The following is a 903,923-nucleotide window of genomic DNA, read 5'->3' as shown; positions in this document are numbered from 1 at the left end:
GCTCGATCGTGGCCTCGACGGATCCGTCCACGGTCATCTACTGCTGCGGGCCGCAGGGGCTGATCGGCGCGGTCGAGGAAGCCCGCGACCGGCTCCGCCCCGAAGTGCCCCTCCACATCGAAAGGTTCGCCGCCTCGTCGACGGCCGTCGAACTGCGCCGGCGCCAGGAGGCGGACGACCGGTCCTTCGTCGTCGAACTCCGGCGGTCGCGGGCCACCCTCGACGTGCCGCCAGGCCGGTCCGTCCTGGACGCGATCCGGGATGTGCTCCCCGGCGCCCCGTCCTCGTGCGAGGAGGGTTACTGCGGTAGTTGCGAGGTGGCAGTCCTCGACGGCGTGCCCGACCACCGCGACGAGATCCTCACCGAGGACGAACGGCGCAGCGGCCGGACCATGTTCCCCTGCGTGAGCCGTGCCGTGTCGGACCGGCTGGTGCTGGACCTCTAGCCATGACCATCCACTTGCGAAGGAATGCCGTGAACGTCGATGTCGCCGAGGAGGTGGCGCGGGCCCATCGGGCGCTGGCCCACGCCGGTCAGTCCGACATGGTCTGGGGCCACGTGAGCGCGCGTGACGAGGATGGCCGTGGCGTGTGGATGAAAGCCGCGGGATGGGGCTTCGAAGAAATCACGCGCGAACGCGTGCTACTGGTATCCCCCGCGGGTGAGGTGCTGGCCGGCGAAGGCCGGCGCCACATCGAGTATCCGATCCACACGCAGCTGGTGGCCGCCCGTCCCGATGTCGGTGCGGTCGTGCACAGTCACGCCCCGGCCGCCGCGGTGTTCGCCTCGCTCGACGTTCCGCTGCGCGCTCTGTCGCACGACGCCGTGCCGTTCCTCGATCCCGACGTCCCCCGCTACACCGGCTCGGGTGACCTGATCCGCGACGACACGATGGGGCTCGCCCTGGCACAGGTGGTCGGCGACTCGGCAGGCGCTCTCATCCCCGGCCACGGGCTCGTCGTCGTGGGGCCGAACCTCGCCGTCGCGGTCATGCGCGCCGTCCTCCTGGAACGAGCGTGCCGCAACCACCTCAGCGCACTCTCGGCGGGCGGACCGGTCCGCTGGTCGGACGAGAGCGAGATCGCCGGAAAGCGCGCGCGGGTGTGGTCGCACGATCAGTACCAAGCCGGTTACGACTACCTGCTGCGCCGGGCCCATGACACGGCCGGCCTTCCGTGACACCCCACGTCCCGTTCGCGATCGAAGGAAACCCCATGCCGAGCGACACCGCCGCCGCGGTCACCATCACCTACCTCGGGCACTCGAGCCTGCTCGTCGAAGTGGCCGATCCGGGCGGCACGGCCACGCGCATCCTGCTCGACCCGGGCGATCTCACACCCGCACTCGACGCTCTCGGCCCCGTGGACGCCGTGCTGGTGACCCACGGCCACCCCGACCACCTCGACCCGGCGCAGATCCGGCGGCTCCAGTCCGACGGCGCGGTGCCGGTGTTCGGGCCGGCGGACCTGAAGGAGCAGCTCCAGGACGTCGACATCGTCACCACGGCCGTGGAACCCGGCGCATTCGACCTCGGCGGCACGCGGATCGTGGTGACGCGCACGACCCACGAGACGCTGTACCCCGACATCCCGCTGCCGGAGAACTTCGCCTACGAAATCGGCGGGCGGGTGTTCGCCACCGGTGATTCGCTCACCCTGCCCACCAGCCCCGTCGACGTGCTGCTGGCTCCGCTGGCCGGTCCGTGGATGAAGCTCTCGGAAGGGATCGACTTCGTGCGCGCCGTCTCGCCGAAGACCGTCATCCCGGTCCACGACGCAGGTCTCGCGCCGGCGCACCGGAACCTGCATCGTGCCCTGTTCACCTCGTTCGCCCCCACGGGAACCGTGATCGAGCCGCTGGACTCCGGCGAGTCCGTCACGCTCTGACGACTTCCGGTGCTGTGTTCAACAAAGGAGTTGACATGCGATTGTCCACAGTGGCCGCTGTCGCCGCGGCCCTCCTCATGCCCTGGTCGCTGGCCGGCTGCGGATCGCCGACCTCGAGCGTGACCGGAACGTCTGCCGATTCGCCGGACGCCGCGGAGGCCGCCGCCGCGGTCCAGGCGGCCTCCGGTGAGCCGGTCCTCACCGCATCACTCGGAACCGCGCTCGCGCACCCTGCCGACCTCACCGGCAAGACGATCTACTACATCCCGCTCAGCCTCCAGGTGGCCACGTTCACCAACCAGCTCGCGGGACTCCAGCAGGCCCTCACGAAGGTCGGCGCGACGGTCAAGTCGTGCGACGGGCAACTGAGTCCGACCGGAGTGGCACAGTGCATCGACCAGGCGATCGGCGCCCGCGCGCACGCGGTGGTGACGAGCTCGATCTCCTACGAGATGGCCTCCACCGCTTTCAGCCGGCTCACCGGCGCCGGAATTCCCACGCTCCTCACCGGCACCGAGCCGGTCGCCGCGGCGCCCACCGGCCTCCACTTCCTGAGCCAGGGCTGGTACCAGCGAGTAGAGGCGAGACTCGCCGCCCAAGCGGTCATCGCGGATTCGAACGCGCAAGCCAAGGTCCTCTACCTGCGAACCTCCGACTCCAAGTCGATGGTGGAGATGGGCGCCGCCGGGATCGACGAGCTCAAGACCGGCTGCCCGGACTGCCGGGTCAACGTCATCGACGTCGCCGGCACCCAGGTGAGCCAGCTCCCCTCGATCGTCAGCGGCGCTCTCCTGAAGAACCCGTCGATCGACTACGTGATCCCGCAGACCGACAACTGGGTGCCGGGTGTCCTGACCGGAATCCAGAACGCGGGCGCGACCTCCCGCATGAAGATGGCGTCGACCACCGCCATCCTGGGATCGCTGCAGATCCTCAAGTCCAACCCGGTCCTGATCGCTGATGTCGGAGCCAGCCCGAACTACATCGGCTGGGCGATCGCCGACTCGGCGATCCGCATGCTGTCTTCAGAGCCCGTACCCGCCGGCTATCCGCCTCTCGTCCGGGTCTTCACCAAGGACAACATCGGGACCTTGCAGTTGACACCCCAGGCGGAAACGGGCAACGACTGGTACGGCTCCGCACCCTACGTGGCCGGGTTCGAGAAGCTCTGGGGTGTCTCGTGACCCGGGCCGCGCCTGCCCGCCTGTCGTTGCACCGGATCCGCAAGGTGTTCGGCCCCATGACCGCGCTGGCGGGACTGGATCTGGAGATCGGGCCCGGCCAGACCCACGCACTGGTCGGTCAGAACGGCTCCGGGAAGTCGACCCTGGTCAAGGTCCTCGCCGGCATCCACCGGCCCGAGCCCGGCTCGCGCATCCTGGTCAACGGGCAGGAACTGGACGTTCCCGCGAAACCTCGTCAGCTGCGCTCGGCCGGGCTGTCGTTCGTCCACCAGACGCTCGGCCTGGTGGCGGGCAAGTCCGTCGCCGAGAACATCGCGGTGGGCGACTTCGCGGTCACCAGGCTGGGACGCATCGACTGGCGCCGGGAGGTGGTCCTGGCGCAGGAGCTGCTGCGGATGATCGGGGCTGAGATCGACCCCCGCGGTCAGGTCGGCACGCTCAGTCCCGCCGATCAGTCGAAGGTGGCGATCGCCCGCGCCATGCGGGCGCAGGCGCACGACACCGGCCTCGGGGTGCTGGTCCTGGACGAACCTTCGCGGGCGCTTCCCCCCGATGCGCTTCGGGAATTCCACGCTTGTGTGCAGACCTTGGTGGCCCGCGGCACCAGCGTGCTCCTCGTCTCCCACAACCTCGAGGAAGTGCTGGAGGTCGCCGACCGGATCTCCGTGCTGCGGGACGGCCACCTCGTCGCTTCCGGCCTGGCCGCACCCGAGACCTCGGCACGGGAGATCGCGGAGCTGATGCTCGGCCGCCACATGGCCGTTCTCGCCGGCCAGCGCCGGAATCGGTCGTTCACGGTCGACGACGACACGGTTGTCGTCTCAGGTCTTCGCGACGGCGGCAGCGAGGTCGAGCCGTTGGCGATCGCCCGGGGAGAGGTCGTCGGCGTGACCGGACTCGCGGGAGAGTGGTGGGAACGCCTCCCGTACGAGATGGCGGCCGTCGCCCGCGCCGGATCCGGCAGGCTGACCCTGGACGGCCGGACCTTCGACCTCCGGCGTCTCAGTCCACGGCAGGCGATCGAGGCCGGTATCGCCCTGGTACCGGAGAACCGGACCGAGTCGGGTCTCGCGCTCACCGCCTCGGCCGCGGAGAACATCGCCCTGCCCTGGCTCGCCCGCCGGCGCGGCAAGATACTGTTGCGTGGAAGGCAACTCCAGGCCGCGGCGCTGCCGGACATGGCGGCCCTGGAGGTCCTGCCGCTGGACCCAGGCGCCCTCGTCGGACGGTTGAGCGGCGGGAACCAGCAGAAGGTGCTGCTCGCCAAGTGGCTGCACCACCCGCCGAAGCTGCTGCTCCTCCACGAGCCGACCCAGGCCGTCGACGTCGGCGCCCGCGAGGCCATCCTCCAAGCCGTCCGCCGGATCGCCGATGCCGGCGCCGCCGTGCTCTACGCCAGCGCCCAACCCACGGACCTGGTGGTCGCCACCGACCGGATCCTGTGTTATCGCGACGGGCGGTTCCACCACATCACCGACCACACCCAAGAGGCGATCCTCGCCACCCTCTACCCCGGACAGGTCCTTACGCGAAGGAGCGTGTCATGACCCCCCTCCCGGACCGGGCCCCGGCTTCGCCCACGACCGACGAGCAGAAGCCGGCTGTGGCAGCGTCCTCGCGCAACCCCGCTCTCACCCTGCCCCGGCCGAGTCTGCTCTTGTCGAGGTACGCCGTGGTGGGCGTCTGGGCGATCATGACCGCGGTCTTCACCCTCGCGGCGCCGGACACGTTCGGTCAGATCGCCACGTTCCAGAACATCTTCGGCTCCCAGCAGGCACTCGTCTTCCTGGCGCTGGGCGCCTTGTGCACGTTCGTGGCCGGTGAGTTCGATCTGTCCATCGCGTCGATCATGGGCATGTCCGCGACCAGCGTCCCCGTTCTCGTCGTGCTGCACGGCGTCAGCCTCGGTGTGGCTGTCCTCGCGGCGATCGGAGTCGCGGTGCTCTCGGGTCTGGTCAACGGTCTGCTCGTCGTCCACCTCGGCGTCGACGCGATCATCGCCACTCTCGGCACCGGCACGTTCCTGCTGGGTATGGCTTCGTGGATCTCCGGGCAGACAACCGTCGGCGGACTCGACGTGGGCTACGGCAACTTCGTGCAGCAGACCCTCGGCGGACTCCCGCTCAGCTTCTACTACGGCATCGTGCTGGCGATCGCGTTCGGCTACGTCCTCACCTTCACCCCGCTCGGCCGGTACCTGACCTTCGTGGGAGCGAACGCGGAAGTCGCCCGGCTAGCCGGGGTGAACGTCAACGCCATTCGCATCGGCTCCTACGTCGTCGGATCGCTCGTGGCCGGCGTCGGCGGTGTGCTGCTGGTGCTGTCCACGGGCGGCTACGACTCGACGAGCTCCCCGCAGTACCTGCTGCCGACCTTCGCGGCGGCCTTTCTCGGCACAGCCGTCGTCCGGCCCGGAACCTTCAATCCGATCGGGACGATGGTCGCGATCTACTTCCTGGCCACGGGCATCGTCGGCCTCCAGATCCTGGGGCTGAACGGCTGGATCCAGAACGCCTTCTACGGTGCGGCCCTGGTCGTGGCCGTGTCCATCGCCAGTGTTGTTCGTCATCGCCGGAGCAAATGAAGGAGGGTGGCGCAATGTCGGATCAGTTCACCCATCAGGTGACATCACCCGGGCCCGCTCAGGGGTTGACTTTCTCCGGCCGCCGCCGGATCGGCCGGACGGCGGGCACTGGCGACCTTCCGCTGATCATCGCGGTGCACGGCGGCGGTTTCACGTCCGCGTATTTCGACGTTCCCGGTTACTCGCTGCTGGACCGGGCGGCAGCGCTGGAGGTGCCGATCATCGCCGTCGACCGGCCCGGGTACGGCGGCAGCAACCCGGTGCCGGCCGGGGAGCCGGTCCTCCTCGCGAACGCGGCGGCGCTGGACCACCTGATCACCGAACTGTGGGCCGCGAACGGAGCCGGCAGCGCGGGCGTCTTCGTCGTCGGCCACTCCATCGGCGCTGCGGTCTCGCTGGCGGTAGCGGCGCGCAAGCCGGAGTGGCCGCTTCTCGGCCTCGCACTGTCCGGTTGCCTGCTGCGCGAGCCCGCGAGCTTCGCCGACAGGTGGGCGGCCCTCCCGGGCGCGACACTGCGTTCGCCGGACGAGGACAAGGCCACGCGGATGTTCGGTCCGGCGTGGACCTATCGCAGCGACATGCCGAAGGCGAGCTACTTCGCCAACGTCGCGGTCCTCAAGGCCGAGCTGGTGGAGATCTCGTCGGCCTGGCACGACCTCTTCCGCGCCCTCGCCCCGGAGATCTCCGTGCCGGTCCACCTCCGGCAGGGCGAGTTCGAGAAGCTGTGGATCACCGATCACGAACAGGTCGCGGAGTTCGCGGCCGCCCTGACTGCCTCGCCGTGGGTCGATGCCGAGGTCTTCCGGTCGGCGGGCCACGCCATCGACTACCACCGGGTCGGCGCCGCCTTCCAGCTTCAGCAACTGTCCTTCGCGCTCACCTGCGCGGCGCGCCGAGTCGCGGAATGTGCCGACTGAAAAGGAGTTCCGATGAGAAGTCGTGGGGCCATCCTGCGAGAGGTGCCTGGCACATGGGAGATCGTCGACCTCGAGGTCGACGATCCGCGGCCGGGCGAGATCCGGATCAAGATGATCGCCTCGGGGCTGTGTCACTCGGACGACCACATGTCGACCGGCGATCTCCCGGCCGCGGTGCTGCCGGTGTGCGGAGGTCACGAGGGGGCCGGGATCGTCGAGTCCGTCGGACCGAACACGCCCGGATTCGTCCCCGGCGACAAGGTGATCTTCTCCTTCCTCCCGGCGTGCGGGAAGTGCCGCTGGTGCTCCACCGGCCACCAGAACCTGTGCGACCTGGGAGCCTTCGCGATGATCGGCTCGCGGTGGGACGATCCCGCCAGCTTCCGGCTGAAGTCGGCCGACGGCACGCCCGTAGCGCAGGCACTGGGCATCTCGACGTTCTCGGAGTACACGACCATCTCGGCCCACTCCGCCGTGAAGGTTCCCGAGGACACGCCACTGGACAAGGCGGTCCTGCTGGGATGCGCAGTCGGTACCGGCTGGGGTTCGGCCGTCCACAGCGGCAAGGTCTGCCCCGGCGACACGGTGATCGTCATGGGCATCGGCGGCGTCGGGGCGAATGCGGTCCAAGGCGCCCGGCACGCTGGAGCGGCGGAGATCATCGCGGTCGACCCCAACCCGTTCAAGCGGGACACCGCAACGGAGGTTCTCGGTGCCACGCACGCCGTCGAAACCATGGACGAGGCCACCGATCTGGCCAAGAGCTGCACCAACGGGCAGGGCGCGGACGTCGCCATCATCACGGTCGGCGTCATCACCGGCGACCACATCGGCCAGGCATTTGCTGCCGTCAGCAAGCGCGGCACCGTGGTAGTCACCGCGCTGGGCAACATAGCGAGTGTGGGCATCCCGGTCTCCATCCCCGAGCTCACACTGTACGAGAAGAAGATCGTCGGCTCGCTGTTCGGATCATCCAACCCCAATGCCGACATTCCGACGCTGCTGAGTCTCTACCGCTCGGGCTCGCTCAAGCTCGATGAACTCATCACCACCGAATACGCCCTCGACGACATCACCAAGGGATTCGAGGACATGCACGCTGGAGTCAACATCCGTGGAGTTGTCCGCTTCTAGAGAGTGTCCCGTAAGTCATCGGAGCCGGAGGACGATGGCGGCGATGGTGGATTCGGCCTATAGGCGGCACGTTTGGCACAGCGGGTGGCCAGGCCGCGAAACTGGGTGAGCCTGGCCCAGCAGCACGTCGCCGCACCCAACCTAGCCCCACTCGACGAGGGCTTTGAGCCGGAGCAGCGTTTTCTCGATGGCCTCCGCATCCCGCCGCCCCCAAGCTGATCCCGCCACGCGCTCCCCCCACGGCGAGGTGGTGAAGTCGCAGGTCTCGGTGACCAAGGTGCCGTCCTCGACCTCCTCGAGCTCGTAGCGCCAGCGGTGCTGCCCCGGATGGGCCCATGCGATGCGGCGGTTCTCCTCGTACTCCACAACGGTGTTCGTCACCTGGTAGGGCACGTCGAACAGCACCATCGACACGCTGAACTCCGAGCCCAAGGTCAGGCGGCTGGGACCGGCGATCGTGTCCGCGACCGTGCCGGAGCCGTCGAACTGGCCGTGCCGGCGGGGGTCTGCGATCACATCGAACACCGCCTCTGGCGGAGCGCTGATCGTGATGCTCCGTGTGATCAGCATTTCGGGCACCAGCTTCTCACCCTTGTCCACCATCCGCGCTTCCACTGCGCCGAGTCGCTCCACCTCGATCTTGACCGTGTCACCCGGCCTGAGGTAGTCACGGTGTCCGGACAACTCGAAGATGCATCCGGTACCGACCGCTCCGCTGGAGATGATGTCACCCGCCCGCAACGTGGTGTCCCGTGATGCGTGCGCCAGCATTTCGCCGAAGGACCAGTGGATCTCGCCCCAGTCACCACCTCCGTACAGCTCGCCGTTGACGTAGCCGTTCATCGTGAGCGCGTACCCTTTGCCTGACCGGTAGGGCTCCAGCTCCTCCGGCGTGACCAGGTACGGGCCGAGGCTTGTCGCGGTGTCCTTGCTCTTCGAGGGGCCGAAGACGAAACCCCTCTCGCGAGCGGAGACGTCGCGCGCACTCCAGTCGCAGTAAACGAGGTAGCCGGCTATGTGGCTCTCTGCCGTCGCTGGGTCCAGGTCCGAACAATCGTCAGCGATCACCGCCGCGACCTCGACCTCGTAGTCCCACGCCTTCGTCATCGCAGGAACCGGGATGTCATCGCGCGGTCCCCGGATCGCAGCCGGGTTCGAAAAGTAGAAGACCGGCTCCTCGTACCAGACCGAGCTGATCGTGCCATCGCCGCCCGCGACGACTCCGGCGTTGCGGACATGCCGCTCGAAGGCCGCGAAATCGCGGATCGACGGAGGGGTGGGAATCGGTGCCAGAAGGTCCGCCAAGGCCAGATCCACGACTTCGGCCGGGTTCGACGTCACCAAGGCCGCGGCCGCCTCCAGCCCTTCCCCGGAACGCAGCACGTCCAGCATCGTGATTCCCGCGGCGTGACCGAGGACCTTGGCTCCCCGCACCAGTCCGCACCGTTCCGATCCGTCGAACGACCGGTAACTGACCCACTTCACGACTCCGCCACCGTTCGCGCGAACTTCCGCACTTCATCGGCGAACAGAGCGGGCTGCTCGAACGCCGCGAAGTGTCCACCTGCGGCGATGTCGTCGTTGAAGTAGCGCAGGTCGTGATAGGCGCGTTCGGCCCAGATCCGCGGCGTGCGGGTGAGCTCGCCGGGGAAGACGCTCACGCCCACCGGCAGGTCCAGTTCGGTCAGCCCGATCGGTTGCTGCGCGTGTTCCCAGTACAGCCGGGACGACGAGGCAGCTGTTCCGGTGAGCCAGTACAGGGAAATGTGGTCGAGTATCTCGTCCATGGTGAACGCGTCGGGAGCAGCCCAGTCGAGGAACTTTTCGTAGATCCAGGCAGCCTGCCCAGCCGGGGAGTCGGTCAGGGCATAGCCGATGGTCTGGGGCCGGGTGCGTTGCAGCAGGTGATAGCCGGAGTGGACAGAGACGAACACGTTCCCCTGGGCGATGGCTGCCGCCTCTTCGGGAGTCGGCTCGTCGCTGACTGGCGGCATGGCGAGGAATTCAGGGAAATTGAGGTGGACAGCACGCAGGCCGGCCGGGTGCTGCCTGCCCATCCGGGTGGCCACGACGCCGCCCCAGTCGCCGCCCTGAGCCAGATACGAGTCGTATCCCAGGCGTCGCATCAGCACCGCGTAGGCAGCGGCGATCCGGTCCGGGTTCCAGCCCCCGGTGCTGGGCGCATCCGAGAAGCCGTAGCCGGGCATGGACGGGATGACGACGTGGAAGGCATCTCGCTCGTCTCCGCCGTGGGCCGTCGGATCGGTCAGCGGGCCGATCACCTTCAGGAACTCCAGGAACGAGCTGGGCCATCCGTGCAGCAACAACAGAGGGGTCGCGTTCTCGTGCCCCGAGCGTACGTGCACAAAGTGGATGCCGAGGCCGTCGATCGTGGTGCGGAACTGGCCGATGTCGTTGAGGTGCGCCTCGATCTTGCGCCAATCGTAGGTGGTGGCCCAGTAGTTCAGCAGCTCGCGCAATCGTTCGAGCTGCACGCCTTGGCTTGCGTCCCCGACGGTCTCCGGGCCGGGCAGCCGCACCCGGGCCAGCCGTTGTTCGAGGTCGGCCAGCGCACTGTCCGGGATGTCGATGTGGAACGGGCGGACCCTGTCGTGGCGATCTGAGTCTGATTCCATGTCCTCACGATGGAACCGCGATCCCCGCACCGTCCAATGAAACTTCCGAAAGCGGTGATACGCCTGGCGTATAACGGCTGGTGCGCTAGGCTGGCCGTGTGGCCGACGCCTTCCCCGCCCTCATCGACCTCGACCTGAGGCTGGTGCAAAGTTTCGTTGTCGTGGCCGAGTACCAGCATTTCGGGCGTGCGGCAGAGGCACTGCACACCACGCAGCCGTCACTGAGTCGCCAGATCCGGCGTCTCGAGCAACAGCTCGACGTCCGGTTGCTCGACCGGACGACGCACGGGACTCGCCTGTCCGATGCCGGCGAGGTCTTCCTGCCCCTGGCTGCCGGGCTGCTGCGTTCGGCCGGCCAGGCCATGGCCCAAGCCCGGGCCGCCGCCCGGCCGCGGATGATCACCATCGGTTACACCCGCGGCCTGCTCATCACCCCGGCCGTACGCGCATTGCGCAAGGCTGAACCCGACGCAGAGGTGAAGACCCGGCTTCTGTCCTGGAACGACTCGCGATCAGCGCTTCTGGACCACCGAGTCGACGCGGTCGTGGCCCGGCTGCCGTTCGTCACCGACCAGCTCCGCGTCACGCTCCTCTACGACGAGCCTCGCGTCCTCGTGGTCCCGCTCGACCATCCTCTCGTCGGCCGGGAAGCGGTCACCCTCGACGACATAGCCGAGGAGCCGATTCCCCACGTCCGGCAATCCGATCCACTGCTGAACGCCTACTGGCGCATGGACCCTCGTCCTGACGGACGCCCCGCACCGGACGGCCCGCTCGTCGAAGACCTCGAGGACAAGCACGAACTCATCGCAGCGGGGCAGGCCGTAGCCATCGGCCCGCCTCTCGACTACGCCACCGGCCTGCATCCCGGCCTGACCACCATCCCCCTGCGTGACATCGAACCGAGCAAGGTCGTCCTCGCCACGCGCGCCGGCGACCGCAATCCCCTGCTCTCAGCCTTCCGCGATCACGCCGAGGCTGAGCTGCCAAAGCACCAGAGGCACACCGTGGCGACGTCGGCCGCGGTCAAGCCTTGAGCTGGCGTCATTCCTTCGCTCAGTTCGTGCCCAACGCGCCGGACCGTCGTACCGGGACGCGGCGAGCAAGTGCACGGAGACCGAACCCGGCAGCCCCGACGGTCGTCGGCTGTCGTGCACGGTTCAGCGGGTGGTGGTGAGCGTCTGCTGCTCGTCGGCCACGGTCCCGGCATCTCGGCGGAAGGGCGCGGTCAGCGTGGGCAGGATGTGCCGCCGTTTGCGAACCAGCGCGGCCAGGGCGGCGTAGATTCCGCACAGGAGGTAGCGGGCGGTCTGGCCGGGCAGAGCGAACTGCGCGGCGAACAGGCCGGGCAGGGTCCAGGTTGGCCAGCGGGGGGAACCACAGCGCGAGCAGCGCGCCGATCCTCAGCAAGGTCTGGGTGGCGGTGAGGAGGAACTCCTCGGCCTGCCGGTCGTCCAGGTGCATGGCCGCGCCCCCGCCATTGGCGAGGTACGCCAGCGGCAGGCTACCCACCAGTGGTGCCAGTCACTGCACCAGCAGGAACTGGTCGATCCCCAGCTGCGTCCCAGTCGCGATCAGGGCCTGCGCGAAGGGTTCGGCGCTGGACGCCTTCCACAGGTAGAACGGCGGAAGACTCCACATCGCCATGCCGAACTTCGCCGACGGGACTGCCTCAGCCGCCGCGACCACCAGCGCCGCGGTCGGCCGTTGGCGCCGCAGATCGTGGCCGCCGCGTTCGAGCGCCGGCCCCTTCGCGGCCGAAACTGCTCACCCGCTGTCGCCGCCGGGGTCGAGACGGGTCCAGATGTCGGCGAGCCGTCGGAGGTCGTCGTCGTCCAGCCGGTCGAAGAAGAGCTCGCGCAGGTCGCTGTGGTGCCGGCGCCACGCCTTGCGCAGCAACGCCCGCCCTTCCCTGGTCAAGACCGCCTCGAAACTGCGGCCGTCGGCGGCCGACCGGCGCCGTTCGATGAGCCCGCGCCGTTCCAGGCGGTCCGCGAGGCGGGTGAAGCCGCCGGTGGACATCACGCGACGCTCGGCGAGGTCCGACATCCGCATGCCCTTCGGACCGGCCTCGGCAAGGAGAGCCAGGACGCTGTACTCGGCCATGCTCACGTTCAGCGCGGCGAGCCCCGCCTCCAGCGAACGCCAGAGCCTGTCGTGGGTGAACAGGAACCCCCGCCACGCCGCGTCCTCGATGTCCCGCAGTTCCTCGGTCGCCATGACGGCACTATATCCCGCCCGCCCGGGAATATCTGCCTGCGCAGACAACTTTATGAGGTTGGACGCGCCTGCTTGGCGCCGAGGACGAGAAGGGATGGGCACGATGGCGTTCGAGATTGGCATCATGACCTTCGGCGAGGTGACGGAGGACCCCACGACCGGGCGACTGCCGTCGCCGCGGCAGCGCGTGCGCGAGACGATCGAGCAGGCGAAGGTCGCCGACGAGGTGGGCCTGGACGTGTTCGGCGTCGGTGAACACCACCGTTCCGATTTCGTCGGTTCGGCGCCGGCGATCCTGCTGGCCGCCGCGGCGGAGGCGACCAAGCGCATCCGCCTGACGAGTTCGGTCACCGTACTCGGCTCCGAGGATCCGGTGCGCGTCTGGGAGCAGTTCGCCACGATCGACCTGCTCTCGGGCGGCCGGGCCGAGATCATCGCGGGCCGCGGCTCGTACACGGAGTCCTTCCCGTTGTTCGGGTACGACCTGCGGGACTACGCCGACCTCTTCCGGGAGAAGCTCGACCTGCTGCTCAAGATCCGCGAACACAACCCGCTCACGTGGTCCGGGCGCTTCCGCGCTCCGTTGGTCGACGCCGACATCGCACCGCGCGCCGACGGCGGCACCATCCCGATCTGGGTGGGGGTCGGCGGATCGGTGGCGTCCGCGATCAGCACCGGGCGCCTCGGTCTGCCGATGGCGATGGCCCTCCTGCTGGGGCCGTTGACGTTCCACCAGCAGACGATCGAGTTGTACCGCGGATCCGCGCAGGAGGCGGGGCACGACGCGGACGCCCTGCCGGTCAGCATCAACACGCACGGGTATGTGGGCCGGACCAGCCGGCAGGCGAGGGACGTGATGTATCCGTACTTCGCGAAGGGCATGGCGGAGAACAACCACCAGCGGGGCCGGGGTGTCCGTCTGTCGCGTCCGGTCTTCGACGCACAGGCGTCGCCGGCGGCCGGGCTCCTGGTGGGCAGCTCGCAGGAGATCATCGACAAGCTGCTCGCCTACCACGAGCTGTACGGCATCAACCGGGCCATCATCCAGATGGGTTTCGGCGGGATGCCGCAGAAGGAGCACCTGGAGGCGATCGAACGGCTCGGCACCGAAGTGGCGCCCGTCGTTCGGCGCGAGGTCGCCGCACGCCGGAAGGAGACGGCATGACCAGCTCTGCGACGGTCGTCGAGGCCGAGCGTGAAATATCGGGGACCGGTGCCGCGCTGCGCGTGGTCGTGGTCAACGGCAGCCCCAGCCGGCAGTCCAAGACCATGGGACTGGTGGACGTCGTCCTCGCGACGTTGCGGACGATGCTCCCGGTCGAAGCTTCCCAGGTCGACGTGTACCGCTTGGGCCCGGGCTTCACCGCAGCCGCCGAACGCGACGAGGTCACGCCGGAGGTCGAGGACATGCTCCGGCTGGTCGAGAACGCCGACCTGCTGATCGCCGCGACCCCGGTGTACCGGGGTTCCTACCCCGGGATGTTCAAGCACTTTTTCGACCTCGTCGACCAGTACGCGCTGGCCAACAAGCTCGTGCTGCTCGCCGCGACGGGCGGCGGGGACCACCACGCACTGGTGCTGGAACACGCCCTGCGACCGCTCTTCGCCTTCTTCCAGGCGTTGACCGTGCCGGTGGCGATCTTCGCCTCCGCGGGGGACTTCGACGGCGTGACCCTGCTCAACCCGCGTGTCCACGGGCGCATCGAGATGGCTCTCGCCGACGTGGTGGACCTGCTCAAGGCACGCGCGACCGGCGCGCGCACAGCGGACGCCTGAACAGCGGGGCCGCCTCCCCCGGGGAAGGCGGCCCCGCTGCGGACGGCCCCTCAGCCGGCCATCAGGCGCGCGCGGATGGGCTGGGACCTTGCGACGTCGGCGATGGTGAGGGCCATGGCCAGGCCCGCGTCGCGGACGAACCGGTCACCTTCGGGGCCCCCGGCGGCAACGGCGAAGGCGGCGGTGTGGTTGCCATCTTCAGGCGGGAGGTCGAAGGAGAGCATCGGGTGGATCGCGGGGATGCGCAGCGAGACGTTGCCCATGTCGGTCGAGCCGAACATCTTGTCCGGGTAGTCCGGGAACGTCCGGCCGATGGCTTTCGCGTTCTCCTCGAACACCGACGCGAGGTCGGGATCGTGACGGAACTCCCGGTAGATGGAGGGCAGCGAGGTGTACTCCACAGTGGTGCCGCTGGCGATGGCGCCGGCGTCGAAGCAGCGGCGGACCCGTTCCCACACCTGGTCGACCTCGTCGATGGTGTCGCACCTGATCATGCAGTCGACGACGGCCCGGTCGGCGATGACGTTGACGGCCGCCCCGGCTTCCTTCACGACGTGGTGCACCCTGATGCCGTCGCGCAACTGCTGCCGCAGCAGGCCGATGGCGGTCTGGGCGACGACAGTCGCGTCAGCGGCGTTGCGGGCACTCCAGGGCCGCGACGCGTGCCCGCCCCGCCCCGTGTACGTCACCTGCCAGGACCGCGATGCGCGCAACTGCGGGATGACGACATCCTTGAGCGTCGGGTGGACCATCATGGCCGCGTGGGTGTCGTCGAACACGCCGCGGTTGACCATGATCTCCTTGCCGGTCCCCTTCTCCTCGGCCGGAGTGCCGAAGACCCGGACCGTCAGCCCGAGCTCGTCGGCGACGGGGGCCAGGGCCAGGGCGGCGCCCACGGCCGCCGCGGCGATCGCGTTGTGGCCGCAGCCGTGGCCGATGCCGGGCAGCGCGTCCATTTCCGCGCAGAGACCGATGGCGAGGTCACCGGATCCCGCGGACGCCACGAACGCCGTCGGCAGGCCGGCCACGCCCTTCTCCACCGCGAACCGCCCACCGTCCTCGAGGGCCGCGATGAGCGCCGCCGACGTTTCGTGCTCTTCGAAGGCCAGCTCGGGGTTGGCGTTGATCCGGTGCGACAGTTCCAGGACCGAGTCCAGGTTCTGCTCGAACGTGCGCTCGATGCGTTCCTTGATGCCGGTCATCGCGATGAGTCCTTTCCGCTGAGTACGTGTTCGGCGATCTGGGCGTGCGTGGCGAACCAGACGCCCTCGTGCGAGGCGATGTGCTCGAGCAGCTCGGTGAGGATCGTGATGCGCGAACGGTGGCCGATGCAGTGGGGGTGCAGGGTGAGCTGGAAGATCCCGTTCTCGGCGTAGGCGACGTCGAACTCGTCGCGCCAGATCGACAACACCCCGCGTGGCGGTGTGTAGGGCCGCAGCGAAGTGAACCGGTCCATCATGAAGTACGGCATGTCGTCGCGGATCCACTCCACCGGCAGCTCGACGATGCCGGTGGGTTCGCCGTCGGTCAGGATTTCATAGCAGTCGTCGTCGGCCATCAGCGACGAGTCGTACGTCAGGCCCAGCTCGCGGACGATCCGCAGCGAGTCGGCGGACAGGTCCCACGACGGGGTGCGGATGCCGACCGGGCGCGTGCCGACGAGCCTTTCGAGCGTGTCCGCGGCCCGGAACGCCAGGTCGCGTTCCGCCTCGGGTGGTAGCTGGGTGTTGCGTTCGTGGATCCAGCCGTGCAACGCCACCTCGTGTCCTTCGTCCACGTAGGACTTCGCCTCACCGTCGTGCAGCAGCGCGGACACGGCGGGCATGAAGAACGTCGACGGCGCCTCGAAACGCCGCAGCAGATTCAGGATTCGCGGCACGCCGACCCGAGCGCCGTACTCACCCTGCGACAACTTGCCCGGCAGCACTTCGCCGTCACGCAGTGCGGGCGTTTCGTGGTCGGAATCGAACGACAACGCCACAGCGACTTTCGCTCCACCGGGCCAGGACTCCGGGCGCAGCGGGCGCCCGGCGCGCACCCGCTCGACGTGCCCGCGCCAGGTCGGCTCATCCCACTGCCACGGCTGCTGCTCGGTCATGCTTCCTCCAGAACGTTGTTCTTCTTCGAAGTTCGCCGCACGCGTCCGTCCGCATCGACCACGATGGACGGATCCAGCTCTCGTGACGCCTCCTCCAGCCGCGCGAGGATCGAGGCCGCCACCTCGGGCCGGGGCATGATCGGCTGGCTGTCGGCGTCGAGTTCGATGGGATCCAGGCGAAGCGCAGGCCCGGCCGGGCCACCCAGCCGCACGCGGAACACGGCGCTCTCGTACCAGGGCCCTGTCAGCAAGGCCGCCCGGTAGGGAGCGGCCGGACGCCCGTCCTCCCGCGCGACCATCGACTCCGGGTGCCACCCGTCGCACCAGTCGAAGACGAAGTTCCCGGTGGAATACAGGATCAGCCCGTGTTCGTAGAACTCGACGGGGTGCACGCAGTGCGGGTGGTGCCCGATGACGAGGTCCGCGCCGGCGCTGATCAGGCGCCGCCCCAGCGGTTGCTGATACCGGGCGAGCGGCCCCTGCGTCGCAGGCAGGTAGCAGAACGGAACGCCCCAGTGCAGCGCCACGACGACGAAATCGTTGTGCGCCTTGGCCTCGCGGATCCGCGCCTCGGCCGCTCGCACGTCCGGCTCGTGCGCGCTCGAATGCACGAACGGAGGCGTACCCGGGGTCTCGTCCAGGAAGGTGCTGTCGAACTCGAAGCTCTGGCGCACTCGGATCGGCGCGATGCCGGCCCGGTCGGCCGTCGCGTTGAAACCCAGCGGAAGTGCGGAGCAGAAGCTGAAGAACGCCAAGGTCTTCGCGCCCACCGACACCACCCGGGGGCGAGTCGCCTCGGCGAGCGTTTCACCGAACCCGGCGTGCTGGACTCCCGCGGCGTCCAGCGCCCGAACGGTGTCGCGCATGCCCTCCGCGCCGTAGTCCAGCGCGTGGTTCATGGCCAGGGACACCAGGTCGAAGCCGAATGCCGCGAGTTCGGCCGCGCCCGAGGCCGGCGCGCGCATCGCGACCAGTTTCTCGGCGCGCTCCCCGGATTCGGTGAGCGGAACCTCCAGGTTCCCGATCGTCAGATCACCGCCGCGGAGGAGCCCGAACGCCGAGTCCCCAGGGCGGGCGGCCTCCGCGACAGGGCGCCGGGGCCATCCCGAGACGACCACGTCTCCCACGATCGTCAGGTCCATGTTGCTCCGTTCCGTATTGTGGTACGCCGTGCCGCATCGTAACCCACGCACGGAGGGCCGGTAAAGCGTGCCGACAGGAGAAATGGCGGTGCGCAGCTTGGTACGCTCACGTCCTCATGCGCACACCAGAAAGCGACGGCGACATCCCTGGACAGGACAAGCCGAGCAGCAGCGTCCGGTCGATGAACAGCGTGCTCAACACCCTGCGCGTCTTCGAAGAGGTCGCCCTGCGGCAGCCGATCGGCGTCTCGGACCTGGCCCGCGCGACCGAGATCCCGAAGAGTTCCGTTCAGCGGTGCCTGGTGACGCTCCAGCAGGCCGGATGGCTGAAGGTCGTGGACCCCGAGCGCGCGCGCTGGGGTGTGACGATGAAGGCGCTGACCCTCGGGCTGCGCAGCGCCGGCGAACAAGACCTCCGGGAAGTGGCGGGGCCGGTCATCAAGCGCCTCGCGGCCGACACCGACGAGACGGTTCTCCTCGGGGTGCGCGACGGCGAGGACTACGTCATCGTCGCGCGGGAAGACACCACGCAGGTCGTCCGCGTGGTCCAGGAGGTCGGCGCGCGGGTGCCGTTGCGCGCCACGTCGGCCGGCGTGGCGATCATGGCGCGCCTCGACCAGGCCGAGGTGGACGACCTGCTGCAGCGCGACCTCAGGGAGTTCGCGCAGTCGCCGGTGCCGGACGCCGGCGAGCTCAGGCAGGAGATCGCGCTGACCACCGAGCGCGGGTACGCGCTCAACGGCTCGTCATCGTGGTACCGCCCGCAGGTGGCGTCCATCGGCGCGGCCATCACGGACGCGGCCGGGCAGCCCATCGGCGGACTCACACTCTCCGTGCCTGCGATGCGCTTCGACCGCGCGCGCGAGACAGCCTGGGCGCCGATGGTGATCGCGGCCGCGGACGAGATCAGCCGGCTGCTCTCGTCCGCCTGACCGCGTCGCCACCCGGCGCCGTCGTCGCGAGTCGACACTGCACTTCCTCCTCGTACCACATGGTGAACCGTCGTGCCGAGTAGTAGCATGCACGTGTCCAGGTCAACCGACCGCGAAGGAGGACCCGGATGCCGGCGATTCTTCCCCCGGGCGCATCAGTCGAGTGCTCGCTTCTTCGCACCGTCGGGCATCGTCATGATCGTGACCATGCCAACGGCCACCGAGGCGACGACGTAGATCCAGATCTTGTCCTGCTGCCCGATGCTGGCCAGCCAGGTGGTGAAGTAGGGCGCGGTACCGCCGAACACGGCGACGGTCGTCGCGTAGGGGATCCCGGTGCCGGTCGTGCGCACCGAGGTCGGGAACAGTTCGGCGTAGATGGCGGCCACGTTCGCCGAGTTGCCCACGAGGAAGACCACGCCGATGAGTTCGACCAGCAGCAGCGTCCAGAAGCCGCCGCCCTCGAGCAAGCGGTAGGCGGGCCAGGCGAACAGCGCGAACCCGACCAGGAAGAACATGAACGTGGAACGCCTGCCGAAGCGATCCGACACCAGTCCGCCGAGCGGGAGCAGCAGCATGAACGCGACGACCGCGAGCGAGTTCGCGAGCAGCGCCTGATCCAGGCTGAGGCCGGTCGTCGTGCTGGCGTAGCCGGGCATGTTGGTGATCCACAGGTAGTAGAGGATCGTCCCGGGAACCGTGATCCCGACGACGCGGAGCAGGCCCAGTTTGTGTTCGGCGAACAGGGTCTTCACCGGCCGGTGCGGCTTGCCGGACAGTTCCGCGTTGTCGAAGTGCTCGGTCTCCCGCGTACGGGCCCGCAACCACAGGACGGTCAGCCCGAGTGCGGCGACGACCGCGAAGGCGATCCGCCATCCGAACGCGTGCATCTGCTGGTCGTTCAGAACCGAGGTCACGACGAGCGCGAGCAGCGAGGCGAGCAGAACGCCGGCCGCTGTCGACACCTGCTGGAAGGACCCCGCGAACGCGCGCCTCCGCGGCGGCGCGCTCTCCACTATGTACGACACGGAGCTGGGCCACTCCCCACCGGCGGAGAAGCCCTGCACCAGCCTGGCCACCAGCAGCACCACGGGCGCGAGCACCCCGATGTGCGCGTAGGTCGGGCACACCGCGATGACGAAACCACCGGCCGACATCAAGGTCACGGTCAGCGCCAAGGCCTTCTTGCGACCGTGCCGGTCGGCGTAGGCGCCCAGGACGACGGCGCCGAGCGGGCGCACGAAGAATCCGACGGCGAAGATCGCCAGGGTGGACAGGAACGCGGCGACCGCATCGCCTTCCGGGAAGAACTGATCCGCGAAGACCGGGGCCAGGGAAGCGTAGATTCCCCAGTCCAGGAACTCGATCGCGTTCCCGAGCGCCCCGGCGAAGATCGCCTTCTTGTGTTCGCGAGTGGTCCTGGTCGGGTGCACGTCGCCGCCGGTCCTGTCGACCGCGACGGTGTTCTCTTCTGCTGACACGGCTGTTCCTTCGGATCGAAGTGAAGAAGCGGGAACCGAGAACCTTCGGCGAGGCCGGCCGGTGAGGTGTAGCGGCGGCCACCGTCGCCTGGATTGGATTATCGTATTACGGTAATCTCCTCTGTCAAGATCTGGCGCTACGGCCGGATGCGAGTTGCGAGGGAGTGAGTTCAGCTGTGCCCAGCACAGAGTTCACCAACCCGGAGATGAGCCCGCTGCGGCTGCGCGACGTCACGGTCGCCAACCGGGTGTGGATGTCCCCCATGGCCCAGTACTCCGCGGGACCCGACGGGAAGCCGACCGACTGGCACCTCGTGCACTACGGTGCGCGTGCGGTCGGCGGGGTGGGGTTGATCATGGTCGAGTCCGCCGCGGTCGGACCGCTGCACCGGACCACCTCGGCAGACCTCGGGATCTGGATTGAGGACCAGGCCGCCGCGCACCGCCGCCTGACGTCGTTCCTGTCCGAACGCGGCACGGTCCCCGCGATCCAGCTTCTGGCCGCGGGCCGGAAGGGGTCACACCAGGTGCCCTGGGTGGGCGAGGGACAAAACGGTCCGGTGAGCGTGGCCGAGGGCGGCTGGGAGCTGATCGCGCCGTCGCCGGTCCCGTTCGGCGACCTCTCCGTCCCCCGGGAAGCCGGCCACGCCGACCTCGACGAGGTCGTCGAGGCCTTCGCCAACGCGGCGCGGATGGCTCACCTGGCGGGGTACGAGGTCGTCGAGATCCACGCCGCGCACGGGTACATCCTGCACCAGTTCCTGTCCCCGTTGTCCAACCACCGGACGGACGAGTACGGCGGCAGCCTGCAGAACCGGATGCGCCTGCCGCTGCGGGTGGCCCGCGCCGTCCGGGAAGCGTTCCCGGACGAGAAGCCCGTCTTCGTGCGCATCACCGCCACGGACTGGGCCGAGGGCGGCATCTCGATTGAGGAGGCGGCCACGTTCGCCAAGGAACTGGCGGCCGTGGGGATCGACCTCCTCGACGTCACCTCCGGTGTGCTGGTGCGGGACCGGGAGGCGCGGCCACCGGCCCAGGACGGCGTCAACGTCGAGTTCGCGAACACGCTCAAGAAGGCCTCGGGGCTCGCCGTCGCCCCGGTCGGCCAGATCGGCGACCTGTCACTGGCCGGCGAGGTCGTGGCCGGCGGCCAGGCCGACGCCGTGCTGATCGGGCGCGCTTTGCTGCGCGACCCGTACCTCGCCCTGCGCAACCGGCCCAGCGACAAGACGGCGTGGCCGAACCAGTACCACCGCGCGTTGTGAGGCCGAACCGGCAACCTGCGACAAGAAAGGAATGACGATGCCGAACAGGACAGTCGCGAGCCGCGCGGTCCAGCGTCCGAACGACACGACGATCCGGTACACGATCAGCGGCCCGGCCGGCGGGCCGGCCCTCGCCTTCATCCACGGATGGGGGTGCAACCGTAGCGATTTCGACGCTGTGATCGGCTTCCTCCCCGAGCACTACCGCGTCCTCGCGATCGACCTCGCCGAACACGGCGAGTCCCGGTCCACGCGCGACATCTGGACGATGGAGGAGTTCGCCCGCGACGTCGCGGCCGTGCTGGAAGCCGAGGCGGTGGGCACCTGCGCCGTGGTCGGGCACTCCCTCGGCGGGGCGGTGGCCGTGGAAACCGGCCGGATCCTGCCCGACGTGGTCTCGCACGTGGTCGCGCTCGACGCCCTGCACTACCTTTCCTTGTTCCCCGCGCAGGACGAGCAGCAGGCCCGCGCCGTGCTGCAGCCGTTCCGAGAGGATTTCGCCGCGGCGACGCGGCGCATGATCGAGGGAGGATCACCGGAAGGCACCGATCCGGCACTGAACGACGCCTACTTCACGAAGATGGTGGCCGTGCGGCAGCCCGCGGGCCTGCGCGCGCTGGAGGGCCTGGTGCACTGGGACATGGACGCCGCGCTGCGCGAGGTCACACAGCCCGTCACGCTGTTCGCGGTGCGTTCGATCCTCAGCCAGGAAGCCGTCGACCGCTACGGCGATCGCATCCACATCGTGCCCGTGGACCTGGGGACTCACCACTTCCACGTCGAGTCGCCCGAGGGCACGGCCAAGCTGCTTGTCGACGCATTGTCCGAATAGGACGGTGGACCACGTCGTGGTCGCCGGCCCCTGGCCGCCCCGGCCCAGCGCGCACCGGGCGGGCCGGGGCCGGCTCAGCCGGCGTCGGTGTCCTGATCCTCGCGCTGACGGGCGGCCAGCTCGCGGAGCGCGGTCGCCGCGGCGTTGCGGACGTGGCGCTCACACGCTTCCCGAGCGGCATCGGCGTCACCGCGCACGGCCGCGGCGTCGTGGATCGCTTCCAGCTCGCGGACCGTCTCCGGCGCACGCCCGTCGGCCTGCAGGGACAGCCCGCGCAACATCTGCACGCGGGCGTGGATGCCCCGCAGGGTCGATTCGATCACCGGGTTCACCGCCCCGGCGATGAGAACGTCGTAGAACTCGTCCTTCATCGCCAGCCGCCCGGCCAGGTCGGCCTTGCGGTAGGTGCGGGCGAACCGCCGGACCACCTTGCCCAGCTGCTCGCGCTGCTCGGCGGTGGCCCGCTCGGCGAACAACGCCCCGGCCAGGCCCTCCAGCGCGCCTCGCACCTCGAACAGTGCCTTGGCGTCGAAGGCGGTCAACTCGGTGACGACCGGACCGCGGTTGGGCACGGTGGTCACCAGTCCTTCGGACTCCAACTGCCGCAAGACCTCGCGGATCACCGTCCGGGAGACCTCGTACCGCGCACACAACCGCGCCTCGACCAGCCGCTCCCCCGGTTCGAACTCTGCTGCCAGAATATCCTGGCGGAGCACTTCGAGTACCTGGGCCCGCAGCGGCGCGGCGACGCGCTGCACCCGTTGCCCTGCCACGCGGCCGCCTCCTTCCACTGGCCGACCACAATATCACAGTAATACCGGCATCGCGGACGGCAACCGGGACGCGTGCGGTCAGCGGGTCAGGTCGACGCCGGTCACCTTCGCCAGGTAACGGGCGATCTCGGACTGGTCCGGGTTCTCTTCGCCGAGACCGACCAGCGCGGCCTGGCAGAACCGGACACAGGCTCGCGACACCTCCGGCGACAGCCCCAGCGAGGTCGACAGGTCCAGGGCGGTGGTGATGTCCTTCACGGTCAACGGGAGCGAGAACCCGACCTGGAACCGCCCGTCGAGCACCTCCGGCCCGATCTTGACCTCGGTCGACTGGTTGCGGCCGGTGGAACAGTTGATGACGTCGAGCATGGTCCGGGGGTCCAGACCGAACTTGGTTCCCACGGTGAGCACCTCGAGCGCCCCGACCAGGCCGATGGCCGACAGCAGGTTGTTGAGCGCCTTCAGCGCGTGTGCCGAGCCGGCGGGGCCGACGTGCGTGACCGACGTGCCCATCGCGCGCAGCAGCGGAAGCGCCCGCTCGTAGTCTTCGGCCCGTCCGCCGGCCATGATCGTCAGCTCGGCGGTCGCGGCCTTGCGCGGGCCACCGGAGACCGGCGCGTCGACCATCGCCACTTCGCGCTCCCGGAGCCGCGTGGCCAGCTGCTGAGTCACCCGCGGCACCGACGACCCCATGTCGACGACGAGCGTGCCCGGGCGCAAGCGTCCCGCGAAGCTCCCGGGGTCAGCCGGATCACCGAGAACACGCTCGACGACCGCGCTGCTGGGCAGCATGAGGATCACGACGTCCGCGCCGGATCCGTCGGCGAGACCGGCCAATGCCGTCACACCGTCGTTGCGGGCGGCCGCCTGGACCGCGTCGGGGTTGGCATCGAAGACCGATACCGGCACATATCGGGCGAGATTGCGGACCATGGGCTGCCCCATGGTGCCCAGGCCGACGAAGGTGACGGCGTCCGTCATGACCGCCCTGCTTTCCCGTCGCCCGCGTGGAAGGCCTCCACGGTCGGTTCCAGACCGTCCGCGCCCACGACCTCGCACCAGGCCTCGAAGCCGGCCTGGAAGGCTACGACGCCGGCCTCGGGCAGGCTGATCTCGATCGCCTCGAGGATCTCCCGCGCAGTGACCCCCAGGTCGAGCGCGACCTTGATGTGACTCTGGATATGCCCCTTCGCCGCGCGCATCACCGTGAGGCTGACGATGAAGATCAGTTCCTTCGTCTTGCGGTCCAGCGCCCGCTGGTCGAGGTATGCCGCGCCGACGAGTCCGTTGGCAGCTTGCAGCACGCCGAAGTCGTGTTTGGCCATCACCTTGTGGTAGTCGAGGACGTAGCCCCGCTCGCGGGCCATGTCGTCGATGTAGCGCTGCGGATCTTGAACAGCCGTCACGTCGGCTCCCTTCGTCGATCACAACCGTAATACCGTAATACTCGATTATCAAGTGTGCTTGACCGCAGGGCCGCCAGAAGACAACTGACCGGCTTCACCAAGCACGAGGGCCGCGAGCGGTGTCCGCTCGCGGCCCCCGGCGTCCGAATTACACCGCGGCTCAGGCCGTGAGCAACTGTTCGATCCGCCGTGCGGTCGCCATCACCTCGGTGGCCGCGAGGCCGGTGTCGAGGCCGTCGATCGCGACCACGCCGACGCTGCGTTCCAGCGTGCCGGCCCGGATGCCGGCGGCGAGGCCGACCGCGCCGCGCTCCAGCTGGCCGCGCGTCAGGCTGTAGCCGTCCTGGCGGGCCTGGCGCACCGCGTCCGGCTCGCCGGGTTCTTCTGGCCGGGCGGCCAGGATGGCGAGGCCTGCCGCGCCCTGCGTGAGCGGGTGCCTGCTGCCGACCCGGTAGCCGACGGTCAGCACGGTGCCCTCGGGTTCGGCGACCATCGCCACCACACACTCGGTGCCCTCCGCCGCGGACAGGAACGCCGTCGCGGACGTGCGGTTGGCCAGTTCCTTCAGCAGCGGCAGCGCGTCCTGGTTGAAGTGTGGCTCGAACTTCGCCGCCAGCGTCGCCAGGCCGGACGCCAGCCGCACCCGCCCGTCCCCCGTGCGGGACACCAGCCGATGACCTTCCAGCGTGGCGACGATGCGGTAGCAGATCGCCCGGTGCACGTCGAGTTCGCGCGCCAGGTCGGCGACCGAGATGCCCGACGGTGACTCCGCCACGACCTCCAACGCCCGCAGCCCGCGGTCGAGCGTCTGCAACGTGCTCATGCCGCCCCTCCGCTGTCGATCCCGGCCCGACTCTACCGGCGGACCTTGACGCCTCCCCGTGCCCCACTTACGCTACACCGCGGTTCGCTCACCGCAACAACATGTGCGTTATCAGTAAAACACGAGGTGAACAGCATGAGCACAGGGTCGTGCCCGGTCGATCACGCACCGGCGGCGGCCGGAGGCTGCCCGGTCTCGCCCCGGGCGAGCGCCTTCGACCCGTTCGGCCCCGAGTACCAGGCCGACCCGCCCGCCGCGGTGCGCTGGTCCCGCGACGAGGAGCCGGTGTTCTACAGCCCGCGCCTGGGCTACTGGGTCGTCACCCGGTACGACGACGTCAAGGCCGTCTTCCGCGACAACACCACGTTCTCGCCCTCGATCGCGCTGGAGAAGATCACCCCGGTCTCCGCCGAGGCCACCGCGACGCTGGCGAAGTACGGCTACGCCATGAACCGCACGCTGGTGAACGAGGACGAACCGGAACACATGCCCCGCAGGCGGGTCCTGATGCACCCGTTCACCCCGGAGCAGCTCGTCCACCACGAGCCGATGGTCCGGCGGCTGACGCGCGAGTACGTCGACCGGTTCGTCGACGCGGGCAAGGCCGACCTCGTCGACGAGATGTTGTGGGAGGTCCCGCTCACCGTGGCGCTGCACTTCCTCGGCGTCCCCGAGGAGGACATGGCGACCCTGCGCGAGTACTCCATCGCGCACACCGTCAACACCTGGGGCAGGCCCTCACCCGAGGAGCAGGTCGCCGTCGCCGAGAACGTCGGCAAGTTCTGGCAGTACGCCGGAACCGTGCTGGACAAGCTGCGCCAGGACCCGTCCGGGCACGGCTGGATCCCCTACAGCATCCGCGCGCAGCGGGAGCACCCCGACGTCATCACCGACTCCTACCTGCACTCGATCATGATGGCCGGCATCGTCGCCGCCCACGAGACCACGGCCAACGCCGCCGCCAACGCCATCAAGCTGCTGCTGGAAAACCGCTCGGTGTGGGAGGAGATCTGCGCCGACCCGGGCCTGATCCCGCACGCCGTGGAGGAATGCCTGCGGCACTCGGGTTCGGTCGCGGCGTGGCGCAGGCTGGTCACCCGGGACACCACGGTCGGCGGGGTCCCGATCCCGCGCGGCGCCAAGCTGCTCATCGTCAACTCCTCGGCCAACCGCGACGAACGGCACTTCGACCACCCCGACGAGGTCGACCTCCGCCGCGACAACGCCACCGACCACCTGACCTTCGGCTACGGCAGCCACCAGTGCCTCGGCAAGAACCTGGCCCGGATGGAACTGCAGATCTTCCTCGATGAACTCACCCGCAGGCTGCCGCACCTGGAACTCGTGCCGGACCAGGAGTTCACCTACGTCCCCAACACCTCCTTCCGCGGCCCGGAACACCTGTGGGTGCAGTGGGATCCCGCCGCCAACCCGGAACGGGCCGACCCGTCGATCGCCGAGCTGCGCCGCCCGGTGCGGATCGGGGAACCGTCCAAGCGCGGCGTGGCCCGGACGGTGAGCGTCGTGTCGGCCGAGCGCGCGGCCGAGGACGTCGTCGAGGTGACGCTGGCCGCCACCGACGGCAAACCCCTGCCGAAGTGGTCCCCGGGCGCGCACGTCGACCTGCAGCTCGGCGAGCTGTCCCGGCAGTACTCCCTGTGCGGCGACCCCGCCGAGGCCTGCACCTACCGCATCGCCGTGCTCAAGGACCCGGACAGCCGCGGCGGTTCCCGCTACGTGCACGAAAACCTGCGCCCCGGCACCACGCTGTCGCTGCGGGGACCGCGCAACCACTTCCGCCTCGACCCCACCGCCCGCCACTACGTGTTCGTCGCGGGCGGCATCGGGATCACCCCGATCATCGCCATGGCCGACCACGTCAAGGCCGCCGGCGGCAGTTACGAACTGCACTACTGCGGCCGCGACACCACCGCGATGGCCCTGCTCGACCGGTGCCGCCGCGATCACGGCGACCGCCTGCACGTCCACACCAGCGCGGACGGGACCCGCCTCGACGTCGCCGCGTTGCTCGCGAATCCGGCAGAAGGCACGCAGATCTACGCCTGCGGGCCGGAACGCCTGCTCGACGCGCTGGCCGAGGCGAGCGCGCACTGGCCGGACGACGCGCTGCACGTCGAGCACTTCACCACCACCCAGCAGGTGCTCGATCCCGCCGTGGAACACGCCTTCGACGTCGACCTCGCCGACTCCGGGCTCACGGTGCGCGTCGCCGCGGACCAGACCGTGCTCGCCGCACTGCGCGCCGCCGGCGTCGACGTGCCCAGCGACTGCGAGGAAGGCCTGTGCGGCACGTGCGAAGTACCCGTCCTCGACGGCGAGGTCGACCACCGCGACGTGGTCCTCACCAAGGCCGAACGGGCCGCCGGCACCAGGATGATGACCTGCTGCTCACGGGCCTGCGGTGACCGCATCACCCTCCGGCTCTGACAACTCCCTTGCAGACATTCGAAAGGAACTGACAATGACGTCAACGGTGCAGCAGGCTCAGCCCGCCACCAGCTTCCGGCGCGTGCTCGCGGGCGGGATGGCCGGCTCGGTGCTGGAGTGGTACGACTTCGCGATCTACGGTGTGCTCGCCGCGACCGTGCTGGGCCCGCTGTTCTTCCCCGGCGGCAGCGGGATCGTGCAGCTGCTCCTCGCGCTCGCCACCCAGGGGCTCGGGTTCGTCGCGCGGCCCCTCGGCGGCATCGTGTTCGGCCACCTCGGCGACAAGTTCGGCCGCAAACCCATGCTGGTGACCACGTTCCTGCTGCTCGGCACCTCGACCGCGGCGATAGGGCTGCTGCCGACCTACCACCAGATCGGCATCTGGGCGACGCTGCTGCTGGTCGTGCTGCGCATGACGCAGGGTTTCGCATTGGGCGGCGAGTTCGGGGCCGCGGTGCTCATGGTCAGCGAGTACGGGGAGCCCAAGCGCCGCGGGTTCTGGGCTTCGTGGCCCCAGGCCGGCGCGCCGCTGGGCACGGTGCTGGCGACCGTCGTGGTCACCGTCCTCGGCGGCCTGTTCCCCGGTGACGCCTTCGACGCGTGGGGCTGGCGCGTGGCGTTCCTGGTCGCGGTGCCGCTGCTGGTGATCGGGTTCTGGATCCGGCGCAGCGTCGAGGAATCGCCGGTGTTCCAGGCCGCCCGGGCCGGCGCCGAGCGCAAGGCCGCGCACAGGTCGAGCGTGCTCGAAGCGCTGGCCCGGCCCCGCGCGGTCCTGCACGGTCTCGGGATGCGGCTCGGCGAGAACATCGCGTTCTACATCTACACCGTCTTCGTCATCGCCTACGCCACGACGTCGTTCGGGTACCAGCGCGGCGATGTGGTGCTGGCGGTGACGTTCGCGTCGGTGTGCCAGTTCGCGGGCATGATCGGCGGCGGCGCGTGGTCCGACCGGGTCGGCCGCAAGGTCGCGATGCTCGTGCCCGCCATCGCACTGGTGGTCTGGGCGCCGGTGTTCTTCTGGATGGTCCAGACCGCCAGCGTGCCGATGCTGTGGCTCGGCGTCTGCGCCGGCGCGCTGTTCCACGGCATGCTCGCCGGGCCGGAGGCCGCGTGGATCACCGAGCTGTTCCCGACCCGCTACCGCTACGCCGGCTCGTCGCTGGTGTTCCAGGGCTCGTCGATCATCGCCGGGGCGCCGGCGCCGCTGATCGCGGTGTGGCTGATCAACAGCGTCGGCGCCGGCGCGGTGATCGGCTACCTCGTGCTCACCATGGCGATCACCGTGCTCGCGGTGGCGACCAGCCGCGAAACGAAGGGCGTGGACCTCGACCGCGTCGGCTGAGTGTGCGCGGGTGCGGCCCGGGCCCGGGCCGCACCCGCTGCTACATGGCGTGCTCCCAGCTGCCGCGCGTGTCGACGTCCGCGGCATCCGCCAGCGCCTCCAGCTCCGCGATCTCCTCGTCGGCGAGCTCGATGCGGTGCGCCCGGACCAGCCCATCGAGGTGAGCCGCCTTCGTGACCCCGATGATCGGGGTGGTCCCCTTCGCGAGGGCCCAGGCGGTAGCGATGTCGGCGGCGGAGGCGCCACGGTCCGCACCGATCGCCGTCATCCTGTCCGTCAGCGCCCGCAGTTGGGGCAGGATGCCGTTGTACACAGCCGCCCGGCTGCTGCCCGCGGGCAACGGGTTCGCCGGGCTGTACCTGCCGGTCAGTGCGCCTTGCTCGAGGACCATGTAGGAGAAGAACCGCACGTCGTGCTCGCGGCAGTGGTCGATGATGCCCGCGCGCTCGGAGCCGCGGTAGAGCAGGCTGTAGTGGTTCTGGACCGCCTCCACGCGGAAGCCGGCCTCGCCGAGGATCCGGTCGGCCAGGGCGATCTCGGCCAGGTTGTGGTTCGAGACGCCGACGTGCCTGATCCGGCCGCTTTCCAGCAGCGGGATCAGCAGCGGCGTCCACCGGGCCACGTCTGCGGGGTTGTGGATCCAGTACAGGTCCACGTAGTCGGTGCCCAGGCGGTCGAGGCTCTGCTCCAGCATGTCCGCGACCGGATCGTCGCCGTCGCCGGCGATCTGCGGGGTGAACTTCGTGGACAGCTGGTACTCGCCGCGGTCGTAGCCCTTGAGCGCCCGGGCGAGGACCGTCTCCGAGCGGCCCATGCCGTACACCGCCGCGGTGTCCCACAGCGTGAACCCGTTCGACTGCGCCTTGTCGACGACCTCGCGCAGACCGGACTCGGTCAGCCGGCTGCCGAAGTAGCCCTCGCCTGCCTCGCCGCTGTCTCCCCAGGCCCACGTGCCCAGCGCCACCGCCGGCACCGTCAATTTCTCGCTCGTCATGTCTCCAGCAAACCCCCAGGGCCGCCGCCGCAGCAGGTCGCGTTCATGGGGGGTACCGCCTCAACCCCCCTTCGCGCCGTGACCAGTGGCTACCCTGAAGAACATGGACCCCCAGCCCGGAAACCGCGGCGAGATCCGGGACTTCCTGGTCAGCAGGCGCGCCAGGATCACGCCCGCGCAGGCCGGCCTGCCGACCAGCGCCCGACGCCGGGTCCCCGGGCTGCGGCGCGAAGAGGTCGCCGTCCTCGCCGGGGTGAGCACCGAGTGGTACACGCGGCTGGAGAAGGGCCACATCGGCGGCGTGTCCGAGGACGTCCTCGACGCGGTCGCCCGTGCCCTGCGGCTGGACGACGACGAACGCACCTACCTGTTCGACCTGGCCCGGTCGTCGCGGCAGCAGAGCCGCACGCCGTCGCGGCGCCGGGACGTCGAGATCCCGCCCCGGGTCCAGTGGCTGCTCGACTCCATGACGATGTCCTCGGCGTTCGTGCGGAACGGCCGCACGGACGTCGTCGCCGGCAATCCCCTGGCCCGTGCCCTGCTCGCGCCGATGTTCGACAGCGCCACCGCCGACCGGCGCGGCCGCCCCAACCTTGCCCGCTACATCTTCCTCGACCCCGGCGCGCAGGACTTCTTCGTCGACTGGGACGCCGCCGGAGCCGCCACCGCCGCCCTGCTGCGCGCCGAGGCCGGGCGCGAGCCCCGTGACCGGGCACTGCGCGAACTCGTCGGCGAGCTGTCCACGCTCAGCCCGGAGTTTCGCGGCCACTGGGCCGCGCACGACGTCCTGATGCGCCACGACGGCGTCAAACGGCTCCGGCACCCCGAAGTCGGCCACCTGGCTCTGACCTTCCAGTCCATCGACCTGCCGCTGTCCGGCCGGGCCGTGCACGACCTGATCATCTACACGGCCGAACCCGGCACCGCCTCCGAAGACCGGCTCAAGCTCCTCGCCAGCTGGGCGGCCACCCGATCCCGGACGGCGGAGCCCACCCGCCACTCCTAGGTCAGCAGGGCCGGCTGTGCCAGGAGGACGATCGCCGTGGCGAGGAGCAGGCCGCCGACCACGCGGCTGATCAGTTCGCCGTGGCGGGTGACCTTTTCCAGGGCGACGACGGCGGCGAACACGGCCATCCAGACCAGGTTCATCATCCCGGCGGCCAGCAGCACCGCCATCAGCGCCCAGCAGCAGCCCAGGCAGTACCCGCCGTGGCTCACCCCCACCCGGAGGACACCGAAGCGGCCGCGCATCGCCGTCTCGCTGTGTTCGAGCAGCAGCGCCATCGGCGACCGGCAGTGCCGCAGGCACACCCGCTTCAACGGGGTCAGCTGGTACACGCCGGCGACCAGCAGCACCACTCCCCCGGCCCGCACGGCGGTGGTGCTGGGCCCGGTCATGGCCCCCTCCAGGCCTTGCACGAACGCGAACGCCCCGATCCCGGCCACCGCCCACACGAGGAAGTAGCCGGCGAACAAGCCGTGGCCACGCAATCCCCGGCTGCGCAGCAGGCGGCGCATGCCCAGGCTGAACGGCACGACGCTCGGCAGCATCATCGCCGCCATCATCACGACCCACACGCCGAGGAACAGCGCCGCTTCCCCGGGCCACGGCCGCATCGCGCCGGCCATGTCGTCCATCGCGGGCCTGCCGGTCAGGACCCCCATGCGCATGTCCGCGGTCGCAAGCCTGCTCGTCAGCACCCAGGCCAGCGCGGCGAGCACCAGCAGCACGACCACCAGCGCGGCCTCGGTTCGCGACCACCGCCGCACCGAAACCGCGTGCGAAGCGACCTCCCGGCCCGGCCGCGGGATCATGCCGCGTCCGGTCCGCTCCACTCGAACGGGATCAGTTTGCTGGAGTTGCCGCTGCGCTCCCAGCGGAAACCGAACGCGTCGGCGGACTCCGCGGTCACCCGGCCCCACACCGCCGGCGGTTGCCCCGGGCCCACCTCGGCGCCGGGCAGGTTGTGGACCTCCACCCGGGCGCCCGGCCCGCTGGTGGGCCCCGTCAGGGCCTCGACCCGCGCGGTCGCCTTGCCGGGGATGCTGACGCTCCAGTCGGAGTAGTCCTCGGCGATGGAGGCGTCGATGGCGGCGAACTCCATGCCGCGCATCTCACCCCCGAACATCTCGTTGAACTGGGCGGGCCAGCCGCCCGCCTGGCCGCCGAAGATCATCTGCAGGGCGCCGCGCTGTGCCTCGTCGGCTCGCTCGTCCAGGAACACGGCGCCGTAGGCGTCGCTGTGATCGCCCCACACGTTGCCCACGAAGGACGCCAGCATCACGACGTTCAACCCGTCCAAGCGCGACTCGCCGTACCGCCCCTCGCGCACGTGCCCAAGGAGGACACCGTCGCAGTCACCGTAGGTCGGCGGCTGGGCGAAGGAACACGGGCACGGGATCGTGCACTTGCACGCGTCGAACCACACTCCCCGCAAGCTCCACGGCTGCACGGAAGAACCGGTCATCGCCACCCTCCCTCCGGGAATCAGCCCAGTGTCCCTCCCGCTACCCGGCCGAACAAGCAACGCCGCCAGGCGAAAACCATTCGCGCGGGCCCGCGACGGATCGACTGTTCTTGGCACGCAGCGCGAGCACGTCCGCCGGCATTCCGCCGTGGCGACCTGCCCGAAGGGCCGCTGTCGTATGTCGACACGGGGATAGGCTGAGCCCGACCCCGGTGGAACGATGTCGGACTCCGCCGTACAGACACACGGAGGAATCGCATGCCCTACGCCGTGGACTTCGACACTGTATCGACCATCGGGCTCGAAACGTCGCCCGTCGCGGAGGCGCTGGCCGGTCTGCGGGCGAACGAGGCCCGCTACTTCAAGAACAAGTACGGCCATGTCTTCACCGTCGAGCCCGCGGACGACGCCGGGGACACGATCGGCTGGGTGCACCGGATCCTCGAGGAGGAACGCGGCATCGTCATCGCCTCCCCTCCGCTCGAGGCGACCGCGTTCGACGTCGACGGCATCCGATGGGCCTATGTCTTCTACGAGAACGGGCTGTCGGTCAACGTGCTGTACACCATCGAGGACAACGGCAAACGCGCCGTCGGGTTCAAGCTCTCCGACGGGATGGACATCCCCACCGAACTCTCGTCCTTCAAGTTCGCTCGGCAGAAATCAAAGCTGGCCGGCACCATCCGCGGCTCGTATTTCGTCATCAAGAACGAGTACTGACCCCTTCACGGGTGGCGCGGTGCGACGGCCGCTCTGGTGAAGCGCCAATGAGGGAGAGGTGCGGAAAGGCGTCATCGGGAGTTCCTTTCCTTGAACAGTTCGCGGGCGATGATGGAGCGCTGCACCTCGGAGGCGCCCTCGTAGATGCGCGGTAGAGGTGCTCGATCACGTGGCCGCGCTCCAGCGCGCCGCTGTGCACCTGGACGCACTGGTCGAGAGCCGGATCATCGCACCGTACTTCTTCCTCCATTTCACCTCGAGCGCGTCAGACCTGCGCGACGACAATCGGTCTCGGCTCGGCACTGAACCTTCCCACGCTCGGAGCCCGCACCGCCGAGGGGTCGTGCTGGGAGTGGATCGCCGGCACCCGGAGTGGCGCGGGAAGGTGGCAGCCGATGTTCCACGAAACGCGAACGGTCACCGACGACTCGATGCTTGCGCGCATTGACGATGCTGGTCTGGTGGAGCGGGCCATACAGGAGGATGCCCACCATTGGGCGCTGTATCGACGGCCGATCTCAGCCGAGACGCTGGGGAAGCGCTTGCGTATCGGGGCAGCGCGTTCGCGGTTGCTGGTGTCCGCGCTCAGGGAGGAACAGGCGGAACGGCGAACTCGCGTCGATTCAGTAGCGAGTTGATACCGAGCGGTGCGGAATCCGCGCTTGCCGTCGTCTATCGGTCCTCCTGCGAGATGGTGTCGACGGCCGCGCGGGTTTGCCGCCGGCATAGTCGGCTCCAAGCGAGGCCAGGCGTGTGTGCCAGTGACTTCGCCATGTCTCCCGTTGGTGATCGTCTGCGAGGAGAGCGTCGACGGCAATGCGTCCGGTGAGCGGCCAAATGGGGTTGTGCTGTTCGGCGAGACAAAGGCGCGCCAGGATGGCGCGCCGAACCAGGTCGCGCATCCGGTCGACAGCATAAGCGAGGGCCAGGCCAAATCGGTGTTCGATCGCAGGCCGTACAGCTCTTTGACGTCGTTGAAGACCGCGGCTGCCGGGTCGTCGTCCCTCGCCAGGAGCGCGGCGGCTCTGGTGCACAGGCGGAGGGTCAATCCTTCGCCCTCGTTCTCGGCACCGATGAGAACACCTTCTAATGCCGTGGCCAGGTCGACCAGATGTTCGTAGGGGCTGCCGGTGTTATGGGACTGGTTGTACTTGCCGAGGGCGACGTCAAACGAGGTCGCGACGATGCCATCCCGCTTGATGTCGACGGTGTCGATCATGTTGCTGACCGCGGCGAAGACCGCTGCCTCGTCGCCGGTCAACCGCACGGTGCGGCGGACCAGGGTGTCGAGCAGGCCCTTGCCGGACACGTGGATCCGCGGGTTCATGCACGCGATCAGCGTTGTCATCCCGCTTACTTCGTAGTCCGACTGAACCGTGCCGGCGGTCATCAACCGCGCGAGCAGGAGAAACCTCTCCAGTTTGGCTGACAGCCGGTCCCGGGCGACGTACGGGTTGACGGTGTCGGTGGTTCCACGAATGATCAGCAGTGCGTGCGGAGGGTCGTAGGGATGCGGCAGGTCGCGTTTCCAGGCACGGGGTGCGCCGGGGATCTCTCGGCGAATTCGGTCGGCCAGAAACCCGTAGGAGTGCTCGGGCTGGGGAACGATCGTGATGTCCCCGATCTGGATCTCGTTGCCACTCGCGGTGGTGAGATGGGAGACGTGCCGGGCGCAGACCAGTTCGCGGGTGCTGGTTCCCAAGACGGCGAGCAGTTCGTCGATGACACCCTCGACCGTCGGCCCGCTCGGAGTGAAGTCCCCGGCTTGTGCGCAGCGAATGATGCATGCTTCCAGTAGGCCGAAGATATACGTGTTGGCAAACTCGGCATGCTCACGGCTGAGTGGATCGGCGAAGCGCTCGGAGTAGCGCTTGTTCAGCAGCGCCTCCAACGCGGTGAACTCGGCGAGCGGCATGATGCTGTCGCCAAAGTAATCGCGACCAATGGCCATGTACGCGTGGTAGCGCGGCGCAGGTATCACGTGCTCGGCTGCGAGCGCGGCGAACGCCCACGCAACGAATACGCGACAGGCAGCACGAAGATCAGAGTGGTCGCTCACGCCGGCATTATGCCGACGCTCGGTTGTGATCAGCTCCCCGAGTTCCTGAGTTGCTTCTTCGGACGCCGATCAGGATGGCGGCTTTCGCCTGTAGCTCGGCGTACTCGGCGCCAGGATCGGAGTCCCACGTGATGCCACCCCCTGTGCCGTAGGTCACGTAATGCGCGGAGCGATCTGCGACAGCTGTGCGGATAGCGACACTGAAGCGCGCCCGGACAGGGGAACCGGCCGGAGCGACCACTCCGATTGTTCCGCAGTAGACGCCGCGAGGGCCGGGTTCGAGGTCGCGGATGATTTCCATGGTGCGCAGCTTGGGTGCGCCTGTCACAGAACCGCACGGGAACAGCGCGCGAAAGACCTCCGTGAGGCCAACCTCTGGTCGCAGGCGCGCGGTGACCTCGGAGGTGAGCTGGTGCACGGTCGGGTACTGCTCGGCACTGCACAACGCGGTCGCGGACACACCTCCCGGTACGGCCAGCCTGGCCATGTCGTTGCGGATCAGGTCCACGATCATGATGTTTTCCGCTCGTTCCTTCTCACTGGCTCGCAGCCGAGCGAGTATCCGCCGGTCCTCCGCAGGAGAGCGGCCTCGCGGCGCGGTGCCCTTCATCGGCCGCATCGACAGCCGGCCTGAGCGGATTTCGAAGAACAGCTCAGGGCTCGCGCTGGCGATCGCGAACGGACCGATATCGAGATAGGCGTTGTAGGACGCTGCCTGGCCATTCACGAGGTGGGCGTAGAGCGGAACGGCGTCACCGTCGAACTGGGCGCGGACGCGCGTCGTCAGATTGCATTGGTAGGTCTCGCCTGCGGCGATGTGCCGGCGAACAGTGTCGACGGCGAGAGCGTGCTCGGCAGGGCTCCAGTCGTAGCGCCATTCCCCCAGTTGATAGCCGACAGCCTCCGCGGGTTCTTGGACCTCGACACGTTCGGGCGCGGCGGCCAGTCCGAACCACGCCAGTGGCAAGCCCTCCACCGGGTCATGGGCGGGCATGGCAGGGCCCAGTCCCGCGGCTGCCTCGTAGCTGAGGAACCCGAACGCCCACCATCCGCGATGGGACGCGGCCTCGACCTCGGCCAGCACGGCCGGTACCTCGTCCGGCCGGGTAGCCACGAGCTCGCGGGCGACCTGCGGAAAGCGCAAGGCGGTGCCTGCCCGCAGGTCGTCGAACCTGCCCCAGGAACTCACTCGCGGTGACTGAAGGCCGCGTCGAAGCGCGCGGACGGGGGCTGCCACAGCAGCGAGCGCACGAAGGCGAGGGCTTCGGCGGCGCCCTGGTGGCGGTCCATGCCGGCGTCTTCCCATTCGATCGAGATCGGGCCGGCGTAGCCGATGGCGCGCAGGGTCCGGAAGGCGTCTTCCCAGGGGACGTCGCCGTGGCCGGTGGAGACGAAGTCCCATCCGCGGCGCGGGTCGCCCCAGGGCAGGTGCGAGCCGAGGACTCCGGCTCGGCCGTGCGGTGGGCGGAGGCGGGTGTCCTTGCAGTCGACGTGGTAGATGCGGTCGCGGAAGTCCCAGATGAAGCCGACCGGGTCGATGTTCTGCCACATCATGTGCGAGGGGTCCCAGTTGAACCCGAACGCCGAGCGGTGGTTGACGGCGTCGAGAGTGCGCACGCTGGACCAGTGGTCGTAGGCGATTTCGCTGGGGTGGACTTCGTGGGCGAAGCGGACGCCTTCGCTGTCGAACACGTCGAGGATGGGGTTCCAGCGGCGCGCGAAGTCCTCGTAGCCGGCGTCGATGACGGACTCCGGGACAGGCGGGAACATCGCAACGTAGGGCCAGATCTTCGAACCGGTGAACCCGACGACGGTGTCGACGCCGAGCTTGCGGGCGACCTGCGCGGTCAGCCGCATCTCCTCCGCGGCCCGCCGCCGCACGCCTTCGGCGTCCCCGTCACCCCACACGCGTGGCCGGACAATCGCTTCGTGCCGGAAGTCGATGGGGTCGTCGCAGACGGCCTGTCCGGTGAGGTGGTTGGAGATGGCGAACAGTTTCAGCCCGTGCTGGTCGAGGATGCGGCGCCGGCTGTCCAGGTAGTCCGCGTCCTCGGCCGCGCGCCAGACGTCGAGGTGGTCGCCGGAGCAGGCGAGTTCGAGCCCGTCGTAGCCCCATCCGGCGGCGAGCTTCGCCACCTCGTCCAGGGGCAGGTCGGCCCATTGCCCGGTGAACAGCGTGACCGGCTGGTTCATGATTCCTCCTGCACCGGGGTCCACCGCCCGGTTCGTGCCGATTCGACGACGGCGTCGACGATGTGCGCCGAGCGGTTCCCGTCGGCGAAGGTGGGCAGGCCGTCGCGCTTCTCGCCGTGGATGACCCCGTAGGTGTCGGCGACGAAGTTGTCGAAGCACTGCGCGTAACCCTGCGGATGGCCGGGCGGCAGTGTGGACAACCTGCGGTGCTCGGCCGAGGCGGGGACGGCGCCCCGCGCGAGGACTTCCGCCGAGGCTTGCGAGCCGAGCCAGGCCGTCTCCGGGTTCTCCTGGTCGAAGACCGCGGAGCGGTGCTGTCCGTCGAACTCGAACCACAGCCTGTTCTTCCGGCCTGCGGACACCTGCGAGACGGTGACGGAGCCGAGGACACCCGAGCGCGTGGTGAACAGCACCGTCGCCGCGTCCTCGGTGTCCACGGCGCGCACCGAGCTGCCGACCGGGCGCTCCGGAACGGTCGTGGTCATGGCCGCGAGGACGGTCGCGATGCGTTCGCCGGTCACGAACTCCATCAGGTCGCACCAGTGCGAGCCGATGTCGGCGAAGGCGCGCGACGGCCCGCCGGCCGCGGAGTCGACGCGCCAGCTGGTGGCCTCCGGTGACAGCAGCCAGTCCTGCAGGTAGCTGCCGTGCAGCAGTTGCCAGCGCCCGAACTCGCCCGCCGTGACCCGCGCCCGGATCTCCCGCACCAGCGGGTGGAACCGGTACACGAAGGGCACGGTCGCGACCTTGCCGCGGTCCTCGGCCAGACACGTCAGGCGTTCGGCGACGTCGCTGCCGACGGCGAGCGGCTTCTCGCAGATGACGTGCGCGCCCGCGTCGATGGCCGCTTCGACGTGATCGGCGTGGAGGCTGTTGGGACTGCACACGTGCACCACATCGGGTGCCAGCCCGGCCAGTTCGTCGAGGGAGCGGACGGGTTCGGTGCCCCACCGCGAAGCGGCCTCCTCCGAGCGCCGCGGCGTGGAGGCCATCGCACCGATGATCCGTGCTCCTGCCATGAGGGCGGCCCTGCGGTGGACTTCGCCGATCATGCCGGTGCCCAGGATGACCACGTTCATCCGGTCACCTCCGCGAACGCGACGAACGACGGCTCGGCGACGGCGACCGTCGCGAGTGGACGGACCTGGCCGTCCTCGGCGTCGACGGCGAAGGACCGGACCAGTCCCGCCGGCCGGTCGGCCAGCAGGAGGAAGGTGCCGGTGGGGTCGAACGCGAAGCTGCGCGCCGCGAGACCGGGGTGGACCGAACGCGCCAGCGGGACGTGCCCGAGCCGGAGCAGTCGTCCCTCGCGGTCGGCTCGGAACCACGCCAGCGAGTCCTCGCCGCGGTTGTTGACGTAGACATGTCCGCCGCGGGGGTGGACACGGACCTCCGCCGGTTCGTTGCGGCCCCGGTAGCCGGACGCCACGGTCGGCACGCGATCCAGCGGTCGCAGTTCCCCCGACGCCGGGTCGAAGGCGAACGACGCCAGCTCGGAGGAGAACTCGCAGGTGACGAACGCCCGACCGGTGCCGGGCTCGAAGGCCAGGTGTCGTGGCCCGGTCTCGTCCTCGAAGGTGTAGGTGCGCTTCAGGTTCAGGGTGTCGCCGAGGGCGAAGACCAGGATCCGGTCCGTGCCCTTGTCGCACACGAGCACGTGGCGTCCGGAAGGGTCGATGACGGCGCAGTGGGCGTGCGGGCTCGCCTGCCCGTGCCCGCCCGCCTGGGCCGAGCTGTTGGGGTCCGTGCCGTGCCCGGTCAGAACGTGCAGGTCCCGGATCTCCCCGAGGCGCCCGTCGCCTTCCAGCTCATACAGGATGACAGTGGAGTCGTCGTAGAGGTACTCGACGGTCCACCCGCCGCCGGGGGTGCGCACCACGTGTTCGACGTGGTCGAAGTCGCCGTGGTTGGCCGTGACCAGCACCTGCCCGTCCGTGCTCAGGAAAGTGGGCCGGGGTCCGGGCGCGAGCCGCGAGTTCAGCCAGGTCAGGCTGCCGTCGCGCGGGTCGGCGGCGAACGCGTGCACGCTCGCCGCTGGTTCGACCGGTCCCCGGCCGTCGGTCTTGCGTTCGTCGACCGCGTACAGGGTTCCGTCCAGGTAGGCGAGGTAACCGGCTTCCCTGGGCTCGGGCACCTGGCTCACCGGGGTCAGGGACCGGCCGTCCCGGCTCACGGCGAGCACGGTGATGCCGCCGCCGTCGCCGGACTCGTCGCGATAGGAACCGATGTAGGCCACCAGTTTCATGCCGCCAGCAGCCTTCCCAGCATTTCCTGGTGGCGGCGGACCTGGTCCACCTCGTCGGCGAGGTCTTCGCGGCCGCCGTCCTGGAAGTAGCGCTGCCCCTCGTATTCGGAGTTGATATAGCCGTCGAACCCGCCGGCCTTGAGCGCGCCGATCGCCGCCTCGTAGTCGATGGACAGCTCCTGGAACTGGTCGGGTTGCCCCGGTACGGGCGACATGTTGTTGAACTTGCCGTGGACGTGGGTGACGTGCGGAGCGAGTTCGCGCAGCGTGTCGGCCTTGGTGTCGGAGAGGATGATGGCCTCGGCGACGACGGTGTAGTCGATCTCCTGCGGGTTCTCGACACGCTCCTCGGTGTACTTGCGCAGGCCGTGGAAGGTGTCGGTGAACGCGGGGTCGCACTCGCCCGTGGTGAGGAACCGGCGGAAGTCGCTGCGCAGGTTGCCGGCGGTGCTGAAGGACAGGTCGACGAACCCGAACGGCGCCTCGTGCCGGTGCAGCTGGTCGGCCAGCTCGACCGCGGCATGGCGGGCCGAGGCCTGTGCCCCGCGGCGGCCGAACCACGCCAGCTGCACCTCGGACGGGCGGAACTGGAAGATGCCGAGGTCGGGCACGATGCCGAGGTGGCGGGTGCCGGTGCGCTCGATGACGTCGAGGATCTCGCCGACCTGCTTGCCCTCCAGCGGCATCGGCTGGTGGATCTCCTTGCCGAGGCGGATGTCCAGCTCCTCGGCCAGCGGGAGCGCGGCGGTGAGCACGTCGATCGGCACGACCGACAGGACGCGCACGCAGGCGAACCCGAGCCGCTGGGCGAGCCGGAGGTCGTGGCGGAGCCGGTCGGCGCACTCCTCGATGGTCATGACGTGGTCGCGGAACTGCAGCACGTCCATGCCGACGTCCATCGCGACCGGCCGGGTGCCGTAGATCTGCATCCACTCGAACCACTGGCGCACGAACGCCTCACCGGGGTCGGGGTAGCGCAGGGACATCTCGTCGACGATCTCGATGCCGTCGGCGCCGTCGAGGTTCTGCCCGACCTCGCGGATCTCGGCGTGCAGATCGAGTTCCTTGAAGAACTGGGCCTGCTGGTAGCTGTAGAGCGACACGCCGCGTTTGATGGCCATCAGTTCTCCTCCTCGTTCAGGATCAGGGTGTAGGTCATGATCTGCGGCGCCTTGTCCGAGCCGGCCCCGGAGCCGGGCTTGGGCGGGTTGGCCACCCATTCCTCGTCGGTGGGCTGGTACCCATAGGCGGCCAGGACCGACTGCTGGAACCGGATCTCGTGCTTCCCGGGAGCCAGGCCGCCGGGTGCGGTGACGTGCAGGATGCCTTCGTCGTCGTAGTCCCAGTGCTCCCACACCGCGGTGCGGATCTCGTCGAAGCCGCGCGGGGGTCTGCCGTTGATTTCGAAGGTCTGGGCGCTGACCGGGTATTCGACGCCGTCGACTTCGAGGTAGTAGCCGTTGTGCAGGGACAGGTACACGCCGCGGTAGTTGGCGTTGCGGACGGCCAGGGAGAAACCGACCACCTCGCCGTCGCGGCGGTCGTTGCGCAGGCTGTCCTCGCGGATGAGGAAGTTCTCGAACACGGGTTGCCTCCTCTACAGTGCGCCGGTGGCGTGCTGCTCGGCGATGTACTCGCAGGCCCTGGCGGTGAGGGCCATGATCGTCAGGGTCGGTCCAACGGCACCGTTGGTGACGTAGGAACTGGCGTCGGTGACGAACAGGTTGGGCACGTCCCAGGCCTGGTTGTAGGCGTTGAGGACCGAGGTCTTCGGGTCCGAACCCATGCGCGCGCCACCGCACTCGTGGATGGCGGCGCCCATCGCCAGGCTCTTCCTGAAGCCGAGGCGGAAGATCGCCCGGCTGAGCGGGTCGGCGTCCGGCCACACCTTACGCGAGTCCAGTCCCAGCGCCGATCCGGCGAAGTTGACCCGGAAGCCGCTGGCCTCGGCCATTTCGCGCAGGCCCGCGACCTGCGCCCGCATCAGGGCGCGCTCGTTGTCGGTGATGCCCAGCCGGATCCGCGGGATCGGAATTCCCCAGGCGTCCTTGCGCCGTGGGTGCAGGGTGATCCGGTTGTCCCGGTAGGGCAGCATTTCGCCGAAGCCCATGAGCCCGACTGTGCCGGGATTGCCGTCGGGCACGGGCAGCCTGCCGATGGTGCCCTGCACCGCCCAGCCGTGCGCGAACCGGGGGTTGGTGATCTTCTCGACATTGTCGAACCGCGGGATGTAGACGCCGCCGACGGGCGGGTAGTAGGGATCCGGCGGGGCCGGGTCGATCGTCTCGAAGCCGGGGTGGTGCGGGTCGTGGCCGAACAGCAGGCTCGGGGTCTGGTCCATGAAGTAGCGGCCGAGCAGGCCTGAGGAGTTCGCAAGCCCGTCGGGGTGGCCGTCGGTGGCGGAGTTGAGCAGCAGCCGCACCGACTCGATAGTGGAGGCGCAGAGCACCACGACGTCGGCGTGGGCACGGTGTTCCTTCTTGGTGTGCCGGTCGACGAACACGACGCCGTCGGCCCGCCCGGTCTTCGGATCGAGCGTCACGCGACGCACGATCGCGTCCGTGCGGGTGATCAGTCGGCCGGTCGCCCTGGCGGCCACGATGCCCAGCGGAACCCGGTGCGGGTTGGGCGCCGCGTACCGCCAGGGCACCACGCGCCGGCCCGGCCAGCGGGCCTCAACCGTGCTCTTGAAGTGCTTTTCGGCCTCGGTCAACAAGGACGTGCCACGGTACTTGCCGTCCGGCAGGTTCGGGATGCCCTCGTCGGTCCCGTACAGGCCGATGAACTCCTCGATCCGGTCGTAGTAGGGCGCGAGATCGGCGTAGGAGATCGGCCAGTCCTCGCCACCGAGGCCCATGCCGGCGCCCTTGAACTCGTGGTCGGAGGCCCGCAGCAGCACGCGCCCGTAGGAGTGCAGGCGTCCGCCCAGTTGCTGACCGCGAATCCACAGGAAGTCCCCGCCTTCGGTGGCGTAGGGATGCTGAAGATCGTTGACGAGGAAAGGGTTCTTCTGTTCCTGGTACATCGCGCGCCGCGACTGGATGTACTGCCCCTTGAGCACCGCGCGCAGACGCGCGCCCAGGTCGATGCTCATCGCCGCCGGCGGTTTCGGGGGCTGCGGCACGAAGTCGGCCTCGGTGATGTCGCGTCCGGCTTCGAGCAGCAGGACGTCCATCCCGCGTTCGGTCAGCTCCTTGACCGCGATGCTGCCCGCGGCGCCGGAGCCGACGACGAGCGCGTCGTAGCGCTTGTGCGATGTGGTGCTCATGAAGTTCCGTTCCTTGTCGAATGCGTGGTTCAGCCCGCCGTCGCGGCGGAAACGAACGGCACGGGTTTGTCCTTGCGGCCGTGGCGGAAGAAGCTCGCCCAGACGATCGCGGTGATCACCGCGCTCACGATCGGCACGATCCACATCGGAGTCCACGCCGACGGGCCCGCCGACGGATCGGAGGCCACGACCGAGTCGTACATCTCGCCGGACACGAGCGCCCCGATGAGCTGCCCGAAGCCCGACACGACCGCGATCAACATCGTCTGCGCCTGGTTCGCGAGGTCCGCCGGGGCGATCTCGCCGATGTACATCGCCGCGAGAACCAGGAAGAAGTCGTTGCAGATGCCCTGCAGTGCCACCGCCACGATGGCCAGCCAGTGGTCACCGGCGGCCGCGATGAACACGCCGAACCGCACACCCCACGTCACCATGCCCATCAGCAGGGCCCACTTCATCCCGATGTGCTTGAGCACGAAGGGAATCGTGACGATGAACAGCACCTCGGCCGCCTGCCCGATGGCCAGAACGCCGGCCACGTTCCCGATGCCGAGCGCGCCGAGGAACGGCGACGCGTAGGTGTTGTAGACCCCGAGCGAGATCGAGGTGAGCAGAGCGCAGATGATCAGCACGGTGAAGTTGCGGTGCCGGAACATCGCGAACGCCTTGGACCCGATCACGTCACCGATCGAGAACCGGACCCCCTTCGCGGCCGGTGCCGTGGCAGGCAGGGTGAACGAGTACAGGCCGAACAGGAAGCTCACAATCGCGGTCACGTAGAACATGCCCACCGACGCCGACAGCCCGAGAGCGCCGACACCGAACCCTGCGATGACCCAGCCGAAGGTGCCGAAGACCCGGATGTAGGGAAACCACCGCTGGTTGGCGCCGAGATGCCGAAAACCGATCGCGTTCGCCAGCCCCAGCGTCGGCTGGAAGAACAGGCAGTAGACGAAGATGAGCGCGAGGGCGAGACCACCGTTGCCGGATTCCACCACGGTGGGCAGGAACAGCATGACCACACCGCCGGCGAGATGGGCCAGCCCGAGACTCTTCTGCGCGGCGAGGAACCGATCCCCGATCGCGCCCAGGAACATCGGCGACGCGATGGCCGCGACAGCGGCCAGCGAGTAGGCGGTGCCGATGATCGTCGGCAGCCCGTAGGTCGCCAGGACCAGGCCCAGCGTGGCGAACCAGGAGCCGAAGACGACGAACTCCAGCAGCATCATCAGGGTCAGGCGGGCGAAGACGATCTTGGAGCCGCTGCCTGGAGCGGTCACCGGCAGCGTTGGTGTTCTCATCATTGAGATCCTTTGAACCGTTCGAACAATGAACGTTGTCCGGAGAAGCAGATGACGTCATCGTAAGAACGTTCAGGCGGAAGTCAACGACGAGCGCAGAAAGTGTTCAACCTCTGAATGATTCCGTCATGGAGGGCGTCTTCATCCAGTCCGGGAGGACGCTCAGGCCTTGTCCCAGGTGGTCCATCATGGCGGCGGCTCCGCCGAGCAGGGTGGCGTCGGCGCCCAGCCGGGCGAGGTGGACTGCCATCGTGGGCGCCACCGTGCGCAGGTTGCTGATTTCGACCGAGGAGGTCAGACCGTCGAACACCAGCTCCCCGGCTTCGCCGAGCAGACCACCGACCGCGATCACCGAGGGAGCCACGAGTTTGGCCGCGTTGGCGAACGCGCGTCCGAGGTGACGGCCGGCCTCGAACAGGACGCGCGCGCAGGCGGGATCGCCGCCCCGCGCGGCGGAGATGACCTCGGTCAGCGAGGAGGCACGCGTGCCCGCGGCCGCCTCCAAGGTCGCCAGGATCGGGCGCTCGGCCACGAACGTGGTGAGGCAGCCCCGGTTGCCGCAGAAGCACACGGGGCCACCGGGTTCGAGCACCGCGTGCCCGATCTCGCCGGCCAGACCGTCTCCGCCGCGGTGGATGCGGCCGCCGAGCACCAGGCCTCCGCCGACCTGCTCCGAGCACAGGACGTAGAGGAAGGTGTCGGCTCCCTGCCCTGCGCCCCAGGTCCATTCGGCGAGCGCGGCGAGGTTGGCGTCGTTGTCCGCCACGACCGGAACCCCCAGCTCGGCGCCGAGCTCGTCGGCGATGGGCACGTCCTTCCACCGGGGCAGCTGCAACCGCGCCCACGAGGTGACCACGCCGGTGGGGCGGGCGATCGGCGCCTGCATGCCGACCGCGACGCCCGTCAGATCGCCCGTCTCCAGACCGGCCTCGGCGACGAGCGACCGCACCACCTCGATCACCTGCGCGGGGCTGCCACCCTCGTGGCCGGGGCTGAACGGAATCGTGACGTCATACCGTGCGCGGTGAACGAAGTCGAACAGCGCCGCGTGCAGCGACGTGACGTTGACCTGGACCGAGACCACCGCGCCGCGGCTGGACACCAGGGAGACCACGGACTCCCGGCCGTTGACCGGGCGGATTTCCGCGGCTCCTTCGGCGCGCAGCTGTTTGACGATGTTGTTGATGGTCGCCGGCGACAGACGGGTGCGGCGGGCCAGCGCCGCCTGCGAGGATGGCCCGTCGCTGCGGAGCGCTTCCAGAACGCGGGCGACGCTGCCGCTGCGACCGTTGCCGCCCCATCCGGACGTGTCCTGCCGACGACCCATGCACCGACTTTATTGTTCAGATAGTGAATGGTCAACCGTGCGCTGGGGTGACGTCGCCCCGACGTCGAGCAGTTCCCGCCTCACCGGCAGGACGGCCAGCATGCTCACCAGACAGACGACACCGATCACGATCGCGACCGCGGTCGAGGTGCCGAACCGGGCGTAGGACGACGCGGCCACCAGCGGGACGATGCCGCCGCCCACGATGGAACCGACCTGGAAGCAGATGGACGCGCCGCTGTAGCGCACGCTCGCGGGGAACATCTGGGTCAGCATGGCCGGCTGGGCGCCGTTGATGACCGAGTTCGCGGCTGTCATCAGCAGGAGCCCGGTGAACACCAGTGGCACAGCGGCGGTGTTGACCATCAGGAACATCGGGAACACCGCCACGGCCGCCAGACCGCTGCCGATGACGAACATCCGTTTGCGGCCGAACAGGTCAGCGGCGCGGCCCGCGAAGAGCATCATCGCGATCCACGGCAGGCTCAACACGACCGTGATCCACAACATCGTCCCGGACGACAGGTGCAACTGTTTGGTGCCATAGCTGACCATGTACACGGACAGGAACGTGCCGAGGGTGGGGCCGGCGAAGGAGAGCAGGCTGCCGGCGAGCAGTTGCAGCGGCGAGCGGCGGAAGACCTCCACGAGCGGCAGGCGCGCGATGTCGCGTGCCTCGCGTGCCCGTTCGAACTCCTCGGTCTCGGTGATGGACGCTCGCACGATCAGGCCGACCACGATGAGCACCCCGCTGAACAGGAACGGCAGCCGCCAGGCCCACGACTGCAGAGTGTCGTCGGAGAAGACCTGCGTCAGGAGCAGGAATGCCAGCTGTGAGACCAGGATTCCGGAGGGGATGCCGATCTGCGGGAAGGCGCCGTAGAGCGCCCGCCGGTTCGGTGGCGCGTGCTCGACGGCCATCAGCGCCGCGCCACCCCATTCGCCCCCGACGCCGATGCCCTGGACCAGGCGGAGCACGACGAGCAGGATCGGCGCCCACACGCCGATGGCCGCGTAGGTCGGCAGGAGGCCGATCAGCGTCGTGGCGACACCCATGGTCAGCAGGGACGCGACCAGCATCGCCTTGCGGCCGACGCGGTCGCCGAAGTGGCCGCTGATCAGCGCGCCGACGGGCCGGGCGACGAACCCGACCGCGAACGCGGCCAGCGCGGCGAGAGTGCCGCCGGCTTCGGAGAAGCCGGGGAAGAACTGCTTGCTGAACACGAGCGCCGTGGCCAGCCCGTAGATGTTGAAGTCGTACCACTCGATCACGCTGCCGATGTAGCTGGCGAGCGCGATCCGGCCCGGTCCTGGTTTGGTCGTCATGGGACACTCCTCCTTGAGCGATCCGCTGATGGGTCAGACGTTCAGTGCCGCCGCGACCTGCACGGCGGTGAGGGTGCGGCGCACGTCGTGGACTCGGACGCAGGCGGCGCCCGCGGCGGCCGCGAGCGCGGACACCGCCGCGGTGGCGGCGTCGCGGTCTCGCACGATTCCGAGGAACGACTTGCGCGAGGCGCCGACGAGAACCGGACGGCCGAGCACGCTCAGCGCCGGCAGATCCGCCAGTAGCTTCCAGTTGTGCTGGGATTTCTTCGCGAACCCGAACCCTGGGTCGATGATGATCCGTTCCCGGCGCACTCCCGCGGCGACCAGCGCGTCGACCCGTTCGGACAGTTCACCGACGACCTCGGCGACTACGTCGTCGTACACGGCGTGCTCGTGCATCCGGGAGCTGGGCGCCCGCCAGTGCATGGCGACGTAGGGCACGTCCGCCGCCGCGACACGGGAGGCCATGCGGGGATCGGCGAGTCCCCCGCTGACGTCGTTGACGATCGCCGCGCCGGCCTCCAGCGCGGCGTCGGCCACCTCGGCCCGCGTCGTGTCGATGCTGATCGTGACCCCCGCTGCGGCCAGGCTCCGGATCACCGGCAGCACCCGGCGTTTCTCCTCCGCGCAGGACACGCGCCCCGCGCCGGGCCGGGTGGATTCGCCCCCGACGTCGACGATGTCGGCCCCCGCCGCGGCGAGTTCCACGCCGTGTGCGATCGCCCGCCCGGTCGCCAGATAGCGGCCGCCGTCGGAGAAGGAATCGGGGGTCACGTTGAGAATGCCCATGACCAGGCACCGGTTGCGGGACGGCAGTCCGGCGGCGGCGGCGAGGTTCGCGGGGGCGCTGGTGGCCGTGGTCACTGGCCCGGCGCCGGCGGTGTGCCGTGGGTGTGGAAGGACTCGATGGTCTTCAGCCCCCACGCCTGACCCTTGGCCCGCTCGGCTTCGGTCCAGTCGATGGTGCGCCAGTCCGGGGCCAGCACGAGGCGGGCTCCGGCGTTGCACAGTTCGATGCGGTTGCCGCCGGGTTCGTAGACGTAGAGGAAGAAGGTCTGCTGGATCGCGTGCTTGTGCGGGCCGGTCTCGATGAACACACCCTGTTCGAGCGCGAGGTCGGCGGCGCGCAGGATGTCCGCCCGGCTGTCGGTGGCGAACGCGATGTGGTGCAGGCGGCCGGCGATCCCCAGCCGGTCGCGGGTGTACACCGCGTCGTAGCCCTTGTTCGTGAACGTGGTCCAGCTCCCGGCGACCGACCCGTCATCGAGCACGATCTGTTCGGTGACCCTGGCGCCCAGCAGATCACGCAACACGTCACGGTTGGCCTCGACGTCCACGCCGAGGAAGTTGACGTGGTCCAGCCGCCGGACGCAGACACCACCGCCCGGGTAGGCCTGTGCCTGGTTCTTCAGCGCCGGCCGGGTGTCCTCCTCGGGCTGGAACCACTCGGATTCGTGGTACAGACCGAACTCGTGCCCGTCCGGGTCGTGGAAGAGGTAGGTCGGCCCGTACCCGGGTTCGCCGTCGGTCCAGCCGATGCCCAGGCCCGCCTCCTTGATCGCCTCGACGCGCCGCTGGAGCGCATCCTCGTCGGCGGCGCGCAGGTGCGTGCGACCGATTCCGGCAGTGGCGCGCGGGGTGAGCGTGATCGTGTGGTGCTCGTAGTCGTCCCAGGTCCGCAGGAACACCGAGGAGCCCAGGGACCCGTGCGTCCTCATGCCGAGGTAGCGCGTGAAGAACTCGACGCTCTCGTCGAAGGCGGGGGTGAACAACTGGAGATGGCCGAGGTGGGCGACATCGTGGGCGGCCGGGTTTCGTTTCGGCACAAGGACTCCTTCTCGTGGTGACGGACGACGGTGGCGATGAGGGATCGGACGTGTGCCTGCGCGGCGAGCTCGGCGGCGACCGGGTGTCGACCGGCAACGGCCTGGACGATTGCGGCGTGCTCGCGCGCGGAGTCCCGGAGACGGCCGGGGCGCAGGGTCACGCGGAACCGCAGCCGGGCGACCCGGGCGTCCAGCCGGGCGACGATTCCGGCAGCCGTCGGCTGACGCGCCAGGCCCGCGATCAGGTCGTGGACTTCGTCGCCCAGCCGGAAGCAGTCGACCGGGTCGGCGCGGTCCGCGGCGGCAGCCAGACGGTCGCCGGCGGCGCGCAGGCGCCGGCGTTCATCCTCGGTCGCCCCCACCGCCGCGCGTGCGGCGAGAAGGCCGTCCAGCGCCAGCCGGCACTCCAGGATTTCGACCGCTTCGCCGACCGGGACCACCCGGACCCGGGCGTTGCTGCCGCGCACGCGGTCGATCAGCCCCTCGGCCGCCAATTCGTGCAGAGCCTGCCGGACACCGTTGCGCGTGACGCGCAGAGCCGTGGCGACTTCCTCGGCGACGATCCGTTGTCCCGGCGCGAGGTCTCCGGTCACGATCGCCCGGCGGAGGGAGTTCCGGACGTGGGTGGCGCCCGCAGCTCCGCCTCTCGCAGCGACGTCCATCGTCACCTCCACCGAGATTGTTGACAATCTTGCGGCCAATGTTGCTTCCGTGTAGCGTCTGTATAGCAGTCAGCGCGTCTGGTGTACAGACACCAGGCGGTCTCAGTGGAGAGGTGGCCTTAGATGAGTGCCGAGACGGTGGAACAGGGAATCCAGCGCGCGGGAGGAGCGGTCGAGCTGCTGCGGAACTCCCCCATCCGCCCGCACACGTTCCCGGTGACCGCGGAGTTCACCAACTGGCGCAGCGAGCAGCGGGCGTGGCGGGAGTCGTGCGCCCTGCTGGATCAGTCCCACCACATGACCGACCTCTACGTCAGCGGTCCCGACGCCTCGCGCCTGCTCAGCGACCTGGGGGTCAACAGCTTCGCGAAGTTCACGCCAGGCAAGGCCAAGCAGTACGTCGCGGTCAACCACGACGGCCGGCTGATCGGTGACGCGGTGCTGTTCCACCTGGAGGAGCAGCACTTCGATCTGGTCGGGCACCCGATGGTGCTGGACTGGGTGCAGTTCAACCTCGAAACGGGGAACTACGACGCGAGCACCGAACGGGACGACAACTCCTTCGACCGCGTCGCGGGACCGCCGAAGGTCTACCGGTACGAGCTGCAGGGCCCGACCGCGTCCGCGGTCATGGAGAAGGTGATCGACGGCCCGCTGCCGGACGTGAAGTTCTTCAACATGGCCACCTTCACCATCGCCGGGTGCACCGTGCGCGGCCTGCGGCACGGCATGGCGGGCCAGCCCGGCTACGAACTCTTCGGCCCGTGGGAGGAAGGCGACCGGGTCCGCGAGGCGATCCTGGCAGCCGGACAGGACTTCGGGCTGGTGCGGGTGGGTGCGAAGGCGTACTCGGCGGCGAACCTGGAGTCGGCGTGGATTCCCGCGCCACTGCCCGCCATCTTCTCCGGCGAGAAGATGAAGGCCTACCGGGAATGGCTGCCGACCACCGCGATGGGCTCGCTGGCCGGTTCGATGGACTCCCCGAACATCGAGGACTACTACGTCACCCCCTACGACGTGGGATACGGCCGGCTGGTGGCCTTCGACCACGACTTCGTCGGCCGCGAGGCCCTCGAACAGATCGCCAAGAGCCCGCGCCGGGAAAAGGTCACCCTCGTGTGGAACAGCGACGACGTCACCGACGCGATCGGCTCGCTCTACCGTCCCGGTCTGCCCGCCAAGTACATCGAGGTCCCCAAGGCCCGCTACGGACTGCACCAGAGCGACAAGGTCCTCGCCGGCGGCAAGCTCGCCGGGATCTCCATGGACGCCGGCTACCTGGCCAACGAGCACGTCATGGTGTCGCTGGCCACTGTGGACATCGAACACAGCAAGCCCGGCACCGAGGTGACCGTGCTCTGGGGCGAGGACCCCAACTCCGCCAAACCGCTGGTGGAGCAGCACAAGCAGGTCGAGATCCGCGCCACCGTCGCCCCGGCCCCGTACGTGCAGTTCGCCCGCGAGAGCTACCGCGCGCTGTGACGGAAACGACGACACACCGGCGGGCACCGCGCTCGGCGCGGGAGATCCTGCGCACCATCAGTTACGAGATCATGCCGTTCCGCGGCACCGAGGACGCGGTCCTCGAACACGTTCCCGTGGACGTGCCGCTGACTGTCACCGTGACCGAGGCGAAGGGCATCGAGGCCACCATCGGCCTGGCGGCGAACCTGACCGCGCGCGGCTACCGGGTCGCACCGCACATCGCGGCCCGCATGGTGAAGGACACGGCCCACGCCAAGGACCTCGCCGCACAACTCACCGAAACCGCGATCGACCGCGTCTTCGTCGTCGGCGGCGACGCACCGGTCCCGGCCGGCGAGTTCACCGAGGCGCTCGACCTGCTTCGCGTGTTCGCCGAGACCGCAGCGTTCACACGGACCGGGATCGGCGGCTACCCGGAAGGGCACGCCAACATCACCGATGCGGACCTGGCTGCCGCACTGGCCGCGAAAGCCCCGCTGGCCACGCACGTCATCACCCAGATCTGCTTCGACGCCAGGGCGACCGTGGACTGGGCCCGCCGCGTCCACCGCGACCACTCGGATCTGGACGTCGTGATCGGCGTGCCCGCCCCGGTGAGCAGGCAGAAACTCATGCGGATCGCGGGCGGCATCGGCCTGGGGCAGTCGGCGCGGTTCCTGCGCAAACAGCAGAACACGATCTGGAAGCTGATCCGCCCCGGCGGGTACCGCCCCGACAAGCTCCTGCGCGCCTTCGAACCCCACCTCGCCGCGCCGGACGTCAACATCGCCGGCATCCACCTGTTCACCTTCAACGAGCTGGCAGGCGCCGAAGCCTGGCGGCGATCACTGCTGGCCCGCCTCGACGCCGGCTGAAGGAGACAACCCCATGCACACCACGACCACCACCGGCGAGGGGCGACTGCTGGTGTCCGGAAAGGACGGACCCGGCATCGTCGCCGCCGTCTCGGCCATCCTCACCGGTCACGGAGCCAACATCGTCTCCCTGGACCAGCACTCCACCGGCCCGTCCGGTGGGCGCTTCTTCCAGCGGGCCGTGTTCCACCTCGACCGGCTCGCCGACCGGCGCTGCGCGCTCGAAGTGGACCTGCATCGCAAGCTCGGCGAGCGGTTCGAGCTGCACTGGTCCCTGGTCGACACCGCGGTCCCGAAACGAGTGGCGCTGTTCGCCTCGAAACTCGACCACTGCCTGCTCGACCTGCTGTGGCGGCACCGCCGGGGCGAGCTGCCGATGGAGATCACCCACGTGGTCTCCAACCACACCGACCTGGCCTGGGTCGGCGACCGGTTCGAGGTGCCCTTCACCCACATCCCCGTGCCGAAGGGCGCCAAACAGCAGGCCGAAGCCGCGCAGCTGGACCTGCTCAAGGGCACCGTCGACCTGGTCGTGCTGGCCCGGTACATGCAGATCCTCTCCGGCGACTTCCTCGCCGCGCTGGGCGTGCCGGTGATCAACATCCACCACTCGTTCCTGCCCGCCTTCGTCGGCGCCGCCCCCTACCGCAAGGCCAAGGAACGCGGCGTGAAACTCATCGGCGCGACCGCCCACTTCGTCACCGAGGACCTCGACGAGGGACCGATCATCGAGCAGGACGTCGTCCGCGTCAGCCACACCGACTCCACCGACGACCTCGTCCGCCGCGGCGCCGACGTCGAACGCCTCGTACTCGCTCGCGCCGTCAAGGCCTTCTGCGAAGACCGGATCATGCGCGACGGCAACACCACGGTGGTGTTCTGATGGGCGCCGGCCTGCTCGACGGCAAGCTGGTCGCCGCGAAGATCAAAGACGATCTCCGCCGCCGGGTGGCGGCTCTCACCGCGCAGGGGCGCACGCCCGGGCTGGGGACGGTGCTCGTCGGCGACGATCCTGGCAGCGTTCTCTACGTCGACGGAAAGCACCGCGACTGCCGCGACGTGGGGATCGAGTCGATCCGGGTCGACCTGCCCGCGACCGCGACGCGGGCGGACGTGCTCGGGGCGGTCGAGCAGCTCAACGCCGATCCCCGGTGCACCGCCTACATCGTCCAACTGCCCCTGCCACCCGGACTCGACGAGTTCGAGGTCATCGAGCGCGTCGACCCGGCCAAGGACGCCGACGGGCTGCACCCCGCCAACCTCGGGCGGCTCGTGCTCGGCGCGGACGGGCCGTTGCCGTGCACCCCGGCCGGGATCGTGGAACTCCTCCGGTGGTACGACATCCCGCTCGCCGGGGCTCGGGTGTGCGTGATCGGCCGCGGCATCACCGTCGGCCGGTCACTGGGCCTGCTGCTCACGCGGCGCAGCGAGAACGCGACCGTGGTTCTCTGCCACACCGGAACCCGGGATCTCGCCGCCGAGGTGCGGGCCGCCGACATCGTCGTCGCCGCCGCCGGCGTGCCGGGACTGGTCCGGCCGGACATGGTCAAACCGGGCGCCGTACTCGTCGACGTCGGCGTCACCCGGGGACCGGACGGCAAGGTCGCCGGCGACATCGACCCCGCCGCGGGGGACGTCGCCACCTGGCGTTCCCCCAACCCCGGCGGCGTGGGGCCGATGACCCGCGCGATGCTCCTGGCCAATGTCGTCCACGCCGCCCAGCGGGCGTCCGGCTAGCCCACGCCCGCTGCGGTGAGCCTCGCTCGCCGCAGCGGGCCCGGATGAGATGCTGTCACCATGACCACCAGGCCTGACCACCTGGGAGACCTGCTCCAGCCCGAGAACAGGGCCGCACCGGCGTACCCCATCGCGTCGGTCGACAACACCCTGCGCATCCTCCTGCTCCTGCGCGACCGCGGCACCCTCACCCTCGCAGACGTCGCTACCGAACTCGGCATCGTCCGCTCCAGCGCCCACCGGCTGATGGCCATGCTCACCTACTACGACTTCGTCCGGCAAAGCCCGGTCGACCGGTCCTTCCACATGGGCCCGGCGCTCATCGACGTGGGCCTCACCGCCGCCCGCACCCTCGACATCCGGGCACTGGCCCGCCCGATCCTCACCACACTGGCCGAGTCCACCGGGATGACCGCCCACCTCGTCCTCCCCCGCGGCCGGGAGGTCCTCTTCGCCGACGGCGTCGAAAGCCGGCGCACCATCCGCGCCGCACTCCGCACCGGCACGACGCTGCCCGCCCACGTCACCGGCGCAGGCAAAGCACTGCTCGCCACCCTCACCGACGACCAGCTCCGCCGGCTCTACGCGGACACCCCGCCCGAAGCCCTCACAGACCGCTCCCTCTCCTCACTGACCGCCCTCCTCCGCGAAGTGACCCACATCCGCCGCGCGGGTTACGCGATCAACGACGGGGAAAGCGAAACCGGGGTCCTCGCCATGGGAATCGCCTGCGTCGTCCCCGAAGCCGACATCCGCGCCGGTCTCGGCGTGTCCGGCCCAGCTTCCACGACGGACGACAGCTGGGAGGCCCGCATCGCGCTCGCACTCCAAGACGCCGCGGCGGAGCTGGCCAAACAGGTTCAGACCTATCACCTGTGAATGACGGCTCGTTCGCACCCGCGAGGTCGTCAGAAGCCGGAACGGCGCGATGCCGCAGCTGGCGCACCGTAGGATCGCTTCTCCGCATCAGAACGGCCGTCTCGGCGACGGTCGGGCCGGACACCGTCAGCCTTCCCTTCGCACTGGGCAACCGCATGTGGCGGGTCAGCGCCGCGCACGAGGTTCACACGCCCATCGCCCGCTGCCGGCTCCAGGTATGCGGTCGTGTCCCGCAACCGGCTCCACGACCTTCATCCTCGCTTCAGGAGAACGGGAGCGACAGTAGGAGGCAGCTCGCCCCCGCGACCAGGGCCGACATCGGCAGGGTCAGGATCCACGCGGTCACGATGTTGCCTGCTACTCCCCAGCGAACGCCGGACAGCCGCCGCGTCGCGCCGACACCCATGATGGCCGAGCTGATCGTGTGCGTCGTGGACACCGGTGCGTGCATGCCGATCGCCATGACGTACAAAACGGTGGAGGCGGTGGTATCGGCCGCGACACCCCGGGCCGGGTCGAGTTTGATCACCCGGCGGCCGAGCGTGCGCATGATCCGCCAGCCGCCGGAATACGTGCCGAGGGCGATCGCGGTCGCCGCGGCCAGCTTGACCCACAGCGGCACGTCCTGACCGGTGTGTAGGCCGGCCGTGACCAGCGCGAGCACGATCACGCCCATCGTCTTCTGGGCGTCCTGCAGGCCGTGACCGAACGCCAGCGCCGCCGCCGACACCGACTGCCCGGCGCGGAACCGGCGGTGGACGGGCGTCGGTGCGCTCCGGCGGAACAGCCAGAGAATCCCGACCATGACGGCATAGGCGAGGCAGAACCCGACCAACGGTGAGATGACCATCGGCAGGATCACCTTGGTCACGATGACCGACCAGTGCACGGTCACCGACCCGACGATCGCCGCGCCGATCAAGCCGCCGATCAACGCGTGGGACGACGAGGACGGCAGGCCCAGCCACCAGGTGATGAGGTTCCACACGATGGCACCGAGCAGGCCGGACAGCACGACGATCATGCCCTGCGAGCTCTCCGGCGGCGTGATGATGCCATTGCCGATGGTGCCGGCGACCCCCTCCGAGACCAGCGCGCCGACCAGATTCATCACCGCCGCAAGCAGCAGCGCCGTCCGCGGGGTCAGCGCGCGGGTGGACACCGAGGTGGCGATGGCGTTCGCCGCGTCATGGAACCCGTTGGTGTAGTCGAACGCGAGCGCGAGCAAGACCACCGCCACGACCAGGGCCAGCTCCACGTCAGGACTCCTTGACGGCGATCTGCTCGACGATATTGGCCACGGTTTCGAACGAGTCGACAGCGGCCTCGAGTTGTTCGATGACGTCCCGCAGGCGCATCACGGTCAGGGCGTCGTAGGAACCGGAGAACAGGTTGGCCAGGCTCTTGCGGTAGATCTGGTCCCCGACGTTCTCCAGCCGGTTGATCTCGATCCAGAAGTCCTCGAGATCGTGCATGCTCCGCAGCCTCGGCATCGCGGCCGCGGTCAGGTCAGCCGCATGGCGCAGGACCTCGACCTGGTCCGCCACCCCGGGTGGCAGCTCGGCGATCCGGTACAGGTAGAGGTAGTCGACCGCGGCATCCATGTCGTCCATGACATCGTCGAGCCCCGCGGTGAGCCGGTACATGTCCTCGCGGTCGAAAGGCGTGACGAACGTGGAGTTCATCTTCCGCACGATTTCGTGGGTCACGTCGTCGCAGCGATGTTCGGCTTCCTTCATCGCGCGCGCGGTCGCCGCCCGGTCGCCGGATTCGTCGAGTGCGTCGGTGAGCAGCCGCGCACCCTCGACGAGGTGGGCGGCGGACTTGGCAAACAGATCGTAGAAGCCGGTATCGGCCGGAATAAGCCTGAATGGCACGGTGGTCCCCTGTTCGTGAACTGTGGACGAGGTCGCGCGAGTCCGTCCCGTCGCGGGCGGACGGGTGTGGCAGAGCGCCGTTGCCCTGCCACACCGGTTCTCAGCCGCCGCTGATCACGGAATCGGCGGCGAGGGCGGTGGCCCGTTTCTCCAGAGTTCCCTGAAGGGTGGCCGCCTCGCTCTGGACGTTCTTGCTCGCGTTGGTGTTGAGGTTGTAGGAACTCACCAGAGCCGACAGCGCGCTTTCGGCTTTGCCGTCGGCGAACACAAGTGAGTACACCTGCCGGTACTGCTCCTCGTAGACCTGCTTGAACTCATCCGAAGCCAGGAACCGCTCCTTGAGCTTGTTGCCGCCCATGAGCCCTCCCCCGGCCTGCATGCCCTCGGGGAGCTGCATCCCCTGCGGAGGCTCGTTGCCCGCCCCACCGGCGTTCGGCTGCCCCCGGCCACCGCCGAAGCCCATGCTGATCGAGTCATGCGGACCGGCGGTGGCGTCGCCGGTGAAGGTGAGGTTCATGTCCCAGCCGATGACCGTGAACTTCCGGGTTCCGAGGTCGTACCACAGGTAGTAGTTCCGTCCGGGGCCCGCCATGTCGTCGCCGTTCAACACGATGTTCTGCAGCGCCAGGTAACGCGCGAACGACTCGACGTCGACTCGGTCGGCCAGTCCGGCGGCGAACTCCTCGTCGGAGGACTGCTCCACCCACCGGATCAGCTCGATGACCGGCTGCACGTCCGTACCGCCGATGTTGTTGATCTGTTTGAAGTCGTCGCTGTACTCAGTCTGGTCGCCACCTTGGTAGGTGAACTGACTCGAAGCGAGCGACTTGTACAGCACCCCGTTGCCGAGATCCTCCGCATAACCCTCGTCGAGGTACTCGACGAGCAGCCGGGGAGTCGACGTCCGGTCGTTGACGGTGAACCCGGAATAGGCGAACTGTTGCGCGGGCTCCCCGGAGGCGTCCACAAGCGACATCGCCAGCGACTCGTTGAGCTGGGCGGAACCCTCGCCGCTGCCGGGGCGGACGGCGATCTGCGTATGCCCCTGGTACCGGCGTCCCTCCACGTACTTGTCGAAGCTGATCAGCCAGGGAAGGCTCTCCGGCTCCTCGGCCTTGAGCTCCGTACCGATTCCGCCCATGCCGCCCGCCATTCCGCCCTGCGGAGGGCCGCCCTGCTGCGGGGCGCCCTCGGGCAGCTGCATCCCGGCAGGGGGCTCACCACCTTGCCCGCCACCGAAGCCTCCGCTCTGGCGCCGCTCGCCGTTCCACGTCAGCGACGCCAGAGTGGAGTTGCCCTTGAGCCGGATCCCCACGTTCTCGATCCGGGTGCCGTCGATGACGACCGTCGCGGGGATGTAGTCCTTCTCGCCGGTGTCGAAGTACTCCTGCAACATCTTCTGGTAGTTGGCGTCATTGAACTCGATGCGCACGTCGTGCGCGGTCGTGGTGTCGAAGAGGTCCTTCGTCCCGGCGATGTCCTCCGTGACCTGGACGGGGGCGTCCTCGGCCTTGGACGTGGTGTACGGACGGATCATCCCGGAGCCGAACACACCTGCGAGCACGACCACGAAGACGCAGGTTCCGGCGACGAGCTTCCAGTAGTGGCGGAGCCGGACCGGGATGCGGTGCCGGAAGCGCCTCCGGACAGGATTCCGTGTGGGCGGGCTGGGCACGGCAACGCCTCACAGATCGGTCTGGTCGTAGCCGGTCAGCACGGTGACACCTTGTCCGCTGTTGTACTGACGCAGGTCGGAGATCAGGTCACCGGGCTCTCGGCCCTTCTTGATCCGCACGGTGTACATGAGCTCGGTGAGCGCACCACCCCGGATCGACTCCATACTGACCAGCTCGAACTCCTCGGTGTGCCGGATCAGGACATCGGAGATGACGTGGGTGTTGTCCCCGTCCGCGGGCACCTGCACCTTGACGACCTGGCGCTGGACGTTGAGCTGGAACCAGTTGAACCGGTACATGAGGAAGATGACGACGGAGATCGTCACGGCCGCGACAGCCGCGAGGGTGTAGAAGCGGGTGCCGACAGCCATCCCGACCGCCATCACGAGGAAGATGAACCCGACGTCCCGGGTCTCCTTGATCGCGTTGCGGAACCGGATCACCGACAGGGCGCCGACCAGCGCGAAGGCGCGGGCGATGTTCGATCCGACCACGAGCATGATGACCGAGATCAGCATGCCCAGAATGACCAGGGTCTGGACATAGGACTGGCTGTAGGACACGTTGCGGTGGGTGGACCGGTACACCCACCCGATCATGACGCTGAGTGCGAACGAAAGCGCGAGGGAGATCGCGACGTCCAGGACGCTGAAGGTACCGGTCAGGTCCTCGAAGCTGAGATTCATCGGGGTCGTGCCTCCGCGTGAGCAGTGGTGTGGTCGAAGGTGGGGTCGTCGGCGTACTCGTCGACGGGAACGTGGAAGACGGAGCGGGGCGCGCCGCCGAACGCCTCCACGCTTTGGCAGTACTTGGAGATCCGGACCACCTGCATGTTGTGGTCCGCCGCCAGATCCGTGAGCCAGTAGGGAACCCGCTCGTTGGCCTTGATCTCGACGATGGCCTTGCTGGGCGGCACGATGAACCGGTTCGTCGCGTCGCTGGCGAGGTGGAAGTCCCGCTCGCGGCCGCGGACGCGCTGGTCGATCGTGACCCGCAGGCCGAGGTCGGCGTCCCGGCCCAGGTAGGCCTGGCGCTGGTACCCGGTCATGGCGGTGGGCCGCAGGTTCAGCCGGTGGACCAGGTCCAGAACCTCCTCGACGAACCCGCGGTCGCCCGGCTCGCAGCCTGCGGGCTCCTTGCCCGCGCACAGGCTCAACGCCTCCCGGTACGGCAGCGGGATGCGACGTTTCTGGGTCACCCGGTTGACCCGCTGCTTGATCTCGACGTAGACCGGCGTGTCGCCGGTGACCTCGAACCGGTCACCGTAGTGCCGGAGGCGGAGTTTGCGCCGGAACTTCAGACCCTCGATCTTCTCCCAGTAGAAACGCAGCTGAGGCGTGTCGTAGTAGGTGCTCCAGACGCCGTAACCGGTGGTGTCGCTGTGCGGGTCCCGGTCCAGGCGCTGCTCGAGCGCGGGCAGGATGCGCTGGACGTCGGCCACCGGCACGAGGTACTTGATCTCGTACCGGTTGAAGCTGCGCAGCGAACCCGGTCCTCGCAGGGCGTGCCCGGCGTTGTTGGCCCGCTCCGTCTCACCGCCCGGACCGAGAGGCGCAGGCGCGGGCGCGGGCGGGCCCTGCTCAGCGGCAACGGCCGCAGTTCGTGATCGGAATAGCATGGTCCTCCTCTCTGTCGGAGGACATGTCACACGAACAATGTGGGAAGTTTGTGTGAACTCAACCTGAGCGCCGGGGTGTCCGGACCGGGGCTCACCGGTCGGCGGCCCCGGGTCCGGACACGGGCAGCACCACTCGGAACGTCGTTCCGGAGCGCTGGGAGCTGGCGACCGAGAGCACCCCGTCGTGCGCTTCGACCAGGGCCGCCGAGATCGCGAGCCCCAAGCCGGAGCCGCCCGGCGACCGGGCGGGATCAGCCCGGTAGAACCGGTCGAAGACGAACGGCAGGTGCTCCGGGTCGATCCCCGGCCCGTCGTCGTGCACCTCGACTAGCGCGACAACCGTATCCGGCGGGATGGGGCCCCCGACGCCCGCCGGGTCACCGCTCGGCACCTCCGAAGCCAGCATCCGGCTGACCCGGACCTCCGCGTCGGCGGGAGAGTGGACGAGCGCGTTGGCGACCAGGTTCGCGACGACTTGGTGCAGCCGCTGCTCGTCGCCCAGGACACGGACCCGCTCGCCCGGCGTGTGCAAGCTGACCGTCCGCTCCGGATGCCGGGCGCGGGCACCGCCGACGACGTCCTCGGCGAGGTCGCACAGGTCGATCTCGCTGAGGTCCAGCCCGGGTTCGCGGTCCAGGCGGGCCAGGAGCAGGAGGTCTTCCACCATGGCGCCCATGCGCGTCGCCTCGTCCTCGATCCGCCACAGGACCCGTTCCGCGGCGGGATCTCGTGTCGCCCCTCCGTGGCGGTACAGTTCGGCGAATCCCCGGATGGACGTGAGCGGTGTGCGCAGCTCGTGCGAGGCGTCCGCCACGAAGGTCCGCAACCGCCGTTCCGAGGACTCGAGGTCCCGCAGCGCCTGAGCCAGGCGCGCCAGCATCGTGTTCAGCGCGCGGCCCAGCTGCCCGGTCTCGGTGTGCGGGTCGGTCTCGGTCACCCGCAGCTGGACCTCGCCCTCCGCGATGGCCGTGGCGGTGTGCTCGATCCTCGTCAGCGGCCGCAGCCCCAGCCGGACCACGATCCGGCCCACCGTGGCGACCAGGCCGAGGATCAGCGCACCCACCGCGAGCTCGATGAGCAGAAGCCGGCTGACCGTGTCCTCCTGCGACTCGAGGGAGACCGCGACAACGGCCCGTTCCCCGTCCGGGGTGCGCAAGGCCATGGCACGCCAGTTCGCACCGCCGGCACGGTCCGGCACCGTCACCGGCTCCGTCGACGAGCTGAGCACGAGGTCGGTGGACACGGCAGGCCCCTCGTCACTGTTGCCTGGCTCCGCCCACCGCAACTCGCCGGACTCGCTGTACACCTGCAGTGAGTACTCGGTGGGCAGCTCCGATCCTCCGGTGGGCGGCGCCAGCCATCCCTCGCGGAGCACCGCGGCCATACGCGTGAGCTGCCCGTCCGCGCGCGCGGTCATGGACGCCTCGAGCAGAAGCACACTGCTCACCGAGAACGCCGCCAGGCCGACCGCGCACAGTCCCAGAGCCGCGGCGAGTACCCGCCGCCGGAGGGACCAACGCCGACGACTACGCATGAAGGATCGCACTGTCGCCAGGGAAGCTCAGCGGCGTCCGTTCGGCGCACGCAACGAGTAGCCGACCCCGCGAAGGGTACGGATCAGGGGCGTACCGTGGGCGTCGATCTTGCGGCGCAGGTAGCTGATGTAGGAGTCGACGACCCGGCTCTCCTCGCCGACCGCCCGGTCCCACACCCGGTCCAGGATCTGCTGCTTGGTGAGGACCTGCCCGGCGTTCACCATCATGTACCGGAGCAGCCGGAACTCGGTAGGTGACAGGTCCAGCTCCCGATCGCCGCGCCGCACCAGCTGGGTGTTCTCGTCGAGCACGAGATCCGCGTAGCGCAGCACCCCGTCGGCATCCGGTTCCTCCGGGAGGCTCCGGCGCAGAATCGCCCGCAACCGGAGCACCACCTCGGTCAGGCTGAACGGTTTGGTCACGTAGTCGTCGCCACCCGCCGTCAGCCCGGCGATACGGTCTTCCACCGTGTCCCGCGCGGTGAGAAAGAGGACGGGCAGCTTCTCGCAGGCCGCACGGAGCCTCCGGGCCACCGTGAAGCCGTGCACATCGGGTAGTCCGACATCGAGCACCACGATATCGGGCGGGCGCCCGGTCACCTCGTCGAGCGCACGACCACCGCTCGAAACCGCACACACCTCGAAACCGTTCACCGCGAGAGCGGAACAGAGCAACTCCCGGATGTTCGGCTCGTCGTCCACCACGAGCACTCGCGGCTTCCCATCCCCACTTTCGGACCGTTTGCCCACGGTCGTTTTCTAGTAGTGAAACCTGTATACAAGCTGTGAATAGCCCGTGAACGGCACCTGAACACCACGAGACCAGCACTGGTCGCACTCCCCTCCCCAGCGACGCGGGTTGGTTGCGAGACCCAGCTCGGCGTGCGGCCTCCGGGAACACCGGCGCGGGTGGCCGACACCAACCCCCGCACGGCCGGCCGCCGAACGCCGCCGGAACCACCTCAGCGCAGGTCGAGCACGAGTTTGCCGGCGGCCGTCCGGTCCGCCAGCGCGCCGAGCGCGTCTGCGGCCTCTGCCATCGGGTACACGGTCGGCTCGGCAGCGGTGAGCGTGCCGTGCTCGAGCAGCGGGTACAGCTCGTCCCACTGCCGCCGCAGGGAGACGGGCTCCTGGCGGAGCATCTCGCCCCAGCCCGCACCCAGCACGGAGGTGTTGTTCAGCAGCAGGCGGTTCACCTTGACCGTCGGGATCGAACCGCCTGTGAAGCCGAGCACCACGAGGCGCCCCTCGGGCGCGAGGCTGCGCAGGCTGTCGGTGAACCGGTCGCCGCCCACCGGGTCGAGCACGATGTCGACCCCGCGCCCGCCGGTCCACCGGCGCACCTCGTCCAGCCAGCCGTCCACGAGCACGACGTGGTCGGCACCGGCCGCGGCGGCCACCTCGGCCTTCCGCGCGTCGCTCACGACCGCGACGCTCCGCAGGTCCCATGCCCGGCACAGGTGCAGCGCCGCGACGCCCACTCCCCCGGCGGCACCGTGCACCAGCACCGTCTCCCCCGCCCCGGCCTTCGCGCGGCGCCGCAGCGCGAAGTGCCCGGTCAGGTAGTTCAGCGGGAGTCCGGCGGCCGCCTCCAGCGAGACCGCGTCCGGCAGCGGCAGCACCCGCTCCGGCTCCAGAGCGACCACCTGCTGCCAGGTGCCTTCGAACGACAGCACCGTGACCCGCTGGCCCGCCCGCAGACCGCTGCCCGGCGGGGCGGCGCGGACGACGCCCGCGCCCTCCGCCCCGGGCACGAACGGCAGTGGCCGTCTCACCTGGTAGAGCCCCTGCGTCTGCAGCAGGTCGGGGAACGACACACCGGCCGCGACGAGATCCACCACCACGCCACCGGCTTGCGGCTCCGGCAAATCCACCAGCCGCAAGCCCTCCGGCCCGGTGAGTTCCGTGAGCTGAAGCGCGCGCACGGTCAGCGCGGGGCCATGCGGATGGCGCCGTCGAGCCGGATGGTCTCGCCGTTGAGCATCGGGTTCTCCACGATGTGCCGGGCCAGCGCCGCGAACTCGGTCGGATCGCCCAGCCGCGAGGGGTGCGGCACCTGCGCGCCCAGCGACGCGATCGCCTCCTCCGGCAGGGTCGCGAACAGCGGCGTGTGGAACAACCCCGGCGCGATCGTCACCACCCGGATCTTCAGGCTCGCCAGATCCCGCGCGATCGGCAACGTCATCCCGACAATGCCGCCCTTGGACGCCGAATACGCCGCCTGCCCGATCTGCCCGTCGAACGCCGCCACGGACGCGGTGTTGACGATGACACCGCGCTCCTCACCCACCGGCTCGGCCTTGGCGATCCGCTCCGCGGCCAGCCGGATCACGTTGAACGTGCCCACCAGGTTGACATTGATGACCTTGACGAACCCGTCCAGCGGGAAGGCGCCCTGCTTGCCCACCGTCTTGTGCGCGTTGCCGATGCCCGCGCAGTTCACCACGATCCGCAACGTGCCCAGCGCCTCCGCCGCGTCCAGCGCCGCGGACACCTGAGCCTCGTCGGTCACGTCGGCCGCGGCGAACACCACCCCGTCGCCCAACTCCTTGGCCACCGCCTCACCCTGCGACGAGGGCAGATCCACGATGACGACATTCGCGCCCTTGCCGTGCAGCTCCCTGACCGTCGCCAGCCCGAGCCCCGACGCGCCACCGGTCACCAGCGCGACCGCGTTGCCGACCTCCATGTCACAACACCCCTTTCAGTTCAGCACGCCGGCCAGCCGGCCGGCGATGAGCTCGCGCGCCTCGGTGACGATGCGCTGGATCAGCTCGGCGACGGTGGGCGCGTCGTTGATGATGCCCTGCACCATGCCCGCCGACCAGATACCCAGTTCGAGGTCGCCCTCTTCGAACACCTTGCGGCCGCGGGCGCCGGCGACCAGGTCGCGCACGTCTTCGAACTTCCCGCCCCGGTCCAGGATCCCGACCACCTCGCGGGAGACCGAGTTGCTCGCCACGCGGGCGGTGTTGCGCAGCGGGCGGAAGATCAGCTCGGTGTCCCGCTCGGTGCCGGCGACCAACTGCCGCTTGACGTTCTCATGCACCGGGGCTTCGGCGGTGGCGAGGAAGCGGGTGCCCATGTTGATGCCGTCCGCGCCCAGCGCCAGCGCCGCCACCAGACCCCGCGCGTCACCGAACCCGCCCGAGGCGATCATCGGGATGGTGATCTTCTCCGCGGCGGCCGGGATCAGCACCAGACCGGGGATGTCGTCCTCCCCCGGGTGCCCGGCGCACTCGAAACCGTCGATGGAGATGCCGTCCACGCCCAGCTCCTGGGCCTTCACGGCGTGGCGGACGCTGGTGCACTTGTGCAGCACCTTGACCCCGCCCGCGCGGAAGGCGGGCAGGTGCTCGGCCGGGTTGAATCCCGCGGTCTCCACGACCGGGACCCCGGACTCGACGATCACGTCGCGGTACTCGGCATACGGCGGCGGGGGATCGTGGGCGGGATGGTCAGGTTGACACCGAACGGCTTGTCGGTCATCTCCCGGCAGCGCGCGATCTCCTTCGCCAGATCCTCGGGAGTCGGCTGGGTGAGCGCGGTGAGGAACCCGAGCCCGCCCGCATTCGCGACGGCCGAGGTCAGCTCCGCGCGGCCCACCCACTGCATCCCACCCTGCACGATCGGGTACTCGACCCCGAAGACGTCGCAGAACCGCGTGCGCACCATTGCAGAAGTCCTCCTGATCACGAGTCCAGGAGAACCATAGCGCCCTGAACGAGCGCTACGTAAACCCCGTGAGCCACATCTCGTCTCCAGGAAACGCTTGACAGCACGGACGTCTCTTCCGATCGTCGAGGAGTCCCGGCGCACTCGCGCCGACCATCCACAGGAGACTCATCATGACCAGTGCTGTCATCGTCGACGCGGTCCGCACCGCATCCGGGAAGGGCAAGCCCGGCGGCCAGTTGTCCGGACTCCACCCGGCCGAACTTCTCTCCCAGGTGCTGCGGCAGCTGGTGGAGCACACCGGAATCGACCCCGGCCTGATCGACGACGTCATCGGCGGCTGCGTGAGCCAGGCCGGTGAGCAGGCGATCAACATCACCCGCAGCGCCGTGCTCGGCGCCGGATTCCCCGAGCACGTGCCGGCCACGACCATCGACCGCCAGTGCGGTTCCAGTCAGCAGGCCGCGCACTTCGCCGCCCAAGGTGTGCTGTCCGGCGCCTACGACGTCGTGATCGCCTGTGGTGTCGAACTGATGAGCCGGGTGCCGATGGGCTTCGCCGCACAGGGCAAGAACCCGTTCGGCCCCGCCGTCGGCGCGCGTTACCCCGAGGGCCTGGTGAACCAGGGCGTGTCGGCCGAGCTGATCGCCGCGCGGTGGAAGCTCGACCGGGCCACTTTGGACGAGTACTCGGCGCGCTCCCACGCCCGGGCGGCCGCCACCGCGTCCGCGGGCGGGTTCGACCGCGAGATCGTCCCGGTCGTCTCAGGTAACACGAAGATCAGCACCGACGAGACGGTCCGCCCGCAGACCACCGTGGAGGGTCTTGCCGGACTCGACCCGTCCTTCGCCGACGAACGCCTTTCCCAGCGTTTCCCGGAAATCGACTGGAAGATCACGCCGGGCAACTCTTCGCCGCTCACCGACGGCGCGTCGGCGGTGCTGATCATGAGCGAGGAGAAGGCGAACGCCCTCGGCCTCCAGCCCACGGCGCGGTTCCACACGTTCGCGGTGACGGGAAGCGATCCCCTGCTCATGCTCACCGGCGTCGTCCCGGCCACGCGTAAGGCGCTGGACCGCTCCGGACTCACGATCGAGGACATCGGCGCGTACGAGGTGAACGAAGCGTTCGCACCGGTCCCACTGATGTGGCAGCAGGAGTTCGGCGCGGACCCCGAACGGCTGAATCCGCGCGGTGGCGCGATCGCACTCGGTCACGCACTGGGCGCCTCCGGCACACGACTGCTGACGACGCTGGTCAACCACCTCCAGGCCACCGGCGCCCGGTACGGGCTGCAGACGATGTGCGAGGGCGGCGGCATGGCCAACGCGACCATCGTCGAGCGCCTCTGACAGGCGTCACCAGGGCCGGACGCGCGCGCAGGTAAGCAGTTAATCTTTACAAAGTTAATGTGCTATCGTGCTCGCGACCGGCCGTCCGGACGTGACGCCGCCGGTCCTGCGCTCCCTGTCAACGAAGCCACGGAAGGACGCCGTAGTGCCACGTTCGGTCACCAAGAAACGCAGAGTCCTCACCGCCGTCGCCGGTGCCGCCCTGCTCGCGAGCTCCGCCGCCATCCCGGCGTCGGCGGCGGACGGCGCGGTGGGCGGGGCGGGCCCCATCAAGGAGTACGCCCCGTTCCCCACGCCGGTCAGCTACCCGTGCGAGGTCATCGTCGACAACAACGGCAAGTTGTGGACGGACCAGTTCATCGGCAACCGCTACGGGCGGGTCGACCCCGAGACCGGCCAGGTCAGCGAAACACCCCTGCCGAACCTGGCCGGCCTGCCCGGCGGGCAGAACAAGGGGCCCGACGGCAGCATCTGGTTCGTCGAGGCGACCGGGAACGCCCTCGGGCGGCTCAACCCGGAAACCCTCCACATCGACACCTACCCCTTCCCCTGGGGCAACATCGGCCCGATCAACCTGCCCGCCACGCCCACCATCAACACCGGGCTGGGCGTTCCGTTCGACAACAGCTTCGGCAAGGACGGCAAGCTCTACTTCGCCCTGATCGGACTGAACATCTTCGGCAGCTACGACCCGGCCACTGGCCAGTGGGAGCGTTACGACATTCCCACGCCGCTGTCGGGGCCGATCGCGATGGAGAAGGGCCCGGCCAACACGATCGCCTTCACCGAGGCGATCGGCAACAAGATCGCCCTGTTCGACATCTACACCCACGAGTTCACCGAGTACACGATCCCGACCCCGGGCGCGTTCCCCGGTGGGCTCACCGTTTCGCCGGACGACAAGTACCTCTACTTCGGTGAGACGCTGACGAACAAGATTGGCCGCATCGAGTACGCCACAGGCAAGATCGAGGAGTTCGACCTGCTCGCCCTGCGCAAGGGGCTGCCCAGCAACCTGCTCACCGGCAACCCCCTGCCCAACCCCGGGCAGATGCGCTTCGGCAGCGACGGCAAGCTCTACATCATGCAGGGCACGTTCACCCTGGGCAACCAGGTCGGCCAGTTCGACCCGAAGACCCTGGAGTACAACGAGCTCCGCACGCCGACGCCGTACTCCTCGCCCTGCGACCTGAACAACACGGTGCCTGGCAAGATCTTCTTCGCCGAGTTCACCGGCAACCGGATCGCCTACTTCGACATCCCGGTCACCGAGGACATCAGCAACACCTTCCCGGTGTTCGGCTGATCGTCGCGGACAACGAGACGGGGCCGGTCCTGAGTGGACCGGCCCCGTCTTCGTGCTCAGCGGCCCCGCGCGACGGACAGCATCTCCTCGACGGACACGAACTTGACCCGCGGCCGCCCCGCGGCCCGGCCGGCGTCCCGCTCGGCCGCGTCGATGCGCTGCCAGCCGGCCGCCCCTAGCACACCCGGCACCCGGGCGCGGACCAGGGCGTCCAGGTCCGCGCGGGTCTTGACCGGCTTCGCCAGACGGCCGGCGGTGAAGTCCTCCAGCAAGCCGGCGACGGTTTCCTCCGAGCAGACCTTGTTGCTGCCGATGACACCGGACGGCCCGCGCTTGGCCCAACCGGCGCAGTAGAGCCCGGCCAGCGGCTCACCGTCCTCGATCACCCGGCCCGCCCGGTTCGGGATGACTCCCTTCGCCGGATCGACGGGCACACCGGCCGGCGGCCGCGACGAATAGCCGATCGCCTTCACGACTACGGAGGCGGGCAGGGTTTCTCGCCGCCCGGTCTCCACCAGCAGCGGAGACCCGCTGGAGCGGTCGATGCGCTGCTCGGCGAAGGTGATCCCCTCCACCCGGTCCGTTCCCTCGATCGCGACGGGCACGGACAGGAAACGGAAGTCGATCCGCTTCGCCCCTGGCCGCTGGGGGCGCCGCGCGGCTTCGAGCACGAGGTTCGCCCGGCGGCGCGGGGTGTCGCCGGTGTGCGAAGTGGACTCCAGGTGCTCGAGTTCCTCGCGCGAGCACGTCACCGTCAGGTCCACGTCCTGCAGCCGGGCCAGCTCGCCCAGCTCCCCCGCGCTGCAGGCGACCGAATCCGGACCGCGACGGCCGGCGATGACGACCTCCCGGATCGTGCTGCGCCGTAACGCCTCCAGCGCGTGGTCGGCGATGTCGGTCCGCGCCAGGGTCTCCCGGTCGCGGACCAGGATCCGGGCGATGTCCAGTGCCACGTTGCCGTTGCCGATGACCACCGCGCGCTCACCCGAGAAGTCCATCCGGTCCGCGGCGTGCTCGGGACGGCCGTTGTACCAGCCCACGAAGGCGTTCGCACCGAAGGCGCCGGGCAGGTCCTCGCCGGGGACGCCCAGCCGCCGGTCCTCCTGCGCGCCGGTCGCGACGACGACCGCGTGGTGGTGCTCGAGCAGCTCGTCCACCGTGATGTCGGCGCCGACGTCGACACCGAAGAAGCAGTCGACGTTCGGCCGGGCCAGCACCGGGCCGAACCGGTCGCCGATCAGCCGGGTGTGCGGGTGGTCCGGCGCGACGCCGGACCGCACCAACCCGAAGGGCGCGGGCTGGCGCTCGAACACGCTGACCCGCGTGCCGCGCATGGTCGCCAGCTCGGTGATCGCGTAGCACGCGGCGGGCCCGGTGCCGACCACCGCGACCCGCAGCTCCTCCGGCGCGTCGTCCAGCCGCGGCCGCGGGCGCCGCACCGGGACGCGGTCGTAGCCCGGCAGATCGCTGAAGTACCCGGCGTTGACGTCCAGGTAGCCGGCCAGCTCGGCGGGGAGGTCGTGTCCCGGGTGGATCGCATCCACCGGGCATTCCTCGACGCACGCGCCGCAGTCGATGCACACGTCGGGGTCGATGTAGAGCTGCTCCGCGGTCTCGAACTCCGGATCCCCCGGGCGGGGCCGGATGCATTGGACCGGGCAGACGCTCACGCACGAGGCGTCGCGACAGCAGCCTGGGGAAATGACGAACGTCATCCGATTGTGCCTCCTCGCACTCTCCACGGCCGCATCATCGTAATCTTTAATAAGATGAGATACAATGGCGGGGCAACGTCGGTGCGGACGGGAAGGAAACGGCTCGGATGGACGCGAAGCAGGACCTGGCGGTCGAGTTCGACCACCACTCGCCGGAGTTCAACCGCGACCCGGTGCCGGAGCTCGCGGAACTCCGCCGCCGGTGCCCGCTCGGCTACACCACGAGCCACGACGGCTACTGGGTCGCGACGACCTACGCCAACGCGCGCCGGGTACTCAGCGAGCCGGAGAACTTCACCGTCGAGCGCAGCGCCGACGGGCTCCGCGGCGGCAAACTCATCCCCACCGCGCCGCACGCGCCGCTGATCCTCCCTGGCGCGCTGGACGGCGCGGAACACGACCGGCTGCGCGACCCGTTGCGACGCTACTTCCTCCGCCCCTACGTGGAGAGCCGGATGGCAGGCGAGGTCGCCGGGATCGTCCACGAGCTGGCGAGCAGCCTGCGCGAGCGCGAGGAGTTCGACTTCGCCGCCGAGTTCAGCTTCGAGCTGACCGTGCGGACCATCTTCAAGTTTGTCGGTCTCGACCGGGACGTGCCGGACAAGGCCCGGTTCATCCGCATGCTCGAAGACGCCTTCGCCATCGACCCCGAGGCGGGTTCCGAGCGCGACAAGCTCGCCGAGGTGACCTCCACGCAGTTCCTGGAGGCGGAAGGGCTGGTCACCCGGATTGTCGAGACCCGCCGCGCGGCCGCGGACCCGGGCGACGACCTCATCGGGCGCATGGTCGCCGCGGAGCCCGCCCTGACCGTGCCGGAGATCGTCTCGCTGACCCTCTCGCTCGTGCTCGGCGGGGTGCGCACCACGGCGGCGACACTGGAGAACGTGGTGTGGCACCTGGACGCCGACCGCGACCTGCGCCGCGAGCTGCAAGCCGACCGCGCCCGGATCCCGCGCGCCGTCGACGAGCTGGTGCGGTTCTACCCGGCGACGCCGGTGGTCGCACGGACGGCGGTCCGCGACGTCGACCTGGACGGCGTGCGCATCCGCGAGGGCGACCGGATCGCGGCGGTCATCCCGTCGGCGAACCTCGACGACGAGGTGTTTCCCGCGGCGGACCGCATCGACCCGGACCGGCGGGACGGCCCGCCGCTCACCTTCGGCGCCGGGATCCACTTCTGCATGGGCATCTGGCTCGCCAAGATGGAACTCCGCCTCGCGGTGGAAGGCCTGCTGGACCAGATGCCGGACTACGCGGTCGACCGGCCGGCCTCCCGGCGGTTCGAGCGGCTGGGCGTGAACAACGGCTGGGCGAAATTGATCGTCCGCCCCCGCGGCTGAGAGCGCATGCACTACGCTGGGCGGTCCCTGACGACCAGGCACGCCCGGATGGTGAGCATGCCACCGGATCGATCCGAATCTGTGTAAACTTATAAACACTAAGACGCTGTTGACCAGCCGTGAGGGGAGCCCTTCATGCTCGATCATCTGGACCGGCCGCGCAGGGCCCGCGTGCAGCCCCGCCTCGCCGAGATGATCGCCTCCGAGCTGCGCGAACAGATCCTCAACGGCGTCTACACCGACGGGATGCTGCCCAAACAGGAGGACCTGATCGCGCAGTTCGGCGTCAGCGCGCCGCCCATGCGCGAAGCGCTGCGCATCCTGGAGGTCGACGGTCTGATCACCGTGCGCCGGGGCAAGGTCGGCGGCGCGGTCATCCACCGGCCGGACGGCGGTTCGGTGTCGCACGCGCTGGGCATGACGCTGCAGGGCGAGCAGGTGCCGCTGCGGGACCTCGCGGACTCGGTGCTGCAGCTCGAACCGATGTGCGCCGCCGGGTGCGCGCGCCTGCCCGACCGGGCGAAGCTGCTCGGTCCGCTGATCGAGGCCAACCTCGCCGAGACGGAGGAGGCCATCGGCGACGGACCGGTGTTCACCCACCGGGCACGGCTGTTCCACGACCTGATCGTCGCCCACGTGCCCCAGATGACGATGCGGCTCGTGGTGCGCAGCGTGGTGGCGGTGTGGACGGCGCAGGAGGAGACCTGGGCACACGAGGTCACCGAAGCCGGCCGCTACCCGAACCGCCGGGAGCAGCGCAGCGCCCTGGACGCGCACAAACGCATCGCGGCCCGCATCCTCGACGGCGACGCCGAGGGCGCCGAACGCGCGGCGCGCTCGCACACCAAGGCTTCGCAGAAGCGGGTGCTCGCGGAGTTCGGCGACCGCGTCGTGGACGCGTCCTCGCCCCGCGCGCTGCGCGGGTTGCGCGAGGTCACGGCACGGCATTCGGATCTCAACCTCTACCAGCAGGACTGAGGGGTGGCGGCCGCCAGGCCGCCACCCCTTTCTTCATCGCGGCAGGCCCAGGACCCGCTGAGCCAGGATGTTGAGCTGGATCTGCTCCGAGCCGCCGTAGATGGAAGCCGCCCGGGAGTACAGGTAGCGGCGCAGCCACGGCGAGGTCGCCTCACCGAGCAGGGCCGACGGGCCCAGCAGCCGCACCGCACCGGCGTGCAGCTCCTGGTCCACCTGGGTCATCAGCAGCTTGTCCACCGACATCTCCGGACCAGGCGGGGCGTCCGAGCCGTCCCGCTCGCGCAGCCGGCGGGCGACATGCTGGCCCAGCACCCGGTACAGCACCTCCAGCCGCCCCAGCTCGCGGCGGACCAGCGGATCGCCCGGCCGGGACGTGGCCAGCTCCGCCCGCAGCTCCTGCAGCGCCGCCCCGAACTTGGACAGATACCCCACGTCGGCGGCCCCGCGCTCGTAGGCGACCGTCATCATCGCGATCGCCCAGCCGTCACCCTCGGCGCCCACCCGGTTCTCCGCGGGCACCTCGACCCCGTCGAGGAAGATCTCCGAGAACTCCGACTCGTCGGTGATCGCCCGGATCGGCCGCACCTCGACACCCGGCAGCCGCATCGGGACCACGAACGCGGAAATCCCCTTGTGCCGTCCGTCCGGCGGCCCGGTGCGGGCCAGCAGAAGGCAGTAGTCGGCGTAGTCGCCGTAGGTCGTCCAGACCTTCTGGCCGCTGATCCGGTACACGTCGCCATCCCGCACCGCCCTGGCGGCGATCCCCGCCAGATCGGAGCCCGCCCCCGGCTCGGAGAACCCCTGGCACCAGTAGTCCGCGCCGCTGAGCAGGCCCGGCAGGTACTTCCGCCGCTGCTCCTCGGTGCCCCACTGCAGCAACGCGCGTCCGAGGTAACCGATGCGCGGCGCGTCCGGCGCTCCGGACGCGCCGATCTCCTCGTTGAGCACGACATCGTAGACGTTGCCCAGCTCCTGGCCGCCGTACTCGCGCGGCCAGGACAGCCCGACCCAGCCGCCCTGGTACAGCGTCTGGTGCCAGCGCTTGAGGAACAACGCGTGCGGCTCGTCCGGCCCCGGCGTGATCACGTTGTCCCGCAGCCACTCGCGGAACCGCGCCCGGAACGCGGCGACGTCCTCGGTCATCGCGCCACTCCTTCCACCTCGTCGTGCAGCAGTCCGTACAGGACGTCCGCGGTCCCGAAGACCTGCGCGTCCGCCACCACGCGCCGCAGGTGCAGGTGCGCGGGGAACTCCCAGGTGATCGCCACGCCGCCGAACACCTGGATGGCGGTCTCCACCACCGAGACCGCGGCCTCGTTCGCATAGGCCTTCGCGACCAGGGCGCAGGCGTGGGCGTCGTCCCCGGTGTCGATCGCGTGCGCCGCGTGCGCCAGGGTGCTGCGCATCGCCTCCAGGTCGGCGAACGCCCGGGCCAGCAGGTGCTGGACGGCCTGGAACGAACCGATCGGCCTGCCGAACTGCACACGCTGCTCGGCGTACTCGACCGCCTTGCCGAACAAGCCCCCGGCCGCGCCGAGCAGATCCGCGGTGAGCAGCACGCGCGCGAAGCCGGCGAACCGCCGCGCCTCCGCCTCGCCGAGTGTCGCGCCACACCGGCCGACGATCTCGCCGACCCGGGACACGCCCCGGGTGAGGTCGGCGGAGGGCTCCCCGGCGCCGAGCGCGACCGTCACCAGCTCGCCCTGGTCGAGAGCGAGGCCACGGGACACCGCCGTGGAGTCCCAGGCGAGCCCCGCACCGAGCGAACCCAAGTCGTCGGCCAGCACCACCGTGAGGGGCTCATCGAGCGCGACGCCGGCCAGCCGGAGCGCCTCGCCGGCCAGCAGCGCGCCTACCAGCGGCGCCCCGCACACCACCTTCGCCATCTCCTCGACCACGACGACGGTCTGCGCCGCGGTGGCCGCCGGAGCGTCCCCGTCGGCGTCGCGCAACGCGCTGAAACCGGTCTCGGTGAGGGCTTTCCAGCAGTCGTCGTGCTGCTCGGGACGGCACTGCTCCGCGATCTCCGCGGCCGTTTCCCGCAGCAGGGCGTCTTCGCTCATCGTGTCCACCACTTCGCCGGTTTCGCCGCCGTCCGGTCCAGCCCGTCGGCGCCGATCGGGTTGCCGATCTGCGTGTACATCAGGGCCGTGTCGAGCGCCTGCGCGCGGGTGCGGTCCAGCGACTGCCACATCGCCTTGACCGTGCCCTGCACCGCCGCCGGCGGTTGCGCCGCGATCGCCTCGGCCAGCTGCAGCGCACGGGCATGCAACTCGTCCCGGTCGACGATTTCGGTGACCAGCCCCGCGGACCGCGCCGTCTCCGCGGTCATGCGCTCGTACAGGCCGAGCAGCGCCATCCGCAGGGTCTCGGAGAAGTGCATGCGGTAGGACAACGCGATCGGCTCCAGCGCCGCCACCATGCCGTAGGTGACGTGCGGGTCGAAGAACGTCGCCTCCGGGCTGCAGATCACGATGTCGCACTCGGTGATCCAGTAGAACGCGCCGCCCGCGCACATCCCGTGCACGGCGGCGACCACCGGCTTCCACACCCCGTTGCGCTTCGGGCTCAGCTGGTGCCCGGGATCCTCGGTCTCCGCCCACGGATCGGCCGTGTCCAGCCAGGGACTGTCGGAGGAGCCGGTGCGCTCGGTGACGTCCAGCCCGGTGGAGAACGCGCGGTCACCGGCGGCGCGCAGCACCACGGCGCGGATCCCCGGATCCTCGCGCACCTCCGTCCACAAGCGAGCGAAGTCGGCGCGCATGGCTTCGTTGAACGCGTTCAGCACCTCGGGGCGGTTGAGCGTGACGACCGCGACTCCGGTGTCGGTCCGCTCCAGCAGGATGGTCTGGTAGGGGTGCCCGGTCATGGAACCCTCGTCTTTCAACACGGCTTGATACGGTAGCTTAACTTCTATATCTTTAACAGTATAAGAATCCCCGCTCGTCGTCGAGGACAGGAGCCCAACGTCATGCCCATCGCGCAGGATCTCTTTTCGCTGCAAGGAAAGTCGGTGCTCCTCACCGGGGCGACGGCGGGGCTGGGACGCCGGTTCGCCGAGACCCTGAGCGAGGCGGGCGCGAAGGTCGCGATCGTCGGCCGACGGGCCGCGCTGCTGGCGGAGATCGCCGAGAAGAACCCCGGCTGCGTCCCGGTCCAGGCCGACCTCGCCCAGCCGTCGATCGTGCCGGACGTCGTCGCGCGGGCCACCCATGCGGTCGGCGCCATCGACGTGCTCGTCAACAACGCCGCCTACATCGCAGGCGGCGTGCGCGCCGAGGACGAGACGCCGGACGACATCGACACCACCCTCAACGTCAACCTCGTCTCGCCGATCCGCCTGGCGCAGGCGGTGTTCCCGGCGATGAAGGAACGCGGCCGCGGTTCCATCATCAACGTCACCTCGATCGTCGCCAGGGCCGGCATCGCCCGCTTCCCGCAGGCCACCTACGCCGCCTCCAAGGGCGGGCTCGAGGCCATCACTCGCGAGTGGGCGGCACAGTGGGCGCGCCACGGCATCCGGGTCAATGCGATCGCGCCCGGGTTCTTCGAAAGCGAGATGACCAGCCAGGTCATCCACCACGAGAAGGTCCAGAACTGGATCCTGGACAACACGCTGATCCCCCGGCACGGCACCGCCGCCGACTTCGACGGCGCCCTGCTGTACCTCGCCAGCGATGCCAGCGGCTACGTCACCGGGCAGACCCTCGTCGTCGACGGCGGCTGGACCGCGCACTGAGATCACCGGCTCAGCCGCGGTCCGCGGGGACCGCGGCGAGCTCGGCCCGCAGCACGCGGCGCAACAACTTGCCGGTCTCGCTGTAGGGCAGCGCATCCTTTTCCACCACGATGGACGGTGCGCGCGAGGAACGCAGGCGCTCCTTCACCCAGGCCCGCAACTCGTCGGGCTCCGCCTTGCGCCCCTTGTGGAAGACCACCGCGGCCGCGACCGTCTCACCCCATTCGACATCCGGCACGCCGACCACCGCGACCTCGGCCACGGCAGGGTGCCGGAACAGGACGTCCTCGATCTCGCCCGGCGACATGTTCTCCCCGCCCCGCACGATCACGTCGTCGGCCCGGCCCTCGATGAACAGGTAGCCGTCGGCGTCCAGGCGGCCGTTGTCGTTAGTGCGGAACCAGCCCTGCTCGTCCCGCGCGTCGGCGCCCTCGTACTCCCCCGCCACCTGGTCGCCGCGGACGAAGACCTCGCCGACCTCGCCGGCGGGCAGCACCGCGCCGTCGGCGTCCCGGATCTCGATCTCCACGCCCGGCACCGCGCGGCCCACCGAACCCAGCCGCGCGCGGACCGCCGCATCCGCGCTCGCCGCCGCGGCCCGGTGGTCGTCCGGGCCGAGCAACGCGATCGTGGAGCTCGTCTCGGTCAACCCGTACGCGTTGACGAACCCGACCTCGGGCAACAGCCGCATGGCGCGCTCCACCACGGGGGTCGGCATCCGCCCGCCGCCGTAGGACAGGTGCCGCAGGTGCGGCAGCGTGGTCCCGGTCTCGGCCAGCACATCAAGGATCCGGCCGAGCATCGTCGGCACGATCATCGCGTGGGTGATGCGCTCGGCCTCGGCCAGTTCGACCCACCTGCGCGCGTCGAACTGCGGCAGGTACACCAGCCGCCGCCCGAGGTACACGTTGGACAGCACCGCCGCCATGCCGGCGATGTGGTACTGCGGCACGCTCACCAGCGCCGCCTCGTCCTCGCCCGCGGACAGGAAGTCCACTGTGGACAGGATGTAGGACACCAGGTTGTGATGGCGCAGCAGCACCAGCTTCGGCGTCCCGGTGGTGCCGCTGGTGAACAACGCGATCGCCACGTCCGAGCCACCGTCGCCGGGCTCGGCCGCCGTCGGGGCCAGCAGCTCCGCCTCGGTCGCGAAATCCAGCCCGGCGACGCCCTCGACGCGCGGCCGCGTCTGTTCGTCGGCGACCACGACGGCCGGCGCGGCGCGGCCCAGGACGTCGCGCAGCCGGTCGTCGGCCAGGCGGTAGTTCACCGCGGTGAACGGGACCCGCGCCTGCGCGGCGCCGAACACCATGGCCGGGATGGCGTCGGTGTTGAGCCCGGCGAGCACCAGCCGGCGGGCGTCCCGCCCGGCCAGGTGGGCGGCCACGGCGCGCGCATGGTCCCGCAACTCGGCGTAGGTGGCCTTCCCGACGGCACGCCGGTCGCCGGCCGCGTCGGCCACCATGTCCAGCAGCATCGCGATGTTCATCGGGCCACCGCCTCACGGGTCATCATCGGTGTCACTCCTGAATGGGAATCGAGTTCGCGCAGCACTTCGGCTGTGTGCTCGCCGAGGGCGGGCACCGACTCGCCGGTGCGCCCGGCGCTCCAGAAGCCCCCGACAACGTCGAGGCGCCCGTAGCCGCTGGTGTCCAGCGTGCGACTGAAGCCCAGCGCGCGGTGGTGCGGATCGTCGAAGAAGGCATTCATCCGGTCGAACGCGACGCGGGTCGCCGGCACGCCGGCTTCCGCGAGCCGGGCCAGCAACTCGTCGGTGCCGAGTCCGCGAAAGGTTTCGGCCGGGGACGCCGTGCCGGTGAGGCGGTAGAGCCGCGCCAGCTCCTCGTCGGTGCGTGCGGCGATCGCGACCCAACCGTCGCGGACCTGGAGGATCCGGTGCGCGGGTGACACGCCCGTCTGGTCCGCGTCGACGCGGTCCACCCGCAGCCGCTCGCCGGACACCGGCAGGGCCACCTCGCCGGCCATGGTCATGCCGACCGCCAGCAGGGAGGTCGCCGCCTCCCCCGCCAGCCCGGTCCGCTCCCGCCGGAACAGCTGCAGCAGCGCCCCGACACACGCCGCGAGCCCGGCCTGCACGTCCAGGATCGAGTTGCGCAGCCACATCGGCGGCCGGCCCGCGCCGGCGTTGGCGCGCTCCCAGCCGGTCAGCGCCTGCGCCGTCGGGTCGTAGCCCGGGTAGGCCGCGAGCGGGCCGTGCTGCCCGTTGGCGCTGACGTGGCTGAACACCACCCGCGGGTTGACCGCGCGCAGCCCGTCGGCGTCGATGCCCAGCCGCTTCGCGGCGCGCAGCCGCATGTTGTGCAGGACGATGTCGGCGCGCTCGACCAGGCGGCGCAGCGGTTCCCGCGCCGAGTCGTCCTTGAGGTCCAGCGCGATCGAGCGCTTGCCCCGGTTCGACCCGGCGAACTGCGTCAGCCCGCGGCCGCGGTCACCGGAGAGCGGCTCGACCTTGATCACGTCGGCGCCGAGCTCGGCCAGGCACTGCGCGCCGTACGGGCCGGCGACCACGCCGCCGAAGTCCAGGGCGCGGATGCCCGCCAGCGGCAGCGCGCCGGAAGACTCTCCCCGCGGAGCGGGCCGGGGCTCGCCGAACGCGGCGAGAACCTCCTCGAACGCGCTCTCCGCGAGCGGGCCGCGCACCACGCTGTCCGGGGTGGTGCGGATCGGCGGTCCGACCTGCAGGCAACGCCCGATGACCGGATCGTCGACCTCGACGACGTAGCCGTTGACCCGCGCCTGTTCGTCGGTGAAGCAGTCGCCGAGGTCGCGGATCCGCATGCACGGCACGTCCGCCTCACCGAACTCGCGGATCCAGTGCGCCGAGTCGTGCTGCCGGAAGACCTGCTGCCACTCGTCCCGGTTGGCCGGGGTCACGCCGGTCTCGCACAAGTCGACCTTGTCCAGCACGGCGAGCGTCTCGATCACCGGCGGGGACTCCAGCCAGCCGCCCATGGCCCCGGCCAGCTGGATCCATTCGCCGTCCGCGCACTCGAAGATGCTCAGCGCCGCGTCCGGCCAGATCTTGGGCAGCGTGTGCCCGTTCAGCCCGGCGGGCAGGCGCTCGGACCGCTGCCAGTACAACGCGGCCGGGGCGAGCGCGCCCTGAAAGACGCTGGTGTGCATGGCCCGGACCACCCCGGTCCGCTCGCGCTGCACGAGCCGCGCCAGCACGCCGGCGGCGAGCAGATAGGCCGCGCACCAGCTGGGGAACGGCATCCGCACGAAGATGGGGCCCTCGCGGTTGCCCTGCTGCTCGTCCATGAACCCCTCGGCGGCCTGGACGAGCGAGTCCGGCGCGTCCCAGTTCTCCCGCGGATGCCCCGCCGGATAGGCCGGGACCGAGCCGAGCACCAGGTGCGGGTGGCGGGCGGCCAGGCTCGCCTCGTCGAGGCCGAGCTCCCGCGCCCGTCCGATCGGCAGCGAGTGGACCAGCACGTCGGCGCGAGCCAGCAGCTCGTCCAGCTGCCCCCGCTGCCCGGCGAGGTCCAGCACCACCCCGCGCTTGCTTCGGTTCCAGGTGGCGAACCCGGCCGGCCACAGCTGCCGCGCCGGGTCACCACCGGGGCGCTCCACCTTCACCACGTCCGCACCGGCCTCGGCCAGCAGGCGCGTGGCGAAGGGACCGGGAATCCCCTCGGCGAGGTCGACGACCCGCAGGCCGGCGAGAACCGCCTCGGACATGATCACCTCCCGTCCGTCGTGGCGAACAGCGCGGCGCTGCTCAGCTCGGAGATGGGGCCGCCGGACACCAGGCACAGGCGCGCGCCCGGCACGGGGTTGCTCGACTCGCCCCGCAGCAGCCGGACCGCCTCCACGGCGTTGCCCATGCCGTGCAGGAAGCCTTCTGCGAGGTCGCCGCCCCCGGTGCAGATCGGCAGTTTGCCGTCCGGCGCGATCAGGTTCTCGAACGTGAGGAACTCCCCCGCGTTCTCCGCGGTGCAGAACCCGAGGTCGATCAGGGCCGAGACGGCGGGACCGGTGAAGTTGACGTACAGCTGCACGGCGTCGACGTCGGCGGGCGTGGCGCCCGACCGCTCCCACACCCGGCGGCCCGCCGAGACCTGCGACGAGGACGTGTACGGCTCGTGGTTCTCGTCCAGCTCGCCCCACTTCGGCCCGTCCGCGCCGATGGCCGACGCCAGCAGGTACACCGGCTTGTCGGTGAGGTCGCGAGCGCGCTCGGCGGAGGTCAGGATGATCGCCGCCGCCGCGTCGTTCTCGCGGGAGGAGTCGAACAGCCGCAACGGTTCCACGATCCAGCGCGACGACTCGTACTTCTCGTCGGTGAGGTCCACCCCGTGCCCGACCGCGTCCGGGTTCTTGCCCGCGTGGTGGTAGCAGGCCTGGGCGATCGCGCGCAGCGCCGACGGCGGGATGCCGTCGTGCTCGATGAGCCGCTGCGTGCGCAACCCGAGCGCCTGTGCGGGCGAATCCACACCGTGCGCGGCGTAGTGCGGCCCGAACACGCCCTGGCTGACCGCGCGCAGCAGCCGCCCGCTGGAGGACTCCGCGGTGGCGCGGTAGACGACGACCGTTTCGGCGTGCCCGGACAGGATCGCCGCCTCGGCCATCGCGATCGCCCCGGCGCTGCCCCCGCCGCCACCGCCCCACACGAGGCTGCTCCAGCGCAGCTCGCGGGTGCCCAGCGGCCCGGCGAGCCGGGTGCCCTCCTGCACGTCGGCGCCGTAGGAGCAGAAGCCGTCGATCTCGCTCGCCGGGATCCCGACGTCGGCCGCGGCCGCGTCGATGGCCTTGAGCAGCAGCTTGCGTTCGGCGTCCGGGGACGCGCCGCGCTTGTGGTATGGCGTGATCCCGATTCCCACGACGGCCACGCCGGTGGGTCGCTTGCCCATTCAGGACTCCTTCGTCCAGGTCAGCACCGGCAGTCCGGCGGTGCGCTCCGAGGCGGCCACGAACGTGCCACGCACCCGGTCGCCGATGCGCGCGCCGCCGCCGGTGAGCAGTCCGATGAGCCGGGCACCGCCCGCCTGCGGCAGCTCCACCAGCACGTTGTCGTAGGGCACGAGGTCGGCGTAGGCCGGGACGAACGGGTAGTGCGTGCGGATCCGGCTGAACACGGTGCCCACCGCCTCCACCGCCTCCCAGCCGAGGTCGTAGGAGCCGCAGCCGGGACAGCGCCAGTCCGCGGGCCAGGCCCAGCGCCGGCAGGACGTGCAGCGCTGGATCCGCAGCTCGCCCTCGGCCAGGCCCGCCCAGTACGGCGCGTCGACCCGCCGGCCGAACTCGACCGCCGCGTTGCGTTCCCCGGTCATGTGCCGGTCACCAGCAGGTCTTCGCCGGTGTCGGTGAACAGGCTCGCCAGCGGCACCGACTCGACGGTCTCCAGCAGGCGCGCCTGGGTCTGCGAACGGCCCCACGGCAGGCGGCGGATCGGCTGGCTGTGGCGCGACAGCCAGGACAGGTCCGTCTCGTCGCAGAAGCCCATCGCGCCGAACATCTGGTGCCCGGTGCGGAACACCGTCTCGGCCGTCTCCAGCGCGGACATCCGCAGCGCCACCGCGTCGGTGGCGGCGCCCGGCTGCTCGGACAGCACCGACCACAGCGTGTACTTCGCCAGCTCCTCGAAGCCCTGCAGCTGCGCCGCGGTGTCGGCCAGCTGGAACTGCAGGGCCTGGAACGTGGCCAGCGGGCGGCCGAACTGCTGCCGGTCGAGCAGGTGGCGCCGGGTCATCCGCAGCGCCTCGTCGACCATGCCGAGCAGGACCCAACAGGGCAGTGTCAGCGCGAGCGGGGTGAGCCCGCCGTCACCGGACCACTCCCCCAGCTCCACCGGGCACGCCAGGGCACCCAGCTTCGAGCCCACCCGCGTCCCGGTGGACACCACCGGGGCCCGGCGGCCCCGGCCGTCCAGGGCGAACCAGCTCAGCGCGGGGTCCACGTCGGCCAGGTTGATCCGCGGGGACGGCAGCGGCACCACGGCCACCGCGTCCACTCCGGACTCCGGGTCCCCGGCGAGCCGCTGCGCGACCGGGTACGGCAACGCGAAACGCCCGGCGGCGCGGCAGACGGCCGCCGCCGCTTCACCGTCCACCGCGGACTCCCGGGGCCGCAGCTCCCACACCCCGATCTCGGCGAGCAGGGTCCGCACCGTGCCGGACGGCTCGCCCGCCTCGGCCTGCCGCACCAGCTCGAACCCGCCCGCCTTGCGCAGCGCTGCCTCGACCACCTGCTCCAGTTCGAGCGCCTCGGCGCTCAGTTCGGTCTTCACTTCGCCCCCAGCAGCGTGCGCGAGAGCAGCATCCGCTGCACCTCGATGCTGCCCGAGGCCACGGTCGCGGCCTGGGCATAGCGCCAGTGGTCGTCCACCGCGCGCTCGAACAGCCGGGCCGCGTCGCCCGCGCCCACGGCTCGTTCCTCGATCATGTCCATCAGCACCTCTGCCACTTCCTGATCCACCTGGGTCGCGACGATGCGGTAGGCGGCCGCGTCCGCCGGGTCGACCGTCCCGGTCTCCTGCTTCTCGATCACCCGGTAGGCCAGCAGCCGCGCCTGCCGGGTGTGCACGAGCGCCTTGGCCCACCGCTGCTTCAGCTCGGCGGGCAGCGCGTCCCACCGGTCGGCGAGCATCACCGGCGCGAGGTTGAGCAGCCGGTCGCACCGCGCGTACCGCGCGATCCCGACGCGCTCGAACGCCAGCGCCTCCCGCACGATCGACCAGCCCTGGTCGACCTCGCCGAGCACGTCCTCGCGCGTCACCACGACGTCGTCGAAGTAGACCTCGTTGAGGTGGTGCGGGCCGACCATCGCCTTGATCGGCACGACCCGGATCCCCGGGCGGTCCATCGGCACCAGGAACACCGTGATGCCGTGGTGCTTCTTGTCGCCCCGGCTGGTGCGGGCGAGCAGGAAGCACCAGTCGGCCATCGTCGCGTAGGAGGTCCAGATCTTCTGGCCGCGCACCCGCCAGCCGTCGCCGTCGGCCACGGCCGCGGTGCGCAGTGACGCCAGATCCGAACCGGCCTCCGGCTCGGAGAAGCCCTGGCACCAGATGACCTGGCCGCGGGCGATGCGCTCGAGGTGCTCGGCGCGCTGGGCCTCGGTGCCGAAGCGCATGATCGCCGGGCCCACCCAGTTGACGCCCATGTACTGCGCGCCGCGGGGTTCGAAGTGCGCCCACATCTCCTCGCGCATGATCGCCTGTTCCCACGGGCTGGACGCGGCGCCGCCGTACTCGACCGGCCAGGCCGGCGTCAGCTGGCCCTTGTCCGCGAGCAGCTTGCAGAAGTTCTGCGCCAGCTCCAGATCGCGCGGGTCAGTGGTGAAGGCGCCGAGGTACTCGCGCGGCATCGCCGAGCGCACCAGGTCGCGCAGCTCGCGGCGCAAAGCCGCGCCGCGCTCGGAATCTTGGAAATCCACACGATCCTCCGTATCGGGAATTCACACGACGGCGAAGCCCGCGTCGACCGGCAGGCTCACACCGGTGACGTGCTTCGCGGCGTCGGACGCGAGCCACAGGACGGCCGCGCTGATCTCTTCGGGTTGCAGGCGCCCGGCGTGCATCGCGTCGCCGAAGCGGCTCGGCACGCGTGGCAGGTTGTGCTCGACCCAGGCCTTCATCGCCGGGTTCTCGATCATCGGCGTCGCCACCGCGGTGGGGTGGACGCAGTTGACGCGGATCCCGTGCGGGCCGAGTTCGAGCGCGTAGGCCTTCATCAGGCCCAGCTGGCCGTGCTTGGCCGCGGTGTAGGCGTCGCTGCGGGCGTCGCCCCGGGACATGCCCTTCAGGCCCGAGGTGGAGTTGATGAGGATGACGCTGCCGCCGCGGCCGCCCTCGACGAGCACCGGGGCGGTGGCCTGGATGGTGTTCCAGGCGCCGGTCAGGTTCACCGCGAGGTAGTCGTCCCAGATCTGACCGGGCGAGTGGGTCTCTTCTTCGGGGAAACCCTGCGCGACGCCCGCGTTGGCGATCACGACGTCGATGCGACCGAAGGCGTCCACGCCTTGGCGCACCGCGTCGTCCAGCTGGTCGCGGGACCGCACGTCGGCGACCACGCCGATCCCGCGCCCGCCGGCTTCCTCCACACCCGCGACGGTTTCGGCGAGGTCGTCCGGAGTGGACATCGGGTAGGGCACGGTCGGGATCTGCGCGCAGCAGTCGGTGGCGACGACCGCCGCGCCGGCGCGCGCCAGCGCGAGGGCGTGTGACCGGCCCTGCCCGCGCGCGGCGCCGGTGATGAAGGCGACTTTGCCGGTGAGGTCGGTCATGAGCCCACCCGGGGTGCGTTGTAGATGGACTTGACCGCGTAATACGGGGTGAGGCCCTCGGGGCCGAGCTCCCGGCCCAGCCCGCTGGCCTTGTACCCGCCGAACGGCGCCGCCATGCTGAGGTCGTAGCCGTTGATGCCGATGGTGCCGGTCTCCACGCGCCGGGCCACGTCCATGCCGCGCCCGGGGTCGGCGGTGAACACCGAGCCGCCGAGGCCGTACTCGGAGTCGTTGGCGATCTCGACGGCCTCGTCCTCGCCGCGGTAGGGGATCACGACGACCACCGGGCCGAAGATCTCCTCGCGGGCGATCGTCATCCGGTTGTGCACCCCGCGGAACACCGTCGGCGCGTAGAAGAACCCGCGCGGGAACCCCGACGGCCGAGACCCGCCCAGCACCACCTCGGCGCCTTCGCGACGGCCGGTCTCCACGTATCCGGCGACCCGGTCCAGCTGCCGTGCGCTCACCAGCGGGCCGAAGTCGGTGCCGCGGTCGGCCGGGTCACCCAGCCGCGCGGCACGCATCCCGGCGACCACGGCGTCGACCACCGAGTCGTAGCGGTCCTCGGGCGCCAGCACCCGGGTGCAGGAGTAGCAGACCTGCCCGGAGTTGGGGGCGCACAGCCGCGCCGCCTGGCCGCTGAACGCGTCGAGGTCGGCGTCGTCGAGCAGGATCGCCGCGCTCTTGCCGCCCAGCTCCAGCGTCACCGGCTTGAGTGCCGCCCCGCAGGCCGCGGCGATCTCCCGTCCGGCCGCGGTGGACCCGGTGAAGGCGACCTTCGCGACCAGCGGGTGCTCCACCAGCGCCATCCCGGTGTCGCGGCCGCCGGTGACCACGTTGAGCACGCCCGGCGGGAACCCGGCCTCCAGCACCGCCTCGGCGAGCCAGTGCGCGTCGAGGCTGGTCTCCGGGGCCGGTTTGAGCACCGCGGTGCAGCCCGCGGCCAGTGCCGGGGCGAGCTTCCAGGCGACCAGGATCTGCGGGCCGTTCCACGGCGCGATGATGCCGACCACGCCGACCGGTTCGCGGCGGACGACGGCGTGCGCGGGCTCTCCGGGCCGGTCCTCCTCCTCGGCGATCCCCTCGACGAGGTCGGCGTAGTAGCGGTAGGCCGCGGCGGCGCCGAACGCGTTGCCCCAGCGGGCCATCTTGACCGGCATGCCGTTCTGCCGCGAGATCAGCGCGGCAAGTTCACCGGCCCGCGATTCGATGATCTCCGCGAGCCGCCGCAGCAGCGCGGCCCGGTCGGCCGGGCCGAGCTTGCGCCACTGCGCCGAAGCCAGCGCCGCCGACGCCGACCGCACCGCGGTGTCCACATCGGACGCCGAGGCGACCGGGACCGACCCGAGGACCTCCTCGGTGGCCGGGTTGACCAGCGTGACCCGTTCCGCGCCGGTCGCCGGGACCGGACGGCCGTCGACCAGCAGGTGCTCGATGACGGTGCTCATGTCTCCCTCCCTCCGCGCTTCAGTCCGAGGACGGGAGCGACTTGGCTTCCTTGATCTCGAGGATCACGCCGTCGGCCCGCAGCGTTCCGTCGCCGGGCTTGGTGCACAGCAGTTCCAGCCCGTACTCGGGGTGGATGTAGCGCTTGCCGAGCAGGGTGCCGCGTTCGGTGTCCACCGGGGTGCCCTGCCCTTTGGCGGGCGCCTCGGCGAGCGGGCGCATCGGCTCGCCGCCGCAGGTGATCGTGACCGCCTTGCGGGGCGGGCGCACCACGATGACCTGCGTGCCGCACACCGCGCTCGCCAGCCGGTCGCCAACCCTGACCAACATCATTCGTCTCCTCGCTCGAGTTGCGCGCGAGCCCAGGCGTAGTCGGGCTTTCCGTTGTCGTACCGCCGGATCTTCTGCACGCGCAGGAACGTCTTGGGTGCCTTGTAGCCGGCCAGCTGCGCCTTCACGGCGGCGGTCAAGGCGGCATCGGACACGGTGTCGTCGCTGCCGTCGGCGACCAGCAGCGCGACCACCTCGCTTCCCCAGCGTTCGCTGGGGCGGCCCAGCACGAGGGCGTCGGCGACGCCGGGGTGGGCCAGCAGGACGGACTCGACCTCCTCGGCGTAGACCTTTTCGCCGCCGGTGTTGATGACGGTGGCGTCCCGGCCGAGGAACGTCACCGCGCCGTCCGCGTCGATCTCCGCGCGGTCGCCGGACACCGCCAGGTAGCGGCCGCCGATGGTGCGGAACGTCATGCGGGTGCGCTCCGGATCGCCGAGGTAGCCCCGCGGCAGGAACCCTCCGTTGGCCAGCAGGCCCTGCCCGGGCCGGGTCCGGTCGCGCAGGACGCCGGTCTTCTCGTCGAGCACGAACGTGTTCGGGCCGGCCGTGAAGGTCGCGTCCCCGCCGGTCTGGTTGGCCTGCGGGCCGGTCTCGGACGAGCCGAGCGCGTTGATGATCGTCGCTCGCGGGAAGCGCTCGCGGAACCCGGCCCACGACCGCTGTGAGAGCACCGCGCCGCTGGAGAACACGAACCGCAGGTGCTCCGGCGGCTCCGGCGTGGCGGCCAGCGCGTCGAGCAACGGCCGCGCGAAGACGTCCCCGACGATCGCCAGCGACGAAATCCGCTCCCGCCGCAGCGTGCCCACCATCTCGGCGGCGTCGAAGTGCACCGGGTTGTCCCCCAGCACCACCGTGCCGCCGCTGGACCAGGCATTGAACGCGTACCACAGCGCGGTGCCGTGCATCAGCGGCGGCGCGGGCAGGGCCCGCAGCCACTCCCGGCGGGGCGCGCCCTCGACCGCCTGCGCGATCGAGCCGACGGTGATCCCGCACGGGCCGGGGATCGCGTCGCGCTGGCGCCAGATCACGCCCTTGGGCATGCCGGTGGTACCGCCCGTGTAGAGCACGTGCACGTCGTCGCCCGAGGGAACCCGCTCCACCGGGGGCGCCACCGCGGTGGCGATCACCTGCTCGTAGTCCACCGACCCGGCGACCGGCTGCTCGCCCGAGTCGTCGGCCACGCACACCAGCACCGGCGCCGCGGCCAGACCGGCCAGAGCCTCGCGCAGCACGGGCGCGAACTCCTGCTGGTACACCAGCACCGCCGGGGCGGCGTCACGCAGCAGGTAGGCCAGCTCGGCGGCGCGGTACCGGTAGTTGACGTTGAACGGGGCGCACCGGGCGCGGTAGCAGCCCAGAACGGTCTCCAGGAACTCCGGCCGGTTGCGCACGTAGACGCCGACGAGATCGTTGGGCGACTCCCACGGCTGGTGCTCACCCGCGCGACGGCCTTCGGTGCGCGCGGTGAGCCACCAGCCCAGTGCGAGCGTGCGCTCCCGGGTTTGCGCCCAGCTCTGCCGTCGCCCGTTCTGCACGAGGCAGTCGCGCTCGCCCACCACCCCGGCGATGGCGTCCCACAGCGCGAGGTAGCCGAACGTGCCGGTCTGCGCTTCCACGGTGGCGGTCATGCGGATCCCTCCAGGGCGAAGGTGCGGCGGCCGCCCGATTCGGTGATCCGGCCCCTTCGCCCGATGGGTTCGGTGTCTTCGCGGACCAGCTCGCCCAGCGTGTAGGTGTCCTTCTTGGACACGCGTACCCCGGTCCGGCGGCCGCCGGGCAGGCTGGCCACGACGTACCCGCGCGCGGGATTGGCCTCCCGGTCGTACTCGACGGTGAACGTCTCCACCACGGCTTCGCCGGTGTAGTCGTCGACCACCGTGACCGTCTCGGGCTCCCCGGTGGCCGCCGCGGACACGAAACCTTCGGGCCGGGCCCGGCCGGACAGCACGACGACGGAGTGCCGGGTGACGTACTCGCCGTTGGCGTACACCAGGCCGGTGCCGCCGGTCCGGCGCAGCTCGCGGGTCACCGCGACCAGCGCGTGCGAGGAGTAGTTGTTGTGCGCCCCGCCGAAGGACGTCAGCCCGCCCGTCGCCGACAACGGCCGGTCCGTGACCTTAAGGTGCAGCGCGGCGAGCTTGGGCACCACCGGGAAGCAGCTGTACAGGTCCAGCACGTCCACGTCGCCCGCGGCGAGCCCGGCGCCGTCCAGCGCCTGGTCGAGGGCCTTCGCCAGGCCGGCCGAGGCCCCGAAGGCCGGCCGTTCCAGCACGTCCTCGCAGTCGCGGTCGGAGGCGGCCGACCACAGATGGATGCGCTTGGATTCCGGCACGCCCAGCCGGTCCGCCTCCTCGGCGCTGGCGACGAGGATCGCCGCGGCCTGGTCGACCTTCGCGGTGGCGTTCATCAGCAGCGGGTACGGGAAGCAGATCATCCGGTTCTTCGGGCCCACCGTCGCGATCTCGTCCGGCGTGCGCGGCGTGGGGTGCCACGCCGCGTCGTTGCGTGCCGCGACCGCGCTGAACTCCGAGTACATCCGGGCCGACCACTCCTGCGCCTGCGCGAAGGACTGGCCCAGCTCGTACCGCAGCCGGTTCTCGAACAGCGGGTAGATCCGGATCGGCCCGACCAGCCCCAGGTCCCACATCCGCTCGGTGCCGCCGACGTCCCGGCTGAACTTGCCCGGACCGCCCGGCTCGCGCGACCACGGGATGTCGGCCTCCGCCCGCTGGAACAGCTCCAGCGAGGACTGCGCCTCCCCGCCGCACAGCAGAGCGAGGTCGGCTTCCCCGGCGGCCACCTGCTCGGCGAGGCGCGTGAGCATCTCGACCGGCTGGTGCCCGCCGGCACCGGAGGTGACACACCGCGCCCCGGTGGCGCCGAGCCGGTCGGCGACCGCCTTCGCGTCGTCGGCGTAGGACCACGACATGATCTGCACCGCCGCGACCGCGTCCACCCGGGCGAGGTGGTCCGCGCCGATCCCGGCGTCGTCCGCACTCGCACGGGCGGCCCGCTCGATCAGGTCGAGCGGTTCGGCGGCCTGGGCCAGGTCGCGCTCCCGGTTGTTGCGGAGCTGGCCGACGCCGATGATCACCACGTCCCGGGCGCTCATGAGGCCGTCCACTTCGGCGGGCGCTTCTCGATGAAGGCCCGGACGCCTTCCTTGACGTCGTTGGTCTTGCCGACCTTCCGGGTCGCCTCGTTCGAGATCTGCCAGGCCTCGCTGTCCGGCAGCGAGGTGGCGGTGAGCACGACCTGACGGGAGTACTGCACGGCCAGTGGCGCGTTGACGGTGATCCGCTCGGCGAGCTTGCGCGCCACCGCCACCGCTTCGCCCGGTTCGCACAGCTCGTTGACCAGGCCCAGTTCGTACGCCCTGGTCGCGGAGTAGGCCTCGCCGGTGAGCGCCCATTCCATCGCGATGGTGATCGGGATCTTCCGGCCCAGCCGGAACAGCCCGCCACCGCCGGCGACCAGCGCCCGGCGCACCTCGGGCAGCCCGAAGGTGGCCGCCGTGGAGGCCACGACCAGATCGCACGCCAGGATGATCTCGGTGCCGCCGGCGAGCGCGGGCCCGTCGACAGCGGCGATCAACGGCTTGGTCCGCTCCCGGCGGATCAGGCCGGCGAAGCCGCCCTTGCGGGTCCGCATCTCCCGGTCCTTGCCTGCGCCTACCACCTTCAGGTCGGCGCCCGCCGAGAACACCGGTGGCGTGCCGGTGAGGATCGATACCCAGATGTCGTCGTCCGCCTCGATCCGGTCGAGTGCCTCCTCGATCCCCGCGGCCACCTCGCCGTTGACGGCGTTGCGGGCCTCCGGGCGGTCGATGGTGATCAGCGCGACGTGCGTGCGCGGATCGGCCTCGTACAGGACTCCCATGATGTGCGTACCTTTCGAAGAGATCAGGCGTTTTCCCGGCGGCCCGGCTCGAAGACCAGCTCGACGTTCTCCACGCCCCAGGTCAGCCCGAGGTGCTCCGTGATCTCCACGCCGTCGGCCAGCCGGAACTCCGGGATCCGCCGGTGCAGCTCGGTGAAGGCGATCTTCAGCTCGAGCCGGGCAAGGTGGACGCCGATGCAGCGGTGCGCGCCGAGCCCGAACGTGAGGTGCGGCTTGGGCGGCCGGTCGAACTTGACCTCGTCCGGGTCCTCGAAGTACTTCGGGTCGCGGTTGGCCGCGCCGAGCGGGCAGTGCACCCGCTCCCCCTTCGGCAGCTCCAGGTCGCCCACCTTCGCCGATTCGGCGGCGACATTGCGGGTCGGCACAGCGGGTGAGGACCACCGCAGCAGCTCCTCCACCGCCGGCTCCAGCTTCTCCGGCGAGGAGAACATCTCCGCCCACTTGTCCGGGTTGCGGCCGAGGTAGGCCATGCTCTGGCCGAGCACGCTCTGCACCGTGTCCAGCCCGGCCAGCATCATGACCAGGAACAGGTCGAACAGGTCTTCCAACGGGATCGGCGCGCCGTCGATCTCCGCTTCCAGCAGGTGACTGGTGATGTCGTCGGTCCGGTTGGTCCTGCGTTTCTCGATCAGCTCCATGACGTAGCCGTGCACGCCTGCGCTCGCCTCGGCGCGGGCCTTGTCGGTCTCCTCCTGCGGCGCGCCGGGGATGCCGTGCAGGAAGATGTCGACCCACTTGGTGAGCTTCGCCGCGTCCTCGAGCGGCCAGCCCATCAGCGCCATGAACGTGGTGCCCGGGTATGGGAAGGCGAACTCGGGATCGAAGTCGCAGCGGCCCCTCTCGATGAAGTTGTCGATCAGGTCGTTGGCCACCCGCCGGATCCGCGGCTCCAGCTTGGCGACCGCGTCCGGGGAGAAGAACGGTTCGAGGATCTGGCGGTACTGCCGGTGCAGCGAGCCGTCGATCTCCAGCGGGATCATCCGCTTCTGCCCGAACGCCTGCGAACCGTCGGGCATGTTGGGGAAGCTGATGAAGCCGCGGTTGTTGCGCCGCAGCACGCTGCTCATGTCGTCGTAGCTGGAGAGCACCCAGAAGCCGCCGTCGGCGGAGAAGCTCACCGGGCACTTCTCCCGGCGGTCGGCCAGTTCGGCCAGGTGCTCGGCGATGGTGGTCTGCGCGTAGACGTCGTAGTCGCGGCGGTGCTGCTCGCGCAGCTGCTCGATGGTCTTGTCCATTGTGGTCACTGCCCTTCGCCCATGATGCCCTTGGCCGCCTGTTCGGTCATCGTTTCCCGCCAGTTGTCGCCGAACGGGATCGCGACTTGGGCGAGCGTGCCGCCGTCGGTCACCGGGATGCTCACGCCCGACATGTACATCGACTCGTCGGAGGCCAGGAACAGCGCGGGATAGGCGTTGTCCAGGATCCGCGGCGGGCGCGGCAGCTTGAGCGGGATCGGCGAGTGCTCCGGGATCCACTCCGGCGCCATCTCCTCGTGCGACTTGCCCAGCACCGGCGCCTCCGGCGGCAGGATGAAGTTCGCCGACATGCCGTGCGTCGGGCAGATCGCGTTGATCCGGATCCCGTATTTGCCGATCTCCCACGCCGCGCAGATGCGGACCAGCGCGTTGATGCCGCCCTTGGCCGCACCGTACTGCGGGAAGCCGGGGTAGCCGACCAGCGAGGCCGCCGAGGAGGTGCAGATGATCGAGCTGCCCGCCGGGCCGTCCGGGTTGTTCTTCATCGCGCGCACGGCGTGCTTGACGGCGAAGAACACGCCCTTGAGCACGACGTCGTGGGTCTCGTCCCACTCCTGTTCGGTGATGTCCTCGAACGGGGTGAGCCCGAAGCCCTTCGCCGGGATGCCCGCGTTCGCGAACATCACGTCGAGCTTCCCGTACTGCTCGACGGTAGCGTTGACCGCGGCTTCCACTTCGGACTCGACGGTGACGTCGGCCTTGACCGCGATCGCGTCCCCGCCGGCCTCCGTCACCAGCGCGACCGTCTCCTTCGCCCGGGACTCCTGGATGTCGGTGACGACGACCTTCGCCCCCTCCTGCGCGAAGAGCTGAGCCGAGACCCGGCCGAGGCCGGAGCCCGCACCGGTGATCATCGCCACCTTGTTCGCCAGACGCATCGTTGCTGTCCTTCCTGGAGTTCTCAGTTGCGGGTCCACTGCGCGCCGAGCAGCCCGTAGGGCCGCCGCGCCGGGTCGGGGTCCAGTGCTGTGTAGAAACTCTTGGTGCGGGTCAGGTCGTCCAGGGCGGCGGTGCCGTACTGGGCGCCGATGCCGCTGGCCTTCCAGCCCTGCATCGGCGAGTCCGGCACGCTCGCCATGCCGTACTCGTTGATCCAGACGGTGCCCGACTCGATCCGGGCGCCGATCGCGCGCGCCGCGACGAGGTCGGAGCCCCACACCGAGGCCGCCAGCCCGTAGCGGGTGGAGTTCGCGATCTCCACGGCGTGATCGACCGAATCCGCGGCCAGCACGGTGATCACCGGGCCGAAGGTCTCCTCCTGGGCGATCTCCATGTCGGAGGTGACGTCGCGCAACACCGTCGGCACCACGTAGTAGCCGCCCTCGGGCAGCTCGCCCAGCGTCCGCGCCCGTCCTGCGATCTTCGCGCCCTGGTCCTGCGCCCGGGCGATCATGTCGTGCACTCGCTTGGCGGAGGCGGCCGACACGACCGGGCCGACGTCGGTGTCCGGGTCCGTGGCCGGTCCGACGCGCAGCGCGCCGACCAGCGCGGCCAGGCGGTCGCAGGCCTCGTCGTAGCGGCTGCGCGGCACGATCAGCCTGCTGGTCGCGACGCAGATCTGGCCGGCGTGCAGCACGGAGCCGAACACCGCGCCGGGCAGGGCGAGCTCGAAGTCGGCGTCCTCCAGGATCACCGCGGGCGACTTGCCGCCCAGCTCCAGCTGGAGGCGCTTGAGGGAGGCGGCCGCGGTGGCCATGACCTTGCTGCCGGTCTCGGTGCTGCCGGTGAACGAGATCCCGGCGACGTCCGGGTGCGCGACAAGGTGCTGCGACGGCGTCACCCCGCCGTTGACGATGTTCAGCGCCCCGGCGGGCAGGCCGGCCTCGGCCATCACCTCGGCGAACAACCGCGCCCCGACCGGCGCCAGGGGCGAGGGCTTCACGACCACCGTGTTGCCTGCCAGCAGTGCCGGGATCGCCTTCTGCCCCACCACGTACATCGGCACGTTGAACGGGGTCAGCGCGGCGATCACGCCGAGCGGTTCGCGGTGCACCTCCCACTGGCCGAGGAACACCGACGCGTCGATCGGTGCGGCCGCGGGGCGTTCGAGGTAGGGCGCCAGCTTGGGCCACTCCCGGAACAGCATCGCGGTGCCGGCGACCTGCAGGGCGGCCGACATCCGGACCGCGCACCCGGTGTCCGCGGCGAGCAGCCCGGTGAACTCCTCGGCGCGCCGGTCGACGATGTCGGCGGCGCGGTGCATCAGCGCGACCCGCTCGGCCAGCGGCGTCTCGCGCCAGGTCCGCCCGGCTTCGACGGCCGCGGCGACCGCGGCGTCGACGTCCCCGGTGGAGCTGTCGGCCAGCTCGCCCAGCCGCAACCCGGTGGACGGATCGAAGAACGGTGTGGTCCGGCCGGCCTGCGCCGGGGTCCACGAGTTGCTCACGAAGTTGAGCACATCCACGGGCGTTTCCCTTCGTCCTCGTCGACTCGGTGCCCGATCCTGACACAACTATGCAATCTTATCAAGGATTAGAAGTATTCGACCGAGCTGCTATAGACGTATAAGATTGCAAGGATTAAGGTGCCCGCAGGACTGTCGATCGGCGGAGGATCCAGTGCAGAGCACACACGACGAGGTGGACCTGAAGCTCCTGGTGAGCCGCAAGGAGACGCTTGCCGAAGGCGTCGTCCGCCTCCACCTGACCGACCCCGGCGGCGCGGCGTTGCCGACGTGGACCCCGGGGTCGCACATCGACCTGCAGTTCGGCGAGGACCTCGTCCGGCAGTACTCGCTGTGCGGCGACCCGGACGACACCGGCACGTGGCAGGTCGCCATCCTGCGCGAGCCGGACAGCCGCGGCGGGTCCGCGTTCGCCCATGAGCACCTCACCGAGGGCACGCAGATCGGGGTTCGCGGGCCGCGCAACCACTTCGAGCTCGCGCCGGCCGCGAACTACCTGTTCATCGGCGGCGGCATCGGCATCACACCACTGGTTCCGATGATCCGCGAGGCCGAACGCGCCGGCGCGAACTGGCGCCTGCTCTACGGCGGGCGGACGCGCGGGTCGATGGCGTTCCGCGACGAACTGGCGGCGCTCGGCGACCGGGTGAGCATCCGCCCGCAGGACGAGACCGGACTGCTCGACCTCGCCGCGTTCCTCGGCGAGCCACGGCCGGACACGGCGGTCTACTGCTGCGGGCCGGAGCCACTCCTGCAGGCGGTGGAGCAGGCGTGCGAGCGGTGGCCGTCGGGCACCCTGCACGTCGAGCGCTTCGCGCCGAAGGAGATGGGCGAACCGGTGCGCAAGGACTCCTTCGAAGTCGAGCTGGCCCAGTCCGGACAGGTGCTGACCGTGCCCCCGGAGAGGTCCATCCTGGAAGTCCTCGAGGACGCCGGCCTGGACGTGCCGTCCTCGTGCCAGGAAGGCACCTGCGGCACGTGCGAAACCGTCGTGCTCGGCGGCGAACCTGATCACCGCGACTCCTTGCTCACACCCGAGGAGCAGGAGGCGAACGAGACCATGATGATCTGCGTGTCGCGCGCGAAGTGTGCTCGCCTGGTCCTCGATCTCTGACGACTCTGTCTAACGGACAGTGTCCGTTAAGTTGTAAGCTCGCGCAATGGCCCAGGGCAGGCAACCTCAGGACGAATTGCGCGGCCGGATGCGCGGCAGCACCGACGCACGCGCCCAGCGGACCAGGAAACGCCTGGTCAACGCGTTCCAGGAGCTCGCAGCCGAAGGAGGTGCCGATGTCACGGTCAAGGAGATCGTGACGCGGGCGGGCGTGAACAGAACGTCGTTCTACGCCCATTTCCCGGACCTCGACGCGCTGGCCGTGGCTGCCACCTCCGACCTGTTCGACGTGGTCGCGGTGGCCGACGCGGCGAGCCGCCCGGGCGACCCCGCACAAGCCAGTCTGGATTCGCTCCTCGCGGTGATCGAGTATCTCGCCGAGCGGGCCACCGTCTACGAGCGGCTGCTGGGCTCCGGCGCCACACCGTTCTTCACCGCCGTCGAGGACGCGTTCACCGAGCGGAACCGCCACACCCTGCGGGGCGTTCGCGATCTTCCGCCCGAAGTGGACGTGGACGTGACGGCGCGCTACGTCGCCGCCGGCGTGATGGGCGTGATCGCGCAATGGCTGCGCGACGGCCGCCCGGTGAGCGCCGAGGCGCTGGCCGTCCGCCTCCGCGACGTGCTTCCCCCCTACCTGATCGCCCGATGAGTTCCCCGTCCCCCGAAGTGGAGCAACGATGCACACTGAGCAGTCCGGCGCGCGCAGGCGCGCGAGCACCGCCGCATTCGCCGGCTCGGTGCTGGAGTACTACGACTTCAGCCTGTACGCCTCGGCGGCCGCGACCGTTTTCCCGAGGGTCTTCTTCCCCGGCGCGTCCCCGTTCCTGGCCACCATGCAGTCCGTGGCGACCTTCGCCGTCGCCTTCCTCGTCCGCCCGATCGGTGGTTCGATCCTCGGCAGCATCGGAGACCGCTTCGGCCGCCGGCGCGTCCTCGTCTTCACCCTGCTGCTCATGGGGTTCGCGACCGTCTGCATCGGACTCGCGCCCGGCCACGGCACGATCGGCTGGCTGGCCCCGGTCCTGCTCGTGGTGCTGCGCATCCTCCAGGGCATCGGCGCCAGCGGCGAGTTCGGCGGTGCCACGCTGGTGGCCGTCGAGTTCGCCCCGGACCGGCGGCGCGGGTTGCTGGGTTCTCTTCCCGCGGCCGGGGCGTCGTTCGGCGGCATGCTCGGGACGCTCGCGCTGCTCGCCGCGTCGTCGGCGACCACCGCCGAGCAGTTCTTCGCCTGGGGCTGGCGGATTCCCTTCCTGCTCAGCGCCGTGCTCGTCGCCTACGGGCTGTGGGTCCGGCTGCGGCTGCCGGAGACGCCCAGCTTCCGCGAAGCCGACCAGGAAGGCCGCACCGCGCGCACCCCGATCCGGCACATCCTGCGCCACCAGGCCCGATCGGTGCTCGCGATCATCGCGATCGTGACCGCGCAGACCGGGTTCGGCTACTTCTACCTCGTGTTCGTGGTCTCCTACGCCGGCACGCACGTCGGGTTCTCCCGCACCGAGACGTTCACCGGACTCCTCGTCGCGCAGATTTCATGCGGCCTGCTGATCCCGGTGTTCGGCTGGCTGTCCGATGTGGTCGGCCGCCGTCCGGTCATCACCTTCGGCATGGTGGCTTCGGGCGTGCTGGCGTTCCCGTTCTTCGTCCTGCTGCAGCCGGACTGGCCGTTCGGGCTGTGGCTCGCGATGTTCCTGGGCAACGGCGTCGCGGCCTCGGCGATCGTCGCTCCGGCCGGAACCCTGGTGACCGAGCTGTTCTCCACCCAGTACCGCTACAGCGGGATGGGCCTGGCCCGCGAATTCGGCAACATGCTCGGCGCGGCCTGCATCCCGCTGCTCGCCGTGCAACTGGCCGGTGTGGACGGGGAGACGACCGCGCTCAGCGTCATGCTCGTCGTGCTCGCCCTGGTCGGCCTGACCGGGGTGGCGATCACGCGCGCCGGCCACGACACCACGTCGCAGCCACGAACCCTGAGTCGGGACAGGTCAGCGCTTCCCTCAGCGGAACGCTGAGCAGGCACAGATCGGCGGGCGCCCCGGCGGTGACGTGCCGGGGCGCGCCGCCGGGGTTGGACAGCGGGGCCAGGTAGCCCTCCAGCGCGCGCTGCGCAGACACCCGTTCGGATTGGCCCAGTTCGCGACGGGCGGCAGCTGCGATGGCGCGCCACGGGTCCACGTCCGCGAAGGGCGCGTCACTGCTGGGCGCCACCCGGAGGCCGGCGTCGAGCAGGCTGGCATAGCGGTAGAGGTCGGCGTGCTCGTCGGCGGGGATGTCCCGCCGGTACTCGGGTTCGCGCTCGGTGACGAACCCCGGCTGGGTCACCACCACGGGATTGATCTCGGCGAGCAGCGGGATCGCCTCCGCACCCACGATCGCGGCGTGCTCGATCCGGTCGCCGGGGATCGTGCCCACCTCGCTCAGCACGCCCAGCGTGACGACCAACGACTCGCGGGTGACGGCGTGGATCGCGACCGCCCGGCCCTCGGCGTGCACCCGCGCGACTTCGTCCCGCAGGGCCTCCCAGTCCGGTGGCTCGTGGTCGGGGCGCAGGATCTTCCACGGCCCCACCTCGAACCCCGGCGGTAGCCGGGCACCGGTGGGAACCCCCAGAAGGCGCACCCGCTGCGGCAACGCCGTCAGCAGGCGCACCGTGTCCTCGGACAGCCGCGGCGTCGCGTCGGTGACCCCGGTGATGCCCACCGCGGCCAACCGCCTGCCGACCACCGCGAGATCCGGCGGCGGCTGCGACCCTCGCAGCTCCTCGTCGGCGCGCCAGAGCCGCCCGTCCGGGAACCGTTCGGTCAGCCCCGCCTCGGCCAGCGCAGGGGTGTTGAGCATCCACAACGCCCCGCCACGGTGCTGCACCCGCACCGGTCGGTCCGGCACGAGCCGATCCAGCGCATGCCGGTCGAGAATCCCGGCCACGCTTTCGTGGTAGCCGATCCCCCGGACCGGTCCCTCGGCCGCGCGCAGCACCCGGGCGAGCCCGTTGAGATCACGCACCTCCGGCGGCCCGCAGCGCACCGACGACGCCGCGGCCGCGAGGGACAGCAGGTGGAGGTGGTGATCGTGCAGCCCCGGCAACAGCGCCCCGCCCCGCGCCTCGACGACCTCCTCCCCCGGCTCGGGCCGCAGGTCGCCCAGCTCCGCCACCTGCTCCACGCGGACACGGACATCGGTCAGGCGCCCCTCGACCTCGGCCCGCCGGATCAGCACGATGTCACCGCCCGCTCGTCGCCCGCCCACGCCGCGCGCTGAATCAGCACCGCGCCCCCAGCTCGGCCAGCACCCGTCCGGTGTCCGCACCCAGCTCCGGCGCCCGCCCGGCCGGGGTGCGCGCCACCGGAGCGGCCACCTCTCCCGGCGGTCCCGGCTCCCCCGGCAACTCCAGGGTGGCCGCGATCTGCTCCCGCAACGCCAGGTCCGCCAGCCACGTCCCGCCGGCCATCCGGCAGGCCACCGCGATCAGCGCCGCGTTCACCCCCGTCACCGGATCCGCGATCGCGTCCCCGACCGGCGACGGCACCCCGGTCACCGGATCGAACGCCAGCAACCCCGCCGCCAGTGCCGCGTCGTCTCCGAACCCCGGCACGTTCGCCCACGGCCCCGTCCGCCCGTATGCGGTGATGCTGATCCACACTTTGTCCCGCGCCCGCGCCAGCACCTCGTCGGCGTCGATGCCCAGCTGCCGCAACGCCCGCGGCCGCGACCCCTCGATCACCACATCCGCCGCCTCGACCAACCGCGCCAGCGACGCCCGCCCCTCCGGCGACCCGAAGTTCAGCGCCACCGACTCCTGCCCCGCGTGCAGCAGGTCGTAGAACTCCCGTTCCCCCGAGCGGGCACCGTCCGGACGGGACAGGCTCTCGACCTTGACCACCCGCGCCCCCGCCAGGGTCAGCAGGTGCCCGCACAACGGCCCCGCCCACAACGCCGACAGATCCACCACCAAGGTCGGCGGCAGAAATCCCCGCCGCGTCCCCGGCCCGCCAGTGAGCACGAACGGCCGCACCTCCGGCACCTGCCCACGCGCGATCAACTGCTCGTCAGGCCCCGAAGGCAGCACCGCGAACGGCAACCCCAGCAACCGGGCCCGCTCGGCCAGCTCGCTCGCCGTTCGCCGCGCGACCACCTCCTCCAGCACCGGGTCCGCATCCTCCAGCCACGCCGGGAGCAACTCCTCATCCGATGGCCGGGCCAGGTTCAGCCCCACCCAGGAGTCAGCAGCCCGCAACACCCGGAACGCCCCGCGCGGCGCCCGTGGCGCGTCGCGGCGCAACCCCATGATCGCGGCCCGCTCCGACAACACGCCCACGCCCGGCAGCGCCACCGGGCGTCCCGCCTGCGCGCAGAGGGACTCGAGCGCCAGCAACGCCCCACGCACGGCGCTGGCCGCCTGGCCCGGCGGCAGCACCGGATCGCCGTCCCGGGTCCCGGTCAGTGCCATGACGCCGGAGGCCGCCCAATCGGCTGCCGAGCCCTGGTTCTCCGCCTCGCAGACCACGGACGCTCCCAGCCCGCCCAGCATCCGCGCCGCATGCCATGCCGCCGCCCCGGCGCCGGGCACGCGCAGGCGCATACCCGCCAGGGGAAGAAGTCCTCGCACCGGGACATCGTCACACACACGTCGCAGCGCCACCGGTGTTCCGTGCGGTCCTCCGTCCGGGATTCACCACGCATGGGAAACGCTCGTTCAGACCCGGGGATGCGACCCACGAGCAGCGTGAGCTGGATCGCAGATACTCATATGCCCAATAGTCGGTCATCCTACTACTCTCGGTCGTCATGGACATCGCGAAGGTGGGCGTGGTCGGCGGCGGGCTGATGGGGTCCGGCATCGCCGAGGTGTGTGCCCGGGCAGGGCTGGACGTGGTCGTCGCGGAAGCGGGCGAGGCGGCGCTGGCGGCAGCGCGGGAGCGGATCAGCACGTCGCTGGACCGCGCGACCCGCGCGGGCAAACTCTCCGCGGAGGGCCGCGCGACCGTGGACGGCCGCGTGTCCTACACCGCGGATCTCGACGACTTCGCCGACCGGGACCTGGTGATCGAGGCGGTCGCCGAGGACGAGCACATCAAGATCGACGTGTTCGAGCGGCTGGACAAGATCGTCCAGCGGCCGGACGCGATCCTCGCGTCGAACACGTCGTCGATCCCGATCATGAAACTGGCGGTGGCCACCGAACGGGCCGCCCAGGTGGTGGGCATCCACTTCTTCAACCCGGTTCCGGTGCTGCCGCTGGTCGAGCTCATCCCTTCGCTCCTGACCGCGGACCGGACACGCGAACGCGCGGCGGAGTTCGCATCGGAGACGCTGGGCAAGACGGTGGTGCACGCGCAGGACCGGTCCGGGTTCGTGGTCAACGCACTGCTGGTCCCCTACCTGCTGTCGGCGATCCGCATGCTGGAGTCCGGGTTCGCCGCGGCCGAGGACATCGACAACGGCATGGTCCACGGCTGCGCCCACCCCATGGGGCCGCTGCGCCTGGCCGACCTCATCGGGCTCGACACCACGAAGGCCGTCGCCGAGTCGATGTACGCGGAGTTCAAGGAGCCGCTCTACGCTCCCCCGCCGCTGCTGCTGCGCATGGTCGACGCGGGCCTGCTCGGCCGCAAGTCCGGCCGCGGTTTCTACGACTACCGCAAGGACGCCTGATGTACTGCCTGAGGAGCACGAAGAACTCCGCGCCGCCGTACGCGCCCTGGCCGCGCGGGCAATCGCACCCCACGCCGCCGACGTCGATGAGTACGAGCGCTTCCTCTACGAAGCCCTGAAAGCACTCCACAGCGCGGGTTTCAACGCGGTGCACATCCCCGACGAGCACGAGGGTCAGGGCGCGGATGCGATCGCGGCGTGCCTCGTGATCGAGGAAGTCGCGCCGGTGGACGCGTCGGCGTCGCTGACCCCGGCGGTGAACAAGCTGGGGACGCAGCCGATCATCCTTTCGGCGGGACGAATTGAAGAAGCCGGAGCTGCCGGAGATGGTCCGCGCGCACCAGCGATGCGGGACTGCATTCGTTTCGGATCGTCGCCACTGGCGCACCTCGTCAGGTTCTCGAGGTAGGCGGGACGGCGGGCACGCTGCCGGTGTTTCCTGATCCGCAGGGCGCCCTGCCTCCACGCGTCTGAACCAGTGCAACTTGGCGTTGTGAGTTCGACCCGGTAGCTGTCGGCCGCGGGCGTGCGCCCCATTTTCCGAGCCCCAGCAGGATACCGAGGTGTTCGCACCACCCTGGAAACGACCGAGATGCCCCACTCAACCTCAGCTTGGATCACCTCGTTCCGGATCTTCCGCCGGGCGCCATCCACGGTCCCACGACCGCGACCGTGCATGCGCGGTCTTCCACGGGCTGTACCGTTCGAACAGACCGTGTTCTCACGACGCGCGCGAAAACCTGGTCAGCGCCCCGCGATACGCGCGGAGTTTTCTCTTGACCTCCAGGTAACTGGAGGTTTCATGCTGACGACATGGCACACGACAGAACCGCGGTCGTCACCGGGGCCTCCCGCGGGCTCGGACTCGCCCTGACCGGAGCGCTCGCGCGGCGCGGCTGGCGGGTGATCGCGGACGCGCGCGACGGGGACCGGCTCGAGCGCGCGCTCGCCGGCGTTTCCGGCGTCACCGCGATCGCGGGCGACGTCGCCGACCCCGGGCACCGGGCGACCCTCGCCGAGGCCGCTCCGGACGGGGTGGACCTACTGGTCAACAACGCGAGCGCGCTCGGCCCCAGCCCACAGCCGCCGCTGGCCGACTACCCGCTCGCCGAACTGGAACGCGTCTACGCGATCGACACGATCGCTCCCCTGGCACTGATCCAGCTGCTGCTGCCGGGTCTGCGCCGCCGCCGCGGCCGCATCATCGACATCAGCTCGGACGCCGCCGTCGAACCGTACGCGGGCTGGGGCGGCTACGGCTCGGCCAAAGCCGCCCTGGACCAGCTCACCGCCGTCCTCGCCGCCGAGGAGCCGGACGTCCGGGTCTACGCCTGCGACCCGGGCGACATGAACACCGACCTGCAGCAGCAGGCGTTCCCCGGCGAGGACGTCTCCGACCGGCCATCGCCGGAGACGGTCGTGCCCGCGCTGCTGCGGCTCGCCGAGGGCGACCTGCCGAGCGGGCGCTACGTGGCACGGGACATCCTGCCGTGACCATCCCCTTCACGCTGCCGCCGGACAGCGAGGCGACGGCGCCGCCGGAACGCCGGGGCGTGCCGCGCGACGCGGTGCGGCTGCTGGTCGCCCGGCCGGGCCGGATCGAGCACCACCGGTTCCGCGACCTGCCGGACCTCGTCGAGCCGGGTGACCTCGTCGTGGTCAACACCTCCGCCACGGTGCCGGCCGCCCTGGATGCGGTGCGCGGCAACGGAAAGCCGACGCCCGTGCACCTCTCGACGACCCTGGACGACGGCGGCTGGGTGGTCGAGGTGCGGCTCGCGGACGGCAGCGGCCCGGACCTCTCGGTGCACCCGGGCGAGCGGATGCGCCTGCCCGGCGGGGTCACCCTGACGCTCGCCGAGCCGTTCACCAGCGCACGGCTCTGGCGCGCGGCGGTCACGCCCGAGGTGCCCGTACGGGACTACCTGGCCCGGCACGGCCGCCCGATCGGCTACGGCTACCTCGCCGGGCGGTTCCCGCTGCGGGACTACCAGAACGTGTACGCGACCGAGCCGGGCAGCGCCGAGATGGCCAGCGCCGGGCGCCCGTTCACCGCGCCGCTGCTGGTGCGCCTGATCGCCAGCGGCGTCATCGTCGCCCCGATCGTCCTGCACGCCGGGGTCTCCAGCCCGGAACTGCACGAACCACCGGCCGCCGAACGGTTCACCGTGCCCGAGGCGACCGCGCGACTGGTCGAGCTGACGCGCTCCGCGGGCCGGCGGGTGATCGCGGTCGGCACCACCGTCGTCCGGGCGCTGGAGAGCGCCGCCGAAACCAGCGGCGCAATGCACGCGGCGACCGGGTGGACCGAGCTGGTGCTCGGGCCCGCCCGGCCACCGCGGGTGGTGACCGGGCTGGTCACCGGCCTGCACGCGCCCGAGGCCAGCCACCTCGGACTGCTCGCCGCGGTCGCCGGACGCCCCCTGGTCACAGCGGCCTACGACGCGGCGCTCGAACACCACTACCTGTGGCACGAATTCGGCGACTCCACCCTGTTCCTGCCCTGACCCCAGCCACCTCACGGACGAGGGCCCGGCCGGGCGAACGGGAACGCCAGGCTCTGCCGGATCGAGGCCCCGGTCAGCATCATGACCAGGCGGTCGATCCCGATGCCGAGCCCCCCGGTGGGCGGCATCCCGTACTCGAGCGCCAGCAGGAAATCCTCGTCGAGTTCCATCGCCTCGATGTCGCCGCTGGCAGCCCGCAGCGACTGCGCCTCCAGGCGCCGGCGCTGCTCCAGCGGATCGGTCAGCTCGGTGTAGGCGGTGCCGATCTCCGCGCCGAAGGCGATCAGGTCCCACCGTTCGGCGAGGCGGGGATCGCGGCGGTGGGCGCGCGTCAGCGGCGAGGTCTCGGCCGGGTAGTCGGTGTAGAACGTCGGCTCGACCGTGGCCGGCTCGACCAGGTGCTCGAACGCCTTCCCGACGAGGTCGCCGTGCCCCGCCCCGTCGTCGGCCGGCACCCCGGCCGCCCGGCACCAGCGGCGCAGATCGTCCGCCGAGGTGCCAGGAGTGACGGTCTCGCCGAGCGCACGGGACACCGCCTCGTACACGCCGACGACCGGCCAGTCGCCGGAGAGGTCGACCTCGCCCAGGTCCGGACGGCGCGCCACCGGCGCGCCGTAGGCGGCGACGGCCGCGTCCTGGATCAGCGACCGCGCGAGCCCCCGCATCGTCTCGTAGTCGGCATAGGCCTGGTAGGCCTCCAGCATCGTGAACTCGGGGTTGTGGGTGGCGTCCACCCCCTCGTTGCGGAAGTTGCGGTTGAGCTCGAACACCTTCTCCACACCGGCCACGCACAGCCGTTTCAGGTAGAGCTCCGGCGCGATCCGCAGGTACATGCGCTGGTCGTAGGCGTTGATGTGGGTGACGAACGGCCGCGCGTTCGCCCCGCCGTGCACTGCCTGGAGCATCGGGGTCTCGACCTCGAGAAAACCGCCTGCCTGCAACCCGTCACGCACCGAGCGCACCACCGCGCTGCGCAACCGCAGCATGTCCGCCGCGGCCGGGTTGACGATCAGGTCCAGGTACCGCTGCCGCACCCGCGTCTCCGGGTCGGTGAGACCCTTCCGCTTGTCCGGCAACGGATGCAGGCACTTCGCCGTCACCGTCCAGTCCGACACCATCACCGACAGCTCGCCCCGCCGCGAGGTCATCACCTCGCCCGTCGCGCCGACGTGGTCGCCCAGATCGACCCCGTCCCGCCACAGTGGATCGTCGCCGAGGACCAGCTGGAGGTGGGAATCGCCGTCCTGGATTCGCGCGAAGCAGACCCCGCCGAGGTCCCGGATCGCCGTCACCCGTCCCGCGACGCGCACCTTGCGGCCGGTGTGGGTGTCCGGCGGCAGGCCGCCGAACTCGCCGCGCACCGCGGCGAGGGAGGTGTCGCGGTCGAAGCAGGCCGGGTAGGGGTCGATCCCCGACTCGCGCAGGCGGCCGAGCTTGGCGATCCGGACGCGCACCTGCTCGGGGCGGCGCACCAGGCGCGGCTGCGGGCGGACCGCCTCGATCTCGCGCAGGCGCGCCAGGAACGCCTCGTCGACGGCGTCGGAGGAGATGGCGCGGCGCCCCGCTCCCACACCCGCGGGCAGGAAACCCTCCAGCGCGCCGGCGACCAGGCCGATGCGGCCGAGCCGCCGCGCCGAGCTGTAGCAGAGGAAGCGCGGTTCCCAGTCCGGTCCGTACTTGGCGTTGGACCGGTACAGCGATTCGAGCTGGAAGAACCGGGACGCCAGGCCCAGCAGCGCCCGCCAGGCGCGCAGCACCGGCCCGGCGCCGATCCGCTCACCGGCGGCGAACACGGCGCGGAACATGGCGAAGTTCAGCGAGATGCGCTGCACGCCCAGCTCCCCGGCGGCCCGGACGAGTTGCACGATCAGGTATTCGTTGAGCCCGTTCTCGGCCTCGCGGTCGCGGCGCATCAGGTCCAGCGACAGCCCGCGCCGTCCCCACGGCACGAACGACAGCAGGCCGCGCAGGTTCCCCTGCGCGTCGAACGCCTCCACCATCACGCACCGGCCGTCCGCGGGGTCGCCGAGCCGGGACAGCGCCATCGAGAAGCCGCGTTCGGTCCGCGCGTCCCGCCACCGCTGGGCGTGCGCGAGGAGGTCGTCCATTTCGAACCGCGGAATGTCGGCGTGGCGGCGGATCCGCGCGGTGTACCCGGCGCGCTCGATGCGGCGCGCGGCCTGACGCACCGACCGGCGCTGCGGGCCGGCGAGGCTGAAGTCGCGGACGTCGAGGACCGCCTCGTCGCCGAGTTCCAGCGCCTTCAGGCCCGCGCGCACGTAGGCCCGGGCGCCGCGTTCGCTCGCGCCCAGCACCCCGGTGGCCCAGCCGTAGGTGCGCGACTCGGCGAGCCAGGCGCCGATGGCCTGCGGCCAGGCGTCCGGATCGCCGACCGGGTCGGCGCTGGCGATGCTGGTCCCGCCCAGCACGCGGTAGGTCACCGCCGCCCGGCCGCTCGGGTCGAAGACGACCGACTTGTCCCGTCGGGTGGCGAAGTAGCCGAGCGAGTCGTCCTCGCCGTGCTCGGCCAGCAGGGCGCGCAGGCGCAGCTCGTCGTCGTCGGTGCGGCGCTGCTGCCCGCGCACGCCGCGGAAGAACACCCACAGGGTCGCGACCGCGGACAGCGTGGCGCCGACGTCGAGGAGGGCGTCGATCCAGGCCGGTCCTTCCCGCACGCCGAGCCGCCTGAGCTGGAGGAGCTCGCCGGTCGCGTGGTTGACCGCCCAGGCGAAGGCGTCGCCGAGACCGGTCAGGGTGCCGGGGAAGACGGCGAGCAGGCCCCAGCCGAGCAGGATCGTCGCGCCGAACCCGGCCAGCGCGACTCCCAGCGCGTGCTTCCACGCGCCCGGCGCCAGCCGGGCCGGGAAGGCCGGGCGCAGCGCCAGCAGCAGGGCGATCAGGGCGACCGCGGCGATCTCGGCGCCGGTCAGCGCCCACAGGGTGGCCGGCAGGTGCTCGGGCGCGCGGCGCGGCAGCACCAGCACATGCGGCGCCCACAGCAGAACCATCTGGAACGCCACGTCCATGAGCAGCCCGGCGACCTGGAACAGGATGAGCGTGTTCAGCGCGGCGCGCTTGCGCCGCCGCAGTGCCGCCCCCAGCACGGCGAGGACGAGCGCGATGAAGATGTTCGCGTCGGCCGGGATGTTGATCAGGGAGAACAGCCCGACGGTCCAGCGGTAGAAGTCGTGGTTCCCGCCGGACACCAGCAGCGCCACCGACGCCACCGCGCCGAGCTGGACGACGGTGGCGACCACACCGCCCGCCTTGGACCGCCACCGCGGCACGGGCCGTCGGATCGCGGGGTCAGAGACTGGTGTCGGTGCCATGGAGCGCTCCGGGAGTTCCGGTGTCGGGCAGGGGCCATGCCGGGATGCCGCCCGCGTACTGCTGGACGTCACCCGGGACGGACGCTGCGACGGGGTTGCCCAGCTGGGTGTCGAGCCAGTCCAGCACGGCGGGCAGCTCGGCGCGAACGGCGGCGAGGTTGTGGCCGGCGATCGGCAGCACCCAGGGGGTCAGTTCCGCCGGTGGCGTCGCGGCGGCCTGCAGGCGCCGCAGGGCGGCGCACTCGTCGCCCGCGGCGGCGTCCGCAGTGACGAGCAGCCGCAGCGGGGCCGGGTGGTCGCGCAGCACCGCGGAGACGTCGTTGGCGCGGCGCAGGTCCTCGCGCCCGTGGAACAGGTCGCCGGTCTCGGCGTCGTGCGGGGTGGCGTCGTAGCCGTTCATGCTGACCGCGCTCGCGTACCACTGCGGGTGCCGGGCCGCGAGGTCCAGCGCGCAGTAGCCGCCCGAGGACCACCCGGCCGTGGCCCAGCCCTCGCGGTCGCCGCGGACCCGCAGGTGGTCGACCGCCCACGACCGCAGGTCGGCCGACAGGTAGGTGTCGTCGGCCGGCCCGCCCGCCGCGTCCACGCACTCCGAGTCGTGGGTCAGCCGCGGTTCTCCGTTGGGGTCGGGCACGATCACCACGACCGGCGGCAGCCGGTGGGCGGCGATCGCGTCGTCGAGCTGCCCGGGCAGGCCGTAGAGGGTGGCGACCTGGCGGGGCTCGCCCGGGAAGTGCGGGATCCACTCGACGACGGGGAACCGGAAGCCCGCCCAGTCCGGCGCGGTGTACACCGCGGGCAGGTAGACGTCGACGTCCCGGGTCAGTCCGGTGCGCTTGCCGGTCACGGTGAGGTGCACCAGCGACCCGAGCGCGTTGCCCGCGCGAGCGCTCGCCGTGCCCAGTGCGCGCCCGAGGTCGCGCCCGTCCGGCCCGGCCTCGGCGACCGTGCCCTCGGCCGGGTCCGGCGAGGTGCCCAGCAACGACCCGAGCGTCGGGTAGAAGCTGCCCGCCGCGTTCACGGCCGATCCGCACGCGAGCACCACCGCCACCACCGCCACGACGGTGGTGGCGACCCGGCCGGCGACGCGACGGCGCCAGCGGTCCCAGGCCCACGGCACCGCGGCGGCGCAGCCGAGCGCCACGACCGCCACGACGAGGACGAACGGGAGCGTGTCGATGCGGATCGTGGAGGCGTGCACGCGCTCAATCTAACCGCGTTCCACCCGGGTTCCGACGCCCCTACCAGGCAAGACAGCGTTCAGCGTCCACTCAGGAAGCCGGGCCTAGAGTGACCCGGAAGCGGTCTGGCCGCGGCACGCGCGGACCCCGTTCTCAGAGTCTGCACAGCATCCGCGGCGCACAGTGGGGCCGAGCCGACCCCGCCTCGAAGGAGATCGCCCGTGCCCCTGGGTTCCCCGGTCCTGGACGAACGGCGAGCCCGGACCGCGCCTCGGCTGCCCCGGCGCACCCGGGTGGCGGTCGCACTCGGACGGACGGCAGCTGGCGGATCCCGCCGCCTCGGGCTGGGAGCGGGCGGAGTCGTCGGCGGCCGGATCGCCGCAGCGCTGGACCCGGACGTGCTGCGCCATCTCGGCCGTCACCGCACCGTCGTCCTGGTGACCGGCACGAACGGCAAGACCACCACCGCGTCGATGCTGACCCGGATCCTGGAGCCGCTGGGCGCGGTCGCGGCGAACCGCGACGGCGCGAACATGCCGGACGGGGTGATCACGGCCCTGGTGGACCGTCCGGACGCGCCGCTCGCGGTCCTGGAGGTCGACGAGAACTACGTGGCCGAGGTGGCGCAGCGGCTGCGGCCGGCGTGCCTGGTGCTGCTCAACCTCAGCCGCGACCAGCTCGACCGCGTCGGCGAGGTGCGGACGGTCGAGCGCGGCCTGCGAGAGGCCATCGGGGCGCTGCCGGGCACCGCCGTGGTGGCCAACTGCGACGACCCGCTGGCCACCTCCGCCGCGACGGCCTCGGCCCGGCCGGTCTGGGTGAGCACGGGCGGTTGCTGGACCGCGGACGCGCTCGCGTGCGGACGGTGCGGACGGCCGATCCACCACGACGGTCCCGCCTGGCGCTGCCGGTGCGGGCTCGCGCGGCCGCGCCCGGACTGGGTGCTCGCCGGCGACCAGGCCGTGGACGCCGGGGGCCGGACGGTTCCGCTGGAGCTCCGGCTGCCGGGCCGGGCCAACGCGTCGAACGCGGTCATGGCCGTCGCGGCGGCCGCACTGCTGGGCGTGGATCCCGGCGCGGCCGGTGCCCGCCTGACCACGATCACCGAGGTCGCGGGGCGGTACCGGCGCACCGTCCTCAGCGGGCACCCGGTGCGGCTGCTGCTCGCGAAAAACCCCGCCGGGTGGCGCGAAACCCTGCCGCTGCTGGACGACCGGGCGCCGGTCGTCATCGCCGTCAACGGGCGCGAGGCGGACGGGCGCGACCTGTCGTGGCTGTGGGACGTGCCGTTCGAGCGGTTGCGCGGCCGCCCGGTGGTGGCGGCCGGGGAACGCTCGGCGGACCTGGCGGTGCGCCTGACCTACGCCGGTGTGGCGCACCTCCGGTGTCCCGACCCGGTGCGCGCCGTGGCCGCGCTCGATCCCGGCCCGGTCGAGCTGGTCGCGAACTACACCGCCTTCCGGCAGCTGGCACCGCGGAGCGCCGATGGCTGACCCGGTGCGGATCGGGCTCGTCCTGCCGGACGTGCTGGGCACCTACGGCGATTCGGGCAACGCGGTGGTCCTGCGCCAGCGGCTGCGGTGGCGCGGCGTGCCGGCCGACGTCGTGGAGATCCACTACGGCGACCCGGTGCCGGACAGCCTCGACGTGTACCTGCTCGGCGGCGGGGAGGACGAGGGGCAGGAGCTGGCGGCCGACCATCTGCGCGAGCACGCGGGCCTGCGGCGGGCGGCCGCGCGGGGTGCGGTGGTGTTCGCGGTCTGCGCCGGGCTGCAGGTGCTGGGCACGTCGTTCCGCACCGGCGACGGCCGCCGCCACGACGGGCTCGGCCTGCTCGACGTGGTGACCGACCCGGGGAAGCGGCGCGCGGTCGGGGAGATCGTCGTGCAAACCCCCGTGGGACCGCTGACCGGGTTCGAGAACCACCTCGGGGTCACGACGGTGGGCCCCGGCAGCCGGCCACTGGGCCGGGTGCGCACGGGGACCGGGAACGGGGACGGCACCGACGGCGCGGTCACCGGTCACGTCCTGGCGACCTACCTGCACGGCCCGGCCCTGGCGCGCAATCCCGCGCTGGCCGATCTGCTCATCGGCTGGGTGACCGGTTCGCCGCCGGCGGACCTGCCGCTGCCCGAGGTGGACGAGCTGCGGCGGGAACGGCTGCGCGCCGCCCGTGGCGGGGCGCGGTGGTGACCGGCTTTCCCTACCCTGCTGGCATGGCGCACCTCCTGTCCCGTCTCGGTGTCCGCACCCGGACCACGGTGGTGGCGGTGGCCGTCGTCGCCGCGGCGATCGTGGTGGCGGGAGCCGGAGTCGTGCTGCTGCTGGGCTGGTCCCTGGAGAAGTCCACGACCGAGGACGCCCGCAGCGCGGGACACCAGGTCGTGCACGAGATCGCGCGGGAAGGGACCCGTGACCTGACCGGCGCCGACGTCGCGGGCAGCGGGGATTCGGCCTCGGTGCTGCAGGTCCTCGACGCGCAGGGACAGGTGGTCACGGCGGACCCGGCCCTGGCCGGGCTGCCGCCCCTGACGCCGGTGCGGCCGGCGCCGGGGCACGAGATCGTGGAGACCGTGAGCGTGACGGTGAACGGGACCGGCGAGGACTACCGGCTCGTGTCGACCGGGGTGGCCGGTCCCGGCGGCCCCTACACCGTGGTGTCGGCGCGCTCGCTGGCGCCGGTGACCGAGGCGCTGACGCGCCTGTCGTTGCTCTTCGCGGCGGCGGCGCTGCCGTTGCTGGCGATCTCGGCGTTCACCGTGCACCGCGCGGTGGGCTCGGCGTTGCGTCCGGTGGAGCGGATGCGCCGCACGGTCTCGGAGATCACCACCCGGGACCTGGAACGCCGGGTGGAGCTGCCGCCCGGCCGCGACGAGGTGCACCGGCTCGCGGTGACACTGAACTCGATGCTGGACCGGCTGGCCTCGGCCCAGGGAGCACAGCGCCGGTTCGTCGCCGACGCCAGCCACGAGCTGCGGTCCCCGGTCAACACCATGGCCACCGCGCTCGAGGTCGCCGAGCACCACCCCGCCGCGATGAGCAAGGACGAGCTGGTCACCCTGGTGTCGCGGGAGACCAGCCGGCTGCGCGAACTGGTGGACGACCTGTTGCTGCTGGCGCGCACCGACGACGCGACGGACAACCCGCCCTCCGGCGAGGTCGACCTGGACGACCTCGCCCGCGCCGAGGCCGAACGGGCCCGCGCCACCGCCGGTGTGCGCGTGGAGATCCGCACCGAGCCGGTGAAGGTCACCGGCAACGCCGCCCAGTTGCGCCGCGCGGTGCGCAACCTCGTCGACAACGCGTGCGAGCACGCGGCCGGCCGGATCAGGGTGCGCACCGCCACCGACGGCGACACCGCCGTGGTGGTGGTCAGCGATGACGGGCCCGGCGTGCCCGAGCGGGATCGGGAGCGGATCTTCGAGCGGTTCGTGCGGCGCGACGACGCCCGGCACCACGGCGCCCCCGGCAGCGGCGGATCGGCCGGGCTCGGGCTGGCCATCGTGGCAGGGATCGCCGGCCGGCACGGCGGCTGCGCGGAGTGCGTGGACAGCACCGATCCGGCCTATCCTGGCGCCGAGTTCCGCCTCCGACTGCCGCGAAGGAGGCAACCCTGATGCGCGTGCTGGTCGTCGAGGACGAGCGGGCGTTCGCCGAGACCCTCCGCAAAGGACTGACCGCGGAGGGGTTCTCGGCCGAGGTCGCGCACAGCGGGCCGGACGGGCTGTGGCTGGCGCGGGAGCAGCGCTTCGACGTCATCGTCCTGGACCTCATGCTGCCCGGGATGTCCGGGTACGAGGTCCTCAAGCGCCTGCGGCAGAACGAGATCTGGACGCCGGTGCTGGTGCTGACCGCGAAGGACGGCGAGTACGACGAGGCCGACGCGTTCGACCTCGGCGCCGACGACTACCTCACCAAGCCGTTCTCCTACGTCGTCCTGCTCGCCCGGTTGCGGGCCCTGCTGCGGCGCGGCGCACCGGAACGGCCTGCCGTGCTCACCCTGGGCGACCTGCGGCTGGACCCGGCGGCCCGGACCGTGCACCGCGGGGACCGGGAGGTCGAGCTGACCGCGCGCGAGTTCGGGCTGCTGGAGTTCCTGCTGCGGCGGCGCGGGGAGGCGCTGAGCAAACGGGAAATCCTCACCCATGTGTGGGACGCCCACTACGACGGCGACGAGAACATCGTCGAGGTCTACATCGGCTACCTGCGCCGCAAACTCGGACCGGACCTCATCCACACCCTGCGGGGTGTCGGCTACCGGATGTCGGCGCCATGACCACCGATGTGGTCGTCCCGGCCGACGTGGCCCGCTACTGCCGCGCCACGGGGCCGCTGGAGTCGCCGCTGATCTGGCTCGGCTTCGCGGCGGCGGCACTCGTCCTGGCCGGCCTCGCCGTCCGGTCGCGCCGGGCGCGCCGCCGGGCCGTGATCGCAGCGGTGTGCTGCGCGCTGCTGGCGGGCCTGACCGGGCTCAACACCTACGTCGGGTACATCCGCAGCGGGCACGACCTGGCCGTGCTCCTCGATCGCGGCGGCGCGCCCGGCCGCGCCCTTGGCCGGCTGCTCGACGACGGCGGCGGCAGCTCGGCGGCCGGCGGCCGGGCCATCCCCGCCGGCCAGAGCGCTCCCCTGCTCGACTCGTTCGACCTCGCCGACCCGGCCGACGGCATCCCCAGCGGCCGCACGTACGTGCTGCTGCCGCCGGGATACGCGAACTCGGGGCGGTCGTACCCGGTGGTCTACCTCGTGCACGGGTATCCGTTCGGGTCCGCGCAGGACTGGCTGACCGCGGGCGACGCACCCGGCGCGCTGGACCGGCTGTACCGGGATGCCGCGATCCCGCCGATGATCGTCGTGAGCGTCGACCTGACCGCCGGGCAGCCCGAGCGCGACTGGGAAGGGCTGGACGTCCCGGGCGGTCCGCGGCTGGAGACCTACCTGGCCGGTGTCGTGGTGCCCGCGGTCGACAGCCGCTACCGCACGATCCGGGACCGCGCGGACCGCGCACTGGGTGGCATGTCCGGCGGCGCGTTCGCCGCGCTGAACACCGGCCTGCACCACACCGGCGAGTTCGGGGTGCTGCTGCTGACCCTGCCCTACGACACGCCCGGCGACATCCGGGCCGAATTCCACGGCGACCGCGCGGCGATCGAGCGGAACACGCCACGGGACTACCTGCCCGGCATGGTCTTCCCCGATCCGGTCGCGGTGTTCCTCGCCGCCGGGTCGCACGACGGCGGCGACCTGGACCGGGCCCGGCACCTCGCCGGCCAGCTCACCGCCGACGGGCAGCGGGCCGTCGTGCACGTCGAACCCGGCCTGAGCCACACCTGGCGGACGGCACGGGCGACCCTGCCGTACCTGCTGGTGTTCGCCGGCGACACCTTCCGCGCCGGGTGAGGATCAGCCGCTCACCCGGGACACCAGCCACGGCAGCGCGTCGGCGAAGGCCTGGCGCCACAGGACGAAGTCGTGCCCGCCGCCGGGCACCACCACCAGCCGCGTCGTGATCCCCGCCCGGGCGGCCGCCGGCTCCAAGGCCCGGGCGGCGGTGAGCGGGTCGTCGTCGGCGTCACCGACCTCGAACCACCCGCCGAGCCCGGGGTAGCGCCGGTGGGCCAGCAGCCACGCCGGTTCGTGCGCCTCGAAGTCCACTGTGGAGCCGGCGAAGAGCGCGGGGACCGTGTCGCCGAGGTCGTTGCCGTCCCCGGAGCGGGGCCCGGCCAGGCCGCTGAAGTCGGCGAAGGCGGCGAAGGTCTCCGGATGCCGCAAGGCGAGCGTGAGCGCGCACGAGCCGCCTTCGGACAGCCCGGCGACCGCCCAGTGCGCGCCCGGCGGCTGGGTGAAGAACCGGCTGGTGACGAACGCGGGCACGTCCCGGGCCAGGTAGGTCTCGGCCCGCCCGGCCGGGCCGTCGACGCACTCGCTGTCGGCGTCGAACTCCCCGTTGATGTCGGGCATCACCACGATCGGCGCGCTGCCACCGTGGCCGGCGGCCCAGCTGTCCAGAGTGGTCGTCGCGTCGCCGCCGCCGGTCCAGTCCCCCGGCGCCCCGGGCGTGCCGTGGAGCAGCACCACGACGGGCAGCTTCGGGCGGGGACGGGCGAACCACGCGGGCGGGAGGTACACCTGGGCCGGGCGCGTGTCGAAGTGCGACGCCGGTCCGGGGATCGTGATCGTGACGAGCCTGCCCGAACCGGGCACGCCGGACTGCCCGAGCTGCCGCAGTGACGCGGCGTCCCGCCCGGGCAGCCCGATCACCTGCACCACCGTGAGGTAGTAGCCGTAGGAGGCGTTGACCGCGGCGAGCACGTTCGCGACGGCCAGTCCGAACGCGACGGCGGCCAGGGTGACGCGCGCCCAGCGCCGCCGCAGCCACCAGGCGAGCAGCCCGGCGCCCACGAGCGCGACCAGCAGCAAGACGCGGACCGGCCACCAGCCGGTCAGCGGCGTCTCCGCGAGAACGGTCACGAGGCGCCAATCTAGGCCCCGCACCGCCGCGGCGCACGGGCTCACGATGCCCCCGCGCTCAGCGTCCTCTCAGCGGCCCGCCACCGGACCGGCGTCGGCCTAGTGGATGCCGAGGGCGGCCAGGTTGTCGGCCGCCGGGTGCGCGGCTCCCGTGGGGCCGGCGGCGTAGGCCCGCAACAGCCGTTCCGTGATCGCGCGGATGGCCGCGCCCGCGGCCGCGTCGCCGCAGGACTGCGGGCAGCCCGGGTCGAGGCCGCAGATCCAGTACTGGGTGCCCGCGGAGAACACGGCCGCCCCGGACGAGGTCGTGTAGTACGTTGTGTCCGCGAAGTCCGGTTTCCCGCCGCACGTGACAGGCGAGTGGAACAGGACCTCGATCGGGCGTGGCGTCGGCACCGCGAGGTCCACCCGCTCGTACTCATCGCCCACCAGACCGCGCAGGTGCTGTCCGGTGTGGACGATGCCGGCCAGCAGCCAGTTCTGCTCGGCGGCGGCCACCAGGTCGGCGTGCACCGGGTTGCACTGGTAGAAGTTGCCGAGCAGCACGCTTTCCGGCCTCGGGTACGGCGGCGAGCGCCACTCCGGGGTGGCCTCCAGCGGATCGGTCAGCCGGGCCGGATCCTCGCCGAACGACTTGTAGTCGATCTCGACGCGGTCCGGGCCGGTGGCCGACGGCGCGAACCGGATGTGCCGGTAGATCTCGTTGCCGCCCAGGAACGCCAGGTTCACGCCGCGGTCGCGGGCCGCGGTGACGTTCGCGCGCATCGCGCTCGACCAGTACTCGTCGTGGCCCAGGGTGATCACGGCGCGGGCGTCGTCGAGCAGGTGCGGATCGGCGTGCAGGTCCACGTCGGTCGCGTAGCCCAGCGGCAGCCCCAGGCTCTCGGCGAACCGCACCATCGGCAGCTCGAAGTACAGGAAATCGCCCGCGCCCCGCATGTCCCGCGCCTGGTAGGGCCGGTCGAACGAGACGGCGCGGGACCGTTGCGCCTTCCGGCCGCCCGGGGAGTCGTAGAGGCTGTAGCCGCCCCAGCGGTTGTAGGCCTGCCAGGTCGTGACCGCGTTGACGAGGACGATCCGGCCGGCGTTGGACGGGGTGCGCACGGTGAGCGGCACATACTGCTGGGCCTGGTTGTCGCCGTCCAGGCGCAGCAGGTAGTCCCCCGGCGCCCAGCCCCGCGTCGGCACCTCCAGCGACGGCTGCCACGGCGCCACCACCGTGCTCGTCGGCGCCTGCACCACAGCCGGAGCCTGCACACGGCCCGGCACCGGGGCGGACTGCCACACGCGGAGCGCGTCCGAGCCGGCGTAGGCGCCCATGCGGAACGCGGTCACGGTGAACCGCGCGGCCGTGGTGCTCACGAACAACCGCACGGTGTCCCCGGGCAGCGCACTCGTGCGGTCGGCGTAGCCCTCGATCGCGTGCTCCGGACCGGGATGGGTGATCTCCCAGCCCGGCGTGCCCCGCTCGGCTCCCGGAGCGGGCGGCGCGGGTGTGGGCGCGACTGGCGGCGCAGGCGTGGGTGCGGTGCAGGCCGGCACGAGCAGCGCCAGCACGGCGAGGGCGCAGGCGAGCCGGCCGGGCTTCACGACCGCCGCTCCAGACCGGTCGCCACGGCGGCGACCGCCATCACCGCGGCCAGCGTGACCAGCCCGGCGTCCAGCGACGACGTCACGGCCACCGCGCCCACCAGCAGCGGAGCCCCGGCGTCGCCGAGTTCGCGGCCGACCTCGGCGGCGCCCATGGTCTGGCCGAGGCGTTCCGGGGGCGACGTCGCGGCCAGGTGGGCGAACCCGAGCGGGGTGGCGAGACCGACCCCGGCGCCGACGGCCACCGCCGCGCCGAGGACCCCGCCGATCCCGGGCACCAGCGCCGCGACCGCGAGCCCCGCCGCGGCCGCGGCGAGCCCGAGGGCCATGCCCGTGCCCGCTCGCAGCCGGCCCGCGTCGCGGGCGCGTCCGGCCCAGGGCTGGACCAGCGAGGAGCACACCGCCAGCACCGAGACCGCCGCCCCGGTCGCCAGCGGACCGAGCCCGGCGGCCGCGCCGGTCACGGGGAGGAACCCGACGCCGACGGCCAATGCCCCGGTCGCCGCGGCGAGGGTCGCCGTGGGACGGAGGAAGTTCGCCTGTCCCAGCCGGCGGGCCAGGTCGAGCACCGTCTGGCGGGCGCGGGGCAACGGCGGCACCGCCGGGACGGCCAGCGCCGCCCACAGCGCGGCCAGCATCGCCAGCCCCGCGAGAACGGCGAACAGCAGCGTGAACCCGCCGACCGTGATCAGCACGCCGCCCAGCACCGGTCCGAGCGTGTAGCCGAGGCCCTTCCACGCGCCGTAACCCCCGAACGCCCGGCCCTGCCGCTTCGCCGGGGAGAGCCGGGCGACCAAGGCCCCTGCCGCGGGCGAGAACGCCGCGGCGGCGGCGCCCTGTCCCAGGCGCGTCAGCCCGACCAGCGCCGGGTTGCCCGCCACCACGAACGCGGCGGACGCGACCGCGAACGCCAGCAACCCGCCCAGCAGCACCGGGCGCGGCCCGATGCGGTCGGCCAGCGACCCGAAGACGGGTTTCAGCACGACCTCCGCCCCGTCGTAGACGGCGAGCAGCAGCCCGAGCGTGAGCAGGGAGGCGTGCTGGCCGTGCGTGTACGCGCCCAGCCCGGCGGCGATGCTGTGCGCGCCGAAGGCGGTGACGAACCCGGCCGCGTACAGGGGCCGCAACGCGCGCCGGTGGGTGGTGGTGCCGGTTCCGGTCATGCCGAGCCCTTCTGCGGGGCGGTCGTCAGCAGCGGCCGCAGCGGGGAGTGCTCGGCCAGGCGGAGCAGCCACTCCAGCGGCCGCCGCACCACCAGGTAGCCGGCCAGGCTCACCACGGCGCCCAGGACGAGCCCGGCGAGCACGTCCCCGGGGTAGTGCGCGGCGATGTACACCCGCGAGAAGGCCATCACGACCGCGGCCACCGCGGCGATCACGCCGAGGCTCCGGCGCACCAGGAACAGTCCCGCGGTCACCGCGCCCGCCATCACGGCGTGGTCGCTCGGGAAGGACGGGTCGGTGCTGCGGTGCGCCAGCACGAGAACACCCGGCATCGCCGCGTAGGGCCGGGCCTCGCCGACCAGGTCGGCGACCGGCTGGTTCACGCCGAGCGCGGCGAGCATGCCCAGCGGGGTCCAGATCGCGGCGGCCATCGGCGGCACGGCCGCCTGCCCGCGGGCCGACCACCAGCCGGCCACCATCAGCGCCGCGAACACGACCAGCCCGTAGGCCGCATACCCCGCCACGACCGCGTGCAGCCAGGGCGTGCCACGGGCGAAGTCATTGACCCAGAGGAAGAGCTGGGTGTTCACCGCCACCTCCTCACATCTGGTGCAACGCCTCGAAGACCTGCTCCGTGTAGTCCGCCAGCCGCGCCGTGCACCGCTCCAGCCGCTCGGCGGCTTCCGCGGCACGAGGGGCCCCGAACACATCGCGCGCCTTGAGGTCCCGGTGCCACCGGCGCAGCCGCTCCAGGCTCTGCTCCTCTTCCTCGAGCTCGGCCATCGTGAACTTGCGGTGGGCGATCTCCTTGTCGATCTCGGCCTCGAACTTGCCGCAGTCGGCCAGGAACTCCGCCCACTCCTCCTCGCGGTCGGCCGTGAACAGCGCCTCCAGGCGCGCGCCGTCCTCCTCGGCGCGGCCCGCAGCGTCGAGCACGACCACCTCGCCGCCGCCGCGCCCGGCCAGTTCGCGCACGCGCGACACGCCGTCGGCGAACCCCGGCACATCGGGGACCGCCCACGTGCCCTGGCCCAGCGACAACGCGCCCACCCGCCGCAACTCCCGCCACACGGCCACCCGGTGCCGCGACGGCGAGGCGGGGACCCGCACCACCAGCACCAGCCAGCGAACCGGCTTCACATCTGTCACAGACAGCAATGTAGCACCTGTTACACACGGTTTGACGGCGCCGGAGCCGGATCCTACGGTTTCACCAGGACATCGACGTCCCCGCGAGTCGATCGGCCCGTCCACACCCGTTGCAAGCCAGCACGGAGGGCGCGCATGACAATCGACCAGGCACCGGCCCGCCGGTCCGCGATCACCGGGCTGGCCAGGCAGTTGCGCACGGCTCTGGGCCCGGACGCGGTGATCGACGACCACCAGCGGCTGCGCACCTACGAATGCGACGGGCTCGCCCACTACAAGGTCACCCCCGCCCTCGTGGTCCTGCCCGCCGACGCGACCGGGGTCGTGACGACCGTGCGGGCCTGCGCCGAAGCCGGCGTCCCGTTCGTCGCGCGCGGTTCCGGCACCGGGCTGTCCGGCGGCGCCCTCCCGCACGCCGACGGCGTCCTGATCGTCACCTCCCGGTTGCGCCGCATCGTCGAGATCGATCCGGCGAACCAGCGCGCCGTCGTCGAACCCGGGGTGATCAACCTCGACATCACCAGGGCGGCCGGGGCCGACGGCTACTACTACGCACCCGATCCCTCCAGCCAGCAGATCTGTTCCATCGGCGGCAACCTCGCCGAGAACTCCGGCGGCGCGCACTGCCTGAAGTACGGGTTCACCACCAACCACGTGACCGGCGCGGAGTTCGTCGCCCCGGACGGGGAGGTCGTGCGGCTCGGCGGCAAGGCGCCCGACGCGACGGGGTACGACCTGCTCGGCGCGATCGTCGGCTCGGAAGGAACGCTCGGGGTGGTCACCGAGGTGACCGTGCGGCTGGTCCGGCTCCCCGAGGCCGTGCGGACGCTGCTGGCCGGCTTCCCGGGCACCGACGACGCCGGCGCCGCGACCTCCGCCGTCATCGGCGCCGGCGTGGTGCCCGCCGCGATGGAGATGATGGACGCGCTCGCGATCGAGGCCGCCGAGGCCGCGGTGCGCTGCGGGTACCCGGCCGGGGCGGGCGCGGTCCTGATCGTGGAGCTGGACGGGCCCGCGGCGGAGGTGGACGCGCAGTTCGCCGAGGTCGAGCGCCACTGCCGGGCGCACGGTGCGTTCGAGATCCGCATCGCCGCCGACGACGCGGAGCGCGCGAGCTTCTGGCGGGGCCGCAAGTCGGCGTTCGCGGCCGTCGGGCGGATCAGCCCGGACTACATCGTCCAGGACGGCGTCATCCCGCGGACCGTGCTGGCCGAGGTCCTGCACCGCATCGCGGAGCTGTCGCGGGACACCGGGATCCGGGTCGCCAACGTCTTCCACGCCGGCGACGGGAACCTGCACCCGCTGGTGCTGTTCGACGACTCGGTGCCCGGCGAGGCCGAGCGCGCCGAGGAGGTCTCCGGCGCGATCCTGGACCTGTGCATCGAGCACGGCGGCTCGATCACCGGCGAGCACGGCGTCGGCTCGGACAAGGCGAAGTTCATGCCCCGCATGTTCACCGAGGCCGACCTCGACACGATGCAGCTGCTGCGGTGCGCGTTCGACCCGGACGGGCTGGCCAACCCCGGCAAGGTCTTCCCCACCCCCCGGCTGTGCGGCGAGGTGCCGGGACGGCACAAGGGTGCGCACCCGTTGCAGGACGCGGGAATCGCCGAGGTGTTCTGATGCGCGCGGCCGGGGACCTGGTGCTCGGCGAACTGTCGGCGACCGCCGCCGCGTGGCCCGCCGGGGAGGCCGACCACGTCGACGGGGTGCCCGCCCGCCTGGTCGCCGCACCGTCCACCACGGACGAGGCCGCAGCCGTGATGCGGATCGCCGCGCAGCACGGGCTCGCGGTCGTGCCGCGCGGCACCGGCACGAAGCTGACCTGGGGCCGCCCGCCCGAACGCGCCGACCTCGTCCTCGACACCCGGCGGATGGACCGGATCGTCGAGCACCGCGCGGGCGACCTCGTCGTGCACGTCCAGGCCGGGGCGCGGCTCGACGCGGTGCAGGAACACCTCGCGCCGGCCGGGCAGCGGCTGGGCATCTCGCCGGTGCTGCCACCGGGCGCCGGGCCGGGCACCGCGGGCGGGGTGATCGCGACCGCCGCCACCGGCCCGCTGCGGCTGTCCCACGGCGCGGTCCGCGACCTGCTCATCGGCATCACCCTCGTGCGCGCCGACGGGACGGTCGCCAAGGCCGGCGGGAAGGTCGTCAAGAACGTGGCCGGGTACGACCTCGGCAAGCTGCTCACCGGCTCGTGGGGAACGCTCGGGCTGGTCACCGAGGCCGTGTTCCGGCTGCACCCGCTGCCGCGGGCGGCGCGGTGGGTCGTCGTCGGCGTAGCGTCCGCGGCCGACGCGCACGACAAGGTCCAGCGCGTGGTGCACTCCCAGGTCGTCGCGAGCGCGCTGGAACTCGACCGCCCCGCCGGCGACCCCGCCGCGCTGGCGGTCCTCGTCGAAGGCATCCCCGAGGGCGTCGACGGCCGCGTGCGCACCCTGCTCGACCTGCTCGGTGGTGACGCGACGGCCGCCGGCGAGCCCCCGGCGTGGTGGTGCCACGCACCGTGGGCGGCCGGCGAGGTGGCCCTGCGCCTCACCCACGAGATCGCCGGGCTGCCCCGGCTGCTCGACGCCGTCGACGACACCGCGCGGCGGTGCGGCCTGCGCGCGGCGGTGCGCGGCTCGGCCGGGGTCGGCGTCCTGCACGCCGGGATCCCCGCGGTCCCCGGCGCGGTTCCCGCGTTCGTCGCGCGGTTGCGCGAGCTGTCGCCGTCGTGGAGCGGGGACGTCGTCGTGCTGGACGCGCCACCGCGGGTCAAGACCGCGCTGGACGTGTGGGGACCGGTCCGCGGGCTCACCCTGATGCGGCGCGTCAAGGACCAGTTCGACCCGGCTCGGCTGATGGCCCCCGGACGGTTCGCAGGAGGGATCTGAGATGACCGGGCCCGCGTTCGACGACCACCACCCACCTTCGGCCGATCTCCTGGACGACTGCGTGCACTGCGGGTTCTGCCTGCCCACCTGCCCGACCTACCAGCTGTGGGGCGAGGAGATGGACTCGCCGCGCGGCCGGATCTACCTGATGGGCCTGGGCGTCGAGGGTGAGCCGATGACACCGGAGATGGTGCAGCACTTCGACGCCTGCCTCGGCTGCATGGCGTGCGTGACCGCCTGCCCCTCCGGCGTCCAGTACGACAAGCTGATCGAAGCGACCCGCGCCCAGGTCGAGCGCCGTCACCCGCGCTCGCGCCGCGACCGCCTGCTGCGCCGCGCGATCTTCAGCGTCTTCCCCTACCCGCGGCGGCTGCATGCCCTGCGCGGACCGTTGCGCGCCTACCAGGCCAGCGGCCTCGGCGGCCCGGTCCGCCGCGTGCTGGGCCGCGCGTTGCCCCGCCTGGCCGCGCTGGAATCGCTCGCGCCTCCACTGGGACGGTTCCAGCGCGTCCCGGAACGGATCCGCGCGCGCGGCACGCGCCGCGGCACCGTGGGCATGTTGCTCGGGTGCGTGCAGCGCGAGTTCTTCCCCGGCGTGAACGCGGCCACCGCGCGCGTGCTCGCCGCCGAGGGTTTCGACGTCGTCGCGCCCGCCGTCCAGGGCTGCTGCGGTGCGCTCAGCGTCCACAACGGCCGCGAGGACGAGGCGCAGTCCTTCGCGCGCAAGCTGATCGACGTCTTCGACGGGTCCGGCGCCGACTGGATCGCGGTCAACGCCGCCGGGTGCGGATCGGCCATGAAGGAGTACGGCGACCTCCTCGCCGACGACCCCGCCTACGCGCAGCGAGCGCACGAGTTCAGCTCCCGCGTGCGGGACGTGTCCGAACTGCTCGCCGAGCAGGGGACGGTGGCGCGGCGGCACCCCCTCCCGGTCACCATCGCCTACCACGACGCCTGCCACCTCGCCCACGCCCAGGGCATCCGGTCGCAGCCGCGCCGCCTGCTGCGCGACATCCCCGGCCTGACGCTGCGCGAGATCCCCGAACCCGAGATCTGCTGCGGTTCCGCGGGGATCTACAACATCCTCAACCCGGGAGCCGGGGGCGACCTCGGCGAGCGCAAGGCGCGCAACGTGCTGGCCACCGGTGCGCCGCTGCTGGTCACCGCCAACCCTGGGTGCCTGATGCAGGTGGCTGCCGCGCTCGACGCTTTCGGCGAGCCCGTGCGGCTCGCCCACACGATCGAGGTGCTGGACGCCTCGATCCGGGGACTCCCGGCCGACGGGGTCGGGTGGGCGCGTTCGCGCCGGCACGCTCCACATCCGTGAGGTGATCGATGTACCGCCAGGTTCTCGACCCGGTCGCCGGGTCGCTCGCGTGGTCGTCGCTCGTCGCGGCGATCCCGCTGCTCACCCTGTTCGTGCTGCTCGGAATCCTGCGCATGACCGCGTGGCTGGCCGCGCTGATCTCGCTGGCGGTCGCCCTGGTGGTCGCGATCGTGGTCTACCCGATGCCCGCGGGGCCCGCGTTCCTCGCCGCGTCCGAGGGTGCGGCGTTCGGGTTCTTCCCGATCCTGTGGATCGTGATCAACGCGATCTGGATCTACAACATGACGGTGGCGACCGGGCACTTCGACGTGCTGCGCCGCTCGTTCGCGCGCGTCAGCGACGACCAGCGGCTCCAGGGCGTGATCATCGCGTTCTCCTTCGGTGCTCTGCTGGAGGCGCTGGCCGGGTTCGGCACGCCGGTGGCGATCACCAGCGTCATGCTGATCGCGCTGGGATTCCGGCCGATCAAGGCCGCCGCCGTCGCCCTGGTCGCCAACACCGCGCCGGTGGCCTTCGGGGCGCTGGCCGTGCCGATCACCACGCTGGCGACCGTGACCGGCCTGCCGCTGCACGACCTGTCCTCGATGGTCGGGCGCCAGACCCCGGTGCTCGGCGTGTTCGTGCCGCTCGCGCTGGTGTTCATCATCGACGGCAGGCGTGGCCTGCGGCAGACCTGGCCGGCCGCGCTCGTGTGCGGCGTGGTGTTCGCGCTCGCCCAGTTCGCCACCTCGAACTACGTCGGCGCGCCGCTCACCGACATCGTCGCCGCCCTGCTCTCCGCCGGCGCGATGGTGCTGTTCCTGCGGGTGTGGCACCCCGCCGAGTCCTATGTGGAGGGGGCCGGGGTGCGCACGACCACCGCCGGTGCGGCCGGCGCGGCAGGCACCGAGCGGGCCGGCGGATCCACCACCACCATGGAGCGCCCAGCGCGGCCGCCGACCCGTGGAGCGGGGAACGGCGGTGAGCGGGACAGCGGGGCCGAAGTCTTCCGCGCCTACGCGCCGTACCTGATCATCATCGCGGTGTTCGCGCTCGCGCAGATCCCGGCGATCAAGGACGCCCTGACGAGCGTGACGAAGACGTTCAACTGGCCGGGCCTGCACATCCAGTCCAGCAGCGGGAAGCCCTCGACGCTGTCGCAGTTCAAGTTCGACTGGCTGGACGCCGCGGGCACCCTGCTGATCATCGCGGGGTTGCTCACCATCCCGGTGATCGGCATCCGGCCTGCCCGCGCCCTGCGCGCCTACCTGGCCACCTACCGCCAGCTGGCGACGGCGATCGTCACCGTGATGGCCGTGCTCGCCCTGGCCTACGTCATGAACGCCAGCGGCCAGACCGCCACGCTGGGCACCTGGATGGCCGGTGCCGGCGGGGTCTTCGCGCTGATCTCGCCGATCCTCGGCTGGCTGGGCGTCGCCGTGACCGGCTCGGACACCTCGTCGAACTCGCTGTTCGGGGCGCTGCAGGTGGTCGCGGCCAACAAGGCCGGCCTGTCGGCGACGCTGCTGGCCGCGGCGAACTCCTCCGGTGGCGTGCTCGGCAAGATGATCAGCCCGCAGAACCTCGCGATCGCGGCCGCGGCGGTCGGGATGACCGGCCGCGAGGGCGACCTGTTCCGACGGGTGCTGGTCTGGAGCCTGGTGTTCGTCGCGGTCATGTGCCTGCTGGTGTACCTCCAGTCCACGGCGGTGCTCGGGTGGATGGTGCCCTGAGCGACGACCGCGAGACGACGGACGCGAGTCAGGACGCGCCGCCGGGATCGCCCAGCGCGGCGGTGAGTGCCGTCGCGTAGAGGCTCCACGCCAGGTACGGGGCGAGCAAACCCGCCGCAGCGTGGTCCCGGCGTGCCGCGGCCGCGATCTCCGCCGCGACCGCGGCGTCGAGCGCCGCGACGACCGCCACGGAGAGTTTCTTCTTCCGCAGCGTGAAAAACGCCGGCGGCCACGAGGCGTTCAGCGCGAGCTGGCCGGCGTGCAGGCCCAGCACCGTCGCGCCCGCGCGACGGGTCCACAGCCGCCACCCGGCGACCCCGATCGCGGCGTACAGCGTGGTCCAGACCGGTCCGAACGCCCCCGCCGGTGGCGCCCAGCCGGTCACCGCGATCCCGATCCGGTGGCATCACGCGCGATGATCAGGACGGCCGCACCGAGAGGTCGTGGTTGAACACGTCCAGCGGGTCCCAGGTTCGCTTCACCGCCTGCAGCCGCGCGTAGTTGTCCTTGTAGTAGAGCGTGTACCAGGGCACACCGGAGGTGTTGCGGTCCGGATCGGCGAGGTCGACGTCGGGGTAGTTGATGTACGCACCGTCGCTCACGTCGCCGCTCACCGGGGCCCCGCCGGTGGCCGCGAAGAGATCCTCGTAGAGCTCGCGCACCCATCCGATGTGGACGGAGTCCTCCGCCGGATCGCTCCAGGACACCGAGTACTGCGCCTTGATGATCGAGTCCCGCTGCGGGATCGCGCTCGCCGTGGGGGCCACGGCGTTGATCGCGCCGCCGTAGCTGGCCAGCAGGATCGACGCCGAGGTGCCGGCGTAGTCGGTCCTGGTCAGGTGGGAGTGGATCGCCGCGAGCTGACGGGTGTCGAAACCCCGGCGCAGATACGACGACTTGTTCTTGACCCGCTTGCCCACCCCGGCGCCGAAGTCCGCGAACCCCAGCCGGTTCTTGGCGAGCAGCCACGGCAGCGCACCGGTGCTGGAGACAGGTGTGACCCCGACGCCGTCGGTGATCGCCGCGACGAAGTCGGCCAGCAGCTTCTGCGCGTCGGAGCGGGTGCCGTCGAGCTGGACGGTCAGCGCGGGGTTGCCGGTCTTGACGTGGTTGAGCCACAGGGTCGCGAACAACGACGCGTAGGGTGAGCCGGGCGCACTGTTGGCTTCGTGCCAGCGGTTGAAGTTGCCGACGAGCCGGGTGAAGGCCGTCTCGGTCAGCGCGCTCCACGGCCAGCTGAGCTGGCTGAACAGGATCGTGGCCGGCGGCTTGGGCAGCAGTGCGGCCGGATCGGTGCCGCTCGCGCCGGGCGAGCGCAGCCAGTACCGGGTGACGATGCCGAAGTTCCCGCCGCCACCGCCGGTGTGGGCCCACCACAGCTCGTGCCGCGGGTCGGCGGGATCGGCGGTGGCCAGGACGGTGCGCGGCGTGCCGTCGGAGCCGACGACCACCACTTCGACCGCCGCGAGGTGGTCCACCACGAGGCCGAACAACCGGGACAGGGCGCCGTAACCGCCACCGCTGATGTGCCCACCCACGCCGACCTGCGGGCACACCCCGCCCGGCACGGTCACGCCCCACCCGCGGTAGAGCGTGTCGTACACCTGCCCGAGCGTCGCCCCCGCCTCGACGGCGAAGGCGTTGCGGGTGGCGTCGAAGTACACGCCGTTGTACTCGGCGAGGTCGATCACCGCGTCGACGCCGGGGTTGTTGACGAATCCCTCGAGGCAGTGCCCGCCCGAGCGCACCGCGAGACGCCGGCCCGCGCGCAGAGCCTCCCCGACGGCCTGCTCGATCTGAGTCGCCGAACCGGCCAGCCGGTAGTAGTCGGGGCTGCCGAGGAACCGGTAGTTGTATCCGCCGGTCAGGCTGGCGTACCGCGGGTCGGACGGCCGGATGGTGACCGGGCCGAAACCGGTTGCAGCGTCGGCCGCGGTGGCCGCGCCGCCCACGCCGGCGACGGCCCCCAGACTGATCGCGGCTGATCCCGCCACGAAACCCCGTCGCGTCACTGTGCCCATCGATCGACTCCTTTTCTCCCTGAACATCCTCGAGACAATGCGCCGACCCCCTGGAGAGCGGCTGGAGTTCCACTGGCGTTTCAGGACTGTTTCGACCGATCATGTTCGAAATCAGGTTCGAGCCGGCTAGCTGATCACCAGCAGCCTGTCACCGTGATCTAATTCACAGCCCAGTGGGTGAACGGAATCCTCCGGTCCATTCGGTGGGTTACTCCCGAACGCTAGAATCTCAAGGGTTTTCCAGCAACAACCCGAGGAGGCGATCGCCACTCGACGATCCGGTGTCCACTCGATCACGGGCTCACCCGACGACGGTTCGATCCAGGGGTAGATCGTCGACGGGACCGCGGGAAGAATCCACGACGCGCAGAGAGGTTTCCTTGTACGAAACGATGTGGAGAAAAAGATCGCGGCTGACACTCGGTACGGTTCTCGGAAATGGGGGATCTGAGAAATGATGAGTTACGAGGTACTCGGCCCGCTGGCGGTCAACGACCACGGCGAGGCGTTCACACCCACGGCGCCCAAGCAGCGGCAGCTGCTGGCATTCCTGCTGCTCAACGCGAACACGGTGGTGTCGATCGAATCGTGCATCGCCGAGCTGTGGGAGGACAACCCGCCCTCCAGCGCGGCGTCGACGCTGCAGACCTACGTCCTGCAGCTGCGCCGTTTGCTCGCATCCCTGCCGTCGGTCGGGTCAGCACCGTGCGCCAAGGACGTCCTGCGGACGCGATCGCGCGGCTACCTGTTGCGGGTGGCGCCCGGCCAGCTCGACGTCGACGAGTTCAACTCCTTCGCCGCCCAGGGCCGCGCGGCGCTCGCCCGGCGCGACGACGGCTGCGCCGCCCTGTTCTTCCGCCGGGCGCTGTCGGTCTGGCACGGTGAACCACTCGCCGACGTCGCGCTCGGGCCCCGGCTGCGGGCCTGGGTCGCGGGCCTGGAGGAGCGGCGGCTGGGCGCGCTCGAGCAACGCATCGAGGCGGACCTGCGGCTCGGCACGCACCACGAGGTGCTCGCGGAGCTGACCGCGCTCGTCGCGGCGCATCCCACCCACGAGAACTTCCACGCGCAGCTGGTGCTGGCGCTCTACCGGTGCGGCCGCCAGGCGCAGGCCCTGCAGGTCATCGCGCGGCTGCGGTCCGTGCTCAACACGGAGCTGGGCCTGGAACCATCGGCCCGCATGCAGCAGCTGCACCAGGCCGTGCTGACGTGCGACGCCCGGCTCGACGCGTCGGTGGAATGGCCCGAATCGGTGCTGTCGCTGGATCTGCTCGCCGAACGACGGGGCGAACTGGCCGATCTGGCGCCGGGCTTCGCCCGGTGCCTGGAAGGATCGTCCGCCTGACCACGGTGTGCCGCCCCGGGCCCCCCGGGGCGGCACACCGCTCACAACGGGATGTTGCCGTGGACGCCGCGCGCCGGGCCGCGCTCGTGCAGCGCCCGCGCGACCGCGCCGCGGGTCCGGTCCGGTTCCACGACCTCGTCGACCACACCCAGCTCGACCGCGGCGCGCACCCCGCCGGTCTCCCGCTCGTGCTCAGCCACCAGCCGTTCCTCGAGTGCCGCCCGGTCCTGCGCCGCCGCCAGCTCACGACGTCGCAGCAACCGGACCGCGGCGGTCGCACCCATGACGGCCACCTCCGCGCCCGGCCACGCGATCACGTGGTCCGCACCGAGCCCACGGCAGTTCATGGCGATGTAGGCGCCGCCGTAGGCCTTGCGCAGGATCACGCTCACCCGCGGAACGGTCGCCTCGGCGAACGCGTGCAGCAGCTTCGCCCCGCGCCGCACCACGCCACCCCACTCCTCCTTGACGCCGGGCAGATAGCCGGGCACATCCACGAGCACGACCAGCGGGATGCCGAACGCGTCGCACATGCGCACGAACCGGGCCGCCTTCTCCGCCGACTGCGAATCCAGGCACCCGCCCTTGCGGATCGGGTTGCTGGCCACCACGCCGACGGTCGCGCCGCCCAGCCTGCCCAGCGCGGTGACGATGTTGCGCGCCCAGCCGGCGTGCAGCTCCTCCGGCGGCCCGTCGAGCAGGGCCTCGACCACCGGGTGCACGTCGTAGGCCCGCCTGGCCCGTTCCGGCAGCAGATGGGCGAAGGGGCGGTCGGGTACCCGGGCGGGGTCGATCCGCCCTGGCGCGGCCAGCAGTTCCACGATCGCCGCCGCCCGCGCCAGCGCGTCGGGTTCGGATCGCGCGACGACGTGGGTGACGCCGCTGGTGCGCCCGTGCTGCCCCGGCCCGCCGAGGCTGTCCGCGTCGATCTCCTCGCCGGTGACCTCCCGGATGATCCCGGGCCCGGTGATGAACACGCGCGCCTCCGGCGCCATGATCACCACGTCGGTGAGCGCGGGCCCGTAGGCGGCCCCGCCCGCGGCGGCGCCGAGCACGACGGAGACCTGCGGGATCCGGCCCGAGGCCCGCGTCATCGCCGCGAACACGCGCGACACCGCGTGCAGGCTGCCGATGCCGTCCTGCAGCCGGGCGCCACCGGAGTGCCACAGCCCGACCACGGGCAGCCCGGCCTCCAGCGCGTGCTCGTAGGCGGCGACGATGATGTCGCAGTTGCCCGCCGACATCGCCCCGGCGCTGACCCGCGGGTCGAGCGCGAAGACCGCGCACACCACGCCGCGGAGCTGGGCGATGGCCCACACCCCGCCGTCCCGGTCGCCCCGGGGCACGACGGTGCCCGGGTCGGCGAGGGCCCCGATCCGCGCCAGCGGGGCGCGGGCGTCCTGTTCCGTTCCCGCGACGGCCGTCATCGCCGCGGCCTCACGCGCGCGCCGCCGCGTTGACGCGGTCGAGCAGCTCACGCGGCGTTTCGATCTGGTCGACGTCGTCGTCGCTGAGGCTCACGCCGTACTCGCGGGCGATGCGGGCGGCGGTCTCCAGCAGCGCGAGTGAGTCGTAACCCAGCTCGGTGAAGGGGGTGTCGAGGATCTCGGCGTCGAGGTCGACGCCGTCGTCCTCGCCCGCGGCGGAGCGCAGGATGTCCTTCAGGGCGGCGATGGTCAGTGTGCTCATGGTGCTACTCCTTGGTGTGGTTGGGTTTTCCGGGCCGGGGTGCGCGCACGAGGAGTGCCGCGTTGAAGCCGCCGCGCCCGCGGGCCAGCACGAGCGCCGTGGTCAGCGCCGCGGGACGGGCCCGGCCGACGACGAGGTCGATCTCGTGGGCCGGGTCGGTGGCACCGACGTGCACGGTGGGCGGGATGGACTGGTCGCGCAGGCTCAGCAGGGCCGTGGCGGTGTCCAGGCCGCCGGCTCCCGCGTAGAGCCGTCCGGTGCCGGTTTTCGGTGCGGTGACCGGGATTCCGCCGGCACCGAACAGCGCGGTGATCGCCGCGGCCTCGCGCCGGTCGGCTCCCGGGCGGCCGGCAGCGTCGGCGAAGACGACGTCGACGTCGCCGGGTTCGAGCCCGGCGTCGGCGATGGCCTGCCGCGCCGCCCGCAACAGCCCGTCCGCGGCCGGGTCGCGCGGGTCCGGATCGAAGGTGGCCGCGTACCCGGCGATCTCGCCGAGCACCGGGGCGCCCCGGTCGCGCGCGAACCCGGCGTCCTCCACCACGAGGATGGCACCGCCCTCGGCGGGCACGTGACCGCCGGCCTCCCGCGTGAACGGCAGGTACGCCCGCTCCGGGTCGTGCGCGCCGCTGAGGTCGCCGGTGCTGAGCTGCCCGGCCAGACCGAGCGGGCACAGGGCGCTGTCCACTCCCCCGGTCACGACCGCTGGGGTGCCCTTGCGGATCTGCCGCCGGGCCACGCCGAGTGCGTCGAGGCCGCCCGCCTGGTCGGCGACGATCGTGGCTCCGGGCCCACGCAGGCCGTGGCGGATCGAAATCTGACCGGTGTTGACGGCGTAGAACCACGCGAACGACTGGTAGGCGCTCACGTGCTGGCCGCCGAGCTGCCACAGGTGCTGCAGCTCGCGCTGCCCGAACTCGAACCCGCCCATCGTCGAGGCGGTGGCGATGCCGATGCCGAACTCGGGCGCCTCGTCGGCCGTGAGGCCGCTGCCGGACAGCGCTTCCGCCGCGGCGGCCAGGGACAGCCGGGTGCCGTGGTCGGTCTGCGGGAGCAGCCGGGACGGCACGTGCTCCGCCGGGACGAACCCGGGCACCTCGCCCGCCAGGCGCACCGGGTAGGGCGCCGGGTCGAACCGCGTGATCGGGCCGATCGCCGATTCTCCGGCGGTCGTGGCGCGCCAGTACTCCTCCGCGCCGATGCCGGTCGGCGCGACGACGCCGATGCCGGTGACCACCGCGCTGGTCATGCCGCCGTCCTTTCCGGCGCGGTGAGCACCACGGCGCTCTGGAACCCGCCGAAGCCGCTGCCGACGCTCAGGACGGAGTCGACGGTCTGTTCGCGGGCGACCAGCGGTACGTAGTCCAGATCGCAGTCGGGGTCGGGCTCGTGCAGGTTCGCCGTGGGCGGGACGACGTCGTGCTCGATCGCCAGCGCGCAGGCGGCGAGTTCGAGGGCGCCGATGGCGCCCAGCGAGTGCCCGATCATCGACTTGATCGAGCTGACCGGCACGCGGTACGCGTGTTCGCCGAGGCTGCGCTTGAACGCCGCCGTCTCGTGGCGGTCGTTCTGCTTGGTGCTGGAGCCGTGCGCGTTGACGTAGTGCACGTCGGCCGGAGCGAGCCGGGCCTCGTCGAGCGCGAGCCGGATCGCTTCGGCCATCTCCACACCGTCGGTGCGCAGCCCGGTCATGTGGTAAGCGTTGCAGCGGCTGGCGAAACCGGACACCTCCGCGTAGATCCGCGCGCCGCGGCGACGGGCGTGCTCGGCCTCCTCCACGACCAGGACCGCCGCGCCCTCCCCGAGCACCAGCCCGTTGCGGGTGCGGTCGAACGGCCGGGAGGCGTGCTCGGCGTCGTCGTTGCGCGGCGAGGTCGCCTTGATCGCGTCGAAACAGGCCAGGGTGATCGGGGAGATCGGCGCGTCGGTGCCGCCCGTGATCACGACGTCGGCGCTGCCCTCGCGGATCAGGTCGAGCGCGTGCCCGACCGCGTCCAGGCCCGAGGTGCAGCCGTCGGAGACCACCGACACCGGCCCACGCGCACCGGTCAGCCGGGCCAGCTCGACGGCCATCGAGCTGGGCACGAAGTGGTCGTAGAGCTCGCGCACGGCGTAGTCCGGGTCGACCAGCCAGTCGCGGCCGCCGTCGGAGAGCACCACGTACTCGCGTTCCATCGCGGTGGTGCAGCCCACCGCGGTGCCCAGCGCGACGCCGGTCCGCTCGCCGGGCAGCGCGCCGAACTCCAGCCCGCTGTCCTCGACGGCCTCCCGCGCGGCGACGACGGCGAACTGGGCTGCGCGGTCGAGACGCCGGATCTCCTGCGGCCCGAGCCCCGCGGCGGCCGGGTCGAAATCGACCTCCGCCGCGATCCGCGACCGGTAGGGCGAGGCGTCGAACAACGAGATCGGTGCCGTCGCGGACACACCGTCGGTCAGCTGCTTCCAGTAGGCCGGGACGCCGATGCCGCCGGGTGCGACGGCTCCGATCCCGGTGATGACTGCTCGTCTGGTCATGGCAGGAGTGCCTCACTGGTCGGGGTGGTGGTCGCGAAGATCTCCGCGACCGTGCTGGTGAACTTCGCGGCGTCGCCCCCGGCCCGCGGCGGAAGCAGAGCCAGGACGCGGGAACCGGTCGCGGTGACCGCGGGGTGCCGTCGGGCCAGCGCCGTCAGGCTCTGGCCGGGACCGGTCTCCACGAACAGGTGCCTGCCGGATTCCGCCGCCGCGGTGAGCGCGCCGGCGAAGTACACCGGGCGCGCGGGCTGGGCGGCCCAGAACGCGGGATCGGTCGCCTCGGCCGCGGTCAGGAGCTTCCCGGTATAGCCGGAGTAGACCGGCACCTTCGGCGGGGCGAGCGGAAGCCGCCGCAACGTGGGCAATGCGCGGTCGGCGTAGGGCTCGAGAACGGGGCTGTGGAAGGGATTGCGCGTACGCACCGGGCGGACGGTGATCTCGGCCGCACGCAGCCGACGCGCGGTGTTCGCCAGCGGCGCGGAGGGGCCGGCAAGCATGATCTGCCGGGCCGCGTTGACCGCACCCACGTGCACCTCGGCGTCCAGGTACGGGATGACCTCGGCGACCGACGCGGCGACGGCGAGCATCCCGCCCGGTGGCCCGTCCGCGAGCTGTGCCACCCGCTCGGCCAGTACCTCGGCGGCGTCGTGCAGCCGGAACACCCCGGCGACCACCGCGGCGACGACCTCGCCGACGCTGTGGCCGGCCAGTGCCACTGGCTCGATCCCCTCGCCACGCAGGGCGGTGGCCAGCGCGTAGCCGAGCGCGAAGAGCAGCGGCTGCGAGCGGCGCAGGTCGTCCAGCTCGATCTCCGGGTCCGTGCCGAGCCAATCCGCCCTGATGCACGCGCCTTCACCGCCCCACAGCGCGAAAACCTCGTCCACGGCCGCGCGGAAACCGTCGTGCGTGTGGTAGAGATCCACCGCCATCCCCGGATGTTGCGCGCCCTGGCCCGGTACCAGCAGGACGACCGATCGCGTCATGGCCACCTCCGTTTTTCCTTCCCGGTGACCGGATGCTGCCCGGCGCCGCTGGCGAATCGCTGGAGTCCGGGCCGGAAACGGATCAGCGCGCGTTCCACCCCGATTCCAGCGGGCAGCCCGACCATGGTCGGGCCGGCGGCACCGCGCGATCCGCCACCGCCGGACAGGGCGGCCGACCCGGTCCGCCACGAGCCGCCGGCCGTTTTCGCCACGAACGAGCGCGGCCGGCGGCTGCCGCCACGAGAGACGGGAAAGGGCACGTGCGGACCGAAGAACTCCACATCGCCGCGGTGGCGAGCGCGCTGCCGGATCGCGTGCGCACCGCCGACGCACTCGCGTCCGGGCAGTGCGACCGGCGCGTCGCCGAGCAGACCGGGATCGTGTCGGTGTCGGTGTCCGAAACCGCTTCGGCCGCCGAGCTGGCCGCCGAGGCCGCGGTGCGGGCGATGCGCCGATCCGGCGTGCCACCGGAGGACCTGCGCATCGTGCTGCACGCCGACGTGCACTACCAGGGCCACGACCTGTGGGCCCCGGCTTCGCACGTGCAGGACGCCGTCGGCGGGAGCCGGTGCCCCGCGGTGGAGATCCGGCAGCTGTCCAACGGCGGGATGGCCGGTCTCGAACTGGCGGCGCACGTGCTGCGCGGGCAGGACTCCCCCGCGGCCGCGCTGGTGACCACCGGCGACACCTTCGGGATGCCCGGGTTCGACCGGTGGCGCAGCGATCCGGGCACCGTCTACGGCGACGGCGGCACTGCCGCGGTCCTGACCAACCACGGCGGATTCGCGGTGGTGCGCAGCGTCGCGACGGTGTCCGACCCGACCCTGGAACGGATGCACCGCGGCGACGACCCGTTCGGGCGCATGCCTTTCAGCGTGCGCGCCCCGATGGATCTCGAGGTCCTCAAACGCGACTACCTGGCCTCCGCCGGGGTCGGCGCGGCGGTGCGCAAGGTCGTCGAGGGCCAGCGGGACGCGCTGACCACCGCGCTGAAGGACGCCGAGGCCGACCTGTCCGGCATCGACTGGTTCGTGCTGCCGCACTTCGGCCTGCGCCGCCTGACCGCCGGGTATCTCAAGGCCTGGGACATCGACCTGGACGCCACCACCTGGCCGTGGGGCCGCACGATCGGGCACCTCGGCGCGGGCGACCAGTTCGCCGGGCTGGAACAGCTCGTGCTCTCCGGGCGCGCCCGGCCAGGCCAGCGGCTGCTGTTCGCCGGGGTCGGTGCCGGGTTCAGCTGGTCGTGCGCCGTCGCCGAGCTGACCGCCGTGCCCGCGGAGTGGGAACCGGCGCCCCGCCACCAGCCAGACTCCAGCGGTTTTCGACCGGCCGAACCGAGGCTCGGCAGCCAGGACCACCCAGCCGGCTCTTGACAGGCCGCGCTCAGCGAAGGACAGAACACATGCGAAAGATCGCGCACAGGCGCACCGGCGCGCTCGCGCTGGCGGTCGCCGCGGCCTCGGCCCTGGCCGCGTGCTCGGCGAGTTCCACGGGCAGCACGGGCGACGCCGGCACCCCGCGTCCGGGCGGGACGCTCCGCTTCGGACTGGACTACACGCCCTCGTGCCTCGACCCGCAGCAGGCCGGGGAAGGCCCCAACCTCGAGGTCCTGGAGTCGCTGACCTACCAGGACCCGCGCTCGGGCGACATCGTGCCGTCACTGGCCTCGTCATGGGAGGTCAGTCCGGACGCGAAGAGCTTCACGTTCCACCTGCGCGAGGGCGTGACCTTCAGCGACGGCTCCGCGCTGGACGCGAGCGTGGTCAAGGACAACCTGGACGGGATCACGAAACTGGGCGCCACCGCGAGCAACTCCGGCGCCAACCTCGCCGGCGTCACCGCGGTCACCGCCCCCGACCCGCGCACCGTCACCGTTACGTTCGCGTCGCCCAACGCGCAGTTCCTCCAGGCCACCTCGACCCCGGCGCTGGCCGTGCTGTCGCGTGGCTCGCTCGCGGTGCCCGCGGCCGAGCGCTGCGCGGGCAAGATCGTCGGCACCGGCCCGTTCGTGCTGACCTCCTACACCGCCAAGCAGGAGATCGTGCTGTCCAAGCGCCAGGGCTACGCGTGGGGCCCGCCTTCGTGGCAGCACACCGGCGACGCCTACCTGGACCGCATCGAGATCAAGGTGCTGCCCGAGGCCGCCACCCGCACCGGCAGCCTGTCCTCCGGTCAGCTCGACGTGAGCAGCAACATCGCGCCCCAGGACGAGCCGCAGTTCGACGGCAACGGGTTCACCTTGCTCAGCCACAACAACCCGGGCGTGGTGCTGAGCCTCTACCCCAACGAGCGGCGCCCGGTGCTGCAGGACAAGACCGTGCGGCAGGCGCTGCAGAAGGCGGTCAACCGCCCCGAGGTGATCTCCACGTTCCTCAGCCCGCGGTACCGGGCGGCCACCAGCGTGCTGTCTTCGACCACGCCCGGCTACACCGACCTCGGCACAGCACTGGCCTACGACCCCGACGGGGCTAAGGCACTGCTGGACGCGGCGGGCTGGCGTCCCGGACCCGACGGTGTCCGCGTCCGCGACGGCGTCCGGCTGAGCCTGGACGTGATCTTCGGCAGGCCGCAGAGCCTGGAGCTGATCCAGCAACAGCTGAAGACCGTCGGCATCGAGCTGACCCTGCGGCAGCTGCAGATCTCCGAGCTGCAGTCCCAGTTCGCCGCGGGCAACTTCGACTTCTTCCTGCTCAACTCGACACGCGCCGACCCGGACGTGCTGCGCACGCTGTTCGGCCGCGCGCAGCTGACAGATGCGGACCCGCTCAAGGCGGCGCTGGCCACGCAGGCCGGATCGCTGGACCCGCAGGTGCGGCAGCGGGCCGCGGCCGACGCCCAGCGCAGCCTCGTGGAGGACGCGCACGTCATCCCGGTCAACGAGCAGGCGCTGGTCATCGGGGTGAGCGACAAGGTGCACGGGATCGGGTTCACCGCGACCTCGGGCGTCTCGTTCTACGACGCCTGGCTGTCCTGACATGCCGGGCGTTCTGTCCCGGGCGCTGCGCCGCGCCGGTCAGGCGGTGCTCGTCGTGTGGGCGGCGTTCACCGGCGCGTTCGTCGCGCTGTACCTGCTGCCCAGCGACCCGGTCACGCTGATGCTCGCGCAGAAGGCCGGTGGTGACACGGCCGTGATCGACCCGGCGCAGGCCGCGCAGCTGCGCAGCGCCTACGGCTTCGACCGGCCGCTGTGGGAGCAGTACCTGACGCTGCTGGGCCGGGCGGTCACCGGTGACTTCGGTGCCTCGGTGCAGACCGGGGAACCGGTGCGGGGCCTGGTCCTGGGCGCCCTGCCGCAGACCGCGGGCCTGGCCGCGTTCGCGTTGCTGCTGGCGCTGGGCGCCGGTGTCGCGCTCGCCCTGCTCGCCGGACTGACCCGCAACGGGTTCCTCCGCCAGGTCCTGGAGTCCGTGCCGGCGGCGGGTGTGTCGATCCCGTCGTTCTGGCTCGGCCTGCTGTTGCTGCAGCTGCTGGCGTTCCACTGGTCGCTGTTCCCGGCGACCGGCGGGGACGGGTTCGCGAGCCTGGTGCTGCCCGCGATCACGCTCGCGGTGCCGACCGCGGCGATCATCGCGCAGGTGCTGGGCCGGAGCCTGCGGGAGACGCTGGCGCAGCCCTACGTCCAGCTGGCGCAGGCCAAGGGCGCGAGCCGGGTGTGGATCCTGTTCCGCCACGCGCTGCGCAACGCGAGCCTGCCCGCGGTGACGATCACCGGGATCCTGGTCGGCAACCTCCTCGGCGGGGCCGTGGTGGTGGAGACCGTGTTCGGGCGTCACGCGCTCGGCGCGGTCACCGTGGACGCGGTGTCCAACCAGGACCTGCCCGTCGTGCTGGGCCTGGTCGTGCTCGCGGCGGTGGTCTACGTCGTGGTCAGCCTCGTGGTGGAGGCGATCTACCCGCTGCTGGACCCGCGCGTCCGCCCGGTGGTGAGGTCGCGGTGACCGCCCTGGCCGCAACCCGGTCCCGGTCCCGGCTGCGCGCGCTGGCGCGGCAACCCGGTCTGGTCCTGTCGGTGCTCGTGCTGCTGGTCGTGGTCGCATGGGCGCTGGCGCCGCGGCTGTTCACCACGCAGGACCCGATCCAGGGCGTCGCCGCGCAGCGGCTGCGGCCGCCCAGCGCGGAGCACTGGTTCGGCACCGACTACCTCGGCCGCGACCTCTACGCGCGGGTCGTGCACGGCGCGGCGCTCTCACTCAGCGCGACCGTGGTCGCGGTCGGAGTCGCACTGGTCGCGGGCGCGGTGATCGGCGCCCTCGCCGGCTACGCCGGCGGCTGGCTGGACGGCGCGCTGATGCGGTTGATGGACGTGCTGCTCGCGATCCCCGGCCTGCTGCTGGCCCTCGCGCTGGTGACCGCGCTGGGGTTCGGTGTGCTGCAGGTCGCGGTGGCGGTGGGTGTGGTGAGCGTGGCGAACTTCGCGCGGGTGACCCGGGCCGAGGTGCTCACGGTGCGCCACGCCGACTTCGTCACCGCGGCCCGTGGCGGCGGGGTGCGCGGCCCCGGTGTGCTGGTGACGCACGTGCTGCCGAACTCGGCCGGTCCGGTGCTGTCGCTGGCCGCACTGGACATCGGTTCGATCCTGCTGACCGTGTCGGCGCTGAGCTTCCTCGGCTTCGGCGCCGCGCCGCCGACCCCGGAGTGGGGCGCGCTGGTGGCCGGCGGCCGCGACTACCTGCGCGCGGCGTGGTGGCTCACGACCTTCCCCGGGCTGGTGATCGCTGTGGTGGTGCTGTCCACCAACCGCGTCGCCCGGGCACTGGAACGACGGCGACGGGAGTCCTGGTGACGCTGTTGCGTGTGGACGGTCTGCGCGTCGCCTACGGCGGCGCCGAGGCGGTGCGGGGCGTGGACTTCACCGTCGCCCGCGGCGAGACCGTCGCGCTGGTGGGCGAATCGGGCTCCGGCAAGAGCACCGTCGCGCACGCCGTGCTGCGGTTGCTGCCCCCGGGTGGCCGGATCACCGGCGGGACCATCTCACTCGGGGACGAGGAGCTGACCCGGGCGGCGGAGTCGCGCATGCGGCAGCTGCGCGGCTCCCGGGTGGCCCTCGTCCCACAGGACCCGCTGGCCTATCTCAACCCGGTCAAGCGGATCGGTGAACAGGTCGCCGAGGTGCGCCGGATCCACCGCCTCGCGGCGGGGGAACGGGCCGCGGCGGATGCGGTGAAGCTGCTGACCACCGCCGGCCTGCCGGACGCGGCGAAACTGGCCCGGCGCTACCCGCACGAGCTCTCCGGCGGAATGCGGCAGCGCGTGCTGATCGCGATCGCCCTGGCCGCCGAGCCCGCACTGATCGTGGCCGACGAGCCGACGAGCGCGCTGGACGTGACGGTGCAGCGGGTGATCCTCGACCACCTGGGCGGCCTGAGCCGGGAGCTGGGCATCGCGGTGCTGCTCATCACCCACGACCTCGCCGTAGCCGCGGAGCGGGCGGACCGGGTGCTCGTGATGCGCGCGGGCGAGATCGTGGAGCACGGCCCGGCGGGACTGATCCTCAGTCGTCCCGCGCACGACTACACGCGGGCGCTGGTCGCGAGCGTCCCCGGTGGGCGGGCGCCCGAACCGCCCGCCACGGATCGCTCGCACCCGCTCGTCGAGGTGGAGCAGCTGCGCCGCAGCTTCCCCGGCCAGGAGACCCCCGCGGTGGACGGGGTGACCCTGGCGGTCGCTCCGGGCCAGGCGCTCGGTCTGGTCGGCGAGTCCGGGTCCGGAAAGTCCACGGTGGCGCGCCTGATCGCGTGCCTGGACCGCCCGTCGGCGGGCCGGGTGGTGCTCGACGGGACGGACACGGCGACGGCGAGCGGGGGCCGTCTGCGGGCGCTGCGCCGGACGGTGCAGCTGATCCAGCAAAGCCCCTACACGGCGCTGGATCCACGGTTCAGCGCCGGGCGCAGCGTCGCGGAACCGTTGCGAGCCTTCGGGATCGGCGACCGCCGGTCCCAGCGAGCCCGGGTGGCCGAGCTGTTCGACCTGGTCCGGTTGCCGCGCGACCTGCTCACCCGCAGACCCGGCGAATTGTCCGGTGGGCAGCGGCAGCGGGTGGCGATCGCCAGGGCGCTCGCGCTCGAGCCGCGGCTGCTGGTGTGCGACGAACCGGTGTCCGCGCTGGACGTCACCGTGCAGAGCGCGATCCTCGACCTGCTGGCCGAGCTGCGCGCCGAGTTCGGCCTGGCGTACTTGTTCATCTCCCACGACCTCGCCGTGGTGCGCCAGCTGTGCGACCGGGTCGCCGTGATGCGCCGGGGCCGGATCGTCGAGGCCGGCGCCACCGAAGCCCTGTTCACGAACCCGGGCCACGACTACACGCGCGAGTTGCTGGATGCGATCCCGAAGGCGGCGACTGCTTCGAGAGCGACTCCAGACAGCCTGTACCCGGCGGGCACACGCTGAGGGCGAAACCGTCGTCTCACCGAAGGAGCTGGACCACAGTGAGCTATTCCCCGAATGTGGCGTTCGTGACCGGCGCGACCAGCGGCATCGGCCTCGCCGTCACCCGGACGCTGGCGGAGCGGGGCGTCTCCGTCTTCGGAGTCGCCCGCGACGCGGGCAACGTCGCGACGGTGGTGGAGAAGTTGCGCGGCGAGGGGCTGGAGGTCTCCGGCACCACCGCGGACGTGACCTCGGCCGAGGACATCCACCGCGCGGTCACCGCCGCCACGGAGCAGTACGGCCGGATCGACGTGCTGGTCAACAACGCCGGGCGCAACGGCGGCGGCGAGACCGCAACGATCGCCGACGAGCTGTGGCTCGACGTGATCGACACCAACCTCACCAGCGTGTTCCGCGTGACGAAGGAGGTCCTGACCACCGGGCGGCTGCTGGAGGGGCCGGCCGGCCGCATCGTCAACATCGCCTCGACCGGCGGCAAACAGGGCGTGGTGCTCGGCGCGCCGTACTCCGCGTCCAAGCACGGCGTCGTGGGGTTCACCAAAGCGGTCGGGCTGGAGCTGGCCAAGACCGGCATCACGGTCAACGCGGTGTGCCCCGGTTACGTGGAAACCCCGCTGGCGCAACGGGTCCGGCAGGGTTACGCCGCGCACTGGGAGGTGTCCGAAGACGACGTTCTCGAGAAGTTCCAGGCCAAGATCCCGCTCGGCCGCTACGCCACGGCCGACGAGGTCGCCGGCCTGGTCGGCTACCTCGTCTCCGACGTGGCCGCCTCCATCACCGCGCAGGCGCTCAACGTGTGCGGCGGGCTGGGCAACTACTGAACCACGACACCAAGGGAGCAACGATGCCGACACCAGCACTCCATCACACCCACCACACGGTGGCGATCGCGGCGCCACCACGGGTGGTTTACGACCTGGTCGCGGACACCTCCGGCTGGCCGCACACCTTCTCCCCCACCGTGCACGTCGAGAAACTCGGCGGCGACGACCGCACCGAGCTGCTGCGGATCTGGGCCTTCGCCAACGGCGAGGTGCGTGACTGGACCTCGCGGCGGGAGCTCGACCCGGTCGCGCTGCGCGTCGCCTTCCGCCAGGAGGTCAGCTCACCGCCGGTGCTGGGCATGGGCGGCGAGTGGCTCATCGGCGACGGCGGCGACGGCACGACGCTGGTCGAGTTCCGGCACGACTTCTCCGTCGAGAACGACGACCCCGCCCACGTGGAGTGGGTCACCGCGGCGATCGACCGCAACACCGGGGCCGAGCTGGACGCCCTGCGCGCGGCGGCCGAGCTCGGCGAGCGGCGGGCGGAGCTGGTGTTCTCGTTCGAGGACTCGGTGACCGTGCGCGGATCGCTGGCCGAGGTCTACGACTTCGTGTACCGCGCGGACCTGTGGGAGCAACGCCTGCCCCACGTCGCCCGGCTCGCGTTCACCGAGGACACCGGTGGCGTGCAGACGATCGACATGGACACCCGCTCGGCCGACGGTTCGGTGCACACCACCAAGTCGGTCCGCGTGTGCTTCCCCGGCGAGAGCATCGTCTACAAGCAGACCACGGTCCCGCCGATCATGTCCGCCCACACCGGACGGTGGCGGTTCACCGAGACCGGCGACGGGGTCCAGGCCACCTCGCGGCACACCGTCGTCCTCCGGCCGGAGAAGGTCACCGAGATACTGGGACCGCAGGCCACGCTCGCGTCGGCGCGCCGGAAGGTGCGCGAGGCGCTGGGCACCAACAGCCTGGCCACCCTCAACCTGGCCAAGCAGAACGTGGAGGCGAGCCGTGTCTGATCTGCCCGCGGCCGGGACAGCGCGGTCCGCCGCGCGCCTGCACGCCGAGTGGACCGAGTTCCGCCGCGCCTGGCTGGACTTCCTGAGCGAGCCCTACGGCCTGCTCTCCCCCGTCGGCCTGTACTGGCTCGGCGACCGCCCCGAGAGCTTCGACGACGTGCCCGGCTCATGGTGGGTCGAGGACTCGCGGCGCATCCTGGTACGGGCCGCCGCCGGGGACGGCCTGGTGGTCGACGAGCGGCCGGTCGACGGGGTCGCCGAGGTCTTCGACGTCGCGCGCCCGCGCGACATCCGCGCGGTGCGCCACGGCGACGTGGCGATCAGCCCGGTGCTGTTCCCCGCACAGACGTCCCAGCCCGCGCAGCTGGGAATCCAGCCGCGCGACCCGTACGTGGCGAGCAGGCGGTTCGAGCTGGGGATCCCGACCTACCCGTTCGATCCGAAGTGGATCGTCCCGGCGCGGTACGAGCCCTACGAGGGCCGCCGCCCGGTGGTGCTGCGCTCGGTGGTCGAGAACAAGGTCAAGGACCTGGGCATCTTCGGACGTGTGGTGTTCGAGCTGGCCGACGGGGAACACGCACTGGAGGTCTACGCCGGACCGGAGCACGAGCTGCACATCCCGTTCCGGGACCGCACCAGCGGGGTCACCACGTTCGCCGGGGCACGGCTGGTGTTCGCGCCGCGGCCGGCGAGCGCGAACGGCGGCGCGTTCGAGTTCGAGCTGGACTTCAACCGCACGGTCAACGGGCCGTGCGGGTTCTCGCCGTACACCACGTGCGCGCTTCCCCCGCCGGGCAACACGCTCCCGGTCGCGGTCGAGGCCGGTGAGCAGCTGCCGCTGTGGATGGAGCAGCCGTCGGCCTGGGCTCGCTGAGCCGCTTGCCAAGAAGGGGTGCCTCGTTCGACGAACGAGGCACCCCTTCCTTCTTCGCGGTGCGTGGGGCGCCGGGGCGCCCCACGACCCCCAGCATCACCCGGCCGCGGACCGCGGCTTCCCCGGAGCGGCCGCCGCGGCGGCGAGCGCCACCACCGCGATGATCGCCGCGATGGCCAGTGCCAGCACATACCCCGACTCCGGGCTCCGGGCGCCCGCGGCGACGGCGGCCAGCGCGGCGAGGCCGATCGCGCCACCGAGCTGGCGCGTGGCGTTGATCAGCCCGGACGCGAGACCGGCCTGGTTCATCGGCAGGCCCGCGGTCCCGGCCATCGTCGCCGAGGCCATCACCGCGCCCTGCCCGATGCCGACGACGACCGTCGGTCCGAGCACTCCCCCGGCGAACGTCGACGTGGTGGTCAGCAATGCCAGCCAGCCCAGCCCGATCGCGGTCAGCGCGAGCCCGCCCAGCAGCAGGGTCCGCGGTCCCCATTTCGGCAGCAGTTTCGCCGATCCGCGCGCCGACACCGTGAGAGCCGCGGCGAGCGGCAGGTAGGCCAGTCCGGCCGCGACCGGCCCGTACGCGAGCACCTGCTGAAGGAACAGCGTGAGGAAGTAGAACATCGCGAACAGCGCCGCCCCGCTGGCGAACACGACGAGGTTCGCCGCCACCACGTTGCGGTGCCGGAAGATGCTCAGCGGCAGCAGCGGATCCTTGGCCAGCCGCGCCTGGTCGAGCACGAAGAAGGCGAGGACCACCACACCGCCGCCGAGCGCGACGAGCGTGTGCACCGAGGCCCAGCCGTGGGCCTCGGTGCCGACGATCCCGTAGACCAGTGCCATCACACCGACCGTCGCGGACAGGCCGCCCCACACGTCGAGCGTGCGCCCGCGCCGCCCCGTGTCCACATCGGACACCACGCGGGCGGCGAGCACGAGCAGCACCACGCCGATCGGCACGTTGATGAACAGGATCCACCGCCACGACAGCAGACCCGTCAGCAGACCGCCTGCCAGCGACCCGACCGCGCCACCGGCGCCGACCACACCGCCCCAGATGCCGAAGGCCCGCGCCCGGGTCTCCGGGGTGGTGAACGTCGTGGCCAGCACGGTGAGGGTCGCCGGCGCGACCACGGCCGCGCCGAGGCCCTGGATCGCCCGGGCGACGACGAGCAGGGTCGCGGAGTTCGCGAGCCCGCCCAGGAGGCTGGCCGCGGTGAACACGGCGATGCCGGTGAGGAACGTGCGCCGCCTGCCGAACAGGTCGGCGAGCCTGCCGCCGAGGAGCAGGAACCCGGCGAACGCGATCGTGTAGGCGTTGACCACCCATTGCAGGCCGGGCGCGTCGAAGCCCAGGCTCGTGCGGATGGTGGGCAGCGCGACGTTCACGATCGACACGTCGAGCACGACCATGAACTGCGCCGCGCAGCACACGGCGAGGATCAGGCCGGTCGCCTGGCGGGCCGGTGCGGGCGGGGACGACGTACTGGTCTCCGAGGTCACGGAAGCTCCTTGGATGAGGATTCAACGGAACGGAGCATACCGTTCCGTATGCCTCGCTGTCGATCGAACGGAACGATCCGCTCCTGTAGACTCCGCGGCGTGGCAACCGTGGCTCGCAAACCGTCCGCCGGTGGCCGGCGCGCCGAGGCGGAACGCAACGACGTGACCGTGCTCGCCGCGGCCCGCGACGTGTTCATCGAACACGGCTGGGACGCCCCCGTCTCCGCGGTGGCCGCCCGGGCCGGCGTCGGCATGGGCAGCATCTACCGCCGCTACCCCAGCAAGACCGACCTGCTCCGGGAGATGTGCCTCGGCGCGATGCGGCGCGCCACCGAGGAGGCCCGCGCGGCGCGGGACGAGGAGCCCGACGGCTGGTCGGCGCTGCGCCGGTTCATGCGCTGCATGGTCGAGGCGCGTTCGTGCTCGTTGTTCGTGCTGATCGGCAATTCCGTTGACGGCGGCGAGATCGCCGAGGCGGTGGCGGGTCTGCGCGCCGAGATGGACGCGCTGGTCGACGCCGCGCACCGGCAGGGCGCGCTGCGCGACGGCGTCACCTCCGCCGACATCTACCTGCTGCTGACGCAGCTGCGCTCGGCGCCGAGCATCGACGCGGCCCGGGCCGGCGAGCTGCAGCTGCGGTTCCTCGACGTGATCCTGGACGGGCTCGCCGCCCCCGGCGCCACCACGCTGACCGGCGGCGCGGCGACCTGGCCGGAGCTCGTCTTCCGGGACGCCCCCGAGCTGAGTTGACTCAGAGCTGAGTTGACTCAGAGCTGAGCTGACTCAGAGCTGAGCTGACTCAGAGCTGGGCTGACCCCGAGCGCGATCGCCGCTCGACCCGATCTCCAGCCACCACCGCCACCCTGGGCGTGCCCGGTTCCGCCGTCGCGGAACCCCCGATCACACCAGGGAGACGCGGATGGCAGCCGACCCCCACGTCCTCGACGCCGGCCACGCCCGCGCCGTCGCCGAGCGGCATGCCGGCCACGCCGACGAGCACCGCGCCGTCGGCCCGGAGACGGTGGAAGCCGTGGTGGCGGCCGGGTTCGCCCGCCACCTCGTGCCCGCCCGCTGGGGCGGTGGGGAAGGCGGCTTCGCCGAACTGACCCGCGCCGTCGCCGAAGTGGGCCGGGGCGACACCTCCGCGGCGTGGCTCGCCTCGTTGTTCGCCTACTCGGCGAGGCTCGGCGCGTACCTGCCCGAGGACGGGCAGGCCGAACTGTGGGACAAGGGGCCGGACGTCCTCGTCGCCGCGGCGCTCGTGCCGGGTGGCCGGGCCAGGTCGACGCCGGAGGGCTGGCGCGTCAGCGGGCGCTGGCCCTACACCAGCGGGATCGACACGGCGGACTGGACGCTGGCCTGCACCCGCCCCGAAGACGGGGGCCCGGTGTTCGTCGCGGTGCCGCGCGCGGACTTCACGACCGCGGACAGCTGGCACACCGTCGGCATGCGCGGCACCGCGAGCCACACACTGATCCTCGACGACGTGCTCGTGCCGCCGCAGCGGGTGTTCCGCAGCGCCGACGCCGCCGCGGGCCACAGCGCAGGCAACCCGGGCCCGGTTTTCGAGGTCCCGCTGCGGGCGATCAGCGGGCTCACGTTCACCGCTCCCCTGCTGGGCGCCGCGCGCGGCGCCTTCGACGACTTCCGCCGCACCCTGCGACCCGGTTCCCCAGCCCCGGCGGGCGTGGCCCGCGCCGACGGCGAGACCGACGCCGCGGACCTGCTGCTGCACCGCGTGGCGGTCACCGCCGACCGGGGCGGCGCCGGCCCGGCGGAGGTGGCACGCGGCCTGCGCGACAGCGCGCTCGCCGCGTCCTTGCTCGTGAGTGCCGTGGACCGGCTGGTCACCGCCGCCGGTACCGCGGGGCAGTCCCGGGACCGTCCACTGCAACGGTTCTGGCGGGACGTGCACACCGCCTCCAGCCACGTCGCGCTGCGGTTCGACAAGGCGTCAGCGGCGTGGCTCCAGCTTCTCGAAGAGTCCACCGACAGAAGGAGTGTTGATGAGCACGACTGACTCCCCGGCCGTCGCCGTTCTCGGCGGCGGGACCATCGGCGCGGGCTGGGCCGCCCTGCTGGCCGACGCCGGCTACCGGGTCCGGGTCGCGGTGCGCCGGGCGGAGACCGCGCAGTCGGTCACCGCGGCGATCCGCCTGCACGCGCCCGCGCTGGCCGCCGACGCCGACGCGCTGCTCGCCCGGCTCACCGTGACGACGGACGTCGCCGAGGCGGTCACCAGGGCGGAGGTGGTGCTGGAGAGCATCAGCGAACGGCTCGCGGACAAGCAGGAGCTGTTCGCGGCGGTGGAACAGGCCGCGCCTGCCGAGGCGCTCCTGCTGTCGTCCACCTCGACGCTGCTGCCGGACGCGATCGGCGCGCGGCTCGCGCAGCCCGGCCGGGTCCTCGTCGCGCACCCGTTCAACCCACCGCACGTCATCCCGCTGGTCGAGGTGCTGGGCGGCCCGGACACCGAGCCGAAACTCGTCGAGCGCACCACCGAGTTCCTCACCGCGCTCGGCCGCACGCCGGTGGTGCTGCGGCGGCCGATCGCCGGGTTCATCGCGAACCGGCTGCAGACCGCCCTGCTGCGGGAGGCCATCCACCTGGTCCAGCAGGGCGTGGCCACCGCGGCCGACATCGACGACGCGATCACCGGTTCGCTCGGGCCGCGCTGGGCCGTGGTCGGCCCGTTCCAGGCGCTGCACCTCGGCGGCGGGCCGGGCGGCATCCGGCAGTGGTTCGGCCACATCGGCGCCGGGCTCGCCGCGGGCTGGTCGCAGCTGGGCACGCCGGATCTGGACGACGAGGGCATCGCCGAGCTGATCGCCCAGACCGAGACCGCCTACGGCACGGACGGCTACGAGCAGCGGGTCGCCGCACGGGACCGCCGCCAGCTGGCGGTCCTGGCCGCGCTGCGCGACGAGGAGGAGGAAGCCCGATGAGTGAGTTCACGACCACCACGATGATCAACCCGATCACGGTCACCGGGGACCCGGTGCGGTTCCGGGAGATCATCGACCTGATCGCGGCCTACATGAGCGAGCAGGACGGGTTCGTGCGGCTGCGGTTCTTCCAGTCGCACCGGCACCCCGAGAAGTACTGCATGCTCGCCGAGTGGCGGGACCTGGACGCGCACCAGGCCGCCGCCGACCGGCGCTCCCCCGAGGTGCTCGGCTGGTTCGCCGAGCTGAAGGAGCTGACCGAGGTGGCGCCGGACTTCTTCGCCACCCTGGCCGCCCGTGAGTCGGTGCCGCTCACGCATGGCACGCAGGCGCCGCCCCGTTGAAGGTGACCATCTCACCGAAGGCTTCGAGGATGTCCAGGGGCGCCCCTTGCGGGAGCCCCTGGGCCTCGGCCAGGCCGCGGCGGATGTTGGGCACCAGGCGCTCGCTGTCCAGCCACCCGGCGAACGGGCCCGCCCCGGCGGCGGCCGCGATCTCCAGGGGCGTGCGCCCGGCGGCGCCGGCGACCAGGTCACGGATCCGGTGGAAGTAGGCCAGGTTCGCGTCGATGACCTCCGGTCCGGCGACCGGGCCGTGCCCCGGCACGACGACCGCGGGATCCAGGCGCCGCAACGCCTCCAGTGCCTCGACCGACCCGCTGATCGAGCCCATCAGCGTGAACGGGGTGACCTCGCTCATCACCACGTCCCCGGTGAACAACACGCGCCGCTGCGGGATCCACACCACGGTGTCGGCGACCGTGTGCGCCGGGCCGACGGTGATCAGCTCCAGCCGCAGATCGCCGATCCGCACGGTCAGCGACTCCTCGAAGGTGACGACCGGGGGCCGCACGCCGACCGCGCCCCACTCCACGTCACGCCACAGTTGTTGCAGGTTCAGGCCGTTCTCGATGATCCCGGCGCGGGTCGGCTCGTTCGCCACGATCAACGTCTCCGGCGCGAAGAACACGTTGCCGAAGGTGTGGTCGCTGTGGTGGTGGGTGTTGACGAGCACCGACGGCCTGCCTGCGCCCACGCCCGAAGCCGCGGCCCTGAGTCCCAGCGCGCGCCGTTCGGTCGCCGCGGTGTCGATGACCGCGGACTCCCCGCCGGAGACGACGACCCCGGCGTTGTTGACGCACCAGCCGCCGTCGGGCTGGACGTAGGCGTACACGCCCTCGGCGACCTGTTCGATCTGCCCGAGACGTTCCGAAGTGGCGGTCACGGCACTCTCCGATCCGGTGGATCCCTTCCACACCAGGGCAGGTTCGCAGCGGGTGGTCGAATCGCGGTCGAAGGAAGCTGCAGTCGCCGGATGGTCTCATCGACCACGCCTCCAGCGAGCCTCCAGGCGGCGCGGCCAGGCTCGGCCGGAGATTCACCGAGCCAGGAGGGCCCATGCCGCACATCGATGTCACCGACCGCGCCCGCGTTTACGCCGAGGTGCAGCATTTCTTCGCCCGGCAGATCCGCTTGCTCGACGCCGCCGACGTCGAAGGGTTCGCGGCGACGTTCACCGAGGACGGCCGGATGCACCACGCGTCGCGCGACGACGACGTGCGCGGCCGCGCCGCGATCGTGGAGTCGTTGCGGGCGAACTTCGCCCAGCACCAGGGTGTCGTGCCCCGGCACTGGTTCGACAAGCTGCTCATCGAGCCCTCGGGCGAGGACACCGTGACGGTGTCCTACTACGCGCTGGTGACCCTCACGCACGCGGACGGTTCGGTGACGTTGCTGCCCACGTGCCTGGTCGACGACGTCCTGGTGGTGCGCGACGGGCAGCTGCTCACGCAGTCGCGCTCGATCACGCGGGACGACTTGCTGCTGGTGCCCTCGGCCCGGCGCGCGTCCTGACACCGCCATGACGGGCAAGGCTTCCGGGCCGGTGGACGTCTTCTGCGCCGGCACGGTGTTCTTCGACGTCATCCTGACCGGGCTGCGCGGGTTTCCCGCACTGGGCACGGAGGTGCGCGCGCCGGGGATGGGGTCGAGCCCGGGCGGGATCGCGAACCTCGCGGTGGCCCTGTCCCGGCTCGGCCTGTCGACCTCACTCGCCGCGATGTTCGGCACCGACGCCTACGGCGACTACTGCTGGGACGTGCTGTCCGCGCATGAGGGGGTGGACCTGGAACGGTCCCTGCGGTTCCCCGGCTGGCACTCCCCGGTGACGGTGTCGCTGGTGGTGGACGGGGAACGGACGATGGTGACCCACGCCCACGACGGGCCGGTGCCGCTGGACACCGCGATCGGGCGGCCGCCGCGGGCGCGGGCCTACTTCGTCCACCTGGGCACCGAAGAGCAGAACTGGCTGCGGTTCGCGCGCGAATCGGGCGGGCTGGTGTTCGCCGACATCGGGTGGGAGCTGTCGGCGGCGTGCCGCGAGCAGGCGCTGGACCAGCTGCGACACTGCGACGTGTTCCTGCCGAACCGGGACGAGGCGCTGGCGCTGACCGGGCAGCGAACGGTCGAGGCGGCGCTGCGCGAGCTGCTCCGGCACGTGCCGCTGGTGGCGATCACGTGCGGCGCGGACGGTGTGGTGGCCGCGGACCGGGCGAGCGGCGAGGTGGTGTCGGTCCCGGCGCTACCGGTGGAGGCGATCGACACGACGGGCGCGGGCGACGTGTTCGCGGCGGCGTTCGTGCTGGGCACGTTGTCCGGATGGACACCGGCCGAACGGGTCCGGTTCGCGACGCTGTGCGCTTCGCTGTCGGTGCGCCAGTTCGGGGGCTCGCTGGCGGCGCCGGGCTGGCACGACATCGCCACCTGGTGGCGGGAGGCGGACGAGGAGCTGCGGCAGGATTACGCGTTCGTCGCGGGGCTGCTGCCGAGCCACCGCCTGGTCCCGGTCCGCCGGGCGAGCGCGACGCTGGCGGCGGTCAGCGAGCGGGGGTGACGAGCGCCCTCACTGCAGCGCCGGCAACTCCGGGTGCACCGCCTGGTACCCGGCCACCAGACGCCGCGCCACCGACCGGTCACCCACCAGCGGGTGCGCCGCGAAGGCGTCCTCGGCCAGCGCCCGCGAACCGATCACGCGCACGCCGCGGGCGGGCCGAACGGTTCCGACGACAGCCCCAACCCCCGCTCAGCGCAGCGCCCGCAACTCCACATGCGCCGCCCGGTACCCGGCCACCAGCCGCCGCGCCACCGACCGGTCGCCCACCAGCGGGTGCGCCGCGAAGGCGTCCTCGGCCAGCGCCCGCGAACCGGTCAGTGCCGCGGTGATCGTCGTCCGCTCGGCGGTCTTCACGGCGCGGGCCAGGGCGAGCTGCGCCTCCGGCAGCGGGTCCCCGGCGATCGGGTGCGCGCCGTTGGTGTCCACCAGGCACGGGACCTCGACGATCGCGTCCGCGGGCAGACCGGGCAGGGCGCCGCGGTTGCGCACGTTCAGCACCGGGGTCGCCGCGCCGTCGCCGGCCAGGGACCGCATCACCGCGACGGCCATCGCCTCGTAGCCGCCGCCCGCGGGTTCCCCGCTCGCCGGCGCGGGCGCGGACGAATAGGTCGCTTCCCGTTCGGCCAGCGTGTCGGCCCAGAGCCGTGCCGCCGCGGACGGCTCCGCCCGGGCGGCATGGTAGAACGCTTCCTGGCGTTCGTGGAGGAACGCGCCCCGCGTGGGACCTCTCCGCGCCTTCTCGATCGCCCCGGCGGTGGCGTAGTAGTACTGCAGGTACTCGTTCGGGATCATGCCCAGCTCACGCAGCAGCGGCACGCCGAAGAGCCTGCCCTCCTCGATCCCGCCGAGCCGGTCCCCGGCAAGCAGCCCGGGCAGCCGGTTAGCGCCGGCGACGCGGACCGCGCGCAGCCAGCCCAGGTGGTTCAGTCCGGCGTAGTCGAACCACGCCAGCTCCTCCGGGACGCCGAGCAGCCACGCGACACGCCGGAACAGGCCGGCCGGGGAATCGCAGATCCCGATCACCCGGTCCCCCAGCACCGCCGCCATCGCCTCCGTGATCAGGCCCACCGGATTGGTGAAGTTGACGACCCACGCCGCGGGCGCCAGCTCCGCGATGCGGCGGGCCAGCGCCGTCAGCACCGGAACGCCGCGCAGCCCGTAGGCGAGCCCGCCCGCGCCCGTGGTCTCCTGCCCCAGCACGCCGCAGTCGAGGGCGATGCGTTCGTCGAGCACACGCCCCCGCGTGCCGCCCACGCGCACCGCGCAGAACACGAAGTCGGCACCCGCCAGCGCCGCGTCGAGATCGGTGTGTGGCACGACGTTCTGGTCTCCGAGGACCGCGCCGATGGCCGCGAGCCGCCGGGGATCGCTGTCGTAGAGGGCGATTTCCCGGACCGCGCCCCACCCCGCGACGGCACGGTGGATGAGCGGTGTGCGGAACCCGCCACCACCGATGATCGTCAGCCTCACGGCACCTCGATGACGGCCAGGAGATCGCCCTCCTGGACGACGTCACCGACGCCCACCGCCAGGTGGCTCAGCCGGCCGGCGGTCCCGGTCAGCACCGGGATCTCCATCTTCATCGACTCCAGCAGCAGGACCGCATCACCCGCCGCGAGGTCGGCCCCTTCGCCCCGGGCAACCTCGATCACCTTGGCGACGATCTCCGCGTGAATTCGCTCGGCCACCCCACCAGGGAAGCAGGCAGCGCTGGAATACCGCTGGAGTCCGGTCTCAGCGCTCGCGATCGTGTTGAGCATCCGCGCCGGGCGCCCGGCTCAGTCGAAGCGCGGGGTCGGCGAAGCGGCCCGGAAGTGGCCGCGCAGCGTGTCGGTTTCGTAGTCGTGCCGGTAGAGCCCCCGCCGGCGCAGGAGGGGCACCAGTTCGTCGGCGATCACCTCCAGCCCGTCGACCAGCACATCGGGCTGGAGGTTGAACCCGTCGATCGCTCCGGAGTGGAACCAGTCCTCGATGTGGTCGGCCAGCTGCTCCGGCGTGCCGACGAAACCCGCGTGCCCGGAGCCGGTGTAGCGCGTCTGCCGCAGGTACTCGCGCACCGTCGGGTTGGTGCGGCGGATCTGCGCGACGATCGATTCGCGGAAACCCATGCTGCCCTGGAACGTCTGCGGATCCGCCGGGGCGGCGAGGACCTCTTCGGGGAAGGGCTCGTCGAGTTCGAGCTTCGAGGCGTCGTACCCGATCGACTGCGAGAGCCACTGCACCGAGTACGCCGCGGGCCCGGCGTCGTGGAGTTCGTCGTTGCGCCGGCGGGCCTCCTCCTCGGTGCTGCCCAGTGTCAGGAGCAGACCGGGCAGGATCTTGACGTCGTCAGGCGACCGGCCGTGGGCCCGGGCAAGACGTTTGACCAGGCGGTAGTGCTCGATCGCCTTGTCCTTGGTGAGCTCGGCCGCGAACACCCCCTCGGCGACGCGGCCGGCGAGCTCCCGTCCCTTCGGCGAGCCACCGGCCTGCAGGAGAACCGGGCTGCCCTGCCGGGAGGGGGGTACCCGCAACCGCCCGTCCAGCTGGAACAGTTCGCCGCGGTGGCTGATGTCCTCGCCGGTGACCGCCGAGTCCCACAACGCGCGCACCACGTCGACGAACTCCGCGGCGCGGTCGTAGCGGTCGTCGCGCAGTGGCACGTCGGGCAGGCCGAAGTTCCGCGCCGCGGTCGCCCCCCGCGTGGTCACGATGTTCCACCCCGCGCGACCGCCGGAGAGGTGGTCCCACGACAGCAGCCGCTCGGCGAGCTCGAACGGATCGTTGAAGGTGGTGGACGCGGTCGCCACGAGCCCGACCCGCTCGGTGGCCGCGGCGACGTGACCCCAGTTCACGGTGGGCTCGAGGCGGATCGGGTTCGCGTCGTGGGCCGGATCGCCCAGCAGCGGGCCGTCGGCCAGGAAGATCGCGTCGAGCGTGCCGCGTTCCGCGGTCCGACCGATGGTCTCCCAGTACGCGGGATCGACGAAGGAGTCCTTCTTCAGCAGCGGTGACTGCCAGGCGGCCGGGAGGTAGCCCAGGACGAGCACGTTGATGCCCAGGATCACGTGCCCCGTGCGGCGGTCGGTCATGAACGGCTCCTCGGGGTCGACAGCGACGGATTCGGCTGGGGAACGGGGAACGCGGCACGCCCGGCCGCCCGCCGTGGTGGGGCGGCCAACCCGAGCGCCGCGCGCAACGGGCCGGCACCGACCGGCCGGAACCCCTCGGCCAGCAGCTCTTCCGCGGCCGTCAGCAGCTCGTCGGCCGTCTGCCCGGGCGCAGCGCGCAGGAGCACGCCGGCGGCATCGCGCGGTGGCGTCTCGCCGAGCGGGGTGACGGCGACGGACCCGCCCTCCCCGATGACCAGGTCGACCGGGCCTGGGCTGACCGCTCCGGGTCCGTACCAGGCGATCACCGAGGCACCGGTGGGCGGTTCCGGCGCGTTCAGCGGTCCCGCGATCGGGAACTCGCCACCCAGGTCGACGTGCACGATCTCGTTCGAGCGCACCAGGATCCCGGTTTCCCGGTCCCCGACGATCGAGTCGTAGGGCCAGCTCTGTTCCAGCGCCCGGACCGCGCGAGCCGCGTCGTTGGCCCTGGCCGGGGTGGCCCGCTCGGGAGCCGCGTAGGCGTCCCGCACGCCGACGAGCAGCCCGCTCCGGCCCCGCGACAGGTGCCCGAGGGAGGCGACGCGCCGGGCCAGGTTGTAGGGGTGATCGCGCTGCGGGCTCGCCACGATCAGGAAGCGCCCCCGGGTCGTGCGGCCGGCCAGGGCGGCGCCCACCGCGCTGCTGTCCAGGGTCTGCCCGGCCGGTGCGCTTCCGTCGACCCGGTCGAGCCCGAGAACGGTGAACGCCGCGGGCAGCGCGTCCCACCGGGCGAGCAGGCCCGGACTGCTGGTCAGCTCGACGAGGTGCGGCCCGGCGAGTCCGAGTGCGAGGTAGGGAGCAGGCATCGGGGTCCTTTCGTCAGGCACGCTCATCGGAGGGCGACCGCGGGCCGCCACCCGATCGCCGGCCCGATCTCGGTCGCCAGCGTGTGCACGCGGGCTTGTGCGTTCGCGACGTCGAACTCGTCGCGGTAGGAGAAGTTGGCGACGAAGTCCGTCGCACCCGCGGCGATCGCCGGGTCGGTGGCGACGCGCTCGGCGATGTCGTCGGGCGAGCCGTGGAACGGGACCAGGTCGAGGTACTCCCGCACGCTCAACCCGCGCAGCGCCGGGTTTCCGCTGAGCGCCGCCCGTTCGGCCAGCGCAGCCAGACGCGGCCCGAGCACCGGCTCGACCTCGCGGAGCACGGTCTCCTTGTCCCGTCCGGGGTAGACGAACCGGAACACGGCCACGCGCGGCGCCTCGTCCGGCCGGGCGCCTTGCCACGCCTCGAGGTAGGCGCGCACCTTGGGCGCCTGACCGGTGTCCGCGGGATCGAAGAAGGCGCCCTGCTGCAGCCCGTCGCCGGCCGCTCCCGCCGCCGTTGCGCCGGCCAGGCTCGTGGCCGCCTGCCACAGCTGCCCGCGCACCCGGGTTCCCGGCGGGTACAGGCGAGGCCCGTCCGCGCCACCGGACAACGGACGCCCCTCGAGGGCGGCGTGCAGCTTGGCCACCTTGTCGCCGAACAGCGCGTGCCGCTGTTCCGGCCGCAACCCGAACGCGGCGAAGCCGTCGAGGTTCGCGCCGCCGGTGCCGAGTCCGAGGTGGACCCGCCCGTGCGTCAGGGCGTCGACGACCGCGGCGTCCTCGGCCAGGCGGACGGGATCCTCGAACGGCACGGTGGTGATACCGGTGCCGAGCGTGATGTGCGACGTCCTGGCGGCCGCCGCGACCAGGAACGGCAGCGGCGAGGCGAACGGGCCGTCGGTGTTGTCGAAGTGGTGCTGGCCCACCCACACGCTGTCGATCCCGAGCCGGTCGGCGTAGGCGATCGTGTCGAGCACTTCCTCGTAGACGCGAGCCACGGCATCGATGTCCCGCGAGGAGGTCCGGAAGTTCAGCGCGAAGCCGATTCTCAGCGGTGCAGGCATGGATCAGTCGCCCTGGCCCCCACGGCCCAGCGCCGCCAGGTTGGGCACCGGGTCGGTCTCGTTGACCAGCCAGTCGCCCAGGATGCGGGCCTTGTAGACGCGCGGGTTGTGCGAGGCCAGCGTGCGCGCGTTGCGCCAGTGCCGGTCCAGCAACAGGTTCTCCGACACGCCGGAGGCGCCGAGCGCGTCGAACACCGTCGTCGTCGCCTGCAGTGCGGCGTCGATGATCGCCAGCTGGGCCTGTGCCGTGGCCACCTCGGCCTCGAGCACCCGCTGTTTCCGGGCCTCCTCGTCGCCGGCCGCGTGCGCCGCGGCGACCAGGTCGAGCGTGCGCGACGACGCGCTCAGTGCGGCCCGCGCGGTGAAGGCGTGCACCGAGACCCCTCCGATGACCTGCAACAGCTGCGCGTCGGTGGCGGGCACGGGCGACAGCGCCTGCGGGTAGTTGCGGCCGCGGGCCTTCAGCGCGGCGATACCGTCCCGCACCACCGCGCGCGTGATCCCGGCCAGCACCGACAGCATCGCCGTCTGGTAGAAGTGCCCCTGGTAGACGAACCGCTCCCCCGCCGGGAAGACGTCGCCGTCCTCGGCCGGCACGTCGCGGTAGTTCGCGGTGCCGCTGGCCGTGGTGCGCTGCCCGAAGCCGGTCCAGTCGTCGATCAGCTCGACACCCGGGTCGTCCCGGCGCACCAGCGCCGTCAGCACGGTGTCACCCTCGCCCTTGCCGAGGACGTCGAGCCAGTCGGCGTAGAGGCTTCCGGTGGCGTAGAACTTGGCGCCGTTCACCCGCCACCGGCCGCCGTCCTCGCGCACGGTGGTCTTGAGGGTGGCGAAGGTGCCGTTGTTGGCCTCGGTCCAGCCGCCTCCGACGAAGTCGCCGTCGAGGAACCGCCGGATCCACCGGTCGTTGGTGGCCGAGGGCGCGGCGTTGAGCCGGTCCTCGACGAACGCCAGGTGGTTGCGCCAGATGTGCGCGACGTTGGCATCCGCCTCACCGAGATCGGCGAGCAGGGCGAAGGTCTGCTCGAGCGAGGCGCCGAAGCCGCCGTGTTCGACCGGGATCCGCACCCGGCCCAGGCCCGCCTCCTTGAGCCAGCGCACCTGCTCGTGGGGGAAGACGCGGTTCTTCTCGCGCTCGACGTTGCCCTCCGCCACGCGGTCGAAGACCGGCTGGAAGCGGGCCGAGAGCTCCTCGGCGGATGCCGTCGCGGGGCGCAGGTAGGTCAGGGTGGTGCGTTCGCCGGTGGCGGTCATGATGCCTCTCTGTCTCGGGTGGATGCGATGGGAAGTACGGCGTCGAGCAGTGCACGGGTGTCCGGGTGCCGCTCCGGGGCGAACAGGTCGCCCGCCGGGAACGTCTCGACCAGCGAGCCCCCGCGCATGACGCCGATCCGGTCGCACAGCGAGGCGATGATCGCCAGGTTGTGCCCGATGAACAGGTACGTCAGGTCGAGTTCGGCCTTGAGGTCCAGCAGCAGGTCGAGGATGGCCGCCTGGGTGGAGACGTCCAGCGCGGAGGTCGGCTCGTCGAGGATCAGCAACTCCGGTTCCAGCGCGATCGCCCGCGCGATCCCGACGCGCTGGCGCTGTCCGCCGGAGAACTCCCGCGGGTAGCGGTCGGCGTGGCCGGGATGCAGACCCACGAGCTCCAGTGCCCGGTGCACCTGCGCGGTCGCTTCCTTGCGGGAGGCGGCTTTGCCGAGCCTCCGCAGTGGACGGGCGATCTGTTCACCCGCGGTGATCCGCGGGTTGAGCGCCGTGGCGGCGTCCTGGAACACGTACTGGAACCGCCGCCGCAGATCGCGGGCGCCGGAGTCGCCGATGTCGGCGCCGTCGAAGGTGACCGTCCCCGCCGTGCGCGGGAGGAGGCCGCCGGCGAGCCGGGCGAGCGTCGACTTCCCCGAGCCGGACTCGCCGATGAGACCGAAGATCTCGCCGCGGTGCACGCTGAGCGAGACGTCGTCGACGGCCCGCACCACCGACCGGTGCCGCCCGGTGCCGAAACCGCCCGCGACGAACTCCTTGGACACTGCGCGCAGTTCGAGCACCGGCTTGTCGCCGGACGAGGCCCGGTCGGCGCGCGGATACCGCCGCCCGATCTCCGGGACGGCGTCGATCAGCGTGCGCGTGTAGGGGTGTTGCGGCGCGTTGAGCACCTGCGCCGTGCTGCCCGTCTCCACGATCACGCCTTCGCGCATCACCGCGACACGGGAACTGGTGTGGGACACCACGCCGAAGTCGTGCGTGATGAGCAGCACCGCCGTCTTCGTCTCGCCGGCCAGGTCCAGCACCAGATCCAGGATCTGCTTCTGCACCGCCGCGTCGAGCGCGGTGGTCGGCTCGTCGGCGATCAGCAGCCGGGGACCGGACAACCCGGCCAGCGCGATCATGACCCGCTGGCGCATCCCGCCGGACAGCTCGTGCGGGTAGGCGCGCAACACCCGGTCCGCGTCGCGGATACCCACCCGGTCGAGCCATGTGTGCGCGACATCGCGGGCCTCGGCGCGGGAGACACGCAGGTGCAGCCGCGCGGTGTCGCCGAGCTGGCTGCCGATCGTGAAGGACGGGTCGAGCGAGGTCACCGGATTCTGGAAGATCATCCCGATCCCGGCGCCGCGGAAGGTGTTGAGCTGCCGGTCCTTCAGGCCGACGAGTTCGGTGCCCTCGAACCGGATGCTGCCGCTCGCGATGCGCGCGGTCCGGGGCAGCAGGCCGAGCACGGCCGCGGCGGTGACACTCTTGCCCGAACCGGATTCGCCGACGAGCGCCAGCACCTCCCCCCGGCCCACGTCGAGGTCGGCGCCGCGCACCGCGTGGACCACCGCACCGGGCAGCGCGAAGTCGACGCCGAGGTCGCGAACGGTGAGTACCGCTGTCATCTCATCACCTGCAAGCTCACGGGTTGAGGACGTCACGCAGCCCGTCGCCGAGCCAGTTGAAGGCCAGTGCGACGAGGAGGATGGCGACCGCGGGGAAGGTGGCCACGCCGGGGTGCCCGGTCACCAGGACCTTGGCGCCCTCGGAGATCATCCGGCCCCAGTCCGCGTCGGGCGGCTGGATCCCGAGTCCGAGCGCGCTCAGGCTCGCCGTGAACACGATGTTGACGCCGACGAGGCTGGTTCCGTAGATCACCACGGACGAGATCAGGTTGGGCAGCACCTCGGTGCGCACGATGGCCGCCTCCGAAGCGCCCAGCGAGCGTGCCGCCTCGACGTAGTCCTTCTCCCGCTCGATTCTGGCCTCGGCGAACACGATCCGGGTCACGTAGGGCACCGCGGCGAACACGACCGTCCCGATCAGCACCCACGCCCCCGGCTGGAGGATCGCGGCGAGCGACAGCGCGACCAGGATGACCGGGAACGCGAACATCAGGTCCACCACGCGCATGAGCACCCCGGAGGTGCGGCGGCCGGCGAACGCGGCGAACAGCCCCAGCGCGGTGCCGACGACCACCGCGACTGTCACCGACGAAATCGCAACCACCAGCGCGCCGCGGCCGCCGTGGATCACCCGGCTGAGCACGTCCCGGCCCTGGTCGTCGGTGCCCAGCAGGTGGCCGGGCGCCCCGACCGGGGCGAGGACGTTGCCGGCGTCACCCGCGTTCGGGTCCTCCGGCGCCAGCCAGGGAGCCAGCGCCGAAACGCCGATCACGACGACGAGCACGACGAGACCGAGGAGCGCCTCGCGATTGCGGACGAAGCGGGCGGGGAAGGACCGCCTCAGCCGCGGCGGGACCACCGCGTGGGTGCTCGTGCTCATGCGCCACCGTGCCGGAGTCGTGGGTTCAGGAGGTCGAGCAGCACGTCGGTGACCAGGTTGACCACCACGAACGTGGTGGCGACCAGGAGGATGCCCGACTGGATCACCGGGTAGTCCGAACCACCGATCGCGTTGAGCAGCACGCTGCCGATCCCCGGCCAGGAGAAGATCGTCTCGACGAACACCACCCCGGTGATCACCGAGCCGACCGTCAGCCCGGTGGTGTTCACGATCGGGGACAGGATGTTGCGCCCGATGTGCTTGCCGAGGATCGCCGCCCGGCCGAACCCCTGTGACCGGTAGGTCCGGACGTAGTCGGACTGCTCGCTCTCGATGACGGCCGCGCGGACGAACCGGGCGATGATCAGCATCGACACCAGCGAGGCCGCGAAGGCGGGCGCGATCAGGTGCAGCAGCAGGTCACCGAACCCGCCGTCGCCGCGCAGATCGTGCATTCCCCCTGGTGGCAACCATTTCCAGCGCACCGCGGTGAGCCAGATGACCACGAGCCCGAACCAGTACACCGGCAGGTTGCTGCCGATCTGGACGAACAGCATCACGACCCGGTCCGCCGTCCTGCCGTGCCGGATCCCTGACACGAAGCCGATCGCGACGCCGAGGACCACACTCACCACGGTGGCTGCGGCCCCGAGGATCAGCGTGTTGAGAAACGCCGGGAACACGATTCCCGACACGGGGCTGCGGACGCTGAGCGACAGCCCGCCACCGTTGGTGAAGATCTCCTTCAGCCAGGTCAGGTACTGCTCCCACGCCGGACGGTCCAGGCCGTAGGCCTCGCGGATCTGCTGGATCTGCTCGGCCGACATCTTCTGGCTCAGCACGTCCTTGACCGGGTCGGCGGGACCGGCCTGCGCGATGAAGAACACCAGCAGGCTGATCACGAACAGCAGCGGGACCAGACCGGCCAGCCGCCACAGGATCCGGCGCACCATGATCAGTCCGCCACCCAGACCCGGGACAGGTCGTAGTGGTTCTGCTGCGGCCAGACGAATCCGCCGACCCGCGGCGCGACGGCGTAGTACCGGTTGAACGACAGCAGCGGGAAGATCGTCGCGTCCTTCGCCCAGGACCGGGCCGCCGCCTGCCACAACTCGGCCGACCTGGCCGGGTCGGGGTTGTACGCGGCCGCGTCGATCGCCTGCACCGTCGCCGCGCTGGTGGCGGAGTACGCGTCCCCGCCGTGCTTGACGACGCTGTTGTTGTGGGCGATCTTGACCCAGCTGGGCGCGACGTAGCCCCACTCGCCCAGGTACAGACCGTCCTGCGGCTGGAGGTTGGCGGTGCGGGTGCCGTAGGTGATCCATTCGAACGACTGCACCGAGGCGTCGATGCCCACCGCGGTCAAGGACTGCTGCAGGTATTCCGCCGTCGGCTGACCGGTGGTGTCCGACAGGATCGTGAACTTCACCTGGCCCGGCTGGTACCCCGCGTCGGCCAGCAGCTTCTTCGCCGCCCCCGGGTCGAAGGGGTAGTCGACGGCCGAGGCGTCGTAGGCCTCGTTGCCCTGGTTGACGATCGAGGTGGCCGCTTCGGCGTGGCCCTTGTAGATGTTCGCGGCGAGCTGCTTGCGGTCCACCGCCTGGATGATCGCCTGCCGCACCCGCTGGTCCCGCAGGTACGGGTTGTCGAAGTTGAAGCTGTAGTAGATGATCTGCGGAACACCCTTGTTCTCGGGCACCGAGAATCCGCCGCTCTCCAAAGTGGACACCGAATCGGGTGGCACCCGGCTGATGACGTCGACGGTGCCGGTCTGCAGCGCGGCGACCCGGCTCTGGTCGTCACCGATGGGCTTGAAGATCACCTTGTCCAGGTGCGGGCGCTGCCCCCAGTACTCCGGATTGCGTTCCAGCGTGGTGTGGTCACCGCGGACGCGCTCGGTGAAGACGAACGGCCCGGTGCCGACCGGGTGGTCCGCGAGCCCGTCCTGGCCGTACTTCTTGAGCGCTTCCGGGCTGAAGATGCCTGACGCGGCGTTGCCACTGTTCGGGATCTGGCGGAGGAAGTCGAGGAACGGGTGCTTGAACGTGTACCGCACCGTGTGGTCGTCGACCACTTCGAAGGACGCCAGGTCCCCGTACACCAGTGACATCGTCGCCGCGCTCACCTTGTCGTAGTACTCGAACGACGGATCGGTGAACCGCCGCACGTTGAACCGCACGGCCTCGGCGTCGAACGGTGTGCCGTCACTGAACTTCACGCCCTGGCGCAGCTGGAACGTGTAGGTCGTCGCGTCCGGGCTCACCGTCCACGACGTCGCCAGCCTGGGCACGATCTTCGGCACGCCCGTGGGCGCGGACAGGTCCTCGTCGACGAGCGTTTCGTAGATGTTGCGGTCGATCCGCCAGGTCTCCCAGGAGTACTGGCGGTTGGGGTCGAACTGCGTCACTTCCTGGTACTGGCCGATGATCAGCGTGCCGCCGTCGCGGGGCTGGGAACCCGCGACCGCGCCGGTGTCCGAACCGCAGCCGGCGAGCGTCAGTACGAGGCTCGTGACCACGGCCGTCCACGCGAGCAGTGTGCGCTTGGATGAGGGCATGGTGGGTGGGGTTTCTTTCCTCGGGGAGAAGGCTGGGGAGAGGTCGGTCCACAACGGACCTCGGTTCACTCGTCCGAATGTAATACGTTCGCGGGTTTTTCCTGAGCCTGCTCACGAAGTGGGAAACAGGTTCGGGATCCCGAGGTGTGATCGCAGTGTCTCGCCCTCGTACTCGTGCCGGAACAGACCGCGACGGCGCAGGATCGGGACGACGTGGTCGACGAAGGCGTCCAGCTGCCCGGGAATGCCGGACGGGCCGAGGATGAAGCCGTCGGCGGCGCCCGCGGTGAACCACCGCTCGATCTCGTCCGCGATCCGTTCCGGGGAACCCACGACCCGAGCGCCGAACGCCGTCACCGTGCGGAACAGGAACTCGCGCACCGTGGGGGTTCCCTGCGTGGCCAGTGCGCGGTAGCCGGCCAGTGCGGTCTGGTGGGTCTCGGTCGTGTCGGCGAAGGCGTCCAGCGGTACGGGCCCGTCGAGGTCCGCGCCGGTGAGGTCGATGTCGACCTCCTGGAGCCACCCGATCTGGTACTCCGGGATGAACTGCTCGAAGAGCGTCCGCTCGACCGCCTTCGCCTCCGCCTCGGTGGAGTCGATGACGAACCCCAGCGACGGTGTCACCAGGGGTGCCGCGTCGCGGCGGACGAGCGTGCCTGCCCGTGGATCTGCTCGACGAATCCCCGCCCGCGATCGAGATCGCCCTGGCCGGTGAAGACGACTTCGGCGTTGCGCGCGGCGAAGGCTCGTCCTGCCGGCGAGGATCCCGCTTGGAAGATCACCGGATGCCCCTGTGGCGACGGCGAAGCGCCCAGCGGTCCGCGGACGCTGTGGAACTCGCCCTTGTGCGCGGGGACGCGGATCCGGGCCGGATCGTTGTAGACACCGGCGTCGCGGTCCTCGACGATCGTGTCCGGGCCCCACGAGTTCCACAGCTTCAGCACCACTTCCAGGGTCTCCCCCGCGACGCGGTACCGCTCGTCGTGGGCGAGCACGCCGGCGTCGCCGAAGTTGTCCGCGGCCGCCTGCGCGAAGCTCGTCACCACGTTCCAGCCCGCGCGTCCACCGCTGAGGTGGTCGAGCGAGATCAGCTGCCGCGCGAGGTGGTAGGGCGCCTGCAGGGTGGCCGATCCGGTGACGACCAGCCCCAGGCGTTCGGTCTCCCGGGACAGCGCCGCCGTTGTCGTGAACGGCTCGAAGTCCTCGGTGGACTTGTGCGGCCAGGCGGCGTCGGGGCCGTAGTTGAGGGTGTCGGCGAAGAAGATCGCGTCGAACGTTCCGCGTTCGGCCGTTTTCGCCGCCTCGATCACGGATTCCAGGACGGCGGCGGGACCGTTCACCACCCCGGGGTAGCGCCAGGAACTGCCGAACCGCGGATTGCCCAGGAGCAGCAGGTGGAGCTGACGGGTCATCGAAGAATCTCCTGTCGGGTCAGAACACGGTGCCGGAGAACGGCGCCGACGGTGTGGCGAACAGGGCGTCCGCACGCCGCAGGGCGTCCGGATCGTGGACCGCGACCCGGCCGGCCGCGGCCAGGTGGCGCCACCGGGTACCGCCCAGGTAGGCGGCGGCCAGCGTCGCGACGTCGGCGCTCAGGTGCGGGGCGGCGTTCGTGCGCGCCACGGATTTCGGGCCCACTTCGAAGGTGCCGTTGTTGCTATCCAGGAGGGGGTCGTTGACGCGGAGCGCGACCGGGTCCTCCTCACCCCAGGCGCGCTCGCGCAACGCGGCCTCGACGTCGACCAGACGAAGCCAGGTTTCGTCGCGCTCGGGACCCAGCTCGACCGCCCTGCGGTCGACGACGGCGAGCGGCAGCGGATCGTCCAGCGGCAGCGACTCGAACGCGATCACGTCCACCAGGTCCAGGGACAGCAGGTGGCGCCACAGCCCCGCCCGCGCCGAGTCGGTGAGGGCGACGAAATCGGTGACGGTGACGGTCTTCTCCTGGCTGGCGAACCAGCCGCCGGTGTCCAGGGGCCGGTAGACCGCGTAGCCGTCGTCGACGCCGTCGGTGCTGTGCACCACGACGTAGTGCGTGACCGGGTCCGCCGCGCGAAGGATCTCCCGCAGCCGCCACCAGCCCGCGGGACGGCCGATCGCGCCCGGCCACGCCGCCCGGTCGGCGATGCCGGCGAGGGCCTCCGTCGTCACCGCGCCGTCGAGGAGCCGGACCCGGCCGCCCGCGGGCACTTCCGGACGGAGCCCGGCGCGGCGCAGGTTCACGCGCGCGGATCGCGCGGAACTGGCGACCCCGTACCCGAACCGCTCGTAGATCACCGCTTCCGAAGCCCGCAGCGACGCGACCACCTCGCCTCGCGCAGCGATGTCCTCGAGCTGCCGCGCGATGAGCCTGCTGACGATGCCACGGCGCCGGTGCGTCGGCAGCACGCCGACGTGCGTGACCGCCGCGTGCGGCACGCGCGCGCCACCCGGCACGGCCAGCCAGCTCCCGTAGGAGTCGGTGCTGCCGACGATCTCGGTCCCGTCGAGCGCGCCGAGGTAGCGTCCCGGGTCGGTCACCTCCACGGCGTCCACGTCGTGGATCGGCAGCCCGACCATGGCGCGCAGGAACACGCGGAAGCCGGCGTTGATCTCGTCCGCGGTGGTCAACGTCCGGATGTGCTCTGTCACCGGATTCCTCCGTTCCCGCCGTCCGCGACGAGGCCGGCGAAGTAGTGGGTGGTGCGGCTCGTCAACGGAGGTCGCGGCGGCGGATGGTGTCGAGGATGCCGAGTTCGGCCAGGCGCACCTGCTCCGATTCGGACAGGGTCTGGATCGAACCCACCCTGGCCGCGGCCTCGGGGCGCACGGCGCGCAGCCGGAGGAAGCGGGCCAGCCCGGCCAGCAGCAGCACGAGGAACACGTAGGGCAGGTACCGGTATGCGCCCTCCGGCGCCGGCACGAGGTTCTTGTAGATCACGTACAAGATGCCCACGGCCGCGAGCACCGACACCACGAGGCCGCCCGGCGTGAGCGCCTTGATCCTGCGCAGCCACAGCGGCGTCGCGATCGTCACCAGCAGGTAGGCGAACAGGTACGCGTAGCTGGAGACGATGCCCACGTAGACGTCCCACTGGAAGCGGCCGACCGAGGTGACGGTGCCGATCAGCCCGATCACGAACCCGACCAGCCCGACGAGCGCGATCGCCGGATGCGGTGTGCGGAAGCGCGGGTGCACGCGACCCAGTGGGCCAGGGAGCGCGCCCTCGCGGGCGAGGGTGAACAGGCTGCGGGCGCCGGAGTTGATGACCGCCGAGGAGAACACGATCATCGCGGTGCCCAGCGACAGGTCGACGACGTAGGTCACCCAGCCGACCCCGGCGTTCTGGGCCACCACCGGCAGCGGCGTGCTGTCCGTGCCGAGTGGTTCGGGCCCTTGGAAACCGAGGACTTCCGGATAGGTGGCCAGCAGGTACAGCACCGCCAGTCCGATGACAAGCCGCAGGATCGCGCGGGGCACATTGCGGTGCGCGTCGCGCGCTTCGTGCCCGAGTGAGGCAGCGCTCTCGAACCCGGCGTAGGACCCGACCGCTGTGACGGCGGCGATCAGCGTGGTGCTGTGTCCCAGGTGGGACAGGTCGAACTGCGCACCGTCGATGCGCGCCCCGTAGGCGACGTAGGAGGCCACCAGGATGACCGCGATCGCCACCAGGGACACGATTTCGAACCCCAGCCCCAGCTTCACCGACACGCTCACGCCGCGGAAGGGGATGTAGAGCGCCGCGGCGGTCGCCAGCACCAGGAGCACGATCTTGACCACCAGGTGATCGGTGTGCAGACCGATCTCCTGCAGGAACGAATTGAAGTACAGGACCGCCCCGAGCACACCGCCCGCCGCGAACCCGATGTACCCGAGGATCAGTGCCCACCCGGTCACGAACGCGGCGACCGGGCCGAGACCGTTACCCGCGTACGTGCCGAGTGAACCGGACGAGACCGTCCGCCGTGCCTGTAACGCGATCACCCTGGCGACCAGGTACACGAGCACCCCGCCGATGATCGCCGCCCATAGCGCACCTTTGCCGCTGACGAGGAACAGCGAGCCCGGGACGCTGGCGATCGCGACACTGGGTGCCGCGGCGGCCAGGCCCTGGGCGAAAACCCCCAGTCCGGACACGGCGCCGGTGCGCAGTTCGCCGTCTGGCGGGTCGAGAACCGCGGGCGCGCCGGCCGGGGTGGAACTTTCTGCAGTCATGGCGGGAGACCGAACCTCTCGGTACCGAAAACCGGAAAACGGGGACCCCAGGGGATTCGCCGGGCACGACGAAGCATCCCGGGACAGGAATCGCGGGGGACGAACAGAATCGAGCCGGCCACGGGTGCGTGGCCGCCCGTGCTGGAGGGGATCAGCGACAGAGTGAACCGAAGAGCCGGCACAGGTCGACGTATCGCCTGCCGGCCAAGGCGACTGCCTTCGACATGATCGCGACAGTAGTTGACCGCGCAAGGATCGACCACCAATCCCACCAGGCGGCCACTGGGTGGAACGGGTCAGCTCGCGAACAGCACGGCGGCGATGTCGTCGGCCGGGACAGCGCGGGACTGACGTCGTCGGTCAAGGTGACGTTCTACATCACGCTCTCCCGACGCGCCGTTCACGCACACGACGGCCTTCCGGCAGCGCGGTCGCGGGCGGCCGCGGCGCCCGGCGCGAGCCCGGTCCGCGGCGTGGTGCGGCGCTTGATCCCCATCACGCCGCTCCGGTGGGCGCGGGCCCGAGCCGCGAGCAGTGCCGCGAGGAGACCGGCGCGCAGGGGGTTCCCGTCAGGCCGTCGTGGTCGGCGGGAGCTTCGCTCGCCGCCCGGCGGCAGGGACGATCAGGCCGACTCGCGCACCGTGAGGACCGGCTGCATCGCCGCGGCCATCTCCTCGTGGTTCAGCGGCTCCCCGTCCAGCAGGCGCCGCACCGTCGACGCCTGCGCCCGCGCGATCTGCCCGGCCGGGATGTGCGTCGTCGTCAGCGTCGGGCGCAGCACGGCTCCCATGGGGAAGCTCCCCGAGCCGATCACCGCGATGTCCCCGGGAACCCGCAGACCGGCCCCGCGCAATGCCTCGATCAGCAGCAGCGCGAATTCGTCGTTGTAGGCGTACACGGCCGTCGGCCGGCGACGAGCCGACCCGCGCCAGCGGGCCACCGCCGGCCGCAGGCTGTCCACGTCCATGCGGCAGTCCACCCGTTCCACCGGCACCCCGGCGTCCGCCGCCAGGCCGGCCACCGCGGCGAACCGCGGCTCGGACAGCGGCACGAGCGGCGGTCCGGGCACCAGGCACGCCAGGCGCCGGTGCCCCTGGTCGAGGAGGTAGCGCGTCGCCAGGCGGGCGACCGCGACGGAGTCCATCGGCAGGTACGGCACACGCGCGCTGCGCGGCTTGCCGATCGCCAGCACCACCGCACCGGCCCCCGTGAGCAGGCGCACCGCCGACGGGGTGCACCGGTGCGCGTCCAGCAACACCGCCGCCGGACGCAGCTCGGCGAAGGACCGCACACCGGCCGCGCCGGCGCCGGAGCGGTCACCGTGCAGCAACAGGCGCAGGCCCCGCTCGGCGAGCTCGCGGTCCAGGTGCTGGATGTTCGCGTCGATCGGCGGGCTCAGCGGCAGGCTGGGCAGCGGCATCAGCACCACGTCGCCGTGCCCGGCGCGCAACGTCCGCGCCGCCGCGTTCGGCGCGTAGTCCAGGGTCCGCACCGCGGCGAGCACCTTGTCGCGCGTCGCCTCGCTGACCCGGTGGCCGTCCTTACCGTTGAGCACATAGGACACCGTCGCCCTGGAGACCCCGGCCAGCCGCGCCACGTCGGCGCTGGTCGGGCGAGACCCGGAACCACTGGTCACGCGCGGCCCTCCACATTCTGGGATCACTTGCCCCAGCTGATGACACGTGTAACTCTGCGGCAACCAAGTTACACGTGTAACAAGCCTCGGTGCAACGCAGTGCAAGGAGCAGCGCATGCCGCCGGACCAGCGTCCGAACATCCTGTGGATCGTCGGCGAGGACTGTCCGCCCCGGTTCGGCTGCTACGGCGACCCGCACGCCCGGACTCCCCACCTGGACGCCCTGGCCCGGCGCGGAGTTGTCTTCGAGCACGCCTTCAGTGCCGCCCCGGTGTGCGCGCCCTCCCGGTTCGCGCTGCTCACCGGCGTGGCCCCGGAGAGCAACGCGCCGGCCAACCACCAGCGCGCCCGCGCCAAGATCCCCGGCTGGATGCGGACGTACCCGGAGATTCTGCGCGATCTCGGCTACTACTGCACCAACAACGCCAAAACCGACTACAACGCCACCCTCGACCCGGCCGCGATCTGGCACGAGAGCTCACCGGACGCGCACTGGCGCAACCGTCCGGCCGGTGCCCCGTTTCTCGCCGTGTTCAACTTCGACGGCACACACGAAAGCTCGGTGTTCACACCGGAGACCCCGGAGGTCGCACCCGCGGCGGTCCGCGTGCCCGCCTACCTGCCGGACACGCCGGCCGTGCGCGGCGACCTCGCGCGCCACTACCGGCACATCGCGAACCTGGACGCCTTCGTCGGCGAACTCCTCGCCCAGCTGACCGCGGACGGGCTGGCCGGCGACACGATCGTCATCCACACCTCCGACCACGGCGGCGTCCACCCGCGCTCCAAACGGTTCCTTTACGACGAGGGGCTCCAGGTGCCGCTGATCATCGCGGCGCCGGACCGCTTCGCCGCTCGCTTCCCCGCGCGCGGCACGCGGATCGAAGCCGCGGTGAGCACGATCCGCATCCCGCCCACCCTGGTGGACCTCGCCGGCGGGGGGATCCCCGGCCACATGGCGGGACTCAGCCTCGCGCAGCCGGCCTTCGACCCGGCGGCCGGGCTCGCTTTCGGCATGCGCAACCGCATGGACGAACGCCCGGACGTCATCCGCACGGTGCGCGACGGCCGGTACCGCTACATCCGCAACTACCACCCGCACCGCCCCCACGGCCGGCACCTCGGGTTCGCCTGGCTCGCCGCGGCCTACCAGTCGTGGGAGGAGGAGCACCGGGCCGGCCGGCTGGACCCCGTCCAGGACGCGTTCTGGCGCCCCAAGCCCGGTGTCGAGCTCTACGACACCGTCCGCGACCCCGACCAGGTCGTCAACCTGGCGGGCGATCCGCACCACGCCGCGGTCGAGGAGCGCCTGGCCCGCGCGCTGCGCGCCCACCTGCTCGCGGTGCACGACAACGGTTTCCTGCCCGAAGGCTCCCCCGTGGAGGGTTACGAGCGCAGCCGCGAGCCGGGCCGGTACCCGCTGGAGCGCGTCCTCGACGTCGCCGACGCGGTGACCCGCCAGGATCCCGCGGAACTGCCCCGTTTTCTCCGCGCCCTGGACGACCCCGACGCGACGGTCCGCCGCTGGGGCGCGATCGGGATCCTCGCGCTCGGCGCCGCGGCGACCGAGCAGGCGGCGCGGCTGCGCGCCGTCGTCGGCGACGATCCCGACCCCTTCGTCGTGATTCCCGCGGCCGAGTCCCTCGCCCGTTTCGCCGGCGACGAGAACGCCGTGGCGGTCCTTTCCGGACTCTCGGCCGCCGCGCAGCCCGCCCCGGTCCGCCTGGAGGCGCTCAACGCGCTCACCGCCCTGCCACCCGAGCATGTGCGGCCCTTCCGAGACACCGTGGCCGCGGCGGCCGACGACGACCACGAGTACGTGCGCGGCGCGGGCCGCTACCTGCTGTTCCAAATCGAGGGCACCTACACGCCCCAGTCTCCCGTCTTCCTCTGGGAGCGATTCGCCTTCACCGCTCAGGGAGCGGGATCATGACCTGCTGCACCCCCGGCCGTCCGCCCGGCAAACACGCCGGAACACCGCCGAACGCGACGCGGTCCCGTTCCACCGGCCTGATCGACCTGCAAGCGGCGCGCTTCCTCATGGGCAGTGACGACTCCCGCGCCCATCCCGGCGACGGGGAGGGACCGGTGCGCGAGGTCGAGGTGGCCGCGTTCGCCATCGCACCGCACGCCGTCACCAACGCCGAGTTCGCGGCCTTCGTCGCCGACACCGGCTACCGCACCAGCGCCGAGCAGTACGGCGACTCGCTGGTCTTCGCCGGGCTCCTGCCGCCGGACGCCCCGCCTACACCGGCTGTCGCGGCCGCACCGTGGTGGCGTGTCGTGCCCGGCGCCGACTGGCGGCACCCGGAAGGCCCACGGTCGGCCATCGAGGACCGTGCCACGCACCCGGTCGTCCACGTCTCCCACTCCGACGCCCTCGCCTACTGCCGCTGGGCGGGGGTCCGGCTGCCGACCGAGGCCGAGTGGGAGTTCGCCGCCCGCGGCGGTCTGGTGCAGCAGCCGTTCCCCTGGGGTGCCGAGTTCGACGACCACCGGATGAACGTCTGGCGCGGCGAATTCCCGCACCGGCCCGAAGGGCCGGTGGGGACGGTCCCGGTGGATTCCTTCGAGCCCAACGGGTTCGGACTCCTGAACACCACCGGCAACGTGTGGGAGTGGACCGCGGACACATTCCGCGCCGGGGATCCCCGCCCGGTGCTGCGTGGCGGTTCCTACCTGTGTCATGCGTCCTACTGCCGCCGGTACCGCACCTCGGCGCGCACGGCCAACACCCCGGACACCTCGACCGGCCACGCCGGCTTTCGCGTGGCCGCCTGAGAGAGAAGGAAGAGAGCACACCCGTGCCCGACACCCCCGACAACGTCGTGCTCGTCCACTGGCACGACCTGGGCCGGCACCTGCCCAGCTACGGCGCCGAAGGAGTCGTCAGCCCGCACACCCGGCGGCTGGCCGCCGACAGCATCGTCCTCACCGACGCCCACGCCACCGCGCCCCTGTGCTCCCCCGCCCGGGGGTCGATCCTGACCGGGCGCTACCCCCACCACAACGGGCTGGTCGGCCTGGCGCACCACGGCTGGGAGTACCACGACGACGTCGAAACGCTGCCCGCCGTGCTCGCGGCACAGGGCTGGCACACCGCGCTGTTCGGGATGCAGCACGAGAGCTCCGACCCCGGCCGCCTCGGGTACGCCGAATACGACGTCTCGAACTCGTTCTGCGACCACGTCGTCGCGCTCGCCGAGGACTTCCTCGGCCGGATCGGGGACCGGCCCTTCCTGCTCAACGCCGGCTTCTTCGAAACACACCGGCCCTATCCCGAGGACCGCTACACCCACCCGGACCCGGCGACGGTGCCGGTGCCGGACCACCTGCCCGACACCCCGCAGGTCCGCGCCGACCTCGCCGGCTTCCACGGCGCGATCGCGAAGGCCGACGCCGCACTGGGCCGCTTGCTGGACGCCCTCGACCGGCACGGCCTGTCCGGGAACACGTGGGTCGTCTTCCACACCGACCACGGCGCGGCGTTCCCCCGCGCGAAGTCCACCCTGTACGCGGCGGGCACCGGCATCGCCTTCATGATCCGGCCGCCGCGCGGCCGCGGCATCGCACCGCGGCGCCTCGACGGTCTCTTCAGCGGGGTCGACCTGGTCCCGACGCTGCTGGAACTGCTCGGCGTCGAGGTCCCCGCCGCGGTGCAGGGCGTCTCCCATGCCGGGCAGGTGCTCGGCACCGAGACGGCCGACGCCCGCACAGAGGTCTTCACCGAGAAGACCTACCACGACAGCTACGACCCCATCCGCGCCGTGCGCACCAAACGCTTCAGCTACCTGGAGAACTACGCCGCACGGCCGGAACTGGTGCTGCCGTTGGACATCGCGGGCAGCCCGTCCGGCGCCGCGGTCGCCGGACGCTACGCCGGACCGCGGCCGGCCGTGGAACTCTACGACCTCGTGGCCGATCCGGGCGAAACCGTGAACGTCGCCGGGCGGCCCGAGTACGCCGCGGTCCAAGCAGAGCTGGCCGAGCTGCTGCACCAGTGGCGCCGGGACACCGGCGACCACCTGCCCTCCGACACCGAGGGCAGCGCCGTCGCCGAGAAGAACACCGCGGCGTACCTGGCCCGGCTGGAAGAGGGCGTGGCCTGATGCGCCGCCACCTGCTCACCCGCATCGGCTCCGGTGTGCTGGTGCTGCTGCTCGCCTCGATGGTGGTGTTCGTCGCGCTGCGCCTGGTGCCCGGCGACCCTGCCCGCGTCATCGCCGGCACCGACGCTGCTCCGGACACGATCGCGGCCGTCCGCGCCCAGCTGGGCCTGGACCACTCGCTGGTCTACCAGTACTGGCACTGGCTGGGTAACGTGCTGCGGCTGGACTTCGGCACCTCGTACGTGATCGGCGGACCGATCGGCTCGCTCATCGGTCACGGAGTGGCCAACACGCTCGTGCTGACCGTGACCGCGGTCGTCGTCGCCGTCGCACTCAGCCTGGTGGCTTCGATCGCCTGGGTGGTGCGCCCGCGGCGGTGGCTGGACACCGTGCTCGGCACGCTCGTGACGGTGTCGATCGCGGTGCCGCCGTTCGTCAGCGGTGTCCTGCTCGTGCTGGTGTTCGCCGTGCTGCTGCCCGTCCTGCCCGCGAGCGGCATCCCACCCGAGGGCTACTTCGCCAGCCTGGACATCACCGCCCAGTACCTGGTGCTCCCCGCGACGTGCCTGGCCCTGCCGGTGGCGGCGGCGCTGACCCGGTTCCTGTCGGAGGCGCTGCGGCGGGAATGGCGCCAGCCCTACGTACTCACCGCCCGCGCCCTGGGCACCCCGGCCCGGCGCATCCTTACCCGGGGGGCGCTGCGCAACGCGCTGCCGACGTTCCTGACGGTGCTCGGCCTGCAGACCGGCGCCCTGCTCAGCGGTGCGGTGCTGGTCGAGGCGATCTTCGCCTGGCCGGGGCTCGGTCAACTGCTGACGCAGAGCGTCGGAGCCCGGGACTACCCGGTGGTCCAGGCGCTGGTGCTGCTGTCGGTCGCGGTGTTCGTCGTGATTCAGATCGTCACCGACGTCGCCCACGCGTTCCTCGATCCGCGCGTCCGCCTGGAGGGCCGGCCATGAGCGAACTGTCCCACCAGCTCGAACCGGCCGCACCACCGGCGCCGCCCGGGCCCGCCGCGCGGGATTCCTGGCGCAGCCGGCACCGGTTCGCCGCGTCATTGACCCGCGGGGCGGGTCTGGCCGGCGTGGTGCTGGTCGCGATGGTCTGCCTGGCCGGCCTGTTCGCGCCGCTGCTGACCTCCTGGGACCCGGTCCGGCAGGTCGCGGGCTCGCAGCTGCTGCCGCCGGGCGCGGGTCATCTGTTCGGCACCGACCAGCTCAGCCGCGACATCGCCGCCCGCGTGTTCCACGGCGCCCGGACCAGCCTGCTGGTGGCCGTGATCGCCGTTCCGGCGGGCACCGTCCTGGGGATCCTCATCGGTCTCCTGGCCACCACGCGCCCGCTGGCGGACCTGATCACACAGCGGGTGTTCGACGTCGTCCTCGCGTTCCCCGCCCTGATCCTCGGCGTCCTGCTCGCGCTCGTCGCCGGCCCGGGCACGCCGACGGTGATCACCGTGATCGTGGTGACCGAAGCGCCCATCGTGGGCCGACTGATCCGGTCCCAGGTGCTGCGTGTGCGGGAACTGCCGTTCGTCGAGTCCGCCAGGGTCATCGGCGCGCCCGGCGGGTGGGTGCTGCGGCGGCACGTGCTGCCGAACTCGCTGGAACCGGTCGCGGTCCACGTCGCGCTGGCGTTCTCGGGGGCGATCTTCGCCGAGAGCGCGATGAGCTTCCTCGGCATCGGCGTGCGGCCCCCGGCGCCGTCGCTGGGCGGCGTGATCGCGGATTCCCTGCTCTACATCGAGATCCGGCCGTGGTTCGCGGTCGCGCCGCTCGCCGTCGTGGTCGCCCTCAGCGTCGGCTTCTACCTCATCGCCCAGGCACTCGGGAAGGCAGGCCGTGACTGACACCGACGCCTCGCTGCTGCGCATCGAGAACCTGGCAGTCAGCTTCGGCACCCGCTCCGACCGGGCCCGCGCGGTCGACGGCATCGACCTCGACGTCGCACCGGGCGAGATCGTCGCCCTCGTCGGCGAGTCCGGTTCCGGCAAGTCCCTCACCGCGCGCGCGGTTCTCGGGCTGCTGCCGGACGGAGCCCGCGCGGAGGGGTCGATCGTGCTCGCCGGAACCCAGGTGGTCGGCGCGGACGAACGCACCCTCAACCGGCTCCGCGGCGGGGTGGCCGCGATGGTGTTCCAGGAACCGCAGACGGCGCTGAACCCGGTGCAGACGATCGGCCGCCAGCTGATCGAAGCGCTGCGGCTGCGCCCGGGCTTCGACAAGGCCACCGCTCGGGACCGGGCCGTGGAACTGCTCAGCACCGTCGAGATCCCCGATCCGGAGCGGCGCCTGGACTGGTACCCGCACCAGCTCTCCGGCGGCCAGAAGCAGCGCGTGGTCATCGCGCTCGCCCTGTCCGGGCGCCCCCGGCTGATCATCGCCGACGAACCGACCACCGCCCTCGACGTCACCGTGCAGGCCGGGATCCTGGACCTGCTGCGCCGGCTGCGGGACGAGACCGGCACCGCGATCCTCCTGATCACCCACAACCTGGGGGTGGTCGCCGACCTCGCGGATCGCGTCGTCGTCCTCCGCGACGGCAACGTGGTCGAGGAAGCCGGTGTGGCCGAGTTGTTCCGCACGCCCCAGGCCTCCTACACCAAGGAGCTGCTGGCCGCCGTGCCGCGACTGAGCACGACGGACTCGCGGGAGGCCGCGACGCCTGCCGGGGACCGGGTGGTCGACCTGGAGGGCGTGTCCGTCGTCCACCCGGGCCGGGGCCGGGCGCCGGCCTTCACCGCGCTCGAGGGCGTGTCCCTGCAGCTGCGGGCGGGTGAGGTGCTCGGCCTGGTCGGCGAATCCGGCTCCGGCAAGACGACCATCGGGCGCGTCGCCCTGGCCGTCACGCCGCCCACCAGCGGCACGGTGCGACTGCTCGGACGGGACCCGCGCACGCTCCGCCGCGCCGAGCTGCGGGCGCTGCGCCGCGACCTCGCCCTGGTGCCGCAGGACCCGGCCGCCTCCCTCGATCCGCTGTGGACGATCGACGACTGCGTCGCCGAACCGCTCGTCGTGCACGGAGCCGGCGACCGCGCCCGGATCCGGCGGCGGGTGGCCGAGCTGCTCGACGCGGTGCACCTGCCCGCCGCGGCCGGCCGGCGCCGTCCGGGCGAACTCTCCGGCGGCCAGCGCCAGCGCGCCGCCCTCGCCCGCGCCCTCGCCCTGTCCCCGCGGCTCGTCGTCGCCGACGAACCGACCAGCGCCCTCGACGTCTCGGTCCAGTCCCGCATCCTGGAGCTGTTCACGCAGCTGCGCGCCGAGTTCGGTTTCGCCGCGCTGTTCATCAGCCACGACCTCGCCGTGGTCAGCGAAATCGCCGACCGGGTGGCGGTCCTCGAGTCCGGCCGGATCGTGGAGACCGGGCCCGCGCGCACGGTGTTCGGCTCCCCGGCCCAGGACTACACCCGAACCCTCGTCGCGGCCGTGCCGGTCCCCGACCCGGCGATCCAGCGTCGCCGCCACTCCCCATCCGAGAAGGAGACTCCATGACCCCCTCCCGTCCACGGACCTGGCTGCTGCGCCTGGCCGCCGCGCTCACCGCGGTCACCGTCGCGGCCGGTTGCTCGTCCGCGGTCGACCAGGCGAAGCAAGCCTCCGGCGCGGCCGGCGGCACACTCGTCGTCGGCACCCTGTCGGACCTCACCCCGTCGGCGATCTACAGCCAGAGCACCACGTCGATGACGATCGGCAGGCTGCTCTACGACACGCTGATCCGTTACGACCGGGCCACCGGCACACCGCAGCCCGCCGTCGCGAAGTCCTGGACCGTCTCCCCCGACGGCCGGACCGTGACCCTGGCCCTGCGGGACGACGTGAAATTCCACAACGGACGCCCGCTGACCTCCGAGGACGTCGCCTACTCGCTGAAGACCTACGCCTCGGCCGCCGCGGCGTCGCAGCTGCGCCCCGCGGCGGCCGCCGTCACCGCGGTCGACACCGCCGACCCCCACGTCGCGGTCCTGCACCTGGCGCACCCGCTGGTGAACCTCTTCGACCTGCTCGAGTTCGTCCTGCTGACCGACCGGGAGACCCCGGACCAGCTCAAGGCCGGCGAGCAGTTCATCGGGACCGGCCCGTTCAAGTTCGCCGGCTGGCAGCGCGGCCAGCAGGTGCGGCTGGTCCGCAACGACGACTACTGGAACGGCGCGCCGAAGGTCGACGAGGTGGACCTGAAGGTCATTCCCGACGAGACCGCCCTGCTGAACTCGGTACGCTCGGGCCAGACCAACGTAGTGGTGGACGCCAGCGTGCAGGCGCTCACCCCGTTCCGCGGCGACGACGCCTACACCGTCGAGCCCGAGAACATCTGGGACGTCAACTACTACATCGGCGCCAACGTGACCGACCCGGCGCTGTCCCACCGCGCTGTGCGCCAGGCCATCGCCTACGCCGTGGACCGTGAACGCATCCTGCACGAGGTGTTCGGTGACACCGGGTCGGTCAACAGCGCGCCGTGGTCACCCGACTCACCGGCCTACAACCAGGAACTCGCCACGCGCTACACCCGTGACCTCACCAAGGCCAGGGACCTGCTCACCCAGGCAGGCGGCGCGCCGGCGCAGCCACTGCGCCTTTCGTACAACACGGCACTGGCACCGGCCAAGTCGGTCGCCGCGATCGTGCAGAACAACCTGGCCGATATCGGCATCAAGGTCGAACTCGAACCGCTGGACGGGGCCGCGTTGACCCAGACCCTCAACAGCGGCAGGTCCCAGCTGTGGATCAACCCGCACGGCTTCGGCCAGAACAGCCCGGCCACCCTGGCGACCGGCGCCGCGCCGTTCAAGCCGGAGGGCAACCTGTCGGGCTACCGGTCCGCCGACTACGCCGCGCTCGTCGAGAGGGTCTGGGAGCAGCCGGACCCGGACAGCGCGGCGGCACACGCCGCGTACGACGCCTACACCCAGCTCCTCAGCGACGAGCAGTTCGTCATCAACCTGGTGTCGACGACGGTCACCAACGTCTACACCGGCTCGGTGCGCGGCGTGGACTGGAACACCTACAAGTACCTGATCCTCGACAAGGCGACGGTCAAGTAGAGAGCCCACGGCGCCTCGGCGGCGGGGATCCCACAGAACCCGGCCGCCGTGGCGCCGGTGACGACCGAAAACACGGTGTCGCCATCGCCGAGGCCGTGGGACGGGCGCACGCTCAGCGCCAGCCCGTCCTGGCCCCCGCCTGCGAAGGGGTACGCCTCGGGCACGGTGAGCGCCGCCGAGGTGGCGACCACGGTGCCGTCGGGCAGGACAGTGCTCGCGGTGCCCACGCCGCCTTTCATCTCGGCCGCGATCGCCCCCGTCCCGGCACCGACGTTGCCCTTCCCGACCGCGGTGGTCATCTGTCACCTCCCAGGTGCGGGGCGATCTCGCGGGCCAGTACCTCGAGCCGCCGCAGTGCCTGGTCGAGCGTCGAACTCGGCCTGCACCGCGGCGATGAGGTGGGTGCCGTGGCCGGACAGCACCGGATCGGCTCGCAGCGTTTCGGTGATCCGCGCAGGCGGACCGTACTGGACGTTCATCAGCCGGAGCAGTTCGTGCACGCCGACGCGGGCGTGCGGCGCCCACCCGGCCTGGACGTGCAGCGGCAGGTAGCGGGCGACACCCGGAGCGAGCTCGGCGGCGGCGGTGGCGGCGTCCGGGCCGGGGAAGACACCCCGCACGGTAGCGATCCGGGTCCGGCCCCGCCGCGCGGCGACGTGGGTGTCGGCGAGCTTCACCTGCACCGGGTCCGCCGGGCCGGCGCCGAGCAGCAGCCCCCGCCCGGCGTGAGCGCCGCGCACCAGCGCATCGGGCCGCAGCGTGGACTCCCACAGGCGGCCGGCGACTGGGTGACTGGCCAGCGCTTGCGTGAGCACGCCGAGGTTGCGGTCGTAGTCACCGTGGCGCCGGTCGGCGTTGCGACCGAACACGGCGAACTCCCCCGCCGACGCCGCCCCGCTGCCCAGACCCAGCTCGACCCGGCCACCGGACAGGTCGTCGAGCACGAGCACGTCCTCCGCGAGGCGCAGCGGGTCCTCCAGCGGCAGCACGGTGACGGCGGTGCCGAGCCGGATGCGGCTGGTGCGTTCCGCGGCGGCGGCGCGCAGCACCAGCGGTGCGGGCAGGCGTCCGTGCTCGGGCTGGAAGTGGTGCTGCGCCACCCAGCCGGACTCATAGCCCAGCTCCTCGGCCGCGACGAACAGCTCGACCAGGTCGCGGTAGAGCCGCCCCGGCTCGGCACCCGCACCGTGGACGTGGGTCAGGAACCCCAGCGCAGGGCGCACGGCTGCCACCCCAGGGCCGGCGCGATCTCGGTGGCGATGATCCGCAACCGTTCGATGTCGGCGTCCACCTGGGACACCTCGTGCTGGACGACCGGCAGGAACCAGCTGTCCGGACCGAGGTAGCCGAGCAGGGCCGGGTCGGCGCGCAGGCTGTCCACGACCTCCTCCGTCGCGCCGTGGTGGACGTTGATCCGCGCCAGGTGCTCCTCGGCCGACAGCCCGGCCAGCTCGGCGAAGTTCGCGCGGTGGACGTCCAGGGCCGGGGCGAGGTCGTCGCGGGCGGTCTGCCGGTCCTTGGCGGGGAAGACGGCGTGCACGATGGCGTACCGCGGGTTCACCGCGGCCGTCCGGTAGGCCTCGGCGAGCGGGCGTTGCACGGTGCGCGGGTCGTGCACCGCGGTGCCCAGCAGCAGCCCGTCACCGGCGCGGCCGATCGCGGCGGCCCGACCGGTGTCCGAAGTGGACTGCCACAGCCTGCCGGCGAGCCCTGGAGCCGGCGGCTGCAGCACGTGCGACCCGCCCGGCAGCAGGTCGCCGCGCAGCGCCGGGCGCAAGGTGGCGAGCCGGTCGTCGAACAGCTCGCGGCGCCGCGCGGCATCGTGCCCGAACACAGCGAAGGCTTCCTGGTTCGCGCCTCCGGTGCCGAGGCCGAGCTCCAGCCTGCCGCCGGAGAGCGCGTCGAGCACGGCGGCATCCTCGGCCAGGCGTACCGGGTCCTCCAGCGGCAGCACCGTGACAGCGGTGCCCAGCCGCAGGCGGGACGTGCGCGCCGCCACGGCGCCGAAGAACACCAGCGGTGAGGGCAGACGCCCGTAGTCGCCGCGGACGTCGTGCTGGGCCACCCACCCCCCGGTCGAACCCGAGCTCCTCGGCGGCCGTGAACACCTCCAGCAGATCCCGCAGCACGGTCGCGCGGTCCTTGCCCGGACCGTGGACGTGGGTGAGGAAACCGAGCTTGAACGCGGTCATGGCACCTCCTCGGGCAGCCGCGGGACCGCGGCCAGCAGGGCCCGGGTGTAGGGATGGCGGGGCGCCTGCAGGACGTCGGCGGTGTCGCCACGCTCGGCGACCGCGCCGTCCCGCAGGACGATCACCTCGTCGCACAGCTGCCGCACGACCCCGAGGTCGTGCGAGACCAGCACGAGGGTGAGCCCGAACCGGGTGGCGAGGTCGCGGACCAGCGCGATGACCTGGGCACGCACGGACGCGTCCAGCGCGGAGAACGGTTCGTCGCCGACGAGCACCTCGGGACGGGGCGCGAGCGCGCGGGCGATCGCGATCCGCTGGCGCTGTCCGCCGGAGAACTCGTGCGGGTAGCGCCAGGCGGCGTCCGGTTCCAGGCCGACATCGGTGAGCACCTCGGCCACGCGCTCGTCGTGGTCGCCGGGCACCCGCAGGCACTCCAGCGGTTCGGCGACGATGTCGCGGACGACGCTGCGCGGGTCCAGCGAGCTCATCGGGTCCTGCAGCACGACCTGCACGGCTTCCCGGAACCAGGTCAGCCGCCCGCCCTCGACGGGGCGGCCGCGGTAGTGGACGGCGCCCGAGTCGGGCCGGTCGAGCGCGAGCAGCAGCCGCAGCAGGGTGGACTTGCCTGCCCCGGACTCACCGACGATGCCCAGGTGCCGCCCGGCTTCGACGGACAGGGACACGTCGCGCACGGCGTGCCGCTCGCCGCGTGGGCCGAACAGCGAGCGCCGGGGCAGGCGGAAGGACCGGTGCAGCCCCTCGGCCGACAGCAGGACCGTCACCGCGTCACCTCCACCGACTCCGCCCGCGCCACGTCCAGGAGAGTGCGGGTGTAGGGGTGTGCGGGCGCGTGCAGGATCTCCCGCAGCGAGCCCTCCTCCAGCACCCGCCCGCCGCCGAGGACCAGGACCCGCCGCGCCACCTGGGCCAGCACGGCCAGGTCGTGGGTGATGAACAGCAGCGCGCTGCCCTGCTCCTCGGCGAGCCCGCGGATCAGCCGCAGGATCTCCGCCTGTACGGTCACGTCCAGCGCGGTGGTCGGCTCGTCGGCGATCAGTAGCGCAGGGCGGCAAGCCAACGCCATCGCGATACCGACGCGTTGCCGCTGCCCGCCGGAGAGCTGGTGCGGGAACGCCCGCACGGCGTGCTCGGGATCGGGCAGTCCCACCTCGGCCGCCAGCCGCACCGCCTCCGCACGGGCCTGCCGCCGCGACAGGCCGCGGTGCAGGCGCAGCGGTTCGGCGATCTGCTTGCCCACCCGCATCAGCGGGTTGAGCGCGGTCAGCGGTTCCTGGAACACCATCGCGACCCGTTCGCCGCGGATGCGCGACAACGCGCGGTCGCCGAGCCCGACCAGCTCGGCGCCGTCGAGCCGCACGCTGCCCTCGACGCGGGCATCCTCGGGCAGCAGGCCGAGCACCGCCAGGGCGGTCAGCGACTTGCCCGAGCCGGACTCCCCGATGAGCCCGAGGCTGTCCCCCGCCGCCAGTGACAGGCCGACCCCGTCCAGCACGCGTTTCCCTCCGATGTGGACGGTCAATCCGGACACTTCCAGCAAGGTCATCGGCTGCTCCGCAGGCGTGGGTCGGTCGCGTCGCGCAGCGCGTCGCCGAGCAGGTTGAACCCCAGCACGGTCAGCGCCACCGCCAGTCCCGGCCAGATCACCAGCAACGGACGGGCGCTGATGTAGGCCTGCTGCTCGTGCAGCATGCCGCCCCAGGACGGGGTGGACGGTGAGCTGCCGTAGCCCAGGTAGGTCAGCGCCGCCTCGGCGAGCACGGCCAGCGCCATCACCAGTGACAGCTGCACGATGAGCGTCGGGGCGAGCGCGGGCAGCAGGTGCTTGCGGATGATCCGCCCGGTGCGGGCGCCGGCGGCGCGGGCGGCGAGCACGTAGTCGCTGCCGCGCGCCGCGGCCAGCTCGGCCCGCGCGACGCGGGCGACCGCGACGCCGAACCCGATGCCGATCGCCGCGACGACGGTGGCCAGCGAGCTGCCGTACACCGCGGCGAGCACCATCGCCAGCAGCAGCACGGGGAACGCGACGAGGATGTCGATCAACTGGATCACCGGCGCGCTGATCCAGCGCGGCGCGAGCGCCGCGGGCAGGGCGAGCGCGAGCCCGAGCACGGTCGCCAGCGCGGCCGACGCCACCGCGGCGACCAGCGTTTCGCGGCTGCCCGCGAGCAGCTGGCTGAACTGGTCGTGCCCGATCCGGTCGGTGCCCAGCAGGTGCCCGTCCTGCAACGGCAGCAGCCACGCCCGGCCGGGATCGGTGGCCTGTGGGTCGAACGGGGTCCAGAACAGCGACACCACGGCACCCAGCACGAGCAGGGCGAACACGGCCAGCCCGAACACGCCGGCCGGGCGGCGGACGAGCGCCGTCAGCACGGTGCGCAGCGCGCGGCGGCGGCGCGTCGCGGCGGCGCGGCTCATCGCGCCTCCTGCAGCCGCGGGTCGACGATCCGGTGCACGAGGTCGACGGCGAAGCCGATCAGCATCACCGCGGCGACGACGGCGAACACCTCGCCCTGCACCTTGACCAGGTCGCGGTTGCCGACGTCGGTGACGAGCATGCTGCCCACGCCGGGCAGCGTGAACACCCGCTCGATCACGATCGTGCCGACGACCAGGGTGGCCAGCTGCAACCCGAGCACCGACACCACCGGCACGGCGGCGTTGCGGAACCCGTGCCGCAGCAGCGCCCGGGTGCGGGTCAGGCCCTTGGCGCGCGCGGTGCGCAGGTAGTCCGAGTGCAGCACACCCAGCACGGCGGACCGCACGAACCGCAGCAGCACGGCGCCTTCGGTGAGGCCGAGCGCGATCCACGGCAGCACCAGGCTTTCCAGTGCCGCTCCGGGTTCGGCCCACCCGTCGACGGGGAAGCCCTGAGCCGGCAGCCAGCCCAGGGTCACCGAGAACACCAGCACGAGCACCAGCGCGAGCCACAGCGCCGGCACCGCGATGCCGATCTGGGCCAGCGCGCTGATGCCGCCGCCGGCCCAGCCGCGGTGCCGCACCGCCGCCCAGGTGCCCAGCGGCACCGCGACCGCGACGGCGACGGCGATCGCCCCGGCGATCAGCGGCGCGGTCACCTCCAGCTTGGCGGCGAGTTCGGCGCTGACCGAGGTGCCGTTGAGCTGCGAGCGGCCGAAGTCGCCGCGCAGCACCCCGGTCAGCCAGTCGCCGTACTGGACGGCGAGCGAGCGGTCCAGGCCGAGACCGGCGCGGATCGCGGCCAGCTGCTCCGGGCTCGCCTGGATACCGCCGATGGTGGCGGCGACGTCGCCAGGGAGCAGCCGCAACAACACGAACACGAGCAGGCTGGCGACGAGCAGCGACACCACCAGCAGCCCGGCGCGGCGCAGCACGAACAGCGTCACTTGGCGACCGCGACCGTGCTCAGGTTGAAGCGGTTGCTGGTTTCGTTCTGCGGCACGCCGTACACACCGGTGCGCACCACGGTGCTGGCCTGGCCGAGCAGCAGCCAGTCGGTCGCCGCGTCCTCGGAGATCTGCCTGCCGACCCGCTTGAGCAGCGCGTCCCGCTCGGCGTCGGTGGCCGCCAGCCGCGCCTGGGCGTACCAGTCCTGCACCTGCTTGTCGTCGTAGCCGAAGTAGTAGCCCGGCTTGGTGTAGTTGGCCAGGTCGCGCGGCTCGGCGTGGTCGACGAGGCTGAGCTGGAAGTCGTGCTGCTGGAACACCTTGGTCAGCCAGGTCTGGAACTCCACCGGCTGCACGGTGAGGGTGATGCCGGCCTGCTTGAGGTTGGACACCAGCACGTCGCTGATCGCGGCCGGGTAGATGCTCGGGACGGTCAGCGTCAGGGACAGTCCGTTCGGGAACCCGGCGTCGGCGAGCAGCTTCCGCGCGTTGTCCGGGTTGTAGGCGTCGATCCCGGTGAGGTCCTCGTACCACGGGTCCTGTGGCGGAACCGCGCTGCCGATGGCCAGGCCGGCGCCGTAGGCGCGGATGACGTCCTGCTTGTTGATGGCCTGCCGGATCGCGTGCCGCACGGCGGGGTCGGTGAACGGCGCCTGGGTGCCGTTGAAGGCGAGCGTGAACTTGTCGGTCGTGGTGCCCTTGAGGACGGCGAACCCGCTGTTGCCTGCGAACGCGGACAGCAGCGTCGGGTCGACCGCGGTCTGGATGTCGGTCTGCCCGGTCAGCTGTGCGTTGTTGGCGGCGTTCTGCTCGGTGATGTAGTGGAACACCACCTTGGCGACCTTGGGCTTGGCGCCCCAGTAGTTCTCGTCGCGGGCCAGGGTGATGCTCGATCCGCGGTTCCACTGCGCGACGGTGAACGGGCCGCTGCCGTTCTCGGCGCCGTCGAGCGTGGCGAAGTCGGTGCCCTGCTTGTAGACGATGCCGCCGCGCTGGGTCAGGTTCCACAGCAGGAAGCTGTCCCGCTGCTTGAGCCTGACCTGCACGGTGGCCGGGTCCGGCGCGGTCACGGTGTCGATGGTGGCGAAGTTGGCGCTGTAGACGGCCTTCGAGTCCGGCGCGATCTGCTGCTGCAGCGACCACACGACGTCGGCGGAGGTCAGCGGCGAGCCGTCGTGGAATTTCGCGCCCCGCACCAGGTGGAAGGTGTAGGTGAGGCCGTCGGGCGAGGTCTCCCAGGAAGTGGCGAGCGCGGGCACGATCTTGTCGTTGGCGTTCGTGTCGATGGTGACCAGGCCCTGGTAGACGTTGTCGAGGAGGATCTGGTCGAGCGCGGCGCCCGAGGTGCCGAAGATGTTGAGGCTGGTGGGTTCCAGCACCAGCCGGACGTCGACGGTGGCGGCGGTGTCCAACTGGTCGTCGGGCGGTGTGGCGGCCTGGACGGCGGTCCCGGCCTGGGGTGTGCCGCCGGTGCCGCACGCGGTGAGGAGCAGGGCCACCGCGGTCAGCGCGGCAGGCAGGAGGCGTCTCATCGTTCTCCCTGGAGGTGGCGCCGCACGAAGTCCACGAAGGTGGCGTGGACTTCGTCGCGGTCGAGTTCGTTGAGGATGTTGTGGAGGTCGTCGGGGAAGATCACCGCTTCGGCGTCGGGCAGCAGTTCCGCCGCCCGCCGCGCACCTTCGGCCGGGGCGAGGTCGTCCTTCTCGCCGTGCAGCAGCAGCACCGGGACGTCCAGTGCGGACACCGCCGCCGGCAGGCGCTCAGCCGCGGCGGCGAGGGCGGCCAGGGTCTCGACGCGGATGCCGCCCTGCCAGGTCAGCGGATCTTCGCGGATCTGCTGGGCGTACCCGGGGTGGCGGGTGAGCTCGCCCGGGTCCTTGCGCAGGTCAAGCGGGTCGATGCCGCTGGCCAGGAGTTCGGCCAGCCCGCCACCCGCATCGGGCGCCGGGACGATCGAGGAGCCGGCCAGCACGACGGCGGCCGGGCGGGTGCCCGACGGCAGCAGCCGTTCCGCGGTGAGCAACGTGGCGACGGTGGCGCCGAGCGAGTGCCCGGCTACGACCAGCGGGAGGTCCGGGTGGGCCGCGCGGGCGAGCCCGAGGAGAGTCGCGGCGTCGTCGAGCAGGTCGTCGATCACGGTGATCAGCACGCGTTCGCCGTCGCTGCGGCCGTGACCGGCGTGGTCGTGCGCCCACAGCGCGAACCCGGCGCCGGTCAGTGCCGCCGCGAGCGGCTCGTAGCTGCCGGTGTGCTCACCGAGGCCGTGGAAGAACACCACCAGCGCCCGCGGGTGCTCCGGGGTCCAGTGCCGGTGGTGGATGGTGCCGCGGACGCCGGCGAACTCGGCCATCAGTGCCTCCCGTGGGTCGCGTCGAGCCCGCGCCGGAGGTCGGCGAGCAGGTCGTCGAGGCCCTCCAGGCCGACCGACAGCCGCACCTGCCCTGGCGTCACGCCGCTGGCGAGCTGCTGGTCCGGGTCCAGTTGCGCGTGCGTGGTCGAGGCCGGGTGGATGACCAGGCTCCGCACGTCGCCGATATTGGCCAGGTGGCTGAACAGGGTCAGGCCGTCGACGAACCGGCGGCCCGCGGGCAGCCCGCCGGCCAGGTCGAACGCGAGGACCCCGCCCGCGCCGCCGCCGAGATAGCGCTTTCCCACATCGAACCACGGGCTGGTCGGCAGTCCGGCGTAGTGCACCTCGGCCACCTCGGGTTGCGCCGCCAGCCATTCCGCGACTGCCTTGGCGTTGCGGCTGTGCCGGGACATCCGCAGCGACAGCGTCTCGATCCCCTGCAGCAGCAGGAAACTGGTGAACGGCGCCACGGCGGGGCCGAGATCCCGCACCAGTTTGGTGCGCAGCCGCAGGGTGTAGCCGAGCTCGCCGAACTCGTCGGCGAACACGAGGCCGTGGTAGCTCGGGTCGGGCCGGGTGAACTGCGGCCAGCGCTCCGGGTCGGCCGCGTAGTCGAACCGGCCGCGGTCCACCACGACGCCGCCGATCCCGGTGCCGTGCCCGGACAGGAACTTCGTCGTCGAGTGCACCACGATGTCGGCGCCGTGCTCGAGCGGCCGGGCCAGGTACGGGGTGGGCACGGTGTTGTCCACCACGAGCGGCACCCCGGCGTCGTGCGCGACGGCGGCCACGGCCGAGACGTCCAGCACGTTGCCGCGCGGGTTGCCGATCGATTCGGCGAAGAACGCCTTGGTCTCCGGCCGCACCGCGGCGCGCCACCGGCCGAGGTCGTCCGGGTCGTCGACGAAGGTGACAGCGATCCCGAGGTCGGCGAAGGTGTGGGCGAGCAGGTTGTAGGTCCCGCCGTACAGGCTCGCCGCGGACACGATGTGGTCGCCGGCGCGGGCGAGGTTCAGCAGCGCCAGCGACGCCGCCGCCTGACCGCTGGCCACCGCGACCGCGGCGACGCCGGATTCGAGGTCGGCGAGGCGCGCCTCGGCGACGGCGGTGGTCGGGTTCGACAGGCGCGTGTAGGCGTGGGTTTCCAGGTCCTGCAGGGCGAACGCGCGGGCGGCGTGGTCGGCGCCGTCGAAGACGTAGGAGCTGGTCTGGTAGATCGGCGTGGCGCGGGATCCGGTGGCCGGGTCCGGGTTCGCGCCGGCGTGGATCTGCCGGGTGTCGAACGACCAGGAGCCGGTCACGCCTGCTCCGCCAGCACGTCGGACCACCAGCGCCGGGCGACCTCGGGGTGCGACCGCAGCCAGCCCACGAGCGCGTTCTCGCCGTAGGCGGCCAGCAGCGGGTTGTCGGCGTCCTCGCTGACGCCGCGGGCCTGCTTGGCCAGCTCGGCGGGCAAGGTCAGCGGCTCGACGACCGCGTCCAGGCGTGGCCCGAGGAAGAACGGCACCGAGAACCGTTCCACGCCCGGGGGCGGGCTGACCACGCGGTGCCGCGTCGCGGTCAGGTAGCCCTGGGTCGCGATCTCCAGCATCTCGCCGATGTTGAACACGAAGCTGCCCGGGATCGGGGTGGCGTCGATCCAGCTGCCGTCCGCCGCCTGCACCTGCAGCCCGCCGACCTCGTCCTGCTGCAACAGCGCGAGGTAGCCGTAGTCCTTGTGGGCGCCCACCCCCTGGTCGGCGTCGTCGCGAACGCGGCCGGGGTAGCGGATGATCTTGACGTGGGTGGCGGCTTCGGCGTCGAACCACTCGTCGAAATAGCCCTCGTCCTGGCCGAGCGAGGCCGCCAGCGCCCGCAGCACTTCGCGGCTCACGCGCAGCGCCTCGGCCTGCCACGCCAGCGTCGTCTCGCGCAGCTCCGGCAACGCCGCTGGCCACAGGTTCGGACCGATCAACCGCTTCCAGGCCGGGTCGCCGGGCGCGAGTTCGAGCGCTTCCCGCTCCGGGCCGATGTCGATCTGCTCCCGCCAGTCCGGCGCGCCCGCGGTGTACTCGTGGCCGGTGGCGGTGTACCCGCGGAACTGCGGGGAGTGGATGTTGCCGATCTCCAGCCGCTGCTGCTCGGGCAGTGCGAAGAACTTCCGCGCCACGTCGAAGATCCCGGCGCTCAGCTCGCCGGGGACCCCGTGCCCGACGACGTAGAAGAAACCCACCTCGTGCGCGGCGTGCCGGAGCTGCGCCAGGAACTCCTCCCGATCGGCTGCGGGGTCACGGAAACGCGAGATGTCGATCAACGGCAGTGGGGGTGTCATGACGCCCGAGAGTAGGTCGCCGGCGCGCGCTCGGGTGACGATCTCAGATAGCGGACGCCGGTCTACTGATCCCCTCGGCGTCTACTGATCCCCTCGGCGCCGGCCGGCGATCGGATCGCGCGGCCGATGCCGGTAACGCCTACCGTGACCTCCGAACCGGGGCACGGCAACTCCTGCTCATCGACCTCCCGGTGCCGTCGTTCGACGAAGCCAGGTGATCCACGGCCTTCCTGGGGCTGCCCGCACCGCAGGCCGACCTCGGCCTGCGACCCGCTCAGGCGACCGACGGCACCGCCGCGTCCCGCAGCATGCCGGTCGCCGGGTGACAGTTGATGTATTCGTAGTACTGGTCTTTCGCGTCGAAGACGGAGACCTCGTGGTACAGGCGCAGTTTGTCCAGTTGCTCGACCACGCGGAAGAACGTGGTGAAGATCCGCAGGTGCGTCGGGTGGGACTCGGACCAGCGTTCCAGGAGGTCGAGTGAGCGCCAGTGCCCGATGTTGTACGACTTGTCAATCGGGTTGCCGTCGAGATCGATGTAGCGCACGTACCGGTTGCTGTAGCAGCCGACGTCCTGGCCGTGGTCGCGTACGAAGTCCATGCCGGCCCGCAGCACGGGCTCGATCTCGTCGAGGTAGAGCGAACGCTCGTCGTCGCCGGCGTCGGCCCAGTCCTGGCCGGACCGGATGAGTGCGATGTTGTCGTGGCCGCGCACGATCACCCGGCCAGGCGTCGCGGCGTCGGTCACGGCCACGGTCTGGCCCCGCGCGGGGAGCCAGTCGGTCTGCGATATGGGCAACCGGTCCCGCATCGAGCCCCAGTAGCCGTGCTCTTCGATCTCCCCGCTGACGCCGTCCATGATGGCGCCCACGCCGGGGAAACCGTCGGTGAACGCGTAGAGCGTCTCGAACTGGTCGGCTCGCGGTGAAACGATCTCGCGGAAGAACCCGACGCCGGCGCGTTCGCGGTCGGCGGAGTTCCACCAGCCTGCCACCTCCGGGCGGGAGAGCCAGCGCTGGTAGCGGCCGGCGTCGCGCCAGTAGCCGACCGCGATCAGATTGTCGGCGCCTTCACGGTCCTGGTGGTGCGTCGTGTCGTACTCCCCGGGGCCGTCATCGAGTCCGAAGTGCCCGACGATCTCCCGCAGCGCGGCGAGGGCCTCGGCGCGGTGTTCAGGTCCCTGGTACTGGACACCGAAGTAACCCATGACGACGTGGGTGAGGTCCTCGGCGGCGCGAGCGACGAACATCGGGAACGGGGGCCGGTAGTCGTCGGCGACCCGGCGCGACCGGGTGCGCGGGCACTGCAGGTGCTTGTCGACTGCGGATTCCATGTGTTGTCTCCTGGGCTTGAGAGGGGCAGAGGACCGGTGGTGCCGCACCGTCCGGGCGGGCGGCACCACCGGGTTGTTCAGGCGGTCCGGGGCGAGATCGCGACCGGGTCGCGGTGGGCCTGGTGGTGATTGGCGTTGCGCGGGGTGGCCAGCATGGTCCGGGTCTGTTCGTCGAGCACCGCCTCCGACAGCAGTCCCTTGCCCGACAGAACCGCCTCCAGGGCCGTCAGCCAGTGCTCGTAGTACCTCCACGGCTCGTCCCCGCCGCCGCGTTCCCACTCCCGGATCGCCTCGATGAGCGAGAGCTGGAACTCGCTCCACTCGTAGTGCCCGTTGTGGTAGGCCGCGACGGCGAGGGCGAAGGCCCGCAGCTCCCACGGCTGGTCGAAGCCCTTCTCCCCGGAGCCGGGCAAGTCGCAGACGAGGGCCTCCACGCGGCGGCGGGCGTCACCGAGTTCGGTGGCGTCCGGCCGTGCCCGGGCGCTCATGCGGCCGGGGCGGCGGCGGGACCGACGCCGATCATCGAGTCACGGGTGACGAGCGCTTCGAGCTGTTCCACGCTCAGCCCTTCGGTGCCGGCGGGCCGGGTGGGCAGCACCCAGTAGCGCAGCTCGGAACTGGAGTCCCAGACCCTGATCTCGACGTCGCCGGGGACCGGGAAGCCGAAGTCCTCGGCGAGCACCTTGCGTGGCTCGCGGACGATGCGGGCGCGGTAGGCGGGCGCCTTGTACCAGTTCGGCGGCAGCCCGAGGACCGGCCACGGGTAGCACGAGCACAGGGTGCAGACGATGACGTTGTGCACCTCGCCGGTGTTCTCGACGACCACCATGTCCTCGCCCTGCAGCCCGCCGATGCCGAGTTCGGCACAGGCGGCCGTGGCGTTGTCGAGCAACCGTGACTTGAAGGCGGGATCGGTCCAGGCCTTCGCGACGACCTTGGCGCCGAGCTGGGGGCCGACTTCGTTCTCGTAGATGTCGGCGAGACGGTCGACGGCCTCGGTCGTCATGATGCCCTTCTCGATGAGCAGGGCTTCCAGCGCCTTCACGCGGGCGGTGATCTCCTCCTGGCTGCGCAGGCGGGTGTCGGTCGGTGCCATGTCAGGCTGCTCCTCGGTTTTCGGAGAGGGTGAGGTAGGGCTCCCAGACGTCGAAGTAGACGACGCCATGGGGGTCGGCGGTGTCGCTCCCCCACAGTTCGGTGGCGGTGAACCGCACGGTGTAGACGTGCTCGGGGGCGTCCGGGCCGCTGTTTCCGGCGCTGTCGGGGTAGATGAAGGTGCCGTGCGCACCGGTGATCTCGCCGGTGCGGCCGCGGACGTAGCGGGCCCGGCGGGTGTGCCCGGCCGGGCTGTCGGCGTTCACCGTGACGATGTCGCCAACCTGGAACGCCGCCGCCTTGTCGGACTCCCGGGCGGCGGGCGCACCGCCCATGACCGCGGCGTCGACGAAGGCGAGCAGCTCCGGGTCCGTGCGGCCGGGCAGTGGCGCGTCCGGGTTCTCCAGGTAGAACCGGGTTCGCTCATCGAGCTCGGCGAGGTCGATCACGCCGGCCTTCGCGCCGAAGTGCTCGGCGGTGTGGACCCAGTGCTCGTAGTAGTTGGACAGCAGGTACTCGGCGGGATCCATCTGCTCGATGCCGTGCCGGAACATGTCCACGTTGAACAGTCCCGCCCGGAAGCAGGTGGCGAAGAGGGCGAACGCCGCCTTCTCCCATTCGGCCCGGAACACGGGCTCGTCCTCCTGGGTGACGACGGGCCCGAGACCGTCGGTCCCGCCCAGGTCGAAGACTCCGTTCATGCGTTGCTCCTCGAGGTCGCGGTGACCGGCGGCGCGGGAAAGCCGCCGGTCACCTGTTCATGGGTGTGCGCCACGCGCAGGACGGTGGCGTCGTCGAAGCGCCGGCCGATGATCATCAGCCCTGCGGGCAGCCCGGCGACGAGGCCGGCGGGCACCGAGCACGCGGGGTGCCCGGTGACGTCGAAGGGCGCGCAGTTGCCGACCATCGACAGCGCGGTGTGCAGGTACTCCCCCAGGGAGACGTCAGCCGGCGGGATCTCCTTCGCGGTGTAGGGAAGCGTGGGCATGATCAGCACGTCGTGCCGGCTCAGCGCCGCGTCGTAGGCGTCGCGGAGTTCGCGGGCGAGGTGCCGGGCCATCGCGTAGTACTTGCCACCGCCCACTTCGAACGTGTACCGGCCGGACAGCCCGACCAGCTTGACAGTGCTGGACAGTTGGGCGGCGTGGCTCCCGCGCTGTCGTGCGAAGTGGGTGATGAGCTCGGGGTCGTAGAAGTCCTCGACGTTCATGCCGAACGCGTTCCCGTCGATCATCTGGTAGGCGGCGCCCTCGGTGGCGATCACGTTCCACACGTGCATGGCGTTGGTATGCCACGGGATCGACACCCGCTCGGCGGCCAGGCCCGCCGAACGCAGCCCGTCGACCGCGGCGAGCACGGATTCGTCGATCGCCGGGTCGGACACGGCGGTGCCGAACCCTTCGGACACCACACCGATCCGGAGCCCGGTCGCCGGGATGGCCAGCGCGGCCAGGTAGTCGACGTGTTCGAGGGTGCTGGGCTGGCGGGCGTCCAGCCCGTCCACCCCTGCGAGCACGGTCAGCATCGCCGCGGTGTCCGCGACGGTGCGGGCCATCGGTCCGAGGTGGTCGATCGTGCGCTCGATGGGGAACCCGCCGGTGTAGGGCACCAGGCCGTGGGTCGGCTTGTGGCCGACGATCCCGCAAAACGCCGCGGGAATGCGGATCGACCCGCCCTGGTCGCCGCCGACAGCCAGATCGGCCGCCCCGGCGGCGACGAGGGCACCGCTCCCGCTGGAGGACCCGCCGGCGTTGCGGGAGGTGTCCCACGGGTTGCGCACCGGGCCGGGTTGCGACGTGAAGCTGGCGCCGGAGAAGCACAGGTCTTCACAGACCGCCTTCCCGGTGATCGTGGCGCCCGCGTCGAGCAGCCGGCGCACCACGGTCGCATCCCGCCGCGGCACGAAACCCTCGACCGTGCGTGAGCCGTTCATCACCGGCACACCCGCGACGGACACGTTGTCCTTCACGGCGACAGTGCGGCCGGCCAACGGCCCGCTCTCGGACTCGGTGATCGAGGTGGTCACGTACCAGGCCCCGTAAGGGTTGTCCGGCGGCGGCGCCCACGCGCGGTCCGGGGCGGCCGGGGCACTTGCCTCGTAGAGCCGCTCGACGACGCGCGGGGAGTCCAAAGTGGCGGCAACAGCCGGGGTGAACTCCTCGATCTCCGCGCGTGAGAGCCCGAAACCGTAATGGCGGTCGAGCTCGGAGATCCGCGCGGGATCGGGTGCGGGCAGGGAGGACATGTGAACTCCTCGGATCGGATGACGTGCGGTGTCAGGAGGTGCCGTGGACGCAGTCGGCGCACACCGGCCCCGGCTGCCGGGGCACGGCGCGGTAGAGCAAGCAGCAGCTGCGCCGCCGGAAGCGGCCCGCCGCAACGGATCCGGTCGCGGCCAGGGCGCCGGATCTCAGCAGCGTGGTGGACAGCTCCCGCACGACCGGCTCGCGGTGCGGCAGGGCGGTCGTGAGGACCTGGGCCGCGCCGTGCACGGCCGAAGCGACGTTGCCCCACAGCACTCGGGGTGAGACGTTCAGCTCGGCCACGGCGGTCGTGAGCTTGCGCACCGGGCCCTCCACCACCAGTTCGGCGAGCAGATGACCGGAGGCGCGGCGGGACGGGTACAGCACGGTCTCGGCCATGACGGACAACGGCAGCGGCCTGCCCGGCACGGGTTGCCACCACGTCGTGGCCAGGCTCAAGTCGAGCAACCGGCCGGTGTGTGCTGCTTCCGCGAGCGCGGGCGCGACGAGCCGGGCGACCAGACCGAGATGAGCGAGTGACGCGGCCGCCCTGGGGTCGACCCGGCCCTCGGGCACACCGGCCGCGACGGCCAGCAGGCCCCGGATCTCGCGCACCCAGCCCCGGAGGACGCCCGGGCGCCCGAGCAGGTCGCCCAGCGGCTGCCACGGCCGGTCAGCGACCGCGGCGGCCGGGTGGGTGTCGACGGCGAAGTGCGGCCCGAGCGCCGCGGTCGGCTCGGGGACGGACACGTCACAGCCCCACCGTCACGCGGGCCGCTGGACGATCGCCGTTCCGGAGCACCCGCTCTGCCAGAGGCCCGAACACCAGTCCGATGGCCGCCCACAGCACGACCTGGGTGAGCACCGAGTACAGACGGAACTCCGCGAGCACATCGGCGGGGAACCCCGGGTAGACCATCGCACCGTCCGGGGCGAGCAGTGGGCCAGGCGTCTCGTCGAAGCCGGGCAGCACCGCGAGCACCACGCCCGCCCCCAGGACGAAGGCCGCTGTGGCCGCAAGGCCCGCGTTCCAGGTGCCCAGCCGTGACCGGAGCGCGCGGCCCAGCCACACGGCACCGCCCAGGACCGCGGCGGACGCCAGAACCGCGACGAGGTAGAACGAGGTCCGGGTGCCGATGGTGTCCGACGCCCCGACGGCGGGCGGGTTCGCCGGGTACTTCAGGAACGGCACGAGGTACACCACCAGCAGACCCGCTCCGGCGAGGACCAGGGCGAGCGAACGAGCACGCAACCCACCCATCCGGCCGAACGCGACGGTGAAAACGGCGGCGAACACCGTTCCCAGCGCGATGCCGAACACGATCAGGGCCACGGCCGAGCCGACGCCGGCCTGGACGGTGCGCGTGAACACTTCGGCGCCCGCCTCATGTGCCGCGTGCACCGGGTCGTGGACGTGCATGCCGCTGTCCACAACCGACTGAGCGGCCTCCCGCCCGGTCTCGTAGTCGATCGCGGCCTCGATGCGCGGCTCGGCGAAGATCCGTGCGAACACGAACGCCAGCAGACCGGCGATGCCGCCCGCGGCCATTCCGCGCAGTACTAAGGTCTTGTTCATGTCTGCCCCGCCCTCAGTGACAGGGGAACCCGAGCAGGTGCCGGGCGTCGTGCACGAACTCGTGCACGTGGCTGTCACTGCCGAACACGGACACGGCTCCCTGGTCGATGCCGACGAAGTAGTACAGGGCAACAGCCAGGAACACCGTGCCGGCGAGCCACAGTGCGGACGCGGCCACCGGCGCCACCACCGGCGTGGACGTGGCGGGCTGTGCGGGAAGGGCAGTCATCAGGGCCTCCTCAGCGGGACTTCGAACCCGTCTTCGGGCATGCGGACAAGCATGAAAGTAGGAGAGACGACCTATCATGTCAATAAGTGCTGACATGATGACTTGTTACAGTCGTGTGAACCTGAACCCGGTCTCGTGCGCTTCGACGAGGTGCAGCCGCTGCGTGGCCTGCTCGCCACCGTCAAGAGTCACGACGCCCCGGGGAAGCTCGAAGCGGGTGCGCCGGATTTCCTCGGCGATCCGGCGTGGTTCCGCGGCGCCGACCCGGCTCGCCACCAGCCACCACATCCGGACCGCTTCGAACACCGACTCGCTCAGTGTCGACAGCGGAGGCGCCCATCGGCCGTACGTCGCCCGGTACCGTTCGACCAGCTCCTCGTTGCCTGCGGTCGGGAGTTGCTCGAAGTAGCCGGACACCGCGTACAGCCCGGCCGACGCGGTGGGTCCCACCCGCCGCAGCGTCGATTCGTCCATCGCGGGCGCGAGGGTGAGGCACCGGTCCCGCAGGCCCATCGCGTGCGCCTGCCGCTCAAAGGCCGCCGCATCGGCCCCCACGAAAGTGGACAGCACGATGTCGGCCGGGGAGGCCTGGATCGCTTCGATCACCGGGGAGAAGTCACGGGTGCCCAACGCCGCGAAGCGCTCCCCGACCAGTTCGGCTCCCAGCCGGGGCAGGATCCGGCGAGCGGCGGCGTGCGTGCTGCGGGGCCAGCAGTAGTCGTTTCCCGCCAGAAACCACCGTCGTCCGCCCGCGGCTCGCATCAGCGTGGCCGCCGACGCGACCAGCTGGGCGCCCGGACGTTCGCCGTACTGCAGGCGCAGCGCCCCCGACTCGCCGCCCTCGTTCATCAGCGTCTGGACGAGCAGGACCTCCTCGGAAGCCAGTGCCCGGGACACGGCCACGAAGGTCGCGGAAATGGTCGCCACCAGGATCGTCCGGCAGCCGGCCCGCACCAGGCGGCGGGCCTCGGCGACCCCGACGGCCGGATCGGTCGCGTCATCGCCGACGAGCAGTTCGACCGGGCGCCCGCCCACTCCTCCCTCGGCGTTGATCTCGTCGATCGCCAGCGTCGCGAGGTTGTCCGTGGCCGCCGCGAACAGGCTTCCCGGGCCGGATTTGGTGGTCAGCAGGCCCAGGCGCGGATTGCCCGAGGCGCCATGGCCGGTCGGCAGACCGTTGCGTCGCATGAGCCATTCGAGCCCGGACTCGTCGAGCTCGGCCACCAGGCGCACCCGCGTCCCGCCACGCTCGGGAACGAACCGCAGCCTGACCCGCCCGCGCCATGGCTGGTCATGGGAGATCTCGATGAGCGCGCACCGCCGGACCGCCCGGATGTGACCGATGACCTCTACCGGATCGCCACCCGCGAACGGCGCCGACAGGCTGACCGGCTCACCGGGCACGACCCGGTCGCACTGCGCGTCGAACACCCATCCCGCGCCCGCACTCGCGCCGAACAGGGAGAACACGACCTCGGGCGGGCTGGAGACCCACTGCTCCGCACGGAGCGCGAGTTCGGGCACAGGGCCCTCCCCTGTGTCTAAGCTGAACGAGAATCGGAGTCAGGGTCGGACGCAGCGCTGGCGGCGCGCCCGGCGTCGGCCAGCGCGCTCTGAAACAGCTTCTGCAACATCGCGATGACTTCGCGGGCCGAACCAGCGGGGTCGATCGAGTAGTAGCGATACCGCCCGGCGCGGCGCTCGACCACGAGCCCCGCGGTGCGCAGGATCCGGAGATGGTTGGACACGGCGGTCCGGCCCACGCTGCCGATGCTTTCGGCCAACTCGTTCACGCTGCACTCGTCGCGTTCGGCGAGCACGCTCAGGATCTCCCGCCGCACAGGGTCCGCAAGCGCGTCAAAGGCCGGCCCGGTTGCCACCGATCGTCGCCTCTCAACATGTCAGTAGATGATGACGCGATCCAGCGTAACCTACCGGGCGGGCCCCGCACCCGCGCCTCCGCGAACATGCCGTACATGGTGACCGGGACGCCGCGGCGACACCGAGCACGAGGCGACAGGTTCTTGACCGATGGCGACAACGTCGCCGACACTCCCCCGGAGCGGCAGCCGCCCAGGTTGCCGGAGCCGAGCGAGGTGCGACCATGGCGACAGCGCCGGGCGAGATCGTCAGCCGCCGGCACGACGACTGGTGCGACCTGCTGCGGGACCAGTTCGTCAACCTCGACATCGCTGTCGAGGAGGACTCTCCAGCGTTCGGCGGCACCGTCCACAGCAGTCACCTGGGCCACCTTCAGGTCTCCACGGTCCGCTCGGTCAACCAGGACATCAGCCGTACCCCACGGCTGCTGCGCCACGATCGCCGGCACTACTTCCAGGTCGGGCTCGTCCAGCGGGGCGAGGCCTTCGTCGCCCAGGACGGGCACGAGGCGGTGCTGCGGCCCGGCGACTTCGTGATCTACGAGACCGAGCGTCCGTTCCGCTGGTCCCTGCGGTCCGGGCGCCGGTCGCCGGAATGGGACCTCGCCGTGTTCACCTGGCCTCGCCACACGATCGACCTTCACGCGCGCGACACGGCGTCCCTCACCGGCCGGCCGTTGCGCGGTGACCAGGGCATGACCGGGGTGCTGAGCCGTATGCTCGCCGACCTGCTCCGAACACGGCCGTCCGTGGGCGAGTCCGGGGCGATCCGGCTCGCCGACGAGATCGGCCGACTCGTGACGACCGTCGCGGGCGACGCTTGCGGCGCCGACGCCGAGGACGGCCGGCATGCGGATCTGCTCCGCCGGATCGACACCTACCTGGACGAGCACCTGCCGGATCCGGACCTGTCAACCGACACGGTCGCGCAAGCGCACTTCATGTCGGCCCGGCAGCTCCAGCGCCTGTTCGCCCACCGCGGGCACAGGGTCTCCGACGTCATCCGGCGGCGACGGCTAGAGCGCTGCCGGCGCGACCTCGCCAACCCCCGGGAGAGCGGCGCCACCCTCGCGGAGATCTGCTTCCGTTGGGGCTTCACACATCCCGCCGTGTTCAGCCGCGCATTTCGGGAGGCGTACGGAATGTCTCCCAGCACCTACCGCGCCAAGTCACGGTCCTGACACCGCTGACCTCGGTATCCCGACGGCCCGGGCAGTGGCTGGAGCACCCCCGTCGGGTGCTCCAGCCACTCCCGCTCCGCCGTCGGCCGCGGACGGGGCCGCCTCGCCGCGACGAAGTGGTGGATGGCGTCGGACAGCACACAGGAAGGTTGACGGACAAACGTCATCGTCGGTGATCTCCGGTTCGTTCAGCGGCCCTGACGAGCAGGTTTCCGGTACGCGGCCGGCTCAGGCCGCCGGTGGTGCTTCGTTGGTGATCACCCAGAACTTCTTCACGAACGGGGCCTGCGAGGTCCAGCGGACCGGGAGTCCGGAGGGCAGGCAGATCACGTCGCCGGCGACGAAGTCGTACTCCTCGCCGGTTTCCTCGTTCACCAGGTGCGCGCGCCCTTCGAGCAGCAGCATCGTCTCGTCGCCGAGCGGAGCCGTGTAAGCAACCGTGGACGACCCGTCGGCCTCGCAGCCGGCGATCCCCACGCCCGTGCGCCACAAGCCGCACAGCAACGTCCCGGTCGCCCCGGTCTCCCGGATCGTGAACAGTTCCCCGCACACCTGCGGGCCGTGCGCGGGCTCGACCCACTTGTACGGAGTCCAGTTCTCCGGGTCGGCGCTGATGTGCGACACGTGCAGGTCAGTGCCGGACGTGCCCGGGTGCGGGCTGTCCCACAGTACCCAGAACTTCTTCAGGAACGGGGAGCTGATCTCCCAGGTGATGTCGAGCCCCTTCGGGTGGCTCATGATCGACCCGGCCTCCAGGTGATACCGCTTGCCGGTGGAGGTCACGGTCAGCTCAGCCGAGCCCTCCAGGATGACGACGGTCTCGTCCGCGTCCGGCGCCGAGTACTTCACGTGGCAGGAACCGTCCTGTGCACAGCCGGCGATGCCAGGCCCGGTGCGCCAGAGCCCGGCCTTGAGGTCGCCAGAGGTACCCGCGGGACGGATGACCAGCACCTCCCCCTTGACCTGCGGACCGTGGACCGGCTCGACCCACTCGAAGGGAACCCATCCCTCGGACGGGTTGAGATTCCGGCTCCCGACGTGGATCTGCCGCGCATCCAGCGTTGTCATTGCGTCCTCCTCATTGAGCACGTTCAAGGTGGTTCCCGACGCTAAGACCGTCTCCACCGCGGGAATGTCCTGTCCGCGTCGCCGCCTTTGCGCTGCGTGACAGCTTCGGCCGAGCATCGGCGCTTTCCGGGTGTGTGCTGGTGGCCGCAGCGCTTCTGGCCTACCGTGGTCAGGCATGACGCCCACGGGACAGCCGGAGGCCGTCGTGGAGACGGCGCGGTCGCTGCGCGCATGGACGGACGTCATCCATCACCGGTTCGTGCCTCTGCGCATCACGCAGGACGACGCGTCGGACCTCGCCGGTTCGGTTCGTTCGCGCCAGGTCGGCCACCTCCAGGCGTCGGTGGTCCGCTCGATCCCGCAGACCTTCAGCCGGACGAAGCGCCTCGCGGGCACCGACGACCGCAACCTGCTGGCGGTCGGTGTCGTCGACCGCGGCGTCGGGCACCTCGAACAGGACGGCCGCCGCTGCACCGTCGCCGGGGGCGACCTCGCAGTCTACGACACCTCCCGCCCGTTCACGTGGTCGCTGACCGGGGACTGGACGCTCCGGGTGTACACCTGGCCACTCTCCGCGGTCACCCTCAGCGATGCCGATTCCGAGCGCATCACGGCCCGGGCGATCTCGGGGACCGCGGGAGCCGGGAGCTTCTTGTCACCGCTGCTCGCCGCCCTGGCCAAATCCGACGCGGTGCTGTCGCCCCTGACAGGGGTGCGGCTGGCGGCCGAGGTGGCGGAACTGACCATCACCACGGCGTGGGAAGCCGGCCGGGAAGCCCTGTGCGACAGCGCCGAGCATGATCAACTGCAGAAGATCCAGGTCTTCATCGAAGAGAACCTCGCCGACACGGAGCTGACTCCCCAGCGCATCGCCGGCGAGTTCTTCATGTCAGCGAGGACCCTGCACCGGCTGTTCGCCCGCCACGGTTTCACCGTGGCCTGCTGGATCAAACAGCGGAGGCTGGACGCCTGCCGCCGTGCGCTGGACTCCCCCGCGGCACAGCACCTGAACATCACCGAAATCGCGTCCCACTACGGATTCACGAACGCCTCGTTCTTCAGCCGGGAATTCACGTCACGCTTCGGCGTGAGCCCACGTGCCTACCGCTCCGGCCGTTCTGCCTGACAGCGACATCAGCTTCACGGGATGGCCTCCTGACGCGCCATGTGGCCATCCCGTGACGACCTCACAGTACGTCGACGGACCCGAGATCCAGGAGCTGTGTCGACGGGGGCCGATCCAGATCGACCGCGAACTGAGCTTGTCCCCGTTCGTCGGACACGTGGGGTGTGGTGTCAGCGATCGTGTTGTGGTGACGGTCGCTCGGGGGTGTGGGCTTCGAACTGGACAGGGCTGAGCATTCCCAGGCTGGAGTGCCGCCGTTGCAGATTATACCAGCATTCTATCCATTCGAAGATCGCGGCGGCAAGCTCGTCGGGTGTTTCCCGCGTTTGCGTGTCGAGTACTTCGAGTTGGAGTGTGCCCCAGAAGGATTCCATCATGGAGTTGTCGTAACAATCGCCGACGCTGCCCCTGGAGGGCAGGAGTTCGGTGGCGCGGAGTCGTTGCCCGAATGCCCAGGAGGTGAATTGGGATCCGCGGCCAGAATGGAGGATAGTGTTGCCAGGTTCGGGTTTGCGGCGGAGCATGGCCATGCCGAGTGCGTCGATCACCAGCTCGGTGCGCATGTGGTTGTCGATGGACCATCCGATGATGCGTCGTGAATAGGCGTCCATAACGGCAGCGCAGTACAATTTCCCTTCTTTCGTGGGATGTTCGGCGATGTCAGTCAGCCACAGCCGATTCGGGCCCTTGCTGGTGAACGTGCGGTTGACCAGGTCCTCGGCGGTTTCCTCGGCGGGGTTGCGGACGGTGCAGCCACGGCGGCGACGTCGGTAGAGACCCTGGATGCCGGCCTCGCGCATGAGCCGGGCCACCCGTTTATGGTTGACGCCGACGCCCATCCCGAGGACAAGTTCGGCATGCACTCGCGGCCAACCATAAGTGCCGCGAGATTCGGCGTGAATGGCCTCGATGCGCTTGAGCAGCAACGTGTTGTCCTGCTCTCGAGATGAGGGCGGCCGGTCACGCCAGTCGTAATAGCCCGACCGTGACACCTTCAATACCCGACAGGCCACCGCGACGTCGATACCGTCCACGGCGAGTTCACGGACCAGCGGGTAAATTACTTTGGGAGGATGTTCTCCCGTGCGAAGTAGGCAGCCGCGCGTTTGAGAATCTCATTCTCCATCTCAAGCTGGCGGGTTTTCTTCTGCAGCTCGGCAAGTTCTTTCTTCTCCGCGCTCGTCAACCGGCTCGCTGAGCCGTTCTCGTCGGTCTCGGCCTGGGCCATCCAGTTGCGCAAGCATGACTCGCTGATGCCCAACTCTTTGGCCAGCTCAGAGACCGGTTTGGAGCCCTGACGGGCCAACCCGATGGCACGACGACGAAACTCAGGCGGGTGTGGTGCAGGCACCGCAACATCCTTCCTGGTGACCCAAGGCCACCTCAAGACCGGTGTCCGAGCCACGGGGACAAGCTCAACTGCCGTTGCAGTACCAGCCGTGACTGACCTGTGAGTTGGGGACGCGGATGGCGGGCGACTGGCCTGCGAGTGCAGTGAGTCCGCGGTGCTGGTTGCAGGTGTGCAGCCAGTGTGGCAAGGCAAGGCGCGGCGTCGTCGTTCGGTGTCGGTGTGGCAGGGCTGGGCGTAGGCCGGCTCTTCGAGCAAGGTGCGGTTGAAGCGTTCGTTTGGCTGCGGACGGTGGGGCCGGGTGTGTTTGGGTGTGATCGCGACCGCGGTCACCCGCTGTCGCGATTCCCGCAGACTTCTGATCTCTGGGACGCCAAACGCGTACTGCTGGTCACGGCCATCGGTTACACGATGCCCATGACCGGCTCAGCAGGAAGACCTACGCGAAGCGCCCGCCGCCATCAACGTGCAACGTCTCGCCCGTAATGAACGGGTTGGTCAACAGCGCCACCGCCGCAGCGGCAATGTCCTCCGTGGCGCCGACCCGCCGGGCGGGGTTGCTGGCCCGAACCTGGTCGAAAAACCTCGCCTTCCCTTCGCCAAGCGCTCCATCCCACGCTCCGGAATCAACGATTCCTGGCGATATCGCGTTGACACGCACGGGCGCGAGCTCGACGGCGAGCGCCGAAACCAGAAAACTGACCGCGCCATTCGTGGTGGCCATGACAGTCAAGCCACTGGACGGGCGCCACGCCGCGACGCCGGAGAAGAACAGCAAGGAGCCCTGTTCGTTGATGAGGGGCGACAGGTGTTTGGCCAGCAGTAGCGGACCGACAACCTTCGCGTCGAAAGCGGCGATGATCTCTTCACGGTCAAGGTCGGCCACCGGCACATTCGGCGGCGCTGAAGCGAGGCTGATGACGTGGTCGAATTCGCCGCGCCCTTGAACCTGTCCGGCCAGGGCTCGCAAGGTGTCCTCCTTGCTGAGATCGATGTGCACGGCCGGCTCGGTGATGTCGAGGCGCTTCATCGTGTCGGCGAACTTGTCGGGATTTCGCCCGGCGAGCACGACAGCTGCACCCTCAGATCGCAGAGCAGCGGCAACGGCCGAGCCAATGCCCGACCCGCTACCGATCAACAGGACGCGCTTGTCTTTCAGCGTGTAGGTCATACGAATACACGTGTTCCTATCGGGATGATGGCGCAGTATGCGGGTTCCGAACCCGGTCACTCTTCGATGGACCCGACCAGCTAGTGGATGCCGAACACCGCGAGCGTCGTTTCACCTTCGCGGAGCCGGGGCAGCGCTGCACGTTCTCGATCCCGCCGCTTGTGGGCTTCGAGCAGGACAGAATCCAGCGACTCTGCCGGCAGAACGACGAGACCGTCGGCATCACCGAGGACCAGGTCACCGGGATTGACCGGAACTCCCCCGAGGACGAGCGGGACGTTCAGTCGGCCTCGGTGGTGCTTACCCGTGCGCTTGATGCTCAGCCCGCGGCTGAAGACAGGGAAGCCGAGCCGTTCGAGTTCGGTGATGTCGCGGACTCCGCCGTCGATGACCAGCCCCTGGAATCCACGGGCGAGCGCCGATTCGGCCAGCATCTCGCCCCAGTAGCCGGCGAGGTGCCCGCCGACGTCGGCGACGATGACCGCGCCGGGAGGCGCTTGCGCAGCCACGGCGTCGTGCAGCGCAAGGTTGTCACCCGGATGGCCGGCCACGGTGAGCGCGGGCCCGCAGACCCGTGCCCCGCGCCAGGCTGCCGCGATCCGGCTGTCGACTGCGCAGTCGAGTCCCGACGCCTCGTAGACCGTGGCGGTGTCGAAATCGACGAACCTTGAATACAGGCCGGGTTCAGTCATTCCGCCGGCCGCTGCAGGGTGTGGTAGTGGTACTTTTCCCGGGCGGCGCGCAGCGACATGTTGTCAAGCGCGAACCGAAGGATCATCGCTTCCCGTTCGACGATTTCCTGACCGATTCTCAGTACGTCGTCGATGAGGTCGGCGGCGACGATCACGAGGCCGTCGGCGTCACCGACCACCCAGTCGCCAGGCCGGACCCGCACGCCGCCTATATTGACAACGCCTCCGGTCTCGGCCAGTTCGACGCGGTCCTTCGCGGTACGCATGAACCGGCCACGCGTGAAGAGGGGGTAGCCGATCTCGACGGATTTCGCGCTGTCGCGGCACACTCCGTCGATCACGGTTCCGGGGAGTTGCTTGGCGGCGGCGACACTGGTCATGATGTCGCCCCAGACGGTGCAGTCCGTGCGGCCGCCGTTGTCGATCACCGGAACTTCGCCGGCCGGGACATCGTCGAGCCAGTCGCCGGAGTTCGCGGTGCGAGGACCTACCGGGACGTAGCGCACGGTGAAGGCGCGCCCGACGAGCCGGAAGTCGTGATCGAGCGGCGTGATGCCCAGGGCTGCCCCGGCGGCGCCGAGCTTGTCGAGCGCATCTGACACGTTCGCCGTACCGAGCGCGGCGAGCCGACTGGTTCGACCGGCGGCGATCCCATTCGTCGTCATCAGGCCAGCCGCCCCACGATGCTCGTGAACTGAGTGTCGTGCATGACCTCCACCACCGACGCCCCGGACTCGACTGCCTCGATCATTTGACGCTCCCGTTCGAGGATCAGCTCGCACAGCCGCAGAACCTCGCCGATCACGCCCGCAGAGATGAACGTGACTCCGCACGCGTCCGCGAGGATGTAATCGCCGGCGTTCACCGTCACCCCGGCGAACTCCACCGGCTCGTTGAACGCCTCCTGCACGATGCGGCCACGGGCGCTGATAGGAACCACCGCCCGGCCGTACACCGGGAAGCCAAGGGACCTGCTCGCCCCGATGTCGCGGCATGCTCCGTCGATGACCACGCCGGCGATTCCACGCTTCTTCGCCGCGTGAGTGACGATGTCGCCCCAACACGAGACATCCAGACGCCCCTTGTTCGCCATCACCATGATGTCGTCTGGGGCAGCGGTGGCGATGGCTTCGGTAGCAAGGTGATTGGTGCCGGTCTCGGACTGGGCACGATCGGCGACCGTCACGGTTCGTGCGCGACCCACGATTTTCTCGCAGTCCCACAAGGGTCGAACGCCGTGGACGGCGCCAGGCCGGCCGAGGAAGTCGAGCGCGTCGGACACGGCGCAAGTGTCGTAGCGCGCAAGCTGCTCAAGAACGTCGGCATGTGCGATCGTAGTCAATCCGACTACCCTCTTTCTGTGTCACGACACGGGCCGGGCGACTAGTTCGATTCGACATAGCCCTCCGACCAACCCGTGTAGTTGAATCTTGGAACCGGCCCGGCGCGATGTCCAATACTCATAAGATGCCCAGCCGATACTTTCGGCCTTGGTGTCAGTTCAGAATGAGCTTGCCCAGGTAGATCATCGAGCCGAGCGGTGTGCCGTGCGCGTCGGCGATCGGACTGGGCCCGACATGATCCCGCCTGCTTCGTGCGACCGGAGTCATCCGTCGCCGGCAGATGGCGACCGAGGCGCCGAACAAGGCACTAGGCAGCCGATGCCAGCCACGGTTCGAGACGTGCCCACCGCTCGGTCAGAACCTCCTCACCCAGATCGTGATCTTGAAACGTCCTGCGACCGGCAAAACCGACATATCAGTCCATTCTGAACTGATCGCTTATTGCGCGGTTCCCTTGGTTTCGTCTTCGGCGCCGCCGTTGCCGTAGATACCGGTGATGACCTCAAGGACGTTGCGCACCAGCGCCGGCGGGTCGTCACGAAGCCAGACCGCCGCGATTTCGGTGAGCGAAACGGGTTGCGCAAGCGGCACCCAGACGGCCCCGGATGTGCCCAGCATGCGCGCCGAAGTCGGCGCGAGCGTGACTCCCAGGCCGCAGGCGACGAACCCGACCTGGGACTGGATCGTCGAGCCTTCGAACGCGGTGCGAGCCGTGACTCCAGCCGAATGCAGCGCGCCGACGACCTGGTCGTGATAGTACGGGGACACCGAGCGGTTCGGGAGCACGAACGGTTCGCCTGCGAGCTCCGCGATGTCGACCCGTGCGCGGGTGGCAAGCCGGTGGGCCGACGGGACGACGACAGCGAGAAGTTCGCTTTTGAGCGGTCTGAGCACCAGGTCGTCATCAGTGATGCCTGCGCGGACGAACGCGATGTCGATGATGCGTTCGCGCAGATGCAGCAGTGCCGCGGCGGTGTCGGTTTCAGTCAGATCTATGGTGACGTCCGGGTAGGCGGCTGAAAACGCCGAGATCGTAGCGGGCAGAATCTGCCAGAAGGCATGGGCGATTCCCGCGACGTGCAACGTGCCGCTGTGCCCGAGAGATGCCCGGTGCACCCGTTGCCGCGCCAGGTCGGCCAGGTCCAGGATTCGTCGAGCCTCGGCGACGAAGGCTTCACCTTCCTTGGTGAGCCTGATGGCCCGGCTCTGGCGAAGGAAGAGCGTAACGCCGAGATCCTTCTCGAGCGCCCTGATCTGCACGCTCAGCGGAGGTTGCGCCATGTGGAGCCGGGCGGCCGCCCGGTTGAAGCTGAGTTCCTCGGCGACCGCCAGGAAGTACCGCAGATGGTGAAGTTCCATGCCTCCGGCGGCCGATCTTGTCGTGGCCGCACCGTCGGCCGGGCGTTTGGCGGTCATGACGGGATCCGCACGACATGAGATGCGAGGATCACGTGTGAGCGGGTGTCGACCACGCCGGCCGTCTGCCTGAGCGCGTCGATGATCTCGGTGAGATGGGCCACGTCACGCAGTCGCACCCAGACGAGTGCGTCGTAGTTGCCGGAGACCGTGAACACCGCGAGGACTTCCCCCATCGCCGACGCCGCGTCGTCCATGGACTTCGGGCGGGTCCGGCCGGCGAACCGCAGCTCGATCAGCGCCTCGACCGGGAAACCGAGCTTTCGCTGGTCGACGCGAACGGTGTATCCCCCGATGACGCCATTCGCTTCGAGGCGCTTGAGGCGGCGAGTCACCGCAGTTTGAGACAGGCCGACCTTGGTCGCCAGGACGCTCGCGCTCGCCCGCCCGTCGACCGTCAGGGCGTCGATCAGTCGCCGGTCGATGTCGTCGACGACAACTTGGCTGGACACCTCGCTCGCCCTCCGGATCTTGCGGGGTTGTGTTGTGCAGCTCTGCTCGGTCCACGTTGACCGGGATGTTACAGCAGGTCGACGTTCGCGCCCTGCAGGAAGATCACTGAGTCGGCGTTCGTCTTGTCGACGATGGGCGAGTTCACGATGACCTTGGACGGGATCTCGCCGACGAGCTTGCGGACGTGCATGGCTCCGACGATCACCGGCCAGGCGTAGATCTGGGACGCCGCGTGACGCACCGTCGCGAACAGTTGACCGTTCAACACCGCCTGGCAGCCACGCACTGTTCCGTCCACGCCGGTCAGCAAGGTCTTGTCCTGCCGGTTCGCCGCCTTCAGCGCGTTGAACGCGCCGAAGGCCATGTCCTCGTTCTGGCAGAACGCGCCGTCGATGACCGGATACTTCGTCACGTAGGATTGCCACAGTGCCTGTGACTTGTCGGTGGTGAAGTTGCCGTAGTCCGAGGCGAAAACCTCGATGTCCGGGAACGCCTTTACGGCGTCGGCGAATCCGCGGTGCCGGTCGATGACGTTGCTGCCACCGGCGATGCCCTGCGTCTCGATGATCTTGCCCTTGCCCTTGCCCTTGAGCGCATTGCACAGCTTCGTGGTCATGTCGAACCCCATCTGGTAGTGGTCGGCCTCGATGGTCGTGAGGAGGCCGTCCACCGGTTTGGTCTCCAGCGCCACGTCACTGAGGTAGCTGATCACCGGCGTCCCGGCGTCGATGAACTTCTGCGCCGCCGTCGACAGGTTTCCCTGGATGATGCCGTTGAGGACGACCAGATCCCACTTCTTCGCCGCGGCATCCTGGATCTGACTCAGCTGCTTGCCCGGATCCCCGCCGGGGTCGAGCTGAGTCAGATTCACGTTGAACTGGTTGGCCCAGTACTTCTGCGAAGCGTAGCCCTGGGTGGTCCAGGGGATGACGTTGCCGTAGGACGAGGACAGCACGTTGAGGGTCTTTGAATCGCTGTTGCCGCTGTCCTTGTTGTCGCTTGGTGTGCTTACCTTCGTGCAGGCTGCCAGCAGAGATCCCAGCAGGCCGACCCCGGCGACGCCGGCACCCGCCTGCGCGAACGAACGTCGGGAAACACCGGGTCTGGTGTCGGTCCGGTGGTGCTTGGAGTCGGTCATGATGAACCTCCGGCGTCAGCGTCGGGTGATGGGTGAGTGCTGCGAAGCGGGTCCGTTCGTGGTCAGTGAATGTGGTGGCCGGCATCGACCGGGATCGATGCTCCGGTGATGTAACGGGCCTCATCGCTGGCGAGGAACACGACCACGTTGGACACGTCCTCGGCCTCGACATAGGGCACCGGCAACAAGTTGAGGCCGTAGAACGCCGACATGGCGTCGGAGAGGGTGGGGTTCTCGAGGTCTGGGCGGAACAACCGGTAGGTCGCTTCGTTGAGAAGCAAGTCGGTTCCCACGCCGGTGGGATGTACTGAGTTCACCCGGACCGAAGCGGGCCCGAGTTCCACCGCGAGGGTCTGCATCAGGCCGACGATGCCGTGCTTGGCCGTGGTGTACGCACCGAAGTGCATGGCGGGCCGCATCGCCAACGATGACGAGATGAGCACGATCGATCCCCCGTTCTGCCCTGCGGCGAGAATGGGCAGAGCAGCCATCACTGTGTTGAACACCCCCGTCAGGTTCACGTCCAGGACGGTGTCCCAGTCTTCGTGTCGGGTGTCTGCGATCTTGACGCCCGGGCCGTTGATGCCGGCGTTGGCGACCACGATGTCAAGGCCGCCTAGCTCGTCGGCCGAGGACTCGACGAACGTGCTGAGGGCGGTGCGGTCACGGACATCGAGTTCGGCGCTGATGATCCGCCGGCCCCGCTTCTCGACGAGTGCGATCGTCTCCTCGAGGTCGGCGGTGGACGCGGCTGGAGCTCCTTGCGCGTCCACCGGCCCGCAGACGTCGAACGCGATGATGTCGGCACCTTCAGCCGCCATCGCGACCGCGTGTGATCGTCCCTGGCCGCGGGCGGCGCCCGAGATCAGCGCGACCTTGCCGGCGAGCCGCGTGCCCATCAGAGAACCTCGGCGACGGTGAACGGAACCCAGGAGATGAAGCCGTAGAGGACGTCGCGGATGTCGATGGGCGAGGCGGGTGCCAGCGCGGCGGCCGGGTGGTCTGCCGGGAAGAGCCATTCGATGTCGTCGACCTGCGAGGCGAGGATGTCAGCGACGAACGGCACACGGACGCGCGCGATCTCGGTGCCGCCGGCTGAGGCCGACTCGCGGCTGGTGAAGTAGTTCAGGTGCCCGCCGACGGTGTCGAGCTTGTCCATACCGACGGAGGCATGGACGCGGATGAGCACCCGGTCGTCGGCATGCAGCTCGATGATGAGCCGGCCGGGCTCCGGTTCGGTGTAGGTCACGTAGCCGACGCTGGCGACATTGCCACAGGACTCCTTGGCGTAGGCGCGCATCCCGTCGTGTCCGAGCCAATGATGCGCGAAGTACCGGCCGTGTCCGGTTCCCGCGTCGCCGGGGAACACGCTGTCCCAGCCGTCGACCTCGGGAGCGATGTAACCGCATGACAGCTGGGAGTACTCACCGAACCCGGACGACGTGCCGGGGTGCGGAGCGACCCACAGATTGAGCAAGACATAACCCTCGTCGTGAGGTTCCAGCTCGTCCGGAAGGACGTCCCGCACGGCGTCGGCGTTCGCCGGCCTGTACGCGATGATCATCATCTGGGCGTCCTTGATGAGCTGACGCTCCAGGGACACGACGCCGTTCGTTCCGGTTGCGGTAACCGCGGTCATGGTGAGTCCTTTCGAAAGTCGGCCGGTAGGACGCGGCGTCAGGAGTTGGTCCACGCGGATGCCGGCGTCAGCAGCCGGGCGGCGCTCGTCGCCTCGTACGGCAGGCTGGTGCTCGGTGTGTTCACCAGCTCGAGGTAGAGGCCTATCGGGGTGCGCACGTACTGGATGGTGATTCCGGCATGCGGCATGTTTTCCAGGTGGACGGGTTCTCCGCACGGTGTGCAGCCGTGCGAGCGGAGGTAGTCGCCGGCGGCGGCGATGTCTTCGACCTGGATCGCGATGTGGGTCGCGCCGAGGTGGTGGTTGTGCGGCCACGCCGGGTTTTGATCCGTGCTGTCCCATTCGAGCAGCTCGACGACCTGCGAGGGGCCGAGCCGCACCATCGCCAGCACACCGGAGGCCCGGGCCGGCACGTCGAACTGGTCGCTCATCCAGCTACCGGCCGGGTCACTGAACGGCCCGGCGCGGAACAATTCCTCGCCGCCGAGGACCTCGACGAAGAAGCGGACGGCGGCGTCGAGGTCCGCGACGGTCCACGCGACGTGGTCAACGTTGGTGGCGGTCGGTATTCCCGTGGTGCGGGTTTCAGGCATGAGAAACTCCCCTGCGTGTCCCAGGTGGACACCCAGTCGGTCGTGGGTGAAAGGGTGTGCTGCTTCGGCCGTTCGCTCAGCCGCGGTGGTGCGCGCTGTGCGAGTGGGTGGGAGCGCCGGTATCGAGAAGCTCTACCGTGATGATCTCCAGCGGACCGTCTCCGACGTTCTCGAGGTCGTGGATGAGGTTCTCACCGGGCCCATAGCGCTGGAAGGACACCTGTCCCGGCGCGGGCTCGATGTAGCGGGCCGTTCCGTCTTCGAAGCGCTGGTAGGCGGAGCTGGCGCGAACACAGATCCAGAAATAGTCGATGGTGTGGTTGTGGAACGGAACCCGCGTCCCGGGCTCGATGGTGGAACCCCAGACGCGAACGGACTCGTTCTCGAACAGCACGGTGTTGCCGACCGCGAAGTTGGTGGGTGCTTCGGTCAGCTCGGCGGTGAACTCGCTGGTGTCGAACGTCGGTGTCGCGTTGTCGCTCATTCTCTGTCCTTTGTCTCTTGATCGTCGGGATTCGCTACGCCGGTTGAGCCGGCGGGTCCGTCAGACGGTCGGGATACTGCCGCCGTTGACCGCGTACTCGGCCCCGGTGACGAAGCTCGCGAGCGGGCTCGAGAGGAAGACGTTCACGGCAGCGACCTCGTCGACCGACGCGAGCCGGGCGAGCGGCAGCCGGCGCATTTCCGTGGCGAAGTGGTGGATCGCCTGTTCGGGCGTCATGTCCAGCTGGGACGCCAGGGCATCGGCGAACCCGCCGGGGCGATCCCACATCGGGGTACGGGTCGGGCCGGGACTCACGGTGTTGGAGCGGATGTTCTTCGGACCGAACTCGACGGACAGCGTCTTCATGAACATCAGGATCGATGCCTTGGTGACGTTGTACTCGGCGAAGAACGGATCGGGCATGCGCGCGGCGTCGGAGGCCACGCTGACGAGGGACCCTCCCCCGGCTTCGACCATCGCGGGGACGAGTGCGCGACACATCCGGACGACGCTGAGGAAGTTGACGTCGATCGAGCGCCGCCAGTCGTCGTCCGTCCCGTCGAGGGCGCTTTCGCGGACCGGGGCGATACCGGCGCAGTTGACCAGGATGGTCGGCGTGCCGAAGGCGTCGCGCGCTGACTGGAGCGTTTCGGTGCCGACCGCCGCCTCGGTGAGGTCCTTCTTCAAGAACACGAACTGCTCCCTGGCGAGGCTTTCCGACTCGCCAGGGTTCAGGTCGACGCCCACCACATTGGCGCCCTCGGAGATGAAGGCCCTGGCAGTGGCGAGACCGATTCCCGAGCCGGCGCCAGTGACGACGACGACCTTGTTTCTGAGCTGGTAGTCCATTCCGTGCTTCCTCTGTTTCGTCGTTCGCGGATGGGTGTCGGGAGCGCGCTGGGCGTCGATCAGATCGGGGTGCCGTATGAGGTCGTCTTGCCGGTGTGCCACGGGCCGTGCCCGGTGATGCGCGTTGGCTCGACGTTGATCAGGCAGAAGTCGTCCTCGCCGAGGTCGAGTCCCCACTTGCCGGTGTACTTGAGCGCGAGGTTGTCCATGAATCGCCTGGCCTTCACCGGGTCGAGGTCCACGGTCGCGTTTCCCTCGATGAGCAGGTGGCGATGCAGGCCGTTGTCGGCGATCACGTCGTCCATGATCGAGATGACGACGTGCGGGTCGCGCTGCACGTTCTTCGTCTTGATTCGCCAGGGTGGCGTGCCGATCTGGATCACGCCATCCGGGGTGATGTCCAGCCAGACAAAGGAAACGTGGGGCCGGCCGTTCGCGCGAATGGTCACGACATGGGCGTTGACCGGCGATTCCAGGAGCTTGCGGGCCTCGGGGTGGATCTCGATCGTCATGGCGTCCGCCTCCCTGCGACTAACTTCGCATCTGCTTGAACTATCGGTTTGGGTAAGTCAGGTGGTTCGGGGTCGTCAGAGACGGTGGCGGCGGCCCTGGCGGCGATATTGGCCGTGCAGACGTTGAGGATGACCGCGCACACGAGGATGATGCCGCCGACCAGCGGCTTCATGTAGATGTTGAGGTCGCTCTGATCCAGCCCGTTCTGCAGGATCGTGTACAGCAGGACACCCACGAGGGTCTGCCGGATTCCGCCGATGCCACCGAACAAGCTGTTGCCGCCGAGCACGACGCAGGCGAAGACCGGGAGCAGGTTGTTCAGCCCGGTATCCGCCTGAGCGGACCCGAGGTAGCCGACGTTGACGAGACCGCCGATCGAGTACAGGACACCGGCACCGACGAACACGTAGATGACGATGCGGGTGGCCGGAACCCCGCTGAGGATCGCCGCCTGGCGGTTGGCGCCGGCCATGTAGACGTAGCGACCGATCCGGGTCTTGGCGAGAACGAGGTAACTGACAGCCATGATCGCCGCGGCGAAGACGGCGATGAGGGGTACGGGTCCCCAGGTACCTTGCGCGATGTGGGTGGCCAGCCCGGTGCTGGCGGCGACCGAGTTGCCTTGCGCGAAGTAGTAGGCCAGGCCCTGAGCGACGAGCAGGACCGACAGGGTCGCGACGAAGCTCGGGACGCCGATGCGGGTGACGACGAGGCCGTTGATCAGGCCGAACAGCAGACCGATCGCGATCGCGAGAACGAGGCCGGCGACCTGGCCGCCGCCGACGATGATCTGGCCGACCCAGGGAATGGGGAACGCGGTGCCGGAGACGACGATCGATGCGGACAGTCCGCTCACCGAGGCGACGGCTGCGAAGGAGAGATCGATTTCTCCGAGGATGACGACGAATGTCAGGCCGGTCGCGAGGATCGCCAGCACGGATGCCTGGATAGCTATGTTCTTGAGGTTGGCGGTGGTCGGGAAGGTATCGGGCGCGATCACGGAGAAGATGATGATCACCGCGACGAGCGCGGTCAGCGGGGCGATTGTCGGCAAGCTTCGCAGGACCCGGCTGCGGAAGGAAGGTCGGCTGGTCACGCGGTGATCTCCGTTTCGCCGAGGTGCGCCGCGCTCATGAGCGCCGAGCTGCTGGCTGACATGTCGTGAAGATGGGCACGGATGCGCCCTTGTTGGGCGACGTAGACACGGTCGGCTACAGCCAGGACGCTCTCGGGTTCAGCGGACACGACGAGGATCGCTGTGCCAGAGGTGTCTGCGGTCTGTCGAATGAGACGGGCGACCTCGTCCTTGGCGCCGACGTCCATGCCGCGGGTCGGTTCGACGAGGATCATCAGCCGCGGTGCTCGCACCAGGCAGCGGGCGAACAGCAGCTTCTGCTGGTTGCCGCCGGACAGGGTGCCGGGCAGCGTCTTCGGGCGGCAACTCTTCACCGACAGCTGGGCGATCTGGTCGTTCGTGATCGACGTCTCCCGGCTCTTGGACAGCCGCAGGCCCACGAGGTTGTGCAGTTGGGCGAGGGTCACGTTCGCGGCGGCCGACTGGCCCAGCGCCAGCGCGTCGCGCCGGTCCTGGGGGATGTAGGCCGAACCGAGGTGCCGGACGGAATGCTCGGCGGATCGCACCGCCTGGCCGGCCACGAAGACGGCTCCGGTTCGGTGGTTACGGATTCCGAACGCGATCTCGGCGAGCTCGACGCTGCCGGAGCCCATGTCTCCGAACAGACCGACGACTTCGCCGGGGTGAACTTCGAGGCTCATGTCCTTCACTCGGGGAAGGGCGCCGCAGTTCGTGATCGTCAGATACGGGCGGCCGGCGGGGACGGGCTTGAGCCGACATTCGGCTCCGGTGGTGGTTGATCGTCGTCGACTGTCCCCGACCATGAGCTGGACGAGACTCTCCTTGGTCGTCTCGGCCGTGATGCGATGGCCCGCGACCTTGCCGTTGCGTAGGACGGTCGCCGTATGGCTGTGGGCCATGACGTCGTCGAGGAAGTGCGTGATCAGCACGAAGGAGGTGCCGTCGTCGCACATTCGCGACACGAAGTCGAACAGGCGGTCGGCCTCGGCTACGCCGAGGGCTGAGGTCGGTTCATCGAGGACAACGATCCGCCCGCCCGAGAACAGGGCACGAGCGATCTCGATCATCTGCTGTTCGGCGATCGACAGATCGGCGATCTTGGCGCGAGCGTCGATGGAAAGCCCCAGCCGGTCCAGGTGTTCCTGCGCGATGGTGCGGGCACGTCGCCACCGGACGATGCGTTCGGAGTGCCCGAATCCGCCGGTGACGAGATTCTCGGCGACCGTCAGCGGCGGATACAGGGACATCTCCTGGGAGATGATGCGTACGCCCGCCCGGATCGCGGTCATCGGTGTGAAGTCGAGTTCCTCGCCCGCGACCGAGACCTTGCCGCTGCTGGGCCGGATCGCACCGGCCAGTACCTTGCCCAGGGTGCTTTTACCTGCACCGTTCTCACCGAGAAGGGCGCGCACCTCACCGACGCCGAGGTCGAAGTCGACCCCGTCCAGCGCCGTGATGCCGGCGAACCGGACAGTGATGTCGGAAAGCTGGACGAGCGCGTCCACGTGGTCGGGCGCGGGGGAAGCCTGCGTGGCGGCAGCGGTCACGGGGATACTCCCTTACTCGTCGTTGAGTACTCGTCGTCGAGGCGGCATGCGCTGGTAGGCAGACACTAAGTAGTGACCGGCCTCACGGTCCAATATCCGTATCGGTAGCTGTCGATACTTTCGACGTACCTGATCCATGGCCGGCACCCACAACGCCGGGGCGCAGTCGACGCATACACGCTGCGTGAAGGCGCTGCATGACGCAGATTTCCTGCGTCGATGCCCGACCATGTCAGTTGGTTGTTGCCGTGCTCGAAGGCGCCCCGTTGCATGTGCGGTGCACGTGTCCAGCGGACGAACGGACCAAGATCGATGACCCAAGCCTTGAGCCGAACGAATGTCACTCTCAGCGACCGGTACGAGGTCGACGAGGGCGATGTCATTCTCAACGGGACGCAAGCGCTTGTACGGATGCTGCTCACTCAGCGACGGCTCGACCGTTCCCGTGGCTTGCGTACCGGCATGTACGTCAGCGGCTACCCCGGTTCACCTCTAGGCGGGCTCGACCTCGAAATCGCACGCAGCAAGAAGCACTTCGACGACGACTTCGTGTTCCAGCCCGCGGTCAACGAGGAGTTGGCCGCGACCGCGGTCGCGGGGACACAACTCATCGAACAGACACCAGGGCGGCGTGTCGACGGCGTCACCGGCTTCTGGTACGGCAAGACGCCCGGTCTGGACCGGGCGACCGACGCGATCCGACACGCCAACACCGCCGGAACCAGCCACCTCGGTGGGGCAGTCGCACTGGTCGGTGACGACCCGATGTCGAAATCGTCCACGATCCCCGGCGCATCCGAATCGATCTGCCGAAGCCTGATGATGCCGTTGTTCGCGCCGTCCAACCTGGCCGAGATCGTGGAACTCGGCCTGCACGCGGTCGCGATGTCACGAACCACCGGGCTCTGGACGGCCCTCAAGGTGGTGTCCGACCTGGCCGACTCCTCCGCGGTCACCACGTTCAAGGACACGTTCGACGCCGTCCCGCCCGCCCCCACCGCCTCCCGCGGCAAGTCACCTGTCCTGCTCGCCACGAACTCGGTCAAGGCCGAAGCCGACCTGGTCACCACCCGCTGGGCGAAGGTGGCGGCCTACAGCCGGAACGTGGGACTGAACCGCGCCGTCAACGACGTCCAGAACCCCGAACTGGTCATCGTGTCCGCTGGAGGCGCGTACTCCACGCTGCGTCGCGCCCTCATCGAACTCGACGCCTCCCTCGATGACCTGGCTGCCGCGAACGTCCGCCTGGTTCAACTGCGGATGCCGTGGCCCCTCACCGCGCACGACGCCGAGCAGCTGTTCGCGGATGCCCAGCGCGTGTTCGTGATCGAAGACAAGACCCCGTTCGTCGAGACCCAGCTGAAGGAACTGCTCTATGGCGCCGTAGACGCGCCGGTCATCCTCGGCAAGGCCGATGCCGATGGTGAGTTGCTGCTGGACGCGTTCGGGGCGCTCACCGCCGACGACATCAAGAAGGCCCTGCACAGAGTTCTGCCCGGAGAGCTCATCCCCGCCCCGGCCACACCCGCGGTGACGCCCGATCGGCGGGCGCTGCCGGTACCGCTGACGGTTCTGCCCGCTCGCACCGCGTTCTTCTGCTCCGGCTGCCCGCACAACATCTCGACGAAGGCCGGGTCCGACGAACTTGTCGGTGCCGGTATCGGCTGCCACGCATTGGTGATGGTCGATCCCGCCCAAGCGCGTGGGAACATCCTCGGCGCACCCCAGATGGGCGGTGAGGGCGCCCACTGGTTCGGCATCGCGCCGTTCACCACCGACCGGCACTTCTCGCAGAACATCGGCGACGGAACCTTCCACCATTCGGGATCGCTCGCAGTCCGGGCCGCCGTCGCGGCCGGCGTGACGATGACGTTCAAGGTTCTGTACAACGACGCCGTTGCCATGACCGGCGGCCAGAGCGCGAGCGGCAGGCTCAGCGTCCCGGACCTGGCACGCTGGCTGGAACTCGAAGGCGTGCAGCGTGTCGTCATCACCACCCCCGAACCGCGCGGCTACGCGCGGTCCTCACTCGGCCCGAACACGACAGTGCGGCACCGGGACGACTTCGACGAGGTCGCGGCCGACCTGGCAAAAGTCGACGGCGTCACCGTCATCATCCACGACGACCGCTGCGCCACCGAGGAACGACGAATGCGCAAGCGCGATCTACTGCCCATCGTCACCGAACGCGTATGGATCAACGAGCGCGTCTGCGAAGGCTGCGGCGATTGCGGTGAGAAATCGTCCTGCTTGTCCGTCGCTCCCGTGGAGACGGAGTTCGGTCGCAAGACACAGATCCACCAGGCGTCGTGCAACTCGGACATGTCCTGCCTGCACGGCGACTGCCCCTCGTTCGTGATGGTCGACGTTCCGGACAAGCCGGTGAAACGCAAACCGCCGAAGCTGCCGGTGACCCTGACATCTCCCCAGCCACGTTTCGACACTTCCGACTTCCTCATCCGGATGCCTGGCGTGGGCGGAACCGGCGTGGTGACGACCTCCGCGATCGTGCAAATGGCCGCCATGCTCGACGGCAGATACGCGGCTGGCCTCGACCAGACCGGGCTGGCACAGAAGGGCGGCCCCGTCGTCTCCGACGTCCGGATCGCCCATCAGCCCATCGACGCCGGCGTACGCGCTTCGAGCGGGTCCGTCGCGGTGCTGCTCGGGCTCGACCCGATCGGCGCCGCCTCACCGACGACACTCGAGACCTGCTCACCGGCCCGCACGATCGCGGTGGTCAACACCGGCGCGCTGACCACAGCCTCAATGGCGGTCGACACCGCCACTCCCCCGCTCCGCAGGGAGGACGTACGCGCGACGGTCGACGCCGGCACCCTCGGCGACGCTAACGTCTACGTTGACGCATTGCACCTCTCCGAGGCTCTGTTCGGCGACCACATGCCCGCCAACCTCGTCCTCCTCGGCGCCGCCTACCAGCACGGCTGCCTCCCGGTCAGCGAACAATCGATCATGAAGGCCATCGAGATGAACGGGACCGGCGCATCCAACAACGCTGCCGCGTTCAACTGGGGCCGCGCCCTCGTCATCGACGAACACACAGTGCTGGAAGCAGCCGGTCTCAGGCCCACCGATCCGATCCCAGTGCGCGATGCATCGCGAAAGATGATCGCCGACGCGAACATCAGCGATGCTGTGCGCGAAGTGGTCGCCCGTCTCGCCGACGACCTCGTCGACTATCAGAGCACCTCGTACGCCCAATCGTTCGTCGACTCGGTCGCCGAGTTCAACCGGGCGGAGACGCGAACTCCCGGCGCGGATGCCAGTGACCTCACCGCCGCCTACGCTCGCGGCCTGCACCACCTGATGGCGTACAAGGACGAGTACGAGGTGGCACGACTGCATCTGCTGCCGTCCGAGCGCGAACGGATACGACGTGAGTTCGGGCCGAACGCCAAGGCGAGCATCATGCTGCACCCACCGCTGCTGCGTGCGCTCGGACTCAAACACAAGATCCGGCTCGGCCCGTGGTTCCTACCCGCGCTGTTCGTCCTCGCCCACCTGAAGCGGGTGCGCGGCACCCGCCTCGACCTGTTCGGCTATGCGAAAGTTCGCCGGATAGAGCGCTCCCTGATCCAGGAATACCGCGCAGCCGCGTCGGCCGCGATCACGACGGTGACCGCCGACAACACCGACGACGTACGGACCGTGCTCGATGCCGCCTTCGAGGTACGCGGCTACGAGCACGTGAAACTTCGCAACGTCGACCGGTTCCACGAGACGGTCGCCGCGGCGCTCGCACGCCTCGGTTCGGCAAGCTGAGGCAGCCGCTCACTACCCCGACGCGGCGCGCGGGGCCGGGTTCGAGGAACGTCACCTGGAGGGTGGTGACCCCGGCCTCGCGCAGCGCCGCCCGGCGCTCCGTGACCAGCCCCTTCGGCCCGACCAACGAGATCGCCCGTAGTAGCGCCGCCACCCAATCCGTCTCGGAAAAACGCTGCTACGGCAGTTAGGCGAGTGGGTGGCCGCGGCGTAGCGCAACCAGGACCAGATGTGGTCGGAGCTGTTGACGACACACTGAACCAGGCATGATCGACTTCGCGTCACCGGAGATCCGGAGCCTGCTCACCACACTCGCCCTGTTGGCGCTGGTTCCCCTTTCGCGGCAAGGGATCGGGACACGGCGAGCCAGGCGCGGGCGGGCATGGACAGCGTGAGGGGACACCTCCCCGGCCTGCTCGGCCCACGTCCAGCCGTTCTTCCGCTCCAGCCCGTCACCAGCCCGGACACATACTCCCACGCCCGCCCCCGCGGTTCCGACCGAGCGAACCGGCCCGCGATCCGCTCATCGACCACCACGGACGACGATCCACCACACCACAATCAAGTGCCGTTGCAGTGGAGCAGGTCCCGAGCCCGTTGCGCGCGGTCAGTATCACCGTCGGCACGGAACCGCCCAAGCTTGAACCCGCAACCGTTGCGCTGGTCTTCGCCGACGTAGCGCCAAAGTCCGGGCCAGAGGTTGCGGACGTTGTCCTGCGTGTCCGGGGTCGCGTCGGGCGAGGTGAAGACACCGAAGTGGACATCACGTCATTCAAGCCACCTCCCGGGCCCACAGCCACGGCCTGTCGATCCCATCATGAAGCCGCGGAGGTGCCGGCCATTGTGGACCTCACGGCGGCTGATCGGAGCTGCGGCGGCAGAGAACCCTGCGGTTAGAGGTGGATCGTCAGGCCCTGAATAACGCGGTCCGCTTCCGCGACAGTGGAACCGAGAACCCGACATCGAGGAGCCGACCATGTCACGCGCACCCATCGACATCATTATCCCGGACCTGTCAGGAAAGCTCGCCGTCGTCACCGGGGCGAGCGACGGCATGGGCTTGGGTATGGCCGCACGCCTCGCGTAGGCAGGAGCAGAAGTGATCATGCCCGTGCGCAACCCACGCAAGGGGGAAACAGCGATCACCATGATCCGGGATTCTGTGCCCGCTGCGAAGGTTTCGCTGCGAGAGCTCGACCTGTCGTCGCTCAATTCCGTTGCCGCACTCGGTGACACGTTGCGCGAAGAAGGGCGGCCGATTCATCTCCTGATCAACAACGCGGGTGTCATGACCCCACCGGACCGGCAAACCACGGCCGACGGGTTCGAACTGCAGTTCGGCACGAACCACCTGGGTCACTTCGCGCTCGTCGCGCACCTGATGCCGCTCCTGCGGGCCGGTCGCGCGCGGATGACCTCGCAACTGAGCGTCGCCGCGAACCAAGGCTCGATCAACTGGGCCGACCTGAACTGGGAACGCACCTACGACGGGACGCGCGCCTACAGCCAGTCGAAGATCGCATTGGGTCTGTTCGGCCTGGAACTCGACCGGCGCAGCCGCGCGGGCGGATGGGGGGAACGACGGAGGTTCGGGTGCGACGAGAGGCGGATGGGCTTCGGGCATCGCGGGTGTGGTCACGGCGTCGACGACCGCCTCGTACAGCGGCGTCGGTTCCAGCAGCTCGTCGTCGAGATCGCTGGACGTGGCGAAATGGCCGACGTTTCCAGGCTCGAACAGCCAGTGGGACATGATGGTTTCAGTGCTCCTCTCACGGATGCAGCGGCCGAGGGGGAGACAGCAGCCAACGGCCGCCGACCTGATGCAGCGGCGATGCTCTGCTCGCGGCACGGGCAGCACGGCGTGCCGATCGGGGCTTTACGCTGTCTGCCGTGCCGGGAGAATGGGGCGAGGCAGAGCGTGCTGCGCTGGTCGCGCTGCTGTGCCGCTCGGCCTAGATGATCTGGCGCGACATCACCGAGGAGGTCAGCGTCCGCGGGAGCGCTCCAGCGGTGTGGCACGAGCACAACCCGGCCACCCGTTCGCACTGCCGGAACCGGCTGACCAGCCAGGCAGGACCTCGCCGCGTGGCGAGAGTCGAAGTTGGGTTCCTGACCTTCCTCGACACGGAATATTCCGCCCAGCCACGGGAGATCCGCGAGATCCCAGCGGTGCTCTTCCACCTTGGCAGCCTCGTACCCGGCGAGATCGGCAGATCGGTGATCGGCTCGCGTCAGGCCTCAGGCCGCGGCCTGGGCATCGCACGTGCGATTTGCTCAACGACTGATCGATTGCGGCATCACGGTGATCTCCGGCCTGGCGAGGGGCATCGACACCGCAGCGCACCCCCAGGCGCTCGATGCTCCCGGACACAGTCGCGGTCAGCGGCACCGGCATCCTCAGGTCCTGTCCGCCGGAGGACCGGGACCTGCAGTCCCGCATCGCCCAAACCGGGCTTGTGCTGTCGCAGTTCTGGTCGGATGCCCCACCTCGCAAGCACAGCTTCCCGATGCGCAACGCCGTGATGTCCGGGTACGGGCGCGCAACCAGAGTTGTGGCGGCGGGAGTGCACAGAGGTGCGCGGATCCACGCCCGGCAAGCCGTCGCGCACGGTCGGACGGCGATCCTGACCGATCTCGTCGTGCAGGCGAACCGCTGGCCCGCCGACCTCATCGGCCGACCCGCCGTCCACGTCGCGCACGGCACTGCCGAGGCGACGGCGATTGTTGAGGACATCATCGCCCCCTGCGACGAAGTCAACGAACTGCTGGCCTTCGCCGTGCAGCGATGACGCCCGAGGCACTTCCCGAGCGGCTTGCGCGACTGCAGCCGCACCCGGCCCCCGGCCGCGTACCGCGGTTGGGGACCGGGCCGCCGCCTAACCGAATGCCGCCGACGCCCAGAGCCCGCGGCTTGTCATCTGGAAGGCTGCCGAAGGCGTATCCTCCCGAGTTCCCGCTCGCGCTGTCGCACCGGTTCGAGTGGGCAAGCCAGTGCGAGAGGCCACGCGGGAGCTCAGGATCAGGGAGTCGTGTTTGCACACCTGAGTCAGCACCGAGCACGCGGAGCTGGCAGCGGTGAAGCGGCGGATCCGCCAACTGGAGACCGGGCTGGAGGTCCCAAGCCTCGCGGAGCGGGGACTGTCGGTGAAAACTGGCCTGCCAGCTGCTGGAAGTCACTATGGGTTCTACGATTGGCGGGTGCACCCCGGGTACGGACGGGGCTGCGGCCGTGCCTGGGCATCATGGTCAGCCGCAGAGCGGTTTTCTTGGTGTAAGCCTCAGAACTGTGGACTGGTCCATTGACAGCACCCCAGAACACAAACTCGTCGCGAACGCCCTGGATATTGCCATCAGCAACCGAGAAACCGACTTTGATCACCGCAGCTTGTAGTCCTCCAGCAGCCGGCGCCCGATGATCATTCGCTGGATGTCGGCGGTGCCTTCGCCGATCAGCAGCATCGGCGCCTCGCGGTAGAGCCGTTCGATCTCGTACTCCTTGGAGTACCCGTAACCGCCGTGGATGCGGAAGGCGTCCTCCACCACCTGCGCGCAGTACTCCGAGGCCAGGTACTTCGCCATCCCGGCCTCCAGGTCGTTGCGCTCGCCCGAGTCCTTCTTCCGCGCCGCCCGCACCATCATCTGGTGCGCCGCCTCGACCTTGGTGCCCATTTCGGCCAGGCGGAAGAGCACCGCCTGGTGCTCGGCGATCGGCCGGCCGAAGGTCTCCCGCTGTTGCGCGTAGGCGACGCCGAGTTCGAACGCGCGCCAGGCCACCCCGCACCCGCGGGCCGCGACGTTGACCCGCCCGACCTCGACGCCGTCCATCATCTGGTAGAACCCGCGACCGGGCTCGCCGCCGAGGATCTGCGAGGCGGCGATCCCGTAGTCGTCGAAGACGAGTTCGGTGGTGTCGACACCCTTGTAACCCATCTTCTCGATCCTGCCCGGAACCGTCAGACCCGGCGCCACCTCACCGAAGCCGGCGGGCTTGTCCACCAGGAACGTGGTCAGGTTCCGGTGCGCAGGCCCGGCGGCGGCACCGGTCTTCACCAGCACCGCGACCAGGGTCGACGATCCCCCGTTCGTCAGCCACATCTTCTGGCCGTTGATCAGGTACCCACCGTCGTGCGGGGTGGCGCGGGTGCGGATGGCGGACACGTCGGAGCCGCAGCCGGGCTCGGACATGGAGAACGCGCCGCGGATCTCGCCGGTGGCCATCTTCGGCAGGTAGTGGCGTTTCTGCTCCTCGGTGCCGTGATGCATGAGCAGGTGAGCCACGATGAAGTGGGTGTTGATGATGCCCGACACGCTCATCCAGCCGCGGGCGATCTCCTCGGCCACCAGCGCGTAGGTCAGCAGCGACTCGCCGATCCCGCCGTACTCCTCGGGAATCGTCAACCCGAACAGGCCAAGTTCCCGCATCCCTTCGACGATATCGGCGGGGTAGGCGTCGGCGTGTTCGAGTTCGGTCGCGACCGGGATGATCCGGTTGTCCACGAACGCGCGGACGGTCTTGAGGATGTCGTCCTGGACGTCGGTCAATCCTTCGGTACGGCACAGTTCACGCGCCATCGCTGTCATCTCTCCTCGTCATGATCAGCCCGTTGTCGGCGAGCCTCCCGATCTCCCGGCCGGACATCCCGAGCACCTCGGCCAGGGCCCACTCCGTGTCCGCACCGAACTCCGGCGCCGGCTCGGCCTCGCGGTAGCGCGAGTTCCAGCGCAGCGGGGAGGTGGCGGTGACCATCGGGCCCACCCCGGCCTGCTCGACCTCGGTGAGCACCGGCGACTCCGCACCCCGCCGCCAGGCCGCCACGACCTCCGAGGGCGAACGGAACTCGCCGGCCATCACCCGGGTGCCGCGCGCCGCCTCGAGCACCTCTCCCACGGTGCGGGCGGCGAACCACGGTGCGAGGACCGCCTCGATCAGGCCGCGGTGCCGGTACCGCTCCCCCTCGACGTCGAAATCGGTGCCGTGCACCGACGACAGGGCAGCGAACACCGCTTCCGTCCCGGTCATCCGCATCAGGTCCCGCCACTGGGCGCGGGTGATCGCCACCGCGACCACCCGGCGACCGTCGGCGCACGCGAAATCCACTCCGAACGCGCCGAACAAGTGGTTGCCGAGCCGGGGCCGGTCCTGGCCGGCCTCGGCCACCTCGGCGAACCAGCCCAGATGCGCCACGTGCGCCGCGGCCACGTCGGCCAGGGCCAGCTCGACCAGGCACCCGTCACCGTGCACCGCCCGCCGGCGCCATCCGGCCAGCAGCCCGGACACCGCGAGCAGCCCGGTGGCGATGTCCCAGGCGGGCAGGACGTGGTTGACCGGACGGCGCGAATCGGCCGGACCGGTCAGCGCCGGCACGCCGTAGCGCGGGTTGACCGCGTAGTCCATGGCGGCCCGGCCGTCGGGATAGCCCTGGATGTGGACGTGCACGAGGTCGGCTCGGCGAGCACGCAACCGGTTGTGGGACAGGAAGTCCCGGCCGATGGTGTTGTCGACGAACAATCCGGCGTGCGGGCCGGGCGCGGTGATCAACGCGGCCGCGAGTTCCTGCCCTTCCGGCACGCGGAAGTCGACGGCGACAGACTTCACGCCCTTGTTCATCCCGGCCCAGAACAGGCTCCGGCCGGTCCCGCTCAACGGCCACCGGCCCGCGTCCACCGGCCCGGTGACCGGGTCCAGCCGCAGCACCTGCGCCCCCATCTGCGCGAGCGTCATGCCGGCCAGCGGACCGGCGACGAAACTCGTGGCCTCCACGACCCGCAGCCCACGCAGCGGAGCGGTCATTCGACCAGCTCCAGGACGGCCGCGAGGCCCTGGCCGCCGCCGATGCACATCGTCTCCAGGCCGTAGCGCGCCCCGCGGCGGCGCATCTCGTGAGCCAGCGTGGCCAGGATCCGGGCGCCCGTGGCTCCGACTGGATGGCCCAGCGAGATGCCCGATCCACTGACGTTGACCCGCTCCAGGTCGCGATCGGTGAGGTCCCATTCCCGGAAGCAGGCGATCACCTGGGCGGCGAACGCCTCGTTGATCTCCACCAGTTCGATGTCGGACAGTGCGAGGCCGGCGCGGTCCAGTGCCTTCGCGACCGCCGGCACCGGACCGAGGCCCATGGTGCGCGGCGGCACCCCGGCCACCGCCCAGCTGACCAGGCGCAGGATCGGCGTGAGGCCCAGCTCCGCCGCGGCGTCCCGGGTGGTGACGATGCACGCGGCCGCGCCGTCGTTCTGGCCGCTGGCGTTGCCCGCGGTGACGGTCGCCTCCGGGTCGCTGTTCACCATGACGGGCCGCAGTGTGCTCAGCGCGTCGAGCGAGACGCCGGGCCTCGGGTGCTCGTCGGTGTCGACGACGGTGGCGGGCGCTCCGCGACGGCCGGGCACGGTGACCGGCAGGATCTCCTCGGCGAAGCAGCCGTCGGCGGCGGCCTTCACCGCACGCTCGTGGGAGCGCAACGCCCACTCGTCCTGTTCCCGCCGGGAGATCGAGTACTCGCGCCGCAGGTTCTCGGCCGTCTCGAGCATCCCGCCCGGCACCGGGTGGTCCTTCCCGCCGGCGGTCACCCGGGCCCGCGCGAGCCTGTCGTGCAGCCGGGGCCCGTCGCCCTTGACGCCCCAGCGGATCTCGTCGGTGTAGAACTCGACGTTGCTCATCGACTCGGCGCCCCCGGCGATGACGACCTCGGCGGCGCCGGTGGCGACGCTCATGGTGGCGTCGATGACGGCTTGCAGTCCGGATCCGCAGCGGCGGTCGATCTGCGCGCCGGGCACGGTCACCGGCAGGCCGGCGTCGAGCGCGGCGACCCGGCCGATCGCCGGGCTCTCCCCGCTGGGATAGCACTGCCCGAGACGCACGTCGTCGACCCGGTCCACCGGCAGGCCGGTCCGCTCGATCAGCTGCCGCAGGGTCTGCGCGGCGAGCTCGGTCGCCGACAGCGTCCGGAACGCGCCGCCGTAGCGGCCGACGGGGGTGCGCAGGGGGTGGCAGATGACGACCTCGTGGTTCATGGTCAGACTCCCTCTCGCAGTGCCAGCTCGCGCAGTGCGGCGGCGCGGATCTTGGTTCCGTTCGTGCCGGAGGTGGTGGGCATTTCGTCGATCAGGCGGACCCGGGACGGCACCTTGAACTTGGCCAGGGTCTGGGCGCACCACTGCTTGAGCTCGTCTTCGCCGGGCCGGTCCGGGCCGTAGGGCACCACGAAGGCCACAGCGATGGTGCCGCCGTCGCCACCGGGCACGCCGACGACTTTGGCCATCGCGACCGCGGGGTGCGCCGCCAGCCGGGTTTCGATCTCGGCCGGGTCGACCAGGAATCCCCGCAACCGCAGCACGTCACCGATCCGGCAGAGGTACTGCACGGTTCCGGGGGCGACCAGCCGGCCGAGGTCGCCGCTGCGGAACCAGCCGTCCTCGGTGAACACCTCGCCGGCGACCGCGGGATCACCGAGGTAGGCGTCGACGACGTTCGGACCGCGGAACTGCATCTCGCCCTCGGCGCCGTCCGGCACGGTTTCCCCGGTGACCGGGTCGGCCACCCGCACCTCGATCGCCTCCGTGACCACCTGGCCGCCCCCGGACCACCGCAGCTCCGCCGGATACCGCCGGGGCCAGAACGCGGTCAGCGCGAACAGCTCCGACGATCCGTACACGCCGGCGACGGTGGTGCCGAACTCCCGCTCCGCCCAGGCCGCGAGCTGCCGGGACCGGCCCTCGAAGTCCGCGATCCCGATCCACCGCAACGGCAGGGGCGCGGGGTGGTCCTGCCAGGCCCGCTCGATGCGGCCGAGGAGGTCGTCCGCGCCGATGACGTGGGTGACCCGGTGGCGCACCATGTCGGTGAGGACGCCCTCGGCGTCGAACACCGGCTCCAGGGCCACCGCGGCGCCGGAGAAGACCGCGGCCATCGCCGCGACGAACCCGAAGACCCCGGACAACGGGAGCGCGCCCAGCATGACGTCCCCGGGCCCCAGGCCGATGCGCTCGCCGGCGGCGACGAGGTGCTCGGCCATGCCGGATTCGCCGTGGGCGGCCAGTTTCGGGCGGCCGGTCGAGCCCGAGGTGGTGAACGCCGTGGCCAGGCCCGGAACCGGGCACGGCCGCAGCTCACCACCGCCGGACGCCTCGGGGAACGCCGACGCCCCACCGCCCACGTCGTAGGCCGCCACCTCGTCCGGGGACGCCGGTGCCGCCCCGGGCGCGGTAGTCACCAGGCACACCGGCGGCTCGGCCGCGGCCGCCTCGTGCGCCGCGTGCAGGACCCGGCGGAGGTCGAGGTTCATGAAGTCGTGGGCGATCACCACCGCCCGGGGCCGGGCCATGCGCAGGACGTGCGCGACCTCGTCCACGTTGTACCGGGTGTTGATCCCGATGACGTGCGCTCCCACCGCCAGTGCGGCGAACTGCGCGGCGACGGCGTGCGACCAGTTCGGCAGCCAGACACCGACGCAGTCCCCCGCGCCGATCCCGTGCGCGCGCAGATCCTCGGCCATTCCGGCGGCCAGGTCACGCAACTGCCGCCGGCTGACCGGCCGCGCCGGAGACCGGCCGGCGTCGGCGTCGTACAGCACCACGGCGTCGGGTTCGGCGTCGGCGAGTCCGGCGAACACATCGAGCAGACGCGGGGTCACGGTCGTCCCTCCTTCATCTCGCCCAGCCAACCGTCCAGGACCTTCGCGAAGTCGTCCATCTCCTCCATCGGGTAGTGCCCGTATCCCGGCAGGAGCACGAACCGGCCGTCCGGCGCCTGCCGGGCGGACTCGGCCACCGATCGGGCATCGACCCACAGGTCGTCCTCGCCGGCCACGAACGTGATCGGGCACGGAATGCCCGGCAGCAGCGGGCGCACGTCATGCGTGCCCCACCCGATGAGGTCGCTGGTGGACACCAGCGGGTCTTCCCGGCAGTGCATGCGCGCGATCAGCTCGGCGCGCCCACGGGCCACCCGGCGGCCGACGACCGCGCGGGTACCCAGGTGAGTGCGATCGGCACGCGCGGCGGCGGCGCTGTCCTCCAGTTCCCGTTCCAGCGCGTGCAGCTGGACCCGTCCCGGTCCGGACTCGGCGCACATCGACACCGCCGCGTCCAGCCGGTCGCCGTACCGCGCCGCGAGGTCCTGGGCGATCTTGCCGCCGATCGAGCAGCCGACCACCACCGGCCGCGTCACCTCCAGGACCTCCAGCAGCCGCACGAGCCAGTCCGCGTACTCACGCAGGTCCCGCACCGCGCCCCCGGGCGCAGGCTCGGAATGCCCGTGCCCCGGCAGATCGGGCACGAGCACGCGGTATCCCAGTTCGCTCAGCGACCGCAGCGCGTGCCGCCACTGCACACCGCTTTGCCCTGCGGTGTGAACCAGCACCAACGTGGTTCCGTTCGGATCCCGCGGCGCGGCCTCCTGCACGAACCCGATGCGGTCGTGCAGCACCAGGTGGTGTGCTGTCACGGTGTGGACCGTCATGCGACCACCTCGGTGTGCTCGGTCCGGGCGAGGTCGCGGGCGACGTCCACGATGATCTCCAGGGCCTTGGTCAGCCGGAGGTACTCGTACGGATCACCGCTGGAGATGAACTCCCCGGTCATCAACCGGGCACCGAACCGGCTGTCCTCCGCGGTCAGCAGATCCGCCCAGATCCGGTCGGGCGCACCGAAGGTGAACGTGGCGCCGTGCGGCGAACGGCGGGTCACGTCGATGATCCGGCCCCGGTAGACGCGCAGGTGGACTTCGTGCTCGCCACCGCGCAGTCCGATGGTGCCGTCCCAGGACGCCACCGCGGACACGAACGCCGGGTTCGCCGTCAGTGCCTCGGCAAGCACCTTCCCCCACGCCACCGTGCCCACGTCCCGGTTCACGGGCCGCGGCCCTCCGTCACCCGCCCGCACGAGCGCGGTGGCCGTGCCCGACTGGATCACGGTGCCGGCACCGTCGCGCAGCTCGTTGTACCGGGACACCAGTCCCTGGCCACCCCCACGGCTGTCCGTCAGGCGGACGATCGTCACCGCGAGCGAGAGCTCGTCCCCCACCTTGATCGGCCGGTGGTAGGTCCAGCTCTCCTCGGTCGCCGCCACGATCGACGCGCTCACCAGCCCCAGCCGGGTCCACAGCCCGGCCGCCACCGCCGCACCGAAGGAGCCCTGCAGGACCGGTTTCCCGAACGACGTGCCCCGGGCGTACTCGACGCTGGTGTGCAGGGGGTGATCGTCGCCGCTGAGGGCGGTGAACCGCGCCAGGTCCTCCTCGGTCACCACCCTCGGTCCCGCCGTGAACCGCTGCCCGACCCGGAAGTCCTCGAAGTACATCCCACCTCCGCCGGTCACGCCGCACCGTCCGTCCGCTCGGACGAAACCGCGTACAGGTCGCGCTGGAACCGTTCCCTGATGGTGCTCACCCCGGCGAAGGTCACCACGGCCATCGCGATGATGTACAGCGACACCGCCCACGATCCGCCGGAGGCGGCGACCAGGGCCGTGGTGATCATCGGCGCCAGTCCGCCTGCCAGCACGGACGCCACCTGGAAACCCAGTGACGCTCCGGAGAGCCGGACATCGGCCGGGAACATCTCGGCGTACATCGCGGTCTGGCACCCGAACATCGACGCGTGGATCGTGAACCCGATGACCAGCGCGACCCCCAGCCACAGCAGGCTGCCGGTGTCGATCAGCCAGAACATCGGGAACCCCGCGACCGCCATGGCCACCGCGCCCGTCAGGTAGATCCGCTTGCGCCCGAGCCGGTCGGACAACGCGCCGAACACCGGGATGGTCACCACCTGCGTCAGCCCCGCGAGCATCACCACGAGCAGCATCGGCGTGCGGTCCAGCCCGAGTGTCTTCGTCCCGTAGTCGAGAATCCCGGAGATGAAGATGTAGAAGGTTCCGTTGACCACGAAGAACGCCGCGACCGCCTGCAGGATCTGCCGCCAGTACAGGCGGATCGCCTGCCCGACCGGCGCCTTGCGCACGCCGGCCCGCTGCGCGGCCGCCGAGGAGGCGTGCCGGAGCTCGGTGAACACCGGGCTCTCCTCGATCTTGAGCTGCACGTAGATCCCCACGACCACCAGCAGCAGCCCGGACAGGAACGGGATCCGCCAGCCCCACGCCTCGAACGAATCCGCCGGCACCAGCGCGGTGAGCAGCAGGAAGAACCCGTTGCCGAGGACCGCGCCGAGGATCGTGCCGGTGTTGACCAGCGAGCCGTAGAAGCCGCGCTTCGCCACCGGGGCGTGCTCCACCAGCAGCATCGCCGCACCACCCCACTGCGCACCGACACCCAGCCCCTGCACGATCCGCGCGACCACGAGCAGGACCGGCGCCCACATCCCGGCGGTGTCATAGGTCGGCAGCAGTCCCACCACGAACGTCGCCACACCCATCAACAGCATCGAGCCGACCAGCGGGACCTTCCGTCCGTAGCGGTCCCCCACATGCCCGGCGAGCACCCCGCCGAGCGGCCGCGCGACGAATCCCACCGCCAGCGTCGCGAACGACGCGAGCGTGCCCTGCACGCCGCCCAGCGTGGGGAAGAACAACGGACCGAACACCAACGCCGCCGCCGTCGAATACACCAGGAAGTCGAACCACTCGAGCACGGTCGACGCGATGGAGGCGAAGGCCAGCTTCCGCATCCTGCGCTCGTCCACCGCGAGACCGCCGTGAGCCGCATCGGCTCGGGCGGACGGGGACACGTCACGGTCCGTAGACACCGGGGGGACCTCCTCATCGATCGTCCACCACGGCCGCTCAGAACGAACGACCGTTCAGGCCAGTCAAGCAGGCGGTCCGCCCTGGGTCAAGCCCCGCCCGCGCCTGCCCGCACCACGCACACGGAGTCGACAGTGGACACTGGATCCGCCGCGTCAGGCCACGAAGGCGATACCGCCCGGTCCCAGCCGTGCTGGCGCGACGGGCACGATCACCCGATGCTCGCCGCTGCCCACACCGGGACCGGCCCCAGGCCGTCGAGGCGCCCCCGGTAGCGACCGGACGCGACGACGAGCTCGGTCCTGCCCGTGCCCGCCCGGCCGGAACGCCCGCTCGACGTGGTGCGGACGGCCGAGTGCTCGCGCCGCCCGCGCACGTCTCCGCGCCTCGGACAGGCCCGGACGTGGGTCGAGAAGCACCGGATGCCGGCCTCGGCCACGCCGTAACCACGGACGGGCCGAACCGGGCGGGCACCTCGCCGAGCCCGCCACAACACGCGTTCTTCCGACGAGGGGCGGACCTCAACTGCGAGCGCGGCCGGCCTGGTCAGCTCCGGGCGAACGCGCGCACCGCGTCCGGGTCGAGCTCGACCCCGAAGCCGGTCCCGTCGGGCAGGTGCAGCTCCCCACCCTCGTAGCGCAGCGGGGTGGCGAGGTGCTCGGCACGCATCAGCAGGGGCCCGAACAGCTCGCTCCCCCAGGTCACCGCGGGCAGTGCGCACGCCAGATGCAGCGAGGCCGCGGTGCCGACCGGACCGTCGATGGACGTGCCCATGTGGGCGGGGATCCCGGCGGCCGCCGCGACTTCCGCGATGGACCTGGTGGCCCTGAGGCCGCCGGACTTGCTGATCTTGAGCGAGTACACGTCGGCAGCGGCGAGCCTGGCGAGGCGGAGCGCGTCGCCCGGGGTGCGGAGGCTTTCGTCGGCCATGACGGGGATCGGCAGCGCCCGGTTGATCTCGGCGAGAGCCTCGACGTCGGCGCCGGGCACGGGTTGCTCGACGAGCTCGATGCCGCCGTCCGCGAGGCGGGGCAGGTGGGCCAGCGCCGTGCCGCGATCCCACCGCGCGTTGACGTCCACGCGCAGCCCCGCCGCGCCGGCCAGCTTGTCCGCGATGGCGGTGACGCGCCGGACGTCGTCGGCCGGGTCCTGGGCGCCCATTTTCAGCTTGAAGGTGCGGTGGGTCCCGGCGTCGAGCTTGGCGAGCGCCTCCTCGACGACGACCGGGGCTGGTTCGGTGCCCAGCGCCCAGGTGACCGGGACCGACCGGCGGACGACCCCGCCGAGGAGGGCGTGCGCCGGTACGCCCAGGCACCGGGCCCACGCGTCGTGCAGCGCGATGTCCACGGCCGCCTTGGCGTGCAGGTTGGCCGCCACCACGTCGCCGATGTCGCGCCCGATCCCCGCGATGTCGTCCACGTCGCGGCCGAGCAGGATCGGCGCCAGGTAGCGCTCGATGACGAGCTGCATGGTCTCCACCGACTCGCCACCCCACCACGGGCCCCCGGGCACGACGCCCTCACCCACGCCGGTGACGCCACCCGCGGTCCGCAGGTACACCAGCAGGACGGGCTGGACGTCCATCCCGACGCGGGCGAACCGGTGCGGTCGCCGCAGCGGCACGTCGAGCACGACCGTTTCGACGCGGTCGATGCGAAGATCGCTCATCACGAAGCTCCTCTGGTCTGCGACGGGCAGCGCCCCGGGCCCGCGGGCCCGGGGCGCGGGGGTTCAGGCCGGTTCGAGCACGAAGTCGTACTCGGCACGCACGCACCCGTCGGAGACCGGTTGCGGGTCGAGCACGAGTTCCGGCTTGGTCGCCTGCGCGACGTCGGAGTCGAGCCAGTCCCCGCCGGCGAAATACAGCTGCGTGGTGATCGGCCGGCAGCCGGGCGCCCGCACGATCAGGTGCAGGTGCGCCGGCCGCCACGGGTGCCAGCCCGCCGCCTCGATCAGCTTGCCGGTCGGGCCGTCGGTGGGGATCTGGTAGGGCGCGGGCTGGACGGTGCTGATCTCGAACCGGCCCTGGCCGTCGGCGACCACGACACCGCGCAGGTTGCCCTCGGGGATGTGCGGGGCGAATCCCGAGTAGTAGCCGGCGTGGTCGGCGTGCCAGATGTCGAGTTCGGCGCCGGGGACCGGCCTGCCGGTCGTGTCGCTGACCTGCCCGGCGAACACGAGCCGGGTGCCCGGTTCGTCCTCGCGCATCGGCAACGTGGTCACCGACGGCAGCTTGGGCGCGCCGGGCAGGTAGTACGGGCCCAGGATGCTGCCCTTGGTGCCGTGCTGCTTGCGGGCGGCCACTTCTTCGACCTCGTGCTCGACGAACACGTCGAGCAGCAACGGCCATTCGCCGCTCTCGCCGACCTCGATCAGCCACTGCTTGGCGGCGGTGAACTCGGGGTAGGTGACCTCGTGGGTGCGGATGGCCTCGTGCACCCCGTCCAGCATCGCCTGGACGACGGTCGCCACGCGTTCCCGGCTCACCTCGCCGGCGCCACCCTCCTGGCGCGCGAGGAATGCCTGGGTGGCCGAAGCGCCGGAACCGGCGGCCGTCGGCGATGGGTGTGTCGTGTCCATCGTGGAGTTCCTCTCCGTGCTCACCGCTTGCCCAGCAGCGATACGTCGTCGTTGTTGATCAGGTCGGGCACCGTCCAGCCGTCGAGGTCGTACTCGGCCATGCATTGTTCGGCGAAGCCGCGCATGGCATCGGCCTGACCGGACTGCTCCATGGCGATGAGCTGCTCGAAGCGCACGCCCTCGTGGTTGCCTGCGTAGTTGCGCTCGTAGAGCTCGTGACGGCCGCCGAACTCGGTGCCGATGGAGTCCCAGATCAGCTTCATCAGCTTGACCCGCTCGACCGAGTCGTAGCCGTTGGAGCCGCGCACGTACCGGTCGAGGTAGGGCCGGACCTCGGGCGAGGAGAAATCCGATGCGTGCGAGGGCAGGTAGATCAGGGCGCTGCCGAGGTCCTGCATGATGATCTCGCGGATGCGCGGGTAGCCGACGGTCATGAACCACCGGTAGGCCAGGCCGTAGTTCAGGTTCGGCAGCAGGGTGCCGTTCTTCCACTCGCTGGGGCTCGCGGCCATCGCGTCGGAGAGCGCCCAGAACAGGTTGCGCCAGCTGATGACCTCGCCGATGCGGGTCTGGATGCCGCGGAAGTCCTTGGTGCCGGTCGCTTCCACGCCCTTGAGCAGCAGGCCGGCGATGAAGTCGAGCTTGACCGCGAGGCGGGTGACGCCCTGGAAGGTGAACCGCTCCAGGAACCCGGAGCCGGGGACGAAACTGCTCACCTTGTCGGCGTCGCCGTAGATGAACACGTTCTCCCACGGGATCTTCACCTTGTCCAGGATGAAGATCGTGTCGTTCTCGTCGAGCCGGCTCGACAACGGGTAGTCGAACGGCGAGCCCATCTGGGCAGCCATGCTGGTGTAGGAGTTGCGGCAGATCAGCTTCATGCCGGGCGTGTTCATCGGCACCGTGCACACCAGGGCGAACTCGCGGTCCTTGAACGGCAGGCCGTAGTGGGCGATGAAGTTGAAGTGCGTGAGTGCCGATCCGGTCGCCACGACCTTCGCCCCGGAGACGACGAGGCCGTCGTCGGTCTCCTTCTCGACGTGGACGAACACGTCCTTGACCTCGTCGGGCTTCTTGTTGCGGTCGACGGGCGGGTGGACGATCGCGTGGTTCCAGTACAGCACCTTTTCCTGCGATTCGGCGTACCACCGGCGCGCGTTGCCGGAGAAGGGTTCGTAGAACTCGGAGTTCGCGCCCAGTGTGCCGAGGAAGGAGGCCTTGTAGTCGGGACTGCGGCCCATCCAGCCGTAGGTCATCCGCGCCCACTCGGCGATCGCGTTGCGGTCGGCGAGGAGGTCCTCGCGTGTGCGGGGGCTGCGGAAGAACGGGAACGTGAACCCGTTGCTGCCGGTGTCCGTCGGCACCGTCAGGACGTCCTTCTTGGCCGGGTCGTGCAGCGCGTCGTACAGGCGCGCCGTCATCCGAACGGGATTGCGGAAGGCCGGGTGGGCGGTGATGTCCTTGACCTTCTCGCCGTAGAGGAACACCTCCCGGCCGTCCTGCAGCGACTCGACGTACTCCTCACCGGTGAACGGGCGGGTGGTCCGCGCGTCCGCGGCACTGTCCGGGCCGGGCGTGGACTCCTGTGCGGTCATGCTTTTGCTCCTTTGCAATAGCGGACGACGTACGTCAGATGGAGGCGGCGAACCACGACACGCCCGGGCTGTCCCCGGACTGCAGCCACGGCGCCGCCTGGTAGACGGGACCGAGGTGACGGAAGCCGCCGAGGTAGAACACCAGCGGGTCGCCGCCGTCGACCTCGAAGCCGGCGACCTCACCGAGGTAGAGCACGTGGTCGCCGCCGTCGTAGCAGCACCACGGAGTGCACGAGATCGTGGCGAGCGCACCGCCCAGCTGCGGTGCCAGCTGCGGATCGGGACGGCGCCAGTCCGGCGCACCGGCCATCGGCTTGCCGGCGAAGTGCAGCGCGACCTCGCTTTGCGGTTCGCTCAGCACGTTGACGGTGAAGGGCGCGCCCTCGAGGTATTTGCTGATCTTCGACCGGCGGTCGAGCGACACCAGCACCAGTGCGGGATCCAGCGACACCGCGCTGAATGCGTTGACGGTCGCCCCGTGTGGCTTTCCGTCGCCGTCACAGGTGACCACCGTGACCCCGGTGGCGAAGTGGCCCAGGCACCGCCGCAGTGCTCGCGGATCGACCGGCATGCTCCACACCTCCTGTACACTATGTGTACGCAATGAACGGATAGTGTACGTCTGGCAGATCGTGTGACACTTCCCGCGGACTGTCAAGAGAACTGAGGAAAATGGAGCCGATGGACGACGAGAAGACGAGTCAGAACCACATCCAGGGCCTGGAACGCGGCCTCGCGGTGCTCACCGCGTTCGACGCCGACCGTCCGAACCCGACAGTGGCCGAGCTCGCGACGGCGACCGGGCTGTCCCGCCCGGTCGTGCGCCGAGTCCTGTTGACCTTGCAACGACTGGGTTACGTGGCCGCGTCCGGTCCACACTGGACGTTGACACCGCGGGTGCTGTCCATCGGCCAGCACTACACGGCGACGCACGCCCTCACCGAACTGGCTCAACCGCACCTGATGCGACAGGCCGAGCGGACCGGGGAGTCGGCCACCCTCGCGGTGATGGACGGCAACGAAGTCGTCTACATCGCGCGGGTGCCGGTACGCCGGGTGTTGAGCGTGACCGTGTCCCCCGGCACGCGCGTCCCCGTGCACGCGACGTCCCTGGGCCGGGTGCTGCTGGCGTGGGAACCGGACGAGCGGGTCGACGAGGTGATCGCCGAATGCGGGCTCCCCCGCCTCACCCCATACACCGTCACGGACCCGGCGGAGTTCCGCGAGATCCTGGCACGCGTCCGGGAACAGGGCTGGTCGCTGGTGGCGAACGAACGCGAGGAAGGGCTCATCTCGCTGTCGGCACCCGTGCGCGACCACCACGGCCGGGTCATCGCCGCGGTCGCCTCCTCCACCTCGACCGGGCGCACCACGCCGGACCGGATGCGCGAGGAGGTGGTCCCCGTGCTGCTCGAGACCGCGAAGGCGATCAGCGGCGAGCTGGGACACGAACGCGGGTGACACGGCGGTCCGCGGCCGGCGGGACCGTGCCAGCCCAGGGTCGGCGGCGTGTGCGCACTCGCCATGCTCACGCCTCCTCGGGCCTGAACGAACGTTCTTACTCCAGGGAACCAGTCGCTCCGAGGTCCGTCAAGAACGTGTAACCTCGCCGGATGAACAGTCGTTCTGCTGCTGCCGCGCTGATCAGCGAAACCGGCCGGGGCACCAAGGCGGCGATCCTCAACGCAGCCCTGGCCGCGTTCGGCGAAAAGGGCTTCAACGGCGCCTCGACACGCGATGTGGCCGCCGGCGCCGGAACCAGCCTGTCCAACCTCTACAACTACTTCCCGTCGAAGTCACACCTGCTCGCCGAACTGCTCCAGCGAGCCAACGACGAGCTGCTGAACCGCACCAGCGCCGCGGTCCAGGCCGCCGGGGACGACCCGGCCGACCGGATGCGGGAAGCGGTCAAGGCCTACGTCGGGTTCGTCGTGGACCACCAGACGGCAGCGCTGGTCGCCATCAGCGAGATCCGCTACCTCCACGGCGAGCATCGGGAACGGATCGTCCGCGCCCGCGACAGCACCCAGGCCATCTTCGGGGAGATCATCGCCGAGGGCGTCGCCCAGGGCCGGTTCACCACCCCCTACCCCGACGGCGCCGCACGGAACATCGTGTCGATGTGCTCGGCGATCTCCACCTGGTACCGCGCCGGGGGGCGCCTCTCCCGGAAGGCCCTCGCTGAGCAGCACGCCCGGTACGCGCTCGCCCTGCTCGAAACTCGCGACTGACCGCAGGCACGCCTTGCCAACCGGCTCCGCTCCCGCTTATGGTCTGAACGATCGTTCGTACTGAGGCAGAGAGCGGGGAGGCGGGCATGGGTGACCTGGAGGCCAGGATCCGGCGGCTCGAAGACGTCCAGGAGATCGGCCAGCTGCGTGCGCGGTACTGCCAGTACCTCGACGACGGGCGCTGGGACGAGCTCGCCGGCCTGTTCACCGAGGAGGGCCGGTTCGTCGGCCTGTCCACCGCCAGCGGGCGTAGTGAACTGCGGACATTCTTCGCCGGTCTGCAGCGCGGTCCGCTCACCGCGTGGTGGCACTTCAGCGCCAACGAGACGGTGACGGTCGACGGTGACGCCGCCTCCGGGGAAACCTGGCTCTACCAGCCCTGCGTGGTCGACGGCGAGGCACAGGTCGCCGCGGGCCGCTACACCGATTCGCTGGTGCGCCAGGACGGGAGGTGGCTGTTCACCGAGCGCAAGGTCACCTTCTTCTGGTGGGTCCCCCTGACCGCCGGGTGGGACGCCGGGAGAATCGGCTGGGCCCCGGCCGACGGGGCGCTGGATCCTCGCTACCGGCGATGACTGCCGCCCGGCGCGCTCAGCGTTGCGCTCCTACACTCGGCTGAAGTGGCCTGATCCCGGACGGGAGACGTACCGCTCCCGCGCCAGGCCGAGGAGGTCGGCGACGATGAGCGTTCATCGGGTCCTCACCGGTCTGGATGCGGTCCGGGCCGACCTGGAAGAGTTCTATCGGGACCTGCACCGGCACCCGGAGCTGGGCCTGCGGGAACACCGCACCGCCGCCAAGGTCGCGCAGGCGATGCGGGAGGACGGGTACGACGTCACCGAGGGCATCGGGGGCACCGGGGTGACCGCGGTCCTCGCCAACGGGCCGGGGCCGGTGGTGATGGCGCGAGCGGACATGGACGCCCTGCCTGTGCGGGAACAAACCGGGCTGCCCTACGCGTCCACGGTCACCGACGGCGACCAGCCGGTCATGCACGCCTGCGGGCACGACGTGCACGTGACGGCATTGACCGGGTGCGCGCGGCTGCTCGCGCGGGCCAGGGAATCCTGGCAGGGCACGTTCGTGGCACTCTTCCAGCCGTCGGAGGAGAACGGCGACGGCGCCGACGCGATGATCGACGACGGGCTGACCGGCAGGGTGCCCACCCCGGATGTCGTGCTGGCCCAGCACGTCCTGCCCTACCCCGCGGGGTACGTCGGAATCCGCGCGGGCCCGTTCCTGTCTGCTGCGGACAGTCTCGAAGTAACCGTCCACGGCCGCGGCGCGCACGGGTCGAAGCCCGAGTCGGCCGTGGACCCGGTGGTGATGGCGGCGATGATCGTCGTGCGCCTGCAGACCGTCGTCGCGCGCGAGCTGGCCGCCACCACCCCGGCGGTGCTCACCGTTGGCAGCATCCACGCCGGTTCCGGCCCCAACATCATCCCGGACCGGGCCGTGATCCAGCTCAACGTGCGCACCTACGACGACGCCACGCGCGCACACGTGCTGGAGGCGATCGACCGGATCGTCCGGGCGGAATGCGCCGCGTCCGGGGCCCGGCAGGCACCGGTGATCCGGCGGATCGCGTCGTTCCCGCCCACCGTCAACGACGAGGAACCCACCCGGCGCGTCGCGGCGGCGTTCGCCGACCACTTCGGCGAGACGCACACGATCGACCTGCAGACCGCGAGCGAGGACATGAGCCTGATCCCGCAGGCCTTCGGCGCGCCGTTCACCTACTGGGGTTTCGGTGGAACCGATCCCGCCGAATACGCCGAAGCGGACAAGCGCGGCACCCTCGCCCGCGACATTCCGGTCAACCACAACCCCCGGTTCGCCCCCGTCATCCAGCCCACGCTGGACACCGGTGTCACCGCAATGGCCGTGGCCGCGCTCGCCTGGCTGGCGGCCTGAGACACGACCGCGCCGGAGCGCGACCTCGCGGTTTCCGTGTTGTTCACGTCGCCGTCGCACTCTCTGCGCCGAGGACGAGGAGAGGGCGGATGAGGAGCCGCCCACTTTTTAGCGTCCGGACGCATGGGGCAGCCCCCTCCCGGGGCCGTTTGCCAACGTACCGCCGGGGTAGCCGGTAACGGACCCGGCCGACACCAAGGAGTCTGCGATGACGACAGTGACGATCATCGGCGCGGGCAACATGGCCCGGGGAATCGGCATCCGGGTGCTCGCCGGCGGCGCGGAGCTCCAGATCCTGGCGCCCTCCGCGGAGAAGGCGACCACACTGGCATCGGACATCGCCGGCGACGACGCCCCGGCCAGAGGCGGCGCGGTCGACCAGCATCCGGTCACCGGCGAGATCGTCGTACTCGCCACCCCGTACGAAGCGGCCCTGGAGTGGGCCTCCGGCCACGGGACCGAACTGGACGGACGGGTGGTCGTCGACATCACCAACCCGGTCGATTGGGTGACGTTCGACCGGCTGGTCACCCCGCCGGGATCGTCGGCCGCGGAGGAGATCGCCGCCCGACTCACCCGTCAGGTTTCGGTCGTAAAGGGCTTCAACACGACGTTCGCCGCGACACTGCACACGGGACAAGTGGACGGGCAGCCGCTGGACGTGCTGCTAGCCGGCGACGACGTCGAGGCCAAGCGTATGGTCAGCGGCCTGGTCGAGGCAGCCGGTATGCGGCCTGTTGACGCCGGGCCCCTGCGACGATCACGCGAACTCGAAGCGCTGGGCTTCCTCCACGTGACTTTGCAGGAACCGCTGGGAACCGGCTACCGCAGCGCGGTCAAGTTTCTGGGCTGAGATCTCGGCCAGCACGTTCAGCCGTCTTCGAAGCGCCGGAGCAGCAGCGTGAGCAGAGCGGCCAAGTCGGTGCGCTGCTGCCGGGTCAGGGGAGCGAGCAGGTCGTCCTCGAAGGCGAAGTGCTCGGCGATGTCGTCGTCCAGGTCGGACACCGCGTCCGGAGTCAGGGTGACCAGGACGCTGCGCTGGTCGTCCGCCGAGGCTTCCCTGGTGATCCAGCCGTCGCGCTCCAGCCGGTGCAGGCGGCCGGTCAGCCCGGAGGACGAGATCAGCATCTCCGCGCGCAGCTGGGACGGTGTCATCGCGTACGGCGGGCCGATGCGGCGCAGCGCCCGCAGCACCTCGAAGTCACCCACGTTGGCCACCATCCGTCCACGCCGGCGGCGCAGTCGGCCGTTCTCCGCGCCCTCCACGTGCTGCGCGATCCGCAGGATCCGGGCCAGCACCTCCGACGCCGAGACGTCCAGGCCGGGCATCTGCTCGGCCCACAGCGCCACCGACCGGCCGACGACATCACCATCCATGTCGTGAAGTAATACCTCGTGTGTTTCCGGACACCCGCACGGCCCCACGGGTAGATAGTTCGCTCGCGAGCGAGATAACCTCGCCTTCGTGACTGCCTCCACCTCGGCGCCCGCCCGGCCGGTCGCGCGCCGCTCGCCCAAGGGTTCGGTGCTGCTGCGGTTGTTGCGCACGACGGACCACAAGCAGATCGGCATCATGTACCTGGTCACGTCGTTCGCCTTCTTCATGGCGGGCGGCGCGATGGCGATGCTGATCCGCACCGAGCTGGCGCGCCCGGGACAGCAGTTCCTGTCGCAGGAGCAGTACAACCAGCTGTTCACCATGCACGGCACAGTGATGCTGCTGCTGTACGCGACGCCGATCCTGTTCGGGTTCGCCAACTTCGTGCTGCCGCTGCAGATCGGCGCACCGGACGTCGCGTTCCCTCGCCTCAACGCGCTGTCCTACTGGCTGTTCCTGTTCGGCGGCGTCATCACCGTCTCCGGCTTCCTGACCCCGGGCGGCGCCGCCGACTTCGGCTGGTTCGCCTACACGCCCCTGTCGAGCGCGATCTATTCGCCCGGCGCGGGCGGCGACCTGTGGATCGCCGGGCTGACCGTGTCCGGCCTGGGCACCATCCTCGGCGCGGTCAACATGATCACCACAATCGTGTGCCTGCGGGCGCCGGGCATGACGATGTTCCGGATGCCGATCTTCACGTGGAACGTCCTGGTGACGAGCGTGATGACCCTGATCGCGTTCCCGATCCTGACCGCCGCACTGCTCGGCCTGGCGGCCGACCGGCACATCGGGGCGCACGTGTTCGACCCGGCCAACGGCGGCGTGATCCTCTGGCAGCACATGTTCTGGTTCTTCGGCCACCCCGAGGTCTACATCGTGATGCTGCCGTTCGTCGGGATCGTGTCGGAGATCGTGCCCGTGTTCAGCCGCAAACCGTTGTTCGGCTACAAGGGCATGGTGTTCGCGACCATGGGCATCGCGGCGTTGTCGGTCGCGGTGTGGGCGCACCACATGTACGCCACCGGCGCCGTGCTGCTGCCGTTCTTCTCCTTCATGACCTTCCTGATCGCGGTGCCCACCGGGGTGAAGTTCTTCAACTGGATCGGCACCATGTGGAAGGGACGTCTCACGTTCGAGTCACCGATGCTGTTCTCGGTCGGGTTCATGGTGACGTTCCTGTTCGGTGGTCTGACCGGCATCCTGCTGGCCGCCCCGGCCATCGACTTCCACGTGTCGGACAGCTACTTCGTGGTGGCGCACTTCCACTACGTCCTGTACGGGACCGTGGCTTTCGCGACGTTCGCCGGCATCTACTTCTGGTTCCCGAAGATCACCGGGCGGATGCTGGACGAGAAGCTGGGCAAGCTCCACTTCTGGACCACGTTCCTCGGCTTCCACGCCACGTTCCTGGTGCAGCACTGGCTGGGCGCCGAGGGCATGCCGCGCCGCTACGCCGACTACCTGGCCAGCGACGGCTTCACCACGCTGAACACGATCTCGACCATCGGCGCCTACATCCTGGGTGCGTCGACCCTGCCGTTCATCTACAACGTGTTCAAGAGCTACCGCTACGGCGAGCTCGTCACGGTGGACGACCCGTGGGGCTACGGCAACTCGCTGGAGTGGGCCACCTCGTGCCCGCCGCCGCGGCACAACTTCACCGAGCTGCCCCGGATCCGGTCCGAGCGCCCGGCGTTCGAGCTGCACTACCCGCACATGGTCGAACGGCTGCACACCGAGGGTGAGATCACTTTCACCGGCCGGGCGAAGGCGCCATCACAAGCCCTCACCGACGCGATCATCCCGGGCGACCACGACAAGGACAACGCCTCCGAACACTGACGGGCACGCCCAGAGTCTGAGCCAGTTCCCTGTCCACGAGCAGCAACCGCCGCCTTCCCGAACCATCACCAAGCTAGTCGAGCACTGACTCGGCGATTCCCAGGCCGACGCCGCCCGATAGTGTTGCAGCCGATGCTGAGGCAGGCTTCCCGGTTTTCGTCGCGGACTTCACAGCCGTTGCGGACGCGGCGGAAACCGTGAAGCAGGGCGATCTGCTCAACCACTCAGCGCTGGGCACCAATCCGGGAGCGGTGCTGCCGCATCGAGCGAACTGCAACTCGATATCCCTGGCGCACACAAGGTCGCGTTGCTTGCCGAAGTCACAGGCCCGATCGCCGCAGCCGGCCAGGTCGCACGGGTTCTCGGCGATCCTGACCTGCGCGATCAGGGCCAGGGTGATGCCGCTGAACATCGCGATCGACAACGCGCCCATCGCCGTCATCGTGCGCGCGGCGTTGAGGCCCTTCGGCTTGCGGAAGGCCGCTCGTCGCCTGGTAGGTGCCGGCCAGCTGGGCGCGGTCCAGGCCCGGCGCCAGGCGCAAGGCGTCGCCCAGGCCGCGGCGCGTCAGCACACACCGGGCGAGAGCGTCAGCGCGGTCGCCCAGCTCGGCGCGCTGCTCGCCTCGGCCACCCTGGACCTGTCCCCCCGAGCAGCACAAGCGGCTGACCGCGGCATCCGACGCGGTCAGCTGACCAGCCCGAGCCGGTCGACCAGGTGGAGCGCGAGTTCGAGTCGCAGGCGGTGCTCCCCTGGCGCCTGACCGAGCAGGGCGGCCGCCTGGTCCACCCGGTACCGCACGGTGTTGTGGTGCACGCCGAGCCGCGCGCCCGCCGCCCGGAAATTGCCGCCGGCGTCGAAGAACACCGCGAGCGTGGTGCGCAGGCGGCGGGCGTCCTCGGTGCCGACGGCAAGCGGCCCCAGCGTCTCGGTCACGAACGTGCGGCAGACGCCGGGATCGGTGCTGCACAGCGCCGCCACGTCGATGTCCGCGAAGTGGGTGACAGTGCCCGCCGGACGGCCCGCGAGCTGCGCGACCCGCAGCGCTTCGCGGGCCTGCCGGTGGCTGCGCCGGAACCCCTCCGGCCCCGCCGCCGGCAACCCCTGCCCGGCCAGCACCGGCGCGCCCGCCGACGGCAGCCGTGCGGCGTCGCGCGTCGGCACCCAGCACCACGTGGTGTCCACATCCACCCGCACCACCAGCGGCGCCGCGGCGGTCAATGAGGCGGCCAGCGTCCGTGCGGTCGATTCCAGCGGATGGCGCTTGCCCTCCCGCGGATTCTTCAGGACCAGCGCGACGTGGCTGCCGGTGAGGTCGTACCCCAGCCGCAGCCGGACCTCCGCGACGTCGGTCTCCCCCGCGAGGACGCGGCGCACGAACTCGGCGCGTTCCAGCGAACCGTCCCTGGCCAGCCGCTCGGCCTCGTCACGGTACTCGGCGCTGAGCCGGTCGCTGACCAGTTCCAGCCAGGACAACAGGAACGTCGTGCCCTGGTTGACGACCGGCACCGCCAGCGCCACGTCGGGACAGTGCGCCTCGACCGCCCGCCCCCAACGCGTGCACCAGTAGGTGATGCCGAGCCGGTAGCCGCGCATCACCGCGTCGTGGCTGAGCCCGTGCTGCACCATCGACCGTGTCGAGCGCACCACCTCGGGCGAGGTGGTCACGTCCTTCGGCTGGTCACCGCGGACGAGGGCGTGCAGCAGCGCCTCGCTGTTGGCGAAGGCGGTCGCGCGGGCCAGGTCCAGCGCGTCGCGCTCGGCCAGCTCGGGCATGCCCGCCGCGATGTGGGCGACCGTGCCGTCGGCGATCGCGGTCAGGTCGGGCAGCATCGCCGCCGCCACATGCCTGGTGGCCGCGCGGATCGCGTCGTCGGTCGCCGCGGACATGGCCTCAGCGTATCCGCCAGATGGTCAACCGGGCGCCCCGCGGTTGACCGGTTGACCGAAGACACCGCGCGGCGTCGCGGGCACGCTGACGGTCACCCCGATCCGTGGAGGACATCCATGAAGCGAGCCGAAGGCAAAGTCGCCTTCATCACCGGAGCCGCCCGCGGCCAGGGACGCGCGCACGCGCTGCGCCTGGCCGGGGAAGGCGCGGACATCATCGCCGTCGACCTGTGTGAGAGCGTCGGCACCACGCCCTACGACGGGGCGACCGACGCGGACCTGGCCGAAACCGGCAAGCGCGTCGAGGAACTCGGCGGGCGGGTGCTGGCGCGGCAGGCCGACGTCCGGGATCTTGGCGCCCTGGAACGGGTTGTCGAGGAAGGGCTGTCCCGCTTCGGCGGCATCGACGTCGTCTGCGCCAACGCCGGCATCGCGAGCTTCGGATCCGCCTTGGAGCTCACCGAGCAGATGTGGCACGACGTCCTCGACATCAACCTCACCGGCGTGTGGAAGACGGTCCGGGCAACGGCACCGTCCATGGTGGAACGCGGCCGCGGCGGCTCGATCATCCTGACCAGCTTGATCGCCGGCCTGATCGGCTTCCCCAACCTGGCCCACTACACCGCCGCCAAACACGGCGTCACCGGGCTGATGCGGGTGCTCGCGATCGAGCTGGCGCCGCACCACATCCGCGTCAACTCCGTCCATCCGGCCACTGTGGACACCCCGATGGTGGTGAACGAGGCGTCCTGGAAGCTGTTCCTCGGCGGCATCGACGGCGCGACCCGGGAGCAGGCCGCCGTCGGCATGAAGGCGCTCAACGCGCTGCCGATCCCATGGCTCGATGTGGCGGACATCAGCAACGCCGTCCTCTACCTGGCCTCCGACAAGTCCCGCCACGTCACCGGCACCACCATGGTAGGACGAGGCGCTGTAAGCCACGGGGCGACGGCTGTGAACGCTCGCCGTGCCTACACGTCCTCAGCGACCCCGTCGAGCGGGGTGATTCTGGGCGAACGGAACTCGCTTTCCGCCAGCCTCCGTGCAAGGTGCATGTTGGCCTCGGCGCGCGCTGGGCTTCGCCGGCCCAAGCCGCAGGGTGCGGAAACGGCGACGACCGGCCGGGCGAGTGCCCGCTCAACCAGACGTAGCGCGACCGAAGCTCGCGACGGGTGCTGTTCGTCGATCAGGCCCACGATGAGTGGCACGTCCTTGTCCAGTTCGCGAAGCGGTTCGTAGAAACCTGGATCTAACGGTGGCGGGCTGGCGCCGTCTGCCAGCGCCGCGTGGAACGGTGGGATGGCGATAGCGCGTCCGGCCGCCCGAAGAGTGCTCGACAGCCGGTTGACGAAGGTGACCATCGGGACGAGGCTGCCCGGATCGGCGATGGGCTCGTTGTTCAGGTCGCCGTGGCACCAGATGTGGAAGGTCAAGGCCGCGTCGGCTGGGATCGCCGCCAGCAACCGGGTGGTGGCGCGCACGAGGTAGCGCGTGACGAGTGGCCGGAACCCCCTTGGCGATCGGTCATAGGCGACGCAGACGGCCGGTGACTCGATCTGGAACGCGACTTCATGCCCCCAGCAGCGGTGGATCTGCTGGATCTCCTCGGCGACCGCCGCCGCGAAGAGCGGCAGGTGGGTGAGCGCCGCGCGAAAGGCTGCCAAGGATGCTCGAGCAGGTAACAGGCCCATCGCAGCGGCCGGGACGCCGAAGACGAACATCGCCAGGTCCAATGGAGCGGGAATGCTGACCTGGTGCGGTGGCAGCGTGCGTCCGCACTCCTGGGCGAGCCTGCGCCGAGCAGCCATCGCCTCCTCGACCTCAGCGAGGCGACCGAGCGCGAGGTCGCGAGCATCCAGCCCCTGTCCCGGGACTGTGCGATACGCGATGGACTCGTCGTACCGCGCGAATTCTCCATGCAGGACCTGCTGCAATCCCGGCACCGTATTGAGTCTGCGCAGATAGCTGATGATCCAGTTCGGATCGCGGTCGGCCGGCAGAGCGGTGAGGAGAGCCAGGTCCGCGTGGTCGAGTTGCCAGCGCATCGCCGCATACGGATCGGGTGCGACCTCGGGCGGCAGGCTGCCGACCAGGTGGATCCGGCGGGAGACGGCTTGCGTAGCGGTGGTGGATGGTGACACGGGCGCTCCCCTGTCGTATCTCGGGCTGGGGCCGGTGCGCGGGGAGCTGGCGCACCGGGATGTGCGGGACCGCGATGAGGGAAGCGGTCCGGGTGGTGGTCAGGCCGGGCAGGGGCCGGGGCCGAGCCCGGTGTTGGCGACGTAGTCGGCGCGCATGTAGCCCGTCGGGCCATCCCAGATCTGCAGGTACCACCAGCCCGGGTGCTGACCCGGGGTGGCCCAGCAGAGCAGGCTGACCTGCTGGCCGCAGTTGTAGGTGCCGAGGATCCGGTACCCGGTGCCCGGTCCGCTGCGCAGGTTTACCCGGTCCCCGGCGACGTAGGCCGGTCCGGGCCGGGCTGCGCAGGCGGCGATGCGGGTGGTGTCGCTGCTGGTGTGATCCGGCGCAGCGGCCGTGGCGGTGGCGGCGCCGCCCAGTACTGCCGAGGTGGCCAGAAGCGTCGCCACAGCGGCTTTTCTGCTTCGTGTCAAAGTCACTTTTTCCTCCAATGTAGATAATCAAGGTGTGCAAAGGTGTTCGCTGACTTTTCCTTGCGGTTGCTCCTTTCGTCGTCAGATCACGGCCCGGTCAGACCGGGGTCTTCTCAGTGGCGGTTGAGCCAGTCGAGGATGTTCTGCGCCGTGTCGGGTGCGGTGGTGGACAACGTCAGGTCGTGCCCGGTGTCCGGGATGATCGCGCCGTCGACGGTGGCTTCCGGGCCGTAGAGCGGCTTCTCGTGGTCGGCGAGCTCGTTTCCGCTGCTGCAGGGCGCACCCATCGGCGGGACTGCCCCGCACATGAGCTGGTCGGCGCCACCATTGACGACGTAGACGGGGCCGTTGTAGCCGCGCGACGAGGTCAGGGCCAGTTCCTTGAGGTAGGTGGCCAGGTCGCCGAGGGTGTAGAGGTCGCGTAGCTCGTTGTCGCGGGCGATCACGGCGGGATCGGAGGTTCGAGGGTCGTAGAAGATGGCTTTGCGCCCCCGTTGGGTGGTGATGTAGCCGGCGTCGAGGCCGAGCGGGGCGAACTTGGGGTCGAGCATGGCGGGTTGCGGGTGCAGGAAGACCTGCGCGACGATGGTGACCAGGTTCGGGGTGTGCGTGACACCGGTGGTGACCAGGGCGTCGACGTCACGGGGATGGGTGCCGGCAAGGGCGTAGGCGATGATGCTGCCGTAGGAGTGCCCGACCAGCGCGACCTTGGTGAAGATCGGGCCGAGCGCACCGGTGCGTAGGGCCTGCACCGTCTGGTGCACCGTGGCGATCTGGTTCGGCAGGGTGACCTGTGTGGACGGTGGATGGGTGGATCGTCCGGTGCCGAGCTTGTCCAGGGCCAGGGTCGCGAGTCCGGCCTCGTTGGCGTGGCGGGTGAAGGAGTAGATGTCGGTCTGGTAAGGGAAATCCCAGTAGTGGCGGTCGTAGGTGATGCCCGGGATGAGAACCGCGACACGGTCGGCGCCCTCGGGGACGCACAGAGTTCCGGCGAGCTGGGCGGGTGAGCCATCAGTGAGTGAGACCGGCAGGGTGACCTCGCGGCAGGGGGAGGTCGGTGCCGGTGAGGCGTGGGCGGGCGCGGCGAGTGTGGCGAGCGCCAGGGCGCAGGCCGCAGCAGCTCGGCATAGGCGGGTGAACGTGGGCATGGGGCCTCCCAGGAAGCGGGTGTGGACGGCGCGTGGGGAGGCACACGCACGCGAGAGAGCGCCAAAAGTGGTTGAGCGGAGCGATTTGCTCGATGGTTCAGTTGTGACCAGCGCGACCTCGAGATCACGCGGTGGAACGGCGGTCACCGTGGAGTGGCACGTCCTGCGCGTGCCACGCGCCCGCTGGGGTCACCGGGCCGCGGCGACACCAAGGCCGGCCACCGGCGGAGATCTCCTAGCCTGAGCGGTCGCGCTGGTCACGGGACATGGCGGCATCACCTCCTCTCCACTGGGCAGCGGGCCCGGGGTCAATCGCGCCGACTGGCTGGGCAGAACGCGGCGTGCATGGTGGTGGCGACCAACAGCAGCGAGTTGGGTTCCCGTCGCCGGTTTCCGAGGCTGCTCAAAAGGCTCCTGGTCCGGCTGGGATCGTCGGCGTGGTCGGCGAGCAACCACACCTGCTCCGGGAGGTGGTCGCATCGGCGGAGGGCATAGATCTCGCCGGTGCGCGGGAGATAGTTGAGCTGCCAGGGGCCGGTGAGCGCGGGAGGCTCCAGCTCCGGTAGCGGTTCGTCGTCGTCGCGGCGCCATCCGTCTCCGAAGTACTCGGCGTCGGCGATGGTGCCGCCCCATACCGCTCTGGTGGCCCGGCGCGGGTCGGCGGCCAGGAACTCTTCCTCACTGTTGAAGGTGGTGACCCAGGCCGGTTGTGTGGACGGTCGTCGCCAGCCACGGGCTGCTTCGCCCAGCAATCCCTCGTCGTGGTCGAGGTCGAGGACTAGGCGCCGCACCGCGTCTATCAACCCGGACGTGCGGTGCAGCTCGTCGCTGGTGTGCTCGGCCTCGGCAAGCAGGCGCCGGAACTCTGCCTTCGCATCAGCGAGCTGGTGCCGGACGTTGCGGCGCCCGCGCCACCGGTGTTCGATCCCCTGCCGGGCGAGGTCGGAGACGCGATCTCCACACGTGCTGATCTCGCTGGTCAGCCGGCGGGCGCAAGCGCGCAACGAGTTGGCGCGCCGCCGCAGCAGATCGTCCGCGATGAGCAGATCCTGGGCAGGATCACGTGGATCGTCGATCGCGGCGGCCAGATGGGTGGCCAGCGCGGCTGGGACGTCGATCCGCCGGTCGTCGCTGCGCAGCACCAGCCCGGATTCGGCATGCTGCCAGCTCAATTCCGGTCGATACGCCTTCATCACTCCCCCTCTGTCGTGGTCAAGTTCCTGGCCGGACGGCGCCGACGAACTGCCGAGCCCAGTAGGAACCTGGTTTCCAGATGTCGTCGACGACGCTCACCACCCCGCCGCTTTCCGGCGCGTGCACCACGCGTCCGTCCCCCAGGTAGATGCCGACGTGGTGGATCCCGCCGGGTTCGCTGTTGGCCGACAGCAGAACCAGGTCTCCGCGCTCCACGCGCGACGGATCGCTGATCGCAGGCTGGAAGGCCGCCCAGATCGCCTGTGTCTGGTGCGGTACTGCGACGCCGACTTGGGCGTAGGCGTAGAGCGCCAACCCGGAGCAGTCGAACCCGGTGACGCCGGCATCCGCCCCGATGCCCGGCGACGGGCCTTGGGCGGTGCCGCCGCCCCACGCGTAGGGCACGCCGAGCTGGCTCAGCGCAGCCGAGACCACCGGCTCGGCGCGGTCGTTGCCCCGCATCCAGTCGTCGCAGCTCACCCCCGCGAGCGCGCCGAGCACGTGGCGGGCGTCGTCCTCGAAAGTGGCGTAGCGGTCGGGAAAGGCGCTGCGCTCCACCGCTTGGGCGGCGTTGCCCGGCGGCATGCCCAGCCAGTTCGGCACCGCGAGCAGCACCGAATAGAACTTGCCCGCGGCGTAGACCGGATCGGTAAGCTGCTCGCGACTGCCCCAGCCCTGCGACGGGCGCATCTGGAACAGCCCGACGCTGTCCCGGTCGCCGTAGGAGAGGTTACGCAGCCGGGATTCGGTCATGGCTGCCATCAGCGCCACCACCAGCGCCTGCTCCGGCACCTGCTGCTGCCGTCCGACCGAGACGATCGTCGCGGCGTTGCCCATCTGCTCCTCGTCCCACTGCCCCACCCGGCCGGGGCTCGCACCGGCCGGAGCGCAGGTGACGCCCGCGAGTGAGTGGGCGTCGGCGTCGGGCTCGCTCAGCAGGCTCAGCGCCAGCAGGCACACAGCCGCCAGCGGTAACCCGACGACGACCAGCAGGGCTCGTCGCAGGACGCGTCGTCCTGCTGGGCTGGCGGCGAGCTGAGCGACGAGTGGAGGCACGGCTACACCCCCACCTCGGGCCCGTTTCCGGCGCTCTGCTCGCGATACCGAAGCTCCCGCGCTCGTTCCGCCGCCTGCCGGTGCGCCTCCTGCTCGGCGCTCGCCGAAGCGGTGAGCGATCGGAGGAGCATCTCGAGCTGGCGTTGCTGGCGCAGGAGATCCTTATGGTCGCGGCTCACGCGGCCTCACCGTCCTGCTGCCGCAGCCGGGCCAGTGTCGCGTCCCGCGCGGCGAGGAGCGCCGACCGCTGCCGGTCGTCGTCGTTCCAGGCCCGGTACAGCTCAGCGGCGTCCAGCCCGCCGGGCTCGTGAGAGCCGTCGCAGCGCGGGATCCCCCAGTTCGTGTCCGCCCACCGGACGCGGGCGCGGTCGAGCCGTTCGAGGAACGCCGAGGGCGCCTCCGGCGGTGCGCTCGACTTCCACGCGCCGTCCCACGCGAGGTAGAGCGCGGTCAGCTCTTCAACCAGGACGGGGTGCTGCGGCCAGCAGGGCGGCAGGAGCGCTGTCAGCCGGAACTGGCCCGCCAGCCACCGGACCCACTCGTGGAGCCGGTTCCACGCCTGCAGGCTGCGCTCGGGGTCTACCGGTTTGCCTGGTGTGGGCGGGAAGCCGAAGCGGAACTCGGCGCGCCGTTCGGTCGTCGCCCGGGTGCCGGCCGCGGTCTCGAGCGCTTCGACACGCTCAACCAGTGCCGGGAGCGCCTCGTCAAGGAGTTGTTCCAGGGTGTCCAGGGCCACGTCGAGGCGTTCCTCGATCGACGCAGGCTGCGGCATCTGCCCGGTCACAGCAGGCTCCGGCCGTCGTTGAGCGCGGCGCTGAACTCGGCCTCGCTGCGCGCGGTCAGGGCGTGATCGTCGCGGCGGAAGTAGGGCTGCAGCTCGGTCAGCACCGGCCGGAGGCCGCCCGCGGCGAGTACGAGGGAGTGGAACTTCTTCAGCGCGCGGACCTCGTCTGGCTGCAGGGACGGCCGGGTGCGGATGCTGTAGGAGGTGGAGCGGCCCTGCTCCCCGGTGGTGAGGCTGGGGAGCTCCTCGTCGAACTCTCCGGCGTAGCCGGCGATCGTGCGCAGCTCGGCTTCGTCGGACAGGCCCGGCAGCACCATCCGGATCGTCGCCGACCCCCACATGGCCCGTGCTTCGTGTTCGCCCCAGCGGTGGTCGGCCTGGGCCCGGTCCTGCACGGTCAACGTGGTCGGGATGCCGTCTCCGCCTCCGGCCGACAGGAGGTTCGGCAGCCGGTCGAGGGTGGCTGTGTTGCGGCCCTCGTCGGCGATGAGGCGCAGGCTCGGGTCGAGGCGGTTGTTCACCGAACGTTGCCCGCGTTCCCGCGCCAGGGTCAGGATTTCGTCGATCAGTGCGCCGAGCAGGTCGGCGACACCGGTCGGCTCGTCCTCGTGGGAGAGCACGTACAGGGTGGTGTGGCCGTCGGCGTCGAGCAACGAGCCGGCGTCGAACCCGTGGCCGGGCCGCGGCAGGCAGGTCGCGAGCACGCGGGGGTGCTCGAAGCATTTGACCGCGGCCTCGACGCTCATGTAGTAGCCGGCTCGCTGCCGGTCGGGCAGGCGGGCGGTGTTGTACTGCATCTCGGCCCAGCTGTCCGGCGTCACCGAGCTGCGGGACAGGATCGCGCCCGGCTCGACGCTGGTTTGGTCGTAGGCCCACCGCAGCACCGACCGGATGTCGCCGTGCGACAGGGCGGCCGCGTGCAGCAGGTTGCGCAGCACCGCTTCGCCGCGGTTCCGCCACGTGTCGGCGCCCGACACCGTGCTCATGTCCACGGTGCTCGTCAGTTTTTGCGCGCGGCGGATCGCCACGGCGGGGTCGGCGCAGCCTGCCACCGGGTCCCACTCGACCTGCGGGAGCGCCGGTGTGGTCAGCAGCGGGTCGAACAGCAGCACCCGGCCGCGCTCGGAGCGCGGCTTCCACGTGGCGGCCAGGACATCGGCGCGGCTGGAGGAGACGATCAACGGCCCATCGTGGTCGAGCGCCTCCGGGATCACCACGCACGCGGTCTTACCCGACTCGGCCGGTCCGACGACGAACTTGGACTTGCGGACCGAGGCCCAGCACCGCACCCCGGTGTTGACGTCGCGGCCGAGGTAGCTGCCCATCTGCTCCGGACGGATCCGGTCCCGGGTCCGGGCCAGGGTGGGCCGCAGCCGCGGTGCTTGCTTGATCAATGCGGTTTCACCGAGCTCGCGGGCCACTTCCCGGCGGGTCGCGAACCCGGGCCGCGAACCGCCCCGCACCTCCCGCACGACCGCGACGGTCAGGTAGATCGCGATCGCGAGGATTCCGGTGTAGACGAACCAGAAGATCGCGCCCGGCGGCACTCCGGCCGCGCCGAGGCCCGGCCAGTCGCGCATCGGGTCCGTGGGGTGGGAGTAGACGCCAAGGATCGGGCCGAGGAGGTTTCGGCGGTGTCCCGCCCAGCTGGGCCAGCCGCGGTCGGTGACGAAGGCGGTGAGCTGGCCCGCCGACCACGTCAGCAGCCCGAGTCCGGCCAGGCCACCCAAGACGATGGCGGAGACGACATCCTGGCCGCGGCGGCGGCGCACGACCGGCCTGTCTGTGTGATGGCGCCGCATGTCAGCTCGCCTCCGCGGCCGAAGAGTCCAGAAGGGACTCCCAGTCCTCGTCGGTGATCTCGCCCGCGACCGTCGGGGCGGCCTGCATGCGGGAATCGGTCTGCACCAGCGGGTGCTCCACCGACGACAGCAGGTGCTGGACGACGAAGGCCCGGTTTCCCAGCAGCCACATGCCGGTGCCTTTGCGCAGGTACTTCAGCAGCGCGGTCTGCACGTCGGTCAGGCCGAGCAGATCCCTGGTCAGCGGCAGACTCGCGTCGACCTGGCGGTAGACGATGCGGAAGCCGGTGTCCTCGATCAGGCCGCGAGCCAGCCGCGCGGCTTCCGAACCTTCCGCACCTGGCGCGTAATCGGTGAGCCGGTGCGCCGCCAGCAGGTTCGTGATGCCGAACATCCGCGCCAGCTTCGCCGCCTCCTGGAGACGCCGCAGCAACGGCACGTACCGCATGGCCAGCCAGCTTTCGTCATAGCCGACCAGACGCGGCCGCGCGTTGGGGCGCATCAGCGCCGCCTCCATCGCCGACTGGGCGCACACCATCGACATCACGGTCACGGCCTGGTCGGCACGGACGGCGTGCAGGTTGAGCACGGTGCCGGGAGCGTCGAAGTCGAGGTAGCGCTGGGTGTCGTCCGTGGCGTCGAACATGCCCTTGAGCGGCCCGTCCACCAGGCCGTGCAGGGCCAGGCGCGCGTCGCGGGAATCGTCGAGCAGCTGCTGCGCGGTGATGCCGCGCTCGCGCAACGCGTCCTGCCACTCGTCGGTGGCGGTGAGTTTGGCGACCACGGCCGGCAGCGACGCCGGCGCCAGTTGGTCGCGCGCGGCGCCGGGTAGTTCTCCGGTGCAGGACGCGAGGGCGAGTTCCAGCGCGGTGCGTTCGGTCATGGTCAGCGGCCGGTCGAGCCGCACGTGCACCAGCCCCTCGAGCAGCGCCATGCGGCGGGCGGCGAGGTCGGCGCGCCACGCCTGCTCGCTCTGCCCCGGGTAGCGGCCGTGCGCGGCGAGCGGGTTGAGCCGCACCCCCAGCCCGGGTCCGAGGCGCAGCGGCTCGACGCCGAGACAGTGCGCGAGGGCCGTGTACTCGTCCTTCACATCCACCCAGCTGAACGGGATCCCGACCGCGGCGAACCGCATGATCATGCACTTGAGCAGTGCGGACTTGCCGCTGCCGATCTCGCCGACGAGGAGCCCGTTCGGGCTGGTGATCACCCCGGCCCGGTACAGCTCCCACGGATCCCACAGGAAACTCGCCCGGCTGTAGAGGTCCATCCCGAGGTAGATGCCGGGGACCCCGAGACCGGGATCCATCACCCACGGGTACCAGGACTTCAGCACGCTGCTGGTCGCGGTGTGCGCGGGCAGCCGCATCCGGTGGGCCAGCCGGCCCGAGGCGGGCCGGTGCGCGCCCAGCCGGTCCCGGCGAGGCCCGGAGCGAGTGACGATGGTGCGCATGTGCGTGCCTCCTGTCAGGACCCGGTGAGTGACCACATCGGCGACAGGCCCCTCGCCAGCGGCAGCGCGGCCGCGTAGAAGCCCTGGTCCTGCTCGCCGTAGAGCACCATCGAGGCGCAGCGGATCCGGGTCAGGCGGCGGCGTACCGACGTCACCGCGGTGCGCAGCGACGCCATGTCGGGCGCGGTGCAGGTGACGAACATCGAGTACCGGAAGTAGCCGGCGCCCTCGGCGATCTCTTCGTCCAGCCGCTCGGCGGCGGCCAGCTCGCGGCGCGTCCGGGCGTCGACCACGAGACCGTGCCGGGCTTTGGCGTAGATGCTGCCGCCCGCGGCGAGGCGCTGGTTGTTGATCGACCGCTCCGCCCGCGACACCCCGAGCGGCTCGGCCACCAGGGTCACGGCGCGGCGGACATCGCTCTGCTGCAGCAACGGCGTCAACCAGTTCCGCTGGACCGGGCGGCGCGGCATCTCGTGCACCCAGATCGTGCTGGACACCGCAGAGTCGTGCAGGAACGCCCGCCACTGCCGCTCCGCCGCCGACGGCCCCGCCGCCCGCGGGTCCAGTTCGCCCTCCTCACCGGCCTGCAGGTCGTACAGCGGCAACGACTCCGGATCGAACTGCGAGTGGATGACAGCCGCGTAGTGGCCCGGCGACAACCAGCCCTTCACCGGGATCCGGGCCTCGCCCAGCTGTCGCCTCAGCTCAGCCAGCCGTTCGACCACCACGATCCCGAGCGCCTCGTCGTCACCGCCGGCCGCCTTGATCTCACCGGCGAGCCGGGACAGGTCGAACGCGACGACGAAGAACACCTCGTGCCGCTGACCCGCTGGAGCGGCCTGCGACACCAGCTCACGCAACGCTTCCGCGGCCGCCGTGCCGCGATCGCCGACGCGGTCGAGGTAGTAGCGCTGGGCGAGGTTGGTCGCGTCCGGCATCGACCGGAACAGCAACTGCCAGCGGGCGATCGCGCCGTCCTCGTCGGTGGTGGATTCCATCACCGCTTCCCACTCGCTCAGGCGGGACGACTGCTCGGCCGACTCTTCGAGGATGATCGGCGTTCCCTCGGTCAGCAGCGCCGCGGTCACCGTCCGGTTCGCCTCGTCGACGACGAGGCCGATGCGCTGCCGCCCGTCCGGGCCGGGGGCCGACAGCATCCGCAGGCTCGCGAGGTCACCGGGCAGGTCCATGCGGTGCGCCAGCGAGTCCGGCCCGAACACCGCGCCCCGGTACACGTGCGCCCCGCGAAGGTGCGACCACGCCGCGCCGAGCACCGGGCGCATCCACTGCGTCAGGGAACGGCCGCCGATCCGGGTGAACGCCAGCGCGACCGCAGCAACCCCCGCCGCGGCCAGCGCGGCGAACGCCACCGGCGATCCGGTGCGGATTCCCACCCATGGCAGCGCGATGCCGACGACGACCGCGACCGCCTGGCCCAGTCCCACGCGTCCGAACACGCCGTTGAGCCGGCGCGGCGGAAAGACGAACTCCTGCTCTTCCACGAACTGCTCCCCCTTGATGTGCTGTGGTGTGATCCGCCCGGGTCATGCCGGCGGTGGTGGCGTTTCTCCCCCGTCGCCTGCGGGTGGTGGTTCCGCCGGTTCCGGCGGCACGAAATTGCGCGCCACGACCCGCCCCCGGTTGGCCGACGGCCGGTCCCGAAAGGACGAGGCGGAACCTGACGGCGGTGGGGTGTCCGGTTCCTTCGTACCGGTTCCGCTCCGGGAGTCGTCGCTTGCCGCCTCACCAGCCGGTTTGCTGGCGCGCCGGGCCGGTGGCTTCACCGGTCCCCCTTCGCTACGTGGCAGGCTCGCCGGGGACGCGGGCGCGCCACTGCCGCCACCCCGCGCTCCGGAGAACCGCTGAGCGAGGTGCTCCGCCCCCGCCTGCAATCCCTGCACCGCTCTCCCGACGGCGCTGCGGCCGGCAGCGGCGGCCCTGTCGGTCATCGCTGCGGCCCGTCCGGTCGCCCGGCCACCCACCGCGGCCGCTCCCCCGGCCCGGTCGGACACGAACTCCACCAGCTCCCACAGGATCATCGGCGAGGCGACCAGGGCGAGGACCAGCGCCAGCCCCTGCACCACGTCGACGATCTGCTTCAGCAGCGACTCCGACGCCTCCAGCGGCAGCATCAGCGACTGCGCGAGCAACATGACCGCGACCATCACGAACGGCGACCACGCCAGGGCGGTGCCGCGGCCGGCCCACTTCAACAACCAGCCCGAGGACGCCGGATGAACCTGCCCTGCGGCGGCGATACCGCCCAGCAGGGCCCACATCAAGGTCAGCGCACCGTTGATGACCATGAACACCAGGGCGAAGATCAGGCACAGCGCCATCACCAGCCCGACCAGCAACCCGACGAGGGGATTGGTCTTCGCCAGGCTCTGGGTGAAGTCGGCCTGCTTGCCCAGGTCCCCGCCCGCCAGCAGCAGCGACTCGGTGCACTCGGTGGCCAGCTGCTGCATCAGGATCGCGCCGACCCCCGCCAGTGTCGCCGCGGTCGCCGCTTTCACCCCGCCCACCAGCGCGTACTGCAGGCGCCCCTGCTTCCAGGCCGTGGCGACGGTGACCAGCCACCCCAGGAACGCGACCGCGAGCGCGACACCCGAGACCAGGTTGTAGACGGCGGCGAACGAGCCACCCGCGAGGTTCGGTGCCAGGCCGGTCACCACGATCGTCAGGAACATCGCCCACAGCTGCGTGACGCCCTGGACGACGAACTGCACGAACCCCGCGATGCCGGTCTCGACGGTCCAGTCCATGATGTCCTGCGCGATCTCGCTCGGCGTGCCCCAGATCGGGTCGTCCTCACCGAGGTCGGGGAACTTGGCCAGCGCGGCCGCCCGGCCGCGCTGGACCCGCTGCACGTAGTCGTCGGAGAAGGCGTTCCACGCCTGGCACTGCTGGTGCTGCTGCTGGGTGACTGCGCCAGCGCAGCTGACGTAGAAGCCGCCGCACGGGGCGTTGTCGGCGCCGATGGTGTTGCTGCAGGTCACGTCCGTGGCGTGCCGTTCTCCCCCGGTGTTGGTCCCGTCGCCCCAGCGGAACCCGAACGGCTTGAAGTCCGGGGCCGCCGGCGCCCACGTGCGCACCATGTCGACGCAGTAGCCGGCCGGCACCGTGACCGCGGCGGCATCGCGGTACGCCTGCAGGACGGCCTGGCTGCGCTCCAGCCCGTTGACGTGGTCGTCCTTGATCACATCGGGCTGGAAGAATGCGTACAGGTCCGCGGCGTCGTCGATGACGCTGCGCGCGTAGCGGGAGAAGTCGCCGCCGTGGTCCTTGCACGCCGGATCGGTCATCCAGGGAGCCGTGACCCATTGCGGGCTGTCCACGACGTACTTGCGCAGGTTGTCCGGGATGGTGCCGGGGTCAACCGGCTCCGCGCTCGCCGTGGCCGTCGCCGCGCTCAGCAACGCCAGCAGCAATCCGAGCACCACCGCCGCGCGCCGGAGTGCATGCGTGTCACGCATCCGGCACATACGCCCAGCCCTGCGCTGATTCCCGGAACCGGAAAGCGAAGTCGCCGTCGGCGTTGGTCAGGCGGTCCTCGGTGCGCACCGGCCACGGGCCGCTCTCGAACCGCTGATCGGTCACCCGCCACTGCGCGCCGTCCCAGCGCAGGCTGATCGTCGACCGGCCCCAATCCTCCGTGCCGCCAGGCTGCGGGGCCATCCGTGAACTCTGCGCGGCCACGCCCCACACCGACACCTGCGCCCTGTCCGGATCGAAGGCCTCGATGACGGTGGACAGCGGCGCGTAGGTCAACCGCTGCCGGGCGAGCTGGTCCTGCGGCTGTGTCGGTGCTGCCAGGACGGCGGCGGCGGTCGGCGTCGCGGCGGGATCGAGCAGAGCAGCGACGGCGTGACGCGAGTCGAGAGTGCCTGCCGCGACACGGAAACCAGCGATCTGGAAGTTCTGCGCCGCGCTGGCCGCTCCCGCCGGCGTCCGCCGTTGCGACACCGGAACTCTTGTGCCGCCAGGAACATCTCCGCCCCCTGCTGCCGTCCGAGGCTCCGGCGACACCACGTGGTTGATCACCACATACTCGACGGCGCCCCCGACGACGAATCCGACGATCACTGCGACCAGGAGGACCCAGCCTCGCCCCGCGCGGGCTGCCGAGTAACCGACGGTCTTGACCCGCTTCACACCCATCCCCCTCGCTGTCAGTTCACCGCGACGATCCAGGTCCACACCGCGCCCGCGGACGTCAGCAGGATCCCGCCGAGCGCCGCGCGCACCATGTTCGTTTTCGCGTTCTGGCTCAGGTGCATGCCACCGGCCATGTGCCCGCCGACCCACACGACGATCCCGCCGATCAGCACGACGAAGCAGATGCCCAACCCGAAGAACAACAGCACCTGGGCGATCGTGTACATCACGCCCGACTTCGGGACGCCCTTACTGTCCGGGGCGATGTTGCTGAAATCCGGGCCACCAGGCGGCGGCTGCTGCGCCAGGGCCAGGCCCACCTGGTGGGCCATTTCGTAGTAGATGGACATGGTGCCCCACCTCCCCTGGGGTTCCCACGCGCGCGGCCAACTGCAGGCAGACACGAACGGTCGTCCTGCCGATCTGGTCCAGGCGCACCGCCTTGCCGGAAGCCAGAGCGGCGTCGAACGGGAGGTGGACCAAAGCTTGAACGCCGGCGGACCGCACCAACGTGAGCGCCGCGCGGACGCGACGACGGTTCGACGGCGCCGTCGACGACAGCACGACCACGGGCCGCGCTCGAAGGAAATCCAACGCGGCGCAGACTGCCTGCGCGCCCGCAACATCTGCCCGGCCGACCAGAACAGGCCGGTATGGAGTTTCCGCCAGCTGCGCCGCCACGGCGAGGTCGACGTGACCGAAATCGGTCACCGTGACGGAGACCTGTCCCGGAACTTCCGACAGCAATCGCGCGAGCGGCGTGTAGCCCTGGACGTCGGTGACCACGACCGCGCCTGCCGGTGACATCGGGAGCGGTTGGCCATTGTGGACCGCTGTCGCGAGCGACGGTGCGGGGAAGTCGACCGGTTCACCGAGAAGCCGGAGCCCCAATCCGCCGCTGCACGGCAGGCGGGACTGATCGACGGCCAGGACGCTGCCGACGCGCGCCGCAGCGCAGGTCTCGGCGAGGAGCGCCGCGACCGTGGTCGCACCACAGCCTCCTTCCGCTCCGGCAACCAGGAGCGGTCGGCCGGCCCCGGCCAGCGAGGCGAGTGCGGACACGCTCTCGACCGTCGGCCAACCTTTCGGGAACCCCGTTGCAACGTTCCGCCCTAGCAGGGGTTCGGGCTGGCGCAGCGCCCGGGCGCGTGAACGGAGCGCGCGCCAGCCCTTCCCGGCCCGGCCCGCTGCCCCCTTGATCGCAGGGGCCGTGGCCACCGACCGGGCCGACGGCACCTCCCTTGCCAGTCGCCCGGCGCCTCGCGCGGGGGTCATCGCACTGGCTTCGATGCGAGCGCAACCACCATGCACCGGACGATCTCCGGTGCATGTGCTCCCCTGGTGCGCTCGCATCGAAGCTCCCCCTCCTGCGGTACCGGGGATCGCCCCGGCACCACCGCGGGCGTCGTCCCCGCCAGTCCCTCACCTGACCGGGATCCGCCACGCGGCGTCTTGTGATCTGATGGTCTTGACCATAGGAAGCGGAGGCGCCATGCTCAATCGACGTAACATTCGGCTGCTTTTCCGTTGCGGGAGCGCCAAGTCACAAGTGGGGGAACGTCCATGTCGAACAGTCAGGGGCCGCCGGAGATCGCCGCGCGAGAGCTGGGCCGGCGTCTTCGAGCACTCCGCGAAGACCGCGGACTGTCCGTCCGGGAGGCGGCCGCGCACGTCCGGAAGCACACCGGCCAGACGCTGACACGCGGTGAGTTGACCAGCGTCGAGGAAGGAAGCCTCCGCCGGCTCAACTTGGAGTTCGTGGACGCTCTGGCCGAGCTGTACCGGACCGCGCCCGAGTCGCTCCTCGCGGGCCTCACGCTTGGCCAGCGCGTGTGGCTCCTGCGACGGCACCGCAGCATGACACAGTCAGAACTCGCCGCCGCGATCACCGAGTACACCGGAGCCGTTCGTAGCCGGCAGTATATCTCCAAATTGGAGAAGGACGATCTGCAAGCGCCGGTCAGCAAGGCGAATCTGCGTGCGCTCGCGCACGTCCTCCGCAAGCCCCTCGGCTTCCTGACCGGCTCGGACGACGCGATCAACGACGCCGAGCGAGAACTCCTGTCCGCGCTACGTGACCTCAAGCGCGCCGGCGTGCGAGGCGTGCACATCCACCGCTGTGTCACCCCGGACGTCGCCGGAGACCTCCTCGACCTCGCACGCACGGTACGCAACGCCCGCACTGGCCTGTCGGACGCCGGCGCAGCCACGTTCCAGCCACGTTGACCTCACCGCGGCAACGCGGTGAAGCGCGCCAGCACGTGAGTCTCCTCGTCGATCCTCGTCGGAGTGGCCGAGACTTCCAGTGCCCGCCAGGAACCATCCGGTGTCGCGAACCGCGCCCGGTGCAAGGTCGCCGGACTTCGCTGCGCGACGCGGTCGAGCAGATCCTGCACGGCAGGCACATCATCGTCATGACAGAAGTCCACAAGAGACCGGGTACTCGACATCCGCACGCCGAGGAGGCGACCGAAGTTCGCCGACGTCATCCAGATCTGCCGATGAGCGGGGTCGATGACCCCGAGCGCAGCCCCCGGGTCGGCAAACACCGCGGCAAGCAGGTCAGCCCGCTCGTCGCGGCCGCGATGCGGACCCGCAACCCGTTGTGCCAACCCGCGGATCCACCGCACTCCACTGCCATCCGCCGGTTCAGCACGACCTGACATCCGCAACGACATGACAGCGCCCGTCGTGACATCGCGGGCGGCGAACTCCTCGATCACCTGGAAGTCGGACCCCACACGCATCGCCTTGGCCAGCAGCTCGCGCATCCGGACGCGACACGAGCCCAACAAGACTTCATCCAAGAAGTGCGCACCTTCCCAACACCGGCGCGACGCCTCGTCGCCGAACTCGAACACCTCCGGCGACCAGTAGGTGCGCACCGTGTCACCGGAGCCCAGAGCAGGGACGCGCCACTCGCAGCCGCTTACCCGTGGCCGCGCAGGCAACTGGTTGCCGTAGATCGCCTGGGCACCGAGCACGCCGCCCGTCCCAGCCCCGATCACCGGGTGCACTTCGACCAGCCACCGCCTGCCCGAGTGGTAGGCGGCGCCGACTGAGGCTCGCGCCGTGCGCAGGACTTCCCGGACACGCGGCAACAGCAGGTCACGAGCCGTCGGATCGAGACGTGACCGCGGCGACGTTCCGTGACGCAGCTCGTTCCCCACCGCAAGCAGCGCCATGCGTGAGTCGAACAGGACCCAGCGATCACGATGCGGATGCGCCAGACGCTTCATGTGCCGGTCGACAGCTCCCCCGCTCACACCCGACCCCCTCACTATCGGTCACCAGGCTCAGGCCCGGTGATGATCAGTGAGTATGGCGAGCCGCGGGCCAACTATCAACACTCTGCGTGTCGAATTCGTGGACAGTTCCCCCTGGTCCTGCTACTTTCAGCTCAACACCTCGGCAGAACTATGACTAAGCGTCACGATCTCGTCGGTGCCCTGTCACTGAAGCGGCCCCGCCGGTTACCGATCACGAACAGTAGCTGCGCGCGCCCGTGCGTCCGCGCGCTACTGGTGGGAACCGTGGAGCACCTCGACCGTGGACACCATCGATCCGGCCCTGCGGGTGGCCTGCCACCAGCACCTCCGCCAGTTGGGCATGCCCGTGGGATTCCAGCTCCCGGATCTCCTCCAAGCCGTCGCGGATAAGCGCGGCCGGCCGCTCACCCTGCTGCCGGCACCACCGACCGACGGTCTACCCGCCGGCATGCTCATCGCCACCGCCGGATGCGACGTCATCCGCTTCCCCAGCTACACCACCGAACTCCACCGCAACCACGTGATCGGCAGACAGATATCCCACGCCCTGCTGGGACACCATCGCGACCTCGGCCAGTTCACGACAGGATCCTTCGCCGGGGACGGCGACCGCGCACACGACCGCCAAGCCGAAGTCCTCACGACCATACTGCTGATGAGATCCGCCCCGGTGGTCAAGCGACCTGCCCACGATCTTCGAGCCGCGATCCCACGCATCAGCCAGCTTCTGGCCTTCCTCGAGCGGGCGCTCGGCCCCGCGGCGCAACAGCTTCGCTCACCCGAACTGGACCACCATCACGGACTCCTCGGGCCCTATCGCAAGATCATCCGCATCCGCGACGCTCAGATGCTGCTGACGTCCTACACCCACCCCGACGCACCCGAGCACGCGCGAAGCGAAATGCGCGGACGTGACCTACCGACAGCGCAGCGCTCCGCCATCATCGAAGCCGCGGTCCTTGCGACTGCCCTCGTCAGATTCCAAGATCGAACGCGCACACCGACCGACCAACGGATCGCCGTGCCCGCCACCGACCCGCGCAACCTGCCCGGCGAGATCGAGCACCTGGCGATGGTCAACCAGGCCCTCACAACCGATCACGTCGTGGCGGCTGTCGTGAAGAACTGCAATACCTAGAACCACTACGCCTTCGGCCACGACGCGGGAAACTGGTGGCCTCACCGCACCCAGGTCAGGCCTGAGTGCTCCGTCGATGATGCCGAGCCAGCGCCGGAATCGCGTCGATCTTTTCCTGGCTCAGGTGCTCCCAAATGATACCGGCCGGACGACGAGGCGGTTGGCATTCGATCACCGCCTCCGGCGTCACGATGAAGTCGACACTGAAGTCGTGCTCCGTCTCCGGAATGTCCTCGTCGATCACCTGCAGCTGGTGCACCGTGGTGACGATGATCGTCTGCGGGCCCACCAGTCCGGCTTCGGTCAGGAGCGCCACCTCGATGTCGGAGTAACCGGCTCCTTTGCCGATTCGGGCGCCGCTGCGGTTCACCGCGACGGTGCCGCAGACGACCAGGTCAATGGGGTACATCTCGTCAGGCGCGACGATCGGAGCCACCCGGGCGGCCTCCTTGCTGTCAGCAGCCTCCGGGCCGACGCGAGCCGGGTCGAGCTGGTAGAACGGGCGAGGGTTCGCCATTGCGGGCACCGCCATGTACACGAGCTTGCCGTCCCGTAGGGCGGCCTCCCGGACGGGAAGTTGCGCTCGGTCCGGATTGGCCTTGACGACCCGCGCTTCCTGCCAGACCTCGAGCTGACTCAACTGCCGTGCCGCTTCATCTGCTCCGACGAAACTCGGGATGTGTCCGGCAGCGCCGGGAGGGTCGACAGCACCTGCGTCGTCGAGCGCCTTCCACACCTGTTGGCGGACTGCCTGCTTCGCGTCGTCCATGTTCACCTGTGCAGTTGTACCGCGTCAGCCTGTGCCTCAGGCACCGGCCATCAGGGCGAACAGCCGCTCACCGACCTCCTGCACTGCACCGTGCTGTCGCCAGGGGCGCAGCTCCTTCCCGGCGGCGAAGGCGACATTCAAACCACCGCCCCCTCGCGTCGTCTGCAAAGCGTCGATTGCGCCATGGAGCGCCTGGACCGCGCCGTCGATCTCACCCTGCCGCAGACGGGCGAGCGACAGGTTACCGAGCACGATCGCCTGCAACTTCTTCCTAGTCGCCAGAGTCCGGGCCGCCCGGAGCAGCGGGACCTCCGCACGTTCAGCGAGGCCCAGGAAGAGGTAGCACGAGCCGGCCATACGATCGATTTCAGGCGACGAGAAGTACTCACCAGCGGTGTCGGCCTCACCAACCAGATCCAGCTGTTCCTGCGCCGCACCAAGCGCCGTCTCGCATGCCCGTCGTTCACGGAGCATGGCGTTGGCTTCGGCAACGTGGAGAAGAGCCAGCCCGGTCAGAGCCGGGCTGACCGGTTTCGCGATGACCGCCGCTTCGTGCGCAGCTGCCAGGCCGACCTTGGGCTGCTTCTCCCCGTAGAGCGCCAGGTAGCTCTTACGCAAAGTCGCGTACGACTCGGCCGCGGTCGCACCGACCTGTCTCGCCGCATGAATCGCTTGATCGAAGTAGGCACGCGGCGCCTCGTCGTCGCGCCGCTGCGACGCGTCCCAGACGAACTGGCCCATCAGAGTGGCGGTCTCGGCCTCCAGCGCCCACAGCTCCCGCCGCACCCGGTTGCTCCGCGCCTCCGCCCGGAGGTGGGCCACACGGGCAAGGTGCTGAGTGGCTGCGGCGAGCAGGCCCGTCGAGGGCGAGATGTCGTACTCGGTTTCGAACTGGAGTGTTCGCTCCCGTAACGCGGCAACGGTCACGAGGTCGACGCTTCGCGTCGCGTCCCACGGCCCGGTGTCCGTCGGGAGTGCAGTCGAGACCGCTGTGCCTTCGCACAGCAGCTCCTCCAGCTTCTCACGTGACACCATTAGCAGCCGGGCCAGTCGCGGCCGTCGGTGTGGGGAAGGTTCGGACAAGCCGGACTCCCAGCGAGCCACGGTGCTGGTGTCGATGCCGAGGAGCTGGGCCAGACGCTCCTGGGTGTGCCCGGCCGCCCTGCGGGCACGGGCCAGCCCGGTTCGCTTGGCCGCCATGATCTTCCTCCCCTGTCACCTTCTGAGACCGACACGTTACCGCAGGCCAGTGCTCTGGATGCGATATTCGTGCCGGGTTTACGCGTGTTTCGCGCTCTGGAGCGCCCGGTCGCGACCCGGTGGAATCGCGGAAAGCAACCAACCGGGAAGAGGTACCGTCATGACAACACCGCTGGATCACCGCACTAACACGACCATTCCGGCAGCTTGGCAGCGGCGCCCCAGCGCTCTCGATGCCCCGACGACAGCGCGCGTTCCGGAACCACTCCAGCTCTACGCGCTCTTGGCCTTGACCTTGGGCCTGCACGGACCCGCCACGGTCGGCGATCGTTGCCAGGCCTGTACCGATGCGTGGCCGTGCGAACCGGTTCGACGAGCCTACCGGTTGCGGGAGGGCTTCTGACCATGCCCGAAGCCGCCGCCGAAACCGAAGCCCTGGTCAAGACCCTCAGCACCATGGCGGGCAACCTCCCCATCGCCATCCTGCAGTTGCGCGAAGGCGAGGTGCCACCCGACCGTCAGCGCGCACTCGGCTCGCTCCTCATCGAACTGGGGACCCTCGTTCGGCAGCATGCCGACCTCGAGCCGCCGCCACCGCGGCCAGGGCTTGACGCCGAGCCCTGACCGCGATCGCCGCCCCGGCACGGCGCCCAGCAACCGGGTACCGCACACCATCCTGCCTACCTGACGAAAGACGATGACGAACTACCAGCTCGACGACGCCCCCGGCTACATCTACGAGAAGATGGCGGACCACCTTGCCAAGCGCATCGCGAGCGGCGACCTGGCACCGGGCAAGCCCTTGCCCGCCGAACGCCGCCTGGCCGAGGAGTATGGCGTGTCGTTGGGCACCGCACGACACGCCACCCACTTGCTGCGGAAGCGCGGTCTCGTCGTGACCATCCGAAGCCTCGGCACCTTCGTCGCCGAGCCAGCCACATCTGGCCGCACCCCAGCGCACCGGGACCATGCTCGTGACGACCGGACACGGTCCAACACAGCCCGTTGACGGTCAGGGCCGTCCGCGCTCACGGAAGTCGGCATCGGGTTCTCGGCTGGAGTTCGCGCTCTGGCCGAGAACCCAGCCGAGATGACGCTGCACCTCAGCGATTCTGCTCGGCTACCCACACCGCGAGTTCGGTCCGGTTCATACCCAGCACCCGGTAGAGATGCGTGAGGTGCGTCTCGATCGTCCGGGGCGAGGAGTGCGTCCGGTCGGCGATCTCCTTGTTGGACAGTCCCTGGGCAACAAGCAGCGCGACCTTCTGACGCGCCGGCGTGAGATCAGCCAGAACAAGCTTCTCGCCGGTATGGCTGGTAGCTACTTTGTCCTGCGGGGCCAGCACAAGTTTGTAGACCTCGTCGGTGCTGAGCTTCGCGCCGTCGTCGTACGCGGCTTGGAAAGCCAGCGGGCCGATCGTCGCGATGATGCGGTCCGCTGCCTGCTTCCGCTGCCGGTCGAAGGGGATGAGGCCGGCGAGCGCAACACCATTTCGTTCCTGCAGACCACGACAGGCGCCCATGAGCCGAGCAGCGGCTTCCGCCTCGGCGGGCTGACCAGCGGCCGCGCGCTGCCAGGCCGCGAACTCGACGCACCACGTCGATCCCCACTTGTCCCCCAGCTCAAGCTGGCGGGGCAAGCACTCCCCCAGCACATCAAGCGGCTCCGTGCGCGCGGGCAGCCCGAGCGTCCACATCCCCCAGGTAATCGCCCATTCCGCCTCGTGTGCCCGAGCCTCCGCCAGACACTCTTCCGTGGCTGCGTCCGCGACGTCAGACGGGCCGAGCAACCCAGCGCCCAGCGCGAGCATCAAGAGAGCCATGTGTGCATCGCCGGCCGCCCCGGCCTGGAGGAAACCGTCACGCGCCCGGGCCAGCAGGTCAAGACCACGGCGGTCCCCGCGGCTGAACAGCCAGTAGGTCCCTTCCAGGAAAAGAACCTGCGGCGAATCCGCCATGCCAAGCTCCCGAGCCAGCTCGTGGCATTCGGGCCGGTGCCGCTCGTTGCGCTCGAGATCGCCGAGGACGATCCGCGTCCACCCCAGCATGACCAGAGCGTCCAGCCGCACGCGGCTCGGTCCCGGCGGCGCCACCGCGAGCAGATCGTCCATCAGCCCCGCAGCGGTCGACTGGAACGCGAAGATGAACGGCACGCGGGCACGCAGCAGGTTCGTCACGATTTGCAGGCCGACCTCAGCGCGTTCCAGCGTCCGGCACCAACTGACCGCGGACCGGACGTTCGCGAGCTCGTCGTAGGCACGGTAGAGCCATTGCGGCTCGTCCGGCCCGAGCCACTTCTCCGCTGCGGATCCGGTCAGTTTGAGCAGCCATGCGGCGTGGCGAGAGCGGACGTGCTCCTCCTCACCGAACTCGCGTAGCCGGCGCAACCCATACTCGCGAAGCGGCTGAAGCTGCCGGAACCGTCCTTCCGGGCTGCTCGCGAGCAGCGAGTGGCGAACCAACCCCGACAGTAGGTCCATGACGTCCTCGGTCGCGATCAGGTCATCACCGCCACACACCTCCTCGGCGGCATCGAGGTCGAAACCACCGGAGAAAACCGAGAGCCGAGCCCACAAGCGGCGCTGCCCCGGCTCGCACAGGTCCCACGAGACGTCGAGCGCCTGGGTGAGCGACCGGTGGTGGGGTGGGATGCGCCGTGCGAAGTTCCGCAGCAAGCGACCACCGTCCAGGCGCTCCAGGATGACCTGCGGGCGCATCCCGCCGCCCAGCTGAGCCGCGATCAACTCGAGGACCAGCGGCAGCCCGCCGGACCAGCGGACAAGGTCGATGATGCTCGTCCAGTCATCCCCGAGTGTGAGGGTGCGCCCAGCGGCACGGGTGCGGTCCTGCAGCAGGATGACCGCCTCGGTACCCAACGCGGCCTCGAGGTTGTCGTGCGCGTCGGGTACCCCGACCGGCGGGACCTGCTGAACATGCTCGCCGAAGATGCCCAAGTGCTGGCGGCTCGTCGCGACCACTTGCAGCCGGGATGCTTCGTCCAGCAGCTCGGTGATCACGTCGGCCACCGGATCGAGAAGGTGGTCGACGTTGTCGAGGACGACCAGGGTGCGGCGGTGGCGAAGGTGCTCGACCAGGACCTCGGTCAGCTGGCGGCGTGCCTGGTGGTCGATGACACCGAGGGCCTCGATGACCATCCCCACGATGGCGTCCTTGAGTCCGTCGGCGTTCCGGCCGCCCAGTTCGAGGTCGGCCAGCCGCACGATCGCCACCGCGTCGAACTCGCCGTCACCGAGCCGGCGGGCCAGGACCGTGCCGAGCCGTGTCTTCCCCACCCCTCCCGGCCCGGTCAGCGTGAGCAACCGCTGTCCGTCGCGAACGCGCTGCACCAGCGAGGACACCAACTCGTCCCGGCCCACGAAACTCGTCAGGTCGCCGAACGCCTGACCACCCGGCACCCCTACCTCCCCCAGCTTGACCGACGCGCAAAGCCGCAGTTCAACGCACCTTGCCGCGATCATGAACTCTATTAACAAGATCCGGCGCTGTCACGTCCTTCGCCCACCAATTGAGATACCGAAAGTACTGCGATGTCGCCGGTTGTCGACGTCACGTTCCTTGCGGTCGTAAATCAAGTGAGGTCGGGCATCGCCAGAACCAGCTCCATCAGCGTGAGGTTGACACGGGCCTGACCTGCGACTCCTTGCCCCCAGCGCATCCCCGTCCAGCCCCCTGAACTGCGGGAACAGAGATCTCCTGCACACAGTAGGGCGGTCACGGGGCGTTGAGGAACACCGCAGCACGCGTCTACCTGTCGCTCTACATCCGCCCACTCGAACTGGGCCGCAGGTCGCGCACGCTTCGCTTGCCGCGCAGGTTCGCGTCCATGGCGGGACTACCAAAGGATGGGAACGGGGCTGACCAGGGGACTTTCACCGGCACGTTGGTGGTCGAGGCGAGTTTTAGCCTCGCGGGCGCGATTGGCGGCCACTCATGACCGCGAACTCGCGTGCAGTCGCTCAGTTCGTCACGGTCACGATGGGGCTTGTCATCGGGCTGACTTTCCTGTTCGGGTTCGGCAACGTGCTGAACCTCGCGTTGAAGCTGCAGGTTCCGGTGCTCGTGGCGCCGCTGGTGGCACCGGCTGTCGACTTGACGGTGCTCGGGCTGCTCGTCGGAACTCGACACCTGGCGCTGTGCGGCGCCAGCGATGCGGTGCTGCGGCCGGCACGGCACTTGCTGCTTGCTGCGAGCGTGGTGACCCTGCTGCTAAACGTCGCTGACCCGGTGTGCGCAGGCCAGTGGGGCAAGGCAGCGTTCGACTCGGTTGGTCCGCTCCTGTTGATCGGCTGGGCCGAGGCAGGCCCCGGTCTCCTCCGCGCGCTGAGCGAGGCGGACGTCTGCTCCGACGCGAGGCAGCCGGCTGACGGGGATAGCTCTGAGCAGCGGATACGCGCTGAAGCGCCGCTACCTGACGAGCGGGTCGACATACACACCCGCCCGATCCGTGAGCTCGACGAAGAGCTTGTTGAACGAGCTCGGCGAGCAGACGCTGATCACTGGGAACGATTCCGGCGACCCATCTCCGCGGAGACGCTCCGAAAACAACTACGCGTCGGTGCGCGGACGTCTCGGTCGCTAGTTGCGGCTATTCGTCCGGCGCGTGCTCCCGAACCTCCCCAAGCTGCAGCTGGGCCAGGCTGACGCGAGCTTCGTGCGCACCTCACATACGCCCTCGGCAATTCCTGGCAGCGCCGACCGGGCCGAGACCGCGCAGGCCCAAGCGCGCCGATGCGGACCGGCGCGGCGCCGCCGACCGGGCCCAGGCCCAGCGGCGCCATCGCCGTCCGGCTCACCGCCGAGGGCGAGATCCGGCGACTGAAGGAGCGCCTGGAGCAGCTGGAAGGTCGAGCGGCGGCAGCTCGCCGAGACCACCGCCGCCCGGATCGAGGAACTCACCGCGGCCGCCGGCCCCGAGGCCGCGCACGCCCGGGCCCGCCAGCTCATAACCGACCCGCGCAAGAAACGGTTAGTCGCCGCTCTTCAGCGGCTTGGCGTGCCTGACTGTAACGGCCAGGTCGGATGCCGCGACTGGTCGTAGCAGGCGATGCGCATGGCGAGCGTCGGGAGGCGAGCCGATGGAGGATCCGGCGGATCCACGAGAGCAGGCGACGGCGGCGAAGCGCGCGGCGCTGGCGGCGCTCAGCAGCGCCGCGTCGCGTGGGCAGGGCACCAAAGATGCTCCGAGTTGCGCGGGTTACTACGTGTCTGCGGCGCTGGAGTACCAGGCCGCGACGACCGAATTCGAGGCGGATCACAAGATGGCCGGCTACGCCCACATGGTCGTGGCCGATGCGTGGTATCACGCTGGCGAGATGTGTGAAGCTGGAACGTTCCCGTAGACAGCTGATCCCCCAGCTCATGGGAATAGCCAGTCCGGCAAGCGGGAAAGCCATCCGTTGGCCGTCGCTGTTCGCGCCGGTTCGCTCACCCTCCTCCTCGGGTAGTGTCCAGCCGAGTGCGACGAGCGCGGTGCGGACCGGCTCCGGTGAGCCGGACGTCCATCTCGCCGTCGATCTCGTTTTCGGGCGCGTGCAGGGGTGAGCCAGAGCTGCGGGAGGTGGCGTGCGCGGGCGTGCAGTTCGTAGGAAATCACCGCGCGGCTGATGTCGTGGCCGTCGACGACGAGCTTGCCGCGTCCGCCTGCGTGCTCAATGTGGACGTTCCGCTTGTTCATGCGAAGAGCCTCCTGAGTGCGCGTGCGAGCCAGCCGCGGGCGGGCGGCTCGAACTCGGTGCCGACCATGATCGATCGCCTCGCGAACGGCCGTCATCTCGGCGAAGGTGCTCAGCCAGCCGACGACGGTGACCCGCTCGGGCCTGTGCCAGGCATCGGGCCGCAGGGCGACGAAGGACCTCGCCGTCGACGTCCTGCTCGCCGAGCACTCGGTCAGGCGCGAGCCGCACAGCATACAGCCGGCGTCCGCTGAGACACGCGAAAATCGTTCGGCGTGTCGGCTTGCCCAGAGGGCGGCGGGACGTCATTCGGCCTCGTCGGCAGCGGACAGCGCCGGGGCTGAACTCCGCATGTTTGCGCTGGCGGTAGGCACGGCTGGTCTGGTCCGTGGAGATCGAGCAGACCCTCATCACCCTGCCCGTCACCAGTAGCGTCAGCGAGATCCCGCTCGCCATCGCGATCCCCGGCCTCGTCCTCGTCGCCCTCGCCCTGGTCGCGATGCTCGTCATGTCTCCTGGAGGAACCGTTGACCGTCGTCGCCGAGCCGCCGCGGCTCCCCCGCGAGGTTCCCGACTGGCACGAGCGCGGCGCGTGCCAGCTCTTCCCCGAGCTTGACTGGATCGCGCCGGGCGGCGAGAAGCCGACCCCGCGGCAGCGTGCCGCCGCCGAGACCGCGTGCCGCGTGATCTGCGCCGCCTGCCCTGTCCGCATGCTGTGCGCCGAGGATGCGCTGCGCCGCGGCGAGCCGTGGGGCATCTGGGGTGGCCTCGACCGCAAGGACCGCACCGCCGTCGCCCGCGAGCACGGGTTCCCGCGACCGGCCGTCGTGCCCGAGCACGGCACGAACTGGCGGTACGCGAAGTGGAACCGCACCTGCACGGAGTGTCGGGAGGCGCACACCATCTACGAGCGGGAGCGCCGTGCCCGAGCCCGGCGGAAGGTCGAGCAGCGCGAGGTGTGGCGGCAGCCGGTTGCGCTCGACACGCCGGTCAAGGTCGGCCGTCGTTGGGTTGGCGCGGGGCAGTATGTACTGCCACTCGACGGCATCCCCGCGCCACGATCAAGCACGCCCCGGCAGGCCGAGGCCGTCCGACACGTCCACCGCTGCAGCTCGTCGCTTAGGACCGCCAACTTGGGAGACAACATGGCCGAGAGCACCACTGCCGGCGAACTCATCCTCCGCTACATCGCCGACGTCATCGCCGTCAACGAAGCGGCCGACCGACGCGAACACGAGGCCATCGAGAAGCTCGAAGTCGAAGGCCACAGGATCGTTACTGGCGGACAGACGGGCGGCTACGACGAGAAGGGAACGACGCCGTTCGAGGTGCGCGACTGGCGTACGGACCAGCTGATCTTCAGTAGCCGCGGCACACTGGACGACTTCGAGAAGCTGGTCGAGGAACGCGACACCGAGGACAAGTGGGTCTTCATCGACAGCATCGAGTTCGACGACGAGGCGGCGCCGCTGCCCCCCGCACCCGCTGGCCTCCCGGCCAGCCTCGCGCAGGTCCTGGGCGACTGGGCCACTGACTGCGATGACGATGCACGCGAACTCGTTGGCCTGCCGCCAGCAGACTGAGCCGGCCGCGGGATCCGCGCAGCAGAGAGGGGAACACGAGATGGCTACATGGCGGGAGCTGCTCGCCGAGGAGAGGTGATCCGCCGGCGACGAATCACCGATTGTGGCGGTCGCGCCGGAGGAAGCCGTGCTCGATGTCGAGTTCAACGACTGGGCCGGCGAGCCGAAGGGCGCGCCGTTCCTGGCGTGGTCAGAACAGCGGGTGTACTTCCCGGCAGCCTACGACCGGTCGTCGTGGGTCGGCTCCGCGCCGAGGAACCCGCAAGCCGACGGACAGCCTCACATCGGGTCGTGGTGAACAACCTGAGCGAACGGAAGAAGAGCACGCACCTTGATCGACGACTCGTTGTAGTGGGGCTTCTACGCTTCGCACTCTACGGTCAAGGGCAGGGCACCATAACCCCCACACCAACCCCCGATGCCCCGCCCCGACCGGGGGCTTCTTGGCGTGTCGCCCTTTCCGGCACATCGCTGTCTTCTGTAGCGTCCCCGCTTGCGGGCGAACCGATGGTCCACGTCACCCACGCGGGCCCACTCGTTCGGGTCGCTTGCGCGAGCAACCTCGTGCAGGAAGACTCAGCCCGTAAGAACGGCCCAGGACCGCGAATCCTGGGCCGCTCAACGGAAACCTGCCAGGTGGCTGCCTGGCAGTAGGCACGCTGCCAAACCACGGTTGGAGACCATGTGGAAAGCTACGAACCTTACACAAATGACAATAGTAGGTCCGCGGACGAGCGCAAGGGCGACTCACTCAATCTGGGTGCACTTCCCCGCTGGGCCGAGCAGGCGATTCGCGTGATAGTGCGTGCGGCGGACGCCGAGAGCGCAATCACTCCGCACACCAGCACGACGGTGTGGATGACTGCCCTCGGCTACGCCCTGGCGTCCAACCTGCCGACTAACCGCGACTACGTGAGCCGGTTGGGCCGGACCGCCAGTGCGCTTTGTCGGCAGCGCGGCATCACGCCTGGCCAAGTGAGGGACCGGCGGTACGGCACCGTCGGCACCTACCCGCCCAATGTTCTCGATCACGCGGTCAAGTTGCTCTAGCCGCGCAGTCGAGCGGAGCTGCGCTTCACCCCTCGAAGCGCGGCTCCGCCTCGCCTCCTTTGAACTGCCGCACCTCGCGCCGCGCACGAACGAGTCCAGCTCGCTCGGTCGGGTCGCAGTCGAACTCGGCGAGCGCGAGGGCGAGCAGGACTTGGTTCGCATCGAGCCAGCGGGCGGGGACGGGCTCGGCGGGCTGCAGCGGTCGAAGCCGCGGGGTGTGCTCCAGACCTCGACACTGGCACACCCAGACCGAGGCCACCAGACCTTTCCGCGATCTGTGGATAACTCCGAGCGGTGGCCCTGTCCCGCGCCGGCACGGGACAGGACGTCACTCCCTCGCCTCGGCTACTTGGCCACGGCATAGACCAGCATGTACCACGGGTACGTGTTCACCTGGCCCCACCGCTCGTCGAAGATCCTGCGGGGCTCGATGCCCAGCTCCTTGCAGCGCGCCGCGGCTTCGCGGCCATGACGCGCCACCTCTGCGCCCAGGGTCGAGAGCCCACACTGGCGACGGAACGCGAGCGCAGTCATCCACGGTATACAATTGACCGGTTGGGTCATTACAGCCTCCATAGGGCTTTGATCTCAACAAGCTCACGGGCGCGCACCCGCGAGTAATTGGGTGGCCCAGGTTGACGCACCTGGGCCACCTTTCAACAACGGCCGTCGTGACCGATGGGTCGCGTCTTGTGGTCGCGAGACCCCTCCGCCGAGAGCGAGAATACACGCACCCCGACGATTCGGAAAGCGCACCGGCAAGGGCGCGGCACAAGACGCTCGGTTTCGGCGTTTTCCCAGGTCAGCGACTTGGCCTGCGAGGCAACCACCTACTAATACTGGTAACACTACTAACAACAGCTGGCAGGTCAGCATATGTTAGTTCTCCGACTAACCCAGCTAGCGTATGTTATTTCTCCGGCTCTCCATCGAAATAGAACGCCGGAAGTTTGCCAGCTAGTCATCTACAAAGGATTCTTTGGAGGAAGTACGCTAGCTAGGGCTCCAGATAGACTTTCGACGAGAATAAGTTCACTAGATCCGGCGCCAAGTCTGCGGAGCCTCGCGTCGCCGCCGATGATGAGCACATGACCCTGCCTGCCCCGGTCGCGCCGATGCTCGCGACAGCCGGCCAGCCTCCCGCCGCCCCTGGTTGGGCGTTCGAGTGGAAGTGGGATGGCGTGCGCGCCGTGGTGGCGGTGGACGCCGGCGGGGTCGTGGCACAGTCCCGCAACCTGCGCGACATCACCAGCTCCTACCCGGAGTTGCGCGTACTGCCTGAGCTGGTCGACCGGCCGCTCCTGCTGGATGGCGAGCTGGTCACGCTCGACGATCAGGGCCGACCGGACTTCGGGCGGCTGCAGTCCCGGATGCACGTCTCCCGGCCGCGGCCCGAGCTGCTGGAGTCCCACCCGGTCGCGTTCTTCGTGTTCGACCTGCTGCACGACAGCGGCCGGGACCTGACCCGCGAGCCGTACGAGGACCGCCGCGAGCAGCTCGCCGAACTCGCCCTCGACGCCCCACCGACGATCCGCGTGCCGGACCACTACCTCGGCGACGAGGTGACCGGACCGGACCTGCTGGAGATCGCGCGGCAGAGCGGCCTGGAGGGGATCTTGTAGCCAGAGTGTGGCGTTGACCGTTGACCGCGACTACGTCAGCCGCTGTCGCCGCCACGACTCGCGGCCGCATGGGCGAGGCGGTCGAGGTCGCGCGGGCGGGGCTGCTCCTGGCGTTCGATGCCACTTACACCACCCGAGCCGAACTGACCGTCGACAGTGGCGCCTCGCAGCTGCAGCTCCGACAACCCGAGTTGCCTCCCGCAGCCCGTTCAGGCTCCGGCGACGGCTGCGGTTCGGAGGGTGTCGGGGGTGGTGCCGGTCCAGGTGCGGAAGGCGCGGTAGAAGGAGTTGGTGTCGTCGTAACCGAGCAGGTAGGCGATTTCGGCGGTGCGCATGGTGCTGTTGCCGAGGTAGTGGCGGGCCAGGCTTTCGCGGGTCGTGGCGAGGATTTCCTGGAAGCTGGTTCCTTCGAGCTGCAGTTGTCGTTGCAGCGTGCGGCTGCTGACGGCGAGATGACGGGTGACCGCGGTCATGGAGCTGCCGCCAGCGGGAAGTGTTTCGTGCAGGGCGGCCCGCACCCGCTCGGCCACACTGGCCGACGCCTGCAGGTCGGACAGGCGTTTGCGGAGTTCCGGGGCGAAGAACCGCCAGAGTTGCTCGTTCTCGGTGAGGAACGGACGGTCCGCGTCGGCCGGCGCGAAGGTGATCGCGTGCGTCAGTCCCTTCTGGACTTTGACGCCGAGGTAGTCGTCGAGGCCGGCGTGCTCGGCAGGGAGCCAGGGATCGGTCACCCGGACCGGACGGATGTGGTGGCGGGTCGCGATCCGCGCGAGGGCGACCCAGAACACCGTCTCGGCGGCGGCCAGCAGGGGCGGCGGGGGCGTGTCCGGCGGCCACCGGAAGCTGATCGTCAACCCTTCGTCGCCGCTGGCGAGCTGCAGGTGCAGAGGCCCGATGAGGGGCTTGTAGGTGGCGATGCGCTGGGCCGCGGTCTGCAGGTCAGGGCTGCACAGGGCGGCGAAGATCGGCGGGGTGAACATCTCGACCGAGATCGACCGGCCGATCGCGACCGCCAGGTCCGGATCACCGCTCTCGGCGTCGAGTGCCTCCCACAGCCGGAAGTACTCCTCCGGTGGGAGGTCGACCGGGCCGCGGCCGAACAGGTCGGCCGGCAGCTGGGCGCGCCGGAGCACCCGGGTGGGTGACACGCCGAGGTCCTTCAGCAGCGCCTTGATGCTGGGATCCAGGGTGAATCGTCCAGTGTTCACGTCGTGAGGGTAGAGGCCGGGGGCCGGCCTGTCACTGACAGATGGCGCCGTTCCTCTCGCCAAGTGCGCCAGCCAAAAGTGGCGTCATACGCAAGTGAGTTGGCGCGCCACGCTAGTGCCAGGCCACGGATCCACTTCTAACGTCGACGTCGGAAGGACACCACGTTCACCGGAAGGATTACCACCATGGCCACCAAGGTCGCACTCGTCACCGGAGCTTCGTCGGGGATCGGCGAGGCCACCGCGCTCAAGCTGCGCGAGGCCGGCTACACCGTCTACGGCGCGGCACGGCGCGTGCAGCGCATGCAGCACCTGACCAAGCAGGGGATCCGGCTGCTGGCCATGGACGTCACCGACGACACCTCCATGCGGGAGGGTGTCGAGAAGATCATCGCCGACACCGGCCGGCTCGACGTCCTGGTCAACAACGCCGGCTACGGCTCCTACGGCGCCGTCGAGGACGTTCCGCTGTCCGAGGCCAGGGAGCAGTTCGAGGTCAACGTGTTCGGCGCGGCGCGGCTGACCCAGCTGGTCCTGCCGCACATGCGGGCGCAGCGTTCGGGGACGATCGTCAACATCACCTCGATGGGCGGCCGGATCTACACCTCGCTGGGGGCCTGGTACCACGCCACGAAGTTCGCGCTGGAAGCGCTCAGCGACTGCCTGCGGATGGAGCTCAAGCCCTTCGGGATCGACGTCGTGGTGATCGAACCGGGCGGGGTCAAGTCCGAATGGGGCGGCATCGCCGCGCGCAAGGTCCGCGAGGTCTCCGGCACCGGTCCGTACGCGCCGCAGGGTAACGCCGTGGCCGACTCGCTCAGCTCGGAGGCCAACGAGCGCCGTCTGTCGTCGCCGGACTTGATCGCCAAGACCATCGTCAAGTCCGTCCGGGCCCGTCGGCCCAAGACCCGCTACGCCGTCGGCTTCGGCGCCAAGCCCATGATCTTCCTGCACAACACGCTGCCCAACCGCACCTTCGACGCGTTCATGCGCCGCGCCACCGGCGTGCCCGCCAGCTACGAGCCCGCCGGCAACTGACGTGACGGTCGTGAAGACCGCGCTGGTCACCGGCGCGTCGTCCGGTATCGGCGAAGCGGTCGCCACCAAGCTGCACACCCTCGGCTACACCGTCTACGGCGCCGCCAGGCGCACAGAACGACTGTCCGATGTGGCCGGTATCCGCCCGTTGCCGATGGATGTCACCGACGACGCCTCGATGCGAGCCGGGGTGGAGAAGATCGTCGCCGACACCGGCCGGATCGACGTGCTGGTCAACAACGCCGGCTACGGCTCCTACGGCGCCGTCGAGGACGTACCGATGGACGAGGCCCGCCACCAGATGGAGGTCAACGTCTTCGGCGCCGCCCGCCTCACCCAGCTGGTCCTGCCGCACATGCGTAGCCGGCGCACGGGGACGATCGTGAACGTCACCTCCATGGGAGGCCGGTTCCACTCGCCGCTGGGTGCCTGGTACCACAGCAGCAAGTTCGCCCTCGAAGCACTCAGCGACTGCCTGCGCATGGAACTCAAGCCCTTCGGGATCGACGTGGTCGTCATCGAGCCCGGCAACATCCGCTCCGACGGCAGCAGCGTCACCGCCGAGACGCTGCGAGCGGCCTCAGGCGAAGGCCCGTACGCGGCCTGGGCCGGCGCCGTGCTGAACGCGCTGACCTCGCAGGCGAACGCGCGGCGCGAGTCGCCGCCGTCGGTCGTGGCGGACGCGGTCGGGCAGGCCGTCACCGCTCGCCGGCCCAAGACCCGCTACGCGGCCGGGTTCGGAGCCCGTCTTCTCATCGCCGCGCGCGGCGTGCTCTCCGACCGCGTCTTCGACCATCTGATGGCCCGCGCCATCGGAGTCCCCAGCAACTCAGGAAAGAAGTGATCATCATGCGTGACGTTCTCCGGCACTACATCGACGGCGCGTGGACCGAACCGCTCGGCGACGGGACCGCACCGATCACCAACCCGGCGACGGGAGAGACCAGCGGCGTGCTCGCCCTGGGCACCTCGGCCGACGTTGACCGCGCGGCCGCGGCCGCGCGGCGCGCCTTCGCCACCTACTCGCAAACGAGCGTCACCGAGCGCGCCGACCTGCTCGCCGCGATCGCGGCCGAGTACGAACGCCGCGCGGAGGACATGGCGCTCGCGGTGACCGCCGACATCGGCACCCCACTGGCCATCGCGCGGATCACCGCTCAGGCCGGCGTCGGCCAGTTCCGTGAACTGGCCGAGGCCCTCCCGGCCTACCCGTTCGAGGAACACCGCGGCCGGTCCACGGTCCGCAAGGAGCCGATCGGCGTGTGCGCGCTGATCCCGCCGTGGAACTACCCCGCCCTGCAGATGACCGAGAAGGTCGCCCCCGCGCTCGCCGCGGGCTGCACGATGATCCTCAAACCCGCCGAGATCGCCCCCTACAGCGCGCAGGTGTTCGCCGAGATCATCGAGGCGGCGGGCGTGCCGCAGGGCGTGTTCAACATGGTCCTCGGGAAGGGCTCGGTCATCGGCGCCGCGCTGAGCAAGCACCCCGAGGTCGACCTGGTCTCCTTCACCGGATCCACCTCGGTCGGTGTGCAGGTGCAGAAGGACGCGGCGGACACCGTCAAGCGCGTCACCCAGGAACTCGGCGGCAAGTCCGCCCACATCATCCTGCCCGACGCGGACCTCACCTCCGCCGTCGCCACCGCCGTCACCGGGGTGATGACCAACTCGGGCCAGACCTGCGCGGCCCCCACCCGGACCCTGATCCCCCGCGCCCGCCGGGACGAGATCGTCTCGATGATCCGCACCGCCGTGGACGCGGTCACCGTTGGCGATCCCCTGACGCCGGTCGCGATGGGGCCGGTGGCCTCCGAACAGCAGTGGCACACCGTGCAGCGCTACATCCAGGCCGGCCTCGACGAAGGAGCCACCCTGGTCACCGGCGGCCTCGGGCAACCGGAAGGGGCCAAGGGCGGCTGGTTCGCCCGCCCGACCGTGTTCGCCGATGTCACCAACGACATGACCATCGCCCGGGAAGAAATCTTCGGACCGGTGATGACCCTGATCAGCTACGACACCGTCGAAGAAGCGGTCGCCATCGCCAACGACAGCCCCTACGGGCTCGCCGCCTACGTCGACGGCGGCGACCCGGCCCAGGTACGTGACGTGGCCGCCCGCCTGCGCGCCGGCCAGGTCGCACTCAACGGCGCACCCCTAGACCAGTCGGCACCCTTCGGCGGCTACAAGCAGTCCGGCAACGGCCGGGTCTGGGGCATCGCCGGCCTGGACGAGTGCCTGGAGATCAAAGCCGTGGTCGGATCAGCGAGCTGAACGCGCGGTCGGGATTGCGCCACTTACCTGAGAACCACCAGAGAGGACGGAGCTTCGCCGTGAGCGACAGCATCGGAAAGCTGAGCGACCAGGCCGCCGTACGCCGACTGCAGGAGAAGCGGTCACCGCTCGGGCGATTGGTTGCCACGTCGAGCACATGCCGCACCAGACGTAGGGTGGGAGCCTTGATGGTGCGGCGTCGACCTGATCAACGTCGGCAAACCGTCGAACATGGGCACAAGCGAGTACGAACTGCACCATCGGATCGATCCTTCCGCAACTTGGCCAGCTCAGCGAAATGGGCGCTCTTGAGTGTGGAGCGGCCTGAGTAAATCGGGTACCAGTACGAAGAGGACAAGCTTGTGCTAACTCTGTGCTGATGTTGTGCCGTTCCTGTCAAGACGACAATGAATCTCATCAAAACGCAGTCCGAGCGAGCAGGGTGTGCACGTCAGGGGTGTCGAGCCCGCCGTCGGCCGGGCCTCCTTCTTTCGTCCGCTTCACCGGCGCACGGCGCGCCCTGCGCCAAACTGGCGACGCTCACTGCGCACAACCTGCTGGGCGAGCTCACCCGCGAACGAACAACCGCAACCCTCTCGGTCGCGCCTCCCTAGTGGTTCTGCATGCAGCCCGACTCCGATTTGGGCGTTCGGTGATCGATCAGTACGTCATCCCGTTTTGCTGAAACAGCAGGAGATTTTTCCCCGCGGTTCGGCGTTTTTTTGAAGTGGACTTGGCCCCCAGCCACGCGGCAGCAGCGGCAGTCACCGCAGTCAGCAGCATGAACACGAACACAGCGAAGATGGCGTCTACCAGGCCTGCGGCAACCTGAAGACCGGCTGAGCAAGCGGCGAACGTGGAAGCGAGCACCAGACGGCTCACAGACCCTCGATTCGCCATAGCGCTAAGGTACTACCCACCGGAGGTACGACCGGTCAGCCGCTGCGGCTCGTCACGGCCCGGTCGAACTGCTGCCCGACGGCGAGGGACGCCTGCCAGACACGCCTGGGCACGATCCCTCCTACCGGGCTCGATCGCCGAGAAAGATCGCTTGTCGAACGCAGGACGGACCCTCTCCGATCGTCTGATCAGATCCGGACGAGGTTCTGGTAGATGGAGAGCAGGAGGCGAATCGGTTCAGGATTCTTGGTCGTGTAGCTGGCGGCCCGCCACTCCTGCACAGGACGAGGGGCTCGCTGCAGTGATCGAGCGAGCCCCTCGTCGCGCAGGTGCGGTGGTAATCAGGACGGTGTGGGTGTTCGAGCTTCGCGCTCCCGCCGCAGCTGATTTCGGAACCAGCTGATCGTCCAGCCAGCGCCAAGACCCACGATCGCTGTGCCCACGCCGAGCACAACTGCCCCAGTCAGGGCCATCGGCGGCTTTCCGGCCGAGAGGGCAGCGACCGTGAAACCGATCGCGGCAACCAAGACCCCGAAGAGCACGGTGAATTGGCGCGTCGAGAGGTCGAGCAGGCTCCGCCGCCGCTTGGAGCGGTCCAGACGGGCGAGCAGCACTTCGCGCACGGTGCACTCACCTGTCGTGAGTGGTGCCCGGGCTGGGGACGCTGGTGAGTCAAGGACTGGCAGCTGGGCGACCAGTGGTGCTTCCGCCGCCGGAAGCATCGTTGTCGATTCAGGTCCAGAGCACCGTTCATGAAGGCGAACCCACAGCACCATAACCTCACGCGCTTGAGCCGGATCCAGGCGACAGGCGCTGAGGAAAGCGGCGACCTGTTCCGACTTCGTCGGAAGCACGCCACGGCCGACTTCCACGAGCTTGTATGCCTGCGAGCGAGGAATCAAGTTGTCCGAGCGGATTGCCACCTGCCCGGCCGACAAACCGGCGAGTTTCATGATCCTGCGGAGCAGCGCCGCAAACTCTGACGCGTTGCTGGCCTGCAGCTCATCAGGCAGCAACCGGTGTCCCCGCGGTCGGCCTCGCGCGGGCGTCACGGTGCCGGCCACATCGGCCTGTCCCGCCACCCGCGAGTTGTGACAGAGGGGGTCTCCGGTCAGAACGCGATCCAGCGTCATCTCGGGAGCCTCCGCTGATACCGGCCGATCCTGGCAAGCCCTGCGCAGGACAAGTTGGATCAGCACCTGCTCGATCGCTACCTGCGAGTTCGCACCCGGCCTTCTCAGCAACTGTTCCAGCTCTTCGGGAAGGTCGCCTTCCAGCAGGCCGAGTTCGCGAGCTAGCCCCGAGACGATCCACTTCCTCACGGTCAGGGCGGTGACCGGGCGCGGCGTTGCCGACTGGGTTGACGCCATTACGCGGGAGCTCCGGGCGCCAGAAGCGCGGTAGCCAGCCGCCGCATCACGCTCAGCAGGGCATCGCTACGCGCGCGGTGCGCAGTGCCGGCCAGGATCAGCGCCGCACCGACCAGGCCGATCGACATGGCCGGGGTCAGGCCGCGGGCGAGAAGCCACCCGGTGAAGCTGAACACCAGCACGATCACGATGATGTGGCTACCACTGAACCGGCGCGGCTTCGGCTCGTCGTCCCCGGCCACACTGGCGCACGGCGAATTCACTCTGGGCAAGGCCAGGCCCCTCTCTCTGGAGTAGAGGTCAGGCCGCCCGGGCAGCGTGCCCCGGACGGCATTACGTGTTTGCTGCAGTTCGAGACTCCGGCGCCTCACGTGCGCGCAGGCGGCTACCTGGCTGCGCACGCGCCCCCGGCACGCACGTGATGCCGGGGAACGCATCTATGTTGACACGGGGGACCGACAGTCCCTAACCAATGCGGACGCCGCGTCGAAATTCGGGTCTCGCCGACCATCCAATGGCACCGAGTGCCACGTCCAAAACTGTCCACTGGACCCCTTTTCGGGCAAAGTCACCACCGGGTGAAAGCCCCTGGATACGAGGTCGAGCCGGTCGTTTTCCCTGCTAGACCCGCTGTCTAATGCGTCTCAACGTCTGTACGGAAACCCGTACAGGCCCTATCCTGAGCTCTAACGCCAGCGTCGGGCACACCGACAGCCTGGCGTCACCCCTGGGCACGCTGTTTGCTGCAGTTCGAGGTTCCGGGGCAGCCGACGAGATCCGCCCCGGCTAGGGCGCCTCGTCACAACTGAGGCCCCGGAGGGTGCGCCCTCCGGGGCCTCTGCCTGCCACGACCCCTTTTCGCTGTGGCCCGTGATCCTCTCGTCGTAATGCACGTGCATTTGCACGTGCATTAGAGATCGTAACTGGAAGTCCCTTCGGTGTCCTTAGATCCCGCATGGATCAGCGCCAGGTGGCCGGCCCTTGTCGCCAAGCGGTTGATCAGTGATCAGCCCGGCCGAACGCGCGATTGAATTACCTGGCGAAGGGGTGCCGGTGGGAGTCGGGTGAGGCGCCCGCGACCTGTCGCCGTCCCCCCGCCCGAAGGGTGCACGCCGCAACTTGGCGCAGCAGTCCGAGAATGGATCTCGGTCTCCTATCACCTTCTGCGTGCGGGAACGACGGGCACGGGGCAGGCCGCTGCTCGCGAGCTTCTACTCCCCGACCAATCACCCGGCGCAGGCAAACCGCAGAAATCACGCTATTCTCGGCGAGCGCCTGCCGGCCAGACCACGGTGACGGGCAGGCCGCGATCGCGTGCGGCGTCGACGACGTCGGCTGTGCCGCCGTGGCCTCCGGAGGGGCCGCCGTCCCAGACGGCGATCACGGTGTCGACGTTGTCGAGCAGGTGCTCGCTGGCTGCCATGTACGCCTCGCGATTCGACGTGTCGAAGGGCATGGTGTGCACGGTCTTGGCCTGACCGAGCAGTTCGTCGAACTCTGCGGCGTTGTCCGGCTTGACTTTGCGCTCCCGGTAGTCGGACGCGGGCAGGACCACCTCGACTGCGCCACCGAGTTCGAGCACGACGCGGGCGAAGACCTGGTCGGCACCGCGGCCGAGGCAGGTGACACCGATCAGCTCGTCACGGTCGTGGCCGGCGAGCGCGGCGCGGATGCCCTCTGCGACCGCAGGCACGGACTCGGCGGTCAGGTTCGAATGCCCGGTGATCCCGATTCGCGGCAACGGCGTTGGCCTTCCTGTGGTCAGTCTGCGGGGGTGAGCGCGTTGATGGCTTCGATGGCATCACGCACCGCGGGCACCTTAGCGAAAGGGGTCGCTTCGCCGCGGAAGTCCTGCAGCTTCACGCCAACCCGTCCGGTGGCCCAGGGACCGGCTAACGGCACTGCCTGCACGATCAGGTCGGCCGCGTGGTCAGGCTCGCGGCTGATGAGGTGGGCGCGCGCGAGGCCGATCAGGTCGAATGCGCGATTGCGGAGCCGGCTGGGATGGCGCAGCTCCAGCGCGCGCGTGATGTAGGTCTGGGCGGTTCGGGCATGCTTGGGGTCGTAGCGTGCGAGATCGCGGTAGCGGGCGCCAATCACGCCGGCGAGTTCGGCCTGGTCGAGGCTGCGGGCGGTGGGCGTGCGTGCGTCCTCGTCGCGGGAACCTTCGCTGTGGAAGTCCTCGGCGAGGCCGACGGCCCGGTCGAAGGCCCTGTCGTCACCCTGCTGGGCATAAGCCCATGCCTCCCGCGTAGCGAGTACGGCCCGGAGGCGCGGAGTGGCCGTGCGGCGGGTGCCGTACTGCGCGAGCTGCACGATTTCGAGTCCATCGCGGGGACGTTTCAGGTCGAAGCACTGCCGCGCGAGCGAGGCCAGCTCGACGGCTGCCAGCGCGTCGTCGCCGCCGGCGTGAGCCAGCTGGGCGGCGAGCACGAAGTACTGCTGGGCGCCGCCATGTTCGCTTGCGTCCCACGCCATCGTGGCGGCGATGTCAGCGAGCTCCGCTCCGATCCGGAACGCTCGCGCTGTATCGGGCGTGCCTTGAGGCGCGGCTCTGAGTCGATGAACATGGCTATTGAGCTGCGCGACCACTGCTGAACGCGCTAGGACACCCGGAGCCGAGCGCCAGGATCGGAGCGAGGCGACGAGACGTTCTGCTGCCTCCAGCTCGGGTGGGGTGAACGCGGCCCCGTGCCCTGCGCCGACGGCCGTCGCTGGCCAGAGGAACGGCTGCAGCTCGACGGCGAGGGCAAGGCCGGTGAGCAGCGCGGTTCGGCGTGTCGACGGCGTCAGGTCATCGCTGGTGATGGCTGCGGCCTGGTCGAGTACGGCGTCGGCGTCCCAGCAGGGAGCGCTGGGCTGTGGCGGTGCCGCATCAGGGCCGGGCGGCTCGGTAGTCCTTCGACGGGGAGGGCGAAAGCCGAGTGCGGCGTCGTCACTGACGCCGAGCACATGGCGGAGNCCGGATCGGTAGGCGGGGTTCGGCCAGCGGGCGACACCCCGCTCCAGCTTCGCGAGGTAATGCGCGTCGAGATCATGCCGCCGTCCAGTGGTCTCCCACAACCACCGGTTGACCTGTTCAGCGACCTCGGCACGGGTTGCGTGCTCGCCGGGCGCGGTCGACGAGGGCAGCCTTTCGCGCGCGGCGCGTAGCAGGCGATTGGGCTCGGTCACCGTGTCCCCTCCAGGTCACGCGCAGTGTAACGAGGCGACAGCGCCACGTCACGGCAAGCGGGTGTGGGTCTGCCCCGACATTCCCCTGCATTCCCCGAGCTGCCCGGTTGTCTGGCGTCCCGGATCGCTGGAAAAGGTCTCAAGCTAGGTGTCGAGGTCGGCTGGCTGGGGACGAAGCCGACGTCGAGGACCAGAACTGGGGTACAGGATGGACAGGCCGCTGGGGACGACTGGAGGGCCGGCCCCGCAGGAGCCGGCTGCCGTCGGCGAAGCACTGTTGGTGGCTGCTGTCGTGGCACGGGCCGAGCAGGCGGGTTTCCACTTCGAGGCCGTTGACAGCAGCGGCATGGTTCGTGCGCGCGTTCGCCGCGGCCGGTTCGTCGATCACCTTCATCTCTGGCGTGACGCGGACGGGATGAGCTACGCGAGCGCGGTCCGTCTCGCCCGCGACAGCCAGCCGCCGCCCGACGACGACGAGGTTCTGGGATGGCGATCGGACTTGGGCCGCGCCCAGGACGTGATCGATCGGGTTCTGAGCTGGCCAGCGAACGAGGACCCACCCAACGTCCGGACGGAAGTCCCGTTTGGAGCACCACCCGCACTGTCGGGTCAGGAGAGGAGAAACGCATGACCACTGTGGTCGATCCCGGGTTCGTCGACGGAGTGCGCCGCGCCGCGCAGTCCGTCGAGGACGCCTTCGCGCTCGACGTGCGGATCATCACCGACATTCCGGCGGGTCACCCGCTGGCGGGCTGCAAGGGCAACACGGACGACGGCTGCGACCCGACCTGCGCGTCCGCCTGCGTCAGCCACGGCGCTTGAGTTGGGTTCCGCCGGGACCGAGGTACGTACCCGGTCCCGGCGCCGTCTCCTATCGCTCACTCGACGGACCGGAGGACTGAGTGCGTGCCAGCGACAAACGACCGCTCTACCGACACGTCAACGTCGCGTTGCTCCGCGCCGCCGTCGCGCCGCTTCCGGACACCTCGGTCCGGTGGCCCGACCTCACCGACATCGGCGGTTGCCGTCGATGGCTGGAGGAGATGTGGTCGCGGCCCGATCTCGCCGGCGCGATGCGTGAAGCCAGCCCCGCCCTTGGCGACCACGTCGATGCCATCCGCGAAGGACACGTCGTGAGCGACAGGCGGACCCGCAGCGCCACTCTGTCGACCATGCGGTACCTGCTGCGCAGCATCGGCCGCCCCACCCCGTTCGGCCTGTTCGCCGGCGTGGCTCCACTGACGTTGGGCCGGACAGCGCAGACGACCTGGGGCGGAAACCACCATGGGGTGGCCCGCGCCAACACTGGGTGGCTGGCCGACATCATCAACCGACTTGAACGACGCCCCGAACTGCTCGAATGACTCCACGTGGTGGTCACCGACCTCGCCGTCCGCCGCGGCCAGCGACTCGAGATCCCGCAAGGGCCGAACCGACTCATCATCGGCTACACCCGCGCAGTCGCGGCCGTGACCCACCTCGCGGCCACCCCTGTCCGGTTCAGTGCGCTGATCGACACGCTGACTGAGGAGTTCACCGCGGACCGGTCGAGGGTCCGGGACATGGTCACCGAACTCGTGCGGCAGGGATACCTGCTGACCGCCCTGCGCGCTCCGTTCACCGTCACCGATCCGTTCGCCTATTTGATGGAACGCCTGCGCGAGGCCGGTGCCGAGGACTTGCCCGCTCTCTCGTCCCTGGTGCGTCACCTCGACGCCATTCTGGACGAGTTGCGCCGCCACAACGAGAAGGAGACCACTCCGGCCGAGCAGGGCCGTCTCCGCGTCAGGCTCACACGCCGGATGAGGCAACTCTCGCCGGAGGGACGCACCCCGTTGGCGGTGGACCTGCGGCTGGACTGCGCGGTCGCGCTGCCTCACCAGGTCGCCCGGGAGATGGAACAGGCCGCCAGCGCGCTGCTGCGCCTGACCCGCCACCCGACCGGCGAGGCCACCTGGCGCGACTACCACACGGCCTTCGTCGACAAGTACGGCACGGGCACGCTCGTGCCGCTGGCCGAGGTCCTCGATCCGGACGCCGGCTTGGGCTACCCCGCCGGCTACCGCGGACGCGTGCGCCCCACCCCGGCGCCGGTGAACTCCGAGCGCGACGAGCGGCTGCTCGCGCTGGCGTGGAAGGCGATGCTGGATGGCACTCGGGAAATCGTGCTCACTGACGACGTCATCGAGGAGCTGACCGGCGACACGTTCGACGAACGCTTCATCCCGCCCCACGTGGAGTTGGCCGCCCACGTCCATGCCCCCACCGCACAAGCGCTGGAGCGCGGCGAGTTCCTGCTCACCGTCGCGCCCGCCCGCTCCGCCGGCACCCTCACCAGCAGGTTCACCCCAACCGCCACCGGCTCTGGCCTGGAGCAGGCGTACCGGGCACTGCCCGCCGCAACCGAGGGGGCGCTGCGGGTGCAGATGTCGTTCGGAGCGCTCTACCCGCATGCGGAAAACGTCTGCCGCGTGCCGGCCTACCTCGACCACCTTCTTCCGCTGGGCGAGCACCGACCGTCCGGCGACGACAGCCTGCTCACGATCGACGACCTGGCCATCACCGCGACCGGCGACCGTCTCCACCTGGTCAGCCTCTCGCGCCGCCAGGTCGTGGAGCCGCAGGTGTTCCACGCACTCGCGTTGGACAAGCAACCCCCGCCGCTGGCGCGGTTTCTCGCACAGCTGCCGCGAGCGTTTTCCGCCGCCTGGTACCAATTCGACTGGGGACCGCACGCCAGCCTGCCGTTCCTGCCCCAGGTCCGCTACCACCGCACCGTGCTGTCCCCGGCCCAATGGCGGCTGACTTCCGCCGAGCTTCCGGGCGGGAGGACCGCTCCTGATCAATGGCGCCCCGTGCTCGACGGGTGGCGACGCCACTGGGGGTGCCCTGACGAGGTCGAACTCCGCGATGCTGATCGCACCCTCCGGCTCACGCTCGACGAGCCCGCGCACGCCACCCTCCTGCACGCCCACATCAAGCGGCACGGCCAAGCGATCCTTCACGCAGCTAGCCCAGCAGCCGAGTATGGGTGGCTCGACGGCCACGCCCACGAGATCGCGCTCCCCCTGGTGACGACCCGGCCCCCGGCACCCGACCCGCTCGACGGTGCTCTGCCCGCTGTGACCAACACACTCGGGCAACTGCCTGGCGCTCCGGGCTCCAGGTGGATCTCGGCGAAACTGTTCACCCACCCCGAGCGGATCGATGAACTCATCACCGACGAGCTCCCCGACCTCCTGAGCACTCTCGACGCACCCCTGTGCTGGTGGCTGCGCTATCGCAGTCTCCAGGAGACAGACCACCTCCGCCTCCGGCTCGAAGCGACGCCAGGCCACTACTCTCAGTACACGCAAGTGATCGGGGAGTGGACACAGCGGATGCGGCAAGCGGGTCTGGTCGAGCGCCTGGTGATCGACACCTACTACCCCGAGGTCGGCCGGTACGGCGCTGGCGAGGCACTGGACGCCGCGGAGAACGTCTTCGCCGCCGACTCCGCCACCGCGGCCGCCCTGTTGCGCTACCTGCCCACGGCGACGCCGAAACTCGCGCTGGTTCCGGTGAACATGGCGGGAATCCTCACGGGCTTCTTCGGCGACACCGGCGCGGCGATGGAGTGGCTGGCCACCCGGCCGGCCCCTGCTGCTCCCGCCCTCGACCGAGCGGTGTCCGAACACGCGATCCGGCTCGCCACGGACCCGTCCGCGCTCCGCAAGCTGCTCGGCTGGCACACCGACATCGAGCGGGCATGGGACAACCGCACCGCCGCGCTGACCGACTACCGCAAGGCGCTGCCACCGGAGACGAACACCGACGTGGTGCTGGAATCGCTGCTGCACATGCACCACAACCGGCTGATCGGCATCGACCGGGACAGCGAACGCAGCTGCCGTCGCCTGACCCGGCACGCCGCCCTCACCTGGCAACATCGCGGCGGCGCCGGATGACCTCCACCGTCCCGCACACCGCCTCGCCCGAGCACGCTCCTGCGCCCGGATGGCGTCAGTCCCTGGGCAACGGAGCGGCCGGGCAAGCGCTGCTGCACATCGCTCGTGCGCACGCCGGAACCGGAAACTGGGCCACCGCTCACCACTGGGTCACGACCATGACCGCCGACCCCGTGGCCGCCGACCCACAAGCCTGCCTGTATCGCGGCGCCCCGGCCGTCGCGTTCGTGCTGCGCACCGCGGGCCTGCCCGCCTACCGCGGCGTGCTGCGAGTACTCGACGAGCACCTCGCGGCGATGACCCGGGCTCGATTGGAGCGGGCGCATGCGCGACTCGACCGCGGAGAACTGCCCGCGCTGCGCGAATACGACTTGATCAACGGCCTGACTGGGCTCGGGGTGTGCCTGCTGCAGTCCGTCCACGTCGATCCGAACCACCGCGCCGGCGACCTACTGCGCGACGTGCTGACCTACCTGGTCCAGCTGACCGGCCCGATCACGCTGGACGGGGCCATCCTGCCCGGCTGGTGGTCTCCCACCGGACCGTCGGGGCGCCCCGACCGGCGGTGGCCCGGCGGCCACGCCAATCTGGGCATGGCGCACGGCATCGCCGGCCCCCTGGCGCTGCTGTCCGCCACGATGATCAGAGGCATCACCGTGGCCGGCCAGCCGGAGGCCATCGAACGCACCGATCGGTTCCTCCGCTCCTGGCGCTGCGGCCCGAAGACCAGGCCGTGGTGGCCCGGCCTGCTCTCCAGCCGCGAATGGCGCAACACGGCCGTTGCCCAACCCGGTCCGCAACGACCGTCATGGTGCTACGGCACCCCCGGCCTGACTCACGCCCGCCACCTGGCCGCCCAGGCACTGGACGCCCCGACCAGGTTGGCCGAGACCGAGGCTGCGCTCGTCGCCTGCTTTACCGACGCAGGGCAGCTCGATCAGCTCACCGACGCCTCGCTCTGCCACGGCTGGGCAGGGCTGGTCCACACCGCCCGCCGCACGCTCGCCCGCGCCGAACCCGGCAGCCACGCCGCCGAGGCCCTCGCCCAGCTCGAACATCACTGGCAACACCGCCGCACCCGGGCCGCGCGGGAACTGTCGGAGCGCAGCGGAATGCTGGAGGGCAAGACCGGCATCGCGCTCACCGACCTCGCGCCGGACGCCGGGTGGGATCTCTGCCTGCTCACCCCAGCCGTCAGCTCGCACGACTCGATCCCCAGCACACCGAGAGGAACTCGATGACCAACGCCACCAGCACCCGCCCCGAAGACCTGCGCGAGCAGATGATCAACCACATCCGCGCAGCCGGCCACCTGCGCTCCGAGCGCATCGAGCAAGCCCTACGCGCCGTCCCGCGACACCGCTTCGTGCCCGCCGCCTCGATCGAGGAGGCCTACGCGAACAAGGCCATCACCATCAAACCCGGCCCAGACCGGCCGGCCAGCTGCATCTCCGTGCCGACTGTCGTGGCGATGATGCTCGGCCAGCTCAACCCGCAGCCCGGCGATCACGTCCTGGAAATCGGCGCCGGAACCGGATACAACGCTGCCCTCCTGGCCGAACTCGTCGGTGACACCGGCAGCGTCACCACGATCGACATCCACCCCGACGTCACCGAGCACGCCCGCCACGCCCTGGCAGAGACGGGCTACCACCGAGTGCGAGTAATCACCGGCGATGGTGCTCATGGCGCGGCAGTCCACGCGCCCTACGACAAGATCATCGTCACCGTCGGGCCATGGGACCTGCCACCGGCCTGGTTCAACCAGCTCGCCCACGGCGGCACGCTGGTGGTCCCGATGCACTGGCGCGGCCAGGCCCGCAGCATCGCCTTCACCCGCCACGACACCCACCTGCGCGCAACCAACAGCCAACTCTGCGGATTCATCCCCATGATCGGCATCGTGCCGACCGGCGAGCACACCGGCCAGATCACCGAGGACGTCGCGCTGCACTGGGACGCCGACCAGGACATCGACCCGGCGGCCATGCACGAGGTGTTCACCGGCCCCAAAACGACCGTGTGGTCCGGCACCTCGGTGGCCGCCAACGAGCCGTTCGACCACATCTGGCTCTGGCTGACCGCGACCGAACCAGGCACGTGCCGACTCGACGCCGAAGACACAGCCATCGAGACCGGCCTCTGCAACCCCGCCTTCTCCTACCGCACCCCCACGATCGCCGAGTGCGACTCTCTGGCCTACCTCGCCAAGCCACGCCCCATCGAAGCACCCGGCCCCGCCGGCGAGCGCCGCTTCGAGCTCGGCGCCACCGGCCACGGACCCGCCGCAGCTCAGCTCGCCGAGCGACTGGTCGAGCAAATTCACCGATTCGACCGCGACCGCACCGCCCAACCCGTCATCGCTGCATACCCCGCTGAGACGTCCCCCAAGGATCTGCCTTCGGGCCTGCTCATCGACAAAAACCACGTCCGCATGGTCCTGACGTCCTGACCTCGAGGCACCTTCGGGACGAGGCGATGCTGAAAATGCACTCGTCGCGGCCACATCAGCCATAACTACGGAGGTACAGACCCCGTACACCGGCCTGCGGGACCCCGTACGGGGCCCCCGGCGAAGCATTGTGGTCGTCCCCGATGTGCCGACGGCCGTGTCCCCGCCAGGGTGAGAACCGCCTGGGACCAGCGGAAACGCGACTCACACTGGAGGGACCGTGACATCGGTAGCCGGACTCGGTTGGGACCCCGTCACCCGGACCTGGACGACCGCCAGCACCGCGGGCGTGACGAAGGTGCCACCCCTCGACGGCCAGCTCATTGTCGACGTGCCCCCGGCGTTCACCGATGCCTCTCGTGACATGGGACGAATGGTGCACCGCACGCCGGGTGCCGTGCTCAAGCCCGGGAGCGTTCAGGACGTCGGGCGCATGGTCGCGCTGTGCCGCGAGCACCGCATCCCGGTGGCAGCTCAAGGCGCCGGTCACACCACCCACGGCCAGCGCCTGGTCGGTGAGAGCGGTCTGGCAATCGACATGCGCACCCTCGACGGCGTCGAGCCGGTCCGCCGCAACCGGGTGGTCTGCGAGGCCGGCGCACTGTGGTCGGACGTCGTGATCACCCTTGCCGAGCAGGGTTTCCGCTTCCGGGGTGGCCTGACCGGCTACCTGAACCTCTCCGTCGGCGGGACCTTGAGCGTCGGCGGCATCTCCCCCAACTACCAGTGCGGGGCGCAGGTCGACGCCGTCGAGCGCATCCAGGTCGTCACCGGGCAGGGCCACACCCTCTGGGCCTCAGCTGCCGAGAACCGGGACGTGTTCGCCGGCGCGCTCGCCGGTCTCGGACAAGTCGGCGTCATCACCCAGGCCGAACTCGCCCTCGCCCCACTCCCCCGGCGAGTTCACACCTGGTCGGTGCCGTACTCGACCGCGGCGGACGCGTTCCAGGCGATGCGGACCGTCATGGCCCACAACGTCCTCGACGAGGTCTACTGCACCGTCCGCCCTCCCGAACACGACGCGCAGCCGACCTTCTTGGTGCAACTCGCGTACTACGAGGTAGAGACCACCCCGCCGCGGAACATCGTCGACACCCTCCCCACCCCGATCGAGCCCGAGCACTACGAGACCAAGACCTACCTAGACCACGTCACCCTCGACACCGCCGTGATCGACGGCTGGCCGGTCTGGGAAAACCGGATCAAACCGTGGTTCGACGTCTTCCTGCCCGACTCGTCGGTGGAGCCCTACGTCGAGAACACCATCAAAGCGATGACCGCCGCCGACTGGTCGCAGCCCCACGGACAGGGATTCGTCCTCCTGTTCCCCCACCGAGCCGACCGCTTCCGGCGCGAAAGACTCCGCGTGCCCAGACAGCGGTCCGACGAGTTCGTGTGGCTCTTCGACGTCCTCAACAGCGGATCGACCATGCCGAGCGTTGAAGAAGTGGAGCAAATGCTCACCCGCAACGCGCAATGGCTTGATGCCGCGCGCGAGGCAGGCGGCACGCTCTATCCCATCGGCAGTCAGCAGCCGACGAACGAGCTGTGGCAGCGGCACTACGGGCCGGACTGGCAAGACGTCCTCAACACGAAGGCACGCCTGGATCCCGCCGGGATCCTCACACCAGGGGTAGGAATCGGCATCCACGCGACGACGTAACCGTCGTCTCGCGTGCGCCGGCCCGGTTGGGAGGCCGAGCCGGCGCCCGCACATCACCGAGGGGGACAAATGGAGTGGAGTCACAAGTTCATCGCGGAAAGCGGACCGCCCTGCCTGGTTCGGCGCACCGTTCCAGCAGGCGTCGCAGCGACGCCCACCGACCTGGACCTGCCGAGCAGAGGGCAAGTGGTGAACGCCCTTCGACGCGCCGCGGGGGCAGCGCGTCGTTGCAAGACCTGGTTTCGAGCCCGAGTCACCGCAGCAATGTCTGTCGTGGCCCATGCCGTCGTCACAGCCGAGGCAGCGCGGGAAGCGGTCCTCGACGTTCCCCTGATCTGCTCGTCGACGGTCGCCACCGGCGCGATCCTGTCGGCCTGCGCCGTTACTCACGCGTGCTGCACACGTTCGCGCGCCCAACGTCGCGCCGATGACCGGAACGAGCAGCCCGTCGACCAGAGCGCGATCTGGCTCATCACCGCAGCCGCGGCGCTTCCCCTCGTCTGGGCTCTCGGCTTGCTGCTCATCCTGCGGTTGGTCCGCCGACACGAGCACGGCGCACATCCCCGCCGATTCATGCTCGCGACCTCGACGACCGTCGCATCCGTGCTCGCAGCCCACGGGGTCGCGACCGCGACGCCGCTTCGCGACTGGCTCACCCACGGCTCAGCGTGGCCGGAGACGACGCTGGGTCGCTTTCACCTCGTGGCTCTACTGATCGCTCTCGGCGTCGCCTACTTCGCCGTGCAGGCATTGTTGAGGTGCTCAGCCACCCCACGAAACACCGACAGGCTGATCGCGGCACACGGCATGACTGTGGTCACCGTGCTCATCGGACTGGCCGCCACGACTGCGACGGCCGTGTCTCCGCTGATCACGCCGACCTTCATCCCCATCGCCCTTCACATGACGCGCCTGGACCAAATGAACCGAGTCCTGGGGAACGACGCGATACACGATCCGCTGATGGGCCTGCTCAACCGGCGGGGATTCCTGCCACTCGCCCAGGAGGTCCTGAAGCGTGACACCGCGGCCAATCGCCCGACGACAGTCCTGTTCGCCGACCTCGACAACTTCAAGAGCTGGAACGACGACCTCGGCGAGCTCGGTGGCGACGAGATACTCAAGGCCGTAGCGGCAACGCTGGAAGGCGAGAGCCGGGTCGAAGACCTCTTGTGTCGCTGGGGCGGCGAGGAGTTCGTGGCGGTTCTGCCCGGCACGAACCTCGAGCAGGGCACCGAAGTCGCTGAACGCATCCGGCTCGCAGTGGAGCGCCTCGACACCCTCGTTCGGCTTCCCGGAAGCACCGAACACCTCCGCATCGGCCGCGACACTCGCCCTTGCACCATCTCCATCGGAGTCGCCACCAGCCCGGCACACGGCGTCTGCCTCGACGAGCTCGTCGACACGGCCATCCGCGCGAAGAAGTCAGCGAAGGCCGGCGGACGCAACCGCGTCGTGCGTGCGAGGGACGGCGCTTGACCTGCTTCACGGCCATCGGCGAACACCTGCTAGCCCGTCGCCGGCCGGCCGACGGCTGATGTCCGGACAAACACGCGGCGCACGTCGGAAGGTGTGCTGCGGTGGGCGCCACTTCATCGCCGGCTCGGCGGGATGAAGCGTTGTGGGTGCACGCCACGCAGAGACCGCCGAGACGAGCGAGTCCTGTAAAGACGACATCGATCGTGCGTCTCGCGGTGGTCTCGGACGAGGCCCGCCCGCCCGAGACCACCGCCGAGCAGCGGATGTGGGCCTACTACGTGACCGAGCGGGTGAAGAGCCGCACCCCGACCGGCGCGAAACTGGACCGGATCACGGACACGAGCAACTATGGCCGCTGGGTTCTCCGGTGGTGGCGAATGGTGGGCCGGACACCTGACGCGTGCCGGTCAATCGCCGGTAAGCGCTTCAATTCCGCAGGTGGCGCTCCGTCGAGGTGTTGTCGTCGGGTGCGCGTGAGCGCAGACTGGTATGTCTCGCGCGCCAAGGTGGCGAGCGTGGAAGTAGATCAAGGTAACGCTCAATCTAGTGATCGGCGAGCGGGTGCTGCGGCACCCATGGCTCGCGCTGTGCAGTGCAAATTCGCGGACGGCGTGGCACCCCTGTTGAGCTGGCCCAACAGGAGGTAGGAGCTGACGCGCCCGGAGAGGTTCACGGCACGGCAGTGGGACCGATGGGTCAAACGTGGCCGGGCTTTGGTGCGGACGAAGTGCAGTGTTCAGTTCGAGCTGGGTGACATCACCCTGGACATGATCCCGAAGCAGCGCAACGACTTCGAGAACCACGGCGTCGAGTCGGTGCTACGCGCGTTTGCCGAGGCGATCGGAGTGAGCGGCAGCACGCTCAAGAGCTACCGGCACGTGGCGATCGCGTGGCCGGCGGATAAGCGCAACCCGGATGTGAGTTTTAGGATCCACGACATCCTATCGGCACATCCCAGCCGGTACCACAAGATCGACAAGCCGCCGGTGGACCCGGTGAGCGGGGAGCGTCGCTGGACGGTGAACGAGGCGCTGCGTGCGGCTGGCCGCACCCCAGCAACACCCGGTCACATCGCAGGAGCGAGTGGACCGCGTGCGTGATCTGGTGCGCGATGACCAGGACGCGGCGCTCACGGTCAAAGACATCCTGCGCCGGCCAGCTGTGGTCCGGCAGGTTCTCGACGACCCGTCCGCACGGCACATCCTGCGTCAGGCCGACAAGCCGCGCTACTACACCGAGGAGGACGACCAGGACGAGGCGCTGGAGTCGCCACTCGCACACATCGAGCCGGCACCTGCGCCGCCGCCTCGACGCGCGGCACAGCTGCGCTATTCCCAAGCCCCGCGGGAAGTACTGGAGCTGCTGGGCGCGTGCACCACGTTCTACACCCAGATGCAGCGCATGATCCCCACGTTGCATGTCAGACTCTCCTGGAGAGCATCGAGCGGGTACGCGCGGCGGCGAGCTGGGCCGAGACCGAAATCAACACCGGTGACACCTCGATGGACGAGGCGCTGGCGAAAATGCTCGGAGGCGAGTCATGAACAGCCGACCCGACCCATTGCCCGTGTCCGAGGCGGCCAACCGCGTGTGGTCGGCCGTCGAAGCCGCCGGCGACCCCGGTATCCGGGGTGCCGACATTCGTGACACGCAGCATTTGACTCGAAGCCAGTTCGAGAACGGCAAAGCGCACGTGCGTGACCACCGCTGCGCGGACGAGGGCAAGTGCTTCGTCTACGACGGCGACGTGTACGCGGTGACTCGCGACCCCGGCCGGAGCGCGCAGTCGATGGCGTTGAAAATGCGACCCATCGACAGGCAACTCGCCCGGTTGCACAAGTCGGCGTGCGCACCCATCGCCGACGACGGTGTCAGCGACGCCGCGTTCCGGTACATCAAACGGCAACTGGAAGCGATGATCGACAACCTGACAATTATGCGCGACTCGGGATACTCGATCCACTCGAAGCGCATCCGGGAGGCTGCCCAAGCCCGATGACAACGCGACCCCGCAACCGGCCCGGCTGCGGGGTCGTCCCGGTTACCGCTGACCTGGGCCAGCCCAGCGACCCGAAGGCGCTCGTTGGAGCCCTGGAGCACAACCAGCGGCTCATCCCGTGGCAGCTGTTCAGCCTCGGTGGCAGCTACGACTTCGACAACGTCACTGTGAAGGACGCCGTCGAATGCATGCGCATCCGCGGCCCCTTCGCGCACAAAATCCACGAGCTACCGGACGGAGCGCAGATCACCCTCATGCCCGAACCCACGAACGCGCAGGCCGGCGACCGCCTCGCCTACGCCGAACTCGACGTGTTCGCCGACTACAACTACTTCCTGGTCCAGGACGAGAGCCTGCGGCCCGGCCTCTCCGACGAATTCACCGACGCACTGATCGACGACCTGGTCGCCACCGAGAACGGCCTGCTCGGTGTCGGCACCGCACGCCGGGTCACCGTGCCAGTCGTCCTCGAAGTCCTCGCGCACGAGCCCGTCGACGAGCTCGACGAATGGGACCACATCACTGAAGGCGGACTGACCGCGCCGACCGGGCGGCTGCTCGCATCCTCCATGGACTACAGCTTCCACCTCCCCCGCACCACCGTGCCGGCCGGGGACTACGCCGCCCGGATCTACTACCGCGGCTTCCGCACCATCTCCTCGGACGGCCTGCACGGTGACGACCTCTACAGGGTCGTGCTGTGGCCTGCGGCCCCCCGAGCAGCACGTGTGGTCAAGCGGTTCGACGGTGAGCTGCCAGGAGGGTGAGCGCGACGTTCCCAGTGCCCGCGAGCCCGGCGGCATGGATCACCAGCGGGTCACGGTGACGATCGCCGCGGTCCAGGTCATGCCGACACCCGCGCCGACCAGCAGCACGTGGTCGCCGGGAAGGATGGCGCCAGAGACCGTGAGGTAGTGGAACGCCACCAGCTGGTCGGCAGCGCCGAGGTGTCCGAGGTCGAGACCGAGTTGCACGGTCGACCGGTCCTCGGTGACGCCGAGCGGCTGCAGGATCTGGTCGTGAGCCAGCTGTCGTCCGTAGTGCGGCCCGCAGACGAACGAGATGTCGCCGAGATCGAGGTGCGCGTCCGCCAGCGCCCGCTTCACGACGTCAGTGACACCAGCCGAGTTGCGTGCCTGCACCACTGCGCGGGAGTTCGAGGACAGCCACTGCTGCTTGCGCAGACCGACCTCGATGTGTCCCGATGGGTGCGCGGCGAAGGGCTCGTGCCCGCGGTGCAGTCCCTCCAAGCTCGCATCGGTCCAGGACGCCGTCGCGTCGAGCTTGGCGAACCCGGGCTGGCGGCTGAGCACCACCGCACCCGCGCCGTCTCCGTAGACGATGCCGCGATCAGTGGACCAGCGGGGGAAACGTGCGCCGCCGAAGCGGTCTGCCGCTGCCACGAGAATCGCGTCGTCCTTGCCGGAGGTGATCCGGTCAGCGGCGAGTTCGAGGCCGGCGACGGCGCTGTTGCTCATGGCGCCAACGGTGAGCGCCATGCCCGGACCGGCCGGCAGTCCGAGCTGGTCTCGCAGGTAACAAGCCGGGTTCCAGAATTCGAAGCCCTGGTGGTGCACGTGACCATAGAGGATGCTGTCCGGCCTTGTCGCCAGGTCACGAAGCGCCTCTCGGCCGGCGTGAACCGCCATGAGGGGCGCCGGCATGGCATCCGGTGGTTCGTCGACCACCGCTGCCGCACGCTGCTGCGATCGGCGCGCTTCGGCTAGCGAGTACTCGCCCCGGCCGATCGCGCTCTGCACCGGCTCCGGCTCACCGAGGAAGGTGCCTATTCCGCTGAAGTAGATGTGGTCGTAGCGCATGTCAGCTCCGTGCACCCAAGGCTGGCACCGCCGCTGGGCTGCTCGCCGGCGTTGCGAGCCGGAATTCGAGCAGCTGGTCGTCGACGCTGTACTCGCTGCGCACCTCGAAGCCGGCCTGCGCGAGCCGCACATGGACCGCACTCGCTTCGGCGACGGGCAGGTGCACGATCCCGGCAAAGCAGGGTTGTTCGGAACTTCCCCGCTGATGCATCGCGAGGTGAGCCCAGCCGCTCCACCGGTCCCACACCAGAATCAAGTCCTCTTGGCGCATTTCCGCAGTCGGTGCGACACCAACTCGCGTCATCCTCTCCCCCTCATCGTCCTCGTGCTCAGAACACCCGCTCGTCCACGCGGAAGCTCCCGTCCGGAGCGCGGATCACCACCAGCGTTGCGACGGCGTGCTCGGTCCTCGTACTCCCGCCGCGCGCACATCCCGTTCGGACAGTCGCGGACACCAGAACGTTGACGGCGTTGACCGTGCTCGGAGCCTCCGGCGGTACTACCGCGGCAACGTCGGTGACCGCGCTGTGGCAGCGATCCTCGACGAACTCCGGCCAGTCCGTCCCGGTCGTTCCGTCGCGCAGCTGAGCGTCGCGTGCATGTTGGGCATCCGTGACGTACGGACGCACGCGGTCCACCCACGCGGCCTCAGATGTGTCCCGCCAGTGACGGGTCCGGTAGTGGATCATCCACTGCCGAGCCGCCTCCGTCGGCGATGCTGCCGGTACATCCGCAGCTTCCCTGGACGCCGTAGTCGGGGTCACGCTCACGCCCGGCTGGGCAGTGGGCGACGAACAGCCCGACACGAGGAGCAGCAGCATCGCGATCACGCCACCACCGCGCCAGATGAACACAGCGGATGTAGTCCTCACGGGCTCCTCCCCTCCCGCGACGGAGCATAGGAACGAGCCTCGCCCCGGCAAAACCAGCTGACAAATCGGCCGGAAACGACCGCTACGGCTCGGGTTCGGCGCCTCGCGGGTCACGCTCGGGTGCCACTTCTGGTTCCACAGAGGACACGCCGCGGCGAATGGTTGCGAGACGACTTGTCAGCGCTTCCACCTTCGCGCGAACCCGTCCAACTCGCTCGGGGTCCTCGACCCTGGCCGCAGCAACGTCGGCGTGGCTGTCCACATACCTCGTGACCCACTCACGAGCCTGCCGCTGGGCCCCGCCATCGTCACGAGGCACCAAGGTGTCGACTTCGTCGCCGAAGCCCCACCGTTCCCGGTACGCGGCAACCTGACCGGCCACCTCGATCCACGTGGCTCGCTCCACCGGATCGCCCGGCGGATCTCCCAACCGGGCTGCCCAGCGCGGCTGGTCCTCGGCGACGCGCTCGCCTAGCTCAGACACGCGGGCGGCGATGTCCCTGGCACGCTCGTGCAGCCACTCCGCCAGCTCCAGCACATCCGGTTCCACGTCATGCCGGGGATCGTCCAGCGGTGGCGGCGCCGGAACCCACCCGGGCAGCAGCGGTGGATGATCCGGACCGGGATCGAGCGGCGGCATGGCCTCGCAGACGCGGTAGTGCATCACCTTCGCCACCGACTCGGCCGACTTCAGTTCCCGCTGTTCGGCGGTCTCCCGTAGCAATTCAGCGGGATCAGCGCCCCCGGCGCTCGCCGCATGCAGGACGTTCTGCAGCGCCGGCCACGCCTCGTCCGCGAGGATGTCCTCGGCGTGGTCGGGCATCGCCTCGCGTACCCATTCCTCGGCTTCTGCGGCCGCGTTCTCGCCCCGCCAGACGACCAGGGCGTGCTCGTACCGCGGAATGGCATTGTCGAGCCGGAACGGGGCCTCCTGCGCGTCGCGCAACTCCTCGGTGGCCGCGCGCTCTGCTCCTTCCCGGCGCAGGATGCGTGCCAGCCCCTTCGCCGCCAGCTCCGTCTCGCGATGCCGGTAGAACAACTCGCCCGGCAGCACCTCCGGTTCGTCGACCTCCTGTATCTCCTCCACATCGAGGTAGGCGTAGTTGCCGTGGATGCCGCGTGACAGCGCGACCAGCGCGGCCTCCCGCACCGCCGACAGGCTCAGGAACGAGCGGGCGACGTCGACGGTCAGGCCTTGGGAGCGGTGCACCGTCGCGGCATACCCGAGCTCCACGTATTCGGCGACGTAGTCGGCCGGCAGCGTGACCTCGCCCCCGTGGCGCACATGCCGCACAGTCAGACTGCGGTCGTCGTGCACGGCACGCACGGTCCACAGATCACCGTTCTTGACGAAGTCGCGCCCGCCGCTGACCGTGAACCGGCGCCGGTTGGCACGGGTGACGACCCGATCGCCCACACCGGCCACTGTGTCGTCGACCAGACGCACCCCGGTCTCCGCCACCTCGCCCCGGGTCCGCCCGTCGGCCTGCGCGCGAGCGGACAACTCACGGGCGACGTCCCTCGAATCCGACATCATGATGCTCGTCGCGCCGGACGCCACGTCGGCTTGCCAATCGCGGTAGAGCTGGTCGAGCACGGCCGCACGAGTACCGCCGGCCAGACGTTCGTGCGTCTCGTAGAACCCGATCGCGGCTGGGTCACCGACCCGGAACCGCAGCACCGCGCGGGCTTCCTCGGGATCGGCGAACCGGCGCACTTCGTCCAGCTCGACGCCGCCGGCATCGTGGAACAACAGCCGCAGCGCGCCACCGGCTTCCACCGCGGTCAGTTGCCGATGATCGCCCACCAGGCGCAGCACCGCACCGCGTTCCTCCGCGATTCGACGGACCGTGTCCAGAGTCCGTGTCCCGGCCATCCCGGCCTCGTCCACGAGCAGCATGTCGCCCGGACGGACGTCGAGGTCCAGTCCCTCGGCGTAGCGGGTCGTCAACGAGTGCAGGGTGTCCGCACGTGCAGCGGGTCGCCGGCCCGGCACCTGCGGATCGCCGGCGTTGAGCTCGTCGTGCAGCACCGACGCGGCGGCCGCCGACGGCGCCAGCCCGATCACCCGGCCACCCGTGGTCTCCCACGCGGCTCGCACGACGCGCATCACTGTGGACTTGCCTGCACCGGGCGGCCCGATCCCCACTGCGAGCGCCGTGCCGCTGGACACGAAGTGCTCCACCAGCGCCTGCTGCCCGGGATTGAGACTGATCCTGCGCGACCGTTCGAACTCGCGCACCACCCGACGCCGGACTCGGTCACCGACCACCGGCCCGCGCCTGATCCCGGCCGCTGCCAGCAGCCGGTCCTCGCACGCGAGGATCTCCTCGCTCGTGTAACGGGTCGAGCCTCGGCGGTGGAAGACCGGCTCGCCGTCGCTTCGCTGCAGCAGCGCCGGGGTCAGGTGCGGGAACAGATCCAGCTGCACCGAATGCCGTTGCATCGCATAACCCACGACGGTGTCGAGGGCGCGGCGCCGCTCCCGCATCGACTCGAACGGCACCTTGGCGAGCTTGCGCAAGGCCTCCGCTCGCACGTGGTAGATCGTCCAGGTCGCGCGCTTATCCGACACCGATGCGATCACGGCCGCACCCAGCTCGGCGAGGTCCACCAACGATTCCTGGGGGACGGCAGCGGGGCCCGGGGCGCACGCGCTGACCCGCTCCTCAACCGACAGCTGCGGCGTCATCTCCGCGGCAGCCACGCGCCACCTCGTGACCGCCTCACCCAGCGGCTCCGGCTTCGCCTTCGCCGGTCGGTCGTTCCCCAGCTGGGCCTGCTGCGCGAGCCGGATCTGCACCGACCGCGGCGGTGTTCGGCCGTGCGCGGCGACGTACTCGGCAACCAGCCGGTCGTAGCCCGCCTCCACCTGCGCGCGCCGCCGGGAGAAGCCGGCGATCCATTCGCGGGGCATGCCGGCGACCTCCCGCACAGGCTGCCTGCCCCGCCCCATCGCGCGCGGCGCCCACTGCACGCCCAGTCGTTCGGTGAGCAACTGCTCCAGCGTCGCGTTGTACATCTCCGACGCCGACACGGCCACCCTGAACAACTGCTGGCCGTCGAGCGTGCGCCACTTCCCATCGGCGGCCAGCACCCGGTTCGCGACCGCCACGTGGGTGTGCAGGTGCGGGTCGCCTGCCCGCGACTCGCGATGGTCGAACGCCGTCGCCACGAAGCCCGACGTCTCGATCTGCGCGGCTCCGCCCGCCCCCACCCGCGCAAACGCGGCCTCCTGCTCGGCGTAGGCCAGCGCCGCCTGCCACGCGTCCAGGTGCGCCCGCTCGACCTCTTCCCGGATCCGCCGCCCACCCAGCGCCCACAACAATGACACCGACTTCACCGGCGCGAACACGAGGTCGAAGCCCGACACCGGTTGCCGCGCCCGGCCCAGCTCGTCCTGCAGGAACTGGCGGATCTTTCGCTCGGTGGTGACCGGGTGGCCCAGCTTCTCCTCGAGCAGTCGCCGGCCGACCTCGAACTTGATCCGGTGCCGCTCGGCCACGGTCGGGCGCCGTTGATGCTCCTGCGTGAACTTCGCCACCGCGGCGCGGAGAGCTCCGGTCAGCGGGACGTCGTTCTTGTACTCCGGCATCCGGCGTCCCAACCGTGCTGCCTTGATCGCGTCATCGATCGACGCGCCTTCGGCGATCCGGTCGGCGATGAACGCGTCGGCGTCCGGGCGCAGCCCTTCGCCGAACAACGCCAGCATCTGCTCCTCGGTAACCTCACCCGAGACGCCGAGATCGGCACAGCCACTGCCGACCCACACGCCAGGCGGGTCACCGGTGACCGCGTAGACATCGCTCAGGGAACTGCCGCGCTCGCGGTGCACGTCGCCGCTCGCGACGGTGCGAGTGAGGTACGTGTAGCCGTCACCTGCGTGCAGCACGCGAGGCGTCATCGTCACCGGGAAGCCACGCGAATCCTCCTCCCCCCAGGTCTTCGATGCTACGAACCGGGCCGTTCGCGCATGACATTTCGGCAGTTCGGACTGCCGCTGCCATGCAAAAGGTGCCTACGAGCTGCGGAAACGCGCTGCTGCAGGGTGATGGTGGGGCCTGGGTACGCCCGGACGGTGCGGGTCGCGGGCCCCCGAGCCGTGGCTCGGGGACCCGCGACGGTGGTGTCAGGCTGCTCCGGCGGTGACGAGTTCCGGGCGGGTCCGGGTGAATGCCGCGCGGGTTACCTGTCGTGTCTGCGGCCTGCGGGCTGGACCGAATTGGGCGGCGGCCCATGCGGCGATGAACGGTCGGTGCTCGGGGTGTGCGCGCCAGTAGGCGCGGGTCCAGGTGATGACTATTCCCCGGGGTTGGTGCCCGGCGAGGGCGGCGCACGGGGCGATCAGGTCGGCGGCGCGGCGATTGGCGTGCGCGGGCATCTGGCGTCGGATGGTGTCTCGGGCGTGTGCGACGTCGGCAGGCGTGATGCCGGGACGGCCTCGGTCGCGGCATTCGGTGCACAGTCCGTCGTCGTGGCGGGCCGGGTCCTGGGCGGCCACGCGGTCGCGGGCAGTGCGTTCGAGCAGGCAGGCAACGCACGGCGTGCCGTTGAGGGGTGGTTCGGCGTGGGCCTCGTAGTCGATGGTGTAGCCGTCGGCCTGGTCGAGTTCACGGGGAATGCGTTCGTCGAGGGGGAACCACGTGTGTCCGCTGGCAATGTAGTCGGTAACCACGCGGGGTTCGACGCGGCGCGGGTCTGCCGGGCGGCGGAGGTGAGGGGCGGTGATGATCGCGACGGCGGCGGTGGCGCGCTGCATGTCGCGGGTCGGGGCGTCGCGGAGGTCGCGGGGTGTGTCGTCGCGGTAGGGGCGCGCGTGGTCGAAGTCGTACCGGGTCTGCGCGGTGTCGCCGTGGACATCGGCCGGTTCGGGGATCTCGGGGCGGATGCGGTCGAGCTTTCGCAGCTCGGCTTGCCAGCTGTCGAGGGTGGCGAGTTGCCCGCGCTCCTGCTGGGCGGCCATGCGCGCGAACTGGTGCTCGACTCGGTCGGTGTAGGTGGGGGCGGGGAGGCGGGCGGGGTCGTAGTGCTCCTCCCCCGACTCGGCGACGCAGAAGGTGATCAGGTCGCGATGTTGGGGGCGGGCCTGCCACTGGACGCCCAGCATGGCCACGGCGTCGGCGTGGCGGTGTGTGGCAAGGGTTTCGGTGCAGGCGTGCAGCGCGGCAAGGTCGGCGATCTCGGCGGTGTCGAGCAACTCTGCGGCAAGGGCCTTGGCCTCGCGGAGAGTGGACGGGGTGCCGACAGCGACCAGGTTGGCGATTTCCTGCAACAGGGACATGAAATCAGACATGAAAACCCATTCCGTGTATTTGGCGAATTCCCAAGCTTGGCGGTCTCAGGATTTCTTTCTTTCACCTCTCACACTACCACGCCGGACGTGGCCGCAATGCTATTTGACCGAGCGACACGGTGGATTTTTTCCGAGTTCTGACAGGTTGTTGCCACCGGTTCAGGCTGGCCGCACCGGAAAAAAGCGGCACCCCTACATTCTTTTCCTCCCTTTTCCGCACCCATTCCCTCGTCCCCGCCCATCCTTGTGCCGCACTGGTCGAGTCAAGGGTTAGGCCCGGGAAGAATTTTTGGAGCTTGCGAGAAAAATTGTTTCCGGGCCGCCCTTGACGCGACCTGGACGGCATAAGACGATGAAGAGCGAGGGAGGCTGGTGAGCCGCGGCTGCGACCCCCTCCTCAACTGCACTTCCCCCAGCAGGGTCTCTGCCGTCAGAAATCGCCTGAGCTAAACTCGCGGGGCGCCCAGGGGCCCCGTGAAGCCCGGCGAGGGCGCGTGCGTGGGTGCGGTCTTGGCGGGCCTTCGGGTAAGCCTTCGGGGCTTCCGTGCCCACGCGGTGGGTGCGTCCGGCTTGTCCGGGCGCACCCATTCTTCGTTGGGGACCTGGCCGGGCGCCGGGGAAGGTGCGCCCGGCCAGGCGTGAGCGGATGCCGGTCGGGAGCCGGCATCCGCTCGGTTCGCGCCCCTCCCCGTCTGCTGCTGGACCTGACGGAGGGGGCCGTCACGCCGGTGGGCAGTGGGGTGGGATCGCGAGCTGGGCCCTGGCCGGGGTTCCGGTCAGGATGAGACCCCGGCCAGGGGTGAGCGGGCTGCGACGCCGCTCGGTAGCGCCGCGCCTCGGCTCGGCCAGCTGGCCTCTGACACCTCCCCCGCTCAGACCAGGGTGCGAAAGGTCTGTGCGACGTGGCGCTCAACGGCCCGGCGTCGGGCGCGCAGGAACCGCGCGACGACCATCCATCGGGGTTCCTTGCGCGGGCTGTCCGGCGGGCCGCCGAAGTCGTAGTGGAGATCGCCGGGGGCGTCGTCCATCGCGTGGTACTGCAGCCACCGCTCGGCGGCCTGGGGTGCGCCGGCGGTGTGCAGCAACTCGGCGAACGCGCTCGCCTCCCAGCACGTGAGCTGCGGCGCGATGCGGGACGCCGGTAGGTCGTGGTCGAAGACGTGGAGGAGTTCCTGGAGCGCGCCTCGCAAGTCCGGGTTGGGCACCACCCACACCGGGATCGGCTCCGGGGCTTGTCCGTTCACGAAGTTGTCCTTCCGGGGGTCAGGATTCGATGTCGACGTCGGTCTCGAGTGAGACCGTCACGTTCTCGGTCTCGAAGGCGACGCGGTCGTCGTCCGTCGCGGCGTGGAGCGCGGCGATCACCCGGTCGACGGCTTCGGCGCGGTCCGCGGCGTCGCGCACCTCCGTGATGCGCACGCGGATGGTGGCGAGGCCCTCATAGCGCATGCCGATCAACGGCAGTCCGAGGTCCCGGAGGGCCTCCTGGCTGCCAGGCAGGCACCAGACTCCGTCCTGGTACTGGCGCAGGACCGCCTTGCGGACGTCGTCCCGAAACTGCGTGTGGGTTCGGCGCAGGGCCTCGACCTCGGCGCGGAGGTCGGCGTCGGTGTCGGCGGGGGCTGCCTGTGGTGAGCTCATGCGGGGTCCTTGTCTGCCTGAGGTGGGGGTGCTCAGGCGCGCTGGGTGCGGAGGTAGTCGCGGAAGGTGGCCTGGGTGACGTTGGCGGGGCCGACCTGCTTGCCGTGTTCGAACAGGTGCAGGGCCAGAGCCCGGCGGCTGAAGTTCCTCGCACAGGCGCGGAGTTGCTCCGCCCGTGCAGGGTTCGCGGTGCGGGCACGGTGGAGGCAGTCGGCGGCGCGGGCGCGCAGGCTCTCGGCGGTGGTCACCATGTCAGACCCACCTCACGGTGGCGTAGCCGATGTAGGGGTGGGTTTCCTGCTCGGTGACGGTGAGCGGGGTGCCGGGGAGGTGCTCGGCGATCGCCGTGGACAGGGCGGCTCGCATCGCGTCGGCCACGTCCTTGTCGCGCAGCCGGCGGACGAGCTGGTGGTCGTCGTGCTCGTCGCCGGTGCGGGCTTCGACCTGGAACCCGAAGTTGACGTCGAAGCGGGAGACGAGTTGCGGTTCGTAGGGCTGCAGGCCGAGGTCGGTGAGGGTGTCGTTGAGCGCTTCGGCGTTCCACTGTCCGTCGTGGAAGCCCTTGATCGCGCGGTCGCGGGCGAGCTGCCGGAAGGCCTCGTGTTCCTGCTGGAGCTGGGCGAGTTCGGCGCGTAGCTGTTCGGCGGTGGGTTGTGCGGTCATTTGTTTCCTTTCTTGCCCGGTTGGGGTTTCTCTGTTGGGGTGCCTGCTCATGGGCACTCGTTCATCACCGCGGAAGCGGGAAGCGATCCGGCGGCAGACGTTGCAGCGGAAGGTGGAGCTGGATGCCGAGCGCCGCCGCAGGGACGAGCTGGAGGTGGAGTTCGCGACCGATTTCCAGGTCGCGCTGGTGGATCGGGCGGCGGCCCGGGACGCGGAGCGCGCGGCCGAGGTCGCGATGGGCGGCGCGGTGGACCGGCTGATCGGGCAGCTTCGCTTGTCCTACGACCGGGTGGCGGAGTTGTGCCAGGCGGAGGTGAAGGAGCTGCAACGGCTTCGGCAATTGGCCGCGGAGACGGCTCGTCCGGTCGTCGGGCGGCCCGCGACGCCTGCTTCCCCGGTTTCACCGAGGGTGGAGGGCGCACCGGCCGGTGAGGGCCGGGGCGCCTGAGCTACGGGCGGCGGGTGGCGTGCCGTCGCCTGCGTCGGAGGCGGCGCCGCCAGTCCCGCGGCGGTTTGCGGCCGGCGGTCATCCACCAGTCGAGCAGGCCACCGAAGTGCACGAGCTGCCACCAGGAGAGCTGGTCGTCCCAGGTGCAGTAGTCGCAGTCGGTGACCTCGCAGTCGGCGCTGGAATGGTGGTACACGCCGAGGTGGAAACGGAACCGGTCCAGGACGTAGTCCGGGTCGACCGGCCCGTGCGGGGTGTCGTGGGCCTTCTTGCGCTTCACGGCTGGTGCTCCCGTGTCCGGGCCTGCCGCAGCACGTCGAGGACGTCGCCGCTGCCGGTGACGAGGGTGGCGCCGCCGTGCCGGATGAGGTCGTGGCAGACGATCGACGTCGCCGAGGTGACCGGTCCGGGCACGGCCATGACGGCCTTGCCCAGTCCCCCGGCGAGCAGCGCCGTGGTGCGGACGCCGCTGCGCGGTCCTGCCTCGACCACGACGACGCCGGCGGCGAAGGCGGCCAGAAGCCGGTTTCGGGTCAGGAAGCGGTGCCGCGCCGGCGGTGTGCCTGGCGGGTATTCGCTGATCACGAGTCCGCCGCGGTGGGCGACGCGGCCCAGCAGGGTGACGTTGCCTGCTGGGTAGCCGACGTCGACCCCGCAGGCCAGGACCGCGACGGTGGGGGTGCCCGCGGAGAGCGCGCCGCGGTGGGCGGCGGCATCGACGCCGTAGGCGCCGCCGGAGATCACGGTGTGGCCGTGGTATCCGAGGTCCTGGGCGAGTTCGCCGGCGACGTGTTCGCCGTAGGCGGTGGCGGCTCGGCTGCCGGTGATCGTGATCGCCGCGGCGGTGAGGTGATTGAGGTCGCCGCTGCCGCGTGCCCACAGCGCGATCGGTGGGGTGAAGTCGCTCTCGGCGGGGAAGGCGGTGGTCACATGGTGCAGCGCCGCTGCCGGCCATTCGTCGTCTTCGGGGGTGATCAGCCGTATCCCGGCTTCGGCGGCCGCGTCCAGGTCGACGTCGTCGAGCTGCGGCTGGGTGGTCGTTTCCTGCAGGACCTCCAGCGGGCAGTCCCGGCTGCGTATGGCTCCGGCGGCCGTGACGGGCCCGTGCTGGGCGACGAAGGCGCTGAGCGCGGGTGCGCCGGGTCCGGCGACGCGGGACAGGTATGCGCGTGCGGTGCGCGCGTCGTCCACGCTGGTCATGCTGCTCCTTCCGGGGAGAGGTGTGTGGTGCCGGGCTTGGTCAGTGGGTGTGGCCGAAGGTGGCGCGGGTCGCGGAGACGGCGCGGTGGAGCATGTCCTTGATGCGGGTGAAGGCGACGCCTTGCTGGACCGCGCACAGCAGGAGCGTGACCAGCCGTTCGCTGCGGCCGGCCGCGTCGGCGGCGACCAGGGCGAGGGCGCCGTGGCCGCGGTGGCAGGCGTGGGTCATCAGGACCGCGGCGAGCCGGTCCGACATGGGTTCCGGGGCGAGCTTCCACAGGGTGAGCCACAGCTCTTCGGCGGCGCGGGCATGGTTGCCTGGGGTGATGAGCAGCGCGTCGCGCATCAGGACGCAGGCGAACGCGCCGATGAGGTCGGCGAGTTTCTCGTCGGTGTCGGGCAGGCTGCCGTGTGCGGCGTCGATCACGGCTTGGTCGAGCCGGGCCAGCCGCGCCTGGAGTGCCGGCAGGTCGTGCCGGTTTTCCTCGTCGGTCACGGCGGCGGCGACGGTGGCGACGAGCGGTGCGAGCCGGTTCCGGTCTTGCTGGGGTGCGGGTGTGAAGAGCGCGGCCAGTTCGGCCCGGCTTTCGTAGATGACGTCGCCGTTGAGGACTGTCTGGGCTGTTGCCGCTGAGTTGCGGGGGTCGGGCAGGGTGCCGTGGTGGTTGGGGTCGTCGTAGCTGAACCAGCGTGCCCCGGCCACGAAACCGGCCAGGTGCACGGCTTCGACCTGCCGGTAGCCGTGGCGGCGCAGCCCTTCCCGTAGGGGAGCGATCACCTCCTTCGCGGGCGGCTTCTTGTCCTCGCCGGTGCTGCCGGTGATGACGAGGACGACTTCGTCGGCCGTGATGTCCCGGGCGGCGGTGGTCGCGCCGTGCACGAAGTGGCCGGGGTCGGTCAGCACGTCTGCCAGGTCCGCTCGTGCGGTGAAGGGGATGATGCTCTGGTCGCTGTCGGCTCCGGGCCGGACGAGCGGGGTGAAGAACACCGAGGCGTCGGGGTAGAACCCGAGCACAGCGGGCAACGAGGCGAGGAGGGTGTCCATTCCGGACGGTGAGATCATGGTGGTTCTCCTATGGATCACTGGGTGCGTGGATGGGTGCGGCCGAAGGCGATGCCGTCGCGGATCGTGCGGGCGATCTCGCGGTCGCTGAACCGTCCGCTCGTGCGGGTCCGGCAGGTGTGTGCCGCCGCCGTCAATGCCGCGGTAATGGTGGGCGTGTCCAGGTCGGGGATGCTGGCGAGCGCGGAGGCGGCGCGCAGGAGCGTGATGCGCCGCTGGCCGTCGAGGGCGTCGGCGACCTTGCGTGCTTCGCCCGCGAGTGCGGCTTGCCGGTAGGCCGCGTGGTGATGCCCTCCCCCGCCGCCGCGCGGCTCGGCGGGTGCAGGCGGGGTCAGGGCGTGGATCAGCCAGGCGGGCAGTGACCGCACGGGGGCGCGGCGCGTCACCCGGTAACGGCCGTCGCGACGGATCGACCCGGTGGCGACGATGTAGCCGCGGTGGCCGCGGGTGTCGATGCGCCAGCCGAGCGCGCCGGTGGTGGTGCGCACCCGCACGCCGGCCGGGACCTGGAAGTACAGGTGCTCGCCGCCGGTGGGGGTGGTGACGGTGTAGGTGTCGCCGGGGTAGGGCTGGCCTGCGGCGCGGGCGAGCGCGGCGAGCACGTCGCGGCCGTGCCGTGCCGTTGTCCAGGGTGGTGGCGCGGGCCGGCCGTGGCCGTCGTCGAGGTCGATGACGAGCAGGCCGGCGGCTCCGGTGGCGATGCCGATGTTGTAAGGGGCCTTGGTCCAGACGCGGGTGATGGTGTCGTGGTCGGTGGTGGCGAGGGTGTTCCAGTCGACCTTGCCGAAGGCGGGCTTCTTGCCGCGGGGCGCGAGGGGGAACACGGGCCAGCCGCGGGCTGCGGCGGCCAGTGCCGCGGTCATCAGCCGCGGGCGGGGTGGCGCGGGCACCGGTACTCCTTTCTGCGGTGGTGGCCGGCCCGGCCCGCGGCTGACGAGTGGCGGGTCAGGGCAGGCGGAAGATGGTGATGTCGCCGAGTTCGCGGTCGGCGGGCAGGCCGAGCTGCCGCAGCATGTGCGGCAGTTGCTGGAGCACCTCGTTGACGGCGGCCTGCTGCGCGGTGGTGGCGCGCTGGAACATGCGGTGCAGCCAGGTGGTGAAGGCTTCGGGGAGCGGGGTGGTGTCGCCGTGTTCGTCGGCGCCGGTGATCAGGGCGGGCCCGGCGATCACCGGGGCCCAGTCCGGATTGCGGACGAGACGGGCGACGTGGGCGCGGTCGTGTTCGCTGGCGGTGTAGTCGCCGACGAGCACGGCCTGCAGGAGGGCGGCGAGGAACCGGCTGGCGCCGTGGTTGACGGGGTGGGTGGCGAGGCTGTTGTCGCCGACCCAGATGTCCAGGCCGGTGAGGTGGCTCATCCGGTCGACGAGCGGGTCGCCGACGAGCCGGGCGATGTCGTGGCCGGGGTGGTGGCGGCTGATGTCGAGCAGCTGGGCGGCCTCGGCGCCGAGGAGGAGCGCCTGCATGGTTTCGCCGTGGGGCGGGCTGCCGGTCGCGGTGTGGTCGTCGGGGCTGTGCTCGTGGGCGGCGCTGGTCATGCGTGTGTCCTTTCGCGAGGGGCGTGGAGATGCCGAAGGGCCCAGCCGCGTCGCGGCTGGGCCCTTCGGGAGTGGGTGGTCAGGCGGCGGCGATCTCGCCGGTGGGCTGGGCGTCGGCGTCGTCCTCGGCGCTGGGGTCGTTGACCATGCGCTCGACCCAGTGCAGGTCGAAACCCCACTCGGCCAGGGTCCGGACGTAGCGTTTCTGCTCCTCGGTGGGAGCACGCCAGGAGTCCTTGCGGAGAGAGTGTTCGAACGCGGCGATCAGGAGGCCGAGGGTGATCATCTTGGCGCGCGCGGCGGTGGCCTTGCGCAGCTCGGCGAGCACGGGGTGGATCGTGCGGGGCGCAGGTTCGCTGTAGCCGAGGAGTTCACAGACCAGCGGGTGCTGGCGGGGCAGGGCTTTCTGCAGTTCGTGTTCGCCGATCATGAGGGTGGTGGCGATGAACTGCTCGGCCTGCTTGGGCGGGGTCTTCTTCGCCAGCAATGCCTTGAGTTTGTCGCGGCGCACGTCCTGCGCGGCGACCCAGGCCTTGTTGTTGCGGATGACGCGGCGCCGCTCGGCGGTGAGGTCTTCAGCGGGGCGCGCGGCGGGCCCGCCGCTGTTGGTGGCCGGCGTGTGGCCGTGCTGGGCCCAGTCGGTGCAGATCGGGACCGGTTTGACCGTCTCGGAGTGGTAGGCGTCGGTGTCGAGGAACAGGGCGTGGCCCGGGCAGCCGGCGTGGTTGTCGACCGTGAGGTTCTCGCCGTTCTCGTCGGCGTGCAGGTCGTGCAGCCGCGCGGAGGCGTCGGGAAGCTCGTCGTCGACGATCACCACCTCTCCCCTGGCCCGCAGCTCGTCCGCGGCTTCCGCGCAGGCCGCGCGGCGAGCGGCCTTCCTGCGCCACCGGGCAGCGGCGAAAGCGAAGTTGCCGGGCCACGACCGCAACGTGTCGAGCAGGTCGGCGTGCGCTTCGGGATCGGACTCGAACTCGGTGAGCGCGGCGTACTGCTCCAGCGTCAGCTGGTCGTCCTCGCGCAGGGCCTCGCGGGTGGCGGCGCTGCGCGCGACGGCGAGACCGGCGGTGACGCGGTCGGCGGAGGTGCTCAACTTCTCGGCGATCTCCTCGGGTGCGAGGTCGAACAGGGCCATCCGCTCGAAGATCTGCACCTCTTCGGCCTGGGTGTAGCCGACGCGCTGGGTGTTCTCGTCCCACTGGTCGATCAGCCGCTGCGCCTCGTCCTCCTCCCCCGCCTCCACCACGATCACCGGGATGGTGGGGTGCTGGTCGACGCACAGGCGGTTGGCCAACACACGACTGAACCCGTAGCGCAGGCGCAGATTGCCGTTCTCGTCCGGGTTCGCGGTGACCGCGGTTTTCACCCCGTACTTGGCGACGCTGTCGCACAGGCCCGGGTTCTTCGCCCGGATGTCGTCGATCTCGCGCGAGTTGTCGTCGAGAACGAGCTCGAACGGATCGACGTAATAGAGACCCGGGGTTTCCCAGGTCTTCACGGTGTTCACTGTGGACTCCCTTCACTCGGTTCTTGATTGCCGTTGGGGAAGTAGTCGGCGCTACAGCACGGCCCGACCCACCCATCACCGTGACGAACCGCGGCTTCGACCGGACCGACGCGGCGGCAGATCAGGCATTCGACAGCGCCGGCATCGGGAAACGACGGAGGTTCGCGTGTGACGGGAGGCTGATGGACCTCGTCTTCGACCATCGCCGCTGTGGTGACGGCGTCGACGACCGCGTCGTACAGCGGGGTCGGTTCCAGCAGCTCGTCGTCGAGAGCGCTGAACGTGGCGTAATGACCGGCGTTTCCGGGCTCGAACAGCCAGTGGGACATGATGGTTTTCAGTGCTCCTCTCACCGATTCAGCGGGCGCCGACGCCGTGGGGGGAGCGACCAGCAGCCGCCCGCGTCAGAGGCGGCCTGTTACGCACGGTTCGGCGATCCCACCGCGCACGCCTACTCAGCTCGGACCTCATATGACCCATGCGAGCTGTGCCCACTCGGTTACTGCTCGCAGTCTCGCGCGCACCCCGCTCTGGCCAGCCAGACCACAGGGCGGCATAATCGATCGTATGTTCGATCCAGCGAGGATGGCCTACGCGTGGCGCGGACAGCACGACGCCGATCCGGGCTCTAAGCTGTCTGCCGTGCAGGGACAATGGGACGAGGCGGAACGCGCGGCGCTGGTCGCGCTGCTGCGCACCCGCCCGGCCAAGATGACCTGGCGCGACATCACCGAGGAGGTTGCCGCCCGCGGGAGCGCCCTGGCGCTGTGGCACGAGCACAACCCGGCCACCCTGTTCTCCCCCTCCGAAGCGACCACGAACTCGCTTGCGGAGGCCGAGCAGGACATCGCCGCGTGGCAAGAGTCGCGGCTGGGGTTCCTGACCTTCCTCGACCAGGAGTACCCCGCCCAGCTACGGGAGATCCACGAGATCCCACCGGTGCTCTTCCACCGAGGCAGCCTCGTACCCGGCGAGATCGGCATGTCGGTCGTCGGCTCACGCCAGGCCTCCGGCCGTGGCCTGGACATCGCTCGTGCGATCGCTCAAGGACTGGTCGACCGCAACATCACGGTGATCTCCGGCCTGGCGAAAGGCATCGACACCGCGGCGCACACCCAGGCGCTCGAGGCCCGCGGACGGACAGTCGCGGTCATCGGTACTGGCATCCTCAAGTCCTATCCTCCGGAGAACCGGGACCTGCAATCCCGCATCGCCGACACCGGGCTCGTACTGTCGCAGTTCTGGCCGGATGCCCCACCTAGCAAGCACAGCTTCCCGATGCGCAACGCCGTGATGTCCGGGTACGGGCGCGCAACCATCGTGGTGGAGGCCGGAGAGCACAGCGGTGCGCGAATCCAGGCCCGGCAAGCCGTTGCGCACGGCCGGCCGGTGATCCTGACCGACCTCGTCGTGCAGGCGAACCGCTGGCCCGCCGACCTCATCGGCCGGCCCGGCGTCCACGTTGCGCACGGCACTGCCGAGGTGATGGCGATCGTCGAGGACATCATCGCCGCCTCCGACGAAGTCGACGAGCTACTCGCCTTCGCCCTGCAGCGATGACGCCCGAGGAGCTTCCCGAGCGGCTTGCGAAACTGGTACGGGCCGAAGTGGGCGGCTTCTTCTGTAACACGCTGCGCAGCGCTCCCGGGGTCTGTACGGTCTGCACCGGTCCTGCCGCGGGAGGACTGTGTCCCCAGTGCCGCGCCGCTCACGACCGTTACGACGGGTCGCTCGCCGACAAGGTGGTGCTCCTCGCCTACGCGAAGGGGCGCATGCATCCCACTCATCAGTCCGAGCACCATGTGTACCAGTACAAGCGCCAGCCCCCTGCCCCGAAATGCAAGCAGGATCTTCAGTTGATGATCATGGCAGCCACCATGCTGCATGGGCGCTGTATGACGAGCGGACGCCCACCGTGGGGTGCGCTCACATTCGTCCCATCCGCCGCTCGCCCGGGTGCTTCCCACCCGGCCGTCGACCTTGCTCGCCACGTCATTCCCGCTGACGGCGCTGAACCACGACGCGTCCTGTTGGAGCCCGCGTCCGGTTACGCTGACGAGCCGCTACGGTTCCCGCGACCCGATCGGTACCGGCTTCCAGCCCAGTTCCGCGCGGACGTGGCTGGCAGGCACGCGCTAGTTGTCGTGACCTGACAGGTTGTGGAGGGGTCAGCGCAGTCGGCTGATGGGTGGGTGGCCTACTAGGGCGGAGTGTGCGCGTTCAGTGTTGTAGTGCTGGACCCAGGTCGGCAAGGCTGTCAGGCGGTGGGTGTTGGAGGTCCAGGGCTGGGCGTAGGCGAACTCGGTGAGCAGGGTGCGGTGGAAGTTGGTCCAGGGGCAGCCGGGTCTGATGTAGCGGCGGCGCAGCCCGAGGGCGGTGCAGACCGCGGCCCAGCAGGCGCCTCGGCGGTAGACCAGGGCGTTGTCGGTCAGGATTCGCAGCACGGTGATGCCGTGGTGGCGGAACCAGGCCACGGCGCGGTGCAGGAACGCGGCGGCGGTGGTATCCCGCGCGTCGGGCAGGGCCTCGACGTAGGCCAGGCGGGTGTGGTCGTCGATGGCGACGTGCAGGTAGTCGTAGCCGATACCGCGGCCGCGGACCTGCTCGCGGCGTCCGTGCACCCGCCAACCGCCGCCGTCAGGCACTCGCCCGAGTTTCTTGACGTCGATGTGCAGCAGTTCGCCCGGGGCGCGGCGTTGGTAGCGGATGCCCGAGTGCCGCCGCCGCACCGGCATCCCGGTGATCGGATCGATCGCCGACAACGGTGGTACGTCCCGACGACGCAGGACACGACCGACGGTGGAGGCCACTAGCCCGAGCTGCCCAGCGAGGAACACCGCACCCCGATGGCACTGCTGACGCAACGCCAGGATCGCGGCTTCGGTCTCCACAGGCAGGCGGGTGGGGCTGTGATGCGGGCGGGAGGAGCGATCGACCAATCCCGCTTCGCCCTCCTCCCGGTGCCGCGCCAGCCACTTGTAGACCGTGGACCGCGCCACCCCGAGCTGCTCAGCAATCCGCGCCGGCGGCCACCCCGCCTGATAACGCTGCACAATCAACTGCCGGGCATACACCGTGGTGCGTGCGTTAGCGTGACCCATCGAGGACCTCCAGGGCTGGTAGTGGATGCGTCGCAACACCCACTCCGCCCGGAGGCCCTCCCCACAATCAACCCAACACGCCGTCCACAACCTCACGAGTCACGACAGCTAGTGGTCGATGACACGTGGGTGTCCGGCGACAAGAGTCAGTCTGCCGCGCTCGCGCTGAAGCAGGCCGGCGCGAGCGAAGTGACCATCCTGTGTGTGGCGCGCTGGCTACGACACGACTGGCCCGATCACCGCAAACTGATCGAGAGCCTCTCGCGGCCATACGACCCGCACCAGTGTCCGCTCACCGGCGGCCCCTGCCAGGCGCCGAGCACCCGTTGAATCCACGCCGGCAGCCGAATGGGGTCGCTCCTTGGGGAGACTCGGGCGGCGGTCAGCCGGCAGGCTCTGCGACCTCCACCGTGATGCCCTTCGCGCGCAGAGTCTTCACAAACTCCGGGTCCGCCTCGGCGTCGGTGACGAGCGTCCAGGGCAGAGGGAGGCGCGCCCAGGCGTGGAACGGGCCCTCGCCGAGCTTCGCGGCGTGGGCCAGCACGTACACCTCGCGGGCCCGGCGCGCCATGAGTTCCTTCAGGCGGGTTTGGCGCAGGTCGGCCTCGCAGATGTCGCCGTCGGCGTTGACGCCGTCGGTGCCGAGGAACACCCGGTCGAAGGTCATCCGCTCCAGCGCCGCCTCGGTCAGGGGGCCGACGAAACCCTGGCTGAGCGGGCGTAGGGTGCCGCCCAGGCATTCCACGTGCACCGACTCCACATCGGCGAGTTCCATCAGCGCGGTCAGGCCCGTGGTGGCCACGGTGAGCAGCTCGGCGTCGCGCAGTTCGTGCGCCAGCGCGCCCACCGTCGACCCGGCGTCGAGCAGGATGGTCTCGCCGGTCTGGATCCGCTCGGCCGCCCATCGGGCGATCGCGCGCTTGGCTTCGAATCCCTCGCCGACCCGCTGGCGCAGCGACGACTCCGGATGGGCGGTCACGGCGATGGCGCCGCCGTAGGTGCGGGCGAGGCGGCCGTCGGCGGTCAGCCGCGCCAGGTCGCGCCGGATGGTGGAAGCGGTGACCCCGAACATGCGGGACAGCTCCTCCACGCTCGCCAGCCCGGTTTCGGTGGCCAGCCGCACGATCTGGTCGCGCCGCTCCCGCGAGCCCGCTGCGGACGTCATCCCTGCTCGGTCCTCCGATCTGCACCCGGCTGCGTCGCCAGCTCCGCGGCCTGACGCAGAGCCTCGACCATGCTACGAGGGTCGGCCTTGCCGGTGCCCGCGATGTCGAACGCCGTGCCGTGGTCGACCGAGGTGCGGATCACCGGCAGGCCGACCGTCAGGTTCACCCCGGCCTCGATGCCGAGCACCTTCACCGGTCCGTGCCCCTGGTCGTGGTACATGGCCACGATGAGGTCGTAGTCGCCCCGGCCGGCGAGGAAGAACGCGGTGTCGGCAGGAAGCGGGCCGCGGGCGTCGATCCCCTGCGCGCGCAGGGACTCCAGCGCGGGCACGATCTTTTCCTCCTCCTCGCCGTAGCCGAACAACCCGTTCTCGCCGGCGTGCGGATTGATCCCGCACACGCCGATCACCGGGGCAGGGTTGCCCGCGCGCACCAGGGCCTCGTGGCCGCGCCGCACCGTGCGCTCGACCAGGCCGGGTTCGATGCGTGCGATGGCGTCGATCAGTCCGATGTGGGTGGTCACGTGGATGACCTTGACCTTGGGGGTGGACAGCATCATCGACACCTCGTCCACACCGGTGAGGTGCGCGAGCAGTTCGGTGTGCCCTGGGTAGCGGTGCCCGGCGGCGTGCAGGGCCTCCTTGTTCAGCGGTGCCGTGCAGATGCCGTGCACGGCACCGGCTTGCGCCAGGTCGGCGGCGGTGCGGATGTACTGGTAGGCGGCCTCGCCGGCGGCAGCGGACAGTTCGCCCCACGGCAGGTCCGCGGGCAGCAGGTCCAAATCGATCACGCTGATCCGATGCGCCCCGGGTTCGGCGTCGGACGGGGACGTGACCGGCACGATGTCGGCGTCGACACCCATGATGTCAGCCGCCTGGCGCAGCCGCTTGGCGTCGCCGATCACGACCGGGCGGCACACGGCCAGCGTGTCCGGGTGCACGACGGCAGGCACGACGACCTCGGGACCGATGCCGGCGCCATCACCCATCGTGATCGCGATGACTGGCTGGGAAGGGGTCACTGAGCAGGCCTTTCGCTGGAGTCCGGCCGGTTCGGCCGTGGGTTGGGTTTCCGAGGTACGCAGGGCGCGCACGATCTGCACGAGCGAGTCGGGCCCGCCGAAGCTGCCCGGCCGGGTCACGACGAGCCGGCCGCCGGGAAGGCGGGACAAGACCGCGCCGTGGTGGATCTCCTCGATTGGTTCGAGACGGTCTACGCCGAGGGCGTCAAGGGCACGGCGGGCGGTCTCGCCACCGAGGACGACGAGGCCGGTGCGCTCGGCCCCGGGCTTGGCCAGCGCGGCGACGGTGCTCCGGGCGAGCCCGGCGGCCACGGCCGGGCCGCGGCGCGGATCGAGCCGGGCAGCCGGGTCCACGCGCAGCACGGTGACCCCGGCCGGTGGCGGGACGTCGACACCTCCCGCGGCGAGGGAATCCGGGTCAAGCGAGCGGACCGTGACGCCGGACAGGCGTGCGACCTGCTCGACCGCGACCGGCGCGGCCGTGCCGGCGACGATCAGCACCGGGCCCGCCGGCGATCCGGACTCGCCGGCTGCGGAACCGGGATCGACCCGGACCGCGGGCTGAAGCCGCCCGATGGCAGCGGCCAGGCCCCCGGAACCGGCCAGCGCCAACCCCGGCACCTCGCGGGCGGCCCGCGCGATCGCCTCCAGGTCGGCATCGGTCTCGGCGTCGCAGATCACCACTCGCTTCGCCACCACGGCCGAGGTGAATGCCTCCGCCAGGGCGGCGGAGTGCCGGACCACCGACAGGGCCAGCAGTTCCGCCTCCCCCACCGCGTCCCGGACCGTGTGCGGCGGGATTGCGTGTTCCGCGCGCCAGGCGTCACTGTCGGCGAGCGGCACTCCGTCCACGGACAGCACGCCCTCCCGGACGACACGGTGCGCGACCGGCAACGCGGGGGTGAGCGCGACCCCGTACCCGTGATCGGTCAGGCCCGCGATCTCCGCGGCGATGTTCCCGCGCAGCAGGGAGTCGATCTTCTTGAACAGCCGGTCGCCCGGCCGCACCCGGCCCAGGGCTGCCTGCACCGCGCCAGCCGCCACGGCAGGTGGCGCGGTGCGGGTGTCCAGGTCGAGCACCACCACCGGGGCGTCCACCTCAGCCGCGCCGAGCACGACCACGCTGCGCGATCCGCGCACACCGAGCGCGATCGCGGTCTCGGCCGCGCCGGAGAGGTCGTCGGCGATCGCGATCATCCTACCACCGGAATCGTGCTCCATCGAACCTCCTGCCTCGCGCGGCTTCCCGCCCACTATGACACACGCTGCGCGATTCGCGCGATAGTGTTGCGCGAATCGCGCAGCCTGTGTCAAGGTGTGCTCCACACTGCTCGCTCCGTCCGGCGACGGAGCCGGCTGGGCCGCCCCGGCGGCCCGCCCTCGGACACGGAAGAGGTCGACGATGACCCGATTCGGCAGCGGCGTCGCACTCAGTCGCCGCTCTCTGCTCCGCGCCGGGCTCGCTGCCGGCGCCGGTGCGGCGCTGGCCCCGCTGGCCGCCTGCGCCGGGCCCGTCGGCGCCGCGAGCCCCGGCTCGCTGACCCTCGGCCTGAACCGGTCGCTGGTCAGCCTCGACAACAAGCTCAACCAGTTCGACGCCGCCCTCACCGTGCAGCGCGCCGTCCGCCAGGCACTGACCCGGATCGACCCGCGCATGCAGGCCAGGCTCGTGCTGGCGGAACGGTTCGAACAGACCGCGCCCACCCAGTGGAGCGTGCGGCTGCGCGCCGGCGCCCGCTACTCCGACGGCAGCCCGGTGACCACCGACGACGTCGCCACCGCACTGCGCATGTACGGCGAGGTCAACGGCTCCTTCGTGCTGAACCTCTTCCCCGAACTGCCGAGCGTGTCCAAGGTGGACGATCGCGAGTTCCTGCTGGAGACCTCGCGGCCAGTGCCGATCCTGGACCTGCTGATGGCCAACATCCTCATCACCCCGGCCGCCGCGAACCGCCCCGAAGAACTCACCAGCGGCGTCGGCTCCGGACCCTACGTGGTGACCGCAGCCAACGGCGGCACCGGCGAGTACACGCTCCAGCGCCATCCCGGGTACTGGGGACAGCCGCCGGCGGTGGACACCGTGCGCGTGCGGTTCGTGCCGGAGGAGTCCAGCCGCGTGGTCGCCATCCGCAGCGGCGAGCTGGACGTGATCGACTCGATCAGCCCGGACTCCGCCGACCAGCTGGCCGGCCTGCCGGGCGTCGCGATCGACCGCGTCCCCGGCACCCGCATCAACCAGCTGTTCTTCAACTTCCGCAAGCCACCGGGCCATCCGCTCGCCGACCCCCGCGTGCGGGAGGCGCTGACCTACGCGATCGACGGGCGGTCGCTGGTGGACGACGTGCTGGCCGGGTCCGCGACCCAGGCCGAGGGCGTCGTGCCGCTCGCCCTGGCCGGCGCCGTGCGCACCGGCACCTACGTGCACGACCCGGCGAAATGCCGTGCGCTGCTGGACTCCCTCGGCGTGCGCGATCTGAGGTTGAAGATCATCTGGGAGTCCGGCGAGTTCCCCGCGGACGCCTCGGTCATGGAGGCGGTCGTGGAGATGCTGCGAGCCGTCGGCGTGGCCGCCGAACTCCAGCAGTTCGAACCCGGCGGCGACATCCTGCAGTGGCGGCAGGGCCGCGGCGGCGACTGGGACGTCCTCGGCAACGGCTATCCCGGTCCCACCGGCCAGGCCATCACCTCGCTGCTCGGCATGTACGGCGGCACCCCAGCCAAGGAACAGACCCGGGACACCTACCAGGGGTTCGTGGTGCCGGAGATCGCCGACGCGCTCGCCACAGCAGGCGCCGAAACCGACGCCGGCCGCCGCACCGAACTGCTCGCCGCGGCCCAGCACCGGATCTGGGCGACGTGGCCGTGCCTGTGGGCGTTCGTGCCGAACGTGGTGCTCGCGCGCCGGACCCGGGTGCAGGGCGTGGCGCTGCAGCCGATCAACTCCTACGACCTCGAGACCGTCCGCGTGGAGGGCTGAGCCGTGACCCACTACCTGTTGCGCCGGATCGGCCAGAGCGCGCTCACGGTCTTCCTAACCGTGTCGACGGTGTTCGTCCTGGTCCGGCTGGCGCCCGGCGATCCGGCCGCGGCCTACGGCGGCCCGTCGCCGACCGCCGAGGACCTCGCCCGCGTGCGCGAGCAGATGGGCCTGGACGAGTCCCTGCTGTCGCAGTTCGGGATCTTCCTGAAAGGACTGCTGCACGGCGATCTGGGCACCAGTTACTCCTTCCGCGCCCCCGCGCTGGACGTGGTGCTCGGGCGTCTGCCGTACACGGTCACGCTGGCCGTCGCGGCGATCCTGCTGACCGCGGTGGTCGCCATCCCGCTCGGCGTGTGGATGGCGCGCCGGGCCGACACCCGGCGCGAGATCGGCGTCAACGTCGCGACCATCGCCGGGCAGTCCATGCCGGACTTCTGGACCGGTGTCATGCTGCTGACCGCGTTCGCGGTCGTGCTGCCGGTCCTGCCGGCGTCCGGGTTCACCACGTGGGGCGGCCTCGTCCTGCCCGCGGTCACCGTGGCGATCCTGCAGATCGCGCTGATCTCCCGGCTGGTGCGCCGGGAGATGGGCTCGGCGCTGGCCGCGCCCTACCTGACCGTGGCCCGCTCGCGAGGGGTGTCCGAGCGGATGCTGACCTGGCGCTACGCCATGGGCAACTCCATGATCCCGGTGCTCACCGCACTGGGCACCCGGTTCGCCGCGCTGCTCAACGGCGTCGTCGTGGTCGAGGTGGTGTTCGCCTGGCCGGGCGTGGGCTCGCTCGTCGTGCGCGCACTGGAGACCCGCGACTACCCGCTGATCCAGGCGACGGTCCTGGTGACCGCCTCGCTCGCGGTCGCGGTCCAGCTCCTCATCGACCTCTGCTACCCGCTGCTCGACCCGCGGGTACGCCTCGGAAAGGCGGTCGCCGCATGAGTTCCACAGTGGACACCCCGGCCCGGCCCACTGCCGTCACCCCCGAAGTCCTCGCGCGGGCCAGCGCGACCCGGCGACGTCGCGCCGTGCGGCTGAAGATGTGGGCCGGCTCGGTCTGCACGCTGGTCGTGGTGCTGCCGATCCTGCTCGCCGGGGTCCTGCCGCTGCCCGGTCCCAACGATCAGGACCTGGCCCGGCGCCGCCTCCCGCCGCTGTCGGAGGGCCACCTGTTCGGCACCGACCAGCTCGGCCGGGACCTGCTGTCCCGGGTCCTGCACGGCGGCCAGGTGTCGCTGGCCATCGGCGTGCTGGCCGTGCTGGTGTCGGGCCTGGTCGGGTTGCTGGCCGGCGCCGCCGCCGGCTACTTCGGCGGCTGGGTGGACGCGGTCGTCTCGCGTCTGCTGGAGGCCCAGCTCTCCCTGCCGCTGCTGATGATGCTGCTGCTCGTGGTCGCGTTGTTCGGCCCGTCGATCCCGGTGATCACCTTCGTCATCGCCATCGCCCAGTGGCCCGAGGTGGCCCGGCTGACGCGGTCGCTGGTGCTGGTGGAACGGGAGAAACCCTACGTCGCCGCGGCGCGGGTGCTCGGGCTGCGGCGCCCGGCGATCCTGGCCCGTCACGTGCTGCCAAACGTGGTGCGCCCGGCCAGCCTTGTCGTGCTGCTCCTGCTGGCGCAGGCCGTGCTGCTGGAGAGCGCACTGAGCTACCTCGGCGCCGGGCCGCAGCGCCCGTTCGCGACCTGGGGCCGGATCATCTCCGACGGCCAGGACTACATCACGACCTCGTGGTGGCTGATCACGCTGCCCGGCCTCGTCATCGCGCTGCTGGTGGTCGGGGTGAACCTCCTCGGTGACGCCCTGCGGGACTCCGCCCGCCGGGGCAGGAAGGCGGACCTCCGATGACCACACCCCTGCTCGAGGTCACCGACCTGCAGATCGAACTGGTCGCCCCCGCCGGGATCGTGCGCGCTGTCGACGGCGTCAGCTTCACCGTCGACCGCGGCGAGACGGTCACGCTGATCGGCGAGTCCGGATCGGGCAAGTCCACCACCGCGATGGGTGTGCTGCGGCTGCTGCCCGATGGGCTCGCGGTGCTGTCCGGCTCGGTGCGCTTCGACGGCGTCGACGTGATCGCCGACCCGGCCGCCGCCAGGCGGGTGCGCGGACGGCTCGCCTCCCTGGTGCCGCAGGACCCGATGACCGCCCTGAGCCCGGTGCACACGATCGGCAAGCAGCTCGGTGAGGCGTTGCGGTTGCGTCACCGCCGCCTGCCGGCGCGGGAGATTCGCCGGCGCGGCATCGCCCTGCTGGACCAGGTGCGGATCAGTGAGCCGGAGCGCCGCTGGCGCGCCTACCCGCACCAGCTCTCCGGGGGCATGCTGCAACGGGTGCTGATCGCGATCGCCCTGGCGGCCGAACCCGACCTGCTGGTGGCCGACGAGCCGACCTCGGCGCTGGACGTCACCGTGCAGGCCGGGATCCTCGACCTGCTGCTGGAGCTGCAGGAGCGCACTGGGGTCGCGATCCTGATGATCACCCACGACCTCGGCGTGGCGCGGCTGGTGTCGGACCGGATCCACGTGATGCGCGCCGGCCGGTTCGTCGAGTCGGGCGAGGTGGAGCAGGTGACCGCGAACCCGCGCGACGAGTACACCAAGGCGCTGCTGGCGGCGGTGCCACGGCTGGGGCCGTGGGTGGAGAACGTAGATCTGGCGGAAGCGGGGACGGCCTGATGACACCCTTGCTCTCGGTGCAGAACCTGGTCGTCTCCTACGGCACGTTCCGCGCGGTGGACGACGTCAGCCTGACCGTGGACCGCGGGTCGACGGTGGCCGTGGTCGGCGAGTCCGGCTGCGGGAAGTCGACGCTGGCGAGCGCGATCGTGCGGCTCATCCGCCCGGCGTCGGGCCGGATCCTGCTGGACGGCACCGACATCGCCACCCTGCCGGAGAAGCGGCTGCGCCCCCTGCGGCACCGCGTCCAGATGGTCTTCCAGGACCCCTACGGCTCGCTGGACCCGCACCTGACCGCGCAGGACATCGTGGCCGAGCCGCTGCGGCTGCGAGGGCGGCACGACCGTGCGGCGCGGGCCCGCGAAGCCGCTTCGCTGCTGGACCGCGTCGGGCTGCCCGCCAGCGCGTGCGGGCGACGGCCCGCCGAGTTCTCCGGCGGCCAGCGCCAGCGGATCGGGATCGCCCGCGCGCTGGCGAGCGAGCCGGAACTGCTGGTGTGCGACGAGGCCACCAGCGCGCTCGACGTCTCGGTCCAGGCGCAGGTGCTGGACCTGCTGCGCGAGATCCAGCGCGACACGGGCCTGGCCTACCTGTTCATCTCGCACAACCTGGGCGTGGTGCGGGAGATCAGCGAATCCGTGGTCGTGCTGCGGGCCGGACGCGTGGTCGAATCCGGCGCGACGGAAGCGATCCTGTCCGCCCCGGCTCAGCCCTACACGCGTGCCCTGCGGCGCGCCGCACTGGACCCGGCGACCATGCGCGGACGCAAACCCCGCACGCTCGTCGCGGCCGCGGCCCTGTCGGATGCACCCGGCGCGACCGTCGCGCCGGTGGAAGGAGATGGCTCATGACCCCCGCACCGGAACCGGTGAAGCTGCCGGGCGTGCCGGTTCCCCTGTCCCGGCTCGTGCTCGGCACGATGACCTTCGGCGACACAGTGGACGCCGCCGGCGCGGCCGAGATGGTCGACGCCGCGCTCGAGGCCGGGATCACGGGGATCGACACGGCCAACGCCTACGCCGGCGGGCGGACGGAGGAGATCCTCGCCGGGCTGCTGCGGACGCGGCGGGACCGGGTGGTGCTGGCCACCAAGGCCGGGATGCCGCACCCCGACACGGGCGACCACAGCCCCCTCTCCCCCGCCGCGCTGCGCGCGTCCCTGGAGGGCAGCCTGCGGCGGCTGGACACCGACCGGATCGACGTGTTCTACCTGCACCAGCCGGACCGGGCCACGCCGCTGGGGGACACGCTGGCCACGGTTGCGGAGTTCGTCGCCGAGGGCAAGGTGCTCGCGCTCGGGGTCTCGAACTACGCCGCGTGGCAGATCGCCGAGCTGACCCACGCCGCGCAGGCGGTCGGCGCGCCGCGGCCGGTGCTGGCCCAGCAGCTGTACAACTTGCTGGCCCGCCGGATCGAGGAGGAGTACCTGGAGTACGCGCGCACCAGCGGGCTGGTGACCATGGTCTACAACCCGCTCGGCGGCGGCCTGCTGACCGGGCGGCACTCCTTCGGCGACCAGCCGGGCACCGGCCGGTTCGGCGACTCGCGGCTGGCCGGGATGTACCGGCAGCGGTACTGGGACGAGCGGCTGTTCGCGGCCGTGCAGCGCTTGTCGGACATCGCCTCGGGCGCCGGGATCGGCCTGGTGGAGCTGTCGCTGCGCTGGCTGCTCGGCCACCCCGACGTCGGCGCGCTGCTGCTGGGCGGGTCGAAGGCCGACCAGCTGCGCGCCAACCTGGCCGCGGCGGCCGCCGGCCCGCTGCCCGAGGACGTGCGCGCCGCGTGCGACGAGGTGGGCGCCGACCTGCGCGGCCCGATGCCCGCCTACAACCGCTGAACGACAAGGAGATCACCGCATGACCCCCGCGGAATTCGCCGCCCGCCTGCGTTCCCGCGAGCGGATCCTCGGCTACTGGTCGGTGCTCGACGCGCCGGTCGCGACCGAGCGCATCGCCCGGCTCGGCTACGACTACGTGTGCCTGGACGCCCAGCACGGCCTGCTCGGCTACGCCGGGCTGCTGTCCTCCCTGACCGCGATCGACGCCGGTGGCGCGTCGGTCGGGCTGGTGCGGGTCGAGGCGAACGACCCGACGCCCATCGGGCGCGCGCTGGACGCCGGGGCCGCCGGTGTGATCGTGCCGCTGGTGGACAGCGCGGAGGACGCGGCGAAGGCCGTGTCGGCGTCGCGGTACCCGCCGGTGGGCCGCCGCTCCTACGGGCCGATGCGGTCCGGGTTGCGGATCGGGCCGGCGCCGGCGGACGCGCACGCGGCGACGGTGGTGATCGCGATGATCGAAACCCCGCAGGGCCTGGCCGCGGTCGAGGAGATCTGCGCGACCCCCGGCCTGGACGGGGTGTACGTCGGGCCCTCGGACCTGCGGCTGGCTGTCGGCGGGAAGCATGTGGCCGACCGCTCGGTGGACGCCGAGTTCGAGGCGGCGGTACGGACGGTGTGTGACGCGGCGAAGGCTGCGGGCATCGCCGCGGGCATCCACACCCCGGACGGCGCGACGGCGGCGGCCCGGCTGGCGCAGGGCTACACGTTCGCCTCGGTCGCCTCCGACGTGGTGCACCTGGAGAACACGGCGCGGGCGCACCTGGCTGCCGCGCGCGGCGAGGAGGCCCGATGACCGCGTCGCTGACCACGGACGGGATCGTCCGCTCCCGCGCCGACGGTGCGGCCGAGGCGTTCCTGCCCGCGCCGGCCGTGCAGAACCACGCCGCCAACCTCGCCGTGCTGCCGGACGGGGACCTGGCGTGCGTGTGGTTCGGCGGCACACAGGAGGGCGTGCCGGACATCTCGATCTGGTTCTCCCGCCTGCGCGGCGAAGCCTGGACCGAGCCGGAGCGGCTGTCGCACGACGACACACGCTCAGAGCAGAACCCGGTGCTCGCGGTGTCCCCCGATGGCGAACTGTGGCTGTTCTACACCGCACAGCGGGCCGGGAACCAGGACACCGCGGAGGTCCGCGTCCGGGTGCACCGCAACCGCGCGTGGACCCCACCGCGGACGCTGTTCCCGGCGACCGCCGACGGCGGGGTCTTCGTCCGGCAGCCACCGGTGGTCCTGCCCTCCGGCCGGTGGCTGCTGCCGGTGTTTCACTGCGTGGCCACCCGGGGACGCAAGTGGGTCGGCGACCACGACACGAGTGCGGTGATGGTCTCCGACGACGGCGGCCACACCTGGACCGAGCGCCCGGTGCCGGACAGCACGGGGTGCGTGCACATGAATGTGCACCGGCTGGGCGACGGGTCGCTGCTGGCGCTGTTCCGCAGCCGCTGGGCCGACCACGTGTACCGCAGCGCCTCCACCGACGATGGCTGGACCTGGAGCGCGCCGGAGGCGAGCGGGCTGCCCAACAACAACTCGTCGATCCAGTACGTGCCGCTGCTCGACGGCCGTCTCGCGCTGGTCTACAACCACAGCAGCCGGGCCGACGCGACCGGGCGGCGGGTGTCGCTGTACGACGAGATCTCCGAGGACGGGCTCGCCGAGCAGACCGCGCCGGAGCCGCAACCGGGCGAGGGCGGCGCGTTCTGGGGAGCGCCCCGAGCACCGATGAGCCTCGCGCTGTCCGCCGACGACGGCCGGACGTGGCGACGGCGCGACCTGGAGGTCGGCGACGGGCACTGCATGACGAACAACTCGCGGGACAAGCTGAACCGGGAGCTGTCCTACCCGTCGATCGTGCAGACCGCCGACGGGAACCTGCACATCGCGTTCACCTATTTCCGGCAGGCAATCAAGTACGTCCGGGTGTCCCCGGCGTGGGTGGCCGATGCCTGAGGCGCTGGTCACCGGTGTGAGCTCGGGCATCGGGGCGGCGATCGGCCGCAGGCTGCTCGCGGAGGGCTGGAGCGTGACCGGGCTCAGCCGCCGCGAGCCGGAGCCGGAGCCGGCGTTGCGGTGGCTGCCCGCTGATCTCACGCGCCCCGCGGAACTGCGGAGCCTCCTGGTGGGCGTGCCGACGCCGGACGCGGTGGTGCACGCGGCCGGGCTCCAGCGCTCGGCCCCGTTGGGCTCACTGTCCGATGCGGACGGAGAGGAGATGTGGCGGGTGCACGTGGCCGCGGCGACCACCCTGGTGGACACACTGGCGCCGCGGCTGCCCGAGGGGGCGCGCGTCGTGCTGATCGGCAGCCGCACCATGACCGGGGTGCCGGGCAAGAGCCAGTACGCGGCGACCAAGGCGGCGTTGCTCGCGCTGGCCCGGTCCTGGGCTGCGGAACTGGCCGCGCGCCGGATCACGGTCAACGTGGTCGCCCCCGGCCCGACGGACACGCCGATGCTGGCCGACCCGCGACGGTCCCGCACGCCACCCCAGCTGCCGCCCCTGGGCCGGTTCGTGACGCCCGAGGAGGTCGCCGGCCTGACCGCGTTCCTCCTCGGCCCGTGGGGCGGCTCGATCACCGGACAGCAACTCGTCCAGTGCGCGGGAGCTTCGCTGTGACCACCACACGGGCACGCAGTTGCCGCCGTGCCTGGTGCCGCGGGTCGCGCGATCTCACCCGATCCGGCGCTCCGCCCCGGCCCAGGCGCGCTCCCGGAGCAGGTACTTCTGGATCTTGCCGGTCGAGGTCTTCGGCAGCTCGCCGAAGGTCACCGACTTCGGGGCCTTGAACCGCCTCGCCCCACCTGTCGTCCGGCACGCCGTTCACCGCGACCTCCACCACGGCCGGGTACTCCGCGATCGCCTGCTCCACCTCGACGCTGGGATGTTCTCGCCGCCGGAAATGATCATGTCCTTGCTGCCGTCGCGCAGCTCGACGTAACCGTCGGGGTGGATCACGCCGATGTCGGCGGTGCGCAGCCACCCGTCGGGGGCCGCGGCCGCCGTCGCCTCCTCGTCGTCGAGGTAGCCGAGCATGACGTTGTTGCCGCGCAAGGCGATCTGCCCGGGTCGTCACGCCGTCCGCGGGCACGTCGCTGCCGTCGCCGGTGATCACCCGGACCGTGGGGGCGACGCGCGGCAGGACCCGGTGAGCGGCTCAGGAGTCGAAGATCGCCACCGCGCGGGTCCAGCCTGCGGAGGCGGCGTGCACCTTGACCGGGAAACAGGAGATCTCGAACCCGGTGGCGGGCAGCTGCTCGAGGTCGTGCAGTTTCTCGAGGTGGCAATAGCCGATTTCCCGGCCCGCCCGGTGTCCCTCCCAGATGATCGAGGGGTCCTGCTCGGCGGCGTACCGGGCGGCGGTGTGGACGAAGGGGGCGTCCCAGCTCCACGCGTCGGTTCCGGTGAGGCGCACGCCGCGGTCGAGCAGGTACAGGGTCGCGTCCCGGCCCATGCCGCAGCCGGAGGACACGTAGTCGTCCTGGCCGTAGCGCTCTCCGGCGCTCGTGTTGACCACGACGATCTCCAGGGGCGAGAGCTCGTGCCCGATGCGCTCCAGCTCGGCCTCGACGTCGGCCGCGGTCGCCACGTAACCGTCGGGGAAATGGCGGAAATCGAGCTTCACCGCCGGTTGCAGGCACCACTCCAGGGGAACCTCGTCGATGGTCATGGCGCGCTCGCCACCGTTCATGGTGGCCGAGTAGTGGTACGGCGCGTCGAGATGCGTGCCGTTGTGGGTGGTCAGCCGCACCCATTCGGATGCCCAGCCCTCGCCGTCGGGCAGGTCATCGATGGTCGCGCCGGGAAAGAACGCCAGGAGATCCTGGGCGGTCTGCGCGTGCGACTGGTACTCGATCTCCGGCGTGAGCCCGGGAGGGTCGGAAGCGATTCCGGCCCGCAGGGGCGCGGAAATGTCGATGAGTCTGCGCATCAAGCTTGTCCTTTCGGCGAGCACGGCCGCAGCGGAATGACGCCGGTCCCCTCGACGACGGTCTGCCGGGTCGAGCCGAGTCCCTGCCCGTGCAGGGACACCACGTCGCCCGGCCGCAGCCAGCCGGTGAATTCGGCCAGGTCCGGGGTGTCGACGTGCTCGAGCAGGCAGCCGCCGGGCACGGTGCCCGAACCGATCACGTCCCCCGGCGCGAGATCCACGCCGCGGGAGACGTAGGCGAGCAACTCGCCGAACGTCCAGTCCATCTGGTCGAGGCGGCCGCGGGTGATCTCCTGGTCGTTGACCGTGGCCCGCAGCTCGATGGCGAGCCGTCCGTCCACGCGGTACTCCGCCAGTTCGTCCACGGTGACCAGCGCGGGCCCGAGCGTGAGGGCGCTGTCCTTGCTCTTGCCCATGCCGATGCCGGTCGCCAGGTCGTGCAGCTGGTGATCACGGGCGGTCCAGTCGTTGAACAGCGTGTACCCCAGGATGTGGTCCTCCGCGGCGGCCGGGTGCAGGTCCACGCCGCCGCGCCCGATCACCACACCCACCTCGAGCTCCAGGTCGAACATGCGGGAGCCGGGCGCGACCGGCACCGGGTCGTGCGGCCCGACGACCGAGGCGGCGTTGCCGAAGTAGAACGCCGGCGCCTCGGACCAGGCCGGGTGCAGTTCCGCACTGCGCCCGAGCGCGCGGTAACAGCCGCGCAGGTGGCCCAGGAAGCACAACCCGTCGCGCACCGACGGCGGGCGCGGCAGCGGCGCGAGCAACCGGACATCGTCGAGCGGACGGACCTCCTCCGGGGCACGACGGGCGGTCTCCCCCGCCTCGGCCAGCGCCTCGGCGCCGCTCTGGGCGAGCGTCAACAGGTCGATGCCGGGGCGAAGCCCGCGAACCGTGTCACCGTCGAGCGCACCGGTGCGCGCACCGGCGCCGGCCTCGTAGGTCACCCATTTCACAGGTGCCGTCCTCCCTTGTTCTTCGCTTCCCGCACCGCCTGCTCGTGGAACTCGCGCGCCGTCGGCTCGACCGCGGCCCACGCCCCCTCCGGGGTGCCGGGGAGAGCGCGCCCGGTGTCGCGGAGCCTGCCGAGGATCCGGTCGGCCGCGGCGTCGGCCTGCGCGGTGACCGCGGCCAGATCGGCCACCTCCAGCACACCGTCGCGCTTGACGACCTTGCCGTCCACGAGCACCGTGCGCACGTCGGCCGCCGCGGTCTGGAAGACGAGCGTCGCGTAGGGGTCCACGCGCGGGTGCTGCTCGAGCGCCGGTCCGCCGACCAGCATCAGGTCGGCCCGCTTGCCCGGGGTCAGCGAGCCGATCTTGTCGCCGAGTCCGAGGGCCTCCGCGGCGTTGACGGTGCTCCAGTTCAGCGCCTCCCGCGCCGTGTAGGTGACGGAGCCGGGCATCGCGCCCGCGGTGTTGACCGGCAGGTCGGCCTCCGCGCGGGCGAAGCCGAGGCCGTAGCGCAGCTCGTGCCACAGGTCGCCGCTGTTGAGCGAGACGACGTCGGCGGACAATGTCGGCTGCACCCCGTGCCGGCGGCAGCGGTCGAAGACGGGACGGCCGAAGCCCATGTTCAGCTCGGTCTCCACCGAGATCGACACCTTCCCGCCGGTGCGGGCGATCGCCTCCCACTCGGCGTCGCCGAAGTTGCAGCAGTGCACGTGGACCATGTCCGGTCCGAGCAGCCCGAGGGCCTCCATCTCGGTGATCCCGGTGGCGAGCACGCTGCCGAACACGCAGCCGGCGTGGTTGACCAGCAGCGCCCTGCGCTCCCGAGCCGCGGCCAGCTCGGCGACCGTGTGTTCCCACGGCAGCCCGAAGATCTCCGACAGCGACACGCCCAAGGTGAGCAAGCCATCCGAGGCGAAATAGGTGTCGGCGATGCGGTGGAAGTCGGCGACCCGCGCCTGATGCTCGCCGAACCGGCTCGCCTCCGGCGAACTCTCGAAGAACCCGTAGCAGAACGCCGCGCGGATCCCGGCTTCCTGAAGCCCGCGCACCGCACCGTCGGAGTGGTCGGGGGTGTTGTTGCAGTGCGAGAAGTCCAGCAGCGTGGTGACGCCGGCGTTCAGCGCGTCGATCCCGCCGTAGAAGTTGCCGAGCCGGACGTCGTCCGGGGTGTAGGCGGGTGACACGCCGAGCCGGATGCCGAAGTAGTAGTCGGCGAGAGTCCAGTCCCCGCAGATGCCGCGGACCAGGGACTGCCAGGTGTGCCGGTGCGTGTCGATCAGGCCCGGCAGCACCAGATGCCCCGTCGCGTCCAGGATCTCGGCGTCGGTCACCGGAAGCGAGGGCCCGACGGCCACGATCGCGCCGTCCTCGATCAGCACGTCCCCGGCCGGGAAATCCCCGAGCGCGGGATCCATCGTGAGGATGTGACCGTTGCGGACGAGGGTGCGATGTGAGCTCATAATGTCCTCCGAGCGTCGTTGCTTGGCAGCAGCATGGCTGGCCCGGCGCGCCGGAACATGAGCCGAATCGGTTGTGATCCCGGCGAGCGGGGCGCGTCGACCTGGAAGAGGTGCTGGGACATGGACGTCCGGTCGTTGCGCTACGCCCTCACCTTGGCCGAGGAACTGCACTTCGGCCGCGCCGCGCGTGCCCACTACATCGCGGCGCAGCCGTTCGGCAGGCGGATCCAGGAGCTGGAGCGCGAGCTCGGCGTGAAGCTGTTCGAGCGCACGAGCCGCCGCGTCGCACTCACCCCGGCGGGGGAACGGTTCCTGCCCCGTGCGCGCCGGGTGCTGGCGGAGATGGACGAGCTCATGCGCACCGCCGAAGGGGATCACGCCGAGCCGGTCCTGCGCGTCGGGGTGCTCGGGTTCGGTCTGGCCGACCGGTGGGCCGCCACGCGCACCCTGCTGGCCACGCACCACCCGGAACTCGAACTGTCCTACCGGGAGCTGGACTGGACGACGCAGTACGACGCCGTGCGCGCCGGGGAGGTCGACGTCGCGGTCCTGCACGACGTCGGCGGAGCCGACGACCTCCTCGTCGAGCCGGTGATGAACACCGCACGCTGCGCGGTCGTACCGGCCGAATCGGAACTCGCCGACGCCGGGCACCTCAGCGCGGCCGACATCGCCCACGTGCCCCGCGTGAAGCTGGTCGGCCAACCAGGACTGGTGGACTGGGGCGGCGCACCCACCAGACGCGACGTCGAGGTCCGCTCCCCCGCCCACGTCGCGACCGCGGTCGCCACCACGGGCCGGATCGGTTTCCACGGCGAACCCGCCACCCGCTTCTTCCCCCACCCCGGGGTGCGTTACCTGCCGCTCGAAGGACCAGACCCCGTCGTGGCCATCGCCAGCCGGCGAAACGACCGCAGGGACACCGTGGCCGCGTTCCGCGCCGCGACGGTGGCGAGTCCCGCTGCCGACTCGCTCGCCGCCGCGCAGGCGGAGGATGCCGTGGAATCCTGAGGCACAGCTTGCAGAATCGAAATTCCACTCTGGACAGACGCGCCACGGACGCGGCGCGAACACGTCAGCAAGCGGCCGCGGCCCCCTGACCAGGGCCGCCTCAAGCCAGGCCAGCACCGGAGGAGCCGGCCTGACGGTCACGCTGCGGGCTCCTCAGCCACGAGACCGCTTGATTTAACCTCGCGCTTCCCGTCGAGGGCGATCTCGTCGTGCCCCTACTGCTCGCGGGATACCGCCAGTTCATGGAGACGGTCGACGAGCCGGATGAGATCAGGCAGCCGGTTGTCGATCGTGTTCTGAAGGATCTCCTGATCGAGGTCGGCGTACTGGTGCGCGAGCATGTTCCGCATGCCCACGATTCTTGGCCAATCCTCCGGCGCTTCGGCCTCCAGCAGGCTCGGACTCACCTTGCCGACAGCATCGACGGCGACCTCGAGCCGGTGGCTCACGGCGTCCCTGATCAGGGTGTCCGCCAGCGAACCACGCGCGAGATGCTCCTGCAACACGCGCAGGTGTTCCCGTGCATCAGCGAGGTGTTGAGAATCCTTGCGACGGCGTCTCGTCACAGCTCGACAGCCTCCGCGAGCGCCGACGACTTGATATCGCGTTTGAGCATCCGGGCGGGCACGATGTCGACCGGGTAGCCGAGCAACCGCTCCAGCTCGATATCCAGGGCGGCGAGGTCGACCAGATCAGCACCCGGGTCGAGATCGACCAGCAGATCGATGTCGCTGCCCTCATCATCTTCCCCACGTGCGACGCTGCCGAAGACGCGAACGTTCCTCGCCTTGTGGGCGTGCGCGAGCGCCAGAACCTCGCTCCGGTGCCGGGCCAGAACCCGCCCGGCCGGCGAGGTGGGGTGGAACCGCGTGGCGCGATAAGCCCTGATCAACCGCGAGACCTCCGGCTGGCTCCGCCCGATGGCCTGGGCGATCTGCTTCTGCGTCATCCCCTGGCCGGCCGCCTTCCCGACGGCCTCGCGGAGGGAGGCGCTGGCCGTAGCGCGCATCCGGTCCGCCTCCGCCGCCACCTGGGCCAACGACACGGCCAGCTCATCCCCGTGCTCCATATAACACATGCTATACCCGGTCGACACACCGGGACAGGTGTCCTGGCGAGCTCAGCTCAAGGCCACCGACGCGGGGGCGACCTTCGCGTCCGCACCGAGTTGGAGGCTGACGTAGTGCTCTGGGCACACCCATGAAAGGGTGGCGACATGCGGAGGACGGGCGCGGTTGATGTTCGTGTTCGGAGTGGCGCGATCGGAGTCGGCTACGAAGGACAGGAGATCCAGGGCTTTGTCGAGGACCTCCTGCGACGCGGCGTGTCCAGGCTGGTGGACGTGCGGTTGACCCCGATCTCGCGCAAGCGCGGGTTCAGCAAGTCGGCCCTGCGTGACGCTCTGACCGCCGCGGGAATCCAGTACGACCACCGCCGTGAGCTCGGCAACCCGAAGATCAATCGTGCTGGCTTCGCCGGTTCCGAGGCCGAGCTGGCCGGAGCCAGGGCGCGCTATGCCGCGACCCTGGAAACAGAGCCCGCTCAGCGGAGCCTGGACGAGCTGGCGAACCTTGCAAGAACCGAACTCATAGCTGTGCTGTGCTTCGAAGCCGACCAGCGGCGCTGCCACCGTGCGGTCGTGCTCGACGAGATCACCACTCGGTTACCGCCGACCTGATCCCGCTCGAGGTGGCCAGTAGACACCGAGGACGCTGAACGTGCGCGGGTGCGCCGCGACATTGCCGACATAGAAGGCGACGTCGCGGTCAGGACCGCACAGCTGGTTGAAAAACCTCTGTTTGAGGCGCTGCGCTGCAGTCACATCGTCCAGCCCTCTCAGGTGTCGGAGCTGGAACGCGACGAATTCCCAGTCGAGGAAGCCTTGTTTGTGGCCTCCGCAGCCGGGCTCTGCACACTCGTAGTGGTAGGTACCGGAGAACCGGGGCGCCCGCAGCGGTGTGCGATCCTCGTTGCCGAACAGGCTGAGCTGATCGACGTAGGCGTCGATCTTGGCCCGCTGCTGCTTGGACCAACCGGGATGGCGGGTGATACGCAGATCGGTGATCCGTCGCGGCCGGAGCAACGCAAGCGACGGGCTGGCCATCGTCGCGTCACGGCGCAACCGGCACATCGTGGTGTCCGTGCCGATCGCCGGGTCCAGCCACCGACGCCGGGGATCCCACGCCTTGAGGTGCCCGACCACCTTGAGCGTCGGCATCTGCGGGCGCCAGCTTTCGCGCCGGCTGTCCTGTCTGGCCGGCACTGCCTTGACCGTCACGATGTCGTACTTCTTGAAGCTCTCCTGGCTTCCCAGCTCACGGAAGTTGATCGGGTACAGGCGGATCCAGCCCGGTCGCATCGGGTCCAGACTCAAACCCGCGACACACACGGTCTCCCCGTACTTCTCTGACGGGTTGGGAGCCGCCTTGACGGTGATCAACACCTTCAGATCGACGGCTTGATCACCGGCAGGCTTCTCCTGCGGCTCGCCCGGCTGACCGAAAATCGGCAACTGAGTCATCGACCCTCCCCTGTCGACGATCGAACCGTAACGCCGTTCGCCGAGATCCAGAACGGCCGTTCGAGTGACAACGGGCGCCGTCTCGGGCCGCTGACCAGCGATTGGGTCCTGCGCGAACTGCACCCGTAACAGAGTCGCAGCCACGGGTGGTCCGGCTCTGCGGCTCGGGCCGACCACCGCTACACCGTGGCACCATGACGGAGGATGCGGGCGGTTCGTCCGGTTCTGGCGCGGGAGGGTGGATGTCGGGGGACGGCGAGGGCCTGGCGTTGCTGCTGAAGGCCGCACAGGAGGGCGACGCGACGGCCTTCGAGCGGCTCGTCGGGCCGTTCCGGGCCGAGTTGCGGGCGCACTGCTACCGGATGCTGGGCTCCCTCGACGACGCCGAGGACGCGGTCCAGGAAGTGCTCGTGCGGACCTGGCGCGGGCTGGACGGCTTGGAACCACGGCATTCGATCCGCCCCTGGCTCTACAAGATCGCGACGAACCGGTGCCTGACCCTGCTGGAGCGACGTCGCCGCCGGGAGCTGCCGGCCGGGCTCGCGGACGGCACACAGCCGGCCGAGGTGGCCTGGCTGGAGCCCTACCCGGACTCGCTGCTGGACCCGGCCGCGCAGTCGGTGGCGCGGGAGAGCATCGAGCTGGCCTTCGTCGCCGCGCTGCAGCACCTGCTCCCCCGTCAGCGAGCCGTGCTGATCCTGCGGGAGGTGCTCGGGTTCTCCGCCCGGGAGGTCGCGGCGCTGCTGGAGACCACGGTGGCGTCGGTGAACAGCTCCCTTCAGCGGGCCCGCGCCACCCTCGAACCGCTCCGCGCCGGTGCCGGCCAGCAGACGGTGTTGCGCGCGCTGGGCGGCGACCGGGTGCGTGACCTGGCGCGCCGGTACGCGTCCGCCTGGGAACGGGGTGACGTCGACGCGATCGTGGAGATGCTGGCCGAGGACGCCCGCTACTCGATGCCGCCCGAACCGCTGTGGTTCCAGGGCCGGGACGCGATCCGGGCGTTCCTGGCCGAGGGGCCCCTCACCGGGCGGTGGCGGTTCGTGCCCGCACACGCCAACGGGCAGGTCGCCTTCGGCACCTACCTGTGGAACGGCGCCGCCTACCTGCCCGCCGGCCTGGACGTGCTGGCGCTGCGCGGTGACCGGATCGCCGAAGTCGTGTCGTTCCTGACCGCGGATTTCGCCCGCTTCGGTCTGCCGCCCACGATCACGCGATGAGTTTCGGTCCCGGCGCGGGTGTCAGTGGTGACAGTTCCGCCGAGACCGATGTGAGGTATCGCGATGACCACGGACGAGCAGGAGATCCGGACCCTGATCGAGCACTGGGCAGGCGCCGTGCACAGGGGCGACCTCGAGGGAGTGCTCGCCGGCCACGCCGGCGACATCGTGATGTTCGACGTGCCGCCGCCGGACACGGGCGTTCGGGGCCTCGACGCCTACCGGGACACCTGGCCTGCCTTCTTCTCCTGGCAGGCCCAGGGCGCGGTGTTCGACCTCGAGTCCGTGGAGATCACCGCCGGTGCGGACGTCGCGTTCGCCCACGCCCTGCTGCGCTGCGGCACCCCGGACGAACTCGCCCGGCACCCCGCCCGGCGCCTGCGGCTCACCCTGGGCCTGCGGAAGGAGAACGACCGCTGGACCGTGGCGCACGAACACCACTCGTTCCCGCATGCCGACCAGGACGACGGCACGGACGCGGAAGCCGAGGTGCGGGCCCTGCACGAACGGTGGTTCGCGGCCACCACCCGCAAGGATCTCGACGGGCTGATGGCCCCCATCGCCAAGGACGTCGTCTCCTACGAGCACGACACGCCCCTGCAGCACCTCGGCCGGGACGCCGTGCGGGAGGTGTGCCGGCGGGGGCTCGACTGGTCGGACGCGGTGGTCCGGTGGGAGGTGCCCGACATGACCGTCCTGGTCCGCGGTGACCTCGCCGTGGCCTGGGGACTCAACCGGATGATCGCCGAGGACACCGGCGGCACGACCACCGAAAGCTGGTCCCGCGGCACCCGGGTGTTCCAGCGACGCGACGGCGAATGGCAGCTGATCCACCAGCACCTCTCGTTCCCCTACAACCCCGAATCCGGCGCCGCCGTCACCGGCCTCCACCCGTGACGGCCGGGCACAGCCACCGTGTCGAGCCGGCGGCAAGGGCCCCCTCTGGTTGATCAGCTCAGGTCGAGCAGGACCTTCGACGCGACCGCGCGGTTGCCGGCCACGTCGAACGCCTCCGTGGCCCGCTCAAGCGGGAACGTGTGGGTGACGACCGGATCAACCGGGAGGCCGTCGGCGAGCAGGGTGAGCGCCTCGTCGAATTCGCGGTCGAACCGGAACGCTCCGGCGAGGGTCAGTTCCCGCGTGACGACCACGTTGCCGAGGAATCCGACCTCACCGGGCGGCAGCAGTCCGAGCAGGACGACCCGGCCGGCGCGGCGCACCCGTTCCAGACAGGTGCGCAGCCCGGCCGGGGACCCGGACGCCTCGATGGCGATGTCCGCCTCCCCCGGCCCCGCCGGATCGTCCGCCCGCACCACCGAGGTGGCGCCGACCTTCGACGCCAGAGCGAGTGGCGCGTCCAGCAGGTCGCTGACCACGACCTCGGCCGCGCCGGCCCGGCGCAGTGCGGCCACCAGGAGGCAACCGATCGGCCCGGCACCGGTGACCAGGACGCGCCGGCCGGTGACGTCACCGGCCCGGCGCACCGCGTGCAGCGCCACCGACAACGGTTCCGCGAGCACGGCCCGTTCGAGTTCGAGCCCGGGCGGAAGCGCGCGCACCTGTGCCGCCGGCACCGTGATGCGCTGCGCGAACCCGCCGTGCACGTGGGGCAACCGGGCCGCGCTGCCGAGGTAGCGCGTGTCGGCGCAGACGTTCCGGTGGTTGCCGGTGCATTCCGGACAGTCGTCGCAGGGTGTGGCCGGGTGGACGGCCACCGGCGTACCGCCCGCCGGACCGTCCACATCGGAGCCGAGGGCCGCGACGTGACCGACGACCTCGTGACCGAGCACCAGCGGTTCCCGCACGTGGAAGTCGCCGACCGCGCCGCGGTGGTAGTAGTGCAGGTCCGATCCGCAGATGCCGCCGAAGGAGACGTCCACGGCGATCTCGCCCTCGCCCGGTTCCGCCGGCGCACGGTTCTCGACCCGAAGGTCCCCGGCGCCGTGCACGACACACGCAAGCATGGGTTCTCCTCGCTTCACAGGACGGAGGTCATGCCACCGTCGACGTAGAGCAGTTGGCCGTTGACGAAATCCGACGCCGGCGAGCACAGGAAGATCAGCGCACCGACGAGGTCGCCCACCTGGCCCCACCGTCCGGCGGGGGTGCGGCCGCGCACCCAGGCGCTGAAATCCTCGTCCGCGACGAGCGCGGCGGTGAGCTCGGTGTCGAAGTAGCCCGGGGCGAGCCCGTTGACCTGAATCCCGGCCGGGCCGAGGTCGGCGCACATGCCCTTGGTGAGCATCTTCAGCCCGCCCTTGGTCGCCGAGTAGGGCGCGATGCCGGGGCGGACCACCTCGCTCTGCACCGAGCAGATGTTGACGATCTTGCCCGAGCCGCGGGCGGTCATCCGCCGCGCGACCTCGCGGCCGACGAGGAAAGCGCTGCTGAGGTTGGTTTCGAGCAGGCGATGCCAGTCCTCGGTCAGGAACTCGGTGAACGGCGCCCGGTGCTGCATCCCGGCGTTGTTGACCAGGATGTCCACGGGACCCGCGAGCTCCTCCAGGCGCGGGATCGCCTCGGCGACCGCGCCCGGATCGGTGACGTCGAACGCCTGCGCGTGCACCGTGGCCCCGGTGCGCTCGGCCAGCTCGGCACGGGTCCGGTCGAGCGCGGCCCGGTCACGTCCATTGAGGACGACCACGCACCCCGCCTCCGCCAGCCCCTGGGCCAGCGCGCGCCCGATGCCGCGGCTGGACCCGGTGACCAGGGCGACGCGGCCGCGGATGTCGAACAGCGGGTGGCTCACCGCGCCACCGCCACGGCGCCGGGGATCGGGGTGCGCGCCGGCCGGCCGGACAGGACGTCGAGGAGGTTGTCGACGGCCAGGTCCACCATCGCCGCGCGGGTCGCCTCGGTGGCGGACCCGACGTGCGGGAGGGCCACCAGCTTCGCCTGCGCGACCAGGTCGGCGACGTCCGCCCCGCGCGGCTCGTGTTCGAACACGTCGAGCCCGGCGGAGTGGATGACGCCCTCGCGCAGGGCGTGCAGCAGCGCGGCCTCGTCCACGACACCACCCCGCGAGGTGTTGATCAAGGTCGCGGTGGTCTTCATGCTGCCCAGCTCGGCCGGGCCGATGAGGTGGTGGGTCGCCTCGGTCAGCGGCACGTGCATCGACACGATGTCGGATTCGGCCAGCAGGGTGTGCAGGTCCGCCGGCTGTGACAGCTCGTCGCCGGCGGTGCTGAACGGGTCGTGGTGCAGCACGCGCATGCCGAACCCGGCGGCGCGGCGGGCGACCGCGCGGCCGATCTGGCCGTAGCCGACCAGGCCGAGGGTGGCGCCGTGCACGTCCAGCCCGAGGAAGTCGTCCATGCGGAACACGGTCCAGGCGCCGGCGTGCAGCCGGTCACGGGCCGCGCCGAGACGACGGCGGGCCATCAGGATCAGGGCCCACGCCAGGTCCGCGGTGGTCTCGGCCAGCACCCCCGGGGTGTGGGTCACCACGACGCCGCGATCGGCAGCGGCACGCTGGTCGACGGCGTCGAAACCCATGCTGGCCAGGCTCACCACCTTCAGCCCGGGGCCGGCGGCATCCAGCAGCGCGGCGTCGATCCGGTCGTTGCCCAGGCACAGGATGCCGTCGACGCCGCGCGCGAGGTCCGCCAGCTCGCCGGCCCCCGGCTTGTCGCCCGGCCCGCGCACGAGCTCGACCCGCCCGGCCAGGCGCTCCAGCCCCGTTCCGGGCAGGTGTCCGCGGGTGCTCAGGACACGCTGTTTCATACCGCACTCCTCGCGAAAACAAACTGTTCGCACGACGTTATCGAGCGATTCCGCGGCGGCACAAATAGCGATTCCGGCTGACGTTATCGGATCCGCTGATGGGTCATGGCCGGAAAGTGGCGATCAGCTCGTGGAAGAGGTCGTGGACGGCCAGCGCCGCCTCCGACAACGGCTGGTGATCGGAGGTGCACAGCGACAGCTTCACCTCGATCACCGGATCGACGATCCGGCGCACCATCAGGTGCTCGGTGTCCAGGATCGCGCGCGCCGCCGACCACGGCAGGACCGTCGCGCCCAGGTCGGCGCCGACCGCGCTGACCAGCGTGAGCACCGACTCGATCTCGCCGACCACCCGCGGCTCCACCTCCGCGCGGGCGAAGGCCGCCTCCACCACGCGCCGGATGGTGTGGATGCGGCTGGGCAGCAGCAGGCCGACCTCGGCCAGGTCGCCGGCCGCGACCTCGTCCCCGCCCGGGACCGCGCAGCCCGGCCCCGCGACCAGGAACAGCTCCTCGGTGCGCATCGGCTCGAACTGCACACCCCGGATCGGCCCGGCGTCGTAGATGAAGGCCATGTCCATGCGCCCGGTCATGATCGCCTCGCTGATCACGCCGCCGAAGTTCTCGTTGATGTGCAGCACGATGTCCGGATAGCGCTCGCGGACGGCCCGCAGCAGCGGCAGCGCCAGCGCCGCACCGGTGCTGTAGGGGGCCAGGCCGACCGACACACTGCCCGCCGGGGCCCGGCCGGAGACGCTGACGGCGGCCTGGGCCTGTTCGACCTGGCGCAGGATCAGCTGCGCGTGCCGGTACAGGGCCCGGCCGGCCTCGGTCGGGGCGACACCACGCTTGCTGCGGATCAGCAACTGCTGCTTGAAGTCCCGCTCCAACATGGACACGTGCTGACTCAGCGCGGGCTGCGCGATGCGCAGGATGTCGGCGGCGCGGGTGATGCTGCCGGCGTCGACGATCTTGACGAACGAGTACAGACGCCGGGTGTCCATGCGTGCCCCTTCCCGGTCGAATGGTGACCCATCGTAACGCCACCACCGCCGCCGGCCCGGGATCCGCTGCCATAACGGATCCCGATCACATCACGCGGATCGCGTATTTGTCCGGCCGCGGCCCCGAGCTTAAAGTCAGCGAAACACCGGATTCCCGGGGCTCGGACAGGATGTTTCGAGCAGATTGCCTCAGTTTTTCCGAGAACATTTCCGCGCATTTTTCCGGAGGGTGAGATGACCCGCATGGTGGATCTCGTCGCCGATCTCGGCGAAGGGTTCGGCGCCTACCGGATGGGCGACGACGAGGCCCTCCTGGACCTCCTGACGTCGGCGAACGTCGCCTGCGGTTTCCACGCCGGCGACCCGCGGATCATGGACGCGACCGTCGCCTCGTGCGTCCGCCGCGGCGTGGCCGTGGGCGCGCACCCGAGCTTCCCCGATCTGGTGGGGTTCGGCCGCCGCGCGATGGACCTGACGCCCGACGAGGTGCGGACCGACGTGCTGTACCAGATCGGCGCGTTGCAGGCCTTCGCCACCGCCCACGGAACCCGCGTGCGCCACGTCGCGCCGCACGGCAGGCTCGGCAACCTCGTCGCGACCCGCAGTGACTACGCCGACGCGGTCGCCGACGCCGTGGCCGCCGTGGATCCCTCGCTGATCGTGCTGGCGCAGCAGGGTGAGCTCGCCGTCGCCGCCCGCACCCGCGGCCTGCCCGTCGCGATCGTGGGTATCGCCGACCGCGCCTACCGCGCCGACGGCACCCTGGTCCCGCGCAGCGCACCGGGCGCGGTGATCGACGACCCGGACGAGATCGCCCGGCGCACCGTGCGCATGGTGACCGAAGGGGTGGTCCGGACCGTCGACGACACCGATCTGCCCGTCGAGTGCGACACCGTGCTGGTGCACGGCGACACCGCGGGCGCGATTTCCCTGGCCCACCGGATCCGGGACGAGCTGACCCGCGCCGGCGTCGTCATCGCGGCCCTGACCGAGGTCCTGGCTTCCCGGGCCGGGGCGGGGTGGTGTCATGGCTGAGGGCGCCCTGATCGCCGACTGCGGCGACTCCGCGATCGTGGTGAAGGCCCTGGACGGGGACACCGAGCACCGGTGGCGGGTCGTGCACAGGCTCGCCGACGCGATCGAAGACGCCGGCCTGGCCGGTGTCCACGGGGTCGTGCCGACCTACGACTCGCTTCTGGTGGAGTTCGACCCTGGCCTCACCGACCACGGCGCCGTGCGGCGGATGGTCCGGCGGGCAGCGGGCGCACAGCACGGTTCGAGCCGCCGTCGCGCGCCGAAGCGATTCGTCGTGCCGGTGGTGTACGGCGGCGAGCACGGGCCCGATCTGCCCGAGGTCGCGGCGCAGCTGGGCATCACCGAACGGGAGGTCGTGGAGATCCACTCCGGCACCGTCCTGACCGTGCGGTGCCTGGGCGCCCCGGTCGGCGCGCCCATGATGGACGGTCCGCCGTTCCCCCGCCCGGTGCCCCGCCTGGCCTCGCCGCGCACCAGCGTCCCGCCCGGATCGATCGCCGTGGCCGGACGGCAGGCCGTGATCTGCCCGCTGCGCTCCCCCGGCGGCTGGCCGCTGCTGGGACGGACGCCGTTGCGCATCCTCGACCTGGGATCCGAGCAGCTCACCCCCTACCAGCCGGGGGATGAGTTCCGGTTCGTGCCGATCGACCCCGCGACGTGGGACGACTACGCCGGCTCTGCCCTGGTGGCCCACCATGGCTGACACCCTGACCGTCCGGCAGAGCGGCCACGCCACCGTCCAGGACCTCGGCAGGCCCGGCCGCTCCCGCTACGGCCTGCCCGTCAACGGCGCGCTCGACCAGTACTCCGCACGTGTCGCCAACGCCCTGTGCGGCAACGACGACACCGATCCGCTCATCGAGATCACCGCACTCGACTTCAGCTGCACACCGTCCACCGACGTGCTCGTCGCCGTCACCGGCGCCCCCGCCGACGTCACGGTCGACGGGATCCCGCAGCCCCAGTGGGAGCCGCTCGCCGTCCGGGGCGGCCAGACGCTGGCGGTCACGGGGATCCGGCTGGGTTTGCGCGTGTACCTGGCGGTCTACGGCTCGATCCACGCCGAGTCCCTGCTCGGCAGCTGCGCGCCCGACACCATCCTGGGATTCGGCCGCTTCCTGCGGCCCGGGGACGACCTCGCGCTCCGGGCGCAGTGCCCGCCGATCGGGCACCCGCAGTTCCGGCACCCGCTGTTCCGCATCCGGCCGCCCCGGCCCCGGTTCGGCGAGAGCTGGACGATCGACGTGACCGACGGCCCCGACGTCGCCGAGTTCGGCGACTCGGCCGGGCGCCTGCTGTCTGCCGCCTACGTCGTGACACCGTCGAGCAACCACATCGGGTTGCGGATGAGCGGCCCGGTGCCCCAGCGGGCCGTCTCCGGCGAGGTCCTCTCCCGCGGTGTGCCTGTCGGCGCCGTGGAAGTCCCCGCCGGCGATCAACTCCTGGTCCTGCACCGCGGCCGGGGCGTCACCGCCGGTTATCCGGTGCTCGCCGTGGTCACCTCGACCAGCCTCTCCCCGCTCGGGCAGGCCAGACCCGGGCACACCATCCGCTTCCGCCGCCGCTCGGTCGCCGAGGCGGTCGCCGCGCACCGGGCCGAACGCGCCGTCATCCGCGCGGTCCGGCACCGCGCCGCCGCGGTGCTGCAGTCCCTCGACATCCCCGTCCTTACCCGCCGATGAAGGAGTCCACCATGAGTACCGTGGCGTCATCACAGTCGAACGTGGTCGATCCCAGGACCGCCCGCAAGGTGACCCTGGCCGGCTGCGTCGGCATCTTCGCCGAGCTCTACGACAACGGCATCTTCGGGTTCATGGCGGGCACGCTCGCCGCGGTGTTCTTCCCGGACTCGGCCAACGCCGTGATGCTGGTCTTCGTCGGCTACGCGATCTCGTTCTTCTTCCGCCCGCTCGGCGGGATCATCTGCGGCCACCTCGGCGACCGGATCGGCCGTCAGCGGATGCTCGTGTTCGTCATCATGCTGATCAGCGTCGCCACCGCCGCCATCGGCCTCCTTCCCACCTACGCCGCGATCGGGATCGCGGCGCCGATCCTGCTGATCCTGTTGCGGGTCCTGCAGGGGTTCTCGGTCGGCGGTGAAGCCGCGGGCGCCATGACGTTCCTCGCCGAGCACGCCCCACCGGGCAAACGCGGCCTCTACACCAGCTACGCCCAGATCGCGTCGTTCCTGTCGCTGCTGACCGGCACGCTGATCGCCGCCGCGATGACCAGCGGCCTCGGGGCCGAGCGGATGCAGTCCTTCGGCTGGCGGATCCCGTTCCTGCTCGCGATCCCGCTCGGCATCACCGGCCTCTACATCCGCCGCCGCATCTCCGACACCCCCAACTTCACGCGGCTCCAGGAGGAAGGCGGCCTGGCACGCAACCCGCTGAAGGAGGCGTTCTCCTCGCCCCGGCATCGGCGCGCGATGCTGCTGGCCTTGTTCATCCCGCTCATGAACGGCTCCGGCTACTACGTCCTGTTCACCTACATGCCCACCTTCATGAGCAAGGAGCTGCACTTCGGCAAGGTCGAAGGTCTCCTGGTGACTGCGGTGAGCCTCGTGGCGATCTCCGTGGCGATCCCGTTCATGGGAGCCCTCTCGGACAAGGTCGGCCGCAAGAAGGTCATCGCCGGCGCCGCCATCGCGATGGCCCTCGCGGGTGTCCCCTGCTACCTGCTCATCGGCACCGGCAACGTCGCACTCGCGATCGTGGGCGCCAGCGTCATGGCGGTCATCTTCGCCGGGCACACGGGCGTCATCCACATCCTGCTGGTCGAGCTCTTCCCCACCCGCGTGCGCTACTCCGCCTACGGGCTGGGCTACAACATCTCCTCCGCCGTCTTCGGCGGCACCGCGCCACTGCTGATGACGTTCCTCATCGGACAGACCGGCGACGTCCACATCCCCGCCTACTACGCCGTCCTCACCGCGCTGGGCACGCTCATCGCGGTGTCCAGGGTGCGCGACCGGGCCCACGAACCCCTGCACGACGCCTGACCCGACCCACCAAGGAGCACTGGACAATGCCGTTTTCCGACTACAAGACCGCCCTGGTCACCGGCGCCTCGACCGGCATCGGCGCCGAGGTCGTGGAACGACTGGCCAAACAGGGCCTGCGGGTCCACGCCGTCGCCCGCAACGCCGAACGGCTCGACGAGCTGGCCCGGCGCACCGGGTGCGTCCCGCACGCCGTCGACGTCACCTCCACCGCGGCCCTGACCGAGCTCGTCGACGGTCTCGAGATCGACGTCCTGGTCAACAACGCCGGCGTCTCGCGCACCGGGAACATCCTCACCGCCGACGAGTTCGCCGTCGACGAGCAGGTCGCGGTGAACATCCAGGCCGTCCTGCACCTCGTGCGGCTGGTCATGCCCGGCATGGTCGAGCGGGACCTCGGGCACATCGTCAACATCAGCTCGATCGCCGGGGTCTACAACTTCGGCGGCAACACCATCTACCACGCCACGAAGTCCGCCGTGCACACGCTGTCCCGCCAGCTCCGCGTCGACGCCTTCGGCAGGCGCGTCCGCGTCACCGAGATCTGCCCTGGCCGGGTCGAGACCGAGATCTTCGGGCGCCTGCTCGGCGACATGGACCGCGCCCAGCGGGAGTACTACGACGGGTACGAGTCGCTCAAACCGGAGGACATCGCCGACGCGATCGAGTTCGCGATCGCCTCGCCGCGCCACGTCAACGTCGGCCACATCGAGATCCTGCCGACCTTCCAGGTGCCCGGCGGGCTGAACTTCGAGAGGCGGGCGGACTGACATGACCACGGCCGCACGAGTAGCCCGGATCAAGCCCTCGCCCAGCTCGGCGGCGGCGCAACGCGTGCGCGAGCTGACCGCTCAGGGGCAGCGGATCCTCGACCTGACCGTCGGCGAACCGGACTTCGACACACCGGACCACGTCAAGGCCGCCGCGATCGCCGCCGTCGAACGCGGCGAGACCAAGTACACGCCCGTCAACGGCACCCCCGAACTGCGGGTGGCGATCCGGGCCAAACTCGGCCACCGTCACGGCCTGCACTACCCGGACGAGGAGATCACCGTCGGCGGTGGCGCCAAGCAGGTCATCTTCCTCGCGCTGATGGCCACGGTCGACAGCGGCGACGAAGTCGTCATCCCCGCGCCGTACTGGGTGTCCTACCCGGACATGGTGCTGGCCAACGACGGGACACCGGTCATCGTCGACTGCCCCGAGTCCGACGGGTTCAAGCTCACCCCCGCGCGGCTGGAGGCGGCGATCACGCCACGGACGCGGTGGCTGGTGCTCAACTCCCCCGGCAACCCGACCGGCGCCGCCTACTCGGCGGAGGAGTTGCGCGCGCTGGCCGGCGTGCTGCTGGCCCACCCGCAGGTGCACGTCCTCACCGACGAGATCTACGACGAAATCTGGTATGAGCCGGAGAGCGTGCCCACGCTCGCGGCCGTGGAACCACGGCTGCGGGACCGGGTGTTCCTCACCAACGGCGTGTCGAAGACGTACGCGATGACCGGGTGGCGCATCGGCTACGGCGCCGGCCCGCGTGAGCTCGTCGGCGCGATCAACAAGCTGCAGTCCCAGATGTCGTCCTGCCCCTCCTCGGTCAGCCAGGCGGCGGCGGTCGCGGCGCTGACCGGTCCGCAGGACTTCGTGGCCACGACGGTCGCCACCTACCGCGGCCGCCGGGACCGGGTCGCCAAGCTGCTGGCCGACGTTCCCGGGCTGTCGGTCACCGCACCCTGCGGCGGGTTCTACCTCTTCGTCAACTGCGGCGGGCTGCTCGGCAAGCGCACTCCCGCCAGGGACGTGCTGCGCACCGACGAGGAGTTCGCCCGCTACCTGCTGGAGTTCGAGCGGGTGGCCGTGATCCACGGCGCCGCCTACGGGACACCCGGTTACTTCCGGATCTCCTTCGCCACCTCCACCGCCGTCCTGGACGAGGCGTGCGAGGCCATCGCCCGCGCCTGCGCCCGCCTGTCGTGAAAGGATTTCCCTTGCGCGTCAACACGAAGTTCGACCGCCCGGACCCGGCGCTCGTCGAGCAGCTGGCCCGTTTCTCGTCCGCCACGATCCACGAAGCCCAGGGGCGCTTGGGCGCGCTGAGCTCGGCACTCAAACCGGTCGACCCGGCCATGTCGTTGTGCGGCCCGGCGTTCACCGTGCGCTGCGCGCCGCGGGACAACCTGATGCTGCAGGTGGCGATCGCCCACGCCCAGCCCGGTGACGTCGTCGTGGTGTCGGCCGGCGAGTACGCCGAGGCCGGTTCGTTCGGGGACGTGCTGGCCAACGCCTGCCAGGCGAAGGGGCTCGCCGGGCTGGTGACCGACACCGGCGTGCGCGACACGGCGGAGCTGCGCAAGCTGGGGTTCCCGGTCTTCTCCTACAGCGTGTCCATCAAGGGCACGGTCAAGGAGACCGTCGGCCCACTGGCCGAGCCGATCCAGATCGGCGGCGAACTGGTCCGGCCCGGCGACGTGATCCGCGGTGACGCCGACGGCCTGGTCGTGGTGCGCCGCGAGGACCTGGCGTACGCGATCGAGCAGGCCCGCAAGCGCGAAGAGGCGGAAGCCGCCTACATCGCCGCGTACCGCTCGGGCCGCAGCGTCATCGAGGTCAGCAACCTCGCCGGCGTCCTCGAAGCGAAGGGACTCGTCATCGAGGGGTGACCCGGCCGATGTCGCCGAGGACTCCACCGCCGAGCACGCGGTGGAGTCCTCGGCGTCGGTGCGTTGGGAGCGCACGATGCGCGCGATCACCCTCCCGTCACGAGCCACAACGACCCGGTCGCCGCACGGGGTTCGCCGTCGCCGGCCGATTCGTCGGGCCCCGAGGCGGTGCTCTGCTCCTGCGCGCGACCTTGGTCCACACCGGGCGGGAGCTGATCGTGCGGTTCGAGGGCAACTACCACGGCACCGGTGACGCCGTCGTCTCTCCCGGCGCGCCCGGCGTGGTGCCCGGCTAGGTGCTGGTGTTGCTGTAGAACGACCTGCCGGCAATTGCGTGCGACGATGCGGCAGCACGGCGCGCTGCTCGCGGTCGACGAGGTCAACACGTTCCGCCTGCACGAAGGCGAGCTGCACCAGCGATACGGCATCCGGCCCGACCTCGTGTCCGTGGGCAAGGTCATCGGCAGCGGGTTCCCGGTCGGGGCGATCGGGGGTCGTGATGCTCTGGCGTTGCGGCCTGCTCGGGAGCCTCGGCGACGGGTGCTCGGTCTGGCCCGCTTCGCCGATCCCTTGTCCAACGCGCGCCGGGTGATCACTGGCGAGGGACCAAGACCCTGCTGGGACAGCTCGTGTTGGCCTCGCCTCCGTCCTGGCCCGCGACGGCTGCGGGAGTCAAGCCTGGTGGGCGGCGGCGTACTCCTCGTCGGTGACGGGCTCGAGCCAGGTGGTGCCGTCGCCGTCTTCGGTGCCTTCGAGCATGGCGATGTGGCTCATGCAGTTCGTGTTCGTGCCGCCGTGCCAGTGTTCCTCCCCTGGCGGCGTCCACACCGTGTCACCCGCACGCATGCGGATCACGGTGCCGTGGCGGGTGACGACCAGTCCCACGCCCTCGGTGACGTGCAAGGTCTGGCCGACCGCGTGGGAGTGCCAGTTGGTGCGGGCGCCGGGGGTGAACCTGACCAGCGAGGCGACCAGCCGCGACGGCGGTTCCGGCGTCTTGATCATGGTCAGGTAGACGTCGCCGGTGAATCGCTCGGCCGGGGTCTTGACGGTGTCGTTGACCGGGATGAGGTCCATGTCTTCGTCCTTACGGGCGTAGGAGGGTCTTGATCGCGCGACGCTCGTCCATCGCGCGGTAGCCCTCGGCGACCTGGTCGAGCGGCAGTTCGAGGTCGAAGACCTTGCCCGGGTCGATCGCGCCGCGCAGGATGCGCTCGATCAGGTCGGGCAGGAACCGCCGCACCGGGGCCGGGCCACCGAGCAGCCGGACGTGGGAGAAGAACAACTCCTCCCCCGGGAGCGACACCTCGTGGGCAACACCCACGTAGCCGACCGCGCCACCGGGGCGGGCCGACCGGATCGCCTGCATCATCGACTCCTGCGTACCCACGGCCTCGATGACCGAGTGCGCCCCCAGCCCGCCGGTCAGTTCCTTCACCGCGGCCACGCCCTCGCCACCGCGTTCGGCCACGATGTCGGTGGCGCCGAACTCGGTGGCCAGCTTCTGCCGCGACTCGTGGCGGCTCATCGCGATGATCCGCTCCGCCCCCAGCTCCCGTGCAGCCAGTACGCTGAGCAGCCCGACCGCGCCATCACCCACCACGGCCACGGTCGAACCCGGCTGCACGTCCGCGGCCACGGCGCCGAACCAGCCGGTGCCCAGCACGTCAGACGCCGCCAGCAGGCTCGGGACCAGGTCGTCGGAGGGCGCCTCCGGCGTGGCGACCAGGGTGCCGTCGGCCAGCGGGACCCGCAGGTACTCCGCCTGAGCGCCGCCCGCGACGAACTCGCGGTGCACGCACGAGGTCTGGAACCCGGCGCGGCAGATCTCACAGGTGTTGTCGGAGGCGAAGAACGAGCCGACGACGAACTGGCCGGGCTTGATCGTGGTGACCTCGCCGCCGACCTCCTCGACGATCCCGACGTACTCGTGCCCGATCGGGGTGGGCCCGTGCACCTGCTCGATCCCGCGGTAGGGCCACAGGTCCGACCCGCACACGCAGGTCGCGGACAGGCGGATCACCGCGTCGGTGGGCGCCTCGATCGCCGGGTGGGCACGCTCCTCGATCCGGACATCGCCGGGGGCGTGCAGAACAGCTCCACGCACAATGAATTCCTTTCGATGGTCAGGCGGTGAAGACCTGCTTGGCCACGGCCATTGCGGCCATCGGCTGCGGCCAGCCCGCGTAGAAGGCCAGGTGGGTCAACGCTTCGATCAGTTCGGCTTCGGTGTTGCCGTTCTCCTTGGCCAGGTTGAGGTGGAACACCAGCTGCTCGGTGTTGCCGTTGGTCGCCAACGCGGCCACGGTCACCAGGCTGCGCTCCTTCGGTGTCAGCCCGGTGCGCCGCCACACCTCGCCGAAGAGCACGTCGTCGGTGAAGTGCACCAGTGCGGGCGCGAAGTCGCCGAACATCTTCTCCGCCCCGGAGGGTTCCTTGTCAGACATCAATGTGTTTCCTTTGGATGGTCCTGGTGGTGGACGCGTAAACCCGCCACCGCGATGAGGGCCGCCACGACGGTGACCGCTGCGGCCAGCAGCAGGCTCACCCGCATCCCGGAGGGCGCGGTGAGCAGAGCGCCGAACACGGCGACGGCCAGCGCACCGCCGAGCTGCCTGCTGGTGTTGAGGACCCCGCTCGCGGTGCCCGCCCGGTGCGCGGGCACCGCGTCCAGCAGCACCGCGATCACCGGTGGGATGACGGTGGGCCCGCCCAGGCCGACCAGCATCATCAGCGCGGCCACAGCCCACGTGGGTGTGGTGGCCGGAACGAGGGCGAGCGCGACCAGCCCGGCAGTCATGAGGCCCAGGCCGGTCACCACCACGGCACGGGCGCCGGTTCGTTCCACCAGCCGGGGCACGATCGGGGTCAGTACGAGCCCAGCCAGCATCATCGGCACGAACACCACCCCGGTGGTCAGGGACGACAGACCGCGGTCCTGCAGGACCAGGCTCATCACGAACGGCATCCCGTAGTAGGCGACCATGAACGCGAGCCCGATGACCACCGCGGTCACCACGGTGCGGGAGCGGAACAGCACGGGCGGCACCATCGGGTGGGCGCCCCGCACCTGGACCACGACGAACGCGACCACCGCCACCACGGCCACAACCAGCGCCACCAGCACCCCGGTGTCGGCGAACCCGCTGCGGCCCGCCTCGATCGCCCCGTAGACCAGCGCCGCCATCGCGATCACCCCGGTGACCTGGCCGGCCAGGTCGAACGGCACCCGGTGCGTGCCCGAGCGCGCCGCCCCGGCCAGCAGGACCAGCGCCACCGCGCCCACCGGAAGGTTGATCACGAAGATCCACCGCCAGCTCGCCAGAGCGAGCACTCCGCCGAGCACCGGTCCCGCCGACGAGGCCAGCGCGCCGCCCATCGCCCACAGCGCGACCGCCCGCGCCCGTTTCCCCGGATCGGGGTATGCCTGACCGATGAGGGCCATCGACGACGGCATGACAACCGCGGCCGCCGCGCCCTGGACAAATCGGAACGTCACCAGCGCCCCGAGCCCTGGTGCGAGCACGCACGCCGCCGACGCGAGCGCGAACCCGGCCACGCCGAGGCCGAACGCCCGTTTCGCCCCGATCCGGTCGGTCAGCGACCCCGCCGTGAGCAGGAACGCGGCGAACACCAGCGTGTAGCCGTCGACCACCCATTGCAGCCCCGCCATGCCGCCGCCCAGGTCGGTCCGGATCGCCGGCAGCGCGATGTTGATCACGACCGCGTCCAGGGTGACGACGAAGAACCCGAGCAGCGCGGCCAGCAGTGTGCGGCTGGGGCTTCCCGTGTGCTGCCCGGCCTGCGGCAGGGTCGTTCCGGATGTGGTCACACCACGAGGAAACGCGGCTCCGCACGCGCGTGGCAGGTCACGTCTATCCGGGTCCTGACAGAACCCCCCTCGCGCGCAGGCCCCATCGTACCGTGGAAGGCGTGAACGCCAAGAGCACCGAGGCCCGCGACTTCCTGGTCACCCGCCGGGCCAAGATCACCCCCGACCAGGCCGGACTGCGGCACTACGGCGGCAACCGCCGGGTACCCGGCCTGCGCCGCGAAGAGGTCGCGATGCTCGCCGGTGTCTCCGCCGACTACTACACGCGACTGGAGAAGGGCAACCTCGCGGGCGTGTCCGACAGCGTCCTCGACGCCATCGCCGGCGCCCTCCAGCTCGACGAAGCCGAACGGGTCTACCTGTTCGACCTCGCCCGCACCGCGAACGCCGCCGGACGCCCCCGCAACGCCGCGCAGCGCCGCCGCCCGCCCCAGCGCATACGGCCGGTCGTGCAGCAGATCCTCGACAGCATGACCACCACCGCCGCATTCGTCCGCAACGGACGCCTCGACATCCTCGGCACCAACCTGCTCGGCCGCGCTCTCTACTCCCCCGTCTTCGACAGCCCCACGCGCACCAGTGAGGTCGCACCACCCAACCTCGCCCGGTTCGGGTTCCTGGACCCCGCCGCGCACGACTACTTCCCCGACTACGACGCCTCCTGCCACACCTCGGTGGCGATCCTGCGCACCGAAGCCGGCCGCGACCCCCACAACCGGGACCTCACCGACCTCATCGGCGAACTGTGCACCCGCAGCGACGACTTCCGCACCCGCTGGGCCGCCCACGACGTGCGCCTCCACCGCACCGGCACCAAATCCTTCCGGCACCCCGTCGTCGGCGAATTCACGGTGAACTTCGAAGCGATGGACCTGACCGCCGACGCCGGACTCACACTCACCGCCTACGCGGCTGAGCCCGGCTCACCCTCCGCCGAACGGCTCCAGTTGCTCGCCAGCTGGGCGGCCACCGCCGACGCGGCCACCCGGAGCTGACACACGGGGTCTACGAGCACAACGGTCTCGGCGGGCGTCAGCGGGCGTCGGTGAGGAACTCGGCCAGCGCGTCGGCGACGGCGTCGGGCTGTTCGTCGGGGATGAAGTGTCCGGCGTCCGGCACGACGATCCCGGTGGTGTTGTCGGCCCACGGGCTGAGGGAGGCGGCCATGTCCGGAATGGACCCATGGCTGCTGGAGATTCCAAGGATGGGCACGGTCAGGCGCCGCTGCTGGAGCGCCTCGCGGTTCTTGCGCGCCGACTCCGCAGCGTCCCGGTAGTAGGCGAGGGAAGCTCGCAGTCCGCCGTCGGCGGCGACGGCGGCCGCGTAGTGGTCGAGTTCGGTGTCGTCGAAGGTGCTGGGAGACAAGGCTTTCACTGTCAGAAACCAGCCGACGTACTCGCGTTCGCGGCCGGCGAGGAGCGTCTCAGGTAGCTCGGGCACGGTGTGGAACGCGAAATGCCAGGTCTTCCACGCCCGGTCCGGATCGGTGGGAATCGTCTCCGGGAGCGTGACACCGGGAATTCCGGCGTCGAGCAGCGCGACCCGGCGCAGGTGGTTTTCGAAGCCGAGGGCGAGGGAGAACGCGACCCAGGCACCGATGTCGTGGGCGGCCAGCGAATAGCTCGACACGCCCAGGGCGGTCACGGCGGCGTGGACGTGGGCGGCGGCCGTGTGCGTGTCGTAGCCGCGCTCCGGACGCTCGGAGTGGCCCTGGCCCGGCAGGTCGATCGCGATGACGTGGAACCGTTCGGCGAGGCGGGGCATCACCTTCCGCCAGGCCCACCAGGTTTGCGGAAATCCGGCGAGCAGGACGACGGCCGGGCCGCCCGTCCGTCCGCCTTCGACGGCGTGCAGGCGCACGCCGTCCGCGTCGACCCAGCGGTGGGTGAATCCGGTCAGATGTTGCAGGGGCAGGTCGTGGACGGGGTTGTTCATGAGCACGCCGGCGACGCTAACACATCTTGAACTGAGCAGTCCAAGATGTGTTAGCCTGGTCGCGTGGCAGGCAAGAAGCAGTTCGACACCGACGCCGCGCTCGATGCGGCGATGATCCAGTTCTGGCGCGCGGGTTACGCCGACACCTCGCTCGACGACCTGTCCAGGGCGACCGGCCTGAACCGCAGCTCCATCTACTCTTCCCTCGGCGACAAGGACACGCTCTTCCTGCGCTGCCTGGACCGCTACGCCGCGCGCTACGGCGACAAGTACGACGCCGCCCTGTCGCGTGTGGACTCCGACCCGGTCGCCGCCGTTCGCGCGTTCTTCGACGTCACCCTCGACCGCATCGCCGATCCCGCACTGCCCGACGGATGCCTGATCGCCCAGTCGGCCATGGCGATCCCGGCCCTGAGCCCGCGCGTCGCCGCGCACGCCAAGCAGGCGCTCGGTCGCCAGCGCCTGCGCCTGCGCGCCGCCTTGAAGACCAGCGGGCTGACCGACCGGGACGCCGAAGCCTTCGCCGTGCACGCCGCGGCCGTGAACCAGTCCCTCGCCGTCATGAGCAGAGCCGGAGCCGGCCCGGCGCAGCTGCGGGCCATCGTGGGCGTGACCGTCGACGCGCTGTCCCAGACGTTGCGCGCGTCAGCGTGATCCGGTGCGGCGCCTCGCGGTGATTCCCGCGGCGACCACGATCGCCACCGCGCAGGCCGCCGCGGTAGCGGTCCAGCCGAACCAGTCGACCGCGGCCGCGCCGGCCGCCGTGCCGAGGCTGCCGCCCACGAAGTAGACGACCATGTAGGCGCTGTTGAATCGGGCGGGCGCCGCCGGGTCGAGCGCGAGCACCGTGCTCTGGTTGGCCACCTGCGCGGCGAACAGCCCGGCGTCGAACAGGCCGAGGCAGACCAGCGTGAGTGGCGTGTTCGGCAGGCAGAGGCCGAGTGTCAGCGCCGCCGCGGCGGCGAGCGCGAGTCCGATGAGGATCACCCGGCGCGCGCCGATGCGGTCGGTCCACACCCCGGCGATGCGGGTGGCGACGATGCCCAGCAGCCCGGCCGCCCCGTACAGGCCGATCCGTTCCGGCGAATACGAGAACGGCGGCTGGGACAGCGCGACCGCGATACCCGCCCACACCGCGCAGAACGCGAAGAACCAGAGGGCGCCGCGCCCGGCGGCCAGCCGCAGCACCGGGAACCTCAGGTACAGCCCCGGAAGCCCGCGCAGCGTGGCCAGGTACCCGGTTCCGGCGCGGCCGGGTGTGGCGGGCAACGCCAGACGGGCGGCGACCGCGATGACCGCGCACGCGAGCGCGAACACCAGCAGCATGGGACGCCAGCCGATCAGCCCGGTCAGCCAGCCGCCGCCGATCCGCCCGGCGAGGATGCCCGCGGAGATCCCGGCGGTCACCACGCCGAGCACCGTCGCCCGCCGCTGCGGCTCGGCGAACCGTCCCGCCACGGAACTCAGCTGCGCCCCCACTGCGGAGCCGGCGCCGATCACGGCGAGAACGAGCCCGAGCAGCGCCGCCGAACCCACGGCGGCGGCCAGCGCCAAGGCGACGGCGAGCGCGGCGAACTGCGCGGCCACCACCGTCCTCGGCGGGAACCGGTCCACCAGCGGGACCAGCACCGCGAGCCCGGCGAGATACCCGGCCGGTCCGCAGGCAAGCACCGTGCCGACGACGGCCGCCGGGACGTCCAGCGACCCCGCGACCTCCGCGATCGAGGGCTGCAGGGGATACAGGGTCGCGGTGCCCAGCGCGGCGGCGAGCGTCAGAAATGCCACCACCGGCGCGCGAAGCACCGGCCGGGGCGTCGAAAGATCAGTGTCCACGGCGACGACGGTAGAAGTGGCGCGGCGACAACGCTGGCGGGAAAACGACGGCACCGTGACGCGGGATGGGCCTATCACCTGGGCGCTGAAGTCGAGCGCCGCTGCGCGCGGATTAGCGCCACCACCGGCACAAGTGTCGACGCGGCGATGACCGTGCCGACAACGGTCGGGCCGGTCTCGGCGAGCGACGACTCGAGAGCCACGCCCGCCACCCACGAGCCGACGGCCGTGCCGAAGTTGAACGCCGCCGTGCTAAGCCCCGAAGCGAGGGTGGGCGCGGCACCCCCGAACCGGACGGCGAAACCGACCAGCACCGGGTTCGCGGTCAACCCGACCAGCCCCAGCAGCGTCACGAGCACAACCACCGGTACGGCCTCATCGGCCAGCACGCACAGCGCCGCCAGCACCACCACGGTCGCCGACGCCGCTCCGACCATCACGTGGAACGGCCGCCGGTCGCCGAGCCGTCCGCCCACCAGCGAACCGATCAGAGCACCCGCGCCGAAGCCGGCCAGAACCAGCGGCACCAGCGCGCTCGCGACACCGGCGCGCTGCGTCAGCAGCGGCGAGAGGTAGCTGTAGGCCGACAGCACACCGCCGGTGGTGGCAGCACACGCCGCCAGCGTCAGCCACAACCGGCCCGAGCGCAGGGCGACCAGCTCGGACCTCACCGAGGAGACCTGGTGCTGCGGCCCCTCGCCCGGCACGAACCGCCGGATCCCCACCGCGCCCAAGGCCGCCAGCACCGCGAGCGCCCAGAACGGGCCCTGCCAGCCCATCAGCTGACCGGCGAACGTCCCGAGTGGCACGCCGGCGACGTTCGCCAGCATCCCGCCGCCCAGCACCACCCCCAGCGCCCGCGAACTGGCGCCGGGACCGGCGGCGCGGGCGCCCACCACCGCGGCGACCGCCCAGAACGCGCCGGTGGCCAGCGCGGTCACGAACCGGGCCAGCAGGAGCACGGTGAAGATCGATCCGACCGCGACGACCACGTGCCCGGCGGCGAACACGACCAGCGCGAGGCTCAGCGTCCACCGGGGCGGCAGCCGCCTGGTCAGGATCGCCATCGCGGGCGGCCCGGCGATCATCCCGAGCGCGAACCCGGTGATCAGCAGGCCCGCCCGGGCGACGGACACGTCGAGATCCCGCGCCATCTCCGGCAACAGGCCCGCGACGACGAACTCAGTGGTCCCCATCAGGAACGTGCCGGCGGCGAGGACGTAGGTCAGCAGCGGCAGCCTGGTCGTCGTGCGGTCCGCGGGTTTCTGGTCCAGCGTCATCGCTGGCCGTCCGGGCGCGCGTCCGAGTGGACGCGGAACTCCCCGGGATGGGCGTGCAGGTGCCACAGTTTTCCGGCGAGCACGGCCGGGTCGTTGTCGGGGTGCCCGGGCTCGATCGCGCCGGGGATGATGAGCTGGCCGACGCCGATGTTCTCGGCCTTCAGCGTGTCGTGCAGCATGCGCGCGAAGGCGCTCTCCCCCGCGAATGCGATGGAGGTGCCGGCGACGTTCGGGTTGGGCACGGCGCCGGAGCCGCCGTTGACGAACAGGATCGTCCCGCGGCCGAGGAACCGCATGCCCTGCAGCACCTGGTGCACGGCGACGACGGGACCGTAGACGGCGAACTCGATCGCACCGGCCAGATCGTCCACAGTGGTCTCCAGGACCGGGCGGAGGAACTCCTTCTGCGGCAACGGGCTGTACTGGAGCACCTCGGTCGGGCTGAGCTCCTGTCCGGCCCGATCCAGTGCCGCGATCAGCGACTTCGGCTCGCGCACGTTGGCCGCGTAGCCGCGGGCGGCCAAACCCTCGGCCTCGAGATCAGTGGCCAGGGCGTCGAGGCGCTCCTGACTGCGGGAGATGAGAGCGATGTCGAAGCCCTCGGAGCCGAACTTCCTGGCGACGGCGGCGCCGAGTCCGCGGCCCGCGCCGACGATGGCGATGGTGGTCATGCTTCCTTTCGGATCAGGGGTCCGGCGTGCCGGACGGGGCGTCCTCGGCCCGCTCCGGCTCGCCCGCGTGCCGGCCGAACTCCTGGGTCGCCGCCCAGCTGGCCAGCAGCGCGTACTTCTCGGCGGATTCGCTGCCCTCGTCGACGCTGTAGGTCCCGATGGACAGCCCCGGCTCGCCGGGCATCTCGAACACGTCGAAGGTGATGTCCAGGACACCGACCTCGGGGTGGCGGTACTGCTTGTGCCCGGTCCGGTGCTCGTGGACGTGGTGTTCGGCCCAGTTCCCGCGGAACTCCAGGGACAATGTGGACAGTTCACCGATAAGCGCGGTGAGCTCGCGGTTGAGCGGGTCACGCCCGGCTTCCAGGCGCAGCATCGCCGCGGTCATCCGGCGGGCCAGCGGCCAGTCCACGTAGTAGTCCCTGGCGCGCGGGTCGAGGAAGATGAACCGGGCGAAGTTGGGTCGCTCGGCCTCGAAGTGCGGCGCGAACAGCGCCCGTCCCATCAGGTTCGAGGCGATCAGGTCCTGCTGCGCGTTCCACACCACCGCCGGCACGCTCATCGTGTCCAGCACCCGCTGCACCGAGGCCCGCACCCGGGCCTTGGACGACTTCACCTTGCGGGCCGGACCGGGCGCGGTGCGGGCCAGGTCGAACAGGTACTCCCGCTCCACGTCGTTGAGCCGCAGCGCCCGCGCGATCGCGTTCAGCACGCTCTCCGACGCGCCACGGATGTTGCCCCGCTCCAGCCTGGTGTAGTAATCGAGGCTGACACCGGCGAGCTGGGCAACCTCCTCCCGCCGCAGCCCCGGCACCCGCCGTTCCCCGCCGACGTCGGGCAGTCCCACCTGCTCGGGGGTAACGTGCGCGCGCCGGGAGATCAGGAACTCCCGCACCTCGTCCTTCTTGCTCATACCGTCCACGCTAACAACTCGTTTCATAATGAAGTCGGCAGCTTGCGGTAGCAGATGAGGACGCAGGCCAGGTGCATGAGGCCAAGGTGGATGTCGGCTCGGCGTTCCCAGCGGATCCGTAAACGCTTGAACTGGTGCAGCCAGGCGAACATCCGCTCAACTACCCATCTGATCTTGCCGAGACCGGAGCCGTGAGCGGTGTTCTTGCGAGCGATTCGCGGGACGATGCCCTTGTCTCGCAGGGTCTTGCGGTGATGGTCGTAGTCATAGCCGCGGTCGCCGTAGAGCCAGCGCGGGCGCTGACGAGGCCGGCCGCGTTTCCCGCGGATCACTGGAAGCGCCTCGACCAGCGGTATGAGCTGCGTGCTGTCGTGCCGGTTGCCACCAGTAACAGACACCACGAGCGGAATACCGTTGCCGTCGGTGATCACATGGTGCTTGGAACCGAGCCGAGCCCGATCGACGGGCGAGGGGCCCGTCGCTTCCCCCCTTTCAACGCCCGTACATGCGACCCATCCACCACCGCCACATCCAGATCGAGCCGATCCAGCGCTCGCAGCTGGTCAAGCAAGAGCTTGTGCACCGCGTCGAACACCCCGGCCTCGGTCCAGGCCCGCAACCGACGCCAACAGGTCACCCCGGAGCAGCCGAACACCTCACGCGGCAGCTCCCGCCACGAGATCCCGGTCTTGAGCACGAACACGATCCCCGCCAACGCCGCCCGGTCATCCACCGGCAACCGACCCGGATACCGACTCCGCCGCACAGGCCTCGGCGGCAGCAACGGCTCCACCCGCTGCCACAGACTGTCGGGAACCAACTTCTCAATCACCACATCAGCATGCCCACACTTGATCAACTACGGCCAGCAGACGCGCCGATCATTTTGAAACGAGTTGTAAATCGGTCCGGGCGCGGGTGGGGGGCCCTGGCGAGCCCCCCACCCGCACGTGGTGTCCACTCAGGCGGCGAGAGTGGTGGTGTCGATCACGAACCGGTACCGCACGTCCGAGGCCAGGACCCGGTCCCACGCCTGGTTGATCTGATCGGCGGGGATGATCTCGACCTCGGGAGCGATGCCCTGCTCGGCGCAGTAGTCGAGCATCTCCTGGGTCTCGGCGATGCCGCCGATCATCGACCCGGCGTAGGAGCGCCGGCCTCCGATCAGCGACATGACCTGCAGGCTCAGCGGCTCGGCCGGCGCGCCGACGTTGACCAGAGCGCCGTCCACGGCGAGCAGGCCGAGGTAGGCATCCACCGGGATCGGGGCGCTGACCGTGTTGACGATCAGGTCGAACCGGCCGGCCAGGGTCTCGAACGTCGCCGGGTCGCTGGTGGCGTGGTAGTGGTCCGCGCCGAGCCGCAGCCCGTCCTCGCGCTTGCTCAGCGTCCGGGACAGCACGGTCACCTCGGCGCCCATCGCGTGCGCGAACTTCACGGCCATGTGGCCGAGGCCGCCCATGCCGACGACCGCGACCTTCTTGCCGGGGCCGGCGCCCCACCGCTTGAGCGGCGAGTAGGTGGTGATGCCCGCGCACAGCAGTGGCGCGGCCTTGTCGAACGGGATCGCCTCCGGGATGCGCAGCACGAAGTCCTCGTCCACGACCACCCCGGTGGAGTAACCGCCCTGGGTGATGGTGCCGTCCCGGTCGACCGCGCCGTAGGTGGCGACCATGCCCTCGGTGCAGTACTGCTCGTCACCGGCCTGGCAGTTGACGCACTTGCCGCAGGAGTTGACCATGCAGCCGACGCCGACCCGGTCGCCGACCTGGTAGCGGGTCACCTCGGAGCCGACCTCGGCGACCACGCCCGCGATCTCGTGCCCCACAGTCAGCGGGTACGGCTGCGGGCCCCAGTCACCGCGCACGGTGTGGATGTCGGAGTGGCAGATGCCGGCCCAGCGGATGTCGATGCGCACATCCTTCGGGCCGACCGCACGTCGCTCGATCGTCCCCGGTGCCAGCGGCCCGGTCGCGGATCGGGCGATGTAGGCGTGCACAGCAGTCATCAAGGTCCTTCACTGGATCGTTCGGATGTCTTTCACGATCCAGGGAAGCACCGCAAGCCCGGTGGGTGGGAGGTTCTCTCAGAACCCCTCAGTTGTGCGCCCTGATCCGGCGCGATGCTCGGCGAACTCGGTTCGGCACGATCACCACAGCACCTGAACCCCAGCCACGGTCTGGAAGGCCTCGTCGGCGGTCACCAGCGGCAGCGATTCCGTCATGCACTGCGCGGCGATCATCCGGTCGAACGGGTCGCGGTGCTTCCACTCCATCGAGCCCGCGAGAAGACTGTGCTCGTCCGTCACAGGGACACTGTCCACGGCCAGTCGCGCGAGGTGCTGCCGGTACGCGCGCACCAGCACCTCGGCTTGCGGCAGCTTGCCCAGTCGTTGCTTGGTCGCGATCTCCCACGCCGAGGCCGCGGAGACGAACAGCTCCGTGCGGCGATCGGCGACCGCGGCGCGGACCTGATCGGAGAGCCGGTCCGGATCGGTCAACGCCCACAGCAGCACGTGCGTGTCGAGCATCAACCGTCGCGGCGTCACGCCTCCCATGCCGCGAGTTCGTCCTCGGGAAGCGGCTCGTCGAACGAGTCCGGAACCCGGTAGGGGACGAACCCCAACTCCCTTTCCGGCGGCTCCTGGAACGGCACCAGCCGGGCCACCGGCACATCCCCTCGTGCGATGACGACCTCCTCGCCCCGCTCGACGTCCGCCAGGATCGCGGACAGCCGCGTCTTGGCCTCCTGCACCTTCACCGTCCGCTCCACCAGGTCAACGGTACTTGACCAACCCAGGTTGGTCAACCTTGGCCACCGCCGGTCGGGCCATGGTCGCGCTGGTCGAGACGGTGGAGCGCCCACGCCCGCGCGGCAGCGGTGAGGGCCGGTCGGTGCGGCAGTGGATGGTCCCGTTCGAGCAGTTGCCAGATACCCCAGATGGCGATGGCGAACGCGGTCCGTGCCGCGGCTGGCGTGGCCCGCCAGCACAGCACCGCCTCGGCCCACCGTTCCGCAGCTTCCGGCTCGTGGCCCGCGGCGATGAGCCGGGGTATGAGGAACGCCGTGTCCACGGCCGGGTTGCCCCGCCGCGACCAGGCCCAGTCCACCACCCGAGCGCCGCCGTCGCCGACAAGGATGTTGAGCGAGTGCAGGTCGGTGTGCACCAGGTGGTCACCGGCGACCAGCTCGATCGCGCGCGCCTCCCCCGCCACCAGCTCGTCGAGATGGTCCTGGGCCCACGGGTCCAGACCGGGCGGAAGGTCCTTCGCCAGCCTGCGCCACGCCGCCAGCCGCCCCCACTGCTCGGCCAGCAGCGGCGCTTTCACCGGGCACGCCGCCAGCTCCTCGGCCATGACGTCGAGCACGGGCACGATCGTCGCCGGATCGGGCGACCCCGGCGCGAGGTCGGTGTGCCGACCGGCAACGCACTCGAACCCCAGCAGCAGCCACTCCCCGACCTCGACCCGCCACAGCAACCGCGGCGCGATCACGGCGGGTAGGCATGCGTTGACCTCGGCCTCGTGGCGGTGCATCGCGCCCCGGCGGCCACCAGCGTCGGCGATGCCCTTGCAGAAAACCCGGCCGCCATCGCGCAGATGCAGCGTCGCCGAGAAATCGGAGTTGCGGCCCGCCGACGGGATTTCGGCACGCACGACCGGCCCCGTTCGCCGTTCGATCGCCGCGCGCGCCGCGACGGGCAACTCACCCCACGGCCGACTAACCATCGAATCCCCCTCTAGCACTGCGCCGGCGGCGGGTCGTCGTAGCAGCCATTCTTGCATTGTGAGCAGTTGACGTGATCGGCATCCGAGTGGGGCCAGAGGTCAACGTCCAGGGTGTAGCCCGCTCCCCTGATCGCGGACATCGTACGAACCAGGGTGTCCCGGGCGGCAGGGCCGCCGGCGCTCGGGTCGCTCTCGTCGGTCGGGACGTGGTGGAGGAAACGTCCCGCCACGCGGTCACAGAACTCGGCGTAGTCCTTGGTGTGCAGGACGAAGGTGTGCCAGCCCAGGTCGACCAGTTCACTGGGAGCCAGCGGTGCACCGCAGTTGGTCGCGCAGGCCGCCAGGAATGCCAGAGCCTGATCCACGATGCGCTCCGACAGTCCCGGATCCAGCTTCTCCTCGACGGCGAGGCGACGGGCAAGGCGGTTGAACAGCTCGTGCGAGACGAGCGAGCGGCCGGTCACCGGACCATTCATCACCGCGGTCATGCGCTCCTCCATTCGGTCAGTTGTCACCGGCCGCTGCTCGGCCGCTGACGGATCCAGTAGAGCGGGCGCCCCTCTCCGCACCCAGCGCGTACAGGATGCGTCGACACGGCGTCAACGCGGCGACACTGCGCTGAGCTGCGAAAACAACGTCAGCGCGGCCGTTGGTCCGATCAGGTGCCGATGCCCGGTCGGTGATCAGTGACCTTCGGTTGCTCGTTATCGTGGCTCCCGAGGACGAGAGGGGAAGCCGATATGGGTGAGCGACGGGATGCGTTCATCGCGCAACGCTGCCTGATGGGCTACACCCAGGAAGCGTTCGCGACGGCGGTGGGTGTCGAGTTCACCACCGTGGGACGGTGGGAACGCGGCGAGTTGACCCCGCAGCCCTGGCGTCGAGGGCGCATCGCCAAGGCCCTTGGTGTCACGCTCGAGGAACTCGGAGCCTTGCTGTCTCCGGACATCCGCCGGAACAGCCAGAGGCCGGCCCCTTCTGAGCAGCGGGTGGTGCACGTGCCGCCCGGCGATCCGTCAGAGGAAGACGATATGAACCGGCGAAGTTTGCTGCGGCTGTTCAGCATGGCCGGAGCCTTCCTGAGTCTCCCGGAACCCGCGGACGCTGTCACCGAATCCGTCGGCCGCACCACCGCCAACTCGGCCACGGTCGCAGCCTACTCCCAGCTCAACCGGTACCTGTGGCGGGCCTACGCGCTCGCTCCGAGCAAGGGCACGGTGCTGCCGCCGGTTCGTGCGCAGCTCGAGATCCTGTCCGAAGCCTTGACGCAGGCACAGACCCCTCACACCCGGCAGCACCTCTGCGCACTCGCGGCTGACCTCTTCCAGCTGGCCGGCGAAATCCTCTTCGACGCGGACCGCTATGGCGACGCCGCACACTGCTACACCTTGGCGGCCACCGCCGGCAAAGAATCGAGCGCGATCGACCTGTGGGCGTGCGCGCTGACCCGGCACGCCTACATCGCCGTCTACGAACGCCGGTTCAGCGACGCGGCCCCTCTCCTCGACCTCGCCGCAACGCTTGCCCGGCGAGGTGATCCCAGTCTGCCCACCCGGCACTGGATCGCCGCTGTGCAAGCAGAAACTCACGCTGGGCTGGGCGATCTCGACGCCTGCCAGCGGGCGCTCGACACCGCAACCGAAGTGCTGCAGCTCCCGCAGCCCCCGTCCAACCGGGGTTGGCTGCGGTTCGATGGCTCACGCCTGCCCGAACTGCGCGGCACCTGCTACCTCTCCCTCGGCCGGACCGACCTCGCCGAAAGGGCGCTGACCGACGCGCTCCAGTCGGGCCTGACCCTGCGGCGCGAAGCCGCCGTGGTCACCGACCTCGCACTTCTCGGGCTGAAGCGGCAAGATCCGGACCAAGTCGCCGCCTACGCCGGCACCGCCGTGTCCATCGCCCGCCAAACCGGCTCCGCCGTCGTGATCCGCAAACTGCAGGTACTCCAGCAACACCTCTCCCGCACGCCTGCGCACCCGCGGATCCGGCAGTTGACCGCCGACATCCACGCACTCAGCACCCTGACGTGAGCAAGGAGCACGAATGACACACGACGGAGGCCGCACCTTCCGGGAAGCCTGGATCGCCGGCGTCAACAAGCACTACCCCGGCCAGCCCAAGCCCGGCTATATCGCGCCCTGGGAGGACACCCCGGACTGGGAACGGGAGGCGGCTGCCGCGGTGTACGACCAAGTCCGTGCCTTCGTCACGGCGACCGGCGGCGCTACCAGCAAGCTGACCCGCGACCAAAAAGGACGATTCGTCGCGCTCTGCTGGATCGGCCAGATCTTCAAGCACTTTCCCGACCCGAAACCCTCCTACGTCGCCGACTGGCACGACCTTCCCGACTGGCAGAAAGCCACCGACGCGGACATCTTCGAGCACATCGAACAATCCGTGTAGCGCATCGGGCGTTGAGGCTCTCGCCGAGGAGCCGGGCAACAACCGGCTCCTCGGCGTCAGCTGCCCACGGCGAAACCAACGGCGATGGACGACCGAGTGATCGCCCCGGATCGCACCCCGCTCCCGGGGCAGCGCCAGCGGCCCGCCCCTTGTGCTGCCTGCCTGCCATGACCCGGCCACCCCATGTCTCCGCCGCCGAGAAGGGTCTCCCTTCGTTCGCGACACTGGGTCCGAAACCAATCAGGCCACCTCGTCGAGGCCGGACCCGACGAGCCGGGGCAGGCTCGGTTCACCACTTGACCACTTAGACGCGCGAGGCGGCCTGCTGACGGAGTTCGGCGGTCTCCCTGCCGGCGCCGACGAACACCCGTTGGGTGACGACGTCACTCACGACCGCGCCGGGCCGCACCCCCGCGCGCCGCAGACTGTTCAGGAGCCGGGTGTCCGCTTGGATCCGCTCCCCGATGCGGTGCACGAGCGCGCGGGCACCGCGCGGGGAACTTAATGAACGGGCACGGCCGGGATGCCCCTTGCCCCGGGCGGCAGAGCCGCGACAACCGCAAAGGACACCCCGTCGGGGCCTCCCCTCCGCGGGGGAACGCGACATGTTCGCTCTAGATCGTCCTGTCCTTCCGGATGACCGTTCCGCACACCGGAAGGAAGATCAGTGGTCGTTCAACAGTTGAAGCGCGCGGGGATGCTGACCCTGGCCGCGTCCGCGATGGCGGGCGGGTTGGTGTTCACCGGCGCGGGCACGGCGTCGGCCGCGCCGTTCGTCTGCACCGGCCAGGTTTTCCTGGCGCAGGCGGTGAACAACAACACGCAGGGGCAGCTCTACGGCGGCACTTTCGGCGAGGGCAACATCACCTTCAGCCCGATCGGTGCTCCGGCGATCGACAACTACAACGCGATCGGTTACAACACGGTCGACAACTACCTCTACGGCATCCGGGGCACCAACGGCGGGCTGTGGCGGATCAACTCCGACGGCACCGCGACCGGGTTCGGCCCGCCGGCCGGGCTGCCCGCACCTGGCACGGTCGTCAACGGGGTGACGATCACCGGCTACAACGTCGGTACGTTCGACGACCAGGGCAACTTCTACGTGGCGCTGGGGACCGCACCGTACATCTGGGTCGTCGACCCTGTGACGAACAGCGTGGTCAAGCGCATCGACCTCAACGGCAGCACCTCCTACGCCGACTTCGTGTTCGCCGACGGCTATCTGTGGGGTGTCGCGACCAACGGCACCGTGACGCGGGTCAACCCGAACACCGGCGCGGTCGAGAACTTCAACGCCGGCCTGCCCGCCGGGACCTTCGGCGGCGTGTTCGCCTACGGCAACGGCGACCTCGGCATGTACGAGAACAACGGCACGCTCTACCGGCTGCAGGTGACCAACCCCGCCTCCGCGAACCCGGCCTTCCAGATCATCTCCACCCAGACGGGCCCGGCCTCCGGCGGCAACGACGCGGCCTCGTGCGTCGCGCAGCCGACGGACCTGGGGATCGTCAAGGACGGTCCGGCGCAGGTGAACAACGGTGAGACCGTCACCTACACGCTCACGGTGCTGAACAACGGCCCGGGCACGTCGAGCGGTTACACCGTGACGGATTCGATTCCGGCGGGCCTGACGAACGTGACGACGAGTTCGCCCGGCTGCGCGGTGGCCAACATGGTGTTGACCTGCACCGGCGGCTCGCTCGGTGTGGGTGACAGCACGACGATCACGGTGTCCGGCACTGCCGACGGCAGTGTGCAGACCCTGTTCAACACCGCGAAGGTGCGGGGCAACGAGGAGGATCCGAACCCGGACAACGACAACTCGAACACGGTGACGACCGTGGTGGTGCCGATGTTCGCGGCGCCGCTGGCGGCGGGAGCGCTGGCGCTCGCCGGTGGCCGTTTCGCGCTGCGCCGCCGCCGGAACAGCAGCCGCTGACCTCGATCCTGGGGCTGCCGCCTCCTGCCTTCCAGGGGGCGGCAGCCCCTTTTCCACCAGGTGTCATGCACCCATGTCACGCCAGGGCACAGCACCTGGCAGCCGCCGGGTCCGAACGAATTCGCGAACGGCTTCGGTGATCCGCTCGAGAGGAAGCCCGCTCCCAGCGGGAAACCCCGTCTCCGACGGCGCGGAGGGCGATTCCGGATCCCCATCGGTGACGAGATATCCAGCCGCGCCGGAGTAGAGCAGATACCCCCAGCCCTCGTGCACGTGCACGTCCAGAACCGCGTCATCGGTCTGAATGCTGCCCGTGTCCGCCCACGGCTGCGCCAGCAGTTCGACCAGGCGTGTCACGTCCTCATCACCTGTGACGTCGACGGTCTCACCACCCGGCACACCATCGCGAAACGTGGGCACAGCCGCCATGAGCGTCATTCGGATCCCTCGTCCTTCCCGGTGTAGGTAGCTACCGTGCCGTCCGCCTGCACCACGCGCAACCGCGCTCCCGGAGGGAGGAAACGCGCAAGGTACTTGTCACAGGTGAACGGCTGCGCCTGGTCGAATGGTCGCGTCCCACATATCTGGCGGTCGATCACCACCGTCTCGTCCCGCAACCCCTGTTCACGCATCGCGACCGCCACCTTGACCTCGACGTGCCGCGCCAGCCGGGTCACGGCGGGCGGGAGTCTACTGCTCCGCGCGAAGCGCACCACGGCGTCATGATGCTCGTCGCTCAAGCCGCTGGTGACCCGGACTGACCAGCCATCAGAGCGCGCCCACTCGCCGCGCGCCTCACTCCCAGCGGCCGTCGCCCGACCGACACGCTGCCTCGCCTGCTCCACCCGCACACCGAGTTCGGGGCTCCTCCGATGTGGCTGTACGGCCGGAGGGGCGGGCGAGTCCTCACCGACACCGAGACTGCCGAGATAGGTACGTAGCACGTGCTCGGCTTGTCGCAACGTCGCGATCCGCTCCGTAATCGCCGAAGTTGCCGCCTCACCCTGCGAGGGTAGTTGCGCGAGTTCGGGGTCGGCGGTGCCGTCCAAGGCAGCCTTCCACACCTGCGTGGCCTCGCCGACCAGCTCGTGTGCCCGGGCAAGCACCTCCCGCGCGGCGGTGATCAGCGCCAACACGCGCCTCAGGCCCAGAGCCAGCTCCTGGACGGGCACCATGAACCGCACACTAGTGATGGAGACCCGGACGATCTGCGTTTCAGGGCAAAGCGGACAGGCAACGGCGCTCATGCCCCGTCGTTACAGCGTCACCACGATCTTCCCGTGCACGTGGCCGCCCGCCTGCAGCGCGACAGCCTCCCGGATCCGGTCGAGCGGGAACGACTCCGCGATGGGCACGGTGACCGCTCCGGCGGCGACCAAGTCGGCGATGCGCTCCAGTGCGGCCGGGTCCGCGCCGAAGGCGCCCGTCGCGTGCACGCCCGGGAGCTGACGGTCCGCGGCGATGGTCGAGATTCGCGCCGGGGGCACGCCGAGCGCGAGGGCCGTCTCGGCGGTTTCCGTGCCGTGCAGGTCGGTCGCGGCGGTGATGCCGTCCGGGGCGAGCGCGCGTACCCGGTCCGCGAGGCCGGCGCCGTAGGTCACCGGCACGGCGCCCAGACGCTCCAGGAAGTCGAACGTTCCCGGGGACGCGGTGCCGATCACGGTCGCCCCGGCCAGCCGGGCCAGCTGCACGGCCAGGACGCCAACACCGCCGGCGGCGCCGCCGATCAGGACGGTGTCCGACGGGCCGACCCGAATCGCATCGAGGGCAGCGGCCGCGGTGAGCCCGGGGGTGGGCAACGCCGCCGCAGTGGTGTCGTCGATGCCGTCGGGGGTGCGCAGCAACAGGTTCGGCGGCGCCAGCGGCACGCGCAGCACGACGTAGTCGGCGACCGCACCCACGAGCACCCCGCCGTACACGCGGTCGCCCGGGGCGAACTCGGTGACGCCCTGCCCGACCTCGTCCACGACGCCGGCGAGGTCGCAGCCGAAGCCGGACGGCCCGGTGATGCCGAACATGGCCGCGTGGCGGGCGGAACCCGCGATCTGCCAGTCCATCGGGTTCAGGCCGGCCGCGCGGACGGCGACGCGGATCTCGCCGGGACCTGCGTGCGGTTCGGGAACCTCGCGCACCTGAAGCACTTCCGGCCCGCCGAACGCGTCGCGGAGGACGGCCCGGCTCATGCCGCGGTCCCCGGTCCGGTGAGGGCCTGCTCGATGATCCGCCCGTACAGCCGGACCGACGCCGACCGCGGAAGCAGGTACTTCCCCGCCAGGTCGGCGAGGTTGTTCATCAAGCCGGGGATCACGTGCGCCTTCCGGCCAAGCTGCCGCAGTGCTGTGCGCGCGACCACGGCGGGGTCCATCTTGCGCCCGCCGAGCTTGCCGAAGTCGATGCCGACCGCGTTGTCCAGACCCTCGGTGCGCGTCGGGCCCGGCGAGACGACGAGGACGTCGACGTCGTGCTTCTTCCACTCGTGGTTGAGCGCCTGCCCGAGCGACAGCACATACGCCTTCACCGCGGCGTAGTTGGCCTGGAAGGGCACCGGGCTGGCCGCGAGGCTCGACGCCACCAGGATCAGGGCGCCGCGACGGCGGCCGACGAACTCCCGCCCGAACCGGTGCGCCAGCCGCAGCGGCAGCGCCCCGTCCAGGGCCAGGACGTCCAGCTCGTCGGACAGCTCGTTGCCCACGAACGGGCCGGCGTGGAAGATGCCGGCGTTCGCGACGACGATCCCGATGTCCAGGCCGCTGACCTGTCGCGACAGCTCGTCGACGGCGCCGTCTTCAAGGAGGTCGAGCGCGACGACCAAGCTGTCGACGCCGTAGGCGCCGGAGAGCTCCGCGGCCAGCGCCTCGAGGCGGTCCTTCCGGCGCGCGACCAGGACGGGGTTCACGCCCGCGGCGGCCAGCTGCCGCGCGAACTGCTCGCCGATGCCGGAGGACGCTCCGGTGACGACCGCGTAGGCGCCGTAGGTGCGCAGGTCTTTCATGGTGGTTCCTGTCTGTGCCGGGGAACGCCCCGATTTCCGTGCAAGCGTTCCAGAAGTCGTCCGCGACTCTACGACTTCTTGAACGTGCAGTCAAGAAGTCATAGACTGGGGACATGGCAAGGACAGGGCGGCCCAGAGCCTTCGACCCGGCGGAAGCGCTGGCCACGGCGCAGAGCATCTTCTGGGCGTCCGGCTACGGCGGAACCTCGATCCAGGCGCTCGTCGACGGCGTCGGACTCGAACGCGGGAGCCTCTATGCCGCGTTCGGCGACAAGCGCCGGCTGTACTTCGAGACGGTGAAGCTGTACTGGGCCGAGTACGAAAAGACCCTCCGGTCAGCGCTCACGCAGATCCCGCTGCTCCCCGCGTTGCGGGAGGTCCTGGTGATGCCCGCGCAACTCGGAACCGTGGCGTCCGACCCGCAGGCCCCGCACGGCTGCATGATGGGCAACACCATCGCCGAACTCGTCCCCCACGACGCCGAAGCCACCGCCCTCGTCACCGACGCGTTCGCCCGGTTCGCCGACTTGCTGATCGAACCGCTCCGGCAAGCCCAGGAACGCGGGGAAGTCAGCACCGCCTCCCCACCCGAAGCGCAAGCGCAACTCCTGCTCGTCCTCGCCCAGGGCACCTCGCTCCTGGCGCGCACGGGAACCGACCCCGCGACCGCCACCGCCGCGATCGACGCCGCCTTCGCGGGACTCCGCGCGGAGGACTGACCAGGCAGCGGGGCAGACAGGCTCAGCCGAGCGTGAACGGGTCGCGCGTGCCGCCGCTCAGCTCGACCCACACCGACTTCGTCTGGGTGTAGGCCTCGATCGCGTCCACACCGTTCTCCCGGCCGATGCCGGACTGGCCGTAACCGCCGAAGGGGACACTGGGCGCCACGACCCGGTAGGCGTTGATCCACACCGTGCCGGCCCGGACCCTGGCCGCGACGCGGTGCGCCCGGTGCACGTCCTTGGTCCACACCGCGCCCGCGAGGCCGAACGCGGTGTCGTTGGCCAGTTCGACCGCCTCGTCCTCGTCGTGGAAGGTCAGGGTGGACAGCACCGGGCCGAAGACCTCCTCGCGCACGACCGTGGACTCCGGACCGACCCCGGTCAGCACGGTCGGTTTGACGAACAACCCGCCGAGCCCCGCGTCGGCGGCGCCGCCGTAGGCGATGGTCGCGCCTTCCTCCTGCGCGGTCTTCAGGTAGTGCATGACCTTGGCGTATTGAGGTGCGTTGGCGACCGGGCCCATCTCGGTGCCGGGGTCCATCGGGTCGCCGAGTGCGATCGTCGCGGCGCTGTCGGCCACCAGCCGCACCAGTTCGTCGTGCACCGACTCGTGCACGACGAGACGCGAGCCGGCCATGCAGGTCTGCCCCGTCGCGGCGAAGATCCCGGCGACGACACCGTTGGCCGCGGCAACCAGGTCGGCGTCGGCGAAGACGATCTGCGGCGACTTCCCACCCAGTTCCAGCGTCACCGGGTTGAGGTTGTCCGCCGCGGCGTGCGCGACGCGGCGCCCGGTGGCGGTGGAGCCGGTGAACGCGACCTTGTCGACACCGGGGTGCCCGGCCAGCGCGGCACCCACCTGCGGGTCCTGGCTGGTGACGACGTTGACCACGCCGGGCGGGAACCCGGCCTGGTCGAACAGCTCCGCGAACGCGACCGTGGAAGCGGGGGCGTGTTCGGACGGTTTGACGACCACCGTGCAGCCGGCGGCGAGCGCGGGCGCGAGTTTCCAGGTGAGCAGCAGCAGGGGCGAGTTCCACGGCGTGATCGCGGCGACCACCCCGATGGGCTCCTTACGGGTGTAGACGAGGTAGTCCGGGTTGGGCGCGGGGATCTGCCGTCCCTCGACCTTGTCGGCCAGGCCCGCGTAGTAGTGGAACCAGGAACTCAGCCCGGTCATCTGGCCGATCATCTCGCGGTACAGCTTGCCGGAGTCGCTGACCTCCAGCCGGGCCAGGCGTTCGGCGTTGCCGGCGATCACCTCCGCGGCCCGCCGCATCAGCCGGGCCCTGGCGAACCCGGTCGTGGCGCCCCACTCCCCCGTCAACGCCGACCGGGCGGCCGCGACCGCCGCGTCCACGTCCACCGGCGCGGCGTCGGCCAGCTCGGCCCACGCCTGGCCGGTGTAGGGGTTCACCGACCGGAACGTCGCCCCGGACGTCGCGTCGACCGGCTTGCCACCGATCACCAGCTTGAAGCGCTCCAGCTCCGCCATCGGTCCGTCCTCGTCGACGAGTGCGTGACGTTGTCGTTCCACGGTAGGCGCGGCACAGCCCACGGGCCACCCTGAACCAACCCGGCAGGACAGCGGGGGTGCCGGTCCCGGCCGGCACCCCCACCGGGTGAGGGCTGCTCAGACGGCCGCCGTCGCGTTCTCCCGGGTCAGCTCGAAGCCGGTGTATCCGGCGTCGGCGACCTCACGCAGCTTCGCCCGGTAGGCGCCGAGCCCCGCGAGATAGAACATCACGGCGTTGCGCTTGCCGGGGATGTTCGCCCCGAAGATCCACGAATCGGCCTTCGGGAACAGGGTCATGTCCGCGATCTCCGCACACGTGGCCGTCCACGCCTCCTCCGCGGCCGCGGTCGGCTCGACCGTCCGCACCCCGGTTCGCTCGGCGTGGCGGATCAGCTCGCCGATCCAGTCGACCTGGGTTTCGATGCTCGGCGGCAGGTTGGTGAACGGCCCGTTCGGCCCCAGGATCATGAACATGTTCGGGAAACCGGCGGTGGACACGCCGAGGTAGCTGGTCGGCCCGCCGGTCCAGTGCTCGCTGATGTGCCGCCCACCGCGGCCGCGCAGGTCCATCGCCCGGTAGTTGCCGTCGACCGCGTCGAACCCCGTGGCGAACACCAGGACGTCGAGTGGGTGCTCGATCCCGTCCGCGGTGCGCACACCGGCCGGGGTGATCTCGCGGATCGGGTTCTCCTTGATCGAAACCAGTTCGACGTTGTCCCGGTTGTAGGTCTCGTAGTAGCCCTCGTTGCACAGCGGGCGCTTGGCGTAGAGGTCGGTCGGGGTGAGCTTGCGCGCGGTCTCCGGGTCGTCGACGATCTCGGCGATCTTGGCTCGGATGAACGCCGCGGCGGCCGCGTTCGCTTCCGGGTTCGTGGCGATGTCGCAGAACGTGCCGAACATGAACCGGAAGCCGTTGCCCTTATCCCAGGCTTCCTGGAACACCTTGCGACGTTCCTCTTCGGACACGCTCATCGCCTCGACGCCGCTCTCCTCGAACCCGAACGCGACGACGGAGTTGCGGACCTGGTCCCAGATGGCGTCGAAGTTCTCCTTGGTGCGGTCCACTTCGGTCTGGTCCACCGGACCGTTGCCGGACGGCACACAATACTGCGGCGAACGCTGGAAGACGGTGAGGTGACTCGCCGTCTTCGCGGCCGCGATGATGAACTGGGTGCCGGTCGACCCGGTGCCGATCACCCCGACGCGCTTGCCGGTGATGTCCAGGTCGTCCGGCCAGGCGTTGGTGTGCACCAGGCGGCCGGCGAAGCCGTCCCGGCCCGGGATGTCGGGGATGTTGCTCCTGGCCAGCAGGCCGAGCGCGTTGACCAGGTAGCGCGCCGTGGTGGTCTCCCCGGTGGCGGTGGTGACCGTCCACAGGTCGCTCTCCTCGTCGAAGACCGCGCCGGTCACCTCGGTGTTCAGCCGGATGTCGCGGCCGAGGTCGAAACGCTCGACGACGTGCTCGAGGTAGGCGAGCACGTCCGCCTGCTCCAGGTAGCGGGTCGTCCAGTTCCACTCCCGCAGCAGATCCTTGTCGAAGGAGTAGCGGTAGACGAACCCCTCGGTGTCGGACTTGGCGCCCGGGTACCGGTTGAAGTACCAGGTGCCGCCGACGCCGCCGCCCTTCTCGAAGGCCGTGACGGACAGGCCGAGTTCGTTGCGCAGCTTGTGCAGCATGTAGATGCCGCCGAATCCGGCGCCGATGACGATCGCGTCGACGTCCGGGGTACGGGTGGTGCTCATGGTCGCTCCTTGGAGTCGGGGACGGGCGCGGCTCAGCCGCGGTACCACTTCGCGATGGCGGCGATCTCCGCGTCGGCCTCGGGCGCGTTGCCGGCCAGGAACGGGAAGACGTGCTGCATGCCCTCGCCGATCGACAGGGTGACGTCGACGCCCGCCGCCTCGGCCTTCGCCGCGACCCGGGTGGCGTTGTCGAGCAGGGATTCGGCCGAGCCGGCGTTGACGTAGAGCCGGGGGAAGCCGGTGAAGTCGGCGTACAGCGGGTTCGCCAGCGGCGTGCGCGGATCGATCTCGCCGTCCGCGAGCACGCCGGCGATCATGCCGTCGAGCAGCGGCACGCTGATCAGGGCGTCGGTCGCGTCGTTGGTCACCAGCGTCTCGCCGGAGTTCTCCATGTCCAGCCACGGTGAGAACGCGATCACCCGCCCCGGCAGGGGCAGGCCCCGCTCCCGCAGCGCCAGCGGGATGGCGATGGCGAGGTTCCCGCCAGCCGAGTCGCCGATCGTGGTGATGTCCTGCGGGCGGATGCCCCGCTCGGTCAGTGCCGTGAACGCCGCGACACCGTCCTCGACCTGGGCGGGGTGGGGGTGCTCGGGCGCCCGCCGGTAGTCGAGGACGAAGGCGGTGACGCCGGCGGCCTTGGCCACGTGCGCGGCCAGCTTGCGGTGGCTGGACGCCGAGCCGACGGCGAAGCCGCCACCGTGGGTGTACAGCATCACCTGGGAGCGGTCCGCGCCGGCCGGCAGCGCCCAGATCCCGGGCACGCCGCCAACGGTGTCCTCGCGGTAGGTGACGTCCTCGGGCTCCCGCGTGGGCTGGTGCCACTCGTCGAAGATGCTGCGGAACAGGCGCGTGGTCAGGCCTGGCGTGGTGGCGATGATGCCCGCCCAGTCCGCGTAGAGCGCGCGCAGGGCGTCCGCTCCCGCCGAGGTGCCCGGCGGGCGGGTCGATGGCGCCGTTGTCATCTGGTTCCTCCTCGAACTCGTCAGGGGCCGTGCGGCGGCCGCTGTGGGGTGGGACTCACTGTGGCGAGCGGGCGGCGCCGCCGGTTGTTCCGTTTCGGAACGATCACGGGTGTTCCAGAACGGAACACCGCACGCGGTCGCGGCGGCGGCTACGGTGTGTCCGGACAGCTCGGGACGGACTACGAGGCAACGATGCGTCGAGACGACATCCCCCACTTGCCGGACCTGTCGCGGGACCAGCGGGAACGGATCCGCCGCACCCGGGAGGCGCTCGTCCGCGGCGGGCTGCTGGCCGCGCCGCCGGGTCGCAGCGGCGTGCCGCGGCACATCGAGCAGAGCTGGCGGCGATGTGTGGGCGAGGCGGTGCCGGTCACGCCCGACCACGTCGACTACCGCGAACCGGAGGACAACCGGACGACGCTGAGCCGCGCCGCCGAGCCGGTGCTGGAACGACTGAAGGACAGCCTTGCCGACGTGCCGGTTGCCATGGTGCTGTCCGACGCCACCGGCCGGATCGTGGTGCGCCACGCCGCGGTGCGCCGTCAGCGCGAGGTGATGGACCGGGCACGGGCCGCCGAAGGGTTCGACTACTCGGAACGATCGATCGGCACGAACGGCATCGGCACGGTGCTCGTCGAACGGCGCCCCGTGCTGGTTCGCGGCCCCGAGCACTACAACGCCCTGCTCGAGGACCTCACCTGCGCCGGCACCCCGATCATCGAGCCCGGCACCGGCCGCGTCATCGGCTCGTTCTCACTGGCCTGCTCGACGCGCGACGTCCACCCGCTGATGGCGGTGATGGCCGGGGACATCGGACGCCAGATCGAGGCGCGGCTCCTGGACGAGGCCGGGGACCGGCGCCGCCGGCTCGTGCACGCCTACCTGTCCCTGGACCGCGCGAACACCGCCACACTCGTCGTCGACGAGGACACCGTGCTCGCCAACCGCCTCGGGCTCAGCCACACCGGGCCGGAGTTGCACCCGTTGCTGTGGCGGTACCTGAGCGAACACGGCCCGGACCGGACCCGGCGCATGCGGGTGCCACTCGCCGACGGCCCGCACGACGCCCTGGTCGAACCGATCCGGGACGCCGGCAAAGTCGCCTACAGCGTGAAACTGTTGTCCCGGCACCCGAGCCCGCCGGCAGGCGGCGGCGCCACCGGCGCGGTCACCCCGCCCGTCGTCGGTGACCTGCTGCACTTCGACGACCAGGTCAACCGGCAACTCGAGACCGCCGTCCGGCACCGCGAACTGATCGCCCTGACGGGGCCGAGCGGCACCGGGAAGCTCCGCACCGCACTGCGCGTGCTGGGCCGGCAAGGCGCCCCTGATCCGCTCGTCGTCGAACCCCACCTGGAGCCCGGCTGGTTCGGGGACGCCGCGGCGGCTGTCGCGGACGGACGCGGCCTGGTGATCCGCAGGATCCACCACGACCCCGTCCCGTCGGTGGCGCAGGTGCGGGCCCTCGCCGCACCGGGGGTCCCGCTCGCGTTCACCGTGGACCTCGACGCCGCCGGCGACGCGGCAGTCGGCCTGGTGCGGCAGGTCGCCACCACCGTGCGGCTGCCGGCCCTCGCGCACAGCCTCGAACACCTGCCCGCGCTGGTCCGGACCGTGCTCGCCGAACTTCCGGAACCGGAGTCGGCGACCACGTTCGCCGCGCCGGCGTGGGACCGGCTGATGTCCTGGCACTGGCCGGGCAACCTCGCCGAACTCCGCAACACCGTGGGCTTGCTCGCCCGCCGCGCCTGCGGGAGCACCGTCGACGTCGACGACCTGCCCGACGAGCTGCGCACGCCCCGGCGCTCGCTGAGCCTGCTGGAGTCCGCCGAGCGCACGGCGGTGGTCGAAGCGCTGCACGCCGCGGGCGGCAACCGCAGCCGCGCAGCCCAGGCGCTCGGCATCGGCCGCAACACCCTTTACCGCAAGATGCGGGAGTTCGGGATCACCTGAGCGGACCACCCGGCCGGCAGCCCGTCGATGAGCTGCCGGCCGGGACCGGACTCACGCGCGGACGCGCGGGATCCGGACGAGCTTCTTGTTGGCGAACTCGCTGATGCCCAGCTCGGACAGCTCCCGCCCGACGCCCGACCGCTTCACGCCGCCGAACGGCAGATCCGGTGAGCTCTTGCTCGTGCCGTTGATCCACACCATGCCGCATTCCAGGTCCCGGGCCAGCGCGCGGGCCCGCTGGACGTCGGCGGTGTAGATCGAGGCCGCCAGCCCGTACGGCGACTCGTTCGCCAGCGCCACCGCTTCCTCCACCGATCCGGCCTGGTGCACCACGGCAACGGGACCGAACAGCTCCTCGGAGTAGGCCCGCATCCCGGGCGTCACGTCCGTGAGCACCGTGGGCTCGTACCAGGCGCCGGGACCGTCACCGCGGCGGCCGCCGGTGTGCAACGTCGCCCCCTTCGCCAGCGCGTCCGCCACCTGCTCTTCGAGGTCGTCCACCACCTGGTGCGAGGACAGGGGCCCCAGCCGGGTCGCCGGGTCGGCGGGCTCCCCCGGCCGCCACTGCCGCATCCTGGCGACGAACTTGTCGAGGAACGCGGCGTAGACGTCCGCCAGCACGATGAACCGTTTGGACGCGGTGCACGCCTGGCCGCCGTTGAACAGGCGGCCGCCGACCGCGTCGTCGACCGTGCTGTCCAGGTTTTCGCCGTCGAGCACGATGAACGGGTCGGAACCGCCGAGTTCGAGCACGTACTTCTTCAGGTGGCGGCCGGTGATCTCAGCGACCGCGGAACCGGCACGTTCGGAACCGGTCAGGGACACGCCCTGCACTCGTGGGTCGCCGATGAGGTGCGCGATCTGCCCGCTGTCGGCGAACAGGTTGACGTAGGCCCCGTCCGGCGCGCCGGCCTCGGCGATGAGGGCCTCGACCGCCAGGGCCGCCTGCGGGCAGTTCCGCGCGTGCTTGAGCAGGATCGTGTTGCCGAGCACCAGGTTCGGCGCGGCGAACCGTGCCACCTGGTAGTAGGGGAAGTTCCACGGCATGATCCCCACCAGCACACCGATCGGCTCGGTGCGCACGACCGCTTCGCCGCCGCCCGCGACGTCCAGCTGCCGATCCGCCAGGAACCGCGCGCCGTGCTCGGCGTAGTACTCGTAGATGGACGCGACCAGCGCGACCTCGCCCTTCGCCTGGGTGATCGGCTTTCCCACCTCCAGGGTCAGGATCGCGGCGAGTTCGTCCGCCCGCTCCCGGTGCAGCTGCGCGATGCGCCGCAGCAGGGCCGCGCGCTGCCCGGTTGGCACCTCGCGCCACGACCGGTAGGCGGCGTGCGCCCGGGCCAGGGCGTGCTCCACCTCCTGGTCGGAGGCCGCCGGGAACTCCTTGACGAGCTCGCCGGTCGCCGGGTTGATGGTGCGGTAACCGCTCATGGTCTCCTCGTTTCGGTGCGGCGGGTCATGGCGAGCATGCGGCAGGACGGACACCACCGAGGTGTTCCGAATCGGGACACCTTCCGGCCGTGGCCGCGCTGGTACCAAAGATCCACCGGCCAGTTCCCGATGTGAGGTGGAAGAACATGCACGCGTTCGCGGTCACCGGAGAAGGCTCCGACGTCACCGACGTGGAAGTGCCGACTCCGGAGCCAGGCGGCCACGAGGTTCTCCTCAGGGTCGAACGGTCCGGCGTCTGCCACACCGACACGCACCTGCGTCAGGGCTTCTACGACCTCGGCGGTCGCGGCAGCCTCCGGCTGGCGGACCGCGGCATGACGTATCCGCTGGTGATGGGGCACGAGGTGGTCGGCACGGTGGTGCGCATCGGCGACCAGGTGACCGGGCACCGCCCGGGCGACGTGCGCCTGGTGTACCCGTGGATCGGGTGCGGCGAGTGCACCGAATGCGGGCACGGGCGGGACAACCACTGCGCCGCAGGCCGGAACCTCGGTGTCGCCCGGCATGGCGGCTACGCCGAGTACATCCTGGTGCCCGACGAAAAGTACCTGGTCGGGATCGAGGGGCTCGACCCGGGCTGGGCTGCCACACTGGCGTGTTCCGGCCTGACGGCCTTCAGCGCCGTCCACAAAGTACTCCCGCTGCCCCCGGACGAGCCGGTGGTCGTGATCGGCGCGGGCGGCGTCGGGCTCACCGCCATCGCGACCCTGAAAGCCCTGGGCCACGCGGCCATCTGCGCCGTCGACCTGTCGGCGGAGAACCTGGCGGTCGCGGCGGAACTGGGCGCCACCACCACCGTCGTGGCCACTCACGGCGCCACGAGCAAGGACATCGTCAGGGCGTGCGGTGGCCCCGTGGCCGCGGCGATCGACTTCGTCAACAACGGGGCCACCGCCACCGCGGCCTTCGACGCCCTCCGCAAGAACGGGCAGCTCGTCCAGGTAGGACTGTTCGGCGGCGAGCTGACCGTGCCCACCGCGCTGATGGCCCTGAAGATGATCACGATTCGCGGCAGTTTCGTCGGCACCCCGGCCGAGCTGTCCGCGCTCGTGGACCTGGCCCGGCGCGGCGCGCTGCCGCACATCCCCGTCATCGACGCTCCCCTCACGGCCGACTCCGTGCGCGAGGCCCTGGACAGGCTGGCGAACGGCGGCGTGGGCGGCCGGATCGTGCTCCGCGCGGCGGGTTTGCCGCGTGGATCCTGAAGCGCGCTCCACCCGAGGCCACCGGTGGTCGGCTACGATGGTCGGTTTCCGGCTGGGGAGGTGCGTCATGGCGGTGCTCGACGACGTTCGCGCGCTCGGCACGGAACTCGAGCGCTCCTATCCGGTCTACGTGCGCGGCAGCCGCGTCGGGCAAATCGTCTACGTCGCGTTCTCCGCCGACGAGACGGTGATGGAGTTCGCGTTCCCGAAGGAGGAACGCGCCGCGCTCGTCGCGGGCGAGCCGGAGAAGTTCCGGCTCCCCGCGCAGTCGGACATGCGGTTCAACTGGGTCCGCGCCGTGCTCGCCGCGCTGGAACCGGCCGAGGCCCGCGAGTTCGTCGTGGACGCGTGGCGCATGGTGGTGCCCCAGAAGGTCTCCCGCGCCTACGACCTCGCCCATCCCGGCGGTCCGGGCTGAGTCCCCGAAGGCACCTCTTGCACAGCCGGCCGTCGGCGCAGGACCGCTCGCAGGATCTTGCCCGACGCGGATTTCGGGATGCTGTCGAGGAATTCCACGCGCCGCACCTTCTTGTGCGGTGACACCCGCGCCGCGACGTAGCCCATGACCTCGGCGGCGTCCAGCCGGGCGCCGGGGCGGCGGACCACGAACGCCTTCGGGATCTCCTCCCCCTCCTCGTCCGGCACGCCGACCACCGCGGCGTCGTCGATTCCCTCGTGGGTCAGCAGCAGCGCCTCCAGTTCGGCGGGCGGCACCTGGTAGCCCTTGTACTTGATCAGCTCCTTCACCCGGTCGACGATGGTGAACACGCCGTCCGCGGTCACGGTCGCGATGTCGCCGGTGTGCAACCAGCCGTCGGCGTCGAGGGTGGCCGCCGTCGCCGCCGGGTTGTTCAGGTAGCCGGTCATCACGTTCGGGCCGCGCACCCACAGCTCGCCCCGGTCGGCGTCCCGCCCGGCGGAGTCCACGAGCCGGCATTCGACGTTGGGCAGCGCGTACCCGACGCTCGCCGGGTCGGTGTCCGGGCGGTCCTCGGGAATGGCGTGCGAGACCGGCGACATCTCGGTCATCCCGTAGCCCTGCAGGATCTTGCAGTCCAGCCGGTTCGCGACCGCGCGCGCCAGCTCGCCGTCCAGTGGCGCCGCGCCGCTGAACACCAGCTCCACACTGGACAGATCGGCCCCGTCGACAAGCGGGCTCTTCGCCAGCAGCAGCGCGGTGGGTGGCGCGAGATAGAGCTTGGTGACGCGGTGCCGCTCGATCAGCCGGAGCATGTTGGCCAGGTCGAACCGCGGCATCGTGACCAGCGGAACCCGCTGATGCAGCGCGTGGTTCATCAGCACGGTCATCCCGTAGATGTGGAACAACGGCAGCACCGCCAGCAGCACCGTCGAGGGCGCGGTGCGGCCCATGCGGGAGAACTGCAGCACGTTGGCCACCAGGTTCCGGTGCGTCAGCACGACACCCTTGGCGCGGCCGGTGGTGCCGGAGGAGTACGGCAGCACCGCAATGTCGCCGGGCCCGGTCACCAGCGGCGGCGGCTCCCCGCCGGGCAGCGTGTCGAGGCGCGGGCGCCCCGGCGCGTCGTCCAGCGTCAGGACCTCCTCGATGCCGGCCTTCGCCGCGGCGGTCTCGGCGACGTCGAGCAAGTCCGCGGTGGTGACCAGCAGGCGGGCGCCGGAATCGGCCAGCTGGTGCGCCAGTTCATCGGCTGTATACAACACGTTCGCGCTGGTCACGACCGCGTTGGCGCGCAGGATGCCGTGGAACGCGGCGACCCACTCCGGCGAGTTGGGCGCGAACAGCCCGACCACCGAGCCCCGGCCGACGCCGCGGCCGTGCAGACCGGCGGCGATGCGGCGGACCGACTCGTCCAGCTCCCGCCGGGTCGTGATCCGTCCCTCGGGGTCGATCAGGGCGGGCGCGCCGGACGGTTCGCCGGAGAACAGCAGCTCGGTGAGCGTGACGTCCGGGATGTCGATGTCCGGGAACGGACTGCGGATGATCATCAGACGGGCAGCCGATCGCGACCGGTCTCGCGGAGGGTCAGCACCGTGATCAGGCCGACCACCGCCACGCCGAGCACCCAGAACGCGGGTGACATCGGGTTGCCGGTGCTCTCCACGAGCTGCGCCGCGACGTAGGGGGCCGACCCGCCGGCGATGATCGTGCCGACGTTGAAGCCCAGCGCCACCCCGGTGTAGCGGATGCGGCGCGGGAACAGCTCGGTGAACTGCGGGAACGCCGGCACCTGCGCCAGCCCGTTGACCGCCATGTAGACCACGTAGATCACGGTGACGACCACGATGCTGGAGGTGGCGCCGAGCAGCGCGAACGCGGGCCAGGCGAGCACCAGGTAGGCGACGTAGGCGGTGATGAGCACGGGTTTGCGCCCGAAGCGGTCGGTGAGCATCCCGGCGAGCGGGTAGGTGGCGCACGCCAGCGCGATCCCGATCGCCGACGCCCAGTACACGGCCTGCTTGCCGAATCCCTGCGTCTGGATCAGGTAGGTGGAGAAGTAGGTGAGCCCGATGTAGCCGGTGCCGTTCATGGCGATCGCGATGCCGATGACCCGCAGCACGGACAGCGGCTTTTCCTTCACCACGGCGAGCAGCGGGCTGCGCACGACCTCTGAGCGCTGCGCCATCTCCGCGAACTCCGCGGTGTCCTCCAGCCGCACCCGCACCCACAGGCAGATCACGGCCAGCGGCAGCGAGATCAGGAACGGGATCCGCCATCCCCACGCCGCCATCTGCTCGGTGGTGGTCACTGCGGTCATCAGCCCGACGACCGCGGCGGCGACGGAGAACCCGAGCGTGGAGCCGACCGGGGTGAGCGAGCCGAACAGGCCGCGCTTGCCCGGCGGCGCGGACTCGGCGACGTAGGTCGCGGCGCCGCCAATCTCGCCGCCTGCCGAGAAGCCCTGCGCAAGCCGGACGAGCACCAGCAGCACCGGTGCGATCACCCCGGCCGAGGCGTAGCTGGGCAGGATCCCCAGCACGCCGGAGAACACGCCCATCGTCACGACGGTGACGACGAGGGCGTGCCGCCGTCCGCGGCGGTCGCCGAGCCTGCCGAAGAACCAGCCGCCCAGCGGCCGCATCACGTAGGCCGAGCCGAACACGGCCAGGGTCAGCAGCACCGACACGGCGGGCTGGTCGCTGGGGAAGAACAGCGGCCCGAGGGTGACCGCGAGGAAGGCGTAGACGCTGAAGTCGTAGTACTCGATCAGCGTGCCCACGCCGCCGGCGATCGCGGCGCGGCGCGCGGACGGGGTGCTGGTTTTGGCGGAGGTGCCCGCGCGGGTGGTGGTGTCGGCCATGTCGGCTCCTCGTTGAGCGGTGGGGGGCGGTTCTCAGGTGCGGGCGTGTTCGGCGAGCAGCAGCTTGAGCGATCCGCCCGCTTCGATGACGCGGACGACCCGCGCGCTGGGCGGGGTGCCGTGCAGGACGCGGCCGTCGCCGAGGTCCACGGTGGCCGCGCGCCAGTCCAGGGCGATGGCGTCGCCGGTGGTGACGGCGGTGGCGATGCCGGGCACGGTGATCAGCGGGACGCCGTTGTAGGTTTCGCCGCGCCAGAAGCCCGGGGAGAACGATTCGGCGATCACCGCGGCGATGCCGAGGTCGCGCAGCGCGACCATCGGCGGGTAGTGCGGGTGGCCGTAGCCGAAGTTGCGGCCGCCGACGATGACGTCGCCGGGCTGGACGCGGTCGGCGAACCCGGGGTCGTAGGCCCGCATCACCTTGCTGCGCAGGAAGTCCGCGTCGTAGGACTTGATGTTTTCCACACCGATCACCAGGTCGATGTCGAAGTCGTCGCCGAAGACCCAGGCGACCCGGCCGCGGATGACGTCCGGCGGGGGCGGGTAGTCCCGCGCGGCGCTCACGACCGCGACACCTCCTCGGCGGAGCTGATGGCGCCCGCGACCGCGCTCGCGGCGACGGTGAAGGCCGATCCCAGGTAGATGTTGGCCTGCGTGCTGCCCATCCGGCCGGAGATGTTGAGCACCCCGGTGGAGATGCAGTTCTCGCCGTCCTGCAACGGTTTCTGGTAGCCGAAGCAGAAGTCGCAGCTGGACCGGGCGATCTTCGCCCCGGCGGCGCGCAGCACGTCGAACAGGCCTTCCTCCTCGGCCTGGCGGTGCACCGCCTCGGAGGTCGGGACGACGTTGAGCTCGACGCCGGGCGCGACCTGCCGCCCGTCGAGGACGAGCGCGGCCGCGCGGATGTCCTCGATCCGGCCGCTGGCGCAGGATCCGATGAACGCCTTGGTCACCGGGGTGCCGGCGAGTTCGGCGGCGTCGCGGGTGTTGGCGGCGCGGGCGGAACCGGGCAGCACGACCCGGGGACGCACCTGCGACAGGTCGTAGGAGTGCACGGCGACGTAGTCGGCGTCGGCGTCCGGCTGCTGCGGGGTGAACCCGGTGCGGGCGACCCGGCGCGCGTAGGCCAGCGCCGCCTCGTCCGGTTCGAACACCGCCGACACCGCGCCGGTGAACATCGCCATGCCGCACAGGCCCTGCCTGCGGTCGATGGACATCGCCCGCGCGCCCGGCCCGGCGTACTCCATGACCTGGTGGGCGCAGCCGTCGGCGCCGTGGTCGGCGATGATCTGGTGCACCAGGTCGCGGCTGTCCACGCCGGGCGCGAACTCGCCGGTCAGCTCGAACCGGGTGGTGGCGGGCACGTCGAGGAAGATCTGCCCGGACACCCACGCTTCCAGCAGGTCGCGGCGCACGCCCCAGCCGAGCGCGCCGAACGCGCCCGCGCCGGAGATGTGGCCGTCGAAGTGGATGAGGAAGTTGCCGGGCAGGGCGTAGCCGAGTTCGGCCATGACCTGGTGGCCGATGCCGCGCGCCTCGTGCAGTTCGATGCCGTAGAACTCGCACCAGTCGCGGGTGACCTGGTGGACCTGCTGTTCCTTGTCGTTGCCCTTGGTGAGCATGTGGTCGATGAACACGACGTAGCGGCCGGGCTCGTCGAGCTCGCGGATGCCGAAGTCGTCGTGCATCTGGCGGAACATGACGTCGGTGTAGCCGGGGAAGTCGTAGGCGATCATGTAGTCGGGGCGCACCGGCAGGCTCTCCCCCGCGCGCACGCTGTCGCGGCCGGCCGCCCGGGCGAGGATCTTTTCGGCGATCGTGTGGCCCATGTCAGACCGCCGCCGGCAGGTACTTGTGCTGCTGGCGCTCGATCTCGTCCATGCCGATGAGGGCGACGAAGTCGTGGTGTGGCAAGGCGTCCGCGCTCACCTCGGCGGGCGGCTCCCCCGCGGCGAGGCGGCGCAGCGTGGCTTGTGCGGCTCCGGTGACGGCCATCAGGATCTGGGTCGGCAGCAGCGCGATGCGCACGCCGATCTGCTCCATGACCTCGGGGGTGAATTCGCGTTCGGTCCACGCGGAGGCGGTGAGGGTCGCCATCAGCGGGACGCCGACGGTTTCGTGGCAGCGCGCCCATTCCTCGACGCTGGCGAAGGTCTTGGTGACCGGCATGATCAGGTCGGCGCCGGCGCGGACGTAGGCTTCGGCGCGGCGCAGGGCCTCTTCGCCCGTGGCGTCGGTGCGGGCGATGACGAGCATGTCGCCCGCCGCGTCCTTGACAGCGCGGACCTTGCCCTCGGCCTCGGCGAGGTCGGACAGCTCGACCTCGGCGCCGGGGATGAGCGGGCAGCGTTTGGGCGAGCGCTGGTCTTCGAGGAACACCGCCGACACCCCGGCGGCGGCGAAGCGGCGGGCGGTGCGGGCGGCGTTGACGGCGTTGCCGTAGCCGGTGTCGATGTCGGCGATCAGCGGCAGGCCGCTGGCTTCCCGGATGGTCCGGACGGCGGTCAGGTTCTCCGACATCGTGTACAGCTCCGCGTCGGGGTAGCCGAGCGCGGCGGAGATCGCGAAGCCCGAGGCGCACAGCGCGGAGAAGCCCGCCTGTTCGGCGAGGCGGGCGGTCAGCCCGTCCCAGACACCGGGGGCGAACACCAGACGGTCGGAGATCATCTCGCGCAGTTCCACAACTCACCTCTCTGTGTATCGTGATGCGATACGCGTTCCGAAACTGTGCGCGAGAGGGGCAGGGCATGTCAAGACGTGCTTCGCCGCCGGTGGATAACCTGGGGCGAACCGGGCGGGCGATGGAGGAGGTGCCGGTGGCCGAAGCGGTGCCCGAGGGCAACGGGACCCGGGAGACCGTCACCGCGGTCCTGCGGGCGTGCCAGCTGCTCGGCCAGTTCGGCCCGGACCGGCCGGTGATCACGCTCGCCGAGCTGACCGCGGCGAGCGGGCTGAACAAGCCGACGGTGCACCGGCTGATGAGCTCGTTCGTCGAGGCCGGGTGGGTGCATCGCGACCACGCCGGGGCCTACCGAATCCAGATGCCGGTGTTCACGATCGGCGCGGCCGCGCTCGCCGAGTTCGACCTGCGCGAGTCGGCGCGGCCGGTGCTGGAGGAGCTGGCGGGGCGCTTCGGGGACACCGCGTTCCTGATGGTTCCCGCCGACGCCGGCGCCGTGTGCATCGACCGGGTCGAGGGTGGCAAGCCGCTGGTGCTGGCCGCGATCGGGATCGGCGCGGTGCTGCCCTACCACGCGGCGGCGGCGCCGGTGGCGATGGCGGCGTTCGACCCGGAACTGCGGGCCCGCGTCCTGGACGGGCCGCTGCCCGCCTTCACCGCGACGACGCATTCCGACCGAGACGAGCTGGCGGCCTACCTCGACCAGGTGCGGGCCGAGGGCGTGTCGTTCAGCCGGGACGACTACCTGGACGGGGTGTCCGCGGTGGCCGCCCCGGTCCTGGGCGCGAACGACTCGCTGGTGGCGACCCTCAGCCTCGGCGGCCGGAGCGAGGACTTCACCGGCACCGAGGGCGAGGCGCGAGCCGCCGCCGTGCGCGATGCCGCGGCGGCCTTGAGCCGCCTGGTGACCGCAGCGCGAATCTGAGGCCGCGCCGCCATGGCGTAGGTGCTCGCCCGTTCCAGGAGACGCCGCGCCCCTGCCGCCGCGAACATCGTGAGCGGCTCGAGCCGCACCCCTGGGCCGCGTATTACCGGCTGATCCCTTCGGCGAGGGAGGTCGCCCGCGCGAGGCGGTGATCGGTGGTGAGGACCCTGGTGTGCAGCAGGTCCACAAGCACCGACGCGTCCAGGACCGCGATCTCCGCCGGCGCGTCACTCATCCTCGGCACCGGCCAGCTCCGCGCGAGCGCCGTCCAAAGCCTCGACAGCAGCCTCGTGCGAGACTGTTCGCCGCGGCGACGGGAGGGCGCCCAGCCAGGCGTCCGTGGCGCGGCGTGGCAGTTCGTCCGCAATCGCCGCCTGCACCAGCGCGGATACGTTCAGGTCCGCGGCCCCCACGCCGTGAGTGTGCCGGCCACGGCGGGTCACCGGGTCGGGCCTGGTGCCTTGCCGGTGACCCGCGGCACCGGGCATCCTGGGTGCGCGGCAACGGGGCGGCGGAGGTGAGGCGGGATGGCTGCTGGACCGACACTGATCGGCTCCGTACAGCGGGCACTGCACCTGCTCGACGCGGTCGGCGCGAGCGAACGGCCGGTCACGGCCAAGGCGCTGGCCCGCGGTGTCGGTCTCCCCCTGCCGACGACCTACCACCTGCTGCGCACCCTGCTGCACGAGGGTTATCTCCGCAAGCTCGATGACGGCTACGTGCTCGGCGAGCAGGTCGGCGCGCTGCGCAAGCACAACTCGCTGCACGCGTTGCTGCCCAAGATCCGGCCGGTGCTGCGCGCGCTGCGGGACGAGGTCCGTGGCGCGGCCTACCTGTCGCTGTACTCCGGCGGCGAGATCAAGCTGATCGACATCGTCGACGCTCCCGAGCTGCCCGCGGTGGACCTGTGGGTGGGCGTGCAGGAGGCGGCGCACGCCACCGCGTTCGGCAAGTGCATCCTGTCGTGCCTGGACCCCGAGGCGCGGCGCGACCACCTCTCGCGGTACCGGCTCGCCGACCTCACCCCGCACACCATCACCGACACGCGAGTGCTGGAGCAGCGGCTGGCCGAGGGCGGCGCGGTCTTCAACGACCGCGAGGAGTACCTGCTGGGCACGGCCTGCCTGGCCACCCCGGTGCGCGCGCCCGGGGTGGTCGGTGCGGTGGCGATCTCGCTGCCGGCGCGCCGGCTGCCGGCGGTGGAGCCGGTGTCCCTGGAGCGGGCGTCGCGGCGGGTGTCCCGTGCCTTCGCGCTGCTGTCCTGATCTGCGGAAACCGGCGTTTATCACCATCTGAAATCCGCACCGTTGTCCGCGGCCCGCGCCCGCCGCGACAGTGACTCCCACACCGATTGGGAGGTCACATGGAACCGGAGGACAGGCTGGGCCTGTACCGCATGATGGTCCTGATCCGCACCTACGAGGAGACGATCCTCCGCGAGTACCACGCGGACAAGAAACCCGTGTTCGACATCGGCGCCGGGCTCATCCCGGGCGAGATGCACCTCTCCGCCGGGCAGGAACCGGTCGCCGCCGGGGTGTGCGCGCACCTGAGCGCCGACGACGCCGTCACAGCCACCCACCGGCCCCACCACTTCGCCATCGCGCACGGGGTGGACCTGGAGAAGATGACGGCCGAGATCTTCGGCCGGGTGGACGGTCTCGGCCGGGGCCGTGGCGGGCACATGCACCTGTTCGACCCCGCGACGCACTTCTCGTGCTCGGGCATCATCGCCGAGGGTTATCCGCCCGCGGTGGGGCAGGCTCTGGCGTTCCAGCGGCGCGGCACCGACCGGGTCGCGGTCGCCGTCACCGGTGAGGGCGCGGCGAACCAGGGCGCGTTCCACGAAGCGCTCAACCTGGCGGCGCTGTGGAAGCTGCCGGTGGTGTTCGTGGTGGAGGACAACGACTGGGGCATCTCGGTCCCGCGCAGCGCTTCGACGTGCGTGACGTCGAACGCCGTGCGGGCCGCCGGCTACGGCATTCCCGGTCACCGGGTCGAGGACAACTCGGTGGAGGCGGTGCACGAAGTCGCGGGCGAAGCGGTGGCGAGGGCGCGCGCCGGCGACGGGCCGAGCCTGATCGAGGTGCACACGCTGCGGCTGTGGGGGCACTTCGAGGGCGACGCGCAGGGCTACCGGTCCGATCTGGAGGGTGTGCCGGGCCGCGATCCGCTGCCCACCTACGAGAAGGAGCTGCTCGCCGCGGGCATGCTGGACGACGCCGCGGTGTCGTCGATCGCCGCGCAGGCCCGTGACCGCGTCGAGGCTGCGGTCGCGTTCGCCAAGCGCAGCCCCGAGCCCGACCCGGACACCGCGCTGGACTTCGTGTTCGCGCAGGCCTGATCCCACCACCGACGAGGAGAAGCAATGACGCTCACGGATGCCTCGGCATCGTCCTCCGCACCCGCACACCGCAAGCTCAGCACCGCCAAGGCCATGGTCGAGGCCATCGCGCAGGAGATGGAGCGCGACGAGGACGTCTTCGTGCTCGGCGAGGACGTCGGCGCCTACGGCGGCATCTTCAGCTCCACCACCGGCCTGCTCGACAAGTTCGGGCCGCGGCGCGTGATGGACACGCCCATTTCGGAGACCGCGTTCATCGGCGCGGCCATCGGCGCCGCGGTGGAGGGCATGCGGCCGGTCGTGGAGCTGATGTTCGTCGACTTCTTCGGCGTGTGCATGGACCAGATCTACAACCACATGGCGAAGATCCACTTCGAGTCGGGCGGCAACGTCACCGTGCCGATGGTGCTGACCGCCGCGGTGGGCGGCGGGTATTCGGACGGCGCGCAGCACTCGCAGTGCCTGTGGGGCACCTTCGCGCACCTGCCCGGGATGAAGGTGGTCGCGCCCAGCAACCCGGCCGACGCCAAGGGCCTGATGACCGCCGCGATCCGTGACGACAACCCGGTGGTGTACCTGTTCCACAAGGGCGTGATGGGCCTGCCGTGGATGGCCAAGAACCGCCGGTCGATCGGGCCGGTGCCCGAGGGCGACCACGTGGTGCCGATCGGGAAGGCGAACGTCGTGCGGCCGGGCAGCGACGTCACGATCGTGACGCTGTCCTTGTCGGTGCACCACGCGCTGGACGTGGCCGAGGAGCTCGCGCCGCGGGGGATCGACTGCGAGGTCGTGGACCTGCGCAGCGTGGTGCCGCTGGACACCGACACGGTCCTGGAGTCGGTGGGCCGCACCGGCAGGCTGCTCGTCGTCGACGAGGACTACCTGTCGTTCGGGCTGTCCGGGGAGGTCATCGCCCGCGTCGCCGAGCGCGACCCGGGTCTGCTGCGCGCTCCGGCCGCCCGGGTGGCCGTGCCCGATGTCCCGATCCCGTACGCCCGCCCGCTGGAGTACGCCGTGCTGCCGACGCCGGACCGGATCCGCCGGGCTGTTCTCGGCCTGGTGAGCGCATGACCGATATCGCCTTCCCCCACATCTCCGACAACGAGCCCGACGCCGAGGGCGTGCTCGCGACGTGGTTCGCCGCCGACGGCGATCAGGTCGGCGAGGGCGACCTGATCGCGGAGGTCGCGGTCGACAAGGTGGACGTGGAGGTGCCCGCCCCGGCCGCGGGTGTGCTGCGGCTGCTCGTCGAGGAGGGGGAGGTGGTCAAGCAGGGCGCGGTGATCGCCCGGATCGAGTAGGAGCCACGCTGCCGCCGGCCCCCTGCCCCGGGGCCGGCGGCAGCCCCATCGGCTCGCAGGGATGCCGGTTCAGCGGGGTCAGTAGGTGAAGACGGTGACCCAGTCCGCCGACGAGACGACATAACCCAGCTTGGCCATCAGGAACTGGACCACCGGCAGCGCGTGCGCCGCCCCGTAGACCACTGCCACGTCGATGCGTTCGTCGTGGCGCCGCTCGTAGATGTCCTGGAGAGCGCGCACCAGCCGCGCCTCGCGCTCGTCGGAGACCAGCCGGTCCAGTCCCGAATCGGGATCCCAGCGGTCGATGGCGATGTCGTCGTCGAGCTTCAGATGCCGGGCCAGGACCTCGCGCGAGCCGAACATCCGCAGGTAACCCGCCACCAGCGGGGCCCCGACGGTGGCGATCGCGCGTTCGGTGAACGGAACCTCGCGCCAGCCGTCGTCGAACTCGCTGCCGGTCAGATCCGCCCACACGACCGGGACGCCGACGTCCACCACGCTTGTCGACTGCTCGACGAGGCCGAGCTTGCGGTGCCCACCCGCGTGCCGGTAGGTCCTGGTGAGCTTGCGCGCGCCGGCCGAGGCGCCGATGATGCCCTCGGCGACGATCAGGTCGTGGTCCCGCAGCCGGCGGGAAACCTCGTCGTAGAAGGACTGCTCGCCGAGGTGGACCATCGGGTAGATCGTGAACCGCAGCGGGGTCTGGCGGCGGCTGACGCGCAGCACCGCGGACCGCACGCCCATCAACCCGGCGTCGATGATTTCCACATCAGCGGACGATACTCACCACGGTGGGACGAGTCCGGCGAAAAGCGCGGCTCCCCCGCCGGCCGCGAGCAGCGGGCCTGACGGGGGGCGCGCCGGCGGCCAGGTGGATCAGTGCACCGCACCCACCTTGGTCGCCACGATCCGTCCGTCGCTGACGTCGACACCGCTGCCGGCGGCCGCGCAGGTGATGGTGACCGTCCGGGACGTGGTGGCCGCCAGGGTGGTCACCAAGCTGACCGTGCTGCCCTGGGGGTCGTCGTCGAGGAAGTCGAACTTGCCGACGTCGCCCTCGAGCTGGCAGTTGCCGTAGGTGAAGCTGCTCGCGTCGTCCTGTTCCACGGAAACCTTGCCCTGGAGCACGTAGTTGCCCGGCGGGAGGTTGAGCGACACGATCGGCACCGCGGCGGCGGTGACGTTCATCGTGCCGCTCTGGCCGGCCTGGTAGGCGTCGCTCACGCCCGGCGTGCCGGGGTCGCCCTTCTCGCCCTGCGGCCCGGCCGGTCCGGCGGGTCCCGCGGGGCCGGCGGCACCGACCGCTCCGTCCTCACCCCGGTCGCCCTTGTCCCCCTTCGCCGCGAGCAGCATCCAGTTGCTGTTCGGCGGCGCACTGCCGGTGCTCGGGAAGATCGCGATGTAGCTGGAGCCTTGGTACAGCACGGCGTCGCGCGGCTGGTAGGCCGCGCCGGGCGCCCACTCACCCTTCCACGTGAGCCCGGCGGGTCCGACGTTGTTCCAGCTCAGCGCGACCTCGCCGGCCTTGCACGAGCCGGTGTCGGAGACGCGCAACGCGCCCCCGTTCTTGGCGTAGCAGGCATGGATCACGCCGTCGTCGCCGGGAACGCTCGCCCATGCCACACCGCCCGCGGTCAGCGCGAGAACGGCACCGGTGACGATGACGATGGTCCGCTTCCGGTTCATGGATCCTCCAAGTTCGATCACGCCGCCAGGACCGCGGTCGTTGTGTTCATGGCTGATCACGGTCGGCCACCGGCGGGCTGCGGGCACGAGTAGTCGGCTACTCGATTTCGGCCGCGGCGGTGCTCGAGTGGCCGTCCATTCGTGACGGCACCGTGTCGCACCGGGATGGTGGGAGGATGTCTGGTGCGGAGGATTCACGGGCGGAGGCTCTGCGACGGCTGCCCGCGGTGTACTCGGTGGTCTTGCGCCTGCGTGATGCGGGCTTGCCGAAGCACGTGATCGCCGAGCGGGTGGGCGTCGAACCGGAGGCGGTCGGCCCGATGCTCGTGGTGGCCGAGGCCAAACTCGCCGCTGTCCGTGGCGAGGACGCGCCGGGCTGACGTCCGTCCAATCGCCACCTGTCGCCGGCGTGGCTTCGCCTCTACGATCTTGACGTGGCAACGGGATGGCCGTTGGTCGGACGAGCCGACGAGCTCCGCTTCGTGGCCACGGCTCTGCGCTCGCGCTCGGGTCCGCGGGGCGTGGTGCTGGCCGGTGCCGCGGGAGTGGGCAAGACCCGGTTGGCCGGCGAGGCGCTGGTTGAGGCCGGGCAGCGGGGGATGACGGTCCGGCGGGCCATCGCGACCGCGTCGTCGCGGCCGTTGCCGCTCGGGGCGTTCGGCGGGTTGCTGGGCGAGCTCGGCGACCTCGGGCGCGAACCGGCGCAGCTGCTGCCCCGCGCCGCCGCCGCGCTGCTGGCGGGCGCTGGCCGGGCCGGTGTGGTCATCGGTGTCGACGACGCCCACCTGCTGGACGAGCTTTCCGCCACCGTGATCCACCAGCTGGTGCTGCGACGGGCCGCCACGGTGCTGGTCACCGTGCGCACGGGCGAGCCGGCGCCGGACGCCGTGACGGCGTTGTGGAAGGACCGCGACCTCGACCGGCTCGAGGTTCAGCCCCTGTCCGAGCGGGAGGTCACCACGCTGTTGGAGTCCGTGCTCGGCGGGCACGTCGAGCAGGCCTCGGTCAGCCGGCTGTGGGCGATGTGCCAGGGCAACGTGCTCTACCTCCGGCAGCTCGTCGACGGCGCGGTCGAGAACGGCGCGTTGCGCGTCGAACGAGGGGTGTGGCGTCTGGCCGAGCCCCCGCGGGTCACCCCCGGATTGGTCGAGCTGGTCGCGGCTCGCGTGGGGGCGTTGCCGGCGGCGGTGCGCGAGGTGGTGGATGTGCTGGCCGTGAACGAGCCGCTGGGCGTCGGCCTGCTGACCGGGCTGACCGAACCGGACGCGGTGGAGGATGCCGAGAACCGCGGCATCGTCCGGGTCGACACGGACGGCCGGCGCGTGCAGGCCCGGCTGGCGCACCCGCTGTACGGCGAGGTGCGGCGGGCCGCGATGGGACGGCTGCGCGCACGCCGTCTGCGCAGCCGGATCGCGACGGCGTTGTCGAACACCGGTGCTCGCCGGGCCGACGACGTCCTGCGCCGGGCGGTGCTGATGCTCGACTCCGATCTGGACAGAGACCCGGGCCTGCTCGTGGCCGCTGCCGAGCGGGCTTCGTACCTGGACGACCTGCCGCTGGCGCTGCGGCTCGGCCGGGCGGCGGTGGTGGCGGGTGGCGGTTTCCCGGCGCAGGCCATCGTCGCCAACTCGACCGCTTTCCTCGGCCCGGCGGACGAGGCCGACGCCGAATTGGCCGTCCTGACGCGGCTCGCGGGCAGCGACGCCGAGCTGGTGCGGGCAGCGGTGAACCGGGCCACGTTCCTCACCTGGATGCTCGCTCGCGTGGATCAGGCTGAGGCCGTCCTCGACGAAGCGGCGGCGCGGGTGGTGACGGCCGGGGAACGGATGCCGCTCGTCGCCCTGCGGGCCGTGATCGACGGTCAGCTGGGGCGGCCGGACCGAGCCGAACAGGCCGCACTGAGCGTGTTGCGGTCCGGTGGTGCGACGGAGGACGCGGTCCTGATGGCGTGCTGCGGGTTGGTGGCGGCGCTGGCCGTGACGGGCCGGGCCGATCAGATGGGCCCGCACGTCGCCCGCGGGGTCGAGGCGGCCGCCCGGTCGACCGAGCGCGCCGAGTTCCGGCTACCGCTCGTCGCGTTGCAGATCACCGACCTGCGCCTGGCAGGCCACCTCGGCGACGCCGCCCGGATCGCTGCCGACTGCCGGGCGCAGGTCAAGGACGTCCCGATCGGCGCCCAGATCGGCTGCTACCTGGTGGGCGAGTCCGAGCTCGCCCTGGGCCGGGTGGCGACGGCGGCGCGCTGGCTGCGGGAGGGACGCGCGGGTATCGAGCGGTTCGGCGACGCCCGCGGCTGGCGGTACGCCACGCTCATCGCGTTGACCCGGGCTCTGGCGGTGAGCGGTGACGTCGAAGGCGCGCACGAGGCGCTGGCCGACCTGGGCAGGCACCGGCATCCCGGGCTCGCCTTCCTCGATCCCGAGATGGTTCTCGCGCGCGCCTGGGTCACCGCGGTCGACGGGGCGTCGAGCTCGCTCACGAGGCTGCGGAGCTGGCCGACGGCCGCGGCCAGTTCGCTCACGTCGTCCTGGCGCTGCACACGGCCGCGCGGTTCGGCGACCGCTCGGTGGCCGGCCGGCTCGCCGCGCTGGCCGGCCAGGTGCACAGTCCGCTCGCGCCGGCCGTCGCCGCGCACGCCGCAGCTCTCGCCGCCGACGACGGCGACGCGTTGCTCGCGGCGTCCTCCGCGCTGGAAGAGATCGGCGACGTGCTCGCTGCCGCTGACGCCGCCGCGCAAGCGGCGGCCGGCCACCTCGCCAAGGGGCGCCGCACCGCCGGGCACGCCGCGGCCGCGCGGGCACACGCACTGGCCGGCGAATGCGAAGGCGCCAGCACGCCTGCCCTGGCCGCGGCGGCACGGCCGCTGCCCCTGACCGACCGCGAACGGGAGATCGTCAGTCTGGCCGCCCGTGGCCTGTCCAACCGCCAGATCGCGGACCGTTTGGTGGTTTCCGTGCGCACGGTCGAAGGCCACCTGTACCGCGCGTCCGCCAAACTCGGCACCACCAACCGCTCCGAGTACGCCGGCCTGCTCGGCATCCACCCGAGGCGACCGCCGGCGGCTGACCGAGGCGAATGAGCAACCGCGCGGTACTCGCGCCGCGGCTGACTTCCTCACCACGACCGACGACCGCCAAGCTCCATCGCCGGTTGTCCAGACCTACCACTCCGACAGCCCGCTGTGGCCCGCACCACAGAGGCGTTGCAGTTCGTACTGCGAACTAATATGGTTCGCACTACGAACTGAAAGACGAACCAAGGAGTGTGAGATCATGAGTCGGACCGTCGTCGTCATCGGTGGCGGATACGGGGGCGCCTCGGTCGCCAAGGCGCTCGAAGAGGAGGCCGACGTCGTGTTGGTCGACCCACGGGACGCGTTCGTCAACGTCGCCGGGTCGTTGCGGGCGGTGGCTCAGCCAGACTGGGCGGGCAACATGTTCTTCCCCTTCGACACGATGCTCACCCGGGCCACGGTGATCCGGGACCGCGCGGTCTCGGTCGACGCGGAGGGTGTCACCCTGGCCTCGGGCCGCCGGGTCGCGGCGGACTACCTGGTCCTGGCCACCGGTTCCCGCTACGCCTACCCCGCCCACCCCGCCGCGGACTCCGTCGACGAGGCGTTGAACGACTTCCGCCGGACCCACAAGGAACTGGCGGGCTCGGACCGGGTGCTCATCCTGGGCGCCGGACCGGTCGGCCTGGAACTGGCCGGGGAGATCAAGGAGGTCTGGCCGGACAAGCAGGTGACCGTCGTCGCCCCGGCCGAGGAGCTCCTGCCCGGTTTCCAGCCGGAGGTGCGGGCCGATCTGCAGCGCCAGCTCGCCGAACTGGGCGTCGACGTGCGGCTGGGCACCGGCCTGGTGGCGCCGCCGTCGAACCGGCCCGGCGAGACCGGAACCTTCACGGTCGCCACCACCGGCGGTGACCGGATCACCGCCGACATCTGGTTCCGCGCGTTCGGCACGAACGTCAACAGCGACTACCTCGCCGACAGCAAGCTGACCACCCGCACGCCGGACGGCGCGGTCCGGGTCACCGACACCCTCAACGTGGCCGGGTACGACCACGTCTACGCCGTCGGCGACATCACCGACGTGCCCGAGGCCAAGATGGCCGGGTACGCGATGCAGCACGCGGAGGTGGTGGCGAAGAACATCACCGCCCAGCTGCGTGGCGGTCGGCCCACCGAGACCTACCGGCCACTCCCCTTCCCGATGATCCTGCTCCCGCTCGGATCGGGCGGCGGAGTCGGTCAGCTGCCCTCCCCGGACGGCCCTTCGGTCGTCACGGCCGACATCGTCCGGCAGTACAAGGGCGCCGACCTGTTCACCGGCCGCTTCACCGAGCAGTTCGGCCCCACCGCCGGCTGACGGGGGCGCTCAGTCCCGGAGCTCCGCCTCGATCGAGCGCAGGAGCGCGTGCTGGCGGCGCACCTGTTCCAGCGAGCGGTAGGGCGCGCGGTCGCCCTCGTACTCGCTGGACAGCCAGCCGCTCCAGCCGTGCCCGTCGAGCGTCGTCAGGATCTCCCGCCACGGGATGGTCGCGTCCACCAGGTCGGCATCGATGTCGAAGAACTTGGCCTGGATGAACACGACGTGCGGGAGGATCTCGGCGAGGTCGGCCATCGGCACGGCGAGCGGGCGCCGCCAGCCCGCTTCCTGCGCCTCTTCGGACAGTCCTTCGTGCTTGGCGGTCACCGGGGCGCGCTGGAAGATCCCGGTGTCGATGAGCAGGCCGAAGTTCTTGGTGCCGGTGCGTTCGAGGAAGGCGAGGTAGCCGTCGACGACCTCGTGCCGGATGGGCGTCGGCGCGTGGATCTCCGGGCAGATGACGATGCCGTGACTGCGCCCTGACCCTGTACAGCACGTCCGGTTTCTGACGGATGCCACGACGAGGTGATGGGCAACATCGCTACCCGCGAGAACACGGGTAGATCAGCATTGCGGGCATGACGAAACAGACCACCCCGGCCGTGACCGTGACCGATCCCGACGCCCGCGAGAAGCTGCACATCGCCCGGGTGCTGCTCGGCGGCTACGCGGCCGTGAGCGTGCTGACCCTGCTCGCGATCGTGGTGTTCAGCGGCAATCCCGGCATCGTCACCGATGCGGTGTGGATCCGCGGCTCGATCCTCGCCGTCGCCTCGCTGATCACCTTCGACACGCCCGGGCGCGCCAGCGACGGCCGGGCGTCACGATCACGGCCGCACCGCCGGACCGCCGACCGCATCGCGGCACTCCCCCCGCCAGATCGTCGACGAACCGATCGCCACACTGCTCGCAGTCGCCGAGGCGGTGCGCGCCGTCAAGGTCAGGCGCAACTCGACGTCGACGTTGAAAGCGAGTTGGACCGGCTCGTCCGCAGGCTTGAGCGGGCGGAATGATCGAGCCAGAACGCGATCACTCCCTCGACCGGCGGCTGGCAGGCACCCGTGACGCCTTGCCCTCGGTCAAGCGCCTGACTCGGCGCCCTAGTTGTGCTGTTTGGTGAGGTTGGTTCCGCGGCTGGCGGGGGTGTTGCCGCCGATGCCGGTGTGGGGTCGGTGGTAGTTGTACCAGTCGAGCCAGTCGGGGAAGGCGGCTTGTCGTTGGGTTTCTGAGGTGTAGGGCTGGTGGTAGGCCCATTCGTCGAGCAGGGTGCGGTGGAAGCGTTCCACCTTCCCGTTCGTCTGGGGCCGCCAGGGGCGGGTGAAACGGGGTGTGCAGGTCGGTGCAGGTGGTGTGCCAGGTGGTTTTGCGGTAGGCCCAGGCGTTGTCGGTCAGCACCCGCTCGATGGTGATGCCGTGGCTGGCGAACCAGGCGTGCGCGCGGCGTAGGAAGGCTGCGCAGGTGGCGGCTTTCTCGTCGAGCAGGATCTCGGTGTAGGCCAGGCGCGAGTGATCATCCAGAGCGGTGTGCAGACAGAGGTAGCCGCCGCCGGCGGTGCGGACCTGGTTGGCTCGGCCTTGGGCACGGCCCAGGACCTTGTGCCCACCACCGTCGGGGATACGGCCGAGTTTCTTGACATCGACGTGTACCAGCTCGCCCGGAGTAGCGCGTTCGTAGCGGCGAATCGGCTCGCCGGTGGCGCGGTCACACGCGGCCAGCACCGGCACCCCGTGGCGCCGCAGGATCGCATGGGCGGTCGAGGGCGCCACCCCGGCCCGCACCGACAGGCGAACCGGGCCGATCTTGTGCTCCTGCCGCAACATCACGACCAGAGCCTCCACCTCAGGCGACGTGCGGTTCGGGCTGTGATGCGGCCGGCTGGACCGGTCGTTCATCCCCGCCGGGCCGTGCTGGCGATAACGGCCCACCCAGCGGGCCACGGTGGTGTGACTGACCTGAAACCGCTCCGCTGCCCGACGCAGCGACCATCCCTGCTCCACGACACACAGGGCAAGCCGCAGCCGGCCCGTCGGGGTCAACGAGGCGTTACGGTGGACCATCGAGGACCTCCTGGTATGCGGGTGTTGATGTCGCAATCCACACCGAACCCGGAGGTCCTCACCCACATCAAGATCATCCTCAGCGTGTCAGCCCATCACCAACGTCCCCGAACAGCACACCTAGAACGAGATCCGCATCGGTAGCAACATCGTGAGGCGGGATGGTGCCCCCTACGTGGTGATGGACGCCCAGCCGCTGAAATTCGGCGGCGCCCCGATATCTTCCCGAGTTACCGATGTCGGCCTGGATTGCGCCAACGCGCAGGACCTGCAGTAACCCATGCATGCCACGTGCCCATAAAGATGGGAGCGATGCCGCTGCAAGGTATCTTGGTTCGATGAGCCGAAAACCGCCGGGCCATTCCTGGTCAGGTTTCACCGAGGCGCAGGGCGGCTGCGGGACTTCCTTGATCACCTTGGCAACAACGGCTGGGCACGGAACCCGCAGAGCGAGGAGCTCATGCCCAAGGTGCTGAACAATCTACTCGAGGCCGGACTTGGTCTGGAGGGCATCAGGGATGCAATGGCTTCGCTCGGCTACGACAATGACAGCTTGCATCAACTCGATCGTTGGGAATCCAAGCGCACGACTGGCAAGTTCGGTCCTTAGACCGCTCGCCTTATCAGAGTGCCGACCAGGTCCACGGTCGTGCCTCTTCACCTCGAAGGCAGGCGATTCGGTGGCGGGTCTCGTGGGCAGCGTTGGGGTTACTGGTGGCTTTGCTGGCGGCGAAGGCGACCCAGCGCAGTTCCTGGATGTCAGCGAAGGTGCGGAATTCGGGGGTTTGAGTGATGTCGTCGTCGCCGTAGGCGGTGAGGAAGGCCTTGTAGTCGGCGTCGGTGAGGCGGGCGAAGTCGGTGTAGTCGACGGCGATTTGCACGAGGTCCCACTGTTTGGGGCCGATCGAGAATGCTTCGAGGTCGAGCAGGATCGGCTGGCCGTTCTCGGGGACGGCGACGTTGCCTTGCCAGGCGTCTCCGTGCAGGACGAACTGGCCTTGGGCCGTTTCGAGTTGGCGGTAGTCGGCTTGGAGTTGGTCGAGCCGGTGCAGGAGCCAGTCGCGGTCGTCGGCGTTGATGCTGGTCGCTGTGTGGATGCGAGGTGCGATGTCGGCGAACGGGTTGTGTAGCGGGAGTTCTGGGCGGGCTGGGACGTTCAGGCTGTGGACGGCTTTGAGTACGGTGGCGAGTTCTGCGGGGGTGGCCGGGCGGTGCGGCGGGAGTAGGTGCCACCAGGTGACGGGTCGCTCGGCGACGACAACGAGCTGCCGCACGCCCTCGACGACCTTGACTGTGGGGATGCCTTGGTCGGCCAGCCAAGTGGCTGTCTCGACTTCTCGGCGCGCAGTGTCTGCGGTGCCGCGGCGGCCGATCCTGGCGACTATGCCCCCAGGGAGGCGGTACATCACGTTGGAGCCGTCGCGCATGAGTTGCGCGCCCTCGCTCTCGATCCCGGCTTCGGTAGCCGCGGCTCCGAGTACGTCCCAGGCGGGTTTCGAGTCGGTCGTCACGCCGTGCATGCTCTCAGGCGAAGGTGTTGGTCACGGCCGCGATCCCGCGCTGCAGCTCTCGGACGTCGCTGACCTGCGCATGTTTCCGGGACGCGAGCGCGAGGCCGCGGAGTTCGTCGGCGACGCGTCGCGATCGCAGGGTGGCCGCGGCGTCGACGGCCTGGCGGCCGATGGGGACGGCTTCGTCGATGTCGCCGACGGCCATCATCAACGCGGCCAGTCGGGTGCGGGAGAACGCGCGGGAGCGGGGGTAGGTGTCGCCTTGCCGGTCGATGGCGGCTTGCAGGCGGCCGGCGGCGAGTTCGGGCTGCTTGCGGTGGCGGGCGAGGGGGATGAGGGCTTTGCCGGTGCTGCCTTGGTGTTCGGCGTCGTCGTAGTAGACCAGCCAGGGCGGGTCGGCGGCGGGGTCGCGGTGGGCGAAGTGTTCGTCGGCGCGGCGGATGTCGTCTTCGGCTTCGCGGTGCCGTCCGGTGAGTGCGAGGATGCGGGCGTGCAGTGTCCACAGCATGGCGCGGGCGGTGGCGGTGAGCCGGTCGGCGCGGACCTGGGCGAATTCGATCAAGGACAGCGCGTCGTCGAGGTCGTTGAGGTAGGCGGCTTTGCGGGACATCTCGGCCAGCGTGTTCGCGCGAAGCGCCCAGGAGCTGGCCTGCTCGGCCGCCCAGAGCGCGAAGTCGAAGCAGCGGTCGGCGGCCCGGTAGTCAGCGATGTCGAATGCCGCGAACGCGACGACGCCGGCCAGGTTGCCGACGGCTTCGTGCAGGTCGCGTCGCACCCCGGTGGTGGCGCGGGCGTCGAGGAGGTTGCCCGCCCAGCGCAGCTGGCCGAGGGCGGCTTCGGCGGACAGGCCGCCGCCGAAGAGGTTCTCGGCGAGCGCGACCGCGCGCGTGGTGGTGCGGACCTGGTCGACGTCGCTCCAGCCGACGCTGGCCGGGACCGGGGTCTCCACCGTCGTGTCCGCCAGAAACTCGGCGGGGGAACGTCCGAGGGTGACTGCGCGGAGCTCACCTGGTTTGGAGTGAGCCAGTGCGGTGTCGCTGGTGTTGCCGCGTCTGGTGGGGCGGAAGCCGAGGTCGGCGTCGCTGCCGGCGCCGAGGACCGCGCGGAGTCCGGCTCGGTAGGGGGCGCTGGGCCAGCGGACCTTTCCGCGTTCGTAGCGGGCGATGGCGTGCCCGTCGAGCTGGTAGCGCTGGCCGGTGGTGTCCCAGAGGTAGCGGTTCACCTCGTCGGCCAGCTCGCCCGGGCTGATGGGTTCGCCGGGCGCGCGCCGGGAGGGGGTTGCGCGGCGTGCGGCGCGGAGCTTGTCGTTCGGCTCGTCCATGATCCCCTCCCGATCGGCATCCCACTGTAGCTCGCGGACCAGCGAGGATGCCCCGGTTTGCCCCGGGATGCCCCGCAGAATGCCCTTATCACGGCAGCACCTGGGCGCCACGCTGGTGACATGTCCCGAGCACAGACCGTAACCAGCGAGTGTCCCGTGATCGACGAGTTCCTGTCTCCCGCGGTGCGTGAGCTCGCCGCGGCGGCCGGGTTCCGGTTTTCGCCGAGTCACGTGACGGGGATGTTGCTGGCGCGGCGCCGGGTCGGGGTGTTCGTCGATTACGTTCACCTCGGTCCTGCGCAGGTGCCGTGGTCGTGTGCGGCCCGCTTCCGCGCCGACTTCACGCCTCCGCCGGGCTCGGACGGTGGCACGGCGTGGCGCTCCGACGTCGGTAGCGCCGATCGGCTCCTGCGTCGGGTCATCGACTGGAGCGACGATGACCGCGACCGGTGATGAGCAGCCCAGGCCGCGAGGCGGTGGCATGGCTGGGGGTGTGGAACCGCTACCGTCACGTCGTGCTGGCGGGCAACACCACCAGGCTCACCGCGCGCAGACGCTCGTTCGGGCTCGCCGAGTGTGGTGTCGCGTGCGTCCCGGTGACCGTGGCCTCGACCCGTCCGTGGTGCCGCGCGTGTACGGCCAGCCGGGTCCTCAGCGAGCTCCGCCGGCTGTAGAAGTTTCGCCCGACAACGCCCTACAGAAGGGGACGCCGCCGTGCTCGTCGATGCGGTCATGATCGATCACCCCGCCTGGATGCCAGCCGCCGAGGGTCTCCTGCGCGTGGTGCGACGGCGCGACACGGTGTGGCTGCTGTCCTGCCGACAGGGCTCGAGCGGGTGCACCACGGACGCGCAGCCGCTGATCGGGTCCGGAGAACGTCCGGTCCTGGACGTCCTCGATCCGAGCACGCTTACCGGGCCCGACGACCTGGTCGCGCCGCTGCGCGATGCGGGGCGGGTCGGGCGCTGGCGCAACCCGGATCTGTGGGACGCGCTGGCCACCTCGATCGTGCGGCAGGTGATCCGGGCCGGGCAGGCACGCAAGCTCTACCGCCTGTTCAGCCAGACCCACGGCCAGCTCGTCGACACCGCGTACGGCCTGCTGTGGCTGTTCCCGACCGCCGAGACCGTGCTGGAGCTGCCGGAGGCCGAGTTCGCGCGGCTGGGGATGGCGTTCAAACGCCGCCCACTGCAGATGGCCGCTGCGGCCTACCTTGAGCACGGCGACAAATGGGCCGACCTTGATCCCTTGCTCCTCCGGGATGAGGTTCAGACCGTGCCGCGGATCGGGCCGTGGACGGCCGGCGCCACCGTCGCCGACCTCACCAACGACTACGCCCTTTATCCCTTCGCCGACCTCGCCGTCCGCACCTGGGCCCGCCGGCTCGCCCCCGAACGGGCCTGGCCCAGCTCCGAACCGGAGTTCGCCGCCGTGTGGCGCGAGCTGGCGGGCGACCAGCTGTCCAGCTGGACGCTACTCACACTTGCCTGGGGAGTTCGCCATGCCAACACCACCGGAGCCGCCGCTTTCTGACCTGATCGCCGGCGCCGACCTCACCCGCACCCTGGACGCGGTGTTCGTCAACGCGCCCCTGCGCGACTACACGGAACGACCCCGGGTCAACGACTTCACCCTGCCCGTGCTGGGCATGGGCTATCTCGCCACCTACGCCGCCTCCCGCGGCTTCAACGTCGGCCTGCTCGACGCCGAAGCCCACGGCCTCGGCATCGACACCACCATCCGGCTCCTCAACGACCTCGCGCCCCGCTGGGCCGGGTTCAACCTGCTCGCCCCCACCTACCAGCTCAGCGCCCGCATCGCCGCCGGCCTGCACCCCGACATCAAAATCCTGCTCGGCGGCCACCACGCCAAAGCCATGCCTGCCGAGATTCTCACCGACCCCCGCATGGCCCGCTGCACCGCCCTGGTTCTCGGCGAAGCCGAAACCCGCGTCGCCGAACTCCTCGACAACCACCACCGCCGCGCTCACCTCCCCGACGTCCTCTGGCTCGACCCGGCTACCGGCACCGTCGCGCGGGGATCCGGCCAGGACAGCGGTCATCACCTGGCGCCGGACATCAACGCGTTGCCCTTCGTCGACCGCCGCTACCTCACCCAAGACCCCCACCACGACCACGGACGCCTGGAGGCGAACATGGTCGGCGCGCGCGGCTGCCCCTACAACCGCTCCTTCTGCGGCGCCGCCGTCTCCGCCAACCCCGACGTCACCATCCGCACCCGACACCCGCACAACATCCTCGCCGAAATGCACCACCTCCGCGACGACGGCGTGACCGCGTTCCGGTTCGTCGACGACCTCTTCCTCGGCGCCCGCCGCGTCATCGACCAGATGATGGCCGTCTTCCACGACGACCGGGTCGGCGACTGGGCCGTCTGGGATGCCACCGGCCGGATCAACGTCCTGCACCGCGCCAGCGACACCACCCTCGACCTGCTGGCGCGCAACGGCTTACGCGAAGTCGCTTTGGGTATCGAATCCGGCAGCCAGCGCATGCTCGACCGCATCGACAAACGCATCGACCCCGCCATGGCCCGCACCGTGACCCGCCGGCTCGCCGAACGCGGCATCAACGTCAAGGGCTACTTCATCCTCGGCTTCCCCACCGAAACCCGCGACGACATCGACACCACCGTCCGCCTCGTCCACGACCTGTGGGACCTCACCGAGCACCTGCCCGGCACCTTCCGCGCCTCCACCTTCGAATACCGCCCGTATCCCGGCACCCCGAACTGGCACCAGCTGCTCGCCACCGGCCGCTACACCCCAGATCAACTGCTCAACTACAGCCACGTCGACCTCACCGACGCCGGCCTGGACGACACCCTCCGCGAGCGCGACGAGTTCAACTTCTCCGTCAACCTTCCCCTCGCCGACGCCCCCATCGACTACATCCGCACCCACCTCGTCGCGCTCGCCCGCGAACAACACGCCCGGAAAGCCGCATGACTCACCACCACCGGGGCCTGTTCGTCACCGTCGACGGACCCGCCGGAACCGGCAAAACCACCCTCACCCACGCCCTCGCCGAGCGCCTCAACCATGACGGCTACGCCGTACACCCCACCACCCAACCCTCCCGCAACCAGCTCGGCGAAATCGCCCGGCACGGAACCGACACCTACCGCGGCTACGACCTCGCCTGCCTCGTCGCCGCCGACCGCTACCACCAACTCCGCACCGAAATCCAGCCCCACCGCGCCGCCGGACGCATCGTGCTCTGCGACCGCTACGTCCCCTCCTCCTACGTACTGCAAACCATGGACAACGCGCCACCCGCCTTCATCCACACCCTCAACGCGGCAGCCGACCGACCCGACCTCACAATCTTCCTGACCGCCGACCCCACCGTCGCCGCAGCACGCGTCCGCCGCCGCGGCGCGCACAGCCGCTTCCACACCGACCTCACCTCAAGCCGAACCGAAGCAACCCTCTACCGCGACGCCACCACGAACCTCAAGACACAGGGCCAGAACCTGCTCCAGCTCGACACCACCCACACATCGACGGACCAGCTCGTCGAGGTCATCACCCGAAAGCTGACCCCACTGGCCCGCCTCCCACGACCGGAACAAGCCACCGCGTAGCCTCACCGCGTGGCCGACCGACACCTCATCGACGTACACGTCCTCCTCGTCGACAACGGCAACCTCCTGCTCACCCGCCGCCGCGACCCCAACCCCACCTTCAACGGCCGCTGGCACCTCCCCTCCGGCAAACTCGACGCCGGCGAATCCGTCCTCCACGCCGCAGCACGAGAAGCCCACGAAGAAATCGGCGTCGCCATCGACCCCGACGACCTCCAGCACGTCCACACCCTGCACGTCAACGGCTCAGGCGTCGAGCCCCGCCTCGGACTGTTCGTCCTCACCACCCGCTGGACCGGCGAACCGGTCAACCGCGAACCCGACAAGTGCTCCGCAATCAACTGGCTCCCCCTCGACAACCTGCCCACCGACCTCATTGACTACCCAGCCGCCGGGATTCACGCTTTCCTCACCGGACAGACCTTCGCCATCCTCGGCTGGACTTCCACCAGAACTCCCGTCGCAATCCTCGGCTGACAAAGTCCCGAGCACCACCGCTTATCGCCGACGGACTCAACCCAGCCACCGCCGAAAACCGGGCAGCCACCAAGTTCATGTGGACCACCGCGACACCGCAAGAGCTTGACACCCTCTCCGCGATGAACGCCGCACTGTGGACCCAGCTCACGGCCAACGACCCGCGCCCATGGAAACTGTGGATGCGCGGCTGCTCGGCACTGAACATTCGTTCGCACACCCATGAACGATCTCAACGACGTTCTGCCGACCTGATTGCGTCTCGCGCCGCAGGAACGAGGTCGGCTGCGGTCGCTGCCCCTTCACGATGTGGCGGCCGAGCCGGCGCAACCGGTCGTGTGGCCGGCCGGAGTTCGGGCCGTGCCACAGTTCGAGAGGTCCTATCGGTAGCCCCTTCGAACCACAACACGGCAGTTCAAGCGACCCGAAGGGGCTACCGATGCTTCGGAGGCGTGGATGTTAGGGGACCTTACTCGAAGATAAAAGACCAGGTCAGGGCCCTGGAAGAGCTCCGTGTGAAGCTCCCCAGCCCCGAGACCCCAGAGCCGAGCTTGATCAAGCGGGACCGACCTCGCCGGGCCCGGCAACTCCGTGCCGAGCAAGTCGAACAACTGATCGCCGACTACCGGTCCGGGTGCGACAGTGTACGAACTCGGTGACCGGTTCGGCATCGAACGGCGAGCCGTCAGCAACATCCTCCACCGGCACGGCGTGCCGATGCGCCGAAGCGGCCTCACGCCCGAGCAGATCGACGACGCCATCCACCTCTACAACCTCGGCTGGTCCCTCGCCCGAGTCGGCGACCACCTCGGCGTCAACCACACCACAGTGCTCAACAAGCTCCGCGAACGCGGCATCCCCACGCGAGACACCCACGGGCGTCCGCGCGTCGAAGTAGGTGATCTTCGATGACTCGGCCCGTAGCTATTTCACTGCGATCAGGTTCGGACATAGCCACCGTCGTCGTGAAGGCCGTCACCATGATCATGGGCGTCGTCGTCGGCCTCACCTTCCTGTTCGGCTTCGGCAACGTACTCAGCCTCGCCCTCCGGCTGGGAGTCCCGGTCTGGGTCGCGCCGCTCGTCGCACCTGCGGTCGACCTGTCGATCCTTGGCCTGCTGCTGGGTGCTCGGCACCTGGCGCTGGCGGGCGCTTCCGTGGAGGTATTGCGGCCGGCTCGTCGGCTCATGATTTTCGCGAGTGTGGTCACGTTGGCGTTGAACGTGGCCGACCCGGTCGCCGCAGGTGAGTTCGGAAAGGCGGCCTTCGACGCGGTGGGCCCGCTTCTCTTGATCGGTTGGGCTGAAGTAGGCCCCGGCTTCCTGCGGGCGATCGGTGAATGCAGTTCCTCGACGGCTACGGGTCGCGCGGTTGCCGAAGGGCAGCCGGAGATGCTCGCGCGGGAACAGCCGGAAGCCGGTCTTGTCGGCCGCGAGACCAAGCGGGAAGAGACGGCCGGCCATGATAGGCCCCGCTTGACGCGGCAGAAGCGTTCGCCAGAGGAGCTCTTGGAGTTGGCACGAGAAGCCGGACACTGAGCATCGTGCCGCTCACCAGAAGCCGATTTCGGCGGACACGCTTCGTGTTCTGTTGCGCATAGGCGCGACTCAGGCGCGGCACCTGGTCAAGGCCGTGCGCTCTGAGTTTCAGGCGCGGACCCACGGCGATCAGAAATTGGGCAGCGTCCCACGAGACGCCGAGCGAGTCAGCGCCATGGCCGCATGATGCACAAGCTCGGGCACATAGTGGTCGCCGTGTTGATCGAGGTCTGACGAGCGCATACCAAAGCGCGGGCCGTTGACAACGAGGATTTCCTCAATCATCGTTGACTCAATCTAGCCGCGCTGGCCACGAACTTGAGCCGGATCGATTACGAGAAGATCGTTCCATTGATCCATTCGAGAGGGACGAGTTTCTCGCCGCCTCGCCAGTTGTGCTTCACGGAGTCTTGGAACCAGTCATCGACGAGGTTGGCGTGATCGCAGACGATCACCTGCATCTTCGGGGCGCTTCGCGGTCCGTGTCGCGTTCGGGAGTTCCGGTGTTCCAGCCCTCAGCTATCTTTCGTCTCGCTGTTCACCACCCTCTCTACGGGAGCGGCGCACGCATGGGTGGGTGTGACGATCCATGCAGTGAGCTGAGGCGTATGCCAGTCCTTCGTGTCGTCAGCAAGGATGATCGCGACAATGTAGTCGAATGCGAGTTCCGGGTCGCTGAGGAGAGTCTGGTAGGTCGCGAGGTCCCTGGTGCTCGGTCGCGGTGGTGTGTGGAGGTGGGTGTGCCATTCCCCGATCCAGATGCTGTGATCGAGTGCGAAGGCTTGGTTGGCGAAGGATTGCGCGTGCTGAAGGTCGCGTTGGAAGAAGTCAGGCCCTCGGATGGCGTCCGGGCCGGGACGTCCGGCGTGGCGGACGACGATAGCGTCGGGTTCCGCCGCGCCGAGCAGGATGCCGCCGGTCCCCAGGCCGTCGGTTGAGGCACGAGCTTCCTCCCCGATGACGGACATGGCTGACGCGGTGAGGATGATGTTCTTGGGGATGGGCGTGGTCACGGCTGGCCACAGGTTGGGCAGTCGGCTCGGGGTGGGACTGCTGGCGTCCATCGCATGTTGCCGGTGTAGCCGAGGTCGAACGGACCGGTCCATCCCCGACGGGCTTGCAGCCCGATCGTGAGGTGTTCGCCAGGGAGACGGTGGGCAAAGTTGCCCGCGGTTTCTAGGGCGGTCGAGACGGTGACTTTGGCGGCGAGGTCCCCGACGAGGAAGAGGTCGGAGCCGACGGCGGTCATGGGCCGGTGCAGTGTTCCCGTGCCGTAGCCAGCTTCGAGCGCCGGTTCGGGGTCGAGGACGCCGTGCTCGGCGAGTGCCTGCCGCCGGCAGAGGAGGCAGCCCTGGTCAGGCCAGGGGCGCAGTCGGATGACCTCGCCGATTCCACCGTCAGCGAGGACGCAGGCCAGGATCGCGGGCCTGTTGGCGCGGCGGGCCAGGTGGCTGGTGGTGCGTCGTGGTGCCACGCCGTCGGCGCAACAGAGGATGATGCTGGTCTCGTCGAAGAGGCCGCGGATGCGGTCGGCGTCGTCGACGACGTCGTACCGCAAGGCGGTGATCTCGGTGTCGCCGCGGTGGTCGGCGAGGTGCTCGCGGAGGGCATCAACCTTGTACTGCCCGACGTAGCGGCGAGGAAGTACGTGGCGGACGAGGTTGTGCCACATCAGCCGGTCGGGGTCGACGAGCAGGAGCCGGCCGATGCCGTAGCCGGCGAGCGCGGTAGCTGCTGCTCCCCCGATGCTGCCAACACCGACCACCATGACCGTGACGGCCGACAAGTCGGCTACCGGCCAGTGAGGGTGCAGTTGCATGATGCCGGTGGTCTCCGGCTCGACGGCTACCGAGGCTCCGAACACTCCCGTTCGCGTCACCCACCACGCCGCGAGTCGGGAGATAGGTGTCTCGTCCCAGGGCGGCTCGTCTGCGTCCGGTGCGTAGGTCAGCACGACGTACCCAATGGCGCCAGGGTCGGCGAGTGGCTTGGGGAGCCGCTTGGCGAACTCGTCGAACGGCACCCCGACGTAGTCACCCCGTCGGGTGATCCCGTACCACCACTCGTGCAGCTCCACCGGTACCCGGAACCAGAATCCCTCCCCGCCGGTGAGCCCGGAGTTCATGGGGTGGGCTTTGGGCTCCAGCATCAGCTGGTACCCGGCGGTTGCGGTGCGGATGAAGCTGATCAGGAGCAGGTCGTCGGTCTCGGAGCGTTTGAACCTGATGCTCCCCGACGTGCCGGCGTTGGCCGTGGTGAGGTAGCGGAGTCCGTCGCGGGGTAGCAAGAGCAGAGTGCTGGTCATTCGGCGGTCCCGGTGGGCTCCGGCACCACGGCGCCGTCGTCGTCCTCGGGTTTCTCGCTGGCGGTAGTGATGACGTCGTCGAGGGCCGGGTCGCTCACGATCCCGTGCAACGTCATCTGCTCCAGTACTCCGGCCTTCATCAGGGCGTATTCGACTCGCCAGGCCGCGGCCTTCAGGAGGAGATCGCAGATCGAGTCACGGGGATCCCAAGCGGTGTCGGTCTGGAACTGGCACAGGCTGCCGTCACCGTTGACGTGCCACCGGTGCTGGGTGCACTCGACCGGTTCCGGCCGCGGGACGACGGGGTAGATCCGGGGCGGCACCATCGGGTACGCCTGCCGGTAGGCGATGACCACTTCCAGGCCCGCGCCGCCGAGAAGGCGTGACAGGCCAGGTGGCTCCGGCCGCTCCAGGGGCCACATGGGGAGCCGCCCTACCCAGCCGCCCGCGCCGTCCGGCGTCCAGGTGAGGTCCGGGAACCGAGCGGTGACCTCCTCCCGATCTCGCGCAAAGCGGGCCGGTTCTGCGTCCCACCAGTTGATCGGCGCGATGTCGCGCAGCGCAGTCATGGTCTGGGTCAGCCCTGCGGGGCGTCCTTGATCGGGCGCGGCGCCACCGCCGGAACGATCAGGGCGGGACTGGTCTTGGGCTTCCCCTGCGGCGCTGGGAAGTCGGCGCCGAACACCTCCCGCCACAGCTTCCTGGCGTCGTCGGTGTGGCCTTCGTCGGCCGCGTCGCACGCCTGATCGGCGAGGTCGGCGGCGTTCAGCAGCGATTCGCACAGGCCGATCCGGTCCAGTTTGGGCTGGATCTCGCCGCACAATCCCGCGGGATCCATGACCGGCCCGTTCCCGACCGCGGTCGCCGCCGCCGTGAAGAACCGCTTGAGGGCCTCCGGGCGCGAAAACCCACCCGGCAGGTAGTGCAGGGCGAGGACCTCCATCACCAAGGACTTGACCTTGCCCTCCACCTCGGCGCGCTTCCGCCACGCCTTGAGCACCCGGACCATGCGCAGGAAGTAGTCCCAGTCCGCGTTGCGCTTCTTGACCTCCTCGACCAGGTACTGCGGGTTAGCCGAAATCCAGTTGGAGGAGTTCTTCTCCGGGATGAGCAGGGCACCGTTGTACTTGAGCGCGGGCATCGCGTCCACGGTGAACCCATCGTCGTCGTCCGGCAGGTCGATGAAGCACTTGACCGCGTGGTTGCGCGGGCTGGCAATGCGGACCAGCTTCTCCACGGTGCCGTTGGTGGCGCCGAGCAGCTTGTTGACCTTGCCGCCCAGCACGTCGAGGGCGTCAGCGGCCGAGTCGCCGGGCTCACCCCACCCTGGATGTTCGTCCAGGTCGAACACGACAACCAGGTCCAGGTCGTGGATCTTCGGGCCGATGTGCGTGCTGCGCCGCAAGGAGCCCGAGCCCCAGACCTCGACGACGTCGGACTCCGCGCCCAACGCGCTCTTGAACGTCTCGCGCCGCTCGCGGGCCTCCTTAACCTGCGTCGAATCCGCGTCCACCTGCTTCTGGAAGGCGTCGAACGCCGCGCCGAGGCTCATCGGGGATTCCCTTTCTCTGCGGATACCCATGGAACGCCTCGTCCAGGTCAACCAGAGTCATGGATGGGCCATGACCAGCGTCGCAACCGTCCAGCGGCGTCTTCGTGAGAAGCGTAACCGTCCCCACCGACAACTCCGGCCAGGCTCGCGCTGGCACCGTGCCGGTGGCCTCCGTCCTGGCTCGGACTTAGACGGAAGCCGGGGCCGGGAAGGGCTCATAGGTGTTACTGGCCGCGTCGAACGTGAAAGCGGTCCACCGGCCGTGCTCCGGCGACGCGAGCCGAGCACCGAGCGCTACCGCGATCGCGACGGGTCCGCTGAGGAAGATCGCGTGCCGGCCGGTTCGAGCGCCAGCTGGCAGCGGCGCCTCGCGCCAGGCCCGACAGGTCTGCTCCACCACACCGGTGAAGGTCGAGCTGTCCTCGGCCAACCGCGAGGAGGCATTCCGGAGCCGGAGTAGGTAGCCGATGCCGTGCTGGCGGCACGCCGCCACCACCTGGTCGAAGAACTGGTCTCCGCGGCCCTGCAGATCCAGCGCGAGGGCAGCCCTGTTCGGGTCGCCCTCGTCGATGGCCTCCAGCCGGTCGACGGTCAGCGGCTCCATGCTGGAGTCGATCGCGCGCAGCGAGGTCGCCGGAAAGTATGCCGGTGCCCCGTCCGCTTGGCGGATGGCGTGCACCATGACCTCGCGAGCGTGGGTGTACCCCAACCGGGCGCCGAACCAGAACGCGACATGCAGCGGCATGGTCGGGATCAGATTGATCCGGACGGCGTCGGGTGTCAGGCGCTCCGCCATCGTCGTCGCCGACAACGTCTCATCGGCCAGGGCGTCGACCAGTTGCCGGTCCCAGACGCCGCCACCGGGCAACTCGATGCTGGTCTTCAGGGTTACCGTGCACGTGCTCCGGCTGAACGTCTCCGCCTGCTGGTCCAGCTGCTGGGCCCATGCCAGCCCGCGACGAGCATCCGTCGCGGTGACCACGATGCCGACCCGCACCTGGCGGCGTGCTCGGCTCCTCAGCCACAGCCCCAGAGCAACGAGCGCAAGCCCTGCGACGAAGGCCAGGACGAACCACCATCGCCCAGAGGGCTCGTCCGCCAGGAACGACTTCGCGGCCTCAACTCCAAACCCGCCCGCGACCATCCCACCCACCGTGAGCGGTGCCGTGCCGTCGGTGACGAGTGCCCACCCTCCTTGCGAGCCGCCGGAGGTGTCGGCAGAGCCGACCACCGTCAGCCGGGGCAAACCCGGCCGTTCTGAACCTGTCACCACAACCATCCGTTCGGGGGCCGATGCTCGCGACGTGATCGAGCCAGCAGAGCGGTGCCACTCTATTCGGTCACGCCGGTGTCGGCGTCTCCTGATCACCGCCCGTCGACGGGCCTGTTGCTCACCTCGGTGGTGCCCGTCCACGTAGGCTCCTCAAGACCAACCGTGGGAGACAGCAGGTGAGGGCGGAAGAACCGCGCGTCAAGGATGGGGGAACGCATGAGTGATTCGGTGACGCAGCTATCGAGACTCATATGGTCAGTTGCTGACCTACTGCGCGGCGACTTTAAGAGGTCAGACTACGGCAGGGTGTTATTGCCGTTCACTGTGCTTCGCCGCCTCGACTGTCTTCTTATGCCAACCCGGCGCAGCGTTCTCGACGCCGTAGAGAGCCTGGATCACGGCTCCGCAGATTCGGACGCTGTGCTGCGGGATGCCTCCGGCCACCCTTTCTACAACACCAGCCGCTTCACTCTGGGGGACACCGTCACCAATGGTCCGCAGATGGCCGAGCGGCTTCTGCTCGACTATGTGCGCAGCTTCTCCCAAAATATCCAGCAGGTGTTCGAGCGCTTCGGATTCGACGCCACGGTAAAGCGTCTAACCGATTCTGATCTGCTCTACCACGTCGTTGGCCGATTCCATCACTTGGACATGGGACCGGCTCTCTCCGTCCACGAGATGAGCTTCATTTTCGAGGACCTGGTACGGCGCTTCGCTGAACAGCCCAGTGAGATTAGCGGCGAGCACGACACGCCTCGCGACGTCAGCCAGCTCATGGCCGCGCTCGTCATCGAGCCCGATCCGGGACAACTCACTGCTCCCGGCTTGGTTAGAACCGTCCACGATCCTGTCTGTGGCGCTGGCGGTTTACTCAGTGAGGCGGCCGACCGCATCACCGGCATGAATCCCGAGGCCCAAGTCCGCCTGTCCGGCCAGGAACTGAACGCTGAGAGTTGGGCGATCGCCCGCTCCAACATGCTGATGAGCGGGCGAGACCCGGACCTGGTTGCCTTCGGAGACGTTCTTCGCGAGGATCTGTTCGCTGCAGAACGATTCGACTATCTACTGGCCCACCCCCCGTTCGGTGTCGATTGGAGGAACGTCGAGCAATACGTCCGGACGGAGCATGAACGCCACGGTTACCAAGGCCGTTTCGGCGCCGGGCTTCCTCGTATCAACGATGGGTCCCTGCTGTTCCTCCAGCATATGCTGGCAAAGATGAAGCCCGTGGACGACTCCGGACGAGGTGGGAGCCGTATCGCGATCGCCTTCAACGGCTCTCCCATGTTCGCTGGTTCTCCTGGGTCAGGAGAGTCTGGCATCCGACGGTGGATTATCGAGAACGATTGGCTCGAAGGCATCGTCGCCCTGCCTGACCAACTCTTCTCCAACACCGGCATCAGCACATACGTGTGGGTGCTCAGCAACCGTAAGCCCGCCAATCACCAGGGGCATGTGATTCTTGTAAAGGCCCAGGAACACTGGCAGAAGATGCGCCAGTCGATCGGTAATAAGCGCAAGTACCTTGGCCCTGATCAGTTGACCGAGATCGTCCAGCTCTACAGCGAAGCCACGTCCTCCGCCCAGTCTCCAACTAGGTCCCCGCGCGACCACGTGCGAGTAGTGCGGAACCAGGACCTGCTCTATCGCCAGATCGTTATCGAGCATCCGCTACGACTGCGCTTCGAACTCTCTGAGGAGGCCCTCGACAGGCTCGCTGCTCTGCGGCCTATCCAACGGACGGACGACCCCAAGGCGCTGCTGACGGCGCTCCGAGGACTCGTCGGTACGACGTGGGACACGATCTCCGAGGCCCGTGCAGCGCTGCGCCGTGCCGCCAAGGCCGCCGGCCAAGCCTGGCCCGGCGGAACCGCGTTCGACAAGACCGTCCGCAACGCGCTTGGCGTACGCGACCCCGACGGTGAACTCCAGCAGCGCCGTGGGGCGCCGGAGCCCGACGTGGAGTTGCGCAACACAGTCTTCCTCCCGTTGCATGAAGAGCCTGAGAAGTACCTCCGAACCAAGGTCCGACCCCGCACCCCTGATGCCTGGATCGACCCCGACCGGACGCGACTGGGATGCGAGATTCCATCCACGCTCTTCTACGTGGCGGATTTCAACGGCCCCTTCGAAGCGCTTCAAAATTTCGCCCGACTGGAAACGGACAAGGTCAAACTGCGCCGCCCAGCGCCGGACGAGGATGCGCCAGCCCCGCCGAAGCACCTCACTTCACCGCATCTGCACACGGTGGACTCAGCCGTTGAACTTCCCGACGCGGAAATGGACGATTCCGAGTTGACGCAATGCTCGGGCGGCGACCTCGTGGGACGCTCCGGCAACTGGAGGCTTCTCCCCGCAGGGTTCGGCGAAGCAGTTACCCCCTTATTCGTGCTGCATCCGCTGCAGGGCCGCGGCAGAGTACTATGCGAGTGGCTCAACTCCCGTAGGGACCACGGCGCATTCCCGCGCGTGCGTGACCTGCTAGACACGCCTGTACCTGTGGAGCTAGTCACCGACGCCACGGTTGACGATCTACTTGAGGATGTACAGGAAGCGCGCCGTGCCCTGCGGACCGCGACTGAGGGCATCCTGCCGAACATCTTCTCCGGCAGCGAGACCCTCAGTGAGGAGATCCGAACCACCATCAGGTTCGCCTCCCATGAGGCCCGGCTCGCAGGTCAACTGGTTCGCCCCTTCGACGATCCCATTTGGCGCGCAGAATAAAGCTATCCCTTCCACATGGCTGCCCTCGCCCGCCGTTACCGTGTCGGCACACACCCAGCGGAGCGCAAGGACGGCCTGCTCAAGCTCGGAGAAGGCACCGCACGGACGCTAGGCATCCTTGCTCTCAGCGAACTCATCGCACACCACAACGGTTTCACCCGCTCCCTTCGCCAACAGTTCCGCAGCGGGGCAACCTTCGGCACCTGGCTCTGGCTGATCGAACGCTTCCTGGAAGAGGTTGAGACCCCGGTCCTATCGGAATTGGAAATTCTGCAGGAGCGTGGCTCGACACGAGCGCTCCTGGAAGAGATCAAGGACTTCCGCAACAGCTCCCACCACGCCCACGGCGTCCGCACGAGCCACGAGGTCGACGAAGACGTCGAGAAACTCGAACCACGCGTGGTCTCGGCCATCAGCTCGGTCAACTGGCTGTCGGGTATCGAGTGGTACTGGGTAGAGCGCTGCGAATACCTCGACGACTCCTCCTACCGCATAGTCGGTCTGCTGCTACGCGGCAGCCATCCAAGCTGGGAACCATTCGACGATCAACCACCTACCCCCTACGCCCAGACCGCATCTACGTCGACAGCGGTCCATCAAGCCCAGTCGATCTCTGGCCGCTGGCAATGGCCAGCATCTGCCCGGACTGCCGGACGCGGGAACTGTTCCTACTCAACCAAGTACGAGACGGACAAGTGATCCTCCGCAGCCTGGAGGAGCACTCCCTGGAACTCCCGTATCGCAGTTCCGAGGCCCCATAGGGTTCGCGACCAAGCAAACCATGCGCTCATCGGCACGTGCGTGTGAGCACTCAAGATCAACCGGACCTCCACGGCCCCAACAGAATAGTACGTAACCAGCCCCTGATCCGAATCCAGTAACAGTGCGTGATCGGCACTGAAGGATGGAAGATGCGAAGCTCGACAGCCGCGCCTGGCGTCCGCCGCGCAGACCAGCCAGCTGAACCTCGTCGCCGACAACGACCCTGATCAGGGGTCGACCGAATCGCGCTACGTAACGAAACTGGCTCAATTTGGTATCGCATGTCCAAAAGCTTGCGGAACTAAGGGGACTCGAACCCCTGCCCCCCACACTGCCAGTGTGGTGCGCCACCCGGTCTGACCAGCGGCTTTCGAGAATCCGCTGGTCGACTGGGGCAGTCTGGGGCAGTCCGGTGCCGTTCGATGCTGTTCATCGTCCTTGCGACCGCCCCCGTGCCCCAGTTTTGCCCCAGGGGCAACAGTGTGAAGCCTCCGTGCGCCCCCGAAATCACGTCGGTCACGCGCGGGAGGCGGAACCGATGCAGCACCGCGTGGTTTGCTCGACCATCCAGCGGTAGACGCCGAGACCGGAGCCATGCTCGGTCCCGCAGCGGGCGAACTTCGATTCGTTTGTAGCCGGTGCGGGGCTCGCTGGACCGGGCTCGGCCCGGTTTTCGGCCCCGCCGGAGAAGGCCACCCCGCGGATCGCTGATCACCCCGGCGATCCAGGGGGTTTCCGGGCGCTTCTACCTGGGCATCGCGGAGGGCGCGCTGGCCACGGCCGCGGAGTACAGCCGTACGACGAGCCGCCCGTGGGGCACTCGTCAGCGCGACCTCGGCCACGACCGGTTCGGGCGCAACGTGCGCACGCACATCCTGCACGATCCGGCGGCCTATAAACGCCGCGAGGTCGGCGACCTTCTCCTCAACGGCACCCACCCGGGGTTCACCCTCTACACGTGAGCTGGGCGAGCCGCCGCGGACCGGGCGCGCTACCGCTGCCCTGATGCGTCAGGCGGTCCGCGTCGCCGATGCGGGCAGGTCCGCCAGGAACTCGTCGAAGGTGCGGGCCGGCCGGCCAGTGAAGTCGGCAACGGTGGTGGTCGTGGCAGCGAGCGCGCCGGCGGCGACCTCGGCGTAGAGCGCGGCGACGTCCGCGGCGAACCCGGCGGGCACGCCTTGGGCGATGAGTCTGTCGGCGAACTGCCGCGGCGGGAGGTCGACGTAGCGCACCGGCCTGCCGAACGCGGCGGACAGCTTGGCCGCGATCTCGGTGTGCGTGAGTGCCTCCGGACCGGTCACCACGTGCGCGCGGCCGGTGCCGTGGGAACCGGTCAGCAGCACGGCGGCGCAGGCGGCGATGTCCTGACAGTCCACGTAGGACACGCGTGCGTCGCCGTAGGCGCCGATGAGATCGCCATCCTCGGTGAACGAGCCCGCGCCCGTCAGGAAGTTCTGCATGAAGCCGCTCGGCTGGAGCACCGCCCAGTCGATGCCCGACTTCGCCAGCGCCTGCTCGATGTGCCAGTGGGCGCCCTCGGCGAGCTTGCCGCCTTCGCGGGCGCGCCACACCGACACCTTCACGATGCGCCTCACACCCGCCCGGCGGGCGGCCTCGATGGCGGCGAGCTGCTGGCGGACCATCGGCTGCTCGCCCGCGGCCGGCACCGCGCCCGCGCTGTTGAGGAAGAGCTTCGCGACGCCGGCGAAAGCGCTGTCCAAGGAGGAGGGGTCGTCGAAGTCCCCGACGACGTAGGGGCAGCCGAGTTCGTCGCCCTGTTCTGCTCGCCGCACGAGAGCACGGAAGGGGATCGCCTCGGCGGTCAGCCGCCGGACGAGGTGGCGGCCGATCGAGCCGGTCGCTCCGGTGATGAGAATCATCAGTCGTGTCCTCACGTAGAATTCGAAGGTCCCTCGGCTTAATATATCGAGGCTCCCTCGACTTGACAAGGAGGCACGATGACCACCACTCGCCCGCTGCGCGCCGACGCCCGGCGCAACCGGGACCGGCTCCTCGACGCCGCAGAGGAGGGTTTCCGCGAGCGGGGCGTGGAGGCGTCCCTGGAAGGGATCGCCCGGCGAGCGGGTGTGTCGATCGGCACCCTGTACGCGCACTTCCCCAGCCGCGCCGCGTTGGCCGCCGCCCTCCTGCGCGCCCGCCACGACGACCTGTTCGCGCTCGGGGATTCGCTGCCCGGCGAGCAGATCGCCACATGGGCGCGCGCGGTCACCGCGCACGCGGCCACCTACCGCGGGCTGGCCGCGTTCCTGGTCGCCGGGTTCGCCACCGAGGCGTCGGAACTGCACGACGACTGCGCGCGGATGGAGCGGATCACCGAGCGTCTGGTGCGCGGAGCGCACGCCGCAGGGGTGATCGACCAGGATGTCACCGCGACTGACGTCCTCGCGGTGACCGGCGCGGCCGCCTGGACGCGGGAACAGGTCTCGCCCGAGCAGGCGGACCGCCTGCTGGAGATCGCTCTCCGCGGATTTCAAAGCCGGACCGGTAAGCCGAGCCGATGAGATGTGCTGACGCAGACAGATGAAAAGCCGTCACCGGGATGCCGGTCTGGTCGTGATCGCCACCGTGCCCACGATCAACCCGTGGCGCGCGGACTTCGAGCGCCCGCCGTTGACGGACGGCTCGGTGCCGTAGGCGCGCAGGAACGTCCACGGCCGCCCCAGGCCAGCAGGGCAGGGAACTGTTCGGTGGCCAATTCCCGATCACACGACCGGACTGGGCCGGACAACGACAGCCACCTGGCCGCAGGTGAGCTGGGCGCAGGGCACTGGACATGCTGTCGCAGCGGATCGCGACGAGCCTGCGTGCTACGTCGCGTCACCGTGCTGAGCCGGCGGTGCTACCGGGCCGGTCGGCCCGAGGGACGGTTCGAGGGTGACTCAGTAGGCATCGCCACCCAATCGCAAACTGTCGCCGACCAGATGCATCTTGCACTGTTCCTCACCCACTCACTTCAGGGCGCGCGCGGGCCACACCATGACGATGGTCGTGCCGATGTCCCCGCAGGTGAGGCGGGTGTCGGGAGCGAGTGCCCGGATCAGCGGCAGACCGCGCCCACCTCTGGGCTTGCTGTCGTTCTCGCGCCAGCGACCGCGGTCACCGACCGACACGGTCAGGGCCTGGTGGAGGGTGACGGTGAGCGTCATGGTGCCCTCATCGGCGGTCGAGTAGGCGTACTCGACGACGTTGGCCAGCGCTTCGTAGGCGGCCAGCTTTACATCCGTGACTAGGTCAGGCGGCAGCTCACGGGCCCGGGCCCAGTCGGTGAGCACGTCGCGGAGGACGGCCGCTTGTGCCGCGGTGGCCGCGACTTCACATATCAAGACTTCCCCGGCTACGTGTGACGGTTCCTCGACCGCATCGAACGCCGTCACGTTAAGGGACCTCTCGCTCGCTGCTGCATGGCTGGGACCCGTATTACCCCGCGACACGAACTGGCTAAACCACTGGTAAGGCCGCCCATGTCCGCAACGACCATCTCGTTGGCACAACCTGAGTGGGGCCACTATGCCCGGTGGCGCCCCGACCCTTTCCCGCGGATGCTCGCTGCGTGGCAGGCCGAGATCGACAGTTTGCCGTCTCCGAACTGATCAACGTGAGGCCGCAGGGGGCGATCGTGACCACGGCCTGGCGGCCCGGACGACGTGGCCATCACGCACAGCAACCCAACGAGTCCGCCGAGCAATTCGGCGACCACTTCGTTGTCACACTCACCGTCGCAGGACAACACTCCTTCCCAGCGAAGAGCGCCGCGCAACCTGAACAGCACTTCGTCTCTCGCCGTCATGCGGAGTGCGGGACATCACCCAGCCTACGATGGACGGCACCGTTGTAGTTGCGGCCGGTGAGATCGACATTGATACCGCGTCATTGCTGGGCGCATCGATCCTTCGACTGCATTGAGCAATCCGGTGCCGGACCCTGCGTACTGGACCGGACCTCGGTCATCTTTTCTCGACTCCGCCAGTCTCACCGTGTTGCTGGAAGCCACTCTGCGCGACGAAGGACACGCTGCGCATCGTCGTCGAGACCAGCCGCCCGCTTGTCCGGCCCATCGAGGTCACTGGTCTCGACGAGGTCCTGCCCCTCTACCTCACCGTTGACGACGCCTCGCGGCCGGCGAGGCATATGTGCCGGTGCCGGGGAGCTGATCGCGCAGTCGCGTGCGATGCACCCGGAAGAACCTGGGCTCGAACTGACTACGGGCCTGCGCCAAGGCGCGGTCGAACCCCGGTACGCACGCGGTGAACGTCCCGTCGTCCGAGCGCACCGGTACCCGCGCCGAATCCCCATCCCGGGCTGCGTGCTGGTCGCGTTCGCCGGAACCGCGATCGGCGCGGGTCGAGGACGTGCTCGCGGCACTGCGACGGATTGACCCCGGTCAGAAGGAGCCGCTGCCCCTGGCGGGCCGAGGTAACGACCAGGTCGCGTACCGGATGAGACAGGCCGGACTCCCTGCTCGCCGCTGTGTCGGGGAGTGCGGCCCAGGCTTCGTCTGGTGGGTGTCGTAGGTGACGGTGAGCCCGCTGGCGGTCAGGCCGAGCTGGATGATGGCGCCGGCGTGCGCATCGCCGCCGAGCAGGGCTCGGCCGATGCGGGTTTCGATATCTCGGGCGATGAACCGCCGTAGCCGCCGGGCGCCATAGACCGGGTCGAATCCTGCTGGGCGATGAAATTCGGGCTGAGCAGACCGGCAGGCACCTTTCGGGGGGCGACCGACGGTGGCGAAGCTCGTCAACGTCCACCTGCCAGGCACCCCGAGCCCGAGGGCCGGCCGGACCAAATGGACACCACATCACAGGTGATCAGGGTGAATATGTACGGTGCAATCATGTCGCCGTCAGGGCCCTGGTGGGCATCGCCGCTGATCGCGTTGGTCGGATCGATCACCGGAGTCGTGCTGACTCTGGTGACCACAGGTCGCCGCGACGCTCGCTCCCGGTTCGGGGACGACAAGCGCGCGATTTACGTCGAGTTCCTTCTCGCCTGCGTCGAGCTCCGCGACGCGACGGTGTGGACACCGACCTCGGAGCCCGGCGCCGAGACCGCGCCACTGCTCAAGAACGTGCGCGCCGCCGCCATGCATGCGGCGTTGATTGCCCACCGAAACGTCGGGCGAGAACTGGCGAACGCCACCGCGGCGTCGGAAACCCTGGCGGCCATGATCGACGAGATCCGCCGCACGAGCAAACCCGGCTACCGAGGGGTAATGGATGAGCGTCATCGCGCGCGGTACGACGAGGCCCGCTCGACGTTGTCCGCCCGGTTGAACGATTTCACCAAGGCGGCGAGGGTCGACCTCAACGTCCGGACACCGGTGCACCCTCCATTCCCGGCAACCAGCGCGGCGACATGACACCCGACTGGGTTCGAAGCCCCATTGGCATCGATTCCGACCGGTGGACGACCCTCGGCGAAACCCGCAAGATCCTCATCGTCGCTCACAACATGGCGTCGGCGAACCGCTTGCTGGATGTGCTCGCGCTGTTCGATTCCGATCATCGAATCCAGGTCGTGCACACGTGTCCGCAAACCGGCATCCCCGCGGGCGTGGCAGAACACTTCCGCGAACAGGGGTTCGTTTCCGTGCCGTGGCACCAGGCAGTGGAAACCGCATGGGACTTGGTGATCACGGCCAACACGAGCGGGGACCTGCATGAACTCCATGGCCCCCTGATGGTGCTCTCGCACGGAATAGGGTATAGTAAAAGAATAAACCGGAAACCGGAAACCGGAAACCGGAAACCGGAAACCGGAAACCGGAAACCGGAAACCGGAAACCGGAAACCGGAAACCGGAAACCGGAAACCGGAAACCGGAAACCGGAAACCGGTTTACGGCCTGTCGCCGGAGTCGCTGTTTTCTGGTGGGCGCCTCGTTCCCGATGTCCTCGTCCTGTCGCACGCTGAGCAGCTCGACCGTCTCGTCCAGGTGCTTCCCGCGGCGGCGGACCGGACGGTCGTCGCCGGTGACCCGCGGTTCGACCGCATCCTCGCCTCGCTCGGTGAACGCAAGCGCTACCGGAGCGCCCTCGGGCTGGCCGACCGAGAGGTGCTCGTGCTGGTGTCCTCGACCTGGTGGCGGCGGTCGCTCTTCGGTACCTGGCCGGATCTCGTGCGTCAACTGCTCGCCGAGCTCCCCCTGGATCGGTACCGGGTGGCTGCCGTGCTGCATCCGCACATCTGGTTCGGGCACGGTCCCGCGCAGGTCCGCGCCTGGCTGGCGGCATGCCTGCGGGCCGGCCTGATCCTCGTCCCGCCGCAGGAGGGATGGGCAGCGGCGCTGGTGGCCGCGGATCTGGTGATCGGCGACCACGGCGCGGTGACCACGTACGCAGCGGCGATCGACCGGCCGGTGCTCCTCGCGACGTTTCCCGCCGATGACGTCGCCGAACACACAGCCGTTCATGCCCTGGGCGGAACAGCTCCCCTGCTCGGGCGCCAGCGTCCGGTGAGAGCCCAAGTCGACGAGGCGCTCGCCCAGTTCCGGCCGGGACGCCACCGCCACCTGGCTTCCCTGGTCAGTGCGCTGCCGGGACGGTCGGCGGGGAAGCTGCGCGAGTTGTGCTACACGCAGCTGGATCTGGCGGAGCCACCTGGCCCGGTACCGGTCCCCGTGCTCCCGATTCCGGAGGGGCTCGAGCGTGCCGCACTCGCCGTGCGCGTGTCCGGCTCCCTCGCCGCCAACGGGGTGATCAGCGTGGCGCGCCACCCCGCCGACGCGCTCCTCGGTCGAGCGACCGAGCACCCGCGCCTCGCGGACGCTCACCTCGTCGCGGTCGCCGACCACCCACTACCGGCGATCCGCGGCCACGCCGACGTCATCGTCCGCCGCGGTAGCGACCTGCACTGGCTGGAGGAAGCCTTCGACCGGCACCCGTTCAGTGCGATGGCGGCGTGCGTGCCCGACGAGGGAACCTGCTGGGTTCGCATCCGGGACGGGGTCACGTTCCGGTGCCGGGTCGATGGTGCCGATCCCCTGCTCGCCGCCTCGGCACTGTACGTGTGGTGGTCCCACCGCGGTGCACAGCCGCCACCGTCGCTGTTCGTCGACACAGGCTCAGGACCGGCTGTCCCCGTCGAGCTCACGGCCGTCGGCTGATCAGCCACGCCCCTCGAGTTGCTGCCGCACGTGCTGTAGCCGTGCTTCGTCCTCGGGATTCGGAGCGACGCGCACGACGGTCTCCAGCGCCTCCGCTTCAGCCCGCAGCGACTCGTCCTGTCGGAAGAGAACCGCTGCCCGGCGAGCCGCCTCCACCGCCGTTGCCGCCCCACCGCCGGCTTGGGCCAGGACGAGCAGGGATTTGGCCAGGTTGTCCGACTCGGCGGTGCCGGAGAAGTACTCGACGGCGTGATTGGCCGCGTCGCGCGCCTCAGCGTTCCGTCCGGCGAGCACCATCGTCCTGGCGCGCTGCAACCACAGCAGGGCGAACATCCGCGGCCGCAGGTGCTCGGGCACGTCAGACGCGGCGATGTTCCATGCCTGCTGGTACAGCCTTAGCGCAGTGTCGAACTCGCCCTTCCTGGTGGCGACCTTGCCCAGCCACTCCAGCGCGCTCTCCGCACCGACGGGATCACCGGCCTGGATCGCGCACTGGTGCGAGTCGGTGAACACCTGCCAAGCCTCGTCGTGGTCGCCGGTGCCGAGCAGGGCCGCCGCGAGCTGGGATGTCATCCGCATCCGCACGCGGGGATCGCCGAGCTGGACGGCGGCTTCGACGCCCATCCGGTGCGTGGTGATCCACTCTTCGTAGTGCCCGTGCAGGTGGTAGACGCCCCATAACGCCTCGCACATCTGCCACACCAGGTCGAGGAGTTGGAAGCGCTGGGCGAACGCCACCACGGTGCGCAGATTCGCCCGCCGCTCCTCCAGCCAGTGCAACGCCGCCTCGCGTGACACGCCACCGCCCGCGGGTTCCTGGTAGCAGGGCCCGTATCGAGGCCGGTCGGACAACATCCGATCCCGGCTGACCGTCTGCCGCAGGTACCAGCGTGCCACCCGTTCGACGGCGGCCCGCTGCTCGGGGAACGGCTCCTCGGCTTCCGCCCGGTCACGGGCATGCCAGTGCGCCACGTCGTGGAATTCGAAACGGTCGGGTCCCACACGCGTGAGCAGGTGGGCGGCGACCAGGGCGGCCAGCCGTTTGCGGGTCACGTCCTCGGGCTCGTCCAGCAGCACTGAGGCGGCGTCCACGAAAACGACGGATCCGGGGTACAGCCCGACGACCAGACGGTAAGCCCGCGCCTGCTCCGGCGACAACCGCTGGTAGGCCCGGTCGAAACTGTCGCGAACGAATTCCTGCGACTCCGGGTCCAGCGCCCCGAGCCCCCTGCCGGCGAGGTCTCGCAGGAGGTCCGGGACCTCCCACTCGGGCGTCGTGGCGATCTGCGCGACGGTGGCCCGGATCGCCAACGGGTACCCACCGCACACCCTCGTCACGGCCGCCGGTGACACACCCGCCCCAGTAGACCACCCCGCACCGAGCATCCGGTCGAACAACTCGACGCCAAATCGTTCGTCGAGCGGATCGACTGCGCGCGCCTCGAACCCCAGCAGATCCAGCTTCCGAAGCCGCGACCGCGAGACCACCACCACCGCGGATGCCGGTGAGTTCAGCAGGAAATGCTCGACCTGTGCCCCGTTGCCGGCTTCCTCGAGCACCATCATCAGGCGCTTCGCGTAGGTTCTCGTCAGCAGCAGATTTTTGCGCGCCTCGGCAGACGAGGGCAGTTCGTCCCGTGCCACGCCGAGGTCGGCGATCACGTCTCCGAGCGCCTCGAAAGCCATCGCGTCCCCACCCGACACGACATCGCTCAGGGGCACGCGCACCGCGCCGTCGGGGAACTGCGCCGACTGCCGCGCATACCATTCGTAGACCAGGCTCCGCACACCCACTCCGGCCGGCCCGTATAGGGCCAGATACGCCGGGCGGCCCGCCGCCCTCGCTGCCTCGACCCGCTCGGTCATCCACACCAACAACGGATCACGGTCCACGAACTCCGCAGGCGGCAGCGGCAACTGCTGCATCACGGTCATCCGGCCCTCCCCATTCGGCACCGCCTCGAAACCCTACCGAAAAAGACGATCAACGCGCACCCCGTTGGTGATGAACCGTCTACTGATCAACAGCTGGGAAGCGCGCACGGCACACCTTCCGCCGCCAGGCGACGGTCCTCACCGCCAGTGACGATCTTTCCGCGGAGTGGCGCGATCGACCGGGAGCCGATCGCCAGCCGTACGGTTCGGGTGAGTCGATGGAGACTGGCGCCGACCTCGCGGTACGGACCGGGCGGTGCGATGTGGACGCTCCCGGATTCCTAGATCGCCAACGTTAGCTCGTTCGTTCACTGGATGCCCGGTGATCCTTCAGGTGCAGGCACAGGGGCAGGGGGCCGGCCTGCCGGCCCGCGGGAGCCGGCGGTCGCCGCTTGACGCTCGCGGGTTCAGCGGGATGGGGTCCAGCAGGACGAGTGGGCGCAGCCAGGTCCATCACCTGGCCGTCCTGCCCTGATGCGATGTCACTCGCTTTCCGCGACCTCAGCGGTCGTCTGGCGGCCCATTCCCGAGTATCACTGTCTCATGGTGAAGATGCGAGTCCGAACGGCCGTGGTACTGGCCGCTGTCCTGACCGTGCCCGCGTGCACCGCGAAGGATCAACCGGCGCCGCTACCGGGGCCAACTGTCACGGCCGCGCCCATGTCTTCTGGCGTGGACACTGGTTACGCGGATGTGGTGGAGCGGATCGGGCCGAGCGTGGTTACGGTGCATACCACGGACGGGCTGGGTAGCGGGGTGGTGTTGCGCCCGGACGTGGTGGTCACCAACCAGCACGTGGTGGGACGGCAGCGGCAGGTGTCGATCAGCTTCGCCGATGGCGTCAGTTCGCCGGGGACGGTGTTGGCCGTCGACGTGGTCACTGACGTGGCGGTGGTGCATACCGAGCGCACGAACCTGCCGGTGCCGCAGTACCGGTCCGATCTGCCGCGCCCGGGTGAGCGAGTGTTGGCGATCGGGAGTCCGCTGGGATTCGAGAACTCGGTGACGGCGGGCGTCATTTCCGGATTGCACCGGGAAATTCCCGGTTCGGCAGCGCAAACCCAGTCGCTGGTGGATCTGATTCAGACCGATGCCTCGATCTCGCCTGGCAACTCCGGGGGTGCGCTGCTCGACGTCCAGGGCCGGGTAGTGGGGATCAACGAGGCCTATATTCCGCCGTCTGCGGGAGCGGTGTCGCTGGGGTTCGCGATCCCCACGGCCACGGTGCTCGATGTGGCCGAGCAGTTACTCTCGACCGGGGTAGCCCGGCACCCGTATCTAGGGCTATCGATGGGCCGGCTCACCCCGGTCATCCAGCAGCAACTCGGTGTCGCCGCCGACCATGGCGCCCTGGTTCTCGGTGTGGATCCCTCCGGGCCTGCCGCCGAGGCTGGCGTCCGGCCCAGCGACGTGGTGGTGGCCTTGGCTGGAGCGGAGGTGGGCGCAGTGGAGGATGTGCTGGCTGCGCTGCGCCGGACGACTCCAGGGCAGACCGTCCCGCTCGCGCTGGTGCGCGGTGACCAACGTCGACAGGTTCAGATCACGGTCGGATCGCGGACCGGATGACCCGGCCGCCGAGACAACGGCTCTGCCGCACCTCCAGCAGTGTGCCCGGCGCGCTGCTGGAGGCGCGGGGGTCCAGACCGCCTGATGCTGGATCGCGACGAACACCGCATGGTGAGCCGCACCACGTTCAGCCCGACGATCTTCACAGCGTCCTCGCCGTGCGCCGCTGTGCGTCGGCGCAGTAGGCAGGCACTGTACTGATCGCTTCGGCGGCGTTCTCGCCCACGCACTTCGAGGCATCGTTGACCAGTTTGCGCAGCGCAGCCACGGAAATCTCTTCCGGTGCGTAACGCTTGCCGCGAACCGCGAACCGCGCCGTCCTCTGCGGCCGGACACCACCTCTGAGGACACCGTTCCGCCGCGTCAAACTGCTCCGCCGCAGCTGGCTCCAGCAATGGAGCACCGACCCAGGTCCTACCTCTGGACCCGCGCCGCCGACCAGTTCCTCGACTCCCTCGCTGCCTACTGCCGACGAATTGACGACTCAGAACGCGAGGGCTACGCGAACTGTGGCGGGACTGCCTGACCGAAGTCGACTTCCCGTCCCCCCGGCTTCGGCGGCAGATTCGTCAAGTTCCGGTCGCCCTGTGGGCCGACGACGCCACCGCCGGAACTGCGGCAGTCGCTACCCCGGCGATCCGCAGGCCTTTACCACGACCGCCTCAATGAACACCCCAGCGGCCGGTTGCCGCCGGCACAGAAGTCGCCGCCACGCCCTTTACTGACCTGGTCTCCCTCGTCCTCATCACCATCATTAAAGACCAGGAGCTGCTCCCCTGTGCTGACCGGGTCCGAGCGCTGCGCCGCTGATCCAGCACGAGCAGGCTGATGCCCGGTGCAGTGAGACGGTGAGGTGGTGGCTCGATCGCGTGGTCGAGGTGGTGGCATCGGTTGACGCCATGCTCGCCGCCCTCGCCGAAGTACTGCCGGACGCCTTGCCGACTCGGCGCATCCTCCAGCTCCGGCACATGGCATTCCGACGCCGCCTTTGCCGCGCACGCCGGCAGGGGTCGGCGTGCGCGGCAAAGGCGAGTTCACCGTCTGGGCGGGGGATGGGCCTGGGCACCGTTGCCCAGGCCCTTCTCATAGCGGCGACAGGGAACCACCATCGGTCCGTTCTCACCTTCCGCCGCGTAGTCGAGCGACCCCGCGTCGATCCATCCTTCGCGTTCGTAGAATCGTCGTGCGCGCGTATTGCCGGCGACGACGGCGAGCCAAGCTTTGGCTGCGCCGTTGTGTGCGATACGTGTCTCGGCGTCCCGGAGCAGCGCCGTCGCGATGCCGGTACCGCGTGCGCGGCTCGCCACGAACAGTTCCTCCAACTCGTCGCCGACGACGGTCGCGAACCCGACCACGGTGCTCCCCGATTCCGCGACGACGGTGCCTGGCACCCGCCGTGCGGCGCGCGCGACGAAGGACGCCGGGGTCCGAATCCTCTCCAGAGCCTGATTGACGTGCCCGACATGGCCGTCGCGCCAACTCGCCGCCCACACCGCGGCGACGGTTGGAACGTCGCCGCAGGTCATCGCTCGCAAGAGGAACGTCATGGCGCAGGTTGTGCGGACGTGATCGCGACGAACACCGCGGCTGCCACGAAGACGACCTGCAAAGTGGTGCGCAAAGGAAGAGGGGTGCGCGGTGCGGCAGGATGGTCGACTCCGTGCGCGGCGCGGACGTTGGCGGGAAACATCCCGACCAGCATCACGGCCAGGCAGATCGCGGAAGCCACGCGCGTTCCTGGCACGAGCAGCCCAGCCGCCCCCAGAAGTTCCAGGATGCCCGTGATCGTGACGATCAGGCCCGGCGTCGGCACCCAGGTCGGCACGATCGCGACAAGCCCATCCCGTTTTGGCCGGATCCAGTGCGAGACCGCGGTCACGGTGAACATCACGGCCAGGCCCGCGGCGACAGCGGCCGACCACGAGTCGACGTAATCGACCCCGAGCGCACCGAGTACGCGCGCTGCCAGGGTGGTAATCGCCAGGACGATCAATGGGACCACAGTCTCACCTCATATCTAGTCACTGGCCACATCATGCGCGTCGTTCTCGATCTAGTCAACGTCTAGATCGGTGTGTATGGTGTCCTCATGGCGGATACCTATCACCACGGCGACCTACGTCGACAGGTGCTTGAGAGCGCCGCGGAGGAGATCGCCCGGAACGGGCCAGACATGTTGTCCCTCCGAGAGCTCGCTCGGCGCGCGGGCGTCACGCACGGCGCTCCGGCGCACCACTTCGGTTCCCGGCAGGGTGTCTTCACGGCGCTCGCCGTGCAAGGGTTCACCTCACTCGCCGACGCTCTCGAGCCATCGGTCCGACGCGGAGACTTTGCGGATACGGCGGCAGAGTACGTGCGATTCGCTCTCCGGAGACCGGGGCATTACGCTGTGATGTTCCGGGTGGATCTCCTGCAGGAGACCCACGATCTCCGGCGGCAGCGCGACCGCGCGGGGGCCGCGTTGCGCGACGGAATGGCGACCCTGCCCGAAGAGCGAATCCGCATTCCTCTCGACTGGGCACGGCAAGCGGCCTGGGGCCTGGTTCACGGTCTCGCGTCGCTCGCGCTCAACGGAGCTCTCGGGAGTGACGACCCGATCGAGCTGACCCGCGCGGCCGCACTGCAGATGTTCGGGCCGGCATCCCGCTCGCGCCGGAGGGGCGCACACTCGGAGGGGGTGTGCGCATGACCCGGATCGTCTACTACACCTCGACTTCGCTGGACGGTTATCTCGCCGACGCGGAGAACTCCCTCGACTGGCTGTTCGCGGTCGAAGGTGGCGCGGAGGCGATCGCGGAGGGGGACGCGTTCGTGTCGGGCGTCACCGTGCTGGTCGAAGGCTCCACCACCTACCGGTGGCTGGTCGAGCACGAAGATCTACTGGCGCACCCGGACAAGTGGCAGACGTTCTACGGCGACCGGAAGACGTTCGTGTTCACCACTCGCGACGACCTTCCTGTTGTGCCCGGTGCCGATGTCGAGTTCGTCAGCGGCCCGGTGTCCGATCACATCGACCACATCCTCGCCGCCGCTGGTGGAGGTGACGTCTGGGTGGTCGGTGGCGGCGCGCTGGCGGCCGCGTTCGCGGCGATCGGGAAGCTCGACGAGATTCATCTGAGCATCGCGCCGGTCACTCTCACTGCGGGGGCTCCACTCCTCCCGGCTGCCCTCAACTCATCTCGGCTCCGGCTCGTCGAAGTTCATAAGACCGGGCAATTTATCAAGGCGAAGTACTCGCTGACGCCCGCACGCCACCCCACCGGAGGACAATAGCGAACGCGCCGTGGCCGGCCATCCCTTCGTCCTGCAGGGATGGCCGGGCGGAAGACCTCGCGAGACACGGGCACGTCAGGCGAGCACCGTGCGGAGCGGACGTCCCGAGCGCCTGATGCGGCCGCTCCATTCCTCCCAGCCTGGCCACGCCGCGCCGGGACAGTGGCGCGCTCGACGGGTGACGGCTCCTGCGGGGCGCTCTCGGGTCCCGCGATCTGAGTGGCCTGTTGCGCGGGGCCGCAACGTCATCGAACGCAGCTTCAACCAGCTCAAACAATGGCGCGGAATCGCCACCCGCTACAACAAACCCGCCACCGTCTACCGTACCGCACAGCCATCCTCATCCACGACACCATCGCCTGGACAAAGGAATTGTGAGCTTGTCCCCGTGGCTCGGACACCGGTCCTGAGGTGGCCCTTGGGTCACCAGGAAGGATGTTGGGGTGCCTGCACCACACCCGCCTGAGTTTCGTCGTCGTGCCGTCGGGTTGGCCCGTCAGGGCTCCAAACCGGTCTCTGAGCTGGCCAAAGAGTTGGGCATCAGCGAGTCATGCTTGCGCAACTGGATCGCCCAGGCCGAGACCGACGTGGGCCGAGGTGGAGTAGATGCTGGCCGAGTGGCAAGCGGTGCTTGAGGTCGCGGACGTCGCCCCGCCGGGCGAGCACGGGGGCGAGTTGCCGGTCGCCTTCGTCACACCAATTGACACCCAGCTATCGCTTTGACGCACAGCTATCGCTGAGGAAAAGTGGAGCGCGCTCGGCCGGGCCTGAGACGGCGCGGACGGTTCAAGGCGCCGGATGCCGTGGTCCTCGCGCCCCTGCCCAGGACGTCCACCTGCAGGTCCAGACACGTCTCCCTTGGCAGCGCCCATCCTCCACGAAAGCCAGCGTTCACCGTGGCTGATTACCGTGTGGGAGGACAGTAGCATCGGCAGAGCACGGGAAAGGTCGCGGCGGAAAGGACAGCGATGGGTGCCGACGAGCGCGCCGAATGGTCAGCGGCCGAGCTGGCGGAATACCGGCAGTTCGTGCGTACTCACCACCCTGATGTGGGCGGAGACCCCGAGGGCTTCGTCGTCGGGTTGCGCCGCTTCCACCAACGTCACGACAACGCCGCGATCGTGTTCGTGGCCCGCAAACGCGGGCTGCCGCGCCTGGTGTCCGCGTTCGCCGCGCGGCGTCGTCGGCGTCGGCGCCCTCGCGTGGTGTGAGCATCCGGGCCGGGGGGGTGCGGGCCGGTGCCCCCCTTGACGCGCCACCGGCCCGCTTCCGGAGCCCCCCGGCTCCGGAGCCTTACTCCTTGCCGAACGCCCCGCGGATCTTGCCGACGGCGTCGCCCACGGCATCCTTGGCGTTCTCCACGGCGTCCTTCACCGTGGCCTTGGCCTGGTCGGCCTCGCCCTCGGCCCGCAGCCGCTCGTCCCCACCGAGCCTGCCCACGGCCTCCTTGGCCTTCCCGCCGAGGCCTTCGGCCTTGGCTTCGAACTTGTCGCTCGTCGACATGGTCACTCCCTTCCTCCGACAGCGTTGTTCGCGCCGTCGCAGTCAGGGACAGTGAGCAGGCGCGTTCGTCATGCTACTTTCCCTGTGACGCGCATCACTTTCAACGTGACGTGGCGGAACCTTCCGGTCCCCTGCCCGAACTTGATGGAGCCCCAGGAAAGGCCGCCGGGGATGTCGCCGATGGCGGCATCGTGTTGAACTCGGCCAGGCGGACACATCAGCAATCGTGCCGTCGCGACGCGGACGAGGTGTGGGAGCACCTCGACACTCCGGACACACACGAATCGGGGCGGTCGCACTGTCGCGCGGCCCGACGTAGCCTGCTGGTGCCTCGCGAGGTCACCGAAGGATTCGCGCCGGAGGACATCTGACGCCCACGGGGCTCGCCTCCCGTATCATGGTCGCCGTGCGCACTGGCTCCCGTCGCCACGGGCTTGTCCAGCTGCCCACGACCGGGCCGGACAGGATGCACATCAGCGTCCTGGCCGCGGCGGTGAGTCTGCGGTTCTCGGCCGGCACCGTCGAGGAGGTGCGCACGGCACAGCCTGGTGAATCTCGACGACGCCCGCACCTCCCTCGTGCTCGCGGCCGTCGCCGCTCGGACCCCACGGAAACGTCCGGATCATCATCACCTCCGAGCGGGTGGAAGTCGAGATCGGCTTGCGGTCTCCGGCTCGGATCTGGCGGCGGTGGCAGCTTGGTGCAGCGCACCAAGCTGCCACCGCCCTCGCCACCGAAGTAAGGGTCGACGCGGTGTCGGAACCCTCAACGCCGATCCCAGTGCCAGGAGGGTCAGGCCGGATTCGCCCGCGAGAAGAACAAACCACTCGTTTAGGTGGTGACGTTTTTCCTTTTCTGGGGTCTTCATGTGTGAAGATCCCGACCAAGGAGGACGACATGACAAACGCTACCGCCGCCACCAAGACGACCGCGCAGACCTCGGGCAACGACGTGGAGAAATCCGGCAAGAGCGCTCTGGTGACCCAGCAGGGCACCACCACCGTCGGCGACACCGTGGTGCAGAAGATCGCCGGCCTGGCCACCCGCGAGGTCGCCGGGGTCTACGACATCGGCGGCGGTGCGGCGCGGGCGTTCAATGCCCTCCGAGAGCGGATCCCGGGCGCCTCGGCGTCGGCCGGGCAAGGCGTGTCCGTCGAAGTCGGCGAGAAGCAGGCCGCGGTCGACCTGCAGATCCTGGTGGAGTACGGCGTCTCGATCGCCGATCTGTCCCGGGCGGTGCGCCGCAACGTGATCAACGCAGTGGAGCGCATGACAGGGCTGGAGGTGGTCGAGGTCAACATCCATGTCAGCGACGTGCACCTGCCAACCGACGACGGGGGCGACGACCAAACCGATACCGGCCGCATCCAGTGACTGGCGGCGTCGAAATCGACGTCGACCGTATCGCCGCCGCCGTGCTGGCCCGGCCGCACGTGACGGGCCTGCACGGCGGCCGGTTCGGCGAGATCGCCACCTACCTGCCCGGGCGCCGCGTCCACGGCGTCCGGATCCGGTTCGACGAGATCACGGTTGGAGTGGTTGGCCGCTACCCGGCGACTGTGAGAGAGATCAGCGACGACGTGCGCACTGTCGTGGCCGCCCTGCCCGGTGTGGGAGGCCGGGCGGTGCACGTCCACGTCGCCGACCTCATCATCCACACCCACGGTTCAGCGGAAGGGATCAAGCCATGAGTACCACCCACATCGGATTGCTGACCGGGCTCGTGCTCGGCCTCGCGGGTGCGTTCGGCGGGTTCGGTGCGTTCGTGGTCGTTCTTGTGCTCGGCGCACTGGGCCTGCTCGGCGGCCGCTACCTGGACGGCAAGCTCGACCTGTCCCAGATAATCGGACGTGACCGGGGCTGAGGCGCTCATGACCACCACCACGTTCGTCGAGGAACGCGGGCAGACGACGATCAGTGAGCGTACCGTCGAACGCATCGCCGCGACGGCACTGACCGAAGTGGGCGGTGTCGGCGGCTCTGCCCGCCGCGTGCTCGGCGTCGCGGTCACCGGAGAGGACCTTGGCCGGCCCCCTCACGTCAGCGCACAGATACGGGGTGAAGCGGCCAGACTGGACGTCCGTCTGTCCGTGACCTACCCCGCTTCGGTGCGGGCCACCACCGAAGCCGCCCGCAGACATCTGGTGCACCGACTGGGCGAACTGACCGGCCTGGCCGTGTCGCGAGTGGACATCACGGTCACAGCGCTGCACTCCGACACCGGTTCCCGCAGGAGGGTGCAGTGAAACGTCGCCCGCGTCGCTGCGTCCCCGCCACGCTCGTCGCGCTGGTCTTACTCGCCGCGAGCGTCCTGGTCACGATCACCGCCCTGCAGATGCTGCTGCATGCGCACGCCTGGATCGACTACGGCTGGGCCGCCCATGCCCTGCACGATCTGCGCTGGGCTGATACCACCGTGTTGCTCGCCGGCCTCATCGTCGCCGCTATGGGTGTGCTCCTGGTGCTGTGCGCGTTCGTGCCCGGGCCCAGGACCGTGCTATCCCTGGCCGCCGACGACACAAACATCGACTCCGGTGCTTCCCGCCGCAGCTACCGCAGCACCTTGCGCGCCGCCGCCGAAGTGGACGGCGTCAAACAGGTCAAGCTGAAACTGCGCGACCGGTCGGTAAAGGCGCTGGTGCACACCGAGCGGACCAACACCGCAGGGCTGGCGGAGACCGTCGAGCAGGCCGTGGCACACCGGCTGGACCAGATCGCGCCCGCCCCGCGGCCCGCCGTCAACACCAGGGTCAAGGCCGCGAGGAGTCAGTGATGTCCAGCCTCAACCGTCCCGCCCGCCTCAACCGCGGCCTGCTCGCCCTGTTCGGGCTCGTGCTGCTCACCGCGGGCGGATTCGCGCTCGCCACCCACTTTCGGTGGCTCACCGTGCTCGAACCGGACGTCGCTCTCGTGCCGGGCACCGACCCCCCGCCCACGTGGGCACTGTACGTCGCCGCCATCTCCGGCATCGTCGTCGCGCTGCTCGCCCTGCGCTGGCTGTTCGCCCAGCTCACCGTGAAACCCACGAGCACCACCTGGCGCGTCGAGCAACACCCGGACACCGGGCGGACGGACCTGGCGTCCGCGACGGCCATCGAACCGCTACTCGCGGAGCTCGAGACCTATCCGGGCGTGGCGGCGGCGCGGGGCTCTCTCGCCGGTCGCCAGCAGGACCCCACGCTGACCTTGATCATCACCGTTGAACAGGACGGTGATCCCACTGAGATCCGGCATCGGCTGGCGGCAGAAGGGCTGCCCCGGCTTCGCCAGGCCCTCGACGTTGAGAACCTGCCCACCACGGTCGAATTCCGCTTCAGCACCCGCACTGGCGACCGCATTCACTGATACCACGACTGGGTACTGCGACCGCGTCGTCGGTCCCCGGTCATCTGACCTTCGATACCGGCGCAGGCTTCCCCGTGTTCACTGAGAGCGGGTCGCAGCAAACCGAGCACGAAACCAGTGGGCCGTTCCCGCACCACAGCGTGTGTGATGGCGGGGCTCGCCGTATCGCGACTGGTAGGCAGAGCCGAACCGACGCACCGGCTCGCCAGCATTCGGGGGAAGCACCCGCGGCCCGGTCAAACCCCGGGGCCGTGTGTCTCCTCCCGTGACCCGATGGCTCGTTGTCCGGTGTAGCGGGCGACGAGCACGCGCAGCCCGTGGCGGAATGACTCGGGGTCGGAGCTGAGGATCGTGGTGTGTGGAAGTGGTTTGGGAAGATCGTTCATTGAAAGTGGTCGCGCCAACCCTTTTCCAGTAACTGTCCACCAGGAGGGGCCGTGGGCGGCGCGAGAATGGAATTCCACCGTGACGGGACGCCACGTGAGCTCTGCGATCAAGGGGCGCGGGATCGTAGCCGGAATGAGCAGATCGCCGTCGTCTCTGACGAGGCACGCCAGCCGGACGGGGTGACGTCCGTCGATCGACATCCAGCAGTAGTGGCTGCGCTCGGGGGCGCGCAGCACCTTGACACATTCGTTGTGCGGCAGTTCGCTTGCGTTCACCACTTCCAGCGTCCATCGTCATGAGAACAGCGACGCGGGTATCGACTCTCCCGTACGCGGTCCCCGCCTCTGGCTGCGCGCCGACTGCCTGACGCACCACCATCATATGGGAGATCCGCATCCCATGTCAGATGCGCTCAGTCAGAACGGGAACGCACGTTCCACCAGCAGCGAAGAGCAGTGGAAGCGCAAGTCGGAAAACGCGCGAAGGCTACCTTGCCGCAAGGGGTTCCTATCGCGCGAATTGGACACCTTCTGTAGTCGGCGAGTGGGGACACTTGACCCTCTGATGTCGAACAGCGCTGGTACAAATGCGCCGTCAGGCAGGAGTACGGGCTCACCGGAGGAATGACCCTGGCCGTCTTCATTCTCGTCGGGAGCTTGACGACACCGACGAACCAGGCCACCCGAGTTGCCCTACTCCGATCTTCTGTGATCATCGGGTTCGTCATTGAGGACTTTCCGTCGTATATCGAGTTGTTTGTGCCTGTTGGAGCGGTGTGGCCGGCTCATGCAGCGGCTGGAGCGTATTCCGGTTTGGGCTGGAATGTTTTCCGGTTCACTCAACTCGCGCGGCACATGCGCGGACACGTCGCTCACTGCGCCGGGTGCGCGCATGCCGTGCACGAGCGGCAGGGTTTCGGTGAGCAGGTCATGCGCCACGCGCAACTGAGCCAGGGCCTCATTGCGCGCGCGATGCAGGGCCTGCACGACGTGTTCGACTTCGCGCACCATCGCCTCGGATGCGGGGCCGGTCATGGCTGCCGGCATCAGCCGAACGGCTGGTCCGACTGTCCGCGGCCTCAGCCGCCCTCGGCGCCGGCCAGCGGGTCTTGCAGCCGGAGGATGGGCCAGGGTGTGGCCCTGGTCGCGTTGTTCCCGGAGGCGGGCCGCTTGCGCGAGCTGCCCACGGGAGTAACGGCGATGACCGCCTTGAGAGCGTTCGGGGTGGACCAGGCCGGCGGTGCCGGGGTTGCACAGGAACACTTCCTGCACGCCGGGCAGCTTCGCTGCCCGGCCGGTGGTGAACGCCGGGTAGTCCTGGGCGTCGAGCTTGTCGAGATCGGCCACTACGCACCTCCTCCCGTCCCTCATTGACGGATAACTATGCTCCCGACTGAACGTAATCTGTATCACATACTTTATATAACGCTGATGACATGGCGTGACAGCGACGAGGTTGCCCTGAGTGATCTACCACGTCCGACGCGGCGGTGACTAACGGATTCGCCGACCCGGTGTGCGCCACTCCAGATTGGCGCACACCAAGTTTGGCTCGATCGTGATCATCAACCTCGACCTGGCCTGCCTGTGTCCCTGTTCACCGCGTGCGCCTTCCGACGTCGCGACCGCACTTCGGCAGCACGCGGGACACTCGCCCGGGCGGGCGCCGGCCTCCTGCTTGCCCGACAGCAGGCGGAGCGACGGCGGCAATCCCCTCCGGCGTCTTCTGTGCTCGGCGACATAGAACATCTTGATCTTCCGGAAGAGAAAATCCACATCGGATGTTGGAAGAAATGAACTAGTCGTCCCGGCTGAGCCGGGGCGGTCACGAAAGAATTCAGGAGAAGGGGGAGGTGCATGGTCTTGTTGATGCGAACTGAGCCCTTCCGGGAGCTGGACCGCTTGACCAGGAGTTCTTCGGCGACACCGGCGCCACGGCGCGGCCGACGGCGATGCCCATGGACGCCTACCGCTCCGACCACGAGTACCTGGCGCAGTCCGATTGCCCGGTGTCACGCGGGATTCGATCGACCTGAAGGTGGAGCGCAACGTGCTCACCGTCAAGGCCGAACGTCACCCGAACTATGCTGACGGCGCCGAGTCGACGACATCAAAGCCCACTACGACGCCGGGGTGCTGACGCTGCGGATTCCGGTGGCCGAGCAGGTCCAAGCCACGGAAGATCACCATCGCCGGAGGCGGCGAAACCAAGCAGATCAACGCCTGACAGAGGCAAGTCACGGTCCGGGAAGCCGGGGCCGCCGAGGAGCGGCCTGTTCGCGACGGGCACCCCTCGGGGCCCGCTCACGCCTGGCCGTGAGCGCCTGCGACGGGCGTCCACCGGCATCCGCCCGAGGAAGGCAGTGATCGAGGTTCAGCCGCTCGTGATTCCGCGATCACCTGAGCGGCCGGTCATGCCTCACCCGTGGGCAGCGGCCCGCACTGAGTCATGCCGCGTTGTCGAGGATGCTGAATGAACAGCACCGCTCGAGCGGGTTCGGGTGCATGTGTTCACTGGTACCTCGGAATTTTCGCGCCGACTCTTCACTTCGTGCTCGGTTCCCATCTATTGTGGTGGTGTCGGTTCTGCCCGCAGCCGCGCATTCACTGCTGGACGCCAGCGGCGGGCACCCCTGTCCCAGATGGACGCTCCCGCTGCCGAGATCTGTGGGAGTTGGGCCTATGGCCGCGCAGGGCTGTCCCGATCGTGGCGACATGACGTTCCGAGCAAGCATCTGTCGTGATCGGAACGGCGGAGTTCCATGTACTGACAGGATCCATGAATGACCTTCGATTTCGCCTTCGAGACCGTGGTCGCTCGTGGGCTGCATCGTTATGTGCGGCTGGTCGCGCATGAACTGGGCTTGCGCGGCAACCCCTACTGCGTGCAGGTAGAGCCGCCGTTGTCGGCCTACTTGGCGCTGGACCGGCACCTGCCGGATCGGGTCGACCGGGAACTCGGCCTGACCTGGGACGAGCAGGAGGGCTGGGCTTTGGGTGTGGAAACCGAGTGCGGGGAAGACCTCGTCGCCATCAGGTTCCTCGGATCTGAACCGTTGCCGCCGCCTGCGGAGGTGGCGGCGTTCGCACGTCAGCCGCTCAAGGAGTCATCGCGAGCACGATGGCGCCGTCACCCCATGGCTTCCGGGCCGAGCAACTCCACGCGCGGCTGGCCGAGTATTCCGCCCCACCGACTGCCGAGGGATTCAGTCACTGCCTTTTCTCCTGAGCGGCTGATGTGGCCGGGCGTCGACGCCAAACTTCGCCAGCGCCGGAGTCAGCTCTCCCTGCTGGTGAGCGATGACCAGTGCTGAAGCGACGTCGCGCAGCTTGGCGTTGGTGTTCTGCGAGGCCCCCTTCAGCAGTGCGAACCCCTGTCGGCTGTCGCAATCGAAGCGGTGCATCAGCAGCCCCTGAGCCTGTCCGATGGTCTGCCGGGTGTGCAGCGCCTGGTTGAGCTGCTCCACCAGCCGACGGCTGTCGTGATAGAGCTGCGCCTTGTCGAACAGGACGCCGGCGTGCAGCGCCAGGAGCAGCACCACGTCCTGAACCGTGTTGGCGAACCGCTGGGGTTTCCCCGAGCCCAGCACCAGCACGCCGTCCGGAGCCCGGGTCTTGGGCAGGGGCAGCACCAGACAACTGCAGCACCCCAGACCGGCGAGCCGGCGACTCATCTCCGGCCAGCGCGGATCGGTAAGAGTGTCGGCGATCTGTCTGGGCTCCCGGAAGGTCAGCGCCTCAGCGGCCGGGCCGGTGGACCAGTTCACCGCCGCCAGTTCCGCCGCGTGACATCCCTCCATCGCGACCAGTTCGACACCGTCCTCGGTTCGCACCGCGATCCCGGCCTGGTCACAACCGGGCACCCGGCGCACGAGGCGTGCGACGAAACGGCGAACCGCGAAAGGAACGTCGTCGTCCACTAACCGGGACATCTCGGCCAGCTCCTGCGCCAGCGTCAGGTCGGCAACGTTCATCAGTCCTCCCGTTGTCATTACACCGCGACCGGCGTCCGGCACGCCGACACCGGCTTCAGGTCGGGCGCGCAGCCGGTCGGGTTCCCGGGGTACTGCGTTCCGGACTCGGCGCATCCAGCCGCCGACGGCCGCACGCCGGGCCGCCGGCTCCAGCGGGTGGCCTTGACCGGCACGGCGGCAACCCGCGGCCACCTCGCCTGGGCGGTGCCGCGGACTGGAACAGGCAGTCGGCCGGCTACGTGGACGGATGCACGGGCAGCCCCGCCGTCAGGTCCGGGTTGCCCGTACATCCTCGCAGGTCACTTGCCCTTGATCGCGATGCGACGCGGCTTGATCGTTTCGCTCTTGGGCACGCGGATGGTCAGGACACCCTCGTCCAGGGCCGCCTCGATCTTCTCGGCGTCCACGCGGTCGGGCAGGGTGACCCGGTAGGAGAACTGACCGGTGCGGCGGGTGCGGTGCCGCAGAAGACCCTGCCGCTCCTTCTCCTTGATCTCCCCGGTGACCGCCAACTCGCTTCCGACGAGCTCGATGGCCATGTCGTCGCGCTTGACCCCGGGCAGGTCGACCTCGACGACGTAAGCGTCCTCGGTCTCGGACACGTCGGCGAGCGGCGCCCAGACGGGCATGCCCTGGTCGACCCGGTTGAAGGCGTTCTCCATCCAGCGACCCATCTGGGTGTAGAGGTCCTCCAACTCACGGAACGGGTCCCACCTGCCCAGCGAGCTGGTGGCGCGCACTGCCGGCAGCGCCATGATCCTTCACCTCCTATGCAACCACGTGTACGTGCTGTGGCGCGTTGGCGCCTGTGTCCGGTTAAACGCGAGACGCCTGGTCCGTGTTCCAAGTTGCGCCGAAGTCACTCAACTTTCCTGCCTCGGCTGGTGGCCTGCTGGAGCGAGTGCGGGACATCACTGAACGAGATAGGCCCGGGCGCCGGGTGAAAGGAGGGTGCCGTCGATGTTGTGGGTGCCGACGGCGGGAACGGTCGCACAACCGGACGAGCGGCACAGTGGATTCCATTAGCTGTAGAACGCGCACCAATAGCCGCCTGCGCCGGACTCTCATTCACCGCTTTCCCGGCTCGGCTGATGCCGGTTTCGATGTGACGCTGGCGGGGGCCAGGCCCTGGTGCTTGCTCGTCGCGTGCCGGTACAGCCGCTCCACTACAGCGGTGCAGCACAGCGACGACGTTGCGGCACCGGTAAGCACACCTATGTCGGCGCGGACCGAACCGCCGAGCAGGTCGAGCAGCGATTCCTGCGTGAACGTGCCGAGCCCTCCAGTTTAGAACCGACTGACCGGCAATTCAGCATACCCGGGAGCGACTGCCGCCCTACGGCTCGCGAGGCGGAGCTGGAGGGCCGACGGCGGCGCGCAGGCGGAGTTGGACAGCCTGCGTAAGCGGCTGGCCCGTGACACCGACCGGCCACGGGCGGACGGCGGCATGTTGCCACTCGTGGACAACCCTCGGCTTCGCCTTGGCGCACGGCGAGGCCGGCCCTCGGCCATCGTGCAGAGCATCCGCGCGCTCGCGACCAATCCTGGCTGTCCTGGCCGGCTGGGCAATTTCCGCCGTGACAGCCGGGGGGTTCGTCGTGGTCCAGCGCGAGGCGGTCTGGGCCCACATAGACGACCAGCGTGCCGGGCACACCGCTGAAGGTGCTGTGTACGGGATCGGCCAGGACGAGCGGCAGTTGCTCCCGAGAGCGATGCTGGTTGCGGCTACCCCCGATGATCGTGGGGACGACGACCAAGGGGTGAGGCCAGGGGCTTGACTTCGGTGAGGCAATTGGGGTTGCCGCGTATCGCTGTCCAGGAAGAGATCCAGCGCGCCTATCGCGCTCGCGCGCGAGTACTCCTGACGTGAATGAAGAGCCGGTGCAGAGGAGCGGTTCAAGGATGTCGCTGAGGACATACCAGGTCCTTGTCCGACCTCGTCACGGTGGAACTTCTTTCGGCCTGAACTTCGCCAGACCTGGGCGGAGGGAGTTACATCGAGGATCCGCTGGGGCCTGTTCGGCCGAGGCGGTCTGCGGCCGTCAGCGCGAGGCGCAGACCAGGAAGCTGAGGTCAAGGTCCGTATCGAGTAGGCCTATCGGGCGGGCGTCGCACGCCGACCCTGCCGGGCCGGGCACCGTGCCGGTCAGCATCCCTATCCAGGTCACCGACGGGAGCCCGGTGCTCGTCGGCATCACGAGGCACACGCTGCCGGAGTACCAGGACCGTGGTTGCGGCGCAGCATCTTCTCCACGACGAGCGGCCTGCGGTCGATGATCGACACGCGAGTGTCGAATCTGGGCACGACAGGCTCTACATCACCGATCGCCTGCGACGGCATGGCACCGAATTCGGCCACCGTGCTGCACCAGGAGGTGTGCCGCAGCCACAAGACGCTGGTCGGGTCGATCGACCGGGATTCCGGCCCAGGTCGGCGCACCGGAGATTGCGCCGCTGCGACCGCTGGCGGGGCCGCTCACGTAGACCGCGCGCGGTCTACGTGAGCACGCGAGCGGCGACGACGCGCCGGTGGCCAAGCTGTCGCCGCGACAGTCGGAGGTCGCGGCTGGTCGGAGGGGCCTGTTCAACGCCGCCAATGGCGCTTTGCCGAACCTATACCCGACGAGCGTGAAGAAGTACGTGACCCGATCCTGGCAATCACGGGCCTGCGCAACCGCACGGAGCCGGCGATCGAGCCGCGACGGTCCTGAACGGACCGTGACAGCGCGATCGCTCGGATTTACGCGCGCGCCCGCTCCGCGAGGGATTCCAGCGCGCATCGGTAGATGTCGCGGATCGCGTCAGCGAGCGCCGGTTCTTCCTCCGCCGTCTCGGCTTCGAACTCGGCTTCCCACAGCACTTCCGAGCCCTCGGCGTGCTCGGCGACCGTGAAGCGGGACCGGTAGACCCGCAGCGCCAGCGGCCCGGACACGTATTCGTAGACGTAGCGGCGGGCCGCGTCGTCGTGCTCGATGATCCGTTCCGTCGCGTCACCGCCGCCGGCGAACGTCGCATACCGCAGATCGCCGACCTGGTGGGATTTCTCGATCGCGGGCACCCAGTCCGCGATGTTCGCGGTGTCTCCGCCGATCTTCCACACGGCCGCCGGGTCCGCCCCGATGACCAGTGATTCACTCATCCGCATGTCGCGCCCTTTCTGTCCGCACGTGCGTTTGGAGCGGACACTACGAACGCGCGCGGGGCGTGCCCAGTCCGCTCAGGGTGACAGTCGCGCGATTTCACCGTAGCGCTCGCGCAATGCGCGTTTGAGGATCTTGCCGCTCGGGTTCTTCGGCAGCGCGTCGGTGAACACGACGTACTTGGGGACCTTGAACCCGGCGAGGACTCGGCGGCAGCCCGCGATCACGTCCTGTTCACTGAGCACTGCGCCGTCGCGGGGCACCACGATCGCGGTGACCGCCTCGATCCACCGCGGGTGCGGGACACCGATGACCGCGGCCTCGGCGACACCGTCCACTGTGTAGAGCGCTTCTTCGACCTCGCGGGTGGCAACGTTCTCGCCGCCGGTCTTGATCATGTCCTTCTTGCGGTCCACGACCCACAGGTAGCCGTCGTCGTCGACGTAGCCGAGGTCGCCGGAATGGAACCAGCCGCCGCGGAACGCCTCGGCGGTCTTGTCCGGGGCGCCCAGGTAGCCGACGGTGGCATGCGGGCTGCGGTGCACGATCTCGCCGATCTCCCCCGCGGGCAGCGGCCGGTCGTGGTCGTCGACGATCCGGGTTTCGACGTTGAGCGCCGCGCGGCCCGCGGAACCGGGTCGTCGTCGCTGGTCCTGCGGGCCGAGTGCGGTGGCCAGCGACGCCATTTCGGTCTGCCCGTAGAAGTTCCAGAACTGCATGTCCGGCATCCGGCGTTCCATTTCCCGCAGCACTTCGGTGGGAAGGGCCGACGCACCGTAGTAGCCCTTGCGCAGCGAGCCGAGGTCGGCGTTGCCGAACGCGGGATGGTGCAAGAGCGACAGCCACACCGTGGGCGGGGCGAACAGGTTGGTCGCCCGTTCCGATTCGATCGCCGTCAGGATCGCGGCGGGGTCGGGCCGGTCGAGGATGATGCTGGTGGCGCCGAGGTAGAGGTCGGTGGACAGGAAGTTGTCCAGCTGCGCGCAGTGGTAGAGCGGCAGGGCATGGACCTCGACGTCGCTGGTTTCCATCCCGCCGGTGACGATGCAGCTGATGTACTGCCACATCAGCGACCGGCTGGTGAGCATCGCGCCCTTGGGGCGGGACTCGGTGCCGGAGGTGTACATGACGCGCACCACGTCGTCGTCGCGGATTGCCACCTCGGGCGCCAGCCCCGGGTGCGCCACCCACTCGGCGAAATCCGTCCAGCCGGGACGGACGGGGTGGTCGCCGAGCCGGATGACGGCGCGCACCCGAACGTCGTGCCCAGCCAGGGCCTGCTCGGCGACCGGCACGAGGGCGTCCTCGGCCACGAACGCGTCAGTGTCGCAGTCGCGCAGGATGTAGCCGACCTCGGCACCGGTGAGCATGAAGTTGACCGGCACGAAGACCACGCCCAGCCGGGCCGTGGCGAAGCTGAGCACCGGGAACTGCCAGCAGTTGTGCGACAGCACGGCCATCCGGTCCCCCGTCCGCAGTCCGGCGGCGTGCAGGGCGGCCGCGACCCGGTCCACGACGGCGTCGAACTCGGCGAACGTGAGCCGGACGTCGCGGTGCACCACGGCGGTCTTGTCCGGGAAGCGGGCGGCGGAGCGCCGCGGGATGTCGGCAAGCGTGTGCGTGCGGGCCCGGTCGACGGGGGTGGTCACAGGGTGTGCTCCTGGGGTCGGGGCGTGGGTGGTCCCTCAGGGCGGGACCACCCACGCGGGATCAAGCGGTGGCGCGCACGTAACCGGGCAGGATCTCCTGCGCGGCGTCCACCAGCGTCATCGGGTCCACCAGGAGGTGCTGAGTGGCGACCGCGGCGTCACGGGTGCAGCGACCCAGCGCGCTGGGGTTGCGGATGGACTGGCTGCCACCCCAGCGGTGGGCGAAGCCGACGACCTCGCTCGCGACCTCCTGGACCCAGGTGGTGACCTGGCGCAGGCGGGCCCGCTGTTCGAGGGTGACTTCCTCCCCCGCCGCAGCGGTGGCCTCGGCCTCGCCGTGGATGTCGTAGACGTAGCGGCGGGCAGACTGCACGAGCGCCTCGTACTTGGCGAACTCCCGACGGAACATCACCGAGTCGCCGACCACGCCCTCGTACCCGGGCCGTGCCTTGACGGATGCGATGCTCGCGATCTCCTGCAACGCCCGGGTGGCCAGGCCCAGCGCGACCGGGCCGTGCCCGCCGACGCCGATGCCGAGCAACCCCAGCTTGTAGACCGGCTCGGGCCGCACCGGAGTCGTGGAGAAGGTGTCCATGGTGTGCTTCTCCGGCACGAACACATCGGTGACGGCGTAGTCGTAGCTGCCGGTGCCGACCATGCCCATCACGTTCCAGTTGCCCAGGAACTCCACCTTCTCGCGCGGCAGGAACGCCACCCGGCACACCGGGTCCCCGGTGTCGGTCAGCAGCGGGTTGCCCTCCGCGTCGTGCACCACGAACCCGGCGCCGATCCAGCTGGCGTGCGCCGACCCACTGGCGAACTGGTAGCGGCCGGTGACGCGGTAGCCGCCGTCGACCCGCACGGCCTTACCGGTGGGCAGGATCATCCCGGCGGTGATGCCCGGGGTGGGCTGGTCGAAGATCTCGCGGGCGCCCTTGGGGTCGAGGAAGCCGACGGCGATGCCGGTCGAGAACGCGTTCGCCATCAGGGCCCAGCCGGTCGAGCCGTCGGCGCGGGAGATCTCCTCAATGACCTTGAGCGAGTCGACGATGCCCAGTCCCCAGCCGCCGTACTCCTCGGGCACCAGGAGCCAGAACAGCCGCTCGCGGGCGATCGCGTCGACGACGGTCTTCGTGATCGTGGTGTCGCGCTCGATCGCGTCGGCCTCGCTCTCGATGAGCGGAGCGATCGCCTTCGCCGCGGCGAGGGCGTCCATGGTGGGGCGGGCGAGGGTCCCGGTCATGTGCTTGTCCTCTCTGACTGCACTGCTGGCTGGAGCCACAGTGCCGCCGGGAGGACGGGGTCCACACCGGGGCGACCACGTGGTCAGCCACCCGCTTTTCGCACGGCCCCTACGACACCCCGGCCTTCGCCTGCCACTGGGCAACCTGGGCTCGGCGGGTCAGGCCGAGTTTGTCGAGGATGTGCTCGACGTGCCCCTCGACCGTGCGGTGGGAAATGACGAGCTTCTGAGCGATCTCCCGGTTGGTCAGCCCCTCGGCGACGAGAGCGGCGACCTCGGCCTCGCGGCGGGACAGTGCCGGCTTGCCCGGCGCCTCGCGCGCGGTGCCGCGGGTCTCGCCCAGTGCGAAGGCGATGACCTGGTCACGGCCCATCCGCTGGCCCCGGCGGAACGCGGCCTGATAGGCGGTGTCCCCGAGTGCCCGTTGCGCGCGGTGCTCGAAGCGGGTGCGCTGCTCGAGCCAGTGCGGTGAGCCGTAGAGCTGCATGCCCACCGAGTTCCACAAGGTCTCGGCCGCACCGAGCAGGACGGCGGCGCGCTCGGGCTCCTCGCGTCCGGCCTCGGTCCACGCCAGCAGCTCCGTGGTCAGAGACAGCCCGATGGTGTCGTCGAACGGCTCCTTCATCCGCAGGCTCTCCACGGCGTGCCGGGCGGCCTGGTCGTGGTCGCCGCACATGAGCGCGGTCAGGCCGAGCCCGTACACCGCGTAAGACAGCATCCACCGTTCGCCGTGCGCCTCGCACTCGGGCCGCAGCTGCTCGAAGTGCCGCAGCGCCTCTCGGGTGTCCCCGGCGAAGATGTAGAGCAGTCCGAGGTGCACGCGCAACGAACCGATCAGGTCCAGCGGCGCCCCGGTGCCCTGGTAGCGATCGAGCGCCTCCAGCAGGATCGCCTCGGACGCCTCGAACTCGCCGCCGAAGAAGGCCACCAGCCCCTGTTCGTGCCGGTTGTAGGCCTGCCCGAACACGTCGCCCACCGCCTCGGCGGCGGCGAACCCCTCGTCGAGGGCGCGGCGGGCCGCTTCGCGGTCGCCCTGCAGCGCCGCGACCAGGCCGAGTGTCGCCAGTGCGCGGGCCCGGTCGGCGGAGGGCTCTGGGTCCACGGCGAGGGCCCGTTCCAGCCAGTACCGGTGCTCGGCGAACGAGAAGCCCGCCGCCCACAGGAACCACGGCGCCCCGATGAGCTGCGTGGCGCCGCCCCGGTCCAGGCCCGTCTCGAACGCCGCCCGCAGGTTCGTGTGCTCCAGGCGCAGGTCGACGCACCACTGCTGCTGCCGCGGCCCGAACCACTCGGTGGTGACGTCGGCGATCATGCGCGCGTAGTAGGCGTGGTGGCGCTCGCGCAGCTCCGCGGCCGCCGCCGCGTCCAATTTCGCCTGCCCGTACTCGCGCAGGGTCTCCAGCATGCGGAACCGCACCTGGCCATGGTGTTCTTCCCGCAACAGCAAAGACTTGCTGACCAGACCGTCGATGCCATCCACGATGTCGTCGGCCTCGAGGCGGGCGTCCCCGCACACCTCCTCGGCCGCGGCCAGGGTGAAGCTACCGGCGAAGACCGAGGTGCGGGTCCACAACCGCCGTTCGACGGTGTCGCACAGCTCGAAACTCCAGTCCACCGTGGCCTGCAGGCTGCGGTGCCGTTCGGGCGCGGCGCGGTTCCCACCGGTCAGCAGACGCAGGCGGTGCCCGAGACGGTCCGCCAGTTCGCTGACCGACAGCACCCGCAGGCGGGCGCAGGCGAGCTCGATCGCGAGCGGCAGGCCGTCGAGCTGCGCGCACACCCGCCGGACGAGGGCGGTGTTGCCCTCGTCCACTGTGAAGCCCGGCAGGATGTCGCGGGCGCGGGCGGCGAACAACGTCACCGCGCTGTCGTCGTGCCTGATCTCGTCGTGGCCGGGCACCGGGAATGGCATGACCGGCACGACGTGCTCGCCGGGGATTGCCAGTGCCTCCCGGCTGGTGGCGATGATCCGCAGCTCGCGTGCGGCGTGCAGCAGCACGCTGGCCAGGTCGGCGCAGGCCTCCAGGAGATGCTCACAGTTGTCGAGGACGAGCAGCAGTTGTTTGTTGCGCAGGTGGTCGGCGAGCAGGTGCTGGGGCGGCTGACCCGCCGCGCGGTCGCGGATGCCCAGCGCGTCGACCACGGTCTGCGGCAGGAGCGCGGGGTCCCGCAGCGCGCCGAGCTCGACCCAGCGCACCCCGTCGGCGAACGCGCGACGGACCTTGCCGGCCGCCTGGATCGCCAGGCGCGTCTTGCCGACCCCGCCCGCGCCCATGAGTGTCACGAGCCGGGACCCGCCGAGGGCCTGCCGGATGGCCGCCAGCTCGTCCTCCCGGCCGACGAACTCGGTCAGCTGCGCGGGCAGCTCCGTCCCGGTGGCCGCGGGACCGGGCTCGGTGGCCGCCCCGGTTTCGGCCCGCAGCGCGCGCACCCGGTCCTTGAGCACGGTCATCGACCGCTGCCAGCCGATCCGTTCCGCGATCGCGGCGACGGTGATGGCGGGGTCCGCGGCGAGCAGCGCGCGGATCTGGGGTTCGCTGGCATCGGCGACCGAGGCGCGGCCACGGACCGGGCCCGGTGGTTCGTCGAGGGTCAGCGCGCGGCGCACGGTGTTGCGGGAGATGCCGCGGTGCCGCGCGATCGCCTTGATCGGCATGCCGTCGGCGTGCAATTGGCGGATCTCCCGCCAGTCCTGCGGGTTCATCGGGTGCCTCCTCGTCGAGGCTCGGGTGGGGGTCAACTATGGGGCCCGGTGAACTACGTGTCAAGGACGGCGGCGGTTGACCCCCCGATGGGGAATCGGCGCAGCTCGGCGCGACGGGTGGCGGATCACGGGTCATCCCGGTCCCGCGGGCGGCCGCGGGCGGGCAGTGTCACCGGCGGAAACCGACGACGGTGTCGAAAGGAGTCACGATGACCAGTCAGGAACCGGTGGAGGTCGCCGAGCGCTTCGTCGAGGCGTACAACTCGGGCGATCGCGACCGGCTGCTCGCCCTGTGCGCGGAGGACATCCGGGTGGTGCACCACAACCGGGGCGTCGACCTCAGCGACAAGAACGCGTTCGGCGACATCGTCAAGGGCTTCGAGGCCGCGTTCCCGGACAAGCATTTCGAGAACCGCCGGGCCCGCCACACCGACGGCGACTCGGTGATCATCGAACACACCTGGGTGGGGACCGCGCAGGCCGACGTGCCCGGGTTCGCCACCGCGGGTGAGGTCGCCCGGATCGACCTGTGCAGCCGCTACACGGTGCGCGACGGCCTGGTCGTCGAGTACCACGACTACGGCTGAGGGGCGAGCCATGGGCGCCCGGGTGACCACCGCGCTGGCGGCCGGACGGCCAGTGGTGGTGCTCGACGAACACGGCACCGCGGAGCTGGTGGTCGCGGCTCAGGCGGTGACCACCAGCACGATGGCGTTCCTGATCCGCCACGGATCCGGGTTCGTGCGGGTGGCGATCACCGGTCAGGCGTGCGACCGGCTGGCGCTGCCACCGGTGACGGCACTCGGCCCGCACCGGTGTGCCCAGGCCGTGGCCGTGGACGCCGCCGAGGGGGTGAGCACCGGGATCTCGGCGGCCGACCGCTGCCGGGCCGCCCGCCTGCTCGCCGCTCCGGCAACCGTGCCCGACGACTTCCAGCGGCCGGGGCACACCGTGCCGCTGCGGGCGTGGGCCGGTGGCAACCCGGGCGTCGTCGAGGCCTCGGTAGAGCTGGCCCTGGAGGCGGGCCTGTCCGCCGCGGCTGTCCTGTGCGGATTGGTTTCCGAACGGGATCCGCGCCGGATGGCGGGCCCCGGGGAGGCGGCGCTGTTCGCGCGGCGGCACCGGCTGGAGATCACCGGTGTCGCGGAGAACTGGAGGAGGGCCGGATGAATTTCGACAGCGCCACCTACCGCGCCACCCTGAGCCGGTTCACCACCGGGGTGGTCGTGGTGACCGCGGCCGGCGGGGCCGGGATGGTGGTCAGCTCGTTCACCTCGGTGTCGCTCGCGCCGCCGCTGGTGTTGTTCTGCGCGGGCAACACGTCCACGACGTGGCCGCGCATCCACGCGGCGGGACGGTTCTGCGCGAACGTCCTGGCGGCCGGGCAGGAGGACATCGCCCGGCGATTCAGCGGCCCCGGCGACCGGTTCGCCGGGGTGCCGCACCGGCCGGGCGTGCTCGGCAGCCCGGTGCTCGACGGGGTGCACGCGCACCTGGAGTGCGAGATCACCGACGAGCACCCGGCCGGCGACCACACCATCGTCGTGGGCCGGGTGGTCGCGCTGGCCACCGGCGACGGCACCGCGCCGTTGGTGTTCCACCATAGCCGCTTCCACAACGGCGCCGCCCTTACCGCTTCGGTCTGAGCGCAACGAGCAACGGCCGGGTCCCTCGCAGGGGCCCGGCCGTTCGCCGTGCCTCGCATCTTGACGATCGCGCCCGCATCGATCGGGAGGGCGACGTTGGCAACCACGATGTCCAGCCGTCCCAGTCGCTTCGCACCGTCGGCGACGGCCGCCTGCAGCCCGGCCAGGTCGCGCACGTCGGCCTCGTGCGCCACCCCCCTTGCGGCCGGCCTTCTCGATGTGCTTGGCGGTCTCGGCGGGATCCGCCGGGGTGGCGCCCTGGTACTCGACCGTGGGCGCCGGGCCGCAGATGTCCACGATGATCAGGTCGGCGCCTTGTTCTGCGAGCCGGATGGCGTACGGCCTCCCCTGGCCGCGGGCGACGCCGGTGACCAGAGCGACCTTTCCGTCAAGACTTCCCATTGTTCGGACTCCCGTCGACGTTGGCGGACTTGCTCCGAGCCTGCCCGCCGCGGCGGTCGGGCGGGACCGGGTGACCACGTAGTCCCGCCCGGGTGGTGCCCGCGAGCACCTCGCGCAGCTTGGTGATGTCGCCATCGGGTGACCCCGTGCTCGCGCATCAGCGCCAGCGACCCGCCGTGCCGGGCATCGACCTGGCCCAGGAACCGGAGCACGACCTCGGGCGGCGCGGTCCAGCCCTCGGGTGTGTAGATCGCCACGGCCGCACGTAGGAGGCCACGTTCCGCAACCGGTCCATCCCGGCCGCCACGTCCTCCGGATCGCGTGCGTAGTCCGCCGCGATGTCCTCGCGGCGATCCCCCACCGCGTCCAGGGCGAGTGCCACCGCGACGCCCGTGGAGTCCTTGCCGACCGTGCAGTGCACGAGCGCAGGCAGCACACCCGGCTCCAGCAGCCGCGGCACGAGGGACACGACCGTGGCGGCGTCTTCCTCCAGGTTCCCGAGGTAGCGGGTGACGAGGGGGGCGTCGCGGTCCATCGGCGCCACCGTGGCCTCCTCGGCAACCACACCGATCCGGAAGGACGCCGGGATGTGGCGAACACCCAGCTCGTCGAGCGGGCCCCGCCCCTCCCGGGCGATCTCCTGCCGCAGCCGCAGGTCCACCGTGGAGCGGGTCCCGGTGTCGGACACCGGGGCCCGCGCGGTGTCCGCGTCGAAGAACTGCGGCGTGCCGCTGCGGAACAGCACACCGTGCCGCACCCGGCCGCCGTCACTCAAACGCAGGCCACCGAGGTCGCGAAACCCCAGCAGCCCCGGATACAGGCTCACGTCTGCGGCGCGAGGATCGTGACGACGCAGGCGTTGCCGTCCATGCCCGCCGCTCCCCCGCCCATCGTCTCTACCAGGCCGACGCGGCGCCGCGCGACCTGGCGGGACCCGGCCTCGCCGCGCAGCTGCCAGGCGATCTCGGCCAGCTGCGCCATGCCGGTCGCGCCCAGGGGGTGTCCGCGCGACAGCAGACCACCGCTGGGGTTGACCGGCTGGGCGCCGTCACGAGCGGTGTGTCCCGAGGGAGCCAGGTCCGCGCCCTCGCCTCGCGGCGCGATCCCGACTGCTTCCAGGGTGATGATCTCGCCGATGGTGAACGCGTCGTGCACCTCGAGCAGGTCGATCTCGGCGGGGGTGCGGCCGGCCTGCGCGAACGCCGCCTCGGCGGCCCGGGCGACGCTGGCGAAGCCCCACACGTCCGCGCTGCGGTGGTCCCACAGCGCGCCGGACACCATCGCCGAGGCCTCGATCCGCAGGTCGCGACGGTTACCGCGGTCGCCGCCGACGATCGCCGCCCCGGCGCCATCGCTGGTGGGGCAGCACTGCAGGAACGTCAGCGGCCGCGCGATCATCCGCGAGGCCAGCACCTCCGCCACCGTCGGCGCGGCCGAGCGCAGCTGGGCGCGCGGGTTGTCCAGCCCGTTGCGCTTGTTCTTCACCGCGACCGCCGCGAGCTGCTCCGGCGTCACCCCGAACTCGGCGACGTATCGCTGCGCCTGCAGCGCGTACAACCCGGGCAGCGGCAGCGACGACGCGCCCTCCGGGTCGGTCGCCTCCGGCACGATCGCCCCGGAGAACAGCGTCGACATCTGCTCGACGCCCAGCACCAGCACGCATCCGAACCGGCCGAGGCGAACCGCCTCCGCAGCCTCGTGGTAGGCGCTCGTCCCGCTGGCGCAGGCGTTCTCAACGGTCCACATCGGAACGCCGGGGATGCCAAGACCCCGCTGGACCCGGGTGGCCACGCCCGGCGGGCCGAACACAGAACCGACCACGATCGCGTCGATCTCCCCCGGCGACACACCCGCGTCCCGCACCGCTTCGGCCACGGCTTCCCAGGCGAGCGCTTCGACCCGGCGGTCCGGGAACCTGCCGTAGGCCGACGTGCCCACGCCCCACAGCATCGGCTCGGTCACGCCCGCACCTCCATGGCCGCGACCAGGTCACCGTCGTCGGTTCCGGTGATCCGCAGCCGCGCGCCGGGGCCGAGCACGGCCGGCTCGGCGAGGTGGACCAGCACGCGCGGGCCGTCGTCGAGGTCCACATAGGCCAGCCCGAACGGCGGTTTCCGGGTGCCGACCGGGATTTCCACGACCGTCGACGACCACACCGCACCCGTCACCGCGAACCGCTCCTCCGCCGCCGGAGCGTAGCAGACCGGGCACCACGGCAGCTCCCGCTGCGCCGACGGGTACCGGCATGCGGTACAGCGCGAGCCCAGCACCGCGTCCCCGGCGAGGACCGGGCGGGAGTCGGCGACCGGCAGGCCGCCGACCGCCGATCCGGCCCGGCGTTTGATGGGACGGTCCACGCCCAGCCCGGACATCAGTGGCCCCCTTCAAGGGTGAGCGCGAAGTCGCCCGCCTCGATGTGCAGGTAGGCGCCCACCGAGGTTTCCACCAGCTCGCGGATGAACCGCACCTGCTTGCTCGTCGGGGCGAAGTCGCGGTGGCGCTGCGGCGTGGCGCGCATGACGTCGATGTCGTTCTCCGGCACCAGCAATCGCAGGATCAGCTCGTCGTCGCTGACCTGGCCGAACCGCGCGCGCAGCTCGGCCAGGCTCGGCTGCGGCGGCTCCCAGCTGTCGTAGCTCTTCGCCTTCGGCGAAGTCATGATCTTGTCGAGCACGTCCTCGTCGATCGGCGCGACTGGATTGCCGTAGAAGCCGTGCGCGTAAATCAGCACCTCGTCCGGCACCACCGAGTAGCGCGAGCCGGTCACCACGTTGAGCACCGCCTGGGTGCCGACCAGCTGCGAGAACGGCGTGGCCATGACCGGATACCCGAGCTCCTCGCGCACCCGGGACATCTCGTCAAGCACCTCCTCGAAGCGCTCTTCCATGCCCCGGTCGCGCAGCTGCGCCTTGAACGTCCCCGCCATCCCGCCCGGCAGCTGGTGCCGGTACTGGAACAGCGAGTACTCGGCCGGCTGCCCCACCGGCAGGTCCTCGTACTCGGCCACGCGCAGCAGGTGCTCCTCGACGGGGCCGAACCGGGACTCGTCGAGGTCCACGTCGAACCCCGCGTACCGCAGGTTCGCGACGGTGTTCTCGGTCGAGGGCAGCGAAACCCCGGCGGCCAGCGGGCGGCTCACGGTGTGCACCCGGTCGGCCCCGGCGAGCAGCCCTTCCAGGTAGTTCAGCGGGGCGAGCGCGTTGTTGCTGTGGAAGTGGATCTCCACCGGCAGGTCCCCGGCCGCCTGCTTGATGGCCGCGACGAGCGTGCAGGTGCGCCCCGGCGTGAGCAGACCGGCCGCGTCCTCCAGCTCGATGCCGTCGGCGCCGAGGGCGACCAGCTCCCGCGTGCGGGCCGCGTAGTACTCGTCGGTGTGGTACGGGCTGTCGGCGAAGAGGATGCACGGTAGCGCCTGCGCGCCTTCGGCCTGCACGGTCTTGACCAGGCGACCGATCTTGTCGGTGTTGAACAGCCCGTCGTAGATCCAGAAGCTGCCGATGCCGTGCGCGCACAGGCGCTGCACCCACAGGTCCATCACGCTGTCCGCGGTCAGCCCGAAGGTGACGATGCCGTTGCTGCGGGTGCCCGCGCGCACGGTGGTCTCCGGCATGGCCCGCGACAGTGAGATCAGCTGCTCCCACGGGTCCTCTTTGCAATGCCGCACGAGGACCTCGAAGATCGAGCTGCCGACGAGGTCGATGGTGTGGAACCCGGTGCGGTCCAGTTCCGCGGCCATCGGCAGGCCCATGTCCTTGCGCAGCCGCATGCCCCACCAGCTCTGCGGTCCGTCGCGCAGCGTCTGGTCGACGATCTCGATCCGGCGGCGGCTGCCGTCGGGGTTGCGCGGGGCGCGGTCCAGGTAGCTCATGCGCTCTTCTCCAGGTAGTCGGGCAGGCCGCGCCTGCCGATCCAGTCGGTGGTGACGTCGCCGGCGCGGAAGTCGGGGTGGTCGAGGGTGGCCCGGGCGAACCCGGCGGTGGTGGGCACCCCGGACACCCGCAGCTCGCCGAGGGCGGCGACCATCCGGTCGGCGGCGGTGTCCCGGTCCGGGCCGTGGGCGATCACCTTGGCCAGCAGCGAGTCGTAGTACGGCGTCACCACGTAGCCGGGCTCGCAGTGGGTGTCGACCCGGATCCCCTCCCCCGCGGGCGGTGCCCAGGTCCGCACCGTGCCCGGGCTGGGGATGAACCCGCGCGCCGGGTCCTCGGTGGTCAGCCGCACCTCGATCGCGTGGCCGCCGAGCCGGATGTCGTCCTGGGCCAGCCGCAGCGGCTCGCCCGTCGCCGAGCGCAACTGCTCGGCGACGAGGTCCACGCCGGTCACCATCTCGGTGACCGGGTGCTCGACCTGGATGCGGGCGTTGAATTCGAGGAAGGCGTAGTCGCCGGTGTCGGCGTCGTAGATGAACTCGACCGTGCCAGCGCTGTCCAGCCCGAGGGCTTCGGCGAAGCGCACCCCGCTGCGCCGGATGTCCGCGCGCACGGTCTCGGGCAGGTTCGGTGCCGGGGACTCCTCCACCACCTTCTGGTGGCGCCGCTGCAGCGTGCCGTCGCGTTCGCCGAGGTGGATGACGGCGCCGTGCTTGTCGCCCAGCACCTGCACCTCGATGTGCCGGGCGCGGCGGATGAACCGTTCCACGTACAGCCGTCCGTCGCCGAAGGCCGACTGGGCCTCCGCCGCGGCCGAGGGCCAGCGGCGGCGCAGTTCGGTCTCGTCCTCCACGACCGACATCCCGCGCCCGCCGCCGCCGGACGCCGCTTTGACCAGCACCGGGTACCCGAGTTCGGCGGCGGCGCGCGTGGCGTCCCCGGCCGTGCCGAGCACCGGTGAGCCGGACAGGACGGGGATTCCGGCCGAGCGGGCCAGCTCGCGGGCACGGGCCTTGTCCCCCGCGCCCGCCACCGCTTCCGGCCGGGGACCGACGAAGGTGAGCCCCTCGGCGACGCACGCGGCGGCGAAGTCGGGGTTCTCCGACAGGAAGCCGTAGCCGGGGTGGACGGCGTCGCAGCCGGCGCCCAGCGCGGCGCTGAGCACCGACGGGATCGCGAGGTAGCTCGCAGTGGCCGGGGCCGGGCCGATGCACACGGCCCGATCGGCCATCCGGGCTGCGAGCCCGTCGCGGTCCACTGTGGACGTGATCACGACGGTCTCGATGCCGAGGTCGCGGCAGGTCCGGATCACGCGGACGGCGATCTCCCCGCGGTTGGCCACCAGCACCCGGCGGAGCGGCCTACTCATCGCCCGGCCTGATCAGGAACAGCACCTGGTCGAACTCGACGAGCTCGGCGTTCGCGGCGCACACCTGCACGATCTCCCCCGCCTGGGGCGCGACGACCGGGTTCATCAGCTTCATGACCTCGACGATCGCGAGCTGGTCGTTCGCCTGCACCTGCTGGCCGACCTGCACGAACGGCGGCTCGCCCGGGCTCGGCGACACCCAGAACGACCCGACCGCGGGCGACCGCACCTCGACGCACCCGGTGGTGTCGACGGCCGGCGATGAAGCCGGCGGTCGCGGAGCCACCGCGGCGGGGGCCGGCGGTGGTGCCGGGGCCGCCGGCTCGGCTACCATCGTGACCGCCTCGACATTGGCCGCGGCGGCCTGGCGCGGGGCAGCCGCCGCGGGCGGGCCGTCCTTGCCGACGGTGATCCGCATACGGTCCAGTTCCAGCGTCATCGCGGACCAGCCGGACTCCTGGAACGTGCGCAGGATCTCCCGCACCTCCCGCTGGGTTACCCGCTCGGGCTTAGTCATGACGTCCTCCTGTCGTGAGCGATGGCGGCGAGCAGGACCGGCAGCCGGTGCGGCGTGAGAATCACTTCGACGCCGGCGTCGAGAGCGGCCCGCACCCCATCCGGAGTGCAGAACACCGCCCCGCGCACGGTCTTCGTGCCGAGCGGGATGGCAGGCAGCTCCTCGCCGACGTCAGCCGCGTCGCCGTCGAAGACCGGCTCCACGGCACCGTCGGCCCGCGCCCGGACCGGCGAGGCGGCCTCCGCCCATTCGGTGAGCCGCTGCAGGTCGGCGTCCTCGCGCTCGTCGACCGCCGAGGTCGCCAGCTCGCCCGCGTAGACCCGGCCCGCGGTCGCGTCGACCGTCACGGTGCGGCCGGTCAGGGTGTCCACGGTGCCCGCGCCGCACCCGACCACGCACGGGGTGTCCAGCGCCCTGCTGACCACCGCGGCGTGCGAGGTCGCGCCGCCCTGCTCGGTGACCACGGCCGCGGCGGCGATCATGCCGTGCACGTCGTCCGGGCTGGTGGACTTGCGCACCAGCACGCAGCCGGGGTGGGCCTGCGCCGCCTCCGGCGTGTCCACCACGACGCCGGTGGCCACGCCCGGGCTCGCGCTGACCCCTTCGGCCAGCAGCTCCGCGCCCTCGGCGGCGCCGGGCGCGATCTCCGGTCGCAACAGGGTGCGGACCTGCTCCGCGGTCACCCTGGTCAGCGCTTCGGCCGGGTCGAGCACCCCCTCGTCGACCAGGTCGACCGCGATTCGCACCGCGGCGCGGGCCGTCCGCTTGGCCGGCCGGGACTGCAGCAGGAACAGCTCACCGCGTTGCACGGTGAACTCGATGTCCTGCGCGTCGCGACCCTCGCGGTCGAGGCAATCCGCGGCGGCGAGCAGCTCGGCGTGCACTCGCGGCCAGCGCTGTGCCAGGTGCGCCAGCGGTTTCGGCGTGACGCGGCCGGACACGACGTCCTCGCCCTGCCCGCGCGGCAGGTACTCGCCGTAGGGTTCGCGCGTGCCGTCGACGGGGTTGCGGGTGAACAGCACGCCGGTGCCGGAGTCGTCGTCGAGGTTGCCGAACACCATCGCCTGGATCGTGACCCCGGTACCGAGGTCCTCCGGGATGCCGTAGTGCTTGCGGTAGGCCATGGCCCGCCGAGACCGGCTGGAGCGGAACACGGCGGCCACCGCGGCCCGCAGCTGCTCCCACGGGTCGGCAGGCACGGCTTCACCGACATCCTCGGCGATCGCGGCGCGCACGGCGGCGGTGTCGGGCAGGTCCTCCAGGTCCTCGGTGCAGCCGAGCACCAGCCGCCCGTAGAACCCGGTGAAGCGGCGGTGCACCTCGGCGGCGAACTCCGGGTCGCCGGATTCGGCCGCCAGCGCTCCCTCGACCTTGTCGTTGCAGCCGAGGTCGAGGATGGTGTCCATCATCCCGGGCATGCTGATCGCCGCGCCGGAGCGGACCGAGACCAGCAGCGGGCGCTCGGTGCCGCCGAAGGTACGGCCCAGCTGGTCCTCGATGTGCCGGATGCCGGCGGTCAGCTCATCGGACAGGCCTTCGGGCAGGTCGTCGTCTTCGAAGTAGGCCGCGCACGCCTTGGTGGTGACGACGAACGCGGGTGGCACGCGCAGCCCGAGGGAACGCATCCGCCACAGGCTCCACGCCTTGCCGCCGACGAGTTCCCGGCTCGGCTCGGGCATGTCCGCCTCGGGGACGACCAGCCAGCGGAACCCCGTCGTGGCGGTCATTCCGGACGCTCCCGCCCGGTCAGGCGCAGGATGTGCTCGTGCATCTGGAACCACACCGTGTGCACCGAATCGACGCGCACCCCGCTGACGTAGTCGGTCTCGCCGCCCTCGGCACGAGTCAGCGCCGTGCCGATGCGGTCGAGGAACCGGTCCACGAGCGGGTCGGCGTCGGACAGCGGCCGCAAGACCTTCGCGGTCTTCTCCTGCACCCGGCCGAGCTTGTCGATGATCGTGGCGTCGTAGTCGGCGTCGCCGTGGTCGTTGGTGACGCGCGCGCCGTCGACCTCTATGGTCTGCCAGTCGGTGGTCAGCGCGAGGACCTGCTTGTTGACGCCGGTCTCGAACGCCTCCATCGCCGCAGCGACCTGCGGGTCGGCGCGCAGCCCTTCGAACGCGCGCGGGTAGATGCCGTCGAGGTGCTCGCGGCCCGCCGGGGTGATCAGGTAGCTGCCGCGCGCGGCCATCACCAAGCCGGCGGCGACCGCCTTCTCCAGGCCGGCTTCGACCTCGGCGACGTCCTGGCCGGTGATGTCGGCCAGCTGCTCGGCGGTGCCGAGCTGGCGCAGGGTCAGGGAGTGCACGGTGAGCTCGTAGGGGTCGAGCATCGGAAGTCCTTTCGGTGTGGGTCAGCCGCGCGCGGCGACCATGCGGTCGCGCACCTCGCGGCGCAGTGACTTGCCGACCGGGCTGATGGGCAGGTCCGGCCAGATCTCCACAGTGCGGGGCCGTTTGAACCCGGCCAGGCGCTCGGCGCAGAAGGCGATGAGGTCGCCGGGCTCGGCCGCGGCGCGGGTGACGACTGCGGCGGCGACCCGTTCGCCCCACTTCTCGTCCGGCAGGCCGACGACCGCGGCGGACACGACGGCGGGATGGCCGAGCAGCGCGTCCTCGACCTCGCGCGGGTAGACGTTGAACCCGCCGCTGATGATCACGTCGTGGCGCCGGTCGAGCAGGTGCAGGTAGCCCTCGTCGTCCCAGCGGCCGATGTCACCGGTGTGCAGCCAGCCGTCGTCTTCGACGGTCTCGGCGGTGGCTTCGGGGCGCCGCCAGTAGCGGCTCATGGTGTGCGGGCCGCGGGTCAGGACCTCGCCGACCTCACCCGGCGCGAGTACCTTGCCGTCGATGTCGCGGACCTGAACCTCGACGAACGTGTACGGCTTGCCTGCGGCGGTGAGCCGGTCCGGGGTGTGCTCCCACGGCTGCAGGCAGGTGATCGCCAGCGGCGCCTCGGCCTGCCCGTAGAGCTGGGTGAACACCGGCCCGAGCGTGTCGATCCCGCGCTGCAGCACGGTGGTCGCGATCGGCGCGCCGCCGTAGCACAGCCGCTCCAGCGCGAGGTCCGCCGAAGCGGTCGCCGGGTCCTCCAGCAGCATCGCGATCATGGTCGGCACCATGAACGTGGAGGTCGCGCGGTACTTGCTCGCCGCGTCCAGGAACGCCTCGGGCGAGAACTTCGGCAGGATCACGTTCGGGGCGCCCTTGACCAGGTGCGGCAGGAAGAACGCGCCGCTGCCGTGCGTGATCGGCGCGGCGTGCAGCATCACCGAGCCGGGGTGCAGGTTGGGCAGCAGGTCGACCAGGAAGTTCGCCACCTCGGCCAGTTCGCTGCGGGTGGTCAGCACGACGGCCTTGGGTTTGCCGGTGGTGCCGCCGGTGTAGGCCAGCCGTAGCGGCGCGTCCGGGTCGCGGCGCACGTCGCAGGGGGCGGCCGGGGCGGCGGCGATCAGGTCCGGCAGCCCGTCCGCCGGGATCATCACCTCCACCGGCGCGGGCGCCTCCCCGGCGTGGACCAGCGCACGGGCCTGGGAGTCCTCGATCTTGTAGGCGAGTTCGTGCGCGGTCTCCCGGCTGTTGAGCGGCACTCGCACCAGCCCGGCCTTGGCGAGCGCGTAGTAGACGACCACGCCGTCGATGCCGTTGGGCATGAGGACCGCGACCCGGTCCCCCGCCGCCAGGCCGCGGGCCAGCAGTGCGTTGCCGAGGCGGTCGGTGAGCTCGTCGAACTCGGCGAAGCTCACCGCACGGTCGCCGTCGATGAGGGCGGGCGCGGTCCCGAACTGGCGGCCGGCCCGGCGGATCAGGTCACCGATCTGCACCGCTGGTCCCCTCGACGGCGCCGGGCAGGTCGGCGCGGCGCAGGCCCGAGCCGCGGCCCTCGAGGTTGCGGGAGCCGCGCTGGGCCAGCCGGTAGAGCTCGTCGGCCTCGGCGCTGCCGTGGTGCCACTTGACCCATTCCTCGTCGCGGTAGCGGTTCGCGCCCTGCAGCACCGCGGGGGTGAACCCGCGCGCCCTGCGGTTGTACTCGTCCAGGTCGATCCGGCCCGCGCTGGTCGTCCACAACCCGTTCTTGGCGGGCAGGCTGCTCGATCCGGACAGCGTCGAGCCCGCGGTCGGCGCGTAGTCGTCGTCGGTGAGCACCGAGTACGGGATGCCGGTGAGCATGTTCTGGTTGAGCCCGGAGTAGCGGGCCATGCTGTACTCGCTGGTCTTCTGGTGCGGGAAACCCAGCAGCCCCACCATTTCGCCGAGGTTGTCGCGCCCGTACTCGTCGTTCATCAGCGGTTTGAACCGCTGCACGCGGTCGTCGAGGGAGAGCCAGTCCTCCTGCCGGTAGGTGCCGGCGAGGTGGGCGAAGTCCTTGGCCACCGAGGAATACACCAGCGCACCGGCGTCGATCATCTGCTCGCGCGTCCAGGTGGCGATGCGCTTCCACAGGTCCGCGGTGGCCTCGTTGAGGATTTCGCGGTACTGCTCCATGGTTTCGGCCAGCGTGTCGGCGTTGTCCATCCCGACCGGGACGTAACCGTCGGTCAGGGCATCCGATGTGTACATCCCGACCGCGGCGATGTTGGCGGCGTTGTAGCTGGGCTCGGCTTCGAACGAGGCCCAGTCGTCCATGAGGTGGAAGTTCGTGTCCTTGAACACGATCGGGATCGTGAGGTTGTTGACCGGCAGGCGCGTGGCGATGCCGTCGAGCCACGGGTAGTCGCCCTCGGTGAGGTCGAAGAAGTCCCGCACGATCAGCTGGCGGCCCTCGCCGAAGTTGTACGGCCCGCTGTTGTGCAGCCCGATGCGGCATTCGCAGTGCGCGAGGAACGCGTACTGCGACAGCTGCGCCACCAGCTTGGTCGCGGCGGTGTGCAGGCGGTCGCCAGGGGTGACGCCGTGCAGGTCGGCCTCGAACACCTGCAGGGTGCGCTCGGGCAGGAACTGGCTGCGGTCGCCGAACTCCTTGTTGGTGATGTGCCCGTCGGTGCGGTGGTAGGCCAGGTTGAACCGGCGCGAGAAGTCGAGCACGTCGACGACGTCCTCCACGGCGTCGCCGGGCCGCAGCAGGCCCCAGTTCACCAGCATCTCGCGGCCGATGAGGTAGAACGCGGGCATGCCCCACGCGGCGTTGACGGTGTCGACCTTGAGGCTGACCTCGCGGGCGCGGTCGCCGAGCTCCTCGGCCGGGGTCGCGGCGTCGATCTCGCGCAGCAGCGTGGGCAGCCGGTAGAACGAGTTGAGGTAGCTCAGCAGCATGTAGGGGTTCATCGGGAACAACTTCGACTCCTGCACGGTGCGCGTGATGCACAGCCAGTACGTGGTGTCGGAGAGGGTGCGCAGGTAGTTGTTGGTCTCCAGCAGGGACCGGTAGTTCAGCTCCGCCATGGTTCAGCCCTCGTTCCCGACCAGCCAGATCCGGGCGTGCCCGGTGTCGCCGGTCTCGTACGCGTCGGCCGCGGGGGGTGCCGCGGTCACCTCCAGCTCGACGACATCGCCGTCGCTGAGGGTGTCGATCTTGCAGTTCATCAGGGTCGGCACGTCGTACTCGCGGGCCAGGATTCCCAGGTGGGACCGAACGGTGCCGCCAAGGCAGATGACGCCGGCGAAGCCCTCGATGATCGGCGCGGTCAGGGTGCCGCCGGAATCGTCGATCACGGCGATGGTGCCTTCGGGGATGCCGTCGGCGAGGTAGCCCATCACCTGTTCGATCCTGGAGATCCGCGCGACCGGGCCGGTGACGGTCGCTGACTTGCGGATGACGTTGTCGCCGACGCCGACCTGCCTGCGGCCGTCGGCGTTGGTGCCGCCGTCGGTGAAGGCGGGCGTCTCGCGCTCAGGGCACTTGTACTTGTCCGGCTCGGACTCCAGCGACACCGTCGCGGAGAAGTCGAACCGGTAGCCCTCGTCGAGCGCTTCCTGCTCGACCGCGCGCGCGTCGGCGAGGGAGAACAGGTCGAACTGCCGCTCGAACACCACGTCCTTCCACCGCGCGCCGGTCGCCGCGAACCGCCGCGCGGCCAGTGCACGCAAGGCACCGTTGAACCGTCCCGGTAACGGCAGCATTTCCGTCGATCCCCATTTGGGGGAACTCACCGTCGATTCGGACATCGCCACCTCGCTGTAGGTTCGTTGCCTTTCGCTGGCCCCCAAAGCTAGGTACGATCCCGACTGTGACCCAGTCCACGTTGGTGGACAGTCCGGCATCGACGAAGACGGCCACGTCCCCGCAGCGCCGGGCTCGTTCCCCGAAACGAACCAGCCTGCGCACCGGCGACTACGAACGGGCTTTCGGTGTCCTCGAGTGCTGCGACACCGCCGCGTGCGTGGTGGATTTCAAGGAAAGCGTCGTCGACGCGCTGCGTGAACACTTCGCGCTCGAACACGTGTCGTTCTTCGCCGGCGCCACGTTCCACAACGTCTTCGGTGACGTCACGCCGCTCACCGAGGGCAAGACGGCGAAGATGCTGCCGGAGTACCAGGACCGCTGGGCCCGCTACGACGTGTTCGGCACGCCGGCGGCGATGCGCCAGCTGGTGTCCAGTGGAGTGTCCTCGCTGGTCGAACTGACCTCGCAAGGGCCGCTGCCCGCGTCGGCGGAGGCCTACGTACGCCATTTCCTGATCTCGACGTGGGGTATGGAGGCGGCGGCCGCGCTGCGCCTGGAACTGCCCGGCGGGCACACCGCCCTGGTGGGCATGTTCGACCCTCAGGAGGACAAGCTGGGCGTGTCCGAGCTGTCGACGCTGCGGTTGCTGAGCAGGCAGTTGTCGGTGATCTGTCGGGGCCTTCCGGTGTCGCGCCCGCAGGCCGCGCTGGGGCGGTTGTCCGAGCGGCAGCGGCAGGTCGTGCAGCTCGTGGCGGACGGGTTCTCCAACGCGCAGATCGCCGACACGCTGTCGCTGGCTGAGGACAGCGTGAAGAAGTACGTGAGCCGGATCTTGTCCGCGACCGGGTGCCAGTCGCGGATGGAGCTGGCGTTGCTGGCCCGCTCGTCGCGGATCTGACCCGACAAGAGAAAGCGGTGCCGGTGGATCCAGCCCCGCTTTCTCGTTTCGCGTTACAGGAAGGACGATTCCCGGGTCAGCCCGTAGCGCGGGTGCTCACCGATGACCATCGACTCGAAGATGCCGTAGCCAGTGGCGTCGCCTTCGCGGCAGCGGATCACGCAGTCCCGCAGCTGGTGCACCTCGCGGGCGGTGTCCGGATCGGACACGTCGGCGTAGCGCTCACCGTCCAGATGGGACTCGCCGAGCCAGGTGCCGTGCCGGTGGCCCTTGAACCCGAAGTACAGTCCGGTGCCGAGGTGGAACCCGGTGTCACTGGCGGGTTCAATCTCGACGGTGCGGGTCTGGCCCCATCCGGCGTCGAAGGTCATCTTGCCGCCGAGCAGGCGCCGGTTGACCGGGTCGAACTTCAGCTCGTCCTGCACGTTGTGCAACGGGGTCTGCGTGCCGTCGGGGTGGTTGACGAACCCGGAGAAGTAGGTCGTCTTCCCGTCGACCCACTGGTGGTAGTGGTGCACCTCGTAGCTGGTGCCGTCCGGGTTTCGCATCCACATCGGGCTCCAGGTGAGGATGAAGTTCCCGTCGAGCCGTTGCCTGCGGTGCACGTCCGGCGGTGGCTCGCCGACGTCCATCCGCACGCCCCACGAGTGGTCGCGGAATCCGAACCACTCGTCGTCGCGCACCTCGATCTGTTCGCCGTCGATCCAGATGCGTCCGCATACCGTCGAGGCCTGGTGGTAGCGCAGCAGGTCGGAGCAGATGCGGAACCCGTCGGGCTCGCGTTGTCCGTCCTTGGCCTCCAGGAACGGCGGCAGGACCCCGGTGACGGTGAGATCGAACCGGATGGGCAGCAGGTGGTTCTCCCGCAGCACGAACCGGACCGCTTTGAGCGGTTCGACGACCTCGTAGTCGAGCGGGCCAACTCCGACCCGATCCGGGTCGGAGTCCAGGCGGCGGCTCGCCCGCACGGTCAGCTGCTCGGTGCCGCGGGAGATGCCGGCGAACATGTCGATGACGTTGCGGTTGTGGTACTTGCCGATGCCGCAGTCCACCTGGAGCGAGCCGTCGCGGGCGAACAGCGATGCCCACAGCTTCTCGGTCCAGGAGATGTCGGCCTGGCTGATCGTCGCGAACGTCTCGGGGGTTTGGTGGCAGAGCAGCTCGTCCGCGGGGACGATCTTCTGCATCGACTGGCGCACGATGGCGCCTCCTTCCTGACGAGCTAGCGCACCGGCGAGAACGAGCCCGGCATGTCGTTGGCGACGAGCGCGCCACCGAAGATGGCCGCCGCCTGGTCGTCGTCGTCGAACGGGTCGGGGTAGAGCGCCAGCGTGCCGGGCGAGAACGACCAGTCGATCCGGTCCGTGACACCGGCGATTGCGGCGAACGGGCGCAGTCCCGAGGTGTACATCGTGATAGCGGCGAAGATCCGCTCGCGCCGGTCCATCGCCGCGAACCGCTGGTAGAGCTTCATGTGCTGGCGGCTGAGGTCGGCGGCAACCTCTGGCCACGCCGAGGGTGGAAGGAGTTCGCGGGCGCCGTCGGGACGGTAGCCGAAGACCGCGGCCTCGTCCACCGCGGCCAGTAGCTGGTCGGGTTCGGTGAACGTGGTGCCCCAGTCGTTGATCTCGAACTCGGTGAAGGCGGTGCGGTCGAAGGTCAGCGCCATCGTCAGCCCCGCGTAGGCCGGTTCGAGGTCCTGCGCCCACGGGTAGGCCCACGCGCTCGGGCCCAGCGACAGGTAGTCGCGCACGATGGTCTGCCGGGTGCCTCCGCGCGGGTAGGGTCCGGAGTCGCAGATGCCCACGCGCGAGTCGCAGAAGTACAGGAACGAGTAGCCGGACACGGTGGCGTTGAGCCGTTTGAGCGCCTTGGACTCGGCCGCGCCGAGTGTGGTCGCGGCGCGGGTCAGCTCGTCGACGACACCGGCTGGCAGGTAGCGGTTGGTGAACCCGGCGTCCTTGTAGTCCAGCGTCCCGTCACCGCGGTGGGCCAGGGTGAGCCTGCGCCAGAAGTCGACGACGGTGCGGATCTCTTCGCGCCGCTCCCTCGGGGCGAGCTTGCCCATCTTGATCAGGCACTCGCGTCCGCAAAGGTAGTGGTAGCCGATCATCCAGATCCACAGCGGACTCACCTGGTTCGGTCCCTCACGCAGCCGCTTGCCCAGTTCCTCGGCGGGCATGGCAGCGTCGATCGCGGCCACGCGCGCGGCATAGCTGTGGAAGTCCTCGATAACTGATAGGGACATGTAGGGCAGCATCGGGAACAGCTCGGAGGTGAACCCAGAGCGCCGGGTCATCTCCGGTTTGAAGGCGCGGCCCATGTGCTGCACGAGGTCGTCAAGCCGGTCGTCGGTCAGTTCTTCGGCGATGAGCCGGTCCAGGGCCGCCGGGGACACGGTGAGGTCGAAGTCGTTGACCGCGATGTCGTCGCCGACCCGACGGATGTAGGACCACCACGCGTCGGAAACGTCAGCCGAGGTTTCCTCGGCCTGGCGGACCACACCGGTGCCGTCCTCGATGTCCAGGACGATCTCGGTACCGTCGGTCAGGTCCTCGGGCAGATCGGTGCCGACCAAGCAGGGCACCTCGAACTCGCGCGAGACGATCGCGAGGTGGGAGCGCAGAGTACCGTCGAGGCACACGATCCCGCCGAGGCGGCCGAGGATGGGGGAAAGGAATGTCGTGCCGCCGGAGGCCACGAGCGCGATCGTCGACTCCAGATCGGACTCCAGCGAGGCGATGACGTCGTCGGGAGAGCGGAAGTGCCGGACCGTCCCGGTGACGGGAGCGAACAAGTAGGACGGAGCGCCTTTGCCGAGGATGGTCATCGGGAACCTCCGAGTGGGCGGAAACAGCTGTCGCGGTCCTGGGGCACGAACACGCCGCCGATGAGGCGCAACGCCAGGTCAGGAACGCTGAACTTGTCGTAGGACCGCGCGATACGCGGGGTGATGCTCCAGTCGATGTCGTCGTAGCAGCCGGCCAGCCGCGCCCACGCCTTGAGTTTCCAGGCGTACATCTGGGTCGCGTAGAGGTTGCGCTGCTCGGGATCGGTTTCGGCGAGGCGCTGGTAGAGCGCGCGGTGGGCGGAGCGGATCGCGTTGGTGGCCTCGGCGACCTCGGCCGGGCCGAGCGGGCGCAGGGTGCCGCCGTCGGCGCAGAACACGCGGGTTTCAAGGATCTCGGACTGGTAGTCGCTGGGGGTGAACCAGGCGGTGCCCCACACGTTGTTGTCCATCTTGACGGTCCCGGGCAGACGGTGGGCGATGACGAAGTGGTGGTAGGGCAGGGTTTCCCGGATCCCATCGACCCACGGGAAGTCGCCGTCGCCGTCGGCGCAGGTTTCGCGCAGCGCGAGGAACGTGCCGTCGTCGAACTGGTAGGGGCCGGTGTCGCAGACAGCGGTGCGGGCGTCGCAGTTCTCCAGGAACGCGTAGGCGGTCAGCCGGGCGCCGAACTTGCGGATGCCGGCCTTGGTGGTCTCGTCGGCGGGCACCAGCTGGTCTCGGATCTCGGCGAGCAGCGCATCGTCGACGACGTGCGAGCTGTCGGCCGGGTCGGCGTCCATGTTGAACAGCACGCCGTCGGTGCGCATGGCGATGGTGGCCTGCCGCCAGAAGCGCAGCACCTCGAGCTGGTCGTCGAGGCCGTCGGCGAGCGTGTTCTCACCGAGGTCGACGAACAGTTCGCGGCCCGTGAGGTAGTGCAGCGGCATGGCCGCGAGATTGATGAAGCTGCGCTTGGTGCCGATCGGCAGTGTCTTGCGCACCAGCTCGGTGGGGGTGGCGTGCCGCCGGATCGTGCGGATGCGCTCCGGGACGCGGAGGTAGTCCTCCATCATCGACATCAGAATGTAGGTGTTCATCCCGAACAGTTCGGACTCGAACACGGTGCGGGCGGCGAGCTCGGACTTGTAGGCCGCGCCCGCGGTGTGCACCAGCCAGTTCCACTCCTCGAGCGTCGGCTCGTAGGAGGGGTCGGTGTAGATCGCGTCAACGTTCGCGGGTGTCGTGAGCTGGGCCGTCATGCCGTCACCACCCCGGCGGCCACGGCCACGCGGGCGGCGTCGGCGTCGGCGAGGTCGAGCACCACGGTGTCCCCGTCGGCCACCGTGGTGCTCAGCTCGGCCGCGAGGACGCACGGCACGTCGGACTCGCGGCACAAGATCGCCAGGTGCGACTCACGGCTTCCCGCAGTGCAGACGATGGCCCGCAGGTCGGGCAGGATCGGCGACAGGAACGTCATGCCGCCCTTGTTGACGAACGCGATCGTGTCGTCGAGATCGTCGTCGTCGATCGACAGCACGTCGGCCGTGTCGTAGAACCACCGGGCGGTACCACGCACCTCCCCGGCGACGAAGAGGTTGATCCCCGTCCCGACCTCGTTCAGCTTCCCGCTCATCACTGCTCCGTTCCGCCCCGCCGTTGGGGCGTTCGGTTTGACTCGGACGCACGCATCAGCGCTGGCCGGACGATACGAGCGGGAGCGATCTGTGACCCAGTGCACTTACAACTCGTTTCAAAATGATCGGCGCGTCTGCTGGCCGTAGTTGATCAAGTGTGGGCATGCTGATGTGGTGATTGAGAAGTTGGTTCCCGACAGTCTGTGGCAGCGGGTGGAGCCGTTGCTGCCGCCGAGGCCTGTGCGGCGGAGTCGGTATCCGGGTCGGTTGCCGGTGGATGACCGGGCGGCGTTGGCGGGGATCGTGTTCGTGCTCAAGACCGGGATCTCGTGGCGGGAGCTGCCGCGTGAGGTGTTCGGCTGCTCCGGGGTGACCTGTTGGCGTCGGTTGCGGGCCTGGACCGAGGCCGGGGTGTTCGACGCGGTGCACAAGCTCTTGCTTGACCAGCTGCGAGCGCTGGATCGGCTCGATCTGGATGTGGCGGTGGTGGATGGGTCGCATGTACGGGCGTTGAAAGGGGGGAAGCGACGGGCCCCTCGCCCGTCGATCGGGCTCGGCTCGGTTCCAAGCACCATGTGATCACCGACGGCAACGGTATTCCGCTCGTGGTGTCTGTTACTGGTGGCAACCGGCACGACAGCACGCAGCTCATACCGCTGGTCGAGGCGCTTCCAGTGATCCGCGGGAAACGCGGCCGGCCTCGTCAGCGCCCGCGCTGGCTCTACGGCGACCGCGGCTATGACTACGACCATCACCGCAAGACCCTGCGAGACAAGGGCATCGTCCCGCGAATCGCTCGCAAGAACACCGCTCACGGCTCCGGTCTCGGCAAGATCAGATGGGTAGTTGAGCGGATGTTCGCCTGGCTGCACCAGTTCAAGCGTTTACGGATCCGCTGGGAACGCCGAGCCGACATCCACCTTGGCCTCATGCACCTGGCCTGCGTCCTCATCTGCTACCGCAAGCTGCCGACTTCATTATGAAACGAGTTGTTAGGGGGACATTGCTGTCCCGGGAAACCGCGGCGCCCGTTTGCCCAGGAAAGCGGCCACGCCTTCGCGACCGTCGGGGCTGGCGGCGCGGGTACGGATCGACAATGTCTCCCGGCGCAGTGCTGCTTCCGCGCCCGGGGTGGCGGTCTCGCGCAGCAGCCGTTTCGTCGCGACCTGCGCGGCGCGGGAACCGGTCCGCAGCTGGTGCACGACGGCTTCGACGCCGTCGGTGAGCTGGTCGTCGCCGAACACCTCCGCGACGAGCCCGGCCTCGCGGGCTTCGTGCGCGGTGAGGACCGGGTTGAGCAGTGCCAGCCGCAGCGACCGGTGCAGTCCGAGCGAGGCGGGCAGCAGGGTGCTGCCGCCGTCCGGGGAGAAGCCGATCTTGGTGTAGGCGAGGGTGAAGCGGGCCGACTCCCCGGCGAGGACGAGGTCGGCCGCAGCCGCCAGCGACAATCCCGCGCCGGCGGCCACGCCGTGCACCACCGAGACGACCACGGCGTTCATCCGGTGCAGGTCGCTGACGGCGCGGTGCAGCGTCTCGGCGAGGTCATCGATGCGCTGCTCGGTGTCGCCGGGCTCGGCGAAGGCGGCCACGTCGCCGCCGAAGCTGAACGCGCGGCCCTCGGCGGACAGGACGACCACATGTGCGTCGTCCGCGCGGGCCCGGCGGGCCGCCCGTGCGAGGGCGTCCACTGTGGTCTGGTTGATCGGGTTGCCGCGTGCGCCGTCGCACAGGCGGATGCGGGCAACGTTGTCGTGGAAGTCGTAGGCGACGGGGTTCACCGGACCTCCACCGGGTCGAGGAACAGGTCGGCCTCCAGCGGCTCGTCGCCGCTGCCTGCGCGGTAGCGGCCGAAGTCGGTGACACCCTCGTCGGCGAGCACCTCGTCGTCGAGGAAGAAGTTCCCGGTGCAGAAGCGGGGATCGCGGACGAGGATCGCGTGCGCGGCGTCGGCCATGATCTCCGGGGTGCGAGCGCGTTCGAGCGCCTCGTCGCCGCCGAGGAGGTTGGCCACGGCGGCGGTGGCGATCGTGGTGCGCGGCCACAGCGAGTTCGCGGCGATGCCCGCTTCCCGCAGTTCCTCCGCAAGGCCCAGGGTCACCAGGCTCATGCCGTACTTGGACATCGTGTAGGCGAGGTAGGAGCCGGCCCACTTGGGCCGCAGATCCAGCGGCGGGGACAGGGTGAGGATGTGGGCGTGCGCACTGCGCTCCAGGTGCGGGATCGCGAGCTTGCTGAGCAAGAACGTGCCGCGCGCGTTGATGTCCTGCATGAGGTCGTAGCTCTTCATCGCGATCTCGCGGGTGCCGCGCAGGTCAAGGGCGCTAGCGTTGTTGACGACGATGTCGATGCCGCCGAACCGGTCGACCGCGGCGTCCACGGCGCGGTGGGCGTCGTCATCCTTGCGCACGTCGCCGACGACGGCGAGTGCCGCTCCCCCGGCCTGCTCGACTTCGGCGACCGCGTTGTGGACGGTCCCCGGCAGCCGCGGATGGGGTTGGGCGGTCTTCGCGAGCATGACGACGTTCGCGCCGTCGCGGGCGGCTCGCAGGGCTATCGCGAGCCCGATGCCGCGGCTGCCGCCCGACATCAGCAGGGTCTTGCCGGCCAGTGTGCTCATGTGTGTCTGTCCTCTGTTCAGCGGGAGGTCGGAGTGGTGAGAGCGCCGTGCCCGCGCTCGACGAGATCGGGGACCAGGGCGCCGAGCCGGTCGAAGCCCTCGCCGACGGTGAGACCCTGCTGGGCGCGGTAGTGGATGCCTTCGAAGATCACGGCGATCTTGTAGTAAGCGAAACCCAGGTACCAGGCGAGATCGGTCAGGTCGTGGCCGGTGGCTCGCGCGTAATGTTCGACGAGCGTGCTGCCGGGCGGGAACCCCGGGACGTCACCGGGCACGGCGGCGACCGGGCTGTCGAGACCGCTGATCCCGTCCCACCAGACGAGCATGGACGCCAGGTCGGTCAGCGGGTCCCCGAGTGTGGCCATCTCCCAATCCAGGACGGCGGTGATCGTGCCGTCTCCGCCGACGACGACGTTGTCCAGCCGGTAGTCGCCGTGGACGATCGCCCCCCGCTGGTGCGCGGGCAGCCGCTTCCCCAGGCGGTGTCCGAGTTCGTCGAGTCCGGGCACGTCGCGGCTGCGGGATGCGGCGAGCTGCTTGCCCCAGCGACGGACCTGCCGCTCCAGGTAGCCGGCGGGGCGCCCGAGGTCGGCGAGCCCGACGGCGGCAGGAACGAGGCAGTGCAGGCGCGCGAGCACGTCGACGAGCTGCCCGGCGAGCGCCGTCGCGTTGACCGTCTGCAGCTGGGTGCGGTCGCGCAGGACTTCGCCGTCGGCGAAGTCCATGACGTAAAAGAACGCGCCGATGACGTCGGGGCCACCGCTCACGATCGGGCGGGGCACCGGGACCTCGGTCGGGTGCAGGGCGCCGAGCACGCGGTACTCGCGGTCCATGTCGTGGGCGGTGGCCAGGACGTGCCCGAGCGGCGGGCGGCGCAGCACCCAGCGCTTGTGCCCGTCGGTGAGCAGGTAGGTCAGGTTGGACCGACCGCCCGGGAGCAGCTCGGCACGCAGGGGCCCGGTGAGCATTCCCGGGCACTCGGCCCTCAGGAACGCCTCGAGCGGAGGGACCGCCACCCCGGGCGGTGCGGTTGCCTGGACCATCTCTACCTCCGAAACCGAGCGTTCGTACGGTCTGATTGAACACGACAGCGGTACTCTGACGGAGCGGTCGTCCGCATGTCAAGGACGGCTAGGGTCACCTCCAGCGGAAAGGAGCCAACCAGTTGCCGCGATCACAGGACAGCGAGGAGCGCGAGCTGCTCGGGGAACGTCTGCGCACCGCACGACGGGACGCCGGTCTCACCCTGCGGGAGGCCGCGCGAGCGCTCGGCGTGAGCGCGGGGACGTGGAGCGCTGTAGAGAACGGGCGCACCCGCCTTTCCGCGGCACGACTCGACGCGGCGGCGCACCTGTTCGGCACCACGGCGGACAATCTGCGGGGCGCACCGGCGGCGCCGCCGCGCGGTCACTGGCGCGATTTCCCGCCGCTGCGCCTCGCGGCACCGCTGACCGGCGCGCTCGAGGCGTTCGTGGAACTCGGCTACCACGGCGCCACGATCCGGGACGTCGCACATCGCGCGGGCCTGTCGGTGGCGGGAGTCTACCACCACTGGCCGGCCAAGCAGGACCTGCTCGTGGCGTTGATGGACCTCACGATGGACGACCTGCGGGAGCGGTGCAGGGCGGCCCGCGCCGAGGGCGACGGCCCGGTCGAGCGCTTCACCGGCCTGATCGAGTGCCTCGCGCTGTACCACACGCACCGCCGTGAGCTGGGGTTCATCGGGGCAAGCGAGATGCGCAGCGTCGAGGAGCCGCAACGAACGCGGATCGCCGAGGCCCGGCGGGAGGTGCAGCGGATGGTCGACGACGAAGTCGTCGAGGGGTGCCGCCGCGGCTTGATGACCACGCCACTGCCACGCGAAGCCGCGCGCGCGGTCGTCACGATGTGCACCGCGTTGCCGCAGTGGTGGTCCCCGAAGGGCGGGTACTCCCCCGAGGTCGTCGCGCGCCAGTACGTCGGGTTCGCGCGGGACCTGGTGCGCCTCGCCAGTTGACGCGCCCGTCGTCAGGTCGTTATGTTCAGCCGAACATTCGATCGGTCTTGTTCAGGAGGCGTTCATGGTCAGCTACGAGCTGCCCGCTCCCTCGCCCCGCGCGGTCGAGCTGCGTGACGCGATGGCGCGATTCATGCGGGAGCGGGTACTGCCCGCGGAGGCGCGCTACCACGCCGAGCGGGCGGCCGCCGGCCCGGATGACCACACGGTGCCTCCGGTGGTCGAGGAGTTGAAGGAGCAGGCGCGGGCCGGGGGCCTTTGGAACCTGTTCCTGCCTGCCGAGTCGGGGCTGACGCAGCTGGAGTACGCCCCGATCGCCGAGCTGTCCGGGTGGAGCCTCGAGCTCGCGCCGGAGGCGACCAACTGCCAGGCCCCCGACACCGGCAACATGGAACTGCTGCACCTGCTCGGCACGCAGGAGCAGAAGCGCGAGTGGCTGGAACCGTTGCTGGCCGGGAAGATCCGCTCCGCCTTCGCGATGACCGAACCGGACGTGGCCAGCAGCGACGCCACCAACATCGCCACCAGGATCGAGCGCGATGGCGACTCGTACGTCATCAACGGCCGCAAGTGGTGGACCAGCGGCGCGATGGACCCGCGCTGTGCGGTGTTCATCCTGATGGGCAAGACCGACCCCACTGCGCCGGCCCACCGGCAGCAGACCATGGTCCTGGTTCCCCGCGACACGCCGGGCATCACCGTGGTGCGCGACTACCCGGTGTTCGGCCACCACGACCAGCACGGCCACGCCGAGGTCCGCTTCACCGACGTCCGGGTTCCGGTCACCAACGTAATCGGCGGTGAGGGCGGCGGGTTCGCCGCCGCGCAGGCCCGGCTCGGCCCCGGACGCATCCACCACTGCATGCGAGCCCTGGGCGCGGCCGAACGCGCGCTGGCCATGTTGGTGCAGCGCGCCAAGGGCCGGGTGGCCTTCGGCGCGCCACTGGCCGAGCAAGGCGTCGTGCGGCAGCAGATCGCCGAGTCCCGGCTGGAGATCGAGCAGGCGCGGCTGTTGTGTCACCGGGCCTCGCACGTCATTGACGTCGAGGGCAACAAGGCCGCGCGCGACCTGGTCGCGATGGCGAAGGTGGCGGTCCCCCGCGTGGCGACGCGCGTGATCGACCGCGCGATCCAGGTCCATGGCGGCGCCGGCGTCACGGACACGACACCGCTGGCCGCCATGTACGCCTGGCACCGCGCGATGCGCCTGTTCGACGGCCCCGACGAGGTCCACCTCAACGCCATCGCGAAGTCCGAGCTCCGACATGAGCCGGAGTTCCAGTGCGACAACTCTAAGAGCGTGTCTCATTTGGCGGGTTTCTTATAGCAGGTGATGGCGGCGGCGAGGGGGAGGAAGGCCAGGGAATGGCTGGATTTGTGTTCGTAGCGGATGGTCAGGCGCCGGTCGGCCAGGCGATCGTCTGTTCGATGACCCACCGGTGTTGCCGGGCTTGTTGCCGGGTTCGATGCCTTTGCGGGCGATGTACGGGTTGATCCCGTGCCGGCTGAGCCAGTCGCGCAGTGCGGGAATGTCGTAGGCCATGTCGGCGTGCAGCCTGATCGGTCTCCGTCGCCGGGATCCGCGCCGGGAGCGGATCCCGGCAGCGCGTTGACCAGGAGCTTGAGCGCCTAGACCGTGTCTGACAATGTCTTTGTCCAGGTGATGACGTCGTGGATGAGGATGGCGGCGCGGTAGAGCGTGGCCAACTTGTCGTAGCGGGTGGCGATGCCGCGCCATTGTTTGAGCTGGTTGAAGCTGCGTTCGATGACGTTGCGTCCGCGGTAGTCGACCTCGTTGAAGGCGGGTGGTCGTCCGCCGCGGGAACCGCGGCGTTTGCGGTGTCCTGCTTGGTCGGCCGGTTCGGGGATGACCGCCTGGATTCCCCGCCTGCGTAGGTGGTTGCGGATGGCGCGGGAGGAGTAGGCCTTGTCTGCGCGCACCCGGTTGGGGCGGGTCCGTGCTCGCCCGCCGCCCAAGCGGGGCACCTGCAGGTGGGCCATCAGCGGTTCGAACATCGGTGAGTCCCCGGCCTGGCCTGGTGTCAGCAGGGTGACCAGTCCCCGCCCGTTCCCGTCGACGACACGGTGAATCTTGGTAGTCCAGCCGCCGCGGGAGCGGCCGATGGCGTGGTCAGGCGGCTCGATCCCGGGTTTCGTGTAGTTCGATCCAGCCCCCTGTGTGGCGGGTGATGGTCGTGGCGTGCTGATGCGCCCGCACGATGCTGGAGTCGACCGAGACCGACCAGTCGATCAACCCAGCCGCGTCCGCGAAGGCCTGGAGCCGCTGCAGCACCACATCCCAGATGCCTTCCCGGGCCAGCCGCCGGTGCCAGGTCCAGATCGTCTGCCACGGCCCGAACACTCCCGGCACATCCCGCCACGCCAGCCCACAGCGGTACCGGTAGATGATCCCCTCCACCATCGCCCGCGCATCCGAAAACGGACGCCCCGGCCTCCCCGTCCGCGCCGGCAACAAATCCTCGATCAACACCCACTGCTCATCCGAGAGCATCCGAAACCGCGACACGACCAGCAGCATCCCAGCCACCAACCGCGATCTTTGTCAGACACGCCCTAGCACGGGATTTGCAGGAGCTCCTGGCTCTGTTGGTTCCAGTACCAGCGTTCCGCCGCGGTCCACAGGTACGGCAACTGCGGCACTTCGACGGGCTGCGGATGCCCCAGCTGATCTGGCGACGCCTCCATGCCGAACTCATCCACGAAGACGGTCCGGCGAACCATCTCGGTGGGCTGTCACTGCGGATCGCCGTCGAGGATCACGGGAACGGAGTCGGGTGGCAGTTGCAGCGCTGGGTTGTCGGGCGGCAGGGGAATACGCCACTCGCGCTCGTGCAGCCAGTCCGATCGGTTGGACCCGGCCTCGAACCGTACGGTCCAACCGCGCAGCTCCGCCGGCAGCATCGCCAGTTGCTCGGTGCGGGCGTACCAGACGGGCCCGCCGCCAAGGTCGTATACGGTCTGCCGTCGCAGGAGCAGACCCCACGGCGGCCACTGACGATGCGCCAGCAGCCAGCGGAGATGTTCCAGCGGGCTTTCCGATAGGCACACCATCGGCGAGTCGGAGCCGAACGGTGCGAAGCCTCGGATTTGGCCTTCCCACAGGATGTTGTGCAGCCGCTGCCACGGCTTGTAGGTCCCGGATTTTCTGGGGCACCGTCGGCGTCAGGGCTGCGGTACTCGGCCGCCCGCAGAAATGGATCAGGAACTCGAACTGCGCAGGGCCTGCGGCGCCGAGCACTCCCGACGGTTGCATCGTCATCGGACCGCCCCGGCTGCCGCGGCTGGGCGCGACAGCTCGCTCAGCACCAGGCGAAGCGCCCGGCCGACCACGAGCCTCAGGTCCTCAACGAACCGAGCGAGGTCTTCGGTGGTTGCACCACGGAGGAGTGCCATCGATCGGCGGACGGCGTGGTCGCCGTGAACTTCCGCGTTCCGCAACAGGTAGGCATCCTCGACGAACCGCCCTACCCGCTTGCGCCCCACGTTCAGCAGCGGGTCGTCTGCCAGCAACCGCGCAGCGTTCGCAGCCGCGAGGCGGCCCTTCCGCGGCCCATCAATCCCGTGTCGCTTGAGGAACAGGGCCTCGCAGCAGATGACGAGGTCGAGGAGCCGGTCCTCTGGCTGGGCCTTGGAACCGGCGAACACGAATCGACGCAACGCCACCTGCAACAACCGGTCCTGTCGAACTCCTGGATTCCCGAGCATCTCGTACACCTCGCATACAGCCTCGGCCTGCTCGTCGGTGAGCACCTGGGTCGGCCGGCTGATGTCGGCCGCAACCAAGGTCGACAGTGCGGCACTGCCGTCCACTGTCGGTGGGAAGTCGTCGTCATGCTGGGCATGGATCCCGCGTAGCCACAACAGAGCCACCGCACACGATCCGCAGGGCGGTGACCAGCCGTTGCGCCGGTTCCTCCAGCCTCGGGAAGTCGGGAGCTTGCGGCTGCTCGGGCATCCCCTGTTTGTACGACCGGACCGGGTAGCCCTGCTCCCGCATCACGGCCCACCAGTGAAATCGGGAGACCTGCACACTGTTCGGGCCGCCACTGAACTCCACTGGTACCGCCAGGGCCTGGATGGCCCGGTTGACCTGGTTGTCAGTCATCGGGCGCAGAACCACATCGTCGGCCAAGGCGATGTCGGCCATGCTCGATGTGAAGCCGTTGAGCGGGACGAACTCGACGAAGCGGATGGTGTCGCACCGCAGGCCGGCGTCCAGTCGGTTGAACTGGAACTCGAACGCCGCCTCGTCGAACTCGTACGAGCGACAGGCGACGATCATGGGTTCGAGCAAGTGCTCCACCAAGAGCCAGTCGAGCGGTCGCAGATTCAGCTCGAACTCGGTGCCGACCATGGTGTCGAGACGAGTGCCCAGAACGGGATCCGCGTCGATCGCCTCACGAACGGCGGTCATCTCGGCGAAGGTACTGAGCCAGCCGACGACGGTGACCCGCTCGGGCATGTGCCAGGCATCGGGCCGCAGAGCGACGAAGGACTCTTGGCCATACCGCCACCAAATTCCGCACGTCCGCCAGCGCGCCCACCTGTGGGGCGCCACGGTGGGTCGGCGCCGGCCAGTACGTCATCCCGTTTCGTGAAACAGCAGGGTTTTTTTACCCCAGGGGCTCGGTTGTTTTTTTGAAGCGGCACCGTCCCCAGCAACGCGGCTGCCCCGGCAGTCATCGCGGTCAGCAGCATGAACGCAACTGCAGCCAAGGAGGCGTCAACCAGGCCTGCGGCAACCTGGAGCCCGGCGGAGCATGCCGCACACGTCGACATGAGTGCCGTCCGACCCGCCGAACCGCGCCTCGCCATGCACGCGAGAGTACTACGTGCTTGACGTGTGTGCGGTCTGCCGCTGCGGGTCGTCACGGCCCACTCGCCGCCATACGCGTCCATCCGAATCCAAGAAGGTGATGGTGGGCGTGGCGCCGGGATTCGCGCCGATCTGTCCTGGATGAAATCGGTAGTACACGGGCAACTTGACCGACTCGTGCGGAGGAATCACCTCAACGATGACCTCACCGAACTGCACCGGGTCCGTCTCACTGCGTTCCCATCTGCCGACGGCGTTGTTGCCGGTCATCTCCGTCAACTTGACCATGCTGACCGCTCCGCCACTGCCGTTGACGACTACCAGATACCGACTGTCGACGTCGTACCGGGCGAAGACCAGGCGGGCCTGGATCGACTCGTTGTCCCGGCGCTCCTGGTCGGCTCGCCACCAACCTTCGAGAGCGATGCCCACAGCCACGGCCGCCGCAACTATCGAGCCGCCCCCGCCGACCCACTGGCCCCAGGCCGACCACCAGTCGGCCTGCTTGTTCTGGGCGCCCCCAGACGACGACGACAATTCCCGTGACAACAGCGAGTGTTATCCCCACCAACCACGCGCGCACCACGGCAGTATCTCCGGCACACGGCTGACGCATGCGCGCGGGGCTGACACCGACTCTCCCATCGCCAGAAAGGGCATCATCGGTGTCCTACGTCTTGGGGCCGCCCGATGCAGGCTGGACATCGGCACCGCCGCCCAGCCTGCGCACCTCGGTCTGTGCTCGACCGAGCCCGGGCCGCTCGACCAGGCAGGTCGCAGTCGAACTCGGCGAGCGACGGGTTCGGCGGGCTGCAGCGGTCGAAGCCGGGGGTGTGCTGCATACCTCGGCGCTGGCTCATCCGCACCGTGGTCACCAGGCCGTCCGCGATCTGTGGATAACTCCGGGCAGTGGCCCTGTCCCGCGCCGGCACGGGACAGGGCACCACTCCCTCGCCTCGGCTACTTGGCCGCGGCATGGGCCAGCACGTACCACGGGTACGTGTTCACCTGTCCCCACCGCTCGTCGAAGAGCTTGCCGGGCTCGATGCCCAGCTCCTTGCAGCGCGCCGCGGCTCCGCGGCCATGGCGCGCCACTTCTGTGCCCACCGTTGAGAGTCCGCACTGGCGGCGAAACGCCATCGCGGTCATCCAGGGGATATGATCGGCTTGTTCGGGCATAGTGCACTCCATCTGCGCTATCGATCTGAACGTGCCCTCACGGGGGATCAGCCCGCGAGAGCGTGAGGTGGCTCAGGACCCTTACCCCTTGGCCACCTTTCAATAACGGCCCGTTGTGACCGATGGGCCGCGTCTTGTGGTCGCGAGGCCCGTCCGCCGAGAACGAGAATACACGCGCCCCGATAGTTCGGAAAGCGCAGTGGCGAGGAAGCGACAGAAAACGCTCGAATCCGGCGTTTACCCAGGTCAGAGCCGTTTTGCTTGCAAGGCAACCACCTACTAATACTGGTAACACCACTAACAGCAGCTAGCAGAGTTAACATATGTTAGTTCTCCAGCTGACCCAGCTAGCATATGTTAGTTCTCCGGCTGGCCCAACTGCGTCGAAATAGAACCCGGAAGTTTGCCAGCTAGTCATCTACAAAGGTTTCTTTGCAGGAAGTGCGCTAGCTAGGGCTCCAGATAGACTTTCGACGAGAGTAAGTTCATTAGATCCGGCGCCAAGTCTGCGGAGCCTCGCGTCGCCGCCGATGATGAGTACATGACCCTGCCCGCCCCGGTCGCGCCGATGCTCGCGACAGCCGGCCAGCCTCCCACCGCCCCTGGTTGGGCGTTCGAGTGGAAGTGGGATGGCGTGCGAGCCGTGGTGGCGGTGGACGCCGGCGGGGTCGTGGCACAGTCCCGCAACCTGCGCGACATCACCAGCTCCTACCCGGAGTTGCGCGTACTGCCTGACCTGGTCGTCCGGCCGCTCCTGCTGGATGGTGAGCTGGTCACGCTCGACGATCAGGGCCGACCGGACTTCGGCTGGCTCCAGTCCCGGATGCATGCCGCCCGGCCGCGGCCCGAGCTGCCGAAGTCCCACCCGGTCGCGTTCTTGACTGGAGCACGCACGGGTTCCTTCACTGCCTGGGGCGGACTGAACGGCGCAAGTCAGCAGGTCCAAGCCCTGCGGTGGACCGTCACCTGATCGCGCGAGATTCCTGCGATCACTGGCAGATTTTGAGAGCTATACCGGTAATTTGACCGTCCGTGGCGGATTCCGAAACTGGTCGTTCGCCACTCGTGACCGGGGATGAGCAGGAGGAGACGCGGCAGGATGTCCCCGAGACGGGGTTGGCCGACGTCTTCACGTTGCATCGGCGGCGGTCTGCCTTGTCGGCTCCGGAGGATGAGCGCGCGTTCTACCTGGACACGCTGGCGGAGTACCAGTGGGCGCGCGATGCGGCCGGGTTGATGCCGGGGACGATCGACTAGCTGGTCAAACCCGTGATCGAGCTGTGCGATCACTACGAGACGGTGCCCTGGCGGCTGCAGCCGAAGCAGCTGGACCGCTATTTCGCCGGGCCGGGCAAGCGGGCGCGGGCGACGGTGCGCGCGAAGATCACCAAGATCGACGACTACTTCGCGTTCTTGGAGCAGCGGTACGCCGGTGAGATCAGCCGGTTGTTCGGTGCGGTGGTGGAGTCCCCGGTCGATCCGTTCAACCGGCCGCGCCATCGTGGGGACTTCGGCCTGCGGGTGCCGCCATCGCAGAAGGCGATGACCCGGTTTTTCGCCCAGTGGCGCGACGCGCTGCCGGGCGCGCGAAAGGAGGCCGTCGCGTGCCGGGACTATGTGATGGCCAAGATCGCCTACGTGTCCGGAGTTCGGGCGACAGAGCTGTGCGGGGCGCGGATCTCGGATGTGCACTGGGAGTCCGGGCAATGGGGCCGGTTACTGGTGGAAGGTAAGGGTGCTCGCGGATCGGGGCCGCGGCAGCGCGAGGCGTTCCTGTTCGAGCAGAGCCGCGAGCTGCTGTGATGGTATGTCGAGGAGGTGCGCGGTCTGTTCCAGGACGATCCGGAACATCCGCTGGCGCCGTTGTTTCGTTCGGAACGGTTGCCGACAGCGGTGGCCGCGCTGAACATGCCGATCGCGCCAGCGGTGGTGCCTGGCGACCTTCCGCCGGGCGTTGCAGAGGGCTTCGCGCCTGTATCTGCCGGGCCCGGTTACTGAGCTGTATCCGCACCTGCTGCATCATGCGTGCGCGACACACAACTACGAGCGGGGGATGACGTTGTGGGAGGTGCAGAAACTGTTGGGACATGAGTGGACCACCACGACGGTCCGGTATCTCGCGACCGCGCAGGCGGATCCGGAACAGGCGTGTCGGGAAGCAGCCGGGCGGGCGGCGCAGCGGCTGGTACGGGATGCGGGGAGCCTTCGATTAAGTGGAATCTGCGGTGGGTGGCGGCCAAGCAGGACATCTGGCGGCCGACCGATCTGCTGGCCGCGTTCCGGCGGGTGGGTTTCAACCCCTCGTTGAGCAAGGTCGCGGCGCTGTGGGGAAACACGCCGGTCACTGTCCGGCTGGATGACCTCGACCGGATCTGCCAGGCCCTGCAGTGCACGGTGGCTGACCTCCTCGAGGCCGAGCCGGTGGCCGACCAACAGGGTGGGCAAAAAACACACCGGGTCGCGGCCGCCGGGGACGAGCGGGGGCCGGTGCGGCCGGTGGCCCGCATCGACGGGCTACGGCGACGTCGTCCCCCGAACTGACGGGGCAGGGCGGCATCGGTGCGGCAGGCGCGGCAATGCGATGTGTGTCTGGTCTGGGGGCCTGTGGATGTCGGCAGCGACGGTCAGTGCGAGGGATGCCGGTCCTGGCAGCGGCAGCACTCTGCCCGGCAAGGGTGCCGGGGCTGCCTGCGGGAGCTGTCGGCCGACGGCGATGGGCTGTGTCGCGGGTGCGCGATCGCGGCCCGCACCGAGCTGCACGCCGGCCGCGAGGTGATCCTGCCGTTCGCCCGGCAGTTGCGGCTGCACCTCGTCGGGCTCGGGCTCCACGAGGCTTACAGCCTCCCGCGGAAGTCGCGGCGGGACCCGGCTCCCGCCCTCACCCCTGCCGTGTTCCGGCAGGCGCAGGACGATCCGCGGTTTCTCCCCGCGGCCCTGCCCGGGCAGTTGAGCCTGCTGCCTGCGCCGCGGCGTAACTGCTACGGCCGCGCCTGGCCACGCCTGCACCCCACCGCCTGGCCCCGGCTCGAGCTCGCCCGGTGCACGGCTGCGAGGACTGCCACAGCTGGGGAATCACCCGACGCCGCTGCCGCGGCTGCGCTTGCTGGCGCGACGACAGCGACCGCTACCCGCCGGGCCCATGCGCGCGCTGCGGACGCGATCGCCTGCCCGTCCACCGGCAAGGCGGTCTCTACCGGGGGTGCCTGGTGTTCGTGCGCGAGTTCGGCCCGGATGTCGGCCGGTATATGCAGCTGACCTTCGCGGGTGGCCTGGCGCTGCAGATACGGCCGCGGCTCCGGCAGCAACCTGTCAGCTCCGCCCGGCGCTCCACGTACGTGAAGGGCCGAAGGTCGCGCCGCCCAACCGCGAGAACGTCGAACGCGGAAGCGCACGGGTTCGCAGAATCTGGTGCGGCCATGTCCCCGCTGGTGGTGTAAGTCTGGGTCTTGTTCGGCGTGGCTGAGCGCGTGGAGGGGGCCATCGCGTGAGTCTCTGCAGGAACCCGCCAAGGAACCCGTGGAGAGGCGTCACGCGATGGCCCTGGACCAGTCTGCCCTGCTTGAAGTACTCGATGCACTCAAGGTCGCCGATGTTGGTGATCGTGTCCGTCAGGCGGCGGAGACGATCTATCAGGCGCTGATCGAGGCCGAGCTCACCGAGGCGATCGGCGCTGGCCTGCACGAGCGCACCGAGAGCCGCACCGCCCAGCGCAATGGCCACCGGACCCGCACGCTGTCGACCACGGCTGGGGATCTGGAGTTGCGGATCCCGAAGCTGCGCACCGGGTCGTTCTTCCCGTCGTTGTTGGAGCGTCGGCGACGGGTGGATCAGGCGTTGTTCGCGGTGGTGATGGAGGCCTACCTGCACGGGGTGTCCACCCGCAAGGTCGACGATCTGGTGAAAGCCTTGGGTGCGGACACCGGCATCTCCAAGTCCGAGGTATCGAGGATCTGCGCTGATCTGGACACCGAGGTCGGCGCATTCCGGGACCGATCGCTGGGTGAGCAACATTTTCCCTACGTGTTCCTTGACACCACCTACTGCAAGACCCGGGTCAACCACCGCGTGGTGTCCCAGGCGGTGGTGATCGCCACCGGGGTCCGGGCCGACGGGTGGCGCGAGGTCCTCGGCTTCGCCGTCGGTGACTCCGAGGACGGGGCGTTCTGGACGGCGTTCCTCCGTTCGCTCAAGGCCCGCGGCCTGGGCGGGGTGCAGCTGGTCATCTCCGATGCCCACACCGGGCTGAAACAGGCCATCTCCGCGGTGTTGCTCGGCGCCGCCTGGCAGCGTTGCCGGGTGCATTTCCTGCGCAATGTGCTGGCCCAGGTCCCCAAAGGCAGCTCCGAGATGGTGGCAGCGGCGATCCGCACGATCTTCGCCCAGCCCGACGCCGCGCACGTCCGTGAACAGCTCGGTGTCATCGCCGAAATGCTCGGCCGGCAGTCGTCGAAGGTGGAGTCGATGCTGCGCGACGCCACCGAGGACCTGCTCGCGTTCGCCTCGTTCCCCACCGCGCACTGGAAGAAGATCTGGTCCACCAACCCCCCTCGTCGCTCAGGTGGCTTGTCTGGGCTGTTGTGCGGGGACATCGTCGGCCGAGTGGATTGTTCAGCCCTTGCTGTTATGTCAGCTGTCGCTGTACTGTTCTGGTCATGCTGACGTGTGAGACGCGGGAGTCGGCGCTGGCTCGGTTGGGGCGGGCGTTGGCTGACCCGACCCGCTGCCGGATCCTGGTCGCGCTGCTGGACGGGGTGAGCTACCCGGGCCGGTTGGCTGCTCAGCTCGGGCTGACCCGCTCGAATGTGTCGAATCATCTGGCGTGTCTGCGGGGCTGTGGGCTGGTGGTGGCGACCTATGAGGGGCGCCAGGTTCGTTATGCCCTGGCGGATGCGCATCTGGCTCGTGCGCTGGGCGAGTTGGTGCAGGTGGTGCTCGCGGTGGACACCGCGCAGCGCTGTGTCGACGACGAGCCGGTCGCCGCGACGGAAGCGGCGGACACCGTGGACGACTCGGTGGAAGTGGTCTGATGAGCGAGAACGCTGGCCGGCGGTTCGAGCTGCCGCTGAGGACCGCACCGCCCCATGCGCGGGACGGCGGTTGCACGGACGGTTGCTGCACGTCCGCGGAGACTTCGCCGGTCGATGCGGACCGCCGGGCGGTGCTGTCGCGGCGGGTGCGGCTGCTGGTCGCCGGGACGATCACATACAACGTCGTCGAGGCAGTCGTGGCGATCTCGGCGGGGACGGTCGCGTCGTCGACCGCGTTGGTGGGGTTCGGGCTGGACTCGGTGGTCGAGGTCGCCTCGGCAGCCGCGGTGGCCTGGCAGTTTTCCGGCAGGGATCCCGAGGCTCGTGAGCGGGCGGCGTTGAAGGTGATCGCGGTGTCGTTTTTCGCGCTGGCGGTCTATGTCACGGTCGAATCCGTCCGCAGCCTGCTGGGGGCGGAATCCGCTGGGCATTCCCCGGCCGGGATTGTGCTGGCCGGGGTGTCGCTGGTGGTCATGCCGGTGTTGTCCTATGCGCAGCGGCGTGCCGGGCGGGAGCTGGGGTCGGCCAGTGCGGTCGCGGATTCGAAGCAGACCCTGCTGTGCACGTACTTGTCCGGCGTGCTGCTGGTCGGGCTGTTGCTGAACTTGCTGTTCGGCTGGTGGTGGGCCGACCCGGTGGTCGGGCTGGTGATTGCCGCTGTCGCGGTCAAGGAAGGCCGCGAAGCCTGGCGCGGCGAGCACTGCTGCTGAACTCTGGAAAGGAAGGCCTATTCGTGGAATGGGAGTGGATGGTCGCGGCCGTGGTGATCGCGGTGCTGTCGCCATTGTTCGGGCATTTCGAGGCCAAGGCTCCGGTGTGGACGCGGATGGCGCGGTGGCTGGTGTATCTGGCGGTCCTCGGTGTGGTCGGCCGGGTGTGGATCGCCGGGCTTCCGCTGATCGGCGCGACCTTCCACGTCGCCTGGTGCGTCAAGAACGGGATCAACCCGCTTACCGCGGAGCCGCGTGAACGCTACTACCAGCTTCGAGGCTGGAACTAGCCAACGGCTGTGCGCCATCACCGTCCTCGTCCACCATGGATGGTTATTAACGGATCCGGGGCAGCGCTTTGTCGGGGTGGGCCGCGTGGATGTATTTCACGGCGGTGTGCGGGGTGGATGCCGAACAGGCGGATGAGGTGGATGGGGTCGGCGGTGTGTTGCGCTTCGTGGAGGATGCGGTCGGACCACAGCTGCCTGGGGAGAATGCCGATCTGGTCGAAGGCGGCTCGGAGTCCCGTGTAGCTCAGGGGCGGTTGCGCGGGGTGGTGGGCGGTTTGGCTGGTGATGAACAAGTGGGGGTTGGAGGTGGGCCAGCGGAGGTGTCGCTCGGTCAGCCACGCGGTGGCCAGGTCGGCGGTTAAGGTGTCGAGGTAGACGGTGTGGGTGTGCTCGCAGCGTGGAACACGGATGATCAGGCGGGTGAGGTCGAAGTCGTCGATCTGGAGGTGGGTGACCTCGACCGGGCGCAGGCCGTGGATGCCGACCAGAGCGATCACCAGCCGGGCGCGGGAGCCCATCGAGGCCGTCGAGCAGCCCGCGTAACCGGTCGCTGGGCAGCGGAACGGGCACTCGTATGGGGGTGGTCAGCGAGGTCCCGGCCATGGGGTTGTAGAAGATGAGCCGTTCCTGCTTGAGGGCGGTGAAGAGCGTGCGCAGAACATGGTGCAGGTCGCGGGCACGACTGCCTTGGCGCTTGCCGAGCTGGTCGCGGATCTCGGCGTCGGTGATCTCCCGCAGGTCCAGTCCAGCGGCCGCCCAGGCACGCAGGACGGGCAGGACGGGCAGGACGATGTGGAGGTAGCGGCGGATCCGTTCGTAGCCAACGGCTTTGTGGCGGCGGCGTCCCTCGCCGCGCAGAACCTCGACCCAGGCACGGAGGTGACCGGCCATCACCTCCGGCAGCGTGTCGAGCACGGCCGCGATGGCGTTCTGGAGGTGCCGGTTGCTGCGTTCGGTGTCCAGGTCGGCCACGCCGCTGCGACGGGGCCGCCGGCTTTCCGGGCGTGGCGTGGCGGGATCATCGAGTTCCAGAAGGCTACGCTGGTGGAGGAAATCGAGCAAGCGGTGGGTCGAGGGCGCGGTGAGGCGGGCGGCCAGGGCGCGCACGTCACGCTCGCGAAACGGGGCTCGGGCGCCGATCCAGGCCAGCAAGGCGCGCAGCACCGGAGCGCCTCGGGGCACCACGCCGGGACCGGTCTCCGGTGCGGCGGCGGTGAGTTCGGCGAGCACGGCGTGGGCATCGTCGGTGAGGGCCGGAAGTTCGGCAGCGGTCAGTCCCCGAATGGCGCTCCAGTCTCGATCGAGCGTGAACAGAGTCTGCTGGTCGGGGTCGATCAGATGCGGTGACACCGGCCAGGCAGCGGCGTCGGCGGCGCGTCGGCGTGCCCGTTCCCGCATGACCGGTCCGGAGGATTTGTGCGGGGCGAACCCGAGCACGCCCGCCCTGGTCGACAGCTGCAGGCGGCCGAGTGGATCAACGACGAGCACCAGGCCCGGGACAGATGGTTCGGCGAACGACCTGCGAGCCAGGGCATCGAGGGCTATGTGATCAAGCCGCAGCTGGGACGGGTGCCCCTAAAAGGCGTGGGGAGCTGGACCGAGGAGCGGTACGGACAGGTGGTCCTGGCCCGGTGGTCACGACCCCCGATGAGCTACTTCACCGACGCCGGGCTCGCCGGCCTGTCCGCACTCCTGGACCGCTGTGAGGCCGAGGGCATCGGCGCGCTCGTGCTGGCCGGGGGCGTCCCCGGACGGTTCATCACACACTTCGACGCCGACGAGGTCCTCAATGGACAGCGTGTGATGGATCCGGTGACCGCGCCTGTCGCAGCACGGTCGCGCAGGCCCTCACGCTGCGACTGCACACCCTTCCCTTTCCCGTGATCGCCGCCCTCAACGGGGACGCGATGGGATGGGGGTTCGAGCTGGCACTGGCCGCCGACGCCCGCATCGGCGAACGCGGCGACCACCGGTACGGGCTGATCGAAGTACGCCTGGGCATCGTGCCGGGGGCCGGCGGCCTCACCCGCATGGCCCGCCTCGCTGGAACCGGCCGGGCGCTGTTGCACGGTCTGTCGGCACGACCGGTCCCGCCCGCCGAGGCACACGAACTGGGGCTGATCGACGAACTCGCCGACGACGCCGTCGCCGCCGCCTTGGCTCACGCGCACCGCATCGCGGCCATGCCGCGAACGGCCGTGGCGATGGCCAAGAGACTGGTGCACCGCGGTGCGGACCTGCCCCTGCGCGCCGCACTCGACCAGGAGGCGGACTGCGCGTACGGCGCGAAACTGGGCGCAGACTCGGCGCCCGCCCTCGCGGCGTACCTCCGAGTCTCCCCAGCGGCCAGGAGGGACTGGCTCGAGGCCGGTCCCCACTTCGCCTGAAACGTCCACGCGGTATCCGAAGCACATCGACGAGGAGTGCCCATGACCGAACCACAATCGTTCCAGGACCGTGTCGTCGTGTGGCGCGGGACGCGGCCTGGGCCGCGAACACGCGCTGGAGTTCGCCCGGCGGGGCGCCCACGTCGTGGTGAACGACCTCGGCGTCACCTCCGACGGCGACGGCAACGGCGTCTCGAGCCCAGACCGTCGTCGACGAGATCACCGCGCTCGGCGCGAAAGCCGTGGCTGACACGCACAGCGTCGCCGACGCCGACGGCGCCGCTGCGGTGATCGACACCGCGGTGCGGGAGTTCGGACGCGTCGACATCCTCGTCAACGACGCCGGCATCATCTCCTACGCCGCGTTCGAGGACCTCACCGACGAGCAGTGGGACCGCATGTTCGCCGTCACCCTCGACGGCGCGTACCACATGTGCAAAGCCGTCTGGCCGCTGTTCAAGCGCCAGGGCGGTGGCCGCATCGTGAACACCACCTCCAACGCGGGTTTCGCCGGTTCACCGACACTGAGCCACTATGGCAGCGCCAAACTCGCCGTCGCGGCCCTGACCAAGAACCTCGCCCTGGAAGGGGCCGACCACGGAATCGTGGTCAACGCGATCGCGCCGATGGCCATCACGCGGATGAACCAGGACGCGTTCTTCGGCGGATCCGAGATCGAACTGGAAAGCTGGCAGGACGATCTGCGCAGCGGGCGCGTCCCGATGGGCCCGCCCTCGATCGTGTCACCGACCGTGTTGTGGCTCAGCCACCCCGACACCACGGTCACCGGGCAGATCTTCAGCACCTCGTCGGGCAAGGTGGCACGGGTCGCGTTCGTGGTCGGCGAAGGGTACTTCAACCCGGACCACACCATGGAGGACCTGCAACAGCACGGCGACCGGATCATGGCGCTCGGCGAGTTCCTCGCCCCCAGTGACACCGGCGCCGAGCTGGCCGTCATCCCGCCGTTGTTCCACAAGTCGTAGCGCGACCGCCGCGACCCGGGTGGGCCGCGGCAAGCCCGAATGCGGTAGCGACTACTCCTGCCACGGGTGACCGGTTCGTGGTCCTCTTCTTCCATGAGCACGAGCACGAACGGCAACGGTGTGCTGTCGGCGAGCCGGCCCACTGAAGTCGCCAAGCTGGACCGCGTGGTCATCCGGTTCGCGGGTGACTCCGGCGACGGTATGCAGCTCACCGGCGACCGCTTCACCTCGGAGGCCGCGGCCTTCGGCAACGACCTGGCCACCCTGCCGAACTTCCCCGCCGAGATCCGGGCGCCACAGGGCACGATCCCGGGCGTCTCGTCGTTCCAGGTGCACTTCGCCGACTACGACATCCTGACCCCCGGCGACCGCCCCGACGTCCTCGTCGTGATGAACCCCGCCGCGTTGAAGGCGAACCTGCGTGATGTTCCCAACGGCGGCACGATCATTGTCAACACCGACGAGTTCACCAAGCGCAACCTGACCAAGGTCGGCTACGACGCGGATCCGCTGGAGGACGACACGCTGTCGGCGTTCCAGGTGCACCGGGTCGCCATGTCGACCCTGACCCAGGGCGCGCTGGAGGGCACCGGGCTGGGCAAGAAGGACGCCGAGCGGTGCAAGAACATGTTCGCGCTCGGGCTGCTGTCGTGGATGTACCACCGGCCGACCGAGGGCACCGAGGCGTTCCTGCGGGAGAAGTTCGCCAAGAAGCCGGACATCGCCGAGGCCAACATCCTGGCCTTCCGCGCGGGCTGGAACTACGGCGAGACCACCGAGTCGTTCGCCACCACCTACGAGGTGGCGCCGGCGAAGCTGGACAAGGGCACCTACCGGCAGATCACCGGCAACACGGCGCTGGCCTACGGCATCGTGGCCGCCGGGCAGCGCGCCGGGCTGCCGGTCCTGCTGGGCACGTACCCGATCACGCCGGCCTCGGACATCCTGCACGAGCTGTCCCGGCACAAGAACTTCGGCGTGATCACCTTCCAGGCCGAGGACGAGATCGCCGGCATCGGCGCCGCGCTGGGGCGCCTCCTATGGCGGTGCGCTCGGTGTGACCTCGACGTCCGGGCCGGGTGTGGCGCTGAAGTCGGAGACCATCGGCCTCGGCGTGATGCTGGAGCTGCCGCTGGTCGTGATCGACGTGCAGCGCGGTGGCCCCTCGACGGGTCTGCCGACCAAGACCGAGCAGGCGGACCTGCTGCAGGCGATGTTCGGCCGCAACAGCGAGTCGCCGCTGCCGGTCATCGCGCCGCAGTCCCCCGGCGACTGCTTCGCGGCGGCCATCGAGGCGGTGCGGATCGCGTTGAAGTACCGGACGCCGGTGATGATCCTGTCCGACGGCGCGAACGCCAACGGCTCGGAGCCGTGGCTGATCCCGAACGTCGAGGACCTGCCTGATCTGTCGGTGGAGTTCGCGTCGGAGCCGAACGCGGCCGACGGGTCCGGCGAGTTCTGGCCGTACGTGCGCGACCCGGAGACGCTGGCCCGCGCGTGGGCCGTGCCCGGCACGCCCGGTCTGGAGCACCGCATCGGTGGTCTGGAGAAGCAGGACGGCAAGGGCAACATCTCCTACGACCCGGACAACCACGATCACATGGTCCGGCTGCGGCAGGCCAAGATCGACGGCGTGGACGTGCCGGACCTGGAGGTCGACGACCCGTCCGGCGAGGCGCGGGTGCTGGCGCTAGGCTGGGGGTCGACGTTCGGCCCGATCGGCGCCGCGGCCCGCCGCGTGCGCAAGCAGGGCATGCCGATCGCGCAGGCGCACCTGCGGCACCTCAACCCGTTCCCGAAGAACCTGGGCGAGGTACTGGCCCGCTACGACCGCGTGGTGGTGCCGGAGATGAACCTGGGGCAGCTCGCCCTGCTGCTGCGCGCCAAGTACCTCGTGGACGTGCACTCCTACACGAAGGTCGCCGGCCTGCCGTTCAAGGCCGAGGAACTCCAGCACGTCTTCACCGACATCATCGAAGGAGCGCTGACCCGATGACCGCCACCGACTTGGGCCTGCCCACCCTGAGCGGTCTGGACCTGGTGCCGACCACGGACGAGACCCAGAAGGCGAAGGACTTCAAGTCCGACCAGGAAGTGCGCTGGTGCCCGGGCTGCGGGGACTACGTCGTGCTCAACACGGTGCAGTCGTTCCTGCCCACGCTCGGGTTGAAGCGCGAGAACATCGTGTTCGTCTCCGGCATCGGCTGCTCGTCGCGGTTCCCGTACTACCTCAACACCTACGGGATGCACTCGATCCACGGCCGCGCGCCCGCGATCGCGACCGGACTGGCGACCACGCGGCCGGACCTGTCGGTGTGGGTGGTCACCGGTGACGGCGACGCCCTGTCCATCGGCGGCAACCACCTGATCCACGCGCTGCGCCGCAACGTCAACATCAAGATCCTGCTGTTCAACAACCGGATCTACGGCCTGACGAAGGGCCAGTACTCGCCGACGTCCGACCCGGGCACGATCACCAAGTCCACCCCGATGGGCTCGGTGGACACGCCGTTCAACCCGATCTCGCTGGCCCTGGGCGCGGAGGCCACGTTCGTCGGCCGGGCGCTGGATTCCGACAAGAAGGGCCTGACCGAGGTGCTCACCGCGGCGGCCCAGCACCGCGGCTCGGCGCTGGTGGAGATCTACCAGAACTGCCCGATCTTCAACGACGGCGCGTTCGACGTCCTCAAGGACTCCGACGAAGCCGCGCACCGGATCATCCCGCTGCGCGCGGGCGAGCCGATCCGCTTCGGCCCGGAAGCCGAGTACGGCGTGGTGCCGAACCGCTGGGGCGGCTTCGAGATCGCCAAGGTGGCGGAGGTCGGCGAATCCGAGCTGATCGTCCACGACCCGACGATCACCGACACCGCGTACGCCTTCGGATTGTCCCGCATCGGCGACCAGCACCTCAACCACACGCCGACAGGCATCTTCCGCCAGGTCTCCCGCCCCACCTACGACGACCAGGCCCGCGCCCAAGTCGAGCAGGCCCGCTCCGCCAAGCCGGCCGACCTGCAGGCGCTGCTCACCGGCAAGGACACCTGGAGCATCCCGTGACCTACGTGATCGCCGAGCCCTGCACCGACGTCCAGGACAAGGCCTGCATCGAGGAATGCCCCGTCGACTGCATCGCGGTCGGCGAGCGCATGGTCTACATCGACCCCGACGCCTGTGTCGATTGTGGAGCCTGCGAGCCGGTCTGCCCCGTCGAGGCCATCTACTTCGAGAACGACCTCCCGCCCGAGTGGAGCCACTACGCGGAGGTCAATGCCAACTTCTTCCGCAGTGCGGATCAACCCGCGGGATGAATCGTCCGCAGCGCGTCGGCAAGCTCGGCTCTCCCGGAGACACCGAGCTTGCCGTACACGTGCTGCAATCGGTTTTCCACAGTGCGCACCGAGACCACCAGGTGCTCGGCGATCTCCTTGTTGGAGCGCCCAGCGGCAGCCAGTTGCGCCGTCTCCCATTCCGCCGCCGTGAGCGTGACGCGGACTTCCGCGCCCTGCAATGCGGGCGTTCCGGCGCCGTCACACCTTGCGGCGAGCCAGGCGCTGCGGCGCCCGGCTGCCGCCGCGCGGCGCTGCTCGCCCCGCCGCTGCCAGGCGACCGCCGCGTCAGCGGCCGCTTCGGCGGCGAGCAGGTCGGCACTCATCGCGTCGAACGTCGACGAAGCCTGGTCCAGTGCCTCCGGATTCCCTTCGGCGAGCGCCCGCGCATGAGCGGCACGAGCCGCCGCAAGCGTTCCCTCGATGCCTGCGGCTACAGCGTCGAGCCGATCGGCCACGTCCTCCGCGTACCCGATCCTGGCCATCCCGTGCAGCGCGGCGGCCGCGCCGACGAGATCGCCGATCCGCTCCCCCTCGTCGGCTCCCTCGCCGAATCGTTCGTAGGCGCGTCGCACGTTCCCGCCGGCGGCCTCCGTCCACCCACGCGCGAGGTGCAGATCCACGCCCATGAAATACGAGCGCCCCAGCCCCAGGTCGTCCCGCATGAGCAAAGCGCCGGCGGCTTCGTCGGGACGCCTGCCGATCGCGTACGCCAGTGCCAGGTAGATCAAGCAGAACTCCACGAACTGAGGTCGTCCCAGCTGGCGGTAGATGGCGATCGCGGTCTGCGCCCGCCGCACGGCCTGGGTGACTTGTCCGCGGTCCGCCACCGTCTTGGCGAGCTGCCAGGAGAACATCGCCTGGGCCTCGACCGAGCGGTTGGCCACACCCGTCCGGTACTGCGCCATCGCCAGCGTCTCGGCCTCGCCGAAACGCCCGGCTTGCGCCAGCGCCTCGCCCCGGTAGAACAGGTGCATCCACGGATACCAGTCCATGGGGTCGGTGAGTGCGAGCTGTGCCGCCCGCCCGCGGTCGGCGGCTTCCAGCGCGGCGTCGATCCGGCCCAGACGCGTGAGGCTGTAGGAACCCGGCATGCAGGCCCAGACGAGCGCATGGCCCGACGCCTTCCGGAGCAACGGTTCCGCCACCGTGGCCGCGGCGCCCGGGCCCTCGGTAGCCAGCAACAGTGCGGCCCGCCGGGCGGTGATGTCGTCCTGCCAGGGGGTACCACGCAGGGCGGTTTCCTCCTCTTCGGCGTTCCGCAGGCCTTCGCTGATCGTGCCCGCGTAGATGACCCGGTTGTCCAACCGGGTCAGGGCCACTCTGGCTCGCTGTTCCGCGTCGCCCGCCTGCTCGGCCAGCGCCGCCAACCTCGGAGCCGCCTCGGCGGAACGGCCTTGCAGGCAGGCCAGCTGGGCGACCAGCAGTTCAGCGTCGAAGCCACCGCCGGCTTGCAGCGCTGCCCGGGCGAGCCGCTCGGCGAGCGCGAAGTCGTATCGCCACCGCGCGACGGTCGCGGCCTCGAGCATCTGTTCCGGACGCGCTCCGCCACCGAGCAGCCGCCAGGTGGCCACCCGCAGCACGTCCTCCCGGCGCCGGGCACCCGTGGCTTCCACCGCCTCGGCCAGCGAACGGGCGATGGAACGGGCACGCAGCAGCGGCATCCGCGACCGCAGCACCTCGCCGTAGAGGGGGTGCGCCAGCATGACCGAGACCCGGCGTCCGTCGAGCCGACTGAGGAGAAGACCCTTGCGCTCGAGAGTTTCCGCGATAGTCAGGTCGCCGAGTGCGCTCAGTTCGGCAGGGCCAAGGGGCTCGCCGCACGACACGATCTCCATCAGGGCACGTTCGTCCGGCTCCAGGCCTGCCAGCCGCGCCTCGACCAGCTCGACGAGCCGGTCCGTGGGACGCGGCTCCCCCACGAACCGCCAGACCCCGTTCTCGTTCGAGAGGACCCCCTCGTCGAGGGCACCCATCACCAGCTCGCGCAGGAACAGCATGTTGCCCTCCGAGCGCCGGGTGAGGTCGGCGATCGCGGCGTCGTCGACCGGTCCCCCTAGCACCCAGGACAACACCTCGCCGATCGCGTCGACGCCGAGGCCCTCGACCTCCACCCGGTCGGCCAAGCCGTCCTTCCACAGGGCGACCACGGGGTCGGGCGCCGGTTCGCAACTGCGCACCGTCGCGAGTACCTGCACCGAATCTGTGTCCGCCAACTGGTGGATCAGGGTCGCGGACATGTCGTCGAGCAAGTGGGCGTCGTCGACGAGCAGTACCAGACGCCTGCCGTCACCCCGTTCGACGAGCGCATCGGTGCAGCGACGCAGCAGGTCGGCCCGGTCGTCCACCACGCCCATCTCCGTCTGGGTGCTGGGGGGCAGCAGCGGCGCGAGCGCGCCGAACGGAATCCCGGAGCTGGCCTTGGTGGCCGTCGCTCGTGCCGTCCGCAAGCCGGCGCGAGCTGCGAGCTGCAGTCCTTCGGCGGCGAGCCTGCTCTTGCCCACACCCACCGGACCCGCGAGCACGACCCCGCGACTCCCCGAGCCGGCGAGCGTCTCGCGTAACCGCCGGAGCGCTTCGGCACGTCCGACCAGCGGCCACTGGGTCATCAGCGCAGAACCGTGTCCCGGACCATTCCGGATGGTCGAGCAGGACGACTTCGCGACAGCGCTCCCGATTCGTGACAACAGTGTCACCCAACCCTATCCGGTGTTACGCGGCGTCATGAGACGCTACCAAACCGTCGTTTGGTTCACAACTTGGTAGCGCTCAGGAGCGGCTGTCCGATGTGCTGACGGGCCTTGACGAGCTCGCGCGGACGGTCCACGACGAGCGTGGCGGTGAGGCGGCCGCGCGCGTCGACCCAGAAGGCCTTCCACCAGCCCGGCTCGCCGTCCTCGACGATCACGTCGTCACCGGGTCCGTGCGCACCCAGGTACTGCATCTTGTGCCCGAACTGATCGCTCCAGAAGTACGGAATGGGGTCATAGGGCGCCACGCCGCACAGACCGGGCTTGAGCAGCGCCGCCACCGCCACCGCAGGTGCACTCGCGGCGTGGTCCCAGTGCCGCACACGCAGCCGGCGGGCCCACCGCCGGGACCACCAGGCGGCGACATCGCCCACCGCCACGATCCCCGGCGCCGCTCGCAGCCATTCGTCCACCACCACACCGTCGTCCAGTTCCAGTCCGCTGCCCTCCAGCCAACCGGCTTCCGGCCGATCCCCGATCGCGGCGACCACCACGTCGGCAGTCAGATCACTGCCGTCCGACAACCGCACGCCCTCGTTCGTCATCGACTCGGCAGAACATCCGAATCGCAGGTCCACACCATCCCACCAGGGAGCCAACCGCTGCGCCACCTCAGGTCCGAACATGTCGGCGAAAGGCGCCGAGCCGCTGCTCACGCAGGTCACCTCGCAGCCTGCGGAAAGCGCCGCCGTGGCCACCTCGGCGCCGATCCAGCCGGCTCCGACGATCAGAACGCGAGCGCCACGCCTGAGCTGCTTACGCAGCCGGAGGGCGTCACCCAGGGTGCGCAGCGTCATTTGCCCGCCGTCCCCCGGCAGTTGGCGCGGCCGGCTGCCCGTAGCGATCACCAGCCCGTCGTAGGGGATCTCCCCGTGTGCGGTGACCACCACCCGATCCGCCGGCCGCAGAGCAGTCGCCTGCACACCGAGCCGCAGATCGACCTGCAAAGCCGTGTAATCGACGGGCAGCGAGCTGTCCGTACGGTCCGTCGACAACATGTCCTTGGAAAGGGGCGGACGGTCGTAGGGCGCATGCGGCTCCGCGCCGAGCAGCGTGATCCGGCCCTCGTAACCCTGACGCCGCAACTGCTCGCAACTGCGTGCGCCGGCCAGCCCGGCCCCGACAACCACCACGTGTTCCAACGATTTCGCTGCCATGAACCTGTTCTCCTCGGTCGATCGCCACTCGTCGTCCCCCAGGGGAAGGGCCTCCGCCCGGTCCGCGCGGAGGCCCTTCCCGTCGAAATCATTCCTTGGTGGGGAACACGATCGGGACCGAACTGAACCCGGAAACCTGCCCGGGCGTCCATTCCGGCTTCTTGGTGCGATCGAGCTCGAACTCAGGGATCCGCTTCAGGAACTCGCCGAGCGCGATCTGGCCCTCCACGCGCAGCAGGTGCGCACCCAGACACCGGTGGATTCCGTTGCCGAGACCGAGGTGACGGTTCGGTGTGCGGTCCGGGAGGAACGCGTCCGCATACGGGAATGCGGACCTGTCCCGGTTGGCCACCGGCAGCCACAGCATCGCCGTCTGCCCCGGCTCCATCGTGACGCCACCCACGGTCACCTTCTCGGTGACCAGCCTTCCGAGCAGAGCCGGGCTGTAGTAACGCAGGAACTCGTCGACGGCGGTCGGAAGCAGATCCGGATTCGCGATCAGCCTGCGGCGCAACTCGACGTCCCAGGCCAACCGCCACAAGGCGGTGGAGAGGAACCGGGCGGTGTTGTCGATCCCGCCGATCAGCAGAACCGTGAAGAAGCCGACGAGGTCGTCATCGGACAGTCGATCCCCGTCGACCTCCGCGTGGACGACGAGTGACATGATGTCGTCGCCAGGATTGCGGCGGCGCTCGTCGATCAACTGCCGGGCGTGCTCGACCATCTCGCCGAAGGTGGCGGCCGCCTTCTCCGGCTCACTGACGAAGTAGTGCGTGATCGCCCACATCCACTTCCGGTACAGCTCGCCGTCCTCCGGCGGCAGGCCGAGGATGATCGCGGTGAGCCTGCCCGGAATTTCGTTGGCGAACCAAGAGGCGGCATCACCTTCGCCAAGCCCGATGCGGGTGTCGATGAGATCGTTCGCCGTCGCGCGCAGCTGCGGGCCGAATTCGGCGGTCTTGGCCGGCGAGAACGGCGCGGCGACCAGCTTCCGGTAGTTCTTGTGCACCGGGTCGTCCTGCGCGGCGAGCATGAGCTCGAACTCGCCGGTCTCGTAGCGCGGGAAGGTCACACCCTTGTTCGAAAACGCCGTCGTGTTCTGCATGATTTCGACGGTCTGCTGGTAACCGCCCACGACCCAGTGCCCGCCATAGGCCTGGCTCCAGGCGACGGGGGTACGCTCCGCCTCGTCGCGCAGGGCTTCGTAGTAGGCGAACGGCGAGCCGTCGGGACCGAGCGGTGTGTTGTAGTGGTCCGCGGTCGCCATCAGGCTTTCGCCGGCGGCGCCGAGGAAGGGACAGGCTTCAGTGGCAGTCACTCCAGGACCCTCCTTCAGTGGAATTATTCGGCAGGAACGGACGAATCGAGCCGGATCGCGAACTCGGGGCAGAGCGAAACCGCTTCACGTGCCCGTCCGAACGTCGCGGTGTCGCTCTCCTCGACGACCGGCATGAGCACGCGGGCCCGACCCCAGTCGTCCTCCTCGTCGGGTTGGAACAACTCCGGAGCGATCAGGTAGCACTTGCCGTGCCCCTGACACTTGTCCCAGTCGACACGTAGATCCACGGAAATCTCCTCATCGAGCGTGCTCGTACGGTGACGTGACGTCCGACTTATGTGACCACGGCCACCACACGCGAGGCAGGAGTAGTGGGTACCGCACTTCCACCCCCCGCCACCACCAGCCCACAATCAGCCCCGAGATTCCCCGCCGCGAAAAGAAAACCGGACCGCCCAGGGGGCGGCCCGGTTCGTGGACGGGCGAGGGATCAGCGCGACGAGCGGCCCGTCACTTGATGAGGTGACCGGCATCCACCGGGAGGGCGACCCCGGTGACGTAACGACCCGAGTCGGCGACCAGGTACAGCACGGCCTCGCTGATGTCTTCGGGTTCGACCACGCCGACCGGCAGGAGATTACCCATCAGTTCGCCGAGTTGCGGGTGCTTTTCCCCGTACTTCCCCATGACCTCATTGGTGACCATCGGAGTGTTGACCCCGGTCGGGTGCACGCTGTTGACCCGGATCGAGTGCGGCGCGAGGTCCGCGGCCGTACAGCGCATGAGGCCCACCATGCCGTGCTTGGCCACCGTGTAGGCGGTCAGGCTCAGATCGTTGTTGGCGGCGTATTTCAGCCCTTGGGTAGAACAGGTGAAGACGATCGCGCCACCGTTGCCCGCGTCCACCATGGCGGGCGCGGCCGCCTCCACCGTGTTCCACGCTCCGCCGATGTTGATGTCCAGTGTCGTCTGCCAGACCTTCTGCCGCTGCTCCGGGTCCGTCGGCTCGTCGACGGCGATGGCGAGGATTCCCGCGTTCGCCACGACGATGTCCAGCCGCCCGAGCTCGGCGACGCCATCGGCCACCACCTCGCGCAGCGCCGCCTGGTCGCGCACGTCCACAACGCGGGTCAGGGCTTTCCTGCCGCGCTTTTCCACTTCGCGCGCGGTCTCCTCGAGGTCTTCGGGTGTGGGCATCGGATAGCTGACGGTCTCCACCGGAGCACAGATGTCGACCGCGATGATGTCCGCGCCCTCTTCCGCGAGCCGGATGGCGTGGCTACGCCCCTGTCCCCTGGCAGCGCCGGTGATGAAGGCGACCTTCCCCTCCACTCGTCCCATAGCGGCGGTTTCCTTTCGACTTGGTTGTCGGACTACGCCCGGCCGCACGGCCGGACGTCACGCTTCCTGGAGTTTCGGAGCGACTTCGCTCGTGAGCAGTTCCAGTGACCGGTTCCAGGGTTCCGGGTTCTCGGTGTAGTCGTGGCCGTAGACCATCGTGGTGCCCCAGCCGCCGGTGCGTTCGCGAATGGCAGCCAGCTTTTCCGCCACGGTGTCCGGGGATCCGACGATCCACACGTGGTCGAGGAGAGTGTCCACGTCCACCTCGTTGACGTCGTGGTCCGGGAGCATCGCCTGCAGCAGCCCGAACTGCTTGTACACGGGCAGCAGGTAGTTCAGCCAGGCCTGGCCCATTCCGCCCTCGACGGCCAGCCGCCGGGCCTCCGAGTCGGTCTCGGCCACCAGCACGTCCCGGACCACGTGCAGGTCCGACCGGTCCACGGTCAGCCCGGCCTCGGTTGCCGCCTTCTCGTAGGTCTCCCAGTGGTTGCTGATGGCGGCTTCGCCGGCGTAGACGGACAACGGCAGGTATCCGTTGCGGCCCGCGAACTGCAGCGTCGGCGAGTTCGGGCTCAGCCCCGCCATCGCGATGTCGACCTTGCCCCCGTAGGGCCGGATGTCGCGCCATTCGTGGCCGTCCACCGGCTCCGGGTAACCGGCCTTCCAGTACTCGCCCTCGAAGTGGAACGGCTCTGCCTTCCACACCCGCTGCATGATCTCCAGCGCCTCGATGGTCATGCGGTGGTTCTCCGACAGATCACTCAGGCCCCGAATGGCCGCGTCACTCGGATAGGCGCCGGCTCCGATCCCGAGGATGTACCGCCCCCTGGTGACGTGGGTGAGCCACGAGACCTGCACGGCCAGCGTGCCGGGATGGTGGTAGGGCAGCAGGTGCGCCCCCGGGCAGAGCTTGATGTTGTCCGTACCGCGGGCGGCGGCGGCGATGGCCAGTTCCGGATTGGGAATGGACTCATAGGTCATCGTGGCGTGCTCGCCGATCCAGTACTCGGTGAACCCGGCGCGGTCGCACTCCTCCGCCTGGGTCACCGCCCAGTCGAACACCTCCCGCGGCGACCGCGTCGGCCGCATGAACGGCGTCTGAAACATCGCGAACTTCATTGTTCGTGCTCCCAACCGAAAGAGCGTTCACCAGGTGCGCGCACCCGGCAGTGGTGGATGCCACCACCCTGCACGAGCGACATCAGCGGATCAGCAGTAGCCACTACTCGGTTCACCGCCCGACCGCCCGCAAGCCTCGCTACGGCTCGTGGGCCCCAACGGCCGCCGGTCGTCAAGCCTGCCGAGATGGGGCAGGAACTCCCCGGCGGGCAGGAGGCATCCGGCCGGCAGCTCGTAGAGCTGGTACTCCGCGTCGAAGACCTCCAGCACCGGCCCCGTCTGGGCGCTCAACGTCTGCGTGCCGACGCCGGCACCTCGGCGCGCGGCGTGTTCCGTGCCCGCTGCCCCGGCGTGACCAGACCGACCGGAACGTAGCCGGTCTCGTCCCATACCTCCGGCAGCGCGACCGCGACGTCCTCGGGGGTGGGTTCCGCGCCGAGCCGCGCACCCGTGGTCTGGCCGAGGAAGAACCGGCTGACCTGGCGGCCCGCGGCGGCGATGACCTCGCCGGTGAAATCGCACGAGGGGTGAGCCAGCAGCAGCAGCACGGGCGCCACCTGCTCCGTGCGGAAGTCGCGTTCCAGCTCAGCCCGGCGCTGTGGACTGACGTCGGGCGCGCTGGCGTAGAGCGGAGTCCACGCCGTCGGCGAGATCGCGTTCACGGCAATACCGGCCTGGCGACCCTCGACGGCCAGGGCGCGGGTCATGCCGAGTATCGCGCCCTTGCACGAAGCGTAGGCAGCGCCGTGCTGGTCGCCGAAGAACGCGCCACGGGAGACGGTGTTCACGATACGCCCGTAGTTCCGCGCGGCGAGGTGCGGCCAAGCGGCCCGATTCACCTGCCACGTCCCGCGCAGGTGGATGTCGACCATCCGCTCGAACTCATCGTCCGGGTACTCGGCGAAGGAGTGGAACTGCACCACCCCGGCGTTGTTGACCACGATGTCCAGCCGGCCATAGGTGTCCAGCGCGGTCTCCACGACAGCTCTGGCACCCGCGGTCGTCCCGATGTCGGAGGTGTCCGCGACGGCGACACCGCCGGTGCGGGTGATCGCCTCCACCACCTCGTCGGCGACCGGGCGTTGCGCTTCGGTGCCCGGGCGGATCCGGTTGTTCACCACCACCTTGGCGCCGCGTTCGGCGAGCAGCCGGGCGTAGGCGCTCCCGAGCCCGCGCCCAGCTCCGGTGACGACGGCGACCTGGCCGTCGAGTCGCATCCGATCCATCGGAAAGTATCCTTCCCGGACGGGCGGGCGGCGACCGCGATCGCCGTCAGCCCCTCCGACTTCGGTCGAGCAGACGGTGCCTTCGGCCCACCGGACAGCTGATGATCGATCTGACCACAAGACGGCGGGCGGCAGATCACGCGGCGGAAGGGCCGGTCTCGCGCCAGGTCCCCGCCGCCGCCTTCCGCGCAGACGCGGACTGGATGCCGTGACGGTGACAGGCCGGCGCGGCCGGACGACGAAGTGCCCGTCACGTTCGGGATGGGCACTTCGTCGTCTGAGTTCACATCAGCTCGAAGATCGTCGCGTTGGCCTGTCCGCCGCCTTCGCACATGGTCTGAAGCCCGTACCTGATGCCTTCCCGGCGCATGTGGTGCAGCAGCGTCGTCGCGATGCGCGCCCCGGATCCCCCTAGCGGGTGGCCGAGGGCGATAGCGCCCCCAAGGGGGTTGACGAGCTTGTCGTCCGCGCCGGTTTCGGCGAGCCACGCCATCGGCACCGGAGCGAACGCCTCGTTGACCTCGAACGCCCCGATCTCGTCGATGCGGAGCCCGGAGCGGCGCAGGGCCTTCTCGGTCGCCGGGATCGGACCGGTCAGCATGATGACCGGATCCGAACCGGCCAGCACGGCGGTGTGGACGCGAGCGAGCGGCCGCAGGCCCAGCTCCGCCGCCTTTTCCGACGTCGTCATCAGCAGGGCGGCCGCCCCGTCGGAGATCTGGGAGGCGTTGCCGGCGGTGATCACCCCGTCCGGGCGGAAAACCGGCTTCAATTCGGCGAGCTTCTCCACGGTGCCGCCCCGGCGGATCCCCTCGTCCTGGGCGAAGAACGAGCCGTCGACATCGATCGGCGCGATCTCGTCCGTGAACAGACCGCTGTCCTGAGCCACCGCGGCGCGCTCGTGGCTGCGCAGAGCGAACTCGTCGAGCGCGGTGCGCGAGAGCCGCCACCGCTGCGCGATCATCTCCGCGCCCGCCCCCTGGTTCGGCACCACACCGTCGAACCGCCGGGCGAACCGGGGCCCGAGCGGGTCCATGCCGTTGGTGGAGGAGCCCATCGGGACGCGCGTCATCGACTCGACACCACCGGCGACGGCGACGTCGTACTGGCCGGCGACGAGCCCGGCCGCCACCGAGTGGATCGCCTGCTGCGACGAGCCGCACTGCCGGTCGACGGTGCAGCCGGGCACCGTCTCCGGCCAGCCCGCCGCGAGGACGGTGTTGCGGGCGATGTCGAACGTCTGCTCGCCGATCTGGGAGACACCCCCAGACCACGTCGTCGACGACGGCCGGATCCACACCGGTGCGGCGTGCCAACGCCTCGAGGACGTGTGCCGACAAGTCGACGGGGTGAACCGGCGCCAGAGCGCCATTTCGCTTGCCGACGGCCGTTCGCACGGCCTCGACGATCACGGCGTCACGCACGTGGATCCCCTTTCTGTCCGATGTGGTTCAGGCGCCGGTCCGGCCGGGGCGCGGTCCGGCCACGATGGCCACCAAGGCGACGAGCCCGACCGCGGCGGCGGTCATGACGAAGAAAGCGGGAGCGAGAGCGCTGCCGGTCGCTCGGACCAACCACACGCAGATCACCGGTGCCGTTCCGCCCGCGACGACCACACCGATGTTCCAGCCCAGCGAAGTGCCGGTGAAGCGGATGGCGCGCGGGTACAACTCCGGTGACAGCGAGTAACCGGTGACCTGCAAGAACGCACTGTTGGCCATGATCACCAGGAACGCCAGGCCGGCCAGCGCGAGGTTGCCCTGTCCCATCAGCCACATGCCGGCCCAGGTCACCAGGAGGTATCCGCACATCCCGACCGTACCCAGCCGAGGCAGGCCCCAGCGGTCGCCGAGCCTGCCCACGGGGATCATCAGCAGGGCCGTGATCACCACGACCGCGGTCGTCACCCAGTACACACCGGTCTTCGGGTACCCGAGCCGTTGGATCAGGTGGATGCTGACGTAGGTCAGTCCGAAGTAGGCGGTGCCGTTGACCGCGGCCGACAACCCGGCTCCCTTGAGGACCGGGAGCCAGCCCAGCCGCACGACGTCCAGCAGCGAAGTCCGCTTGCCGGTCTGCTCGACCGGGTGCGCCTCGGCGGTGATCCGGCGACGGATGGCGAAGCACACCACCGTCAACGGCAGCGCGATCAGGAACGGGATGCGCCAGCCCCACTCAGCCATCTGCTCGGTCGTGGTGAGCGCGGAAACCAGGCCCGCCACGGCGGCAGCCACTCCGAAACCGAGGGTCGCCCCCGCCGGGTTGAACGCGCCGAACCGGCTCTTGACCTCGTTCGGCGCGGCCTCGGAGACGAACGTGGCCGCACCGGCGACCTCCGCGCCCACCGAGAACCCCTGGACCAGCCGCAGCACGATCAACAGCACCGTGGCGGCGACGCCGATCGTCGCGTGCGTGGGCAGCAGGCCGAGCAGGGTGGTGGCGACCCCCATGCACAGAATCGTCGCGACGAGCACCTTGCCGCGATCCACCCGGTCGCCGACCAGGCCGAACGCGATCCCGCCCAGCGGCCTGGCCACGTACGCCGTGGCGAACACGACCAGGGTGAGCAGCAAGGAGACGACCGGGTCGTCGTTGGGGAAGTACAGCGGTGCGATGAACACCGAGAGGTACCCGTAGGAGCTGAAGTCGTACCCCTCGACGAACGTGCCGACGCCTCCCGCGATCGCAGCGCGGCGTGCGCGGTGGACACTCTGCGCGCCGGGGGCGCCCTCCGCGCCGGCCTGGGTTCTGCCGGGTTCGGAAACCGTGGGTTCGGTGGACATCGTAGATGTTCCCTCTCGTCCTTGAGATGGATGAATTCGGGCGGGGATAGGTCAGAGCAGCGCGATCGCGTTCGCGGGCGAGCTGACACCACCGGTGATCGGGAGCGGCACACCGGCGAAGAGGAAGTCGGCTCGTCCCTGGCGAGCGCAGGCCGCCGCCAGGGCCTCGAAGTCGAGTAGTTCGGCCAGTGCGAACCCCAGTGCCGGGATGAGCCTGCGGTGCAGCGAGCCGTCCTCACGGGTTCCGGGGCCGCGTTCCACGGCCGGGTTGTCCGCCGCGACCGCGGCGATGCCGGTGTCCCAGAGGAAACGCGCGGTGGACTCGGCTCCCGAGAGGCCCGCCCATGCCTTCACCGCCGAGGGCATGTCGTCTCCCGCGGCCGCGCGCCGCCGGTATTCGGCCGTCCAGCCGAACCGCAGGCAAAGGATGTCACCCCGGCGGAGTTCGACGCCGGCGTCGGCGGCGACCGTGCGCAGGTCCGCCACGGTGACGGCGTCACCGCCGAACGGGTCGTACGGAATCCCGTTCCGCTCGCGGTGCCCGGCGATGTCGAGGAGCACGCCCCGGCCGACGATGCCGCGCGCCGCCCAGTGCTGCATGCCCAGGCGTTCCCTCGCCTCGCCCTGGTCGGTGATTCCGCCGAACCAGCCGTGCTCGCGGGCGCGGACGTGGCCGAGCCCGTCCCACTGCGACGACGCCTGCGGGTTGAAGGCGCCGAGGGTGTCCTCGAAGGTGTTGCGGTCGTGCGGGAACACCTCGTGTTCGACCGCGGCCCGGCCGAACAGGGGCGGGTCGAAGGCGTCCAGGCTCAGGTTGAGCGGGAGGACCTCGCCGGTCCGCACCAGACCGGCCGCGCGCACCACGTCCTCCGCGCCCAGGCGGGACAGAGTGCCCAGCGGCGCGGGCAGCACGTCCCACGCGTGGCGGACACCGAGGGTGCCGAGTTCGGGGAGTTCGTCGTAGGCCGGTTCGGCCATCACGCCTTCGCCTTTCGTCCGAGCCGGATTTCCACACCCGGCCGCGAAACGTGCAGTGAGGTCACCGAGCCCTGCTCGGCGATGAGGTCGGTCAGCTCCTGGACGATCCTGTTCGCCGAGCGCCGGGGGTCCGTCCTGATCGGACCGGCGTTCTTCATGGCGTCCACTTCCTCGTCGGAGGTGAGGTAACGCAGCAGGAGTTCCTCGTCGGAAATGCCGAGGGGGAACTTGCGCCGGATCTCCTCGATGGAGGGCTGCGGGCGCACCCAGTCCGCGAGCTTCTTCGCACGTTCGCTCGCGAGAATACGGTCCTGCACGTCCGGGTCCAGCGGAGCCGCCAGCGGACCGTAGTGCTCCAGCGCGTAGTGCACGACCTCGTCCGGCACCAGCCGGTACCGGTCACCGGTGACCACGTTGAGAACGGCCTGGATTCCGACGAACTGGGAGAACGGGGTAGCCATGATGGGGTGCCCGAGCTCTTCGCGCACCCGCGGAATCTCGGCCAGCACTTCGTCCAGGCGGTCGGCCATCCCGTGGGTGGCCAGCTGGTTCTTCAGCGTCCCGGTCATCCCACCCGGGAGCTGGTGCTGGTAGATCCGCGGGTCGTACTCGGCGGGCGCCCCGGGCTCGAACCCAGCGTCCCGCGCGGCCCAGATGAAGTTCTCCTCCACCGGAGGCAGCTGGTCGACGTCGAGGCCGTGCGACAAGCCCATCGTTTCCAGGATCGGCAGCATGCCCTCGGTGCTGGGCAGCGAGGGCCCGTTGGCCATCGGCCGGGAGGCGGTGTGCAGGATCGTGAACCCGGCTTTGACGCCCTCGATGTAGTTGTGCTGCGCGAGACCGGTGGAGGCGTGGCAGTGCAGCTCGAGCGGGATCGTGCCAGTGGCCTCACGGATCGCCGGCAGCAGGGTGCGAGCGCGCTCGGGGGTCAGCACACCGGGAGCGTCCTCGACGTAGATCGTCTCCACGCCCCGCCAGCTCGCCATCTCCTTGGCTCGCGCGGCGAAGAACGCGTCGTCGTGCACCCCGGTCAGCCCGTACATGATCGCGGGTACGGCCTGACCGCCGGAGGTGTGGATCACGCTCGCCAGCCGGTGCATCGTCGGCATGTCGTAGAGGCAGTCGTAGATCCAGAAACTCGTCACACCGTGCTTGATGAGGGTCCGCACCCACAGGTCGACGATCGCGTCGGGCGCCATCGCGAACCCGATGACAGCGGTGGTTCGCATACCCGCGCGAAGCACACTGTTCGGCAGGTTCCGCACGAGGAAGTCGGTGGACGCCCACGGGTCGTCCTTGAACTCGCGCAGCAGCACCGTGAACATGCCCGGGCCGGTCAGGTCGACGACCCGGAATCCGGTGCGGTCCAGGTGCGGCAAGGCGTCAGCGGCCTGGTAGGCACGCATGCGCAGGCCCCACAGGCTTTGCTGACCGTCGCGCAGCGTCTGGTCGACGAACTCGATGGTCGGACTGCTCACGGATGTCTCCTTTGACCGCGGAGGATTCGGGGCCGCACTGCTGGGACAGAGCCGCAGGGTCGAGCCCGCAGATAAACTACCAAACAGATGGTTGGTAATCAACGGACGTGGCCGGAATGCTTGGTGATAAGCGGAGAAAACCGGCCAGGAACACGGCTACGGCGTTTGTTCGACCCAACTGGTTGGTTGTATCGTCAGAACCAGGTGCGAAGCGACTGACTCGACTTCGCGTCGACGATCCGACGAGTCGAGACGAGGGGACGACCATGGCCGCGAAATCCAAGGGCAGGACGACCGAGCGGCGCAACCGGGAACCGGAGATCATCGCCGCGGCGATCGAAGTCTTCCACCGCAAGGGCTACGCCGCGGCGTCGCTGCAGGACGTCGCCGACATCGTGGGCGTCCTGAAAGGCAGCCTGTACCACTACATCTCCTCGAAGGAGGAGCTGCTCGCGAGGATCTGCGTGGAGTCGCACCGGCAGTCCTCGGTGATCATGCAGGAGTCCTTGGACGCCGCCGACAACCCGCTGGACCAGCTCCGCGCGTTCCTGCACGCGACGGCGGTGTGGTACCTGACCAACATCGAGCGCGTCAGCATCTACTTCAACGAGGGCAAGCGGCTCACCGGCGCACGCCTCGAGGAAGTCCGCGCCCAGGGCCGGGAGTTCCACACGTTCATCCGGTCACTGATCGACAAGGCGCGCACCGACGAACAGGTCCGCTCCGAGATCGATCCCCGCATCGCCGCCCAGCTGATCGTCGGCGCGCTGAACAGCATCCCGACCTGGTACCGGCCGGACGGCCTGTACTCACCGGAGGAGGTCGCCGGCATCTACGTCGACATGGTGCTCGCGGCGCTGTGCAACCCCGCCCCTCCGCCGACCCGTGCGAAGTCGGCCTGACGCGCCGCAGGGGTGCTCGCGGACTCCGCGAGCACCCCTGCGCCTGTCACACCGTCAGCCGTTGGCCGCACTGGGCAGCTTCACGCGCGGAGCGACCTCCTGCGCGAGCAGCCGCAGCGACTCGTTCCACGGCGACGGGTCGTCGATGTAGTCGTAGTCGTAGATCATGAGGGTGCCGAAGCCACCGGTGGCCTCCTGGAACTCCTCCAGCTTCGCGACCACGGTGTCCGGGCTGCCGCAGAGCCAGACGTGCTCGGCGAGGAAGTCGACGTCGATGTCGGAGGAGTCCACGCCGGTCCCCTCTGCCAGACCGTCGATGATGCCGAACTGCTTGTAGACCGGCAGAAGGTACTCGGTCCACGCCCGGCCCATGCCGCCCTCCTTGGCCAGGCGCTTCGCCTCGGCGTCGGTCTCGGCGACGAAGACGTCCCGCACCACGTGGTGGTCCTCGCGCTCAGCCGTCCGGCCGGCCCCGGCGGCGGCCTCGGAGTAGACCTTCCAGTGATTCTTGAGGAAGGGAACGCCGGAGTACACCGACAACGGCAGGTAGCCGTTCGCGCCGGCGAACCGGATCGAGGGCGAGTTGGCGCTCAGACCGGTCACCCCCATCCGCACCTTGCCGCCGTAGGGCAGCATGTTGCGGAACGGGTGGCTCGGGTCCTCCTCCGGGAAACCGGCCTTGAAGAACTCGCCCTCATGGTGGAACGGCTCCCCTTTCCAGATCCGCTCCATGATCTCGATGGCCTCGCCGAGCATCTTGTGGTTCTTCGACAGGTCGGTGAAACCACGCAGCGTTCCGTCGGCCGGGTAAGCGCCCGCGCCGACCCCGAGGATGTACCGGCCCTCCAGGATCTGCGTCAGCCACGCGATCTGGATCGCCAGCGACGCCGGGTTGTGGTAGGGCAGGAGATGCGCACCCGGCGCCAGGATGATGTTTTCGGTGTTCAGCGCACAGGCCGACAGCACCATCTCCGGGTTCGGGATGCTCTCCCAGGACTGGGTCGCGTGCTCGCCGACCCAGTACTCGGTGCAACCGACCTGGTCGGCGACCGTCGCCCGATCGACCGCCCACTTGAACACCTCGCGCGCCGAGCGCGTGGGAGGCATGAACGGGGTCTGGAACACAGCAGCGTGCACGAGTTAGCTCCTTTGCCGATTGCGTCCACACTTCCCGGCCCACCGGGAAGCGGGTGACTCCGAGCCGGCGGGACGTGGCCAACCAACCGACTGTTTTGCAGAGCCTAACGGGAGGCCGAAACGTCGTCAACACGGAGTTTTAGCGATCAGCGAGCCAGGTCAACCTTGTCAACCTACCGGATGTTTGTTAACTTCCCAGCGTCGGACTCCAGCGCGGGGGTCCCCTCCCGCCCGCGAACCCGACACCTCCAGCCGTCCGTCCCTCCCGGGCGGGAGCCTTCCCGCTGACTCCGAGGAGCAAGAATGACTACTTCGAACAAGGCTGACCTGGTCGAGTTCGCCGAGACCTACATCGACGCCTACAACAGCGGCGACCTCGACCGGATCACCGCCCTCCTGGCCGAGGACGTCCGGTTCGTCCACCACAACCGCGGCGTCGACGTGCAGGGCAAGGACGCGGCCCGCCAGCTCTTCGAGACCTACGGGCAGCTCTTCCCCGGCAAGGCGTTCAGCAACCGCCGTAGCATCGCTGCCTCCGGTGACCGGGTCTTCGTCGAGCACACCTGGGGCGGCACGGCCGCGGCCGACGTGCCGGGCTGGGCCGCCGCGGGCGAGACCGTCAGTCTCGACCTCGGCACCTTCATGACCATCCGCGACGGCCTGCTCGTCGAGTACCACGACTACGGCTGATCCTCCAGCCCGAAAACGACTCCGGGGAGTGCTCCGCCAATCGCGGATCACTCCCCGGAGTCACGTTCCGAGCCGTTCACGCCCGATCCGCCCGGGCATCCCCGGTGCCCGCCCTCGCGGGCACCGGGCGAAGCCCTACTCCGGCAGCAAGCCCTGTACCAGCTCGCGCAGCGCGACCACGTGCCGCAGGTACACGTGCACCCCCATCTCCCACGTGAAGCCCATTCCGCCGTGGACCTGGATCGCGCTTTCGGCGACCGCGCGCGCCGTGGCCAGCGCGTGCAGCGCCAGGCGGCGCGTACTGACCGGCTCGGCGCCCTCACGGAAGTCGTCCGAAGCAGCCCACAGCACCGCGGTCTCGGCACGTTCGGCCAGTTCGAGCATGTGCGCACAGCGGTGCTTGATGGCCTGGAAACTGCCGATCGGAACGCCGAACTGCCTGCGCTCCTTCGCGTATTCCACCGCGTCGCGCAGACAGCGCTTCGCCGCACCCACGCCCTCGGCCGCCCAGAGCACCGCGAATTCGCGAGCAGCGACGGGATCGAAGTTCGTCGTCACTTCCAGCGCGACCGGGCGCAGAGTCAGCGGGAACGGGTCCTCGGCGCCCCGGGCAGCGTCCAGGAATCCGTCGCGCCCGGACAGAACCCGGATGCCGGCCTCGTTGCCGTAGGGGACCATCGGGCCCGCGCCGGGAACGGGCACCGACACCGTGACCGGGCCCGGGTGCTCCCGGGCCGGGCCCGACCAGCGTTTCGCGGCGAGCGTGACCACGAGCGGCAGTGGAACGCAGAACTCGCCCCAGGTCATTGCGACCTCGGCGAGGTCGCGCAACGTCGCGCCAGCCCCGCCGGCCTCCTCGGGAACGCCGATCTCGTCCCAGCCGCCCTCGCGTAGCGTCTCCCAGTCCAGCAGGCGTTCCTCGGTGTAACGGGCGATCGGTTCACCGCCGAGAGAACGCGTCAGCAGATCCCGGATGCCTTCCGCCGCCAGTGCACCGATCTTGCCTGTCGTCAGCTGTGTCATTGCCCCTCACTTCGGCAGGCCGAGCACGCGCTCGGCCATGATGTTGCGCTGGATCTCCGAGGAACCGGAGTAGATGGACGACGACCGGGTCTCCAGGTACTGGTGACGCCAGTGGCTCCGGTGATCCGGGCAGGAGGCCGCGATCGCGAGCTCGGTCATCTCCTGCCAGAGCTCGCTCCAGGTCACCTTCAGCACAGAGGCGGCACGGGCGAAGGCCACGGGATCGTCGACCAGTTCAACGGCCTTGCCGACCTGCCACCGGACGAGCTCGAGCCGGACGTCGAAGTCCTCTGCGTCCAGGAGCCGTCCTGCTCTTGCCGCGCAGCAGCGCAGGAGCAGATCCATGTCCCCGCGCATCTCGACGTAGCGGGTGATGCCCTCGATCGCGCCGCGCTCGTTCTGGAGCACGGTCATCGCGACCTTCCATCCCTCGCCCTCACCTCCGAGCCGGTCCTCCTCGGCCACCCAGACGTCTTCGAAGAAGACCTCCGCGAAATGGGACGTGCCGGAGATCTGCTTGATCGGGCGCACGGTTACGCCGGGCTGCTTCATGTCCAGCAGGAACATCGACAGGTTGCGGTAACGCGGCGCGTCGGGGTTCGTCCGCGCGAGGAACAGGCTGCGGTCGGCCACGTCGGCGAAGCTGGTCCAGATCTTCTGACCGGTGACCCGGTAGCCGTTGCCGTCTCGCCGCGCCATCGTGGAAACGCTGGCCAGGTCCGAGCCCGCTCCCGGCTCGGAGAACCCCTGGCACCAGATCTGCTCTCCGGACAGGATCCCCGGCAGGAACCTCGCCTGCTGCTCAGGGGTGCCGTGCGCGATCAGCGTCGGCGCGGTCAGGATCTTGCCGATCCGCCCGAACCCCTCGGGTGCGTGCGCGCGCGCCGCGAGCTCGTGGAACACGACCTCCTCGGCAAGCCCCAGCCCTTGCCCGCCGTACTCGCGCGGCAGCGAGAGCCCCGCGTACCCGCCGCGGTGCAGCTGCTTGTCCCACTCGCGGCGCACCTCGGTGACCTCCGCCGGCGACAGCGAGTTCCGCCGGCTCCGCCAGCGCTCGGGCACGGAGTCGCGGAGCCACTGCTCGGCTTCGTAGGAGAACCGCGACAGGTCCCCTCGCTCGGACGGCGTCATCGCCCCTCACCTTCCCGGTAACCAACCGACTGATAGGTAGACTAGAAATCGGCGCACCTCTACGTCAATGAGCGCCCAGTTTCGCCTACATTATGCGGTCGCCAGGGTCTTGAAAAGCTAGCCAAACAACCGGTAGGTTGTCGTTGTCACAGTGCAGCGACGAGGAGGACCGGTGCCCAGGCCCGACATGACAGCGACTACCCCCTCGGCCGAGGTGCGCCTCGAGCGGGAGGGACCGATCGCGTGGCTCACCCTCGACCGGCCCGATCGGCTCAACGCGCTGTCCATGCGCATGCTCGACGAGCTCGCCGAACACCTGGCTCGACTGGAGAACTCCGACGCGCGCGTGGTCGTCCTGCGCGGCGCGGGCCGCGCCTTCTCGGCCGGCTACGACGTCTCCGGCGAATCCGAGGAGATCGGCGACGCGCACACGCGAAGTTCGGTGGCCGACCGTGACCGGCAGGCGGCCTACATCGATCGCTTCACCCGGATCTGGCGGCACCCCCAGCCGGTCATCGCCGCCGTCCACGGTTACTGCATGGCCGGGGCGACCCAGCTCGCGCTGTTCTGCGACATCACCGTCGTCGCCGAGGACACCCAGCTCGCCGCCTCCCCCGCGATTCCGCTGGGCGGCGGGTTCATCTCGCCCCTGTGGTCGTTCCAGATCGGGCCGCAGCGCGCGAAGGAGATGTCGTTCGTGCCGGGCCGGCGCATCGACGGGCGCACGGCCGTGGAATGGGGGTTCGCCAACACCGCCGTCCCGGCCGCGGATCTGGAGAAGTACGTACGCGAGCTCGCGCTGTCCATCGCGAAGACGCCGGCGTCGATCCTGCGGATGAAGAAGCTCGCGATCAACCGGGTGCAGGAGATGCACGGTTTCCTCACCGTCGCCGGCATGGGCGCAGACACCGACGCGCTGATCCACACCACACCGGACGTGACCGAACTGCAGGAACTGGTCAAGGACATCGGCCTCAAGCAGGCCATCGCACACTTCCGCGGCTGACGAGCCGGCCGGCGGAACAAGGAGGTTCCCGATGCGCACGACACCAGCCGAAGCGGTCGAGCGGGCGGTGACAGCACTCGCCGAAGGACGGATGGTCGTCGTCGTCGACGACCACGACCGCGAGAACGAAGGCGACCTGATCCTGGCCGCCGACAGCGTGACCCCCGAGCAGATGACGTTCCTGGTGCGCAACACGACCGGCATCGTGTGCACCCCGATGACCGCGGACCGCGCCGACGCGCTCGGGCTGCCACTCATGGTCGAGGACAACACCGACGCCCACGGCACCGCGTTCACCGTCTCCGTCGACCACCTCGACGCCGGCACCGGGGTTTCGGCGACCGCCCGCGCACTGACCTGCCGCGCCCTGGCCGACCCCGCGACCCGGCCGGAGCAGCTCCGGCGCCCGGGCCACCTGTTCCCATTGCGGGCCAGGGAAGGCGGCGTGCTGGTCCGGGCCGGGCACACCGAGGCAGCGGTGGACCTCCTGCGGCTGGCCGGGCGCACCCAGGTCGGGGTCATCAGCGAACTGATCGGCGCCGACGGGGACATGCTCCGCGGCGAGGCGCTCACCGGCTTCGCCGCCGAGAACGACCTCCCGCTGCTCGCGATCGCCGACCTCGTCCGCTACCGCAGGGCGACCGAGGAACTCGTCGAGCCGGTCGCCGAGTCCGCGATGCCCACCGTGTTCGGGGACTTCCGGGCCGTGGCCTACCGCTCCCGTCTCGACGACACCGAGCACCTGGCACTCGTCCTCGGCGACGTCGCCGCCGCCGGGCGCGGCGAGCGCGGCGCCCTGGTCCGCGTCCACAGCGAATGCCTCACCGGCGACATCATCGGGTCCCTCCGGTGCGACTGCGGTGCCCAGCTCGAACAGGCGCTGCAGGCCATCGCCGAGGAGGGCTGCGGCGCGGTCGTCTACCTGCGGGGCCACGAGGGCCGCGGGATCGGCCTCGGCCACAAGATCCGCGCCTACGCGCTGCAAGAGCAGGGACTGGACACCGTCGACGCCAATCTGGCGCAGGGCCTGCCGGTCGACTCGCGCAGTTACGGCGTCGGCGCGCAGATCCTCGGCCACCTCGGCGTCCGCAGGCTCCGGCTCATCACCAACAACCCAGCCAAGTACGGCGGGCTGGAGGGCTACGGCCTCGAGATCGCCGACCGGGTCACGCTCCCGGTCAACCACAACCCGCACAACGTCCGCTACCTGCGGACCAAACGTGACCGGCTGGGGCACCTGCTGGCCGGCACCGAACGAACCACCGGCGACCAGCAAAGGAGCTCCTGACGATGGTGGGACGCGTCGAAGGCAAAGTCGCCTTCATCACCGGAGCCGCCCGCGGACAGGGGCGCGCACACGCGATCACGCTCGCCCGCGAAGGTGCGGACATCATCGCGGTCGACATCTGCGAGGACATCCCGGGGGTTCCCTATCCCGGCGGCACCCGCGAGGAACTCGAGGAAACCGCGAAGGCGGTCGAAGCGCTGGGCAAGCGCGTCATCACCTCAGTCACCGATGTGCGCGACCTGCCGGCACTGACCGCGGTCGTGGACCGGGGCGTGGCCGAGCTCGGCAGGCTCGACATCGTCGCCGCCAACGCGGGTATCGCGGCTGCCCCCACCACGGCGTCCGGAATGGACTACTCCGTGTGGCAGGACATGATCGACATCAACCTCAACGGCGCCTACCACACCTGCCGGGCCGCGATCCCGCACATCCAGGCGGGCGGACGCGGCGGGTCGATCGTCATCACCAGCTCCGTGGCCGGACTACATCCCTTCGCCAACATCCCGCACTACGTGACGTCCAAGCACGGCGTCGTCGGGCTGACGAAGTCGCTGGCGCTCGAACTCGGCCCCGACAACATCCGCGTCAACAGCATCCACCCCACTCAGGTCGCCACACCGATGGCGGACAACGAGGCGACCTGGCGGATGTTCCGGCCAGACCTGGACAACCCCACGCGGGAAGACTTCCTCGATGCCGCACGGACCCTGCAGGTGCTTCCCACGCCCTGGGTGCAACCGGAGGACATCGCCAACGCGCTGCTGTTCCTGGTCTCCGACGACGCCCGCTCCATCACCGGCGTCGCGCTCCCGGTCGACGCGGGCGCACTCCTGAAATGAACAGTCCCGTGAGCAAGCCGGAGATCGCCGAACTGTACGGGCGGTACGCGCAGTACTACGACGACGGGCGGGCCCAGGACTTCGCGGCGCTGTTCACCACGACCGCGACGTTCGTTCGCGCGCCCGGCGCCGAGCCGGTGATGGGACGGGACGCGATCGCTTCCCTCGTCACCGACGCCGGGACCCCGACGGGGATCCGGCACCTGGTCTCGTCCGTGATCGTCGACGAAGCGCCCGGCGAGGCCGCTCTCGGAGCAGCCTACGTGCAGGCCGTGACCGTGGACGAGAACTCGATCCGGCTGGTAACGCTCGGCCGCTACACCGACGAGTTCCGGTACGAGGACGGTCGCTGGCGATTCCACGTCCACCGCTACGAACCTTTCACCGGGACGGACCTGCGCGGCGCCGTCCTCGCGGGACCAGGCTGACCGGCCACTCGAATTGTTGGAAGGCAAACGATGATCCAGCTCGAACCCCTGTCCGACGACCCACGCGCGCTCCGGCGGGCCTTCGGCTGCTTCCCGTCGGGGGTGACCGCCGTGTGCGCCCTGATCGACGGGGTACCCGTCGGCATGGCTGCCAGCTCGTTCACCTCGGTCTCGATCGACCCGCCGCTGGTGTCGGTCTGTGTCCAGGACACCTCGGCGACGTGGCCGAAACTTCGGCCGCGGCAACGTCTGGGCGTCAGCGTCCTCGCGGAGGGACACGACGCGGAATGCCGGAGCCTGTCCCAGAAGGAGGGTGACCGGTTCGCAGGCGTGTCGTGGGAGGCCACGGCCGACGGTGCCGTATACGTCCACGGCGCGACCGCGTGGCTGGACTGCTCGGTGGAGCGTGAGCTGCCGGCGGGCGACCACGCCATCGCCCTGCTGCGCATCCACGGTCTGCGCGCGGATCCCGGAGCCGCTCCCCTGGTTTTCCACGGCAGCCGCTTCCGCACGCTCGCCGCGGTCGACTGAGCACACGATGACCGCACCACTGGGCACCGTCGCGGAGCTGATCAGCTCCGGCGCCCGCCGGCACCCGGGTCGCGTCGCGGTGGTCGAGGCCGGTGGACGGCGCCTCAGCTACGGTCACCTCGCCGACGGAGCGACGCGGCTGGGAAACGCGCTCCGCGAGCGCGGTCTCGAGCCCGGTGACCGGGTCGCCGTCTGGCTGGAAGACAGCGTGGACCACGTCGTGTTGTACGCGGCGTGCGCACTGGCCGGGCTGGTCGTCGCACCGATCAACGTCCGGCACACCGCCGCCGAGGCCGAGCACGTGCTGACCGACTCGGGTGCCCGCGCGCTCGTCCTCGGACCTGCCGTGCAGGACAAGGCCTGCGACATCTCCGGGATCGACGACCTCCTGCTGGTCGACACCGGGGACGAGACGGACTACCGCGCCTTCGTCGAGTCCGGCTCGGTCAGCCCCCTGTCCGAACCACGCCCATCGGATCTCTACATCCTCGGCTACACCAGCGGGACGACCGGCCGGCCGAAAGGCGCGCGGCTGACCCAATGCTCGGTCCTGAACCTCGCCCGGATCAACGCGCTGTCGTACCGGCTGCCGCTCGGCAGCGTCGCGGCGATGACGGGATCGATGTCCTTCGTCGCCGTGGTACCCGCGCACATCCTGACGCACTTCTACGTGGGCGGCACGGTGGTGTTCCCCGGTCGCTGGGACGTCGGATCCCTGTCCGCCCTCGTCGAAGAACACCGGGCGACGTTCACCTACGCGCCGTCACCGCTGCTCGGCGAGTTCACCGAGGCGATCCGCGCCCGGCCCGCGGCCTGGTCGAGCCTGACCACGCTGCTGCACTCCGCGTCGAAGGCGCCGCCCGAGGCGTTGCGCAACCTCGCCGACGTCGCCGGAGCGAGCCTGATCGAAGGGTGGGGCATGACCGAGAACTCCGGCGGCCTCATGACCGTGACGAGCCCCGTCGACCGCGCCGTCCTCGGCGACGCCGTGTTCGACACCGTGGGCCGCGCGGTCGCCGAGACCGAGGTGCGGGCCACCGACGCCGAGGGCAACCCGGTGACGGCTGACGGGACGACGGTCGGTGAGCTCTGGGTGCGCTCGCCCTGCCTCGCCGACGGGTACTGGCACCAGCCGGAGGCCACCGACGCCGCCTTCCGGCAGGGCTGGTTCCGGACCGGCGACCTGGGCACGCTGGATCCACACGGCTATGTCCGGATCGCCGACCGCCGCACCGACCTGATCGTGTCCGGCGGGATGAACGTCTACCCCAGCGAGGTCGAACGGGTCATCCTGACCATGCCCGGCGTCGCGGCCTGCGCGGTCGTCGGCCTGCCGCACCCCCGCTGGGGCCACACGGTCGCCGCCGCCGTAGTTCCCGAGACCGGCGCGGTCCTCACCCCGGAAGACGTCACCGCGCACTGCCGGCGGTTCCTCGCCGGATACAAGAAACCGACCATCGTGCGCATCGTCGCGTCGCTGCCGATGACCCACAGCCAGAAGATCGCGCGCCACCAGGTCCGGGGGTTGTTCCACGGATGATCCAGCCCCCGGGAACCGGAACCGAATCCTCTCGGTCCGATTCCCGGGGAGCAGTTCGGATGAGTCGCCCGCTCCGCCGGCGATGATCAGCCGTAGCGCTCCTCCAGGGCACAGACCAGCTCCCGGGCCATCATCATCTGCCGCAGCGGGAAGTGCAGACCCATTTCCCAGGTGAATCCCAGGCCCCCGTGCACCTGGATGGCCAGCTCGGCGATGTCGATGCCGCGGTCGATCGCGAACAAGGACCCGCGGAACGCCTCCCGTGGCCGCTCGGCTGCCCAGATGACCCCCGTCTCGGCCAGTTCGGCCGCGATCGCGGCGTCGGCGAGGTGGTGCTTGACGGCCTGGAACGCACCCACGGGTTTGCCGAATTGCTTGCGCTCGGCCACGAAGGCGTTCGAATCGGCCAGCAGCCGCTCCGCACCGCCGGTGGCCTCGGCCGCGAGCAGGACCGCGACCTCCCGGGCCACCGTCTCGGTGAGCGCGGTCCGGACGTCCGATTCGAGTCCGAGCATCGTCAGCGCCAGGTCGTCCGCGTGCCCGTCGGGCACGTCGGCCAGTTCGTCGGTCCCGGTTCCCAGGCCGGTCGCCAGCCGGATGCCGGCCACCTGCCCGAACGGCACGTAGCTCCGCGTCGTTCCGGAGAGCGGAAGCGCCAGCGTGACCGGGCCGTCGTGCACCGCGGCCGCCGCGGAATGGCGCTTCGCGACGAGCGTCGGGATCAGCGGCAACGGGACGCAGCCGTACCCCCAGGCGCGGGCGATCTCGGCGAGATCCCGAACGGACGCTCCGTTTTCGGGATGACCGATGAGATCCCACCCGCCTTCCGCCAGGACGCTCCACGACACGGGCGGTTGCCCCTCGGCATAGGTGGCGATGGGCGACCCCGCGGTCGCGCGCCGCAGCACGTCCCGGATGGCCTCCGCTCCCAACGTGCCCACTTCCGACGGCGTGGTGGTCATGGTGTGTGTCATCGCGGCAGTCCCAGGATGCGTTCGGACAGGATGTTGCGCTGGATCTCGTTGGTACCGGAATAGATGCTCACCGCTCGCGCCTCCAGGTACTGGTAGCGCCAATGCTCCCGGTGGATGTGCGGCGCGGTGGACAGCCCCAGCCGGGTCACGTCCTGCCACAGTTCGCTCCACATCACCTTGAGCACCGATCCCGCACGCTGGAAAGCGCTGTCGGCATCGGCTTCGCGGTCGACGACCTTGGCCAGCTGCCAGCGCAGCAGCTCGGCACGCACATCGAGTTCCCGCACGCGGTCGGCCAGTTCCGGCCGGTGCCCTACGGTTTCGATCAACAGATCGAGATCGGAACGGATCTCAACGTACCGCGTGGCCGTCTCGACGCCACCACGCTCGTCGCCGAGCACCCGCATGGCGACCTGCCACCCCTCGCCGTCCGCGCCGACCCGGTCGTCCTCAGGAACGAACACGTCGTCGAACCGGACCTCGGCGAAGTGGACGGCACCGGAAATCTGCTTGATGTCGCTGATCGTGATGCCGGGCTGGGCCATGTCGACCAGCAGCATGCTCAGGTTGCGGTAGCGCCCGGCGTCGGGCTGGGTCTTCGCGAGAACGAGGCAGCGTCGCGCGTGCTGCGCGAAGGAGGTCCACACCTTGCGCCCGGTCAGCAGGTAGCCACCGTCGACACGCCGGGCACGGGTCTGGATACCGGCCAGGTCGGAGCCGGCTTCCGGCTCCGAGAAGCCCTGGCACCACACCTCCTCGCCCCGCATCATCGGTGGCAGGTACCGCTCGCGTTGCGCAGGCGTGCCGCTCTTGATCAGCATCGGTGCGACGAGTGTCTTCCCGACGCGCGTGAGCCCGTCGGGCGCCTTGACCTTGCCCGCGAGCACGTGGAAAACCACCTCTTCGGCCAAGCCCAAACCGCGTCCGCCGTACTCCGCGGGGATCGACAGACCGGAGTAGCCGCCCTCCCACAGGATGCGGTCCCACTGTCGGCGTAGCGCGTCGGACTCCTCGCCCGTCAATCTCCCGCGGTTCTCCCGCCACCGAGCGGGCACCGCGGTCGCGAGCCATCGCTCCGCCTCGGCCGCGAACGTCTCGAGGTCGTGGGCGTCGCGTGTCGCCACCGATGTCACGTTCTTTCCTCCATCAGCTGTCGAGTCGCCACGAGCACGGCGGCGCGTTGTCATGCATCGCGGCCGAACCGTTCCGCGAACGGCGCGTTGAACGCCGCGATGGCACCTTTCAGGCCGAGCTCCTTGATCGACTCCTGGAAATACTTGACCTCCGGGGTCTGGTGCAGCAGCGCATCGGTCTCGGCCCCGGTGCGGGCATAGGTCAGCAACCCCTGCAGCTCGATCGTTCGGTTGACCGCTTCCTTCTTCAAGCGCAACAACGGCGCGGGGGTGCGTGCGAGCGAATGCGCTGTGCGCCGGACGTAGGACTCCAGGTCGTCCGCGGGCACCGCTTCGGCCGCCCAGCCCCACTCCGCCGCAACCTTCCCCGAGATCTTCCGGCCCGCGTCGAAGGACATCAGCTTCGCCCGCTGGGGGCCCACCCGGTGCACCCACAACGGCGAGAGGTATCCACCGCCCAGTGGCAGCGCGGGCGAGGTCATGATCTTGGCGTCCTCGGCGACGATGGTGATGTCGCACAAGGAGGCCAGCTGGGCGCCGCCGGCCACGCAGTGCCCGTGCACCTGCGCGATCACCGGTTGCGGGTGCCGCCAGATCCGGGTGAACAATTCGATGTTGCCCAGCAACCGGTCCCGGTCCTGGACCGGCGTGCGCTCGGCCGCGTACCCGACCTCCGCGGAGTCCGGCGCGATGTCGTACCCCGCGCAGAACGACCGCCCAGAGCCGCGGATGACGACGACGGCGGCGTCGGTGGACGTGCTCTCCTCCAGCGCGTCGCCGAGGCTCTTCAGAAGCTCGTCGGACAGCGCGTTGAGCCGGTCCGGTCGGTTGAGCGTCAACCAGGTCACCGGGCCGTCGCGCTCGACCAGCAGACACTCCTCCACCTCAGTTCGCCTTTCCCAGTTTGAGGCTGAAGTCCGGTGTGGACACCGCGAACGAGCGGCTCCCGCCGGGATCAGCGATCAGGTCGAGGATCGCGTCCACGATGTGGTTCGCGCTGCGCCGCGGGTCGGTCCGCACCGGCCCCTTGGCGATCATCTGGTCGACCTCCTCGTCGGAGAACATGTAGCGCAACAGCAGTTCCTCGTCGGAGATCCCGCTCGGGAAGTTCTTGCGGATCTCGCTCAGCGAGGGGTCCGGCCGCTCCCAGCCCGCCAGCTGCTTCGCGCGCGGACTGCTCAGGATCCGGTCCAGGACGTCCGGCGCGATCGGTGCCGGCAACGGCCCGTAGTGGCCGAGGGCGTAGTGGACCACCTCGTCCGGCACGATCTCGTACGGCTTGCCGGTGACGATGTTGAGCACCGCCTGGATGCCGACGAACTGGGAGAACGGAGTGGCCATGATCGGCGAGCCCAGATCGACGCGAACCTGCGGGATCGCCTCGAGGACCTCGGGGAGCCGATGACCCATGCCGTGGCGTTCGAGCTGGTTGATCAGGGTGCCGGTCATGCCGCCGGGCAGCTGGTGATCGTAGATCCGCGGGTCGTACTCGGCCGGCACGCCCAGCGGGTGCCCGCCGATCCGCGCCGCCTCCTCCAGGCTCGCCGCCACCGGCGCGAACGTCGAGGTGTCCAGACCGTGGGTGTGGCCCAGGTGCTCGACGATCACGCTCATCATCTCGGTGGAGGGCAACGACGGGCCGTTGGCCAGCGGCCGCGACGCGGTGTGCAGCCGCTGGAAACCGCTCTCCACGGCGACGATGTAGTTGTGCTGCGCGAGCCCCGTCGTGTTGTGCGCGTGCATCTCCAGCGGGATGTCGCCCGTCGCGGCCCGGATTGCCGGCAGCAGCGTCTTGGCGCGCTCCGGCTTCAGCACGCCGGCCGCGTCCTCGACGTAGACCGACTCCACGCCCGGCCACGAGGCCATCTGCCCGGCGCGCTCGGCGAAGAACGCGTCGTCGTGCACGTCGGTCAGCCCGTACATCACCGCGGGCACGGGCTGACCGCCGGCCTTGGCAACCACCTCGGCCATGTGCCGCATGGTCTCCATGTCGTAGAGGCAGTCGTACAGCCAGAAGCTGGTCGCGCCGTGCTTGATCAGCGTGCTGATCCACAGGTCGAGGATCGCCTGCGGCGTGGGGGCGAAGCCGACGCAGCTGATGGTCCGCAGGCCCGAGCGCAGCTCGTTCCCGCCCAGACCGGCGACGAGGAAGTCCAGCGTGCCCCACGGATCGTCGTGGTACTCGCGCAGCAGAACCGTGAACATGCCGGCACCGGTCAAGTCGATCGTGCGGTACCCGGCGCGCCTGAGGTGAGGCAACGCGGGCGCGGCCTCGAAGGCGCGCATCCGCATGCCCCACAGGCTCTGCTGACCGTCGCGCAGGGTCTGGTCGACGAAATCGATGTTCATCGGACTCTCCTAGTCGTCCAGCCACGAGGGCAGGAACTGCTCCTCGAGCCAGCGGGTGGTGACCGGGGCTTCGGCGAAGGCGGGATCGTCGAGGATGGCCCGGTGCACGTCGACGGTGGTCGAAATGCCCTCGGCCCGTGTGCGCGCGAGCGTCCGGCGCATCAGGTCGACCGCGGCGGGACGGTCGGGCGCGTGCACGATCACCTTCGCGACCAGCGAGTCGTACCAGGGCGCCACGACCGCACCATCGTGGGCGTAGGTGTCGACCCGGACACCCGCCCCTTGCGGCACGGTCCACTTTTCGATCCGTCCGGGCGTCGGCCGGAAGCCGGCCCGCGGATCCTCGGCGTTGATGCGGCACTCGATCGCGTGGCCGTCGAGCCGCACATCCTCCTGCCGGAAGGACAGCGGTTCGCCCCGGGCGATGCGCAACTGCTCGCGGACGATGTCGACACCGGTGACCATCTCGGTGATCGGGTGCTCCACCTGGACCCGGGCGTTCACCTCGAGGAAGACGAACCGGTGCGTTTTCGCGTCGACCAGGAACTCGACGGTGCCGGCCCCCACGTAGCCCAATGCCCGGCAGAGCTTCACCGCGGAGGTGCGGATCGCCTCGGCGAGTTCCTCGGGCAGACCCGCACCGGGCGCCTCCTCGATGATCTTCTGGTAGCGGCGCTGCGTCGAGCAGTCCCGTTCGCCGAGGTGGCAGACGTTGCCGTGCGTGTCGGCGAGGATCTGCACCTCGACGTGACGCGCCTTCTCGATGTAGGGCTCCAAGTACACGGTCCCGTCACCGAACGCCCGCTCGGCCTCGGTGGAGGACCGCGCGAACCCGGCGCGCAGATCGTCCAGGTTGCGAACGATCGTCATGCCACGGCCGCCACCACCGGCGGAGGCTTTCAGCAACAATGGGAAGTTGTCCAGCGCTTCCGCGGCGCGCACGGCGTCCGCCACGTCCCGGAGCCCGGGTGTGCCCTTCCCGGTCGGGATCCCGGCCTCCTCCGCGACGTCCCGGGCACCCAGCTTCGAACCCGAGCGCCTCATGATGTCGGCCGGCGGCCCGACGTAGGTGATCTTGTTATCTTCGCACGCGTCCACCAGCTCGGGACGCTCGGACAGGAAGCCGTAGCCGGGGTGCAGCGCGTCGCACCCGGCGTAAAGCGCCGCCGCGACCACCCGATCCACCGACAGGTAGCTGTCCGATGCCGACGCGGGACCGATGACGACCACCCGGTCGGCCAGCCGGGCCGCGAGCGAGTCCGTGTCGGCCGCCGAAACGGCCAGCACACTTTCGATCCCCTCGTCGAAGCAGGCGCGCACGATGCGGACGGCGATTTCGCCGCGGTTGGCGATGAGCAGGCTCCGCATCTCAGTTCTCCGGCTGGATCGTCACCAGCGGCGTGCCGAACTCGACGCCCTGCGCGTTTTCCGCGTGCACCGCCGTGACGGTGCCGGCCACTCCGGCGGTCACGTTGCTCATCAGCTTCATGACCTCGACGATGCCGATCGTGTCATCCGCGGCAACCTTCGAGCCGACCTCGACGAACGGCTTCGCACCGGGCTCCGGGGCGCGCCAGAACACGCCGACGCTGGGCGCGGTCACGACGTGGCCCCCCTCGGCGGCGGGCTCGGGTTCCTGCGGGGCGTGCGGAGCCGGGACCGCCGGAGCAGCGGCGACGGGGGCGGGAGCAGGCGCGGCCGCCGCAGCTGGAGCGGGAGCCGTCGCCGGGGCGGACGCCGAGTCGAGAGTCGCCCCGTTGCGGGCGACCGCGACCCGGACGTCCCCGACGACGACCTCGGCCTGGTCCCACTCCGACTCCTGCAGGGCGGCGACGATGAGCTTGATGTCCGCCGGGGTGAGCGTCATTGGTCTGTCCTTCAGTCGAACGATTCGAGGGAGTTCCGGGCGCGCCCGGGCTTACACGAAGGCGAGGGGACGGATGGGGGAACCGGTGCCGCCCTTGATGCGCAGCGGGGTGGCGACGAAGAAGAACCTGTCGTGCACCCCGTCGGCCGCGAGCCCCTCCAGGTAAACCGATTCCATGATGGGAATCGCGGACTTCATGAGGAAGTGCACGTGGACGTCGAGCGCGGGAACCGTCCACTCCGGCTTGTGCTCGAAGCTCGCGGTGTCGCCGCCCACGGCGAGAACACCCCGTGCGGACAACCACTCCGCCCCGGAGAGCGACACGCCCGGCAGTCCGACACCGGTGCCGAGATAGCGCTCGGGAGTGTCCCAGTACTTCATCAACCCGGTGCGGAACAGGACGACCGAACCGGGCCCCGGCTCCGGGCGCTCGGCGAACCACTCCTCGAGCTCCCGCGCACCGAAACCGTCGCGGTTCGTCATCTCCCGCCCGAACAGCGCCTCACCGTCGACGAGGTGACCGGGCCCGACCAGCGGCGGGAGTTCCTCGACCGAACCGATCGGCACACCGTCCGTTTCGGACTGCACGGAGGTGATGTCACGACCACCCGTGACGCACCCGTCGACCGAGATGTGGCCGAGGGAGTCGACGTGCGTGCCGCAGTGACCGGGCATCGACATCAGCTCCATCGCGGCCGAGATGCCCTTCGGGTAGTTGTGGTCACCGTGCTGCTGCACGAGCCGGTACCCGAAGCGCTCGTGGGCGGCGTGTTGTGTCATGCCGACTTCCAGCCGCACCGCCAGGTCGTACGCCTTCGACGTCCGTGTGGGCCAGGTCGTCGACCCCGTCCAGGCTCGCCCGCCCCAGGACACCGGAAGCGCGTTCGTCTCCGTCATGATGTTCCTTTCCCGGTCGCGCCCGGCACGGTGTCGATGAGGTCGAGACCGCTGCGCTGACGAAGATCGTCGATCTCGACGCCCTCAGCGAGTTCGACGACGCGGAACCCGTCCGGAGACGGCTCGAAGACCCCGTGATCGCTGTAGACCCGCTCGACGCACCGCGTCGCCGTCAGCGGATAGGTGCACGTCTTGACGAGCTTGCACTCTCCGGAGCGGGTGAACAGGTCCATCGCCACGAAGACGTGCCGGGCGCCCACCGCAAGGTCCATCGCGCCGCCGACACCGGGGATGACCGTGGGCGACGTCGTCCGCCAGTTGGCGAGGTCACCGTCCTGCGACACCTGGTAGGCACCGATCACGCAGTAGCTCAGGTGGCCGCCGCGGATCATGCCGAAGGACTCGGCGTGGTCGAAGTAGGCGGCACCGGGCTCCTCGGTGACGTGGATCTTGCCCGCGTTGATGAGGTCGGGGTCGATCTCGTCCTCCGTCGCCGCGCGTCCCATCCCCAGCATGCCGTTCTCGGTGTGGAGGATGAACTGCTTGCCTTCGGGAACGTGGTCGGCGACCAGTGTCGGCATGCCGATCCCCAGGTTCACGTAGGCGCCGTCCGGGATGTCCCGGGCCGCCCTGGCCGCGATTTCGTGCCGAGACCAGCTCATCGATCCCCCTCCGCTGCGAGAACCACCCGGTCGACGTAGATTCCCGGCGTCACGATGACCTCCGGATCGAGTGCCCCGACCGGGACGATGCCACCCACCTCCGCGATCGTGACTTCGGCGGCGGCGGCCATCAGCGGCCCGAAGTTGCGGCCCGTCTTGCGGTAGACGAGGTTGCCGTGCGCGTCGGCCCGGTACGCGCGCACCAACGCGAAGTCGGCGACGAGCGGCCGTTCGAACACGCACGGACGGCCGTCCAGAACCCGGACTTCCTTGCCCTCGGCCAGCTCGGTGCCGTAGCCGGTCGGCGTGTAGAACCCCGCCACGCCCGCACCGGCGGCCCGGATGCGTTCCGCCAGCGTGCCCTGGGGCACCAGCTCCAGCTCGATCTCCCCGGCGAGGTACAGCTCGTCGAACACGGTCGATCCGATGGCTTTGGGGAACGAACAGATCACCTTGCGCACCCGCTTGGCGGCGAACAGCTCCGAGATCGCCTTACCGCCCGCCCCGGCGTTGTTGTTGATCACAGTCAGGTCCGTGACGTCTGACTCGAGCAGGGCCTGGATGAGCAGATCCGGCTGGCCGGGCGGCCCGAACCCGCTGATCATCACCGTGGCACCGTCGCCGATGCCGGCGATGGCCGCCTCGGCCGAGGGGACGACTTTGTCTACCGCCACACGTGACTCCTTTCGATCCAAACGATTGGTAGGTTACCTACCGCCGAGCCGGAGCGAAAGAGGCGAGCGTGATCGCCTCAGCGCGAGAAGAGATCGCGCTGGGTCGCGCGAGCAGGTCAAGAGGCGCTCACTGCCGACCGTTTGTTTGATACTTGGCCACGGGCGTGGCATGCTGAGCCGTCCCGCGTGACGAGGAGGTGGCCCGTGAGCGGCCCGACATCGCCGTCCGCTCTCGCCCGAGCGGAGTTCCTGATCGACACCGAGTGCGGCTGCCTGTGCCGCCCGATGGACCACGACCACGGCATCTGCGGCGAAACCGCCGCTCCCGGGCTGCTGGTTCCGCTCGGCCCTGGGTCAGCCGTTCTCGTGTCCGCCTGGATCCGCGGAAGAAGTCAGCGAAGGCCGGCGGCCGCAACCGCGTCGTGCGCGCTAAGGGCGGCGCTTGACCTGTTTCACGTCCATCAGCGAAGACCCGCCGCTCCTGAAGACGCACCTGTTGCGCCAATTGGGTGAGGTGAGCGACGTGCACAGTCCGTGCCCATCACCTGACCTAAAGCCGCAGGGATACGAGTCGGCCTGGCCGGGAACCAGACCGCACGAGCGGAGCAAATCCTCAAGGCGTTGGCCCTACCGGTCGATGTGATCGGCACGTCCGACAGCTGGGGCGTAGAGAAACCCTCCGTTGCCTTCTTCAGCCGCGTGATTGAGGAAGCTGGCGTGCCGGCTGCCTCCGTTCTGTATGTCGGCGACCGGTTGGACAACGATGTCAAGCCGGCACAGCAGGTCGGCATCGCAACCGCCCTGGTCCGCCGCGGCCCCTGGGGGAACAATCGTCGGGACCCCGTGGTGGAGGAGCAGTGTTTGTTCTCGCTGGACGGCTTGCACCAGCTCCCAGCTCTTGTCCGCGAGTACAACGCGACGCGCGGGTGATCAAGCTTCGCTGATCGCAGGAACTTCGAGAGCGTTGAGCCTCTCCTCCAACTCGGCGACGTAGCGCGTGGCACTCAGGGCGTCTCGCACCTCGACCGCGCGCTGCGCCGCCATGCCGTAGCGCGTCGCCATCGCCTCATCGCAAGCTCGGCCCGCCGTTGCGGCCGCAGATTCGGCGTCGAACGACGCCTGTGCATTGGCGAGGTCGAAGAGCAGGACACCCCGCTGCTTGTCCGATGTGTCGGCGCTCAAGGCGGCTTCGAGCCGATCGGCTGCCGCGCGATGTTGACCCGCCAGCAAGAGCGCATTGCCCGCGAACCCGTCGAGCCGCGAGGAGTCGAAGTAGTCAAGCCACGTCGGATCCGAGCCGTCGCTCACGAGGGCGTCCTCGGCGGCGCGGACATGACCGAGGCTGGCCTGCACCTGACCGGTACGCGCTGGGACTTCGGCGCCGACGCAGTGCAGCCACGAGCGCAGCAACGGCCCCGCACCACGGGGGACATGTGCGTACGCTTCGTCCAGGTACTGCTGTGTACCTTGCTTGTCCTGCGCGAACCCAGGGACGAACGCTCTGTGCGCGAGCACAGCGGCAACCAGAGCGTGATCACGCGAGGCTTTCGCGGCGTTTTCGGCCGTGTCGAAGAACTGCTCTGCTCGAACGGCATCTGCCAAGTCGAAGAAGGTGAGTGGCGCCGCGATCAAGGCTTCTTCGGCGACCGCCGCGGCGAGATGACGGGCGCCGGGCACCTCGACATCACTTACCGCTTGAAGCTTGCGGACGCCCTGCCCTGCGTGTGCGACCACCGACGGCAGCAGATCGGAGGCCGAACTGTCCCAGTACATTTGGCGATGAGAGGCGGTGACCGCGGAGTACGCTTCGACCATGCGAGGATCCAGGCGGTTGCCGCGACCCTCGGCGAGTGTTTCGATCGAGTCCGGGATCTCACGTCCGCTGGCCGCCAACGGCGCCAGGCTCATCCCGAAAACGCCTTTCAGAAACAGCTCGCGGCCGAACTGAGGCCCGCCGCCCATCATCTCCAGCATCACCCTCTTCACCAACTCGCCGACCAGGCGTCGGTCGACAGGATCATCGACGTTCGCGGACAGCTCCGGGCTGGGGCGAAGCGCCATTTCCTCGGGAGTCAACAGGCCAAGCTCGGCTGCGGGCTTACCGAAGACCAGAACGAGGTGCTTCTTGTACAGAGGGTCCGGTCGGCGGTCGCCGGACTCCCACCGGCGAACTACGTCCCCGTTGACGCCCGGCGTTCCGTCGCCCGCGTCCGTGACACTGCGCCTGAGCTGCTTGGCGAGCTCGTCGCAACTCCATCCACGCTGCACCCGATGCCACGTCAGTTGCCCATTCGGNGGGTGCTTCGGAACCGAACTACGACGCGTCGCCACCCATCCTCCTTGGCCTAGCCGGCGTGACCTCCCGAACCGAGGATAGCCCGTGATCAGGTGGGTGCCAGGCCTGGAAGTGGATTGGACGGTCAGTGGACGGCGCTCGGACGGTTGACGGCCGGAGGCGGGAGTGAACTTCTGCCCGTCAGCTCGTCGAGGTTCCCGCTGCAATTTTTCGACGTGTCACTGAGAACGAAGATGCGAGCGCCACGCGAGCGCGCCACGCTCGCCGACCTCCTCAAGGCGTTACACGGTGATGCGCCATTTCGATTGAACTAGCCCTGGTCGGCTCCTGTGATGCTCTCCCTGATCGCCGAGCGCGGGTCGAGCAGCGCGAGCGCCACGTCGACGAGGAGGTTCACCAGCAGCACCCCGAGGCCGTAGACGAGCACCACGCCCTGCACCAGCGGGTAGTCCTTGGCGAGGATGGACTGCACGATGGTGCTGCCGAGGCCCGGCCAGGCGAACACGTTCTCCACCAGCACCGTCCCCGCGACCATCGCGCTGAGCAGCAGCCCGCCCAGCGTCAGGGTCGCCGTCAGCGCGTTCGGCAACGCGTGCCGCAGGTAGATCCAGCTGGCCGGGAGCCGCTTGGACCGGGCGGTGCGGATGTGGTCGGCGCGCAGCTCGGCGAGCATCTCCACCCGGGTGATCCGGGCCAGCACCGCGGCCGGTCCGGCGGCCAGCGCCAGCACCGGCAGCAGGTAGGACTCCGGTCCGGACCGCCCGGCCACCGGCAGCCACCCGAGGCTGACCCCGAACACGAACACCAGGCCCACCGCGATGAGGAACTCCGGGATCGCGGCCAGGACAGCGGTGGCGGAGGTGAACGCGAGCTCGGTCGTCCGCCGCTTCCCGCCGCGGGTGAGCACCGCCATCACCGTGCCTGCCGGGATCGCCACCGCGACGGCGAGGAGGAACGCGTACCCCGCGATCTCCAGCGTGGCGGGCAGCCGGTCGCCGATCACCTGCGCGACCGGCAGGCCGGAGCCGAGCGAGGTGCCGAGATCGCCGGTGAACAGGTTCCCGAGGTAGTGCAGGTACTGCTGCCACAACGGGTCGTCCAGGCCGAGCGCGGCCCGGCGGGCCGCGACGAGTTCCGGCGCGGCGGTCGGCCCGAGCGCGGCCCGCACCGGGTCGCCCGGGATGAGGTGGATCATCCCGAACGCGGCGGTGAGCAGGACCCAGACCGACACCAGCACCCTGGCCAGCCGCCGCACGGCGAACCGGAACCAGACGTTGTCACCCAGTCCGGCCGGGCGGATCGCGGTGGTCACCACGCGCGCCTCAGCCGAGCATCCGGATCGAGGTCGGGGTGATGCTGCCCTGGCTCGTCTCGAGCGTGGCGCCCTGCACGAACGTGGGCCGCACCGAGTTGACGAACGGCACCACGTTGAGCTCCCGCACCAGCGCCTGCTCGGCTTCGCCCCACTTGCCGCAGCCGTCGGCGCCGGCGAGCGCCGCGGCCTGCTGGACCGCCGCGTCGTAGGCGGGGTTCTGCACCGCGGCGAAGTTGTTGCCGCCGCTGCCGGAGAAGAACGGGACGAGCTGGGAGGGCAGGAAGACCCCGAGCGGCACGAACGCCGCGTCCCAGCCGCCCTGCGTGAGGACCTGCATGGTCTCGGTGTCGGTCATGCCCTTGACGGTGACCTGCGCGCCGACCGCGGACCAGCGCTGCTGAACCAGTTCGGCGGCCGCCTGCATGGTGGAGCCGAGCGTCGACGGGTAGTAGAAGGTGAGCGCCAGCGGCTTGCCCTCCTTGGCGCGCACGCCGTCCGGGCCCGCGACCCAGCCCGCGCTGTCCAAAGCGGACTTCGCGGCGGCCGGGTCGGAGACGGGCAGCAGCCCGCTGATGGTGTCGCCGCCGCACGGGCCGAGCCCGGGCGCGAGGAGGCTCTTCGGCGCGCGGCCGGTCCCGCTGGTGAGGACCTGGCCGAGCTGGCCGAGGTCGAGCGCCTGGGTCAGGGCCCGCCGCACCGCGACGTCCGCGCCGGGCATCCCGGCACGCTGGTTGAACCACAGCTCGCCGAACGGCGATTCGATGTCGTGTGCGGTCAGGCCCATGCCGCGCAGCCGCTGCTGGTCGGGGCCGAGCACGGTGGCCGCGTTGACCTGCCTGGACGCCAGCAGGTTCGCGGCGGTGATCTCGTTGCCGACGACCCGGATCACGACGGTGTCGGGCAGTCCGCGCGTGTCGGTCTTCCAGTCGCCGGGCCCCCAGGCGTAGTCCTTGCGCCGCGTGAGCGTGTAGTGGTCGCCTGCGACGGCCTCGGTCAGGGTGAACATCCCGGTGCCGTCGGCGCCCTGCTTGAGCAGTCCGCGGTCGGCCATCCCCTTGCCGCAGACGATGAACAGCCCGCCGATGTCACGGACGAGGAACGAGTCCGGGGTCGGGCTGGTGACCGTGACGGTGCCCGCCGCGTCGTCACCGGTGGCCGTCGCCCCGGGCATCACGTAGAGGCCCAGCGAGGCGGAGCCGTTGGCCGGGTCGCTGACGAAGTTGATGTTGTCGGCGACCTGCGACGCGGTCAGCGGGGTCCCGTCCGAGCAGGTGATGCCCTTGCGCAGCGTGTACTTCGCGGTGGTGGTGTCGCCTTCCCACTTCTCCGCGAGCCCGGCGACCATGTTGCCGCCCGGGTCGATGTTCACGAGCGTGTCGTAGAGGAACCGGTCGGCCTGGATGGTCACCGACAGCGCGGTGAAGTGCGGGTCGAGGCTGCCGGGGTCGCCTGCCGAGACCAGCGTGAACGTGCCACCGTCCACAGTGGTCGACCCGGCGCCGCCGCCGCAGGCGGTCAGCGCCAGCGCCAGCACGGCGGCCGCGGCCGTGATCGAAGCGGTCTTCATCGTGTCTCCTGGGTCAGGCGGAGCGGCGGGTCGCCCGCCCCGAGTGGACGTAGGCCGCCCGGCCGGTGCCGTCGTCGCCGACGAACACGTGCGGCAGGTGGACACCGTGGGTGGGGGTGCGCGGGATGAGGACGTCGTCGTCCAGCCGGACCAGCTCGGTCCGCTCGGCCTCGCCCAGCTCGGCGAGGAGGCCCTTGGGCCGCTGGTCGAGCCAGAGGCGGCCGTCGTCGTCCTGGGTGACGGTCAGGTCGGCGACCTCGCTGGAGTAGGTGCCGAGGTAGCGGCGGGCGTCGACCGGCTGCGGGTCCGCGGGCGGCACCGGCAGCGGCGGCAAGGTCATCCCGGCCAGCTCGGGCATCAGGTGGCCGAAGACGTCGGTGTAGAGGCCGATCGCGTCCCCGCCGTTGGTGAGCAGCGCGATCGCGACGTCCCGGCCGGGCACCACGCGCAGGAACGCCGACTGCCCGATCGTCCCGCCGTCGTGCCCGAGGACCGTGCCGCCGGGCCACTCGTACAGCTCCCAGCCGAGCCCCCACCCGGTGCCCATCAGGCCGAGCGGCGGCAGGACGACCTGCCGCTCCTGCATGGCCTTCACGCTGCCGGGGCTGAGCAGGGCCGTGCCGTCCGGGGCGGCGCCGCCGGACAGGTGCAGGCGGGCGAAGGCCAGCAGGTCTCGTGGCCGCATCGCCAGCGCCGACCCGGCAGGCGCGTTGGAGCGGACCAGCGACCACACCGGGGCCGGCTGCCCGCCCGGCAGGTGGCCGAGCGCGGCGCGGTGCAGGATCGCCTCCTCGGCGTTGGTCGCGAAATGCGTCAGGCCGAGCGGGGTGGCGAGGTGGTCGTGCAGGCACTGGTCGTAGGGCTTGCCGCGCAGCACTTCGACGATCCGGCCGAGCACGACGAAGGCCGCGTTGTTGTAGGAGAACATCTCCCCCGGCGGGAACAGCTGGTCGGTGCCGCTCAGCGTCGCGACGTACTTCTCGACGCAGTCGTCGCCGCGGCCGGTGTCGGTGAACAGGTCGCCTTCGAAGCCGGCCGTGTGGCACATCAGCTGGCGGACGGTGATCGTGGCGGCGGCGCTGTCGTCCGCCAGCCGGAACTCCGGCAGGTACCGGCGCACCGGCGCGTCCAGGTCGAGCGCGCCCTCCTCGGCCAGTTGCATCGCGAGCGTGGTGGTCCAGACCTTGGTGATGGACCCGATCTGGAACACCGAGTCCGGGGTGGCCTCGACCCCGGTCGCCCGGTTCAGCACCCCTGCGGCCGCGTCGGCGACCTCGCCGCCCACGGCGACCGCGATGGCCGCGCCGGGCACCTCACGCGTTTCGACCAGGCCGGGGAAGTCGTGTCCGAGCCAGCCGGTGATCTCGTCCAGGTTCGCCATCGGGCCAAGGTAGCGGCGCCGGTGGCGGAAAAGTTCGTTCGCGCGCACGAACGCGGCCCCGTGGATTGGTCGTTCCGGACGAATCCACGGGGCGGTCCGCCTCAGTCCTGGTGGGCGGTCGCGATGGACTTCGCGCGCCACGGCTCGGTGTCGTCGGCGATGCGGTCGACCTTGACCTGCCAGCGGTCGATCGCGTCGCGGCCGAGCAGCAGGTGGGTGGGCAGCTTCTCCTGGCCGGTGACCTCGTAGATGAGCGCCGCGCCCTGGACCGGGTCGCCCAGCTGCGTGTGGTTGGCCTCGCCGACCCAGTCCAGCGTCGTGTGCGCCGGGGTGCCGTCGTAGGCCGCGATCCGGTTCTCCGGCAGGGACAGCGAGCTCGCGTCGAGGAAGTCGGTGCGGAACACGCCCGGCTCGACGACCATGCTCTGGATCCCGAACGGCGCGAGTTCGACCGACAGGGCCTCGCTGATGCCGGCCACGGCGAACTTCGACGCGCTGTACATGCTCACCCCGGGCTCGCCCTCGAAACCGGAGCGGGATCCGATGTGGACCAGCTTGCCGCCGTCCGCTTCGCGCATGTAGGGCAGCACCGCGCGGGTGACGTTGATCAGCCCGAACACGTTGAGGTCGAACAGCGAGCGCGCCTCGGCGTCGCTGATCTCCTCCAGCGCGCCGAGCAGACCGCGGCCGGCGTTGTTGACCAGCACGTCGATCCCGCCGAACCGGTCCACCACGGACTCCACCGCGGGGGCGATCGCGGCGGTGTCGGTGACGTCCAGCGCGACCGGGAACACCCGCTCGGCGGTCTTGAGGTCGTCCGGGAGCCGGTCCGGGTTGCGGACCGCGACCGCCACCGTGTCCCCGCCGGCCAGTGCCGCGCGGGCGATCTCGGCACCGAGGCCGCGGGACGCGCCGGTGATCAGCCAAGTAGCCATTTCCTCGTTTCTCCTTCGCTTTCGGCGTTGTGCCTGTGCCCCGCACTCAACCAGCGCCGAGCAGCGAAAAGGGCGCCGAAAAGGGCCTCGCTCGTCCTGGGACGGAGTGGGCCACCCAACCGCGCTGAGGGGGACATCCTGTCCCCCGATCACCTGGGCGTTGGTGCGGCCCCTTTTCCGGCTTCCGGACTGGTTGTGTGAAGGCATCGGGACGAAAAACCCGCAACCGGAAAGGAAAAACCGTCATGTCGCAGGTCATCGCCGGAACCCCGCTCACCGGCCGCGTCGCCGTCGTCACCGGCGCCAGCAGCGGGATCGGGGCCGCCACCGCGGAACGGCTCGCCGCGCTGGGGGCGAAGGTCGCGGTCGCCGCGCGCCGCAAGGACAACCTCGACGGCCTGGTCGCCCGGATCACCGCCGCGGGCGGCACCGCGCTCGCCCTCCCGCTGGACGTCACCGACCGGGACGCCGTCGCCGCGGCGGCCGGGCAGGTGGCCGATCAGCTGGGCCGGGCCGACCTGGTCGTCAACAACGCCGGGGTGCAGCTGATCTCGCCGATCGAGGACCTGAAGGTCGACGACTGGCAGCGCCAGATCGACCTGAACGTCACCGGGGTCATGAACGTCCTCGCCGCGTTCGTGCCGCAGCTGGTCGCCGCGGCGGCTGCGGGCGGGCCCGCGGACCTGATCACCACCTCGTCGATCGCCGCGACCAGGATCCTGGAGAAGTTCTCCGTCTACTCCGGCACGAAGGCCTACCTCAGCCACTTCAGCCGCCTGGCGCGCGTCGAGCTGGGCCGCAAGATGGTGCGGGTGTCGGCGATCGAGCCGGGCATGGTGGATACCGAGCTGCCCGACCACGTGACCGACCCGGACGCCAGCAAGCTGATGGCCGACCTGCTGCGCGACATCGAGTGCCTGAGCCCGGCGGACGTGGCCGAGACCATCGCGTTCATCGCCGCGGTGCCCCGCCACGTCAACCTCAGCGAGATCACCATCCTGCCGACCGCGCAGGCGATCTGAGCGGCTCCGGGCGCGCCGTCCGTCCTATTCGGACGGCGCGCCGAGCAGCCGCCGCAACGCCGCGGCGTCGGCCTCCCGCACCGGCGTGTAGACCACCAGGTGCAGGCCGGGGTGGTCCTGGGGCGTGAGCTGGTGGTGTTCCAGCAGCAGCTCGCCTGCCACCGGGTGCCGGAACAGGCGCTCGCGGGAGGCGAACCGCTCGACGCCGAGGCTCTCCCAGCCCGCCCGGAAGTGGTCGCTGGCCGCCCGCAGCCGGTCGATCAGGTAACCGAACTCCCCCAGCCGGGGCCCGGCTTCGGCCCGGAACTCGGCGAGGAACCGGCGGCTGGTGACCTCCCAGTCCGGCAGCAGCTGCCGCACGTACGGGTCGGTGAACACCAGCCACAACAGGTTGCGGTCCGGCGCCGGCACGGTCGCGACGTTCGGGTAGAGCGCCGCGTAGGCGGCGTTCCAGCCGGTGATCTGCCAGTCCGGGGCCACCGCGTAGGCGGGCGACTGTGCGAGCGCGTCGAGCAGGCGCTGCACGTGTTCCGGCGCGGCCTCGGGCTCCGGCGCGACGAGCGGCGGCGGCGGCGAGTAGCCGGCCAGCGAGAGCACGTAGGCGTGCTCGGCGCCGGTCAGCCGCAGCGTGCGGGCGATGGCGTCGAGGACCTCACGCGAGGGGTTGATGTCGCGGCCCTGTTCGAGCCAGGTGTACCAGGTGACGCTGACCCCGGAGAGGTAGGCGACCTCCTCGCGGCGCAGCCCGGTGGTCCGGTTGCGGCCGACCGGGGGCAGGTCGAGGTCGGCCCGCACGAGCCGGGTCCGCCGGTCGCGCAGGAACTCACCGAGCGCACGCATGGTCACCCCGCAACACTAGTGGTGCCACTACTAGTGTTCGCACCGTCTTCGCTTCGCCGCGCGGCGCGGGCATCGTGAGCGCATGCCCGAACTGCGATCACGCACTGTCACACACGGACGCAACATGGCCGGCGCCCGCGCGCTGCTGCGCGCCGCCGGGGTGGCCCGGGAGGACTTCGGCAAGCCGATCGTGGCCGTCGCCAACAGCTTCACCGAGTTCGTGCCCGGCCACGTCCACCTCCAGCCGGTCGGCCGGATCGTGTCCGAGGCGATCCGCGAGGCCGGCGGCATCCCGCGCGAGTTCAACACGATCGCCGTCGACGACGGCATCGCCATGGGCCACGAGGGGATGCTGTACTCGCTGCCTTCGCGCGACCTGATCGCCGACTCGGTCGAGTACATGGTGCAGGCCCACCGCGCCGACGCGCTGGTGTGCATCTCCAACTGCGACAAGATCACCCCCGGCATGCTGATGGCCGCGCTGCGCCTGAACATCCCGACGGTGTTCGTCTCCGGCGGCCCGATGGAGGGCGGCACCGCGGTGCTCGTCGACGGCACGGTGCGCACCCGCCTGCACCTGGTCTCCGCGATGTCCGACGCGGTCGCCGGCTCGGTGTCGGACGCCGACATCGCCCGCATCGAAGAGGCCGCGTGCCCGACCTGCGGCTCCTGCTCGGGGATGTTCACCGCGAACTCGATGAACTGCCTCACCGAGGCTCTGGGGCTGGCCTTGCCGGGCAACGGCTCGGTGCTTGCGACGCACACTGCGCGCCGCGCCCTCTACGAGCAGGCCGGGCGCACGGTGGTGGAGTTGGCGCACCGCTACTACGACTCCGGCGACGAAGGCGTGCTGCCGCGGGCGATCGCCTCACACGCGGCCTTCGACAACGCGATGGCGCTGGACCTGGCGATGGGCGGATCGACCAACACCGTCCTGCACCTGCTGGCCGCCGCGCACGAGGCCGGGCTGGACTGCACACTGCACGACATCGAGCGCCGGTCCCGCGAGGTGCCCTGCCTGTGCAAGGTGGCTCCCAACGGCAGCTACCTGATGGAGGACGTGCACCGGGCCGGCGGTATCCCGGCGATCCTCGGCGAGCTGCACCGCGCCGGGCACCTGCACGAGGACGTGCGCAGCGTGCACGCCGGCTCGCTCGCCGAGTGGCTCAAGACCTGGGACGTCCGTGGCGGCTCGCCCTCCCCGGAGGCGGTGGAGCTGTTCCACGCCGCGCCGGGCTGCCGTCGCTCGGCCGAGGCGTTCTCGCAGTCGGAACGCTGGCACGACCTGGATCTGGACGCCGCGGGCGGCTGCATCCGCGACGTCGCCCACGCCTATTCGGCGGACGGCGGGCTGGCGGTGCTGCGCGGGAACCTCGCCGAGGACGGCTGCGTGGTCAAGACGGCGGGCGTGGACTCCGCGATCCTGACCTTCGCCGGGCGGGCCGTGGTGACCGAGTCGCAGGAGGAGGCCGCCGAGGCGATCCTGGCCGGGCGTGTGCAGCCTGGCGACGTCGTGGTGGTGCGGTACGAGGGCCCGCGTGGCGGCCCCGGGATGCAGGAGATGCTGTACCCGACGGCGTACCTGAAGGGGCGCGGCCTCGGCAAGGACTGCGCGATGGTCACGGACGGCCGGTTCTCGGGCGGCACCTCGGGCCTGTCGATCGGGCACGTCTCGCCGGAGGCCGCCGCGGGCGGCACGATAGCCCTGGTCGAGGACGGCGACCGGATCGTCATCGACATCCCCAACCGGACGTTGCATCTGGACGTGCCCGAGGAGGTGCTCGCCGAACGCCGGGCCCGCGCGACGTTCCGGCCCCGGAATCGGGAGCGCACGGTGTCCACAGCGCTACGAGCCTACGCCGCGATGGCCCTGTCAGCGGACAAGGGCGCGGTGCGCGAGGTGCCGGACACTCTGTGAGCTCAGGGGGTGAGCCCGACGCGATGAGGCCGGCCAGCTCGTGCCGCTTGGCCTCCAGCAGGCGGAGAGGTGGGCGGCGGCCCGGCCGATGCCGCTGGTGGCGCCGGTGAGGACGATGGTGTCGCGGTTCATGCGTCCAGCCAATCAAGATCCGGGGCACCGCAGGGGCTGTTGCCCAGCCCGGTTCATCGGGGGAAAAACCGGGCCACCCAACGGAAACGGGGGTCAGCGCACCGGCAGCTCGCGCTCGCTGGTGTGCCAGTTGGCCAGCAGGCGCATCGAGGTTTCCGACGCGGAGCCGGGTTCGGTCGTGTAGACGAACAGGATCTGGTCCGGGTCGCCCGCGGGGTGGAGCGCCTGGTACTGCACGGTCAGGTCGCCGACGAGCGGGTGGTGGTAGCCCTTGGAACCGGTGGTGCGCCGGTGCACCTTGTGGTCGGACCACCACTTCCGGAAATGTTCGGAGTGGATGGACAGCTCACCGATCAACGCCGACAGCTGGGGGTCGTCCGGGTAGCGGCCGGCGTCCAGGCGCAGCATGGCGACCGTGTCCGCGGCGACGGCCTCCCAGTCCTGGTACAGCTCGCGGGCGTGCGGGTCGAAGAACACGAACCGCGCCTGGTTGCGGTCGGCCGCGGGCAGCGCCCGGAACTCGGTGATCAGAAGCCCCGCGAGCCGGTTGTGGGCCAGCACGTCGAGCCGCCGCCCGAGCACGAACGCCGGCGAGTGCACCTCGTCCAGCATCTCCACCAGCCGCAGCGTGGCCGGGTCCACCCGCTGCGGCCGGGCGCGCCGCTTGCGCACCGCGCGCTCCGGGCGGCCCAGGTCCATCAGGTGCTGGCGCTCGGCGTCGTTCAGCCGCAGCGCGGCCGCCAGGGCGTCCAGCACCTCGGCCGAAGCGCTGCGGCTGCGGCCCTGCTCCAGGCGCGTGTAGTAGTCCACGCTCACCCCGGCCAGCTGCGCCAGCTCCTCACGCCGCAACCCGGGCACCCGCCGCCGCGCCGAGCCGTCCAGGCCCAGCTCCTCGGGGCTGACCCGGGACCGGCAGGTCCGCAGGAACTCCGCCAGCTCGCTGCTCTTCATGGCGCTCATGCCCGCGATTCTGCCCGGTGCCGACCCCCCGGCGAGCGGTGAAGGTGGCCCATCTTGTCCCCCTGTCACCGCGGTTGGGCGCACCCCCAATCCACAAGGTGCCGGACTTCGCGGTCACGGCCGATCCCAGGCGGCGGACGTCGAGCCGGGAGTCAGGCGAGCGGGCGCTCGCGTGCGGCGTCGCGGGCGAGGGCGGCTGCGCGGCGGTCCTCGAAGCGGGACGCCTGCGCGTCGAGTCCCTTGAGGAATGCGGCGAGCTCGTCGCGGGCGGTCTCGCCGACCTGACCCAGGCCTTCCAGCTCGAAGACCTTCCAGTACCGCAGCAGCGGCATCACCACGTCGTCGTGGTGGATGCGCAGGTCGTAGATCCCGGCCTTGGCGATCAGCGCGGCCTTGCGCGCGAAGCTCGGGATCACCGCGCCGGGCATCGCGAAGTCGAGCACCTCGTCGGTGATCGCGCGCATCATCGCGTCCGGCGTGATCTCCAGGGCCGCCTTCACCAGGTTGCGGTAGAACACCATGTGCAGGTTCTCGTCCGTGGAAACCCTGGCCAGCAGTTTCTCCGCCAGCGGGTCCTGGGTGTAGCGGCCGGTGTTGCGGTGCGAGAGCCGCGTCGCGAGTTCCTGGAACGACACGTAAGCGCACACCCGCAGCAACGGCTTGTCCCCGCTGTCGTAGCCGGCCTGCATGGTTTCCATGCGCATCCGCTCCAGCTCCACCGGGTCGACGGCGCGGGTCACCAGCAGGTAGTCGCGGATGCAGATGCCGTGCCTGCCCTCCTCCGCGGTCCAGCGGTGCACCCAGGTCCCCCACGCCCCGTCCCGGCCGAACGCGCGCTCGATTTCCCGGTGGTAGCTGGGCAAGTTGTCCTCGGTCAGCAGGTTGACCTCCAGGGCCGTCCGCGCCACCGGTGACACGCGCGACTGCTCCGGGTCCCACGCCTCGCCACCCAGATCCGCGAAGTTCCGGCCCTCGCTCCAGGGCACGAACTCGTGCGGCATCCAGTCCTGGGCCGCGGCGAGGTGGCGGTTGAGGTTCTCTTCGACCGTCCCCTCGAGGTCGTACATCAGGCGGGTGGTGTCGGAAAGCGTCATGCGCACGTCCTTCGGGAGCCAGGGGCAGGAACCTACGAATCCGTAACCTACGGTCCCGTAGGTACTGCCAACGCACGAGCACCCCGATGGGTTCCCGGTGCCCCTCCCCCGGCGCCGATCCCGCCGTCTTGCTGGATGCAACGTTTCGTGTTTTAGTTGCATCCGGCGTCGCGACGAGGCGGCACCGGCCGGAAGGAATTCCCATGCGCAGCCCGATTCGGCACCGCCTGCTCGCCGTCGCCGCCGCTATCCTCCTCGCCGTCACCGGCTGGAGTGGCGTTGCCGGCGCCGACGCCTACGCGCCGGTGGACCGGCCAGGACCGGCGTTGACCGCGCCCCGCCTGGCGGACAGCCTCAACTGCACCGCCGACGTCCGCAACGCCACGCGCGAACCGGTCCTGCTCACGCCTGCCACGACCGTCGACAGCGAACAGAACTTCGGCTTCACCTACGAGCGGCTGTTCCGGCAGCTCGGTATCCCGTACTGCACGTCGGATTCGCCGGTGGATCGCTACAACATGGGCGACCTGCAGGTTCGGGCCCAGTACGTCACCTACGCCATCCGGGAGATGTACAAGCTCGCCGGGCGCCCCATTGCCGTGATGGGACACAGCCAGGGTGGGATGATCATGCGCTGGTCGCTGCGGTTCTGGCCCGACACGCGGCACATGGTCGACGACGTGATCGGGATGGCGGGCACCAACCACGGTTCGGTGGTCGTCCCCGCGTTGTGCGTCCCCGACTGCGCTCCGGCGCTGTGGCAGCAGCGAGCGAACTCGGAGTTCGTGAAGGCGCTCAACTCCGGCCAGGAGACCTTTCCCGGCATCAGCTACACCGAGATCTATTCGCGCACGGACGAGTTCGTGCAGCCCAACCTGGACGACAACGGCACCTCCTCCCTGCACGGGGGCGGCGGGAACATCACCAACGTCGCCGTCCAGGAGGTCTGCCCGCTGGCCGTCCCCGAACACCTGCTCATCGGCACCCTGGACCCCGTCACGTCCGCGCTGGCGATCGACGCGCTGACCCACCCGGGCCCGGCGGACCCCGCTCGGATCGAGCGGTCGGTCTGCGGCCGCCTGCTGATGCCCGGAGCGCACCCGGTGACCGGCCCGCTCACCTTCGCGACGCTGACCGCGCAGGTCACGGCGCAACTGACCGTCGCCGCGCACCGGGTGCCGTCCGAACCCGCGCTCGCCTGCTACGTCACCGCCCGCTGCCCGTGACGGCACCGGTGGGCCGACCCGATCGCGAGAGCGCCCTGCACCTGGCAGTGCGGACGTTCAACGCGCGGCAGCGGGTGGAGGTCAACGACCTCGCCAAGGCGCTCGGCGTCAACCGGGTGACCGTCTACCGTTGGCTGGGCGACCGGGACGCGATCCTCGCCGAGGTGGTGTGGCGGCTCGGCGAACGGACGATGCTCGGCGCGTACGCCTCGGCGGAGGGGACCGGGGGCACGCGCATCGCGAACACCATGTCGGCGTTCGTCCGGCAAACGCTCGCGCATGCCGGCATGCGGCACTTCCTCACCACCGAAACCGAGACGGCGCTACGCGTCCTCACCCGCGGCGGGCACACGTTCCAGCCCCGGCTCGTCGCACTGGTCGAGACGCTGCTGAACAAGGAGCGCGAGGCGGGCGCTCTGTCCGTGACGGGCATCGACCTGCACGACCTGGCTTACCTGTGTGTCCGCGTCGGCGAATCGTTCGTCTACACCGACGCCATCACCGGCGAGCCCCCGGACCCGGACCGCGCTGAACGGGCACTGCACTACCTGCTCCGCTAGCTTGTTGTCGACGTGCGCGCGGGTCCGGTGGAGCGCCGTGGGATGAGGGTGGGTGTGGCGACGAGCGTGCGGGGCTGCTCGCCACGGGAGGCTTCGGTCAGCAGTTCCAGCGCGCCGGCCGCGATCTGTCCGAACGGGACGCGCACGGTGGTCAGCGGCACGGGCAGGCGGCTGACGATGGGGATGTCGTTGTAGCCCACGATCGACAGGTCCTCGGGCACGCGCAGTCCGAGCGCGTGGGCGGCGGCCATCACGCCGATGGCGGTGTTGTCGTTGACGGCGAAGATCGCGGTGGGCCGGTCGGGCCGGTCCAGCAGGTCGCGCCCGGCGATCTCCCCGGATTCGATGGAAAACGCGTCCCCGGCGACCAGCCGGTCGTCGAAGCCGATCCCGGCCTGGTCGAGGGCTTCGCGGTAGCCCGCGAGCCGTTCCCGGGCGCTGGAGGCGTAACCGGGACCGCCGACCAGGCCGATGCGCCGGTGGCCGAGGTCGAGCAGGTGACGGACGGCCAGGTGCGCCCCGAGGCGGTCGTCGCCGACGGCGGCCGGGCCGATGCCGTCGGTGCGCAGGGCCAGCGCGTGTGGCACGTCCCGCGCGGTGGGCGTGCCCAGCCGGGCCGTGGTGAGGATCAGCCCGTCGACGCGACGGCGCACCAGGGTCTGCACCGCGAGCCGTTCGGTGTCGGGCTTGTCCTCGGTGGTGGCGACGATGGCGAACATCCCCCGGGCGCCCGCGGCCGCGGCGATCTCCTCGTAAAGCATCGCCATCACGGTGTCGGTGAGCCGGGGCACGATCACGCCCACCGTGTTGGTGCCCGACCGGCGCAGCCCCGAGGCCAGCGGGTCGCGCACGTAGCCGAGCTCGGCCGCGACCCGCCGCACCCGTTCGGCGGTGGGACTGGTGGAGTGCGGCAGCCGCTCGTCCAGGACACGGGACACGGTGGACTTGCTGACCCCGGCGGCCCGGGCAACGTCGAGGATGGTCACCACGGGGGTCAGGCTACTGGTCGGCGACGACTTTCCGGACTCGCTGTTGACGGCGGGAGGCACGTGGCGCATTCTATGGGAACGTTCCCGCAACCGTTCCCAGAACTCGCCGACGAGAAGGAGAACTTCGAGATGACACTGGACCTCCGCGGCCTCAACCCGGCGCCGGTCACCCCGTTCACGCCGGACGGCCAGGTGGACCACGCCGCGATGGCGAAGCTCGGCACCTGGCTGGCCGAGCACGACGGCGTGCAGAGCCTGGTGATCCTCGGCCACGCGGGCGAGGGCACCTTCCTCACCCAGGAGGAGCAGGTCGCCACCATCGCCAACCTGGTCGAAGCCGTGGACATCCCGGTCATCGCCGGCATCACCGGCGAGGGCACCGCGGTCGCGGTCGCCGAGGCCAAGCGCGCGGTCGCCGCCGGCGCCAAGGCCGGGCTGATCTACCCCTCACACGGCTGGCTGCGCTTCGGCTACCAGGCAGGCGCGCCGCAGGACCGCTACCGGGCGATCTACGAGGAGTCCGGGCTGCCCTGCATCCTGTTCCAGTACCCGGACAACACCAAGGCCACCTACGACCTGGACACCCAGCTCGAGATCGCCGCGCAGGACGGCGTGTTCGCCACCAAGAACGGCGTGCGCAACATGCGCCGCTGGGACACCGAGATCCCGGTGCTCCGCCGCGAGCACCCGGACCTGCAGATCCTGTCCTGCCACGACGAGTACCTGCTGCACACCATGTTCGACGTCGACGGCCTGCTCGTCGGCTACGGCGGGCTCGCCCCCGAACCCCTGCTGGAGCTCATCGCCGCAGGCAAGGCCCGCGACTACCCCGCCGCCCGGGCCGTGCACGACCGGCTGCTGCCGGTCACCAAGGCCGTCTACCACCGCGGCTCGCACATGGAAGGCACCGTCGCCCTCAAGCTCGGCCTCAAGGCGCGCGGCATCCTCGAGCACGCCGGCGTCCGCTCCCCGCTGATCGACCTCTCCCCCGAGGCCGAAGAGGAGATCTTGCAGGCGCTCAAGAGCGCCGAACTCGTCTGAGCTCCACTCGCGTCCCGGCGGCGGCCCGGCCGCCGGGACCGGCGACAATGTTGTCCCCACGACTCCGCACCGCGGCGGAGGGCGAGGAAACGAAACCCATGACGACTTTCGCTGCCGGCAGCCCCGGCGCGGCCGCCAAGGCCAACGCCGCGCTGGTGGCGCGGCTCGAGCGGCTCCCGGTCACCCGCCGGCTCCTGATGATCCGCGTCATCATCGGCACCGCCACCTTCTTCGACGCCTACACCGTGCTGGTCATCGCCTTCGCGATGCCCAAGCTGGTCACCGAATGGCACCTCACCCCCGCGTGGGTGGGCCTGATCCTCTCCGCGGGTTACGTCGGCCAGTTCGCCGGCGCGATCCTGTTCGGCTGGCTCGCCGAACGCATCGGCCGCCTGCGCACCCTGCTCATCACCATCGTGCTGTTCGTGTCGATGGACATCGCGTGCCTGTTCGCCTGGAGCGGCGCCTCGATGCTGGTGTTCCGCTTCCTGCAGGGCATCGGCACCGGTGGCGAGGTGCCGGTGGCCAGCGCCTACATCAACGAGTTCGTCGGCGCCCGCAAACGCGGCCGGTTCTTCCTGCTCTACGAGGTCATCTTCCCGGTCGGCCTGCTCTTCGCCGGGCTCGCCGGCTACTTCCTGGTGCCCGAGTTCGGCTGGCGTGCCCTGTTCGTCGTCGGGCTCGTCCCGGCCGCGCTGATGATCCCGCTGCGGGTGCTCATGCCCGAATCCCCGCGCTGGCTCGCCGCCAAGGGCAAGTTCGACCGCGCCGACAAGGTCGTCACCATGCTCGAACGGGAGGCCGTCAAGGAAGGCAAACCGCTGCCCGACCCGGTCCCCCGCCCGGTCACCGCACCCGCCACCGGCGCGGGGTGGCGCGACCTGTTCCGCGGCATCTACCTCAAGCGCACCCTGATGCTGTGGGCGCTGTGGATAACCGTCTACGTCATCAACAACGGTTTGGTCACCTGGCTGCCCACGCTCTACCGGCAGGTGTTCGACCTGCCCCTGCAGACCAGCCTGCTCTACGGCTGGATCACCTCCGCCGTCGGCGTCGTCGCCTCCGTCCTCTGCGCGCTCTACATCGACAAGGTCGGCCGCAAACGCTGGTACGCCATCGCCTTCCTGGCCGCCACCGTGCCACTGGTGGTGCTGACGGCCCTCGGCGCCACGACCGCCACGCAGGTGGTGATCCTCGCCCCGATCGCCTACGCGATCCTGCAGACCATCGCCTTCTCGCTCTACCTCTACTCCGCCGAGCTCTACCCCACCCGCTTGCGCGCCGTGGGCACCGGGTTCGGCAGCGCGTGGCTGCGCGCCGCGTCCTCCGCCGGCCCGCTGCTCGTCGGCTTCGTCGTCGCCGGCCTGGGCATCCGCTACGTCTTCGCCGCCTTCGCCGTGGTCGCACTGATCGGCGGCGTGGTCACCATCCGGCACGCCGTCGAAACCAAAGGCCAGGTGCTCGAGGAACTGTCCCCTTGAGACAGCCGACGGGCGTGAGTGTGCCCCGGAACGGGTTCCGGGGCACACGTCTCACTGGTCGACTGTCAGCATGCCCTCGGGAACACCGGCGATCTCGACCCGGCGCCAGATCGAGTGCCGGCCCGGGAGTTCGTGGTAGCGCCGGAGCCCGGCGATGCCGCCGAGCCAGCCTGCCCAGCCGGGGTAGGGCGGGTTGTCCGGGTCGAAGCCGCTGTGCATCATCGTGAGCCGGGTCTTGCCGCCGGAGCCGTCCAGCTCCCAGCTGGTGGTCTCGCCGTCGGCGAAGAGCAGGGCGGCCTTGCGGCCGGGTTCGAACTCGACGAACTTGGCCCCGCCGGGGTCCAGGTCGAATCCGCCCATCGCGAAGCGGCCGCCCAGCCGGGGTTCGATGTCCACGTTGGCGCCGAACCACTTGCGGAACACCTCCGGCTGGATCATCGAGTCGAACACCTCGTCCGGGGCCGCGTCGATGACGACCGACGCGCGCAGGTCGCTGGAGGTGAAGTCGACCATCGGGGTCAGCTCGCGGCCGGCCAGGTAGTCGGCCAGGTTGGCGATCGCGAGGGACCAGAACGTCTGGAGCGCGCCGCGGGCGCCGGCCTGGTCCGCGATCACCTCCTCGAAGCTGGGCAGGTCGCTGTGGGTGAGCGTGACCAGGGTGCCGTCCTCGTCCTCGGCCAGCTCGAACTGGACGGTGGCCGCCACCCCGTCCACGGTCCAGGCGAACCGGATGGTGCGCTCGTCCACGTGCAGCACGCGCTGGTGCGGTTCGGCGCCGTCTGGCGTGTAGCGGCCCCAGAACTCGTATCTGCCGGGCAGGTCGACCTCGGCGTGCTCGGCGAGCCAGACACGCAGCGCGGCCGGATCGGTCAGCGCCTGGTAGGTCTCCTTCGGCGGGGTCGGCACGATCGCGGTCAGGAGCAGGTCAGGTTCGGTCATCGGGTTCTCCTCTCGGGTAGCAGGCGACGGCCAGGCGGAACGCGTCGCCTTCGGCCCCGCCGTAGCGGGTGAACAGGTCCTGCAGTGTCTGCTGCAGCTCGTCGAGGAACGCCTTGCGTTGCTCCGGGCGCACCCGGATGTCGCCGGACACACCGATCGAGGGCAGGTCCGGGCGGGTGAGGTCGAGCGCGGCGATGTCCGCCTGCACGTCCTCCATCAGGTCGACCAGGTAACCCAGGCTGAGCCGGTCGCGGGTCTGCCGCAGCCCGATGCGGCCCACCAGGGCCGGAGACAGCCAGTAGGACCGGCCTGCCGCCTGGTAGATCCCCTCGTGGATCCCGCGGACCCGGCGCTGGGCCACCTGACGCGCGAGGCCGGCGTCCAGCAGGCGCTTGACGTGGTAGTAGACCCGCTGCGGGGTCTGGTCGAGCTCGAGGGCCACCTCGGTGCACGACCGGGGCTCGGCGAGTCGCCGCAGCACTTCGATGCGCTGCGGCTTGAGCAGGGCCTCAGCCTGCTCGATCTGATCGAGGTAGACGACATCTCTCATGACAAAAATGAGTCTTTATGTAAAAGAAGTTTTTGTCAATAGGGCCGATGAACCTCCCGGGGGCGCCGGTAGGGTCCACCCGTGTCACACAGGCCGGCCCCGCTGCCGCAGCGCCACGGGCTCGACCCGGCGCGGCTGAAGCTGCCCGACGAGGGGCCGTGGGCCACGATTCGCGACCACCTCGCCGAGCGCCTCAGCCGCCTGCCCGCGGGACGGCTCGACGAGATGCTCGCCGAGGGACGGATCGCCGGCGAGAACGGCCCGGTCACCGCCGACACCCCGTTCCGGCCGGGTGCGTTCGTGTGGTTCCACCGCGACCTGCCCGACGAGGTGCCGGTGCCGTTCCCGATCGGCGTGGTGCACCGCGACGAGCACCTCGTGGTGGCCGACAAGCCGCATTTCCTGGCCACGATTCCGCGGGGACAGCACGTGCTGGAGACCGCGCTCGTCCGGCTGCGGCGCGACCTCGGGATGCCGGAGCTGAGCCCGGCGCACCGGCTGGACCGCGCCACGGCCGGGCTGCTCCTGTTCGTCACGCGGCGCGAGTACCGCGGCCGCTACCAGACCCTGTTCCGGGACCGCCGCGTCATCAAGGAGTACGAGGCGATCGCGCGGCACGACCCCCACCTGGACTTTCCCGTCACGGTGCGGAGCCGGATCGTCAAGGACCGCGGGAGCCTCACCGCGCGCGAAGTCGCCGGGCCGGTCAACGCCGAGACCCGCGTCGAGCTGCTCGAGCACGCGGACGGCCGCGGCCGCTACCGGCTGGTGCCCGCGACCGGGCGCACCCACCAGCTGCGCGTGCACATGAGCCACCTCGGGATCCCGATCCTGGGCGACCGCTTCTACCCCACCGTCGTCGACGCCCCGCTCGACGACTTCCGCCGCCCGCTGCAGCTGCTGGCCAAGACGCTGGAGTTCACCGACCCCGTGACGGGCGAGCGGCGGCACTTCGAAAGCAAGCTGACGCTGGGCGCGTGGGAGTCCTATGCGGACTGGAGCGGCGGCGGCGAGGCGGGCACCGCATCGCGTCCCGGGTGATTCCGGCTCGGGCGTCCCACCACGTGGGCGCCGGCGCCGGTTTGTTGACTAATTTGGTCAACAAAGGTCAGGATGGCGCCATGACCCCACGAGCGGACGTCGTGATCGGCGTGCACCCGAACAACCATTCGTTGTTCGTGTTGCGCCGCACGGGCCTGCTCGAGGAACTGCTCGCGCCGGGCGGCGCGACCGTGGAGTGGGTCGAGTACGACGACGGCCGCTGCACGATCGACCTGTTCGCCGACGAGGAGATCGACTTCGGCGGAACCGGGTCGGTGCCGCCGATCCAGGCGCAGAGCGAAGGGGTCGACATCGTCTACGTCGCGGTGTCCGATCCGCGCCCCGCCCAGGGCGCCGTGCTCGTCCACGCCGATTCCCCGATCGAGACGCTGGCCGACCTGCGGGGCAGGCCGGTCGCGCTGATGGAGGGCAGCTACCACACCGAGCTGCTCGCCTTCGCGCTCGACGAGGCGGGGCTGAGCTACCGCGACATCACCGTCCTCGACGGGCTGGCGCACGAGAACCGCGAGGATTTCCGGTCCGGCGCGGCGGAAGCCTGGGTGGCCGGTGACCCGTTCTGGGCGGAGGCGCAGGCGGCCGGCGGCGTGCGCGTCCTGACCGAGGTGGGCAGGCACATCAGCAACCGGTCCACCTGGTGGGCCCGCCGCTCGTTCGCCCGGCGCCGCCCCGAGCTCCTGGACAGCGTCGTGTCGGCCTTGCTGCGCACCGATTCCTGGATAGCGGAACACCCGCGCGAAGCGGCGGCGATGTTCGCCGCCGACGTGCCGGACTCCCCCGGCGTGGATGACTGGGAGACGGCGTTGCGCCGCCGTCCGTGGGGGCAGCGCGTGGTCAGCCCCGCCGTGGTGGCCGAACAGCAGCGCGCCGCCGACCTCTACGCGCGTCTCGGCGTCATCCCGACGCCGGTGCGGATCGCGGACGCGGTGCCGGAGCCCTCGCCCGCGCTCCGGGAGGCGTGACCGTGCACGTGCCCGCGAAAGCCGACTACGCCGTGCGCGCCGCCGTGGAGCTGGCCCGGCGCGGCGAACCCACCAAGTGCCGCGACGTCGCGCACGCCCAGGACATCCCGCTGAAGTTCCTGGTCAACATCCTCAGCGACCTGCGCCGCGCCCGGATCGTGCGCAGCCAACGCGGCGCCGAGGGCGGCTACTGGCTCGTGCGCGAGGCCGACAAGCTGACCGTCGCCGAGGTCATGGAGGCGGTCATGGGACCGCTGACCACGGTCGGCGGCGCGCCGCCGGAGGCGCTGGACTACCCGCCCGGCAATGAAGCACTGGCGCGGGTGTGGGCCGCTCTCGACACGCGCACGCAAGCCGTGCTGGGCGGCGTCACGATCGCCGACCTCGTCCGCGGGGACGCCTCGTGACCAGCCGGCTCCTGGTGTGCCGCAGGCACATCGATCTGCTCTTCTGCGCCAGCGCGCTCTAGTTCCGGGCCCGTCGCCGCGCCCTCCCCACCCCGATCCGAGGAACTCCTTTTCATGGCAACACGTTCCGCGGTCGCGCCCGCGCGCGCCCGCTCACCCTGGCGGCGCCTTCGGCCGTGGCTCAGCACCGTGGTGATCGTGCTGGTCTGGTACCTGTGCGCGGTCACCGGCGTGCTCTCGCCCAACACCCTGCCCGGCCCCGACCGCATCCTGCTCACCGCGTGGCGCGAGATCGCCGACGGCACCCTCGGCGAGGCGCTGCTGGTGAGCCTGGGCCGGGTCGCCTCCGGCGCCGCGCTGGGCGTGACCGCTGGTCTCGTCCTCGGCGTCCTCGCCGGGTTCTCCCGCGTCGGCGAGGACGTCGTGGACCGTCCGATGCAGATGGTGCGCACGATCCCGTTCACCGCGCTGGTGCCGCTGTTCATCCTGTGGTTCGGTCTCGGGCAGACGCCGAAGGTGCTGCTGATCGCGGTCGCCTCCGCGGTGCCGATGTACCTCAACACCTTCGCCGGCGTCCGGGACGTGGACCGCAAGCTCGTCGAGGTCGCGCAGCTCTACCGGCTCGGGCGCCTGCGCACCGCCCGCACGGTGCTGCTGCCCGGGGCGCTGCCGTCCGTCCTCACCGGACTGCGGTTCGCGCTCGGCAACTCGTGGATCGCGGTCATCATCGCCGAGACCGTGAACTCCGACGCCGGCATCGGTTTCCTTCTCGTCAACGCCCAGCAGTTCATCGCCACCGACGTGGTGGTGCTGTGCATCGCCGTGTACGCCCTGCTCGGGCTGGTCACCGACTGGCTGGTGCGGCTGCTCGAACGTTCGCTGCTGACCTGGCGCAACACCTTCACCGGCACCTGAGAGGGCGACATGCCGATCCGCATCGGGGCGCACCCGAACAACACCTCACTGGCGGTCTTCAGCCGCCGCCCGGACACCGCCGAGCAGTTGCGGGCATCCGGTGTGGACGCCGAGTTCTTCCCCTACAACAGCGGGAACCAGACGATCCCGCTGTTCCGGGCCGGGGCGCTGGACGTCGGCGGCACCGGTTCCACCCCGCCGCTGCACGCGCTCGCCACCGGGCTCGACGTCGTCCTGCTGGCCGCCACTCCCCCACGGCCGGACCGCGGCGGGCTCGTGGTGCTCGACGGCTCACCGGTCCGCGACGTCACCGATCTCGCCGGGCGCAGCGTGGCGGTGATGCCGCTGTCGTGGCACCCGCAACTGCTGATCGCCGCGCTCACCGCGGCGGGAATGGGCTGGCACGACGTGACGGTCGTCGAGCTCAACGACGCGACCGCCCGGGACGCGCTGCTGCGCGGCGGGATCGACGCCTGGATCGTGACCGACCCGGCGCTGGCCGACCTGGAACGGTACGCACCGGTCCGCGTCGTCACCGGAGTCGGCGAGCACCACTCGAACCGCTCTGTCATCTGGTCGCTGCGGTCCGTTGTGGACGCGGCGCCGGACGCGATCGCCGCGGTGCTGACCGCGCTGGACGCGTCCGACCGCCGCATCGCCGCCGACCCCGCCGAGGCCGCCCGGCTGCTCACCGGAACCGCTTCCGCCGACTGGACCGAGGTCCTGGCCCGGCGCAGCTGGGGCCTGACCCGCCCCGGCGACGACTTCGTGACCGAGCAACAGCGGCACGCCGACCTGCTCGCCCGGGCCGGAGTGCTGCCCCGGCCCGTCGACATCGCGGGCGCCGTCCGCGGACCCGCATTCGGAAAGGAGACCACTTCATGGACGTCCTCTGGTATCTGACCGGCCCCGACGGCCGCTACCCGTGGCGGGAGGACGGCGCCCGCCCGCTGAACTACGCCTACTTCCAGCAGGTCGCGCGCGCGGTGGACCACCTCGGTTTCACCGGCGCGCTGCTGGCTACCGGCGCGCACGACGCGTGGGTGCTCGGCTCGTCGCTGATCCCCTACACCGACCGGTTCCAGTTCCTCGTCGCGGTGCACCCGCCGCTGGTGTCGCCGACGCTGCTGGCCAAGATGGCCGCCACGTTCGACCAGTTCTCCGGCGGGCGGCTGCGGATCAACATCGTCAACGGGGACACCAAGCTGCTCGCGGGGTACGGCGTCCACCTCGGGCACGACGAGCGCTACCACTACTCCGACGAGTGGCTGACCGTGTTCAAGCAGCTGATGGCCGGGGAGACCGTCGACTTCCGCGGCCGCTACGTCGACGTCCTCGGCGGGTCGCTGACGCTGCCGCCGGTGCAGAAGCCGGCGCCGCCGTTGTGGTTCGGCGGGTCGTCGGACGCCGCGCTCGACGTGGCGGCCAAGCACATCGACACCTACCTCACGTGGGGCGAGACGCCGGTCGCCGCCAAGGAGAAGATCGCCCAGCTGCGCGAGCGCGCCGCCGCGCACGGCCGGGAGGACCTGAAGTTCGGGGTCCGGCTGTACGTGGTGGTTCGCGAGACCGAGGAAGAGGCCTGGCGCGCCGCGCAGGACCTGTACGACCACATGGACGACGAGTCCGTGGCCCGCACCCAGGCCGGTGTGCGCGGCACCGACTCGGTGGGCCAGCAGCGGATGAGCGCCCTGCACGGCGGGCGCAAGCCGAAGGACCTGCGCGAGCTGGAGGTGTACCCGAACCTGTGGTCGGGCATCGGGCTGGTCCGCAACGGCCCGGGCACCGCGATCGTGGGCAACCCGGAGCAGGTCGTCGAGCGCATCGGCGAGTATCGGGACGCCGGGGTGGACACGTTCATCGTGTCCGGCATGCCGCTGCTGGAGGAGGCCTACCGCGTGGGCGAGCTCGTGCTGCCGCACCTGCCGGTGAGCCGCGGGGACGCCCCGCGGGACGGCGGCGACGTCCGCGCGACCTGGAACAGCTGGACCGAAGGGTGGAAGAAGTGAAACGACGCCTGATCCTCGCCGCGACCGCGGTGCTCGCCCTGGTGAGCGCCTGCTCGCCCGCCCCCACCGGCACGACCACCTCGTCGGCCGACACCGGCGTGCTGCGGATCGGCCCGCTCGCGACGCTGAACCTGCTGACCCTCAACCAGGCGGACGGCGGGCTGGCCAAGGAGGTCGAGGCCGCCGGTGGCAGCGTGCAGTGGTCGCCGCCGTTCGCCGCGTTCGCCCCGGCCGCGCAGGCGCTCACGGCCGGGCAGATCGACCTGACCTCGGGCAGCACCACCTCGCTGGTGACCGCGCTCGAGACCAACCCGGACCTGGTGGCGTTCGCGGTCGAGGAGAACGACAACGACACGCAGGGCATCGTCGCCGCGCCCGGCAAGAACATCGCCACGCTCGCCGACCTGGTGGGCAAGACCGTCGCGGTCAACAAGGGCGGCACCGGCGAGTACCTGCTCCTGCAGGCGCTCGCCTCGGCCGGCATCCCGGCGGACGCCGTGACGCGGACCTACCTGTCGCCGCAGGACGCGGCGACCGCCTTCAGCAGCGGGCAGGTCGACGCGTGGGCGACGTGGGACCAGTACCTGGCCGCGGCGAAGACGACCGAGGGCGCGAAAGTGGTGGCGCTGGCCAAGGACGTCGGTGCGGCGAACCGCACGATCCACGTCGTGTCCCGCGCGTTCCTGACCGCCCACCCCGCGCAGGTCGCGGCGGTGTACCGGGCGCTGCAGGCGGAGGCGGCCAAGGCAGCGGCCGACCCGGACTACCTGGCCGCGGCGTACCGGGCCAAGGGCGCGAGCGATGCGGTGGCCGCGGCGATCAAGGCGGTCCGCCCGCCGCGGATCGTGCCGGCCGACGCGACCATCCAGGCGGAGTTCGCGCAGGTCGCGCGGTTCTACCAGACCAGCGGACTGGCGCCGGGCCTGGTGGACACCTCGCGCAGCACCGTCGACGCCACCACGCTGCGATGACCGTCCGGATCACCGGGCTGACCCGTCGGTTCGACGACCGGACCGTCCTCGACGGACTCGACCTCACCATCGGCGAGGGCGAGTTCGTCGCGCTGCTCGGGCGCAGCGGATCCGGGAAGTCGACCCTGCTGCGCGTGCTGGCCGGTCTCGACTCCGGCACGGAATCGGCGGAGCTGACGCTGCCCGCCGAGGTAGCGGCGGCGTTCCAGGAGCCGCGGCTGCTGCCGTGGCAGCGGGTGTGGCGCAACGTGGTCCTCGGCCTGGACGTGCCGGACCGGAAACAGCTGGCGGAACGCGCACTCGCCGAGGTCGGGCTCGCCGGCCACGCCCGGGCGTGGCCGCTGACCCTCTCCGGCGGCGAGGCGCAGCGCGTGTCACTGGCGCGGGCACTGGTGCGCGAGCCGAAGCTGTTGCTCCTCGACGAGCCCTTCGGCGCGCTCGACGCGCTCACCCGGGTGGCGATGCACGATCTGGTGGCCGGCCTGTGGACCCGGCACCGCCCGTCGGTGCTGCTGGTGACCCACGACGTCGACGAGGCGATCAAGCTCGCGGACCGGGTGCTGGTGCTCTCGGCGGGCCGGATCACCCACTCGGCTGTGGTGGACGTCGGCCGGCCACGCGCCGCCGACGACCACCGGGTGGCCGCGTTGCGGACCGAGCTGCTCGCCGAGCTGGGCGCCCTGGAACCGGCGCACTGAGCGGCTTCCCGCTGGCCTGCGGTCAGCGCAGCTGGAAACCCTGTCGCCGGAACGCTTCGCGCAGCCTGTCGCGGCCGCGCAGTCCCTCGACGCTGCCGAAGCGGTCCGCCACCCGCCGCAGCCAGCTGGGCTCCAGGCCCGCCTCGGTGTAGAAGTCGGCCAGGAGTTTCTCGTAGTCGCGGATCCCGTCGGCCTGCGCGGAGTCGTCGTAGCGCTCGTGGTGCAGCACCACGCGTTGCGCCAGCCGCGGCTTGATTTCGGTGGCTCGTGCCGGGTCCGGATGCCCGACCACGAGCCCGAACACCGGGAACACGTGTGCGGGCAGCCCCAGCTCGCGCGACACCGCGAGCGGGTCGTTGCGCAACGCGCCGGCGAACACCGTGCCCAGCCCCAGGGATTCCGCGGCCAGCGCGGCGTTCTGGGCCGCCAGCGCGGCATCGATGACGGCCACCAGAGCGCTTTCCAGGTAGTCCGCCCCCCCGCCGGAGGCGCCCGCCTCCGCCGCGATCCGCCGGGCGCGGGCGAGGTCGGCGAGCCACACCAGCAGCAGTGGCGCCTCCGTGATGTGCCGCTGACCGCCGGCGACCTCGGCCAGCCGGGCGCGCCGCCGCGGATCACGGACGGCGACCACGCTCCACAACTGCAGGTTGCTCGACGACGGCGCGGACTGGGCCGCCGCGATCAGCGTGGTCAGCGTCGCGTCGGAGACCGGATCCGGCAGGTAGGCGCGCACCGAGCGGTGGGCCAGCTGCGCGGCCACCAGATCGCTCCACCGATCGGGGAGGTCCGTCGGCGCGCCGGGACCGTACCGGGCGCGGTAGGGGTCCTCGACCGTCATCGGCTGTCCTCCCTCAGCAACGGCAGCAGCTGATCGCCCTGGCGTTTGATCTCCGGCAGGTACGGGGTGTCGGACAGGACGAAGTGCGTGATGCCCAGCGACTGGTACCGGCGCAGCGACTTCGCCACGTCCTCGGCCGAGCCGACGAGCCACGTGGTCCCGGCGCCGCCACCGCCGTAGCGGCCGGGCGCGGTGTAGAGGTTGTCGTCGAGCACGTCGCCTCGGGTGGCCAGTTCCAGGAGCCGTTGCTGGCCGGTGGCGACGAACCGGTTGGGGTCGCGGCTGATCGCGCCCTTCGCCATCGCCTCGACCTTCGCCTCCGCGTCGGCCCACGCCTGCTCCGTCGTGTCCCGCACCAGCGTCGTCACGCGCAGCCCGTACTCCAGCGGCGCGTGCTCCCGGCCGAGTTTCTCGCTCAGCCGCTCCAGCCGGCCGATCCGCTCGGCGACCCCGTCCAGCGGCTCGCCCCAGAACAACTGCACGTCGGCCTCGGTGGCGGCGACCTCCTCGGCCGCCGCGGACGCGCCGCCGAAGTACAGGCGCGGATGACGGCGCTCGCCTCGCACGACCGGGCGCGGAGCCACCGTCGCGTCGGTGACGCTGAAGTGCTCACCGTGGAAGGTGACGTTCTCCTCGGTCCACAGCCTGCGCACGATCCGCAGGAACTCCTTGGTGCGCGCGTACCGCTGGGCCTGGTCGCCTTCGCTGTCGCCGTAGGCGGCGAGGTTGTCCTTTCCGGACACGATGTTGACCAGCACCCGCCCCTGCGTGAGGTGGTCCAGTGTCGCGGCGGCGGAGGCGAAGTTCGCCGGCCGCCAGTAGCCGGGCCGCACCGCGATCAACGGCTGGAACGTCGTCGTGCGCGCGGCCAGTGCGGTCGCGACCGTGAAGGTGTCCGGCCGTCCCCAGCCGGTGCCGATCAGCGCGCCGCCCCAGCCGTGCTCCTCCAGGGCTTTCGCCTGTGCGGTGAGGGTGTCCAGGCTGTTGTGGTCGGCGGTGACGGCGTCGCCGCGGTGGCCGGGCTCGGCCTGGTTCGGGATGTACCACAGGAATTCGGCACTCACGACAGTGCTCCCTCGGTCAGGCGCGCCAGGAGACGGCCGCGCAGGGTCGGGTGGCGGTACCCGGTCTGGAACAGGCCGCGCTCCTGCAGGATCGGCACGACCAGCCGGGCGAAGTTCTCGAAGTCGACGGCGGTGTCGGCCGGCATCACCGTGAACCCGTCGGCGGCGCCGGCCTCGTACCACGCCTGCAGGTCGTCGGCGACCTGCTCCGCCGAACCGACCAGCAGCCGGTGCCCCGATCCCCCGGCGCCCCGCTGGACGAGCTCCCGCGGCGTGCGCGGCCCGTCCGCGATCAGGGCGCGGGTGGAGGCACTGAACCCGGCGGAGAAGGCGCTCTCCGGCACCCGGTCCGGCAAGTCGGCGACCGTGATCGGATCATCCGGCCCGAACCTGTCCGGCGGCAGCCCGAGGTTCGCCACGAGCGCGGCGGACAGCCGCTCGATCGGCAGTGTCGCGTACAGCTCCTCTTCCCGGCGCCGGGCCTGCGCCTCGGTCTCCGCGACGAGCACGACCACGCCGAGCGAGACCTTCACGTCGTCCGGGTGGCGCCCGGCTCCGGCCGCCCGCACGCGGATGTCGTCGCGGAAGGCCACGGCCTTGGCCTGGGTCTGCGCCACCGTGAACACCACGTCGGCGAACCGCCCCGCCAGCGCGAGCCCCTCCGCGGACCCGCCGGCCTGCACGATCACCGGCCGCCCCTGCGGTCCCGCGGTGACCGGCAGCGGGCCCGCCACCGAGAAGAACTCGCCCACGTGGTCGATGCGGTGGATGAGATCCGGGTCGGCGTAGCGGCCGCCCCGCTTGTCGGCGACGATCGCGCCCGGGTCCCAGCTGTCCCACAGCCGCGTGACGACCTCGAGGAATTCGTGCGCCCGCCGGTACCGGTCCCCCTTCGGCGGGTGCTCGGCGAGACCGAAGTTCGCGGCCGCCGCGGGACTGCCGGTGGTGACGACGTTGACCGCGGCCCGGCCTCGCGTCACGTGGTCCAGCGATTGGAAGCGCCGGGCGAGGTTGTAGGGCGAGTTGTAGGTGGTCGAGCTGGTGGCGATCACCCCGAGGTGCGTGGTGATCGCCGCGAGGTGCCCCAGCAGCACGAGCGGGTCGAGACCGGTGCCCGGCGCGTCCTCGATCTCGCCGCGCAGCGCCGGGCTGTCGCCGAGGAACACCGCGTCGATCTTCGCCTCCTCGGCGATCCGCGCGAGCCGCCGGTAGTGGTCGATGTCCACATAGGCCAGTGGATCGGCGTGCGGGAGCCGCCACGCGGTGCGGAAGTGCCCGGGCGTCATCAAGGACAGGTTCAGGTGGAAGGTCACGACGCCGGGCTCCATCCCAGCAACGGCGCGAGTTCCGTCGCCGTGTCCGTCAGCAGCCGCACGTGCTCGTCGAAGCCGGGCACCCCGGGCACGAAACTGACCAGCAGGTCGGTCGCCTGTCGCAGGGCCGGGTCGGCGGCGAGCTCCCCCGCCAGCTCCGCGGCCGGGCCGAGCAGCGCGTGGTCGGCCGCCAGGTACTCCGCCACACCGAGCCCCGCGGCGTCCCGCCGGTGCGACTGCCAGCTCTGCCACCGCCGCACCCCGGGCGTCACCAGCCGCACCGCCGCCGCCCGGTCCGGGTGCGGGTAGACCGCCCGCGACACCTGCACTCGCGGCGCGCGACCAGGCTCGGTCCACGCCGCCCGATAGGCCTGGATCCACTCCGCCTGCGCCTGCTGCGCCTCGCGCACCGAACCGCCGCTCCACGCGGTCGCGCGGGACAGTTGCAGCCCGTCCCCGGCGCGGCCGGCCGCCGCCGCGGACGCCACGGCCCGGCCGGGAGCACTGGTCGTGGCCTGCCACAGCCGCTGCCGCACCCCGGCGCCGGGTGGGTGCAGCACCTCGCCGAGGCTGTTGAGCGCCTTGCCGTCGAGCACCTCGTGCAGCCGCGCCACCGCGGCGTCGAACTCGTCGTGCCGCCGGTCCAGGTCCCGCCCGAACGCCTCCCACGCGCCGGGGAACGGCCCTGATCCGACCCCGAGCTCCAGGCGGCCGCCGGACAGCTCGTCCAGGGTCGCCGCGTCCTCGGCCACCTTGAGCGGGTCCTCCAGCGGCAGCACCAGCACACCGGTGCCCAGCCCGATGCGGCTGGTGTGCTCGGCGATCGCGGCCAGCACGACCAGCGGCGCGGACACGTGTTCCTTGCCCTGCCGGAAGTGCCGCTGGATCACCCAGCCCGAGTCGTAGCCCAGCGCCTCGGCGATGCGGAACAGCTCGATCCCCTGCCGGTAGGCCCGCGCCGGCGGCAGGTCGTCGTCGAGGTGCAGCAGGAAGTTGAGCCGGAACGGCCGCCCGTCCTCGACACCCGCACCGATCGGGGCGTTCACAGCGTCAGCCCGGTGCCGTGCACGCCGTGCTCGTCGATCGCCGCCAGCTCCGCCTCGGTCAGCGGCGGGAAATCCAGCGCCCGCACGTTGTGGTCCAGTTGCGCGACCGAACTGGCGCCGATCAACGCCGAGGTGACCTCCGGGCGGCGCAGCACCCACTGCAGCGCCAGCTGCGCCAGCGACTGGCCACGGTCGGCCGCGATCTTGTTCAACGCCGCGGCCCGCTGCCGGTAGGTGTCGTCGATGACCTCCGGCGACAGGAAGGCGCTGTCCCGCGCCCGCGCGCCGTCGGGGATGTCCACCAGGTACTTGTCGGTCAGCAACCCCTGCGCCAGCGGCGAATACACGATCAGGCCGAACCCCTCGGCGGCGGCCAGCTCCAGCAGACCGTTGCGTTCCGGCCGCCGGTCGAAGATCGAATACCGCGGCTGGTGGACCAACAGCGGGACACCCGCCCGCCGCAGCAGCCCGGCGATCTCACGCGCCCGGTCCGGCTGGTAGTTGGAGATGCCGACGTAGAGCGCCTTGCCCTGCTGCACCGCGCTGACCAGAGCGCCCACCGTCTCCTCCAGCGGGGTGCTCTCGTCCGGGCTGTGGCTGTAGAAGATGTCGACGTAGTCGGTGCCCAGGTCGCGCAGGCTGTGGTCGAGCGAGGCCAGCAGCGACTTGCGCGAGGCGCCCTTGAGGTAGGGGCTCTTGCCGATCGGGTTGCCTGCCTTGGTGGACAGGATCAGCTCGTCCCGGTACGGCTTGAGGTCTCGGGCGAGCACCTGGCCGAAGAACTCCTGGGCGGCGCGGTGCGGCGGCCCATAGCGGTCGGCGTTGTCGAAGTGGGCGATGCCCAGGTCGAAGGCGCGCAGCACGATCTCGCGCCGGGTTTCGTAGGAGTAGCCGGGGCCGAACTTCTGCCACAGCCCGAAGGAGAACGCGGGGAGGTCGAGACCGGAGTGGCCGGCGCGGCGGAACTGGGCGGCGTCGTAGCGGTCGTCGGCGGGCGTGTAGGTGCTCATGAGGCCTTCCTGTTGTCGCGGACGGGGAATTCCCGGCCGGTGTCGCGTTCGAGGAACTGCGTGCCGGGGCTGACGATCTCGTCGATGCGGTCGAGGGTGTCCTCGTCCAGCTCGACGGTGGCGGCCTTGAGGTAGGCGGCCAGGTGCTCGCTGGTGCGCGGGCCGATGATCACGCTGCTCACCGCCGGGTGGGTGAGTGCGAACCCGACGGCGAGGTCGACCAGGGACCGCCCGGTGTCCTCGGCGAGCCGGGCGAGCGCGTCGGCGGCGGCGAGCTTGCGCTGGTTGCGTTCCAGCGACACGTCGAACCGGCCGGGCACGAGATCGGCGCGCGCCGACTCCGGTTGCCCGCCACCGATCCGGTACTTCCCGGACAGCCAGCCGGCGGCGAGCGGCCCGTAGCCGAGCACGCCGACGCCGTACTTGCGTGTCACGGGGAAGACCTCGCGTTCGGCGCCGCGCACGAGCAGTGAATAGGGCAGCTGCTCGGTGTGCGGGGCGATGAGGCCGTGTCTTTCGGCCAGCCAGTGCGCCTCGACGAGCTGGTGCGCCGGGAACACCGACGTGCCGTAGTAGCGGATCTTGCCCTGGCGCACCAGGTCGCTGAGCGTCTGCAGGGTTTCCAGCAGGCTCGTGCGCGGGTCGGGCCGGTGCGCCTGGTAGAGGTCGAGGTGGTCGGTGCCCAGCCGCCGCAGGCTGTCCTCCACGGCGCGCACGATCCAGCGACGGGACGTGCCCGCGTGCCGCGGGTCGTCGCCGACGCGGCCGGAGAACTTGGTGGCGAGGAAGATGTCGTCGCGCCTGCCCCGGATGGCCTTGCCGACGATCTCCTCCGAGCGGCCCTGGCCGTAGACGTCGGCGGTGTCGATCGCGGTGATCCCGGCGTCCAGCGCGGCGTGGATGATGCCGACGCCGGCGGCCTCGTCCTGCCGGCGGCCGAAGTTCATGGCGCCGAGGGTGAGCGGGGTGAGCAGGACGCCGGTGCGTCCGAGCACCCGGGTGGGTTCGAGGGTCAACGTGGTCCTCCTAGAACAGCCCGGTCGTCGGCGGTTCCTCGCCGGTGAGGTGGTAGGCGCCGGCGACCGCGGCCTTCCAGCGCCGCGGGTTGTGGTTGGCGACCACGCGGGCGTTGCGCCAGTGCCGGTCGAAGCCGAGGTCGCGGTCGGTGATGGAGCCGCCCGCGACGTCGAAGAGCAGTTCGGCGGCGCGCAGCGCGGACTCGATCGCCACCACACCGGCCTGCGCCACCGTGACCGCGGCCTCCGCCCCCGCCGTGCGCGCCTGCGCGCCGGTCAGTCCGCGCACGCGCTCCAGCACCTCGGCGGCCAGCAGCACCGCGGACCGCGCGGCGTGCGCCCGTGCCGCGATCTCCCCCACGGTCTCCCGCACGTACGGGTCCTCGACCGACCTCGACGCCGAGCTGTGCTTGATCGGCCGGGCCTTCTCGCGGCCGAACGCGGCGGCGTCGTCGAGAGCGGCCGCGGCGATGCCCGCCTCGATCGCCGCCAGGTACAGCTGGGCGAACGATCCCAGCCACGGGTTGTCCAGCAGGTGGTTGTCCCGGGGCGCGATCTCCTCGGCCGAGACGCGGACGTTCACCAGCCGCGTGGTGCCGCTGGCGGTGAGCCGCTGGCCGACGGCGTCGAAGTCGTCGAGCCGGTGCACCCCCGCGCGGTCCACCGGCACCGTGAAGAACACGACGTCGCCGTTGTCGTCCAGGGCCGAGCCGGAGAACCACGACGCGTAGAGCCCGCCGGTCGAGTAGTACTTCTCGCCGTTGAGCAGGTAGCCGTCGCCGTCGCGGCGCAGCGTCGTGCTCACCGAACCGCTGGCGCCGCCGGTGCGCTCGTTGCTGGTGCCTGCGAACAGGTCCCCGGCCCGCAACCGCCGCAGCGTCACCTCCCGGTGCGGCAGATCGGGCCGCGTCGCGACCCGGTTCGCGGTGAGGAAGCTGCTGCGCAAGGCCTGGGCCACGTTCGAATCGGCCCGGGCGATCGCCACCACCAGGTCGGCCACGTCGCGCACCGAGCCGCCCGCCCCGCCGTCCCGCACGGCGATCCCGGTCAGCGTGATCCGCTGTTCGGCGAGCGCCCGTACGTCGGCGAAGGCGTAGTCCCGAGCGCGTTCCCGGACGGCGGCGGTCGCCCGCAAGCGCGCGAGGATCGGGGCGACCGCGGCGCGGATGCCCTCGACGGTCGGGGCGGGGGCCACCGCGGTCATGCCGCCACCTCCGCCCGCAGGCCGAGCGCGGCCCGCAGCGTCGGTGGCGGGGCGGCCTCGGTCGCCCACGCCCGCAGCACCGCCGCAACCTCGGCGGCGCCGCCCGCGGGCACCAGCTCGACACCGTCCAGCCGGTGCTCGTGCACCCACGCCAGGACATCCGCGGGCGAACCCACCGGGACCCGGCCCAGCAACGTGACCTCCCGGCGGTCGCGGCCCACCGCGCGCAGCGCTTCGGTCAGGGCGTCGTCGGCCCCGGCCGCGTGCTCGACCACGACGACGTCCGCGGACTCCGCGACCGCGGCCGGGTCGAGGACGCCGAGGTCGGCGACCACCACCGGGCGGCCCTGCGCCGACGACGGCCCGTCCAGCGGACCCGCCACCCGGTAGTACACGCCGTCGTGACCGACCGGCCGGATCAGCTCCTCCCGCACGACCAGAGCCGCCTCCTGGTCGCCGATCAGCGCCTGCCGCGGGAACGACTCCCACAGCCGGGTCAGGACACCGGCGTACTCGCTCCACCGCCGCGCCGGATCCGCCGCGGCGGGATCCGGGGCGGTCGCGTCGCTGACCTCGTCCCCGTCCCCGGCGAGCAGGGCGATGCCCGCCCGGCCACCGGTGGCGCGGTCCAGCGACGACACCCGGCGGGCGGTGTTGTAGGGCGCGTGGTGCGTGGTCGGCACCTCGGCGACGAAGCCGATTCCACTGTGGACTCCGGCGAGGTGGGACGCGGTCACCGTCGGGTCGAGGGTGTCCGGGGTGTCGGCCAGGCGGATCGCCGCCACCCCGGAATCCCGGGCCAGCGCGGTCAGCGCGCTCGCCTCGCTCAGCGAGACGCGGTCGCCGACCGCGAGGACCAGCTGCACGATCGTGCTCATCAGGCGGCTCCTTCCAGAGCGGGCAGGCCGAGGCCGAGGTGGGCGCGCAGCGTGGTGCCGTCGTAGTCGGTGCGGAACAGCCCGCGCCTGCGCAGTTCGGGGACGACGTGGTCGGCGAAGTCGTCGAAACCGGAGGGCAGCACGTCGGGCATGACGTTGAACCCGTCCGCCGCGCCGGCGCGGTACCAGGTCTCGATGTCGTCGGCGATCTGCTCCGGGGTGCCGGTGACGATGCGGTGCCCGCCACCGCCGGACAACCGCTTGAGCAACGTGCCCAGCGTCGGGTTCTCCCGGTCGATGATCTCCTTGACGACCCGGTAGAACGTCTGCGATCCGCCCGCCTCGTCGGGTTCGACGAGCAAGCCGGCCGGGATCGGTTCGTCGTCGCGCAGACCGTCCAGCGAGATCCCCAGCTGGGCGGCCAAGCGGCCGCGGCCGTAGGCGTCCGGGAGCAGCTCGTCCAGCAACTCCCGGCGCCGCTTCGCCTCCGTCTCGGTGCTGCCGACGACCGTGGACAGCCCCGGCAGCACCACGATCTCCGCCGGGTCGCGTCCGAACTGGACGGCACCGGCGCGGATCTCCGCCCGGAACGCCCGTGCGTGCTCCAGGTCCTGGTCGGCCGAGAACACCACCTCGGCGACCCGGGATGCGAGCCGGCGCCCGTCGCTCGACCCGCCGGCCTGCACCACCACCGGACGGCCCTGCGGCGAGGCGAACCGGGTGCGCGACGCCCACGCCGCCACCACCTGCTGGGTGAACCACGCGGCGCGCTGGTACCGCACCGCGTGGTCGATCTCGCCGTCGCGGCCGAAGTTGCGGGCCGCCACCGGTCCCGCGGTGGTGACCACGTTCCAGCCGAACCGGCCACCGCTGACGTGGTCGAGGTCGCCGAGGCGGCGGGCCAGTTCGACCGGGTCGTTGTAGGAGGAGGACAGGGTGCCGATCAGCCCGATCCGCTCCGTCCGGGCCGCGATCCGCGCCAGCACCGTGGTGGGCTCGAAGTTGTTGCCGGTGCGGTGCTTGATGCCGGGGTCCAGCGCCGGGCCGTCGGCCAGGAACACGGCGTCGAGCTTGGCCTCCTCGGCTTTCTTCGCGATCGAGGTGTAGTGCTCGATCGTGTAGCTCGCGGTGCCGTCGGTGCCCGGGAACCGCCAGGACCCGCCGAACACGCCCGCGTTGAGGATGTTGACGTTGAGGTGCAGCACTGTTCGCTCCTTACCGCGCGCCGGCCGCGGCCAGACGCGTGCCTGGGATCGCATCCAGCAGTTCTCGGGTGTAGGGGTGCTCCGGGGCGCCGAAGATCCGCTCCACCGGGCCGGTCTCGACCACCGCGCCGTCCTTCATCACGGACACGTCGTGCGCGATCAGCCGGACCACGCCCAGGTCGTGGGTGACGAACACGTAGCTCAGCCCGAACTCGGCCTGCAGGTCGACGAGCAACTGCAGGATCTGCGCCTGCGCCACCACGTCCAGCGCGCTGACCGCCTCGTCGAGCACCAGCACCTGCGGGGTGAGCGCCAGCGCGCGGGCGATCGCGACCCGCTGCCGCTGACCACCGGACAGCTGACCGGGCAGGCGGTGCAGGTGGCTCTCGTCCAGCGCCACCGCCTTCAGCAGCTCGACCACCCGCCCGGTCCGCTCACGCCGGGTGCCGCCAAGCCCGAACGCGCGCAACGGCTCGGCCACCAGCTTGGCCACCGTCCACCGCGGGTCGAGCGAGGTGAACGGGTTCTGGAACACGAACTGCAGGTCCCGGCGCACGGCGCGCAGCTCGGCTCCGCGCAGGCCGGTGAGCGAACGCTCGCCCAGGTGGACCGTGCCTGCCTCGGCGGTCGTGAAACCGGCCAGGATGCTCGCCAGCGTGGACTTCCCCGCCCCGGACTCGCCCACGATCGCGTGCGTGGTTCCCTTGCGCACCACCAGATCCGCGGCATCCAGGGCACGCAGCTCACCGCGGCCCCGCAGCTGGTAGGTCTTGCTCAGGCCGTTCGCCCGCAACACCACCTCGCCCGGGACCACCGGGGTGCCGGACGCCGGTTCCAGCCGCCCGGCGTGACGCGCCGGATTGGCGTCGAGCAACTGTCGCGTGTAGTCGTCGGCGGTGGCGTCCAGCACCTCCCGCACCGGACCGGATTCGACGATCCGCCCGCCCCGCATGACCAGGATCCGGTCCGACCGGTCCAGGGCCACCCCGAGATCGTGGGTGACCAGCAGGATGCCGATGCCCAGCTCCTCGCGCAGCCGCTCCAGGTGGTCCAGGATGACCTTCTGGAACGTCACGTCCAGCGCGCTGGTGGGCTCGTCGGCGACGATGATCTTCGGCTTGCCCGCCAGTGCGATCGCGATGAGCGCGCGTTGTTTCATGCCACCGGACAACTCGTGCGGGTACTGCCCGAACACGCGCTCCGCGTCGGCCAGGCCCGCCGTGCGCAGGCTCTCCAGCGCGGCCGCCCGGTGCTCGGCCGCGGTCCGCTTGCCCGGTTCGTTGAAGCGGACCGCCTCGACCACCTGCTGCCCGATCCGCTTGACCGGGTTGAGCGAGGTGTTCGGGTCCTGCGGCACGAAACCCACGTGGTTGCCGCGCACCAGCGCCATCCGCTGGTCGTTCCACCCGGTCACGTCCACACCGGAGAACTCGATGGTGCCCGACCGGATCCGCGCCGAGTCCGGCAGCAGGCCCAGCGCACCCTGGATCACGGTGGTCTTGCCCGATCCGGACTCGCCGACCAGCGACACGAACTCGCCGGGTTCGACGTGCAGGCTGACGTCGTGGACCGCGGTGGTCCAGGCACGACGGCCGGTGCGGTAGTCGACCGCCAGGCCGGTGATCCGCAGCAGCGGGTCCTCGCTCATCCGTGGTCCTTTCTCAACGACGTGCTGATCCGGTGGGTGGCGAGCACGACCGCGGCCAGCGCCACGCCCGGCAGCAGCGAAATCCACGGGTGCACGGCCACGAAGTCGCGACCCTCGGCCACCAGCAGCCCCCACTCCGGCTCCGGCGGCGGGGCGCCGTAGCCAAGGAACCCCAGCCCGGCGACCGAGAGGATCGCCGAGCCGATCTCCAGTGCCGCCAGTGCGAGCACCGAGCTCAGCGAGTTCGGCACGATGTGCCGCACCACGACTCCGAGTCTGCGCACCCCCAGCCCGTAGGCCGCGCGTACGTAGTCCCGTGAGGCGACGGAGAGCACCTCGGCCCGCATCACCCGGGCGAACGACGCGATCGAGGAGATTCCCACGGCGAGGGCGATGTTGTCGGTGGCGTAACCCAGCACCGACACGATCACCATGGCCAGCAACAGGTTCGGGATCGCCAGGAACACGTCGACCACCCGCATGATCGCGGTGTCGGCCCAGCCGCGGGCGAACCCGGCGACCAGCCCCAGCAGCGAGCCGGCGCCGAACCCGATCAGCACCGCGAACAGGGTCGCGGTCAGCGTGGTGCCCGCTCCGTGCACGGTGCGGGCGAACAGATCCCGCCCCAGCCGGTCGGTGCCGAACCAGTGCTCGGCGCCGGGCGGGGCGAAGCTGGCGTCCGGGTCGCCGGCGTAGGGGCTGTAGGAGGTGAACAGCGACGGGAACAGCGCCCACCCGAGCGCCACCAGCACGATCACCCACGCCAGCACCAACCCCGGCCGGCGCGCCGCCTCCCCGAGGCGCCCCAGCGCGCCGGACCGGCTGACCAGCACTGTCGCCGTCATCGGGTCCCCCTTCCCCCGGCGACCGCGAGCGTGGCGCGCAGACGCGGGTCCAGCAGCGGGTACACCAGGTCCACGACCAGGTTGATCAGCGCGAACGCGGCGGCGACGAACACCACGATGCCCTGCACCAACGGCAGGTCGAGGGTGTTGATCGCGGTCTGGGTCATCCGGCCGAGGCCCTTGCGGGCGAACACGGTCTCCACGATGACCGCGTTGACCATGAGGCTGCCGAACGTCACCGCCGCGATCGTCAACGCGGGCAGGCTCGCGTTGCGGAACACGTCGCCGACGATGATCCGCGCGCGGGTCGCGCCCTTGGCCCAGCTCGTCGTGACGTACCCCGAGCGGAACTCGGTGGCGAACGACCGCACCAGCAGCTGCGCGATGGGCCCGGACACCGGGATCGCCAGCGTGACCAGCGGCAGCACCAGGCTCTGCCAGCCCCGCTCGCCGAACGCCGGGAACCAGCCCAGCCGGAACGCGAAGATCTGCAGCAGCAGGATCCCGGACAGGAACACCGGGATCGACACCGACGCCGTCGGCAGCGACTCCACCAGGTTGCGCAGCCACCGCTGCCGGGCCGCGGTCGCCACCAGCGCGATGACGAACGCGATGACCAGCGCGAGAGCCAGCGCGCCCACGGCCAGGCCGAGCGTGGCCGGCAGGACACCCGCGATCGAGGAGGCCACCGACGCGCCCGTCTGGGCGGAGGTGCCGAAATCACCGCGGACCGCGTGCCCGAGCCGGTCCAGGTACTGCACCAGCACCGGCTCGGTGAAGCCGTAGCTTTCGGCCACCGCCGCCTTCACCTCCGGCGGCACCGAGTTGACCTCGGCCGGGTCGAAGAGCAGGTCGACCGGGTTCGCCGGCAGGACGTAGAGCAGGATGAAGGTCAGCGTGAACGCGGCCCAGACCACGAACACCGCCCGGCCGGCCTTGCCGGCGACGTAACGCAGCATGTCAGTTCCCGGGGTTCTTCCACGCGTCCACGAAGTGGTTGCGGGACTGCGCGTCGAAGACGATCCCGTGCACGGACGGGGCGTGCGCGATGACCTGCGAGGGGTTGTAGACCGGGTTCACCAGCGCGTACTTCTCCAGCAGGATGTCCTGCGCCTGTTTCGCGTACGCGTTGCGGGTCGCCGGGTCCAGGGTGGTTTCCAGCTTGCCCAGCACCTGCGCCACCTCGTTCACGTCCACGCCCGTGGAGTCCGCCGAGAGGTAGGTGCTGTTGCCCGCCGACGGACCGAACTGCAACGTGAGCGCGGCCGGGTCGTTGCGCGAGCGGTTGGCGGCGGTGACGTTCCAGTCGGTCTTCGCCTTGGCCTGCTGCGCGGTGTAGTCCGGGATGGGGACGACGGTGAGCTGCAGGTCGATGCCGATCTCCCGCAGGTCCTGCTGCACCGACTCGTAGGCGGGTTTGTTCACCACCAGGTTGCTGATGCCCAGCAGCTTCACGGTGAGCTTGCGGCCGTCCTTCACGCGGATCCCGTCCGCCCCCGGCACCCAGCCCGCGTGGTCCAGCAGCCGCCTGGCCTGCTCCGGGTCGTACCTCAGGACCGAGCCGCTGTAGTCGGCGAATCCGGGCACCGACGGTTCGAGGATGGACTTCGCGATCGAGTAGGACGGGGTGAGGATGGTCTTCTCGATCGCCTGCCGGTCCCAGCCGAGCTGGATGGCCTTGCGCACGGCGATGTCGTTGGTGGGGAACAGCGAACTGTTGAAGGCGAAGTAGATCGCGGTGCCCGAGACGCCGCGGTGGATGATCTGGAACCCCTGGTCGGCCAGCGGTTTCTCGTCGGTGGTGCCGACGTCCAGCGTCGCGTCGACGGTGCCCGAGACGAGCGAGCCGGTGCGCACGCTGGCCTCCGGGATCGTGTTGAACACGACCTTGTCCAGGTAGGCCTCGCCCTCGTGGTGCAGCGCGGGCGGCGACCAGTGGTAGCCGGCGCGACGCGCCAGGACGGTCTTGACCTGCGGTTCCCACGACTCGTAGACGAACGGGCCGGTGCCGATCACCTTCGTCGGGTCGGTGCGCTGGTCGGCGCTGAGCTTCAGCGTCGACAGGGACAGGAACCCGGGCTGGGCGTTCGCGGTGAACGAGGAGGCCTGCAGGAAGCTGGCCAGCGGCTGCGCGAAGCTGATCTTGACGGTGTAGGGGTCCAGAACCTGGGTTTCGCGGTAGCCGCGCAGCAGCGAGGCGCCATTGGGCAGGATGCCCAGCGCGGGGTCGCCGTGGACGTACTGGTCGAAGTTGGCCTTGACCACCTCGGCGTCGAACGGCGACCCGTCGCTGAAGGTCACGTCCCGGCGCAGGTGGAAGGTGAACTCGGTGAGGTCGCTGTTGTACTCCCAGGACTGCGCCAGCCACGGCGTGATCTCACCGGTGGCCGGGTCCTGCCAGGTGAGCTTGTCGGTGATGTTGTTGCCGATGAGCGATTCGGCGTAATTGGTGCCCCACTGCGGGTCGGGGCTGCGCTGGTAGTCGATCAGCGCGAACTGCAGGGTGCCGCCGCGCACGGGCTGACCGGCGGCCGTGGCCTCGCCGGAGCCGCCGCCGCGGACGACCGCGACGACGATCCCGGCGATCACGACGACCGCGACCGCCGCGGCCACCCAGCGCCATCTGCGGCGTGGGACCCCGGCGTTGGCGAGGGTACTGCGAAGATCGGACATTGCACTTCTCCCGTGGGGACTGGAGCATCCTTTGTGGATGGTGGATGAGAGCGCCGGTGCCAGACGCGACGATACGGCGCACCACGGGCTCTTCCAACGGATCCCACGGATCAAGACGACATGTTGCGTCCTATGTGGACGTTGTCGCGGAACAACTCGATCCCACTACGGGTTTCGTGCAGTTTCGCTTAACGGAAGGCGCCTGGTCATTATGTGGGAAGCGTCGACAAGCGCCCAAGGTTGTTCCAGGCTGTGGGAATGTACGACGTCCGGCGGCTGCTGCTGATCCGCGACCTCGCCGAACACGGCACGCTCGGCGCGGTGTCGGAGCTGCACGGCATCACGACCTCCGCGGTGTCCCAGCAGCTGCGGGCGCTGGAGCAGGAGGCAGGCAGCACGCTGCTGCGCCGCGACGGACGGGTGCTGCGGCTGACCCACGCCGGGCAGGTGCTGGTCCGGCACGCCGCGAAGGTGCTGCAGGCGCTGGACGAGGCCGAAAGCGCGGTCGCGGCCGCGCGGGAGGGCACGTCCGGGACGGTGACCCTGGTGGGGTTCCGCACCGCGCTGATGGCGCTCGCCCGCCCCGTGCTGGACCGCTTGCGGCACTCGGACGTGAAGCTGCGGCTGGTCACCGCGATCAAGGAGCCTGCGCTCAACGCGCTGCGGGCGGGCGAGGCGGATCTGGCGATCACCTACCACTACTCGTTCCGCAGCCAGACCCTGCCCGACGGTCTGGAGTCGGAGTTCCTGGCGGCCGACCCGCTGGTGCTGCTGGCGCCACCGCCCGCGCACGCCGGGGTGGAGCGCGACGGCCTGCGCGCGCTGGCCGAAGCCGACTGGATAGCGGCCGCGGAGGGCGCCCCGTCGATCGACTCGCTGCTGCACAACTGCCGGGCCGCCGGCTTCACACCCCAGATCGCCCACCGGATCGACAACTTCGGCGACATGGCACGCCTGGTCGAGGCCGGCGCGGGGGTCACCATCGTGCCACGGCTGGCCGTGCCGCCCGAACTGTCGCACCTGGTGGCCACTTCGGTGGCCCACGGCACGCGGCAGATCTCGGTCAGCCGCCGGCGCGGCACGGCCGGTCACCCCGCCGTGGCCACCGTGGCACAGGCGCTGAAAGCCGTGATCCGCGACCGAGCGCGATAACCCCGCAGCGGCGGTGGGATGACCAAATGGCTCGTGCTGCCGGCTCTCCGGCTCAGGAGATGCGGCGCGCGATCGCGAGCGCCGCGCGCTGGAGTTCCACACCGAGTTCGGCGACTCGGTCTTCGGGGATGTCGGCGAAGGTGCCGGTCACCTGGACCGCGGCGGTGGCGCCTGCCGGGTCGGGCACGGCGGCGGCGACCGAGGCCATCCCGGGTTCGCGCTCACCGCGAGCCTGGGAGTATCCGCGGTCCCGGATGGTCTTCAGCTCGGCCAGGAAGTCGTCGTGGTCGACGGGACCGCGGTCCGGGTGACCGAGGTTCCCGAGCTGCTCGAGGAACTCGGTCAGCTCGGTGTCGGTCAACTGCGCGGTGAGGGCCTTGCCCGCGCCGAGGTGCAGGGGCAGCCGTTCGCCGATGGGCAGTTCGTAGCGCAGCGGGCTGGCGCCGTCGACGCGGGCGAGCACCACGCGGGACCAGCCGATCCGCTTGAACAGGGACGCCGTCAGACCGGTGGCGGCGGCGAGGTCGTGCAGGATCGGGCGGGCGGCGGTCAGCAGCGGACTCGTCGTGAGGTAGGCGTGCGCTCCGAAGATCAGGGCGACCCCGGGCCGGTACCCGTTGGCATCCCGTTCGACGCGGCCGCGCGCCTCGAGCACCCCGAGAATGCGCTGGGTGGTGGCGACCGGCAGCCCGGCCCGCCGGGCGATCTCGGTCAGCCGCAGGGCGTGCTGGCTCGAGTCGATGACCTCGAGGATGTCGATGGCCCGCTCGAGCGAGCGCATGCTCGTCGCGGGTTTGTCCGGCTCGGCCATGAGCCACATCTTCCCACACAGTGAGCACAGTCACCGGAGTGCGGTGGCGTTGGGCGGCGAGCCCACCCCGCCGACGAGGTGCAGGGGCTTGACGGTGACGAGCGCGTCCCACCTTCCGTGGACCCGGCTGTCGGCCACCAGGCCGGTGAGGTTCCACAGCTCCCCGAGGGGCACGCCGAGCTTGGCGATGAGCTCCTGGTGCATCATGCCCGCGTCCTCGGGCGCGCCGGCCAAGAAGGTGTCGGCGGCGACCGGCAGGACTTCGACGGCGAAGGTGTCGGTGGCGAACAACGCGACCTGGTGGTCCCACAGCCACTCCGGCAGGTCGTGGGTCTGCCGGAAGCCGGTGGCGCGGCGGGCCTCGCGGACTTCGGCGCGCAGGGCGGGTCCGGCGTCGAGGAACCAGCGCGCCCACCCGGTGTGGACCAGCACCAGGTCCCCGGGACGTACGCGTTCGCCCTGGGCGCGCAGCGCGCGGTCGAGGACGTCCACGTCCAGCGCGGGACCATGCCGGTGGTCCAGCGGCGCACCCTCGGCGGCGAGAAGTCCGGCCACGTCGATGAGCAGGCCGCGTCCGACGATCGGTTTCTCGGCCCAGCGCTGCACACCGAGCGCCGGCCGCCCCGCCCGGATGTCGTCATCGGGCACCCCGTTGTAGAAGCCGTACCCGGACGCGCGCCGGTGCCGCAGACCGTCGACCTGCGAGGTGGCCTGCAGATAGAACTCGCGCAGCACGTCGTCGCGAGCCTCGGCGTGCGCGGAAAGCAGCTCGTGGCGCCGCGCTTTCCGCGCCCGCGCCATCGGCGGGTCGAACGCGTCGAGGGCGTGGTCGAGGCTGAAGACCGCGCCGCGCCTGACGCAGGCGAGCGCGTCGAGAACCTGCGCGGGACCGGCGAAGTTGGCCATGCCGCGTTCGGGGTCGTGCTCGAAGACGCCCCAGCTGGAGCCGGGCGGGACGTGCCCACGCAGCTGTGCATACGTGGGCACGTCCATGCGGTGGTCAGTCACGGTCGGGGTCCTGCTTGCGGTAGGAGAGGGCGAAGGACAGCAACCCGGCGACGGAGGCGCCCCCGAACGCGTAGGGAGCGACGGCCGCGGCCCAGTGGCGGGCGGCGGTGGCTTCGCCCGCGGCGAGAGTGGCGATCTGCCCGACGACGATCGCCAGTCCGGCGAGGAGGAAGAACACGACGGTGAGGGCGAAGAGGAAGGTGGCGATCCGGACTGTCCGGTTCGGACGGGAGGTGATCTGGTTCATCGTTGAACTCATGGGTCTGTTCCTTCCGTTTCGGCGTCAGACGGGGAGGACACCGACGGCGATGCCGACACCGAGGGCGAGGATGGGCAGGCAGTAGTACTTCAGCAGGGGCAGGAAGGTCTTGACCGGGTCGACCCGGGCGATGCCGGCCGCGACGTAGATCGGCGCGCCGGAGGGCGGCGACGCTCCCTCGGTCGAGGCGAAGATCAGGACCGCGGCGGCGGCGATCGGTGCGGGAACGCCGGCGCCGGCCAGGGCGGCCACCGCGACGGGCCCCACCGCGGCCATGGTCGCGCTCGCGGTGAGCGGGATCGCGATGGCCACGATGATCACGCCGATCGCGATGGCCATGATCCACGCGGGCGCGTCGAGCCCGGACAGCACGGTCTCCAGCTGCCCGGCGAGGCCGAGGTCGGCCAGGACGTTGGAGGCGGAGAACGCGGCGACGATGGTGATGCCGATGACGCCGAAGGACGGCGCCGCCTTGCCGATGACCGACCACCACCCGGAGGCGGTGCGGGGCAGGTGCTTGCGGCCGAGGAACAGCACCAGCGCGATCATCAGCACCGGGATCCAGGTGATCAGGCTGATCACGTCCGGCATCGAGTAGGGCTGCGCGGGCAGTTTGGTGCCGTCGGCGAGTGCGACGGGCTTCTTCAGTGCCTCGCCGACGCCGGAGTAGGTGCCCAGCGCTTCGGCGACCGGGCCGCGGGTGAGCAGCAGCGGGACGAGGATCGGCAGGAACAGCAGCAATGAGGTCCATCCGGAACGCAGGCTGCGGCCGAACGGGATCCGGTCGCTCTCGGCGATCGGTTCGATGCCGTTGCGCCGGATCAGGAACCACGACAGCACGATCCGGTAGCCCAGGCACCACAGTCCGGCGATGGCGAGGGGTTTGACGATCTCGTCGGCCTGCATGATGCCCTGCGCGGCGAGCCCGCCGACGAGGATGAACATGGTGGCCGAGAACGGGAACGTCACGCCCATCCCGGCGCCGCCGGCGACCACGGTGGCGGCCAGTTCGGGCTTGACGCCGGACCGTTTCATCCACGGCACGGTCACCGAACCGACCGCGGCCGTGACGGCGGCGCCGACGTGGGCGATCGCACCGAAGATGCCCCCGGCGACGGTCGCCGTGTAGACCGGGCCGCCACGCAGGCGCCCGAGGACGGAGTTGAGCAGGTCGATCAGCTTGTCCAGCACCGGGGTCTTGGCCAGCAGGTAGGACATGAACACGAAGGCCAGCCCGGCGAAGGTGACCTCCTCCTGCATCGAGTCGACCACCGCGTGCTCGATGGCCGACCACGCGGATCCGCCGTCCTCGGTGCCGCCGAACACCGCGAACCCGCACACGGCCACGAACCCGAGGATCATCGCCTCACCGATGTTGCGCTTGAACACCGCGTTCCACACGATGATCACCGCGACGAACGCGAGCAGTGCCCACACCCCGGCCATCACGCGGTCCCGGCGAGGATCGCGGCGCGGCGCTGCGCCTCGTCGGCTTCCACGGCGCGGCCCCCGAGGAGGCTGGCCGCGGCCTCGGCCGCGGGGATCACGATGACGCCGTCGTCGTCGCCGACGACCACGTCGCCGGGCCGCACGACCACCCCGCCGACCGCGACCGGCACGTCCACCTGGCCCGGGCCGTTCTTGTACGGTCCGGCCGGGCAGGCGCCGCGGGCCCACGCCGGGAAGCCGATCTTCTCCAGTTCGCTCACGTCGCGCAGCACCCCGTCGGCCACGATGCCCCGGACCCCGCGGCGCTTGGCGCGCTCGGCCATCAGCTCGCCCAGCAGCGCCCGGCTGGTGTCGCCGCCACCGTTGACGACCAGCACGTCACCCGGCCGTGAGCAGGCGATCGCCCGGTGCACCGCCAGGTTGTCGCCGTGGGGCACCCACACCGTGCGGGCGCGCCCGACCACTCGAGCGCCCTTCCACAGGGCGCGGATTCCGCCATCGAGCATGCCCATACGATCGCGTGCGTCGCCGATGTTGGCGACGGCGAGTCCCTCGAACTCCGGCCACAGGTCCTCGGCCGGGGCGAGCGCGGCGTCCGCGCGGCCGCGGTGCACCTCCGCGGTGGCGCGGGTCATCACCGGCAGCACCCCGAGCGAATCGAGCAGCGCCGCGGCCGCGTCGGCTTCACCAGCGCGCCGGGCGGCGTGTTTGAGCGTGCCGTCGTGCAGCCGGTTCACCGCCGCGTCTCCGCCGGACAGTTCGCGGGCCATCTGCTCACGAACCCAGTCCTCCGCGCCCGCCGCGCGACCCGCCAGGACCGATTCCACGATCAGCGCGCCCAGGCCCTTCATGAAGGTGCTGCGCAGCAACTTGCGGCCCGACGCCGCACCGGGTGCTCCCCCGATGTCGTCCACGCGCGCACCCAGCTGCTCGAAGGTCGCGGCGGCCCGGGCGGAGGCGTGACCGCTGATGATCACCGGGGTGGCGGCGCCGAGGGCGGGCACCGGCCCGATCACCGCCACGTCGGCGAACCGGCTCTCGCCCACCATTCCCGCGATCGTGCGCTTGACCTCGGGCGCGGCCGCGTTCATGTCCACGTACACGGCCGCGGGCGGCAGGAACTGCGCGACCGACTGCGCGGCTTCGACCGCGGCGCGCCCGCCCACCAGGCTGAGCACCACGTCCGCGTCACGGACCGCCTCCTCCGGAGTGTCCGCGCGTTCCACCCCCGCCGGCGTCGCGTTGTCGGCGGGGTCGTACCCCGCCACGGTCCACCCGCGCGCGACAAGGCCGGCCGCATACAGCGTCCCGGCCTCGCCGAGCCCCAGCACCGACATCCGCATTCTGCCTCCTTGCAGATTTCCATACAGTGGTAATCCCTGTCGTTGTGCGGATAGTATTGCCACAAGATGAGAGACGAGTCAACGGTGAGCTGCGCCGGTCGGCCGCGCCGATCGCCGAGGGCACACGGCGGCGCGCCTCGCGGTGGTGCTGTCGGCGGCGTCGTCGAGTGGCTCGCCCCCGGACCTTGCGCAGCACCAGCGGGGCCGACTGCACGCGACGTTGAAGCTCGGCGCACCCGATCACCGTCAACAGCCCCGCGCCGGCGGCTGCCCGGCACGTGAGCGTCGGTGAGCAGGTATTTTGACGAGATCTAAACGCTTCGCTCGGCCGTATGGGCGATCAGGACTGCCTACGCTGCGGGCGTGGGATCTCCGAGCTCCGTGCTCAAACGACTCGTCGTGGGCCGTCCGTTCCGTAGCGACCAGCTACACGGCGAACTCCTGCCCAAGCGCCTCGCGCTGCCGATCTTCGCCAGCGACCCGCTGTCCTCGGTGGCGTACGCGACGCAGGAGATCATCCTGATCCTCGCGCTCGGCGGGACCGCGTTCCTGCACCTGACGCCGTGGATCGGGCTGGCGGTCGTCGTGCTGCTCGCGGTCGTCGTCCTGTCCTACCGCCAGGTGGTGCAGGCCTATCCCAGCGGGGGCGGCTCCTACGAGGTCGTTTCCCGCAATTTCGGCCCGTCGGCGGGCCTGGTCGTCGCGGGTGCGCTGCTGGTCGACTACATCCTCACCGTCGCGGTGTCCGTCTCGGCCGGCGTGGACAACATCATCTCGGCCGTGCCCGAACTCAACTCCTACCGGGTCGTGATCAACGTCGGGTTCATCGTCGTGCTGGCGGCGATCAACCTGCGCGGCATCCGGGAGTCGGGCCGCACCTTCGCGGTGCCCACCTACCTGTTCATCGCCGGCGTGCTGGTGATGATCACGATCGGACTGGGCCGTGCCGTCGCGGGGAACACGCCGGTCGCCGAAAGCGCCGGCTGGGACATCCGCCCCGAGCACGTCGGCCTGTCCGGGCTGGCACTGGCCTTCCTCGTGCTGCGCGCGTTCTCCTCCGGCTGCACCGCGCTCACCGGCGCCGAGGCCATCTCCAACGGCGTGCCCGCGTTCCGCAAGCCCAAGGGCCTCAACGCCGCGCGCACGATGAGCGCGATGGGCATCCTGTCGATCGTCATGTTCAGCGGGATCACCGCGCTGGCCCTGATCACACACACCCGGGTCGCCGAAAACACGTGCGACCTAATCGGTTTCCCTGGCGACTGCAACACCGAAGCGCAGCGCACCGTCATCGCGCAGATCGCTGCGGCGGTCTTCGGCGGCGACCAGAGCGTGTTCTTCTACTACATGCAGGCCGCCACCGCGCTGATCCTGATCCTCGCCGCCAACACCGCGTTCAACGGCTTCCCGCTGCTCGGCTCGATCCTCGCGCAACACCGCTACCTGCCGCGCCAGCTGCACACCCGCGGTGACCGCCTGACCTTCTCCAACGGCATCATCGCGCTGGCCGTCATCGCCGGTGCGCTCATCTACGCCTTCGACGGCTCCACCACCAGGCTGATCCAGCTCTACATCATCGGGGTGTTCACCTCGTTCACGCTCTGCCAGGCCGGCATGGTCCGGCACTGGAACCGGGAACTGGCCGGCGCGACGGACCGGACGCACCGGATCCGGATGCGGCGCGGCCGGGCGATCAACGCCTTCGGCGCCTGCTTCACCGGCATCGTGCTGGTGGTCGTGCTCGCCACCAAGTTCACCGGCGGCGCCTACCTCGTGGTCATCGCGATTCCCGTGCTGTTTCTGCTGATGCGGGCCATCCACCGCCACTACCAGCGGGTCAAGGAGGAACTCGCGCCCGACGAGGCCGGCATGCTGCTCCCCAGCAGGATCCACGCCCTCGTCCTGGCCTCGACGCTGCACAAGCCCACCCAACGGGCGCTGGCCTTCGCCAAGGCCGCCCATCCCGACACGCTGACCGCGATCACCATCAACGTCGATGACAGCGAGACCCGCGAGCTGCAGCGCATCTGGGAGGAACGCGACATCAAGGTCCCGCTGAAGGTTCTCGAATCGCCCTATCGCGAGATCGCCCGGCCGCTGGTGAACTACGTGAAGAACCTGCGCCGGGACAGCCCCCGCGACGTGGTGTGCGTCTACATCCCCGAATACGTGGTCGGCCGGTGGTGGGAGAACCTGCTGCACAACCAGAGCGCCCTGCGCCTGAAGGGCAGACTGCTGTTCGAACCCGGTGTCATGGTGGTCAGCGTGCCCTGGCAACTGCACTCCAGCGCGCGCCGTGACCTCGAACGAGCCGACCGCCTGCCCGGCGACGTGCGGCGCGGCATCCGCTGATCAGGCCCTGCCCCATCGGCCCGACCTTCGCACAACCCGCGCCAGAACCGCCACCACGACCGCGGCCATCAGCAGCGCAACCGCCGCCTGCAGTGCCGCCCCGGTGAACACCAGGCCACCCTGCCTGCCCAGCACGAAGCCGCTGTCCAGGGCCCAGCACACCGCCGCGGTTCCCACCGCAGCTCCGGGCGTGGTCACCGCGGCGACCCCGGCGACGGCCACCGTGAACGCGATCAACGCCCCGGCAGGGTGACTCGTGGCCCCGGCGGCGACCGCCGCGACAGCAACGACAACCCCGACGGCGAAACCGAGGGGGAAGCCGAACCCGCCGGACAGAGGCCGGGTGAAGATCGCTGACGCGCGCACCACCACAGTCCAGCATCCAGCAGGCAATTGCAGGCGGAGCAGGACGGATTCCAGACGCCACCACGCGAGCTATTGACGATTCGTTGACGCCGGCAGGCCACCACCACGCACCATCAGCACGCCGGTCGGCGTCACGGGGGCGGAGCTCAGGCGGTGATCGCCTGGGCCAGCGCGAGGCCGGTGTAGGCGGCGCCGAGTCCGGCGACGATGCTGCCGGCGACGTTGGCCAGGGCGTAGAAGCGGGCCCGTTCTTGGGCCAGGCGCAGGGTTTCGTAGCTGAAGGTGGAGTAGGTGGTCAGCGCGCCGCAGAACCCGGTGCCGATCAGCGCGGCGAGTGCCGTGTCGGCAGGGAGGCCGGTGAGGAAACCGAGGATCGCCGAGCCGGTGATGTTGACGGCGAAGGTACCCCAGGGGAACACGGTGTCGTGGCGGGCCTGGATGGCGCGGTCGGTCAGGTAGCGCAGCGGGGCGCCGACCGCGGCGCCGAGGGCCACCAGCAGCACAGTCATCGGCTGACCGCCCGATCGCGGCCGACGTAGCGGATGACCTCGACCGGTTCGACGATGACCAGCCCCTCGCCGATCAGTTCGTCCAGGGTGGGCAGGAAGTCCCTGATCCGCGTTTCGTCGTCGACGATGAGAATCACCACCGGCAGGTCGTCGGACAGGGACAGGATCCGGGCCGTGTGCACGTGGTTGGAGGCGCCGTAGCCCTCGATCCCGCGCAGTACGGTGGCGCCGGCCAGCCCGGCCCGGTGGGCGCGGTGCACGATCTCGGTGAACAGCGGTTTGTGGTGCCACCGATCGGTCTCGCCGATGAAGATGGTCAGCCGCAGCGCGGGGCCTTGGAGTTTCATCGGGCCGCACCCGCCTTCCGGGGTGTTCGGGGGCGCCGTTGCAGCGCCCGGGCCGTCAGTGTCGCGCCGGTCCAGACCGCGAGCAGCGCGGCCAGGACAGTGGCGGCGAGGTAGGCCAGCGCGGTGCGGGCGGCCCCGGCGGCGAGGGCCTGCTGGATGTCGACGACGTAGGTGGAGAAGGTGGTGAACCCGCCCAGTACACCCACTCCGAGGAACGGGCGCAGCAGCCGCCGCCCGGGCCACAATTCGGTGATCAGGGCCATCAACACGCCGATGAGCAGGCAGCCGGCCGCGTTGATGCCGAAGGTGGCGAACCCGAACTGCTCGGCGCGGTGCGGGAAGGCCTGTTGGAGCCCGTAGCGGGCCAGCGCACCCAGGACACCACCGGCGGAGATCACCGCCAGCACCGGCCACGGACTCGGGCGCACCTCCCGCCGCCCGGCGGGCCCGCACACATCCACATCCGGGTCCACGGGGTTGGTCACAGACTCCACGCAGTCCTCCCTACCAGCACGAACAAGGTCACTGGTAGGGACCGTTGGCAGACCGGATCTGCGGTTCCCCCGGGATGTCCCGGGGTCGGCGGGCCCCACCCCCGAGGCGCCGAGCCGGGCCGGCACCAAGGTGAGCCTACCAACCGGCCGCCGCTGGCCGTTCAGGTCGTCGAGCAGATCCCAGCGTCGGTGATACGCCGGCACCGCGGCGAGCAGCTTCCGCCGGCGCACCGCCATGCAGGCCCCGCCCGGAACGGGTGACAATGGAGCACATGAAGAGGGGGCTTCGCCGCTGCATGCTGGCTTTGCTGGGCGTCTTGACGTTGGCGATCCCATCGGCCGCTGAGATGACGAGGCCCGCGGCACCGCCGGTTGCCGGGCCGCCGCCGGTGGTGCCGGGCTGCGAACAGGGTTGCGAGACGGTGTTCTCCGCCGCGCTGCCCGGCGGGCACCGGCTCGACGGGCTGCACGGAGTCGGCGGCAACGTGCTGGCGTACTGGGAGGGCGCGAACCTCGTCGACACGACCCAGGTCCGCGGCAGCGACGGGCAACCCTACGAGCGGGTGACGGCCGGGCTGTGCGGCGCGGGGCGGTGTTCCGTCGCGTTCGAGTTCGGCGCGCACTCCGCCGCCGTCGCGGCCCTGCGGGTCGACACGAAGATCACGGCGGACACCGCGGTGGAGGGCGTCGCGGCCGACGTGCGGGACCTCAACGCCGACGGCCTGCCGGACGCCGCGGTGCGGCAGAGCACGTACGAGCCCAGCTTCGCGCTCGCCCCGCTGTACTGGGTGACCTATGTGCAGCAGGACGACCACCTGGTGCCCACCGGCTGCACGACACCGGTGCAGGCCTTCGAGCCGGCCCCGGCCACCGCCGCGACCGGCCCCTGCCCGACGAACATCTAGAACGCCGGGCACCTCAGCGCGGGCGCCGGGTCACAGCCGTTCCGAGCGGACCCAGTTTCCGCAGCCTTCCGACGGGATGAACCCGCCCCAGCCGCAGACCTGGAACTCGATGTAGCCGCCCGGCTGGAGAGTCACGTGCCGGGTCAGTTCGCGGTTCTTGTCGGTGCATTCCTGCAGATTCCGGTACTGACGCTCTGGTTCCGAGGTCTTCCAGTAGATGCGGATCTGGCCGTTGCCACCAACCGTGCCATTGCACAATCGAGGCTCCCAGACGCCGGAGAACCTGACGGTATCCGAATCCACGCGGTCCACCGAAACGTCGAAGTACAGTCGCCAATCGGTGCAGCCGATTCCACCGCCCGGGCAATACAGGTATTCGGCGTGCAACTTGTCCGCCGCCGCGGCGGACGGAGTCATGACGATCAAGCTCGCCAGCGCGGCCAGAGCGGCCAGGAAACCGGAAACCTTCTTCGAATTGAACACGGCTTCTCCTTCGGACATCGGGGATCGCGGATCCGAAGCTACGGACGGAATTCAGCGTCGACAACCGTTGTCGCTGAATGGGGTGCCGCCTGATGATCGGCAAATGTTTCGGATTTTTCGGCACACGCACACGATCGGGCGCACCTGGAGCCGCGCGCGACGGGGGTGCGGTAGACAAGCCCGGAAGGGTTCCTCGGGAAAAGGAGAAAACGCATGAGCATCGGTGATTTCGCCACCGGCGCGCGGGATCAGGGACACGCCCTGCTGGGCGGCCAGAACGCCGCGACGCTGAAACTGGAGATGAAGGTCTTCTGGAAGCGCGGGAAGTTCGACCAGGACGAGACGGTGTTCGTCGACGAGGGGTACACCCTCACCGGCGGCGGCTGGGAATGCGCCGACAACGCACCGAACAGCAGCAGGTACGTGCCGATCTATTCGCGGGGCGTCTGCAAGAACAAGCCGACCGAGGACTGGCGCGGCTGGGTGGTCCGGGTCCTGCCGCCGCGTGGCGAGAAGGGGGAAGAGGACGAGCACATGTGGGTGTACGCCTGCGGGATCCGCATCAAGCCGGACTGATCACCGCCGCCCGCGCACCGCACGCCGATCCGGGCGTGCGGTGCAAGGGTGTGAGGTCACGAGGGATACCGGCTGCGTCCCTGTGCGGACAATGTTCATACCCGGGGCGAACCGGCGCCCCGCCGCCTCGGTGATTGCTGACGCCTTGGACCGGCACGCTCAGGCGCCGAAGTGGACGTGGGCCGCCCAGAGCGACGGGAGGTTCGGGTAGCGGTCCCGCAGGGCGCGGATCGTCCGGTGCACCGACGCGGCCGCGGTGTCGGCTCCGGACGAGAGGAGGTCGGTGTAGATCTGCTCCGTCAGCGACGGCGCGACGGCGTCGTCGACCCGCCACAGCGTGCCCACCACCTGCGCGAACCCGGCGATCTGGAACGCCGCCGCCGGGTGGATCGCCTCGTCCGACAGGGTTTCCGACGTGCGGGCCGTGTCACATGCCGACAGGTACGCGAACCGCGCGCCGGGCAGGCGCAGGCGGGACACGTCGACCACCCGCAACGGCGCCTGACCGTGCAACACCAGGTGGCTGTCCGACGGGTTGGCCGGGTCGCTGTAGCCGTGGCAGGCGAAGTGCACCCAGCCGGCGGTCGGCAGCGCGTCCAGCACGGCGTCCCGAGTGGCCTCCGCGCCGGTCAGCACCGTGGCGCCGGGGACCTGCGCGGCGAGGAACTCCGCTTCGGCCTGGGCGCCGGGCAGGTCGGGACCGTCCGGTGTGGACGGCATCGCGACCACGAGCAGCCGGTCACCACCTCCCCGTCCCTGCGCCCGCGCGTGGGCCAGCGCCCGGACCGTCGGCGTCACCGACGAGATCACCCGGTCCACCACCGTGGGACCGCCGTCGCGGTGGTGACCGGCGGCGTGCAGCGGCAACATGCTGAGCACCCCGACCGGCGCCCACCAGATCCGCGACACCGCGCCCAGCGAGTCCAGCACGGGGCCGGTCACGGTGTCCCACAACCATTCCAGCGTCTCGTGGATCGTGCGCTCGGCGGACAGCCGCTCGCCGGGCTCCGCGGCGAGCGCGGCGCGGAAGGCACGCACCCGTTGCCGCAGGGCCTCTGAGCTCAGGCCGGGCAGCGGCTGGACCTGGACACCGTCCGGGGTGAGGATCACCGCATCGCACCGGTAGCCGCTCACGTTGACGTAGACGACCGGGCCCTCCTGCGCCTGCGCCGTCAGGCCGGCGAGCGACGGCGGCCGCAGGAACCGCTCCAGCCCGGGCAGTTCCCGGATCCGCGCGGCCAGCTCCTCCAGTTCCCCGGCGAGCGCGAGGCGGTCCCGGCCGGTGTCGGTTTCGAACTCCGCGCCGAGCGCCTCGAACTCCGCCGCCAGCTCGGGCGCCCGCTCGCGCAGCTCGGTCAGGTCGCCGCGGCTGTCGAGCGCCTGAGCCGCCAGCACGCAGCGGCCGGACTCCAGCATGGTCACCGCGCCCTCCGGATCGCCTGCGTCGAGCGCGCAGGCGGCCGCGTCGGCGGCGAGCCCGGCGAACCGGCCCAGCCAGTACTGGGCGTCGCCCCGGTCGAGGCGGCGGCCGGCGAGCTGGGGCAGCAGCCCGACCGCGACGGCGTAGCCTTCGGCCGCGGACGCGGGCAACCCGCCCTCGGCGGCCAGCTCGCCCCACCGGTCGGCCGCCTCCACCCGCCGGACCGTCGGCGATCCGGCGGACCGCGCGGCCTCGCCGTACACCGCGAGCGCCTCGGCGAGCGCGTCCCGGTCGCCGAACCGGCGGAACCGCAGCCGCAGCGCGTCGGCCAGTGTGGTCAGCGTCGTCGCCCGCGAGAACGACTCGCCTTCCCGCGCCCCCACGGCTTCGCGCGCGAGTGCGACGGCCTCCTCCAGGATCGCCGGGTCATGCTCGCCCGCGCCGGGACGCGCGAACCAGTCGCACAGCACACCGGCGAGGCCGGAAACGTAACCGGCTCGCTCCGGGCTGCCGTCGGCGGCCGCGGCCACCGACGCGCGGCGGGCGGCGATCGCGTCGCGCAACGCGTCCTGGTCGCCGAACCGGGTGTAGGCGGTGCTCAGGACGCCACCCAGGTTCGCCAGGCGCAACGCCCGGTCGGGGTCGTCGGCCGCGGTGGCGTCGACGGTGGCGCGGTGGACGCGGATCGCCTCGTCGAGCGCTTCGGCCCGGCCGGTCCGCTCGAACCAGTCGGACAGCATGGTGGCGAGGTTGCCGAGGTGGCTGGCGTGCCCGGCGACGCGTCCGGCGCCGAGGCGGACCGATTCCCGCGCGGCATCGATCGCCTCGGTCAGCATCCCCAGCTCGCCGGTGACCCGGAAACGGCGGTGCAGCGTCGCCGCGAGGTTGGCGAGGATCACCGGGTGGTCCGGGTGTCCGGCGGTGATGGCGGCGGCCTCGCGGGCGGCGTCGATCGCCTCGGTGAGCGACGCGAGCTCGCCGGTGGCGAGGAACAACGCGTTCAGGCTGACGACGAGGTTGCCCACGTACTGGGCCCGCTGCGGATCCCCTGGCCGTGCGCACCGGACGGCTTCCCGTTGCAGCGCCGCGGATTCGGTGAGCGCGTCCAGGTCGCCGAACGCCTCGCCGCGCTGGGCCAGCGCCGCGGCGAGATGGTCCAGCCGCTCGGCCCGGTACGGGTGCCCGGCGGGGGTGGCGGCGATCGCGGCTCGGCCGTGCCGGATGGCGCGTTCCAGCAGCTCCGGGTTCCGGGTCCGGCCGAACTCGGCGGCGAGCGTCCCGCACGCCGCCGCCTCCATCCCGGCGCGCTCGGCCACGCTCCCGCTGCTCGCCGGTTCGGCAGGTTCGCCGGTGAGCGCGGTCCACTCGCGCTGCGTGAACAGCAGGTCCGTGGAGAACCGCGAGTACCTCGGGTCGCCGCGCGGGGTGAGCGCGAACAGGGTCGTGCGGGCTTCGAGCAGCTCGGCCAGGTCGTCCCGGGCGCCGGTGAGGCGGTGGCGGTCGTCGAGGAGCCGGCAGCGGAACGCCAGGCGGTCCAGCTGCTCGGCGGAACCGGGCGGGGTGAGCTCGACGGCGCGCCGCACCGCGTCGAGGGCTTCGGGCAGGACCGTGGGATCGCCGGTGTGCGTGAACCAGCGGCGGAGCAGCACCGCGAGGAAGTACCGGCTGCGGGCGGCGATGTCGTCGTCCGGCGCGTTGCGCACCGCGTCGCGTGCCTGCTCGATGCCCTCCCACAACGCGCCCTCGTCGCCGGTGGCGGTGAAGACCGTCAGCAGCGCGACGACGAGATTGTCCTGGTAGTCGGCCTTGTCCCCGGGCGCCGCGCCGTCCACCGCGCGCCGGCTCCACCACACCGCGTCGTCCAGCGTGTCCAGGTTCTGGTTGTGCTGGAACGCGGTGTGCATGATGATGCCGAGGTTGTTGGCGTGGGAGGCTTCCTCGGCCGGGCTGCCCGCCGACAACAGGACCGCCTCCATCAGCCCGTCCACGGCTTCCTGCAGGTAGCTCAGGTCGCCGGTCTGGTGAAACCGGGTCTGCAGCAGGCCGCCCATGTTGGACAGGTAGGTGGTGCGCTCATCGCCGTCCACGGTCGCGAGCACCTTGCGGCCGTACTCGATCGCGGTCTGGACCGAGGCCGGATCCGGGCTGTGCCGGGCCACCCGGAACGCGTCCCAGAACCGCTCCCCCCAGTCGGTCACGGGTCAGTCCTCGGCGGCCTGCGAGGTGCCGGCGGATCCGGCGGGCGGCTCGTCGGGCTCGGTGACCTCGCGCTTGGGCGTGTAGCCGCGCGACACGCTCGTGCGCAGGACCTCCAGCTCTTCGGGCGTGAGGTCGTGCTCCATCACTTCTCCTTCCCGTGATCCGGCTCGACGAACTCCAGCACGTCGAAGTCCTCCGCCCGCAGGCGCAGGCCCGCGGTCCCCTGGACGCGCACGCCGAAGGTGCCGTCCGGGCCCATCACGCGCGCCGATTCGAGGTACAGCTCCGGCGGGTGCGGGTAGGAGGAGGCGTAGGAGCGGTGGCCGTACCAGCCGCCCGCCCAGTTGCCGTCCTTGAGGCGGACGCGGATGAAGCACGGTTCGCGGTCGCGGAAGGCGTGGTCCCAGGCGGTGGGAGTGCGCAGGTACCGCGAGCCGCGGCGGCGGCGCTCCACCAGCGACACGGCGGCGGCCGCGAGCGCCGGGACGACGAGGAACAGCAGCACGGCCACCGCGCCGACGAGCCGGGGCTGCTGGGTGAAGCCGGTCCAGTCGCCGGGCCCGGTGCCCTTGGCGAGGCGGACGAGCGCAGGCCCGGCGGCGATCGCATAGGCGGCGTCGAGGGCGATCGAGGCGACGATCGCGCGCAGCACCCGTTCGCCGAGGTCGCGCTCCCCCGGCACCGGCCCGCGCCGGCGTTCACGCACGAACTGGTAGGTGATGCCGGGCAGCACGAGGAGGACGAGCAGCGCGAGCTGCACGACCGTCGACGGTGCCTGCATCGCCTCATCTCCTCGCTCGCGGTGGCATGATCACGCTAGCGGCAGGCTCCCCCGGCGCGGCGCGGAACCGCCCGGTTTCCCCCGAACGTCGGCTCAGCCCAGCAGGTAGCGCACGGCGAAGTCGCCGAGGTCCAGCCCGTCCCGCCCGCCGGGGAACTCCGGCCCGTAGGCGGTGCGCACCACCATGGTCGAGAACAACAGGGTGAACACCAGCCGGACCGCCGCGGCCGGGTCCGGGTGCGTCACCGGCGCGCGCAGCACGACCTCGGCGAACCGCTCCCCGACCTCCCGGCTGTACCGGGCGCCGCGGCGGTGGATCTCGGCGTCGGCGCCGGAGATGAGCACCACCGACCGCAGGAACTTCGCGTGCCGGGTGAAGATTCCGTCGAGCTCGCCGACCGCGTCCCGGACGAGCCGTTCCGGGGTCAGCCCGTTCCAGCGCCCGGCGTCGGCGAACACCTCCTGGTCGGCCCGGATCCGGGCGATGCCGTGCTCGTACACGGCCAGGAACAGCGCGTCCTTGTCGTCGACCCGGTCGTAGAGCGCCCGTGGTGCCACGCCCGCCCGCTCGCAGACCGCGGCGATGGTGAAGGCCTCGTAGCCGCCCTCTTCCAGGAGTGCGACCCCCGCGTCGAGCACGCGGTTCCACGCCTCCCGGGTGCGCTTCTGGCGCGGCGGGCGGATCACCGGACTGCCCACTGTTCTCCTCTCCCGAGCTTGACAGAAGCGTAGCGCGCACTTCATTCTTCGTCAGAACGTAGCGATGACTACGGTTTAACCTTGACTCGACGAGGAGCCGGACCATGACCACCCACCGCGTCGCCGTGATCGGCGCCGGCCCGGCCGGGATGGCGACCGCGCTGTCCGTGCACCAGGCCGGCCACGACGTCGTCCTGCTGGAGCGCTACCCGCGGGCCCGGCCGGCGGGCAATATCCTCAACCTGTGGCCGCCGCCCATCAAGGCACTGGGTCTGCTCGGCGTCGACGTGACCGACCTGGGCGCGCCGTGCCACTCGGAGTTCCGCACCGCCGCCGGGCGCACCCGCGCGTCGATCACCCTGCCCGCCGAGGTGGTGCGCGACTACGGCGGCGGGTTCATCGGCCTGCTCCGGCCCGCGCTGTACGAGCGGCTGCTGGCCGCGCTCCCGCCGGGCGTCCTGCGCGTGGACTGTCCTGTTGAGACGGTCGAGCAGGACGAGAGCGGGGTGTCCCTGGCTCTGGCCGGTGGTGACGTGCTGGAGGCCGACGTGGTGGTGGGCGCGGACGGGATCGACTCGCTTCTCCGCCGCACCCTGTGGGGCGAGTCGCCGAAGCGGGAGCACCACCTGCACATCTTCGGCGGCTACACCTTCGACGCGGCCGCTGAACGCGGCCTGTGCGTGGTGTCGCACGACCGGACCGTGCAGGGCAGCTGGACCTCCATCCGGCACCAGGGCCGCGACGGGTTCCAGTGGTGGGTGCTCACCGCGCACGACACGTCGGCTGAGTTCACCGGGGACCTGCATGCCACCGCCACCGCGCTGGCGGCCGGGTTCGCCGATCCGTTGCCGCGCCTGATCGCAGCCACACCGCCGGAAAACCTGCAACGCTGGGTCCTGCGCGACCGCAAGCCGCTGAAGCAGTGGTCACGCGGCCGCGCCACCCTCGTCGGCGACGCCGCGCACCCCACCTCTCCCTACGCCGCCTACGGCGCGGGAATGGCCATTGAGGACGGTTACTTCCTCGGCCGCCGACTGGCCGGGGTCGACCTGTCGGACTACGCCGCGGTGCGCCGCGCGCTGGAGGCGTTCGAGACGCCCCGCAAACCGCACACGGCGCGGCAGTCGCAGCAGGCGTGGCTGCTGGGCAAGGTGTTCCACCGCGCGCCGCGCCCGCTGCGTGCCCTGCGCGACCTCGTCCTCGACCACACGCCGCTGCTGCAGAAGGTCGTCGGCGAGTCCTCCCCCGGCGAGATCCTCGACCAGCTCGACGAGATCGACCGTGCGGAGCGGGCGGTGTAGCCCTACGCCAGGCGGGTGCCGGTGAAGGCCGCGAGCTCGGACACGAGCTCGTCCTGGAACCGCTCGTCCCTGGCGGCGGCGTGCGGCTCGCGCGGCTGCCCGTGGTACCAGTAGCCGCCGGTGGTGCGGGCGCGCGAGTCGTCGCTCGTGGCGAGCCATTCCTGGGTGCGGTGCCCCTCGCGGAGGTCATCGGGGGCGCCCGGGCCGCCCATCTTCGTCGGCACCCAGCCCGGGTCGACCGCGTTCACGGACACGCCGGGCCACAGCCGGGCGACCGCGAACGCCAGCGCCGTCACAAACAACTTGCTGTCCGAATAGGACGCCGTCGCGCGCAGGCCCGCCCAGTCCCGGCCACGCACGTCCGCCCGCCCGCCGTGGTGCATGCCGCTGCTGAGGTAGACCAGCCGCGCCGGACGCCGGATCAGCGCGGTCAGCAGGTAGGGGGCGACGACGTTCACGGGCAGGATGCGCGCGCCGATGTAGACGCCGGCGTTGTGGATCACCGCGTCCACCGGGCCGAGGGCGTTCACCTGCCCGGCGACCCCGCGGGTCTGCCCGGGATCGGACAGGTCCCCGGTGACGGCCTCGGCGCCCCGGTCGATGAGCGCGGACACCGCGGTGAGCCGTGCGTGGTTGCGGGCGTGGAGGACGACCTGGTGCCCGTCGTCGAGCAGGGTCTGGGCGGCCAGGCGGCCGAGGCCGTCGGCGGAACCGGTGATGAAGATGCGTGCCATGGTGCCGCCAGCGTGCTACGTGCCCGCCGCCCGCAGGGAGCGCCACGCCGTTCGGCTCGTCGGCACCGTCAGTGGCAGTAGCTCGCCACCCGGGCGGCGGCCAGGACCGCGGTCGGGCTCGGCAGCCAGCGCTGCCGCGGGTCGGGCGGCACCAGCCACCGCGCGGGCCCCGGCGCGCCCGGCAACGGGATGGCGGTGCCCGAGGTGAGCACCCGGACGTCGGCAGGCAGGCCGTCCAGGTCGCCGGGCAGGACGTCGGCCTCGGCCAGGAAGATCACCACCGGCGGGACGCTCAGGGCCGCCGCGCGGCAGCCCTGGCGTCCCAGGTTCTCCACCACCTGCCCGGCCCGCGCCCGTGGGACGGCCGCCGCGCCGATACCCGCTCCCAGGACCAGATCGGACCCCCGGACCGGCCATCCGAACACGCGGCGGCACTCCGCGGCACCCGGCCGGCTCACAGGAACCCCGGCAAGCCGGCCACCGCCTCGGAGATCGCCTCGTCGAACGCTCCGGCCAGCGACGCGGGTTCGATCTCGGTGCTGTAGACGACCAGCGAGCCGGCGCCGGGCACCTCGATCACGTCGACCGTGCCCAGGTGCGACTCCACGCCGAGGTCGCCGCCGACGACCCGGTACTGGAACCGCCGCAGCACCGGGTCGCGGGTCACCACTTCCTCCTCCAGCCGCGCGCCGTCGCGCAAGGTGACCGTGCGGCGGGTGTCGTCGCCGGTGGAAGCGGTCATCGCGGGGAACCAGTCGGCGATGTTCGCCGCGTCGCCGACCACCTTCCAGACGGCGTCGGGATCGGCGTCGACCAGCACGTGCGAGCGCAGTGTGGCCACGGCTCAGCCGTCCGCGAAGAGTTTGCCCGCGCGGGCCCAGTTCTCGGTGTCCACGTCGGTGAACACGATCCCCACGGAGTCCGGGGCGCACTTGCCGATCCGGCAGATCTCGCGGGTCAGCACCTCGGCCAGCTCGCGCTTCTGTTCCACGGTGCGTCCGGGGAACCAGTCGATGCGGACGTGTGGCATGGCGGTTTTTCCTTTCTAGGCGAGGAGTTCGGCGACGCGACGGGCCCGCTGCCGGTACTCCCGGCGGGCGGCGAGCGCATCGTCGAGGGTGACGTCGACGAACCGGGTGCGGGTGCCCGGCGCGGACTGGGCGACCAGGTCGAGGTCGCAGCTGATGACGGTGGCGATCATCATGTAGCCGCCGCCGGACACCGCGTCCCGGTGCAGGATGATCGGCTCCACCCCGCCCGGCACCTGGATGGATCCGATCGGGTACGGGGCGTCGACGATGTTCGACGGGTCCTGTCCGGCGCCGAACGGCGGTGTTCGGTCGACCGTCTCCAGCTCGCCGCCCTGGTACCGGAATCCGACGCGGTCGGCGACCGGGGTCAGCGTCCAGGTCGTGTCGAGGAAGCCGCGCCGTCCGGCGCCGGTGAGCACGTGGTCGTACAGGCCCATCACGACCCGGACCTCGATCTCCTTGGCCAGGGCGGGCCTGAGCTCGTCGGGCAGCGACCGGCCGGGGGTCCCGCCGCCGGGCCCGATCGGCAGCACGTCGCCGGGCACCAGCGGGCCGCCGGACACCCCGCCGAGCTTGCCGAGACCGTAGGTGGAGCGGCTGCCGAGCACGACGGGCACGTCGATGCCGCCGCCGACCGCCAGGTAGGCCCGCGCGCCCCGTTTGACGTAGCCGAAGTCCAGGACGTCGCCTGCCCGCACGGGGAACGCCTCCCACAGCGGCCGCTCCTCCCCGTTGACCCGCGGTGGCAGGTCCGCGCCGGTGATCGCCACCACGGCGTCCTCGGTGAACAGCAGTTCCGGCCCGAGGTAGACGCATTCGAGCGCGGCGGCGCCGGGTTCGTTGCCGACCAGCCGGTTGGCGACCGTCAGCGAGTACTGGTCGAGCGCGCCGGACGGCGGGATCCCGACGTCGTAGTAGCCGCTGCGGCCGGTGTCCTGGACTGTGGTGGACAGGCCTGGTTTGCGCACCTCAATCGGCACGGAGCACCTCCAGCAGGCGGGTGTTGACACCGTCCGGGTCGTCCAGGAACGGTTTCAGCGCGAAGTCGACCGGCCGGGAACGGATGCGGAAGGTCCCGGCCTCGACCTCGGCGACCAGGTCGTCGTAGCGGTCCCGGTCGACCGGGGCGAACCGCACGATGTCGCCGGGGCGGAAGAAGACCATGAAGTCGGCGAAGTCCGGCGCGGACTGCGACGGGTCGTAGATCGGCGCGGGCGTGATACCGAACATCTGGTACCCGCCGGCGCCGCGGACGGAGTAGATGCACCCGAAGCAGCCGCCGTGCCCCACCGTCTGCTTGGGGGTGTCGGTGCGGGGGCGCAGGTACTTCGGGACGACGAGCTGACGCTCCTGCGGCACCATCTGGTACATGAACGGCAGTCCCGCCACGAACCCGACCATCGAGGTGAACCACGGGGAACCGGAGTGCACGCGGATGAATTCGTCGGCGTCGGCGAGCCCGTTGATCCTGGCCGCGTACTCGATGTCGGTGGCGTCCGGGTCCTGGTGCCGGTCGCGGAACCGCATGAGCGTCTCGGTGGTCCACGGATCCCGGTACAGCACGGGGATTTCGACCACGCGGGTGGCGAGGCTGAAGTCGGAGGCGTCGCCGACCTTCCGCTCGATGTCGCGCAGGTGCCCGAGCAGCTTCTCGGGTTCGATGACGTCCGGGTCGTACCGCACCTGGTAGGAGGCGTTGGCCGGGCAGATCTCCAGCACGCCGTCGGGCCGATCCGCACGCAGCGACGTCGTGATCGCCATGGCGCGGAAGTTGGCCCGCAGGCTCATCGACTCGGCGAGCTCGACGAAGATGTGCTCGTCACCGCCCCAGCTGTAGCGGGCTTCCGCGGCGCCGCTCATGCGCTCACCCCCGTCGCCGCGCGCTGGGCCAGCCACTGTTCGAGCGTGCCGGTGCCGAAGCTGCCGTCGGCGAACCACGGCTCGTCGAGCAACTCCAGCAGCAGGCTCGTGGTGCTCGGCACCCCGTCGATGACCAGTTCGGACAGTGCCCGGCGGGACCGCGCCAGCGCGGTGGCCCGGTCGTGCCCCCAGACCACGACCTTGGCCACCAGGGAGTCGTAGTAGGGCGACACCTGGCTGCCCGGCGCCAGCCACGTGTCGGTGCGCACCCACGGGCCGCCGGGCAGGTGGACGTGGGCGATGCGGCCGGGGCCGGGCATGAAGTTCTTGTCCGGGTTCTCCGCGCACACCCGGAACTCGACGGCGTGCCCGCGCGCGGTCACGTCGCTCTGCCGGATGCCGAGCTCCTCCCCCGCCGCGATGCGCAGCTGCTCGGCGACCAGGTCGATGCCGGTGATCAACTCGGTGACCGGGTGCTCCACCTGGATCCGGGTGTTCATCTCGATGAAGAAGAACTCGCCGGTCTCGTCGTCGACCAGGAATTCGCAGGTGCCCGCGCTGCGGTAGCCGACCTGGCGGCACAGGCGGACCGCCGCCGCGGTCATCTCCGCGCGGATGCGCTCGTCGATCCCCGGCGAGGGCGCCTCCTCGACGACCTTCTGCCGCCGTCGCTGCAGGGAGCACTCCCGCTCGAACACGTGGATCGCGTCGGTCCCGTCGCCGAGGACCTGCACCTCGACGTGCCGGGCGTTGCGGACGAACCGTTCGAGGTACATCCGGCCGTCGCCGAAGGCGCTGGCCGCCTCGCCGGAGGCCTGCGGGAACGCGGCCACCAGTTCGGCCTCGTCGGCCACGACGCGGATCCCGCGGCCGCCACCGCCGGCGGCGGCCTTCAGCATCACCGGGTACCCCGTCTCGCGTGCCGCGGCGACCGAGGCGGCGACGTCGGCGACACCGTCCGGGGTGCCCGGCACGGTGGGCACCCCGGCGGCGGCCGCCACCTGGCGGGCACGCACCTTGTCGCCCATCTGCTCGATCACGTCGGCGTCGGGCCCCACGAAGGTGAGGCCGGCGTCGGCGACCGCGGCCGCGAAAGCGGCCCGTTCGGACAGGAACCCGTAGCCGGGGTGGACCGCGTCCGCGCCGGAGTCCCGGGCCGCCGACACGATCGCCTCCGGCACCAGGTAGCTCTTGGTGGCCGGGGCCGGTCCGATGTTGACGACCGTGTCGGCGAGCAGGGCGTGCTGGGCGTGCCGGTCGGCGTCGCTGGCGACCGCGACGGTTTCGATGCCGAGGTCGCGGGCCGCCCGGATGATCCGCACCGCGATCTCGCCGCGGTTGGCGATCAGCAGGCGCTTCACGACTCGACCTCGAGCACCACGAGGACCTGCCCGGCCTCCACGACGGACTCGCCCTCTGCGGCGAAGTCGACGACGGTTCCCTCGGCGCCTGCCTCCACCGGGTAGAACGACTTCATCACCTCGACCAGGCCCACCGTGTCCCCGGCGGAGACGTGCTGGCCGGGTTTGACGTAGTCCGGGCTGTCCGGGTCCGGTTTGCGGTAGAAGACGCCGGGGATCGGGGACAGGACCTCGTGTCGGGTCATCGGAGCACCTCGCTGTGACTCGTTGATGGGACGGGTGGGGAGGTTTCAGCTCAGGTACGGCTTGAGCGCCTCGTAGACGCTCTTGGCCAGGTCGACCGCTCCCGGCGTGTCGGAGTGCACGCAGATGCAGTCGGCCCGCATGGGAATGTCCTTGCCGTTGACGGAGGTGGCCACGCCTTCGGTGACGGCGCGGACCGCGCGTTCGGCGGCGAGGGCGGGGTCGTAGGCGATGTGCTCGCGGGTGATGATGAGCGAGCCGTCGTCGCGGTAGTCGAGGTCGGTGTAGTACTCGGCGATGAAGCCCTGCGGGCGACGGCCCCACACCTTTTCGTGCACCGTGCCGGCCATCCCCATGAGCGGGACGTCGAAGACGTCGGCGGCGGCGGCGATGGCGGCGGCCACCGACTCGTCCCGGGACGCGAGCCCGTAGAGCGCGCCGTGCGGTTTGATGTGGTTCAGCGGCATCCCCTCGCCCTGGAGAAAACCGTTGAGCGCGCCCACCTGGTAGACCACGGACGCGGTCAGCTCCTCCGGGTCGAGCTTCATCTCGCGGCGCCCGAACCCGTCCCGGTCCGGGAAGGACGGGTGCGCGCCCACCTTCACCGAGTGTTCCTTGGCGAGGGCGACGGTCTTGCGCATCACGACCGGGTCGGCGGCGTGGAAACCGCACGCCACGTTCGCGACCGTGATGTAGGGCATGATGCCCTCGTCGTCGCCGCAGCGGTAGATGCTGTAGGCCTCGCCCATGTCGCAGTTGATCGCAACCATTGTGCCGGATTCCTTGTCTGGTCAGGAGTGGGCGACCTTGGGGGTGTCGCCGTCGGGGTCGATGTAGATGTCGTCGCCGTCGAGCTTGACCGGGTAGCGCGCCAGCTCGGCGTGTCCGGGGTTGATGCCTTTGCAGGTGGTCAGGTCGAACGTCCACAGGTGGCTCTTGCAGGTCAGGGTCTTCTTGTCGAGCTCCCCTTCGACGAGTTCGACCTGCTGGTGCGGGCAGATGGCCTGGGTGGCGACGACGTCGCCGCCGTCGAGGTGGGCGACGAGGATCTCCTTGTCGCCGACCTCGAAGGACTCCATCTCGCCCTCCCAGACGTCATCCAGGCTGCAGACCCGAACGAAAGCCATGGGTGTTCCTTTCTCAGCAGAAGCGGTCGAAGTACAGGTGGTCGGCCGCCAGACCGCCCTCGACCACGAGGGCCCTGGCGAGGGCGTCGGTCATCGCGGGCGGCCCCGCCGCGTAGTAGGTGAAGTCCCGGATCTTCTCGCCGAAGGTGCCGACGACGGCCTCGTGGACGAAGCCGCGGAAGGGCGCGATGCCGCACTCGGGCTGCGGGTCGCACCCGTCGGCGGCCGAGACGGCGGTGCGGACGTGCAGTGCCCGCAGGCGGCGGCGGGCGACGAGGACCGCGTCGGGGATGTGGATGTCCGCCTCGGTCCGGCCGCCGATGAAAAGGTGCGCCGTGCGGTCCACGGCGTCCGGGAGCGCGGCCGCGCCGAGGATGATCGAGATCATCGCGCCCAGTCCGCTGCCGCCCGCCACGCACACGATGTCGCGGTTGCGTTCCGGCCGCAGGTAGGCGTGGCCGTAGGGGCCGTCGATCACCACGGCCGACCCGACCTCGAGCTTGTCGAACAGGATGGACGTCGCCTGCCCGTCCGGGGCGCGCTTGACGACGAACTTCCATTCCCGGCTGCTGTTGCCCAGGTTGCTCATCGAGTAGGCGCGTTCGACCCGCCCGTCGGGCAGGTGGATCATCGCGTACTGGCCGGGCGCGAACTCGGCGCGCTCCTCGGCGGTGAACACGAACTCCGACATGTCGTGGGTGAGCGGCCGCACCGCGCTCAGCAGCGCGGTCTGGGTCACCGGCCGGTAGGTGGTCACCTCGGCGGGCTCGGGAACGCGCACGACGCAGTCGGACAGCGGTTCGCTCTGGCAGGCCAGCCGACGTCCCCGGCGGCGGTCGCGTGCGGTGAGTCCGGGCGCGCCTGGCCGCCGGTCCCGCACTTCGCCGTCGACGAGTTCGTACCGGCAGCTGCCGCAGGAACCGCTGTTGCACTCGTAGCTGAGTCCGACTCCCGCGCGGAGGGCGGCACGCAGCAGCGTGTCGCCCTCCGCGCAGGAGAAGCGAACGCCGGTCCCCTCGACAAGGACGTGGTGTCCGGTCATGGCGATCTCAGTTCCCCAGCCCGAGGTGCCGCTGGAAGGCCCGCACCGCGGCGATGGCGTTGTCGGAGGCTTCCGCGTTCTCGGCCACCTCGTCGCCGTAGGCCCGGATGGCCTTCGTGGCCAGCGGCTGCCACTTGTCCACCCATTCCGTGAGCTTCGGCAGGTTCTCGTCGACCTCGGCCATGTGCCGCACGAGGGCCTCGGTCCAGCGGCGGGAGCGTTCACTGTCGCGCAGCGCGGCTTCGGTGAGCAGCGCGTGCAGGGTGTCGCCGTGCCGGCGGGAGCTGACACCCAGCTGGCGCAGCACGATCTCGTCCACGGCCGGCTTGGCCACGACGTTCAGCGCGACGAACGCCTCGGCCCAGTCGAAGGTGGTGAGCTGGCGCTCCATCAGTTCCCGGAACCCCTGCCAGGCGGGCAGTTCCTCCCACAGCTCGCGTTCCCGCTCACCGAACCCGGCGTTCGGATGGGCGAGCTTGAGTTCGGCCGTCCGGTAGGCCACATTGGACAGCCACCGCAGCTGGTCGGCGGTCTGGAAGGCGGCGCAGTTGGCGATGGTGCTCGCGGGCGCCATGTGGACCAGGTAGGCGCTGGCCATCTGGATGGTGTGCAGCAGGTAGCGGCTCGGGGTGTAGAGCTGGGCGAGGGTCGCGACCCACTCGGGTGCGAGCCCCTTGTCGTGGCCCTCGGCGTTGTGCTGGTCCAGCAGGCCCTCGACGTAGGTCTCCTGGCCGTCCTGGAGGATGTTGTAGGTGCGGTAGACCAGCTCGTCGGGGTCGCGGAAGGCGTTCCAGTCCGGGTGGGTGACCGGGCTGCCGTTGCGGTTCTTGCGGTAGAAGTCCGCCATGAACCCGGTGTGCCCGACGTCCCAGGGCTGTTCGGCGTCGCGCGTGTGCCACAGCAGGTTGGTGGACACGATCTCGTACTCGCTGGGCTTGCGGCGCCGGGCGGCGAGGTGGCCCCAGGTCTTGAGTGGCTTCAGCGGCGCGCTCATGCGAGAGCCCCCTTCTGGTCGGTGTTCGCGGCCTGCTGGTGGCCGTGGTAGAAGCGGTAGACGTCGCTGCTGGTGTCGATCCGCCCGACGAACGAGGGCATGATCAGTTCGAGCTCGGACATCTTGAACGGGCGGCCGAGTTCCTCGGCGATGGTCGCGCGGCGCAGCACGCATTCCCCGCCCTCGACCTCGATCCGCACGTAGGAGCCGCGGTCGCGGACGTCGACGCGCCGTCCGGCGTTGTCGATCACGGCCGCGTCGGCCACGGCCCTGGCGACCTCGCCGGTCTGGAGGACCGGGCCGACCGGGTCGATGATGGGATCAGTCACGCTCACCGGTCCTCCTCACTCGAAGTAGATTTCGACGCATTCGGTCGGCTCCAGGCCGGAGTCGGCGACCGTGGTGGTGCGGGGGTAGGGCGTTTCGGCGCCCTGCTTGCGGACGCGCAGGGTGCGGCCGGGCTGGTCGGCGACGTGGATGCCCACGGCGTTGGCGGCGGCAGCGGCGGCCACCTGGTCCATCGTGTCGCCCGAGTCGACCGGCAGCAGTTTGATGACGAAGTCGCCGTGGAAGTGCGCGGCGAGCGGGATCACGGCCATCGTGGTGTCCTCCTGGGGTGTCAGCCGGCCTTGGCGAGTTGCTTGCGGTAGGTCTCCACCCAGGCGAACCCGTGGGCGTCGTCGCCGCCGGGGCCGACGGTGCCCAGGCCCATGTACTCCAGGACGCCGCCGAGGTCGGCGGGCTGGATGTCGCCGCCGAGGAACCGGTCGACCAGGTTCTTGTGGTGGCGGTAGCGCTCGGGGTCGTCCTCGAAGATCCACTTGTCCACTTCGGACGCGAAGTGGTAGCGGCGTCCTTCGTGGACGATCGAGATGTCGCGCAACGTCTGCGACGGGGTGCCGACGATGGGCAGCTGGGACACGTTGCAGATCACCGGCAGCGTGCCCGGGACGGTCTTGTCGGTCCGGCCGTGCACGAAGTTGTCGATCATGACGTCCCACACCTTGCCGAAGGTGTCGTTCCAGCCCGGGTACTTCTCCTCCAGCCAGTCCCGTTCCTCCGGGCTGACGCCCGCGGCCGGGTTCCACCACAGGGTGGGCCGCCAGGAGTAGGTGCCCAGGTGCTGGCCGTGGTGGTGCTCGGAGATGTCCCGCAGGAAGATGTCCCAGTACCAGGGCTTGGACAGGCCGAGGTCCTCCAGTGACCGCATGAACTGCGTGACGATCCACTCCTCCATGAACTCCTTGAAGGAGGCCTCGCGCACCTCCAGCGGGACGTAGTAGTCCATCGGGATGCCGGACAGGATCGTGAACAGCCGGTAGGACCGCCAGAACGCGATGTCGATCTTCTTCTGGGCGACGTCCTTCTGCCCGTTCTCGATCAGCATCTGCAGCAGCGGGGTGCCCAGCTGCGCGTGCCGCGCCTCGTCGGACTGGATGCTCTGGATGAGCTTGGAGAAGGTGAAGTCGCCTGCCTTCGCGGCGTCCCCGGACAGGCCGATGAACTGCAGGTTGGTGAAGCCGGTCTCGAAGGAGAAGTTGGCGAAGATCGACGTGGACAGTGCGTCGCGGGTCATCATGACGTCGTCGAAGAAGTGGCGGGCGCCCAGCGTCACCCAGTTGTCGGTGAACATCGCCGCGTGGGACCACTCGAACTGCCGGTCCTTGCTGACGTATTCGTGCGGGAAGTAGAGCTGGATCTGGCCGTGCCGGATCTCGTCGAGCATGCCGAAGGTCGCCATGTTGCGCATGCCGGGGGCCTTGGACCAGCGGATGAAGCGGGCTTCCTGGAACGAGGCGCCGTACTCGACGAGCGCGACGGCGGCGTAGTGCTCCTTGAGGATGGAGATCCACCCCGGATCGGCCTTGTTGTACAGGTCGGCGCGCTCGAGCGCGGCCTTGACCGAATAGGCGCCGGCGTCCTTCTGCCGCTGGATGTCGACGTATTCGCGGTAGCTGATCTTGTAGGGCTCGTCGTAGGTCGACCAGATCTCGTCGGGCAGCCCCTCCCCGCCGGAGAGCTCCGGCGGGAAGAGTTCGGCCAGGGTCACGTACCGCGGTGTCCACTCGGTGTCGCGCGCGATGTCGTACCACTGCGCGCGTTCCAGCAGAGCCATGCTGTTGCTCCTCGGGATGTCGGGGCGGATGTCGATGCGGGTTGCCGGGCAGCCGGACGGGTCAGCTGCCGTGCTCGGATCCCAGCGGCCCTTCGCCGCCGGGGTAGACGAAGGACATGGAGGGCGCGTAGAAGCCGAACGTCACCTGCAGGGGGTCGGCGGGCCGCAGCTGGTAGGTCGGGTGGTTCTCGTCGAGGAACTCGAAGGACCGCACCTGGAAGTGCTCGGCCAGATCGGCGACGTAGGCGTAGCGTCCGCTGTGGAACTCCCCGTCGCGCCGGGTGATGTACCGGAGTTGCCCGGCGGCCCGCTGGGGTGTGCCCACGGTGACCGTCGCGGTCGTGCGGATGACCGGCCTGCCGTCCAGATGGGTGGTGGCGACGAGGGTGTCGCCACTGAGGGTCAGTGTCGTGTGGCCGGGTTCCCCCGCCGGGACGCCGTGTTCCCTGGCGTACCGGCTCATCACGTCGGAGCTGTTGTAGTAGTGGGTCCACCACCGCCCCGGCACCCCGGCCTCGGTGTCCAAACCGGACAGGTTGACACCGAGGTAGGTCAGGGAGTAGGCGCCGAAGGATTCCGCTCCCACGGCCGAGGTCTGGTCGGGGCCGTCGACGACGTACTGGTTGATGTAGCAGGAACAGTCGCCGGCCGGGCTGAGCCCCTCGGGCACCAGCTTGGCGACGGCGTCCGGATCCGCGGGCACCCAGACGAGGTAGAGGGTGCGGGAGCAGGTCACCAACTGCGGCGGATGCAGTGCCGTGCCCATTTCGCCTCCTGGTTCACCGTTGAACGTCTTGCGATGAACAGACTCGGCGAAGTGCGGCGGGGCGGGTAGTGCGCATCTTGGACAACCCGGCGGCGGCCGGTGCCACTCGGGAGTACCGGCGGACGTCAGAGCTGGTCATCGAGCTGCAGGGCGATCCACAGCTCGGCGCGGGTCGTCGGATCGTCGATCTCCCGCCCCAGCGCTTCGACCACCTTGCCCATCCGGTACCGCAGCGTGTGCCGGTGGATGCCCAGGGCCGAGGCGGACGCGTCGGACTGGCCGTTGTGGGCCAGGAAGGTCCGCAGCGTGTGGCGTAGGTCCACCTTGGAGTTGTTCTTCTTGTCGGTCAGTGGCGCGAGCAGGGCCGAGGCCCATCCGCGCGCTTCGTCCGTGTCGAGGTGACGCATCAAGCCGGCGGTGGCGACGTCCCCGGCACTGGTCAGCCTCCCGGCGGTTCCGGGCGCGCTGTTGAACACCGATCGGACCTGCCGCCATGCCTCGGGCAGGTCCTTGGCGGGAGTGGGGTCGCTGACCGCGCCGCGGGCGAGGGGGATGCGGCGCAGCAGCGCTTCCAGTGTGCGGGTGTCGCCTTCGGCGGGTGGCATCAGGACGACCACCCGCCCGCGCTCCCACTCCGCCACGAGCGCGCACACGTTCCGCAACCCGTAGTCGCCCTCGGCGTGTTCGAGCAGTTCCAGCTCGTGGCCCGAGGGCACGCCGAGGATGGCCACCCGCAGGTCCCCTTCGGGCAGGTCGGTGCCCAGCGCGTGGCCGATCGAGGCGGCCAGGCGGATGTCGCCCTCCACGGCGGCTTTGAAGACGGCGAGCCGCTGCCTGCGCTCGCTGTCCAGGACTCCCCAGGCGCTGTGCAGGTCGGCGCACAGCAGGGACACCGCCGTCGTGACGATGCTCTGCTCGGCGCTGGTCAAGGGCGTGGACCGGCCGATCGCGAGGAATCCGCGGATCCGGCCGCGGACGGTGAGCGGCAGCAGCACGACGGCCTCACCGGCGACGGTCATGCTCAGGCTCGAGGACGTGCCCCGTTCCCGCAGCCGGGGCAGTTCGATGCGGATGCGAGGCACGTGCATGCGCCCGGCGGGCGCGCCCGCGCGCACCGCCCCGTCGACGTCGAGGAGCACCGTCCAGCCGCGCAGCGCCTTGGCGAGCCGCTCGACGATGGCCCGGGCGGCGTAGGACGACAGCGAAGCGCGCGTGAGGTCCCGTTGAGCGGCGACGGCGTAGGTGAGTTCCTTCTGCCGTTCGTCGGAGATGAAGTCGGCGACGACCCTGCTGATGGCCGCGAATCCGGTGTCGTGGGGAACCGACAGCAGCGGCAGGCCGGTCTCCTCGGCCGCGGCGACCAGGTCCTCCGGCACGTCGGGGTAGAACGAGCTCACCCCGAACCCGAGCGCGACCGCTCCGGCTTGGGCCAGCCGCCGCACGTACTCCCGTCGTTCGGCGAAGCCGGGCGCCAGGCGCGAGCCGGTGGTCAGCACGAGTTCCCCGCCGTCGATGTAGGGCGAGGGATCGGGCAGTTCGCTGATCAAGGCCCAGGTCACCGCGCTGCGACAGGCTTCCGGCGACCCCGCGACCTGCGACAGCTTGAGGTCCGGTCGGTCGAGGAGTTTCTCGACGGTGAGCGGCATCCTTGCCTCCCGAGTGCTGGCCTGCCGGCCCGGCGGTGTGGTGGTGGCCAGGAATCGTAAACCGCTCCGGCGGGCGCGCGGGTTGAACGACGGCCAAGCGATGGCGGCGCCGAAGAGGCGGAAACTCCAAGCTGGACAACACCCTGCGGCGATCTGTACAAACCGGAGAACGAACCGGAACCCTCCGGCCGGGGAGAATCCGGACCGGGATCAGTGAGCGGACAGGGAGGTCCAGGGATGTCGGCGATCATCACGACTGCCGAGCCCCGTGCCGGCCGTCCGAAAGTGACCTACCGGACGGCGGGCGACCGGGCGGTGCTCGTCGAGTACGGGCACACCATCCCGGTCGACCTCAGCGTCAACTTCTTCGCGCACGCCTCGGCGCAGCACCTCGCCGACCACCCCGTGCGTGGTGTGCTGGAAGTCGCGCCCGGGCTGAGATCGCTGCTGGTCTACTACGATCCCGCCGTCATCGGCCAGGACCGGGTCGTGGTCGCGCTGGAGGAGCTGCACGACGACATCCCGGAGCCCGCGTCGATCGTGCTGCCGAGCCGGCGGCTGACGCTGCCCATCGCCTTCGACGACTCCGCGTCCCGCGAGGCCGTCAACCGCTACCGGATCAGCACCCGCCCCGACGCGCCGAATGTCGTGGACGGCAACAACATCGACTACCTGGTGCGCTACAACGGACTGCCGAACCGGGAGGCGTTCGCCGAACGGATCCTGCGGACGGAGTGGTGGAACGCGTTCACCGGCTTCTACCCGGGCCTGCCGTCGCTGCTGCCGCTGGATCCGCGGTCGGAGATCATCGCGCCGAAGTACAACCCGGCGCGGGGCTGGACGCCGGAGGGCGCGGTCGCGCTCGGCGGGCCGTGCCTGGTGATCCACCCGATCGAGTCGGTGGGCTCGTACCAGCTGTTCGGACGGACGCTGCCGATCTCGAACCTGGTGCGCCAGCCCCGCTCGCACCGGATCGACCCGATCCTGATCCACCCCGGCGACCGCATCACGTTCGTCGAGGTCACCGAAGGGGAGCTGATCGAACTGCGGCGGCAGGTGTTCGAGGGCCGTTACGACTACGCGATCGAACCGGGCCGGTACGCGGTGGCCGACCACCTGAAGCTCGGCTCGGATCCGGAGGTGGCGGCCGAAGCGCAACGGCGGCGCGCCACCCGGGGCGCGGCGCAGGAGCTGGTGAAGGTTCCGTGAGCGCCCGATCGGCGGGCCAGGCGGTTCCCGCGCTCGAGATCATCGACCCGGGCCTGCAGACGACCGTGCAGGACTATCCGGGCCGGCGTGGGCGGCAGGCTCTGGGTTTCTTCCCGTCCGGGCCGGTCGATCCGCTCGGGCTGCAGGTGGCGAACGTCCTCGTCGGCAACCGTCCCGGTGCGGCGGCGCTGGAGATCCCGCTGGGCCGGTTCCAGGCGGTGATCCTGCGTGCCGGGCTGATCGCGATCACCGGCCCGGACGCCGGGGTGACGCTCAACGGTGAGCCGGTTCCGTTGTGGGAAGCGGTGTCCGTCGCCGAGGGGGACGTGCTGTCGTGCGCGGTCATCCGGGGCGCCGGTTATCGCCGGTATCTCGCGGTGAGCGGGGGAATCGCGGTGGACGAGGCGTTCGGCTCGCGGTCCACGTTGCTGGTGGCGGGCATCGGCGGTCACGACGGGCGGGCGCTGGAACGGGCGGACGTCCTCGACGCCTATCCGGCGGGCGGCGCCCGTCAGCGCAGGCGGATGCCGGTGTCCCTGCGCCCGCACTACACGGACAGCTGGGAGATCGAGGTCCTCCGTGGTCCCCACGCCGATCCGGATTTCCTCACCGCGCAGGACTTCGAGGACTTCCTGGGCGCGTGCTGGCGGTGCGACCTGAATTCGGACCGGACCGGCGTGCGGTTCAACCCGCACCGGTTCCAGTGGGCGCGGACGTCGGGCGACGTGGCCGGCGGGCACCCGTCGAATCTCCTGGACACCAGTTATCCCTACGGCGGGATCCTCGCCTACGGTGACGTGCTCACGATCCTCGGCCCGGACAGCAACACCTCGGGCGGGTTCGCGGTGATCGCCACGGTCGCCCACGCGGCGCTGAGCAAGGTCGGGCAGCTCCGCCCCGGGCGCGACGTGGTCCGCTTCCGGGAGATCAACCTGCACCAGGCCGCGGCGATGCAGAGCCACCTGGACCAGCTGCTGGACCCGCGCCACTTCGAGACCGTCTGACCCCGCGCCCGGAGGCGGTTCGCCCGGCCGTCTCACCCGTGCCGAGCGCCCAGTCAGCGTAGTTTCCGCAGCGCGTCGCGCAGGGTGGGCAGTGCTGTTTCGGGCTCGTCCCAGAACACCATGTGCCCGGCGCCGGGCACCGGCACCAGTTCGGCGGCCGGGTTGGCGCGGGCGGCTTCGGCGGCGCCGTCGGCGGTGACGACCGGGCTGTCGCCGCCGTAGAGGAGCACCGCCGGGGCGGGCACGTGCGGCCAGTCGTCGAAGAAGTCCTCCGCCTCGAAGCCGGCGTGGGTGGCGGCGATCGCGGCGCGGGAGCACGACGACAGCCACCGCGCGCGCAGCTCCTGCTCGCGGCGCGGCCACCGGGGCCAGGACCGGGCGACCTCGTCCGCATCGGTGCCGCGGCGGGCCTGGTCGAGCTGTCCGAGGAAGGCCTCCAGCGTGGTGGGGTACGGGCCCCGCCCGGGGCCGCTCATCGGCGGGTCGACCAGGACGACACCGCGCAGCTCGTGGCGGCCGTTGACGGCGGCCCGCGCCGCGATCCGCGCCCCCATCGAGTGTCCGAGCAGGATGGGCCGTCGCAGGCCGAGGCCGGAGACGACCGCGTCGACGTCCGCGGCGTAGCTGTCCAGGTCGTAGCCCGCCGGCTCGGTGTCCGCGCTGTCGGACAGCCCACGGCCGCGGACGTCGAGCACGAGCGGGCGCACGAGATCCGTGAGCTCCCGCGCCACGAAATCCATCGTGATCGCCGGGCTGGTGATGCCGGGCAGCACGAGGACCGGGACACCGTCGTCCGGTCCGTAGTCGAGCACGTGCAGCCGCACCGCGCCGGACCGGACCCAGCGGCTCGTCGCGGGAATGTCGGCGAGGTCGGCCAGCGCGGGCTGGTTCAGCGTGCGGGCGGCCGGGGACTCGGACGGGATCACCATGTCAGGAAACCTTCCTGCCGGCCCGATCCGGGGCGCCGAGGTAGGCCACGGCGTCGTCCAGGCCGATCACGTCGGCGTATTTCGCGTGCAGGTCGAACAACGCGGCGGAGTGCGGCCCACGGGCCCGGTCGCCGCAGGCTTCGCGCACCACGAGGGTGTTGAAGCCGGACTGCACGGCGTCCACGGCGGTCGCCCGCACACACCCGGAGGTGGTCGCGCCGCACACGAGCGCGGTGTCCGCGCCGAGACCGGTGAGCAGGGCGGCCAGCCCGGTTCCGTGGAACGCCGAGGCGCCCTTCTTCAGCACGAGGTGGTCGCTGTCGCGGCAGTCCAGCCGGGGGTCGAGCGCGACGGCGTCGCTCCCTTCGCGGAGGCTGCGCATGCCCGGCGCTTTCCGGAGCCAGGCCACGCCGTCGCCGTCGGCCTCGGCGGCGGTGTAGCTGATCGCGGTGTAGACCACCGGGACCTCACCGCGCCGGGCCGCGGTCACGAGTGCGGCGGCCGCGGTCACTTCGGCGGTGAGGTCGGCCCCGGACGGGAAACCGGGTTCGGTGAAGCCGCGGGTCAGGTCGACCACGACCAGGGCCGGGCACTGTCCACGAGGGACGGTGGCGCCGAACCCGGCCCGGTCGTAGACGGCATCGGTCTCCGCGCCGTGCAGTCCGGACGGGTCATCGACGGGCACGCTGCAACTCCTTGATCAGTTTGTCCTGGGTGCGGATCCGGCCCAGCAGCCAGCCCTGGAACAGTCCCAGCGCCGCGGCGGCCGCGATCGGGGCGTACCGCTTGACGCCCGGGGGAAGCAGCATCGCCAGCCCGTCGAGGGATTCGCCGCTGTCGACCGGGGCCGGCGTGCGCGGGGCGGCGGCCGGGCGGGGCTCCTCCCCCGGGGCGCTCAGCTGGCCGGCGAGGTTGCGGGCGAACTGGTCGAGCAACCGGGCCGACACGGCGCTGATGGCGCTCTTGCCGAACTGGGCGAGCTTGCCGCGGATGGACAGGTCGGTGCGCAGGTCGATGGTGGCGCCGCCGGGGGCCTCGCGGACGGTCAGCGTCACGTCGGCCTCGGCGTCCCCGTTGCCGTGCGTGTCCGCTCCGCGCGCCGACAGCCGCAACCGCCGCGCGGCGGTGTCGACCTCGGTGAACCGCACCCGGCCGGAGTAGGCGGCGGTGATGGGGCCGACCTTGACCTTGACCCGGCCCAGGTAGGCGCCGTCCTCCTGGCCGTCGAGGGTCGCGCCCGGGAGGCAGCCCGCCACCCGCTCGACGTCGTTGATCAGGGCGAACACCGCGTCGGGCTCGGCCGGGACGGACAGCTGGTTTTCCAGGATCACTTCGTCGCTTCCTTCTCGGTGTCACGGCGGCGGGCCGCGGTCGCCGCGATGGCGTCCACAATGGTCTGGTAACCGGTGCAGCGGCACAGGTTCGCCGAGACCGCTTCGCGGATCTCGTCGCGGTCCGCGTCGGGTTGCTGGGCGAGGAAACCCTCGGCGAGCATCAGGAATCCCGGTGTGCAGAAGCCGCATTGCAGTCCGTGGTGCTCGCGGAAGGCCTGTTGCAGGTCGGAGAGCTCGCCGTCCCGGCCGAGCGATTCGACGGTGCGGATGTCGGCGTCTTCGGCCTGCACGGCGAACACGAGGCACGCGCGCACCGGTTCGCCGTCCACGAGGACGGTGCAGGCTCCGCAGACGCCGTGTTCGCATCCCGCGTGCGCGCCGGTGAGGCCGAGGTCGTGGCGCAGCACGTCGAGCAGGGTCTTGCGGGGCTCGACGACGGCTTCGTGCTCGCTGCCGTTGACGGTCAGGACGATCAGGTGGCGGTCGGTCATGCGGGCCTGCTCCGTTCCGGGTCGGCTGCCGCGTCGAGCGCGGCGAGCATGGTCTGCGGGTGCACCGGCGTGGTGTCGAGTTCGACGCCGGTGTGGCGCAGCGCGTCGTTGATCGCGTTGAGCACCGCGGCCGGCGCGCCGATGGTGCCGCCCTCCCCGGCGCCCTTGGCGCCGTTCTCGGTGAACGCGCAGGGTGTTTCCAGGTGGGACACGGTGATGTCGGGGATCTCGGTGGCGGTCGGCACGAGGTAGTCGATGAAGCTGGCGGCGGACGGTTCGCCGTTGTCGGCGTAGGTGACCTCCTCGAACAGCGCGCCCGCGATGCCCTGGGCGATCCCGCCGCGGCACTGCCCGTCGACGACCTGCGGGTGGATCACCACGCCGCAGTCCTCCACGCACGCGTACCGCAGGATCGTGATGCCGCCGGTGCCCGGGTCGGCTTCCACGACCACGGCGTGGGTGGCGTTGGAGAAGGTGCCGTCGCCGGGCACGTCGAAGCTCGCGGTGGCCGTGAGCGTCGGCTCGACGTCCTTGGGCAGCAGGTGGCTGCGCAGGTAGGCGACGTCGGCGATCTCCTCGAACGACGCGCGCCGGCCCGGATCGTCGATCTGCACGACGCCGCCCGCGCCGTCGAGGCGGACGTTGTCCGGCTGGGTGTCGAGCAGGTGCGCCGCGATCCGGCACAGCAGCTCTCCCAGCCGCGTGGCCGCCAGCGCCACCGCCGAGCCACCGATGGTCACCGACCGCGAGGCGAAGGTCCCCCACCCGTAGGCGATGCGCTCGGTGTCGCCCTGGCGCAGCTTCACCTGGTCGATGTGCAACCCGAGCCGGTCGGCGACGATCTGCGCGAGCGTCGTCTCGTGGGACTGCCCGTGGTTCATGGTGCCGCTGGTGACGACGACCGAGCCGGTGGTGTCCATCCGGATCTCCGAGATGTCGAACCCGGGCACCACGGCCATCTTGCGTTTGGCGAAGGCGCCCGACCCGTACCCGGTCCGCTCCGAGAAACAGCAGAACCCGATACCGACGTGCCTGCCCTCGGCGGCCGCGGTGTCCCGGAACTCGTACCACCCCTCGTCGCGCAGGGTGGATTCGGCCAGGTCCAGCGATTCCCGGTAGGTGCCGGGGTCGTAGGTGACGGCGTTGACCCCGGTGTAGGGGAACTGGGTGATCAGGTTGCGGCGCCGGATCTCCAGCGGGTCGAGACCGAGTTCGCGGGCGGCGCGCTCCATGACCCGTTCCATCGCCATCACGTACTGCGGCCTGCTGACGCCGCGGTAGGGCGCGGTGGGCGCCTTGTTGCTGGTGATGGCTCGGGCCCGGACCCGGTAGGCGGGCACCTGGTACACGCTGGGCATCTCCGCCGAGGCCATCAGCGGTTCGATCCCGGCGGTGAACGGGTAGCAGGAGTAGGCGCCCATGTCGCACACGATGTCGACGTCGAGAGCGGTGATGCGCCCGCCGGCGTCGAACGCGGCGCGGGTGCGGTAGCGCTGTTCCCTGGCCAGGAACCCGGCCGTCAGCGCCTCGCGCCGGTCTTCGATCCACTTCACCGGCCGGTTCAGGCGCCGGGCCGCGGCCGCGACCGCGATCTCCTCCCGGCCGACCACGCACTTCTGGCCGAACCCGCCGCCCATGTCCGGGACGGTGACCCGCACGGTCCGCTCGGGCACGCGCAACGAGCGGGCGAGCGCGGTGCGCACCTGGTGCGGGACCTGGGTGCACATCTGCACGAGCAGCTGGTCGTCGTGGTCGTCCCAGGACGCGATCACCCCGCGCGTTTCGAGCGGGAGGGCGTTCTGCCGTCCGCTGCGGGTGACGACCTCGACCACGCACCCGGCGTCGGCGAACGCTTCGTCCACTCCCGGGGTGTCGAACATGGACACGTCCAGCAGCACGTTGCCGGGCGCTTCTTCGTGGACCAGGGGCGCATCCTGAGCGAGCGCGGTCTCCTCGGAGACGATCGCGCCGAGCGGCTCGTAGTCCACCACGGCCAGTTCGGCGCCGTCCTCGGCGACGTAGGGGTCGCGGGCGACGACCAGCGCGACCGGTTCGCCGACGAACCGCACCTTCTCCCTGGCGAGAATCGGCATCGCGGTCGGCGCGAACTCCTCGGGCGGGCGGCCCAGCAGCGCGACGATGTCGCCGAGGTCGAGGTCGGCCGCCGTGTAGGCGGCGACGACCCCGTCGACCGCCAGGGTGGCCGACAGGTCGATCCCGGTGATCCGGCCGTGCGCGATCGTCGAGCGGACGAAGCACGCGTGCAACGTGCCGGGCAGCTGGATGTCGTCGACGAAGCGTCCCCGGCCGGTGAGCAGGCGCGGGTCTTCCCGCCGGGGCACCGAGGCGCCGACCCAGCGTCCGCCTCGCCCGTCGAACTCGGGAGCTGCGTCGCTCATCGCGTCACTCCTTCCTGCCAGGCCTGGTGCAGGGCGCCGGCGACGAGGGTCCGGGTGAGCCGGCGGCGGTAGGCGCTGCTGCCGGCAGCGTCGTCGGGCGGGTCGACGGCGGCAGCAGCGGCGTCGGCGCACGCGGCGAACAGGTCCGGCCCGGGGTCGCCCGCGGCGAGGACGGCCTCGGCCTCCGGGACCCGGATGGGCGCCGGCGCCACCCCGCCGACCACCACCCGGCTGCCGTCACCGTCCAAGCTGACCGCGACGTCGACGATGGCGAAGTCGCCGTGGCGGCGGGCGAATTCGGTCAGCGCCGCCCGCGGCGCGGGCCGGGTGAAGCGCACCGCCGTCACGACTTCGTCCGGTTCGACGGCGGTGGTGTAGAACCCGTGGAACATCTCCGCGGCCGGGATTTCCCGCCGCCCACCCGGTCCCTCCGCGATGATCACGGCGTCGAGCAGGAGCGCGAGCAGGCACCACTCGGCGGTGGCATCGCCGTGCACGATGCTGCCCGCCACCGTGCCGCGGGAGCGGATCGGCAGGTGCCCCACCCACCGCATGGCGCGGGACAGCACGTCGAAGCCCGGCCCCAGCTTCGCCACCTCGACCGCCCGGTGCGTGACCAGCGCGCCGATCTCCAGCTGCGCACCGTCCCGCCGCAGCCCGGTCAGCGCCGGGTCCCGGCGCAACGGCCCCAGGTCGATCAGGGCCGTCGGCCGGGCGAGCCGGAAGTTCATCATCGGCACCAGGCTCTGCCCGCCGGCGATCAGCTTCGGCTCGTCCCCGGCCGCGGCGAGCTCGCCTAGCAGGCCGATGGCGTCGGCGACGTCGTGGGCCCGGTGGTAGGCGAACGCGGCGGGCTTCACAGTTTCGACCTCTCCTCGCTCACGGCACCTGCGTGGTTTTCGCGGGCGCCACGGGGTTCGCCGGCTCCGCGATCCGGTCGAGCTCGCGGCCGCGGGTCTCCGGCGCACCCACCATCATGAACACGACCGCGGCCACCACGAGCGCGCCCAGCACGGTGAAGGTCAGCGGCAGGCCGAGCACCGGCCACAGGAGGCTGCCGAACACCAGAGGCGCGAAGCCGGTGACGGCCCGGCTCGACGACGACGCCCAGCCGAACCCGGAGGCACGCAGCTCGGTCGGGTACAGCTCGGACACGTAGGCGTACATCACCGGGATGACCACCAGCGCCAGCATGCCGAACGCGCCGATCGCGATCACCGCGCCGGTGGGCGAGCCCAGCAGCAGCGAGAACACTACGAGCGAGAGCGCGGCGAGTGGCCCGGCGACGGCGACGATCCGCTTGCGGCCGACCTTCTCCACGAGCAGCACGGCCACCGCGACGCCGACGATGCCCAGCGCGTTCATCAGCGCGGTGGAGGCGAAGGCCGCGATCTCGCCGAACCCCTGGGCGCGCAGGATCGAGGGCATCCAGCTCAGGGCGGCGTAGTAAACCAGCATGACGCTGATGAACAACGACCAGGCGACCGCGGTGATCCGGGGGTTGAACGCCCACACCCGGCGCAGCTGGTCGAACGCGGCGGTGACCGTTCCCCCGCGGGTGTCCTCCACCACCGCGGGCGGGATCGAATACGGCTCAGCGGGCGCGCCCGTGCGGCGGACGAGCTCGTCGATGACCGCGCGGGCTTCCGCTTCCCGGCCCTTGCGCACCAGGTACAGCGGCGATTCCGGGACTCCGCGCCGGATCCAGAACAACAGCAGCGCGGGCAGGATCATCAGCACCAGCATCCAGCGCCAGTTCCCGGACACCGGGACCAGCAACGTCGCCGTGACGGCGGCGAGGGTGGTGCCCACCGGCCACCAGCCGTCCATGGCCGAGAGCACCCGGCCGCGGTGCCGCCGCGGGGAGAACTCGCTGACGATCGCGTAGTCCACCGGGATGCACCCGCCGAGACCGACCCCGGCCAGGAAGCGCAGGGCCAGGAAGACCTCCACGTTCGGCGACAGCGCGCCGAGCACGGAGAACAGGGCGAACACCAGCAGCGTGACGCTGAACGCGCGTTTGCGGCCGATGCGGTCGGCCACGGTCCCCCACACGACGGCCCCCACCGCCATGCCGATCAGGTTGGCGGTCGCCACCAGCCCCTTCTGCCCCGGCGACAACCCGAACTCGGCCCCGACCAGTGGGGTGAGGAACCCGTTCAACGCGACGTCCCACGCGTCGAACATGTAGCCCAGCCCACCGATGAGGAAGATCTTGCCCTGCACGCTCCAGCGCCAGGGCAGGTCCTGGACGATCTGATCTCCGGTACGCATGAATCGCTCCGTTGCCGTTGTCGGCCAGTTCGCCCGCCTCAGCGCGCGAACTGGTAGTGGATGGACTCGGTGTCCGGATCGGTGAGCGGGCTGCCGTTCCAGAGCCAGTCGTAGGACACGTCGGACTCGCCGTCGAACCGGCGCAGCTTCTCGTCGCGCTCGCGCTGCTCGGGGCCGTCGGGGAGGTGGTAGAAGCTCATGTTCTGCAGGGAGGCGTCCTGGACCATCCCCGCGTGCTTGGCGCGCCGGTCGACGTAGCGGATCAGGGCGCCGTCGATCCCGTCGCGGGTGACACGTCCCAGTTCCTCGGCGAGCACCGCGGCATCCTCCATCGCCTGGGAGGCGCCCTGCGCCTGGTAGGGCAGCATGGCGTGGCAGGCGTCGCCGAGCAGGGCGACCCGCCCGTCCACCCATACCGGGTCACGCCGGCGCCGGTACATGGCCCACACCGACACGTCCTCGTCCTTGGCCTTCGACAACACCGTCGGGACCCGATCGTCCCAGTCCTGGTACTCCGCCGCGAGCTCGGCGGCGGTCGCCGGACCGCTCCACTCCCGTTCGATCGTCTCGCTGCACGGCACGATCGCGACCACGTTGAGGTACTGGCCGCCGCGGATCATGTAGTGCACGAGGTGCTTGTCCGGGCCGTACCAGATCGTGGAGTGGTAGCGGTCGACGAGGAACCGGGTGGCCGGGTCCTGGGCGACCAGGTCGCCGGGGATCAGGGCGCGGTAGGCCATTTCGCCGGAGAACACCAGGGTGTCGTCGAACCCGGCGAGGTCCCGGACGGCGGAGCGGATGCCGTCGGCGCCGATCACCACGTCGCCGGTGAAGCGGCGGCCGTCGGCGGTGATCACGGCCGGGCGTTCCGGCTGGGCGCGGTCCAGCTCGACGACCCGCGCGCCGGTCGCGACCCGCACCACCGGGCCGTGGCCGTCCGGGTCCACGCACGCGTCCAGCAGCACGCCGTGCAGGTCGGCGCGGTGGTAGTGCCAGTACGGGGCGCCGTAGGTGTCGGTGACCCGCTGTCCCAGCGGCAGCTGGGCGATGATGCTGCCGTCGGCCCACCGGCGGCGGACCTGGTCCTGCGGCTCGGTGCGCACCCGCTCCAGCTGGGGGCGCAGCCCCAGTCCGATGAGGATGCGGCTGGCGTTGGGGGCGGTCTGGATGCCCGCGCCGATCTCGCCGAGTTGCGGCGCCGCTTCGACCACGGTGACCCGCAGTCCCCGTTGCCGCAGCGACAACGCCGCGCACAGGCCGCCCAGGCCGCCGCCGACGACGACGACTTCGAACGACTGGCTCGCGCTCATGCCGGCCTCCTCGTCTCGTCGCTCGTGCCCGCGAGCAGCCGCCCGGCGCCGGGCACGCGCGGCTCCAGTCCGAGTTCGGTCAGGATCCGGTACGTGGTCGCGGTGGCCGCCGACAGGACCGGGAGCCCGATCTCGTCCTCGACGGGCTGGATCGACGGCAGCGACGGCATTTGCACGCACGCCGACAGCACCAGTGCGTCCACTCCGGACAGATCGAGCTTGCGGTAGTGCTCGCGCAGGTCGGCCGGGTCAAGCCGCGCGACGGCGAGGTTGTCCGGCACCTCCAGCGACAGCGCATCGACCACCTCGACCCCGGCGTCCTCGAGGTAGTCGGCCACCGCCTTCGTGAGCGGCTTCAGGTAGGGCGTGATGATCGAGATCTTGCGCGCGCCGAGCGCGGCGATGCCGGACAGCAGCGCACCCGCGCTGGACACCACCGGAGCGGCGGAGCCCTCGGCGCGCAGGACGCGGGTGATGTCGTCCTCGGCGGTGCAGTGGTAGCCGGGTCCCTGGGCCATGATCGCCACCAGGCACGCGGTGGCGACCACGTCCGGGCGGGCGTCGGCGAGCTCGGCCGCCGCGCGCCCGGCCTGGGCGTTCATCGCGCGCAGCTGCTCCGGGTCGACGTGCTGCATCCGGGCGCGCGCGGAGTGGAAGACGAACCGGTCCCCCGGCTCGGCCTCCTCACGGGCGCGCAGCATCCGCGGCAGCTCGGTCTCCATGGTGAGGTTCGAGCTGGGGACGATCATCCCGATGTGGTGGTCGGTCATCGCTTCTCCGCCGGGCGCATTTCCTTGACGGTCAGCTCGCCTGCGTCGACGATCAGCTCGTCGTCGAGGTAGAGCGAGTTGCCGCGCATGGGGATGTCGAAGTGGCACGGCGTGTCGTTGGGGCCGCCGAGCTCGTTGTTGGGACCGATGGAGAACATCACGTTGCCGTAGAAGCTGCGCAGCTCCATGCCCATGCCGCCGGGGAACTGGGTCAGGCCGTGCCAGTGGGCGCGTTCGTCCAGGCCCCAGCCCACGTGGCTCATCCCGTAGCCGCGGGGGTCGTGGAAGCTTTCGATGTAGGAGCGCAGCAGGTCGGCGTCCAAACCGGACGATCCGGCGCCGCCGCGGATGTCGCGGATGAAACCCTCCTCGATGGTGATCTCCACCGGGGTCTGGACGTAGGTGTTGAACGGCAGCAGCACGTCGCCGGGCGAGAGCACGATCTTGCCGTCGACGCCGTCGTCGGCGCCGCCGGTGAACACGAACGCGGCGGGCCAGTGGTCCCAGCGGCCGGGGGTGTCGGTGTAGCCGTACTCCGACATGGTCGGGTACATGCCGAGCCGGTAGGTGACGTCGGTGCCCGCCGGGCTGGTGATCCGCATGGTGCTCGCCTTGGCGAGCAGCTCGGCGCCGATCTCCACCCGCTCGCGGAGTTCCTTGGTGGGCATGAGGCGGGCCAGCAGCTCGGGCGGCTCGACGGCGGTGAGGATGCGGGTGCCGGCTTCCTGGATCGCGAACTGTTCCTTGCTGAACAGCAGGAACGTGCAGTCGACGACCATGTCCACGTCCTTGAGCGCCTCGACCGCGCGGGGAATGTTCCCGAGCCCGGAGTCGCCCACCGCCCACGCGCCGGACGCGCTGGCCGGCGAGGGCAGTCGCATGTGGTAGGTCGCGGCGCCCAGCTGCTGGGCGGCCCACAGGAAGGCGTCGGCGTACTCGGCTCGCTCGCCGCCACGGGTCAGCACGACCACGGTCTCGCCCTCGTGCACCCCGGAGAACGTCAGCTGGCGCAAGCAGATGTCGTTGAACAGGTTCTGGTCCATCGTTGACCACCTCCGCCTATAATCCGAACACGTATTATCCGGATACGCAAGAGTTCGCGGGCGAGAAGCAGGACTGCAACACGAGCGCAATAGTCCGGACACGTAGGATCACGGGAAGCCGCGAGCCTGGAGTCATGGGGAGGGTCTTGATGGGTGAGCCAGTGCGGGCAGGCCGACGCGGCCGGGGAGCCCCGGCCGTCACACCGGCGCCGCCCCCGGATCTCCTGGCCGCCCCCGGCTACGGCGCCCGCCGCATGTACCAGGCCTACCTCGCCGCGTGGAACCGCCACGTGGATCCGGTGCTGACCGGTCCCCAGTTCGCGGTCCTCTCCGCCGTGCGCGCCTACCCCGGGAGCGACCAGAGTTCCCTGGCCGGGGCGGTCGCCCTGGACACGTCCACGATGGCGGACCTGTGCCGCAGGCTCGAACAGCGCGGCCTCATCCGGCGGGTCGAGTCGCCGCGCGACGCGCGCCGCAAGCTCCTGTCGCTCACCGAGGAGGGCTCGGCGGTGCTCACTCAGGTGAACCGCCGGGCGCGCCGCCTGGACAAGGCGCTGCTCGGTGCGGATTCGGGCGATGTCGACGTCGCGGGGCTGCTGAACACGCTGGGCGCGCGATGGGAAGCCGTGGCGGCGCTCGACGAGCTGGACTGACGACCGCGCCGCGCCAAGGGACGCGCAGTCGATGTGCGCGCCAGGATGCAGTGCGGCACGACGGGCCTTCCCGACGCCCACGCGGGATTCGGCCGCGCGCCTGGCGGTGCCACGCCGGCCCGCCGGCGGCGATCACGGTCGCGCCGCCCCGCTCCGGATTTCGTTTGAAACCGCGGTCGCGCCGTGGGCAGGATGCCGGGCATAGATCTCCTCGCGGTGCTGCCCGCCTTCGCCCTGGCCGTGGTCCTGATTTCGGCCTCGCCGGGGCCGGCGATGGCCCTGATCCTGCGCCGGGCGGCGGTGCGGGGGTTCCGCGGGGCAGTGCCGACCGTGCTCGGCCTCGAGGCCGGTCTTTACGCGTGGGCGTTGTTCGCCGCGGCAGGGCTGGCAGCACTGGTCGCCGCGTCGGAGGTCGCGTTCCTCGTGCTGCGTGTCGTCGGCGCCGCGTTCCTGATCTACCTGGGGGTCAAGGCGTGGCGGTCGGCCTGGCGCCCGGCCGAGCCCGCTGACGAACCTTCCGCGGCGTCGGCCAACGGCTGGGCCAAGGCGTTCGCCGAGGGCGTCATCGTCATGCTGGCGAACCCGAAACTGGCCGCGTTCATGATCGCGTTCTACCCGCAGTTCGTGCCCGACGGGCGGCCCTTGTTCGGCACGACCGCGCTGCTCGCCGTGTTCCAGGTGGCCCTGGAGACCGTGCTGTACCTGGCGCTGGCGGCCGCGGTCGGCCGGGCGGGCGGCTGGTTCCGCCGGCCCGCGGTGCGCCGCAGGCTCGACGCGATCAGCGGCACCGTCCTGGTCGCCCTCGGGCTGCGGATGGCGGCGGAAAGCCGGTGACGGTCAGCTCGCGGTGCGCTTGGCGTTGAAGCGCGCCTTCTTCTGACGGTTCCCGCACGTGTTCATGTCACACCACTTGCGCGTGCGGCTCTGGCTGGTGTCGAAGAACGCCGCCTGGCAGGTCGGCGACGCGCACAGGGCCAGCCTGCCGTCTCGCTCACCGGCGATGATGCTGATCGCGTCGTCGGCGATCACGCCGAGCGCGTCTTCCACGGCCGACGGCGAGCTGAGCCGCCACCGCCGCTCCCCCTCGGGGGTCAGCACAGCCGCCGCCCGGCCCCGGACGCTGCAGTCGTTGATGACCGCAACCGCGGCGGCGGGGAGGGCTTCGTGGATCGCGGCTGCCGTCGCGGCGGCGTGGATCGCTTCCCGCAGTTCTTTGGCGAGTTCCAGCTGGGCGGGGGTGCAGGAGTCCACGGCGAGGCCGTACACCGCCAGCCAGTCGACGAGCCGCTGCGGCGTGGGGATGCGCTCCACGGGCTCGCCGTGACGCTCCGACAACGTCCCCGTGAAGCTGATCGCCAGCACGCTACCGAGGCGGAATTCGGGAAACCCAGCAGGCATGGAACCACCTTAGCCGGTTGCGCACCCCCGGAGCGAGGTGTTAGAACCGTCTTAGCCGGTTCGCCGATGGAGGAGGGCTCATGCCCGGCAGCGACGTGCACGCATTCGAAACCCACACGACCGACGCCGAGCTCGACGATCTGCGCGCGCGACTGGCCGCGGCGCGGCTACCCGAGCCCGAAACGGCCCGACGCCGATGGGAGCAGGGGGTTCCCCTTGCCGACCTCGTCGAGCTCGTGCACTACTGGCGCACCGGCTACGACTGGCGGTGGTTCGAGAAGCGCCTCGACGAGATCGGCCAGTTCCGCACGACCATCGACGACCTGGGGATCCACTTCCTGCACCGCCGGTCCGCCCGCGCGGACGCCACTCCGCTGATCCTGACCCACGGCTGGCCGGGCAGCGTCGCCGAGTTCGTCGACGTGGTGGACGAACTGGCCGATCCGGCGGACGCGACCGCGCCGGCGTTCCACGTCGTGGTCCCGTCGCTGCCCGGGTTCGGCTACAGCGACAAGCCGGCCACCACCGGGTGGGGCACCGAGAAGATCGCGGCCGCCTGGGTGGAGCTGATGGGCCGGCTCGGCTACCGCGAGTTCCTCGCCCACGGCGGGGACTGGGGCGGCAACATCACCACGGTCCTCGGCGGGCGGTTCCCCGAACACGTGCTCGGCATCCACAGCACCTTCGCGGAGGGGCCGCCCGGGCTGAGCACGGACGGGCTGACGGCGGCCGAGCGCAAGTGGGCCGAGGACACCCGGCACTTCTGGCGCCACCGCGCGGCGTACGCGAAGCAGCAGGCGACCCGGCCGCAGACCATCGGCTACTCGCTCGTCGACTCGCCGGTCGGGCTGCTCGCCTGGATCCTCGACAAGTTCGCCGAGTGGTCGGACACCGAGGACAGCCCGTTCGAGACGATCTCCCGGGACCGGGTCCTGGACGACGTGACCCTGTACTGGCTGACGCGGACGGGCGCGTCGGCGGCCCGCATCTACTACGAGAGCCACAACTCGCTGGATCCGGAACTCCGGGTCGACGTCCCGTCGGCGATCACGATGTACCCGCGCGACATCGAGAAGTGCCCGCGCCCGTGGGCGCAGGAGCGGTACCGGCAGATCGTCCGGTGGCGCTCGCCGGAACGCGGGGGACATTTCCCGTCGCTGGAGGTTCCCGGGTACTTCGTCCAGGACCTGCGCGACGGCCTCGCGGCGGTCCTGGCCGCTCGCTGAGCCCAGTCTGGTGCCGACCTTCGCAGGCGAGGGTTGCGCCCCTGCGGTCCGTGGTAGTCCCGGGTCCGAGGGAGGGCGGACATGGTGGAGTGGGCCGAGGTGGTCGTGGTCGGCGCGGGGCTGGCCGGGCTCGCCGCGGCCCGGACCCTGCAGCGCGCCGGGCTGCACGTGCTGGTGTGCGAGGCCGAGGACGACATCGGCGGCCGGGTGCGCACCGACGTGGTCGACGGTTTCCGCCTCGACCGCGGGTTCCAGGTGCTGCTGCCTGCCTACCCGGCGGTGCGCGAGATGGTCGACGTCGAGGAGTTGCGGCTACAGCACTTCACGCGGGGGGTGGTCGCGGACGGGCAGGCGCTCGCGCCGCCGTGGCGGCACCGGAACGCGGCGCGGGACCTGCTCGCCTTCGGCGCCGGACGGCCGCGGGATGTCGCGGCTCTGCTGGCGATGTCGGCGCGGGACGTGCTCGCGCCGGCCCGCCGGCTCGAGGCGGGCGAGGATTCAACGATCGCCGAGGACCTGGCCCGCCGCGGGGTCAGCGCGCGAACGGTCGACGAGGTGATGCGGCCGTTCCTCGCCGGGGTCTTCCTGGACCGTCCACTGCGGACCTCCGCCAGGGCCTTCCACCTGGTGTGGCGGAGCTTCCTGCGTGGCGGTGGCGCGTTGCCCGCGTCCGGGATGGGCGCGCTGCCGCACCTGCTCGCCCGCGACCTGATGCCCGGGACCGTCCGATGTGGAGTGCGGGTGACCGGGATCTCCGGCGACGGCGTCACGACCGACCGCGGCGAGGTGCGGGCGAAGGCGGTCGTGGTGGCCGCGCCCGAGGTCCTGCTGGGCGTGCCCGAGCCGGACTGGCACGCGGTGACGACCTACTACTACCGGACGAGCGGCCGCCCGCCGCTGCGGCAACCGACGCTGCTCACCGACAGCGGCGAGCTGCTGGTCAACACCGCGGTGATCAGCGCCGTCGCCCCGGGGTACGCGCCGCCGGGGCAGACGCTGGTCGCCGCGTCGGTGCCGGAACGCTGCGACACCGGCAACGAGCTGGAGCCGCACGTGCGCACCACCCTCGCGCAGGTCTACGACACGTCGACGACGGACTGGGAGCTGGTGGAGACCTACGCGATCGCGCGGGCGCTGCCGGTCATGCCGGCCGGCCACCCGCTACGGCAGCCGGTGCGGCTCGCGCCGGGCCGCTACGTGTGCGGCGACCACCGGAACACCAGCTCCATCCAGGGCGCGCTGGTGTCCGGCCGCCGCGCGGCCGCGGCCGTGCTGGCGGACCTGCACTCCCGCCCGTGACCGCCGGCCGCGGTCCTCATCGGACACCCGTCTTCACCGGTCGCAGCGGCGCGGCAGGCCGTTGCCCGGCGACGATGGCCGCTAGGGCGAGCGCGAAGCCGGTCAGCTGGACCGCCCCGAGCGTCTGCCCCAGGACGACGACCCCGAGCAGCGCGGCGACCATCGGCGACAGCAGGGCGAGCACCGCGACCGAGGTGACCGGCAGCCGGGTGATCCCGCGGAACCACAGCACGTACGCCAGCAGCCCGCCGACGAGCCCGAGCCACAGGTAGCCGAGCACGGCGGGCAGGTCGACCGCGGGCGGCGCGCCCTCGACCAGGAACGTCACCGGCACCAGGAACAGCCCGCCCGCGGTGAGCTGCCAGGCGGCGAACGCGGTCGGGCCGACACCGGCGGGGCGGCCCCACTTCTTGGTGAGCGTGACGCCCAGCGCCATGGTCGCCGCGCCGCCCAGGCCGGCCACGACCCCGGCCACGTCGAAGCCGGCGGCCGGGCCGAGCACGACCAGGCCTACCCCGACGACGCCGGTCACGCCCCAGGCGAACCGCCACGCCGACGGGCTTTCCCGCAGCACCGCGACGGCGAGCACGGCCACGACCAGCGGCTGCGTCGCGCCCAGGGTCGCCGCGACCCCGCCGGGGAGCCGTTCAGCGGCGACGAACAGCAGCGGGAAGAACAGGCCGATGTTGAGCACGCCGAGCGCGGCGGCCTTCCACCACCAGGCGCCGCGCGGCAGCGTCCGGGTGACGGCGAGGGCGATCAGGCCCGCGGGCAGCGCCCGGAGCAGGCCCGCGAACATCGGGTGCGCGGGCGGCAGCAGTTCGGTGGTGACGACGTAGGTCGAGCCCCAGACCACGGGCGCGAAGGCGGCCAGTGCGGTATCGCGGAGTTTCACGGTTCCAGTCTTGGCGCGCGTGATCGATGAGTCCAACACATGTTCGTCAAGTGATCCATCGTGAGGCACGATAGATCCGTGGAACTTCAGCAGATGCGCTACGTCGTCGCGGTGGCCGAAACGGGCAGCTTCAACCGCGCGGCGCAACGGTGCCTCGTGGTGCAGTCGGCGCTCAGCCACCAGATCGCCCGCCTGGAGCGGGAGCTGGGTGCGCGCCTGTTCGACCGCACCAGCCGCCGGGTACGGCTGACCGCGGCGGGCGCGGCTTTCCTGCCCGCGGCGCGGCAGTGCCTGGACTTCGCCGAGCGTGCGGCGGCGGAGGTGGCGGCCGCGGTCGGCGAGGTGCGCGGGCGGCTGAGCGTCGGGGTGATCCCGACGGTCGCGGCGGTCGACCTGCCTGCCGCGCTGCACGAGTTCCGGCGGCGCTACCCGCAGGTGCGGGTCCGCCTGCGGATGGCGGCCAGCCACGAACTGGTCGAGCAGGTGCGGCAGGGCGCGCTGGACCTGGCGTTCCTCGGTCTGCCGCTCACGGCGCGGCCCGAGGGCGTGCGGGCGCACGAACTGGCGCGGGACCGGCACGTCGCCATCGTCGCGCCGGAGCACCCGCTGGCCGCCCGCGCGGAGACCGACCTGCGCACCCTGGCCGGCGAGGAGTTCGTCGACTTTCCGGAAGGCTCCCCCGGCCGCACCCAGTCCGACCAGGCCTTCGCCGCCGCGGGGCTGACCCGGAACGTGGCCTTCGAGGTGACGACGGCGGACCTGATGGCCGGCCTCGTGCGGGAAGGCCTGGGTGTGGCGATGCTGCCGTCGACCTACGCGCCCGCCCTGGCGGGCGTGGCCACCGTGCCCGTCACCGACGCCCCCGCGCGGATCGAGCACCTGGTGTGGAGCACGGCCGGGCTGACCCCCGCGGCCGCCGCGTTCCTCGAGGTGCTCGGGGTGGCCGTCGGCTGACGCCGGCCACGCGCCCGGGCCCGCGTCCGCACCGGCCGCGAGGCCCCGCTCAACGGACGCTGTCCGCGGCCGCTGCCGCAGGGGCCACCGGGGTGAACGGGCGCAGCTCTTCGCGGCCGCCGTGGACGACGATGCAGGTGGATTCGGGCACCTCCCGCCACGCCCCACGCAGGTCGCCCAGCGGCTCGGACACCACGAGCCGCGCGTCGTCGGACAGCACGTGCAGCGCCGGGTTGTCCGGATACTGGTGCCGGAGCGTGGACACGTCGACGCTGTGGAACAGCGACCTCGACCGGGCCTCGCTGGAATACCGGAACGCCCACGTGGTTTCCCCGTCGGTCGTGGCGACCGTCATCTGGATCGGGTTCACCACCGAGTGGCGCCGGCCCACCTCCTCGACCAGTCCGACCGCCCGGGCCACCGCGGCGACCGGATCGTCCTCCAGGCCGAAGGTCACGGCGAGGTAGAACAGGATCTCCGAGTCCGTGGACCCCTGGATCTCCGGGAAGACCAGCGGGTCGACGGCCAGGGTGAGCTCGCGTCGCACGGCGGGAAACCCGGCGATGAGCCCGTTGTGCATCCACAGCCAGCGGCCGTGGCGGAACGGATGGCAGTTCGTCTTCTGCACCGCCGATCCGGTCGATGCGCGGATGTGCGCGAACACGTGCCCGGATTCGAGCTGCGCCGCGATCTCGCGGAGGTTGCGGTCGTTCCAGGCGGGTTCGGTGCTCAGGAACACCCCCGGAGTCGGCACGTTGCCGTACCACCCGACACCGAACCCGTCCCCGTTGGTGGTTTCCGCACCAAGGCGCGAGTGCTTGCTCTGCAGGACGAGCGAGTTCGCGGGCTTGTAGAGGAGCTCGTCGAGGCGCACGGGCGAACCGGAATACGCCAGCCAGCGACACATATCGGGCCTCCCACGTCGGCACGCACTCCCCCACTGTCGCCGCCACGCGATCCGCGGTCCTCGTCCGCGACGGGTGAGCTTCGGGTCACCCCCGCGGTGTCAGGGATCGTGCCGGGGCGGTTCGAGCACCTGGCCGCCACGGCGGCAACCCCGAGGAAGTACGCACAGCCCGCCGGAAGCCACCGCGAGTCCGGGCCACCCACGCCCCCGCACACCACCGCGTTCCTCGAGAGGCCCCCGGGGGTTCCCGTCCCGCGGGCGGGTAGCCTGCGGCCGCGTGACTGGGGATCGACGTTCGGCGTGGTTTCCGTTGGCGCTGCTGGGTTTCCTGCTGCTCGGCGCCGCCGCGTGGGATCTCACCGAACACAGCGCCTGGTTCGCCTACGCGCCGGCCGGCCGCGACCCGCTGGTGCAGACCCTGTACGCCTACGCCCCCTACCGGCCGGAGCCGGTGTGGGAGTGGGGCAAGCCGTGGCAGGTGGTCGTCGCCCTGGCGTTCCTGGGCGCGCTCGGCTGGTTCGCCGCGCGGGACAGGCTGCCGCCGCTCCGGATCGCGCTGGTGCTCGGCGCCGGGGCCGCGGTGATCCTGCTCAGCACCGCGGTCACCGCGCTGGCGAAGGCGACCGACGCGCAGTTCCTGACCACCGCGCTGGGCGCCCCGCTCGCGGTGCTCGGCGCCGTGGCCGGGGTGTGGGCCGGCTTCCGCCTCGGGCCGGGGCGGCGCGTCGCGACGGCCGCCTGCCTGGTGTGCCTCACCCTGGCCGCCTACCTGTTCGGCGCGGCGGCCGAGGCCGTCGACCCGGTCACCGCCGCGCTCGGGCTGGGCGTGCTGGCCTGGTACACGCGCTCGAAGGTCCCGGCGGTCGCGGCCGCGGCGGTCCTGGTCACCGCAATCGCCTTCAGCAGCGGCACGCTCGGCCTGCTCGTACCCGGCGCGCTCGTGCTCGCCGCCGCTCTCGCGGTGTTGCGCCCGGCTTAACCGCGACACCTCCGGGGTACACCCGATCGAGCGAGGAGGAGGTGCACCGGATGACGAGCAACGCCGGTTTGGCCACGCGGGTGCGCGGCCGTTCCGCGGCACAGGCCGCCGGGCGCGCGGGCATGGTCTGCTGGGGTCTGGTCCACCTGGTGGTCGCCTACCTGGCGCTCCGCGTCGCCTCGGGGGACGGCGGCAAGGAGGCCGACCAGAAGGGCGCGCTGCAGGAGGTCGGGTCCACCGCGGCCGGCCAGGTGGTGCTGTGGCTGCTGGCGATCGGGCTGATCGCGTTCGGGGGGTGGCAGTTCATGATGGCCGCCCGCGGCTACACCTGGGTGCCCAAGCGCGGCAAGCGGATGCGCAAGCGCGTCGGGTCCGCGGCGCGGGGTGTCGTGGTCCTGGCCCTGGCCTACACCGCGATCCGGCTCGCGACGGGCAGCGGCTCGGCCGGCGGCAACCAGCCGCAGCAGGAGTTCACCGCGCGGCTGCTCCAGCTGCCCGCCGGGCAGGCGCTCGTGGCGGTCGCCGGGGCGGCGGTGGTCGCGGTCGGCGTCGCCGCGGCGGTCAAGGGGTTCAAGCGCAGCTTCCTCGAGGACCTGGACCTGCCGGACCTGCCGACCGGCGCCCGCAGGTCGGTCGAGTGGCTCGGCTCGGCCGGGTACGTCGCCAAGGGCGTGGTGTACGCGATCATCGGCGGCCTGCTCGGGTACGCCGCGCTGCGCTCGGACGCCGGCCAGGCGGGCGGGGTCGACAAAGCGCTCCGTACGCTCGCGGCCCAGCCCTACGGCGTCGTGCTGCTGGCCGTGGTGGCGATCGGGCTGGCGGCGTTCGGCGTGTACTGCTTCGCCGCGGCGCGCGCGCACAAGAGCTGAGCCTTCTGGCTAAGCTGGCGCCCGTGACCATCTGGACGGACGTCATCAACTACGTACGCATCCGGTACGAGGTGCTGGAGGAGAGCGAGCACTGGCTGCGCTTCCGCCTGGACACCGACGGCGGCCGCACCCAGCAGGTCACCGTGCACCACCTGCCCGACGTCGACGGCGCCGAGTGGGCCGAGATCTCCTCGGCCGTGGGCTGGGCCGACAAGATCGACCTGCGCCGCCTGCTCGAACTGGCCGGCGGCTCGTCGGTCGGTGGCGCCGCGATCGTGGACGGGGTGGCGCTGATCAAGCACACTGTGCCGCTGACGTCGCTGCACCTGCGGGAGGAGTTCGAGCGGCCGCTGCTGTCGGTCGTCGCGCAGGCGGACGCGTTCGAGAAGGAACTGTCCAGCGGCGACGAGTTCTGACCCGCACTCCACCAGCCGCCGCGCGGGTGCTGCGCTCCGGGCGGGAACTTCCCGGCCCGGTGCAGCGGCTCCTGGGCGAAGGCCGCGGACGGAGGCGGACGTGACCGCGCTAGCCGGCGGTGATCTCGGCGGCACTGCGGCAGCCTGCGGTGGCGAGGTCGAGGTTGGCCAGTGAGGCCAGGTGCACGGTCTCGTCGGCGGCGGCCACGCAGTCGCTCACCGGGTGGACGACGAACCCGAGGTCGGTGGCGTGGCGGGCGGTCTGCTCGACGGTCAGGTTGGTGGCCACGCCGGTGACGTACAGCGTGGTGATGCCGGCGTCGCCGAGGCGGGCGGCGAGGTCGTTGCCGGCGAGCCCGGAGAGTTTCTGGTTGTCGGCGACGCGGTCGGGCTTGGCGAGGTGGGTCATCTCGGGGATGAGCTGGGTGCCGGCCGCGTCGGGCCGGAACTGCTCCTGTGCTTGGCCGACGGCGGTCATGAACGCGGTGTTGCGCACGAGCCTGCCCTCGTCCTCGGGGATCGTGAAGCGGGTGAAGTAGACCGGGATGCCGGCGCCGGCGGCCCACTCGTGGAACCGGACCGCGCGGGCGACGACCCCGCTGCGCTCGACGGGCGCGGCGAGCATGCCGCCGAAGAAGCCCTCCGGTTTGATGACGTTGACCTGCCAGTGCAGGGCGAGCACGGCGCTGTGTTCGACGGTCATCCCGCGAGCCTATCGGCGACCTACAGTGGGAGGCAGCAGTTTCTGCGGGGAAAGGAGCAGGCCATGGCCGTCCAGCTCAACCACACGATCGTCGAGGCCCGGGACCGGGAGGCGACGGCGAAGTTCCTGACGGAGATCCTCGGGCTGCCCGACCCGGTGCCGTACGGCCCGTTCCTGGTGGTGCAGACCTCGAACGAGGTGTCGCTGGACGTGGTCGGCACCGACGAGCCGGTGCGCCCCCAGCACTACGCCTTCCTGGTGAGCGACGCGGAGTTCGACAGCATCTTCGAGCGGATCACCTCACGCGGGCTGGAGTACTGGGCGGACCCGTTCGGCCGCGAACCGGGCCGCATCAACCACCACGACGGCGGCCGCGGCGTGTACTGGAACGACCCGAACGGGCACCGGCTGGAGATCATCACCAAGCCGTACGGGGGCTGACGGCTCGCCGCGCTCTGCGACGATGGTCTACCTGCGGTTGCGTGATGCGGAGGCCATCGCCGCCTCGTCCGGCGTGCCGCTGGCGGAGGCTCCGTGGGCGCGTGAGACCGAGCTGCGCGACCCCGACAGCCACCGGCTCCGGATCGGCACGCCGACGGAGTGAGCGGGCCGATCGGCGAGCAGCGCACCCAGCGGCCTCGATGCCCACGCGCGACGGTGAAGGGCACGAGCCACCGCCCCGGCGGCGTGCTCGTGCAGGTCGACGCGCCCGCACCATCACTGCCCACGCGCCTCGATCCACCCGCCTGGTTTCTGCTGACCCGCAACGGTGTGGCCGAGGTGGTGAAGGCGGTGCGCAGCACGAGATCGCGCACCTGCGGCAGCGGCGCGTCCACCAGACCCTGGTACTCGTCGAGCATCCTCATCGCAGACGTCCTGTCAGGAGAGGGGCCGGTTCCGATCGCTCATCACGCGAAGCCCCATGACAGCTCCGTCCTCGTCCATGAAGATGACGCCTTTCCACTCGTCCCGCGCCTGCCGTTCCCGCTCGCGCCACATCCCCACCATTTCCGGTAGCGCCTGCTCGTAGCCACTGAGATCCTGTTCGCGGAGCAGACGGTACAGCCCGAAGGTCGTTCCCGAGAACACTTCCACACGCTGCTTGTCGAACCGGAACACTTGATCGGTCCCCACGAGTCGCAGATCGCCGAGAGTGATTTCGGTGTCGAAGTCGTCGCTGGTACCCGGGCGCTCGAATTCCGACCCCAGTCGTTGCTGCTGGCGCCTCGTCAGCAAAGAACGAGCAGCACCACGGTCACCGGCGAATGTCAACAGACTTGCCGCGGCAGTCCGCTTGAGAACCCGGGAAAACCACTCGGTGCGGGACGGCGGGATGAAGAACCCCGGCCTCGTCTCGATCGTGTCGTCGTCGGACGCCACGGGAATCGCCGCCATCTGGTTCAACTGCTCCACGGGACCGTTGAGTCGAGGCGCCCGATCACCCGGGACGACGAGTTCACCGTCTCCCTCGGGGTCGAGGATCCGCATCTCGATCCCGCCGGCCCCCGCCAACGCGGTCGCCATCAGGAGACTGGGCGGTGGCGCGGGCTCGCCTCCGTCTGAACCGATGACCACCGCGTGCACCTGCGCCGCGGCTTTGGCAAGCTGACCGTGCTGGGCCTCCGGTTTGCCGTGGGAACCCTTGCATTCCACGGTGACCAGCCGGACGGGCTCGCCCAGCTTCGATCCAACCAGGAAGTAGTCCGGCCGCAGGCGAGTGGACTCACGCGCTCGGACTTCCGCTCCACGCAACGCCCATCCGGCTTCGAGCGCCACGTCGGCATCCACGATCTCGAAATGGAAGCCGGGGTGCCGCCGGGTAACGATGCGCAGTGCCGCAGCGAGAGCGAAGGCTATTCCCAGATCCTCCGCCTGAACCGACTTCCGGTGGTACCGCGGATCCCGTCCGTCATCCGTCAGTTCCAGCCGGCCCTGGTAGTTCTTGTGCAAGGTCGTGATGTACTTCAAACAGCTCCAGTGCTGGGAAAGAGCGCGTGACGAACCTTGGCCGGCGAGTACGGTCGCCCGCCCGAGCGTGTGCAGCAGCTCCCACGGAGCGATTGTCATCGAACCCCGGTGCTCGTCCGCCGGCACCGGAATCAGGGCCGGCTTGCGCACTTGGCGCGGTTTCTGCTGCTCGACGCGTTCCTTGTCGAGTTTGGCAGCATGTTTTGTGACCTTGCCCGCCAGGCTCGGAGTCGAATGGAAGGTGACCGCGCCCGGGTCGAACAGCTTCTGTATTGCTTCCCGGATTTCCAAGGATCCCCCAGTGCCAGATTCGGTTACTCATCAAAGACACCAGCCGGGTGCGGTCTGCGTCTGCCCGCTCATTGAGTGAACAACAAGGACCACTTGTCGCGAGCCGTGACATACCGGCGGAATCTGCACACTGTCGGCGCAATCGACGGGGAAGAAACCGCTGTTCGAGCGATTCTTCTCTTGCTCTCGACCGGCACGACCCGGTCGACGACCGCGAGCCGGGTTAACCCCGCATGACCTGATCCGCCTCCGCGAAACGATCACCGATACGCCACGTTAACGCCGGCGAAGCGGCGGTGACACCGCTGCCGGGTGCACTGTTCCACGACCCGCACCAGTTGCGGGGCGCGTCTAGGGTTCCGCCACCGCCGGGTGGGTCTGGTCCGAGAGACGCAGGCGGTCCGCACCGGATGCGGAACCGTTCCACGGCGGGAGAAAAGCCCGGGAGGCCATCACGGCCCCGGGCTGCGTGCGTGGTCCGGGGACTGATCCGGAGGTGGGTATGTCCGTCACGCATCCCCCAACCACGCCAGACGCCGACGCCGGGGACCTCTCCGGCTTCGGCTACGGCCAGCAGCTGAAACGCAAGATCGGGTCCTACGGGTCGTTCGCCGCGGGGTTCTCCTTCGTCTCCATCCTCACGACCGTCTTCCAGCTGTTCTTCTTCGGCTTCTCCTTCGCCGGCCCGGCGTTCTTCTGGACCTGGCCGATCGTGCTGGCGGGGCAGCTGCTCGTCGCGCTGTGTTTCGCCGAGCTGGCGGCCCGCTACCCGATCTCGGGCGTCATCTACCAGTGGTCGAGCCGCCTCGGCGGGCGGTTGTGGGGCTGGACCGCGGGCTGGCTGATGATCGTCGCGCAGACGGTCACCCTCGCCGGCGCCGCGATCGCCCTGCAGGTCGTGCTGCCGCCGGTCTGGTCTGGCTTCCAGCTGATCCCCGGCGACTCCGCGCTGACCTCCCCCACCGGCGCGGCCAACGCGGTCCTGCTGGGCGTGCTGCTGCTGGCCGTCACCACGGCGATCAACGCGATCGGCGTCCGCCTGATGTCGGTCGTCAACAGCGTGGGCGTCACCTGCGAACTGGTGGGCGTCGCGCTGTTGTGCGTCGCGTTGTTCTCCCGCGCCGAGCGCGGCCCCGGTGTGGTGCTGCAGACGCAGGGCGTCGAGGGCCACAGCTACCTGTGGGCGTTCGCGGTGTCCGGGTTGATGGCCGCCTACGTGCTGGTCGGCTTCGACAGCGCGGGCGAGCTGTCCGAGGAGACGCACAACCCGCGCCGCACCACGCCGCGCACCATCCTGCGCGCGGTGCTGATCTCCGGTCTCGGCGGCGCGCTCATGCTGCTGGCCACCCTGATGGCCGCGGGCAGCGTCACCGACGGCAGCCTCGGCGACCCTGCCCTTGGCCTTCCCGGGGTGCTGATGAGCCGGCTCGGCGACACGCTCGGCCGCGTCTTCCTGGTGGACGTCGCGATCGCGGTGACGGTGTGCACGCTGGCGATCCAGACCGCCGCCACCCGCATGGTGTTCTCGATGGCCCGCGACCGCGTCCTGCCCTTCGCCGACGGCCTGGCGAAGGTCAACCCGCGCACCGGCACCCCCGTCCGCGCCTCCGTGGTGGTCGCGGTGGTCGCGGCCGCGGTGCTGCTGATCAACATCGGCAACCCGGCGCTGTTCACCACTGTCGCCAGCGTCTGCATCATGCTGCTCTACCTGGCCTACCTGATGGTGACGCTGCCGCTGCTGGTCCGCCGCCTGCGGGGTGAGCTGCCTGCCGCGCCGGGCCACTTCGGGCTCGGCCGCTGGGGTGTGGTCGTCAACGTGCTCGCGGTGGTGTGGGGCGCGGCGATGGCGGTCAACCTGGGCTGGCCGCGCGCGGAGGTGTTCGACCCCGAAGGCGGGCACCCGTACCTGCAGTGGTTCGCTCCCCTGTTCCTGGCCGGCGCCCTGCTCGTGGGCGCGCTGGCCTACTTCGTGCAGGCCCGCCGCCCCGCGCTGGCGCCGGTTCTGGAGGGTGCCGCGTGAGCGAGGTCCTGCTGTCCCACGAGATCCCCGGCGGCGCCGCGTGGTCGGTCCTGGTCCGCGGCGGCCGGGAGCTGAAACTGACCGCCACCGGCGAGGGGGCGAACTGCTCGACGCTGCTGTTCGCCGCGCACCACCCGGTCGACCGGCTCAACGTTCCGGACACGTTGAAAGCCCAGATGAGCGCCCGCATCCACGCGCCGATGGTGCTGATGTCCGACCGTGGCACCGCGTTGTGCTCGGTCACCGGGTCGTCCCTGGACTGGCACGACGCGCTGAGCGGCCATTCCGTCGACGTGGCGAAGTACGGCCCGTCGTCCTATTCGGCCGACCGCAACGCGTGGCGCCGGTCCGCTCGCGACGGCTTCCTGAGCGAGCTGCGCAAGCACGGCCGCGGGCCGGCGGACCTGCACGCGTGCGTCAACTTCTTCAGCAAGGTCGCGATCTCCGGCGACGGCCTGCTGACCTTCGCGCCCGGCCACGCGTCGGCCGGTGACTGGGTGACCCTGCGGGCGGAGATGGACGTGCTGGTCGTCCTGTCCACGTCGCCGCACCCGCTCGATCCACAGTGGAACCCCGGCGGCGTGCTGGCCGAGGTCCGGCCCGCGCCCGAACCCGGCGAGGACGATCCGTCGTGGACGTTCCGCGACGAAAGCGCCCGCGCCCTGCGAGCCGCCCGGGGGGTGCTGGCATGACCGGCACGATCACCGAGGCCGCCCTCGACACGACCGTCGCCGACGGTGACGGCTTCCTCGGCACCATTCCGGCAGGCGGCACGTTCCGCATCGTCGACCTGCACGGCAACCAGGCCGTGGACACGCTGTTCTACGACGCCGCCGACCTCGACAACCGCTACAGCGCGATGGACACCGTGCGGGAGCAGGGCAGCGCCTACCTCACCGCCGGGTCGCGTCTGCTGTCGGTGAACCTGGACGTACTGGCCACGATCACCGAGGACACGTGCGGCCGCCACGACACCCTGGGCGGGGCGTGTGCGCAGGAGTCCAATGTGGTCCGTTACGGCGAGCACACCCGCCACCAGCACGCCTGCCGGGAGACGTTCCTGCGCTACGGCGCGCAGGTGGGCATCGGCGCGCGGCAGCTCGGGCACAACATCAACTTCTTCATGAACGTGCCGCTGACCGCCGAAGGCGGGCTGACGTTCGAAGACGGCCTGTCCGCGCCGGGCAAGTACGTCGAGGTGCGCGCCGAACGCGACCTGTACGTGCTGATCAGCAACTGCCCGCAGCTGAACAACCCGTGCAACGGCTGGAACCCCACGCCGGTGCGGCTGCTGGGCTGGTGGTGACCGTGGAAGTGCTGAAGCCAGGCACTCAGACGACGGTGCAGGACCTGACCGGCCGCGGCGGCATGTGGGACGTCGGGGTGCCGCCCTCGGGCGCGTGGGACGACCTGTCCTTCGCGCTGGCCAACGCCGCGGTGGGCAACCCGCCGGACGCGGCCGGCCTGGAGGCGGTGGTCACCGGGCCGGTGCTGCGCTTCGACCGGCGCACCACGGTGTGCCTGGCCGGCGCGGCGCACCGGGCCACCGTGGACGGCCGTCCGCTGCGCCCGGGGATCGTCACGCCGGTGGCGGCGGGGTCGGTGCTCGACGTCGGCCCGTGCGACGGACCCGGGATGCGCGCGTACCTGGCGGTCGCGGGTGGGATCCGCGTCCCCGAGGTGTTCGGCAGCCGCGCAACGTTCCTGCTCGGCGGGTTCGGCGGCCTCGACGGGCGGGCGCTCGCCGCCGGGGACCAGCTGACCGTCGGCCGCACCGAGAACCTCACCGCGCCGCTGGACGTGGCGCCGGTCCTGCCCCACATCGGGACCGAGTGGACGGTCCGGGTGCTGGCCGGACCGCACGGCGCTCCCGAGTACCTCACCGAAGAGGGCGCGTATTCGCTGCTGGAGACACTGTGGACGGTCGACCACCGCGCCGACCGCACGGGGGTGCGGCTGACCGGTCCCCCGCCGAAGTGGTCGCGGCGCGACGGCGGTGAGGCGGGCCTGCACCCGTCGAACATCCACGACAGCGCCTACCCGGTGGGCGGGATCATGCTGTCCGGCGACACGCCGGTCGTGGTCGGCCCGGACGGGCCGAGCCTCGGCGGGTTCGTGGTGCCGTTCACCGTGATCCGCGCGGACCGGTGGATGCTCGCGCAGGCCCGGCCGGGCGACCCGGTGCGGCTCGCCTTGGTGTCCCCGGCGGAAGCCGAGGTCATCAACGCGGAGCGGGCCGCACTGCTGGCCGATCCGCGGGCGGCCGTCGCGGCCGAGTTCGCCGGCACGCCCGCTCCGGCGCCGGTGTTGCCCGCGCCGCGACCGGAACTGTTGCGGGAGCACGGTTTTCTGCGGGAGCGGGCGGACCCGGCGGTGGTGCTGCGCCGGGCCGGTGACCACCACCTGCTCGTCGAGGCCGGGCCCGCCGTGCTGGACCTGCACGTGCGGGTGTGGGTGCACCTGCTCGCCGAGGCGCTGCGGGCGACGGCGACGGACGGGGTCACCGAGATCGTGGAGGGCGTGCGCTCGCTGTTGGTCCAGGTGGATCCGGGCCGGCTGCCGCTGGAACGGCTGGCCGGGCTGCTCGACGAGCTGGCCGGTGCGGTGCCCGATCCGGCTGGGGTGACGCTCGACGTGCGGGAGGTGACGCTGCCGATCGCGTTCGACCACCCGGCCGCACACGAGGCGATGGCGCGCTACACGCGTTCGGTGCGGCCGGACGCGCCGTGGTGCCCGGACAACGTCGAGTTCATCCGGCGCATCAACGACCTGCCCGCACGGGACGACGTGTTCCGGATCCTGCGTGAGGCCACGTACCTGGTGATCGGACTGGGCGACGTGTACCTGGGCGCCCCGGTGGCGTTGCCGATCGATCCGCGGCACCGGCTGGTGACCACGAAGTACAACCCGGCGCGGACGTGGACGCCGCAGAACGCCGTCGGCATCGGCGGGGCGTACCTGTGCGTGTACGGGATGGAAGGCCCTGGTGGCTACCAGCTGGTCGGGCGGACGGTCCCGGTGTGGCGGCACGTGCCGGGTTCGGACGAGCCGCCGTGGTTGCTGCGCCAGTTCGACCGCTTGCGGTTCACGCCGGTCAGCGCCGAGGAGCTGGCCGATCTGCGGGCGGACGTCAAGGCCGGGCGATCCGGGTTGGACACCAGACCGGCACGGTTCTCGTTGTCCGAAGTGGACGAGCTGGAGTCGAGGCACCGCGAGGAGATCGCGTTGTTCCGCAAACGCAGGCAGGCGGCGTTCGACGCCGAACGGGAGAGGTGGGCTCGATGACTCCGCTGGTCGCGCTGAAGGCGGCGCGGGACGTGGACCAGCCGGCGTTCATCTCGCTGCTGGACGAGGACCGGGTTCAGTCCACCTCGGATGGTCCGCTGGCCGGAATCCCGTTCGCGGTCAAGGACAACATCGACATCGCCGGGGTGCCGACCACCGGCGGGTGCCCGGCGCGGGACACCCCGGCGACCGAGACCGCGTTCGCCGTGCAGCGGTTGCTGGACCGCGGCGCGGTGCCAATCGGCAAGACCAACCTGGACCAGTTCGCCACCGGCCTGGTCGGCACCCGCTCCCCCTACGGCGCGTGCCACAGCGTCTTCTCGCCGGCGCATGTCAGCGGCGGGAGCAGCTCGGGCAGCGCGGTGGCGGTCGCGCTCGGTGTGGTGCCGTTCGCCCTGGGCACGGACACCGCGGGCAGCGGCCGGGTCCCCGCGGCGTTCAACGGCCTGGTCGGCGTGAAGCCGACCCGCGGACTGGTGTCCACGCGCGGGTTGCTGCCGGCGTGCCCGTCGCTGGACTGCATCACCACCCTGACCAGGACGGTCGCCGAGGCGCGGCCGGTGCTGGACGCGCTGGTGGCGTTCGACGAGGCCGATCCGTGGTCGCGGCCGGCGCCCGCGCTGCTGCCGCCGGGCGTCGCGCGCCGGATGCGGGTGATCGCGGTGCCGGACGGCCCGCTCGACCTGGACCCGGAGCACGAAGCGGCGTGGCAGGACGCGCTCGCCCACGCGGCGCGGGTCGGGCACGTGGTGCGGGTGGACGTCACGCCGTTCCTGGCGGCCGCGCGGCTGCTCTACGAGGCGGCGTTCGTGGCCGAGCGGCTGGCGGCGTTCGGGCACCTGCTCGACGGGCCGGGCGTGGACCCGACGGTGCGGAGCATCGTGCGCGGCGCGGACCGGTACTCGGGCGCGGACACCTTCGCGGGCCTGCACGAGCTGGCCCGGTTGCGTCGGCTCGCGGAGCGGGCCTTCACCGGCGCGGACGCGCTGCTGCTGCCGGTGACGCCGGGGCACCCGACGCTGGCGGAGGTCGCGGCCGATCCGGTCGGGGTCAACACGCGGCTGGGCACGTTCACGAACATGGCGAACCTGCTCGACCTGTGCGCGGTCGCCGTGCCTGCCGGGTCACGGGCCGACGGGCTGCCGTTCGGGGTGCAGCTGCTCGCGCCGGCGTTCGCGGACGGGCCGCTGCTGGACCTGGCGGCGCGCTGGACCGGTGAGACGGTCACACCGCCCGCGACCCGGACGCTGCTGGCCGTCGCGGGCGCGCACCTGTCCGGTCAGCCGGCGAACGTCGACCTGGTGCGGCTGGGCGGGGTGCTGCACAGCCGGGCCCGCACCGGACCCGGCCACCGAATGTACACAGTGGACGGCCCGTTTCCGCGGCCGGGGCTGCTCCACACGGGAGACGGCCCGGCGGGCGGGATCGAGCTGGAGGTGTGGGACCTGCCGGAGGTGGCGATCGGCGCGCTGCTGCCGACGATCGCGCCGCCCCTGCACCTGGGCCCGTTGACGCTCGACGACGGGTCCACTGTGCTCGGTTTCGTGGCCGACACCTCGTGCGCGGACCCTGCCAGGGACATCACCGCGTACGGCGGCTGGCGGGCGTACCTGTCGAGCTGACGACGACGGGCGCCCGTCCGAAGTGGACGGGCGCCCGTTGTCGTCAGTAACCGCGGTAGCCGCTGCCCTTGAGCATCGACTTCAGCCCGGGGTGACCGTCGAAACCGCCGTAGCGGCTGATGGTGTAGCGCACCCCGGCGATGATGTTGTGCACCGGGTTGAAGATGTCGTCGTAGCCGGGCAGCTTGTGCGCGTTGAAGGTCGAGTCGATGCACTGCATCAGCCCCTTGGAGGGGTGACCTGCGCGCCAGTTGCTGTCCCAGCGGTTGACGGCCTGCGGGTCGCCGCTCGACTCCTTGTCGATGATCGTGCGGATCGCCCGCACGTCACCGCCGTCGACCGGCACACCCTGCGCCCGCATGACCCGGATGGCCTCGTTGATCCAGCCGGCGAGCTCGTCACCGGTGGTGTCGAAGACCTCCGGGGCCGGAGCCGGCGCCGCGGCGGGGGTTTCCGCGGCGACGGTCTCCGTGGGGGCGGTCTCGGGGGCGGCGGGGATGTCCAGGACCGGCGCCGGCGTGGTGACGATCCACGTCGACGGCGGCCCGAGGACCGGGAGGACCGGGGTTGCGTCGGCGACCGGGGCAGCGCCGGCGACGGGCGCCGGGGGAACGGCTTCGCCACCGGTGCTCGCCATGGCGAGCGGGCTGGCGGAGCCGGCCATGGACATCATGAGCAGGCCCGCCGAAACGGACGTGCGCGTACTGATCCGGCCGAGGTTCTTCGGTTTGGCTGCGTGCCGTGGGCGGTACCTGTCCGGGGAAAACAGGAGCGCCTTTCGGGGAGCACGGTTGTTGGAATTATGGCTTCCCATGAACGGGAGGTCTCCTTGCTTGACGTTCAACCACGCCGACCCTGTCGGGGGCCAGGCCGGCGGGGGCCGTGCGGGATGCGGAACGGGGGATTTCCAGGTTCCCGCGAGGCCTCAGCCAGATTACGAACGCGCAACGGAGATATCACCAAACGGTGACTGAGCCCACAGTTTGAGGGGGTCGGGGCCGATCTTGCCGGACGGGTCTTTACGCAGGTCAAGGCCAGCTTCTACCACTCGGTAACACCACTGCTACTCGCCTTGATCGGGGCCGATCCGAGGCGCTCGGAAGGTTACACGACGGGGTGAATGGCGTTCATGATCAGCCTACCGCGCACCCTGATCGGTACCCCCGAAGCGAGACGCGCGTCACCCCGCCGCGAATGCTTTGCACCATTCCACGATTTCCGGATTCCATTGTTTTCGCCGCCGGGCGCCATTTTCGGGACAGTGCCGGATCGTGCCGGATTGCTTTCCTTCGGCACCGTTTGGTGAGAGCGCGGGGTGCAGGAACACGTAGGTGCCGCCGCGGGCGCGTACCTGATTCGCGCGACTTGCGGGACGGCCCAGCTCGCCTGGGCGGTCGCGTTGACAGCGGCGGATCGGCTCGCCGGTGGCCCAATCACATGCGGCCAGCAGCGGCAGGCCGTGACGGTACCGGACCTGGTACGCCGTGGAAGCGGCCACCGGGACGCGGGTGGCGACCCGCAACGGCCCGACCCGGGGTTCGGTGCGCAGCGCCACCACCTGCGCTTCCACCTCTGGCGGGGTCTGCCCGTGGCTGTGGTGCGGGCGGCTGGACCGATCGACCAGGCCCGCCGGGCCATGCTCGCGACAAACACACACCCAGCGGGCGACGGTGGTGTGACTGACGTGGAACCGCTCCGCCGCCCGACGAAGCGACCGCCGCCCCTGCTCCACGACCCACCGGGCCAGCCGCAGTCGGCCGGTGGGGGTCAATGGCGCCTGCCAAGATCATCCTCACCGTGTCAGCTAGTCACCAAGGTCCCCGGACTGCACACCTAGAGCGGCGGCCTCCCTGACGGTGGGTCCCCACGGCCACTCGGCGCTCGCGACATGGCGCCATTCTTGACGTGCCGGGCTTGAGCGACACCGCGCGGACGTAGCGCCGAGGTCCCGCACGGCGCCGGCAGCTCGTGGCACAGTGATCTTCATGGAGCCGCTGGCCGACGGAGTGTACGAAGCTGTCCGGACGCACCGCCTGGACCGGGCACTCGAAGCCGCGCGGGGGCGCTTCACCCCGGAGTTCAACGCCGTCGACGATGCGGATGCGCCGGAGGTGATCGCGCGTCACGTGGCCGAGGCCGTGCGCCGGGTGATCGCCGACGAGCCCGACGGCGGCCGGCGGGTGGAGCTGGCCAACCGGGTGCTGAGCCAGCTGGCCGCCGAGGACGACCGGTTGACCGACGCCTTGCAGCAGCTCATCGCGTTGAGCGAAGTCACAGGCACCGGCGCGCGTAAGCACATCCGGCCGGTCACGCCGCTCTCCCAGGCCGCGTTGCTCACCAACGCCAGGGAGGAGCCGAGCCTGTCCGCCGAGCTGCGCGCCGAGCTGGCCAGCGCAGACCGGGTCGACCTGCTCTGCGCGTTCATCCGCTGGCCGGGGCTGCGGCTGCTGGAGGATGTCCTGCTCGATCTGCGCGACCGCGGCGTGCCCTTCCGCGTGCTGACCACGACGTATGTGGGTGCGACCGAGCGGCCCGCGATCGACCGGCTGGTGCGGCGGTTCGGCGCCGACGTCCGGGTCAGCTACGAGACCCAGTCGACCCGGCTGCACGCCAAGGCGTGGTTGTTCCGCCGGAACTCCGGCTACGACACCGCGTTCGTCGGCAGCTCGAATCTCTCCCGCTCCGCGCTGGTGGAGGGCCTCGAGTGGAACGTCCGCCTCTCCGGCGTCGCCACCCCCGAACTGCTGCGGAAGTTCGAGGCCACCTTCGACACCTACTGGGAGTCCAGCGCCTTCGTCCCGTACGACCCGGACACCGACGCGGACCGCTTCGACGACGCCCTCCGGCAGGCCGGGCGCCGCACCAGTGCGCCGGCCACGATCAGCCTGGCCGGGCTGGAGGTCCGGCCGCTGCCGCACCAGCAGGAGATCCTCGAAGCGCTCGAGTCCGAGCGCCAGGTCCACGACCGGCACCGCAACCTCGTGGTGGCCGCGACCGGCACCGGCAAGACGGTGATCGCCGCCCTCGACTACCGGCAACTGCGGGCCGACGGCGACCTCACCCTGCTCTTCGTCGCGCACCGCAAGGAGATCCTGCAGCAGGCGCTCCGTGTCTATCGCGAAACGCTGATCGACGAAACGTTCGGCGAGGCTTACGTCGGCGGCGCGCGGCCGGAGCGGTGGCGGCACGTGTTCGCCAGCATCCAGGGTCTGCACGCGCACGGCATCGAGAAGCTGCCCCCGGAACACTTCGACGTCGTGGTGGTCGACGAGTTCCACCACGCCGAGGCGGCGACCTACCAACGGCTGCTCAACCACCTGCGCCCCAAGGAACTCCTGGGGCTCACCGCCACTCCGGAACGCAGCACCGGTGGCGACGTGCGGGAGATGTTCGGCGGCCGGACGGCGTTCGAGCTGCCGCTGTGGGAGGCCCTGTCCGCGGACCTGCTGATCCCCTTCCACTACTTCGGCGTCGCCGACGGGACCGACCTCGCCGGCGTGGAGTGGAAGCGCGGCCGGTACGACGTCACGGGTTTGGAGCGCGTCTACACCGGCAACGACGCCCGCGCGGTGAAGGTGCTGAAGGAACTGCGGGACAAGGTGACCGACGTGGGCACCATGCGTGCCCTGGGGTTCTGCGTGAGCATCGCGCACGCCGAGTACATGGCGCGGGTGTTCCGGAAGGCCGGGATCAACGCGTTGGCGGTGTCCGGGAACAGCTCGCCGGGCGACCGCGAGCGCGCCATCGCCGCGCTCCGGGCACGGGAGGTCAACGCGTTGTTCGCGGTAGACCTGTTCAACGAGGGCCTGGACATCCCCGAGGTCGACACCGTGCTGTTCCTGCGGCCCACCGACAGCGCGACGGTGTTCCTGCAGCAGCTGGGCCGCGGTTTGCGACGCGCACCGGGTAAGGCCGTGCTCACGGTGCTGGACTTCATCGGCCAGCACCGCAAGGAGTTCCGGTTCGACACGCGCTACCGGGCGCTGACCGGGGCGAGCCGGCGCGGGCTGCAGCGGCAGATCGAGCAGGGCTTTCCGTTCCTGCCCGCCGGCTCCCAGGTGGTGCTGGACCGCGTCGCGCAGCAGATCGTGCTCGACAACGTCCGCACGCAGCTGCGCTTCACCCGCGCCCAGCTGGCGGCCGACGTGCGTTCGCACGGCGATCTTCCGCTGGCCGCGTACCTGGACGCCGCCGACCGCGAACTGGTTGACGTCTACCGCGGCGGCGGTTCGTGGACCGGGTTGCGGCGGGACGCCGGGCTGCCGGTTCCGCCCGCCGGGCCGGACGAAGGCGGACTGCTGCGGCGGATGGCCGCGTTCACGCACGTCGACGACCCGGAGCGGGCCGAGGTGTACCGGCATCTGGTCGCCGTCGACGGGCCGGCCTACGAGGAACTCACCGAACGGCACCAGCGGCTGGCCCGCATGCTGCTGTTCACGCTGTGGCCCAAGCGGCGCGATTTCCCGTCCTACCGCGCGGGTCTTGAGCACCTGCGCCGGCATCCGGCCGTGTGCGCGGAGATCGCCGAGCTGGTCACCCTCGGGCTGGACCGCGCCCGGCACGTCCCGGCCTCGCTCGGCGAGGGCCTGCAGCACGTTCCCCTGGCCGGTCACAGCCGGTACCGGCGGGAAGAGATCCTCGCCGCGCTGGGCTACGCGACCCTGCAGCGGGTGCCGGGCAACCACGTGTCCGGCGTCGCGTGGTGCGAGGACACCAGGACCGACGCGCTGCTGATCAACCTGCGCAAGAGCGAGAAGGACTTCTCCCCGACCACGATGTACCGCGACTACGCGATCAGCCCCGAGTTGTTCCACTGGGAGTCGCAGAACGCGACCTCGCTGGACTCCCCCACCGGCCGGCGCTACCTCCAGCACCGCGCGCAGGGCAGTCACGTGGTGCTCTTCGTGCGCGAGACGAAGACCGACGACCTCGGGGCGGCGCCGTTCGTCTGCCTCGGTCCCGCGTCGTACGTGGAGCACCGCGGCGAGCGGCCGATCGCGATCACCTGGCGGCTGCACCGGCCGATGCCCGCGGACGCGTTTTCGGTGGCGAGCGTCGCCGGGTGAGCCGTTCTCAACCTCCCGGTTGACAACGCCGCCTCGACGGGCCTAGCGTCGTCCTCAATCGAGTAGTTGAGGAACCGTGGTGGACGACACGACCGAGCAGCTCAACCGTGTGTTCGCGGCCCTCGCGGATCCGACCCGGCGCGACCTGGTCGCCCGGCTGGCCGCCGCGGACGCGACCGTCGGCGAGCTGGCCGAGCCGTACGACATGAGCCTCCAGGCGATCTCCAAGCACGTGAAGGTGCTGGAGGAAGCCGGCCTGGTGACGCGCAGCAAGGTCGCCCAGCGGCGGCCCGTCCACCTCGACGCGGAGGTGTTCGACCTGATGACGAAGTGGATCGAGCGCTACCGCCGCACGGCCGAGGAACGGTACCGGCGCCTGGACGCCGTGCTGTCCCGCATGTCCGACACCGACCAGCCCCAGGAGGACGCATCATGACCAGCACCCGTCAGGATGCCCGGATCGTCGCGGCCGACAAGGTCCCGACGATCGAGATCATCCGCGAGTTCGACGCCCCACCCGCGCACGTGTTCCGTGCCCACGTCGACCCCGACCTCCTCGCGCAGTGGATCGGGCCGCACTCGCTCACCACGAGGATCACCAAGTGGGACGCCCGCACCGGCGGCGAGTGGGCCTTCGCCAACGACCGGGACGGCGAGGAGATCGCTTCGTTCTTCGGCAGTTTCCACGAGGTGCGGCCGGACGAGCGGATCGTGTGGACGTTCGCCTACGAGGGCGATCCCGACGGCGTCGCGCTGGAGACAATCACCTTCGAGGCGATCGACGGCGGCCGGACGCGGCTGACCACCCTCAGCGTGGTCAAGGACTTCGAGACCCGCGACGGCATCCTGTCCAGCGGCATGGACGTCGGGGTCAACGAGGGCTACGAGAAGCTCGACGCACTGCTCGCCAAGGGAGCCTGAGATGACGCCTGCCCAGCAGCACGCGCACGACGCGGCCCGCTTCACCGAGCTGGTCGAGTCCGCGGGCCCCGGCGACTGGACGCGCCCCAGCCCGGTCGCCGGGTGGACGGCGCTCGACGTCGTGAAGCACCTCGTCGAGTGGTCCCGCGGCTTCCTGCGGGGCGCCGGGATCGAACTCCCCGCCCTGGACGTCGCGGCCGACCCGGCCGCGGCCTGGAAGCAGCACGCCGCCGACATCCAGGCGATCCTCGACGACCCCGCCGGGCGCGTGCTGAGCAACCCGCACACCGGCGACAAACCCGTGGACGAGGCGATCGACCAGTTCTACACGGCCGACGTCTGGATGCACACCTGGGACCTGGCCAAGGCGCTCGGCCGCGAACCCGACCTCGGCCAGGACCGGTGCGCCGCCACGCTCGCCGGCATGCGGCCGATCGAGCAGCTCCTGCGGGACAGCGGACAGTACGGTCCCGCGGTGCCCGTCTCCGACGACGCCTCGCCGCAGGACCAGCTGATGGCCTTCATCGGCCGCGACCCGGCCTGGCGCCCCTGACCGTCCATTCAGGACGGCAGCGGGTGCAGCGCCTCCGCGGCCGCCGCGGTGATCGTGTCCGCGACGAGCGCCAGCGCGCGCACGTCCAGTTTCCACTGCTGCCAGTACAACGGCACGTCCCAGTGCAGGCCCGGTTCGAGTTCGACGAGGGCGCCGGACTCCAGGAGCGGCCGGGCCTGCGGCTCCGGGACCAGGCCCCAGCCCAGGCCGGCCGCGACGGCGTCGCGGAAGCCCTCCGACGTGGGCACGTGGTGGCGGTGCTCCGCGGCGTCCACACCGGACAGCGCGCGGACGAAGCGGTCCTGCAGTTCGTCGGCCTGGTCGAAGACGATCACCGGCGCGCCGGGCAGCCACCGCCGGAGCCGGCCGGACCGGTGTCGGGCCACGAAGTCCGGGTTCGCCGCGGGCAGGTAACGCGCGAGCCCCAGCGGACGCACGAGGCAGCCGGCGACCGGGTCCGGCGACGAGGTCACCGCGGCCATCACCCGTCCCTCACGCAGCAGCTCGGCGGTCCGCGTCTCGTCCTCGCGGTACAGCTCGAAGGACACCGGCGGATCGCGCGGCACCCGGGTGACGGCGGGCAGGAACCAGGTGGCGAGCGAATCGGCGTTCACCGCGATGGACAGCCGCGCGGGGCCGGGCTCGCCGGCGATCCCCAGCTCCCGCCGCGCGTCCTCGTTCAGCGCGGCGAGCTGTCGCGCGAACCGCACGACGACCTGCCCGGACTCGGTCGGCCGGACCGGTTTGGTGCGCATCAGCAGCACCCGGCCGACGCGCTGCTCGAGGGTCTTGATCCGCTGGCTGACCGCCGACGGGGTGACGTGCAGGGCCGCGGCGGCGGCGTCGAACGTGCCCTCGTCGACGACCGCGAGCAGCGTCCGCACCTGGTCGATGGGCAACTCGGTCATCACGTGCGCTAATGATACGTAAAAATCTTTAGCTGTACTGTGCGCCGCCCGCTGCTTAGCGTGGGTTGCGTGAACGTTCTTTCCGCAGGTCTGGCCGGGTTCGGCACGGGCCTGTCCCTCATCGTGGCCATCGGCGCGCAGAACGCGTTCGTCCTGCGCCAGGGCGTGCGACGGCACGCGGTGGCGGCCGTCGTCGCGATCTGTGCCGCCTCCGACGCGGTGCTGATCGCGCTCGGCGTGGCCGGGCTCGGCGCCGTGGTGACCGCCTGGCCTGCGGCCCTCACCGCGGTCGGCCTGGCCGGCGGTGCTTTCCTGATCTGCTACGGCGTCCTCGCCGGGCGGCGTGCGCTGCGCCCGGCGGCCACCGGGTTGACGACGACGGGCGCCGCGGCCGGCTCGATCGGCGCGGCCGTGCTCACCTGCCTGGCGATGACCTGGCTGAACCCGCACGTCTACCTGGACACGGTGCTGCTGGTCGGTTCGGTCGCCGCGGACCGCGGGGCTCTGCGGTGGATCTTCGGGCTCGGCGCGATGGCCGCCAGCCTGGCGTGGTTCGCCTGCCTCGGCTACGGCGCGCGACTGCTCAGCCCGGTGCTGTCCCGGCCGGGCGCGTGGCGCACGCTGGACGTCCTCGTCGCGGCGACCATGCTCGTGATGGGCACGATGCTGCTGGCCCGCGCGCTGTGACGCCTCAGCGGGCGCGCTCGTAGGTCGTCTCGATCGAGTAGTCCTTGTGCGGCCCGGTGACCCGCATGCGCACGGTGAAGCGGTTTTCGTCCGGGAACTCGTAGTGGCCGACGTAGGTGTCCTGGCCGCAGAGGTGTACGTCGGACGCGGCGGCCTGGTCGAGCCGGAGCACGTGCAACGTCCGCGGTGGCCCCGGCTCGGCGAAGCAGATGCGGATCAGTCCCGGCTCCAGCCGGTAGTGGTACTCGCGATAGACGTCGAGGACCTGCCCGCCGTCCAGGGTGAGCTGCCCGTCCTCGCGGTAGTGCAGCAGATCCGGCCCCGCGGGGCGGAACCGGGCCGACCCGGTCATCCGGCCGGTGCCCGGCAGCGCCCTGGTGATCGTCCACTCCCCCGGCAGGGCTGCGAACAGGCGCGCCTCCTCGTCGCTGGGCGGGTTGTCCATACGACCAGGATGCCCGAGGACCGGGACGGCCGTTCGGGAACGACCTCAGTCCGGACGGACACGGCGGTCTCCCGGGTTCGCGGATGCGCCGGGGGTTTGTGCGGCTCGCATGTGACTTGTCGCCCACTCGAGTGCGTAGTCGGCCACGCGTTCCCAGCCAGGCTCGACGCCGGTGAAGTGTGAGCGGTCGGGAAACTCGTAGATTTCGGTCGTCGCCGCGGAGTTGCGGTACTTCTTCGCGTTCGAGCGGATCACTGACGGCGGCATCAGGTGGTCTTTGCCGCCGATGATGAAAAGCAGTGGAGCACGGTCATCCAGGTCGTAGTCGACCCAGGTCTCCTGGTGGCCTGGCTTCCAGTTGGCTATCAGGCCGTAGGCCCATACCCAGCTGCCAGGCGCCGGGATGTGGAGGCGGTCGTACGCCGCGTCGGACTCCTCCCGGCTGCAGGTGTTGGCGAACGCATAGTGGAACTGCTCCTTGGTGAAGCCCACTGCGCGGTGCCGGTTGGCCGGGTTGGCGAGGACCGGGAACAGCGATTTGATCTGCGACGGCGGGTTGATCCGCACACCCTCCGGTGGGGCCGAGTCGATCACCACAGCGGCAGCACCCAAGCCACGGTTGACGAGGAGTTGGGTGAAGGTCCCGCCGAAGGAATGGCCCATGATGATGGGTGGGGTATCAACGCTTTCGACTACGTCGACAAGGTGCTCGAGCGTCGCGGGGACCGTCGCATCGGCGATGATCTGAGGGTTCTGGCGCAACGCCTCCACTTCGATCTCGAATCCCGGATACGTCGGAACGATGACCTCATGGCCCTTTGCGCGGTAGTACTCTGCCCAGCGATCCCAGCTCCGGGCGGTCATCCAAAGCCCGTGGATCAGCACGATCGGGGCCCTTGGCGTCGCTTCGTTCATGGTGTTCCTTCCGTTGTCGAGTAGCAGCAACCGTCGAAACACGCGATTGTCGGAATCCTCGGACAGCGATCGCCTCGCCTCGAAGGGATGAAGTCGCGGCTCGCCGTCGAAGCCGGCCAGGTCGGGATGTCCACCGATGTGGCGCAGCTCCCAGGCGGAAGTCAGCGCCCCTGTGGGCTGCCGTCCCAGCCGAGGGCCGGGGCGACCGTCCGCGCGGCGTCGGTCAGCAGCCGGATGTTGTCGGCGAGTCCGAAGGCCGGTGGGAGGAACAGGACGATCTCCTCGGCCGCCGCCAGGCCGGGGTCGGCGAGCACGGCCTCGGTGACCTCGTCGGGTGTGCCGTGGAAGACCGGGCTCATCCGCATCCCGGCCGGGAGGTCCGCGCCGATCACCGGGGTCAGCGCACCCTTCGGGCGGGACGCGGCCATGCCCTCGGTGCGCCGCTGCCGGTCGTAGGCGGCGTAGGTCTCCCGCAGCCCGGCCGTGGTGCCGGGCAGGACCGAGGCGGCGACGGCGACCGGCGGCGGCTCATTGCCGTGCTTGTCGCGCCAGGTGGTGCGGTAGACGTCGATCAGCCGCGCCTGGTGCTCGCCGAAACTCACGCCCTCCGGGACGTCGTGCAGCACCGTCCCGGTGATCAGCCCGATGCCGAGTTCGGCGGCCCGCGCCGCCGAGCCGAGACTGCCCGCGCCCTGCCGGATCCGCGACCGCAGGCCCGGGCTGTGCGGGGTGACCCGCAGTTGCGTGCCCACCGGCGCGCCCTGCCCCGGTCCGTCCACGATGTGCAGCGCCGCCCCGGCGATCGCGTCGAGGAACCGCTCCTGGCGGCGCTCGGCCTCGGTGCGCGCGTCCGTGCCGACCTCGCCGAACACCGCGTCCCAGGTGGCGTTTCCGCTGGTGGACACCGCGAGCTGGAGGCGGCCGCCGATGAGCAGGTCCGTGGTGCCCGCGGCCTCGGCCAGCAGCACCGGGTCCTGGTACCGCATCGGGATCACCGCGCTGCCGAGCGTGATGCGCTGCGTGTGCTGCCCGGCCGCGGCGAAGAACGGCAGCGGCGAGGACAGGTAGTGGTCGAAGTGCCGCTGGTAGGCCCATCCGGACTGGTAGCCGAGCGCCTCGGCCGCCCGGAACAGCTCGATGCCCTCCCGGAGCCCCGCGCCCGGGTCGTCGCTGAACGACACCCGCGTGTTGAAGCCGAGCCTGCGCCCCGTCACGACAGCTCCTGCGCGCCGGCGGGGATCGAGTCGATGAGGGCCCGTGTGTAGGGCTCCCGCGGACTGTCGAAAATGGACTCGACCGGCCCGCTCTCGACGATCCGCCCCTGCCGCATCACCGACACGGTGTGCGCGAGCTGGCGCACCAGCGCGAGGTCGTGCGACACGAACACGTACGTCAGCCCCAGCTCGGCCTGCAGCGACAGGAGCACCTCGACGATGCCGGCCTGCACGGTGACGTCGAGCGCGGAGGTCGGTTCGTCGAGCACGATCACGTCCGGCCGCAGCACCAGCGCCCGCGCGATCGCGACCCGCTGCCGCTGACCGCCGGACAGCGCGGCGGGTTTGCGGCCGCGGAGCTCGTCCGCCAGCCCGACGGCGTCCAGCACCTCGCGGACCCGGTCGGCGCGTTCGCGCCGGGTCCCGATGCGGAACCGGTCCAGCGGCTCCCGCACCAGCCGCTCCACCTTCCACGTCGGATCCAGTGAGGTGTACGGGTTCTGGTAGACCAGTTGCAGGTGCCGCCGCACGGACCGCAGCGCGGCGTGCGAGCCGCCGGTCACCTCCTCGCCGGCCACCTCGATGCGGCCCGAGTCGGCGCGTTCGAGGCCGAGCAGCAGGCGGATGGCGGTCGTCTTCCCGGAGCCGGACTCGCCGACGAGCGCGTGCGTGGTGCCCGCGCCGACGCTGAACGACACGTCGTCCACGGCCCGCAGCGCGCGGCCGCCGACGGTGAAGGTCTTCGTCACGCCGCGGATATCGATCTTGGGCGCAGAACCGGTGAGCCGCTGCGCGCCGACGTCGCGCAACCGGCGGTAGCGGTCCGGGTTGAGCGCCGGGACGTCGGCGTGCAGGCGCCGCGTGTAGTCCGACCCCGGCGTGGAGAACACCTCCGCGGTGGGCCCGGCGTCCTGCACCACGCCGTCCTTGAGCACGACCAGTGAGTCGGCGCGCTCCGCGGCGATCGCCAGGTCGTGGGTGATGAGCAGCAGGCCGATGCCGAGGTCGGCGCGCAGCCGGGACAGCAGGTCGAGGATGCGCCGCTGGATGGTCACGTCCAGCGCCGACGTCGGCTCGTCGGCGACGAGCAGCTCGGGCCCCGGCAGCACAGCCAGTCCGATGAGGACGCGTTGCAGCATGCCGCCGGAGAGCTGGTGCGGGTAGGAGTCGTAGACGCGCCGTGGGTCGTCGAGACCGACCTGCGCGAAGGTCTCCAGGATCCGTTCGTGGCGCCGGGCCGCGCTGGGCTCGTCCAGCAGCGCGGCGGCTTCCCTGGCCTGCGCGCCGATGGTGCGGACCGGGTTGAGGGAGCTGCCCGGGTCCTGCGGCACGTACCCGATGCGGCGGCCACGCAGGCGGCGGAACCGGCGTTCGGGCAGCGACAGGACGTCCTGCCCGTCGAACTCGGCCACGCCGCGCGCCCGGCCGCCTTCGGGCAGCAGACGCAGCAGCGAGCGGGCGATGGTCGACTTGCCGGAGCCGGATTCGCCGATGAGCGCGAGGCTGCCTGCCCGCGGGAGCTCGAAGCTCACGCCGGTGACGACCTGGTGGTGGCCGTAGGCGATGGTGAGGTCCCGCACGCGCAGTAGCGTCCCGGTGGTCGTGGCCGCCGCGGGGCGGTCGAGGGTCAGTTCGTCTTGCGGAGCCATCGGCTGATCCTGTTCACGGAGAGGACGGTGGCGATCGTGACGAGCGCGGGCGCGTAGACCAGCCAGGGGGCCAGCGGGTAGTCCTTGCCCACCGAGATGAGCAGGCCCCAGTCGGAGGCGGGCGGAGGGTCGCCGTAGCCGAGGAACGCCAGCCCGGCGATGACCAGGATGGACAGTCCGAACTGGAGCACCGCGAGGGTCAGCACCGAGCGGGAGGCGTTGGGCAGCACGTGGCGCAGCAGGATGTGCCACCGCGACCCGCCCTGCAGGTAGGCGGCCTCGACGAACACGGCGCGGCGGGTCTTGATGACTTCGGACCGCATCACCCTGGCGAACACGGCCACCGCGGACACCCCGGTGGCGACCGCGGCGTTGACGGTCTGGAAGCCGAGCGCGCTGACGACGATGACGGCGAGCAGGAACTGCGGTATCGCCAGCAGCACGTCGACCAGCCGCGCCAGCGCGCTGTCGGTCCAGCCGCCGGCGAACCCGGCGACGAGCCCGATCACCCCGCCGACCACGACGCCGATGCCGACGGCGATCAGCGCGCTGCCGACGGAGGTGGCGGTGCCGTGCACGACGCGGCTGAACAGGTCGCGGCCCAGGTGGTCGGTGCCGAACCAGTGCCCGGCGCCGGGTGGCAGGAACTTGTCCGCGGGCACGCCGGCGGCCGGGTCCTGGCCGGTGAACAGCCCGGGCAGCAGCGCCCAGGACAACACGACCGCCACGACCGCGAACGACAGCACCACCGTGGGCGGCACCGCCGCGCGGCGCCGGGAAGCCGGGCGGGCGGCGGAGACCGCGGAGACCGTCATGCCGCCACCTCCGCGCGCCGCCGTTCGGGCAGCAACCGCACCCGCGGGTCGAGCAGCGGGTAGACGAGGTCTGCCAGGAGGTTGACCACGACGAACGCGACCGCGGCGAGCGAGACCACCGCCTGCAGCACCGGCAGGTCCTGCGCGGTCACCGACCGCTGCACCAGGCTGCCGATGCCGGTGCGCCCGAAGATCTGCTCGGTGATCACGGCGCCGCCGAGCAGCTCCCCGACCACCAGCGCGAGCACCGTGACCACCGGCAGCGCCGACGGTTTGAGCAGGTGCCGCAGGAACAACCGGGTCTTGCCGAGCCCGCGGGACCGGGCGAGGAACGCGTAGTCCTGCCGGGACTCGTGGTCGAGGTTCGCGACGAGCACCTCGGCGACCTGCGCGGAGACCGGGATGCCGAGGGCGACCGCGGCGAAGAACGTCGCCCACGAGCCCTCGGAGTCGATCACCCGGAACAGCCCGAGCTGGAACGCGAACACCTGGATCAGCACCAGGCCGATGACGAAGTTCGGCATCGACAGGAACAGCGACGGGAAGGCCCGCAGCACGCCCTGGCCGTAGCGCCGGGGAAGGTAGCGGGTGCCCAGGGCGATGGCCAGCGCGAGCACCAGCGCCACGGCCAGCGCGGCGGCGGCGAGCGCGAGCGTGGACGGCAGGACCTCGCCGATCATGCGGCTCACCGGCAGGTGCGTGCGCAGCGAGAGGCCGAGGTCCCCGGTCACGAACCGCGACAGCGACTCCCACAGCTGCACGTACACCGGCTGGTCGAGCCCGTAGTAGGCGATGATGTCGCGGATCTGGTCTTGCGTGAACGCGTTCTGCGGGTTGTTCAGGACGGCCGAGACCGGGTCGCCGGGCAGCACGCTGATCACCACGAAGGTGAACACGTAGGCGAGCAGGATGACCACGATCGCCTGCAGGACCCGCCGCAGGGCGTAGGTCGCGTAGTCGCGGTTCATGACGGGGACCTCAGCCGAGCCAGGCGGTGTAGTAGCTGGCGTAGGCGATCCCGTTGTAGGTCACGCCCTGCAGCTTCGGCGACTGGAGGTAGATCCGCTGCACGATCTGCGTGAGCGGGACGAAGTAGCCCTGCCGCAGCACGTGTCCCTGCAGCTGGTCGAGCGCCGCGTCGCGGTCGGCGACGGTCTTGGCGCCGGCCACCGCGGCGCCCAGCCGCACGAGTTCAGGGTCGCTCTGGCCGAGGCCGAACCAGTTCTCGCCCTTGTTCGCGTCGGTGAGCACGCCCGCGACGGTGCCCGCGTCGATGAAGCTGCGGGTGATCTCGTAGGCGGGCACGTTCGGGTTGCCCGGCTTGTCGACGCGGGAGCTGTAGGTGACCACGTCGAACGCCTGGAGCGTCACCTTGAAGCCGATCCTGCCGAGCTGCTGCGCGACCAGCTCGTCGATCGACTTCGAGGTCGCCAGGTAGGGGTTGGGGAACAGGGTCAGTGCCAGCTGCTTGCCGTCCTTGGCGCGCACACCGTCCGCGCCGCGCACCCAGCCCGCCTCGTCAAGCAGGCGGTTGGCCGTGGCTTCGTCGTAGGCGAAGTCGGCGCTGTGGTCGGTCACGCCGGGCACGTTGCTCTGGATGAACGACTTCGCGGGCAGCCAGTCCGGTGTGTAGACGGTGGAGATGATCTCGTCGCGGTTGATGCCGTGCTGCAGCGCCTGCCGCACCCGGATGTCGTCGAAGGGCGCGACCTTGGTGTTGATCGCGTAGCCGTTGACGAAGCCGAGGTAGCGGGGCGTGGCGGTGGTGAAGCCCTGCGCCTTGAACGACGCCAGCTCCTGCGGCGAGGGGTTGTAGGCCACGTCGGCCTGGCCGGACTGGACGGCGGCGGTGCGCACCGACGGTTCGGCGACGAGCTTGTAGGTGATCGAGTCCAGGTAGGCGGGTCCCTGGTGGCCCAGCGCCGGGGGTCCCCAGTTGTAGTCGGCCCGCTTCTTGAGCACCACGCTGTCGCCTTCCTTCCAGGAGGCGACGACGAAGGGCCCGCTGCCGATGTCGTTGGACAGGTCGGCCTGCTGGTCGGCGGGCAGCGCCAGGGTCTTCGGCGAGATCAGGATCGAGCCGTGGTAGCCGAGCGTCGGGATGAACCCGAGGGTCGGGGCGCGGAAGAACACCTTGACGGTGGCCGGGTCCACCACCTGGGCGTGGTCGTAGGTCTTGGGGAACAGGCCGATCGGGTTGATGCCGCGGGCCGTGTCGCCCTTCGCCCAGATGTCGAGATTGGCCAGCACGGCGGCGGCGTCCAGCGGGGTGCCGTCGGAGAACGTCACGCCCTGCTTGAGGTGCAGCGTGAACTCGGTGGCGTCGGCGTTCTGTTCCCACCGTTCCGCGATCCACGGGCTGACCGCGCCCTTGTCGTCGACGTAGACGAGCTTGTCGGTCACGTGTCCCCAGATGTGGCCCTGGAAACTGGAGATCGAGCTGTTGTTGGGGATCCAGGTGTCGCCGAGCGAGTCGATGAGGAACGTGATGTCGCCGCCCGGTTTCGGCTGGCCCGAGCCGCTTCCCGTGTTCGCCGTGCCCGGCGCGCACGCGGCGAGGACGACGACGGCGGCGAGGCCGGCGATCAACCGGGTGATGCGGCCGGGTGGTCTGACGCGGGGAGTCTGCATGGCAGGCAACCTACGAGCGCGCGGGCCGCGCGGTCCAAGACGAAATGGGGATGGGATCCCATCGAGGAGTCTGATCGGCCGGTTGCGGGGACCGCGGCGCGCGTGTGGTTAGTGTCGGGGCGTGGGCCGGACGAGCGAGACGAGCGCGCACTGGGGAACCTACCGGGTCGAGGTGTCGGCCGACGGCCGCGGCGTCGTCGCCGCCCGGCCGTACCCCGACGACCCGGACGCCGCACCGGCGATCGGCAACGTGGCGAGCGCGCACGGGCACCGCTCCCGGGTGGCCCGGCCGGCGGTGCGGCGTCGCTGGCTGGAGCGGGGGCCGGGGCCGGACGACCGGCGCGGAGCACCGGACGACGAGTACGTGGAGGTCGGCTGGGACACGGCGCTGGACCTGCTCGCCGGCGAGCTGGCGCGGGTGCGGTCGGCGTTCGGCAACCAGGCGATCTTCGGCGGTTCCTACGGCTGGGGCAGCGCGGGCCGGCTGCACCACGCGCAGAGCCAGCTGCACCGGTTCCTCAACACGATCGGCGGCTACACGCGATCGGTCAACGACTACAGCCGCGGCGCGAGCATGGTGCTGCTCCCCCACCTGATCGGCGCACCGGCCACTGTGGACCTCCGCGGGAAACCGGTGTCCTGGCGCGACATCGCCGAGCACACCGATCTGCTGGTGAGTTTCGGCGGCATGCGGCGGTCCAACACGTGGGTGGTGCCGGGCGGGCACGCGCGGCAGGCCGGGTCCGCTCTCGCCCGGGAGGTTGGCCGCAGCACGGAGGTGGTGGCGCTGTCGGCCCAGCGGGACGACGTGTTCGCCGATCTGGGCGCCGAGTGGATCGGCGTGATGCCCGCGACCGACACGGCCGTGATCCTCGCGCTCATCCACGTGCTCGTCACCGACGGCCTGGCCGACGAGGAGTTCCTCGCGACCTACACGGTGGGCGCCGAGCGGGTCCGCCGGTACGTGCTTGGGGATGTGGACGGCGTGCCCAAAACGCCTGAGTGGGCGGAGCGGATCAGCCGCACCCCGGCCGGGGTGATCCGCGAGCTCGCGCACCGGATGGCGGCCGGGCGCACGCTCGTCAACGTGGTCTACGCGCTGCAGCGCGGCGAACGGGGCGAGCAGCCGGTGTTCGCGGCGCTGACCCTGGCGGCGTTCCTCGGCCAGATCGGGCTGCCCGGCGGTGGGTTCGCGCACGGGTTCGGCTCGATGGGCGACTACGGCGTGGGGATCGCGGGGGCGCCGCTGCCGACCTTCCCGCAGGGGCGCAACCCGGTGCCGGACTTCATCCCGTGTGCCCGCATCAGCGACCTGCTGCTGCATCCGGGCGAGGAGATCCCCTACAACGGCGGGCGGCTGCGGCTGCCGGAGGTCAGGCTCGCCTACTGGGCGGGCGGGAACCCGTTCCACCACCACCAGGACCTGCGGCGGCTGCGGCGGGCGCTGTCCCGGCTGGACACGTTCGTCGTGCACGAGACGCACTGGACGCCCACCGCGCGGCACGCGGACGTGGTCCTGCCGGTGGCGAGCACGCTGGAACGCGACGACCTGGCGGCCGGCGCGGGCGACACCCGGCTGCGGGCGGTGCCGCGGGCGGTGCCGCCGCACGGGGAGGCGCGTGAGGAGTTCTGGATCTACACGCGGCTGGCCGAGCGGCTGGGCGCGGATTTCGCCGAGGGGCTGGATTCGCGGCAGTGGCTGGAGCGGATCTACGAGGAGTGGCGAGCCGCGCCGGGGTCGCCGCCCGCGCCGCCGTTCGACGAGTTCTGGCGGGAGGGCGGGGTGGCGTTGCCGCGGGAACCGCACTCCGACCGAGTTTTCGAGGCCTTCCGGGCGGATCCGGTCGCGCACCCGCTAGGGACGCCGAGCGGCCGGATCGAGTTGTTCTCGGAGACGCTGGCGGGGTTCGGCCTGCCCGATTTGGGAGGGCACGCGCAGTGGCGGGAGCCGGCGCAGTGGTGGGGTTCGCCGCTGGCCGCGGAGTTCGACCTGCACCTGCTGTGCAACCAGCCCTCGCACCGGCTGCACAGCCAGCTGGACATGGGCGCGGCCAGCCAGTCGACCAAGGTCGCGGGCCGCGAGCCGCTGCGGCTGCACCCGGCGGACGCGGCCGCGCGCGGCCTCGCCGACGGTGATGTCGCGCTGGTGCGCAGCGCGCAAGGCAGCCTGCTCGTGGGTGTCGTCGTGACGGACGCGCTGCTGCCGGGTGTGGCGCAGATGCACACCGGCGCGTGGTACGACCCGAGCGCGCCGGAGGTGGCGGACTGCGTCAACGGCAACGTGAACGTGCTGACCCGCGACGCCGGGACGTCGACGCTGACGCAAGCCACCAGCGGCGCGCACGTGCTGGTGACCGTGACCCGGTACGAGGGGCCGCTGCCGCCGGTGCGCGCCTACGACCCGCCCCGGCTGGGGAGTGATCGGTGATCCAGCTACGGGCCTAACGTCGGAGCGGCGGGTGTTCCCATGAGTTCCACGGCCGACTGGCCGCCCGCGTTCGCCAAACACCGATCGCGTCGGTCACCCCGCAGGCACTGGCCCGCTGCCGTCAGCTCCCCAGGACGCGCCGCCCCGCGGCGAGCAGCGCGGCGTCCTCCTGCGGCGGATGCACACGCACACACAACACATCCCGCAAGTGCCGCTCCAACGCATTCCGCCGCGACAACGCCGGATTCCCCAGCGCCGCAACCGCCGTCTGCACCGCGGCCACCACCGCCCGCGCGATCGCCCCGGTGCCCACCTACGAACCGCCCGGCCCCGCTGAAGGTCACACCCCCAACACGCGCCGCCCCGCGGCGAGCAGCGCGGCGTCCTCCTGCGGCGGGTGCACACGCACACACAACACATCCCGCAAGTGCCGCTCCAACGCATTCCGCCGCGACAACGCCGGATTCCCCAGCGCCGCAACCGCCGTCTGCACCGCGGCCACCACCGCCCGCGCGATCGCGACCTTGATCACCGGCAGCTGCGGCAAGACCGCCTCCTCCCCCGCTTCGACCCGCAGGAGCGCGCCGTGCAGCAGGGTTTCCGCCTGCGCGATCTGCAGGTCGATCTCGCCGGCCACGGACTGGATCCGCTCGGTCGTGGCGATCGGCCTGCCGAGCGCGCCCGGCACCCGCGAGCGGGCGAAGTCCGCGAACGCCCGGCGCGCCGCCTTCGCGACCCCGAGGTAGAGCGCGGGATGACCGAACCCGCCGGGCGCGGTCGTGGCCGCCGGGTCGCGGTAGACGCCGTCCGGGCCGCGCGGGATCTCCACGAACGCGTCCGCGGGCAGCTCGACCCCCTGGTAGATCACGTCGTGGGTGTTGGAGGCGCGCAACCCCAGGTGGTCCCACGTGTCGACCCAGGTGATGCCGGGCCGGTCGGCGGGGACGATCACGTGCCCGACGCGCGGGGCGTCCGGATCGCCGCCCGGCTCGGCGGCCACCGCCCACACCACGTGGTAGGCCAGCGCTTCGCCGCCGGTGGCGTAGGACTTGTGGCCGTCGAGCACCCAGCCGGAACCGGTCCGCCGCACCGTCGTCTTCGGCAGCCCGCCGCGGGCCGGGGCGCCGAGTTCGGGTTCGGCGCGGATGGCGTTGACCGGCGCGGGCCCGGCCAGGGAGCGTTCGAGCAGGTCGTCGTACAGCTCGCGGGGCCAGTGCGGGTTCGCGGCCTGGGCGGCGTGCGCCATCAGGGTGTTGGCGGCGATCAACGCGACCGACGGGTCGCCCTCGCCGAGCGCGGTGAGGATGCGCGCGGTGTCCCGCGGGCCCGCACCGGGGCCGCCGTACTGGCGGCCGACGGTCGCGGTGAGCAGGCCGGCGCGGTGCGCGGCCGCCAGGCCCAGCACGGGCACGGCCCCGGTCCGGTCGTACTCCTCGGCCGTCGCGGCGACTTCCGCGGTGACGGCGGCCAGCGAGTCGTCCGTGAGGTCCGGGACCGGGATGGCGTGCGCGATCGCGGTCATGCGTGCTCCTGCGCGGTGGCGTAGCGCCGGTAGTCCTCGCCGTAGTTGCCCAGGTGCTCGGCCTGCAGCCGCCCGCGCTGTCCGGTGGCCGCGCGGTGCGCGAGCTCCTGGCGCACCAGCGGCAGGACGTGACGTCCGTAGTCCACGGCGTCGTTGAGGGTGTCGTAACCGCGGATGCTGACCAGATCGGCGCCGCGATCGATGTAGTCGAGGATCGCCGCGGCGACGGTTTCGGCCGACCCGACCAGCGCGGTGGACGCCCCGGCTGCGTTGGTGACGGCGGCCGTGCGTGTCCACAGTGCACGGTCGTACAGCTCGGCCTGCTCGGCGAACGCCAGCGCCCGCTGCGAGCCGACGTTCTGCGGCGCGGCCTGCTGGTGGCGCTGCTTGCCGTAGGCGGCGGCGCGGAAGGTGTCGGCGATCTTGGCGACGTAGGTGTGCGCCTTCTGCCAGGCCTCCTCGTCGGTGCGGCCGACGATCGGGCGGAAGGTCACCCAGATCCGCGGCAGGGTGGCGCGGCCCGCGGCGCGCGCGATCCCGTGCACCCGCTCGATCTCACCGCGCAGGTCGTCCAGCGGCTCGCCCCAGAAGCTGAAGATGTCGGCCTTCTCGCCGCCGATCGCGAACGCCTCGTCCGACTGGCCGCCGATGGAGATCGGGATCGGCGAGTCGTAGGGTGCGAAGCCGGGGCCGAAGTCGTCGAAGGTGTAGAACTCGCCGGAGTGACTGAACGGGGCCGGCTCGGTCCAGGCGCGCCGCAGCAGGTCGATGTACTCCGAGGTGCGGGCGTAGCGGCGGTCCTTGGGCAGATAGTCGCCCTGGCGGGCCTGTTCGGCGTCGCTGCCGCCGGAGATCAGGTGGACGACCGCGCGCCCCTCGGTGAGCTGGTCCAGCGTCGCGAGCTTCTGGGCGGCGACCAGGGGGAAGGTCGTGTTGGGGCGCAGCGCGACGATCGGCTTGATCCGCTCGGTGAGCTGGCCGACGGCCGAGGCGACGACGAACGAGTCGGCCGTGTTCGAGCCGTAGGGCAGCAGCGTGTAGTCGAACCCGCCGTCCTCGAGGGCACGCACGTACGTGCGGAAGTACTCCAGGTCGATGCCGCGGGTGGGGATCGGGTTCAGCTCGGTCGACGGGTTGAGGTGCGACAGGCTGATGAACTCCACCCGCGGGGAGGCGGTTTCCGGGATCGTGTGGTCGAAGGCGGGCGCACTGGTCATGATCGGACCGTAGGCCGGGGCGTCCGGCGCCGTCCAAGACAAACCGGGGATGGGACCGATAGCCCGGCGTTATGGACGCTGCTCACGCGCCACGCGCCGCGGTCACGAGCTGCAGGTGCGGCCGCTGCGCGAAGAACTCCACGCCGGCGGTGAGCGCGGCCTGTTCCACCTCTTCGGGCAGGCCGCGCCGGGTGACCATGCGCAGCTGGGTGGTGCCGGCCTCGGGCAGGTCGCTCCGCACGCTCAACCCCGTCGGCCGCCCGCCCGCGCTGGGCAGCAGGGCGACGCCGAGACCGGCCCGGACACCGGCCAGCACCCCCTCCAGGGTCGTGGACTGCGCGGCGACCTCGACGTGGCGGTCGTCGGCGGCGAGCACGGACAGCGCCCGTTCCCGGATGCCGCAGGGTTCCTCGAACGCGATCAGCGGCAGCGTCCCCTCCGGCGGGGTCCAGCCGCGGGCCGAGTACCAGACCAGCGGCAGGCTCCCGACGAGGTGCCCGGCGCTGCGCCCGGTGGGGTCGAGGATGAACGCGAAGTCGACCGTGCCCTTGGCGACGGACTCGGTGAGCTGCGTCGACCGCCCGATCTCGAACCTGGTGGCGCACAACGGGAACGCGGCCTGCAGCGCCCGGATCATCTCCGGCAGGATCTGCTCGGCGCTGTGCTCGGTGGAGCCGACGACGATCGTCGGCGCGCGCTCGGCCTCCAGCCGCCGCAGCGAGGCGTCGTGCACCTCGATGATCCGCCGGGCTTCGGCCAGGACCCGCTCGCCCTCGCGGGTGAAGCGCATGGTGCGGCCGTCGCGCTCGAACAGCTTGCGCTTGAGGCCGCGTTCCAGCAGCCGGACGTGCTGGCTCAGCGCGGGCTGGCTGATGTGGCGCACGGCGGCCGCTTTGCCGAACCCACCGCACTCGGCGATCGCGATCAGCGTCCGCAAGTGTTCCAGGTCGAGCGAGTTGGTCATGCGTCGATTACAGCACCACCGGCTGTGGCTGACCGCTATGTGAGACGGCACCCATCACGGTCGCGCATGGGTAGCCATCGCGAACCGCTCTTGGACGCGGCGCGGTGGTCCGGGTCAGGCTGTCCGGGTGACCATTCCTGCGATTGCCACCACTCCCACCGAGTGGGACGAGCCGTCCGGCCTCGCCCCGCGCGGCACCGTCGTCGTGCTCACCGGCCGCGGCGAGACCCCGGCCTCCTACCAGCGCTTCGGCAGGCGGCTCGCGGCCGACGCCTACCGGGTGCGCGTGGTCGAGGTGGACCTCGACGACGTGGCGTCCGCCCGCGCGGCGGTCGCGGCGTTGCTGTCGGACACACCGGAGCCGAGGGTGCTGGTGGGCTCGGACACGGGCGCCACGCTGGCCGCGTCGCTGGCCGGCGAACTGGACCTGGTGGACGGCGTGGTGCTGGCCGGGCTCGCGCTGCCCGGCAGCGCGCGGGACGGCGACTGGGACGACGAGCTCGAAGCCCGCACCGCGTGCCCGACGCACCGGCGGATCCTCAGCGAGGACACCGGTTTCACGCGTGGCGCGCTCGCCCGGCCGGTGCCGTCGGGGTGGTCGTTGCGGGTGCCCGCGAAGCCGGTCCTCGTGCTGCACGGGAGCGCAGATCCGGTGACTGCGGCGGCCGCGGCGTTCGAGCCGTTCCGCGGGGTGACAACGGCGCGGCTGCGGGAGGTTTCCGGCGGGCGGCACGACGTGCTCAACGACGTGTCCCACCGCGCGGTGGCCGCGAACGTGGTGCTGTTCCTGGAAAGCCTGCGCCTGGGCCGTGATCTGCCCGCGATCGTGGTGGACGTCCAGGGCTGATGGGGTTCCTGGACGAGCTGCGGGCGGTCGTTCCGGTCCTCCCGGCGTCGGTGGCCGGGGACCGTTCCGGGGTCGCCGGTGACGGGCTCCCGCTCGCGGTCGCCCGTCCGGACACTGTGGACGGTGTGCGGGCGGTGCTGCGGCTCGCTTCCGCGCACGGCGTCCCGGTCGTCCCGCGCGGCGCGGGCACCGGGCTGGCCGGCGGAGCGGTGGCCGGGCGAGGTGAGCTGGTGCTGGACGTCAGCGGGCTGGACCGGATCGTGGAGATCGACCCGGTGGACGCGCTGGCCGTGGTCGAGCCCGGGGTGCGCACCGCGGAGCTGGATCGGGCGGCGCAGGCGTTCGGTCTGCGGTATGCGCCGGACCCGGCGAGCGCGGAGATCTCGACGATCGGCGGCAACATCGCGACGAACGCGGGCGGGATGCGCTGCGTGAAGTACGGCGTCACGCGGGAAGCGGTGCTGGGCCTGGACGTCGTGCTGGCCGACGGCAGGCTGATCAGGACGGGGCGCCGCACCGTGAAGGGTGTCGCCGGGCTGGATCTGACGTCGTTGTTCGTCGGTTCGGAAGGCACGCTGGGCGTGGTGGTCGGCGCGACGCTGCGGCTGCGCCCGTTGCCCGCACGCACCCTCACCGCGGCCGCGGCGTTCGACTCGGTCGCGGCGGCCGCGCGGGCGTGCGCCGGGCTCACCCGGCAGCGGCGGGAGCCGAGCGTGCTGGAGTTGCTGGACGGGGCGACGCTGGAGGTGGTCGACCGCGCGCAGGGCACCGATCTGGCGGCGCGGGGCGGTGCGCTGGTGATCGCCCAGGCCGACGGACCGGCCGCCGAGGAGGAGATCACGGCGATCGCGGAGGTGCTGGCGGAGGAGGCGACGTGGTCGGAGTGGAGTGACGACGCCGAGTCCGCGGAGCGGTTGTTGTTCGCCCGGCGGATGGCGCTGCCGTCGATCGAGCGGTTCGGCCGGGCGCTGATCGAGGACATCTGCGTGCCGCGGTCCCGCCTCGCCGAGGCCTTCGCGGGGGTTTCGCGGATCGCGGCCGCCCACGGCGTGCGGATCTACAGCTTCGCTCACGCCGGCGACGGCAACCTCCACCCGATCGTCGGTTACGAGACGCTGGACGCGGCGGTCCGCCGCGCCGGGGACGACCTGTTCGCGCTGGCGCTGGACCTGGGCGGCACGGTCACCGGCGAGCACGGCGTGGGGCTGTTGAAGCGGGACTGGCTGGCACGCGAGGCGGGCCCGGAGGTGCTGTCGGTGCAGGCCGCGGTGAAGGCGGCGCTGGACCCGCAGGGGATCCTCAACCCGGGAAAGGCTTTTTGACGCGGCTGTTCCGCGGGTGCACGACTCCGAGGTCACCGCCGCGCCGCGCGTTGCGGCGGCTTCCGTTGATCCGGTCGTTGAAGCGGTCGACGGCCCAGATGGCGCGCAGTCCGAGGCGGCTCATCATCAGCGGGCGCGGGAACTCGGGCGTGTCCGCCCACGGGACGTCCACGCCGGCGAGGTCTTCCCGGAGCCGGAAGCCGCGATGGCGAAGCAGTACGGCAGCCGGTTGGCGGTGGACATGGCCCGGGACGCGGTCCAGGCGTTCGGCGGCCTGGGATTCGCGCGGGAGCTGGCCGCCGACGGCACCCCGGGCCCGGTCGAGGCGATCTACCGGGACAGCAAGATCGGTGAGATCTACGAGGGCGCCAACGAGATCCTGAAGTGGGTCATCGCCCGCGGCATCTTCGGCAAGGAGATCACCGGCTGAGCTGTCCGCTAGTCGCCGGTCCGCTCGGTGAGTCCGCGGGCGGCCAGCACCGCCAAGCGACCCGCTTCGTGGCGCCGGTCTTGGGCATCAGGTTGGCGATGTGCGTCTTCACTGTGGTGACCCCGAGGTGCAGCTCGGCGGCGATCTCGGCGTTCGACAGCCCCTGCCCGAGCAGGGCGAGCACGTCCTGTTCCCGTCCGGTCAGCTGCCACCGGCCGGGAGCGGGCGCTTCGGTGCGCTCACGCGCGGCAATCGCGGCGTGCACGAGCCGCCGGAGCACCGCCGCGCTGAACGGCGCGTCCCCGTCGTCGACCGGGCGGATCGCGTCGAGCACTTCTTCCGGCGTCGCGTCCTTGGCCAGGAACCCGTGCGCACCCGCCCGCAGCGCCGGGTACAGGTGCTCGTCGTCGTCGAAGGTCGTCAGCACGATCACCCGCGTCGCGGGCCGCGCTGCGTGCCTGACCTGCTCGTCGCGGAGTCCGCGTCGCTGGCCGGGGTGTTCCTGCCCGGCGCCGTGGCGGTTCGCCGCGTTTGAACCGGCTGTTTTGGTCAACTAGGACCTGGTGGTTCCTTCGACGCCCGAGCCCACCGAGTACCTGCCCCGCGTCGGCGAGGTCGCGCCGAAACCGTGGTGGCGCAGGCCCCCGACGATCGCCGCGGCGGCTGTCCTGTTCGTACTCGCTGTGCTGTACGTGCTCGACCTGGCGCTGAGCTCCGGTGACGTCCCGCGTGGCACGACCGTGGCGGGTGTGGCGATCGGCGGCATGAGCAAGTCCACGGCGGAGCAGACGCTGCGGGACGAGCTGACGCCCCGGCTCGGCCGTCCGGTTCAGGTGCTCGCCGGTGACCGGGAGATCCCGTTCGTCCCCGCGGAGGCCGGGGTGCGGGTCGATGCCGGGGCGACTGTGGCCGCGGCGGGTGCCCAGCCGCTGAACCCGTGGACCCGGTTGATGTCGCTGTTCCGCGACCGCGAGATCGCCGTGGTGGCCCGGGCGGACCCGGGCGCCCTGACCGCCACCCTCGACGAGCTGCGGGCGGCGGTCGACCGGCCGGTGGTGGAGGGCGGCATCCGGTTCGACGGGACCACCCCCGTCGCCCTCGATCCGCAGGCCGGCCAGGCGCTCGACGCCGTCCGGGCCGAGGAGGTGCTGCTCACCGGCTGGGCGACCGCGGAGCGCGTGCCGGCTCCGGTGCTCCCCCGTCCGCCGAAGACCACACCGGACGGAGTGCGCGCGGCGCTCGACGAGATCGCGCGGCCCGCTGTCGCCGCGCCGGCAACGGTTCGCGGCGACGGCCGGGACGCCACTCTGGAGCCCGCGCAGATCGCCGCCGCGCTGACGTTCCAGCCCGGCGACAACGGCACGCTCGTCCCACGGCTCGACCGCGCGAAGCTCGGCCCGCTGGCCGATCAGCTCGCGCCGACGGAGAAGCCGGGGCAGGACGCGCGGATGCGGTTCGACAACGACCGGCCCGCGGTCGTACCGGCGGTCGACGGCCGCGCGGTCGACTGGGACCAGACCCTGAGCGGGTTGCTGGAGGAGATCCGGCCGGGCCGCGACCGGACCGCCGACGCCCGGTACGCGGCCGTGCCGGCGAGGATCACCACCGACCGGGCCGGGCAGCTCGGGATCACCGAGGTGATCGGCGAGTTCACCACCGGCAACTTCGCACCCGACTCCGGGATGAACATCCGGGTGGTCGCCGAGAAGGTGTCCGGCGCGATCGTGCTGCCCGGGGAAACGTTCAGCCTCAACGGGTACACCGGCCCGCGGGAGGCCGCGCAGGGGTACGTGGAGGCCGGCGTGATCGAGGAGGGCGTGCCGGAGCGCGAGGTGGGTGGCGGGATCTCGCAGTTCGCCACCACCCTCTACAACGCCGCCTACTTCGCCGGGATGACCGACGTCGAGCACAAGGAACACAGCTACTACATCAGCCGCTACCCAGCCGGCCGCGACGCGACGGTCTTCCAGAACCCGGACGGCAGCAGCGTCATCGACCTGAAGTTCGCCAACGAGTTCCCCACCGGGGTCGCGATCCAGACGATCTGGACGCCGAAGTCCATCACCGTGCGGTTGTGGGGCACGAGGCACGTCACGGTCGAGTCGGTGCCCGGCCCGCGCGGCGACTACGTCGACCCGCACACGGTCACGAAACCGGCGGGAAGCACGTGCCAGCCGGCCCGCGGCAAGCCGGGGTTCCGCACCTCGGACACGCGGATCGTCCGCGACCTGAGCGGACGGGAGATCAGCCGCATGACGCGGACCGTGCGGTACGACCCTGAGCCCACGGTGCGCTGCGCCGGCTGACGAAAGCATTCCCCGAGCGCGCGGGACCTTGATCACACAAATACCCCTAGGGGGTACTTGCGCCACGTTCGTCCACAGGGCTAACTTCTCGGTCGTACAGATACCCCCCATAGGTATAGGAGACCGAGATGAGAACCGACTCCCGCCGCTGGTGGGCCCTGGGGTTCCTCGCGCTCGCCCAGTTCATGGTCATCATGGACACCTCGATCATCGGGGTCGCGCTGCCGAAGATGCAGTCCGATCTCGGCTTCACCCCGGACGGCCTGTCCTGGGTGTTCAACGCCTACGTGGTCGCCTTCGGCGGGCTGCTGCTGCTCGGCGGCCGCCTGTCGGACCTGCTCGGCGCCCGGCGGATGTTCACCACGGGCTGGGTGGTCACCCTCGCCGGTTCGATGGTGGCCGCCCTCGCCGGCACCGCCGCGATCGAGCTGACCGGCCGGGTCCTGCAGGGCGCCGGGGCGGCGTTGATCGCGCCGTCGGCCCTGACGCTGTTGATGGTGCTCTTCGGTGAGCGCCCGAAGGAGCTGACGAAGGCGCTCGCGCTCTACGGGGCGGCCGCGCCGGCCGGCGGCACCGCGGGTGTCTTCCTCGGCGGCGTGATCACCGAATGGCTGTCCTGGCCGTGGATCTTCTGGCTCTACGTGCCGATCTCGCTGATCGCGATCGCGGCCACGCCCGCCCTCATGCCGGTCACGCCCGCACGCCGCGGCGCTGTCGACGTGGCGGGCGCGGTGGCCGTCACCGCGGGCCTCGCGCTCACCGTGTTCGCCATCGTGCGCGCTCCCGAGCAGGGCTGGGGATCGGCGGCGACGCTGGGCGCACTGGCCGGCGGGATCGTGCTGCTGGCGATCTTCCTGGTTATCCAGCGGTCCCGCCGGGTGCCGCTGGTGCGCCTGGGCATCTTCCGCACGCCGAACCTGGGTGCGGCGAACCTGGCCCAGCTGCTGCTGGGCGCCGCGTGGATCCCGATGTGGTACTTCCTCAACCTGTACCTGCAGCAGGTCCTGGGTTACGGCGCGTTCGCCGGTGGCGCGGCGCTGCTCCCGATGACGCTGCTGATCGTGATCCTGATGGTCGGCGTGGCGCCGCGCCTGATCGCCCGCTTCGGATCGAAGACCCTGATCGTGGCGGGACTGTGGGCACTGGCGGCGGGCCTGGTGTGGTTGTCGTTCGTCCGGCCGACCGGCTCGTTCGTGGTCGATGTCCTGCCGGCATCCCTCGTCGCCGCCCTTGGTCAGGCGCTGGCGTTCATCCCGTCGCTGGGCATGGCGATCTCCAGCGCGAAGCCGGAGGAGGGCGGGCTCGCGTCCGGGATCGTGAACACCGCCTATCAGATCGGCTCGGCGCTCGGCCTGGCCGCGATGACCGCGGTCGGCCTCTCCTTCGGGGCCGGTGAGCTCGGCGACGCGACCGCCCTCACCGACGGCTTCTCCGCCGCCTTCCTCGGCGCGGCCGCGATCGCCCTCGTCGGCGGGTTCCTCGGGCTGGCCACGATCCGCACCGCCCGGGCCGAGACCGCGCCGAAGCAGGAGGTGACGAGCCTCTGACCCCCGGCGACTGTTCCTCGCGAAGCGGCCGATGAGCGGCGAAAACGCTCGTCGGCCGTTCTCGCGTCGTGGCCTAGCGGGCTTGTTCCAGTGGGTTCCGGCCGATGCGGGTGGCGAGGTCGTTGCCGATCGCGGCGGCAGCGGAGCTGTCCGGCTTGCGCTTGGCCTGGTCCTGGAAGCACCGCACGAACTCCTCGGCCAGGGTCAGCCGGGGATAGCGGCCCATCACTTCGGCCTGGAACGCGTCGGGGAAGTCGTCGAGGTGACGGCCGGTGATGTCGACCCCGGTGGAGCGGGCCAGGAGGAAGCCCTCCGGGTCCTCGTCCTGGTCCACCTCGTGCCACATGTGCCGGACGATCACCTCCGACAGGCGCTCGCGCCGCGGCCGAGGCCACCCGGCCCCCGCGGCGAACACCCACGCCACGTGACCACCGGCGACCTCGAAGGGCACCGTGTGGCTGTCGAACTCCGCGACCAGCCCGACGTCGTGCAGCAACGCCGCGACGAACAGCAACTCGGCATCGAAGGCCACGTCGTGCGCGGTCCCGTAGGCCGCCGCCCACACGTACGCGCGGAACGAGTGGTTCAGCAGGGCAGGCGAGTGGTAGGTCTTCGCCACGTCGATGGCGTTGAGACAGACGGGACTGTCCGGAAGGGAGACGTCGGTGAGCCGCATGCGCTCATTGTCGCGCGGCTATGCGGGGAGCAGCGCGTAGTAGCCGTCGGGTGGCGCGCCGGGCCCGTGCCACGGCGACGTGGCGGGCCACGCCGGCGCACCAGCGGGCGGGGTCGCGACGTCACGCAGGATGTAGTGCGGCGTGAGCGGCGCGGGGGTCCGGTCGAGGAAGTGGTAGTTCAGGCGGAGCAGCCACCGCTTGACCGGCCCCGCCTGCGCGGTGACGGCGTCGATCGCGGAGATCAGTTGGGTGCGGTCGGAGAACTGGTCGAGGACGGTGCACTCGCAGAAGTAGGCGATGGCCCCGATCTCACCTTCGAGGCGGACGGGCTCATCGCCGACCAGGTCCTTGAGTTCCCGGCCCGCGGTCGCGTACTGCGCCGGGCTGGCCCAGTTCGTGGTCACCGCCGCCCGCTGCCAGGGAAGGCCGTGCTGCAGGACGAAGCCCAGCTGGCACACGACGAGGAGACCCACGGGGAGAGCTAGCCCGCGGGCGAGCGCGCTGACGGCGAGGGCGGCGAAGAGGGAGAGGCAGATCAGCGACGGTGCGTAGTACCAGTGGTAGGGCGGCACGCCGAGGAGGGTGTAGGCGAGGTAGTGCAGGATTCCCGCGAGCCCCAGCGCGGCCGGGAGGGCCAGCTGTGCCCGCCGCCGCGCCCAGACGGCGAGGGCGAGCACGCCGAGCACCGCCGGGAGGAAGGCCAGCACGATCGCCGCCGGGTAGAAGCGCAGCAGGAGGAGCGGCCCTTCGCCGAACTGGTAGCCGCCCCAGGATCGCTGCTGGGTCTTGATGAGCAGCGTGTCCGGCACGAAGGACCCCAGGACGAGCCAGCTGAACACGAACCAGGGCCCGGCGACCATCACCGCCGCCGCGGCTGCCTTCCACCAGGAGCGCCCCAACGACCGGGAGCCGACGAACAGGACGACGACGATGATCGCCAGATCGAGGCGGGTCAGCACCGCCAGGCCCGCGCACACGCCGAAGGCTGCGGCCCGAGCCTCCACGGCGGCCATCAGCAGGAGCGCGAGCACCGCGGCGGTGAGGGTGACCTCCAGGCCCACCGCGGAAAGCAGCAGCGGGTTGAGCAGGACGACCAGCCAGGCGGCGACCGCACCCCAGGCGGGCAGGGACAGCACCCGCGTGACGCGCCGGAGGGCGGTCCCGAGCACGACGTTGGCGAGGACGAACAGGACTCCGAGAGCCCACACCGGGTGCCTGAGCACAGCGGTGAGCGCGCCCAGGATGAGCACGTTCAGCGGCGAGGTGGCGGTGTTCGAGGTCTGCTCGGCGATCAGCCCCCAGTGCCCGTGCAGCCCGAGGTTCCGCGCGTAGCTGAGCGTGATGTAGGAGTCGTCGATGATGCTCGAGTGGACGAGCCAGAACGTGGCGGCCGACACGACCGCGAGCAGCGCAACGTGGCTCGACGCACCACGGCGCTGCAGCGAAGGACGCCGTGGCGCCGCTTGTGCGGTGAGCATGCAGTTGACCCCCGGGGAAGACCGAACCGGCAGAGTCTAGGCGACCGGCGCCACCAAGCTTGACGGGGATCGCCGATGGGCCCGCACGGCACACCCCCTATTCCGTGAACTCAGGAGCAAGCCAAAACGAGTTCAACGAAGCTCCACTCAGCCCGAGCCGGACGCCGTCGGCAATTTCCACCACCCGTTCGGCCGACCGTCGATTCTGCACCACTCGAACCAAGCCGGAATCCTGGTCGAACAACACTTCCCAATCCGAGGGGGCGATCGTCTCGGAAACGCCCGCTTCAAGTGCGGGCCCGTCCAACTCGACTTTCACCCTGCCACCGACGGCGTCCGGATGGCTCAAAGCTGCGCGCCGCCACGACTCCGTCGGCAAGTATCCCCATACGTACAGGGCCTCACCGGTGTCCACGGCAACCTCCAGCTGGAGGGTGCCGGCGACGAGACTGGTTCTGCCACCGCATCCTGCGCGACCTGCCAACTCATCGGGATTGCGCGGCTGGAAGCCAAATGCGCGGTCCGACCTTGAGTACCGGAGGAGACCTGCCAGCGGCGCCGCAGGTAGGACCGAAAACTTCAGCATCATTCCTACTTGACCAAGGCGAGATGAAGGATGGCATTGGTGGCGACTACCGGCTCCCGCTTGAACACGCCTGAGCAATGGAGTGCAGTTGAGCGACCAGACTAAGCTCGCAGTTCGGTGGTGATCATTGCGATATCCGGAAGCATACTAGGCGGCTCATCCACATACCAAGCATATTCGATAGCGGAGAGGTAGCCATCGGTAGCCCAGAGCAGGATCTCCCCGCACAGTGAACCTGTTTCATCCACAACTGTTGCGTCCACCGGAATCACGCCGGCGGTCACCGGTGATCGGGAAGCCCCTTCCAGTACCGACAAGTCGACACTAGCTGGATCTGTCCCCCATTTTGCAACCACCTGCACAAAGTCAAGTTGAGCTCGCAGTTCAACTGCGCCGGGGAATTCGTTCGCGAGAATCAGCTCAACTACCGCCCTCTCGCGTGAGTTCATGGGACGAGGAGTGATTGCAACGGGCACGGAATGAGGCTCCAGGTAGCCATCTTCAGGGGCAGGCAGTCGTGACCGAAGCACTGGTTGCCCGACGGCGCGACCAGCGGTTCGACACCCAGTCACAGACCTCGCGGCCGCTGGTCAGCGGTCCACCGCGAGCCGTACGCCGAGGCCGATGAAGAGGCCGCCGGTGGCGACGTCGATGCGGCGGCGGGCGGCTCGGCGGTTCCGCAGCCACTCGCCGATGCGGCCGGCCAGCACGCCGACCGTGCCGTCGACCAGGAACTCCATCGCGATGAGGATCGCGCCCAGGATGGCGAACTGCAGCCACACCCGGCCGAGCGACGGGTCCACGAACTGCGGCAGCAGCGCGATCGTGTAGGTGACCATCTTCGGGTTGAGCAGGTTGGTCAGCAGGCCCGTCGCGAAGGCGCGGCGGCCCGTCACGCCACCCGCGGGCACCTCGCCGGGGACGCCCTTGCGGTGCCGGATCATCTGGACGCCCAGGTACACCAGGTAGATCGCGCCGACGATGCGAACCACCGTGAACGCCACCGGCACCGCGAGGAACAGCGCCGCCAGCCCGGCCGCCGCGACCGCGACGTGCACCGCCTCGCTGACGGCCACCCCGGCGGTCGCGAGGAGGCCGGCCCGCGGTCCGCCGCGCATGCCGCAGCCGAGGACGAACAGCATGTCCGGTCCGGGGGTGATCATCGCGACGGCTGTGGTCAGCACGAACAGCGCCAGCAGGTTCGGGTCGATCGGCATGACGGAATCTTCACACGCTCCGCCGAGAAGATCACAGCGAGTTTCCGGCTACTCCAGATGGGTGAGCCAGGTGACACCGTTAGAAGGACGGTGCCGTTACCGTTCCGTGATACTTTCTCCGCTCGTGTCCCCCCGAATCCACCGGCGCCGGAACGTGCTCCTGGCCGTCGCGGTGCTGCTCGGCGTCGCGATCGCGGCCGGCGGGCTGCTGACCGTCCGCGGCCTGCGGGACGAGCCGGTGCGCGTGGCCGCCGTGCAGTCCGTCCCGAGCACACCGCCGGTCACCACCGCGTCCACCCCGGCGACGACCCCGCCGGCCACGATGACCACCACCCCTCCCCCACCCCCGAGCAGCACCACGACCACCCCGCCCCCGCCGCCGAAGCCGACCACCACGACGACGAAACGCACCACGACCACCACGAAGAGCACCCCGCGCGCCGACACGTCCCTCACCGGTCAGGTCCTGGCGCTGGTCAACGCCGAACGCGCCACCGCCGGGTGCGGCCCCCTGGGCGCCGACTCCCGCCTCGCCACCGCCGCCCAGAAGCACAGCGACGACATGTCCGGGCGCGGCTACTTCTCCCACACCACACCGGAAGGCCGCACCTTCGCCGACCGCATCAAGGCCGCCGGCTACCCCAGCCCCGGCGCGGAGAACATCGCGAAGGGCTCGACGACCGCCGAGCAGACCATGAAGATGTGGATGAACTCCGACGGCCACCGGCGCAACATCCTCAACTGCTCCTACACGAAACTCGGCGTGGGCGTGGCGAAGTCCGGCTGGTACTGGACGCAGGACTTCGGCTTCTGAGCGTCCCGGCGCTGCGGCAGCAGGCCGCCGCCCAAGCAGGTCAGGGCTCGATCCCGGCGGCTCGCAGCCACACGACCTGACAGGTCTCGGCTGCCTGGTCGAGCGCCTCGCGGGACACCGCTGAGGCGTGGTAGAAACTCCGCTCGATCATCCAGCACAACGCGCGCGCGACGGCCGGTGCGCCGTCCGGCCCGTCGTGGTCCGCGGCGCCGGCACGGATCAGGATCGCGGTGATGGCGTCGATGAAGATCTCCGCGGTCTCCGTCCACAACGCACCGATCTCGGGGATCGTGGAGGCCTGGTCGATCGCGACACGCATGATCAGGCCGTGCTCACGCCAGCGGTCGCGGGTGCGCCTCATGGCCGTCTCGATCGCGTCCCGCGGAGGTGCGGGATCGTCGGCAGCGGCGCGGGACTTCTCCCGAAGCGCCTCGACGGTCCTGGCGAAGAGCGCGACCAGCGCCTCCTGCTTGGAGCTGAAGTAGAAGTACATCGACGCCCGGGAAAGCCCCGCGCGTTCGGCGATGTCGTTGATCGTCAGCGCATCGAAGCTCTTCACCGCCAGCAGATCCTCGAGGACTTCGAGGATCTTCAGCTCCCGCAGGTCACCTTTGGACGGCGCGCCGGCCCGCCGCCGCCCCGCCTTGACCGGATCAGGCATCGCCCGCCCCTCCCCTTTCCGTCGACGGTCAATTCGCCGCGATCTGGTGGCCGTCCGGGAAGTCCGTGGACCGCGACAGCTCCTCCCACGCGTCGATGTCCGCGGCCACAGCAGCCCGCCCGCTCGCCACGAGACGCAACGCATCCGAACCGAGCAGCAGGTGCACCGGCGGCTTGTCCGCCTCGACCACCTTGAGCACGGCCTCGGCGGCCTTGGTGGGGTCGCCGAGCTGGTTGCCGCTGGCCGCCTGCCGGGCCACGCGGATCGGATCGAACAGCTCGTCGTAGTCCGCGATCGACCGCTCGCTGCGCACCATCGAGCGGCCCGCCCAGTCGGTGCGGAACGAGCCGGGCTCGAGGATGGTCACCCGCACACCGAGTCCCGCGACCTCCTTGGCCAGGGTCTCCAGCATGCCCACCACCGCGTACTTGCTGCTGCAGTAGTACGCCAGCCCGGGGACGGTCATCAGCCCGCCCATCGAGCTGACCGCGAAGATGTGTCCCGAGCGCCGCTTCCGCATCCCCGGCAGGACCGCGTGGACAGTGGCCGCCACACCGAACACGTTCGTGTCGAACTGCGCGCGCAACTCCGCCATCGACGACTCCTCGAACACCCCCTCGTGGCCGTAGCCGGCGTTCGCGATCAGCACATCGATCGGCCCGACGCTGCGCTCGACCTCGCCGACCACGTCGAACACCGCTTGGTCGTCGGTCACGTCGAGCCGGCGCGCGTGGGCGAGCCCGGGCGCGAGGGCTTCGAACTTCTCCAGGTCTTCGGCTTTGCGCACCGTGCCGACAACGGTGTGACCGGCCGCCAGCGCGCCCTGCGCGAACGCGCGACCCAGGCCACTGCTCGCGCCGGTGATCAGGAAGGTTCGCTTCGTCATACCCGAAAATCTACACCACGTAGAAAGAAATCGACGATGTGTTGACGATCCACGCGTTGAACCGCCCGTGCGGACCGGACGTATCCCCCGTCGCCGGACGAACCCGACGACGGAGGACTGATGCGTCTACTGATCGTGCTGCTCGGACTCGTGCTCGCCGCGTGCGGGACCGGTCCCGCGAGCCCCGGCGGCAACGACGCGGACATCCGCTTCGCGCAGGAGATGGTGCCCCACCACGAGCAGTCGGTGCGGCTGGCCGGGCTCGCCGAGCAGCGGGCGGAGTCGGAGTTCGTCCGCGCCACCGCGCACGCGATCGCCGAGGAGGAGACCGCCGAGATCGCGCGCATGAACGGCTGGCTGCGCGACTGGAACGCAGGCCACGGCGGCGGCCACTCCGGGCACACGATGCCGGGAATGCTGCCGGAAACCACTTTCACCGCGCTGGAGGACAGCTACGGCGCCGAGTTCGACCGCGCCTGGCTCACCACGATGGCGCAGCACCTCGGCGCCGGCGTGGCGATGGCGCAGGCCGTGCTGTCCACCGGCCGGCACGCGGAAACCCGCGCGCTGGCCGAGGAAATCGTGCGTGAACAGCAGGCGCTGATCGGCGAGATCAACGCGCGGCTGGCAAGCTGAACGTGTCCAGCAGCAACTCGGTCAGCACCTCCGCCCGCGAACCGAACGCCACGCTGGCGTTCGGTTCGCCGGTCGCGTTAGGACGGACGTCCATCACGGTGCGGCCGACGGTCAGTGCGCCGGTCGTCTCGACCTCCACGCGCACCGGTCGGGTCGTGATCACCTCGGGCCGCACCAGGTAGGCCACGCACACCGCGTCGTGCACGGGAGCGGAATCGGGTGCGTGCACGCCGTGGCCCGCGGAGTAGGCGTCGATGCGCCGGGTGATCAGGTCGGCGGCCGCGCGGCCGGCGGCGGTGCCCAGCCCGGCGAGTTTCGCGCAGTCGGCGCGGGTGACGAGCGCCTGGTGCGTGGCGTCGAGCGGGACGAGCGTCAGGCGCGGGAACCCGGCCGAGAACACCATCGCGGCGGCCTCCGGGTCGGTCCAGATGTTGAACTCGGCCGACGGGGTCACGTTGCCGTAGGCGTGCGCGCCGCCCATGATCACGATCTCGTCGACGGCGTCCCGGACGCCCGGGTCGGCGGCGAGCACCGTGGCGATGTTGCTCAGCGGCCCCACCGGCACCAGCGTCACCGGCTCGGTGGTGTCGCGCAGGGTGTGCAGCAGGAACTCCACGGCGGACTCGTCCCGCGCGGCGGTCACCGGCGCGGGCAGCGGCAGCGCCGAGCCGTGCATGTCCCGTTCCGAGTCGCGTTCGAAGTGCGTCTGCCCCGGGAAGCCGCGGCGCGCGATCGGGTGCGCGAGGCCGGGGTGCACGGGGATGTCCGGCCGCCCGATCGCGTCCAGCACGCGCAGCGTGTTGGCGGTGGTGGCGGACAGCGGCACGTTGCCGTTGACCGTGGTCACCGCGGCCAGGTCGAGATCGGGGTGCAGGGCGCCCAGCATGATCGCGACCGCGTCGTCGGTGCCGGTGTCGACGTCGAGGATCACCTTGCGTGTCACACGGGCAGCGTCCCACAACGGGCGGTCGTCATCATCCCGATTCCGCGGCGCGGCGCAGCCCGTCGGCCTCCATGGTCACGAACCGGCGGATCCGCGCGCCGAACAGGAGCCCGGCGAGCGGGGCGAGCGGACCGCGCTGCTCGACGCCGAGGACCGCCGTCACCGCGCCGTCGCCGTCGGCGGTCAGCCGGTGCCGGCCGATCGACGTGACGCCGCGGGCCTGGGCCTGCCAGGTGAAGCTCTGCCGGTCGGTCAGCTCGGTGACCCGCCACACCAGCGGCGCCAGCCCCGGCTGTTTCACCACCGCTTCGCTGCCCACTCGCAGCGGGGCGGGGGTCCGCAGCCGGACCGAGGACATTGACGCCGTCCAGGACGGCCACTTCGCCACGTCGGTCAGGACGGCCCAGACGGTGTCCAGCGCGGCGTCGATCCGCCTGGTGACCTCGAACTGCATGGCCGGACCGTAGCGGACCCGGCCGCGACCGGGTACCGCCGGACGCGGATTTCCCGCTGTGGCAGGGAAACCCGCGTCCGGCGGCCGAGGATCAGGCGTCGATCTTCCCGAGTTGCGTCAGCAGTTCCAGCTGGTCGAAGTAGAGGTGGCTGTCGGTCATCTTGCCCGCCTGCACGCGGTGCACCTCGCAGAACGGGATGTCCACCGTCCGCTGCGTCGCGGCGATCTCGCCGGCCGGGGTGACCAGCGGGCCGGTGTGGGTGCCCTGGAAGCGGCCTTCGAGCACGCCCCCGTTGTCGTCGCCGTAGATGGCCACCACGGTGATCCGGTTGTCCGGGAACGCGTCGTGCCACGTCGACCACTCCGCGTCCAGCGCCTCCCGCCCGGCGAGCCGGAAACCGCCGGGGCCGCGGGTTTCGAAGGCCGACTGGTCGGTCATCGCCTGCCAGCCCTCGCGGTCGCCGGCGTTCCACAGGTCGGTCCAGCGCTGGGTGAGGCTGTTGGTGCCGCCCTCGCGGACGGTGGTGAACAGCAGCCGGTACTCGCCCACCGACCGCACCTGCGCGTGGACCCGCGCGAGCGTGTCGGCGCGCAGCCGGGCCACCCCGGCGCGGCTGGCGGCCAGGTGCTCGGCCGTCTCGTAGGCCGCGATCACCTGGCAGCGGCCCTCTTCGCGGTCGACCAGCATCTGGGCGCTGCACAGCCCGTCCATCTTCAGCAGGCCCGGCAGCGCGGTCTCGCGGAACGCCTGGACCGCGGTGCCGACCTCGCCGGGCGGGCAGTCGATGGTGGTCACCCGGATCCCCGCGCCGGGACCCGGCCTGCTGCGGCGCGCGAACACCGCGACCTCGAAGTGGTCCACGGTGATCATGCCGTCGGCCAGTTCGGCGGCCTCCTTGCGGGAGGCCTCCACGGCGTGCTCGGACAGCGTCATCGATTCCGCGGAGTCCCAGTAGGACCCGACGACGGTGATGCCGAGGGTGCTGTCGGTCAGGACGGCCAGCCCGCGGTTGCCGGCCTGCGCCTCCACGAAGGGGCGCACGGTGGTTTCCAGGTAGTGCGTGACCTCGTCGATCCGGGCGGGGTCGCCGATGAGCGTGTTCATCCTTGCGTACACGGAACCCTCCCTGGGAAGTGCTGGTGGTGCCCGGAACCTTCCAGGGTCGTCCTCGGCCGTGGCGGTGGCTAGGGCCGAAAGACCGGGGCTCAGGCCGGCTGGCTGCCCTCACCGGCTGCCGGCGGGGTGGGTGCCGGCGCATCCTCCGCGTCCCCGGGATCGGCCCGGTAGGCGTCCAGCGCGTCCAGGCCCGGCCGGAACCCGGAGCTGACGAGCTCACCCAGCACCCGCCACATGGCGCGTTCCTCGTCGAGCGTCCTGGGAAGCGTGAGCGCGAGTGCGGTGGCCAGGGGTTGCCTGCCGAGGTTGACCATCGCCCGGACCGCGCCTGCCCATTCGTCGGTGGCCACGACGGCCAGGCGGTACCAGATCACCGTCAGCGGCAGCAGACCGACCATGGTGGCCACCACCAGCCAAGGACGTGCGGCGCCCATGGCGAGGTCGATGGCGGCGGCCTCGGCGACGACCAGGTGGCCGTAGAGCAGGCAGATGAAGAAGTCGACGCTCATCCGGGCCTCGTCGGTCTGCTTGCGCACCGGTTCGGGGACGGCGGCGTTGAGTTCGAACCACAGCACCTGCGAGTCGAGCCGGTACCGGTCGTACCCGTACTCCTCGAAACGCCGGATCGCGTTGCCGAGCCGGGTCGGCGCGACCTGCCCGTCGTCCAGCGGGTACCGGTGCAACCGCTCGTCCAGCACCGCGAACCAGACCGGGCCCTTGCGGAGATCCCGCGCGAGGTGGCGGCTGATGACCGGGTGGGCCCGGAAGGCCTTCAGTGCGGCCCGCTCGTCGTCGGTCAGGTGGCCCGCTCGTTCCCGCCCGGCCAGTGACGCGGCATCGAGGCGGTTGCGCAGCAGGTGCTTGCGGGCCAGGTGCCGCCTGCGGCGAACCCGGGCAAGCCAGTTGGGCCAGCCGAGGTAGCCTTCGAGGACGCGGTAGAGCGGGGTTTGCAGGGCGGCCAGGACCAGGCCGAGCACCGCGGTGGCGACCAGACCGAAGATCACGGAGCGGGCCGCCTGGGCGCCGAGCGCGTCGAACCTGCTCAGTTCCGGCACCACGGCGAACCCGAGGATCAGTACGTTGATCAGGCTGGGCAGGACCCAGCCGACCAGCAACGCGCGCCCGCCGCCCAGGGCACTCTGGAATATCCCGGTCACTGGCTACCCGCGTCGCCGCCGCGACGCGAAGGCGCGGCGGAACCACGGCTCGCGCACATCGTCGTAGGGCCCGGGGACGCCCGTCTCCGGTGACGCCGCGGCAGCGGATTGCGCCACGACCTCCTGGGCCAACGGGAGGGCGCGCTCGTACAACCCGTCCAAGAGCGCCTGCCGCCGCTGTTCGGCGGGATCTTCGTAGAACCGCGGGCCGGCCGAAGGGCGCGCGCCGATCCGCCCCTCCGGCAGGGCACGGGGCGCGGGCGGAGGCTCGTCGAGCGTCGCGACGGTGACGTCGAGCTGCTCCTTGGACACGGCGAGCAGCACCTCGACTCCCGTGCTGGTGTGCGTGGTGAAGGACGCGTTCGCGACCCGGCGGCCCTCGAGGAACGCCGCCAACGCGACTCGCGGGTAGTAGGGGGCGATGCGCGGATGGGCGTCGGCGCCGCGGAGCACCATTTCCGCCCACGCGGTCATCACGGGTGCCACACTGGCGTCGAGCTCGTCCACCACCACCTTCAGCGCGGCCCGTGCGCCTTCCGGCTCTGCGGCGTCCGGCTTCGTTCTCGTCCCCTCGCGGCGCAGTTGATCCAGAGCCCGGCCGAGGGCTTCGTGCACGGTGCGGACCACTCGCTCAGCCTCGGTCACGCGCTCACCGTACTCGACTTGCTACTGACGGTCCGCGAAATCGCGAAATTGGCGACCGGCGGGGGCGCCTCCGCTGGCTCAGATCCCGCGGCCGACTTCCATGAGCTTCGCGACGGCGGTGGAGTCGCCTTCGAATTCGACGCGCACGGCGTCCCGGCCGAAGACGAACAGCAGGAGTTCCACCGGGTCGCCGGTGACGGTGACCTGCTCGGCGCCGCCGCGCACGGTGGCTTCGCGGCCGTCGGTGGTGCGCAGGGTGACGCCGACGGGCACGCGTCGGAGGTTGAGCTTCGCCGCGCCGCGGGCGGCGCGCCAGGCGGCCGCGTCGCGGGCGGGGTCGGCGGGGCGCGGTTCCCAGCCCGGCCGTCCGCGGCGCACGTCCTCGTGGTGGACGAGGAACTCGGCGGTGTTGGTGAGCTCGTCGAGCCTGCCGATCGAGGTGGGCCAGTACCAGGCGGGGCCGCGGCGCACCCGCTCGACCAGCCGGGACCACGGCTGCGCGGCGATGCCGTCCTGCACGCGCCGGGTGTGCCCGGCCAGCGGCGGCAGGAGGATGCCCAGCGCGGCGTCGGGACGGCTCTCCCGCACGACGAGGTGCGCGGCGAGGTCGCGGGTCAGCCACCCCTCGCACAGGGTGGGCGCGTCCGGCCCGGTCTCGTCCAGCAGGCGGCTCAACTGACGTCGTTCCTCGGCGGCGACACCCATGACGCCACCCTACCCGCCGGTAACGCTCACCTGCGTGCGGAACGAGCAGCCGGCGGCGCCGCGGTGACCGGGTGGCCGAAGCGCAGCAGCGCCTGCGGCCGGCCCGGCAGGGCGAGGCGCTCGATCAGCCCGGCGCGCACCTCGTGCAGGTGCAGCGGCTGGGTCAGCACCGATCCGGCGAGGCCGTGGGTGATCGCGGCCAGCCAGGTCTCCTGCAGCGCGGTGCCGGCGAGCACGTGGTCGCGGCGGGTGTCGTCGTCGGTGAGGACGACGAGCATCGACTCGGCGGCGATCCGTTCGGCCAGCGTGACCGGGTCGGGCAGGCGGGTGTCGGCGCGGACCAGGCCGGACCAGGGCAGCGTGGTCGCCGCCGCGGGCACCTGGCGGAACTGCGCGGTCCACGCCGTCAGCTCGCGCTGGTAGGCCCGGTCGTCCCGGAGCACGAGTCCCGCATGGCCGAGCAGTTCGGCCAGCGCGCCGGACTCGGTGCGTGGTTCGACCAGCCGCGCCCCGGCGCCGGGCGCGACCGCCGCGTGCGCCAGTTCCCGCAGCACCGGCGCCGGGACCGGGTGCAGGGCGAACGGGGCGCGGTAGCTGCTGCGCCGGTAGATCGCCGAGTACCGGCCGAGTTCGGACGGGCTGGGCTCGCCGCGGGCGGGCGTGCGGACCTCGGCGACGACGTCGGGGCGGGGCAGGAGCGTGACCCGCGGGCGTCTGCCGAGCACCGAGAGCGCGAGCCGCAGGTTCACCAGCGCGGCCCCGCAGGACATCAGCCGGTCGCGGCCCTCCGGGTCGTGCCGGGGCAGCTCGACCTCGGTCCGTTCCCGGAGTTCGATCACGTCGTCGCCGGGCACGAGGGCCCACGGCTGCGAGTTGTGCACCGACGGCGCCTGCGCGACGGCCCTGGCCAGCACGCCCAGCTCGGCCGCCGTCCAGGTCACGACGGGGCTTCCGCGAGGTGCTGCGTCACCTGGTCCACCGAGCGGCGCGGGGTGGCCGGCGCGCTGAAGCCGTAGCCGAAGCGCAGCACGGCCTGCGGGTGGGTGGGCCGCCTGAGCAGGCGGCGCAGGCCGGCCCGCGTCGCCGGGACCTCGACCGCCTGGGACAGGAACGACACGCTCACCCCGGCGGTGGTTGCGGTGAGCAGCACGCGTTGCAGCGCCTGGCCGGTGCGCATCTGCGCCAGCGGCACGTCGGTGTAGGAGGACAGCACGGCGAGCAGCGGGGTGCGCTCGTAGGGCCGCTCGCCGCCGCCCCCGCCGAAGCGGCGCAGCGCGAGCTGGGTGCCGGGTTCGGCGCGCGGACCACCGGCCACCAGCGGCACGCCGTCGTCGCGGGCGCCCTCGGTGACGGTCCAGCGGGCCAGTTCGTCCTGGAACCGCGGGTCGGCGCGCTGGGTCCGCTCCGCGCGGCGCAGCAGCATGGCGAGTTCACCGGTGAGGCCCGGCTCACGCACCAGGGTGAGTTCGGCGCCTTCGGCGATCGCGGCCCGCACCAGCGCCTCCCGCACGTGCGGGGGCACGGTGCGTTCGGTGAAGGGGCGCCGGTTGCTGCGGCGGTAGGCGACCGCCCTGGCCAGCGCCTGGTCTTCGACGCCGGGTGCCCGCGGGCCGCCGACGCGCACCGTGGCCAGCCGCACCGGATCGGAGTGGAGCTCCACGACGGGCGTCCGCCCGGCGGCCCGGATCGCGACACGCAGGTTGAGGATCGCGGCCCCGCAGGACAGCCGCGCCTCGCGGCCGTCGGGGTCGGCTGCCTGGAGAACGCGGTCGCCGTCGAGGAAGACGTCGATCCGGTCGCCGGCGACCTCGAACCGCCAGGGCTGGGAGTTGTGCGGCGACGGCGCGCGCACCGCCGCTTCGAGGGCGGAGCGGATCACGGACATGTGGTTCTCCCGGGACGGGCTGGAGTGCTTGCCCTCTCCACTGTTCCCGGACGCGGCCGCGCGGGGCAGAGCACAAGGGGCCCGACGGCGGGGACTTCGGTCCCTCAACGGCCGCGGCCGGGCCTAGCCGCGCTGCGGGCACCGGCCGGCATCGCCCGCGCGGTCCCGGCACCGCCCGGCACGTTCCCAACCGCCGCCCGCGCCGCGCCCGCACGTTGCGGGTTGGTGCCCGCGTGTTCGCGGGCCAATGCCCGCACCGTCCCAGCCGCCACCCGCACCCGGCCGGTGCCTGCGCGGTGCCGGGTGGCGGCTCGCGCGGCCTATGCGCTGACCGCGTCCTCGTCCGCGCCCACGATGTGGTCCACGAACCCGTAGGCGAGCGCCTCCTCGGCGTCGAACCAGCGGTCGCGGTCGGCGTCGGCCACGATGCGCTCCACCGGCTGGCCCGTCTGGCGCGCCGTGATCTCCGCGAGGCGGCGCTTCATGCGGCCGAACACCTCCGCCTGGATCGCGATGTCGGTGGCCGCGCCGCCGATGCCCGCCGACGGCTGGTGCATCACCACGCGGGTGTTCGGTAGCAGATAGCGCTTTCCGGGCGTGCCCGAGGACAGCAGGAACTGGCCCATCGACGCCACGAAACCCAGGCCCCACGTGGAGACGTCGGGTTGGATCAAGCGCATCGTGTCGTAGATCGCCATGCCCGCGGTCACCGATCCGCCCGGCGAGTTGATGTAGAAGGTGATGTCCTTGCGTGGATCCTCGGCCGCCAGCAGCAACAGCTGCGCGGTGATCCGGTTGGCGACCGCGTCGGTCACCTCCGAGCCGAGGAACACGATGCGGTCGCGCAGCAGCTGCTCGAACACCGAATCGTCCAAAGAGGCCGACGCGTTGGCCGACGGAAGAATTCGCAGGGTCATGCCCCGAACGTAGGCGGTACAACCACTTCCGGACAGGCGTGTTCGCCCTGAGCGTGGCGAGTTCGCCACGAGCGATCAACCCACGTCGATCAACCCGCGTCGATCAGCCCCTCGCGGATGGCGAACAACGCGGCCTGCGTCCGCGACGGCAACTGCAGCTTGGTCAGCACGTGGCTCACGTGCGTGCGCGCCGTCCGTTCGCTGATGGACAGCTTCGTCGCGATCTGCCGGTTGGACAGCCCCTTCGCGACCAGCGCCAGGATCGTCCGCTCGCGTGCGGTGAGCGCCGCCAGCCCCATCGGCGGCGACACCAGCTGCCGCGTCAACCGGGCCGCCACGGCCGGGTCCAGGTGCACCTCGCCGCGCGCCGCGGACCGGATCGCGGCCGCGACCTCGTCCGGGTCGGCGTCCTTGAGCAGGTACCCGGCCGCACCGGCCTGCAGCGCCACGTGCACCCGCTCGGTCTCGCCGAAGCTGGTCAGCACCACCACCCGCACGCCCGGGTACTTCGCCGCGATCGCCTTGAGCGCGGTGATGCCGTCCACCTTGGGCATCAGCACGTCCATCAGCACGACCTGCGGCAGCTCGCCCTGCGCGGCCAGCCGCGCGAGTTCCGCCAGCGCCCGTTCGCCGTCGGCGGCTTCGGCGACCACTTCGATGCCTTCGGCGCTTTCCAGGTAGGCCGCGATGCCGCGCCGCACCACGGCGTGGTCGTCGACCACCAGCACCCCGATCACGCCGGTCACCGCGGGCATGGCATCCGCACCCTGACCCGGCACCCGGCGGCGGTGTTGCCGATCTCCATCGTTCCCCTCCAGCGCTGGGCTCGTTCCCGCATGGACACCACGCCGAGCCCGCCCGCGGCCGGCCCGGTCAGCCCGATCCCGTCGTCGCAGATCTCGACCACCAGTTCCCCGCCCGCCCTGGACACGCTGACCACCGCGGTGGTCGCCTGGGCGTGCTTGACGACGTTGTGCAGGCCCTCCTGCACGATCCGGAACACGTCCTCGGCCTGCTCGGCGGGCAGTTCCGGCTGCTCGCCCGACCAGAACCGGATCTTCACGCCGGAGGACGCCTGCACCGACTCGGCCAGCGTCCGCACCGCCTCGCCGAGCCCGCGCCCGGCCAGTTCCAGCGGGTGCAGCTGCAGCACCAGGCCGCGCAGGTCGGCCAGGGCCTGCTGGGCCAGGTCGAGCAGTTCGTCGGCGATGTCGCGCACCTTGCCGTCGCCGGCGTGCGCGCGCAGCGCCTTGGCCTGCATCCGCATCGAGAACACCTGCTGCACCACCGAGTCGTGCAGTTCGCGCGCCAGCCGGGCCCGCTCCTCCAGCCGCGCCTCCTGCCGGGAGCGGGCCAGCAGGTCGGCCGAGTCGACGGCCATCGCGGCCTGGTCGGCCATGGCCTCGAGGAACTCCAGCATCTCCCCCGCCGGGTCCTCGCCCGGCGAGTAGAAGGCGTTGAGCACGCCGACCGCGCGGCCGCGCACCACGAGCGGGACCGCGGCGAAGGTGTCCCAGTCGGGTGCGCCCATGATCGCGTGCAGCGGCCCCCACGCGGGATCGGCCAGCACCGCGGCCTTGCGGTGCGGCACGACGATCCGCTTCTGGGCCTGGAACGCTTCGACGAACATCAGCCGGGCGCCCAGCTTGCGGCACTCCTCCAGGCGTTCGGTGAAGTCGTCGGCGTCGGTGAACCCGGCCTTGCCGACGACCCGCATGGTGCCGCCCTCGACGCGCAGGATCTGCACGGCCGCGATGTGCGTGGCCTGCACCACCTCCCGCGCCACGACGTCGAGCGTCACGCTGAGCGAGGCCGCGTCGGCCACGCTTGAGGCGGCGCGGGCGATCGCGGCGAGCCGGCGTTGCCCGTCCCCGGCCGTCCGCGCACCGTGGTGGCAGGCGCTCGTCAGTTCGGTCAAGCTGGACCCCTTCGTTCAGCGGCCCCCAGTCTCACCAGCGCAAGCGCCCGCACGCAAGTGATCCGCGACAGATGTCCTACTCCGGACGGGCGGGTCGATGCCGAGCCACCGGAACGCGTTGCGCCACAACAGGTCCGCTTCCTGCTCGGCGGGGAGCCCGAGCAGGCGGGCGGTGCGGCCGGCCGGTTCCTCGCGCGGCATGGCCGGGAAGTCGGAGCCGATCAGCAGCCGGTCGGCGCCGAGCAGGTCCACCAGGTAGCGCAGGGCGCGGACGTCGAACACCATCGAGTCGTAGTAGAACCGGCGGGCGTACTCCAACGGCGACGGGCCGTCGTCGGGCATGATCGCCCGCTCCCGCACCGGGGGCTCCTCGTTCCAGGTGCCGCTCCAGAAGTACTGGGCCCGGGTCACCATCAGCGGGAAGCCGCCCGCGGCGTGGCTGAAGGAGATCCGCAGGCCGGGGCACTTGGCCGCGGTGCCGCCGCTGATCAGCGAGGCCGCCGCGAGCGCGCCCTCGATGCCGACCACGTAGGTGCCCGTCGCGGACGCCGGCAGGCGGTCCATCGGGGCGGGCATGGCGTGCACGAACACGGGCAGGTCCAGCCGCTCGGCCTCGGCGAAGAACGGCAGGAACCGTTCGTCGCCGATCGAGGCGCCGAGCACGTTGGACGCGATCTCCACGCCACGCAGCCCGGCCTCGGCGACAGCGGTCAGCTCGGCGGCCGCGGTGTCCGGGTCCTGCATCGGCACCATCCCGAACCCGGCGAACCGCGCGGGGTCGGTGGCGCACAGCTGCGCGGTGAACTCGTTGACGTGCCGGGCGAGCGCGAGCCCGTCGGCGAGGGGCAGGTCGTAGCGCAGCAGTGGCGGCATCGGGGTGAGCACCTCGAAGTCCACCCCGGACGCGGCCATCTCCTCGATCCGGCGCTCGGCGTCGAAGAACGCGTCCCGGGCGCGGAACCGCAGCGACCCGAACAGCAGCTCACGGGCGGTGTCGCCGTCGACGGGCGTCATGCGCGGGAAGCACTCCGGGGCGTCGGCCGGGTAGTCGCGGGGCAGCAGGTGGGCGTGGGCGTCGGCGAGCATCGGGCTCCTCACGGGTGGACGGAGACGTGGACAGCGGACTCGCCGGGCACCTCGCCGGCGAGGGTCTCCATCGCCAGCGCCGCCTGTTCGAGGCCGAAGGTGTGGGTGTGCAGCTTCGCGAGCGGGTAGCGGCCGGATTCGATGATGGCGATGGCCTGCTTGTTTGCGGTGGCGTCCACCCCGAACGCGCCGACGACGGTGAGCGCGCGGTTGATGATCAGGTCGGTGGGCACCGGGATCTCGCGGCCGCCCTTGAGCCCGGCCAGCACGACCCGCCCGCCCTGCCGCGCGGCCTTGAACGCGTCGGTGACCGGGGCGGCGGCCATCGGGGTCAGTTCCAGGACGACGTCGGCCATCGCGCCGCCGGTGACGTCGCCGACGAACTCGACGGTGTCCACGGCGTCGTCGCCGTCCACGACGATCGCGTGGTCGGCGCCCAGTTCGAGGGCGAGGTCGAGCTTGTGCCGGTCGGACTCTAGCCCGGTGACGATGATCGTGCCCGCCCCGGCGTGCCGGGCGGCGATCACGCAGGACAGGCCGCGCTGCCCGGCGCCGAGCACCAGCACCGTGTCGCCGAGCCCGACCTGGCCGAGCCCGCACGCCCACCGCACCCCGGCGCCCAGCGGGTTGAACATGGCCGCGACCTCGACCGGCACCGACTTGTCGATTTTGTGCAGCACCGCGCCGGGTGAGAGGTACAGGTGCTCGGCGAGCCCGCCCCACAGCGACGGCGCGACGTCGATGCCGGTGACGCCGTGGCCGCGGGTGCGGTTGGGGCAGAACTGGTACCGGCCGGTCAGGCAGTGGTGGCAGGACCGGCACGGGATGATGACCTCCAGCGCGACCCGGTCCCCCGGCCGCACGCCCCACCGCTTCGCGGCTTCGTCGCCGATCTCCTCGACGATGCCCAGCGGTTCGTGGCCGGGGATCACCGGGCCGCCGGAGCCCATGCGCAGGTGTCCCTTGTAGGCCTCGACGTCGCTGCCGCAGATGCCGTTGGCCTCCACGCGCAACAGTCCGGTGTCCGGTCCGATCTCCGGGCGCGGGAACTCCCGCATCTCGATGGTTCGCGGGCCGGTCTGCACGGCGGCGCGGACGGTTTCTCCCATGGCGAGGCGCCTTTCTGCTCAGCCGGCGAGCCGGGTCAAGCGGGACTTCATCTCGGAGCGCTCCAGCGATCCGGGCGGGACGAGGGTGACCGCGGCCCGCACCGAAAGCCGGGAGCGGATCAGGTGCTCCAGTTCGCCGCGCAACTGGTCGCGGTCGCCGGGATGCTCGCCCCATTCGGCCTCGACGCACAACGGCGGTTCGACGCGCGGGCCCGGTCCGGGCAGCACGATCTGCACCGCGCCGGTGGTGCGCGGGTGCAGGGTCTGCACCAGGTCGCGCACGGCGGAGGGGAACACGTTGACACCGAGCACGATCAGCATGTCGTCGGTGCGCCCGACGCAGCGGATCAGCGGGGCGCCGTCGGCCGCGAGGCCGGTGACGACGACCCGGTCGCGGGTGCGGAACCGGACCAGCGGGCAGCATTCGCGGTCGACGGAGGTGTAGACCAGCTCGCCGGTGGCGCCGGGCTCGGGGACGACGGGCTGACCGGTCTCCGGGTCGATCAGCTCGACGACGACGTGCCGCCCGCCGGTGAACCGCATCCCGCCGGTGCCCGGTTCCTCGCCGAACAGGACCGGCGCCATGTCGGCGTTGCCGAGCCCTTCGGTGACGGTCGCGCCCCATTCGGCTTCCACGTGCGCGCGGAACGCGGGCTCTCCCCCACCGGGTTCGCCGCCGACGAACACCTTCCGCACCCCGAACTCGCGGGGGTCGCGGCCGTGTGAGCGCAGGTACTCGGCGAGGTAGCGGGCGTAGGACGGGGTCGAGTGCAGCGCGGTGACGCCGAGGGTTTCCAGTGCCAGCAACGCTTTCTCCGACGCGCCGGTGCCGATCGGGATGACGGTGGAGCCGATGGATTCGAGCGCGTCGCGGATGGGCAGGCCGCCGACGAACAGGGTGAGCCCGGCGCCGTGCAGGACGACGTCGTCGGGGCGGGCGCCCATGGTGCGGAAGGCGCGGGCCACCATTTCGGTCCAGGACTGGGCGTCGCGGCGGGTGACTCCGACCCAGCTGGGTTTGCCGGTGGTGCCGGTGGAGGCGTGGACGCGGATCACGTCGGCCAGGCCGGTGCCGGCGTGGCGGCCCAGCGGCGGCGCGGCGGCCTGCGACTCACGCAGCATGGCCTTGGTGGTGAAGGGCAGTTTCGGCAGGTCGGCGAGCGAGTCGACGGCGGCGGGCTCGACGCCGTGCCCGGTCCAGAGGTCGGCGTAGAACGGCGACCGCGCGGGCAGCTCCCGCAGCTGTCCGCGCAGCGCTGCGGTGACGGCCTCGCGGTCCGCCGGCGCGACGAAATCGGGTTTGACCACAGGAGGACCTTTCTTGTGAAGCGGCGGAGCCGCTTGCGGTGGGCCGTCAGCCGGCACCGCCGCGGGTTCTGGGCGGCCCAGCCGCGCGGAGCGCGTCCGTTGAGGGTGGTGGTGGGCCGGCGGGTGGGAATTCATGAGGAGGCGATCCCACAGCGAGGGGCCGTCTCAGGTTCCGCCACCCGCAGCGCCACGCAGGCCGCGTCCTACTGGCATCGCGGTGAGCGCGGGCCGCGCGACGTGGGGAAGGACCTCGGCGCCGAGGAGGGCGATGTGCTCGAGGTCGTGGATGTCGTAGATATGCAGGTACACGGTGTCCGCGCCGGCGTCGGCCAGGTCGCCGATCCGGTCCACGACCTGGGCCGGGGTGCCGACGGCGGCGTGCTCGCGGATGAAGTCGGAGCCGATGATCTCGCCGCGGCGGGCGGCTTCGGCGGGGGTGGCGCCGCAGGCGACGGGCAGCACCGCGGACAGCCGCGGCTCGGCGGGGTCGCGGCCGATCGCCTCGCAGGCCCGGTGGAAGGTCGCGTAGCGTTCGCGCAGGTCGCCGCCGAGGGCGCCGTTGAACTCAGTGGCGTAGCGCGCCGCGATCGCCGGGGTGCGTTTCGGGCCGCTGCCGCCGACGATGACCGGCGGGTGCGGGTCCTGCACCGGGCGGGGCGGGGTCCGGTTGTCGTCGATGCGGTAGTGCTTGCCCTCGAAGGAAAACGGGCTCTCGCGCCACAGGCCGGTGATGATCGCCAGCTGTTCCTCCAGCCGGTCGAACCGCTCACCGGTGCCGGGAAACGGGATGCCGAACGCGGCGTGCTCGCGTTCGTACCAGCCGGTGCCCAGTCCGAGCTCGGCGCGGCCGCCGCTCATCTCGTCGAGGCTGGCGACGATGGTGGCCAGGATGCCGGGCTGGCGGAACGTGGCCGCGCCGACCAGCGCGCCGAGCCGCACCCGGCTGGTGTCGCGCGCGAGGCCGCCGAGGGTGGTCCAGCAGTCGGTGGGCCGGTAGGTGGTGTCGGCGGGGTCGACGCCGAGCAGGTGGTCGGAGCGGAAGAACGCGTCGAAGCCGGCGTCCTCGGTCGCTCGGGCCAAGGCGAGGATGTCGTCGTAGCGGGCGCCGTGGCGGGGCTCCATGAGCACCCGCAGCCGCAGGTCAGAGCGTGCCACGCAGCGACACCGCCTTCACCTGGGTGTAGTCGAGCACGGCGTCGGCGCCCATGGTGCGGCCGAAGCCGCTGCGCTTGTAGCCGCCGAACGGCGCGCCGGTGACCCCGGCGCCGAGCGCCGCGTTGACCGCGACCTGCCCGGCCTGCAGTCCCTTCGACATCCGCACCGCGCGGCCGAGGTCCCGCGTCCACACCGAGGCGACGAGGCCGTATTCGGTGCCGTTGGCCACTTCGAGAGCGTCCTCTTCGGACTCGACGGGGATGACCGACAGCACCGGGCCGAAGATCTCCTCCTGGGCGATGCGCATGTCCGGGGCGACGTGGTCGAACAGCGTCGGCTGGACGAAGAAGCCGCGGTCGAACCCGTCGGGCACGCCGCCGCCGAGGACCAGGTCCGCGCCCTCCTCACGGCCGAGGCGCACGTAGTCCAGGACACGGGCGTGCTGCTTGGCGTTGATGAGGGGGCCCATCTGGACCGGCTCGTGCCACGGCCCGACGCGGACCTTCGCCAGCTGCTCGGCCAGCCGCTGCACGACCTCGGCGTGCACGGACCGCTCGACGACGACGCGGGACCCGGCGGCGCAGATCTGCCCGGTGTTGAGCGTGATGCCCGTGGCGATCGCGGGGATCGCGGCGTCCAGGTCGGCGTCGGCGAAGATCACCTGCGGCGACTTGCCGCCCAGTTCCAGGTGCAGCGGCACGAGGTTGCGCGCGCAGGCGGCCATCACGAGCGAGCCGGTTTCCGGGGAGCCGGTGAAGCTCATCCGCCGGATGCCCGGGTGCACCGGCAGCGCCGCGCCCGCTTCGCCGCCGTAACCGGTGACGACGTTGACCACGCCGGGCGGGATGCCCGCGTCGAGCGCGAGCCGGGCCAGCGCGAGCGGGGTGAGCGGCGCGTCCTCGGCGGGTTTGACGACGATGGTGTTGCCCGCGGCGATGGCGGCGCCGACGTCGTTGACGAACATCGGGCCGGGCGCGTTCCACGGGATGATGCTGCCGACCACGCCGTAGGGTTCGCGCAGCGTCAGGCCGAGCACGCCGGGGCCGGCGGGCAGCGACACGCCCTGCACCTTGTCGGCCTGCCCGGCGATGAAGGTGAGGATCCGCGCCAGCGGCGGCGGTCCCCAGTGCGGGCGGCCGACCTCGCGCGATTCGAGCTGGTCGATCTCGGTCTCGTGCTGCTCGATCAGCTGCACCCACCGCAGGATCAGCTTGCCGCGCTCGGTGGCGGGGGTGTCGCGCCAGGCCGGGAAGGCGGCCTGCGCGGCGGTGACCGCGGCGTCGATGTCGGCGGCGCCGCCGCGGGGCACCCGGGCGAGGACGCCGCCGGTGGCCGGGTCGAGCACGTCGATGCTGTCCCCGCCGGCCGCGGGGACCCAGTCGCCGCCGACGAGGTGGGTGTTCTCCGTGACCAGGGCCCCGGGGCCCGGCAGAACAGTCGTCATAACCGCTCTCCTCGCTGTTGGTGAACCCGACTCTGCCGGGCCCGCGGCGAGCGGAGCGAGGCGTCTTTCGCGACGCGGAAAGGGTTCGCCGGGTGCTCCCGCCGATACGGACGGGAGCACCCGGCGGGAGGTCAGAGCTTGCTGCTGGTCTCGGCGAGGACGCCGGCGAGCAGGTCGTAGTCGACGTCCTGCCCCTCGGTGATGTCGGCGGCCTTGCGGTCGCCGTTGCCCAGGGCTCTCAGGACTCCCTTGACGGGCTCGACGTCCCCCGCCTCGAACACCATGAACGACACCTTGTTGCGGGCCACGTGGATCACCGCGGCGTGCTTGCCGTTCTTCAGGAAGTGCGGTTTGCCGTACTGCAGCGCCTCTTCGGCGTCCGGGATGGTGGCGTGGACCATCTCGCGCAGCTTGGTGCAGACCTCCGCCTGCCAGGGCAGCGTCCGGGCACACCCAGATCCGGTACTCGTCGAGCAGGCCTGCCGCCGCCAGGGTCTCGGTCAGGCGGCCGGTGTTTGTCTCCTTATCGGCCGGACTGGCGGGGGTTCCGCCAGGTGGCGCTGTCGACGAAGTGGTTGTCGTAGCGCTCTTGTGCGCCGAGGACGGTTTCCGGTCCGGCGGCGCCGTTGCGGACCTGGTCGAGGAGCCGGAAGTACCCGAACCGCTCCACGCCGGGGGTGAACACGATCAGCAGGTCCGCTGGGGCGGGTGGGGCTCCTCCTCGCGCCGGCGCAGGAGAAGGTGTTCACGACGTTCGGGCTGCAGCGGGGCGAGTTCGACGTCCTCGCGGCGCTGCGCCGGTCGGGCGATCCGTACACGCTCACGCCGTCCCAGCTCTCCGCGACGCTGATGCTGACCCGGGCCGGCATGACGAGCCGGCTGGACCGGCTGGAGGCGGCGGGGTTCGTCGAGCGCACGCTCGACCCCGCGGACCGGCGCAGCTTCCGCGTGCGGCTGACCGACAAGGGCTTCGCCACGGTGGACGAGGCGATGACAGCGCACACCGCCAACGTGACCCGGCTGCTGTCCGCGCTCGACGGGAAGCGACTCGGCGCGCTCGACGACCTGCTGCGGATCCTGCTGCGCGCCCTGGAGGGTTAGAGCCAGGTCGATGCGACATCCGTCGCGGGCCGCGCGCGGCAAGGGGCCGACGACGTGCGCCCGCCGTGCTCCTTTACTGGAGGCACCCGTTTCCTCCAGAGTCGAAGGTGGGTGGCTGCCGCATGGCCGGTTCGACACCCAGCAGGGCCTCGATCCTGCTGGCCAGCTGCGTCGGGACGTCGATCGAGTGGTACGACTACTACGTCTTCGGCAGCGCCTCGGCGCTGGTGTTCGGATCGTTGTTCTTCCCGTCGTTCTCCCCGGTGGCCGGCACGCTCGCGGCGTTCGGCACGTTCGCGGTCGGCTTCATCGCGCGCCCGCTCGGCGGCGCGGTGATCGGGCACTTCGGCGACCGCATCGGCCGCAAGTCGATGCTCGTGCTGACGCTGATGCTCGCCGGGCTGGCCACGTTCCTGATCGGTCTGCTGCCGACGTACGCGGCGATCGGGGTGGCCGCGCCGATCCTGCTGGTGTTCCTGCGGCTGGTGCAGGGGTTCGGCGTCGGCGGCGAGTGGGGCGGCGCGGTGCTCGTCGCCACCGAGCACGCCACGCCGCGGCAGCGCGCGGTGTACGGCAGCTTCGCGCAGTTCGGCGTGCCGATCGGGGTGCTGACCTCGAACCTGGTGTTCCTGCTGGTCGTGGAGACCACCGGCGACGGGTTCGCCACCTGGGGCTGGCGGATCCCGTTCCTGGTCAGCGTCGCGCTGCTGGTAGTCGGGATGCTGGTGCGGCGCACGCTGACCGAGAGCCCGGAGTTCCAGCGGGTGCGCGAGAAGCGGCAGGTCAGCCGGGTGCCCGCGGCGACGCTGCTGCGGGAACGGCCGGGCACGCTGCTGCTGGCGAGCCTGGCCGCGATCGCGCCGCCCGCGGTGGGTTACACGGTGATGGTCTACATGCTCAGCTACGGCACGCAGGCCGCCGGGTTCGGGCGCAGCACGCTGCTCACGCTGATCCTGGCCTCGACGGTGCTGTGGATCGCGGGGATCTACGTGGCGGCGCGGTGCGCGGACCGGTGGGGCAGCAAGCCGGTGTACGCGATCGGGGCGGGTTTCGCGGTGGTGTGGGCGTGGCCGCTGTTCCTGCTCGTGGACACCGGGAGCGTGGGCGCGGCGCTGCTGGCGTTCATGGTCGCCGGGATCGTGCAGGCGATCATGGCCGGGGCGCAGGGCGCGTTGTTCACCGAGATCTTCCCGGCGCGGATGCGGTTCAGCGGCGCGTCGATCGCCTACCAGATGGGCGGTCTGGTGGGTGGCGCGGTGACGCCGCTGGCCGCGACGGGGTTGTACGGCGCCTACCACTCGTCGACGCCCATCGCCGTCTACTTGGGACTGTTGTGCGCGGTGAGCCTGGTGGCGGTGCTGGTGCTGCCCGCGCCGTCGCGGGCCGCGGTGCCCGAGGCCGTCGGGAGCGTGCGATGACGACCGCGGCGGGCCGGGTGCTGGCGGTGCTGTCGGCGTTCGGACCGCGGCACCGGTCGCTGACCTTGAGCGACATCGCACGGCGGGCCGGGCTGACGTTGCCGACGGCGCACCGGCTGGCGGGCGAGCTGGTGTCGTGGGGTGGCCTGGAGCGGGACCCGGCGGGCCGGTACTCCGTGGGGTTGCGGTTGCTGGAGCTGGCGGCGCTGGCGCCGCGCGGGTTGCAGTTGCGGGAGGCGGCGTTCCCGTTCCTGGACGATCTGCACTCGCTGACGCGCGGGAACGTGCACCTGGCCGTGCGGGACGGCCGCGAGGTCGTCTACGTGGAGACCCTGCGGGCCAGGGCGGCCGCGACGAACAGCCGGGTGGGCGACCGCTGGCCGATGCACGCGACCGGCACCGGGCTGGTGCTACTGGCGCACGCGGAGCCCGCGTTCCAGGCCGAGGTGCTGCGCTCGCCGCTGGAGCGGTTCACCCGCTACACGATCACGGACCCCGGCGAGCTGCGGCGGCAGCTGGCGTTCATCCGACAGTCCGGGGTCGCGGTCGCGAGGGGCACGATCACACCGGACGACCTGGTGGTGGCCGCCCCCGTGCGGGACCCGTCAGGCCGGGTCGCGGCGGCGATCAGCGTGGTGGTGCAGGTGGCCGGCGCCCGGCCGCGCGAGCTGGCACGCCTGCTGACGGCCACGTCGCGGTCGTTGTCGCAGCGGCTGGCGCGAGGCTCGGCGCGGGTGGTAGAACCCGCTGGGGGACGGCCGGCGGGGTGGGCTGCAGCAGTCGCGTGCGCTGCCGACCGCTGACCGAGCCCATAGCTTGGGCGGCGCCGACCGCCTGCCACGGTCAAGTGCGGCCGGGTCGTAGCCGGCCGATGGAGACTCGGCATCATGAACGGCGATGACCGAGAGCAGGCGATCCGCGTCGCTCTCGACGTTGGAAGGTCATCACCTCACTACCACCTCGTCCCGCCCAGGTTCCATGGCCGTGCGGCCCGCTGCCGCGCCGCCATCGTGGGCTCGTGGTCACGGTGCGCTCCACAGGCGCTCATGTCACCCGGCCGAGTCGAGGGGCGGCAGGGCGCGGCCCGAGAACAGTGTCGAGCACGGCGCTAGCCATGCTGTCACGGTCAGCCCACCGGAACCGGGACGTTCACCGGGCTGACCAGGCTCCCGGACGGGGGTCGGGGCTTGGCAACCTCGGCCGGGAGCCCACCGCGAGCCGAGAGGGGATCCGGGGTGTCCGAGACGATCGCCGGTCTTGGTTACGAGCTGGGAATGCTGAAGCGGATCCGCCGCTCGGGCTGGTGGCACGCGTCGCTCGGTTGGCCGGGCTCCTGGCCGCCGAGGAAGGCATCGGCGCGCGCCGCCTGCCTCGCCATCTGGCACGACTCGCAGGAAACCCGCACCGGGGACCAGCCCCACACCGCCCAGCCCGCTGTGCCCGCGACGCGGACAAGCTGGAAATGCTGCTCCAGGCTGTGGAGTACCGGGAGACCGGCGTCCAACGGGTCCAGGGCTGGATCGAGAGCGCCCTGGCAGGCCTGACGACCGCGACTGCCCGGCGAGTCACCGAAGCGGGCATCTCCCTGTCCCCGCTCGCTTGGCGCGAGCGGTGAACTCAAGCCGGGCTGAAGAATGGGCGGCGAACAACCGGAGCCGGGCGTCCGAGCAACAGCGATCGGCGCTGCTCTGTGTACCGGACCAAGAATGACGAAAAAGAGAGGTGGAGGTTGTAGCCGAAGTGGCGATACCCCGGAGCGAAGAAGCCGATACCCCAGGCATCCGGCTCTCCGATCGGGACCCAGCAGCACGTCCAGCCATCGGCCGTTTCACCCCAGGCGACAACCCCCGCTTCCGCGGGATGGACAGGTGGAAGCACGTCACGCGCGACAGCGCCGCGCACCCCTTCGCTGGTACGCCTCAGCAGGTCGAAAAGGTCAAGAGCGGGCGAATGAGGTACGGCTATACGCACATCGAGGAACGAGCCGGCTCCATGGTCCCGGACGAACAGCCGGTAGTCTTCCGGGAGACGCAACCCCAGTTCGTCGTGAACGGCCGCCCAGTCAACCGGGTCCGGCTCCTCTTTTCCTGAGCCCAGGAGCCGCTGCAACGCCGGGTAGTCACCCTTCACCCGCGGCGGCGTCCCCCAAGAATTCGGTCCCGCATTCCAGTAACCCCTGCCGCGTGGCAGACCACTCGAATTTCCCTGGGGAATTCGCAGCACGGGCGCACCGGGCGCGATTTTCATCCCCAGCGGCGAACCGTTGATCTCACCCGCGACCAGCTTGGACAGAAACTCACAGGCCGTACCCGAGGATCTCCCCCAGCGCTCGAACTGAGGAGAACACACCACGGTCGGCCATCGCTCACAATCGCCTTCGGTGAGCCAGAACAGCAACCCGTGCTGTCTCGTGCGCCCCCACGGAAGCAGACCGCCGGGCTCCGGATAAATGGGGAACGGGAAGCGCCGAGGCTCCCGCGCCCTCCACTCGCGCATCGTTTCGAGCCGCTGGAGGTAGTAGCCCGGGTACTCGTCTCGGGGAGATCTGTGATCGCCGGGACGAATGACGTGCACCGAACCCTGGAACAAACCCACCGGAAAGAGATCGGCGATTTTCTTGTAATCTGATGGCAACCGGACGCCCAATGACGCCTCGACTGCGTCCCAGTCATAGCCCTGAGGCTCGGAGGTCTCAACCCTGACCGCCCGGGCCAACGCGCCTACACAGTCCGTCAACGTCCTTCCCTTGCTTCTCCCGAGCGGTCGGAGTGGCCGGAACAGGTCAACGGCCACTCCGGCACGACCGCCGCTGCGGAGACTGCTTACCACGTCCAGGCGACGGGGGCGGGAGCGGCCGGCGGGCCCCCCGAGGGCCCGCCGGCCGAGTCGCCTCAGACGAGCGACGCTGTGAGGCCGCCGTCGAGGACGTAGTGGCTTCCGGTGATCCACGTGGCCCGGTCGGAGGCGAGGAACGCGGCCACCTCCGCGATGTCCTCGGGGGTGCCGAGCCTGCCCTGCTTCATCGCCACCAGGTCGCCGAAGGGGATCTGGGTCGCCGCCTCGAAGTCCGGCACCAGGCGCTCCACCATCGCGGTATCGGCGAAGCCCGGGCAGACCGCGTTGACCCGCACGCCCGCAGGCCGCATCTCCACCGCCGCGACCCGGGTCAGCTGGATCAGCGCCGCCTTGGTCGCACAGTAGGAGCCGAGCAGCGGGCTGCCGCCGATGCCGGCGATCGAGGCGATGTTGACGACGTTCCCCTTCGACGCCACCAGGTGCGGCGTCGCCGCCTTCATCGCGACGAACGGGCCACGCACGTTGACCGCATAGATCCGGTCGAAACTCTCCGTCGACTGCTGCAGCAGCGGCGAGGAGATCTCGATGCCTGCGTTGTTCACCAGGACGTCGAGGCCACCGAGCAGGTCGGCCGCCTGCTGCACCGCGGCCTGGACCTGGGCTTCATCGGTGACGTCGCAGTTCGCCACGCCCGCGGCGCCGATCTCGTCGGCGGCCCGTTTCGCCGCGTCGGCGTCGATGTCGCTGACCACGACACGCGCGCCGCGGTCGGTGAACAGTTTCGCGATCGCCTTGCCGATCCCGGCACCGGATCCGGTGACGAAGACCCGCTTACCGTCCAGTTCGGACATCTGTGTACCTCTCACTTCGTTGTGGGATGGGATCTCGGTCGTTCACGATCGCTACATGGCCTCGACCTTCGGCATGATCTCCTCCTTGAGGCGCTTGAGGTCGTCCAGCGTCTTCGCGACCGGCACGTCGGCGAACGGCGGCCACAGCATCGGCATCGTCAGGCCGGCCTCCCGGTAGCGCTTGAGCATGTCGGTGATCTGTGTGGCGGAGCCCGCCAGGAGGTTGGTGCCCTTGCCCATCGGGGTCTGGTCCATGTCCTGGTCGGTGATGACGAACCAGATCATGCTGCTGATCTCGAGGTCGTCGATCGAGCGGGCGGTGTCGAGTTCGTCCAGCTCGCGCTGGATCTCGCCGCGCCACCGCTGGATGTCCTCGGGCGAGTCCTGGATGCCGATCCAGCCGGCGAGGCCGTACGTGGCGACCCGGTTCGCGGCGCGCTTGGGGTCCTTCAGGCCGCTGAAGAAGATCGGCGGGTGCGGCTGCTGCAGCGGCTTGGCCCCGAACCCGCACGGCTCGAAGTCGGCGAACTCGCCGTGGTAATCGAAGACCTCGTTGTTCCAGATGCCCTGGATCACCTCGATCGTTTCGCGCACATGCTTGTTGCGCTTGGGGAAGATGTGCGAGGCGCTGGACGCGGCGAACTCCTCGGGCATCCAGCCCGCGCCGAGCGCGACGTTGAGCCTGCCGCCCGAGAGGTGGTCGATGGTGCCCAGTTCCGCGGCGAGCACACCCGGCGCACGGTAGGGCGTGTCGATGACGCTCATGCCGATGCGAACCTTGGACGTCTTCGCGGCGAGCCACGGGATCAGCGGCATGCCCTGGAACCACTGGCCCCGCGAGGACACCGGCAGGCCCTTGGGGAAGCCTTCGATCATGCCGAAGGCGTACTGCAGCTCCTGCCGGTCCGACGACTCGGGCACGACGATCCGGTCCAGCGTCCAGACGGAGTCGAAGTCGAGGTCCTCGGCGAGGGCGGTGAGGTCCTCGAGTTCTCCGACGGTCACCTTTTCGCGGAAGTTGGGCAGGTACAGGGCGAGCTTCACGGTGCGGCCTCCTTGCGGCGACGTGAACGGGTGGCGCCTCAGCGGGTGCTGAGCCGGGAACGGATCTCGGTCTTGAGGACCTTGCCGACGGTTGAGCGGGGCAGATCAGGCCAGATCTCGATCTGCTTGGGCGCCTTGAGGCCGCCGATGCGCGCTTTGACGAACGCGGTCAGGTCGTCGAGGTCGATCCCGGCGCCGGGCTGGAGCTGGACCACCGCGGTGACCCGTTCGCCCCACTTCTCGTCGGGCAGGCCGACCACGGCGCAGTCGCGCACGGCGTCGTGGGCCATCAGTGCCTGCTCGACCTCGGCGGAGTAGACGTTGAAGCCGCCGGTGATGACCATGTCCTTGGCGCGGTCGACGATGTGCAGGTAGCCGTCCGCGTCGAGGTACCCGATGTCGCCGGTGTGGTGCCAGCCGTGCGCGGAGACCTCCGCGGTCGCGTCCGGGTTGCGGTAGTAGCCGGCCATCACCAGGGAGCCGCGCACGCAGATCTCGCCCCGCTCGCCGCGCGGCACGGGCTTGCCGTGCTGGTCGAGGATGGCGACGGTGACCAGCGGAGACGGCTTGCCGGCGGAGGACAGCCGGGCGGTGTTGATCGTGCCGTCGGCGTTGCGGTGCTCGGCAGGCGACATCGTCGAGATCATCATCGGGGCCTCGGACTGGCCGAACAGCTGCGCCATCGGCCCGATGCGGTCGAGGGCCTCGGCGAGCCGGGCCGCGGACATCGGCGCCGCGCCGTACCAGAAGCACTGCAGCGACGACAGGTCAGTCCCGTCGAGCGCCGGGTGGCCGAGGACCATGTAGATCACCGTGGGGGGCAGGAACGTGTGGGTGACGCGATGCCGCTCGATGAGTTCGAGGAACCGGCCGACGTCGGGCTTGGCCATGATCACGACTTCGCCGCCGAGCGCCAGCACCGGGAAACACAGGACGCCGGCCGCGTGGGTCAGGGGCGCCAGCGCCAGGTACACCGGGCGGCCGTGGAACGGGTAGCTCATCAGCGTGATCGCCGACATCGCCTCCAGGTTGCGGTCGGTGAGCATCACGCCTTTGGGGCGGCCCGTGGTGCCGCCGGTGCCGACCAGCGCCACGACGTCGCCGGGCGGCGCCGCCTCGGCTGACGGGTCGTCGCGGGCGGCGTCGAGCCAGCCGTCGAAGCCCGCGGCGAGGTCGTCGCCGTCGCCCAGCCGGACGAGCGTGGTCAGCTTCGGCAGGTTGGGCGCGATCGCGGCGACCAGGTCGTCGAACGCCGGCTGGTAGATCAGCGCCGAGCAGTCGAACAGGTCGAGCAGTTCCGCGTTCTCCGCCGCCGCGTTGCGCGGGTTGATCGGGCACCACACCGCACCGGCCCGCGCGATGCCGAACACGCAGGCGAAGGCAGTCGGATCGTTGGCCGAGAGGATGCCGACCTTGTCCCCCGGCGCGACGCCCGAGCGGCGCAGCGCCCTGGCGACGGCGTGTGACAGGCCGGCGACCTCGCCGTAGGTCAGGGACTTCCCGTCGAGCGTGAGGCAGGGTGCGTCCGGGTCGAGGGAAGCGCCTTTGTCCAGGTAGAAGGTCAGGGACACCGTTGTCTCCGTCGGTCGCCGGGCGCGAGAAGGTCCGGATCGGAAGTGCGGCCGCCCGCGTCGGCGGCCTGACAGGACTGTTTCTCATCTTTGGACAGTTGTCAAGATTTTCTTGGACGCTTGGTTAAGAAAACGCTCGATGGGTATCGTCTTGGGCGTGACCAGCTCAGCAGCCGCGCGGCGGCGACCCCGTGCCGACAAGTTCGAGGACCGCAGGCGGGAACTCGCGGACGCGGCGCTGGCGACACTGGCCGACTTCGGGTACGCCCGGACGAGCCTGCGCACGATCGCCGACAACACCGAGTTCTCGCACGGGCTGCTGCACTACTACTTCGCGGACAAGATCGAGCTGATCACCTACTGCGTGCGCCGCTACAAGACGGCGTGCGTGCAGCGCTACGAGAACCTCCTGGCCGAGGCATCCACCCTCGACGGCCTCGCCGCCGCCTGCGGGGACGGGCTGGCGGCCACGCTCGCCGAGGCGCCGCTGATGCACCGGCTCTGGTACGACCTGCGCACGCAGTCGATGTTCGAGGAGGCGTTCCGGGACGACGTCGCGGAGATCGACGGCAGCCTGCAGAACATGATCTGGCGGGTCGTCTGCGCCTACGCCGACCTGGGCGGCATGGAGCCGGCCTGCTCCCCCTCGCAGGCCTACGCCCTGTTCGACGGGCTGTTCCAGCAGGCGCTGCTGCGTCACCTGGCCGGTTCGGAGACCGCGCTGGACGACCTCCGCGCGGGGGCGCGCGACCTGCTGCCGCGCCTGTTCGCCTGACGGCGCCGCGCTGCGTAGGGGCGGCCGGAGCCGGGTGGGTTCAGGAGCCGGGTGCGGGCCCGACCGCGTGTGTCACTCGACCCAGCCCTTGTGGAGCGGGTGATGTTGGTGGAGTGCGGATGCGTCCGCGCGATCGTGGGATCGACCGAGGTCGCCCGGCCGATCCGCCCGACAGCGTCCGCGGTGGCGGGCAGGCCCTGCAGCACGGTGTGCCACATGCCGCCGACCGCGAGACCACCGGCAGCGTCCCGAGTACCAGCCTCGATCTTCGTCGGACACGCAACCGGTCACGGGGTGGACACGGGGCCGGCCGGTTCCGCACTCTCGCTCGCAGCCCGCGGGTCGGCGCGCCGGGCCCGGGGCACGAGCGTCACAAGCACCGCTCCGAGAAGCGCCGGGGCGGCGAAGGCGTAGAACAGCGAGGCGGTGGGCAGCTGAGCGGAGAGCAGCATCCCGCCGTAGAGCGGGCCGAGGATTCCCCCGAACCGGCCCACCGACAGCGCGACGCCGATCGCGGTCGCGCGCACGTGGACCGGGTACCGGCCGGCGATCAGCACGTTGATCAGGATCTGGGTGCCCACCGTGCCGACCCCGGCCAGCACGACCGCGACGTAGCGGAACACGATCGGCATCGGCTGGCTGAGCACGGAGATGCCGACGACCGCGAGCAGGAACGAACCCGCGGTGGCGCGCTGGGAGCCGCCGCGGTCGGCGAGACGCCCCACGAGCAACGGTCCGGCCGCGGTGCCGACGTTGAGTACGACGAGGAACGTCAGAGCGGACCCCAGCTCGTGGCCCGCGGACCGCATCAGCTGCGGGAGCCAGGTGTACAGCCCGAACAACACCAGCAGCGACGCGAACGTGGTGAGGCAGAACAGCACGGTGGTCACCGCGTACCGGCGCGAGAAGAGCACCGCGAGCCGCCCGGTCCCCGCTCCGGCGGCGGCAGCCTCGACCGGCCCGGCGGGCCCTGGATCGAGGCGCAGGCGCGCGGCCCAGCGGCGAAGCTCGTGGCCGCGTCCCGTGGCGCGCAGGTAGACCAGCGACTCGGGCAGGTAGCGCACGGCCAGGGGGAGAACGACGAGCGCGCCCAGCCCGCCGATCAGGAACTCGGCGCGGAACCCGGCCGCGGGAACCACGACGGCGGCGACGACCGCGGCCAGTGCGCCCCCGGTGCCGACGCCGGCGAAAGCCAGTGCGGTGTCGAGGTTGCGACGCCGGGACGGCGAGAATTCGTAGACCAGGGCGGCGATGGACGGCAGCACACCGCCGACGCCCAGTCCCACCAGGATCCTGCCGAGCGCGAACACGGGGACACCGGGAGCGAGGGCGCACACCAGCATCGCCGCGGAGAACACGGTCACGCTGGCGAGGATGAGCCTGCGGCGGCCGACGATGTCGGTCAGCAGACCCGCGGCGACGGCGCCGGCGAGCATGCCGACCGGGGTGAGGGTGCCGAGCACACCGGCCTGCGCCACGGTGATCTGCCACGAGCGGTCGGCGAGCAGGAACGGGAGAGCCGCGCCGTAGGCCACGACGTCATAGCCTTCGAGGGTCATGCACGCGAGGCAGAGCAGCAGCACGCTGCGCGGTGTCCGGGCGGGTTCCGCAGGTGACGGGGACACGGGCGAGGACATGGCGACGCCACCTTTCGGTCAGTCCAAAGAGGAGTGTGCAGTCAGGGCCGGGCGAGTTCGAACCGCTCGCCCAGCCAGCCCGCGATTTCCGCGGCGGCCAGCTCGTTGCCCGTGGGTTCACCCTCGGCGATGGGGCCGCCGAAGTGCAGGCCACGCACCACAGCGGTGCTGAGGTCCGCCGCGCCGAGCGCTCCGATCATCCGGCGCGAATCGGCCGGGAACGCGGCTTGGTCGCCGGTGAGCTCGATGAACAGCGTCGGGGCGGTCACCCCGGGCGCGCAACGGACGAAGTCGGCGTTGGAGCTGATCCCGGACCACGTCGACAGCCACGCTTCCGGGGTCGTGAGCCTGCCGAACCCGGCCTGGCCGTAGTTGATGAGATCGGGACGCTTGCCGAACAGCGAGCCGTACGGGCGTTCGCTGGGATCGAGCGACAGGTCGACGGTGCGCGGGTCGGCGTCGGTTCGGTAGACGGTGATGATCCGGGGCGCCAGCGAGCGGCGGCGGTCCACGGCGCGGCCACCGGCCTTGAACGCGGCGCGCGCCTCGGCCGCGCGGGCGAGGTGGTGGCGGGCGACCGCGTCGATGCGTGCGACGCGGTCGCGCTGGGCCGCCCGGTACCGCTGCAGGAACTCCGCCTCGTAGGCGGAACTGGCCGGTGGCTCGGCGAATCCGTTGGCGGGGTCGAAGGGGTCGAGTTCGGGCACGACGGACAGCGGGTCGGACTCGTCGGCGACCGACGGGTCGATGCAGGCCAGCAGGAGCCTGCCCTGCCCGGGGTGCGGGGCGAGGAAGACGGCGCCGTCGGCGAGCGGCATGGTCGCGTCGGCGAGCCGGGTGGGGCGACCGCCGGGGGTGGTGGCGATGCGCGCGCCCGGTGCGAGCGCGGCCTGCTCGAGGTAGAAGGTGTAGAGCGTGCCGCCGCCGGAGTGTCCCAGTAGGACGATCGAGTCGAAGTCCCGCTCCCGCAGGAAGACCAGACCCGCGGCGACGTCCAGCAGCGCCTGCTCGTGCACCAGGGTCAGGTCGTTGTTGACCGAGCGGGTGTGCTGGGTCCACACCGCGGCCCCGGCTTGCAGCAGCAACGGGACGAGCGGGTGGTGGGTGACGTCCTGGCGTGGGTGCATGAGGCACACCACGGTGCGCGCGCCGGGCACGGTGGTCAGCACGCCGCGCACGGTGGCGCCGTCGGCGGTGGTCAGCTCGTGCACGGTGGTGACGGCCGAGGCCGGCCGCTCCCCCGCGGCCAGGTACCGGCCGGCGCCGAGCCGGAAAGCGCTTTCCGTCACGCCGGCTCCACCCGCAGCGCGTCCTTGTCGTGCTGGGTGATGCGGCTGTCGCGGGCGACCCCGCCGACGGCGGAGTACCAGACCGCGTGGCGGCAGCCGGTGGCCCGGCGGTCGATCACGATCGCGCCCGCCGCGCTGATCTCGAAGTAGGGCCCGATCCGGCCGACGGTCACCGCCGGGTCCTCCGCGGCGACCTTCGCGACCGGCGTGTTCTCCGGGACGTCGAGGATGTAGAGCGTCGTCATCGGCCGCTCTCCTGCGCGAGTTCCCAGTCCGCGGCCCGCTCGACGATGAGTTCCGCCTTGCGCGCCAGCAGCTTGCCGAAGGTCGGCTCGGGCTCGCTCACCACGTCGATCAACGCGTCGATGGTGAGGTTCGCGTCCAGGTCCTCCTGCGGCGTCACCGGCCGCATCGCGCGGGTGATCTCGAACATGTAGCCGTTCGGGTCGTGGGTGTAGATCGACTCGATCGTTTCGTGCTGGATCTGCATCTCCACCGGCCAGTCGCTGGCGTCGAGGCGCCGCCGGTACTCCAGCAGGTCATCCTCGTCCTCGACGTGGATCGCCAGGTGGCGGGACCGGACGAAGAACTCCGGCACGTCGGCGCCGAACCGGGCGTAGACGTCACCCTTCGCGCCCGGCTCGCCGCCGATCTCGCGGCCGGCGCCGAAGTAGTAGAAGAACGCGATCCGGTCGTCGTTGCCGATGTCGAAGAAGAAGTGGATGAAGTCCGGGTGGTCCTCGGGGCCCCAGCCCGCCGCGCAGATGGAATGCACGACCGGGAAGCCCAGGACGTCCCGGTAGAACCGCACCGTCGCGGCCGGGTCGAACGTCGGGAACGCGACGTGGTCGACCCCCTGCACGCGGTGGTCCAACTCCGTCATAACCGGCCTCCTGCCTGATGGGAATGCGCCTTGCCGCACCGACGTTACGCCTCCGTTGACGAATGAGTCAACAGTTTGACTTAAGCGAAGAAGCCGCGGTGGGTGTCCTTATGTGGTTGTCATGCCGCAGCGGGCGTGGGCTTGGGTTGCGGGGTTCGTGTGAGCAGGCCGCGGATGCGGTTGCTCAGCCGGGTGGCTTCACCGGCCAGCTCGTCGTCGAACCCGACCAGCACCTCCGGCTCGGCCAGGGCCTCGTCACCGGCGTCGACCTGGCGCAGGGTGTGGGGCAGGCTGCGGTCTTGGCGGTACCCGGGTAGAGATCGGCGATGCGCCGCATCCCCAGGCCGGGCAGGTAGGCCACCTGGTGCCCGCAGGCGCGGGCGACCGCGACCGGCAGTGCACCAATCCCGGTTGATCGACCACGACCAGCAGCAGCCCATGGGCGACGCGCTTGTCGAACAGCGCCCGCAGTTTGGGTTCGCTGTTGGGAAGCGGCCCGTCACGCAGCCGCTTTCCAGTCGGATCCAGGCCGACGGCGTGATGGCAGCCCTTGCCGAACATCCAACCCGAGGAACACGCCATGACCGCTGGTCATCCACCCCGGACGCTCGTCCGGCCGGCCAACGGCACCGGGCGGAGCGACTCCGCCACGGCGTCGAAGCCGTGGGCGGGAGTCAGTCCTTGAGCAGGCGTTCCAGGTGGTCGAGGTCCTGGCGGAGCATCTTCAGCGCGGCCTCGGGCCCCTCGCCGTCGAGGGTGTGGTGGTCGGGGCGCCGCAGCGCGGCGATCGCCATCTCGGCGAGCTGGTCGGTCACGGTCTCCACGTCGTCGCGGCCGCCGGGGTGGAACCACCAGGCCACCCAGTTGCACATGCCCAGCACACCGAGCGCGGCGACACGGGCGTCGACCGGCCGGAACTGCCCGGCCCGGATCCCGTCCTCGACGACCTCGGCGATCGTCTTCAGCACGGCGCGACGGCTGTCGTCGTAGGCCGCAGTCAGTTCGTCCGGGAGCTCGGCTTCGGAGCGGATGAGCAGCCGGAACCGCGCCGGTTGCGTCGCACGGCGCCGCACGATGATCTCGACCAGCGCGCGCAGCTGGCCGACCGGGTCGAGGTCGGTGTGCGCGACCAGTTCCTTGAGCTCGTTCAGCGGCCCGTCGGTGACTTCCGTGACCAGCTTGGCGAGCAGTTCGTCCTTGCTCTTGACGTAGTAGTAGAGCGCCGGGCGGGTGATGCCGATCGCGTCCGCGATGTCCTGCAGGCTCGTTCCGGCGAACCCGCGCTCAGCGAACAGCCGGGTGGCCTGCTCGTACATCTCGTTCTCGACGAGCTCGCGGCGGGCGGTGCTGGCGCGGGCCGGCTTGTCGCTGTCCGCCGCGCCGTCGCGCCGGGCCCGCGAGGACGACTCGGCCTTCCGCCGTGCGGGCGTTCGCCGCGAACCACTGGTCATGGCGGCCATTGTAGGGGAGCCGGTCCGGGCGCCGGGTTCATCGCGCCGCCGCCCGCTCCGCCGCCAAGAGGCGGCCCGCGCCGGGCAGCACGCTCGGCAAACCGAGGTGGCGCAACAGGGTGAACGCGCCGGCCGTGGCCGCGGAGAGGACGGGGATCCCGAACTCCGCCTCGGCGGGGCCGATCAGGTCCAGTGACGGCATCTGCACGCAGGCGGAGATGACGAGCGCGTCGGCGCCGGACAGGTCCAGGCCGCGCGCGGCCGCCATCACCCGGTCGCCCGGGATGCAGCCGACCTCGGCGTTGTCCCCCACTTCGAGCGCGGCCCAGTCGAGCACCTCGAGGCCCTCGGACTCCAGGTAGGACACGACCTGTTCGGCCAGCGGGCGCAGGTACGGGGTGACCAGGGCGATGCGGCGGGCGCCGAGGGCGGCGAGTGCCTCGACGAGCGCGCCGGCGCTGGACAGCACCGCGAGCCGCTGCCCGGCTTGCGCGAGCTGTTCGGTCACCGCGGCTTCGGTGCGCCGGTGCTCGCCAGGACCTTGCGCCATGAGCGCGACGAGGCAGGCGTAGAGCACCGCGTCCACGCCCGCGTCGGACAGTTCGCCGATGCACCGTTCGCGTTGCGCGTTCATCGCCCGCAGCTCCTCCGGGGACACCTTGTGCATCCGCATCCGGCTGGAGTGGAAGGAGAACCGCGCACTGGGGTGACGCCCGAGCAGGGCGGGCACCTCCGTTTCCACGGTGACGTTGGAGCTGGGCACGACGAGCCCGATGCGGTGGGTGGTCACGGATTTCCTCCTGAGGTGGTTGCGGGAGCCGTGCTGCGCGGCCGCCCGGTCCCGGCGCGTTCGGCGGCGACCTTGCGGGCGATGTCGGCGTGCAGGCGTTTCTTGTCCATCTTCCCGACCAGGGTGCGCGGGATTTCGGCGATCAGCTCGATGCGTTCGGGCCACTTGAACTTCGCCACCTGCAGGGCGGCGAAGTGGTCCTGCACGTCGCGCAGGGTGAGCGGCTCGCCGGGCACGACGAGGTAGGCGCACGTGCGCTCGCCCAGGCGCGGGTCCGGCATGGCGACCACGGCCGCGGCGGTGATCCGGGGATGGCGGAGCAGCAACGACTCCACCTCCTCGGCGTTGATCTTCTCGCCGCCCCGGTTGATCAGATCCTTGATCCGGCCTTCGATCGTGAAGTACCGCTCCCCGTCGATCTTGCGGACCGCCGCGAGGTCCCCGGTGCGGTAGAAGCCGTCGGAGGTGAACGCCGTCGCGTTGTGCTGAGGGGCGTCGAAGTAGCCGCGGAGGGTGTAGGGGCCGCGGCAGCAGAGTTCGCCGATCTCCCCGTCCGGGACTTCGGTTTCGGTGCCGGGTTCCAGGATCCGGACTTCGTCCATTGGGGACAGTGGGGTGCCGACGGTTTCCGCGCGGGCTTCGCGCGGAGCGCCCGGGCGCGTGGTGATGAACAGCCCTTCGCCCATGCCGAACAGCTGCCCCGACCACAGGCCGCGGCGTTCCAGTCCGTCGAAGAGCGCGGGCGGCACCTTCGTGCCCGACAACACCACCTGGGTCACCGATTTCGTCGCCGCCGCGAACCCGGGCAGGCCGGCCGCCTTGAAGTGCCCGTGCCCGAGCAGGACGTGCGTGACCCGCTCCTCGGCCATCAGCGGGAACGAGACCTCCGGGTCCGCGGTGCCGAGGACCAGGCACGCGCCGACGCTGTGCGGGCCGTGGACCGCGCACACGATGCCCGCGTTGTGGATGACGGGGATCAGGTGGGCCACCCGGGTGTCCGGGCCCCAGCCCCAGGAACGCGCGTAGGCCAGGGCGTTGTACCAGTATTCGGCGTGCAGCCGCGGGATCACCTTCGGCACCCCGGTGGTGCCGCCGGAGAGCTGGAAGACCGCGACGTCGTCGGGATCGATGCCCCGCTGGATGTCCTCGACCGTCGCGCGGGCGGCCCGGGGATCGACGCCGGCGCCGAGCGACTCGACCGCGACGCCCGCGACGCCGGCGGAACCGCCCAGCACCAGCACGTGACGCAGCGTGGGGTGGTCCCGCTGCTGCTCGACGGCGAAGCCGACCAGGTCGAACCCGCGGTTGTCCGCCTCCACCAGGTGGGCGACGGCGCCGACCCGCCTGCTGATCTCGCCGATCTCGTGGCCGCGGTGCGCGGCCAGGGTGCACACCGGCACCAGCCCGGCCTTGAGCACCCCGTACCAGGCGAGGATCGCCCCGAGCCGGTTCGAGACCTGGAACAGCACCGGATCACCGGGCGTCAGCCCCAGCCCGGCCAGGCCCGCCGCGAGGAGGTCGGTGCGCTCGTCCAGTTCCCGGAAGGTGACCCGCCCGTCGAGCGCGACGACCGCGTCGCGCTCCGGATGGGCCAGCGCGACCGCATGCAGTTCGTCCGCGATCGTGGCGGTGCCCCACAGGCCCGCCTCCCGGTACCGGCGCACCACGTCACCGGGGTAGGTGACGAGCCGCTCGCCCCACCGGCTTGTCCTCATGCCGCCTCCTCGGTGAACGAGACCAGATCGCACCGGCCGCTGACCAGACCGGCCGCGAGATCGCCGCGCAAGCTCGGCGGGCCGTCCACGACCACCAGCCCACCCGCCTCCGTGCGGACCCGTTCGGCCAGGTCGAGCCGGGTCAGCACGGCCGGCCGGTCAGCGGGGCCGGTGAACCGGAAACCGTCGGCCCCGTCCCGTCGAGCTTGACGCGCCCGCGCGACGACGGCATCTCCGGCGTCGCCCCAGGGATCGGCGACGACGTCGGCGAACGTCGTGAGCGCCAGGCCGGCTGGAACGGCCGGGAGAACGCGTCGCGGGAACTCGGCCTGCTCGTGCCGCAGGGGTTGTTCCAGCACCCAGTCGACCAGGCCCTGGGCCGGGGGTGTCGAGTTCGCGTACTGCTCGGCCGCGGCGGCGACGACGTCCGGGCTGGTGGCGGCGAAGCGGTCGAGGGGGACGTTGCCCGCCCTGGTCATGTAGGCGACCATCAGCCGCTCGACCGGGATGTGCAGCCGCGACGGGAACGACTCCCACCACAACTGGCTCCGTCGCGCCAGCTCCTGCATCCGCTCCACGTCCGGGCGGCGGGAGGCCTCGTAACGCGCGAACGCCGCCGCCGCATCGGGTTCTCCGGCCAGCGCTTCGACGAGTCCGATCGCGTCCTCCATCGCGAGCTTGGTGCCCGAGCCGATGGAGAAGTGCGCGGTGTGCGCGGCGTCGCCGAGCAACACGACCCGCCCGGACGACCAGCGCTTGCACCGCACGGTGCGGAACCGCGTCCAGCGGGTCCGGTTGCCGATCAGCGGGTGCCCGCGCAGCTGCGCGGCGAACACCTGCTCCAGGTAGCGCAGCGAGGTGGTGTCCGACGCGTCGGGCGGTGTGGCGTCCGTGGAACGGTCGAACCCGGCGCGGCGCCACGTCTCCTCGTCGGTTTCGATCAGGAACGTGCTGCGGCCGCCGGAGTAGGGATAGGCGTGGGTGACGAACACCCCGTGTTCCGTGTCCACCGGGGCGAACATCGCGTCCGGCAGCGCGAACTCCGCGCCGCACCACAGGTAGAGCCCGCGGCCGACCTCGATGTCCTCGCCGAAGCCGCCGGTGCTCCGGGTGGCGCTGCTGACCCCGTCGGCGGCGATGACGATGTCCGCGTCGAGCTCGTCGGCCGCGCGCCGGGCGCCGTATTCCATGCGCACGCCCGCCTTCTCGGCGTGCCGCCGGAGCACGGCGAGCAGTTCGGTGCGGGCGACACCGATCAGGCGGTCGTTGCGGACCCGCGCGCTCCGGTCCCCCACGGTCATCGTCATGTCGTGCCGGTGCCCGGCGGCCAGGATGTCGCGCAGAGTGTCCGCGTCGGCCGCCTCGAGCCTGCGTTGCGTGCCGGCCGCCAGCCCCACGCCGAAACCGAACGTCTTGTCGGGCTCGCCCTGCTCGTGCACGACCACGTCGCACGAGGGCTGGGCCAGCTTGAGCAGACGCGCGGCGTAGAGACCGCCCGGGCCCCCGCCGAGCACCGCGGCGCGGCGTACTTGCATCCCGACCTCCAGGTTTGACGGCACTTCCCGCTCGTTGACTTCGGCGTAGAGTATTCGACGTACACGACGACAAGTCAAGCGCGGACGAGCTTGACTTCAAACATATGCGTTTAATAGTCTACGTTGCCGTAACCACTCGTGGAGCCTGGGCGTGCCCACCTCGTCGGTGCCCCCGCGGTCTCAATCCACGCAAAGGAGCGTGAGTCATGGCGTATGTCATCGGCGTGGACGTGGGCGGTACGTTCACGGACGCCGTTCTCGACGACGACGCGGGCATCGTCCTCGCGGCCAAGTCGCCGTCCACCCCGCCGGACTACTCCCGGGGTGTTCTCGACGTGCTGGAGCTGCTCGCCGAGCAGCTGGGCAAGCCGCTGGAGGAGATGCTCGCCGACACCCACCACATCGCGCACGGCACCACGTCGTCGCTGAACGCACTGGTCATGGGGAACGTGCCACCGGTCGGTTTCCTCACCACGAAGGGGCACCGGGACTCGATCTTCATCATGAACGTCGAGGGCCGCTACCTCGGCCGGTCCCCGCACGAACTGCAGAACGTGCTGGGGCAGGCCAAGGACCACACGCTGCTGCCGAAACGCCTCGCGCTCGAGGTGACCGAACGGATCGACCGCGACGGCAACGTCGTGGTCGGCCTCGACGAGGACGAGGCCCGCGCCGCGATCCGCACGCTGCTCGCCGACGGTGTGCGGGCGATCGCCGTGTCGCTGTTGTGGTCGTTCCGCAACCCGGTCCACGAACGGCGGCTGCGGGAACTGGTCGCCGAGCAGGACCCCGAGGTCTTCGTCGCGTTGTCGAGCGAAGTCAGCCCCCGCATCCGGGAGTTCGCCCGCAACGCCACCACGATCATGAGCACCCAGATCGGCCCCGGGCTGCGGGATTACCTCACCACGCTGGAGAACGCCCTCCGCGAGAACGACCTCGCCGGCCCGCTCCTGGTGATGCAGAGCAACGGCGGCGCGGTCGCGGCCAAGGAGGCCCCGGCCACCGCGATCAGCACCGTCGGCTCCGTCCTGACCGGCGGTGTCGTCGGCTCGGTGGCGCTCGGCCGCCAGCTCGGGCACCGCAACATCATCTCCACCGACGTCGGGGGCACGACCTTCCTCGCCGGGCTGGTCGTCGACGGCGAACCGGTGCGCGACACCACGACCGTGATCAACCACCACCCGATCAACGTGCCCACGCTGCGGGTGGACGCGATCGGTTCCGGTGGTGGCGCGATCGCCTGGCTCGACGCCGGCGGCAACCTCCGCATCGGGCCGCGTAGCGCGCAGGCCGTGCCCGGCCCGGCCTGCTACGGCAACGGCGGCACCGAACCGACCAACACCGACGCGAACCTGGTGCTGGGCATCCTGCCCGAGCGCGGCCTGCTCGGCGGGCGCAAACCGCTCTCGCTCGAGCTGGCCAGGCAGGCCATCGACACCCAGATCGCCAAACCGCTCGGGCTCTCGGTCGAGGAGGCCGCCGCCGCGATCTACACCGTGCAGAACGCCCAGACCGGCGACCTGCTGCGCAAAACCGTCGTCGAGGCCGGTCACGACCCGCGCGAGTTCGTGCTGTACGCCTTCGGCGGCGCCGGCCCCGCGCACTGCGCCGGCTACGCCGCCGAAGTGGGGGTCGACGAAGTGGTGGTGCCGCTGGGCCCGGTCGCCTCCGCGTTCTCCGCCTACGGCCTCGCGTCCTCGGACATCGCCCTGGCCGCCGAGCTGTCCGATCCCACCGTCGTGCCGTTCGACCCGGACCGGGCCGAACAGAACTTCCGAGACCTGGAAAAACAGGTCCGCGAAGGGCTGGACCGCCAGGGGGTGCGGTTCGACACCGTCGAGGTCCACCGCGAGATCGACATGCGCTACTCCATGCAGCTCGCGGAGGTCACCACCCCGGTCGCGGGCGGACCGCTGGACATGGCCGCGATCGAGCAAGCCGCGGCGGCGTTCGAGGAGCGCTACGCCGCGCTCTACGGCAAGGACGCCGGGTTCCGGGAAGCCGGCATCCAGGCCATCACCTTCCGGGTCCGGGGAATCGGGGTGCTGCCGTTCTCGCCGGAGCTGCCCGCGATCCCCGCCGCCACCTCGCCGGATCCCTCCGGGGCGCGAGTGGGCCGCCGCCCGGTGTGCCTCGACGCCGCCACCGGCTACGTGGACACGCCCGTCTACGACTACCGCGAACTGCGTGCCGGCCACGAGCTCGCCGGGCCCGCCATCGTCGAGGTCCCGACGACCACGGTCGTCGTGCCGGCCGGCACCACCGGCACGGTGGACTCGCTCGGCAACCTGACCATCCGCCGCACCTCCGCCAGGAGCGCCTCATGAGCATGCCCATCCCCGGTTCCGAGGTCTTCGCGAGCCGCCCGGTCGACCCCGGCGAGCTGCAGCGCTCGCTGCCCTCCACCCTGCCCACCCACACCGTCACCCAGGAGCAGATCGACGCGCTCGACCCGCTCACCTACGAGGTGGTGCGCCACCGGCTCTGGTCGGTCACCGACGAGATGGGCGAGGCGCTCAAGCGCATGTCCGGCTCGCCGATCGTCACCGACGCCAACGACTTCGACTTCGCCATCTCCGACGAACTCGGCCAGGAAGTCCAGGTCGGCCTGTACAACACGATGCTCGTCGGCGCGGTCGACCTGGCCATCTACTGGACGCTGCGCAACCGCGCCACCAACCCCGGCATCGCCGAGGGCGACATGTTCCTCACCAACGACCCGTGGGTCGGCGGTGGGCTGCACCAGAACGACGTGATGGTGTACCAGCCCGTTTTCCACGACGGCAAGCTGTTCGCCTGGACCAGCGCGATCTGCCACGAACCGGACCTCGGCGGCGTCGGGCTCGGCTCCTTCTCCCCCGCCGCGCAGGACGTGTTCTCCGAATCCCTGCCCACCCCGCCGGTCAAGGTGGTGCGCGACTTCCAGTTGCAACGCGACGTCGCCGACCTGTGGGTCCGGCGCTCCCGGGTGCCCATGCTCGTCGCTCTCGACCTGCGCGCGAAGGTCGGCGCGAACAACGTCGGCCGGGAACGGTTGCACGCGCTGATCGAGCAGTACGGGGCCGACACGGTCAAGGCCGTCATGAAGCGGATGATGGCGGACGCGGAGGCCCGGCTGCGCGGCAAGCTCGCCGCCCTGCCCGACGGCAGCTGGACCGCGACCGGTTACCAGGACCAGTCCCACGAGGGCGACCGCGGCCTGCACAAGATCACCGTGACCACCACCAAGACCGGTGATCACCTCACGTTCGACTTCACCGGCACCGACCCGCAGTCCGGCGTCGTGAACTGCACCTACGCCGGGATGCGCGGCGGCGTGATGCTCGCCCTCCTCCCCGTGCTGGCGGGCGACATCCCGTGGTCGGCAGGCGGGCTCATGCGCTGCTTCGACCTGGTCACCGAGGAAGGCACGCTCAACAACGCGACCTACCCGGCCGCCGTCGGCCGGGGCCCGATCGGCCCGGCCTGGCTCACCGGCAACCTCGTCGCCGAATGCCTGGCGCAGATGCTCGACCGCGACCTCGAACTCGGCAAGAACGTCCAGGCGACCTGTTGCGGCACCTGGGACACCGCGGTCATCGCCGGACTCGACGAGCGCGGCGAGCAACCGGCACCGTTCCTCAACATCATCATGGAGCCGATGTCCGGCGGGTACGGCGCGCGGCCGCACGCCGACGGCATCGACACCGGCGGGCTCTTCTGCATCCCGATGGGCCGCATCCCCGACGTCGAGATGACCGAGTTCCTCTACCCGGTGCTGGCCCTGTGGCGGCGTGAGGTCCCGGATTCGGGCGGACCGGGGCGGCACCGCGGCGGGGTCGGGGCATCGATCGCCATCACCCCCCATGGAACCAGCATCCCCATGGGACTCGTCCTCGCCTCCAACGGCAAGGCGGTGTCCCAGAACGGCGGCCTCGCCGGCGGGCACCCCGGCAACACCGGGCTCGACGTGCTGGCCCGGCACAGCCGCGTCACCGATCTCCTCGCCGCCGGGCGGATGCCCAGCGAGCTGTCCGAGGTCAGCGAGCACCTCGAACCGGCGCAGAACTACGCGTCCAGCCACCTGGCGCCGGGTGAGGTGTTCGTGATGACCTGGCAGGGCGGCGGAGGCTACGGCGACCCGCTGAACCGGGACCCCGAGGCGGTCGCCCGCGACCTCCGGGAACAGAAGATCACCGCCGGCGCCGCCCGGTCCGTCTACGGCGTCGTCGTCGAGAACGGCGCCGTGGACGAGGCGGCGACCGCGGCCGAAAGGGAGCGTCAGCGGTCGGCGCGACGGCAACGCTCCCGGGTCCTTCGCGTGCCCAGCGGCCGCAAGACCGACGCGACCTCGGTGAAACGCCTCGACGACAACCTCGTCGAGGTCACCGACGGGGCGCAGGCCGCGGTGGCGTGCCGCCACTGCCACGAGATCCTCGGTGACGCCACCGAGGGCGACGACCTCTCCCTCGCGATCTACGAAGGCCCGGCCACCGACGCCGGGCCCCAGATCATCGCGAACGCCGCGGACTACGTGGACGCTCCGGTGGTCTTCCGGCAGTACTGCTGCCCGTCCTGCTGGACGGCGCTGTACTCGGCGGTCGTGCCCGCCGATCACCCCACGCCGCCGCTCGCCGGGCTGATCGCGACCCCGGCAGCGTGAGGCGGGCAGGCCGGGTGGGCGATGACCGTCCACCCGGCCGGCGCACCGGGATCAGCGGGCCAGGCGCAGCGCCGAGACGAGGAAGAAGATGCCGCCGAGCACCGCGTAACCGGCCACTGTGGACAGCGACGGGTCGGCGCGGCCGGCTCCGACGACGAAGCTGATGCCGGCCAGCACGGAGATGCCGCCGCTGAGGATCATCGGCCACTGACCGCCCATCCGGCGGCGCACGAGCGCCACGACCAGCTGAACGAGCCCGGCGACGATGGCCCACACGCCCCACACGATCAGGACCGCCGGCACCCCGGAAGCGCTGCCGATCGCCACGCCGATGGCGGCGAGCAGGCTGATCCCGATGTTCACATACAGCCCGCGGGCCGCCCCGGTGGCGCGGGACGAGCGGGCGTCGACGACCGCCGCGGCCACGTCGAACAGGGGGTACACGACCACCAGCGCGGCGCCGGCCGGCGAGAGGCCGGACTTGGTGGTGAGGAACAGCAGGATCGCCCAGACGATGGCGAACGCGAACCGGGCGAAGTACAACCGGCGCAGAGCACGGGCGATCCCGCTTGCCGCGGGTGTGCCGACAGTGGTCACGATGATCCCTTCACAGGCCTGGTCGTTCGGTCGCACTGGACGAGACCGAACGTTCTATCTGTGGCAAGGATGAGGCCCGTACAGCCGGCGTGTCAAGACCGATCGTTCTATCTACCTCTGTTTGCCAAGACCGAACGTTCTCCCCGTACACTCGGGGTGAGCGGAAAGCAGGTGACAGGGTGTCGGAAGCACGATCCCGGCTGCTGGGGACAGCCAGCCGGCTCTTCTACGCGGAAGGGCTGCACTCGGTCGGCATCGACCGGATCGTCGCCGAGGCGAAGGTGACCCGCGCGACGCTGTACCGGCACTTCCCGAGCAAGGACGACCTGGTCGTCGCCTACCTCACCGCGGCGGACGACCTGATCCGCGCCCAGATCGACACCGTGCGCCAGGCCGGGCACTCCCCCGCCGACACCGTGCGCGCAGTCGCCGAAACGATCGCCGAGGGCATCCGCTCCGACGGGTTCCGCGGGTGCGCCTTCCTCAACGCCGCCGCCGAGTACCCCGCGCCCGACCACCCGGTGCACCGCGCCGTCCTGACCCACCGGCAGTGGTTCCTCGACACGATCACCGAACTGATGGCCGACGCCGGCGAGACCGAACCCGAGCCGCACGCCAGGCACTTCGTCATGCTCCGCGACGGCGCCATGGCCGCGGGCTGCCTCACCGACCCAGCCGCGGTCTGCGAAACGTTCCTGCTCGGGGTCGAGGGGATTCTGAAGTACCGCGACGCCCCGGTGGTGGACCAGGCCGCGGTGACGACCCGCCAACGCCGCCGCCCGGCGCGGGCGTCAGTCTGACAACTGCCCGCCCGGACCGGCCGGCCGGGGATCCCACGTGCCCGTCGCGGGCGTCAGCGAAGCCGAAGGCCAAGCGGGACCTCCGGGACGCGCCGTCAGGCGTCCCGGCGTCGTTCAGCGCTCGTCGATCTGGATCGTGTGCATCGCGGCCTCTTCGGCCGACGCGCCGGCTCCGTCGATGCCGATGTCGCGTGCGTAGAGGTCCACCTCGGCCTCGCCGTCGGCCAGGGCGATCAGCCGGCCGGTCCGCGAGTCGCCGACCTCGTCGTCCAGCAGTTCGCCGTCCGTGTCGTACGCGTCGCCCAGGCCGTCGCCCTCGTCGGCGCCGGACTCGGCCACCTCGCGCGCCAGACGCGCGGACAGCTCCTCCCCCGTCGCCTCCTCGCGCGCCGTCGTGCCCCAGCCCTGCGTGGCCCACGGTCGTTCCGCCGCCGAGTAGCCCTCGTCCAGCGGGTCGGCGGGGCCCCTGGTGTCCAATGTGTCCGATGCGTCCAGCTGCTCGTAGACGTCGTCGTCGATCTCGTCGCGGTCCATGGTGCGCTCCCGTTCGTGCGAGCCTGCGCACAGCATCGCACGAACGGGAGCGCGCGCATCAGGGCGTCAGGATCGCGCGGCCCCGGATGCGGCCCGCATCGAGGTCGTCGATCGCGTCCTGGAACCGCTCCAGCGGGTACTTCGTGGTGTGCAGCCGCACCTTGCCCTGCGCCGCGAGCACCATCAGCTCGCACAGGTCGGTGTAGGAACCGACCAGGTTGCCGATGAAGTTGATCTCCGTGGAGATGATGTCGATCGTCGGCACGTCGATGTTCTCGCCGTACCCGACCACGTGGTAGTCCCCGGCCCGGCGCAGCATCCCGACGCCGTCGCGCGTCGCGCCGCCCTCCCCCACGAAGTCGAGCACCACCTCGGCCCCAGAACCGCCGGTCAGGTCGAGCACCTCCTCCACCTGCCGCCCCTCGGCGACGACCCCGTGGTCGGCGCCGATCGACACGGCCAGCTTCACCGCGTCCGGGTTGCGGTCGACCACGATCAGCTCGGCCGCCGTCAGTGCCTTGAGCACCTGGATGCCGATGTGCCCGAGCCCACCCGCGCCGATCACCACGCACCGGTTCCCCGGCCGCAACCGCCGCGCCGCCTTGGCCGCCGCGTGGTAGGCGGTGAGCCCGGCGTCGGCGAGCGCGGCGACGTCGGCCGGCTCCAGCGAATCGTCGATGCGCACCACGCTGCGCGCCGAGGTCTTCAGGTACTCCGCGTACCCGCCGTGCGTGTCGATGCCCGGGAACGCACTGGCCGAGCAGTGCACGTCGTCCCCGGCGCGACAGGCCGCGCACAGCCCGCACGTGATCAGCGGGTGCACGATGACCTTGTCGCCTTCCGCGACGTTGGTGACCGCGCTGCCGACGGCGTGCACCCAGCCGGCGTTCTCGTGGCCGATCGTGTACGGCAGGGTGACGCCGGACTTCTCGGCCCACTGCCCTTCCAGGATGTGGATGTCGGTGCGGCACACGCCGGCCCCGCCGATCTTCACGATCACGTCCCAGGGCCCGGTGACCTCCGGTTCCGGCACCTCGGTCATCCGCAGGTTCTCGTGGTAGCCCACGACCTGTACTGCCTTCACGACACCTTCTCCTTCACGGGTGACTGGTCCGCCGCCGACTCCGGGTAGCGCGTCCGGAGCAGGCCACGGCAGAAATGGGCGTTGCCGTCGATCGAGATGCGGATGGACCGCGCGAACCGCAGCCGCAGCGGCACTTCCTCGCGCGGGTAGCGGTTGCCGTCGTCGTCGACGAGCGCGAACGCCGACGGCTCGGTGCTCAGGCCGAGCGCCTCGCGGCGGCGCAGCAGCGCGGTCGTCGCCGGGCCGGGTGGCAGGTCGCCGAGGACGACGTCGTGCAGCCCGTCCTCGGGCAGGCCGGCCCGCAGCATCGCGGTGAGCACGCGTTCCATCGCCGCGGTGTGCGCCTTGCGGCGGAACGTGGCGCGCAGCTCCGCCAGGCTCTCCTCGGCCTCGTGCCCGAAGGTGCCGCGGTAGCCGGCGTCGGCGGCCAGCCCGCGGTTGATCAGGTCCGAGTCGTGGTGGTCGTCGAGGAACACCGCGACCTCACCGGCGCCCGGCAGCGCGGACAGCGCGTCCTTGGCGTCGGAGGCCATCAGGTAGGCGAAGTTCGGCGAGCAGAACGACGTCGGCAGCCGCAGGTGCACGGTCACGGCGGATCCGGACACCTCCAGGGACCGCACGAACCCGAGGTCGGTGATGGGCTCGTCCAGCTCCGGGTCGATCACCGTGTCCAGTGCGCGGCGGGCCTGCGCTTCGGTGACCATCACGCCACCGCCACGGCCTGCGGCTCCTCACGCGGGAGCTGTAGCTCGGCGGGCACCGGGATGTCGTACATCGCGGCGGCGTTGAGCCCGAGGATCTTCTTCTTCTGGGCGGTGGTCAGCGGCGCGTACTCGGTCATGTCCTCCGGGATCTGGAAGTCGACGAACCGCTCGACCAGCCACCGCGGTGTCCAGAGCGCGTAGTCGCTGGAGAACTGGATGCGGTTCTCGTCCAGCCAGTACAGCAGTTCGCCGATGATCTGCGCGAAGTACCGTGGCCGGGTGTGGATGAACGGGATCGCGACCGCGAGTCCGGCGTGGACGTTGGGTTCCTGCGTGGCGATCCAGCAGAAGTCCTCCAGCCGCGGCAGTCCGCAGTGCTCGACGACGAAGTTCAGGTCGGGGAAGTCGGTGGCGACCTTGTCGATGTCGGCGACGTCGAAGGCGTCCCGGTCCAGCGGCCGGATCGTCGGTCCCTTGTGGACGTGGATGTTGCGGATCCCCAGTTCCTGCGCGGCTTCCAGGTACTTGTAGGACCACGGATCGTCCAGTTTGTACCCGCGGGAGTCGCCCTGCCATTCGGCGGTGTAGAGCTTGACGCCCTTGAGGCCGAAGCGTTCCGCGTCGCGGCGCAGCTGGTCCAGCCCGGCCTGCTCGAAGCGCGGGTCCCAGAAGTGGTTGTAGGTCAGCTTGTCCGGGTGGGCCTGGGTGAGGGCGAAGGCTTCCTCGGTCTGGCCGAAGCCGCGCTCGTAGAAGGCGCCGAGGTGGGCGGGCTGGAAGATGGCGTGGTCGACGTAGCCGTCTTCGAACAGGTCCTTCATCAGGCGCGCGCCGCCCTGGTAGAGGTAGTCCTCGTAGGGCCACACCTCGGACTCCGGGCTGAGGTTGCGGTGGTAGTCGTAGAAGCAGTCGATGAACTGCTTGCCGTGGATGTTGCGCTGGTTCTCCGGGCGGGCGTCCCACAGCGCGATGTGGGCGTCGACGATGAAGTAGCTTTCGCCGTCCTTGGTGTACATCAGTCCGGGTCCTTCCGACGTGGCGACCGTGGCACGTGCACCGGTGACGGTAGGTAGCCGGACGCCGCGGCGGGCCCCGGTGGAGTCTCAATATGAGACAGTCGGACGACCTGCCTGTCCGGCGCGGCGCGGTAGCCTCGCCGGAAGACGCAACGATGCGGACGGGAGGTCGCCGATGGTGGATCAGCGGGCGGTCCTGCCGCCCCGGCTGGCCGCGTCCTGGCAGCGCAGCAGGCAGTACGGGGTGTCACCGGAGACGGTGCGGCCGGCGTTCACCGGCACCGTCGACCACGATTCGCTGTTCTTCGAGTGCGGCCAGGAGGTGCTCTCCGGCCTGCACACGACCCTGGCCAACGAACCGGTCAGCCTGATGCTGACCGACAGTGACGGCCTGGTGCTGAGCCGGCTGTGCGACGACAGCACCATCCTCCGTTCGCTGGACCGGGTCCACCTGGCACCGGGCTTCTCCTACGCGGAGCGCGACGCCGGCACCAACGGGCTCGGCCTCGCGCTGGCCGACCGCGCCCCGTCACTGGTGTCCGCCGAGGAGCACTACTGCACGGGCCTGTGGGGCTACACCTGCGCCGCCGCGCCGGTGCTGGAGCCGGGCACGAACCGGTTGATCGGCAGCGTCAACCTCACCACATGGTCGAGGTCGTCGAAGGAACTGCTGCTGGCGCTGGCCCAGGCCGCGGCGGGCAACACGGCCGCGCTGATGCTCGCCCGGTCGCACGGCCACCTCGCGCCGCCCAGTCCGCGTGGCGAGGTCTTCCACGTCTACTCCGACCGGCTGCCCGACGTCGCGGCGAACCTGTCCGGCGCCTGGTCCGACGCGCTCGCCGAAGCCCGCACGGCCATGGAGCACGGCCGTGTGGTGTGCGTGACCGGCGAGCCGGGCAGCGGGAAGGCCGCGCTGGCGTCGATGGCCCGCCGGTCGGTGCGCCCGCGGGAACGCGTCCTCAACGCCCGGCCGCCCGCGCCGCAGGACGCGGCGTCGTGGCTCGCGCTGTGGACGCCGGAGGTGGGCAAGGCCGACACGTGCGTGATCCTCTCCGGCGCCGACGCGCTGCCCGCCTACGCCGCGGAGGAGCTGGCCGCGCTGTTCGCCTCGGCGCGCGGAGGGTTCGTGTTGACGGCCGCCGACCACGCGGGCGTGCCGGACGCGCTGCGGGCCCTGGTCGACACTGTCGTCGAGGTGCCGGCGCTGCGGTACCGGCCGGACGACGTCCTCCCGCTGGCCGGGCACTTCGCGCGGGAGAGCCGCGGCCGCCCGGTCACCTTCACGCCGGCCGCCTCGCGGGCGCTGACGGCCTACCCGTGGCCGGGCAACGTCCGCCAGCTGCGGCAGGTGGTGCGCGAGGCCGTGTCGCGGGCTGATGTCGTCGACACCCGGCACCTGCCGCCGGAGGTGTTCACCAGCCCCGGCCGCCGCCTGACGCGGATGGAGGCCGTGGAGCGCGACGAAATCGTGCGCTGCCTGACCAAACCGGGCACGACGGCCGCGCAGGTGGCGTCGATGCTGGGCATGAGCCGCGCCACGGTGTACCGCAAGATCGCGCAGTACGGGATCAAGGTGCCGCGCCGGTAGGTACGCTTCCGCGTCATGCCCACCGAACGTCCCGGGATCCCGACCGTCGGCGGTGAGCGCGAACTGTTGCGCGCCCACCTCGACTACCACCGCGCCACGCTGGCCTGGAGGTGCGACGGACTGTCCGATGCGGACCTGCGCAAGCAGTCCATGCCGCCGTCGACGCTGTCGCTGCTCGGGCTGGTGCGGCACATGGCCGAGGTGGAGCGCGCGTGGTTCCGGCGGACGATCAACGGGGAGGCGGAGCTGCCGCTGGTGTGGTCGGACGAGGGCGATTTCCAGGTGGCCTACGACGCGCGGGAGTCCACGCGGTCGGAGGCGTTCGCGGCGTGGCAGGCCGAGGTCGAGCACGCCCGGCGCATCGAGGCGGCGGCCGAGTCGCTCGACCTCGTCGTGCACTCGCCGCGCTGGGGCGCCGACGTGTCGCTGCGCGCGGTGATGCTGCACATGATCCACGAGTACGCCCGGCACAACGGGCACGCCGACTTCCTGCGCGAGGGCGTCGACGGGGTCACCGGCGCCTGACGTGCGAACCGCGCCGCGGCGCGGTAGGTGTGGTGTCGTGGACCCGGCACAGGCTTTGCGGCAGATCGCGTTCGAGCTGGAGCGCGCGGGCGCGCCGACCTACCGGGTGCGGGCGTTCCGGCGCGCGGCGGCCGTGGTGGCGGGGTTGCCGCCGGACGAGCTGGCCGAGCGGGTCCGGCTCGGCACCCTGAAGGCGCTGCCGGGCATCGGTCCGGCGACCGCGCAGGTGGTGGAGCAGGCGTGCGCCGGCGAGCAGCCGGACTACCTGGCGAAACTGCTCGCGGAGGCCCCGGAGCCGGACCGGTCGGGGCTGCGGGGTGAGTTGAAGGGCGACTGCCACACCCATTCGGACTGGTCGGACGGCGGCAGCCCGATCGAGGAGATGGCCGAGGCAGCGCGGGCGCTGGGGCACGAGTGGATCGCGCTGACGGATCACTCGCCGCGGCTGACGGTGGCGAACGGGCTGTCGGCCGAGCGGCTGCTGCGGCAGCTCGACGTGGTGGCGGAGCTGAACGAGAAGCTCGCGCCGTTCCGGATCCTGACGGGCATCGAGGTCGACATCCTCGAGGACGGTTCGCTCGACCAGCGCGACGACCTGCTGGAGCGGCTGGACGTGGTGGTGGCGAGCGTGCACTCGAAGCTGCGGATGCCGTCGGAGCCGATGACCGAGCGGATGCTGGCGGCGGTGCGGAACCCGCTGGTCGACGTCTTGGGGCACTGCACGGGGCGGATGGTGATGGGCCGCGGACGCCCCCAGTCGCAGTTCGACGCCGAGCGGGTGTTCGAGGCCTGTCGTGAGAGTGGGACCGCGGTGGAGATCAACTGCCGCCCGGAACGCATGGACCCGCCCGACGACCTGCTCGCGATGGCCGCCGGGATCGGCTGCGTGTTCACCATCGACACGGACGCCCACGCGCCGGGGCAGCTGGACTGGCTCGGAAACGGGACGGTGCGCGCGGAGGCCGTGGGCATCGGGCCGGAGCGCGTGCTGAACACACTGAGCGCCACACAACTGGGCGGCTGACGGGCCTGATTCCTCCAACCACAGCCAGGCCCGCCCGTGGCCGGAACTTGCGGCCTGCCCGCCCCCGCACTCCCGCGGCACCGCCGCAGCGCTCGCGCCCACGCGGCTCGGCGCCCTCGCGGCTCTCGCCCTCGCGGGCCTGCCTACCGCGACCCGCACCCTCGCCGCACCGCCACCGCCCTCGCACTCTCACGGCCCGGCGCCGTCGCGGCGCGCCGCCTTCGCGGCTCTCGCCCTCGCGGGCCTGCCTACCGCAACCCGAACCCTCGCGGCCCGCCGCCTCCGGCGGCATCCGCGGCACCGCCGCGAACCCGCCGCATCACCGGCCTCGCGGCCCGCCGCCCTCGCGCGCCTGCCCGACCCACGCCCTCACAGCCCTCACAGCCCTCGCACCCTCGCGGGCCTTCCCGCCGCCCTCGCCGTCGCGGCCCGCCGCCTCCGGCGGCACCTGCGGCACCGCCCCACCATCCCTTCCCGCCACCCCTCCCCCAGCTCCCCCGGGCCCCTCTGCGCAGCTCACCCGCCCGCACCCGCTGCCGTGCGCGCCACTCGCGCCCGTGTCACCGTGATGTTGTGCTGACCGTGCTGCTGGCGGTGCTCGCCGCCGTCGCGAATGCCGCGGGTGCCGTCCTGCAGCGGGCCGGGGCGCGGAGGCAGCAGGGCAGCGACCTCGACGTCGGCGCGCTCAAGGGGCTCGTCAGGACCCCGGTGTGGGTCGCGGGGGTCGTCGTCATGCTCACCGGGCTCGTGTTGCAGGCGGCGGCGCTCGCGACCGGGCCGATCGTCCTCATCCAGCCGATCATGGTGTCCGAGCTGGCGGTCACGCTCGTCCTGGCGGGGCTGGTCTTCCGCACCCGCCTCGGGATCCGGGACTGGGTCGCCGCGGTCGGGATGGCCGTCTCCGTCGGGCTGTTGCTGTTCGCGCTCGCCCCCGGCGGTGGGGACGCCCGGGGCGTCTCCGCGCTGGAGTGGCTGCTCGGCTGCGCCGTGACGATCACCTGTGTGGGCGTGCTGTTCGTTGCGGGCAAACGGGACGAGACCACCCACAGCGCGGCGTTCCTCGGCGCCGCGGCGGGGCTGTGGTTCGGGTTCACCGCGGTCCTCATGGCCGGGGTGACCGCGGCGCTCACAGCGGGCGGCGTGCCGGGGTTGTTCAAGGCGTGGCAGACCTACGCGATGCTCGTCGCCGGGCCTGCCGGGTTCTTCCTGCTGCAGACCGCACTCCGGGCCGGGCGGCTCGTCGCCGCCCAGCCCGGGCTCGTCCTGGCCAACCCGCTCGTCGCGCTGGGCTGGGGTCTGCTGGTGTTCGGGGAGCACGTCCGCGGCGGGCCGTGGATCGCGCTGGAACTGGTGGCCGCCGGCGGTCTGGCCGGGTGCACCGTGCTGCTGGCCGGGTCGCCGCTGCTGCGCGACGAGGACCCGGCCCCGCAGCCCGCTTGACTCACACCCCGGCCGGGACGCGCTCCACCCGCTCGGCCGCGCGGCGGCGCAGCAGGCTGCTCAGCGCGAACCGGCCCGGCCCGGCGACCGCGATCAGCAGGAACACCCACGCGTACAGGGCCGCGGTCTCGCCCATGTTCTGCAGCGGCAGCAGGGCCAGCGGCTGGTGCACGGAGAAGTAGGCGTAGGCCATCGCGCCGGAGCAGATCAGCGCCGCGCCACGGGTGCCGAGGCCGAGCAGCACCAGCACCCCGCCTGCCAGCTCGATGACGCTCGCCCACCAGGCCGGCCACGCCCCGAGCGGCGCGGCGCCGCCCTGTCCGTCGATGCCGCCGAACGCGCCGAACCCCTGCAGCCCGTGGAAGGCGAACAACAGTCCGACCACGATGCGGACGACGCCCAGGACGACGGGGGTGAGGTGGGTCTGCGAAACCGGAATGCGAGCCATGATCGATCCTTCCTCCGAAGTTGCTGTCACCAACACGTCGAAGGAACCCGAGCCGGATCGACAACTCGCCCGATTATTTTTCCGGCGAAGTCACCATTGCTGCGGCGGCGGGCCGTAACCCGGCGGCGGCGCCTGGTACGGGCCCGGCTGCTGCGGCGGGCGCTTGCCCCACTCGCACCAGCGGCCGGTGAGCGGCACCAGCGCCAGGACGAGCGTCGCGATCGCGGGCGACAGCGCGACCAGCAGGCCGCCGAAACCACCGCCGATCGCGGTCGCGCTGTCGAGGTCCCTGGTGAACCGGTCGTCCGAGGACAGCACGACCAACGCGACCAGCCCCTGCGCGATGTGCAGCGCGCTGCCCGCGGCGACCAGCCAGCGGCCCGCGGGCTTGCGCAGGAACAGCAGGATCGCGCCGGGCAGCAGGGTGGCGAACTCGAGCAGGTACACCGTGCCCTGGAAGATCACCAGCCACTTGAGGTCCTCGACCACGTCGTCGACGACGCCGAAGTTCATGATCCCGATGACGACGCCCCACAGGGCGCCGAGGATGGCCAACACCCCGGCGGTGATCGCGGTGCCACCACTGGGCGGTTGCTGGAGGGAGTACTGGTCGCCGGGGTAGGGCGGGGGCGCGGCCGGGTACTGGCCCGGCTGGGGCGGGTACGTCATGGGAACCTTCCGATCGGACTTGACCGGCGTGATCCAAACAGACGGGCCACCCGCGCGTGGCGGAAGTGACCGATTCGCGACCCGGATCACCGGTGCGAGTGAGGCGCCCAGGAGTACGGGCCGCGGCGCGCGCCGGCCACCGCCCGCGGCGGTCTCGTCGATCGCGGCACCTCGCGCACTCGCCGGAGCTGACACCGCCCGGGCAACACCTAAGATCAGCCGGTGGCCCAGACCGAGCAGCAGCAGGCGTTCTTCACCGCCGACGGCGACGAGCTGGCGCCGGATCCGGTGGCGCGCAGCTGGTGGAACCCGGCGATGATCCACGGCCGCCTGCTGGGCGGGCTCGCCGCGCGGGCGCTGGAACGCGAGCAGGCCGCGCCGGGCCTGCACTTCAGCAGGCTGACCGTGGACCTCTTCCGCAACGCGCCGCTCGCCCCGGTGCGCGTCGAGACCGCGCTCGTGCGCGACGGGCGCCGGATCCGGGTCGCGGACGCACTGGTGCACGGCGCGAACGGGCTCGTCGCGCGTGCGACGGCCGTGTTGCTGCGCAGCGGTGAGCAGCCCGCCGCGCCCGTTCCGGCCACCCCGGCCTGGGACGCGCCGCCGCCCGAGGAGCTGTGGGAGCCACGGGAACAGGGCTGGGCGATCTGGCGATTCGACGAGCACAACCAGCCGCTGCGCACCGGGTGTGGAACGGGGCGGCGCCGGGCGTGGCTGCGCGAGTCGCGGGAACTGGTCGCGGGCGAGGCGCTGTCGCCGTTCGTGCGGGCCGCGCTGGCGGCCGACACCGCGAGCCCGCTCGCCCACGCCGGCGCCGAGAGCCTGGACTTCATCAACGCCGACTACACGTTGTCGCTGAGCAGGCTGCCGCTGTCGGACGCCATCGGGCTGGAGTCCTCGGGTCACCTCAGCGAGGACGGGATCGCCGTCGGGCACTGCACCCTGCACGACACCGCCGGGCCGATCGGGTTCTGCCTCACCACGGCGGTCGCGAACCCGGGCCGCAAGGGCTGACGGTTCGTTTGGGCGGCCGGCCGACGGGAATCCGACCGGATCACCGATGGGAGGCTCCCATGAACGGCAACGCGAACAACCAGCCGGAGTCGGCGCCGGGCATCCCGGAGTCCGATCCGCCGCAGGGCGGGCCGAACGCCGACAACGACACGCCCAACCCGGCCGACCTCGCGCCTGGTTTCGGCGGCACGTCCCGCACCCGGCCGCTGAGCACCGAGGAGGAGGACCAGACCGGCAACGGCTCGTGACCCCGGCCTGATCGAGCCCGCCGCCGCGGGCGCCGGAGCCGCCGGCCCGGCGGCATGAGCGAGGAGGAGTCGTTCCGCAGCGGCGCGGATCGGCGCGGGCGGGTCTCGCCGGTCACTGGACCGGGGGACCTCCCGCTCCGCGGCGGCGCGCCGGTGCCAAGATGACGATCTTGGGGGACGTGGCAGGGGGCCGCGTCGTGACTGGGGGACACGATGGCGGCGCTCGGCCACGCACGGATCACCCACGCCCGCCTGCGCTGGATCACCCGCGCCGCCGCCGTGGTCCTCCTCCTCACCACGGTCGGCTGGGTGCTCGTCTTCCAGGGCTTCCTCGACCTGCACGTCTACCGCACCGGCGGCTTCGCCTGGCGGACCGGCACCGCGCTGTACGAGCCGGGCTTCGCGGCCCTCGTGCCGGGCATGCCGCTGCCCTTCACCTACCCGCCGTTCGCCGCGATCCTGTTCGCGCCCGTCGAGCTCCTCCCGTGGCATGTGGCGAAGTTCGCGATCAGCCTCGCGTCCGCAGCCGCCCTCGCGGTCACCACCACGATCACCGCCCGGCGCCTGGTCGCCGACCGCGCCGCCGCGGACGCCCTCGGCATGTCGGTGGCCGCCCTGTGGGCGCTCTTCGAGCCGGCCCGGCAGACCATCGGGTTCGGGCAGATCAACCTGATCCTGATGGCCCTGGTCGCCGCCGACTGCCTGCTCCCCCGCACCCGCTGGCCGCGCGGGCTCCTGGTCGGTGTGGCGGCGGCGATCAAGCTCACCCCGGCCGTTTTCGTGCTGCTGTTCCTCCTCCGCGGCCGCTACCGGGCCGCCGCCACCGCGGTCGCGTCCTTCACCGCCTGCGGGCTCGCCGCGCTGCTGCTCGCGCCGCGCGACTCCGCGCAGTACTGGCTGCACACCCTCTTCGACCCGGCACGCATCGGCGGCCTCGCCTACGCCTTCAACCAGAACATCCAGGCCGTCCTGGTCCGCCTGCTGCCCGCGAACACCCTGCTCTGGGCAGTGCTGGCGGCCGCCGTGATGGCACTGGCCGCGACCGCCGCGCGCCGCGACCGCGACGACGTCACCGCTCTGCTCGCCATCGCCGCAGGCGGGCTCCTCGCCTCGCCGGTGAGCTGGTCGCACCACTGGGTCTGGGTCCTGCCCGCCGCCGTGGCCGTGCTGGTCCGCGCCCCGCGCTGGACCCCGGTGCTGCTGGTCTTCGCCGTCGCGCCGCATTCGTGGCTGCCGCAGACGCACGACCTCGAGATGCACTGGACGTGGTGGCAGCACCTGCTGGGGTCGTCCTACGTTCTGGTGACCATGGTCGCGCTGTATAGGTCGTTATACGCCGGGAATTCGGCATCGGCCCCGATCGTTGAACAACACGGCCGCCGGTTTCGCCCGTCCCGATCTGGCGACACCGGCGGCCCTGGTACCGGCACCGCCCGCCCGGTAGCGTCCGGGGAGTCCGAGGACGTGATCAACACGGTGAGGTGAGACGGTGCCGTCCCTGCTCGTCGCGAACCGGGGCGAGATCGGCGTCCGGATCCTCGGAACCGCCGCCGGCCTGGGCTTCCGCACCGTCGCCGTGTACCCGCCGGACGACGCCGACTGCGCCCACGTCACCCGCGCCGACCATGCGGAACGCCTCGACGGCAGCTACCTCGACGCGGCCGCGATCGTGGCCGCCGCGCAGCGCACCGGCTGCGAGTTCCTGCACCCCGGCTACGGATTCCTGTCCGAAAGCCCCGAACTCTCCCGCCGCTGCGCCGAGGCCGGCATCCGCTTCGCCGGACCGTCCCCGGAAGCCCTGGAACTGTTCGGCGACAAGACCCGGGCCCGCGCACGCGCCCGCGAGCTGGGCATCCCCGTCCTCCCGGGCACCGACGGCCCCACCGACGCGGCCGCGGCCGAGGCGTTCTTCGCCGAGCACGGTGCCGTGATGGTCAAGGCGCTCGTCGGTGGCGGCGGACGCGGCATGCGGCCGGTGACCGACGCCGCCGACCTGCCCGCCGCGCTGCGCCGGTGCGCCTCCGAGGCCGCGGCCGCGTTCGGCGACGGCTCGGTCTACCTCGAACGCCTCCTCCCCCGCGCCCGCCACGTCGAGGTGCAGATCGCCGCCGACGGCGAGACGGTGCTCGCGCTCGGCGACCGCGACTGCAGCCTCCAGCGCCGGCGCCAGAAGCTCGTCGAAATCGCGCCCGCGGCGCTTGACCGGGACCTGCGAAAGCGTTTGCACGAAGCCGCCACCGCGCTCATCGGGTCCACTGTGTACCGCGGTCTGGCCACTGTGGAGTTCCTGGTCGACGGCGACGACTTCGTGTTCCTGGAGGTGAACCCGCGGCTCCAGGTCGAGCACACCGTCACCGAGGAGGTCACCGGGCTCGACCTGGTCGAGATCGGGCTCCGCATCGCCGCCGGCGAGCCGCTGGACCGCACCGCCCCCGAGCCGCGCGGGGTGGCGATCCAGGCCCGCGTCAACACCGAGACGGTGCGACCGGACGGGACCGTGCTGCCCGGCGGCGGCACGCTCACCACGTTCCAGCCGCCCACCGGGCGCGGCGTCCGCGTGGACACCCACGGCTATCTGGGCTACCCGGGCAACCCGCGCTACGACTCGTTGCTGGCCAAGGTGATCGTCACCGGCCCCGACCTCACCGCGGCCGCCGCCCTGGCTCGCCGCGCGCTCGGCGAGTTCGCCATCGCCGGCCCGCCGACGAACCTCGCCCTGCTCCGGGCGCTCCTGGCCGAGCCGCTCGACGCCGTCGACACGAGCTTCGTGGACCGCCACCTGCCGGACCTGGTGGACGAGATCGCCGGGCCTGCCGCCGCGCCCGGCACGGTCACCGCGCCGCAGCAGGGTGTCGTGGTGCAGGTGTGCGTGGCCGAGGGCGAGACCGTGACGGCCGGTGCGGAACTCGTCGTGCTCGAGGCGATGAAGATGGAGCACGTGATCACCGCCGAGCGGGGTGGCGTCGTGCTGGGTGTCGCGGTCAAACCCGGCGACGCGGTGACCGCCGGGGCGGTGCTGGCGACCCTGCGGGAGAACGGCGACACGACCGCGGCCGGCGAGGTGACCGGGGCCGATCTCGACCACGTGCGGCCGGACCTCGCGGAAACCCTGGCGCGGCACGAGATCGGCCTGGACGCCGCCCGCCCGGACGCGGTGCGCAAACGCCACTCCGCCGGACGCCGGACCGCGCGTGAGAACGTCGAGGACCTGTGCGATCCCGGCAGCTTCACCGAGTACGGCGCTCTCGCGATCGCGGCACAGCGCCGCCGCCGGGATCTCGGCGACCTGATCCGCCGCACCCCCGCCGACGGCATGGTCACCGGAACCGCGACCGTCGGCGGCCGTCCGGTCGTGGTGCTGGCCTACGACTACACCGTCCTGGCCGGCACGCAGGGCGTGCACAACCACCGCAAGACCGACCGGATGCTGCGGATCGCGCGCGACCGGAAGCTGCCGGTGGTGCTGTTCGCCGAGGGCGGCGGAGGCCGGCCGGGCGACACCGACACCTCCGCGGTCGCCCAGCTGGACGTGCCGACGTTCCGGATGGCCGCCCAGCTGGCCGGCGAGGTGCCGACGGTCGCGATCGTCTCCGGCTACTGCTTCGCCGGGAACGCGGCGCTCGCCGGGGTGTGTGACGTGGTCATCGCGACCGAGGGCAGCTCGCTGGGCATGGGCGGCCCGGCGATGATCGAGGGCGGCGGCCTCGGCGCCGTCGCGCCCGGGGACGTCGGGCCGATGCCGGTGCAGTACGCCAACGGGGTCGTCGACGTGCTGGTCGCCGACGAGGCCGAGGCGGTGGACGTCGCTCGGCGTTACCTGTCCTACTTCGCCGGCCCGGCCGAGGCGGGCGAGCCGCACGACCAGCGACGGTTGCGGCACCTGGTCCCGGAGAACCGCGTCCGCGTCTACGACGTGCGGCCGGTTCTGTCCACAGTGGCCGATCCGGGCAGCCTGCTGGAACTGCGGTCCGGGTTCGGCGCCGGGGTGATCACCGCGCTGGCCCGGATTGGCGGGATCCCGGTCGGCGTGCTGGCGAACAACCCGGGCCACCTGGGCGGCGCGATCGACGGCGACGCCGCCGACAAGGCCACCCGGTTCGTGAACCTGTGCCGTGCGCATTCACTGCCGGTGGTGTCCTTCGTGGACACTCCCGGGTTCATGGTGGGCCCGGAGGCGGAGAAGACCGCGACGGTGCGGCGGTTCGGCGACCTGTTCGTCGCCGGGGCGAGGCTGACCGCGCCGCTGGTCGCGGTGGTGCTGCGCAAGGCCTACGGCCTGGGCGCGATGGCGATGACCGGGGGTTCCCTGCACGCGCCTGCGCTGACCGTGGCGTGGCCGACCGGCGAGTTCGGCGGCATGGGCCTGGAGGGCGCGGTGCGGCTGGGTTTCCGCAAGGAGCTGGAGTCGATCGCCGACCCGGAGGCCCGTCACGCCCGCTACACCGAGCTGGTCGCCGAGTACTACGAGCGCGGCAAGGCCCTGAGCACGGCGACGGTGTTCGAGATCGACGACGTGATCGACCCGGCGGACACCCGGGAACGGATCGTCCGCACCCTCACCGCCGCCACCTGAGCGCGGAACTCGCGCCCGTCGAGTGGAACTCACGCGCACGCGGACCCACCTGGCCAACGCGGAAATCACACCGCTGGGCGTGGCAGTCACACCCGCGAAGGTGCAACCCACCCGGCCAGGCGTGGCACCCACGCCCAGCCGGGCCGGCGGCTCACCAGCGGTCGTGCACCTGCGCGCGGATCCGCCGGTCGTACAGCTCCCGCACCGCCTCCAGTGTCGACGGCGGCAGCGGCTCCAGCCCAGCGGCCGCGGCGTTGGCGCGCGCCTGTTCCGGCGACCGCGCGCCCGGGATGACCGACGTCACGCCCGGCTGCTGGATGATCCACCGCAACGCCGTCTGCGCGGGCGTCGCCCCGGCGGGGGCCAGCTCACTGAACTCCGCGGCCGCCTCCACGCCCGTCGCGTAGTCCACCCCGCTGAACGTCTCGCCCTGGTCGAACGCCTCGCCGTGCCGGTTGAACGTGCGGTGGTCGTCCGCGGCGAACACAGTCTCCTTCGTGTACCGGCCGGACAGCAGGCCGGACGCCAGCGGCACCCGCGCGATGATCCCGACCCCGGCCTCGGCCGCCGCGGGCAGCACCCGCTCCAGCGGCTTGAGCCGGAACGGGTTGAGGATGATCTGCACGCTCGCGGTGCCCGGCCGGGCGATCGCGGTCAGCGCCTCGTCGCAGGTCTCCACGCTCACCCCGTACGCGGCGATGCGCTTCTCCGCCACCAACGCGTCCAGCGCGTCGTACACCGCGTCCCGCGAGTACACCGGCGTCGGCGGGCAGTGCAGCTGCACCAGGTCGAGCGTGTCCACCCCGAGGTTGGCCCGCGACCGGTCGGTCCAGGCCCGGAAGTTGTCCAGCGTGTACTCGGCCGGGTCGAGCGGCGCGCGCCTGCCCATCTTGGTCGCCACGAACACGTCCGGGTGCTCCCGCAGGAACCGCCCGATGATCTGCTCGCTGCGCCCGTCGCCGTAGACGTCCGCGGTGTCGAAGAACGTGACACCGGCCTCGGCCGCGGCCGACAGCACCGCGAGCGCCTGCTCCTCGCCGACCTCGCCCCAGTCCGCGCCCAGCTGCCACGTGCCGAGCCCGACCACCGACACCGCCCGGCCGGTCCGGCCGAGTACCCGTTGCTCCATGCCGCCGATACTAGGCGCCCCCACCGACAGTCCCGCGGCCGCGCGCAAACCGCCCGCGAGATCACAAAACCCCCACACGAGCGCACTTAAGCTGGACCGGGTGACCACCACCCCGGCCCCCACCCGCGCCCCGCGGATCCTCGCCCTGGCGTGCCTCACCGCGATCGCCGGGGGCGCCGCGCTCGTGCTGCTGCTGCAGTTCCTCCCGCCCACCGACCAGATCAGCCCGGTGCGCCGCACGATCAGCGAGTACGCGCTGAGCGCCAACAAGTGGATCTTCGACGTCGCGGTCCTGCTGATCGCGGTCGGCTCCGCGGTGCTGTTCGCCGCGCACGTGCTGATGCGGGCACTGCCGGTGCGCTCGGCCGCGGTCGTGCTGGGTGCATTGTGGACGGTGAGCCTGCTGGTGGTCGTCGCGTTCCCCAAGACCGACTGGTCCGTCGGGCCGAGCCTGGGCGGCGTCGTGCACCGCTACGCCAGCGTCGTCGGGTTCGTGTGCCTGCCGGCCGGGCTGCTGTTCGCCGCGCGCCGCATCTTCCCGGACTCGCCGGGCTGGCGCTGGGCGGCGCGCGTGCTGGCGATCGTCTCGCTCGCGTGGTTCGGGCTCATCCTCGGCGCGGTCGGCTACATGCTGGCCGGCGGCGGCCCGTGGTGGCGCACGATCCCGCTGGGCCTGGTGGAACGCCTGCTCGCGGCCACCGAACTGCTCGCGCTCGCCACACTGGCCGTCCCGTTACTACGATCGAACCGAGCCGAGGTGACCCAGGTCACTTAGGCGCTCCGGGCCGGAGGCGAGTAGCTTTCTAAGCGCTCGCTTACCGACGCGCTCAACGACGAGGAGGAGTTCCCGTGACCGAGTCCCACTCCCGGGTCGCCATCGTGACCGGCGCCGGCCGAGGCATCGGCGCCGCTGTCGCGCGCAAGCTGGCCTCGGACGGTTTCGCCGTCGCACTGCTGGACCTCAACGAGGAGTCCGTGAAGCAGGGCGCGGAGGACATCGTCGCGGCCGGCGGCAAGGCCATCGGGGTCGCGCTCGACGTCAGCAACACCGAGCAGGTCGAGGCCGCCGTCGCCCGCGTCGCCGAGGAGCTGGGCGCGCCGACCGTGCTGGTCAACAACGCCGGCATCACCCGGGACAACCTGATCTTCAAGATGACCGACGAGGACTGGGACTCGGTCATGAACGTGCACCTCAAGGGCTCGTTCCTGATGACCCGCGCGGTCCAGAAGCACATGACCGAGCAGCGCTGGGGCCGGATCGTGAACCTGTCCAGCACCTCGGCGCTGGGCAACCGCGGCCAGGTCAACTACTCCGCGGCCAAGGCGGGCATGCAGGGCTTCACCAAGACGCTGGCCATCGAGCTGGGCAAGTTCGGCGTCACCGCCAACGCGATCGCGCCGGGCTTCATCGAGACCGACATGACCGCGGCGACCGCCGAGCGGCTGGGCGTGCCGTTCGAGGACTTCAAGGCCTTCGCCGCCAAGGAGATCCCGGTGCAGCGTGTCGGCAAGCCCGACGACATCGCCAACACCGTCTCGTTCCTGGTCAGCGAGGGCGCGGGCTTCGTGTCCGGCCAGGTCATCTACGTCGCCGGCGGACCGAAGGACTGAGCATGCGCGTCTTCAACGGACTGGACGAGTTCACCGCCGCGGTCGGCGAGCGGCTCGGCGTCAGCGACTGGCACACCGTGACCCAGGAGCAGGTCAACACGTTCGCCGACGCCACCGGGGACCACCAGTGGATCCACGTCGACATCGAGAAGGCCAAGCAGGGCCCGTTCGGCGGGCCGATCGCCCACGGCTTCCTGACGCTGTCGGTTCTGCCGCAGCTCTCGGCCGCCACGTACCGCGTCGACGGGCTGAAGATGGGGATCAACTACGGCCTGAACAAGGTCCGGTTCCCGCAGCCGGTCAAGGTCGGCTCGAAGATCCGCGGGGTCGCCGAGCTGGCCGAGGTCACCGACGTGCCCGGCGGCAAGCAGGTGGTGACCCGGTGGACGATCGAGATCGACGGCGAGGCCAAGCCGGCGTGCGTGGCCGAGTGGGTCACGCGCCTGATCGCCTGACGCGCGAGCCCGCCTCCGGGCGGGCTTCCGCTACGGTAGGGACATACCGACTGGTCGGTATAGCTATCTGGACAAGGAGGCCCAGTGACCCAGCAGGACCTGCCCGGACTCGACCTCGCACGGCTGCGGGACTACCTGGACGAGCACTCCCCCGGGCTGGTCGGCGGCCCGCTGACCGGTGAGGTGGTGCAGGGCGGCCGCTCGAACCTGACCTACATCGTCGGCGACGGCACGAGCCGCTGGGTGGTCCGCAGGCCGCCGCTGGGGCACGTCCTGCCCACCGCGCACGACATGGCCCGCGAGCACCGCGTGATCAGCGCGCTCGCGGACACGCCCGTGCCGGTGCCACGCACCATCACGCTGTGCCAGGGCACCGAGGTGCTCGGCGCGCCGTTCTACGTGATGGAGTTCGTGCCGGGCACGCCCTACCGCGCCGCGAGCGAGCTGGAGGCGCTCGGGGCGGAGCGCACGAAGGCGATCGCCGAGTCGCTCATGGACACCCTGGTGGACCTGCACGCGGTCGACCCGTCCGCGGTCGGGCTCGGCGACTTCGGCCGCCCGGAGGGGTTCCTGGAGCGGCAGGTGCGCCGCTGGAAGAAGCAGCTGGACGCCTCGCGCAGCCGGGACCTGCCGGGCATCGACGACCTGCACGACCAGCTGGCCCGCGCCATCCCGGCGTCCGGGCCTGCGGCCGTCGTGCACGGCGACTACCGGTTGGACAACGTGCTGGTCGACGAGACCGACCGCATCACCGCGGTGCTGGACTGGGAGATGTCCACGCTCGGCGACCCGCTGACCGACCTGGCCCTGCTGGTGGCCTACGCCGAGCGCGGCAAGGTCAACCTGGAGATCGTGTCCAACGTCAGCACCGCGCCCGGCTACCCGGGCACGGACGAGATGATCGCCCGCTACGCGGCCCGGTCCGGTCGGGACGTCTCGGCGCTGGACTGGTACGTCGGGTTCGCGTTCTTCAAGCTGGCGGTGATCCTGGAAGGCATCTACTACCGGTTCAGCCAGGGCAAGACCGTCGGCGCCGGCTTCGACCAGATCGGCGCCGCCGTGGTCCCGCTCGTCACCCTCGGCCTCGACACCCTCAAGGACTGATCATGGATTTCACGTTCGACGCCAAGACCGAGGAGCTGCGGACGAGGCTTCTCGAGTTCATGGACTCCCACATCTACCCCGCCGAGCCGGTCTACGAGGAGCAGCTGGCCGAGCGCGAGAACGAGTGGACCTTCCCGCCGGTCGTGGAGGACCTCAAGGCCGAGGCGCGCAAGCGGGGCCTGTGGAACTTCTTCCTGCCGGGCGAGCACGGCGCGGGGCTGACGAACCTGCAGTACGCGCCGCTGGCGGAGATCACCGGCCGCAGCCCGCACCTGGCGCCGGTCGCGCTGAACTGCTCGGCGCCGGACACCGGGAACATGGAAGTGCTCGCGATGTTCGGCACCGAGCAGCAGCGCAAGCAGTGGCTGCAGCCGTTGCTGGACGGTGAGATCCGCTCGGCGTTCGCGATGACCGAGCCGGACGTGGCGTCCTCGGACGCGCGCAACATCGGCACCAGCATCCGCCGCGACGGCGACTCCTACGTGATCACCGGCCGCAAGTTCTACATCACCGGCGCGATGAACCCGAACTGCAAGATCTTCATCGTGATGGGCAAGACCGACCCGGATGCCGAGCCGCACCGCCAGCAGAGCCAGATCCTGGTGCCGCGGGACACGCCGGGCGTGCACGTCAAGCGCGGCATGAACGTGTTCGGCTACACCGACGGCTCGCACGGCGGGCACGCCGAGGTGGTCTTCGACGAGGCGCGGGTGCCCGCGGACAACCTGATCGGCGAGGAGGGCGACGGGTTCGCCATCGCGCAGGCCCGCCTCGGCCCCGGCCGGATCCACCACTGCATGCGCTCGATCGGCATCGCCGAGCGGGCCATCGAGATGATGTGCCGCCGCACGCTGGGCCGGTCCACGTTCGGCAAGCCGATCGCCGAGCAGGGCGTGGTGCAGGACTGGATCGCCGAGTCCCGGGTGAAGGTCGAGCAGCTGCGGCTGCTGGTGCTCAAGACCGCGTGGCTGATGGACACCGTCGGCAACCGCGGCGCGCACACCGAGATCCAGGCGATCAAGATCGCCACCCCGAAGACCGTGGAATGGATCCTGGACAAGGCGATCCAGGCGCATGGCGCGGGCGGGCTGTCGCAGGACTACCCGCTCGCCGAGATGTGGGCGGGGATCCGCACGCTCCGCTTCGCCGACGGACCGGACGAGGTCCACAAGCGCTCGCTCGCCCACCGCGAGCTGAAGAAGTACCGATCGGAGGCCCGATGAGCACGCTGACCGCCGACGACCTGCGCGCGCGGGTGGGTGAGTTGCTCGCCGCCCACCCGCCGGCGAGCACGGACCGGCTGGAGTTCCTGCGGGCGCGGTTCGACGCCGGGCTGGCCTGGGTGCACTACCCGGCCGGCCTCGGCGGCCTGGACGCGCCGCGTGAGCTGCAGAACGTCGTCGAAGCCGAGCTGGCGAAGGCCGGCGCGCCGGACAACAACCCGCGCCGTATCGGCATCGGGCTGGGCATGGCGGCGCCGACCATCCTGCGGTTCGGCACCGACGAGCAGAAGCAGCGCTACCTGCGTCCACTGTGGACCGGCGAGGAGGTGTGGTGCCAGCTGTTCAGCGAGCCGGGCGCCGGATCGGACCTTGCGGCGCTGGGCACCCGCGCGGTGCGCGACGGGGACGAGTGGGTGGTCAACGGGCAGAAGGTGTGGACGTCGGTCGCGCACATCGCCCGCTTCGCCATCCTGGTCACCCGCACCGACCCGGACGTGCCCAAGCACCAGGGCATGACGTACTTCATCTGCGACATGACCGATCCCGGTGTCGAGGTGCGGCCTCTGCGGCAGCTGACCGGTGAGGCCGAGTTCAACGAGGTGTTCCTGTCCGGGGTGCGGATCCCGGACGCGAACCGGCTCGGCGCGGTCGGCGAGGGCTGGAAGGTCGCGCAGACGACGCTGATGAACGAGCGCGTGGCGATCGGCGGCAACGCGATCCCGCGCGAGGGCGGCCTGATCGGGATGGTGTCGAAGACCTGGCGGGACCGTCCGGAGCTGCGCACGCCGGAGCTGCACGACCGGTTGCTGAAGTTGTGGGTGCAGGCCGAGGCGGCGCGGCTGGCCGGGACGCGGTTGCGTCAGCAGCTGGCCGTCGGCGCGCCGGGTCCGGAGGGCTCGGCGATGAAGCTGGCGTTCGCGAACCTGCAGCAGGCGCTGACCGGGCTGGAGATCGAACTGTCCGGTGAGGACGGTCTGCGTTACGACGACTGGACGTTGCGCAGGCCGGAGAAGGTCGACATGCTCGGCCGCGGGCCCGGGTACCGCTACCTGCGGGCGAAGGGGAACTCGATCGAGGGCGGCACCTCCGAGGTGCTGCGCAACATCATCTCCGAACGCGTGCTCGGGCTGCCGTCCGAGCCGCGGGTGGACAAGGACGTCGCGTGGAAGGACCTGCCGCGGTGAGCGATCTGCTGTACTCCGAGGTCGAGGAGGACCTCCGGGCGAGTGTCCGTGACCTGCTGACCGACCGGGCCGGGTTCACGTCCGTGCTGGCGCGCACCGAAAGCGCCGAACCGTACGACCTGAAGCTGTGGCGCACGCTCGCCGCGGATCTCGGGCTGGCCGGGCTGGCGGTGCCGGAGGAGCTGGGCGGGCAGGGCGCGTCGTACCGCGAAGTGGCGGTCGTGCTGGAGGAGCTCGGGCGGTCGGTGGCGCCGGTGCCGTTCCTGGGCAGCGCGGTGCTGGCGACGGCGGCGCTGCTGGCGGCCGGTGACACCGAGCTGTTGCCGCGGCTGGCGGGCGGTGAGCTGATCGGGGCGCTGGCGGTGCCGCTGACCACGGCGCCGGACGCTGGGTTTCCGGGTGGCGTGTCGGCCAACACCGAAGGTGCGCTGAGCGGTTCGGTGCGGACGGTGGCGGACGCGTCGGTGGCGGACGTGCTGGTCGTGCCCGCGGTGGGCCCGGACGGCCCGGGGCTGTACGCGGTGGAAAAGGCCGGGGCGACGGTGACCGAGGTGGTGTCGCTGGATTTGACGCGCCGGCTGGCGGACGTGTCGTTCGACAACGCGTCGTCGCGGTTGCTGACCTCGGGGCCGGGCGTGGAGTCGGCGTTGCGGCAGGCGTTGCTGGTGGGCGCCGGGTTGCTGGCGTCGGAGCAGGTCGGGGTCGCGCAGTGGTGTCTGGATGAGACGGTCGCGTACCTGAAGCAGCGCTACCAGTTCGGGCGGCCGGTGGGTTCGTTCCAGGCGCTGAAGCACCGGCTGGCGGACCTGTACCTGGAGATCGTGTCGGCCCGCGCGACGGCGCGATATGCCGCGGACACGCTGGCCACGGGTGATTCGGATGTGCCGGTCGCGGTGGCGGTGGCGCAGTCGACGTGCTCGGCGGTCGCGCTGCACGCCGCCGAGGAGTCGGTGCAGCTGCACGGTGGCATCGGGATGACCTGGGAGCACCCGGCGCACCTGTACCTCAAGCGCGCCAAGAGCAGCGAGCTGGCGCTCGGCACGCCGGGGCGGCACCGTGCTGCGTTGGCGGGGTTGGTGAATCTGCCGCCCGCGTGAGTTGCAGGGTTCGCGGGTTTCGGGGGCCGGTGCCGGTGGTGCCGGCCCCCGTTTTTGTTGATCTGGGGGCCGTTCGCGGGGTGGCGGAACGGTGAGCCGGATCGTGCGGCCGCGAATCGCGCGGTCGTTCAGGCGATAAACCCGGTTGCCCGGTTACGAGCGAGTGGGGCAGTCATGGCGATCGTGATCCGATGCTGGTCCAATCGCAGCCACACCAGTGGGCACCTCGCGCCGCACGAGCGGACATGTCAGGCCGCGCGAGCGGGTATCTCGTGGCCACCCCACACGAATGGACACCTCATGGCCGCGCGAACCGTCATGTCATGGCCGCGCCGCGCGGATGGACATCTCACGTCCGCGCCGATGGGCATCTCGCGGCCCCACCGCGCACCGGCACCTCGCGACCGCACCGATGGGCGCACCTCACGGCCCCACCAGTGGACACCTTGCGGCCCCACCGATGGCCATCTCGCGTGCCACCCCGCGGCAAGGTCAGGGCCGCAGCGAATCGACCAGCAGATCGGCGTAGTGGGTGCCGACCTCCTGCGCGCTCAGCCGCCCGTCGCTGCGGTACCAGACCGCCAGGTGGTGCACGGAGCCGAAGAAGAAGTCCACCACGATGTCCGCCGGTTTGTCCGTCCGGAACACGCCCTCGCGCTGGCCCTCTTCGATCAGCGACCGGAACAGCACGTGGTAGCGCCGCCGGTCGGCGCGTACCGCTTTGCGCTTCGACGGGCTGAGCTGGTGCATGGACTGGAAGAAGATCGTCGTGTCGTCGAGGTTGTCGATGCTGCTCACGACAACATCCGAGGCGGCCGCGTGCAGGCGCGCGCTCACCGGCTCGCCGCTGGCCACGACCTTCTCCAGCTGCTCGGTCTGCAACCGCAGGACGCGGCCGTAGATCTCGTGCAGCAGGTCGTCCTTCGAGCCGAAGTAGTGGTACATCGCGCCCTTGGTGACGCCGGCCGCGGCGACGATCTCCTGCACCGACGTGCGGTCGAACCCCCGCTCGGCGAACAACCGCGTCGCCGCCGACAGCAGCCTCGCCGGCACCGGCTCCTCGGTCATCCGCACGTCCTTCCTCGACCGGCACAGCATATCCGCGGCTCCGGTCGCACCTCCCGGGTGCGACCGGAGCCGACCGTCACTCGCCCAGCGCGGACTCCACCTTGCGCTGCAGCTTGTTCATCCCGCCCAGCCACCGGTCCGTCTGTGTCGCGCGGGTGGCGTAGTACTCGGCGACCTCGGGGTGCGGCAGGATCAGGAACCGGTCGTCCGCGAAGGCCTCCATCACCGTGTCGGCCACCTGGTCCGGCTCGATCGCCGAAGCGCCCATGATCAGCTGCCCGCCGACGCCCGTCGCGGCCAGCATGTTCGTCCGCACCCCCTGCGGGCAGATCGCCTGGACCGTGACGCCCCGGTGCCGGTACGTCGCCGACAGCCACTCGGCGAACGCCAGCGCGCCGTGCTTGGTGACCGAGTACGGCGCGGACCCCAGGCTGGTCAGCAGCCCGGCCGCGGACACCGTCGCGAGGAACCGGCCCCGCCCGCGCTCCAGCCACCCGGGCAACAGCAGGTGAGCCGCCCGGACGTGGGCCATCACGTTGACGTCCCACGCCCGCGCCCACACCTCCTCGGGCACCTCCGGCCCGCCGTGCGGGGCGATCCCGGCGTTGGCGCAGAACAGGTCGATCGCGCCCAGCTCCGCCGACGCCCGCGAGATCAGCGCCGCCACCCCGTCGACACCGGCCGCGTCGCCGGCGACCGCGACCCCGCCGACCTCCGCGGCCACCGCTTCGGCGGCCGGGCCGTCCAGGTCCGCCACCACGATCCGCGCGCCCGCCGCGGCGAACCGGCGCGCCAGCGCCGCCCCGATCCCGCCGCCACCGCCGGTGATGACGACCCCGGCGCCGTCCAGTTCGAAGCTCACAGCCCGCCTCCCAGGGTCACGCCGCCGTCGAGGACCACGGTCTGCCCGGTGATCCACCCGGCCTCGTCGGACAGCAGGAACGCCACCGCGCCCGCGATGTCCTCCGGCACGCCCAGCCGCTTCATCGGGTACGCCGCGGACACCTCCTCCTCGCGGCCTTCGTACAGCGCGGTGGCGAACTTCGTCTTCACCACGGCCGGGGCGACCGCGTTGACCCGGATCTTCGGCCCCAGCTCGACCGCCAGCTCCTGGGTCAGCCGGATCACGGCCGCCTTGCTCACGCCGTACAAGCCGATCCCGGGCGAGGCACGCAGCCCCGCGATGGAGGCGACGTTGACGACCGACCCGCCGTGCTCGCCCATCCACGCGTCGCGCGCGTGGCGCAGCCAGGCCAGCGGCGCGAGCACGTTGACGGCGAGGATCTTCGCGGCGGCCGCGGGGTCGATGTCCAGCACGGGGCCGTAGACCGGGTTGATGCCGGTGTTGTTGACCAGCATGTCCAGCCGCCCGAAGGTCTCGACCGTCTTCGCGACCGCCTCCTCCTGGTGCGCCGCGTCGTCGGCCTTGCCGGGCACCGCGATCGCCACGCCCGGCCCGCCCAGCTCGTTCACCGCGTCGGCGAGCGGCTCGGGCTTGCGGGCGGTGATGCACACCCGCGCGCCGCGCTGCACCAGCTCGCGGGCGATGCCGAGGCCGATGCCCCGGCTCGCCCCGGTGACGATCGCGACGCGGTCCTTGAACGAGTTCACCATCGGGCTCCTGTCTCCTGTCCACCTTGACTAAGCGCTCGCTTACAATGGGAACGGCCGGACCGCCGTGTCAAGTCTCCCGCCAGGCGGTTCCTTACTGGGAGGATTCCGCCATGACGATCTCGCTGTCCGCCGAACTCTGGCCGGAGGTGCAGCCGGACGCGGCACGGCGGCTGATGCTGGCCGGTGTCGAGTCCTTCGCCCGCCGCGGCTACCACGCGACCACGACACGCGACATCGCGAGCGCGGCAGGCATGAGCCCGGCGGCGCTGTACGTGCACTTCCCGTCGAAGGCCGCGCTGCTGTTCGCGATCAGCAAGAGCGGGCACCAGCAGACGCTCGACCTGGTCGAGGACGTCGCCAAGCGCGCCGACGAGCCGGCCGAGCGGATGCGCCGCATCGTCGCCGACTTCGTGGCCTGGCACGCGCGGCGGCACACCGTGGCGCGCGTCGTGCAGTACGAGCTGCAGGCGCTGCCCGAGCAGGAGTACCAGGTCGTGGCCGACCTGCGGCGCCGCATCGAGCACCTGGTGCGGGGCGTCATCGAGGACGGCGTCGCGCAGGGGCAGTTCGTGGTCGCCGACGTCAAGACCGCCGCGCGAGCGGTCCTGTCGCTCGGCGTCGACGTGGCGCGCTGGTACAGCGAGCGCACCGGCAAGACACCCAAGGCGCTCGGCCGCGAGTACGCGGACCTCACCCTGCGCATGCTCGGCGCGCAACCCTGACAGCGACGGTGCCACGACGGCCACCGTACCCCACATACTAAGCGGTCGGTAACCTCGTTCCCGGCGTGATCGGCGCTACCGTCACGGCATGAGCGAAATCCGCCCGTTCCACCTCGACGTCCCGCAGTCCCAGCTCGACGACCTGCACGCGCGCATCGACCTGACCCGCTGGCCCGACGAGCTGCCGGGCGTGGGCTGGAGCTACGGCATCCCGCTCGGCTACGTCCAGGAGCTGACCCGGTACTGGCGCACGAGCTACGACTGGCGCGCGCACGAGAAGCGGCTCAACGAGCTGGGCCAGTTCACCACGGAGATCGACGGCCAGCGCATCTACTTCCTGCACGTCCGCGCGGCCGACGACGACGCGCTGCCGCTCATCCTCACGCACGGCTGGCCCGGCTCGGTCGTGGAGTTCCTGCCGGTGATCGAGGCGCTGTCGGCTCGGCACCACCTGGTCATCCCGGCCATCCCCGGCTACGGATTCTCCGGCCCGACCACCGACACCGGCTGGGACGTGCCGCGCATCGCCCACGCGTTCGCCGAGCTGATGCGCCGCCTCGGCTACGACCGCTACGGCGCGCAGGGCGGCGACTGGGGCTCGGCGATTTCCCGGCAGCTGGGGATCGACGACGCCGCTCACGTCGCCGGCGTGCACGTCAACATGCTCGGCACCGCCCCGTCCGGCAACCCCGCCGAACTGGACGAGCTCTCCCTGGCCGACAAGGAGCGGCTGGGACGGCGCGAGCACTACCAGCGCGAGCTGTCCGGCTACATGAAACTGCAGTCCACGCGCCCGCAGACCCTGGCCTACGCGCTGCACGACTCCCCCGTCGGTCAGCTCGCCTGGATCGTCGAGCGGTTCCAGGAGTGGACCGATTCGGACGGCACCCCGGAGGACGCGGTCGACCGGGACCTGATGCTGACCAACGTGATGATCTACTGGCTGACCGGCACGGCCGGGTCGTCGGCGCGGCTGTACCGGGAGTCGGCCCGCAGCTGGGGCAGGCAGCCCGGGCTCGACGTGCCGATGGCCGTCGCCGTGTTCCCGCACGACATCGTGCTCCCCGTGCGCCGCCTCGCCGAGCGCGACAACAACATCGTGCGCTGGACGGAGTTCGACCGGGGCGGGCACTTCGCGGCGATGGAGGAACCCGACCTCTTCGCCGAAGACGTCCTGGCGTTCTTCGCTTCGCTCTAGAGTGGGCGCATGCTGAAACCCGATCCCGGCCGGCTGCTCGCCGTCGCCCGCGAAGAGGCCCTGCTCGGCAAGTCCGAGGGCGGCGTGCCGATCGGCGCGGCGCTGTTCACTGTGGACGGTGAGCTGCTCGGCCGGGGCCACAACCGCCGGGTCCAGGACGACGACCCGTCGATGCACGCCGAGACCGCGGCCTTCCGCAACGCGGGCAGGCGCCCGCACTACCGGGACACGGTGATGGTGACCACACTCTCCCCCTGCTGGTATTGCAGTGGTCTGGTGCGGCAGTTCAGCATCTCCCACGTGGTGATCGGCGAGGCCCGCACCTTCTCCGGTGGCCACGACTGGCTGGCCGGGCTGGGTGTCGGCATCACGATCCTCGACGACCCCGCGTGCGTCACGCTGATGACGGAGTTCATCGAAGAGCGCCCGGATCTGTGGTTCGAGGACATCGGGGTCGAAACTTCCTGAGGAGCTGCCATGTCACCGTCCGTTCCGCTGATCGACCTGACGTCCTGGTTCGACGGGACCGGCCGCGAACGGGTGGCCGCCGAGGTGGACCACGCACTGCGGGAGTCCGGCTTCCTGCTGATCACCGGGCACGGCGTGCCGGACGAGCTGCGCGCGCGGGTGCGGTCGCGGGCGCGGGAGTTCTTCGCGCTGCCCGCCGAGGTGAAGCGGCGGTACGCGGTGACGGTCGGCGGGCGCGGCTGGCTGCCGCCGGGGGTGGAGGCCAACGGGTACGCCGAGGGCACCGAGACCCCGCCGGACCTCAAGGAGTCCTACTCGGTGGGCGCGGACGCCGCGGTCGGCGTGCCGGAGGTCGACGAGTTCTGGTTCCAGCCCAACGTGTGGCCGTCGGAGGTCCCGGAGTTCGCGGCCGCGTCACGCGAGTACATGGCGCGGATGCGGGAGCTGTCGGACGAGCTGCTGACGGTATTCGCGGCCGCGCTCGGCCTGCCCGCGGACCACTTCACGCGGCACACCGGGCACCCGACGTACACGTTCAACATCAACTGGTACCCGGCGCTGAACCGGGTCGGCGCGCCGGAACCGGGGCAGTTCCGGATCGGGCCGCACACCGACTTCGGCACGGTGACGGTGCTGGACCGGCAGGCCGGGGTCGGCGGGCTGCAGGTCTGCACCAGTGACGGCGAGTGGGTGGACGCGCCGTTCGACCCGGCGGCGTTCACGGTGAACATCGGGGACCTGATGGCTCGCTGGACGGGCGACCGGTGGCGCTCGACGCGGCACCGGGTGCTGCCGCCGTCGGCGGACGCGCCGGACGAGGACCTCGTGTCGCTCATCTTCTTCTACGAGACCGACCACGACGCGCGGATCGCCTCGCTCGCGCCGCCGCTGGGCCGCACGGCGTACCCGGAGGTCGTGGCGTCGGAGTACCTGCGCGGCAAGCTCGACGCGATCACCGTGGCCCCCTGACCCGGGCGGGCCAGGGGGCGCCACGACGTCAGTTGCGGCCGTACTCCCCGCCGCAGTCACAGCAGTTGCCGCAGTTGCAGTTGCCCGGCGTCTCCATGGTGGTGTCCCTTCCGTTCGGAGGTGGTTCGCCGTCCTGGTCGCCGGGCCGCCCGGAATAGTTCCGCCGTTCACCCGATGGTGCAACACGGACGCAACATCGACTGCCTACGGTGCTGCCATGGCGACCACGACAGGGCGAAAAACAGGCGAATACGGCGAAAAAGTCGTCGCGGTCGAACCGGGTGGTGTCGAGCCGGTGCCGGTGGCGGACCGGCACGGCAGGCCGCGGCAGCTGTTCTGGACCTGGGCCTCGCCCAACCTGGAGTTCGCCACGATCTTCGTCGGCGTGCTGGCGGTGTCGGCGTTCGGGCTGAGCTTCGCGCAGGCGGTGGTCGCGGTCGCGATCGGCAACGGGCTGGGCGCGGTGTCGCACGGCGTGCTGTCGGCGCGCGGGCCGCGGTTCGGGGTGCCGCAGATGGTGTTGAGCCGCCTGCCGTTCGGCTACCGCGGCAACGCGGTGCCCGCCGCGTTGATGTCGGTGACGGCGGGGATCGGCTGGTTCGCGGTCAACAGCGTCAGCGGGGCGTTCGCGCTGAACACGCTGACCGGGATGCCGGTGCTGCTGTGTCTCGTGATCGTGGTGGTGCTGCAGATCGGGATCGCGTTCTTCGGACACAACCTGGTGCAGGCCTACGAACGCTGGATCTTCGGGGTGCTGGCGGTGGTGTTCGCGATCGGGGCGGTGGTCACGTTCGCGCAGGCGTCGCCGAGCGCGGTCGGCGGGACCGGCGGGGTGGGCGGGTTCCTGCTGACGGTCGGCGCGGCGTTCGGGTACACCGCGGGCTGGAACCCCTACGCGGCGGACTACACGCGGTACCTGCCGGAGTCGGTGAGCGGCCGGGCGGTCGGCTGGGCCGCGGGCAGCGGCTTGTTCGTGGCGACGACGGTGCTGATGGCGACGGGCGCGGCGTCGGCAACGCTGGGCGGCGGGGACGGCAGCCCGACGGCGGCGTTCACCGGGCACATGCCGGGCTGGTTGTCCGCGCTGACGCTGCTGGCGATCGCGCTCGGAGCGGTGGCCGCCAACGCGCTGAACGTCTACTCCGGAGCGCTCGCGTTCCTCACGCTGGGCGTGGAGCTGCCGCTCGCGTGGCGGCGGGCGATGGTGGCGGTCGCGTTCGGCGTCGTCGGGTTCGTGCTGGCGTGGCTGGGGCTCGCCGACGCGGGGACGGCCTACGAGCACTTCCTGCTGGTGATCGCGTACTGGGTGAGCCCGTGGCTGGGTGTGGTGTTCGCCGACCAGTTGATGCGGCGCGGGCAGGCCGGGCTGGCGCGCCTGCTGCCGGACACCGGGCGGTGGGGCTGGCAGGGACTGGTGGCGTTCCTGGTCGCGGCGGTGGTGTCGATCGCGTTGTTCGCGAACCAGACGCTGTACGCGGGTCCGGTGCCGCGGGCGGTGCCGGAGGTGGGCGACGTGACGTGTTTCGTCGGGTTCGCGCTGGCGGCCGGGTTGTACGCGGCGGTGGGCCGTCGCTGGGCGCGCGGCTGAGGGTCACCAGCGGTCCCAGTGCAGGACCTCGCGCCGGTCGATGCGCGGCGCGGGCCGGAATTCGGTGCCGAGGGTGAAGGCGAGCGGCACGAGCGCGGCCAGCATGACCTCGTCGTGCGGCACGCCGAGGGTGGCGGCGAGTTCCTTCTCCAGCGGCGCGTGCGCGGTGGTCCAGACCGTTCCGAGGCCGCGGTTGCGCGCGGCGAGCATGAAGCTCCAGACGGCGGGCAGGATCGAGCCCCACGTCATCGCCTGGTCCAGCACCGGCGCGTGGTCGGTGCGGCCCTCGACGGCCGGGATCACGAACGCCGGCACCCGGTGGATGTTGTCGTAGAGGTACTGGGCGCCCTCGCCGATGCGCCGCATCGACCCGGGGTGGGCGGTCATGCGGCGCAGGTCCTTGTCGGTGAGCGGCCGGCCGCTCGCCAGCTGGACCGCGCGCCGGAAGATGCCGGCCACCGCGGCGCGCTGGGCCTTCCCCGTGACGACCAGGAAGTGCCAGCGCTGGCGGTTGCGTCCGGTCGGGGCCTGGGTGGCGAGGTCGACGCACTCCTCGATGAGGTGGCGCGGCACAGGCCGGGTGAAGTCGAGGCGCTTGCGCACGGCACGAGTGGTGGACAGGACCTCGTCGGCGGTCAGATCGAGCGTCATCAGCGTCTCCCAGATCATCTGTAAGCAGATTGTTTGCGACCATACGGTTGTGATTGATCTGCTGTCAAACAATTGGCGAGCAGACGATTCGTGGTAGTGTGCGCGTCATGGCGGCCAGATCGGAGGAGTCCTACTTCCCGCGGCTCGCGGCGGAACGGCTCGACATCGCGCTGTGCCGGGCGTCGGCGTCGGTGGCCCGGGCGGCGGAGAAGGCCGCGGGCGAGCAGGGACTGGGGGTCGGGCAGCACCTGGTGCTGAAGATGCTCGCGGCGGTGGGGCCGCGTTCGCAGCAGGTGCTGAGCGAGGAACTGCGGATCGACCGCAGCGTGATGGTCGGGATCGCCGATGACCTGGAGAAGGCCGGCCACGTCCGGCGGGAGCGGGATCCGCGGGACCGGCGGGCGTACGCGGTGACGATCACCGCCGCCGGGCGCCAGGCGCTGGCGAAAGCCGAGGCGGCGACGCCCGGGTTCCTGGACCGCACGTTCGCGGCGCTGTCCGCGGGGGAACGCGATCAGCTCGCGGCGCTGCTCGGAAAGCTGCTGACCGCGGATTGACCGCGACGCCGATCACGCGGGACCGGCGCCGGCGCCGCACGGGGGTGATCAGCCAGCCGGGGCGCACCAAGGCGCCGCCCCGGAGTCGTGGCTCGGGTCAGGCGACGTGGCCGACGGCCGGCGCCAGCACCGCCCGCCCGGCCCCGGTCAGCACCCCGGGCACCAAGCGCCCCCCAGCACCGGACGACGGCGATCAGCCCGCCAGGGCGCGCCAAGGCACCCGGGAGCCGCGCCTCGGGTCAGCACCACCGTGATCAACCTGCCGGCGCTCACCAAGGCACCCCGGAGTCGTGGCTCGGGTCAGCGCGGCCCTGATCAGCCAGCCGGGGCGCACCAAGCCGCCCCGGAGTCGTGGCTCGGGTCAGGCGACGTGCCCGACGGCCGACACCAGCACCGCCCGCCCGGCCTCAGTCAGCACCCCGGGCACCAAGCGCCCCCCAGCACCGCACGACGGCGATCAACCTGCCGGGGCGCACCAAGGCACCCCGGAGGCGCGCCTCGGGTCAGCACCACCGTGATCAACCTGCCGGGGCGCACCAAGGCACCCGGGAGCCGCGCCTCGGGTCAGCACGACCGTGATCAACCTGCCGAGGCGCACCGCGCCCGGCGCCGCAGCTCAGGTCAGGCGACGTGCCCGACGGCCGGCGCCAGCACCGCCCGCCCGGCCTCGGTCAGCACCGCGGGCACCAGGCGCTCCCCGTCGCCGTCCGGGCGGATGTAGCCGCCGTGGGCGAGGGCGTGCGCGGCCATCTGGTCGCAGCAGGCGACTCCGTCGATGAAAAGGTCCGGTTCGACGCTGGACGACATCACGGCGCGGCCCTGGGCCACCGCTCGCAGCATCGCCATCGCCCGATGGGACAACTCTTCACCTGTACCGGACACCGGGATCTACCCCCTTGCGTCGTCACCTGCTGTTGCCTCTGTTATCGCACACTGGTCCATTAGTGTTAACGACCGGTCCCGCGACACGCCGTCAACCACCTACCGCGGTGACTTCCGGCTCGGGCAGGGCGGGGCCGAGGACCCGGGCCCACTGGCGGATGATCCGGCGCCGCCGGGAGGTGTCGTCGGCGAGGAGGTTCGCCAGGCCCAGCCCGCGGGCCAGGTCGAGCGTCGACTGGACCAGTTCCCGCACCCCGGGCCGCGCCTCGTCGACCCCGAGCAAATCGACCGCCAGCCGGTGCGCCTCCCGGCCGACCTTGGCCTGCAGCGGCACCAGCACCGCCCGCAGGGACTCATCGCTGGACGCCGCGACCCACAGGTGCAGCGCGGCGCGGAACATCGGGCCGGTGTAGAGGTTGAGCAGCATGTCGACGACCGGTTCGATGCGGGACCGCCCGGACGGCAGCCCCTCGGCGCCGCGCCGCATCTCGGCGATCTGCACCTCGCCGACGTACTCGACCGCTGCCGTGACGAGGTCCTCCCGCGTCGGGAAGTGGTGCTGGGCGGCCCCGCGCGAGACCCCGGCGCGCTGCGCGATGAGCGCGACGGTGGTGCCGGCCCACCCGACCTCGCCGATGCAGTCCACGGCTGCGTCGATGAGCTTGCGACGGGTGGTCCGGCTGCGCTCCTGGCGGGGCTCCGGCACGGGTCTTCCTCCTAGTACGACTTCGGGAGGCCCAGGGAGTGCTGGGCGACGAAGTTGAGGACCATCTCGCGGCTGACCGGGGCGATCCGGCCGACGCGGACGGCCCCGAGCAGCGTACCCAGCCCGTACTCGGACGCCATGCCGTTGCCGCCGTGGGTCTGGATCGCCTGGTCGACCGCCTTGATCGCGACCTCGGCGCCGGCGTACTTGGCCATGTTCGCCGCCTCGCCCGCCCCGAAGTCGTCGCCGGAGTCGTACAGCGCGGCGGCCTTCTGGGTCATCAGCTTGGCCAGCTCGAGCTCGATCTTGACCTGCGCCAGCGGGTGCGCGATGCCCTGGTGGGTGCCGATCGGCGCGCCCCACACGCTGCGCTCCTTCGCGTACGCCACGCCCTTGTCCAGCGCGTACCGGGCGATGCCGATGGAGAACGACGCGCCCATGATCCGCTCCGGGTTGAGCCCGGCGAACAGCTGCGCCAGCGCCGCGTCCTCGGACCCGACGAGCGCCTCGGCGGGCAGCCGGACGTCGTCGAGGAACAGGCCGAACTGCTTGTCGGCCGAGACGAGGTCCATCTCGATCTGCTTGTACTCGAACCCGGGCGTGCCGGTGGGCACGATGAACAGCGCCGGCTTCAGCTTGCCGGTCTTGGCGTCCTCGGTTCGGCCGACGACGAGCACCGCGTCGGCCTCGTCGACGCCGGAGATGAACACCTTGCGCCCGTTGAGGATCCAGTCGGCGCCGTCCCGGCGTGCCGTCGTCTTGAGACGGTGCGAATTGGACCCCGCGTCGGGTTCGGTGATGGCGAAGGACATCCGCACCTCGCCGGTGGCGAACCGGGGCAGCCACGAGCGCTTCTGCTCGTCGGTGCCGTACCGGGCGATCACGGTGGCGCAGATCGCCGGGGACACCACCATCAGCAGCATCGGCGTGCCCGCGGCGCAGAACTCCTCGCACACCGCGGCGAGGTCGCCGATCCCGGCGCCACCGCCGCCGTACTCCTCGGGCACCGACACGCCGAGGTACCCCAGCCGCCCGGCCTCGTTCCACAGATCGCTGGTGTGGCCGCCGCTGCGCGCGACCTTCACGTAGTACTCGTGCCCGTAGGCGCGGGCCAGGTCGCCGACCGCCTTGCGCAGCGCGATCCGCTCTTCGGACTCGACGAAATTCATGCTTGCTCCTTCGGCGTGACGACGGCGAGAACGGTGCCCGGTTCGACCTGCTGCCCCACCGTCACGGGCAGGTCGGTGACCTCGCCGTCGGCCGGCGCGGTGATCCGGTGTTCCATCTTCATGGCTTCCAGCCACAGCAGGGGGTCACCGGCGGCGACGGTGTCCCCGGCCGCGACGGCGATCCGCAGGACGGTGCCCGGCATCGGCGCGACCAGCGAACCCGCGGCGAGCGCGGCCTCCGGGTCGGTGAACCGCGGCACCGGGACGAGGTCGACGGCGCCGAGCGCGGAGTCGACGCACACCAGCCCGCGGTACCGGCCGACGAGGAACACGCGCCGGACGCCGTCGACGTCGAGCACCACCCGGTCCGGGGTGGCCTCCACGACTTCCGCGTCGTCCAGGCGGAGCCCGGGACGGTAGGTGACCTCGACCTCGGTGTCCCCGGCGAGGTAGCGCTTGCGCAGCGGCGCGGAGGCCACATTGCGCCACCCGGCGGGCAGCCTGCCGAGGGTCCGCGCCGATGCCCGGTTGGCGGCGGCCTCGGCCAGCGCCGCCGCGGTCGCCGACCACCGCACGCCGGCGGCGTCCGCGGCGGGCCGGGACAGGACGTCCAGCCCGTGCCGGTCCAGGAACGCCGTGTCTGTCTTGCCGGCCAGGAACTCCTCGTGCCGCAGGATGTTGACCAGCAGGTCACGGTTGGTGCGCAACCCGTGGATGCGTGCGCCGGCCAGCGCCCGCGCCAGGCGCCGGGCCGCTTCGGCGCGCGTCGGGGCCCAGGCGATCACCTTGGCGAGCATCGGGTCGTAGTGCACGCCCACCACCGAGCCGTCCACCACGCCCGCGTCCAGCCGCAGCCCGGCCTCGCCGCCGAGGGCGAATTCGGCGTCCACGCCCGGGATCTCGAACCGGTGCAGCGTGCCGCTCTGCGGCTGCCACCCGGCGGCCGGGTCTTCGGCGTACAGCCGCACCTCGATCGCGTGCCCCCGCGACGCGGGCGGCTCGGCGGGCAGCCGCTCGCCCTCGGCGATCCGGATCTGCAGAGCCACCAGGTCCAGGCCGGTGACGCACTCGGTGACCGGGTGCTCGACCTGCAGGCGCGTGTTCATCTCCAGGAAGTAGAACCGCCCGTCGGATGTGGCGAGGAACTCGACGGTGCCGGCGCCGACGTAGTCGATCGCCTTCGCGGCCTTGCGCGCGGCGTCGAACAGTTCGGCCCGCATCGCGTCGTCGACCAGGGGCGACGGCGCCTCTTCGACGACCTTCTGGTGCCGCCGCTGGATCGAGCACTCCCGCTCCCCCAGCGCCCACACCGTGCCGTGGGTGTCGGCGAGCACCTGGACCTCGATGTGCCGCCCGGTCTCCAGGTACCGCTCGCAGAACACCGTCGGGTCGCCGAACGCCGACGCGGCCTCCGCGCTCGCGCTCCGCACGGCCTCGGCGAGTTCACCGAGCGTCCGCACCACGCGCATCCCGCGTCCGCCGCCACCGGCGGATGCCTTGACCAGCACCGGAAGATCACCTTCGGTGACCGCGGACGGGTCCAGTTCGGACAGCACCGGCACCCCGGCGGCGTCCATCAGGCGCTTGGACTCCACTTTGGAGCCCATGGTCTCGATCGCGGACGGCGGCGGGCCGATCCAGGTGAGCCCGGCGTCGATCACCGCCCGCGCGAACCCGGCGTTCTCGGACAGGAATCCGTAGCCGGGGTGGACGGCGTCCGCGCCCGCCGAGCGCGCGGCCTCGACCAGCAGGTCGGCGCGCAGGTAGGTCTCGGACGGCGTGTTGCCGGGCAGCCGGACCGCCGCGTCCGCCTCCGCCACGTGCGGTGACGCGGCGTCAGCGTCGGAGAACACGGCCGTCCGGGCGATGCCCAGCGCCGAGCAGGTGCGGAACACGCGGCGGGCGATCTCCCCGCGGTTGGCGACCAGAACGTTGTCGATCACGTCACTCACATCCGGAAGACGCCGAAGCCCTCGGCGCCCCTGATCGGTCCATTGTGGATGGCGGACAGGCACAGCCCGAGCACGGTCCGGGTGTCCCGCGGGTCGATGATGCCGTCGTCGTAGAGCATGCCGGACAGGAACATCGGGAGCGACTCGGCCTCGATCTGCTGCTCGACCATCGCGCGCATCGCGGCGTCGGCGTCCTCGTCGTAGGGCTGGCCGCGCCCGGCCGCGGCCTGGCGGGCCACGATCGACAGCACACCGGCCAGTTGCGCCGGGCCCATCACCGCGGACTTCGCGCTGGGCCAGGCGAACAGGAACCGCGGCCCGTACGCCCGCCCGCACATGCCGTAGTGCCCGGCGCCGTAGGACGCGCCCATCAGCACGGACAGGTGCGGCACCTTCGAGTTGGACACCGCGTTGATCATCATCGCGCCGTGCTTGATGATGCCGCCCTGCTCGTACTCCTTGCCGACCATGTAGCCGGTGGTGTTGTGCAGGAACAGCAGCGGCGTGTCGGTCTGGTTGGCGAGCTGGATGAACTGCGTCGCCTTCTGCGACTCCTCGCTGAACAGCACGCCCTGCGCGTTGGCGAGGATGCCGACCGGGTAGCCGTGCAGGCTCGCCCATCCGGTGACCAGGCTGGTGCCGTAAAGCGGTTTGAACTCGTCGAAGTCGGAGTCGTCCACGACGCGGGCGATCACCTCGCGCGGGTCGAACGGGACCTTCAGGTCCGCGGGCACGATGCCGAGCAGGTCCTCGGCGTCCAGCAGCGGCTCGTCGTAGTCCGGTTTCGGGGACGGGCCCTGCTTGTGCCAGTTCAGCCGCTTGACGATGCTGCGGCCGATGCGGATCGCGTCCTGCTCGTCGTGCGCGAGGTAGTCGGCCAGGCCGGAGGTGCGCGCGTGCATCTCCGCGCCGCCCAGCGACTCGTCGTCGGACTCCTCCCCCGTCGCCATCTTGACCAGCGGCGGGCCGCCCAGGAACACCTTCGCGCGTTCCTTGACCATCACCACGTAGTCGGACATGCCGGGCAGGTAGGCGCCGCCCGCGGTGGAGTTGCCGAACACCAGCGCGATGGTGGGGATGCGCTCGGCCGAGGAGTTCGTCAGGTTGCGGAAGGTGCGCCCGCCCGGGATGAAGATCTCCTTCTGGGTGGGCAGGTCCGCGCCGCCGGACTCGACCAGGTTGATCGTCGGCAGCCGGTTCTCCGCCGCGATCTCCGCCGCCCGCAGGCTCTTCTTCAGCGTCGCCGGGTTGCTCGCGCCGCCCTTCACGGTCGGGTCGTTGGCCACGATCATGCACTCGACGCCTTCCACGACGCCGACGCCGCTGACCACGCTGCCGCCGACGGTGTAGTCGGTGCCCCAGGCGGCCAGCGGCGACAGTTCGAGGAACGGGGAGTCCTCGTCGATCAGCAGCTCGATCCGCTCGCGCGCGAGCAGCTTGCCGCGCTTGCGGTGGCGCGCCACGTACTTCTCGCCGCCACCCGCGATCGCCTTCGCGTGCTCGGCCTCGAGTTCGGCGAGCTTGGCCGCCATCGCCTCCCGGTTGGCCGCGAACTCCGCGCTCCCTGTGTCCACTCCGGACCGGATCACGCTCAAGCCGTGTACCCCAATCGTTTCGCCGCGAGACCCGCCAGGATCTCGTTGGTGCCGCCGCCGATGCCGAGGATGCGGACATCGCGGTAGTGCCGTTCCACTTCGGACTCCCGCAGGTAGCCGAGGCCGCCGTGCAGCTGGACCGCCTCGTTGACCACCCACTCGGCCGTCTCGACCGCGGTGTTCTTCGCGAAGCAGGCCTCCGCGATGACCTCGTCACCGGCGACGAACCGCTGCGCGACGTGCCGGGTGTAGACGCGGGCGAGGTCGATCCGCCTGGCCATTTCCACGAGCTTGTGCTGCACCAGCTGGCGGGAGATCAGCGGACGGCCGAACGTCTCCCGCAGCCGGCACCACTCCAGCGTCAGGTCCAGCGCGCGCTGGGCAGTCGCGTAGCCCTGCACCGCGAGCGAGAGCCGCTCGGTGACGAAGTGGGTCGCGATCTGGATGAACCCGGTGTTCTCCTCGCCGACCAGGTTCGTCGCGGGCACCCGGGCGTCGGCGAACGACAGCTCGGCGGTGTCCGAGCAGTGCCAGCCCATCTTTTCCAGCTTGCGGCTGACCGTGAACCCCGGTGTGCCGCGCTCGATCACCAGCAGCGAGACCCCGTGGGCGCCGGGCCCGCCGGTGCGCACCGCGGTGGTCACGAAGTCGGCGCGAGTGCCGGAGGTGATGTAGGTCTTGGCGCCGTTGACGACATAGTGGTCGCCCTCCCGGCGAGCGGTGGTACGGATGCCGGCGACGTCGGAGCCGCCGTCGGGCTCGGTGATCGCCAGCGACCCGATGAGACGGCCCTCGATGGTCGGCCGCACCCAGCGTTCGATCTGCTCGGAGTCGCCCGCGGTGACAATGTGCGGCAGCGCGATGCCGTTGGTGAACAGCGACGCGATCAGCCCGCCCGATCCGCCCGCGTACAGGATCTCCTCGGTGACGGTCATCGCGTCCAGGAAGTCGCCGCCACCGCCGCCGGCGCTCTCCGGGAACGACACCCCGAGCAGGCCGATCTCGCCTGCCTTGCGGTGCAGCTCGCGCGGCAGCTCGCCGGCGCGCTCCCACTCGTCCAGGTGCGGCAGCACCTCGGCCTCGACGAACCGGCGCACGGTCTTGCGCAGCGCGGTCCGCTCGGGCGTGGCGAACGGGTCGGTCACAGCAGCACCTCCGGGATGTCGGCGTGGCGCGAGCGCAGCCACTCGCCGAGCGCCTTGGCCTGCGGGTCGAACCGGGCCTGCGCCGCGACGCCCTGGCCGAGCAGTCCTTCGACGACGAAGTTGAGCGCACGCAGGTTGGGCAGCGCGTACCGGCGGACGGTGATGTCCGCGGTTTCCGGCAGCAGCCGCTGGAACTCCTCGACGGTGAGGTGGTGCGCGAGCCAGCGCCACGCGTCGTCGGAGCGTGCCCACACGCCGAGGTTGGCGTCGCCGCCCTTGTCGCCGCTGCGGGCGCCGAGGATCGTGCCCAGCGGCACGCGCCGGGCCGGCCCGTCGGGCAGCGGTTCCGGGAGCTCCGGCTCGTCCACTTCGGACAACGGAAGCGTGTCGGCCGCGGGTGCGATGTCCACCCGGGAGCCGTCCGGCAGCACGGCCACGTGTGGCACCTCGGCGGCGTCCACGTAGGCCGCGGTGTAGACGCCGTACGGCGAGGCGTCCGAGGGCGGCGCGGTGACGTGGAAGCCGGGGTAGCTGGCCAGGGCCAGTTCGATCGCCGCGCCGCTGAACGCGCGTCCGGCCACCTTGGGGTCGGCGTCCTTGACCGCGCAGTGCAGCAACGCGCTGGCGCGCTGCTCGGTGTCGGCGTCCTCGTGGTCGGTGCGGGCCAGCGTCCAGCGGATCTCGGCGGGCGGCCGGTCCTTCAGCGCGCCTTCGAGCTGGTCGCGCACCAGCGCCGCCTTGGCCTCGATGTCCAGTCCGGTCAGCACGAACGTGGTCTCGTTGCGGAAGCCGCCGAGGGTGTTCAGGCAGACCTTGAGCGTCGGCGGCGGTGCCTCGCCGCGGGTGCCGGAGATCCGCACCCGGTCCGGGCCGTCCTCGGTCAGGGTCAGCGTGTCGAACCGGGCGGTGACGTCCGGTCCGGCGTAGCGGGCCCCGGCGATCTCGTAGAGCAGCTGGGCGGTGACGGTGCCCGCGGTCACCGCTCCCCCGGTGCCCGGGTGCTTGGTGATCACGCTGGAGCCGTCGGCGGCGATCTCCGCGATCGGGAAGCCGGGGGTGCCGGTGTCGTGTTCGGTGAAGAACGCGTAGTTGCCGCCGGTGGCCTGGGCGCCGCATTCGATGACGTGCCCGGCGGCGACCGCCCCGGCGAGGGCGTCGTAGTCGTCGCGGGCCCACCCGAAGTGCGCGGCGGCCGGGCCGACGACCAGCGAGGCGTCGGTGACGCGGCCGGTGACGACCACGTCCGCGCCGCGCTCCAGGCACGCGGCGATGCCCCACGCGCCGAGGTAGGCGTTGGCGGTCAGCGGTTTCCCGAGCCCCAGCTCGTCCACTCTGGACAGCAGATCGTCGCCCTCGACGTGAGCCACGGCGATGTCCAGGCCCAGCTCCCCGGCCAGCTCGCGGATCGCGGCGGCCAGTCCGGCCGGGTTGAGGCCGCCCGCGTTGGTGACGATCCGGACGCCGTTCTCCTTGGCCAGCGCGAGGTTGTCCGCCATCTGGCGCAGGAAGGTCTTGGCGTAGCCGCGGCTGGGGTCCTTGAGCCGGTCGCGGCCGAGTATCAGCATGGTCAGCTCGGCGAGGTAGTCCCCGGTCAGCACGTCCAGCGGGCCGCCGGTGAGCATCTCGCGCACGGCGGAGAACCGGTCGCCGTAGAACCCGGAGGCGTTGCCGATGCGCAGCACGTCGCTCATGCGAACTGCCCCGCCTTCCGGCCGGCCCCGGGCGGCCCGGCGAAGGCCTGTGCGATCTCCAGCCACTTCTCGGCGTCCGGCCCGATGGCGACGACGTCGGTGTCGGCCGGGTGCCGCCGCTGCGTGACGACGAGGCAGAACCCGAGCGCGGACCCGGTGACGCGCTGCGCCGCGTCCGCCGGGCCGAACGTCCACTCCTCACCGTCTACACCGGACAGTTCGACGCGGAACTCCTCGGCGGGCGGTGTGAGTCCGTGCACCGAGAATGCGAAGTCGCGGGTGCGCACGCCGAACCGCGCGATCTGCCACAGCCGCCGGGCCGGCTCCCGCCGCAGGCCGAGCGCGTCGTACACGTCCTGCGCGTGCGCCCAGGTTTCCATCAGCCGCGCGGTCGCCATGGACGCGGCGCTCATCGGCGGCCCGTACCACGGCAGCTTCTGGCCCTCCGGCACGCGCGCCAGTTCGCGGGCCAGCTCGTCGCGCCCGGACCGCCACATCGCCAGCACCTCGTCACGTGGTTTCGCGGCCAGTTCCCGCGCGCCCTGGTCGACGAAGTCGTCGCCCGCGGCCAGCGCCCGCTGCACTTCGGCCGGGAACTCGTCCGGGGTGCGCACCGCGACCAGCGACTTGGCGTCGGTCCACGCCAGGTGCGCGATCTGGTGCGCGATCGTCCAGCCCTTCGCCGGGGTCGGGGTCGACCACCTCGCCTCGCTCACCAGGTCGTCGAGCTCCCGGCTCTCGTCGGCCAGGTCCCGCAGGATCGGTCCGGGGTCCGCCACGCCATCGCCTCCTCGCGCACGCTTGGCGCCGAGCCTGGCACCAGTCCGCGGAAAAATCAAGCACGCTTGATTGTTTTGGCTAGCACGCCACGCCGACACGCCCGCATCTTGGGGTATCTGGACAGGGCGACCCCAAGATGTAGTCTTCGATCACCGGCAGGGTCCGACGGCTGGGGAAGCGAGCGCGGGCCCGTCCGGTACGAGTCGTGCCCACCCCCAGCACGCCGGCACCCAGGCCGGTGTGCCGATGAAACGCGCCCGAAAACGGAGTGATGCATGTCTGTGGAAACCTCCCCGGCGCCGGCAGCCACGCTGCGGGTGATCCGCCGGGACGGCGAGGCGTCGCCGTTCGACGCGAGCCGGATCTCCGTCGCGCTGACCAAGGCCTTCCTCGCGGCCGAGGGCGACGGGGCCGCCGCGTCGTCGCGGATCCACCACGTCGTGGCCGAGCTGACCGCGCAGGTCGAGGCCTCGCTGCGCCGCCACGCCACCGGTGACGCCGTGCACCTGGAGCAGATCCAGGACCTGGTGGAGCTGGCGCTGATGCGCGGTGGCCACCACAAGGTCGCCCGCGCCTACGTGCTCTACCGCGAGGAGCACGCCAAGGCCCGCGAAACCACGCCGCCACCAGCGGCGATCCGGGTCACGCACCCGGACGGCGAGCTGCGCCCGCTGGACCGCGAGCGCATCGCCCGCGTCGTCGGCGAGGCGGTCGCCGGGATCGCCGATGTCGCGGCCGAGCCGGTGCTGGCCGAGGCCGAGCGCAACCTCTACGACGGAATCAGCGCCGACGAGCTGGCCCTGGCGCTGATCATGGCCGCCCGCACCCTGGTCGAGCGGGAGCCGAACTACTCGGCCGTCACCGCCCGCCTGCTGCTGGACAAGCTGCGCGGCGAGGCGCTCAGCCACCTCGCGGGCGAGCCGCGCCAGGCCTCGCAGGCCGAGCTGGACTACCCCGCCTACTTCCGCGACTACCTGCGCCACGCGATCGAGCTGGAGCTGGTGGACCCGGAGCTGGCCCGCTTCGACCTGGACACGGTCACCGCCGCGATCCGCCCGGAGCGCGACCTGGACTTCGGCTTCCTCGGGCTGCAGACCCTCTACGACCGGTACTTCCTGCACGAGCAAGGCACCCGGTTCGAGCTGCCGCAGGCGTTCTTCCTGCGGGTGGCGATGGGCCTGGCCCTGCGTGAGGACGACCGCGAGGCCCGTGCCGTCGAGTTCTACGACCTGCTGTCCAGCTTCGACTTCATGGCCTCCACGCCGACGCTGTTCAACTCCGGCACCACCCGGGCGCAGCTGTCGTCGTGCTTCCTCACCACGGTCGAGGACAGCCTGGACGCGATCTTCCAGTCCTACAAGAACAACGCGCTGCTGGCGAAGTACTCCGGCGGGCTGGGCAACGACTGGACCCCGGTGCGCGGCCTCGGCGCCCACATCAAGGGCACCAACGGCACCTCCCAGGGCGTGGTGCCGTTCCTGAAGATCGCCAACGACACTGCGGTGGCGGTCAACCAGGGCGGGAAGCGCAAGGGCGCGGCGTGCGCGTACCTGGAGACCTGGCACATCGACGTCGAGGAGTTCCTCGACCTGCGCAAGAACACCGGCGACGACCGGCGCCGCACCCACGACATGAACACCGCCAACTGGGTGCCCGACGAGTTCCTGCGCCGCGTCGAGGCCGACGCGCAGTGGACGCTGTTCTCCCCCGACGAGACCCCGGACCTGCACGACCTCTACGGCAACGCGTTCGCCCAGCGCTACCGCGAGTACGAGGCCGCGGCCGATCGCGGCGAGATCCGGGTGTTCCGCCGGGTGCGGGCGGTCGAGCTGTGGCGGCGGATGCTGACCATGCTGTTCGAGACCGGGCACCCGTGGATCACCTTCAAGGACCCGTGCAACCTGCGCTCGCCGCAGCAGCACGCGGGCGTGGTGCACTCGTCCAACCTGTGCACCGAGATCACGCTGAACACCAGCGCCGACGAGGTCGCCGTGTGCAACCTCGGCTCGGTCAACCTGGCCCGGCACGTCACCGCCGACGGTCTGGACACCGCGAAGCTGGAGCGCACGGTGCGTACCGCGGTGCGGATGCTGGACAACGTCGTGGACATCAACTTCTACACGATCCCGGAGGCCCGCCGGTCCAACCTGCGGCACCGCCCGGTCGGGTTGGGGCTGATGGGCTACCAGGACGCGTTGTTCACGCTCGGCCTGCCGGTGGACAGCCCGGAGGCGGTGGAGTTCGCCGACCGCAGCATGGAGCACCTGAGCTACCACGCGATCGCCGCGTCCGCGCAGCTCGCCCGGGAGCGGGGCGCCTACGAGACGTTCGAGGGCTCGCTGTGGAGCCAGGGCGTGCTGCCGCTGGACTCGCTGCGGCTGCTGGCCGAGGCGCGCCAGGGTGACGCGCTGGACGTCGACTCGTCGTCCACTCTGGACTGGGACGCGCTGCGTGCGGTGGTGCGCGGCGGGATGCGCAACTCCAACGTGATGGCGATCGCGCCGACCGCGACGATCTCCAACATCTGCGGGGTCGGGCAGTCGATCGAGCCGCTGTTCCAGAACCTCTACGTCAAGTCGAACATGTCCGGCGACTTCACCGTGGTCAACCCGCACCTGGTCGCGGCGCTGAAGGAGCGCGGCCTGTGGGACGAGGCGATGGTGGCGGACCTGAAGTACTTCGACGGCAGCCTCGCGCAGATCGACCGGGTGCCGGCCGACCTGAAGCGGCTGTACGCGACCGCGTTCGAGATCGACAGCCGCTGGCTGGTGGACGCGGCGTCGCGCCGGCAGAAGTGGATCGACCAGGCCCAGTCGCTCAACCTCTACATCGCCGCGCCGAGCGGCCGCAAGCTCGACGAGCTGTACCGGTACGCCTGGCACAAGGGCCTGAAGACGACCTACTACCTGCGTGCCAAGGCCGCCACGAGCGTGGAGAAGAGCACCTTGCGTGGCACCGACGGCAAGCTCAACGCGGTGCCCGCCGCGGTTCCGGCTGCCGTGCCCGCTGCCGTGCCGGAGCCCGAGTTCGCCGCGTGCCGGATCGACGACCCCGATTGCGAGGCCTGCCAGTGAGCACCGTGGAAACCGACGCGACCGGGCTGGGCGCGATCAGCCGCGGCGCGGACCGGGTCAGCGTCGACGACAAGGCGATGATCAACGCCCGCGCCGACGTCAACCAGCTGCTGCCGCTGAAGTACCACTGGGCGTGGGAGAAGTACCTGGCCGGCTGCACGAACCACTGGATGCCGACCGAGGTGGCGATGCAGGCCGACATCGCGCTGTGGAAGTCGCCGGACGGGCTGACCGAGGACGAGCGGCGCATGGTCAAGCGCAACCTCGGGTTCTTCGCCACGGCCGAGTCGCTGGTGGCGAACAACCTGGTGCTGGCGGTGTACCGGCAGATCACCAACCCGGAGTGCCGCCAGTACCTGCTGCGCCAGGCGTTCGAGGAGGCCGTGCACACGCACACGTTCCAGTACATCTGCGAGAGCCTCGGCCTGGACGAGGGCGAGCTGTTCAACGCCTACCGCGAGGTCCCGTCGATCACCGACAAGGACGCGTGGGCGCTGAAGTACACGCGGAACCTGGAGAACCCGGACTTCGCGACCGGCACGGCGGCCGCCGACCAGGACTTCCTGCGTGACCTGGTGGCGTTCTACGTGGTGTTCGAGGGCATGTGGTTCTACACCGGGTTCGCGCAGATCCTGTCGCTGGGGCGGCGCAACAAGATGGTGGGGATCGCCGAGCAGTTCCAGTACATCCTGCGCGACGAGTCGATCCACCTGAACTTCGGCATCGACTGCATCAACCAGATCAAGATCGAGAACCCGCACCTGTGGTCGCCGGAGTTCCAGGCCGAGGTGCGGCAGATGCTGACCGAGGCGTGCGAGCTGGAGGTCGCCTACGCGCGGGACACGATGCCGCGCGGGATGCTCGGGCTGTCGGCGGCGCTGTGCGAGCAGTACCTGCGCTTCATCACCGACCGGCGCGCCCAGCAGCTCGGGCTGGCCCCGATCTTCGGCGAGAACGAGAACCCGTTCCCGTGGATGTCGGAGGCGATGGACCTGCGCAAGGAGAAGAACTTCTTCGAGACGCGGGTGACCGAGTACCAGACGGGCGGGTCGCTCGCCTGGGACTGAGCGCTCGCTAAATTTCACCCTTGCCGGGAGAGGGGGTGGTGCGGGACGGTGTGATCACACGTGTTGTCGCAAGGAGGCGCGATCGTGACCAGTGCCGTCGTCAGGGCATTCCGGGAACGTGTTCCACCCCTGACCGCCATCCCCCTCCCCCGGGCCGTCGACCGCCGCCTGATGGACCAGCGGTGGCCGGTGCGGGAGCTCGCCACGCCACCCGCGGGCAGCGGGCTGTCCCCGATCGTGGGTGACGCGGGCGCGCCGATCATCGGGCACGCCATCGAGTCGATGCGGTTCGGGCTGGACTTCGCGCTGCACCGCTTCGAAAAGTACGGGCCGGTGTCGTGGATGGGGGCGTTCGGGCAGCGGATCGTCGTGCTGGCCGGCCCGGACGCCACCCAGACCGCGCTGGTGAACAAGGACAAGGCGTTCTCGCAGGAGGGCTGGCAGTTCTTCATCGAGCGGTTCTTCCACCGCGGGCTGATGCTGCTGGACTTCGAGGAACACCACCTGCACCGGCGGATCATGCAGGAGGCGTTCACGCGGGACAAGCTCGCCGGCTACATGCGGCAGGCGGCGCCGGTGCTGCGCTCCGGTGTGGCAGCCTGGGCGGGCGCCGAGCGGCCACGGTTGTACTGGCTGCTGAAGCGGCTCACGCTGGATGTGGCGTCGCGGGTGTTCATGGACATGCCGCCGGGCGCGGACGCCGACGCGATCAACCGGGCGTTCGTGGGCACGGTCCGGGCGGCGACGGCGCTGGTGCGGGTGCCGGTGCCGGGCGGCCGGTGGGCGGCGGGCCTGCACGGGCGGCGGGTGCTGGAGCGGTACTTCGCGGAGAAGCTGCCGTCGAAGCGGCGCAGCGAGGGCGCGGACCTGTTCTCGGCGCTGTGCCACGCGCGCGGCGACGACGGGGCCGAGTTCACCGACGACGACGTCGTGAACCACATGATCTTCCTGATGATGGCGGCCCACGACACGGCGACGATCACCAGCTCCGCGGTGGCCTACCACCTGGCGAAGCACCCTTCGTGGCAGGAACGGGCGCGGGAGGAGTCCCTGGCGCTGGGTGACGAGCTGCCGGACCTCGAGGCGCTGGAGTCGTTGAAGACGCTGGACCTGGTGATCAAGGAGGCGCTGCGGCTGACCGCGCCGGTGCCGTCACTGCCGCGCAAGACGGTGAAGGACACGGAGGTGCTGGGCCACTACATCCCGGCCGGCACGATGTGCAGCGTCTCGCCGAACACCAACCACTACTCGCCGGACCACTGGACGAACCCGCGGGCGTTCGACCCCGAGCGGTTCGCGGAGGGCAGGCGGGAGGACAAGTCGCACCGGTTCGCGTGGATGCCCTTCGGCGGCGGGGCGCACAAGTGCATCGGGATGCACTTCGGGAACAACGAGGTGAAGCTCCTGATGCACGAAATGCTGCGCACGTACCGCTGGTCGGTGCCCGAGGGATACCGCATCAAGTGGGACTACGTGTCGCTGCCGGTGCCGGTGGACGGCCTGACGGTGCGGTTGCAGCGCCTGCGGTGAGCGATGGGCGCGCGGCCGCCACCGGCTGCGCGCCCGCAGTCGGCCTGCGGCGTTGGCTGCCCGCCGGCCGACGATCACGCCGACGCGGCGGCAACTGCCCTTGCACCCTGGATCAAGCTCTACAACACTGAACGCCGCCACAGCGCACTCGGAGGCAAGCCGCCCCTTAGCCGGCCGCTACCAACCTGATGGCCGGGTACATCTAGCGGGTGCGCGCCCGCAGCACTTCCAGCGCCTTGTCGGCGTGCACGGACATCCTCAGTTCGCTCTTGACGACTTCCAGCAGGCGCCGGTCGGTGTCGATGACGAACGTGTGCCGCTTCGTCAGCAGCGGGCCGAACGACCGCCGCACGCCGAACTTCCTCGCGACCTCTCCCTCGGCGTCCGACAGGAGCGGGTAGTCGAACCCGTGCCGCGCGCTGAACTCCTGCTGCCGAGCCACCGGGTCCGGGCTGATCCCCACTCGCTGCGCCCCGACCTCGGCGAACTCCTTCGCCAGGTCCCGGAAGTGGCAGCTCTCCGCGGTGCAGCCGGGCGTCAACGCCGCCGGGTAGAAGAACAACACCACCGGCCCGGCCGACAGGAACCCGCTCAGCGACCGCGGTTCGCCCCGCTCGTCCGGCAGCGTGAAGTCCGGGACGACGTCCCCCGGCTTCACCCGGTCACCGCCGCACCGGTGTGCTGCTCGATGAGCTGGTCCACCTCGTCGCCGGTCGCGGTGTCGGCCACGAACGGTCCGCGGGCCGCGATCACGCCGTGCCGCCGCAGCCGTTCGGCCTGCTCGTGGCTGCGCACACCCTCCGCGCCGATCCGCAACTTCAGCTCACGCGCCCGCGTCACCAGCTGGTCCAGGTGCCGCGCCGCGACCTCCGGCTCGCCGTCGGCGAGCGCGTCGACGACCGGCCCGGACAGGATCACGTGCTGCACCGACAGCTGGTGCCGCGGGATCAGCTCCAGATCGGCCGAGCCCTGCACCGTGAGCACCAGCTTCGCGCCGAGGTCGGCCAGCACGGTGAGCGAGTCGAGCACCTCGCCGCGCGGGTCCAGGATCGACGAGCTGTCCGTGCACAACCGCAGCGCCCTGGCCGGCAGCTCGTTGCGGTCCAGCTGCTCCTTGACCAGCGCCACCAGGTCCGGCTCGATCGCGAGCCGGTTCGGCAGGCGGATGCATACGTCCGGCGCGGCCTCGCCGTAGCGTTCGCGCCAGCGCGCGGTCGCCCGCAGCGACTCGGTCAGCAGCCACTTGCCGAGCGGGATCGTCATGCCGGTCGTCTCGGCCAGCGGGAAGAACTCCTCGGCGGGCAGCTCACCCAGCTCCGGGTGGTGCCAGCGCAGCCCGGCGTTGACCGCGGCGATCTCGTCGGGCTTGGCCAGCTTGACGGTGGGCTGGTAGATCAGCTCGAACTGCCCGTTCTCCAGCGCGCCGGCGATCTCCGCGCCGAGCCGGTAGCGGGCGCGGTCACGCGCGTCGAGCTCCGGGTCGAACAGCATCCACTGCGCCTTGCCTGCCTCCTTGGCGCGGTGCAGCGCGATCTCCGCCGCGCGCTCGATGTCCTCGACACCGCCGTCCCGCACGTCGCGCACCACGATCCCGGCGCTCGCGCTCACCCCGACGCCGTGCTCGCCGATGTAGATCGGCTCGGCGAGGTCCTCCAGCGCGGTCTCGACGAGACTGATCACTCCCGACGTGGTCAGCTCCCCGCGCAGCAGCACCGCGAACCCGTCCCCGGACAGGCGCGCCACCAGCGCGTCGTGGCCGGTGAACGCTTCCTTGAGCTTGTTCGCCACGCCACGCAGCACCGCGTCGCCGACACCGGCGCCGAGCCCGTCGTTGACCACCTTGAACCCGTCGAGGTCCAGGTAGATCAACGCCACCTGACCGCGCGCCGACGAACCGAGCGCGGACTCCAGCAGCGTGCGGAAGCGGGACGCGTTGGACAGGCCGGTGAGCGAGTCGTGGATGCTCTGGTGCCGCAACGTTTCCTGGAGCGTGTGGACCTCGTTGGCGTCGGAGGCCATCAGCACCGGGAAGAGGGTGCCGGGCCGGTCGCCGGGCAGGCGGGTGAGCACGATGTCGGCCCACACGCCGGCGTCGTCGGCGTGGCCGAGGCGAACCCGGTCGGTGAACTCGTCCAGGTCGGTCTCGGCGAGCTCGGCCAGACCGGCGGCCAGCTTCTCGCGGTCGCGGTCGTCGAAGCCCAGCTCGGTGAGGCGGCGGCCGCGCAGGCGGTCCGGCTTGTGCCCGAGGAACTTGCCGAGCTCCTTGTTGACCTCGACGATCCGGCCGTCCGGGTCGGCCATCGCGATGCCGACGGGAGCGGTGCTGTAGAGCGTGGTGAAGCGGCGCATGGCGGCGTCGCGAGCCGCTTCGGCCTCGGCGACCGCGGTGCGCGCGAAGTCGTGCAGGAGCTGCGCGAGCTCGTCCGGGGGAAGTGATACTCCGTCCGTGTCAGCCAACCGCGCGGCCCAGCGCCGGGCCACGTCCGCCAACCCTGGTGCGGCACCAGGTTCCGACACGCTCCACCTCTTCCGGAGAACGACAAGGGCCAGGTCAGGCCCGGTCCGGGCGCCGACAAGCCCACCCCGGGCCGGATCCGCCCCGAAGTCATGCCACGCCATCACGCCCGGACAGACTTGTCTACCGGCCGAACGTGTGATGATCAGTGTAGATGTCGTCACTGCTCGTGTTTTTTCGGCTACCGCGTCCCGGCGCGGTCCCCATTTCTGCTCCACCGCCCGCGACGCCCGGCCGCAGGCAGGGCAACTCCCCGTGGCGGTCAGCCCCGCATCCACCCGCCGCCGCGCGGGGTGCCGCCCGGCGATGATCCCCCGGGCGCGGTCTTCCGCCACACCGCGACCCGCCCAGCGGTAGTCAACCCCGCGCGGGCCGCCACCCAGCGACGCCGCCCCCGGGCAGCCTTCCTCCACACCATGCCCCGCCCAGCGGCGGTCAGCCCCGCACCCACCCGCCGCCGCCGCGGGGCCGCCCAGCGACGATCACCAGGCTCCCGCCGTCCGCCACACGCACGCGCCCCCGTGGGTGGTCAACCCCGCGCGGGCCGCCACCCAGCGACGGCCCCGGGCAGCCTTCCTCCACACCATGCCCCACTCCGGCGGTCAGCCCCGCACCCACCCGCCGCCGCGCGGGGCGCCGCCCAGCGACGATCCCCCGGGCGCGACCTTCCGCCACACCGCGACCCGCCCCGTGGCGGCCGTTCCGCCGGGGAGGCGGGTGGGGCGCTCGTCGAGCCGGGTGAAGCCGAGCCGGGCGGGCACGGCGCCGCTGCGGTGGTTGGCGACGTCGTGCACGATCTCCACCCGGTTGGCGCCGACCCGGAACGCCTCGTCGGTCAGCAGGCGCGCCGCGCGGGTGGCCCAGCCCCGGCCCGTGTAGGCCTTGGCCAGCCAGTAGCCCACTTCGAGCCCGCCGCGGCCGATGCGCGCCATCAGCCCGCAACTGCCGGCGACCGCCCCGTCCGGCGCGACGATCGCGTAGTCGAAGGTCTCCGCCGCGAGCCAGCTTTCCCGGGTCAGCGTCAGGAACTCCCGCGCGTCGCGCTCGGTGTAGCCGTCCACCGCCCACGGCATCCAGGGCGCGAGGTGGTCCAGGGACTCGTTGACCAGGCGGTGGAGGAGCTCGGCGTCGCCGGCCCACCACCGGCGCAGCAGGATCACCCCGTCCGAGAGGGTCTCCGCAGGGATCTGCATCCCCCGATCATCCTCGCCAGGGTCGTGGCCCGCACGGGACTTTTCCGGTATGCACGACGCATGCTGGAGTTCTTCCGGGCGATCCTGGACGCCGTCCTCGCGATCACGCCCAAGGCGCTGACCGCCCGCAAGGACGCCAAGCTGAACGCGCTCGGCGCCGAACTGTTCGTGCTCTACCTGCGTGCGCACCGCATCGCCGACAACGGCGACTACCTGCTGGGGTTCCTGGAAAACACCGCCACGATGAGCGAGGAAGACGTCCGCGCGCAGACGTCCTGGGTGCGCCGCCTGCACGCCGCCGCCCGGCAGCAGGCGGCGGACCTGCGTGGCCTGAACTCCGAGATGACCCGTCTCGGCGGCTGTCTCGCCGCCCTCGACCCGCAGGCGTACGGACGGCTCAAGAACGGGATGTGGGAGAAGTTCAGCCGCATCGACCACCTGCGGATGGTCCTCGCCGGCCCGGCGCTGCCCGATCCGCGCGCGCTCGGGCTCTTCCCCGGCCCGGACCCGGTCACCGATCCCGTCGGGCGGCTGGCCGGCCTGATGGCCCGGCCGGACCGACCGCTGGAATCGCCCGGCACGCTGGACCTGCGGGACCCGCTGACGCCGCGGGCGCGCGCCGAGATCGCCCGCTACCTGGCCGAGCACCGGCCCCGCGAGCAGCTGGAGGAGATCCGGGCCCAGCTGAAGATCCTGCACGAGGCGCTGGAGCGCACCTTCACGCTGAGCGACATCCTGGTGAGCCTGTCGGCCGCCGGGAAAGCCGATCCCGGCGGCTTCCTGCGCGACTAGGTCATGATCGCGCTGTCGGGCACCACCGTGTCGTTGCGCAGCGCGTCCCACAGCTGCTTCGACTTGGTCTTGTCCCAGTGCTCGGCCGAGCCGGACGTGACCGGCACCGTCGTGGACAGCACGCCGTCCGAGGAGATGCCCCGCATCGCCCACGCCAGCCCGACCAGGTTGTGCAGGTGGTCGCCCTCGTCCATGGTCAGCGCGTCCGGCGCGGCGCCCAGCAGCGGGAACACGTCGAACGGGTTGAGCAGGGTGCCGGGGCTGGCGATCTGGCTGACCAGCGCGCCGATGAACTTGCGCTGGTTCTCCACCCGGTCCAGGTCCGACCGCGGGGTCGCGTCGCTGTGCCGCATCCGGACGAACCCGAGCGCGTGCGCGCCGTCGAGTTCCTGGCACCCGGCCGGGATCGTGATGCCGGTGACGGTGTCGTGCATCTCCTTGTCGACGCACATGTCGACGCCGCCGATCGCGTCGACGATGTTGGCGAACCCGCCGAACCCGATCTCGGCGTAGTGGTCGATGCGCAGCCCGGTGGCCTGCTCGACGGTCTTGACCAGCAGCGGCGCGCCGCCGATCGAGAACGCCGCGTTGATCTTGCTGGTGCCGTGGCCGGGGATGGCGACCTCGGAGTCGCGCGGCAGGCTGACCAGCGTCGGCTTGGTGTCGTTGTCCGGCAGGTGCGCGATCATCATCGTGTCGGTGCGCTGACCGCCGCCGGCGGCCTCGACGTCGCCGGTGACCAGCCGCTGCTCGTCCTCGGCGGTGAGGCCTTCGCGGCTGTCCGAGCCGACGATGAGCCAGTTGGTGCCCTCGCCCGCGGCGGGGCGGCCCTCGTAGTCCTCCAGCGCGGCGACCCGGTTGATCGAGAACTCCAGGTACACCCACACGCCGGCGAGGAACAGCACGAACACCGACAGCAGGGTGAGCAGCACCTTGCCGGGGCCGAACCGGCGGCGTGGACGGCGCGCGGCGGGCGGCGGGGGCGGCGGGACGTCGCCGCGGGAGGGCATGGCCCGCGTCGGCGGCGGTCCGGGGCGGCGCGGCGGTGGCTGGCGGTAGGCGCCCTCGCGGCCGGGCAACGGCATCATCTGCGCGGGCTGGTGCTGTCGCGGGCCGCGCGGCGGCACGCGCGGCGGATAGCCACCCTGGTTCGTCACGCCATCACCGTTCCCCGATCGACCGGCCCTAGGACGCCCCTAGTGAACCGCAAACGTCATCGATCAGGACGTGCAGCACCCCGAAAGGGTTGCGCAGTGCTACCCGGGCAGGCGAAGCCGCTGGTCGGGGCGCACCGACCAGGCCGTGAGCGGGGCCACACCGGCGGCGTCCAGGGCGAACTCGCGGGCCAGCCGGTTCCACACCCCCGGCCGGTACAGCATGGCGTGCCCCTCGGACATGACCTCGATCCGCACCACACGCCGCGCGACCGCCTGGGCGCGCTCCGCGTAGGCGAAGGACTCCGCGGGCCGGGTGATGCGGTCACGCGTGCCGTGGGCGATGACGACCGTCTTGCCCGTCACCGGTTCGACCGGCTCGCCGATCGGCGTCCACGGGGCCAGCGCCAGCACCGACCGCACTTCCGGCTCGTCGGCGATCCGCAACGCGACGCGGCCGCCCATCGAGTGCCCGGCGAGGAACACCGGCACGTCCGGCCGCTCGGCCCGGATCCGCCGCAGCGCCCACCGCGCGTCGGCCACCGGGTGCAGGTCGGGGTCGTTCCACCCGCGCACGCGGTTGCGCAGCAGCCGCACCTCCACCCCGTGCGGCGCCCCGGCCCGCAGGATCTGCCGCGCCAGCGGCACCATCCGCAGGTAGGCCGGCCCCCACGGCCGCACCACGTTGAGGCCGTTCTCGGCGCCCCCGTGCAGGACGAGCACGACCGCCCGCACCGGTCCGCGGGCGCGCCAGGTCGTCAGCACCGGATCGCTCACACCAGGTGCCAACACCGCGCCCGGGGCGATTCTTCCGCCGACCACCCGCACGGGGTGGTCCGCCGCCTAGGGTCGGGCGCATGATCAACGATCTGGTCGCCGGCGCGCTGCAGCAGGCCGGCGAACGCAACCGCAGGGAGATCGAGCGGGCCGCCGCGCTGGTGCTGGGCGCGGTGCGGGCGGATGCGCTGGTGTTCACCGCCGGCGCCGGGCACTCGCTGGCGTCGGTCGCCGAGACGTTCTACCGCGCGGGCGGCCTGGCCTGCGTGTACCCGCTGTACCACCCGGACCTGCTGCCGCTGCACGGCGCCGCGGCCAGCACGGCGGCCGAGCGGCGGTCCGGCCTGGCCGCGGAGGTGCTGGCCGAGCGCGCGCCCGGGCGGGACGACGTGGTGTTCGTGTTCTCCAACTCGGGCGTCAACCCCTACCCGGTTGAGCTGGCCGAGGCCGCCCGCGCGGCGGGCGCGCCGGTGGTGGCGGTGACCTCGCGGGCGTCGGTCGAGGCGGCGCCGCGCCGCTCGCACAGCACGCTGCTGGAGCAGGCCGACGTCGTGCTCGACACCGGCGTCCGGCCGGGCGACGCCGCCTTCCCCGCGGACGACCCGCGCACGGTGGCGCTGTCCTCGCTGCTCAACGTGTTCCTGTGGAACGAGGTGCTGGCGCACGTCTTCGACAGCGCCCGGCGGGAGGGCGTCGAGGTGCCGCTGTGGCGCAGCTCGAACGTCGAGGGCGGCGACGCGGCCAACGCCGCGCTGCTGGACCACTACCGCCCGCGGGTGCCCGCCCTCCGCTAAGCCGCCGCGGCGGGCTCCTCGGCGAACTGGGTGTGGTAGAGGTCGGCGTAGCGGCCGTTCGCGGCGAGCAGCTCCTCGTGGGTGCCGCGTTCGACGATGCGCCCGGCCTCGACCACCAGGATCTGGTCGGCCGCCCGCACGGTCGACAACCGGTGCGCGATGACCAGCGCGGTCCGGCCTTCCAGCGCGTGCGACAGGGCCTCGCTGACCGCCGCCTCGGACTCCGAGTCCAGGTGCGCGGTCGCCTCGTCCAGCACGATCACCCTGGGGTGCGCCAGCAGGAGCCGGGCGATGGTCAGCCGCTGCCGTTCACCGCCGGAGAGCCGGTAGCCACGCTCCCCCACCAGCGTGTCCAGCCCGTCGGGCAGGCTGCGGACCAGCTCGGCGAGCCGCGCCCGCTCCAGCGCGTCCCAGATCTCCTCCTCCGCGACACCCGGCCGCGCGTACTCCAGGTTGGCGCGGATGGTGTCGTGGAACAGGTGCCCGTCCTGGGTGACCACGCCGACGGTGTCCCGGATCGCGGCGAAGGCCAGGTCGCGGACGTCCACATCGGACAGCCGGATGGCGCCGGAGTCGACGTCGTAGAGGCGCGGCAGCAGCGACGCGATAGTCGACTTGCCCGCTCCGGACGAGCCGACCAGCGCGACCATCTGCCCCGGTTCGGCACGGAAGCTGATCCCGTGCAGGACCTCCTCGCCGCCACGTGTGTCCAGTGTGGACACCTCCTCCAGCGAGGCGAGCGAGTACTTGTCGGCGGCCGGGTAGGCGAAGCGGACGTCGTCGAACTCGACCGACACGCCACCCTCCGGCACGGCGCGGGCGTCCGGCTTCTCGGTGATCATCGGATCCAGGTCGAGCACCTCGAAGACCCGCTCGAACGACACCAGCGCGGTCATCACGTCCACGCGGACGTTGGCCAGCGCGGTCAGCGGGCTGTAGAGCCTGGTCAGCAGCAGCGCGAGGGCGACGACGGTGCCCGGGGCGAGCTGGCCACGGATCGCCAGCCAGCCGCCGAGCCCGTAGACCAGGGCCGTCGCGAGGGCCGAGACCAGGGTGAGGCTGGTCATGAACCAGCGGGTCAGCATCGCGGTCCGCACGCCGATGTCCCGCACCCGGCCGGCACGGGCGCCGAAGTCCTCGACCTCCCGCTTCGGCCGCCCGAACAGCTTCACCAGCGTCGCGCCCGGCGCGGAGAACCGCTCGGTCATCTGGGTGGTCATCCCGGCGTTGAGCTGGGCCGACTCGCGCTGCAGGTCGGCCATCCGGCGGCCGATGCGGCGCGCGGGGAGCACGAACACCGGCAGCAGCACCAGCGCCAGCAGCGTCACCTGCCAGGACAGGGTGACCATGACCGCGAGCGAGAGCACCAGCTGGATCACGTTGGTGACCAGGCCGGACAGGGTCGCGGTGAAGGTGCGCTGCGCGCCGATCACGTCGTTGTTCAGGCGGCTGACCAGCGCGCCGGTGCGGGTGCGGGTGAAGAACGCGATCGGCATGCGCTGCACGTGCTCGAACACCGCGCGGCGCAGGTCGTAGATCAGTCCCTCGCCGATGCGGGCGGACAGCCAGCGTTCGACGAGCCCGAACCCGGCGTCGGCGATCGCCAGCCCGGCCACGACGACGGCCAGCAGCACGACCAGGCCGGCGTCCTTGCCGCCGACGATCGTGTCGACGACCTTGCCCGCCAGCACGGGCGTGCTGACCGCGATCACCGCCGACACCACGGTCAGCGCCAGGAAGACCAGCAGGCTGCGCCAGTACGGGCGGGCGAAGCGCGCGACCCGCCGCACGGTTCCGGGCGCGAGGCCCTTCGGCGCGTTCGCCGCGCGCATCGCCGAACTCATCAACGACCAGGTGTTGTCCACGCCGCCCACCCTAAAAGTTCGACATTACTTGATGTCTACCCCGAAGACGCAGAGGTCAACGCGGAAGGTCACCAAAAGCTTCCCAGGCGTTGCCCGCGATTCCGCCCTCGGTAACCTTTGCCCATGGGGAGGGACGAAACCGGTGCGAGACCACCCGGCGGCCCGCGATGACCACTGAGCGCACCGAGGTGCGCCGGCCGGTCCCCGCCGCCGCCCTCGACCGCTGGCGGGCCCTGCTCGCCGCGCACCCGCTGACCGTCGACCTGGTCTTCTACCTCGGGTGCACCGTCTACGCAATCGCGCTGGCCCTCACCAACCAGTTCTACGGCTTCCGCATCTGGGGCTCGTGCGCCGCGTTCGGCTACGGCTTCGCCACCGCCCACACCGGCTGGCTGATCGCCACCCGCCGGCAGGGCGGGCTGCTGCGCTCCCGCTGGGTGGGGATCGCCGGCATCGGCGTGCTGTCGATGCTGCTGCCCCTGACGGTCCTGGTGGTCCGGCGGCTCACCGGCACCGACTGGCTGAACACGCCGTTCTCCTGGAGCGCCCAGCCCGAGGTGTGGGTGATCGAGCGGTCGGCGAGCCTGCTGCTGGACAACGGCACGCCGTACGTGGACGTCGAGGCGCTCACCCGCGCGCCGGAGGTCAACGACTACACGCCCTACGGCCCGGTCATGGCCGTGTTCGGGCTGCCCCGCGCCCTGTTCGGCGGGAGCCCGGTGGCCGACGCGCTCACCGACGCGCGGCTGGTGTTCGCCCTGACCGCGTGCGTGTGCGCGTGGCTGACGATCCGGCTGTCCCGGACGCCGCGGGTTCCGGTACGCGCGGCGCAGTTCGCGATGGCGTGCCCGCTCACCGCGCTGACCTGGGCGGTCGCCGGGCCGGACCTGGCGATCGTCGGTCTGATGCTCGTCGCCGCCGCGCTCGCGGCCCGGGACCGTCCGGCGGCGGGCGGGATCGTCCTCGCGCTGGTGATCAGCGCGAAGCTCATCGTCGCACCGGCCGCGGTGGTGCTGGCCGTGCTCGTCTTCGCCCGCCTGGGCGGCAGGGCCCTGGCGCGCTTCCTCACCACGACGGTGGTCGCGTGCGCGGTGCTCAACATCCCGGTGTTCCTGGTGAACCCGCGGGCCTTCGTGGAGCACGTGATCCGGTTCCCGGCCGGCCTGGGCCAGGTGACGTCACCGGCGGCGAGCCCGCTGCCGGGCTATCTCATCGCCAGTACCGGACCGGCCGGGAAAGTGGCCGCGTTCGTCCTGCTCGCGGGCGCCGCTGCCGCGATCCTCGTCTGGTTGCTGCGGCGTCCGCCCGTGGCGGGGTCGGACGCGTTGTGGCGCATCGCCGTCGGGCTGGGAGCGTTCACGCTCCTGACGCCCGCGACGCGCTTCGGGTACCTGGTGTACCCGTGCGTGCTCCTCGGTGCGATGTTGTGCTTCCGCCGCGCCGAGGCCGGAGGTGCCCGGCCTACTTCTTCTTAGCGCGCGTCGCCCCGCCGCGTCCGCGCAACTGCACACCGGATTCGGAAAGCACGCGGTGCACAAAGCCGTACGAGCGTCCGGTCGACTCGGCCAGGGCTCGAATGCTGGCACCCTTCTCGTATTTCTTCTTCAGGTCAGCGGCCAGCTTGTCACGCGTACTGCCGGTGATCCGCGCGCCCTTCTTCAGGTCAGCCACGTCGTTCCGCCTTCCACCAGATCGCGTTGGCAGGCCACAGTGGGCCTCGTCACGCAATGATCGAACACGAACCGGGAATTTGCCAGACGACGGGCGAAAAACCTGCCCAATGGCGGAAAAATTGCGCCATTCAAGGTGGTTGCCTAGTCCAACTAAGCAATCGAGCCTTTGTTTACCTCACGCCAACTGGACGAGTTCCAAGTAATCATCCGACCAGTGATCCTCCGTGCCGTCGGGCAACAGGATCACGCGTTCGGGCTCCAGCGCCTCGACCGCGCCCGGGTCGTGGGTGACCAGCACGACGGCGCCGGTGTAGCTGCGCAGGGCGTTGAGCACCTGTTCGCGGCTGGCCGGGTCGAGGTTGTTGGTCGGCTCGTCGAGCAGCAGCACGTTGGCGGCGCTGGACACCAGGCCCGCGAGCGCGAGCCGGGTCTTCTCGCCGCCGGAGAGGGTGCCTGCGGGTTGGTCGAGTTGCTCACCGGTGAACAGGAACGAGCCCAGCAGGTTCCGCAGCTCCTGCGCGCCGGTGTCGGGGGCGAGGTGGCGGATGTTCTCCCACACGCTGGCGTCGTGGTCCAGCGTCTCGTGTTCCTGCGCGTAGTAGCCGAGGCGCAGCCCGTGGCCGGCTTCGACGCTGCCGGTGTCGGGTTTCTCCATGCCGCCGAGCAGGCGCAGCAGGGTGGTCTTGCCCGCGCCGTTGAGGCCGAGCACGACGACCTTGGTGCCGCGGTCGATCGCGAGGTCGACGCCGGTGAAGATCTCCAGCGAGCCGTACGATTTGGACAGTCCCTCGGCGGTGAGCGGGGTGCGCCCGCACGGGGCCGGGGCCGGGAACTTGATGTGCGCGACCTTGTCGGCCTGGCGCTGGTCGTCCAGGCTCGCGAGCATCTGCTCGGCGCGGCGGGCCATGTTCTTCGCCGCGACGGCCTTGGTGGCCTTCGCGCCGAGTTTCGCGGCCTGGGCCTGCAGGGCGGCGGCCTTCTTCTCGGCGTTGGCCCGCTCGCGGCGGCGGCGCTTCTCGTCGGTCGCCCGCGCTTCCAGGTAGCGGTTCCAGGTCATGTTGTAGTTGTCCAGCTCGCCGCGGGTGGCGTCGAGGAACCAGACCTTGTTGACGACCTCGGCCAGCAGCTCGACGTCGTGACTGATCACCACGAGACCGCCCTCATGGCCCTTGAGGAAGCCGCGCAGCCAGTTGATCGAGTCGGCGTCGAGGTGGTTGGTCGGCTCGTCGAGCAGCAGGATGGTGTCCGAGCGGCCAGAAGCGCCCACGTCGGAGGCGGCGAACAGGATGCGCGCCAGCTCGACGCGGCGGCGCTGGCCGCCGGAGAGGGTGCGCAGCGGCTGGGCGAGGACGCGGTCGGCCAGGCCGAGGTTGGCGCAGATGCGGGCGGCTTCGCTCTCGGCGGCGTACCCGCCCAGCGAGGCGAAGCGCTCCTCGAGGCGGCCGTAGCGGCGGATCGCCTTGTCCCGTTCGGCGTCGTCGACCAGCTCGGACATGGCGGTCTGGGCCTTCTCCATGTCTCGCAGCAGGGCGTCGAGACCGCGGGCGGACAGGACGCGGTCCTTGGCCGTGACGGAGAGGTCGCCCTCGCGCGGGTCCTGGGGCAGGTAGCCGAGCTCGCTGCCGCGGCGCACCTCGCCCGCGTAGGGCTCCCCCTCGCCCGCGAGGACCTTCAGGGTGGTGGTCTTGCCGGCGCCGTTGCGCCCGACCAGGCCGATGCGATCGCCCGGCTGGATGCGCAGGGTGGTGTCGGAAAGCAGAATGCGCGACCCGGCGCGCAGTTCGAGGCCGGTGGCCGTGATCAAGAGAACTCCCGGATAGCGGGGGTGGACGGGTGGCATCGACGGGCCTGCCGGACAGGCGGCCCGGAGCTACTCCAACTGGACGTCCACGGAACCCAGTGTACGGATCACGGTCCACCGATTTTCCCCGCGGTGGCGGGACTCACCACGCCGCCAAGACAGCTGGGTGGTCATCCCGTCGCCTGACACGTGACGATCACCTTGAGCCAGGGCCGCAACCCGCGCTGGGTCCGGCGGCCGACCATGCCAACCTTGCGGCCCTGGGTCAAGGTGATATGCACAAACCGGAAGGCGACGGGATGACCACCCAGCCACCCACCCGAGGTGAGCCGAGGGGCTCTTCTGTCATCCCAGAGCCTGCCCGTCCGGCGAGGACATCTCTTGATCTTTTTCCTGCGCTTCGCGCAGGGAAGCGCCTCACGGCGCTCAAACGGTCACCTTCGCCCCCCCCGCCCCCGATGCCTGATTGTGTTTCAGTCGCCGAGCAGGGTTGTCAAGGCGGGAAAGCGTGCCTTGACAACCCTGGTCGGCGACCAAAGATCGGCTGTGGATCGGGGGCGGGGGAGGTCTGGTTGGGGTGGTCGGTGGCGTTGCGTTGCCGGCCGGCGGTTCGATGCTGGTGGTGTGCTGCTCAGAGCACGAAGCTGTCCGACCAGGGCTGGCCGGATCGGCCGGACAGTGCGTCCAGCAGGCTGACCGCCTGCTTGTCCGTCAGCGACGACACGAAGTCGATCACCGCCCTCCCCCTGGCCAGTCCCCGCACGGCGTCGGCGCCGGCGACCGGCTCGCCCGTCGCTCCGACCAGCAGTTCGGGTGCGTTCCGGGCCAGGTCCTCGAACTCCGACTGCGCCAGCTCGACCAGGTCGTGCAGGCGCCTGGGCAACCGCGACACCTCGTCCCGGTCGGCGAGCCACGCGTCGAGCGCGTCGACCAGCGTCGTGAGCAGTGACGCCTGTCCGCGCTGGTGGAGGGCCAGTTCCGGGCGCAGCAGCACGAAGCGGCGGTGCACGAACTTCAGCACCTGCACCTCGTGCCACTGTGCGGTCCGCAGGGACACGTGCCCGGCCCGGCTGGACGGTGACGGCAGCACGATCACGCCGTCCACCAGCCGGTGCGTCCACCGCGCGGAGAACGCCGCGGTGGCCTGCTCCGCTTCGATCGAACCGTCGAACGGCTCCGCCAGCAGGCCGTCGACCAGCTCGGCGCGGATTCGCGACACCGCGTGGGCGAAGGCGTCGTCGTCGACGATCCACGCGTCCTTGGCGTGCATGCGCCGCCGCAGCTGCTCCAGTGAACGGCCGGGGCGGCGGATCTGCGCGGCGAGCGTCGCGTTGTCCAGGCCGGCCAGCTCCACCGCGTGATCGAGCCACTCCCCCAGCTCGGCGGCCACCGGGGCGTGCTGCAGGACCCCGATGCGGTGGAAGTCCTGGATGTCGTGGATCGCGTAGGCGAGGTCGTCGGCGGTGTCCATCACGGACGCCTCGACGGTCTGCTGCCACGGCTCGATCCGCCCGGCGAACGGCCTGCGCGCGGCCACCACGTCGTCCAGCTCGGTGCAGTACGCGGAGAACTTGCTCGACCCGGTGCCCGGCGCCTCGTCCGGCTCCGCCGCGCCCCGCGGCGGGATGCGCATCGCGGCCGGGTGCGGGTCGGGCCAGTGCAGCCGCGCCCACGGGTACTTCAGCACCGCCGCCCGCACGGCCGCGGTGAGGTCGAGCCCGACCGCCGCCGGGCCACGCACGTCGGTCGTGGTGATGATCCGGAACGTCTGCGCGTTGCCCTCGAACCCGTCCGGCAGCGAGAACCGGTGCCGGGCGATGCGGTCCAGCACCTGCTCCCCCAGATGCCCGAACGGCGGGTGCCCCAGGTCGTGGGCGAGCGCGGCGGCCTCGGCGACGTCCGGGTCGAGCCCGCCGAGCTTGCCGATCAGCTCGGCGGAGTCCACCGAGGACAGCAGCCGCTGCGAGATGGCGCGGGCGACCTGGGCGACCTTGAGACTGTGTGTGAGCCGGTTGTGCAGCAGCCCGGACCCGGCCGCGCTGACCACCTGGGTCACGCCGCCGAGCCGGGCGAAGAACGGCGACACCACGATGCGGTCCCGGTCGGCCCGGAAGGGGTTGTCGGCCAGGTCGGACCACGCCGGTTCGCTGGCGTTCTCCCGGCGTAGCGTCCGCGGATCGGGTTCCATGCGCATCACCGTATCTGTCCCGCCCGTACCCCCGCGGGAGTACGCTGCCCGCCCCGCAGGTGAACATCAGTCGACATCTCTTTCAAACCGGCCACCTCACCAGCGAAGATCGGTCCGTGCGCCCAGTCCGGTTCGCCTTCCAGCCGCTCTACAGCCTGAACACCGGCGGCATGGTCGCGCTCGAAGCGCTGGCCCGCCCCGCCGAGGGGTCCGTGCACGAACTGCTCGACACCGCGCGCCGCGAGCGGCGGCTCGTCGAGACCGACATCGCACTGGCGTGCGACGCCGTCCGCGCGGAAGCCGACCAGCAGACGCTGCTGCCGCTGCACCTGAACATCACGGCCGCCACCGCGGCCGCGCCCGCGGTGGATCCCCTGCTCGACACCCTCGCCCGCGTCGGCAAGCGGCCGCGCGAGGTGGTGCTGGAGGTCGGGCCGCCGTTCTGCTCGGTGTGGCCCGAACAGCTGCTCGCCGGCCTGCACCGGCTCGGCGAGCTGGGTTTCCGGCTGGCGCTGGACGGTCTCGGCCGCGGCGACCTGCCGTTCGCGATGCTCGCGGCGGCGCCGGTGGACGTCCTCAAACTCGACCGCAGCGTGCTGCGCGGCCTCCCCGGCGACGCAGGCTCGGTCGCGGTCGTCGAGTCCCTGCTGCACTTCACGGCCCGCACCAGTGCGCGACTGGTGGCGACCGGGGTCGAGACCGAGGCGCAGCTGGGAGCGGTGCGCCGCCTGGGGGTGCGCATCGCTCAGGGCAACCTGTTCGCCCCCGCCCGGGACGGGGTCCACCTGGGGCACCTGCTGACCCCGGCCATCCCGGACCCGGAGGAGCGCCTCACGCCGGGGCCGCTCACCACGCCGCGCGTGCGGGACTTCCTGCGCCCGGCGAGCACCCTGCCGCACAACGCGACCTGCGACGACGTGCGCACCGCGCTGGCCGCGGGCGACGCGCCCAGCGGCATCGTCGGGATCGACGACGACGGGCGGCCGCGGTGGTCCATCGACCGCACCCGGTTCCTGGTGTCGGTCACCGGCCCGTACGGGCACGCCCTGCACGCGAAGCGCAGCGCGGAGCGGCTCGCGGACACGCCGCACACGATCCACGCCGACGCCGGGGCGCTGGAGCTGCTGGAGCTGGTGACCGACGCGGACTGGGGCCGCACCGGCGACGACGTGGTGGTGGTCGACGACGCGGGCCGCTGCCTCGGTGTGGTGCTGGTGACCGAGGTGGTGCGCGGGGTCGCCGAGGCGAAGGTCGAGGAGGCGGCGGCGCTGAACCCGCTGACGCGGCTGCCGGGCAGCGACACGGTGGCGCGAGACGTGGACCGGCGGATCGGCAGCCGGGAGGCGTTCGTCGCGGCGTGGCTGGACGTCGACTCGTTCAAGGCGGTCAACGACAACGCCGGTTTCGCCGCCGGGGACGACCTGATCCGCGCGATCGGGCGCACCCTGACGGACCTGGCGTCGCGGCTGCCGCGGATGGTGGTGAGCCACGTCGGCGGTGACGACTTCCTGATCGCCTGCGACGTGGACGAGATCGGCACGATCGCGGGCGCGCTGCTGGACACGCCGTGGACCGCGGAGGGCATGCCGGTGACCGTGTCGCTGGCGACGCTGGTCTGCGCCACGGCGACGATCGAGTCCTACCGCGAGGCGTCGCGGCTGCTGGCGCCGCTGAAGAAGCAGGCCAAGTCGGTGCCGGGGTCGAGCTGGGTGCTGGGCCGCCCGGGCTCCGAGCGGGTCGAGGTGCTGCGCGGCCGTTCGCGGCACGCGCTGCCGGAGCAACGACCAGCCGGTCCGGTGGGATTGAGCCGCGCCGGGTAGGTGTGCAACCGGCGGGCCGCGTGGTCCGTCTGGGAAGCATGCGGATGTTGCCGGTGTTGGCGCTCGGGCTGGCTGTGCTGACGGCGTGCGGGGCGTCGGAGGGGTCAGCGGACGGGGAGCGGGCCTGCACGATGATCGGTGCGATGCCGGGGATCAGTCTCGACGTGGCGCCCCGGCCGGACGTCGCGGGCGCGGAGGTGACCGCCTGCTGGGGCGCTGACTGCCGCTCTTGGCGGCCGGACCTGCACCGCGCCACGGCCGCCGAACCGCAGGGCTGCACCGGCACCGGGCCGGACGACAGCTGCTCGGCGCGGGTGGTGGAGACCGGCGGCTGGTACGCGTTCGTCGACGTCGCCGACCTGCGTGAAGGGCCGGTCGAGATCACGGTGGTCCTGACCGACGCGTCCGGTGCCGAGCTGGACCGCACGACACAGACCACCGCCGCCCAGCTGGTGTACCCGAACGGCCCGGACTGCGGAGGCGGCGTACCGCAGGCAACGGTGCGGGTTTAGCTGTGATGTCCAGGGACGTTGTTCCGATTCGAGGTGACCGGTGACGGCCTGTCGTGCAGACAGGCTGGACCTGCACCGCAGCGGCCGAGATGTTCATGGTCGCCGCCAAGACCGTGTGAAGTGGGCGCAGCGCTACCGTGACGAAGGCCCAGCCGGGATGGCTGACCGCAGCTCACGCCCACTGCACAGCCCGGCCCGCACCCCCGAGCACCTACTGCGGGCGATGGTGCGGCTGCGCTGGCGCCACCGGCTGGGCCCGGTCCAGATCGCCGGCCGGCTCGGCCTGCCCGCCTCCACCGTGCACGCGGTGCTGGTGCGCTGCCGGATCAACCGCCTCTCCCGGATCGACCGGGTCACCGGCGAGCCGCTGCGCCGCTACGAACACGATCACCCCGGCTCACTGATCCATGTTGATGTCCAGCTCAACCGGCGGCAAGCCACCCTCACCCGGCTGACCAACCTCCCTGAACATCACGACTAGCTGGTGCGACAGCCCCACAACGCAGAACACCGCCGCGCAGCTCGAGTTCCCCGGAGGGTGTCCCGAGTGCGGCGGCGGTGCTCCGCGGGTGAAAATCCAGATCTAGACGGTGAAGCCCAGCGCCCGGAGCTGCTCCCGGCCGTCGTCGGTGATCTTTTCCGGGCCCCACGGCGGCATCCAGACCCAGTTGATCCGGAAGTCCTTCACCACGCCGGCCTGGCCGACCAGCACCGAGGCCGTCTGGTCCTCGATCACGTCGGTCAGCGGGCAGGCCGCCGAGGTCAGCGTCATGTCGATCGTGGCGGTGTTGTCCTGCTCCACGCGGATGTCGTAGACCAGCCCGAGGTCGACCACGTTGATGCCGAGCTCGGGGTCGACGACGTCCCGCATGGCCTCCTCGATGTCCTCGATCTTGGCCACGTCCGCGGCAGGCGGCTGCGCCTGCTCGGGCAGGTCCTCCGCGGTGCGGCCTTCGCGCGTCTGCTCCTCGGTCACTTCTCGGCTCCGTTCGTGCGGGTCAGCGCATCCTTGAACGCCATCCAGCCCAGCAGGGCGCACTTCACCCGCGCCGGGTACTTCGACACCCCGGCGAAGGCGACCGCGTCCTCCAGCACATCCTCGTCCGGCTCGATCTGGCCGCGGCTCTGCATCATCTCCACGAAGGTGTCCATCGTGGACAGCGCCTCCGACACGGTGTGACCGGTCACCAGATCGGTCAGCACCGACGCGGACGCCTGGCTGATCGAGCAACCCTGCCCCTCGTAGGAGACGTCGGCGACCTTGTCGCCCTCGACCTTCAGCCGCAGGGTGATCTCGTCGCCGCAGGTGGGGTTCACCTGGAACGACTCCGCGTCGAAGGGCTCCCGCAGGCCGTGGCCGTGCGGGTTCTTGTAGTGGTCCAGGATGATCTCCTGGTACATGCTCTCCAGGTTCACCTACGCCACCCCGAAGAACTTCTGCGCCTCGCGGACACCACCGAGCAGCGCGTCCACTTCGGACAGATCGTTGTACAGGTAGAACGTCGCCCGCACGGTGGCGGGCACCTGGCAGACCCGGTGCAGCGGCCACGCGCAGTGGTGGCCGACGCGCACCGCGATGCCCAGGCTGTCCAGCACCTGGCCGGCGTCGTGCGGGTGCACCCCGTCGACGACGAACGCGACGGTCGCGCCCCGGTCGGCGCTGTCCCCGGGACCGATCAGCCGGACACCGGGGATCTCGGCGATCCCGGCCAGCGCGGCCTCGACGAGCGCGTGCTCGTGCGCGGCCACCCGATCCATGCCGATCGCGGTCAGGTAGTCCACGGCGGCACCGAGCCCGACGGCCTGCGACGTCATCGGCACGCCGGCCTCGAACTTCTGCGGCGGCGGCGCGAACGTGGTGCGCTCCATGGTGACCAGCTCGATCATCGACCCGCCGGTGAGGAACGGCGGCATCGCTTCGAGCAGCTCGCGGCGCCCGTAGAGCACGCCGATGCCGGACGGGGCCAGCATCTTGTGCCCGGAGAACACCGCGAAGTCCACGCCGAGGGCGTGGAAGTCGACCGGGAAGTGCGGCACCGACTGGCACGCGTCCAGCAGCGTCAGCGCGCCCACCTCACGGGCCCGGCGGACGATCGGCTCGACCGGGTTGATCGTGCCGAGCACGTTGGACTGGTGCGCGAACGCGACGATCTTGGTGCGCTCGTTGACCAGCTCGTCCAGGTTGGACAGGTCCAGCCGGAACGTGTCGGTCAGGTCGAACCACCGCAGCGTCGCGCCGGTGCGCTGGCACAGCTGCTGCCAGGGCACCAGGTTCGCGTGGTGCTCCATCGCCGTGATGACGATCTCGTCGCCCGGCCCGATGCGGAACCGCTCGGCCTCGGGGCCCGCGGTCGCCGCGTTGCTCATCGCGTACGCGACGAGGTTGATGCCCTCGGTGGCGTTCTTGGTGAACACCAGCTCGCCCGGGTCCGCGCCGACGAACTCGCCGGTGCGGGCGCGGGCGTACTCGTAGGCGTCGGTGGCCTCTTCGGCGAGCTGGTGCGCACCGCGGTGCACCGCCGCGTTCGAGGTCTCCAGGAACCGGCGCTCGGCGTCCAGCACCTGGGTGGGCCGCTGCGAGGTGGCGCCGGAGTCCAGGTACACCAGGGGTTTCCCGTCGCGCACGGTGCGCGACAGGATGGGGAAGTCGGCGCGCAGCGCAGCGACGTCCAAAGGCGTGTTGGCCGCGGCTGTGGTGGTCATGCGCGCCAACTCCTCTCTCGCGGTGTCAGTTCGGGAGGTACAACAACGTCAGACCGCCGCGGCTTCCTTCTTGCCGGTGTACTTGACGTAGCCGTTCTCCTCCAGCTCGTCCGCCAGCTCCTTGCCGCCGGACTCGACGACCTTGCCGTCGGCGAAGACGTGCACGAAGTCGGGGGTGATGTGGCGCAGGATCCGCGTGTAGTGCGTGATCAGCATGACGCCGACCTCGTTGTTCGCCTTGTACTCGTTGACGCCCTCGGAGACGATCCGCAGCGCGTCGACGTCCAGGCCGGAGTCGGTCTCGTCCAGGATCGCGATCTTCGGCTTGAGCAGCGCCAGCTGCAGAATCTCGTGGCGCTTCTTCTCACCGCCGGAGAAGCCCTCGTTGACGCTGCGCTCGGCGAACTCGGGCGAGATCTCCAGCTTGGCCATCTCGTCCTTGACTTCCTTGACCCAGTGGCGCAGCTTCGGCGCCTCGCCGCGCACGGCGGTGGCCGCGGTGCGGAGGAAGTTCGACATCGACACGCCCGGCACCTCGACCGGGTACTGCATCGCCAGGAAGATGCCCGCTCGACTGCGTTCGTCAACCGACATGTCGAGCACGTTCTCGCCGTCCAGCAGCACCTCGCCGGAGGTCACCTCGTACTTGGGGTGGCCGGCGATGGCGTAGGACAGGGTCGACTTGCCCGAGCCGTTCGGGCCCATGATCGCGTGCGTCTCACCCGAGCGGATCGTCAGGTTGACGCCCTTCAGGATCTCCTTGGCGCCCTCGTCGGTGTTGACGCTCGCGTGCAGGTCCTTGATTTCCAGTGTGGCCATGGCCCTTTTTCGTCTCTGTCTCTCGTGGTGGAAGGAGTGGCTCAGCTGCCGACGGCTTCGAGTTCGGCCTCGATCGCCTCGGCCAGGCGCTCGCGGACCTCGGGAACGTCGATCTTCATCAGGATCTCGTGGAAGAACCCGCGGACGACCAGACGCCGCGCCTGCTCCTCCTCGATCCCGCGCGACTGCAGGTAGAACAACTGCTCGTCGTCGAACCTTCCCGTGGCGCTCGCGTGCCCGGCGCCGGCGATCTCACCGGTCTCGATCTCCAGGTTCGGCACCGAGTCGGCGCGCGCGCCCGTGGTGAGCACGAGGTTGCGGTTGAGCTCGTAGGTCTCGGTGCCCTCGGCCGCGGCCCGGATCAGCACGTCGCCGATCCACACCGCGTGCGCGTCGTCGCCCTGCAGCGCGCCCTTGTACATCACGTTCGACTTGCAGTTCGGGACCGCGTGGTCGACGAAGAGGCGGTGCTCCTGGTGCTGCCCGGCGTCGGCGAAGTACAGGCCCAGCATCTCCACGTCGCCGCCGCGGTCGGCGAACGTCGCGGTCGGCGAGACGCGCACCAGGTCGCCGCCCAGGGTGACCACGATGTGCTTGACCGTGGCGTCCTTGCCGAGCCGGAGGTGCTGCTCGGAGACGTGCACCGCGTCGTCGGCCCAGTCCTGGACGCTGACCACGGTGAGCTTGGCGCCCTCGCCGACGACGAACTCGACGTTGTCGGCGTAGGTGCCCGAGCCGAGGTGGTCGAGCACGACCACGCCCTCGGCGTAGGCCTCGGCGCGCACCTGCACGTGGCCGTAGGCGGTGTTGCCCTCGCCGGGGCCGGTCAGCCGCAGCACGGTCGGCTTCGACGCCTTGGTCTCCTTGGGCAGGGTCACCAGGGTCGCCGCGGCGAACGAGCTGTACGCCTGCGCGGCGATCCGGTCGCTCGGGACGCCGGCCTGGCCGAGGCGCTCGTCCTCGCGGCCGACGGTCTCGACGCGCACCTCGGGGGCGGCGTCGACGTCGACCTTGACCTCGCCGGAGGCCGTGGCGGTGCCGTCGTGCAGCCCGCGCAGCCGCTTCATCGGGGTGAAGCGCCAGTTCTCCTCGCGGCCGCCGGGGACCTCGAAAGCCTGGACGTCGTACCCGGTGAAGCGCTCCGCGCGGGAGGCCGCCGGGACGACGGCCTCCGCAGCAGCGGCGGTGTTTTCAGCAGCCACCGTCATGTCAGCCGACGGCTCCTTCCATCTGCAGTTCGATCAGGCGGTTCAGCTCGAGCGCGTACTCCATGGGCAGCTCGCGCGCGATGGGCTCGACGAACCCGCGCACGACCATCGCCATGGCCTCGTCCTCGGTGAGACCGCGGGACATCAGGTAGAACAGCTGGTCCTCGGAGACCTTGGACACCGTGGCCTCGTGGCCCATCGACACCTCGTCGTTGCGGATGTCGACGTAGGGGTAGGTGTCCGAGCGGGAGATGGTGTCGACCAGCAGCGCGTCGCACTTCACCGTGGAGGCGGAGTGGTGCGCCCGCTTGGCGACCTTGACCAGGCCGCGGTAGGAGGTGCGGCCGCCGCCGCGCGCCACCGACTTCGACACGATGGTCGAGGAGGTGTGCGGCGCCAGGTGCTCCATCTTCGCGCCCGCGTCCTGGTGCTGCCCCTCGCCCGCGAAGGCGATCGAGAGGACCTCGCCCTTGGCGTGCTCACCCATCAGGAAGACCGACGGGTACTTCATCGTCACCTTGGAGCCGATGTTGCCGTCGATCCACTCCATGGTCGCGCCCTCTTCGCACTTGGCGCGCTTGGTGACCAGGTTGTAGACGTTGTTCGACCAGTTCTGGATCGTCGTGTAGCGGCAGCGGCCGCCCTTCTTCACGATGATCTCGACGACGGCCGAGTGCAGCGAGTCCGACTTGTAGATCGGCGCGGTGCAGCCTTCCACGTAATGGACGTACGCACCTTCATCGACGATGATCAGGGTCCGCTCGAACTGGCCCATGTTCTCGGTGTTGATCCGGAAGTAGGCCTGCAGCGGGATGTCCACGTGCACGCCCGGCGGCACGTAGATGAACGACCCGCCGGACCACACGGCGGTGTTCAGCGCGGAGAACTTGTTGTCGCCGGCCGGGATGACCGAGCCGAAGTACTCCTGGAACAGCTCCGGGTGCTCCTTGAGGCCGGTGTCGGTGTCCAGGAAGATGACGCCCTGGGCCTCAAGGTCCTCGCGGATCTTGTGGTAGACGACCTCCGACTCGTACTGGGCCGCGACACCGGCGATCAGGCGCTGCTTCTCCGCCTCCGGGATGCCCAGCTTGTCGTAGGTGTTCTTGATGTCCTCGGGCAGCTCGTCCCAGCTGGCGGCCTGCTGCTCGGTGGAGCGGACGAAGTACTTGATGTTGTCGAAGTCGATGCCCGACAGGTCCGCGCCCCAGTTCGGCATGGGCTTGCGCTCGAAGAGCTTCAGCGCCTTCTGGCGCGCCTCGAGCATCCACTCCGGCTCGCTCTTCTTCGCGGAGATGTCGGCCACCACGTCGGCGTTCAGCCCGCGGCGGGCGCTGGCGCCCGCGGCGTCCGGGTCGGCCCACCCGAACGCGTAGTTGCCCAGGGACTCGATGGTCTCTTCCTGGGACAGCGGCGTCGTGGTGGGATTGCGCTGCTCGGCAGCGGCAGTCATTCGCGTTCCCCTCCGTCCGGAGCTTTCGCTTGCAGACCCGGCGGATTTTCCGCAGGGACGTGTGTCGTGCACGCGGCGTCACCGCGTGCGATGGTCGCCAGCCGCTGGACGTGGGTGCCCAGCAGCTTGGCGAACGCCTCGGTCTCCGCCTCGCACAGCTGCGGGAACTCAGCGGCGACGTGGGCGACCGGGCAGTGGTGCTGGCACAGTTGCGCGCCGGCACCGGTGGCCGATGCACCCACCTGGCGGGTGGACGCAGCGTAGCCTTCCCTGGTCAGGGCGGCGGCCAGGGCCTCCGCCCGGTGCGCGGGGCCGTCGGCCGCGTTGACCGCGGCCCGGTGCGGCTCGACCAGCGCGGCCACCCGGCGCTCCGCGAACGCCCGCACCGCGTCCTCGCCCGCGTGCTCGGCGAGGAACCGGATGGCGGCGACCGCGAGGTCGTCGTAGGCGTGCCCGAACCGCGCCCGTCCCGTCTCGGTGAGCAGGAAGAGCTTGGCCGGGCGGCCCCGGCCACGCGGTCCGCGCCGGGGCGCGTCCCGCGTCTCGGCCTCCCCGTCGGCGACCAGGGCGTCCAGGTGGCGGCGCACGGCGGTCGGGCTGATGCCCAGCCGCTCGGCGACGACACCCGCCGTCATGGGGCCGTCCTCCAGCAGGAGGCGGGCGACCTCGTGGCGAGTCCGCCCTTCCGGGGTGGCCTGTGCGGGCACCACGGCAGCGGGACGGCTCGCGCCGTCCTGGTGCTGGGTGGGCCCGCTGTTTTTCACAACATAAGTGTGTCGTATTTCGGGGCGAGAGGCAAAGACAGGTCGACTGCCGGTGACCGGAGTCACGTGACCGCGCTGGTCGACGGCGGATTCGCGGATGACGGCGGGTCGCTCGGGTGGGTGGCGGCGGTGGACCCGGGGTTCCGGGCCGCGGTCATGATCAACCCGGGCCACCGCCCTTCACGAGCGCCCTTCACGGCGTCGATACCCTCTGTGTGTGGCATTGGGCGAGCAGAGCACCGGTGGCGGTGCGGTGGCGGTACCGCTGTCCCCGGTGCGGCCCCCCGAGGCCGGGCCGCTGGAGCAGCGGGAACTGCGCGCGCTCGACATCGTCCGCCGCCTCGGCACGATCGGCGCCCTGCTGCTCGCGCTCGGCTCGCTGGGCGCGGGGGCGGCTCCGGTGCTGAACCCGGTCCAGGACATCCCCGTCCTGCGCCTGTTCGCCCGCATCCCGACCGTCTCGCTGGCCATCTGCTTCGCCGGCATGGGCATGCTCGTCGTGGGCTGGCTGCTGCTCGGCCGGTTCGCGCGGCCGGGGCGCGCCCGCCTCGCCACCCGAGCGGAGCTCACCCGCACCCTCGTCATGTGGCTGACGCCGCTGATGTTCATCCCGCCGCTGTTCTCCCGCGACGTCTACAGCTACCTCGCGCAGAGCGAGATCGTGCACCGCGGCATGGACCCCTACTCGCTGGGCCCGGCGCAGGCCCTCGGCGTCGCCGACCCGCTCACCAGCGGCGTGTCCAACATGTGGCGGGAGACCCCGGCCCCCTACGGCCCGCTGTTCCTCAAGCTGGGCAGCTGGATCTCCGCGGTCGTCGGCGACAACATCGTCGCCGGGGTGCTTCTGCAGCGCGCGCTCGCGCTGGCCGGCGTCGCCCTGATCATCTGGGCCCTGCCGCGGCTGGCGCAGCGCTTCGGCGTCGAACCGGCGACCGCGCTGTGGCTCGGCGCGGCCAACCCGCTCGTGTTGTTCCACCTGGTCGCCGGCGCGCACAACGAGGCACTCGGCATCGGCCTCATGGTCGCCGGCCTGGAGCTGGGCATCCGCCGCCTCCCGGTGCGGGTCACCGGCGACACGGCGCCGCCGCTGGCGCGCGGCGAGGTCCTGTTCATCGTGCTCGGCGCGGCCGTCATCACGCTCGGCGCTGCGGTGAAGATCAACGCGATCATCGCGCTCGGCTTCTTCGGCGTGATGATCGCCCGCCGCTGGCACGGCCGCATCACCGACCTGCTGCGTGCCGCGGCGCTGGTCACCGGCGTGTTCGCCGCGGTCATGGTCGCCGTGTGCCTGGGCACCGGGCTCGGCTTCGGCTGGGTCGGCGCCCTCGGCACGCCCGGCCTGGTGCGCAGCTGGATCTCCCCCACCGCCGAGCTGGCCAACCTCGGCGGCGTCCTGGGCATCGCGCTCGGCCTGGGCAACCACACCAACGCGCTGGTGTCGATCCTGCAACTGGCCGGCACCGCGCTGGCCGGGCTCATCACGGCCAAGTTCCTCTGGGACAGCTTCCGCTGGCGCTACCGGCCCATCATCGGCCTCGGCGTGTCGCTGGGCGCGTTCATGATGCTGCACGTCGCGATGCAGCCGTGGTGGCTGCTGTGGGCGGTCATCCCGCTCGCCGCCGCGGCGGGCACCTCCCGGTTCCGGGTCGCCGCCAGCGTCGCCAGCGTCGCGCTGGCCTTCCTCGCCGCACCGCCGGGCAGCACGTTCGACGGCCGCTCGTTCGTCGTGCCGCAGGCCTACCTGGCCGCGGCTCTCGTCGTCGCCGTCGCGATGGTCGTCGTGTGGCGCAGGGCACCTCTTCTGCTGAAGAGGGATCCGCAGCCGGTGGCCTGAGCCGAGGTCGTACGCTTGACAGTCGTGAGCACACCTGCCGTCGAGATCACCGGGCTGGTGAAGCGGTACGGCTCGAAGACCGCGGTCGACGGCCTGGACCTCAAGATGGACCGCGGGCGCCTGCTCGCGCTGCTCGGTCCCAACGGCGCCGGCAAGACCACCACCGTCGAGATCTGCGAGGGCTTCCGCCGCGCCGACTCCGGCTCGGTGCGGGTGCTGGGCCTGGACCCGGTCCGCGACGGCGCCGCGCTGCGCCCCCGCATCGGCGTGATGCCGCAGGGCGGCGGCGCCTACCCCGGCGTCCGCGCCGGCGAGATGCTGGGCCTGGTCGCCGCGTGCGCCGCCAACCCGCTCGACCCCGCGTGGCTGCTCGACGTCCTCGGCCTCGCCCCCGCGCGCCGCACCCCGTTCAAGCGCCTCTCCGGCGGCCAGCAGCAGCGCCTGTCGCTGGCCTGTGCCCTGGTCGGGCGGCCGGAGCTGGTGTTCCTCGACGAGCCGACCGCGGGTATGGACCCGCAGGCCCGCCGCCTGGTGTGGGAACTGCTGGGCGCGCTGCGGGCCGACGGCGTCAGCGTGCTGCTCACCACGCACCTGATGGAAGAAGCCGAGGCGCTGGCCGACGACGTGGTGATCGTCGACAACGGCCGCGTCATCGCGGAGGGCACGCCGAGCGCGCTGACCGCCGACGACGCCGACACCGCGCAGCTGCGGTTCAAGGCCCGCGCCGGGCTGGACACCGACCTGCTGTCCGCCGCGCTGCCCGAGGGCTACCACGTCAAGGAGACCGCGCCGGGCAGCTACCAGGTCTCCGGGAAGGTGAACCCGCAGGTGGTGTCCACGGTGACGGCGTGGTGCGCGCAGCAGGGCGTGCTGGCCGAGGAGCTGCACGTCGGCAAGCGCGACCTGGAAGAGGTCTTCCTCGAGCTGACCGGACGGGAGCTGCGCTCGTGACCGCACCGGCCCGGTTCCCCGCCGGCACCTTCACCCCCGCGCCGGGCGCGGGCAGCCGCGCGCGCATGCTGTTCACCCACGCGAAGCTGGAGACCAGCCTCACGCTGCGGCACGGCGAGCAGATCCTGCTCACCCTGCTCATCCCGCTGGCCCTGCTGATCGGCCTGACGCTGCTGGACATCCTGCCCGCGGGCGACCTGGACGGGGTGTCCAAAGCGGACTGGGTGACGCCGCGGATCTTCGCGCTCGCGGTCATGTCGTCGGCGTTCACCGGGCAGGCGATCGCGCTCGGCTTCGACCGCCGCTACGGCGTGCTGAAGCGGTTGTCGGCCACCGCCATCCCGCGCTGGCTGCTGGTCGCGGGCCGGATCGTCGCGGCCCTGGTCGTGGTGCTGCTGCAGGTCGTGGTGCTCGGCGTGGTCGCCGCGTTCCTCGGCTGGAGCCCGTCGCCGGCGGGCATCGCCGAGGCGGTGGTGCTGCTGGTGCTCGGCACGCTGAGCTTCGGCGCGCTGGGGGTGCTGCTCGGCGGGTCGCTGCGCGCGGAGGCGGTGCTGGCGCTGGCCAACATCGTGTGGTTCGTGCTGCTGCTCGCGGGGGGCATCCTGCTCGCGCCGTCCACGCTGCCGTCGGCGGCCGCGACCGTCATCCAACTGCTGCCCTCCGGCGCGCTGGCCGAAGGTCTGCGGGCGGCGCTGGTCGACGGGCAATTCGCCGTCGGCCCGGTCCTCGTGCTCGCCGTGTGGGGCGTGCTGGCGGCAGCGGTGGCCGCGAAAACGACAAAACTGACATAACTCTAGGATGTTGCTGTGGCCCTGAGCTCCCTGATCGCCCGCCTGCCCTACCCGTCGCGCCCGGTGCAGCGCGCGATCGCCGTCGCCGCGATCGTGGCCCAGGCCGGCATCGGGGTCACCGGCTCGGTCGTCCGGGTCACCGGTTCGGGCCTGGGCTGCCCCACCTGGCCGCAGTGCTTCCCGGGCAGCATGGTGCCGGTCGCGCACCCCGAGTTCGACACGCTCAACCAGTGGATCGAGTTCGGCAACCGGCTGCTCACCGTCGTGGTGGTGCTGGTCTCCGCGCTGGCGGTGCTCGCCGCGTGGCGCGTGCAGATCGCCCACCCCGAGCGCAAGCGCCTGGTGAAACTCGCCTGGACGATGCCCGGCGGTGTCGTGCTGCAGGCCGTGGTCGGCGGCATCACGGTGCTCGCGAAGCTCGAGTGGTGGACGGTCGCGATCCACTTCCTCGCTTCCACCCCGCTCGTGTGGCTCGCGGTCCTGCTGCTGCGCGCGTTCAACGAGGGCGACGAGCCCGCCCGCTGGCTCATCCCGCCGCCGGCGAAGAAGCTGCTGGTCACGCTCGTCGTGGCGCTGTGGGCGATCCTGATCGCCGGCACCACGGTCACCGGCGCCGGCCCGCACGGCGGCGACCCGGAGACCCACCGGCTGGACGCGCCGATCGAGGTCCTCGCGCAGGTCCACGGCGGGCTGCTGGTCTGCTACCTGCTGGTGCTCGCGGTCTTCGGCCTGGTCCTGATGCGCGGCGGCACCCCGGCCGCGCTGTGGCGGCGCTACGCGATCGTGTGGGTGGTCGCGCTGGCGCAGGGCGTGCTGGGTTCGGTGCAATATGCCCTCGGCATCCCGGAGGCGCTGGTGTCGCTGCACGTCCTCGGGTCGGCGCTGGTGATCGTGGCGACGGCCGCCCTGTGGTGCGGCTCCCGCGATCGCGGGCCGGTCACCTCGGCAGGCCCGGCGCCGCGCGAACCGGAGCTGACCGCGACCCGCAGCTGACCGCGGCTGGGGCGGGGTTCCGCCGCCCGTCATGCGGTAGTAACGCCCGAGGGGGGTATTCGCCAAGACGGCTCCGTACGGTGGGGCCGGAAAGAGAGGTTACTGCCGCCCATGACGAAACCGCTGATCTCGCATCGCCGGTCCTCCGGTCAGATGATCGTGCTCAAAGCGTTCCTGCTGATCCCGTTCCTCGCCCTGATCACCGCCGTTCCGCTGGCGTGGGGCTGGGGCCTGACCTGGCTCGACCTGGGCCTGGCGGTGTTCTTCTACGTCGTCGCGACCCTCGGGGTGACGGTGGGCTACCACCGGTACTTCACGCACGGCGCGTTCAAGACCGGTCGTCCGCTGCGGGTCGCGATGGCGATCGCGGGCAGCATGGCCGTGCAGGGGTCGGTCATCTTCTGGGTGGCCAGCCACCGCCGCCACCACGCGTTCGCCGACCGCGAGGGCGACCCGCACTCCCCCTGGCTGTTCGGCACCAGCCCGGCGGCGCTGCTGCGCGGCTTCTGGCACGCGCACATGGGGTGGATGTTCCAGCGCGAGGTGACCAACTACGAGCGGTTCGCGCCGGACCTGCTGGCCGACGACGACCTGCGCGTGGTGAACCGGCTGTTCTGGCTGTGGATCGTGCTGAGCCTGGGCCTGCCGACGCTGCTCGGCGGGCTGCTGAGCTGGTCGTGGTGGGGCGCGGTGACCGCGTTCTTCTGGGCCGGGCTGGTGCGGATCGCGTTCCTGCACCACGTGACGTGGTCGGTGAACTCGATCTGCCACATGATCGGCGACCGGCCGTTCGCCAGCCGGGACAAGGCGGCGAACTTCTGGCCGCTGGCGATCCTGTCGATGGGCGAGTCGTGGCACAACTCCCACCACGCGGACCCGACGTGCGCCCGGCACGGCGTGCTGCGCGGGCAGGTGGACGTGTCCGCGCGGTTGATCTGGATCTTCGAGAAGCTGGGCTGGGCGCGCGACGTGCGGTGGCCGCGCGCCGAGCGCCTCGCCGCGAAGCGGCTCGAACCCGCTTCCTAGTTCCTACAGGGCGTGCCCGGCCATCCGGCGACGGTGGCCGGGCCCGATCTGCGTGGAGTTGACGGTCTCGGCGTCCCACTCGGCCGGTTCCAGGTCCGCCACGGCCTCGACGAGCTTCTGCCCGGTCGCCACGGACGGGACGACGACGTCGCCCATCGCGCCGTCGTGGCCGACGAGCACCACGCGCGCCCCGGCGCGGCCGATGTTCTCCACGACGGCCTTCGCCGGCTTGCCGTGCTCGGCGACGAAGCGGCGGGCGGTCGTAAGCTGCTTGGCGGTGGGCGCCGGTGCCTCGGTCTCTTCAGCCATGTCGGCATCTTAGGGAAGATCCGCGCGACCCACCCGGTTGTGCGAGGTGAACCCGACCACGTCAGGAGGACACAGGCGATGCCCACGGCAGTGCAGATTCGGCGGACCGGCGGACCCGAGGTGCTGGAGGCCGGTGAGGTCGAGGTCGGCGATCCCGGGCCGGGTGAGCTGCTGGTCGACGTCGCCGCCGCGGGCGTGAACTACATCGACACCTACCAGCGCAGCGGGATCTACAAGATCGACCTGCCCGTGACGCTGGGCATGGAGGGCGCCGGAACGGTCGTCGCGGCCGGCGAGGGCGTGACGGGCTTCGCGGCCGGTGACCGGGTGGCGTGGCAGGGCGTGCTCGGCGGGTACGCGCAGCAGGCCCGGATCCCGGCGAGCGCCGCGGTCGCGGTGCCCGAGGGCGTGTCGCTGGAGACCGCCGCGGCGACGATGCTGCAGGGCGTCACCGCGCACTACCTGGTGCGGTCGACGTACGAGGTGCAGGAGGGCGACACGATCCTGCTGCACGCGGCCGCGGGCGGCGTCGGGCTGCTGCTGACGCAGCTGGCGAAGGCGCGTGGCGCGCGGGTGATCGGCACGGTGTCGACCGCGGAGAAGGCCGCGCTGGCCAGGGAGGCCGGTGTGGACGAGGTGATCCGCTACGACCAGGTCGATTTCGCCGAGGAGGTCCGGAAACTGACCGGCGGCGAGGGTGTGGCCGCGGTGTACGACGGGGTCGGCAAGTCCACTTTCGACGGAAGCCTGGCGAGCCTGCGGGTGCGCGGGTTCCTGGTGCTGTTCGGGGCGGCGAGCGGGCCGGTCCCGCCGGTCGACCCGCAGCGGCTGAACGCGGCGGGCTCGGTTTACCTGACGCGCCCGACGTCGGCCCACTACGTGCGCACGCGCGACGAGCTGGAGTGGCGCACGAACGAGCTCTTCGAGGCGGTCACCTCGGGCGCGCTCAAGGTCCGCGTGGGCGCCAAGTACGCGCTGTCGGACGCCGCGAAGGCGCACGAGGACCTGCAGGGCCGCCGCACCACGGGCAAGGTGCTGCTGATCCCGTAGGTCAGGCGGGGTGGGTTTCGGGCATGCGGATCGCGACCGCGATGCCGGAGGCGGCGGTGAGCGCGGCGACGACCGCCACCGCCGCCCGCACGCCCCACAGGTCGGCGGCGAGCCCGGACACCACCGCCCCCACCGCGAATCCACTGTCGCGCCAGAGCCGGTAGACGCCGACGGCACGGGCCCGCCACGCCGGATGGGCGACGTCGCCGACCACCGCGAGCAGCGTCGGGTAGACCATGGCGGTGCCCGCGCCGAGCAGCACCATCGCCACCGCCCAGGTCGCGAAGCCGGAGGCGGCCGCGGTCAGCCCGAGCGCGGCGGCCTGCACCAGCATGCCCGCGGTGATCAGGTGCTTGCGGCCCCAGCGGTCCGACATCGGGCCGGTGACGAGCTGCCCGGCGCCCCAGACCGCGGGGTAGAGCGCGGCGAGCACGCCGGCGCCGGCCACGGACAGGCCCGCGGTGACGAACAGGATCGGGAACAGGCCCATCGCGAGGCCGTCGTTGAGGTTGTTGACCATCCCGGCCTGGCTGGCCGCGGACAACGCGCGGTCACGCACGCTGGTGCGGGCGAACACGGCCCAGCCGCTCAGTTCTCCCCCGGTGGCGTGGCCGCGGGACTCGAAGCGGGCGTGGTCGCGCGTCTCCCGCACGAACACCGCGGTCAGGCCGAGGCCCAGCGCGACGTAGGCCGCGCCGAGGAGGAACGGGGCGGGGCGCAGGCCGTGGCGCGCGGCGAGGTAGCCGGTGGCGGCTGCGGTGATCGCCAGCGCGCCGTACCCGGCGGCCTCGTTGAGTCCCATCGCGAGGCCGCGCCGCCGCGGGCCGGCGAGGTCGATCTTCATGATGACGGTGGTCGACCAGGTCAGCCCCTGGCTGAGGCCGAGCAGGACGTTGGCGGCCACGATCCAGCCCCAGTCCGGGGCGAGGGCGAGCAGCGCCGGCGCCGGCACGGCGATCAGCCACCCGGCCAGCAGCACGGGTTTGCGCCCGTACCGGTCGGACAGGGTGCCGGCCAGGTAGTTGGCGGCGGCCTTGGTGAGGCCGAACGCGAGCACGTAGGTGAGCAGGACGGTGTAGCCGGTCAGGCCGAACACCGGGCCCGCCAGCAGCGGCAGGACGGTCCGTTCCTGGCCCAGCACCCCGCCGACGAGGGCGTTGACCGCGACCAGGAGGCTGAACTGGGCGAGGTTGGCCCGCAGGCCCAGCCGGACCGTCACGCGCCGGTCACCAGCGCGTTCCCGGTCGCGCGGGCCCAGTCCGCGGGGCCGCCCGCCAGCACCACCGTGACGTCCCGGTGGCCGGCCTGTTCGAGGAGGCTGGCGGCGCTCATCGCCCGTTCACCGTGGCCGCACATCACCACCAGCGGTTCCCGCGGCAGCTCGTGCCCGTCGAGGCGGCCCAGCTCGCGGTGCCGGGCGCCGGGCAGGTGGCCTGCGGCGAACTCCCCGTCCTGGCGCACGTCGAGCACCGGCCGCCCGCCGATCCCGTCGGCCGTGACGACCGGTGTGCGCCGCACCGGCTGCCCGGCCGCGGTCCACGCGGCGAGCCCGCCGTCGAGCTCGCCGGCCAGGCCGGTGCGGCCGATCTTGACTGCCTGCCAGGCGATTTCGGCCGGGTCCTGGTCGCCGCCGCGCACGACCACGATCGGGCGATCAGCGGGCACGAGCCAGCCGAGCCAGGACGCGAACGCCGGGCGCAGCGGGATCGACAGCGCACCGGGCACGTGACCGGCGGCGAAGTCGGCGGCGGGGCGGGCGTCGACGACCACCGCACCGTCGGCGGCCAGCGCGCGCACCCGGTCCACGTCGAGGCCGGGCAGGACCGGATCGCCCGGCAGGACCAAGCCGCGACGGTTGGTGTCGGCCAGTTCGCGGAAGTAGGACGGGAAGCTGCCGAGCGACCCCAGCAGCGCGGCGACGAAGGCGTCCTCGTTTTCCGCGTGCAGCAACGAGTTCGTCGCCTTCTCGGCGCCGATGGTGCTGGTGCGGCGTGCGCCCGGCGGCGCGGAGCAGAACGAGCCGGCGCCGTGGGTGGGCCACACCGCGACCTCGTCCGGCAGGCTCGCCAGCCGCCGCAGGGAGGCGTACTGGCGGCGGGCCAGCTCGTCGGTCAGGGCCGGGTGGACCAGGTCGGTGCGGGCGGCGGCCCCGACGATCAGCGAGCCGCCGGTGAACACGCCGACGGGGGCGGCGCCGTCGAGCAGGAGGAACGACAGGTGCTCGTGGGTGTGGCCCGGGGTGAACAGGGCGCGCAGGCGGAGCCCGCCGACGTCGGTTTCGTCCCCGTCGCGCAGGCCGTCGTGGCGGTACTCGCGGCGCCCCGCGGCCGAGGCGAGCACGCGGGCGCCGTCGGTGGCCGCGAGCTGCCGGGCGCCGGAGACGAAGTCGGCGTGCAGGTGGGTGTCGGCGGCGAAGGCGAGCCGCAGACCGCGCCGCGCGGCCGCGCGCCGGGCGGCCCGCAGGTCCAGGCTCACGTCGACGACCAGCGCCCGGCCGTCACCGAGGTCGGCCAGGTAGGCGGAGTTGCCGAGCCCTTCGTCCACGAGCGGCAGGACGTCTACAGTGGACATGATCGGTCACCGCCGGGGTTTGCTTGCCAGCACGGAAACGCTGCGCACGCCGTAGCTCGCGCAGGCGTCGCGGTAGTGGTCCCGTGGAGTGGCGCCGCCGATGCAGGACGCCCACAGGTCGGCGTTGCACACCGCGGATTCCGGCAGCAGCGGCTCCATCGTGACCAGTTCGTACATCCGCTTGACCCGGGTCTCCAGGGCCCGGGTGTCCACGCCGGTGGCCATCGCGCACCTCCGCGCTTGTTCAAGTGTCTTCTTGAATAAGAGACCCGGGCTGTGTTGCTTGTCAAGAGTTCGCTTGAATATGCTGGTCCCGTGGGTGATCGAGCCGCGAAGACCGAGTTGTACGACGCGCTGGCCGAGACCGCGAAGGCGCTGGCCAGCGGGCGGCGCGCGGAGCTGGTGGACGTGCTCGCGCAGGGTGAGCGGCCGGTCGACGAGCTCGCCGCCGAGATCGGCCAGTCGGTGGCCAACACCTCCCAGCACCTGCAGCGGCTGCTGCGGTCCGGCCTGGTGCGGACCCGCCGGGAGGGCACGCGGGTGTTCTACTCGCTGGCCGGCGCCGCGGTGGCGCAGCTGTGGCTGGCGATGCGCGCGGCGGCCGAGCAGCACGTCGAGGGCCTGGCCCGGCTCGCCGAGGAGTACGTCGGCGACCGCTCCGGCCTGGAGACCATCACGCGTGACGAACTGGACCGGCGGCTCCGCGACGGCGATGTGGTGGTGCTCGACGTGCGCCCGGCCCCGGAGTTCGCGGCGGGCCACATCCCGGGCGCGGTGTCGATCCCGATCGGCGAACTGCGGACGCGGCTGACGGAGGTCCCGGACGGCGCCCAGGTGGTCGCCTACTGCCGCGGCCCGTACTGCGTCTACGCGGACGAAGCGGTCCGGCTGCTGACCGCGGCCGGGCGCCAGGCGGCCCGACTGGAGGACGGCTACCCGGAGTGGGCCGCGGCGCGCCCCTGATACCCGCGCGGGAATTGTCCGCGGTCCCGGCTGCGGCGAAGCTGCCACCATGGATCTCGTCGAACGCTATGTCGCGCTGTGGAACGAAACCGACGCGAGCGCGCGCCGGAAGCTGATCGAGCTGCTGTGGTCCGAGGACGGCGTGCACCTGCTGCAACCGCCCCGGGAGATGCGCGACCGGGCAACGGCCCTCGGATTTGACCGAGCGGTCCTGGCGGCCCGCGGTCACGCCGCCATCGAACAGCGCGTAAGCCGCGGCCACGAGGACTTCCTGGCGCCCGCCGGCGTCACGCTCGCCGCCCGCGGGAACACCGACCAGCTCGGCGACACCGTCAAGTTCAACTGGGAGCTCGTCGACGGCACCGGGCAGCCGCGCAGCACCGGGCTGGAGATCCTGACCCTCGCCGCGGACGGGCGCATCGCCGTGGACCACCAGTTCTTCGAGAGCTGACCCCGCCCCCCGACGAGGAGGCGGGGCCGGAACACCTACACGCTCACGGCGGCGCGGATCGTCTCCTTCAGGCTGCTCGTCGTCGCGATCACGGCCGTCGGTTCGTAGCCGCAGTGCGCCATGCAGTTGGCGCACCTCGGGTCCTTGCCGCGGCCGAACTTGTCCCACTCCGTCTCCTCGATCAGCTCCCGCCAGGTCTTGGCGTAGCCGTCGTCGAGCAGGTAGCACGGCCGCTGCCAGCCCAGCAGCGAGTACGACGGGATCCCCCACGGCGTGCACTCCAGGTCCCGCTTGCCCTCGATGAAGTCGAGGAACACGGGCGAGTGGTTGAGCCGCCACTTCTTGCGGCGCCCGTCGGCGAAGGCCTTGGAGAACAGCTCCCGCGTCTGCTGCACCCCGAGGAAGTGCTCCTGGTCCGGGGCCTTCTCGTAGGCGTACCCCGGCGAGAGCTGCATGTTGTCGACCTTGACCACGTCGTTGAGGTAGTCCAGCACGTCGATGACGTCCTGCGGGGTGTCGGTGTTGAAGAACGTCGTGTTCGTCATCACCTTGAAGCCCTTGGACTTCGCGAGCTGGATCGCCTCGACCGCGGCCTGGAAACCGCCCTCCTTGCGCACCGACGCGTCGTGCTTCTCCTCGAGCCCGTCGATGTGGACCATCCAGGTGAAGTTGCGGTGCGGCTTGAACTTGTGGATGTGCTTGGGCAGCAGCAGCGCGTTCGTGCACAGGAACACGATCTTGTTGCGCTCCAGCAGGATCCGCGTGATCTCGTGGATCTGCGGGTGCATCAGCGGTTCACCACCGGCGATGGACACCATCGGCGCGCCGCTCTCCTCCACGGCGCCCACGGCCTGCTGCACCGGCATCCGCTGCTTCAGCAGGTGCGCCGGCTGCTGGATCTTCCCGCAGCCACCGCACTTGAGGTTGCACGCGAACAACGGTTCCAGCTCGACCAGGATCGCAAACTTCTCCTTGCGCAGCAGCTTCTGCTTGGCCAGGAACGCACCCAGCCGGATCGACTGGCGTAATGGCATGCCCATGGTCTAGCTCACCTCCCGGGGTAGTGTGAAAACCACGTCCTCAACGGCCTCCGCGCTCTCGGTCACCGTCGACCGGCCCAGCCCGCGAAGGCACCGCACCAGCTCCGCCACCAGGTCCGGTGGGGCCGAGGCGCCCGCGGTGATCCCGATCCGCTTCGCCCCGGCCAGCCAGCGCAGGTCCACTTCGGACACGTCGTCGACGAGCCTGGCCCGGGTTCCCCGCCGCCGCGCCACTTCCACCAGGCGCAACGAGTTGGACGAGTTCGCCGAGCCGACCACGAGGACGAGGTCCGCCTCCTCGGCCACCGCCGTCACCGCGCGCTGGCGGTTGGTGGTGGCGTAACAGATGTCGTCGCGCCGCGGGCCCTCGATGCCGGGGAACCGCGAGCGCAGCACCGAGGCGATCTCCTCCGCCTCGTCCACGGCCAGCGTGGTCTGCATCGCGTAGGCCACGCCGCCGTCGGGCGCCCGCACGTGCGCGGCCGCCTCGGCATCCTCGACCACGACGATCCGCTCCGGCGCCTCCCCGACCGTGCCCTCGACCTCCTCGTGGTCGGCGTGCCCGATGAGGAACACCGTGTCACCGCGGCCGGTGTAGCGCTTGACCTCGGTGTGCACCTTCATCACCAGCGGGCAGGTCGCGTCGATCACCCGCAGGTCCCGCGCCTGCGCCGCGGCGCGCACGGCCGGGGCGACGCCGTGCGCGGCCAGCACCGTCGTCGCGCCGCGCGGCACCTCCTCGACCTCCTGCACGAACACCGCGCCCAGCGCCTCCAGCCGCCGCACCACGTGCGCGTTGTGCACCACCTGGCGGCGCACGTAGACCGGCGCACCGTAGCGCTCCAGCGCCCGCTCGACGATCTCGATGGCGCGCTCGACGCCGGCGCAGAACGAGCGCGGGCTGGCGAGCCGCAGTTCGCCCTCCCCCGCCGCCTCGCACCACTCGCGCAGCGCCGGGACCGCGGCCCGCAGCGACCGCAGGCCGGTCAGGCCCCGCAACACAGTGCCCGGCCGCCACAGCGGCTGGTCCGGGGTGTCCACAATGGCCCGCACGACCGCGACCGGGCCAGGCAGCGACGCGAACTCCGCGGACTCCATGTCGACAGCCAGCGCGCCGTTCCGCGCATACCTGGCCCGTTCCGCACCGTCCACGACGGAGGGCGCGGACGCGATCGGTCCGAGGTGGACGGTCAACCCGAGCCGCCGCAACGCCGCGGCGAGCACCGGTGCCGAGTGCAGCGGCACCCGCCCGTCCGGGCCGTCGATCTCGGTCGCCACCACCAGGTCGCCCGGCCGCACCTCCGGCACCAGCGCCCCGCCGACCCCGGCGACCAGGACCGGCCGCCCGGCCGCGGCCAGCCGCTGCGCCGATTCCGCCGCGCGGCGCGGACCCATCCCGCCGCGCAGCACGACCAGGCCCGGCGTCCGCAGCGCGGAGGCCTCGACGCGCATCGGCGCGACCACGACGCCGCTCATGACCGTTCCAGGTACCGGCCGAGCGCGGTCACCGGGAACACCAGCCGGTACAGGTGGTAGTTGATGTAGAAGTCGCCGGGGAAGCCGGTGCCGGTGAACTGGGGCTCGTCCCACGTGCCGTCGGGGCGCTGGGTCTCGGCCAGCCACCGGACGCCGCGCGCGGTCACCTCGGAGTCCCGCTCCCCCGCGGCGAGCAGCGCCAGCAGCGCCCACGCGGTCTGCGACGCGGTCGACTCACCGCGCCCGGCCCAGGACGGGTCGCGGTAGGAGCGCAGGTCCTCACCCCAGCCGCCGTCGGCGTTCTGGTGCTCGGCCAGCCACCGCACGGCACGCCGGATCGCGGTGGCCGACGCCGGGACCCCGGCCTCGACGAGCGCGGGCACGACGGCACCGGTGCCGTACACGTAGTTGGCGCCCCACCGGCCGAACCACGACCCGTCGGGCTCCTGGTGGTCCAGCAGCCATTTCACGCCGCGGCGGCATTCCCGGCTGCCGGTCTTGCCTTCCTTGGCCAGCATCTCGACCACGTGCGCGGTGACGTCCGCGGACGGCGGGTCGATCACCGCGCCGAAGTCGCAGAACGGCAGCTTGGTGGTCAGCTCCTGGGTGTTGTCGGCGTCGAACGCGCCCCAGCCGCCGTCGCGGGACTGCATGCCGGTCACCCACGCCACGGCGCGGTCCAGCGCTCCGGACAGCCGCTCCCGGTCCGGGTGCGCGACGCGGCGCAGGCCGAGCACGACTTCCGCGGTGTCGTCGGTGTCCGGGTAGAGGTCGTTGGCGAACTCGAACGCCCAGCCGCCCGGGTCCAGATCGGGCCGCCGCACGGCCCAGTCGCCGCGCACGGTGATCTCCTCGCCGAGCATCCAGTCGACGGCCTTGAGCACGTGCGGGTCGTCGGCAGGCGCGCCCGCGTCCAGCAGCGCGGTGATCGCCAACGCGGTGTCCCACACCGGCGACTGGCAGGCCTCCAGCCGCCGCACGGTGCCCTCGGACGTCTCCTCGCGGATCAGGAACCCCTCCAGGCCCTGCAGGCCCGCGCGCATCGCCGGGTGGTCCAGCGAGTAGCCGAGCAGGTGCAGCGCGAGCAGGGAGTACACCCACGGCGGCTGGATGCCGCCCCACCCGCCGTCGGCCTCCTGCCGGGCCAGGATCCACTCCGCGGCCTGCCGCATCGCGAACTCCCGCACCGGCTTGACCGCGACCTTGGCGTAGAGGTGCAGCGCCTTGTCGAGGTAGTGGAAGGCGCCGGACCAGGTCCACGGCGCGACGAGCCCGCCGCCGCGCTTGACCCCGGTGCGCAGCTCGTCGATGCCGAACGACAGCGGGCGGACCGGCCGCAGGGTGCTGACCACGGTCAGCGGCACCACGGTCTGCCGCGCCCAGCAGCCCCAGTCGTAGACGTTGAGCGGCACCCAGGACGGCAGCAGCACCAGCTCGGGCGGCATGTTAGGCAGGTCGTCCCAGGACCACAGCCCGAACAGCGCCAGCCAGATCCGGGTGAACACGCGGCTGGCCTCGACCCCGCCGCCTGCGCGGACGAACTCCGCGGCCCGCCGCATGTGCGGCTCGTCCGGCGAGTCACCGGCCAGCCGCAGCGCGACCCACGCCTCCAGCGTGGTCGACAGGTCGCCGGGGCCGCCGTGGAAGGTGGCCCAGGTGCCGTCCGCGCGCTGCTGCGAGCGGATCCAGCGCGCGGCCTCCTCGGTCTCGCGCGCGGTGCGGATGCCGAGGAACTCCCGCATCAGCAGGTCCTCGGCGTCCATGGTCACGTTGGTCTGCAGCTCGCCCTTCCACCAGCCGCCGTCGCGTTGCAGCCCCTTGAGGTGGGCGACAGCGCGGTCCAGCGTCTCGGCGGCGCCGGCGGCGGATCTCGCCGCCGGGTCAGCGGTCTGCGTCATTCAGGCCTCCCTGGTCACGATGAACCGCGCGAGGGCCAGCAGTTCCTCGCGCACCCGTCCCGGGACCTCGGCGTCCTCGAGCTTCTGCCGTCCCGCCGCCATCCGGCGGTGGGCTTCCTCCAGCGCCCACGCGCGGCCGCCTGCCAGGTCGACCAGGTCGGCGGCGCGGCGCACGGCCGCGTCGTCGGCGACGTCGCCGTCGGTCAGCCACGCGGCGAGCTCCCGGCCGGGCGCGCCGCCGTGGGTGACGGCGTAGGTGACCGGCAGGCTCTTCTTGCGGGCCCGCAGGTCGGAGTGCACCGGTTTGCCGGTGACCGACGGCTCGCCCCAGATGCCGAGCACGTCGTCGACGAGCTGGAACGCCAGGCCGAGGTCGGCGCCGAACTCGGCGAGCGCGCTGACCGTGCGGGCGGGCGCGCAGGCGAGCACGGCGCCGATCGCGGAGCTGGCGGACAGCAGCGCGCCGGTCTTGCCGCCCGCCATGTCCAGGCACTCGTCGAGGCTCACGTCGTCGCGCTGCTCGAAGGCGACGTCGAGGACCTGGCCGCGGATCAGCTCGCCGACCGCCTCGGACAGCAGGCGCGCCGCGGCGACCGCGCCCGGTCCCTCGGCGTCCAGCAGGACCTCGTTGGCCAGGGCGAGCATCGCGTCGCCGGTGAGGATGGCGCTGGCCGCGCCGCGCACCGCCCACACGGTCGGCCGGTGCCGCCGCTCGGTGTCGCCGTCCATCAGGTCGTCGTGCAGCAGCGAGAAGTTGTGCACCAGTTCCACCGCGACCGCGCCGGGCAGCCCGGTGGCCGGGGGCGCGCCCGCGGCCTCGGCGGACAGCAGCGCCAGCGCGGGACGCACGGCCTTGCCGCCGCCGGAGGTCGGGTTGCCGTCCAGGTCGGTCCAGCCGAGGTGGTAGTAGGCGATGGCGCGGCTGGCCGGGTCGAGCCGGTCGACGGCGGCCCGCATCGCGGGCAGGACGGCCTGCCTGCCCTGCTGCAGGGAATCGAGTACAGCGGTCATGCGGGTATCCCTTCCGATCGGCCCGGCGCCCCTGTGGAGACCCCGAGCACGGCTTGGGCGGCCGCCTCACCGCTGCGCACGGCGCCCTCCATGGTCGCCGGCCACCCGGTGGCGGTCCACGCGCCTGCCAGGACCAGCCCCGGGGCGCGGGTGCGGGCCTGCGGGCGCAGTCCCGCGCTGCCCGGCGCGGGACGGAACGTGGCGTGCCGTTCACGTGTCACGAAGAAGTCGAGCACCTCCGCGCCGCGGGCGGCGGGCAACACCTCGCGCAGCGCGGGCAGCAGGCGTTCCCGCAGCGCCCGCACCGGCAGGTCGATCTCCTCCTCGGCCGCGGACAGCGAGATCGCCAGGTACTGGCCGCGGTCGAGACCGGCCGAGGCGGTGCGGTCGAACACCCACTGCAGCGGCGAGTCGACGACGGCGAAGAACGGCTCGTCCGTGACCGGGCGGTCGAGGACGACGTGCGCGTTGACGATCGGCGAGCTGCCCAGCTCACCGGCGAAGTCCGGGGGCAGCCGGACCGCGCCCTCGGGCAGCAGTTTCGCCGCGACCGGGGGCGGCACGGCGAGCACGACCTGGTCGGCCTCGACCGGCTCGTCGGTCCCGATCCGCCAGCAGCCGTCCGCGCGGGACAGCCCGGTCACCTTGGCGTTGAGCCGGACGGTGGCGCCCGCCTCGGTCAGCCGGGCCAGCGCGGGCTCGCCGTGCAGCCGCCGCAGCGGGACGGTCGCCCAGCCGATGTCCGCCGCGTCGGCGTCGGTCAGCAGGCCCACCTGGAAGACGGTCGCGGCCAGGCCGAGCGACGCCCGCTCCGCGGGGGCGTTCAGCGTCGCGATGCCCACCAGGTCCCAGAGTTTCGTGATCGCGTCCCGGCTCTGCCCGTGCGCGGACAGCCATTCGCCGAACGTGCGCCGGTCGGAGCTGGGCGCGGCCGGGTCGACCGACTTCAGCGCGAGCGCGGCGCCGGCGAAGCGCATCCGGTCGCCGAGACCGAGCGGGGTGTAGCGCAGCACCGAGTCCGCGAGGTGCAGCGGCGCGGGCAGCGGGTTGCGGCGCAGCCACACCGGGCGGCGCAGCCGCGGCGAGCGCACCGGGATCTCCAGGCGCGGCTGGAGGTGCACGCGGTCCATCACCCCGAGCCGCCGCAGGAAGTCCAGGTACGAGGTGCAGCAGCGGAGGAACACGTGCTGCCCGTTGTCGACGTGCAGGCCGTCGCGGGTGAACGAGTGCGTCAGGCCGCCCAGCAGGCCGCGGGACTCCAGCAGCGTCACCTCGTGCCCGGCGTCGGCGCAGCGCAGGGCCGCGGTGATCCCGGCGAGCCCGCCACCGACGACCGCGACCCGCTGCCTCATGCCGCCCGCCCGCCCAGCGCGCGGACCGCGACGCCCAGCTTTTCCCGCCCGGACAACGAAAGCCGCTTGTCGTACACCGCGGCGGGGTCGTCGGCGATCCGTTCGAGCAGCTGCCGGTAGATGCCGGCCATCGCCAGGCAGCACGCGCCGCTGCGGCGGTCCAGCAGCGGGCCCAGCCGCATGCCGTCGGCGTACCACTCGCGGGCGCGGGCGGCGCTGTGCCGGATGAGGTTCGCCAGGCCGCCGTCCGGATCGGCCAGCGCGCCGTCGGTGATCCGCAGCTCGACGCCGAACGCGTCGAGGTCCTCCGTCGGCAGGTAGATCCGGCCGTTCAGGAGGTCTTCGCGGATGTCGCGGAGGATGTTCGTCTGCTGCAGGGCGATGCCGAGCGCGTCGGCGTAGCGGGCGGCCTGCGGGTGCGGTTTGTGCCCGAACACGCCCAGGCACAACCGTCCGATCGACCCGGCAACGCACCGGCAGTACTCGGTCAGCTCGTCGAAGGTGCCGTAGCGGCGGCCCTCGATGTCCATCCAGACGCCGTCGAGCAGCTCCTCGAACGCCTCCAGCGGCACCGGGTAGCGGTGGGCGGCGTCGGCGACCGCGACCATCACCGGGTCGGTGCTGCGGTCCAGCGCGGCCAGCTCCTTGCGCACGATCTCCAGCTGCGCGGCCTTCTCCTCGACCGGCAGGTCGCCGTCGCCGATGTCGTCGACGCGCCGCGCCAGCGCGTACACCGCGCACAGCGCCGAGCGGCGTTGACGGGTGAGCAGCCGGATGCCCCAGTAGAAGTTGCGGGCCTCCGTCCTGGTGATGTCCTCGCAGGTGGCGTAGGCCTGTTCGATCGTGGTCATCTGAGCCGACCACCTTCCCGGATCCGTCGGACATGGGCGGACGGGCGCACCAGCAGGGCGATCAGGTGCGCCAGGACGTCGGTCTTGCGCGGGCGCGGGGTGCGGGCCAGGACGTCCCAGCGGGCGCGGCGCAGCGCGTCGAGGGTGGCCAGTCCCCCGGCGACGTAGCCGGCCACCGCGAGCCGCGCCCAGCCGTGCAGCCGGTCCAGCAGCGCCGCGCCCTCGGTGAGCAGGTCGAGCGCGCGGGCGGTCTGGGCGGCGACGGCCAGCCGCACCGGCCGGCTCGTCGTGGTGGCGTCCAGGTCGGCCTCGGTCGCGCCGAACGCGGCCAGGCCGGCCTTCGGCAGGTACACCCGCCCGTTGCGGCGGTCCTCGGCCACGTCCTGGCAGTGCTCGATCAGCTGCAGCGCGGTGCACACCCGGTCGGACAGGCGCTCGGCGACGGGGTCGCGCACACCGAAGACACGCAGCACGATCCGGCCCACCGGATCGGCGGAGAGCACGCAGTAGTCCTCCAGTTCGGCCTGCGTGGCGTAGGACGCGACGCGCTGGTCCTGGAGGTTCGCCCGCACCAGGCGATTGAACGGGTCGAGTTCCAGATCGCGCCGGTGAATCGCGGGAAGAAGATCACGCAATACCCGTTCGTGTGGTTGGTCCCCCTGAAAGGCGCGTTCCAGATCGCGCTGGAATCGCAATAACCCGGGCGTGCGGTCCTCGACTGCTGACTCGTCACCCAGATCGTCGATGACACGCGCGACGTCGTACACCGCCACCAGGTCCGCGCGCAGGTCACGGGGAAGTATCCGCAGTGCTACCGGAAAGTTCTCGGCCCGTTCCTTTTCACGCAGCACGCGGTCGCCGACCGTGCCGGGACCAGGGGGTGCGGGAGCCATCGCCTCATAATCACTCCGCGGCCGCGGTCAATTCTTCGCTCCGGAAACAAAAATGGAGAAGCCACGGTTGTCACGAGCTGACAGTATTGACCCGGACGATGGACGGCACGCGGGCAGGCGAGTGGGGGTCCACGAGATGACGGGCAGACGCACGGAGACCAGCGACGGCACGCTGGCCGATCTGGCGAAGGCGACCTCGGAACGGCTGCCGCGCATGCTGGACGACGTGGCGCGGCTGCTCAACGAGCACTGGCCGGACTACGCGGAGTTCATCGTCACCGAACGGGACGAGGTCCTGGTCTCCGCCAACATGTTCCTGCAGCGGCTGCTGCGGATGGCCAAATGGGACATCGCGGAATTGTCCGGCATCGCGGACCAGGGCGCGGACCGGTTCGGCGAGCAGCCGCTGTTCGAGGAGATCGGGCGGGCGCAGTGGCAGCAGGGCCGCGACCTGACGAGCCTGTTGTCGGCGTACCAGATCGGCGCGCGGGTGGCGTGGCACCACGTCGCCGAGGTCGCGCTCGAGGTCGGTGTCCCCTCCGACATGTTCGCCTCGCTGGCCGAGGCGGTGTTCATCTTCGTGGACCAGCTGTCCTCGGCGTCGGCGCGCGGTTACGTGCTGGAGCAGTCCGAATCCGCGGCGATGCGGGAGCGGTTGCGCGACGAGCTCGCGGACATGCTGCTGTCCGACCGTTCCGATTCCGCCGCGATCCGCGACGCCGCGGCCCGGGTGGACTGGCCGCTGCCGCGGCAGGCGGCGGTCGTCCTGGTGGAGCCGGACAACCCGGTCGGCAGCGCACTGCTGGGGCGGCTCGGGAACTCGTCGCTGCACGTCCGGCGGCAGCGGCTGGTCTGCGCCATCGTGCCCGATCCGGACGGGCCGCAGCGGCGGGAGCGGCTGGCGTCGGCGCTGCGGGGCGCGGGCGCGGTGGTCGGGCACGCGGTGCCGCTGGAACGCCTGCCCGCCAGCATGCACGTCGCCGAGCTGGCCGCGCAGCTGCGCCGCACGCACGTGCTGGAGGACGACCCGGTGTTCGTGGACGAGCACCTGGACTCGATCATCGTGCACCGCGACGCGAAGCTGTTCGACGCGATGCGGCACCAGTGCCTCGCCCCGCTGGCGCATCTCGGGCCGGTGACGCGCAAGCGGTTGTGCGAGACGCTCGCCTGCTGGCTGCGGCACCTCGGCGACCGCCGCGCGATGGCGGAGGAACTGCACATCCACCCGCAGACGGTGCGCTACCGGATGACCCAGCTGCGTGAGCTGTTCGGCGAGAGCCTGGACGATCCGGACAACCGCCGCCGCCTCACGCTCGCCCTCGCCTGGGGCACCTCGGACCCCGGCGAAGTGTAGTTCAGGCCAGTTCCGCGAGCACCGCGCGGAATTCGGTGAGGAAGCCGTCCACGCTGTCCACCAGCGTCGCGTCCACCGTGGCGCTCATCGAGAACGAGCCGTACCACCCGAGCACGCCGATGGTGAACGGGGTGCCCGGCGCGAGCGGGATGATGGCGAACGCCGTGCGCAGCGGGAAGTCGCGGAAGTCCACCTGCCACGCGGCACCGGGCATGTTGGACACGGTGCCGTTGAAGAACCGTTCGTTGTAGACGGTCCGCGCGAACCAGCGGTGGAAGAACGCCGGCATCAGCCCGGCCAGCGTGTGCTGCACGAACCGGGACGCGACGACCCGGGTGCCGGTGCGCAACCGCTTGGTGGCCCTGGCGATCCGCTTCAGCCGCTCGGCTTCGGGCATGTCCCCCAGCGGGATGTCCACCATGACCGCGGCGGTGACGTTGCCCTCGGCGCCGGGCCGCGGCTCGGCGGCCATCAACGTGACCGAGGTCAGCATCGACTCGGGCAGCGGCGCCACCGCGACGCGCCGCAGCGCGCCGGCGACCCCGCCCAGCAGCAGGTCAGTGACCCGCACGCCGTGCTTGCGCGCCAGCTCGCGCACGTCGTCGAGCGGGATCTGCAGGGTGGCGTAGCGGCGGTCCGGCGGGTCCCCCGCGGGCAGCCGCGTCCTGGGCCGCCCGTCGGTGGCCAGCTGCGCCAGCCCGACGGCGCCCGCGGCGGCCTTCTGCAGCGCGTTCGGCCGCCGGGTCTCGTTGAGGCCGTCGAGCAGGCTCGGCGAGTCGAACAGCTCCAGCATCAGGCTGATCGTGCCGATGCCGTCCGCGACGGCGTGGTGCACCAGCGAGATCACCGCGGCGGTGTTCTCCTCGACGCCGCGCACGACGGCGAACCGCCACAGCGGCCGGTCCCGCGGCAGCGGCTCGCTCTGGAACCGCGCGACGAGCTTGTGCAGCTCCCCCATGCCGCCGGGCGTGCCGTCCGGGCGAGTCAGGTCGTAGTCGGGGACGTGCCAGTCCCAGTCGATGTCCGGGTGCGGCACCCAGTGCTGGCGGCGCCAGGGCGAGTAGTCCGACAGGCGCTGCGCGTAGCGGGGCATCTCGGGCAGCTTGTCGCGGATGGCCTGCTGCACCCACTCCCGGGTCGGCCCGGCGGGGTTGGCGGTGGTGTCGAGCATGATGAGCCCGCCGACGTGCTGCGGGTAGGCCGGGGTCTCGACGTGCAGGAAGAACGTGTCGGAGGCGGGCACCCGGTCGACCGGCCGGGCGACCTGCGCGATCCAGGTGGCCGCGGCGATGAACACCACGGCGGCGGCTGCGTCGATCCAGTAGTGGTTGCCGGTGGCGATGATGACCGCGAACGTGATGGCGACGTGCACCGCGCTGACGATCTGCACGGCCCAGCCGCCGCGGATGCGCGCCAGGACCACCGAGACCCACAGCGCCCACCCGACGTGCAGGGACGGCATCGCGGCCAGCTGGTTGGCGCCCTGCAACGCCGGCGAGCCCCAGGACAGGAACGTGTGCCCGAGCCGCACGGTGTCGACGAACCCAGCACCCTCGAGCATCCGCGGCGGCGCGACCGGGTAGAGCCAGAAACAGGCGAGCGCGAACAGGTTGAGCCAGACGAAGCTGTTGCGCACCGAGCGGTAGTGCACCGGGTGGCGGGCGTGCACCCAGATCAGCAGGATGATCGCGCTCGCGATGTAGGTGATCGCGTACTCGTAGTTGGCGAACACGCGGATCCAGCCCTGGTCGGCGAGCCACAGGTTGACCGGCAGTTCGAAGTCCAGGTGCATCCAGCGTTCGAACGCCAGCAGCGCCTCGCCGTTGGCGTGCGCCCGCGGTTCGCGGCCCGGCAGCGGGAACGCCTCGACCAGCAGGTAGATCCCGAACAGGCCGATCCCGAGCAGCAGTTCACCCCACCAGCCCGGACGCTGGACGGCCGCCGCGCGGGCGTCCAGGACCACCGGGGACCGTGAGGTGGAACCGACGGTGAGCACACCGTCATATACCACGCTTCGTGGCCGCGGCGCTCGCGCTAATCACCGCTCGACCGCGTAGTGCAGGTGCGTGACCCCCGGCGCCGGGACGGCCTCGACCAGGCGGAGCCGCACGTGCGCGGGCAGCTCGCCGAAGAACCGCCTGCCCGCGCCGAGCAGGACAGGGACCTGGTGGAGGACGATCTCGTCGACGAGGCCGGCGGCGAGCGCCGAGGTCACCACGCCGCCGCCCATGAGGCCGACGTCCCGGCCGCCTGCGGCCTCGCGGGCTCTGGCGATCGCGTCCTCGACGCCGGTGGTGACGAGGGTCTGCCGCTCGGTGATCTCCGGGGCCTCCCGGTGGGTGAGGACGACCAGCCGCGCTTTCGGGTGCGGGCTGCCGCCGCCGAAGCGGTCGGAGTCCTCGTAGGTGTTGCGCCCGGCGACGATCGCGCCCACGCGGCCGGCGAGGGCGTCGAACACCCGGGCGCTGGGCTCGCTCAGGCGGAAGCCGTCGAACACGCCGCTCGGGGTGTCGCCGTCGAAGTACCAGTCGAACAGCATCCCGCCGTCGCCGAGGCCGTGCCCGGGGCGGGGGTCGCGGCCGGTGATGAAGCCGTCGACGGAGACCGCGTGCGCGGCGATGACCTTGCTCATCTCGGTGTTCCTCTCAGAGTTCCTTCAAGAGACTCCGACGATAGCAGTATGAGTTCCTTCAGGGAACCCAGATTGGTAGACTCGGGGCCGTGCAGCGGACGAACTTCGGCGGGATGGCGTGCTCGATCGCGCGCACGCTCGACGTCATCGGGGAACCGTGGTCACCGCTGGTGCTGCGGGACGTGTGGGCGGGGATGACCCGGTTCGACCAGATCCAGGCCGATCTGGGCATCTCGCGGAAGGTGCTGACCGAGCGGCTGAACCACCTGGTGGAGCGTGGGGTGCTGGAGCGACGGCCCTATGACCGGCGGCCGCGCTACGAGTACGTGCTGACGGAGCGGGGCGCGGAGCTCGTCGAGGTGCTGATGGCGATGGCGCACTGGGGCGACCGGTGGCTGGCGGGCGAGGCCGGGCCGCCGGTGGTGTACCGGCATCGGGCGTGCGGCGAGGTCAGCGGCGCCGGGCTGCGCTGCGACCACTGCGGCGAGGCGATGCACGCCGGGGATGTCGACCTGCTGCCCGGCCCCGGCGCGGCTGCCTGAGCCACCGGGCCGCTCCCCCAGTGAGCGCGGAACTCACGCACGCTCGGGGCTCACGCTGACGGCGCACCCCGAACGGAAACCTCGCGAGCGCGAACGCGGAACTCGCGGCCGGGAGTGCGGGACTCGCGCGCTCCAGCCTGGGACTCGCGGGTAGGAGGGGTCAGGCGGCGGCTGGTGCGGGGCTGTGGCGGCCGGCCAGCCGGAGCGTCACGCCGTCGCGGCGGAGCTTGCGCCACCCGTGGCCCACACAGGCCGCGACGGTCAGCGCGGTGAGCAGCCCGCTGAGGATGCCGCGCGACATCAGGCCCGCCTCGACGCCCCAGTGCAGGAACCCGATGGTCATCGCGGCGTCGATCAGCCGCGAGCCGCCCCAGAGCAGCGCCACCTCGATGAACACGCGGTTCACCGTGCGGTGTTTGAACAGCTCCGCGGGCAGCCGCACGAAGTCCTTGGCCAGGCGCGCCGTGATGGGGCGCCCGATCATCGCGCTGCCGACGAAGATCAGGAACATCAGCACCGAGCCGACGGCCGGTTGCAGCACGTACACCACCGCACTGGACGTGACCAGCGCGAACGCCGCCCGTCCGACCAGCATCGCCGTGCAGAGCAGCAACGTGCGGGGCATGTCGCGCTTCATCAGGCGCCGCGCGCCGATGACGAACGCCGCCCAGCCGAGAACCGCGCACAACGCGGGAACCAGGCCGACGAAATGCAACAACAACGCCAGCAGAACCGACGGGATGACGACCGTTTCCAGCAACAGAATCGCCGCATCCTTGATCGTTTTCCGCAGGTGCGGAATTTCGATCACCAAATGGCGGTCGCCGGACGACGCTCGGTGGTGCACGGGTTCCAGCCTCCAAGGGTCTGCCTGGGGTGCGCGGGGGCAGCGCACTCTCGACAGGCTCTGTAGGTTCCACCGCCCGCCGGTCCCGAAACCTACGCCGGCTACCTGAATTAATCCTGAGCGAAGGAGTCCGAAGAACGGGACCGAGATGGAACGGTTCCCGAGAATTTACCACTTCCCGGATAAACCCCGTGTTGGGCCGACCGGGTCGTCTCCGCCTGCACGCTCGGCGAGTGCGCGAGCCCGAACACGCCGAGGATCAGCAGGAGGGCCGCGCCTGCGGTCGCCGCGAGCGGGCCCGGCGAGGTCATCAGCGTCGCGTTGAACGCCAGTAGCCCCAGGAAATAGCTGGCGGCGGGGTTCACGATGGACATCACGGCGATCGCCGCGGACAGCGAACCCGACCCGTAAGCCTGCTGCCCGAGCAGCAGCCCGGAGAAGGTCGACAGCGCCAGCACGTACCCCGGCCAGGTGAGCGCCGTGTGAGCGACACCCTCGTTCAACAGCAGGTCGGTGGTCACCTTCATCATGGCCGCGCTGATCGCGTAGCAGATGCCGGCCGCCGTGGCGATGAGCGCGCTGTGCATCAGCGGCCCCCGCTTCTGGGCCACCTGCACGAGGGTGACAACGGTGGCCGCGGCGATCAGCACCGCGATCAGCAGACGGCCCTGGTCAGGCGACCCGCCCAGCGGCGCGGTGCCCTCGACCGCGAGGAACACCACCACGCCGCCGGTGATGGCGAGCCCGGCCAGCCAGTCCCGCAGCGGCGGCCAGCGGCGGATCGCGGCGGAGGCCATCGGCAGCGCGAAGAGCAGTTCGGTGACCAGCAGCGGCTGCACGAGCGCGATCGACCCGAAGTGCAGCGCGGCGGCTTGGCTGAAAAAGCCCAACAGGTTCGTGGCCCATCCCGCGAGCCACACCCTCTTGCGCAAGAGCTTGCGGATCAGCCACAGTACGGGGACGCGATGCCGCGCGGCGCGCCCGTCGACGTCACTGTCGGCAACCTCGATCACCGCGCGTCGCTGAAGCGCGGCTGACGCCGCGAACAGGAACGCCGCGGCGAATCCGAGGAATACCGGGACTAACACGTCACTTGTCAGCGCTTCCAGTGGCGGAAAGATTCCGGGAACTCAGCCGAACCCCCGAACCGGGCAGATAGTGCACGGTACACCGCGGGCACGGTCCCCCGCACCGCAATTGGCAACCTCAGCCATCGCGGGACGTACTGCTCGGCCCGTTCCGCCGTGATCGCCGCCAGCACCGCCGCGGCGACCTTGTCCGCGGGCACCGGCCGGGGGCTGCGCCGCTGGTAGGGACGGCCGCGGCGGGCGAAGAACTCGGTGTCCACCACCCCGGGCACGACCACCCCGACCCGCACGCCGGTACCGGCCAGTTCCAGCCGCAGGCTCTCGGCGAAAACGTCCACCCCCGCCTTGGTCGCCGAGTACACCGACTCCCCCGCCACCCCGGCCCGGCCGGCGATGGACGTGACGAAGACCACCACCGACCGGGGGCGGTCGAGGAGCGCGGGCAGCAGGGCGCGGGTCAGTTCGACCGGCGCGGCCAGGTTCACGGAAAGCAACCGCCGCACGTCGGCAGCGGACATCCCGGACACCGGCCCGGCGTAGCCCATCCCGGCGTTGTTGACGAGCACGTCCACGCGGCCCGCCCGCGCGGCGATCTCCTCCGCAGCGGCCTCCACCGCGCCGGGCTCGGCGAAGTCGGCGCGGACGGTGATCCCGCCGGTGCGCTCCGCGAGCGCGTCCAGCCGGTCGCCGTCCCGGCCGTGCAGCACGAGGCGAGCACCGGCCTCGTGCAGCCGGAGCGCGGTGGCCGCCCCGATGCCCGACGAGGCGCCGGTGACCACCGCGACCGCTCCGCGGACGTCCATCCGTCAGACTCCGATCCGGCCGGCGCCCGGGCGCCGCCCACTCTTCAGCCGCGCTCGCGGCCACCGTCCGCGGCGGGGCAGGGCCCGCTACCCGGCCCGTGGCCCGACAGCCCGGCCATCACCCGGACGACACCGACTGCCACAGGCAGAGCCCCTGGGGTCACTCATCCGCCAGCGGACCCTGCCACCGTCGTGGCGGCGGAACCCGCCCCACGACCGCCCGCCGAGCCCAGGGCCGCGAGGGACGAGCCCGGCTGCCGCCGGCCCGGCTCCCACGCGGCTGTCACCGAGCGTCAGCCGGCGACCTGGACGGCGTCGACGACGAAGACGAGCGTCTCGTTCGGCTTGATCGGGCCGTTGCCGCGGGCGCCGTAGCCCAGGTCCGGCGGGATGACCAGCAGGCGGCGGCCGCCCTGCTTGATGCCCTCCAGGCCCTGGTCCCAGCCCGGGATCGCGGTGCCCTCGCCCAGCGCGAACGAGAACGGCGCCGAGCCGAACGAGTTCTGCTGGTCGACCTTGTCCGACCAGGTCACCAGGTCGTAGTCCATCTGCAGCGTGCTGCCGGCGTGGGCGGTGGCGCCGGTGCCCGGCTTCAGGTCCTTCGTCAGCAGCTTGGTCGGCGCGCTGCAGGTGTCCGGGATCGTGATCGTCGGCTTGGCGCCGAAGTCACCGGTCACGGTGATGTCGTCCGCGGTGCACTCGTGCGCGGCGCTGCCCGTGTCGTGCCCCGCCGAGGCGCTCGCGGACGCCGCCGCCGGCTCGGGCGCCGGGTAGGTCGGGCCGCCACCGGGCGGGAAGGAAGACGGGTCCTGGTCGGGCGCGCAGGCCCCGAGAGCGAGGGCGGCTGCCGCCGCGAGCACGATCTTGCCAGCGTTACGCATGGCGACACCTTAACCGGGCGTTGACGTCGGCCGTCCGGCGGAGTACAAGATGCCGAGCCGTTGCGTGGCACGGGTATAGGCGACGTAGAGGTCGTTCCAGCCGCGCGGCGACTCCGCCACGATTTCCTCCGGCGCGAGCACCACGACGCCGTCGAACTCGAGCCCCTTGGCCTCGGCGACGGTGAGCACCGACACCGCGTCGCCGTGACCGTCCAGTTCGGACCGGACCGCGCCCAGCCTGGCCGCCGGGACCAGCACCGCGACGGTGCCGCCGTCCGCGGCGGCCACCTCTTCGTCCACGATGGACGCCAGCGGGCGCTCGCCGAGCGGCGCGCGCCACGGCTCGACGCCGGTTTCCCGCACCGACGTCGGCACCCGCAGGTCCGGGTCCACCTCGCGCAGCGCCTCGGCGGCGCGGTTCATGATCTCCACCGGGGTCCGGTAGTTGACGGTCAGCTCACGCAGCCGCCAGCGGTCCCCGACGTAGTGGCCGAGCATGTCCCGCCACGACGACGCGCCGCCCGGCGCGCCGGTCTGGGCGACGTCGCCGACGACGGTCATCGACCGGCTCGGGCAGCGGCGCATCAGCAGCCGCCAGTCCATCGCGGACAGCTCCTGCGCCTCGTCGACGATGACGTGCCCGAACGTCCAGGTGCGGTCGCGGGCCGCGCGCTGCGCCGCCGTCAGGTGGCTGCTGCGTTCCTGCCGCTCGGCGAACAGCTCGGCGTCCAGGATGTCGGCGATGTTGATCTGGTCCTCGTCCAGGAGCTCCTCGTCCTGGTCCATGATGTCGAGCACACCTTCGGCGTAGGCGCGCTCCTCGCGCTCGCGCCGTTCGCGCGCGGCGCGCTCGGCCTCGTCGTCCTCGCCGAGCAGCTCGGCCAGCTCGTCGAGCAGCGGCACGTCGCCCGGCGTCCAGGGCGAGCGGGCAGGGCGCTTCAGCGCCGCGCGGTCGTCGTCGGAGAGCAGCCCCCCGGACGCGGACAGCAGGCGGTCCGGCTCGGCGAACAGGTCGCGCAGCAGCCGCTGCGGGGTGATCTTCGGCCACAGCTCGTCGATCGCCGCGGCGACGGTCTCGGATTCGGCGAGTTCCTTGCGGATCTCCACTCGGTCCCCCGCGTCCAGCACGGGCGCGTCGGCGTCTTCGCCCTCCGCGAGCGGGATGTCGGGGACCCCCTCGAAGAGGTCGACCTCCATGCGCACGGCGGCCCGCTCGGTCAGCGCGTCCAGCATCGCGTCGACGAACACGCGGCGCGCCAGGTTGTGCGGGCGGCGGGTGCGCCGGGCCTTGTCGCGCGCCCGCTCGACGACGGCGCGGTCGAGCACCAGTACGTCGTCGTCGAAGGCGACCTCGAACCGCTCCTCCGGCACCTGCTGGCGGTCGGCGACGGCCCTGGTGAGCACGTCGACCATGGCCAGCCTGCCCTTGACCTCGGCCGCCGCGCGGCTGTCCGCGCCGCGCGCCCGGATGCCGGGGAACAGCTGCCCGATCGTGGACAGCAGCACCCCGGTCTCGCCCAGCGACGGCAGGACTTGGCCGATGTAGTGCAGGAACGTGCTGTTCGGCCCGACCACGAGCACGCCGCGGGAGGCGAGCTGCTGGCGGTAGGTGTAGAGGAGGTAGGCGGCCCGGTGCAGGGCCACGGCGGTCTTGCCGGTGCCCGGCCCGCCCTGGACCACGACGACGCCGCTGAGGTCGTCGCGGATGATGTCGTCCTGCTCGGCCTGGATGGTGGCGACGATGTCGCTCATCTCACCCGTGCGCTTGCGCTCCAGGGCGGCGAGCAGGGCGGCCTCGCCGGCCAGGCCCAGGTCGGCCTGCTGCCCGTCGACGGCGCGCAGGTCGAGGATTTCGTCGTCGAGGCCGACGACCTTGCGGCTCAGCGTGCGGATGTGCCTGCGGCGCCGCACGCCCTCCGGCGAGGCGGCGGTGGCCAGGTAGAACGGCCGCGCGGCGGGCGCGCGCCAGTCCAGCAGCAGCGGCTCGTAGTCGCCGTCCTCGTCGAACAGGCCGAGCCGCCCGATGTAGGCGGGCGCCTGTTCGCCGTGGAAGTCGAGCCTGCCGAAGCACAGGCCCTGCTCGACGGAGCCGAGCTGCGCGAGCCGCTCGTGGTGAAGGCTGCTGGCGGCGTCCCGCTCGGCGCTCTCCTGCGGGGTCTCCCCGTGCGAGCGCAACGCCCGCTCCAGGCGCCGTTCGGCGGTGGTGCGTTCGGCGTCGAGCCTGCGGTAGAGCATGGACACGTAGTCCTGCTCGTGCTGAAGGTCGGTCGTGTTCTCGGGTTCCCGGTCCTCAGCCACGGACAAGAGCAACCTGCTTTCGGCATCGGGTGACAAGTCGGCCTGGAACCCAACGAAGGCGAGCGCCGGAAGATTCCCGGCCGAGCGCGTCAGAACGGCAGGCCGAGCGTGGGCAGACCGATCGCCGAGTCGACCGCGAGCGCGCAGAACAGGATCATCAGGTACGTGTTCGACCGGTGGAACAGGGCCATCGGCTTGGTCTCCACGCCGCGCCGGACGCCCGAGTAGAGGCGGTGCGCGTAGAAGAGGAACCAGGACCCGGCCAGCACCGCGAAGCTCGCGTACAGCCAGCTCGTCGCGGGCAGCAGGAGCAGCGTCCAGCCGACCATCACCCACGAGTAGATGAGGATCTGGCGGGCCACGTGCTCCGGCGTGGCGACCACCGGCAGCATCGGCACGCCGGCGCGCTCGTAGTCGTCGCGGTACTTCATGGCCAGCGCCCAGGTGTGCGGCGGCGTCCAGAAGAAGATGACGGCGAACATCACGAACGCGGGCCACTGCACCGTGCCGGTGACCGCGGCCCAGCCGATCACCACCGGCATGCAGCCCGCCGCGCCGCCCCACACCACGTTCTGCGCCGTGCGCCGCTTGAGCACCAGCGTGTAGACGAAGATGTAGAACAGGATCGTCGCGATCGCCAGCACGGCGGCCAGCAGGTTCACCGTGAAGTACAGCATCGCGAACGAGCCGGCGCCCAGCGCCAGCGCGAACACCAGCGCGTTGCGCCGCGGCACCGAGTCGCGGACCAGCGGGCGCCGCTTGGTCCGGTTCATCACCTTGTCGATGTCGGCGTCGATCACGCAGTTCAGCGCGTTCGCGCTGCCCGCGGCCATGGTGCCGCCGACCAGCGTCGCCAGGATCAGCCACGGCGACGGGATCGTGCGCGCGGCGAGGAACATCGCCGGGATGGTGGTGACCAGCAGCAGCTCGATGACCTGAGGCTTGGTCAGGGCGACGTAGGCGCCGACGATCCGGCTCACGCGCCGCAGACCACGCGGGCGCTCGCCTCCGGGGTCGACAGCGCTGGTGCTGTCACTGCGCCCGTGCGCAGCGTTCACCAACGACAATTCCGCTCCCTGAGTCAGATTCGGGTGGCACCGGGGCAGCCCGGCACCGCAACCGATCGTAATCGCCGTGCTCGCACCCTGCGCGCACCGGGGTGCGCGAGCCGCGTGTGTCGGCCCCGGAGCCGCCGGGTACCCGACCTACTAGGCTGGCGCCGGGGTTTGCGCTTGTGGTCGTGCGCACGCCCGCTAGCAGGAATATCGTCTCTTCGGGATCGATTGAGATGAGTGGAGCCTGCGCGCGCGAAGACCCCCACGACAGAAGAAGTCACAGACAAGGACGGGGAGTTCGAGTTCAGTGTCCGATATCGCCTCCATCAGCGAGAACAACCCACTGCTGCGGCGGAACCTGCCCGCCGACTGGACCGACCTCGACACCCGCGCGGTCGACACCGTCCGGGTGCTGGCCGCCGACGCGGTCGAGAACTGCGGCAGCGGTCACCCCGGCACCGCGATGAGCCTGGCGCCGGTGGCGTACTCGCTCTTCCAGCGGATCATGCGCCACGACCCGAGCGACCCGGAGTGGCCGGCGCGTGACCGGTTCGTCCTGTCCGCCGGGCACTCCAGCCTGACGCTCTACATCCAGCTGTACCTCGCCGGCTACGGCCTCGAGCTGGAGGACCTCAAGCAGCTGCGCAAGTGGGGCTCGCAGACCCCGGGCCACCCGGAGTACCAGCACACCAAGGGCGTGGAGACCACCACCGGCCCGCTCGGCCAGGGCCTGGCCAACGCGGTCGGCATGGCGATGGCCGCCCGCCGCGAGCGCGGCCTGCTCGACCCGGACGCCGCGCCCGGCGAGAGCATCTTCGACCACCACATCTTCGTGATCGCCTCCGACGGCGACATCGAGGAGGGCGTCACCTCCGAGGCGTCGTCCATCGCGGGCCGCCAGGAGCTGGGCAACCTGGTCGTCATCTACGACGACAACAAGATCTCGATCGAGGACGACACCAACATCGCGCTGTCCGAGGACACCGCGAAGCGGTACGAGGCCTACGGCTGGCACGTCCAGGTCGTCGAGGGCGGCGAGGACGTCGTCGCGATCGAGGAGGCCATCGCGGCCGCCAAGGCGGAGACCACCCGCCCGTCGTTCATCCTGCTGCGCACCGTGATCGGCTACCCGGCGCCGAACAAGATGAACACCGGCAAGGCGCACGGCGCCGCGCTGGGCGCCGAGGAGGTCGCCGCGGTCAAGAAGATCCTCGGCTTCGACCCGGAGCGCAGCTTCCAGGTCGAGGACGAGGTGATCGAGCACACGCGCAAGGCGCTGGAGCGCGGCAAGCAGGAGCGCGCCGCGTGGCAGGAGCGCTTCGACGCGTGGGCCGCCGCCAACCCGGAGCGCAAGAAGCTCGCCGACCGGCTGGCCACCCGCGACCTGCCCGAGGGCTGGGCCGAGAAGCTGCCGAGCTGGGAGCCCGACGCCAAGGGCATCGCGACCCGCAAGGCCTCCGGCGAGGTCCTCAACGCGCTGGCCGACGTGCTGCCGGAGCTGTGGGGCGGTTCGGCCGACCTGGCCGAGAGCAACAACACCACCATGAAGGGCGCCGACTCGTTCGGCCCGGAGAAGGCCTCCACCGGCATGTGGAAGGCCAACCCCTACGGCCGCACGCTGCACTTCGGTGTCCGCGAGCACGCCATGGGCTCGATCCTCAACGGCATCGCGCTGCACGGCGGCACCCGGCCCTACGGCGCCACCTTCCTGGTGTTCAGCGACTACATGCGCCCGCCGGTGCGGCTGGCCGCGCTGATGCACGCGCCGGTCATCTACGTGTGGACGCACGACTCGATCGGCCTCGGCGAGGACGGCCCGACGCACCAGCCGATCGAGCACCTGGCCTCGCTGCGCGCCATCCCGGGCCTGAACGTGGTCCGTCCCGCCGACGCCAACGAGACCGCGGGCGCGTGGAAGGCCGCGCTGGAGGACAAGCGCCACCCGTCGGGCCTGGCGCTGACCCGCCAGAACGTCCCGGTGCTCGAGGGCACCGCGGCGGACAAGGTCGCCAAGGGCGCCTACGTGCTCGCCGAGGCCTCCTCCGGCACCCCGGAGGTCGTGCTGATGGCGACCGGTTCGGAGGTCCAGCTGGCCGTCGAGGCGCGCAAGACGCTGGAGGCCGACGGCGTGCCCACCCGGGTCGTGTCGGTGCCGTGCGTCGAGTGGTTCGAGGCGCAGGACGAGGCGTACCGCGAGTCGGTCCTGCCCAGCGGGGTGAAGGCCCGCGTGTCGGTCGAGGCCGGCATCGCGCAGCCGTGGTACCGCTGGGTCGGCGACGCCGGTGAGATCGTCTCGATCGAGCACTTCGGGGCCTCGGCCGACTACCAGACCCTGTTCCGCGAGTTCGGGTTCACCGCCGACGCCGTGGTCGACGCCGCGCGCCGCTCGCTCGCCAAGACCAAGAACTCCTGAATCACCGCAAAGGGGATGAAGTCATGAGCGACAACCTTGCTCAGCTGTCTCAGGCCGGCGTGTCCATCTGGCTCGACGACCTGTCGCGCGAACGGCTGAACTCCGGCAACCTGGCCGAGCTCATCCGCGACCGTCACGTGACCGGCGTGACCACCAACCCGACGATCTTCGCCAACGCGCTGGCCGACGGCGAGTCCTACGACGCCCAGGTCCGCGAGCTGGCCGCCCGCGGCGCGGACGTGCACGCCGCCGTCCGCGAGCTGACCACCACCGACGTGCGCAACGCCGCGGACCTGTTCCGCGACATCTACACCCGCACGAACGGGGTGGACGGCCGCGTGTCGATCGAGGTCGACCCGCGCCTGGCCCGCGACGCCGACAAGACGGCCGCCGAGGCGCAGGACCTGTGGAAGACCGTCGACCGGCCGAACATCCTCGTCAAGATCCCGGCCACCGAGGAGGGCCTGCCCGCGATCACCAAGACCCTGGCCGAGGGCATCAGCGTCAACGTCACGCTGATCTTCTCGGTCGAGCGCTACCGCGCGGTGATCGAGGCCTACTTCGCCGGGCTGGAGCAGGCCAAGGCCAACGGCCACGACCTCGCCACGATCGAATCGGTCGCCTCGTTCTTCGTGTCCCGTGTGGACACCGAGATCGACAAGCGGCTGGACGCGATCGGCACCGACGAGGCCAAGGCGCTGCGCGGCGAGGCCGCCATCGCCAACGCCCGCCTGGCCTACGCCGCCTACGAGGAGCTGTTCGCCACCGACCGCTGGCAGGCGCTGGCCGCCGCGGGCGCCCGGCCGCAGCGCCCGCTGTGGGCCTCCACCGGCGTGAAGGACCCGTCCTACTCGGACACCCGCTACGTGGACCAGCTCGTCGTGGCCGGCACGGTCAACACCATGCCGGAGAAGACGCTGCTCGCCGCCGCCGACCACGCCAAGGTCGAGGGCGACAAGGTCACCGGCACCGGCGCGCAGGCGCAGGAGGTGTTCGACAAGCTCGCCGCGGTGGGCATCGACATCCCGGACGTCTTCCGCACGCTGGAGGACGAGGGCGTGGAGAAGTTCGACAAGTCCTGGGCCGAGCTGCTGGAGACCGTCACCGGGCAGCTCGAGAAGGCGAAGGGCTGACGCCGTGGTGGGGGAAGAGCTGACCGTCACGATCAGCGACGAGGAGCTGGCCGCGCAAGCGGCCCCGCTGGTCGACGAGCTCGTCGCCGACCAGGTCGCGTCCAAGGTCGCGGCGCAGGACCCCACCCTGTGGGGCCCCGACGCCGAGTCCGAGGCCTCGATCCGGCTGTCCTGGACCACGCTGCACAAGTCGTCGCGCCCGCTGATCGGCGAGATCGAGGCGCTGCGCGAGGCGCTGCGCGGCGAGGGCGTCGACCGGATCGTCCTGGCCGGCATGGGTGGCTCGTCGCTCGCGCCGGAGGTCATCGCGGCGACCGAGAACGTCGCGCTGACCGTGCTGGACACCACCGACCCGGGCCAGGTCGCCGACGCGCTGGCCGGCGACCTCCAGCGCACGGTGCTGGTGGTGTCGTCGAAGTCCGGCGGCACGGTGGAGACCGACAGCCACCGCCGGATCTTCGCGAAGGCGTTCGCGGACAACGGGATCGACGCGGCGCGGCGGATCGTCGTGGTCACCGACCCCGGTTCGCCGCTGTCCGAGCTGGCCGAGAAGGAGGGGTACCGCAAGGTGTTCCTCGCCGACCCGCACGTGGGCGGGCGCTACTCGGCGCTCACCGCGTTCGGGCTGGTGCCCGCCGGGCTGGCCGGTGCGGACATCGCCCGGCTGCTCGACCAGGCCGCGGCCGCCGCGCAGGTCCTCGGCGCCGACAGCGCCGACAACCCGGCGGTCAAGCTGGCCGCCGCGTGGGCCGCCGCGCACAACGCCGGCGCGGAGAAGGTCGTGCTGGCCGACACCGGCTCCGGCATCACCGGGTTCGCCGACTGGGCGGAGCAGCTGATCGCCGAGTCCACCGGCAAGCTCGGCACCGGCCTGCTGCCGGTCGCCGTGGACGGCCCGGCCGCGCCCGGCTTCGCCGACGCGGGCGCCGACGCGACCCCGGTCGCGATCGGCCCGGTCACCGGTGCCGCCAAGGTGGCCACCACCGGCTCGCTCGGCGCGCAGTTCCTGCTGTGGGAGTTCGCCACCGCGATCGCCGGGCGGCTGCTGAAGATCAACCCGTTCGACCAGCCGGACGTGGAGGCCGCGAAGAAGGCCGCCCGTTCGCTGCTGGACGACCCGTCGAAGCTGACCGGCGGCGAGACGCCGACCACGGTGGACGACGCGGTGGAGATCTTCGCCCCGGCCGGCGTCTCGGGCGACGGCTCGCTGTCCGACGTGCTGCGGGAGTTCCTGGCGACCGCGCCGGAGGGTGGCTACCTCGCGGTGCAGGCCTACCTGGACCGGCTCGACGACGCCTCGGCGGCGCTGCTGCGTCCCGAGCTGGCGAAGCGGACCGGGCTGCAGACCACCTTCGGGTGGGGGCCGCGGTTCCTGCACTCGACCGGCCAGTACCACAAGGGCGGTCACCAGAACGGCATCTTCCTGCAGATCACCGGCGCGAACGAGGACGACCTCGACGTGCCGGACCGGCCCTACACCCTGGGCCAGCTGCAGCACGCGCAGGCGCTCGGCGACGGCCAGGTGCTGACCGAGCGCGGCCGTCCGGTGCTGCGGCTGCACCTGACCGACCGGGCCGCGGGCCTGGCTGAGCTCATGCGCGCGGTACAGGAGGCCGAGTGAGCAATAAGGGGTGGAGCAACCCACTCAGGGATCCTCGCGACAAGCGGCTGCCGAGGATCGCCGGGCCGTCCAGCCTGGTGATCTTCGGCGTCACCGGTGACCTCTCCCGCAAGAAGCTGATGCCGGCGATCTACGACCTGGCCAACCGCGGGCTGCTGCCCGCGGGGTTCTCGCTGGTCGGCTTCGCGCGGCGGGACTGGGAGAACGAGGACTTCGGGCAGCTCGTGCACGACGCGGTCGCCGAGCACGCCCGGACCCCGTTCCGCGAGTCGGTGTGGAACCGGCTCGCCGAGGGCATCCGGTTCGTACAGGGCACGTTCGACGACGACGACGCGTTCGACCGGCTCGCGCAGACCGTGCGCGAGCTGGACGCCGAGCGCGGCACCGGTGGCAACACCGCGTTCTACCTGTCGATCCCGCCCAGCGCGTTCCCGGTGGTGACCAAGCAGCTGGCCCGTTCGGGCCTGGCGCAGTCCGACGACGAGTCGTGGCGCCGCGTGGTGATCGAGAAGCCGTTCGGCCACGACCTGGCCAGCGCCAAGGAGCTCAACGCGATCGTCAACGACGTCTTCCCCGAGGAGTCGGTGTTCCGCATCGACCACTACCTCGGCAAGGAGACCGTCCAGAACATCCTCGCGCTGCGCTTCGCGAACCAGCTGTTCGAGCCGATCTGGAACGCCAACTACGTCGACCACGTGCAGATCACCATGGCCGAGGACATCGGCCTCGGCGGTCGCGCCGGGTACTACGACGGCATCGGCGCCGCGCGCGACGTGATCCAGAACCACCTCCTCCAGCTGCTCGCGTTCACCGCGATGGAGGAGCCGCTGTCGTTCGAGCCGCGGGCGCTGCGGGCGGAGAAGATCAAGGTTTTGCGGGCCACCAAGCCGATGCAGCCGTTCGCCGAGACCACGGCGCGCGGCCAGTACACCGGCGGCTGGCAGGGCGGCAAGAAGGTGCCGGGCCTGCTGCAGGAGGCCGGGTTCGCGAAGGACTCGACCACCGAGACCTACGCCGCGGTGTCGCTGGAGGTGCAGAACCGCCGCTGGGCGGGGGTGCCGTTCTACCTGCGCACCGGCAAGCGGCTGGGCCGCCGGGTCACCGAGATCGCCGTCGTGTTCAAGCGGGCGCCGCACCTGCCGTTCGACTACACCTCGACGGAGGAGCTGGGGCAGAACGCCCTGGTGATCCGGGTGCAGCCGGACGAGGGCGTGACGCTGCGGTTCGGCTCGAAGGTGCCGGGCACCACGATGGAGGTCCGCGACGTCACGATGGACTTCGGCTACGGGCACGCGTTCACCGAGTCGTCGCCGGAGGCCTACGAGCGGCTGATCCTGGACGTGCTGCTCGGCGAGCCGTCGCTGTTCCCGGTCAACGAAGAGGTCGAGCTGTCCTGGGAGATCCTCGACCCGATCCTGGAGTTCTGGGCGAAGAACGGCACGCCCGAGCCCTATCCCCCGGGCACCTGGGGTCCGCCGTCGGCGGACGAGGTCCTGGAGCGCAGCGGCCGGAACTGGAGGCGCCCGTGATCATCGACCTGCCTTCGACCACGACCTCGCAGGTCAACCGCAAGATGGTCGAACTGCGTGAGCGCGGTGGCGCGGTGGCGCTGGGCCGGGTGCTGACGCTGGTGATCGTCGACGACGACGGCGAGCACCTGGAGGAGCACATCGACGCGGCCAACGAGGCCAGCCGCGAGCACCCGTGCCGGGTGATCGTGCTGGCCCGCGGGTCGCGCACGGCCGCGGCCCGCATCGACGCGCAGATCCGCGTCGGCGGCGACGCCGGTGCGAGCGAGGTCATCATCCTGCGGCTGTACGGGCCGCTGGCGTCGCAGGGCCAGAGCGCGGTGATCCCGCTGCTGCTGCCCGACGCGCCGATCGTGGCGTGGTGGCCCAGCTCCGGCCCGAAGGTGCCGGCGCAGGACCCGATCGGGGAGCTGGCGCAGCGCCGGATCACCGACTCGGCGGCGGAGCGCAACCCGATAAGGGCTCTGGCGGCGCGCCGGAAGGCGTACGTGCCGGGCGACACGGACCTGGCGTGGACGCGGCTGACCAACTGGCGCGCCCAGCTGGTCGCGGCGCTGGACCTGCCGCCGTACGAGAAGGTCACCGGCGCCACGGTGACCGGTGAGGCCGACTCGCCGTCGACGGAGCTGCTCGCGGGCTGGCTCGCCGAGTACCTGAAGGTGCCGGTGCGCCGGGTCAAGACGACCACCGCGCAGGGCATCGTGTCGGTGGAGCTGGAGCGCCGCTCGGGCGCGATCGCGCTGCACCGGCCGGACGGCAAGGTGGGCACGCTCATGCAGCCGGGCCAGCCGACGCGGCGGATCGCGCTGCACCGGCGCAACACCAAGGACTGCCTGATCGAGGAGCTGCGGCGGCTCGACCCGGACGAGGTGTTCGAGGCGTCGCTGCAGGGCCTGGACAAGCTGGCCTCGGGTTCGGTGGGCGCCGCCAAGAAGAAGGCGCCCACGAAGAAGCCGGCGAAGTCGGCGAAGGCGAGCGCGTGATGGCCTCTTCCGAAGTAGTGGTCTACGCCAACGGTGAGCTGCTGGCGGCTGCCGCGGCGGCCCGGCTGGTGACGCGGCTGGTGGACCTGCAGGCCGCGAAGGGTTCGGCGTCGCTGGTGCTGACCGGCGGCGGCACCGGGATCGCGGTGCTGGAGCAGCTGCGCCGCTCCCCCGCCCGGGACGCGGTGGACTGGTCGCGGCTGGACCTCTACTGGGGCGACGAGCGGTTCGTGCCCGCGGACGACGACGAGCGCAACGAGAAGCAGGCCCGCGAGGCGCTGCTGAACCACGTGCCCGTCGACCCGAAGCGGGTGCACGCGATGGCGGCCTCGGACGGTGAGTTCGGCGACGACGTGGACGCGGCCGCGGCGGCGTACGCGCAGGTGCTGGCGGACAACGCGCGGCCGGAGGACCACGGCGACGTGCCGCAGTTCGACATCTGCCTGCTCGGTCTCGGCGGTGAGGGCCACACCGCGTCGGTGTTCCCCGAGTCGCCCGCGGTGTACGAGACGGAGCGGTCGGTGGTGGCGGTGCGCAACTGCCCGAAGCCGCCGCCGACGCGCGTGTCGCTGACGCTGCCCGCGATCCGGCGCTCGCACGACGTCTGGCTGATGACGACGGGTGAGGCGAAGGCCGACGCCGTCGCGCTGGCCCTGTCCGGCGCGGGCGAGGTGCAGGTGCCCGTGGCGGGCGCCCGCGGCCAGCGGCGGACGCTGTGGCTGCTGGACCGCACGGCGGCGAGCAAGCTGTCGAACGTGTACCAGCCGCCGACGGCGTGATCTGAGTCAGGACGAAGGCCCGCCGGCGCTCGCCGGCGGGCCTTTCGCTTGCGCGGCCCGTGTTGACTGATCACATGCACCGCACTCCCCTGTCCCGGCGGACCTTCGGCAGGCTCACCGGCGCCGCCGGCGCCGGGCTCCTCGCCGGTGGCGCGCTCACCGGGACGGCGCACGCGGCGACGTGGCGGGCCACCGGCACCGCGGTGGCGGCGTTGAGCGCCTTCGACACCCAGATGAAGACGTTCATGCAGGCGCGGGGCATCCCGGCCGGGCAGCTCGCCGTCACCTACGGCGGCCGGCTCGTCCTCGCCCGCGGCTACAGCACCGACAGCACGCTGACGGTGCAGCCGACGTCGCTGTTCCGGATCGCCAGCCTGTCCAAGCCGATCACCGCCGCCGCCGTGCTGCGGCTCGCCCAGGACGGGCAGCTGGCACTGGACACGCCGGTCACCTCGATCCTGGACCTGCCTGCCACCGCCGACGCCCGCTGGCCGCAGATCACCGTGCGACGGCTGCTGCAGCACCTGGGCGGCTGGGACCGCGCGATCTCCGGCGACCCGAACTTCGCCGACCGCACGATCTCGCGTGCGCTCGGCGTGCCGCTGGAGCTGTACCCGGACGACGTCATCCGCTACATGGCCGGGCGGCCGCTGGACCACACGCCCGGCACCACGTACGCCTACTCCAACTTCGGGTACCTGCTCGCCGGGCGGGTCATCGAGGAGGTCAGCGGCCTGGCCTACGCGGACTACGTGCGGCAGAAGCTGCTCGCCCCGCTCGGGATCACGCGGATGGCGCAGGGCTGGAGCATCGCCCGGCACACCGGCGAGGTGCCGTACCGGTCCCAGTACAGCGGTGTGACGGTGCTCGACGCCTCCGGGGCGACCGTGCCCAGCCCGTACGGCACGTTCAGCATGCGCGTCCACGGCGCCAACGGCGGCTGGATCGCGTCGGCGGTCGACCTGGTCCGCTGGGCGCGCGTGTTCGACCAGCCGTCCGCGGTGCTGAACAGCGCTTCGCTGGGCCAGGTGTTCGCGCAACCGGAGACCGGGATCGGCAGCGGCGGCTCGTACTACGGGCTGGGCTGGCTGGTGCGCCCGGTCAGCGGCGGCACCGGGCGCAACACGTGGCACGACGGCTCGCTGCCCGGCACCTACACCCTGATGGTGCGCAACTACCAGGGGGCGAGCTGGGCGGTGCTGTTCAACCAGCGGGACGACGCGTCGGGCCTGTCCTACAGCGACATCGACGCCGCGCTGTGGACCGCCTACCGCGCGGTGACGAGCTGGCCGTCGGGCGATCAGTTCCCGTCCTACTTCTGAGCGTCGGGCGCGGAGTTCACCGCCACCCCACACGTCCCCGTTAGCATCCGCACATTGTTGCGCCCACTCGCGTCCCGATCGGGTGATCTCGGACTCTCATAGGCAGTCCACAAGACGAGTGAGGTCCAAACCATGAGCACCGAGGGACTCTCCATCGGGATTTCGGTCGGCGGCCCAGGCGCGGGGGCCGCCGACCGGGCGCACCGCGGCTCGCGCCGGGCGGCTCTGGCTCGCCGCGTGGTGTGGGCGCCGCTGGCGATCGACGCCACCGCGATCCTCATCGCCGTGCTCGACGTCTGGCTCGTCATCCCCGAGAAGGCGCCGCCGTACTCGATCTACCTGTCCGGGCTCGCCTGCCTGGCGCTGGCCGGGCGCCGCTGGATGCCGTTCGGCGTGGTGCTGCTGACCGTGCCCGGGTTCCTCACCGGCTGGTCGCAGCTGGCCGCGATGATCGCGCTGGGCATGCTCGCCACCCGCAAGCAGACCCACTGGCAGGTGTGGGTCGGCGCGGCGCTGGTGTGGATGTGCCGGTTCGTGCAGTGGCCGTTGAGCGACTTCGCGCAGCTGAGCTGGCGCGAGCACGTGCTGGACGGCATTTACGGTGTCCTGGTGGCCGGGATGCCGATCGCGATCGGGCTGCTGATCGGGGCCCGCGCGCAGCTGTCGCAGAAGCTGGGTGAGCTGGCCGCCAGCCGCGACCGGGAACGCAAGCTCACCGCGGACGCCGTACGCGCCGAGGAACGGGCCCGGCTCGCGCGCGAGATGCACGACGTGGTCTCCCACGACATCACCCTTATCGCGATGCAGGCGGGGGTGCTCACCGCCCAGGAGTCGCCCTCGGCCCGGCAGACCGCCGAGGTGATCCGGCAGCTGTCCACCCGCACGCTGGAGGAACTGCGGTCGCTGGTGGGCGTGCTGCGGTCCGGGCTGGTCGACGAAGGCCCGCAACCAGGCATCGCCGAGCTGGGGCGGCTCGTGCACAACAGCGCGGTCGCCGTGCGGCTGACCATGGACGAGGTGCCGGAAGAGGTGCCGCCGAAGGTGTCGGCCGCGGCGTACCGGACGGTGCAGGAGGCGCTGACCAACGTCCGCAAACACGCGCCCGGGGCTACCGCGACGGTGCTCGTCCGTGGCGAGGACGGGGCGTTGAGCGTGGAGGTGTGCAACGAGCGGCCACCTTGTGAGGCGGTGGCTGAGTTGCCTTCCGGCGGGTACGGGTTGACTGGGCTGGCGGAGCGGGCCCGGTTGCTCGGCGGGAGTTTGGAGACCTGCTCCACCGAGGATGGGGGGTTTCGGGTTCGTGCTCGTTATCCCTTGGCTGTGTAGCCGCTACGCGGGTGGTTAGGGCGCCGGGCTTCGCTTCGCTACGCCCGGATTGCGGCCTCCCGAACCCGATCTTTCAGTGTTTTAGCGGTCGAGCAGGCGTGTCAAGGCGGGAAAGCGTGCCTTGACACGCCTGGTCGACCGCCAAAGAAGGCTGGGGATCGGGTTGGGGAGAGGGGTGGTTCGGGAGGGTGGCGGCTTTTGTGGCCGGCTGCCTGTTTGTAGTGGTCTGCGGCGTGTTCAAGCACGAACGGACCCTGCCCGCCGGGGCAAGGCCGGCGAGGCGGGGTCCGTTCGGAGAAAGCGCTTCCTCAGATTTGACGGCGCTGACGCAGGCGCTCGAGCGCCTCGGCGAGGATGGCCTCACCGTCGGCGTCGCTGCGTCGCTCCTTCACGTACGCCAGGTGGGTCTTGTAGGGCTCGGTCCGCGGCGCGGCCGGCGGGTTCTTCTCGTCCTGGCCGGCAGGCAGCCCGCAACGCGGGCAGTCCCACTCGTCCGGCACCTCCGCGTCCATGGCGAACGACGGCTTGGACTCGTGCCCGTTGGCACACCAGTACGACACCCGGCGGCGGGGAGCGGCCTCGCCGCGCTCCGACTCGCCGGACGGACCGGCACCGACCCTGGTGCCTCTGATTGCGTTACCGCCAACCATGAATCCTCACAGTGTGGATAGGCGGCGCACCCCCCATAGGCACGCCCGTGCGTTCAGTGTCCGTCACACCTTCAGCAGCAGGCCCAGGCCCACGATGCTGATCAGCCAGATGGCACCCAGCAGCAGGGTGATGCGGTCGAGGTTCTTCTCGGCCACGCTCGACCCCGCGAGGCTCGACTGCATGCCACCGCCGAACAGCGAGGACAACCCGCCACCGCGCCCGCGGTGCAGCAGCACGGCGATCACGAGCAGCACGCTGGACGCGATCAGCAGGATTTGCAGGAACAGCTTCATCTCATCCTCTGGTGTTCGGCAGTTGCCTGATCGTGTGACGGTCTGAGGTTGCCAGACTACTCGCCGACCCCCTGGTTACGGCAGCGGCCCACCGGCAGCCAGCGCACAGAGCTTGGTGAACTCGTCGGCCTGCAGGCTCGCCCCGCCGACCAGCGCGCCGTCGATGTTGTCGCACGCGACGAGTTCGGCGATGTTGCCCGATTTGACCGACCCGCCGTACAGCACGCGGACCTCGTCGGCCACCTCGGCGCCGTACTTGTCGGCCAGTGCGCCGCGCAGCGCCTTGCACACCTCCTCGGCGTCGGTCGCCGTCGCGACCTTGCCGGTGCCGATCGCCCACACCGGCTCGTACGCCACCACGACGTCCTTGACCTGCTCGGCCTTGAGCCCCTTGAGCGCGGCGAGCAGCTGCTGGTGGCAGTGGTCGACGTGGCCGCCGGCCTCCCGCACCTCCAGCTTCTCCCCCACGCACAGGATCGGCTTGATGCCGTGCTTGAGCGCCGCCCGCACCTTCTTGCCGACCAGCTCGTCGTCCTCGTGGTGGTACTCGCGCCGCTCGGAGTGCCCGACCGTCACGTAGGAGCACCCGAGCTTGGCGAGCATCGGACCGGACACGTCACCGGTGTAGGCCCCGGAGTCGTGCGGCGAGAGGTCCTGCGCGCCGTAGGTCAGCAGCAGCTTGTCCCCGTCGACCAGGGTCTGGATGCTGCGGATGTCGGTGAACGGCGGGAGCACCGCGACGTCCACCTTCGCGTAGTACTTCTCCGGCAGCGAGAAGGCGATCTTCTGCACCAGGGCGATGGCCTCGAGGTGGTTGAGGTTCATCTTCCAGTTGCCGGCGATGAACGGCTTGCGCGCCATCAGGCATCACCTTCCAGCACCGCGACGCCCGGCAGCTCCTTGCCCTCGAGGTACTCCAGGGAAGCGCCACCACCGGTCGAGATGTGCGAGAACTTCTCCTCCGGCAGGCCCAGCACGCGCACCGCGGCCGCCGAGTCGCCGCCGCCGACCACGCTGAACGCGTCCGAGTCCGCGATCGCCTGCGCGACGCCCTTGGTGCCCGCCGCGAACGGGGCCATCTCGAACACGCCCGCCGGGCCGTTCCAGAACACCGTCTTCGCCGCGGCGACCTCGGCCGCGAAGTGCTCGGTGGTCCGCGGGCCGATGTCCAGGCCCATCCAGCCGTCCGGGATCTTCTCCGCCGCGACGGTGTCGGTGGCCGCGTCGGCGGCGAACTTGTCCGCCACCACCACGTCGGAGGGCACGACGATCTTGTCGGCGTGCTCGGCCAGCAGTTTGCGCGCGGTCTCCACGTAGTCCTGCTCCAGCAGGGAGGAGCCCACGCTGTGGCCCTGGGCGGACAGGAACGTGAAGGCCATGCCGCCGCCGATGAGCAGCCGGTCGACCTTCGGCAGCAGCGCCTCGATCACGGCGAGCTTGTCCGACACCTTCGACCCGCCGAGCACGACCACGTAGGGCCGCTGCGGGTCGCCGGTCAGCTTGCTCAGCACCTCCAGCTCGGCGAGCACCAGGCCGCCGGCGTAGGCGGGCAGCGCGCGGGCCACGTCGTAGACCGAGGCCTGCTTGCGGTGCACCACGCCGAAGCCGTCGGAGACGAAGGCGCCGCCTTCTCCGGTCAGCGCCGCGAGGTCGCGGGCCAGCTCGGCCCGCTCGTCCGCCACCTTGCTGGTCTCGCGCGGGTCGAACCGCACGTTCTCCAGCAGGGCGACGTCGCCGTCGGCCAGGCCGGCGACGACCGCGCGGGCCTGCTCGCCGACCACGTCACCGGCCAGGCGGACCTCCTTGCCGAGCAGCTCGCCGAGCCGGTCGGCGACCGGGCGCAGCGAGTACTTGGCCTCGGGGGTGCCCTTCGGGCGGCCGAGGTGGGCCGCCACGATCACCTTCGCGCCGGCCTCGGCCAGCCGCCGGATCGTGGGCAGCGCGGCGCGCACCCGGCCGTCGTCGGTGATGACCGAGCCGTCGAGCGGCACGTTCAGGTCCGACCGGACCAGAACGCGCCGCCCGGAGACACCCTCGGACAGCAGGTCTTCGAGAGTCTTGACTGCCATGGCCTCAGGAGAGCTTCGAGCCGACGAGCTTGACCAGGTCCGCGAGGCGGTTCGAGTAGCCCCACTCGTTGTCGTACCAGCCGAAGACCTTCACCTGGTTGTCGATGACCTTGGTCAGCGGCGCGTCGAAGATGCACGAGGCCGGGTCGTTGACGATGTCGCTGGAGACGATCGGGTCCTCGCTGTAGCGCAGGATGCCGGCCAGCGGACCCTCGGCGGCGGCCTTGTACGCGGCGTTGATCTCCTCGACGGAGGCCTTCTTGGCCAGGTCGACGGTGAGGTCGGTGATCGAGCCGGTGGGCACCGGGACGCGCAGCGAGTAGCCGTCCAGCTTGCCGTTCAGCTCGGGCAGCACGAGGCCGATGGCCTTGGCGGCGCCGGTGGAGGTCGGCACGACGTTCAGGGCGGCGGCGCGGGCGCGGCGCGGGTCCTTGTGGGGGCCGTCCTGCAGGTTCTGGTCCTGCGTGTAGGCGTGGATGGTGGTCATCAGGCCCTTCTCGATACCGAAGGCCTCGTGGAGGACCTTGGCGAGCGGGCCGAGGCAGTTGGTGGTGCAGGACGCGTTGGAGATGATCGTCTGCGAGCCGTCGTAGAGGTTGTCGTTGACGCCCAGCACGACGGTCAGGTCCTCACCCTTGGCGGGCGCGGAGATGATGACCTTCTTGGCGCCACCGGCGATGTGGGCCTTGGCGGCGTCTGCGTTGGTGAAGAAGCCGGTGGACTCGACGACGACGTCCACGCCCAGGTCGCCCCACGGCAGGTTGGCCGGGTCGCGCTCGGCGAGCGCCTTGATGGTCTTGCCGCCGACGACGATGCCGTCGTCGCTGACCTTGACCTCTTCCGGGTAGCGGCCCAGGACGCTGTCGTACTTGAGCAGCTGCGCCATGGTCGCGACATCGCCGAGGTCGTTGAACGCGACCACCTCGATGTCATGGCCCGCGGCCTGCACGGCGCGGAAGAAGTTGCGGCCGATCCGACCGAAGCCGTTCACACCTACGCGAACCGTCACTGCTGCTTCTCTCCTCGGGTCCGTCCCGGCTCCGCGGAACCGGGCACACATCTTCGGGCTCAGGCCAACCCTAGCTGGGCTGGCCTGCGTCTACTCGCACACCCTAACGAGATGTGCACCACCGTGGGGAATCGATCAAGATGACGATCAAGATGACAGATCTCGCTCGACGGGAGTGCGGAATTTCGGTATGACGGCGACCCCGCCGAGACGACCGTGCAACCGTTCGGCCGCGGCCTCCACGGCCGCCGTTCCGTCGGCCCCGATGTCCTCCAGCAGACGGATCGCGATCTCGCCGTCCGGGCGCTGCCCCCACCCGCCGACGACCCGGCCCTCCCACCACACGGTCGGGCCGATGTTGCCGGTGCGGTCGAACAGCAGCGGCTGGTGCTCCCCGAGGAACCAGCCGCGCTCCTGCCAGCCCATCGGGGTCGGGTCCAGCGCCGGGAGCAGCGCGGCGACCGGCTCCGGCTCCGGGACCGGCTCGTCGTCGCCGGGCAGCGCGATGCCGGGGCCGCCGTCGAGGTCCACCTCCGCCGGGCCGACCGCGGTGAGCGCCTTCTTCACCTGGCCCGCGGTCCAGCCGGTCCACCACTTCAGGTCGGCGACCGGGGCCGGACCGAAGGCGCGCAGCCAGCGGCGGGCGAGCTCGACGCGGGCGGTGTCGGCGTCCACCGGTTCGAGCCCGGGCAGCCAGGTCTCCGTGGTCGACCAGGCGTACTGGGTGGACAGCCAGGTGCCGCGGGGGCGGCCGCGGACGATCCGGCCGGACGCGGCGAGCAGGAACAGCACGCGGTTGGTGATGTAGCCGCGCGACTCGTACGGCTTGCCCGCGGCCACGACGATCTCGGTGCGCAGGCGCGGCTCGCCGTCGGCGATCTGCTGGGCGAAGGCGGGCTCGCGGGCCTTCAACGCGGCGTGCGCGCCGTCCTCGACCTCGGCGAGCCACGCACTCAGGTCGCCGTCGAGCTCCGCGGTGGCGAGGTGCTGGAGGAGCAGCTTGCGCTGCTTGACGGCGATGTCGTCGGCGCAGGCGGCCTGGACGACCGGCACGAGCGCGGCGGGCACGACGAACATCGTGCGGCGCATGCCGAGCATCCGGACCAGCGTGCGGTCGTCGTAGAGGGCGCGCTCGACGTCCTCCGTGCCCGCTCGCGACCGCGCCAGCACCGAGAGGTGGACGGTGGCCGGATCGGTCGCGTGCAGGGCGACCAGGCTCTCCGCGACCGCGACGGGATCCTCGGCTGGCGCGTGGAGGTGGTGCCGCGTCACCAGGCGGGCGCGGCGCTGGTCGTTCCCCAGTTTCGTGCTCACCCGGCGGTTCTACCACCGGGCACCGACAGTTTCAGGAGTAGTAGTGCGGGCCCTGGTCCCACTTGAGGGTGGCCGTGGGCGCGTCACGCTCGCGACGACGGCGACGGGCCGTGCCCGCCACCGTGCTCACCAGCAGCGCGATCACCGCGCCGATCGCGAGGTTGATCAGGGCGGTCGCGATCTTGGCGTCCACCTGCACGGCCAGCGTCAGCGGCAGCACGATCGCGATCGCGGTGAGCAGCACCATGATCCAGCCGAAGAACTGGGCGGGCGCCGAGGTGCCGAGGCTGAGCACGTGCATCAGCCCGGTCGCGAGCAGCGCCGCGGCCGCCGCGCACAGCGCGTAGGTGACGGTGTTGGCGTTGCCCCAGATGCCGTTGCCCTTCGGGGCCAGTACGGCGACGCCGAACAGGCCGCGGGCGATCAGCAGACCGACGACGGCGACCAGCGCGGCGACGACCGCGGTCGCCACCCCGCCGGCCCACAGCCGGCCGTAGTCGGGCTCGGTCGGGTCACTGGGCGGGTATCCGGTCACTGTCCGGGGGTTGGCGGGCCGGCGGGCGGATAAACATTGGTCACCCGTGCGGCGGCGGCGATACCCTCGGCCGATGGTCTCGCCCAGCCATTTCGCGGCGTTCGCCGCTCTGGTGTTCCTGATGGTCGTCGTGCCCGGACCGAGCGTGCTGTTCACCGTGAGCCGCGCGCTGACCGTGGGGCGGCGGGACGCGCTGATCACCGTGCTCGGCAACGCCGCCGGCGTGTACACGCAGGTGGTGGCGGTCGCGTTCGGGCTGGGCGCGATCGTGCAGACGTCGGCCACGGTGTTCACGGTCATCAAGCTGGCCGGGGCCGCGTACCTGGTCTACCTGGGCGTGCAGGCGGTGCGGCACCGGCGGAAGCTGTCCGAGGCGCTGGCGGCGGCGGCGCCCGCCACGCGCGGCCGCACCCTGACCGTTCTGCGCGACGGGTTCGTCGTCGGGTTCGCCAACCCGAAGTCGATCGTGTTCCTGGCCGCGGTGCTGCCGCAGTTCGTCGACCACGCGGCGGGCGGGGTGGTGGCGCAGATCCTGGTGCTGGGCATCGCGCTGCCGGTGATCGCGGTCGTGTCGGACAGCGCGTGGGCCCTGGTCGCCGGCACGGCCCGCGCGTGGTTCGCCCGGTCCCCCAAGCGGCTCGAACTGGTCGGCGGCACCGGCGGGCTGGTGATGATCGGGCTGGGCGCGGGGCTCGCGCTCAACGGTCGGAAGGACTAGACAGCACCAGGTCGAGCAGGCCCGGGAACGCCTCGTCGAACTCGGGGCGGCGCAGGCGGTTCAGCCGTCGCGGGCCCTCGTCGCGTTGTTCGATCAGGCCGGCCGCGCGCAGCACGGCGAAGTGGTGGCTGCGGGTGGCCTTCGTGACCGGCAGGTCGAACGTGCCGCACGCCTTGGTCCAGTCGGGCAGCTCCGCCAGCTCGCGCAGGATCGCGCGGCGCACCGGATCGGCGACGGCGGTCAGTGCGTCCTGCAGCGGCACGTCCTTCGGGTGGACGTGGGTCAGGCCGCGCGCTCGCGCTGTGTTCGATGCTTGTCGTACACTCATGTGGTCGACCTCCATCGAACACTCTAGACCCCAGGAGCGGACATGACCCGACGCCTCGCGGCCACCTTCGGCCCGGACTCCCGCAACCGGCTGGACGCGGCCACCGCACCGGGGATCGAGGGCGCGCTCGCCGCACTGGAAACGTTCTACTTCGCCTTCAACCAGCGGGACTCCGACGTCTTCGCCCGTGTCTGGACGCAGGACGCGCTGGCCCAGCTGAACAACCCGCTGGGCGGCATCCTCCGCGGCGGCGAAGCCATCTCGGCGCTGTACGGCAAGGTGTTCCACGGCCCGGCGCGCGTGACGGTCACCTTCGGCGACGTCGTCGAGTACGCCGGCGACGGGCACGCGTTGTTCGCCGGGCGCGAGACGGGCTCCTACGTCGTCGACGGCCGCGAAGTGCCGCTGCGGATCCGCACCAGCCGCTACTTCCGCTACGAGGACGGCCGCTGGGCGCAGTTCCACCACCACGGCAGCATCGACGACGCGGCGGAGCTGGCTGCCTACCAGGCGGCCATCCGGGGCTGACCGCTCCTCAGCTACCGGCCGCCCACCGAACGTGGAGCCCGGGCGCGGGAGCGTGGAACTCGCGCGCGGGAACGTGGAACTCGCGTCAGGCGGGGGCCTGCTCCCCCGGCTTGGTGAACAGCCGCGTCGCGGAGATGCGGGCGGTGCCGTCCGGCTCGCCCAGGTCGTCGAGGTGGTTGCGGATCGTCGCGTCGACCGAGAGGTACTTGCGGCCCGCCCGGAGGTCCGCGTCGTTGCGCAGCCGGACGATCAGCGGGAACTCGGACAGCGCGCCGGCGTCGAACAGGCCCGTCGTGTAGATCAGCTGCACCCCGAGCGCCTCCGCGACGACCCGCTGCAGCTCCAGCAGGTACCCGGCGGACGCGCGGCCGATCGGGTTGTCCAGGAACAGCACACCGGAGTGCCGGTTGCGCACCAGCCCGCGGTTGTTGGCCCGCAGCGCGGCCAGCGTGCAGTACAGGATGATCGCCGCGGTGAGCTGCTGCCCGCCGGAGAACACGTCGCGGATCTCGGACACCCGCTGGCGTTCCGTGCGCAGCACCGAGTCCGGCTTGAGGATGTCCACCCGGAACCCCTTGGGCACCGCGGCCCGCACGCCACGCAGCACCAGCGACATCCCGTCGCGCTTGACGTCCCGGCCGTCGCTGGTCTTCCCGACCGCCGCCTCGTCGACGACCTGCCCGAGCGCCTCGGACAGCTGCGGCTCCTCCGGATCGCCGAACCGGATGCGCAGGAACTCCTGCCCGGACCAGCCGCCGAGCCCCTCCGGCAGCCGCGACAGCCGTTGCGCCGACCGCAGCATCCGCAGCGCGCCCTCGACCATGCCCTGCAGCCGCGCGACGATCCCGGACCGGTGCCGGTCGATCTGCGCCAGGTCGTCGGTCAGGGTGCGCAGCCGCGGCTTCAGCGCGGCCGACCACTCCCGCGCGTGCGCGGGCAGGCTGTCCCGGCGCACCGACACGATCTGCTGCCGCACCGGGCTGGTCAGCTTCTCGAACCGCTTGTCCGTGGCGTACTGGGCAAGCGCGTCCGCCGCCGCCCGCACCCGCTTCTCTGCGGCGTCGACGGCCGCCTCGGCGTCGGTCAGCGTCGTGTTCAGCTTGCGGTAGCGGGCCTGCGCGGCTTCCACGTCGCCGTCGAACACGGTCTCCGGCTCGCCCTCTGGGGCCAAGTGCGCCATCGACTCGGCGAGCATCTTGAACCCGGCCGCCGATGCGGTGGCCGCCTCCAGCGTGCGCTCGGCCTCCGCGCGCCGCGCCTGCGCCTCCTCCAGCGCGCGGGCCGCGGCCGACGCCTCCTCGACGGCCTCGTCGATCAGCTCGCGGCCGTGCTCGACGTCGCGCGGCCGGGTCTCCAGCGACGCGTTCTGCTTCGGCAGCTGGTCCAGTTCGGCCTTGCAGGTCGCGACCAGGCCGATCGCCTCGCTGTGCTCGGCCTCCAGCGCGGACACCGTGCGCCCGGCCCGCGCCAGGGCGGCCGCGCGGGTCGCGGCGTCCGACCCGTCCGGGGTCTCCAGCAGGCGCGCCGCCTGCTCCCGCACCGCCGGGTCCAGCGCCTCCAGGGCCGCCCGCGCCGTGGACTCGGCGCTCTCCGCCTGGTCCAGCTCGGCCCGCAGGTCGCTGCCGACCTCGACACGGGCGTAGGCGTCGCTGGCCGCGGCGAACGCCCGGCGCAGCGCGTCGACCGGTTCGCTCGGCACCGGCTCGTCCTCGGACACCGATCCCCCGCCCGGCACCTCGGCCAGCTCGGCGCGGGCATGGGTGACCGTGCGGCGGTGGCCGTCGGCGGTGCGCTGCTCTTCGGCCGCTTCCTCGCGCAGCCGGGCCGCGCGCGACGCCGCCTGCTCAGCCTCGGCCTCGGCGCGCGTGACGATCTCCTGCGCGCGCTCGACCGTCTCAGTCCACTGTGGAATCAGCGCGACCCGCTCGGCCAGCTCGGCCAGCTTGCGGGCGCGTACCTCGCTGTCACGCGCCTCGGCACGCAGGGCCGGGATCGCCTCCCGCAGCCGGGTGCGGCGCGCGGCCAGATCGGCCAGCGCGCGCTCCTGGGCGACCACCGCGGCTTCGGCCTCGGTCTGCTCGGTGGCCGCGGCCTCGGCCTCCTCGGCGAGGGTGGCCAGCGCGCCGGGCGGGTAGTCCTCGCGCCACGTGGTGAGCTTCCACTCCAGCGCGGCGTCGTCGCCGATCGCTTCGGTGAGCGCTTCGAGCTGCTTCTGGCGGCGGGCGTGCCGGGCGGCGATGGCCTGGCGCTCGGTGTCGGCCGCCTCCTCGTCGTACATCGCGGGGTTGGGCGGGACCAGGAAGTCCACGCCCGGCGCCGCACCTGGCGCCCGCACCGCCTGCGTGGTGCCGACCGGCAGCACCACGCTCGGCAGGAGCTTGGCGTCGGCGAGCACCTGCCGTGCGCGGTCCAGCTGCGCCGGGTCGTTGACGAGCACCCCGCCGAGCAGGTGCGGCAGGTCCCGCAACACGCGCTCGCGGCCTGCGGCGTCCATCGTGGACAGATAGCGCCAGCCCGACCACGCGGTGATCCCGGCCGCCTCCAGAACGTCCAAAGCGGACTGGACCTCCGGCGGCGCGGGCAGCAGCCCACCGGAGCCGAGCGCCGCCAGCGCCCGTTCGTCCACCGACTCCTCCATGCGCAGGGCAGTCTGCTCGCGTTCCGCGGTGGCGCGCGCCTCGCGCAGCCGCGTCAGCAGCGCGGGCGTGTCGGTCTCCAGCTGGACGTTGTCGCCGCCGAGCAGCTCCAGCAGCCGTGGGTGCGCGGCGAGGCTGTCCGAGCGCCGGTGCGCCTTCGCCAGTTCCTCGGCAGCGTGGGCCGCCCGGGACCGCGCGGTCGCGGCCCGCTGTTGCGCGGCGTGCAAGGCGGCCTGCGCCTGGGCGTGGTCCTCGGCGACCCCTTCGAGTTCGCTCTCCCGCGCCGCCAGCTCGGTGCTCGCGTTCTCGCCGCGCGTGCGCGCCTCCTGCGCGGCGGCGGCGACCTGGGTGCCGTCGCTGAGCAGCCCGTCGCGGACGGCCTGCTGCACCTGCGCGCGCACCTCCTCGATGCGGCGGGTCAGCTGCCCCAGTTCGGCGCGGTGCCCGGCGGCGGTGGCGGTGGCCGCGTCCCGCTGGTCCTGCGCGGCCGCGGCGGCGGTGCGGGCGGTCTCCGCGCGGGCCTCGGCGGCCTGCGCCTGCTCCTCGGCCTCCCGCGCCAGCGCGAGCAGGCCGCGGGCGAGCGCGGTGGCGGCCGCGTTCTTGGCTTCCAGGGCCGGTTTCGCGCTCTGCTCGCGGTCGCCCACGAGCTTGCGGATGTCCGTCGCCTTCCGCGCGGCGTTCACGTGCGCGAGCACGGTGCCGGTCTCGCGCCACGCGGCCGCGGCCTCGCGTGCCTTCGCCAGCTCCTCGTCGATCCGCGCCTTCTCCGCGGTCGCGTCGGCCAGCCGCATCTCCCCGACCACGCGGCGCAGTTCGGTGACGACGGCGTTGCGGCGCCGGCAGTCGCCCTCGGCCAGTTTCTCCGCGTCCCGCGTCTCGTCCACATAGGACTTCAACCCGTCGAGGCGCTCCGCCTCCAGCTCGTGCCGCGCGATCACCGATCCGGCCAGCGCGCGGGCCTCCTCGCGTGCGACCGCGGCGAGTTTGCGGGACGCGGCGGCGAGCGACTCCTCCTCGGTGAGCGGCGTGAGCAGGTCCAGCGCCCCGGCTACGAAGTCGCGTTCGGACATCAGCTCGCCGCGCTGCCCGAGGTTGTGCGCGTAGGTCTGCACGACCTCGGCCAGGTCCTTCGGGTCGTCCTCGGGGATCACCGCACGCAGCAGGAACTCGACGAACGCCTCGTCGGAGGTGAACGCGAACGCGTCGGCCGCCTCACCCTCGCCGGCGTTCATCGCGCGCTGGTAACGGAACAGCTCGGTGTCCAGGCCCAGGGTGTCCAGCCGCTCGGTCCACTCGTGGTGGCGGCGGGTGGTGAACAGCTCCAGCTCCGGCTCGGCCTTGTGCGCGCGCTCCAGCTGCTCGGCGAACCCGGACATGGTCAGCAGGCGGCCGTCCTCGGTGAACGGCAGCGACTCCAGCCCGAGCGCGGCGGTGGGCCGGAAGCAGTACCACGAGTCGACCAGGTTCGCCGGGTCGTTCGACACGACGTGCCCGCGCCACTCCGACACCTTGCCGGTGATCACCCGCTGCCCGGTCTCGGTGTGCTGCCACTCCAGGACGACGTGCGCGACGTCCTTGGCCATCACGAACTTCTCCAGCACGCGCGTGCTGGTGGTGCCCACCACCTGGCGCCGCCCGGGCAGCATGACCGAGAAGATCAGCTTGATCAGCACCGACTTCCCGCCGCCGTTCTCCAGGAACAGCACGCTCGCCGGGGACGGCCGCCGCGGCAGGCTGCCGTCGGCGGAGTGGATCCCGGCGGTGAACAACGCGTCCTGCGCCGGCGCCTTGACCAGCGGGCCGACGCCGCTGAAGTCCAGCAGCACGTTCTGGTAGCGCGCGCCCGCCGGACCGACGGAGTGCAGGCGCACCCGCGAAAGCTCGTACACCGATCTCCCCCTACAGAGTGTCCGAAATGGACGGGCGCAGCGTGCCCTCGCCGTCGGAGACCGCGACCACGCCGAGGGCCAGCAGCTCCTCGAACGCGCTGTCCGCGGCCAGTTCCCGCACCTGCACCTGGTAGCGCGGCGTGGTCCGGTAGGTGCCGCCCTGCTCGCCGCTGACCTGCACCAGGAACCCCTGGTCGGCCAGGAACCGCAGCGCGCGGGACACCATGCCGCGGGTGGTGTCCGAGGCCAGTCGGCCGTCCTTGGTGGCCGCCGCTTCGGGACGGCGGGCGTAGGCGCGCCAGGCCTGTTCCAGCTCCGGCGAGTCGGACAGCGGGTCGTTGTTGGCCTCGGCCTTCGCGGCGCGCTCGTCGAGGATCCGGCACGCCTCACGCACCACGCCGTCCACCTGGTCGACGCTGACCCGGCCGATGTAGGTGTCGTTGGCCAGGTCGTCCGGGCGCGGGTAGCCCAGCGCGGCGGTGGCGAGGTGCACGAGGCCGTGCAGCACCTTCTCGGTGTCGCGGCGCTCGCGGATCTTGCTCTGCCGCGCGTAGCTGTCCATCTTGACCTCGAACACCGACTCGTCGGTGGCGGCCAGCACCGCGCCCGCCTGGTGGCTCACGTCGAGCACCATCAGGCCCAGCCCCGCGGCGACCGAGTTGGTCAGCTGCTTGAACGCGCTGTCCTCGCCGTAGCGGCGGACCAGATCGGCGTAGACGACGTCGCGCGAGGGCAGGTGCTTGGGCCGCATCCCGAACGAGATCAGCCGTGCCGCGTTCTCGGCGTCCCCGGTCGTGACCGGACGCGTCATGCCGCCCCCTCAACGGACGCGGCAAGCCGCGGCAGTGCCTCGGCAGGCATGGCGCTGAATGATTCGGACCTGCAAGCAGTCCTCATGCCGCCCCCTCTTCGTCTTCCTCGCGTTCGAGCCGCGCTGTGCTGAGCAGCAGGTCGGCTCCCCCGAACTCGGGGTCCTCCAGCAGCGTGCCGTCGTCGACGGCGAGCAGCGCCCGATCGTCCCCCTGCCGGACGGCGGCACCCACCTCGGGACTGTAGGAGTGCAGCGCCCGCAGCGCCACCAGACGCGGCAGCTCCGGGTCGAGCTCGCGGGCCTCGGCCAGCACGCCGGACAGCCGCCGCGGCACCTCCGGCAGGTCCAGCAGCTCGTCGGCCCGCCGCCACTGCTCGTCACTGTAGTGGTCGAGGCTCTCCGGCGGGACGAGCTCCGGCTCCGGCACCTCGCCGACCACCTTGTCCCGCTCGGGCGCGGGCCGAAGCAGCAGCGAGACCAGCGACGGCAGCGCGGGCACGGTCGGCACCACCAGGCCTGCCGACGCGTGGAACCAGGACTCCAGCGGCGCGACGGCGTCGGCGATGGGCAGCTCCAGGGCGGGCATCAGGATCTGGCCGAACAGGTCGACGGTGGCGCGCTGCGGCGGGCCGGAGAACTGCTGGCGGTCCTGCTCGGCGCGGAACACCGCGCCCGCCGCCTGCAGCCGGGCCTGCAGCTGGGTGTGGCGGCTGATGCAGTCGCTGACGATGTCGACCAGCTCGGCGGCGCGACGCTTGTGGTCGACGTCCTCGGCCTCGTCGCGGGCGGCGGTGATGTTGCGCAGGATCGCGTTCTCCGCGCGGAAGCGGGCCTCGATGTGGGTCAGCGCCGAGTCCAGCAGCTCGGGCATCTCGCGGTCCCAGTCCACCGCCCGCACGTCGCGGCGGGTGGCGTCCAGCTTGGCGCGCAGCGTCTCGCCGTACTGGACGGTGCGGTAGCGGGCCTGCTCGGCGGCGAGCTTGGCGTCGGCGAGGCGGCCGCGGCTGATCAGGTTCTCCAGCTTGACCTCGGCCGCGATCTGCGCGGACTCCACGTCGGTGTCCAGCGCGCCGACCAGCACGTTGATCGCCTCGTCGCTGGCGCGCAGGTACACCTCGCCGTCGGGTGCGGCCAGCTCGACGAGCAGTTTGAAGTCGAACGCGCGGCGCCGGTAGGTGCCGTTCGCGTCGAGGCTGCCGTAGACGCGGCGGAATCCGCGGTCGGTGGTGCCGACGTTGATCAGGTTGTCCAGCACCCAGCGGGCGACGCGCAGGTGCTCCTCGGCCGGGCGGCGCGGGGCCTGTGCGGCGATGAACGGCTGCAGGCGCCGGACGACGTCGTCGTGGTTGGCGCCGGTGTCGAAGTCCATCGCGATGGTGACCAGGTCGATCGTGTGCAACGCGATCTCGGCCATCTGGTAGACGGTGGCGTCGGCCCAGTCGAGCTTGGACTTGCGCGCGTCCAGGTCGTGCAGGGGCGCGGTGCAGGCGAGCGCCTTGAGCCGCCGGGCCAGGCCCTCGTCCACCAGCCCCCCGCTGATCAGGTCCGAGTCACGCACAGCGCGCCAGACTACCTGGGCGTCCTGTCTCGCTCGACTTCACGCTCGTAGGTGCGCAGCGTGTCGATGACCAGGCGCCGCTGCTCGGGGGTGAGCGGATCGAGGGCGGTGCGCCAGGCGCGGGCGCCGGCGGCGAGCCAGCCCTCGACCTCGGCGCGGTAGGTCGCGGCGATGCTGACGATCGTGCGGCGCCGGTCGCTCTCGTCCTCGGTGCGGTCGAGGATCCCGCGGCGGCTGAGGTCGCCGACCATCAGGCTGACGGTGGTGGGCGCGACCTCGAGCCGCGCGGCCAGCTCGTTGACCGTCATCGGCCCGTCGAACAGCAGGTAGGACAGCAGCGACAGGTGCCGCGGGGCGAGGTTGAAGTCGCGCAGCCGCTCCGGCACCGGCAGCTTCTTGGCGCGGCCGACCAGCCGCGGCAGGAGCAGCAGCATGGTGCGGACGGCCTCGTCGGCGGTCGGTGCGTCGCTCGACATGCCCGTCATGATCCCACGTCGCTAAGGTCGCCCCATGCACGAACTGAGCAGGGACGAGTGGCTGGAGTTCGCTTCCGCGGGCACGCGCACCGGGAAGCTGGGCGTCACGCGCGCCGACGGCAGCCCGCACGTGACGCCCATCTGGTTCGTCGTCAACCCCGGCGACGGCGCCGACGAGCTGATCTTCAACACCGGCGCGGAGTCGGTGAAGGGCCGGGCGCTGCGGCGGGACCCGCGGTTGTCGCTGTGCGTGGACGACCAGGAGCCGCCGTTCGCGTTCGTCCAGTTCACCGCCGAGGCGACGCTGCACGAGGACCTGGACGAGATGCTGCACTGGTCGACCCGCATCGGCGCGCGCTACATGGGCGAGGACCGGGCGGACGAGTTCGGCAAGCGCAACGCCGTGCCCGGCGAGCTGCTGGTCCGGGCGCGCATCACGAAGGTGATCGCGTACGGCGGTCTCGCCGACTGATTTCCGCCAGCCCGCGGCCGTCCGGGCGCGCAGACTGGGCGGGGTGATCTCGGACGTCGCGGGCTTCGACTGGCCCGCCCTCACGGCAGAACTGAACGACACCGGCTGCGCCCTCACCCCGCCCATCCTCAGCGAGCGGGAGTGCCGGGAGCTGTCGGCGCTGTACGACGACGTGGGCCGCTTCCGGTCCACGATCGACATGGCGCGGTTCCGGTTCGGCTCCGGCCAGTACCGCTACTTCGCCTACCCGCTGCCGGATCCGGTCGCCCGCCTGCGCGCGGCGTTCTACCCGCACCTGCTGCCGATCGCGCGGGACTGGGCGGCGAAGCTGGGCTGGGACGCGCCGTGGCCGGACGACCTGGAGAGCTGGCTGGACCGGTGCCACCGGGCCGGCCAGATCCGGCCGACACCGATCCTGCTGCGCTACGGCGCAGGCGACTGGAACGCGCTGCACCGCGACCTCTACGGCGAGCTGGTGTTCCCGCTGCAGGTGGTGATCGGGCTCGACGCGCCCGGCACCGACCACACCGGCGGCGAGTTCCTGCTGGTCGAACAGCGGCCGCGCGCGCAGTCACGCGGCACGGTGACCCAGCTGCCGCAGGGCCACGGCCTGATCTTCACCACGCGGGACCGGCCGGTGCGGTCCTCCCGCGGCTGGTCGGCGGCGCCGGTGCGGCACGGCGTGAGCACCGTCCGCACCGGCATCCGCCACACCCTGGGCCTGGTCTTCCACGACGCCACGTGAGGCGTCAGGCGATCTCCCGCAGCCCCGAGCCGTCCGCCGCGCGCAGCGTCGCCAGCGGCGGGCGCTGTTCACACGCCAGGTCGGTGACCACCAGCTCGCGGTCCACACCGTGCCCGGACTCGCCGCGGCGGAACTGGGCGAGCATCGTCGCGGGCGGTTCGGCCGACACCAGCCGGCCGTAGCGCTCGAGCCGGTCGAACACGGTCAGCATGATCTGGCCGGACATCCGGCCCAGCGCCTGCGTGTTCTGGTGCCGGTGGGTGCGTTTGCCGAGGTCGACCTGCGCGAGCGCGTCCAGCCCGTAGGACTCCAGGATGTCGATCAGGTGCCCGACCTCGACGCCGTAGTTCGCCACGAACGGCACCCGCTCCAGCACCTCGCGCCGCCCGGCGTACTCGCCGGCCAGCGGCTGCACGAACCCGGCCAGCTCGGGCCAGTAGAGGTTGAGCAGCGGGCGCGCCACCAGCTCGGTGACGCGGCCGCCGCCGTCGGCGTCGGTGCTCACCGCGCCGACCAGCGGCCGGTGGTAGAAGCCCTTGACGTAGGCGATGGAGTCGTCGGTGAGCAGCGGGCCGAGCAGGCCGGTGACGTAGTCGCTGGTGAAGTCGTACAGATCGCCGTCGACGAACACGACGATGTCCCCGGTGGAAGCCGCCAGCCCCTTCCACAGGGCCTCCCCCTTGCCCTGCAGCCCGGGCAGGGCGGACAGCACCGAATCCTGCGCCACCACCGTCGCGCCCGCTTCCGCCGCCACCTGGGCGGTCGCGTCCTGCGAGCGCGAGTCGACGACCATGACCTCGTCGACCAGCTGGTGGCGTTCGACGAGGTCACGGCGGATCGTGCGCACGATGTCGCCGACCGTCGCCTCCTCGTCCCTGGCGGGGATCACCACGCTGACCGTCGTGTCCCCCTTGGCGGCGACCAGATCGGCCACCGGCCAGTCGCCCGCCTGGCTGCTGCGCCGGGGCAGCCAGGCGCCGACGTCGGCGGACACCTGCGGCGCCGCCGCCTTCCTCGCCCTGAAGCCTCGCATGCGCATCCCCTTCCCCGAACCGGACATCGGCGTGATCGATGCTTCGGCAGACGGGTTTCGCCGACCGCTCCGGGATGAAACCGGCAGGTTACGAGTTCGTACCCGGCAACGGGCGGTCGTAACACACCTTGCACATCCGTCGCGTTTGAACTTCAGCGCAGCAGCGGGCAGGACCGGCCCTGTGCCGGGGTTTCCGCCTCGGGTCGTGTGGTGACGACAGGGTAGCCGTCGACCTGAGTGATGCCGGGCGTCCCGATCAGCCGCACGAGCAGGTTGGCCGCCCGCGCACCGGTCTGGGCGTGCACCGCGATCACCGTGCACGCGATCTGGTCCTTCGCCAGTTCGGGCAGGGTTTCCAGCGGCGCGGTGAGGTTCACCGTGACGACCCCCTGGTCCAGTGCGCCGACCGAGACGCCGAGTGCGCCGGTGGGGAGCATGGTCGCGTAGCCGGCGGCGGCCTCTTGCGTGTTCGGCCCGGCCAGGAGCAGGGTGACCGCGTCGGGCACCGTGCCGAGGTGGCCGGTCTGGCGGACGACGGGCGCGAGCTTGCCCGCCTTGAGGAAGAACAGGATCGGCCCCGGCGCGGCCCCGACCGGCGGGTCGCCCGCGGGCACCGGATCGGTTGGGCGCACCCCGCAGCCGGCGAGCACCAGCACGAGCAGCAGCCAGGTCCAGCGCACGCTCACCACCGCCCCGGCAGCCGCAGCACGAACCGGGCGCCGCCGCCCGGGTTGTTGCCGGCCTCGATCGTGCCGCCGTGGAGTCCGGCGTTCTTCTCCGCGATGGACAACCCGAGTCCGCTCCCCTCCGACCGCGATCGCGCGGTGTCGGCCTTGTAGAACCGGGCGAACACGTGCGGGAGCACGTCGTCGGGCAGGCCCGGCCCGTGGTCGGTGACCTCGACGACGGCGTCCGCGCCCGACGCGGACAGCCGCACCCGCACCGGCGGCTCGCCGTGCCGCAGGGCGTTGCCGACCAGGTTCGCGACGATGACGTCGAAGCGCCGCGCGTCCACCGCGGCGATGATCCCGGGCGGCAGATCGGCCTCGACGCGCTCGGTCCACTGCCGGGCGCGCAGGGTCGCGGCGATCAGCTCGCCGAGGTCGGCCTCGCGCCGGTCCATGCGGGCGCGGCCGTTGTCGAAGCGGGAGATCTCGATGAGGTCGTCGACGAGCCGGGTCAGTTTGCGGGTTTCCTCGCTGACCAGCCGGGTGGCCGTGGCCGCGTCGCCCTGCAGCCGCGCCGCCTCCTCGTCGAGCACCTCGGTCACCGCTGTCATCGCGGCGAGGGGGGTGCGCAGCTCGTGCGACACGTCGGCGACGAACCGGCGCGCGTCGGCCTCCATGCGGCGCAGCTCCCCCACCGACTTCTCCAGGCTGGCGGCGGATTCGTTGAACGTGCGCGCCAGCTCGGCCAGTTCGTCGCCGCCGCGCTCGGGCAGGCGCGTGGACAGCCGGCCGTGGGCGAGCTGGCGGGCGCCGTCCCGCAGGCGCCGCACCGGTCGCAGCACCGCCCCCGCGGCCAGCCACGCCAGGACGACCGCCAGCGGCACCGCGACGGCGGCGGTGCGCCACCCGTTGAGCGCGAACTCGCTGATCTGGTGTTGTTCGGCCCCCAGCGAGTACCAGCCGTACACCTCCAGCCCGGACGGCACGCGGGTGAAGTTCGTGTCGGTGGTCAGGACGGGCATGCCGACCACGACGGCCGGGACGCCGGAGGAGTCGACGCGCTGGAACACCAGGCGTTGCTCGGCGCGGACCCGTTCCGCCAGCTCGGCGGGGACGAAGTCCGCGGGCCCGGCGCTCAACTTGCCGTACCGGGCGGCCGCGACCCCGGGCAGCGTCCGCACGAGCTCGGTGAGGCTGTCCTGGTCCGGCGGCATGGTGATGGCGGGGGCGGCGGCGTCCACGGCGTCGCGCAGCCGCGTCATCACCTGGTCCTGTGTCGCGGCGAGCACGGTGCGCCGCGCGGTGACGTAGTTGACGCCGGTCGCGCCGACGGTCGCCAGCACCGCGACGAGGCTGATGATCAGCACCAGCCGTGCCCGGATTCCCCGCAGCCGCGCGAGAAGCCGTCTGATCACAGTGGACCGAACCGGTAGCCGAAGCCGCGCACGGTGCGGACGTACACCGGCGCCGCGGGCTGGTCCTCCAGTTTCGCCCGCAACCGCTGCACGCACGCGTCGACGAGCCGCGAGTCGCCGAGGTAGTCGTGTTCCCACACCAGTTCCAGCAGTTGCTGGCGGCTGAGGACGCGGCCGGGCACGCGGGACAGTTCCAGCAGCAGCCGCAGTTCGGTGGGGGTGAGGCGGACCGGTTCGCCGTTCTTGGTGACCTCGCAGGCGGTGCGGTCGATGGTCAGGGCGCCGTGTTGTTCGCGGGCCTGGCCTGCCGCGCCGCCGCGGCGGAGGACCGCTTTGATGCGGGCGTCGAGGACGCGGGGTTGCACGGGTTTGACCACGTAGTCGTCGGCGCCGGCTTCGAGCCCGCCGACCACGTCGATGTCGTCGCCGCGGGCGGTGAGCATGATGATCGGGACCGGGCCGGTGGCGCGGATGCGGCGGCACACCTCGAACCCGTCGATGCCGGGCAGCATCAGGTCGAGCAGCACGAGGTCCGGGCGGCGGGCGTTGAGCAGCCGCAGGCCGGCCTCCCCGTCGGCGGCCGGCTCGACGTCGTGACCGTGCCGGCGCAGGCCCAGGCACAGTCCTTCCCGGACCGCCGGGTCGTCCTCGATCAACAGCAATGTCGGCACCCGGCCGATTATGGCGGCGTTTCACCAACTCCGGCGACTCTGTAGCAAAACCATGACACGACGACGACGGGACACGGACATCCGCGGCCGAAGCTGATCACCATGTCCGTGCAGACCAGGCCACTCCGCCGTGGCCCGATCGTCGTCCTCGTCGTCGCCGTCGTCGTGATCGCACTGGCCCTCGGCGCCGCGCTCGCCCTCCGCGGCGACGCTTCCGAGCCGGTGCCGGCCGACTCCTCGGCGACGAGCGTTCTCGTCTACGACCGCAAGCAGAACCGCACCCTGCGCCAGGAGGGCGCCGGAACGCGTTACCGGTCGGCGTCGCTGGTGAAGCTGCTGATCGCCGTCGACCTGGTGCAGCGCGGGCACGTGACGCCCGACCGCCCGAGCCCGCGGGTGATGAGAATGCTGTCCTACAGCGACGACGCGATCGCCAACCAGCTGTGGGAGTCCGGCGGCGGCCCCGACATCGTCCGCCGCACGGCGACCTCGCTGGGGCTGACGGCCACCGAGCCCCCCGCGGACCCAGGCCGCTGGGGCGACACACTCCTGTCGGCCGAAGACGTGGTCAAGATCTACCGGGCGGTGCTGGCGATGCCGTCCCGCGAGCGGCAGCTGATACTCGACCCGCTGCGGAACGCGCACCAGGTGGCAGCCGACGGCGTCGACCAGTACTTCGGCATCCCGGACGCGCTACCGGGCCGACCGTGGGCGATCAAACAGGGGTGGGCAGCAGGCCGCGGTGGGGTCGACGCGCACACCAGCGGCGTGGTCGGGACTGGGGACCAATACGTCGTGGTGGTGCTGAGCCACCGCCCGGGCGGAACGGCGCTGGAGACCGCAATGCGAGAGGTCACCGAAACAACAACGACAATCGAAAATCTGTTGAACTAAACCGCGAGCCGGCAACGAAAAGCAAGCGACTACCCCAACCAGACCTCCCCCGCCCCCGATCCACAGCCGATCTTTAGTCGCCGACCAGGCGTGTCAAGGCACGCTTTCCCGCCTTGACACGACTGCTCGGCGACTGAAACACAATCAGGGAGAGGGGGCGGGGGTGGTCGGAAGGTGACCGTTTGGCGCCGTGAGGCGCATTTTCCGCGCGAAGGCGCGGGTTTAAAGATCAAAAGAAGTCCTCGCCGGACGGGCAGGCTCCGGGATGACCAGGGGTTGGGTGCCTCGTCCCACCTTGCCGAGGTGGTCGCTGGGTGGTCATCCCGTCGCCTTCCGGTTTGTGCATATCACCTTGAGCCAGGGCCGCAAGGTTGGCATGTCAACTCACGCGGGCGCGGAGGTTGCGGCCCTGGCTCAAGGTGATCGTTGCGTATCAGGCGACGGGATGACCACCCAGCTGGGTTTGGTTCAAGGCGTGGCGCTGGGCGCGCCGTTAAACGCTTTCCTCTTCCAGCATCTCCGGGGTCACTGCGCTTTCGGTGTCGGGGATGTTCAGTTCCTTCGCCCGCTTGTCGGCCATCGCGAGCAGGCGCCTGATCCGGCCGGCCACCGCGTCCTTCGTCATCGGGGGGTCGGCCAGCTGGCCCAGCTCCTCCAGCGACGCCTGCCGGTTGTCCAGCCTCAACCGTCCGGCGGCGAGGAGGTGTTCGGGTGCGCTGTCGGCCAGGATGTCGAGCGCTCGTTCCACCCTGGCGGCCGCCGCGACCGCTGCTCGTGCGCTGCGGCGGAGGTTGGCGTCGTCGAAGTTGGCCAGTCGGTTGGCCGTCGCCCGGACCTCGCGGCGCATCCGCCGCTCTTCCCACTGCAGGACGCTCGCGTGGGCGCCCAAGCGGGTCAGCAGGGCGCCGATCGCGTCGCCGTCGCGGACCACCACCCGGTCGGCTCCCCGCACCTCCCTCGACTTGGCCTGGATGCCCATCCGCCGGGCCGCCCCCACCAACGCCAGCGCCGCCTCCGGGCCGGGGCAGGTGACCTCCAACGAAGACGACCGGCCGGGCTCGGTCAGCGAACCGTGCGCCAGGAACGCGCCCCGCCACGCGGCTTCGGCGTCGGCGATCCCGCCGGACACCACCGCGGCGGGCAGGCCCCGCACCGGGCGGCCCCGCTGATCGATCAGGCCCGTCTGCCGCGCCAGGCTCTCCCCGTCCTGAACCACCCGGACGATGTACCTCGTCGTCTTCCGCAGCCCGCCCGCGGACAGCACGTGCACGTCCGAATGGTGGCCGTACAGCTCGTGGATCTCCTTGCGCAGGCGCCGCGCGACCGAACCCGTGTCGAGCTCGGCCTCCACCACCACCCGTCCCCCCACGATGTGCAAGCCCCCGGCGAAGCGCAGCATCGACGCGACTTCGGACCGGCGCGGCCCGATCTTCGTGATCTGCAGCCTGCTGAGCTCGTCCTTCACGGCGGCGGTCATCGCCATGGCCCCTCCCTACCCTTTCCGGCCCTCGGTCTCGCTGAGACCGAGAGCTTCCCGCACACAGCTCGCCAGCGCATCCGGATCGTGCACACCCTCGCGACCAGGGTCCGCCACGTCCGCCAGAAGCGCCTTGGCCCCCAGTCCCGCCGCCGCGTCCCGCAGGCGGGCCGGTGCCGGCACCGAATCCCGGTCGGCGATCACCGCGTCCACCCGCAGCCCGGGCGCGTGCTGGAAGAGTACGTCCAAGTGCCGTTCGGGTGAGAACCCCGCCGTCTCACCCGGCTGAGGGACGAGGTTCAGGACCACGATCTTCGTCGCCTCGGTGCGCAGCAGCGCGTCGTGCAGCCCGGGCACCATCAGGTGCGGGATGACGCTCGAGAACCACGACCCCGGCCCCAGGAACACCGCCTCGGCGTCCAGCACGGCCTGCACCGCCTCGTCACACGCGGCGGGCACCCCGCCGGGCCGTCGCGGCGTGCGCAGCGTGATCCGCTCCACCCGGCCCGGTGTGCTCGCCACCGCGACCTGGCCGCGGATGCGGCGCAGCGTCCCGTCGTCGTCGAGGCCGGACACCTCCGCCTCGATCTCCAGCGGCTCCGGCGACATCGGCAGCACCCGGCCGGACACCCCCAGCAACCGCCGCGCCTCGTCCAGCGCGGCCACCGGATCGCCCAGCACCTCGAACAACCCGGCCAGCACCAGGTTGCCGACCGCGTGGCCGGTGAGGGCGCCGCTGCCGCCGAACCGGTGCTGGAACACCTCCGCCCACAGCGACTCGCCCTTCTCGGCGACCGCCAGCGCGGCCAGTGCCTGCCGCAGGTCCCCCGGCGGCAACAGACCCAGCTCGCGCCGCAACCTGCCCGACGAACCACCGTCGTCGGCGACCGTGACCACCGCGGTCACGTCCGGGGTCAGCCGCCGCAACGCGGTCAGCGTCGCGTGCAGCCCGTGGCCACCACCCAGCGCGACGGCGCGCAGATTCCCGGTCACTCGCGTCCCAGGTCCCGGTGGATGACCTTCACCGCCATACCGTCCTCATTGGACAGCAGCCGAGACAGCTCCTCGGAGATGGCGACACTCCGGTGCTTCCCGCCGGTGCAGCCCACCGCCAGCGTCAGGTACCGCTTGCCCTCGCGCCGGTAGCCGGCGCCGATCAGGCGTAGCAGCTGGTGGTAGCGGTCGAGGAACTCCTCGGCGCCCTCCTGCGACAGCACGTAGTTGCGCACCTCCGCGTCCAGCCCGGTGTGGTCGCGCAGCTCCGGGATCCAGAACGGGTTCGGCAGGAACCGCACGTCCATCACCAGGTCGGCGTCCATCGGCAGGCCGTACTTGTAGCCGAAGGACAACACGGTGACCCGCGTCTGCGTCGCGGACTCGGTGCCGAACGCGTCCTCGATCTTCGCGCGCAGGTCGTGCACCGACAGCGCGGAGGTCTCCAGCACCAGGTCGGCCTCCTCGCGCAGCGGCGCGAGCATCTGCCGTTCGGCGGTGATGCCGTCGATCAGACGGCCGTCCCCCTGCAGCGGGTGGCCTCGGCGCACCTGCTCGAACCGGCGCACCAGCACCGCGTCGGTGGCCTCCAGGAACAGCACCCGCGGCTTGTAGCCGCGCGCGTCGAGGTCCTTGATGATCGAGGACAGGTCGTCGGTGAACGCGCGCGAGCGCACGTCCATCACGACGGCCACCTTCGTGATCGCGCCGCGGGCCTGCGCCCCCAGCTCGACCATGGTCGCGATCAGCTCCGGTGGCAGGTTGTCCACCACGAACCAGCCCAGATCCTCCAGGCACTTCGCGGCCGTGCTGCGGCCGGCGCCGGACAGGCCGGTCACCACCGCGACCTCCATGCCGGTGCCCCGGTCCTCGGCCATCGTCTCTCCCGTCACTGCTTCTCCGACTCCCCAAGTGAGGCCAACGCGGCGAAGATCGCCTCGGCCGTGCGCTTCCCCACGCCAGGCACCTGCGCGATCTCGTCCACCCCTGCTTCCTTCAGCCGCTTCACCGAGCCGAAGTGCTTGATCAGCGCGGCCCGCCGCGCCTGCCCCAGCCCCGGCACACCGTCCAAAGCGGACACCTGAACGCGCTTGGCGCGCTTCTGCCGGTGGTAGGCGATGGCGAACCGGTGCGCCTCGTCCCGCACCCGCTGCAACAGGTACAGGGCCTCCGAGGTGCGCGGCAGGATCACCGGATCGGGGTCGCCGGGCAGCCACACCTCCTCCAGCCGCTTCGCCAGGCCGACCACGGCGATGTCGGTGATGCCCATCTCCGCCAGCACGTCCGCCGCCGCCGTCGCCTGCGGGCCGGCGCCGTCGACCACGAGCAGGTTCGGCGGGTAGGCGAACTTGCGCGGCCGCCCGGTCTCCGGGTCGATGCCCGGCTTCTCGCCCGCCAGGCCCTCCTGGGTTTCGGTCTGGTAGCGAGCGAACCGCCGCCGCACGACCTCGGCAATGGAGGCGACATCCCCCTCGGTGGCGGCCTCCCGCAGCGCGAACCGGCGGTACTCCGACTTGCGCGCCACGCCGTCCTCGAACACCACCAGCGAGGCCACCACGTCGGTGCCCTGCGTGTGGCTGATGTCGACGCACTCGATGCGCAGCGGCGCGCTGTCCAGGCCCAGGTGTTCCTGCAGCTCGGCCAGCGCGGCCGACCGCGCGGTCAGGTCGCCCGCGCGGCGCAGCTTGTGCTGCTGGAACGCCTCCTGCGCGTTGCGCTCCACCGTCTCGGCGAGCGCGCGCTTGTCGCCGCGCTGGGGCACCCGCAGCTGCACCCGCGAGCCACGCAGCCCGGACAGCCACTCCGTCATCGCCTCGGCGTCCTCGGGCAGCTCCGGCACCAGCACCTCGCGCGGCACCGGCGTGCCCAGGTCGGTGCCCTGCTCGGCCAGCTCGACCTGCTCGCCGTAGAACTGGGTGAGGAACTGCTCGACGAGCTCCGGCACGCCCATCTCGTCGGCCTTGTCGATCACCCAGCCGCGCTGGCCACGCACCCGACCGCCACGCACGTGGAAGACCTGCACGGCGGCCTCCAGCTCGTCGTGGGCGAAGGCGACCAGGTCGGCGTCCGTGCCGTCGCCGAGCACCACGGCCTGCTTCTCCATCGCCCGCCGCAGCGCGCCGATGTCGTCACGCAGGCGGGCGGCCTTCTCGAACTCCAGGTTCTCGGCCGCCTCGGCCATGTCCCGCTCCAGCTTGCGCACCATCGCGTCGGTGCGCCCGGAGAGGAAGTCGCAGAAGTCTTCCACGATGTCCCGGTGCTCCTCGGCGGTCACGCGGCCGACACACGGGGCGGAGCACTTGTCGATGTAGCCGAGCAGGCACGGGCGGCCGATCTGACCGTGACGGCGGAACACGCCGTTGGAGCAGGTGCGCGCCGGGAACACGCGCAGCAGCAGGTCGAGCGTCTCGCGGATCGCCCACGCGTGCGCGTACGGGCCGAAGTACCGCACGCCCTTCTTGCGGGGGCCGCGGTAGACGTGCAGCCGCGGGAACTCCTCGTGCAGGGTCACCGCCAGCACCGGGTAGGACTTGTCGTCGCGGTAGCGGACGTTGAACCGCGGGTCGAACTCCTTGATCCAGTTGTACTCGAGCTGGAGGGCCTCGACCTCGGTGGAGACCACGGTCCACTCGACGCTGGCCGCGGTGGTCACCATCTGCCTGGTCCGCGGGTGCAGCCCGGACAGGTCGGCGAAGTAGGAGTTCAGCCTGCTGCGCAGGCTCTTGGCCTTGCCGACGTAGATGACCCGCTTGGTCGCGTCGCGGAACTTGTAGACGCCGGGCTCTTCCGGGATGCTCCCCGGCGAGGGACGGTAGGTGGACGGGTCAGCCACGCCCTCCAGCCTATGGCTCGGGTGTGACAGTCCGACGCACCCCTCCCGCCGCGTGCGGCGGGGCCGGGCGGGTATGCGATTCTCGGGATCATGCGCATCGCCACCTGGAACGTCAACTCCGTCACCGCGCGGCTGCCGAAGCTGCTGTCCTGGCTCGAGACCGCCCAGCCGGACGTGGTGTGCCTGCAGGAGCTGAAGTGCGCCACGGAGGCGTTCCCCGCCGAGGTGGCCGCGGCGGGCTACGAGGTCGCGGCGTACGGCACCGGCCGGTGGAACGGCGTGGCGATCCTGTCCCGAGTAGGGCTGGCGGACGTGCGGCGCGGGCTGGACGGCGAGCCGACGTTCGACGACGTCTCCGAGCCGCGCGCGATCGGCGCGACGTGCGGCGGGGTACGGGTGTGGTCGGTGTACGTGCCCAACGGGCGGGAGGTGGCGCACCCGCACTACGCGTACAAACTGCAGTGGCTTTCGGCGCTGCGTTCGACGGTCGCGGCCGAGGTCGGCGACGACCGGCCGTTCGCCGTGCTGGGCGACTTCAACATCGCGCCGACCGACGACGACGTCTGGGACATCACGCTGTTCGACGGCATGACGCACGTGACCGAGGCGGAGCGGGCGGCACTGGCGGCCCTGCGCGAGGCAGGCCTGGAGGAGGTCCTGCCGCGCGCCCTGAAGTACGACACGCCCTACACGTACTGGGACTACCGGCAACTGGCGTTCCCGAAGAACAACGGGATGCGGATCGACCTGGTCTTCGGATCGGCGAAGTTCACCGGCGCGGTGAGCGACGCGTACGTGGACCGGGAGGCACGCAAGGGCAAGGGCACCTCGGACCACGCCCCGGTGGTGGTCGACCTGACGGTCTGACCCGCCGCGCGGGGCGCACAGTCTCGGCGACGTGCGCCCTGCCGGCGGTCAGTCCTGCGCGGCCCAGGCTTCCTTGTGCAGCCGGCGCAGCGTGCGCACCGCCTCGACGGCACGGTCCCGGTCGACCGCCTGGATCGCCAGCATCGCGTAGTACTCGTCCTCCGGCAGTTCCAGCCGGGCGAACGAGGCGCCGTCGGGGAAGCTCACCGACAGCACCTCCAGCCAGCTGAACCGGCGCCCCACCAGCACGTTGCGCACCTGCACGCCCGAGGCGTCCGCCCGCACCCGGGGCGTCGCGAACAGCATCGTCGCGCCGGCGAGCAGCAGTCCGATGAACACCATGGCGATCTGGTCGGACCGCTGGAAGATCACGCCGGTGTCCGAGCCGCGCAGCAGGATCGCCACGACCACGAACACCGCGAGCAGCACGACCGCCAGCACCGCCGACATCCAGGTCGCCCGGTGCGGCCGGAACACCACGGCCTCCGACTTCTCCGCCACGGCTGCGCTCACACGAACTTCCGATCGGTCCACGGCTGCCGCAGCGACCGCAGCACGTGCGCCGCGTCCAGTGCCGCCTGCGTGGCCTCGCGGCCCTTGTCCTCCTTCGACCCGGGCAGCCCGGACCGGTCCAGCGCCTGCTGCTCGGTGTCGCAGGTCAGCACCCCGTTGCCGACGGGCGTGCCCTCGTCCAGCGCGACCCGGGTCAGGCCGGCCGTCACCGCGTCGCACACGTACTCGAAGTGCGGCGTGCCGCCGCGGATGACCACGCCCAGCGCGACGACCGCGTCGTGCGTGCGGGCCAGCGCCTGCGCCACCACCGGCAGCTCCACCGCGCCGGCGACGCGCACCACCGTCGGCTCCTCCGACAGCTTCGCCTCCCGCACAGCCTTCAGCGCGTTCTCCAGCAGGGCGTCGGTGATCTTCGCGTGCCACCGCGTGGCCACGATGCCCAGCCGCAGGTTCTCGCACTCGCTCAGGTCGAGCTCGACGTCCGGCCTGCCTTCACCACTCACTGCGAAGCACCGTTCCCGTTCCGTGCCTCCAGGTCGGCGCCGACCTGGTCGAACTCCTCCAGGTTGGACAGGTCGTGGCCCATCCGGTCCCGCTTCGTGCGCAGGTAACGCAGGTTCTCCGGGTTCGGCGAGATCGGCAGCGGCACCCGGCCGGTGACCTTCAGGCCGTAGCCCTCCAGGCCGATCCGCTTCGCCGGGTTGTTCGTCAGCAGCCGCATCGACCGCACACCCAGGTCGCACAGGATCTGCGCGCCCGTGCCGTAGTCGCGGGCGTCCGCGGGCACCCCGAGCGCCAGGTTCGCGTCCACCGTGTCCGCGCCGAGGTCCTGCAGCTGGTAGGCCTGCAGCTTGTGCAGCAGCCCGATGCCACGGCCCTCGTGGCCGCGGATGTAGAGCACGACACCCCGGCCCTCGTCGGCGACGATCCGCAGCGCCGCGTCCAGCTGCGGGCCGCAGTCGCAGCGCAGCGACCCGAACACGTCGCCGGTGAGGCACTCCGAGTGCACCCGCACCAGGATGTCCTCGCCGTCGCCGATCTCGCCGTACACGAACGCGACGTGCTCAATGCCGTCCAGCAGGCTGTCGTAGCCGACCGCGCGGAACACGCCGGCCTCGAGCGGGATGCGCGCCTCGGCGACCCGCTCGACCTGCTTCTCGTGGCGGCGCCGGTAGGCGATCAGGTCGGCGATCGTGATGATCTGCAGGTCGTGGTCGGAGGCGAACACCTCCAGCTCGTCCCGGCGCGCCATGTCCCCCTCGTCCTTCTGGGAGACGATCTCGCACAGCACGCCCGACGGGTGCAGCCCGGCCATGCGGGCCAGGTCGACCGAGGCCTCGGTGTGCCCTGGCCGGCGCAGCACGCCGCCCTCCTTGGCGCGCAGCGGGACCACGTGCCCCGGCCGCCGGAAGTCGCCGGCCTGCGACTTCGGGTCGGCCAGCAGCCGGATCGTGTGCGCCCGGTCGGAGGCGGAGATGCCGGTGGTGATGCCCTCGGCCGCGTCCACCGTGACCGTGTACGCGGTGCCGCGCTGGTCCTGGTTCGTGTGGTACATCGGCGGGAGGTCCAGCCGGTTGCAGTCCTCCTCGGTGAGCGCCACGCAGACGTACCCCGAGGTGTAGCGCACCATGAAGGCGAGCAGCTCCGGCGTCGCCTTCTCGGCGGCGAAGATCAGGTCGCCCTCGTTCTCGCGGTCCTCGTCGTCGACGACGACCACCGGCCGCCCGGCGGCGATGTCCGCGATCGCCTTCTCGATGCCGGCGACGTCGACCGGCACCCCCGCCCCGCACGGTGTCCCTGCGCTGCTCACGCGTCCTCCTTCGAGCCTGCCCCGGCTCCAGTGTGCTCCGTGCGGCCGGGCAGATGGGGCGTCGCGAGCTTCTCCACGTACTTGGCGAGCACGTCGACCTCGAGGTTCACCAGATCACCCGGCTCGGCACGGCCGAGGGTGGTCAGTTCCAGTGTCGTCGGAATCAGCGCCACGGAGAACTCGTCGTTCGTCACACTCGTCACGGTCAGCGAGATGCCGTCGACCGCGATCGAGCCCTTCTCCACGATGTAGCGGGACAGCCCCTCCGGCAGCGCGAACCGGGTGAGCCCGGCCGCGTCGCGGGACAGGAACACCCCGGTGCCGTCGACGTGGCCCTGCATGATGTGCCCGCCGAGCCGGTCCCCCACCGCGGTCGCCCGCTCCAGGTTCACCCGGTCCCCCACGGCGATCTTGGCCAGCCGGGAGCGCTGCAGCGTCTCGTGCACCACGTCCACGGTGAACTCGGAGCCGAACACGTCGACGACGGTCAGGCACACCCCGCTGACGGCGATCGAGTCGCCGTGTTTGGCGTCGGAGGTCACCACGGGCCCGCGTACGGTGAGCCGCGCGGCGTTGGGAACCTGCTCGACGGCCGTGATCTCGCCGAGCTCCTCCACGATGCCGGTGAACACTGGCGGCCTCCTTGTCGGTGTCAGTGTGCCGCGCCGGCGCGGGCGGCACGTTCGCGCAGGGCCGCGACGGCCTTGCCGGGGTCTTCCGCGCCGTAGACGGCGGAGCCGGCGACGAAGCAGTCCACGCCTGCCTCGGCGGCCTGCTCGATCGTGTCGGCGTTGATGCCGCCGTCGATCTCCACGACCAGCTTGAGGTGGCCGGTGTCGACGAGGCGGCGCGCGGTGCGGACCTTCTCCAGCACGTCCGGGATGAACGACTGGCCGCCGAAGCCCGGCTCGACCGACATCACCAGCAGGGTGTCGTAGTGCTTGAGCGTCTCGACATGGTCCTCGAGCGGGGTGCCCGGCTTGATGGACAGCCCGGCCTTGGCGCCCGCGGCGCGCAGGTTCTTCGCCAGCATCACCGGATCGGCGGCGGCCTCGACGTGCACGGTGACGTTGTAGGCGCCGGCCTCGGCGTAGCCGATGGCCCAGCGGTCCGGGTCCTCGATCATCAGGTGGCAGTCCAGCGGGATGTCCGTGGACTTCAGCAGCGACTGCACGACCGGCAGGCCCAGCGTCAGGTTGGGCACGAAGTGGTTGTCCATGACGTCCACGTGGACCCAGTCGGCCCTGGTGTCGCCGGCACCGGCGACGGCGTGGATCTCCTCGCCCAGACGGGCGAAGTCGGCGGACAGGATGCTGGGCGCGATGAGAGGTCGGTGGGCCACGGTTACGGAGTGTAGATCGTGCGTCCGCGCGCCCGTGGCCCCACTCATCCTGTGGACGCCGGCAGCAGGTCCAGGATCTCCGACCAGGGCTTGCCGTACTCCAGCCGCCGCACCCGCACGCCCGCCTCGGCGAGGGTGTCCAGGTGCCGCCGCCAGGCCGGGTGCCGGAACCGGGCGTCCTGGACCTGGTAGCCGACGATGATCGTGACGGCCGGGTCGCCGAGCACGTCACCCAGGACGGTGAGGGCCTGGTTGTCGGCGATGCCCAGCGCGAGCTTGGCGACCGAGTTGGCCGACGCCGGCGCGAACAGGAACACCGGCGGGTCGGGGTGCGGGCGCGGCTCGCCGGGCAGCCGCGAGTTGGCGCGGACCGGCAGGTCGGTCAGCGCGGCCAGCGGGTCGAGCTCCCCGGCCGCGTCCAGCCAGCGGTGCGCGGTCGGCGTGAGCGTGATCGCGAGCCGGTGGCCGCGGGCGGCGGCAGGCGCGGCCAGCTCGGCGCGGAACCGGGTGTCCAGTCCCCCGCACGAGCTGCCGATCAGGCCGAGGACGGTCACGGCTTGCGCAGCACGGCGCAGAACATCGCGTCCGTGCCGTGCCGGTGCGGCCACAGCTGCACGTACGGCCCGTCGCCGAGCTGGGGCACGCCGGGGAAGAACTCCCGCGCGTCCAGCACCTCGGCCTTGCTGCGGCGGGTGATCTCGCCGACGACGCCCTCGGTCTCGGCCAGGTGCGGCGAGCAGACGACATAGGCCACCACACCGCCGGAACGGGTGAGGTCCAGCGCCGAGGTGAGCAGCTCGCCCTGCAGCCTGGTCAGGTCCGGCACGTCGGAGGGCTTGCGCCGCCAGCGCGCCTCTGGGCGGCGGCGCAGGGCGCCCAGGCCGCTGCACGGCGCGTCGACCAGGACGCGGTCGAAGCCGGGTTCGAGGCCGGGGTCGCGGCCGTCGGCGACGTGCACGGTGACCGGCAGGCCCTCGGTCGCCTGCTCGACGAGCTTCGCGCGGTGCGGGGCCTGCTCGACGGCGTCCACGTGCGCGCCCTGGGTCGCGGCGAGCGCGCCGAGCATCCCGGCCTTGCCGCCGGGACCCGCGCACAGGTCGAGCCAGCGCTCGTCGGCGCCGTCCAGCGGCACCCGGGTCAGCGCGACCGCGCACAGCTGGCTGCCCTCGTCCTGGACCACGGCCAGGCGCTCGCGGACCGGCTCCGAGTCGCCGGGGTCGCCCGCGCCGGCGGGCAGGTGCACGCCGTAGGGCGAGTACGGGGCGACGTCGCCGCCGGTGATGGCGGCCAGCTCGTCGGCGCTGATCTCACCGGGCCGGGCGGCCAGGTGCACGGCGGGACGGGCGTCGTCGGCCTCCAGCGCCGCCTGCAGGTCGTCGCCCTTGTCGCCGAGCGCCTCGGCGAACGCGCGCGCCACCCACCGCGGGTGGGCGGTGCGCATCGCGAGGTGCCCGATCGGGTCCTTGTCGCGGTCCGGGGTCAGCTCCGCCATCCACGTGTCCTCGTCCTTCTCCGAGACGCTGCGCAGGACGGCGTTGACGAACCCGGCGACGTGCGAGCCGGCGTCGGCGCGGGCCAGGTCGACGGTCGAGGTGACCGCGGCGTGCTCCGGGATGCGGGTGCGCAGCAGCTGGTAGGCGCCGAGGCGGAGGCAGTCCAGGACCGGGCCGTCGACCTTGTCCAGCGGGCGGTCCAGGCACGCGGCGAGGATCGCGTCGAGCATGCCCTGGGCGCGGGAGGCGCCGTACGCGAGTTCGGTGGCCAGCGCGGCGTCCCGGCCGGACAGGCGGTTGCGGCGCAGCATGTCGGGCAGCACGAGGTTGGCGTACGCGTCGCGCTGGCGGACGGCGCGCAGCACCTCCAGCGCGACGCGGCGCGCCGGGTCCTCGGCAGGCGGGCGGCGGGGGCCCTGTTTGCGGGGCGCCGGTCGGCCGCGCTGGGGCCGGGCTGGCCTGCGCTCGTTCATGACAGCCGTTCTCCTTGCTCGATGCGGGTGCCGCGGGCCCAGTCGGTGGCCGCCATGCGTTTCTTGCCCTGCGCCTGGACCTCGCCCAGCCGCACCGGTTTCGTCGCCGTGCCCGCCAGGACGCGCTTGCGCTCGACGCGCAGCTCGCCCGGCGCCAGCGGGGGCTCGTCGACGATCGTCACCGGGCCGAGCTTGACGCGTTCGCCGCGGAACTCGGTCCACGCGCCCGGATCCGGGGTGACCGAGCGGATGTGGCGGTCGACGGCGGCGGCCGGGTCGGTGAACGTGACGCGCGCGTCCTCGACGGTGACCTTCGGGGCGTAGGTGACGCCGTCGGCGGGCTGGGGCACCGCCTGGACCTCGCCGTCCTCGATGCCGTCCAATGTGGACGCCAGGAGGCGGGCGCCGGAGACCGCGAGGCGGTCCAGGAGCGCGCCCGCGGTGTCGTCGCCGGCGATCTTCTCGGTGACCACGCCGAAGACCGGGCCCGCGTCGAGTTCCTTGACGATGCGGAAGGTGGACGCGCCGGTGATCTCGTCGCCGGCGCGGATGGCGGCCTGCACCGGCGCCGCGCCACGCCACGCGGGCAGCAGCGAGAAGTGCAGGTTGATCCAGCCGTGCCGCGGGATGTCCAGTGCGCGCTGCGGCAGGAGCGCCCCGTAGGCGACGACGGGGCAGGCGTCGGGGGCGAGTTCGGTGAGCCGCTGCAGGAAGTCCGGGTCGCCCGCCTTGGGCGGGGTGAGGACCTCGATGCCGTGTTCGTCGGCGAGGGCGCCGACGGGTGAGCGCAGCAGCTTGCGGCCCCGGCCGGCGGGCGCGTCGGGCCGCGTGACGACGGCGACGACCTCGTGCCGCGGCGAGTCGAGGAGCGCGCGCAGCGACGGCACGGCGGGTTCGGGGGTACCGGCGAAGACGAGGCGCATCAACGCACCTCGGCGACGGGTGTGGAGTGGGTGGGCATCGGAGCCAGTCTAGTGACCGGCCCCGGCGCCCCGCCCGGCCGGACCAGGGCGCCCGGCCGGGCGGGGCGCCCTGGTTCAGGGCGCGGGGTGCCCAAGTTGCGCCGGTGCAACCGCTGCGCCGCGCAGAGCACCGCCCGCACCAGTGCGGCGGGGGCCGCTTCAGGGCACCCGGCACATCACCCGCACCGGCGCAGCCACAGGCCGGTTCAAGGCACCGGGTGGACCACCTGCGCCGCTCCCCCGCCGCGGCGCACCGGCTCGGCCGCGGCCAGCCACCGGCCGTCCGGGAGGCGCTCCACGCCGGTCGCGGCGCCGATCTCGGCCGGGGTCGACGAGAAGAGCTGGCCCCGCGACCGCAGGTCGGACGCCTCCGGCAGCGCGAGGAACGCCGGTTCGACCTGGGCGGGCCCGGAGTTGCGCTGCGAGGCCCGCGGCGCGGCGATCGCCTCCTCCAGCGTCAGCCCGCGGTCCAGCCGGCCGAGCAGCACCTGCAGCACCGTCGTGATGATCGAGGCGCCACCGGGCGAACCGGTGGCGAGCAGCGGCTTGCCGTGCTCCAGGATGATCGTCGGCGCCATCGAGGACCGCGGGCGCTTGCCGGGGCCGGGCAGGTTCGGGTCGGGCACGCCCGGCGTCACCGGGGTGAACGAGAAGTCGGTCAGCTCGTTGTTGAGCAGGAAACCGCGGCCGGGCACCACGATCCCGCTGCCGCCCTCCTGCTCGATCGTCAGCGTGTAGGCGACCACGTTGCCCCACCGGTCCGCGACGGTCAGGTGCGTGGTGTTCTCACCCTCGTACGGGGTCGGCGCCGCGGTCCCGGCGGCACACGGCTGCGGGTGGCGCGGGTCGCCTGCGGCGACGGTGCCCACCGCCGCGCGGGACGGGTCGATCAGGCACGCCCGGCTGTCCGCGAACCGCTGGCTGAGCAGCTCCCGCGCGGGCACGTCCACGAACGCCGGGTCGCCGATCCACCGGTTGCGGTCGGCGAACGCGAGGCGGCTCGCCTCCAGGAAGTGGTGCAGGTAGTCGGCCTCGCCGAACCGGGCGACGTCGAAGTTCTCCAGGATGTTGAGCGCCTCGCCCACGGTCAGCCCGCCGGAGGACGGCGCGGGCATGCCGTAGACGTCGAGGCCGCGGTAGCGCGTGCGGGTGGGTTCGCGCTCGACCGTGCGGTACGCGGCGATGTCGTCGGTCGTCAGCTTGCCCGGCCGGACGTTGAGCCCGGCGGCCGGATCGACCGGCGGCTGCTGCACGGTCGCGGCGATCTCCTCGGCGATCGGGCCGCGGTAGAGCGTGCGCACGCCTTCGCGGGCCAGCGTTTCGTAGGTGGCGGCCAGGTCCGGGTTGGTGAACGTGGTGCCGACGGCGGGCGGCGCCCCGCCGGGCAGGTACAGCTCGCGGGTGCTCGGGAACGCCGAGAAGCGCTGCGCGTTGTTGGCGATCTGCGTGTGGAAGGTCTGGTCCACGGTGAAGCCGTCGCGGGCCAGGCGGGCGGCCGGGCGCAGCACCTGGTTCAGCGACCGGGTGCCCCACTTGCGCAGCGCGTCCTGCCACGTGGCCGGCGTGCCCGGCACTCCGACGGACAGACCGCTGGTGACGGCCTCGGCGAACGGGATCGGCTGCCCGTTCTCGACGAAGAGGTTCTCGTCGGCGGAGGCGGGCGCGGTCTCCCGGCCGTCGAGGGTGTGCACCTGCCGGGTGCGGGCGTCGTAGTAGACGAAGAACCCGCCGCCGCCGATGCCGGCTGAGAACGGGTCGGTGACGCCGAGGGCCGCGGCGGTGGCGACGGCCGCGTCCACCGCGTTGCCGCCCTCGGCCAGCACCCGGGTGCCGATCGCGGTGGCGTCGGCGTCGATGCTGGCGACGGCGCCGCCGAACCCGGTGGCGACCGGCTGTTTCGGTGGAGCCTCTTCGGCGTACGCGACGCCGGGGGCGAGCAGGACCGCACTGACGAGAACCGCGAAAGCACGCAGAGTCCGCATTTCCCGCAGTCTGCCCGGTTCCGCGCCCACGCTCAACCGGGGCGGGGCAGGATGATCATCATGACCAGGATCAGCGCCGGCGAAGCGATCGGCTCCCTCATCGCGATCGTGTTCGGCCTCGTGTTCGTGCTCGTCAACAGCGGCGGGCTCGCCGCGCCGTGGCCGCTGGTGCTCCGGATCGCCGCCGCGGTGGTGGCGGTGGCGCTGTTCGTGGTGCTGGCGCGGCGCGGGAAGCCGGCGGGCGGCGCGGGCACGGCGTTCTTCGACCGGCGCCGGTTCCAGCTGATCGTCGCGGCCGAGGTGGTGGCGCTGTTCGCCGGGTTGTTCGTGATCAACGGCGTGCTCGGGCACGGCGAAGTGGGTGTCGCGTGGATCGCCGTGGTGGTCGGGGTGCACTTCGTCGCGATGGGGCGGGCGTTCCGGCTCGCCCGGTTCGTGACGCTGGGCGTGGCCATGACCGCGCTCGGGGTGGCCGGGTTCGTGCTCGCCGCCGTGGGCGCGAGCTCGGCGGTGATCGGGCTGGTGTCGGGTGTGCTGTCCGGCTTCGCGTTGTTCGCCGCGGCCGGTCACGCGCTCGCCCCTAGATGAGGGCCAGCGGGTCCAGCTGGATCCGCACCGCCGCGGTTTCCTTGCGGGCGGCGCGCGCCGCCTGCGCCGCGGCCAGGCAGGACGCCAGCGCCCGCCCGTCCCCGCGGGGCACGCGGATCAGCGCCCGCTCCCGCTCGGAGCGGCCCTCCTCGTCCGGCTCGGTCAGTGGCACCGGCCCCAGGACCTCCGCGGACGGCGGCAGTTCGGTCTCCGCCAGCAGCGCGGCCACCGCCTCCGGCGTGCCCTCCACGCTCGCCATCCGCACCGCGGGCGGGAAGCCCAGTTCGCGCCGCTCGGCCAGTTCCCGCTCGGCGTGCCAGGCCGGGTCCCAGCGGACCAGTGCCTGCACCGGCGCGAGCGGGGCCTCCGCGCCGACGACGACCCGGCCGCCCGCCGACGACGGCCGCACCAGCGCCGCCGCCGCCATCCACCGCCGCAGCGTCTCCTCCGCCGCCCGCAGGTCCTGCCGCCCCAGCAGCGCCCAGCCGTCCAGCAGCAGCGCCGCGCCGTAGCCGCCCTCGGCCACCGGCTCGGCCCCGGGCGTGGACACCACCAGCGCCGGCCGCCCGGGCACGGACGCCAGCACCTCCCGCGCGCCCGACGTGCGCACCGGCACGCCCGGGAATGCCCGGCCCAGCTCCTCGGCGGTCCGCTTCGCGCCGACCACGACCGCCCGCAGCCGCGCCGAACCGCAGGCCGGGCACCGGAAGTGCGCCTCGGGCGTGCCGCACCACCGGCAGCTCGGCGGGTGCGCCACGTCGGCCCCCGCCCCGCCCGGCAACCCGAGCGGGCCGGCGCAGCGACGGCAGTGCGCGGGCGTCCGGCATTGCCCGCACGCCAGCGCGGGCACGTACCCGCGCCGGGGCACCTGCACCAGCACGGGCGCGCCGGCCGACAACGACTGCCGCGCGGCCTCGAACGCCACCGAGGGCAGCCGGGCCACCCGCGCCGCCTCGTCGCGCGCCACGTCGAAGTCCTCGCCGACCGGAGTCACGCGCGGCGCCGCTTTCCGCAGCTCGTCCCGGGATCCGACGATCGGGTGCGCCCACCGCGTCTCGACCAGCAGCTGAGCTTCCGCGGTGCGGGCGAACCCACCCGCGACGAACGACGCGCCCTGTGCGTGCGCCCGCAACGCCAGCACGTCTCGCACCTGCGGATACGGCATGTGCGGGTCGACGTGCAGGTCGTCGCCGTCGTCCCACACCACGAACAGCCCCGGGTCGGCGACCGGCGCGAACATCGCCGCGCGCGTGCCGACCACGATCGGCACCGACCCGCGCGACACCGCGAGCCACCGCCGGTACCGCTCGGCCGGCCCGGTGTCCGCCGACAACGCGACCACGGCGTCTTCACCGGCGACCCGAACGCACGCGTCGTGCACACGCGTCAGGTCGCGGTGGTCCGGCACGACGAGCAGCGCGCCGCGCCCGCTCGCAGCGGCGAGGGCCGCGAGTTCGGCCAGCCGCGCGGGCCAATCCTCCCCCGGCAGCGCCTGCCACACGGCATGCGCCTGCCGGGCGGCCCGCAGCGCCTCGGTGAACGACCCGCCGAACTGGTACCGCTGCCACGCCTGCGCCGAGGGCGCCTCGGTCACCTCGGCGCGCTCGCGGGCGGGTTCGGACTCGGCCTTGGCGTGGCGGGGCGGGATGGCCAGCCGGAGCACGTCCATGAGCGTGCCGCCGTAGTGATCGGCGACGCGGCGGGCCAGCCCGTAGAGGGTGGGCGAAAGCACCGGCTCGGGCGAGGTGACCCGCTCCAGGAACGCCAGCCGCCCCTTGTGCTCGGTGGTGGACGCGCGCTCGACGAGGAACCCGTCGACCAGCTGCCCGGCGAAGCGCACCCGCACGCGGCAGCCGGGCACCGCGTCGGCGTCGAGCTTGTCCGGCACCTGGTAGTCGAAGGTGCGGTCCAGGTGCGCGAGCGGCACGTCGACCACGATGCGCGCGACGGGATCCTTCTCCGCCGGCTTCTGCTGCCCCTTCCGGGACGGGGGCCGCTTCGCCGCCGCGCGCTTGGGCGCGGCGGCGGGGAGGTCCCAGAGCGCGTCGGAAGAGGTCACGCTTGTTCTCTACCAGACACGCCCAGGAGCTCAGGCCCCGGCGAGGGAGCGGAGCGCTTCGGCGCGGTCGGTGTTCTCCCAGGGCAGCTTGACGTCGGTGCGGCCGAAGTGGCCGTACGCGGCGGTGGCGGCGTAGATGGGGTGCAGCAGGTCCAGGTCGCGGATGATCGCGGCCGGGCGCAGGTCGAACACCTCGGTGATCGCGGCCTGGATCTTGGCCGGGTCGACCGTCTCGGTGCCGAAGGTCTCCACGAACAGGCCGACCGGCGAGGCCTTGCCGATCGCGTAGGCGACCTGCACCTCGACCCGCCCGGCGAGACCGGCGGACACGACGTTCTTGGCGACCCAGCGCATCGCGTAGGCCGCGGAGCGGTCCACCTTCGACGGGTCCTTGCCGGAGAACGCGCCGCCACCGTGGCGGGCCATGCCGCCGTAGGTGTCGACGATGATCTTGCGCCCGGTCAGCCCGGCGTCGCCCATCGGGCCGCCGATGACGAACCGGCCGGTCGGGTTGACCAGCAGCTTCACGTCGCTGTGGTCGAGGTCGATCTCGCTCAGCTCGGGCATCACGACCTGCTCGCGCACGTCGACGCCGAGCATGGTGTCCAGGTCGATCCCGTCGGCGTGCTGGGTGGACACGACAACGGTGTCCAGCCGCACCGGCTGGTCGCCCGCGTACTCGATGGTGACCTGGGTCTTGCCGTCCGGGCGCAGGTAGGGCAGCACGCCGTCCTTGCGCACCCGGGCCAGGCGGCGGGACAGCCGGTGGGCCAGCGCGATGGGCAGCGGCATCAGCTCGGGCGTGTCGGAGCACGCGTAGCCGAACATCAGGCCCTGGTCGCCCGCGCCCTGCCGGTCGATCTCGTCGATGGCGTTCTCGACGCGCGACTCGTAGGCGGTGTCCACGCCCTGCGCGATGTCCGGGGACTGCGCGCCGATGGCCACGTTCACGCCGCAGGAGTTGCCGTCGAAGCCCTTGGCCGAGGAGTCGTAGCCGATGTCGAGGATGCGCTCGCGCACGATCGTCGGGATGTCGGCGTAGGCCTCGGTGGTCACCTCGCCCGCGACGTGCACCTGGCCGGTGGTGATCAGCGTCTCGACGGCGACGCGGGAGCGCGGGTCCTTGGCCAGGAGGGCGTCCAGGATCGAGTCGCTGATGGCGTCACAGATCTTGTCCGGGTGCCCCTCGGTCACCGACTCCGAAGTGAACAACCTGCGGTTAGACGCGGTCACCACGCTCACATCCCATCAACTCTTCTGTCCCTCCGGCGTCCAGACTAGGCGCGCCGGTCAGTGCCTGATGAATTCCCCGACGGCGTCCCACACCGCGGCGGCCAGTTGCGCTTTGGAGCCCAGCGGGATAGGCCGCTCGGTGCCGTCGGCAGCCAGCAGCCAGCCCGCGTTCTCCTCGACCTCGAACGCCCTGCCATCCCCGACGGCGTTCAGAACCAGCAGGTCACAGCCCTTGCGTCGCAGCTTGGCACGGCCGTGGTCGAGTACGCTACCGCGCTCGTCGCCCGTTTCCGCGGCGAAACCGACAATGACCTGTCCTGGCAATCGATTCGTTACCAGTTCCGCGAGAATGTCCGGATTGCGGGAAAGCGTGATGACCGGATCCGGCTGGTCGTCGCTTTTCTTGATTTTGTGGCCGGATAGGTTCGCCGGACGAAAATCAGCGACGGCGGCGGCCATCACGACGACGTCCGCCTCCTTGGCCGCCTCGTGCACGGCCTCGCGCATCTGCTCGGCCGTCGACACCCGCCGCAGCACGGCGCCCGCCGGCTCGGGCAGCTCGACGGTGTGGCCGGCCACCAGCGTGACCTCGGCGCCCCGCTGCGCGGCGACGCGGGCCAGCGCGTAGCCCTGCTTGCCCGACGAGCGGTTGCCCAGGTAGCGGACCGGGTCCAGCGGCTCCCGGGTGCCGCCCGCGGAGACGACGACGCGCAGGCCCTCCAGGTCGCGCGGCAGCGCCGAGGGCTGGGCCAGCAGCAGCCGGGCCAGGTCGACGATCTCGGCGGGGTCGGCCAGCCGTCCCTTGCCGGTGTCGGCGCCGGTGAGGCGACCCGCGGCGGGTTCGGTCACCACGACGCCCCTGGACCGCAGCAGCGCCACGTTGTCCCGGGTGGCCGGGTGCTCCCACATCTCGGTGTGCATCGCCGGGAAGAAGACGACCGGGCAGCGCGCGGTGAGCAGCGTGCCGGTGAGCAGGTCGTCGGCGCGGCCCTGGGCCGCGCGGGCCATCAGGTCCGCGGTCGCCGGGACGACCAGCACCAGGTCCGCTTCCTTGCCGATGCGGACGTGCTGAACCTGGTCCACCTCGGTGAACACGCCCGTGTGCACCGGGTGGCCGGACAGCGCCTCGAAGGTGGCCGCGCCGACGAACTTCAGCGCGGCCTCCGTGGGCACCACGCGGACGTCGTGACCGGACTCGGTCAGCCCGCGCAGCACCTCACACGCCTTGTAGGCGGCGATCCCGCCGCCCACACCGAGCACGACGCGAGGTTTACTCACCCTCGGTGTGCTCGAGCAGGCCGGCGTGGATCTCGCGCAGCGCGATCGACAGCGGCTTCTCGCGCGGGCCCGGCTCCACGAGCGGGCCGACGTACTCGAGCAGCCCCTCGCCGAGCTGGGCGTAGTAGTCGTTGATCTGCCGAGCGCGCTTCGCGGCGTAGATCACCAGCGCGTACTTCGAGCTGACCTTGGCCAGGAGGTCGTCGATCGGCGGGTTGGTGATGCCTTCGAGTTCCTCGCCGTAAATGCCGAGCGATGCGGTCACGCGCCTATGCTCCTGAGTTCTCTTCGTGAAGTCGGTGGTCTCCCCGCAGCAAGTCTAACAACTGCCGCGCGGCTTCCCCGACGTCGGCGTTCACCAGCCGCACGTCGAATTCACCCGCCGCCGCGAGCTCGCGCTCCGCTTCGGCCAGCCGGGCGTTGACGGCGGCCTCCTCCTCGGTGCCCCGGCCCTTGAGCCTGCCGACCAGCTCGTCCCAGGACGGCGGCATGAGCATGACCAGCCGGGCGTCGGGCATGGCGGCGCGCACCTGGCGCGCCCCCTGCAGCTCGATCTCCAGCACGGCCGGCCTGCCCTCGGCCAGTGCCCGCTCGACCGGTTCCCGGGGCGTGCCGTAGCAGTTGCCGGTGAACTCGGCGTGTTCGAGGAGTTCGCCCGCGGCGACCATCTTGTCGAACATCGCCCGGTCGATGAAGTGGTAGTGGACCCCGTCGATCTCGCCGGGGCGGGGCGGCCGCGTGGTGACCGAGACGCTGAAGTAGATGTCCGGGTCCAGCCGGCGCAGCGCGCCGACCACGCTGGACTTCCCGACCCCGGACGGGCCGGAGACGACCGTGAGCCGGCTCCGGGACCCCTGACGCGCCTGGCCCGGAGCCGGCTCACGGTGCGTCGCCGGGCCGGCATGCCCGCCGGCCCCGGTGACGCGGTCGCTGCCGGTGTCGCTCACTCGCCGCTGAACTCGGCCAGCAGCGCCTTGCGCTGCCGGTCACCAAGGCCGCGCAGCCGCCGGCTCGGTGCGATCTCCAGGCGCTCCATGGTCTGCTGAGCGCGCACCTTGCCGACGCCGGGGAGGGCTTCGAGCAGGGCGGAGACCTTCATCTTGCCGAGAACCTCGTCCTCGTCGGCCTGCTTCAGCACGTCGGTGAGCGTGGTGCCGCCTCGCTTGAGGCGCTCCTTCAGCTCAGCGCGGGCACGACGAGCGGCAGCGGCCTTCTCCAGCGCCGCCTTGCGCTGTTCCTCGGTCAGCTGGGGAAGTGCCACGTTTTCCTCCGTAGTACTCAAAATTCTGGGTGGGTGACGCGACGGTACCCACCCCGCGCCACCGGCCACAATGCGGGGGGTGGTCGCTCGGTTCCTGGACAGGGACCTGATATTGGCGCTATCCGGTCAGACTCGCCTGCGTGCGGCGCACCGCGTCGCGCAGCGCGACGGGGTCCGGACCGTGCCTGAGAACGTCCCTGGACGACGCGGGCAGCACCCCGGGCAGGTCCGCACCGAAGAGGCGGCGAAGATCGTCCACGGTGGCTCCCTGGGCCCCGAAACCGGGCGCCAGGACCGGCCCGTTCAGCCCGGTCAGGTCGAGCTCGCCGGGCTCGATCGTGGCCCCCACGACGACGCCGACGTCGCCGAGGGAGGCGGCGCCGGCGTTGCACCGGGCCGCCTCGTCCACAATCGACTGCGCGACGGTCTTGCCGTTGGCCAGCAAGGCGTTCTGCAGCCCGCCCGCCTCCGGGTTGGAGGTGCGGGCGAGCACGAACAGGCCCTCGCCCGCGCCGAGGGCGGGCGTCAGCGAGCCGAACCCGAGGTAGGGCGAGACGGTGATCGCGTCGGCCCGGACCGGGGCCGCGTCGCCGAGGTAGGCCGCCGTGTAGGCGGCCATCGTCGACCCGATGTCGCCCCGCTTGACGTCCAGCAGGACGAGCGCGCCGCGGTCCCGGGCGTGCTCGACCACGCGGGCCAGGACGGCCACCCCGGGCGGCCCGTAGGCCTCGAAGAAGGCCGACTGGGGCTTGACCACGGAGACCTCCTCGGCGAGGACGTCAACCGCCGTCAGGGCGAACTTCTCCAGCCCGCCCGGGTCGCGGTCCAGGCCCCACGCGTCGAGCAGGCCGGGGTGGGGGTCGATCCCCGCGCACAGGTTCCCGCGCGCGGCGACCGCCTCCACCAGCCGGGCGCCGAAGCCGGTCACGCCGCAGCTCCCCTCACGACTTCGACCTCAGCGCGGCCTGCAGGTCCTGCAGCGACCGGACCCCGATGTCGCCCCGGATGAGCGCCTCGATGCCGTGCACGGCCGCCGCCGCGCCCTGCACCGTGGTGATGCACGGGATGTCCCGCGACACGGCCGCGGTGCGGATCTCGTAGCCGTCGATCCGCGGGCCGCTGTTGCCGTACGGGGTGTTGATCACCATGTCCACGCCGCCGGAGGCGATCACCTCGACCACGTTCGGCTCGTCCGGCGCGGAGCCCTCGGAGTACTTGCGCACGACCGTGCTGGGCACGCCGTTGCGCCGCAGCACCTCGGCGGTGCCGGAGGTCGCGAGGATCTCGAACCCGAGGTCGGCCAGCCGCTTGACCGGGAACACCAGCGCCCGCTTGTCGCGGTTGGCGACCGAGACGAACACCTTGCCCGAGGTGGGCAGCGACCCGTAGGCCCCGGCCTGGGACTTCGCGAACGCCTCGCCGAAGGAGGTGTCCACGCCCATGACCTCGCCGGTGGACTTCATCTCCGGCCCGAGCAACGAGTCCACGCCCTTGCCCTCCGGCGTGCGGAAGCGGTGGAAGGGCAGGACCGCCTCCTTGACCGCGACCGGCGCGTCGATCGGCAGGTGCCCGCCGTCGCCCTCGGCGGGCAGGATGCCGCGGGCGCGCAGGTCCTTGATCGAGGAGCCGGTCATGATCAGCGACGCCGCCTTGGCCAGCTGCACCCCGGTCGCCTTGGACACGAACGGCACGGTGCGGCTGGCGCGCGGGTTGGCCTCCAGGACGTAGAGCACGTCGTCCTTCAGCGCGTACTGCACGTTGAGCAGGCCCCGCACGCCGACGCCGCGGGCGATCGCCTCAGTGGAGGCGCGCACCGCGTCGACGTCCTGGCGGCCGAGCGTGATCGGCGGCAGCGCGCACGAGGAGTCGCCGGAGTGGATGCCGGCCTCCTCGATGTGCTCCATGACGCCGCCCAGGTACAGCTCCTCGCCGTCGAACAGGGCGTCCACGTCGATCTCGATGGCGTCGTCGAGGAACCGGTCGACCAGCACCGGGTGCTCGGGCGTGACCTCGGTGGCGCGCTGGATGTAGCCGGCCAGGGAGGGCTCGTCGTAGACGATCTCCATGCCGCGGCCGCCGAGCACGTAGGAGGGCCGCACCAGCACCGGGTAGCCGATCTCGTCGGCGATCCGCTTGGCGCCCTCGAACGAGGTCGCGGTGCCGTACTTCGGGGCGGGCAGGCCCGCGCCCATCAGCACGTCGCCGAACGCGCCGCGGTCCTCGGCCAGGTTGATCGCCTCGGGCGAGGTGCCCACGATCGGCACGCCCGCGTCGGCCAGGCGCTGCGCCAGCTTCAGCGGCGTCTGCCCGCCGAGCTGGACGATCACGCCGGCCACGGTGCCCGAGCGCTGCTCGGCGTAGACGACCTCGAGCACGTCCTCGAAGGTCAGCGGCTCGAAGTAGAGGCGGTCGGAGGTGTCGTAGTCGGTGGACACCGTCTCCGGGTTGCAGTTGACCATGACGGCCTCGAACCCGGCCTCGCGCAGTGCCAGCGCGGCGTGCACGCACGAGTAGTCGAACTCGATGCCCTGGCCGATGCGGTTCGGCCCGGAGCCCAGGATCAGCACCTTCGGCTTGTCCGGCTGCGGGGTGACCTCGGATTCGGCCGCGGGGTCGGACTCGTAGGCCGAGTAGTGGTACGGCGTCTTGGCGGCGAACTCGGCGGCGCAGGTGTCCACCGTCTTGTACACCGGCCGCACGCCGAGGCGGTGGCGCAGCGCGCGCACGCCGTCCTCACCGGCCAGCTCCGGCCGCAGCGCGGCGATCTGCTGGTCGGACAGGCCGACGCGTTTGGCCTCGCGCAGCAGCGGCGCGTCCAGCACCGGCGCGTCGCGCACCTCGGTGCCGACCTCGCCGATCAGCGCGATCTGGTCGATGAACCACGGGTCGATGCCGCTGGCCTCGTGCACCTGCTGGACGGTCGCGCCAAGGCGCAGGGCCCGCTCGACCGCGTAGAGGCGGCCGTCGTGCGGGGTGCGCAGCGCCTCCAGGGTGTTCTCCAGCGTGGCGCCCTCGGGGTCCGGGGTGGTCCAGAACCCGGCCGCCTTGGTGTCGATCGAGCGCAGCGCCTTGCCCAGCGCCTCCGGGAAGCTGCGGCCCAGGGCCATCGCCTCGCCGACGCTCTTCATCGTGGTGGTCAGCATCGGGTCGGCGCCGGGGAACTTCTCGAACGCGAACCGCGGCACCTTGACCACGACGTAGTCCAGGGTCGGCTCGAAGGAGGCCGGGGTCTCGCCGGTGATGTCGTTGCGGATCTCGTCCAGCGAGTAGCCGATGGCCAGCTTCGCGGCGATCTTGGCGATCGGGAAGCCGGTGGCCTTCGAGGCCAGCGCGCTGGAGCGGGACACGCGCGGGTTCATCTCGATGACGACCATGCGGCCGTCGCGCGGGTTGATCGCGAACTGGATGTTGCAGCCGCCGGTGTCGACGCCGACCTCGCGCAGCACGGCGATGCCCACGTCGCGCATGTGCTGGTACTCGCGGTCGGTCAGGGTCATCGCCGGTGCGACGGTCACCGAGTCGCCGGTGTGCACGCCCATCGCGTCGATGTTCTCGATCGAGCAGATCACCACGACGTTGTCGTGGCGGTCGCGCATCAGCTCGAGCTCGTACTCCTTCCAGCCGAGCACGCTCTCCTCGATGAGCACCTCGGTGACCGGCGACTCGGCGAGGCCGATCGAGGCCAGCCGCTCCAGCTCCTCCTCGGTGTGCGCCATGCCCGACCCGAGTCCGCCCATGGTGAACGAGGGCCGGATGACGACCGGCAGGCCCAGCTCGGCGACGGTCTCGCGGACCTCGTCCATCGAGTGGCACACGCGGCTGCGCGGCACGTCGCCGCCGATGGTGCGCACGATGTCCTTGAACTTCTGCCGGTCCTCGCCGCGCTGGATCGCGTCGATGTCGGCGCCGATCAGCTCGACGCCGTACTTCTCCAGCACGCCGCGCTCGTGCAGGGCGACGGCGGTGTTCAGCGCGGTCTGCCCGCCCAGGGTGGCCAGCAGGGCGTCCGGGCGCTCGGCCGCGATGACCTTCTCCACGAAGTCCGGCGTGACCGGCTCGATGTAGGTCGAGTCGGCGAACTCCGGGTCGGTCATGATCGTGGCCGGGTTGGAGTTGACCAGCGAGACCCGCAGGCCCTCCTCGCGCAGCACCCGGCAGGCCTGCGTGCCCGAGTAGTCGAACTCGGCGGCCTGGCCGATGACGATCGGGCCGGATCCGATGACGAGCACGTGCTCGATGTCTGTACGTTTCGGCATCAGCGGCTCTTCTTCTCCATCAGGGTCACGAACTCGTCGAACAGCGGCGCGGCGTCGTGCGGGCCGGCGGCCGCCTCGGGGTGGTACTGCACCGAGAAGGCGGGCACGTCGGCGCAGCGCACGCCCTCGACCGTGTCGTCGTTGGGGCAGTAGTGGCTCACGCGCGCGGCGCCGAAGGGCGACTCGAACCGCTGACCCGGCTCGCCTTCCAGGGCGAAGCCGTGGTTCTGCGCGGTGATCGCCACCCGGCCGGTCTCCACGTCGATCACCGGGATGTTGATGCCCCGGTGGCCGTAGCGCATCTTGTAGGTGCCAAGGCCCAGCGCGCGGCCGAGGATCTGGTTGCCGAAGCAGATGCCGAACAGCGGGATCTCGCGGCGCAGGACCTCCTCGGTCAGCGCGACCGCGTGGTCCTGGGTGGCCGGGTCGCCCGGGCCGTTGGACAGGAACACGCCGTCCGGCTCGACGGCCAGCAGCTCGTCCAGCGAGCTGGTCGAGGGCAGCACGTGCAGCTCGATGCCGCGGCGGCTCATCTGGCGCGGGGTGTTGGACTTGATGCCCAGGTCCAGCGCGGCGACGCGGAAGCGCCGCTCGCCCTCGGGGGCGACCACGTACGGCTGCTTGGTGGTGACCTCGCCGGCCAGGTCGGCGCCCTTCATCGGCGGGCTCGCCAGCACCTGCGCGGTCATCGCCTCCTCGGTGTCGAGCGCGTCGCCGGAAAACACGCCGGCCCGCATCGCGCCCTGCTCGCGCAGGTGACGGGTCAGGGTGCGGGTGTCGACGCCGCTGATGCCGACCACGCCCTGGCGCGCCAGCTCCTCGTCGAGGGTGCGGCGGGACCGCCAGTTCGACGGCACCCGCGCCGGGTCGCGCACGACGTAGCCGGACACCCAGATGCGGGCGGACTCGTCGTCCTCGTCGTTCCAGCCGGTGTTGCCGATCTGCGGCGCGGTCTGCACCACGATCTGGCGGTGGTAGGACGGATCGGTCAGCGTCTCCTGGTAGCCGGTCATCCCGGTGCAGAACACGGCCTCGCCCAGCGTGCGGCCCTGGGCGCCGTAGGCCGATCCGCGGAACACCCGCCCGTCCTCCAGCACCAATGCGGCCGGTGTCCTGGTGCCCACGGTCACTGGGCCCCTCCCTTGATCTCTCGTTCCGACAAGTTTTCGATCCACTGTGGATAGACGTCGAGGTCGTCGCCGCGGAAGCCGGTGTCCAGCTCCTTGTCGCCGAGCCGCCAGGTGATGACGATGAGGCTGTTGGTGCCCATCACCTTCCCGGCGATCCCGCTCGCGCGCTTGACCTCCACAATGGACTCGCGGGGGATGAAGAACCCGGGCGCGCCGGCCCGGTCGATCTCCACGCCCTCGCGGTAGAGCCGCAGCACCGCGCGCCCGCGCAGGCCGACGCCGCGCGTGACGATCCGGTCCTGCCAGTCGCCGGCCGTGGTGGTGCTCACGTAGAGCCCCTTGTTCGCCGGCAGCAGCTCCTCCCCCGGCTCGGCGGGGGTCTGCGGGAACGGCGGCAGCTGCGCGCTCTGCGAGCGCGCGCGGCGCCGCCAGCTTCGTCGCATGGCCCAGAGCCCGAGCAGGAAGCAGGCGAACACCAGCAGGGTGAGCAGCAACCGTTCCATCAGCAGATCTTCCCTTCGCGGGCCGTCACGCGCCCGCGCAGCAGCGTCGCGGTCACCACGGCGGGCAACCGCATTCCCTCGTACGGGGTGTTGGCGGCGAGGCTGGCCAGCTCCGCCCCCCGCACGGTCCATTGTGCGCCCGGGTCGACCAGCGCGAGGTTGGCCGGTTCCCCGACGGCGAGCGGTCGTCCCTGGTCGGGCAGGCCGGCGATCTCCGCGGGGCGCTCGCTCATGACCTTCGCCACGCCGCGCCAGTCCAGCAGGCCGGTCTCGACCATGGTGGCGGCGACCACGGACAGTGCGGTCTGCAGGCCGAGCATGCCGGGGCGGGCGGCCGACCACTCGCAGTCCTTGTCCTGCGGCGCGTGCGGGGCGTGGTCGGTGGCGACGCAGTCGATGACGCCCTCGGCGAGGGCGGCGCGCAGCTTCTCCACGTCGGCGTTCGTCCGCAGCGGCGGGTTGACCTTGTTCACCGGGTCGTAGGTGGCCAGGCGCTCGTCGGTCAGCAGCAGGTGGTGCGGGGTGACCTCGGCGGACACCCTGGTCCCGCGCTCCTTCGCCCAGCGCAGCACGTCGGCGGTGCCGCTCGTGGACACGTGGCAGACGTGCAGGCGGGCGCCGGCGTGCTCGGCGAGCAGGCAGTCCCGCGCGACGATCGACTCCTCGGCCGAGGCGGGCCAGCCCGCGTAGCCCAGGCGCGAAGCCTGCTCGCCCTCGTGGGCCTGCGCGCCGACGGTCAGACGCGGCTCCTCCGCGTGCTGCGCGATCACCACGTCCAGCGCGGTCGAGTACTCCAGGGCGCGCCGCATGATGAGCGGGTCGTGCACGCAGTGTCCGTCGTCGGAGAACACCCGCACCCCGGCGGCCGACTTCGCCATGGTGCCCAGCTCGGCCAGCCGCTCCCCCTTCAGGCCGACGGTCACGGCGCCGACCGGGTGCACGTCGACCAGGCCGACCTCGCGGCCGCGGCGCCACACGTGCTCGACGATCACCGAGTTGTCGGCGACCGGGTCGGTGTTGGCCATCGCGAAGACCGCGGTGTAGCCGCCGAGCGCGGCCGCGGCCGAGCCGGTCTCGATGGTCTCGGTGTCCTCGCGGCCGGGTTCACGCAGGTGGGTGTGCAGGTCGACGAAGCCGGGCAGCAGGACCTGACCGTTCGCCTCGATGACCTCGGCGTCGTCGGGCGCGCTGACGGACCCGATCTCGGCGATCGTGCCGCCGGTGACCAGGACGTCCACCGGGTCGCCCTCGCCGTAGAGCCGGGCGCCCTTGATCAGTACCTGGTTCACTTCGCGTCTTCCTCTCCGGCGAGCAGGTGGTACAGCACGGCCATCCGCACGTGCACCCCGTTGCGGACCTGTTCGGTGATCGCCGCGGACGGCGCGTCCGCGACCGCGGAGGCGATTTCCATCCCGCGCAGCATCGGGCCGGGGTGCAGCACGACCGCGTGCTCGGGCAGCAGCCGCAGCCGCGCCTCGTTCAGGCCGTAGGCGATCGAGTACTCCCGCGCCGACGGGAAGAACCCGCCGTGCATCCGCTCGGCCTGCACGCGCAGCATCATCACCGCGTCCAGCGCGGGCAGCTCGGCGTCCAGGTCGTGCGACACGGTGACCGGCAGCGCCCCGACCCCGGCCGGCAGCAGCGTCGGCGGGGCGACCAGGACGACCTCGGCGCCCAGCGCGGACAGCAGGTGGATGTTGGAGCGCGCGACCCGGCTGTGCAGGACGTCGCCGACGATGCCGATCCGCCGGTCCTTGATGCCGCCGAGCCGTTCCCGCAGCGTGGCGGCGTCGAGCAGCGCCTGGGTGGGATGCTCGTGCATGCCGTCCCCGGCGTTGACGACCGAGGTGCCGGTGCCCTCCAGCCAGCCGGCCAGGCGCTGCGCGGCGCCGGAGGCCGGGTGGCGGACGATGACGCAGTCGGCGCCGGCGGCGGACAGGGTCAGCGCGGTGTCCCGCAGCGACTCGCCCTTGCCGACCGAGCTGCCACCCGCCGAGACGTTCACCACGTCCGCGCTCATCCACTTGCCCGCGATCTCGAACGAGACCCTGGTCCGGGTGGAGTTCTCGTAGAACATCGTGATGACCGTGCGGCCGCGCAGCGTCGGCAGCTTCCGGACCTCGCGGCCCAGCAGGGTGCGCTTGAGGCCGTCGGCGGTGTCCAGCACCGCGGTCGCCAGGTCGGGGTCCAGGCCTTCGGTGGCCAGCAGGTGCTTCATGCCTTCGCTTCCCCCTCGCGCAGCAGCACCGCGTCGCGCCCATCCACTTCGGACAGCAGGACGGCCACGTCTTCGGCGCGTGCGGTCGGGATGTTCTTGCCCACGTAGTCGGCCCGGATCGGGAACTCGCGGTGCCCGCGGTCGACCAGGACGGCCAGCTGCACGGCCCGGGGGCGGCCGTGGTCGCGCAAGGCGTCCAGCGCCGCGCGCACGGTCCGGCCGGAGAACAGCACGTCGTCGACCAGGATCACCACGCGGTCGTCGATGCCGGTGTCGGGCAGAGTGGTGTCCGCGAGCGGCCGCGTCGGGCGGCGGCGCAGGTCGTCGCGGTAGAGGGTGATGTCCAGGGCGCCCGTGGGGACCGCCACGCCGGAGAACTCGGCGATCCGCTCGGCCAGCCGGGCCGCGAGCGAGGTGCCCCGGGTCGGGATGCCCAGGAGAACGGGAGGTGCGCCCGTGCCGCCGTCGAGGGCGGTCTTCTCGATGACCTGGTGGGCCATCCGGGCGATGGTGCGCGCGACATCACCGGCGGAGAGCAGCTCGCGCTCGCCACCTGGTGCTGCCGCGTCACGAGGGCGTGACGCCACAGCGGACTCCTTCCCCGCCTCACCGGACGGGTCCTTAAAGGACGTCGATCTCCTGCTTGCCGAGGAAATCCACCCGATGTTAACAGGAGGCACCGTTCAGCCGTCCGGGTGGTGCCGGAGGCATCATGTTCTTGACCTGGTGACGACAATGCGTAACCATTACTCTGAGTGTTCAACTCGGCAGTCCCCCGGCGGCCCATGAGACCGACTGGGCGAGGAAACGGAGAACCACCAGATGGGCGATTACGCCAAGGCGCTCGGGGCGAAGCTCCGCGGGATCCGCCAGCAGCAGGGGCTGTCCCTGCACGGGGTCGAGCAGAAGTCCGGCGGACGGTGGAAGGCTGTCGTGGTCGGTTCCTACGAGCGCGGCGACCGGGCGGTGACCGTGCAGAAGCTGGCCGAGCTGGCCGACTTCTACGGCGTGCCGGTGGTCGAGCTGCTGCCCGAGGGCCGGGTGCCGTCCGGGGCCGAACCCGCCACCAAGATCGTCATCAACCTGGAGCGGCTGCAGCAGCTGCCTGCCGAGAAGGTCGGCCCGCTGGCCCGCTACGCCGCGACGATCCAGAGCCAGCGCGGCGACTACAACGGCAAGGTGCTCTCCATCCGCACCGAGGACCTGCGGTCGCTGGCGATCATCTACGACATGACCCCTGGCGAGCTGACCGAGCAGCTCATCGACTGGGGCGTCCTCCCGCCGGAGGCGCGGCCCGCCAAGGAGGACTAGGCGAACGGCCCTCCCGCCGCCCGCGTGGCGGTGCGGGTGGCAGAACCGCGAACTCGCGCCGGCCCGGCCACCCCGGGCGGACGTGCTTCGCGCGACCGGCCTGACCCAGAACCCGCGGCGGCGCGAGCTGACTGCCCTCCCGCCGGGGGAAAATCGCCTGACCAGCGAAAAGCCCGGCGCGATCTCCGCGCGCCGGGCCTTTCTGCTGCGTGTCGTCAGAGCACCGCACGGATGCGGTCGGCGATCGTGCCGATCCGGCCCAGCACGCCGTTGACGAACCGCGGCGAGTCGTCCGTGGACAGCTCCCTGGCCAGGCCCACCGCCTCGTCGATCGCCACCGGGTCCGGCACGTCGGCGGCCCACAGCAGCTCGTAGACACCCACCCGCAGCACGGCCAGGTCGACCGGCGGCATCCGCTCCAGGCTCCAGCCGTGCGCGTGCTCGGCGAGCAGCTCGTCGATGCGCTCGCGGTTCGCGGTGACGCCCTCGACGAGCGAGATCGTGTAATCGCCGATCGGGTCGGCGTCCGTGGAGCCCACCCGGTCCGCCAGCAGCGTCACCGGATCGAGTGAACGCTGGGCGGCTTCGTACAGGATCTCGACGGCGCGCCTGCGGAGAGCGCGGCGGCCGGGCTGGCCACCGCGCCGGGGCGCCGATGCGGAGTCGGACAACCTAGGCCCTGCCCAGGTAACGGCCGTCGCGCGTGTCGACCTTGACCTTCTCGCCGGTGCTCAGGAACAGCGGCACCTGGATCTCGGCGCCGGTCTCCAGCGTGGCCGGCTTGGTGCCGCCGGTGGAGCGGTCGCCCTGCAGGCCGGGGTCGGTGTGCTGGATGACCAGCTCGACCGAGGTGGGCAGCTCGACGTAGAGCGCGACGCCCTCGTGCATCGCGACCTGGACCTCGGTGTTCTCCAGCAGGTAGTTCGCGCCGTCGCCGACGGTCTCCCGCGGCACGGTGATCTGGTCGTAGGTCTCGCCGTCCATGAAGACGAAGTCCGACCCGTCGTTGTACAGGTAGGTCATGTTGCGCCGGTCGACGGTCGCGGTGTCGACCTTGGTGCCCGCGTTGAAGGTCTTGTCCACCACCTTGCCGGACAGGACGTGCTTGAGCGTGGTGCGCACGAAGGCGCCGCCCTTGCCCGGTTTCACGTGCTGGAAGTTCACGACGGACCACAGCTGTCCGTCGAGGTTCAGCACCAGGCCGTTCTTCAGGTCGTTGGTGGTGGCCACGGGTTGTCCAGTTCTCCTGTTTCCGATCGGGCCGCGCTACACGACCACGAGTTCCTTGCTGCTCAGGGTGAGGAGTTCGGGATCGGCGTCCCGCACGACCAGCGTGTCCTCGATGCGCACGCCACCGCGGCCGGCGAGGTAGACGCCTGGCTCCACGGTGACCGTCATGCCGACGGACAGTGTACCGGCGACGTTCATCGCGAGCCTCGGTGCCTCGTGCACCTCCAGGCCGACGCCGTGGCCGAGCCCGTGCGAGAACTCCTCGCCGTGCCCACCCTGCTCGATGACGCGGCGGGCGGCCAGGTCGACGTCGGCGACCTCCTGCCCGGCCAGCGACGCCTCCAGCCCGGTCTGCTGCGCCCGGCGGACCAGCTCGTAGAGGTCGGCCTGCCAGTCCGCGGGGCGGCCGAGCACGACGGTGCGGGTCATGTCCGAGTGGTACCCGTCCACGGTCGCGCCGAAATCCAGTTTCACGAAGTCGCCGGTGTGCAGCGGGCGGCCGGTGGGCCGGTGGTGCGGGATCGCGGAGTTCGGCCCGGCGGCGACGATCGACTCGAACGACGGCCCGGACGAGCCGTGGTCGAGCATGCGGTTCTCCAGGTCGCGGGCGACCTCCAGCTCGGTGCGGCCGGGCCGGATGCCGCCGTGTTCCAGCAGGCTCGCCAGCGCCCGGTCGGCGGCCGCGCACGCCATGCGCAGCGCCTCGATCTCGGTCTCGTCCTTGATCAGCCGCAGCTGTTCGACCAGACCGGGCGCGCGGGTCAGCTCGATACCGTCCGCGACGCGGGTGAGCTCGTGGTGGGCCTCGACGCTGACGTGCTGACTCTCGAAGCCGGTGCGCCGGTGGGCGGCCGCGTCCCCGGCGGCGCGCGCGAGCAGGGCGGCGGCGCTCTCCCGCTCGATGACCCGCTCCAGGTCGGGCACCTCGGCCGCGGCCTGGGTGGTGTAGCGCCCGTCGGTGCAGAACAACGTGCGGCTCTCGCCGTCGCCGTGGACCAGCAGGGCGGCGTTGGAGCCGGTGAAGCCGGTCAGGTAGCGGACGTTGAGCAGGTCGGTGACGAGCAACGCGTCGACGCCGGACTCGTTGAGCACGGTGCGCAGGGCGTCGCGCCGCGAGGCGTGGAGGTCAGGCACAGTGGCAGCTTAGTGCGGTGCGACGATGGGTGGATGGGTATGCGGTCCTGGCTGGTACGGGGTCTCGGCATGGCGGTGCTGCACGCGATCGCCGAAGTCGCGCTCGCCAAGGCGACGGTGTACGACCCGACGGGCCTGACCACGGCCCGGATCGCCGTGATCGCGCTGCTGGTGGGCGCCGCGGCGCTGTGGAGCGCGCTGGACGCGTGGCTGCGCCGGGAGGACGCCGGGCGCACCTGGTTCATCGCGTCGCTGGTGGCCGGGCCGGTGTCCGGGGTGCTGTACGTGATCGGCCGCGGGATCTTCGTCGACCGGACCGGCGCGGAGGAGCTGTGGCCCGCGATCTCCGGTGGGGCCGCGTTCACCGCGCTGCTGGTCCTGGTGCCCGCCGGGCTGGGCCTGTTCGTCGGCGGGCGGCTCAAGCGCCCCGCGGAGGCCGAGCCGTCCAAGCGCCCGCGTCCCAGCCCGCGTCCCCGGCCCGCCGGGGACTGATCTAGCCGAGCGCGGGGCCGGCCGGGTAGCCGCGCCACTGCGCCGGGGTCACGTCCTCGGTCGACGAGCCGTTGGCGATCACCGCTTCCGCGCGGCGCACCGGGTAGAGGCGGCCGTCGTCGAGCAGGAAGCCCACCCCCAGCCCGGTGGCCTGCAGCGCGCGGGTGCCGGACTCCAGCCGCGCCGCGACCGGGAACTGGTTCAGCACGTCCAGCCGCGTGTCGAGCACGTGCCCGGCCAGTTCCTGCGCCACCGAGCGGCGGTCGATCCGCACGACCTGGCCCGACACGACGAGGTCCATGGTCCGCACCGGCGAGGGCATGGCGAAGCCGTCCAGCACCGTCAGCGCGCGCTGCGGGTCGGCGCACGCGTTGACGCCGACGATGTCCAGCCCGAAGCGCCGCAGGTCGGTGGGCGCGCCCGCCTCGCCGGTCACGGTCGCGCGCACGACGTCCAGCGGCACCCGTCCGCACGGGTCCTTCGCCGACACCGGCGCGTGCCCGTCCGGCCGCCGGACCAGGCCCGGCCCCTCCCGCCACACGCCGGGGATCAGCAGCGGCTGGAACGGGGCGCGCAGGAAGTCGCGGTCCCAGAACGTGATGGTGGTGCCGTCGGCGGTCTCGTGCGCGATCGCCCACGCGTTCAGCGCGTCGATCCACATCAGGTCCGCGCTGAATGCGTCGACCAGCGACTTGGTGCGCGGCGCGTTCGTGCCGGCGACCGCGGCGAACCCGGCCTCCCCCAGCGCTTCCACGCCGCTGCCGAACGCCGGGTCCTTCGACCGCAGCACGAACTGGCCCGCGCCGTTCCAGCCGGCGGCGAGGCCGGTGGTGTCGGTGAACATCAGGTAGAACCAGCCGTCGAGGTACACCGCGGCGGGCTGGCCCGCGCCGTAGAGGTTTTCGCGATGGGTGTCGTGGGCGGGGTCGACGATGGGTCTGCCACCGTTCGCGCGCTGCCAGGTGATCCCGTCGGTGCTGGTCGCGAGGCCGATGGAGTTGCCGAGCGCGTGGTCGCCCGCCGCGCCGGTGTAGTACTGGTAGTAGGTCCCGTCGACGCGGATCACCGACGGGTCGCAGGCGTGCACGCCGTCGAACTGGCCGGGGTTGCCGGACAGCACGGCGGGCGGCACGGATCCGCCGGGGCCGGTGAACGGCCCGTCCAGCGAGGCGGACTCGGCGTAGAGGATGTCGTCGCCGGGCGGCGGCGAACCGGGGTACTGGCTGCACCACCACATCCGGTTGGTGGGGCCGTCGGCCATCAGCGTGGGGCCGTAGTTGTAGGGCGCGCCGGGGCCGCCGGCCGCGACGACGCCGGCGCTTTCGCGCGGCGAGTCGGTCTTGAGCTGGACCTCGGCGGGCGTGGCGGTGGTGGTCTCCGGCTGGGCGCCGCCGATGACGCCCTTCCCGGCGCCCTCGGCCTGTGGCGGCACACTGCCGGTGCACCCGGCCAGTGCGGAGACGGCCAGCACCGCGGCCAGCATCCCGCCGAGCACCCTGCGTCTGCCCACCCGTCGTCCTTCCGTTTCCGCCAGCAAGCTCAGTGTAGAGACTGATTAACCCGGTCGAGTGACACGCGGGGATTCGGCGACGAGCTCGATTTCGAAGCCGTCGGCGTTCTCCAGATACGCCGCGTGATGATCAGGGCCGCCGGTGTGCGGGTAGCGGTCGGCGAACAGCGGGCGCCAGCCGTGCGCGAGCGCGGCTTCCGCGAGCTGGTCCACGCGCTCGGGCGAGCCGGCGTGCAGCGCCAGGTGGCTCAGGCCCGGCGCGCGCCGGGCCTGAACCGTCGCGCCGGTCAGTGCCGGGGACTGCTGGACGACGAGGTACCCCGCGCCGAGTTTCCAGCTGACGCCGTCGCGCCGGCGCTGGTGTTCCTGCCAGCCGAGTTCGGTGAGCAGCCAGCCGAAGCTCTCCTCGGCGCGCTCGAGGTCGGGCACCCACAGTTCGACGTGGTGCCACTGCCCGAGGGCGGTGGGCAGCGCGACGAGCACGCGGTGCGGCCCGCCGTAGTGCTCGCCACCGCCGACGTCGGTGAAACCGAGGCGGCGCACCAGTTTCCGGCTGGCCACATTGGACTCGTGGACGAGCGCCCACACGGCGGGCAGCCCGAGCGCGGTGAAGGCGTGGCGCAGCAGCGCGGCCGCCGCCTCGGTCGCCAGTCCCTGGCCGCCGTGGGCGGGGTCGAGGAAGTACCCGATCTCCACGAGGTCGCCGGACAGCTCGGCCGAGGGCCGCAGGTGCGCCAGCCCGATGACGACGCCGTCGCGCTCGACGACCCAGTGGCCCGTGCCGTCCGGCCCGGTGTAGGCGAGGCGCCGCTCGACCGAGGCCCGGCACTGGTCCGGGTCGCTGAGGTCGGCGGCGAGGAAGCGGCTCGTGTCCGGGTCGGCGAAGACCCGGACGATCGCTTCGGTGTCGGTGGGTTCGAGGCCTCGCAGGCGCAGCCGGGCGGTTCTGAGGTCGGGGACGGTCATCCGGCGTTGGCGGCGAGCCAGCGCAGCGCGAGCGGGTAGCCGTCGACACCGAGCCCGGCGATGACGGCCGTGGCGATGTCGGAGAGCACGCTGTGGTGGCGGAACGCCTCGCGCTTGTGCACGTTGGAGATGTGCAGCTCGATCAGCGGCGCGGCGAGCTGCGCGGCCGCGTCCCGCACGGCGATCGAGTAGTGGGTCCAGGCGCCCGCGTTGAGCACCACGGGGTTGCCACCGTCGGCGGCTTCGTGCAGCCAGCCGACCATCTCGCCCTCGTGGTCGGTCTGCCTGAGCTCGACGTCGATGCCCAGTTCGCCGCCGGTCTTGACGCACAGCTCCGCGAGGTCGGCGTGGGTGGTCGAGCCGTAGACGGCGGGCTCCCGCTTCCCGAGGCGGCCGAGGTTGGGGCCGTTGAGCACGAAGACCTTCACAGCAGCACGCTCCCACCGTCGGACTGGCGCGGGCCGGCGACCGCCGAGTACGCCGCGGCCAGCAGGGCCGGGTCGGGGCCTTCGAGCCGCCCCGGTTTGGCCAGGCCGTCGAGGACGACGAAGCGAAGGACGCCGGACCGGGTTTTCTTGTCCTTGCGCATGGAGTCGATCAGCTGCGGCAGGGCGTCCGGGTCGTACTTGGTCGGCAGGCCGAGCAGTTCGAGGATGCGGGCGTGCCGTTCGGCGGTCTCGTCGTCGAGGCGTCCCGCCAGTCGGGCCAGCTCGGCGGCGAACACCAGGCCGACGCTGACCGCCGCGCCGTGGCGCCAGCGGTAGCGCTCGCGGCGCTCGATGGCGTGCCCGAGGGTGTGCCCGTAGTTGAGGATTTCGCGCAGGTCGGACTCGCGCAGGTCGGCGGCGACGACGTCGGCCTTGACCTGGATCGAGCGGCGCACCAGCTCGCCGAGCACGTCGCCGGCAGGGTCCGTCGCCGCCTCGGGGTCGGCTTCGATGAGCTCGAGGATGCGCGGGTCGGCGATGAAGCCGGCCTTGACGACCTCGGCCATGCCGGCGATCAGTTCGTTGCGCGGCAGGGTTTCCAGGGTGGCGAGGTCGACCAGGACGGCGCTGGGCTCGTGGAACACGCCGACGAGGTTCTTGCCCGCGTCGGTGTTGATGCCGGTCTTGCCGCCGACGGCGGCGTCGACCATGCCGAGCAGCGTGCTGGGCACGTTGACCAGCCGGACGCCGCGCATCCAGGTGCCCGCGACGAACCCGGCGAGGTCGGTGACCGCTCCCCCGCCGAGGCCGATGACGACGCCCTGGCGGTCCAGGCCGATGCGGCCGAGGACCTCCCAGCAGAACCCGGCGACGGACAGCGCCTTGCCGTCCTCGGCGTCGGGGATCTCGACGCGGTGGGCGTCCAGCCCGGCGGCGTTGAGTTCGTCGCGCACGGCTTCGGCCGTGGTGGTGAGCGTGGGCTGGTGGATGATCGCCACGCTGGAGGCGCCCTTGACGGCTTCGGTGAGTTCGCCGAGCAGGCCGCGGCCGACGACGACCGGGTAGGGCCGGGCGGTGCGGACCTCGATCCGGACCGGGTCGGTCACTGCGTCTCCTCCAGGGCTAGTTCGCGGGCGATGGCGTCGACGATCTCGGCCGGGGTGCGGTCGTCGGTGGCCACCTCGATGGTGGCGACCGCGCGGTAGACCGGCAGCCGCGCTTCGAGCAGCGAGCGGTAGGTGGCGCGCGGGTTGACCCCGGCGAGCAGCGGGCGGGCGGTGGACAGGCCGACGCGCTGCACGCCCGCGGCGAAGCCGACGTTGAGGAAGACCACCGGGTGGCCCACCAGGCGCTTCTGGGTGCCCTCGGCGAGGACCGCGCCGCCGCCGACGGAGAGCACCCCGTCGTGCTCGGCGAGCGCTTCGGCGATCACTTCCTCTTCGAGCGCGCGGAAGGCCGGCTCGCCGTCGTCGGCGAAGATCTCCGCGATGGGACGGCCGGCGCGGGCGACGATGTCGTCGTCGCTGTCGCGGAACGGCACGCCGAGGCGCTGCGCGAGCAGCGGCCCGACTGTGCTCTTGCCGGACCCGGGCGGGCCCGCGATCACGATGCAGGGAGGTTGGCCCACCGTTCCTCCAGTGCCGCGAGGTAGGACTCGGCGTTGCGCTTGGTCTCGGCCAGCGAGTCGCCGCCGAACTTCTCCAGTGCCGCGTCGGCGAGCACGAGCGCCACGACGGACTCCAGGACGACCCCGGCGCGCGGCACCGCGCACACGTCGGAGCGCTGGTGGATCGCGACGGCGGGCTCCCCGGTGACGACGTCCACAGTGGACAGCGCGCGCGGGACGGTGGAGATCGGCTTCATCGCGACGCGCACGCGGACCGGTTCGCCGTTGGTGATGCCGCCTTCGAGGCCGCCGGCGCGGTTGGACCGGCGGGTGACGCCGACCGGGCCGGTGCCGCGGTCGATCTCGTCGTGGGCCTTGCTGCCCCAGCGGCGGGCGGTGGTGAAGCCGTCGCCGACCTCGACGCCCTTCATGGCCTGGACGCCCATGAGCGCGCCGGCGAGGCGCGCGTCGAGGCGGCGGTCCCAGTGGACGTGGGAGCCGAGCCCTGGTGGCAGCCCGTAGGCGATGACCTCGATGACGCCGCCGACGGTGTCACCGGCCTGGCGGACGGCGTCGACCTCGGCGATCATCGCGTCGGTGGCTTCCTGGCCGAACGCGCGGACCGGTGACTCGTCGACCGCGGCGAGGTCGGCGGGCCCGGGCAGCGGCCCCTCGGGCGCGACGGCCCCGCCGATGGAGACGACGTGGCTCACGATTTCCGCGCCGAGCAGTTGGCGGAGGAAGTTCCGGGCGACGGTGCCCAGTGCCGTGCGGGAGGCCGTCTCGCGGGCGCTGGCGCGCTCCAGCACCGGGCGGGCCTCGTCGAAGCCGTACTTCTGCATGCCGGGCAGGTCGGCGTGGCCCGGGCGGGGGCGGGTGAGCGGCTCGTTGCGGGCGAGGCCCTCGAGCTCGGCCGGGTCCACCGGGTCGGCCGACATGACCTTCTCCCACTTGGGCCACTCGGCGTTCTCGATGTGCACCGCGACCGGTCCGCCCTGGGTGACGCCGTGCCGGACGCCGCCGAGGAACTCGATGTGGTCGGTCTCGAAGCCCATGCGGGGGCTGCGGCCGAACCCGAGCCGCCTGCGGGCGAGCTGCTCGCTCACGTCGGCGGTGGTGACCTCGACCCCGGCCACCATCCCTTCGAGCACGGCCGCGAGGGCCGGACCGTGCGATTCACCAGCGGTTATCCAGCGCAGTACCACCAGACGATCCTGTCATGGCGGTCGTCGCCCGGTTCAGGCGGCTCCGGCGGGCGGGGACTCACCCGCGAGCGGCGCCCGCGGGGGCGGGGTTGATGTGGTCCGCCCACTGGTCACGACGGTGTGTCCAGGGTGGCGCGGCGGTGAGCCCAGGGTGGCGCGGCTGGTGTCCGGCATGGCGCGCCGGCTGGCAGCTGCCGGCCTTCGCGCTCGCCCCGCTCCACCCGGCGGCTGGTCCGCGAACGGCGCCCGCAGGGGCGCGGTTGACATGGCCCACCCGCCGGTCGGGCCAGCGTGCCCAAGCAGGCGCGCCAGCCGACAGGCTGCCGGCCTTCGCGCTCGCCCGGCTCCACCCGGCGGCTGACCCACGAGCGGCGCCCGCAGGGGGCGGGGCTGACATGGCCCACCCGCCGGTCACGCCTGCGCGCCCAAGCTCGCGCGCCGACCGGCAGCTACCCGCCTTCGCGTTCGCCCCGCCCCACCCGGCGGCTGACCCACGAGCGGCGCCCGCAGGGGGCGGGGCTGACATGGCCCACCCGCCGGTCACGCCTGCGCGCCCAAGCTCGCGCGCCGACCGGCAGCTACCCGCCTTCGCGTTCGCCCCGCCCCACCCGGCGGCTGACCCACGAGCGGCGCCCGCAGGGGGCGGGGCTGACATGGCCCACCCGCCGGTCACGCCTGCGCGCCCAAGCTAGCGCGCCGACCTTCGCGGTCGCCCGGCTCCGCGGGGCGGTTGCCCGCGTGAGCGGCAGGCGCGCCTGACTCCCGCCTTCTCCGAGGAGCACGACATGCCCGCTGCCGATGGCACCGGCCTCCCCCGTGCTCATCCCGGGCGGATCAGGACCAGCGCGGTGGCCGCCGCCAGCAGGCCGGGTCCGTGCGGCACCCCGTTCCGCCAGCGGCGGGTCGCGGCCAGGACGGCTGTGACGAACGCGGCCAGCACGGTTGCCACCGGCAACGCGGCCCAGCCCACGGAGCCGAGCGCCGCGCCGAGGGCGCCTGCCAGCTTGACGTCACCGGCGCCCATGGCGTGCGGCGCGACGAGGTGGATCACCAGGTGCGCGCCCCCGAACACGGCGGCCGCTCCGAGGGCCTTCGCCGGATCCGGCGCCACCGCGACGAGGAGCGGGTACGCGGGCAGCGTGAGCACGTCCGGCAGCCGCCGGTGGCGCAGATCCGCCGCGATCAACGGCACGGCGAGCGCGGCCAGCACGAACGCCGTCCACGCGGGCGCCAGGACGGCGAGCCCCGCCCAGGCCGCGCCGGTGCCGAGCGCCACCACGACGGCCGGCACCGGAGCATCCGCTCTCCGTAGCAGGCCCACCGTCCCGGCGCCCACTGTCGTTCCGGCGGCGCCGACCGCCGCCACGATTCCCCAGTTCACGAACCCAGACTGCGCCGCAAGCGGCGAAATGCCAAATCACGGCGCGCACGAAATTCCCACTCGCACGGCTTCCTTTGTGCGAGTGGTCATTTCGTGGCACACGAGACGTCCCGCTCGCGAACGCACGAGAAGCCCACTCGCCTGGCCGGATAAGGCGCGGTGACACGAGTGACCCTCTCGTGCGGATGTTTGCCCGCATGAGAGGGCAGGTCATCATCGCGCGAGGTTCCCACTCGCCCAGGGGCGACATGTCCTGACGTGAGAGATTTGAGGCTGCGGCTGGAATTTGGGAACGTGACGTGGGAGATTGAAGTGCGACAGGAAGCCGAGCCGCGGCAAGAAAGGAGGCGCAGCAGGACATTCAAGGAGTGTCGGTAAATTGAGGTGCGGAAAAAAATGGGGCAGGGTGGAATTCAAGCGCGACGGAACCTTCAGGGGGCCGGAACCCTCAAGCGCGGCAGGGAGCTACGAGACACGATAGGAATCGACGCGCAACGGGAGAGTCAGGCACAGGCATGGAGATCCGCGAGCGTGGCGCACCACCTGACTCCCCTCACGGGTGCCACCGCAGCAGCGGCACCCCGCTCGTCGTCCGGATCTCCAGCGCCTTGATCTCCTCCGGCGGCAGGTCCGTGCCGACCGAGATGCGGGCGTCCCGGTCGGGGGTGGCGTTCCACGTCGCCAGTGGGGCCTCCGTTCCGTCCGACCGGATGGCCACCAGCAGGTACCCCGCGCCCTCGTAGGCGCCCCGGTAGCTGCACGACATGTCGACCCGGCTGCCGCCGCCGGACACCGACGCCACCGCGGCCGTCGCCTGGACCGGGTACGCCCCCAGCGGGGTCATGGCCGTCCCGCCACCGCCGTCGGACTGGGGCACGAACATCGCCGCCAGCACCGCCGCCGCCGCGGCCACCGCCACCCCGAACGTCGTCAGCACCCGCCGCCGCCGGGCGCGGCGCACTCCGCGCAGCAACGCCGGCAACAACCGGTCCGGTGGCGGCTCCCCCTCGACCATGTCCGGCGTCACCTGCGACAACAGCCCAGGCAGGCCGGCCAGTTCGGCCACCGCCGCGGAACACTGCGCACAGCCGCGCAGGTGCTCCTCGTATGCCGCACGGTCCTCCGGGGACAGGGCGCCCAGCACGTACGCCGCGTCGTAGGTCACGAACTCGTCGGGCTCGGTCACCGGGTCACCCCCTTCTCCTCCAGCGCGAGCTTCAACGCCCGCAGCGCGTAGTGCGTCCGGGACTTCACGGTCCCGGCGGAAATCCCCAGCCGCGCGGCCGCGTCGGCGACCGAGAAGCCCTGGAAGTAACACAGCAGCAGCACCTCGCGGTGCGCCGCGGACAACTCCTTCAACGCCTCCGCCACCAGCCAGCCCTGCAACGCCCGGTCGGTGTCGTCCGGCGTGACCAGCTCGGGCGGCGAATCGGTGGTCACCTCGGAGCGGTGCGCGGCCGACCGCCAGTCGTCGATCGCGATCCGCCGCGCCACCGTGAACAGCCACGCCCGCGCCGAGCCCTGTGTCTGGTCCAGCACCCGCGGGTGCTTCCACGCCCGCAGCAGCGTCTCCTGCACCACGTCCTCGGCGCGGGCCCGGTCACCGCCGGTCAGCCGCAGCGCGTAGGACCAGAGCGCGGCCGCGTGGTCGTCGTGCAGCGCCCGCATCAACTGGTCTTCCGCGCCGTCGGTCACGCGAGCACGCCCTGCTTCCGCCGCACCCGCTGCGCGAACAGCAACGCCACCCCGAACACGACGCACCCGGCCTCCGTGACGACCCCCCACGTCTCGGCGGACGTGGCGAACTGCTCCCGCACCCCGAACAACCCGCCGGGTGTCAGCGAAATCAGGTACGCGCCCAGGGTGACCGCGCCGAACCCGATCGCGGCCAGCACCGGCAGCCAGTGGCGCCAGAACAGCACGGCCACCGCGATGACCACCCCGGCGACCACGTTGACCAGGAACAACGGCCCGATCGTCTCGATCTCGTCGAAGCCCTCGTTGGCCCACAGGTCCCAGTGCACCCACGCCGACCCGAGCAGTCCGAGGACCACCAGGATCCGCAACAGCCACGCGACCATGACCCGACCTCCTCCACCGGCGATCCTTGCACCCGTTCACCACGGGGCGGAACGCCATCGGGTTCAATCGGCCGCCGGATTGAACCGAGCGGGGGCCGCGACCGTGTCACGGGGCATGACTGCTCACTCACCCACCCGCCGCACCGTCCTGACGACCGGGGTCGCCGTGGCAGGCGCCGCCGCGGGCACCGTGGTCCTGGCCGCCTGCGGCAGCGACAGCGGCACGTCCGGAAGCAGCCAGAACACCGGCTCGGCCACGGCCGCCCCGTCCGGCACCACCGTCGCGGCGCTGAACGACGTCCCGGTCGGCCAGGCGAAGTCCGTCACGGTCGACGGCAAGCCCGCGATCCTGGCCCGGCCCACCGAGACCACCGCCGCCTGCTTCAGCGCCGTGTGCCCGCACCAGGGCGCGACGGTGGCTCCCGAGGGCGACGCCATCAAGTGCCCGCTGCACGGCTCGCAGTTCGACACCCTCACCGGCGCGCTGGAGAAGGGCCCCGCGGACACCGGCCTCACGCCCATCCCGGTCAAGGTCGAGGGCCAGAACGTCGTGACCGCCTAAGGGGCAGCCGCCGCCCACCCCGCGGGCGGCAGAGCGCCGACCGCGCGCGAGCGGCGCTAATCCCAGGTGAAGAGCTGCTCGCCGGCGTCGATGGGGCGGCCGGTGAGCACTCCGGACAGTGCCTCGGCGTCCGCGTCGAGCGCCACCACCGGCACCACCGGTGAGTACCCCGCCGCGGCGACCGCGTCCGGGTCCCAGCTGATCAGCGGCTGCCCGGCGCGCACCGATTCGCCCTTGACGACGTGCAGCGTGAAACCCTCGCCCTTCTGCTGCACCGTGTCGATGCCCAGGTGCACCAGCACGCCCTGACCACCCGCGGTGGCGACGACGAACGCGTGCGGGTGCAGCGTCACCACCGTCCCGTCGACCGGGCTGAGCGCGTCCTGCCGCCCGCCCGCGGGCAGCACCGCGACCCCGGGGCCGACCATCGACTGCGCGAACACCGGGTCCGGCACCTCGGACATGGGCGTGACCCGGCCCGGCACCGGGCTCAGCACGGTCACGCTCACATCAGGTCCTGGATGTCGCTCGCGATCGTGTCCGCCTCCGGGCCGACGACGACCTGCACCACCGACCCCATCTTCATCACGCCGTGCGCGCCTGCCGCCTTCAGCGCGGCCTCGTCCACCAGCGACCCGTCCTCGAGCTCGCACCGCAGCCGCGTGATGCAGCCTTCGATCTCGACGACGTTGTCCGCGCCGCCCAGTGCCGCGAGGATCTTTTCCGGCCTGTCGTCCGCCACGGCGGCCTCCTTCTCTGCTTGCCGAACACGAACCCGTAACGGTGGTTGACACCTGCCCGGGTAGCGGAGCATTCTGCCCCATCAAGAAATGGTCTAGACCGGAACGTACCAATTCCAGGCCGCCGGTGCGACCCCGGAAACCAACCCGAAACCTGGAGGTGGCATGGCGCAGACCGCGACCACCGCCGACCGCGTGGTGGACGGGCCGACGCCGAAACACGCGCAGCTGCGCGAGATCCTGCGGCGCTCGATCGAGCGCGAGCTGCCGCCGGGGTCGCCGATCCCGTCGGAGCGCGAGCTGGCCGAGCGCTACCGGGTGTCCCGGCTGACGGTCCGCTCCGCGATCGGCAAGCTCGTCGAGGAAGGCCTGCTCACCAGGGCCCGCGGGAAGGGCACCTTCACCGCGACCCGGCGCATGGAGCTGCAGCTGTACCTGATGTCGTTCACCGACGACATGCGCCGCCGCGGGCTGACGCCGGCCACCGAGCTGCTGCACTGCGCGCTGGAGACCCCGCCCGCGGAGACCGCGGGCGCGCTGGGGCTGGGCGTGCGTGAGCAGGCGTACCGTCTGGTGCGCCGTCGCCGCGCGGACGGCACCCCGCTGGCCGTCGAGCGCGGCTGGTACCACCCCGGCCGCGTGCCCGGGCTGCCGGATCTGGACCTGACCTCCTCGCTGTACGAGCAACTCGCGCAGCGCTACGACCTCCGCTTGGACCACGCCCGCCAGACGGTGTGGTCGGAAGCGGCGGACCGGGAGACGGCGCGGCTGCTCGGCATCCGCGCCGGCGACCCGCTCCTGGTCTTCCGCCGGGTCTCCAGCGCGTCCGGAGTCCCCGTGGAGGACATGACCTCGTGGTACCGGGGCGACCGGTACGAGGTGTCCATGCAACTCGATCGCACAGTCCCCGCCGAACACGGAGGTAACCCGTGAGCGCCACCGTCGCAGATGGAACCAAGGGCAAAGGGAGGGGGATGGCGGGGCTGCAGCGCTTCGGCCGCAGCCTCATGCTCCCCATCGCCACCCTGCCCGCCGCAGGCCTGCTGAGCCGTCTCGGGCAGGACGACCTGCTCGGCAAGGACGGTCTCGGCTGGGACAAGGTCGCCGCCGTGCTCGCCGCGGCGGGCGGTGGCCTGTTCGACTGGCTGCCGCTGCTGTTCGCGGTCGGCATCGCCGTCGGCTTCGCGCGCAAGGGCGACGGCTCCACCGGTGTCGCCGCCGCCGTCGGGTTCGTGGTGTTCAACAAGGTCGTGCAGGTGTTCGCGCCGATCAGCGACCTGGAGGGCTTCAAGGAGGGCTGGTACCTGCAGCCCATCAAGTGGCCCTACAGCGTGCTGGGCGGCATCGTGGTCGGCCTGGTCACCGCCGTGCTGTGGCAGCGTTTCCACCGCGTGAAGCTGCCGCCGTACCTGGCGTTCTTCGGCGGCCGCCGGTTCGTGCCGATCATCAACTCCGTGGTGCTGCTGCTGATCGGTGTCGTGTTCGGCCTGATCTTCCCGGCCGTGGACAACGCGATGCAGTGGCTCGGTGACGCGGTGACCGGCAACGACGTCGCCGGCGGCGGGATCTACGGCCTGCTCAACCGCCTGCTGCTGCCGATCGGCCTGCACCAGCTGATCAACGTGCCGGTGTGGTTCATCTTCGACGGCGGCGACATCACCAACTTCTTCAACGGCGACTCCAACGCCGGCGCGTTCACCACCGGCTTCTTCCCGATCTTCATGTTCGCGCTGCCCGCCGCCGCGCTGGCGATCTGGCAGACGGCGCGGCCGGGTCAGCGCAAGGTCGTCGGCGGCATCATGATCGCCGGTGCGGTCACCTCGTTCCTGACCGGCGTGACCGAGCCGATCGAATTCGCGTTCATGTTCGTCGCATGGCCGCTGTACCTGATCCACGCGGTGCTGACCGGCCTGTCACTGGCCATCTGCAACGCCCTGGACATCCACCTCGGGTTCTCGTTCTCGGCGGGGTTCATCGACTTCGCGCTCAACTCGTCGGCGCCCGCGGCGAACCGGGCGTGGCTGCTGATCCCGATCGGCCTGGTGTACGCGATGATCTACTACTTCCTGTTCCGGTGGGTGATCACGAAGTGGAACCTGCGCACGCCGGGCCGGGAGGACGACGCCGAGCAGCCGGCCGCCGACGCCGCCACGCCCAGCAAGTGAGGGAAGGTCGAACATGCCGCAACGACGTGTGACGGTCGCCAGCAAGGTGGGCCTGCACGCCCGGCCCGCCGCACTGGTCGCGAAGACCGCGGCCGCGCAGGCGGTGCCGGTGACGATCGCCAAGGACGGCGGCGACCCGGTGCCCGCCGGGAGCCTGCTCAGCCTGATGACCCTGGCGGCCGGCCACGGTGACGAGGTGGTCATCGCCGCCGAGGGCGACGGCGCGGAGGCCGCGGTCGACGCGGTCGCCGAACTGGTCGCCAGCGACCTCGACGCCTGATCCGACGGCGGCTGTCCCCGGCGCGGGACAGCCGCCGTTTAGGCTTTGCGGTATGCGGAGCCTGGAGCGGATCGATCAGTGGCCTGCCCCGCACGCGGCGGCGGCCGTGGTGCGGGCGGACGGAACGGTGGCGGGCAGCCACGGCGACACCGGGCGCACGTTCCGGCTGGCCTCGGTGACCAAGCTGCTCACCGCGTACGCGGCGCTGATCGCGGTCGAGGAGGGCGTGGTCGAGCTGGACACGCCGGCCGGGCCGGAGGGTTCGACGATCCGGCACCTGCTCGCGCACACCGCGGGCCTCGGCTTCGACTCCGACCGGGTGATGGCCCAGCCGGGCACGCGGCGCATGTACTCCAACGCCGGTTTCCAGGTCCTCGGCGACGCGCTGGCCGAGCACTCGGGCATCCCGTTCGCCGGGTACCTGTCCGAGGCGGTGCTGGCCCCGTTGGGCATGACGTCGACCCGGCTGGAGGGCTCCCCCGGCGCCGGCGGGGTGTCGTCGGTCGATGACCTGGTGCGCTTCGCGGCCGAGTTGCAGGCGCCGAAGCTGCTCGACCCGGCGACCCTGCGCGCGGCCACGTCGGTCGCGTTCCCCGGGCTGAACGGCGTGCTGCCCGGGCTCGGGCACCAGAAGCCCAACGACTGGGGGCTGGGCTTCGAAATCCGCGACTCGAAGAGTCCACACTGGACGGGTGCGGACAGCTCGCCGCGGACCTTCGGGCACTTCGGGCAGTCCGGCACGTTCCTGTGGGTGGACCCGGACGCGGGCGCCGCGTGCGTCGTGTTGACGGACCTGGACTTCGGCCCGTGGGCGATCGAGGCGTGGCCCCCGTTCACCGACGCCGTGCTGGCTGAACTCCGCGCCTGACCCCCGCACCCAGGGGGCCGCAACGGGCACTTCGTTGCTCGGAAGGGCAATCACCTTGCCCGGAAGGGCAAACACACCGGTGGGGCGGCGAGTTCGCCGCCGCGCGCGGCGTGTTGGCCGCTCGGGGCGGGGTGTTCGCCGCTGCGGGTGGCGAGTTCGCCGCTGCGGGTGGCGAGTTCGCCGCTGCGGGTGGCGAGTTCGCCGCTGCGGGTGGCGAGTTCGCCGCTGCGGGCGGCGAGTTCGCCGCTGCGGGCGGCAAGTTGGCTGCCGCGGGTGATGTGTTGGCCGCGGGGACGAGCGAGTGCCCGCCCGGAGGCGGGATGTTTGCCCCGCGAGTGTTGTGTTTGGCGGCGGGGCGGCGTGTTTGCCGCCAGGCGCGGCGTGTTTGCTGCCGGGCGCGAGTTGCCGACGCGGGTGATGTGTTGGCCGCTGGGGACGCCAGTTCGCCCCTGCGGACGGCGAGTTCGCCGCCGCGGACGGCGACTTTGCCGCTGCGGGTGGCGTGTTTGGCGCTGCGGTTGATGTTTGCCGCCGTGGGCGGGCGGCTGATCGTCGTAGGCCATCTGGGGTGTTTTTCCGCCGATGCCACCGGATTGGCGACTTTCGTCGGGTTCTCCGCGCGCTAACTTCTGCCTGTCGCGCACATCGTCGGGCGCGAATACCTCACCCCTGCGGAGGTTTATTCGTCATGCGCATTTTCCGGTGGATATCCGCAATCACCGCCGCGGCCGGGATAGCCGTTGGCGGCGCCGCTCCCGCGGTCGCCGCGGGACCGGCCGTCGAACCGTTCATCATCGGCGGCAGCACCGTCTCGAGCGCGCCGTGGGCGGCGGCCGTGTTCGTGAACGGTCAGTTCAACTGCTCGGGCACCATCATCGCGTCGCGGTGGGTGCTCACCGCGAAGCATTGCCTCGGCTCGAGCATGACCGTGCGCGTGGGCAGCGTGTACCGCTCCTCCGGCGGCGTCACCGCGACCGTCACCAGGCAGGTCGCCAACCCTAGCACCGACTTCGCTCTGCTCCAGCTCGGCACCTCGGTCAGCACCACCTACGCCAGGCTGGCCAGCGCGGATCCGGCGGTCAGCAGCACCAACTCCATCTACGGCTGGGGCCGCACCAGCTACAACGGCTCGGCATCCGAGCAGCTGAAGACCGCGACGGTGCGCAACACCCGCATCGGCGGCAGCTGCACCGACGCCTACGGCGGCCGCGCGATCTGCTCCACCGGCGTGAGCGGCGTGGCCTGGAAGGGCGATTCCGGCGGCCCCCAAATGGCCAACGGCGTTCAGGTGGGTGTGGCGTCCATGGCGGACGGCAGTTCTTCGCAGATCTACGGCAGCGTCGCCGCGAACCGGTCCTGGATCAGTCAGACGGCGGGGGTCTGAAATTGCGGAAATCAATCGGGAAAACGCTCCGGCGCGCCATTCTCGCGACCGCCGCGTTCGCCACCGCGCTCACCGCCGCGCTGATCCCGGCGCAGGCCGCGCAGCCGTCCGGTGACACCGTCACCCCGTTCGTCGTCGGCGGCACCAACGCCACCCAGGGCCAGTTCCCGTGGATGGTTCGACTGTCGATGGGCTGCGGCGGCGCGCTCGTCGCACCGCGCGTCGTCCTGACCGCGGCGCACTGCGTCAGCCGGACCGGCACCAACTCCAGCATCACCGCCACCCTCGGCAAGGTGGACCTGCAGGCGAGCGGGGGCCAGTCGATCAAGTCGACCTACGTCTACCGCAGCCCGCAGTACGCCAGCACCGGCGCGCAGGACTGGGCGCTGATCGAACTGGCGTCCGCGGCCTCGGCGCCGACGCTGAAGTTCGCCGCGCCGGGCGACACCTCCCTCAACAGCGGCACGTTCACGATCATGGGCTGGGGCGCCACCGTCGAGGGTGGCGGCCAGTCGCGCTACCTCAAGTACGCGACCGTGCCCTACGTCAGCGACTCCGCCTGCCAGCGGTCCTACGGCAGCGACCTCCAGCCGGCCTACGAACTGTGCGCCGGCTACCCGGAGGGCGGCACCGACACCTGCCAGGGCGACTCGGGCGGCCCGATGGTCAAGCAGAACGCGGCGGGCGAGTGGGTCGAGGTCGGCATCGTGAGCTGGGGCGAAGGCTGCGCCCGGCCGGACTACCCGGGCGTCTACGCCGAGGTGCAGTCCTTCTCCGCCAACATCAGCAACCGGATCAGCTCCAGCGGCACGATCGTCCGCTGAGCCGCCGGGGGCGCCTCCCGCCCGGGGAGGCGCCCCCGGTCACAGCGTCATGACCCGGACCGGGTTCCCGTCCCGCCACGCGGCGATGTCCTCGACCGCGTCGCGGTAGAAGATCTCGTACACCTCGCGCGTGACGTAGCCGAGGTGCGGGGTCAGCGTGGCGTTGCGCATCGCCCGCAGCGGGTGGTCGGCAGGCAGCGGCTCGATGTCGTAGACGTCCAGCGCGGCACGGATGCGGCGCTCCCGCAACGCGTCGAGCAGCGCCTGCTCGTCGATGATCGGCCCGCGCGAGGTGTTCACCAGCAACGCGCCCGGCTTCATCGCGGCCAACTCGGCCGCGCCGACCAGACCGCGGGTGCGCTTGGACAGCACCAGGTGCACGGACAGGACGTCCGCGCGGGCGAACAGGTCCTCTTTGGACACCGCGGTGACGCCGTGCTCGGCGGCCCGCTCGGCGGTCAGGTTCTGGCTCCAGGCAATGGTTTCCATGCCGAACGCCTGACCGATGCGCGCCACCTGCTGGCCGAGGTTGCCGAGCCCGAGCAGGCCGAGCGTCTTGCCGTGCAGCCCGATGCCCACGGTGGACTGCCACGCGCCGTCCCGCATCGCGGCGAGCTCGGTCTCCAGGTGCCGCTGCGCGGCGAGGACGAGCGCCCAGGTGTGCTCGGCCGTCGGGTGGGGCAGGTAGCCGGTGCCGCAGACCGTGATGCCCAGCCGCTCGGTGGCCTTGAGGTCGATGGCCGCGTTCCGGCGCCCGGTGCTCACCAGGAGCTTGAGGTCGGGCAGCCGCTCCAGCACCTCGGCGGTGAACCGGGTGCGCTCCCGCATCGCGACGACGACCTCCGCGCCGGCCAGCCGCCGGACCAGCTCGTCGTGGTCGCCCACGTACGAGGTGATCACCTCGACCTCGGCTCCCAGCGAATCCCAGTTCGCGAGGCTCCGCGCGACGTCCTGATAGTCGTCCAGCACCACGATCTTCATGGTGCTCACGCTAGTCCAGGGGCAGCGGCAGGATGCCGCCCGTCGCCTGCCGCAGGGCGTCGCGCATCGCCTCGCGCGGCGCGGGCCTGCCGGTGAAGTGCTCGACCTGGCCGAACGCCTGGTGCAGCAGCATGTCCAAGCCGGTGGCGACCCGTCCGGCGGCCGCCTCGGCCAGCGGCGTCGGCCACGGGTGGTAGATCACGTCCAGCACGCACGGGGCGGCGGCCAGCTCGGCCGCGTGCTCCGCGACCGCCGCGGGCGGCACCGTGCTCACCAGCACCGCGCAGTCGGCGGCGAGCTTGCCGAAGTCCGCCGAGGCCCACACGCGCACGTCCGCCTCGACGCCGGCCCGGCCGGCCGCCTCGACGGTCTCCCGCGCCCTGGCCGGGTCGCGGACCACCAGCACCGCGCGCCGGATGCCCAGCTCCGCGAACGCCACGACCGTCGCGGCCGCCGTGCCGCCCGCGCCGAGGACCAGGCCGGTCTCCCCGCCGGTGAACCCGCCGGCGCACCGCAGCGCCCCGGCGACGCCGTCGACGTCCGTGCAGTCGGCCAGCCAGCCGTCCGCGGTCGGCACCAGCGTGTTGGCCGCGCCCGCCGCCACCGCCCGCGGCGTGGCCTCGTTCGCGAAGTCCAGCGCGGCCCGCTTGCCCGGCATGGTCACCGACAGGCCGGCCCACTCCGGGCCGAGCCCGCGCACGAAGCCGGGCAGTCCCGCGGCGTCCATCTCGACGCGCTCGTAGGTCCAGTCGTCCAGCCCGAGCGCGGTGTACGCGGCGGTGTGCAGCACCGGCGACAGCGAGTGCGCCACCGGTTTGCCCAGCACCGCCGCCTTGCGCTCAGTAGGCACCGCGCTGCCTCGCCAGTGTCTTGTTCTGCTCGTGCTCCGGCAGGTCCGACGCGAAGCAGGACAGGCCGTTCTTCTCGCACTTCACGAAGTACACGTACGTGCCCTGCGTCGGCTCCTCGGCCGCCTGGATCGCCTCCGGGCTCGGTGAGGAGATCGGCGTCGGCGGCAGCCCTGGGATCTTGTACGTGTTGTAGGGGCCAGGCCGGTTCCGGTCGTCGTCGGTGGTGGTCACGACCGGCTTGTCCAGCAGGTAGTTCACCGTCGAGTCCAGCTGCAGCCGCATGTTCTGCGCGAGCCGGTTGTAGATGACCTGCCCGATGTTCTCGAAGTCCTGCTTCACGCCCTCGCGCTCGATGAGCGAGGCGACGATCAGCGTCTCGTACGGCGTGCGGCCCTGGAACTTCGACGTCGCGGTCAGCCCGGCGGTCTGGATCCGGGTGGCCGACGTCTTCAGCACGTAGCCGAGCAGCTCTTCGGCGGACCAGCCGGGCTTGACGTCGTAGACGCCGGGCGCGACCAGGCCCTCGATGCGGCGGGCGTCGGTCGACCCGGAGACCACCGGCACCGCCCAGTCCGGCGCGCCGAGCGCCGCCAGGTCGGCCTTGGCCGCGGTGTCGCGCAGCTGCTCCACCGGGATGCAGGTGCTCTGCCCGTTCAGCTGGGCGCACGAGGCTTTCGACAGCAGCGTGAACACGCCGGGCGTGACCGTGCCGTCGGGCTGCGTGATGTCGTCCAGCTGGGTGCCAGCCCGCACCTGCAGCACGCCGACGCGCGACCCGTCCTGGGTCAGCTTCGCCACCGCCGCGGCGCCGGACATCTTCGTCTTCACGACGTAGTAGCCCGGCTGCAGGCTCAGCACCTTCGAGTTGTCCTCGCTGGCCTTGACGAACGCCTTCGCGCTGGCCACCACCCCGGCCCCGGCCAGTTCCTGGCCGATGGCGCCGGTCGAGTCGCCCGCGCTGATCTCGATCAGGACGTCGGACTCGCCGCTGCCCTCGAAGTCGTCGTAGCCGAAGACGGCGTCGATGCCGTACCAGGCGCCGCCGCCGATCAGGGCGAGCACGACGAGCGCGACCAGCCAGCGCAGCGGCTTGCGCTTGCGCCGCGTCTCGACCGGTTCGCCGTCGTCGGGCGGCTCGATGTACTCGGGCTCGGCGCGCTCCTCGTCGGCGTTCTCCGGGTAGTCGTCGTAGTCGTCGTACTCGTAGTCGTCCTCGAGGTGGATGATCTCGGTGGGCGACTCGTCCGGCGGCGGCTGCCGCGGCCGGCGGGGACGCGGCGGCGGGGGCCGCTCGTCGAACAGGTCGAGGCCGTGGTCGGGCGGCGCCGGGCGGCGCGCCGGGGGACGACGCGGCGGCATCGGCGGCTGCGCCGGGGGCGCGGCAGGCGTCGGCGGAGTGGCAGGCGACTGCGGCTCGGGTCGCGCGTGACGCGGCACGCCGGGACGGCGGGCCGGCATCGGCCGGTCGGCGCCGCGCGGCGGGACCTGCGGCGGCGGGGGCACGGGCGGACGGCGGCGCGGCGAGCCGGGGTGCGGCGGGCCGGGGCGCGGTGGCTGCTCGCTGGTCATGCGTCACCCGCCCGCGCGCGGTGGGCGGCCCTGGCGTCGAGCCAGGCCTGCAGGATCTCCACGGCGGCGGCCTGGTCGACCACCGCCCGCTGCTTGCGGCCCTTCACGCCGCGCTGGGACAGCATGCGGGACGCGGTGACCGTGGTGAGGCGCTCGTCGGCGAGCCGCACCGGGACCGGCGCGATCCGGCCGGCGAGGGCGTCGGCGTAGCCGGCGGCGATCTCCGCGGCCGGTCCGTGCCGGTCGGCGAGCGTGCGCGGCAGACCCACGATCACCTCCACCACCTCGTGTTCGGCCACCAGCGCGGCAAGCTGTTCGAGATCGCTGTCGCTGTTCGCATCACGCGACAGGGTAACCAGAGGGCTGGCGAGGATGGGGGCCGGATCGCTCAGCGCCACACCGACCCGGACCGATCCGACATCGACCGCCAGACGCCGGCCTGCCCCGGGATCGTGCTCCCCGGGGCGGTCCGGTTTCCGCGCCGTCACCCTGCCGCGACCGCGCCACGCAGCGCCGTGATGGCCTGCTCGATGCCCGCCGGGTTGCTGCCGCCGCCCTGCGCGAGGTCCGGCTTGCCGCCACCGCGGCCGCCGACGGCCTCGGCGAACGAGGGCACCAGCTTGCCCGCCGCGAAGCCCTTGTCGCGGGCCGCGGCCGTGGTCGCGACCACGAAGCTGAGCTTCTCGCCCTGCGGCGCGAACAACGCGACCACGCCGGGCCGCGAGCCGAGCCGGTTGCGGACCTCCTGGGCCAGCGAGCGCAGCGCGCCCGCGTCGATGTCGCCGTCGACCTTCTCCGCGACGACGGACACGCCCTGGACGTCGGTGGCCTTGTCCGCGAGCGAGCCTGCCGAGCCGAGCACCTGCTGGGTGCGCAGCTGGGCGATCTCCTTCTCCGCGTTGCGCAGGCGGGACAGCACGTCCTCGATGCGGGAGGGCAGCTGCTCGCTGGGCACCTTGAAGGTGTTCGCCAGCTGCGAGACCAGCAGCTGCTCCTTGCGCACGTGCTTGAGCGCGTCGGTGCCGACCAGCGCCTCGACGCGGTGCACGCCGGACCCGATGGAGGAGTCCGAGACCAGCTTGACCAGGCCCAGCTCGCCGATGCGGCCGACGTGCGTGCCACCGCACAGCTCACGCGAGTACTCGCCCATGTCCACGACGCGGACGTTGTCGCCGTACTTCTCGCCGAACAACGCGACCGCGCCCAGCTCCAGCGCCTTGTCCTTGGTCGTGGTGTAGGCCTGCACCTCGACGTCGTTCTGGAGGTAGTCGTTGACCTCCTCCTCGACCTCGGTCAGCACGTCGGTGGAGACCGGGCCGGGGGTGGTGAAGTCGAAGCGCATCCGGCCGGGCGAGTTCAGCGAACCGGCCTGCGCGGCGCGGCGGCCGTACGCGCCGCGGACCGCCGCGTGCACCAGGTGGGTGGCCGAGTGCGAGCGCGCGATCGAGCCGCGGCGCGTCTGGTCGACCGAACCGGTCACCTCGGTGTCCAGGCCGATCTCGCCCGCGATCACCTCGACGCGGTGCACCCACAGGCCGGGCACGATCTTCTGCACGTCGACGACCTTGGCCTCGCCGCCGGAGCCCAGCAGGACGCCCGTGTCGGCGACCTGGCCACCGCTCTCGGCGTAGAACGGGGTGCGGTCGAGGATCAGCTCGGCCTTGTCGCCCTCGCGCACGACCGGCACGCCCTGGCCGTCCTTGAGCAGGCCGATGACCTTGGCCGTCGCCTGCAGGTCGGTGTAGCCGAGGAAGTCGGTCTCGCCGTGCCGCTCCAGCAGCTCGCGGTAGACCGACAGGTCGCCGTGGCCCTTCTTGCGGGCCGCCGCGTCGGCCTTCGCGCGCTGACGCTGCTCCTCCATCAGCGTCCGGAAGCCGTCCTCGTCCACCGACAGCCCCTGCTCGGAGGCCATTTCGAGGGTGAGGTCGATCGGGAAGCCGTAGGTGTCGTGCAGCTGGAAGGCGCGGTCGCCGGCCAGCACGTTGCCGCCGGCCTTCTTCGTCTCCTCCGCGGCGAGGTCGAAGATCCGCGACCCGCTGGTCAGGGTCTGCAGGAAGGCCTCCTCCTCGACCCGCATGACCTCGCTGATCCGGTCGAAGTCGCGCGCGATCTCCGGGTAGGACGGCGCCATCGCGTCGCGCACCACCGCGGCGAACTCGGGCAGCACCGGCTCGTGCACGCCGAGCAGGCGCACCGAGCGCACGATGCGGCGCAGCAGGCGGCGCAGCACGTAGCCGCGCGCCTCGTTGCCCGGGGTCACGCCGTCGCCGATCAGCATCACGCCGGAGCGGGCGTGGTCGGCGATGACGCGGAAGCGGACGTCGTCGGCGTGGTCGGCGCCGTAGCGGCGGCCGGAGAACTCCTCGGCGCGCGCGATCACCGGGCGCACCAGGTCGGTCTCGTAGACGTTCTCCACGCCCTGCAGCAGGTAGGCGACGCGCTCGACGCCCATGCCGGTGTCGATGTTCTTCTTCGGCAGCTCGCCGATCGGCGGGTGGCCGTACTTCGGGCTCTGCTCACCCCGGATGTCCTGCATGAACACGAGGTTCCAGATCTCCAGGTACCGGTCCTCGTCGACGACGGGGCCGCCCTCGCGGCCGAACCCCGGGCCGCGGTCGTAGTAGATCTCCGAGCACGGGCCACCGGGGCCGGGCACGCCCATGTCCCAGTAGTTGTCGCGGCCGTCGCGCGCCTGGATGCGGTCCGACGGGATGCCGGCGACCTTCTGCCACAGGCCGGCCGCCTCCGAGTCGTTCTCGTAGACGGTGACCCAGATGCGGTCCGGGTCGAAGCCGAAGCCGCCGTCGTCCTGGGACTTGGTGATCAGCTCCCAGGCGTTGGCGATGGCGCCTTCCTTGAAGTAGTCGCCGAAGGAGAAGTTCCCGGCCATCTGGAAGAACGTGTTGTGCCGGGTGGTCTTGCCGACCTCGTCGATGTCGCCGGTGCGCACGCACTTCTGGATGCTCGTCGCGCGCGGGTACGGCGGCGGCACCTCGCCCAGGAAGTACGGCTTGAACTGGACCATGCCCGCGTTGACGAACAGCAGCGTCGGGTCGTCCAGGATCAGCGACGCGCTCGGCACCGGGGTGTGGTCCTTAGCCTGGAAGTGCGCAAGGAACCGCTTGTTGATCTCGTGTGTTTCCACTGGTCAGTCCTCGTGGGAATGCGGCGGGCGCCGCGGGTGTCGGGGGCTGCGGCGTCGGCGGAGGGCGCGCGGCAGGGCTGCGTCAGCTCTCCGCCCGGCGAGCTCGCGCCGGGCGCCGGGCCGCGTGCCGTCCTTCGGAGGCGCGCGGGGTGCTCACCCCGGACCGGTCCTCCACCATGTGACGCAGCTCCTGTTCCCGCTCGCTCATCCCGGCGCGCACGTCCGCGCCGAACGATCCGATGGCGCCGGCCAGCTCGGACACGGCGTCACCCAGGTTCGAGGCTAACCCCGCCGGCGACGCTTGACGAGCCGTTTGACCTGCCTTGCGGGTCAGTGCGACGCCGGTCACCACACCGACGCCGAGCCAGAACAGGCGCTTCACTTGCGGCCCCGCTTCCGGCTGTGCCTGCCCTCGGCGAGCTCCTTGCCCTTGCGCCGGGACCGGATCGCCTTGCTCAGGCCGTAGGACAGCGCGGCGGTCTTCACCAGCGGGCCGCCGAGGGTCGCGGTGAACACCGACGACAGCGCGGACACGTTGCCGCTCACGGCCTGGGCGTTCGCGGTGATCCCGTCGACGCGCTCGAGCTGGGTGTTGACGTGCGTGATCGTCTCGTTGGCGCCGAGCAGGATCGGGTCCGAGTTCTCGTGCGCCTTGCGGATGGCGATCGTCGCCTCGTCGAGCGTGCGACCGAGCTTGATCAACGGGATCGCCAGCAGCAGCACCAGCAGGACGAACGCTCCTGCGGCGATCAACGCGGCGATCTGCCCTGCCGACACGGGCCCTCCTCGGGTTCTAGCGGCGTGAATTGCCGGTCAGGTTACCGTGCGTCGCCGTCAGTGGCCGGACGGCCCCTCCGGGCTCCTCGCCAGGCCGAAGTACAGCGTCGCCATGTCCTCGTCGCCGTGCCCGGCGGCGATCGCGGCGTCCAGATGCGCCAGCGCGGCGCGGGTTCCGGCGAGATCGACTTCGCCGCCCGCGGCCTCTAGGACCAGGCGCGCGTCCTTGGCTGCGTGCCGGGCGGCGAACGCCAGCGGGTACTCGCCGTCGATCATCGCGCCGCCCTTGAGGTGGGCGTAGGGGACGTCCAGCGCGCCGCCGGTGATGGCCTCCAGGAACAGCCGCGGGTCGACCCCGAGGGCCTGGGCGAGCCGGATGCTCTCGGCGGTGCCGTTGGTCAGCGCCAGCACCCACGCGTTCGCGGCGAGCTTGAGCCTGCTGCCCGCGCCGGTCTCGCCGACCCACAGGGTGCGGCCGCCGACGGCGTCGAACACCGGCGCGCACCGGTCGCGGAGTTCGCCGGGGCCGGAGGCGAGCACCACGAGCTTGCCGTCCTCGGCGGGTTTGCGGGTGCCGAGCACGGGCGCGTCGACGAACGCGACGTCCTTGTCGTGCGCGAGCGCGGCGAGCCGCTTGGTCCAGTCGAGGCCGACGGTGCTCATCTGCAGCCACACCGCGCCGCCCGGGTCGGCGGCCTCGACGACCTCGTGCACGGTGGCGCCGTCGCTGAGCATGGTGACGACGAAGTCCGCGCCGTCCACTGCCTCCTGGGGCGTGTCCGTGACGGCGCAGCCGCGGTCGGCCAGCGGCGCGGCCTTGGCGCGGGTGCGGTTCCAGGCGCGGACGCCGAAGCCCGCGGCGGCGAGGTTGGCGGCCATCGGCAGGCCCATGATCCCGGTGCCGAGCACGGCGACAGTCGTTTCGGGCATGGCACCGATCATGGCACCGCGGGCGGTCAGCCGCCGCGCACCGACCGCCGCAGCCGGGGGACGCGCTCGGACAGCGTGCGCTCGGCGCCGCGCTGGGTCGGGTGGTAGTAGTCCACGCCCACCACCTCGTCCGGCGGGTACTGCTGCGCGACCACGCCTTCGGGCACGTCGTGCGGGTAGCGGTAGCCCTGGGCGTTGCCGAGCTTGGCCGCGCCCGCGTAGTGGCCGTCGCGCAGGTGCGGCGGCACGGTGCCGAGGCGGCCGGCGCGCACGTCGGCCAGCGCCGCGTCGATGCCCGTGACGACCGCGTTGGACTTGGGCGCGGTGGCGAGGTGGATGGTGGCCTGGGCCAGGGCGAGCCTGCCCTCGGGCATGCCGATGAACTGGACGGCGTGCGCGGCGGCGACGGCGGTCTGCAGCGCCGTCGGGTCGGCCATGCCGATGTCCTCGCTGGCGTGCACGACCAGGCGGCGGGCGAGGAACCGCGGGTCCTCCCCCGCCTCGATCATGCGGGCCAGGTAGTGCAGCGCGGCGTCCACGTCGGAGCCGCGGATGGACTTGATGAACGCGCTGATGACGTCGTAGTGCTGGTCGCCGTCGCGGTCGTAGCGCACCGCCGCCTTGTCCACCGTGGACTCGACGATCGGCAGGTCGATGGTCTTGTGCTCGGTGGCCGACGCGGCGTCCGCGGCGGCTTCGAGCGCGGTCAGCGCGCGGCGGGCGTCGCCGGAGGCCAGCCGGACGAGGTGGTCCTCGGCTTCGGGCGTGAGTTCCAGTTCGCCGTCCAGGCCGCGCTCGTCGGCCAGCGCGCGGCGGATGAGCAGCCGCACGTCGTCGTCGGTGAGGGGCTTGAGCTGCAGCACGAGCGAGCGGGACAGCAGCGGGGAGACGACGGAGAAGGACGGGTTCTCGGTGGTGGCGGCGACGAGGAGGACGGTGCGGTCCTCGACCGCGCCGAGCAGCGCGTCCTGCTGTGTCTTGGAGAAGCGGTGGACCTCGTCGATGAACAGGACCGTGTTCTCCGCGTTGTACTGGCGGCGGCGACGGGCTTCCTCGATCACGCCACGGACTTCCTTGACGCCGGCGGAGAGCGCGGACAGAGCGACGAAGCGGCGGCCGGTGGCGGTGGAGACGAGGTTGGCGAGCGTGGTCTTGCCGGTGCCGGGTGGGCCGTAGAGGAGCACCGAGGCCGGGGCGGCGCCCTCGACGAGGCGGCGCAGCGGGGCGCCCTCGCCGAGCAGGTGCTGCTGGCCGACCACCTCGTCGAGCGAGCGCGGCCGCATCCGGACCGCGAGGGGCGAACCCGGCGGGACCGGGGCCGTCTGGGGCTGCGTCACGCGCTCCGGCGGCGGCTCCAGGTCCGGGTTCACCGTGAAGAGTTCGTCCTGCACGCCTCCACCGTAATGCGGGGCTCCGACAGAACCGTCAGCGCTCCACGGGCCGCGGCGCCAGCTCCGTCTCCAGCGGCTCGGCGCGGCGGGCGCGCCACGATTCGAGCGCCGACCGGGCGACGATGGCGGCCGCGTAGGGCAACAGGTCCCGGCCGCGGCGCCACAGCCAGGGGATGCCCTTCACGACGAGCCAGCCGACGTGGTCGACGGTGCGTGGTGTGACGCCGCCGGAGCAGACGAGGCTCACCGGTGCGGGGACGGCGATCCCGGCGTCGGCGACCAGTTCGGTCACGCCGCGGGCGAGGAGGCGGTGGCCCAGCTCGGAGGGGTGCAGGCGGTCCACGCTCCAGGCGGCCAGGTCGTAGGCGCCGGGCAGCGAGCCGAGGTCCAGGCAGGCGACCCCGTGCCGGCGGGCGATGGTTTCGATGACGTCGTTCAGCTCGGCGATGCGCGCGGTGAGGGCGCGGCGCAGCGGGCCGGGCAGCCGGAAGACGCGGCTGTGGTCGTGGAAGCGCATGGTGACGACCGTGGCGCCGACGGCTTGGAGTGCGGTGACGACGTGTTCGAGGTCGCGGGCCATGCCGAGGGAGTCGAAGTCCGAGCGGAGGGTGTCGTTCATGCCGACGATCACGACCGCGACGTCCGGCCGGTGACGCAGCGCCGCCGGCAGCTGGTCGGTGCGCACGCAGCGCATCCGGGCGCCGGTGAACGCGGTGTTCAGGTACCCGGCGGGCGGAATGCCCAGCGCCTCGGCGACGAACGGGCCGACGCCACGCCAGGAGCCGCCGGGAACAGGGTCGCCGAGCCCGACGGCGGTCGAGTCGCCGAGCACGGCCAGGCGGACGGCACGGCGGGGAAGCGGATCGGGGGTCTGGGTGAATCCTTCACGCACCGCAGTCACGTCTGAAGACCATCAGGCACGGACCCGCCCACCACGTGAGCGCCGGGTAACACGGTCCGGACGGCTCAGCGAACGTCTGGATTTCCGGGGTGGGTGGGTGCTGGGGTGGGTTGCGGGCGGGTTGAGGGGGGTTCGTGGTGGGCTCGCGCGGGCGCGGGTGGGCGGGTCGCTCGGGCGCTGCGGGCGTTTCGTGCCGGCACGAAAGGGCCAGCCGCGGTGGCGCGAGAGGGCCAGTCGCGGCGGCGCGAGAGGACCAGTCGCGGCGACACGGGAGGACCAGCCGCGCTGGCACGAGAGCGCCAGTCGCGGCGATACGAGAGGACCAGCCGCGACCATACGAAACGGCCAGTCGCCCCCGCGCGAAAGGACCAATCACCCCCGCAAGCGAGGACCAGTCCCGCCCCACCACCACGAGAGAACCAGTCGCCGCCGCAACAGAAGGCCACTCGCGCTGGCACACCACTCACCACCGCACCGGATGGCAACTCGCGCCCGCACGAAAGGGCCAGTCGCGGTCGTACCAGAAGGCCACTCGCGCCCAGCCGGAACGGCCAGTCACGCCCGCACGAGAGGACCAACCGCGACCGCACGAAAACGCCAATCGCGGCGACGCACACAGCGGCAAGCAAAAGCCGCTCCGCCGCCCAGCAGCCGCCACCCCGGACCCCGACCGCCCAGCCGCCACCCCGGACCCCGACCGCCCAACAGCCGCCCCGGACCTCAACCGCTCAGCAGTTGCCCGGAACCCCGGAAAGCTCAGCGGAAAGCCGGGTACAGCGGCAGTTCCAGCCCGGGCCCGAAGCGGGCATCGAGCGCCTTCGCGACCTCGCGCGCGTGCGCGGCGACCTCGGGCCTGTCCCCGCGCTCGGCGTAGGTTCCCAGGTCCTTCCACCAGCTCACCAGCGCCGCGACGCGGTTCGGGCGTACTTCGGCGCCCGCGCCGCCCAGGTCGGCCCACGTCGTGACCCACACCAGCAGCATCTGGTGGTCCAGCAGGTGCGCCGAGAGCACCTCGTTGTCGCCGAGGGCCGGCCACACCCCGGAGACCTCGGCCTTCCAGGCGGCGATCATCGCCTCGCTCATGCCGCTCGGCAGGGCCCGCGCGTCCTCACAGGTGGCGAACGGGACGCGGAGGTGCGCGGCGTCCACCAGCGCGTTGCGGACCAGGCCGCGCTCGAAGTCCAGGAAGTGCACGCCGCCGCTGGTCACCAGGTTGTTGTCCGGGCTCAGGTCCACCGGGCTGAACGCCCGGTACGGCGACGACGCCGACGCCTCGCACACGTTCTCGGCGTAGGCCCGCACCTCGTCGGGCGTCGTGACGCCGACCGCTTCCGCCAGCAGCGTCGGCAGGCGCGCGCACGCCACCGCGGGCGTGGTGTCCTCGTCGGGCACGAACCCGCCCAGCCGGCGCAGCAGCGCCTCGAAGTCGGCTTCGCGTCCGGCGGTGGTCGCGTGCAGGCGGCCCAGCGAACGCGCCCAGGACAACAGCGCACGCTCGGCCAGCCGCGCGTCCTGCCCGCGCAGCTTGTCCCACAAGGTGGGCGCGCGGCCGAGGTCGTCGATCACGATGACGCGCAGCGGGCCGTCGTGGGCGAGCAGCTCCGGGCACATCCGGTCCTCCGCGGGCAACGCCGTGAACAGCTGGTAGCTGACCGCCTCCTGCGCGAAGGGATCGGCGACGCCGCGTGGCGGCGCGTCCGGGTAGTGCTTGATCACGAGCGTGCGGGGCAGCCCGAACGGGGACGCGGCGATGCGGGCGCGAACCACCGTCGCCGGTCCGCTGCCGGGCAGGGCTTCCGGCTCCACGAGCCCGATGGCGCTGCCGAAGCGCCGGGTCAGCACGGTTTCGGCCGCCTGGACGGCGGCGTCCACGGCCTGCGTTCCGCTCGCCGGAACGGCCGCGACTGCCGGGTCCTGGTCGTCCTCCGTGCCTGGGGAAGTGTCCACCGTCATCGCCTTCGACCCTACTAGCGGGCGAACGTCGCTCACCACAACGATTTTTCCACTTCCGGCAACGGCCGCACGGTGACGGAAGCGCCCCGGCGCCGCCGCAGCAACAAAACGACGGCCGCCGCCGCCACGATCCCGACGAGGTTCACGGCCAGCTGGCCGAACGACTGCGCCGCCTTCGACCACTCCCCCACGACCGCCGCGACCACCGCGTATCCGGCGGCGGGAACGGTCGTGACCGAGATGAACACCCCGACCAGCGCGGCCGATTTCGCCGACGTCATCGACAGCATCCCGGCCGCACCGGCGAGCAGCGCGACGATCAGCGAGTACCACCCGACCTCGTACACGAAGTCCACCTCGTGGGACTCGCGGAACGCGCTGACGTCGAGCAGCCCCACGAACCAGGTCAGCACCGTGACCCCGGCGGTCACCAGCATCGCGACCGGGAACCCGAGCGCCAGCGCGATCGCCGCGCGGCGGACCAGGTCCCAGCGCCGCAGCACCAGCCCGACCGCGATCGCGGCGAGCGGACCGAACTCCGGACCCACCACCATCGCGCCGACGATGGTCACCGGGGAATCGGTCACGATGCCGACCGACGCCAGCAGGCACGCGATCGTCAGGAACGTCAGGAACGTGAAGTTGAGCCGCGACTCCTCGCCGGTGCGGTTCAGCAGCTCCTGCCAGACGACCGCGTCCGCACCCTCGCCCGGCGCGCTTTCCTCGGCGCGGTCGGCCGAATCGGACAGCGCGGTGTCGAGGGATTCCAGCGTGATCGCGCCGCTGTGGTCCAGCCCCAGTTCGCACAGCGCTTCGAGAACCTCGTCGGCGGCCTCGCGGGCGACGTCGGCCTCGATGAGGTCGCCCGCCGGGGACACGGCGGCACCCGTGTGCACGATCAGGTGCGCCGTGCCCGGCTGGTCCCGCAGCACCGCCAGCGCCCGCTCGGTGTCCTCCGGCGGGCTGACGACCCGCAGGTGCAGCACCGCGGTCAGCCCTTGGGCGCCGGGGGCTTCGCGTCCACGCCCGCCTCGCGGCGCTGCTGGGCCGTGATCGGGGCCGGGGCGCCGGTCAGCGGGTCGTAGCCGCCGCCGGTCTTCGGGAACGCGATGACGTCGCGCAGCGACTCGGCCTTGGCCAGCAGCATCACGATGCGGTCCCAGCCGAACGCGATGCCGCCGTGCGGCGGGGCGCCGAAGGAGAACGCGTCGAGCAGGAAGCCGAACTTCTCCTGCGCCTCGGCCTCGGACAGGCCCATCACCTCGAAGACGCGCTTCTGCACGTCGGCGCGGTGGATACGGATCGAGCCGCCGCCGATCTCGTTGCCGTTGCAGACCAGGTCGTAGGCGTAGGCCAGGGCGTTGCCCGGGTCGGACTCGAACTTGTCGATCCACTCCGGGGTCGGCGAGGTGAAGGCGTGGTGCACCGCGGTCCACTTGCCCGAGCCGACGGCCACGTCGTCGGTCTCGTCGGCCGCCTCGAACAGCGGGGCGTCGACCACCCACACGAAGGACCACTCGTCCTCGTCGATCAGGCCGAGCCGGTGCCCGATCTCCACGCGAGCCGCGCCGAGCAGGGCACGGGCCTCGCGGGGCTTGTTCGCGGCGAAGAAGACGCAGTCGCCGGGCTTGGCGCCGACGGCCTCGGCCAGACCCTCGCGCTCCTTCTCGGAGATGTTCTTCGCGACCGGGCCGGACAGCGTGCCGTCCTCGCCGATGAGCACGTAGGCCAGACCCTTCGCGCCGCGCTGCTTGGCCCACTCCTGCCACGCGTCGAGCTGGCGGCGGGGCTGGTCGCCGCCGCCGGGCATGACGACCGCGCCGACGTAGGGCGCCTGGAAGACGCGGAACGGGGTGTCGGCGAAGTACTCGGTCAGGTCGGTCAGCTCGAGCCCGAAGCGCAGGTCCGGCTTGTCGGTGCCGTACTTCGCCATGGCGTCGGCGTAGGTCATCCGGGCGATCGGGCGCGGGATCTCGTGCCCGATCAGCTTCCACAGCGCCGACACGACGGCCTCGCCGACCGCGATCACGTCGTCCTGGTCGACGAAACTCATCTCGATGTCGAGCTGGGTGAACTCCGGCTGCCGGTCGGCGCGGAAGTCCTCGTCCCGGTAGCAGCGGGCGATCTGGTAGTACCGCTCCAGGCCGCCGACCATGAGCAGCTGCTTGAACAGCTGCGGCGACTGCGGCAGCGCGTACCAGGAGCCGGGGCGCAGGCGGGCGGGCACCAGGAAGTCGCGGGCGCCCTCCGGGGTGGAGCGGGTCATCGTCGGGGTCTCGACCTCGACGAAGCCCTGGTTGTGCAGCACCTCGCGCGCGGCGCGGCTGACCTCGCTGCGCAGGCGGATGGCGCGGGCCGGGCCGTTGCGGCGCAGGTCGAGGTAGCGGTACTTGAGCCGCACCTCCTCGCCGACGTCGACGCGGTCGTCGATCGGGAACGGCAGCACGGCGGCCTCGGACAGCACCTCCAGCTCCGTGGCCAGCACCTCGATGGCGCCGGTCGGGATCTCCGGGTTTTCGTTGCCCGCCGGACGCTGCGAGACCTCGCCGGTGACCTTGACGCAGAACTCGGAGCGCAGCTGGTGGGCGCGCTCGGCCATCTCGCCCTCGCGGAACACCACCTGGGCGACCCCGCTGGCGTCCCGCAGATCGATGAAGATCACCCCGCCGTGATCGCGCCGCCGGGCGACCCACCCGGTGAGCGTGACGATCTGGCCGGCGTGCTCGGCACGCAGGGTGCCGGCGTCGTGGGTGCGAAGCACTGCGGTTGTTCTCCTTGCGAGGCGTTCGGCTCGTGCGTCAGCAGGGGTTTTGCTGCCCGTATGAGGCTAACGAACGCCCCGGCGGAGGAGTCCACCAGGCTTTCCTTACAGCAGGCTCAGCTGTTCGCCCCGCTCCGGGCGCTCCGGCTCGCGCTGCGCGGGCAGGCGGTGCGACTCGGCGCGGCGGTTCAGGCCGTGGCGCCGCAGCAACGGCGCGACCCGCGCGGACAGCGCCCGCCGGTACGCGGGCATGGCGTAGCTGCCGCGGCCGTAGATCTCGCGGTAGCGCTCGATCAGGTCCGGCCGGTGGGCGCCGAGCCAGCGGGCGAACCACTCCCGCGCGCCGGGCCGCAGGTGCAGCGCGAGGACGGTGGCGCGGGTGGCGCCGGCGGCCGCGATCTCGGCGAACAGCGGGTCCAGAGCCTCCTCGCTGTCGGTGAGGCCGGGCAGCACCGGGGCGACCAGCACCTGGCAGGGCAGGCCGGCGTCGGTGATGCGGCGGACCAGGTCCAGCCGGGCGCGCGGGCTGGGGGTGCCGGGTTCGAGGCTGCGTTGCAGGTCGCGGTCGAGCAGCGCGATCGACACCGCCATGCCCACGTCGACCTCCCGTGACGCGGCGGTGAGCAGGGGCAGGTCCCGGGTGAGGACGGTGCCCTTGGTGAGGATCGAGAACGGCGTGCCGGACCCGGTGAGCGCGCGGATGATGCCGGGCATCAGCCGGTAGCGGCCCTCGGCCCGCTGGTAGGGGTCGGTGTTGGTGCCCATGGCGACGTGCTCGCGCTGCCAGCTCGGGCGGCGCAGCTGGGCGGCGAGGACCTCGGGGGCGTTCACCTTCACCACGACCTGGGTGTCGAAGTCGCGGCCCGCGTCGAAGTCGAGGTAGGTGTGCGTGTTGCGGGCGAAGCAGTTGTGGCTGACGACCCCGGCCGCGACGAAGTCGCCGGTGCCCGTGGTGATGTCGAACAGGGTCTCGTCGCGGCCGAGCGGTTCGATGGCGACGACGTCCAGCGCCGCGTCCGGTTCGACGCGGTCGCCCGCGGGGCCCAGCAGGGTGTCCCCGGGCGAGAGGTGCGGCCGGTCGTCGCCGGTGACGTGCTGCCAGCCCTTCTCGGTGAGGAAGCGGTGGTCGCCGCTGGCGACCAGGGTCGTCCCGTTCCGCAGCGTCAGCCGGTGGGCCGGCTTCACGGTGGTCCAGTGCGCGAGCACCGTCGTGGGCACGAGGCGCCGGGCCGTGCCGCGGACCGCCGTGCCCAGGATCCGGTCGCCGACGCGGAGATCGGCCATCGGCTTCGCGCTCCCGTCGGCCATCCGGATCGGGGTGTCCCCGGCGAGGCAGTAGGTGCAGGCGTGGCTGCAGCCGCGGTAGGGGTTGACGGTCCAGCCGAACGGGACCATCGACTCGCCCGGCACCTTGTTGAGCACCGAGCGGGCGCGGACCTCGTGGAACGTGACGCCCTGGAACTCCGGCGGCGCGACCGTCCGGACCAGGCCGTCCAGGCCGAGCAGAGCCGGCTGCGGGTCACGGCCGGCGCGTTGGTTCTCCCACCTCACCCACTCAGTCGAACACGCGTTCGAAGCGCTGTCAACACCACGAGGCCAGGAGGTCGGCCAGCTCACGCGGGCGGCTCAGCGCGTTCAGGTGCCCGCCGGGGACCTCGTCCAGCTCCAGGCCCAGCCGCTCGCGCACCACGCGGCGCTGGAACTCCAGCGGGAAGAACCGGTCGTCGCGGCCCTGGACGAAGCGGGTCGGCACGTCCGGCCACTTCTCCAGCGGCCACGGCGTGGTGAACGGCGTGTCCGACTGCCGCGGCTCGCCGCGCTGGAGGGCTTCAGCCTTCACGTCGGACGGGAGGTCATGCAGGAAGTCCCGCTCGGTGTCCATCCCCTCCGGGTGGGCCTCGTGGTAGCCGGTGTTGGCCCACCACTCGCCGCCGGTCTCGCCCGGCGCCGGGACCATTGCGTTGACCAGCACCAGGAGCGACACCGGCACGCGTGCGCAGACCAGCGGGGCGGTGAAGCCGCCCATCGACTGGGCGACCAGCACGACGCCCTCGCGGTCGCCGATCGCCCGCACGACCACGTCGGTGTACTCGGCCAGTCCGGCGGAGTCGTCCTCGGCCGGGAGGTCGACGGCGATCGCCTCGTGGCCGCGCCGGGTCAGCTCCGGCACGAGCCGGTGCCAGTACCACGCCTCACCGCCCGCGCCGGGGACGAGCACGAAGGTCGCCATGTCACCGCCCCCGCCGCGCGAAGTCCTCGGCGGTCCGGCCGCCGGGGAACCGTTCCTGGAAGTCGAAGGTGCCCGCCCACGACGGCCGGACGGCGATGCGCGCCATCCGCAGACCGGGCCGGTCCACCTCGGCGACGGCGGCGGCGCCGTGCTCGGGCCCGTAGTACCGGCGCTGGGCGGCGGCGTATTCCGGGAGCACGCCGTCGACCTCGGTGACCACGGCGTTGCCGCGCAGCAGCAGTACCTCCGGCGGCGGGCCTGCCCGGTCGATCGTGACCGCGACCGCGGGATTCGCGCGCAGCGCGGCGAGCTTGGCGGTGCCGGCGAACGTCGCCATCACCAGCTCGTCGCCGGTCCAGTGGAACAGCATCGGCAGCACGCGGGGCGTGCCGTCCGGCGCGACGTAGGCGAGGCGGGCGAGCTCGGTCGAGGCGAGCATCCGCTGGGCGAGGTCGGTGTCGAGGAGCCTGAGGTCTCCCTGCGGGAGGGTTGTCGTCATGCTCCTAATTTAGGAGTGACTGGTGTCACTGCGCAAGTAGGAGCTACTCTTTTTCTCGTGCGGAGTTACGACGACCCCTGCGGGGTGGCCAGGGCGCTGGACGCGGTGGGCGAGCGGTGGGCGCTGCTCGTGGTGCGCGAGTTGCTGCTGGGGCCGAAGCGGTTCCGCGACCTGAGCCGGTCGTTGCCGGGGATGAGCCAGAACGTGCTGTCGCAGCGGCTGCGGGAACTGGAGGCGGCCGGCGTGGTGCGACGGCGGCGGCTCGGGCCGCCCGCCAGTACCAGCGTGTACGAGCTCACCGAGCACGGCGCCGAGCTGGAGGCGGTCGTGCTGGCCCTGGCGCGGTGGGGCAGCCGCCGCCCGGTGCCGCCGGCCGGGGAGCTGAGTGTGGACGCACTGGTCCTGGCGCTGCGGACGACCTTCTCGGCGGAGCGGGCGGGCGACCTGTCGGCCCGGGTGGCGCTGCGGCTGGGGGACGACGGGTTCCTGGCCAGGGTCGATTCCGGCGAGTTCTCGATCGAGCGAGGCTCCGGCGAGGCCGACGCGACGCTGGAGACCGACGCGAGCACGTTGCGGTCGCTGGTGTTCCTCGGCGCCCGCCTGGACGACGCGGCGGTGACCGGCGACCGGGGCGTGGTCGAGCGGTTCCTCGGCTGCTTCCCACGCCCGAGCGCCTGACCGTCGCGGGCGACGCGCTCGGCGCACGAGGCCGATGCGACGCTGGAGACGTTGCGGTCTCTGGTGTTCCCCCGCGCCACCTGAACGACACCGCGGTCACCGGCGACCGAGCGGCCGCCGGCGGCGCGACTCAACGCACACGGCCGATGCGACGCTGGAGACCGACGCGAGCACGCTGCGGTCGCTGGTGTTCCTCGGCGCCCGCCTGGACGACGCGGCGGTCACCGGCGACCGGGACGTGGTCGAGCGGTTCCTCGGCTGCTTCCCACGCCCGAGCGCCTGACCGTCGCGGGCGACGCGCTCGGCGCACGAGGCCGATGCAACGCCGGAGACGTTGCGGTCGCTGGTGTTCCTCGGCGCCCGCCTGAACGACACCGCAGTCACCGGCGACCGAGCGGCCGCCGGCGGCGCGACTCAACGCACACGGCCGATGCGACGCTGGTTACCGACGCGGGCACGTTGCGGTCGCCGGTGTTCCTCGGCGCCCGCCTGAACGACGCGGCGGCGACCCGGTGGCGGCCGAGCGGTTCCTCGGCTGCTTCCCGCGCCCGAGCACCTGACGATCGCCGCGGCGCGGCCCAGGACGCGGGGGCCGATGCGACGCTGGAGACGTTGGGGGCACTGGTGTTCTTCCGCGGCACCTGAACGACGCCGCGGCGACCGGGTGGCGGCCGAGCGGTTCCTCGGCTGCTTCCCGCACCCGGGCGCGGGACGGTCACCGGCGCCGCTCGGCGCGCGGTCGACCAGCCGCTGAAGACCGACGCGAGCAAGTTGCGGTCGCTGGTCTTCCTCGGCGCCCGCCTGAACGATGCCACACTGACCGGCGACCGGGGCGTGGCCGAGCGGTTCCTCGGCTGCTTCCCACGCCCGAGCACCTGACACCGCCCGCGGCGCGGCTCAGTGCGCACGATCGAGCAGCCATTGGAGACTTCTCGGCTGCTTCCCGCACCTGACCGCCGCCGGTGGCGCGGCTCAGCGCGTGCGGTCGAGCAGCTCGTGCAGCAGGGCGACCACCTCCGGCGGCGTGAAGTCCATTGTGGTCTCCCCGACGCTGACCTCGAAGGAGCACCGCCGGGGGTCCGGCGCCGAGCGCACCCGCAGGAACAACTGCACGCCCTTCTCGGCGATCAGCTCCTCCGCCGCGCGCTCCACCGCGGCCTTCGGCGCCGGGAGGTGGACGTGGAACATCCCGGCCTGCGGCGGGTCCGGGTGCGCGTACGCCACGCCGTCCTGGTTGATCGCCGCCGCCAGGGACCGGGCGTGGGCGTGGAACTCCGGCATTCGCGGCAGCACCGAGTCCAGCCCGTCCAGGGCCGCGAGCGCCAGCGGCCACGCGTCTGGGATCGCGCCGCCGAGGCGGCGGCGCCACACCGCCACCTCCGACACCAGCGCCTCGTCGCCGGCGAGCACCGCTCCCCGCACGCCTTGCAGTCCTTTGTAGAGCGACACGTACACGCTGTCGAACAGCCCGGCGATCTCGGCGAACTCCTTGCCGTAGAACGGTTGCGACTCCCACAGCCGCGCGCCGTCGAGGTGCGCCGCCGCGCCGCGTGAGCGCGCGAGACCGACCTGCGCGACCAGCTCGTCCCACGACGGCAGCAACCCGCCGAGGTCTCGCTGCGGCAGCTCCCACACCATGGCCGCGAGCGGCTCCCCCACCGCCTCCAGGTCCGCGAGCGTCATCAGCTCGTTGCGGTCCCCCACCGGCCGGAACCGCAGCCCGTGCACCGCCGCGTAACCCTTGTCCTCCCAGTTGTCCAGGTGCGTGTGCGGGTGCGCGGCGAAGGTCCGCCGCCCGGACCGGTCCGCGTGCACCCGCAGCGCCGCCTGCTGCGCCATCGTCCCGCTCGGGAAGAACAACGCCGCCGGTTTGCCCAGCAGCGACGCGATCCGCGCCTCCAGAGCCGCCACGGGCTCCGCGGGCGACAGGTCCTCCCCCGCCCGCGCCAGCATCCGTTCGAGCACCGCCCGTGGCCGCCGCCGCACCGGGCCGTGCGAGGCGAGCGTCCGCCGGATCTTCGAGTCGTCCACGGGCGCGATCATCGCAGCCACCACCGACAGTTTTCCGGGCTTCCACTCAGTGAAAGACCCACTGGCGTGCCCGGAACAGCTCAGGAGGATGGCGGAAAACCTCGCGCATCAGGAGTGACAGTGAGCTTTCTCGACGACGAGAAGTGGACCGGACGCGTCTTCACCGGCAGCTGGGAGCGCGCGGCGGGCGGCGACGCGGCCGTCATCGAGCCCGCGACCGGCGACGAACTGGGGCGCGTCGGCATCGCCTCGCCCCAGGACCTGGCGGCCTCCGCGGCCAAGGCGGCCGAGGCGCAGCGCGCCTGGGCGGCGACCTCCTTCCAAGAACGCGCCGCGGTCCTGCGCCGCGCCGGCGACCTGTGGCAGCAGCACGCCGCCGAGCTGAAGGACTGGCTGATCCGCGAGTCCGGCAGCATCCCCGGCAAGGCCGACTTCGAACTGCACGTCGCCGCGCAGGAGTGCTACGAGGCCGCCGCGCTGCCCTCCCACCCGACGGGCGAGGTCCTGCCGAGCGAGGCGCCGCGGCTGAGCATGGCCCGCCGCGTGCCTGCCGGTGTGGTGGGCGTGATCGCGCCGTTCAACGCGCCGCTGATCCTGTCGATCCGCTCGGTCGCGCCGGCGCTGGCGCTGGGCAACAGCGTCGTGCTCAAGCCGGACCCCCGCACCGCGGTCTGCGGTGGCGTGGCGCTGGCGCGGGTCTTCGAGGAGGCCGGGCTGCCCGCCGGGGTGCTGCACGTGCTGCCGGGCGGCCCGGACGTCGGCGCCGCGCTGGTCGAGGACAAGCACGTCCGCGTCATCTCGTTCACCGGCTCGACCGCCGCGGGCCGCGCGGTCGGCGAGTCCGCGGGCCGCCACCTCAAGCGCGCCCACCTGGAGCTGGGCGGCAACTCGGCGCTGATCGTGCTCGACGACGCCGATCTGGAGCAGGCGATGAGCGCCGCGGCGTGGGGCTCGTTCTTCCACCAGGGCCAGATCTGTATGACCACCGGGCGGCACCTGGTGCACGCCTCGCTCTACGACGAGTACGTGGACCGCCTCGCGGAGAAGGCCGACCACCTGCCGGTGGGCAACCCGTTCACCGACCAGGTCGCGCTCGGCCCGATCATCGACGCCAAGCAGCGCGACAAGATCCACGGCCTGGTGACGTCCAGTGTGGACGCCGGGGCGAAGGTCGCCGCGGGCGGCACGTACGAGGACCTCTTCTACCGCGCCACCGTGCTCGCCGGCGCCGGCCCCTCGGTGCCCGCCTACGACCAGGAGGTGTTCGGCCCGGTCGCCCCGGTCGCGAAGTTCACCAGCCTGGACGAGGCCGCGAAGCTCGCGTCGGAGAGCGAGTACGGGCTGTCGCTGGGC

General features: G+C 71.0%; 871 protein-coding genes, 1 tRNA gene, 22 pseudogenes and 1 riboswitch (2 of these 895 running past the window's edge). Of the genes and pseudogenes, 333 read left to right on the top strand and 561 right to left on the bottom strand.

The window, feature by feature from the left end; genetic code table 11:
• The 8 genes in view from AMYTH_RS0105050 to AMYTH_RS0105015 are tightly spaced (at most 35 nt apart) and all read left to right on the top strand, a layout consistent with a single transcriptional unit that may run on beyond the window.
• Nucleotides 1–446, top strand: partial view of a PDR/VanB family oxidoreductase gene (locus AMYTH_RS0105050; RefSeq protein WP_228684578.1) — the final stretch only. It extends 550 nt beyond the left edge of the window; 446 of the gene's 996 nt are visible here — the last part of the coding sequence; its start codon lies beyond the left edge, outside the window; the stop codon is at nt 444–446.
• 29 nt (nt 447–475) lie between these two features.
• Nucleotides 476–1,180 carry a class II aldolase/adducin family protein gene (locus AMYTH_RS0105045; protein ID WP_027929366.1) on the top strand — a complete coding sequence of 235 codons (705 nt, stop codon included), beginning with the start codon at nt 476–478 and terminating at the stop codon, nt 1,178–1,180.
• A 35-nt stretch (nt 1,181–1,215) separates the two neighbouring features.
• Nucleotides 1,216–1,887, top strand: coding sequence for an MBL fold metallo-hydrolase (locus AMYTH_RS0105040; protein ID WP_037322284.1), 672 nt, complete (start codon nt 1,216–1,218; stop codon nt 1,885–1,887).
• Between the two features lie 35 nt (nt 1,888–1,922).
• Nucleotides 1,923–3,071 (top strand): sugar ABC transporter substrate-binding protein, encoded by a 1,149-nt coding sequence (locus AMYTH_RS0105035; RefSeq protein ID WP_084022521.1) that lies wholly within the window; start codon nt 1,923–1,925, stop codon nt 3,069–3,071.
• Nucleotides 3,068–4,618: an ATP-binding cassette domain-containing protein gene (locus AMYTH_RS44025; RefSeq protein ID WP_037322282.1), complete on the top strand. Its 1,551-nt coding sequence runs from the start codon at nt 3,068–3,070 to the stop codon at nt 4,616–4,618. The genes AMYTH_RS0105035 and AMYTH_RS44025 overlap by 4 nt, the downstream gene beginning before the upstream one ends.
• Nucleotides 4,615–5,655, top strand: a complete 1,041-nt coding sequence (locus AMYTH_RS44020; RefSeq protein ID WP_084022520.1) for an ABC transporter permease — start codon at nt 4,615–4,617, stop codon at nt 5,653–5,655. Before AMYTH_RS44025 ends, AMYTH_RS44020 begins: the two co-directional genes overlap by 4 nt.
• Nucleotides 5,656–5,669: 14 nt before the next feature.
• Nucleotides 5,670–6,572, top strand: coding sequence for an alpha/beta hydrolase (locus AMYTH_RS0105020; RefSeq protein WP_027929363.1), 903 nt, complete (start codon nt 5,670–5,672; stop codon nt 6,570–6,572).
• 12 nt (nt 6,573–6,584) lie between these two features.
• Nucleotides 6,585–7,706 (top strand): NDMA-dependent alcohol dehydrogenase, encoded by a 1,122-nt coding sequence (locus AMYTH_RS0105015; protein ID WP_027929362.1) that lies wholly within the window; start codon nt 6,585–6,587, stop codon nt 7,704–7,706.
• Between the two features lie 141 nt (nt 7,707–7,847).
• Here AMYTH_RS0105015 and AMYTH_RS49840 read toward each other — a convergent pair whose 3' ends face one another.
• A complete protein-coding gene (locus AMYTH_RS49840; RefSeq protein WP_063630383.1) occupies nt 7,848–9,191 on the bottom strand; it encodes a fumarylacetoacetate hydrolase family protein in 1,344 nt (447 codons plus the stop codon).
• Nucleotides 9,188–10,342, bottom strand: a complete 1,155-nt coding sequence (locus AMYTH_RS0105005) for an epoxide hydrolase family protein (RefSeq protein ID WP_027929361.1) — start codon at nt 10,340–10,342, stop codon at nt 9,188–9,190. The genes AMYTH_RS49840 and AMYTH_RS0105005 overlap by 4 nt, the downstream gene beginning before the upstream one ends.
• Before the next feature lie 98 nt (nt 10,343–10,440).
• On the opposite strand from AMYTH_RS0105005, the gene AMYTH_RS44010 reads away from it, so the two are divergent.
• Nucleotides 10,441–11,379, top strand: coding sequence for a LysR family transcriptional regulator (locus AMYTH_RS44010; protein WP_051362547.1), 939 nt, complete (start codon nt 10,441–10,443; stop codon nt 11,377–11,379).
• A 487-nt stretch (nt 11,380–11,866) separates the two neighbouring features.
• Here the strand turns inward: AMYTH_RS44010 and AMYTH_RS50165 are convergent, their stop codons facing one another.
• The gene (locus AMYTH_RS50165; RefSeq protein ID WP_228684576.1) at nt 11,867–12,031 is read right to left on the bottom strand and encodes a hypothetical protein; all 165 of its coding nucleotides are present in this window, start codon (nt 12,029–12,031) and stop codon (nt 11,867–11,869) included.
• A 78-nt stretch (nt 12,032–12,109) separates the two neighbouring features.
• On the bottom strand, nt 12,110–12,562 hold the full coding sequence (locus AMYTH_RS0104990; protein ID WP_037322280.1) for a MarR family winged helix-turn-helix transcriptional regulator: 453 nt from the start codon (nt 12,560–12,562) through the stop codon (nt 12,110–12,112).
• A 103-nt stretch (nt 12,563–12,665) separates the two neighbouring features.
• Between AMYTH_RS0104990 and AMYTH_RS0104985 the strand changes: the two genes are divergently transcribed.
• Nucleotides 12,666–13,727, top strand: a complete 1,062-nt coding sequence (locus AMYTH_RS0104985) for an LLM class flavin-dependent oxidoreductase (protein ID WP_027929359.1) — start codon at nt 12,666–12,668, stop codon at nt 13,725–13,727.
• Nucleotides 13,724–14,338 carry an NAD(P)H-dependent oxidoreductase gene (locus AMYTH_RS0104980; protein WP_051362546.1) on the top strand — a complete coding sequence of 205 codons (615 nt, stop codon included), beginning with the start codon at nt 13,724–13,726 and terminating at the stop codon, nt 14,336–14,338. The genes AMYTH_RS0104985 and AMYTH_RS0104980 overlap by 4 nt, the downstream gene beginning before the upstream one ends.
• Before the next feature lie 50 nt (nt 14,339–14,388).
• Here the strand turns inward: AMYTH_RS0104980 and AMYTH_RS0104975 are convergent, their stop codons facing one another.
• Genes AMYTH_RS0104975 through AMYTH_RS0104965 form a run of 3 tightly spaced genes read right to left on the bottom strand, consistent with a single transcriptional unit; the run spans nt 14,389 to nt 17,578 of the window.
• Nucleotides 14,389–15,540 carry a M20 family metallopeptidase gene (locus AMYTH_RS0104975; protein ID WP_027929357.1) on the bottom strand — a complete coding sequence of 384 codons (1,152 nt, stop codon included), beginning with the start codon at nt 15,538–15,540 and terminating at the stop codon, nt 14,389–14,391.
• On the bottom strand, nt 15,537–16,436 hold the full coding sequence (locus AMYTH_RS0104970) for a polysaccharide deacetylase family protein (protein ID WP_027929356.1): 900 nt from the start codon (nt 16,434–16,436) through the stop codon (nt 15,537–15,539). Before AMYTH_RS0104970 ends, AMYTH_RS0104975 begins: the two co-directional genes overlap by 4 nt.
• Nucleotides 16,433–17,578, bottom strand: a complete 1,146-nt coding sequence (locus AMYTH_RS0104965) for a CapA family protein (protein WP_027929355.1) — start codon at nt 17,576–17,578, stop codon at nt 16,433–16,435. The genes AMYTH_RS0104970 and AMYTH_RS0104965 overlap by 4 nt, the downstream gene beginning before the upstream one ends.
• 116 nt (nt 17,579–17,694) lie before the next feature.
• Here AMYTH_RS0104965 and AMYTH_RS0104960 point away from each other — a divergent pair, with 116 nt between their 5' ends.
• Entirely contained in the window at nt 17,695–18,510 is an 816-nt protein-coding gene (locus tag AMYTH_RS0104960; protein ID WP_027929354.1) for an IclR family transcriptional regulator, read from the top strand.
• A gap of 155 nt (nt 18,511–18,665) precedes the next feature.
• On the opposite strand, the gene AMYTH_RS0104955 is transcribed toward AMYTH_RS0104960, so the two are convergent.
• Nucleotides 18,666–19,991 carry an MFS transporter gene (locus AMYTH_RS0104955; RefSeq protein ID WP_228684574.1) on the bottom strand — a complete coding sequence of 442 codons (1,326 nt, stop codon included), beginning with the start codon at nt 19,989–19,991 and terminating at the stop codon, nt 18,666–18,668.
• Nucleotides 19,992–20,167: 176 nt separating this feature from the next.
• Between AMYTH_RS0104955 and AMYTH_RS0104950 the strand changes: the two genes are divergently transcribed.
• Both AMYTH_RS0104950 and AMYTH_RS0104945 read left to right on the top strand, forming a co-directional pair.
• Entirely contained in the window at nt 20,168–21,256 is a 1,089-nt protein-coding gene (locus tag AMYTH_RS0104950; RefSeq protein ID WP_209440747.1) for an NADH:flavin oxidoreductase/NADH oxidase, read from the top strand.
• A gap of 37 nt (nt 21,257–21,293) precedes the next feature.
• Nucleotides 21,294–22,088: an alpha/beta fold hydrolase gene (locus AMYTH_RS0104945; protein WP_228684572.1), complete on the top strand. Its 795-nt coding sequence runs from the start codon at nt 21,294–21,296 to the stop codon at nt 22,086–22,088.
• A 74-nt stretch (nt 22,089–22,162) separates the two neighbouring features.
• Here AMYTH_RS0104945 and AMYTH_RS44000 read toward each other — a convergent pair whose 3' ends face one another.
• The 4 genes from AMYTH_RS44000 to AMYTH_RS0104925 all read right to left on the bottom strand — a co-directional run bounded on the left by AMYTH_RS44000 (nt 22,163) and on the right by AMYTH_RS0104925 (nt 25,090).
• Complete coding sequence (locus tag AMYTH_RS44000; RefSeq protein ID WP_228684570.1) at nt 22,163–22,861, bottom strand: GntR family transcriptional regulator; 699 nt, start codon at nt 22,859–22,861, stop codon at nt 22,163–22,165.
• A gap of 78 nt (nt 22,862–22,939) precedes the next feature.
• Nucleotides 22,940–23,842, bottom strand: a complete 903-nt coding sequence (locus tag AMYTH_RS0104935) for an NAD(P)-dependent oxidoreductase (RefSeq protein ID WP_027929350.1) — start codon at nt 23,840–23,842, stop codon at nt 22,940–22,942.
• The gene (locus tag AMYTH_RS0104930) at nt 23,839–24,267 is read right to left on the bottom strand and encodes a carboxymuconolactone decarboxylase family protein (protein WP_027929349.1); all 429 of its coding nucleotides are present in this window, start codon (nt 24,265–24,267) and stop codon (nt 23,839–23,841) included. The genes AMYTH_RS0104935 and AMYTH_RS0104930 overlap by 4 nt, the downstream gene beginning before the upstream one ends.
• Nucleotides 24,268–24,427: 160 nt before the next feature.
• Complete coding sequence (locus AMYTH_RS0104925; RefSeq protein WP_027929348.1) at nt 24,428–25,090, bottom strand: IclR family transcriptional regulator; 663 nt, start codon at nt 25,088–25,090, stop codon at nt 24,428–24,430.
• A gap of 135 nt (nt 25,091–25,225) precedes the next feature.
• Between AMYTH_RS0104925 and AMYTH_RS0104920 the strand changes: the two genes are divergently transcribed.
• Together AMYTH_RS0104920 and AMYTH_RS0104915 are read left to right on the top strand one after the other, a co-directional pair.
• Complete coding sequence (locus tag AMYTH_RS0104920) at nt 25,226–27,538, top strand: cytochrome P450/oxidoreductase (RefSeq protein ID WP_027929347.1); 2,313 nt, start codon at nt 25,226–25,228, stop codon at nt 27,536–27,538.
• Between the two features lie 34 nt (nt 27,539–27,572).
• On the top strand, nt 27,573–28,880 hold the full coding sequence (locus AMYTH_RS0104915) for an MFS transporter (protein ID WP_027929346.1): 1,308 nt from the start codon (nt 27,573–27,575) through the stop codon (nt 28,878–28,880).
• A gap of 40 nt (nt 28,881–28,920) precedes the next feature.
• Here AMYTH_RS0104915 and AMYTH_RS0104910 read toward each other — a convergent pair whose 3' ends face one another.
• The gene (locus AMYTH_RS0104910; protein WP_027929345.1) at nt 28,921–29,874 is read right to left on the bottom strand and encodes an aldo/keto reductase; all 954 of its coding nucleotides are present in this window, start codon (nt 29,872–29,874) and stop codon (nt 28,921–28,923) included.
• Between the two features lie 103 nt (nt 29,875–29,977).
• Here AMYTH_RS0104910 and AMYTH_RS0104905 point away from each other — a divergent pair, with 103 nt between their 5' ends.
• The gene (locus AMYTH_RS0104905) at nt 29,978–30,880 is read left to right on the top strand and encodes a helix-turn-helix transcriptional regulator (RefSeq protein ID WP_027929344.1); all 903 of its coding nucleotides are present in this window, start codon (nt 29,978–29,980) and stop codon (nt 30,878–30,880) included.
• Here AMYTH_RS0104905 and AMYTH_RS0104900 read toward each other — a convergent pair.
• The gene (locus tag AMYTH_RS0104900; RefSeq protein WP_027929343.1) at nt 30,877–31,710 is read right to left on the bottom strand and encodes a DUF2182 domain-containing protein; all 834 of its coding nucleotides are present in this window, start codon (nt 31,708–31,710) and stop codon (nt 30,877–30,879) included. The genes AMYTH_RS0104905 and AMYTH_RS0104900 overlap by 4 nt on opposite strands.
• Nucleotides 31,686–32,342 carry a DUF1326 domain-containing protein gene (locus tag AMYTH_RS0104895; RefSeq protein WP_027929342.1) on the bottom strand — a complete coding sequence of 219 codons (657 nt, stop codon included), beginning with the start codon at nt 32,340–32,342 and terminating at the stop codon, nt 31,686–31,688. The genes AMYTH_RS0104900 and AMYTH_RS0104895 overlap by 25 nt, the downstream gene beginning before the upstream one ends.
• A gap of 258 nt (nt 32,343–32,600) precedes the next feature.
• Here AMYTH_RS0104895 and AMYTH_RS0104890 point away from each other — a divergent pair, with 258 nt between their 5' ends.
• Nucleotides 32,601–33,062, top strand: coding sequence for a hypothetical protein (locus AMYTH_RS0104890; RefSeq protein WP_027929341.1), 462 nt, complete (start codon nt 32,601–32,603; stop codon nt 33,060–33,062).
• A gap of 71 nt (nt 33,063–33,133) precedes the next feature.
• Here the strand turns inward: AMYTH_RS0104890 and AMYTH_RS50160 are convergent.
• From AMYTH_RS50160 to AMYTH_RS51160, 15 genes and pseudogenes are all read right to left on the bottom strand, one after another.
• Nucleotides 33,134–33,279, bottom strand: a pseudogene (locus AMYTH_RS50160) (acyl-CoA dehydrogenase); the annotation flags it as partial.
• Nucleotides 33,280–33,327: 48 nt separating this feature from the next.
• Nucleotides 33,328–35,121 (bottom strand): hypothetical protein, encoded by a 1,794-nt coding sequence (locus AMYTH_RS0104885; RefSeq protein ID WP_027929340.1) that lies wholly within the window; start codon nt 35,119–35,121, stop codon nt 33,328–33,330.
• A gap of 7 nt (nt 35,122–35,128) precedes the next feature.
• Nucleotides 35,129–36,310 carry an aminodeoxychorismate synthase component I gene (gene pabB / locus AMYTH_RS43995; RefSeq protein WP_051362545.1) on the bottom strand — a complete coding sequence of 394 codons (1,182 nt, stop codon included), beginning with the start codon at nt 36,308–36,310 and terminating at the stop codon, nt 35,129–35,131.
• On the bottom strand, nt 36,307–37,314 hold the full coding sequence (locus tag AMYTH_RS0104875) for a sugar phosphate isomerase/epimerase family protein (RefSeq protein ID WP_027929339.1): 1,008 nt from the start codon (nt 37,312–37,314) through the stop codon (nt 36,307–36,309). Before AMYTH_RS0104875 ends, pabB begins: the two co-directional genes overlap by 4 nt.
• Nucleotides 37,311–38,393, bottom strand: coding sequence for a Gfo/Idh/MocA family protein (locus AMYTH_RS0104870; protein WP_037322272.1), 1,083 nt, complete (start codon nt 38,391–38,393; stop codon nt 37,311–37,313). The genes AMYTH_RS0104875 and AMYTH_RS0104870 overlap by 4 nt, the downstream gene beginning before the upstream one ends.
• Nucleotides 38,390–39,559: a lactonase family protein gene (locus tag AMYTH_RS0104865; RefSeq protein ID WP_027929337.1), complete on the bottom strand. Its 1,170-nt coding sequence runs from the start codon at nt 39,557–39,559 to the stop codon at nt 38,390–38,392. Before AMYTH_RS0104865 ends, AMYTH_RS0104870 begins: the two co-directional genes overlap by 4 nt.
• Complete coding sequence (locus AMYTH_RS0104860) at nt 39,556–40,680, bottom strand: xylose isomerase (RefSeq protein ID WP_037322270.1); 1,125 nt, start codon at nt 40,678–40,680, stop codon at nt 39,556–39,558. The genes AMYTH_RS0104865 and AMYTH_RS0104860 overlap by 4 nt, the downstream gene beginning before the upstream one ends.
• A complete protein-coding gene (locus tag AMYTH_RS0104855; protein ID WP_027929335.1) occupies nt 40,680–41,144 on the bottom strand; it encodes a C-glycoside deglycosidase beta subunit domain-containing protein in 465 nt (154 codons plus the stop codon). The genes AMYTH_RS0104860 and AMYTH_RS0104855 overlap by 1 nt, the downstream gene beginning before the upstream one ends.
• 12 nt (nt 41,145–41,156) lie before the next feature.
• The gene (locus AMYTH_RS0104850) at nt 41,157–42,827 is read right to left on the bottom strand and encodes a GMC oxidoreductase (protein ID WP_027929334.1); all 1,671 of its coding nucleotides are present in this window, start codon (nt 42,825–42,827) and stop codon (nt 41,157–41,159) included.
• Between the two features lie 29 nt (nt 42,828–42,856).
• Nucleotides 42,857–44,128, bottom strand: a complete 1,272-nt coding sequence (locus tag AMYTH_RS43990; protein ID WP_063630382.1) for an MFS transporter — start codon at nt 44,126–44,128, stop codon at nt 42,857–42,859.
• A 106-nt stretch (nt 44,129–44,234) separates the two neighbouring features.
• Nucleotides 44,235–45,455, bottom strand: a complete 1,221-nt coding sequence (locus tag AMYTH_RS43985) for an ROK family transcriptional regulator (protein WP_051362543.1) — start codon at nt 45,453–45,455, stop codon at nt 44,235–44,237.
• Nucleotides 45,456–45,464: 9 nt separating this feature from the next.
• The gene (locus AMYTH_RS43980; protein ID WP_037322268.1) at nt 45,465–46,781 is read right to left on the bottom strand and encodes an MFS transporter; all 1,317 of its coding nucleotides are present in this window, start codon (nt 46,779–46,781) and stop codon (nt 45,465–45,467) included.
• Nucleotides 46,782–46,814: 33 nt separating this feature from the next.
• Nucleotides 46,815–47,573, bottom strand: coding sequence for a dihydropteroate synthase (gene folP, locus AMYTH_RS0104830; RefSeq protein ID WP_084022814.1), 759 nt, complete (start codon nt 47,571–47,573; stop codon nt 46,815–46,817).
• 71 nt (nt 47,574–47,644) lie between these two features.
• Nucleotides 47,645–48,610, bottom strand: a complete 966-nt coding sequence (locus tag AMYTH_RS0104825) for a VOC family protein (protein WP_027929332.1) — start codon at nt 48,608–48,610, stop codon at nt 47,645–47,647.
• On the bottom strand, nt 48,499–49,272 hold the full coding sequence (locus AMYTH_RS51160) for a GntR family transcriptional regulator (RefSeq protein WP_157360539.1): 774 nt from the start codon (nt 49,270–49,272) through the stop codon (nt 48,499–48,501). The genes AMYTH_RS0104825 and AMYTH_RS51160 overlap by 112 nt, the downstream gene beginning before the upstream one ends.
• A 123-nt stretch (nt 49,273–49,395) precedes the next feature.
• On the opposite strand from AMYTH_RS51160, the gene AMYTH_RS0104815 reads away from it, so the two are divergent.
• Genes AMYTH_RS0104815 through AMYTH_RS0104795 form a run of 5 tightly spaced genes read left to right on the top strand, consistent with a single transcriptional unit; the run spans nt 49,396 to nt 54,227 of the window.
• Nucleotides 49,396–50,754 (top strand): glycine cleavage system protein T, encoded by a 1,359-nt coding sequence (locus AMYTH_RS0104815; protein WP_027929330.1) that lies wholly within the window; start codon nt 49,396–49,398, stop codon nt 50,752–50,754.
• Nucleotides 50,751–51,611 (top strand): methylenetetrahydrofolate reductase, encoded by an 861-nt coding sequence (locus tag AMYTH_RS43975; protein ID WP_051362541.1) that lies wholly within the window; start codon nt 50,751–50,753, stop codon nt 51,609–51,611. The genes AMYTH_RS0104815 and AMYTH_RS43975 overlap by 4 nt, the downstream gene beginning before the upstream one ends.
• Before the next feature lie 13 nt (nt 51,612–51,624).
• The gene (gene purU / locus AMYTH_RS0104805; protein WP_027929329.1) at nt 51,625–52,494 is read left to right on the top strand and encodes a formyltetrahydrofolate deformylase; all 870 of its coding nucleotides are present in this window, start codon (nt 51,625–51,627) and stop codon (nt 52,492–52,494) included.
• A complete protein-coding gene (locus AMYTH_RS0104800; RefSeq protein ID WP_027929328.1) occupies nt 52,494–53,348 on the top strand; it encodes a bifunctional methylenetetrahydrofolate dehydrogenase/methenyltetrahydrofolate cyclohydrolase in 855 nt (284 codons plus the stop codon). The genes purU and AMYTH_RS0104800 overlap by 1 nt, the downstream gene beginning before the upstream one ends.
• A gap of 60 nt (nt 53,349–53,408) precedes the next feature.
• Complete coding sequence (locus AMYTH_RS0104795; protein WP_051362540.1) at nt 53,409–54,227, top strand: IclR family transcriptional regulator; 819 nt, start codon at nt 53,409–53,411, stop codon at nt 54,225–54,227.
• A 262-nt stretch (nt 54,228–54,489) separates the two neighbouring features.
• Here the strand turns inward: AMYTH_RS0104795 and AMYTH_RS43970 are convergent, their stop codons facing one another.
• From AMYTH_RS43970 to AMYTH_RS43965, 10 genes and pseudogenes are all read right to left on the bottom strand, one after another.
• Complete coding sequence (locus AMYTH_RS43970) at nt 54,490–55,485, bottom strand: inorganic phosphate transporter (RefSeq protein WP_037322266.1); 996 nt, start codon at nt 55,483–55,485, stop codon at nt 54,490–54,492.
• A gap of 1 nt (nt 55,486) precedes the next feature.
• Nucleotides 55,487–56,104, bottom strand: a complete 618-nt coding sequence (locus tag AMYTH_RS0104785; RefSeq protein WP_027929326.1) for a DUF47 domain-containing protein — start codon at nt 56,102–56,104, stop codon at nt 55,487–55,489.
• Between the two features lie 100 nt (nt 56,105–56,204).
• On the bottom strand, nt 56,205–57,674 hold the full coding sequence (locus AMYTH_RS0104780; protein ID WP_209440746.1) for a CotH kinase family protein: 1,470 nt from the start codon (nt 57,672–57,674) through the stop codon (nt 56,205–56,207).
• Nucleotides 57,675–57,788: 114 nt separating this feature from the next.
• Nucleotides 57,789–58,466 carry a DUF4956 domain-containing protein gene (locus AMYTH_RS0104775; protein ID WP_027929324.1) on the bottom strand — a complete coding sequence of 226 codons (678 nt, stop codon included), beginning with the start codon at nt 58,464–58,466 and terminating at the stop codon, nt 57,789–57,791.
• Nucleotides 58,463–59,398, bottom strand: a complete 936-nt coding sequence (locus AMYTH_RS0104770) for a polyphosphate polymerase domain-containing protein (protein WP_027929323.1) — start codon at nt 59,396–59,398, stop codon at nt 58,463–58,465. Before AMYTH_RS0104770 ends, AMYTH_RS0104775 begins: the two co-directional genes overlap by 4 nt.
• Nucleotides 59,399–59,489: 91 nt before the next feature.
• Nucleotides 59,490–60,845: a sensor histidine kinase gene (locus AMYTH_RS0104765; protein ID WP_167344569.1), complete on the bottom strand. Its 1,356-nt coding sequence runs from the start codon at nt 60,843–60,845 to the stop codon at nt 59,490–59,492.
• Nucleotides 60,846–60,959: 114 nt separating this feature from the next.
• A complete protein-coding gene (locus AMYTH_RS0104760; protein WP_027929321.1) occupies nt 60,960–61,643 on the bottom strand; it encodes a response regulator transcription factor in 684 nt (227 codons plus the stop codon).
• Nucleotides 61,644–61,894: 251 nt separating this feature from the next.
• Complete coding sequence (locus tag AMYTH_RS0104755; protein WP_323807225.1) at nt 61,895–62,806, bottom strand: NADPH:quinone oxidoreductase family protein; 912 nt, start codon at nt 62,804–62,806, stop codon at nt 61,895–61,897.
• A 53-nt stretch (nt 62,807–62,859) separates the two neighbouring features.
• Complete coding sequence (locus AMYTH_RS0104750) at nt 62,860–63,621, bottom strand: 3-hydroxyacyl-CoA dehydrogenase (protein ID WP_027929319.1); 762 nt, start codon at nt 63,619–63,621, stop codon at nt 62,860–62,862.
• 15 nt (nt 63,622–63,636) lie between these two features.
• A pseudogene (locus AMYTH_RS43965) lies at nt 63,637–64,607 on the bottom strand (NAD(P)H-dependent flavin oxidoreductase).
• Between the two features lie 173 nt (nt 64,608–64,780).
• Between AMYTH_RS43965 and AMYTH_RS0104740 the strand changes: the two are divergent.
• Nucleotides 64,781–65,959, top strand: coding sequence for a thiolase family protein (locus AMYTH_RS0104740; RefSeq protein ID WP_027929318.1), 1,179 nt, complete (start codon nt 64,781–64,783; stop codon nt 65,957–65,959).
• A gap of 145 nt (nt 65,960–66,104) precedes the next feature.
• The gene (locus AMYTH_RS0104735; protein ID WP_027929317.1) at nt 66,105–67,265 is read left to right on the top strand and encodes a Vgb family protein; all 1,161 of its coding nucleotides are present in this window, start codon (nt 66,105–66,107) and stop codon (nt 67,263–67,265) included.
• Nucleotides 67,266–67,321: 56 nt separating this feature from the next.
• Here AMYTH_RS0104735 and AMYTH_RS0104730 read toward each other — a convergent pair whose 3' ends face one another.
• A complete protein-coding gene (locus tag AMYTH_RS0104730; RefSeq protein WP_027929316.1) occupies nt 67,322–68,980 on the bottom strand; it encodes an FAD-dependent oxidoreductase in 1,659 nt (552 codons plus the stop codon).
• 107 nt (nt 68,981–69,087) lie between these two features.
• On the opposite strand from AMYTH_RS0104730, the gene AMYTH_RS0104725 reads away from it, so the two are divergent.
• Nucleotides 69,088–70,320 (top strand): cytochrome P450, encoded by a 1,233-nt coding sequence (locus AMYTH_RS0104725; RefSeq protein WP_027929315.1) that lies wholly within the window; start codon nt 69,088–69,090, stop codon nt 70,318–70,320.
• 135 nt (nt 70,321–70,455) lie between these two features.
• A complete protein-coding gene (locus tag AMYTH_RS0104720) occupies nt 70,456–71,298 on the top strand; it encodes a FadR/GntR family transcriptional regulator (protein WP_037322263.1) in 843 nt (280 codons plus the stop codon).
• Nucleotides 71,299–71,331: 33 nt separating this feature from the next.
• On the opposite strand, the gene AMYTH_RS0104715 is transcribed toward AMYTH_RS0104720, so the two are convergent.
• Genes AMYTH_RS0104715 through AMYTH_RS0104705 form a run of 3 tightly spaced genes read right to left on the bottom strand, consistent with a single transcriptional unit; the run spans nt 71,332 to nt 74,188 of the window.
• Entirely contained in the window at nt 71,332–72,441 is a 1,110-nt protein-coding gene (locus AMYTH_RS0104715; protein WP_027929313.1) for an acyl-CoA dehydrogenase family protein, read from the bottom strand.
• Entirely contained in the window at nt 72,438–73,361 is a 924-nt protein-coding gene (locus tag AMYTH_RS43960; RefSeq protein ID WP_157360538.1) for an acyl-CoA dehydrogenase family protein, read from the bottom strand. Before AMYTH_RS43960 ends, AMYTH_RS0104715 begins: the two co-directional genes overlap by 4 nt.
• Nucleotides 73,358–74,188, bottom strand: a complete 831-nt coding sequence (locus tag AMYTH_RS0104705; protein WP_228684567.1) for an enoyl-CoA hydratase/isomerase family protein — start codon at nt 74,186–74,188, stop codon at nt 73,358–73,360. Before AMYTH_RS0104705 ends, AMYTH_RS43960 begins: the two co-directional genes overlap by 4 nt.
• Before the next feature lie 81 nt (nt 74,189–74,269).
• Here AMYTH_RS0104705 and AMYTH_RS0104700 point away from each other — a divergent pair, with 81 nt between their 5' ends.
• A complete protein-coding gene (locus tag AMYTH_RS0104700; RefSeq protein ID WP_027929311.1) occupies nt 74,270–75,037 on the top strand; it encodes an SDR family NAD(P)-dependent oxidoreductase in 768 nt (255 codons plus the stop codon).
• Nucleotides 75,038–75,047: 10 nt separating this feature from the next.
• Here the strand turns inward: AMYTH_RS0104700 and AMYTH_RS0104695 are convergent, their stop codons facing one another.
• The 15 genes from AMYTH_RS0104695 to AMYTH_RS0104625 are packed head-to-tail and all read right to left on the bottom strand — an operon-like array spanning nt 75,048 to nt 92,623.
• Complete coding sequence (locus AMYTH_RS0104695; protein WP_027929310.1) at nt 75,048–76,526, bottom strand: class I adenylate-forming enzyme family protein; 1,479 nt, start codon at nt 76,524–76,526, stop codon at nt 75,048–75,050.
• Nucleotides 76,523–78,739 carry a CaiB/BaiF CoA-transferase family protein gene (locus tag AMYTH_RS43955; RefSeq protein ID WP_051362536.1) on the bottom strand — a complete coding sequence of 739 codons (2,217 nt, stop codon included), beginning with the start codon at nt 78,737–78,739 and terminating at the stop codon, nt 76,523–76,525. The genes AMYTH_RS0104695 and AMYTH_RS43955 overlap by 4 nt, the downstream gene beginning before the upstream one ends.
• A 2-nt stretch (nt 78,740–78,741) precedes the next feature.
• Entirely contained in the window at nt 78,742–79,911 is a 1,170-nt protein-coding gene (locus AMYTH_RS0104685) for a thiolase C-terminal domain-containing protein (protein ID WP_027929309.1), read from the bottom strand.
• Nucleotides 79,912–80,331, bottom strand: a complete 420-nt coding sequence (locus AMYTH_RS43950; RefSeq protein ID WP_051362535.1) for a Zn-ribbon domain-containing OB-fold protein — start codon at nt 80,329–80,331, stop codon at nt 79,912–79,914.
• The gene (locus AMYTH_RS43945) at nt 80,328–81,287 is read right to left on the bottom strand and encodes an acyl-CoA dehydrogenase family protein (protein ID WP_051362534.1); all 960 of its coding nucleotides are present in this window, start codon (nt 81,285–81,287) and stop codon (nt 80,328–80,330) included. Before AMYTH_RS43945 ends, AMYTH_RS43950 begins: the two co-directional genes overlap by 4 nt.
• On the bottom strand, nt 81,284–82,435 hold the full coding sequence (locus AMYTH_RS0104670; RefSeq protein ID WP_027929308.1) for an acyl-CoA dehydrogenase family protein: 1,152 nt from the start codon (nt 82,433–82,435) through the stop codon (nt 81,284–81,286). Before AMYTH_RS0104670 ends, AMYTH_RS43945 begins: the two co-directional genes overlap by 4 nt.
• Before the next feature lie 21 nt (nt 82,436–82,456).
• The gene (locus AMYTH_RS0104665; RefSeq protein ID WP_027929307.1) at nt 82,457–83,284 is read right to left on the bottom strand and encodes a mycofactocin-coupled SDR family oxidoreductase; all 828 of its coding nucleotides are present in this window, start codon (nt 83,282–83,284) and stop codon (nt 82,457–82,459) included.
• On the bottom strand, nt 83,281–84,732 hold the full coding sequence (locus tag AMYTH_RS0104660) for an aldehyde dehydrogenase (RefSeq protein ID WP_027929306.1): 1,452 nt from the start codon (nt 84,730–84,732) through the stop codon (nt 83,281–83,283). Before AMYTH_RS0104660 ends, AMYTH_RS0104665 begins: the two co-directional genes overlap by 4 nt.
• Before the next feature lie 19 nt (nt 84,733–84,751).
• Nucleotides 84,752–85,060 carry a hypothetical protein gene (locus tag AMYTH_RS0104655; RefSeq protein WP_027929305.1) on the bottom strand — a complete coding sequence of 103 codons (309 nt, stop codon included), beginning with the start codon at nt 85,058–85,060 and terminating at the stop codon, nt 84,752–84,754.
• Nucleotides 85,060–86,691 (bottom strand): AMP-binding protein, encoded by a 1,632-nt coding sequence (locus AMYTH_RS0104650; protein ID WP_051362533.1) that lies wholly within the window; start codon nt 86,689–86,691, stop codon nt 85,060–85,062. The genes AMYTH_RS0104655 and AMYTH_RS0104650 overlap by 1 nt, the downstream gene beginning before the upstream one ends.
• The gene (locus AMYTH_RS43940) at nt 86,688–88,175 is read right to left on the bottom strand and encodes a hypothetical protein (RefSeq protein WP_037323371.1); all 1,488 of its coding nucleotides are present in this window, start codon (nt 88,173–88,175) and stop codon (nt 86,688–86,690) included. The genes AMYTH_RS0104650 and AMYTH_RS43940 overlap by 4 nt, the downstream gene beginning before the upstream one ends.
• A complete protein-coding gene (locus AMYTH_RS0104640; protein WP_027929303.1) occupies nt 88,172–88,942 on the bottom strand; it encodes a crotonase/enoyl-CoA hydratase family protein in 771 nt (256 codons plus the stop codon). The genes AMYTH_RS43940 and AMYTH_RS0104640 overlap by 4 nt, the downstream gene beginning before the upstream one ends.
• Before the next feature lie 23 nt (nt 88,943–88,965).
• Nucleotides 88,966–90,198, bottom strand: a complete 1,233-nt coding sequence (locus AMYTH_RS43935) for a cytochrome P450 (protein WP_051362531.1) — start codon at nt 90,196–90,198, stop codon at nt 88,966–88,968.
• Between the two features lie 5 nt (nt 90,199–90,203).
• Nucleotides 90,204–91,097 (bottom strand): SDR family NAD(P)-dependent oxidoreductase, encoded by an 894-nt coding sequence (locus AMYTH_RS0104630; protein ID WP_027929302.1) that lies wholly within the window; start codon nt 91,095–91,097, stop codon nt 90,204–90,206.
• 23 nt (nt 91,098–91,120) lie between these two features.
• Nucleotides 91,121–92,623 (bottom strand): aldehyde dehydrogenase family protein, encoded by a 1,503-nt coding sequence (locus AMYTH_RS0104625; RefSeq protein ID WP_027929301.1) that lies wholly within the window; start codon nt 92,621–92,623, stop codon nt 91,121–91,123.
• Between the two features lie 154 nt (nt 92,624–92,777).
• On the opposite strand from AMYTH_RS0104625, the gene AMYTH_RS0104620 reads away from it, so the two are divergent.
• From AMYTH_RS0104620 to AMYTH_RS0104610, 3 genes are read left to right on the top strand one after another with little or no spacing between them, the layout of a single operon-like run.
• The gene (locus AMYTH_RS0104620) at nt 92,778–93,737 is read left to right on the top strand and encodes a PDR/VanB family oxidoreductase (protein WP_027929300.1); all 960 of its coding nucleotides are present in this window, start codon (nt 92,778–92,780) and stop codon (nt 93,735–93,737) included.
• Between the two features lie 46 nt (nt 93,738–93,783).
• Nucleotides 93,784–94,389 (top strand): TetR/AcrR family transcriptional regulator, encoded by a 606-nt coding sequence (locus tag AMYTH_RS43930; RefSeq protein WP_084022515.1) that lies wholly within the window; start codon nt 93,784–93,786, stop codon nt 94,387–94,389.
• 28 nt (nt 94,390–94,417) lie between these two features.
• Nucleotides 94,418–95,749 carry an MFS transporter gene (locus AMYTH_RS0104610; protein WP_027929299.1) on the top strand — a complete coding sequence of 444 codons (1,332 nt, stop codon included), beginning with the start codon at nt 94,418–94,420 and terminating at the stop codon, nt 95,747–95,749.
• Here the strand turns inward: AMYTH_RS0104610 and AMYTH_RS0104605 are convergent.
• Both AMYTH_RS0104605 and AMYTH_RS50805 read right to left on the bottom strand, forming a co-directional pair.
• Complete coding sequence (locus tag AMYTH_RS0104605; protein WP_027929298.1) at nt 95,667–96,953, bottom strand: amidohydrolase family protein; 1,287 nt, start codon at nt 96,951–96,953, stop codon at nt 95,667–95,669. The genes AMYTH_RS0104610 and AMYTH_RS0104605 overlap by 83 nt on opposite strands.
• A 43-nt stretch (nt 96,954–96,996) precedes the next feature.
• Complete coding sequence (locus AMYTH_RS50805; protein ID WP_027929297.1) at nt 96,997–98,316, bottom strand: CoA transferase; 1,320 nt, start codon at nt 98,314–98,316, stop codon at nt 96,997–96,999.
• Between the two features lie 206 nt (nt 98,317–98,522).
• Here AMYTH_RS50805 and AMYTH_RS0104595 point away from each other — a divergent pair, with 206 nt between their 5' ends.
• The 4 genes and pseudogenes from AMYTH_RS0104595 (at nt 98,523) to AMYTH_RS0104580 (ending at nt 101,896) form a co-directional block, all read left to right on the top strand.
• Nucleotides 98,523–99,389, top strand: coding sequence for a 3-hydroxybutyryl-CoA dehydrogenase (locus AMYTH_RS0104595; RefSeq protein ID WP_027929296.1), 867 nt, complete (start codon nt 98,523–98,525; stop codon nt 99,387–99,389).
• Nucleotides 99,390–99,393: 4 nt separating this feature from the next.
• Nucleotides 99,394–99,719: pseudogene (locus AMYTH_RS47660) on the top strand (acyl-CoA dehydrogenase family protein); the annotation flags it as partial.
• A gap of 483 nt (nt 99,720–100,202) precedes the next feature.
• Complete coding sequence (locus AMYTH_RS0104585) at nt 100,203–100,883, top strand: SDR family NAD(P)-dependent oxidoreductase (RefSeq protein WP_027929295.1); 681 nt, start codon at nt 100,203–100,205, stop codon at nt 100,881–100,883.
• On the top strand, nt 100,880–101,896 hold the full coding sequence (locus tag AMYTH_RS0104580; RefSeq protein ID WP_027929294.1) for an S-adenosylmethionine:tRNA ribosyltransferase-isomerase: 1,017 nt from the start codon (nt 100,880–100,882) through the stop codon (nt 101,894–101,896). The genes AMYTH_RS0104585 and AMYTH_RS0104580 overlap by 4 nt, the downstream gene beginning before the upstream one ends.
• A gap of 11 nt (nt 101,897–101,907) precedes the next feature.
• Here the strand turns inward: AMYTH_RS0104580 and lysX are convergent, their stop codons facing one another.
• A complete protein-coding gene (lysX, locus tag AMYTH_RS0104575; protein WP_037322261.1) occupies nt 101,908–105,225 on the bottom strand; it encodes a bifunctional lysylphosphatidylglycerol synthetase/lysine--tRNA ligase LysX in 3,318 nt (1,105 codons plus the stop codon).
• Nucleotides 105,203–106,426, bottom strand: a complete 1,224-nt coding sequence (locus AMYTH_RS0104570) for an alpha/beta hydrolase-fold protein (RefSeq protein ID WP_027929292.1) — start codon at nt 106,424–106,426, stop codon at nt 105,203–105,205. Before AMYTH_RS0104570 ends, lysX begins: the two co-directional genes overlap by 23 nt.
• Before the next feature lie 201 nt (nt 106,427–106,627).
• Here AMYTH_RS0104570 and AMYTH_RS0104565 point away from each other — a divergent pair, with 201 nt between their 5' ends.
• The 5 genes from AMYTH_RS0104565 to AMYTH_RS0104545 are packed head-to-tail and all read left to right on the top strand — an operon-like array spanning nt 106,628 to nt 111,806.
• Nucleotides 106,628–107,899: a MurT ligase domain-containing protein gene (locus AMYTH_RS0104565; RefSeq protein WP_157360537.1), complete on the top strand. Its 1,272-nt coding sequence runs from the start codon at nt 106,628–106,630 to the stop codon at nt 107,897–107,899.
• The gene (locus AMYTH_RS0104560; RefSeq protein WP_027929290.1) at nt 107,892–108,599 is read left to right on the top strand and encodes a type 1 glutamine amidotransferase; all 708 of its coding nucleotides are present in this window, start codon (nt 107,892–107,894) and stop codon (nt 108,597–108,599) included. Before AMYTH_RS0104565 ends, AMYTH_RS0104560 begins: the two co-directional genes overlap by 8 nt.
• A 23-nt stretch (nt 108,600–108,622) precedes the next feature.
• On the top strand, nt 108,623–110,023 hold the full coding sequence (locus AMYTH_RS0104555; RefSeq protein WP_027929289.1) for a sensor histidine kinase: 1,401 nt from the start codon (nt 108,623–108,625) through the stop codon (nt 110,021–110,023).
• Nucleotides 110,023–110,682: a response regulator transcription factor gene (locus AMYTH_RS0104550; protein WP_027929288.1), complete on the top strand. Its 660-nt coding sequence runs from the start codon at nt 110,023–110,025 to the stop codon at nt 110,680–110,682. Before AMYTH_RS0104555 ends, AMYTH_RS0104550 begins: the two co-directional genes overlap by 1 nt.
• Nucleotides 110,679–111,806, top strand: coding sequence for an alpha/beta hydrolase (locus AMYTH_RS0104545; protein ID WP_027929287.1), 1,128 nt, complete (start codon nt 110,679–110,681; stop codon nt 111,804–111,806). Before AMYTH_RS0104550 ends, AMYTH_RS0104545 begins: the two co-directional genes overlap by 4 nt.
• Nucleotides 111,807–111,809: 3 nt before the next feature.
• Here the strand turns inward: AMYTH_RS0104545 and AMYTH_RS0104540 are convergent, their stop codons facing one another.
• From AMYTH_RS0104540 to AMYTH_RS0104520, 5 genes are all read right to left on the bottom strand, one after another.
• On the bottom strand, nt 111,810–112,877 hold the full coding sequence (locus tag AMYTH_RS0104540) for an alpha/beta hydrolase (RefSeq protein ID WP_027929286.1): 1,068 nt from the start codon (nt 112,875–112,877) through the stop codon (nt 111,810–111,812).
• Nucleotides 112,878–112,976: 99 nt separating this feature from the next.
• Nucleotides 112,977–114,467 (bottom strand): N,N-dimethylformamidase beta subunit family domain-containing protein, encoded by a 1,491-nt coding sequence (locus tag AMYTH_RS0104535; protein WP_027929285.1) that lies wholly within the window; start codon nt 114,465–114,467, stop codon nt 112,977–112,979.
• The gene (locus AMYTH_RS0104530; RefSeq protein ID WP_157360536.1) at nt 114,464–115,630 is read right to left on the bottom strand and encodes an MFS transporter; all 1,167 of its coding nucleotides are present in this window, start codon (nt 115,628–115,630) and stop codon (nt 114,464–114,466) included. Before AMYTH_RS0104530 ends, AMYTH_RS0104535 begins: the two co-directional genes overlap by 4 nt.
• A complete protein-coding gene (locus tag AMYTH_RS0104525) occupies nt 115,627–116,220 on the bottom strand; it encodes a phosphatase PAP2 family protein (RefSeq protein WP_209440745.1) in 594 nt (197 codons plus the stop codon). The genes AMYTH_RS0104530 and AMYTH_RS0104525 overlap by 4 nt, the downstream gene beginning before the upstream one ends.
• A gap of 10 nt (nt 116,221–116,230) precedes the next feature.
• A complete protein-coding gene (locus AMYTH_RS0104520) occupies nt 116,231–116,779 on the bottom strand; it encodes a Chromate resistance protein ChrB (protein ID WP_027929282.1) in 549 nt (182 codons plus the stop codon).
• Nucleotides 116,780–116,914: 135 nt separating this feature from the next.
• Here AMYTH_RS0104520 and AMYTH_RS0104515 point away from each other — a divergent pair, with 135 nt between their 5' ends.
• From AMYTH_RS0104515 to AMYTH_RS0104500, 4 genes are read left to right on the top strand one after another with little or no spacing between them, the layout of a single operon-like run.
• On the top strand, nt 116,915–118,402 hold the full coding sequence (locus AMYTH_RS0104515) for an FAD-linked oxidase C-terminal domain-containing protein (protein ID WP_228684565.1): 1,488 nt from the start codon (nt 116,915–116,917) through the stop codon (nt 118,400–118,402).
• Complete coding sequence (locus AMYTH_RS0104510) at nt 118,402–119,658, top strand: FAD-binding oxidoreductase (protein WP_063630381.1); 1,257 nt, start codon at nt 118,402–118,404, stop codon at nt 119,656–119,658. The genes AMYTH_RS0104515 and AMYTH_RS0104510 overlap by 1 nt, the downstream gene beginning before the upstream one ends.
• Nucleotide 119,659: 1 nt before the next feature.
• Complete coding sequence (locus AMYTH_RS0104505) at nt 119,660–120,985, top strand: (Fe-S)-binding protein (RefSeq protein WP_027929279.1); 1,326 nt, start codon at nt 119,660–119,662, stop codon at nt 120,983–120,985.
• Nucleotides 120,986–120,993: 8 nt separating this feature from the next.
• Nucleotides 120,994–122,697, top strand: coding sequence for an L-lactate permease (locus tag AMYTH_RS0104500; protein WP_027929278.1), 1,704 nt, complete (start codon nt 120,994–120,996; stop codon nt 122,695–122,697).
• Nucleotides 122,698–122,725: 28 nt separating this feature from the next.
• Here AMYTH_RS0104500 and AMYTH_RS43925 read toward each other — a convergent pair whose 3' ends face one another.
• Together AMYTH_RS43925 and AMYTH_RS0104490 are read right to left on the bottom strand one after the other, a co-directional pair.
• Nucleotides 122,726–123,082 (bottom strand): TspO/MBR family protein, encoded by a 357-nt coding sequence (locus AMYTH_RS43925; protein WP_228684563.1) that lies wholly within the window; start codon nt 123,080–123,082, stop codon nt 122,726–122,728.
• A gap of 34 nt (nt 123,083–123,116) precedes the next feature.
• The gene (locus AMYTH_RS0104490; protein WP_027929277.1) at nt 123,117–124,718 is read right to left on the bottom strand and encodes an FAD-binding oxidoreductase; all 1,602 of its coding nucleotides are present in this window, start codon (nt 124,716–124,718) and stop codon (nt 123,117–123,119) included.
• Between the two features lie 454 nt (nt 124,719–125,172).
• Here AMYTH_RS0104490 and AMYTH_RS43920 point away from each other — a divergent pair, with 454 nt between their 5' ends.
• Nucleotides 125,173–126,063: an AfsR/SARP family transcriptional regulator gene (locus AMYTH_RS43920; protein WP_063630380.1), complete on the top strand. Its 891-nt coding sequence runs from the start codon at nt 125,173–125,175 to the stop codon at nt 126,061–126,063.
• A 41-nt stretch (nt 126,064–126,104) separates the two neighbouring features.
• On the opposite strand, the gene AMYTH_RS0104480 is transcribed toward AMYTH_RS43920, so the two are convergent.
• The 5 genes from AMYTH_RS0104480 to AMYTH_RS43915 are packed head-to-tail and all read right to left on the bottom strand — an operon-like array spanning nt 126,105 to nt 131,246.
• Nucleotides 126,105–127,490, bottom strand: coding sequence for an acyl-CoA carboxylase subunit beta (locus AMYTH_RS0104480; RefSeq protein WP_027929276.1), 1,386 nt, complete (start codon nt 127,488–127,490; stop codon nt 126,105–126,107).
• 10 nt (nt 127,491–127,500) lie between these two features.
• A complete protein-coding gene (locus AMYTH_RS0104475; protein WP_027929275.1) occupies nt 127,501–127,752 on the bottom strand; it encodes an acyl carrier protein in 252 nt (83 codons plus the stop codon).
• A 4-nt stretch (nt 127,753–127,756) separates the two neighbouring features.
• Entirely contained in the window at nt 127,757–128,998 is a 1,242-nt protein-coding gene (locus AMYTH_RS0104470) for a ketosynthase chain-length factor (protein ID WP_027929274.1), read from the bottom strand.
• Complete coding sequence (locus AMYTH_RS0104465) at nt 128,995–130,263, bottom strand: beta-ketoacyl-[acyl-carrier-protein] synthase family protein (protein WP_027929273.1); 1,269 nt, start codon at nt 130,261–130,263, stop codon at nt 128,995–128,997. The genes AMYTH_RS0104470 and AMYTH_RS0104465 overlap by 4 nt, the downstream gene beginning before the upstream one ends.
• Nucleotides 130,260–131,246 (bottom strand): acyltransferase domain-containing protein, encoded by a 987-nt coding sequence (locus tag AMYTH_RS43915; protein WP_063630379.1) that lies wholly within the window; start codon nt 131,244–131,246, stop codon nt 130,260–130,262. The genes AMYTH_RS0104465 and AMYTH_RS43915 overlap by 4 nt, the downstream gene beginning before the upstream one ends.
• A gap of 260 nt (nt 131,247–131,506) precedes the next feature.
• On the opposite strand from AMYTH_RS43915, the gene AMYTH_RS43910 reads away from it, so the two are divergent.
• From AMYTH_RS43910 to AMYTH_RS43895, 8 genes are read left to right on the top strand one after another with little or no spacing between them, the layout of a single operon-like run.
• Nucleotides 131,507–132,622 (top strand): ketoacyl-ACP synthase III family protein, encoded by a 1,116-nt coding sequence (locus AMYTH_RS43910; RefSeq protein WP_063630378.1) that lies wholly within the window; start codon nt 131,507–131,509, stop codon nt 132,620–132,622.
• Between the two features lie 29 nt (nt 132,623–132,651).
• Nucleotides 132,652–134,223: an ABC transporter substrate-binding protein gene (locus tag AMYTH_RS0104450; RefSeq protein ID WP_027929272.1), complete on the top strand. Its 1,572-nt coding sequence runs from the start codon at nt 132,652–132,654 to the stop codon at nt 134,221–134,223.
• A 1-nt stretch (nt 134,224) separates the two neighbouring features.
• Nucleotides 134,225–135,187: an ABC transporter permease gene (locus AMYTH_RS0104445; protein ID WP_037322258.1), complete on the top strand. Its 963-nt coding sequence runs from the start codon at nt 134,225–134,227 to the stop codon at nt 135,185–135,187.
• Between the two features lie 5 nt (nt 135,188–135,192).
• A complete protein-coding gene (locus AMYTH_RS50145; RefSeq protein ID WP_037323351.1) occupies nt 135,193–136,032 on the top strand; it encodes an ABC transporter permease in 840 nt (279 codons plus the stop codon).
• Nucleotides 136,026–137,636 carry an ABC transporter ATP-binding protein gene (locus tag AMYTH_RS43900; protein WP_051363015.1) on the top strand — a complete coding sequence of 537 codons (1,611 nt, stop codon included), beginning with the start codon at nt 136,026–136,028 and terminating at the stop codon, nt 137,634–137,636. Before AMYTH_RS50145 ends, AMYTH_RS43900 begins: the two co-directional genes overlap by 7 nt.
• Before the next feature lie 38 nt (nt 137,637–137,674).
• Nucleotides 137,675–138,457, top strand: coding sequence for an SDR family NAD(P)-dependent oxidoreductase (locus AMYTH_RS0104430; RefSeq protein ID WP_027929270.1), 783 nt, complete (start codon nt 137,675–137,677; stop codon nt 138,455–138,457).
• A gap of 23 nt (nt 138,458–138,480) precedes the next feature.
• Entirely contained in the window at nt 138,481–139,428 is a 948-nt protein-coding gene (locus AMYTH_RS0104425) for an aromatase/cyclase (RefSeq protein ID WP_027929269.1), read from the top strand.
• Complete coding sequence (locus AMYTH_RS43895) at nt 139,421–140,302, top strand: DUF1684 domain-containing protein (RefSeq protein WP_051362529.1); 882 nt, start codon at nt 139,421–139,423, stop codon at nt 140,300–140,302. Before AMYTH_RS0104425 ends, AMYTH_RS43895 begins: the two co-directional genes overlap by 8 nt.
• A 96-nt stretch (nt 140,303–140,398) precedes the next feature.
• Here AMYTH_RS43895 and AMYTH_RS43890 read toward each other — a convergent pair whose 3' ends face one another.
• The gene (locus AMYTH_RS43890; RefSeq protein ID WP_051362528.1) at nt 140,399–141,805 is read right to left on the bottom strand and encodes an MFS transporter; all 1,407 of its coding nucleotides are present in this window, start codon (nt 141,803–141,805) and stop codon (nt 140,399–140,401) included.
• 99 nt (nt 141,806–141,904) lie between these two features.
• Here AMYTH_RS43890 and AMYTH_RS0104410 point away from each other — a divergent pair, with 99 nt between their 5' ends.
• From AMYTH_RS0104410 to AMYTH_RS46905, 4 genes are all read left to right on the top strand, one after another.
• A complete protein-coding gene (locus AMYTH_RS0104410; RefSeq protein ID WP_027929268.1) occupies nt 141,905–142,555 on the top strand; it encodes a TetR/AcrR family transcriptional regulator in 651 nt (216 codons plus the stop codon).
• Nucleotides 142,556–142,724: 169 nt separating this feature from the next.
• Nucleotides 142,725–143,825, top strand: coding sequence for an acyl-CoA dehydrogenase family protein (locus AMYTH_RS0104405; protein ID WP_027929267.1), 1,101 nt, complete (start codon nt 142,725–142,727; stop codon nt 143,823–143,825).
• Nucleotides 143,812–144,750, top strand: a complete 939-nt coding sequence (locus tag AMYTH_RS0104400) for a 3-hydroxyacyl-CoA dehydrogenase NAD-binding domain-containing protein (RefSeq protein ID WP_027929266.1) — start codon at nt 143,812–143,814, stop codon at nt 144,748–144,750. The genes AMYTH_RS0104405 and AMYTH_RS0104400 overlap by 14 nt, the downstream gene beginning before the upstream one ends.
• The gene (locus tag AMYTH_RS46905; RefSeq protein ID WP_051362526.1) at nt 144,747–145,094 is read left to right on the top strand and encodes an antibiotic biosynthesis monooxygenase family protein; all 348 of its coding nucleotides are present in this window, start codon (nt 144,747–144,749) and stop codon (nt 145,092–145,094) included. Before AMYTH_RS0104400 ends, AMYTH_RS46905 begins: the two co-directional genes overlap by 4 nt.
• Here AMYTH_RS46905 and AMYTH_RS0104390 read toward each other — a convergent pair.
• Entirely contained in the window at nt 145,063–145,974 is a 912-nt protein-coding gene (locus tag AMYTH_RS0104390; protein ID WP_027929265.1) for an MBL fold metallo-hydrolase, read from the bottom strand. The two genes, AMYTH_RS46905 and AMYTH_RS0104390, sit on opposite strands and share 32 nt — an antisense overlap.
• Before the next feature lie 173 nt (nt 145,975–146,147).
• Between AMYTH_RS0104390 and AMYTH_RS0104385 the strand changes: the two genes are divergently transcribed.
• Together AMYTH_RS0104385 and AMYTH_RS0104380 are read left to right on the top strand one after the other, a co-directional pair.
• Nucleotides 146,148–146,603 carry a nuclear transport factor 2 family protein gene (locus tag AMYTH_RS0104385; protein WP_027929264.1) on the top strand — a complete coding sequence of 152 codons (456 nt, stop codon included), beginning with the start codon at nt 146,148–146,150 and terminating at the stop codon, nt 146,601–146,603.
• 7 nt (nt 146,604–146,610) lie between these two features.
• Nucleotides 146,611–147,642 carry a carbohydrate kinase family protein gene (locus AMYTH_RS0104380; RefSeq protein ID WP_027929263.1) on the top strand — a complete coding sequence of 344 codons (1,032 nt, stop codon included), beginning with the start codon at nt 146,611–146,613 and terminating at the stop codon, nt 147,640–147,642.
• A gap of 9 nt (nt 147,643–147,651) precedes the next feature.
• On the opposite strand, the gene AMYTH_RS50800 is transcribed toward AMYTH_RS0104380, so the two are convergent.
• The 16 genes from AMYTH_RS50800 to AMYTH_RS43860 all read right to left on the bottom strand — a co-directional run bounded on the left by AMYTH_RS50800 (nt 147,652) and on the right by AMYTH_RS43860 (nt 164,790).
• Nucleotides 147,652–147,780 (bottom strand): hypothetical protein, encoded by a 129-nt coding sequence (locus AMYTH_RS50800; RefSeq protein ID WP_267283877.1) that lies wholly within the window; start codon nt 147,778–147,780, stop codon nt 147,652–147,654.
• A gap of 51 nt (nt 147,781–147,831) precedes the next feature.
• Nucleotides 147,832–149,112 carry a family 4 glycosyl hydrolase gene (locus AMYTH_RS0104370; RefSeq protein WP_027929262.1) on the bottom strand — a complete coding sequence of 427 codons (1,281 nt, stop codon included), beginning with the start codon at nt 149,110–149,112 and terminating at the stop codon, nt 147,832–147,834.
• Nucleotides 149,109–149,330 carry a biotin/lipoyl-binding carrier protein gene (locus tag AMYTH_RS0104365; RefSeq protein ID WP_027929261.1) on the bottom strand — a complete coding sequence of 74 codons (222 nt, stop codon included), beginning with the start codon at nt 149,328–149,330 and terminating at the stop codon, nt 149,109–149,111. Before AMYTH_RS0104365 ends, AMYTH_RS0104370 begins: the two co-directional genes overlap by 4 nt.
• A 90-nt stretch (nt 149,331–149,420) precedes the next feature.
• Entirely contained in the window at nt 149,421–150,713 is a 1,293-nt protein-coding gene (locus AMYTH_RS0104360) for an NtaA/DmoA family FMN-dependent monooxygenase (protein ID WP_027929260.1), read from the bottom strand.
• Nucleotides 150,710–151,579 (bottom strand): LLM class oxidoreductase, encoded by an 870-nt coding sequence (locus AMYTH_RS0104355; protein ID WP_027929259.1) that lies wholly within the window; start codon nt 151,577–151,579, stop codon nt 150,710–150,712. The genes AMYTH_RS0104360 and AMYTH_RS0104355 overlap by 4 nt, the downstream gene beginning before the upstream one ends.
• Before the next feature lie 23 nt (nt 151,580–151,602).
• Nucleotides 151,603–152,643 (bottom strand): LLM class flavin-dependent oxidoreductase, encoded by a 1,041-nt coding sequence (locus tag AMYTH_RS43880; RefSeq protein WP_051362525.1) that lies wholly within the window; start codon nt 152,641–152,643, stop codon nt 151,603–151,605.
• Nucleotides 152,644–152,646: 3 nt separating this feature from the next.
• Entirely contained in the window at nt 152,647–153,897 is a 1,251-nt protein-coding gene (locus AMYTH_RS0104345; RefSeq protein ID WP_027929258.1) for an acyl-CoA dehydrogenase family protein, read from the bottom strand.
• Nucleotides 153,894–155,522, bottom strand: a complete 1,629-nt coding sequence (locus AMYTH_RS43875; RefSeq protein WP_051362524.1) for a dipeptide ABC transporter ATP-binding protein — start codon at nt 155,520–155,522, stop codon at nt 153,894–153,896. The genes AMYTH_RS0104345 and AMYTH_RS43875 overlap by 4 nt, the downstream gene beginning before the upstream one ends.
• A gap of 16 nt (nt 155,523–155,538) precedes the next feature.
• On the bottom strand, nt 155,539–156,402 hold the full coding sequence (locus AMYTH_RS0104335; protein ID WP_027929257.1) for an ABC transporter permease: 864 nt from the start codon (nt 156,400–156,402) through the stop codon (nt 155,539–155,541).
• The gene (locus AMYTH_RS0104330) at nt 156,399–157,355 is read right to left on the bottom strand and encodes an ABC transporter permease (protein ID WP_027929256.1); all 957 of its coding nucleotides are present in this window, start codon (nt 157,353–157,355) and stop codon (nt 156,399–156,401) included. The genes AMYTH_RS0104335 and AMYTH_RS0104330 overlap by 4 nt, the downstream gene beginning before the upstream one ends.
• Nucleotides 157,356–157,357: 2 nt before the next feature.
• A complete protein-coding gene (locus AMYTH_RS0104325) occupies nt 157,358–158,959 on the bottom strand; it encodes an ABC transporter substrate-binding protein (RefSeq protein WP_027929255.1) in 1,602 nt (533 codons plus the stop codon).
• A 111-nt stretch (nt 158,960–159,070) separates the two neighbouring features.
• Nucleotides 159,071–159,583 (bottom strand): LLM class oxidoreductase, encoded by a 513-nt coding sequence (locus AMYTH_RS49835; protein WP_209440744.1) that lies wholly within the window; start codon nt 159,581–159,583, stop codon nt 159,071–159,073.
• Nucleotides 159,580–160,371: an NtaA/DmoA family FMN-dependent monooxygenase gene (locus tag AMYTH_RS49830; RefSeq protein ID WP_209440743.1), complete on the bottom strand. Its 792-nt coding sequence runs from the start codon at nt 160,369–160,371 to the stop codon at nt 159,580–159,582. Before AMYTH_RS49830 ends, AMYTH_RS49835 begins: the two co-directional genes overlap by 4 nt.
• A gap of 19 nt (nt 160,372–160,390) precedes the next feature.
• The gene (locus tag AMYTH_RS0104315) at nt 160,391–161,590 is read right to left on the bottom strand and encodes a GNAT family N-acetyltransferase (RefSeq protein ID WP_051362523.1); all 1,200 of its coding nucleotides are present in this window, start codon (nt 161,588–161,590) and stop codon (nt 160,391–160,393) included.
• A 61-nt stretch (nt 161,591–161,651) separates the two neighbouring features.
• Nucleotides 161,652–163,154 (bottom strand): APC family permease, encoded by a 1,503-nt coding sequence (locus AMYTH_RS43865; protein WP_051362522.1) that lies wholly within the window; start codon nt 163,152–163,154, stop codon nt 161,652–161,654.
• Nucleotides 163,155–163,776: 622 nt separating this feature from the next.
• Nucleotides 163,777–164,790 carry a LacI family DNA-binding transcriptional regulator gene (locus AMYTH_RS43860; RefSeq protein ID WP_037322254.1) on the bottom strand — a complete coding sequence of 338 codons (1,014 nt, stop codon included), beginning with the start codon at nt 164,788–164,790 and terminating at the stop codon, nt 163,777–163,779.
• 115 nt (nt 164,791–164,905) lie between these two features.
• Here AMYTH_RS43860 and AMYTH_RS43855 point away from each other — a divergent pair, with 115 nt between their 5' ends.
• Genes AMYTH_RS43855 through AMYTH_RS0104270 form a run of 7 tightly spaced genes read left to right on the top strand, consistent with a single transcriptional unit; the run spans nt 164,906 to nt 173,940 of the window.
• Entirely contained in the window at nt 164,906–166,723 is a 1,818-nt protein-coding gene (locus tag AMYTH_RS43855) for a sulfatase-like hydrolase/transferase (RefSeq protein ID WP_051362520.1), read from the top strand.
• On the top strand, nt 166,720–167,571 hold the full coding sequence (locus AMYTH_RS0104295) for a formylglycine-generating enzyme family protein (RefSeq protein WP_084022510.1): 852 nt from the start codon (nt 166,720–166,722) through the stop codon (nt 167,569–167,571). Before AMYTH_RS43855 ends, AMYTH_RS0104295 begins: the two co-directional genes overlap by 4 nt.
• Nucleotides 167,572–167,594: 23 nt before the next feature.
• Entirely contained in the window at nt 167,595–168,899 is a 1,305-nt protein-coding gene (locus AMYTH_RS43850; RefSeq protein WP_051362519.1) for a sulfatase family protein, read from the top strand.
• Nucleotides 168,899–169,858 (top strand): ABC transporter permease, encoded by a 960-nt coding sequence (locus AMYTH_RS0104285; RefSeq protein ID WP_027929252.1) that lies wholly within the window; start codon nt 168,899–168,901, stop codon nt 169,856–169,858. Before AMYTH_RS43850 ends, AMYTH_RS0104285 begins: the two co-directional genes overlap by 1 nt.
• The gene (locus AMYTH_RS43845; protein WP_084022509.1) at nt 169,855–170,748 is read left to right on the top strand and encodes an ABC transporter permease; all 894 of its coding nucleotides are present in this window, start codon (nt 169,855–169,857) and stop codon (nt 170,746–170,748) included. The genes AMYTH_RS0104285 and AMYTH_RS43845 overlap by 4 nt, the downstream gene beginning before the upstream one ends.
• Nucleotides 170,741–172,390, top strand: a complete 1,650-nt coding sequence (locus tag AMYTH_RS43840; RefSeq protein ID WP_037322252.1) for a dipeptide ABC transporter ATP-binding protein — start codon at nt 170,741–170,743, stop codon at nt 172,388–172,390. Before AMYTH_RS43845 ends, AMYTH_RS43840 begins: the two co-directional genes overlap by 8 nt.
• A complete protein-coding gene (locus AMYTH_RS0104270; RefSeq protein ID WP_027929251.1) occupies nt 172,387–173,940 on the top strand; it encodes an ABC transporter substrate-binding protein in 1,554 nt (517 codons plus the stop codon). Before AMYTH_RS43840 ends, AMYTH_RS0104270 begins: the two co-directional genes overlap by 4 nt.
• Here the strand turns inward: AMYTH_RS0104270 and AMYTH_RS0104265 are convergent.
• The 21 genes from AMYTH_RS0104265 to AMYTH_RS0104165 all read right to left on the bottom strand — a co-directional run bounded on the left by AMYTH_RS0104265 (nt 173,901) and on the right by AMYTH_RS0104165 (nt 192,532).
• Nucleotides 173,901–174,239 (bottom strand): P1 family peptidase, encoded by a 339-nt coding sequence (locus AMYTH_RS0104265; protein ID WP_027929250.1) that lies wholly within the window; start codon nt 174,237–174,239, stop codon nt 173,901–173,903. The two genes, AMYTH_RS0104270 and AMYTH_RS0104265, sit on opposite strands and share 40 nt — an antisense overlap.
• A gap of 3 nt (nt 174,240–174,242) precedes the next feature.
• Complete coding sequence (locus AMYTH_RS46900; protein WP_157360535.1) at nt 174,243–175,163, bottom strand: LLM class flavin-dependent oxidoreductase; 921 nt, start codon at nt 175,161–175,163, stop codon at nt 174,243–174,245.
• Nucleotides 175,139–176,005, bottom strand: a complete 867-nt coding sequence (locus tag AMYTH_RS43830) for an LLM class flavin-dependent oxidoreductase (protein ID WP_209440742.1) — start codon at nt 176,003–176,005, stop codon at nt 175,139–175,141. Before AMYTH_RS43830 ends, AMYTH_RS46900 begins: the two co-directional genes overlap by 25 nt.
• Nucleotides 176,006–176,128: 123 nt before the next feature.
• Nucleotides 176,129–176,905: an ATP-binding cassette domain-containing protein gene (locus AMYTH_RS0104250; protein ID WP_209440831.1), complete on the bottom strand. Its 777-nt coding sequence runs from the start codon at nt 176,903–176,905 to the stop codon at nt 176,129–176,131.
• Nucleotides 176,906–176,910: 5 nt separating this feature from the next.
• A complete protein-coding gene (locus AMYTH_RS0104245; RefSeq protein WP_027929248.1) occupies nt 176,911–177,696 on the bottom strand; it encodes an ABC transporter ATP-binding protein in 786 nt (261 codons plus the stop codon).
• Nucleotides 177,693–178,568, bottom strand: a complete 876-nt coding sequence (locus AMYTH_RS0104240; RefSeq protein ID WP_051362517.1) for an ABC transporter permease — start codon at nt 178,566–178,568, stop codon at nt 177,693–177,695. Before AMYTH_RS0104240 ends, AMYTH_RS0104245 begins: the two co-directional genes overlap by 4 nt.
• Entirely contained in the window at nt 178,565–179,515 is a 951-nt protein-coding gene (locus tag AMYTH_RS0104235) for an ABC transporter permease (RefSeq protein WP_027929246.1), read from the bottom strand. Before AMYTH_RS0104235 ends, AMYTH_RS0104240 begins: the two co-directional genes overlap by 4 nt.
• Nucleotides 179,512–181,047, bottom strand: coding sequence for an ABC transporter substrate-binding protein (locus AMYTH_RS0104230; protein WP_027929245.1), 1,536 nt, complete (start codon nt 181,045–181,047; stop codon nt 179,512–179,514). Before AMYTH_RS0104230 ends, AMYTH_RS0104235 begins: the two co-directional genes overlap by 4 nt.
• Nucleotides 181,044–181,865, bottom strand: coding sequence for an alpha/beta fold hydrolase (locus AMYTH_RS0104225; RefSeq protein ID WP_027929244.1), 822 nt, complete (start codon nt 181,863–181,865; stop codon nt 181,044–181,046). The genes AMYTH_RS0104230 and AMYTH_RS0104225 overlap by 4 nt, the downstream gene beginning before the upstream one ends.
• Nucleotides 181,865–183,166, bottom strand: coding sequence for an O-acetylhomoserine aminocarboxypropyltransferase/cysteine synthase family protein (locus tag AMYTH_RS43825; RefSeq protein WP_037322249.1), 1,302 nt, complete (start codon nt 183,164–183,166; stop codon nt 181,865–181,867). Before AMYTH_RS43825 ends, AMYTH_RS0104225 begins: the two co-directional genes overlap by 1 nt.
• Complete coding sequence (locus tag AMYTH_RS0104215; protein WP_027929243.1) at nt 183,163–184,176, bottom strand: isopenicillin N synthase family dioxygenase; 1,014 nt, start codon at nt 184,174–184,176, stop codon at nt 183,163–183,165. The genes AMYTH_RS43825 and AMYTH_RS0104215 overlap by 4 nt, the downstream gene beginning before the upstream one ends.
• Before the next feature lie 274 nt (nt 184,177–184,450).
• Nucleotides 184,451–185,509, bottom strand: a complete 1,059-nt coding sequence (oxdA, locus tag AMYTH_RS0104210) for an aliphatic aldoxime dehydratase (protein WP_027929242.1) — start codon at nt 185,507–185,509, stop codon at nt 184,451–184,453.
• Nucleotides 185,510–185,586: 77 nt separating this feature from the next.
• Nucleotides 185,587–185,997: a nitrile hydratase accessory protein gene (locus AMYTH_RS0104205; RefSeq protein ID WP_027929241.1), complete on the bottom strand. Its 411-nt coding sequence runs from the start codon at nt 185,995–185,997 to the stop codon at nt 185,587–185,589.
• Nucleotides 185,994–186,605 carry a nitrile hydratase subunit alpha gene (nthA, locus tag AMYTH_RS0104200; protein WP_027929240.1) on the bottom strand — a complete coding sequence of 204 codons (612 nt, stop codon included), beginning with the start codon at nt 186,603–186,605 and terminating at the stop codon, nt 185,994–185,996. The genes AMYTH_RS0104205 and nthA overlap by 4 nt, the downstream gene beginning before the upstream one ends.
• Before the next feature lies 1 nt (nt 186,606).
• Nucleotides 186,607–187,305, bottom strand: coding sequence for a nitrile hydratase subunit beta (gene nthB / locus AMYTH_RS0104195; protein ID WP_027929239.1), 699 nt, complete (start codon nt 187,303–187,305; stop codon nt 186,607–186,609).
• Nucleotides 187,302–188,849, bottom strand: coding sequence for an amidase (locus AMYTH_RS0104190; RefSeq protein ID WP_027929238.1), 1,548 nt, complete (start codon nt 188,847–188,849; stop codon nt 187,302–187,304). The genes nthB and AMYTH_RS0104190 overlap by 4 nt, the downstream gene beginning before the upstream one ends.
• A 31-nt stretch (nt 188,850–188,880) precedes the next feature.
• On the bottom strand, nt 188,881–189,597 hold the full coding sequence (locus tag AMYTH_RS0104185) for a (2Fe-2S)-binding protein (RefSeq protein ID WP_027929237.1): 717 nt from the start codon (nt 189,595–189,597) through the stop codon (nt 188,881–188,883).
• Between the two features lies 1 nt (nt 189,598).
• The gene (locus AMYTH_RS0104180) at nt 189,599–190,423 is read right to left on the bottom strand and encodes a CbtA family protein (RefSeq protein ID WP_027929236.1); all 825 of its coding nucleotides are present in this window, start codon (nt 190,421–190,423) and stop codon (nt 189,599–189,601) included.
• A gap of 13 nt (nt 190,424–190,436) precedes the next feature.
• A complete protein-coding gene (locus tag AMYTH_RS0104175) occupies nt 190,437–190,652 on the bottom strand; it encodes a CbtB domain-containing protein (protein ID WP_027929235.1) in 216 nt (71 codons plus the stop codon).
• 105 nt (nt 190,653–190,757) lie between these two features.
• Complete coding sequence (locus AMYTH_RS43820; RefSeq protein ID WP_037322246.1) at nt 190,758–192,176, bottom strand: substrate-binding protein; 1,419 nt, start codon at nt 192,174–192,176, stop codon at nt 190,758–190,760.
• A gap of 17 nt (nt 192,177–192,193) precedes the next feature.
• On the bottom strand, nt 192,194–192,532 hold the full coding sequence (locus AMYTH_RS0104165; RefSeq protein WP_027929234.1) for an ArsR/SmtB family transcription factor: 339 nt from the start codon (nt 192,530–192,532) through the stop codon (nt 192,194–192,196).
• Between the two features lie 224 nt (nt 192,533–192,756).
• Between AMYTH_RS0104165 and AMYTH_RS0104160 the strand changes: the two genes are divergently transcribed.
• Nucleotides 192,757–193,713: a helix-turn-helix domain-containing protein gene (locus AMYTH_RS0104160; protein WP_051362516.1), complete on the top strand. Its 957-nt coding sequence runs from the start codon at nt 192,757–192,759 to the stop codon at nt 193,711–193,713.
• A gap of 228 nt (nt 193,714–193,941) precedes the next feature.
• Here AMYTH_RS0104160 and AMYTH_RS0104155 read toward each other — a convergent pair whose 3' ends face one another.
• Nucleotides 193,942–194,781, bottom strand: a complete 840-nt coding sequence (locus AMYTH_RS0104155) for a cupin domain-containing protein (RefSeq protein WP_027929232.1) — start codon at nt 194,779–194,781, stop codon at nt 193,942–193,944.
• A 175-nt stretch (nt 194,782–194,956) separates the two neighbouring features.
• Here AMYTH_RS0104155 and AMYTH_RS43815 point away from each other — a divergent pair, with 175 nt between their 5' ends.
• Nucleotides 194,957–195,907, top strand: a complete 951-nt coding sequence (locus AMYTH_RS43815; RefSeq protein ID WP_063630377.1) for a helix-turn-helix domain-containing protein — start codon at nt 194,957–194,959, stop codon at nt 195,905–195,907.
• A 170-nt stretch (nt 195,908–196,077) separates the two neighbouring features.
• On the opposite strand, the gene AMYTH_RS0104145 is transcribed toward AMYTH_RS43815, so the two are convergent.
• The 17 genes from AMYTH_RS0104145 to AMYTH_RS43785 form a co-directional block, all read right to left on the bottom strand.
• On the bottom strand, nt 196,078–196,959 hold the full coding sequence (locus tag AMYTH_RS0104145) for an IS3 family transposase (RefSeq protein WP_228685252.1): 882 nt from the start codon (nt 196,957–196,959) through the stop codon (nt 196,078–196,080).
• Nucleotides 196,960–196,967: 8 nt separating this feature from the next.
• Nucleotides 196,968–197,258 (bottom strand): transposase, encoded by a 291-nt coding sequence (locus AMYTH_RS49445; RefSeq protein ID WP_027929230.1) that lies wholly within the window; start codon nt 197,256–197,258, stop codon nt 196,968–196,970.
• A gap of 436 nt (nt 197,259–197,694) precedes the next feature.
• The gene (locus AMYTH_RS0104135) at nt 197,695–198,426 is read right to left on the bottom strand and encodes an SDR family oxidoreductase (protein WP_027929229.1); all 732 of its coding nucleotides are present in this window, start codon (nt 198,424–198,426) and stop codon (nt 197,695–197,697) included.
• 80 nt (nt 198,427–198,506) lie between these two features.
• Nucleotides 198,507–199,118 carry an RraA family protein gene (locus AMYTH_RS0104130; RefSeq protein WP_037322242.1) on the bottom strand — a complete coding sequence of 204 codons (612 nt, stop codon included), beginning with the start codon at nt 199,116–199,118 and terminating at the stop codon, nt 198,507–198,509.
• Nucleotides 199,115–199,783: an RraA family protein gene (locus tag AMYTH_RS0104125; RefSeq protein ID WP_037322239.1), complete on the bottom strand. Its 669-nt coding sequence runs from the start codon at nt 199,781–199,783 to the stop codon at nt 199,115–199,117. The genes AMYTH_RS0104130 and AMYTH_RS0104125 overlap by 4 nt, the downstream gene beginning before the upstream one ends.
• On the bottom strand, nt 199,783–200,400 hold the full coding sequence (locus AMYTH_RS0104120) for an RraA family protein (protein WP_209440741.1): 618 nt from the start codon (nt 200,398–200,400) through the stop codon (nt 199,783–199,785). The genes AMYTH_RS0104125 and AMYTH_RS0104120 overlap by 1 nt, the downstream gene beginning before the upstream one ends.
• Nucleotides 200,401–200,899: 499 nt before the next feature.
• Entirely contained in the window at nt 200,900–201,877 is a 978-nt protein-coding gene (locus AMYTH_RS43810) for a LysR family transcriptional regulator (protein WP_084022507.1), read from the bottom strand.
• Entirely contained in the window at nt 201,874–202,329 is a 456-nt protein-coding gene (locus AMYTH_RS49440; protein ID WP_027929225.1) for an Lrp/AsnC family transcriptional regulator, read from the bottom strand. Before AMYTH_RS49440 ends, AMYTH_RS43810 begins: the two co-directional genes overlap by 4 nt.
• Before the next feature lie 68 nt (nt 202,330–202,397).
• Nucleotides 202,398–203,468, bottom strand: coding sequence for a sugar ABC transporter substrate-binding protein (locus AMYTH_RS0104105; RefSeq protein WP_027929224.1), 1,071 nt, complete (start codon nt 203,466–203,468; stop codon nt 202,398–202,400).
• Nucleotides 203,469–203,530: 62 nt separating this feature from the next.
• Nucleotides 203,531–204,367 (bottom strand): mycofactocin-coupled SDR family oxidoreductase, encoded by an 837-nt coding sequence (locus tag AMYTH_RS0104100; protein ID WP_027929223.1) that lies wholly within the window; start codon nt 204,365–204,367, stop codon nt 203,531–203,533.
• On the bottom strand, nt 204,367–205,161 hold the full coding sequence (locus tag AMYTH_RS0104095) for an acetoacetate decarboxylase family protein (RefSeq protein ID WP_157360533.1): 795 nt from the start codon (nt 205,159–205,161) through the stop codon (nt 204,367–204,369). Before AMYTH_RS0104095 ends, AMYTH_RS0104100 begins: the two co-directional genes overlap by 1 nt.
• The gene (locus tag AMYTH_RS43805; RefSeq protein ID WP_037322236.1) at nt 205,146–205,700 is read right to left on the bottom strand and encodes a VOC family protein; all 555 of its coding nucleotides are present in this window, start codon (nt 205,698–205,700) and stop codon (nt 205,146–205,148) included. Before AMYTH_RS43805 ends, AMYTH_RS0104095 begins: the two co-directional genes overlap by 16 nt.
• Nucleotides 205,701–205,776: 76 nt before the next feature.
• Entirely contained in the window at nt 205,777–206,184 is a 408-nt protein-coding gene (locus tag AMYTH_RS43800; RefSeq protein WP_051362513.1) for a cupin domain-containing protein, read from the bottom strand.
• Between the two features lie 60 nt (nt 206,185–206,244).
• Nucleotides 206,245–207,033, bottom strand: a complete 789-nt coding sequence (locus AMYTH_RS0104080) for an SDR family NAD(P)-dependent oxidoreductase (RefSeq protein WP_027929221.1) — start codon at nt 207,031–207,033, stop codon at nt 206,245–206,247.
• A 59-nt stretch (nt 207,034–207,092) separates the two neighbouring features.
• On the bottom strand, nt 207,093–207,545 hold the full coding sequence (locus tag AMYTH_RS46895) for a pyridoxamine 5'-phosphate oxidase family protein (RefSeq protein ID WP_051362512.1): 453 nt from the start codon (nt 207,543–207,545) through the stop codon (nt 207,093–207,095).
• Entirely contained in the window at nt 207,542–208,642 is a 1,101-nt protein-coding gene (locus AMYTH_RS43790) for an ABC transporter permease (RefSeq protein ID WP_051362511.1), read from the bottom strand. Before AMYTH_RS43790 ends, AMYTH_RS46895 begins: the two co-directional genes overlap by 4 nt.
• Nucleotides 208,639–210,189, bottom strand: coding sequence for a sugar ABC transporter ATP-binding protein (locus AMYTH_RS43785; protein ID WP_051362510.1), 1,551 nt, complete (start codon nt 210,187–210,189; stop codon nt 208,639–208,641). The genes AMYTH_RS43790 and AMYTH_RS43785 overlap by 4 nt, the downstream gene beginning before the upstream one ends.
• A gap of 270 nt (nt 210,190–210,459) precedes the next feature.
• Here AMYTH_RS43785 and AMYTH_RS0104060 point away from each other — a divergent pair, with 270 nt between their 5' ends.
• On the top strand, nt 210,460–213,972 hold the full coding sequence (locus AMYTH_RS0104060; protein ID WP_228685248.1) for an indolepyruvate ferredoxin oxidoreductase family protein: 3,513 nt from the start codon (nt 210,460–210,462) through the stop codon (nt 213,970–213,972).
• A 358-nt stretch (nt 213,973–214,330) separates the two neighbouring features.
• On the opposite strand, the pseudogene AMYTH_RS47640 reads toward AMYTH_RS0104060, so the two are convergent.
• Nucleotides 214,331–214,533, bottom strand: a pseudogene (locus AMYTH_RS47640) (IS701 family transposase); the annotation flags it as partial.
• A gap of 538 nt (nt 214,534–215,071) precedes the next feature.
• On the opposite strand from AMYTH_RS47640, the gene AMYTH_RS50130 reads away from it, so the two are divergent.
• Together AMYTH_RS50130 and AMYTH_RS47630 are read left to right on the top strand one after the other, a co-directional pair.
• On the top strand, nt 215,072–215,932 hold the full coding sequence (locus AMYTH_RS50130; RefSeq protein ID WP_267283876.1) for an SDR family oxidoreductase: 861 nt from the start codon (nt 215,072–215,074) through the stop codon (nt 215,930–215,932).
• Nucleotides 215,933–216,235: 303 nt separating this feature from the next.
• Nucleotides 216,236–216,761 (top strand): annotated as a pseudogene (locus AMYTH_RS47630) (DNA-processing protein DprA).
• A gap of 586 nt (nt 216,762–217,347) precedes the next feature.
• Here the strand turns inward: AMYTH_RS47630 and AMYTH_RS0104045 are convergent.
• The 11 genes from AMYTH_RS0104045 to AMYTH_RS0103990 form a co-directional block, all read right to left on the bottom strand.
• Nucleotides 217,348–218,544 (bottom strand): acyl-CoA dehydrogenase family protein, encoded by a 1,197-nt coding sequence (locus AMYTH_RS0104045; protein ID WP_027929219.1) that lies wholly within the window; start codon nt 218,542–218,544, stop codon nt 217,348–217,350.
• Entirely contained in the window at nt 218,534–219,763 is a 1,230-nt protein-coding gene (locus AMYTH_RS0104040; protein ID WP_027929218.1) for a CoA transferase, read from the bottom strand. The genes AMYTH_RS0104045 and AMYTH_RS0104040 overlap by 11 nt, the downstream gene beginning before the upstream one ends.
• Nucleotides 219,760–220,980, bottom strand: coding sequence for an acetyl-CoA C-acetyltransferase (locus AMYTH_RS0104035; protein ID WP_027929217.1), 1,221 nt, complete (start codon nt 220,978–220,980; stop codon nt 219,760–219,762). The genes AMYTH_RS0104040 and AMYTH_RS0104035 overlap by 4 nt, the downstream gene beginning before the upstream one ends.
• 2 nt (nt 220,981–220,982) lie before the next feature.
• Nucleotides 220,983–222,599, bottom strand: coding sequence for an AMP-binding protein (locus AMYTH_RS0104030; RefSeq protein ID WP_157360532.1), 1,617 nt, complete (start codon nt 222,597–222,599; stop codon nt 220,983–220,985).
• Complete coding sequence (locus AMYTH_RS0104025) at nt 222,596–223,426, bottom strand: alpha/beta fold hydrolase (protein ID WP_027929215.1); 831 nt, start codon at nt 223,424–223,426, stop codon at nt 222,596–222,598. The genes AMYTH_RS0104030 and AMYTH_RS0104025 overlap by 4 nt, the downstream gene beginning before the upstream one ends.
• A complete protein-coding gene (locus AMYTH_RS46885) occupies nt 223,423–224,283 on the bottom strand; it encodes a MaoC/PaaZ C-terminal domain-containing protein (RefSeq protein ID WP_157360531.1) in 861 nt (286 codons plus the stop codon). Before AMYTH_RS46885 ends, AMYTH_RS0104025 begins: the two co-directional genes overlap by 4 nt.
• Nucleotides 224,280–225,590: an MFS transporter gene (locus AMYTH_RS43765; RefSeq protein WP_037322234.1), complete on the bottom strand. Its 1,311-nt coding sequence runs from the start codon at nt 225,588–225,590 to the stop codon at nt 224,280–224,282. Before AMYTH_RS43765 ends, AMYTH_RS46885 begins: the two co-directional genes overlap by 4 nt.
• 622 nt (nt 225,591–226,212) lie before the next feature.
• Nucleotides 226,213–227,334, bottom strand: coding sequence for a muconate/chloromuconate family cycloisomerase (locus tag AMYTH_RS0104005; protein WP_027929213.1), 1,122 nt, complete (start codon nt 227,332–227,334; stop codon nt 226,213–226,215).
• Nucleotides 227,335–227,397: 63 nt separating this feature from the next.
• Nucleotides 227,398–228,246: a catechol 1,2-dioxygenase gene (catA, locus tag AMYTH_RS0104000; RefSeq protein WP_027929212.1), complete on the bottom strand. Its 849-nt coding sequence runs from the start codon at nt 228,244–228,246 to the stop codon at nt 227,398–227,400.
• A gap of 20 nt (nt 228,247–228,266) precedes the next feature.
• Nucleotides 228,267–229,841, bottom strand: coding sequence for a 4-hydroxyphenylacetate 3-hydroxylase family protein (locus AMYTH_RS0103995; protein WP_027929211.1), 1,575 nt, complete (start codon nt 229,839–229,841; stop codon nt 228,267–228,269).
• 34 nt (nt 229,842–229,875) lie between these two features.
• A complete protein-coding gene (locus AMYTH_RS0103990) occupies nt 229,876–230,412 on the bottom strand; it encodes a flavin reductase family protein (RefSeq protein ID WP_027929210.1) in 537 nt (178 codons plus the stop codon).
• Nucleotides 230,413–230,522: 110 nt separating this feature from the next.
• Here AMYTH_RS0103990 and AMYTH_RS0103985 point away from each other — a divergent pair, with 110 nt between their 5' ends.
• The 5 genes from AMYTH_RS0103985 (at nt 230,523) to AMYTH_RS0103965 (ending at nt 234,839) form a co-directional block, all read left to right on the top strand.
• Nucleotides 230,523–231,302, top strand: coding sequence for an IclR family transcriptional regulator domain-containing protein (locus AMYTH_RS0103985; protein ID WP_123687342.1), 780 nt, complete (start codon nt 230,523–230,525; stop codon nt 231,300–231,302).
• A gap of 152 nt (nt 231,303–231,454) precedes the next feature.
• Complete coding sequence (locus AMYTH_RS0103980) at nt 231,455–232,072, top strand: TetR/AcrR family transcriptional regulator (protein ID WP_027929208.1); 618 nt, start codon at nt 231,455–231,457, stop codon at nt 232,070–232,072.
• Nucleotides 232,073–232,158: 86 nt separating this feature from the next.
• Nucleotides 232,159–232,647, top strand: coding sequence for a nuclear transport factor 2 family protein (locus tag AMYTH_RS0103975; RefSeq protein WP_027929207.1), 489 nt, complete (start codon nt 232,159–232,161; stop codon nt 232,645–232,647).
• A 106-nt stretch (nt 232,648–232,753) separates the two neighbouring features.
• Entirely contained in the window at nt 232,754–233,986 is a 1,233-nt protein-coding gene (locus AMYTH_RS0103970; RefSeq protein ID WP_027929206.1) for an amidohydrolase, read from the top strand.
• A 217-nt stretch (nt 233,987–234,203) separates the two neighbouring features.
• On the top strand, nt 234,204–234,839 hold the full coding sequence (locus AMYTH_RS0103965) for an NADPH-dependent F420 reductase (RefSeq protein ID WP_209440740.1): 636 nt from the start codon (nt 234,204–234,206) through the stop codon (nt 234,837–234,839).
• 17 nt (nt 234,840–234,856) lie between these two features.
• On the opposite strand, the gene AMYTH_RS0103960 is transcribed toward AMYTH_RS0103965, so the two are convergent.
• On the bottom strand, nt 234,857–235,363 hold the full coding sequence (locus AMYTH_RS0103960; protein ID WP_027929204.1) for a MarR family transcriptional regulator: 507 nt from the start codon (nt 235,361–235,363) through the stop codon (nt 234,857–234,859).
• Between the two features lie 88 nt (nt 235,364–235,451).
• On the opposite strand from AMYTH_RS0103960, the gene ctaD reads away from it, so the two are divergent.
• Entirely contained in the window at nt 235,452–237,206 is a 1,755-nt protein-coding gene (gene ctaD / locus AMYTH_RS0103955; RefSeq protein WP_027929203.1) for an aa3-type cytochrome oxidase subunit I, read from the top strand.
• Between the two features lie 73 nt (nt 237,207–237,279).
• Here the strand turns inward: ctaD and AMYTH_RS0103950 are convergent, their stop codons facing one another.
• Together AMYTH_RS0103950 and AMYTH_RS46880 are read right to left on the bottom strand one after the other, a co-directional pair.
• Nucleotides 237,280–237,639, bottom strand: a complete 360-nt coding sequence (locus AMYTH_RS0103950) for a hypothetical protein (protein ID WP_027929202.1) — start codon at nt 237,637–237,639, stop codon at nt 237,280–237,282.
• 252 nt (nt 237,640–237,891) lie between these two features.
• Nucleotides 237,892–239,094, bottom strand: a complete 1,203-nt coding sequence (locus AMYTH_RS46880; protein ID WP_027929201.1) for a PucR family transcriptional regulator — start codon at nt 239,092–239,094, stop codon at nt 237,892–237,894.
• 51 nt (nt 239,095–239,145) lie between these two features.
• Here AMYTH_RS46880 and AMYTH_RS43755 point away from each other — a divergent pair, with 51 nt between their 5' ends.
• Complete coding sequence (locus tag AMYTH_RS43755; RefSeq protein ID WP_323807223.1) at nt 239,146–240,333, top strand: mycofactocin-coupled SDR family oxidoreductase; 1,188 nt, start codon at nt 239,146–239,148, stop codon at nt 240,331–240,333.
• Between the two features lie 1,001 nt (nt 240,334–241,334).
• On the opposite strand, the gene AMYTH_RS43750 is transcribed toward AMYTH_RS43755, so the two are convergent.
• From AMYTH_RS43750 to AMYTH_RS0103865, 12 genes are all read right to left on the bottom strand, one after another.
• Complete coding sequence (locus AMYTH_RS43750) at nt 241,335–241,682, bottom strand: SH3 domain-containing protein (protein ID WP_037322231.1); 348 nt, start codon at nt 241,680–241,682, stop codon at nt 241,335–241,337.
• A 137-nt stretch (nt 241,683–241,819) separates the two neighbouring features.
• Complete coding sequence (locus AMYTH_RS43745) at nt 241,820–242,854, bottom strand: alpha/beta hydrolase (RefSeq protein WP_051362507.1); 1,035 nt, start codon at nt 242,852–242,854, stop codon at nt 241,820–241,822.
• Between the two features lie 308 nt (nt 242,855–243,162).
• The gene (locus AMYTH_RS0103910; RefSeq protein WP_157360529.1) at nt 243,163–244,047 is read right to left on the bottom strand and encodes a hypothetical protein; all 885 of its coding nucleotides are present in this window, start codon (nt 244,045–244,047) and stop codon (nt 243,163–243,165) included.
• A 19-nt stretch (nt 244,048–244,066) separates the two neighbouring features.
• The gene (locus AMYTH_RS43740; protein WP_157360528.1) at nt 244,067–245,104 is read right to left on the bottom strand and encodes a C40 family peptidase; all 1,038 of its coding nucleotides are present in this window, start codon (nt 245,102–245,104) and stop codon (nt 244,067–244,069) included.
• A 2-nt stretch (nt 245,105–245,106) separates the two neighbouring features.
• Nucleotides 245,107–245,283 carry a hypothetical protein gene (locus AMYTH_RS48640; protein ID WP_157360527.1) on the bottom strand — a complete coding sequence of 59 codons (177 nt, stop codon included), beginning with the start codon at nt 245,281–245,283 and terminating at the stop codon, nt 245,107–245,109.
• On the bottom strand, nt 245,280–245,888 hold the full coding sequence (locus AMYTH_RS46875) for a hypothetical protein (protein ID WP_051362505.1): 609 nt from the start codon (nt 245,886–245,888) through the stop codon (nt 245,280–245,282). Before AMYTH_RS46875 ends, AMYTH_RS48640 begins: the two co-directional genes overlap by 4 nt.
• Complete coding sequence (locus AMYTH_RS0103890) at nt 245,885–247,690, bottom strand: type IV secretory system conjugative DNA transfer family protein (protein ID WP_037322230.1); 1,806 nt, start codon at nt 247,688–247,690, stop codon at nt 245,885–245,887. The genes AMYTH_RS46875 and AMYTH_RS0103890 overlap by 4 nt, the downstream gene beginning before the upstream one ends.
• Before the next feature lies 1 nt (nt 247,691).
• Nucleotides 247,692–249,140 (bottom strand): hypothetical protein, encoded by a 1,449-nt coding sequence (locus tag AMYTH_RS43730; protein ID WP_051362504.1) that lies wholly within the window; start codon nt 249,138–249,140, stop codon nt 247,692–247,694.
• Between the two features lie 14 nt (nt 249,141–249,154).
• Nucleotides 249,155–250,642, bottom strand: a complete 1,488-nt coding sequence (locus tag AMYTH_RS43725; RefSeq protein WP_037322227.1) for an SCO6880 family protein — start codon at nt 250,640–250,642, stop codon at nt 249,155–249,157.
• A 42-nt stretch (nt 250,643–250,684) separates the two neighbouring features.
• Nucleotides 250,685–252,616, bottom strand: a complete 1,932-nt coding sequence (locus tag AMYTH_RS0103875; protein WP_157360526.1) for a hypothetical protein — start codon at nt 252,614–252,616, stop codon at nt 250,685–250,687.
• Complete coding sequence (locus AMYTH_RS0103870) at nt 252,609–253,106, bottom strand: hypothetical protein (protein ID WP_027929196.1); 498 nt, start codon at nt 253,104–253,106, stop codon at nt 252,609–252,611. The genes AMYTH_RS0103875 and AMYTH_RS0103870 overlap by 8 nt, the downstream gene beginning before the upstream one ends.
• A 206-nt stretch (nt 253,107–253,312) precedes the next feature.
• Nucleotides 253,313–253,648: a hypothetical protein gene (locus AMYTH_RS0103865; protein ID WP_027929195.1), complete on the bottom strand. Its 336-nt coding sequence runs from the start codon at nt 253,646–253,648 to the stop codon at nt 253,313–253,315.
• On the opposite strand from AMYTH_RS0103865, the gene AMYTH_RS48635 reads away from it, so the two are divergent.
• Nucleotides 253,647–254,102 carry a hypothetical protein gene (locus AMYTH_RS48635; RefSeq protein WP_209440739.1) on the top strand — a complete coding sequence of 152 codons (456 nt, stop codon included), beginning with the start codon at nt 253,647–253,649 and terminating at the stop codon, nt 254,100–254,102. The two genes, AMYTH_RS0103865 and AMYTH_RS48635, sit on opposite strands and share 2 nt — an antisense overlap.
• Before the next feature lie 759 nt (nt 254,103–254,861).
• Complete coding sequence (locus AMYTH_RS0103860; protein ID WP_027929194.1) at nt 254,862–255,524, top strand: transcriptional regulator; 663 nt, start codon at nt 254,862–254,864, stop codon at nt 255,522–255,524.
• A 2-nt stretch (nt 255,525–255,526) separates the two neighbouring features.
• Here AMYTH_RS0103860 and AMYTH_RS0103855 read toward each other — a convergent pair whose 3' ends face one another.
• Nucleotides 255,527–256,537 carry a PAS domain-containing protein gene (locus tag AMYTH_RS0103855; protein ID WP_157360524.1) on the bottom strand — a complete coding sequence of 337 codons (1,011 nt, stop codon included), beginning with the start codon at nt 256,535–256,537 and terminating at the stop codon, nt 255,527–255,529.
• Between the two features lie 310 nt (nt 256,538–256,847).
• Here AMYTH_RS0103855 and AMYTH_RS46870 point away from each other — a divergent pair, with 310 nt between their 5' ends.
• Complete coding sequence (locus AMYTH_RS46870) at nt 256,848–257,705, top strand: DUF6545 domain-containing protein (RefSeq protein ID WP_027929192.1); 858 nt, start codon at nt 256,848–256,850, stop codon at nt 257,703–257,705.
• Nucleotides 257,706–257,760: 55 nt separating this feature from the next.
• Here AMYTH_RS46870 and AMYTH_RS0103845 read toward each other — a convergent pair whose 3' ends face one another.
• Nucleotides 257,761–258,480 (bottom strand): 5-formyltetrahydrofolate cyclo-ligase, encoded by a 720-nt coding sequence (locus tag AMYTH_RS0103845; protein WP_027929191.1) that lies wholly within the window; start codon nt 258,478–258,480, stop codon nt 257,761–257,763.
• A gap of 30 nt (nt 258,481–258,510) precedes the next feature.
• On the bottom strand, nt 258,511–259,674 hold the full coding sequence (locus tag AMYTH_RS0103840; RefSeq protein WP_027929190.1) for a helix-turn-helix domain-containing protein: 1,164 nt from the start codon (nt 259,672–259,674) through the stop codon (nt 258,511–258,513).
• A 405-nt stretch (nt 259,675–260,079) separates the two neighbouring features.
• On the opposite strand from AMYTH_RS0103840, the gene AMYTH_RS43715 reads away from it, so the two are divergent.
• Complete coding sequence (locus tag AMYTH_RS43715) at nt 260,080–260,298, top strand: hypothetical protein (RefSeq protein ID WP_037322225.1); 219 nt, start codon at nt 260,080–260,082, stop codon at nt 260,296–260,298.
• Nucleotides 260,299–260,371: 73 nt separating this feature from the next.
• Nucleotides 260,372–260,683, top strand: coding sequence for a winged helix-turn-helix domain-containing protein (locus AMYTH_RS43710; RefSeq protein WP_051362503.1), 312 nt, complete (start codon nt 260,372–260,374; stop codon nt 260,681–260,683).
• Nucleotides 260,684–260,777: 94 nt separating this feature from the next.
• On the opposite strand, the gene AMYTH_RS0103825 is transcribed toward AMYTH_RS43710, so the two are convergent.
• Nucleotides 260,778–263,153 carry an ATP-binding protein gene (locus AMYTH_RS0103825; protein ID WP_027929189.1) on the bottom strand — a complete coding sequence of 792 codons (2,376 nt, stop codon included), beginning with the start codon at nt 263,151–263,153 and terminating at the stop codon, nt 260,778–260,780.
• A gap of 472 nt (nt 263,154–263,625) precedes the next feature.
• On the opposite strand from AMYTH_RS0103825, the gene AMYTH_RS47625 reads away from it, so the two are divergent.
• From AMYTH_RS47625 to AMYTH_RS43700, 5 genes are all read left to right on the top strand, one after another.
• The gene (locus AMYTH_RS47625) at nt 263,626–264,336 is read left to right on the top strand and encodes a hypothetical protein (RefSeq protein WP_084022506.1); all 711 of its coding nucleotides are present in this window, start codon (nt 263,626–263,628) and stop codon (nt 264,334–264,336) included.
• A gap of 434 nt (nt 264,337–264,770) precedes the next feature.
• Complete coding sequence (locus AMYTH_RS0103815) at nt 264,771–265,034, top strand: hypothetical protein (RefSeq protein WP_027929188.1); 264 nt, start codon at nt 264,771–264,773, stop codon at nt 265,032–265,034.
• A gap of 860 nt (nt 265,035–265,894) precedes the next feature.
• Nucleotides 265,895–266,950, top strand: coding sequence for a WhiB family transcriptional regulator (locus AMYTH_RS46865; RefSeq protein ID WP_051362502.1), 1,056 nt, complete (start codon nt 265,895–265,897; stop codon nt 266,948–266,950).
• A 127-nt stretch (nt 266,951–267,077) separates the two neighbouring features.
• Entirely contained in the window at nt 267,078–267,248 is a 171-nt protein-coding gene (locus tag AMYTH_RS0103805) for a hypothetical protein (RefSeq protein WP_157360523.1), read from the top strand.
• A gap of 386 nt (nt 267,249–267,634) precedes the next feature.
• The gene (locus tag AMYTH_RS43700) at nt 267,635–268,000 is read left to right on the top strand and encodes a hypothetical protein (RefSeq protein ID WP_157360522.1); all 366 of its coding nucleotides are present in this window, start codon (nt 267,635–267,637) and stop codon (nt 267,998–268,000) included.
• A gap of 345 nt (nt 268,001–268,345) precedes the next feature.
• On the opposite strand, the gene AMYTH_RS0103790 is transcribed toward AMYTH_RS43700, so the two are convergent.
• Nucleotides 268,346–268,564: a hypothetical protein gene (locus AMYTH_RS0103790; RefSeq protein WP_027929184.1), complete on the bottom strand. Its 219-nt coding sequence runs from the start codon at nt 268,562–268,564 to the stop codon at nt 268,346–268,348.
• A gap of 524 nt (nt 268,565–269,088) precedes the next feature.
• On the opposite strand from AMYTH_RS0103790, the gene AMYTH_RS43695 reads away from it, so the two are divergent.
• The gene (locus tag AMYTH_RS43695) at nt 269,089–269,622 is read left to right on the top strand and encodes an ATP-dependent DNA ligase (protein ID WP_051362501.1); all 534 of its coding nucleotides are present in this window, start codon (nt 269,089–269,091) and stop codon (nt 269,620–269,622) included.
• Between the two features lie 209 nt (nt 269,623–269,831).
• Here the strand turns inward: AMYTH_RS43695 and AMYTH_RS0103780 are convergent, their stop codons facing one another.
• The gene (locus AMYTH_RS0103780) at nt 269,832–270,830 is read right to left on the bottom strand and encodes an AraC family transcriptional regulator (protein WP_027929183.1); all 999 of its coding nucleotides are present in this window, start codon (nt 270,828–270,830) and stop codon (nt 269,832–269,834) included.
• Nucleotides 270,831–271,016: 186 nt separating this feature from the next.
• On the opposite strand from AMYTH_RS0103780, the gene AMYTH_RS0103775 reads away from it, so the two are divergent.
• Genes AMYTH_RS0103775 through AMYTH_RS0103765 form a run of 3 tightly spaced genes read left to right on the top strand, consistent with a single transcriptional unit; the run spans nt 271,017 to nt 274,139 of the window.
• Nucleotides 271,017–271,868: an oxidoreductase gene (locus tag AMYTH_RS0103775; RefSeq protein ID WP_027929182.1), complete on the top strand. Its 852-nt coding sequence runs from the start codon at nt 271,017–271,019 to the stop codon at nt 271,866–271,868.
• A 1-nt stretch (nt 271,869) separates the two neighbouring features.
• Entirely contained in the window at nt 271,870–272,712 is an 843-nt protein-coding gene (locus AMYTH_RS0103770) for an oxidoreductase (protein ID WP_027929181.1), read from the top strand.
• A 5-nt stretch (nt 272,713–272,717) separates the two neighbouring features.
• Nucleotides 272,718–274,139, top strand: coding sequence for an aldehyde dehydrogenase family protein (locus tag AMYTH_RS0103765; RefSeq protein ID WP_027929180.1), 1,422 nt, complete (start codon nt 272,718–272,720; stop codon nt 274,137–274,139).
• A gap of 660 nt (nt 274,140–274,799) precedes the next feature.
• Here AMYTH_RS0103765 and AMYTH_RS48630 read toward each other — a convergent pair.
• From AMYTH_RS48630 to AMYTH_RS0103740, 4 genes are all read right to left on the bottom strand, one after another.
• Complete coding sequence (locus AMYTH_RS48630) at nt 274,800–275,021, bottom strand: hypothetical protein (protein ID WP_157360521.1); 222 nt, start codon at nt 275,019–275,021, stop codon at nt 274,800–274,802.
• A 359-nt stretch (nt 275,022–275,380) separates the two neighbouring features.
• A complete protein-coding gene (locus AMYTH_RS48625; RefSeq protein ID WP_157360520.1) occupies nt 275,381–276,361 on the bottom strand; it encodes a hypothetical protein in 981 nt (326 codons plus the stop codon).
• Between the two features lie 47 nt (nt 276,362–276,408).
• A complete protein-coding gene (locus AMYTH_RS0103745) occupies nt 276,409–276,597 on the bottom strand; it encodes a hypothetical protein (RefSeq protein ID WP_157360519.1) in 189 nt (62 codons plus the stop codon).
• Nucleotides 276,598–277,667: 1,070 nt separating this feature from the next.
• Nucleotides 277,668–278,150, bottom strand: coding sequence for a hypothetical protein (locus tag AMYTH_RS0103740; RefSeq protein ID WP_027929177.1), 483 nt, complete (start codon nt 278,148–278,150; stop codon nt 277,668–277,670).
• A 1,713-nt stretch (nt 278,151–279,863) separates the two neighbouring features.
• Here AMYTH_RS0103740 and AMYTH_RS0103730 point away from each other — a divergent pair.
• The 13 genes and pseudogenes from AMYTH_RS0103730 (at nt 279,864) to AMYTH_RS46855 (ending at nt 291,890) form a co-directional block, all read left to right on the top strand.
• Nucleotides 279,864–280,214, top strand: coding sequence for a hypothetical protein (locus tag AMYTH_RS0103730; protein ID WP_157360518.1), 351 nt, complete (start codon nt 279,864–279,866; stop codon nt 280,212–280,214).
• The gene (locus tag AMYTH_RS43690; protein ID WP_037322221.1) at nt 280,211–280,405 is read left to right on the top strand and encodes an FxLD family lanthipeptide; all 195 of its coding nucleotides are present in this window, start codon (nt 280,211–280,213) and stop codon (nt 280,403–280,405) included. Before AMYTH_RS0103730 ends, AMYTH_RS43690 begins: the two co-directional genes overlap by 4 nt.
• A 221-nt stretch (nt 280,406–280,626) precedes the next feature.
• Nucleotides 280,627–282,537: pseudogene (locus tag AMYTH_RS50125) on the top strand (lantibiotic dehydratase family protein); the annotation flags it as partial.
• 117 nt (nt 282,538–282,654) lie between these two features.
• A complete protein-coding gene (locus tag AMYTH_RS50120; RefSeq protein ID WP_228685244.1) occupies nt 282,655–283,530 on the top strand; it encodes a thiopeptide-type bacteriocin biosynthesis protein in 876 nt (291 codons plus the stop codon).
• The gene (locus tag AMYTH_RS43680) at nt 283,527–284,771 is read left to right on the top strand and encodes a lanthionine synthetase C family protein (protein ID WP_063630375.1); all 1,245 of its coding nucleotides are present in this window, start codon (nt 283,527–283,529) and stop codon (nt 284,769–284,771) included. Before AMYTH_RS50120 ends, AMYTH_RS43680 begins: the two co-directional genes overlap by 4 nt.
• Complete coding sequence (gene fxlM, locus AMYTH_RS0103710) at nt 284,768–285,982, top strand: methyltransferase, FxLD system (protein WP_027929174.1); 1,215 nt, start codon at nt 284,768–284,770, stop codon at nt 285,980–285,982. Before AMYTH_RS43680 ends, fxlM begins: the two co-directional genes overlap by 4 nt.
• A 220-nt stretch (nt 285,983–286,202) precedes the next feature.
• Nucleotides 286,203–287,645 (top strand): FAD-binding protein, encoded by a 1,443-nt coding sequence (locus AMYTH_RS0103705; protein WP_167344568.1) that lies wholly within the window; start codon nt 286,203–286,205, stop codon nt 287,643–287,645.
• Nucleotides 287,646–287,918: 273 nt separating this feature from the next.
• Nucleotides 287,919–289,124 (top strand): GGDEF domain-containing protein, encoded by a 1,206-nt coding sequence (locus tag AMYTH_RS0103700; RefSeq protein ID WP_167344567.1) that lies wholly within the window; start codon nt 287,919–287,921, stop codon nt 289,122–289,124.
• 716 nt (nt 289,125–289,840) lie between these two features.
• On the top strand, nt 289,841–290,224 hold the full coding sequence (locus AMYTH_RS50795; RefSeq protein WP_027929171.1) for a DUF6192 family protein: 384 nt from the start codon (nt 289,841–289,843) through the stop codon (nt 290,222–290,224).
• Nucleotides 290,208–290,264: pseudogene (locus tag AMYTH_RS51155) on the top strand (hypothetical protein); the annotation flags it as partial. The gene AMYTH_RS50795 and the pseudogene AMYTH_RS51155, both read left to right, overlap by 17 nt.
• Nucleotides 290,265–290,494: 230 nt before the next feature.
• Nucleotides 290,495–290,668: a DUF6192 family protein gene (locus AMYTH_RS51150; protein ID WP_410468312.1), complete on the top strand. Its 174-nt coding sequence runs from the start codon at nt 290,495–290,497 to the stop codon at nt 290,666–290,668.
• Entirely contained in the window at nt 290,665–291,123 is a 459-nt protein-coding gene (locus AMYTH_RS0103690) for a hypothetical protein (RefSeq protein ID WP_167344566.1), read from the top strand. The genes AMYTH_RS51150 and AMYTH_RS0103690 overlap by 4 nt, the downstream gene beginning before the upstream one ends.
• Nucleotides 291,120–291,890, top strand: a complete 771-nt coding sequence (locus AMYTH_RS46855; RefSeq protein WP_051362497.1) for a hypothetical protein — start codon at nt 291,120–291,122, stop codon at nt 291,888–291,890. Before AMYTH_RS0103690 ends, AMYTH_RS46855 begins: the two co-directional genes overlap by 4 nt.
• A 39-nt stretch (nt 291,891–291,929) precedes the next feature.
• On the opposite strand, the gene AMYTH_RS0103680 is transcribed toward AMYTH_RS46855, so the two are convergent.
• The 9 genes from AMYTH_RS0103680 to AMYTH_RS0103640 all read right to left on the bottom strand — a co-directional run bounded on the left by AMYTH_RS0103680 (nt 291,930) and on the right by AMYTH_RS0103640 (nt 301,412).
• Nucleotides 291,930–292,943: a ketoacyl-ACP synthase III family protein gene (locus AMYTH_RS0103680; protein ID WP_027929169.1), complete on the bottom strand. Its 1,014-nt coding sequence runs from the start codon at nt 292,941–292,943 to the stop codon at nt 291,930–291,932.
• Between the two features lies 1 nt (nt 292,944).
• Nucleotides 292,945–293,214: a hypothetical protein gene (locus AMYTH_RS49430; protein WP_027929168.1), complete on the bottom strand. Its 270-nt coding sequence runs from the start codon at nt 293,212–293,214 to the stop codon at nt 292,945–292,947.
• Between the two features lie 58 nt (nt 293,215–293,272).
• Nucleotides 293,273–293,773 (bottom strand): hypothetical protein, encoded by a 501-nt coding sequence (locus AMYTH_RS0103670; RefSeq protein WP_157360514.1) that lies wholly within the window; start codon nt 293,771–293,773, stop codon nt 293,273–293,275.
• A gap of 124 nt (nt 293,774–293,897) precedes the next feature.
• Nucleotides 293,898–297,707: a MobF family relaxase gene (gene mobF, locus AMYTH_RS0103665; protein ID WP_027929166.1), complete on the bottom strand. Its 3,810-nt coding sequence runs from the start codon at nt 297,705–297,707 to the stop codon at nt 293,898–293,900.
• 237 nt (nt 297,708–297,944) lie between these two features.
• The gene (locus AMYTH_RS0103660) at nt 297,945–299,108 is read right to left on the bottom strand and encodes a hypothetical protein (RefSeq protein WP_027929165.1); all 1,164 of its coding nucleotides are present in this window, start codon (nt 299,106–299,108) and stop codon (nt 297,945–297,947) included.
• An 872-nt stretch (nt 299,109–299,980) separates the two neighbouring features.
• Nucleotides 299,981–300,352, bottom strand: a complete 372-nt coding sequence (locus tag AMYTH_RS43670; RefSeq protein ID WP_037322216.1) for a hypothetical protein — start codon at nt 300,350–300,352, stop codon at nt 299,981–299,983.
• Between the two features lie 19 nt (nt 300,353–300,371).
• Nucleotides 300,372–300,749 (bottom strand): hypothetical protein, encoded by a 378-nt coding sequence (locus AMYTH_RS0103650; RefSeq protein WP_027929164.1) that lies wholly within the window; start codon nt 300,747–300,749, stop codon nt 300,372–300,374.
• 32 nt (nt 300,750–300,781) lie between these two features.
• Complete coding sequence (locus AMYTH_RS0103645) at nt 300,782–301,000, bottom strand: hypothetical protein (protein WP_027929163.1); 219 nt, start codon at nt 300,998–301,000, stop codon at nt 300,782–300,784.
• Between the two features lies 1 nt (nt 301,001).
• A complete protein-coding gene (locus AMYTH_RS0103640) occupies nt 301,002–301,412 on the bottom strand; it encodes a hypothetical protein (RefSeq protein ID WP_027929162.1) in 411 nt (136 codons plus the stop codon).
• A 49-nt stretch (nt 301,413–301,461) separates the two neighbouring features.
• Here AMYTH_RS0103640 and AMYTH_RS0103635 point away from each other — a divergent pair, with 49 nt between their 5' ends.
• Nucleotides 301,462–301,860, top strand: coding sequence for a hypothetical protein (locus tag AMYTH_RS0103635; protein ID WP_157360512.1), 399 nt, complete (start codon nt 301,462–301,464; stop codon nt 301,858–301,860).
• Between the two features lies 1 nt (nt 301,861).
• Here AMYTH_RS0103635 and AMYTH_RS0103630 read toward each other — a convergent pair whose 3' ends face one another.
• The 7 genes from AMYTH_RS0103630 to AMYTH_RS0103600 form a co-directional block, all read right to left on the bottom strand.
• Entirely contained in the window at nt 301,862–302,140 is a 279-nt protein-coding gene (locus tag AMYTH_RS0103630) for a hypothetical protein (RefSeq protein WP_027929160.1), read from the bottom strand.
• On the bottom strand, nt 302,137–303,060 hold the full coding sequence (gene dprA, locus AMYTH_RS43665; RefSeq protein WP_051362496.1) for a DNA-processing protein DprA: 924 nt from the start codon (nt 303,058–303,060) through the stop codon (nt 302,137–302,139). Before dprA ends, AMYTH_RS0103630 begins: the two co-directional genes overlap by 4 nt.
• Before the next feature lie 40 nt (nt 303,061–303,100).
• The gene (locus AMYTH_RS0103620) at nt 303,101–304,123 is read right to left on the bottom strand and encodes a DUF4192 domain-containing protein (RefSeq protein WP_084022500.1); all 1,023 of its coding nucleotides are present in this window, start codon (nt 304,121–304,123) and stop codon (nt 303,101–303,103) included.
• A 17-nt stretch (nt 304,124–304,140) separates the two neighbouring features.
• The gene (locus AMYTH_RS0103615) at nt 304,141–305,013 is read right to left on the bottom strand and encodes a bifunctional DNA primase/polymerase (RefSeq protein WP_027929158.1); all 873 of its coding nucleotides are present in this window, start codon (nt 305,011–305,013) and stop codon (nt 304,141–304,143) included.
• A 55-nt stretch (nt 305,014–305,068) separates the two neighbouring features.
• A complete protein-coding gene (locus AMYTH_RS0103610) occupies nt 305,069–305,659 on the bottom strand; it encodes a hypothetical protein (RefSeq protein ID WP_027929157.1) in 591 nt (196 codons plus the stop codon).
• Between the two features lie 79 nt (nt 305,660–305,738).
• Nucleotides 305,739–307,163, bottom strand: a complete 1,425-nt coding sequence (locus tag AMYTH_RS0103605) for a ParB/RepB/Spo0J family partition protein (protein ID WP_027929156.1) — start codon at nt 307,161–307,163, stop codon at nt 305,739–305,741.
• Nucleotides 307,160–307,492 (bottom strand): hypothetical protein, encoded by a 333-nt coding sequence (locus AMYTH_RS0103600; RefSeq protein ID WP_027929155.1) that lies wholly within the window; start codon nt 307,490–307,492, stop codon nt 307,160–307,162. The genes AMYTH_RS0103605 and AMYTH_RS0103600 overlap by 4 nt, the downstream gene beginning before the upstream one ends.
• 142 nt (nt 307,493–307,634) lie before the next feature.
• Here AMYTH_RS0103600 and AMYTH_RS0103595 point away from each other — a divergent pair, with 142 nt between their 5' ends.
• A complete protein-coding gene (locus AMYTH_RS0103595; RefSeq protein ID WP_209440738.1) occupies nt 307,635–308,723 on the top strand; it encodes a DNA-processing protein DprA in 1,089 nt (362 codons plus the stop codon).
• 608 nt (nt 308,724–309,331) lie between these two features.
• Here AMYTH_RS0103595 and AMYTH_RS0103590 read toward each other — a convergent pair.
• The gene (locus tag AMYTH_RS0103590; RefSeq protein WP_027929153.1) at nt 309,332–310,264 is read right to left on the bottom strand and encodes an IS481 family transposase; all 933 of its coding nucleotides are present in this window, start codon (nt 310,262–310,264) and stop codon (nt 309,332–309,334) included.
• Between the two features lie 129 nt (nt 310,265–310,393).
• Between AMYTH_RS0103590 and AMYTH_RS0103585 the strand changes: the two genes are divergently transcribed.
• Nucleotides 310,394–310,594: a hypothetical protein gene (locus AMYTH_RS0103585; protein ID WP_157360511.1), complete on the top strand. Its 201-nt coding sequence runs from the start codon at nt 310,394–310,396 to the stop codon at nt 310,592–310,594.
• Between the two features lie 52 nt (nt 310,595–310,646).
• On the opposite strand, the gene AMYTH_RS0103580 is transcribed toward AMYTH_RS0103585, so the two are convergent.
• Together AMYTH_RS0103580 and pdxA are read right to left on the bottom strand one after the other, a co-directional pair.
• Entirely contained in the window at nt 310,647–311,429 is a 783-nt protein-coding gene (locus AMYTH_RS0103580; protein WP_027929151.1) for a DeoR/GlpR family DNA-binding transcription regulator, read from the bottom strand.
• Nucleotides 311,426–313,672 (bottom strand): 4-hydroxythreonine-4-phosphate dehydrogenase PdxA, encoded by a 2,247-nt coding sequence (gene pdxA / locus AMYTH_RS0103575; RefSeq protein WP_209440737.1) that lies wholly within the window; start codon nt 313,670–313,672, stop codon nt 311,426–311,428. Before pdxA ends, AMYTH_RS0103580 begins: the two co-directional genes overlap by 4 nt.
• A 181-nt stretch (nt 313,673–313,853) precedes the next feature.
• On the opposite strand from pdxA, the gene AMYTH_RS0103570 reads away from it, so the two are divergent.
• Genes AMYTH_RS0103570 through AMYTH_RS0103530 form a run of 9 tightly spaced genes read left to right on the top strand, consistent with a single transcriptional unit; the run spans nt 313,854 to nt 322,550 of the window.
• Entirely contained in the window at nt 313,854–315,428 is a 1,575-nt protein-coding gene (locus AMYTH_RS0103570) for an ABC transporter substrate-binding protein (RefSeq protein ID WP_027929149.1), read from the top strand.
• Between the two features lie 3 nt (nt 315,429–315,431).
• Entirely contained in the window at nt 315,432–316,367 is a 936-nt protein-coding gene (locus tag AMYTH_RS0103565) for an ABC transporter permease (RefSeq protein WP_027929148.1), read from the top strand.
• Nucleotides 316,364–317,269: an ABC transporter permease gene (locus AMYTH_RS0103560; protein WP_027929147.1), complete on the top strand. Its 906-nt coding sequence runs from the start codon at nt 316,364–316,366 to the stop codon at nt 317,267–317,269. The genes AMYTH_RS0103565 and AMYTH_RS0103560 overlap by 4 nt, the downstream gene beginning before the upstream one ends.
• Nucleotides 317,266–318,099, top strand: coding sequence for an ABC transporter ATP-binding protein (locus tag AMYTH_RS43660; RefSeq protein WP_051362495.1), 834 nt, complete (start codon nt 317,266–317,268; stop codon nt 318,097–318,099). Before AMYTH_RS0103560 ends, AMYTH_RS43660 begins: the two co-directional genes overlap by 4 nt.
• Complete coding sequence (locus AMYTH_RS43655; protein WP_051362494.1) at nt 318,099–318,950, top strand: ATP-binding cassette domain-containing protein; 852 nt, start codon at nt 318,099–318,101, stop codon at nt 318,948–318,950. Before AMYTH_RS43660 ends, AMYTH_RS43655 begins: the two co-directional genes overlap by 1 nt.
• Nucleotides 318,947–319,936 (top strand): aldo/keto reductase, encoded by a 990-nt coding sequence (locus tag AMYTH_RS0103545; protein WP_027929146.1) that lies wholly within the window; start codon nt 318,947–318,949, stop codon nt 319,934–319,936. Before AMYTH_RS43655 ends, AMYTH_RS0103545 begins: the two co-directional genes overlap by 4 nt.
• Before the next feature lie 19 nt (nt 319,937–319,955).
• Nucleotides 319,956–320,729, top strand: coding sequence for an HpcH/HpaI aldolase family protein (locus AMYTH_RS0103540; RefSeq protein ID WP_027929145.1), 774 nt, complete (start codon nt 319,956–319,958; stop codon nt 320,727–320,729).
• Complete coding sequence (locus tag AMYTH_RS0103535) at nt 320,726–321,886, top strand: sialidase family protein (protein ID WP_027929144.1); 1,161 nt, start codon at nt 320,726–320,728, stop codon at nt 321,884–321,886. Before AMYTH_RS0103540 ends, AMYTH_RS0103535 begins: the two co-directional genes overlap by 4 nt.
• A complete protein-coding gene (locus tag AMYTH_RS0103530) occupies nt 321,879–322,550 on the top strand; it encodes an SDR family NAD(P)-dependent oxidoreductase (RefSeq protein WP_027929143.1) in 672 nt (223 codons plus the stop codon). Before AMYTH_RS0103535 ends, AMYTH_RS0103530 begins: the two co-directional genes overlap by 8 nt.
• 54 nt (nt 322,551–322,604) lie before the next feature.
• Here the strand turns inward: AMYTH_RS0103530 and AMYTH_RS47615 are convergent.
• The 4 genes and pseudogenes from AMYTH_RS47615 to AMYTH_RS0103505 form a co-directional block, all read right to left on the bottom strand.
• Nucleotides 322,605–323,064, bottom strand: a pseudogene (locus AMYTH_RS47615) (AMP-binding enzyme); the annotation flags it as partial.
• A gap of 24 nt (nt 323,065–323,088) precedes the next feature.
• Entirely contained in the window at nt 323,089–323,862 is a 774-nt protein-coding gene (locus AMYTH_RS0103515; protein WP_027929142.1) for a cyclase family protein, read from the bottom strand.
• Nucleotides 323,862–324,821 (bottom strand): fumarylacetoacetate hydrolase family protein, encoded by a 960-nt coding sequence (locus tag AMYTH_RS0103510; protein WP_027929141.1) that lies wholly within the window; start codon nt 324,819–324,821, stop codon nt 323,862–323,864. Before AMYTH_RS0103510 ends, AMYTH_RS0103515 begins: the two co-directional genes overlap by 1 nt.
• Nucleotides 324,818–326,278, bottom strand: a complete 1,461-nt coding sequence (locus tag AMYTH_RS0103505) for an amidohydrolase family protein (RefSeq protein WP_027929140.1) — start codon at nt 326,276–326,278, stop codon at nt 324,818–324,820. The genes AMYTH_RS0103510 and AMYTH_RS0103505 overlap by 4 nt, the downstream gene beginning before the upstream one ends.
• Nucleotides 326,279–326,398: 120 nt before the next feature.
• Here AMYTH_RS0103505 and AMYTH_RS0103500 point away from each other — a divergent pair, with 120 nt between their 5' ends.
• Nucleotides 326,399–327,289: a LysR family transcriptional regulator gene (locus AMYTH_RS0103500; protein ID WP_027929139.1), complete on the top strand. Its 891-nt coding sequence runs from the start codon at nt 326,399–326,401 to the stop codon at nt 327,287–327,289.
• 215 nt (nt 327,290–327,504) lie between these two features.
• Here AMYTH_RS0103500 and AMYTH_RS43645 read toward each other — a convergent pair whose 3' ends face one another.
• Both AMYTH_RS43645 and AMYTH_RS47435 read right to left on the bottom strand, forming a co-directional pair.
• On the bottom strand, nt 327,505–327,795 hold the full coding sequence (locus AMYTH_RS43645) for a HepT-like ribonuclease domain-containing protein (protein ID WP_037322202.1): 291 nt from the start codon (nt 327,793–327,795) through the stop codon (nt 327,505–327,507).
• Between the two features lie 56 nt (nt 327,796–327,851).
• Nucleotides 327,852–328,358: a nucleotidyltransferase domain-containing protein gene (locus AMYTH_RS47435; protein ID WP_027929138.1), complete on the bottom strand. Its 507-nt coding sequence runs from the start codon at nt 328,356–328,358 to the stop codon at nt 327,852–327,854.
• A gap of 147 nt (nt 328,359–328,505) precedes the next feature.
• Between AMYTH_RS47435 and AMYTH_RS0103485 the strand changes: the two genes are divergently transcribed.
• Complete coding sequence (locus AMYTH_RS0103485; RefSeq protein ID WP_027929137.1) at nt 328,506–328,967, top strand: DUF488 domain-containing protein; 462 nt, start codon at nt 328,506–328,508, stop codon at nt 328,965–328,967.
• Here AMYTH_RS0103485 and AMYTH_RS0103480 read toward each other — a convergent pair.
• Nucleotides 328,953–329,933 (bottom strand): hypothetical protein, encoded by a 981-nt coding sequence (locus tag AMYTH_RS0103480; RefSeq protein ID WP_228684558.1) that lies wholly within the window; start codon nt 329,931–329,933, stop codon nt 328,953–328,955. The two genes, AMYTH_RS0103485 and AMYTH_RS0103480, sit on opposite strands and share 15 nt — an antisense overlap.
• A 71-nt stretch (nt 329,934–330,004) precedes the next feature.
• On the opposite strand from AMYTH_RS0103480, the gene AMYTH_RS0103475 reads away from it, so the two are divergent.
• The gene (locus AMYTH_RS0103475; RefSeq protein ID WP_228684556.1) at nt 330,005–331,027 is read left to right on the top strand and encodes an RNA polymerase subunit sigma-70; all 1,023 of its coding nucleotides are present in this window, start codon (nt 330,005–330,007) and stop codon (nt 331,025–331,027) included.
• Nucleotides 331,028–331,090: 63 nt separating this feature from the next.
• Nucleotides 331,091–331,924, top strand: a complete 834-nt coding sequence (locus tag AMYTH_RS0103470; RefSeq protein ID WP_027929134.1) for a YybH family protein — start codon at nt 331,091–331,093, stop codon at nt 331,922–331,924.
• A gap of 53 nt (nt 331,925–331,977) precedes the next feature.
• On the opposite strand, the gene AMYTH_RS0103465 is transcribed toward AMYTH_RS0103470, so the two are convergent.
• The 4 genes from AMYTH_RS0103465 to nac form a co-directional block, all read right to left on the bottom strand.
• Nucleotides 331,978–332,991 (bottom strand): L-idonate 5-dehydrogenase, encoded by a 1,014-nt coding sequence (locus tag AMYTH_RS0103465; RefSeq protein ID WP_027929133.1) that lies wholly within the window; start codon nt 332,989–332,991, stop codon nt 331,978–331,980.
• 14 nt (nt 332,992–333,005) lie between these two features.
• Nucleotides 333,006–333,776 carry an SDR family oxidoreductase gene (locus tag AMYTH_RS0103460; protein WP_027929132.1) on the bottom strand — a complete coding sequence of 257 codons (771 nt, stop codon included), beginning with the start codon at nt 333,774–333,776 and terminating at the stop codon, nt 333,006–333,008.
• Nucleotides 333,773–334,750: a 2-hydroxyacid dehydrogenase gene (locus tag AMYTH_RS0103455; protein ID WP_027929131.1), complete on the bottom strand. Its 978-nt coding sequence runs from the start codon at nt 334,748–334,750 to the stop codon at nt 333,773–333,775. Before AMYTH_RS0103455 ends, AMYTH_RS0103460 begins: the two co-directional genes overlap by 4 nt.
• 103 nt (nt 334,751–334,853) lie before the next feature.
• The gene (gene nac, locus AMYTH_RS0103450; RefSeq protein WP_027929130.1) at nt 334,854–335,753 is read right to left on the bottom strand and encodes a nitrogen assimilation transcriptional regulator NAC; all 900 of its coding nucleotides are present in this window, start codon (nt 335,751–335,753) and stop codon (nt 334,854–334,856) included.
• A 234-nt stretch (nt 335,754–335,987) separates the two neighbouring features.
• Between nac and AMYTH_RS0103445 the strand changes: the two genes are divergently transcribed.
• The 8 genes and pseudogenes from AMYTH_RS0103445 to AMYTH_RS51145 form a co-directional block, all read left to right on the top strand.
• Nucleotides 335,988–336,788, top strand: a complete 801-nt coding sequence (locus tag AMYTH_RS0103445) for a LamB/YcsF family protein (RefSeq protein WP_027929129.1) — start codon at nt 335,988–335,990, stop codon at nt 336,786–336,788.
• A complete protein-coding gene (locus tag AMYTH_RS0103440) occupies nt 336,781–337,491 on the top strand; it encodes a 5-oxoprolinase subunit B family protein (protein WP_027929128.1) in 711 nt (236 codons plus the stop codon). The genes AMYTH_RS0103445 and AMYTH_RS0103440 overlap by 8 nt, the downstream gene beginning before the upstream one ends.
• Nucleotides 337,484–338,470, top strand: coding sequence for a 5-oxoprolinase subunit C family protein (locus AMYTH_RS43640; RefSeq protein ID WP_037322197.1), 987 nt, complete (start codon nt 337,484–337,486; stop codon nt 338,468–338,470). Before AMYTH_RS0103440 ends, AMYTH_RS43640 begins: the two co-directional genes overlap by 8 nt.
• Before the next feature lie 11 nt (nt 338,471–338,481).
• Nucleotides 338,482–339,789 carry an MFS transporter gene (locus AMYTH_RS0103430; RefSeq protein ID WP_027929127.1) on the top strand — a complete coding sequence of 436 codons (1,308 nt, stop codon included), beginning with the start codon at nt 338,482–338,484 and terminating at the stop codon, nt 339,787–339,789.
• Nucleotides 339,790–339,815: 26 nt separating this feature from the next.
• Nucleotides 339,816–340,559 carry an SDR family oxidoreductase gene (locus tag AMYTH_RS0103425; RefSeq protein WP_027929126.1) on the top strand — a complete coding sequence of 248 codons (744 nt, stop codon included), beginning with the start codon at nt 339,816–339,818 and terminating at the stop codon, nt 340,557–340,559.
• A 1-nt stretch (nt 340,560) separates the two neighbouring features.
• Nucleotides 340,561–341,760: an aspartate transaminase gene (locus AMYTH_RS0103420; RefSeq protein WP_027929125.1), complete on the top strand. Its 1,200-nt coding sequence runs from the start codon at nt 340,561–340,563 to the stop codon at nt 341,758–341,760.
• A gap of 11 nt (nt 341,761–341,771) precedes the next feature.
• Nucleotides 341,772–342,443 (top strand): 4-carboxy-4-hydroxy-2-oxoadipate aldolase/oxaloacetate decarboxylase, encoded by a 672-nt coding sequence (locus AMYTH_RS0103415; RefSeq protein ID WP_027929124.1) that lies wholly within the window; start codon nt 341,772–341,774, stop codon nt 342,441–342,443.
• Between the two features lie 249 nt (nt 342,444–342,692).
• Nucleotides 342,693–342,944: pseudogene (locus AMYTH_RS51145) on the top strand (aminotransferase class III-fold pyridoxal phosphate-dependent enzyme); the annotation flags it as partial.
• 171 nt (nt 342,945–343,115) lie between these two features.
• Here the strand turns inward: AMYTH_RS51145 and AMYTH_RS0103405 are convergent.
• From AMYTH_RS0103405 to AMYTH_RS0103390, 4 genes are read right to left on the bottom strand one after another with little or no spacing between them, the layout of a single operon-like run.
• Nucleotides 343,116–343,520, bottom strand: a complete 405-nt coding sequence (locus tag AMYTH_RS0103405) for a (R)-mandelonitrile lyase (RefSeq protein WP_027929123.1) — start codon at nt 343,518–343,520, stop codon at nt 343,116–343,118.
• A gap of 10 nt (nt 343,521–343,530) precedes the next feature.
• Nucleotides 343,531–344,550, bottom strand: a complete 1,020-nt coding sequence (locus AMYTH_RS0103400) for a zinc-dependent alcohol dehydrogenase family protein (protein ID WP_027929122.1) — start codon at nt 344,548–344,550, stop codon at nt 343,531–343,533.
• Between the two features lie 19 nt (nt 344,551–344,569).
• Complete coding sequence (locus AMYTH_RS0103395; RefSeq protein WP_027929121.1) at nt 344,570–344,890, bottom strand: carboxymuconolactone decarboxylase family protein; 321 nt, start codon at nt 344,888–344,890, stop codon at nt 344,570–344,572.
• A complete protein-coding gene (locus AMYTH_RS0103390) occupies nt 344,890–346,275 on the bottom strand; it encodes an MFS transporter (protein ID WP_027929120.1) in 1,386 nt (461 codons plus the stop codon). The genes AMYTH_RS0103395 and AMYTH_RS0103390 overlap by 1 nt, the downstream gene beginning before the upstream one ends.
• 101 nt (nt 346,276–346,376) lie before the next feature.
• Here AMYTH_RS0103390 and AMYTH_RS0103385 point away from each other — a divergent pair, with 101 nt between their 5' ends.
• The gene (locus AMYTH_RS0103385; RefSeq protein WP_027929119.1) at nt 346,377–347,270 is read left to right on the top strand and encodes a helix-turn-helix transcriptional regulator; all 894 of its coding nucleotides are present in this window, start codon (nt 346,377–346,379) and stop codon (nt 347,268–347,270) included.
• A 37-nt stretch (nt 347,271–347,307) separates the two neighbouring features.
• Here the strand turns inward: AMYTH_RS0103385 and AMYTH_RS0103380 are convergent, their stop codons facing one another.
• Nucleotides 347,308–348,210: an alpha/beta fold hydrolase gene (locus tag AMYTH_RS0103380; RefSeq protein ID WP_037322193.1), complete on the bottom strand. Its 903-nt coding sequence runs from the start codon at nt 348,208–348,210 to the stop codon at nt 347,308–347,310.
• A 63-nt stretch (nt 348,211–348,273) separates the two neighbouring features.
• On the opposite strand from AMYTH_RS0103380, the gene AMYTH_RS0103375 reads away from it, so the two are divergent.
• Nucleotides 348,274–348,864 carry a TetR/AcrR family transcriptional regulator gene (locus AMYTH_RS0103375; RefSeq protein ID WP_027929117.1) on the top strand — a complete coding sequence of 197 codons (591 nt, stop codon included), beginning with the start codon at nt 348,274–348,276 and terminating at the stop codon, nt 348,862–348,864.
• On the opposite strand, the gene AMYTH_RS0103370 is transcribed toward AMYTH_RS0103375, so the two are convergent.
• The 10 genes from AMYTH_RS0103370 to AMYTH_RS0103320 all read right to left on the bottom strand — a co-directional run bounded on the left by AMYTH_RS0103370 (nt 348,856) and on the right by AMYTH_RS0103320 (nt 357,123).
• Complete coding sequence (locus tag AMYTH_RS0103370; protein ID WP_027929116.1) at nt 348,856–350,043, bottom strand: MFS transporter; 1,188 nt, start codon at nt 350,041–350,043, stop codon at nt 348,856–348,858. The genes AMYTH_RS0103375 and AMYTH_RS0103370 overlap by 9 nt on opposite strands.
• 74 nt (nt 350,044–350,117) lie before the next feature.
• On the bottom strand, nt 350,118–351,323 hold the full coding sequence (locus AMYTH_RS0103365) for an MFS transporter (protein WP_037322191.1): 1,206 nt from the start codon (nt 351,321–351,323) through the stop codon (nt 350,118–350,120).
• Entirely contained in the window at nt 351,320–351,994 is a 675-nt protein-coding gene (locus AMYTH_RS0103360; RefSeq protein WP_027929114.1) for an SDR family NAD(P)-dependent oxidoreductase, read from the bottom strand. The genes AMYTH_RS0103365 and AMYTH_RS0103360 overlap by 4 nt, the downstream gene beginning before the upstream one ends.
• Nucleotides 351,995–352,007: 13 nt before the next feature.
• Nucleotides 352,008–352,907 (bottom strand): helix-turn-helix transcriptional regulator, encoded by a 900-nt coding sequence (locus AMYTH_RS0103355; RefSeq protein WP_027929113.1) that lies wholly within the window; start codon nt 352,905–352,907, stop codon nt 352,008–352,010.
• Between the two features lie 23 nt (nt 352,908–352,930).
• Nucleotides 352,931–353,739 (bottom strand): IS5 family transposase gene (locus AMYTH_RS47610; RefSeq protein ID WP_157360499.1). Its coding sequence is split into 2 segments (ribosomal slippage): nt 352,931–353,388 and nt 353,388–353,739, totalling 810 coding nucleotides; the frame shifts between segments, so codons are not numbered across the junction.
• Nucleotides 353,740–353,868: 129 nt separating this feature from the next.
• The gene (locus tag AMYTH_RS0103340) at nt 353,869–354,918 is read right to left on the bottom strand and encodes an NAD(P)-dependent alcohol dehydrogenase (protein ID WP_410468311.1); all 1,050 of its coding nucleotides are present in this window, start codon (nt 354,916–354,918) and stop codon (nt 353,869–353,871) included.
• A gap of 138 nt (nt 354,919–355,056) precedes the next feature.
• Nucleotides 355,057–355,464 carry a type II toxin-antitoxin system VapC family toxin gene (locus AMYTH_RS0103335; RefSeq protein ID WP_027929111.1) on the bottom strand — a complete coding sequence of 136 codons (408 nt, stop codon included), beginning with the start codon at nt 355,462–355,464 and terminating at the stop codon, nt 355,057–355,059.
• On the bottom strand, nt 355,452–355,679 hold the full coding sequence (locus AMYTH_RS0103330) for a type II toxin-antitoxin system Phd/YefM family antitoxin (RefSeq protein ID WP_027929110.1): 228 nt from the start codon (nt 355,677–355,679) through the stop codon (nt 355,452–355,454). The genes AMYTH_RS0103335 and AMYTH_RS0103330 overlap by 13 nt, the downstream gene beginning before the upstream one ends.
• Before the next feature lie 32 nt (nt 355,680–355,711).
• Nucleotides 355,712–356,635, bottom strand: coding sequence for an RIO1 family protein (locus AMYTH_RS43635; RefSeq protein WP_051362493.1), 924 nt, complete (start codon nt 356,633–356,635; stop codon nt 355,712–355,714).
• An 11-nt stretch (nt 356,636–356,646) separates the two neighbouring features.
• Nucleotides 356,647–357,123: a glycine-rich domain-containing protein gene (locus tag AMYTH_RS0103320; protein WP_027929109.1), complete on the bottom strand. Its 477-nt coding sequence runs from the start codon at nt 357,121–357,123 to the stop codon at nt 356,647–356,649.
• Between the two features lie 252 nt (nt 357,124–357,375).
• On the opposite strand from AMYTH_RS0103320, the gene AMYTH_RS0103315 reads away from it, so the two are divergent.
• The gene (locus AMYTH_RS0103315) at nt 357,376–358,665 is read left to right on the top strand and encodes a helix-turn-helix domain-containing protein (RefSeq protein WP_037322187.1); all 1,290 of its coding nucleotides are present in this window, start codon (nt 357,376–357,378) and stop codon (nt 358,663–358,665) included.
• Nucleotides 358,666–358,678: 13 nt separating this feature from the next.
• A complete protein-coding gene (locus AMYTH_RS0103310) occupies nt 358,679–359,038 on the top strand; it encodes a hypothetical protein (protein WP_027929107.1) in 360 nt (119 codons plus the stop codon).
• A 304-nt stretch (nt 359,039–359,342) separates the two neighbouring features.
• On the opposite strand, the gene AMYTH_RS47605 is transcribed toward AMYTH_RS0103310, so the two are convergent.
• On the bottom strand, nt 359,343–359,513 hold the full coding sequence (locus AMYTH_RS47605; RefSeq protein ID WP_209440736.1) for a hypothetical protein: 171 nt from the start codon (nt 359,511–359,513) through the stop codon (nt 359,343–359,345).
• Between the two features lie 192 nt (nt 359,514–359,705).
• On the opposite strand from AMYTH_RS47605, the gene AMYTH_RS0103300 reads away from it, so the two are divergent.
• Nucleotides 359,706–360,980, top strand: a complete 1,275-nt coding sequence (locus AMYTH_RS0103300) for a DUF6923 family protein (protein WP_027929106.1) — start codon at nt 359,706–359,708, stop codon at nt 360,978–360,980.
• Between the two features lie 63 nt (nt 360,981–361,043).
• On the opposite strand, the gene AMYTH_RS0103295 is transcribed toward AMYTH_RS0103300, so the two are convergent.
• From AMYTH_RS0103295 to AMYTH_RS0103280, 4 genes are all read right to left on the bottom strand, one after another.
• The gene (locus tag AMYTH_RS0103295) at nt 361,044–361,418 is read right to left on the bottom strand and encodes an Imm1 family immunity protein (RefSeq protein ID WP_027929105.1); all 375 of its coding nucleotides are present in this window, start codon (nt 361,416–361,418) and stop codon (nt 361,044–361,046) included.
• Nucleotides 361,415–362,155 carry a DddA-like double-stranded DNA deaminase toxin gene (locus tag AMYTH_RS0103290; RefSeq protein WP_167344564.1) on the bottom strand — a complete coding sequence of 247 codons (741 nt, stop codon included), beginning with the start codon at nt 362,153–362,155 and terminating at the stop codon, nt 361,415–361,417. The genes AMYTH_RS0103295 and AMYTH_RS0103290 overlap by 4 nt, the downstream gene beginning before the upstream one ends.
• Nucleotides 362,156–362,236: 81 nt before the next feature.
• Complete coding sequence (locus AMYTH_RS0103285; RefSeq protein ID WP_027929103.1) at nt 362,237–363,163, bottom strand: NADP-dependent oxidoreductase; 927 nt, start codon at nt 363,161–363,163, stop codon at nt 362,237–362,239.
• Nucleotides 363,160–363,972, bottom strand: a complete 813-nt coding sequence (locus tag AMYTH_RS0103280; RefSeq protein ID WP_027929102.1) for an SDR family NAD(P)-dependent oxidoreductase — start codon at nt 363,970–363,972, stop codon at nt 363,160–363,162. Before AMYTH_RS0103280 ends, AMYTH_RS0103285 begins: the two co-directional genes overlap by 4 nt.
• Nucleotides 363,973–364,085: 113 nt before the next feature.
• On the opposite strand from AMYTH_RS0103280, the gene AMYTH_RS0103275 reads away from it, so the two are divergent.
• On the top strand, nt 364,086–364,691 hold the full coding sequence (locus tag AMYTH_RS0103275; RefSeq protein WP_027929101.1) for a TetR/AcrR family transcriptional regulator: 606 nt from the start codon (nt 364,086–364,088) through the stop codon (nt 364,689–364,691).
• Nucleotides 364,692–364,713: 22 nt separating this feature from the next.
• On the opposite strand, the gene AMYTH_RS0103270 is transcribed toward AMYTH_RS0103275, so the two are convergent.
• The 3 genes from AMYTH_RS0103270 to AMYTH_RS0103260 all read right to left on the bottom strand — a co-directional run bounded on the left by AMYTH_RS0103270 (nt 364,714) and on the right by AMYTH_RS0103260 (nt 368,915).
• The gene (locus AMYTH_RS0103270; RefSeq protein WP_027929100.1) at nt 364,714–366,189 is read right to left on the bottom strand and encodes an aldehyde dehydrogenase; all 1,476 of its coding nucleotides are present in this window, start codon (nt 366,187–366,189) and stop codon (nt 364,714–364,716) included.
• A gap of 138 nt (nt 366,190–366,327) precedes the next feature.
• Nucleotides 366,328–367,953 (bottom strand): flavin-containing monooxygenase, encoded by a 1,626-nt coding sequence (locus tag AMYTH_RS0103265; protein ID WP_027929099.1) that lies wholly within the window; start codon nt 367,951–367,953, stop codon nt 366,328–366,330.
• 32 nt (nt 367,954–367,985) lie between these two features.
• The gene (locus AMYTH_RS0103260) at nt 367,986–368,915 is read right to left on the bottom strand and encodes an alpha/beta hydrolase (RefSeq protein ID WP_027929098.1); all 930 of its coding nucleotides are present in this window, start codon (nt 368,913–368,915) and stop codon (nt 367,986–367,988) included.
• A 192-nt stretch (nt 368,916–369,107) separates the two neighbouring features.
• On the opposite strand from AMYTH_RS0103260, the gene AMYTH_RS0103255 reads away from it, so the two are divergent.
• On the top strand, nt 369,108–370,868 hold the full coding sequence (locus AMYTH_RS0103255) for a sigma-54-dependent Fis family transcriptional regulator (protein WP_027929097.1): 1,761 nt from the start codon (nt 369,108–369,110) through the stop codon (nt 370,866–370,868).
• 51 nt (nt 370,869–370,919) lie between these two features.
• Here AMYTH_RS0103255 and AMYTH_RS0103250 read toward each other — a convergent pair whose 3' ends face one another.
• The gene (locus tag AMYTH_RS0103250) at nt 370,920–372,302 is read right to left on the bottom strand and encodes an NAD-dependent succinate-semialdehyde dehydrogenase (RefSeq protein WP_027929096.1); all 1,383 of its coding nucleotides are present in this window, start codon (nt 372,300–372,302) and stop codon (nt 370,920–370,922) included.
• 146 nt (nt 372,303–372,448) lie between these two features.
• On the opposite strand from AMYTH_RS0103250, the gene AMYTH_RS0103245 reads away from it, so the two are divergent.
• Both AMYTH_RS0103245 and AMYTH_RS0103240 read left to right on the top strand, forming a co-directional pair.
• Complete coding sequence (locus AMYTH_RS0103245) at nt 372,449–373,528, top strand: alcohol dehydrogenase (RefSeq protein WP_027929095.1); 1,080 nt, start codon at nt 372,449–372,451, stop codon at nt 373,526–373,528.
• 67 nt (nt 373,529–373,595) lie between these two features.
• Nucleotides 373,596–373,946: a hypothetical protein gene (locus AMYTH_RS0103240; RefSeq protein ID WP_027929094.1), complete on the top strand. Its 351-nt coding sequence runs from the start codon at nt 373,596–373,598 to the stop codon at nt 373,944–373,946.
• On the opposite strand, the gene AMYTH_RS43625 is transcribed toward AMYTH_RS0103240, so the two are convergent.
• The 5 genes from AMYTH_RS43625 to AMYTH_RS0103215 are packed head-to-tail and all read right to left on the bottom strand — an operon-like array spanning nt 373,913 to nt 379,491.
• Entirely contained in the window at nt 373,913–375,496 is a 1,584-nt protein-coding gene (locus AMYTH_RS43625) for an AMP-binding protein (protein WP_037322184.1), read from the bottom strand. The two genes, AMYTH_RS0103240 and AMYTH_RS43625, sit on opposite strands and share 34 nt — an antisense overlap.
• Nucleotides 375,496–376,809, bottom strand: coding sequence for an MFS transporter (locus tag AMYTH_RS0103230; RefSeq protein ID WP_027929093.1), 1,314 nt, complete (start codon nt 376,807–376,809; stop codon nt 375,496–375,498). The genes AMYTH_RS43625 and AMYTH_RS0103230 overlap by 1 nt, the downstream gene beginning before the upstream one ends.
• A 33-nt stretch (nt 376,810–376,842) precedes the next feature.
• A complete protein-coding gene (locus tag AMYTH_RS0103225; protein WP_027929092.1) occupies nt 376,843–377,373 on the bottom strand; it encodes a 3-isopropylmalate dehydratase small subunit in 531 nt (176 codons plus the stop codon).
• Nucleotides 377,370–378,638: a 3-isopropylmalate dehydratase large subunit gene (locus AMYTH_RS0103220; RefSeq protein ID WP_027929091.1), complete on the bottom strand. Its 1,269-nt coding sequence runs from the start codon at nt 378,636–378,638 to the stop codon at nt 377,370–377,372. The genes AMYTH_RS0103225 and AMYTH_RS0103220 overlap by 4 nt, the downstream gene beginning before the upstream one ends.
• A gap of 1 nt (nt 378,639) precedes the next feature.
• Complete coding sequence (locus tag AMYTH_RS0103215; RefSeq protein WP_027929090.1) at nt 378,640–379,491, bottom strand: isocitrate lyase/PEP mutase family protein; 852 nt, start codon at nt 379,489–379,491, stop codon at nt 378,640–378,642.
• 134 nt (nt 379,492–379,625) lie between these two features.
• On the opposite strand from AMYTH_RS0103215, the gene AMYTH_RS0103210 reads away from it, so the two are divergent.
• A complete protein-coding gene (locus AMYTH_RS0103210; protein WP_037323259.1) occupies nt 379,626–380,414 on the top strand; it encodes an IclR family transcriptional regulator in 789 nt (262 codons plus the stop codon).
• A 103-nt stretch (nt 380,415–380,517) separates the two neighbouring features.
• On the opposite strand, the gene AMYTH_RS50790 is transcribed toward AMYTH_RS0103210, so the two are convergent.
• Nucleotides 380,518–380,649 (bottom strand): hypothetical protein, encoded by a 132-nt coding sequence (locus AMYTH_RS50790; protein WP_267283875.1) that lies wholly within the window; start codon nt 380,647–380,649, stop codon nt 380,518–380,520.
• On the bottom strand, nt 380,642–380,827 hold the full coding sequence (locus tag AMYTH_RS0103200) for a hypothetical protein (RefSeq protein WP_027929088.1): 186 nt from the start codon (nt 380,825–380,827) through the stop codon (nt 380,642–380,644). Before AMYTH_RS0103200 ends, AMYTH_RS50790 begins: the two co-directional genes overlap by 8 nt.
• A gap of 114 nt (nt 380,828–380,941) precedes the next feature.
• Between AMYTH_RS0103200 and AMYTH_RS0103195 the strand changes: the two genes are divergently transcribed.
• The 4 genes from AMYTH_RS0103195 to AMYTH_RS0103180 all read left to right on the top strand — a co-directional run bounded on the left by AMYTH_RS0103195 (nt 380,942) and on the right by AMYTH_RS0103180 (nt 384,059).
• On the top strand, nt 380,942–381,679 hold the full coding sequence (locus AMYTH_RS0103195; protein ID WP_027929087.1) for an IclR family transcriptional regulator: 738 nt from the start codon (nt 380,942–380,944) through the stop codon (nt 381,677–381,679).
• Between the two features lie 98 nt (nt 381,680–381,777).
• Nucleotides 381,778–382,758 (top strand): thiamine pyrophosphate-dependent dehydrogenase E1 component subunit alpha, encoded by a 981-nt coding sequence (locus AMYTH_RS0103190; RefSeq protein WP_027929086.1) that lies wholly within the window; start codon nt 381,778–381,780, stop codon nt 382,756–382,758.
• A 24-nt stretch (nt 382,759–382,782) separates the two neighbouring features.
• Nucleotides 382,783–383,829, top strand: a complete 1,047-nt coding sequence (locus AMYTH_RS0103185; protein ID WP_027929085.1) for an alpha-ketoacid dehydrogenase subunit beta — start codon at nt 382,783–382,785, stop codon at nt 383,827–383,829.
• Entirely contained in the window at nt 383,826–384,059 is a 234-nt protein-coding gene (locus AMYTH_RS0103180; protein ID WP_027929084.1) for a biotin/lipoyl-containing protein, read from the top strand. Before AMYTH_RS0103185 ends, AMYTH_RS0103180 begins: the two co-directional genes overlap by 4 nt.
• A gap of 78 nt (nt 384,060–384,137) precedes the next feature.
• Here the strand turns inward: AMYTH_RS0103180 and AMYTH_RS0103175 are convergent, their stop codons facing one another.
• Nucleotides 384,138–384,827 (bottom strand): hypothetical protein, encoded by a 690-nt coding sequence (locus tag AMYTH_RS0103175; RefSeq protein WP_027929083.1) that lies wholly within the window; start codon nt 384,825–384,827, stop codon nt 384,138–384,140.
• Nucleotides 384,828–384,935: 108 nt separating this feature from the next.
• A complete protein-coding gene (locus tag AMYTH_RS46845; protein WP_051362490.1) occupies nt 384,936–385,745 on the bottom strand; it encodes a hypothetical protein in 810 nt (269 codons plus the stop codon).
• A 176-nt stretch (nt 385,746–385,921) separates the two neighbouring features.
• On the opposite strand from AMYTH_RS46845, the gene AMYTH_RS0103160 reads away from it, so the two are divergent.
• From AMYTH_RS0103160 to AMYTH_RS0103150, 4 genes are all read left to right on the top strand, one after another.
• On the top strand, nt 385,922–386,125 hold the full coding sequence (locus tag AMYTH_RS0103160; RefSeq protein WP_027929081.1) for a hypothetical protein: 204 nt from the start codon (nt 385,922–385,924) through the stop codon (nt 386,123–386,125).
• A gap of 54 nt (nt 386,126–386,179) precedes the next feature.
• Entirely contained in the window at nt 386,180–388,618 is a 2,439-nt protein-coding gene (locus AMYTH_RS48610) for an AAA family ATPase (RefSeq protein ID WP_157360509.1), read from the top strand.
• A complete protein-coding gene (locus AMYTH_RS50110; protein ID WP_228685242.1) occupies nt 388,552–388,824 on the top strand; it encodes a response regulator transcription factor in 273 nt (90 codons plus the stop codon). Before AMYTH_RS48610 ends, AMYTH_RS50110 begins: the two co-directional genes overlap by 67 nt.
• Nucleotides 388,825–389,017: 193 nt before the next feature.
• Nucleotides 389,018–390,115: an NAD(P)/FAD-dependent oxidoreductase gene (locus AMYTH_RS0103150; RefSeq protein WP_027929080.1), complete on the top strand. Its 1,098-nt coding sequence runs from the start codon at nt 389,018–389,020 to the stop codon at nt 390,113–390,115.
• A 9-nt stretch (nt 390,116–390,124) separates the two neighbouring features.
• On the opposite strand, the gene AMYTH_RS43610 is transcribed toward AMYTH_RS0103150, so the two are convergent.
• The gene (locus tag AMYTH_RS43610; protein ID WP_051362488.1) at nt 390,125–390,634 is read right to left on the bottom strand and encodes a sugar phosphate isomerase/epimerase family protein; all 510 of its coding nucleotides are present in this window, start codon (nt 390,632–390,634) and stop codon (nt 390,125–390,127) included.
• Between the two features lie 59 nt (nt 390,635–390,693).
• Here AMYTH_RS43610 and AMYTH_RS43605 point away from each other — a divergent pair, with 59 nt between their 5' ends.
• Nucleotides 390,694–391,128 (top strand): hypothetical protein, encoded by a 435-nt coding sequence (locus AMYTH_RS43605; RefSeq protein WP_037322182.1) that lies wholly within the window; start codon nt 390,694–390,696, stop codon nt 391,126–391,128.
• An 87-nt stretch (nt 391,129–391,215) separates the two neighbouring features.
• On the opposite strand, the pseudogene AMYTH_RS43600 reads toward AMYTH_RS43605, so the two are convergent.
• Nucleotides 391,216–392,173 (bottom strand): annotated as a pseudogene (locus tag AMYTH_RS43600) (IS481 family transposase).
• A gap of 460 nt (nt 392,174–392,633) precedes the next feature.
• Between AMYTH_RS43600 and AMYTH_RS48605 the strand changes: the two are divergent.
• Nucleotides 392,634–392,783 carry a hypothetical protein gene (locus AMYTH_RS48605; RefSeq protein ID WP_157360508.1) on the top strand — a complete coding sequence of 50 codons (150 nt, stop codon included), beginning with the start codon at nt 392,634–392,636 and terminating at the stop codon, nt 392,781–392,783.
• Nucleotides 392,784–392,796: 13 nt separating this feature from the next.
• On the opposite strand, the gene AMYTH_RS0103125 is transcribed toward AMYTH_RS48605, so the two are convergent.
• The gene (locus AMYTH_RS0103125) at nt 392,797–393,693 is read right to left on the bottom strand and encodes a phosphotransferase (protein ID WP_084022494.1); all 897 of its coding nucleotides are present in this window, start codon (nt 393,691–393,693) and stop codon (nt 392,797–392,799) included.
• A 4-nt stretch (nt 393,694–393,697) separates the two neighbouring features.
• Complete coding sequence (locus AMYTH_RS0103120; RefSeq protein WP_027929077.1) at nt 393,698–395,005, bottom strand: tetratricopeptide repeat protein; 1,308 nt, start codon at nt 395,003–395,005, stop codon at nt 393,698–393,700.
• A gap of 156 nt (nt 395,006–395,161) precedes the next feature.
• Here AMYTH_RS0103120 and AMYTH_RS0103115 point away from each other — a divergent pair, with 156 nt between their 5' ends.
• The 8 genes and pseudogenes from AMYTH_RS0103115 (at nt 395,162) to AMYTH_RS43590 (ending at nt 400,813) form a co-directional block, all read left to right on the top strand.
• On the top strand, nt 395,162–395,458 hold the full coding sequence (locus AMYTH_RS0103115) for a hypothetical protein (RefSeq protein ID WP_027929076.1): 297 nt from the start codon (nt 395,162–395,164) through the stop codon (nt 395,456–395,458).
• On the top strand, nt 395,458–395,679 hold the full coding sequence (locus AMYTH_RS0103110) for a hypothetical protein (RefSeq protein ID WP_027929075.1): 222 nt from the start codon (nt 395,458–395,460) through the stop codon (nt 395,677–395,679). The genes AMYTH_RS0103115 and AMYTH_RS0103110 overlap by 1 nt, the downstream gene beginning before the upstream one ends.
• Nucleotides 395,680–395,719: 40 nt before the next feature.
• Nucleotides 395,720–396,538 carry a DNA glycosylase family protein gene (locus AMYTH_RS43595; protein WP_228684554.1) on the top strand — a complete coding sequence of 273 codons (819 nt, stop codon included), beginning with the start codon at nt 395,720–395,722 and terminating at the stop codon, nt 396,536–396,538.
• Nucleotides 396,507–397,973 (top strand): B12-binding domain-containing radical SAM protein, encoded by a 1,467-nt coding sequence (locus AMYTH_RS0103100; RefSeq protein WP_027929074.1) that lies wholly within the window; start codon nt 396,507–396,509, stop codon nt 397,971–397,973. Before AMYTH_RS43595 ends, AMYTH_RS0103100 begins: the two co-directional genes overlap by 32 nt.
• A complete protein-coding gene (tmk, locus tag AMYTH_RS0103095; protein WP_027929073.1) occupies nt 397,970–398,611 on the top strand; it encodes a dTMP kinase in 642 nt (213 codons plus the stop codon). The genes AMYTH_RS0103100 and tmk overlap by 4 nt, the downstream gene beginning before the upstream one ends.
• A 9-nt stretch (nt 398,612–398,620) precedes the next feature.
• Nucleotides 398,621–399,088, top strand: a complete 468-nt coding sequence (locus AMYTH_RS0103090) for an NUDIX hydrolase (RefSeq protein WP_027929072.1) — start codon at nt 398,621–398,623, stop codon at nt 399,086–399,088.
• Nucleotides 399,089–399,730: 642 nt separating this feature from the next.
• Entirely contained in the window at nt 399,731–400,000 is a 270-nt protein-coding gene (locus tag AMYTH_RS51140) for a hypothetical protein (protein ID WP_027929071.1), read from the top strand.
• A gap of 68 nt (nt 400,001–400,068) precedes the next feature.
• A pseudogene (locus AMYTH_RS43590) lies at nt 400,069–400,813 on the top strand (hypothetical protein).
• On the opposite strand, the gene AMYTH_RS49425 reads toward AMYTH_RS43590, so the two are convergent.
• From AMYTH_RS49425 to AMYTH_RS0103050, 7 genes are all read right to left on the bottom strand, one after another.
• Nucleotides 400,756–400,911: a hypothetical protein gene (locus AMYTH_RS49425; protein WP_167344554.1), complete on the bottom strand. Its 156-nt coding sequence runs from the start codon at nt 400,909–400,911 to the stop codon at nt 400,756–400,758. The pseudogene AMYTH_RS43590 and the gene AMYTH_RS49425 sit on opposite strands and share 58 nt — an antisense overlap.
• Before the next feature lie 47 nt (nt 400,912–400,958).
• Nucleotides 400,959–401,087 carry a DUF3732 domain-containing protein gene (locus tag AMYTH_RS51135; protein WP_157360507.1) on the bottom strand — a complete coding sequence of 43 codons (129 nt, stop codon included), beginning with the start codon at nt 401,085–401,087 and terminating at the stop codon, nt 400,959–400,961.
• 54 nt (nt 401,088–401,141) lie between these two features.
• Nucleotides 401,142–401,639 (bottom strand): Mov34/MPN/PAD-1 family protein, encoded by a 498-nt coding sequence (locus AMYTH_RS43585; RefSeq protein ID WP_051362487.1) that lies wholly within the window; start codon nt 401,637–401,639, stop codon nt 401,142–401,144.
• Nucleotides 401,636–402,931 (bottom strand): ThiF family adenylyltransferase, encoded by a 1,296-nt coding sequence (locus AMYTH_RS0103065; RefSeq protein WP_051362486.1) that lies wholly within the window; start codon nt 402,929–402,931, stop codon nt 401,636–401,638. Before AMYTH_RS0103065 ends, AMYTH_RS43585 begins: the two co-directional genes overlap by 4 nt.
• Nucleotides 402,928–403,500 (bottom strand): hypothetical protein, encoded by a 573-nt coding sequence (locus tag AMYTH_RS43580; protein WP_051362485.1) that lies wholly within the window; start codon nt 403,498–403,500, stop codon nt 402,928–402,930. The genes AMYTH_RS0103065 and AMYTH_RS43580 overlap by 4 nt, the downstream gene beginning before the upstream one ends.
• An 8-nt stretch (nt 403,501–403,508) precedes the next feature.
• On the bottom strand, nt 403,509–404,483 hold the full coding sequence (locus AMYTH_RS0103055) for an SMODS domain-containing nucleotidyltransferase (protein ID WP_027929069.1): 975 nt from the start codon (nt 404,481–404,483) through the stop codon (nt 403,509–403,511).
• 187 nt (nt 404,484–404,670) lie between these two features.
• Nucleotides 404,671–405,753 carry an SAVED domain-containing protein gene (locus tag AMYTH_RS0103050; protein ID WP_027929068.1) on the bottom strand — a complete coding sequence of 361 codons (1,083 nt, stop codon included), beginning with the start codon at nt 405,751–405,753 and terminating at the stop codon, nt 404,671–404,673.
• 207 nt (nt 405,754–405,960) lie between these two features.
• Here AMYTH_RS0103050 and AMYTH_RS43575 point away from each other — a divergent pair, with 207 nt between their 5' ends.
• Nucleotides 405,961–408,480, top strand: a complete 2,520-nt coding sequence (locus AMYTH_RS43575; RefSeq protein ID WP_157360506.1) for a type I restriction-modification system subunit M — start codon at nt 405,961–405,963, stop codon at nt 408,478–408,480.
• A 15-nt stretch (nt 408,481–408,495) separates the two neighbouring features.
• Entirely contained in the window at nt 408,496–409,179 is a 684-nt protein-coding gene (locus AMYTH_RS0103040) for a hypothetical protein (RefSeq protein ID WP_027929067.1), read from the top strand.
• 357 nt (nt 409,180–409,536) lie between these two features.
• On the opposite strand, the gene AMYTH_RS48595 is transcribed toward AMYTH_RS0103040, so the two are convergent.
• Nucleotides 409,537–409,624 (bottom strand) — tRNA-Ala (locus AMYTH_RS48595).
• 256 nt (nt 409,625–409,880) lie between these two features.
• Here AMYTH_RS48595 and AMYTH_RS51045 point away from each other — a divergent pair.
• The gene (locus tag AMYTH_RS51045) at nt 409,881–410,204 is read left to right on the top strand and encodes an acyl-CoA dehydrogenase family protein (protein ID WP_027929066.1); all 324 of its coding nucleotides are present in this window, start codon (nt 409,881–409,883) and stop codon (nt 410,202–410,204) included.
• 48 nt (nt 410,205–410,252) lie between these two features.
• On the opposite strand, the gene AMYTH_RS0103030 is transcribed toward AMYTH_RS51045, so the two are convergent.
• Complete coding sequence (locus AMYTH_RS0103030; RefSeq protein ID WP_027929065.1) at nt 410,253–411,122, bottom strand: SDR family oxidoreductase; 870 nt, start codon at nt 411,120–411,122, stop codon at nt 410,253–410,255.
• 78 nt (nt 411,123–411,200) lie between these two features.
• Here AMYTH_RS0103030 and AMYTH_RS0103025 point away from each other — a divergent pair, with 78 nt between their 5' ends.
• Nucleotides 411,201–411,764, top strand: a complete 564-nt coding sequence (locus AMYTH_RS0103025) for a TetR/AcrR family transcriptional regulator (RefSeq protein WP_027929064.1) — start codon at nt 411,201–411,203, stop codon at nt 411,762–411,764.
• Between the two features lie 447 nt (nt 411,765–412,211).
• Here AMYTH_RS0103025 and AMYTH_RS0103015 read toward each other — a convergent pair whose 3' ends face one another.
• Together AMYTH_RS0103015 and AMYTH_RS51040 are read right to left on the bottom strand one after the other, a co-directional pair.
• Entirely contained in the window at nt 412,212–412,637 is a 426-nt protein-coding gene (locus AMYTH_RS0103015; protein ID WP_027929063.1) for an ATP-binding protein, read from the bottom strand.
• 1,007 nt (nt 412,638–413,644) lie between these two features.
• On the bottom strand, nt 413,645–414,019 hold the full coding sequence (locus AMYTH_RS51040; RefSeq protein ID WP_323807253.1) for a hypothetical protein: 375 nt from the start codon (nt 414,017–414,019) through the stop codon (nt 413,645–413,647).
• A 75-nt stretch (nt 414,020–414,094) separates the two neighbouring features.
• Between AMYTH_RS51040 and AMYTH_RS48585 the strand changes: the two genes are divergently transcribed.
• Both AMYTH_RS48585 and AMYTH_RS0103005 read left to right on the top strand, forming a co-directional pair.
• Nucleotides 414,095–414,619 carry a hypothetical protein gene (locus AMYTH_RS48585; protein WP_157360505.1) on the top strand — a complete coding sequence of 175 codons (525 nt, stop codon included), beginning with the start codon at nt 414,095–414,097 and terminating at the stop codon, nt 414,617–414,619.
• A complete protein-coding gene (locus AMYTH_RS0103005; protein ID WP_157360504.1) occupies nt 414,616–416,364 on the top strand; it encodes a hypothetical protein in 1,749 nt (582 codons plus the stop codon). The genes AMYTH_RS48585 and AMYTH_RS0103005 overlap by 4 nt, the downstream gene beginning before the upstream one ends.
• Here the strand turns inward: AMYTH_RS0103005 and AMYTH_RS0103000 are convergent, their stop codons facing one another.
• Entirely contained in the window at nt 416,365–418,299 is a 1,935-nt protein-coding gene (locus AMYTH_RS0103000) for a hypothetical protein (RefSeq protein WP_027929060.1), read from the bottom strand.
• A gap of 543 nt (nt 418,300–418,842) precedes the next feature.
• Here AMYTH_RS0103000 and AMYTH_RS43570 point away from each other — a divergent pair.
• Nucleotides 418,843–419,865, top strand: a complete 1,023-nt coding sequence (locus tag AMYTH_RS43570) for a S1C family serine protease (protein WP_027929059.1) — start codon at nt 418,843–418,845, stop codon at nt 419,863–419,865.
• Nucleotides 419,866–420,007: 142 nt separating this feature from the next.
• Here the strand turns inward: AMYTH_RS43570 and AMYTH_RS50785 are convergent, their stop codons facing one another.
• From AMYTH_RS50785 to AMYTH_RS0102980, 3 genes are all read right to left on the bottom strand, one after another.
• On the bottom strand, nt 420,008–420,133 hold the full coding sequence (locus AMYTH_RS50785) for an Hsp70 family protein (protein ID WP_267283874.1): 126 nt from the start codon (nt 420,131–420,133) through the stop codon (nt 420,008–420,010).
• A 766-nt stretch (nt 420,134–420,899) separates the two neighbouring features.
• The gene (locus tag AMYTH_RS0102985) at nt 420,900–421,412 is read right to left on the bottom strand and encodes a GNAT family N-acetyltransferase (protein ID WP_027929058.1); all 513 of its coding nucleotides are present in this window, start codon (nt 421,410–421,412) and stop codon (nt 420,900–420,902) included.
• Entirely contained in the window at nt 421,409–421,867 is a 459-nt protein-coding gene (locus AMYTH_RS0102980; protein ID WP_027929057.1) for a DoxX family protein, read from the bottom strand. Before AMYTH_RS0102980 ends, AMYTH_RS0102985 begins: the two co-directional genes overlap by 4 nt.
• An 87-nt stretch (nt 421,868–421,954) precedes the next feature.
• Here AMYTH_RS0102980 and AMYTH_RS43565 point away from each other — a divergent pair, with 87 nt between their 5' ends.
• The 4 genes from AMYTH_RS43565 to AMYTH_RS0102960 all read left to right on the top strand — a co-directional run bounded on the left by AMYTH_RS43565 (nt 421,955) and on the right by AMYTH_RS0102960 (nt 424,349).
• Complete coding sequence (locus tag AMYTH_RS43565) at nt 421,955–422,554, top strand: TetR/AcrR family transcriptional regulator (protein ID WP_051362483.1); 600 nt, start codon at nt 421,955–421,957, stop codon at nt 422,552–422,554.
• A complete protein-coding gene (locus AMYTH_RS0102970) occupies nt 422,551–423,138 on the top strand; it encodes a dihydrofolate reductase family protein (RefSeq protein ID WP_027929056.1) in 588 nt (195 codons plus the stop codon). Before AMYTH_RS43565 ends, AMYTH_RS0102970 begins: the two co-directional genes overlap by 4 nt.
• Before the next feature lie 443 nt (nt 423,139–423,581).
• The gene (locus tag AMYTH_RS51130; RefSeq protein ID WP_084022487.1) at nt 423,582–423,773 is read left to right on the top strand and encodes a transposase; all 192 of its coding nucleotides are present in this window, start codon (nt 423,582–423,584) and stop codon (nt 423,771–423,773) included.
• 333 nt (nt 423,774–424,106) lie between these two features.
• Nucleotides 424,107–424,349 carry a hypothetical protein gene (locus AMYTH_RS0102960; protein ID WP_027929055.1) on the top strand — a complete coding sequence of 81 codons (243 nt, stop codon included), beginning with the start codon at nt 424,107–424,109 and terminating at the stop codon, nt 424,347–424,349.
• A gap of 82 nt (nt 424,350–424,431) precedes the next feature.
• Here the strand turns inward: AMYTH_RS0102960 and AMYTH_RS0102955 are convergent, their stop codons facing one another.
• The gene (locus tag AMYTH_RS0102955; protein ID WP_027929054.1) at nt 424,432–424,641 is read right to left on the bottom strand and encodes a CsbD family protein; all 210 of its coding nucleotides are present in this window, start codon (nt 424,639–424,641) and stop codon (nt 424,432–424,434) included.
• Nucleotides 424,642–425,538: 897 nt separating this feature from the next.
• On the opposite strand from AMYTH_RS0102955, the gene AMYTH_RS0102950 reads away from it, so the two are divergent.
• The 6 genes from AMYTH_RS0102950 to AMYTH_RS0102925 are packed head-to-tail and all read left to right on the top strand — an operon-like array spanning nt 425,539 to nt 427,986.
• A complete protein-coding gene (locus AMYTH_RS0102950; protein ID WP_027929053.1) occupies nt 425,539–426,015 on the top strand; it encodes an Asp23/Gls24 family envelope stress response protein in 477 nt (158 codons plus the stop codon).
• Nucleotides 426,012–426,332 carry a hypothetical protein gene (locus AMYTH_RS0102945; protein ID WP_027929052.1) on the top strand — a complete coding sequence of 107 codons (321 nt, stop codon included), beginning with the start codon at nt 426,012–426,014 and terminating at the stop codon, nt 426,330–426,332. The genes AMYTH_RS0102950 and AMYTH_RS0102945 overlap by 4 nt, the downstream gene beginning before the upstream one ends.
• The gene (locus AMYTH_RS49420; protein WP_027929051.1) at nt 426,329–426,505 is read left to right on the top strand and encodes a hypothetical protein; all 177 of its coding nucleotides are present in this window, start codon (nt 426,329–426,331) and stop codon (nt 426,503–426,505) included. Before AMYTH_RS0102945 ends, AMYTH_RS49420 begins: the two co-directional genes overlap by 4 nt.
• A gap of 7 nt (nt 426,506–426,512) precedes the next feature.
• Nucleotides 426,513–426,887 carry an Asp23/Gls24 family envelope stress response protein gene (locus AMYTH_RS0102935; RefSeq protein WP_027929050.1) on the top strand — a complete coding sequence of 125 codons (375 nt, stop codon included), beginning with the start codon at nt 426,513–426,515 and terminating at the stop codon, nt 426,885–426,887.
• Nucleotides 426,884–427,414 (top strand): DUF6286 domain-containing protein, encoded by a 531-nt coding sequence (locus AMYTH_RS0102930; protein WP_027929049.1) that lies wholly within the window; start codon nt 426,884–426,886, stop codon nt 427,412–427,414. The genes AMYTH_RS0102935 and AMYTH_RS0102930 overlap by 4 nt, the downstream gene beginning before the upstream one ends.
• The gene (locus AMYTH_RS0102925) at nt 427,414–427,986 is read left to right on the top strand and encodes a hypothetical protein (protein WP_027929048.1); all 573 of its coding nucleotides are present in this window, start codon (nt 427,414–427,416) and stop codon (nt 427,984–427,986) included. Before AMYTH_RS0102930 ends, AMYTH_RS0102925 begins: the two co-directional genes overlap by 1 nt.
• 236 nt (nt 427,987–428,222) lie before the next feature.
• Here AMYTH_RS0102925 and AMYTH_RS48580 read toward each other — a convergent pair whose 3' ends face one another.
• Both AMYTH_RS48580 and AMYTH_RS51035 read right to left on the bottom strand, forming a co-directional pair.
• On the bottom strand, nt 428,223–428,648 hold the full coding sequence (locus AMYTH_RS48580) for a hypothetical protein (RefSeq protein ID WP_157360502.1): 426 nt from the start codon (nt 428,646–428,648) through the stop codon (nt 428,223–428,225).
• 417 nt (nt 428,649–429,065) lie between these two features.
• Entirely contained in the window at nt 429,066–429,719 is a 654-nt protein-coding gene (locus AMYTH_RS51035; protein ID WP_157360501.1) for a MerR family transcriptional regulator, read from the bottom strand.
• A 516-nt stretch (nt 429,720–430,235) separates the two neighbouring features.
• Here AMYTH_RS51035 and AMYTH_RS50090 point away from each other — a divergent pair.
• Nucleotides 430,236–430,599 (top strand): annotated as a pseudogene (locus tag AMYTH_RS50090) (Hsp20/alpha crystallin family protein).
• A 556-nt stretch (nt 430,600–431,155) separates the two neighbouring features.
• The gene (locus tag AMYTH_RS48570) at nt 431,156–431,686 is read left to right on the top strand and encodes a DUF6292 family protein (protein ID WP_157360500.1); all 531 of its coding nucleotides are present in this window, start codon (nt 431,156–431,158) and stop codon (nt 431,684–431,686) included.
• On the opposite strand, the gene AMYTH_RS43560 is transcribed toward AMYTH_RS48570, so the two are convergent.
• The 6 genes from AMYTH_RS43560 to AMYTH_RS0102875 all read right to left on the bottom strand — a co-directional run bounded on the left by AMYTH_RS43560 (nt 431,579) and on the right by AMYTH_RS0102875 (nt 441,082).
• Nucleotides 431,579–432,346, bottom strand: coding sequence for an ANTAR domain-containing protein (locus AMYTH_RS43560; protein ID WP_228684552.1), 768 nt, complete (start codon nt 432,344–432,346; stop codon nt 431,579–431,581). The genes AMYTH_RS48570 and AMYTH_RS43560 overlap by 108 nt on opposite strands.
• A 299-nt stretch (nt 432,347–432,645) precedes the next feature.
• On the bottom strand, nt 432,646–433,101 hold the full coding sequence (locus tag AMYTH_RS0102905; RefSeq protein WP_027929046.1) for an Hsp20/alpha crystallin family protein: 456 nt from the start codon (nt 433,099–433,101) through the stop codon (nt 432,646–432,648).
• Between the two features lie 1,985 nt (nt 433,102–435,086).
• On the bottom strand, nt 435,087–435,485 hold the full coding sequence (locus AMYTH_RS0102890; protein ID WP_209440735.1) for an SRPBCC family protein: 399 nt from the start codon (nt 435,483–435,485) through the stop codon (nt 435,087–435,089).
• A 78-nt stretch (nt 435,486–435,563) separates the two neighbouring features.
• Nucleotides 435,564–437,135, bottom strand: coding sequence for an acyl-CoA synthetase (locus AMYTH_RS0102885; protein WP_027929043.1), 1,572 nt, complete (start codon nt 437,133–437,135; stop codon nt 435,564–435,566).
• 61 nt (nt 437,136–437,196) lie between these two features.
• Nucleotides 437,197–438,378: an acyl-CoA dehydrogenase family protein gene (locus AMYTH_RS0102880; RefSeq protein WP_027929042.1), complete on the bottom strand. Its 1,182-nt coding sequence runs from the start codon at nt 438,376–438,378 to the stop codon at nt 437,197–437,199.
• Between the two features lie 109 nt (nt 438,379–438,487).
• On the bottom strand, nt 438,488–441,082 hold the full coding sequence (locus AMYTH_RS0102875; RefSeq protein WP_027929041.1) for an ATP-binding protein: 2,595 nt from the start codon (nt 441,080–441,082) through the stop codon (nt 438,488–438,490).
• Nucleotides 441,083–441,291: 209 nt separating this feature from the next.
• Here AMYTH_RS0102875 and AMYTH_RS0102870 point away from each other — a divergent pair, with 209 nt between their 5' ends.
• Genes AMYTH_RS0102870 through AMYTH_RS43550 form a run of 3 tightly spaced genes read left to right on the top strand, consistent with a single transcriptional unit; the run spans nt 441,292 to nt 442,728 of the window.
• Nucleotides 441,292–441,669: a nuclear transport factor 2 family protein gene (locus tag AMYTH_RS0102870; RefSeq protein WP_027929040.1), complete on the top strand. Its 378-nt coding sequence runs from the start codon at nt 441,292–441,294 to the stop codon at nt 441,667–441,669.
• 10 nt (nt 441,670–441,679) lie between these two features.
• A complete protein-coding gene (locus AMYTH_RS43555; protein ID WP_051362480.1) occupies nt 441,680–442,252 on the top strand; it encodes a 3,4-dihydroxy-2-butanone-4-phosphate synthase in 573 nt (190 codons plus the stop codon).
• Nucleotides 442,249–442,728: a flavin reductase family protein gene (locus AMYTH_RS43550; protein ID WP_027929039.1), complete on the top strand. Its 480-nt coding sequence runs from the start codon at nt 442,249–442,251 to the stop codon at nt 442,726–442,728. Before AMYTH_RS43555 ends, AMYTH_RS43550 begins: the two co-directional genes overlap by 4 nt.
• Before the next feature lie 559 nt (nt 442,729–443,287).
• Here the strand turns inward: AMYTH_RS43550 and AMYTH_RS43545 are convergent.
• From AMYTH_RS43545 to AMYTH_RS0102805, 11 genes are read right to left on the bottom strand one after another with little or no spacing between them, the layout of a single operon-like run.
• Complete coding sequence (locus AMYTH_RS43545; RefSeq protein WP_051362479.1) at nt 443,288–443,956, bottom strand: tyrosine-protein phosphatase; 669 nt, start codon at nt 443,954–443,956, stop codon at nt 443,288–443,290.
• Nucleotides 443,953–445,092 (bottom strand): thiolase family protein, encoded by a 1,140-nt coding sequence (locus AMYTH_RS0102850; protein ID WP_027929038.1) that lies wholly within the window; start codon nt 445,090–445,092, stop codon nt 443,953–443,955. Before AMYTH_RS0102850 ends, AMYTH_RS43545 begins: the two co-directional genes overlap by 4 nt.
• Nucleotides 445,089–445,502 carry a Zn-ribbon domain-containing OB-fold protein gene (locus tag AMYTH_RS0102845; RefSeq protein WP_027929037.1) on the bottom strand — a complete coding sequence of 138 codons (414 nt, stop codon included), beginning with the start codon at nt 445,500–445,502 and terminating at the stop codon, nt 445,089–445,091. Before AMYTH_RS0102845 ends, AMYTH_RS0102850 begins: the two co-directional genes overlap by 4 nt.
• Complete coding sequence (locus AMYTH_RS0102840) at nt 445,502–446,998, bottom strand: carboxyl transferase (protein WP_027929036.1); 1,497 nt, start codon at nt 446,996–446,998, stop codon at nt 445,502–445,504. Before AMYTH_RS0102840 ends, AMYTH_RS0102845 begins: the two co-directional genes overlap by 1 nt.
• On the bottom strand, nt 446,995–448,368 hold the full coding sequence (locus tag AMYTH_RS43540) for an acetyl-CoA carboxylase biotin carboxylase subunit (RefSeq protein WP_037322178.1): 1,374 nt from the start codon (nt 448,366–448,368) through the stop codon (nt 446,995–446,997). The genes AMYTH_RS0102840 and AMYTH_RS43540 overlap by 4 nt, the downstream gene beginning before the upstream one ends.
• On the bottom strand, nt 448,361–448,885 hold the full coding sequence (accB, locus tag AMYTH_RS0102830) for an acetyl-CoA carboxylase biotin carboxyl carrier protein (protein WP_027929035.1): 525 nt from the start codon (nt 448,883–448,885) through the stop codon (nt 448,361–448,363). Before accB (AMYTH_RS0102830) ends, AMYTH_RS43540 begins: the two co-directional genes overlap by 8 nt.
• A complete protein-coding gene (locus AMYTH_RS0102825) occupies nt 448,882–450,612 on the bottom strand; it encodes a pyruvate, phosphate dikinase (RefSeq protein ID WP_027929034.1) in 1,731 nt (576 codons plus the stop codon). Before AMYTH_RS0102825 ends, accB (AMYTH_RS0102830) begins: the two co-directional genes overlap by 4 nt.
• Nucleotides 450,609–451,217 carry a hypothetical protein gene (locus AMYTH_RS0102820; protein ID WP_027929033.1) on the bottom strand — a complete coding sequence of 203 codons (609 nt, stop codon included), beginning with the start codon at nt 451,215–451,217 and terminating at the stop codon, nt 450,609–450,611. The genes AMYTH_RS0102825 and AMYTH_RS0102820 overlap by 4 nt, the downstream gene beginning before the upstream one ends.
• Before the next feature lie 21 nt (nt 451,218–451,238).
• The gene (locus AMYTH_RS0102815; RefSeq protein ID WP_027929032.1) at nt 451,239–452,708 is read right to left on the bottom strand and encodes a class I adenylate-forming enzyme family protein; all 1,470 of its coding nucleotides are present in this window, start codon (nt 452,706–452,708) and stop codon (nt 451,239–451,241) included.
• Complete coding sequence (locus tag AMYTH_RS0102810; protein WP_027929031.1) at nt 452,695–454,266, bottom strand: hypothetical protein; 1,572 nt, start codon at nt 454,264–454,266, stop codon at nt 452,695–452,697. The genes AMYTH_RS0102815 and AMYTH_RS0102810 overlap by 14 nt, the downstream gene beginning before the upstream one ends.
• Nucleotides 454,267–454,269: 3 nt before the next feature.
• Nucleotides 454,270–454,911 (bottom strand): PEP-utilizing enzyme, encoded by a 642-nt coding sequence (locus AMYTH_RS0102805; RefSeq protein ID WP_209440734.1) that lies wholly within the window; start codon nt 454,909–454,911, stop codon nt 454,270–454,272.
• Nucleotides 454,912–455,051: 140 nt separating this feature from the next.
• On the opposite strand from AMYTH_RS0102805, the gene AMYTH_RS0102800 reads away from it, so the two are divergent.
• The gene (locus AMYTH_RS0102800) at nt 455,052–455,885 is read left to right on the top strand and encodes a helix-turn-helix transcriptional regulator (protein WP_027929029.1); all 834 of its coding nucleotides are present in this window, start codon (nt 455,052–455,054) and stop codon (nt 455,883–455,885) included.
• A gap of 53 nt (nt 455,886–455,938) precedes the next feature.
• On the opposite strand, the gene AMYTH_RS0102795 is transcribed toward AMYTH_RS0102800, so the two are convergent.
• From AMYTH_RS0102795 to AMYTH_RS0102780, 4 genes are read right to left on the bottom strand one after another with little or no spacing between them, the layout of a single operon-like run.
• On the bottom strand, nt 455,939–457,084 hold the full coding sequence (locus tag AMYTH_RS0102795; RefSeq protein ID WP_027929028.1) for a hypothetical protein: 1,146 nt from the start codon (nt 457,082–457,084) through the stop codon (nt 455,939–455,941).
• A gap of 23 nt (nt 457,085–457,107) precedes the next feature.
• Nucleotides 457,108–458,715, bottom strand: coding sequence for a PEP-utilizing enzyme (locus AMYTH_RS0102790; protein ID WP_027929027.1), 1,608 nt, complete (start codon nt 458,713–458,715; stop codon nt 457,108–457,110).
• Nucleotides 458,712–459,914 (bottom strand): hypothetical protein, encoded by a 1,203-nt coding sequence (locus tag AMYTH_RS0102785; RefSeq protein WP_027929026.1) that lies wholly within the window; start codon nt 459,912–459,914, stop codon nt 458,712–458,714. The genes AMYTH_RS0102790 and AMYTH_RS0102785 overlap by 4 nt, the downstream gene beginning before the upstream one ends.
• The gene (locus AMYTH_RS0102780; protein WP_027929025.1) at nt 459,911–460,288 is read right to left on the bottom strand and encodes a PEP-utilizing enzyme; all 378 of its coding nucleotides are present in this window, start codon (nt 460,286–460,288) and stop codon (nt 459,911–459,913) included. Before AMYTH_RS0102780 ends, AMYTH_RS0102785 begins: the two co-directional genes overlap by 4 nt.
• 175 nt (nt 460,289–460,463) lie before the next feature.
• On the opposite strand from AMYTH_RS0102780, the gene AMYTH_RS47560 reads away from it, so the two are divergent.
• Nucleotides 460,464–461,272, top strand: a protein-coding gene (locus AMYTH_RS47560; RefSeq protein ID WP_157360499.1) for an IS5 family transposase whose coding sequence is annotated in 2 segments (ribosomal slippage) — nt 460,464–460,815 and nt 460,815–461,272 — 810 coding nt in all. Because the reading frame shifts where the segments join, the coding sequence is not laid out codon by codon here.
• 9 nt (nt 461,273–461,281) lie between these two features.
• Here the strand turns inward: AMYTH_RS47560 and AMYTH_RS0102765 are convergent.
• Genes AMYTH_RS0102765 through AMYTH_RS0102755 form a run of 3 tightly spaced genes read right to left on the bottom strand, consistent with a single transcriptional unit; the run spans nt 461,282 to nt 463,874 of the window.
• Nucleotides 461,282–462,067, bottom strand: coding sequence for an enoyl-CoA hydratase/isomerase family protein (locus AMYTH_RS0102765; protein WP_027929022.1), 786 nt, complete (start codon nt 462,065–462,067; stop codon nt 461,282–461,284).
• A complete protein-coding gene (locus tag AMYTH_RS0102760; protein ID WP_027929021.1) occupies nt 462,064–462,906 on the bottom strand; it encodes an SDR family oxidoreductase in 843 nt (280 codons plus the stop codon). Before AMYTH_RS0102760 ends, AMYTH_RS0102765 begins: the two co-directional genes overlap by 4 nt.
• Before the next feature lie 17 nt (nt 462,907–462,923).
• Nucleotides 462,924–463,874 (bottom strand): phosphotransferase family protein, encoded by a 951-nt coding sequence (locus AMYTH_RS0102755; protein ID WP_228684550.1) that lies wholly within the window; start codon nt 463,872–463,874, stop codon nt 462,924–462,926.
• A gap of 197 nt (nt 463,875–464,071) precedes the next feature.
• Between AMYTH_RS0102755 and AMYTH_RS0102750 the strand changes: the two genes are divergently transcribed.
• Nucleotides 464,072–464,902, top strand: a complete 831-nt coding sequence (locus tag AMYTH_RS0102750) for a helix-turn-helix domain-containing protein (RefSeq protein WP_051362478.1) — start codon at nt 464,072–464,074, stop codon at nt 464,900–464,902.
• A gap of 64 nt (nt 464,903–464,966) precedes the next feature.
• Nucleotides 464,967–466,229: an acyl-CoA dehydrogenase family protein gene (locus AMYTH_RS43535; protein ID WP_051362477.1), complete on the top strand. Its 1,263-nt coding sequence runs from the start codon at nt 464,967–464,969 to the stop codon at nt 466,227–466,229.
• Here AMYTH_RS43535 and AMYTH_RS50080 read toward each other — a convergent pair.
• The 7 genes and pseudogenes from AMYTH_RS50080 to AMYTH_RS0102710 form a co-directional block, all read right to left on the bottom strand.
• Nucleotides 466,208–466,531 (bottom strand): annotated as a pseudogene (locus AMYTH_RS50080) (IS5/IS1182 family transposase); the annotation flags it as partial. The gene AMYTH_RS43535 and the pseudogene AMYTH_RS50080 overlap by 22 nt on opposite strands.
• Nucleotides 466,532–467,453, bottom strand: a pseudogene (locus tag AMYTH_RS47550) (IS5 family transposase).
• 203 nt (nt 467,454–467,656) lie between these two features.
• Nucleotides 467,657–467,974, bottom strand: coding sequence for a hypothetical protein (locus AMYTH_RS48565; protein ID WP_157360498.1), 318 nt, complete (start codon nt 467,972–467,974; stop codon nt 467,657–467,659).
• A gap of 204 nt (nt 467,975–468,178) precedes the next feature.
• Entirely contained in the window at nt 468,179–468,793 is a 615-nt protein-coding gene (locus AMYTH_RS46840) for a HEPN domain-containing protein (protein WP_157360497.1), read from the bottom strand.
• Nucleotides 468,753–469,385 carry a hypothetical protein gene (locus AMYTH_RS46835; protein WP_051362475.1) on the bottom strand — a complete coding sequence of 211 codons (633 nt, stop codon included), beginning with the start codon at nt 469,383–469,385 and terminating at the stop codon, nt 468,753–468,755. Before AMYTH_RS46835 ends, AMYTH_RS46840 begins: the two co-directional genes overlap by 41 nt.
• Before the next feature lie 366 nt (nt 469,386–469,751).
• Entirely contained in the window at nt 469,752–470,177 is a 426-nt protein-coding gene (locus AMYTH_RS0102715) for a hypothetical protein (RefSeq protein ID WP_209440733.1), read from the bottom strand.
• Nucleotides 470,178–470,699: 522 nt separating this feature from the next.
• Nucleotides 470,700–470,918, bottom strand: coding sequence for a hypothetical protein (locus AMYTH_RS0102710; RefSeq protein ID WP_157360495.1), 219 nt, complete (start codon nt 470,916–470,918; stop codon nt 470,700–470,702).
• A gap of 541 nt (nt 470,919–471,459) precedes the next feature.
• Between AMYTH_RS0102710 and AMYTH_RS0102705 the strand changes: the two genes are divergently transcribed.
• The 10 genes and pseudogenes from AMYTH_RS0102705 (at nt 471,460) to AMYTH_RS0102670 (ending at nt 476,945) form a co-directional block, all read left to right on the top strand.
• The gene (locus tag AMYTH_RS0102705) at nt 471,460–471,888 is read left to right on the top strand and encodes an ATP-dependent DNA ligase (protein ID WP_027929014.1); all 429 of its coding nucleotides are present in this window, start codon (nt 471,460–471,462) and stop codon (nt 471,886–471,888) included.
• Nucleotides 471,889–471,950: 62 nt separating this feature from the next.
• Nucleotides 471,951–472,175, top strand: coding sequence for a hypothetical protein (locus tag AMYTH_RS49820; protein ID WP_209440732.1), 225 nt, complete (start codon nt 471,951–471,953; stop codon nt 472,173–472,175).
• 12 nt (nt 472,176–472,187) lie between these two features.
• Complete coding sequence (locus AMYTH_RS49815; protein ID WP_209440731.1) at nt 472,188–472,721, top strand: site-specific integrase; 534 nt, start codon at nt 472,188–472,190, stop codon at nt 472,719–472,721.
• Nucleotides 472,722–472,736: 15 nt separating this feature from the next.
• Nucleotides 472,737–472,916 carry a hypothetical protein gene (locus AMYTH_RS49810; protein ID WP_209440893.1) on the top strand — a complete coding sequence of 60 codons (180 nt, stop codon included), beginning with the start codon at nt 472,737–472,739 and terminating at the stop codon, nt 472,914–472,916.
• The gene (locus AMYTH_RS51125; protein WP_209440730.1) at nt 472,873–473,226 is read left to right on the top strand and encodes a tyrosine-type recombinase/integrase; all 354 of its coding nucleotides are present in this window, start codon (nt 472,873–472,875) and stop codon (nt 473,224–473,226) included. Before AMYTH_RS49810 ends, AMYTH_RS51125 begins: the two co-directional genes overlap by 44 nt.
• Nucleotides 473,148–473,459, top strand: a complete 312-nt coding sequence (locus tag AMYTH_RS0102695) for a helix-turn-helix domain-containing protein (protein ID WP_209440729.1) — start codon at nt 473,148–473,150, stop codon at nt 473,457–473,459. The genes AMYTH_RS51125 and AMYTH_RS0102695 overlap by 79 nt, the downstream gene beginning before the upstream one ends.
• A 993-nt stretch (nt 473,460–474,452) precedes the next feature.
• A pseudogene (locus AMYTH_RS43520) lies at nt 474,453–475,472 on the top strand (IS256 family transposase); the annotation flags it as partial.
• A 98-nt stretch (nt 475,473–475,570) separates the two neighbouring features.
• Nucleotides 475,571–475,945 (top strand): Cd(II)/Pb(II)-sensing metalloregulatory transcriptional regulator CmtR, encoded by a 375-nt coding sequence (gene cmtR, locus AMYTH_RS0102680; protein WP_027929011.1) that lies wholly within the window; start codon nt 475,571–475,573, stop codon nt 475,943–475,945.
• A complete protein-coding gene (locus AMYTH_RS0102675; protein WP_084022485.1) occupies nt 475,945–476,655 on the top strand; it encodes a cation transporter in 711 nt (236 codons plus the stop codon). Before cmtR ends, AMYTH_RS0102675 begins: the two co-directional genes overlap by 1 nt.
• A gap of 23 nt (nt 476,656–476,678) precedes the next feature.
• Nucleotides 476,679–476,945: a hypothetical protein gene (locus AMYTH_RS0102670; RefSeq protein ID WP_027929009.1), complete on the top strand. Its 267-nt coding sequence runs from the start codon at nt 476,679–476,681 to the stop codon at nt 476,943–476,945.
• Between the two features lie 17 nt (nt 476,946–476,962).
• Here AMYTH_RS0102670 and AMYTH_RS0102665 read toward each other — a convergent pair whose 3' ends face one another.
• The gene (locus tag AMYTH_RS0102665) at nt 476,963–477,442 is read right to left on the bottom strand and encodes a site-specific integrase (RefSeq protein ID WP_157360494.1); all 480 of its coding nucleotides are present in this window, start codon (nt 477,440–477,442) and stop codon (nt 476,963–476,965) included.
• 163 nt (nt 477,443–477,605) lie between these two features.
• Between AMYTH_RS0102665 and AMYTH_RS0102660 the strand changes: the two genes are divergently transcribed.
• From AMYTH_RS0102660 to fdxA, 7 genes and pseudogenes are all read left to right on the top strand, one after another.
• Nucleotides 477,606–478,292, top strand: a complete 687-nt coding sequence (locus AMYTH_RS0102660; RefSeq protein WP_027929007.1) for a hypothetical protein — start codon at nt 477,606–477,608, stop codon at nt 478,290–478,292.
• 69 nt (nt 478,293–478,361) lie between these two features.
• On the top strand, nt 478,362–478,829 hold the full coding sequence (locus tag AMYTH_RS0102655; RefSeq protein WP_027929006.1) for a hypothetical protein: 468 nt from the start codon (nt 478,362–478,364) through the stop codon (nt 478,827–478,829).
• Nucleotides 478,799–479,332: an enoyl-CoA hydratase/isomerase family protein gene (locus AMYTH_RS43515; protein WP_084022484.1), complete on the top strand. Its 534-nt coding sequence runs from the start codon at nt 478,799–478,801 to the stop codon at nt 479,330–479,332. Before AMYTH_RS0102655 ends, AMYTH_RS43515 begins: the two co-directional genes overlap by 31 nt.
• A gap of 194 nt (nt 479,333–479,526) precedes the next feature.
• Nucleotides 479,527–480,318: pseudogene (locus AMYTH_RS43510) on the top strand (SDR family NAD(P)-dependent oxidoreductase); the annotation flags it as partial.
• Between the two features lie 93 nt (nt 480,319–480,411).
• Nucleotides 480,412–482,314, top strand: a pseudogene (locus AMYTH_RS43505) (2-oxoacid:acceptor oxidoreductase subunit alpha).
• Nucleotides 482,311–483,375, top strand: coding sequence for a 2-oxoacid:ferredoxin oxidoreductase subunit beta (locus AMYTH_RS0102635; RefSeq protein WP_027929005.1), 1,065 nt, complete (start codon nt 482,311–482,313; stop codon nt 483,373–483,375). Before AMYTH_RS43505 ends, AMYTH_RS0102635 begins: the two are co-directional and overlap by 4 nt.
• Nucleotides 483,372–483,623, top strand: a pseudogene (gene fdxA / locus AMYTH_RS43500) (ferredoxin); the annotation flags it as partial. The gene AMYTH_RS0102635 and the pseudogene fdxA, both read left to right, overlap by 4 nt.
• On the opposite strand, the gene AMYTH_RS43495 reads toward fdxA, so the two are convergent.
• The 11 genes and pseudogenes from AMYTH_RS43495 to AMYTH_RS0102570 all read right to left on the bottom strand — a co-directional run bounded on the left by AMYTH_RS43495 (nt 483,611) and on the right by AMYTH_RS0102570 (nt 497,755).
• Nucleotides 483,611–486,253, bottom strand: a complete 2,643-nt coding sequence (locus tag AMYTH_RS43495; RefSeq protein ID WP_051362472.1) for a LuxR C-terminal-related transcriptional regulator — start codon at nt 486,251–486,253, stop codon at nt 483,611–483,613. The pseudogene fdxA and the gene AMYTH_RS43495 overlap by 13 nt on opposite strands.
• Nucleotides 486,254–486,396: 143 nt before the next feature.
• Nucleotides 486,397–487,551, bottom strand: a complete 1,155-nt coding sequence (locus AMYTH_RS43490) for an NAD(P)/FAD-dependent oxidoreductase (protein ID WP_051362471.1) — start codon at nt 487,549–487,551, stop codon at nt 486,397–486,399.
• A gap of 88 nt (nt 487,552–487,639) precedes the next feature.
• Nucleotides 487,640–488,869 (bottom strand): cytochrome P450, encoded by a 1,230-nt coding sequence (locus AMYTH_RS0102615; RefSeq protein ID WP_157360493.1) that lies wholly within the window; start codon nt 488,867–488,869, stop codon nt 487,640–487,642.
• A 23-nt stretch (nt 488,870–488,892) separates the two neighbouring features.
• Complete coding sequence (locus AMYTH_RS0102610; protein WP_027929003.1) at nt 488,893–489,117, bottom strand: ferredoxin; 225 nt, start codon at nt 489,115–489,117, stop codon at nt 488,893–488,895.
• A 223-nt stretch (nt 489,118–489,340) separates the two neighbouring features.
• Nucleotides 489,341–490,171, bottom strand: coding sequence for a mycofactocin-coupled SDR family oxidoreductase (locus tag AMYTH_RS0102605; RefSeq protein WP_027929002.1), 831 nt, complete (start codon nt 490,169–490,171; stop codon nt 489,341–489,343).
• Between the two features lie 57 nt (nt 490,172–490,228).
• Nucleotides 490,229–491,290, bottom strand: a complete 1,062-nt coding sequence (locus AMYTH_RS0102600) for an LLM class flavin-dependent oxidoreductase (RefSeq protein WP_027929001.1) — start codon at nt 491,288–491,290, stop codon at nt 490,229–490,231.
• A gap of 287 nt (nt 491,291–491,577) precedes the next feature.
• Entirely contained in the window at nt 491,578–492,516 is a 939-nt protein-coding gene (locus AMYTH_RS43485; RefSeq protein WP_051362470.1) for an SDR family NAD(P)-dependent oxidoreductase, read from the bottom strand.
• Between the two features lie 283 nt (nt 492,517–492,799).
• Nucleotides 492,800–493,940, bottom strand: a pseudogene (locus tag AMYTH_RS43480) (thiolase family protein).
• A 27-nt stretch (nt 493,941–493,967) separates the two neighbouring features.
• Complete coding sequence (locus AMYTH_RS0102580; protein WP_027928999.1) at nt 493,968–495,299, bottom strand: MFS transporter; 1,332 nt, start codon at nt 495,297–495,299, stop codon at nt 493,968–493,970.
• A 51-nt stretch (nt 495,300–495,350) separates the two neighbouring features.
• Nucleotides 495,351–496,277, bottom strand: a complete 927-nt coding sequence (locus AMYTH_RS0102575) for a cyclase family protein (protein WP_027928998.1) — start codon at nt 496,275–496,277, stop codon at nt 495,351–495,353.
• Nucleotides 496,277–497,755, bottom strand: a complete 1,479-nt coding sequence (locus AMYTH_RS0102570) for a carboxyl transferase (RefSeq protein WP_027928997.1) — start codon at nt 497,753–497,755, stop codon at nt 496,277–496,279. Before AMYTH_RS0102570 ends, AMYTH_RS0102575 begins: the two co-directional genes overlap by 1 nt.
• 266 nt (nt 497,756–498,021) lie before the next feature.
• Between AMYTH_RS0102570 and AMYTH_RS0102565 the strand changes: the two genes are divergently transcribed.
• Complete coding sequence (locus AMYTH_RS0102565; RefSeq protein WP_027928996.1) at nt 498,022–498,657, top strand: TetR/AcrR family transcriptional regulator; 636 nt, start codon at nt 498,022–498,024, stop codon at nt 498,655–498,657.
• Nucleotides 498,658–498,711: 54 nt separating this feature from the next.
• On the opposite strand, the gene AMYTH_RS0102560 is transcribed toward AMYTH_RS0102565, so the two are convergent.
• Nucleotides 498,712–499,794: an LLM class flavin-dependent oxidoreductase gene (locus AMYTH_RS0102560; RefSeq protein ID WP_027928995.1), complete on the bottom strand. Its 1,083-nt coding sequence runs from the start codon at nt 499,792–499,794 to the stop codon at nt 498,712–498,714.
• Between the two features lie 303 nt (nt 499,795–500,097).
• Here AMYTH_RS0102560 and AMYTH_RS0102555 point away from each other — a divergent pair, with 303 nt between their 5' ends.
• On the top strand, nt 500,098–500,484 hold the full coding sequence (locus tag AMYTH_RS0102555; protein WP_027928994.1) for a nuclear transport factor 2 family protein: 387 nt from the start codon (nt 500,098–500,100) through the stop codon (nt 500,482–500,484).
• 135 nt (nt 500,485–500,619) lie between these two features.
• Here the strand turns inward: AMYTH_RS0102555 and AMYTH_RS43475 are convergent, their stop codons facing one another.
• Nucleotides 500,620–501,507, bottom strand: coding sequence for an acyl-CoA dehydrogenase family protein (locus AMYTH_RS43475; RefSeq protein WP_037322172.1), 888 nt, complete (start codon nt 501,505–501,507; stop codon nt 500,620–500,622).
• A 6-nt stretch (nt 501,508–501,513) separates the two neighbouring features.
• Entirely contained in the window at nt 501,514–502,638 is a 1,125-nt protein-coding gene (locus tag AMYTH_RS0102540) for an acyl-CoA dehydrogenase family protein (protein ID WP_027928992.1), read from the bottom strand.
• 187 nt (nt 502,639–502,825) lie between these two features.
• On the opposite strand from AMYTH_RS0102540, the gene AMYTH_RS0102535 reads away from it, so the two are divergent.
• Genes AMYTH_RS0102535 through AMYTH_RS0102510 form a run of 6 tightly spaced genes read left to right on the top strand, consistent with a single transcriptional unit; the run spans nt 502,826 to nt 508,270 of the window.
• Nucleotides 502,826–503,644 carry an enoyl-CoA hydratase/isomerase family protein gene (locus tag AMYTH_RS0102535; RefSeq protein WP_027928991.1) on the top strand — a complete coding sequence of 273 codons (819 nt, stop codon included), beginning with the start codon at nt 502,826–502,828 and terminating at the stop codon, nt 503,642–503,644.
• 31 nt (nt 503,645–503,675) lie between these two features.
• On the top strand, nt 503,676–504,932 hold the full coding sequence (locus AMYTH_RS0102530) for a bifunctional 3,4-dihydroxy-2-butanone-4-phosphate synthase/GTP cyclohydrolase II (RefSeq protein WP_027928990.1): 1,257 nt from the start codon (nt 503,676–503,678) through the stop codon (nt 504,930–504,932).
• Nucleotides 504,933–504,934: 2 nt separating this feature from the next.
• Nucleotides 504,935–505,771, top strand: a complete 837-nt coding sequence (locus AMYTH_RS0102525; protein ID WP_027928989.1) for a mycofactocin-coupled SDR family oxidoreductase — start codon at nt 504,935–504,937, stop codon at nt 505,769–505,771.
• Nucleotides 505,768–506,199, top strand: a complete 432-nt coding sequence (locus AMYTH_RS43470; protein WP_084022481.1) for a nuclear transport factor 2 family protein — start codon at nt 505,768–505,770, stop codon at nt 506,197–506,199. The genes AMYTH_RS0102525 and AMYTH_RS43470 overlap by 4 nt, the downstream gene beginning before the upstream one ends.
• Before the next feature lie 30 nt (nt 506,200–506,229).
• Nucleotides 506,230–506,730 (top strand): flavin reductase family protein, encoded by a 501-nt coding sequence (locus tag AMYTH_RS0102515; RefSeq protein WP_027928988.1) that lies wholly within the window; start codon nt 506,230–506,232, stop codon nt 506,728–506,730.
• A gap of 7 nt (nt 506,731–506,737) precedes the next feature.
• Nucleotides 506,738–508,270: a class I adenylate-forming enzyme family protein gene (locus AMYTH_RS0102510; RefSeq protein ID WP_027928987.1), complete on the top strand. Its 1,533-nt coding sequence runs from the start codon at nt 506,738–506,740 to the stop codon at nt 508,268–508,270.
• A gap of 86 nt (nt 508,271–508,356) precedes the next feature.
• Here AMYTH_RS0102510 and AMYTH_RS0102505 read toward each other — a convergent pair whose 3' ends face one another.
• The 9 genes from AMYTH_RS0102505 to AMYTH_RS0102465 are packed head-to-tail and all read right to left on the bottom strand — an operon-like array spanning nt 508,357 to nt 516,826.
• A complete protein-coding gene (locus tag AMYTH_RS0102505) occupies nt 508,357–509,244 on the bottom strand; it encodes an acyl-CoA dehydrogenase family protein (protein WP_037322170.1) in 888 nt (295 codons plus the stop codon).
• Entirely contained in the window at nt 509,241–510,368 is a 1,128-nt protein-coding gene (locus AMYTH_RS0102500; protein WP_027928985.1) for an acyl-CoA dehydrogenase family protein, read from the bottom strand. Before AMYTH_RS0102500 ends, AMYTH_RS0102505 begins: the two co-directional genes overlap by 4 nt.
• Nucleotides 510,369–510,427: 59 nt before the next feature.
• Nucleotides 510,428–511,261: an enoyl-CoA hydratase-related protein gene (locus AMYTH_RS43465; protein WP_037322168.1), complete on the bottom strand. Its 834-nt coding sequence runs from the start codon at nt 511,259–511,261 to the stop codon at nt 510,428–510,430.
• A gap of 1 nt (nt 511,262) precedes the next feature.
• The gene (locus AMYTH_RS0102490; RefSeq protein WP_027928984.1) at nt 511,263–512,726 is read right to left on the bottom strand and encodes a carboxyl transferase; all 1,464 of its coding nucleotides are present in this window, start codon (nt 512,724–512,726) and stop codon (nt 511,263–511,265) included.
• Between the two features lie 9 nt (nt 512,727–512,735).
• Nucleotides 512,736–514,094, bottom strand: a complete 1,359-nt coding sequence (locus AMYTH_RS0102485) for an acetyl-CoA carboxylase biotin carboxylase subunit (RefSeq protein ID WP_027928983.1) — start codon at nt 514,092–514,094, stop codon at nt 512,736–512,738.
• A 1-nt stretch (nt 514,095) separates the two neighbouring features.
• Nucleotides 514,096–514,593, bottom strand: a complete 498-nt coding sequence (gene accB, locus AMYTH_RS0102480) for an acetyl-CoA carboxylase biotin carboxyl carrier protein (RefSeq protein ID WP_027928982.1) — start codon at nt 514,591–514,593, stop codon at nt 514,096–514,098.
• A gap of 51 nt (nt 514,594–514,644) precedes the next feature.
• Nucleotides 514,645–515,490: a cyclase family protein gene (locus tag AMYTH_RS0102475; RefSeq protein ID WP_027928981.1), complete on the bottom strand. Its 846-nt coding sequence runs from the start codon at nt 515,488–515,490 to the stop codon at nt 514,645–514,647.
• Nucleotides 515,487–516,152: a 3-oxoacid CoA-transferase subunit B gene (locus AMYTH_RS43460; protein WP_037322166.1), complete on the bottom strand. Its 666-nt coding sequence runs from the start codon at nt 516,150–516,152 to the stop codon at nt 515,487–515,489. The genes AMYTH_RS0102475 and AMYTH_RS43460 overlap by 4 nt, the downstream gene beginning before the upstream one ends.
• On the bottom strand, nt 516,149–516,826 hold the full coding sequence (locus tag AMYTH_RS0102465; protein ID WP_027928980.1) for a 3-oxoacid CoA-transferase subunit A: 678 nt from the start codon (nt 516,824–516,826) through the stop codon (nt 516,149–516,151). Before AMYTH_RS0102465 ends, AMYTH_RS43460 begins: the two co-directional genes overlap by 4 nt.
• Before the next feature lie 564 nt (nt 516,827–517,390).
• On the opposite strand from AMYTH_RS0102465, the gene AMYTH_RS43455 reads away from it, so the two are divergent.
• Nucleotides 517,391–517,756 (top strand): HAD family hydrolase, encoded by a 366-nt coding sequence (locus AMYTH_RS43455; RefSeq protein WP_084022480.1) that lies wholly within the window; start codon nt 517,391–517,393, stop codon nt 517,754–517,756.
• Here AMYTH_RS43455 and AMYTH_RS0102455 read toward each other — a convergent pair whose 3' ends face one another.
• From AMYTH_RS0102455 to AMYTH_RS0102435, 5 genes are all read right to left on the bottom strand, one after another.
• Nucleotides 517,757–519,094, bottom strand: a complete 1,338-nt coding sequence (locus AMYTH_RS0102455; RefSeq protein WP_027928979.1) for a helix-turn-helix domain-containing protein — start codon at nt 519,092–519,094, stop codon at nt 517,757–517,759.
• A gap of 338 nt (nt 519,095–519,432) precedes the next feature.
• Nucleotides 519,433–520,434 carry an ABC transporter permease gene (locus tag AMYTH_RS0102450; RefSeq protein WP_027928978.1) on the bottom strand — a complete coding sequence of 334 codons (1,002 nt, stop codon included), beginning with the start codon at nt 520,432–520,434 and terminating at the stop codon, nt 519,433–519,435.
• A 10-nt stretch (nt 520,435–520,444) separates the two neighbouring features.
• A complete protein-coding gene (locus AMYTH_RS0102445) occupies nt 520,445–522,004 on the bottom strand; it encodes an ABC transporter substrate-binding protein (RefSeq protein ID WP_027928977.1) in 1,560 nt (519 codons plus the stop codon).
• A 13-nt stretch (nt 522,005–522,017) separates the two neighbouring features.
• Complete coding sequence (locus AMYTH_RS0102440) at nt 522,018–523,385, bottom strand: serine hydrolase domain-containing protein (protein ID WP_027928976.1); 1,368 nt, start codon at nt 523,383–523,385, stop codon at nt 522,018–522,020.
• A gap of 101 nt (nt 523,386–523,486) precedes the next feature.
• Entirely contained in the window at nt 523,487–524,320 is an 834-nt protein-coding gene (locus AMYTH_RS0102435; RefSeq protein ID WP_027928975.1) for an SDR family NAD(P)-dependent oxidoreductase, read from the bottom strand.
• 245 nt (nt 524,321–524,565) lie between these two features.
• Between AMYTH_RS0102435 and AMYTH_RS0102430 the strand changes: the two genes are divergently transcribed.
• The gene (locus AMYTH_RS0102430) at nt 524,566–525,342 is read left to right on the top strand and encodes an SDR family oxidoreductase (protein WP_027928974.1); all 777 of its coding nucleotides are present in this window, start codon (nt 524,566–524,568) and stop codon (nt 525,340–525,342) included.
• Nucleotides 525,343–525,366: 24 nt separating this feature from the next.
• On the opposite strand, the gene AMYTH_RS0102425 is transcribed toward AMYTH_RS0102430, so the two are convergent.
• Nucleotides 525,367–526,182 (bottom strand): helix-turn-helix transcriptional regulator, encoded by an 816-nt coding sequence (locus AMYTH_RS0102425; RefSeq protein ID WP_037323193.1) that lies wholly within the window; start codon nt 526,180–526,182, stop codon nt 525,367–525,369.
• A gap of 82 nt (nt 526,183–526,264) precedes the next feature.
• Here AMYTH_RS0102425 and ilvD point away from each other — a divergent pair, with 82 nt between their 5' ends.
• Nucleotides 526,265–528,100 carry a dihydroxy-acid dehydratase gene (gene ilvD, locus AMYTH_RS0102420; RefSeq protein ID WP_037322164.1) on the top strand — a complete coding sequence of 612 codons (1,836 nt, stop codon included), beginning with the start codon at nt 526,265–526,267 and terminating at the stop codon, nt 528,098–528,100.
• 225 nt (nt 528,101–528,325) lie between these two features.
• Here the strand turns inward: ilvD and AMYTH_RS0102415 are convergent, their stop codons facing one another.
• Nucleotides 528,326–529,183 (bottom strand): helix-turn-helix domain-containing protein, encoded by an 858-nt coding sequence (locus AMYTH_RS0102415; protein WP_209440828.1) that lies wholly within the window; start codon nt 529,181–529,183, stop codon nt 528,326–528,328.
• Nucleotides 529,184–529,344: 161 nt separating this feature from the next.
• Nucleotides 529,345–530,286 (bottom strand): acyl-ACP desaturase, encoded by a 942-nt coding sequence (locus AMYTH_RS0102410; RefSeq protein WP_027928970.1) that lies wholly within the window; start codon nt 530,284–530,286, stop codon nt 529,345–529,347.
• Nucleotides 530,287–530,489: 203 nt separating this feature from the next.
• On the opposite strand from AMYTH_RS0102410, the gene AMYTH_RS0102405 reads away from it, so the two are divergent.
• Nucleotides 530,490–531,512, top strand: coding sequence for a lipase family alpha/beta hydrolase (locus AMYTH_RS0102405; RefSeq protein WP_027928969.1), 1,023 nt, complete (start codon nt 530,490–530,492; stop codon nt 531,510–531,512).
• An 8-nt stretch (nt 531,513–531,520) separates the two neighbouring features.
• A complete protein-coding gene (locus AMYTH_RS0102400; protein WP_148085746.1) occupies nt 531,521–532,072 on the top strand; it encodes a QsdR family transcriptional regulator in 552 nt (183 codons plus the stop codon).
• On the opposite strand, the gene AMYTH_RS0102395 is transcribed toward AMYTH_RS0102400, so the two are convergent.
• Nucleotides 532,069–533,061, bottom strand: a complete 993-nt coding sequence (locus AMYTH_RS0102395) for a LacI family DNA-binding transcriptional regulator (protein WP_037322161.1) — start codon at nt 533,059–533,061, stop codon at nt 532,069–532,071. The two genes, AMYTH_RS0102400 and AMYTH_RS0102395, sit on opposite strands and share 4 nt — an antisense overlap.
• A gap of 129 nt (nt 533,062–533,190) precedes the next feature.
• Between AMYTH_RS0102395 and AMYTH_RS0102390 the strand changes: the two genes are divergently transcribed.
• Both AMYTH_RS0102390 and AMYTH_RS0102385 read left to right on the top strand, forming a co-directional pair.
• A complete protein-coding gene (locus AMYTH_RS0102390; RefSeq protein ID WP_027928966.1) occupies nt 533,191–534,102 on the top strand; it encodes a dihydrodipicolinate synthase family protein in 912 nt (303 codons plus the stop codon).
• Between the two features lie 98 nt (nt 534,103–534,200).
• Entirely contained in the window at nt 534,201–535,583 is a 1,383-nt protein-coding gene (locus tag AMYTH_RS0102385; protein ID WP_027928965.1) for an MFS transporter, read from the top strand.
• 51 nt (nt 535,584–535,634) lie between these two features.
• Here AMYTH_RS0102385 and AMYTH_RS0102380 read toward each other — a convergent pair whose 3' ends face one another.
• Both AMYTH_RS0102380 and AMYTH_RS0102375 read right to left on the bottom strand, forming a co-directional pair.
• Complete coding sequence (locus AMYTH_RS0102380) at nt 535,635–536,522, bottom strand: SRPBCC family protein (RefSeq protein ID WP_027928964.1); 888 nt, start codon at nt 536,520–536,522, stop codon at nt 535,635–535,637.
• On the bottom strand, nt 536,509–537,072 hold the full coding sequence (locus tag AMYTH_RS0102375) for a winged helix-turn-helix domain-containing protein (protein WP_027928963.1): 564 nt from the start codon (nt 537,070–537,072) through the stop codon (nt 536,509–536,511). The genes AMYTH_RS0102380 and AMYTH_RS0102375 overlap by 14 nt, the downstream gene beginning before the upstream one ends.
• Nucleotides 537,073–537,153: 81 nt before the next feature.
• Here AMYTH_RS0102375 and AMYTH_RS0102370 point away from each other — a divergent pair, with 81 nt between their 5' ends.
• From AMYTH_RS0102370 to AMYTH_RS0102335, 8 genes are all read left to right on the top strand, one after another.
• Nucleotides 537,154–538,113: an RluA family pseudouridine synthase gene (locus tag AMYTH_RS0102370; RefSeq protein WP_027928962.1), complete on the top strand. Its 960-nt coding sequence runs from the start codon at nt 537,154–537,156 to the stop codon at nt 538,111–538,113.
• Nucleotides 538,114–538,193: 80 nt separating this feature from the next.
• Nucleotides 538,194–539,093: an ABC transporter substrate-binding protein gene (locus AMYTH_RS0102365; RefSeq protein WP_027928961.1), complete on the top strand. Its 900-nt coding sequence runs from the start codon at nt 538,194–538,196 to the stop codon at nt 539,091–539,093.
• The gene (locus tag AMYTH_RS0102360; protein ID WP_051362468.1) at nt 539,090–539,500 is read left to right on the top strand and encodes an RrF2 family transcriptional regulator; all 411 of its coding nucleotides are present in this window, start codon (nt 539,090–539,092) and stop codon (nt 539,498–539,500) included. Before AMYTH_RS0102365 ends, AMYTH_RS0102360 begins: the two co-directional genes overlap by 4 nt.
• A 114-nt stretch (nt 539,501–539,614) precedes the next feature.
• Nucleotides 539,615–540,415: an ABC transporter permease gene (locus tag AMYTH_RS0102355; protein ID WP_209440728.1), complete on the top strand. Its 801-nt coding sequence runs from the start codon at nt 539,615–539,617 to the stop codon at nt 540,413–540,415.
• Between the two features lie 9 nt (nt 540,416–540,424).
• On the top strand, nt 540,425–541,318 hold the full coding sequence (locus tag AMYTH_RS43450; protein WP_051362467.1) for an ABC transporter substrate-binding protein: 894 nt from the start codon (nt 540,425–540,427) through the stop codon (nt 541,316–541,318).
• Nucleotides 541,297–542,424, top strand: coding sequence for an LLM class flavin-dependent oxidoreductase (locus tag AMYTH_RS43445; protein WP_051362466.1), 1,128 nt, complete (start codon nt 541,297–541,299; stop codon nt 542,422–542,424). Before AMYTH_RS43450 ends, AMYTH_RS43445 begins: the two co-directional genes overlap by 22 nt.
• Nucleotides 542,421–543,395 carry an NrtA/SsuA/CpmA family ABC transporter substrate-binding protein gene (locus AMYTH_RS43440; RefSeq protein ID WP_051362465.1) on the top strand — a complete coding sequence of 325 codons (975 nt, stop codon included), beginning with the start codon at nt 542,421–542,423 and terminating at the stop codon, nt 543,393–543,395. Before AMYTH_RS43445 ends, AMYTH_RS43440 begins: the two co-directional genes overlap by 4 nt.
• Nucleotides 543,392–544,093, top strand: coding sequence for an ABC transporter ATP-binding protein (locus AMYTH_RS0102335; protein ID WP_027928958.1), 702 nt, complete (start codon nt 543,392–543,394; stop codon nt 544,091–544,093). Before AMYTH_RS43440 ends, AMYTH_RS0102335 begins: the two co-directional genes overlap by 4 nt.
• A gap of 22 nt (nt 544,094–544,115) precedes the next feature.
• Here the strand turns inward: AMYTH_RS0102335 and AMYTH_RS0102330 are convergent, their stop codons facing one another.
• The 13 genes from AMYTH_RS0102330 to AMYTH_RS0102270 are packed head-to-tail and all read right to left on the bottom strand — an operon-like array spanning nt 544,116 to nt 558,833.
• Nucleotides 544,116–544,931: a nitroreductase family protein gene (locus tag AMYTH_RS0102330; protein ID WP_027928957.1), complete on the bottom strand. Its 816-nt coding sequence runs from the start codon at nt 544,929–544,931 to the stop codon at nt 544,116–544,118.
• The gene (locus tag AMYTH_RS0102325) at nt 544,928–545,995 is read right to left on the bottom strand and encodes an LLM class flavin-dependent oxidoreductase (protein ID WP_027928956.1); all 1,068 of its coding nucleotides are present in this window, start codon (nt 545,993–545,995) and stop codon (nt 544,928–544,930) included. The genes AMYTH_RS0102330 and AMYTH_RS0102325 overlap by 4 nt, the downstream gene beginning before the upstream one ends.
• On the bottom strand, nt 545,992–547,308 hold the full coding sequence (locus AMYTH_RS0102320) for an NtaA/DmoA family FMN-dependent monooxygenase (protein ID WP_228684545.1): 1,317 nt from the start codon (nt 547,306–547,308) through the stop codon (nt 545,992–545,994). The genes AMYTH_RS0102325 and AMYTH_RS0102320 overlap by 4 nt, the downstream gene beginning before the upstream one ends.
• The gene (locus AMYTH_RS0102315; RefSeq protein ID WP_051362464.1) at nt 547,305–548,354 is read right to left on the bottom strand and encodes an LLM class flavin-dependent oxidoreductase; all 1,050 of its coding nucleotides are present in this window, start codon (nt 548,352–548,354) and stop codon (nt 547,305–547,307) included. Before AMYTH_RS0102315 ends, AMYTH_RS0102320 begins: the two co-directional genes overlap by 4 nt.
• Complete coding sequence (locus AMYTH_RS0102310) at nt 548,351–549,364, bottom strand: aldo/keto reductase (protein ID WP_027928953.1); 1,014 nt, start codon at nt 549,362–549,364, stop codon at nt 548,351–548,353. The genes AMYTH_RS0102315 and AMYTH_RS0102310 overlap by 4 nt, the downstream gene beginning before the upstream one ends.
• Nucleotides 549,361–550,380, bottom strand: coding sequence for an aldo/keto reductase (locus AMYTH_RS0102305; protein ID WP_027928952.1), 1,020 nt, complete (start codon nt 550,378–550,380; stop codon nt 549,361–549,363). The genes AMYTH_RS0102310 and AMYTH_RS0102305 overlap by 4 nt, the downstream gene beginning before the upstream one ends.
• Before the next feature lie 10 nt (nt 550,381–550,390).
• Complete coding sequence (locus tag AMYTH_RS0102300; RefSeq protein WP_027928951.1) at nt 550,391–551,584, bottom strand: acyl-CoA dehydrogenase family protein; 1,194 nt, start codon at nt 551,582–551,584, stop codon at nt 550,391–550,393.
• Nucleotides 551,581–552,462 (bottom strand): LLM class flavin-dependent oxidoreductase, encoded by an 882-nt coding sequence (locus tag AMYTH_RS0102295; protein WP_027928950.1) that lies wholly within the window; start codon nt 552,460–552,462, stop codon nt 551,581–551,583. Before AMYTH_RS0102295 ends, AMYTH_RS0102300 begins: the two co-directional genes overlap by 4 nt.
• On the bottom strand, nt 552,462–553,667 hold the full coding sequence (locus AMYTH_RS0102290) for an LLM class flavin-dependent oxidoreductase (RefSeq protein ID WP_027928949.1): 1,206 nt from the start codon (nt 553,665–553,667) through the stop codon (nt 552,462–552,464). The genes AMYTH_RS0102295 and AMYTH_RS0102290 overlap by 1 nt, the downstream gene beginning before the upstream one ends.
• A gap of 10 nt (nt 553,668–553,677) precedes the next feature.
• Nucleotides 553,678–555,315, bottom strand: a complete 1,638-nt coding sequence (locus AMYTH_RS0102285; protein WP_027928948.1) for a dipeptide ABC transporter ATP-binding protein — start codon at nt 555,313–555,315, stop codon at nt 553,678–553,680.
• The gene (locus AMYTH_RS43435) at nt 555,312–556,160 is read right to left on the bottom strand and encodes an ABC transporter permease (protein WP_037322158.1); all 849 of its coding nucleotides are present in this window, start codon (nt 556,158–556,160) and stop codon (nt 555,312–555,314) included. Before AMYTH_RS43435 ends, AMYTH_RS0102285 begins: the two co-directional genes overlap by 4 nt.
• The gene (locus tag AMYTH_RS0102275; RefSeq protein ID WP_027928947.1) at nt 556,157–557,119 is read right to left on the bottom strand and encodes an ABC transporter permease; all 963 of its coding nucleotides are present in this window, start codon (nt 557,117–557,119) and stop codon (nt 556,157–556,159) included. The genes AMYTH_RS43435 and AMYTH_RS0102275 overlap by 4 nt, the downstream gene beginning before the upstream one ends.
• Nucleotide 557,120: 1 nt before the next feature.
• Nucleotides 557,121–558,833: an ABC transporter substrate-binding protein gene (locus AMYTH_RS0102270; RefSeq protein ID WP_027928946.1), complete on the bottom strand. Its 1,713-nt coding sequence runs from the start codon at nt 558,831–558,833 to the stop codon at nt 557,121–557,123.
• Nucleotides 558,834–559,091: 258 nt separating this feature from the next.
• On the opposite strand from AMYTH_RS0102270, the gene AMYTH_RS43430 reads away from it, so the two are divergent.
• Nucleotides 559,092–559,985 (top strand): LysR family transcriptional regulator, encoded by an 894-nt coding sequence (locus AMYTH_RS43430; RefSeq protein WP_037322151.1) that lies wholly within the window; start codon nt 559,092–559,094, stop codon nt 559,983–559,985.
• Nucleotides 559,986–560,037: 52 nt separating this feature from the next.
• Here the strand turns inward: AMYTH_RS43430 and AMYTH_RS0102260 are convergent, their stop codons facing one another.
• Genes AMYTH_RS0102260 through AMYTH_RS0102240 form a run of 5 tightly spaced genes read right to left on the bottom strand, consistent with a single transcriptional unit; the run spans nt 560,038 to nt 564,855 of the window.
• The gene (locus AMYTH_RS0102260) at nt 560,038–560,796 is read right to left on the bottom strand and encodes an IclR family transcriptional regulator (protein WP_027928945.1); all 759 of its coding nucleotides are present in this window, start codon (nt 560,794–560,796) and stop codon (nt 560,038–560,040) included.
• A 30-nt stretch (nt 560,797–560,826) separates the two neighbouring features.
• Nucleotides 560,827–561,804, bottom strand: coding sequence for a cyclase family protein (locus tag AMYTH_RS0102255; protein ID WP_209440727.1), 978 nt, complete (start codon nt 561,802–561,804; stop codon nt 560,827–560,829).
• A complete protein-coding gene (locus tag AMYTH_RS43425) occupies nt 561,797–562,063 on the bottom strand; it encodes a hypothetical protein (protein WP_148085745.1) in 267 nt (88 codons plus the stop codon). Before AMYTH_RS43425 ends, AMYTH_RS0102255 begins: the two co-directional genes overlap by 8 nt.
• Before the next feature lie 24 nt (nt 562,064–562,087).
• Nucleotides 562,088–563,509, bottom strand: coding sequence for a TRAP transporter large permease subunit (locus tag AMYTH_RS0102245; protein ID WP_027928943.1), 1,422 nt, complete (start codon nt 563,507–563,509; stop codon nt 562,088–562,090).
• The gene (locus tag AMYTH_RS0102240) at nt 563,509–564,855 is read right to left on the bottom strand and encodes an RraA family protein (protein WP_027928942.1); all 1,347 of its coding nucleotides are present in this window, start codon (nt 564,853–564,855) and stop codon (nt 563,509–563,511) included. Before AMYTH_RS0102240 ends, AMYTH_RS0102245 begins: the two co-directional genes overlap by 1 nt.
• A gap of 363 nt (nt 564,856–565,218) precedes the next feature.
• Here AMYTH_RS0102240 and AMYTH_RS0102235 point away from each other — a divergent pair, with 363 nt between their 5' ends.
• Complete coding sequence (locus AMYTH_RS0102235; protein WP_027928941.1) at nt 565,219–567,207, top strand: APC family permease; 1,989 nt, start codon at nt 565,219–565,221, stop codon at nt 567,205–567,207.
• Here the strand turns inward: AMYTH_RS0102235 and AMYTH_RS48560 are convergent, their stop codons facing one another.
• The 4 genes from AMYTH_RS48560 to AMYTH_RS0102215 all read right to left on the bottom strand — a co-directional run bounded on the left by AMYTH_RS48560 (nt 567,208) and on the right by AMYTH_RS0102215 (nt 568,923).
• On the bottom strand, nt 567,208–567,573 hold the full coding sequence (locus AMYTH_RS48560; RefSeq protein ID WP_157360492.1) for a hypothetical protein: 366 nt from the start codon (nt 567,571–567,573) through the stop codon (nt 567,208–567,210). It abuts the gene before it with no gap.
• 146 nt (nt 567,574–567,719) lie between these two features.
• Nucleotides 567,720–568,082 (bottom strand): fluoride efflux transporter CrcB, encoded by a 363-nt coding sequence (crcB, locus tag AMYTH_RS0102225; RefSeq protein ID WP_027928940.1) that lies wholly within the window; start codon nt 568,080–568,082, stop codon nt 567,720–567,722.
• Complete coding sequence (locus AMYTH_RS0102220) at nt 568,079–568,429, bottom strand: DUF190 domain-containing protein (protein WP_027928939.1); 351 nt, start codon at nt 568,427–568,429, stop codon at nt 568,079–568,081. Before AMYTH_RS0102220 ends, crcB begins: the two co-directional genes overlap by 4 nt.
• Nucleotides 568,426–568,923 carry a fluoride efflux transporter FluC gene (locus AMYTH_RS0102215; protein WP_027928938.1) on the bottom strand — a complete coding sequence of 166 codons (498 nt, stop codon included), beginning with the start codon at nt 568,921–568,923 and terminating at the stop codon, nt 568,426–568,428. Before AMYTH_RS0102215 ends, AMYTH_RS0102220 begins: the two co-directional genes overlap by 4 nt.
• 272 nt (nt 568,924–569,195) lie before the next feature.
• On the opposite strand from AMYTH_RS0102215, the gene AMYTH_RS0102210 reads away from it, so the two are divergent.
• Nucleotides 569,196–569,828 (top strand): hypothetical protein, encoded by a 633-nt coding sequence (locus tag AMYTH_RS0102210; RefSeq protein ID WP_228684543.1) that lies wholly within the window; start codon nt 569,196–569,198, stop codon nt 569,826–569,828.
• Between the two features lie 30 nt (nt 569,829–569,858).
• On the opposite strand, the gene AMYTH_RS0102205 is transcribed toward AMYTH_RS0102210, so the two are convergent.
• Nucleotides 569,859–570,311 (bottom strand): hypothetical protein, encoded by a 453-nt coding sequence (locus AMYTH_RS0102205; protein WP_027928936.1) that lies wholly within the window; start codon nt 570,309–570,311, stop codon nt 569,859–569,861.
• A gap of 213 nt (nt 570,312–570,524) precedes the next feature.
• Here AMYTH_RS0102205 and AMYTH_RS0102200 point away from each other — a divergent pair, with 213 nt between their 5' ends.
• The gene (locus AMYTH_RS0102200; RefSeq protein WP_027928935.1) at nt 570,525–570,887 is read left to right on the top strand and encodes a hypothetical protein; all 363 of its coding nucleotides are present in this window, start codon (nt 570,525–570,527) and stop codon (nt 570,885–570,887) included.
• A gap of 159 nt (nt 570,888–571,046) precedes the next feature.
• Here AMYTH_RS0102200 and AMYTH_RS0102195 read toward each other — a convergent pair whose 3' ends face one another.
• The 4 genes from AMYTH_RS0102195 to AMYTH_RS0102180 form a co-directional block, all read right to left on the bottom strand.
• Nucleotides 571,047–574,505 (bottom strand): CHAT domain-containing protein, encoded by a 3,459-nt coding sequence (locus tag AMYTH_RS0102195; protein ID WP_027928934.1) that lies wholly within the window; start codon nt 574,503–574,505, stop codon nt 571,047–571,049.
• 3 nt (nt 574,506–574,508) lie between these two features.
• On the bottom strand, nt 574,509–574,649 hold the full coding sequence (locus AMYTH_RS49415) for a hypothetical protein (RefSeq protein ID WP_167344561.1): 141 nt from the start codon (nt 574,647–574,649) through the stop codon (nt 574,509–574,511).
• Complete coding sequence (locus tag AMYTH_RS0102185; protein ID WP_027928933.1) at nt 574,649–575,287, bottom strand: DUF6338 family protein; 639 nt, start codon at nt 575,285–575,287, stop codon at nt 574,649–574,651. Before AMYTH_RS0102185 ends, AMYTH_RS49415 begins: the two co-directional genes overlap by 1 nt.
• A 93-nt stretch (nt 575,288–575,380) precedes the next feature.
• The gene (locus AMYTH_RS0102180; protein WP_027928932.1) at nt 575,381–575,986 is read right to left on the bottom strand and encodes a TetR/AcrR family transcriptional regulator; all 606 of its coding nucleotides are present in this window, start codon (nt 575,984–575,986) and stop codon (nt 575,381–575,383) included.
• A gap of 104 nt (nt 575,987–576,090) precedes the next feature.
• Here AMYTH_RS0102180 and AMYTH_RS0102175 point away from each other — a divergent pair, with 104 nt between their 5' ends.
• A complete protein-coding gene (locus tag AMYTH_RS0102175) occupies nt 576,091–577,287 on the top strand; it encodes an FAD-dependent oxidoreductase (RefSeq protein ID WP_027928931.1) in 1,197 nt (398 codons plus the stop codon).
• Between the two features lie 2 nt (nt 577,288–577,289).
• Here the strand turns inward: AMYTH_RS0102175 and AMYTH_RS0102170 are convergent, their stop codons facing one another.
• From AMYTH_RS0102170 to AMYTH_RS0102090, 17 genes are all read right to left on the bottom strand, one after another.
• Complete coding sequence (locus tag AMYTH_RS0102170; RefSeq protein ID WP_027928930.1) at nt 577,290–578,021, bottom strand: SDR family NAD(P)-dependent oxidoreductase; 732 nt, start codon at nt 578,019–578,021, stop codon at nt 577,290–577,292.
• 68 nt (nt 578,022–578,089) lie between these two features.
• A complete protein-coding gene (locus tag AMYTH_RS0102165) occupies nt 578,090–578,446 on the bottom strand; it encodes a hypothetical protein (RefSeq protein WP_228684541.1) in 357 nt (118 codons plus the stop codon).
• A gap of 29 nt (nt 578,447–578,475) precedes the next feature.
• Nucleotides 578,476–578,862 carry an SRPBCC family protein gene (locus AMYTH_RS0102160; RefSeq protein ID WP_027928928.1) on the bottom strand — a complete coding sequence of 129 codons (387 nt, stop codon included), beginning with the start codon at nt 578,860–578,862 and terminating at the stop codon, nt 578,476–578,478.
• A 3-nt stretch (nt 578,863–578,865) separates the two neighbouring features.
• Nucleotides 578,866–579,051, bottom strand: coding sequence for a tautomerase family protein (locus tag AMYTH_RS0102155; protein ID WP_027928927.1), 186 nt, complete (start codon nt 579,049–579,051; stop codon nt 578,866–578,868).
• A 15-nt stretch (nt 579,052–579,066) separates the two neighbouring features.
• Nucleotides 579,067–580,032, bottom strand: coding sequence for a 5-oxoprolinase subunit C family protein (locus AMYTH_RS0102150; RefSeq protein WP_027928926.1), 966 nt, complete (start codon nt 580,030–580,032; stop codon nt 579,067–579,069).
• The gene (locus AMYTH_RS0102145; protein ID WP_027928925.1) at nt 580,022–580,912 is read right to left on the bottom strand and encodes a 5-oxoprolinase subunit B family protein; all 891 of its coding nucleotides are present in this window, start codon (nt 580,910–580,912) and stop codon (nt 580,022–580,024) included. Before AMYTH_RS0102145 ends, AMYTH_RS0102150 begins: the two co-directional genes overlap by 11 nt.
• The gene (locus AMYTH_RS0102140) at nt 580,909–582,273 is read right to left on the bottom strand and encodes an acetyl-CoA carboxylase biotin carboxylase subunit (RefSeq protein WP_027928924.1); all 1,365 of its coding nucleotides are present in this window, start codon (nt 582,271–582,273) and stop codon (nt 580,909–580,911) included. The genes AMYTH_RS0102145 and AMYTH_RS0102140 overlap by 4 nt, the downstream gene beginning before the upstream one ends.
• Entirely contained in the window at nt 582,270–582,518 is a 249-nt protein-coding gene (locus tag AMYTH_RS0102135) for an acetyl-CoA carboxylase (RefSeq protein ID WP_027928923.1), read from the bottom strand. The genes AMYTH_RS0102140 and AMYTH_RS0102135 overlap by 4 nt, the downstream gene beginning before the upstream one ends.
• 45 nt (nt 582,519–582,563) lie before the next feature.
• Nucleotides 582,564–583,286, bottom strand: coding sequence for a 5-oxoprolinase subunit PxpA (pxpA, locus tag AMYTH_RS0102130; RefSeq protein ID WP_027928922.1), 723 nt, complete (start codon nt 583,284–583,286; stop codon nt 582,564–582,566).
• Nucleotides 583,287–583,307: 21 nt separating this feature from the next.
• Complete coding sequence (locus AMYTH_RS0102125) at nt 583,308–583,643, bottom strand: Rieske 2Fe-2S domain-containing protein (protein WP_027928921.1); 336 nt, start codon at nt 583,641–583,643, stop codon at nt 583,308–583,310.
• A 13-nt stretch (nt 583,644–583,656) separates the two neighbouring features.
• On the bottom strand, nt 583,657–584,685 hold the full coding sequence (locus AMYTH_RS0102120) for a 2Fe-2S iron-sulfur cluster-binding protein (RefSeq protein ID WP_027928920.1): 1,029 nt from the start codon (nt 584,683–584,685) through the stop codon (nt 583,657–583,659).
• Nucleotides 584,686–584,692: 7 nt separating this feature from the next.
• The gene (locus AMYTH_RS0102115) at nt 584,693–585,679 is read right to left on the bottom strand and encodes a ferritin family protein (RefSeq protein ID WP_027928919.1); all 987 of its coding nucleotides are present in this window, start codon (nt 585,677–585,679) and stop codon (nt 584,693–584,695) included.
• On the bottom strand, nt 585,676–586,008 hold the full coding sequence (locus tag AMYTH_RS0102110) for an MmoB/DmpM family protein (RefSeq protein ID WP_228684539.1): 333 nt from the start codon (nt 586,006–586,008) through the stop codon (nt 585,676–585,678). Before AMYTH_RS0102110 ends, AMYTH_RS0102115 begins: the two co-directional genes overlap by 4 nt.
• Before the next feature lie 15 nt (nt 586,009–586,023).
• Complete coding sequence (locus AMYTH_RS0102105) at nt 586,024–586,278, bottom strand: toluene-4-monooxygenase system B family protein (RefSeq protein ID WP_027928917.1); 255 nt, start codon at nt 586,276–586,278, stop codon at nt 586,024–586,026.
• A gap of 20 nt (nt 586,279–586,298) precedes the next feature.
• Nucleotides 586,299–587,795 (bottom strand): YHS domain-containing protein, encoded by a 1,497-nt coding sequence (locus AMYTH_RS0102100; protein ID WP_027928916.1) that lies wholly within the window; start codon nt 587,793–587,795, stop codon nt 586,299–586,301.
• A gap of 61 nt (nt 587,796–587,856) precedes the next feature.
• Entirely contained in the window at nt 587,857–588,561 is a 705-nt protein-coding gene (locus tag AMYTH_RS0102095) for an acetoacetate decarboxylase family protein (protein ID WP_027928915.1), read from the bottom strand.
• 125 nt (nt 588,562–588,686) lie between these two features.
• Nucleotides 588,687–590,207 (bottom strand): PucR family transcriptional regulator, encoded by a 1,521-nt coding sequence (locus AMYTH_RS0102090; protein ID WP_027928914.1) that lies wholly within the window; start codon nt 590,205–590,207, stop codon nt 588,687–588,689.
• A 237-nt stretch (nt 590,208–590,444) separates the two neighbouring features.
• Between AMYTH_RS0102090 and AMYTH_RS0102085 the strand changes: the two genes are divergently transcribed.
• Together AMYTH_RS0102085 and AMYTH_RS0102080 are read left to right on the top strand one after the other, a co-directional pair.
• Complete coding sequence (locus AMYTH_RS0102085; RefSeq protein ID WP_037322142.1) at nt 590,445–591,416, top strand: 5-oxoprolinase subunit B family protein; 972 nt, start codon at nt 590,445–590,447, stop codon at nt 591,414–591,416.
• Entirely contained in the window at nt 591,413–592,420 is a 1,008-nt protein-coding gene (locus tag AMYTH_RS0102080) for a 5-oxoprolinase subunit C family protein (RefSeq protein ID WP_051362461.1), read from the top strand. The genes AMYTH_RS0102085 and AMYTH_RS0102080 overlap by 4 nt, the downstream gene beginning before the upstream one ends.
• 53 nt (nt 592,421–592,473) lie before the next feature.
• On the opposite strand, the gene AMYTH_RS0102075 is transcribed toward AMYTH_RS0102080, so the two are convergent.
• The 10 genes from AMYTH_RS0102075 to AMYTH_RS0102030 are packed head-to-tail and all read right to left on the bottom strand — an operon-like array spanning nt 592,474 to nt 602,970.
• Complete coding sequence (locus AMYTH_RS0102075) at nt 592,474–593,349, bottom strand: alpha/beta fold hydrolase (RefSeq protein ID WP_027928911.1); 876 nt, start codon at nt 593,347–593,349, stop codon at nt 592,474–592,476.
• 1 nt (nt 593,350) lies between these two features.
• The gene (locus tag AMYTH_RS0102070) at nt 593,351–594,034 is read right to left on the bottom strand and encodes an isochorismatase family protein (protein WP_027928910.1); all 684 of its coding nucleotides are present in this window, start codon (nt 594,032–594,034) and stop codon (nt 593,351–593,353) included.
• Entirely contained in the window at nt 594,021–594,680 is a 660-nt protein-coding gene (locus AMYTH_RS0102065; protein WP_027928909.1) for an SRPBCC family protein, read from the bottom strand. The genes AMYTH_RS0102070 and AMYTH_RS0102065 overlap by 14 nt, the downstream gene beginning before the upstream one ends.
• Entirely contained in the window at nt 594,677–595,174 is a 498-nt protein-coding gene (locus AMYTH_RS0102060; protein ID WP_027928908.1) for a (2Fe-2S)-binding protein, read from the bottom strand. Before AMYTH_RS0102060 ends, AMYTH_RS0102065 begins: the two co-directional genes overlap by 4 nt.
• Nucleotides 595,171–597,573 carry a xanthine dehydrogenase family protein molybdopterin-binding subunit gene (locus tag AMYTH_RS0102055; protein WP_027928907.1) on the bottom strand — a complete coding sequence of 801 codons (2,403 nt, stop codon included), beginning with the start codon at nt 597,571–597,573 and terminating at the stop codon, nt 595,171–595,173. The genes AMYTH_RS0102060 and AMYTH_RS0102055 overlap by 4 nt, the downstream gene beginning before the upstream one ends.
• A complete protein-coding gene (locus AMYTH_RS0102050; protein WP_027928906.1) occupies nt 597,570–598,433 on the bottom strand; it encodes an FAD binding domain-containing protein in 864 nt (287 codons plus the stop codon). The genes AMYTH_RS0102055 and AMYTH_RS0102050 overlap by 4 nt, the downstream gene beginning before the upstream one ends.
• A 19-nt stretch (nt 598,434–598,452) precedes the next feature.
• Nucleotides 598,453–599,847, bottom strand: coding sequence for an MFS transporter (locus AMYTH_RS0102045; protein WP_027928905.1), 1,395 nt, complete (start codon nt 599,845–599,847; stop codon nt 598,453–598,455).
• A 38-nt stretch (nt 599,848–599,885) separates the two neighbouring features.
• Nucleotides 599,886–601,157: an FAD-dependent oxidoreductase gene (locus tag AMYTH_RS0102040; protein ID WP_027928904.1), complete on the bottom strand. Its 1,272-nt coding sequence runs from the start codon at nt 601,155–601,157 to the stop codon at nt 599,886–599,888.
• On the bottom strand, nt 601,154–601,927 hold the full coding sequence (locus AMYTH_RS0102035) for a maleate cis-trans isomerase family protein (RefSeq protein WP_027928903.1): 774 nt from the start codon (nt 601,925–601,927) through the stop codon (nt 601,154–601,156). Before AMYTH_RS0102035 ends, AMYTH_RS0102040 begins: the two co-directional genes overlap by 4 nt.
• Nucleotides 601,924–602,970 carry a M29 family metallopeptidase gene (locus AMYTH_RS0102030; RefSeq protein WP_027928902.1) on the bottom strand — a complete coding sequence of 349 codons (1,047 nt, stop codon included), beginning with the start codon at nt 602,968–602,970 and terminating at the stop codon, nt 601,924–601,926. The genes AMYTH_RS0102035 and AMYTH_RS0102030 overlap by 4 nt, the downstream gene beginning before the upstream one ends.
• Before the next feature lie 149 nt (nt 602,971–603,119).
• On the opposite strand from AMYTH_RS0102030, the gene AMYTH_RS0102025 reads away from it, so the two are divergent.
• Both AMYTH_RS0102025 and AMYTH_RS0102020 read left to right on the top strand, forming a co-directional pair.
• Nucleotides 603,120–603,623: a MarR family winged helix-turn-helix transcriptional regulator gene (locus AMYTH_RS0102025; RefSeq protein ID WP_027928901.1), complete on the top strand. Its 504-nt coding sequence runs from the start codon at nt 603,120–603,122 to the stop codon at nt 603,621–603,623.
• Between the two features lie 192 nt (nt 603,624–603,815).
• Complete coding sequence (locus tag AMYTH_RS0102020; protein WP_228684537.1) at nt 603,816–604,457, top strand: LysE family translocator; 642 nt, start codon at nt 603,816–603,818, stop codon at nt 604,455–604,457.
• Nucleotides 604,458–604,460: 3 nt separating this feature from the next.
• On the opposite strand, the gene AMYTH_RS0102015 is transcribed toward AMYTH_RS0102020, so the two are convergent.
• On the bottom strand, nt 604,461–605,021 hold the full coding sequence (locus tag AMYTH_RS0102015; protein ID WP_027928899.1) for a CGNR zinc finger domain-containing protein: 561 nt from the start codon (nt 605,019–605,021) through the stop codon (nt 604,461–604,463).
• Nucleotides 605,022–605,101: 80 nt separating this feature from the next.
• Between AMYTH_RS0102015 and AMYTH_RS0102010 the strand changes: the two genes are divergently transcribed.
• Together AMYTH_RS0102010 and AMYTH_RS0102005 are read left to right on the top strand one after the other, a co-directional pair.
• A complete protein-coding gene (locus tag AMYTH_RS0102010) occupies nt 605,102–606,247 on the top strand; it encodes an epoxide hydrolase family protein (RefSeq protein WP_027928898.1) in 1,146 nt (381 codons plus the stop codon).
• 81 nt (nt 606,248–606,328) lie between these two features.
• The gene (locus AMYTH_RS0102005; protein ID WP_027928897.1) at nt 606,329–607,546 is read left to right on the top strand and encodes an NAD(P)/FAD-dependent oxidoreductase; all 1,218 of its coding nucleotides are present in this window, start codon (nt 606,329–606,331) and stop codon (nt 607,544–607,546) included.
• 16 nt (nt 607,547–607,562) lie between these two features.
• On the opposite strand, the gene AMYTH_RS0102000 is transcribed toward AMYTH_RS0102005, so the two are convergent.
• Nucleotides 607,563–608,441 (bottom strand): EamA family transporter, encoded by an 879-nt coding sequence (locus tag AMYTH_RS0102000; RefSeq protein ID WP_209440726.1) that lies wholly within the window; start codon nt 608,439–608,441, stop codon nt 607,563–607,565.
• Nucleotides 608,442–608,519: 78 nt separating this feature from the next.
• On the opposite strand from AMYTH_RS0102000, the gene AMYTH_RS0101995 reads away from it, so the two are divergent.
• Nucleotides 608,520–609,395 (top strand): LysR family transcriptional regulator, encoded by an 876-nt coding sequence (locus AMYTH_RS0101995; RefSeq protein ID WP_027928895.1) that lies wholly within the window; start codon nt 608,520–608,522, stop codon nt 609,393–609,395.
• 49 nt (nt 609,396–609,444) lie between these two features.
• On the opposite strand, the gene AMYTH_RS0101990 is transcribed toward AMYTH_RS0101995, so the two are convergent.
• Entirely contained in the window at nt 609,445–610,269 is an 825-nt protein-coding gene (locus tag AMYTH_RS0101990) for a class II glutamine amidotransferase (RefSeq protein ID WP_209440725.1), read from the bottom strand.
• 310 nt (nt 610,270–610,579) lie between these two features.
• On the opposite strand from AMYTH_RS0101990, the gene AMYTH_RS0101985 reads away from it, so the two are divergent.
• The 3 genes from AMYTH_RS0101985 to AMYTH_RS0101975 are packed head-to-tail and all read left to right on the top strand — an operon-like array spanning nt 610,580 to nt 612,566.
• Nucleotides 610,580–611,281, top strand: a complete 702-nt coding sequence (locus tag AMYTH_RS0101985; protein ID WP_157360491.1) for a hypothetical protein — start codon at nt 610,580–610,582, stop codon at nt 611,279–611,281.
• 50 nt (nt 611,282–611,331) lie between these two features.
• Entirely contained in the window at nt 611,332–612,150 is an 819-nt protein-coding gene (locus AMYTH_RS0101980; protein WP_051362460.1) for a DUF1206 domain-containing protein, read from the top strand.
• A gap of 23 nt (nt 612,151–612,173) precedes the next feature.
• On the top strand, nt 612,174–612,566 hold the full coding sequence (locus AMYTH_RS0101975; protein ID WP_026153953.1) for a hypothetical protein: 393 nt from the start codon (nt 612,174–612,176) through the stop codon (nt 612,564–612,566).
• 109 nt (nt 612,567–612,675) lie between these two features.
• Here AMYTH_RS0101975 and AMYTH_RS0101970 read toward each other — a convergent pair whose 3' ends face one another.
• The gene (locus tag AMYTH_RS0101970) at nt 612,676–613,269 is read right to left on the bottom strand and encodes a cysteine hydrolase family protein (RefSeq protein ID WP_027928891.1); all 594 of its coding nucleotides are present in this window, start codon (nt 613,267–613,269) and stop codon (nt 612,676–612,678) included.
• Nucleotides 613,270–613,332: 63 nt separating this feature from the next.
• Here AMYTH_RS0101970 and AMYTH_RS0101965 point away from each other — a divergent pair, with 63 nt between their 5' ends.
• Nucleotides 613,333–613,710: a VOC family protein gene (locus AMYTH_RS0101965; RefSeq protein ID WP_027928890.1), complete on the top strand. Its 378-nt coding sequence runs from the start codon at nt 613,333–613,335 to the stop codon at nt 613,708–613,710.
• A gap of 22 nt (nt 613,711–613,732) precedes the next feature.
• On the top strand, nt 613,733–613,873 hold the full coding sequence (locus AMYTH_RS49410) for a VOC family protein (protein WP_167344560.1): 141 nt from the start codon (nt 613,733–613,735) through the stop codon (nt 613,871–613,873).
• Between the two features lie 275 nt (nt 613,874–614,148).
• On the opposite strand, the gene AMYTH_RS0101955 is transcribed toward AMYTH_RS49410, so the two are convergent.
• Nucleotides 614,149–615,528: a hypothetical protein gene (locus tag AMYTH_RS0101955; protein ID WP_027928889.1), complete on the bottom strand. Its 1,380-nt coding sequence runs from the start codon at nt 615,526–615,528 to the stop codon at nt 614,149–614,151.
• A gap of 340 nt (nt 615,529–615,868) precedes the next feature.
• Nucleotides 615,869–615,978: riboswitch (guanidine-I (ykkC/yxkD leader) on the top strand.
• Nucleotides 615,979–616,030: 52 nt separating this feature from the next.
• Between AMYTH_RS0101955 and AMYTH_RS0101950 the strand changes: the two genes are divergently transcribed.
• From AMYTH_RS0101950 to atzF, 5 genes are read left to right on the top strand one after another with little or no spacing between them, the layout of a single operon-like run.
• Nucleotides 616,031–617,548 carry an amino acid permease gene (locus AMYTH_RS0101950; protein ID WP_027928888.1) on the top strand — a complete coding sequence of 506 codons (1,518 nt, stop codon included), beginning with the start codon at nt 616,031–616,033 and terminating at the stop codon, nt 617,546–617,548.
• A complete protein-coding gene (locus AMYTH_RS0101945; RefSeq protein WP_027928887.1) occupies nt 617,545–618,240 on the top strand; it encodes an urea amidolyase associated protein UAAP1 in 696 nt (231 codons plus the stop codon). The genes AMYTH_RS0101950 and AMYTH_RS0101945 overlap by 4 nt, the downstream gene beginning before the upstream one ends.
• Nucleotides 618,237–618,854, top strand: coding sequence for an urea amidolyase associated protein UAAP2 (locus AMYTH_RS0101940; protein ID WP_027928886.1), 618 nt, complete (start codon nt 618,237–618,239; stop codon nt 618,852–618,854). The genes AMYTH_RS0101945 and AMYTH_RS0101940 overlap by 4 nt, the downstream gene beginning before the upstream one ends.
• Nucleotides 618,848–620,833: a 5-oxoprolinase/urea amidolyase family protein gene (locus AMYTH_RS0101935; protein ID WP_027928885.1), complete on the top strand. Its 1,986-nt coding sequence runs from the start codon at nt 618,848–618,850 to the stop codon at nt 620,831–620,833. The genes AMYTH_RS0101940 and AMYTH_RS0101935 overlap by 7 nt, the downstream gene beginning before the upstream one ends.
• Entirely contained in the window at nt 620,830–622,455 is a 1,626-nt protein-coding gene (gene atzF / locus AMYTH_RS0101930; RefSeq protein ID WP_037322136.1) for an allophanate hydrolase, read from the top strand. Before AMYTH_RS0101935 ends, atzF begins: the two co-directional genes overlap by 4 nt.
• 43 nt (nt 622,456–622,498) lie before the next feature.
• Here the strand turns inward: atzF and AMYTH_RS0101925 are convergent, their stop codons facing one another.
• Nucleotides 622,499–623,119, bottom strand: a complete 621-nt coding sequence (locus AMYTH_RS0101925) for a transglycosylase SLT domain-containing protein (protein ID WP_228684535.1) — start codon at nt 623,117–623,119, stop codon at nt 622,499–622,501.
• A 516-nt stretch (nt 623,120–623,635) separates the two neighbouring features.
• Nucleotides 623,636–624,226, bottom strand: a complete 591-nt coding sequence (locus AMYTH_RS47540; RefSeq protein ID WP_084022474.1) for a helix-turn-helix domain-containing protein — start codon at nt 624,224–624,226, stop codon at nt 623,636–623,638.
• A gap of 214 nt (nt 624,227–624,440) precedes the next feature.
• Here AMYTH_RS47540 and AMYTH_RS0101920 point away from each other — a divergent pair, with 214 nt between their 5' ends.
• The 4 genes from AMYTH_RS0101920 to AMYTH_RS0101905 all read left to right on the top strand — a co-directional run bounded on the left by AMYTH_RS0101920 (nt 624,441) and on the right by AMYTH_RS0101905 (nt 628,995).
• Complete coding sequence (locus AMYTH_RS0101920; RefSeq protein ID WP_037323174.1) at nt 624,441–627,521, top strand: DUF3427 domain-containing protein; 3,081 nt, start codon at nt 624,441–624,443, stop codon at nt 627,519–627,521.
• A 79-nt stretch (nt 627,522–627,600) separates the two neighbouring features.
• Nucleotides 627,601–627,957 (top strand): ArsR/SmtB family transcription factor, encoded by a 357-nt coding sequence (locus AMYTH_RS0101915; RefSeq protein ID WP_027928881.1) that lies wholly within the window; start codon nt 627,601–627,603, stop codon nt 627,955–627,957.
• A complete protein-coding gene (locus AMYTH_RS0101910) occupies nt 627,954–628,442 on the top strand; it encodes an SRPBCC family protein (protein ID WP_027928880.1) in 489 nt (162 codons plus the stop codon). The genes AMYTH_RS0101915 and AMYTH_RS0101910 overlap by 4 nt, the downstream gene beginning before the upstream one ends.
• 1 nt (nt 628,443) lies before the next feature.
• On the top strand, nt 628,444–628,995 hold the full coding sequence (locus AMYTH_RS0101905; protein WP_027928879.1) for a maleylpyruvate isomerase family mycothiol-dependent enzyme: 552 nt from the start codon (nt 628,444–628,446) through the stop codon (nt 628,993–628,995).
• An 8-nt stretch (nt 628,996–629,003) separates the two neighbouring features.
• Here the strand turns inward: AMYTH_RS0101905 and AMYTH_RS0101900 are convergent, their stop codons facing one another.
• Nucleotides 629,004–629,903 carry a LysR family transcriptional regulator ArgP gene (locus tag AMYTH_RS0101900; protein WP_027928878.1) on the bottom strand — a complete coding sequence of 300 codons (900 nt, stop codon included), beginning with the start codon at nt 629,901–629,903 and terminating at the stop codon, nt 629,004–629,006.
• A gap of 69 nt (nt 629,904–629,972) precedes the next feature.
• Here AMYTH_RS0101900 and AMYTH_RS0101895 point away from each other — a divergent pair, with 69 nt between their 5' ends.
• Nucleotides 629,973–630,590 (top strand): LysE/ArgO family amino acid transporter, encoded by a 618-nt coding sequence (locus AMYTH_RS0101895; protein WP_027928877.1) that lies wholly within the window; start codon nt 629,973–629,975, stop codon nt 630,588–630,590.
• Nucleotides 630,591–630,594: 4 nt separating this feature from the next.
• Here the strand turns inward: AMYTH_RS0101895 and AMYTH_RS0101890 are convergent, their stop codons facing one another.
• The 7 genes from AMYTH_RS0101890 to AMYTH_RS0101860 all read right to left on the bottom strand — a co-directional run bounded on the left by AMYTH_RS0101890 (nt 630,595) and on the right by AMYTH_RS0101860 (nt 638,259).
• On the bottom strand, nt 630,595–631,035 hold the full coding sequence (locus AMYTH_RS0101890) for a DUF6314 family protein (RefSeq protein WP_027928876.1): 441 nt from the start codon (nt 631,033–631,035) through the stop codon (nt 630,595–630,597).
• Between the two features lie 45 nt (nt 631,036–631,080).
• Nucleotides 631,081–631,950 (bottom strand): alpha/beta hydrolase, encoded by an 870-nt coding sequence (locus AMYTH_RS43410; protein ID WP_037322133.1) that lies wholly within the window; start codon nt 631,948–631,950, stop codon nt 631,081–631,083.
• Nucleotides 631,951–632,111: 161 nt separating this feature from the next.
• Nucleotides 632,112–633,164: an LLM class flavin-dependent oxidoreductase gene (locus AMYTH_RS0101880; RefSeq protein ID WP_027928875.1), complete on the bottom strand. Its 1,053-nt coding sequence runs from the start codon at nt 633,162–633,164 to the stop codon at nt 632,112–632,114.
• Nucleotides 633,161–634,813: a dipeptide ABC transporter ATP-binding protein gene (locus AMYTH_RS43405; protein WP_037322130.1), complete on the bottom strand. Its 1,653-nt coding sequence runs from the start codon at nt 634,811–634,813 to the stop codon at nt 633,161–633,163. The genes AMYTH_RS0101880 and AMYTH_RS43405 overlap by 4 nt, the downstream gene beginning before the upstream one ends.
• Nucleotides 634,792–635,628, bottom strand: a complete 837-nt coding sequence (locus AMYTH_RS0101870; protein ID WP_027928874.1) for an ABC transporter permease — start codon at nt 635,626–635,628, stop codon at nt 634,792–634,794. Before AMYTH_RS0101870 ends, AMYTH_RS43405 begins: the two co-directional genes overlap by 22 nt.
• Nucleotides 635,625–636,596: an ABC transporter permease gene (locus AMYTH_RS0101865; protein WP_027928873.1), complete on the bottom strand. Its 972-nt coding sequence runs from the start codon at nt 636,594–636,596 to the stop codon at nt 635,625–635,627. The genes AMYTH_RS0101870 and AMYTH_RS0101865 overlap by 4 nt, the downstream gene beginning before the upstream one ends.
• 10 nt (nt 636,597–636,606) lie before the next feature.
• Nucleotides 636,607–638,259 carry an ABC transporter substrate-binding protein gene (locus AMYTH_RS0101860; protein WP_027928872.1) on the bottom strand — a complete coding sequence of 551 codons (1,653 nt, stop codon included), beginning with the start codon at nt 638,257–638,259 and terminating at the stop codon, nt 636,607–636,609.
• A gap of 121 nt (nt 638,260–638,380) precedes the next feature.
• Here AMYTH_RS0101860 and AMYTH_RS0101855 point away from each other — a divergent pair, with 121 nt between their 5' ends.
• The gene (locus tag AMYTH_RS0101855) at nt 638,381–640,687 is read left to right on the top strand and encodes a molybdopterin-dependent oxidoreductase (RefSeq protein WP_027928871.1); all 2,307 of its coding nucleotides are present in this window, start codon (nt 638,381–638,383) and stop codon (nt 640,685–640,687) included.
• A gap of 121 nt (nt 640,688–640,808) precedes the next feature.
• Here AMYTH_RS0101855 and AMYTH_RS0101850 read toward each other — a convergent pair whose 3' ends face one another.
• From AMYTH_RS0101850 to AMYTH_RS0101835, 4 genes are all read right to left on the bottom strand, one after another.
• Entirely contained in the window at nt 640,809–641,000 is a 192-nt protein-coding gene (locus AMYTH_RS0101850; RefSeq protein ID WP_027928870.1) for a hypothetical protein, read from the bottom strand.
• A gap of 27 nt (nt 641,001–641,027) precedes the next feature.
• Nucleotides 641,028–642,209, bottom strand: coding sequence for an acyl-CoA dehydrogenase family protein (locus tag AMYTH_RS0101845; protein WP_027928869.1), 1,182 nt, complete (start codon nt 642,207–642,209; stop codon nt 641,028–641,030).
• Nucleotides 642,206–643,426 (bottom strand): LLM class flavin-dependent oxidoreductase, encoded by a 1,221-nt coding sequence (locus tag AMYTH_RS0101840; protein WP_027928868.1) that lies wholly within the window; start codon nt 643,424–643,426, stop codon nt 642,206–642,208. Before AMYTH_RS0101840 ends, AMYTH_RS0101845 begins: the two co-directional genes overlap by 4 nt.
• 82 nt (nt 643,427–643,508) lie before the next feature.
• Nucleotides 643,509–644,390 carry a LysR family transcriptional regulator gene (locus AMYTH_RS0101835; RefSeq protein ID WP_027928867.1) on the bottom strand — a complete coding sequence of 294 codons (882 nt, stop codon included), beginning with the start codon at nt 644,388–644,390 and terminating at the stop codon, nt 643,509–643,511.
• A 127-nt stretch (nt 644,391–644,517) separates the two neighbouring features.
• Here AMYTH_RS0101835 and AMYTH_RS0101830 point away from each other — a divergent pair, with 127 nt between their 5' ends.
• Genes AMYTH_RS0101830 through AMYTH_RS50075 form a run of 3 tightly spaced genes read left to right on the top strand, consistent with a single transcriptional unit; the run spans nt 644,518 to nt 646,989 of the window.
• On the top strand, nt 644,518–645,237 hold the full coding sequence (locus AMYTH_RS0101830; RefSeq protein WP_051362458.1) for an alpha/beta hydrolase: 720 nt from the start codon (nt 644,518–644,520) through the stop codon (nt 645,235–645,237).
• On the top strand, nt 645,237–646,559 hold the full coding sequence (locus AMYTH_RS0101825; protein ID WP_027928865.1) for an FAD-binding oxidoreductase: 1,323 nt from the start codon (nt 645,237–645,239) through the stop codon (nt 646,557–646,559). Before AMYTH_RS0101830 ends, AMYTH_RS0101825 begins: the two co-directional genes overlap by 1 nt.
• Before the next feature lie 16 nt (nt 646,560–646,575).
• Entirely contained in the window at nt 646,576–646,989 is a 414-nt protein-coding gene (locus tag AMYTH_RS50075) for an acyl-CoA dehydrogenase family protein (protein ID WP_228684533.1), read from the top strand.
• Here AMYTH_RS50075 and AMYTH_RS43400 read toward each other — a convergent pair.
• Nucleotides 646,979–647,542, bottom strand: a complete 564-nt coding sequence (locus AMYTH_RS43400) for a LuxR C-terminal-related transcriptional regulator (protein ID WP_084022473.1) — start codon at nt 647,540–647,542, stop codon at nt 646,979–646,981. The genes AMYTH_RS50075 and AMYTH_RS43400 overlap by 11 nt on opposite strands.
• A gap of 10 nt (nt 647,543–647,552) precedes the next feature.
• Here AMYTH_RS43400 and AMYTH_RS0101805 point away from each other — a divergent pair, with 10 nt between their 5' ends.
• Nucleotides 647,553–649,295 carry a VanW family protein gene (locus tag AMYTH_RS0101805; protein WP_027928862.1) on the top strand — a complete coding sequence of 581 codons (1,743 nt, stop codon included), beginning with the start codon at nt 647,553–647,555 and terminating at the stop codon, nt 649,293–649,295.
• Between the two features lie 128 nt (nt 649,296–649,423).
• On the top strand, nt 649,424–650,842 hold the full coding sequence (locus AMYTH_RS0101800) for an MFS transporter (protein WP_027928861.1): 1,419 nt from the start codon (nt 649,424–649,426) through the stop codon (nt 650,840–650,842).
• 73 nt (nt 650,843–650,915) lie between these two features.
• Here AMYTH_RS0101800 and AMYTH_RS0101795 read toward each other — a convergent pair whose 3' ends face one another.
• The 5 genes from AMYTH_RS0101795 to AMYTH_RS0101780 all read right to left on the bottom strand — a co-directional run bounded on the left by AMYTH_RS0101795 (nt 650,916) and on the right by AMYTH_RS0101780 (nt 654,800).
• Nucleotides 650,916–651,518: an HD domain-containing protein gene (locus AMYTH_RS0101795; protein ID WP_027928860.1), complete on the bottom strand. Its 603-nt coding sequence runs from the start codon at nt 651,516–651,518 to the stop codon at nt 650,916–650,918.
• Nucleotides 651,519–651,536: 18 nt separating this feature from the next.
• The gene (locus AMYTH_RS43395; RefSeq protein WP_157360490.1) at nt 651,537–652,997 is read right to left on the bottom strand and encodes a hypothetical protein; all 1,461 of its coding nucleotides are present in this window, start codon (nt 652,995–652,997) and stop codon (nt 651,537–651,539) included.
• Nucleotides 652,998–653,094: 97 nt separating this feature from the next.
• A complete protein-coding gene (locus AMYTH_RS0101785; RefSeq protein WP_027928859.1) occupies nt 653,095–653,412 on the bottom strand; it encodes a hypothetical protein in 318 nt (105 codons plus the stop codon).
• Between the two features lie 272 nt (nt 653,413–653,684).
• Nucleotides 653,685–654,032 carry a hypothetical protein gene (locus AMYTH_RS48555; protein WP_157360489.1) on the bottom strand — a complete coding sequence of 116 codons (348 nt, stop codon included), beginning with the start codon at nt 654,030–654,032 and terminating at the stop codon, nt 653,685–653,687.
• A 141-nt stretch (nt 654,033–654,173) separates the two neighbouring features.
• Complete coding sequence (locus AMYTH_RS0101780) at nt 654,174–654,800, bottom strand: LysE family translocator (protein WP_027928858.1); 627 nt, start codon at nt 654,798–654,800, stop codon at nt 654,174–654,176.
• A 124-nt stretch (nt 654,801–654,924) separates the two neighbouring features.
• Between AMYTH_RS0101780 and AMYTH_RS0101775 the strand changes: the two genes are divergently transcribed.
• Nucleotides 654,925–655,614 (top strand): CAP domain-containing protein, encoded by a 690-nt coding sequence (locus tag AMYTH_RS0101775; protein WP_228684531.1) that lies wholly within the window; start codon nt 654,925–654,927, stop codon nt 655,612–655,614.
• A gap of 40 nt (nt 655,615–655,654) precedes the next feature.
• On the opposite strand, the gene AMYTH_RS0101770 is transcribed toward AMYTH_RS0101775, so the two are convergent.
• Complete coding sequence (locus tag AMYTH_RS0101770; protein WP_027928856.1) at nt 655,655–656,275, bottom strand: TetR/AcrR family transcriptional regulator; 621 nt, start codon at nt 656,273–656,275, stop codon at nt 655,655–655,657.
• A 28-nt stretch (nt 656,276–656,303) separates the two neighbouring features.
• Complete coding sequence (locus AMYTH_RS0101765) at nt 656,304–657,161, bottom strand: oxidoreductase (RefSeq protein WP_027928855.1); 858 nt, start codon at nt 657,159–657,161, stop codon at nt 656,304–656,306.
• A 120-nt stretch (nt 657,162–657,281) separates the two neighbouring features.
• Here AMYTH_RS0101765 and AMYTH_RS0101760 point away from each other — a divergent pair, with 120 nt between their 5' ends.
• Entirely contained in the window at nt 657,282–657,797 is a 516-nt protein-coding gene (locus tag AMYTH_RS0101760; protein ID WP_027928854.1) for a DUF305 domain-containing protein, read from the top strand.
• Here AMYTH_RS0101760 and AMYTH_RS0101755 read toward each other — a convergent pair.
• From AMYTH_RS0101755 to AMYTH_RS43385, 18 genes are all read right to left on the bottom strand, one after another.
• On the bottom strand, nt 657,775–658,740 hold the full coding sequence (locus AMYTH_RS0101755) for a nucleoside hydrolase (RefSeq protein WP_027928853.1): 966 nt from the start codon (nt 658,738–658,740) through the stop codon (nt 657,775–657,777). The two genes, AMYTH_RS0101760 and AMYTH_RS0101755, sit on opposite strands and share 23 nt — an antisense overlap.
• 31 nt (nt 658,741–658,771) lie before the next feature.
• Nucleotides 658,772–659,194 (bottom strand): SRPBCC family protein, encoded by a 423-nt coding sequence (locus AMYTH_RS0101750; protein WP_027928852.1) that lies wholly within the window; start codon nt 659,192–659,194, stop codon nt 658,772–658,774.
• Nucleotides 659,195–659,285: 91 nt separating this feature from the next.
• The gene (locus tag AMYTH_RS0101745) at nt 659,286–660,311 is read right to left on the bottom strand and encodes an ester cyclase (RefSeq protein WP_209440724.1); all 1,026 of its coding nucleotides are present in this window, start codon (nt 660,309–660,311) and stop codon (nt 659,286–659,288) included.
• A gap of 89 nt (nt 660,312–660,400) precedes the next feature.
• The gene (locus tag AMYTH_RS0101740) at nt 660,401–661,468 is read right to left on the bottom strand and encodes a hypothetical protein (protein WP_027928850.1); all 1,068 of its coding nucleotides are present in this window, start codon (nt 661,466–661,468) and stop codon (nt 660,401–660,403) included.
• Nucleotides 661,469–661,471: 3 nt separating this feature from the next.
• A complete protein-coding gene (locus tag AMYTH_RS0101735; protein WP_157360488.1) occupies nt 661,472–662,113 on the bottom strand; it encodes a hypothetical protein in 642 nt (213 codons plus the stop codon).
• A 78-nt stretch (nt 662,114–662,191) separates the two neighbouring features.
• Nucleotides 662,192–662,818: a TIGR03085 family metal-binding protein gene (locus AMYTH_RS0101730; RefSeq protein WP_027928848.1), complete on the bottom strand. Its 627-nt coding sequence runs from the start codon at nt 662,816–662,818 to the stop codon at nt 662,192–662,194.
• Nucleotides 662,819–662,844: 26 nt separating this feature from the next.
• The gene (locus AMYTH_RS0101725; RefSeq protein WP_027928847.1) at nt 662,845–663,759 is read right to left on the bottom strand and encodes an Acg family FMN-binding oxidoreductase; all 915 of its coding nucleotides are present in this window, start codon (nt 663,757–663,759) and stop codon (nt 662,845–662,847) included.
• A complete protein-coding gene (locus AMYTH_RS0101720; RefSeq protein WP_027928846.1) occupies nt 663,756–664,703 on the bottom strand; it encodes an Acg family FMN-binding oxidoreductase in 948 nt (315 codons plus the stop codon). Before AMYTH_RS0101720 ends, AMYTH_RS0101725 begins: the two co-directional genes overlap by 4 nt.
• Before the next feature lie 320 nt (nt 664,704–665,023).
• A complete protein-coding gene (locus AMYTH_RS0101715; protein WP_051362454.1) occupies nt 665,024–665,620 on the bottom strand; it encodes a ClpP family protease in 597 nt (198 codons plus the stop codon).
• A gap of 89 nt (nt 665,621–665,709) precedes the next feature.
• On the bottom strand, nt 665,710–666,375 hold the full coding sequence (locus tag AMYTH_RS0101710) for a response regulator (RefSeq protein WP_027928844.1): 666 nt from the start codon (nt 666,373–666,375) through the stop codon (nt 665,710–665,712).
• A complete protein-coding gene (locus AMYTH_RS0101705; RefSeq protein WP_027928843.1) occupies nt 666,363–667,538 on the bottom strand; it encodes a GAF domain-containing sensor histidine kinase in 1,176 nt (391 codons plus the stop codon). Before AMYTH_RS0101705 ends, AMYTH_RS0101710 begins: the two co-directional genes overlap by 13 nt.
• A 15-nt stretch (nt 667,539–667,553) precedes the next feature.
• Nucleotides 667,554–668,624: an amidohydrolase family protein gene (locus AMYTH_RS0101700; protein ID WP_027928842.1), complete on the bottom strand. Its 1,071-nt coding sequence runs from the start codon at nt 668,622–668,624 to the stop codon at nt 667,554–667,556.
• 8 nt (nt 668,625–668,632) lie between these two features.
• A complete protein-coding gene (locus AMYTH_RS0101695; protein ID WP_027928841.1) occupies nt 668,633–669,733 on the bottom strand; it encodes a zinc-dependent alcohol dehydrogenase in 1,101 nt (366 codons plus the stop codon).
• Nucleotides 669,734–669,751: 18 nt separating this feature from the next.
• The gene (locus tag AMYTH_RS0101690) at nt 669,752–671,041 is read right to left on the bottom strand and encodes a phenylacetate--CoA ligase family protein (protein ID WP_027928840.1); all 1,290 of its coding nucleotides are present in this window, start codon (nt 671,039–671,041) and stop codon (nt 669,752–669,754) included.
• A gap of 165 nt (nt 671,042–671,206) precedes the next feature.
• On the bottom strand, nt 671,207–672,196 hold the full coding sequence (locus AMYTH_RS0101685; RefSeq protein ID WP_027928839.1) for an LLM class F420-dependent oxidoreductase: 990 nt from the start codon (nt 672,194–672,196) through the stop codon (nt 671,207–671,209).
• Nucleotides 672,183–673,640 (bottom strand): aldehyde dehydrogenase family protein, encoded by a 1,458-nt coding sequence (locus AMYTH_RS0101680; protein WP_027928838.1) that lies wholly within the window; start codon nt 673,638–673,640, stop codon nt 672,183–672,185. Before AMYTH_RS0101680 ends, AMYTH_RS0101685 begins: the two co-directional genes overlap by 14 nt.
• Before the next feature lie 131 nt (nt 673,641–673,771).
• Nucleotides 673,772–674,080: a DUF1801 domain-containing protein gene (locus tag AMYTH_RS43390; protein ID WP_037322126.1), complete on the bottom strand. Its 309-nt coding sequence runs from the start codon at nt 674,078–674,080 to the stop codon at nt 673,772–673,774.
• Between the two features lie 83 nt (nt 674,081–674,163).
• Nucleotides 674,164–674,325 (bottom strand): hypothetical protein, encoded by a 162-nt coding sequence (locus tag AMYTH_RS43385; RefSeq protein ID WP_208722442.1) that lies wholly within the window; start codon nt 674,323–674,325, stop codon nt 674,164–674,166.
• 23 nt (nt 674,326–674,348) lie between these two features.
• On the opposite strand from AMYTH_RS43385, the gene AMYTH_RS43380 reads away from it, so the two are divergent.
• From AMYTH_RS43380 to AMYTH_RS50070, 4 genes are all read left to right on the top strand, one after another.
• Nucleotides 674,349–674,741 (top strand): MarR family winged helix-turn-helix transcriptional regulator, encoded by a 393-nt coding sequence (locus AMYTH_RS43380; protein ID WP_228684529.1) that lies wholly within the window; start codon nt 674,349–674,351, stop codon nt 674,739–674,741.
• Nucleotides 674,742–674,863: 122 nt separating this feature from the next.
• The gene (locus AMYTH_RS0101660) at nt 674,864–676,159 is read left to right on the top strand and encodes an MFS transporter (protein ID WP_027928837.1); all 1,296 of its coding nucleotides are present in this window, start codon (nt 674,864–674,866) and stop codon (nt 676,157–676,159) included.
• On the top strand, nt 676,156–676,962 hold the full coding sequence (locus AMYTH_RS0101655; protein ID WP_027928836.1) for an IclR family transcriptional regulator: 807 nt from the start codon (nt 676,156–676,158) through the stop codon (nt 676,960–676,962). The genes AMYTH_RS0101660 and AMYTH_RS0101655 overlap by 4 nt, the downstream gene beginning before the upstream one ends.
• A gap of 659 nt (nt 676,963–677,621) precedes the next feature.
• Nucleotides 677,622–677,774, top strand: a complete 153-nt coding sequence (locus AMYTH_RS50070) for a hypothetical protein (RefSeq protein WP_228684527.1) — start codon at nt 677,622–677,624, stop codon at nt 677,772–677,774.
• Nucleotides 677,775–677,776: 2 nt separating this feature from the next.
• Here AMYTH_RS50070 and AMYTH_RS48550 read toward each other — a convergent pair whose 3' ends face one another.
• From AMYTH_RS48550 to AMYTH_RS0101625, 4 genes are all read right to left on the bottom strand, one after another.
• Nucleotides 677,777–678,895 (bottom strand): SMI1/KNR4 family protein, encoded by a 1,119-nt coding sequence (locus AMYTH_RS48550; RefSeq protein ID WP_157360487.1) that lies wholly within the window; start codon nt 678,893–678,895, stop codon nt 677,777–677,779.
• A 155-nt stretch (nt 678,896–679,050) separates the two neighbouring features.
• Nucleotides 679,051–679,806, bottom strand: coding sequence for an SDR family NAD(P)-dependent oxidoreductase (locus tag AMYTH_RS0101635; RefSeq protein WP_027928834.1), 756 nt, complete (start codon nt 679,804–679,806; stop codon nt 679,051–679,053).
• A 51-nt stretch (nt 679,807–679,857) separates the two neighbouring features.
• Nucleotides 679,858–680,850: an LLM class flavin-dependent oxidoreductase gene (locus AMYTH_RS0101630; protein WP_027928833.1), complete on the bottom strand. Its 993-nt coding sequence runs from the start codon at nt 680,848–680,850 to the stop codon at nt 679,858–679,860.
• Between the two features lie 38 nt (nt 680,851–680,888).
• A complete protein-coding gene (locus AMYTH_RS0101625) occupies nt 680,889–682,421 on the bottom strand; it encodes an acyl-CoA synthetase (protein ID WP_027928832.1) in 1,533 nt (510 codons plus the stop codon).
• A gap of 157 nt (nt 682,422–682,578) precedes the next feature.
• Between AMYTH_RS0101625 and AMYTH_RS0101620 the strand changes: the two genes are divergently transcribed.
• Nucleotides 682,579–683,196 (top strand): TetR/AcrR family transcriptional regulator, encoded by a 618-nt coding sequence (locus AMYTH_RS0101620; RefSeq protein WP_027928831.1) that lies wholly within the window; start codon nt 682,579–682,581, stop codon nt 683,194–683,196.
• 287 nt (nt 683,197–683,483) lie between these two features.
• On the opposite strand, the gene AMYTH_RS0101615 is transcribed toward AMYTH_RS0101620, so the two are convergent.
• The 9 genes and pseudogenes from AMYTH_RS0101615 to AMYTH_RS0101575 all read right to left on the bottom strand — a co-directional run bounded on the left by AMYTH_RS0101615 (nt 683,484) and on the right by AMYTH_RS0101575 (nt 692,496).
• A complete protein-coding gene (locus AMYTH_RS0101615) occupies nt 683,484–684,833 on the bottom strand; it encodes an MFS transporter (protein WP_027928830.1) in 1,350 nt (449 codons plus the stop codon).
• Nucleotides 684,834–684,874: 41 nt separating this feature from the next.
• Nucleotides 684,875–686,122 carry an alpha/beta fold hydrolase gene (locus AMYTH_RS0101610; protein WP_027928829.1) on the bottom strand — a complete coding sequence of 416 codons (1,248 nt, stop codon included), beginning with the start codon at nt 686,120–686,122 and terminating at the stop codon, nt 684,875–684,877.
• Nucleotides 686,119–686,367, bottom strand: coding sequence for a hypothetical protein (locus AMYTH_RS0101605; protein WP_027928828.1), 249 nt, complete (start codon nt 686,365–686,367; stop codon nt 686,119–686,121). Before AMYTH_RS0101605 ends, AMYTH_RS0101610 begins: the two co-directional genes overlap by 4 nt.
• Complete coding sequence (locus AMYTH_RS0101600; protein WP_027928827.1) at nt 686,364–687,005, bottom strand: VOC family protein; 642 nt, start codon at nt 687,003–687,005, stop codon at nt 686,364–686,366. The genes AMYTH_RS0101605 and AMYTH_RS0101600 overlap by 4 nt, the downstream gene beginning before the upstream one ends.
• A gap of 155 nt (nt 687,006–687,160) precedes the next feature.
• Nucleotides 687,161–687,600, bottom strand: a pseudogene (locus AMYTH_RS47535) (IS110 family transposase); the annotation flags it as partial.
• A gap of 79 nt (nt 687,601–687,679) precedes the next feature.
• Entirely contained in the window at nt 687,680–688,456 is a 777-nt protein-coding gene (locus tag AMYTH_RS0101590) for a TetR/AcrR family transcriptional regulator (protein WP_037323160.1), read from the bottom strand.
• A 37-nt stretch (nt 688,457–688,493) separates the two neighbouring features.
• Nucleotides 688,494–689,246 (bottom strand): maleate cis-trans isomerase family protein, encoded by a 753-nt coding sequence (locus AMYTH_RS0101585; RefSeq protein WP_027928825.1) that lies wholly within the window; start codon nt 689,244–689,246, stop codon nt 688,494–688,496.
• On the bottom strand, nt 689,243–690,961 hold the full coding sequence (locus tag AMYTH_RS0101580; protein WP_027928824.1) for a (2,3-dihydroxybenzoyl)adenylate synthase: 1,719 nt from the start codon (nt 690,959–690,961) through the stop codon (nt 689,243–689,245). Before AMYTH_RS0101580 ends, AMYTH_RS0101585 begins: the two co-directional genes overlap by 4 nt.
• Entirely contained in the window at nt 690,958–692,496 is a 1,539-nt protein-coding gene (locus AMYTH_RS0101575; RefSeq protein ID WP_027928823.1) for an FAD-dependent monooxygenase, read from the bottom strand. The genes AMYTH_RS0101580 and AMYTH_RS0101575 overlap by 4 nt, the downstream gene beginning before the upstream one ends.
• Before the next feature lie 206 nt (nt 692,497–692,702).
• Between AMYTH_RS0101575 and AMYTH_RS0101570 the strand changes: the two genes are divergently transcribed.
• Together AMYTH_RS0101570 and AMYTH_RS0101565 are read left to right on the top strand one after the other, a co-directional pair.
• Nucleotides 692,703–694,823, top strand: coding sequence for a hydantoinase/oxoprolinase family protein (locus AMYTH_RS0101570; protein ID WP_027928822.1), 2,121 nt, complete (start codon nt 692,703–692,705; stop codon nt 694,821–694,823).
• The gene (locus tag AMYTH_RS0101565) at nt 694,820–697,138 is read left to right on the top strand and encodes a hydantoinase B/oxoprolinase family protein (RefSeq protein ID WP_027928821.1); all 2,319 of its coding nucleotides are present in this window, start codon (nt 694,820–694,822) and stop codon (nt 697,136–697,138) included. Before AMYTH_RS0101570 ends, AMYTH_RS0101565 begins: the two co-directional genes overlap by 4 nt.
• A 51-nt stretch (nt 697,139–697,189) precedes the next feature.
• On the opposite strand, the gene AMYTH_RS0101560 is transcribed toward AMYTH_RS0101565, so the two are convergent.
• Complete coding sequence (locus tag AMYTH_RS0101560) at nt 697,190–697,735, bottom strand: hypothetical protein (RefSeq protein WP_027928820.1); 546 nt, start codon at nt 697,733–697,735, stop codon at nt 697,190–697,192.
• A gap of 179 nt (nt 697,736–697,914) precedes the next feature.
• Between AMYTH_RS0101560 and AMYTH_RS0101555 the strand changes: the two genes are divergently transcribed.
• The gene (locus AMYTH_RS0101555; protein ID WP_027928819.1) at nt 697,915–698,535 is read left to right on the top strand and encodes a TetR/AcrR family transcriptional regulator; all 621 of its coding nucleotides are present in this window, start codon (nt 697,915–697,917) and stop codon (nt 698,533–698,535) included.
• Between the two features lie 114 nt (nt 698,536–698,649).
• Here AMYTH_RS0101555 and AMYTH_RS0101550 read toward each other — a convergent pair whose 3' ends face one another.
• From AMYTH_RS0101550 to AMYTH_RS0101535, 4 genes are read right to left on the bottom strand one after another with little or no spacing between them, the layout of a single operon-like run.
• Entirely contained in the window at nt 698,650–699,069 is a 420-nt protein-coding gene (locus AMYTH_RS0101550) for a DUF5709 domain-containing protein (protein WP_037323159.1), read from the bottom strand.
• Between the two features lie 58 nt (nt 699,070–699,127).
• Nucleotides 699,128–700,153 carry an NAD(P)-dependent alcohol dehydrogenase gene (locus tag AMYTH_RS0101545; RefSeq protein ID WP_027928817.1) on the bottom strand — a complete coding sequence of 342 codons (1,026 nt, stop codon included), beginning with the start codon at nt 700,151–700,153 and terminating at the stop codon, nt 699,128–699,130.
• Nucleotides 700,150–700,857: an iron-sulfur cluster assembly protein gene (locus AMYTH_RS0101540; protein WP_027928816.1), complete on the bottom strand. Its 708-nt coding sequence runs from the start codon at nt 700,855–700,857 to the stop codon at nt 700,150–700,152. The genes AMYTH_RS0101545 and AMYTH_RS0101540 overlap by 4 nt, the downstream gene beginning before the upstream one ends.
• Nucleotides 700,857–701,870, bottom strand: coding sequence for an amidohydrolase family protein (locus tag AMYTH_RS0101535; protein ID WP_027928815.1), 1,014 nt, complete (start codon nt 701,868–701,870; stop codon nt 700,857–700,859). Before AMYTH_RS0101535 ends, AMYTH_RS0101540 begins: the two co-directional genes overlap by 1 nt.
• A 175-nt stretch (nt 701,871–702,045) precedes the next feature.
• On the opposite strand from AMYTH_RS0101535, the gene AMYTH_RS0101530 reads away from it, so the two are divergent.
• The 4 genes from AMYTH_RS0101530 to AMYTH_RS0101515 all read left to right on the top strand — a co-directional run bounded on the left by AMYTH_RS0101530 (nt 702,046) and on the right by AMYTH_RS0101515 (nt 706,447).
• Complete coding sequence (locus tag AMYTH_RS0101530; protein WP_027928814.1) at nt 702,046–703,458, top strand: AAA-type ATPase lid domain-containing protein; 1,413 nt, start codon at nt 702,046–702,048, stop codon at nt 703,456–703,458.
• A gap of 15 nt (nt 703,459–703,473) precedes the next feature.
• Nucleotides 703,474–703,983: a DinB family protein gene (locus AMYTH_RS0101525; protein WP_027928813.1), complete on the top strand. Its 510-nt coding sequence runs from the start codon at nt 703,474–703,476 to the stop codon at nt 703,981–703,983.
• A 37-nt stretch (nt 703,984–704,020) separates the two neighbouring features.
• Entirely contained in the window at nt 704,021–705,007 is a 987-nt protein-coding gene (locus tag AMYTH_RS0101520; RefSeq protein WP_027928812.1) for a PHP domain-containing protein, read from the top strand.
• Between the two features lie 573 nt (nt 705,008–705,580).
• On the top strand, nt 705,581–706,447 hold the full coding sequence (locus tag AMYTH_RS0101515; protein ID WP_027928811.1) for a DMT family transporter: 867 nt from the start codon (nt 705,581–705,583) through the stop codon (nt 706,445–706,447).
• A gap of 1 nt (nt 706,448) precedes the next feature.
• Here AMYTH_RS0101515 and AMYTH_RS0101510 read toward each other — a convergent pair whose 3' ends face one another.
• Entirely contained in the window at nt 706,449–706,895 is a 447-nt protein-coding gene (locus tag AMYTH_RS0101510; RefSeq protein ID WP_027928810.1) for a DoxX family protein, read from the bottom strand.
• A gap of 90 nt (nt 706,896–706,985) precedes the next feature.
• On the bottom strand, nt 706,986–707,564 hold the full coding sequence (locus AMYTH_RS0101505) for a hypothetical protein (protein WP_027928809.1): 579 nt from the start codon (nt 707,562–707,564) through the stop codon (nt 706,986–706,988).
• A 222-nt stretch (nt 707,565–707,786) separates the two neighbouring features.
• Between AMYTH_RS0101505 and AMYTH_RS0101500 the strand changes: the two genes are divergently transcribed.
• From AMYTH_RS0101500 to AMYTH_RS0101485, 4 genes are all read left to right on the top strand, one after another.
• Nucleotides 707,787–708,578 (top strand): thioesterase family protein, encoded by a 792-nt coding sequence (locus AMYTH_RS0101500; protein ID WP_027928808.1) that lies wholly within the window; start codon nt 707,787–707,789, stop codon nt 708,576–708,578.
• A 59-nt stretch (nt 708,579–708,637) separates the two neighbouring features.
• Nucleotides 708,638–708,826, top strand: a complete 189-nt coding sequence (locus tag AMYTH_RS0101495) for a hypothetical protein (RefSeq protein ID WP_020416152.1) — start codon at nt 708,638–708,640, stop codon at nt 708,824–708,826.
• Nucleotides 708,827–709,039: 213 nt separating this feature from the next.
• Complete coding sequence (locus AMYTH_RS0101490) at nt 709,040–710,311, top strand: glycosyltransferase 87 family protein (RefSeq protein ID WP_027928807.1); 1,272 nt, start codon at nt 709,040–709,042, stop codon at nt 710,309–710,311.
• A gap of 4 nt (nt 710,312–710,315) precedes the next feature.
• On the top strand, nt 710,316–713,399 hold the full coding sequence (locus AMYTH_RS0101485; protein ID WP_027928806.1) for an acetyl-CoA carboxylase family protein: 3,084 nt from the start codon (nt 710,316–710,318) through the stop codon (nt 713,397–713,399).
• Nucleotides 713,400–713,550: 151 nt separating this feature from the next.
• Here the strand turns inward: AMYTH_RS0101485 and AMYTH_RS0101480 are convergent, their stop codons facing one another.
• The gene (locus AMYTH_RS0101480; protein ID WP_027928805.1) at nt 713,551–714,528 is read right to left on the bottom strand and encodes an aldo/keto reductase; all 978 of its coding nucleotides are present in this window, start codon (nt 714,526–714,528) and stop codon (nt 713,551–713,553) included.
• Nucleotides 714,529–714,628: 100 nt separating this feature from the next.
• Between AMYTH_RS0101480 and AMYTH_RS0101475 the strand changes: the two genes are divergently transcribed.
• From AMYTH_RS0101475 to AMYTH_RS0101445, 7 genes are all read left to right on the top strand, one after another.
• On the top strand, nt 714,629–715,303 hold the full coding sequence (locus tag AMYTH_RS0101475; RefSeq protein WP_027928804.1) for a DUF998 domain-containing protein: 675 nt from the start codon (nt 714,629–714,631) through the stop codon (nt 715,301–715,303).
• A 74-nt stretch (nt 715,304–715,377) separates the two neighbouring features.
• The gene (locus tag AMYTH_RS0101470; RefSeq protein WP_027928803.1) at nt 715,378–716,139 is read left to right on the top strand and encodes a beta-ketoacyl-ACP reductase; all 762 of its coding nucleotides are present in this window, start codon (nt 715,378–715,380) and stop codon (nt 716,137–716,139) included.
• 2 nt (nt 716,140–716,141) lie between these two features.
• Complete coding sequence (locus AMYTH_RS0101465) at nt 716,142–716,594, top strand: MaoC family dehydratase (RefSeq protein WP_027928802.1); 453 nt, start codon at nt 716,142–716,144, stop codon at nt 716,592–716,594.
• Nucleotides 716,595–716,678: 84 nt separating this feature from the next.
• Nucleotides 716,679–717,698 (top strand): phosphotransferase family protein, encoded by a 1,020-nt coding sequence (locus AMYTH_RS0101460; protein ID WP_027928801.1) that lies wholly within the window; start codon nt 716,679–716,681, stop codon nt 717,696–717,698.
• Between the two features lie 2 nt (nt 717,699–717,700).
• Nucleotides 717,701–718,921 carry an acyl-CoA dehydrogenase family protein gene (locus AMYTH_RS0101455; protein WP_027928800.1) on the top strand — a complete coding sequence of 407 codons (1,221 nt, stop codon included), beginning with the start codon at nt 717,701–717,703 and terminating at the stop codon, nt 718,919–718,921.
• Nucleotides 718,918–720,105: an acyl-CoA dehydrogenase family protein gene (locus tag AMYTH_RS0101450; protein ID WP_027928799.1), complete on the top strand. Its 1,188-nt coding sequence runs from the start codon at nt 718,918–718,920 to the stop codon at nt 720,103–720,105. Before AMYTH_RS0101455 ends, AMYTH_RS0101450 begins: the two co-directional genes overlap by 4 nt.
• Nucleotides 720,102–721,202: an acyl-CoA dehydrogenase family protein gene (locus AMYTH_RS0101445; protein ID WP_027928798.1), complete on the top strand. Its 1,101-nt coding sequence runs from the start codon at nt 720,102–720,104 to the stop codon at nt 721,200–721,202. Before AMYTH_RS0101450 ends, AMYTH_RS0101445 begins: the two co-directional genes overlap by 4 nt.
• Nucleotides 721,203–721,694: 492 nt before the next feature.
• Here AMYTH_RS0101445 and AMYTH_RS0101440 read toward each other — a convergent pair whose 3' ends face one another.
• The 3 genes from AMYTH_RS0101440 to AMYTH_RS0101430 form a co-directional block, all read right to left on the bottom strand.
• The gene (locus AMYTH_RS0101440) at nt 721,695–722,270 is read right to left on the bottom strand and encodes a TetR/AcrR family transcriptional regulator (protein WP_208722439.1); all 576 of its coding nucleotides are present in this window, start codon (nt 722,268–722,270) and stop codon (nt 721,695–721,697) included.
• Between the two features lie 76 nt (nt 722,271–722,346).
• Nucleotides 722,347–723,132 (bottom strand): SDR family NAD(P)-dependent oxidoreductase, encoded by a 786-nt coding sequence (locus tag AMYTH_RS0101435; RefSeq protein ID WP_027928796.1) that lies wholly within the window; start codon nt 723,130–723,132, stop codon nt 722,347–722,349.
• The gene (locus tag AMYTH_RS0101430) at nt 723,129–723,884 is read right to left on the bottom strand and encodes an SDR family oxidoreductase (protein ID WP_037322119.1); all 756 of its coding nucleotides are present in this window, start codon (nt 723,882–723,884) and stop codon (nt 723,129–723,131) included. The genes AMYTH_RS0101435 and AMYTH_RS0101430 overlap by 4 nt, the downstream gene beginning before the upstream one ends.
• A gap of 110 nt (nt 723,885–723,994) precedes the next feature.
• Here AMYTH_RS0101430 and AMYTH_RS0101425 point away from each other — a divergent pair, with 110 nt between their 5' ends.
• The 5 genes from AMYTH_RS0101425 to AMYTH_RS0101405 all read left to right on the top strand — a co-directional run bounded on the left by AMYTH_RS0101425 (nt 723,995) and on the right by AMYTH_RS0101405 (nt 728,829).
• On the top strand, nt 723,995–724,606 hold the full coding sequence (locus AMYTH_RS0101425) for a TetR/AcrR family transcriptional regulator (protein WP_027928794.1): 612 nt from the start codon (nt 723,995–723,997) through the stop codon (nt 724,604–724,606).
• An 88-nt stretch (nt 724,607–724,694) separates the two neighbouring features.
• Nucleotides 724,695–725,804 (top strand): epoxide hydrolase family protein, encoded by a 1,110-nt coding sequence (locus tag AMYTH_RS0101420; RefSeq protein WP_027928793.1) that lies wholly within the window; start codon nt 724,695–724,697, stop codon nt 725,802–725,804.
• A 9-nt stretch (nt 725,805–725,813) separates the two neighbouring features.
• Nucleotides 725,814–726,272, top strand: a complete 459-nt coding sequence (locus AMYTH_RS0101415; RefSeq protein WP_017982963.1) for a nucleoside deaminase — start codon at nt 725,814–725,816, stop codon at nt 726,270–726,272.
• Nucleotides 726,273–726,281: 9 nt separating this feature from the next.
• A complete protein-coding gene (locus AMYTH_RS0101410; protein ID WP_027928792.1) occupies nt 726,282–727,241 on the top strand; it encodes an isopenicillin N synthase family dioxygenase in 960 nt (319 codons plus the stop codon).
• A gap of 217 nt (nt 727,242–727,458) precedes the next feature.
• The gene (locus tag AMYTH_RS0101405) at nt 727,459–728,829 is read left to right on the top strand and encodes a purine-cytosine permease family protein (RefSeq protein ID WP_027928791.1); all 1,371 of its coding nucleotides are present in this window, start codon (nt 727,459–727,461) and stop codon (nt 728,827–728,829) included.
• 3 nt (nt 728,830–728,832) lie between these two features.
• Here AMYTH_RS0101405 and AMYTH_RS0101400 read toward each other — a convergent pair whose 3' ends face one another.
• Nucleotides 728,833–729,480, bottom strand: a complete 648-nt coding sequence (locus AMYTH_RS0101400; RefSeq protein WP_027928790.1) for a nitroreductase family protein — start codon at nt 729,478–729,480, stop codon at nt 728,833–728,835.
• A 107-nt stretch (nt 729,481–729,587) separates the two neighbouring features.
• On the opposite strand from AMYTH_RS0101400, the gene AMYTH_RS0101395 reads away from it, so the two are divergent.
• Nucleotides 729,588–730,037 carry a MarR family winged helix-turn-helix transcriptional regulator gene (locus AMYTH_RS0101395; RefSeq protein ID WP_027928789.1) on the top strand — a complete coding sequence of 150 codons (450 nt, stop codon included), beginning with the start codon at nt 729,588–729,590 and terminating at the stop codon, nt 730,035–730,037.
• A 621-nt stretch (nt 730,038–730,658) separates the two neighbouring features.
• Here the strand turns inward: AMYTH_RS0101395 and AMYTH_RS0101390 are convergent.
• From AMYTH_RS0101390 to AMYTH_RS0101355, 8 genes are all read right to left on the bottom strand, one after another.
• Nucleotides 730,659–730,883 carry a hypothetical protein gene (locus AMYTH_RS0101390; protein ID WP_017982967.1) on the bottom strand — a complete coding sequence of 75 codons (225 nt, stop codon included), beginning with the start codon at nt 730,881–730,883 and terminating at the stop codon, nt 730,659–730,661.
• Nucleotides 730,884–731,010: 127 nt separating this feature from the next.
• A complete protein-coding gene (locus tag AMYTH_RS0101385) occupies nt 731,011–731,625 on the bottom strand; it encodes a TetR/AcrR family transcriptional regulator (protein WP_027928788.1) in 615 nt (204 codons plus the stop codon).
• A gap of 11 nt (nt 731,626–731,636) precedes the next feature.
• On the bottom strand, nt 731,637–732,794 hold the full coding sequence (locus AMYTH_RS0101380) for an acyl-CoA dehydrogenase family protein (RefSeq protein ID WP_017982969.1): 1,158 nt from the start codon (nt 732,792–732,794) through the stop codon (nt 731,637–731,639).
• The gene (locus AMYTH_RS0101375) at nt 732,791–734,737 is read right to left on the bottom strand and encodes an ATP-binding protein (RefSeq protein ID WP_027928787.1); all 1,947 of its coding nucleotides are present in this window, start codon (nt 734,735–734,737) and stop codon (nt 732,791–732,793) included. The genes AMYTH_RS0101380 and AMYTH_RS0101375 overlap by 4 nt, the downstream gene beginning before the upstream one ends.
• 5 nt (nt 734,738–734,742) lie before the next feature.
• Entirely contained in the window at nt 734,743–736,341 is a 1,599-nt protein-coding gene (locus tag AMYTH_RS0101370) for an acyl-CoA carboxylase subunit beta (protein WP_027928786.1), read from the bottom strand.
• Complete coding sequence (locus AMYTH_RS0101365; protein ID WP_027928785.1) at nt 736,338–737,486, bottom strand: acyl-CoA dehydrogenase family protein; 1,149 nt, start codon at nt 737,484–737,486, stop codon at nt 736,338–736,340. The genes AMYTH_RS0101370 and AMYTH_RS0101365 overlap by 4 nt, the downstream gene beginning before the upstream one ends.
• Nucleotides 737,483–739,177: an acyclic terpene utilization AtuA family protein gene (locus AMYTH_RS0101360; protein ID WP_027928784.1), complete on the bottom strand. Its 1,695-nt coding sequence runs from the start codon at nt 739,175–739,177 to the stop codon at nt 737,483–737,485. Before AMYTH_RS0101360 ends, AMYTH_RS0101365 begins: the two co-directional genes overlap by 4 nt.
• A complete protein-coding gene (locus AMYTH_RS0101355; RefSeq protein ID WP_027928783.1) occupies nt 739,174–739,956 on the bottom strand; it encodes a TIGR03084 family metal-binding protein in 783 nt (260 codons plus the stop codon). The genes AMYTH_RS0101360 and AMYTH_RS0101355 overlap by 4 nt, the downstream gene beginning before the upstream one ends.
• A gap of 276 nt (nt 739,957–740,232) precedes the next feature.
• Between AMYTH_RS0101355 and AMYTH_RS0101350 the strand changes: the two genes are divergently transcribed.
• From AMYTH_RS0101350 to AMYTH_RS51120, 4 genes and pseudogenes are all read left to right on the top strand, one after another.
• Nucleotides 740,233–743,031: a ribonucleoside-diphosphate reductase subunit alpha gene (locus AMYTH_RS0101350; protein WP_027928782.1), complete on the top strand. Its 2,799-nt coding sequence runs from the start codon at nt 740,233–740,235 to the stop codon at nt 743,029–743,031.
• Nucleotides 743,028–744,098 carry a ribonucleotide-diphosphate reductase subunit beta gene (locus AMYTH_RS43365; protein ID WP_084022472.1) on the top strand — a complete coding sequence of 357 codons (1,071 nt, stop codon included), beginning with the start codon at nt 743,028–743,030 and terminating at the stop codon, nt 744,096–744,098. The genes AMYTH_RS0101350 and AMYTH_RS43365 overlap by 4 nt, the downstream gene beginning before the upstream one ends.
• 84 nt (nt 744,099–744,182) lie before the next feature.
• A complete protein-coding gene (locus AMYTH_RS0101340) occupies nt 744,183–745,628 on the top strand; it encodes a cytochrome P450 (RefSeq protein WP_027928781.1) in 1,446 nt (481 codons plus the stop codon).
• Nucleotides 745,629–745,718: 90 nt separating this feature from the next.
• Nucleotides 745,719–745,817, top strand: a pseudogene (locus tag AMYTH_RS51120) (integrase core domain-containing protein); the annotation flags it as partial.
• A 13-nt stretch (nt 745,818–745,830) separates the two neighbouring features.
• Here AMYTH_RS51120 and AMYTH_RS0101335 read toward each other — a convergent pair.
• The 3 genes from AMYTH_RS0101335 to AMYTH_RS0101325 form a co-directional block, all read right to left on the bottom strand.
• On the bottom strand, nt 745,831–746,286 hold the full coding sequence (locus AMYTH_RS0101335; RefSeq protein WP_027928780.1) for a peroxiredoxin: 456 nt from the start codon (nt 746,284–746,286) through the stop codon (nt 745,831–745,833).
• Nucleotides 746,283–748,109, bottom strand: coding sequence for an EAL domain-containing protein (locus AMYTH_RS0101330; protein ID WP_027928779.1), 1,827 nt, complete (start codon nt 748,107–748,109; stop codon nt 746,283–746,285). Before AMYTH_RS0101330 ends, AMYTH_RS0101335 begins: the two co-directional genes overlap by 4 nt.
• Before the next feature lie 636 nt (nt 748,110–748,745).
• A complete protein-coding gene (locus tag AMYTH_RS0101325; RefSeq protein WP_027928778.1) occupies nt 748,746–749,336 on the bottom strand; it encodes a GNAT family N-acetyltransferase in 591 nt (196 codons plus the stop codon).
• 60 nt (nt 749,337–749,396) lie between these two features.
• On the opposite strand from AMYTH_RS0101325, the gene AMYTH_RS0101320 reads away from it, so the two are divergent.
• Entirely contained in the window at nt 749,397–750,128 is a 732-nt protein-coding gene (locus AMYTH_RS0101320) for a hypothetical protein (protein ID WP_027928777.1), read from the top strand.
• On the opposite strand, the gene AMYTH_RS0101315 is transcribed toward AMYTH_RS0101320, so the two are convergent.
• On the bottom strand, nt 750,125–751,285 hold the full coding sequence (locus AMYTH_RS0101315) for an LCP family protein (RefSeq protein ID WP_027928776.1): 1,161 nt from the start codon (nt 751,283–751,285) through the stop codon (nt 750,125–750,127). The two genes, AMYTH_RS0101320 and AMYTH_RS0101315, sit on opposite strands and share 4 nt — an antisense overlap.
• Before the next feature lie 99 nt (nt 751,286–751,384).
• The gene (locus tag AMYTH_RS0101310; RefSeq protein WP_027928775.1) at nt 751,385–752,059 is read right to left on the bottom strand and encodes an alpha/beta hydrolase; all 675 of its coding nucleotides are present in this window, start codon (nt 752,057–752,059) and stop codon (nt 751,385–751,387) included.
• Between the two features lie 80 nt (nt 752,060–752,139).
• Between AMYTH_RS0101310 and AMYTH_RS0101305 the strand changes: the two genes are divergently transcribed.
• The gene (locus AMYTH_RS0101305) at nt 752,140–752,853 is read left to right on the top strand and encodes a sugar isomerase domain-containing protein (RefSeq protein ID WP_027928774.1); all 714 of its coding nucleotides are present in this window, start codon (nt 752,140–752,142) and stop codon (nt 752,851–752,853) included.
• Here the strand turns inward: AMYTH_RS0101305 and AMYTH_RS0101300 are convergent.
• Complete coding sequence (locus AMYTH_RS0101300) at nt 752,850–754,718, bottom strand: ABC transporter ATP-binding protein (RefSeq protein ID WP_027928773.1); 1,869 nt, start codon at nt 754,716–754,718, stop codon at nt 752,850–752,852. The genes AMYTH_RS0101305 and AMYTH_RS0101300 overlap by 4 nt on opposite strands.
• Before the next feature lie 167 nt (nt 754,719–754,885).
• Between AMYTH_RS0101300 and AMYTH_RS0101295 the strand changes: the two genes are divergently transcribed.
• Entirely contained in the window at nt 754,886–756,193 is a 1,308-nt protein-coding gene (locus tag AMYTH_RS0101295) for a glycosyltransferase 87 family protein (RefSeq protein ID WP_027928772.1), read from the top strand.
• On the opposite strand, the gene AMYTH_RS47525 is transcribed toward AMYTH_RS0101295, so the two are convergent.
• From AMYTH_RS47525 to AMYTH_RS0101285, 3 genes are all read right to left on the bottom strand, one after another.
• Nucleotides 756,180–756,389, bottom strand: coding sequence for a helix-turn-helix domain-containing protein (locus tag AMYTH_RS47525; protein ID WP_017982988.1), 210 nt, complete (start codon nt 756,387–756,389; stop codon nt 756,180–756,182). The genes AMYTH_RS0101295 and AMYTH_RS47525 overlap by 14 nt on opposite strands.
• A gap of 177 nt (nt 756,390–756,566) precedes the next feature.
• The gene (locus AMYTH_RS0101290; protein WP_027928771.1) at nt 756,567–758,195 is read right to left on the bottom strand and encodes an ABC-F family ATP-binding cassette domain-containing protein; all 1,629 of its coding nucleotides are present in this window, start codon (nt 758,193–758,195) and stop codon (nt 756,567–756,569) included.
• A gap of 628 nt (nt 758,196–758,823) precedes the next feature.
• The gene (locus tag AMYTH_RS0101285) at nt 758,824–760,386 is read right to left on the bottom strand and encodes a deoxyguanosinetriphosphate triphosphohydrolase family protein (RefSeq protein ID WP_027928770.1); all 1,563 of its coding nucleotides are present in this window, start codon (nt 760,384–760,386) and stop codon (nt 758,824–758,826) included.
• A gap of 164 nt (nt 760,387–760,550) precedes the next feature.
• On the opposite strand from AMYTH_RS0101285, the gene AMYTH_RS0101280 reads away from it, so the two are divergent.
• The 3 genes and pseudogenes from AMYTH_RS0101280 to AMYTH_RS43360 form a co-directional block, all read left to right on the top strand.
• A complete protein-coding gene (locus AMYTH_RS0101280; protein WP_378332600.1) occupies nt 760,551–762,200 on the top strand; it encodes a GGDEF domain-containing protein in 1,650 nt (549 codons plus the stop codon).
• A gap of 44 nt (nt 762,201–762,244) precedes the next feature.
• On the top strand, nt 762,245–762,712 hold the full coding sequence (locus tag AMYTH_RS0101275) for a hypothetical protein (RefSeq protein ID WP_027928768.1): 468 nt from the start codon (nt 762,245–762,247) through the stop codon (nt 762,710–762,712).
• 53 nt (nt 762,713–762,765) lie between these two features.
• Nucleotides 762,766–763,181, top strand: a pseudogene (locus AMYTH_RS43360) (helix-turn-helix domain-containing protein); the annotation flags it as partial.
• Between the two features lie 114 nt (nt 763,182–763,295).
• Here the strand turns inward: AMYTH_RS43360 and AMYTH_RS0101265 are convergent.
• Genes AMYTH_RS0101265 through AMYTH_RS43355 form a run of 7 tightly spaced genes read right to left on the bottom strand, consistent with a single transcriptional unit; the run spans nt 763,296 to nt 769,656 of the window.
• Nucleotides 763,296–763,688, bottom strand: a complete 393-nt coding sequence (locus AMYTH_RS0101265; RefSeq protein WP_017982993.1) for a metal-sulfur cluster assembly factor — start codon at nt 763,686–763,688, stop codon at nt 763,296–763,298.
• Nucleotides 763,685–764,128 carry a Fe-S cluster assembly sulfur transfer protein SufU gene (gene sufU / locus AMYTH_RS0101260; protein WP_017982994.1) on the bottom strand — a complete coding sequence of 148 codons (444 nt, stop codon included), beginning with the start codon at nt 764,126–764,128 and terminating at the stop codon, nt 763,685–763,687. The genes AMYTH_RS0101265 and sufU overlap by 4 nt, the downstream gene beginning before the upstream one ends.
• Nucleotides 764,129–765,415 (bottom strand): cysteine desulfurase, encoded by a 1,287-nt coding sequence (locus AMYTH_RS0101255; RefSeq protein WP_027928766.1) that lies wholly within the window; start codon nt 765,413–765,415, stop codon nt 764,129–764,131. It lies immediately after the preceding gene.
• A gap of 48 nt (nt 765,416–765,463) precedes the next feature.
• Nucleotides 765,464–766,234, bottom strand: coding sequence for a Fe-S cluster assembly ATPase SufC (gene sufC / locus AMYTH_RS0101250; protein ID WP_027928765.1), 771 nt, complete (start codon nt 766,232–766,234; stop codon nt 765,464–765,466).
• A 41-nt stretch (nt 766,235–766,275) separates the two neighbouring features.
• On the bottom strand, nt 766,276–767,442 hold the full coding sequence (gene sufD / locus AMYTH_RS0101245; protein ID WP_027928764.1) for a Fe-S cluster assembly protein SufD: 1,167 nt from the start codon (nt 767,440–767,442) through the stop codon (nt 766,276–766,278).
• 1 nt (nt 767,443) lies between these two features.
• Entirely contained in the window at nt 767,444–768,892 is a 1,449-nt protein-coding gene (gene sufB / locus AMYTH_RS0101240) for a Fe-S cluster assembly protein SufB (protein ID WP_020421260.1), read from the bottom strand.
• Nucleotides 768,889–769,656 (bottom strand): helix-turn-helix transcriptional regulator, encoded by a 768-nt coding sequence (locus AMYTH_RS43355; protein ID WP_037322116.1) that lies wholly within the window; start codon nt 769,654–769,656, stop codon nt 768,889–768,891. Before AMYTH_RS43355 ends, sufB begins: the two co-directional genes overlap by 4 nt.
• Nucleotides 769,657–769,879: 223 nt before the next feature.
• On the opposite strand from AMYTH_RS43355, the gene mptB reads away from it, so the two are divergent.
• The 5 genes from mptB to AMYTH_RS0101210 all read left to right on the top strand — a co-directional run bounded on the left by mptB (nt 769,880) and on the right by AMYTH_RS0101210 (nt 775,251).
• Nucleotides 769,880–771,490, top strand: a complete 1,611-nt coding sequence (gene mptB / locus AMYTH_RS0101230) for a polyprenol phosphomannose-dependent alpha 1,6 mannosyltransferase MptB (protein ID WP_037322112.1) — start codon at nt 769,880–769,882, stop codon at nt 771,488–771,490.
• Nucleotides 771,491–771,514: 24 nt separating this feature from the next.
• Nucleotides 771,515–772,441 (top strand): ABC transporter ATP-binding protein, encoded by a 927-nt coding sequence (locus AMYTH_RS0101225; RefSeq protein ID WP_027928762.1) that lies wholly within the window; start codon nt 771,515–771,517, stop codon nt 772,439–772,441.
• Nucleotides 772,442–772,506: 65 nt separating this feature from the next.
• Complete coding sequence (locus AMYTH_RS0101220) at nt 772,507–773,232, top strand: ABC transporter permease (RefSeq protein WP_157360759.1); 726 nt, start codon at nt 772,507–772,509, stop codon at nt 773,230–773,232.
• 15 nt (nt 773,233–773,247) lie between these two features.
• Nucleotides 773,248–774,225: a COX15/CtaA family protein gene (locus tag AMYTH_RS0101215; protein WP_027928760.1), complete on the top strand. Its 978-nt coding sequence runs from the start codon at nt 773,248–773,250 to the stop codon at nt 774,223–774,225.
• A 111-nt stretch (nt 774,226–774,336) separates the two neighbouring features.
• On the top strand, nt 774,337–775,251 hold the full coding sequence (locus AMYTH_RS0101210) for an acyl-CoA desaturase (protein WP_051362450.1): 915 nt from the start codon (nt 774,337–774,339) through the stop codon (nt 775,249–775,251).
• A 3-nt stretch (nt 775,252–775,254) separates the two neighbouring features.
• On the opposite strand, the gene AMYTH_RS0101205 is transcribed toward AMYTH_RS0101210, so the two are convergent.
• Nucleotides 775,255–775,560: a hypothetical protein gene (locus tag AMYTH_RS0101205; protein WP_027928758.1), complete on the bottom strand. Its 306-nt coding sequence runs from the start codon at nt 775,558–775,560 to the stop codon at nt 775,255–775,257.
• 78 nt (nt 775,561–775,638) lie between these two features.
• Between AMYTH_RS0101205 and AMYTH_RS0101200 the strand changes: the two genes are divergently transcribed.
• Nucleotides 775,639–776,610 (top strand): quinone oxidoreductase family protein, encoded by a 972-nt coding sequence (locus tag AMYTH_RS0101200; protein WP_027928757.1) that lies wholly within the window; start codon nt 775,639–775,641, stop codon nt 776,608–776,610.
• A 1-nt stretch (nt 776,611) separates the two neighbouring features.
• Here AMYTH_RS0101200 and AMYTH_RS0101195 read toward each other — a convergent pair whose 3' ends face one another.
• Genes AMYTH_RS0101195 through AMYTH_RS0101185 form a run of 3 tightly spaced genes read right to left on the bottom strand, consistent with a single transcriptional unit; the run spans nt 776,612 to nt 779,406 of the window.
• Nucleotides 776,612–777,829, bottom strand: a complete 1,218-nt coding sequence (locus tag AMYTH_RS0101195; protein WP_027928756.1) for an MFS transporter — start codon at nt 777,827–777,829, stop codon at nt 776,612–776,614.
• Nucleotides 777,826–779,181 carry an MBL fold metallo-hydrolase gene (locus tag AMYTH_RS0101190; protein WP_027928755.1) on the bottom strand — a complete coding sequence of 452 codons (1,356 nt, stop codon included), beginning with the start codon at nt 779,179–779,181 and terminating at the stop codon, nt 777,826–777,828. The genes AMYTH_RS0101195 and AMYTH_RS0101190 overlap by 4 nt, the downstream gene beginning before the upstream one ends.
• A gap of 6 nt (nt 779,182–779,187) precedes the next feature.
• Complete coding sequence (locus tag AMYTH_RS0101185; RefSeq protein ID WP_027928754.1) at nt 779,188–779,406, bottom strand: hypothetical protein; 219 nt, start codon at nt 779,404–779,406, stop codon at nt 779,188–779,190.
• A 90-nt stretch (nt 779,407–779,496) separates the two neighbouring features.
• Between AMYTH_RS0101185 and AMYTH_RS0101180 the strand changes: the two genes are divergently transcribed.
• A complete protein-coding gene (locus tag AMYTH_RS0101180; RefSeq protein ID WP_027928753.1) occupies nt 779,497–780,144 on the top strand; it encodes an ArsR/SmtB family transcription factor in 648 nt (215 codons plus the stop codon).
• 49 nt (nt 780,145–780,193) lie between these two features.
• Nucleotides 780,194–780,595, top strand: a complete 402-nt coding sequence (locus AMYTH_RS0101175) for a hypothetical protein (RefSeq protein ID WP_027928752.1) — start codon at nt 780,194–780,196, stop codon at nt 780,593–780,595.
• Between the two features lie 35 nt (nt 780,596–780,630).
• Here the strand turns inward: AMYTH_RS0101175 and hpnH are convergent, their stop codons facing one another.
• Genes hpnH through hpnC form a run of 7 tightly spaced genes read right to left on the bottom strand, consistent with a single transcriptional unit; the run spans nt 780,631 to nt 789,116 of the window.
• Complete coding sequence (gene hpnH / locus AMYTH_RS0101170; protein ID WP_017983007.1) at nt 780,631–781,635, bottom strand: adenosyl-hopene transferase HpnH; 1,005 nt, start codon at nt 781,633–781,635, stop codon at nt 780,631–780,633.
• Between the two features lie 3 nt (nt 781,636–781,638).
• A complete protein-coding gene (gene ispH / locus AMYTH_RS0101165) occupies nt 781,639–783,111 on the bottom strand; it encodes a 4-hydroxy-3-methylbut-2-enyl diphosphate reductase (RefSeq protein WP_027928751.1) in 1,473 nt (490 codons plus the stop codon).
• Complete coding sequence (gene shc / locus AMYTH_RS0101160) at nt 783,108–785,009, bottom strand: squalene--hopene cyclase (RefSeq protein WP_027928750.1); 1,902 nt, start codon at nt 785,007–785,009, stop codon at nt 783,108–783,110. The genes ispH and shc overlap by 4 nt, the downstream gene beginning before the upstream one ends.
• Nucleotides 785,010–786,020: a polyprenyl synthetase family protein gene (locus tag AMYTH_RS0101155; protein ID WP_027928749.1), complete on the bottom strand. Its 1,011-nt coding sequence runs from the start codon at nt 786,018–786,020 to the stop codon at nt 785,010–785,012.
• The gene (gene hpnE / locus AMYTH_RS0101150) at nt 786,017–787,372 is read right to left on the bottom strand and encodes a hydroxysqualene dehydroxylase HpnE (protein ID WP_027928748.1); all 1,356 of its coding nucleotides are present in this window, start codon (nt 787,370–787,372) and stop codon (nt 786,017–786,019) included. The genes AMYTH_RS0101155 and hpnE overlap by 4 nt, the downstream gene beginning before the upstream one ends.
• A complete protein-coding gene (gene hpnD / locus AMYTH_RS0101145) occupies nt 787,369–788,223 on the bottom strand; it encodes a presqualene diphosphate synthase HpnD (RefSeq protein ID WP_027928747.1) in 855 nt (284 codons plus the stop codon). The genes hpnE and hpnD overlap by 4 nt, the downstream gene beginning before the upstream one ends.
• Nucleotides 788,220–789,116 (bottom strand): squalene synthase HpnC, encoded by an 897-nt coding sequence (hpnC, locus tag AMYTH_RS47520; RefSeq protein WP_084022469.1) that lies wholly within the window; start codon nt 789,114–789,116, stop codon nt 788,220–788,222. The genes hpnD and hpnC overlap by 4 nt, the downstream gene beginning before the upstream one ends.
• 136 nt (nt 789,117–789,252) lie before the next feature.
• Here hpnC and AMYTH_RS0101135 point away from each other — a divergent pair, with 136 nt between their 5' ends.
• On the top strand, nt 789,253–790,470 hold the full coding sequence (locus tag AMYTH_RS0101135; RefSeq protein WP_228684521.1) for a PucR family transcriptional regulator: 1,218 nt from the start codon (nt 789,253–789,255) through the stop codon (nt 790,468–790,470).
• Nucleotide 790,471: 1 nt separating this feature from the next.
• Here AMYTH_RS0101135 and AMYTH_RS46830 read toward each other — a convergent pair whose 3' ends face one another.
• The gene (locus AMYTH_RS46830) at nt 790,472–792,433 is read right to left on the bottom strand and encodes a bifunctional phosphatase PAP2/O-acyltransferase family protein (protein ID WP_157360486.1); all 1,962 of its coding nucleotides are present in this window, start codon (nt 792,431–792,433) and stop codon (nt 790,472–790,474) included.
• A 75-nt stretch (nt 792,434–792,508) separates the two neighbouring features.
• Nucleotides 792,509–793,102 (bottom strand): dihydrofolate reductase family protein, encoded by a 594-nt coding sequence (locus AMYTH_RS0101125; protein ID WP_027928744.1) that lies wholly within the window; start codon nt 793,100–793,102, stop codon nt 792,509–792,511.
• Between the two features lie 89 nt (nt 793,103–793,191).
• On the opposite strand from AMYTH_RS0101125, the gene AMYTH_RS0101120 reads away from it, so the two are divergent.
• The gene (locus tag AMYTH_RS0101120; RefSeq protein ID WP_027928743.1) at nt 793,192–793,644 is read left to right on the top strand and encodes a winged helix-turn-helix transcriptional regulator; all 453 of its coding nucleotides are present in this window, start codon (nt 793,192–793,194) and stop codon (nt 793,642–793,644) included.
• Nucleotides 793,645–793,804: 160 nt separating this feature from the next.
• Here the strand turns inward: AMYTH_RS0101120 and AMYTH_RS0101115 are convergent, their stop codons facing one another.
• The 6 genes from AMYTH_RS0101115 to AMYTH_RS0101090 all read right to left on the bottom strand — a co-directional run bounded on the left by AMYTH_RS0101115 (nt 793,805) and on the right by AMYTH_RS0101090 (nt 800,628).
• On the bottom strand, nt 793,805–794,455 hold the full coding sequence (locus AMYTH_RS0101115; RefSeq protein WP_323807222.1) for a DUF3159 domain-containing protein: 651 nt from the start codon (nt 794,453–794,455) through the stop codon (nt 793,805–793,807).
• 146 nt (nt 794,456–794,601) lie between these two features.
• On the bottom strand, nt 794,602–795,579 hold the full coding sequence (locus AMYTH_RS0101110) for a DMT family transporter (RefSeq protein WP_027928741.1): 978 nt from the start codon (nt 795,577–795,579) through the stop codon (nt 794,602–794,604).
• Between the two features lie 8 nt (nt 795,580–795,587).
• Nucleotides 795,588–796,382: an SDR family NAD(P)-dependent oxidoreductase gene (locus AMYTH_RS0101105; protein ID WP_027928740.1), complete on the bottom strand. Its 795-nt coding sequence runs from the start codon at nt 796,380–796,382 to the stop codon at nt 795,588–795,590.
• A 293-nt stretch (nt 796,383–796,675) separates the two neighbouring features.
• Complete coding sequence (locus AMYTH_RS0101100) at nt 796,676–797,263, bottom strand: FKBP-type peptidyl-prolyl cis-trans isomerase (RefSeq protein ID WP_017983021.1); 588 nt, start codon at nt 797,261–797,263, stop codon at nt 796,676–796,678.
• A 9-nt stretch (nt 797,264–797,272) separates the two neighbouring features.
• Nucleotides 797,273–799,561: an AAA family ATPase gene (locus AMYTH_RS0101095; RefSeq protein WP_027928739.1), complete on the bottom strand. Its 2,289-nt coding sequence runs from the start codon at nt 799,559–799,561 to the stop codon at nt 797,273–797,275.
• An 89-nt stretch (nt 799,562–799,650) separates the two neighbouring features.
• The gene (locus tag AMYTH_RS0101090; RefSeq protein ID WP_026153203.1) at nt 799,651–800,628 is read right to left on the bottom strand and encodes a heme o synthase; all 978 of its coding nucleotides are present in this window, start codon (nt 800,626–800,628) and stop codon (nt 799,651–799,653) included.
• A gap of 295 nt (nt 800,629–800,923) precedes the next feature.
• Between AMYTH_RS0101090 and tkt the strand changes: the two genes are divergently transcribed.
• From tkt to AMYTH_RS0101050, 8 genes are all read left to right on the top strand, one after another.
• Complete coding sequence (gene tkt / locus AMYTH_RS0101085; protein ID WP_027928738.1) at nt 800,924–803,029, top strand: transketolase; 2,106 nt, start codon at nt 800,924–800,926, stop codon at nt 803,027–803,029.
• A 23-nt stretch (nt 803,030–803,052) separates the two neighbouring features.
• On the top strand, nt 803,053–804,162 hold the full coding sequence (gene tal, locus AMYTH_RS0101080; RefSeq protein WP_027928737.1) for a transaldolase: 1,110 nt from the start codon (nt 803,053–803,055) through the stop codon (nt 804,160–804,162).
• A 4-nt stretch (nt 804,163–804,166) separates the two neighbouring features.
• On the top strand, nt 804,167–805,783 hold the full coding sequence (locus AMYTH_RS0101075) for a glucose-6-phosphate isomerase (RefSeq protein ID WP_027928736.1): 1,617 nt from the start codon (nt 804,167–804,169) through the stop codon (nt 805,781–805,783).
• Entirely contained in the window at nt 805,780–807,312 is a 1,533-nt protein-coding gene (gene zwf / locus AMYTH_RS0101070; protein ID WP_027928735.1) for a glucose-6-phosphate dehydrogenase, read from the top strand. Before AMYTH_RS0101075 ends, zwf begins: the two co-directional genes overlap by 4 nt.
• Nucleotides 807,309–808,295 (top strand): glucose-6-phosphate dehydrogenase assembly protein OpcA, encoded by a 987-nt coding sequence (gene opcA, locus AMYTH_RS0101065; RefSeq protein WP_027928734.1) that lies wholly within the window; start codon nt 807,309–807,311, stop codon nt 808,293–808,295. The genes zwf and opcA overlap by 4 nt, the downstream gene beginning before the upstream one ends.
• The gene (gene pgl, locus AMYTH_RS0101060) at nt 808,295–809,074 is read left to right on the top strand and encodes a 6-phosphogluconolactonase (RefSeq protein ID WP_027928733.1); all 780 of its coding nucleotides are present in this window, start codon (nt 808,295–808,297) and stop codon (nt 809,072–809,074) included. The genes opcA and pgl overlap by 1 nt, the downstream gene beginning before the upstream one ends.
• A 74-nt stretch (nt 809,075–809,148) precedes the next feature.
• Nucleotides 809,149–810,396 carry a serine hydrolase domain-containing protein gene (locus AMYTH_RS43345; protein ID WP_037322109.1) on the top strand — a complete coding sequence of 416 codons (1,248 nt, stop codon included), beginning with the start codon at nt 809,149–809,151 and terminating at the stop codon, nt 810,394–810,396.
• Between the two features lie 132 nt (nt 810,397–810,528).
• On the top strand, nt 810,529–811,722 hold the full coding sequence (locus AMYTH_RS0101050) for a sensor histidine kinase (RefSeq protein ID WP_027928732.1): 1,194 nt from the start codon (nt 810,529–810,531) through the stop codon (nt 811,720–811,722).
• Nucleotides 811,723–812,030: 308 nt separating this feature from the next.
• Here AMYTH_RS0101050 and AMYTH_RS0101045 read toward each other — a convergent pair whose 3' ends face one another.
• From AMYTH_RS0101045 to AMYTH_RS0101015, 7 genes are all read right to left on the bottom strand, one after another.
• Complete coding sequence (locus tag AMYTH_RS0101045) at nt 812,031–812,372, bottom strand: RNA polymerase-binding protein RbpA (protein ID WP_026153205.1); 342 nt, start codon at nt 812,370–812,372, stop codon at nt 812,031–812,033.
• 63 nt (nt 812,373–812,435) lie between these two features.
• On the bottom strand, nt 812,436–812,666 hold the full coding sequence (secG, locus tag AMYTH_RS0101040; RefSeq protein WP_017983033.1) for a preprotein translocase subunit SecG: 231 nt from the start codon (nt 812,664–812,666) through the stop codon (nt 812,436–812,438).
• Between the two features lie 75 nt (nt 812,667–812,741).
• Nucleotides 812,742–813,527: a triose-phosphate isomerase gene (gene tpiA / locus AMYTH_RS0101035; protein WP_027928731.1), complete on the bottom strand. Its 786-nt coding sequence runs from the start codon at nt 813,525–813,527 to the stop codon at nt 812,742–812,744.
• Nucleotides 813,527–814,735 (bottom strand): phosphoglycerate kinase, encoded by a 1,209-nt coding sequence (locus AMYTH_RS0101030; protein WP_027928730.1) that lies wholly within the window; start codon nt 814,733–814,735, stop codon nt 813,527–813,529. The genes tpiA and AMYTH_RS0101030 overlap by 1 nt, the downstream gene beginning before the upstream one ends.
• A gap of 4 nt (nt 814,736–814,739) precedes the next feature.
• Complete coding sequence (gene gap / locus AMYTH_RS0101025; RefSeq protein ID WP_026153206.1) at nt 814,740–815,744, bottom strand: type I glyceraldehyde-3-phosphate dehydrogenase; 1,005 nt, start codon at nt 815,742–815,744, stop codon at nt 814,740–814,742.
• Nucleotides 815,745–815,891: 147 nt separating this feature from the next.
• Complete coding sequence (locus AMYTH_RS0101020) at nt 815,892–817,058, bottom strand: winged helix DNA-binding domain-containing protein (RefSeq protein WP_027928729.1); 1,167 nt, start codon at nt 817,056–817,058, stop codon at nt 815,892–815,894.
• 31 nt (nt 817,059–817,089) lie between these two features.
• Complete coding sequence (locus AMYTH_RS0101015; RefSeq protein ID WP_027928728.1) at nt 817,090–817,593, bottom strand: DUF6069 family protein; 504 nt, start codon at nt 817,591–817,593, stop codon at nt 817,090–817,092.
• A gap of 73 nt (nt 817,594–817,666) precedes the next feature.
• Here AMYTH_RS0101015 and AMYTH_RS0101010 point away from each other — a divergent pair, with 73 nt between their 5' ends.
• Nucleotides 817,667–818,311 carry a LysE family translocator gene (locus tag AMYTH_RS0101010; RefSeq protein WP_027928727.1) on the top strand — a complete coding sequence of 215 codons (645 nt, stop codon included), beginning with the start codon at nt 817,667–817,669 and terminating at the stop codon, nt 818,309–818,311.
• Here the strand turns inward: AMYTH_RS0101010 and AMYTH_RS0101005 are convergent.
• Nucleotides 818,292–818,639 (bottom strand): ArsR/SmtB family transcription factor, encoded by a 348-nt coding sequence (locus AMYTH_RS0101005; protein WP_027928726.1) that lies wholly within the window; start codon nt 818,637–818,639, stop codon nt 818,292–818,294. The two genes, AMYTH_RS0101010 and AMYTH_RS0101005, sit on opposite strands and share 20 nt — an antisense overlap.
• 42 nt (nt 818,640–818,681) lie before the next feature.
• Here AMYTH_RS0101005 and AMYTH_RS0101000 point away from each other — a divergent pair, with 42 nt between their 5' ends.
• Nucleotides 818,682–819,167 carry a YybH family protein gene (locus AMYTH_RS0101000; protein ID WP_027928725.1) on the top strand — a complete coding sequence of 162 codons (486 nt, stop codon included), beginning with the start codon at nt 818,682–818,684 and terminating at the stop codon, nt 819,165–819,167.
• 85 nt (nt 819,168–819,252) lie between these two features.
• Here the strand turns inward: AMYTH_RS0101000 and AMYTH_RS0100995 are convergent, their stop codons facing one another.
• The 4 genes from AMYTH_RS0100995 to AMYTH_RS0100980 form a co-directional block, all read right to left on the bottom strand.
• Nucleotides 819,253–823,692 (bottom strand): hypothetical protein, encoded by a 4,440-nt coding sequence (locus AMYTH_RS0100995; RefSeq protein ID WP_027928724.1) that lies wholly within the window; start codon nt 823,690–823,692, stop codon nt 819,253–819,255.
• Between the two features lie 10 nt (nt 823,693–823,702).
• The gene (locus AMYTH_RS0100990) at nt 823,703–824,503 is read right to left on the bottom strand and encodes a hypothetical protein (RefSeq protein ID WP_020422323.1); all 801 of its coding nucleotides are present in this window, start codon (nt 824,501–824,503) and stop codon (nt 823,703–823,705) included.
• Nucleotides 824,504–824,585: 82 nt separating this feature from the next.
• Complete coding sequence (locus tag AMYTH_RS0100985) at nt 824,586–826,061, bottom strand: hypothetical protein (protein ID WP_020422324.1); 1,476 nt, start codon at nt 826,059–826,061, stop codon at nt 824,586–824,588.
• A gap of 11 nt (nt 826,062–826,072) precedes the next feature.
• Nucleotides 826,073–826,537 carry a MarR family winged helix-turn-helix transcriptional regulator gene (locus AMYTH_RS0100980; protein ID WP_027928723.1) on the bottom strand — a complete coding sequence of 155 codons (465 nt, stop codon included), beginning with the start codon at nt 826,535–826,537 and terminating at the stop codon, nt 826,073–826,075.
• A gap of 34 nt (nt 826,538–826,571) precedes the next feature.
• On the opposite strand from AMYTH_RS0100980, the gene AMYTH_RS0100975 reads away from it, so the two are divergent.
• Nucleotides 826,572–827,009, top strand: coding sequence for a PPOX class F420-dependent oxidoreductase (locus AMYTH_RS0100975; RefSeq protein ID WP_027928722.1), 438 nt, complete (start codon nt 826,572–826,574; stop codon nt 827,007–827,009).
• Nucleotides 827,010–827,052: 43 nt separating this feature from the next.
• A complete protein-coding gene (locus AMYTH_RS0100970) occupies nt 827,053–827,754 on the top strand; it encodes a 2OG-Fe(II) oxygenase (protein WP_027928721.1) in 702 nt (233 codons plus the stop codon).
• Nucleotides 827,755–827,758: 4 nt separating this feature from the next.
• On the opposite strand, the gene AMYTH_RS0100965 is transcribed toward AMYTH_RS0100970, so the two are convergent.
• The 4 genes from AMYTH_RS0100965 to AMYTH_RS0100950 form a co-directional block, all read right to left on the bottom strand.
• Nucleotides 827,759–828,787 carry a glucosyl-3-phosphoglycerate synthase gene (locus AMYTH_RS0100965; RefSeq protein WP_037323149.1) on the bottom strand — a complete coding sequence of 343 codons (1,029 nt, stop codon included), beginning with the start codon at nt 828,785–828,787 and terminating at the stop codon, nt 827,759–827,761.
• A 152-nt stretch (nt 828,788–828,939) separates the two neighbouring features.
• A complete protein-coding gene (locus AMYTH_RS0100960; RefSeq protein WP_228684518.1) occupies nt 828,940–829,467 on the bottom strand; it encodes a hypothetical protein in 528 nt (175 codons plus the stop codon).
• Between the two features lie 2 nt (nt 829,468–829,469).
• Nucleotides 829,470–830,870, bottom strand: coding sequence for a sensor histidine kinase (locus AMYTH_RS0100955; protein WP_027928718.1), 1,401 nt, complete (start codon nt 830,868–830,870; stop codon nt 829,470–829,472).
• The gene (locus tag AMYTH_RS0100950; protein ID WP_037322103.1) at nt 830,867–831,541 is read right to left on the bottom strand and encodes a response regulator transcription factor; all 675 of its coding nucleotides are present in this window, start codon (nt 831,539–831,541) and stop codon (nt 830,867–830,869) included. The genes AMYTH_RS0100955 and AMYTH_RS0100950 overlap by 4 nt, the downstream gene beginning before the upstream one ends.
• A 102-nt stretch (nt 831,542–831,643) precedes the next feature.
• Here AMYTH_RS0100950 and AMYTH_RS0100945 point away from each other — a divergent pair, with 102 nt between their 5' ends.
• On the top strand, nt 831,644–832,435 hold the full coding sequence (locus AMYTH_RS0100945; protein ID WP_027928716.1) for a serine hydrolase: 792 nt from the start codon (nt 831,644–831,646) through the stop codon (nt 832,433–832,435).
• Nucleotides 832,436–832,928: 493 nt separating this feature from the next.
• Here AMYTH_RS0100945 and whiA read toward each other — a convergent pair whose 3' ends face one another.
• The 4 genes from whiA to uvrC are packed head-to-tail and all read right to left on the bottom strand — an operon-like array spanning nt 832,929 to nt 837,738.
• Nucleotides 832,929–833,918: a DNA-binding protein WhiA gene (whiA, locus tag AMYTH_RS0100940; protein ID WP_017983051.1), complete on the bottom strand. Its 990-nt coding sequence runs from the start codon at nt 833,916–833,918 to the stop codon at nt 832,929–832,931.
• Nucleotides 833,919–833,927: 9 nt separating this feature from the next.
• A complete protein-coding gene (locus tag AMYTH_RS0100935; RefSeq protein ID WP_027928715.1) occupies nt 833,928–834,893 on the bottom strand; it encodes a gluconeogenesis factor YvcK family protein in 966 nt (321 codons plus the stop codon).
• 8 nt (nt 834,894–834,901) lie between these two features.
• Entirely contained in the window at nt 834,902–835,759 is an 858-nt protein-coding gene (rapZ, locus tag AMYTH_RS0100930; protein ID WP_051079538.1) for an RNase adapter RapZ, read from the bottom strand.
• Between the two features lie 35 nt (nt 835,760–835,794).
• Nucleotides 835,795–837,738, bottom strand: a complete 1,944-nt coding sequence (uvrC, locus tag AMYTH_RS0100925; protein ID WP_027928714.1) for an excinuclease ABC subunit UvrC — start codon at nt 837,736–837,738, stop codon at nt 835,795–835,797.
• A 90-nt stretch (nt 837,739–837,828) separates the two neighbouring features.
• On the opposite strand from uvrC, the gene AMYTH_RS0100920 reads away from it, so the two are divergent.
• A complete protein-coding gene (locus AMYTH_RS0100920) occupies nt 837,829–838,605 on the top strand; it encodes an exodeoxyribonuclease III (protein ID WP_027928713.1) in 777 nt (258 codons plus the stop codon).
• Between the two features lie 48 nt (nt 838,606–838,653).
• Here the strand turns inward: AMYTH_RS0100920 and AMYTH_RS0100915 are convergent, their stop codons facing one another.
• The 9 genes from AMYTH_RS0100915 to ggt all read right to left on the bottom strand — a co-directional run bounded on the left by AMYTH_RS0100915 (nt 838,654) and on the right by ggt (nt 847,180).
• On the bottom strand, nt 838,654–839,118 hold the full coding sequence (locus tag AMYTH_RS0100915; protein WP_027928712.1) for a PH domain-containing protein: 465 nt from the start codon (nt 839,116–839,118) through the stop codon (nt 838,654–838,656).
• The gene (gene ribH / locus AMYTH_RS0100910) at nt 839,115–839,621 is read right to left on the bottom strand and encodes a 6,7-dimethyl-8-ribityllumazine synthase (protein WP_020422338.1); all 507 of its coding nucleotides are present in this window, start codon (nt 839,619–839,621) and stop codon (nt 839,115–839,117) included. Before ribH ends, AMYTH_RS0100915 begins: the two co-directional genes overlap by 4 nt.
• Nucleotides 839,618–840,895 (bottom strand): bifunctional 3,4-dihydroxy-2-butanone-4-phosphate synthase/GTP cyclohydrolase II, encoded by a 1,278-nt coding sequence (locus AMYTH_RS0100905; protein WP_027928711.1) that lies wholly within the window; start codon nt 840,893–840,895, stop codon nt 839,618–839,620. Before AMYTH_RS0100905 ends, ribH begins: the two co-directional genes overlap by 4 nt.
• 29 nt (nt 840,896–840,924) lie before the next feature.
• Nucleotides 840,925–841,560 carry a riboflavin synthase gene (locus AMYTH_RS0100900; protein WP_027928710.1) on the bottom strand — a complete coding sequence of 212 codons (636 nt, stop codon included), beginning with the start codon at nt 841,558–841,560 and terminating at the stop codon, nt 840,925–840,927.
• Nucleotides 841,561–841,580: 20 nt separating this feature from the next.
• A complete protein-coding gene (gene rpe / locus AMYTH_RS0100895; protein ID WP_017983060.1) occupies nt 841,581–842,270 on the bottom strand; it encodes a ribulose-phosphate 3-epimerase in 690 nt (229 codons plus the stop codon).
• A 44-nt stretch (nt 842,271–842,314) separates the two neighbouring features.
• Entirely contained in the window at nt 842,315–842,824 is a 510-nt protein-coding gene (locus AMYTH_RS0100890; protein ID WP_027928709.1) for a flavoprotein, read from the bottom strand.
• Nucleotides 842,821–844,236 carry an RsmB/NOP family class I SAM-dependent RNA methyltransferase gene (locus AMYTH_RS0100885; RefSeq protein ID WP_027928708.1) on the bottom strand — a complete coding sequence of 472 codons (1,416 nt, stop codon included), beginning with the start codon at nt 844,234–844,236 and terminating at the stop codon, nt 842,821–842,823. The genes AMYTH_RS0100890 and AMYTH_RS0100885 overlap by 4 nt, the downstream gene beginning before the upstream one ends.
• Complete coding sequence (gene fmt / locus AMYTH_RS0100880; RefSeq protein WP_027928707.1) at nt 844,233–845,159, bottom strand: methionyl-tRNA formyltransferase; 927 nt, start codon at nt 845,157–845,159, stop codon at nt 844,233–844,235. The genes AMYTH_RS0100885 and fmt overlap by 4 nt, the downstream gene beginning before the upstream one ends.
• 245 nt (nt 845,160–845,404) lie before the next feature.
• A complete protein-coding gene (ggt, locus tag AMYTH_RS0100875) occupies nt 845,405–847,180 on the bottom strand; it encodes a gamma-glutamyltransferase (RefSeq protein ID WP_027928706.1) in 1,776 nt (591 codons plus the stop codon).
• 60 nt (nt 847,181–847,240) lie between these two features.
• Between ggt and AMYTH_RS0100870 the strand changes: the two genes are divergently transcribed.
• Complete coding sequence (locus AMYTH_RS0100870; RefSeq protein WP_228684515.1) at nt 847,241–847,768, top strand: hypothetical protein; 528 nt, start codon at nt 847,241–847,243, stop codon at nt 847,766–847,768.
• Here AMYTH_RS0100870 and AMYTH_RS0100865 read toward each other — a convergent pair.
• The 13 genes from AMYTH_RS0100865 to pyrR form a co-directional block, all read right to left on the bottom strand.
• Entirely contained in the window at nt 847,761–849,827 is a 2,067-nt protein-coding gene (locus tag AMYTH_RS0100865; RefSeq protein WP_027928704.1) for a primosomal protein N', read from the bottom strand. The genes AMYTH_RS0100870 and AMYTH_RS0100865 overlap by 8 nt on opposite strands.
• Nucleotides 849,828–849,857: 30 nt before the next feature.
• Nucleotides 849,858–851,060, bottom strand: a complete 1,203-nt coding sequence (gene metK, locus AMYTH_RS0100860; protein WP_027928703.1) for a methionine adenosyltransferase — start codon at nt 851,058–851,060, stop codon at nt 849,858–849,860.
• Between the two features lie 57 nt (nt 851,061–851,117).
• Nucleotides 851,118–852,338 (bottom strand): bifunctional phosphopantothenoylcysteine decarboxylase/phosphopantothenate--cysteine ligase CoaBC, encoded by a 1,221-nt coding sequence (gene coaBC, locus AMYTH_RS0100855; protein ID WP_228684513.1) that lies wholly within the window; start codon nt 852,336–852,338, stop codon nt 851,118–851,120.
• The gene (rpoZ, locus tag AMYTH_RS0100850; protein ID WP_017983069.1) at nt 852,331–852,603 is read right to left on the bottom strand and encodes a DNA-directed RNA polymerase subunit omega; all 273 of its coding nucleotides are present in this window, start codon (nt 852,601–852,603) and stop codon (nt 852,331–852,333) included. The genes coaBC and rpoZ overlap by 8 nt, the downstream gene beginning before the upstream one ends.
• Before the next feature lie 4 nt (nt 852,604–852,607).
• On the bottom strand, nt 852,608–853,285 hold the full coding sequence (gmk, locus tag AMYTH_RS0100845; RefSeq protein WP_027928701.1) for a guanylate kinase: 678 nt from the start codon (nt 853,283–853,285) through the stop codon (nt 852,608–852,610).
• Nucleotides 853,282–853,599 carry an integration host factor, actinobacterial type gene (gene mihF / locus AMYTH_RS0100840; protein ID WP_017983071.1) on the bottom strand — a complete coding sequence of 106 codons (318 nt, stop codon included), beginning with the start codon at nt 853,597–853,599 and terminating at the stop codon, nt 853,282–853,284. The genes gmk and mihF overlap by 4 nt, the downstream gene beginning before the upstream one ends.
• Nucleotides 853,600–853,717: 118 nt before the next feature.
• Entirely contained in the window at nt 853,718–854,527 is an 810-nt protein-coding gene (gene pyrF, locus AMYTH_RS0100835; protein WP_027928700.1) for an orotidine-5'-phosphate decarboxylase, read from the bottom strand.
• Between the two features lie 13 nt (nt 854,528–854,540).
• The gene (gene carB, locus AMYTH_RS0100830; RefSeq protein WP_027928699.1) at nt 854,541–857,855 is read right to left on the bottom strand and encodes a carbamoyl-phosphate synthase large subunit; all 3,315 of its coding nucleotides are present in this window, start codon (nt 857,853–857,855) and stop codon (nt 854,541–854,543) included.
• Nucleotides 857,855–858,985 (bottom strand): glutamine-hydrolyzing carbamoyl-phosphate synthase small subunit, encoded by a 1,131-nt coding sequence (carA, locus tag AMYTH_RS0100825; RefSeq protein WP_027928698.1) that lies wholly within the window; start codon nt 858,983–858,985, stop codon nt 857,855–857,857. Before carA ends, carB begins: the two co-directional genes overlap by 1 nt.
• Entirely contained in the window at nt 858,982–859,488 is a 507-nt protein-coding gene (locus AMYTH_RS0100820; RefSeq protein ID WP_027928697.1) for a PH-like domain-containing protein, read from the bottom strand. Before AMYTH_RS0100820 ends, carA begins: the two co-directional genes overlap by 4 nt.
• Nucleotides 859,488–860,777: a dihydroorotase gene (locus tag AMYTH_RS0100815; RefSeq protein ID WP_027928696.1), complete on the bottom strand. Its 1,290-nt coding sequence runs from the start codon at nt 860,775–860,777 to the stop codon at nt 859,488–859,490. Before AMYTH_RS0100815 ends, AMYTH_RS0100820 begins: the two co-directional genes overlap by 1 nt.
• Nucleotides 860,774–861,706, bottom strand: a complete 933-nt coding sequence (locus tag AMYTH_RS0100810) for an aspartate carbamoyltransferase catalytic subunit (protein ID WP_017983077.1) — start codon at nt 861,704–861,706, stop codon at nt 860,774–860,776. The genes AMYTH_RS0100815 and AMYTH_RS0100810 overlap by 4 nt, the downstream gene beginning before the upstream one ends.
• On the bottom strand, nt 861,703–862,293 hold the full coding sequence (gene pyrR, locus AMYTH_RS0100805) for a bifunctional pyr operon transcriptional regulator/uracil phosphoribosyltransferase PyrR (protein WP_026153212.1): 591 nt from the start codon (nt 862,291–862,293) through the stop codon (nt 861,703–861,705). The genes AMYTH_RS0100810 and pyrR overlap by 4 nt, the downstream gene beginning before the upstream one ends.
• Before the next feature lie 235 nt (nt 862,294–862,528).
• On the opposite strand from pyrR, the gene bldD reads away from it, so the two are divergent.
• Nucleotides 862,529–863,017, top strand: coding sequence for a transcriptional regulator BldD (gene bldD, locus AMYTH_RS0100800; RefSeq protein ID WP_020422358.1), 489 nt, complete (start codon nt 862,529–862,531; stop codon nt 863,015–863,017).
• A 215-nt stretch (nt 863,018–863,232) separates the two neighbouring features.
• Here the strand turns inward: bldD and nusB are convergent, their stop codons facing one another.
• The 3 genes from nusB to AMYTH_RS0100785 are packed head-to-tail and all read right to left on the bottom strand — an operon-like array spanning nt 863,233 to nt 865,381.
• Nucleotides 863,233–863,688 carry a transcription antitermination factor NusB gene (gene nusB / locus AMYTH_RS0100795; protein WP_027928695.1) on the bottom strand — a complete coding sequence of 152 codons (456 nt, stop codon included), beginning with the start codon at nt 863,686–863,688 and terminating at the stop codon, nt 863,233–863,235.
• Nucleotide 863,689: 1 nt separating this feature from the next.
• On the bottom strand, nt 863,690–864,247 hold the full coding sequence (gene efp, locus AMYTH_RS0100790; RefSeq protein ID WP_027928694.1) for an elongation factor P: 558 nt from the start codon (nt 864,245–864,247) through the stop codon (nt 863,690–863,692).
• Nucleotides 864,248–864,283: 36 nt separating this feature from the next.
• Nucleotides 864,284–865,381: a M24 family metallopeptidase gene (locus tag AMYTH_RS0100785; protein WP_027928693.1), complete on the bottom strand. Its 1,098-nt coding sequence runs from the start codon at nt 865,379–865,381 to the stop codon at nt 864,284–864,286.
• 39 nt (nt 865,382–865,420) lie between these two features.
• On the opposite strand from AMYTH_RS0100785, the gene AMYTH_RS0100780 reads away from it, so the two are divergent.
• Nucleotides 865,421–865,873: a B-4DMT family transporter gene (locus tag AMYTH_RS0100780; protein ID WP_208722568.1), complete on the top strand. Its 453-nt coding sequence runs from the start codon at nt 865,421–865,423 to the stop codon at nt 865,871–865,873.
• A gap of 1 nt (nt 865,874) precedes the next feature.
• Here AMYTH_RS0100780 and AMYTH_RS0100775 read toward each other — a convergent pair whose 3' ends face one another.
• From AMYTH_RS0100775 to AMYTH_RS0100730, 10 genes are all read right to left on the bottom strand, one after another.
• Nucleotides 865,875–867,356: a glycoside hydrolase family protein gene (locus tag AMYTH_RS0100775; RefSeq protein ID WP_228685234.1), complete on the bottom strand. Its 1,482-nt coding sequence runs from the start codon at nt 867,354–867,356 to the stop codon at nt 865,875–865,877.
• A gap of 72 nt (nt 867,357–867,428) precedes the next feature.
• Nucleotides 867,429–868,349: a GNAT family N-acetyltransferase gene (locus AMYTH_RS0100770; protein ID WP_027928690.1), complete on the bottom strand. Its 921-nt coding sequence runs from the start codon at nt 868,347–868,349 to the stop codon at nt 867,429–867,431.
• The gene (gene aroQ / locus AMYTH_RS0100765) at nt 868,346–868,777 is read right to left on the bottom strand and encodes a type II 3-dehydroquinate dehydratase (protein ID WP_027928689.1); all 432 of its coding nucleotides are present in this window, start codon (nt 868,775–868,777) and stop codon (nt 868,346–868,348) included. Before aroQ ends, AMYTH_RS0100770 begins: the two co-directional genes overlap by 4 nt.
• Complete coding sequence (aroB, locus tag AMYTH_RS0100760; protein WP_027928688.1) at nt 868,774–869,883, bottom strand: 3-dehydroquinate synthase; 1,110 nt, start codon at nt 869,881–869,883, stop codon at nt 868,774–868,776. Before aroB ends, aroQ begins: the two co-directional genes overlap by 4 nt.
• Nucleotides 869,880–870,383, bottom strand: coding sequence for a shikimate kinase (locus AMYTH_RS0100755; RefSeq protein WP_027928687.1), 504 nt, complete (start codon nt 870,381–870,383; stop codon nt 869,880–869,882). The genes aroB and AMYTH_RS0100755 overlap by 4 nt, the downstream gene beginning before the upstream one ends.
• Nucleotides 870,380–871,591 (bottom strand): chorismate synthase, encoded by a 1,212-nt coding sequence (gene aroC, locus AMYTH_RS0100750; protein WP_027928686.1) that lies wholly within the window; start codon nt 871,589–871,591, stop codon nt 870,380–870,382. The genes AMYTH_RS0100755 and aroC overlap by 4 nt, the downstream gene beginning before the upstream one ends.
• Nucleotides 871,592–872,408: 817 nt before the next feature.
• Nucleotides 872,409–872,879 carry a prepilin peptidase gene (locus AMYTH_RS0100745; protein ID WP_027928685.1) on the bottom strand — a complete coding sequence of 157 codons (471 nt, stop codon included), beginning with the start codon at nt 872,877–872,879 and terminating at the stop codon, nt 872,409–872,411.
• Between the two features lie 643 nt (nt 872,880–873,522).
• Entirely contained in the window at nt 873,523–874,155 is a 633-nt protein-coding gene (locus tag AMYTH_RS0100740; protein WP_027928684.1) for an anti-sigma factor family protein, read from the bottom strand.
• The gene (locus AMYTH_RS0100735) at nt 874,152–874,664 is read right to left on the bottom strand and encodes a sigma-70 family RNA polymerase sigma factor (RefSeq protein WP_027928683.1); all 513 of its coding nucleotides are present in this window, start codon (nt 874,662–874,664) and stop codon (nt 874,152–874,154) included. Before AMYTH_RS0100735 ends, AMYTH_RS0100740 begins: the two co-directional genes overlap by 4 nt.
• Nucleotides 874,661–875,050: a hypothetical protein gene (locus AMYTH_RS0100730; RefSeq protein WP_027928682.1), complete on the bottom strand. Its 390-nt coding sequence runs from the start codon at nt 875,048–875,050 to the stop codon at nt 874,661–874,663. The genes AMYTH_RS0100735 and AMYTH_RS0100730 overlap by 4 nt, the downstream gene beginning before the upstream one ends.
• A 115-nt stretch (nt 875,051–875,165) precedes the next feature.
• Here AMYTH_RS0100730 and AMYTH_RS0100725 point away from each other — a divergent pair, with 115 nt between their 5' ends.
• Nucleotides 875,166–875,612: a Rieske (2Fe-2S) protein gene (locus AMYTH_RS0100725; protein ID WP_027928681.1), complete on the top strand. Its 447-nt coding sequence runs from the start codon at nt 875,166–875,168 to the stop codon at nt 875,610–875,612.
• Between the two features lie 56 nt (nt 875,613–875,668).
• Here AMYTH_RS0100725 and AMYTH_RS0100720 read toward each other — a convergent pair whose 3' ends face one another.
• Nucleotides 875,669–876,121 (bottom strand): PTS sugar transporter subunit IIA, encoded by a 453-nt coding sequence (locus tag AMYTH_RS0100720; RefSeq protein ID WP_027928680.1) that lies wholly within the window; start codon nt 876,119–876,121, stop codon nt 875,669–875,671.
• A complete protein-coding gene (locus AMYTH_RS0100715; RefSeq protein WP_081617564.1) occupies nt 876,118–876,426 on the bottom strand; it encodes a glucose PTS transporter subunit EIIB in 309 nt (102 codons plus the stop codon). The genes AMYTH_RS0100720 and AMYTH_RS0100715 overlap by 4 nt, the downstream gene beginning before the upstream one ends.
• Before the next feature lie 91 nt (nt 876,427–876,517).
• On the opposite strand from AMYTH_RS0100715, the gene AMYTH_RS0100710 reads away from it, so the two are divergent.
• The 6 genes from AMYTH_RS0100710 (at nt 876,518) to AMYTH_RS0100680 (ending at nt 881,873) form a co-directional block, all read left to right on the top strand.
• Nucleotides 876,518–877,285, top strand: a complete 768-nt coding sequence (locus tag AMYTH_RS0100710; RefSeq protein WP_017983096.1) for a GntR family transcriptional regulator — start codon at nt 876,518–876,520, stop codon at nt 877,283–877,285.
• Between the two features lie 41 nt (nt 877,286–877,326).
• Nucleotides 877,327–878,517, top strand: coding sequence for a PTS transporter subunit EIIC (locus tag AMYTH_RS0100705; RefSeq protein WP_051362447.1), 1,191 nt, complete (start codon nt 877,327–877,329; stop codon nt 878,515–878,517).
• A 13-nt stretch (nt 878,518–878,530) separates the two neighbouring features.
• A complete protein-coding gene (locus tag AMYTH_RS0100700; RefSeq protein ID WP_027928678.1) occupies nt 878,531–878,797 on the top strand; it encodes an HPr family phosphocarrier protein in 267 nt (88 codons plus the stop codon).
• Between the two features lie 52 nt (nt 878,798–878,849).
• On the top strand, nt 878,850–879,665 hold the full coding sequence (locus AMYTH_RS0100695) for a serine hydrolase domain-containing protein (protein WP_027928677.1): 816 nt from the start codon (nt 878,850–878,852) through the stop codon (nt 879,663–879,665).
• Between the two features lie 688 nt (nt 879,666–880,353).
• On the top strand, nt 880,354–881,049 hold the full coding sequence (locus tag AMYTH_RS0100685; protein ID WP_027928675.1) for a S1 family peptidase: 696 nt from the start codon (nt 880,354–880,356) through the stop codon (nt 881,047–881,049).
• A gap of 2 nt (nt 881,050–881,051) precedes the next feature.
• A complete protein-coding gene (locus tag AMYTH_RS0100680) occupies nt 881,052–881,873 on the top strand; it encodes a S1 family peptidase (RefSeq protein WP_027928674.1) in 822 nt (273 codons plus the stop codon).
• Between the two features lie 39 nt (nt 881,874–881,912).
• Here AMYTH_RS0100680 and AMYTH_RS0100675 read toward each other — a convergent pair whose 3' ends face one another.
• From AMYTH_RS0100675 to AMYTH_RS0100600, 16 genes are all read right to left on the bottom strand, one after another.
• Complete coding sequence (locus tag AMYTH_RS0100675) at nt 881,913–882,854, bottom strand: D-2-hydroxyacid dehydrogenase family protein (protein ID WP_027928673.1); 942 nt, start codon at nt 882,852–882,854, stop codon at nt 881,913–881,915.
• A 10-nt stretch (nt 882,855–882,864) separates the two neighbouring features.
• Nucleotides 882,865–883,680: a shikimate dehydrogenase gene (locus AMYTH_RS0100670; protein ID WP_027928672.1), complete on the bottom strand. Its 816-nt coding sequence runs from the start codon at nt 883,678–883,680 to the stop codon at nt 882,865–882,867.
• Between the two features lie 13 nt (nt 883,681–883,693).
• On the bottom strand, nt 883,694–885,274 hold the full coding sequence (mltG, locus tag AMYTH_RS0100665; protein ID WP_228684509.1) for an endolytic transglycosylase MltG: 1,581 nt from the start codon (nt 885,272–885,274) through the stop codon (nt 883,694–883,696).
• The gene (gene ruvX / locus AMYTH_RS0100660; RefSeq protein WP_027928670.1) at nt 885,271–885,762 is read right to left on the bottom strand and encodes a Holliday junction resolvase RuvX; all 492 of its coding nucleotides are present in this window, start codon (nt 885,760–885,762) and stop codon (nt 885,271–885,273) included. The genes mltG and ruvX overlap by 4 nt, the downstream gene beginning before the upstream one ends.
• Nucleotides 885,759–888,419 (bottom strand): alanine--tRNA ligase, encoded by a 2,661-nt coding sequence (alaS, locus tag AMYTH_RS0100655; protein WP_027928669.1) that lies wholly within the window; start codon nt 888,417–888,419, stop codon nt 885,759–885,761. Before alaS ends, ruvX begins: the two co-directional genes overlap by 4 nt.
• Before the next feature lie 82 nt (nt 888,420–888,501).
• Nucleotides 888,502–888,801 carry a hypothetical protein gene (locus tag AMYTH_RS0100650; RefSeq protein WP_017983108.1) on the bottom strand — a complete coding sequence of 100 codons (300 nt, stop codon included), beginning with the start codon at nt 888,799–888,801 and terminating at the stop codon, nt 888,502–888,504.
• The gene (locus AMYTH_RS0100645; protein ID WP_017983109.1) at nt 888,798–889,196 is read right to left on the bottom strand and encodes a DUF948 domain-containing protein; all 399 of its coding nucleotides are present in this window, start codon (nt 889,194–889,196) and stop codon (nt 888,798–888,800) included. The genes AMYTH_RS0100650 and AMYTH_RS0100645 overlap by 4 nt, the downstream gene beginning before the upstream one ends.
• Before the next feature lie 57 nt (nt 889,197–889,253).
• Nucleotides 889,254–890,126, bottom strand: coding sequence for an NAD(P)-dependent oxidoreductase (locus AMYTH_RS0100640; protein ID WP_037323140.1), 873 nt, complete (start codon nt 890,124–890,126; stop codon nt 889,254–889,256).
• 26 nt (nt 890,127–890,152) lie between these two features.
• On the bottom strand, nt 890,153–891,517 hold the full coding sequence (locus AMYTH_RS0100635; RefSeq protein WP_027928667.1) for a replication-associated recombination protein A: 1,365 nt from the start codon (nt 891,515–891,517) through the stop codon (nt 890,153–890,155).
• A gap of 34 nt (nt 891,518–891,551) precedes the next feature.
• Entirely contained in the window at nt 891,552–892,349 is a 798-nt protein-coding gene (locus AMYTH_RS0100630; RefSeq protein WP_027928666.1) for an SGNH/GDSL hydrolase family protein, read from the bottom strand.
• 825 nt (nt 892,350–893,174) lie between these two features.
• Nucleotides 893,175–894,371 carry a hypothetical protein gene (locus AMYTH_RS0100625; protein WP_027928665.1) on the bottom strand — a complete coding sequence of 399 codons (1,197 nt, stop codon included), beginning with the start codon at nt 894,369–894,371 and terminating at the stop codon, nt 893,175–893,177.
• Nucleotides 894,372–894,403: 32 nt separating this feature from the next.
• Nucleotides 894,404–895,357, bottom strand: a complete 954-nt coding sequence (locus AMYTH_RS0100620) for a DUF389 domain-containing protein (protein WP_027928664.1) — start codon at nt 895,355–895,357, stop codon at nt 894,404–894,406.
• A 5-nt stretch (nt 895,358–895,362) separates the two neighbouring features.
• Entirely contained in the window at nt 895,363–897,132 is a 1,770-nt protein-coding gene (gene aspS, locus AMYTH_RS0100615; protein ID WP_027928663.1) for an aspartate--tRNA ligase, read from the bottom strand.
• Between the two features lie 105 nt (nt 897,133–897,237).
• Nucleotides 897,238–898,683, bottom strand: coding sequence for an Rv2578c family radical SAM protein (locus AMYTH_RS0100610; RefSeq protein ID WP_027928662.1), 1,446 nt, complete (start codon nt 898,681–898,683; stop codon nt 897,238–897,240).
• 31 nt (nt 898,684–898,714) lie between these two features.
• Entirely contained in the window at nt 898,715–899,362 is a 648-nt protein-coding gene (locus AMYTH_RS0100605; protein ID WP_027928661.1) for an alpha/beta fold hydrolase, read from the bottom strand.
• Between the two features lies 1 nt (nt 899,363).
• Nucleotides 899,364–899,861, bottom strand: a complete 498-nt coding sequence (locus AMYTH_RS0100600; protein ID WP_027928660.1) for a pyridoxamine 5'-phosphate oxidase family protein — start codon at nt 899,859–899,861, stop codon at nt 899,364–899,366.
• Nucleotides 899,862–899,945: 84 nt separating this feature from the next.
• On the opposite strand from AMYTH_RS0100600, the gene AMYTH_RS0100595 reads away from it, so the two are divergent.
• Entirely contained in the window at nt 899,946–900,539 is a 594-nt protein-coding gene (locus AMYTH_RS0100595) for a winged helix-turn-helix transcriptional regulator (RefSeq protein ID WP_027928659.1), read from the top strand.
• A gap of 972 nt (nt 900,540–901,511) precedes the next feature.
• On the opposite strand, the gene AMYTH_RS0100580 is transcribed toward AMYTH_RS0100595, so the two are convergent.
• Complete coding sequence (locus tag AMYTH_RS0100580; RefSeq protein WP_037322088.1) at nt 901,512–902,582, bottom strand: threonine aldolase family protein; 1,071 nt, start codon at nt 902,580–902,582, stop codon at nt 901,512–901,514.
• 108 nt (nt 902,583–902,690) lie between these two features.
• Here AMYTH_RS0100580 and AMYTH_RS0100575 point away from each other — a divergent pair, with 108 nt between their 5' ends.
• Nucleotides 902,691–903,923: the 5' portion of a benzaldehyde dehydrogenase gene (locus AMYTH_RS0100575; RefSeq protein ID WP_027928657.1), read on the top strand. The gene runs 228 nt beyond the window's last position; 1,233 of the gene's 1,461 nt are visible here — the first part of the coding sequence; the start codon lies at nt 902,691–902,693; its stop codon lies beyond the right edge, outside the window.

This window comes from Amycolatopsis thermoflava N1165 (assembly GCF_000473265.1).
GTDB classification, from domain to species: Bacteria; Actinomycetota; Actinomycetes; order Mycobacteriales; family Pseudonocardiaceae; genus Amycolatopsis_E; species Amycolatopsis_E thermoflava.
Note: the sequence above shows the minus strand (reverse complement) of the source record. Positions and strands in the feature narration are given on the sequence as shown.

Coding starts and splice junctions, on each gene's coding strand:
- AMYTH_RS0105040 (WP_037322284.1), top strand. CDS start 1,216: ATGCCGAGCGACACCGCCGCCGCGGTCACCATCACCTACCTCGGGCAC.
- AMYTH_RS0105035 (WP_084022521.1), top strand. CDS start 1,923: ATGCGATTGTCCACAGTGGCCGCTGTCGCCGCGGCCCTCCTCATGCCC.
- AMYTH_RS44020 (WP_084022520.1), top strand. CDS start 4,615: ATGACCCCCCTCCCGGACCGGGCCCCGGCTTCGCCCACGACCGACGAG.
- AMYTH_RS0105020 (WP_027929363.1), top strand. CDS start 5,670: ATGTCGGATCAGTTCACCCATCAGGTGACATCACCCGGGCCCGCTCAG.
- AMYTH_RS0105015 (WP_027929362.1), top strand. CDS start 6,585: ATGAGAAGTCGTGGGGCCATCCTGCGAGAGGTGCCTGGCACATGGGAG.
- AMYTH_RS0105005 (WP_027929361.1), bottom strand. CDS start 10,342: ATGGAATCAGACTCAGATCGCCACGACAGGGTCCGCCCGTTCCACATC.
- AMYTH_RS0104990 (WP_037322280.1), bottom strand. CDS start 12,562: ATGGCGACCGAGGAACTGCGGGACATCGAGGACGCGGCGTGGCGGGGG.
- AMYTH_RS0104985 (WP_027929359.1), top strand. CDS start 12,666: ATGGCGTTCGAGATTGGCATCATGACCTTCGGCGAGGTGACGGAGGAC.
- AMYTH_RS0104980 (WP_051362546.1), top strand. CDS start 13,724: ATGACCAGCTCTGCGACGGTCGTCGAGGCCGAGCGTGAAATATCGGGG.
- AMYTH_RS0104975 (WP_027929357.1), bottom strand. CDS start 15,540: ATGACCGGCATCAAGGAACGCATCGAGCGCACGTTCGAGCAGAACCTG.
- AMYTH_RS0104970 (WP_027929356.1), bottom strand. CDS start 16,436: ATGACCGAGCAGCAGCCGTGGCAGTGGGATGAGCCGACCTGGCGCGGG.
- AMYTH_RS0104965 (WP_027929355.1), bottom strand. CDS start 17,578: ATGGACCTGACGATCGTGGGAGACGTGGTCGTCTCGGGATGGCCCCGG.
- AMYTH_RS0104960 (WP_027929354.1), top strand. CDS start 17,695: ATGCGCACACCAGAAAGCGACGGCGACATCCCTGGACAGGACAAGCCG.
- AMYTH_RS0104945 (WP_228684572.1), top strand. CDS start 21,294: ATGCCGAACAGGACAGTCGCGAGCCGCGCGGTCCAGCGTCCGAACGAC.
- AMYTH_RS0104935 (WP_027929350.1), bottom strand. CDS start 23,842: ATGACGGACGCCGTCACCTTCGTCGGCCTGGGCACCATGGGGCAGCCC.
- AMYTH_RS0104925 (WP_027929348.1), bottom strand. CDS start 25,090: ATGAGCACGTTGCAGACGCTCGACCGCGGGCTGCGGGCGTTGGAGGTC.
- AMYTH_RS0104920 (WP_027929347.1), top strand. CDS start 25,226: ATGAGCACAGGGTCGTGCCCGGTCGATCACGCACCGGCGGCGGCCGGA.
- AMYTH_RS0104915 (WP_027929346.1), top strand. CDS start 27,573: ATGACGTCAACGGTGCAGCAGGCTCAGCCCGCCACCAGCTTCCGGCGC.
- AMYTH_RS0104910 (WP_027929345.1), bottom strand. CDS start 29,874: ATGACGAGCGAGAAATTGACGGTGCCGGCGGTGGCGCTGGGCACGTGG.
- AMYTH_RS0104905 (WP_027929344.1), top strand. CDS start 29,978: ATGGACCCCCAGCCCGGAAACCGCGGCGAGATCCGGGACTTCCTGGTC.
- AMYTH_RS0104895 (WP_027929342.1), bottom strand. CDS start 32,342: ATGACCGGTTCTTCCGTGCAGCCGTGGAGCTTGCGGGGAGTGTGGTTC.
- AMYTH_RS0104890 (WP_027929341.1), top strand. CDS start 32,601: ATGCCCTACGCCGTGGACTTCGACACTGTATCGACCATCGGGCTCGAA.
- AMYTH_RS0104875 (WP_027929339.1), bottom strand. CDS start 37,314: ATGAACCAGCCGGTCACGCTGTTCACCGGGCAATGGGCCGACCTGCCC.
- AMYTH_RS0104870 (WP_037322272.1), bottom strand. CDS start 38,393: ATGAACGTGGTCATCCTGGGCACCGGCATGATCGGCGAAGTCCACCGC.
- AMYTH_RS0104865 (WP_027929337.1), bottom strand. CDS start 39,559: ATGAAACTGGTGGCCTACATCGGTTCCTATCGCGACGAGTCCGGCGAC.
- AMYTH_RS0104860 (WP_037322270.1), bottom strand. CDS start 40,680: ATGGCCATCAAACGCGGCGTGTCGCTCTACAGCTACCAGCAGGCCCAG.
- AMYTH_RS0104850 (WP_027929334.1), bottom strand. CDS start 42,827: ATGAGCACCACATCGCACAAGCGCTACGACGCGCTCGTCGTCGGCTCC.
- AMYTH_RS43990 (WP_063630382.1), bottom strand. CDS start 44,128: ATGAGAACACCAACGCTGCCGGTGACCGCTCCAGGCAGCGGCTCCAAG.
- AMYTH_RS43985 (WP_051362543.1), bottom strand. CDS start 45,455: ATGGGTCGTCGGCAGGACACGTCCGGATGGGGCGGCAACGGTCGCAGC.
- AMYTH_RS43980 (WP_037322268.1), bottom strand. CDS start 46,781: ATGACGACCAAACCAGGACCGGGCCGGATCGCGCTCGCCAGCTACATC.
- folP (WP_084022814.1), bottom strand. CDS start 47,573: ATGGGCATTCTCAACGTGACCCCCGATTCCTTCTCCGACGGCGGCCGC.
- AMYTH_RS51160 (WP_157360539.1), bottom strand. CDS start 49,272: ATGGACGTCGCTGCGAGAGGCGGAGCTGCGGGCGCCACCCACGTCCGG.
- AMYTH_RS0104815 (WP_027929330.1), top strand. CDS start 49,396: ATGAGTGCCGAGACGGTGGAACAGGGAATCCAGCGCGCGGGAGGAGCG.
- purU (WP_027929329.1), top strand. CDS start 51,625: ATGCACACCACGACCACCACCGGCGAGGGGCGACTGCTGGTGTCCGGA.
- AMYTH_RS0104800 (WP_027929328.1), top strand. CDS start 52,494: ATGGGCGCCGGCCTGCTCGACGGCAAGCTGGTCGCCGCGAAGATCAAA.
- AMYTH_RS0104795 (WP_051362540.1), top strand. CDS start 53,409: ATGACCACCAGGCCTGACCACCTGGGAGACCTGCTCCAGCCCGAGAAC.
- AMYTH_RS0104775 (WP_027929324.1), bottom strand. CDS start 58,466: ATGAATCTCAGCTTCGAGGACCTGACCGGTACCTTCAGCGTCCTGGAC.
- AMYTH_RS0104770 (WP_027929323.1), bottom strand. CDS start 59,398: ATGCTATTCCGATCACGAACTGCGGCCGTTGCCGCTGAGCAGGGCCCG.
- AMYTH_RS0104750 (WP_027929319.1), bottom strand. CDS start 63,621: ATGGAGGTCGGCAACGCGGTCGCGCTGGTGACCGGTGGCGCGTCGGGG.
- AMYTH_RS0104740 (WP_027929318.1), top strand. CDS start 64,781: ATGACCAGTGCTGTCATCGTCGACGCGGTCCGCACCGCATCCGGGAAG.
- AMYTH_RS0104730 (WP_027929316.1), bottom strand. CDS start 68,980: ATGACGTTCGTCATTTCCCCAGGCTGCTGTCGCGACGCCTCGTGCGTG.
- AMYTH_RS0104725 (WP_027929315.1), top strand. CDS start 69,088: ATGGACGCGAAGCAGGACCTGGCGGTCGAGTTCGACCACCACTCGCCG.
- AMYTH_RS0104720 (WP_037322263.1), top strand. CDS start 70,456: ATGCTCGATCATCTGGACCGGCCGCGCAGGGCCCGCGTGCAGCCCCGC.
- AMYTH_RS0104715 (WP_027929313.1), bottom strand. CDS start 72,441: ATGACCGAGGACGTCGCCGCGTTCCGGGCGCGGTTCCGCGAGTGGCTG.
- AMYTH_RS43960 (WP_157360538.1), bottom strand. CDS start 73,361: ATGAGCGAAGACGCCCTGCTGCGGGAAACGGCCGCGGAGATCGCGGAG.
- AMYTH_RS0104700 (WP_027929311.1), top strand. CDS start 74,270: ATGCCCATCGCGCAGGATCTCTTTTCGCTGCAAGGAAAGTCGGTGCTC.
- AMYTH_RS0104695 (WP_027929310.1), bottom strand. CDS start 76,526: ATGAACATCGCGATGCTGCTGGACATGGTGGCCGACGCGGCCGGCGAC.
- AMYTH_RS43955 (WP_051362536.1), bottom strand. CDS start 78,739: ATGTCCGAGGCGGTTCTCGCCGGCCTGCGGGTCGTCGACCTCGCCGAG.
- AMYTH_RS0104685 (WP_027929309.1), bottom strand. CDS start 79,911: ATGGGCAAGCGACCCACCGGCGTGGCCGTCGTGGGAATCGGGATCACG.
- AMYTH_RS43950 (WP_051362535.1), bottom strand. CDS start 80,331: ATGACCGGGGAACGCAACGCGGCGGTCGAGTTCGGCCGGCGGGTCGAC.
- AMYTH_RS0104665 (WP_027929307.1), bottom strand. CDS start 83,284: ATGACCGACCTCACCGGCAAAGTCGCCTTCATCACCGGCGCCGCGCGC.
- AMYTH_RS0104660 (WP_027929306.1), bottom strand. CDS start 84,732: ATGAGCACCGTCATCGAGCACCTGCTGGTCGACGGCCGTCCGGTCCCG.
- AMYTH_RS0104655 (WP_027929305.1), bottom strand. CDS start 85,060: ATGTTGGTCAGGGTTGGCGACCGGCTGGCGAGCGCGGTGTGCGGCACG.
- AMYTH_RS0104650 (WP_051362533.1), bottom strand. CDS start 86,691: ATGACCGCCACCGTGGAAGCGCAGACCGGCACGTTCGGCTACCTCGCG.
- AMYTH_RS43940 (WP_037323371.1), bottom strand. CDS start 88,175: ATGAGCGCCCGGGACGTGGTGATCATCGGCGTCGGCCAGCTCCGCAAC.
- AMYTH_RS0104640 (WP_027929303.1), bottom strand. CDS start 88,942: ATGGGAGTCCTGTACGAGGCCGATCCGCGCACGCACGTCGCGCTGATC.
- AMYTH_RS43935 (WP_051362531.1), bottom strand. CDS start 90,198: ATGGACAAGACCATCGAGCAGCTGCGCGAGCAGCACCGCCGCGACTAC.
- AMYTH_RS0104630 (WP_027929302.1), bottom strand. CDS start 91,097: ATGCGTCTGGCGAACAAGGTGGCGATGATCACCGGTGCGGGCTCCGGC.
- AMYTH_RS43930 (WP_084022515.1), top strand. CDS start 93,784: ATGGCCCAGGGCAGGCAACCTCAGGACGAATTGCGCGGCCGGATGCGC.
- AMYTH_RS0104610 (WP_027929299.1), top strand. CDS start 94,418: ATGCACACTGAGCAGTCCGGCGCGCGCAGGCGCGCGAGCACCGCCGCA.
- AMYTH_RS50805 (WP_027929297.1), bottom strand. CDS start 98,316: ATGCGCCTGCGCGTGCCCGGCGCCGGGGCGGCGGCATGGCATGCGGCG.
- AMYTH_RS0104595 (WP_027929296.1), top strand. CDS start 98,523: ATGGACATCGCGAAGGTGGGCGTGGTCGGCGGCGGGCTGATGGGGTCC.
- AMYTH_RS0104585 (WP_027929295.1), top strand. CDS start 100,203: ATGGCACACGACAGAACCGCGGTCGTCACCGGGGCCTCCCGCGGGCTC.
- lysX (WP_037322261.1), bottom strand. CDS start 105,225: ATGGCACCGACACCAGTCTCTGACCCCGCGATCCGACGGCCCGTGCCG.
- AMYTH_RS0104560 (WP_027929290.1), top strand. CDS start 107,892: ATGGCTGACCCGGTGCGGATCGGGCTCGTCCTGCCGGACGTGCTGGGC.
- AMYTH_RS0104555 (WP_027929289.1), top strand. CDS start 108,623: ATGGCGCACCTCCTGTCCCGTCTCGGTGTCCGCACCCGGACCACGGTG.
- AMYTH_RS0104550 (WP_027929288.1), top strand. CDS start 110,023: ATGCGCGTGCTGGTCGTCGAGGACGAGCGGGCGTTCGCCGAGACCCTC.
- AMYTH_RS0104545 (WP_027929287.1), top strand. CDS start 110,679: ATGACCACCGATGTGGTCGTCCCGGCCGACGTGGCCCGCTACTGCCGC.
- AMYTH_RS0104530 (WP_157360536.1), bottom strand. CDS start 115,630: ATGACCGGAACCGGCACCACCACCCACCGGCGCGCGTTGCGGCCCCTG.
- AMYTH_RS0104515 (WP_228684565.1), top strand. CDS start 116,915: ATGACAATCGACCAGGCACCGGCCCGCCGGTCCGCGATCACCGGGCTG.
- AMYTH_RS0104510 (WP_063630381.1), top strand. CDS start 118,402: ATGCGCGCGGCCGGGGACCTGGTGCTCGGCGAACTGTCGGCGACCGCC.
- AMYTH_RS0104505 (WP_027929279.1), top strand. CDS start 119,660: ATGACCGGGCCCGCGTTCGACGACCACCACCCACCTTCGGCCGATCTC.
- AMYTH_RS0104500 (WP_027929278.1), top strand. CDS start 120,994: ATGTACCGCCAGGTTCTCGACCCGGTCGCCGGGTCGCTCGCGTGGTCG.
- AMYTH_RS0104490 (WP_027929277.1), bottom strand. CDS start 124,718: ATGGGCACAGTGACGCGACGGGGTTTCGTGGCGGGATCAGCCGCGATC.
- AMYTH_RS43920 (WP_063630380.1), top strand. CDS start 125,173: ATGATGAGTTACGAGGTACTCGGCCCGCTGGCGGTCAACGACCACGGC.
- AMYTH_RS0104480 (WP_027929276.1), bottom strand. CDS start 127,490: ATGACGGCCGTCGCGGGAACGGAACAGGACGCCCGCGCCCCGCTGGCG.
- AMYTH_RS0104475 (WP_027929275.1), bottom strand. CDS start 127,752: ATGAGCACACTGACCATCGCCGCCCTGAAGGACATCCTGCGCTCCGCC.
- AMYTH_RS0104470 (WP_027929274.1), bottom strand. CDS start 128,998: ATGACCAGCGCGGTGGTCACCGGCATCGGCGTCGTCGCGCCGACCGGC.
- AMYTH_RS0104465 (WP_027929273.1), bottom strand. CDS start 130,263: ATGACCAGACGAGCAGTCATCACCGGGATCGGAGCCGTCGCACCCGGC.
- AMYTH_RS43915 (WP_063630379.1), bottom strand. CDS start 131,246: ATGACGCGATCGGTCGTCCTGCTGGTACCGGGCCAGGGCGCGCAACAT.
- AMYTH_RS0104450 (WP_027929272.1), top strand. CDS start 132,652: ATGCGAAAGATCGCGCACAGGCGCACCGGCGCGCTCGCGCTGGCGGTC.
- AMYTH_RS0104445 (WP_037322258.1), top strand. CDS start 134,225: ATGCCGGGCGTTCTGTCCCGGGCGCTGCGCCGCGCCGGTCAGGCGGTG.
- AMYTH_RS0104425 (WP_027929269.1), top strand. CDS start 138,481: ATGCCGACACCAGCACTCCATCACACCCACCACACGGTGGCGATCGCG.
- AMYTH_RS0104405 (WP_027929267.1), top strand. CDS start 142,725: ATGGCAGCCGACCCCCACGTCCTCGACGCCGGCCACGCCCGCGCCGTC.
- AMYTH_RS0104400 (WP_027929266.1), top strand. CDS start 143,812: ATGAGCACGACTGACTCCCCGGCCGTCGCCGTTCTCGGCGGCGGGACC.
- AMYTH_RS46905 (WP_051362526.1), top strand. CDS start 144,747: ATGAGTGAGTTCACGACCACCACGATGATCAACCCGATCACGGTCACC.
- AMYTH_RS0104385 (WP_027929264.1), top strand. CDS start 146,148: ATGCCGCACATCGATGTCACCGACCGCGCCCGCGTTTACGCCGAGGTG.
- AMYTH_RS0104380 (WP_027929263.1), top strand. CDS start 146,611: ATGACGGGCAAGGCTTCCGGGCCGGTGGACGTCTTCTGCGCCGGCACG.
- AMYTH_RS0104360 (WP_027929260.1), bottom strand. CDS start 150,713: ATGACCGACCGCCGCACGGGGCACGTGATCCTGGGCATCAACGTGCTC.
- AMYTH_RS0104355 (WP_027929259.1), bottom strand. CDS start 151,579: ATGCCTGCTCCCTACCTCGCACTCGGACTCGCCGGGCCGCACCTCGTC.
- AMYTH_RS43880 (WP_051362525.1), bottom strand. CDS start 152,643: ATGCCTGCACCGCTGAGAATCGGCTTCGCGCTGAACTTCCGGACCTCC.
- AMYTH_RS0104345 (WP_027929258.1), bottom strand. CDS start 153,897: ATGACCGCCACCGGCGAACGCACCACCCTGACCTACCTGCGCCCCGCG.
- AMYTH_RS43875 (WP_051362524.1), bottom strand. CDS start 155,522: ATGACAGCGGTACTCACCGTTCGCGACCTCGGCGTCGACTTCGCGCTG.
- AMYTH_RS0104335 (WP_027929257.1), bottom strand. CDS start 156,402: ATGAGCACGAGCACCCACGCGGTGGTCCCGCCGCGGCTGAGGCGGTCC.
- AMYTH_RS0104330 (WP_027929256.1), bottom strand. CDS start 157,355: ATGGTGCGCCGGATCCTGTGGCGGCTGGCCGGTCTGGTCCCGCTGCTG.
- AMYTH_RS0104325 (WP_027929255.1), bottom strand. CDS start 158,959: ATGCCCTCATCCAAGCGCACACTGCTCGCGTGGACGGCCGTGGTCACG.
- AMYTH_RS49830 (WP_209440743.1), bottom strand. CDS start 160,371: ATGACCCGTCAGCTCCACCTGCTGCTCCTGGGCAATCCGCGGTTCGGC.
- AMYTH_RS43865 (WP_051362522.1), bottom strand. CDS start 163,154: ATGACTGCAGAAAGTTCCACCCCGGCCGGCGCGCCCGCGGTTCTCGAC.
- AMYTH_RS43855 (WP_051362520.1), top strand. CDS start 164,906: ATGCCGCCGGACCAGCGTCCGAACATCCTGTGGATCGTCGGCGAGGAC.
- AMYTH_RS0104295 (WP_084022510.1), top strand. CDS start 166,720: ATGACCTGCTGCACCCCCGGCCGTCCGCCCGGCAAACACGCCGGAACA.
- AMYTH_RS0104285 (WP_027929252.1), top strand. CDS start 168,899: ATGCGCCGCCACCTGCTCACCCGCATCGGCTCCGGTGTGCTGGTGCTG.
- AMYTH_RS43845 (WP_084022509.1), top strand. CDS start 169,855: ATGAGCGAACTGTCCCACCAGCTCGAACCGGCCGCACCACCGGCGCCG.
- AMYTH_RS0104270 (WP_027929251.1), top strand. CDS start 172,387: ATGACCCCCTCCCGTCCACGGACCTGGCTGCTGCGCCTGGCCGCCGCG.
- AMYTH_RS0104265 (WP_027929250.1), bottom strand. CDS start 174,239: ATGACCACCGCGGTCGGGAAGGGCAACGTCGGTGCCGGGACGGGGGCG.
- AMYTH_RS0104245 (WP_027929248.1), bottom strand. CDS start 177,696: ATGACCTTGCTGGAAGTGTCCGGATTGACCGTCCACATCGGAGGGAAA.
- AMYTH_RS0104240 (WP_051362517.1), bottom strand. CDS start 178,568: ATGAGCCGCGCCGCCGCGACGCGCCGCCGCCGCGCGCTGCGCACCGTG.
- AMYTH_RS0104230 (WP_027929245.1), bottom strand. CDS start 181,047: ATGAGACGCCTCCTGCCTGCCGCGCTGACCGCGGTGGCCCTGCTCCTC.
- AMYTH_RS0104225 (WP_027929244.1), bottom strand. CDS start 181,865: ATGGCCGAGTTCGCCGGCGTCCGCGGCACCATCCACCACCGGCACTGG.
- AMYTH_RS0104215 (WP_027929243.1), bottom strand. CDS start 184,176: ATGACACCCCCACTGCCGTTGATCGACATCTCGCGTTTCCGTGACCCC.
- oxdA (WP_027929242.1), bottom strand. CDS start 185,509: ATGGAATCCGCAGTCGACAAGCACCTGCAGTGCCCGCGCACCCGGTCG.
- AMYTH_RS0104205 (WP_027929241.1), bottom strand. CDS start 185,997: ATGAGCGCCCGGGCACGGCCGGACGCCACCGAACTCGGTGACGCCCGC.
- nthA (WP_027929240.1), bottom strand. CDS start 186,605: ATGGCACCGACCGACACCCGCCTGCGCAGCCAGGAGGAGATCACCGCC.
- nthB (WP_027929239.1), bottom strand. CDS start 187,305: ATGAACGGAGTCTTCGACCTGGGCGGGACCGACGGTCTCGGGCCCGTC.
- AMYTH_RS0104190 (WP_027929238.1), bottom strand. CDS start 188,849: ATGTCCTCCCTGCCCGCACCCGATCCCGCGCGGATCTCCGAGCTCGAC.
- AMYTH_RS0104180 (WP_027929236.1), bottom strand. CDS start 190,423: ATGAACAAGACCTTAGTACTGCGCGGAATGGCCGCGGGCGGCATCGCC.
- AMYTH_RS0104175 (WP_027929235.1), bottom strand. CDS start 190,652: ATGACTGCCCTTCCCGCACAGCCCGCCACGTCCACGCCGGTGGTGGCG.
- AMYTH_RS0104160 (WP_051362516.1), top strand. CDS start 192,757: ATGGCGACAGCGCCGGGCGAGATCGTCAGCCGCCGGCACGACGACTGG.
- AMYTH_RS0104155 (WP_027929232.1), bottom strand. CDS start 194,781: ATGACAACGCTGGATGCGCGGCAGATCCACGTCGGGAGCCGGAATCTC.
- AMYTH_RS43815 (WP_063630377.1), top strand. CDS start 194,957: ATGACGCCCACGGGACAGCCGGAGGCCGTCGTGGAGACGGCGCGGTCG.
- AMYTH_RS0104135 (WP_027929229.1), bottom strand. CDS start 198,426: ATGACCTACACGCTGAAAGACAAGCGCGTCCTGTTGATCGGTAGCGGG.
- AMYTH_RS0104130 (WP_037322242.1), bottom strand. CDS start 199,118: ATGACTGAACCCGGCCTGTATTCAAGGTTCGTCGATTTCGACACCGCC.
- AMYTH_RS0104125 (WP_037322239.1), bottom strand. CDS start 199,783: ATGACGACGAATGGGATCGCCGCCGGTCGAACCAGTCGGCTCGCCGCG.
- AMYTH_RS43810 (WP_084022507.1), bottom strand. CDS start 201,877: ATGACCGCCAAACGCCCGGCCGACGGTGCGGCCACGACAAGATCGGCC.
- AMYTH_RS0104105 (WP_027929224.1), bottom strand. CDS start 203,468: ATGACCGACTCCAAGCACCACCGGACCGACACCAGACCCGGTGTTTCC.
- AMYTH_RS0104100 (WP_027929223.1), bottom strand. CDS start 204,367: ATGGGCACGCGGCTCGCCGGCAAGGTCGCGCTGATCTCGGGCGCCGCC.
- AMYTH_RS43805 (WP_037322236.1), bottom strand. CDS start 205,700: ATGCCTGAAACCCGCACCACGGGAATACCGACCGCCACCAACGTTGAC.
- AMYTH_RS43800 (WP_051362513.1), bottom strand. CDS start 206,184: ATGAGCGACAACGCGACACCGACGTTCGACACCAGCGAGTTCACCGCC.
- AMYTH_RS0104080 (WP_027929221.1), bottom strand. CDS start 207,033: ATGGACTACCAGCTCAGAAACAAGGTCGTCGTCGTCACTGGCGCCGGC.
- AMYTH_RS46895 (WP_051362512.1), bottom strand. CDS start 207,545: ATGACGATCGAGATCCACCCCGAGGCCCGCAAGCTCCTGGAATCGCCG.
- AMYTH_RS0104060 (WP_228685248.1), top strand. CDS start 210,460: ATGTGCGGTGCACGTGTCCAGCGGACGAACGGACCAAGATCGATGACC.
- AMYTH_RS0104045 (WP_027929219.1), bottom strand. CDS start 218,544: ATGGCGCGTGAACTGTGCCGTACCGAAGGATTGACCGACGTCCAGGAC.
- AMYTH_RS0104040 (WP_027929218.1), bottom strand. CDS start 219,763: ATGACCGCTCCGCTGCGTGGGCTGCGGGTCGTGGAGGCCACGAGTTTC.
- AMYTH_RS0104035 (WP_027929217.1), bottom strand. CDS start 220,980: ATGAACCACGAGGTCGTCATCTGCCACCCCCTGCGCACCCCCGTCGGC.
- AMYTH_RS0104025 (WP_027929215.1), bottom strand. CDS start 223,426: ATGACGGTCCACACCGTGACAGCACACCACCTGGTGCTGCACGACCGC.
- AMYTH_RS43765 (WP_037322234.1), bottom strand. CDS start 225,590: ATGCGGAAGCTGGCCTTCGCCTCCATCGCGTCGACCGTGCTCGAGTGG.
- AMYTH_RS0104005 (WP_027929213.1), bottom strand. CDS start 227,334: ATGAGCGATCTTCGCATCGACCGCGTCGAAACGGTCGTGCTCGACGTG.
- catA (WP_027929212.1), bottom strand. CDS start 228,246: ATGGACACGACACACCCATCGCCGACGGCCGCCGGTTCCGGCGCTTCG.
- AMYTH_RS0103995 (WP_027929211.1), bottom strand. CDS start 229,841: ATGACCGCACAGGAGTCCACGCCCGGCCCGGACAGTGCCGCGGACGCG.
- AMYTH_RS0103990 (WP_027929210.1), bottom strand. CDS start 230,412: ATGCCGGTCGATCCGCGAGCACTGCGGCGGTGCCTGGGCCACTTCGCC.
- AMYTH_RS0103985 (WP_123687342.1), top strand. CDS start 230,523: ATGGACGACGAGAAGACGAGTCAGAACCACATCCAGGGCCTGGAACGC.
- AMYTH_RS0103980 (WP_027929208.1), top strand. CDS start 231,455: ATGAACAGTCGTTCTGCTGCTGCCGCGCTGATCAGCGAAACCGGCCGG.
- AMYTH_RS0103975 (WP_027929207.1), top strand. CDS start 232,159: ATGGGTGACCTGGAGGCCAGGATCCGGCGGCTCGAAGACGTCCAGGAG.
- AMYTH_RS0103970 (WP_027929206.1), top strand. CDS start 232,754: ATGAGCGTTCATCGGGTCCTCACCGGTCTGGATGCGGTCCGGGCCGAC.
- AMYTH_RS0103960 (WP_027929204.1), bottom strand. CDS start 235,363: ATGGATGGTGATGTCGTCGGCCGGTCGGTGGCGCTGTGGGCCGAGCAG.
- AMYTH_RS0103950 (WP_027929202.1), bottom strand. CDS start 237,639: ATGGGCGCGTTGTCGATCGCGATGTTCAGCGGCATCACCCTGGCCCTG.
- AMYTH_RS46880 (WP_027929201.1), bottom strand. CDS start 239,094: ATGTCCGCGGCGACCGACGACGCGATCCGCGCGGCCACCAGGCATGTG.
- AMYTH_RS43745 (WP_051362507.1), bottom strand. CDS start 242,854: ATGCCCACGTTCACCCGCCTATGCCGAGCTGCTGCGGCCTGCGCCCTG.
- AMYTH_RS0103910 (WP_157360529.1), bottom strand. CDS start 244,047: ATGAAGGCGTATCGACCGGAATTGAGCTGGCAGCATGCCGAATCCGGG.
- AMYTH_RS0103890 (WP_037322230.1), bottom strand. CDS start 247,690: ATGCGGCGCCATCACACAGACAGGCCGGTCGTGCGCCGCCGCCGCGGC.
- AMYTH_RS43730 (WP_051362504.1), bottom strand. CDS start 249,140: ATGCGCACCATCGTCACTCGCTCCGGGCCTCGCCGGGACCGGCTGGGC.
- AMYTH_RS0103875 (WP_157360526.1), bottom strand. CDS start 252,616: ATGCGTGACACGCATGCACTCCGGCGCGCGGCGGTGGTGCTCGGATTG.
- AMYTH_RS48635 (WP_209440739.1), top strand. CDS start 253,647: ATGGTGCCCCACCTCCCCTGGGGTTCCCACGCGCGCGGCCAACTGCAG.
- AMYTH_RS0103865 (WP_027929195.1), bottom strand. CDS start 253,648: ATGTCCATCTACTACGAAATGGCCCACCAGGTGGGCCTGGCCCTGGCG.
- AMYTH_RS0103860 (WP_027929194.1), top strand. CDS start 254,862: ATGTCGAACAGTCAGGGGCCGCCGGAGATCGCCGCGCGAGAGCTGGGC.
- AMYTH_RS0103855 (WP_157360524.1), bottom strand. CDS start 256,537: ATGAAGCGTCTGGCGCATCCGCATCGTGATCGCTGGGTCCTGTTCGAC.
- AMYTH_RS0103840 (WP_027929190.1), bottom strand. CDS start 259,674: ATGGCGGCCAAGCGAACCGGGCTGGCCCGTGCCCGCAGGGCGGCCGGG.
- AMYTH_RS43715 (WP_037322225.1), top strand. CDS start 260,080: ATGCCCGAAGCCGCCGCCGAAACCGAAGCCCTGGTCAAGACCCTCAGC.
- AMYTH_RS43710 (WP_051362503.1), top strand. CDS start 260,372: ATGACGAACTACCAGCTCGACGACGCCCCCGGCTACATCTACGAGAAG.
- AMYTH_RS0103825 (WP_027929189.1), bottom strand. CDS start 263,153: ATGATCGCGGCAAGGTGCGTTGAACTGCGGCTTTGCGCGTCGGTCAAG.
- AMYTH_RS47625 (WP_084022506.1), top strand. CDS start 263,626: ATGACCGCGAACTCGCGTGCAGTCGCTCAGTTCGTCACGGTCACGATG.
- AMYTH_RS0103815 (WP_027929188.1), top strand. CDS start 264,771: ATGGAGGATCCGGCGGATCCACGAGAGCAGGCGACGGCGGCGAAGCGC.
- AMYTH_RS0103790 (WP_027929184.1), bottom strand. CDS start 268,564: ATGACCCAACCGGTCAATTGTATACCGTGGATGACTGCGCTCGCGTTC.
- AMYTH_RS43695 (WP_051362501.1), top strand. CDS start 269,089: ATGACCCTGCCTGCCCCGGTCGCGCCGATGCTCGCGACAGCCGGCCAG.
- AMYTH_RS0103775 (WP_027929182.1), top strand. CDS start 271,017: ATGGCCACCAAGGTCGCACTCGTCACCGGAGCTTCGTCGGGGATCGGC.
- AMYTH_RS0103765 (WP_027929180.1), top strand. CDS start 272,718: ATGCGTGACGTTCTCCGGCACTACATCGACGGCGCGTGGACCGAACCG.
- AMYTH_RS43690 (WP_037322221.1), top strand. CDS start 280,211: ATGACCACTGTGGTCGATCCCGGGTTCGTCGACGGAGTGCGCCGCGCC.
- AMYTH_RS43680 (WP_063630375.1), top strand. CDS start 283,527: ATGACCTCCACCGTCCCGCACACCGCCTCGCCCGAGCACGCTCCTGCG.
- fxlM (WP_027929174.1), top strand. CDS start 284,768: ATGACCAACGCCACCAGCACCCGCCCCGAAGACCTGCGCGAGCAGATG.
- AMYTH_RS0103690 (WP_167344566.1), top strand. CDS start 290,665: ATGAACAGCCGACCCGACCCATTGCCCGTGTCCGAGGCGGCCAACCGC.
- AMYTH_RS46855 (WP_051362497.1), top strand. CDS start 291,120: ATGACAACGCGACCCCGCAACCGGCCCGGCTGCGGGGTCGTCCCGGTT.
- AMYTH_RS0103680 (WP_027929169.1), bottom strand. CDS start 292,943: ATGCGCTACGACCACATCTACTTCAGCGGAATAGGCACCTTCCTCGGT.
- AMYTH_RS49430 (WP_027929168.1), bottom strand. CDS start 293,214: ATGCGCCAAGAGGACTTGATTCTGGTGTGGGACCGGTGGAGCGGCTGG.
- AMYTH_RS0103660 (WP_027929165.1), bottom strand. CDS start 299,108: ATGTCTGATTTCATGTCCCTGTTGCAGGAAATCGCCAACCTGGTCGCT.
- AMYTH_RS0103650 (WP_027929164.1), bottom strand. CDS start 300,749: ATGAGCTCACCACAGGCAGCCCCCGCCGACACCGACGCCGACCTCCGC.
- AMYTH_RS0103645 (WP_027929163.1), bottom strand. CDS start 301,000: ATGGTGACCACCGCCGAGAGCCTGCGCGCCCGCGCCGCCGACTGCCTC.
- AMYTH_RS0103640 (WP_027929162.1), bottom strand. CDS start 301,412: ATGACCGCACAACCCACCGCCGAACAGCTACGCGCCGAACTCGCCCAG.
- AMYTH_RS0103635 (WP_157360512.1), top strand. CDS start 301,462: ATGGGCACTCGTTCATCACCGCGGAAGCGGGAAGCGATCCGGCGGCAG.
- dprA (WP_051362496.1), bottom strand. CDS start 303,060: ATGACCAGCGTGGACGACGCGCGCACCGCACGCGCATACCTGTCCCGC.
- AMYTH_RS0103620 (WP_084022500.1), bottom strand. CDS start 304,123: ATGATCTCACCGTCCGGAATGGACACCCTCCTCGCCTCGTTGCCCGCT.
- AMYTH_RS0103610 (WP_027929157.1), bottom strand. CDS start 305,659: ATGACCAGCGCCGCCCACGAGCACAGCCCCGACGACCACACCGCGACC.
- AMYTH_RS0103600 (WP_027929155.1), bottom strand. CDS start 307,492: ATGTCCCACTGGCTGTTCGAGCCCGGAAACGCCGGTCATTACGCCACG.
- AMYTH_RS0103595 (WP_209440738.1), top strand. CDS start 307,635: ATGACCCATGCGAGCTGTGCCCACTCGGTTACTGCTCGCAGTCTCGCG.
- AMYTH_RS0103590 (WP_027929153.1), bottom strand. CDS start 310,264: ATGGGTCACGCTAACGCACGCACCACGGTGTATGCCCGGCAGTTGATT.
- AMYTH_RS0103580 (WP_027929151.1), bottom strand. CDS start 311,429: ATGACGTCCGCAGCGGGCTCGCGGGAGCGGCGCGACCAGATCGTGCGG.
- pdxA (WP_209440737.1), bottom strand. CDS start 313,672: ATGGAGCACGATTCCGGTGGTAGGATGATCGCGATCGCCGACGACCTC.
- AMYTH_RS0103570 (WP_027929149.1), top strand. CDS start 313,854: ATGACCCGATTCGGCAGCGGCGTCGCACTCAGTCGCCGCTCTCTGCTC.
- AMYTH_RS0103560 (WP_027929147.1), top strand. CDS start 316,364: ATGAGTTCCACAGTGGACACCCCGGCCCGGCCCACTGCCGTCACCCCC.
- AMYTH_RS43660 (WP_051362495.1), top strand. CDS start 317,266: ATGACCACACCCCTGCTCGAGGTCACCGACCTGCAGATCGAACTGGTC.
- AMYTH_RS43655 (WP_051362494.1), top strand. CDS start 318,099: ATGACACCCTTGCTCTCGGTGCAGAACCTGGTCGTCTCCTACGGCACG.
- AMYTH_RS0103545 (WP_027929146.1), top strand. CDS start 318,947: ATGACCCCCGCACCGGAACCGGTGAAGCTGCCGGGCGTGCCGGTTCCC.
- AMYTH_RS0103540 (WP_027929145.1), top strand. CDS start 319,956: ATGACCCCCGCGGAATTCGCCGCCCGCCTGCGTTCCCGCGAGCGGATC.
- AMYTH_RS0103535 (WP_027929144.1), top strand. CDS start 320,726: ATGACCGCGTCGCTGACCACGGACGGGATCGTCCGCTCCCGCGCCGAC.
- AMYTH_RS0103530 (WP_027929143.1), top strand. CDS start 321,879: ATGCCTGAGGCGCTGGTCACCGGTGTGAGCTCGGGCATCGGGGCGGCG.
- AMYTH_RS0103515 (WP_027929142.1), bottom strand. CDS start 323,862: ATGCGCAGACTCATCGACATTTCCGCGCCCCTGCGGGCCGGAATCGCT.
- AMYTH_RS0103505 (WP_027929140.1), bottom strand. CDS start 326,278: ATGAGCTCACATCGCACCCTCGTCCGCAACGGTCACATCCTCACGATG.
- AMYTH_RS0103500 (WP_027929139.1), top strand. CDS start 326,399: ATGGACGTCCGGTCGTTGCGCTACGCCCTCACCTTGGCCGAGGAACTG.
- AMYTH_RS47435 (WP_027929138.1), bottom strand. CDS start 328,358: ATGGAGCACGGGGATGAGCTGGCCGTGTCGTTGGCCCAGGTGGCGGCG.
- AMYTH_RS0103485 (WP_027929137.1), top strand. CDS start 328,506: ATGCGGAGGACGGGCGCGGTTGATGTTCGTGTTCGGAGTGGCGCGATC.
- AMYTH_RS0103475 (WP_228684556.1), top strand. CDS start 330,005: ATGACGGAGGATGCGGGCGGTTCGTCCGGTTCTGGCGCGGGAGGGTGG.
- AMYTH_RS0103470 (WP_027929134.1), top strand. CDS start 331,091: ATGACCACGGACGAGCAGGAGATCCGGACCCTGATCGAGCACTGGGCA.
- AMYTH_RS0103465 (WP_027929133.1), bottom strand. CDS start 332,991: ATGCTTGCGTGTGTCGTGCACGGCGCCGGGGACCTTCGGGTCGAGAAC.
- AMYTH_RS0103455 (WP_027929131.1), bottom strand. CDS start 334,750: ATGAAACAGCGTGTCCTGAGCACCCGCGGACACCTGCCCGGAACGGGG.
- nac (WP_027929130.1), bottom strand. CDS start 335,753: ATGGACACCCGGCGTCTGTACTCGTTCGTCAAGATCGTCGACGCCGGC.
- AMYTH_RS0103445 (WP_027929129.1), top strand. CDS start 335,988: ATGACCCGCATGGTGGATCTCGTCGCCGATCTCGGCGAAGGGTTCGGC.
- AMYTH_RS0103440 (WP_027929128.1), top strand. CDS start 336,781: ATGGCTGAGGGCGCCCTGATCGCCGACTGCGGCGACTCCGCGATCGTG.
- AMYTH_RS43640 (WP_037322197.1), top strand. CDS start 337,484: ATGGCTGACACCCTGACCGTCCGGCAGAGCGGCCACGCCACCGTCCAG.
- AMYTH_RS0103430 (WP_027929127.1), top strand. CDS start 338,482: ATGAGTACCGTGGCGTCATCACAGTCGAACGTGGTCGATCCCAGGACC.
- AMYTH_RS0103425 (WP_027929126.1), top strand. CDS start 339,816: ATGCCGTTTTCCGACTACAAGACCGCCCTGGTCACCGGCGCCTCGACC.
- AMYTH_RS0103420 (WP_027929125.1), top strand. CDS start 340,561: ATGACCACGGCCGCACGAGTAGCCCGGATCAAGCCCTCGCCCAGCTCG.
- AMYTH_RS0103405 (WP_027929123.1), bottom strand. CDS start 343,520: ATGGACCTCATCCCGGTCAACGACACCGTCAAGACCCCGGCCGAGCGA.
- AMYTH_RS0103395 (WP_027929121.1), bottom strand. CDS start 344,890: ATGTCTGACAAGGAACCCTCCGGGGCGGAGAAGATGTTCGGCGACTTC.
- AMYTH_RS0103380 (WP_037322193.1), bottom strand. CDS start 348,210: ATGAACAACCCCGTCCACGACCTGCCCCTGCAACATCTGACCGGATTC.
- AMYTH_RS0103365 (WP_037322191.1), bottom strand. CDS start 351,323: ATGACGCTGGACCAGAAACCCGCGGACCGCACGACGACCAGGCTGCCG.
- AMYTH_RS0103360 (WP_027929114.1), bottom strand. CDS start 351,994: ATGACCACCATCGCCATCGTCGGCGCGGGCCGCGGACTCGGCGCCGCC.
- AMYTH_RS0103355 (WP_027929113.1), bottom strand. CDS start 352,907: ATGAGCAAGAAGGACGAGGTGCGGGAGTTCCTGATCTCCCGGCGCGCG.
- AMYTH_RS0103335 (WP_027929111.1), bottom strand. CDS start 355,464: ATGGGAGGCGTGACGCCGCGACGGTTGATGCTCGACACGCACGTGCTG.
- AMYTH_RS43635 (WP_051362493.1), bottom strand. CDS start 356,635: ATGGTTAGTCGGCCGTGGGGTGAGTTGCCCGTCGCGGCGCGCGCGGCG.
- AMYTH_RS0103320 (WP_027929109.1), bottom strand. CDS start 357,123: ATGACCGCGGTGATGAATGGTCCGGTGACCGGCCGCTCGCTCGTCTCG.
- AMYTH_RS0103315 (WP_037322187.1), top strand. CDS start 357,376: ATGGGTGAGCGACGGGATGCGTTCATCGCGCAACGCTGCCTGATGGGC.
- AMYTH_RS0103310 (WP_027929107.1), top strand. CDS start 358,679: ATGACACACGACGGAGGCCGCACCTTCCGGGAAGCCTGGATCGCCGGC.
- AMYTH_RS0103295 (WP_027929105.1), bottom strand. CDS start 361,418: ATGACGCTCATGGCGGCTGTGCCCACGTTTCGCGATGGTGTGCCGGGT.
- AMYTH_RS0103290 (WP_167344564.1), bottom strand. CDS start 362,155: ATGGTGCCCGTCCAGGAGCTGGCTCTGGGCCTGAGGCGCGTGTTGGCG.
- AMYTH_RS0103285 (WP_027929103.1), bottom strand. CDS start 363,163: ATGAGCCGGGCCGTCCTCCGCGACGCGTTCGGCGGGCCGGAAGTGCTT.
- AMYTH_RS0103280 (WP_027929102.1), bottom strand. CDS start 363,972: ATGAAAGACCTGCGCACCTACGGCGCCTACGCGGTCGTCACCGGAGCG.
- AMYTH_RS0103275 (WP_027929101.1), top strand. CDS start 364,086: ATGGCAAGGACAGGGCGGCCCAGAGCCTTCGACCCGGCGGAAGCGCTG.
- AMYTH_RS0103270 (WP_027929100.1), bottom strand. CDS start 366,189: ATGGCGGAGCTGGAGCGCTTCAAGCTGGTGATCGGTGGCAAGCCGGTC.
- AMYTH_RS0103265 (WP_027929099.1), bottom strand. CDS start 367,953: ATGAGCACCACCCGTACCCCGGACGTCGACGCGATCGTCATCGGCGCC.
- AMYTH_RS0103260 (WP_027929098.1), bottom strand. CDS start 368,915: ATGACAACGGCGCCATCGACCCGCCCGCCGGGCACCTCGGCGGGAGCG.
- AMYTH_RS0103255 (WP_027929097.1), top strand. CDS start 369,108: ATGCGTCGAGACGACATCCCCCACTTGCCGGACCTGTCGCGGGACCAG.
- AMYTH_RS0103250 (WP_027929096.1), bottom strand. CDS start 372,302: ATGAGCGGTTACCGCACCATCAACCCGGCGACCGGCGAGCTCGTCAAG.
- AMYTH_RS0103245 (WP_027929095.1), top strand. CDS start 372,449: ATGCACGCGTTCGCGGTCACCGGAGAAGGCTCCGACGTCACCGACGTG.
- AMYTH_RS0103240 (WP_027929094.1), top strand. CDS start 373,596: ATGGCGGTGCTCGACGACGTTCGCGCGCTCGGCACGGAACTCGAGCGC.
- AMYTH_RS43625 (WP_037322184.1), bottom strand. CDS start 375,496: ATGATCATCCGCAGTCCGTTCCCGGACATCGACATCCCGGACGTCACG.
- AMYTH_RS0103230 (WP_027929093.1), bottom strand. CDS start 376,809: ATGGCCGACACCACCACCCGCGCGGGCACCTCCGCCAAAACCAGCACC.
- AMYTH_RS0103220 (WP_027929091.1), bottom strand. CDS start 378,638: ATGGGCCACACGATCGCCGAAAAGATCCTCGCCCGGGCGGCCGGCCGC.
- AMYTH_RS50790 (WP_267283875.1), bottom strand. CDS start 380,649: ATGAGTGACGCGCCGGCGGAGATCGCGGTCCTGGACGCGTCGGTGCTT.
- AMYTH_RS0103195 (WP_027929087.1), top strand. CDS start 380,942: ATGGCTGCTGGACCGACACTGATCGGCTCCGTACAGCGGGCACTGCAC.
- AMYTH_RS0103190 (WP_027929086.1), top strand. CDS start 381,778: ATGGAACCGGAGGACAGGCTGGGCCTGTACCGCATGATGGTCCTGATC.
- AMYTH_RS0103185 (WP_027929085.1), top strand. CDS start 382,783: ATGACGCTCACGGATGCCTCGGCATCGTCCTCCGCACCCGCACACCGC.
- AMYTH_RS0103180 (WP_027929084.1), top strand. CDS start 383,826: ATGACCGATATCGCCTTCCCCCACATCTCCGACAACGAGCCCGACGCC.
- AMYTH_RS46845 (WP_051362490.1), bottom strand. CDS start 385,745: ATGAACCGGAAGCGGACCATCGTCATCGTCACCGGTGCCGTTCTCGCG.
- AMYTH_RS0103160 (WP_027929081.1), top strand. CDS start 385,922: ATGTCTGGTGCGGAGGATTCACGGGCGGAGGCTCTGCGACGGCTGCCC.
- AMYTH_RS0103150 (WP_027929080.1), top strand. CDS start 389,018: ATGAGTCGGACCGTCGTCGTCATCGGTGGCGGATACGGGGGCGCCTCG.
- AMYTH_RS43605 (WP_037322182.1), top strand. CDS start 390,694: ATGACGAAACAGACCACCCCGGCCGTGACCGTGACCGATCCCGACGCC.
- AMYTH_RS48605 (WP_157360508.1), top strand. CDS start 392,634: ATGCCCAAGGTGCTGAACAATCTACTCGAGGCCGGACTTGGTCTGGAG.
- AMYTH_RS0103125 (WP_084022494.1), bottom strand. CDS start 393,693: ATGCACGGCGTGACGACCGACTCGAAACCCGCCTGGGACGTACTCGGA.
- AMYTH_RS0103120 (WP_027929077.1), bottom strand. CDS start 395,005: ATGGACGAGCCGAACGACAAGCTCCGCGCCGCACGCCGCGCAACCCCC.
- AMYTH_RS0103110 (WP_027929075.1), top strand. CDS start 395,458: ATGAGCAGCCCAGGCCGCGAGGCGGTGGCATGGCTGGGGGTGTGGAAC.
- AMYTH_RS0103100 (WP_027929074.1), top strand. CDS start 396,507: ATGCCAACACCACCGGAGCCGCCGCTTTCTGACCTGATCGCCGGCGCC.
- tmk (WP_027929073.1), top strand. CDS start 397,970: ATGACTCACCACCACCGGGGCCTGTTCGTCACCGTCGACGGACCCGCC.
- AMYTH_RS49425 (WP_167344554.1), bottom strand. CDS start 400,911: ATGATTGAGGAAATCCTCGTTGTCAACGGCCCGCGCTTTGGTATGCGC.
- AMYTH_RS51135 (WP_157360507.1), bottom strand. CDS start 401,087: ATGCAGGTGATCGTCTGCGATCACGCCAACCTCGTCGATGACTGGTTC.
- AMYTH_RS0103065 (WP_051362486.1), bottom strand. CDS start 402,931: ATGACCAGCACTCTGCTCTTGCTACCCCGCGACGGACTCCGCTACCTC.
- AMYTH_RS43580 (WP_051362485.1), bottom strand. CDS start 403,500: ATGACTGCGCTGCGCGACATCGCGCCGATCAACTGGTGGGACGCAGAA.
- AMYTH_RS0103055 (WP_027929069.1), bottom strand. CDS start 404,483: ATGAGCCTCGGCGCGGCGTTCGACGCCTTCCAGAAGCAGGTGGACGCG.
- AMYTH_RS43575 (WP_157360506.1), top strand. CDS start 405,961: ATGGGGGAACGCATGAGTGATTCGGTGACGCAGCTATCGAGACTCATA.
- AMYTH_RS0103040 (WP_027929067.1), top strand. CDS start 408,496: ATGGCTGCCCTCGCCCGCCGTTACCGTGTCGGCACACACCCAGCGGAG.
- AMYTH_RS0103030 (WP_027929065.1), bottom strand. CDS start 411,122: ATGATTCTCATCACCGGAGCGACCGGCTCGATCGGCCGCCACCTCGTC.
- AMYTH_RS0103025 (WP_027929064.1), top strand. CDS start 411,201: ATGACCACCACTCGCCCGCTGCGCGCCGACGCCCGGCGCAACCGGGAC.
- AMYTH_RS48585 (WP_157360505.1), top strand. CDS start 414,095: ATGTCGCCGTCAGGGCCCTGGTGGGCATCGCCGCTGATCGCGTTGGTC.
- AMYTH_RS0103005 (WP_157360504.1), top strand. CDS start 414,616: ATGACACCCGACTGGGTTCGAAGCCCCATTGGCATCGATTCCGACCGG.
- AMYTH_RS0103000 (WP_027929060.1), bottom strand. CDS start 418,299: ATGACCGTGATGCAGCAGTTGCCGCTGCCGCCTGCGGAGTTCGTGGAC.
- AMYTH_RS43570 (WP_027929059.1), top strand. CDS start 418,843: ATGGTGAAGATGCGAGTCCGAACGGCCGTGGTACTGGCCGCTGTCCTG.
- AMYTH_RS0102985 (WP_027929058.1), bottom strand. CDS start 421,412: ATGACGTTCCTCTTGCGAGCGATGACCTGCGGCGACGTTCCAACCGTC.
- AMYTH_RS43565 (WP_051362483.1), top strand. CDS start 421,955: ATGGCGGATACCTATCACCACGGCGACCTACGTCGACAGGTGCTTGAG.
- AMYTH_RS0102970 (WP_027929056.1), top strand. CDS start 422,551: ATGACCCGGATCGTCTACTACACCTCGACTTCGCTGGACGGTTATCTC.
- AMYTH_RS0102960 (WP_027929055.1), top strand. CDS start 424,107: ATGGGTGCCGACGAGCGCGCCGAATGGTCAGCGGCCGAGCTGGCGGAA.
- AMYTH_RS0102955 (WP_027929054.1), bottom strand. CDS start 424,641: ATGTCGACGAGCGACAAGTTCGAAGCCAAGGCCGAAGGCCTCGGCGGG.
- AMYTH_RS0102950 (WP_027929053.1), top strand. CDS start 425,539: ATGACAAACGCTACCGCCGCCACCAAGACGACCGCGCAGACCTCGGGC.
- AMYTH_RS49420 (WP_027929051.1), top strand. CDS start 426,329: ATGAGTACCACCCACATCGGATTGCTGACCGGGCTCGTGCTCGGCCTC.
- AMYTH_RS0102935 (WP_027929050.1), top strand. CDS start 426,513: ATGACCACCACCACGTTCGTCGAGGAACGCGGGCAGACGACGATCAGT.
- AMYTH_RS0102925 (WP_027929048.1), top strand. CDS start 427,414: ATGTCCAGCCTCAACCGTCCCGCCCGCCTCAACCGCGGCCTGCTCGCC.
- AMYTH_RS48570 (WP_157360500.1), top strand. CDS start 431,156: ATGACCTTCGATTTCGCCTTCGAGACCGTGGTCGCTCGTGGGCTGCAT.
- AMYTH_RS43560 (WP_228684552.1), bottom strand. CDS start 432,346: ATGAACGTTGCCGACCTGACGCTGGCGCAGGAGCTGGCCGAGATGTCC.
- AMYTH_RS0102905 (WP_027929046.1), bottom strand. CDS start 433,101: ATGGCGCTGCCGGCAGTGCGCGCCACCAGCTCGCTGGGCAGGTGGGAC.
- AMYTH_RS0102890 (WP_209440735.1), bottom strand. CDS start 435,485: ATGAGTGAATCACTGGTCATCGGGGCGGACCCGGCGGCCGTGTGGAAG.
- AMYTH_RS0102880 (WP_027929042.1), bottom strand. CDS start 438,378: ATGACCGGGACCCTCGCCCGCCCCACCATGGACGCCCTCGCCGCGGCG.
- AMYTH_RS0102875 (WP_027929041.1), bottom strand. CDS start 441,082: ATGAACCCGCAGGACTGGCGGGAGATCCGCCAATTGCACGCCGACGGC.
- AMYTH_RS0102870 (WP_027929040.1), top strand. CDS start 441,292: ATGACCAGTCAGGAACCGGTGGAGGTCGCCGAGCGCTTCGTCGAGGCG.
- AMYTH_RS43555 (WP_051362480.1), top strand. CDS start 441,680: ATGGGCGCCCGGGTGACCACCGCGCTGGCGGCCGGACGGCCAGTGGTG.
- AMYTH_RS43550 (WP_027929039.1), top strand. CDS start 442,249: ATGAATTTCGACAGCGCCACCTACCGCGCCACCCTGAGCCGGTTCACC.
- AMYTH_RS0102845 (WP_027929037.1), bottom strand. CDS start 445,502: ATGTCCGGGCTGGGCGTGGACCGTCCCATCAAACGCCGGGCCGGATCG.
- AMYTH_RS0102840 (WP_027929036.1), bottom strand. CDS start 446,998: ATGAGCTACCTGGACCGCGCCCCGCGCAACCCCGACGGCAGCCGCCGC.
- AMYTH_RS43540 (WP_037322178.1), bottom strand. CDS start 448,368: ATGAGTAGGCCGCTCCGCCGGGTGCTGGTGGCCAACCGCGGGGAGATC.
- accB (WP_027929035.1), bottom strand. CDS start 448,885: ATGACTAAGCCCGAGCGGGTAACCCAGCGGGAGGTGCGGGAGATCCTG.
- AMYTH_RS0102825 (WP_027929034.1), bottom strand. CDS start 450,612: ATGACCGCCACGACGGGGTTCCGCTGGCTGGTCGTCCCCGAGGCGGAC.
- AMYTH_RS0102820 (WP_027929033.1), bottom strand. CDS start 451,217: ATGCTCGACCCCTACGAGCTCACCGTGCACTCCCTGACCCTGCGCCAG.
- AMYTH_RS0102810 (WP_027929031.1), bottom strand. CDS start 454,266: ATGGCGGAGCTGAACTACCGGTCCCTGCTGGAGACCAACAACTACCTG.
- AMYTH_RS0102790 (WP_027929027.1), bottom strand. CDS start 458,715: ATGACCATCCTCGGCAAAGGCGCTCCGTCCTACTTGTTCGCTCCCGTC.
- AMYTH_RS0102785 (WP_027929026.1), bottom strand. CDS start 459,914: ATGACGGCCCAGCTCACGACACCCGCGAACGTTGACGCGATCTACACC.
- AMYTH_RS0102780 (WP_027929025.1), bottom strand. CDS start 460,288: ATGAGCGGGAAGCTGAACGAGGTCGGGACGGGGATCAACCTCTTCGTC.
- AMYTH_RS0102760 (WP_027929021.1), bottom strand. CDS start 462,906: ATGAGCACACTGGCCGGCAAGACCCTGCTGATGTCGGGCGGCAGCCGC.
- AMYTH_RS0102755 (WP_228684550.1), bottom strand. CDS start 463,874: ATGCTCACCGGGCCCCTGCGTGCCGAGCTGCTCCCGGGCGGTCGGTCC.
- AMYTH_RS43535 (WP_051362477.1), top strand. CDS start 464,967: ATGGTCAGCTACGAGCTGCCCGCTCCCTCGCCCCGCGCGGTCGAGCTG.
- AMYTH_RS48565 (WP_157360498.1), bottom strand. CDS start 467,974: ATGGTGTGCCTATCGGAAAGCCCGCTGGAACATCTCCGCTGGCTGCTG.
- AMYTH_RS46835 (WP_051362475.1), bottom strand. CDS start 469,385: ATGCCCGAGCGGGTCACCGTCGTCGGCTGGCTCAGTACCTTCGCCGAG.
- AMYTH_RS0102710 (WP_157360495.1), bottom strand. CDS start 470,918: ATGCCCGAACAAGCCGATCATATCCCCTGGATGACCGCGATGGCGTTT.
- AMYTH_RS0102705 (WP_027929014.1), top strand. CDS start 471,460: ATGACCCTGCCCGCCCCGGTCGCGCCGATGCTCGCGACAGCCGGCCAG.
- cmtR (WP_027929011.1), top strand. CDS start 475,571: ATGCTGACGTGTGAGACGCGGGAGTCGGCGCTGGCTCGGTTGGGGCGG.
- AMYTH_RS0102675 (WP_084022485.1), top strand. CDS start 475,945: ATGAGCGAGAACGCTGGCCGGCGGTTCGAGCTGCCGCTGAGGACCGCA.
- AMYTH_RS0102660 (WP_027929007.1), top strand. CDS start 477,606: ATGGTGCAGGTCGCGGGCACGACTGCCTTGGCGCTTGCCGAGCTGGTC.
- AMYTH_RS0102635 (WP_027929005.1), top strand. CDS start 482,311: ATGACCGCCACCGACTTGGGCCTGCCCACCCTGAGCGGTCTGGACCTG.
- AMYTH_RS43495 (WP_051362472.1), bottom strand. CDS start 486,253: ATGACCCAGTGGCCGCTGGTCGGACGTGCCGAAGCGCTCCGGCGGTTA.
- AMYTH_RS43490 (WP_051362471.1), bottom strand. CDS start 487,551: ATGGCAGCGAAATCGTTGGAACACGTGGTGGTTGTCGGGGCCGGGCTG.
- AMYTH_RS0102605 (WP_027929002.1), bottom strand. CDS start 490,171: ATGGGACGAGTGGAGGGGAAGGTCGCCTTCATCACCGGCGCTGCCAGG.
- AMYTH_RS0102600 (WP_027929001.1), bottom strand. CDS start 491,290: ATGAAGTTCGCGATGTTTCAGACGCCGTTCATGCGGCCGACGCGGTCG.
- AMYTH_RS43485 (WP_051362470.1), bottom strand. CDS start 492,516: ATGGATCGGATGCGACTCGACGGCCAGGTCGCCGTCGTCACCGGAGCT.
- AMYTH_RS0102580 (WP_027928999.1), bottom strand. CDS start 495,299: ATGTCCACCGAACCCACGGTTTCCGAACCCGGCAGAACCCAGGCCGGC.
- AMYTH_RS0102575 (WP_027928998.1), bottom strand. CDS start 496,277: ATGGCCGAACCGGCCTACGACGAACTCCCCGAACTCGGCACCCTCGGT.
- AMYTH_RS0102565 (WP_027928996.1), top strand. CDS start 498,022: ATGGCCGCGAAATCCAAGGGCAGGACGACCGAGCGGCGCAACCGGGAA.
- AMYTH_RS0102555 (WP_027928994.1), top strand. CDS start 500,098: ATGACTACTTCGAACAAGGCTGACCTGGTCGAGTTCGCCGAGACCTAC.
- AMYTH_RS43475 (WP_037322172.1), bottom strand. CDS start 501,507: ATGACACAGCTGACGACAGGCAAGATCGGTGCACTGGCGGCGGAAGGC.
- AMYTH_RS0102540 (WP_027928992.1), bottom strand. CDS start 502,638: ATGACGCCGTCCGAGCGAGGGGACCTGTCGCGGTTCTCCTACGAAGCC.
- AMYTH_RS0102535 (WP_027928991.1), top strand. CDS start 502,826: ATGACAGCGACTACCCCCTCGGCCGAGGTGCGCCTCGAGCGGGAGGGA.
- AMYTH_RS0102530 (WP_027928990.1), top strand. CDS start 503,676: ATGCGCACGACACCAGCCGAAGCGGTCGAGCGGGCGGTGACAGCACTC.
- AMYTH_RS0102525 (WP_027928989.1), top strand. CDS start 504,935: ATGGTGGGACGCGTCGAAGGCAAAGTCGCCTTCATCACCGGAGCCGCC.
- AMYTH_RS43470 (WP_084022481.1), top strand. CDS start 505,768: ATGAACAGTCCCGTGAGCAAGCCGGAGATCGCCGAACTGTACGGGCGG.
- AMYTH_RS0102515 (WP_027928988.1), top strand. CDS start 506,230: ATGATCCAGCTCGAACCCCTGTCCGACGACCCACGCGCGCTCCGGCGG.
- AMYTH_RS0102510 (WP_027928987.1), top strand. CDS start 506,738: ATGACCGCACCACTGGGCACCGTCGCGGAGCTGATCAGCTCCGGCGCC.
- AMYTH_RS0102505 (WP_037322170.1), bottom strand. CDS start 509,244: ATGACACACACCATGACCACCACGCCGTCGGAAGTGGGCACGTTGGGA.
- AMYTH_RS0102490 (WP_027928984.1), bottom strand. CDS start 512,726: ATGAACATCGATTTCGTCGACCAGACCCTGCGCGACGGTCAGCAGAGC.
- AMYTH_RS0102485 (WP_027928983.1), bottom strand. CDS start 514,094: ATGCGGAGCCTGCTCATCGCCAACCGCGGCGAAATCGCCGTCCGCATC.
- accB (WP_027928982.1), bottom strand. CDS start 514,593: ATGACGCTCACCCCGGCGGACATCAAGCTCATCGTCGCCGCCCTGCAG.
- AMYTH_RS0102475 (WP_027928981.1), bottom strand. CDS start 515,490: ATGACGGAGACGAACGCGCTTCCGGTGTCCTGGGGCGGGCGAGCCTGG.
- AMYTH_RS43460 (WP_037322166.1), bottom strand. CDS start 516,152: ATGAGCTGGTCTCGGCACGAAATCGCGGCCAGGGCGGCCCGGGACATC.
- AMYTH_RS0102445 (WP_027928977.1), bottom strand. CDS start 522,004: ATGAAGACCGCTTCGATCACGGCCGCGGCCGCCGTGCTGGCGCTGGCG.
- AMYTH_RS0102440 (WP_027928976.1), bottom strand. CDS start 523,385: ATGGCGAACCTGGACGAGATCACCGGCTGGCTCGGACACGACTTCCCC.
- AMYTH_RS0102435 (WP_027928975.1), bottom strand. CDS start 524,320: ATGGCTACTTGGCTGATCACCGGCGCGTCCCGCGGCCTCGGTGCCGAG.
- AMYTH_RS0102430 (WP_027928974.1), top strand. CDS start 524,566: ATGTCGCAGGTCATCGCCGGAACCCCGCTCACCGGCCGCGTCGCCGTC.
- AMYTH_RS0102425 (WP_037323193.1), bottom strand. CDS start 526,182: ATGCGTGCGCTCGGTGAGTTCCTGCGCGACCGGCGGACCCGGCTCGTG.
- ilvD (WP_037322164.1), top strand. CDS start 526,265: ATGCCCGAACTGCGATCACGCACTGTCACACACGGACGCAACATGGCC.
- AMYTH_RS0102415 (WP_209440828.1), bottom strand. CDS start 529,183: ATGAAGAGCAGCGAGCTGGCGGAGTTCCTGCGGACCTGCCGGTCCCGG.
- AMYTH_RS0102410 (WP_027928970.1), bottom strand. CDS start 530,286: ATGACGCTTTCCGACACCACCCGCCTGATGTACGACCTCGAGGGGACG.
- AMYTH_RS0102405 (WP_027928969.1), top strand. CDS start 530,490: ATGCGCAGCCCGATTCGGCACCGCCTGCTCGCCGTCGCCGCCGCTATC.
- AMYTH_RS0102390 (WP_027928966.1), top strand. CDS start 533,191: ATGACACTGGACCTCCGCGGCCTCAACCCGGCGCCGGTCACCCCGTTC.
- AMYTH_RS0102385 (WP_027928965.1), top strand. CDS start 534,201: ATGACGACTTTCGCTGCCGGCAGCCCCGGCGCGGCCGCCAAGGCCAAC.
- AMYTH_RS0102380 (WP_027928964.1), bottom strand. CDS start 536,522: ATGACCGAACCTGACCTGCTCCTGACCGCGATCGTGCCGACCCCGCCG.
- AMYTH_RS0102375 (WP_027928963.1), bottom strand. CDS start 537,072: ATGAGAGATGTCGTCTACCTCGATCAGATCGAGCAGGCTGAGGCCCTG.
- AMYTH_RS0102365 (WP_027928961.1), top strand. CDS start 538,194: ATGACCCCACGAGCGGACGTCGTGATCGGCGTGCACCCGAACAACCAT.
- AMYTH_RS0102355 (WP_209440728.1), top strand. CDS start 539,615: ATGGCAACACGTTCCGCGGTCGCGCCCGCGCGCGCCCGCTCACCCTGG.
- AMYTH_RS43450 (WP_051362467.1), top strand. CDS start 540,425: ATGCCGATCCGCATCGGGGCGCACCCGAACAACACCTCACTGGCGGTC.
- AMYTH_RS43445 (WP_051362466.1), top strand. CDS start 541,297: ATGGACGTCCTCTGGTATCTGACCGGCCCCGACGGCCGCTACCCGTGG.
- AMYTH_RS0102335 (WP_027928958.1), top strand. CDS start 543,392: ATGACCGTCCGGATCACCGGGCTGACCCGTCGGTTCGACGACCGGACC.
- AMYTH_RS0102330 (WP_027928957.1), bottom strand. CDS start 544,931: ATGACGGTCGAGGACCCCTACCGCGCCCGGTACGGTCCCGGCGCGCCG.
- AMYTH_RS0102310 (WP_027928953.1), bottom strand. CDS start 549,364: ATGAGCACCTACACGCCCGCCGACGACCGCTACGACGCCGCCCAGTTC.
- AMYTH_RS0102300 (WP_027928951.1), bottom strand. CDS start 551,584: ATGACCGCGGTGGCCCCCGCCCCGACCGTCGAGGGCATCCGCGCCGCG.
- AMYTH_RS0102295 (WP_027928950.1), bottom strand. CDS start 552,462: ATGAGCACGATCGTGCAGCTGGTCCTCGCGGTCGGCGACCGCGTCTCG.
- AMYTH_RS0102285 (WP_027928948.1), bottom strand. CDS start 555,315: ATGAGCGAGGACCCGCTGCTGCGGATCACCGGCCTGGCGGTCGACTAC.
- AMYTH_RS43435 (WP_037322158.1), bottom strand. CDS start 556,160: ATGACGGCGACAGTGCTGGTCAGCCGGTCCGGCGCGCTGGGGCGCCTC.
- AMYTH_RS0102275 (WP_027928947.1), bottom strand. CDS start 557,119: ATGCTGCGTTACGTCGCCGGCAAGGCCGGCCGGGCGGTGTTCGTGGTC.
- AMYTH_RS0102270 (WP_027928946.1), bottom strand. CDS start 558,833: ATGTCCGATCTTCGCAGTACCCTCGCCAACGCCGGGGTCCCACGCCGC.
- AMYTH_RS43430 (WP_037322151.1), top strand. CDS start 559,092: ATGTACGACGTCCGGCGGCTGCTGCTGATCCGCGACCTCGCCGAACAC.
- AMYTH_RS0102260 (WP_027928945.1), bottom strand. CDS start 560,796: ATGGCCGAGCCGGACAAACCCGCGACGAGCATGCGCTCGCTCGAGCGG.
- AMYTH_RS43425 (WP_148085745.1), bottom strand. CDS start 562,063: ATGAGTTCAACGATGAACCAGATCACCTCCCGTCCGAACCGGACAGTC.
- AMYTH_RS0102245 (WP_027928943.1), bottom strand. CDS start 563,509: ATGGCCGGGGTGTGGGCACTGCTCGCGTTCGTCGCGGTGATCATCGTG.
- AMYTH_RS0102240 (WP_027928942.1), bottom strand. CDS start 564,855: ATGCGGATGTCGGTGCTGGGGCTCGGCGAGGCCGGGACGCTGTATGCG.
- crcB (WP_027928940.1), bottom strand. CDS start 568,082: ATGACTGTGCTGCTGGTGGCCCTCGGCGCCGCGGTCGGCGCCCCGCTG.
- AMYTH_RS0102220 (WP_027928939.1), bottom strand. CDS start 568,429: ATGAAACTCCAAGGCCCCGCGCTGCGGCTGACCATCTTCATCGGCGAG.
- AMYTH_RS0102210 (WP_228684543.1), top strand. CDS start 569,196: ATGAAGAGGGGGCTTCGCCGCTGCATGCTGGCTTTGCTGGGCGTCTTG.
- AMYTH_RS0102200 (WP_027928935.1), top strand. CDS start 570,525: ATGAGCATCGGTGATTTCGCCACCGGCGCGCGGGATCAGGGACACGCC.
- AMYTH_RS49415 (WP_167344561.1), bottom strand. CDS start 574,649: ATGGAGCACGACCTCACGCCCGAAGAGCTGGAGGTCCTGCGCACGAGC.
- AMYTH_RS0102185 (WP_027928933.1), bottom strand. CDS start 575,287: ATGCAGGCACCGTCGACGGTCGTGCAGCTCGCGCTGCTCGTCCTCCTC.
- AMYTH_RS0102175 (WP_027928931.1), top strand. CDS start 576,091: ATGACCACCCACCGCGTCGCCGTGATCGGCGCCGGCCCGGCCGGGATG.
- AMYTH_RS0102170 (WP_027928930.1), bottom strand. CDS start 578,021: ATGGCACGCATCTTCATCACCGGTTCCGCCGACGGCCTCGGCCGCCTG.
- AMYTH_RS0102155 (WP_027928927.1), bottom strand. CDS start 579,051: ATGCCACACGTCCGCATCGACTGGTTCCCCGGACGCACCGTGGAACAG.
- AMYTH_RS0102145 (WP_027928925.1), bottom strand. CDS start 580,912: ATGAGCGGCGCCGCGGAAGCCCGCTACAGCTGGGGCGGTGACGAGCAC.
- AMYTH_RS0102135 (WP_027928923.1), bottom strand. CDS start 582,518: ATGACCCGACACGAGGTCCTGTCCCCGATCCCCGGCGTCTTCTACCGC.
- pxpA (WP_027928922.1), bottom strand. CDS start 583,286: ATGGTTGCGATCAACTGCGACATGGGCGAGGCCTACAGCATCTACCGC.
- AMYTH_RS0102125 (WP_027928921.1), bottom strand. CDS start 583,643: ATGGCTTTCGTTCGGGTCTGCAGCCTGGATGACGTCTGGGAGGGCGAG.
- AMYTH_RS0102120 (WP_027928920.1), bottom strand. CDS start 584,685: ATGACCGGACACCACGTCCTTGTCGAGGGGACCGGCGTTCGCTTCTCC.
- AMYTH_RS0102115 (WP_027928919.1), bottom strand. CDS start 585,679: ATGAGCGCGCCGCTGAAGCCACTCAAGACCTGGGGCCACCTCGCCGCC.
- AMYTH_RS0102105 (WP_027928917.1), bottom strand. CDS start 586,278: ATGGCCGTGATCCCGCTCGCCGCGCACTTCCACGGCGACTTCGTCATC.
- AMYTH_RS0102100 (WP_027928916.1), bottom strand. CDS start 587,795: ATGGCTCTGCTGGAACGCGCGCAGTGGTACGACATCGCGCGCGACACC.
- AMYTH_RS0102095 (WP_027928915.1), bottom strand. CDS start 588,561: ATGGGCACGGCACTGCATCCGCCGCAGTTGGTGACCTGCTCCCGCACC.
- AMYTH_RS0102090 (WP_027928914.1), bottom strand. CDS start 590,207: ATGCCGCTCACCGTCGAGAAACTCCTCGACCGACCGGACCTCAAGCTG.
- AMYTH_RS0102085 (WP_037322142.1), top strand. CDS start 590,445: ATGTCGGCGATCATCACGACTGCCGAGCCCCGTGCCGGCCGTCCGAAA.
- AMYTH_RS0102075 (WP_027928911.1), bottom strand. CDS start 593,349: ATGGTGATCCCGTCCGAGTCCCCGGCCGCCCGCACGCTGAACCAGCCC.
- AMYTH_RS0102060 (WP_027928908.1), bottom strand. CDS start 595,174: ATGACCGACCGCCACCTGATCGTCCTGACCGTCAACGGCAGCGAGCAC.
- AMYTH_RS0102055 (WP_027928907.1), bottom strand. CDS start 597,573: ATGAGCGACGCAGCTCCCGAGTTCGACGGGCGAGGCGGACGCTGGGTC.
- AMYTH_RS0102045 (WP_027928905.1), bottom strand. CDS start 599,847: ATGCGTACCGGAGATCAGATCGTCCAGGACCTGCCCTGGCGCTGGAGC.
- AMYTH_RS0102040 (WP_027928904.1), bottom strand. CDS start 601,157: ATGAGCGCGAGCCAGTCGTTCGAAGTCGTCGTCGTCGGCGGCGGCCTG.
- AMYTH_RS0102035 (WP_027928903.1), bottom strand. CDS start 601,927: ATGACCGACCACCACATCGGGATGATCGTCCCCAGCTCGAACCTCACC.
- AMYTH_RS0102030 (WP_027928902.1), bottom strand. CDS start 602,970: ATGGACCAGAACCTGTTCAACGACATCTGCTTGCGCCAGCTGACGTTC.
- AMYTH_RS0102025 (WP_027928901.1), top strand. CDS start 603,120: ATGGGTGAGCCAGTGCGGGCAGGCCGACGCGGCCGGGGAGCCCCGGCC.
- AMYTH_RS0102020 (WP_228684537.1), top strand. CDS start 603,816: ATGCCGGGCATAGATCTCCTCGCGGTGCTGCCCGCCTTCGCCCTGGCC.
- AMYTH_RS0102015 (WP_027928899.1), bottom strand. CDS start 605,021: ATGCCTGCTGGGTTTCCCGAATTCCGCCTCGGTAGCGTGCTGGCGATC.
- AMYTH_RS0102010 (WP_027928898.1), top strand. CDS start 605,102: ATGCCCGGCAGCGACGTGCACGCATTCGAAACCCACACGACCGACGCC.
- AMYTH_RS0102005 (WP_027928897.1), top strand. CDS start 606,329: ATGGTGGAGTGGGCCGAGGTGGTCGTGGTCGGCGCGGGGCTGGCCGGG.
- AMYTH_RS0101980 (WP_051362460.1), top strand. CDS start 611,332: ATGACGAGCAACGCCGGTTTGGCCACGCGGGTGCGCGGCCGTTCCGCG.
- AMYTH_RS0101970 (WP_027928891.1), bottom strand. CDS start 613,269: ATGACCGTCGAACACAGCGCCGTGCTCGCCCTGCACTGGCAGGTCAAC.
- AMYTH_RS0101965 (WP_027928890.1), top strand. CDS start 613,333: ATGGCCGTCCAGCTCAACCACACGATCGTCGAGGCCCGGGACCGGGAG.
- AMYTH_RS49410 (WP_167344560.1), top strand. CDS start 613,733: ATGGTCTACCTGCGGTTGCGTGATGCGGAGGCCATCGCCGCCTCGTCC.
- AMYTH_RS0101950 (WP_027928888.1), top strand. CDS start 616,031: ATGTCCGTCACGCATCCCCCAACCACGCCAGACGCCGACGCCGGGGAC.
- AMYTH_RS0101940 (WP_027928886.1), top strand. CDS start 618,237: ATGACCGGCACGATCACCGAGGCCGCCCTCGACACGACCGTCGCCGAC.
- atzF (WP_037322136.1), top strand. CDS start 620,830: ATGACTCCGCTGGTCGCGCTGAAGGCGGCGCGGGACGTGGACCAGCCG.
- AMYTH_RS0101925 (WP_228684535.1), bottom strand. CDS start 623,119: ATGGCCGGCTCCGCCAGCCCGCTCGCCATGGCGAGCACCGGTGGCGAA.
- AMYTH_RS0101920 (WP_037323174.1), top strand. CDS start 624,441: ATGGAGCCGCTGGCCGACGGAGTGTACGAAGCTGTCCGGACGCACCGC.
- AMYTH_RS0101910 (WP_027928880.1), top strand. CDS start 627,954: ATGACCAGCACCCGTCAGGATGCCCGGATCGTCGCGGCCGACAAGGTC.
- AMYTH_RS0101905 (WP_027928879.1), top strand. CDS start 628,444: ATGACGCCTGCCCAGCAGCACGCGCACGACGCGGCCCGCTTCACCGAG.
- AMYTH_RS0101900 (WP_027928878.1), bottom strand. CDS start 629,903: ATGACCGAGTTGCCCATCGACCAGGTGCGGACGCTGCTCGCGGTCGTC.
- AMYTH_RS0101890 (WP_027928876.1), bottom strand. CDS start 631,035: ATGGACAACCCGCCCAGCGACGAGGAGGCGCGCCTGTTCGCAGCCCTG.
- AMYTH_RS43410 (WP_037322133.1), bottom strand. CDS start 631,950: ATGAACGAAGCGACGCCAAGGGCCCCGATCGTGCTGATCCACGGGCTT.
- AMYTH_RS43405 (WP_037322130.1), bottom strand. CDS start 634,813: ATGGCTCCGCAAGACGAACTGACCCTCGACCGCCCCGCGGCGGCCACG.
- AMYTH_RS0101870 (WP_027928874.1), bottom strand. CDS start 635,628: ATGACGGTCTCCGCGGTCTCCGCCGCCCGCCCGGCTTCCCGGCGCCGC.
- AMYTH_RS0101865 (WP_027928873.1), bottom strand. CDS start 636,596: ATGAACCGCGACTACGCGACCTACGCCCTGCGGCGGGTCCTGCAGGCG.
- AMYTH_RS0101860 (WP_027928872.1), bottom strand. CDS start 638,259: ATGCAGACTCCCCGCGTCAGACCACCCGGCCGCATCACCCGGTTGATC.
- AMYTH_RS0101845 (WP_027928869.1), bottom strand. CDS start 642,209: ATGACCGCGATCGCGCACGCCATCCCGGTCCCGGACCTCACGGACGAC.
- AMYTH_RS0101840 (WP_027928868.1), bottom strand. CDS start 643,426: ATGACCAGTGCGCCCGCCTTCGACCACACGATCCCGGAAACCGCCTCC.
- AMYTH_RS0101835 (WP_027928867.1), bottom strand. CDS start 644,390: ATGACCAACTCGCTCGACCTGGAACACTTGCGGACGCTGATCGCGATC.
- AMYTH_RS0101825 (WP_027928865.1), top strand. CDS start 645,237: ATGGGGTTCCTGGACGAGCTGCGGGCGGTCGTTCCGGTCCTCCCGGCG.
- AMYTH_RS0101800 (WP_027928861.1), top strand. CDS start 649,424: ATGAGAACCGACTCCCGCCGCTGGTGGGCCCTGGGGTTCCTCGCGCTC.
- AMYTH_RS0101795 (WP_027928860.1), bottom strand. CDS start 651,518: ATGCGGCTCACCGACGTCTCCCTTCCGGACAGTCCCGTCTGTCTCAAC.
- AMYTH_RS43395 (WP_157360490.1), bottom strand. CDS start 652,997: ATGCTCACCGCACAAGCGGCGCCACGGCGTCCTTCGCTGCAGCGCCGT.
- AMYTH_RS48555 (WP_157360489.1), bottom strand. CDS start 654,032: ATGAACTCACGCGAGAGGGCGGTAGTTGAGCTGATTCTCGCGAACGAA.
- AMYTH_RS0101780 (WP_027928858.1), bottom strand. CDS start 654,800: ATGCCGATCGACCCGAACCTGCTGGCGCTGTTCGTGCTGACCACAGCC.
- AMYTH_RS0101770 (WP_027928856.1), bottom strand. CDS start 656,275: ATGCCTGATCCGGTCAAGGCGGGGCGGCGGCGGGCCGGCGCGCCGTCC.
- AMYTH_RS0101765 (WP_027928855.1), bottom strand. CDS start 657,161: ATGACGAAGCGAACCTTCCTGATCACCGGCGCGAGCAGTGGCCTGGGT.
- AMYTH_RS0101760 (WP_027928854.1), top strand. CDS start 657,282: ATGCGTCTACTGATCGTGCTGCTCGGACTCGTGCTCGCCGCGTGCGGG.
- AMYTH_RS0101750 (WP_027928852.1), bottom strand. CDS start 659,194: ATGCAGTTCGAGGTCACCAGGCGGATCGACGCCGCGCTGGACACCGTC.
- AMYTH_RS0101730 (WP_027928848.1), bottom strand. CDS start 662,818: ATGGGTGTCGCCGCCGAGGAACGACGTCAGTTGAGCCGCCTGCTGGAC.
- AMYTH_RS0101720 (WP_027928846.1), bottom strand. CDS start 664,703: ATGTCCGTGATCCGCTCCGCCCTCGAAGCGGCGGTGCGCGCGCCGTCG.
- AMYTH_RS0101715 (WP_051362454.1), bottom strand. CDS start 665,620: ATGACCCTGCGAATTCTTCCGTCGGCCAACGCGTCGGCCTCTTTGGAC.
- AMYTH_RS0101710 (WP_027928844.1), bottom strand. CDS start 666,375: ATGCCCGCGGTGACCGGCGTGATCGGGGTGCTGGTGGTCGACGACCAC.
- AMYTH_RS0101700 (WP_027928842.1), bottom strand. CDS start 668,624: ATGCTCGCCGACGCCCACGCCCACCTGCTGCCCCGCGACTACCCGGCC.
- AMYTH_RS0101695 (WP_027928841.1), bottom strand. CDS start 669,733: ATGGGAGAAACCGTCCGCGCCGCCGTGCAGACCGGCCCGCGAACCATC.
- AMYTH_RS0101680 (WP_027928838.1), bottom strand. CDS start 673,640: ATGACGACTGTTCTGCCGGGCCCCGGGGCCCTGGTCACGGAGAACACC.
- AMYTH_RS0101660 (WP_027928837.1), top strand. CDS start 674,864: ATGGCCGGTTCGACACCCAGCAGGGCCTCGATCCTGCTGGCCAGCTGC.
- AMYTH_RS0101655 (WP_027928836.1), top strand. CDS start 676,156: ATGACGACCGCGGCGGGCCGGGTGCTGGCGGTGCTGTCGGCGTTCGGA.
- AMYTH_RS50070 (WP_228684527.1), top strand. CDS start 677,622: ATGCTGCTCCAGGCTGTGGAGTACCGGGAGACCGGCGTCCAACGGGTC.
- AMYTH_RS0101635 (WP_027928834.1), bottom strand. CDS start 679,806: ATGTCCGAACTGGACGGTAAGCGGGTCTTCGTCACCGGATCCGGTGCC.
- AMYTH_RS0101615 (WP_027928830.1), bottom strand. CDS start 684,833: ATGTCCTCGCCCGTGTCCCCGTCACCTGCGGAACCCGCCCGGACACCG.
- AMYTH_RS0101605 (WP_027928828.1), bottom strand. CDS start 686,367: ATGACGACGCTCTACATCCTCGACGTCCCGGAGAACACGCCGGTCGCG.
- AMYTH_RS0101600 (WP_027928827.1), bottom strand. CDS start 687,005: ATGACGGAGTTGGACCACCGCGTGCAGGGGGTCGACCACGTCGCGTTC.
- AMYTH_RS0101590 (WP_037323160.1), bottom strand. CDS start 688,456: ATGACCAGTGGTTCGCGGCGAACGCCCGCACGGCGGAAGGCCGAGTCG.
- AMYTH_RS0101580 (WP_027928824.1), bottom strand. CDS start 690,961: ATGAGGACAAGCCGGTGGGGCGAGCGGCTCGTCACCTACCCCGGTGAC.
- AMYTH_RS0101575 (WP_027928823.1), bottom strand. CDS start 692,496: ATGCAAGTACGCCGCGCCGCGGTGCTCGGCGGGGGCCCGGGCGGTCTC.
- AMYTH_RS0101570 (WP_027928822.1), top strand. CDS start 692,703: ATGGCGTATGTCATCGGCGTGGACGTGGGCGGTACGTTCACGGACGCC.
- AMYTH_RS0101565 (WP_027928821.1), top strand. CDS start 694,820: ATGAGCATGCCCATCCCCGGTTCCGAGGTCTTCGCGAGCCGCCCGGTC.
- AMYTH_RS0101550 (WP_037323159.1), bottom strand. CDS start 699,069: ATGGACCGCGACGAGATCGACGACGACGTCTACGAGCAGCTGGACGCA.
- AMYTH_RS0101540 (WP_027928816.1), bottom strand. CDS start 700,857: ATGGTCACCGAAGCGCAGGCCCGCCGCGCACTGGACACGGTGATCGAC.
- AMYTH_RS0101535 (WP_027928815.1), bottom strand. CDS start 701,870: ATGTACACCAAGGACGGCGAAAGCTACTTCATCGTCGACGCCCACATC.
- AMYTH_RS0101530 (WP_027928814.1), top strand. CDS start 702,046: ATGGTGGATCAGCGGGCGGTCCTGCCGCCCCGGCTGGCCGCGTCCTGG.
- AMYTH_RS0101525 (WP_027928813.1), top strand. CDS start 703,474: ATGCCCACCGAACGTCCCGGGATCCCGACCGTCGGCGGTGAGCGCGAA.
- AMYTH_RS0101510 (WP_027928810.1), bottom strand. CDS start 706,895: ATGGCTCGCATTCCGGTTTCGCAGACCCACCTCACCCCCGTCGTCCTG.
- AMYTH_RS0101505 (WP_027928809.1), bottom strand. CDS start 707,564: ATGACGTACCCGCCCCAGCCGGGCCAGTACCCGGCCGCGCCCCCGCCC.
- AMYTH_RS0101495 (WP_020416152.1), top strand. CDS start 708,638: ATGAACGGCAACGCGAACAACCAGCCGGAGTCGGCGCCGGGCATCCCG.
- AMYTH_RS0101490 (WP_027928807.1), top strand. CDS start 709,040: ATGGCGGCGCTCGGCCACGCACGGATCACCCACGCCCGCCTGCGCTGG.
- AMYTH_RS0101480 (WP_027928805.1), bottom strand. CDS start 714,528: ATGGAGCAACGGGTACTCGGCCGGACCGGCCGGGCGGTGTCGGTGGTC.
- AMYTH_RS0101465 (WP_027928802.1), top strand. CDS start 716,142: ATGCGCGTCTTCAACGGACTGGACGAGTTCACCGCCGCGGTCGGCGAG.
- AMYTH_RS0101455 (WP_027928800.1), top strand. CDS start 717,701: ATGGATTTCACGTTCGACGCCAAGACCGAGGAGCTGCGGACGAGGCTT.
- AMYTH_RS0101450 (WP_027928799.1), top strand. CDS start 718,918: ATGAGCACGCTGACCGCCGACGACCTGCGCGCGCGGGTGGGTGAGTTG.
- AMYTH_RS0101440 (WP_208722439.1), bottom strand. CDS start 722,270: ATGACCGAGGAGCCGGTGCCGGCGAGGCTGCTGTCGGCGGCGACGCGG.
- AMYTH_RS0101430 (WP_037322119.1), bottom strand. CDS start 723,884: ATGGTGAACTCGTTCAAGGACCGCGTCGCGATCGTCACCGGGGCGAGC.
- AMYTH_RS0101425 (WP_027928794.1), top strand. CDS start 723,995: ATGACGATCTCGCTGTCCGCCGAACTCTGGCCGGAGGTGCAGCCGGAC.
- AMYTH_RS0101420 (WP_027928793.1), top strand. CDS start 724,695: ATGAGCGAAATCCGCCCGTTCCACCTCGACGTCCCGCAGTCCCAGCTC.
- AMYTH_RS0101415 (WP_017982963.1), top strand. CDS start 725,814: ATGCTGAAACCCGATCCCGGCCGGCTGCTCGCCGTCGCCCGCGAAGAG.
- AMYTH_RS0101410 (WP_027928792.1), top strand. CDS start 726,282: ATGTCACCGTCCGTTCCGCTGATCGACCTGACGTCCTGGTTCGACGGG.
- AMYTH_RS0101405 (WP_027928791.1), top strand. CDS start 727,459: ATGGCGACCACGACAGGGCGAAAAACAGGCGAATACGGCGAAAAAGTC.
- AMYTH_RS0101400 (WP_027928790.1), bottom strand. CDS start 729,480: ATGACGCTCGATCTGACCGCCGACGAGGTCCTGTCCACCACTCGTGCC.
- AMYTH_RS0101395 (WP_027928789.1), top strand. CDS start 729,588: ATGGCGGCCAGATCGGAGGAGTCCTACTTCCCGCGGCTCGCGGCGGAA.
- AMYTH_RS0101390 (WP_017982967.1), bottom strand. CDS start 730,883: ATGGCGATGCTGCGAGCGGTGGCCCAGGGCCGCGCCGTGATGTCGTCC.
- AMYTH_RS0101380 (WP_017982969.1), bottom strand. CDS start 732,794: ATGAATTTCGTCGAGTCCGAAGAGCGGATCGCGCTGCGCAAGGCGGTC.
- AMYTH_RS0101360 (WP_027928784.1), bottom strand. CDS start 739,177: ATGAGCGACGTGCTGCGCATCGGCAACGCCTCCGGGTTCTACGGCGAC.
- AMYTH_RS0101350 (WP_027928782.1), top strand. CDS start 740,233: ATGTCTGTGGAAACCTCCCCGGCGCCGGCAGCCACGCTGCGGGTGATC.
- AMYTH_RS0101325 (WP_027928778.1), bottom strand. CDS start 749,336: ATGCAGATCCCTGCGGAGACCCTCTCGGACGGGGTGATCCTGCTGCGC.
- AMYTH_RS0101320 (WP_027928777.1), top strand. CDS start 749,397: ATGCTGGAGTTCTTCCGGGCGATCCTGGACGCCGTCCTCGCGATCACG.
- AMYTH_RS0101305 (WP_027928774.1), top strand. CDS start 752,140: ATGATCAACGATCTGGTCGCCGGCGCGCTGCAGCAGGCCGGCGAACGC.
- AMYTH_RS0101295 (WP_027928772.1), top strand. CDS start 754,886: ATGACCACTGAGCGCACCGAGGTGCGCCGGCCGGTCCCCGCCGCCGCC.
- AMYTH_RS0101285 (WP_027928770.1), bottom strand. CDS start 760,386: ATGCGCATGGAACCCGATCCGCGGACGCTACGCCGGGAGAACGCCAGC.
- AMYTH_RS0101280 (WP_378332600.1), top strand. CDS start 760,551: ATGGTCGCGCTCGAAGCGCTGGCCCGCCCCGCCGAGGGGTCCGTGCAC.
- AMYTH_RS0101275 (WP_027928768.1), top strand. CDS start 762,245: ATGTTGCCGGTGTTGGCGCTCGGGCTGGCTGTGCTGACGGCGTGCGGG.
- AMYTH_RS0101255 (WP_027928766.1), bottom strand. CDS start 765,415: ATGACCACCACAGCCGCGGCCAACACGCCTTTGGACGTCGCTGCGCTG.
- sufC (WP_027928765.1), bottom strand. CDS start 766,234: ATGGCCACACTGGAAATCAAGGACCTGCACGCGAGCGTCAACACCGAC.
- sufD (WP_027928764.1), bottom strand. CDS start 767,442: ATGACGGTGGCTGCTGAAAACACCGCCGCTGCTGCGGAGGCCGTCGTC.
- sufB (WP_020421260.1), bottom strand. CDS start 768,892: ATGACTGCCGCTGCCGAGCAGCGCAATCCCACCACGACGCCGCTGTCC.
- AMYTH_RS0101220 (WP_157360759.1), top strand. CDS start 772,507: ATGCTGTTCACCCACGCGAAGCTGGAGACCAGCCTCACGCTGCGGCAC.
- AMYTH_RS0101210 (WP_051362450.1), top strand. CDS start 774,337: ATGACGAAACCGCTGATCTCGCATCGCCGGTCCTCCGGTCAGATGATC.
- AMYTH_RS0101205 (WP_027928758.1), bottom strand. CDS start 775,560: ATGGCTGAAGAGACCGAGGCACCGGCGCCCACCGCCAAGCAGCTTACG.
- AMYTH_RS0101200 (WP_027928757.1), top strand. CDS start 775,639: ATGCCCACGGCAGTGCAGATTCGGCGGACCGGCGGACCCGAGGTGCTG.
- AMYTH_RS0101190 (WP_027928755.1), bottom strand. CDS start 779,181: ATGTCCACTGTAGACGTCCTGCCGCTCGTGGACGAAGGGCTCGGCAAC.
- AMYTH_RS0101185 (WP_027928754.1), bottom strand. CDS start 779,406: ATGGCCACCGGCGTGGACACCCGGGCCCTGGAGACCCGGGTCAAGCGG.
- AMYTH_RS0101175 (WP_027928752.1), top strand. CDS start 780,194: ATGGATCTCGTCGAACGCTATGTCGCGCTGTGGAACGAAACCGACGCG.
- hpnH (WP_017983007.1), bottom strand. CDS start 781,635: ATGGGCATGCCATTACGCCAGTCGATCCGGCTGGGTGCGTTCCTGGCC.
- ispH (WP_027928751.1), bottom strand. CDS start 783,111: ATGAGCGGCGTCGTGGTCGCGCCGATGCGCGTCGAGGCCTCCGCGCTG.
- shc (WP_027928750.1), bottom strand. CDS start 785,009: ATGACGCAGACCGCTGACCCGGCGGCGAGATCCGCCGCCGGCGCCGCC.
- AMYTH_RS0101155 (WP_027928749.1), bottom strand. CDS start 786,020: ATGACCGCTGTACTCGATTCCCTGCAGCAGGGCAGGCAGGCCGTCCTG.
- hpnE (WP_027928748.1), bottom strand. CDS start 787,372: ATGAGGCAGCGGGTCGCGGTCGTCGGTGGCGGGCTCGCCGGGATCACC.
- hpnD (WP_027928747.1), bottom strand. CDS start 788,223: ATGACCACGATCGAACAGGCCTACGCCACCTGCGAGGACATCACCAGG.
- hpnC (WP_084022469.1), bottom strand. CDS start 789,116: ATGGCTCCCGCACCCCCTGGTCCCGGCACGGTCGGCGACCGCGTGCTG.
- AMYTH_RS0101135 (WP_228684521.1), top strand. CDS start 789,253: ATGACGGGCAGACGCACGGAGACCAGCGACGGCACGCTGGCCGATCTG.
- AMYTH_RS0101125 (WP_027928744.1), bottom strand. CDS start 793,102: ATGAGCAAGGTCATCGCCGCGCACGCGGTCTCCGTCGACGGCTTCATC.
- AMYTH_RS0101105 (WP_027928740.1), bottom strand. CDS start 796,382: ATGGACGTCCGCGGAGCGGTCGCGGTGGTCACCGGCGCCTCGTCGGGC.
- AMYTH_RS0101100 (WP_017983021.1), bottom strand. CDS start 797,263: ATGCGTAACGCTGGCAAGATCGTGCTCGCGGCGGCAGCCGCCCTCGCT.
- tal (WP_027928737.1), top strand. CDS start 803,053: ATGAGCGACAACCTTGCTCAGCTGTCTCAGGCCGGCGTGTCCATCTGG.
- pgl (WP_027928733.1), top strand. CDS start 808,295: ATGGCCTCTTCCGAAGTAGTGGTCTACGCCAACGGTGAGCTGCTGGCG.
- AMYTH_RS43345 (WP_037322109.1), top strand. CDS start 809,149: ATGCACCGCACTCCCCTGTCCCGGCGGACCTTCGGCAGGCTCACCGGC.
- AMYTH_RS0101050 (WP_027928732.1), top strand. CDS start 810,529: ATGAGCACCGAGGGACTCTCCATCGGGATTTCGGTCGGCGGCCCAGGC.
- AMYTH_RS0101045 (WP_026153205.1), bottom strand. CDS start 812,372: ATGGTTGGCGGTAACGCAATCAGAGGCACCAGGGTCGGTGCCGGTCCG.
- secG (WP_017983033.1), bottom strand. CDS start 812,666: ATGAAGCTGTTCCTGCAAATCCTGCTGATCGCGTCCAGCGTGCTGCTC.
- tpiA (WP_027928731.1), bottom strand. CDS start 813,527: ATGGCGCGCAAGCCGTTCATCGCCGGCAACTGGAAGATGAACCTCAAC.
- AMYTH_RS0101030 (WP_027928730.1), bottom strand. CDS start 814,735: ATGGCAGTCAAGACTCTCGAAGACCTGCTGTCCGAGGGTGTCTCCGGG.
- AMYTH_RS0101010 (WP_027928727.1), top strand. CDS start 817,667: ATGGTCTCGCCCAGCCATTTCGCGGCGTTCGCCGCTCTGGTGTTCCTG.
- AMYTH_RS0101005 (WP_027928726.1), bottom strand. CDS start 818,639: ATGAGTGTACGACAAGCATCGAACACAGCGCGAGCGCGCGGCCTGACC.
- AMYTH_RS0101000 (WP_027928725.1), top strand. CDS start 818,682: ATGACCCGACGCCTCGCGGCCACCTTCGGCCCGGACTCCCGCAACCGG.
- AMYTH_RS0100990 (WP_020422323.1), bottom strand. CDS start 824,503: ATGACGCGTCCGGTCACGACCGGGGACGCCGAGAACGCGGCACGGCTG.
- AMYTH_RS0100980 (WP_027928723.1), bottom strand. CDS start 826,537: ATGTCGAGCGACGCACCGACCGCCGACGAGGCCGTCCGCACCATGCTG.
- AMYTH_RS0100975 (WP_027928722.1), top strand. CDS start 826,572: ATGCACGAACTGAGCAGGGACGAGTGGCTGGAGTTCGCTTCCGCGGGC.
- AMYTH_RS0100965 (WP_037323149.1), bottom strand. CDS start 828,787: ATGCGAGGCTTCAGGGCGAGGAAGGCGGCGGCGCCGCAGGTGTCCGCC.
- AMYTH_RS0100945 (WP_027928716.1), top strand. CDS start 831,644: ATGTCCGTGCAGACCAGGCCACTCCGCCGTGGCCCGATCGTCGTCCTC.
- whiA (WP_017983051.1), bottom strand. CDS start 833,918: ATGGCGATGACCGCCGCCGTGAAGGACGAGCTCAGCAGGCTGCAGATC.
- rapZ (WP_051079538.1), bottom strand. CDS start 835,759: ATGGAGGTCGCGGTGGTGACCGGCCTGTCCGGCGCCGGCCGCAGCACG.
- AMYTH_RS0100920 (WP_027928713.1), top strand. CDS start 837,829: ATGCGCATCGCCACCTGGAACGTCAACTCCGTCACCGCGCGGCTGCCG.
- AMYTH_RS0100885 (WP_027928708.1), bottom strand. CDS start 844,236: ATGAACGAGCGCAGGCCAGCCCGGCCCCAGCGCGGCCGACCGGCGCCC.
- fmt (WP_027928707.1), bottom strand. CDS start 845,159: ATGCGCCTCGTCTTCGCCGGTACCCCCGAACCCGCCGTGCCGTCGCTG.
- ggt (WP_027928706.1), bottom strand. CDS start 847,180: ATGCGGACTCTGCGTGCTTTCGCGGTTCTCGTCAGTGCGGTCCTGCTC.
- AMYTH_RS0100870 (WP_228684515.1), top strand. CDS start 847,241: ATGACCAGGATCAGCGCCGGCGAAGCGATCGGCTCCCTCATCGCGATC.
- carB (WP_027928699.1), bottom strand. CDS start 857,855: ATGCCGAAACGTACAGACATCGAGCACGTGCTCGTCATCGGATCCGGC.
- AMYTH_RS0100820 (WP_027928697.1), bottom strand. CDS start 859,488: ATGGAACGGTTGCTGCTCACCCTGCTGGTGTTCGCCTGCTTCCTGCTC.
- AMYTH_RS0100810 (WP_017983077.1), bottom strand. CDS start 861,706: ATGAAGCACCTGCTGGCCACCGAAGGCCTGGACCCCGACCTGGCGACC.
- bldD (WP_020422358.1), top strand. CDS start 862,529: ATGGGCGATTACGCCAAGGCGCTCGGGGCGAAGCTCCGCGGGATCCGC.
- AMYTH_RS0100780 (WP_208722568.1), top strand. CDS start 865,421: ATGCGGTCCTGGCTGGTACGGGGTCTCGGCATGGCGGTGCTGCACGCG.
- AMYTH_RS0100775 (WP_228685234.1), bottom strand. CDS start 867,356: ATGCTGGCCGCGGTGCTGGCCGTCTCCGCACTGGCCGGGTGCACCGGC.
- AMYTH_RS0100770 (WP_027928690.1), bottom strand. CDS start 868,349: ATGACCGTCCCCGACCTCAGAACCGCCCGGCTGCGCCTGCGAGGCCTC.
- AMYTH_RS0100730 (WP_027928682.1), bottom strand. CDS start 875,050: ATGGTCGCGTGGCTGTTGCGGATCCTGGTGGTCCTCGGACTGCTCGGG.
- AMYTH_RS0100725 (WP_027928681.1), top strand. CDS start 875,166: ATGACTGCTCACTCACCCACCCGCCGCACCGTCCTGACGACCGGGGTC.
- AMYTH_RS0100715 (WP_081617564.1), bottom strand. CDS start 876,426: ATGCTCCGCTACCCGGGCAGGTGTCAACCACCGTTACGGGTTCGTGTT.
- AMYTH_RS0100710 (WP_017983096.1), top strand. CDS start 876,518: ATGGCGCAGACCGCGACCACCGCCGACCGCGTGGTGGACGGGCCGACG.
- AMYTH_RS0100705 (WP_051362447.1), top strand. CDS start 877,327: ATGGCGGGGCTGCAGCGCTTCGGCCGCAGCCTCATGCTCCCCATCGCC.
- AMYTH_RS0100700 (WP_027928678.1), top strand. CDS start 878,531: ATGCCGCAACGACGTGTGACGGTCGCCAGCAAGGTGGGCCTGCACGCC.
- AMYTH_RS0100695 (WP_027928677.1), top strand. CDS start 878,850: ATGCGGAGCCTGGAGCGGATCGATCAGTGGCCTGCCCCGCACGCGGCG.
- AMYTH_RS0100685 (WP_027928675.1), top strand. CDS start 880,354: ATGCGCATTTTCCGGTGGATATCCGCAATCACCGCCGCGGCCGGGATA.
- AMYTH_RS0100675 (WP_027928673.1), bottom strand. CDS start 882,854: ATGAAGATCGTGGTGCTGGACGACTATCAGGACGTCGCGCGGAGCCTC.
- mltG (WP_228684509.1), bottom strand. CDS start 885,274: ATGACCAGCGAGCAGCCACCGCGCCCCGGCCCGCCGCACCCCGGCTCG.
- AMYTH_RS0100640 (WP_037323140.1), bottom strand. CDS start 890,126: ATGCCCGAAACGACTGTCGCCGTGCTCGGCACCGGGATCATGGGCCTG.
- AMYTH_RS0100625 (WP_027928665.1), bottom strand. CDS start 894,371: ATGACGGTGGACACTTCCCCAGGCACGGAGGACGACCAGGACCCGGCA.
- AMYTH_RS0100605 (WP_027928661.1), bottom strand. CDS start 899,362: ATGGCGACCTTCGTGCTCGTCCCCGGCGCGGGCGGTGAGGCGTGGTAC.
- AMYTH_RS0100600 (WP_027928660.1), bottom strand. CDS start 899,861: ATGACGACAACCCTCCCGCAGGGAGACCTCAGGCTCCTCGACACCGAC.
- AMYTH_RS0100580 (WP_037322088.1), bottom strand. CDS start 902,582: ATGATCGCGCCCGTGGACGACTCGAAGATCCGGCGGACGCTCGCCTCG.